A 922,746-nucleotide genomic window follows, 5' to 3' on the forward strand; every position below is an offset into this window, starting at 1 on the left:
CGCCTCGCCGACCCCGGCGTGCCGCTCTCGGACCTGGCGACCTGACCTTCGCCGGTCCAGGAGAGAAGGATTTCGCCGGCGGGAGCCGTCACATCGGGGGCGGCTGCCTTGTCTTCTTGATGAACGAACGAGAAGGGAAGACGAACCCGATGTCACGTATCAACGTCGCCGAGGTCGCACCGGAGCTCTACCGCGCCTTCATGCACGCCGAGACGACCATCCGCAAGGGGCCGCTGGACCCGAAGGTACGCGAGCTCGTCAAGATCCGCGCCTCGCAGATGAACGGCTGCCTGTTCTGCATCGACATGCACATCCACGAGACGCTGGGACTCGGCGAGACCCAGGACCGCGTGTTCCAGCTGAGCGCGTGGCGGGAGTCGAAGCTGTACTCCGAGGCCGAACGCGCCGCCCTGGCGTACGCCGAGGCGGCGACGGAGCTGCCCGGCGGAGTGTCGGACGAGGTCTGGAACGCGCTCACGGAGGCGTTCAAGCCGGAGGAGGTCGCGCAGCTGGTGGGCCAGGTAGCGATGATCAACGCCTGGAACCGCATCGCCGCCCCGACGCACACCGAACCCCCGAACCGCGACTGACCCTCGCCGGACCGGCGAGAACAGCGCCCGACCCGCACCCGCGGGCGGGCGCTGTTCGCTGTCCGGCCGGATATATCGGAACAAGTGGCTCCACCGAGGCATAGCGGCGGCCACCTCCGAGGGTCTCAGGGGTGACAGCGATTCGGAGGTGGCGATGGACCCCGCGACGGAGCGGCAGTTCCGTGAGTTCATGGAGGAGAGATCGGCCGCGCTGATGCGCCTCGCGTACCTCCTGACCGGAGGTGACCAGCACGCGGCCGAGGACCTGCTCCAGACCGCGCTCAGCAAGACGGTGACGCGCTGGACCGCCGTGCGGAGCCCCGAGGCGTACGTACGCCAGGTGATGTACCGGCAGCAGGCCGACTTCTGGCAGAGCCGGTGGAGGCGACGCGAGACCCACGTCGCCGTACCCCCCGACGAGTCACGTCCCGACGGCACGCCCGCGCTGGATCTGCGGGTCGTCGTCAGCGAGGCCCTGACCCGTATCACGCCCAGGCAGCGTGCCGTGCTCGTCCTGCGGTTCTTCGAGGACCTGCCCGAAAAGGAGGTCGCGCGCCTGCTCGGCTGCAGTGTCGGCACGGTGCGCAGCACCACCCACCGCTCGCTCGCCCGGCTGCGCGAACTCGCCCCCGAACTCGACGACGCAGGCCACATCGAGGAGGTCGTACGGTGAACACCGAGACACAGATCAAGAACGCCTGCGCGCACCTGTCCGCCCGGGCCCACGTGCCGGCCGACCTCACCGACCGGGTCCTCGGCGCCGCACCCGCGCCGCGGCGGCGGGTGCGGCGGTCCCTCGGGTACTCACTCGCGGCCGGCGCGGCGGCGGTCCTCGTGGGGGCGGGGGCCGTGGCGGTGACCACGCAGGGATCGGTGCCGAAGCGGCCGGTGCAAACGATCGCCCCGGTGACCCTGTCCTCGGACACGTCCCTGCGGACCGATCTCGGCAGTACGTTCCCGCGCCACCTCGTCGCGGCCGGGCACACGGCCGTCGCCGCGTACTACACCGCGCACAAGGGGCCGTCGGGCGGCATCCGGCGCACCTGGTACCTGTACGACCCGGGCTCCGGAACGTACGAGAAGACGCCGTGGGCCTACCTCGACGTCGCGCCCGGCATGCACCAGGCGGCGGTGATCGAGGGTCCGCTGCCGGCCCCCCGGATCGGCATCCTCGACCTGGCCACGCAGAAGGTCACCCGCTGGATCTCGATCGGGCAGAAGGTCGGCGGTGTGGCGTGGGCCCCGGACGGGCGGCGGCTGGTGCTGACCACGTACGCCAAGGACCCCGACGTGTTCAGCCCTCCGGTCGGCGGACCGGACGGCCCCGCGGGCTCACGGACCGGCTTCGCCGTGGTCGACAGCGCGACGGGGCGCGGCACGTTCCACGCGCTGCCCCCGCACCCGGGCACCATCGGCCCCCGCCAGGACCTCGGCTGGAGCCGGAGCGGCGCGCTGCTCTGGGCCCCGACCGAGACCGACCCCGCGAAGGTCTTCTACGACCTGAACGGACGGCCCCAGCCCGCCCCGGCGCACGAGGCCGACGCGATGGAGGAGGCCGGGCTCTCCCCGAACGGCAGGCTCCAGCCGAAGTTCGGGCCGAAGCCGGGCCCGGCCGTCACCATCAAGAACCTGACGACCGGCAAGACCGCGGCGATCCTGCCGGTCGAGCAGGCGGCAGCCTGGGCCGATGACGGGCAGCTGTTCGCGATCGGCTGCTCGGTGAAGAAGTGCACCGGGAAGGGGGAGTTCCACAACCGGCTCCTCCTGGTGACCCTCCACGGCAAGATCACGCCCCTCACGGGCTACCGCCGGTCCGACAAGCTCGGCTCATGGGTGCCGCTGTTCACCCACCGCTGAGCCGGCCGGTCGCGGATGCCGCGCCTCGGGGGCGCGGCATCCGCCGTCACGGGAGGGGGAAGCGCCGTCCACGGCCGTCGCCCCGTACCCACGTCGGCGGGTCTCCGGCGAATCTGCGCCGAGCGCGGTAGTGCCGAATACCTCACCGGGCAGACGATTCGGGTGCCCTCACCGGCTGATCATCGACAGGCGGGACAGACCTGTAGACCCGATGATCGGCTGGAGTGAGCGATGTTCGGATTTCTTGATCGCCGAGGTTTCCTGAAGACGTCCGGAGCCGCCGGGCTGGTGGCCGCCGGGATCAGACCACCTGCCGGCGCGAGGGCGAATCGTCCTCAACACCACATGATCCGGCACCGGATCATCCGGACGAACGGCATCGACATGCACGTGGCCGAGGCGGGTGCGGGACCGGCTGTGCTGCTCCTGCACGGCTTTCCCGAGTTCTGGTACTCCTGGCGTCATCAACTTCCCGCTCTGGCCGCCGCCGGATTCCGCGCCGTCGCCCCCGATCTGCGGGGCTACGGTCACACTGACGCCCCGCCTGACATTCACGGTTACAGCCTGCGCGACAACCTGGCAGACCTGACCGGGCTGCTCGACGCCCTCGGCATCCCGGCCGCGGCGGTCGTCGGACACGACCAGGGCGCTACCTTCGCCTGGGCCGGCGCCCAGCTCCACCCCGAACGTTTCCCGGCGGTCGTCGCGCTGGGCGTACCGTACGCGGCCCGGTCGCCCATGCCCATCACTCGCATGATCGAGCAGAACAACCCCGGCAAGTTCAATGTCGTCCTGTACTTCCAGCCCCCCGGCGTGGCCGAGGCCGAACTCGACACGGACGCGGCCCGGACGCTGCGCATGACGATGTACGCACTGTCGGGGCAGGCGCCGCCCGACCTCGTACCACGTTGGTTGCTCGACACGCCCGAGGGCGCCGGCTACCTCGACCCGCTGCCCGACCCCGGGCCGCCGTCGCGCTGGTGCGACTGGCTTACCGACCGCGAGTTCGGCCGGTACGTACGGGAGTTCCAGCGCACCGGATTCGACGGGGCGATCCGCCGCTACCGCGCCTTCGACTTCGACTGGTCGGACCTGCCTCAGGTCGGAACGGTGAAGGTCGCTCAGCCCACGCTGTTCATGACCGGAGAGCTCGACTCCGCCTATCGCTTCAGCTCCCTCGACGCCATGCGCACCGACGTGCCGGGACTGCGCAAAGTGATCGTCATGCCGGGCTGCGGCCACTGGACCCAGCAGGAACGCCCCCAAGAGGTCAACGACCACCTTGTCCGCTTCCTGCGCTCGGAGTACACCGGACGACAGGACGAGCGGAGGTGACCGGATGGCCGGCGAGGGGACACGGAGAAGCACCGGCCCGGCCGGAAGGAAGTGGCGAGGACGCACCGAATACTTCGCCGCGTACGACGCCGTGCTGGCCCGGTGGCCGGTCGCCTTCGAGTCCGTCGACGTGCGGGGGCCGTTCGGCGTGACCCACGTCCGTCACCTCCGCCGGTGGTTCCTCGTCCCGGACCATGGGCTGGGACTACTACCCCGATGGCAAGATCAAGGCGCGTAACGACGACGGTGTGCCGGTCGGCAAGGCGGTCGCGCTGGTCGACGACTCCGACACCCAGAACGTCGCCGCGGTCGGCAACTGGCCGGCCTCCGACGAGGGCACCGGCTACCAGGGCTACGACTACCAGACCCACGCGGCCGACGGCAGCGCCGACTCCTTCACCTGGAACCCGACGATCCCCGAGGACGGCACCTACGAGGTGTTCGTCTCCTACCCGGAGGTCGCCGGGGCGGCGACGGACGCCTCGTACACCATCACCCACGACGGCGCCACGTCGAAGAAGACCGTCGACCAGACCAAGAACACCGGCACCTGGGTGTCGCTGGGGTCCTACTCCTTCTCCCGGGGCGGCGACGGGCAGAAGGTCAGCCTCGCCGCGGGCGGTGGCACGGTGGTCGCCGACGCGGTCAAGCTCGTACGCGACAACTCCGGCGACACCGACGACGAGAAGACCGCCTTCACCTACACCTACGACGCCAACGGGACGCTCACCGACCTGACGGACGACAGCCCGGAAGCCCGCGTCGACGACTACGCCGCCACGTACGACGGCGTGGGCCGGCTGATCACGCTGAAGGAGAAGAAGTCCGGGTCGGTCGTGGGCACCACCGCCTTCACCTACGACGCCGACGGCAACACGGTCAGCACCACCCGGGGCGACCGGGTCTCCACGTTCGAGTACGACACGCGGGACCTGCTCGCCAAGGTGACGGCCAAGCAGAGCGCCGACGACGCCTCCCCGAAGGTCACCACGTTCACCTGGACGCCCGGCGGTCAGGTCGACACCGAGACCAAGGCGAACGGGAACAAGGTCACCTCCTCCTACTTCCTGGACGGGGCGCTCCAGCACCAGGAGGAGACCAAGCCCGACGGCACGACCACGGTCGCCGAGCACACCTACACCTACGACCCGAACGGCAACCAGACCAAAGACGTCTCCAAGACGCAGAACGCCGACGACCACTCGTCGTACCTGAACCGCACCACGGACACGAGCTACACCCCGCGCGACCAGGTCGCCGAGGTGACCAAGACCGGCGGCGGGACCGCGGAGTCCTACACCTACGACGACAACGGCAACGCCAAGACCACGGTCTTCGACTACCTGGCGACCTCGAACGCCGTCGTCGACGAGAAGGTCGACGGCAAGGTCACCAAGTCCTACGACTACTCCCCGTGGGGTGAACGGCTCTCCCAGATCGTCCACAAGTCCGACGGGTCGCAGGAGCCGACGTACTACACCTACAACTCCCACTCGGACGTTCAGGCGGTCACGGACGCGAACGGCGACACCAAGTCGACCTACGGCTACACCGCCTACGGCGCCGACGACTCGAGCCAGGACACCGGAGCGGACAAGCCCGGCTCGGGCTCCTCGACCGAGCCGTACGACGCCTACCGCTACAACGCCGACCGCGTCGACGGCTCGACCGGCACGTACGACATGGGCTTCCGGACCTACGACCCGGGCCTGAACCGCTTCCTCACCCGCGACCTGTACAACGGCGCGCTCGACGACCTGGCGCTCGTGTCGAACCCGTTCACCGGCAACCGGTACGCGTTCGGCGGCGGCAACCCATTCTCCAACATCAAGATCGACGGGCACGGCTGGCTGTCCGACCTCGGGCACGCGGCCCTGGACGTGGCCGGGATGATCCCCGTCGTCGGCGCGGTCGCCGACGTCGCCAACGGCGCCTGGTACGCGGCCGAGGGCGACTATCTGGACGCGGGCCTGTCATTCGCCGGCGCGATCCCTGTGATCGGCGACGCCGCACGGGCGCCCGCTACGCGATCAAGGGCGCGAAGTACGCGGAGGAGGGCGTCGAGGCGGCCCTTCCAGAGCGTCAACAACCTCAGCGTCGAGACGAGCCACGACTACTACGTGGAGGCCGGGAACACTCCGGTTCTCGTCCATAACACGACGCCTGTTCCCCCTCCTGCGGGTGTGGTCTACCTCCGCACCGACCTCAGCACCGGCGAGGAGTATGTCGGGCAGGCGAAGAGCTGGACGCGTTATCTGGAGAGGCAGACCGAGCACGCCAGGGATTTCCCGCACACGACCTTTGATTTCGATGTTCTCGGCCGTGCGAACCCTGGAACGGATTTGGATGTTCTGGAGGAAAGCTAGGTGCGGTTCTCCTGAGGTCACTCCGCCAGGTGGTCGGCGGTGGCGAGCATCTGACGGGCCAGGGGCTGGAGGCCGATCCTGGTGCCCAGCAGGCCCGTCGCCACGCGTTCGATGGCGCCCCACTCCCAGATGGCGTCGGCATCCAGGTCATGGCGGTGGGCCAGCCATCGGGCGCGTTCGCGGGGGTCGCCGGTGAGGAGTTCGACCGGGTCCTCACGCATCAGGATGCCCAGGTCGTACTCCGGCTCGGCCAGGAGGCCGTCCGGGTCGACCAGTTTGAAGCCGCCGTCCGCTTCGAGGGCGTTCCACTGGTGTACGTCGCCGTGGACGAGCACCGCGCGTTCGTCGTCGTGGGCCTCGATGCGGCGGCGTGCGCAGGCGAGGGCGTGGGCGACGGTGCGTTCGGCGCACGGGCGGTCGAGGGCCTCCCACGTCCGCTCGACGTAGTCGATCAGCCATCGGCCCTTGGTGGCGCCGGTGGGCAGGCCGCAGTCGGGCGCCGGGCGCCAGACCCGGGCGGCGGCCGCCGACAGTATCTCCTGCCGCCGGCGGAGGGGGAGTGAGAGCCGGACCAGCGGGCGGCCGAGGCGTTCGAGCAGCAGCGCGCCCCGCTCGGGATCCGCGCGCAGCAGGCGGACGCAGCCTTGCCCGCCGGTCAGGCGCAGCACGGTGATCTCGTACCGGGCCGCCTCTGCGACGCGTGGAACGCACAGTTTCAGCACGGCGGGCGTGCCGTCGTGCAGCGTGGCCTCGGCCACGAGCGCCTCGGTCGCGTCCGGATAGGCCGCACCCACGTCGATGGACCACTCCCGCGAGAGGCCCGCGACCAGAGACGGAAGGTCGTCAAGCCACCGCGTGGCCCCGGCCGCCAGCGCCTTGTTCCGTACGAACTCCGGGACGCGCCCACCCCAGGCGACGCTGGACTCGCTCATGTGCCGGACGGTAGGCCTGGCGGCGCACGCGCCGCACCTCATTTTCCAAGGCGAGTCGAGCTTCGTGAGGGGGCGGGGGGCCGGATCCGGGCCGGGGCCGGATCCGGCCCCCCGCCGAAGACGCCGGTCAGGCGAGGGTCTTGGCCCACTCGTCGGTGGTGACGACGTCGGCCTGGCGAGGGAAGACCTTCTCCGTCAGCAGGCGGTGGACCTCCGGGTCGGGGTCGTGGCAGGCGTCCGATAGGACAGTGAGGCGGTAGTCCAGGTCCGCGGCCTGGCGCAGGGTGGACAGCACGACGCCGCTGGTGGCGACGCCGGTCAGGACGAGGTGCTCGATCCCGTGGGTGCGCAGGACCAGTTCCAGGTCGCTGCCCGCGAACGCGCTGACGCGCTTCTTGGTGATCACGGGCTCGTCCGGCCGGGGTGCGACGGCGTCGTGGATGGCGCTGTTCGGGTCGTCGTCGGTGAAGACGTCCGGCGGAAGGGCGCCGAAGGCCTTGTTGCGGTCGTGCGCCTTCCGCTGGCCGGCGCGGAAGCCGATGACCACGTGCAGGACGGGGACGCCCGCGTCACGGGCGGCGGCGACCGCGCGGGCCGCGCGGGTCGCGTAGTCCGGGTCCGTGACGCGGTTCATGATGCCTTGCTGAACGTCCATCACGAGCAGGGCTGTGTCGCTCATGGATGCCTTTCCGGTGGATGGTGATCATCGACGCCTCGCGCAGGAGCGCGGGGCGGGTCAGTGTGGCCGCGCCGCACCGCCGATCCGGCGCAGCGAGCGGTCGGCGACGGTGATGGCCAGGAACAGGGCCGAGACGGCGAGCATGAACCAGGCCAGGTGGTGCAGACCGGTCGTGTCGGCGCGCCGGGGGAAGAAGGCGCCGGTGGCGGCGGACGACACGATCGCGCCGAGGTACATGAAGGTGCGCAGCAGTCCGGCGGAGGAGGCCATGCGCACCGGGTCCGCCTGGTGGTAGACGGAGTTCTGCAGGGCGAGGCTGTTCAGCCCCTGCGGGACGCCGAAGACGAGCGCGACCGCGACGAGCAGCCAGATCGCGCTGTGGGACCCGAACGCGGTCAGGAGCGCGCAGGCGGCGAGCTGGCAGGCGGCGCCGACGAGGAGCTTGCCGCGGATCTCCCGGCGGCGGCCGGTGGTGGTCGAGACGAGGATCCCGGTCAGGAACAGCGGCAGCTGCATGAGCCCGGCCTGGGACGACGACAGGCCGCGGCCCTGCTCCAGCCACTGCGTGTAGCCGTACAGGAAGGAGTAGGAGACGACGTAGGCCAGGAGCGCGCGGGCGTAGGTGGCCAGCAGGGGCAGGTTTCCGCCGAGCACCCGCAGGTCGATGAACGGCTCCGCCCGACGCAGCTCGACGAACGCGAAGGCGGCCGCCGCGAGTACGGTCACCGCCGGCAGGTACCAGTAGGTGGCCCCCGGGTTCATCAGGAAGAGCAGCAGCGAGACGAGCATCGCGGCGAACAGCGCCATGCCCGGAAGGTCCAGCCCCGACCGGTCGTGCGGCCCGCGTTCCGGCCGTGGCGTCCTGGGCAGCCACAGCAGACCCATGGCCACACCGGCGACGGACAGCGGGATGTTGACGGCGAAGGTCGTGCGCCACCCGCCCAGGCCGATCAGCAGGCCACCCAGGGTGGGGCCGATGACGGCGATGGTCTGGCTGGACACCGCGAGCGCGGTCAGGACTCCGGCCGGGCTGTCCCGGCCGGTCCGCTCGGCCTCGCGGCGGATGAGCGCCATCGCGGCCGGATAACCGGAGCACGTGCCGAACCCCAGCAGGACCCGCGCGACGACCAGCACGCCCAGATTGGGCGCCAGCAGGCCGACCAGCCCGGCGATGCCGGTGAGGGAGGTGCCGGCGAGGAAGAGGAGGCGCGGGCCGTAGAGGTCGATCAGCCGGCCCACCACGGGCTGGCCGATCGACGTGGCCAGGTAGAGAGCGGAGACCAGCCACGCCGTCTGTGACGGCGGTGCGCCGAGCGCGGCGCCGATCGGCACCAGCGCGACCGCGATGATCGAGGAGTTGATCGGATTCAGTATCGAACCCAAGATCATCGGGGTGAGCAGCCGGCGGTCGAACGCCTCTGGTGAGCCGGTCTGGGAGTGCTGCGTGACTCTCGTGCTCATCAACGCACGAGCCGGTCGAGAAGCGCCATCGCCTCCAGGATGGTCGCGCGCTCCCGCTCGTCGCAGCCGTCCTGCAGGGCCCGGGCCAGCCATTCCTCGCCCGCGCGCCGCTTGTCCTCCAGGAACGCGCGTCCGCCGTCGGTCGGCGAGACGAGCTGACGGCGCCCGTCGCCGGGGTCCGGCCTTCGCTGGATCAGGCCGCGCTCCTCCAGCACGGCGAGCGTCGCGGCCATCGACTGCGGGCGGACCCGCTCGGCGGCGGCCAGGTCGCTCGCCGACGCCGGCCCCTCCTTGCTCAGCCGGCTGAGCGCCGAGGTCTGCGACGGCGTGAGCCCCTCGTTGTCGTAGGACTCCTTCAGCCGGCGGCGCAGGCGGCTGAACACCGTCCGAACCTCGTGCGCCGCACGGACGGCCGATTCCGCGACCTCCGCGTTGATCTCGTTCATTTCGCCCACGGTAGGTCCTTCAGGCTGGACTGTCCAGTTGAGACTGCGCAGTCCAGGCTGCCGGATCGATCGCGGCAGCCCGGCAGGGCTCCGCTCCGCGAGACCGCCGACCTCGGCGCGTTCTCCCACCTCGACCATCACGGGGGAGCGATAGCCGAGAATTTCGTCAACCCAGGGACAGTTTCCTGACGGGGGCGTATCCCGGGATCTCGACGTTGATTCTCCGCACCTCGGGAGGCACCTTGAAGAGGTTGTAGTACGTCGCCTGTTCCCCTTGTTCGAAGTTCACTTTTCCGCTGGCCATGTCGTCGAAGCAGAGGCAATAATTGTTTCTGTCCCGTAGCGTCCAGTAACGCAGCCCGCCGGTTTCCTCATAAAGCGTGACACCGGCGGTGAGCCCGCCCTGGTAATTCCTGTCCTTGAAGTAATCGATCTTTGCGGCCGTGCCGCCCGTTTGGGAGAACACCGAGACCGATGCGAACGGTTCGGTGCCGGTGGAGGTCAGCGTCCAGGTCAGCCGGGTCAGGCCGGACGGATCGCGGGTCAGGCCGTCGATGTCGACCTTGACGGGTCGGAGTTTGGGGTCCACGGGCCGAGCAGAGGCGATGGGCTTGCCCGAGGACGCTGCGGGCGGCGGGGGAGCAGGAGTCGTCGGCGCCGTCGGCTTGGGCCGGGCGAACGTCACGGTCACCCTGCGGTTCTTCCTGCGGCCTTCGGCGGTGCTGTTGTCGGCGATGGGCTTGGCCGAACCGTACCCGGCAGTCCTGTAGCCGACGCCCTGCCGGGTGACCAGGCCCCGCAGCTCCCGCTCCACCGCCTCCGCCCGGCGCTTGGACAGCGGCTTGTTGATCGCGTCGGTGCCGCTGCCGTCGGTGTGCCCGTCGACCGTGACGGTGGTGCTCGGCGAGGCGTCGATCTGCTTGGCGACGCCGGTGAGTATCGCTCTGGCCTTCGGCGTGACGTCGGCCTTGTTCAGCGCGAACAGCACGTCGGAGGACAACTCCACACGCTGCTCGTCGCCGTCGTCGACCGACTGCTCCTCACCGTCGACCGTGCTGATCAGCGGGTCGACCTGCGGAGACGCGAGCCGAAGCCGGCCGGGGTCGACCCCGGGCGCGGCGACCGGCCCGTCCCCGATGCGAACGCCGGTGAAGGCCGGCGCCAGCGGCATCGCCACCGCGATCGTCTTCACCTCCGGCGGCGGCGCGGGAAAGACCGCGAACATCTCGCTCGACCGGCCGGCCGCGATGTCGAACGAGGCGGTCTTGGTGCACAGGCAGGACTGTTCGGGCGTGACGCGCGGGTAGTAGCGCCTGTTGCTCACCAGGTCGACGAGCGTGACACCGCGGACATCGCTCTCCGGCGTCACGAACTGCGGCGAGAAGGATTCCGATCCCTCCGTGATCGGCTCTTTGCCCTCGTTGACCACGCGCCACCGTACGACCACCGAATTCGCGTTCCCGCGATCGACCGACAGCAGGTCGACCCGGGCCTTTCCCCTGCCGAGCGCCAGGGGAGCCGACGCGATCACCCGACCGGCACTCGAAGCGCCGTCCGAGACATCGGTGGGCCGGCCACTGCCATGGTCCGCGCCCGACCCGTGCGAGCCTCCACTGCAGCCGGCGAGTATCGACAGTGAAGCGACGCACGTCATCGCCGCCGAACGCGTTTTCATTCCCCGCCAGGGGAAATTCGCGGTCCTTGTCAGAGGCATGTCAGTGGACGTGCTGGTGGGACGCCGCCGCTGCCGGCGCGGGCGGGGCGGCGATGCCGAGCTCGGCGAAGTGACGCTTCTGTGCGACCTCGGGGTAGCGGGCGGTGAAGAGGGTGGGGACCGTGAAGCCGCAGATCTTCACGATGACGAGGAGCGGTGTGTTGTCCGGGGCCGCGTGCTGGACGAAGGCGAGGATGGCCGCCATCGCGGTGAAGCTGCCCGCCCAGGCGATCGCGATGGTCCGGGTGATGCGTTTGAACAGGTCTGTCGCCGCGATGTCGGCCGAGACGTCCCGGCGTGCGATGCCCTCGGTGAACGGGCGTTTGGCGAGTACGGTGATCCACGCGGTGAGGGCCAGCCAGCCGATCGCCATCGAGGCGCCGTAGTGCATCAGGATCGAGTCGGGGGCGGCGAAGGCGAGCGCGGTGAGCAGGGCCATGAAGACCGTGGTGGAGCTCTCCAAGATCAAAGAATCGGCGCGGTGGCCCCGGCGTATGTCCTGGGTGAGCAGCAGAGCCGCTGCGACCAGACCGGTGACCGCGCCGGCCTGGTCGTTCCAGCCGCTCACGATCGCGAGCAGGAGCCAGGGAGCGTAGGTGCGGGCGTAGTGCAGCAGCATGAGGGGCCGTCCCTGGGTTGAGAGCCGCATGAAGTTCCTAAATAGACATGCGGAAGATAGACCTATCACAAGAGAGATGTCAATATAGACATATATGCTTTGGACTATGGATCTGCGACACGCTGGTCCTCTGGGCCCGCGAGCAGTACCGGGCGCGGGTCGAAGCCCGCACGGGTGCGGACGCCTCCGGCTGACACAAGCCCGGCGCACCCGGGCCGGCGGCCGGTCACCCAGGGACGGGAACGTCGGCGCGCGAGGTGAAGGTCACGCCGGGGTCCGCTCTCGTACGACGGTCCGCACCCAGTCGGCGACCTCCGGCACGTCCGGCGACTCGCGCAGTGACGTGAACGCGATCGGCAGGCCGCCGCGTACGCGCTCGGCGTCGCGGGCCATCACGCCGAGGTCGGCGCCGACCAGCGGGGCGAGGTCGGTCTTGTTCACCACCAGCAGGTCGGCCGTTGTCACGCCGGGTCCGCCCTTGCGCGGCACCTTGTCGCCGCCGGACACGTCCAGCACGAAGATCTGCCGGTCGGCCAGCCCGCGGCTGAACGTCGCGGTCAGGTTGTCGCCGCCGCTCTCGATGATGACCAGGTCGAGGGGGCCGTGGCGTTCTTCCAGCAGTTCGACCGCGTCGAGGTTGGCCGAGATGTCGTCGCGGATCGCCGTGTGCGGGCAGCAGCCGGTGCGGACCGCCTCGATCCGGTCGTCGTCCAGCACCGCGTTCCGGCGGAGGAAGTCGGCGTCCTCGGTCGTGTAGATGTCGTTGGTGACCACGGCCAGGTCGAACTCGTCGCGGAGCAGGCGGCACAGCGCGGCGGTCAGCGCCGTCTTGCCGCTGCCGACCGGCCCGCCGACGCCGAGCCGGAGCGCCCGGTCCGCCCGGCGCCGGCCTGGCGCGGACCGGTGCGGGTCGGAGCTGTGGTCGAGTCCCATGGCGATACCCCCTGATCTCAGGAATTCGAACAGGCGCGGGTCGGCCTGCCGCTGCGGTTCTGTGCGTCGCCGCGATCAGGCGGGAGGAGCGGCGCGACGTCCATCAGAACAGGAAGTACCGCTGGGCCATCGGCAGCTCGGCCGCGGGCGCCGGCTCGATCTCGTCGCCGTCGACGGTCACGGTGAACGTGTCCGGATCGACCTCGATCTCGGGCAGTGCGTCGTTGAGCGGCATGTCCGCCTTGCCCAGCCGCCGGGTGTCGCCGACCGCGACGAGCCGCCGGCGTACGGCGAGCCGGTCGGCCAGCCCGTCGTCCAGGGCGGCGGGCGCGACGAAGTGCACCGAGGTCGCGGGCGCCGCCGTGGCGCCCCACATCGGCCGCGGGAACACCGGCTGCGGCGTCGGGATCGAGGCGTTCGCATCCCCCATCCGGCCCCAGGCGATCATGCCGCCCTTCAGCACCACGTGCGGCCGTACGCCGAAGAACGCCGGGTCCCACAGCACCAGGTCGGCGAGCTTGCCCACCTCCACCGAGCCGACCTCCGCGTCCAGGCCGTGTGCGATCGCCGGGCAGATCGTGTACTTGGCGACGTAGCGCCGGGCGCGCAGGTTGTCGTCGAGCCCGCCGCGGCGCCCCTTCATCACGTGCGCGGTCTGCCAGGTGCGGAGCACGGTCTCGCCGATGCGGCCCATGGCCTGGGAGTCCGAGCCGATCATCGAGATCGCGCCCAGGTCGTGCAGGACGTCCTCGGCCGCCATGGTCGTCGGGCGGATCCGCGACTCGGCGAACGCCAGGTCCTCCGGCACCGACGGGTCGAGGTGGTGGCACACCATGAGCATGTCGAGGTGCTCGTCGAGCGTGTTCACCGTGTGCGGCCGGGTCGGGTTCGTGGAGGACGGCAGGACGTTCGGGTGCGCGGCGACCGTGATGATGTCCGGGGCGTGCCCGCCGCCCGCGCCCTCGGTGTGGTACGCGTGGATCGACCGGCCGCCGACGGCGTTCAGCGTCGACTCGACGTGCCCGGCCTCGTTGAGGGTGTCGGTGTGCAGCGCCACCTGCACGCCGGAGGCGTCGGCGACGCGCAGGCACGCGTCGATCGCGGCCGGGGTCGACCCCCAGTCCTCGTGCAGCTTGAACCCTGACGCGCCGCCGCGCAGCGCCTCCCACATGGCCTCCTCCGAGACCGTGTTGCCCTTGCCGAGCAGCGCGACGTTGACCGGGTACGGGTCCATCGCCTCCAGCATCCGGGCCAGGTACCACGAACCGGGCGTGACGGTCGTCGCCTTGGTGCCCTCGGCGGGTCCGGTGCCGCCGCCGACGAGCGTCGTCACCCCGGCGCCCAGCGCCTCCGCGACGAGCTGCGGGCAGATCAGGTGAACGTGGGAGTCGACCGCCCCGGCGGTGAGGATCTTGCCGTTGCCGGCCAGGATCTCGGTGGACGGCCCGATCACCAGGTCCGGGTGCACCCCGTCCATCGTGTCCGGATTGCCGGCCTTGCCGATCGCGGCGATCCGGCCGTCGCGCACCCCCACGTCGGCCTTGACGACGCCCCAGTGGTCCAGCACCACGACGCCGATGATCACCAGGTCGGGCGCGCCCTCCGCCCGGGTGGCGACCCCCTGGCCCATCGACTCGCGGACGACCTTGCCGCCGCCGAACACCACCTCGTCGCCCGCGCCCGCCCCGCGGCTCCGGTCCTCGGTGACCTCGATGAACAGGTCGGTGTCGGCCAGGCGCACGCGGTCGCCCGCGGTCGGCCCGTACAGCCGGGCGTAGCGCTCACGCGAGATCTCGGTCATGACTCCTCCTTCGTCGGAGGGTGTGACCACAGGGGCGCGTCTTTCGATTCCCTCGCTTCGCTCGGTCATGGCGCGGCCCGCGTACGACCCGGCGAGCGAGAGCGACCACGGGGACGGTGTCCTCGGTTCCCTCGGTCACGGGATGGGCCGGTGGACGGTGACGAGCTTGGTGCCGTCGGGGAACGTCGCCTCGACCTGCACCGACTCCAGCATCTCCGGGACACCGTCCATCACGTCCTCGCGCGTGAGCACGGTGCGGCCCGTCTCCATGAGGTCGGCGACCCCGCGGCCGGCACGCGCGCCCTCCAGGACGTACGCGGCGATGACCGCGGTCGCCTCGGGGTGGTTGAGCCGCAGCCCTCGGCCGCGGCGGTCGCGAGCGAGCCCGGCCGCCACGTGGATCAGCAGGCGCTCCCGCTCGTGTGGCGTGATCAGCACACGGCGACGCTAACCCCGGACGACCTGGCAGAAGAACGGGCCGCCCGGCGACGTAACCGGAATTTCACGGGAGCAACAACGTCCGCTGGAACCGTGGAGGCGAACGCGCGGTCCAAGAACACGCCCCGGTGTCGATCCGCGACGCGGCCCGTTCCGATCGTGCCCCGGGAGCCCTCCCGGGCGATCGGTGATAAATCAGGACCGCACCCCTCGACCGTAAGGCTGCAGCATGAACTTCCTGAAGGCGCGGCTCCCCTTCCTCCTGCTCTGGTGGGCGTGGATGCCCGTGGGCGCGTTCCTGGTCTGGATCCTCCTCCGGTACGGGCTCTCCGGAATGGGGACGTGGTCGCAGTGGTGGCGGCTCACCGTCGTGCAGCGCATGTGGCTGCCCGGCGGCTCGCTGAGCCACGCCACCGGGCTGTTCTGGTTCTGGGTCGCCGTCGGCCTCATCGGCACCGCCGTCATCGCCGTCACCGGCGACGACGGTTATGCCACCGGGTTCCGCGCCTCGGTGCCCGTCGCCACCGTGGCCGTCATCGCCGCGATCGGCGTGCTGGTCGTGCCGTTCCTTCGGGTGGTCTGGGACAACGACAAGGACGAGGGCCGCTACTACAACCGGGCCACCACCTGGCACATCACCGACGGCGCGAACCCTCCCGCCTCGCTCGGCTACCTGATGCGCGGTGCCAAGCAGGGCGAGCGCGGATGCTCCTACCGCGGCGCCGCCGACGTACGGGGCTGCGTCCAGGTCGACAAGCTGTCCGGCATCGCCGCCTGGGAGGGCCGCACGTCCTCCTACGCCTCGGCCCAGCAGATGATGACCCACGCCGCCTCGCCCGCCCCGAAGGTCGACTTCTGGGAGGACACCCTCACCTACCTGTACGGGGCGCCCCCGAAACCCGGCGGCGACAGCGGGCCGGGCATCTGGACCGCGGTCCTCGACGGCTCCGGCAAGGCCACCCCGACCTACGGCATCGCGTCCTGGGACGGCGCCTCCAACACCGTCAAGGTCGCGTGCCGCTTCGCCCCGGGCGACTTCGACCGCGCCTTCCACGGCGCCCGCGGCAACAGCCTGCCCAACTGGCTCGGTGAGAAGTACCCCGACCTGCTGTGGGACGACGATGACGTCTGGGGCTACTGCCAGAACGGCAGGCCCGTCATCGTCATCCCGGTCAAGCGGCAGGTCGCGTTCAAGAACCGCAGCGTCATGACCGCCGCCGGCGTGCTGATCGTCACCGGTGACCACGGCGTCCACGCCGCCTACCGCCGTACGGTGCGAGCGGGGGACCTGCCCGGCCCCGCGTACCCCGAGAGCCTGACCGTGCTGCAGCGTAAGGCCACCGAGTGGGCCGCCGGCCGCAAGTGGAGGTCACGCGCGTCCTTCGGGTTCAAACCCACCGTCGACGACGTCCAGGGCAGCAACACCTCCGAGTACCTGCTCCGCGGTCCCGGCGACCACCTGTACTACGTCACCCCGCTGACGCCGAACGCCAGCAAGAGCCAGGCCTTCATCGCCTACGCCGTCGCCCCGGCCGACGCCGCGGCCGACGGCCGCCTCAACCCCATGGACCTGTACGTCCTGCCCGACGGCGACCCCAACGTGGCCAACCTCAACGCCCTCACGAACAAGGCGACCGACGCCGTACGCGGCGTCGACCCCACGTTCCTCAACACCGGCGGGCGCCTGGAGGAGTTCACCCCGCTCGGCGGCGACATGTGGCGCGTGTACGGGGTCCGGCGCGGGCTGACGGAGTTCTACGTCGACCTGTCCATCACCGGGCGCACCAGCCCGCGCACGGTGAACGTCTCCAGCACGCCCAACCCGGGCGGGAAGACCACCCCGACCGTGTCCGGCTGCGGGAAGCCACCGGCCCAGCTGTCCAACAAGGAACTCGCGAACTGCATCGGCGCCCTCGGCGACGAGCTGCGCCGCAGGAACGGATCCACGCCCTGAGCGGACCGGGTCCCTCCGGGCGAATATCCACAGCATGAGAGGACATGTCTCATCATTCGGCCGATCGCCCGGTGGGCCGTACGGTGTCCGCATGAACATCTGCGTCTTCCTCTCCGCCGCCGACCTTTCCGAGACCTACACGCGACCCGCCCGTGAGCTGGCGGAACTCATCGGAAAGGGCGGGCACACCCTGGTCTGGGGCGGCTCCGACACGGGCCTGATGAAGGTCGTGGCGGACGGGGTGCACCGGTCCGGCGGACGGCTCATGGGAGTCTCGGTGAGCTTCCTGGTCGACAAGGTGCGGCCCGGCGTGGACGACATGGTCGTCGCGCGGGACCTGGCCGAGCGCAAGAGGCTGCTGCTGGAGAAGGCCGACGCGGTAGTGATCATGGTGGGCGGCACCGGAACGCTGGACGAGGCGACCGAGATCCTGGAGCTGAAGAAACACGGGCAGACCGACAAGCCGCTGGTGCTGCTGAACAGCGCGGGCTTCTACGACGGCCTGAAGGAGCAGTTCCGGCGCATGGAGGACGAGGGTTTTCTGCCGTGCCCCCTCTCGAGCCTGGTCTTCTTCGCCGAGGAGCCGGCGGGCGTCATGGCCTACCTCGAGGAGTCCCAGGGCGTGCGCTGAAGACCGCTGACCGGCATCGCCGTCAGCCCGCCGCGCGGCCCACGAGAGAGTGCAGCCCGGCGCGCAGGCGCCCGGTGCTCATCCGCTGGTCGGCGCGCAGGTAGTCGACGACGTCGGCGCGCAGCGCGGTGAACACGACGTGGGCCAGGTAGCCCGCGTCGGCGGTGGGCTCGGCGGCGCCGATCCGGCGGGTCAGTTCCTCCACCCAGAACCGGCTCGCCGGGTTCGCGTAGTAGGCGTCGGGGCGGCTGTGCTCCAGCGCGCGGATGAGCGTCCGGTTGGCGAGGACGAAGTCGAACAGGGCGTCCACGTACGCGTGCAGTGCCTCGCCGGCCGCTCCGCCGGGACCGAGCGGCGGGTCGCCGGTCGTCACCGCGTCCCGCAGCGCCGCGACCCGAGGCGCGAGCACGGCCTCGACGACCCCCTCCACGCTGCCGAAACGCCGCAGGACGGTGGCCTTGCCGACGCCGGCGGCCTCGGCGATCCGCGCGAGGGTCACCCGGCCGGCGTCGTCGCGGCGGTACAGGGCGTCGGCGGCGTCGAGCACCGCGGCGCGGTTGCGGGCGGCGTCGGCGCGTTCCGTCACGGCGGCCCTCCCTCGCTTGCCCAACCGGTCCGGCGGACCGTATCGTACGCCACGGCAAAGTGGTCCGACGGACCGGTTAGGGGTCGCCATGGATGAGGCCGCACGGAAGATGATCGAACACCTCCGCGCACGGCCGGTGGAGCCGTACGCCGACGGCAGGCCGGTGGCGCGGGTGATCGATGTGGTGGGACGCCGCAGTGGCGCGCCGAGACCGTTCGGCGTCAACGTGACCGCCCTCGACGGCCGCCTGTACGTGTGCTCGGCGACCCGGGCGCGCGACTGGGTGCGCAACCTGGTCGCCGCCGGCCGCTGCCGCGTCGAACGCGACGGCCCGGGAGGCGCCGACACCGAACGCAGGCCGGTGATGGTCGAGGGCCACGAGGCCGCGCGCGTCCTGGCGACCTACCTGCCCCAGGTGGAGTACCGCGACCCGCTGCTGCCGTTCGCCCCGGAAGCGCCGGTCGAGGAGATCCTGCCCCACGTCGGCCGCGCCGCCGTACTGCGCCTGGACCCGGTGACCTGACCGCGCGCCGGTCGTGCCGGAAGCGTCAGCGATCGACCTTGTCGACGCGGCGGCCGTCCTCGCCGAACAGGAGCATCCGCTCGGTGTCGACCGACAGGCGTACGGTGTCGCCCGCCGCGATGCCCGACCGGCTCTCCAGGCGGAAGACCAGGTCGGACCGGCGGTGGGTGCCGCCGTGGGAGACCGGGTGGACCGGGGCCTCCTCGGACGTGAGTCCCGTCGTCCGCAGCAGCCGGCGCAGCACGCTCTCCCGGCCCGCCTCCTGAGTCTGCTGTGGCTGGTCGTCGCGGAACGCCTCCGCGTCGACGAGCACCACGCCCGCCTCGACGTGCGCCAGCCACTCGTGGCCGTGGAACTCCAGCGCCCGCACCCGCCCGGAGATCAGACCGTCCGGGTCCGGGCGCATCGCGTCGGCGCGGATGCCGACCGTGACGGACGATCCGTGCTGCGACACGAGCGCGGTGGCCCGCGAGTCGGACCAGGGGAGGCTCAGCCGCTGGTCGCCGATGCCCAGGACGACGCCGTCGTTCTGGTCGGCGCGCACCGTCGCGCGGACGAGGTTGATCGGCGGGGCGCTGAGGAACGCCGCGGTGAACATCGTCGCCGGGTCGTCGTACACCTGCTGCGGCGTGCCGACGTCCTCCAGGACGCCGCGGCGCAGGATCGCGACACGGTCGGCGAGCGTCAGCGCCTCGGTCTGGTCGTGCGTGACGTACAGCGTGGTCACGCCGAGGGAGCGTACGAGCGCGCCGATCTCCATGCGGAGCTCGGTGCGCAGGCCCGCGTCCAGGTTGGACAGCGGCTCGTCCATCAGGAAGATCCCGGGCTGGCGGATCAGCGCCCGGCCCATCGCCACCCGCTGCCGCTGACCGCCGGACAGGGTCGAGGGGAGCCGGTGAAGGGTCTCCTCGATGCCGAGCGCGCGCGACAGTTCGACGATCCGCGCCTGGGAGTCGGCGTCGTTCTCGCCCGCGACCTCCAAAGGAAACGAGATATTGCCGCGGACGCTTCGATGGGGGTAAAGGGCGCCGTTCTGGAAGACCATCGCCAGATTCCGCTCGCGCGGCGGAAGATGGTTGGCGAGCGCTCCGCTGAGCCACAGACTGCCCGAGGTGATCTCTTCCAGCCCGGCGACCATCCGCAGGATCGTCGACTTCCCGCATCCGGAGGGTCCGAGCAGGACGAACAGCTCGCCGTCGGGTACGCGCAGGGTCAGGTCGCGGACCGCGTGGAAGCCGTCCGGATAGACCTTGTTCACCGCGTCCAGAACGACCTCGGTCATCGCTAACGACACCTCATGCTCACCGCGACGGCCGTGAATGGCCGACCGTCACGTGCGGGATTGCGTCGCCGGGGTCCCCGTGCACCCGATGACAAGAGCCGGCGGAATCCGTTATGGCCCACCGAAGTTGAGCCAGTACACCTCGTAAGTCCGTGATTTGTCCAGTGGTCGCGAATAGTGGGGCGCGGGGCTCACGTGCGGCACCGCGCGACTAGACTGCCGACGTGGCAGGCCGGATCCGTGATGAGGACATCGCACTCGTACGCGAGCGGTCACCGATCGACGCCGTCGTGGGGGAGTACGTCCAGCTCCGCAACGCCGGAGGCGGGGCCCTGAAGGGCCTCTGCCCGTTCCACGACGAGAAGTCCCCGTCCTTCAACGTCTCAAACGGCCTCTGGCACTGCCTCGCCGGCGAGACGCGCGTGCTCACCTGGGAGGGGCTGCGCCCGATCCGCGAGCTGGCGGGCGGCACTCACCGCATCCTCGGGCGCGACGCCCAGTGGCACGACGCCCCGTTCTACTCGTTCGGCGTCCAACCGCTCATGCGCATCGTTCTCGGGCGAAACGGTCAGCGGAAGGAGATCTACGCCACCGCCGAGCACCGCTGGTTCGTCCGGGCGGGCAAGAAGCGCGACTGGCACCGCGAGCTGACGACCCGCGACCTGAAGCCGGACCATCGCCTCGCGTACGTCTTCCCGGGCTCTCGCGTCAAGCAGACGACGCCCTCACCGTTCGGTATCGCGCATGGGATCACTTTCGGCGACGGAACACTCAACGGCACCGGAAGTATGGCGACTCTCGACACGATCAAAGACCACCAGTTGCTGAAGTGGTTTCCGCTCAGTCACGTGACGGTGGGGTCCGGTGGGGTGAACGAATGGCGTGGTCAGCTTCTGGTTCATCACCTGCCCAGGTTCTTCAGAGAGCTCCCATCGCTGGACGAATCAAGGCCATACCTCTACGGGTGGCTTGCCGGCTACGTCGCCGCAGACGGGCATGTGGCCAAGGACGGTACGGTCATGTTGCACTGTGCCGATCGGGAGGTCCTGGAGTACGTCCGTGCCCTCTGCGCGCGTCTGGGGATCGGCACGTACGGCATCACTGAGCAGGTCAGGGAGGGGTTCCCCGGCAGGGAGCCCAGTTCAATCTTCCGGATCCACTTCGTCAACGACGACTTGACCGACGACTTCTTCCTCATCGATGAGCACCGCTTCCGGTTCCAGTCCGCAGCGAAGAAGTTCGCGCGGCGCGGTTGGGTGGTCAAGTCCGTGGAAGAGACCGACCGGGTCGAAGAAGTCTTCTGTGCCGTTGTCGACGAGGGTCATGCTTTTGTCCTCGAAGACAACATTTTGACTGGCAACTGTTTCGGCTGTGGAGAGGGCGGCGACGCGATCGCCTTCGTTCAGAAGATCGACCATTTGTCGTTCGCCGAGGCGATCGAGCGGCTCGCGGCCAAGGCGGGGGTTCAGCTTCGTTACACCGAGGGCGGATACGTTCCCGGGCGGCAGAAGGGGGAGCGGACCCGGCTGGTCGAGGCGCACCGGGCCGCGGCCGAGTTCTACGCCGAGCGGCTGCTCACCCCGGCCGCCGAGATCGGGCGGCGGTTCCTGGCCGAGCGCGGGTTCGGGCGTGAGGAGGCCGAGCGGTTCGGCGTCGGTTACGCCCCGAACGAATGGGAGGCGCTCGTACGCCACCTGCGCGGGCGCGGCTTCAGCGACAAGGAGCTGATCACCGGCGGGCTGGCGAGCCAGGGGCGGCGTGGGCCGATCGACCGGTTCCGCGGGCGGCTGATCTGGCCGATCCGCGACCTCACGGGAGACGTCGTCGGGTTCGGCGCGCGGCGGCTCGAGGAACGCGACGACGGCCCCAAGTACCTCAACACCCCCGAAACGCCGCTGTTCAAGAAGGGGTCGGTGCTGTACGGCGCCGACCTGGCCAAAAAGGAGATCGCCCGGCGGCGGCAGGCGGTCATCGTCGAGGGCTACACCGACGTCATGGCCTGCCACCTGGCCGGGGTCGGCACCGCGATCGCCACCTCCGGCACGTCGTTCGGCGACGAGCACATCAAGATCCTGCGCCGGCTCCTCATGGACCAGGACGAGGCGAGCGGCGAGGTCATCTTCACCTTCGACGGCGACGCGGCCGGGCAGAAGGCCGCGCTGCGGGCGTTCGAGTCCGAGCACAAGTTCGCCGCCCAGACGTTCGTGGCCGTGCAGCCGGACGGGCTCGATCCCTGCGACCTGCGCATGAAGCACGGTGACGCCGCCGTGCGCGACCTGGTCGCCTCGCGGGTGCCGCTGTTCCGGTTCGCCATCCGCGCGACGATCGAGAAGTACGACCTCGACACGACCGAGGGGCGGCTGGCCGCGATCGACGCCGCCGCGCCGATCATCGCGGGCATCCGTGACCGCGGCATGCGCGACCGGTACGCCATCGACCTGGACAAGTGGACCGGCTTCCTGGACGAGCAGTTCGTGCTGCGCCGGGTCCGCGAGCACGCCTCGCGCCGGCGCGGCGACTCACGGGGCCGCCGGGCGGTCGCCGAGGTTCCGGAGGCTCCCGCGCCGCCGGCCGCCCCGGCGTACGACCCGAACGACCCGATCGTCCGGGTCGAGCGGGAGACCCTGAAGCTCGCGGTGCAGCGGCCGGCGCTGCTCGGGCCCGGCTTCGACGCCGTCGCGCCGGACGCGATGCTCGTTCCCGGCCACGCGGCGGTCTGCCGGCTGATCGCCGAGCTCGGGGGCACCGCCGCCGCGACCGGACCGGAATGGGCCGGCCGGCTGCGGGACGCCGCGCCGAATGACGAGGTCAGAGCCCTGGTCACGAGTCTCGCCGTGGAACCGCTGCGCTACAACGGACTTCCGGACGACCGATACGCCCAATCGCAGCTGTCCAGATTGCAGGAAGTGCAGGTAACGCGCGAGATCGCCAAGTTGCAGTCCAAACTAGGACGGCTGAATCCGGTCGAGCACGGCGAGGAGCATCGCCGCCTGTTCGGCGATCTCATGGCCCTTGAACAGCAGAGACACAAGTTGCGCGAGCGTGGAATCGGTTCGTTGTGAGGGAAGTGACCGAAAAATAGGTCCCCCGTTACGCGGGCACCTTGACGCACACTGTCATCGTGGGCCCTTCAGTGCTGCCAAGCGAGACGCCGTCGGTTGAGCAGGTGGCGGACCTCGTCGCACGCGGCAGAGAGCGCGGAATCACAGTCGACGACGTGGCTGCCGCGCTCGACCGCTCTGACCTTCCGGCCGACTCGGTGGACCGAGTCGTCCGGATTCTGGGAGAGCAGGGTGTCGAAGTCCTCGAGTCCAGCAGCGCGCACGAGGACTCGGCGCGCGTCGACGGAGACGATGTCTCCCGTCGCGCGCCGACGAGCGACCTGGTCCGTATCTACCTGCGAGAGATCGGCCGCGTGCCGCTACTCACGGCAGAAGAGGAAGTCGAACTCGCGAAATCGATCGAGGCGGGGCTGTTCGCCGAGGAGAAGGTGGCCGGTGCGGCCATCCTTCTTCCCGGTGAACGCGACGACCTCGAACAGCTCGCCCGCGACGGAGTCCGGGCGAAGCAACGACTCATCGAGGCCAACCTGCGTCTGGTGGTGTCCATCGCCAAGCGCTACGTCGGCCGCGGAATGCTGTTCCTCGACCTGATCCAGGAGGGAAATCTCGGCCTGATACGTGCCGTCGAGAAATTCGACTACACCAAGGGGTACAAGTTCTCGACCTACGCGACCTGGTGGATCCGCCAGGCGATCACGCGGGCGATCGCCGACCAGGCGCGGACCATCCGGATTCCGGTCCACATGGTGGAGACCATCAACAAGCTGGTGCGGGTGCAGCGCCAGCTCCACCAGGACCTCGGTCGCGAACCGACCCCCGAGGAGATCGGCACGGAGATGGGCCTTTCCCCCGAACGGGTCATCGAGATTCAGCGCGTCGCCCAGGAACCCGTGTCCCTGCAGTCGCCGATCGGGGAGGAAGACTCCGACCTCGGCGACTTCATCGAGGACGCGGACGCCGTGGTGCCCATCGAGGCCGCGGCGTTCATCCTGCTCCAGGACCAGCTCGACGGCATCCTCGGGTCGCTGTCGGACCGTGAGCAGCGGATCATCCAGCTGCGTTTCGGCCTGACGGACGGTCACCCGCGGACGCTGGAGGAGGTCGGCCGGGAGTTCGGGGTGACGCGGGAACGCATCCGGCAGATCGAGTCCAAGACGCTGGCGAAGCTGCGCCATCCGACGCGCGCCCAGATGCTCCGGGAGTACCTGGAGTAACGCGCGAGTTCGTCCTGCGGCCGTGCGCGGCCGAACGACACCCCCGGCCGCCCTTCCTCCGAGGGCGGCCGGGGGTGTTCTGTGAGGTAGTGGGGGTGCTTATCCTCTTTCATGGGTCCGGTTTCCGGGGAAATGGTGAGCAAGCTCGCACCTGGTCTTCAGTCGCACGGCTTGACGAACGGAGGTTAGGTGAGGCTAAGTTAGGCAGACCTAACCCATTTTTCTCACGCTGGAGACCCCATGCGCCCTGCCCACCTGATCGCCACCGCGGGGGCGGTCATCGCCTCGCTGTCCCTGCTGTCGGCGTGCGGGAAGGACGACGCGTCGGGCGGCAAGAGCGGCGCGATCGAGGTCACCGCCACCGACTCCTCGTGCGAGGTCGGCGCCAAGAGCGGCGCGGCCGGGGCCACCACCTTCAAGGTCACCAACAAGGGTTCCCAGGTCAACGAGCTGGAGATCCTCGCGCCCGACGGCAAGATCGTCTCTGAGCGGGAGAACATCGGCCCGGGCACCGGCGCGGAGATCACCGTCACGCTCACCGCGGGCACGTACAAGGTCCTGTGCAGCGCCGGGATGACCGGCAAGGGGCCCTCCCAGACCTTCACCGTCACCGGCAAGGGCAAGGCGGCCGACCCGCGCCTGGACGCCGCCGTCGCCTCGTACCGCACCTACGTCGGTGAGCAGGTCGACGACACCCTCGCCAAGGCCAAGAAGTTCGCCGCGTCGGTGTCCAAGGGCGACATCGCCGGCGCCAAGGCGGAGTTCGCGCCCTCGCGCGTCGGCTGGGAGCGCATCGAGCCGGTGGCCGAGTCCTTCGGCGACATCGACCCGAAGGTCGACACTCGCGAGGCCGATCTCAAGCAGGGCGACAAGTGGACCGGCTGGCACCAGATCGAAAAGGCGCTCTGGAAGACCAAGTCGCTCAAGGGCGAGGGCCCGTACGCCGACCAGCTCGTCAAGGACCTGGAGACGCTGAAGACCCGCGTCGGCACCGCGTCGATCACCGCCACGTCGATGGCCAACGGCGCCAAGGAGCTGCTCGACGAGGTGGCCACCGGCAAGATCACGGGTGAGGAGGACACCTTCTCCCACACCGACCTGAGCGACTTCAAGGCCAATGTCGACGGGGCGCAGAAGGCCTTCGAGCTGCTCAAGCCGGTCGTGCAGGAGCGGGACGCCGGGCTGGCCTCCGACCTGACCGACGAGTTCGCCAAGGTGCAGAAGCTGCTGACCAAATACGAGAAGGGCGACGGGTACGTCTCCTACGACACCGTCGGCAAGGACCAGCGCAAGGAGCTGTCGGACGAGGTGAACGCCCTGGCCGAGCCGCTGTCCAAGCTCGCGGGGGTGGTCGCCAAGTGACCGAGGTCTCCAGACGACGGCTGTTCGCCTACTCGGGTGCGACGCTGGCCGCGGGCGCCGCGGCCGGCGCCGGCCTGGTCAGCGTCGCCCAGGCCGTCGAGCAGCCCGCCGACGACGGAGCGGTGCCGTTCTACGGGGCCCACCAGAGCGGCATCGCCACGCCCGTGCAGGACCGCCTGCACTTCGCCGCCTTCGACGTCGTCACCGACGATCGCGACCGCCTGATCCGCATGCTCAAGGAGTGGACCGCGGCCGGCGCCGCGCTGACCGCCGGGCGTCCATACGGCTCGGCCGCGGGTGGCCTGCCGGAGTCGCCGCCCGACGACACCGGGGAGGCCCTGGGCCTGCCCCCGTCGCGCCTCACCCTCACCGTCGGCTTCGGCCCCACGCTGTTCGAGAAGGACGGCAAGGACCGGTTCGGCCTCAAGGCGCGGCGTCCGGCCGCCCTCGCCGACCTGCCGCACTTCCCGGGCGACGCTCTGGACCCCGACCGCAGCGGCGGCGACATCTGCGTCCAGGCCTGCGCCGACGACCCGCAGGTGGCGGTGCACGCGATCCGCAACCTGGCGCGGATCGGGTTCGGTGTCGTCGCGGTGCGCTGGTCCCAGCTGGGCTTCGGCAAGACCTCCTCCACGACGCCGGACCAGCAGACGCCGCGCAACATGTTCGGCTTCAAGGACGGCACCCGCAACATCTCCGGCGACGACCACAAGGCGCTCGACGAGCACGTCTGGGCCTCGGCCAAAGACGGCACGCCCTGGATGGCCGGCGGGTCCTACGTCGTCGTCCGCCGCATCCGCATGCACATCGAGACCTGGGACCGCACCTCGCTCAAGGAGCAACAGGACACCTTCGGCCGCACCAAGGGCGAGGGCAACCCGTACGGTGCCGAGCACGAGCACGATCCGGTGCCGCTCGCCAAGCTGCCGGCCGACTCGCACGTACGCCTCGCCCACCCCGACAGCAACGGCGGCGTACGGATCCTGCGCCGCGGCTACTCGTTCACCGACGGCAGCGACGGGCTGGGCCGTCTCGACGCCGGCCTGTTCTTCATCGCCTACCAGCGGGACCCGCGCAAGCAGTTCGTCGCGCTGCAGAACAGGCTCGCCGGCAACGACCACATGAACGAGTACATCGAGCACGTCGGCTCCGGCGTCTTCGCCTGCCCGCCGGGCCCGCGCAAGGGCGGCTACTGGGGCGAGACGCTCTTCGCGTAGGACCCGCCCGGGGCGCGGTCGGCCGGGGTGCCGGCCGCGCGCGTCCCGGCTCTGCCTGGACGTGCCGCGTGTCCGAAAACCGGTCGAACCGGGCCGACCGCGTCGCTCACAATCGGACGGTATGGGCCATCGCGCGAACTACGTCATCGTGGAACAGGGCGAACATCGGATCCACTACTCCCAGTTCGGGGCGCTCTCCCTGGCGTCCGCCCCGTTGACGGGTCCGGAGGGGCTGCGGTCGTTCATCCTTTCGACGGAGCGGCGCGACCAGCCGACCGATGACGTCTGGTGTGAGGGCTCCCTGGTGCTGGACCTGGACGCCCGGACGCTGCTGTTCTGGAGCGAGCACTGCCCGGCCGGGGTGAACCTCGAAGTGCGCCGGGCGCTGCTGCGGCTGGTCGGCGAACGGTGGCCGGAGTGGAACATCCGCTGGGCGGTCCGCGGACACGCCGACGTGCTCGCCTACCTGGGCCTTGACGCCGAGGGGCTGATCGCCGTCCCCGAGCCGGCGGAGGAACTGACGGTCGACCAGGTCACGGCCACGCTCAACCAGGGCACCCTGCTCATGGGGGCGCGGACGAGCCTCCAGGACCAGCGGCGCCAGATCACCGAGGGCGATCCGGACCCCTACTACCTGGACGCCGAGACGATCCTGACGGTCCGTTTCTCCGACGGCCAGGTCCGGGACTTCAGCACCCTGTGGTCGATCGACCGCGTGATGACCGTGGGCGCGGATCTGGTGACGGCGCTGCGGTCCGCGCCCGGCACCACTCTGCCCCGGGTGGAGCACGTCCGCGGCGGGGCCCTGATCGACGTCGCGGCCCGTACGGTGACGGCCTGGCCTCTGCCGCACCCGGGGCCGGGTGCGGCGGAGCACTGGCCCGGCTGGCGGGTGACCTGGTCCGACCTCGGGCTCCCGGGCCAGGTCGCGGCGACCGGCCGCGACCCGGCCGCGGTGGCGCAGACTCCCGCGCACCTGGTGCGTGAGGCCGCCGACCTGGTGGGCGCGGCCGATCGGGTAACGCAGGTGCAGCAGTCCCTGCTGGAGGATCTGGCCGATCTGCGTGCCGCCGGAGCAGAGATCGTCAAGGAGTTCCGGCCCACCCGGTTCCCTTCGGAGCCGGCCGACGAACGGGCGGAACTGCTGGCCCGGCTGGTCGAGCTGCGCCGAGCCGGCGCCCCGGGGTGAGCCTGTGCGGAGCCGGCGCTCCGGCGTGAGCTCGTCGCGACGCCCGGCAGGGACGTCATCCGTCGGGGGCCCGACAGCCGCGACCGGCGCCGGGAAACGACGGCAGGCGGCCCCTTCTCCTCCATTTCCGGGACTTTGGGCGGATCGGGCATCGCCGACGGTGCGGGCGTTCCGTACGCTGTGATAATGGGGCTGCGGCTCATGGGTGACGAGGCGACCGTCTGGGCGGCCGCCGCACGCGTGCTCGACGCGAACTGGACCGGCACGGCCACGGTTCCCTCGCCCGGGCTCTACCCGCACCAGTGGAGCTGGGACTCGGCCTTCGTCAGCCTGGGGCTGGCCCGGCACCGGCCCGAGCGGGCCCGGGTCGAGCTGCTGTCGGTGTTCCGCGGGCAGTGGGCGACCGGCCTCGTGCCGCACATCGTGTTCAGCTCCGGCGTGGCGGGCAACGCCTTCTTCCCGGGGCCGGAGTTCTGGCGCAGCCGCGCCCAGCCGGACGCCCCGCGCGGCGTGGAGACCTCCGGGCTGGCCCAGCCGCCGTTGCAGGCGCTCGCCGCGCTGCGGCTCGCGCAGGGCCCCGGCTCCGGCGCGGGCGAGCACCGGGCGTTCCTGACGCGGCTGTACCCGCGGCTCGCCGCCCAGCACGCCTACCTCGAACGCGAGCGCGACGTCGCCGGGTTCGGGCTGGTCAGCCTCTGCCATCCATGGGAGTCCGGGCTGGAGAACAGCCCGGCCTGGGACCGGCCGCTCCAGGCCGTGGAGCCGCCCCTGTCGCCGTACGCGCGGGAGCAGAGCGCCGACGGCGCCGTCGCCGACCGGCACGTGTCGCTCGTACGGTCGATGCGCGACGCCGGGTACCGGGCGGAGTACCTGCGCGACGATCACCCGTTCGTCGTGGAGGATCCGCTGTTCAACGCGGTCCTTCTCGCCTCGACCCACGCTCTGGCCGAGGTCGCCGAGCTCGCCGGCGCCGACCCGGGCCCGCACCGCGAGGCCGCGCAGCGGATTCCATGGCGCGATGGTCGACCGGCTGTGGGACGGCGGGTGCTTCCGCGCCCGCGACGTCCGTACGGACGAGCTCATTCCCGCCGCGACGATCTCCGGGTTCGTGCCGCTGCTGGACCCGGAGCTGCCCGCGGCGATCGTACGGAGCCTGGCCGACCTGCTGCTGTCCGCGCGGTTCGCCGGCGCGACGGGCTATCCGGTGCCGACCTGCGACGTCCAGTCGGCGGTGTTCGACCGCGGGGCGTACTGGCGCGGCCCGACCTGGGTGAACACGAACTGGCTCGTGTGGCTCGGCGCGGTCACCCACCACCTGGACGCGGTCGCGGACCTGCTGCTGGGCTCGACCCTGCGCCTCGTACGCCAGTCGGGGTTTCGCGAGTGCTTCGACCCGTTCGACGGCACCGGCCGTGGCAGCCACGACTTCAGCTGGTCCGCCGCGCTCGTCCTCGACCTGCTCGGCTCGCGGCGATGCCCATGACGTGGCGCCGCCGCCCCCGTCGAGCGGGACTCCGCTCGACGGGGGCGGCGGGATCGGCGTGGATCGCCGCTCGCGCCGGTAATGGGACGTCCATGGGGCGGTAGCGTGATCGCATGCGACTGACACGGCGGCGGAACCTGCCCGACGGCCTGACCCTCGGCAGGGGAGAACGGGTTCTGGCGGTCAGCGGCGAGACGGTCGCGACCGACGCCGCGCTGCACTTCCAGGACGGCGCCGGATTCACCCGCCTGCCGTGGGAACGCGTCGAGCAGGCCGCGTGGAGGGACGGCGTCCTCGTCGTACGCGAGGTCGGCGGCGCGCGGCACTCCGTCCACCTGTCCGAACCCGGCTCGGTCCCGGAGGCGGTACGCGAACGGGTCACCGCGACGGTCGTGGTGAGCACCCACGTGAAGCTGCCCGGCGGTGGCGGCGTCCGCATCGCCGCCCGGCGCCCGGCGAAAGGCGGCGGCGAGCCCCGCTGGACACTCGTCTTCGACCCGGGCCTGGACCCTTCCGACCCGGGCCTGCTCGCCCAGGCCGAGCAGGCGATGGAGGAGATCCGCCGCCAGACGGGCCTGTGAGCCTCCCTGACCGCCGGCGGCGGTCGGCGGGCGCCTCGGTGTGCCCCGGGTGATCTTCATGGGCTCAGCGGGGGCGCGGCGGCCGTACCGGCGTGAAGCGGGCCGGTAGAGGCCTGCGGCCGACTGCATCGGTCCTCTTCTTCGAGCCCGCCCGGGGCGGGGCCGTGCTCCGGTCCGTGCCGCGTCCGCCGGATCGGGCGATGGTGGGCCGGGCCGGTACCCCGCGCCGGGTCCCACCCGGGCGTCTCTGATCAGCTCAGCGATCCGTGGTGCCGCTCAAGGATGTGAGCCGATCGCCTTCGTGTCCGGGTGCCGAACGGCGGCAGCCGGCAGCCCTCGTGGCACGTCCCTCCGGACGCTGGTCGGTGGGGTCTCGGACCCCACCGAGGAGGGCGCCCGACGTCGCAGGGACGCCGGGCGTGCGCGTGACGGTCCGCCACAGGACCGCTACGGATCGCCGATCCGACCGGTGGGCCTGCCGGATCAGGAACGACCGGGTGGGGTCCACCGGCCGGGTGGCTTCGGGTCAGCTGATGCCGGCGGTGTCCTGGCGATCCCGGTGCATGCCGGGAACCCTGTCGTACACCTTGTCGCCCACCTTCTGCCGGGCCGTGCCGGCCAGCTCGCCGGCCCGGGCGCGCAGGATGCCGGCGGCCTCCTGGACGGTGGGGTTCTCCGCGACACGCCGGGAGAGCCGCTTGATCTGCTCGTAGCGCTCTCGTCCCGCGTGTGTACCCAGCACGTATCCGACGGCTGCTCCCGTGAGGAACCCAAAGCGATACTTCATGGCCATCTCCTCTGCCGGTCGAGTTAGACATACCCCCCGTCCGCTCTGACAGTCGGGGAGGAAACGAGCACCCCTGGAATACGCTAACCTTGGAAGCCGTCGGGACGACCGCACGAAGCGGCCGTCGCGCGATCCTCCGTAGCTCAATTGGCAGAGCAGCCGGCTGTTAACCGGCAGGTTACTGGTTCGAGTCCAGTCGGGGGAGCCGAGGCGGGTCAGGCTGCTCGCCACCCTTCTGGGGTGGCTTCGCCTGGGCCCGCTTGTGTTTTTCCAGGGGGGCGACCCCCTGGAACCCCCGATGCGGGGCTGTGCCCCGCGCCCCCTCCGGTGGTTGCTCGCCGTTTTCGGCTCTTCGGGTTGGCCTCTGCGTCTGTGGGGCTTGGGTGGTCTGCGTGGGATTTTCGATGTGGGTTCGTGGTGCGGTGGGTTCTGCGGTGGTTGGTGGGTTGTCCAGGTCGTGACATTGGGTTGTCGTCGCGGTGGTCTTCTGGTGGCTTTCGTGGCTGTCGGCAGCGGGTTGGTTCTGGGATTCGCCGGGGTTTCTGGCATGGGGTTCGTTTGCCTGGGTACGTCGTTGCCTTGGTTTGCTCGAGTGTCGAGGCGCTCTTGTGTCAAAGTTCGATCACGAGTCGGTGAACCTTTTGCGGACTCCGGGCGTATCAAGGAGTGGTGAGGATGTGCGTGCCTCTACTTCCAGAGGATGAAGCGGCGGGTGCCCCTCTCCGCCCCGCGGTGGACGAGGTGCCACCCAAGACCCGTCTGACGGGCGACGTTCGAGGAGGTGCGCGCTGCCATGCTTGAGATCGTGAGACGGGATCGGCGGCCTTACATCGCTCTTACCTCCCACCCGCAAGACTCTGAAATACACACCACTCTCGGGGGTGACAGGTGAAGGTTGACTCGGCGGCATGGACGCCGCCCAGCTGGGACGGGATCGTGCGTGAACACTCCGCGCGCGTCTACCGCCTGGCGTACCGGCTGACCGGAAACCAGCACGACGCCGAGGACCTCACGCAGGAGGTCTTCGTCCGGGTGTTCCGTTCTCTGTCGAACTACACACCCGGCACGTTCGAGGGCTGGTTGCACCGCATCACGACCAACCTGTTCCTCGATCAGGTCCGCCGCAAGCAGCGCATCCGCTTCGAAGGTCTCGCCGACGACGCGGCCGAGCGGCTGCGCGGCCGTGAGCCCAGCCCGGCGCAGGCGTACGACGACCAGCATCTCGACGGCGACATCCAGACGGCACTCGACGCCCTCGCTCCGGAATACCGCGCGGCGGTGGTCCTGTGCGACATCGAGGGCCTGTCGTACGAGGAGATCGCCGCGACCCTGGGCGTCAAGATGGGCACCGTGCGCAGCCGCATCCACCGCGGTCGCGCCCAGCTCCGCGCCGCGCTCGAGCACCGGGCTCCGGAGGTCCGCAGCAGCACCCCCCGGCGCAAGCCCCGCCGCGTCGGCCGGCTGCGCACCAACCCCGCCTTCACAACGTCCTGACGCCACGCGGGCATACTCGCCCGTCGCCGGTTCGCCGGTTCTGTGAGGGGCACCCTCACCCGGGCCTGGCATGGTGCGGGGTCCCCTCACAACCGCGGGTCTCAGCCCCGCGGCCGGTGGACGTACGAACGTGCCGGGGATCGGCACCCACGCTTGGGTCTCGGCGTCCCCTCACTGGAGCGTGGGTTTGCCGCTTCGGTGGGTCGCCGCGCACCGCGCCGGCGTCCGGTTGGTCAGCGCCTGCACGCCACCGCGCGGCAGTCGCCGTCCCGCCACGAGCAGCGCGCCGGCTTCGTGCCATGGAGAGCCGGCCGTTGAGCAGATCATGGCCGGACGCCAGGTCTTTCTCGGCGGCAAGACTCAGCCGTTGCCGTTGCCGTTGCCGTTGCCGTTGCCGTTGCCGTTCGGCGTTCTGCCACCCAGAACCCCATCGAGTCCCAAGGCGTCTGTCCGCAGGCGCGGCGCGACCGGCGGTCCGGCGGGCCGTGACGCGGGCAGCCGCGAACCTGGAGGGGTGCGGTGTGCGGCTCGGCGTTCCGCCCGCGGCGGCGGTCGGCGGGGTTTCGATGTGGGTGCTGGTGGGCTCGGTGGTGTCGCCGGTCGTTTTCGCGGCTCAGGACACTGTGACCGGGTGCCTCACCACCGCGTCGAAGAGATAGCCGAGCGTGTTGTAACGGGCGGTGTCCGGCTGGGTCGTTCCCGTGGTGTCCGTCGCACGGGCGAGCAGGGTGTGCGGGCCGGTGCCGTCGGGGTGCCATGGGAACTCCCAGCGGAGCCACCCGCCGGGTCTGCCCGGCCCGTGCGTGCGGGCCTGTCGCCAGTTCGCGCCGCCGTCCGTGCTCACCTCCACCTGGCGGACCGCTCCGTGGCCGGACCACGACCGGCCGTGGAGCACGGTCGTACGGCCCGCGCTCAGTGTCGCGTCCCACGGTAGCTCGAAGGCGCTCTTGATCACCTGGCGCGTCAGCGGCGCGCTGCCCTCGGGAGGATAGTCGGGGCCGAACAGGCGGTAGTACTGCGTGTTCCACGGGGAGAACAGCGGGGCGTCGGACACCTCGATGTCGCCGACCCATTTGATCGAGGAGATGCCCACCCATGAGGGCACCACCACGCGTACCGGGAAGCCGTGGTCGGGTGGCAGGGGCCGGCCGTTCATCTCGTATGCGAGCAGCACGTCGTCCAGGGCCTTGGCGACCGGGATCGGGCGGCGTACCCGTCCGTGGTTCGTGCCCGCGTCGACGTAGTCGGCGTCCAGGCCGCGCGGCATGACGTCGACGGCGTGTCTCGTCAGGCCGGCGCGTTCGAGCACGACCGACAGCGGAACGCCGCGCCAGCGTGCGACGCCGACGGCACCGAGTTTCCACGCGGTGCCACTGACCTGCTGGTTCTGCTGAGTGGTGTAGAAGCCGCGGCCGTTGCCGGTGCACTCGATGAACGCGCTGATCTCCCGGGACGGCAGGCCGAGCAGGTCCTCGTAGGAGAACGTGACGGCGCGGTCGAGCGTGGGGGAGCCGTGCAGGCCGCTGCCGAAGAGCCGCAGCCGCCAGCTCCGTACGTCGATCAGCGGCGTGCTGGTGTGGTCGCGGACGAAGAACCGGTCGATCGGGGTGTGGTAACCCTGGCCGCGCATCGCCTCCCAGCGCATCTCGGCATTGCTGCCGTGGACGACGAACAGCTCGGGCGGCAGTGGTTTGACGATCGGCCCGGTGGCGGCGGCCGCCGATCGCGAGGCCGCCGCCGGACGCGGTGCCATGCCGCCGACCGCCGCACCGAGGCCCACGGTGGCCGACATACGGAACAGGGCTCGGCGGGACATCGTGTTCCGTGCCCGCCACTGCGTCGCGCGCAGCCGGTCGTAGTCGGCCTCATTTTTCAAGTCCATGCCGGTGGTCCCCACTATGTAGTCTTTGTCGACCGAAATAGTAGGATTGTCGGCGGCCGTGCGCCAGGGGATCGGCCGCTTGTGGTCCCGTTGCGAAGTGGCGCCCGCCCAGGTTCGGGGTCGGTCCAATAAGGTGTCCACTTATGGCGGTGATGTCCGAAGAAGTGGTGGCCGAGCTGGAACGTGCGCTGCCCGCCGGGCGGTTGGTCCGGGACGCCGACGTGTTGGCGTCATATGCGCACGATGAGGCGGAATGGGCGCCGTACGGCCGGCCGGCGGCGCTGGTGCGGCCACGCGAGACGGCCGACGTCCGTGAGGTGGTGGCCCGCTGCGCCGCACGCGGGGTTCCGGTCGTCGCCCGGGGAGCGGGTACCGGGCTCTCCGGAGGGGCCAACGCTCTCGACGGATGCGTGGTCGTCTCCTTCGAGGCGATGAACGCCGTGCTGAAGATCGACAAGGACGAGCGGCTCGCCGTCGTGCAGCCCGGGGTCGTGAACGACGACCTGCGGAGCGCGTGCGCCGAGCACGGGCTGTGGTACCCGCCGGACCCGGCGAGCGCGCCGTGGTCGACGATCGGCGGCAACGTCGCGACGAACGCGGGCGGGCTGTGCTGCGTGAAGTACGGCGTCACACGTGACTACGTGCTGGGCCTGGAGGCGGTCGTCGGGCGCGGTGACGTCGTACGCCTCGGACGGCGGACGGCGAAGGGAGTGGCCGGGTACGACCTGGCCGGGCTGATGGTCGGCTCCGAGGGCACGCTCGGGATCATCACCGAGATCACCGTACGGCTGCGGGGAATGCGGGCGGCCGAGCGTACGGTCGTCGGGTACTTCGACTCGCTGGTCGCCGCGGGCGAGGCCGTGGCCGCGGTGGCCGCCGCCGGCATCGTACCGAGCGCGCTCGAACTGATCGACCGGCACTGCCTGCGCGCGGTGGACGAGTGGCGCAACATGGGGCTCGCGGACGGCGGGGACGTGCTCCTGCTCGGCCGGTGCGACGCTCCGGGCCAGGCCGGTGAGGAGGAGGCCGACGCGATGCTGGGCTGCTTCGAGTCGGCGGGCGCGACGTGGACCACCCGGTCGACGGACGCGGAGGAGGCCGAGGCGCTGTTCGCCGCCCGCCGCCTCGCGTACCCAGCGGTCGAACGCCTCGGCCCGGTGCTCACCGAGGACATCTGCGTGCCGAAGATGCTGGTCCCGGAGATGCTGGCACGCATCGAACGCATCGCCGCCGAACACGACATCCACATCGCCAACGTCGCCCACGCCGGCGACGGCAACCTGCACCCCCTGATGATCACCCCCTCGGACGACGACGCCGCGCGTGTGCGCGCCCAGGCGGCGTTCGAGCGGATCGTCGACGAGGCGATCGGCCTCGGCGGCACGGTCACCGGCGAACACGGCGTCGGCCTGCTGAAGCGCCGTGGCCTGGAGGAGGAGGCCGGTCCCGTGGTCCTCGACATGCACCGCGCGATCAAGCAGGCCCTCGACCCGGCGGGCATCTTCAATCCCGGCAAGGTCTTCGCCGTCGAGCCGTCGACGGCCCGCTGAGCTCCCGGTCCTCCTCTTCGCCGACAGGACCTAAACGGTCGGGCGGTAGAGGTCCCAGAGCTCGCCGAGGAAGAAGCCGGCGAAGCGTTCGAGGGCGCTCAGGCCGTGCGGGCCGGTGGTGTGGAACGTCGTCAGCTGGCGGGCGAAGTCTTCCACGCTCAGGTGCAGGATGCCGGCGCCCGCGATGGCGGCCTCGTCGTCACCGCCGTCCGGGATGTGGCCCTCCAGCAGGCGGAAGTAGAGGGTGGTCGTGTCGGGCCAGACCCGGCTCGCCGGGTGGTGGCGGATGTCCTTCCAGCCTGAAAGGGTGCGGGGCCGGTTCTTGTCGTCGGTGAAGTGCAGGCGGTATCGCATCAGGCGGCGATCCGGTGCGTCTCCCGGCGAGAACAGGTTGAACCAGCCCCGCTCGACTTGACGCCGGCCCCCGCAGCCGGCGGCGTCAATCCATCCCTCGGCCTGAGCGGTGTGCTCGGGCTCCTTCAAGAAACGCTCCACGTCGTCGACCGTGATGGTCAGCCGGAAACCGAGCGTGCGCCCGGCCTCCCGTCCGGCTGCCTCTCCGGCTCCCGGAGCGTTCTCCCCGTCGGTGTAGAACCCCTTCATCTCCTCGGTGAACGACAGCGACGTGCGATCCGGGGAACCCCCAGGTTTCTCCGGCTCGCGCGCCCTGCCGTTCACCGTCCCCCCGACCGGGCTCACGCGAGCGTGGCCGGTCGTCTCGAGCAGGCGGGTGGACATGCGGTCCGCCAGCGCCGCGATGGTCAGTGACGGGTTGGCGCCCACCGAGCCCGGCAGCGCCGCCCCGTCGGCGATGTAGAGGCCCGGATGGCCGTACACCTCACCCCACGGGTCGCAGACCCCCTCGCCCGGATGGCGGCCCATCGGGGCGCCGCCCAGCGGGTGTACGGTCACGATCCGCTTGCGGAACCAGATCGGGTTGTCGGCGTAGCGTGCGCCCAGCACGTGGGCGATGCGCTGCATCGTGGCCCGGATCCGGGTGAAGTACGCGTCGCTGGTCTCGGCGCTCCAGCGGATGTCGAGATCGCCGCCCCGCAGCCGGAGCACGCCGTCGGGCACGTCGCGGCCCATGCCCAGCAGCGGCAGCGAGCTGACCGACAACGCCCCGTCGCCGATCAGCTCCGACAGCTCCTTGGAGGTGCGGGTCTCCGGCGCGTGGGAGATGAACCCGCGGAACCGCTCGAACAGCATCCGGACCACGCGGGCGATCTCGTGCGTGACGTCGGCCTCCTCGACGATCCAGTCGACGAAGGACGGGTAGCCGCCGTCCTGGATGTAGGCGCCGCGGCCGGTGGCGCCGTCGACCTCGTCGGGCAGCCGGATCGTGCTGGTGATGACCGGCCCGCGGCTCGCGTCGAGCGGGCGGATGCGGGCGCGGTCCTTGGCCCGGAGCAGGAACGTGAGCAGGTCGCCGTTGCCGGAGAACCGGGTGCCCAGCGCCTGGCTCAGCCCGGGGAACCGCTCCCGGTCGCGCAGCAGGAGGTAGGAGGTGCCGTAGGTGCCGGCGGCCAGCACCAGGCGGTCGCAGGAGATGGTGTGCAGCGGCAGCTTACGGGCCTTCTCCTGCGGGTCGTGCACGACGTAGTCGACCTCGTAGCCGCCCTCCGGGCGCGGCCGGATCGACCGCACCTCGTGCAGCGTGCGCAGGTCGGCGCCGTGGTGCTTGGCGGCGGACAGGTAGGTGTGGTCGAGGCTGTTCTTGGACCCGTCGTTGCAGCCGATGTTGCACTCGCCGCACAACCGGCAGGAGACGCGCGGCGCGCCGTGCAGGTTGCCGTACGGCCGGTCGGCCAGCGGCAGGCCCAGGCCCGGCGCGGCCCCCGGCTCGGGCGCGAAGCTGACCGCCAGCGGCGGCAGCTGCCAGTCGAGCCCGAGCTCGGCCGCGGCGTCCTGCATCGCGTGCGTCTTGGGCGTGGAGGCGAACGCGGGATGGTCCAGAGGGTACGGCGTGGCACCGAGCATGGCCTCGACCGCGTCGTAGTGCGGGTCGAGCTCGGCCCGGCTCACCGGCCAGCATTCGTACCCGCCGTCGGGCAGCGCCTCCTCCTTGACGAACCAGTGCTCGTCCTTGCGCAGCAGGACGTTGGCGTAGATCAGCGAACCGCCGCCCAGCCCGCTGGAGACGACCGAGTCGAACCCGCTGAAGCTCCACACGTCGAACAGGCCGTAGAGCTGCTCGGCAGGGTCCCAGAACGCCCGGCTCATCTCGGCCGGCGTACGGGCGAAGCTGCCGGGCGGGTAGTCACGGCCCCGCTCCAGCACCACCACGGACTTACCGGCCTCCGCCAGCCGGTAGGCCGCGACGGAGCCCCCGAAACCCGAGCCGACGACGACCGCGTCGGCGTGCTCGGCCGTCACGAGTGCTCCTTCGCCGGGGCGCCGTGGTCTTCGGCTCGCTCGCTCATCGGGGATCCGGGAAGGCCGCGTGCTCTGGTTCGCGTGTTCATGCGGCGCTCCGCTTCACGAAGTCGACGATCTTCGGGAAGACGTCCTGGTGGACGTGCTTTCCGGTGAAGGGGTCGAAGTGGCCGTATCCCGGGAGGATCGCCAGCTCGTGGCGGCCCGGCGCGAGCCGGTCGAGGGTCTCGTAGCAGGCGATGTTGGCCCCGGGGAAGACGTGGTTGCGGTCGCCGGTCAGGAACAGGGACGGCGTCGTGACCTCGCCCGCCCGTTCGAGGTAGTCGGTGGGCAGGCCGGCGTGGCGCGGGTCCGAAGGGTCGTAGCGTACGACGTGGCCGGCGGCGACCATCTTGCGCACGTGCCGGAAGTAGTGCACCCCGGAAGGGCCGAGGAGGTCGGCGATGCGCTCGTGGGTCACCGGGTCGAGGTTGTCGTGGACGTACATCGCGGGGCGTCCGCTGCCCCACATGAAGCTCTCCATGTGGCAGGCGCGCACGTCGCACTCGCGGTGGAACAGGGACACCGCCCGCGAGATCATCCAGCCGCGGGTGAGCGGCGGCGCGTCGCCGAAGCGCGGGTCGAGGAAGGAGGCGCCGACGAGGTATTCGAGCAGCGGCGGACCGGCCGTGAGCTTCACCCTCGACCAGGCCGGCACGCGCGGCGTCAGCGCGACGCTGTTGCTGACGAAGCTCGAGATGCCCTCGACCACCCCGCCGAACAGGCTCATCGAGAACGCCACCGAGCCGAGGCAGTGCGCGATGACGTGCACGCGGCGGTCGCCGACGTGCTCGCGCAACTCGCGTAGGGCGGCGGGGTGGTCCCAGTGGGCGATGTCGTCGAGGGTGTAGCGGTGGGTCTCGGTGTCGTACGGGAAGCGGTTGCTCATCCGGAAGTCGGAGGTCCACACGTCGGTGAAGCCGGCGTCGAGGAGGAAGCTCACGAGGTTGCGGTGCTCGGGCATGATGAACATGTCGCTGGACGAGGTGAGGCCGTGCAGGATCAGCACGACGTCATCGCAGTCGGCCCGACGGAACCGCCTGAGCTCGAGACCGAGGCCGTCCTCGGTCGTGAACGGATGCACGGACACCGTGGCGTCCTTGACGCCCTCCAGGGTGTATCGCGCGACGCGGCGATGCATGGTTGTGACCCTCCGTGTGCTCCCTGAGAACGATCGCGCCCCACGGGCCCGCGGGGCATCGTGGTAATCCCTGACTTTCTTCGACGTCGCGACTACGGGTTGCGGTTCAACACGTTGACGATGGCGACGCGGGAGGACACGCCGAGCTTGGCGAAGATGTGGGAGATGTGGGTCTCGACGGTCCGCGGGCTCACGAACAGCCGGGCGGCGATCTGCTGGTTGGTGTTGCCCTCGACGATGAGCATGGCCACTTCCATCTCACGCCGGGTCAGGCCGTACGGACCGGCGCCGCGGCCCTCCGAACGGGCGTTGACGCGAACGCCGAGACGGCGCTGCTCGCGGACGGTGCGGGCGTGCAGGGCGCGGGCCCCGCAGTCCTTGAAGATCGTGGCGGCCACGCCGAGGTGCTCGACCGCGTGCCCGCGCTGGCCCGCGGCGGCGTACGCGGTGCCGGCGCGCATGCTCGCCCGGCCCGCGTCGATGCGCAGCTCGGCCGCGGTGAACACCTCCGCCGCCTGCAGCGCGTGCTCGGCGGCGCCCATCGGGTTGGCCTCGGCCAGGGCGTGCGCGCGGGCCAGCCGGGCGGCGCCGATGGTGGTCTCGGCGTCGGCGCGTGCGCGCTGCTCGGCGCGGTCGGCCCAGCGTTCGGCCTCGCGGGAGCGTCCGCGCGACGTCGCGACGCGGGCGAGGGTCTCACAGCAGAAGATGAGCGTGCCCAGGTCGAGCCGGGGCGCCTTGAAGTCGTCGCACGCCTCGAGCAGGGCGGGTTCGCCGGCTTCCAGGTCGCCGTGGTTGACCAGCGCGATCGCACGCGCGTAGCGGGCCAGCGCACCCCACCACTCGCCACCGCCGCCGGTGTCGACCGCCTCCGCGCCGAGCCGCAGGGCCTCCTCGTGGTCGCCCGCCCAGCTGCGGGCCAGGCACTGCTGGGTGAGCGCGAACCCGAGCTGCTGGCCCGAGCCCAGCAGCCGGGCGGCCTCCGCGGCGTCTTCCGCGGCGGACGCGGCCTCCCGCAGGCGGCCCAGCATGACGTCGGAGCGGGCACGGCCGGCGAGCAGGTTGCTCATGATGAAGCTCTGGCCGGTGGCACGGGCGACCGCGATGGCGCGGTCGAAGTGACCGTGGGCGGCGACGTGCCGGCCGAGGAAGGTCTCGGTCCAGCACAGCCAGGCGATCGCGTCCGGCCATTCGGCGAGGTGCTCGTCGGAGGCGGTGGCCAGGAGCCGGTCGGCGGCCTCGACGTAGCGGACGGCGTCGGCCATCCGGCCCGCGGCGTACGCGGGCAGCGGGCGCAGCGCGGCGACGGCCAGCACGATGCCGGGATCCCAGTCGGGGGAGTGCTCCGGCATCAGGTCCAGTACGGCCTGGGCGGCGCGGAAGTCGCTGCGCATCAGGCTCTCGGCGATCAGACGGATGCGCAGCGGAAGCGCGGCGGCCGACTGCGGGCCGGGGATGCGGCGCAGCTCGTCCAGCAGCAGCGCGCGGGCCTCGTGCGGCCGGTCCAGCTGGCGTTCCATCAGCGCGCCGAACCGCGCCGCCTGCGCCCGCCGCGTGTAGTCGTCCGGCGGCAGCAGCCGCAGCACCTCGCGTGCGGTGTCGCGGCCCTCGACCAGGCGGCCGCTGACCGCCTGCAGCCGGGCCAGCTCCAGCAGCAGCTCGACGCGGTCGGTCGATTCCTCGGGCATGAGGGCCAGTGCCGCGCCGAGCCAGTGCGCCGCGGTGGCCGGCGCCTGGGCCACGACCGTACGGGCCGCCGCGACGAGCGTGCCGATGGCGTCGCGGTCACCGAACCGGCCTGAGCGCTCGACATGGTGGGCGCGCGCCGTGGCGGGCGCGCCGACCTCGGCCAGGTGCGCGGCGATCCGCGCGTGCGCGGCGAGCTGCCGGCCCGCGGCGGCCGAGCCGTACGCCGCGTGGCGCACGAGCGGATGGCGGAACCGGAACCGGCCGGGGGAGGCGGGCCGTACGACGTCGCGGGCGACCAGCTCGCTGATCGCCTCCAGCGTCGCCTTCTCGGGCAGCTCGGCGGCGACCGCGGCCAGCGCGGGCTCGAACTCGTCCGCCGCGACGGCGGCGGCCTGGGCCACCAGCAGGGCCTCGGCCGGCAGCCCGCTCAGCTCCAGCCGCAGGGCGGCGCGGATGCGCGGCGGGAGCTCGGCCGGCCCTCCGCCGCCCTCCACCGGCTCGCCGTCCATGCGGGACAGCGCCTCCAGGTAGAAGGGGTTGCCGCCGCTGGCCTCGTACAGGTCACGCCGCCGGGTGCGGTTCACCTTGGGGCCGAGGAACTCCTCCACCTCGGCCTCGTTGAGCGGGCCCACCGTGATGCGCGGCGCCGCCTCCATCAGGGCGGCCAGCCGGGCGGAGGCCTGCGCCGGGCGGTAGGCCACCGCGATGAGCACCCGGCCGCGCGGTGGATGGCGTACGACATGGTCGAGCAGCTCGACCGACGCGTCGTCGGCCCAGTGCAGGTCATCGAGGATCAGGACGAGACCCTTGTCCGGGACCAGCTCTTCCAGCAGCCGGCGTACGGCGCGGTAGACGCCGTAGCGGCCGAACAGGGTGTCGGACGTCTCCGGATCGCCGGGATCGGCCGGCGGGTTCGCCGACAGGGCGGGGAAAACGGCCGCGAGCAGCGACGCGGCCTTCTCACCGAGACGGCCGGGCAGTTCTTTCGCCAGAGTTTCCAGACGGTCGTCGAGCGCGTCCACGATGGCGCCGAACGGCATTTCCTGCTCGAACTCGGCGGCTCGCCCCCAGATGGGAAGCATTCCCCGTGCTTCGGCCATTTCGGCAAGCTCGGCGAGCAGACGCGTCTTTCCCGCCCCGGGTTCGCCGGCCAGGCCGATCAGCCGGGACGTGCCGTCACCGATGGCGTCGAGGAGCCGGGTGAATCGGTCGACGACGTCGCGGCGTCCGACCAGAGGAGGAGTCGCGTGGCTACCTGTCCTGGTCGGCGGCGGGTCGGCCGGTCCGCTGGCGCGCCCTCTCATAACGAATCCTCATGTGGCGGTGCTTCGCGGCTTACCGGAGTCCGAACGACCGTAAGCGGCGGATTACACCGCCAAGGATGTCACGTGTCGCGCCGAACCATTGCCTCTTCATGACCGACGTATGGTAACTCCGCAGAACGGCTTTACGACTGGCTGAAATCGGTCGCTCGTCAGTGGACCGACAGGGCGGCCCACACCGCCTTGCCCGTCCCCGGCAGCGGCGTCCATCCCCAAGCGCGGCTGAGCGCCTCGATCACGTGCAGGCCGCGGCCGTTCTCACAGACGTCGTCGGCCGGGCGCTGCTTGGGGTCGTCCTCGCTCGGGTCGGACACGATGACCACGACGAACGCGCCCTGGCGTACGAGGCTGAGCTTGATCGGCGCGTCTCCGGCCGCCGCGGCGTACGGGGGGACACCGTGCCGTACGGCGTTGGTGACGAGCTCGGAGATGATCACGGTGGCGTCGTCGACGAGATCGTCCAGCCCCCATCCCTGCAGGGTGGTGGTGGCGAACTCGCGCGCCTGGCGGGAGGAGGTGCTCGTCGGCCGCAGCGCGCAGACCGCTCCGTCGGCCCCGTCCGTGCCGGGCTCGAAGACCGTGAGGGGAGGCAGCACATGCGGTCTTCCGCGCGGTACCGCATGCGGACGCCTCATTGCGGGGCGGCCGTCCATGCCGGAACTGCACGCTGTGCTGTACACGGGCATCTGGCGGGCCTCCAGACGGACTCGGGGCGGGACCGAGTGGCTAGATCGGTTATCTTCCTCCGTCCGCGAGAGGGATGCAAGAACTAATGCACACCCAAATGCACGTGCATTTGCTCGCTCGTTTTGGTGGTGGGGTGGACTTGTGTGACTTGAATGCACTGGTGGTCGCGGTGATGGCGGACAAAACGGACAAGGTGATCGGCGGCGAATGTGACCGCCGTCACGCGATCTTCGTGCGGGATGCGTCCACGTCCGGCCGTTCGGCGTACCGTGGGCGGGGCCGGTGTGTCCGAGTTGCGCCGGGCATGACCCGCCGGGCAAGGTAGGGGGGCTTGATACACCTACGTTCGGGGCGGTAGCTCAGCCGGTCAGAGCAGAGGACTCATAATCCTTGGGTCGTGGGTTCGAGTCCCACCCGCCCCACGCGACTTGGGTGACGCTTGCCCTTGCGGGCCGTCTGGCGTCGCGTTCATTTCGCCCAGGGGGGCGACCCCCTGGAACCCCCGATGTGGGGGCTTCGCCCCCACGCCCCCATGCGGGGGCTTCGCCCCCCACACCCCGGGCCCCATGCGGCCTCCCCTCTGGGGGGCTCTGGGCCCGGTATATAGGTCAGCGGGGGCGCGGTGAAGACTCACGTGGCGCGGGTCTTCGCCAAGGTCGGCCTGTGGGGCCGCGCTCAGGCGGTCGTCCTCGCGTACGAATGTCATCCCGGGCGGCGGCATCGACACGCCCCAGGGTCAGAGGGTGTGGATCGACTGGCCGTCGAAGTAGCGGATCTTCCAGGCCCGAGGTGTAGGAGAAGTTCCAGCTGTACGTGCAATGCGGCATGCCTGCCACCACCAGTCGGCGCCGGGGTCGGAGTAGCTCACGAAATGCGGCTGCCGTATTAAGGGGACGAAGTCTCAGGTCGGTGTTGGTGCAGTTGTTGGGCGGTGGTGGGCGGCGTGGCGGTAGGCCGCTACGGATGGCCGGTCATCGTCTTCTCGGGTGGCGATGGCGATGTGGGTCGGGGGCAGGTCCGGCGGTACGAAGTCACGCCGGGAGGGCGGGCGGGGGGGTGTGGCGACCGTGGCCCAGATCGCGGTCGGGTTGCGGGTCCCGTCGGCGCTCAGGTTCAGCAGGTCGGCGGCCGGGCCTGCCCAGCTGATCATCTCGGGGGAGCCGACGACCGGTGGCCAGGCCGCGTCATCGATCTCGGCCAGGGTGAGGAGGTCGGCGTCGTCATAGGGCGAGAAGTACGACTCCCGCGATCCCCGGAACCTTCGAGTTCGCCCGGTCGCCCGGCTCGGGACACCCGCCGTGGGAAAGCGGTAGGCCCTTGTCCACCGGTGCGGTGGACAAGGGCCTGTGTGCCGGCGGTTCGTTACGGGCGGACGAGACGGCAGTCGGCCGGGTTGGACTGCACGACGCTCACCGCGTCGATGACCGGGCCGTAACCGCCGCCCGTCGTGCTGGCGAAGGTGAGCGTCGAGTTCGACGCGAAGGCGCGGAACCGGAACCGCTCCGCGACGTAGCCCATGTTGGTCCGCGACTTGCCCGCCGTGTTGAAGATGAAGTTCTTCTGGACGGTGGGGTGCGCGAGCGTGTGCTGGACCACCCGGGCGTAGCCGCGCTTGACCGTCGGGCCGCCGTCCGGGTTCCCGGCGAGTGCGAAGGTCACGGTGTAGCAGCCCCCGACGCGGGTCGCGAGGCGCTGCTCGACCGTTCCCGACTCGCTGCCCTCCAGGTCCAGCGACTGGCGGCCGTCGGCGGCCTGCCAGAAGTTGGCGCCCGTCAGGTCGACGTTCCCCTGGGTGACGCGCCACGGGCCGATCGTGCTTCCGGTGCCGTACCGGATGAAGGCGTTGGCCGGGATGGCCGGTGCCTCGAATCCACCGTTGACGAGGGCCGGCGCCGGAGCCGGCGCGGTGCGGGCCTGTGCGGCCGGCGCGGCGGCGGCGATGGACAGTGCGGCGGCGCAGACCGGCGGCAGGGCCCTGACCAGGCGGGAGACTTGCGGGCTACGAGGCATGATCCTTCTCCTTGATTGCGATCTGTTCTCGGGCGGGAGTTGAGTCCGAAAACAGCCCCTCAATCCCGCCGAGCACCTGCTGTAATTGAACAACAGCTCTCCGTGATCGACGGGAGCCACGCCGATCCCGGAGAAGACGAAATGGCAGTTCAGGTGTCACGCGCGGCGGGCTGATGGCAGGATGCGGGCATACGTGCGCGCGACAGGTGAACGCGCGTTGTGGCGCGTTCCAATGGCCGGATTCGGCCAGTGGTGGAAAATTTCGGACTGACCGGTCAACTGACTGCAAAGTGCCGAAATGCGGATCGCTTGCGGCTTCGCCATGTGTGTGAGGTGCGGCGCTCGGCTCGCGGGCCGTCGGCGCCGGAACGGCCGGCCCGTGGGCGCGTCGGCCGCACGGCGCCGTCCCTCGTTGAACGTTCTACATCCTGCTGACGCAGCGACGCTACCTTGGGGGTTGCATCGGTAACGGTGAGTGGGACACTAGGCCGATTCCAGTGTCCATAGGGGAAAGCACATGATCGGGTCCCAGCCCGGCGGCGATGCGGCCGTCACCAACATGTTCGGTCATCACCGTGGTGGTCCCACCGTGCTGCGGATCGTGCTGGGTTCCCAGCTGCGCCGGTTGCGCGACCAGCGGCAGATCACCTGCGAGGAGGCGGGGGAGGCGATCCGTGCCTCGCACTCGAAGATCAGCCGCATGGAGCTCGGCCGCGTACGGTTCCGGCGCCGCGACGTCGCCGACCTGCTCACGCTGTACGGGGTGACCGGCCCGGAAGAGCGCCAGGCGATGCTCGCGCTGGCCGACCAGGCGAACGAGCCCGGCTGGTGGCACAGCTACTCCGACATCCTCCCGGCCTGGTTCGAGGTCTACATCGGCCTGGAGGAGGCCGCGTCCCGCATCCGTGCGTACGAGGTGCAGTTCGTCCCCGGCCTGCTGCAGACCGAGGACTACGCGCGCGCCGTCACGCTGCTGGGCCACCCGGACGCGCCCGGCCACGAGGTGGAGCGCCGCGTCGGCCTGCGGATGCGGCGGCAGTCGCTGCTGGAGGCCGAAGAGCCCCCGCACCTGTGGGCGGTCGTCGACGAGGCCGTGCTGCGGCGCCCGCTCGGCGGCGCTCAGGTCATGCGCAAGCAGCTGCGGCACCTGCTGGAGATGACCGAGTCGCCGAACGTCACACTGCAGGTCGTCCCCTTCGAGCTGGGCGGGCACGCGGCGGCGGGAGGGCCGTTCAGCATCCTGCGGTTCGCCGAGCGCGACCTGCCCGACGTGGTCTACCTCGAACAGCTCACCAGCGCCCTCTACCTCGACAAGCGCGAGGACGTCGACCACTACCTGGCGGTCATGGAGCGGCTCTGCATCGACGCCGAGCCGGCCACCGCGATCCGCGACACGCTGAACCGCATCCTCAAGGAGACCTGAGTCACCCTGGGGCCGGGCTGATCGCGAAGGAGCGCGCGAGGATCCGGCTCAGATCTCTCGGATGATCTTGCTGATCAGGTCCATCGACTCCTGCGGCGACGCGCTCTGCACGCACAGGCGTTCCATCGTGGCGCCGTAGCTGTCCATGTCGTCGTCGCGTTCGAGGTACATCGCACCGGTGAGCTGCTCCACGTACGCGATGTCGTGCAGCTCGGGCTCGGGGAAGCGCAGGATGCTGAACGCCCCGGCCTCACCGGCGTGCCCACCGACGTGGAACGGCATGACCTGCACCGTGATGTGCTGGAGCCGCGCGGCGTCCAGGAGCGCCCGCAGCTGGGCGCGCGTCACCTCCGGGCCGCCGATCGGACGCCACAGGGCCGCCTCGTCGATGACGGCCCACAGGCGTGTGGGGTTCGAGGCGGTCAGGATGCGCTGGCGCCGCAGGCGCAGCTCGACCCTGCGGTCGACCTCCTCGGCCGACAACATCGACCGGCCCTGGGAGATGACGGCGCGAGCGTAGTCCTCGGTCTGCAGCAGACCGGGGACGAACTGCACCTCGTACGTGCGGATGACCTGCGCGGCCTCCTCCAGGTCGACGTACGGCCGGAACCAGGCGGGCATCGCGCCGCTGAAGGCCTGGAGCCACCCGGGCCGGTTCGCCTCCTGGGCCAGGGCCAGCAGGGCGTCGCGCTCTTCCTGACGGTCGATGCCGTACAGCTCCAGGAGCCGCTTGACGTCGTCCTCGTCGAGACCGGCACGGCCGGTCTCGACCCGGCTCAGCCTCGACTCGCCGACCCCGATGCAGTCGGCCGCCCGACGCCGGTCGAGTCCGCAGGACTCGCGCAGCCGGCGCAGCTGTGCGCCCACGATCCGGCGGCGGACGGTGGGACGGTTCGCCGACTGGGCCGCGACCGCCAAGACGCCACCTCCGATCACCACAACGCGGGCAGAGTCTGCCATTGATTACCACCGGTGAACAGCCCTGGCGGGAAAACCATTTCGCCATGGCTCCGCTGATTACCCCAGGAGGTGAGGACCCGGGCGAATCGCCCCGGCGAGATACGCCGCGTGTCCCGTCCGCGGACGGGGGGTTCAGAGTCCGTCGGTCTTCATCCGGTGCAGCAGCATGTCGGCGGCGGCGCGGTAGCGGGGGTCGGGCAGCAGGGCGTACTCCCGCTTGCACGCCTCGGCCAGCTTGATCGTGTGCTCGTCGCCGAAGTCGACGGCGTCGACGAGGAGGCGCTCGGTCGAGGGCGGCTCGTAGCCGGGGGCCGACGCCGGGGCGTCGCCGCCTTCGTTCGGGAAGGTGTCCCACATGGCCGCGGCGGCCTGGCGCAGCGTGTCGTACGCGGGCCGGTGGAGATCGGCCGGGAGCAGCGGGAGGAACAGCCGGAGGGCCGCCGGCGCGGTCACCGAGTGCACGAGCGGGACGGCGGGGCGTGGGGCATGCTCGGCGTACAGCCCGGCGGTGGTGACGGTCAGTGCGCTCAGCGACAGGCCGATGTCCTCACGCGCGGCCGGCAGGAGCCGCAGGCTCTTCTCCGAGGCCGCCGGGACCCGCGTGTGGCGCGCCGCCCAGTAGCCCAGCCCGTGCGCGAGCTCGCGCAGCTGCAGTGGACCGGGCTCGTCGGTGGCGGCGAGGCTGCGGACGGCGTGCGCGGTGCGGATGAAGCCGTGGGTGAGCATGCCGTACATGCCGGGCAGCAGGCGTGGCCACCACTCGAGCACGACCTCCGGCCACGGCCTGCGGGAGAGCCGGGCGTCGAACATGTCGACCCAGTCGAGCACGCGCCGGAAGTCGCCGAGCGCGGGCCGCCATTCGCCGGGGTCGTCGCCGGACAGGGGAGTGCCGCCCGCCGGCGGGTCGAGGTAGGCGCGAAGCCGTTTGTTCCGCTCGACCCAGGTGGCGACGAGGTCGCGGCAGCCGACGGTGGCCAGGGTTTCGGCGACCATCGGAGCGTGGTTGACGAAACCGGGCCCGAACTCGAATCCCACGCCCCGCAGCCGGTCGAGCGCGTCGTTCACGGCGTCGCCGTATGAGATCGTGCTGCTCATCCCGGGGGGCCTCCGCGAAAGCACGAGAGAAGGTTTTGATCGCCGTTATATCATATCTGTTAACTAACTATGACTTTCGTTGTCAACCGGCTACCTGATAAATCGCAAATAGGTAAATGCAGAGAATGTAAATCGCCAACCGACGTCGCGGGCCCGACGTGCCGTGCTCAGCGGCGGGTGGGCGCCTGGCGGCGCGACGGGCTCGCCGACTCGATGTTCTCGATCAGGCGGTCGAGATAACCCACGAACTCCTCGATCTCCCGCGGGGAGAAGCCCCTGAACACGACGTCGCGGCCCGCGCTCACGATGTCCGACAGCCGGGAGTACATCGCCTCCCCCGACTCGGTCAGCCGGACGACGGCCGCCCGGCGGTCCGCGTTCGTACGGCGCCGCTCGATCAGCCCCTCGGCCTCCATCCGGGCGAGGCGACGGGTCAGAGTGGGGCCCTCGACGTTCAGCATCCCGGCCAGCTCCCGCTGGATCACCGGGCCCCGGGCCTTCAGCGCGAACAGCGCCGTCCACACGGCGAAGCTCGACCCGGCGGCGGCCAGCCGCTGTTCGAGATGGCCTCGCGTGGCCTTGGCCGCGAAGCTGAGCCGGCGCCCCAGCGTGTGCCTGGCATCCGCCCCGTCACGCATCGTTCACTCCCGCGGGCTCGGACCCGGCGCAGGGCTGCTCATCCTGTTCCGGGTCATCCTGTTCCAGGTCGTCCAGGGCCTGGCCCGCCGCGGTGATGTCTCCGCAGGTGATCGCCATCATGCACGTCTTGTTCCCCGGAGAGAAGCGTGCCGTGATCTTCGGCGCGTTCGACGGCGACTCGTGACATTTGTAATGGTCTAATCAGGGACGTGCCGCTGTTCAGCGAGACGGCATGCTCTGTCAGGATCGACGACATGGAGTCATCGGAGGTGAGCCTCCGGCCACCACGGCACCGGGTGAGCCGGCGGGCCCTTGCCTACTGGGCGGTCCGCGCCGCGGCCGGCTGGCTGGTGCTGCTCGCCGCCGAGATCGTCTGGCTGGCCGAGGACACGGCGCGTCTCGGCGCGCACGTCGCCGGGCTCGTCCTGACGGCGGTCGTGGCCGCGGCGCACGTGACCGTCATGCCGCAGTGGCGTTACCGCGTGCACCGGTGGGAGTCGACCCCCGAGGCGGTCTACACCCAGTCCGGCTGGTTCAACCAGGAGCGGCGCATCGCGCCGGTCTCGCGCATCCAGACCGTCGACAGCGAGCGCGGACCGCTCGAGCAGCTCTTCAGGCTCGCCAACGTCACGGTGACCACGGCGTCGGCGGCCGGCCCGCTGAAGATCCACGGCCTTGACCGCGACACCGCGCAGCGGCTCGTCGACGAGCTCACCGAGGGCACCGGCGCCGACCGGAGCGACGCGACATGAGCGAGACGGACGGGTGGCGGCGGCTGTCCGGGCGGATGCTGGTGATCCACCCGATCCAGGAGCTGCTGCGCGCCTGGCCGGTGCTGGTCGGCCTGGTCTTCGCGGGCACCGCGGGCGGCCAGGGCTCGTGGTGGAGCCTGACCGGGACCATCGCCGTGGTCGCGGCGGGCATGCTGCGCTGGTTCACCACGACCTACCGGATCTCGGCCGAGCAGGTCCAGGTGCGCAGGGGCCTGTTCCGGCGGCAGCTGCTGACCGTCCCCCGCGACCGGATCCGTACGGTCGACGTCACGGCCAATCTCCTGCACCGCTCGCTCGGGCTGGCCAAGGTGGAGGTCGGCACCGGCCGTACGGACCGCAAGGACGAGGCGGTCAAGCTCGACGCGCTGCACGTCGCCGAGGCCACGCGCCTGCGCGCCGAACTCCTCCACCGCGCACCGGCGCGGCGCGAGACGGCGCGGGAGGACGCGACGCGAGAGGACACGGCGCGAGAGGAGACGGCGGCCCCGCACGAGGCGCTGCTGGCGAGCGTGCCCGCGGCGTGGGTACGGTACGGGCCGTTCACGCTGACCGGCCTGGTCACCGTCGGGGTGATCGCCGGTGTCTTCGGGCGTGCCGTGAACGAGGCGCACCTCGACCCCGGGCGGCTGGGGCCGGTGAGCGAGCTGCTGGACCGCTGGGAGAACGCCGGGCTGCCGGCCGAGATCGCGGTGCTGGTGGCCGTGCTCGTCGTCGCCGTCGCGGTCGCCTCGACGCTCGGCTACGTCCTGGCGTTCTACGGGTTCCGGCTCACGCGCAACGCCCTGGGCACGGTCCACGTCAGCCGCGGGCTCATCACCACCCGCTCGATCACGATCGAGGAGCGGCGGCTGCACGGCGTCGAGATCAGCGAGCCGCTGCTGCTCCGCGCCGTTCGCGGCGCCCGCTGCCTGGCCATCACCACCGGCCTGCGCGTCGGCCGCGGAGCCGAACGCGGCGGGTCGCTCCTGCTGCCTCCGGCGCCGCGCGCCGAGGCCGAACGCGTCGGGGCGCTCGTCCTCGGCCGTACCGCGCCGGTGACAGCGCCGCTCACCGCGCACGGACCCCGAGCGACGCGCCGCCGCCACACGCGTGCCGTCGGCCTGGCCGCGCTCGCCGTCGCGACCTGCCTCGTCCTGTCGTGGGCGGCCGGGCTGCCGGCGTGGGTCTGGCGTCTGTCGCTGGTGCTGCCGCCGGTCGCCGCGTTCCTCGCGTGGGACCGCGCGCGATCGCTGGGTCACGCCCTCATCGAGGCGACCCTGGTCAGCCGCCGGGGCTCGCTCGTACGGCGCCGGAGTGCGCTCGCGTGCGAGGGCATCATCGGCTGGAACCTGCGGCGGTCCTTCTTCCAGCGCCGGGCAGGCCTGGCGACGCTCGTCGCCACGACCGCGGCCGGCCGCCAGCGGATCGACGTGCAGGACGTCCCGCTCGGCGAGGCGCTCCGTCTCGCGGATGAGGCGCTGCCCGGCCTTCTCACCCCTTTCCTCGATGCGGACGGCCGAGACGTTTGACTTCTAGTGGCCGCCGGAGCAGCAGCGTTCGCAGTTGGCCGAGCAGGCGGCCCGATCCACGTCCCACAGCTCATCGTCCACCGGCACGCCGGACCGCCGCATGACCTCGGTGGTCGCGGCGTTCCGCGCGGCGGCGTCGACGCGCTCGCCGCGCGCGTCCTCGGGCGCGTGGTGGATGAAGTGCCCCGCGACGCGGTCGCAGAAGTCGGCGTACTCCCGCGTGTGCAGGATGAAGGCGTGCCAGCCGTGGTCGACCGCCTTCGACGGTGCGAGCGGAGTCTCCGGGTTGCGGGCGCAGGCGACGAGGAAGGCCAGGGCCTGCCGCATGATGCGCTCGGCGCGTTCCCGGTCGACCTTCGCGTCGCGCTCGACGCGCGCGGCGAGCCGGTCGAAAAGGGCGGCCGGGACCAGAGTCTCCAGGACGGTCGGCTGCGCGGTCATGAGCCCTCCTTCGTCGGAGAGAGTGACCACGGGGGCTGTGCTTTCGGTTCCCTCGCTTCGCTCGGTCACGACAGTCATATCTGCCCACTCCTTGGGTTTTGTCGGGTGCCTGGCCGTATGCGCACCCCGGCCGGCGCCTCCCGAAGCGGGATCGGCACCGCCGGCCCGGCGTGTCCGTGATCCGCCGCCGGCGACCAGTGATGTTCTCCCTGGCAGATACCCGCCCGTCGCACTCCTGACCCCCCAACGGGGCCGACACGCCCGAGCGCTCGTGTGGGATGGTCGCGCTCGCCTCCTCCCTCGCTACGCGGACGGCTCGTCCCTCACCGGCCGCTCCGCTCGCTCGTCGGCTCGCCGCTCGTGTGGGATGGTCGCGCGCGCGTCAGTCGCGGGCCGCTCGCAGTGCGCCCGCGGGTACGGCGATGAGCGCGGTCATCGCGGTGACGAGCGTCAGCGCGACCGTCAGGGACGTGCCCTGCGCGACGAAGCCGATGATGGGCGGGGCCAGCAGCCAGCCGGCGTACCCGACCGTGGCGACGGCCGCGACCGCCGTGCCCGGGTCGTGGCCCGGTGTGCCGCCCGCGGCGCTGAACGTCAGCGGAACCACCGTGGCCATGCCGATCCCGAGGATGGCGAACGCGACGATGACCACCGCTGTCATCGGCACCAGGAGGCCGAGTGCAAGTCCGCCGGCACCGGTGAGCGCCGCCGCGCGGACGAGCCGGGCCGACCCGACCCGTTCGACGAGCCGGTCGCCCAGCAGCCGAGTGCCGGCCATGGCCAGCGAGAACGCGGCGTATCCCCAGGCGGCGACGTCCTGTGGGGCGTTCGCGGCGGTGTGGAGGTACACGGCGCTCCAGTCCGCGGCGGCGGCCTCGGCGAACAGTCCGCAGAAGATGACCGCGCCGAGCAGGAGCAGCCCGCGGTCGGGGATCGCGAAGACCTTCCCGGCGGCCGCCCGCGGCGCCGGGATGAGCCAGAACCCCGACACGAGGCTCACCACGCCCAGCACGATGCCGACGATGAGCAGGTGCGTCGGGGCGCCCATGTCGGCACGGGCGGCCAGGCCGGCGAGTCCGGAGCCGGTCAGGCCGCCGATGCTCCAGATGCCGTGCAGCCCGGACATGATCGAACGCCCGTACCTCTCCTGGACGACGACCCCGTTGGCGTTCATCGCGACGTCGAGCACGCCGCTGGTCGCGCCGAACAGCACGAGCGCCGCGAAGATCGTGGGCAGCGAGGGCGCGAACGCGATGAGCGAAACGCTCACCGCCATCGTGATGCCACCGATCCGCGTCATGCCCCGGCTGCCGAACCGCGCGATCAGCCAGGCGGCGACCGGCGCGGCGACCAGCCCGCCGACGGCGGCCCCCATCAGCGCCACGCCGAGCCCGGCGGATGACAGGTGCCGCGCCTCCTTGACCCAGGGAACGCGGCCGGCCCAGCTGCCCGCCGCCACACCGTGCAGACCGAAGGTCACGGCCACCGCCAGCCGCGCTTGACGGTCACGTCGGACAGGGGCGGTGACGGCGGTCATCGTCATGGGTCAATGATCGCGGACGGAGGGCGATGCGCCGACCGAACCGACGCGTCAGACGACCGCCTGAACCCGTCGTGCCGCGGCGTCTCCGCTGGTCGGATCGGCCTTGTCCCACGCCGTCGGACCGTAGGATCGGATCCAGACCGGAACGCCGAGGGCGTCCTCGATCGCACCGGCCGGATCGTCGCCCAGCGGTTCGTAGTGAGGACGCGCGGTCAGGAGCCGCTCGGTGAGCAGCGCCTGGCCGGCCAGGTCCGCGGCCGGGGCGATCCGGTCGGCGATGTCGTAGGCACCGCAGATGAGCGGGGCGGGCGCGTCGAGGTGCGTGACGGCCAGGGCGTCCGCGCCACCGGACACCGCGAGCGCGTACCTCAGCGCCACGGCGTCGAGGTGCCCCGTCCGGAACGCCCCCTGCCACCGGCCGTGCCGGTTGTGCGGCTCGGGCCGGTCGAGCCTCGGGTCCTCGGTCACGAACGGGCCCGGCCCGTGCCGCGTCTGGTACGCCCGCAGCACGCCCACCCGCCGTACGCCCCCGCCGCGCGCGGAGGGACCCGCCTCGTCGAGCAGTGTCTCGGCGTTCGCGAACGTCGTCGTCGACCACGTGGTGTACGGGTGGAAGCCGAAGCGCTCGTCCAGCAGCACGCCCTGCGCGCCCTCGAACACGACGGGGCCGCGGCGCAGCAGCCCCGGCAGGAATTCCTCCCCGGTGATCCGCACCCGGGACGCGAAGGCGGTGAACGCGGCGACGCAGTCCTCGACCGCCGGCACGTCGAGCGGCCCGAGCTCGTCGAAGAGGTGGTCGCGCAGGAGGCGCAGCCGGCGGCGCAGCCGCGCGGGGGAGTGGCAGTCGCCCACGCGAGGGGCCTCTTCACCGGCCAGGGCGTACGACGCGGTCTCGCCGATGCCCATGCCGCACGAGCCGTGCCGCAGCGCGGTGTCCCGCGCCCGGTTCGCCGCGCGGTGGTACGGCGTGGTGAGCAGCGCGTCGCGGTCGACGGTCAGCCGCTCCAGCGCGTCGCCGGCGCCGACGGCCGCCAGGTGAGCGGACTCCGCCGCCAGCGCGAGCGGGTCCACCAGCATGAACCGGGACAGGTGCGTCACCACGCCCGGCGTGAACGTCCCCGAGCCGAACTGAGCGAACGTGTGGTGCCGCCCGTCGGGGGTCACGACGTTGTGCGCCGCCTGCGCGCCGCCGTTGAACCGCACCACCGCGGCGTACGGGCCGCGGGCGCAGAGCCAGTCGACGACCGTGCCCTTGCCCGCGTCCCCGTACCCCAGATCGACGACGATCACGTGTTCGGCCCCGGAATCCCCCTTCGCCGGAGGAGGGACCGGGCGGGTGGCTCGCTCGCTCACAGGCGCGTGACGTCGGTGTCGGCCGGGTCGAGGCCGGTCGGGGCGGGCGCGACCGCGACCGCGCCGCGGCCGGCGCTCAGCGGGGCGAGGGCGCGGGAGACCGAGTCGCCGGCGCTGGAGCCGAACTCGCGCAGGTGGTCCAGGCCCTCGTCCAGGTCGACCGCGTCCTCGGCGAGGCCGACGGTCAGCGCGATCGTCTCGCAGACGGCGTCGAGGTCGTCCAGGCGGATGACGTTCTGGCCGAGGTGGCCGCGCCAGAAGTCGAGCAGGCGGCCGTCGCGGGAGTGGCTCGCGCCCTCGGGGATGATGAAGTACACCTCGAACCTGCGCTTCAGCTCGGCGATGATCGACGCCAGCGGGACGTCCTCGCCCGGCTCGCCGCCGATGACGCGTCCGATCTCCCGGGCCTTCACCTTCGGGTAGGCCAGCTCGTCGCCGATGAGGAACAGGTAACCGCGCCGTCCCCGCTTCTCCAGGCAGTCCATGGCCGTGTGCCGCGCCATGAAGTACATGGCCAGCTCGTACGACTCGGTCATCTGACCGCCGCCACCGCCCTCGAGCAGGATCTTGCCGAGGTCGTCCTCCATCCGGTTGTCGGACTCGAACTGGCCGACCTGCAGGGGCGCCCGGTCGCAGGTCGCGTCGCCCACGGCGCCGAACAGGATCTGCGGGTGCTCGACGTACCCCTTGCGCATCAGCAGGCCGAGCAGGTCCGGCAGCTTCGACTGCAGGGTGCGCGGCACGGTCAGCATCGACCCGGTGACGTCGAACAGCACGGCCAGCGCGAGCGACTCGGGGTGCTCGTCGCTGTCGCGGCTCTCGCGCACGGTCACGCCGTACGGGTCGAGGTCCTCGTGCACGGTGCGCGCGCCACTGTCGCTGTAGGCGAACGCGCTGATGCCGTTGGCCGCCCGGTAGTGGGCATTGGCGTTGAAGACGTCGGTGGACCAGTTTCCGCTTCCCATTGGTTCAGGTTCCTTTCGTCGAGGTGGTGGCAGGCAGGTGGAACGGCCGGAAACGGCGCGGGCCGTACAGCCGTTCGAGCAGTTCGTCGAGCTCGGTGAGCAGCCGCCAGGCGTCCTGCGGCCGGCGGTGCGGCGCCGGGAGGAGGCAGCCGCGCGCGAACGCCCGCAGCGCCCTGGGCGCGCGATCGGCCATGAGGTACGTCATGCAGCGGGTGGCCATGAAGATGTCGGTGCCCTGGCAGGCCGTCTCGCGCGCGGGGACCTCCGGCGGATACCAGCCGGCCCGGCGGGGGACCATGGCCGGCACCCGCCCGCTGCGGTCCGGGTGACAGCCGGGCACCGCGTAGCACCAGTCGACCAGCACGAGGCCGTGCTCCTCGGGGTGGATCAGCACGTGCTCGGGCAGCACCGCGCCGTGCAGCACGCCGGCCCGGTGTGCGAAGCCGAGCCCGACCAGCAGCCGCCGCCACATCCACGCGACGTCGCGAGGGTCCACGCCGCCGGGGTGGGCGGCGCGTACGTCGGTGAGCGGGTGGAAGCCGTCCAGGCGGGCGATGGCGTTGACGCGGCGTTCGGTACCCGTCGCCTCGTCGCGGTGCCGGAAGCTCTCCAGCAGGCGCGGGACGTACGGCAGGAACCGCCCGTCGCCGTCCTCGGGCAGCTGCCGCAGCGCGACGGCCTCGCGTTCGAGCAGGTCGTTCACGCCCGGGCCGCGCGGGATCTTGACCATCGCGTCGCCCGCGTCGTACAGGTTGGCCAGGTCGCCGCGGACCGGATCGGCCCCCAGCGTGTAGGTGGCGCGGCGCGTGCGGACCGTCACCGGCCCGTACGCGCGCCACAGCGCGGTCAGCCGGTCGAAGGCCGCACGCGGGCCGCCGGCGTCCGGGTGGACGAGCCGGACCAGCCGCCGGTACGCGCGGGGGCCGTCGGCGCCGAAGAGGTCGGCGGGCGTCCGCGCGGTCTCGATGAGGCGCACGGCCTCGGCCCGGATCATCGGATCTCCTCCTCGCGCGAGGGCCGCAACAGGGCGGGGTGGAGCAGGCGGGCGTCGCCGGCGCGGTAGAGCCGGGCGCGCGGGCCGCCGCGGCGGCCACCGCGATCGGAGGTCGCGCCCGTGCTCTCGACGAACCCGGGCACCGACAGGACCTTGCGGTGGAAGTTGCCGGCGTGCAGCTCCTCGCCCCAGACGGTCTCGTAGACGGCCCGCAGCTCCGGGATGGTGAACTCCGGTGCGCAGAAGGTGGTCGCGAGCGCGGTGTACTCCAGCTTCGAGCGGGCCCGCTCGAGCCCGTCGGTGAGGATGGCCGCGTGGTCGAAGGCCAGCCGCCGGGTCGTGCCGGGCCGCTGTGAGCCGTGTCCCGTCAGCCCGAGGGACGGCACGGGCGTCCACGCCGCGTCGGCGGCGTCACTGCCCGCCCGGGGCTCGGGCATCTCGGGGGCGAAGGCCAGGTAGGCGATGGAGACGACGCGCATGCGCGGGTCGCGCTCCGGCGCGCCGTAGGCCGCGAGCTGCTCCAGGTGGACCCGGTCCAGGGCGTCCGCGTGGACGCCGGTCTCCTCGGCGAGCTCGCGCGCGGCGGCCGCGTCGAGGCCTTCGGCGTGCGCGCCGCTCCGGACGAATCCGCCGGGCAGCGCCCACCGGCCCTCCTGCGGCGGCACGCCGCGCCGGACGAGCAGCACGTGCAGCGCGCCGTCGCGGATGGTCAGCGCCACCACGTCGATGGCGACCGCGACGGGGTCGTAGGCCCGCGGGTCGTACGCCGCGAGGAACTCCTCTTCACTCATGAGTCCTTCTCACTCTGAGTAAGTCTCTATCTGAGAACAACGTACGTCACGGGTAGATCGCTTGTCGAGTCCGTTTTCGCGGCGGTTTGTGGTGGGGTGCGGGTCTTGGCCTGTTCCGGACCGTGGCGAGGGCTAGCGGGCGATCTTGTAGATCTCCGGCCCCCGGAATGGCACAGTGGGGGGCGCGTTCCTCGTGAAGCGCCGGACGATCAGGAGACGCAATGCGCCGACCCGCCGCCGTCATCGCACTCGCCACCGCCGCACTGGCGACGCTGGTGGTGCCCGCCCAGGCGCGGCAGCCCGCCGCCCACGCGCCGAAGGACCAGAAACAGGCGGTCGCGGTCGGGTACGGGGGAGCGGTCTCCAGCGTCGACCTGGACGCCAGCAGGAGCGGCATCGAGGTGCTCCGGCACGGCGGCAACGCCGTCGACGCCGCCGTGGCCACCGCGGCCACGCTGGGCGTCACCGAGCCGTACGTCTCGGCCATCGGCGGAGGCGGCTACTTCACCTACTACGACGCCCGCACGCGCAAGGTCTACACCTTCGACGGCCGGGAGACCGGCCCGGCGAAGATGACCAAGGACTTCTTCATCGACCCGAAGACCGGCAAGCCGCTGTCGTTCGACGAGGCCGTCACGAGCGGGCTGTCCGTGGGCACGCCGGGCACGCTCGCCACCTGGGACTCCGCGCTGCGCCGCTTCGGCTCCCGCCGCCTGGGCGACCTGCTCCAGCCCGCGATCAAGGTGGCGAAGAACGGCTTCACGGTCGACCAGGAGTTCGTCGACCAGACCACGGTCAATGAAGACCGGTTCAAGGCCATCGTGCCGACGCGCGAGCTGTTCCTGCCCGGCGGTGAACCGCCCGCGGTCGGCTCGACGTTCCGCAACCCGGACCTCGCCGCGACGTACGAGCAGATCGCCAAGAAGGGGCTCGGCTGGTTCTACGGCGGCGAGCTGGGCAAGGAGATCGCGAACACGGTCCAGCATCCGCCCGTGGACCCGAACGCCACACGGAACGTACGGCCCGGCGTGGTGCAGACCTCCGACCTGGCGCGCTACAAGGTCGTCCGGCGCGACCCCACGCACGTCGACTACCGCGGGCTGGACGTCTACGGCATGGCGCCCTCCTCCTCGGGCGGTTCGACCGTGGGCGAGGCGCTGAACATCATGAAGCAGTTCACGCCCACCGACCCGGTCGACGCGCTGCAGGTCTACCTCGAGGCGTCCAAGCTCGCCTACGCCGACCGCGGCGCGTACGTCGGCGACCCCGCGTACGAGAACGTCCCGCTCAAGACGCTGCTGTCGGACCGGTTCGCCCGCTCGCGCGCCTGCCTGATCAAGCCCGGCCAGGCGCTGACGCCGCCGGTCGCCCCCGGTGACCTGAACGGGGAGGGCTGCACGACCCCGTCGGGCTCCGGCCAGCGGCTGCCGTACGAGGGTCCGCAGACCACGCATCTGGTCGCCACGGACAAGTGGGGCAACGTCGTCTCGTACACGCTGACGATCGAGCAGTTCGGCGGCAGCGGGCTCACCGTGCCGCACCGCGGGTTCCTGCTGAACAACGAGATGACCGACTTCGACTTCACCTCCTCCACTCCCGCCGGTTACACCGACCCGAACCTGCCCGCCGCCGGCAAGCGGCCGCGCAGCAGCATGGCGCCGACGATCGTGCTGAAGAACGGCCGCCCGCTGCTGGCCGTCGGCTCGCCGGGCGGTTCGACGATCATCACGACGGTGCTGCAGATCCTGATGAACCGCATCGACCTCGGCATGACGCTCCCGGAGGCGGTCGAGGCGCCGCGCGCCACCCAGCGCAACACCGCCCAGACCGCCGCCGAGCAGGCGTTCATCGACAAGTACGGCGCGGCGCTGAAGGCCAAGGGGCAGGACTTCGTGCTGTTCCCCGGCCCGCCGGCGGGCGTGATCGGCTCGGCCGCGGCCCTGGAGTTCCTCGGTGGCGGCAAGGTGGAGGCGGTGGCCGAGAAGGTCCGCCGCCACGGCGGCAGCGCGCTGGTCGCCGTCCCCGCCCGCTGACCCCGGGGCCGCCCGGCGGCCGGGAGAGAGGCCGTCGCGTGCGATCTCCCGCCGCGGGATCGGACCTGGCCACGGAGCTACGATCAGCGGGGAAGGGAGTCGCTGTATGGCCGAGGCGTACGTCCAGGTGACGACGACCACCGATTCGCGCAAGGAGGCCGCCGAGCTCGCCAGGGCGGCGGTCACCGGGCGTCTCGCGGCCTGCGCCCAGCTGGTCGGCCCGATCGCCAGCACGTACTGGTGGGAGGGGGAGATCGAGTCCGCCGAAGAATGGATGGTGCTGTTCAAGACCACCACCGACTGCTTCGCGGACCTGGCCGCTCAGATCACCGAACAGCACTCGTACGACACGCCCGAGATCATCGCGACTCCGGTCGTGGCGGGCAGTGCCGAATACCTGTCCTGGGTGCGGGAGCAGACGACCGGGTGAGCTGATCCTCTGGGGCCGGTCGGGGTGTGACGCCTGCCATGAGAGGGTAATAAGTCAGTACTTATCAATGTTTCGTCGGCGTCTGCCCCTCGAGGACGGTGAGCGGTGAGCGAGGACTACGGCCTGTTCGGTCCCGGCTCCGTGACCTGGCGCGTGATGGCCGAGCCCGTACAGATGATCGGCGGCTTCCGCGCCCTCATCCTGCAGGCGCTGCACCCGCCGTCCATGTGGGGCACCGCGCAGAACTCCGAGCTCATGGACCCGCACGCCGCCTGGGCTCGCCTCGGCCGCACGATCGAGTTCGTCCGCGTCCGCACGTACGGCACGCACGCCGAGGTCGAGCGGGTCGGCCGCCGGGTGCGCAACCTGCACTCACGGCTGAGCGGCCTCAACATGGACACCGGCGAGGTGTTCCCGGTCGACGCGCCGGAGAACCTCCTGTGGGTGCACATGGGAGAGGTCGACTCCTACCTCGACGTGGCGCTGCGCGCCGGCGTGCCGCTGTCGCGGGCGGACGCCGACATGTTCGTGGACGAACAGCGCCGGTCCGGCGCGGTCGTCGGCCTGGACCCGGCCGACATCCCCGCGTCGGTCGCCGAGATGCGCGACTACTACGCGGAGATGCGGCCGAAGATCTATGCCTGCCGGGAGGCGAAGGAGGGGCTGCGGCGGCTGTTCAACCCGACCGTGCCCCGCCAGTGGCTACCGCTCAAGCTGGCCGCCCCGGGCATCGCGACGCTCGTCGTGGCGACCCTGCCGCGCTGGGCCCGCCGCATGTACGGCCTGCCGGCCACGCCGCTCGAGGACCTGTGGGCGACGACCTGGCTGAAGGCCCTGTACCGGGGCACGCAGGTCGTCCCGGAGGCCTGGCGTTACTCCCCGGACGCCCGCCGGGCGCGCGAGCTGACCCGCGAGAGCGGTGCGGACCTGGCCGCCGCCTCCTGAGTTCTCACTGTTCGGCGGGTTCGTTCAGGCGGCGTTTGTAGTAGGCCCAGGGCGAGTCGAAGTCGGACGGGACGATGAGCTGCCACCCTTCCTCCTCCATGAGGCGCCGGCGGCGGCGCGACGGCCACCACAGCCGCCGGTGCTCCCACTTGCGGGGTGAGGCCTCGACGAGGTGGAAGAGGTAGCCGTAGTCGACGACGTGCCAGCCGCGCCGGCCCTCCTTCTCCAGCGCCTCCATCTCGTTGAAGGCGTGCAGCGGCTTGAGCACCCTGCGGGCGGGGCCGTCGCCCGGGGCGGAGTCCGTGCGCTCGGTGGCCGGGAGGCCGAAGCGCTGCTGGGCGGCCTGGCGGCTGATGCCCAGGAGCCGTCCGAGGGCCTCCCAGCTGTGCCCCGCGGTGCGGGCGCCGGTGATCGACTGGCGCAGCAGCCGGCTGGTCTCCTCCGCGGCGACGGTGGACGCGGCGACCATGAGCAGGTGGGCGTCCGGGTCGTCCTCGAGCCCCTCGCGGCCCTGCTCGGAGGCGGCCAGCACGGCTTCGGCGGCGGCCTCGCGGATGGCGTTCGCCTGGTCGTCGGTGAGGCGGCTCACTGCGGGTTCCCCTCCCCGTCCTCGACCGGGGGAAGCGGCTCCAGCTCGTCCAGGCGGGCGGCGTCGGCGGTGGGCACGGCGGTGTCGCGCGTCCTGGCGGCCGCTGTCACCACGCCCACGACGAAGATCGCGAACGCGACAACGGCGAAGAGGATCCACAGCGCGAGGCTGTCGAACACGGCCTGCATCGCGAGCAGGATCCCCAGCAGCGGCAGCAGGACGGACATGATCAGTAGCCCGGGGAAGCGGGAGGCGTCACGAGTCATGTCGTCAAGAATTCATTGACATCGGCCTCACGTCAAGGATTTGTTGACACTTCTCCCGGCTCGATCGTCGTCAGCGGACCAGGCGGAAGAAGGCGCGGACCTCCTCCACGAACAGTTCGGGCTGCTCGAAGGCGGCGAAATGACCGCCCCGGTCCAGCTCGTTCCAGTGCCGGATGTCGGTGAAGCGCTTCTCCGCCCACCGCCGGGAGGGACGGGGGTTCTCCTGGGGAAAGATCGAGCATCCGGCCGGGACGCCGACCTGATCTGTCGTCGCGTCGGCGAAGAGCCGCTGCACCTGTTTGAAGCTCTCCCAGTACAGCCGGGCGGCGGACGCACCGCTCCCGGGCAGCCAGTAGAACATCAGGTTGTCGAGGAGTTCGTCCCGGGTGAGGGCGTTCTCCGGATGGCCGTCACAGTCGGTCCAGGAACGGAACTTCTCGATGATCCAGGCGCACAGCAGCGCGGGGGAGTCCACCAGGCCGTACCCGATGGTCTGCGGCCGGGTGGACTGCTCCAGCGAGTACCCGTCCTCCCACGCCTGGGCCTGCTCCAGTGCGCCGAGAGCGGCGCGCTCGGCGTCGGTGAGGTCGCCGAACGTGGCCGGATCCGGCGCGGCCAGGGGCGGCGTGAGATGGATGCCGGCCACGTGCGCCGGGTCCTCCCGGCCGATGATCGTGGTGATCGTCGTGCCCCAGTCGCCGCCCTGCGCGCCGTACCGGTCATAGCCCAGCCGCGCCATCAGCTCGACCCAGGCGGCGGCGATCCGCTCCACGCCCCAGCCCGGTCCGGCCGGCTTGTCGCTGAAGCCGTAGCCGGGCAGCGAGGGGCACACCACGTGGAACGCGTCGCTCGCCCGGCCGCCGTGGGCCGTCGGGTCGGTCAGCGGACCGATCACCTTGAGGAACTCCACGATCGACCCCGGCCAGCCGTGGGTGAGGACGAGTGGCAGCGCGCTCTCGTGCGGCGAACGCACGTGCAGGAAGTGGATGCCGAGCCCGTCGATCGTGGTGCGGAACTGCGGCAGGGCGTTCAGCCGCCTCTCGGTGGCCCGCCAGTCGTACTCCTCGGCCCAGTAGCGGCACAGGCGCCGCAGGTAGTCCAGGGGGACGCCCTGAGACCAGTCCTCGACGGTCTCGCTCTCGGGCCAACGCGTACGGGCCAGCCGGTCCCGCAGGTCGGCCAGCTCGGACTCCGGGACGTCGAGGCGGGTCGGGGTCACTGCATCGGACATGTCGCCTTCCTCCGTCGAATGGCGGCGTCATCGGGTGGCCAGCACGAGCGCCTGGTACGGGGCCAGCCGGACGCGGCCGGTCCTCGGCCGATCGGGGTCTACGGCCGGGTCGTCGGTATCGAACACCGCCGCCGCGGACAGGTCCACGTCGGTCACCGGCGTGTCACGCAGGTTCGCGACGGTCCAGAGGCCGCCCCTGCGGTAGGCGGCGACCGGCTTGTCGAGGGCGATCCGGCTCACCTCGTCGGTGGCGGCCACGAGGTGCGCCAGCCGGCGTCGTGTGGCCAGCAGCCGGGAGAGGGTGTTCAGGTGGGACGCCGGGTCGTCCACCTGACCCGCGACGGTGTCGGGCTCGCCGCGCCCGCCGTCGGGCAGCCACGGCCGTCCGGTGGTGAAGCCCAGTCCCGGGCCCGGTCGCCACGGCATCGGGGTGCGTGCGACGTCGCGGCTCTCGCCCGGCTCGGCGGCGCCCAGCGGATCCGCGCCGCGCCCGACCGGCACGTGGCCGTCGCCCAGGCCGAGCTCTTCGCCCTGGTAGAGCCAGAACGTCCCCGGCAGAAGCGCCATCAGCACGTGCAGCGCCAGCGACCGGCGCCGGCCCGGCGTCCCGTCGCCGAACCGGGTCACCGCCCGGGACCGGTCATGGTTGCCCTGCACCCACGAGAGACGAGACGACGCTGTCGCCGCGGCACAGGCCGAACCAGAACGACGAGTGGAGCCGTTCGCCATCGACGAAGCGCGCCAGCGCATGGGGATCGAGCTCGTACACCTCGCCGACGAGAAAGGCGTCATGCCGGTCGGCGATTCGCCGCCAGCGTTCGTGGACGGCGTGCACATCCGGCTGATGGATGTCATGGCGGTGGTCCTGGCGGCGCCAGTCCATCGTCACTCCTCGCGCCGGCAGGATCCGACCCGGCGGGAGCGAAGGGTTGTCCCGCAGGTCCGCGTCCTTGACGAGGTACGCGGCGGTGTCGACCCGGAACCCGTCGAGCCCACGATCGAGCCAGTACTCCAGGACCGCGTCGATCTCCGCCGCGAGCGCGGGGTCGCGCCAGTTCAGGTCGGGCTGCTCCGGACGGAACAGGTGGAGGTAGTACTGGCCGGTCGCCGGGCTGAAGGTCCACGCGGGGCCGCCGAAGTGGGAGAGCCAGTTGTTGGGCGGCCCGCCGTCCGGCGCCGGGTCCCGCCAGATGTAGTGGTCGCGGTGCGGGTCGGTCCGGGAGGAGGCGGCCGCGGTGAACCAGGGATGGGCGTCGCTGGTGTGGTTGACGACCAGGTCGCCGATCACCCGCATCCCCCGGCGATGCGCCTGGGCGAGCAACTCGTCCAGGGCGGCCTCGCCGCCGAACGACGGGTCCACGGCGCGGTAGTCGGCGACGTCGTAGCCGTGGTCGCGCATCGGCGAACGGAAGAAGGGGGTCAGCCACAGAACGTCGACGCCCAGCCGGGCCAGGTGGTCCAGGTGCGAGCACACTCCGGCCAGATCACCCCAGCCGTCACCGTCGCCGTCGGCGAACGACGGCAGATAGACCTGGTACCCCACGGCGTCGCGCCACCACGGCCGTACGCGTGAGCGCTCCAGCAGGGAGGCGAGCCGGCCGAGATCGGGCAGGCGGAGATCGCCGTCGAGCCCCCGCAGGGCGGCGGTGGGCATCCCGGCGGCCCGCCCGGCGGCGAGCCCCGGCGGGGAGTCCTCGACCACGAGGCAGGCGGACGGCGCGATGCCCAGCAGGGCCGCGGCCCGCAGGTACCCCTCGGGGTCGGGCTTGGCCGCCCGTACGTCGTCGAGCGTGACCAGCACCGGCGGGTCGATGCCGGCCGCGTGGAGCCGTTGCTTGGCCAGCCGGTCGTCGGAGGTCGTCACCACCGCCCAGGGGAGCCCCATCCGGTCCAGCGCCGCGAGCAGGTCACGCGCGCCGACGGCCGCCGTGACATCGGAGGCGTCGTCGTACTCCAGTTCGTACTGGCGCTGTGCCGCGGCCCTCACCGCCTCCTCGCCGAGTCCGGGCAGCAGCCTCCGGGCCGTACGGACCGCCGGATGGCCGTGCGCCGCCGTGAGTACCGTCTCGACGTCCAAGCCGTACTCGCCGGCCCAGGCCGACCAGGCACGCTCGACGGTGCCGTCGGAGTCGACCAGAGTGCCGTCCATGTCCAAGAGCACGCCCTCGACTCTCGCGAGGTCCAGCCGTCCCTGTCCCACAGCGCCTCCCCGGCAATAAACTCGTGTGGCGAGCATAAAGGAGGAAGTGGCGTCGATGGCAAGCCCCGCGAACCGATCGGGCTCGGTCCGTGCCCGTAATGCCCGCTGGCGCGGCGCGCTCGCCGTGCTGGAGGAGATGCGGCGCGAACCGGGAGTGACCCGCGCCGCGGTGGCGCGCCGGCTCGGCCTGACGACCGGATCGGCCACCGAGATCACCGCCCGGCTGCGCGACCTCGCGCTGCTCACCGAGACGCAGGCCGCGACGTCCGGACGGGGCCGTCCGACGACCGTGCTCGGCCCGCACCCGGAGGGTCCGCTGGTCGTCGCGGTCGACATCCGGCAGGAGGACTGGCGCTGCGCGGTCGCCGCCCTCGACGGCGTGCCGGTCGTCGCCGAGGCGGAGGCGCACGCGCACCGCGACCCGGCCGTGATCGCTGCGATCGCGCGGGCGGTGCGCCGGGTCCACGACCGTCATGGCTCCCGCGTCAGGGCGGTCTCGGTGGCGGTCGCCGCGACCGTACGGAACGGCGGCGTCGTCCAGTCCGCCACGCTCGGCTGGGGGGACGCGGTCGACCTGCGCGCGCTCACGGCCGACCTGAGGGTTCCCCTGCTGATCGGCAACGACGCGACCCTCGCGGGAGTGGCCGAGGCACGCCGCGGCGCCGCCGCGGGTGCCGCCGCGGCCCTGTACGTCACGATCGAGGTCGGCGTCGGCGGCACCCTCGTCGTCGACGGCCGGGCGGTCGGCGGCGCGACCGGCGCGGGCGGCGAGTTCGGGCACCTGCCGTTCGGCGACCCGGCGCTCCGCTGTCCGTGCGGGGCCCGCGGCTGCTGGGAACTGACGGTCGACGGCCGCGCCATCGCCCGCCACCTGGGCGATCCTCCGCCTCGCGCCCCCCGCGGCTATGCCCTGGAGGTCCTCCGCAGGGCACCGCGCGAGGCGGCCGTACGGCCCGCGGTGGGCCGGGCCGCCGAGGCCTTCGGCGGCGGGCTGGCCGGCCTGGTCAACGCGCTGGACCCGGACGTCGTCGTACTCGGGGGGCTCGCGGAGCCGCTCCGCGCCGCGGCCGAGCCGCGGTTCAGTGCCGCGCTGACGGACGGGCTCATGCGGTTCCGCCGCGCCGCCCCGCCTCCGGTGGTCGCCGCCGCGCTCGGCGAGACCGGAGCCCTCCACGGAGCGGCGGCCTCCGCGCTCGACCAGGTCCTCACCGAGGACGGCCTGAACGCATGGGCGGCGGAGCGCTCCACGGCGAGGTGACCGTGCGTGCGCCGCGGTTGTCCACAGCCCGTTCCCACACCTTCCGCGGCACCGCGGCGGCACTGGACGATGGAGCCCGGTCCGCCGAGAAGGGAGCTTTGTCAGTGCGCGCCGCTAGCTTCGCGCTGGTCGATCCGATGAAGAGAGGGCGCCGTGGGAGCTTCGGGCTGGGAATACTTCGTGCCGTATCAGGAGGATCTTCAGGACGCTCTGCAGCGGTTGCGGCACAAGGTGTTCGAAGAGCGTGACTACTACTGGGTGAAGGGAGCCGACTGGCGTCCGGAGAACGAACGTGAGCCGTGGCCGGCGACCATCGAGGAGCTGTGGGAGGACGAGTGGGTGCACGAATCCGGCACGCATTCGATCCTGGACATCTTCCGGGTGATCGGGCCTGACGATCAGCCGGACTACAACACGGTGAGGCCGGTGTCGGCCGATGAGGCGTTCCAGCAGGTGGGCGTGCGGCGGCTCACCCGCGCCCATCTCCCGTCCTTCGATCTCTTCCCCCGCGCGCGGTGGATGGGCCGTTGCGCGGTCCTGCACGACGATCACGGCCGGCCTCAAGAGATCTGTTTCTGGGGCCACTCCGGCGATTGACCCGCCGGCCGTCGACCTGGTCGAAGACGCGGGTCGCCCGCGCCGGGCCGGGCCTGAACGCCCCGGCATGGTTCGCCGGGGCTCGCGTCTCAGGCCAGGAAGGCGTCGACGTGCGCGGCGAATTCCTCCGGGCGCGCCTCGTGCACCAGGTGGCCCGCGTCGACCGTGACCAGGCGGCAGTCCGGGATCACGCGTGCCATCCGTGCGATCGCCTCCTGCGGGAGGTGGCTCGCCGCGCCGCCGGCGACGATCAGGGTCGGCGCGGCGATCGCGGCCAGGAGGTCCCAGTGGGCCGGGTCCGGGTCATTGCGCTGCCGGCGGATCGCCGCGACCATCTCCCAGTCGAACGGCGCCGGCTCGGCCCGCTCCTCGTCGGTGAGGGTGCGCGGCGGGTCGGCGGGCACCGGCGGCGGTGGCTCCTCCAGCACCAGCCGGTCCACGCGCTCCGGCCGCCCGCCCGCCAGCAGGTACGCCACGACGGCCCCCATCGAGTGGCCCACCACGGTCACCCGGTCCAGGCCGAGCGCGTCGAGCAGGCCGAGGACGTCGTCGCGCATCAGCTCGAAGGAGTACTCCGCGCACCGGTCACTCTTCCCATGTCCGCGCAGGTCGGGTGCGTACACTCGGCGTTTCGCGGCCAGACGGCGCATCGGACCGGCCCACGCGGACCCGTCCTCGCCGAGCGCGTGCAGCAGCACGACGGGAGGTGCCGTCTCCACGCCCGCCACACGACAGGCGAGCCGTACGCCGCCAATGTCGATCATCAACGGTTCGTCCATCGTCAGCTCGGGGGGACGTTCCACGAGGCGATCACCGGTTGATCGTGTTCGGTGCCCAGCGTGGAGAGCGTGCCCGTGTCGAGCCGGAACAGCCGGCCCGCGGCGGGTGGCAGGCCCAGACGGCGGGCGGTCAGGACGCGCAGGACGTGCCCGTGCGCGGCGAGCAGCACGTCGCCGTCGGCCAGGGCCGGCCCTACGCGCTCCAGGACCGCGTCCGCCCGCGCGCCGACGTGTTCGACCGTCTCGCCGTCGATCACACCGTCGCGCCACAGGTACCAGCCGGGCCGCTCCTCACGGATCGCCGGCGTGCTCCGGCCCTCGTACGCGCCGTAGTCCCACTCCCACAGGCGTTCGTCCGTCTCCGTCCCGGTGAGCCCGGCGAGCTCCGCGGTGCGTCGCGCCCGCTCGGCCGGGCTGGTCAGGACGAGCGCGAACCGCCGGCCCGCGAGCAGGGGCGCGAGCGCGCGGGCCTGCTCCTCGCCCTTGGGCGTCAGCGACACGTCGGTACGGCCCGTGTGCCGGCCCTCACGGGCCCATTCCGTCTCACCGTGCCGCAACAGGATCAATTCCCCCATAGGCGGCACACTACGGGACGTCCTCCTTGGCAGGAGTGTCCGGTCAGACGAGAAGGTCGTCCAGCTCCACGTGGTCGAGCCCGTGCGCCTCGGCGACCGGGTAACTGGTGAGGCGCCCCTCGTGCGTGCTGAGGCCCTGCGCCAGCGCCCGGTCGTCGGTCACGGCCTGCCGCCAGCCCTTGCCGGCCAGCGCGATGGCGTACGGCAGGGTCACGTTGGTCAGCGCGTACGTGGAGGTGTTGGGCACCGAGCCCGGCATGTTCGCGACGCAGTAGAAGACCGAGTCGTGCACCGTGTAGGTCGGATCGTCGTGCGTTGTCGGACGGGAGTCCTCGAAGCAGCCGCCCTGGTCGATGGCGATGTCGACCAGCACCGAACCGGGCTTCATCCGGGCGACCAGGTGGTTGGAGACCAGCGTGGGCGCCTTCGCGCCGGGGATCAGCACCGCGCCGATGACCAGGTCGGCGTCGAGCACGGCACGCTCGATGGCGTACGTGTTGGACATCAGGGTCTTCAGGCGGCCCTGGTAGATCGAGTCGATGTGGCGGAGCCGGTCGATGTTGACGTCCATGATCGTGACGTCGGCGCCCATGCCGACGGCGATCTGGGCGGCGTTCAGTCCGGAGACGCCGCCGCCGATGACCACGACCTTGGCCGGTGCCACGCCGGGGACACCGCCGGGCAGCACGCCGCGCCCGCCGTTGAACTTCATCAGGTTGTACGCGCCCACCTGCGGGGCGAGTCGCCCGGCCACCTCGGACATGGGCGCGAGCAGCGGCAGCGAGCGGTTCGGCAGCTGCACGGTCTCATAGGCGATCGAGGTGACCCCGGAGCCGAGGAGCGCGTCGGTGCAGGCGCGCGACGCGGCGAGGTGCAGGTAGGTGAAGAGCGTCTGCCCCCGGCGCATCCGGTGGTACTCCGGCTCGATCGGCTCCTTGACCTTCAGGATCAGCTCGCCGGTCTCCCACACGTCGTCGGCGGTCTCAAGGATCTTGGCCCCGGCGCCGATGTAGTCCTCATCGGGGATGTTCGAGCCCGCGCCGGCGTCGCGCTCGACGAAGACCTCGTGGCCGTGGCGCACCAGCTCGTGCGCGCCGGCCGGCGTCATGGCGACGCGGTACTCGTTATTTTTGATCTCGCGCGGTACGCCGACCCTCACGATGCCTCCCTCAATTCTGTTCCTCACCAAGGGTGCGACGAGGACGACCAGAATCGCGATGAGCAGCATGTATTGCTATCCCCAAGGATGCTGACACACTGTCACGTCCTGGGCGTGTCGTCCGCCTTCGTGAAGACGGTTTCGAGATGCGGCGCGTCGTCCGCCAGGACCAGCACCTCGTCGCCGGCCTGCATCTCGGTGCCGGAGCGTACCGGGACCAGGCGGCCCTCCCGGATCACGAAGCTCACCCAGGCGTCCTCGCCGCACGGAAGGTCGTCGACGGTCGCCCCGTCGGCGGGGGAGCCCGGCGCGACCTGGTAGCGGTGCAGCCCCTCCGGCTCCTCCTGAAAGCGTACGCCCAGGCTCCAGGGCTCGGGTTCGACCACGCGCAGCGGTATGCCGAGCCGGTGCGTGAGGGTGGGCACCGTCCCGCCCTGCACGATCACCGAGAACGCCACGACCACGAAGATGATCGCGTACGCCCGCTCGGCGTCCGGCACCCCGGCCTGCAGGATGAAGGTGCCGAGGAGGATGGGCACCGCGCCCTTCAGCCCCGTCCAGAGCACGAAGACCCGTTCGGACCGCCGGAGCCGGACCGGCAGCAGGACGAGCCCGACGAAGACCGGGCGGATGACGAAGGCCAGCGCCAGCGCGAGCAGCAGGCCGATCCAGAGCGCCCCGCCGTCCGGCAGGTCGCGGACCCTGATGGTCAGCCCGAGCATGATGAACGCGACGATCTCACCGAGGCTCGCCAGCGACGAGTGGAACCGTTCGATCTCCCGCTTGTACGGTGCGCGCTCGTCGCCCAGCACGATGCCGGCCGCGAACACCGCCAGGAAGCCCGAGCCGTGCGCCAGGGTCCCCAGGCCGTAGATCACCAGGGCGCCGAAGAGGACCCGCAGCGCGTACAGGCCCGCGGCGGGGAGCGGCACGCGCCGCATGAAGGCCAAAAGGAACAGGCCGCCCGCGATGCCGACGGCCGCCCCGATCACCATCTGCCGGCAGAACTCGAGGACGACCTCTCCGGCGGAGTGCCAGCTCGCGCCGCCCGCGCCCAGCAGCGCCACCATCAGTGCGATGCCGACGGGATCGTTCGCGCCCGACTCGCCCTCCAGCAGGGTGCCGGTGCGGCCGGCGATCTCCCGCCTCCCCAGCACGGAGAAGACCACGGCCGGGTCGGTGGGGGAGAGCGCGGTGCCGAGCAGCATCGCGATGCGCCAGTCGAGGCCGAACGCCTCGTGGGCCAGGACCGCCGTGGCCACGGCGGTGACGAGCGTGCCGGCCACGCCGAGCCACAGCGTGGCGCCGGGCGCCGAGCGGAACCGGCGGCGGCCGATGTTCATGCCGCCGTCGAAGAGGATCACGGTCAGCGCGACGGTGACGATCTCCTCGACGGCGGGTATCCCGAGGGTGCCGAGGCCGGGCCACAGCGCGGAGGCGACCGCCGCGCCCACCAGGAAGATCGCCGGGCCCGGCACCCGCAGGCGTTCGCCGAACCGGCTCGACAGCACGGCCATCGTGCCGATCAACGCGACCAGCAGAACGGCCCGGCCGAAGGGTTCGACGTCGGTCATGGCACTGCCTTCCCCGAGGGTCACCTAGGACAGCGCCGACCAGACTTCCCGGCACACCAATTCTTAACGCTACCTAAATATGCCTTCCGGGCGGTATTTACCGGCGCCGCAGCGCGTGTTGACGGGCCGCGATGTCGGCCCGGGTCCCGCGCTCCTCGAGCCGGCCGGCGATCTCCCGGACGTGGGCGGCGTCCTTGTTCCCGCCGTACTTGAACTTGGCCCGCACGCCGGTGACGGTCAGCTCGAGCCCGCGGATGCCGGGCATCAGCCGCCGGTCCGGGTCCTCCTCGGCCGCGACCGGGAGCCGGGCCGAACCCGGCTCGAAGTGGGCGAGCTGCCGGTCGAGGATCGCGGCCTTCTCCGCGGGGTCGTCGACGACGCGGACGTCGCAGGCCAGCTGCACGGTCGCGTAGTACGACGTCGGCACCCCGCGCTCGACCGCGCCGCCGGGCGCGGTGTTCCAGTCCGAGGGGATGTAGGTGTAGTCGTCGATCACGGTGAGCAGGGCGCGCGGACGCTCTTCGAGCGGCTCCCAGACCGGGTTGGGCCGCGCGAGGTGCAGCCACACCGTCCGCTCGCCGTCGAAGACGAAGTGGGTGGGGACCACGACCGGCAGGTCGCGGTCGCGCCCGCCCGCGATGAGCTGCCCGAAGTCACGCCCGGCGAGCCAGGCGCGCCATTCGTCGTCTTCGGCCGAATCCCAGGGGTGTACGAGCACTGCGAACCTCCGATCGGGGGGTGACGCGGAGAAGAGTAAAGGAACCCCCCGACGGCGCCGTCTCAGGCCAGGACTTCGCGGACGCCGCCGTAGGCGCCCACGATGTGTTCCGGGCGCACCGGCACCCGCGTGAGCGGCGCGCCGCAGGCGTCGCGCACGGCGGCCACGATCGCCGGCGTCGAGGACAGCGTGGGCGGCTCACCGGCGCCCCGCAGCCCGTACGGCGCGTGCGGGTCGGGATGTTCGAGGACGCGCAGCCGCATCGGCGGCATGTCGAGGATCGTGGGGATGAGGTAGTCGGTGAAGGACGGGTTGCGGATGCGCCCCTCCCGCACCTGGATCTCCTCCATGAGCGCGAGACCGAGCCCCTGGGCCGTGCCGCCGTGGATCTGACCCTCCAGCGCGACCGGGTTGAGGATCTTGCCGACGTCCTGTACGGCGGCCAGCTCGACCACCTTGACCAGGCCCAGCTCGACGTCCACGTCGACCACCGCCCGGTGCACGCAGAAGGCGAACTGCGTGTGCGAGTCGCCCTGGCCGGTGCGCGGGTCCAGCGGCGCCGTCGGCCGGTGGTGGAACTCCCGCGTCTCCTCGACGACCCGGCCGCCGAGCACCTCGGCCAGCGGGACCGCGGCGTCGCCGGCGACGACGTGCCCGCCGCGGAGGGTGCCGCCGGGCATCCCGGCGAGACGCAGCACCCGCTCCCGTACGGCCTCGCAGGCGGCGCGTACGGCACCCCCGGTCATGTACGACTGGCGCGACGCGCTGGAGGAGCCCGCGGAGCCGACGGTCGTGTCCGCGGGCGCGACGGTCACCCGGTCGACGCCCAGCTCGGTCCGGGCGATCTGCGCCTGCAGGGTGACCAGGCCCTGCCCGACCTCGGCGGCGGCGGTGTGCACCAGCACGACCGGCTCGCCGCCGGACACCTCCAGCCGCACCCGGGCGGTGGACAGGTCGTCGAACCCCTCGGAGTAGCAGATGTTCTTGATGCCGATGGCGTACCCGACGCCGCGGACGACGCCCTCGCCGTGCGTCGTGTTGGACACGCCGCCGGGGAGGTTCCGCAGGTCGCCGGTGTCGGGCGGCGGGGGCATCGGGAAGTCACGGACGCGGCGCAGCATGGCGGTGAGCGGCGCGGGCATGTCGACGACCTGCCCGGTCGGCAGGCGTGAGCCCTCCGACAGCGCGTTGCGCACCCGGATCTCGACCGGGTCCAGCCCGCACGCCTCGGCGAGCCGGTCCATCTGCGACTCGTAGGCGAAGCAGGCCTGCACGGCGCCGAAGCCGCGCATCGCCCCGCACGGCGGGTTGTTGGTGTAGACGCCGTAGGCGTCGATCATGACGTTCGGCACGTCGTACGGGCCCGCGCCGAGCGAGGCGGCGTTGCCGACCACCGCGGGCGTGGACGAGCAGTACGCCCCGCCGTCGAGGATGATCTCGGCCTTGACGTAGACCAGCCGGCCGTCCCGGTCGGCGCCGTGCTCGTAGCGCAGGGTCGCGGGGTGGCGGTGGACGTGGCCGGAGAAGGACTCCTCGCGGCCGTAGACGATCTTGACCGGGCGGGCCGTGTGGAGTGCGAGCAGGCACGCGTGGACCTGCATCGACAGGTCCTCGCGCGCGCCGAACGCGCCGCCCACGCCCGACAGGGTGAGCCGGACCTTCTCCGGCGGCAGCCCCAGCACCGGGGCGATCTGCTCCTGGTCGACGTGCAGCCACTGGGTGGCGATGAACAGGTCGACGCCGCCGTCCTCGGCCGGCACGGCGAGCCCCGACTCCGGGCCGAGGAACGCCTGGTCCTGCATGCCCACCTCGTACTCGCCGGTGACGACCACGTCGGCGGTGAACACCTCGCCGGTGCGCACCGGCTGGTGCCGTACGACGTTGCCGCGCTCGTGCACCTTCGGGCAGGCGGGGTCGAGGGCGGCGGCCCGCGCGTCGGTCACCGGCTCGCGTACCTCGTAGTCCACCTCGATGAGGTCGCAGGCCCGCCGGGCGGTCTCGGGGTGGTCCGCGGCCACGATCGCCACGGGCTCGCCCTGGTAGCGGACCTGGTCGATGGCGAGGACGGGCTGGTCCTTCAGCTCCAGGCCGTAGTGCTTGGCGCCGGGGACGTCCTCGTGGGTGAGCACCGCGTACACGCCGGGGAGCCGGAGCGCCTCGGTGACGTCGATGCCGCGGATCGCGGCGCTGGGGTGCGGGCTGCGCAGCGTGGCGCCCCACAGCATGCCGTCCATCCACAGGTCGGAGGAGTAGGCGAAGGCGCCCCGAGCCTTCAGCACGCCGTCCGGCCGGACCGCGCTGTCGCCGACGCCGCCCGCGAACGAGCGCCCGGTGACCGGTGTGCCCTCTCGCGCGTACGGACCGTCCTGCTGCGTCACGACGCCCACCTCCCGTCTCTACCCGCCACTCAGCGCAGTAGAGCAGGCGCGGAGGAGAAAGAGACTGGGACGATCTCACGAAACCGGCGGCGCTCTTTGGCGAGATCTCCCGATATGCCGCATATGAGTCGGTCCGCGGGGCCGATGTCGGCGGGCCCCGCGGACGCGCCTCCGCCATCTTTCGCCAGATGCTTCTGGAAGAAGCCGGAGAAAACTATCCTTTTAAGAGAAGGACGTCAGCAGCAGTGGAACACTCCGGGTGGACCGGAGTGGCCGGCGCTGATGACGGCGGCGGTCGCGGGCGTGCTCCCGGCGCCGAGCGAAATACCGGTCACCACCACGAGCATGGTCACGGCTCTCATGAGTCGGTTCATGCGAACGGCCTCCATTAAGCGTTCGAGTAAAAGCAGGTAAATGTGGACAGTCAAGTAACACTCGGGCAAAGAATCCGGATGACGCGGATTCGTCAGGGTCTGTCACAGGCGCAGTTGGCCCTCCCGGAGCTGTCCGATAGTTACGTTTCCCTGATCGAGAGCGGTAAGCGCATACCGACGCCCGACGTCGTGCGGTTGCTGGCCCGCAAGCTGGGCTGTTCGCCCTCGTACCTGTCCAGCGGCATCGACGAGGACGTCCAGGACCAGATGCGCGTGACGCTCGAGTACGCCGAGATCGCCCTGCAGAACGGGGAGGCGGCGGAGGCCCGTGACCGGCTCACCGAACTGCTGGCCGACCCCGACCTCGCCTCACTGCCGGAGTACGCCCGCCGGGCCCGCTGGGCGCACGCGCTCGCGCTGGAGGCGACGGGCGATCTCGACGAGGCGATCGGGGAGTTCGCCGCCCTCGCCGCGGTGCTGTCACCCGACTACGACACCGAAGAATGGATCCGGCTCAACATCGCGATGTCGCGCTGCCACCGGGAGAAGGGCGACGCCGCGCGCAGCGTCGCGGTGGCCGAGGGCGCCTTCGCGCGCGTCACCGGACGGTCCGGTCCGTGGAGCGACGAGGCGGTCAAGCTCGGCGCGACGCTGGTCGGCGCGTACCTCGAACGCGGTGATCTGGTCAGCGGCGGGCAGCTCGCCGAGCGCCTGATCGAGCAGGCGGACGCGATCGGCAGCCCGGCAGCCCGCATGGCCGCCTACTGGGAGGCGGCCATCGTCGCCCGCTACCAGGCCGACTTCGAGAAGGCCGTGACGTACGGCGAGCGCGCCCTGGCGCTCCTCGGCGAGGCCGCCGACCTGCGCAACCTCAGCCGCCTGCGCGGCGAGTACGGCACGCTGATGCTCCTGGCCCGTCCGGACGACGCCGAACGCGCCCGCGACGAGCTGCAGCGGGCGACGCGGGAGATGACCGCCACGGCGGCCGGCGGCATCGACATCGCCCGGTGTCTGACCGAGCTGGCCCGCGCCGAGCTCGCGCTCGGCCAGCCGCGCAAGGCGGCCGACCGCGCCACCGAGGCCCTCGACCTGCTCGGCGACGAGCCGCGTCCGGCCACCGCCGGCGCGCTCATCGTGCTGGCGGAGGCCCGCATCCGCCTCGACCGCGCGGAGTCCGCGGTCGAGGTGCTCGACCGGGCCATGGAGTGCCTGCGGCGGATGGAGCCCTCCCGCGAGGCGGCCGAGGGCTGGTTCAACCTCGCCGAGCTGCTGTCGCAGACCGGTGACGAAGAACGCCGCACCGAGGCGTACCGGAACGCACTGAACTGCGCGGGCCTGTGACCCACGGTCCGGACACCGCGCGGCGCGCCCCGCGCGACCGGTGAGGCCGGCGCGGCCTGCGGGGCGCGAAATCACCAAGTGTTCGCGTCGAAAAGGCCAGTCGGCGCGGGCCGTTGCCCGGTGGTGAATAAGGTGGGAACGTCCGTGGTGCCCGTCCACCTTTGAGAGATCGACCTCGCCTCCATGACGAACCTTCACCGGCCCGAGCGCCGACCGCGCCGCGTGCCCGCGACCCGGGGGCGTCTCATCGGCCCGCCGTCCGGCCGCGCTACGAACGGGGCCGGCGAACCGGCCCGTCGCACCCCCCGCGCTCCCGAGGCCGGGTTCCATGCGTAGGCCGGGCGCGGCCATCGCGGCGGCGGCCGCGATCATCGGCATCGGCGTCATGGTCGTCGCCGGGCTCGCCGGCGGCGCGCTGCGCGAGCAGGTGATCCCCGGGCTGAGCGACGCCGGCACGCTGACCCGCTGGGGGCTGCCCGTCTCCCGCTTCGTCATGGAGGCCGGGGGCACCCTGACCGTCGGCGTCCTGCTCGGCGCCGCGGTGCTGCTCCCGTCGACGCGCGGCGTGCTCGACCCGCACGCCGTCCGCTACCTGCGGGGCGCCTCGTGGATCGCCGCGGCCTGGGCGGCCGGCGCCGCCGCCACGCTGATCTTCACGGTGTCCGACATCCTCGGCATACCCGCCGGCAAGATCGTCGGCGGCAGTGAGCTGTCCAGCTACGTCGGCCAGATCCCGCAGGGCACGGCGCTGATGTTCGTGGTGCTGCTCGCCGCGCTCATCGCGCTGCTGGCCCGCACCGCCGCCACGCCGGGCAGCGCCGCGGGCCTGCTGGTCGTGGCGCTCGTCGCGCTGCTGCCGCCCCCGCTCACCGGGCACTCCTCGTCCTCGCCCAACCACGAGCTGGCCATCAGCGGCCTGGCGATGCACATCCTGGCGCTGTCGCCCTGGGTGGGCGGCCTGATCGCGCTCGTCTGGCACGCCACCCACGACGGGGACCACCTCGGCGTCGCCGCCGGGCGGTTCAGCCGGATGGCCCTGTGGTGCTACGTCGCCGTGGGCGTCAGCGGCGCCGCCAACGCCGTCTCCCGGCTGCCCGACCCGTCGCTGCTCTACACCACCGACTACGGGCGGCTGGTCCTGGTCAAGCTGGCCCTGTTCGTCGTCCTGGGGGTCTTCGGCTACCTGCACCGCGAGCGCACCCTGCCCGCCCTCATGGCGCACAACCCCAAGGGCTACGCCCGTCCGGCCGTGACCCGCCCGCCGTGGGCGTTCGTCCGCCTCGCCGGGGTGGAGATCATGGTCATGGCCGCGACCCTCGGCGTCGCCGTCGCGCTCGCCCGTACGGCCCCGCCCGCCGTGACCACCGACGAGGACGCGGTCACCAGCGTGATCGGATTCCCGATGCCGCCGCCGATCACGGTCGGGCGGCTCGCGACGATGTGGCGGCCGGACCTGTTCTTCGCCGTGCTCGTCGTCGTGCTCGCCGGCCTGTACGCCGCGGGCGTCGCGCGGCTGCGCGCACGCGGCGACGGCTGGCCGGTCGGCCGGACGATCTCCTGGGGACTCGGCCTGGTCACGATCGTCGCGGTCACGATGACCGGGATGGCGACGTACTCCCCGGTGCTGTTCAGCACGCACATGATCCAGCACATGGTCCTGTCGATGCTGAGCCCGATCCTGCTCGTGCTCGGCGCCCCGGTGACGCTCGCGCTGCGCGCGCTCAAGCCCGCCGCGATCCGCGGCGACCGCGGGCCGCGCGAATGGCTGACGATCGTCCTGCACAGCCGGACGCTGCGGTTCATCGGCCATCCCGCCACGGCCACGGTCATCTTCATCGCCAGCACGTACACGGTGTACTTCACGCCGCTGTTCGGCTACCTCATGCGCGCCCACATCGGGCACCTGGCGATGCTCGTGCACTTCCTCGCCTCCGGCATCCTGTTCTTCTGGGTGCTGATCGGCGTCGACCCGACGCCGCGCAAGCTGCCGTACGTGGCCAAGATGCTCCTGCTGTTCGTCACGATGCCGTTCCACGCGTTCTTCGGCATCGCGCTGATGAACCTCGGCAAGCCGCTCGCGGCCGGGTGGTACACCGCGCTGCACCGTCCGTGGGGCACCTCGGTCGTGGCCGACCAGCACACCGGCGGCGCGATCGCCTGGGCGTTCGGCGAGATCCCGACCTTCATCGTGCTGATCGCGATGGTGTTCCAGTGGTACGCCGACGACCAGCGGCTGGCGCGGCGCATCGAACGGCGGGCCGACCGGGCCGAGGCGGCGCAGACCGACGACGAGCTGGCCGAGTACAACGCCTACCTCGCCTCGCTCGACAAGCGCCCCCCATCGGCCTCCGCGTCTCCGCCGCAGGAATAGCGCGATCTCAGTCCGGGTGACTCATCGGCGGTGTTTTCGCTTCCGGCGATTCCGCCCCCGGCGTACGGCCATGGCGCCGGGCCGCGGGATGCGGCAGCGTAACGGAGATGGCTGACTTTCGTTTCTCGTTCGACCTTCTCGACGTCGGCTCCCGCGAACGGTTCATCGAGACCTGCCGGCGCGGCGAGGCGTACGGGTACGACACGGTGTTCGCCGCCGACCACCTGGGATTCGCCGCCCCGTTCCCGGCCCTGGTCGCCGCGGCGGCGGCCACCGAACGGCTGAAGGTCGGCACGCTCGTGCTGAACGCGGCGTTCTGGAATCCGGCCCTGCTGGCCCGCGAGGTGGTCACGACCGACGTGCTCACCGGCGGGCGCCTGGAAGTCGGCCTCGGCTCCGGGCACATGAAGTGGGAGTTCGACGAGGCCGGCATCCCGTGGGAGTCCTTCGGCCCGCGCGCGGACCGGCTGGAACGGGTGATCGAGGAGCTGGGGCGGCTGCTCGCCATGGAAGGGTACCCGCAGCACGCGGCGACGCGGGAGGCCCTGGGCCTGCCGACGTTCGGGCCCGTCCAGCGGCAGGGCTTCGGCGGGTCCGGGCCGCCGCTGATCGTCGGCGGTACGGGCGACCGGGTCCTGCGGATCGCCGCCGAGCACGCCGACATCATCGCGGTCGCCGGGCTGTACCAGATCAAGGGACGGCCGCCGGGCACCTTCCGGCTCGGCACCGCCGAGGAGGCGGCCGAGCGCGTCCGGTACGCCCGTGAGCGGGCGGGCGACCGCGCCGATCAGGTCGAGTGGCACGTGTTGATTCAGCTGGTCCTGGAGACCGACGACCGCGAGGCCGCCGCCGAGGGCCTGCTGGAGCGGTACGGACACACGATGACCGTCGAGGAGATCCTCGACACCCCCTTCCTGCTCATCGGCACGGTCGAGCAGATGGCCGAGCAGATCCTGCGCGACCGGGAGCGCTTCGGCTTCACCTACTACACCGTCCACGGCCCGTTCATGGACGCGTTCGCGCCCGTGATCGAACGGGTCCGCGCCCTCGCGAAACCGTCCTGACCAGCGAAGACCCTCCCCGTCGGTAACGTGACCAGGGCCGACGATCACGGGTAAGGAAAGCCTCACGCGGGAACGTCCGTCGTGTGTCCCGCACTGTGATCACCGGTCTGCTGCTGACGGCGGCGTTGCAGATCGCCATCGGCTGCGCTCACTCCCGCGTCGGCGCGGTCCAGAGCCCGCGTCCGGCCGGCCATCCGATGGCCGCGTCACCGTCCGGACGGGCACCGACGTCCTCGCCGACGGCGCGTCCGGGCGAGGTCACGCTGCCGATGCGGGTGGTCCGCGGGAACGGAGGCACGCTCGTCTACGTGCCGATGAAGGTCAACGGGCACGGGCCGTACGAGTTCGTGCTGGACACCGGCTCCTCCAACTCCTCGGTGGACCGCAGCCTGGTGCGCCGGCTGGGCCTGCCGCGCACCGGGCAGCAGCATCCCGTGCAGGGGGTGACGGGCAGCGGCATGGTGCCGGTCGTCCGCGTGCACCGCTGGACGCTCGGCGGCCTGCCCATGCACGGCAGGTCGCTGTCGGTCGTCGACCTCGGCATCGGCGTGGCCGGCCTGCTGGGCTCGGACGAGCTGTGCCGGTTCGGCAACGTGATCCTGGACTTCCGGCACAACAAGCTGGTCATCCAGCGCCGCTAGGGCCTGTCTCAAGGCCCCGCTGTCCTACCGCGCGGCGCCCAGGCGCCGCCTCGCCGCGTTGTCGCCCCCACCCCGCGGAAGAGGCGCCGGCCAACACCGGGCTGACTCCCTCCTCCGCCTTGCGACGCGACGCCTGGACGCCGCTCGCTAGCCGGCGTCAGCCGGGGAGCTGCCCGAGGGTGATCGTCACCGTCTCCCGCACGCCGTCGGGGCGCATGATCTGGGCCTTCACCTTCTGACCGGGCTTCAGCGCCGCGAGCGCCTCGGCCAGGGCCGTCGTCGTCGGCGTGCGGACGCCGTTGATCGAGAGGATGACGTCGTCCGGGGCGATACCGGCCTTCTCCGCGGGGCCGCCCGGCGTCACCGAGACGACGCCAACGCCCTCGACTTCGCCCTGCAGGTCGACCACCGTGCGCACCTTGGCGCCGATCGCGGCGCGTCCGGACTCCTTGACCCGGCCCGAGGCGATGAGCTGGTCGGCGATGAGCTTGACGGTGTTGCTCGGAATGGCGAATCCGATGCCCGCCGCCGCCCCGCCGATCTGCGGGTCCGAGACGGTCAGCGTCGGGATGCCCACCACCTGGTTGGCCAGGGTCACCAGCGCGCCGCCGCTGTTGCCCGGGTTGATCGGCGCGCTCGTCTGCACGGCGCCGGCGATCGTCGCGCCGGGGAAGGCGCCCTCGCGCTGTGAGCTGACCGTACGCCCCAGCGCGGAGACGATGCCGTTGGTGACGCTCCCGGACAACCCCAGCGGGTTGCCCATCGCCAGCACGATCTGGCCCACGGCCAGCCGCGCGGAGTCACCGAACGTCGCCGGCGTCAGCGGAGCGTTCTTGACCCGGACGACGGCGAGGTCGTTCGCGGAGAACTCCCCGACGAGCGTGGCGCGCAGCGGCCTCTTGGAGCTCGGCGTGGTGACCTGCAGCCGCCGCGCGCCCGCCACGACGTGGTCGTTGGTGACGATGTCGCCCTTGTTGTCATAGACGATTCCCGACCCGAGACCCGAGTCGGTGTTGATCTGCACGACGGAAGGCAGCACCTTCTTGACGACCTGCTCGAACTGCTGCTCGAGCACGGTGCCGGTGGCGGACGCGCCCGCGCTCGCCGCGCCGGGCCGGGTGTCCTGCCGCGTCCTGGTGCCGCAGCCCGCGATCAGCGCCAGCCCGGCGACCACCGCCAGGACGGACCGGGTGTGTCGCTTCATGCAGACGGCGTTCCCAGCAGTCGCGGGCGGCAAGCCGTACGTCACGCGGGACCGGCCCCATCTTTGCCGGAGAAGGGAGGTGACTCCTCCGTTCCCTGATGGGAGCGGCTTTCCGCTGAGCCGCTTGCGCAGCGTCGCGAAGGGCAAGCCGTTTCAAGGTCAACCGCGGTTGTGCTGGAGCCAGTCCACCGCGAAGCCGCCCGCCGACGTGCGGATCGCCAGGACGACCACGCCGAGGGTGAGGATCGGGGTGACCACCCACTTCTCGACGACGCCGTTGGTGCGCGGCACGATCGGGATCTCGAACCGCTTCTTCCACGGCCAGAACACCGGGCAGCCTTCCGGGGTGAGGCAGTCGGTGAACATGTGCATGAAGCAGCCGAGCCCCACCGACAGGCCCGCCCAGCCCAGGTAGTAGTGACCCATGAACAGGTCGATCCCCGGGCCGGCGAAGTGCATGCCGATCATGAGGAAGGTCAGGCCCAGCGCGAGGGCGCCGTTGATGATCACATTGAAGTGCTCGCGCTCGGGGACGTGGATGCCGACCCCGCGCAGCCCGAGGCAGATGAGCAGGAAGAGCTCCACCCACCAGCCGGGCCGGAAGTACTGGGCGAGCAGGTCGGAACCGAACGTCATGAACACGATGAAGAACAGCGAGTGCGTCGCATGGCGGTGCCCGCCGGAGATCCACGCGACGCCCTTGCACAGGACCTTCGTGACCGGCCCGAGCGCCTGGGCGATCGAGCCGCTGTGGTGGTCGATGTCGGGCAGCAGCGCCGCCCCCGCGCAGACGACGGAGCCGGCGACGATCTCGCCGGGCGTCATCTTCATTCCGTAGTCCGCGAGGAAGGGCACCAGGCCCAGCCACGCGACAGCCCCCGCCAGGGCGTGGGTATGCCCCATCATGCGTACATCACTCGCTTTGCCCGCGTAATAACCACGCGCGGACTGTAACGGGCCGGAGGCCCTCCCCGCTGCGCGACGCGCCGGAACACATGCGGACGTTCACCGTGTGTCAGCGGAATTCGTCAGATTTCGGTCGCAACCGGGGGCCGGGCGAGGGCGCTGGGGCGGTGTCAGCCGCCGATCGGGATCAGACGCCAGTCGGCCTTGCCCGGCCGGTACGGCGCGTCGAGGCGCTTGGCGACGATTCCGGGAAGGCGCTGCTCGCGCGCCGCCTCGCGGACCGCCTCGCCGTCGTCGAACCAGGGCGCGGTCTCCCAGCGCGGACCGGACAGGTCCAGCTCGCCGAGGAGCTCGCGACGCCGCTCGTACGGCTCTTCCAGCAGCGACCGTCCGTCCAGGTAGAGCAGGTCGTAGATCATGTACGTTTCGCCGCCGGCGTCGGTCAGCTCGCCGTCGAGGACCGCCCGGTGGGACCCGAGCGCCTCGCCGAGCCCGCGCGGCGCCTTCGCGGGCCTGCCGTCCGCGGCGACGACACGCGCCGGCCCGCGCTCGCCGTACGCGATCAGCCGCCGCCCGCCCCAGGCGAACTCGTAACCGTACTCGTCGTGCCGCCGCGGCAGCCGCGTGCGCTTCTCCGGCACGATCGGGCGTACGTCCTCGGGCATCGGGTCGGCGTCGGGGGAGACCGGCGGATCCATCCGGTGGATCATCCAGTTCTTGCCGTTGGTGGGGAACAGGACGTACCGGCCCGAGACCCGGCCGCCGTGCAGCACGATCTTGACCTCGCGCTCGGTCCACTTCTCGGTCTCGTACGTGCCGCGGTCCCAGATCATCACCTGGCCGCCGCCGTACTCGCCCTGCGGGATCTCCCCGGCGAACGCGGCGTACTCCAGCGGATGGTCCTCGGTGTGCACGGCGAGGTGGTTGACCTTCGGGTCGTCCGGCACGCCCTTGGGCAGTGCCCACGAGACGAGCACTCCGTCGCGTTCGAGCCGGAAGTCCCAGTGCAGCCGCCGCGCGTGGTGCTCCTGGATGACGAACGTGTCGTCGTTGCCCTCGGGCAGCGGACCCTCCGCCGGGACCGGCTCCGGCGTACGGCGCGCGTCGCGTTTGCTGCGGTAGGTCCCTAGTTCCGCCATACGGCGTTGCGTACCCCGCGTCGCGGCGTTATCTCACGGGAGGGTGAGGATCTCCGCGCCGTCGTCGGTGACGAGGAGCGTGTGCTCGAACTGGGCGGTGCGCTTGCGGTCCTTCGTCACGACCGTCCACTTGTCGGGCCAGATCTCGTACTCGATCGTGCCGAGGGTCAGCATCGGCTCGATGGTGAACGTCATGCCGGTCTCGATGACGGTCGAGGCGTTCGGGTCGTCGTAGTGCGGCACGATCAGCCCGGAGTGGAACGTCGTGCCGATGCCGTGGCCGGTGAAGTCGCGGACCACGCCGTACCCGAACCGCTTGGCGTAGGACTCGATGACCCGGCCGATGACGTTGAGCCGCCGGCCGGGGCGCACCGCCTTGATGGCACGGGTCAGGGCCTCCCGGGTGCGGTCGACGAGCAGCCGGGACTCCTCGTCCACGTCGCCGACGAGGTACGTCGCGTCGGTGTCGCCGTGCACGCCGTCCTTGAACGCGGTGATGTCGATGTTGATGATGTCGCCGTCGCGCACGACCGTGTCGTCGGGGATGCCGTGGCAGATCACCTCGTTCAGCGAGGTGCACAGCGACTTGGGGAACCCGCGGTAGCCGAGCGTCGAGGGGTAGGCGCCGTGGTCGAGCATGAACTCGTGCCCGATGCGGTCGAGCTCGTCGGTGGTGACGCCGGGCTCGATGTGCTTGGCGACCTCGGCCATCGCCTGCGCCGCGATCCGGCCGGCCACCCGCATCCGCTCGATGATCTCCGGCGTCTTCACGTCGGGCTCACCGGTGCGGGGGAACTTCTTGCCGACGTACTCCGGGCGGGGGATGTTCGCGGGCACCGTGCGCATCGGCGAGACGCGGCCGGGACGGAGTTGCGTCGTCATGGTGTTGGAGTGTAGTGGCCTCTGAGGGGAACGATGACAAGTCGATCAGGAGGCGACGATGAGCGACGACGGCGAGTGGTTCTTCTGTCTCAAGCACAAGCGGGTCGAGCACGGCCCCGGATGTCCCGACCGTGACCGGATGGGCCCGTACGCCACCGAGACCGAGGCCGCGAACGCCCTCCAGCACGCACGCGAGCGCAACGAGCAGTGGGAGGCCCAGGACGACGACTGACCGCGAGCGCGGCCATGGGTCCGAGCGCGGCCATCGACACGCGGTGGCCGCGAGAGGGCTCCGTCGGCCGGAAGCGGTCAGCCCGCCGGCGGGCCGGTGATGGTGTCGAGGAGGCCGGCCAGGCGGTCGCGCAGGCCGCGCTTGACGCGCGGCTCGCCCGCCGCGGCGCTCACCAGGTGCTGGGCGGCCTCGAAGGAGATCGCGGACTCGCTCGCCGGCACGGACAGGGACTCGTGGGCCAGCCCGCGCAGCTCCTTGTCGCCCCCGTCGAGCGCGAAGATCGTCGCACCGGTCCGGCGGGCGTCGTCGACGCGTTCGAGCACGCCCTCCGGCGCGGTGTCCTCCGACACGACGAGGAGCGTCTCGCCGCGGCGCGCGGCCTCCAGCCGGTCGAGCCCCACCCTCAGGTGGGCCGGTGCGCCGGGCGGCGGCTCCCAGCGCACGAGCGTCGGACTGATCTCCGGCAGCCCGCACAGCCGGCTCTCGTCGTCCAGGTGGGCGGCCAGGTGCCACGGCTCGCCGTCGCGCGGGCCGAACAGCAGCAGGCCTCCCGGGACCCGGGTGGAGGCGCGCAGCGACCGGGCGAAGTCCTGGGTGCGCTCCGGCCAGCCGGTGGTCGCCAGCAGCTCCCGCAGTGCCCTGACCTGACTCGCGTCCATGAGTCCATCGTGCCGTACCGGCCCCGGCGTCTCACCGTCATCGGCGGCATCTTGGGAAAGTCGCGTACCGCCGTACCCGGCGACGGACCGGATGAGGCGGCTTTGGCAGGATCGCCCTCATGACCACTTCCCAGGCTGAAGCACCGGACGTCAGCGGCCTGTCCATCGGGATCCTCGGCGGTACCGGAGACCAGGGCAAGGGCCTGGCCCGCCGCTTCGCGCTCGCGGGTCACCCCGTGATCATCGGCTCGCGCAGCGCCGAGCGCGCCCGGCAGGCGGCCGAGAGCCTCGGCGACGGGCTGAACGCCCGGGGCGAGGAGAACTCCGTCGTCGCCCGCGAGGCCGACATCGTGATCGTCGCCGTGCCGTGGGACGGGCACAAGTCGCTGCTGGAGTCGCTGCGCGACGACCTCGCCGGCAAGATCGTCGTGGACTGCGTCAACCCGCTCGGGTTCGACAAGCAGGGCGCGTACGCGTTGCCGGTCGAGGAGGGCAGCGCCGCCCAGCAGGCCGCGTCGGTGCTCACCGGCAGCACCGTCGTCGCCGCGTTCCACCACGTCTCGGCGGTCCTGCTGCTCGACCCGGAGGTCGACAAGGTCGACCTTGACATCCTCGTGCTCGGTGACGACCGCGCGGCCACCGGCACCGTGCAGGCGCTCGCCGGCCGGATCGCCGGGGTGCGCGGCGTGTACGGGGGCCGGCTGCGCAACGCCCACCAGGTCGAGGCGCTGACCGCCAACCTCATCTCGGTGAACCGCCGCTACAAGACGCACGCGGGTGTGCGGGTGACCGGCATATGAGGTTCGTCGTCTACGGCGCGGGCGCCATCGGGGGGACGGTCGGCGCCCAGCTGTTCCGCCACGGGCACGACGTCACGCTGATCGCCCGCGGCGCCCACTACGAGACCGTCCGCGACCACGGCCTGCGGCTCGACACGCCCGACGAGAGCGTCACGCTGGACATCCCGGTCGTCTCCCGCCCGGCCGACGTGAAGTTCGCGCCGGGTGACGTGGTGTTGCTCGCCATGAAGACCCAGGACACCCTGGCCGCCCTCGCGGAGCTGTCCGCCGCCGCCCCGCCCGAGATCGTCGTGGCCTGCGCGCAGAACGGCGTGGAGAACGAGCGCCTCGCCCTCCGGCTGTTCCCGGACGTCTACGGCGTGTGCGTGGTGCTGCCGGCGGCGTTCTCCGAACCCGGAGTGATCGAGGTGTACCTGGCCCCCGTCACCGGTCAACTCGACGTCGGGCGCTATCCGCGCGGCGACGACGAGACGGCGCGCTCGCTCGCCGAGGCGTTCACCGGCGCGACGTTCGAGTCGCAGGCGCGGCCGGACGTCATGCGCTACAAGTACGGCAAGCTGCTGAACAACCTCGGCAACGCGGTCGAGGCGCTGCTCGGCCCCGGCGACCAGGGCAAGGAGATCGTCCACCGGGCCCGCGAGGAGGGCGCCGCCTGCCTGCGGGCCGCCGGCGTCGACGCGGCGGACGTCCGGCCCCTCGTCGGGCGGTCCCGGCCCGTGCGGGGCCGTCGCCGCACCGGCGGCTCGACGTACCAGAGCCTCCAGCGCGGCACCGGCGCGGTCGAGGTCGACTACCTCAACGGCGAGATCGTCCTGCTCGGCCGGGAGCACGGCGTGCCGACGCCGGTCAACGAGCTGCTGCGGCGGCTCGCCAACCGCTCGGCGCGGGAGGGGCGCGCCCCCGGCCGGATGACCGCCGAGGAGTTCTGGACGGCCCTGGAGGAGAACACGGGCCAGTGAGTGAGCGGAGCGAGCGAATCCAAGGCACGCGACCGGGGATCGCTCCTCCGGCGAAGGAGGGCTCATGAGAGCGGCTCCCGCGCGGGTGCGGCGCGTCGTGTCGCTCGTGCCGTCGCTGACCGAGGCGATCGCGGCGACCGCGCCGGACCTGCTGGTGGGCGCCACCGACTGGTGCGTCCACCCGGCGGGCCTGGACGTCGTACGCGTGCGGGGCACCAAGAACCCCGACGTCGACCGGGTCATCGCCCTGGAACCCGACCTCGTCGTGGCCAACTTCGAGGAGAACCGCGCGGCCGACCTCGACCGGCTGCGCGCGGCCGGGGTCCCGGTGTGGGAGACCGTCGTCCGCGACCTGCCCGAGGCGCTGTCGGAGCTGGCGGCGATGCTCGCGGCCTGCGGCCTGGAGGAGCCCCCCTGGCTGGACGCCGCCCGTACGGCCTGGGCGGACGTGCTGGACGAACCACCCCCGCCCGCGCGTACGGCGGTGGTGCCGATCTGGCGGAGGCCGTGGATGGTGCTGGGCCGCGAGACGTTCGCGGGCGACCTGCTGGCCCGGCTGGGCGTCGCCAACCTCTACGCGGACGACCCGGAGCGGTACCCGAAGGTCACGGTGGAACGGATCCTGGACCGCCGCCCGGACCTGGTCGTCCTGCCGGACGAGCCGTACGCCTTCGGCCCCGGCGACGGCCCGGAGGAGTTCCCGGACGTGCGGGTGGCGCTGGTGAGCGGACGCCACCTGGAGTGGTACGGCCCGTCGCTCGCCGAGGCCCGGCGCGTCCTCACCGCCTCGCTCTAAGACCCGCGCGCGGGGCCGGTCGGGACGGCCCCTCACCGGCGACCCGGGCCGGGGCCCGGCTCAGAGCCGTGCCTGGCCCGGGCGTTCGGCGGCGACGAAGGCGGCCAGCACGGCGTCGCGGTCGCGGCCGGTGGCGAGCAGCAGGTGCATCAGCACGCGCGCCTTCCGCGGGTCGAGAGACGTCGTCGTGAAGGCGTCGTGGCCCGTGGCGGAGGCCAGGACCACCGGGATGCGGGACGCGGCCGTCGCCAGCGCCCGGACGACCGGGTCCGGAGCCCCGCCCGCCACGACCAGGCCGTCGCAGCGTTCGGCCAGCGCGGCCGGCAGTTCGCCGTCGTCGCCGAGGACGGCCGTGTGCAGGCCGACGCGCGGCGTGCGGTCGCCGGTGGGGACGTCGCGTACGGTCAGGCGCTCCGGCGGGCGCCACCGCAGGCGTACCGATCCGGCGGTGACGCGGCCCAGCGGCCCGGCGCCGGGGGAGGACAGCTCGTGCGCGCCGGTGCGCCGGACGTATCGCGCCGCGTGGACCTCGCCGTGCGCGACCGCCAGGCAGCCGGAGCCGGCCGGCGCGGCGGCGGCGACGTTGACGGCGTCCGCCACGTCGACGGCACCGCCCGGACCGGCGGCGAGCACGAGCGGCGCGTCGCCGGCGTGCAGGAGGTCGAGCGCCCAGGCCGTTTCGTCGGGCGTGTCACCGCCGTCGACGACCACGACGCCCTCGGCGCCTTCGGCGAACGCCCGAGCCACGGCGTCCGCCAGCGCGTACACGCCGGCGAAGTCCACGGCGGGCGCCGGCAGCGTACGGGCCTCGACCGTCACACCCGGGACGGCGCCGACGACGTCGCGGGCCGCGGCGTCGTCCGGAGCGAGCAGGACGATCGCTTGGCGCGGCACGCCCTGCTCAACGGGAGCCGGAGCCGACGCTGGAACCGGAGCCGACACCGGAGGCGGAGCCGTGCCGGTGTCGGGCGGCAGCGTGTCCGTGGTCGCGGTGGCGCGCCGGGGCGGCGTGACGGTCCACGACGGCGGGATCGGCCACGGTGGCGGCCCTGGGGAGAGGGTCATGTCGCGTCTGTCCTCCGGCGTCGTGCGGACGCCGAAGCGCCCGCTCCGTGATCATGCGTTGTACCGAACCTATTGCATGATCACGGATGGCGGGCGACCGACTCAGCGCTAGGCGTGCCGGACGGCTCAGTGATAGGCGTGCTCGGGCGCCGGGAAAGCGCCGGACACGACGTCCGCGGCGTACTCCTGGACCGCCGAGCGCAGCACCCCGGCGACGTCGGCGTACTTCTTGACGAACTTGGCGGTGTGCGGCGTCAGCCCGGCCATGTCCTGCCAGACGAGGACCTGCGCGTCGGTGCCCGCCCCGCCGCCGATGCCGATGGTCGGGATGGACAGGGCCCTCGTGACCCGCTCGGCCAGTTCCGCCGGGACGCATTCGAGCACGACCGCGAACGCGCCCGCCGCCTCGAGTGCCTTGGCGTCGGCCATGAGGCGCTCGCCGGCCTCGCCGCGGCCCTGGACGCGGTAGCCGCCGAAGACGTTCACCGACTGCGGCGTCAGGCCCAGGTGCGCCATGACCGGGATGCCGGCCGCGACCATGGCCTCGACCTGCGGGAGTACGCGCTCGCCGCCCTCCAGCTTGACGGCGTGGGCGCCGGCCTCCTTCAGGAAACGCGTCGCGTTGCGCAGCGCCTCTTCCGGACCGGTCTGGTACGACCCGAACGGCATGTCGGCGACGACCAGCGCCCGTGACGTGCCGCGGACGACCGCCGCGGTGAGGGGGAGCAGCTCGTCCACGGTGACCGGCACGGTCGAGTCGTAGCCGAGGACGACCATGGCACCGGAGTCGCCGACGAGCAGCACCGGGATGCCGGCGTCGTCGAACACGCGCGCGGTCAGCGCGTCGTACGCGGTGAGCATGGGCCACTTCTCGCCGCGCTCCTTGGCCGCCGCGATGTCGCGGACGGTGACGCGGCGTCCGGTCTGGCCGCCGTACAGCCCAGTGGACATGGTCGGCCGACTTTCAGATGCAGACATCGAAACCTCCAGCCTCGAGGCGCCGCTCTGGCGTCCCCGGACACACCGATGATTACACGCGCGCAACGGCCGGAACACCCCCGAAAATTTCCTGGTCCATAGTGAAACGGGACCGTTGCGTATCGATCGGGAAGAGATCGAAGCTCGGCGGTGTTCAGATACGCGACAGACCCGTATCGAATCCTGAAGGGCCAGATGGATCCGCAGACCATCCACAAGAGGCGCTGGACGATCCTGTACGTCCTCGTCGTCTGCCTTCTCGTCGTCGTGCTCGACAACACCGTCCTCAACGTCGCCCTGAAGACCATCGCCGACCCGCGCGAGGGCCTGGGCGCCTCCCAGGGGCAGCTCGAGTGGGCGATCAACTCCTACACACTCGTCTTCGCCGGCCTGCTGTTCACGTTCGGCGTGCTCGGCGACCGCGTCGGCCGCAAGCGGATGCTGATCATCGGCATGGCGCTGTTCGGCCTGTCGTCGCTGGTCTCCTCCTACGCGCAGTCGCCGGACCAGCTCATCCTGGCCCGCGCGGCCATGGGCCTCGGCGGCGCGGCGGTCATGCCGCAGACGCTGTCGGTCATCGCGAACGTCTTCGAGCCGGAGGAGCGGGGCCGCGCCATCGGCGTCTGGGCCGGTGCCGTGGGCGTCGCGATCGCCCTCGGCCCGATCCTCGGCGGCCTGCTGCTCGACCACTTCTGGTGGGGATCGGTCTTCCTCATCAACGTCCCGATCGTGATCGTCGGCGTGATCGCCATCGCCCTGGTCGTCCCCGAGTCGCGCGGACGGCACATGAAGATCGACTTCGGTGGCGTGCTGCTGTCCATCGCGGGCCTGGTGCTCGTGACCTACGGCATCATCGAGGGCGGTGAGAAGACCGCGGTGTTCGTGCCGCAGGTGTACGGCCCGGTGCTGGCCGGTGTGGTGCTCCTCGCCGTGTTCGCCTGGTACGAGACCCGCATCGAGCACCCCTCCCTCAACGTCCGGCTCTTCCGCGACGGGCGGCTGTCCGCCTCGGTCGGCGCCATCGCGCTCGTGTTCTTCGCGCTCGGCGGCGTCGTGCTGTTCATCTCCCTGTACGTGCAGAGCGTGCGCGGGTACTCGCCGCTGGGCGCGGGCCTGCTGACGATCCCGCTCGCGGCCGGGCAGCTGCTCGTCGCGCCGCGCAGCGCCCGCCTCGTCAGCCGGTACGGCGCGCGGCGCGTGGCCGCGACCGGTCTGACCATGGTCGCCGCCGCCCTGCTGAGCTACCACGTGACCGCGACCGTGGACAGCCCGATCTGGCTGCTGGAGATCACGTTCTTCGTTCAGGGCGCGGGCATGGGCATGGTCATGCCGCCGGCCACCACGGCCGTCATGTCGGTGCTTCCCCGCGAGCAGGCCGGCTCGGGCTCGGCGATCAACAACATCGCCCGCCAGGTCGCGGTGGCGCTGGGCGTCGCCGTGCTCGGCTCGCTGGTCACCTCGATCTATCGCACGGGCATGAAGCCGCACCTGACGGCGCTGCCCGCGAGCCTTCGGGGGGCCGCGTCGGAGTCCATCGGGGCCACCGCGGGCGTCGCGGACAAGCTCGGCCCGGCCGGCCGCGCGCTGATGGGACCGGCGCACGAGTCGTTCGTGCACGCCATGCACGTGACGTCCGCCATCTCCTCGGCCGTCGCTCTCCTGGGTGCGTTCGTCGTACTCCGGTGGATGCCGGGTAAGAGCCCGGAGGAGAGCTTCGAGGTCTCGACCGAGGAGCGAGAGCCGATCGAGGTGTGAGACGGTGATGCGCGATGAGTCAGACGCGTGAACGCCCTCCCGCTCAGGCCGCCGGAGGGTCGCCCGGCGCCGGAGGCTCCCAGAGCTCCGCGGGCGCCGGGAGGCAGCCGGGAGCGGCGAGGCCGCCGGGCCGCCCGCGCAGCGAGCGCGCCGACAAGGCGATCGTCGAGGCGACGGTGGACCTGCTCGCCGAGGAGGGCGGGGTGACGGGGGTCTCGATCGAGGCCGTCGCCGCCCGCGCCGGCGTGGGCAAGACCACGATCTACCGCCGCTGGCCGAACAAGGAGGCGCTGATCATCGACGCCCTCGCCGCGCTCAAGGAGCCGTTCCCGGCCCCCGTCGGCGCGTCGGTCCGCGACGACCTGGTCGCGATCGCGCAGGCGTTCGTGTCGAACAAGACGGACCGCAAGCGCCTCGACTGCTACTGGAGCATCATGGGCGGCGCCGAGCGTTATCCGGACCTGATGGCCCGCTTCACCCGCGAGGTCATCGAGCCCCGGCGCGACGTCATCCGCCTGGTGCTGCGGCGCGGGGTGGCGTCGGGCGAGCTGCGGGCGGACCTGGACGTCGAGACCACGCTCTGGCTCATCATGGGCGCACTGGCCCAGCGGGCACGCGCGTTCGGCGTGGGCCCCGTACCCGATGACTTCGCCACCAGGGTGGTCGACACCCTGATGACGGGAATCTCCGGGCGCTGAAGTCCGGCCCGTACGGCGGCGGCACGACATACCCCGGGGTATGGCGGGCCGCCGCTCGCCACATCCATGCGGGGAACCGAAACACCGGGACCGTTCGGGCATCCGGCCGGGCGCACACGTCTTACGCTCGGTCCATTGCGAACGGTGCCTCGCCGATGCGAGTGACGGGACTTCCGGATCTGTGATCAACTGGTGGGCATGCTCTCGCAACCTGCAGTCGACAATTGTGATTTGTCTCGTATTTAGCTGCTAAGTAGACATACTTGACTCAGAGCAAGGGTGCGTGGCGGCGCCGGACAGCGGGACAACGGAAGGGTTCGTCAGTCATGGCCGATTCTTCGGCGAGAACGCTCGTGCTCGGCATCGGCCGTTCCGGCGAGATCCTGCAGTGCGGACAGAACGCTCCCGGTGTCGTCGGTCGCGCTCCGGACGACATCGTGGGCACCGACGCGGCGGACCTGTTCTCCGCCGACGCCAAGGAGGCCCTCACCGGCCTGCTCGACGCCCTCGGCACCAACCAGGAGCGCACCGCGGTCCTCAGCGTGGCCGACGACGACGGCCTCCGTGACGCCGTGGTCACCGTCGTGCCGATGCACGGGCGGGACAGCGAGTCCGGCCTGATGATGATCCGGGTGGCCGTCACCGACCTGGAACGCTTCACCGACCCGGCACTGATGCGCTGGGCGCTGCTGGACGACGCGCTGCCGCGCATCAGCGCGATGCTCGATCTCGAACAGATGGCGCAGGAGCTCGCCGGCGTGGTCGTGCCGCACTTCTGCAACTCCGCCGGCGTGCTCATCCGCGAGAGCATCATGGGCGCCGACGAGTTCCCCTCCTTCTCCCCGGAGGGCACGGCCATCCTGCACCGCCTGGCCGTCGCCTCCGACAGCGACTTCCCCCGCTGGAGCGCGGCCTTCCCCGCCGGCGAGGTCCTCGCGTACCCGCCCGGCACCCCGTACGTCCGCTGCATGGCCACCGGCGCGCCCGTCCTCGAACCCCACCTCGACACGCGCGCCGCCCGCGAGATCGCGCGAGCCTGGCGGCGGCCCCCCGTCGGACGGCTGCTCGACGGCGTCTCCATGGTCCTGCTGCCGCTGATCGCCCGGGGCACGACACTCGGCTTCATCGTCTGCACCCGCAGCGACGCGCACCGCGCCTTCGACGCGTACGACGTCGAGATCGGCATGGACTTCGCGGCCCGCGCCGCCCTCTACATCGACAACGCGCGCCGCTACAGCCGGGAGCGCGCCACCGCGCTCACGCTCCAGCGCAGCATGCTGCCCACCGGGCTCACCGCGCCGTCCAGCGTCGAGATCCGCCACCGCTACCTGCCGGGCAACCAGCTGATCGAGGTCGGCGGCGACTGGTACGACGCCATCGCGCTTCCGGGCGGGCGCGTCGCCCTCATCGTCGGCGACGTGGCCGGCCACGGTGTCCGCGCCGCGGTCACCATGGGCCGGCTGCGTACCGCGCTGCAGACGATCGTCAACCTGGAGCTGTCGCCGGCCGAAGGCCTCCAGCAGGTCGACGCGCTGATGCGGGGCATCGGCGAGCGCGAGCCCGCCTTCGCGACCTGCGTGTACGCCGTCTACGACGCCACGGACGGCACGTGTGAGATCGCCTCCGCCGGTCATCTGCCGCCGCTGCTGCTCCGGCCGGGCGGCAAGAGCGAGTTCCTCGACGTCTCGCCCGCGCCGCCGCTCGGCGTCGGGGAGGGCATGATCGAGTCCCGGAAGTTCACGATCGGCGACGGCGCCATCCTCGTCCTCTACACCGACGGGCTCGTGGAGAACCGCGGGCAGGACATCGACGACGGCCTGGCCCGGCTGCGGCGCGTGTTCGGCCCGGAGGCGCTGCTCAGCCCGCTGGAGGATCTCGCCAAGGCGACCCTCGACGGCGCGTACTCCGACCACGAGCGCGACGACATCGCCGTGCTCATCGCGCGGCTGCGGCGGCTCCCGGAAGATCACGTGGTCACGATGACCCTTCCGGCCCGGCCGTCGGCGGTACGCGAGGCGCGCGGGAAGGTGCGCGGCACTCTCGGCTCGTGGGAGCTGGACGAGCTGTCCTTCACCGCCGAGCTGCTGGTCTCGGAGCTGGTCACCAACGCACTGCGGTACGCCACGGGCGACATCGGCCTGCGGATGCTGCTCGACCGCACCCTGGTCTTCGAGGTGCGCGACGGCTCCGACGCCCTGCCGCGCGCCCGGCAGGCGGCCGACGACGACGAGAACGGCCGGGGCCTGCAGGTGGTGCACCGCCTGGCCAAACGCTGGGGCGCCCGCCTCGAGGGCCAGGGCAAGGTGGTCTGGTGCGAGGTGGACCTGCCCGGCGGCGGCGACCGCGTCCTGGAGTCCTGGCCCGGCGAGGCCCTCCACCTCTGACCCCGGCGGATCCGGCGGTGGCGTCAGGCGCCGGTCGAGGTCTGCTTCGTATCGACTCTCGCCGGGTCGCCGGTGTGCGGGGCGGCGATCTCCCGCCAGCGGTTCGTGATGGGCAGCCGGCGGTCGCGGCCGAAGTTCTTCGGCGTGATCTTCGGGCCCGGGGGGTACTGCCGGCGCTTGTACTCCGCCGCGTCGACCAGCCGGATCACGCGTTCCACCAGCGCGCGGTCGTGACCGGCGGCGATCAGCGCGTCGTGGCCCATGTCCTTTTCGACATAGTCGTCGAGCAGCGCGTCGAGGATGTCGTACGGCGGGAGCGAGTCGGTGTCGAGCTGGCCGGGCCGTAGCTCGGCGGACGGCGGCTTGTCGATGATGTTCCGCGGGATCGGCGGCGTCGTGGAGGCGCGCACGAGCGGGGGCAGGCCGGCGATCTGCGCGTTGCGCCACTCGCACAGCGCGAACACCGTGACCTTCGGCACGTCCTTGATCGGCCCGAAGCCGCCGGCCGAGTCGCCGTAGAGCGTCGAGTAACCGGTGGCCAGCTCGCTCTTGTTGCCGGTGGTCAGCACCAGATGACCGTGCTCGTTGGACAGGCCCATGAGGATGTTGCCGCGCACCCGGGCCTGGAGGTTCTCCGCGGCGAGGCCGGTCAGGTCCAGCTCGGCCTCGTACGCGTCGACCATGCCGCGGATCGGCACCGTACGCGCGTGGATGCCCTGCCGTTTGACCAGATCCTCCGCGTCGGTGATGGAGTGCTCGCTGGAGTAGCGGCTCGGCATCAGGACCGCGTGGACGTTCTCGGGCCCGATGGCGTCGGCGGCGATCGTGGCGACCAGCGCGGAGTCGATGCCGCCGGACAGGCCGAGGATGACCGAGCGGAAGCCGTTCTTGCGCACGTAGTCGCGCACGCCGAGCACCAGCGCGCCGTACACCTCGCCCAGGTCGCCGAGCGGCTCGGCGCAGGGCGGCGTCTCCGGCGCGTACGGCGGGACCGGCGTGGACGACAGCAGCACCCGCTCGATCGTGATGGTCGTGCCGTCGTGCGCGTCGGCCGGTGTCTCGCCCGGCTCGAACTCCGCCGGCGCGTCCGGCAGCTCGACGTCGGCCACCAGCAGGTCCTCGGTGAACTGCGGGCCGCGGGCGAGCAGTTCGCCCGTGCCGGACACGACGATCGAGTCGCCGTCGAAGACCAGCTCGTCCTGGCCGCCGACGAGGTTGACGTACGCCAGCGCGCAGCCCGCCTCACGTGCCCGCCGCGCGCACAGCTCCAGGCGCACGTCGTCCTTGTTGCGCTCGTACGGCGAGGCGTTCGGCACGACGAGCAGCTGCGCCCCGGCCTCGCGCGTCACCGTCACCGGCCCGCCGTCCTGCCAGAGGTCCTCGCAGACGGCCACGGCGACGTCGACGCCGTGCAGTCGCAGGACCGGCAGCCGGTCGCCGCGCATGAAGTAGCGGTACTCGTCGAAGACGCCGTAGTTCGGCAGATGGTGCTTTGCCGTACGGACCGCGACCCGGCCCTCGTACAGGACCGCGGCGGCGTCGAGCGGCGCGCCGGCCGGCTGCCCGACCCGGTCCACCACGTCGGCACGCCGGTCCAGGTACCCGGCCACCACCGGGATCGCGCCGAGCCCCTCGTCGGCGAGCCGCCGCGCGGTGGCCTCCAGCGTCTCGATGGACGCGTCGACGAAGGACTTGCGCAGGACGAGGTCCTCGACGGGATAGCCGGTGAGGAACATCTCGGGGAACACGACGAGATGGGCGCCGCGCCCGGCCGCGCGCCGGGTCCACTCGATGATCAGGTCGGCGTTCCCGGTGAGGTCGCCGACGGTCCCGTTCACCTGTGCGAGAGCGATGCGCAACTGTGCCACGGCACCGAGCCTAAGGCGTGGGGTCCGGCCGCCGGGCACCCGGGCGAGCGCTGAAGATCGACGGCACCACGCTCCTGCGGCCCGTGGTCAGTGAGCGGCCTGCCGGGAGTGCTTCGGCAGGAGCCCGGCCAGCGGCAGTAGCAGGACGTTGACGCCGGCGCAGATGCCGAACACCAGGTCGGCGGCGGTGAGGTAGGACGGGACGGAGGGCCGTCCGACGCGGGCGAAGAACACGGTGCCGAGGGCGGCGACGCCGATGGCGCCCGCGAACTGCTGGGCGGCGTTGAGCACGCCCGCGCCGGTGCCGACCTCCTCGGCGGTCGCGTCGCCGAGGACGAAGTCGAACAGCGGGACGAACAGCAGCCCGGAACCGACGCCGGTGACGAGCAGGGCCGGTGCCAGCCTCCCCACGGTGACGGCGGCGCCCCAGTGCGCGGTGGACCACCAGAGAGCGAGCAGGCCGACGGCGGCGACGGACAGTCCCAGGTGCAGGTTGGCGCGCCCGAGCCTCTCGGCGAGCACCGCGCCCGACAGCAGCGTGGCGACCGCGGTGCCCACCGCCCAGGGGATCAGCGCGAAGCCGGTGTGCAGCGGCGTCCAGCCCATGCCCGACTGGAGCAGCAGGTTGATGACCAGGACGAACGCGCTGAGTGAGGCGTAGAACCCGCCGACGATCAGCAGGCCGGCCACGAAGCTGCGCCTGCCGAACAGCGACGGGGTGATGACCGGGTGGTCGCTGCGGCGCTCGGACCGGACGAACAGCCCGAAGGCCACCAGTGCGGCGGCGATCATCGCGTAGGTCCACGCGGGCCAGCCCAGCTCGCGTCCCTGGATGAGCGGCACGATCAGCAGCGCCGAACCGGCGGTGAGCAGGCCCACGCCGAGGAGGTCGAGGCGTGCGCCGCGGTCCTCGCCACCGTGCCGCGGCAGAACGCACCCGCCGAGTGCGGCGGCGAGGACGCCGAACGGGACGTTGATCAGGAAGATGGAGCGCCACCGGCCGCCGAACAGGTCCAGGTGCAGCAGCCACCCGGCGAGGATCGGCCCGGCGACCATGGCCAACCCCATGATCGGGCCGAAGGGCATCAGCGCCTTGCGCAGGTGCTCGGGCGGGAAAACGATCTTCACCAGTGCCATGCCCTGCGGGATCATCACCGACCCGAACAGGCCCTGGAACAGGCGGGCGACGATCAGGAACCCGGCGCCGGGCGCGAGGCCGCAGGCCAGCGACGCGAGAGTGAATCCGGCCATGCCGAGCAGGAACAGCCGGCGGCGGCCGAGCAGGTCGCCGAGCCTGCCCGAGGTGACCAGGCCGAGGGCGAAGGCCGCGGTGTAGGCGGACAGCACCCACTGCAGCGTCATCGGCCCGCCGCCGAGGTCGGTGCGGATCGAGGGGCCGGCGAGGTTGGCGACGCTGGTGTCGATGAGGTCCATGAGTTCGGCGATGACCACGACCACCAGGACCAGCCACGCCCGGCCGAGGGGAAGCGGAGCCGTGCGAGCCGACTCCAACGAACTTTGTTCATTTCTCACGAACTAAGTTCTTAGATGACGAACTTAGTTCGTGTCAAGCTATACTGGTCGCCATGCCCGCCGATCCCCGACAGCGCCGCGCGGCCCGTCACGCCCAGCTCCCCGCCGACTCCGCGCCGGCCGCGCCGCGCAAGACGCCCATCACGGCCGACCGGATCACCGACGCCGCGCTGCAGGTCGTCGCCGCGGAGGGCTACGACGCGCTGACGATCCGCCGGGTCGCCGCCGTCCTCGGCACCGGGCCGTCCTCGCTGTACGCACACATCGTGAACAAGGACGACCTCGACGATCTGCTCATCGGCCGGCTCTGCGCCGAGATCGAACTCCCCGAGCCCGACCCGGCCACGTGGCGGCGGCAGATCCTCGACGTCTACGCCCAGATCCGCGACCAGTACCTGAAGTACCCCGGCATCTCCCGCGCCGCACTGGCCACGGTCCCCACCCATCTCGAAACGCTGCGGGTCAGCGAAGGAATCCTGGCGATCCTGCTCGCCGGAGGCATCGAGCCGCAGACCGCGGCGTGGGCACTCGACGCGCTCACGCTCTACACCGGTGCCTACGCCTTGGAACACTCACTCGTCCGGCAGCGACGACAACGCCACGACCACGACTGGGTCCTCGGCCGGGAAGAACTCCTCGGCCGGTTCAGCGCCCTGCCCGCCGACCGCTTCCCGCACACCCGGCGCCACGCGGCCGAACTGACCTCCGGCACCGGGCACGACCGGTTCGACTTCACCCTGAATCTGATCATCGACAACCTCACCGCACACCGCGGTGCGTCGAGCTGACGGGGTTCTCAGCGTCGTGGCGCGGCGCAGACGGGGTCGGCGGGCGGGGTGGTCGGTGACGGCAGGGTGCGGACCTCCGGGATCAGCAGCGGGAACAGGGCCACGAGGACCTGGAGCACTCCCGCCGTCCACAGCGTCGCGTGCAGCCCGAGCCGGCCGGCGATCGGCGCGACCAGTACGAGGCCGAGCGGCTGGCAGGCGACCGAGCCCGCCCACTCGTACGCGCTCACCCGGGACAGCGTGGTGGCCGGGATGTGCTGCTGGAGCGTCGTCTCCCACAGCGTGTTGAACAGCATCATCACCAGGCCGCCGAAGAACGCCGCCGCGGCGACGACGCCCACGGTGAGGCCGGCCGCCAGCGTCAGGGTCGGGCAGGCGAACGCCACCATCACGATCAGCGCCGACCGCAGCGGGAACCGCGGCCGTACGCACAGGGCGACGATGCTGCCGCCCAGGCAGCCGATGCCGAACGTCGCCGAGATGACCGCCCACGCGCCGGCGCCGCCGAAGGAGCGCGCGCTGACCGCCGGGCCGAGCACGGAGAAGCCGGCGTACAGCAGGTTCATCACCGAGGCCGCCAGGATGATGCTCCACACCCACCGCCGCGACCGGAACTCCCGCCACCCGTCGGCCAGGTCGCGCCCGAACCGCCACCGGCGCAGCCGGACGGTGTACCGCAGCCGGACCCGGGACAGGCACGCGGCGCTCGCCGCGAAGGTGACGGCGTCGACGCCGATGGCCCAGCCGGGACCCACCGCGACGACGAGCACGCCCGCGACCGCCGGACCGGCGATGAGCGAGCCGGACAGGGCCAGCACGCGCAGCGCGTTGGCGGCCTGGCGCTGTTGGGGCGTCGTGGTGGCCTGGATGACGCCGGGCACCGCGGGCATGAACATCGCCGCCGCGAAGCCGTGCACCACCTGCAGCACGATCAGGTGCCAGACACGGGCCGCGCCGGTGATCAGCAGAATCGCCATGATGCCCTGGCTGACGGTGCGCAGCAGGTCCGAGCCCAGCATGAGCACGTTGCGGGGGAGCCAGTCGGCGATCACTCCGCCGACGAGCATGAACATCACCTGCGACCCGGTGCCGGCCGCCAGCACGAAGCCCAGATCGGTCACGTGACCGGTGAGTCCCAGAACCGCGAAGGCGAGGGCGGGCGCGACCATCCCGTCGCCGAACATCGACGCGCACTGGCCCAGAAAGAACCAGCGGAAATTTCGCCGGCTCAACACTCTCAGCCCGCTCGCCGGATCGGCCGAGCTCGATGCTTGCACCATTCGGCTCGCGTGCCGTCTCTTCGGGTATCAACTACCGAAGTTAGACATTCTGCCCTTAAACGGTCAAGCCTTTCCTTCGTCCGCGGACGGCGGGGCCGAGCGCCAGGGCGCCCGCGCCGGAGGCCGCGCACAGGGCCGCGCAGGTCACCCACGGCAGCCACGCGCCGTGCCCGAGCAGCCAGCTGCCGCCGAGCGGGCCGAGCAGGGCCGCGACCGAGAACGCCGTGCCGTACAGCCCGCCGTAACGTCCACGCAGGTGGGGCGGTGCGAGGTCGGCGATGATCGCCGACGACACGGACGCGAACAGCACCTCGCCCAGCGTCCACACCAGCACCGTCGCGGCGAACACCGGCGTCGAGCCGGCCAGCGCGGTGAGCCCGAACCCCAGCCCGACCGTCGCCATGCCCGCCGCCAGCACGCGGCTGGCGTCGCGGCGGTTCAGCCAGGCCACGGTCAGCGGCTGCACGATCACGATGCCGACGCCGTTGACCGCCATGGCCAGGCCGTACGCCTGCGGCGGCAGCCCCGCGTGCCGCATGGCGAGCGGCAGCGTGGAGTAGGCCTGGAGATAGACGAAGGCGTAGCCGAACACGATCAGCACCGACGCGACCGCAACCCGGTCGCGCAGCACGTCGGCGAACCCGCCCGGCTCACGGTCGGCGCGCCGCGTGCGCGTCTCGGGCACCGCGCGCCAGACCAGCCCGGCGAACACCGCGCAGGTGACCGCGTCGATCCAGAACAGCCAGGAGAAGCCCGCCCGCGACAGCGTGCCGCCGAACACCATGGCGACCGCGAACCCGAGGTTGATCGCCCAGAAGAGCAGCCCGTACGCGCGGGGCCGGTCGGCGGGCGAGACCAGGTCGGCGACCAGTGCCTGGGAGGCCGGGCGGTAGATGTCGATGGCGACGCCGAGCACGAACACGACCGCGACGACCACCGGCGTCGCCGTGACGTAGCCGAGCGCGAGCATCGCCGCCGCGGTCGCCAGCATGCCGCCGCTCAGCGTGGCCCGCCGGCCGACGCGGTCGGCCAGCACGCCGCCCAGCGTCTGGGAGAAGACCGAGCCCAGCCCGAACAGGGCGAGCACGGCGCCGGTCGCGGTCACGGAGAACCCGCGCACCCCGGTGAGGTAGAAGGCCAGGAACGGCTCGACCATCGTGCCCAGCCGGTTGACGAACGACCCCGCCCACAGCGCCCAGAACGCCCGGGGCAGACCGCCGAGCCGGGTGTGGAGGAACGGGGGGAGCCGCCGGGGTGTGGTGGTAGGGGGGAGGTGTTCACCGACGGACGTCATGGAGGGAATCGTCGCCGACGTGTACGACATTTTGCGATTGGTTTTCCCGCCCTTGGCGTACGGGCGGCTCCACTGGCGGTCACGCCGCGCAACTGGTTGACTCGCCCCAGTGACCGGGTGACCCCTGCTTCGCCCGCCGAAGATCCGAACCCCTCGGAGGCACCGTGCACCCCATCGCTCCGTCACGGCCGCCCGCCCTCCTGGCGATCGCGGCGCTGTTACTCACCGCCTGCGCCGCCGGCGGCGCGACCGTCCGGGGCGTACGCCTCATCGGCAGGGGCGTGCTCACGACCTGCACCCACCTGCCGTACGCCCCGTTCCAGTTCGAGCGGCGCGGCACCGTCGTCGGCTTCGACGTCGACCTGATGGACCTCGTCGCGCGACGCCTCGGCGTCCGCCAGAAGATCGTCGACACCGACTTCACCGCGATCACCTCCGGCGAGGTGTTCGCCGCCGGCGAGTGCGACGTCGCCGCGGCCGGCATGACCATCAACGCGCGCCGGGCCGCCAAGGTCGACTTCTCGCGCCCCTACTTCGACTCCGGTCAGGTGCTGATGGCCCGCCGCCGGCCCCGCGTCCGGCCCGCGGACATCGCCGGCGACCACCTGCGGGTCGGCGTGGTCGCCGGCACCACCGCCCAGGAGTACGCGCGGGCGCAGGGGTGGGCGCCCAAGGCGTACGAGAACTCCATCACCGAACTCGGCGCCCTGCGCACCGGGCAGGTCGACGTCCTCGTCCAGGACGACCCGGTGGTGCGCTACTGGCTGACCGACCCGGACAACGCCGGCTTCACCATCGTCGGTGGCGCGCGCACGCGCGAGCGGTACGGCTTCGCCGTCCGGCGGGGGCGCGACCCCGGCCTGCTACGCCTGATCGACCAGGTCATCACCCAGAGTCGCGACAACGGCGACTATCGCCGCATCTACGAGAAGTGGATGGGCCCGATGCCGCCGGACGCCGGCTGACCCGCCTCCCCGCCCGAGCCGGGCCGACCGGAACAGGTCACGTCTCTCGCCCGCACCGGTGCCGAGTGCTCGACTGGGTGAGGTCGTACGGGGGAGTCGGTGGCATGCGCAAGGCGGTGGTCCTGTCCGGGGGCGTCATGGTCCTGGTCCTGGCGGTCGTCGCGTCCTGCGTCGCACTGCGCTCGCCGGGCCGTCCGGCCGGGCCCGAGATCGTCGCGACCCGCTATCTGGGCGCCTGGGCGCTCGGCGACGTGAACGCGATGCGCCGCCTCGTCGACGATCCGCCCGCGGACTTCGCCGATCAGCACCGCGCGCTGTCCCGTGCGCTGCGCGTGGCGGACATCCACCTCGTGCCCGGTCGTCTCGTCCGTGCCGGTGACACCGTGACCGAGGACTTCGAGGTCACACGCGTACTCTCCGGCATCGGCGACTGGAGCTTCCGTGCCGTGCTGCGCCTCGTACGCCGTCGCGGCGGCTGGCGGGTCGACTGGTCGCCCGCGACCCTGTACCCCTCACTCGCCCAGGGCGGGCGGCTCGTGCTCACCCGGCTCGACACGGCGCCCTCCTCACCGGTCGCGGCCGACGGCAGGGGGCTGCCGGCCGGCAGCGGCGTCCAGCCCTACCTCGCCGAGGTCGGCGAGCGGTTCGGCGACCCCGACGCCGAGGACGACCCCGGCTGGGCGGTCGAACTGGACAACCCCGGACGCTCCGCGCAGCGGGTCAAGGTGTTCCCCGGCCGCGCGCCCAAGCGTGTGCGCACCACGCTCGACCGGCGGTTACAGGCGGCGGCCGATCGCGCCGTGGGATCGGCGACCGCGGCGCTCGTCGCCGTACGGCCCTCGACGGGGGAGATCCTCGCGATCGCCGACCGGCTCCCGGGGCCCAAGGGCGCCTTCCTCTCGATGAACCCGCCCGGATCCGCGTTCAAGGTCGTCACCGCCGCCGCCGCTCTGTCGAGCGGAATGTCGCCGGGGTCGCGCGTCGGCTGCCCGGCCGTCACCGTGGCGGCCCAGCGCACGATCCACAACGACCGCGACTTCGACCTCGGATCCGTGCCGCTCGCCCGCGCCTTCGCCGAGTCCTGCAACACGACGTTCGCCCGGCTCGGCGTCGCGGCGGGCGGACGCCGGCTGGCGGAGACGGCGTCCGCGTTCGGTTTCGGCGCCCGCTTCGCCCCCGGCGTGGCGGCCTACTCCGGCGACGTCCCCGGCGAGGCCGAGGGCAACGCGCTCGCCGAGGCGTCGATCGGCCAGGGCACGGTCCAGGCCACCACTCTCGACATGGCCGTCGTGGCCGCCGCGGTGGCCGACGGCACGTACCGGTCCCCGCGACTGGTCGCCGGGCGCCTGCTCGGCCGGCTCCCGGCGAAGCGGCTCCCCGCCGCGGTCACCGCCGGGCTCCGCTCGATGATGGGCGACGTCGTGCGGTACGGGACGGCCGCGGGCGCCCGCCTGCCCGCCGGGACGCACGGCAAGACGGGCAGCGCCGAGTACGACTCCGCCGGGCACACGGACGCCTGGTTCATCGGATACCGCGGCGACCTGGCGTTCGCGGTCTTCGTCGAGCACGGGGGAGAAGGCGGAAAGGTCGCCGCGCCGATCGCCGCGAGGTTCCTCGTCGTGGCCAGGTCGTGACCTGCAGTCGTCCCTCCTGGTAGCGGCAGATATGACATAGTCTCGGGCATTGCTTTGCAGCGAACCTGGAGGAATTGTGCCCATACGTCGCCGGTTGGCCGTCGCAGCCGGGCTCTGCGCGACCGCCCTCGTCGTCACCGCCTGTGGTAGCGGAGACAAGGGGGTGACGGTCCAGGGCGCCAAGCTCGTGAAGAAAGGCACCCTCACGACCTGCACCCACATGCCGTACCCGCCGTTCCAGTCCCCGCAGGGCGGTAAGGTCGTCGGCTTCGACGTCGACCTGATCGACCTGGTGGCCAAGAAGCTCGGCGTGACCCAGAAGATCATTGACACGCCCTTCGAGACGATCAAGACCGGGTCGGCGCTGAACGCGGGCAAGTGCGACGTGGCCGCCGCGGGCATGACGATCACGGCCGATCGCAAGAAGTTCATCGACTACTCCGAGCCCTACTTCGACGCCACTCAGGCCGTGATGACCAGGAAGGGCATCACGTACGCCTCGGTCGAGGACCTGAAGGCCAACAAGATCAAGATCGGTGCCCAGGCGCAGACCACCAGCGAGGAGTTCCTCCAGGGCAAGGGCGTCGACCCCAAGTCCTACAAGGACGCCGAGAGCCTGCTCAACGGCCTGCGCAGCGCCCAAGTCGACGCGATCATGGCGGACTACCCGGTCGTGCAGGGCTGGCTCAAGGACCCGGCGAACGCCAAGTTCGGCCTCGCGGCCAACATCCACACCGGCGAGCAGCTGGGTTACGCCGTCCGCAAGGGCCACAACCCCAAGCTGCTGGCGATCATCAACCAGGTGATCGACCAGGCCAAGGCGGACGGCACGTACAAGAAGATCTACGAGAAGTGGATCGGTCCGCTCCCGGCGGGTAGCTGAGCGTGGCGACGGCACAAGAAGCGGCGCCGCGGCTGACGCGGCGCCGCCGCCGGCAACTCGTGCTCGGTGGCGAGTACGCGATCTTCATCGTGGTGGTCGTCGGCCTGCTCCTGTCGGCCGACTGGGGCCAGATCCACACGAACTTCGCCAACTGGAGCATTGCCAAGCAGCTCTTCCCCGATGTCATCACCATCGGGCTCCGCAACACCCTGATCTACACGATCACGGGCTTCGCGCTCGGCCTCGCCGCGGGGCTCGTCCTGGCGCTGATGCGCCTGTCGTCCGCGGCGCCGTACCGCTGGTTCGCGCTGGTGTACGTCGAGGTGTTCCGCGGCCTGCCCGCCCTGCTGATCTTCGTGTTCGTCGGCACCGGCGTGCCGCTGGCCTTCCCCGGCACCAACCTGCCCGGCGGGGTGTACGGCCAGGCGGCCCTCGCCCTCGGGCTGGTCTCGGCCGCGTACATGGCCGAGACGATCCGGGCCGGCATCGAGGCGGTGCCCCGTGGCCAGATGGAGGCGGCGCGCACGCTCGGCATGTCGCACGGCCGCGCGATGCGGACGATCGTCGTACCCCAGGCGCTGCGGATCGTGATCCCGCCGCTCACCAACGAGCTCGTCCTGCTGTTCAAGGACTCCTCGCTGGCGCTGTTCCTCGGCCTCACCCTGACCGAGCGCGAGCTGTCCAAGTACGCCAACGACGTGGCGAGCCAGCAGGGCAACTCCACACCCATCATCATCGCCGCGATCTGCTACCTGATCGTCACGATCCCGCTGAGCTACCTGGCGCGGCGTCTGGAGGCCCGGCAGAAGAGGGGACAGCGGTGATCGAGGTATACGACCTGCACAAGTCGTTCGGCGACCTGGAGGTGCTGCGCGGCATCGACCTGGAGGTCGGCGCCGGCGAGGTCGTCTGTGTGATCGGCCCGTCCGGGTCCGGCAAGTCCACGCTCCTGCGCTGCGTGAACCTCCTGGAGCAGCCGACCTCGGGCAAGGTCGTCGTCGACGGCGTCGAGCTGACCGACCCCGAGTGCGACATCGACGCCGTACGCCGCCGCATCGGCATGGTGTTCCAGCAGTTCAACCTCTTCCCGCACCTGTCGGTGATGGACAACGTCACCATCGCCCAGCGCAAGGTGCTCCGCCGGTCGGCCGGCGAGGCCGAGAAGATCGCCCGCGCGAACCTCGAGCGCGTCGGGCTGGCCGACAAGATCGGCGCCTACCCGGCGCAGCTCTCCGGCGGCCAGCAGCAGCGCGTCGCGATCGCCCGCGCCCTGGCGATGGGCCCGGCCGTGATGCTCTTCGACGAGCCGACGTCCGCGCTCGACCCCGAGCTCGTCGGCGACGTCCTCGCGGTGATGCGGAGCCTCGCCCTCGACGGCATGACCATGATGGTGGTCACCCACGAGATGAGCTTCGCCCGCGAGGTCGCCGACCGCGTCGTCTTCATGGACGGCGGGGTGATCGTGGAGGAGGGCCCGGCCGCGGAGGTCATCGGCGCGCCCGCGAGCGAGCGCGCCCGTACGTTCCTGTCCCGTGTCCTCGACCCGGCGGCCGCACAGGTCGGCGAGGTGGAGGACGTCTGATCAGGTATCTGATCAGGGACTCGTAACGTGGGATTAACACGGAGACGGCAGAATGTAAGTCGCCACTGAAGTCTCCGAGCTTACGAAGGGATCGGTTGTGGACCGTCAGCAGGAGTTCGTGCTCCGCACGTTGGAGGAGCGCGACATCCGTTTCATCCGGCTGTGGTTCACCGACGTGCTCGGGTTCCTCAAGTCGGTCGCTGTCGCGCCTGCCGAGCTCGAGCAGGCGTTCGCGGAGGGCATCGGGTTCGACGGGTCCTCGATCGAGGGCTTCGCGCGGATCCACGAGTCCGACATGCTCGCCAAACCGGATCCGTCGACCTTCCAGGTGCTGCCCTGGCGGTCCGAGGCACCGGGGACGGCGCGGATCTTCTGCGACATCCTCATGCCGGACAGCACGCCGAGCTTCGCCGACCCGCGCTACGTCCTGAAGCGCACGCTGGCCCGCGCCGCCGACCTGGGCTTCACCTTCTACACGCACCCTGAGCTGGAGTTCTACCTGCTCAAGGAGCAGGTCGCCGAGGGGGGCAGGCCGGAGCCGGTCGACTCGGGCGGCTACTTCGACCACACGCCGCACCGCGCCGCGCACGACTTCCGGCGCAGCGCGATCATGATGCTGGAGTCGATGGGCATCTCGGTGGAGTTCAGCCACCACGAGGGCGGCCCCGGCCAGCAGGAGATCGACCTGCGGTACGCCGACGCGCTGACCACGGCCGACAACATCATGACGTTCCGGCTGGTGATGAAGGAGGTCGCGCTCGAGCACGGCGTGTTCGCCTCGTTCATGCCCAAGCCGTTCACCGAGTACCCGGGCTCGGGCATGCACACCCACATGTCGCTGTTCGAGGGCGACCGCAACGCCTTCTACGAGCCCGGCGCGGAGTACCAGCTCTCCAAGGTCGGACGGGCGTTCATCGCGGGCGTGCTGCGGCACGCGGCCGAGCTCACCGCGGTCACCAACCAATGGGTGAACTCCTACAAGCGGCTGTGGGGCGGCGTCGGCGCCTCGGCCGGCGCGGGCGGCGAGGCCCCGCCGTACATCTGCTGGGGCCACAACAACCGCTCCGCCCTCGTGCGCGTGCCGATGTACAAGCCGCAGAAGGGCCATGCGACCCGCATCGAGTTCCGCTCGCTCGACACGGCCTGCAACCCCTACCTCGCGTTCGCGGTCATCCTCGGCGCCGGGCTCAAGGGCATCGAGGACGGGTACGAACTCCCTCCGGGCGCCGAGGACGACGTGTGGGCCCTGACCACGGCCGAACGCCGCGCGATGGGCATCGAGCCGCTGCCGCAGAGCCTCGATGAGGCCATCGTCGCGATGGAGCGCAGCGACCTCGTGGCCGAGGTGCTCGGCGAGCACGTGTTCGACTTCTTCCTGCGCAACAAGCGCGCGGAGTGGGAGGACTACCGTCGCCAGGTCACCGAGTACGAGCACGACCGCTACCTCAAGGTGCTGTAAACGCTGGTCAGCGCGCTGGCACGGCCTGCGCGGCGGTAGGTCGGATGAGCTCGGATATGAATCGCCATGGCGAGGGAACGACCGGATCCGATGATCGGGAGGTGGGACTTCCCCCGACGCCGCCGCGGCGCGCTCCAGGTATGGCGCCGATCGACTCGACGACTGCGAGCGGCTCGACCATCGACTTGTCCGGCAACGAACTCACCGAAGTGCCGCCGTTCGAAAACCCCGGCAACATCACTCACCTCAGATTGCAGGCCAATCGGCTTACGGTCCTGCCGGACGAAATCGGTGACCTCACCAACCTGGTTGATCTCAACCTTTACGGCAACCGGCTCACAGCCCTGCCGAAGGCGGTCGGGAACCTCGCCCGTCTCACGAACCTTGACCTCTACATCAACCGGCTCACGGCAATCCCCGAGTCGATCGGGAATCTCACCAGCCTCTCGAACCTCAACCTGGCCGACAATCGACTCACGGCCCTGCCGGACACCATCGGCAAGCTCACCGACCTCACCAAGCTCAAGCTGGCCAACAACCAGCTCACAGCGCTGCCCGATACGGTCGGGAACCTCCTCAACCTCACCGAGCTCGATTTGACGCGCAACCCGCTCAAGACTCTGCCGGAGACCATCGGTAATCTCGTCGAGCTCAAGCATCTCGTCATGTGGGACAACCCGCTCGCGATACTGCCCGAACAAATCGGGAACCTCATTAACCTCAGCAAGCTTTTCCTGGGCGGTAACCGGCTCACAGCGCTGCCGGACACGATCGGGAACCTCACCGAACTCACCGAACTCGTCTTGTGGAGCAATGACCTCAAGACGCTGCCCGACGAGATCGGAAACCTTACCAATCTCACGAAGCTCGACTTGTCGGGCAGCTACCGGCTCACGGCGTTGCCCGACACGATCGGGAACCTCACCGAACTCACCGAACTCGTCCTGGAGGACGCCGGGCTCACGGTGCTGCCCGACACGATCGGGAATCTCACCAGCCTCACCAAACTCGACTTGTCGGGCAACCGGCTCACGACGCTGCCCGACACGATCGGGAACCTTACGAACCTCACCGAGCTGTACATGGATCAAGAGGTGTTCGAAGCGTTGCCGAAGCCGCTGCAGGATCTTGTCTGGTGGGACTGAGCGCCTGGAAGAGGCCGCATCGGGCCGGCGGGCGTCCGGCGGCTCGGTGATTTGCACTGGTAGCGGGGTTGTGTGCTGAGATAGGGCCTGTTTTTCTGTCAAGTATTGAGAAGGTTGCGACAGATGATGCGTCTGACCCTGGGAGCCACGGCACTCCTGCTGCCCGCCCTCCTGCTGTCCGGCTGTGGCGGTGACGGCGAAGGGAAGGCCGGCGCACAAGCGTCGTCCCCGGCAGGGACCCCGCAAGCGTCATCCCCCGAAGGAGCCCCGCAGGCGACGCAGTCGTCGGCGGCGGAGCCGAACGGCCTCGCCGGCACCTGGAAGCCGATCAACAAGAGCCCGATCGAGACGCTCACCATCACCGGGAACACGGTGCGGACGACCGGAAAGCTGGCCTGCCCCGGAACCATCACCGGCGCGGGCACCGCGAAGCCGGTCATCACCCTGAAGTGCAGCACGGACAACGCCGACCGCAAGCGCGGCACCCTCAAGCTGAAGCCGGACGGCTCCGCGCTCGTCATCAGCTGGGACGGCCCCGCCTGGGGCGGCCTGATCGACAGTCTGAAGCGCGCCGCCTGACGGCCCGGACGACCTAGCCGGTCGTGGCCGGCGTCGAGGGGCCGCCGGAGACGAGCTCCAGAGCGAGTTCGAGCCCGGCCTCGTATCTCTCGTCGTCGGTCGCGTCGGCGTCCTGGAGCATGAACGCCGAGGCGCTCACGGGGATGAGGGCGAGCCTCGACCTGAGCTGGTCGGTGAGCGAGGCGTCGGGGCTGCGCAGCATCCCGGACAGCGTGTTGAAGCGGTCGTGGAGCTTCTCGCCCGGGGCCAGCTCCTGCATCGTGGTCTTGCTCTCCTGGATGAAGCGCATCATGCCCTTGGGGCGTTCGCGGGCGAGCCGGGCGTACCGGCGGACGATCTCCTGGCGCGTCTCCGTCGTCGACGGCTCGCCCTTCGCCCAGTCGATGATCTCGTCCAGGCCGGCGATGAGGTCGTCGAAGAGGCTGACGACGATGTCCTCTTTGGTGTTGAAGTGGTAGTACAGCGCGGCCTTGGTCACGTCGAGGCGCTCGGCGATCTCGCGGAGCGAGGTCTTGTCGTAGCCGTGCTCGGCGAACAGCTCGACCGCGACGGCCTGGATCCGTTCGCGGGTCCCGCTTCGTCGCTCGCCCATCGTCCTCACCCCCGAAAGAGCCTACTTACCGACCGGCTAGCATTGCAAAAAACTAGCCGGTCGGCAAGTAAGCTGCCCCACGGCGTGGCCCGCCGCGTGCGGAGGCGGCCGGTCAGCGGCGCAGGGGGCGGCCGAGGAGGGCTTCGGCGACGGTGAGGCTGTCCTCGTAGACGGCATAACGGGTGATCTGGCCGTCCTGGACGGTCAGGTGTAGTGCGCACCGGGCCGTATACGGCTCGCCGGTGGCCTTCACCGTCTGGTGGATGTCGCCGAGGACGACGGCGTCCGTTCCCTCGACGAGCACGCGCGCCACGGACGCGCCCGCCTTCTCGGGGATGTGGGCCGCGGCGATCTCGCGGAAGTGGTCGGCGACATCGGCGCGCGTCGCGCGCGGCCGGATCCACGGAACGGCCGGGTGATCGCCGTCCGGCCAGTTCAGCCGCCAGTCGACGTGTTCGGCGAACACCGCGGCGATCCGGTCGGGATCACCTTCCCCCATCCGGCGGAGGAGTTCCTCCGCCGTGGCGCGCGTGCCCGCGCTCTCGTCTGCGGCCGGTGGTGGGAGGGCCGGTGGTTCTACGGTGAACTGGTGGTCGCTCCGGATGAGCCCGTTCTCGTCCAGGGCGGCGAACACCCGGCCCGCCCAGGCGATGTCACCGCCGGTGGCGGGGACCATGTACGTGGTGAAGGCGACGGTGCCGTGATGGCCGGCCGCGTCGTTCGCGCTCCGGAAGACGAAGCCGCCGGAGCGCACGAGTTCCTCGTGGGCCCGGGCGACCCGCGTCTCGATCGCGTCCCGGCCCTGGTACCGCGCCGACCCGGTGATCTCGACGCCGTCCTCGGCCCACAGGCCGGCGACGAGGTCGCGGCGGGTCGCCTCGTCCGGCTCGTTCCACACGGCGACATAGCGGTCGACGAACTGGCCGATGTCCATGTTCATGGCCGGAAGCCAACCAGGCTTTCCTGACATCTCCTGGCAGTGGACCGCGGCAGACTTTCCGGCATGCGCGCGAGTCGGCTGGTCTCCGTCCTGTTGCTGCTGCAGACCCGGGAGCGGATGACGGCACAGGAGATCGCCGACGCGCTCGAAGTGTCCGTGCGCACCGTCTACCGCGACATGGAGGCCCTCAGCGGCGCCGGCGTGCCGCTGTACGGCGAGCCCGGGCACGACGGCGGATACCGGCTGCTGGGCGGTTTCCGCACCCGGCTGACGGGGCTGACCGCCGGAGAGGCCGAGTCGCTGTTCCTGACCGGGATCCCCAGGGCGGCCGCCGACCTCGGGCTCGGCGCCGTCGTGACCGCGGCACAGCTCAAGCTGCTGGCGGCGCTCCCCGTGGAACTGCGCGACCGTGCCGGACGCATCGCCGAACGATTCCACCTGGACACTCCGGCGTGGTACCACGACGCCGAGCACGTCCCGTACCTGACCGCGGTCGCCACGGCGGTGTGGAACGACCGCGCCGTGCGGATCCGCTACCTGCGCTGGGCCGAACCCCACGAGATCACCCGGACCGTGCGGCCGTACGGCCTGGTCCTCAAGGCGGGGCACTGGTACCTCGTGGCCGGCGTGGACCGGCGGACCCGGACCTACCGCATCTCACGGATCACCGACCTGCACGTCCTCGACGAGGGGTTCGACCGGCCCGCGGGCTTCGACCTCGCCGGCCACTGGCGGACCTACCTGGAGCACTTCGACGCCCGTCGCCACCAGGGAGAGGCGACCCTCCGCCTCTCCCCGGACACCGTGGACCGCCTGCCCCACGTCATGGAATCGACCGTCGTCCACGCCGCGCGCCGGACCGCCACGCCTCCCGACGCCGACGGCTGGATCCGGGTGACGATCCCCATCGAGTCGCACGACCAGGCGCTCGGGGAGATCCTCAAGCTCGGGGCCGGCGCCGAGATCATCGCCCCGGGCGAACTGCGCGACCGGCTCATCCGGACACTCGACTCCCTGAGACGTCTCTACCGGGCGGAGGACGCCGGGCGGTGACCGTCGCTGTCGGCCGCCGGGACGTCTCGATACCTTTTGGTGGTGAGCGAACGCCGACTCGAGAGCCTCGCCGGGCGGCTGGCCCGGCTGGGCGTCACCGATGCCACGGGCGCCGAGCGCCGGCTCCGCGGTCACGAACTCGACGGGCTGGTCGAGGCCCTGGGCACCGCGGCCGACCCCGACCTCGCGCTCACCGGCCTTCTCCGGCTGCTGGAGGCCGCCGACATCCGGGCCGAGCTGAACGCCGACACCGAGGCGCGTGACCGGCTGCTCGCCGTGCTCGGCGTCAGCGCGGCGCTGGCCGACCACCTCGTCCGTCACCCCGGTCACTGGCGTGTCCTCGCCGGCCCCGACGCCGTACTCCGGCCCACCGCCGACGAGCTGCGGCGGACGCTGCTGGACGCGGTCGGCGCCGACGCGGCCGACCCGGCGCCGCTCGCGACCGCGGACAACCCCATGGTCGCGCTGCGTGTGGCGTACCGCAGGGCGCTGCTGCACCTGGCCGGGCGCGACCTCACCCACGTGCTCGACATCGAGGAGGTCGCCGCCGAGCTGGCCGACCTCGCCTCGGCCGCGCTGGAGGCCGGGCTGGCCATCGCCCGCGCCGAGCTCGGCGAGCAGGCCGGCCTGTGCCGGCTCGCCGTCATCGGCATGGGCAAGTGCGGCGGCCGCGAGCTGAACTACGTCAGCGACGTCGACGTCGTCTTCGTCGCCGAAGCCGCGCCCGGGCAGGACGAGGACGCCGCGCTGCGGGCCGCCACCAGGCTGGCGTCCGGGATGATGCGCGCGTGCTCGGCCAGCACGCCGGAGGGCGCGCTGTGGGAGGTCGACGCCGCCCTGCGCCCGGAGGGCAAGGCCGGGCCGCTCGTCCGTACGATGGCCAGCCATCGGGCGTACTACGAGCGCTGGGCCAAGACCTGGGAGTTCCAGGCGCTGCTCAAGGCCCGCCCGGTGGCCGGCGACCGTGAGCTGGGCGAGGAGTACGTCCGCACGCTCGCGCCTCTCGTGTGGAGCGCGGCCGGCCGCGACAACTTCGTCGAGGACGTCCAGGCGATGCGCCGCCGCGTCGAGGAGCACATCGCGCCCGAGCAGGCGGGCCGGCAGCTGAAGCTCGGCCCCGGCGGGCTGCGCGACGTGGAGTTCGCGGTGCAGCTGCTCCAGCTCGTGCACGGCCGGGCCGACGAGGAGCTGCGCGGCCCCAACACCCTGATCGCGCTCAAGAAGCTGTCCTGGGGCGGGTACGTCGGCCGGGGCGACGCCGCCGCGCTCGGCACCGCCTACCGCTTCCTCCGCCGCGTCGAGCACCTCATCCAGCTGCACCGACTCCGGCGCAACCACCTCGTGCCCGAGGACGAACAGAGCCTGCGGCGCCTCGGCCGGGCGCTCGGGTTCCGCGTGGACCCGGTGGGGGAGTTCACCGCCGAGTGGCGCCGTCACGCGCGTGAGGTGCGCCGGCTGCACGAGAAGCTGTTCTACCGGCCGCTGCTGCAGGCGGTCGCCCGGCTGCCCGGCGACGAGGCCCGGCTCACCCGCGAGGCCGCCCGTGCCCGCCTGGAGGCCCTCGGCTACAACGACCCGGCGGGCGCCCTCCGCCACCTGGAGGCACTGACCGCCGGGGTGTCGCGGCGCGCCGCCATCCAGCGCACGCTGCTGCCGGTGATGCTCGACTGGTTCGCCGACTGCCCGGACCCCGATGCCGGACTGCTCGGGTTCCGCCAGGTCAGCGATGCTCTCGGCACGACACCCTGGTACCTGCGGCTGCTCCGCGACGACGTCGCCGTGGCCGAGCGGATGGCGCGGGTGCTGGCCTCCAGCCGGTACGCCACCGACCTGCTGCTGCGCGCCCCGGAGGCCGTCGCCATGCTGCGCGCCGAGACCGAGCTCGCCCCCCGTCCGGCCGACGCCCTGCACGGCGAGGCGCAGTCGGCCGTGGGCCGCTACCTCTCCTCGCCGCACGACCGGTCGGCGGACGCCGTCGCCGCGGTGCGCGGCCTGCGGCGCCGCGAGCTGTTCCGTACGGCCGTCGCCGACCTGCTCGGCAACCTCGACGAACGGGCCACCGCGGAGGCCCTCACCACGATCACCACGGTCACGCTCGACGCGGCGCTGCGGGTCGCGATCGAGCGGATCTCGGTGGAGCGGCGCGGTCCGCTCCCGACCCGGTTCGCGATCGTGGCGATGGGCCGGTACGGCGGGTACGAGCTGGGCTACGGCAGCGACGCGGACGTCATGTTCGTGCACGACCCCCTGCCCGGCGCCGACGAGCGCGAGGCCTCCTCCGTCGCGCACGCGGTCGCCGAAGAGCTCCGCCGCCTGCTCGCCCTGCCCGCGCCCGACCCGCCCCTGGTGATCGACCCCGGGCTGCGGCCGGAGGGACGGCAGGGACCGCTCGTCCGCACCCTCGACTCGTACGCCTCCTACTACCGTCGCTGGTCGGCGCCGTGGGAGAGCCAGGCCCTGCTGCGCGCCGTGCCCATGATCGGCGACGAGGGGCTTCGCGAGCGCTTCCAGGCGCTGATCGACCCGGTTCGGTGGCCGGCGAACGGCGTCGACGAGACGGCGCTGCGGGAGATCCGGCGGCTCAAGGCCCGCATGGAGGCCGAACGCCTGCCGCGCGGCGTCGACCCGCGGCGGCACACCAAACTGGGTCCCGGCGGCCTGTCCGACGTGGAGTGGGTGGCGCAGCTGCTGCAGCTCCAGCACGCCCACGAGGTGCCCGGCCTGCGCACGACCCGCACGCTCGCCGCGCTCGACGCCGCCGTGGAGGCGGGCCTGCTCGCCTCCGACGACGCCGCGATCCTGACCGATGCCTGGCGCATGGCCACCCGGATCCGTAACGCGATCATGCTCGTGCGCGGGCGCGCGTCGGATCTGCTGCCGAGCGAGCACCACCGCGAGCGCTCGGCGGTGACCTCTGTGCTCGGCTACCCGGCCTCCGGCGCCCTGCTGGACGACTACCGGCGCCGCGCCCGCCTCGCCCGTAAGGTGGTTGAGCGCGTTTTCTACGGAGATGACACGAACACCTGAGGTAAGGGAAAATGGCAGGTTCCGGGCTGGCTGTGGGTTACCGATGGGTGGCCGTTGCCAAGGCGGGAGTCCCCGTGCTGTTGCTGCCGGTGGCGGTCGGGTACGCCGCGTACACCGTTCGCGGCGATGGGCGGCCGGTCTTCACCTTCGTCTTCTTCTGCTTTCTGTTCGTGGCCTTCGTCTTCGTGCCGCGGTTCCTGCGGACCGTCGTCCGCGCGCTATCGGGTGCCCCGCTCCTGACGATCAACGAGGACGGGGTCACGCTGCACTCGGCGCGGGTCGGCCTGCCCTGGTCGAACGTCGCCGAAGTCCGGGTCGAACGCCGGCCCGGCCGGGCCGAACTGCTCGTATTCGTGCCGGTGGACGCGCAGCGGGTCGCGGCCGCGCACCGTGGGACGTCACGGAGGTTCGTCCGCAGCGGCATCCCCCGGGTCGGCGGCCCGATCTTCGTCCGGGCCGACCAGCTGACACTTCCGCTGGAGGAGGTCCTCGCGGCCGTCCGCCGCTCGACGTCCGCTCCGGTACGCCACCGCGAGATGCTGCGGAACGGACCGGCCGGCCGCTGACCTCTCGCCCGCAAGTCCGTGCCCTGCTCGCTTCCTCAGCCGGTACGGGCGAAGCGGCGGGCGGCGACCGTCAGGGAGACGGCCGTGAACGCCGCAACCACGGCGAGTTCGAGCACCGGGGAGGGGCGCAGGCCGCCCCAGGCCACCGGTTCGAACAGCGCCGACGCCTCCCGGGCCGGCCGGTACGCGGCGATGGTGCGCCGCATCGCGTCCACCGCGTACGTCAGCGGGTCGGCCGGCGTCAGCCACGACATCCAGGCGGGCATCGCCGCGACCGGGAACATCAGGCCGGACAGGAAGATCAGCGGCGTCATCAGCACGCTCAGCACCGTGGTGAACGTACGGGCGCGGCGGATGACGACCGCGACGACCGCGCCGAGCACCGTCATGGCGAGCGCGGTCAGCGCCAGCTCGCCCAGCAGCAGCGCGAACAGCACCGGGTCGTACGGAATGTGGATCAGCCCGGCGCCCGCGAGCACGACCGCGCCCTGGCAGGTGGCGACGGTCGCGCCGCCGAGGCACTTGCCGGCCAGCAGCGTGCCGCGGCGGACCGGGGCGACGAGCATCTCGCGCAGGAAGCCGGACTCCCGATCCCAGACGATCGACGCGCCGACGGAGATCGCGGCGGGCTGTGCGGCCATGACGAGCACGCCCGGGAACAGGAACGTGAGGTAGTCACGGGCCGAACCGCCCCCGGCGCCGGCGAGCAGCCGTCCGAGCCCCACGCCGAGCACGAACAGGAACAGCAGCGGCTGGAGGAGCGCCACGAGCGTGCCGGTACGGTCGCGGACGAAGTGCAGCAGCTCCCGCCGCCAGACCATCCGCGCCGCCCGCAGCTCGGCGCCGAGCCGTCCGGGCCCGGCGCCGGCCGCCTCGTACCGCGCGTGAGCGGCGTGCGTCACGAGCCCTCCCTCACCGGAAGGCGTGACCACCGGGGTGGGTCGCCCGCGGGTTCGTCGCGGATGCGGTGGCCGGTGTGGTGGAGGAAGACGTCGTCCAGGCTCGGGCGGGTGACCGTCACCTCATAGACCGGCACGTCCAGGCCCGCGCACAGGCGCGGCACCAGCCGGGCGCCGTCGTCGGCCTCGACCCGTACACCGTGCGGGCCCGCGACGGCCTTCACCCCGAACCGCGTGCGCAACGCGGCGGCGGCCGCCTCGTCGTCGCCGGTGCGCAGGTCGACGCGGTCGGCGCCCAGGACGGACTTGAGCTCGGCGGGCGTGCCCTGCGCGACGATGCGGCCGTCGTCGATGATGGCGACGCGGTCGCAGCGCTCGGCCTCGTCCAGGTAGTGCGTCGTGAGGAACAGCGTCGTGGCCTCGCGCTCGCGTACTTCGCCGAGGTGGGTCCACAGCCCGGCGCGGGCCTGCGGGTCGAGGCCGATGGTCGGTTCGTCCAGGAACAGCACGCGCGGCCGGTGGAGGAGCCCGCGGGCGATCTCCAGCCGGCGGCGCATGCCGCCGGAGAAGGTGCGGACGAGCGTGTCGTGGCGGGCCACGAGGCCGACGAGGTCGAGCATCGCGTCGACCCGCGCCGACAGCGTCGCCCGGGGCAGGGAGTACAGGTCGGCGTGGAAACGGAGGTTCTCCTCGGCGGTCAGGTCGCCGTCGAGCGTGGTCTCCTGGAAGACCAGCCCGAGCGCGCGGCGCACGCGGTCCGGCGCGGTCCGCGTGTCGTGGCCTGCGATCTCGATGCGTCCCGCCGACGGGGTGACCAGCGTGCAGAGCATCCCGATGGTCGTCGTCTTGCCCGCGCCGTTCGGGCCGAGAAAGCCGAACGTCTCGCCTTGCGCGACCGTCAGGTCGATGCCGCGTACCGCCTCCACGCCCGCGTACGACTTGCGGACGCCGACGGCGCGGATCGCCGGGGTGTCCGGCGCCGGGCCCGCGTCGTACGGGGCGAGGGCGGGGTCGCGGGGACCCGGTGCGGGTGGCCGGGGGACGGAGCGTTGCTTGAGCCCGAACACGTGGACGCCTCAGACCTGCCGCGTGATCGCGGTCATCCAGCCGTCGGGCACGACGAATCCGAAGCTCCACCGGTGCCGCGACGTGGGGTTGACGATGCAGTGCCAGAACAGCCGGCGTGGATCCTGCTCGGCCTTGAAGAAACGGACCATCCGCGGCGTCTCCCGCAGCGTGACGATCTCCTCCGTGCGGGGGTTCATGTAGCGGAAGAACGACGTGTCGGCCGGGTCGGCGAACGGCTCGTCGAAGTCGACGATGTACATCCGCCACCCCGGCTGCGTCTCGTTCGTGTGCCACAGCCGGTAGCTGGACGGTGGGTACCAGAGGCTGCCCGAGAACCGGATCTCGGCGGCGAAGAACTCCTCGAGCGTGCGGATCATCCGGTGCTTGGCCTCGAGGTAGCGGTCATAGCCCGGGTGGTCGACGTGTTCGTCGAGGTTGACGAGGTGGAAGTCGCGGCGCGGGGCGCCGGAGCCGAGGGCCGGGTCGCGCCAGTGCGCCTTCATCATCGACTCGTGCCAGGCCTGGAACTCCGGGTTCGCCGGGGACAGGTCGGTCGACCGCAGGTCCTCGGCGCGGAAGGTCCGGGCGAACCGGTCGAGGTCGAACGAGGGCGGCTTGATCTTCAGATGCGAGAGCAGGTCGATGACGCCCTTCAGGCCGGGCAGGTCCTCCAGCCGGTATTCGTGGTGGAGCGGGCCGGCGTCGCGCTCGGTCTCCGCGGGGCGCCGTACGGCCTTGGGAGGCTCTCCGGAGGCGGGGGTGAAGGACGAGGACGCCTCCATCAGCTCGGGCACGTCGAACGAGTAGCCGTAGCGCGACCCGAGCCGGACGATCTCCCGCGTGCCGGTGACGGCCTTGAGCTGCTGTTTCAGCTCCGGGGAGTCGTAGGCGATCTGGAGGAAGGCGCGGCCGGACTCAACGGACATTCGGTGTCTCCTTCTATCGGCTGGGGGCGGGATCGAGCAGCAGGACGGAGGGGACCCGGTCGGGCCGGGCCAGGCGCAGGAAGTGCATGCCGAAGCCGGACAGGCCGAGCATCAGGCCCGGGAAGAAGCCGCCCTCCATGACCCCGTTCTCGGCGTCGTCGAGGCGGCGCCACTGCTCCTGTACCTGGACGTTCGCCTCGAGCCGGAACGCCGGCTCGTCGCGCAGCACCGCGAACCGCAGGAACAGCTCCGCGTTGCCGGCGCGGCCGTGGCAGAGCGTGTCGTTCATCAGGCGCGGGAAGCCCCGCATCGTGGCGGCGAGCGCCTGATGGGCCTCGCGCAGCAGCGTCTCGTCATCGCCGCCGAGCACCGCCCAGCTCGCGATCCGGCTCAGCCCGATGCCGGCCGCGCCGTTGCACCAGGCGTTGGCGAAGTGCCGGCCGTCGCGTGCGACGCCGCCGGGGCTGGTGCGCAGGTCGTACCAGTCCTGCTGTGCCTCGTCGAAGTGGCGCGCCTCGTACGCGAAGGCACGCCGCCCGGCGTCGGCGTAGACCGGGTCGTCGACCAGGCAGCCGAGCTGGATCAGCGCCCAGCCGATGCCGGCCGCGCCGTGGGAGAAGCCGGTGAGGTTCGCCACGGCCTCGCCCGGATCGGTGGGCGGCCAGCTCAGCGTGTCGCCGTCCTCGACCGCGTGCCGCAGCAGCAGGTCCGCGCAGCGCGTGGCGAGTTCGAGCCCCTGGCCGTCGGTCTCGCGGCCGAGGCCGAGCAGCACCGGGATGAGGCCGGCGCACCCGCTGAGCACGTCGAAGTGGGTGTCGGCGTCGATCGGCCCGGGCAGCTCGCCGCTCAGGCGCACGGCGAGTTCGAGCAGGCCGCGGTCCTGCCACAGGTGGTGCAGGTGGGTGAGGACGTAGATGAGCCCGCCGAGGCCCTGGAACGCGCCGGGCCGCCGCCGGTCGGTGTGGGTGACGGCGTGCGACAGGGCGCGTCCGGCGGCACGGCGGAACTCCGGCCGGGGCACCAGGTCGTTGAGGTAGGCCAGGAAGAGGGCGACGCCGGCCGACCCGTGGTACAGGTCGCCGTCGATGTCCACCTCGGCCATGCCGTCGCCGGTGAGGCCGTACGACGTCCAGGGCGCGGGCGCCGCCGGGTCGCGGAGCATACGGCACAGGCGCTCGCCGATCCGCGTGGCGTACTCCAGCGCCGCGGTCACGAACGCCGGGCTGGCGACCTCGCCGGAGGACAGGCTGGCGGCGATGTACTGCGTCTGCTGCGCCTGGTTGGCCCGCGACAGCCGCCGGATCCGCTGCGCGGCGCCCTCGATGGGGGAGACCTCCAGCCGCTTGTGCAGGCGCACGGCGTGGTCGTGCACCAGCCACCGGTCGCCGGCCGGCGCGGTGAAGATCGGAATGTCGAGCCGCCACAGCGAGACCAGCTCGCGCCCGGCGAGCGTGCCGTCGGTGTCCCAGGTGCGGGGGAAGGTGCCCACGGTGCCGACGAGCAGGTCGACCTCCAGCGGGTCGACCAGGCACTTGGGATGGCGCGCGGAGATCAGCAGCTGGGAGTAGACCTGGGTGCCCCAGTTGATGAACCGGACCGAGGTGCCGGCGAAGATCTCGCTCACCTCGCGGATCGCGTCGTCCTTCCGCTGCTCGAACCAGGCGTACACGCGCCCGAAACCGTCCATGATCGCGTCGGTGAAGTCCTGCGGCTGCATCAGCCGGTCGCCGAGGAAGACCCGGTTGGACCCGCTCGGCTCGACGTGCACGCCCGCCTGGTGGGTCACCGACGCCCGGAAGCTGAGGCGGTGCTCGTTGACGCGCGGCACCGGGATCGGCATCGCGTACGCCTCGCCGCCGGAGTAGCCGCTGATCCGCATCTCGGTCGCCGACGTCGTGGTGCGCGGCCACTCGAGCAGCCCGGTCTTGAACACGGAGTCGAGCAGGGTGCCGGCCGGCCGCGCCTGACCGACCGGGAGCACGCCGAGGACGGTCTCGCAGTCGCAGACGTAGGCGTGCCCGTCGGCGATCAGGATGTTCTCGAAGTGCAGGTCACCGCCGCCGAGGACGTAGAAGACGCCGAGGAGGCCGCCGAGCTCCTCATACACCCGCTCGACCTGCTCGCGGGCGGCCATGCGGTTGCGGCCCGCCGGGATCAGCGCCTCGTAGCCGTACGACGGCTTCGGCAGCACCGGCCGGGGGGAGAAGGCGAGGACGCCGTCGTCGCGGAGCCTGCGGAGCAGGTCCTGCATCGCGGCCTCGGAGCGGACACAACGCGGTTTGTAGACGAACGAGCCGGTGCCACCGCCGCCGAGCGCGACCTCGACGATCGCGACGCTGCGCGCGCCCGCGTGGTGGTCGGACAGGCCCAGGCGCACGGAGCGGAACGCGGTGATCTCCTCGCCGAAGAAGGCGGTGCCGATGTCGGCGCGGTCGGCGGCGAGACGGCCGATCAACTCGGCGCCGAACCCGGCGAGCATGCCGGTCACCTCGGCGAGCCACCGGCCGAGGACGGGGAACCGCAGGTAGAAGCGGTGATAGGCGTCGGCGTCGGCGAAGGTCTCATCGAGATAGGCGAGGTACTCCTCGCGGGTCGCGGACGCGCGGTCGATGCCGGCACGGGCGCAGTGCACGTTCGCGTCGGCCTCCACGGCCCACGCGAGCGACAGCTCGAAGCGGTCGAGGAGATGCCGCTGGAGATCGTCGACGAGACGCTGGTCGAAGAGCCCCGGATGCCGCGCGCGTTCGCCGCCGAGCCGCCGGCCGAGCTCGGCGAGGAAGGGCTCGCACGCGACCGCCAGCCGGCCGTAGTAGACGTCGAACTCATGCCGGATCCCGCCCGCCGCGGGCGGGCGGGCGAAGCCGCGCAGGGCCGCGCGGTAGACGGGGAGCCAGGACGCGTGGACGTCCGAGAACGCCCTGCGGACCTCCTCGCCGGCGCCCGCCAGGCCGAGCTCGTGGTGGCGGTAGGCGGTCAGGACGGCGGCGATCTCCTGCTTGGTGCGTTCGCGCCGAGAGGGCCCGCCCGTGCCGGTCCCGTTCGCGCCGACATCGCCCACGACGGCGGCCGGAGACGCGGCCGCCACGGCCGGGTCCGCGCCGGGCCCGGCCGGGCGGGGTACGGACCCGGCGTTCGCGTTCGCGTGGAGTCTGGCGGCGAGCTTGCCCGCCAGACGGTCGATCTTCCACGTGTCGAAGGTCGGGAGGACGCCGGGCGTCGCCGTCGTGCCCGAGGCACGCAGGGTGGTGACGACCCGGGTGCGTTCGGACAGGTTGGCGGCGCGGGCGGCGAGGTCGAGGAAGGAATGGTCACTCATGGGGAGAAGCCGCTCCTGCGGTCGCTGGAGACGGTGGGCCGGCGTCCGCCGGCCCACCGCGCGGGGGTGTGGGCCCCTTCGCCTACTTGGTGGTGCCGTCGCAGACCACGGTCATCGGGCCGAAGCTGCAGGTGGAACGGCAGGCGTAGATCTCCATCGCGGCGACGCCCTCGGTCCAGAAGTCGAGTGACTCCTGGTCCGGCTGCTCGATGGGAGCGGGCAGCGAGGAGCCGGACATGCCGAAGGCCGCAGGGTCGGCCAGAAGCTCGGTGCGGAACTCACTGTCGACGACGGCCTGGAGCGCCATGGTTTCGGACACGGATACCTCCTGAGTGAGCGTGGACTACTGGGTCTTCTCGGCGACGAGCCGGATACCGATCTGCCGTTCGACGTTCTTCAGCTCTCGGATGGCCGCCGCCATGTTGTCACTGTCGTTCTGCCAGCGAACCAACTCCTTTTCGTCCGGGGACAGCCCGCTTTCCATCCAGGTGGACTCGAGCCACGCCTTCGCGGCATGAGGATGAAGGTCGGTCAGGGGAGTGATTCGGGAGAGAATGGGTTCTTCGTGCAGTGCGAGCGCGCGGACGAGGGCTTCGCGTAGCTTTCCGTCCGGAGGCAGCAGCGAGCAAAAGATCATTAATTGCTGAACCTGCCGGATCGCGTCGACCCCCGGATAGATCGTCGGCCCTTTTACGGTCATGAGCCCTCCTTCGTCGGGGAGAGTGACCACAGGGGCGCGTCTTCGATTTCCTCGCTCCGCTCGGTCATGAGTCCTCCTTCATCGGAGGAGTGGCCGGGCAGGTTGTATTTCCGATTCGCTCACTTTGTTCGCTCATGAAGCCCCTTCCTTGTCGGCTTTACCAAACTAGGAAGGAGTTCTTTCAGTCCTCTTACAGTTCGCCTTCAGGTGGCGTGGAAGAAAGGCGGGGGTCACCGCGCAGGATGGCGGTGTGCAGGTCGCGTACCTCCGGGCCCGGGCAGACGCCGAGGCGCCGACGCAGCGACGCGCTGACCTCCCCGTACGCCTCGAGCGCCTCGGCCGGCCGCCCGCAGCGGTACAGCGCGACCATCAGCTGACCCCAGAAGCGCTCGTGGAAGGGGTGCCTGCCGGTCAGCGCCCGCAGCTCGCCGACCAGGCGGTCGTGCCGGCCGAGCGCGAGGTCGACCTCGTGTCGCCGCTCCAGCGTGCGCAGATGCTCCTCGATCAGGCTGGGGACCAGGTCGCGGTGCAGGGACTCGGACCGTACGTCGGACAGGACCGGGCCGCGCCACAGGGCCAGGGCCGCGGTGAGCCCGGCGGACTCGGCGCTCAGATCGCCGCGTCGCCCGGCCGTACGCGCCTCGGCGACCATCGTGCGGAAGCGGATCAGGTCGAGCCCGCCCGCGTCGACCTCGATGCCGTACCCGGCCGGAGAGGTGCTGATCAGCCCGGACCCGCCGCCGGTGTGGCGGTCGAGCGTCTGGCGCAGCCGCGTGACGTAGGTGTGCAGCGCTCCGCGGGGGCCGCGGGGCGGGTCGCCGCACCAGAGGCGGTCGGTGAGCTCTTCGATGGGCACGGTCCGGTTCGCGCTGAGCAGCAGGGTGGCGAGGAGCGTCCGCTGTTTCCCCGCCGCGACGGGCACCCGCCGTGTGCCGGCGCAGACCTCGAGCGGACCGAGGATGCGGAAATTTAGACCATGCACGACTGAACTCCAGACTCGCTTGTACCTCGTACCGCGATCCGGCTTCTTGGGCCGACGACGGGGGAACTCGCCGAAATCATTTATTTATCGTCAAACCAGACTTTCCTCGCGCACGGCCGTGAGGGTGCGTCCGTGGCACTTCTGTGTCACCGGTTTCGGGCTCGTACGATACAGCTCTGGACGTTGATGGACAATCACGATCAATGGGTGATGGCCTGGGAAGACGGCGACGGTAAGCGCCTTCCCGCCGGATGGACGCGACGGTGGATTTCGGCGTTCCGTATCGGCGCGTGTGACCGAGTGTGACCGACGGCCCGGCCGCCTTTTCTCTGCACCTTTAAAAGGTGATTAGTGGCGATATTTCGCAGGGCGGTGGAGAGGACGCGGATGGCACCGGAGACGAAGAGGTGAGGTCAGGGAGGACCGCGATGGAGACAGGGGTGGCCTTGAAGTCGTACGGGTGCGCGGGAAAGGCCGCCATGAAGGCGGACGGGCCGCTACTCGGTGGAGAAGACGCGCGCGACCGGGCCCAGGCGCGGGATGACCAGGCGGACGCCCCGGGCGGCCAGGTAGCCGCAGCCCAGCGTGACCGCGCCGCCGACCGCGTCCAGGAAGTAGTGGTTCGCCGTGCCCAGGATGACGATCACGGTCGCGAGCGGGTAGAGGAACGGCAGGACCTTGGCCCAGGGGCGGCGGATCACGTCCGAGACGGCGATCGCGCACCACAGCGCCCAGCCCGTGTGCAGGGACGGCATCGCCGCGTACTGGTTCGAGACCGAGCCGACCGGTGAGGCGCCCGAGGCGTACAGGCCATGGGTGTTCCAGGCCAGCACCGTGTCGACGTATCCGGGCAGCATCCTCGGCGGCGCGAGGGGCAGCAGGTAGAAGCCGACCAGCGCGAGCACCGTCGTCGCGAAGATCAGCCGGCGGTAGAAGACGTACCGGTCCTGGTGGCGGACGTACAGCCAGGCCAGGATGGCCGGCGTCACGATGAAGTGCAGTGTCGAGTAGTAGTAGTTGGCGGCGACGCCGATCCAGTGGTCGCGCACGAAGAGGTGGTTGAGCGGGAGCTCGAAGCCGATGTGCAGGAGGTGCTCGAGCCGCAGGATCTGTCCGCCGAGCCGCAGTGCCGCCGTGTGCGTCGTCGGCACCAGGTTGCGCACGATGGAGTACGCGGTGTAACAGAGCGCGATGAGGAGTATCTCGCGCCAGACACCCGGCCGTCTCCCGGCCGGCTTGTCCCCCGGTGCCTCAGTCGCGTCGCCCGTGGCGACTGGCGCTACGGCCGAACTCGACATGATCCCCATGGTGTCAGATCTGGCCGCCAGGACTATCGGCAATAGTTGTCTTGTTTGTCACTTCGTGATCCTTCGCTGGACGTGACCGCTTCTCCCGCAGATGGAGGATAAGGCCTGCGAACAGGGCGAACGCCATCACGGTGATGCCCGCCACGGCGTCCAGCAGGTAGTGGTTGGCGGTCGAGAAGATCACGGTGAGGGTGATGACCGGGTGGAGCACGGCCAGCGCCCTGACCAGCGGCCGGCGGGTACTCGCGATCACCGCCACCGCGCACCAGACCGCCCAGCCCGCGTGCATCGACGGCATGGCCGCGAACTGGTTCGTGAGCGAGCCCGCCTGGGGGGAGGAGTACAGCCCGAAGCTGTGGAAGGCGGTCACCGGGTCCACGAAGCCCGCGGTGCCGAGGAACCGCGGCGGCGCCAGCGGGTAGACCCAGAACCCGACGAGGGCGACCGCGGTCGCGAGCAGCAGCGACGTGCGCAGCCACCGGTACTCCCGCGGCCGTCGGCGGTACAGCCACACCAGCACGGCCAGCGTGACCAGGAAGTGGGCCGTCGCGTAGAAGATGTTGGCGGCCTTGGCGAGCAGGGGGACGCGCAGCAGCGCGTGGTTGAGCGCCAGTTCGAGGTTCGGCCCCAGCGCGTGCTCCAGGCGCATGATCTGCCCGGCGTGGACGTACGCGGCCCCCTCGTCGTGGGGGATCAGCAGGCGTACGAGGGTGTACGCGCCGTAGAAGACGGCGACCAGGGCGATCTCCCGCCAGAGGCGGGGAGACCACGATCCTTTCAGGTCGATGTCGCGCGGCGCCGGGCGACAGGATTGGGCGAGCTGGGCCATATCTCGATCCTGGAGGAGATTCCCGCCTTTTTGATCACCTCCAGGAATGGTCTACGACTCGGCCCAGATGAGTACGTGCCCTAGTCCTCAGGGTGGATACGGCCGTCCGGATACTCTCCCGAGATCACTCCGCCGGCACCGGAACGACCTCGCTGATCGAGGGGGCCGGTGAGCCGGACTTCCAGGTCAGACGCACCGCGTCGACCGGATCGCCGCCGGCGGGCAGGTCGGCGAAGCCGTTACGGAAGAGACCGATGTGACGCCAGGCGCCACCGGTCCTGATCTCCACCGCGGCGGTGCCCGCCGAGCCCAGCACCCGGACGCGCGCCAGCCGCCGCGCCGCCGAGGGCGTCACGACGAGCGCGTCGCCCTCCGCCGGGGCGGCCGAGGCGGTGTAGGCGGTGTCCAGCGACCCGTCCGCCGCGGCGGCCAGGTCGCCGGCCGGGCCGCCCGTGACGGTGTAGGTGATCTGGCCGGGGACGCTCACCTGGAACTCCCGCACCACGCACCAGTACCCGCCGTTGGCGGCCGTGGCCCGGTAGCGCACGTACCGGGCGGTCGTACCGGCCGGCGCCGTGGCGTGAACCTCCGCCGTGGTCCCGTTCGCCAGCGGCGTCCAGGAGTCGCCGTCGGTGGAGTACTCCAGCGTGCCGGCGTGGATGTAGTCGTTCGGGCTGCCGGACTTGCCCATGAGGACGCCGATGTCGCCGATCGGCCTCGGCTCGCCGAAGTCGACGCCCACCCAGTCGCCGGCGCCCGGCGCGGCGTTGCTCCAGAAGTACGTGCCGGTGTCGCCGTCGGTCATCCGGGCGGGCGCGTTGTCCTGGTACGGGGTGAGGGAGGTGATCCCGGCCGGGCGCACGGCGTGCACCCCGGCCGTACGGTCGAACACCGCCTTCGCCGTCGTGAGGAACCGGTCGATCACCCCGTCACCGATCTTGGGCGCGGTGCCGCTGTGCGGCTCGCGGGTGTCGCGGATGGCGTTCGCCCGGGCCACCAGGGCGTCGACGCGCCGCCGGTCGGCCCAGCCGCGTGCGAGCGGGTGGGTGATCATGTCGAGGCCGGCGTCCATCGCCTGCGCCCACAGCTCGGTGGCGTCGAGCCATGCCTTGGCCTCGTCGGCGAATGCGGGGTCGATGACGCCGGCCCGGATGCGCGCCGGAGCGGCGGCGAGGGCCCGTACGCGCGTCCGCAGGTCGTGGACGGAGCCGTGGTGGTCCCCGGCGTCCCAGCGCCGCCAGAAGGCGTTCACGGCGGCGGCCAGCTCGGGCGCCTGGGTCAGGTGCAGCCGGCCGTCGTAGGTCGACACGTCCGCGAAGGCGCGCAGCGCGGCCGTCGTCCGCGGGTCGCCGCCCGCGCGCTCGGCCAGGGCCGCCGCCCAGTCGCGCCCGGCGTCGTACGTGGCGTCGTGCCAGCCGAAGTCGGCGAAGGAGAACAGCGCGACGTCGCTCACCGCGGCCTGGTTGGAGGGGTTGGAGATGATCCCGGTGATCGAGCCGGAGAGGCCGCTCTCCCGGCCCGTGTAGGCGGCCAGCGGCAGCCGTCCGGCGATGTAGTCGTTGACCGGGTAGTTGTCCCAGACCAGGATCGGGTGGCCGAAGACCTTCTCGGCCTGCTTCGCCTCGTCGACCGTGATCGTCGCCGGGATGACGCCGACGCCGGTCCAGTGCACGATCACGTCCGGGTCCAGCTTGTCGCGCAGGGCCTGCTTGTACGGCGAGTCGGTCACGTTGGAGTACTCGGTCGGCACCATCTGCAGCGGGTGCACGTCGCTCTTGGACCGCGCCCACGCCTGCACCTTGTTCAGCACGTACGCCTGCGCCGCGCCCGCTCCGGCGGCGCCGTCGCCGAACTTGTCCTTGTCGGCCGGGCAGTGCCAGACGCCGTAGTCGATGTCGTCGAACGGCACGTTGAACGCGCGCCCGCCGAGGTCGTACACCGCCTCGAACTTGGCGATCAGCGCGTCCATGTCCGCCTGGGACGAATAGCAGATCGACAGGCCGGGGGAGAGGGCGAAGGTGAACTCCACGTGGTTGTCGCGGGCCCGGTTCACCAGCGCGCCGAGCCGGGAGAGCTCCTCGGGCGGGTACGGGTCGCGCCAGCGTTCCCGGTGGTACGGGTCGTCCTTCGGCGCGTACTCGTAGGTGTTCATCTTGTGCGCGCCGAGGTAGTCGAGGTGGGCCAGCCGGTCCTCATGGGACCAGGGCGTGCCGTAGAAGCCCTCGATCGAGCCCCGGTAACGCATCGCGGGCCAGTCGCGTACGGCGACGCCCGGCATCCAGTGCTCGCGCACCAGCTGCCCGAAGGTCTCCGCCGCGTAGAAGGAGCCCGTCCCGTCGGCGCCGTCGAGGACGATGTGGTCGCGTCCGCCGTGGCGTCCGGCGGCCAGCACGTACCCCTCCGGCCCCAGCCCGGTGTGGTCGGCGACGCCGAGCTGCTTCAGGATCGGGGCGCCGCCGGAGAGCCAGACGGTCACCTCGGTGCGCGGGTCGGCCGCCGACTGCCGGATGTCGGTCGCGCCGGCCTTCCGCAGTGCCGCGCGTACGGTCCGCAGCGCGGGCGCGTCGGTGTCGGCCGCGGTGACGAGCCCGACCGTACGGGGGACGCGGAAGCCGTCGGGCCGGTCGCTGATCTGCTGGGGCGTCGGCCAGACGGTTTCACGGACCGACGCGTGCGCCGGTGTGGCCGCGCCGTGCAGGGGAACGGCGACGGCCGCGGTGGCGAGCAGGGCGGTGACGGGGGCCCAGAGCCTGCGCATGGGGGAACTCCTCGCGAGTCAAGACAACCGCGAACAGCCAATAATGCGCGGAAGTGTTCGTCAAGCGCAGGTTTTGGTCACTAACGGGCGAGATCGGGCAGGATCTGCTCCGTCGCGGTGGTCTCCCGCAGGGCCCGGCCGACCGTGCAGTGGTGCTCGTGCACCCGGTGCGCGACGTCCGTGAAGACCCGCGCGGCGTCCTCGTCACCGTCGGGGAGCTCGACGTCGTAGGTGACGGTGACGGTGCCCAGGCGGGTCGGCGCGACCTTCTCGGCCTCCACGGTGGCCGCGAGGCGTACGAGCCGGTGGCCGCGTTCGGCCGTCAGCGGCTCGACCGTGACGATCTCGCAGCCGCCCAGCGCGGCGAGCAGCAGTTCGACCGGCGTGAAGACGCCGTCGTCGCCCGACCCGCCGATGGCGACTCGCGCGCCGCGGCCGTTGCTGGCCACGAAGCCGCCGTCGTCGGTGCGTTCCACCTGGACCGAAGCCATGATCATCCCCCTTGTCGTCGGACGATTGCCCGCAACGCGCGCGCTACCGCAGTTGTTCCAGCCAGCCGCGCGCCTTCTCGATGTGGGCCTCGGTGAGGCCCTCGTGCGGGTCCACTCCCACGATCAGATGCGGGCCGAGCGCCGGCCCGGTCGCGAGGGCGTCCGGAACATCCGGTTCGTCCTCCAACCATACGAAAGGGCGCTCACCGATCCACTCGGCGACATGCCGGGCCTTCCAGCCTCCGTAGGAGTAGACGGGGTCGCGCGGGGGGATCGGGACGGCGCGCAACGAGGGCAGCCCGACCCGCGGGCCGATCCACTCGTTGGCCGAGTCGGTCCAGTAGCTGGCCCAGACCAGTTCCGCGCCGGTCCCCTCGGCGAGCGCGGTCAGCATCGGCCCGTGCCGGGGGTTGAGCAACAGCCGGAAGGTGACGCCGTTCGGCGTGGCCCGGTAACGCTGGTAGCCGGGGGAACGCTGCAGGGGATTGAGAACACCGTCCACATCGAGCAACACCAGCGGCGTGTCCATGGCCTGGGACGTTATGTCACTTACTGTTCCGTTGCCTAGTGCGGATCGATGATCGTCCATAAGCGGTCGGGGCCGCGCGCCGCCCGCCGCGACCGGCCGGGCGCGCCGGCGCCCCTCCGGCCCATGGACGACCAACGGGCCATGCGGCGTAAGTGTCGGACGGCGCTGGTGCGTGCGGCCGGCGGACCCGCCCTCACCTGCACGATCGGGCACGCGCAGTGGGAGCGTCCCGGTTGCTGCAATGTCCGGTGACCGGACGATCCCATCAGACGGCCGTACGCGCGGCAGTCGTATGGCAGGTTCGATTAACGCTAGTAAGAGGTGTTGTTCTCATGCCGCGGACCGTTGACGAACCAGTGACCGGGCGGGGCCGGTGGCGTCGTCCCCGTGTGATCGTGGCGGCGCTGGCGGCCGTCGTCTTGGCGTTTTGGGGTATGCCGCGCCTCTGGGGCGTGTTCGACGACGGGATGCGGGGACCGTATGGGCAATTTCCCGGGCCGGTGGCAGCGCAGCCGCCCATGCACTCGGCACAACGGGTGGCCACCTCCCGCTTCTCGCCGGCGGTTTATCGAGGGCTTGCGATCATGCGCGGCGATGATGGTGTGCGCGCCGTCGACATCGTCACGGGCCGGGTCTACTGGCGCTACACCAAAGACGAGGTGGTGCCGAAAGGAATCGATCGCTCGACGGGCGATGTCTTCCTCCAGACGGCAAACGATGAGCTGGTTAAGATCAACATTCGTTCTGGAAAAATTTTCTGGACCCAGAAGATGCCCGACCTCCATCCCGACTGGACCGTCGCCAACTACTCCGTCCTGCCTGTCGCCGACGCAGCGACATTGGCGATCACCGGCGATGATGGAATAGCCGGAATATCCAGTGCGACCGGCAAGATACTCTGGTCGAAGAAATGGCCCAGCACCTGCCCCTACGACAATTTCTCAACCCAGGCGGCCGTGATGGCGGGCACCCTCGCCTTCACCTGTAACGTCTATGAAGCGCCGGATAAGGCACTGGTCGGGTTCGATCCGGCGACCGGAGCCACGAGGTGGACGTTGCACGCCTCACAGTTGCTCGCCAGGGCGTCGCGCCCAGCCGACAGGCTGACGGCCTGGGGATCGGTCGGCGGCCGGCTGGCCGTGGCGGCCGGCGACACGTCCGATCTGATAGACCCGGCGACGGGCAGGATCGTGGCCAGGTGGCGATGGAAGGATCAAGATGCGCTCACGTTGGTTGGGGGGCTCCAGATCAGCGAGTGCTCGCCGAACGGTCCGGCCGAGGTCCTCTGCGGCTACGACCTGGCGACCGGCCGGAAGTTGTGGCGTATCCCGATTCCCGATTCAGGCCATCTCCCAGGGGTGGGCGAGAGCCTCGCTGTGATCGATGGTCGTGTCTACGCCGAGGTCGAGAACTACGACGCTGGGGGAGTATTTGAGTTCGTCGTCTTCGACGGCCGGACAGGCCACGTCCTCAACCGCTTTCCGCACCCCGACCATTCGCCAAGTATGGATGGCATCACCGACGGCGTTATCATCAACCGTACCGAAGATGGATTCGACCTGTACGCCGAGCGCCCCGACATCCGGAACACGCGCAGACTTTAGTCGTGACGACCAGAGCGCCGGACATAAGAAACTGAAATCACGTCTTCGAGTACCCGGGGCATCGAGAGCTCCGATCCTGTCCATGCTTGGGACGCTATGTCATCTCGTGTCCCACGCCTAGTGCGAATCAGTGATCGTCCATAAGCGGCCGGACATCACCCCACGACAGCGGGCCGACGAAGGACGAACGGCCCGGCCCGCCTCGACGGCGGACCGGGCCGGTCGCGTGTCCCCGGAAGGCCTCGGCGGCCTTTCGGATCAGCAGTCGTAGTACATCTCGAACTCGTGCGGGTGCGGGCGCAGACGGATCGGGTCCAGCTCGTTCTCGCGCTTGTAGGAGATCCACGTCTCGATCAGGTCCGGCGTGAACACGCCGCCCTCGAGCAGGTAGTCGTGGTCGGCCTCGAGAGCGTTCAGGACCGCCTCCAGCGAGCCCGGCACCTGCGGGACGCTGCGGGCCTCCTCCGGCGGAAGCTCGTACAGGTCCTTGTCCATCGGCTCCGGCGGCTCGATCTTGTTCTTGATGCCGTCGAGGCCCGCCATGAGCATCGCCGGGAAGGCGAGGTACGGGTTGCAGGACGGGTCCGGAACGCGGAACTCCAGGCGCTTGGCCTTGGGGTTCGAGCCGGTGATCGGGATGCGGACGCAGGCCGAGCGGTTGCGCTGGGAGTACACCAGGTTGACCGGGGCCTCATAGCCCGGCACCAGGCGGTGGTAGGAGTTCACCGTCGGGTTGGTGAAGGCCAGCAGCGAGGAGGCGTGCTTGAGCAGGCCGCCGATGTAGTAGCGGGCCAGGTCCGACAGCCCGGCATAGCCGACCTCGTCGTAGAAGAGCGGCGAGCCGTCCTTCCACAGCGACTGGTGGCAGTGCATGCCGGAGCCGTTGTCACCGAAGATCGGCTTCGGCATGAACGTGACCGTCTTGCCCGCCTGCCGCGCGACGCTCTTGACGATGTACTTGTAGAGCATCAGGTTGTCGGCGGTCTTCAGCAGCGTGTCGAACCTGAAGTCGATCTCGGCCTGGCCGGCCGTGCCCACCTCGTGGTGCTGCATCTCGACGGCGATCCCGGACTCCATCAGCTGCCGGACCATCTCCGAGCGCAGGTCGGTGAAGTGGTCCATCGGCGGAACCGGGAAGTAACCGCCCTTGAAGCGCGGCTTGTAGCCGAGGTTGCCGCCCTCCTCCTTGCGGCCGGTGTTCCAGGCGCCCTCGACCGAGTCGATGTGGTAATACGACTCGTGCTCGCTCGTCTCGAACCGCACGTCGTCGAAGATGTAGAACTCCGCCTCGGGCCCGAAGAACACCGTGTCCGCGATGCCCGTGCCACGCAGGTAGTCCTCGGCCTTGCGGGCGATGTTGCGGGGGTCACGGGTGTACGCCTCGCCGGTCAGCGGGTCGTGCACGAAGAACGTGAGGTTCAGGGTCTTGTGCTGGCGGAACGGGTCGATGACAGCCGTCGAGGGGTCCGGCAGCAACAGCATGTCCGACTCGTGGATCTCCTGGAAACCACGGATGGAGGACCCGTCGAACATCAGACCGTCGGTGAAGACGCCCTCACCGAAGTTCTCCACCGGGAACGTGAAGTGCTGCGTCGTGCCCGGCAGGTCGGTGAACCTGACATCGACGAACCGCACCCCTTCGTCCTTGATGTATTTCAGGACCTCGCTGGCACTGCTGAACATCCAACCTCCTAGGGGTGCTTTCACGGCGCTATCACGCTATGCGCCGGCCGTTTCCAGGCCGTGTCCCATGTGTTTCGCATGTGTTACATGGCCCCCGGCGCCGGATGATCATTGGCGGCGGATAGCTTTGAGGCCATGAGCGAACCTCGGCGTTCGGCCGGAACCTGGCTCTCGGGCGCCCGCGCGGCGGGCGCCGACCTCGGCTACCCGGGAGAGCGCATGGGCCTGCCGCAGCAGGGACCCGGCTCGGTGGCCGGGTACGGCCGCCGGCTCGTGGCCCTGATCGTCGACTGGCTCCTGGCACTCCTGGTGGCGCAGATCCTGTCGGCCGCCCTGCACTGGAGCCCGGGCGCGCGCAGCTTCGTCACACTCGCGATCTTCGGTGTGCTGTCGTGGCTGCTCATCGGCCTCTTCGGCACCACCGTGGGCAAGCGGCTCGCCGGGCTGCGGGTGGCCGTGCCGAACGGCGGCGGCGTCGGGCTCCTGTGGGCCTTCGAGCGCGCCGTGCTGCTCGTGCTCCTGATCCCCGCGGTGCTGTGGGACCGCGACCACCGTGGCCTGCACGACCGTGCGGCCAACACGGTGGTCGTCGTCCGCTGAGACAGGCCCGCGGCGCGGCTCAGCGCGTGCGGGGCTTGGGGCCCTTCGGCATGCGCGCGCCCTTGGGGATCGGGCCCTTGGGCATCTGCATCGACTGCGGCAGCGCGTTGAGGCGGTCGGTCAGCTCACTGACCTCGTCCTTCTTGAGGTTGCGCGGCAGCTTGGTGAGGTGGCGCTGGAGCTTGCCGATCGGCACCTGGCCCTCGTCGTTGCCGACCTGGATGTCATAGATCGGGATCTCCGAGGCGGCGCGGGAGATGCGCTTCTTCTCCGCTCCGATGAGCTTGCCGACGCGCGAGCCGGGGCCCTCGGCGAGCAGGATCACGCCCGGGTGGCCGACCACGCGGTGCACGACGTCCATGTTGCGGTTCGCCTGCACGGCGGGCGTCACGACCCAGCGGCCCCGCATGTTCTCCACGATCGACGCGGCGGCGCCGGGCCTGCCCTCGAGCATGGCGTACTGTGTACGCTGCGCCAGCTGGCCGAAGACGATCATGCCGACCGCGAGGGCGGCCAGCACGCCGAGCGGGATCAGCAGCAGCGCCTGGCCCAGGACCAGCCCGAGGACCACGAACACCACGAGAGTCCCGATCGCCGCCAAGACCACCGTCGGCAGGGCCTTGCGATTGGCCTGGTGGACCAGTGAGGCGACCATGCGGATCTGCTTGAGGCGGCCGGGGCTTTCGTCCTGTCCGTCCTGGGACTTCTTTGCCATGGAGGGAAGGATACGAGGGTTCGCGCCCGCAGTCGAAAGCGACGCCGCCGTTATGGGACGCGAGGGTAAACAAATTTCCATGCAACGCTTGTGCTCGTAAAGCGTTGACACGCCGTCGGCGCGGTCTTACCGTCCGGGTTCAGATCGGGGCTCAGATCGTCGCCGTCGTTGGAGTCGCCATGGTGTGGTCGCGTGCCCGTGCTTCGGCACGGAAGATCTCTCTTGTCGTAATGGTCGGTCTCACGACCACCACCGTGGCCGCGGCGCCGCACGCGGGGGCCGCCGACGCCCCCGCACGCTCGCGCGTCGCCTACCACCAGTGGACGTCGGTCCACGACTTCGCCAAGGGCTCGTCCGAGGGCGTACGGCCGTCGGGCGCCGGCGCGCTCACGATCGCCCACACGGTCGGCTCGGCGAGCTACGCCGACCCGTACGGCGCCGGCACCAAGACCTGGAACTACGCCCGCTGGACCTCACCGAAGGTGTCGGTCGGATTCGGCGCGACCCAGCTCGTGGCGTCCTGGACCGCCGACACACCGCACGGGACGTGGCTGCAGGTCGAGATGCGCGGCCACACCGGCGCGGGCGCGGACACCAAGTGGTACGTCATGGGCCGCTGGGCCTCCGACGACCCCAAGGAAGGCGGCGACATCAACCGGACGACGGTGCCCGGGCAGGCCGACGCCAACGGCAACGTCGACATCGACACCTTCATCGCCAAGAACTCCCTCACCTCCTACCAGCTGAGGGTGACCCTGTACCGCGCGCCCGGCAAGCACGTGCGGCCGGTACTGCGCTCGGTCGGCGCGATGGCCTCGCAGGTCGCCCAGCGCACGACCGTGCCGGTCAGCCCGCTCGGCGGCGCCGAGGGCATCGAGCTGAAGGTCCCGGCGTACTCCCAGAACATCCACAAGGGCCAGTACCCCGAGTACGACGGCGGCGGCGAGGCCTGGTGCAGCCCCACGTCCACCTCGATGGTCGTGTCCTACTGGAAGCGCGGCCCCTCCAAGAAGGACATGGCGTGGGTGGACCCGTCGTACGCCGACCCGCAGGTCGACTACGCCGCGCGCCACACCTACGACTACAACTACGAGGGCACCGGCAACTGGCCGTTCAACCCCGCGTACGCCGGTCGGTTCGGGCTGAACGGCTTCATCACGCGGCTGCGGTCGGTGACGGAGCTGGAGCAGTTCATCAAGGCGGGCATCCCGGTGGTGACCTCGCAGTCGTTCAAGGCCGACGAGCTGCCCGGCTCCAACTACAGCACCAACGGCCACCTGTTCGTCGTCGTCGGGTTCACCAAGAAGGGTGACCCGATCATCAACGACCCGGCCTCGTCCTCCGACGCCGTCGTCCGCAACGTCTACCCGCGCGCCAACTTCGAGAACGTCTGGCTGCGCAGCTCCTCCAGCGGCGGCATCGCCTACATCATGTACCCGCCGGGTCACCGGCTTCCCAAGAACGTCCCCGGCATGGAGAAGAACTGGTGAACCCCGTCACCCGGTGCGCCGTGACCGCGGTCACGGCGCACCGGGGGCCCTCCCCCTGGAGCAGCCCATGGTGCGCTCGCGTGTCCGCGTCTCGACGATCCTCCTGCTGGCCTGCGCCGGCCTGATGGCCATGGCGGGGGCCGGTACGCCCGGCGCGGAGGCGGCGAAGGCCGCGGCGCCGTCGAGCGTCGTCTATCACGAGTGGAGTTCGGACGCCGGCTTCTCGGCGGGGGTCTCGGAGGGCGTGGGGCCGTCCGGCACCGGCGGCATCGCCTTCGCCGCCCCGGCGGGCACGGCGAGCTACGCCGACCCGTACGGCGGCGGAACCAGGACATGGGACTACGCCCGCTGGACGTCGCCCACCGTGTCGGTCGGATTCGGCGCGACCCAGCTCGTGGCGTCGTGGACCGCCGACACCCCGCACGGGAGCTGGCTGCAGGTCGAGATGCGCGGCCACACGGGGGCGGGCGCGGACACCAAGTGGTACGTCATGGGCCGCTGGGCGGCCGACGACCCGGGGGAGGGCGGCGACATCCACCGGACCTCCGTGCCGGGCCAGGGCGACGCCGACGGCGGCGTCGACATCGACACGTTCGTCGCCACGGGCTCGCTGACCTCCTACCAGCTCCGGGTGACGCTGTACCGGCTGCCGGGCACCGAGACGCGGCCCGTGCTGCGCTCGGTGGGCGCGATGGCCTCCCTGGTGCCCGACCGCAAGACCGTTCCGGTAAGCCCGCTCGGCGGCGCGGAGGGCATCGAGCTGAACGTGCCCGCCTACTCCCAGGAGATCCACAACGGCCAGTACCCGGAGTACAACGGCGGCGGCGAGGCGTGGTGCAGCCCGACGTCGACGTCCATGGTCGTGGCCTACTGGAACAGGGGACCCTCGCAGCAGGACATGGCCTGGGTGGACCCGTCGTACGCCGACCCGCAGGTCGACTACGCCGCGCGCAACACCTACGACTACAACTACCAGGGGACGGGCAACTGGCCGTTCAACCCCGCGTACGCCGGTCGGTTCGGGCTGAACGGCTTCATCACGCGGCTGCGGTCGGTGACGGAGCTGGAGCAGTTCATCAAGGCGGGCATCCCGGTGGTGACCTCGCAGTCGTTCAAGGCGTCCGAGCTGCCCGGCGCCGGCTACAGCACGAACGGGCACCTGTTCGTGGTCGTCGGCTTCACCCAGAGCGGCGACCCGATCGTCAACGACCCGGCATCGCCCTCGGACGCGGATGTCCGGCACGTCTACCCGCGCGCCGACTTCGAGAACGTCTGGCAGCGCAGCTCCTCCAGCGGCGGCATCGCCTACATCATGTACCCGCCGGGGCACGCGCTCCCGCCGAACGTCCCCGGCGCCGACCCGAACTGGTGACGTCTCTCCTCAGAGGAGCGCGTAGACCGTGGTCGCGTGCGCGGCGGTGTTCCCGCCCGCGGTCATGGCGACCTCGGCGAACGCCAGCGTACGGCCGAGCTTGGTGAGCGTCGCCGTGACGAGGACATCGGTGTCCACGACGGGACGCTGGAACGTGGTCGACTGCTGAACGGTCGTCATCGGGACGAACTCCCCGCGCGCCGCGGAGACCGCGATCACGGTGGCGGTGTCGGCCGCGGCCATGAGCGCCTGGCCGCACATGGCCCCGCCCTGCCGCGCCAGCCGCGAGGACCACGGCAGGCGCAGCACGGCCATCAGGTCACCGGTCTCCTCGACCACGAGGCCGAGATCCCGCACCCAGGGGGAGAAGTTCTCATCGAGGATGGCGTTGCCGTCGGCGGCGCTCAGCGTCATGGGCCCATCATCCCCACCGTTCAGCGTGATCTAGCGAGGAACCCCGGTCCTTCCTTCAGAGCCGGGAGTAATCGCTTCCCTCGAGTGCGGCGCGCTAGCGCCGCCTGGACCGGTGCTTGGGCGCGGGAGACCAAATGGGTGCGCAGGGGTGCGACGCTGTGACCGGCGTGGTTATCGGGTAATCCCACCTCGTGTAACGCAGAAGAACACTACCGTTACCTTCTGTGAAGATCGTGGTGCAGGTCGAACTCATGCCAGATGCCGGACAGGCGCTGGCGCTTGAGCGGACCCCGCACGCCGTCAACGATGCGGCGAACTGGGTATCGGCCGTAGCGTTCGACCACGGTGTGCCGCACGTGTACGAGCTGCGCAAGCACACCTATGCCGAGCTGAAGTCCCGGGGCCTGGGCGCACAGGCCGCCCAGCACGTCATCAAGAAGGTCCGCGACGCCTACACCACGTTGAAGGCGAACACCCGCGCGGGGAATCTCGGCAAGCCGGGCTCTCGTCGCCGCGTCAAGGCGGAGGCCAAGCCGATCGTGTTCCGTGGCCGCGCAGCCCTACGATGACCGGTGCTTGTCGTGGCAGTACGACGCCGCCACCGTGTCGGTGTGGACCGTCGAGGGCCGGGTGAAGAACGTCCGGTTCGCGTGCTCTACGGGTGCGTTCAAGACGCTGCAGGAGCACCGGCGGGGTGAATCGGACCCGGTCCGGCGTGACGGGGTGTTCGCTTTTCACCTGCCGGAACTGCGGGGTCGTTGCCCACGCAGACCGCAACGCCTCCCGCAACATCGCCCGCAAAGGCGAGGCTGCGTGGACCGCGGGGCGTGAGTCACGCGTCCCTGCCACCCCATAAGGGTGTGTCTGGACGGAGGAGCCCACCCAACAGCCGGCCGGGCGCTACCTCCAAACCCGGTCGTTCAGGACCGGGTCAAGTTGACTTTGCGCAAGCGCCGGACATGGTGGAAGGTTAGCGGGATCCTGAGACGGCAGCCCCTTCGGCGCCCACTTTCCGGTGCGCCGGGCGGTGAGCGACGCTGGCGGAAAGTTGAGACCGGGCTTTTGCCGCGTTCTCACCATACGTAGCTGTCGATCTCTCTAAGGTAACTGGGATGTCGCGTGCACAACTGCGCATAATGGGAGGTCGGGCTTGCGAGTTGCCATGACGTACCTCAGGCTTCCGGAAGCCGAGGGCGGAGGCGATCCGGGCGCCGTCGCCAGGTCGGTTTTCGGAAACAAGGGCTGGCGGAACAACCACTCCGTGCTTCCCATCGCCGGCACGTGGCAGGGCCTCCATTACCTGATCACGGGAGATCCGTGGGAGGGGCCGCACCCCGCCGCCGATGTCGTCTGCGGTGGTCGCCTGCTCACCGAGGACGGTGCCGACGAGTTCGGTGTGGACGTCATCTACCTGGCGCCGCAGCGGGTGAAGCCGGCCGCCGACCACCTCGCGGCGACCGACTTCCGGCAGATCGCCGGCCGGTACGACCCGAAGCAGATGGCCAAGCTGGGCGTCCAGGGCGCCGACGACTGGATCGGCAAGCCCGTCGAGGCCGTACGCGACCGCGACCTGCGCACCGCGTACGAGAACCTCGTGGGCTTCTTCAAGGCCGCCGCCGACGAGGGCCAGGCGATCTACAAGGCGATGGGCTGACCGCTAGGCGACGGGCTGACCCGGCAGGTCACCGCCCAGCATCGCGCCGAGGTCGCGGTGCGCGGTGTTCGCGGCGCCGAGCGCCTCGGCCAGCCGCTGCTCGGTGAGCGCCAGGGTCTCGGCCACCGAGACCTCGCGGTCGAGCTCCTGCGACAGTGACGTCACGCCCGCGTCGCGGATGCCGCACGGCACGATCCGGTCGAACCACGACAGGTCCGCGTCGCAGTTGATCTCGAACCCGTGCATCGTCACGCCGCGGGAGACGCGGATGCCGATCGCGCCGACCTTGCGGTCGGGCACGCCGGGCACCCACACGCCGCTGCGGCCCTCGACGCGCTTGGTCGCCAGGCCGAGGTCGGCGCACGCCCGGATCAGGGCCTCCTCGATCGTGCGGACGTAGGCGACCACGTCGACCGGCTCCTTGAGCCGGACGATCGGGTAGCCGACCAGCTGTCCGGGCCCGTGCCAGGTGATCTTTCCGCCGCGGTCGACGTCGATCACCGGCGCGCCGGGGTCGCCGATCGGGCGGTCCAGCGGCTCGGTGCGCTTGCCGGCGGTGTAGACCGGCGGGTGCTCCAGCAGCAGGCAGACATCGGGGATCTCATCCGCGACCCGGCGCTCGTGCAGCCGCCGCTGCAGCTCCCACGCCTGCTCGTAGGGCACCGCGTGCTCGCCGAACCCGGCGTGGACGAACACCAGGTCGCCGGTTGACACGGGGGCCGGTGGAAGGTCGGTGGATGGCTGTATCGCAGTCTCGCTCACGTACAAGAGCGTACGTCCCTCACAGCGAGGCCAGCAGGCGAGGCTCGATGTGGGTCTCCTTGACCCCTCCCGCCCCGTCCGGCTCGATGTCGTACGCGCCGCGCCCGTCGACATAGCTCACGGCCTGCACGAACTCGATGCCGACGTAGTGCAGGGCCACCGCCTCGTCGGCGGCGTACCCCGACGGCAGCGTGCCGTCGGCGATGAGCCGGTGCAGCAGCGGACGGCGCTGCGGGTCGCTGTCGTAGTGGACGCCGCAGGAGTAGGGGAGCAGGCCGAGGCCGTTGGTGAGCGGGCGCAGGCGCGGCCCGAAGGAGTCGGTGTTGCCGCCGACGTGCCAGCACAGCGCGCCCGCGCTCTGCCCGCACAGGACGACCCCGGACCGCCACGCCTCGGCGAACGCGTCCTCGAGGCCGTGCAGGCGCCACAGGGCCAGCAGGTTGGCCACGCTGCCGCCGGAGACGTACACGAGGTCCTGGGCGAGCAAGTGCGCCGCGGGATCCTCGTGATTGGGCATGGGGAACAGCGACAGATGGCTGACCTCGGCGTCGAGCTGGGCGAACGCCGCGTAGAAGCGGGCGATGTGCTCCGCTCCGTCGCCGAGCGCGGTCGGCACGAAGCAGACGCGCGGACGGTCGTGGCCGGTGAGGTCGAGCGCGTAGCGCAGCAGCGGACTCGGCGACAGGCCATACCTGTCGGTCGGAATGAAACTGCCACCGCCGATCGCGAGGATGTGCGGTTTCCCGTCTGTGCTCACTGCTCGCTCCCGCCCCTCACTGGGTTCCAGAGGTGCTCCCCTGCGTACTCACGCATCAGTCACCGTACGCGGCCGGGCGGCTGCGCGCAGGAGAGTGACGGGTTCCTTGCGAGTTCGTGGGCGGCCGTTCAGGACAAGAGAGCGGCCATGGCGGTGTCGATGTCGGGGTGGCGGAAGGCGAACCCGGCCTTGGTCAGGCGGCCGGGCAGCGCCCGCTGGCTGATGAGCGCGCCCTCGTCGGCGACCTCGCCGAGCGCCAGCCGCAGTGCGGGCGCGGGCACGATGAACGGCGCCGGGCGGCGCAGGGCGCGCCCGATCGCCGCGGTGAAGGCGGCGTTGGTCACCGGCTCGGGCGCGGTGAGGTTGACCGGCCCCTGCAGGCCGTCGTGGATCAGAAAGCGCAGCGCGGCGACCTGATCGTCGAGGGTGATCCAGCTCATCCACTGCCGTCCGGAGCCGAGCCGCCCGCCGAGCCCCAGCCGGAACAGGGGCAGCATCTTGCCGAACAGCCCGCCCCGCCGCGACAGCACGAGACCGGTGCGCGGGTGCACGACCCGGATGCCGGCGTCGACCGCCGGCTGCGCCGCCGCCTCCCAGTCGCGGCACAGCTCGGCGAGGAACCCCGTTCCGCCCGGGGCCGACTCGTCGACCGCGTCGTCGCCGGTGTCGCCGTAGAAGCCCACCGCCGAGCCGGACACGAACACCGCGGGGCGGCGGGAGAGCCGCGCCAGGGCACGGGCGAGCGTGCGGGTGCCCTCGACACGGCTGTCGCGGACCTCGCGCTTGTACGTCTCGGTCCAGCGGTGGTCGCCGATGCCGGCCCCGGCCAGATGGACGACGGCGTCCACGCCTTCCAGCGCGCCGGAGTCGACCCCGCCGAACGGGTCCCACCGGATCTCGTCCTCGGCGGCGGCCGGCCGGCGTACGAGCCGGATGACGGTAAGGCCCTCGTCGCGCAGTGCGCGGACGAGGGCCTTACCGATGAGTCCCGTGGAACCGGTGATGGCGATCTGCACGACCGCCACCCTAGTGAGCGCCGGGCCGTAGGAGTACCGCCCGGGGCGGGCTAGATGCCCAGCTCTGACTCGAAATTGCCCTCCTCGAGCCGGTGCTTGACGGTCGCGAGGAACCGCGCGGCGTCGGCGCCGTCCACCAGCCGGTGGTCGTAGGTCAGCGCGAGGTAGACGATCGAGCGCACGGCGATGACCTCGCCGAGCTGCGGGTCATCGATCACCGCGGGCCGCTTGACGACCGTGCCGGTGCCGAGCATGCCCACCTGCGGCTGGTTGAGGATCGGCGTGTCGAACAGCGCGCCGCGGCTGCCGGTGTTGGTGAGCGTGAAGGTGCCGCCGGTCACCTCGTCCGGGCTCACCTTGTTGGTGCGGGTGCGCTCGGCGAGGTCGGCGATCCGCTGCGCCAGGCCGCCCAGGTTGAGCTGACCGGCGTTGTGGATCACCGGCACCATGAGGCCCTTCTCGGCGTCCACCGCGATGCCGAGGTTCTCGACGTCGTGGTAGGTGACCTCGTTGGTCTCGGAGTTGATGACGGCGTTCAGCTTCGGGTGGACCTTCAGCGCCTCGACCGCCGCCAGGGCGAAGAAGGGCAGGAAGCTGAGCTTGACGCCCTCACGCGCCTGGAAGTCGTCCTTGGCCTGCTCGCGCAGCCGCGCGATCTTGGTGACGTCGGCCTCGACGACCGTGGTGAGCTGCGCCGACACCTGGAGCGACTCGACCATGTGCCGGGCGATCGACTGCCGCGTCCGCGACATCTTCTCGGTCGTGCCGCGCAGCCGCGCGGCCGCCGCCGACGGCTGGGACGGCGCGGGCGCCTGCACCGCGGGCCGGGCGGCCGGAGCCTGGGCCGGGGCGGGAGCCGGGGCCTGCGGGGCGGGGGCCTGCTGCGCCGGCGCCGCGGGCTGCGGCGGGGGCGCCTGCTTGGCCCGCGCGGCCTCCAGGACGTCCTGCTTGCGGATGCGGCCGCCGACGCCCGTGCCCTTGATCGAGGCCAGGTCGACGTCGTGCTCGGCCGCCAGCTTGCGGACCAGCGGCGTGACGTACGGGCTGTCGCCCGACGGCGCGCCCGCGGGCTCGGCCTGCTGCTGGGGCTGCGGGGCCGGCTGCTGCTGCGCCGGCGGCGGCCAGGACGGGGCCTGCTGCGGCTGCTGGGGCTGCTGCTGCGCGGCGGGGCGCTCCGGCTCGGGCGCCGGCGCGGGGGCGGGGGCGGGCTCCGGCTCGGCCTGTGCCTGCTGCGGCTCGGCCTGCGGCGCCTCCTCCTGCTGCTGCGGCTGGGCCTGACCGCCCGTGTCCGCGGCGGCCTCGCCCTCCTGCGCGATGATCGCCAGCTCGGCGCCGACCTCAACGGTCTCGTCTTCGGCGACGGTGATGCTGCTCAGGACGCCCGCGGCCGGCGAGGGGATCTCGGTGTCGACCTTGTCGGTCGACACTTCGAGGAGCGGCTCATCGGCCTCGACGTGCTCACCTTCCTTCTTGAGCCAGCGGGTGACAGTGCCCTCGGTCACGCTCTCGCCGAGCTGGGGCATGGTTACGGAGACCGACATGGTTCTCAGCGACTCCTCTTGGTGCTGGTTCGTGCTGGTTCGGGCGGTGATCAGCCGTGGACGTGCAGTGGCTTGCCGGCGATGGCGAGATGAGCCTCGCCGACCGCCTCGGACTGGGTGGGATGCGGATGGATCAGCTGGGCGACCTCGGACGGCAGGGCCTCCCAGTTGTAGATCAGCTGGCCCTCGGTGATGAGCTCGCCCACACGGCTGCCGACCATGTGGATCCCCAGGACCGGGCCGTCCTTCTCCGCGATGACCTTCACCTCGCCCTGAGTGCCGAGGATCTTGCTCCGCGGGTTGCCGGCCAGGTCGTAGGTGAAGGAAGTCGTCTCGATGCCGCGCTCCTCGGCCGTCTTGGTGGTGATGCCCACCGAGGCGACCTCGGGCTCGGAGTAGGTGATGCGGGGTACGCCGTCGTAGTCGATCGGCGCGGGGTCCAGGCCGCCGAGCCGCTCGGCGACGAGGATGCCCTCGGCGAAGCCGACGTGCGCCAGCTGGAGCGTCGGGATCAGGTCGCCGACCGCGGAGATCGTCTCGACGTTGGTGCGGCAGTATTCGTCGACCTTCACGAAGCCGCGCTCGACCTCGACGCCGACCTCCTCCAGGCCCAGGCCGTCGGAGACCGGGCCCCGGCCGACGGCGACGAGCAGGATCTCGGCGTCGAGGGTCTTGCCGCCCTCGAGCGTGACGATCACTCCGGAGTCGGTGTGCTTGACGCTCTCGTAGCGCACGCCGAGCTCGAACTTGATGCCGCGCTTGCGGAACGCCCGCTCGAGCCGCTTGGAGCTGGACTCCTCCTCCAGCGGGAGCAGGTGCGGCAGCGCCTCGACGATGGTCACCTCGGCGCCGAAGGAACGCCAGACGCTCGCGAACTCCACGCCGATCACGCCGCCGCCGAGGACCACGACCGACTGCGGGATCCGGTCGAGGGTGAGCGCGTGGTCGCTGGAGATGACCCGCTCGCCGTCGATCTCCAGGCCGGGCAGCGACCTGGGCACCGAGCCGGTGGCCAGGACGATGTGGCCGCCCTCGTACGTCGTGTCGCCGACGCGGACCTGCGTGGGCGACACGAGCCGGCCCTCGCCCTCGACGATCGTGATGCCCTTGGACTTGATCAGGCCGGTGAGGCCCTTGACGGTGGTGCTGACGACCTTGTCCTTGTAGGCGTGCACGCCCGGCAGGTCGATGCCGTCGAAACGGGCCTTGACGCCGAAGGAGGCGGCCTCACGTGTCTGGTCGGCGACCTCGGCGGCGTGCAGCAGCGCCTTGGTCGGGATGCAGCCGCGGTTGAGGCACGTGCCGCCCAGCTTGTCCTTCTCGATGAGCAGGACGCTCTTGCCCAGCTCCACCGCGCGCAACGCGCACGCATAGCCGCCGCTGCCACCACCTAGGACGACGATGTCGTAGGTGCTATTCGACACGGGACGCTCCTAACGATGCTCACTCGCGCGCCGGGCGTGGGCGCGATGGTTCTTCCCCGGGAAGCATCTTTCCACTTGTGGCCGGTGCCCGGTGACATGGCTCCCGCTCACGCCGGTGCGAACGCGCCGGATCGCGTCACGGCGCGGTGGTTCCCAGGCCCGCCGCCCGGCCGGGCGCGGAACGCCGTGGACGGGGCCTGGGAGCACACCTCAGAGCCCTTCGGCGGCGACGTCCTCGGTGATCTGCAGGAGGGTGCGCACGGCCGCGCCGGTGCCGCCCTTGGGGGTGTAGCCGTACGGCTCGCCCCGGTGGAACGCCGGTCCGGCGATGTCGAGGTGGGCCCACCGCACGCCCTCCGGCACGAACTCACGGAGGAACACGCCGGCGGTCAGCATGCCGCCCCAGCGCTCGCCGCTGACGTTGGCGATGTCGGCGACGGAGGACTCGAGGCCCTTGCGCAGCTCGTCGGGCAGCGGCATCGGCCAGGCGGCCTCGCCGGCGCGTCCCGCCGCGGCGACCACCCGGTCGCGCACCGCGTCGTCGTTGGCCATCACGCCGGCGGTGCGGGCGCCGAGCGCGACGAGCTGCGCGCCGGTGAGCGTGGCCACGTCGACGATCAGGTCGGGGTCGTCCTCGCCGGAACGCACGATCGCGTCGGCCATGACGAGGCGGCCCTCGGCGTCGGTGTTGAGCACCTCGACGGTCTTTCCGCCGTAGATGGTGATCACGTCGGAGGGGCGCTGCGCGGTGCCGCTCGGCATGTTCTCGGCGAGGGAGAGGTAGCCGACGACGTTGACCTTCGGCGCCAGCCGGGCGACCGCCTTGAGGGCGCCCAGGACGGCGGCGGCGCCGCCCATGTCGGACTTCATCCAGTCCATGGAGTCGGCGGGCTTGAGCGACAGGCCGCCGGAGTCGAAGGTGATGCCCTTGCCGACGAACGCGACGGTGTGGGCGGCCTCGGGGTGCCGGTAGGCGAGACGGACGAGCCGCGGCGGGTTGACCGATCCCTGGCCCACGCCGACGATGCCGCCGTACCCGCCCTCGACCAGCGCCTTCTCGTCGAGGACCTGGATGGACAGGCCGGTCGCGGCGGCCACCTGCTCGGCGGTCTCGGCGAAGATCTCCGGGCTCAGGTCCGACGGCGGCGTGTTGACCAGGTCGCGTACCAGCGTGACGGACTCGGCGACGATCTCGGCGCGGTGGATCGCGTCTCCGGCGTCCGCGGTGCCGACCACGGTCACCTCGCCGACCGGCTTCTTGTGGCCGTCGCCGGTGCGGTAGTTGAGGTAGGCGTAGTTGCCCAGCAGCGCGCCGGTGGCGACGGCGGTGACGTCCTCGGCGGTGGCGGCGGGCAGCGCGAGCGCGACCGACGCGGACCCGGCCAGCGAGCGCAGCGCGGCCCCGGCGGCGCGGCGCAGGGCCTCACCGCCGTCGGCGGAGGCGTCGCGCTCCTTGCCCAGGCCGACGGCGACGATGACCGGCGCGGACAGCTTGCCGAACGTCGGGAGCTTGGTGATCTCTCCCTGCTTCCCGGTCACACCCAGGCCGGCCAGGACGGCGGTGAGACCGCCGTCGAACGCCCGATCGACAGTCTCGGCGCCGGCGGCGAGATCTATGTCGGGCTCGTTACTGACAACGCCGATCACGATCGCGTCGACGTCAAGGGTTGCGATTTCGGGATTGGCAAGCTTGAGGTTCGTCACGTGGCCAGATGCTAGTCGCACTACTGACTGGTTTCGTCAATTCGATCAACAAGGTTCGCGCCGCTGCCTGGCGCTTTGCCCGCGCCGGTGTCCGTGATCGGCCACTCACCGGGCGTTTCGTAAGCACTGCTGAAAGTAAGCGACGCTAACGATCCTCCGCCTGGTGTTCCTCAGTGGACCGACATCACCAGCAGCGCCGCCGTCGCCGCCGTCTCGACCAGCGCGCCCAGCACGTCGCCGGTCACGCCGCCCAGCCGCCGCACGGCGTGCCGGAGCAGCGCCGCCGACGCCGTCAGTCCGGCCAGGACCGCGAGGGCACCGCGCAGCGCGTCGGACGCGCCGCCGTCCGGTCCGGTCAGTGCCGCGAGGGCGCCCGCGATCGCGGTGACCAGCACGGCCGCGACCGCGTCGCGGGGCCGTACGGTGCCCGCGACGAGCGCGCCGAGCCCCTCCGGCCGCGCGGCGCGGACGCGGGTGCGGCAGGCCCACGTGACCGCGAGCCGCCCGGTCATCCCGGCCACGACGACCGCGGCCACCGGGGCCTCGGCGATCGCGGCGACCTGCACGGCGAGCGTCAGCACGAGGGTGACGACGCCGAACGGCCCGATGTCGGACTTCTTCATGATCGCCAGCGCGTCGTCGGCGGGCCGGCCGCTGCCCAGGCCGTCGGCGAGATCGGCGAGGCCGTCCAGGTGCAGGCCGCGGGTCAGCGCGGCCGTCGCGCCGACCGCGAGCGCCGCGGCGAGAAGCGAGCCGAAGCCCAGCCATCCGGAGACGAGGAGCACCGCCGCGGCCACCGCGCCGACGAGAAGGCCGGCGACGGGCGCCAGCGTCATCGCCCACCGGGCGGTCTCCCGGTCCACCCGCCCGGCGCGGACCGGCACGACCGTGAGCAGAGAGACGGCCAGCCGCAGCCCGTCGTTCACGGCCGGGGCGGAGCGGGCGCTCACGAGTGCTCCTTCGCCGGGGGAGTGACCAGGCGCGCGTGTTTCTTGATTCGCCCGCTCATGGGCCCTCCTTCGTCGGAGGAGTGACCAGGCGCGCGTGTTTCTTGATTCGCTCGCTTCGCTCGCTCATGGCAGGTCCAGGACACGGCCGGCGACGACGAGGGCGGTCTCCTCGGACTCGGCGGCCAGCCGCTGGTTGAGCCGGCCGAGCAGGTCGCGGAAGGCCCGGCCGACCGGGGTCTCGGGGACGACCGACAGCCCGACCTCGTCGCTGACCGCCACGACGTGGGCCTCCGTGGACCGCCAGGCCGTGACCAGCTCGTCCACGCGCGGCTGGACGGCGCGCGGGTACTCCCACGCGCCGAGGGCGTCGAACATCGCGGTCAGCCACGTGCCCATGCCGTCGATGAGGAGGGTGCCGGACGCCGTACGGAGCAGGCCCGCCACGTCGATCGTCTCGGTGGTCTCCCACCAGCCGGGCCGCCGCGCGCGGTGCGCGGCGATGCGGGCACGCCAGTCGGGGTCGTCGGGGTGCATGACCCCCGTGGCCACATAGGTCACGTCCGCGTCGGCCAGCACCCGTTTCTCGGCCTCCTCCGACTTGCCCGAGCGGGCGCCGCCGAGGATGAGGGTCCGCCACGGCGCGGTGAACGGACGCCGCCACCGCTCCAGGCGGCGTTCGAGCTCGGCCGGCGACGCGATCCGGTGGTCGACCTGGACGGCCTCGACGCGCGTCGCGGAGGTCACCGCGCCGATGTGGCGCAGCCACCCCAGGTGCGCGGGGTCACCGGCCAGGTCCAGCAGGACGGCGTCGTACGGGCCGGGGGCGGGCGGCCGTGGCCGGGCGCCCGGCCGGGAGGCGAACAGCACCCGGTGGCCGCGCGGCGTACGGATCTCGAACCCGCCCGGGATCTCCTCGCGCCGGCACTGATCGAGCGGCACCCCGTCGAGCAGGACGCGCGTCGGCTCGAACCTGCGGTGCGCGGCGCGCATGCGCGTGCAGGAAGCGCACCGGCAGCCGGGTTCCGGCCAGCCGGCCGGTCCCGCGATGCCGAGCAGGCGGAGTTCTAGTCCGTCCACGGCCGCCCCGCCTTCCGCCGGCGCACCCGCACCCGGGCGGTCACGAGCCGTCCTCCGCCGGGTGAGTGACCGTGCGGGCCGTGTCTTGGCGTCCCTCGTTCCGCTCGGTCACGGGCGCCGGAAGTCCACGGGAGCCTCGAACGCGGCGCGGCGGGCGGCACGGCGCAGGGCCAGCAGCACCGGGCGGCCGGTCACCGCGACCAGCACCGCGGTCGTGATCGCGCGCGGCACGTCGAACCCCATCGACGTGGCCAGGTCGAAAGCCACGAACCGGCCGAGGTTCGCGGTCAGCGCCGCACCGGGTACGTAAGCGATCGACGTCGACACTCCCGTCGCGAACGGCCACAACGCCAGGTCCTGCAACGAACCATAGAGGAACGCGGCCACCGCGCCATAGCCCGTGAGCATCGCGATCTCGGCCCGGCCGCCGAGGCGCGGCAGGCAGCCCGCGAAGAACCCCACCCACGCCGCGCCGAGCATCTGGAACGGCAGCCACGGGCCCACCCCGGCGGTGAGCAGCGCGCTCGCGAGCATCGTCACCGACCCGAGCAGGTAGCCGAAGCCGCGGCCGAGCACCCGGCCGCCGTGCACCAGCACGAAGAACATCGGCTCGAACCCGGCGACCCCCGTGCCGAGCGGCCGCAGCGCCGCCCCGATCGCGGCGAGCACACCGAGGAGGGCGACCGCCTTGGCGTCCACACCGCCCTCGGAGATCTCCGCGAGCGCGACGAGCAGCAGCAGGGGGAGCAGGAGCACGAACACCCACGACGCGGGCCCGGCCTGGGTGAGGCCCGCGTGCGGGGCCACGACGAGCGGCCAGCCGAACGCCACCAGGCCCGCCAGCGACACCAGCCCGACCGCGATCGCCGACCGCGGCCGCAGCCGTACCGCGGCCACGTACCCGCCGGCTCCGCTCATGGGACCTCCTTCGCCGGAGGGCGTGACCACGGGGTCGTGCCGTCGATCCCCTCGCTCCGCTCGGTCATGACCTATCCAGGAGCGCCGCGGTGGCCTGGGCGACGGTCAGCAGCGGCAGCGGCGCGAAGATCTTGCTCATCTGCGGCGCGAACGCGGGGGAGGAGACCAGGACCTCCTCGGTGGGGCCGTCGGAGACCACCTCTCCGTCGGCGACCACGACGACGCGGCCGGCCACCTCCGCGGCGAGTTCGACGTCGTGGGTGGCGAGCACGATCGCGTGGCCGTCGGCGGCCAGCTCCCGCAGGATCTCCACCAGCCGCGTCTTGGCCGCGTAGTCGAGGCCGCGGGTGGGCTCGTCGAGCAGGATGAGCGGCGGCCGTCCGGTGAGGATGACGGCCAGGGCGAGGCACAGCCGCCCGCCCTCGGACAGATCGCGCGGATGGACGTCGTCGGCGACCCCGGGTGCGAGGCGGCCGAACAGCGTCCGGCAGGTGCCCTCCGCCGCGGCCATGTCGCGGTCGGCGGCACGGCACTCGGCCGCGACCGTCTCGGCGTACAGCAGGTCGGCCGGGTCCTGGGGGACGAGTCCCGCGCGCCGCACCATCGCCCGGGCCCGCAGCTCGTGCGGCGCGGCGCCGAGCACCTCGACGCGGCCCGCCTCCGGCCGTACGAGGCCGACCAGCGACGACAGCAGCGAGGACTTGCCCGCGCCGTTGCGCCCCATGAGGGCGACGACCTCGCCACGCGCGACGGTGAGGTCCACGCCGCGCAGCGCGGCCACCGGCCCGTACCGGATCCGCAGCCCTCGTACGGTGGCCACGGCCGCGCCGTCCGGGCGGGCGGCGGGCGCGGCGTCTTCCGCCATCCCGCCCTCCCGTGCCAGGCGGGCGCGCAGCGGCGCGGCGGCCCGGCGGGCGTCGCGGACCGACAGCGGCAGCGGTGACCAGCCCGCGGCCCGCCCGAGCCGCACGACCGGCGGGGCCACCGGCGCGTCGCCCATGACCAGCGCCGCCGGGCCGTACGCCGCGGGGCCGCCGTCGCCCGCCAGCACGACGACGGTGTCGGCGAGGTGGACGACGCGTTCGAGCCGGTGTTCGGCCAGCACGACGGTGAGCGCCAGGTCGTGCACGAGCCGCTGGAGGATGGCCAGCACGTCCTCGGCGCCGACCGGATCGAGCGCGGAGGTGGGCTCGTCCAGCACGAGCACCCGCGGATGCGCCGTCAGCACCGACCCGATCGCGACGCGTTGCGCCTGGCCGCCGGACAGCGTCGCCAGCGGGCGGTCGCGCACCGCCTCCAGACCGAGGAGGTCGAGCGTCTCCTCGACGCGGCGCCGCATCACCGATGGCGCCAGGCCGAGCGACTCCATCCCGTACGCCAGTTCCTCCTCGACCACGTCGGTGACGAACCCGGCGCGCGGGTCCTGGCCGACGTACCCGACGACGTCGGCGAGGTCGCGCGGCGGGTGGTCGCGGGTGTCGCGGCCGGCCACGGTGACCCGGCCGGACAGGATCCCGCCGGTGAAGTGCGGGACCAGCCCGTTGACGGCGCGCAGCAGCGTCGACTTGCCCGAGCCGGTACGGCCCACGACCAGGCACAGCTCGCCCTCGTCGACCTCCAGGTCGACGCCGGACAGCACCGGGGCGGCCTCCTCGGCGTACCGGAAGCCCACCCGTTCGAAGCGGATCATCAGGCCTCCCGCCGTCCGGGCGGCGACAGCAGCGCCACGGCCACGGCCAGCACGAGGGCGGCGGCCGGGAGCACCGGCGTGCCCGTCGTGCGCGCGCCGCCCGCCGTCGCGGCGGCGGACGCCAGGCCGCAGGCCGACACGGCCCACTCCGGCCACCTCCACGGGTCGGGGCGGTAGCGGGTGCGCGGCGAGCGGCGGCCGCCCAGCCACAGGCCGGCCGTTGCCGCGGCCAGGCCCAGCAGCAGCATCGGTGTGCCGAGCGCGGCCGGCGTGTCCGCGCCCAGCAGGCCGTACAGGCCGGCGCACACGGCCGGCAGCCCGGCGAGCGTCAGCCCCGCCGTGGCGCGCCGGCGCGCGGGCGAGACCGCCGCGGTACGGCCGTACCCGCGGGAGTCCATCGCCGCCGCGAGCTCCACCGACCGCTCCAGCGCCCCCTCGACCACCGGCATGACCAGCCCGCGCACGGCCCGCAGCCCGCGGTCGGGGCGTCCGCGCAGCCGGTGCGCCGCCCGTACGCGTCGGACGTGCGTCACCGCCTGCGGCGCGAACGTCATCGCGACGACGACCGCGACGCCCATCTCGTACAGGGCGCCGGGGACGGTCTTCAGCATCCGGCTCGGACTCGCCAGGGCGTTCGCCGCGCCCAGGCAGACGAGGACGGCCGCGAGGCGCAGCCCGTCGTACAGGCCGGCCCGCAGGCCGTCCGCGGTCACCGGGCCGCCGAGCCGGGTGCCGGCCATCCAGTCCGGGAGCGTCACCGACGGCAGCGTGAACAGGGCCGGGCCCGGCGCGGGCACGGCGAACACCACCCAGAAGACGACGCGTACGACCAGGACCACCGCCCCGATGCGGAGGAACATCGAGTATGAGCCCGCCCACGAGTCACCGGTGCGCCGGACGGCGACGACCAGCCCGGTGGCGGCCACGACCAGGAGCAGGAGCAGGGGGCTGGACGTGCGCGTGGCGGCGGCGGCCAGGCCGAGGGCCCACAGCCACCAGGCGCCGGGGTGCAGCGGCCGGGAGGCCCTCACCGGCGGCTCCGCCCGCCGGTCCGGCCGCTCACAGCTTGGCGCGGCGACGCACCGCCATCATGCTGCCGCCCGCGGCGAGCACGAGGAGCACGCCGATGATGATCGACACCGCGGTGGATCCGGCGCTCTTCTTCTTGGCCGGCGCGGCCGTCGCGCTCGGCGAGGACGAGGACGAGGGCGCGGCGGCGGCGCAGGTGCCGAAGGCGTCGATGGCGCAGACGAGGCCGGACTTGTCCGATTGTGGCCGTGCCACCTTCGCCAGGACGTCGGAGCCGGTGGCGTTCTGCGGCACCGACGCGCAGGAGGTCTTGGCGGCGGGCGGGGTGGCGCCGGCCGGCGCGTCGGCGGCCTCGCCGTAGTCGATCACGACGGCCACCCGCTTGGCGCCCGCCTGTTTCGGGGTGGAGCCGCAGATCTTGGCGAAGTCGGGGGCGTCGCGCGGCGGCGTGCCGGACTCCCCGCTCGACTTGGCGAACCGCCAGCCCTCGACGGTGCCGTCCTTGGGGTGGGTGGACGCCGGGCCGGTCTGGGCGAACGCCCACTTGGAGCCGTCGGCCTGCCAGTAGCCCCAGAACGCGGTGGCGTCCGCCGACGCGGGGGCGGCGAGCGCCCAGACGACCCAGAGGACGAGTGCCAGGATGGACCCTGGGGCCGCGATGACGCGGAAACGAGCCGTGAGCATGGGCGCCTTTCGATGGGTGTGGTGCCGGCGGGGACGGGCGCACCACGAGCCGCACGCGCCCGGACTCCCACCCGCAGACCACGACGGATTCTCGGAGCCGCTCGCGCCGACGCGAGCGTCCGGCTCGCCGCGCGGGCGGGGGGCCCGCACGGCACACGGTTGCGGGTCAGCGCCGGATTCGGACCGGCTTTCCCCACGTCGGCGCGGTGTGCTGCTGCCGATGAGTTGACCACGGACGCCGAGACCTCGTCAAAACGGCCCACACCGGTAATCTGGCGAACCGTGAGCCACCCCCCGAGCGGCCCGCCCCCCGGGGACCGCGAGCCGCGGGACGACCTGCCGTACGGCCCCGGCCACGGGCCGTTCCCGCCGCCGGACGCCGGACCGCCTCCCGGAGACCGCGAGCCGCGGGACGACGTGCCGTACGGCCCGGGGTACGGGCCGTTCCCGCCGCCGGGCGCCGGACCGCCTCCCGGGGCATGGCCGCCGCCCGCGTACGGGCCGCCGCCTCCCGGCGGCGCACCGCCCTATGGCCCGCCGTACGGCCCGCCCTACGGTGCTCCGCCGCCGTACGGGCCGCCGCCGGTCCGGCGTCGCCGTGGCCTCGTCGTCGGTCTCGTCGCCGGGTTCGTCGTCCTGGCGGTGTGCGTGACCGTCACGGCGATCCTGCTGCGGCGCGACGGCGACCGCCCCGAGCCGGTCGCCGCCGTGCCGGACGTGACCGTCACGACCGCGGGCGACGGCACCGTGACCATGGTCAAGGCGGGCGCGGTGCGCACGGTCGTGGACGTCTATGAGGACTTCCAGTGCCCGGTCTGCAAGGAGTTCCACCGGATCAACGACGCGACCCTGAAGAACCTCGCGGGGGAGGGCCGCGCCAAGGTCGTCTACCACCCCATCGTGATCTTCAGCAGCGAGCCCCTGTCGGGCAACTCCACGCGGGCCGCCGCGGCCGCGCACTGCGTCACCGACGGGGACCGCTGGCTGGCCTACCAGGACCAGCTGTTCCTCCACCAGCCGGAAGAGGGGAGCCAGGGCTTCAGCGTCGCGGACCTGCTGTCGTTCGGGAAGACGGCCGGTGAGACCGGTTCGGGCTTCGCCTCCTGCGTACGGACCCTGCGGTACGCCGCGGAGGTGCGGCGGACGAGCCAGGCGGCGATCTCCGGCGGCATTTCCGGCACGCCGACGGTGAAGGTGAACGGCGAGGCCTTGGCCACGGATGAGACGATGACCGCCGAAGGTCTGCGGAATGCGGTCGTCGCGGCCGGATGAGGGAGCACGTGCGCGGAGGTAACAGGAGAGTCATGCCCTGGAGCTGGCGGTACGAGAAGGCGGACGGGTCACCGATCGACGCACCCGGCCTCGGCGAGGAGACATGGAGCACCCAGGCCGACGCCGAGTCGTGGGTCGGGGAGAACTGGCGGGGCCTGGTGGAGTCCGGTGTCGACCAGGTCAGCCTGCTGGAGGACGGACGGGTCGTCTACGGCCCGATGAGCCTGCACCCGCCGGAGGGCTGACGCCGCGGCCCGTGACGGGCCGCGACGGGCTCGGCGCCCCGTCGCGGCGATCACGCGCCCGCCGGCATGACCGAGGTCACGCCGGCGCGGCCGGGGTCACGGACGGCGCGGCGGGCTGACCGTCCTGGCCGGGTCACGCTCGATGACCGGCTCCAGGACCTCGTCGATGCGCTTGAGCAGCGCGGGGTCCAGCCGTACGCCGGCCGCGCGCACGTTGTCGCGTACCTGCTCGGGCCGGCTCGCGCCGATGATGGCGGAGGAGACGTTGGGGTTCTGCAGCACCCAGGCCACCGCGAGCTGGGCCATCGACAGGCCCGCCTCCTCGGCGATCGGCCGCAGCCGCTGCACCCGCGTCAGGACCTCCTCGCGCAGGACGCGCTTGATCACGGACGCGCCGCCCTCCGCGTCGGTCGCGCGGGAGCCCGCGGGCGGCGCCTGGCCGGGCACGTACTTGCCGGTCAGCACGCCCTGGGCGAGCGGAGAGAAGACGACCTGCCCGACGCCCTCGCGCTCGGACAGCGGCACGACCTCGGACTCGATGACGCGCCACAGCATGCTGTACTGCGGCTGGTTGGACACGATCCGGTCCAGGCCCATCTCGTCGGCGATCTTCAGCGCGCGGGCGATCTCCTCGGCGCGCCACTCCGACACGCCGACGTAGAGGACCTTGCCCTGGCGTACGAGGTCGTCGAAGGCCCGCAGGGTCTCCTCGAGCGGCGTCTCGTGGTCGAACCGGTGCGCCTGGTACAGGTCGACGTAGTCGGTCCCCAGGCGGCGCAGGGAGCCGTGGATCGACTCGAAGATGTGCTTGCGCGACAGGCCGCGGTCGTTCCGGCCGTCACCGGTCGGCCAGTAAACCTTGGTGAAGATCTCCAGCGACTCGCGGCGCTGTCCCCTGAGCGCGCGGCCGAGCACCTCCTCGGCCCGCGTGCCGGCGTAGACGTCGGCGGTGTCGAACGTCGTGATCCCCTCGTCGAGGGCGGCCTTCACGCACGCGGCGGCGGCCTCCTCCTCGATCTGCGAACCGTGGGTGATCCAGTTTCCGTAGGCGAGTTCACTGACCATGAGGCCGCTGCGGCCGAGATGACGAAACTCCATGTTCTGGAACACTAACCCGGCCGCCCGAGCGTCATCCGCCGGGCCGGGAGGGAGTCAGATCTCGGCCTTCTGCCCCGGCTTGAGACGCGCCTGCGGCATGCGCAGCCGCCGGATCTGCATCGAGCGCGTGACCGCGTAGATGCCGACGCCCTGGGTGCTCTCGTCGGGGAAGCGCTCGCGCGCGAGCTTCTTCACCCGGCTGGAGATCACGACCGACTCGACGATGATCACGGCGAGGATCACCGGCAGCCCGAACGTCTGCAGGTAGATGCGCACGGTCAGCGGCGCCACCATCGACAGCACGACGACGAGGATGGTGAGGTACATGAAGAACTCGCCGAATGTGCGCCGGGAGTCGACGTAATCACGGGCGAGCTTGCGCACCGGGCCTTTGTCGCGCCGGGGCAGATAACGCTCGTCACCGCGGGCGATGCCCTCACGGATCTGCTTGGCGTTACCGGTGCGACGCGTGCGCTGCTCGCGGTCGCGGCGGAGGGCCTCTCGGCGGGTCTTCGGGGCCGTTATCGGCTGGCGGTTGCGCTTTTCGGCGTCGCGGCGTTTGGGCGTGGGCCGGCCCTTGCCCTCCGTCTTGGTGGTCTTGCCGGCCTCGGGGGGCTGGGGCGGCTCTTCGGTGGCGGTCTCGGTACGGCGTCGGAACACGCAGATCAGCCTACCGGCGCCGGGACGCGAACATAATGACTGTCTTGGTCGTTAACGCGTAGGGTGGTGGCTAACCCCAGCAGCGTTCGCAGAGGCACCAGCACGAAGGGACCGGCCACGCGCGATGAGCGTGATGAAACGAATGTCGATGATCTTCAAGTCCAAGGCCAACAAGGCGCTGGACAAAATGGAGGATCCTCGCGAGACCCTTGACTATTCGTACCAGCGCCAGCTTGAGATGCTCCAGAAGGTCCGCCGCGGCGTGGCCGACGTGGCCACCTCCCGCAAGCGGCTCGAACTCCAGATCAACCAGCTGGAACAGCAGCAGGCGAAGCTCACCGACCAGGGCCGGAAGGCCCTCCAGGTGGGCCGTGAGGACCTCGCGCGCGAGGCGCTGACCCGCCGGGGCGGTCTCGACAGCCAGCTGAACGACCTGCGGGCGCAGTACCAGCAGCTCCAGGGCGAGGAGGAGAAGCTCACGCTCGCCTCCCAGCGGCTGCAGGCGAAGGTCGACTCCTTCCGCACGCGCAAGGAGACCATCAAGGCCACCTACACGGCGGCCGAGGCGCAGACCAAGATCAACGAGGCGTTCTCCGGCATCTCCGAGGAGATGGGCGACGTCGGCCTCGCGATCCAGCGCGCCGAGGAGAAGACCGAGAACATGAAGGCGCGCGCCGGCGCCATCGACGAACTGCTCGCCTCAGGCGCCCTGGAGGACTACTCCGGTCCGCGCGACGACATCCAGGCCGAGCTCGACCGCATGGGCGCGGGTCCCGGCGTCGACCTCGAGCTGGAGCAGATGAAGGCCGAGCTCGGCATGGCGCCCGCGCCCAAGCAGCTCGACGCCGCCCAGGGACAACAGCAGGGGCAGCAGGCTCCGCAGGCTCAGCCGCACCAGACGCCGAACCAGGCGCCGCAGCAGCCGCGGGAGGGCCAGTGATCGTCCGGATCATGGGCGAGGGCCAGGTCGACGTCGTCGACGGTGACCTGACCGCGCTCAACACGCTCGACGGCGAGCTCGAAGCGGCGATCGAGTCGGGCGACGAGGAGAAGTTCCGCGGGGCGCTGCACGCCCTGCTGGAGCAGGTCCGCACGGTGGGCAAGGCCCTGCCGGCCGAGGAGATCGCCCCGTCGGACCTGATCCTGCCGCCGGCCGACGCCACGATGGACGAGGTCCGCGCGATGCTGGGTGATGAGGGACTCATCCCGGACTGACCGGAGCGGCGAGCCGACGAGCGAGCGGAGCGGCCGGTGAGGTACGAGCCGTCCGTGTAGCGAGTGAGGAGGCGAGCGCGACCAGAAAACCTGGCACCTATCACGCCGCTTCGGCGTTAGTACGGGGTGAACGTAGGTCGGGGGTAGGAGGAGCACGATGGCGCGTTCTCGATTCGCACCGGACCGGGGACTCACGGCTCGCATGCTGGTGACGATGTTCCTGCTGGGGCTGCTTTACGTCGCCTTCGTCGGATTCTTCATCGTGTACCTCCCCCAGATGTGGGTGCTGGTCCTGGTCATCGCGGTGGGCTTCCTGCTGGTCCAGTACTTCTTCTCCGACAAGCTCGCCCTGTTCGCCATGCACGGGCGGGTGGTCTCCGAACAGGAGGCGCCGGAGCTGCACGGGGTCATCGACCGCATCTGCGCGATGTCCGACATGCCGAAGCCGCGGGTGGCGGTGGCCGACACGGACGTGCCGAACGCCTTCGCCACCGGACGCAACCAGGACAACGCGGTCGTCTGCGTCACGACGGGGCTGCTCCGCCGGCTCGACACCACCGAGCTGGAGGGCGTGCTCGCGCACGAGCTCTCCCACGTCGCCCACCGCGACGTCGCCGTGATGACGATCGCGTCGTTCCTGGGCATCCTGGCCGGCCTGCTCACGCGGTTCGGCCTCCAGTGGGGCCTGTGGGGCGGCTTCAACGACCGCAACCGCAACAACAACGACCAGAGCACCGCGATGGTGCTCCTGGTCGTCATCGGGGTCAGCGCGGCCGTCTACGCGATCAGCTTCCTGCTCACCCGGGCGCTGTCGCGCTACCGCGAGCTGTCGGCGGACCGGTCGGCGGCGGAGCTGACGGGCCGACCGTCGGCGCTGGCCAGCGCGCTGACGAAGGTGACCGGCGACATGGCCCGCATCCCGACGAAGGACCTGCGCGCGGCCGAGCCGTTCAACGCCTTCTACTTCGCACCGGCGTTCTCGAAGGGGTTCAGCATCTCCACGCTCTTCTCCACGCACCCGTCGCTCGAGCAGCGCCTCGAGCAGCTCGCGAAGATCTCGACCCAGCTCGGCCGGGGCGTGTGACATGGGTTTCCTCGACACCCTGCTCGGGCGCTCCAAGCCGAAGAAGCCCGACCTCGACCGGCTGTTCGCGCTGCCCACGGCCGCGATCACGCTGGAGGCCGCGGCCGGGCTCACGCCCACGGGAGTCGGCTCGGTCTGCTTCCGCGCCGCCGAGGGCGCGGCGTTCGCCCAGATCGAGAAGGACGTGCGCGAGCTGCTCGACTCCGACGAGGGCCCCAAGGTCGAGCTGAGCACCGACTCGTACGGCTACACCTGGCTCGTGAGCCGGCACGACCCCACCGACCTCGTAGGGCTCGTCACCGACATCCACGCCGTCAACTCCTCACTGGAGTCCGGCGGGTTCGGGCCGCAGCTGCTGTGCTCGGTGGTGGCCTTCGCGACCCCGGACGGCCGCCGTACGGGCCTGGTCTACCTCTACAAGCGAGGCACGTTCTACCCGTTCGCACCGACGTCGGGGGAGCGGCGTGACAACGCCCTGGAGCTCCAGGTGCGCGGCGCGGTCGGCGCCGACCTGCCGGTGGAGAGCGACCTGAGCCGCTGGTTCCCGGTCTGGGGCACCCCCGGCCTGTAGGAAGATCGGCGGCGTGAAGCGCTTGCGGCCCGTCGATCTGGCGCGTGAGCACGGCCTGTCCCCGCAGGCCGTACGCAACTACGAAGAGGCGGGCATCCTTCCCGCGGCGGAGCGCACGCCCACCGGCTACCGGATCTACACGCCCCTGCACGCCCAGGCCCTGCGGGCCTTCGTCGCCCTGATGCCGGGCCACGGTCACCAGACCGCCACGGCGATCATGACGGCCGTCAACGAGGGGCGGACCGCCGACGCCCTCACGCTCGTCGACGAGAGCCACGCCCGGCTTCTGGAGGACCGGCGGACGCTGACGGCGGTCGAGGCGGCCCTCCGCGACCTGACGGCCGATCCGGAACCGCCCGGCGGGACGTACGGCGGCCGTGGAGGCGGTGAGACGGTCCGCCGTGACCGTACGGGAGCCGAGACGTCGGTGGGGCCGCTGGCGCGGCGGCTCGGCCTCCGGCCCGCGACGCTCCGCAAGTGGGAACGCGCCGGTCTGGTCCGCCCGCGACGCGACCCGAGGACCGGTTACCGCGTCTACACCGACGCGGACGTACGGGACGCCCGGCTGGCCCACCAGCTGCGGCGGGGCGGATACCTGCTGCGGCAGATCGCACCGCTCCTGGACCGCGTCCGCGAGGCCGGCGGCGTCGAACCCCTGCGGGCGACCCTGGACGAATGGCGTGGCCGGCTCGACGCGCGCGGCCGCGCCCTGCTGGCGGGCGCGGCCGAACTCGACACCTATCTACGACAGCGCGAGCCCCCCGCCCGTACGACGGCCGGCCGGACCTGACCAGGCCCCGTACGCGGGGGCCTACGGCAGGGCCAGCATCCGGTCGAGGGCGACGCGGGCGTAGTGCGCGGTCTCGGGCTCCACCGTGATCTGGTTCACGACCTCCCCGCGCGCCAGGGACTCCAGCGACCAGACCAGGTGCGGCAGGTCGATGCGGTTCATGGTCGAGCAGAAGCACACGGTCCGGTCCAGGAACACCACGGTCTTGTCCGGGTGGCGGCCGGCCAGGCGCTTGACGAGGTTCAGCTCGGTGCCGACCGCCCAGGCCGTGCCGGCCGGGGCCTCCTCGATGGTGCGGATGATGTACTCCGTCGAGCCGATCAGGTCGGCGGCCCGTACGACCTCGTGGCGGCATTCGGGGTGGACCAGCACGTTGACGCCGGGGATGCGGGCGCGCACCTCGTTCACCGAGTCGAGGCTGAACCGGCCGTGCACCGAGCAGTGCCCCCGCCACAGGATCATCGTCGCGTCGCGCAGCTCGGCGGTGGACAGGCCGCCGTCCGGCCGGTTCGGGCTGTAGACGACGCAGTCGTCCAGGGACAGGCCCATCTCCAGGACGGCCGTGTTGCGGCCGAGGTGCTGGTCGGGCAGGAACAGCACCTTCGAGCCCTTGGCGAAGGCCCACTCCAGCGCCCGCCGGGCGTTGGAGGACGTGCACACGACGCCCCCGTGGCGGCCGACGAAGGCCTTGATGTCGGCGGAGGAGTTCATGTACGTGATCGGCACCACGTCGCCGGCGATCCCGGCGTCCTCCAGGACCTCCCAGCACTCCTCGACCTGGTCGTAGGTGGCCATGTCGGCCATCGAGCAGCCGGCGGCCAGGTCGGGCAGGACGACCTGCTGGTCGGCCGAGGTGAGGATGTCGGCCGACTCGGCCATGAAGTGGACGCCGCAGAAGACGATGTAGGGAGCCTGGGGCCGCGCCGCGGCCTCCTGGGCGAGTTTGAACGAGTCGCCGGTCACGTCGGCGAACTGGATGACCTCGTCCCGCTGGTAGTGGTGGCCCAGGACGAAGAGGCGGTCGCCGAGGGCCGCCTTGGCCGCGCGGGCGCGCTCCACCAGGGCCGGGTCCGAAGCGGGCGGGAGCTCACCGGGGCAGGAGACCCCGCGTTCGCTGGCCGGGTCCGCGCCCTGTCCGAGGATCAGCAGGCTGCTGCCGGTGGTCACTTGGGGGTCCCTCCTTCAACAGACTTATCGTCGCTTTGACGATACTGCACGAGCGGGCGGTATGGGGGCTTCAGGTCCTGTTTGTAGGGATATGCGGCGAGGAACACAGCGGTGGACTTGGGGAATGGCCGGGGGCAGCGGGTACGTTGTGGTGGAGGGAAAGCCAACAGCGACGGCCGTCACGGGACGGCCGAGCCAACCGGGAGTTCGCACATGACGGTTTCAGCCGACACCTCCACGCAGAATGGCGTCATCCTCACCGACGCCGCGGCGGAGAAGGCCAAGAGCCTGCTCGAGCAGCAGGGCGAGGAAGGCCTCGCGCTGCGTGTGCAGGTCCAGCCCGGCGGCTGCTCGGGCCTGATCTACCAGCTCTACTTCGACGACCGTGAGGTGGACGGCGACCTGGTCCAGGACTTCAACGGCCTGAGCGTCCGCGTCGACCGGATGAGCGTGCCGTACCTCTCGGGCGCGAAGATCGACTTCGTCGACACGATCGAGAAGCAGGGCTTCACGATCGACAACCCCAACGCGGGCGGCTCCTGCGCCTGCGGCGACTCGTTCCACTAAGCCTTAAGCGCTTCGCCGGATCATGGTGCCCGTGTTCCCAGGGAACACCCGGGAACACGGGCATTCGGCATGCCGGCCTCGGCCCATGGTGCCCGTGTTCCCAGGATCACCCGGGAACACGGGCATTCGGCATGTCAGGCCCATGCAAGGCAGTACTCTTGCCGGGTTTGACCACTGGCTGTCCGACCACAGGCTTTTGACCACAGGCCTTCGAGATGACCTCGCGGCTATGACGAGGTCGCCGATCGACCGAGGAGTTCGACGTCGTGCGCATCGCTGTTGCCGGTTCCATCGCCACCGACCATCTGATGACGTTCCCAGGACGGTTCGCCGACCAGCTGATCCCCGACCAGCTGCACACCGTCTCCCTGTCCTTCCTGGTGGACGCGCTGGACATCCGGCGAGGAGGGGTCGCCGCCAACATCTGCTACGGGATGGGATGCCTCGGCCAGAACCCGATCCTCGTCGGCGCCGTCGGTGACGACTTCGCCGACTACCGCTCCTGGCTCGACCGGCACGGCGTCGACACCTCCTCGGTGTACGTCTCCCAGCTCCACCACACGGCGCGCTTCCTGTGCACCACCGACGAGGACCACAACCAGATCGCCTCCTTCTACACGGGCGCGATGAGCGAGGCCCGGGAGATCGAGCTCCAGCCCATCGTCGACCGCGTCGGAGGCCTGGACCTGGTCCTCATCGGCGCCGACGACCCCGAGGGCATGCTCCGGCACACCGAGGAGTGCCGTACGCGCGGCATCCCGTTCGCCGCCGACCCGTCCCAGCAGCTGGCCCGCATGAACGACGTGTGCGAGCTGATCGACGGCGCCGCCTACCTGTTCACCAACGAGTACGAGAAGTCGCTCTGTGAACAGAAGACCGGCTGGTCGGACGAGGAGGTCCTGGAGCGCGTCGGCGTGCGGGTGACCACCCTCGGCCCCAAGGGCGTGCGCATCGACCGCACCGGCGAGCCCTCCCTGCACGTGGACGCCGCGCCGGAGGTGCGCAAGGTCGAGCCGACCGGCGTGGGCGACGCCTTCCGCGCCGGCTTCCTCACCGCGATCTCCTGGGAGCTGTCCCTCGAACGCGCCGCGCAGATGGGCAACCTCCTCGCCGCGCACGCGCTGGAGGTCGCCGGCCCGCAGGAGTACACCCTCCATCGCCAGCAGTTCGTCGACCGCTTCGCCGACGCGTACGGCCGCGAGGCCGCGGACGAGATCGCCGGGCACGTCCTGAACTGAACCCCCGGCACCGGCCCGCGCCCGCGGGGGCGGCCCCTCACCGGGTCGCCCCGCACGGTCAGGTCACTCGGTAACTCTTGGAAGGCAGACCAAGAGCGAGTACTGAGCGATGTCCGGCACTCCGCGCAGTACACCGCTCAGTGACTCTTGGAAGAAAGGTCAAAGGCGGGTACTGAGCGGTGTCCGGCGCTCCGCGCAGTACACCGCTCAGTAGTTGCGGCGTACGTGGAACGCCCAGCCGCGGGGGAGGGTCTCCTCCCAGACGAAGTCCTGCGACTTCATCCGGCACCACGCAGGGACGTCCGTGCGGGCCGCCACGTCGTCGGCCTTGACCGCGATGATCTCGCCGACCGGCACCTCGCCGATGCGCTCGGCGAGCATGATGATCGGGATGGGGCACTTGCGGCCCAGCGCGTCGATGGTGACCAGCGCCCGGGGGCCGGTGGCCACCGGGGGGGTCTCCGGAGGCGTCTCCCGGACGGCGCGGCGGCGTTTCAGGCCCATATGCCGATCTCCTCGTTGATGAGCTCGCTCCGCTCGCTCACGAGCCCTCCTTGCGCCGGGGGAGTGACCAGGCGCGCGTGTCCTTCGGCTCGCGCGCTCCGCTCGCTCACGCCCCAGGTCGTGATCAACCGGTCACCCCGCTCGTCTGGCGGAGCCTTCGTACGGCTCCCGGAAGGACCGCGAGAAAACGGTCGACATCGGCCGCTCTCGTCCCGCGGGAGAGCGATACCCGGACATTTCCATGAGTAATCACTCCCATCGCCTCCAGAACATGGCTCGGTCGGAGAGTATCCGCCGTACAGGAACTTCCGGACGAGACCTCGAACCCCAGCCGGTCGAGCTCGGTCAGCAGCGCCTCGCCCTCCACGTACAGGCACGAGAACGTGACCAGGTGGGGGAGGCGCTCGACCGGATGACCGATGACCTCGACGTCGTCGACCAGGCGGGGCGCGCGCTCGCGGATCAGGTCGACCAGCGCCGACAGGCGGGGGGCGTCCAGTTCCATCTCCGCACGGTACGCCTCCAGGGCCGCCGCCGCTGCCACGATCCCTGGAACGTTCTCAAATCCCGGGACGCGGCGGCTCTCCCGCTCGTCCTCGGGCAGCGGTGATCTCCAGCGGGTGTTCTTGCGGACGACCAGAACCCCCACGCCCGGCGGGCCGCCCCACTTGTGCGCCGAGGCCGTCAGCAGCGACCAGCCACCGGGGATCGGCGCCCGGCCGGCCGACTGGGCGGCGTCGACCAGCAGCGGCACCCGGGCCGCGCGGCACGCCTCGGCGACCTCGGCCACCGGCTGGAGCGTGCCGACCTCGTGGTTGGCCGACTGCAGGCAGGCCAGGGCCGTGTCGGGGCGCAGCGCCGCGGCGAACTCCTCCGGGTCGACCCGTCCCGTACGGTCGACGCCCACCGTGGTGACCGTGCCGCCCTCGCGCTCGTGCCGCCCGGCGGCGTGCAGCACGCTGGAGTGCTCGACGGCGCTCACCACGAGGTGCCGTCCGGCGCGCCGGCGCGCGCCCAGGGTGCCGAGCACGCCGAGGTGGATCGCCTGGGTGCCGGAGGAGGTGAAGGACGTCTCGTCGGGCCGCGCTCCGACGGCCGCCGCGACCTGCGTGCGGGCCCGGTCGAGCAGCATGCGCGAACGGCGCGCGGAGCCGTAAAGCCGCTGGGGATCGGCCCATCCGCCCTCCAGGGCACCCAGCAGCGCCTCGCGTGCCGCCGGGTGCAGAGGCTCGGTGGACGCGGCGTCGAAGTAGGCCACGAGTACGACAGTAACGGGGGTACCACCGAGGTGTCCGGGACCCTCCGCTAATGTTTCCCCCACACGTGTGAACATCGATCTGATCGCCCGAGACTCGGGCTTCATCGTGGGAAGGCAATCCGTGAGTCCGACCCGCCGTAGAGAGCGGCGCACGCCTGCGAGCGCGGGCGCGCCCGGCGCGCGCCGACGCCTGCTGACGGGCGCCGCGGCGCTGTCGGCGCTGGCGTTCGCCGCGACGGCGTGCTCCGCTGAGAAAGTGCGCCTCGGCCTGCCGACACCGGCCACCGAGCAGGCCAAGCGTGTCCTGACCCTGTGGCAGGGGTCCTGGATCGCGGCACTGGCCGTGGGCGCCCTCGTCTGGGGCTTGATCATTTGGGCGGTGCTCTTCCACCGCAAGCGGTCCGACCAGCTGCCGCCGCAGGTTCGTTACAACCTGCCGATCGAGATGCTGTACACCGTCGTCCCGTTCATCATCGTCGCGGTGCTGTTCTACTTCACCGCGCGCGACGAGACGTATCTCGAGAAACTGACGCCGGCGTCCCAGTCCAGCGACGTGACGCTCGTCAACGTGACGGCGTTCCAGTGGAGCTGGCAGTTCGACTACCCGCAGTACCACACGCGGTCGATCGTCGGACAGCCCGTCTCGCCCGACGAGCCGCACAAGCCGATGTTCGAGATCCCCGTCGGCAAGAAGGTACGGTTCCACCTGGTGTCCAAGGACGTCATCCACTCCTTCTGGGTTCCGTCCTTCATCTTCAAGCGGGACATCATCCCGGGGGCCAAGTCCGGTCAGGACTTTGAGATCACCCCCACCAAGACGGGCACGTACGAGGGACGCTGCGCCGAACTCTGCGGTGTCGAGCACGGCCGGATGCTCTTCCAGGTGAAGATCGTTCCGCAGGCGGAGTTCGAGCAGTTCATCTCCAGCCATGGCGGGAGCATGCAGTGACCACCACCATCTCGCACCCGACCCCGTCGGCGGCCGGCGCGCCCCGGCGCACGAGCAAGGGCCGGATCATCGCGTCCTGGATGTCGTCCACGGACCACAAGGTGATCGGGTACATGTACCTGATCACGTCGTTCGCGTTCTTCTGCGTCGGCGGCATCCTGGCCCTGATCATGCGTGCCGAGCTGGCACGGCCGGGTCTGCAGGTCGTCAGTGAGGAGCAGTTCAACCAGCTCTTCACCATGCACGGCACGATCATGCTGCTGATGTTCGCGACGCCGCTCTTCGTCGGGTTCGGCAACGTGATCATGCCGCTGCAGATCGGTTCGCCCGACGTGGCGTTCCCGCGCATGAACATGTTCAGCTACTACCTGTTCCTGTTCGGCAGCCTGATCGCCGTCAGCGGGTTCCTGACCCCGGGCGGCGCCGCGAGCTTCGGCTGGTACGCCTATGCGCCGCTGTCGAGCGTCATCCGCTCGCCCGAGATCGGCGGCGACCTGTGGATCATGGGTCTGACGCTGTCCGGCCTGGGCACGATCCTCGGTGGCGTCAACTTCGTCACCACGATCTTCTGCATGCGGGCGCCGGGCATGACGATGTTCCGGATGCCGATCTTCACCTGGAACATCCTGCTGACGTCGATCCTCGTGCTCATGGCCTTCCCGGTGCTGGCCGCCGCGCTGCTGGCGCTCGAGGCCGACCGCAAGCTCGGCGCGCACGTGTTCGACGCCGCCAACGGCGGGGCGATCCTCTGGCAACACCTCTTCTGGTTCTTCGGCCATCCCGAGGTCTATATCGTCGCGTTGCCATTCTTCGGGATCATCACCGAGATCCTGCCGGTGTTCTCCCGTAAGCCCGTCTTCGGCTACATCAGCCTGGTCGGTGCGACCGTCGCCATCGCCGGCCTGTCCGTGACCGTGTGGGCGCACCACATGTTCCCGACCGGTCAGGTGCTGCTGCCGTTCTTCTCGTTCATGACGTTCCTCATCGCGGTGCCCACCGGGGTGAAGTTCTTCAACTGGGTCGGCACGATCTGGCGAGGGCAACTGACGTTCGAGACACCGATGCTGTGGTCGCTGGGCTTCCTGGTGACGTTCCTGTTCGGTGGCCTGACCGGCATCATCCTGGCCTCGCCGCCGCTGGACTTCCACCTCAACGACAGCTACTTCGTCGTCGCGCACTTCCACTACGTGCTGTTCGGCACCGTGGTCTTCGCGATGTTCGCCGGCTTCTACTTCTGGTGGCCGAAGATGACCGGGAAGAAGCTGAACGAGTTCTGGGGCAAGGTCCACTTCTGGCTGCTGTTCATCGGCTTCCACACGACCTTCCTGGTCCAGCACTGGCTGGGCGCCGAGGGCATGCAGCGGCGCGTCCCCGACTACGCCAAGCAGTTCACCGGCCTCAACGAGGTCTCCAGCCTCGGCGCGCTGATCCTGGCGATCTCGATGCTGCCGTTCGTGTGGAACGTCTACATCACCGCGCGTAACGGCGAGCGGGTCTACGTCGACGACCCGTGGGGCTACGGCAACTCGCTCGAGTGGGCGACGTCCTGCCCGCCGCCGCGGCACAACTTCACCGCGATCCCGCGGATCCGCTCCGAGCGGCCCGCGTTCGACCTGCACTATCCGCACACGGGCGCCAAGCCCGCCGTGACGGCCGGTGCCGGAACGGAGGACTGACGATGAAGGTCGAAGGCTTCCTGTTCGCCTTCTGCGCACTGTTCTTCGCGGTGATGGACGTCATCTACTGGCTGTGGTCGCACGACCCCACCGGCACCACCGCGCTGGCCCTGACCGTGGGCCTGGCCGGCCTGGTCGGCTTCTACCTGCTGTTCACCGGCCGCCGCGTCGGACCGCGGCCGGAGGACGACAAGGAAGGCGAGATCGCCGACGGCGCGGGCGAGCTGGGCTTCTTCAGCCCGCACAGCTGGTGGCCGCTGTTCGTCGCCCTCGCCGCGGCCACGGCGTCCCTCGGCGTTGTCATCGGCTGGTGGATGCTGCTGATCGGCCTGCTCGCGATCGTCCTGGCCGCGATCGGGTTCGTGTTCGAGTACTACCGCGGTCACTTCTCGCACTGAGAAGCCCCAAGAAACGGTCACGAGGGCCGGTGTCGCCGGGAGGCGGCGCCGGCCCTCGTCGCATACTCGGCACGAACACTCACGGGTGGGGGTGCGTATGTGGCGAGGGGTGGCCGCCGTCGGCGCGCTCCCGCTCGCCCTCCTGGGCGGGGCCTGCTCTTCCCACCGGACAACCGCGCGCCCGCCGGCCACGGTGACGGTCCTGCCGGCGCGGGGAACGCACGCCGTGCCGCCGGACGCCCCGGTGAGCGTCCGCGTACGCGACGGGCGGCTCCGCTCGGTCACGCTGGCCGACGGAGGCCGGCTGGAGGGGCGGACCAGCGCGGACGGCACTCTCTGGTGGCCACGCTGGACGCTGAGCCCGGGCCGCTCGTACACGCTCGTCGTCACGGTCGCGGGCGCGAACGGCCGCGTGGGCTCGGTACGGAGCACCTTCCGTACGCGACGGGTGGCGCACACGATCGGCGCGACCGTCGTCGCCCCGGAGCCCGGCGCCACGGTCGGGGTGGGAATGCCGATCATCCTGCGTTTCGCCGAGCCCGTGCGGAACCGCGCCGGCGTGGAGCGGTCGCTGGCCCTGTGGACGTCGGTCCCGGTGACGGGCGCCTGGCACTGGACCTCCCCGTCGGAGGTGGTCTTCCGCCCGCGCGCGTACTGGCCGGCGCACACGCGCGTACGCCTGCTGGCGCACCTGTCCGGCCTGCGGCTGGCGGGTGCCTCGTACGGCGCTGAGGACCTCGCCAGGGACTTCTCGATCGGTGACGCGCACATCACCGTGGCCAGTGCCCGCAGCCACCACCAGGAGGTCCGTGTCAACGGCCGCAGCGTCCGCCGGATGCCGATCAGCATGGGGAAGGGGACGCAGCTCAAGTACACGACCACGAGCGGCATCCACCTGACCATGGAGAAGAACCACCACGTCGTCATGGACTCGGCGTCGGTCGGCTGCCCGCCGGGCTGCCCGGACCACTACCGGCACGACGTCTACTACGCGGTCCGGATCTCCGACAGCGGCGAGTACGAGCACAGCGCGCCGTGGTCGGTGGGGGACCAGGGCAGCCGCAACGTGAGCCACGGCTGCATCAACCTGGGCCCACGCGACGCCCGCTGGTTCTTCCGCCACACCCAGCCGGGAGACGTGGTCCAGGTCACCGGCACCCGCCGGCGCCTCGACCCGGGAAACGGCTGGGGCTTCTGGCAACTGTCCTGGCCGGAATGGCTCGCCACGAGCCGCCTGGGCCCGGCGTACGGCCAGGGCATGCCCGCCCCGGCCCAGCCGCCCGCACTCATCCCCCGCTGAGCCCTGACAGGACCGTCAGGTGGCCAGGCGCTGGGTGAGCTCGATCCAGCGGTCCAGCAGGGCCGTGGCACGGCCGGAGTCGATCGCCTCCAGGGCGCGCGTGTAGGCCGCTCTCATGGCCTCCGTGAGCCGCTCCGCGGGCGGGGCGCCCTCGGCGGCCACGAGCGCCGCGGCCGCGTTGAGGGCCACGATGTCGCGGACCGGTCCGGTCTCCCCGGCCAGCACCGCGCGTGCCACACGGGCGTTGTGGCGGGCGTCCGCGCCGCGCAGGTCGGCCGGGGTCGCGCGGGGGATGCCCAGGTCGGCCGGGTCGAAGACGGTCTCGGTGGCGGTGCCGTCGCGGACCACCCAGACGGCCGACGTGGAGGTCGTGGTGAGTTCGTCCAGGCCGTCGTCGCCGCGGAACACCAGCGACGAGCAGCCGCGCTCGGCGAAGACGCCCGCGATGACGCCCGCCATACGGGGATGGAACACACCGACGGCCTGGGCGGTGGGGCGGGCCGGGTTGGCCAGCGGGCCGAGGAAGTTGAAGATCGTCGGTGTGCCCAGCTCGCTGCGCGTACGGGCGGTGTGGCGCAGGGCCGGGTGGTAGAGGGGCGCGAAGCAGAACGTGATGCCGATCTCGTCGGCGACCCGGGCCGCCGCATCGGGCGACAGTCCGATCGCGACCCCGAGCTCTTCGAGCAGGTCGGCCGCGCCGCAGGAGGAGGACGCGGCACGGTTGCCGTGCTTGACCATCCGCGCGCCGGCGGAGGCCGCGACGATCGCGCCCATGGTCGAGATGTTGACCGTGTGGGCCTGGTCGCCGCCCGTCCCGACGAGGTCGACCGCCGGCCCGGGCACGGTGATCGGCGTGGCGTGGGCCAGCATGCCCTCCGCGAGGCCGGTGACCTCCGCGACCGTCTCGCCCTTCGCCCGGAGCGCCACGGCGAAGCCCGCGATCTGAACGTCGCTGGCCTGCCCCGACATGATCTCCTGCATCGCCCAAGTGGTCTCGTCGGTCGACAGCGACTGCCCGTTGAGCAGCGCGCCGAGCAGGGCGGGCCACGTCGTACGCGGGTCCATCCGGACGCTCCCTGGCGGCTATCGGGTTATCGGTGGGACAGCTCGGAGCCGGAACCGGCCAGCCGCTTGCGCACCAGCTCGGCCACGCCCTCGGCGAGGGCGACGGCGTCGACGGGCTGGCTCGCGACGGCGTCGGCGCGCGACCAGGTGGCCAGCCAGCCGTCGTCGCGGCGGGCGATGAGGACCATGATCGGCGGGCAGTTGTAGATCTCGTCCTTGGCCTGGCGGCAGATGCCCATGCCGCCGGCGGGCTGCGCCTCGCCGTCGAGGACGGCCACGTCGATGTCGCCCTTGTCGAGACGGGCGAAGACCGCAGGCTCGGTGGCGGTCTCGACGTACTCCACCTCCGGGAGCCCGGCGGCGGGCCGCCGGCCGATCGCCAGGCGCACCTGCAGGCGCGTGTTCGCGTCGTGGCTGTAAACAAGGATCTTCATCGTGGACTCTGGCGCGGAGGCCCCGGCGGTCAGGCCGGGGAGGGATTGCGCCTCCCCCTTCCCGAAAGGACATGTCGCGCCGCCGCACTGCCGGCGCCTGTGAGCCGGGTGATCATCGATCGGGCGATGAAGTCCCGCGCACGTAGCGATGCTACCGGGCGCGACACGGCCCGTACGACCGGTCGGGGGCGAGGAGGAGCCGGGAACGGCTCGTTCCAACGACAAGACAGGTCCTTCCGGCGAAAACCGCCTGGAAGAGGCCTTGCGGGGGCGGCCGGGGCGCGCCTGATGGGGGGTCCTGCGTCACCTACTCGGCAGGTGCCGTAATAATGCTGCCCGTGGCAACAGTATCCGCGACTGACAGCGCAGCACCCCGCACCCGCGCCAACCGGCCCAACCTCGTGAGCGTGGGCACGATCGTGTGGCTGTCGTCCGAGCTCATGTTCTTCGCGGCGCTGTTCGCGATGTACTTCACCATCCGGTCGGTGACCATCGGGGACGGTGGCAGGTGGCCGGACGCGAACCTTGATGTGCCGTACGCCTCGGTGAACACCTTCATCCTGCTGATGTCCAGTGTGACGTGCCAGCTGGGTGTGTTCGCGGCCGAGCGCGGTCAGGTCGGGCGCCTGGGAAGCATCGTGAACATGCGCAAGTGGGGCCTGCGCGAGTGGTACTTCTTGTCGTTCCTCATGGGCGCGGTGTTCGTCGCCGGGCAGCTCAACGAATACCGTTCGCTGATCCATGAGGGCACCACGATCTCGTCGAGCGCGTACGGCTCGGTCTTCTACCTGACCACGGGCTTCCACGGTCTGCACGTGACCGGTGGCCTCATCGCGTTCCTGTTCATGCTCGGGCGGACGTACGCCGCGAAGCGCTGGACACACGAGCAGGCGACGAGTGCCATTGTGGTGTCGTACTACTGGCACTTCGTCGACGCCGTATGGGTCGGGTTGTTCGCCACGATTTACCTCATCGAGCTGTTGCACTGATCCAGATGGGACCCTCTTCCGTGAAATGGTTCACCGCATGGCGCCGGCGCCCGTGGGCGGGCTACGCCGTCGTGCTGGCCGCGCTCGCGATCATCGCTGTCGCGTACGCCGGTGTCTCCTCGGGAGGCGCGTCCGCGCAGGCGTCTGACACCCAGGCGTCGGCGCAGGACATCGCCAAGGGCAAGGAGCTTTTCAACCAGACCTGCTCGAGCTGCCACGGCGCCAACGCCCAGGGCACGCGCACCGCACCGAGCCTGATCGGTGTCGGCGCGGCGTCCGTGGACTTCCAGGTCGGCACCGGCCGGATGCCCGCCATGAACCCCGGCGCGCAGATTCCGCGCAAGAAGCCGGTCTTCAACGAGGAGCAGACCCGCCAGATCGCGGCGTACATCGCCTCGCTCGGTGGCGGGCCGTCGATCCCCTCCAACGACCAGGTCGACCCGAAGACCGGCGACGCCGCGCTCGGCGGCAAGCTGTTCCGCGCCAACTGCGCCCAGTGCCACAACTTCGCCGGGTCCGGGGGAGCGCTCACGGGTGGCAAGTACGCCCCGCCGCTGAACAAGGCGACGCCCACGCAGATCTACGAGGCCATGGTGACCGGCCCGCAGGCGATGCCGGTCTTCAACGACACGACCATCACGCCGGCGCAGAAGCGCGCGATCATCGCGTACATCACGCAGACCCGCAGCGAGGTCAACCCGGGCGGCAGCGGCCTGGGCCGTATCGGTCCGGTGGCCGAGGGCCTCGCCGGCTGGCTGGTCGGGATCGGCCTGATGGTCGTCGCGGCGGCGTGGCTCACTGCCAGGAAGCCCAAGAAGAAGCACAATGACTGACAACAACGAGACCAGCGGCGCGACCCCGGAAGAGGAGAGTCGCGTACCCAAGCGCGTGATCGGCACCCCGTCGCCGGCCGGCACTCATGAGCTGCTTCCCGAGGACAAGTCCGAGCAGGGCGGCAGTGGCTACGTGCTCGACGAGAAGAAGGCACGCAAGGCCGAGCGCGTCGCGGCCGCCTTCTTCACCCTGAGCTTCCTGGCCGGCATCGCGTTCATCGTGTTCTACGCCGTCTGGCCGGGCCACGTGGGCAGCATCGACCGGGCCGCCCGGTCGAACTACACCCTCGGTACCGCGCTGACGGTGGTCTTCCTCGGTCTCGCGGTCGGGATGACCATCTGGGTGCGTCACCTGGTGACCACCAAGGAGATCATCCAGGAGCGGCACGCGCTGTCCTCGACGCCGGAGGACCGCCAGGTCTTCAACCAGTACTTCCAGGAGGGCACGGAGGAGAGCGGGCTGCTCAAGCGCCGGCTGCTGCGCCGCACGCTGCTGCTGGCCGCCGCGCCGCTCGGCCTGCTTCCGCTCATCCTGCTGCGCGACCTCGGCCCGCTGCCGGAGAAGAAGCTGCGCCACACCGCCTGGAAGAAGGGCACCCGTCTCGTCGTCGACGGCACCGGGCAGCCGCTGAAGGCGGCCGACTTCGACTCGCCGGGCGGCATCATCACGGTCATCCCCGAGGGCGCCGAGGACAACCTCGACGAGATCGCGACGAGCACGGTCCTGCTGCTGCACCTCCCGGAGGACCAGCTCAAGGTCAAGAAGGGCCGGGAGAACTGGCACGTCGGCGGCATCATCGCCTACTCCAAGATCTGCACGCACGTGGGCTGCCCGGCGGCCCTGTACGAGCAGACCACCCACCACATCCTGTGCCCGTGCCACCAGTCGACCTTCGACGCGACCGACAGCGCCAAGGTCATCTTCGGCCCGGCGGCGCGCCCGCTTCCGCAGTTGCCCATCGGCGTCGACTCCGAGGGTTACCTCATCGCCACGAGCGACTTCCACGAGCCGGTCGGCCCGAGCTTCTGGGAACGCGGAAGGCCGAAGGCATGAACCACCCGACCCTCACCCCTACACGCATCCCATGCGACGGCTCGCGGCCTTCTCCGATCGGTGAACCGCGCGGCGAGCAAGGAGCGGTGAAATGAGCACGACGACACCTCCCAAGGCCATCGACGGCGCGATCGGGTTCGCCGACGAGCGCTTCGCCACCGCCGGGTTCCTCCGCGGCAAGATGAAGAAGGTCTTCCCCGACCACTGGTCGTTCATGCTGGGCGAGATCGCGCTGTACTCGTTCATCATCCTGCTGCTCAGCGGAACCTTCCTCACGCTGTGGTTCAAGCCGAGCATGTCCGAGGTCGTGTACCACGGCACCTACACGAAGCTCAACGGCGTCAGCATGAGCGAGGCGTACAGCTCGACGCTGCACATCAGCTTCGATGTCCGCGGCGGCCTGCTCATGCGGCAGATCCACCACTGGTCGGCGATCCTGTTCCTCGCGTCGATCATGGCGCACATGCTGCGGATCTTCTTCACCGGCGCCTACCGCAAGCCGCGTGAGATCAACTGGCTCATCGGCATCACGATGTTCACCGTGGCGATCCTGGAGGGCCTGTTCGGCTACTCCCTGCCGGACGACCTCCTGTCCGGCACGGGTCTGCGCATCACCCAGGGTGTGCTGCAGTCGATCCCGATCGTCGGCAGCTACCTGTACTTCTTCGCCTTCGGGGGCGAGTTCCCCGGCCACGACTTCATCCCACGGCTCTACACCGTGCACGTCCTCCTTATCCCGGGCATCCTGCTGGCGCTCGTCGGGGCGCACTTCATGATCCTGTGGTTCCAGGGGCACACGCAGTTCCCGGGCAAGAACCGGGAGGAGAAGTCCGTGATGGGCAAGCCGTTCTACCCGGTGTTCCTCATCAAGACCACCGCGTTCTTCGTCTTCACCTTCATGGTCGTCGCCCTCCTCGGGACGTTCGCCCAGATCAACCCGATCTGGCTGTTCGGCCCGTACACCCCGGACTCCATCACGGCCGGGTCGCAGCCCGACTTCTACATGGGCTTCCTCGAGGGCGCGCTGCGCATCATGCCCAACTGGGAGACGAACCTCTGGGGCCACACGGTCTCGTGGAACGTCCTCGTGCCGGCGCTCGTGCCGCTGGGCCTGATCATGACGGGGGCCGCCGTGTGGCCGTTCGTCGAGCAGTGGGCGACCGGTGACCGGCGTATTCACCACATCGCCGACCGGCCGCGCAACGCGCCGTTCCGCACCGCGGTCGGCATGGCCGCCGTCGCCTTCTACGGGCTGCTGTGGCTCGCGGGCGGCAACGACGTCCTGGCCGACAAGTTCCACATCTCGCTGTACCAGACGACGTGGTTCTTCCGCGTGGCCGTCTTCGTCGGCCCGGTCATCGCCTACATCGTGACCAAGCGGATCTGCCTGGGCCTGCAGCGCAAGGACGCGGAGGAGTACGAGCACGGCGTCGAGTCCGGCATCATCAAGATGCTGCCGAGCGGCGAGTTCATCGAGGTCCACGAGCCGGTCAAGGAGAACGCCGAGGCGGTCCTGAGCAGCAAGCCGCCCGCGCCGCCGCTCGTCTCGGGCGAGGAGGAGGACGAGAACGGCATCCCGTCGCCGGCCTCCCGCGGTCCGCTGGGCCGGGCCCGCCGGGCGCTGAACGGCGCGTTCGCCACCGACGACATCCCGATCGGCAACGGTCACGCGGCCGGCCACGGCCCCGGCGAGCCCGGAGCGCCGGGCGACGACGACGGCGACGCCGTCGTCGTGCACCCGGAGACCGAGGGCGGCGAACACCGCGAGCTCAGCCGCGGCTGACCCCGTGCGTTCGGCGAAGGCCCGTCACCGCGTCGCGGTGACGGGCCTTCTTCTCGGTGCCGTACGGAGCCGTGCGGCGGTGGGAACGGCTACGCTTGGGACGGGCCGTGACTGGCGCTGAAGGTGGAGTCACCACCGGGGAGCGGCCCTGCCATCGAGTGCCGTGCGCCTGGGCCGATCCACCGCGACCCGCAGGAGCGACCCGATGCCCAGCGACTCGATGTCCACGACGCACACCGCCCGTCTCATGGACGGCACCGCCCTGGCCCGCCGCATCACCGAGCGCACCACCGAACGCGCCGCGGCCGTCACCCGGCAACGCGGCACGGCCCCGTGCCTGGCCACCGTGCTGGTCGGCGACGACCCCGCCTCCGTGACCTACGTCCGGATGAAGCGTGCCCGGTGTGAGAAGGCGGGCATCACCTCCCGCCACGTGCCGCTGCCGGCCTCGACTACGACGGCGGAGCTCATCGGCACCATCACCGCCCTGTCCGACGACCCGGGCGTGGACGGCATCCTCCTGCAGCATCCGGCCGGGCCGCACATCGACGAGCGGGCCGCGTTCGAGGCGATCGATCCGGCCAAGGACGTCGACGGCGTCACGATGCGCTCGTTCGCCGCGATGAGCTTCGGCCTGCCGGGCTTCGTGTCCTGCACGCCCGGCGGGATCATGCGGCTGCTGGAGGAGTACGAGGTCGAGCTCGCGGGCCGGCACGCGGTGGTGGTCGGCCGGAGCGCCATCCTGGGCAAGCCGGCCGGGATGCTGCTGCTCGGCCGCGACGCGACGGTCACCTACTGCCACTCCCGTACGGCCGACGTGGCGGCACTCGTGAGGGAGGCGGACGTCGTCGTGGCGGCCGTGGGCCGGCCGAGGTTCATCAAGGGCGAGGACGTCAAGCCCGGAGCGGTCGTCGTCGACGCCGGCTACAACGCGGGCAATGTCGGCGACGTCGACTTCGAGACGGCGAAGACGCGTGCGAGCCTCATCACCCCGGTGCCGGGCGGCGTCGGCCCGATGACCATCGCCGTCCTGCTGGAGCAGACCGTCGAGGCGGCGGAACGGAGCCTGACCGCCTGACCGGCTCTCTCGGCGCCCTTGGCGCTGGTCACGAGGCATACCGGTGTGGTGGCTCGGGTGGTCACGGCCGACCGCCCGACGGAGGTCTCAGCGACGCAGGGGGAGGTCTCAGTCGGCGTCGGGGAGGCCGAGGGAGAAGGTGGCCTCCAGGTCGTGCTGGGAGTAGGCGCGGAAGGCGATGTGGGTCTCGGTGTGGGTGACGCCGTCGACCTTGTTGAGGCGGCCGGGGATGACGTCGGCGATCTGCTCGTACTGGCGGACCCGCACCAGCGCGACCAGGTCGAACTCGCCCGTCACCGAGTAGACCTCGCTGACCCCTTCGAGCCCGGCGATGGTCTCGGCGACCTCGGGGATGCGCGAGACGTCGGCCTTGATGAGCACGATGGCGGTGATCACGAGGTCCTCCTGCGATAAGTCGAGCCGGCCGTGCCGAAAGCCTAGTAGAGCGTCTCACCGAGACATACGGCAGTGACCCGGTCCGCCAGCGGCGGGAGGATCCTCGGTAGGGGGCCCAGGTCGGGATTGCTCTAGGCGCGAAGCAGTCATTACCGTCTTTCCGCCTATTCTTCCGTTCGTCGTTGTTGATCTTGTGGCGATGCGAGAGTTTCGAACGTGCGTACGAGTTACGAGGTGCGGGCCTATCCCACCCCGGAGCAGGCGGCGGTGCTGAGCCGCACGTTCGGCTGCGTACGTCTGGTGTGGAACAGAGTGCTGGAATGGCGGAAGATTCGTTACCGCACCGAGGGGCTCAGCACCTCCTACGCCGAGACCGACCGCTATTTGACCGAGCTGAAACGCGACCCGGATCTGGCGTTCTTGTCCGAGGTGTCCTGCGTGCCCCTCCAGCAGGTACTACGGCACCAGCATGCGGCGTTCGTGAACTTCTTCGCTCGGCGTTCCCGCTACCCCAGGTACAAGTCCCGGCAGCGCAAGCAGTCGGCGACCTTCACCCGGTCGGCGTTTCGCTGGCGGGAAGGCCGTCTGTATCTGGCCAAGATGATGGATACGCCACTGGAGGTGGTGTGGTCGTGGCCGGATGTTGATGCCGCGTCGATTGATCCGACGTCGGTGACGGTCTCGCGTGGGCTGTGCGGACGCTGGTACGTCTCCCTCGCCGTTGAGGCTCCAGACCCAGAGCAGGCGCCGGCGACCGGCGCATTGGTCGGTGTGGACTTGGGCGTCAAGGACTTCGCGGTCACCTCCGACGGCGAGAAGATCGCCAATGCTCGTCGGCTGGCCAGGCGGGAGCGTAACCTGGCGCGCTACCAGCGGCGTATGGCCCGTAAGCAGCGCGGGTCGAACAACCGGGCGAAGGCGAGGGCGAAGGTGGCCCGTGCGCACCGTAAGGTCGCGCGTCCCGTGCGGACTTCCTGCACAAGACCAGCGCCCGGCTGGTCCGCGACCACGACGTGATCGTGATCGAAGACCGCACGTCAAAGGCATGGTCCGTAACCGGCGGCTCGCCAAGGCGATCTCCGACTGTGGCTGGGGCGAGTTCCGTCGCCAACTGGAGTACAAAGCCGCCAAGTACGGCCGTCGTCTGGTCGTGATCGATCGCTGGTATCCCAGCTCCAAGACCTGCTCGGCGTGCGGGCATCTGCTCGCCGAACTCTCGCTTTCCACCCGGGCGTGGTGTTGCCCGGCGTGTCGCACCCTGCACGACAGGGACATCAACGCGGCCAAGAACATCCTGGCGGCAGGTCTTGCCGTGTCGGCCTGTGGAGGTGACGTCAGACACCCGAGGTCTCCTCGGGTGCAGTCGCCACAGAAGCAGGAACCCCAGCCCGTGAGGGCCGGAATCCCCGTCCTTTAGGACGGGGAGTAGTCAATGCCAGTTGAGGGCGGCCGACTTGCGGGCGAAGCCGCCGCGGCGTACGAGCAGGCCGCAGATCATCCCCGCGACGAACCCGTAGATGTGCGCGACATAGGCGGTCTGGCTCTGGTCGCCGAGGCTGAACCACTGGAACACGAAGAACTGCACCAGCAGAGTCCAGGAGGGCAGGCGGAACGGCAGGAACGACAGGACCAGCGCGATCGTCCTCGAGCGCGGATAGAGCACCAGGTGGGAGCCGAGCACGCCGGCGATCGCGCCCGAGGCGCCCACGAGCGGGGTCATCGAGCCGGGGTAGGTCACGGCGAAGCCGTACGCCGCGATGTAGCCGACGAGCAGGTAGAACAGGAGGAACCGCAGGCGGCCCAGCCGGTCTTCGGTGGCGGCGCCGAAGATGAACAGGTAGACCATGTTGCCGAGGATGTGGGCGACACCGCCGTGCAGGAACATCGACGACAGGGCGGACAGCCACGGGCGCTTGTGGAACGGCGCGGGGTGGCAGGCCGAGGCGACCTCCTCCGGCATCGGCGCCTGCCGGTTGTCGATCATCTCCTTGGGGATCGCGCCGTACTTGAGCAGGAACGTCGTCTGCTCGCAGTTGCGCTGGAGACGGGTCTCGCCGCTGTGGCCGACCGAGGCGACCGGTGAGAGGAGGAAGACGACGACGTTGACGGCGATGAGGAGATAGGTGACCAGCGGCGCGCGCCGGGTCGGCTGGTTGTCGTACAGCGGCAGCGCCACTCCTGCTCCTTAACGCATCGGCCGTCCGGCGCGCTCAACCATACGGGAATCGGTGTCGCGATACGCGTCGTCGATCCAGCGGCGCACACTCTCGGCGCCGTGTGCCGGGCAGCTCCACGTGCCGTCCACCTCGACCAGGCGCACGCCGGGTGAGTCGAGCCAGCGCAGGACGCACTCCATCTCCTCCGCCGAGGCGCGCGGCGCGGCGCCCGGACCGGGGCGTACGGTCTCGGCCGTGGCGACGAGCGCGTCGACGTAGGGCATCGGGTGGGCGTGGGGCGGGACCGTGCCCGCGGCGGCGAGCCGGCCGTGCCGCACGACGTGCAGCTCCCAGCCGCCGTCGAAGGCGGGCCGGGCCGCGACGAGCTGGGCGATGCCGGCGAGGGAGGACAGCCGCTGGCAGCGCGCCGCCCCCCGGACGAAGGCGGCCAGGCGGTCGCGGTGGGCGGCGGCCTCCTCGTAGCGGAGCTGTTCGGAGAGCCGGTCGATGCGGGCGCGGGCCGCGGCCACGACCGGGCGGACGTCGCCGGTGAGGATCGTGCGGGCGTGGGCGGCGTGCTCGGCGTACTCCTCGGGGCTCTGCCGCCCCTCGCAGGGGGCGCCGCACCGGCCGAGCTCGCCGAGCACGCAGGTGGCGGCCCGGCCCTCGGAGATGACCCGCAGGGTCAGCCGCTGTGTGCACTGGCGCAGCGGCACGGCGTCGTGCACGGCCGCGCGCGCCTCCTCGGCGAGCCGCGTGCTGCCGAACGGGCCCAGGTAGACGCTCTCGTCGTCGCGCACCTCACGGACGATCGACAGCCGGGGGAACGCCTCGGAGGTCAGCTTGAGCCAGACGGCACGCTCGGGATGGCGCGAGCGCCGGTTGTAGCGCGGCTTGTGCGCGGCGATCAGGCGCAGCTCGCGGACCTCGGCCTCCAGCGCGCTCGCGCACACGATGGTGCGCACCCGCTCGGCGATGCCGATCATCTCGCGGACGCCCCGGCGGGTCTCGGAGGCGGTGAAGTAGGAGCGGACCCGCGTGCGCAACCGGCCGCTCTTGCCGACGTAGAGCGGCTCACCGCGCGCGTCCTCGAAGATGTAGACGCCCGGCGCGGCCGGCACCGCGTCGGCGAGGTGACGCTTGCGCCGCTGCTCCGGCGTCGGGGCACGCGAGAAGCTCGTCAGCTCCTCCAGCGACTCCACGCCGAACGCGCCGGCGCGCTCGAACAGCCCGTGCAGCACGTCGACCGTCGCCTTGGCGTCGGCGAGCGCCCGGTGGCACGGCTCGGTGGCCGTACGGAAGAAACGGGCGAGCGTGGACAGCTTGCAGTTGGGCACCTCGTCGCGGGTGAGCAGCCGCCGTGCCAGGTCGGCCGTGTCGACGACGGCCGGCGCGGGCCAGGGGCGCTCCTGCGCGGCGCACGCCGCCTTGAGGAAGCCGATGTCGAACGGCGCGTTGTGCGCCACCAGCACGGCCCCGCGCGCGAACTCCAGGAACGCCGGCAGCACCTGTTCGATGCGTGGAGCCGCGACGACCATCTGCTGGGTGATGCCGGTCAGCACGGTGATGAACGGGGGGATCGCCATGCCCGGGTCGACGAGCGTGCCGAACTCGCCCAGGACCTCGCCGCCGCGCACCTTGACCGCGCCGATCTCGGTGATGGCGTCGTCGCGTGCCGAGCCGCCGGTGGTCTCCAGGTCGACGACCACGAAGGTCACTCCGATGAGGGGGGTGCCGAGATCGTCGAGGGTGCCCTGCACGGCAGGGCCTTCGGGGGCCATGGCAGGCACCGTACGGCCGGGTACCGACAAGCCGGCCCGCGCGGGGCCTCCGGAAGGGATTCGGCGGCCGTCGCCGGCGACGAGGACCGGGGCATTCGTCGGAGGATCGCCTACTCCGGGGTGTCCTGCCGTCTACGCTGGGCAGCGACGGCGGTACGGGCGCCCCGGCGGTATGTTCGCCGGGCGCACGACCCGACCACTCGTGAGGAGAAAGATCATCGACACCGGCCCGGGTGAGCATCTCGACCAGCCGTTGCCAGAGGCGGTGCGGCAACGTGTGGTCGAGTTCGCCGCGCACACCGTCGGCGTGCTGCCGGGCGACCAGGTCCCGGCGCCGCTGCGGCGCGTCGCGCGGTTCGAGCCGCGCCGCCGGGCCCGGCTGGCGGCCACGCCGATCGCGGCCCAGCTGGCGAAGGACGACGTGTTCCGCGAGCGCGTCGCCGAGTCCGTCCGCGAGGACCACGCCGAGCTGGCCACGGCGCTGGAGTCGGGCACGGTCCCGGCCGCGGCCGACCCGGTGACCGTCGCCGCCCTGGCGTACCTCATGCGGCCGCCGGGCTGGACCGAGCGGGTCGAGACGGCGCGGCGCGACCTCGAACGCTCGGCCCTCGCGGCCGACGAGGCCGCGACGATCCGCAAGGTGGCCGAGCTTCACGAACAGATCGCCGCGGCCAAGGCGACACGCTCGGAGGAGATCGAAAAGCTCCGCGCCGAACTGCGCGCCTCACGGGCGGAGAACGCCGAGCTGCGCAAGAAGCTGCACGAGAGCCGCACGCGCGCCAAGCGCGAGCACGCGCGGGCGGAGGAGCTGGACCGCCAGGCGGGGGAGGAGCGCGCCGCCGCGTCGGCGGCGGCGGCCGCGGCCGAGGCGGAGCTGCGCCGGCTGCGCGCCCGGCTGTCGCAGGCCGAGTCGGCCGCCGAGAGCGCCCGCCGCGCCGCCCGCGAGGGACGCAACCTCGACGACACCCGGCTGCGGGTGCTGCTCGACGCGCTGACCGACGCCGCGCGCGGCCTGCGCGAGGAGATCGGGCTGCCGACCGGCATCACCCGGCCGGCCGACAACGTCGGCGCTGTGACGCCCCAGCGGCCCGGTCACCGCACGCTGCCGGGCCGGGCGCTGGCCGACAGCGACCCGGCGCTGCTCGACCAGCTCCTCACGCTGCCGCAGGTGCACCTCATCATCGACGGATACAACGTCACCAAGACCGGGTACGGCGACCTTCCCCTGTCGGACCAGCGGTCCCGCCTCGTGTCGGGCGTCGGCGTCCTGCACGCCCAGACCAAGGCCGAGGTGACCGTCGTGTTCGACGGAGCCGAGCTGGACGCCCCGGTCGCGGTGCAGGCGCCGCGCGGGGTGCGCGTGCTGTTCAGCGCGCCCGGCCAGACCGCCGACGACCTCATCGGCCAGCTCGTACGCGCGGAGCCGAGCGGGCGGGCGGTGGTGGTCATCTCCTCCGACCAGGAGGTGTGCGACGCCGCCCGGCGCGCCGACGCGCGGCCCGCTCCGGCGTCACTGCTGCTGAGGCGCCTCAGCCGCACGTGAGGCGTTTCTGTCGGTGCCTCGTCCTACCGTCTGTGTCATGACGCCGACACGAGGAGGCACGATGCTCATCGACTGCGAAAAGTGTGAGCTACGCAACGTCGGGTGCGCGGACTGCGTGGTCTCGTTCATGCTGGGCGATCCGGTCGAAGCCGTGGAGATCAGCGACGGTGAGCGCCGTGCGCTGGACGTTCTCGCGGAGGGCGGCATGCTTCCCCCGCTCCGCCTGACGATCTCCGACGGGCGCGCCTCGTAATCACTTGTGCGCACGCTGCTGCCAGATTGACGGAAATTGCGAGTATTCCCGTAGAAGCGGTTGTTACCAGGGTGATACTTGACTAGTCTCACGCGCTGAGTCAGTCGCTCGTTCGTCGCCCCCCAGGCGACGGCGACAGGCTCCCGCCGAGTCGACACGGCATTCCCGGGGACCTTCCGTCGAGGGTCACCCATCGCCGTACCGAGCCGGGGAACCAGGTTCCAGGGGTGAATCGGAGCGTTCGCGTTCCGTAGGGCGACTTCCACGCCCGAATCCGTCAGCTAACCCGGTAGGCGGTCCTTGGGAGAGGGGCGTGCCGCGATCGTGGCAACAGAGCGCAGTTCCGGCGGTGCCACCGTCGGCTGGCTGCCGGGAGGCAGAGTCGGGGCACGTGCCCTGGCGACCCTGTGCGTAGCGGCGTCGGCGGCGCTGGTGCTGCCGTCCGTGCCTGCCGAAGCAGCGCCGAAGCCGACGCTGAAAGAGAGCCAGGCCAAGCTCAAGAAGCTGAATTCCCAGGTAGACCACCAGGACAACGTCTACAACAAGGCCAAAGAAGAGCGCCAGGCCGCCAAGAAAAAGTACGACGCTCTGCGAAAGTCGGTCGCCGAGGACCAAAAGACCTACGAGCACCTTCGTGAGCGGGTCGCCCAACTCGCCGCCGCCGCGTACAAGAGCGGCGACTCCGGCGACCTGCCGACCCTCGTGTCGGCGAACAACCCCGAAGACGTGCTCGACCAGATCTCGGTGTTCACCCAGGTAGCGCACAACCGCTCCACCGAGGTCACCCAGTTCCTCAACGCCGCGCAGCTGCTGCAGCGCCAGAAGGCGCAGGCGCAGCAGGCCGCCGCCGACCTCAACGCGAAGCTCAAGTCCGAAAAGGCGCAGCTCGACAAGCTGAAGAAGCAGGCCGCGCAGCAGCAGTCCCTGGTCAACAGGCTCGGCGGCGGCGCTTCCGGCGGCAGCCATGGCGGCACCTACAACGGGCCGGCGTCCGGCCCCGCCCGCCTCGCCCTGGAGTACGCCTACGCCCACAAGGGCGATCCGTACAAGTACGGCGGCGCCGGACCGAACAGCTTCGACTGCTCCGGGCTGGTGATGATGGCCTGGCGTCACGCCGGCGTCAGCCTGCCCCGCGTCGTGCCGGACCAGTACAACGCCACCCGCCGCGTGGCCCGCTCGGACCTCCAGCCCGGCGACCTGGTCTTCTTCGACAACCTGGGCCACGTCGGCCTGTACGTCGGCAACAACCAGTTCATCCACGCACCGCACACGGGCACGGTCGTCCAAATCGAGAGCCTGAGCGGCTACTACAGCTCGAACTACTACGGCGCGGGCCGTCCGTAGGGAGCTGACAACAGTGGAGATGAAGCGTTCAACCATGTCCAAAACCAGTCGTTGGATCGTCGGTACCGCCGGAGCGGCCATCGTCGCCGGGCTCGTCCTGCCCGCCGCCCCCGCGGAGGCCAAGCCGACCCCCTCGCTGAGCGCCGCCAAGCAGCAGCTCGCCAAGCTCAACGACCAGGTCGACCAGCTGGCCAACCAGTACAACAAGGCCAAGGAGGACTGGAAGGCCGCGCAGAGCCACCTCAAGGCGCTCAAGTCCTCCGTCACGGTCGAGCAGGCGACGTTCAACCAGCTGCACACCCGGGTCGCCCAGCTCGCTGCGGCGGAGTACAAGGAGGGCGGCGCGGCGGGTGACATCCCCCAGTTCCTGTCGGCCAACGACCCCGAGGCCGTGCTCGACCAGATGTCGGCCTTCACCAAGGTCTCCAGCAACCGCGCGGCGGAGCTGAACCAGTTCCTGGCGTCCGCGCAGCGGCTGGAGCGGCAGAAGGCGCTGGCGGAGCAGGCGGCCGAGCAGCTCAAGCAGCAGAAGGACCAGGTCGACAAGCAGCGCGCGGCGGCCAACGCGGCGATCAGGAAGCAGCTTCGCCTGATCGACAGGCTGGGCGCCAACATCGACCCGGGCTCGTCCAAGGCCAACTGCTCGATCCTGGCGACCGGCCGCGCCGAGACGGTGCTGAAGTACGCCTGCGCGCAGCTCGGCAAGCCGTACGTCTTCGGTGGTGCCGGCCCGAACGTCTTCGACTGCTCGGGCCTGACGATGATGGCCTACAAGCAGGTCGGCATCAACCTCAGCCACTACGTGCCGAACCAGTACAGCGCGAGCCGGCGTGTTGCGAAGGCCGACCTCCAGCCGGGTGACCTCGTCTTCTTCAGCCACAACGACCACATGGGGATGTACGTCGGCAACGGCAAGTTCATCCAGGCGCCGCACACCGGCGACGTGGTGAAGATCTCCAGCCTCAGTGACGCGTACTACAGCCAGGTCTACTACGGCGGCGGTCGCCTGCTCTGACCGAACCGAACATCACAGGCCCTCCGGCGCGTCAGTGTCCGGAGGGCCTTTTTCGGTCGGGGTGAATTCACCTTAGGTAATTTCTCTCGTACGCTCTGACGGCGAATTTGCGTATTCATAGGTGCCTTGTTAGCGTGCGCCGAGTTATGCGATACGCCCCATGTGTCGCATGCAGCCGACGTGAGGGAATTCGCCCTTCCTCCGAATGTGTTGTGGAACACATTCCACCGGGCGGGATCATCCTCTCGGCTTTCCGAAATGCAGAGATAAGCGGCCGGTCACCGAAGAACCGCCCCGTGAGAGGGCGTGTCAGGCGGCCGCGAGCGCCGAGTCCGCGGGCACGCGGAGCCGGGGACCCACATACGCGCGAAGGGCGCGGATCCCCCGGGGTGAATCGGTGCGCCTGCGTCATCACGGGCAGACAGCGGTGCGGCGGACAGACCGTGACCGCGGACCGTGGTGCGGCGGGCGGACCGTAGGGCGACCTCTTCCCAGCCCGAACCCGTCAGCTAACCCGGTAGGCGCACACGGAAGGAGAGCATCCTGTCTCGCACCCCCTCGACCGCTTCGCCGACGCGCGTCCGCCTCGCCGGCGGCATGCTGGCCGTGGGCGCGGTCCTCGCGCCCACGGTCCTGACGGCCTCGACGGCATCCGCCTCATCGGACACCGTCGCCACCGTCACCCCGGTCGCCATCCCCACGGCGGCCGCGGGCACGACGACGAAGCAGACGTCTTGGAGCAAGCGACACAAGGTCGGGCTGAAGGCGGTCGCCGTCGCCCGTAAGCAGATCGGCAAGCCGTACCGCTACGGCGGGGACGGCCCGAGCAGCTTCGACTGCTCCGGTCTGGTGCAGTACGTCTACCGCAAGGCCGGAGTGAAGCTCCCGCGCACCGCGGACGCCCAGCACCGGCACGTCAAGCGCCACGTGAAGTTCTCCGACCTCGCCACCGGCGACCTGGTGTACTTCTACGGCGACGGCCACACGGGCATCGTCTCGACGGTCAAGGGCAAGAAGGTCTACATGATCCACGCCCCCCACTCCGGTACGCACGTCAAGCAGGTGCTGATCAACAGCTACTACCGGGCGCACTTCAACGGCGCCGCCCGCCCGTACTGAGGCACCCGTCCAGGCGACCGCCGGGGCCCGTCCGCGAGGACGCCCCGGCGGTCGCGTACGTTCCGGGCCCGGGACGCGGTGGACGGGTGATGGCGGGTGCCGTCGGCGGGGGCACCCGGTCGCGGCGGCTAGGATCGCGCGCATGCCGGCCAAGGGGAACCTGGACTCGCGTGCGACCGCGCCGGCCATGTTCGCCGGGCTCGCCGGGCTGGCGATCGTGGCCAACCTCCTCGCGGGGGTCGGCTACATCGCGTTCCACGACGGTGAGAGCCGGGCCGCCGCCTCCTCCCGGCCGGTCGCCGGGGCGCCGAGCGCGCCCAGCGCCGCCACGGTGAACTCCCTGCTCCAGCGCCGCTCGCGTGCCGTCCTCGACCGCGACCGCGCCGCCTTCCTCGCCACCGTCGACCCCTCGGGCCAGGCGTTCCGCGCCGGGCAGCGGACGCTGTTCGACAACCTGGCCAAGGTGCCGCTCGCCCTCTGGAAGGAGACCCTGGCTGACACGCGCCCCGCCGTGGCGGCCGACGACGGCTGGACGGCCCGACTCCGGCTCACCTACCGGCTGCGCGGGTTCGACCGCCGTGACCTCGTCTCCACCGAATACCTCACCTTCGACCGCCGCCCGGGCACCGGCTGGACGATCTCCGGCGACGGCGCGGCGCACGGCCTGCGCGACGACCCGCAGATCTGGAACGGCGGCGGCCTCACCGTGGTCCACGGGCGGCGCAGCATCGTGCTCGCCGAGGACGGAGCCGTCGCCGGTCCGGACTCCGCCGCCCGTACCGCCGGACTGCGCGACATCGCCGCCCGCCTCGACCAGGGGATCGGTACCGTCTCCGGCGTCGTCGGCGACCGGTGGTCCCGGCGCGTCGTGGCGCTCGTCCCGGCCACCGAGCAGGAGGCCGAAGAGCTCGTGGGGGACGTGCGCAACCTCGGCGACATCGCCGCGCTGGCCACGGTCACCGGTGACGAGGGCGGTCGCGGCACGGGGGAGGACCGCGTCGTCATCACCCCCACCGCGTTCGGCCGGCTGACCGCCCTGGGCCGGCACGTCGTCCTGACCCACGAGCTCGTGCACGTCGCGATGGGCGGAGCGCGCGACGGCAAGACCCCGATGTGGCTGATCGAGGGACTCGCCGACTACGTCGGCTACAAGAAGGCCGGGGTCTCGACCAAGGCGGCCGGGCGCGAGCTGGCCGACCTCATCGCCACCAGCGGCGTGCCGGCCGCCCTGCCGGGCACGAAGGAGTTCGCCGGCTCGGGCGACCGGCTCTCGGCGGCGTACGAGGAGGCGTGGCTCGCCTGCCGCATGGTCGCCGAACGCTACGGTGAGGACCGGCTCGTACGGCTTTACCGCACGGCCGAGGCGGAGCCGCAGGACGCGGGCGACCCGCGGCTCCAGGACCGCGCGCTCCGCAGCGTCCTGGGCATCGGCACCGACCGGTTCGACGCACTGTGGCGCGCGTACGTCCGCCGGGAACTGGCGTGACCCATGGGGCACGCCACGCAGCAGCCAGATGAGGAGCACGCGGTGAGGGCACGTCGTACGGCCGGGCCGGCGGTCGCGGTCGAGGCGAGGCAGGAGCCCGGCCCAGTGCCGGATCGGCGCGGGGCGGCGGTCGCCGCCGTGGTCCTGTGCGCGCTGCTGGCGGTGGTGATCCTGGTGACGACTCCGTGGCACCCGCTGCCGGGCGCCCGTGCCACGGCCGATCCAGGCCTCGACTTCACGCCCGCGCAGATCGCCCGCAGCGGCGCGTTCAACGACGCCCTCGACCCGCCCGCGTACGCCGGGCTCGCGGCCGGCCTCCTGGTCGTGCTCCTGCTCGGCCTCACGCCGCTCGGCGCGCGGCTGCTCGGCTCGGTCACCCGGCCCCTGCGGCGCTGGCCGCTGCGGCTGGTCGGGGCGGCGGTCGTGCTGGCGGTGCTGACCCGGCTCGCCGGCCTGCCGTTCGACGTGTGGTCCCAGACCGTCCTGCACCGGTACGGGCTGTCCACCGAACCCTGGGGCGGCTGGTTCACCGACCAGCTGACCTCGCTCGGCGTCACCCTCGTCATCTGGATCGTCGTGCTGCTCGGCGTGCACCTGCTGGTCCGCCGGTTCCCGCGGCGCTGGTGGGCGGGGGCCGCCGCGGGCGGGTTCGTGCTCGTCGCGGCGGCGTCGTTCGGCTATCCGGTACTGGTCGAGCCGCTGTTCAACTCGTTCCACTCGATGCCCGCCGGGCCGCTGCGCACCGACCTGCTCGCGATGGCGCGGCGGGACGGCGTGCCGGTCGGCGACGTGCTCGTCGCCGACGCCTCCAAGCGGACCACCGAACTGAACGCCTACGTCTCCGGCTTCGGCTCCACCCGCCGCATCGTCGTCTACGACACACTGCTCAGCAGCGAGCCGCGTACGGAGATCGAGCTCATCGTGGCGCACGAACTCGGCCACGCCAAGCGCGACGACGTGCTGCACGGCACCCTCGTCGGCGCGCTCGGGGCGGCGGCCGGCGTGTGCGTGCTCTTCCTCGTCATCACCTCGCCGCGGCTCCTGCGGCGCGCCGGGGCCGAGTCACCGGCCGACCCGCGGTCCGTCGCGCTGCTGCTCGCCGCGGTGACCGTGCTCCTGCAGGTCGCCGGGCCGGTGGAGAACCTCATCAGCCGCCGCATCGAGGCCCGCGCCGACATGCACGCGCTCGACCTGACGCGCGACCCGGAGACCTACGTGCGGATGCAGCGCTCGCTCAGCGCCCGCAACCTCGACGACCTGTCGCCCGGCGCACTGGAGTACGCGCTGTGGAACAGCCACCCGACCGGCCCGCAGCGGATCGCCATGGGCCGCGACTGGGCCCGGCTCCACGGCGTCCCGGTGCCCGCGCCGCTAGTGAAGAGCACTTCGCCGTGACCGCGCGGTGAGCGCGGCCACGGCGAAGAAGGATGTGGCGAAGAAGGACGCGGCTACTCCATCACCGGCTCGGCCGGTGCCGCGCTGCGACCGAACGGCCCGCCCACCGGCAGGGAGAGTTTGCCCGGCATGCCGTTGGCCACTCCGGCCGCCGAGGTGTACCAGGCGACGAGCGCGGTCAGGACACCGATCCACCCACCGAGCTTGACCGTGCCGGTGCTGTGGGACAGGTTGCCGATGAACAGGATGATCTCGGTGACCTCGAGGGTCAGGAACACGCCGAACACCGCCGCGTTGACCTGGGTGCTCCAGAGCAGCATGTAGGTGTTGAAGATGGCGAAGGCGAGCAGGATCCAGCCGAGGTCGTTCTGGATGAGCGACTCGGCGTTCGCTCCGCCGGCCTTGGCGGCCGTCGGGGCGACGAGCTGGACATAAAGGCCCAGACCGATCCAGAAGCCGCCGTAGGTGGAGAATGCGGTGGCGCCGAAGACGTTACGGTTGCGGAACTCCCACATGCCGGCGAGCAGCTGGACGAGCCCGCCGTAGGCGAAGGCGTAGCCCAGCCAGGCGTCGGTGCCGTCCGTCCAGCCCGCGTTCTTGGCCGACAGGAGGAATGTGGTGAGTGCGAAGGCGGCGAGGCCGAGCGGGCCGGGGTCCGCGATGGCCGATGCCGCTGGCGCGGGGGTTCGGGGGGTCTCGGTCAAGGTGGCTCCTCCTATATCCGTGGAGAACTCCACCGCCGTGCCTCGTCAGGTCCGCAGTGATCTCATCGCAGGCCGGGCGGGGTGAGGGCGGCCACGTGTTGACACCTGTAAAGATTAACGCCCTGTTTCGTTCCGGTCACTGGTCTGGAACCGAAATGTGATCATGCGTGCGACGCTGACGGAGCACATGACCGAGCGAAGCGAGGGAATCAAAAGACGCGCCCCTGTGGTCACTCCCTCCGACGCAGGAGGGCCCATGACCGAGCGGAGCGAGGGAATCAAAGGACACGACGTGGTGGTCACACCCACCCATCCCGGGCGCCCGCGGCAACGCGGAGCTCGCGGAGCGTTTCCGTGGGGTGGGGCGCAGGAGGACTCTTGAGCAAGACGCTTGTGGTGACCAACGACTTCCCGCCCAGGCCCGGCGGGATCCAGGCCTTCGTGCACAACCTCGCCGTACGGCGGCCGCCCGGTTCGGTCATCGTGTACGCGCCGGCGTGGAGGGGCGCGGCGGCCTTCGACGCCGCCCAGCCCTTTCCGGTCGTGCGCCATCCCGGCCGGCTGATGCTGCCGGTGCCCACGGTCCTGCGCCGGGCCGTCCGCATCGTACGGGCCGAGGGCTGTGACTCGGTGGTGTTCGGGGCGGCGGCGCCGCTCGGTCTGCTGGCACCGGCGCTGCGCCGCGCCGGCGCGGCCCGGATCGTCGGCCTCACCCACGGCCACGAGGCGGGCTGGGCGTCGCTGCCGGGCACCCGCGGCCTGCTGCGCCGCATCGGCGACGGCGTCGACGTGCTCACGTATCTGGGGGAGTACACCCGCGGCCGGATCGCCCGTGGCCTGTCGCCGTCCGCGGCGGCGCGCATGCGGCGGCTCGCGCCGGGTGTGGACGAGACGGTGTTCCACGTCGGCGCCGGCGGAGCGGAGATCCGCGAGCGGTACGGCCTGGTGGACCGGCCGGTCGTCGTCTGCGTCTCACGTCTCGTGCCGCGCAAGGGCCAGGACACCCTGATCCGGGCGTGGCCCCGGGTGCTGCGCGAGGTACCGGACGCCGCGCTGCTGCTCGTCGGCGGCGGACCGTACCGGACGGCCCTCGAACGCCTGCGCGACGAGACGGGCGTGGCCGGGTCGGTGCGGATCGCCGGCACCGTCCCGTGGGACGAACTGCCCGCGCACTACGACGCCGGCGACGTCTTCGCGATGCCGTGCCGCACCCGGCGGGCCGGCCTGGACGTCGAGGGGCTCGGCATCGTCTACCTGGAGGCGTCCGCGACCGGGCTGCCGGTCATCGCGGGCGACTCCGGCGGCGCGCCGGACGCCGTGCTCGCGGGCGAGACGGGCGTCGTCATCGACGGCCGCTCGGTCACCGCCGTGGCCCGGTCCGTCATCGACCTGCTGAGCAACCGGGCGGAGGCCGTCGCGATGGGAGAGAAGGGCCGTGCGTGGATCGAGCGCGAGTGGCGCTGGGAGGTCCAGGCACGGCGCTTCGCCACGCTGCTGGACGGTTAGGGGCGTCCGCGTCCCTCGAACCGAAACCCCCATGCCCCGACGGTGAGCGCCGATGAGAGGGCCATGGACCACGGGAAAGGCGGTCGGCCACCGTGACCTCGGGCTTCCCCGATGTCTGAGCCAGCCGAGACCCGCGTACGTCCCGCGAGGCGCCGCGTGGTGAACTCAGCCGGTCGCGGGCACGCGTCCCAGCAGGCGGACCAGCAGGGCCACCGCCATGGTGATCGCGGCGTTCACGCCGATCGCCGGGTGGACGCCCGCAGGCGCGGTGGCGACCGTGCTGAGCAGAGGGATGCCGACGGTCGTGCCGACCTGTTGCGCCATCGCGCTCAGCCCGGTGGCCAGTCCCTGCTCGTGGTCGGGCAGGCCGGAGGTGACGGTGACGACATAGGCCACGACGGCCACCATGTTCCCGAAGTAGCAGGCCGCCAGGGCCGCCACCACCCACCAGGCGGTCCCGGCGACGAGCAGCCCGGCGACGGCCAGGCCCTGGATCGCCAGCCCCAGGGCCAGTACGCCGGGCGCGTCCATCGGGCCGATGAGGCGGGGCGCGACGGTGCCTCCGGCCAGGGCGAGAAGCCCGGCGGCGCCGAAGGCGAGCCCGGTGGTCGTGGCGGCCAGGCCGAGCGTCTCCTGCAGGTGGACCGTCATCAGGAAGGTCGCGCCGGTGGCCATGCTGACCGTGGTCAGGCCGCCGAGGACGCCCAGGCCGACCGTGCGCCTCCGCAGGACGTGCACGGGCGCGAGCGGATCGGGACTGCGCAGTTCGATGAGCAGGAACGCGGCCAGCAGGGCCGCGGCGGGCACGAACGCCCACCGCGCCGCGCCGCCGGTCGTGACCCCCCAAATCAGGGCGAGTAGCCCGAGTGTGACGGTGACCGCGCCGGGCAGGTCGAGCCGGGCCGTGCGGCCGTCGCGTCCCTCCGGGATCAGCCGGGGAACCGCGGCGACGATGACCAGCGCGACGGGGACGTTCACCAGGAAGGCCCAGCGCCAGCTCCACAGCCCGGTCAGCACCCCGCCGAGCAGCGCGCCACAGGTGAACCCCGCCGCCGTGATCGCGCCGTTGAGTCCGAGTGCCCGCGCGCGCAGCGGCCCCTCGGGGAACGTGGTGGTGATCAGCGAGAGGGCGGCGGGCGCGGCGATGGCGGTGGACAGCCCTTGGGCGACGCGGGCGGACAGCAGCACGACGGGCGTGTGGGCCGTCCCGCCGAACAAGGAGGCGGCGGCCAGCAGGCCGAGCCCGATCAGGAGCATTCTGCGCCGGCCCGCCAGGTCGGCGACCCGTCCGAACAGCAGCGTGAAGCCCGCGGCCGGGAGGGCGTAGGCGGTGGCCACCCACTGCAGAGTGTGAAGGGTGAGCCCGACGCCCCTGCCCACGGCGGGCAGGGCGACATTGAAGATGGAGAAGTCGGCGGCCAGCATGAACTGGGTGCCGAGCAGGAGCACCAGCACCACTTTGTGGCGTGGGCCGATGCGGGCGGCCGGGACGTCGATACGCGTGGTCATGGCACTTGAGCGTGCTGACGGTGCCGGCGCTTACCCAGCCACCCGGTTTTCCTACGCCTGACAGGGTCAGGCTGACCTCTCACCCAACCGGCATGATGCGATACATGCCTGTGAGGACGGAACTGGGACGGTTCCTTCGCGCGCGTCGCGATCGGCTCACCCCCGAGGACGTCGGCCTGACCCCCTACGGATCGCGCCGTCGTGTACCGGGACTGCGCCGCGAGGAACTCGCCCAGCTCGCCGGGGTGAGCGTGGCGTACTACACCCGGTTGGAGCAGGGGCAGAGCGTGAACGCCTCAGACGCCGTACTCGACGCGATCGGGCGGGCGCTGCGGCTGGACGACGAGGAGCAGGCACACCTGCGCGGCCTGGCCGGGCCGCCGCGTAAGGGCGTGCGGCGGTACCGGTCCGAGCGCGTGCGGCCCGCCACGGTCACCGTCCTGCGCTCGATGGACGTCAATCCGGCGCTCGTCCTCGGCAGGGCGGCCGACATCCTGGCCTGGAACCGCCCCGCTCATGCGCTGCTGGCTCCCCATCTCGCCCTGGACGCCCCGGACCGGCCAGGCGACCGTCCGAACATGGCTCGCCTGGTGTTCCTGGAGCCGCACACACGCGACCTGTACGCCGAGTGGCCGGCCAAGGCACGTGACACGGTGGCCTACCTCCGCAAGGCCGCCGGACAGTGGCCGGACGATCCGGCGCTGACGGAGCTGGTCGGGGAGCTGACGATGAACAGCGCGGAGTTCGCCGCCATGTGGGCGCGCCATCCGGTACGCGACTGCCACTCGGTCACGGTGAAGTTCCGGCACCCGCTGGTCGGAGAGATGACCCTGGCGGAGGAGGTGTTCCGGCTGCAGGAGCAGCCCGGTCAGCGCCTTGCCGTCTTCGCCGCCGAGCCCGGCTCGGCGTCCGAGGCGGCCCTCCGCCTTCTCCTCGCCTCCTGACGGCGTCGCCTGGGCGCCGCGCAGCAGAACGGCGGGCCTTCGCGACGGGCCCAAGCTAGGAGTAGAGCGCCTCGATCTCGTCCGCGAAGTCCTTCAGCACGACGTTGCGCTTGACCTTCAACGTCGGCGTGAGGTGGCCGGTCTCCTCGGTGAAGTCGGTCTCGAGGATCCGGTACTTCTTGATCGACTCGGCCCGCGACACCGACGCGTTGGTCTCGGCCACCGCGCCGTCGATCTCCCGTACGAGGTCGGGGTCCTCGGTCAGCTCGGCCATCGACAGCGACGACTTGCCGTGCTCCTCCTTCCACGGCTCGATCGCCTCGGGGTCGAGGGTGATGAGGCAGCCGATGAACTTGCGGCCGTCACCGACGACGAGGCACTGGCTGATCAGCGGGTGCGCGCGCAGCCGGTCCTCCAGCGGGCCGGGGGCGACGTTCTTGCCGCCGGCGGTGACGATGAGCTCCTTCTTCCGGCCGGTGATCTTCAGATAGCCGTCGCCGTCGAGCTCGCCGATGTCGCCGGTGTGGAACCAGCCGTCCTCCAGGACCTGCTTGGTGGCCTCCTCGTTGTGCCAGTAGCCGGCGAAGATGTTCGGGCCCTTGGCCAGGACCTCGCCGTCGTCGGCGATGCGCACCGCGGTGCCGGGGATGGGCTTGCCGACCGTGCCGATGCGGTTGTCGCTCGGCAGGTTGACCGCCACCGGCGCGGTCGTCTCGGTCAGGCCGTATCCCTCGAGGATGGTGATGCCGACGCCGTTGAAGAAGTGGCCGAGGCGCTCGCCCAGCGCGGCGCCCCCGGACACGGCGTGGGTCACCCGGCCGCCGACCGCCGCCCGCAGCTTGGTGTACACCAGCCGGTCGAAGACCGCGTGCTTCAGCCGCAGGCCCAGGCCCGGGGAGGCGGCCCGGCTGTAGTCGATCGCGGTGTCGGCGGCGATGCGGAAGATCTTGCCCTTGCCGTCGGCGGCGGCCTTCTGCTCGGCCCCGATGTAGACCTTCTCGAACACGCGCGGCACGGCGAGCAGGAAGGTCGGGCGGAACGACTCGAGGTCGCCGACGAGGTCGGTCAGGTCGGGGGTGTGGCCCATGACCACGCCGGCCTCCACGCAGCCGACCTGGATGAGCCGCGCGAACACGTGCGCGAGCGGGAGGAACAGCAGGGTCGAGCCGTCGCTGAGGCCGAACACCTCCGTCAGGGCGCCCTCGATGGTGTTGCGCGCGGTCGCGAGGAGGTTCTCGTGAGTGATCTCACAGCCCTTCGGGCGGCCGGTCGTGCCCGAGGTGTAGATGACCGTGGCCAGGTCGCCGGACGTACGGGAGGCGCGCCGCTCGTCGAGGTCGCCGCCGACCGCCTCGTCGCCCTCGCCCGACGGCCGGGACGGCGGGTCGTCGACGCGCCACACGTGCGCGAGCTCGGGCAGGTCGTCGCGGACGGACGCCACCGCCTTCTCGTGCTCGTCGCTCTCGACGAACATCGCCTTCGCGCCGGAGTCGCTGACGATCCACGCGATCTGCGAGGCGGAGGAGGTCTCATAGATCGGCACGGTGACCCCGCCGGCCGTCCAGATGGCGTAGTCGGCGACGGTCCACTCGTAGCGGGTCCGTGACATGAGGGCGACGCGGTCGCCCGGCTCGACGCCGGCCGCGACCAGGCCCTCGGCGACCCGGGCGACCTCGTCGCCGAACTCGCGGGCGCTGACGTCGCGCCATCCCGCGCCGTCCTTGCGGCGGAAGACCGTACGGCCGGGCTCCTCGGCGGCCCGGGAGAAGAGCGTCTCGGTCAGATTCGCCGAGCCGGCGATCGTCACCTGCGCGGGAACGCTGAACTCACGCACGGATCTCTCCTTTGCGGGCATTGAGGCCAGGGGCTGCACGGACGCTACCGCGTCTACTTACCGATCGGTAGCCTCCGGCGGGTGACGCGTCTCGCATTTCTTCTTACCACCGCTCGGCGCGCTTGCTCACCACCGTCGCGTCGCACCCGCTGAGCCCGCGCGGGCCGGGGCGGGCGCGGCGCGCCGGGGAAGTCCTCCCCATCCGTACGGGTCTTCAACGCTCCCGCGGGGGCACCGGAGCGGACCGGCCGGACAAAGACCAGGTCAAGCCGGCCCGGACGGCTTCCGGGCGTCGCGAGAATGCGCTCGCCGGGGCGATCGGGGGGAAAGATGTCGCTGCTCGAGGTGATCACGCAGACCGAGGCGGACGCGGAGGCCGCCGAGGAGGGAGGCGCCGACCGGGTCGAGGTCGTGGCGGATCTGCGGGCCGGCGGGCTGTCGCCCGATCCCCGCGTCGTCGCCGGGATGCGCCGCGCCACGTCCCTGCCGATGCGCGTCATGCTGCGGGCCAAGACCGGGTTCCGCACGAACGGCCCGGAGCTGGACCGGCTGCGGCGGGCGGCCGGTGAGCACGCCGAGGCCGGGGCGGACGGCTTCGTCTTCGGTTTCCTGGAGGCGGCCGGCGCGGTCGACACATCGGCCACCACGAAGCTGGCCGACGCCGTCGCGCCGCTCCCGTGGACCTTCCACCGGGCCATCGACAGCGCCCTGTGCGCCGACGAGGCATGGATGGCGATCGAGGAGCTGGCCGGCCTGGACGCCGTGCTCTGCGCCGGGTCCCCGCGCGGAGTCGAGGCGGGCATGGAGTCGCTGCTGCGGCGCGCCGCGGCGTACGCGCCGCTGATGCTCGTGGGCGGCGGGCTGCGGCGCAAGCACGTCGCCGTGCTCACCGCCGCCGGCGTGGACGCGTTCCACGTCGGCGCGGCCGTCCGGCGGCGCGCCGCCTCCGGGGCGGCGGTCGTGGACGCCTCGCTCGTACGCGCCTGGCGGGCCGTGCTCGACGCTTCGCTCGTCTGATGGTCGCGCTCGCCTCCTCACTCACTCCGCGGACGGCTCGTCCCTCACCGCCCACTCCGCTCGCTCGTCAGCTCCCCGCTCGTCTGATGGTCGCGCTCGCCTCCTCACTCACTCCGCGGACGGCTCGTCCCTCACCGCCCACTCCGCTCGCTCGTCAGCTCGCCGCTCGTCTGATGGTCGCGCTCGACGGTCGTCTGGAGGCGGCGTTCACGGAAGTAGGGTGCACCTATGCGGGTTCATGTGGTGAGCGACGTACACGGGCGCGTGGACGCGCTCGCCGCCGCCGGCGACGGGGCCGACGCGCTCGTGTGTCTCGGGGACCTCATCCTCTTCATCGACTACGACGACCACGCCCAGGGCATCTTCGCCGACCTGTTCGGCGAACGGCACGCCGACACGTTCATCTCGCTGCGCACCCAGAAGCGCTTCGACGAGGCGCGGGAGTTCTCCCGGCGGTTGTGGGCGTCGCTGGAGGGCGACCCGCGGTCGCACATCGAGGCGGCGGTCCGCCGCCAGTACAAGGCGCTGTTCGGGGCCATGCCCACGCCCGCGTACCTCACGTACGGCAACGTCGACATCCCGCGCATGTGGGCGGAGAACCTCCGCGAGGGCCAGCACGTGCTCGACGGGGAGACGGTCGAGCTCGACGGCTTGCGGTTCGGCTTCGTCGGCGGCGGCCTGCGCACCCCGTACCGCACGCCGCACGAGATCGACGACGAGACCTACGCCGCCAAGGTCGCGGCCGTGGGCGCGGTCGACGTCCTGTGCTGCCACATCCCGCCGGCCGTGCCCGAACTGCTCTACGACACCGTGGCGCGCCGCTTCGAGCGGGGCAGCGAGGCGGTGCTGGAGGCCATCCGCGACACGCAGCCGCGCTACGTGCTGTTCGGCCACGTCCACCAGCCGCTCGTACGCCGGACGCGGATCGGCCGCACCGAATGCGTCAACGTCGGGCACTTTCGCGCTCGCGGCGTTCCGTACGTTCTGGAGTGGTAACGGCTACGCTCCCGCAGGAAACGTTCGAGTGCCGAAGAAAGGACGCCCGCGATGGCGGATCGTACGAGTGCGAGCATGACGATCGGCGCCTCCGCACCAGAGATCATGGCGGTGATCGCCGACTTTCCGGCATACCCTGGATGGGCCGAGGGCATCACCGCCGCCGAGGTCCTCTCCACCGGAGATGACGGGCGGGCAGAGCAGGTACGCATCACGTTGGAGGCCGGGCCCATCAAGGACACCTATGTCCTCGCCTATGACTGGGACGGTGACGACGCGGTGCACTGGAACCTCGCCGAGGCCGGCGCGATGCTGACCGGTATGACCGGGGCATATCGTCTCGCCCCGGCCGATGGGAGCACCGAGGTGACCTACGAGCTCGCGGTCGACGTACGGATCCCGATGATCGGAATGGTCCGGCGCAAAGCGGAGAAGCGGATAATCGAGACGGCGTTGAAAGGGCTCAAGCAGCGCGTCGAAGCCTAGGCTCACCCCGGATGCCCGGCCTGTGTGTCACGCATCCCTCGCGGGACGGTACCGTTTCACGCCGAACGATTAGGTAGATGATGACCCCATGAGTGAACAGCCAGCATCGGCGCTGTTTGAGGCAGTGCGTCTCGTCGAGGTGCTGCGGAAGCGCGTGAGCGGTGCCACGGGCGCCGGCTCCGGATCCGGCGACGTGTGGAGTGAGGCCACCAGCGAAGCCTGGGGCGAGCACATCGCGACCGGAGCGCCGGAGTGCCGCTACTGCCCGGTGTGCCGGGCGATCGCGGCGTCCCGTGCGTCCGGTCCCGACGTGGTGAGCCACGTCATGTCGGCAGGCGAGTCACTCTACGCCGCTCTCCGCGAGGCGGTGGCGGGGTTCGAGCGGACGAAGCCGGCCGAGTCGCCGCGCCACGAGCCGGGTGGAGAACCGGCCGACGGCGGCCGGTCGCAGGGTGACTAGGGGGCCGCGTCGATGACGCTGACCATTGGTGTGGATGTCGGCGGTACGAAGGTCGCCGCCGGGGTGGTCGACGACCACGGCCGGATCATCGAGAAGCTCCGGCGCCCGACGCCCTCGACCAGCCCCCATGAGACGGCGGCGGTCATCGCCGAGGTCGTCGACATCCTCAAGGGCAAGTTCGACGAGGTCGAGGCGGTCGGTCTCGGTGCCGCGGGCTTCGTGGACGAGAGCCGTTCCATGGTGCTGTTCGCGCCGAACCTCGCCTGGCGCGACGAGCCGCTCAAGAAGAAGGTCGAGGGCCAGGTCGGCCTGCCGGTGATCGTGGAGAACGACGCCAACGCCACCGCGTGGGGCGAGGCGAAGTTCGGCGCCGGCCGCGGCGAGGACCACATCGTCCTGATCACCCTGGGCACCGGGATCGGCGGTGGGCTGATCATGGACGGCGAGCTGTACCGCGGCCGGTTCGGCATCGGCGGTGAGTTCGGGCACTTCCGCGTCGTCCCGGACGGACGGCGCTGTGGCTGCGGCAACCGCGGCTGCTGGGAGCAGTACGCCTCCGGCAACGCGCTCGTCGCCGAGGCGCGCGAGCTGGCGCGTGTCTCCCCGGCGCTGGCCGGCCGCCTGCTGGAGCTCGGCGACGGCTCGCCCGAGGGCATCAGCGGCCCGGAGATCACCGAGGCGGCGCGCGGCGGCGACACCGCGGCCCTGGAGTGCTTCCGCAGCGTGGCCGCGTGGGTCGGCCAGGGCATGGCGGACCTGGCCGCCATCCTCGATCCGGGCGCGTTCATCATCGGCGGCGGCCTGTCGGAGGCGGGCGACCTGCTGCTCGACCCGGCACGCGCCGCGTTCGAGAACGCCCTGACGGGCCGTGGCCACCGGGTCTTCGCCGACATCCGGATGGCCGAGCTGGGCCCCGACGCCGGTATCGTCGGCGCGGCGGACCTGGCGCGCCTGCGCTGAGTCTCTGAGCTCCTTTTGACCACGATCCGGCTGCTCAGCTACAACGTCCGGTCGATGCGCGACGACCGCGCCGCGCTGGCCCGGGTGATCCGGAGGCTGGAGCCGGACGTCGCGTGCGTGCAGGAGGCGCCGAGGTTCGCGTTCTGGCTCCGCAAGCGCCGCTGGCTGGCCCGGCGCACGTCGCTGGGCCTGGCCGTACGCTCGCGGCCCGCGGGGCTGGAGCTGTACGCCGGGCCCCGCACGGCCCTCCTGCACCGGCGGCACCGCCTGCTCTCACCGGTACCGGGCCTGCACCGGCGCGGGCTGGTCTTCGGGCTGTTCGAGGTCGGCGGGGCGCGGTTCGTGGCGGCCAGCGTTCACCTGGACCTGGCCGACGGGCCGCGCCTGCGGCACGCCGAGGAGATCGTGACGGAGCTGGCGCGGATACGCGAGCGGTTCGGCGCTCCGGTCATCCTCGCCGGGGACGTCAACGAGGAGCCCGGGGGAGCGGCGTGGGAGCACCTGGCGTCGCGGTTCCAGGACGGCTTCGCGACGGCGCCGTGGGGCGAGGGCGCGACGTACAGCTCATGGGAGCCGCGCACCCGCATCGACGGCGTCTTCGCCGACCCCGAGGTCGAGGTGCTGAGCTGCGGGGTGCCCGACGAGCCGGAGTTGCTCGCCGACTACCCGATGGCGACCGACCACCGCCCGGTCGTGGCCGAGCTCCGCGTCCGCGCGAGTTGAGCCCGCGCAGTGGCGCGGTCCCCGTCCGCGCGGGCTCTTGATCAGACGACCGCGCCGTCGTCGTCCTCCGGCGGGTCGTCGCCCATGCGCAGGACGAGCGCGACGAAGCCGCCGATGAAGGCGGCGACCGCGACGAAGGCGGCCCAGCTGGGGACGTCCCAGCTCAGGAACACCGACGCCACCAGGTAGACCGGCCCGCCGAGCAGGGCGATCCAGGCGAAGCGGGTCAGCGCGTCCGGTTTCGGGAGCGGGGGAGGGGGCGGAGGGATGAAGTGGTCCTCGTCGTCCTCGTCGTCGGTGGCGGGCTTGACGACGCGGGCGGTCATCAGCTCGCCGTTCGTCTCCGCGGGCGGATCGTCGCCCGGGTCCTCGGCGGTGTCGTCCAGGGGATCGTCGAGGTCCTCCTGGGCCGGCCAGGGCGTCTCGCCGGGGGCCGACGGCTGGTCGAAGGACGCGACGATCTCGGCGAAGATCTGGTCCTCGTCGCGGGAGGCGGCGTAGTCCTCCCGCAGCTCCGGAAGCCGCGCCTCGAGGATCTCCTCGGCGGCGGCCTTGGCACTGGCGTCGGCGTAGAGCCGGTCGGTGGGCTCCTCCGGCAGCCGGACGTCCAGATAGCCTCCGGTCTCGCCCGGCGCCGGCACCGCGTACGCGGCGATCCCGGCCTCGCGCAGGGCGGCCAGCATCGCGTCGGCGAGCTGTGGTGTCAGGTCGGCGAGAGGAACGTACGCGTCCGCGGTCAGCCCGTTGCCTCGCCGGCTCATCGGCCGGTCCCCCTCTGTGCGTGGCCGGAGCCGCCGGGTGGCAGGCCCGTCGCCTCCGACCTGACGCCTGGCGTGAGCGCCATGGCGCCTCCCCTCGGAACTCCCGTCGACCGACGCTTCACGAAGAGCCTACGGCCGGGACAACTCTGTTTGACCAAAAGGTTGCGGGTGCGGATCGTGGGCGCGCAGGCCCGGGGTTGGGAAGATGACCATCATCTCTCAGTTCGCTCTCCGGGCGCACACCTATGGTCGGGCGGGAGGTTGTTTTACCGGTTGTCACGTGGTCCTCACCGCCATTGTCCACCCGGAGGGCCGGTGGGTACGGGGTGACGGCCCGGTGACCGGAACGCGACCGCCCGCCGAACCCTTCCCGGCTTTACCCTGCGGTCGCGAAAAGTCAGGATGTTCTCCCCGTACGGGGCTGATGGGAGGGCTGGCGATCCGCTATGGTCTAGACCAATCGCGGTGCACCGTGCCTCGCGCGTGATGCCGCATCCACCGTTCCCGGCCCACTAGTCTGGTCGGGTCAGTCCATGGTTCGAAGAGGAGTAGGCATGCGTGTCGGAGTGCTGACCGGCGGCGGTGACTGCCCCGGCCTGAACGCCGTCATCCGCGCAGTGGTCCGCAAGGGCGTCCAGGAGTACGGATACGAGTTCGTCGGCTTCCGCGACGGCTGGCGCGGTCCCCTCGAGGGTGACACCATTCCGCTGGACGTCCAGGCCGTACGCGGCATTCTGCCCCGTGGCGGCACCATCCTCGGTTCGTCCCGCACCAACCCGATCAAGATCGAGGGCGGCGTCGAGCGGATCAAGGACAACCTCGCCGGGCTGGGCGTCGACGCGCTCATCGCCATCGGCGGCGAGGACACCCTGGGTGTCGCGCGGCAACTGCACGACCGCGGCGTCAAGGTCGTCGGCGTGCCCAAGACGATCGACAACGACCTCAACGCGACCGACTACACCTTCGGGTTCGACACCGCGGTCAACATCGCGATGGAGGCCATCGACCGGCTGCACACCACGGCCGAGTCCCACCACCGCGCGCTGATCTGCGAGGTCATGGGCCGCCACGCGGGCTGGATCGCGCTGCACGCCGGCATGGCGTCCGGCGCCAACGTCATCCTGATCCCCGAGCGGCCCTTCGACATCGAGAAGGTCTGCGGCTACGTCGAGAGCCGGTTCAAGACGAAGTACGCGCCGATCATCGTCGTCGCCGAGGGCGCGCACCCGGCCGACGGCCAGATGGACGTCCAGAGTCAGGAGCTCGACGCCTTCGGTCACGTGCGCCTGGGCGGCATCGGCGAGCGCCTGGCCGCCGAGATCGAGAAGCGCACCGGCAAGGAGGCCCGCACCACGGTCCTCGGCCACATCCAGCGCGGCGGCACCCCGACCGCGTTCGACCGGGTCCTGGCGACCCGCTTCGGTCTGCACGCGATCGACGCGGTGCACGACGGCGACTGGGGCAAGATGGTCGGCCTCAAGGGCACGGACATCGTCCGCGCCGACCTGAGCGCGGCGACGGACGAGCTCAAGACGGTCCCGGCCGAGCGGTACAGCGAGTCGGAGGTCTTCTTCGGCTGATCCCGGCCGGACACCTGGGCCCTCGCCTCACGGCGGGGGCCTTTCGCCGTCCGAGGCGTGTCCATCGGGCCGCTGTCCCCGGGACGCGGTCACCAGGGTGTCGCCCGCGGGCGTGCGGTAATAGAGCACCGAGCGGCCCGTGCGGCGGCGGGTCACCAGGCCCGCGTCGAGAAGGATCTTCAGGTGGCGGCCCACCGAGCCCAGCCCCTGGCCCGTCAGGGCGACCAGCTGTGTGGTGCTCTTCGGTGACGCGAGCAGCGTCAGGACGCCCGCCCGCGCCGGGCCGAGCAGGCGGCCCAGCGCCTGCGGCGCGCCGGGTCCGTCCCCGTCCGCCAGGACGCCCGCGCACGGGTACACCACCGCGTACCGGTGCGGCTCCTCCCACGACACCCAGCCCCGGCCGGGCGTGACCGGGACGAACAGCAGTTGCGCGCCCGAGATCACCCGTGGCGGGTGGTCGTACATGTTGATCCGCAGGCGCCCGTCGCCGAGCCAGCGCATTCCCGGGCGCATGTCGTCCAGGGCCGCCGCCCAGCCGCCCTCGCCGAGCTGTCGCGTACGGGCGAGGATGTCGGCCTCCAGCAGCCGCCGCCGGCGCGGCCAGTACGGGCGCACCGCCTCCGTCCACACCCACTCCAGCAGGTCCGCGGCGCGCGAGGGCAGGTCGGGCCGGTCCAGCACCGACGGCAACGGGCCGTTCAGCGACACCGTCAGGTCCGCGCGGGCCGCGTCCGGCGGTGTCTCCCGGATCCGGATCACCTCGTCGGCGAACGACGGGCCGCCCTCGGCGAACGGCGTGGGCGTGAGGAAGTCGGCGTTCCAGCTGCCCATGAGCCCCGCACGTACGAGCAGGGCGGTGACCGGATCGCCGCGGAGCCGTTCGCGGTACGCCGGCAGGTGAGCGGAGAGCCACGCGCGTTCGCCGGGGTGGGCGGCGGTCGCGCGCTGCAGGGCGACCAGGGAGGCGATCGTCTCGTTCAGCGCCGAGATCAGGAATCGGCTTCCGGCCACAGTGTCCGCGTTGACCTGCCACAACCCCACCGAGGTTTCGCCTCCCCGCGAAACCATAACGGTCATCGCGCCCCCGCAGTCATATTTCCCGCCATGCGCACCTACAGGGAGCTTTTCCGGACCGACGAGTTCACCCCGCTGTTCGCCGCGAGTTCCCTCCAGATCGCCGCCTCGACGGTGAGCGGGCTCGCGCTCGGCACCCTCGTGTACACCGCCACCCGGTCGCCGCTGCTGTCCGCGCTCAGCATGTTCGGCGCCTCCTTCGCCCAGCTGGCCGGCGCCATGGCACTGCTGTCGGCGGCGGACCGGCTGCCGCCCCGGGCGGCGATGACCGCGATCGGGCTGGTGTTCGCGCTGAGCACGGTGGCGCTGGCCGTGCCCGGCCTGCCGATCGGCGCGGTCTTCGCGATCATCCTCGGCCAGGGCCTGGTCGCGTCGGTGGGCGGGGGAGTCCGGTACGGGCTGCTCAGCGAGATCCTTCCGGCCGACGGCTACCTCCTGGGCCGTTCGGTGCTGAACATGTCCGCCGGGACGTCACAGGTCTGCGGGTTCGCGGCCGGAGGCGTGCTGGTCGCCACACTGTCCCCACGGGGCACGCTGCTCGCGGGCGCGGCCCTCTATCTCGCCGCCGCGGCCGTCGCCCGTACGGGCCTGGCCGCGCGCCCGCCGCGCGCCGCGGGCCGCCCCTCGGTGACCGAGACCTGGCGGAGCAACGCGCGCCTGTGGTCCGACGGGTCCCGCCGCTGCGTCTACCTCGCGCTCTGGGTGCCCAACGGGTTGATCGTCGGCTGTGAGTCGCTCTTCGTCCCGTACGCGCCCGGGCACGCGGGCCTGCTGTTCGCCGTGGCGGCGTTCGGCATGCTGGTCGGGGACACGTTGACCGGCCGGTTCGTGGCGGCCCGGTGGCGGCGGAGGCTCGGCGCGCCGCTGCGCCTGCTGCTCGCCGTCCCGTATCTGGTCTTCGCGGTGAACCCCCCGGCGCCCGTCGCGGTCCCCGCCGTCGTCCTCGCCTCGGTCGGCTACTCCGCGACGCTGTTGCTCCAGGAGCGGCTGATGGCCATCACCCCGGTCGCCATGCACGGGCACGCGCTGGGCCTGCACACCTCCGGCATGCTCGCCATGCAGGGAGTCGCCGCCGCCCTCGCCGGGGCCGTCGCGCAGCACACCTCGCCGGCGACGGCCATGGCCGTGATGGCGGCGGCGTCGGTGGCGGTCACGCTGGCCCTCGGGCCCGGCCTGCGGACGGTGGAGCGCCCGCCGGAGCCCGTCGGCTCGGCGCGGTGACAAAACCGGATGCGGCCGTGGGGCCCCCGATGTGAGGATCGTGGGATGGACGCATCATGGGCCCTCGACGAACTCGCCCACGCCGGTCCCGAGCACCTCGACCCGGGCTTCGTCGCCGGCTATGAGACGAAGGCCGGATACGACCGGGGCGGTCTGACGGACGTCGAGGAGGACCTCGCCGAGCTCGCCGGGCTCGACGGCACTCTGGTCGACCTCGGCGCCGGCACCGGACGCCTGGCGTTCGCCGCCGCGCCGCGGTTCCGCCGCGTGGTCGCGGTCGACGTCTCGCCCGCGATGCAGGAGGTCCTGCGCGAGCGTGCGGCCGGGCTCTCCAACGTCGAGTGCGTGCGCGCGGGTTTCCTGTCCTACGAGCACACCGGCGCGCCCGCGGACGCCGTGTGCACCCGCAACGCGCTGCACCAGCTGCCGGACTTCTGGAAGGCGCTCGCCCTGGAGCGCGTCGCGCGGATCATGCGGCCCGGCGGCGTGCTGCGGCTGCGCGACCTGGTCTATGACTTCCGCCCGGAGGAGGCCGACGAGGTCATCGAGCGCTGGTTCGACGGCGCGGCGGCCGATCCCGCACGGGGCTACACCCGCGAGGACTTCGCCGAGCACCTCCGGACCGAGCACAGCACCTTCCGCTGGCTGCTGGAGCCGATGCTGGAGGCCACCGGATTCGAGATCGTACGGGCCGACTTCCGGGCGCGGATCTACGGCGCGTACACCTGCGTGAAACGGTGACGACCCGGGGAACACCGTGCCCGAGTCGCGGTGTTGCACTTCTTGCGCGACACTAGGTCTGTCTCGAAGTCGCCGCACGGCAGGCAGCGGAGCCTTGAGACGGACCCCAGACGAGTCGCCCCTTTCCCGGTTCCCCTTGCAGGAGGTCATCCATGCCGATGCTCGACGCGGCGGCCGAGAGCACGAGCCGGCCCACCCCTGTGAACGGTGAGCCCTGTGTGCTGCTCAAGCTGGGTGAGCTCGTACTCAAGGGCAGAAACCGTGACCTGTTCGAGCGGCGGCTCCAGAACAACATCCGCGCCGCGGTCAAGGGCCTCGGCATCAAGATCCACATCTGGCAGCGCGAGGGCGTCATCGTCGTCCGCACCGAGAGCGGCGAGCTCGCCGACGTCGACGCCGTCGCCCGGCGCATGACCGACGTGATGGGCATCGTGTGGGTGCACCGCGCCTGGCGGGTGGACAAGGACCCCGACGCGGCCGTACGCGCGGCGCTCGACCTCGTCGGCCAGCACCCGGCGCTCGTGCGCAAGGGCCCGTTCGCGATCCGTTCGCGGCGCCGCGACAAGCGCTTCCCGATGACCTCCTCGGAGCTGAACATCCTGCTCGGCTCGAAGGTCCAGGAGCGCTACGACCTGCCGGTCGACCTGAAGAACCCCGACATCGCGGTGTTCGTCGAGGTCGACCAGCGCGAGGTGTTCGTCTTCACCGACGGCATGCCGGGCGCGGGCGGCCTGCCGGTCGGCATGAGCGGCCGGGCGCTCGTCCTCATGTCGGGCGGCATCGACTCGCCCGTGGCCGCCTACCGCATGATGCGCCGCGGCCTGCGCGTGGACTTCCTCCACTTCTCCGGCATGCCCTTCACCGGCCCCGAATCGATCTACAAGGCGTACGCCCTGGTCCGCGAGCTGGACAAGTTCCAGGGCGGCTCGCGGCTGTTCGTCGTGCCGTTCGGCAAGGCGCAGCAGCAGATCAAGACCTCCGGCGCCGACCGGCTGCAGATCGTGGCGCAGCGACGGCTGATGCTGAAGACCGGTGAGATCGTCGCGCACAACCTCGGCGGGGCGGCGCTGGTGACCGGCGACTCCCTCGGCCAGGTGAGCAGCCAGACGCTCCAGAACATCACCGCGCTCGACGACGCGGTCGAACTCCCGATCCTGCGTCCGCTCATCGGCATGGACAAGATCGAGATCATGGATGAGGCTCGCCGCATCCACACGCTGGCGATCTCCGAGCTGCCGGACGAGGACTGCTGCACGGTCCTGACCCCGCGTCGCGCCGAGACCCGCGCCAAGATCGAGGATCTTCGCCAGATCGAGAAGCGCCTCGACGCCGGCGAGATGGCCGAGCAGCTCGCCACGACCCTGCAGGAGCACCGTCCGGCGTACGGCGACACCGGCGCCTGACCCGCCGATGCCCGTCCGCTGACGGGCATCGGCGTCCGGAGAGCGCGCGCCAGAGCAGGCGAGCCGGCGGGCGGGGGCCGGAGCCCCCGCCCGCCGACGGTCATCGCCTCGGCCGGCCCTCCGGCAGCGCGAGGATCAGCAGGCTGACCACCAGCAGGGCCAGGCCGGCCAGGGCGACCCCGGCCAGATGCTCACCCAGCACGAACAGGCCGAGCACCGCCGCGACGGCGGGTTCGGCCAGGGTGAGCGTCGTCGCCGTGGCGACCGGTGTGGTGCGCAGCCCGCGGCCGTACAGGACGTAGCCGACCCCTGTGGTGACCAGGCCGAGGTAGAGCGCGGCCGGGCCGCCGCGTGCGGTGAAGAGCCAGCCGGCACCCTCGAACAGGAGCACGGGCAGCAGCAGGACGCCGGCGCCGGCGAACAGGACGCCGGTCACCGCCCGGTCCTCCTCCCCGCGCGTGATCAGCGCGGACGCCGCGGTGGCGTACGCGGCGTACCCGAAGCCCGACAGCAGGGCGAGGGCGATGCCGACCGGCTCGACCCCGGCGGACCGGCCGCCGACGGTCAGCGCGGTGCATCCGGCCACCGCGCCGACGGTGGACAGCAGCCAGCGGCGGCTCGGCGTGCCCATCCGCAGGGCCAGGGTGAGCAGCCCCGCGAACACCGGCCCGCTGCCGATCGTGACGACCGTGCCGGTGGCGACACCCGTACGGGCGACGGAACTGAAGAACGCCACCTGGTAGATCGCGGCGAGGGCGGCGCCGAGGAAGAGGATCAGCCGGGTGCGGCGGCCGGCGGCGATCAGCGGCCGCAGGCCGCCGGAGCGCACGGCGAGGACGAAGAGGAAGGCCCCGCCGATGAGCAGCCGGGCGGCGCCCACGACGACCGGACCCGCGTGCGTGAAGCTGCGAACGGTGCCGGTGGTGCCCCAGAGAGCGGCGGCGAGGACGATGTCGGCCGCGCCGCCGAACCGGCGTACGGGCGTGGTGGTACTGAGGGACGTACTGGTCACGAGAGAGACTCCAGGCTCGAACCGGATGATGAACACCGGATCCGGGGACGCGCCTGAACACGTTCACGACCACGCCGGGCGGTGCGCCGGGCGTGGGGAAGGGGCGGCCCCGGTCAGAGCCGGGGCGGTCCGAGCTGAGCGGTGAAGTACGCCATGACCGGAGAGCCTAGCCCGCCCATGACACGCCGGTCGAAGCGGGGCCGTCACCGGCGGGGTTCCGGCCGGGCGCGCCGGTCCTCCGCCGGCGCGCCCGTGCCCGGCGACGTCCGCGCGGGCAGGCACCCGGCGTCCCCGCGGGTGCACCGCCCGCCCGGCGTCGTCCGGGGCCGGGGAGGCGGCCCCGTGACCGGCGGGGCGGCCTCCCCGGCCCGGTTCACGCGGTGGCGAGGGTGCGGCCCACCAGCGGGGGGAGGTCGCGGACGGTCTTGGCCAGTTCGCGCAGGTCGCCGTTGACGAGCGCCTGCGGGCCGTCGCACAGCGCCTGTTCCGGGTGGGGGTGCACGTCGATGATCACGCCGTCGGCGCCCACGGCGATCGCCGCGCGGGTCAGCGGCAGGACCAGGTCCCGCCGCCCGCCCGAGTGCGACGGGTCGATGATGACGGGCAGGTGCGACAGCCGCTGGGCGACCGGGACCGCGGAGATGTCCAGCGTGTTCCGCGTGGCCTTCTCGAACGTCCGGATGCCGCGCTCGCACAGGACGATGTCCAGGTTGCCCCGCTGCGCGACGTACTCCGCCGCCATCAGCCACTCTTCGATCGTCGCGTTGAAGCCGCGCTTGAGCATCACCGGCCTGCCCGCGCCGCCGACCGCCTGCAGCAGCGCGAAGTTCTGCATGTTGCGCGTGCCGACCTGCAACATGTCCGCGTAGGAGGAGACCAGCTCGACGTCGTGGGCGTCCACCACCTCCGTGACGATCGGCATGCCCGTCTCCTTCCGTACCTCGGCCAGGATCCGCAGGCCCTTCTCGCCCAGGCCCTGGAACGCGTACGGCGAGGTCCGCGGCTTGAACGCCCCGCCACGCAGCAACGTCGCGCCGGCGGCCTGCGCCATCTGCGCCGCGGCGAGGGTCTGCTCCGGCGTTTCCACCGCGCACGGCCCGGCGATCAGCGTCATGGTCCCTGGCCCGATCGGCACGCCCCCGACCCGTACGACCGAGCGGTCCGGGTGGTTCTCCCGGCTGACCAGCTTGTACGGCACCGAGATCCGCACGACGTCGGCGACCCCGCGCATCCCGCGCAGGTTCAACGTGCCGAGCTGCTCCACGTCGCCGACCAATCCGACGATCGTGCGGTTCACGCCCCGGCTGACGAACGCGTCGGCGCCCGCCGACTCGACGCGTTCGACGACGGCCTGGACATCGGCCTCCTCGGCCTCGGCGGCCATGACGACGACCATGCTGTTCCCTCTTCCCAGAAACGACGAATGCCCCGGGCCTGATGGCCCGGGGCATTCGTCAGCGGTTGCCTTTTAGCGCAGCGTCTTCCTGGCAGCCGCCCGTGACCCGGGCCCGCCATAGCTAAAGAAGACGTTGCTCACACCGGAACAGTAGCCCATCGCGGGGCATGCCCGTGCGGGAGGGGTCCGCGTAGCGCGTCTCGGGGCGAATGGCAGGATGGCGGGCGATGAGGAAGTGCGGGCGGAAGACACACGATGGCGGCTGACACGCCGCTCCCGCCGGGGCAGCACGTTCCGCGTGACTGGCCGGTCCTGCACTACGGGCCGGTGCCGAAGTTCCGCCCTGAGCGCTGGGACCTGCGGGTGCAGGGCGCGACCGCCTCCGGGCAGGAGAGCCGCTGGACCTGGCCCGAGGTGGCGGCGATGGCACGGGAGCGGGTCACGGCCGACTTCCACTGCGTCACCAAGTTCTCCATCCCTGGTGTCGTCTGGGAGGGCATCCGCGCGACGACGCTGGCCGCGCTCGCCCCGCCCGCGGACGACGCCACCCACGTGATGGTCTGGGCCGAGTACGGCTACAGCGCGAACCTGCGGATGTCGGACTTCCTCGCCGACACGTCCCTGCTGGCCACCCACCGCGACGGTGAGCCCCTCACTCCCGAGCACGGCGCGCCGCTCCGCATGGTCGTCCCGCACCTGTACGGCTGGAAGAGCGTCAAGTGGCTCCGCGCGATCGAGTACCTGGTCGCGGACCGGCGCGGGTTCTGGGAGGAGCGCGGCTACCACAACCTCGCCGACCCCTGGCTCGAGCAGCGCTACTCCTACCAGGAGGAGACCCCGCCGGCCTGACACGCGACCCGGAACCCCCGCCCTCCGAGCGGGCGGCCGAGCGGGCGGAGTCAGACCGCTTACGGGCAAAGCCCCACGCGTTTCGTGACCACCGTATTACCGTCTGCTGTCATGCTGCTGAGTTCCGCCGACGCGCTGATCGCCGTGGCGGCCGCCCTCACCGTGGGCGCCGCCGGCTGGTCGCTGTGCGCGATGCGGCAGCGCACGGGCAGGGGCGCCTTGGCCGACGAGGCGACCTTCGCCGCGCTGCACACCGTCTCGGTCGCCTCCACGTCGCTGCGGGCCGGGCTGACCGAGGACTCCGCCCGCAAGGCCGTACGCCACCTGCGGGACCTGCTCGGCGTCCCGGTCGTCGCGGTCACCGACACCGAACGGCTCCTCGTCTGGGAGGGCGGCATCGCCCACTCCGACTCCACGCTCCGCCTCGCCGAGCCCGTCCTGACCTCCGGCCGGTCACGGGTGATCGTCCGGGAGCTCGACCCCTGCGGCGACCCGCACTGCCAGGTCCGGGTCGCCATGATCGCCCCGCTGACCATCGACGGCCGGGTCGCGGGCGCCCTCGCGGCGTACGCCGAGCGCGCGCGGTTCCACCGGCTGCGCATCCTGGGCGAGGTGGCCCGCTGGATGTCCGGACAGCTCGAGCTCGCCGAGCTCGACTCCTCCAAGGCGCGGCTGATGGAGGCCGAGATGCGCGCGCTGCGCGCGCAGATCTCTCCGCACTTCGTCTACAACTCGCTGACCACGATCGCCTCGTTCGTGCGCACCGACCCCGAGCGCGCCCGCGAGCTGGTGCTCGACTTCGCCGACTTCGCCCGTTACTCGTTCCGCAACCCGCGCGACTTCACCACCCTGGCCGAGGAGCTCCGCTCGATCGACCGTTACCTGCTGCTCGAGCGCGCGCGGTTCGGCGAGGAGCGCCTGCGGTTCAGCGTCGAGATCGCGCCCGAGGTGCTGCCCGTCGCCGTGCCGTTCCTGTCGCTGCAGCCGCTGGTCGAGAACGCCATCCGCCACGGCATGGAGTGCGGCATGCAGCGGTTCCACGTGCGCATCGTGGCCCGCGACGCCGGGGCCGAGGCCGCGATCAGCATCGAGGACGACGGGGTCGGCATGGACCCCGACAAGCTGCGGGCCCTGCTCGAATCGGGCGACGACGGCGGCACGGCGCGCGGCATCGGCCTGCTCAACGTGGACGACCGGCTGCGCCAGGTCTACGGCGAGGAGTACGGCCTGGTCATCGAGACCGCGATCGGTGCGGGCATGAAGGTCAGCCTCCGCGTGCCCAAATGTCACACAGATCTGTCCGCAGGGTAAGAGTCGCGTCTTACTCCATGAAATCTATTGCACACGGAGAGTAAAGGGGGCAGTCTCCTGCCATGTTGCGCGTGCTCGCCGCAGACGACGAGGCTCCGGCCCTCGAGGAGCTCACCTACCTCCTCCGCCGGCATCCGCGCGTCCAGGCCGTCCAGCCGGCGGCCGACGCCGCGGAGGCGCTGCGCGACCTCGGCCGCATGGTGTCCGAGGGCGACCGGCTCGACGCGGTGTTCCTCGACATCCGCATGCCGGGCCTCGACGGGCTCGACTTCACCCGGCTCGTCACCGGCTTCGCCGACCCGCCCGCCGTCGTCTTCGTCACCGCCCACGAGGAGTTCGCGGTGACCGCGTTCGAGCTCGGCGCGGTCGACTACCTCCTCAAGCCGGTCGATCCCGGCCGCCTCAGCGAGGCCGTTCGGCGCGTCGAGCAGACCGTTCGCCGCGACGCCGCCGTCGAGGAGCCCGAGGCCGACGAGATGATCCCGGTCGAGCTCGCCGGCCGCACGCGGATGATCCCGCTCGCCGCCGTCACCCACGCCGAGGCGCACGGCGACTACGTACGGCTGCACACCTTCGACGGCAGCTACCTCATCCGGGTTCCGCTCGCCGCGCTCGCCGAGCGGTGGAGGCCGGTCGGATTCATCCGCATCCACCGCAAGACGCTCGTCTCCACGGCACACATCAGCGAGCTGCGATTCGACGACGGCCGCGCGGTCCTGCAGGTCGGTGAGCGCCCGCTGCTCGTCAGCCGGCGACACACCCGCGAGGTCCGTGACCTGCTCGTCCGCAGATTCCGGCAGGAGGCCCGCGGCCCGAGATGACCGAACGCGTCACCGTCACCGTTCCCGGGGCCCGCAGACGTGGCCCCCGCCGAAGACCCCCCGACGAACACGCGGAGCCGGGCGCGGCACGGGTCAGATCCCTGATCCGCGCGCAGGCCCGGCTCGCCCTCGCAACCCTCACGATCATCTTTCTTCTCCTCGCCGGCCTGCCGATGTTGTTCGCCTGCGCCCCGGGCCTGTCCCACGTGCGGCTGCTGGGCGTCCGGCTGCCCTGGCTGATCCTCTGCGGTGGCGTCCAGCCCGTCTGGGTGGTCGCCGCGCATCGCCACGTACGTCTCGCCGAGCGCGCCGAGCGCGCCTTCACCGAACCGGCACGGCCCGAGTGACCCCCACCTCGGTGCCGGAAGCAGGTGAGGAGCATTCATGATCACGGTGGTGGCGCTCGCGCTGCTCATCGCCTCTCTCCTGGGCGTCTCCGCGCGTACGCGGCCCGCCCACGCCTCCGACCTGTACTCCGCCTCGCGCGAGGTCTCGCCGTGGTGGAACGCCTCGGCGATCAGCGGGGAGTACATCTCCGCCGCGGCCTTCCTGGGCATGGCCGGCCTCGTGCTCGCGTACGGCGCGGACATGCTGTGGCTGCCGATCGGCGCCGCCGCCGGCCACGTGGTGCTGCTCACACTCGTCACGGCCCCCCTCCGCCGCTCGGGCGCGTACACGCTGTCGGACTTCGCGGCCTGGCGGCTCGGATCGCGTACGGTCCGGCACGCCGTCAGCACCTGCGTCGTCGTCATCGGCTGGTTCTACCTCCTTCCGCAGTTTCAGGGGGCCGGCGTAACACTGTCGGTAATAAGCGGGCTGCCCGTGTGGACCGGCTGGATGGCCGTCGTCCTCGCGGTGGGCGCGGTGGTCCTGCCCGGCGGCATGCGCAGCATCACCGGCATGCAGGCCGTCCAGTTCTGGCTCAAGCTCATCGCGGTGGTCGTGCCGGGGCTGATCTTCCTGGCCGTCTGGCGGCTGCAGAACGACGCCGACGCGGCGCGCGCGCCGTACTTCCACCGGCCGACGACGGTCACGGCCGGCACGAGCGCGGGGATGCGGATCACCGCGCCCGCCGTCGTCACCGTCCGTGGCGTCCTCGACGGGCGGCGCTACGACGGTGAGCCCGTCCGGCTGGACACCGGGCCGCATCGCGTACGGGCCGGAGCGCGCTTGCGCTTCCCGGCCGGCGCCGCGGTGCCGCGCACCGACCGGCTGGCGCTCCTGCGCGGTGACCGGTGGGCGACACCGTTCTCGGGCGGGCGCAACCACCCGCTGGCCGCGACGTACTCCGTGCTGCTCAGCGTCCTGCTCGGCACCATGGGCCTGCCGCACCTCGTCGTGCGCTTCTACTCCAACGCCGGCGGGCGGTCCGCGCGCCGTACGGCGAACCTCGTGGTGCTGATGCTGGCCGCCTTCTACCTGTTCCCGGCGCTGTTCGGCACCCTCGGCCGGCTCTACACGCCCGAGTTGCTGATGACCGGCGAGACCGACGCGACGCTCCTGATGCTGCCCCACCGGATGCTGCCGGGCCTTTCGGGAGACCTGCTGACCATCCTCGTCGCCACCGGGGCGTTCGCGGCGTTCGCCTCCACCTCCTGCGGGGTCGTCGTCGCGGTCTCCGGCAGCATCGCCGGCAACTTCGGCGGCGGCGCGAGCGGCTTCCGGCGGTCCGCGTTGATCACCATGGCGGTCCCGCTCCTCCTTGTGACGCTGACGTGCGTACCGCAGTCGATGGCGCTGATCACCCTCGCCTTCGCCGTCGCGGCGTCGTCGCTGTGCCCGCTGCTGGTCCTGGGCGTCTGGTGGTCGCGGCTCACCCCGGCGGGCGCGGTCGCGGGCGTGGTCGCGGGCGGCGGACCGGCCACCGCGGCCGGCCTCACGCGGATCCTCGGCGGCCAGCGCGCCGGCTGGCTCGGCATGCTCATCGAGCAGCCGGCGCTCGTCACGGTGCCGCTCGGCTTCGCCGTGATGATCGGCGTCTCCCTGCTGACGCGCGCGACCGTTCCGGCCCACACGGACCGGGCGATGGTCCGCATGCACGTCCCGGAGGAGCACGGGTGAAACCCCGCCGTTCGTCGCGCGTGAGCGACCGCTCGGACCGCCGTTACGGAACGCATACCGATGACTACGGACCGTTTACCGAGGCAAGGGCTTTATGGGTTTCGCCGCGGCACCCGCGGACCCTAGTGTTTCGGCACAGCAACGTTCTCGGGACGGCCGCCAGGCTCCGACTCGGGGGGGTGGAGGCCAGGCGGCGGCGCCTGGGTGCTGCTGAACGGTCGGGGGGTTGTTCAGCGGCACCCAGGCCTTTTTTCGTCGCGGGGGAGTTCAGCGGTCGCGCAGGGCCTTCAGGGTCTCCACGTCCGCGCGGTGGGGTTCGGGGCTGCGGCCCGGAGTCTCGATCACCAGCGGCACGCCCCGGCTCACCGGGTGGCGGAACAGCTCGGCGAACGGCTCGGCCCCGATGCGGCCCTTGCCGATGTTCTCGTGCCGGTCCTTGGCCGAGCCGCAGCCGTCCTTGGAGTCGTTCGCGTGGATGAGCTTGAGCCGGTCGGCGCCGACGGTCATGGCGAGCGCGTCCAGCGTCGCGGCGACGCCGCCCGGGGCGGCCAGGTCGTGGCCCGCCGCGAACGCGTGGCAGGTGTCCAGGCACACCCCGGCACGCGGGTGGCGGTCCACGGTGTCCAGGTACGGGCCGAGGTCCTGGACGGTCGCGCACAGCATCGCGCCCTGCCCGGCCATCGGCTCGAACAGCAGGTCGGGGCCGTCCGGCGGGATCTCGTCGAGGAGCGGCAGCAGGTGCTCGCGCAGCTGGCGCACGGCGGCCTCACGCGGCTGGGAGACCGCCGACCCGGTGTGCACGACGACGCCGCGGGCGCCGATCGCGGCCCCTCGCACGAGCGAGTGCCGGATCGAGGCCACCGAACCGGCGACCGTCTGCGGGTTCGGCGACCCGACGTTGATCAGGTACGGGGAGTGCACGAACACCGGCATTCCGGTCCGCTCGCCGTGCTCCCGCAGTTTGCGGTCCTCGGCCTCCTTGCCGGCCGCCAGCGCCCATCCGCGCGGGTTGCTGACGAAGACCTGGATGGTCTCGGCGCCGATCTGCGCTGCGTAACGCAGCCCGCCGGTGGCCAGGCCGCCGGCCACCGGCACGTGTGCCCCGATGGGGCTGGTCAGCTGGGCAGTCATAGCCGCGCCAGCCTAGTGGGTGCGGCGGGCCCGCTCGCGGCGGGCCGCGCCGGAATCGCTCGGGACGGGCCCTCAGTGCCAGATGGTGATGGTGGCGCCGTGGGGCTGCGGGGTGCCGGCCGGAGGGTTCTGGCCGGTGACGATGTCACGGCCGCCGCCCTTGCTGACCTTCACCTGAAAGCCGTTCTGGCGCAGGAGCTGCCGCGCGACCGCGATCGGCTGGCCCGTCACCTGGGGCACCGCTCCCTGGCCGCCGTCGTTGTCCTTGCAGAACGGGTTCCACCACTGGCACTGGCCCTTGGTCACCGTCACCTGCACTGAGTCGCCGCGGTTGACCTGCTGGCCCGGTGGAGGGTTCTGGCCGACGACGATGTTCTCCGGCTGGTTCGGGGCCGGGTCCTGCTCCTGCCACTGGACGTTCAGGCCCAGTTTGGTCAGGGCGGCGTTGGCCTGGTCGCGGCGCATGTTGACGAGGTTGGGCATCTTGATGCCGCTGCTGACCACCAGCGTGACCGGATCGTCCGGGTTCTGGGACGTGCCGGCGGCCGGCCTGGTCTTGATGACATAGCCGCGCGGGATCGTGGTGCTGTCCTGCTGCACCTGGTCACCGGGCTGCAGGCCGACGCTCTGCAGCCGCTGTTTGGCCTGGTCGAGCGGCATGTTGTGCACGTCCGGGATGTCCACGGGCTTCTTGCCCTTGGAGAACACCAGCGTGAGCAGGGTGCCCTTCTTGACCTCGGTGCCGACCTTCGGCTGGACGTCGACGACCCTGTCCTTGGGGATCTTCTGGTCGTAGCGGGAGTCGCCGCGCTTGACCTTCAGGCCGAGTTTGGCGGCCTCGACGCGCGCCTGCTCCTCGGAGAGGCCGACGAGCTTGGGAACCCGTTCGGTGTTGCCGAGCGTCACGCTCCACACCACGCCGCCGAGGAGCACCACCACCACGACGGCGGCGGCGATGACCCCGTACAGGCCGGGCGGGCGCAGGAGGCGGTTCCGCAGCCCCGCGGGCGGCGGCGGTCCGGGGTCCGGCTGCGTGTGCTCGTCCCGGGGGATCGCCATCGTGTGCGGCCCCAGCATCTGGGTGCCGGAGCCGAGCATCTGCGTCCCGGCACCGGCCGGCGCCGGGAGCGCCTGCGTCGAACCCTCCGGGGAGGAGGAGACCGCCGACGGGTCGGGCATGGGCGCGGTGACCGGGCTCACACCCGCGAGGGTCTCGTCGATGTCGCGGGGCAGGGTGCGGTAGACCTCGCCGGCCGCGGCGTGGAAGTGGACCGCGTCGGAGGGCCGCCGCGCCGGATCGCGGTTGGTCGCGCTGGCCACGAGGGCGTCGATCTGCGGCGGCAGGCCCGGCACCACGCTCGACGGCAGTGGCACCGCCTCGTTGACGTGCTTGTACGCCACGGACAGCGGCGTGCCGCCCTGATGCGGCTGGCGGCCGGTCAGCAGCTCGAACAGCATGATGCCGGCGGCGTAGACGTCGGTGCGGGTGTCGGCGTCGCCGGAGATGACCTGCTCGGGGGCGAGGTAGCCGACGGTGCCGATGAGCATGCCGGTCTTGGTCTGCTTGCTCGCCGACTCCGCGCGGGCGAGGCCGAAGTCGGCCACCTTGATGCGTCCGTCGGCGTTGAGCAGGACGTTCTCCGGCTTGACGTCACGGTGGATCACACCGGCGCGGTGCGCGGCGCCCAGCGCCGCGAGCACCGGCTGCATGATCTCCAGCGCCTCGCGCGGTCCGAGCCGGCCGCGCTCGGTCAGCAGCGCGCGGAGCGTGCGCCCCGGGACGTACTCCATCGCCAGGAAGACGTGGCCCTTGCTGGTGCCCTGGTCGTACACGGCGACCACGCTCGGGTGCGACAGCGCCGCGGCGTGCTTGGCCTCGGCGATGAAGCGCCGCACGAACTCCTCGTCGCCGACGAGGTTCGCGTGCATGACCTTGAGGGCCACCGTGCGATCGAGCTTCGTGTCATGGCCGACGTACACCGTGGCCATGCCGCCCTGGGCGACCCGCGACTGGACGCGGTAGCGCCCATCGAGCACCTGCCCGACGAGCGGGTCCGCAACCGACGTATCCATCAGGGGGAGTGTATTCGTGTTTAAACCTGATACTCGCCGCAGGTGCGAAGGAAGGCATCGATCCTTGACCGGATCGAGATCAACCGCTCGAGCTCAGCCCCTGCCACGGCGACGACGCCTGGGCGTACCGCCGCTTGGGGATCCGGCCGGCGAGCCGGGCCGCCCGGCCGGCGGTCACGGCGTGCCGCATCGCCGACGCCATCAGGGCGGGTGACTGCGCCCGGGTGACCGCGGTCGCCAGCAGCACCGCGTCACAGCCCAGCTCCATGGCGAGCGCCGCGTCGCTGGCCGTGCCCAGCCCCGCGTCCAGCACGACCGGCACCTGCGCCTGCTCGACGATGAGCTCGATGTTGTGCGGGTTGCGGATGCCCAGGCCCGAGCCGATCGGGGAGCCGAGCGGCATCACGGCCGCGCAGCCGGCCTGCTCGAGCCGGTGGGCGAGCACCGGGTCGTCGTTGGTGTACGGCAGCACGACGAACCCGTCGTCGACGAGCTGCTCGGCCGCGTCCAGCAGCTCGATCGGGTCCGGCAGCAGCGTGCGCTCGTCGGCGATGACCTCCAGCTTCACCCAGTTGGTCGCCAGCGCGTCGCGGGCCAGCTTGGCGGTGAGCACGGCCTCGCCCGCGGTGAAGCAGCCGGCGGTGTTCGGCAGCACCCGGATGCCGCAGCGGCCGAGCACGTCGAGCACCGAGCCGCGGGAGCCGGGATCGACGCGTCGCATCGCGACCGTGGTCAGCTCGGTGCCGGACGCGGTCAGCGCCTCCTCCAGGACGCTCATGCTCGGCGCGCCGCCGGTCCCCATGATGAGCCGGGATCCGAACGTCTCTCCCGCGATGACGAGCGGGTCGTCCATCGTCAACCTCCCTGTACGGCGGTCAGCACCTCGATGCGGTCCGCCTCGCGAACGATCGTGGTCGGCCAGTCGCCGCGCGGGACGACCTGGTCGTTGAGGGCGACGGCCACGCCGGCCGACGCCCGGGTCACGGAGGCGACGACGCCCGCGACGGACACGCCCTCCTCCGCCTCGTGCTCCGCGCCGTTCACAGTGATCTTCATGCTCTCTCCGTGCTCACCGTCGTTCGCCCTTCTCGCTCGCTCCACTGGCGGCCTCGTCCCTCGCCCGCCGCCTCCGCTCGCTCCAGCGGGCTCACTCGTGCTCACCGTCGTTCGCCCTTCTCGCTCGCTCCACCGGCGGCCTCGTCCCTCGCCCGCCGCCTCCGCTCGCTCCTGCGGGCTCACTCCCGAAACCGGGTGGGTGAGAAGGGCCGGGCCACTTCGGGCATCGCACCGGTGGCCAGCAGCTCGGCCATGGCGTCTCCGGTGACCGGCGCGAGCAGCACGCCGCCGCGGAAGTGGCCGGTGGCCAGCAGCAGGCCCGGCAGCGCGCTCGCGCCGAGCACCGGGGCGTTGTCCGGCGAACCGGGCCGCAGACCGGCGCGTACCTCGGCGAACTCCAGCTCGGTGACGCCGGGCAGCAGCTCGCGGGCGTCGCGCAGCAGCTCCCAGACGCCGCCCGCGGTGACCGTCGTGTCGAAGCCCATCTCCTCCTGGGTGGCGCCGACCACGATCTCCCCGTCGGCCCGCGGCACGAGGTAGACCGACGAGCCGCGTACGAGGCCGCGCACGCACCGGCCCAGGAACGGCGTCGCGCTCCGCAGGCGTACCACCTGGCCCTTGACCGGGCGCACCGGCGGCAGCACGCCGTCCGGCACTCCCTTGACGTCCTGGCTCCACGGCCCGGCGGCGAGCACCACCTGGTGCGCGCGGACCACGTCGCCGCCGTCGAGACGGACGCCCGCGGCCCGGCCGTCCTCGGTCAGCACCTCCGCGACCCGCTCGCGTACGAGCGTGCCGCCGAGCCGCTCGACGGCGGCCAGCAGCGCGGCGGTCAGGCGCCGCGGGTCGATGGAGCCGTCCGCGGGGGCGAGCAGGCCGCCGCGTACGGAGGGCGCGAGCATGGGTTCCATCCGCCGGCACTCGCGGCCGGTGAGCGTCTCGGCCGGGATCCCGAGCGACTCCTGATAGCGCCGCAGCTCGCCGAGGACGGCGAGGTCGTCGGAGTCGAGGGCGACCTGGAGCGTGCCGTCGCCGCGGAAGCCCGTGTCACGCCCGGACACCTCCTCCAGCTCCGCCACGAACGCCGGATAGCGGTCGCGTGAGGCGAGGCCGAGGTGCAGGAGCGCCTCCTCGCCGTAGGTGAGCTCGCTGACGGGGGTGAGCATTCCGGCCGCGACATAGGAGGCCTTGGCGGCCGGTTCGGGGTCGGCGACCGTGACGCGCAGCCCGCGTCCGAGCGAACGCCACGCCGTCGCCAGGCCGATCACACCGCCGCCGATGATGACCACGTCGTCCACTCTGGCGCTCCCTTCGCCGGCATGACCCGGATCAGGTTCAGCGGTCGGCGGCCATCTGCCGCCCTCTCAGCCCGGTCCGCCGGGCTCCCGCGCTGGGGATCTTTCTCGGGGCGTTCCACAGCCCCGCTGCACCTGTCGGGCACACGGGGCTCATGAAGCACCCCCTAGCCTACGTCGTATGGAGCGCGTGATCGTGGTGGGTGGCGGACTGGCGGGGCTGCGGACGGCCGAGACCCTGCGGGCCCAGGGGTACGGGGGCGGTCTCACGCTCGTGGGGGCCGAGCCGCACGCCCCGTACGACCGCCCGCCGCTGTCGAAGGCCGTGCTGCGGGGCGAGACCGACGACACGACCGTCGCCCCCGACCTCGACGGGCTCGGCTGTACGACGCTCCTGGGGCGGCGCGCGACGGCCCTGGGCGAGGACCTGGAGACGACCGAGGGGCCGCTCGCGTTCGACGCGCTCGTGATCGCGACCGGCGCGACGCCGATCCGGCTGCCCGGCGACGGCCCGCAGCACGTGCTGCGCACCATCGACGACGCCCGTGCGCTCCGCGCCGCGTTGCGTCCCGGCGCCCGGCTGGTCATCGTCGGCGCGGGCTGGATCGGCGCCGAGGTCGCGACGGCCGCGGCAGCGGCCGGCTGCCGGGTGACGGTCGCCGAGGCGGCGGACGCGCCGCTCGCGGGCGCCATCGGTGCCGAGGCCGGGTCGCGGACCGCGCGCTGGTACGCCGAGGCCGGGGTCGAGCTGCGCCACGGGGTCAAGGCCGCCTCGGTGGAGCCCGGCGGCCTCGAACTGGCCGGAGGCGGCTCGATCGAGGCCGACCTCGTCGTCACGGGCATCGGCGTACGGCCCGAGACGGGCTGGCTGGAGGGCTCCGGGCTGGCACTGGACAACGGCGTCGCCGTCGACGAGGGGCTGCGCGCGAGCCGGCCGGGTGTGTTCGCGGTCGGCGACTGCGCCGCGTGGTGGTCGGCCCGGTTCGGCCGCCGGCTGCGCGTCGAGCACTGGGACGTGGCGCTGAACGCCCCCGACGTCGTCGCCGCGAACCTCCTCGGCGGCGAGCGGGCCTACGACGCCGTCCCGTACTTCTGGTCCGAGCAGTTCGGCCGGATGGTGCAGTACGCCGGCCATCACCCGGTCGCCGACACGACGGTGTGGCGCGGAGATCCGGACGCCGACCGCTGGTCGCTGTGCTGGCTGGCGGGCGAACGGCTCGTCGCCATCCTGACCGTCGACCGGCCGCGCGACCTGGTGCAGGGACGGCGGCTGATCGCCTCGGGCGCCGCGGTCGACACCGGGCGGCTCGCCGACCCCGAGGTTCCCGTCAGGGCCACCGTACGCGGCTGATACCTCACCCTGTGATTTCGCGACCAGAATCGAGGTTTCAGATGGTGCGGAAGATGGTAAGCAGGCATGCGTGACGCACACCGTTGCCGAAATCGAGATCGATCGACAGACCGACACACTGGTGGGTGAGTGGCTCACCCTTCCCGAGACGGCCGAGCGCCTCGGCCTCGATCTCAAACGGGTCAAGCAACTCCTCCGCGACCACAAGCTGCTGGGGGTGCAGCGCGAGGGCGGGCTGAGCGTGCCCGCCGCGTTCATCCAGAACGGCCAGCCGCTCAAGGGCCTCCACGGCACGCTCACCGTGCTCGCGGACGCCGGGTTCGATCGCGTCGAGGCCCTGCGATGGCTGTTCACCGCCGACGATTCGCTGCCGGGCACGCCCGTTCAGGCGCTGACCGAGCATCGGGTCAAAGAGATCAACCGGCGCGCGCAGGCGCTCGCGCTTTGAGTCCGGGCGATACCGCCCGGCGAGACGGAGGGTGGCGGTTTGCCCGCACGTCTTCCCACTGACCGGGCGGTGAGCCTGCGGTCCCGCCTGGGCCGCGCGCGCCTCTACCTGTGCACCGACGCGCGCGAGGCCCAGGGCGACCTGCCCGAGTTCCTCGACGCGGCGCTGGCCGGCGGGGTCGACATCGTCCAGCTCCGCCAGAAGGGGCTGGAGGCTCGCCGGGAGCTGGAGCACCTCGCGGTGTTCCGGGCTGCCTGTGACCGGCACGGCGCCCTGCTGGCGGTCAACGACCGCGCCGACATCGCGCACGCCGTCCGCGCCGACGTGCTGCACCTCGGCCAGGACGACCTGCCGGTGCCCCGGGCGCGCGCGATCGTCGGTGAGGACATGCTCATCGGGCGATCCACGCACTCGGAGGAGCAGGCGGCCGCCGCGGCGACCGAGCCGGGCGTCGACTACTTCTGCACGGGCCCGACGTGGCCGACGCCGACCAAACCGGGCCGGCCGGCCCCGGGTCTCGGTCTGCTGTCCTACACGGCGGAACGCCGGTTCGCGCGCCCCTGGTTCGCGATCGGCGGCATCGACGCCGGCAACCTCGACGAGGTGCTGGCCACCGGGGCGACCCGCGTCGTCGTCGTACGGGCGATCACCGAGGCCGACGACCCGCGGGCCGCGGCGGCGGCCCTGTCACGGCGGCTGCGCCATGAGTGAATTTCACCCGTGGTTCACCCAGCGCACACCTCGGCCTGAGCGACAATGGGAGCCATGATCGGCATTCCTGACGACGAACGCCCCGTCGAGTTCTCCGACGACGACGAACTGGACGTGCTGCCCGATCAGACGAGTGACGACACCGACACCGGCTGGGGCGAGTGGCGCGCGCCGGATGAGGACGCCCGTCTCCTGGAGGAGCGTCCTCCGCACTGGTAGGGACGCTACGGGTGAATCGGCAGGCCCAGGCCCAAGAGGAACCCGGCGACGATGACGAGGGCCAGCACGGCGACGAGCTGACGGTTGCGGCGCCGCGGAGGCCGTGACGCCGGGCGGGGACGCACCCGTGCGGGCGTACGCGCCGCGACGCGGCTGTGCTCTGCGGTGTCCAGTTTCATGGTGCTGACATCCGGCTCATGCGGACGCTCGGTCGGTCATGCCCCAATTCTTCACCGGGCATGATCGCCTTGTCCGGCGAACGCTCGATCACGGGCTTTCCGAACGTTTCCGGCGGAGGCCGTCGTGGCCCGTACGGGCCGGCGCTCAGACGGTACGTGCGGTCGCGGCCACGGTGAGTTCCGACAGCGCGTCACGGGCATCGGAGGTCAGCGGGGCGACGGCCAGCGCCGCGGAGGCCTCCGCGGCGTACCGGTCGATCATCTTCTCGCAGGCGTCCAGTGCGCCGGTCGACACGATGATCTCGCGGAGCGTCTCGACGCCCGCGGTGTCCAGCTCCGGGTCGCCCAGGAGACGTTCCACGGTCGCGGCCTGCGCGGCCGAGGCGCGCTCCAGGGTCAGCGCGACCAGCACCGTGCGCTTGCCCTCGCGCAGGTCGTCACCGGCCGGCTTGCCGGTCTCCGCCGGGTCGCCGTACACCCCGAGGACGTCGTCGCGCAGCTGGAAGGCGATGCCCACCGGCATGCCGTACGCCGAGAGGGCCTCCACCGACGGCGAACCGGCCAGCGCGGCACCGAGCTGGAGCGGGCGCTCGACGGTGTACTTGGCGCTCTTGAACCGGATGACCCGCAGTGCCGCCTCGACCATCGCGTGGCCGTCCGGCAGCGGGCCGCGGGCCTGACCGAGCAGGTCGAGGTACTGCCCGCACATCACCTCGGTGCGCATCCGGTTGAACAGCGGACGCCCGCGCGTCAGCGCCTCGTCGGGCAGGCCGCTGCCCTGGTACATCTCGTCGCACCAGGTCAGGCACACGTTGCCCAGCAGGATCGCCGCGCCGGCACCGAACCCCTGCGCCGAGCCGCGCCAGCCCGACTCGGCGTGCAGCCCCTCGAACCGCCGGTGCACGGCGGGCATCCCGCGCCGGGTGTCGCTGCCGTCCATCACATCGTCGTGGATCAGCGCACCGGCCTGCAGCAGCTCGAGCGAGGCCGCCGCGGTGAAGAACTCCGGGAGGTCACCGCCGCCCGAGCCCTGCCAGCCCCAGTAGCAGAACGCCGGGCGCAACCGCTTGCCGCCCGACAGCAGCGCGTCGAGAGCGGCCACGAGGGGCATCAGCTCGGCGGAGACGGCGCCGAGGAGGGGACGCTGGTGGTCCACGAACCCGTACAGCGCCTCGTCGACCCTTTTGCGAATTACACGAGCGTCCACGTGATCGAGACTAGTGGCCCTCAAGGATGGTCCCGTTACCCTGTGGGCATGACGACCGCGCGCCGCCGCACCATCCGGGAAGTCCTCGCCGCCGGAGAGACGACGTTCTCGTTCGAGTTCTTTCCCCCCAAGACCGAGCAGGGGGCGCGAAACCTCTGGCAGGCGATCCGCCGGCTCGAGGTGCTCCAGCCGACCTTCGTCTCCGTGACGTACGGCGCCGGCGGTGGCACCCGCGACCGTACGGTGGAGATCGTCGAGCGGATCGCCACCGACACGACGCTCACCCCGGTCGCGCACTTCACCGCGGTCAACCACTCTGTCGCGGAGTTGCGGCAGCTCATCGGCAGGTTCGCGGCGGTGGGCGTGACCGACCTGCTGGCCCTGCGCGGCGACCCGCCCGGCGACCCGATGGGGGAGTGGGTGCGCCATCCCGACGGCGTGGAGTACGCCGAGGACGTCGTCCGGTTGATCAAGTCCGCGGGCGACTTCAGCGTCGGCGTGGCCGCCTTCCCGTACAAGCATCCGCGGTCGCCCGACATCGAAAGTGATACTCATCACTTCATTCGTAAATGCCAGGCCGGGGCGGACTACGCGATCACGCAGATGTTCTTCCGGGCCGACGACTACCTCCGGCTGCGCGACCGCGTGGCGGCGGCCGGCTGCGACGTGCCGATCATCCCGGGCATCATGCCGGTCACCCAGCTCAGCACGATCGAGCGGTCCGAGCAGCTGTCCGGGGCGCCGTTCCCGCCGGAGCTGGCCGCCCAGTTCGCGGCGGTCGGCGACGACCCGGAGGCGGTGCGGCGGCTCGGCATCGACCAGGCGGCCGACCTGTGCCGGCGGCTGCTCGCCGAAGGGGTGCCCGGCATCCACTTCATCACGTTCAACAAGTCCACCGCGACGCGCGAGGTCTACTCCCGCCTGGAGCTCAGCGGAAACTCCGCGCCCATCACCGCGTAGACCGGGCCGCCCCCGGGAAACCGGAAGCCGGTCAGCAGGTCGACCAGGCCGAGCGAGCGGTACAGGTTGCGGGCCGGTGTCTGCGCGTCCAGCGTGGACAGCACCATGGTGCGCTCGGGCCGGCCCGAGCACAGCGAGGTGATCAGCCCGCGGCCCAGGCCCAGCCCCTGGGCCGCCGGATGCACGTGCAGCTCGGCCACCTCCCACGTGTCGTCCAGCCAGTGCCGGGCGTGCTCCTCGCCACCGATCTTGACGAGCTCGGCGCGCACGACGTCGTGCCACCACTGCCCGGACTCGCCGTGGAACCCGTAGCTGAAACCGATGACGCTTCGTGAGCGCTCGGCGACGAAGGCGCGGAACGCCGGATAACCGGTGTGCCGCTCCATGATCATGTGCCGGCCGGGCATCTGCCCTGGTGGCGGCAGCATCGCCGCCTCGTACGTGGCGAGCAGCGCGTCGAGGCGCCGCAGGAAACCACGACGGTCGATCTCACGGATCTGCGGGGATGCCTCGCGGCGGGCCCTGAATGCTGGTCTCACGTGCCTCACTCGGGGATGTACGGCGGAACCTTCGAGAGTGCGCCGTAAATGTCCCACAGAATCTGCGCCGCCGCCTTCTTCAACTGCCCGCGCCGGGCCTCCAGCTCACTCTGCCACGAGCGGGCGGCGGGCCCGACCCACGCGTCGCCGACGGTGCGCACGGGCGGGTCGAGGGCGGTCTCCAGGGTCGCGGCGCTGTCGAAGGCCCGCTGGTAGGCGTTGTAGAGCTCAGCGTACGCCGGGTTGGGCCGCTGAGTGCCGCCCGGTGGGGGCGGGTCGGAGGGTGAGTGCAGCGTGGCGGGGGAGGGCGGATAGGTGGTCACGGACCCTCACCCTGCGGATCGTCGGCCGTGAGCGTCAGCCTCGCCTCGTGCGGCGGGGCCGGGGGCCCGGTCTCCGAGCCCCCGGTCTCCGAGCCTCCGGTCTCCACCATCTCCATCAGGCCCAGGTGGCCGAACGCGACGCGGGCGCGGTGGGCGAGCGCGGCCTGGGACAGCAGCTCGACCGCGTCGTCGCGTACGCCCCGGCGGAGCGCCTCGTCGAGCATCGCGCGCAGCCACTTGTCGTCCATCGTCAGGTGGTGGCTGGCCACGCCGAGCGAGGTGCGGACGTCTTCGAGGTGGTCGCCGCCCGCCGCCTCGATCAGCCAGGCGGTGCCGGCCGGGCCGAGCCGGCCGTACAGGCCGTGGGCGTAGTCGGGGTCGTCGGCGCTCGCGCGCAGGCGTCTCCAGACCTCCTCCGGCACCGGGCGGTGCGCCTCGTGCGCCTTGCGGACGGCCGCGGCGTCGGCGGACCCGGCCCTCGTCGCGGCGCGTACGTCGGGGAAGCCGCCGAGGTCGTGCCCGGCCCCGGCGGACGTCGTACGGCGGCGCGCGCCGCCGCCGAGCCGGCCCGCGCTGACCTTCGGCATCGTGGGCCCGCCCTGGCTCAGGTGGGTGATCGCGTAGTTGCGGCGCCGGGTGAGCATGCCCTGCTGGCTCCCGGTCCAGGTGTGGACCGCCTGCGCCTGGCGCAGCCCGGTGCGGGGGACGCTGGGCGGCAGGGTGGCGTTGGTGCGCAACCAGGTGGCGATGGCCTGCGAGGCGCCGTTCATCTGGTGGATGAGCCGCGCCATCGCGTCGACGTCCACGCCGACGAAGTCCTTGTCACGCGCGGCGGCGGCGCGCAGATCTTCGTGTCCAGCCATGGGGCCGCTCCGGAGAGTGCGCTCGAGCCTCAGAAGACCGTTGTACCACTGTGGTTCCCCCGTGTCTGCGGTCCGTGACGGGCGGTTGGTTACGGTCCTTCCGCATGTCAGAAGGGGTCTGCCGCTAATGGCCCTCCGGACGTGACGGCGATCAGGCGCGGCGGCGGCGGTAGGCGCGCATGCGGGCGTTGGCGCCACAGCCCGCGACGTCGCACCAGCGGCCCGAGCGGTTGCGGGTGTGGTCGTAGAACGCGTAGTGGCAGTCGTCCGCGGCGCACGCCTTCATCCGCGGCCAGGTGCCGTCGCTCATCGCGGTGAGGACGCCCGCCAGGACGGTGCCGAGCATCAGGTCGCCCGGGTGCGCCTCGCGCTCGCCGACCGGCCACCGTACGCCGCCGGCGGTGACCAGCGGGCGCAGGCCGCAGCGGACGATCTCCTCGTTGACCAGGTCGAAGGCCTCTGGGGCGGCGGGGCCGGCGTTGTTGGCGAGCATCAGCGAGCGGAGCGCCTCGCGCAGCCGCACGGCCCGTGCGTACGTCTCCGCGGTCACCTCGCCCGGCAGCCCGTGCGCGGCGCGCCAGCGCTCCAGGCCGGCGGCGTCGACCTCGTTGCGCGTCCGCAGGAACGCCTCCACCGGCGCGAGCGGGCCGGGAGCCGGCGGTCGTGATGCCATGCCCCGATGTTACAGCCGTATGCCTTTGACACGTAACGCGTTACGTACGTAATGTCTTTGCTCGTAACCACGATCGGGAGGTCACTGTGATCGAGCCGTTCCACATCGCCATCGCGGACGAGGTTCTGCAGGACCTGGCCGCCCGTCTCGAACGCGCGCGCCTGCCCTCACCGCCGGTCCTCGAAGGGGGAGAGAGCCCCGAGACCGTCGAGCGCATCGAGGACCTCATCGCCTACTGGCGCTCGGGGTACGACTGGCGGGCGCAGGAGGCCCGGCTGAACGCGGTGCCGCACTTCCGCGCCGCGGTCGGCGACGCGCGCATCCACTTCGTACACGTGCCGGGCTCGGGTCCGGACCCGCTGCCGCTGCTGCTGTGCAACGGCTGGCCCAGCTCCTTCGTGGAGTACCTCGGGGTGCTCGACCGGCTGACCGATCCCGCGGCGTACGGTGGCGATCCCGCCGACGCCTTCTCGGTCGTGGTTCCCGCGCTGCCCGGGTACGGCTTCTCGGCCCCCTATCCGGGGCGGCTCGACCGGGTCACGATCGCCGGGCTCTTCGACCGGCTCATGGTCGAGGGCCTGGGGTACGCGAGCTACGTCGCGCACGGCGACGACATCGGCGGCGGCGTGGTGAACCGCCTGGGCATGTACCACGCCGGCACCGTACGGGCCATCCAGACCACCAACTGGACCCGGCCGGTCGACCCGGCCCCGCGCACGCCTGAGGAGGAGGCGTATGTCGCGGGAGAGGACCGCTGGGAGCGCACCCGCGGCGCGTACGCGCACGTCCAGGCGACCCGGCCGCAGATCCTGGCGTACGGGCTGAACGACTCGCCCGCGGGCCTGGCCGCCTGGGTGCTGGAGAAGTGGCTGACGTGGAGCGACCCGGCGACGCGCGGCCGGCTCACCGACGACGACCTGCTCACCAACGTGATGACCTACTGGGTGACGGGCTCGATCGGGGCCTCGTCACGCCTGTACGCGGTCGACTCGGCCCCGCCGGCCGACACGGTCTCGGTGCCGTCGTCGGTGCTGCTGACGCGTGAGCCGGAGATCCCCGTCCCGCCGGAGTCCTGGCTGCGGCGCGCGTACCCGCGGATGACACGCCTGACCACGGTGGACGAGGGCGGCCACTTCCTGGCCCTGGAGTCCCCGGAGCACTTCGTGCGGCACGTGCGCGAGGCGTTCCGGCCGTACCGCGGCTGACGCGTGCGCGGGCCTACTCGACCTCTGCCGGGGTGCCGCCGGTGATCCGCACGAGCTCGTCGTAGGAGGTCGGGAAGATGGTGTGCGGGTGCCCGGCCGCCGCCCAGACGACCTCGTGCTCGGCCAGCCACTTGTCCACGAGCGTGCGGACCGGGCGGGGGTGTCCGACCGGGGCGACCCCGCCGATCGGATGGCCGGTGGCCGCGCGGACGAACTCGGGGTCGGCGCGCTTGACCTTCGTGGCGCCGATCAGCGCGGCCACCTTGGCCGTGTCGACGCGGTGGGCGCCGCTGGTGAGGACGAGCAGGGGTTCGCCGTCGGCGGCGAAGATCAGGCTGTTCGCGATCGCGCCGACCTCGCAGCCGAGTTGCGCGGCGGCGGCCACGGCGGTCGGCGCGGCCTCCGGGAGCTCGCGCACCTCGCCGGTGGCGCCGAGTTCGCGCAGGCGAGCGGCGACGTTCGCGGTGTTGGGATGCATGGGCAGCACTCTAGAGGCTCGTTTTGTCGGTCTGGCTCCGTATCGTCGTTGGCGTCGCCGCCGGACGGGTGTCGGGTGCACTGACAGGGGTCATGTTCGACCGGTCTGACCTGCGACGACACGGCGTCATTCGAACATGTTGACGAATGGCGGCGGCGCGGGTTTACTGGAGTCATCTCGAACTTGTGTTCGAGTATTCGGTGCGGATTCTCGCGGGTCCGCGCCGGAGGGGTTCGGCTCGCCGGGCAGCGCATGCCGTGCGAGACGTGGCGGCCGGGCGGGACGAGGGGAAGCGTTTCGCCCGCGCCGTCCCCGAACCCATCGAGCGGAAGGAGGCACGCCATGTCCGCAAGGTCCACGGCCGTCCCTCTGCGCCCCGTTCCGCGGCGCAGGCCGGCACCGCCGGCGATCACACTGTTGCAGACGGCCCGGCACGGCCTGGCCGAGGCGGCCGAGGCCGCCGTCCCCGCCTCACGTTACGTCGCGGCCCACCTCGCCGCACTGCGCGCCGCGGCCGCGGTCCTCGCGGCGCGGGGCGACCCGGCGCAGAAGCGTCGTGGCCGGCCCCAGAGCGTCTGGGTGCTGCTCCCGGAGGCCGAGCCGGCCCTGCGCGAGTGGGCCGCCTTCTTCGCGGCGGGCGCGGGCAAACGAGCGGCGGCCGAGGCGGGCCTCCCACGCGCCGTGACCGTGCACGAGGCGAACGACCTGCTCCACGACGCGGAGATCTTCGTCGCCCTGGTCGAGACGACGTTGGGCATCGACAGCCAGCCGATGCTCCCGGTGGCCGGCTGACCCTGACGACCCCGGCCGCGCCGACCGAGAGGGGAGCGATGGTGAGAGACGACCCGCGCGACCTGCCGACCGCCGCCGCTCACTGGCGAGGCTGCTCGGTGCTCGGGCCGCGCGGAGCTCGGAAGCTCGAAGCCGGGAAACTTGGAGCCCGGCTGCGAGGTGTCCGGAGCCCGGAAGTGGCCCGGTGCCCGGCACCGGGAAGCTTGGAGCAGGGCCGTGCGGTGCCTGGAGGTCGGCCGTGCGGTGCTCGGTGTCGGGGAGCGGTCCAGAGCTCGGAGCCCGGAAGTGTGGTGCCCGGGGTCGGGAAGCGGCCCGGAGCCCGGCAACGCGGAGTTCGGAGGTCGGCTGCGGGGCGCCCGGAGCCCGGAAGTGGCCCGGTGCCCGAAACCGCGGAGCTTGCAGCAGCGTCGTGCGGTGCCCGGAGGCCGGCCGCACGGTGCCCGGCGTCGGGAAGCGGTCCCAGAGCCCGGACGTGCGGTGCCTGGCGTCCGGGAGCGGCGCAGAGCTCAGAAGGTCGGAGGCCGGACGTGCGGTGCCTGGCGTCCGGGAGCGGCGCAGAGCTCAGAAGGTCGGAGGCCGGACGTGCGGTGCCTGGCGTCCGGGAGCGGCGCAGAGCTCAGAAGGTCGGAGGCCGGACGTGCGGTGCCTGGCGTCCGGGAGCGGCGCAGAGCTCAGAAGGTCGGAGGCCGGACGTGCGGTGCCTGGCGTCCGGGAGCGGCGCAGAGCTCAGAAGGTCGGAGGCCGGACGTGCGGTGCCTGGCGTCCGGGAGCGGCGCAGAGCTCAGAAGGTCGGAGGCCGGACGTGCGGTGCCTGGCGTCCGGGAGCGGCGCAGAGCTCAGAAGGTCGGAGGCCGGACGTGCGGTGCCTGGCGTCCGGGAGCGGCGCAGAGCTCAGAAGGTCGGAGGCCGGACGTGCGGTGCCTGGCGTCCGGGAGCGGCGCAGAGCTCAGAAGGTCGGAGGCCGGACGTGCGGTGCCTGGCGTCCGGGAGCGGCGCAGAGCTCAGAAGGTCGGAGGCCGGACGTGCGGTGCCTGGCGTCCGGGAGCGGCGCAGAGCTCAGAAGGTCGGAGGCCGGACGTGCGGTGCCTGGCGTCCGGGAGCGGCCCAGGGCTCAGAAGCCGGACGCGCGGTGTCCGGCGTCCGGAAGAGGGGAGTCGGGCCGCGGGCGCTCGCATCCTTCGGCCTGTTCGTCGCGACCGGGCCTATCAGGACTTCGCCCCCTTGACCCGTTTTCCGGCTATCCGCATTGAGTGATCGATAAAGCATCGTCGTCCTGCCGGGCGCGCCGGCCGGGATGACGGTGGCCGCCGGGGCGCACGTGGCGACATTGCGGGATGTCCGGTGCGTCCCGGTCGGGCCGGCCCTCACCGGAGCAGCCGGTCCGGCCGCGGGTCCCGCCGAGTTCCTCCCCCGAATCGGCGGGACCCGTCGGCCACTACTGCCTGATCGGCGCCGGCGAGGCAGGCGATGCCTCGGACCTTGTGAGTGCGTGGGGCGCGACGTCGCGGTGCGCAGTGGAGGGCGGCGTACGGCGGATTCGCGGTAAGGCGCGCGCAAGCCCGCCGGTCGGCTCCGCGCAGGCGCCGTCAGCATGACCGATGGTCAGGGGCGCGGAGACGGGGCGTCAAGAATACGGGCCGAGGCGCCGGTCGGAGCGGCAGCGTTGTGAGCTTCGTGTGGCATCGGCAGGTGGGGCCAGAGCTGTCGATGAGGTGGCCGTGGCCACAGGGGCGCTGACCGAGCCGCCGATGGGCCGTGCGTGAGGCGACGTGGTCGTGACGGCGTGGTCGTGACGGCGTAGTTCTGAAGACGCGGTGGTGGCGACGTAGTCCTGGGGGCGCGGTCGCCGGCGACGTCGTCGTGGCGATGCGGTCGTGGCGATGCGGTCGTGGGGGCCGCGGTCGTGGCGACGTGGACGTGGTCGTGACGACGTGGTCGTGACGGCGTGGTCGTGACGGCGGCTCTGAGGACGCGGCCGTGGGACCTGGTCGTGACGGCGTAGTTCTGAAGACGCGGTCGGGGCGACGTAGTCCTGGGGGCGCGGTCGCCGGCGACGTCGTCGTGGCGATGCGGTCGTGGCGATGCGGTCGTGGGGGCCGTGGTCGTGGCGACGTGGCCGTGACGACGTGGCCGTGCGGACTTGGTTCTGGGGGGGCGCGGTCGTGGCGGCGTGGCCCTGGGGACGTCGTCCGAGGACGTGGGCAGGCGGACCGGGCGAGGGCGTGGGGGCAGCGTGATGCGACCCTCCGACGCGGTGCGGTGATCGGGTGGGATCACCGCACCACTTCGGGGGGATACGGCTCAGAAAGCTTCCACGGCGCGGCGTGCCTCAGGGTCGAGGACGCCCCAGCCGATGAGTTCCTCAGTCAGTTCGGTCGGTGACTTGTCGTAAATCACCGCCAGAGATCGCAGATCCTCCTGCCGGATGGACAGGACCTTTCCGTTGTAGTCGCCTCGCTGGCTTTGGATCGTCGCGGCGTAGCGGGCGAGTGGACCGGCCTTGTCCTTCGGAAGCTGCTGGAGTCGCTCAAGGTCGATCACAAGTTTCGGGGTCGGGCCGAGCGGGCTCGGCGCGGCTCCGCCGGGGAGCAACTCAGAGACGGGCACGCCGTAGAACTCGGCGAGCTCGGACAGCTTCTGAACGGTGACGGCGCGGTCGCCCCGCTCGTACGAACCCACGACGACGGCCTTCCAGCGGCCACGTGATTTCTCCTCCACACCGTGCAGGGACAGGCCCTGCTGGGTGCGGATGGCGCGAAGCCTCGCGCCGAGAGCCTTTGCGTATTCAGACGGCATCGTTGCGGCCCCCAGGCTCACTTTCTCGTCGTCGACGTGACCCGGGAGGGGACCAAGGGGCGTCTGCCCCTGCCTCCACGAGAACGCGTGCGTCATGGGGCGCACTGTCAGCCGGCCGGGGCCGGCTGCCCGAGGGGTCCATCTCCTGGGATGGTTACGGACAGTGACGGTAAAACGGGTACGCCTCCAGGTCAAGCCGATTGGAAAAAAGCGGTCGAATCCGTCATCGCGCGCGGTGCGCGAACCTCGGCCGGCGAAGCGGCGAAAACCCTTGCAGGCCAAGGCTTTCCGTGACTGTCGGGGTCGCCACCGTACCGTCTCTGCCTGGGCAAACGCCATGCCACCGGGTGGCGGTGCGTCGGCAACGGGCTGCTACCGTAAAAAGGCCGATCCTTTAAGGCCCGTCCAGTGAGGCGGGAAAGGAGGTTAGACGGTGAGTGCTGCCTCTGTGCCCCCGCACAGGCCCTCTCCCAATGGTGACATGAGTCACAAATCTGTACTGGAAGCGCCGGACATCCGCCGCGCGCTCACCCGAATCGCCCACGAGATCCTCGAACGCACCAAAGGCGGCGAGGACATCGTTCTCCTCGGAATTCCGACACGAGGCGTGACCCTCGCCGAGCGTCTCGCCCGGCGCATCGAGGAGGTCGAGGGACGCCCGGTCCCGCAGGGCTCCCTCGACGTGACCATGTACCGCGACGATCTCCGCCTGCGGCCGGCCCGCGCCCTAGGACGCACCGAGCTGCCGCCCGAAGGCGTGGACGACCGCGTCGTGGTGCTCATCGACGACGTCCTGTACTCCGGCCGCACCGTGCGTGCGGCCCTCGACGCCCTGAACGACCTCGGCCGCCCGCGCGCGGTCCAGCTCGCCACGCTGGTCGACCGCGGCCACCGTGAGCTCCCCATCCGCGCCGACTACGTCGGCAAGAACCTGCCGACGAGCGCGAAGGAGACCGTGCGGGTGCTGGTCGAGGAGGTGGACGGCCGCGACGCCGTCCTGTTGGAGGCCGGCAAGTGAAACAACACCTGATCTCCGCGGCCGACCTGACGAAGGACGACGCCCTGCTGATCCTCGACACCGCCGAGGAGCTCGCGAGCGTCGCCGACCGGCCCATCAAGAAACTCCCCACGCTCCGCGGCCGTACGGTCGTCAACCTCTTCTTCGAGGACTCCACGAGGACCCGGATCTCCTTCGAGGCGGCGGCCAAGCGCCTGTCCGCGGATGTGATCAACTTCTCCGCGAAGGGGTCGAGCGTGTCCAAGGGCGAGAGCCTGAAGGACACCGCGCTGACACTCGAGGCGATGGGCGCCGACGGCGTCGTGATCCGGCACGGCGCCTCCGGAGCGCCGCACCGCCTCGCCACCTGGGTCCGCGGCAGCGTCGTCAACGCCGGCGACGGCACGCACGAGCACCCCACCCAGGCCCTGCTCGACGCGTACACGATGAGGCGCAGGCTCGGCGACCTCGACGGCCGGCGGATCACGATCGTCGGCGACATCCTCCACAGCCGCGTGGCGCGCTCCAACGTCCTCCTGCTGAACACCCTCGGCGCCGAGGTCACCCTGGTCGCGCCGCCCACGCTGTTCCCGGTCGCGGTCGGCACGTGGCCGTGTGAGATCGCCTACGACTTCGACGCGGTCCTGCCCAAGAGCGACGTCGTCATGATGCTGCGGGTCCAGCAGGAGCGGATGAACGCGGCCTACTTCCCGACCGTGCGGGAGTACAGCAGAAGGTACGGGCTGGACGCCCGGCGCATGGCCGCGCTGCCGGAGCACGCGCTCGTCATGCACCCCGGCCCGATGAACCGCGGGGTCGAGATCGCCGCGGAGGTGGCCGACTCCACGCGCTCGACCATCGTCGAGCAGGTCGCCAACGGCGTGACCGTGCGCATGGCCGTCCTCTACCTCCTCCTGGGCGGCTCCGAGCCCGCGATCGGCAACACCAGAACGGAAGGCGAATGACGTACCTGATCAAGGGCGCCCGCATCCTCGGCGGCGAGGCGCGGGACATCCGCGTGGAAGACGGCGTCATCGCCGAGATCGGCACGGGCCTGGACCCCGAGAACGCCGAGACGGTCGACGCGGACGGCCTCATCGCCCTGCCCGGCCTCGTCGACCTGCACACCCATCTGCGCGAGCCCGGCCGCGAGGACGCCGAGACCGTCGAGTCGGGGACGCGGGCCGCGGCGGCGGGCGGGTTCACCGCCGTGCACGCCATGGCCAACACCGAGCCCGTCGCCGACACGGCCGGCGTGGTCGAACAGGTCTGGCGCCTCGGCCGCGAGGCCGGTCACTGTGACGTCCACCCGGTCGGCGCGGTCACCCGCGGCATCGAGGGCCGTCAGCTCGCCGAGCTCGGCGCCATGGCCGACTCCGCCGCGCACGTACGGGTCTTCTCCGACGACGGCCACTGCGTGGACGACGCGGTCCTGATGCGCCGCGCGCTGGAGTACGTCAAGGCGTTCGACGGCGTCGTCGCCCAGCACGCGCAGGAGCCGCGCCTGACCGAGCACGCGCAGATGAACGAGGGGGAGGTCTCCGGGCGCCTCGGCCTGGCCGGCTGGCCGGCCGTGGCCGAAGAGGCGATCATCTCCCGCGACTGCCTGCTCGCCGCCCACGTCGGCTCCCGCCTGCACGTCTGCCACGTCTCCACGGCCGGTTCGGTGGAGATCATCCGGTGGGCGAAGAGCAAGGGCTGGCAGGTCACCGCCGAGGTGACGCCGCACCACCTGCTGCTCACCGACGAGCTCGCCGAGACCTACGACCCGATCTACAAGGTCAACCCGCCGCTCCGTACGAAGGCCGACGTCGAGGCGCTGCGCGAGGCGCTGGCCGACGGCACGATCGACTGCGTCGCGACCGACCACGCTCCGCACCCGGTCGAGGCCAAGGAGACCGAGTGGGCGCCGGCCGCGATGGGCATGATCGGGCTCGAGACGGCCCTGTCCGTCGCGCAGGCGGCCATGGTCGACACGGGCCTGCTCGACTGGGCCGGCCTGGCCGACCGCATGTCCGTACGCCCGGCGCGCATCGGCCGCCTCGCCGGGCAGGGACACCTGCCCGTTCCGGGAGCGCCGGCCAACCTCACGCTGTACGACCCGGACGTACGCCGGGTGGTCGACCCGGCGGCCTCGGTGTCCAAGAGCCGCAACACGCCGTTCGCCGGGCTCGAGCTGCCCGGCCGCGTCCACGCGACGTTCCTGCGCGGACGTCCGACCGTTCTCGAGGGGAAGGTTGTATGAGGCAGGCACTGCTCGTCCTTGAAGACGGCCGCACCTTTCACGGCACCGCGTACGGAGCCGAGGGCGAGGCGTTCGGCGAGGTGGTCTTCAACACCGGCATGACCGGCTACCAGGAGACCCTCACCGACCCCTCCTACGCCCAGCAGATCGTCGCCATGACCGCCCCGCACATCGGCAACACCGGCGTCAACGACGAGGACCCCGAGTCGGGCCGGATCCAGGTCGCCGGGTACGTCGTGCGCGAGCCCTCGCGCATCACCTCGAGCTGGCGGGCGCAGCGGTCCCTGGAGGACGAGCTGCGCGCGTACGGCGTGGTCGGCATCGCGGTGCAGGGCACCCGGGCGTTGACGCGTCACCTGCGGGAACGCGGCGCCATGCGGGCCGGCATCAGCACCGCGGAGACCGACCCCGACGCGCTCCTGGAGCGGGTCCTGGCCAGCCCCGACATGATCGGCGCCGACCTGGCCCGCGTCGTCTCCACCCCCGAGCCCTACGTCGTACGGCCGGACGGCGACGTACGCCACCGGGTCGCCGCCGTGGACCTGGGGATCAAGACGATGACCCCGCGCCGCATGGCCGAACGCGGCTGCGAGGTGCACGTGCTGCCCGCGACGGCGACCGCCGACGAGATCCTCGCGCTGGAGCCGGACGGCGTCTTCTACAGCAACGGGCCCGGCGACCCGGCCGCGTGCGGCTACGCGGTCGACTCGATGAAGGGCGTGCTGGAGGAGGGCCGGCCGGTGTTCGGCATCTGCCTGGGCAATCAGATGCTCGGGCGCGCCCTCGGCCTGGACACCTACAAGCTGCGGTTCGGCCACCGCGGGGTCAACCAGCCCGTGCAGAATCGCGCCACCGGCCGCGTCCACATCACCAGCCACAACCACGGGTTCGCCGTCGAGGCGCCCCTCGACGGGCCGTTCGAGACCGCGTTCGGCCGCGCCGAGGTCACCCACGTCGACCTGAACGACGGCGTGGTCGAGGGGCTGCGGCTGCTCGACCGTCCCGCGTTCAGCGTCCAGTACCACCCCGAGGCCGCCCCCGGCCCGCACGACGCCACCGGCCTTTTTGAGACCTTCTGCGAGCTGATGAAGAAATGAGCGACGTTTCCAGCCACGAGGCCGACCACGCGGCCGACGCCGGGTCGCACGGCCACATCCCGGTCGATCCCAACGACGCGGTGCTGCGCGCCAAGGCGCCCAGCCCGCGCGCACTCCTCGCCGCCGCCGTCGCGGCACTGCTGACCGTGGCCGTTCTGGCCGCCGCCGCGATCGCGTCCGCGCAGGGGGTCTGATGCCGCGCCGTACCGACATCAAGTCCGTTCTCGTCATCGGCTCCGGCCCGATCGTGATCGGCCAGGCCGCCGAGTTCGACTACTCCGGCACCCAGGCGTGCCGGGTCCTGAAGGCCGAGGGGCTCCGCGTCGCCCTGGTCAACAGCAACCCCGCGACGATCATGACCGACCCGGAGATCGCCGACGCGACGTACGTCGAGCCGATCACGCCCGCGACGGTCGAGCAGGTCATCGCCAAGGAGCGCCCCGACGCGCTGCTGCCCACGCTGGGCGGCCAGACCGCGCTCAACACCGCGATCGCCCTGCACGAGTCCGGCGCCCTGGACAAGTACGGCGTCGAGCTGATCGGCGCGAACGTCGACGCCATCCAGGCGGGGGAGAACCGCGAGCGGTTCAAGCAGATCGTCGCCGACATCGGCGCCGAGTCCGCGCGCAGCGTGATCTGCCACAGCATGGACGACTGCCTCGGCGCCGCCGAGACGCTCGGCTACCCGATGGTGGTGCGGCCCTCGTTCACCATGGGCGGCGCCGGGTCCGGCATGGCCTACGACGAAGAGGATCTGCGCCGCATCGCCGGCGCGGGCCTGGCCGCCAGCCCGACCACCGAGGTGCTCCTGGAGGAGTCCATCCTCGGCTGGAAGGAGTACGAGCTGGAGCTGATGCGCGACAAGCACGACAACGTCGTGGTCGTGTGCTCCATCGAGAACGTCGACCCGATGGGCGTGCACACCGGCGACTCGATCACCGTCGCGCCGGCCATGACGCTCACCGACCGCGAGTACCAGCGGATGCGCGACGTCGGCATCGCCGTGATCCGCGCCGTCGGCGTCGACACCGGCGGCTGCAACATCCAGTTCGCGATCGACCCGCGCACCGGCCGCATGATCGTCATCGAGATGAACCCGCGCGTCTCGCGGTCCAGCGCGCTCGCCTCCAAGGCCACGGGCTTCCCGATCGCCAAGATCGCCGCCCGGCTCGCGGTGGGGTACACCCTGGACGAGATCCGCAACGACATCACCCGCGAGACCCCGGCGAGCTTCGAGCCCAGCCTCGACTACGTCGTGGTGAAGGCGCCGCGGTTCGCGTTCGAGAAGTTCCCTGGCGCGGACGAGACCCTGACGACCCACATGAAGTCGGTCGGGGAGGCCATGGCGATCGGCCGGTCCTTCCCCGAGGCGCTGCAGAAGGCCCTGCGGTCCCTCGAACGCTCCGGTGCGTCGTTCTCCTGGGCCCCGGGGCCGGAGACGCTGCCGGCGGACGAGCGCGCCGCGCTCAAGGCCGACCTGCTCGACCGCGCCTCCCGGCCCCACGACGGCCGCCTGCGCGCCGCGCAGCAGGCGATGCGGGCCGGCGCCACCATCGAGGAGGTGCACGAGGCGACCGCGATCGACCCGTGGTTCCTCGACCAGATCGCCGCGCTGGAGGAGATCGCCGCCGCGCTCACCGGCGAGCAGCTCGACCCCGAGGCGCTCCGCGAGGCGAAGCGGCACGGGTTCTCCGACGCGCAGATCGCCGAGATCCGCGGCGTGTCCGCCGAGCTGATCCGCGGCCTGCGGCACGCCCTCGGCGTCCGGCCGGTCTACCTGACCGTCGACACGTGCGCCGCGGAGTTCGCCGCCGAGACGCCGTACCTGTACTCCACCTACGACGAGGAGACCGAGGTCCCGCCGGGCGAGAAGCCCAAGGTGATCATCCTCGGCAGCGGGCCGAACCGCATCGGCCAGGGCATCGAGTTCGACTACAGCTGCGTGCACGCGTCGTTCACGCTCGCCGAGGCGGGCTATGAGACCGTCATGGTCAACTGCAACCCCGAGACCGTCTCGACCGACTACGACACCTCCGACCGGCTCTACTTCGAGCCGCTCACCCTGGAGGACGTCCTGGAGGTCGTGCACGCCGAGCAGGAGACCGGCGAGGTCGCCGGGGTGATCGTGCAGCTCGGCGGGCAGACGCCACTCGGCCTCGCGCAGAGCCTCAAGGACGCCGGCGTGCCCGTCGTCGGCACCTCGCCCGAGAGCATCCACCTCGCCGAGGAGCGCGGCGCGTTCGGCCGGGTCCTCGAACGCGCCGGGCTGCCCGCGCCCAAGCACGGCACCGCCACGACGTACGAGGAGGCCGTGGAGATCGCCGGCGAGATCGGCTACCCGGTCCTCGTACGGCCCTCCTACGTCCTCGGCGGGCGCGGCATGGAGATCGTCTACGACGAGGACACGCTGCGGTCCTACATCGACCGGGCCACGGGCGGCGGCGGGCAGTGGAGCCCCGAGCACCCCGTGCTGGTGGACCGGTTCCTCGACGACGCGATCGAGATCGACGTCGACGCGCTCTACGACGGCACCGAGCTGTACCTCGGCGGCGTCATGGAGCACATCGAGGAGGCCGGCATCCACTCCGGCGACTCCGCCTGCGCGCTGCCGCCGATCACGCTCGGCCACGAGGACATCTCCCGCATCCGGTCCTCCACCGAGGCCCTCGCCCGGGAGATCGGCGTCCGCGGCCTGATGAACGTGCAGTACGCCCTCGCCGCCGGCGTCCTCTACGTCCTGGAGGCCAACCCCCGCGCCTCCCGTACGGTGCCGTTCGTCTCCAAGGCGACCGCGGTGCCGCTCGCCAAGGCCGCCGCGCGCGTCATGCTGGGCACGCCGATCGCCCGGCTGCGCGCCGAGGGGCTGCTGCCCGCGACCGGCGACGGGGGAGACCTGCCCCTCGACGCGCCCATCGCGGTCAAGGAGGCGGTGCTGCCCTTCGACCGGTTCCGCACCCCTGAGGGGCGCGGCGTCGATACGATCCTCGGCCCGGAGATGCGTTCGACGGGAGAGGTCATGGGGATCGACGCCGACTTCGGCGCGGCGTTCGCCAAGTCGCAGGCGGCGGCGTACGGCTCGCTGCCGACCAAGGGACGCGCCTTCGTCTCCGTGGCCAACCGGGACAAACGAGCCATGATCTTCCCGGTCAAACGCCTCGCTGACCTAGGTTTTGAGATTCTCGCAACCGAGGGCACCGCCGAAGTCCTGCGGCGCAACGGCGTCCATGCCAAGATCGTTCGCAAGCACAGCGCCGGACCCGGGCCCGACGGCGAGCCGACGATCGTACGGCGCGTCCTCGACGGCGAGGTCGACCTCATCGTCAACACCCCGTTCGGCAGCCCGGGGCAGTCCGGTCCGCGGCTCGACGGATACGAGATCCGCACCGCGGCGGTGCTTCGCCGCGTCCCGTGCCTCACCACGGTGCAGGCGCTCGGCGCGGCGGTCCAGGGCATCGAGGCGATCACGGCCGGCAGCGTCGGCGTGCGGTCGCTGCAGGAGCACGCGGAGCATCTCAGGGGGAGCCGTTGAGCGGAGGAGGCGAGTGACGGACTCGTCGCCGGTGCAGGTGCCGGGAACCGTGCTCACCACGCGGCGGATCGGGGCGTACCAGACGATGACCCTCGTCGCCCCGGGCGTCGCCGAGCGCTTCCGGCCCGGCCAGTTCGTCGCCCTCGCGGTCGGCGGTGAACAGTCCAGCATGCTGCTGCGGCGCTGCTTCGCCGTCCGCGAGGTCAAACCGGACTTCGGCGGCACCGTCGAGATCGTCTTCTCGGTCCGCGGCAAGGGCACGCAGTGGCTCGCCGGGCTGCGCCCGCGCGACATCGTGGATGTCGCCGGGCCGCTCGGCCGGCCGTTCCCGCTGCCGCGCCACCCGGTGACCTGCGTGCTGGTGGGCGTCGCGCACGCCAGCGCGGCGCTGTTCCCGCTCGCCGCCGTGCTGCGCCAGCGCGACTGCCCGCTGCACTTCCTCCTCGGCGGAGGCACGGCGGACGACGTGCACGGCGCGCGCGGCGCCCGCCGCGCCGGCGACTCCGTCGCGGTGGCCACGGGGGACGGTTCGCTCGGTTCGGCGGGCACGGTCGAGGACCTCCTCGCCGGCGCCATCGAGGGCGCCCAGGCGGAGGTCGTGTACGCCTGCGGGCCGCTGGACACGCTGCGGTCGGTCAGCCGCACCTGCGCGGGATACGGCATCCCGGCCCAGGTCGCGGTCGAGGAGCCGATGGCGTGCGGCACCGGGGTCTGCATGGCCTGCGTGCTGCCGGTGATCGGCGACGACGGCGCCACCCACATGGTCCGTACCTGCGTCGAGGGCCCGGTGTTCCGCGGCGAACGGGTGCGCTGGGACGACGTCGGCACCATCCCGTTCGACGCACTGGGCGCCCCGCGCGCCCTGCGGCTGGGAGAACGCCCATGAGCCGCACGCCGGGGGAGTGGTCATGAGCGAACGGAGTGAGCGCATCGGCGCCGCGGTGCGTCTGGTCTCTCCCGACGAAGGAGGGCCCTTGAGCGAACGGAGTGAGCGAATCGGCAACGCGGTGCGTCTGGTCTCTCTCCCGACGAAGGAGGGCCCTTGAGCGTGGATCTGCGGACCGGGCTCGGTCCGGTCTCGCTGCCGAACCCGATCATGACCGCGTCCGGCTGCGGCGGCACCGGGCGTGAGCTGGGCCGCTTCTTCGACGTCGCCAAGCTCGGCGCGATCGTCACACCGTCGATCACGCCCGAGCCGCGCGCCGGGCGCCCCGCGCCCCGGCTCGCCGAGACGCCGAGCGGCGTGCTCAACTCCACCGGGTTGCAGGGGCCGGGGATCGACGCCTTCCTGGCACGCGATCTGCCGTGGCTCGACGAGCAGGGCGCCCGCACGATCGTCTCGATCGCCGGCAACAGCGTCGAGGAGTACGCCGAGGTCGCCGGGCGTCTCACCACCGCGCCGGGCGTGACCGCGGTCGAGATCAACACCTCGTGTCCCAACGTTGAGGACCGCGGCCTGATGTTCGCCGCCCACCCGACGGCCGCCGCCGAGGTCGTGCGCGCCGTGCGCGCCAACACACGCCGGGGCGTGCCCGTGTTCGCCAAGCTGTCGGCGGACGTCACCGACGTGGTCGGCGTCGCGATGGCCTGCGCGGACGCCGGCGCCGACGGCCTGTCGATGATCAACACGCTGCACGGCATGGCCGTGGACACGTGGTCCTTCCGCCCGCGGCTGGCCGGGATCACCGGCGGGCTGTCCGGCCCGGCCATCCGGCCCGTCGCGGTCCGCTGCGTCTACCAGGTGCACGCGGCGCTGCCCGAGGTCCCGATCATCGGCATCGGCGGCGTGCGCACCGGAACCGACGTGCTGGAGCTCATCCTGGCGGGAGCGTCGGCGGTCGCGGTCGGCACGGCGAACCTTCATGATCCGTCCGCATGCGTACGGATCCTTCGCGAACTGGACACCGCGCTGCGGGAACGCGGCATCACCGAACTGACCGACGCGGTGGGGCTGGCCCACAAGCCGGCGGGCACGCTGATCCGGCGCATCGACCCCAACGTCGGCGTCGGTGAGCCGACGGAACAGGAGAGTCTGCAGTGAACCTCGCCCCCATCGCCGTCGCCCTGGACGCGCCGGACCTCGAGACGGCCGCCCGCTGGGCGACGCTGGTGACACCTCACGTCAGCACGGTCAAGGTCGGGCTGGAGCTGTACCTGCGGTACGGGCCGGACGTGGTGGCCAGCGTCCGCGGCGCCACCGGCGTCCAGGTCTTCCTCGACCTGAAGCTGCACGACATCCCCGCCACGGTGGCCGGGGCGGCGCGTGCGGTGTCACGCCTCAAGCCGGCGTACCTCACCGTCCACGCGGTCGGCGGCGCCTCGATGATCCGCGCGGCCGCCGAGGCCGCGCCGAACACCAAGATCGCCGCTGTGACCGTTCTCACATCCCTGGCGGAGGACGACCTGACGAGCATCGGCCTCGCCGGACCGGCGCTGGACGCCGTCCGCCGCCTGTCGGCGCTCGCGGTCGAGGCCGGCGCGCAGGCGCTCGTGTGCTCCCCGATGGAGGCGGCCGCGGTGCGCGCGGAGGTGGGCCCGGAGGTGACGTTGATCACGCCGGGCGTCCGCCCGCGCGGAGCCGCGACCCAGGACCAGGCCCGCGTGGCGACGCCCGAGGAGGCCCTCGCCTCGGGCGCGGACCTGCTCGTGATCGGCCGCCCCATCACCGCGGCCCCGGACCCGGGCGCCGCCGCCGCGGGCATCGCCGCCGCCCTCCGCCGTACGAGCGGCAGCGTCTGACGATCCACCTCATTCGACCTCATTCGCCGCGACGGCACATGGGCGCCGCCGCGGCCAGCGCCGTCGTGCGTCACGCCGGAACGCGTACAGGCCGTCTGACCGCCGGGGACGGCGGCACCTGATGAACTCTGTGGGGCGACGGGGGTTCGCGAGGCTCGGGCGCTCTCAGGCGCGAAAACGCGGCCCTCGCCGGGCTTGAGGGCCTGGCAAAACGGGGAACGGCCTGCTGGAACGTGCCAATTCGCCGGGAAAACCCGGAATCGTCCTCGCCTCGGTACGGCGTCGGGCGGCGAGGGCTCGGCCGGTCCGCTCGACGGGTTCGGCCGTGCGAACGCGCCGCGGCTCGGCGGTGCCCACCGAGAGTTGCCGTCGGGTGACAGAAGGCGTCAACCCGTTATGACAGCGAGGGTGGCGGGCGCGGCGGGATCGGCCGCCGCGAGCCCGGTCGCGGACCGCCGCGCCGGCGGGGTGTCGCGGCGTGCCGCCGCGTGTCGCGGAGCGGTGTGAGCCGCCGCACGAGGGCCGTCAGGGGACCCCGGAGGGCGACTTGTGGGGGTTCGGGGGTTAGATGGCGGAGGGTGACCGTCCCGAAGGAGGTGTTCGGCGGCGAAACGTGTCCCGCAGAGTGTCATCCGCCGCCGTTTCGTCTTGACTGAGCCGTTTGCCCCTCGCAAGAAACGCCAGGCCGTCGTACGGTTCGGGGTGAAGCAACCCCCCCGATTGGGTACTCTGCGTGTTCAGGACAGCTCATAGAGTGACATCTGCAATTTAATGACGGGCTAAACGGGCTTTCACGTTGCTTTATGGGCCCTGAACTCGCTAGGTTCCCAAGCCGTCCGACTCAATCGAGTGGAAACACGAGGTGACCCGGCGTGGCGCTTCCGCCCCTAACCCCTGAACAGCGCGCCGCAGCCCTGGAGAAGGCTGCCAAGGCCCGCAAAGAGCGTGCCGAGGTCAAAGACCGCCTGAAGCACGGGGGAACCTCCCTTGCCGAGGTTCTGAAAGATGGTCAGGCCGACGACGTAATCGGAAAGATGAAGGTGTCGGCACTACTGGAATCCCTGCCTGGCGTCGGAAAGGTCCGCGCTAAGCAGATCATGGAGCGGCTCGGTATCGCCGAGTCCCGCCGCGTGCGGGGTCTTGGCGCCAACCAGCGCGCCGCTCTGGAGCGTGAGTTCGGCGGCGGTGGAAATCGCTGATCGACTTGCGCCGGACGGGCGCGGCGGCTCGGCCGCCGCGGCCGATTCCGCTGCGCCCGCGGCGGGCGGCTCCATCCCGTCCAGGCGCCTGACGGTCCTTTCCGGGCCGTCCGGCGTCGGCAAGAGCACGGTCGTCGCCGAGATCCGGCGTGCCCACCCCGAGGTGTGGCTGTCGGTCTCGGTGACCACCCGTGCGCCGCGGCCCGGTGAAATCCACGGCGTGCATTACTTCTTCGCCGACGACGCCGAGTTCGATCGGCTCGTCGACGAAGGAGAACTGCTCGAGTGGGCCGAGTTCGCGGGGAATCGTTACGGTACGCCGCGGCGTGCGGTGCTGGAGCACCTCGCCGCCGGCGTGCCGGCACTGCTCGAGATCGACCTGCAGGGCGCCCGCCAGGTGCGCGCGTCCATGCGGGAGGCGCGACTCGTCTTCCTGGCGCCCCCGTCCTGGGAGGAGCTCGTGCGCCGCCTCGTCGGCCGTGGCACCGAGGCGCCCGAGGTGATCGAACGCCGGCTGGCCGCCGCCCGCGAGGAGCTCGCCGCCGAGCCCGAGTTCGACGTCACCCTGGTGAACACTTCGGTCAAGGACGTCTGCGCTGAGCTGATATCCTTGCTGGCTGTCCACCCATCTGACGACTGAGAGGCGCGGGAGTGGCTTCTAACGCCCCCGGCGGTGCCGACGGCATCACCAATCCGCCCATCGACGATCTGCTGAAGATCGTTGACAGCAAATACAGCCTTGTGATCATGGGGGCCAAGCGTGCCCGCCAGATCAACGCCTACTACGCGCAGCTCGGCGAGGGCCTGCTCGAGTACGTCGGTCCCCTCGTGGAGACCCAGGTCCAGGAGAAGCCGCTGTCCATCGCGCTGCGCGAGGTCCGCGAGGGCCTGCTCAACTCCGAGGCCATCGAAGGGCCGTAAGTGATCGTGACCGGCCGCACCGCGGGACGTGGCGATGACGTCCGCGGTTGAGGGGCCGCGCGTTCTGCTCGGCGTCGGCGGCGGCATCGCCGCGTACAAGGTCTGCGAACTTCTGCGGAGGCTGACCGAGTCGGGGCACCGGGTCCGGGTGATCCCGACGCGTGACGCGCTGCGCTTCGTCGGCGAGCCGACGTGGGCGGCGCTGTCCGGCGAACCGGTCACCACCGAGGTCTGGTCCGGCGTCGAAGAGGTTCCGCACGTACGCCTCGGGCAGGGCGCCGACCTCGTGTTCGTCGCGCCGGCAACGGCCGACCTGCTGGCCAAGGCGGCGCACGGCATCGCCGACGACCTGCTCACCAACACGCTCCTCACGGCGCGTTGCCCGGTCGTGTTCGCTCCGGCGATGCACACCGAGATGTGGGAGCACCCGGCCACCCAGGCCAACGTCGCGACGCTGCGCCACCGGGGCAACATCGTGATCGAGCCCGCGGCCGGCCGGCTCACCGGCGCCGACTCGGGCAAGGGCCGCCTGCCCGACCCCGACGCGCTCTTCGACGCCGCGCGCCGGGTGCTGGCCCGCGGCGACCTGGACACCGCACGCGACCTGGCCGGCCGCCACGTCGTCGTCTCCGCGGGCGGCACGCGCGAGCCCATCGACCCGGTGCGGTTCATCGGCAACCGCTCGTCGGGCATGCAGGGGTACGCCCTGGCCCGTACGGCCCTGGCGCGCGGCGCGCGGGTCACCCTCGTCGCCGCCAACGTCGCCCTGCCCGACCCGGCCGGCGCCGAGGTCGTCCGCACCGGGTCCACGCGGGAGATGCGCGACGCGGTCCTGAAGGCCGCGGCCGACGCCGACGCGGTGGTCATGGCGGCGGCGGTGGCCGACTTCCGTCCGGCCGGCTACGAGGACGTGAAGATCAAGAAGACGCCGGGTGCCGAGCCGGCGCCGATCCGCCTCGTGGAGAACCCCGACATCCTGGCCGAGCTCGTACGCGAGGCGCGCGACGGCGACCAGGTGATCGTCGGGTTCGCCGCCGAGACCCACGACGTCCTGGAGAACGGACGCCGCAAGCTCGCCCGCAAGGGCTGTGACCTGCTGGTGGTCAACCAGGTGGGGGAGCACCTGGCGTTCGGCCGTCCGGACAACGCCGCGGTCATCCTCTCCGCCGACGGTGCGGCCGTCGACGTGCCGCGCGGATCGAAGGAGACATTGGCCGACGTGGTTTGGGACCTGGTCGCCGCACGCATGATCTGAGGAGGCCGAGACGCCCCACCGAGACTCAAGCCGGTCTCGGTAGACTTCGCCACCGACAAACGCAAGTCCGTTTTCTGCTTACGTCAGTCAGCAGCCGCTGCAAGGAGTACAGCACGTGTCCCGTCGCCTGTTCACCTCAGAATCCGTGACCGAGGGTCACCCGGACAAGATCGCGGACCAGATCAGCGATGCGATTCTCGACGCGATGCTGAAGGACGATGCCAAGAGCCGCGTCGCCGTCGAGACCATGATCACTACCGGCCAGGTTCACGTCGCGGGTGAGGTCACCACCGAGACGTACGTGGACATCCCCGGTGTCATCCGGGAGAAGATCCTGGACATCGGGTACGACTCCTCCAGCAAGGGCTTTGACGGGCGTTCGTGCGGCGTGTCCGTGTCGATCGGCGCCCAGTCGCCCGACATCGCCCAGGGCGTCGACGACGCGTACGAGACCCGCGAGGGCGAGGGCACGGACGACCTCGACCGCCAGGGCGCCGGCGACCAGGGCCTGATGTTCGGCTACGCCTGCCGGGAGACCCCCGAGCTGATGCCGCTGCCGATCACCCTCGCCCACCGGCTCGCCGCGCGGCTGTCCGCGGTGCGTAACAACGGTGTGGTGCCATATCTGCGTCCCGACGGTAAGACTCAGGTCACCATCGAGTACGACGGCGACCGCCCGGTCCGCCTCGACACCGTCGTCGTCTCCTCCCAGCACGCCCCGGACATCAGCCTGAGCGACCTGCTGACGCCGGACGTCAAGGAGCACGTGGTCGACCCGGTCGTCGCCGACCTCGACCTCGACACCGAGGGCTACCGCCTGCTGGTCAACCCGACCGGCCGCTTCGAGATCGGCGGCCCCATGGGCGACGCCGGCCTCACCGGCCGCAAGATCATCATCGACACCTACGGCGGCATGGCCCGCCACGGCGGCGGCGCCTTCTCCGGCAAGGACCCCTCCAAGGTGGACCGCTCCGCGGCGTACGCCATGCGCTGGGTGGCCAAGAACGTCGTCGCCTCGGGCCTGGCGGACCGCTGCGAGGCCCAGGTCGCGTACGCCATCGGCAAGGCGCACCCGGTCGGCCTGTTCGTCGAGACCTTCGGCACCGAGAAGCTCCCGGTCGAGAAGATCCAGGAGGCCGTGCTCGCGGTCTTCGACCTGCGCCCCGCCGCGATCATCCGCGACCTCGACCTGCTCCGCCCGATCTACTCCCAGACGGCGGCGTACGGCCACTTCGGCCGCGAGGAGCCGGACTTCGCCTGGGAGACCACGCACCGCGCCGACGCGCTGCGCGAGGCCGCCGGCCTCTGATCGCCCGCGACGGGGCTTTATCCGGCCACGAGGGCGGTCCCGGCATGTGCCGGGGCCGCCCTTCCGCGTGCTTGGACGCGTGTCCGGGCGGGCACAGTCGGTAGTGGCGATGGGGCGGGAGGAGGAGGTGCCCGGTGCGTGAGCCGGAGGTCTTCCCGTACGACGACCAGGCGTTCGTCGCGGATCCGTTCCCCTTCTACAAGCGGCTGCGCCGAGAGGGGCCCGTACGCCGCGTGGCGACCGTACGCGGCATCGAGGCGTGGCTGGTCACCCGGTACGAGGACGGAACGGCCGCGCTGTCGGACCCGCGCTTCAGCAGCGACCTGCGGGACGCGACCGACAGCCGCATGCTGGACCTGCTGCCCTCCGCCGAGCGCGAGTCGTTCCTGCGGAGCATGATCAGAGTCGGGCCGCCCGACCACACTCGGCTGCGCCGCCTCGTCTCCAAGGCCTTCACCGCCCGCCGCGTCGCCGCGCTGCGGCCGCGCGTCCAGGAGATCACCGACGGCCTGATCGACGCCGTCCTGCCCGCGGGCCGCGCCGACCTGGTCGCCGACGTGGCCCTGCCCCTCCCGGTCACCGTCATCTGCGAACTGCTCGGCGTGCCGGTCACCGACCGCGAGGGCTTCCAGGAGTGGACCGACGCCATCCTCACGCAGGAGCGCTTCGACCGGGACGCGGTGGACGACGCGTGGCGGAAGATGTGGGCGTACCTCGAAGGGCTGATCGCGGACAAGCGGGGTCACCCCGGCGACGACCTGCTGAGCGCGCTGATCACCGCGCGCGACGACGAGGGGCGCCTGGAGGAGGACGAACTGGTCGCCATGGCCTTCCTCCTGCTGGTCGCCGGATACATCACCACGGTCAACCTCATCGCCGGCGGCACGGCGACACTGCTGGCCCATCCGCAGCAGCTCAAGCTCGTGCGCGACGACCCGGGGCTGCTGCCCGGGGCGGTGGAGGAGCTCCTGCGCTACGACGGGCCGGTCAACCCCGGGGTGATCCGGTTCCCGACGGAGGACGTCGAGATCGGCGGCGTACGGATCCCGAGGGGCGACACGGTCATGATCGCCACGGCGATCGCCGACCGCGACCCGGAGCACTTCACCGACCCGGACCGGCTCGACGTCACCCGCACGGAGAACACGCACCTGGCGTTCGGACACGGCGCCCACTACTGCCTCGGCGCACCGCTCGCCCGGCTGGAGGGCGAGATCGCCATCGGCACGATCCTGCGGCGCCTGCCCGACCTGACCCTGGCGGTACCGTTCGACGAACTCCGCTGGCACGTCGCGAGCCTGCGCGGTCCAAAGGCCGTGCCGGTGACGTTCACCCCGTCCTGACCGCCGCCCACCGCCCGAGCACCGCCCGCGCGGCCAGTGCGGTCGCCGCCGAGGGAGGGGCAGCCGAGCCGGCCACCCGCCCATCGCCCGATTGTCACCAATGTGACGGCCGAGTACAGCTAGCGCGGTGACCACGAACCTCCGCCGTGTCGGTGAGCCCTCAGCTTGTGTGGGGGGGCACCCTGACCTGGGCCTGGCGTGGTGAGGGGGCCCCTCACAGGCGGGTGTCCGGCGGCACCGCCGCGGACTGTTGGTGGCACGTCGCGAGCCTGCGCGGCTCAAAGGCCGTGCCGGTGACGTTCACCCCGTCCTGACCGCCGCCCACCGCCCGAGCACCGCCGGCGCGGCGAGTGCGCTCACCGCCGAGAGAGGGGCAGCCGAGCCGGCGACCGGAGCCAGCGCGGTGACCACGAACCTCCGCCGTGTCGGTGAGCCCTCAGCTTGTGTGGGGGGCACCCTGACCTGGGCCTGGCGTGGTGAGGGGGCCCCTCACAGGCGGGTGTCCGGCGGCACCGTTCGACGAACTCCGCTGGGACGTCGCGAGCCTGCGCGGCCCGAAGGCCGTGCCGGTGACGTTCACCCCGTCCTGACCGCCTTCGGACCGCCCGAGCACCGCCCGCGCGGCCAGTGCGCTCACCGCCGAGAGAGGGGCAGCCGAGCCGGCCACCCGCCCATCACCCGACTGTCACCAATGTGACGGCCGAGGTACAGCTAGCGCGGTGACCACGAACCTCCGCCGTGTCGGCGAGCCCTCAGCTCGTGTGGGGGGCACCCTGACCTGGGCCTGGCGTGGTGAGGGGGACCCTCACAGGCGGGCGTTCGGCGCGGCACCGCCGCGGACTGTCGGTGGTGGGTGACATGCTGAGGGCCGCTCATACGGAGGAGGCCGGCCTGTGGTCACGATCGACGACATCCGTGGCCTGACGTCCACCCTGCCGCGCTCGGAGGAGCATCTCATCCGCGACCGGGTGAAGTTTCGCGTCGGCAAGATCGTCTACGTTGCGCTCTCCCGGGACGAGACCACGATGGGCTGTGCCTTCCCGAAGGAGGAGCGGGAGGCGATGGTCGCCGCCGAGCCGGAGAAGTTCCTGATGCCCCGGGTGTCGGACCAGCGCTTCCACTGGATCGAGGTCCGCCTGGAGGCCATCTCGGTGGAGGAGATGCACGAGCTCGTCCTGGACGCCTGGCGCCGCGTCGTACCCAAACGCGTGGCGGCCGAGCACGCCCTGAGGGCGGTTCGCGAGGGCGCCGAGAACGGCTTGTGAGGGGATGCCTGGGGACGGGTCCGTGAGGGGGCTGGCGTCTGGGGGCGGTCCGTGAGGGACGCCGAGGGCGGTCTGTGAGGAGGGTGCCTGGCGGCGGTCTGCGAGGGATGCTTGAGGGCGGTCCGCGAGGGATGCTTGAGGGCGGTCCGCGAGGACGCTGAGGACGGTCTGCGATGGGGCGCGTCTGAGGGCGGTCCGTGAGGGGGCTGGCGTCTGGGGGCGGTCCGTGAGGGACGCCGAGGACGGTCTGCGAGGGGCGCCTGGGGGCGGTCCGCGAAGGGCGCCTTAGGGCGGTTTGCGAGGGCGTCTGACGGCTCGGTGGAGTGGCACGGCCACGTTGCCGCGACGGCGGTGGTCCAAGGACAGCGTTGAGATGGACGGGCACTGGCCAGGTGCCCTGTGGTTCCGGCGTGATCTGCCGGTCGCCCTCATCACGGCGACAGGAGACGGATCTCTTGGCCAGCGGTGGCTGGCCTCGCACGCCCGTGTGGGCGGCGAGGAGTCGCTAGCCTCACGGCGAGGATCGACCGCATCGGGAGAGCGCGCGGGGCCTTCGGCGGTTCACGGCCGGCGGTCGGTCTTCGGTGTTCGGTCGTGGTCGCCGGTCGGGGGTGGTCGCGGGTGGCCTGGCCGTTCTCTTCCGGTGCGCGCGGTCGTGGGCGGCGAGGCTCGGCTGCGGTCGTGCGTTCGGAGTGGGGAGGTCTGGTAGGACGGAGAGGTGACCGACGGCGTGGACATGGGCGTGCTTCCCGGGATGGGCGACCTCCCGGAGTCCGCGGCGCCCGCGCCGGCCGGCGAAGGCGCGGGGGACCGTGGCCCCGGGCGGGGCAGGCGCGCCGTCAGGCAGAACAGCACCCCCAAGAAGAACAGCACCGCCAAGAAGAACACGCGCAGGCCCGCCGAGACGCTGCCGGTCGCGAGGGTGGCGGTGGACGTGCCGCTCCCGCACCTGGATCGCCCCTTCGACTATCTGGTCCCTTCGGCGCTGGACGACGCGGCCGTCCCCGGATGCCGCGTACGGGTCCGGTTCGCGGGCCAGCTCATGGACGGCTTCCTGCTCGAACGCGTCGACAGGAGCGACCACGACGGCCGCCTCGCGTACCTGGAGCGCGTCACCTCCCCGGAGCCGGTCCTGGCCCCGGAGATCGCCGCGCTCGCCCGGGAGATCGCCGACCGCTACGCGGGCACCCTCGCCGACGTGCTGCGGCTCGCCATCCCGCCCCGCCACGCCCGCGTCGAGAACGAGAACGTGCCCACCCCCGGACCGGCGGCCGACGCCGGTCCGGCGGAGCCCACGGCAACGGTCGAGACCGGTCCGGCGGAGCCCGCCCCGGTGGACGAGGCCCAGGCCGGCCCGGCACCGGACACCGCCGTCTTCCCGAGCCCGGCACCCAGAGAACGACACAACGCCTCGGCAGATGGTGCCGGCGGTACCGATGAGTCCTCTGCCGGCGATGAGGCCGCCGGCGATGATGGCGTTCCGGTCGGTCCTGGTGAGATCGCAGGCGGAGGAGACCGTGAGGGATCTGAGCGGGGCGTCCCCGAGAGGGGCGATGACGCGTCGGCCGATGAGAGTGACGCTTCGGACGATGGCGACAGGTCAGTCGGTGTGACGGCGGCGGACGCCGTTACGGTTACGGCCCCCGGCATGGCGGTGGGCCCTGACGCGGTGGCGGGCTCCGGCAGGGCGGTGGATTCCGGTGCGGCGGTGGGTTCTGGCGCGGTGGCGGATCCCGGTACGGCGGTGGGTTCTGGCGCGGTGGCGGATTCCGGTGCGGCGGTGGGTTCTGGCGCGGTGGCGGGTTCTGGCGCGGTGGCGGACCCCAGTACGGCGGCGGGCTCGGGCAGAGCGGCGAGTTCCGGCGCGGTGGCGGGTTCTGGCGCGGTGGCGGGTTCTGGCGCGGTGGCGGACCCCAGTACGGCGGCGGGCTCGGGCAGAGCGGCGAGTTCCGGCGCGGTGGCGGGTTCTGGCGCGGTGGCGGACCCCAGTACGGCGGCGGGCTCCGGCAGAGCGGCGAGTTCCGGCGCGGTGGCGGATCCCAATGCGGCGGCGGATTCCGGCACGGTGGCGGAGCCCGGCGCGGTGGCGGGCTCTGAAATGGCGGCCGGGTCCGGCGCCGGGGCCGTACACGGTGAGAGTGGAGGGGGCCCGGGGGCTGGGGTGGCCGCTCCTGGCATCACGCCTCCCGCGGTCGGGTCGTGGGGGGCTTATCCCGCGGGGGCGTCGTTCCTCGAGGCGCTCACGGCGGGGCGGGCGCCGCGGGCCGTCTGGAGTGCGCTGCCCGGTGGTGACTGGACCGCGGAGGTCGCGCTCGCGGTGCGGGCCACGCTCGCGGGTGGGCGGGGGGCGCTTGTGATCGTCGCCGACGGGAGGGACGTGGCGCGGGTCGATCGCGCGCTGCGCCGTGAGCTCGGCGACGGCCGTCATGTGGCGCTCACCGCCGAGCTCGGGCCCGCCGAGCGCTACCGTCGCTGGCTCGCCGTACGCCGCGGAAGGGCGGCGGCGGTCGTCGGCACGCGGGCCGCGATGTTCGCGCCCGTCCGCGATCTCGGGCTCGTCGTGCTCTGGGACGACGGCGACGACGTGCACGCCGAGCCGCACGCGCCCTACCCGCACGCTCGTGAGGTGCTCGCGCTCCGCGCGCACCGGGCCGGGGCCGGGGCGCTCATCGGCGGGTTCACCCGCACGACCGACGCCACGCAGCTCGTACGGGCCGGCTGGGCCCGGCCGCTCGTGCCCGACCGGGAGCGGCTGCGCGCCTCCATGGCCTACGTGCGGCCCGCCGGGGACGACGCCGACCTGGCCCGCGACGAGGCCGCCCGCAGCGCGCGCCTGCCGCACATGGCGTTCCGCGCCGCGCGGCAGGGCCTCGAACACGGGCCCGTCCTCGTGCAGGTGCCGCGGCGCGGCTACGTTCCCGCGCTCGCCTGTTCGCGCTGCCGGGGGCCGGCGCGCTGTCCCGAGTGTGAGGGCCCGCTGTCGCTGCGCTCCTCGCACGCCGCCCCGTACTGCCGCTGGTGCGGCCGGATCGCCGGTGCCTGGCGCTGCCCCGAGTGCGGCGGCCGCCAGGTGCGGGCCGTGGTCGTCGGCGCCCGGCGCACCGCCGAGGAACTCGGCCGCGCGTTCCCCGGCGTGCCCGTGCGCACGTCCGGCCGCGACGGCGTGCTCGCCGAGGTCTCCGGCGAACCCGCGCTGGTGGTCGCGACGCCCGGCGCCGAGCCGGTGGCCGAGGGCGGGTACGCCGCCGCGCTGCTGCTCGACGGCTGGGTGCTCCTCGGCCGCGCCGACCTGCGCGCCGGGGAAGAGGCGCTGCGCCGCTGGATGAACGCCGCCGCCCTCGTACGCCCGCGGGGCCCCGTCATCGTGCTCGCGGACGGGTCGCTGACGCCGGTGCAGGCCCTGATCCGCTGGGACGCCGTCACGTACGCCGAACGGGAGCTGGACGAGCGCCGGGAGCTCGGGTTCCCGCCCGCCGTGCGGATGGCCTCGCTCACCGGCACGCCGCAGTCCGTACGCGAGATGGTCGAGGCCGCCGGGCTGCCGGACGACGCCCAGGTGCTCGGGCCGGTCGAGCTGGGGGAGGGCCGGGAACGCGCGCTGGTGCGGGTCGACCGCGGCCGGGGCGCCGTCCTGTCCCGGCTCCTCAAGACCGCGCAGGCCGCGCGCAGCACGCGCAAGGCCGCCGACGTCGTCCGCGTCCGGGTCGACCCGCTCGAGCTGATCTGAACCGTAGACTGGTCCTGCCCAACTACGAGACGTGAACGGAGCCGTTCGTGGCCGTCAAGCCCATCCGCCTCTTCGGCGACCCGGTGCTGCGTACACCGGCCGAGCCGGTGAAGGACTTCGACAAGGAGCTGCGCACGCTCGTCAAGGACCTGTCCGACACCATGCTCGAGGCACCCGGCGTCGGCCTGGCCGCGCCGCAGCTCGGCGTGGGCCTGCGGGTGTTCACCTACTACGTTGACGAGCAGCTCGGCCACCTCGTCAACCCCAGCCTCCAGCTGACCGAGGAGCAGGAGGAGGGCGACGAGGGCTGCCTCTCGCTGCCCGGCCTGGTCTTCCCGACCAACCGCGCGATCGGCGTCGTGGCCAAGGGCTTCAACATGTACGGGGAGCCGGTCGTCCTCGAGGGCACCCACCTGCTGGCCCGCTGCGTGCAGCACGAGACCGACCACCTCGACGGCGTGATCTTCATCGACCGGCTCGACCCCGACCAGCGCAAGGCCGCGATGAAGGCGATCCGCGAGGCCGAGTGGTTCGGCGACGAAGCACCGGTGATCAAGGACTCCCCGCACCCGACGTTCGGCAAGGCGCTCTAGTGCGGCTCGTGTTCGCCGGCACGCCGGAGACCGCCGTACCCGCGCTCGACGCCCTGCTCAAGTCCCGGCACGAGGTCGTCGCGGTCATCACGCGGCCCGACGCCCCCGCCGGGCGCGGGCGCAGGCTGACGCCGAGCCCGGTCGCGCGGCACGCCGCCGAGGCGGGCGTCGAGGTGCTCAAGCCCGCCAAGGTCAAAGATCCGGAGTTCCTCGACCGGCTGCGCGCCATCGCCCCCGACTGCTGCCCGGTCGTGGCCTACGGCGCCCTGATCCCGCGCGTGGCGCTGGACATCCCCCGGCACGGGTGGATCAACCTGCACTTCTCGCTGCTGCCCGCCTGGCGCGGTGCCGCTCCCGTGCAGCGGGCCGTGCTGCACGGCGACGACATCACCGGCGCCGCGACCTTCCAGATCGAGGAGGATCTCGACACCGGGCCGGTGTACGGCGTGGTGACCGAACCCATCCTGGCGACCGACACCAGCGGCGACCTGCTCGCGCGGCTCGCCGAGACCGGAGCGCAGCTCCTGGTCGCGACCATGGACGGCGTCGAGGAGGGCGAGCTGGAGCCCCGGCCGCAGCCCGCCGACGGCGTCTCGTACGCGCCCAAGCTCACGCCCGATGACGCCCACGTCGACTGGACGCTGCCCGCCCAGCACGTCGACCGGCGCGTCCGCGCCTGCACGCCCGCGCCCGGTGCCTGGACCACGTTCCGCGGCGACCGGCTCAAGCTCGGCCCCGTACGCCCGGCGCCGGACGCCGCGCCGCTGGCCCCGGGCGAGCTGCGCGCGACCAAGGCCGAGGTCCTCGCCGGCACCGGCTCTCACCCGGTCGTCCTCGGCGACGTCCAGCCGCAGGGCAAGCAGCGCATGCCGGCCACCGCCTGGGCCCGCGGCGTGCGCCCGGCCGAAGGCGACGCCCTGATCTGATGCCGCAGCGATCCACCGGCTCCCGGCGAGGCAAGGGACAGGACAGGCCGGGCAAGGGACAGGGCCGGCCGGCCCCCCGGCGACCTCGCGACCAGGTCCGCCGCACCGCGTTCGACGTCCTGCAGGCCGTCGACGAACGCGACGCCTACGCCAACCTCCTTCTGCCCTCCCTGCTGCGCGAACGCCACCTGTCCGGGCGCGACGCCGCGCTCGCGACCGAGCTGACGTACGGCACGCTGCGCGGGCGCGGCACGTACGACGCCGTCCTCGGCATGTGCAGCGACCGTCCCGTGGCCAAGATCGACCGGCCGCTGCTCAACGTCCTGCGGCTCGGCACGCACCAGCTCCTCGGCACCCGCATCCCGCCGCACGCCGCCGTCGGCACCGCCGTCGACCTCGCCCGTTCGGTGGCCGGCCCGGGGCAGGCGAAGTTCGCCAACGCCGTGCTGCGCAAGGTGTCCGCCCGTGACCTGGACGCGTGGCTCGCCATCGTCGCGCCCGACGACGAGACCGGCCGGCTGTCGGTCGTGCACAGCCATCCGCGCTGGATCGTCAACGCCCTGCGCGATGCGGCCGGAGCCGGTGAGATCGAGGCGCTGCTGGCGGCCGACAACGAACGCCCGCGCGTCACCCTGGTGGCCCGGCCCGGTCGCGCGACCGTCGCCGAGCTGGGCGGCGACCCCGCCGCCTACTCCCCGTACGCCGCGTACCTGGCCGAGGGCGACCCGGCGGCGGTACCCGCCGTCGCCGAGGGACGCGCCGCCGTGCAGGACGAGGCGAGCCAGCTCGTCGCCCTCGCCCTCACCCGCGTCGAGCTCGACGGCCCCGACGCGCACTGGCTCGACCTGTGCGCCGGGCCGGGCGGCAAGGCCGCGCTGCTGTCGGGGCTCGCCGCCGAGCGCGGCGCGCACCTGCTGGCCTGCGACCTTCAGCCGCACCGGGCCCGTTTGGTGCGCCGCGCCGCCGACCCGGCCGCGGCCGTCGCCGTCGTGGACGGCACCCGGCCCGCCTGGCGCCCGGGCTCCTTCGACCGGGTCCTCGCCGACGTGCCCTGCACCGGTCTCGGCGCGCTGCGCCGCCGTCCGGAGGCCCGCTGGCGGCGCGGCCCGGAGTCGGTGGCCGAACTGGGCCCGCTGCAGCGGCGGCTCCTCGCCTCGGCCCTGGAGGCGGTACGCCCCGGCGGGGTGGTCGCGTACGTCACCTGCTCACCGCACGTCGCCGAGACCCGCGTGGTGGTCGACGACGTGCTGCGCGGCCGCGACGACGTCGAGCGCCTGGACTCCCCGTCGTACCTGGACGACGTCCCGGACCTGGGGAAGGGCCCGTACGCGCAGTTCTGGCCGCACCGGCACGGCACCGACGCGATGTTCCTGGCCCTGCTCCGGCGCCGGGCGTAGCGCCCGTCCTCGGAAACGCCCTCGTCCGGCCCGCACCGCCACGAGCCTGCTCGCCTGCGCCCCGGCCCGGTGGCCGTGCCGGTCACCGAGGCCGTTCCCGCCGCGGGCTCTCGTACGGTCACGCGGCGAAGCTGACCTCGACGATCGGCATGCGGAGTTTGCGGATCAGCGGCACGTGGCCGACCAGCGGGGCGAGGGACAGCAGGCCGCGGCCTCGCGGGTAGCGCAGGTCACGGACGCCCGCGATCCGCGGGGAGTACTCCAGGATCTTCCGGTGCTCGCCGGGGTCGAGGCTCCAGTGCCAGGCCGGCGCCCGGTAGGCGGCGCCCGCGTCCGGCGCGTCGCTCCGGCTGCGTTCGGCCAGGAAGTGGGGGACGCTGTCGAAGACCAGCGCGCCGCCGGGGAACCGCTCCGCGCACGCCGCGATCAGCGATCTGACCTCCTCGGGCTGGAGGTACATCAGCAGGCCCTGCGTGGAGATCAGCACACCGTCGGCCGCGTCCACCTCGTCCATCCAGGTGAAGTCGAGCGCCGAGCCGGCGAGTGTGCGGCGGCGCGGCGGATCGTCGGGCAGCAGCCGCCGGCGGACCTCCACCGTCTCCGGCAGGTCGACGGTCAGCCAGCGCACCCGGCCGTCGTCGACGCGCCAGAACTGCGTCTCCAGCCCCTCGCCGAGCGCCACCACGGTGCCGCCGGGACGCGCCGTCGTGAACCGGCGGACCGCGCGGTCGAAGCAGAGGACCCGGAGCGCGTGCCACTGCGCCATCTTCGGCTCGCCGAACCGCTCGAAGGGAAAGTCGATCGCCTCGACCAGCTCGACGGCCCTGGGGTCGTCCAGCACGGCGTCCGGCCGGCGGGCCTCGGCGGCGCGATGGTAGAGGTTCCAGAGCAGTGTCTCGGGCACGCCGGTGAGCTCGACCTTGAGCTTGTCGGTCATCGCCCCAGAATGCCAGGCCCCCGCCGGTGGCGGGGGCCTGGCGAGATCGCCGGTCAGGCGGTGACGGCGATCCGCTCCTCGCAGGAGGAGGTCAGGTCGGTGAGCACCTCGGTCGCGCGGTCCAGGGCGGCGGCGATCCACGGCAGGCCGACCGGGTCCGGGGACGTGAGGGCGGTGAGCCGCTGCTCGTCGGTCTCGCCGTAGAGCAGGCTGGTCGCGACCCGGAGGCGCAGGGCCTCCGGCGCGTCGCCGAAGGCGCTGCCCGGCAGCACGCCGACGCCGTACCGGTCGAGAAGGAGCGCCGAGAGCTCGGCCGACGTGTCCACGCCGAGCCGCTCGCGGAGATCTTCGAAGTCCGGGTAGAGGTAGAAGCCGCCCTGAGGACGCGGCACCCGCGCGCCGACGGCGGTGAAGCGCTCGGCCATGGCGCGGGCGACGGTCTCGTGCAGCCGCCGGCTGGCCGCGACGCGCTCGACGACCTCCGGGGGCTCGGCGAAGGCGTACGCCGCGGCCTGCTGGGTCGGGCTCGACGCGCTGGACCAGATATCGCTGGCCACGCCGGCGAGCCGGTCGCGCAGCCCGCTGAGCGCCTCGGGCAGCAGGGCCACACCGATGCGCCAGCCGCCGACGGCGAGGTTCTTGCTCAGCGCGGTCGTGATGACGGTGCGCTCGGGGGCGTACCGTGTGGGGCACGGGAAGTCGGTGTTCTGGTCGAAGATCAGGTCACGGTAGATCTGGTCGGCGATGATGATCAGGTCGAGCTCGCGGGCGACCTCGCACATGCGGCGTACCGTCTCCGGCCGGGCCAGCGTGCCGGTGGGGTTGTCCGGGAGCGTGACGACCAGGCAGCTCACCGCGCGCCCGGCCGCACGCTCCAGCGTGACGGCCGCGCGCAGCGCGTCCGGGTCGGGCACGCCGCCCTCGCCGGGAGGCGTCGCCACGAAGATGGGTTCGGCGCCCATGAGCCGGGTCTGGGCGGCGTAGCTCACCCAGCTCGGGCGGGGCACGACGACGCCTCCGCCGATGGCGAGCAGCAGACCGTACAGGAGCGGTTTGCTTCCCGGGCCCGCGACGATCAGCCCGGGGTCGGCCGGCAGACCGCGGCGGTGCCAGTAACCCGCGGCGGCGGTGCGGAGGTCGGTGCTGCCGGCGACGGGACCGTACGCGCCACACCCGGCGGCGGTGCCGAGCCGCCGCTCGAGCGACGGCAGGACGGGCAGGCCCGCCTCTCCGAAGGCGAGGGGCAGCACCGGCAGCCCGCTTCGGCGTCTGTGGTCGAGGGTCTCGTTGGCGGCAAAAGTCGCGGAGATGGCGACTGGCATAGTTCACTCCCAAGGAGCTCTTCTGGCTGGTTGACCTGCGCGCGGCCGTATGTCTCCATGCTGTAGTGGAACGGTGCATCAGTACAAGCGAAGCTTTCCGCTGCCGGGCGTAAGCTGAGCTTATGCTCGACGTTCGACGGCTGCGGCTCCTGCGGGAGTTCGCCGACCGCGGCAGCATCGCGGCGACCGCAAAGGCCCTCGGCTACACGCCTTCCGCCGTCTCACAGCAGCTCGCCGTCCTCGAACGCGAGGTCGGCACCACACTGCTCGACCGCACGGCGCGCAGCGCCGAACTCACCGACGCGGGCCGGCGGCTGTCCGACCACGCCGACCGCATCCTGCGGATGATCGAGTTCGCCGAGGCCGACCTGTCCGAGGCCGAGCCGACGGGGCAGATCGTGCTCACGGCGTTCCCGACGGCCGCGGTGGCGTTCGCGCCCGCCCTGGCGCACAGCCTGCGCCACCACGAAGGCCTCACCTTCCAGCTCCGCCAGACGCGGCCGGGCGACGGTCTGCGGCAGGTGCGCTCCGGTGAGGTCGACCTGGCGCTGGTCGACGACTGGACCGGGCGGCTTCCGACGCGCGGGGGCGGCAGCCTGCGCTTCTCGCTGCTGCTGCACGACCCGCTCGTGCTCGTCGTGCCCTCCGGCCACTGGGCCGCCGACCCCGACCGCGAGATCGATCTGTGGCGGCTGCGCGACGAGCCGTGGCTGGCGGCTCCGGCGGGTGAGCCGTCACGCCAGGCCTTCGACCGCCTGCTCGCCGACGTGGGCGGCGCGCCACCGATGCCGTGGGAGTTCGAGGGGCTCGGCACGATCCTCGGCCTGGTCGCGCGGGGGGTCGGGATCGCCGCCGTGCCCAGCCTGGCGCTGACCGCGGCGGTGCCGGGCATCGCGGCCCGCGAACTGCCCGGATCGCTGACCCGCTACGTGTACGCCGTCGCCCGTACGGCGAGCGTGCGCCGGCCGTCGGTCGCGGTTACGCTCGAGGCGCTACGGGACGCCGTGGCCGAGATCGACGTCATGTCGGTGGGCCGCAGGGGCGGACCCGCGCAGAAGAGCGGGGCGTGACGCGAGCGGCTCGACCGGCGCCGGCCGCTCGGTCGCGGTCGTCCGCGGCTTCGGGGCCGGGTGCGATCCGGAGGAGGTCGTGGTGTGAGCGGCGTGGCGGACCGGCTCGACCGGCACTGGAGGAGGGGCCGCCTGGTCCCGGTCGTCTACGACTTCGCGGTCGAGCGCGAGCCGATCGCCCGGCTGGGCGGCCGGCTGCTGTGGGGCGCCGACATGCGCGTCTTCTACGACACCTTCGCCGAGGCGGCCCGGCTGCCGCCGGGGACCGCCGTGCTCGACGTGCCGTGCGGGGGCGGGGTGGCGTTCCGCGGCGTGCCGCGCGATGCCGGCCTGCGCTACGTCGCGGCGGACCTGTCGCGGCTCATGCTCGGCCGGGCCCGTGCGGAGGCGCGCCGCCGCGGACTGGACGCCGCGTTCGCGGGCGTGAGCGCGGACCGGCTGCCGTTCGCCGACGGGTCGTTCGACCGGTGCCACACCTACAACGGGCTGCACTGCCTCCCGGACCCGGCCGGCGCGCTGGCGGAGATGGCCCGGGTGCTGCGGCCCGGCGGCGTGCTGAGGGGCAGCGCGATGGTGACCGGGGCCGGCCGTCGCCAGGACGCCTTCATCGCGTTCCTGCGGGCACGGGGCGACTTCGGCCGGCCCGGGAGCCTCGCCAACCTGCGAGGCTGGCTGGACGGCGCCGGGCTGGAGTCCGCGGAGGTGACGGCCACCGGCGCGCTGGCGTGCTTCTCGGCGGTCAAGCCCGGCTGAGAGGCTGCCCGGAACCCCATGCCCTGCCCCGGCGCCCCGTTGTCGTCCCCACCCCACGGAAGAGTCGCCGGCCAACACCAGGCCGACTCCCTCCTCTGCCTCGCGGCGCCTGGACGCCGCTCGCGACGGGCGAGGGCTCCGGGCGGCCTCCACGCCGTCCGGCTCGTGCGGGGCGTACGGGCGTCCCTACACTTGAGCGCATCATGGCCGTGCAAATCGCTCCCAGCATCCTGTCCGCCGACTTCGCCCGGCTCGCCGACGAGGTCGCCGCGGTCGCCGACGCGGACTGGATCCACGTCGACGTGATGGACAACCACTTCGTGCCCAACCTCACCCTCGGACTGCCGGTGGTCGAGGCACTGCTCAAGGCGACGCCCGTTCCGGTGGACTGCCACCTCATGATCGAGGACCCCGACCGGTGGGCACCCGGATACGCCGAGGCGGGGGCGGCCAGCGTCACCATCCACGTCGAGGCGGCGAGCGCCCCGATCCGTACGCTGCGGGAGATCCGCGCCGCCGGCGCCCGCGCCGGCCTGGCGCTCAACCCGGGCACGGCCGTGGAGCCGTACGCCGACCTGCTCGCAGAGATCGACATGCTGCTGGTGATGACGGTCGAGCCGGGCTTCGGCGGTCAGCCGTTCCTCGACGTCGTCCTGCCGAAGATCCGCCGCGCCCGTGACCTGATCAAGGGCCGGGACCTCGACGTGTGGCTCCAGGTCGACGGGGGAGTGAACACCGAGACCATCGAGCGCTGCGCGGAGGCGGGCGCGGACGTGTTCGTGGCCGGCTCGGCCGTGTACTCCGCCGACGACCCGGCCGAGGCGGTCCGCTCCCTGCGCGCCCGCGCGGCCCGGGCGTCCGGCTAGCCTCGCGTCGCGCCGGGGACCGGTCCCAGGCCGCCGGGATAGCGTGCGGTGCATGGCGCACCGCGGCCGGCGGCCCGGTGCACGTCACTTCTCTCTCGGCGGAGCGTGACCGATGCAATTCTTTGCCCGACGCCTGGAATGCAAGCACATCGTCTGGGCGGGACCGCTGGTCACCACGGCGGCGACGTTGAACGTCGCCGACGAGCTGCGCGGCCGTTCCTGTCCGACGTGTGGCGAGATCGTGCGCAAGGTCGACTTCGTGGCGATCGAGAAGCCGTTGTCGACGTTCGACGAGTCGCCCGCGCCGCGCAATGCCGAGAACAAACTGAAAAAGACCTCGAACGCCGATGTCGAGAAGACCCGGCAGCGGTTAGCGGGATTGGGCGCGGAGGTCGGCGGTCTCGCCGCCGATCTCAAGAAGTCGGCGCTCGGGCTGGCCCCGCCGCAATGGCGCGACACATTGGCGAACATCCCCGTCGGTATTCTGCGAACCTACGAGCCCAACGCGGAATGCATCAGGTTCGAGGACTCCGCGATGCCGGCGATCGTGTTCCACCAGGGGCTCGCCGGTTATCTGTTCAAGATGAACCGGAGCATCTTCCCGCTGCTGCGCATGGGCTCGCTGGGCGGGGGCGCGATCAGGCGTTTCGTCGAAGACGGGAAGGCCAGGTCGGCACTGCGGGTCCAGGCGGTGGACACCGCACTCGAGTTCCTCGGCGTCGGCAGGCCGAGGTCCAAGGCCCTCGTGGAGATCCCCATGATCGCGAGGCTCCTGGAGATGCCGCTGACCAGGACCATGTCGGCTTTCGTGCTGTGCCACGAGTACGGACACGCGGTGCTGAATCACGCCGACGAGCTCCGCTCCGTCGGCCGCGACGCGAAGTTCTCCCTGCTGGAACGCTCTCGGGCGATGGAGTTCGAGGCCGACACCTGGGGCCAGGACGCGCTGATCGGCGCGTTCACCGGCGGGAAGAACCTCGAGCCGAGCCTGGCCATGCTGGACGACCTGTTCTCCGGCGACGCGTTCGTGGTGAAGCAGGACATCTCCCATGCCGCTCCGTGCGCGGCGCTGCTGTACTTCGAGTTTCTCGACGTGATCGAGGAGTGGCTGGTCCGCCGCGGCGTCGACGTCGCCGGGCAGGACGCGTTCACCCGGCGTCGCGCTCGGATGGCGGAGAAGACGGCGTCCGGGCAGTCGACCCATCCCTCCAACCAGGACAGGTTCCAGGCGCTTTACGCGCACCTGTCGGAGCACGGCAACTTCACCGCCCACACCTGGGTGGAGGCGTTCGAGATGCTGCTCGACGAGATCAAGGACGACCTCGACGATCTCATCGACAAGACCGGGGCGGTCCCGAGGAAGAGGCTGACACGCCGCCTCCAGCCGCGGAGCAGGGCGAAGCGCGGGCCGGGTTCCTGGCGCGACACCATCACCCACATCGACGACGACGATGCCACCCGCATCAGGTTGCAAGAGGCGTTGCGGAACGTGGAGGGACAGGTGCTGAGGCTTGACGAGGCCGAGCTCCGGCGCCACTTCGAGGCGCAGAAGGACAGGGCGGAGGCGCATTACCGGAAGCAGGAGTACGCCGAGGCGGAGCAGATCTATACGCGGATACTCGACTCCGGAGAGACGACCGAGTCGGTCCCCCTGTACCCGCTCCTGGGGGAGTGCCGCGAACGGCTCGGCGACCGGCAGGGCGCGATCGCCGCGTACCGCCGATGCCTGGAGATCGTGCCGGGCAGCGACTTCGCCGCGCTGTGCGGCTTCTCCCTGGGCCGGATCCTGCTGTTCGACGAGAAGGATCCGGCCGGCGCCGAGACCGCGCTCACCGCCGCGACCACGTCGCACGTCCTGGACATCCGCGCCCAGGCGATGTTCTGGCTGGGCACCATCGCCCACGGCCGGCGTGAGGTCGAGGCGGCGCTGCGGAGGTACCAGGACGTCTACGCGTTACGCGAGAGCGAGTTCACCCTGTTTCCCAGGCTGATCCCGCTCGCGGCCCTCAACATCGGCGGCGTGCTGGAAGAGCGCGGGCGGTTCGCCGAGGCCGCGAAGATGTTCGAGTACGCACGGGACCACCCCGCCATCGACCCGAAGAACCGCGCTCTCGCCGAGCAGCACCTGCGGGCGGTACGGGGGAGATGACGGCAGCGTCCTCGGTCCGCCGGCGGCGACATGGTGCCGGCTAAGCGGTGTAGACCGAGGCCTCGCCCTCGACGTGGCTGCTCAGGCGGCCCTGGGCGACCAGGACCTCCAGGTGGGCGCGGGTCTCGGTGGTCGCCAGCATCTGGTTGAACATGTCCAGTTCGTCGAAGTGGCGTCCTCTCCGGGTCCAGGTCAGCGCGCGGGCCGTCTCGTACGCCGTGCCCGAGCCGGCGGCGACCGCCGCGGCGCACGCGTCCAGGCGCTCGGCGTGGTGGTCCAGCAACGCGTCGACGCGGGCGTGCACGCTGTCGGTGACCGGCCCGTGCGCCGGCAGCAGCCGCAGGTCGGGCATCTCACGGACGACCTTGAGGGAGGCCAGGTAGGAGCCGAGCGGCGAGGACTCCGGCGCGCTCTCGAAGCCGATCGACGGGGTGATGTGCGGCAGCACGTGGTCGCCGGCGAACAGCAGCCCGGCGGTGAGGTCGGCGAAGACCAGGTGGCCCCGGGTGTGGCCGGGCGTCGGCACGGCCAGCAGCTCGCGGCCGGCCAGCGGCACCGGCACCCGCCCCTCGATCCAGTCGTCCGGCATGGCCCACTCGGACGGGTTGTGGCCGCCTTCCTTCCACACCGCCCGCAGCCGTTCGATGAGAGGCGCCGCGCCGCAGGCGTTCAGCTGTTCGAGCTGGGGGGAACGGTCGGTCGGGCCGGGCGAGGTGAGCAGCTCGAGGGTGGGACGCTCCCCGATGCCGAGGCTCACCCGCGTGCCGAACTCCCGGCGTACCGCGACCGCCTGCGTGTAGTGGTCCCGGTGCACGTGCGTGACCAGGAAGCGGCTGATGTCGGCGAGCCCGAACCCGATCTCCTTGAGGGAGGTCTCCAGCTGCCGCCGTGACTCCTCCAGCGACCAGCCGCCGTCGATCAGGACGAGGCCGTCGTCGTCCTCGATCGCGTAGACGTTGACCGCCCGGAGCCCGTCCGTGGGCAGCGGCAGCGGTATCCGGTGGACTCCAGGGGCGACCTGGAACGCTCCAGATTCGATCCACTCCGATCGCTGCGACATCGGCTCGGTCCTCGGCTTTCCGGCGTGCGGGGTTTTAGAACGTCATTCGATTAATACCGGACTTCCCACTCCGGGCACCACGGCTGGACCCGGTGAATCTCAACACTCTTCTCGTGGGGCGGTCTGGTCGTGCGGGGCGGGTCGTACGGTTGGGCGGGCCCTACGGGCCCTCAGACCGTGCGCGATCGGGACCTGCCGGGCGATCCGGCCCCGTGGCGGCGGATCGTACGGGCGGCGTCGAGGGGAGGCGGGGATGATCCAGGCGATCGGGCTCGGGATGGTCGTGTTCGTCGGCGCCACGGCTCAGCGGGTCACCGGGCTCGGCTTCTCGCTCGTGACCTCCCCGTACCTGGTGCTGCTGCTGGGCCCGTTCGACGGCGTCCTGGTGGTCAACACCTGCGCGGTCCTCACCGCGTTCATCGTGCTGACGCAGGTCTGGCGGGACGTCGATCCGCGCCGGGCCGCGTTGCTCATCGGCCCCGCGCTGCCGGCCGTGGTGGCCGGGGCCTGGATGGCGCGGACCCTGCCGGGGCCGCCGCTGGCGGTCGTCGTCGGCCTGCTCATCCTGTGCGCCCTGGTGGCCGTGGTGGCCAGCGAGAGAGCGCGGGTGCTGCGCGGCACGCCGGGCGCGGTGGCCGCCGGGGTCGGGTCGGGCTTCCTGAACGCGACCGTCGGCGCGGGCGGACCGGCGGTCGCGCTGTACGCGGTGTCCTCCGGCTGGGCCCAGCACCGGTTCGCGGCAACCGCCCAGCTGGTCTTCGGCGTCCTGGGCGCCGCCTCGCTCGTCGCCAAGGGCGGCCGGCCGTCGATGGCCGCGGCCGGCTGGACGACGGTCGCGGCCGGACTGGCCGCCGGCATCCTCGCCGGCAACCGCCTGTCCGGGCGCGTCCCCCCGGCGCGGGGCCGGGCCGCGGTGATCGCCTTGGCCATGGCGGGCGCCCTGCTGACGGTGATCAAGGGCCTGGCGGCCCTCTGACACGGAGCGGGCGTACGCGCGGAAGGTCGGTGGGGCAACGTGCTCTTCCTCACACAACGCGGGGAATGTCTCGCGTGGCACACTGGTTAGGAGTGTTCGTCAGCGTGCTCCGGGGTCGGTGAAATTCCGAACCGGCGGTTATAGTCCGCGACCCGGCCGAAACCATCGGCCGGTTGACCCGGTGGAATTCCGGGACCGACGGTCAAAGTCCGGATGGGAGGCAGCGCGCGGCCGTGCCCTGTTCGGGGCACGGTAGTGGCGTCGGCACCATCGCGCCGTCACATCCCGGAGCCTGGATCAGGAGGCCCGGGGTGACCGCATCTTCCGCCGAGGAGACGGCGATGCGCGACGCGATCGCCTTGGCGGCGCGCGCGCTCGGCGAGACCAGCCCCAACCCCGTCGTCGGATGCGTCGTGCTCGACGCGGACGAAACCCCTGTCGGCGAGGGCTTCCACGCGTACGCCGGCGGTCCCCACGCCGAGGTCGTCGCACTGCGGCAGGCCGGCGTCCGCGCGCGGGGCGGCACGCTCGTCGTCACCCTCGAACCCTGCGATCACCAGGGCCGCACCGGGCCGTGCAGCCAGGCCATCCTGGCCGCCGGCCTGCGCCGGGTCGTGTACGCGGTCGGCGACCCCAGCGACCGGGCCCAGGGCGGCGGGCGGCGGCTCGCCGAGGCCGGTCTGTCCGTCGAGTCCGGGCTGCTCGCCGCGGAGGCCGAGCGGGTCAACGCCGAATGGCTCACCTACGCCCGCCTGCGCCGCCCCCACGTGACCTGGAAGTTCGCCGCCACGCTCGACGGCCGTTCGGCCGCGGCCGACGGCACCAGCCAGTGGATCACCGGTGCCGCCGCGCGGGAGGACGTCCACCGCCTGCGCGCCCGCGCCGACGCGATCATCGCCGGGTCCGGCACCGTGCTGGCCGACGACCCCCGTCTCACCGTGCGCGGCTTCGAACCGCACGACCACCTGCGCACCCACCGCCGCCCGCTGCGCGTCGTCGCCGACACCCGCGCCCGTACGCCCCTGGCCGGCCGCGTCCTGAACGACGAGGCGCCGACGCTGGTCGCGGTCGCCGAAGACGCCGAAGCGTCCGCGCTGGAGTCCACCACCGCCGTCGTACGGCTGCCGCGCGCCCGGAACGGACGCGGCCTGGACCTGTCCGCCCTGCTCGCGGAGCTGACCGAGCGCGAGATCGTCTCGGTGCTCCTCGAAGGCGGTCCGTCCCTGGCCGGAGGGTTCCTGGCCGAGGGGCTGGTCGACCGCGTCGTCGCCTACCTGGCGCCCACGCTGTTCGGCGCCGGGGCCGCCGCCCTCGGCGACGCCGGGGTCGCGACGCTCGCGCAGGCGCACCACCTCGACATCGACGACGTCACCACGATCGGGCCGGACCTGCGGATCACCGCGACGGTACGCGACCGGCCGGCACCGTCTCGAAGGGAGAACTGAAGTGTTCACCGGAATCGTCGAGGAGCTGGGGGAGATCGTCGCGCTCGAGCGCGAGGGCGACTCCGCCCGGCTCACCGTACGCGGCCCGCTGGTCGTCTCCGACGCCGTCCACGGCGCGTCCATCGCGGTCAACGGGGTTTGCCTCACCGTCACCGACGTCAAGGACGACGCCTTCACGGTCGACGTGATGAAGGAGACCCTCGACCGCTCCTCCCTCGCCGCGCTGGGCCCCGGATCACCGGTCAACCTCGAACGGCCCGTACGCCCGGCGGACCGGCTCGGCGGCCACATCGTCCAGGGCCACGTCGACGGCGTCGGCGAGATCGTCTCCCGCGAGCCCGGCGACCGCTGGGACGTCGTGACGATCGGCCTGCCGGCGGACCTCGCCCGCTACGTGGTGGAGAAGGGTTCGATCACCGTCGACGGCATCAGCCTCACCGTGGTCGAGGCCCGCGACGACGCGTTCACGGTCGCCCTGATCCCCACGACGCTGGAGCTGACCACGCTCGGCCGCAAGCGCCCCGGCGACCCGGTCAACCTCGAGGTCGACGTCGTGGCCAAGTACGTCGAGCGGCTCGTCGCCGCCGGGAGCAGGCCATGAGCGAACGACGTGAGCGAATCGGGAACACGCGCCGGAGGATCACTCCTCCGATCCCGCGGGGTGGGGCGAAGGAGGAGGGCTCATGAGCTCCTGGGCGCAGGCGGGTGTCACGGTCCTCGGCGAGAAGGTGCTGTGGACCGACCTGCTGGGCAACGTGTTCTCCCTGGCGACGGTCTGGCTGGCGATCAGGCGCACCATCTGGACGTGGCCGGTCCAGCTCGCCGGCGCGGTGCTGCTGTTCACCGCCTCGGTGAGCGCGCACGCCCCCGGCAACGCCCTCAAGCAGGTGCTGTTCGTCGCGCTGGTCTCCTACGGCTGGGTGAAGTGGCTGCGCGGCATCCGCGAGAGCGACGGCCTGCCGGTGCGCCCGGCCACCGCACGTGAGCGCGTCGTGCTCGTCGTGGCGCTGGCCGCCGGCACGGCGGCCCTGGCGCTGCTGTTCGCGAACATCTCCTGGCTGCAGATCACCTGGTCCCCGACGGCGAACGCGTACATCTTCGCGGGCAGCGCGGTCGCGACGTTCGCGCAGAGCCGCGCCCTCGTCGACTTCTGGGTCATCTGGGTGCTGGTGGACCTCGTGGGTGTGCCCCTGGCGATCAAGTCCGGCCTGTACGTCTCCGGGGCGGCGTACGTGATCTTCTTCGTGATGGTCCTCGCCGGGTTCCGTAACTGGATCAACCAATACCGCCGGCAGCGGCGGTACGCCGAACTGGAGGCGGTGGCGGCATGAGTTTCGACACGGTGGAAGAAGCGATCGCGGATATCGCGGCGGGCAAGGCCGTGGTGGTGGTCGACGACGCCGACCGGGAGAACGAGGGCGACATCATCTTCGCGGCCGCCAAGGCGACCCCGGAGCTGCTCACCTTCACGATCCGTTACAGCAGCGGCGTGATCTGCGTGCCGATGGAGGGCGCCGATCTCGACCGCCTCAACATCCCCCTGATGACCGCGCAGAACAGCGAGCGGATGCGCACGGCGTACACCATCAGCGTGGACGCGCGCGACGGCGTGAGCACCGGCATCTCCGCGGCCGACCGCGCCACCACGATCCGGCGGCTGTGCGACTCGGCGACCGAGCCGTACGAGCTGGTGCGGCCCGGCCACGTCTTCCCGCTGCGCTACCACGAGGGCGGCGTCCTCCGGCGCCGCGGGCACACCGAGGCCGCGGTCGACCTGGCCCGGCTCGCCGGGCTGCACCCGGCCGGCGTCCTCGCCGAGGTCGTCAACGACGACGGCACGATGGCGCGGCTGCCGCAGCTGGAGGTGTTCGCCAAGGAGCACGACCTGAAGCTGATCTCCATCGAGCAGCTCACGGCGTACCGCAAGCGGACCGAGCGGGTGGTCGAGCGGGTCGCCGAGACGCGCATCCCCAACCGGCACGGCATGTGGCGTGCGGTCGGGTACTCCAGCTCCGTCGACGGCGGCGAGCACCTCGCGCTCGTCCTCGGCGACCTCGGCGACGGCGAGGACGTGCTGATCCGGGTGCATTCGGAGTGCCTCACCGGCGACGTGCTCGGCTCCCAGCGCTGCGACTGCGGCACCCAGCTCGACGCGGCGATGGCGGCGGTCGCCGAAGAGGGCCGGGGCGTCATCCTCTACCTGCGCGGGCACGAGGGCCGGGGGATCGGCCTGCTCGCCAAGCTCCAGGCCTACGCGCGGCAGGACGACGGCTCCGACACCGTGGACGCCAACATCGAGCTCGGCCTGCCGGTCGACTCGCGGGAGTACGTCAACGCCGCGCAGATGCTGGCCGACCTCGGCGTCCGGTCGGTGCGCGTGCTGACCAACAACCCGCTCAAGCTCGCGGGCCTGGAGGGCTTCGGCGTCGAGGTGCGCGGCCGTACGCCCCTGCCCGTCGTCGTCACCGAGTACAACCGTCGTTACCTCACGGCCAAGCGCGACCGCCTCGGCCACCACATCGGAGAGCTGTCATGAGCGGTATGGGACGTCCCGAAGCCCCGGCCGTCGACGCGTCCGGGCTGAGCCTGGGCGTGGTCGCCGCCCGCTGGAACGGTCAGGTCACCGACCGGCTGCTCGAACGCGCGCTGGCCGCCGCCAAGGAGTGCGGTCTGCCCGAGCCCGTCGTCGTCCGCGTCGCGGGCGCGCTCGAACTGCCGGTCGTCGCCCAGCAGCTCGCCCGTGATCACGACGCGGTCGTCTGTCTCGGCGCCGTGATCAGGGGAGGTACGCCCCATTTTGACTATGTATGCGATTCGGTAACGGCGGGTTTGACGAGGGTTGCCCTCGATGAGGGCGCACCCATCGGCAATGGCGTACTAACCTGTGAGACGCTTGACCAGGCACTGGACCGCTGCGGTCGGCCGGACAGCAGCGAAGACAAAGGATGGGAGGCGACCGTGGCCGCACTCGATACGGCACTGACCTTGAGGGGCCTGCGGCATCACGGTCACGCGCGGCATCACGCGGAGCATCAAGGCTCCTGAGTCTCCACGCCGCGATACCGATCTCTCATCCTCAAGGAAGGTCTTTTCACCGTGCTGTCACTCGTGCTTCCCAAGGGCTCGCTGGAGAAGGCGACGTTCGAGCTGTTCGACGCCGCCGACCTGACGGTCCGCCGTGGCTCCGATCGTGACTACCGCGCGTCGGTCGACGACCCGCGCATCGACCGCGTCCGCGTGCTGCGCCCGCAGGAGATCCCCACCTACCTCGAACAGGGGCTCTTCGACCTCGGCATCACCGGCCGTGACTGGATCACCGAGACGCAGTCCGACGTCGTCTCGCTCGGCGAGCTGAAGTACTCCAAGGCGACCTCCAACCCGGTGCGCGTCATCATGGCCGTGCCGAACGACGCCCCCTGGCAGTCGGTGGAGGACCTGCCCGAAGGGGTGCGGATCTCCACGGAGTTCCCGGCGCTGACCGAGCGGTTCCTGACCGAGCACGGCGTCAAGGCCCGGGTGGTGCCCTCGTACGGCGCGACCGAGGCGAAGGTGCCCGACATCGTCGACGCGATCGTCGACCTGACCGAGACCGGGTCCTCCCTCCGCAAGAACGGCCTGCGCATCCTCGACACGCTGCTGGTGAGCTACACCGAGCTGGTGGCCAACCGCGAGGCGTACGAGGACCCGAACAAGCGGGCCGCCATGGAGGACATCGCGCTGCTGCTGCAGGGCGCGATCCGGGCCCGCGGCAACGTCCTGCTCAAGCTCAACGTCTCCGACGCGCAGCTGCAGGACGTCCTGAGCATCATGCCGTCGATGTCGTCCCCGACGGTCACCCGGCTGGCCGGCGGTGAGATGCACGCGGTGGAGAGCGTCGTGGCCAAGCACGGCGTCAACACCCTCATCCCGGCGATCAAGGCGGCCGGCGGCTGCGACATCCTCGAGATCCCGATCAGCAAGATCGTCGACTGAGGTGACCGCGGCGACGTGGCGACCGCGCCGTGCCCGATTCATTCCGTACGTTCTTGCGGTGGTGGTCGTGGCCGGAATGGTCGCCCTCGCCGTGGGCATGCCGTCCAACTGGGGGCTCGGCGATCGGCTCGGCTTCGTCGTGGTCGGCCTGATCGTGGCGGGGATCCTGCACATCCTGGCGCGCAGCCGGGTCACCGCCGACGACCGCGGCGTGACGGTGGTCAACGGCCTGCGGACGCACGAGTACGAGTGGGCCGAGATCCTGGGCGTGTCGATGCCGGAGGGCGCGCCGTGGCCGACGCTGGACCTGGCCGACGGCTCGACCGTGCCGGCGATGGGCATCCAGTCCTCCGACGGCGACCGCGCCCGGTACGCGGTCGCCGAGCTCACCGCGCTGGTCCACGAACGCGGCGAGGCCCGCGAGGCCTGACCACGGCCGCTCCGCGTCCGGCGCGGGTTGATCGTGGCGGGGATCCCGCGCGTCCTCGCGCGCGTCCGGGTCACCGCCGGACGGCCGGGGGCGGTTCCCCTACGAGCGGACGTTCACCTGGACGATCTCACCTCCCGGCCGAGCGCGACGGCGGCGACCCGGCGGGCCAGCAGGCGGGCGGGGTCGATCACCGGGACGGAGACGCCGGAGTCGTCCAGGACCAGGACGAGTTCGGTGCACGCGGTGACGATCCGCTCCGCGCCGCGATCGGTGAGGGAGCGGGAGACCTCCGTCAACGCCCGCCGGTGGGCCGGGTCGGCGTCACCGCCCTTGACGGCGCGGATGGCGGCCATGACCTGCCGTTGGCCGTGCTCGTCCGGTTCGATCACCGCCACGCCGCGGCGCCGCAGCGCGTCCGCGTACAGGCCCGCGCGCAGAGTGCCCGACGTGGCGAGCACGCCGGCGGCGCGGACCCCGTCGGCCGTGAGGGCGTCGGCGGTGACCTCGATCATGCTCACCAGCTCCAGCCCGGCCTCGTCCGCCAGGCGCGGGACGAACGCGTGCGCGGTGTTGCACGGCACGGCGAGCACCTCACACCCTGCCCGCCTCAGGCCCTCGACGCCGTGCCGCAGGTACAGGGTCGGGTCCTCGCCGCCGCCGAGCAGGCTGTGGGAACGGTCGGGGACGCGGGGTCGCCCCAGATCCCGACGGGCACGTGACCCTGGTCACAGGTGGCCGCCGTCTCCTCCACGAGCTTGCCGTAGAAGTCGACGGTGGCCGCCGGGCCCATACCGCCCATGACACCGACCAGACGAGGCCCGCTCACTGTTCCTCCCCGACCAACCCACCCCGACCGATTCCACCGACGATGGCGCGGCCGGGAAGGGCGGAGGGCACCAGGGCGCCATCGCGGACCACGGCCTGCCCGCCGACGAGCACGTGCTTGAAACCGACCGATGATCGGGCCGGGGCGCCGTACGTCGACCTCGGCGACCTCGGCGAGATCGAAGACCACGAGGTCGGCGTCGTAGCCCGCCCGTACGCGGCCCTTGCGGGCCATCGCCGGGGCGGCGGTCTGGAGGAACGTCGCGGGCAGCAGCGAGCACCGTCGCAACGCCTCCCTCAGCGACAGCACGGCCGTCTCCCGCACCATCGTGCGCAGGAACCGCGAGAACGTGCCGGAGCTGCGCGGATGGGAGAGGGCATCGGGCGGCATGGCACGGTCGCCCTCGATGGGCCGGCCGCCCGCGTCCACGAAGGGAACGGCGTCCGAGGCGACCGCGGTGTCGTCGAGCAGCAGCGCACGCCGGAGCACGGCCAGTTCCGGTTCGCGGCCCTCGTCGAGGTAGTGGACGACGGCCAGCGCGCCCGGGGCGTCGCGCCGGATCCGCCGGAGCCGGTCCGCGTCCGCGTCCGCGTCCGCAGAACGCTCGCCCGTGGCCACGATGACCGGGTCCCGCCCGGTCGCCCGCGCCGGACTCCAGCTCCAGCGCGGTGGTGACCCCGTCCAGCGCCTGGAGCCGCAGGGACGGAATGGTCTGCGCGTGGCTGTGCAGGTCGACGAACCCGGCGGTGACCACGTGACCGGACACGTCCAGCGTTCGGGACGCCCGGAAGCCGGACGACTCGCCGACGGCCGTGATCGTGCCGCCCCTGATGGCGACGTCCGTGACCCTGTCCAGGCCGGATTCGGGGTCGACGACCCGCCCGCCGGCGAGCACCAGGTCGCAGTCGCGAGGCCAGGTCGTCGGCAAGCGCGCTCTCCCTCCAGGCGGGCCGGCGGCGGGCCGGGGACCTCCGCCGGCGCCAAGGATCGAGGGATAACGTGAGCGCGGCGTTCAGATGCAGGGATACGACACCTACGGACTACAGATGCAGGATTCCGACGTCGAGCCGCGGCGGTTGCTGTCGGAGACCGACCTCGAGATCATCGACGCGCTCCAGATCAATCCGCGCGCGAGCTGGGTGGACGCGGCGCGGCGATCGGTGCGGACCCGGTGACGGCGGCGCGGCGCTGGCAGCGGCTGAGCGACGCGGGAGAGGCGTGGACCACCGTCGCCCTGGGGCGGCGCGGGCTCCAGGCGATGAGCATGGCGTTCCTGGAGATCGACTGCGAGGCCGGGGCGGCGGTCGAGGTCGCCTCCACGCTCGCGACGGCGGAACACCTCATCACCGTGCAGCACGTCGCGGCCGGTCACGACCTGTTCGTGATCGCGGTCGCCGCGTCGATGCCGGCGCTGGCGGACCATCTGCTCACGGACCTGCCGCGGGTGCCCGGCGTGGCGAAGGTACGCACCCATGTCGCCACGCGCGTCTTCGAGGCGTCGCGCCGCTGGCGGCTGCGCGTGCTGCCGCCGCGGTCCGCGCGCACGCTGGTCCGGCACCCCGGGCCGCCGTCGTCCAGCCGGCCGATGGACGAGACCGACCGCCTGCTGTTCAAGGCCCTGCTCGTGGACGGCCGCGCGGGCTACGCGGACCTGGCGGAAGCCGTCGGCAAGCCCGAGCGCACGGTTCAGCGAAGGGCGTCACGCCTGGTCGCCGGCGGCGACATCGACTTCCGCTGCGACCTGGCGCGCGCACGCGGGCTGGCACTCCTCGGCGGTGCTGTGGCTGAAGATGCCGGACGGGCTGCTGGAGGAGACGGGGCGGGCGCTGCTCGACTGGCCGGAGACCCGGACCTGCGCCGCGCTCGCGGGGAGCCGGAACATGCTCCTCACGGTCGGCCTGCACACGGTCTCCGACCTGCACCCGCTGGTGGTGCGCCTGGAGGAGCGGTTCCCGTACGTGCGCATCGATGACCGGCAGCTCGTCCTGCGGCAGTCGAAGCTGTACGGGCGGCTCCTCGACCCCGCCGGCCGCTGCGCCGGCGTCGTCCCGGTGGACCCGTGGAGCCTGTCGTCGCGTACGTGAGGTTCAGCGTGGCGCGGGGATCGTGCCGCCACGGGCCTCCCGGCACAGCCGGCCCGCAGCACCGCGGACTCGCTGCGCCCGACCACCTGCAAATCGCCGATGGCCAGTGCGGGCAGGCCGAGCGCGGACACGACGGCGGTGATCCGGCCGACCTCGCCGCGGACGGCGGCCTCGTCACACCCGGCTCGCGGCGCGGGGCCGCCGAGCGTCGGCGTGATCAGGACGTCGATGCCGGCCATCTTCGCGGAGAACGCGGCCCGGACGGCGGAGAGCTCCTCGACGGCCCGGCGGTGGTCCCGGTGGCCGATCCCGGCGTCGTCGAGCTTTCGCCGTACGCCGGCGCTGTAGCTCGCGGCGTTCGCCGGGTACGTGCCCTCGTGGGTGCGCCGGGCCTGCGCGCCGACGATCGTCCAGTCCGGGGCGAGGATCTCATGCGGCAGGTCGATCTCACGGACCTCGGCGCCCAGGTCGGCGAACTCCCCGGCCTGCGCGCACCCGTCGGCGACGCCGACGACCAGCCCCGACTGCGAGCGCGGCGACTCGACGGCCGCACCGGACATCACCCCCCACACGCGTGCGCAGTCGGCGACCGAGGTGGCCATCGGCCCGACCACGTCGAACATCGGGGCGAGGGGCGCGACTCCCTCGGCCGGAACGGCACCGACCCTCGGGCGCAGTCCGACGACGCCGCAGCAGGCCGCCGGGATCCGTACCGAGCCGCCGGTGTCCGTGCCGAGACCGAACCGGGTGATTCCGGCGGCGAGCGCCGCCGCCGTCCCGCCGCTCGAGCCGCCGGGAGCCAGGTGCTCATGGCGCGGGTTGCGCACGTCGCCCCAGTGCGGGTGCTCGCTGGTGACGCCCCAGGCGAACTCGTGCTGGTTCGCCTTGCCCACCAGGAGCGCCCCGGCACGCTCGAGCGGTTCGACGCACGGTGCGGTGGTCAGCGCCTCCTCGGCTCCGTACAGGACCGACCCGCGGGTCGTGTGCAGGCCGGCGACATCGATCATGTCCTTGACCACGAACGTCCAGGCCCACAGTTCGGGCGGTGTCGCGGGCACCGGCCGGTCGCGCCGATGATCCGGCACATGCTGGCAGACGGACCCCCGCCCGCAAAAGGGGCGGGTGCGTCCGGCGACATCCGCGCCGGCCGGTGCGGGCCCGCGGTCACATCGCCAGCGCGTCCAGCAGGAGACGCAGGCGGGCGTTCTCGCGTTCGGGGCGGACGAGGGTGAAGATGCTGCGGCTGGTGTTCAGCCACGGCACGTCGGCGACCACGACGTCCGGGCCGTGCCCGCGCAGGGCGAGGTCGGGGACGAACGCCGCGCCCAGCCCCGCCCCGATCATGGCCATCGTGATCTTGAAGTCGTCGGAGTAGCCGGCCACCCTGGGGTGCAGATCCCAGCGGGCGAACACGCCGTCGAAGAAGGTGGCGTCGCCGGTGCCCGGGTGATGCATGATCCACCGCAGGTCGGCGAGCTGCTCGACCCGGTAGGGCGCCAGGTCGGGCCAGCAGCGCGGGAGGACGAGCTTGTAGCGGTCCTCGGCGTTCCAGCGCCGGTCCAGCGCCGACGGCCACGACAGGCCGATGTTGCCCACCTGGTAGACGATCGCCGCGTCCATCTCGCCGCCGGCGCCGAGATGCGGGATGAGCTGGGAGGACTCGGCGACCGAGACCCTGATGCCGGCGCGGTCGGCGGGGTCCATCCGCCGCAGGACACCGGTCAGCACGTCGGTGAAGCTGGGGAAGACGCCCAGATGCACCTGCCGCTCGCTGTCGCGGTGCGCGGCCTGGACGGTCGCGACCATGCGCTCGATGTCGATGAGCACGATCTCGGCCTGCCTGGCCAGCACCAGGGCGGCGTTGGTCGGCAGCACGCTGTGGGCGGAGCGCTCGAACAGCTTCACGCCCATCTTCCGCTCCAGCGCGGCCATCTGCTGGGAGACGGCGGACGAGGTGTACCCGAGCCGGTTGGCCGCGGCGGCGAAGGAGCCCAGCTGAACGACCTCACGGAGCGTACGCAAGTGCTCCGGTTTCAGCATAAGAGTTCCTTGTTCTCACGGCTGCTAAATGTCGTCTTTCTAGCGCTTTCGCCTTCTTTTCGCCACTCCTACAGTGATGGCCACTGTCACTCGAGCCCGTGAGGGTCGCACATGAGCATCCGCGTGTACCGCAACGCCGCCATCCGCACCGGAGACAGCGGCAACCCGTCGGCCCAGGCCATGGCAGTGGACGGCGAACGCCTGCTGGCCGTCGGCACGGAGGCGGAGGTGCGCGAGGCGGCGGGGCCGGGCGCGGAGCTGATCGACCTGGAGGGCGCCGCGGTGCTCCCCGGCCTCTACGACGCCCACATCCACACCGCGCAGTACGCCCAGAGCCTGGACGCGGTCGACCTGCGCGACGTGCGCTCGCTCGACGACGCGCTGGCGAGGGTGGCCGCGCACGCGGCGCGGCTGCGACCGGGCGCCTGGCTGTTCGGCGGCCGGTGGAACAGCAACACGTGGGATCCGCCGGCCCAGCCGGACCGCTACGCGCTGGACTCGGTCTGCCCCGAACTGCCGGTCGCGCTGCCCAGCGTCGACGGCCACACCGTGTGGGCCAACTCCGCGGCCCTGCGGCTGGCCGGTATCGACGCCGGCACCCCCGACCCGGTCGGCGGCGAGATCGTCCGGGACGCGAGCGGGGAGCCGACCGGCATCCTGCGCGAGTCGGCGTCCTACCCGCTGCGCGACCTCATGGTCTCCGCCGACCTGCGCGACCAGCTTCGCGCCGCGCAGGAGGAGCTGCTCGCGCTCGGCCTGACCAGCGTGCACGACATCGACGGCGAGGACTGCCGGGCCGCCTACCGGCAACTGCACGCGGACGGGGAGCTGAAGCTGCGCGTGCACAAGGCGATCCCGATGATCCACCTGGACACGGCCATCGCCGAGGGGCGGCGTACCGGGCAGGGCGACGACTGGTTCCGCACCGGCCCCGTGAAGATCTTCAGCGACGGGGCACTGGGCTCGCACACCTGCCACATGAGCGAGTCCTTCGCCGGCGAACAGGGCAACGTCGGCATCGCCGTCACGCCGTACGAGGACCTGGTGAAGCTGTTCGCCAGGGCCGCGGGCGCCGGCATCGCGGTGGCCACGCACGCCATCGGCGACCAGGCCAACCATCTGGTCATCGACGCCTACGAGGCGATCGGCCCCACGGCGGGGCTGCGGCACCGCATCGAGCACGCCCAGCACCTGCGGCCCGGCGACCTGGCCAGGATGGCCAGGCTGGGCATCGTCGCCTCGATGCAGCCGGTGCACTGCACCAGCGACATCGACCTGGTCGACTCCCTGCTGGCCGGGCACGAGCTGGCCTCGTACGCCTGGCGCGGGATGCTGAACGCCGGTGTCGCGCTCGCCTTCGGCTCCGACGCTCCCGTCGAGCACCCCGACCCGTTCGCCGCGCTGTACGCCGCGGTGACCCGTACCCGCCCCGACGGCACCCCCGCCGGCGGCTGGCAGCCCGAGCAGCGGCTGAGCATGGCCGAGGCCATCACCGCCCACACCCTGGGCGCGGCCTACGCCGCGGGCGAGGAGGGCCACAAGGGCGTCCTCGCGCCGGGCAAGCTCGCCGACTTCATCGCGGTGGACACCGACCCCTACCGGGAGTCGGCGGACGCGGTGCTGCGCACCCAGGTCCTGACCACCGTCGTCGGCGGCGACGTCCGCTGGCGGCGAATCTGAAGGAGCGCCCCCGTTGAACACCCGGATCCTCACCACGCTGACCGCGCTCGCCGCCGGCGCCCTGCTGGCGGCCACCGCGGCGTGCGGCGCCAAACCTCTGGACGCCGGCGCGTCCGACCGGAAGTCCGTCGTCCTCGACAAGGCCCCCACCGAGGAGAAGGCGGCCGGCGTCATCGACGCCATCACCCCCGACCAGGACCTGGCGGCCAAGGTGCCGTCGAGCGTGAAGTCCGGCGGGCTGAAGGTCGTCTCGTCCATCGGTTACCCGCCGATGGAGCTGTTCGCCACCGACGGTAAGACGCCGATCGGCTTCGACCCCGCCCTCGCCAGAGCCATCGCCCGGAAGCTCGGCGTCAAGGTGACCATCACCGACGAGGAGTTCAACTCCCAGATCCCCGGTGTGCTCTCCGGCCGCTACGACTTCGTCATCTCCTCGATGTCCGACACGCCGGAGCGGGAGGGCCAGATCACCTTTGTCGACTACGTACGCGCGGGCGCCGGGTTGCTGGTCAAGAAGGGCGACCCGGCCGGCATCGCCGGGCCGAAGGACCTGTGCGGCAAGACGGTTTCCGTGGTGGACAACGGCTCCTCGCTGAACCTGGCCGAGCGGTACGCCGCCGACTGCAAGAAGGCCGGCTCGGCCGCCGTGAACATCCTGAAGTTCCCCGGCGACCAGGAGGCCCTGCTCCAGGTCACCGGCGGGCGCGCGCAGGCCAGCATCACCGACTACGTGGTGGCCGCCAGCAAGGCCGCCGATCCCAAGCTCGCGGTCGACGCGGTCGCGCTCGACGGCACCGAGAGTCCATGGGGCATCGGGATCAGGCCGGACAACAAGCAGCTCGTCGACTCCGTCAAGGGCGCGCTGGACTCGCTCATCCGCAGCGGTGAGTACGGCAAGCTCCTCAAAGCGTGGAACCTGGACAAGCTGGCCGTCCAGTCCGCCGTGATCAACGGCGGTAAGTGACCATGCGCACCGAACCGATCGCCGACCCGTCCGGCACGCTCGTCCCCGTCGCGCGGACCTGGCACTGGGGCCGCTGGCTGGCCGGCGCGGTCGCGCTCGCGGTCGCCGGCTGGCTCGTCTACCTGGTCGTGGACAACCCGCGCCTGCACTGGGGCAAGGTCGCCGGATACCTGTTCAACGACCGGATCCTGGCCGGGGTCTGGGTCACCATCGAGATCTCCCTGCTGGCGACGGTCCTCGGGCTGGTGCTCGGCGTAGTGATCGCGATCGCGCGGCTGTCGCACAACCCGGTGCTCAGCTGGATGGCCACGTTCTACATCTGGTTCTTCCGCGGCACACCCGTGCTCGTGCAGCTCATCTTCTGGTACAACCTGGCGTTCCTCTTCCCGAGGCTGGTCCTCAAGATCCCCTTCACCATGATCGGCGTGATGTGGGACACCAACCAGGTGATGACCGGCTTCACCGCGGCCATGCTCGGCCTCGGGCTGAACCTGGCGGCCTACTTCGCCGAGACCGTACGCGCCGGCATCCAGGCCGTCGACCACGGCCAGACCGAGGCGGCGTACGCACTCGGCATGACCCCGGCCAAGCGCATGCGGGTCATCGTCCTGCCGCAGGCGCTGCGCATCATCATCCCGCCGACGGGCAACGAGTTCATCTCCATGCTGAAGACCACCTCGCTGGTCTACGTGGTCGCCGGGCACGACCTGATGACCAATGCCAGCCAGATCTACAAGGCGAACAATCTGATCATGGAGCTACTGATCGTGGCGAGCCTGTGGTACATGCTCATGACCGCCGTGGCGACGTTCCTGCAGGGCAGGCTGGAGCGCCGGTTCGGGTCCGACGCCGTACGGCTGGCGCGCGGTGGCGGGCTGGCGGCCCGGGTCCTGCCGAAGGTGGCCGCGTGAACGCCGTCGTGCAGGCCTCGGGCGTCCGGATGAGCTACGGAGACGCGCAGGTCCTCAACGGGGTGGACTTCACCGTGGCCTCCGGCGAGGTGAGCTGCATCATCGGCCCGTCGGGCTCGGGGAAGTCCACGTTCCTGCGGTGTGTCAACGGCCTGGAGCCGGTGCTCGGCGGCAGCCTGCGGGTGCTCGGCGAGGAGGTCGGCCACAGCCTGCGCGACGGCCGGTACCACCCGTGGACGCCCAAGGAGTTCGCCGCCTTCCGCAGGAACATCGGCATGGTGTTCCAGCGTTTCAACCTGTTCGCCCACCAGAGCGCGCTGGACAACGTCGCCTGCGGCCCCATCCACGTGCTGGGCACACCGCCGGACCGGGCGCGGAAGCTGGCGATGGAGCACCTGGACCGGGTCGGCCTCGCCGACCATGCGCACAAGCGGCCCCGCCAGCTGTCCGGCGGCCAGCAGCAGCGGGTGGCGATCGCCAGGGCGCTGGCGATGAACCCGGCGCTGATGCTGTTCGACGAGCCGACCTCCGCGCTGGACCCCGAACTCGTCGACGAGGTCCTTGAGGTCATGAAGAGGCTCGCCGCCGAGGGCATGACGATGCTCGTGGTGACCCACGAGATCGCCTTCGCGAGGGAGGTCGGCGACCGGCTGTCCTTCTTCGCGGACGGCGTGGTCGTCGAGCACGACCGTCCCGGCGCGCTCCTGGCCGGCCCCCGGCACGACCGGACCAGGGCGTTCCTGTCCAGCGTGCTCAGCTCCAGGACTGAATGACCCCGCCCGTCGGCCAGGCCCCTTCCGCCCGGGGGCGATGGGGGTCTCACAAACAGTGAGGCTGATCGGGTTACAAGGGACGTCGAGGTGACGCTTCGCCTTTTTGCCGGCGAGCTTCGGATGCGGGCTGAGTGCCGCGCGAAGAAACGGCGCCCGGTAGCCGGCGGGGGCTAGACTGCGCGGGTACGCCTTTGTCGTCAGGGGTCGGGATGAACGGTCACATCACCCGCCGTCGACGGCTTTTCGTGCTCCTGGCTGGTTTCTTCGGCTTCGTCACGTCCGCGTCCGTCGCGGCGCTTCCCGGAACCGCGATCGTTCAGGGCCTCAGTACGACCACTGCGGCCGCCGCGGACTCTCCGGGCTTCCGGGGCTCCACGGCGCCGGGCACCGCTCTTGGCCGTGGTCACCGTTCTTCGGAACGGCCCGTCGCCATCTCCCTGACCATCGCCCGCTCGCCCGGCGCGGTGTCCACCGGAGCGCTGCCCGCGGCCCGGCGTTCGATCGAGGCCGCCCGCAGCGCTGCGCAGCGGAACGCCGCCTCGGCGCAGCACGCGACCGATCACGTCCAGCCGCAGACCGCCGGCACTCTCCCGTCTCGCGGTCCCCTGACCGGCGCCGACCCGCGCCCGGCCGGCGTCGCGGCCGAACCCGCCATCGTTCGGCCGGCCGTACCCGCCTCCGACGTTCAGGTCCGGGGCCCACCCTCCAGCACGGGTTCTCACGCGCTCAGCCGTTGACCGCGGCGTCCACCGGGACGCTGCGGCGTTCCCGTATGGAGGCCAGTCATCTCTCGTATCACCGTGGCGCGAGCACATTCGGTGCCCGCCCGATCACCACTGTTCGCGAACCTCGCATTTCCCCGCCTCGGCTCTGTGGCCGAACTCATGCCGGAGGGGAAATGCTGACCACTTTCATCCAGGCGTTCCGAACACCTGACGTGCGCAGGAAACTGCTCTTCACCATCGCGATCGTCGTCATATTCCGGCTGGGGCAGAACCTTCCGGCGCCCGGAGTGGACGTCAGGGCCGCGAAGGTCTGCGTCGCCGGCATGAACAAGAGCGGCCAGGCCGGCGTCCTCGACACGGTCAACGTCCTCAGCGGCGGTGCGCTGCTGAAGCTGTCCGTTTTCGCGCTCGGCATCTTCCCCTACATCACGGCCAGCATCATCCTGCAGCTTCTGACGGTGGTGATCCCGAGGCTGCAGGCCCTGAAGAAGGACGGCCAGTCCGGCACCGCCAAGATCACCCAGTACACCCGCTACCTCACCGCCGGGCTGGCCGTGCTGCAGGGGGCCAGCGTCGCCGCCGTCGTCTCGACCGGCGCCCTGTTCCGGGGCTGCTCGTCCTCGCTGCTGCGCGACCACCGGATCCTCACCATCGCCACGATGGTGATCTGCATGGTGGCCGGCACCGCGGTGATCATGTGGCTGGGGGAGCTGATCACTGAGCGGGGCATCGGCAACGGCATGTCGCTTCTGATGTTCACGCAGATCGCCGCGATGCTCCCGACCCAGTTCTGGAACATCGACAAGTCCAAGGGCGGCTTCACGTTCGTCGTGGTCGTCCTGCTCAGCGTCGCGGTCGTGGCCGGCGTCGTCTTCGTCGAGCAGGCCCAACGGCGCATCCCGGTGCAGTACGCCAAGCGGATGGTGGGCCGGCGGACGTACGGCGTCACCGGCACCTACATCCCGTTGAAGGTGAACCAGGCGGGCGTCATCCCGATCATCTTCGCCTCGTCGCTGATCTACCTGCCGTCCACGACCGCCCAACTCTGGCCCGGCAACAGGTTCCTCAACCGGACACTCGCCCCCTACCTGAGCCCGGGCAGCGCGTGGAACACGGGGGCGTTCTTCCTGCTGATCGTCTTTTTCACGTACTTCTACGTGGCGATCACCTTCAACCCGGTGGAGATCGCTGACAACATGAAAAGGTACGGAGGGTTCATCCCCGGTATCCGTCCCGGTCGCCCGACCGCCGGATATCTCGACCATGTGCTCACGCGGATCACCGCTCCGGGCGCGCTCTACCTGGGTCTGATCGCGCTCATACCGACGATCGAGTTCACGGCGATGGGCACGGCCCAGGAGTTCGCCTTCGGCGGCACCAGCCTCCTGATCGTCGTCGGCGTGGGGCTGGACACCGTGAAGCAGATCGAGAGTCAGCTTCAGCAGCGCAACTACGAGGGCTTCCTCCGCTGACCCGCCGTGCCGCTGATCCCCCGGCCGCCCCGTACGGCCGAGGGATCAGCGGCGCACGGTCACCGCCACCGAGCACGGGGAGAATCAGGCCTCGTTCAGTGACCGCGCCTGCGCTTGCGTCGCTTGGCGCGCGTCGCCTCATACCGATGTTCGACGTCGGTCGCCTTCCGGGCCCGGGCGTCCGCCGACGCCTGGGCCTTGCGTTCCTCGAACTTCAGGCGGACGGCCTCCTGGGAGGCGGTAGCACGCCGGCACGGCGCGCCGCGGGCGGCCTCGCGTGCCGCCGGCTTCGCGGCGCCGAACACCACCCGGGTGGCGCGCACCTGCCCATCCTCGTCGACCTCGAGAATGCCGACCCGGAACGGATCCTCGAGACACACGGTCAGTGTCACGGCGCTCATGTCCCCTCCAGCAGGCATACCGGCCACCGGCCTGACGAGGCCGGATTCCGGCGCACTGGACATCCCTGGAGAGGGCGGATACGGACCGTCGGACGACGGCGCCCGGGCCACCGACCAGGCCGCGTTCTCGTATGCACCGCCGAGCGTGTCTTCGGCGTTCTCGCGGAGTCGACGCGTTATCGAGCCCGCGGACCCACAGGCGGCGACGTGCCCGCCCGGCGCCGCGCGCCTCTGCCGACCCGATCGTGCGCTCCTGAGCGCATCACGGGTGCCGCCCGGCCGGGGCGGGCATGCCGGCCGGGCCGCGCAGCGCGGACACGATCCAGTCGATGGCCGCCGCGGGGGACTTCGGCGGCCGTCGGCCGTCGATGACCGACAGCAGCCGCCAGTAGCGTTCGGCGCGAGCGTCGGTGCGTACGGCCAGCCGCTCGGCGAGTGCCGTGCGGAACTCCCGGCTCGTGCCGGCTCCGGGCAGGTAGGAGAACGCGGCCAGGACCTGTTCGATGACCGGTGCGGCCTCCGGGCCAACGGGGTCGGCCCCGGCCGTGGCCGCCGCGTCCGCCCGGTCGATGGCGGCCTGGACGGCTCGTCCCTGCTCTTCGGTGTGGACCCGCATCGGGTCGCCGGCCGCTCGCCGCGACGCGTGATATTCGGTCATCCGCCGGACCCGCGCCCGGAAGCGTGGATCGCTCGCCAGCTCGGCGAGTTCGATCCACGCCTCGATCTGTTCCGACGTCGGGTCCTCCGGCAGCCGCGGCCGGGCCGCGCGCATCCGCCGTTCGGCCTCCGGGGCGATGTCCAGGCCCGCGCAGACCTCGTCCCAGAACGCGTCGATGATGCGGCGGCGCTCGGCCTCGGACGCCTTCGCGATCCTGTGCAACGACGCCAGCTCCTCGTGCTCGGCCTCCCGCCTGGCGGCCAGGCGGAGCACGGCTCTCCGCTCGTTCAGGACGCGGATCTCCGAATCGAGGTCCGCGGCCCGCGACCCGGCCATCTCGGCCAGGCCGACCTCGCGGGCCAGCACGCGCCGGATGCCGTCCAGGCCGAGGCCGAGCTCCCGCAGCGTCCGTACCAGGCTCAGCCGAGACAGCGCCTGCGGGCCGTACAGCCGATGACCGTGCGAGGTCCGGTCGGTCGGTGGCACCAGTCCCATGTCGGAGTACAGCCGGACCGTCTTGGTCGTCAGGCCCGTACGGCGTGCCGCCTCGCCGATCGAGCAAAGCCTCGTCTCGCCGCTCATGCGTCCACTATCGGGGTTCCCGTAACGGGAGGCGCAAGGGCACGATCCCCGCTCAGCTCCCTCCACGTGGCGGATCTCCCGCGCGTACGGGGTCGGGCGCGGGGCCGAGCAGTGTGGCGACGGCGTCGGCGGTCTCGGGGTGGCGGGCCAGCAGTGCCGCCGCCGCGGAGGGCCGGGGCGCGGCGCCGGCCGTGCGGTCGTAGCCGAGCAGGTCCACCACCGCCTCGTACGCCGCCGGATGGGCGGTCAGCAGGTCCGCCACGGGGCCGGACGGCGTGGGGGCCACCGGCGCCTCGGCGGGCCGCCGCGACCACGGCGGCACCCACGTGTCGACGGCCGCCAGGCTTCCGGGGAAGGTACGGCCCGCCTCGCGTACGAGCACCGGCACGAGTTCCCGCGCGTTGTCGCGCAGGGTCGTGATCAGCGTGGGCAGCCACGGGAGCAGGACGGTGTCGGGCAGCCGGGCGAACGACTTGGAGATCACCTCGACCACCATCGGCGTCAGCGCCGGAACCGGCTCCAGCGCCTGGACGAACCCGCTGAGGTACTGCGGGAACGCCGGCACGACGAGCGGGTTGGCCAGCAGGTCGTCGCAGCGGGAGCGCAGGTCGTCCTGGGACAGCAGGCCGAGCTGGCAGCTCGCCGCCCACAGCAGCGCGACCTTCGCCGGCGCCTCCGGGTGCGACTGGCGTACGGCGAGTTCGAGCTGGGCGTGGGCGCAGCCGAAGGACAGGGCCAGGCTCTCCATGCCGAACAGGAACCCGAGCATGGCCGCCACCTGGCGCACGCCGCTGTCATCGTCGGTGAAGGCGGTCGGCAGCAGCGTGCAGTAGTGGGCGTACCCGGTGGTCACGAACGCCTCGCACCACCGCGGCAGCGCGGGCCGGGTCGCGCGGTAGTGACCGAGCAGCCGGCGCATGCGCCGCAGCACCTCGGGCGCGTCGTCGACCGTACGCTCGGCGGACAGCAGCTCCACGGCCCGCGCGCCGAGCTCGTCGGTGAGCCGGCCGCCGCCGAGGTAGAGGAGGGACTGCTCGACCGCGTCGAGCGCGACGGAGGCGGTGGCGCGCTCGCCCTGCACGGCCCGGCGGAGGCGCTGTTCGAGCACCTGCTCGACGGTGACGCCCTCGTACCCGAGCTCGATGAGCGAGCGCTGGTTGCGGCCGATCGCCAGGTCCCAGCTCTCCTGGATCGAGCGCTCGCCGAGTCGGCGCGAGCCCATGATCGGGCGTACGGCGTCGTCCGGCAGCAGGTGGCGCAGGATCCACAGCAGCTGGGAGCAGGGGGCCAGGTCCGGTCGTGCGTCGAGGTCGAGCAGGGCCCGCTGGATCGTGCGCTTCTCCAGGTCGAGCCCCAGGGGCGCGAGGCGGTCGAGGACGTCGCGCGCCAGCGGCGGCAGCGCGTCGTACCCGACCTGACCGACCCGGTCGCCACCGAGGAGGATCTCGCAGAGGCGGCGCACGTCGCGCCGGCCCGGCACGGCGTCCTTCTCGATGCAGGTGATCGCGGCGTCCTGGAAGTCATGCGGCGTGGGCCGGCGGCGGCCCCGCAGCCCGGCGAGCAGGACGGACGTCTCGAACACCGCGATCGCGTCGGCCGTGCTGGCGAGGTAGCCGTTGCGCCGCGCCAGCCGGACGATGCCGGCGCACCAGCCGAGCAACTCGTCCTCGTCGATTCCGTCGAGGGCCGGTGGCGCGGCCAGGAAGCCGGACAGCCGGTCGGTGACGGGCTCCGGCGGCGCCGGGGCGCGCTTCTTGGCGGTCTCGCGGGTGCCCTTCTGCCCCTTGAGCCGGTACGGCGCGACGCGTGCGTGCTTGAGCGCCTTGGCCCAGGTCGCCGCGGCGATCGACACCGAGCCGGAGGCCAGGCCGAACTGCGCCTCGATGGCCGCGTGGCTGGAGGGGATCAGCCCGTAGAGCCAGCGGGTGGCCGTCCGCGGGGCGATCTCGAACGGCTTCGCGTCGGCGTCGACGCCGAACTGCTCGACCGTGCTGGCCGCGTGGAAGGCGCCGCAGACGTACAGGCAGTCCGCGGGGTCGGCGCCGGAGGAGGCAAGGTGCTCGCGCATGCGGGTCCACATGTACCGCTCGCGGTTCTCGTCGGCCTCAAGGCCGCGCCGCCCCGGCCGCAGCCGGCGGAACAGGCTGCCGATCAGCACCATGACCTGGCGGTACGTCGCGTAGTCCGCGCCGATCAGGGGCTGTTCGACGTACTGGTCCCACCACTCGGACCAGTGCCGGACCCGGCCGTGGTGGAGCAGGTGCTCCTCCAGCTCGGCGAAGCCCGGCCGCAGGTCGCCGATCTCCAGGCCGACGGCGTCACCGTGCAGTGTCGCGTCGTTCTCGGACTCGGCCTCGGACCCGGGCTCTGTCTCGGCGGGCGGCTCGTCCGGCTCCCACTGGAACACGTGATCGGTCGAGCGGTCGACCAGCACCAGCTCGACGCCCGGAGTGTCGAGGGCGTACGCGATGGCCTGGTACTCCGCGGACGCCTCGGTGATGGGGGCCACCACGCTGAGCGGCGCCGACTCCGGCGGGAACCCGTCGATCTCCGACGCGAACGCCTGGAGCGCGACCGGCAGGCGGCAGTTGCGCAGCTCGTCCAGCAGCGGCCGCAGGTCCTCGCACAGCTCCAGGTAGATGACCTTGGGCTGCTTGTCGCGCAGCCGCCGCGCCATCGCGAGGGCCGAGGCCGGTGAGTGGTGGCAGACCGGGAAGATCTCCAGCCGCTCGGACAGCGCACGGTCGACGTCGTCGACCATGCCCGAGAGAATCTCGGGCACGGCGCTCGGATCGTCGGCGAACGCCTCGGCGGCGGTCGTCAGCTGCTCGCGCAGCGCGTCGAAGGTGCTGGTCGTCATCTAGTTTGCGGCGTGGAAACCCGGTCTTTCAGCTTCAGGGCCCGGGAGGAAACGCCGTTCCCTCCTTTCGGGTTGCGTAGGCGTAGCCGTCTGCTCTTTGGAGCAGGCGGAAGTATTTGTGCCGGGCGGTCGCTGTCCTGTGGGCGGTGCGGACTGCGAATCTGCCGGAGGTTCGGACGGCGACCCGGCCGGTGTGGGTCCCTGCGTACTTGCCGACCGGAACGACGGCGCGGACGAGGTCGCCGGTGGCGAAGCCGAAGAACCGTTTTTGCCGTGGCAGTCGTAGGCGCGGGAACCCGTACTTGTCGGTGCGTGTCCGGGTGTACGTGCCGCGTCCGGCGCATCCGGCGACCAGGACGGTGACCGCAGTCTCGGTGACGGTGTCGAGTTCGCCGACGCACAATGCGTCGATGGTGTGGGTTTTGGGCAGCGTGTTTCGGGTGCGGTTCCACTTGGTCCGGCCCCCGGAGCTGACGTGGGTGGGCAGCATGGCGTCGAGTGCCCGCCAGAGGGCCCACCGGGTTGACTGCGCGGCGGCGGCGTCTTGAAGCGGCGCTTTGGCCCGCTTGATGATGTCCGTGGCTCGCTTGGGTGCGAACTCCCGTACATCCTGGGCTCCCTTGGCTTGGGTTGCACGGTATGCAGGCCAGGACGAGGTTAGAGATGCGGTCGGATCCGCCCTGGGAGCGGGGGTGGACGTGGTCGATGTTCAGCGGGCCATCTGTGGCGCCGCAGTACACGCACGTACGGCCGAACTTCGCGAGCAGGTACTCACGAACTTCGGTGCCGTGCAGGGTGCCGTGCTGATACTCGGCGCCCTCCAGTGGCTGGTCAGCCGACAGAGCGTGGGTATCGAAGGCAACCCGCTCAACATGCACCGCGCGCACGGGCGCCCAGCGGGTGAGCCGGTCGACCCATGAGGCGGTGGTGTCGACCCGGTGTCGCAGGGATGGCGCGAGCCATCCACCCGGCCGGGTCCGGTTGAGGAACCGCGGAGCGCGGTAGCGCAGGTTTGTCGTGCGGCGGCGCCTCCGGTACGCGGCGCGCTGCTCCAGCTTCTTACGGATCGCTGCGCCACGGTGGTCGAGCTGGATTGAGTACCGGCCGCGCGGTTCACCCGCGACCGCAGTGAACACCGCAACGCCGGTGTGCTTGCTGCCGGGGTCGATACCGACCTCAACACCGTCCACTTCCGATCCGGCCACGGTGCGGTCCTTGAGACGAATGACGAACGGGGTATGCCGGGCCACGACAGCGCGGCCGGACTTGAGCAGCTTCCTCGCCCTCGCGGGCGTTGTCGGCTGCAACGGGGTGCCGTGCCTGTCGAGGACGAACACGGCGGGGTGCCGCTCACGCGGCCTCTCCCCGGCCCTGGAGGGCGCGGGGGTGACGTTCCCGGCGGTAGGTGCCCCACCGGAAATCTCCCCTCGACCATGTCCCGCACCGGGTGCCGCATCACGGCGCTGTGAGCCCGTTTCGTTCCCGATCCGCGGAGTGTCTGCTGCCCACAGTTCAAGAGCCGACTGCTGAGGAAGCACAGTCGGGTTGGTCTTCTGTCCTGTACGGAACGTAGCCATCAGGTTCACCTCCCTTTTGGTGATGGCTGGGTCTGGTAACGGCGGCCTCAGCCGTGTGGCTGAAAGCCCGGTCCTCCAGGGCCGGGATCCCGTTAGGACAAGGTGGCGATCGCCTGGCGGCCGCCTTCGAGGAAGGCCTGCCACGGGCCGCCCTCGTCCTGCTTGCCGCGCGGCTCGACCACGCCGTGCCAGAACTTGTTCAAGATGGCGAGGTCCTCGGGGCTCCGGCGGGCCAGCGACCCGATGAGCGAGCTCGCGAGCGTCTCGGCCCGCAGCGTGCTGTCGCCGAAGAAGCGGCTGTGCAGGATGGCGTCCTCCAGTACGCCGATCTGCTCGGCGGTGGACAGGGCGGACTCCAGGCGTTCGTCGTCGCTGCCGGCCGAGGCCGAGGCCGCGCGCAGGTCGGCGAAGCTCTCCAGCAGCACGTCCAGCAGTGTGGGCGGAACCTCCAGCTCGATCCGGTGCCGGCGCATGAGCTCGGTGGTGCGGAACCGGATGATCTCGGCCTCGCTGCGCCTGTTGGTCACGACCGGGATGCGGACGAAGTTGAACCGTCGCTTCAGCGCCGAGGACAGGTCGTTGACGCCGCGGTCACGGCTGTTCGCCGTGGCGATGATCGAGAAGCCGGGCTGGGCGAAGACGATGTTGTCGTGGTCCAGCTCGGGGATGGAGACGTACTTCTCGGACAGGATCGAGATCAGTGCGTCCTGGACGTCGCTGGTCGAGCGGGTCAGCTCCTCGAACCGGCCGATCACGCCCTGCTCCATCGCGGTCATGATCGGTGAGGGGATCATGGACTCGCGCGACTGCCCCTTGGCGATCACCATCGAGACGTTCCAGGAGTACTTGATGTGGTCCTCCGTGGTGCCCGCCGTCCCCTGCACGACCAGGGTGGAGTTGCGGCAGATGGCGGCGGACAGCAGCTCGGCCAGCCAGCTCTTGCCGGTGCCCGGGTCGCCGATCAGCAGCAGGCCCCGGTCGGACGCCAGCGTCACGATGCTGCGCTCGACGAAGCTTCGGTCGCCGAACCACTTCTGCGGGATCTCGCGGTCGAGGCCGTCGGACCGTGTCGACCCGAGCACGAACGTGCGCACCATCCGGGGGCTGAGCCGCCAGGAGAACGGTTTGGGCCCGTCGTCGACGGACTCCAGCCAGTCGAGCTCCTCGGCGTACTTCACCTCGGCGGGGGCGCGGAGCATGTCGTCGGTCATGAGCGTTCTCTCTCCTAGGCGAGGAAGTTCTTGAGCTCGAACACGAGCTTGCGGATGTGTCCTGAGATCACGGGCGTGCCGAGGTCCTTGAAGCGCTGGCGGAACCAGGGGTTGACGCTCTGCTGCCCCGAGCTGTTCACCGAGCCGACGGGGATGAACCTCACCCCCGAGCGATGCACCGCCTCGATGCCGTCGAACAGCGGCTGGGACCGGTCGAACTCGTAGAAGTCGGAGATCCACACCATCACGGTGTTACGCGGATCGGAGATCTTCGGCCGGGCCATCGCCATCGCGACCGGCCCGTCGTTGCCGCCGCCGAGGTTGGTCCGCAGCAGCACCTCGAACGGGTCGTGCACCCACGGCGTCAGGTCGAGCGCGCGCGTGTCGTACGCGATCAGGTGCACGTCGACCTTGGGCAGGCCCGCGAAGATCGACGCCAGGATCGTGCAGTTGACCATCGAGTCGACCATCGAGCCCGACTGGTCGACCACCACGATCAGCCGGGCCGGCGTGGTGCGCTTGGCGGTGTGCCGGTAGAACAGCCGGTCGACGTAGAGGCGTTCGTCCTCGGGGCTGTAGTTGGTGAGGTTCTTCCAGATCGTGCGTTCGAGGTCGAGGTTGCGGTACACGCGCTTCGGCGGCACCGAACGGTCGAGGGTGCCCGCGCTCGTCTGCTGCACCTGGGTACGCAGCACCTGAGCGACCTCGTCGACGTAGCGGCGGATCAGCGACTTGGCGTTGGCGAGGGCGACGCCCGACAGGTTGGACTTGTCGCGCAGGAGCTGCTCGATCAGCGACATGCTGGGCGTAAGGCGGCTCGCGAGCGCCGGATCGGCGAGCACCTCACGGAGCCGCATGCGGCGTACGAGGTCGCCCTCCAGCTCGGACAGGGTGCCGGACAGCCCGCCGGCGGCCTCATCGCCGAGCGCCTCGCGGAGCCACCCCGCGTCCTTCTGCCAGCCCGCGAGCCGCGTGGCCGTCACGCTGCCCGATCCGGTGGAGAACACGTTGAGCAGCAGCTTCGACATCAGTGCCGCCCGGCGTACCGGGTCGCCTCCGGCGTCGCCGTGCTCCATCAGGCCGCGAAGCTCACCGCCCAACTCGGGGAAGCGCTGGATGAGGTTGTCCACCGAGATGGACGGGTCGAGCAGCGCGGGCGGCAGGCCGAGGTCGTCGACGATGGCCATGCTCGCGGTCTCGAGCGCGGGCTGCTCGTCGACGTCGAACACCCGGGCCAGCAGCCGCCAGTAGAGCACCTGACGCCGGGTCTCGTCGCTCGGCGCCGTCATGGGGGTCTCGGTCATCGTCGCAGGAGCCGTCCCGCTCGCTCGCGGAGCACGGCGACCGCGTCGCCGGCTCTGGCCTCGGCCTTCACGACCTTCGGGTCGGTGGGCCCCATCGCCCAGTCGCCGCCGTGCGCCTCGAACGGCCTGCGCTTCAGCGTGCCGCGTACGGCGAGCGGCTGGAGCGTCCACCGGCCGCCGTCCCAGCGGACCAGGCCGACGCAGGCCTCGGAGGCGGTCACCATCGCCGGCGTCAGCGGCCCGCCGCCCGGCAGCCGGTCGAGGTCGACCGGGAGCGTGTGGCCGTCGAGTTCGAACCCGCCGTCGACCGCCCGGTAGCCCTCCACCAGCACGGGTTCGGCGATGCGCACCGGGTGGCGTTCCAGCGGCGGCACGGCCGGGAAGGCGGCCTCCGGCAGCAGCACCCGGGTGGTGACGAAGGGGTCGGCGGGCTCGGCGAGGGCGGCGCGGTCGTCGTGCCAGAGGAGGTCGCCGCTCGCCAGCAGCGGCATGTCGGTGAGGTCCAGGCCGCGGTGCTCGGCGAGGGCGCCGAGCAGCGTCGGATGCGCGTGCAGCAGCCGCCACACCGCCGGGCCGACGATCGTGTCCACCTTCGCGGCGCCCACGCTCACGCGCACGGCGCGCGGCGGAGCCCCGCCGGCAAGCTCGAGGATCGCGTGGACCTGCGCCTGGACCGCGGTGGCGTGCTCGTGCAGGTCGACGCCGAGGACCAGTAGCCGCCCCGACACCGGCTCGGGGCCGTTCTGCTTCTCCCGACCGACCGACCCCGACCGGCAGAGCAGCAGGGCCCGCGCCCACAGGTCGGCCCAGCGCCGGGCCGGCAGCCGTTGCATCGTCGCCACGGGGGAGGAGGCCCGCAGCTCGGCGGCGAGGCCGTCGAGCAGCACCGCGAGCCGCCGCGCGCCCGGATCGGCGAGCAGGGCCTCGACCGCCTGGTCGGCGGCGGAGACGAGGTCGTGGTCGACGCCCCGCCATCCGGTGATGGCCAGTTCCTGGAGCCAGGAGCGGCAGGCGCCGAACCGGGGGTCCGCCGGCTCCTCCTCGATCGCGGGCTCGGCCGCCTCCACGACCGGCGGGACCGCCCGCTCACGGCCGAGCGCGGCGTCGAGCCGGCCGAGCAGGGCGTCGTGGACGGCGCCGAACAGCGCGGTGCGCCCTCCGGCCAGGGCTGCGAGGTGCTCGTCGGTGACGGAACCGGCGGCGATCTTCTCGGCGGCCTCCCGCACGGGCGGGCCGAGCGGTGTCGCGCCCAGGGCGCCGGCCAGCGCGGTCAGCGCCGCCGCCTGATCCCCACCGAGGCGGCCGAGGCCGTGCGCGAGGGCGTCGTCGAACCCGGCCACCAGGTCGAGCGCCTCCTCGGCGCCGTCCGGCGCCGCGCCGAGCAGCTCGGCGAGCTGGACACCGAGCATCACCGGACCTCCGCGGAAACGGCCGGGAACCAGTGCATCTCGGCGAGCGGCGCCGTCGTGCCGGGGAGCTCGAGGTAGGTCAGATGCCGCAGGAAGCGGCTGAACACCCCGGCCGCCGGCGCGGCCTCGCGCGTGCCGTCGAGGCGGCTCATCAGGTCGTCGTCGCCGGTCTCGACGCGGAGGTAGCGGGCGACGCGGTCGAGGCCGTACTGCAGCACGGCCTCGTCGGCGAGCGCCCGCAGGTGCTTGCACGGCGAGGCGCCCGACAGCCCGCCGCACGGGCGGTTGTTGTTGGTGCTGCAGCTGAACCCGTGGGTGGCGGCGCTGATCGAGGAGACGTAGACGCGGGCGAGGTCCGAACCGCTCGACACGACGCCCTGCAGCCGTCCGTCCGCCAGTTCGACGAAGGGGACCTTGACCAGCTTGCGGGGGCGCACGGGCCGTACGACCGGCTCGGCGCTGCGCTGCTCCCGAGCGGCTGTTTCGATCATGAACCGAAGCTATCGGGAGCCCCCGACAGTTCCGGGTGATCGCCGTTCGCGCCCATCCGGCCGCCCTCGTACACACTCCCGGCGGCCGACAGGTCGCTCGCCCCGGAGGAAAGGAACCGAGGCCGCGATGAGTTCCGGCCGGCCGCCGGGTCCGTACCTGTGACGGGTCCGGACCACGGTGAAAGGGGACCGCATGACGGTGGAGGTCGACGAGGGGGAGTTCGTCAGGCTCACCGGCCCGCACCGGAGAGAACTCCTGGTCTTCTGCTACTCGATGCTCGGCTCGGCGGAGGACGCCGAGGACCTGGTGCAGGAGACCTACCTCCGGGCGTGGCGTTCGTTCGGCGGCTTCGAGGGCCGGTCCTCGCCGCGCACCTGGCTCTATCGCATCGCCACGAACCGGTGCCTGACCGCCCTCGAACGCCGGGAGCGCCGGCCGATGCCGTCCGGGCTCGGCGGTCCGGCGGAGGATCCGGAAACGCCGCTGACCACCGATCCCCGGGTCGTGTGGCTCCAGCCGCTGCCCGAGGGGATGCCGGGCGACCCGGCGGCGGTCGTCGAGCGGCGCGCCGGCGTACGGCTGGCGCTCGTGGCGGCCATGCAGCACCTGTCGGCCCGCCAGCGCGCCGTGCTGATCCTCCGGGAGGTGCTGGCCTGGCGCGCCGCCGAGGCGGCGGAGGTCCTCGGCATGACGCCGACGGCGGTCAACAGCGCCCTCCAGCACGCGCGGGCGCGCCTGGGCCGCGCCGCGGCCATGGAGGAGGAGCTCACCGAGCCCGCCGAGGCGGCCGCCGCGCCCTGCTCGGACGCTACGTCACGGCCTTCGAGAACGCCGACGTCGCCGGGCTGGTGACCCTGCTTCACGAGGACGCGGTGATGGAGATGCCGCCGTACCTGACCTGGTTCGCCGGGCGCGCGGCGGTCATCGGCTTCCTCGAGCGCAACTGCCTGACGACCCCGGGGGGCTTCCGCATGGTCCCCGTGTCGGCCAACGGGCAGCCGGCGGTCACCGTGTACGAGCGGGAACCGGACGGCGCCTACCGGGCCCACGGAGTGCAGGTGCTGACCGTACGGGGCCGGGCGATCAGCCGGATCGACACCTTCCTCGACCCCGGGCTGCCGGCCGCCTTCGGGCTGCCCGCCACCGCGTGATGAATCCGGCGCCCGGCCCGGGTCTCCATCTCCGGCAGACCGAATCACGAAACGCACCACACGAAAGGACGCGTCATGATGAAGATCATCCGTTACCGGACCCGGCCCGAGGCGGCCGAGGAGAACCAGCGGCTCGTGGAGAAGGTGTTCGCCGAGCTGCGCGCCGAGCGGCCGGAGGGGCTGCGCTACGCCACGTTCCGCCTGGCCGACGGGGTGAGTTTCGTCCACCTCGTCGCCTACGAGGGCGACGGCGATCCGCTCGGCGCATCGGCCGCCTTCGCGGCGTTCCAGCAGGGCATCGGCGACCGGGTCGCCGCGCCGCCCGAGGCCGGAGAGGTCACCCTCGTGGGGTCCTACCGCCTCTTCGGCTGAGCCCGCCCACCCCCGGCCGGGATCGGTAGCCGCCGGGGCCCCCACGCGCTCCGGGCCCCGGCCCGGTCCTCCTCCGGTCGCCGTGTCCGATTTCTTCCGTCACATCCGGGAAGCGAGGCGTACGCTGAGGCGCCGCCGCGCGGTCGCGGCGCAGGAGCGGGCCGAGGACGAGGGCAGAGGACGAGGGCCGATGCTGACCCTGAGGTATGTGCCGGAGATCGACGACATCGTCGAGCTCATGGCCATGTCGCCCATGCAGCGGCGCATGCGGAGGCGGGGGATACGGTACGCGGTCTTCGCCACGGCGCTGCTGTGCTGCGTGCTGTGCCTGAACGTGGCCGAGCCGATGGGCGGCACGCTGGTGGCCACACTGGTCTGTGCGCTGGTCGCCGTGCGCTACCTGCGGAGAGCGTGGGTGCTCTGCTCGCGCGGAGCACTCCGCCGCCGGGCACGCGACGCCTGGCAACGCTCGCCGGTGCTGCGCCAGGCGCACGAGGAGCAGCTCACCCCGGAGAGCCTGACGGTGCGAACGGAGGAGATCACCGAGACCTACGCCTGGTCGCGATTCGCCGCCTTGGCGGAGACCGACCGGCAGTTCATCCTCATGGACCGTGAGGGTGAACCCTCGATCGTCCTGCCCAAGCGTGGCCTGCCCGACCCGTCGCTCGTTCCGGTCTGCCGCGGCCTTCTCACGGACTGTCTGGCGGCCGCCCGGCCGTGCCCCGGAGGAGCGGTAGCCTCCTGCGAGTGACCGATGACGTGGAGGAAGACCATCCGCCGGTGACGCGGCCGGCCGGTTTCGTCGAGCCGGAGATCTACTACGCGGGGCTCGCCACCGTGTACGTCGTGGCCGGAGCCCTGATCACCGATCCCGCCGGGCGGGTCCTGCTGGTCAAGCCCAACTACCTCGACCACTGGCTCCTGCCCGGCGGCACGGCCGACGAGGGCGAGCCGCCCGAGGTCACCTGCGCCCGTGAGGTGAAGGAGGAGATCGGCCTCGACCTGCCGGTCGGGCCGCTGCTGTTCGTCGGCTGGGGGCCCGCGCGCGCTCCGCGGCCCCGGCCCATGCTGACCTTCATCTTCGACGGTGGCGACCTCGACCGCCCCGAGCGGATCCGGTTGCAGGAGGACGAGGTGGACGACCACGCCTTCCTCCCGCCGGACGAGGCCTGTCGCAGGCTCGGCCCCGTCGGGCACCGCCTCGCGCCCGCGCTGCGCGCCCGCGAGACGAAGATCCCGCGCTACCTGTCCGAGGCGTGAGCGTCCTGCTCCGGCGCGGGAAGTAGCCTTGATGCGTGCCGCATTCCACGTCAAACCCGGCGCCGGACTTCGCGTCGCCGAAGGCCCTCAGTGAGGCCCTCGAAGCACACGCGTACCTGTCCGACGAGGGTCTCGCCACGGCCTGCTTCCTCGGCCTGCGCATGCGCCGGCCGCTGTTCCTGGAGGGAGAGGCGGGCGTCGGCAAGACCGAGCTGGCCAAGACACTCGCCGCCGTCCTGGACGTCCCGCTGATCCGCCTGCAGTGCTACGAGGGCCTGGACGCCGCGCAGGCCCTGTACGACTGGGACTTCCCCCGCCAGCTGCTGCACCTGCGCGCCGCCGAGGCGGCCGGGGTCACGGACGTCCAGCGTCTGGAGTCGGAGCTGTACGACCGGCGCTTCCTCGTCTCGCGTCCCCTGCTCCAGGCGCTGGAGACCTCGACGGAGGAGCGGCCGAGCGTCCTGCTCGTCGACGAGATCGACCGGGCCGACGACGAGTTCGAGGCGTTCCTGCTCGAAGTGCTGAGCGACTTCACGATCTCCATCCCCGAGCTCGGCACGATCAGTGCCCGGCGGCCCCCCGTGGTCGTCGTCACGTCCAACCGCACGCGCGAGGTGCACGACGCGCTCAAGCGCCGCTGCCTGTACCACTGGCTCGACCACCCCGCCTTCGAACGCGAGGTGGCGATCATCCGCCGCAGGCTCCCGGAGGCGGCCGAGACGCTCGTACGGCAGGTGGCGGGCGCCGCGGGGCGGCTGCGGCGGCTGGACCTGCTGAAGGCGCCGGGCATCGCCGAAAGCCTCGACTGGACCGAGGCGCTCGTCGCCCTCGGCGCGCGCGACCTGGACCCGGAGACGGCCGCGGTGACGCTCGGCACCGTGCTGAAGTACCGCGAGGACACCGAGCGCGTCGTCCAGGGCGGCATCGAAGCGCTGTTCAACGGGGGCTGACCGTGTCCCGGGACGTGGTCGAGACGCTCACCGGCTTCGCCCGCACGCTCCGGGCCGCGGGCGTCGGCGCCGACCCCGAACGGGTCCAGGCGATGATCGGCGCGGTGAGCCACCTCGACGTGCTCGATCCGGTCGACGTGTACTGGGCCGGGCGGCTGACCATGTGCGCCGACCCGGCGGACCTGCCGCGCTACGACCGGTGCTTCGCCGCGTACTTCACCGGCCGTACGCCCCCGGTGACCCGTACGATGCCGCCCCCGGTCACCGTCATCCGGCCGGCCGCAACCCCGGGCACGGCCGAGGGCGGCGACGAGTCCGACGACGTCTCCCTGGCGACCGCCAGCGAGATCGAGGTGCTGCGGTCGCGTGACGTGGCCCGGCTCAGCGCCGCCGAGCGCGCCGAGGTCCACCGGCTGCTCGCCCTGCTCGACGACGTCTCCGCCCGGCGCCGGTCGCGGCGCTTCACCGCACGCCACCGCGGGCGCCTCGACCAGCACCGTACGGTCCGCTCCATCCTGCGGCGCGGCGGGGAGATCTCCGGCCTGGGCTACCGCGCCCACCGCACCCGGCCCCGGCGCGTCGTGCTGATCGTGGACGTGAGCGGCTCGATGAGCCCGTACGCCGACGTGCTGCTGCGCTTCGCGCACGCCGCCGTGCGCTCCGCGCCGCGGACCACGGAGGTGTTCAGCGCGGGCACCCGGCTGACCCGGGTCACGCGCGAGCTGCGCCACCGTGAGCCGGACGCCGCGATGCGCGCGGTGTCGGCGGCGATCCCGGACTGGAGCGGCGGCACACGGCTGGGGGAGGAGCTGAAGGAGTTCCTCGACCGCTTCGGGCAGCGCGGCATGGCCCGAGGCGCGATCGTCGTCGTCGCCTCCGACGGCTGGGAGCGCGGCGACCCGTCGCTGCTCGGCGAGCAGATGGCGCGGCTGCGCCGGCTCGCGTACCGGGTGGTGTGGTCCAACCCCCACAAGGCCCAGCCGGGCTACGAACCGCTCACGGGAGGGATGCTCGCGGCGCTTCCGTACGTTGACCACTTCGTGGCCGGTCACAGTCTGGCCGCGCTCGAAGAACTGGCAGGGGTGATCGGAAATGCGTGACGTCCTCGGTGATATCGCCAAGTGGTACCACGAGGGAGAGACGTTCGGGCTGGCGACCGTCGTGAACACCTTCCGCAGCGCCCCACGCCCGGCCGGGGCGGCGATGGCCGTCTCCGGCGGCGGTGAGGTGGTCGGCAGCGTGTCCGGCGGCTGCGTCGAGGGCGCGGTGTACGAGCTGGCGCAGGAGGTCGTGGAGTCGGGCCGGCCGGTCGTGCAGCGCTACGGCGTCAGCGACGACGACGCCTTCGCCGTCGGGCTGACCTGCGGCGGCATCCTCGACATCCTCGTCGAGCCGATCAGCCCGGAGACGTTCCCGCTCTTCGGCGAGGTGGTCGCCGCCATCGAACGCCACGAGCCGGTCGCGATCGCCACCGTCATCGAGGGTCCGGGCGAGATCGGCGCCCGGCGGATCGTGTGGACGGACCGCGCGGAGGGCTCACTCGGCGTCGGGCGGCTGGACGAGGCCGTGGACGACGACGTGCGCGGCATGCTCGCCCAGGGCACCACCGGCATCCGCCGGTACGGCCGGCACGGCGAGCGCCGGCTCGACGAGCTGAGCGTGTTCGTCCACTCGTTCGCCCCGCCGCCGCGCATGCTGGTGTTCGGCGCGATCGACTTCGCCGCCGCGGTCGCCCGGATCGGCAAGTTCCTCGGCTACCACGTGACCGTCTGCGACGCCCGCCCGGTCTTCGCGACCGCCAAGCGGTTCCCCGAGGCCGACGAGGTCGTGGTGAAGTGGCCGCACAAGTTCCTCACCGAGACCGGGACGGACGTGGACGAGCGCACGGTGATCTGCGTGCTGACCCACGACCCGAAGTTCGACGTGCCGCTGCTGGAGGTCGCGCTGCGCACCCGCGCGGGCTACGTGGGCGCGATGGGCTCCCGCCGCACCCACGACGACCGCCTCGAACGCCTCCGTGAGGCGGGTGTCACGGAGGCGGAGATCGCCCGCCTCCGCTCGCCGATCGGCCTCGACCTGGGCGCGCGCACTCCGGAGGAGACCGCCGTCTCGATCGCGGCCGAGCTGATCCAGCTCCGCTGGGGCGGCACCGGCCAGGCCCTCACCGAGACGGAGGGCCGCATCCACGGCGCCTGACGGTGCGGTGGTTCCGGGCGGTCTCCCGGAGACCGCCCGGAGCGTCACGCACGGGCGGTCTCACCGCGGAGACGGCCGGGGCGTCACCTGCGGGTGGTGCCCGCCTCGGCGAGGTTGACGATCGCCTCGGCGGCCCGGAAGTACTTGTTGTGTCCCATGTCGCCGATGGTCTTGATGCCGAACGCCTTGTTCAGCGCCTCCGCGTCGGCGTCGCTGACCCCGGCGATGGCCGCGACGGGCGCGTCGCAGAGCCCTTGGAGATCGGTGTTCTCATAGGCCTTGTCAAGTAGCTTGTCCAGGTCTGCGGTGACTGCCATGTCCGTGCACCTCCATCTGCGTGCCATGACCGGGGCGTTCGTGCCCCTCTGTAGGCCCTTCCCCGATATGTCCGACTTGGCACGTGATCGCGGCTCCGTGCGCCGATGATCAGCGATTCGGCCGGTCGGCCGGGCGGGACCTGGATACGCTGTCCGAGCATGGAGACCAGGCATGCGGGAGCACCCGCGGGGCTGTTGCTCGCCGCGGGAGAGGGGCGCAGGCTCGGTACGCCCAAGGCGCTCGTCGAGATCGGCGGGACGCGCCTGGTGGATCGGGGCGTGCGGATGCTGCACGAGGCCGGCTGCACGCCGATCGTCGTGATCACCGGCGCGGCGCGCGTGGACGTCGCGGGCGCCGTCGTGGTGCACAACCCCGAGTGGCGCAGCGGGATGGGCTCCTCGCTGCGCACCGGGCTGTCCGCGCTCGCGCCGACGTGCCCGGCCGTCGTGATCGCCCTGGTGGACCAGCCCGACGTCACCGCGGCGGCCGTGCGGCGGCTGCGGGCGGCGTACGAGGCCGGGGCGCGGGTCGCGGTGGCGACCTACGGCGGCCGTCCGCGCAACCCGGTGCTCATCGCCCACGAGTACTTCGAGGAGGCCTCCGCGTACGCGCGGGGCGACGTGGGGGCGCGTGAGTTCCTGCGCGCCCGGTCCGACATCGTCGTTCCGGTCGCCTGTGACGACGTCGCGGATCCCGGTGACATCGACACGCCCGAGGATCTTCAACGGTACGGCGGCTCCCGCTGACAACCGATCGTGGCGCTCGCGCGTCTTGCACACGCCGGGGGGCTCTGGTGGCGTAAGTGACGACAACGGTGTCAGGGGCACCGTGGGAAGGCGCGCGATGAGCAACTGGCCGGAGGAGCCCGGCTACCACTGGGTCACGCACAACGACAGCACGGCGAGCCACCTCGCCAAGGCGGCCGAGGCCATGGCCGCTCCCGTGCCGGATGTCGCGAAGGCCCAGGTTCACGCCACGATGGCGCAGGCGGAGGCCACGATGGTCGTGGTGCACACGCTGCGCGACATCATGGGCCGCATGTACGAGCAGACGGTCGCGGTGGAGAACCTCCGACGGACGATCGCCGGGCTCGACGGAGCCGAGGACGACGCACGGGGCGCCGACTCGCTGATCTTCGGCCGCGAGGCGGATCTCAGCCGGGAAGCGTGACGGCGTCGGCGTCGACCGCGCCGCAGTCGACCGCGCGCCGCAGCCGCGCCGTCAGCGCCTTGATCGTCGCCGGCTCGTCGAGCACACCGTCCGCCCGGCGGTCGGCGTCTCCGGCCTCGTTCCACGCGCGGACCCGGTCGATGACGTCGTCCAGCCCGCTCAGGTGGAAGGCGTAGACGGTGGCGAACCGGCTCGCCAGGTGCGCCGCGTGCATGTCCCAGCCCTGGTTGTAGCCGTGCAGCAGGGAGTAGCGCACCAGGGCGGAGTGCAGGCGCCACGCCTTGTGGACGTCGGCCGTCTCGTCGCCCGCCGGCACGATGTTGGTCGAGCCGTCCGACAGGCGCACGCCCGTGCCGGCCAGCGTGACCTGCATGACGTGCCGGGCGTACTCGCAGGACGGGTGGTCCAGCCGCTGCTCCGACGGCGGCAGCCCCAGCGCGGCCGTGTAGTCGTAGACGCCGAAGTGGGCGGCGCTCAGCCGGCCGCCGGCGGCCTCGACGATCGCGGGCAGGCCGGTGACCGACTCGGGCGTCTCGACCTGGATCTCGAAGCGCAGCATGTTCGCCGGCAGGCCGATCTCGTCCTCGAACCGGGACAGGAACTCGGCGAAGATCTTCACGTGCTCCGCGGTGATGACCTTCGGGAACGTCACCACGAAGCCGCCCGGCAGCTTGCCGAGGCGTTCGGCGAGCCCGGTGAGGAACCCGTCCAGGGTGCGCATCGACCGCGCGTGCCCGCCGTCCGCGAACGACCGGACCCGCAGCCCCCAGTAGTAGGGCAGCCGCCGCGACTCGTACGCCCGCGCGACCTCCTCGACGGCGCTCGCGACGTGCGCGTCCTCCTCTTCGTCGTCGCGCACGCCGTAGCCGTCCTCGAAGTCGATCCGCAGGTCCTCGACCGGGTCGCGGGAGAGCTTGGCGGCGACCCGGTCGCGTACCGTCTCGGCCAGCGACGGCTCGACGCCGAACGCCGCGTTCATCGTGGACGGGTCCGCGACGTGGGCGTCCAGCAGCCTCAGCGCCTCCGCGCCCATCTCGCCGGCGGTGTTCGCGGTGAAACGGTCCGCGGGCACGTACACCGTGTGCACCGGCTGGCGGTCCGCCGGCTCGCCGGGGCGGCGGCGCGCGTGCTCGGCGCGCGCCTCCTCGACGCGAGCGTTCAGATCGTCGAGCGAGGACAGAGTCAACTTCACCGCGGTTTCCCTCCCAAAGATGCTGCGCCACACGTTACCGACCGAAACCGCCCCGAGACGGGTGATCACGTAGGGCCGTCAGCCCGCGGTGATGCCCCAGAGGCCGGAGGTCTCCGCACCGGGCCTCAGCGCGATGAGGTCGACGCCGGTGACGAAGGAGTTCGGCGGGCAGGTCATCGGCTCGGCGCCGAGGCCGGTGCGCCGCGTCTCGTCGGTCACCTCGTCGCGGGTGTAGACCTCCAGCCACGGATGGCCCTCACCGGCCCACAGCGCCACGGCGAGTTCGCCGTCGCTGAGCCGTATCCACGCCCGGCCGTCGCCGTCGCGGACCAGCGCGGTGTAGGGGTGGTTGATCGCGGTGGCGCCCAGACGCCGCGGCGCGCGGAAGTCGTACGGCGTGCCCGCGACGTCCCGCGCGTCGCCGACGGGGATGGAGCGCGAGTCGGTCTCCAGGTAGCGCTCGGCGGTGACGAGCAGGTCGCACTCGTCCAGCGGCCGCCCGAGCGTGAGGTAGGGGTGCGCCCCGTGCCCGTACGGCGCCACGCGTGAGCCGGCGTTGCGCGCCGACTGGCGCACCGTCAGGCCGCCGCTCGCGTCGAGGGAGTACTCCACGGTGAGGTCGAGGCGGAACGGGTAGCCCGAGTACCCGAGCAGCCGGTGGGTGAGGGTCACGCGGTGGCTCTCGTGCCCGGCGACGCGCCAGGGCGCGAACCGGACGAGCCCGTGGATCGCGTTGTCCAGCGGGCCCTCGTTGATCGGCAGGGCGTAGGCCTCGCCGTCGAAGGAGTAGCGGCCGTGGTCGATGCGGTTGGGCCAGGGGGCGAGCAGTTGCCCCGCGGCGGCCGGCGGTGGTTCGTCGGGGCCGTGGGAGAGGATCAGCGGCCGCCCGTCGTGCGCGAGCGCGCGCAGGCTCGCCCCCTGCTCGGTCACGACCGCCGCGTAGGGGCCGGCGGAGATCTCGTACTGGTCACCCGTGAGCGTCATGGTGTGATTGTCGCCTGCTCGGCCAGGGCGTGCACAGCCTGGGCGAACACCTCGGCCGGCGGGGACACCAGGCCCGCGCCCACCTGCCCGGTGCCGGCGACGCGTCCGGCGATGCCGGTGTTGACGACCGGCAGCAGGCCGGTGCGGACGACCTTGGTGACGTCGATGCCCGCCGGCGTGCCGCGAAAGTCGAGGATCGGCACCTGGAAGGCCGGGTGCTCGGCCAGGGTGATCTCGTACATGCGCTGGGTCGCGGCGAGCGCGTCGGGCACCTCGCCGCCGATGAACCGTACGATCGCCGGCGCCGCCGCCATGGCGAACCCGCCCACCCCGGTGGTCTCGGTGATGGTCGAGTCGCCGATGTCGGGGTTGGCGTCGGCCGGGCCGTACGAGCCCAGGTAGAGCCCGTCGGGGACGCCGGCCGGCCCGGTGAACCAGCGGTCGCCCGTGCCGGAGACCTGGACGCCGAAGTCGGTGCCGTTGCGCGCCATCGCCACGACCATCGACGAGCCGGGCACGCCGCGGGCGGCGTCCGCGCTCACCTTGCCCGCGGCCATGGCCAGGTTGAGGAAGAAGTGGTCGTTGCCGGCCGCGAACCGCAGGGCACGCGCGCCGCCCGCATCGGCCAGGTCGCCCGCCAGCTCGCGCACGAACAGGGAGGTCGCCGCGCGGTTGCGGTTGTGCAGCTCGTCACCCATGTGCAGCGCCTGGGCCATGATCGCCCGCAGGTCGACGGGCCCGTGCGCCCGTACGGCGTCGCGCAGCCTCGGGCCGAGGTCGCCGGCCATCCAGCGCAGCCGCTCGATCACCTCCGGCCCGTACGCCCCGTAGCGCAGGACCTTGCCGAGACCCTCGTTGAGCGAGCAGTACGCGGTGCCGCCGCTCTCGGCGTCCTCGACCACGAACATCCACATCGACGGGCTGACCACACCCGCCATCGGGCCGACCGCGCGGTGGTGGTGGCAGGGTTCGAGCGGCGCGGCGCGGAGCATCCGCTCGGCGTCCTCGGGCGTGTCGGCCAGGCCTTCGAAGAGCGCCGCGCCGATGAGCGCGCCGCGCATCGGGCCCGAGGCGCGGTCCCAGGCCAGGGGCGGCCCGGCGTGGAGGAACGCGCCGCGTTCGATGCCGAGGACCTCGCCCGCAGGCCGGACGTCGACCAGGTGGGGCCGGGCGCCGAGCATGCGGCGGACCGCCTCCGCGTTGGCCTCCGGCAGGCGCCGGTCGCCCGTGACGACGGCCAGATCGGCCGCGAGGTCGCCGTCCGGAGGCCGCCACTCGACCGTCTCCACGGGTACGGCCTGCTCGGCGAGCGCGTCGGCCAGCACGGACGCGCCGGCCGCGACGACCCTGACCTCGCGGGTGAGCAGCCCGCCGAGCCCGGCGCCGTCGTCGTCTCTCCCGCGCATGGTCACGATCCTTCCGCGAGGGCGACGGCGTGACGCGCGGCCGCCGCGTTGGAGGCGAAGACCGCCGCGCCGGCGCCCGCGAGCGCCCAGGCCTGCCGGTCGCGGCCCTGCGGGTCGCCGGAGGTGCCGCACAGCGACACGACCACCGGCACCCGGGCGTCGCGGATGAGCGGGACGAGGGCGGAGGCGGGATCGGGGTCGGCGCCGTGGCCGAGGACGACGTCGATCAGCACGACCGCGTTCGCGTCGCTCGCCGTCTCGGTGGCGAGGCGTTCGAGCCGCAGCGTCGGGTCGATCATCGGATGGGCGCGGCCACGGGTGTAGCGGTCATCGCCGAGGTCGGTCATCTCGTGCGGCGTCGAACCGGCGACGATCGAGGCCTCCTCGCACAGCGTGCCCCCGGCGAACAGCCCGCGGATCCGGCCGCGCCTCGGCGGGTGCGAACGCGCGGCGGGCATCCAGGACGGCCACTCGGGCAAGGGCGCGCCGACGGTGTTCAGGGCGTCCTCGGCCACGGCGGTCAGGTCGCCGCCGCCCTCGCCGAGCAGCCCCAGGCGCACCGGGGTGGCCAGCCGCCGCGCCGCCGACCGGATGAGGTCGCCGACCTCCGGCGCGGGGGGCTTGGACACCACGACGATCAGATCGGTGGCCGGGTCCGCGTCCAGCGCCCGCAGGGCCTGGAGGGTCGACCGGCCGCTGATCTCGGCGGACAGGTCGCGCCCGCCGACGCCCAGCACGTGGCTGATCCCGGCGCCCGCCTCGTCGAGCAGGCTCATGACCTGCTGGGCGCCGGTGCCGGAGGCGGCGACCAGGCCGATCCGGCCCGGGCGCACGACGTTGGCGAAGCCGAGCCCGACCCCGCCGATCACGGCGGTGCCGCAGTCGGGGCCCATCACGAGCAGGCCGCGCCGGGCGGCCGTCTCCTTGAGCGCCAGCTCGTGCTCGACCGGCACGTTGTCGCTGAAGATCATGGGGTTCAGCCCGGCCTCCAGCGCGTCCATCGCCTCGGCGAAGACGTACGGCCCGGGCACCGAGATCAGCGCGACGGTGGCGTCGGTCCGCCGGGCCGCCGACCCGGTCGTGCGGGGCGGGGGAGGAGCGCCGAACGCACGGGGCGCGGTGCGGGTGGCGAGCAGCTCGTCGACCGTGGCTCGGGCGGACTCCAGCGCGGCCTCGTCGTCCGCGCGGATCGCCACGAGCAGGTCGTCGGGCCGCGCTCCGGGCGGAGGCGTGAAGCCCATCTCGGCGAGCAGGTCGACGTTGAGCGTGGTGGCCATGGCCGTCAGCGCGGCGCTCACTCCCGGGCGCTCGGCCAGGCGGCGGCCGGCCCGCATGAGCGTCACCGAGTCGTGGTACGCGCCGGGCCGTACCTCCACCACTTCGTTGGTGCCCAGGGTTCCCCGCCTCTCGCTCCGTCGTGTGGACCCGGTCACGGCGCCTCCTTCACCGACTCCGTGACCAGGGGTTGTTCTCTCTCGTTCCCTCGCTCCGCCCGGTCACGGGCCCTCGCCGGGCGCGGGCCGGGCGGCGGCGCTCAGCGCCAGCGCGGCGCGGCAGCCGAGCAGCAGTCCCCACGTCAGGTCGGCGCCGGACGTGTGACCGGTGGCGATGAGCCGCCGCGCGGCGGGGACGAGCGGGTCCTGGCCGGCGATGCCGCGCAGGACGGCCGCCGCCTCGAAACTCGCCTGGCCGCGGGCGGCGCAGTGCAGCAGGGTCGCGGCGAGCGACGTCGTACGCTCGCCGGCGTGGGCGGTGACGGCGGCGCCGAGCCAGTCGGCGAGCCACACCGCGCGCCCGCCGCCGGGCACCGCGCCGCCGAGCAGGCGCAGCGCCAGCAGCAGGCCGGCGAGGGCGTCGTCGCCGCTGGGGGTCAGGCCCGGGCCGAGGCCGACGATGCGCTCGGCGGCGTCGACGGCGTGCGCGAGGTCGCCGGCGAGGCAGGCCTCCGCGAGGTTCTTCGGCGTCTCGTGGCCGGACAGGCCCCACGGTCCGGTGACCGTGCCGAGCGCGCGCTCGCCGTGCGAGAGGCGGGCCAGCGACAGCGGCCCGAGCACGGGTGTGGGGTCCCACCAGCGGCGCACCCGCGCGCGCAGCCGCCCGCCGACCAGCACGCAGCCGTCGCCGGCGCACGCCTCGTCGCCCTCGCGAACCGCGCGGAACGGCTCGTGCCGGGTGGGGACGGCCAGGACGACCGCGTTCGGCGGGCGTACGGCGTCGGAGGCGGTCAGCGCGATCACCGCGGGCTCGGGGGACCGGTCGACCCGCAGGTAGACGGCGGAGGGGAAGACCGCGATGACCCGGCCGTGGCGGCGGGGTCCGCCGAGCGCGGAGCGGACGCCCAGGCTGGCGGCGCCGGCGAGCGTGGGCACCGTCACCGTGGGGGAGCCGCGCGTGCCGGACCTGCGCCGGGCGGTGGACACCGTCACCAGATCGCCTCCCCGTGATGGGCTCGCTCGTGGCGAACGTAGACCGGGCCCGGTCCCGGCCGTATGGAGAATTCTGCCAAGGATGGTTGCCATCGTTCGTGTCTGTTGTCATGGTTGTTCGCGCATAGGTGGTCAACTGCGGCAGATCGGGCACCCATGTCCTTCACCGAGCCCCTCCCTCCCACACTGCGTCTCGCGAGCACCGGAACCCTCACCTACGGGCTGTCCGTCGGCGAGGTGCTCGGCGTTCCCGCACTCTCCGGGGCACGCGTGATCGCCGGTGAGAGCGGGCTCGACCGGGTGGTGCAGCGCCTCAACGTGATGGAGGTGCCGGACATCCTCGGCTGGGTGAAGCCGCACGAGCTGCTCCTCACGACGGGATACCCGCTGCGCAACACGCCGCAGTCGCTCGGCCACCTGGTCGCCGACCTCGACGAACGCGGCCTCGCGGCGATCGCGATCAAGCTCGGCCGCTACCTCGACGGCCTTCCGGACGAGATGCTGGAGCAGGCCGACCGGCTGGGCTTCCCGCTGATCCTGCTCGCGAATGACGTCGGCTTCGACGACGTCCTCAACCAGGTGCTGACCGACATCCTCAACCGGCAGGCCGCGATCCTCGCGCGCACCGAGGAGGTGCACCGGGCGCTCGTGCAGATCGTGCTGTGCGGCGGCGGGCTGCAGGAGATCACCGACGAGGTCGCCACCCTGCTCGGCGCGGCCGTCGCGGTCATCGACGGCGACGGACACGAGCTGGTCGCCTCCGGTGACGAGCGTTACCTGGCGGCGCTGCGCGAGGGCGGCCCCGGGGCCGGGGAGTACGGAGCGCACGGCGACCGTACGGTGGTGCCGGTCGTGGCCGGCGGCTACACCTACGGCCGGATGACGGCGGTCGGCGAGACGGCGCCCGAGGTCGGCATGCTCGAACGCGCCGCCACGGTCGCCGCGCTGGTCATCACCAAACAGCAGGCCGTCTCCGCGGTGGAGAGCAAGTACCGCGCCGACTTCCTGCGCGACGTGCTCACCGGCCGGCCGGGCGGCGGTGACGAGCACGTCGTCGCGCACAGCGCGAGCTTCGGCTGGGACCTCGGCCGCCCGGTCATGGTGGTCGTGGCCGAGCTGGACCGCGGTCCGGCGGGCGTGACGGACGAGCGGATGCTCCAGGACCGGCTGACCTCGGCGCTGACCTCGGCCGTGCGCCGCCGCGACCGCAAGGGCGCCGTGGCCGGTTTCAGCCACGAGGTCGTCGCCGTCCTCGGCGCGGACGCCTGCGACGTCACGACGCTCGCCAAGGACGCCGCCGCCGTGTTCGGTGACGCCGGCCGGACGTTCTCGGTCGGCGTCAGCCGTACGGCCGCGGTGCCGGGCGAGCTGCCGGCCGCCTACGACCAGGCGGTGAAGGCCGTGCGCGTGGGCCGCCAGCTCCACGGCGACGGCGCGGTCGCGCACTTCGACCAGCTCGGCGTCTTCCGGCTGCTGAGCCTGGTGGGCGACACCGCCGAGCTGCACGCCTTCGTCGAGGAGACCCTCGGCGAGCTCGCCGGCGACGGCGACCCGGAGGCCGTCGACCTGCGGCGCACGCTCCAGGTGCTGCTGGAGACGAACCTCAACGTGGCCGAGACCGCGCGGCGGCTGCACTTCCACTACAACACGTTGCGCTACCGGATCGGCAAGCTCGAACGGCTCCTCGGCCCGTTCACCGAGGACGCCCACCTCCGCCTCAACCTGACCCTCGCGCTCCACGTACTGCGCATGCGGGGTATCTGAGGCCCGGTGGTCTACCCCGCGACCGGGGATCATGAAACCCGCCCTGGTCACAACCCCCGATGTCCCGGTTTGGCAGTTCTCGACGATGTCCGCGAGGAGACACGGTTCTAGCGTGCCCGCAACTGCATCCTGGAGGGCCGCCATGGCGATCGGATGGAAACTGCACGGTGACGGCCGCGGGCTCGGGCCGGGCGAGGTGGTCGCGCCCGGCGAGCGGCTCTCGTGGGACCGCACCATCGGCATCGGCGCCCAGCACGTCGTGGCGATGTTCGGCGCGACGTTCGTCTTCCCGGTCGTGATGGGCCTGGACCCCAACCTGGCGATCATGATGTCGGGCATCATGACGATCCTGTTCCTGCTGATCGTGAACGGGAAGGTGCCGAGCTACCTGGGCACCAGCGCGTCGTTCGTCGGCGCGGTCGCCTCCATCCGCGGGGCGGGCGGCTCGACCGCCGACGTCACCGGCGCGATCCTGGTCGCCGGCCTCGTGCTCGCCGCGGTCGGCGTCGTCATCCACTTCCTGGGTGCCGAGGTCATCCACCGGATCTTCCCGCCGGTCGTCACCGGCGCGGTCGTCATGCTGATCGGCTTCAACCTCGCGCCGGTCGTCGCGAACGTCTACTGGCCGCAGGACCAGTGGGTCGCGCTCGCCACGCTCGCGTTCGTGGTGTTCTGCGCGGTGGTGCTGCGCGGCTTCTGGTCCCGTATCGCCATCCTGCTCGGCCTGATCTTCGGGTACGTGCTGTCGTGGGTCCTCGACCGGCTCGCCGGCACGATCACCGCGGTGGACGGCGCGGGGAAGATGGGCACGCACTACCGGGTGAACTTCGACGGCGTGCGGGCGGCCGACTGGTTCGGCCTCCCGCACCTGCACGGGCCCGGCTTCAAGACCTCGGCCATCCTGGTCGCCCTGCCCGCGGTCATCGCGCTGATCGCCGAGAACACCGGGCACGTCAAGGCGGTCGCCGCGATGACCGAGACCAACCTGGACCCCTACCTCGGCCGCGCGCTGGCCGCCGACGGCGTGGGGACGTTCCTGGCGAGCGCGGTCGGCGGCTCGCCGACGACCACGTACGCCGAGAACATCGGCGTCATGGCCGCCACGCGGATCTACTCGACCGCCGCCTACTACGTGGCCGCGATCGTGGCCATCCTGTTCGGCCTGTGCCCGAAGTTCGGCGCGCTCGTGGCGGCGACCCCGGGCGGTGTCCTCGGCGGCATCACCGTCGTGCTGTACGGCATGATCGGTCTGCTCGGAGCCAAAATCTGGATCGAGAACCGGGTGGACTTCGGCGATCCGGTCAACCTCGTGCCCGTCGCGGCGGGCATCATTCTCGCCGTGGGCGACGTCACGCTCAAGATCACCAAGGACTTCCCGCTCCAGGGCATCGCGCTCGGCACCATCGCGGTCCTGGTCGGCTACCACCTCCTGTCCGCAGCTCCGCGCTCGCCGCGCGACGCGGGCGGCGGCGTCATCGCGCCGGGCGAGCGCGACGGCGTCACGGACACGCCCGCCCGGCCGGCCGCGGAGGGAGCGGAGTGAGCCTCCCGTGAAGCCGCCCCCGTTCGACCACCACGCTCCGGAGACGCTGGAGGAGGCCCTGGACGTCCTCGCCCGTACGGGGGAGGACGCGAAGGTCCTGGCCGGCGGGCAGAGCCTGATCCCGCTGCTCAACATGCGGCTGGCCGCCCCGGCCCACCTCGTCGACATCAACCGCGTCACCGCGCTGGACACCCTGGAGGTCACCGCGGAGGGGGTGCGGGTCGGGGCGCTCGCCCGGCACGCGCGCGTCGAACGGTCGGGCGAGGCGGCCGGCGTGCTGCCGCTGCTGCGCGCGGCGCTGCGGCAGGTCGCCCATCCCGTCATCCGCAACCGCGGCACCGTCGTCGGCAGCCTCGCGCACGCCGACCCGGCGGCCGAACTGCCCGCCGTCCTCGCGCTGCTGGGAGGCACCGTCGAGGCGCTGTCGGCCGGTGGACGGCGGACGATCCCGGCCGCGGAGTTCTTCGCCGGGCCGCTCGAGTCGTCGCTGCGGCCGGGCGAACTGGCCACGGCGGCGTTCTTCCCGGCGCCGCCCGCCCGGAGCGGCACGGCGTTCGCGGAGGTGGCACGGCGGCACGGCGACTACGCCGTGGCCGGCGCCGCCGCGCTGGTGACCCTGGATGAGGACCAGCGGGTGAGCGCGGCCAAGGTCGCCTACCTGAGCGTGGCGGCCACCCCGCTCGTCCTGGACCTGGCCGGGCCGCTCGGCCACCGGCCGCCGGTCACCTGCGACTGGGCCGCCGCAGCCGCGTACGCGCGGGATCACCTCGACACCGACGAGGACATCCACGCGAGCGCGGACTACCGCCGCCACCTCGCCGGCGTCCTCACCGAGCGCACCCTGCGCGCCGCCGCCCAGGAGGCCCTATGACCGAGCGAAGCGAGGGAACCGAAGACGCCCCCCTGTGGTCACGCCCTCCGACGAAGGAGGTCTCATGACCGAGCGAAGCGAGGGAATCGAAGACGCGCCCCTGTGGTCGCCCTCCCCGACGCAGGAGGGCTCATGACCAGGGAGATCAGCCTTAACGTGAACGGGGTGCCGCGGACGGCGTCGGCGGAGCCGCGGCGGCTGCTCTCGGACTTCCTCCGCCACGACCTCGGCCTGACCGGCACCCACGTGGGCTGCGAACACGGCGTCTGCGGCTGCTGCACGGTCCTGTTCGACGGTGAGCCGGTCCGCTCGTGCCTGATGTTCGCCGTCACCGCGGCCGGGCACGAGATCACCACGGTGGAGGGCCTCGGCGCGGGCGGCGGCATGTCGCCGGTGCAGCGGGCCTTCACCGAATGCCACGGCCTGCAGTGCGGCTTCTGCACCCCGGGGTTCCTGTGCACGGTCACCGCGCTCCTGCGGGACAACCCGCGGCCGAGCGAGGAGGAGGTGCTCGAGGGCGTCTCGGGCAACCTGTGCCGGTGCACGGGGTACCAGAACATCGTCAAAGCGGTGCACCGCGCCGCCGACCTGATCGCCGAAGAGGGGGCGGACCGGTGATGTTCGGCGAGCCGATCGCCCGCCGGGAGGACCCGCGCCTGGTCACCGGCCAGGGACGCTACCTCGACGACCTCGGGCGGGACGCGCTCGCCGCGGCGTTCGTCCGGTCGCCGCACGCGCACGCGCGGATCACCGGCATCGACGTCGACGACGCCCTGGACGTCGACGGCCTGGTCGCGATCTACACCTGGGAAGACCTGCCCGGACGGGTCGGGGAGCCGCTGCCGCTGCTGATCCCGCACCCGGCGCTGACCCACGGCCGCACCGCCTACCCGCTGGCGCGCGAGGTCGTACGGCACGTCGGCGAGGCGGTCGTCATGGTGGTCGCACGCGACCGTTACCTGGCCGAGGACGCCGCCGAGCGGATCCGGGTGACGTACGAGCCGCTGCCGCCCGTCGTCGGCATAGAGAACTCCGCGAACGCCACCCAGAGCGTCCACGACGACGTGCCCGGCAACGTCGGCGCGCACCTCGTGCAAGAGACCGGTGACGCGCCGGCCGCGATCGGCGCCGCGCCGCACGTGCTGGAGTTCCGGCTCGACATCGAGCGCAGCGCGTCGATGCCGCTGGAGGGGCGCGGCGTCTACGCCCGGTGGGACGCCGACGACGGGTCCCTGCGGGTGTACTCCTCCACACAGACCTCCACGAGCGTGCGCATGGCGATCGCCGCCAAGCTCGGCCTGCCCGCGAACAAGGTGGAGGTCATCGCGCCGGACGTCGGCGGCGGCTTCGGCGTCAAGATCGTCCATCCGTGGCCGGAGGAGGTCCTCGTGCCGTGGGCGGCGCGGCTGCTCGGCCGGGAGGTCAAGTGGACCGAGGACCGGCGCGAGCACTTCGTCTCCGCCGCGCACGAGCGGGCCCAGGTGCAGCACGTCCGGGTCGGCTTCGACGACGAGGGCCGGCTCCTCGGCCTGGACGTGCGGATCCAGCACGACCACGGCGCCTACACCCCGTACGGCATCATCGTGCCGATCATCACCTCGACACAGCTGCTCGGGCCGTACAAGCCCGGCGCTTACCGGGTGGAGTTCACCAGCCTCTACACCAACACGGTCATCGTCACGCCGTACCGCGGCGCGGGCCGCCCGCAGGGCGCGTTCTGCATGGAGCGCACGATGGACCGGATCGCCGACGAACTCGGCCTCGACCGGGCGGCGGTCCGCGAGGTCAACCTGATCCGGCCCGAGGAGTTCCCCTACGACCAGGGGCTGATCTTCCAGGACGGCCGGCCGCTGATCTACGACTCCGGCGACTACCCGGAGATGCTGCGGCGCGTCAAGGAGCTGATCGGCTGGGACGACTTCGCGGCGTTCCGCGCCGAGGCCGAGCGGCAGGGCCGCCGCGTCGGCATCGGGCTTGCCTGCTACGTCGAGGGCACCGGCGTCGGCCCGTACGAGGGCGGCCACGTCGAGATCGACTCCAGCGGGCGGGTGCACGTCTCCACCGGCCTGACCTCGCAGGGCCAGGGGCACCAGACCGTGTTCGCCCAGGTCGCCGCGGCCGAGCTGGGCGTGCCGATCGAAGACGTGATCGTGACGACGGGCGACACCCGGCGCTTCGGGTACGCGGTCGGCACGTTCGCCTCGCGTGCGGCCGTGATGAGCGGCAACGCCATCGCCCTGGCCGCCCGCAAGGTGCGTGAGAAGGCGCTGCGCATCGCCGGCGAGGCGCTGGAGGCCGACCCCCGCGACCTGGAGATCGTCGACGGCGTCGTACGCGTCAAGGGCAACGCGGCGGCGTCGATCCCGCTGCGCACGGTCGCGGTGCTGTCCAACCCGCTGCGGTACGCCTTCGACGAGGCGGCGCAGCAGGCGACGCAGTTCGCCGTCGGCGGCTCGATGGAGGACCCGCCGCTGACCGGCGAACCGGGCCTGGAGGGCAGGGACTACTACTCGCCCCCGCGCTCGACGTTCGCCTACGGCATGCACGCCGCGATCGTGGAGACCGACCCGGACACCGCCGAGATCCGGATCCTGCGGTACGCCGTGCTGCACGACTGCGGCCGGCTCATCAACCCCCGGATCGTCGAGGGCCAGATCCACGGGGGAGTGGCGCAGGGCGTCGGCGGCGCGCTGTACGAGCGGATGGTCTACGACGCCGAAGGGCAGCTGCTCAACGCGTCGTTCATGGACTTCCTCATGCCGTACGCGACCGAGGTCCCGCGGATCGAGACCGGCCACATGGAGACGGCCTCGCCGCTGAACCCGCTCGGCGTCAAGGGCGCGGGGGAGGCGGGTGTCATCCCCGGCTCGGCGGTCATCGCCGCCGCGATCGAGGACGCGGAGGGGATCCGGATCACCCGGATGCCGATCTCGCCGTCCGAGCTGTACCACCTGCGCGAGGGCGCCGCCGCGGGCACGGTCGAACGCACCAACCGCGCCCGCACCGCCAAGCGGTAGCGAACGAGCGAGCGTAGTGGGTGGTGAGGTACGAGCCGCCCGCGAAGCGAGTGAGGAGCTTCCGCGACCGACGGCACGCGTCGCCCTGAGCCGGGAGAGCCGGAGGCCGGCCATCGTCCGTGCTCCGGCGGACCCAGGCGGGTGCCGCCCGCGGAACCTCCGTCACGCGGGCACGCCGAACCAGGTGTGCAGGGCCTCCTCCAGTCCGTCGGTGTCCTCGCCGGCCCACGCCACATAGCCGTCGGGGCGGATGAGGACCGCCTCGGCCGGGGCGTCCGGCGTCGTGACCTCCTCGACCCGGTCGGACCAGGCCTTCGCGGCGCCGCTCGTACGCGTGAGGAGCACCGGGCGGGCCGCGTGCAGCATTGTGGCGACCCGCGTGGGTCCGGATCCGGTGTTCACGGTCAGGTCCGGCATCCAGCGGCCGGTCATGGGGTGCGCGTGCCCGTCGCCGTAGCGGACGTCGGCGCCCGCCATCAGCTCGGCGACGCGCCGGACGGCGCTCGCATCGGTGAGCAGCTCGCCGAACAGCGCGCGCAGCGCCGTGATGCCCGCGCCGGGCGAGGTCAGTGCCATCTGGGCGCGGGTGTGCATGATGACGCGCTCGCCGACGGGGTGTCGCTCGCTCTCGTACGTGTCGAGCAGGCCCTCCGGCGCCCAGCCGCGTACCGCGGCGGCGAGCTTCCAGCCGAGGTTGAGCACGTCCTGCATGCCGAGATTCAGGCCGGGGCCGCCGATGCCGGAGTGCACGTGGGCGGCGTCGCCGACGAGGAACACCCGCCCTTCCCGGTACCGCTCCGCCTGCCGGGAGTTCGCACCGATGGATCGGCGGAGCGCCGGGTGAGCGCCGTCCGGCGCGCGCATCGGGACGTCGGCGCCGAGCACCCGGCGCACGGCGTCGCGGAGTTCGTCCAGCGGCATCGACGTGCTGTCCTCCAGCGGCGAGGGCGACCACTCGATCGTGCTGACCCGGTAGACGCCCGGCTGGAACATGCCGTACGCGAACATGCCGTGCTCGGTGCGGGTGAACGTGGCGGGGCGTAGCCGGCCCAGGCCGGGCACGTCCAGCTCGCCGGTGCCCGGCACCGCGAACGGAGGATCGATGGCGACCTGCCCGGTGCGGCTCGTGAAGCCGCGGTCGGTGATGCCGGGGAAGCCGACGCCGAGCCGCTTGCGCACCGTGCTGCGCCCGCCGTCGGCGGCGACGAGGAACCGCGCGGTCAGCGCGTAACCGCCCTCGGGACCCGCGATCTCGGCGGTGACCTCGTCGGCGGTCTGGCGCAGCGTGGTCAGCTCGTGCCCCCGCCGGATCTCCACCCCCAGTTCGCGTGCACGCTCTTCGAGGAGTTCTTCCAGCCGCCGCTGGGGGATCGGCAGGATGAACATGGGGTTGTCCTCCAGGCGGTACAGCTCCAGAGGCAGAGCGCCGAACTGGTAGCCCGGCACGGCGACCGGCGGGCCGTCGCCACCGCTCAGCCGCTCGTACAGGCCACGGCGGTCCAGCGCCTGGACGACGCGGCCCACCAGCCCGTTGGCCTTGGGCAGGGTGGCGCGCTCGGCCAGCCGTTCGAGCACGAGGGGTCGTACGCCGGCGAGCGCGAGCTCGCAGGAGAGCAGCAGGCCGTTGGGCCCACCGCCGATGATCACAACGTCATGGGTCATGGAGTTCTCCCGTGATGTGGGCAGGGTGAGATGGCGGCCTCGCGCGCGGGCCGCTGGTGGGCAGGGGGGACTACTCGGGCGCGGGCAGGCCGGCCGCCAGTGCGTCGAGGGCGTCGCGCAGCAGCGTGGGCAGCGGCACCGGAGGGTCGGTACGCAGCCACTGCTCGCCGGCGGACCGGATCGCGGCGCCGATGGCCGCGGCGGCGAGCAGCGGATACAGGTCGCGGCCGGCGTCGGTGCCGGTGCGTTCGGCGATCACGGCGGCGAGTTCGCGCTCGACCGCCGCGCTGCCTCTGATCAGCTCGGCCTGCAGCTCGCTCTCCCCGAGCATGAGGCGCACGCCCGTGCTCCACTGCTGGTCGGGCAGGGACTCGCCGTGGTCGAAGGTGGTCGTGGCCGCGTGGGTGACGGCCTCCCAGAGCGGCTCGGCCGGCGGGCGTTCGCGGAGCAGGCCGGCCACGCGGTGCAGGCGGTCGAGCTGGCGCCAGACGATGGCCTCGGCCTTGCTGGAGAAGTAGTTGTTGAAGGTGCGCGGGGAGACGCCGGCCTCGGCGGCGATGTCCTCGACCAGGACGTCACCGAGGCCGCGCTCGACCGCGAGGCGCAGCGCGGCCCAGCTGAGAGCCTCACGGGTCTGCTGCTTCTTGCGCTCCCGGTGGCCGGGCGCGCGTGAGGTGGTCATGTCGCGACCATAGCCGGAAAGTGCGTGCCCCGCAATATTGCGGAGCACGCAAATTCAAGGCCGCCGGGCACGTCGCGCGGAGCCCGCCACCTCAGCCGAGGCGCTTCTCGAACCAGTGCTCGGCGTAGGGGCCGTGCGAGTAGGCGGGGATCTCGACGTAGCCGTGCGCCGCGTACAGGGCGCGCGCCTCGACCAGGTCGTGCCGGGTGTCGAGCCGCATCGTGTGCGCCCGCAGGTCGTCGAGCGCCGCGTCTTCGGCGGCGGCGAGCAGCGCGTGGCCTCCACCGGCCCGCCGGGCCCGCGGATGGACGAACAACCGGGTCAGCTCGGTGACGCCGGGACCGAGCAGCCGCAGGCCCACGCAACCGGAGGGCGCCCCGTCGTACCGGCCGACGAGGAAGCACACCAGGTCGTCGCTCGGATCCTCGGCCAGCGCGGCGTCGACCTCCGCCCCGGTCGCCGGCCGGCCGTAGTAGCGCGACGCCACGTCGGTGAAGTAGTCGCGCAGCAGACTCGTCGCCTCGACCGGCTCTCGCGCGATCGCCCAGCGCGGACGCGGTGCCGCCCCGGTACGGGTCAGCACGCGGTCGACGTACGGGACCAGGCGCGAGCTCCGGCGGATGGCGTCGCGCTCGTCGGCCGGCAGGTCGCCCAGCGGGTCGGGCAGCACCTCGTCCTTCGGGACGTGCACCATCTGCCCCGCGTAGCGGCGGCACGGCGAACACCAGGAGTAGGACACACAGCGTTCGTAGAGCCGCGAGCCGCGAGGGTGGGAGCGGTAGGTGTAGGACCGCAGCGGCCCCCGGCACCGCCCGCACACGCCACCGGGTCCGAGTTCGGATACCTGTCGCCAGCGTCTCACCCGCGCAGTATGGCGTCCGCGCCACCGGACCGGCATCTGGATTACGGGCGGCGTCCGGTCAGCCGGTGCAGCCCGCGATGGTGTCCCGCGGCGAGCAGTTGCCGGGGGTGTTGTCCCGCACGAGCGAACGGCTGATGAGCACGTTGGTGTTCGCGGTCGCGAGCCCGCCGCCGGCCGACCCGCGGTTGAGGCGCACCACCGTGCGGTTCAGCATGGTGTTCCCCAGGTTCGACAGGCCGCCGCCCAGGCTGCCCGACGTGTTGTGTTCGACCGTGGTGCGGATGACCTGCGTCGTGCCGCTCGGCTGGGTGTTGACGCCGCCCCCGTTGATCGGCGCGGTGTTGGACCGGATGTCGGTGGCGAAGATCGTCGCCGTACCCGCGTTGAGGATTCCGCCGCCACCGACACCGGTGGTGGTGTTCGCCCTGAGGACACTGCGCGACACCGTCGCCCTGCCTCCCGCGAGGTTGGCGATCGCGCCGCCGTCGGCCGCGGTGTTCCCCGTCAGGGTGACCTGGCTCAGCACCAGATGGCCCGCGTTCTGGACGCCGCCGCCGAGACCGCTCGTCGCGCCGTTCAGGACGGAGACGTCGGCCATCCGCAGGCTCGCGCCCGCGGCGACGTCGAAGAGGCGGAAGCGCGCGGAGGCGGCCGGGGCGCGCCGGATCGTGGTGCCGGGCCCGCCGAGCAGGGTGACGTCCCGGGTGATGACCGGCAGCGCCGTCGCGGCGGTCGCGGGAGTCGTGATGTCGTAGACGCAGTGCGGCGCGAGGCTGAGAGGGTCGCTCGCCGAAGCGTCGGCCGCCGTTATCGCCTCGCTCAGCGCGGTCGCGCTGCACGGCACCCGCACGACGCGTGTCGCGGCCGTCGCGGGAGCCGGGACGGCCGTCAACACCATGCCCCCGGTGAGGACGGCGATGCCCGCGCCGCTCGTCGATCGCGCGAATGAGCCCATGAGACCGCCCCCGGCCGGAAAGAGTCACGTGTGGTGGCGGCGAAGGACCGCGCCCTAGCAGGAGTACACGCACGTGGCCCGTCACGCGGCGTGCGGCGGCGCGTCCGACGGCAAACATCGATCGGCCTTTGCGATGCCTTTCCCGCCTTTCCCCGCCTTTCCCCGCCGGTCGGCAGCCGCGGCGGGTCCTCAGGAACGGAAGTAGCGCGCGGGCAGGTACCTCCTGATCGCGGCCGGCCGGAAGCCCTGCTCGCCGATGGTGCGCAGCAGCCGCTCGAAGTCCGCCGTCATGTGCGGGTTGAAGTGCACGAGCAGGATGTCCCCGGGGCGCAGCCGGTGGCCCGACTGGTAGGCGATCCGGCCGTTCGTGACCACCTCGCGCCAGAAGAAGACGGCCTTCATGCCGCAGTCGCGCGCGGCTCGCAGCGTGGCGTGGGAGGTCGCGCCGTACGGGGCGCGCAGCAGCGTCGGCCGCGTGCCGTACCGCCGGGTGTAGATGTCGGCCGGCGCGCAGATCTGCTCCCGCTGCCGCGCGTACGACAGCTTGGGCAGGTACGGGTGAGTCATCGTGTGGTCCTCGATGAGCGCGCCCGCGCGCCGCAGCCCGGCGAAGTAGCCGTAGTCGTCCTTGATGGCCGCGTTGGTGAGGAAGAGCGTCAGCGGGATCCGCCGGTCACGGACCAGCCGGACGAACGCCGGATCCTTCTCCCATCCGTCGTCGATGGTGATGAACACGACCCGTCCGCGCACGGGGATACGGCTGATCACCGGCGGGAGCGGCCCGTCGTCGGGCAGTGTGCGGGACGATGGATTCGCCGTCCGGGTGGCCGTCGGCCCGGTCGTCGTCCGCGCCGGGGGCCGGGCGGACCTGGACCGGCGGTGGCGGGTGTCGCCGCCGGACGCGGAGGTGGCCGGTGACCGCCCGGACCGCGGGGCCCGGGTGTCGTGGCAGGCCGTGAGGCCGCCGGCGGCGAGCAGCGTGCAGGCGGTCGCGGTCACGGTACGGGCCGGTGGCCGAAGCGCCATTGGAATTCCTCCCTGTGGCGTCTGATCCCCACTTGTCTCGCTTTATCTCACGAGAGGAGTGGCCGCATCGGCATTTCGCCGCATCGCGCACCGGCCGCGGACGCGGGTTGTCAAAGGGCGCGGCGGTCGCTCGGCAGTTGTTGCCCTTCGCCCGGTGCCCGGGGTTTTCTAGTGTCGGCTCACACAGGAGGTCGCCGATGAAGGTCAACGGCAGCGTCAGCGTCGCCGCGCCCGTGCCCGAGGTGTGGCGGGCGCTGCGCGATCCCGCCGTGCTGGCCCGGACGATCCCGGGGTGTGAACGCCTCGACGAGGTGGGGCCCGACACGTACGCGATGACGATCCGGGCCGGGGTCGCGTCGATCAAGGGCACCTACGCCGGCCAGGTCGCCCTGTCCGACCCCGAGCCGCCGCACGCGTTCACCCTCCGCGCCCGAGGCCAGGGCGCGCCCGGCACGATCGACGCGACCGTACGGGTGCGCCTGTCCGAGGCGGACGGCGGCACCCGGGTGGACTACGACGCGGACGCGACGGTGGGCGGCATGATCGGCGGCGTCGGCCAGCGCATGCTGGCGAGCGTGGGCAGGCGGACGGCGGGGGAGTTCTTCTCCGCGGTGGAGACCGCCATCGCCCGGCCCGCCCCGGCCGCGGAGGCCCCCGCGGTTCCGGCCGTCCCCGCCCCGGCCTCGGCCGTCACACCGGTCGCGGCGCCCGCCGCCGCGTGCGCGGGCGGTCACGGCCCGTCGGACGCGTGGGCGATGGCGACGGCGTTCGGCACCGGTGGCCTCGTCGCGCTGGCCGGGGTCGCGCTGGGCTGGGCCCTTGCCCGCCGCTCCCAGCGGCGCTGAGCGGGTTCGGCCTGGGCCGGGTGCTTGCCCACCGCTCCGGGCGGCGCTGAGACCTCAGGTGGTGGTGCCGAGGGCGGCGGTGAGCGTGCGGGCCAGGGCGGTGGCCACCTCGTCCGGCACCGGGGCGGCGTCCGGGCCCCCGGCGAAGTAGGCGAAGAAGGCCTGCTGGAAGCAGGCGCCGGTCAGCAGCGCGGCCACCGTGTCCGGGTCGGCGTGCTCGGGGACGCGGCCCAGGGCCCGCTCGGCGTGGAGGTAGGCGGCGACGCGCTCGACCGCGCGCGAGGGCCCGCCGCCGTGCCGGCTGATCGACGCGTGGTGCGCCGCCATCAACCCCGGTTCGGACAGCAGCGAGCCGAGCATCGGGAACGTCTCGCGGTAGAAGTCCAGCGCCCCGCGGACCAGCCGGAAGATGTTGTCCTCGACCCGGTCGCGCCCGGCCGTGATCTCGACCCGGGCGAAGCCCGGAACGCGCTCGCGCAGGACGCGCAGGAGGAGCTCCTCCTTGTCGCGGAAGTGCTTGTAGAGCGTCGCCTCCGAGAAGCCGGCGGCCTTGGCGATCTCCTTGGTGGTCGTGCGGGTGATGCCGCGCGTCCGCATGAGTTCGGCGGCGGCATCGAGGATGCGGTCGCGCGTCTCCATCAGGGCTCCTTGGGTTAGTAAGTACTCACTCGCTACCCTAGTGGGTGAGTGCTCACTAACCACGAACGCCGCGACACCGCGGCGACGCGAGAACGACGAAACGACGTCACGACGGAAGGCGAGGCCCCGATGAGGCTGACGATCTTCGGTGCGACAGGTGGCACCGGCATCCAGCTGGTCAGGCAGGCGCTGGAGGAGGGACACGACGTGACCGCGGTCGTACGGGACCCGGCGCGGCTCGGCGCGCCCGCCCACGAGCGGCTGCGGGTGGTCACCGCGGACGTCACCGACGCCGCCGCCGTCCAGCCGGCCGTGGAGGGCGCCGACGCGGTCCTTTCGGCGCTCGGACCGCGGGGCCGAGGGCCGGCGACGATCTGCCGCGACGGCGCCCGCGCCATCATCGAGGCGATGGGCAAGGCGGGCGTCCGCCGCCTGGTCGTGTGCAGTGCCGCGGGTGCGTTCACCGACACGGGGGACGGCCTCCTCACGCGCTATGTGGTCAAGCCGCTGATCCTGAACCGGCTGCTCAAGGACGCCTTCGAGGACATGCGCCACTGCGAGCGCGAGGTGCGGGACTCAGGCCTGGACTGGACCCTCGTACGGCCGCCGCGGCTGCTCGACAAGGAGGCGACGGGGCGCTACCGCACCGCGACCGACATCAACCTGCGCGGTGGCCGCTCGATCTCCCGCGCCGACCTGGCCGCCTGCATGCTCGGCGTGATCGGCGACGACGACTCGATCCGCCACCACGTCTCGGTGGCGTACTGAACGACCGCCCGGAACCCATCGCTGAGGATCCCGGGCGGTCGTTCATGGAGCAGGCCTCAGCTCACGCCCAGGAGGTCCACCACGAAGATCAGCGTCTCGCCGGGCTTGATGGCGCCGCCGCCGGCGCCGCGGTTGCCGTAGCCCAGGTGCGGCGGGATCACCAGCTTGCGGCGTCCACCGACCTTCATGCCGGCCACACCCTGGTCCCAGCCCTGGATGACCCGTCCGGCGCCGAGCGGGAAGTCGAAGGGCGCGCCGCGGTTCCACGAGGCGTCGAACTCCTCGCCGGTCGAGTGGGAGACGCCTACGTAGTGGACGGTGACGGTGGAGCCGGGCCGCGCCTCGGGGCCGTCACCGACCGTGATGTCGGTGATCTGGAGGTCGGCGGGCGGCTCGCCCTCGGGAAAGTCGATCTCGGGTCGCTCGAGTGCCATGAGAATCTTTCGGTGTTCGACGATGTACGAACCGCCCAGCGTAGCGATGCCGTGGCGCGGCCGGGGAATGCGGGCGCGGCGGCCCGGGTTGGGCCGGACGTGAACATCGAGATCTTCTCCGACGTCGTGTGCCCGTGGTGCTACCTGGGCCGGGCCCGCTTCCGTACGGCCGTCGCGGCGTTCGGCGGCGACGCGGCCGTGACCTGGCGTCCGTTCCAGCTCGACCCGGAGGCGACCGGCGGCGGGCTGACCAGCGAACTCATGGCCGACCGCTTCGGCGGCCCGGCCAGGGTCGCCGAGATGCACGAGCGGATGCGCGGCCTGCTGGCGGCCGAGGAGCTGCCGTACGCGCCGGAGAAGGCGATCAGCGCGAACACGCGCGACGCGCACCGGGTCATCGCGCTGGCGGGGGAGACGGGCGTCCAGGACGCCGTCGTCGACCGGCTGTTCCGCGCCTACCACGCCGAGGGCCGCGACCTGAACGACCACGGCACCCTCGCCGTCCTGGCCGCCGAGGCGGGGCTCGACGGCGTCGCGGAGCGGCTCGCGGCCGGCGACGGCGAGGCGGAGGTGTCCGGCCAGGTCGAGCGCGCGCGGGCCATGGGCGTGAGCGGCGTCCCGTTCTACGTGTTCGAGGGAAAGTGGGCGGTCTCGGGCGCGCAGTCCGCGGAGTTCTTCGAGAACGCCCTCCGCGAGGTGGCCGCCCAGGCGTGAGCCGGCGGGCCGGGCGTCCGAATACCGAAAAACGGACCGCTCGTTGGCAGGAGTCGACGGTTCCTCCGTCCGTATCGCCCGGGTAGACAGTGACTCATGGCGATCCGGATCGGCATTGACACCGGTGGGACGTTCACGGACGTGGTCGCCGTGGACGAGGACGGCGGCGCGATCGTCACCACCAAGACGCCGTCGACGCCGGGTGACCCGGCCGAGGGGTTCATGGCGGGCATCGGCCGGCTGGACGCCGCCGACATCGCCGCCGTGTGCCACGGCACGACCGTGGCCACCAACCGGCTCCTCGAGGGCCGTGTCGGCGACCTCGGCTTCATCACCACCGAGGGTTTCGAGTTCCTGCTGGAGATCGCCCGCCAGAGCGTCCCGGACGGCTACGGCAACTCCTACTTCTGGGTCAAGCCGCCGCGGATCGTCCCGGCGCACCGGGTGAAGACGGTCGGCGGGCGGCTCGACCACACCGGCGCGGAGGTGCGGCCCTTCGACGAGGCGTCGGCGGTGCGCGCCGCACGCTGGTTCCGCGACCAGGGCGTGGCCGCGATCGGGGTGTGCTTCCTGCACTCCTACGCCGACCCCGCGCACGAGCTGGCCATGCGCGAGGTGCTGCGCCGCGAGCACCCGGACGCGGTGGTGTCGCTGTCGCACGAGGTGCTGCGGGAGTACCGGGAGTACGAGCGGTCGGTCACCACCCTGGTCGACGCCGCCGTCAAGCCCGCCATCGGCCGCTACGTCGCGCGGATCTCCGAGCGCCTCGGCGACGTGCCCCTGTACGTCATGACGAGCAACGGCGGAGTGCTGTCGGCGAGCGAGGTGGTGGACCGGCCGATCACGACCGTGCTGTCGGGGCCGGCCGCCGGCGCGCTCGGCGCCGCGTACGTCGCGCGGACGGCCGCCGAGCACGCGAACGTGATCACGCTCGACGGCGGGGGCACCTCCACCGACGTCGCCGTCGTGCTCGACGGCGAGCCGACGCTCACCACCGAGGGCACGGTCGGCGACTACCCGTCCAAGATCCCGATGATCGACATCGTCACGGTCGGCGCCGGCGGCGGCTCGATCGCCTGGATCTCCCCCGAGGGCACACTCAAGGTCGGGCCGCGCTCGGCCGGCGCCGATCCCGGGCCGCTCTGCTACGGCCGGGGCGCGGCGGAGGTGACCGTCACCGATGCCCACGTCCACCTCGGGCGCATCCCGCCGCACCTGCTCGGCGGCGAGATCCCGCTGGACGTGCCCGCCGCGAGCGACGGGCTGGCCGCCCTCGCCGCGGACCTGGGCATCAAGACCGAGGCGTGCGCCACCGGCATCCTGGAGATCAGCGCCTGGAACCAGGCCAACGCCATCCGCCGGATCACCGTCAAGCGCGGCCTCGACGTGCGCGACTTCCCCATGGTCGCCTTCGGCGGTTCCGGGCCGCTGCTCGTGTGCCGCCTCATCGACGTCCTCGGGCTGCCGTCGGCGATCGTGCCGCGCGACCCGGGCAACCTGTCGGCGTTCGGCCTGCTCACCGTGGACGTGCGCAGCGAGTACGTGCGGACGCGCGTCACCCGCGACCCCGGGCCGGAAGAGCTGGAGGAGCTGTACGCCGAGCTGGAGGCCGAGGCCGGCGCCGCGCTCGACCGGCAGGGGTTCGCCGAGCACCGCTACGTACGCTCGGCCGACCTGCGCTACCACGGGCAGGCGTTCGAGGTGCGCGTCCCGGTCGGCCGCGCCGACGTCGCGGAGGTGGCCGCGCGCTTCCACGACGAGCACGAACGCCTGTACGGCTACTGCCACCGCGGCGACCCGGTCGAGTGGGTCAACCTGCGCGTGGCCGGCGTCGGGCCGATCGAACGGCCGGAGCCGCCCGTACGGCCGCCGGGCGACGGCGACCCGTCACGGGCCCGTACGGGAGCGCGCCGGGTCTTCTTCGACGACTGGGCCGACGTGCCCGTGTACGCCCGCGAACGCCTCGAACCCGGTGACGTCCTCACCGGCCCGGCGGTGATCGAGGAGTTCGGCTCCACACTGCCGCTGCACCCGGGCTTCTCCGCCCGCGTGGACGAGCACGGCAACCTGGTGGTGACGCGATGGGAGCGAACCCCGACGAGCGAGCGGAGTGGGTGGCCGAGGCACGAGGCCGCCCGCGTAGCGAGTGAGGAGGGTGAGTGACGATGGGCAGAGCCGATCCGGTGCTGGTGGAGATCGTGGAGGGCACGCTCGCCTCGGTCGAGAAGGAGGTCGAGACGGCGATCGCCCGTACGGCGCGCTCGCCGATGATCCGGGACGCGCACGACTTCCGCGCCGGCATCCACGACCGGCGGATGCGCAAGCTGACCGGGCGTTCGTACTCCGCCCTCGTGCAGCCCGTCGTACGCGACTTCCCGATCGAGACGATGCGGCCGGGGGACGTCTTCTTCCACAACGACGTCTACCTGTCCGAGGGCGGCATCGGCCACCTGCCCGACCTCTGTGTCACCGTGCCGGTGTTTCTCGGCGATCACGTGGTGGCGTTCGTGCAGGCGTTCGGGCATCACGACGACATCGGGGGCGCGGTGCCGGGCTCGATGCCCTCGCACGCGCGGTCGGCGTTCGAGGAGGGCCTCATGGTCCCGCCGATCAAGCTGTGGGACCAGGGCGTGCCGAACGACGCGGCGCTGCGCATCATGACCCGCAACTCCCGGATGCCCGACTCACTCGCCGGTGACCTGGACGCGGAGTGCTCGGCGTGCCTCATGGGCGCGCGGCGGCTGGGCGAGCTGTTCGCCCGGTACGGGCGCGCGGCGGTCGAGGACTGCTTCGACGCGATCATCGACAACACCACCGAGACGTTCCGGCGGGAGATCCTGTCCAAGATCCCCGACGGTACGTACGTCTGGGAGGACTACGCCGAGCACGACGGGGTCGACCCGCCCCGGCTGCACGCCCAGCGGATCACGCTCACCAAGACACCCGAGAAGCTCATCATCGACTTCACCGGCACGTCGCCGCAGGCCAAGGGGCCGATCAACCACGCGGGCGACTACGCCGACGGGGTGTTCCTGAAGAAGTGGCTGGCGCCCGTGCTGCGCAACCTCGCCGACTCCCCGGAGCGGATGGCCGAACTGGACGTCAACGAGGGCGTCGTGCCGCTCATCGAGATGCGCTTTCCCGAGAAGGGCACCCTGCTCACCCCGATCTTCCCCGCGCCGACGAACGCCCGCACGTTCGTGATCCTGCGGCTGCTCGGCGTCCTCGCGGGCGTGCTGGCCAAGGCGACCGGCGGCCGGATGCCGGCCGACCAGGAGACCATCCGCTACACCGGCGTGTACGGCGAGGACCCCGAGCCGTACCTGATGCGCGAGGTGCTCGGCGGCGGCTCGGGCGGGCGCTACTACGCCGACGGCGAGGACACGATCCACGTGGTGCCCGACTCGCGCAACATCCCGGTGGAGTTCGCCGAGGCGCGCTGGCCGTTCCGCGTCGAGCGCCTCGGCCTGGCCGTCGACTCCGGCGGGCCGGGGGAGTACCGCGGCGGCCTCGGCTACGACAAGCACATCCGGATGCTGCGCGACGCGCACTACATGTCGATCGCCGACCGCTCGATCCTGTCCTGCTGGGGCGTGAACGGCGGTCGCGCGGGGCGGCCGTTCCGCGCGGAGGTGGCGGGGGTGCCGATGGACGGACTCGTCGACGACCATCCCGTACGGGCGGGGGAGGTGGTCCGGATCCGTACGACGGGCGGCGGCGGGTGGGGCGACCCGCTGAACCGGCCACCGGAGAAGGTGGCCGCCGACGTACGGGACGGCAAGGTCTCGGCCGAGGGCGCCCGCGACGACTACGGGGTCGTGCTCGCCGGGACGCCGGAGGAGCCGTCCGTGGATCAGGCGGCGACGGCCGCGCTGCGGGAGCGTCTGCGCGCCGCACGCGGCCCGGTCGCCTTCTTCGACCGCGGCCCCGGCTACGCGACACTGGCCGGCGGGCGTACGCACGCGGACGTGGACGACCCGGCGTCCTGAGGGGCCGCCCGCCGGAGACCCGCGGAGGTCGGGGGCGGTTCGCGACGACCGGCCCCGGTGGGCGACGGCGAGGGCTCCGGGCGGGCGCTCAGGAGCCGGTCGCGGCGAGGACGGCGCCGGCCGCCAGGCAGACCAGTTCGCCGGCCAGCCCGATGAGCGTCCATCGGCGCATCCACGCGAGCGAGGACCACTTGACGCCGATGACGGACACCGCGCAGAAGGCGAGCGTGCCGAAGACGGAGATCGGCACGATGACGTCCTTGACGCCGTCGTCGCAGATGGCGGCCGTGTCGTGCGGCGCGCAGCCGTGCTCGGCCGACGACATCCAGTTGATCACGAGGCCGGCGCCCGCGAGCGCGACGACGAGCAGGAACAGCCCCAGGGTCGTTTCCGAGCGCATTACCCATCGCCACGCTTTCCCCATGTCGGCCATTATTACGGGATAGGTCAGACGCACTACGAAAAATTGCCGTCGATGATCAGGTCGGCCCGCTCGCGTGTCCGGTCCGCGGTGAACAGTTTCGCCTCGGTCTCGGCCCAGTGATCCCAGGCGGCCAGGTCGTCGCCGCGTCCGGCCGCGCGCCGCCTCCGTACCGCACGCGGCGCCTCCACCCAGATGCGGAACGCCGCCGGCGACTCCTGACGCGCGGAGCCGACGCCCTCGATGACCAGCACGGACGCGACCGGGACCGTGACCTCCTCGGCGTACGCGCCGCGCCGCCAGTCGTAGCGGCGGAAACGCCCGGGCCGGCCGGCGCGCAGGGGCGCGAGGACGTGCGCGGTGAGCGGCGGCCACCAGGCGAGCGGCTCGCCGTCCCAGGGCACCGGGAAGTCGTCGGAGTGCACGACCGGCGCGCCGCCCAGGGCGGCCGCCAGAGCCGCGCTGAACGTGGTCTTGCCCGCCGCGCTCGGCCCGTCCACCGCGACGATCCGCACGGGCCCGCACGACGGTTCCAGGGCACGGAGCCGGGACACGAGCGCGGCGTCGACCGGGGGAACGGATGCGGGCATTCCGCCCATCCTGCCGGAACCGCCGCCTCCGGCCACCCCCGCCCCCGCGCCGGTGCGACGCGCGAAGCGGAAATGGTGGACGGGGTATTTGTCCGGATCCGGTCAATACAGGTGTATTTACCGTCTAGTAACCATTTGGTTGACTCTGGGCGCGAGTCTCATGCGGGGAGCGGGATCCACGGATGAGAGGACCCCAGCAGTGCGACGACGTGCCGTTACGCTCGTGGCGACCCTGATCGGGATCGCGAGCCTCATCGGACCTTCCACCCAGGCGCTGGCCGACCCGCCACCGCCCCCGTCGGAGTCGACCGCGCGGACCGAGCTCGCCGCGCTCACCGTCGGGACCCCGCACAGCATGGACGGCTACAGCCGCGACGCCTTCGACGTCTGGGCCGACCAGCCCGACGGCTGCACCACCCGCCAGGACGTCCTCGCCCGCGACGGCGACGACGTCGTCGAGGGCAGTGACGGCTGCCAGCCGACCTCCGGCTCCTGGTACAGCGCCTACGACGACACGACGGTCACCGTGGTCGCGCAGGCGACGATCGACCACGTCGTACCGCTCGCCGACGCGTGGCGGACCGGCGCCGACCAGTGGACCGCCGCGCAGCGCAAGGCGTTCGGCAACGACCTGACCGACGCGCAGCTGATCATCGCCTCCAGCTCCAGCAACAGCTCCAAGGGCGACAAGGACCCCAGCGAGTGGAAGCCGCCGAACACGGCGTACTGGTGCACGTACGGCGAGGAGTACGTGAGCGTCAAGTACAAGTTCAAGCTGTTCGTGACCAGCGACGAGAAGGCCGCCCTGGGAGACCTCCTCGACGCCTGCTGAACCGGGCGCGGACCCGTCCCCTCAGCGGGGCGGGTCCGCGCCGTCAAGGTGACACAGGTCACGGGACCGTACGGCGGGCAGGGGCGATACTGCCCTCAGATGCTCGCCCCTGATCCCGTGACCCTGGAGGAACCCGCCGATGAACGGTCCACTCGACGGCATCGTGGTGCTCGACCTCACCCGCGTCCTGTCCGGGCCGCACGCGACGATGATGCTCGCCGACCTCGGCGCGCGTGTGATCAAGGTCGAGCAGCCGGACACCGGCGACGAGACGCGGCAGTGGGGGCCGCCGTTCGCCACCGCGCCGGGCCGGGAGGGCGTGGACCCCGGCGTCAGCACGTACTTCCTGTCCTGCAACCGGAACAAGGAGTCGATCACCCTCGACCTGAAGTCCGAGGAGGGCAAGGAGACGCTCACCCGGCTGATCCGGCACGCCGACGTCCTCGCCGAGAACTTCCGCACCGGCGTCCTGGACCGGCTCGGGTTCTCCTTCGAGCGGATGCACGAGATCAATCCGGCCCTGGTCATCCTGTCGATCTCCGGGTTCGGGCACGACGGCCCCGAGGGCGGGCGGCCCGGCTATGACGCGATCGTGCAGGGCGAGGCCGGCATCATGAGCGTCACCGGCCCGGCGCCCGACCAGCCCACCAAGATGGGCCTGTCGATCTGCGACATCCTCGCCGGGGTGAACGGCGCGTACGGCATCGTGGCCGCGCTGTACGAACGGACCCGCACCGGGCGCGGCCGGGTGGTCCGCACCTCCCTGCTGGCCTCCGTCGTCGGCGCGCACGCCTACCAGGCCACCCGATGGACGGTCGCGGGCGAGGTGCCGCGGGCGATCGGCAACGACCACCCCTCGATCGCCCCGTACGGCAGCTACCGGTGCGCCGACGGCCTGATCCAGGTCGGCGTCGCCAACCAGGGGCTCTGGAAGAGGTTCGCGCCGGTCGTGGGGATCGACGCCGACGATCCGCGCTTCGCGACCGGGGCCGACCGGTCCCGCAACCGCGGCGAGCTGGGCGCGTTGATCGAGAAGGCCCTGTCGACCGGCACGCGGGAGCACTGGCTGGCCCGGCTCGCCGAGGCGGGCGTGCCCGCCGGGGCGATCCGCTCCATCGACGAGGTCTACGAGTGGGACCAGACCCGGTCGCAGGGGCTGGTCATCGACGTTGAGCATCCGGAGCTCGGCCGCATCGAGCTGCCCGGCCCGTCGCTGCGCTTCGAGGGGGTGCCGCCGCGCGAGCACACCGCGCCGCCGCGGCTGGGCCAGCACACCGGCGACGTCCTCGCCTGGCTGGACCAGATGGACTCCTGACCCGCGGACTCCGGCGGGGCGGTGGTACCCGCCGTGGGCCTCGGCGCGAGCGGGCCGGAGCTCACCGGGCGAGCAACGCGACGGCCGCGGCGACGAACGCCTCGTGACGCGCCTGCACCTCGGGCGCCCGGCTCCCGGGATACTCCGCGCGGTAGGCGTCCAACGCGGCGCGCGCCCCGGCGTCGTCGCCCCGCAGGTGCTCGAACACGACCAGGCGGCGGAGGTTGCCGTACCGCAGGTGTTTCAGGTACGGCTTACCGGCCAGGTACTCGCGCAGCACGGCCGGGTCGGTGTACCGCCGCTGCCAGGGCAGCATGTGCTCACGGGCCAGTTCGAGGCTGCGGTCCACCGCGGCCGGGATGTCCTCGGCGGTCCGCACCGTGATCCGTTGGTACCGGAAGGTGTCCGGCGGCGGTATCAGGTGCATGAGCAACCCCCCGACCGTTTTGGGCGGCGGCTCGGTGCCCGGCTCGTAGCCCTCCAGCCGGGCCAGCAGTTCCTCGGTCGGCCGATGCACCACGCCCGGCCCGGGATATGCCTGGTTCACCGACCCGCCACGGGTGTTCTTCGGCAGGTAGACCGCGCCGATCCAGTCGCCGTCCCCGGTCAGCTCCAGGGTCCACACGTCCTCGATGTCCGGCCGGTACCCGGCGCCCGTGAAGGCGACCGCCTCGGCACTCGACCAGGCGGCTCGCAGATCATCGATCTCGCTCACACCGTTCCTTCCCGATGAATGGCGACTCACCGTACGGTCTTCGCCGCCCCATCCACCCCAGAACGTGTGATTCAGCGGCCCCGCAGCCCTCGCCGGTCCCCTGCGCATCGGCGTCCCCAGGCGGCCGGTTCCGCCGATGACGTCCACACTCGGAGGGAGCAGGTAGATTCCTGACCTGCGCTTTTGTCTCTGATCGGGGGAGTTGGATGGAGCCGCAGGCGCTCCGCCGGAGCCTGTCGTCGCGCGACCTGATCGTCTACGGGCTGCTGTTCATCGGGCCGCTCGCGCCGGTGGGCGTCTTCGGCGTCCTCGACGCCAAGAGCCACGGCTCCGTCGCCCTCGTCTACCTGGTGGCGACGCTCGCGATGGCGTTCACCGCGGTGTCGTACGCCCAGATGTCGCGGCAGGTGCCGCACGCCGGGTCGGTGTACGCCTACGCCGGCATCGGCATCGGGCGGCCCGCCGGGTTCGCGGCCGGGTGGCTGGCGATGCTGGACTACCTGCTGATCCCCGCGGTCGGCTACCTGTTCTGCGGCATCGCGCTGCACTCGCTGGTGCCCTCGGTGCCGGCGTGGGTGTTCACCGCGGTCGCGTTCGTCTCGACCACGCTGCTCAACCTCTTCGGCGTGCGCCTGGCCGCACGCGTGGGCTTCGTGGTGCTCCTGGTGGAGATCGTGCTGCTGGCGGTGTTCGTCGTCGCGGCGGTCGTGGTGCTGATCATGGACGGCCCGGCCCGCCCGTGGACCTCGCCCGCCCTGGGGGTCGGCGGCATCACGACGGCCGCGGTGATGGGGGCCGTGTCGGTCGCGGTGCTGTCCTTCCTCGGCTTCGACGCGATCGCCTCGTTCGCCGAGGAGAACACCGGCGACGAGCGCCAGGTCGGGCGGGCGGTGCTGTTCTGCCTGGGCGTCGCCGGCCTGCTGTTCGTCCTGCAGACCTACCTCGCCGGGCTGCTCATGCCGGTGAGCCCGCACCACCTCGCCCAGGCGCCGGCCGAGCAGGGCACCGCCTTCTACACGATGACGCGAACGGCGGTCGGCGTGTGGATGCAACGGACGTTCGCGGTGGTCAAGGGCATCGGCCCGGCGTTCACCGCGATGGCGGCCGTGGCGGCGGCCTCCCGCCTGCTGTACGGCATGGCCCGCGACCGCGGCCTGCCGAAGGCGCTCGCGGCGGTGGACGAGCGCTCCCAGGTGCCGCGCGCGGCCCTGCTGACGACGGCCGCGGTCAGCCTCGTCGTGTCGGTGTGGGCGGCCCGCCGCGCGGACGGCCTGGACGTGCTCGTGTCGATCGTCAACATGGGCGCCCTGGCCGCCTTCACCCTCCTGCACGTCTCGGTGGTCGGCTACTACGTCATCCGCCGGGGCAGCCGCCGGTGGATCCCGCACCTGGTGGTCCCGGTCCTCGGCGCCGCGGTGTCCGTCTGGATCATGGTCTCGGCGACGACCCTGGCCAAGCTCGTCGCCGCCGGCTGGCTCGTGGTGGGCGCCGTCGTCTTCGCCGTCGGCGGCCGGACGGGCGGCCGGGCACGGACCTCCCTCAGCCCAGCAGGTCGGGGCGCCGGTGAGACAGAGACGGGAGCACCTTCCGTACCTGGTCGGTGACGCTCAGGTCGATCTCGGCGAGCCGTACGGACGGGGACGGGCCCAGGTCCGCCTGGACGACGCCCATCGGGTCCACCAGCATGCTGCGGCCCACGCCGCCCGGACGGCCCCGCGGCGGGGCGGTACGGTCCGGGGCCTTGCCCACGGCGGCCACCCACGTGGTGTTCTCGATCGCGCGGGCGCGGACCATCGTCACCCAGTGCTCCTCCTTGAACGGCCCCTGCGCCCAGGCCGCGATCACCGCGAACATCTCCGCGCCCGCGTCCACCAGCGCCCGCGCCAGCTCGGGGAAGCGCACGTCGTAGCAGGTGATCAGCCCGATCCGCGCGCCGCACAGCTCGACCACCACCGGCGCGTCGCCGGCGTCGACGAACTCCGACTCGCGGTCGTGGAAGGCGTCGAACAGGTGGATCTTGCGGTAGGAGCCCACGAGCGCGCCGGAGGCGTCGAGGGCCACCGCCGTGTTGTACACCCGGCCCGGGGACGCCGGCTCGAACACGCCCGCGATCACCGCGGTGCCGTGCTCACGCGCCGCCTCGGCCAGACCCGTCACCCACGGGCCGTCGAGCGGCTCGGCCATCGAGGCCAGGTCGCCGCCGAAGCGGACCAGCGCCGCCTCCGGGAAGATCGCCAGGTCCGCGTCCGCCGCCGAGGCCAGGGCCTCGCGGGCGCGTTCGAGGTTCTCCTTCGGGTCGTCGCCGATCGTGATCTGGCACAGCGCCACTCGCATCGCGGACTTCCTTTCCTGGCGGAGAATCGCTGGCTTCTTGCTCACTGGTCGCTCACCGGTCGCTCGCTCCACTGTGGCACAGACGGGACGCATCGCCCGGGGCCGCCTTGTCCGCGTTGTTACCCTGAGCCGCGTGACGGTCAACATCGATCCGCTGGTGTCCCGGATGCGGGGCTTCGGCACCACCGTGTTCGCCGAGATGACGGCCCTGGCGGTCCGTACCGGAGCGGTCAACCTCGGCCAGGGCTTCCCCGACACCGACGGTCCGGCCAAGCTGCTGGAGACCGCCGTCGAGGCGATCCGTGGCGGTGCGAACCAGTACCCGCCCGGACCCGGCGTGCCCGAGCTGAGGGAGGCCGTGTCCGCCCAGCGCTCCGGCCGTTACGGCCTTTCCTACGACCCCGCGGACGAGGTGCTCGTGACCGTCGGCGCGACCGAGGCGATCGCCTCGACGCTCCTGGCGCTCTGCGAGACCGGCGACGAGGTCGTCGTGTTCGAGCCGTACTACGACTCCTACGCCGCGATCATCGCGCTGGCCGGAGCCGTGCGCCGCCCGGTCACGCTGCGCCCCGACGGCGACCGGTTCACCTTCGACCCCGCCGAGCTGCGCGCCGCCGTCACCCCGCGCACCCGCCTGATCCTGCTCAACTCCCCGCACAACCCGACCGGCACCGTGTTCTCCCGCACGGAACTCCAGATCATCGCGGACCTGTGCCGCGAGCACGACCTCGTCGCCGTCACCGACGAGGTGTACGAGTACCTGACCTTCGACGGCGCCGAGCACGTGCCGATCGCCACGCTGCCCGGCATGCGCGAGCGCACGGTGGCGGTCTCCTCGGCCGGCAAGACGTTCTCGGTCACGGGCTGGAAGACCGGCTGGATCACCGCACCGCCGCGTTTCGTCCGCGCCGTGCAGACCGTCAAGCAGCACCTGACCTTCACCTGCAGCGCCCCGTACCAGCGGGCGGTCGCGTACGGGCTGGGCGCCGAGCTGGAGTGGGTCGAGGCGCAGCGGGCCTCGCTGCAGTCCAAGCGCGACCGGCTCACCGCCGGCATCCAGGCGGCCGGGCTGACCCCGCTGCACACCCAGGGCACCTACTTCGTCCAGGCCGACGTGCGCCCGTTCGGCTTCACCGACGGGCTGGAGTTCTGCCGGGTCCTGCACGAGCGGGCCGGCGTCGTCGCCATCCCCACCCAGGTGTTCTACGACTCCGACGCCGGCGACCCGTACGTCCGGTTCGCCTTCTGCAAGCGCGACGAGGTCATCGACGACGCCGCCGCGCGCCTCGCCCGCGTGGCCCGCTGAACATCCACACCTGCCAAAGGAGACGCGCTCGCTGGGCATACTCTGCCCATGAGCACACCGCAGGTCAGAGAATAGGTTCGCCTTCGTGACCACCGCGAACGGCGAGCGCGTCCTCATCGCCCTCGGCGGCAACGCGATGACGGGGCCGGACGGCAGCGCCACTCCGGACGCCCAGCGGCGTGCCGTGAAGGCGGCCGTCGAGCCGGTCGCGGACCTGGTCGCCGGGGGCGCCCAGATCGTGCTGACCCATGGCAACGGGCCCCAGGTCGGCAACCTGCTGATCAAGAACCAGCTCGCCGCCTCCGTGGTGCCGCCCGTGCCCCTCGACTGGTGCGGCGCGCAGACCCAGGCGACCATCGGCGTCCTCCTGCTGAACGCGCTGGACCGCGCCCTGGCCGCGCGCGGCGCGGCTCGGCCGGTGGCCGTCGTGGCGACCCGGACCCTGGTGGACGCCGCCGACCCGGGCTTTACGGCCCCGGCGAAGCCGGTCGGCCGCTACTTCCCGATCGAGGCGGCCGAGCAGGGCCGCGCGCACGGCGAGATCTGGCGGTCGTTCGGCGCCAAGGGCTGGCGGCGGGTCGTCGCCTCGCCGGAGCCGCGGGAGATCATCGACGCGCCCGCCGTGGACGCCCTGCTCGCGGCGGGGTTCATCGTCGTGGCGGCCGGGGGCGGCGGCGTGCCGGTGGTACGCGCCGACGGCGGTTTCCGCGGGGTCGAGGCGGTCATCGACAAGGACCTCGCCGCGCAGCTGCTCGCCCGCCACGTCTCCGCCACGACCATGGTCATCGCCACGAACGTCGAGTACGCCATGACCGGGTACGGAACCCCGGACGAGCGACCCATCCGGCGTACGACGCCCGCCCGGATGCGGGCGTACGCGGCCGAGGGGGAGTTCGCCGGGGGCAGCATGGGCCCGAAGGTCGAGGCGGTGGTGCGCTTCGTCGAGGAGGGCGGTAAGCGGGCGGCGATCACATCGCTGGAGCACATCGGCGACGCCGCGGACGGCAAGGCCGGAACAGTCATCGAGTTGTGAAGGGTGAGGACATGCCGGACCCGATTGAGGTACGCAAGGTCGCCATCGACAGCGTCACGGACGCGTCCGGGCTGGCCCGGCTGATCGACGACGGTGTGATCGAGGCCGATCGCGTCCTCGCCGTGATCGGCAAGACCGAAGGCAACGGCGGCGTCAACGACTACACGCGCATTCTCGCCGACCGGGCGTTCCGCGAGGTGCTCGTCGCCCGGGGCAGCCGTACGCCGGAGGAGGTCGCCCAGGTGCCGCTCGTGTGGTCCGGCGGCACGGACGGGGTGCTCAGCCCGCACGCGACGATCTTCGCGACCGTGGACCCGTCCTCCGCCCCGGTGACCGACGAGCCCCGCGTCTCGGTCGGCGTCGCCATGAGCGAGGTGATCCTGCCCGAGGACATCGGCCGCCCGGCCATGGTGGAGAAGGTCGCCGGCGGCGTACGCGACGCCATGAAGGCGGCCGGCATCCAGGACGCCGCCGACGTCCACTACGTGCAGACCAAGACGCCCCTGCTCACCCTCGACACGATCAACGACGCCAAGCGGCGCGGCCACGACGTCGTCACCGAGGACACGCTGAAGTCGATGGACATCTCCAACTCCACGACCGCGCTCGGCATCGCCGTCGCCCTCGGGGAGATCGCGATGCCGGAGGCGGAGCGGATCCACCAGGACCTGTCGCTGTACTCCTCGGTCGCCTCCTGCTCCTCCGGGGTCGAGCTCGACCGGGCCCAGATCGTCGTGGTCGGCAACGTCCGCGGCATCGGCGGCCGCTACCGCATCGGCCACAGCGTGATGAAGGACGCCCTGGACGCCGACGGCATCTGGGCGGCGATCCGCTCCTCCGGCATCGACCTGCCCGAACGCCCGCACCACGGCGACCTGGACGGCCGGCTCGTCAACGTGTTCCTCAAGTGCGAGGCGGACCCGGGCGGGTCGGTACGCGGGCGCCGCAACATCATGCTCGACGACTCCGACGTGCACTGGCACCGCCAGATCAAGGCGTGCGTCGGCGGCGTCGCCGCGTCGGTGACGGGCGATCCGGCCGTGTTCGTCTCGGTGGCCGCCGTGCACCAGGGCCCCTCGGGCGGCGGCCCGGTCGCGGCGATCGCCGACCTCGGCTGAGCCGGCGCCCCGTCAGTCGCCGGAGGGCGGGGGCGGCCCCCGCCACACGGCCCGAGAGCAGGGTTCAGATCGCGACATGCCGGTGATATCAGCCGCCGCGCCAGGCCGGAGCGGGCGGCCCCGGCCGATACGCTGGTCTGTCGTGTCCGAAAGAACCATTCCCCAGCCGGATTTCCCCGACGACGACGGCACGGCGTCCGCCGAGCTGGAGGCGGCGTTGCGCGCCTACGCCGGTGGGCACGGCGAGCACGCCGTCCTCGCCGCCCTCCCCGGAGCACGCCTGTTCGTCCCCGTGGTCGCCGTCCTGACCGAAGACGAGACGGTGGACGGTTCGCGCCGTGAGAAGGAGAGCGAGATGGCGCTGCCGACGCTCGTCGGAGACGACGGGCGGCGCGGCGTGCTGGCCTTCACCTCGGCCGAGAGCCTCGCCCGCTGGCAGGCGGACGCGCGCCCCGTCGCGGTGCGCGCCGCGCAGGCCTGCCAGGCCGCCCTCGACGAGGCCGCCGACGCCCTGGTCATCGACGTCGCGGGCCCGGTGCCGTACGCCATCGAGGGCCCGCGGCTGCGCGTCCTCGCCGAGGGCGGCACGATCACCGCTCCCCACGAGGACCCGGACGTCCTGGCCGCCGTCCAGGAGGCCGCGGGCGACCTGCCGGGGATCACCGGCATCCAGGTACGCCCCGGCACGCAGAGCGACCTGGCGATCCGGCTGCGTCTCGCCCAGGACGCCGACGAGCAGGTGGTCCTGCGCACGGCCGCCGACCGCCTGTCCGAACGCCTGAGCGGCCGCGTCTCCGGCGGCGTCGAACTCGGCGTCGTCTTCTCCTGATCCCGGTTCCGCCGCCCGGCCTCCGGTCTTCCGGCGCGCCGGGCGGCGGGCGCGCGTGCCTGGTCAGGCCTCGTTAGGCTCGGGACATGCCGACGCTGACGATGCAGGACGCCCTGATCCGCCTCACCGAATACTGGGCCGGGCAGGGATGCGCCATCGTCCAGCCGATGAACACCGAGGTCGGCGCCGGCACGCTCAACCCCGCCACCGCGCTGCGGGTCCTCGGGCCCGAGCCGTGGAAGGTCGGCTACGTCGAGCCCAGCGTCCGCCCGGACGACTCGCGGTACGGCGACAACCCCAACCGGCTCCAGACGCACACGCAGTACCAGGTGATCCTCAAGCCCGAGCCCGGCGACGCGCAGGAGCGCTACCTCGGCAGCCTGGAGGCCATCGGCGTCGACCTGCGCGCCCACGACGTGCGGTTCGTCGAGGACAACTGGGCCTCGCCGGCGCTCGGCGCGTGGGGGCTCGGCTGGGAGGTCTGGCTCGACGGCCTGGAGATCACCCAGTTCACCTACTTCCAGCAGTCCGGCGGCATGCCCCTCGACCCGGTCTCGGTCGAGATCACCTACGGCATGGAGCGCATCATCATGGCGCTCCAGGGCGTCGGGCACTTCAAGGACATCGCGTACGCGCCCGGCCTGTCCTACGGCGAGGCGTTCGGGCAGGCAGAGTACGAGATGAGCCGCTACTACCTCGACGAGGCCGACGTCGAGGCGGGCCGCGCGCTGTTCGCCGCGTACGAGGCCGAGGCGCGGCGCATGATCGAGGCGCGCCTGCCGGTGCCCGCGCACACGTACGTCCTCAAGTGCTCGCAGGCCTTCAACGTGCTCGACGCGCGCGGAGCCGTCGGCACCACCGAGCGCGCCAGCGCGTTCGCCCGCATGCGCGCCCTCGCTCACGACGTCGCGCGGCTGTGGGCCGAGCGCCGCGAGGAGCTCGGCCATCCGCTCGGCGACGCCGCGACGCGTCCGGCGCCCGAGCGCCGCGCGGAGGCCTTCCCCGAGATCGGCGAGCCGTCGACGCTGGCGTTCGAAATCGGTTTCGAAGAACTGCCCGCCACCGAGACCGAGCGTGTCGCCGGCGCCGTGCGCGACTCCCTCACCGAACTGCTGGCCGGCACCCGGCTGCGGCACGGTGAGATCCGGGTGATGTCCGCGCCCCGCCGCGTCCTCGCCGTCGTCGACGACGTCATGCCGCGTGAGGACGACGCCGAACGGACCGTCCGCGGCCCGCGCCGGTCGGCGGCCTACGACGCCGACGGCGCGCCGACCAGGGCCGCCATCGGCTTCGCCCGCGGCCAGGGCGCCGACGTCGCCGACCTGCGCGAGATCACCGTGAACGGCGGCGAGTACGTCGGCCTCGTCCGTACGGTCGCCGGCCGGCCGGCCGCGGAGGTGCTCGCCGGCGTCCTGCCCGGCGTCGTCACCACGCTGCGCGCCGACCGCAACATGCGCTGGAACGCCCCCGGCCTGTCCTACAGCCGCCCGATCCGCTGGATCGCCGCCCTGCTCGGGCCGCACGTCGTGCCGTTCACGGTCTCGACGCTGGAGAGCGGGCGTTCGACCCGCGTGCACCGCACCGCGGACGAGCCGGTCGTGGAGGTGGCGGAGGCGGGCCGGTTCCTGGACACCTTGCGCGCGCACGGCATCGAGCCGGACGCGCGGGCCCGCATGCGGCGCATCACCGAGGCCGCGGCCGAGCTCGCCGCCTCGGCGGGCGGCGCGCCCGACGAGACCGTCCTCCCCGAGGTGGTGAACCTCGTGGAGGAGCCGGTCGCCCTCCTCGGCTCCTTCGACGAGCGCCACCTCGAGCTGCCCGCCGAGGTGCTCACCACGGTCATGCGCAAGCACCAGCGGTACCTGCCGGTGAGCGCCGCCGGCCGTCTCCTGCCGCACTTCGTCGCGGTCGCGAACGGCGCCTGCGACCTCGGCGCCGTCCGCGCGGGCAACGAGGCGGTCCTGCGGGCGCGGTTCGAGGACGCCGCGTTCTTCTTCGAGGCCGACCTGCGCACGCCGCCGGAGGAGATGACGGCCGGCCTGGCCGCGCTGACCTTCGAAGAGCGTCTCGGGTCGATGGCCGACCGCGCCGGCCGCATCCGCTCGATCGCGCTGGCCCTCGCCGACCGCGTCGGCCTGGGCGAGCAGGACCGGGCGACGCTCGAACGCGCGGCGCGCCTCGCCAAGTTCGACCTCGCCTCGCACATGGTGATCGAACTCTCCAGCCTCGCCGGGACGATGGCGGGGGAGTACGCCCGCCGCGCCGGCGAGACCGAGCCGGTCGCGGAGGCGCTCGTGGAGATGGAGCTGCCCCGCTCGTCCGGCGACGCGCTCCCCGTGTCGCTGCCCGGCGCGCTGCTCGCCGTCGCCGACCGGCTCGACCTGCTCGCCGGCCTGTTCGCCGTCGGCGCCGCGCCGACCGGCAGCTCCGACCCGTACGGCCTGCGCCGGGCCGCGCTCGGCCTCACCGCGATCCTACGGGCGCACGGCCGCCTGGCCGGCATCCGGGTGGACGAGGGCCTGGCGGTCGCGGCCGCCTTCCAGCCGGTGGAGGTGGGCCCGGAGGCGGTGCGCGAGGCGGAACGGCTGACCGCGCGGCGGCTGGAGCAGGCGCTCCTGGAGGCCAGCCGCCCGGTGCACGTGGTCCGCGCCGTGATGCCGCACGCCGCCACGCCCGCGCGCGTCGCGCGTGACGCCGCCGACCTGGAGGGGCTGCTGGAGTCGGAGGGGTTCGCCCGCCTGACCGCCGCCCTCCAGCGGGTGCTGCGGATCGTGCCGCCGGACACGCCCGCGTCCTACGACCCGGCGCTGTTCGAGGACGACGCGGAGCGCGCGCTGGCCACCGCCCTCGCGGGCGTCGCGGACAAGCTGCGCGGCGGCCCGCTGCCGCTGCCGGAGTTCGCCGCGGTGACCGAGGCGCTGGTCGAGCCCATCGACGACTACTTCGACAAGGTGCTGGTCATGGCCGAGGACGCCACCGTACGCGCGAACCGCCTCGGCCTGCTCGCCACCGTCCGCGACCTGGTCACCGACGTCCTCGACTGGCGCGAGATCGCCTGACCGGTGCCCATATGCTGGACACCTGCATGGGACGCCGCCCCTACATGAAAGTATTTACCGCATGTTGCGCTGGCTGACCGCGGGGGAGTCGCATGGCCCGGCCCTCGCCGCGATCCTCGAAGGGCTGCCCTCCGGTGTGGCCGTGACCTCGGCCGACATCGCCGAGGCGCTGCGCCGCCGGCGCCTGGGCTACGGGCGCGGCGCCCGCATGAAGTTCGAGCAGGACCAGGTCGAGATCATCGGCGGCATCCGCCACGGCCGCACGCTCGGCGGCCCGATCGCGATCCGCGTGGGCAACACCGAGTGGCCCAAGTGGGAGACGGTGATGTCGGCCGATCCGGTCGACCCCGACGTGCTCGCCGAGCAGGCGCGCAACGCGCCGCTGTCGCGGCCCCGCCCGGGCCACGCCGACCTGGCCGGCATGCAGAAGTACGGCTTCGACGACGCCCGGCCGGTCCTGGAGCGCGCCAGCGCCCGCGAGACGGCCGCCCGGGTGGCGATCGGCGAGGTCGCGCGCGCCTTCTGCCGCCAGGTGCTCGGCGTGGAGATCCTCAGCCACGTGGTCGCGCTCGGCGAGGTGAGCGTCCCCGAGGGCGTGATCCCCGAGCCCGGCGACCTCGAGCGCATCGACGCCGACCCGGTCCGCTGCCTCGACCCCGACACCAGCGCCGCGATCGTGAAGCACATCGAGCAGGTCAAGAGAGACGGCGACACGCTCGGCGGCGTGGTGGAGGTCGTCGTGCACGGCCTGCCGCCGGGCCTGGGCAGCCACGTCCACTGGGACCGGCGCCTCGACTCCCGCCTCGCCGCCGCCCTCATGGGCGTCCAGGCGATCAAGGGCGTCGAGGTCGGCGACGGCTTCCGCACCGCCGCCCGGCGTGGCTCGCAGGCGCACGACGAGATCGTGCGCGACGGAGAGATCCGGCGGGTCACCAACCGCGCCGGCGGCGTCGAGGGCGGCATGACGACCGGCGAGACCCTGCGGGTCCGCGCCGCCATGAAGCCCATCTCCACGGTGCCGCGCGCACTGTCCACGATCGACGTGCTGACCGGCGAGCCGGCCAAGGCCATCAACCAGCGCAGCGACGTCACCGCCGTCCCGGCCGCGGGCGTGGTGGCCGAGGCGATGGTGGCCCTGGTCATCGCCGAGGCCGCGGTCGAGAAGTTCGGCGGCGACTCCGTCGAGGAGACCGCCAGGAACCTGCAGGGCTACCTATCCTCACTGGTGATCAAATGAAACCCAAGGCCGTCGTCATCGGCCCGCCCGGGTCGGGCAAGACCACGGTCGGACAACTCCTCGCCGAGCGGCTCGGCGTCGCCTTCCGCGACACCGACCACGACGTCGAGGCCACGGCCGGCAAGCCGATCGCGGAGATCTTCATCGACGACGGCGAGGAGCGCTTCCGCGCGCTCGAACGCGCGGCCGTCCAGGCCGCGCTCGCCGAGCACGAGGGGGTGCTCGCCCTCGGCGGCGGCTCCATCCTCGACGCCGGCACCCAGGCCGACCTGGCGGAGCTGCCGGTCGTCTACCTGGAGGTCGGGCTGTCGGACGCGGTCAAGCGGGTCGGCCTCGCCTCGGCGCGGCCACTGCTCGTGCTCAACCCGCGCAGCCAGTTCCGCAAGCTGATGGAAGAGCGCCGGCCGATCTACGAGGGCCTCGCCACGGTCCGGGTCGCCACGGACGAACGCGAGCCCGCCGACATCGTCGACGAGATCGTCAAGGGACTCGAGTGAGCAGAATCGCGGTCGGCGGCGACACGCCGTACGACGTCGTGATCGGCACGGGGGTGCTCGGCGAGCTGCCCTCGCTGCTCGGCGAGGCCGGGATCGTCGCCGTCGTGCACGCGGAGGGGCTGCCGGAGATCGCGCGGCCGGTCTGCCACGCGCTCGCCGACGCCGGGTACGACGCGCGTCTCCTGCCGGTGCCGGACGGCGAGGCGGGCAAGGACGTCAGCGTGCTGGCCGGGCTGTGGTCCGCGTTCGCCGGCCTGGGCATGACCCGATCGGACGCGATCGTCGGCGTCGGCGGAGGGGCCACGACGGACCTCGCCGGGTTCGCCGCCGCGACCTGGCTGCGCGGCGTACGCGCCGTGCTGGTGCCGACCACGCTTCTCGGCATGGTCGACGCGGCCGTCGGCGGCAAGACCGCGATCGACATCCCCGAGGGCAAGAACCTCGTCGGGGCCTTCCACCCGCCCGCCGGCGTCCTGTGCGACCTGGCCACGCTCGTGACCATGCCGCGCGAGGACTACGTCGCCGGCCTCGCCGAGGTGATCAAGGCCGGGTTCATCGCCGACCCCCGCATCCTGGAGCTCGTCGAGGAGGACCCGGAGGCGGCGGGTCGCCCCGACGGGCCGCACACCTTCGAACTCATCGAGCGCGCCATCGCGATCAAGGCGCGCGTCGTGTCGGAGGACCTGCGGGAGAGCGGCCTGCGGGAGATCCTCAATTACGGCCACACGCTCGGTCACGCGATCGAGAAGGTCGAGGCGTACCGCTTCCGGCACGGCGACGCCGTCGCGATCGGCATGGTGTACGCCGCCGAGCTGGCCTGCCTGGCCGGGCGGCTGGGCGCCGACGTCGTCAAGCGCCACCGGGAGATCCTCACCGCGGTGGGCCTGCCGACGTCGTACGCCGCCGAGGCCTGGCCGGAGCTTCGCGAGGCGATGCGCGTCGACAAGAAGGCGCGGGGCGCCCGCCTCCGGTTCGTGGTCCTGGACGGCCTGGCCGCGCCGGGCCGCCTGGAGGACCCGGACGAGGACCTGCTGAGATCCGCCTACGAACGGGTGGCACGATGACCGAGCATCCGGCCAACCCGATGAGCCGGAGTGAGCCCGAGGTAGCGAGTGGAGTGGCCGGGCGGGGGACGAGTCCGGCCGCGGGGCGAGTGAGGAGGGTGAGCGACCAGTGAGCCGGAGCGAGCCCGACGTAGCTTGTGGAGTGGCCGGGCGAGGGACGAGTCGGGCCGCGGAGCGAGTGAGGAGGGCGAACGACCAGTGAGCGAAGTGTTGGTGCTGAACGGACCCAACCTCGGCCGGCTGGGCAGCCGCGAGCCCGACGTGTACGGGGCCACGACCTTCGACGACCTGGCCGCCCTGTGCCGTGACACGGCTCGCAGGCTGGGCCTGCACGCCGAGGTGCGCCAGACCGACGACGAGGCGGAGCTGATCACCTGGCTCCACGAGGCCGCCGACGGGCGCATCCCGGTGGTGCTGAACCCCGCGGCCTTCACGCACTACTCCTACGCCGTACGCGACGCCATCGCCCAGCGCACGGCGCCGCTCATCGAGGTCCACATCTCCAACCCGGCGGCCCGCGAGGAGTTCCGTCACACCTCGGTCGTCGCGGCCGTGGCCTCGGGCACCATCGCGGGCTTCGGCACCTTCTCCTACGTCCTCGCCCTCCAGGCGGTCGCCGAACTCCTCGCCGAGTCGGCGCCTGAGGTGGTGTCATAGCGGCCGGCCATGGCGTCCTAGGGAACCCGGGGCTACCTGCGGCGGCGCTCGCCCGGCATGATCGGCCTCGACGTCCTGGAGCGCGGAGGCGATGCGATGCGGATCACGGTGGCGGGCAGCGGGGACGCGTTCGGGTCGGGGGAGCGGTTCCAGACGTGCATCGCGCTCGGTGATCCCGGGGCCGGCGCCCACACGCTGGTCGACTGCGGGGCCACCAGTCTCGTGGCCCTGCGCCGCCAGGGGCTGGACCCGAACGCCATCGAGACGGTCCTGGTCAGTCACCTGCACGGGGACCACTTCGGCGGCCTGCCGTTCCTGATCCTGGACGGGCAGTTCCGCCGCCGGACCACCGATCTGACCGTCGTCGGACCGCCCGGGACACGGGAACGCCTCGACCAGGCGATGGAGACGCTGTTCCCGGGGTCGAGCGGGGTCCGGCGCAGGTTCGCGGTGCACGTCCGCGAGCACGCCGACCGGCGTCCCTTCTCCACCGAAAGGTTCACCGCGACGCCTTTCGAGGTGCGGCATGCGTCCGGCGCTCCGGCCTACGCCCTGCGGGTCGAGGACGCCGGGCAGGGCGGCACGGTCGCCTACTCCGGGGACACCGAGTGGACCGACGCGCTCATCGACGCCTCCGCGGGCGCGGACGTCTTCTTCTGCGAGGGATACAGCCCGGCGCCCGTACGCTGGCACCTCGATCTGGACGCTCTGGCCGCGAACCGGCACCGGCTCGGCTGCCGCCGCCTGCTGCTGACCCACATGTCGCCCTCCGCCCTGGCCGCGGACCTGAGTGACTGGGAGACCGCGGACGACGGCCTGACACTGGTCACTTCCGGCGGGTGAGGCCTCACCAGTGGTCGAGGTGGAGGACCTCCTCCAGCGGCCGGCGGGGGGCGGGGCGGAACGTCTCTCCGGTGTAGTAGGCCGTCGGGATCAGCGAGCCCTGGCGGACGTCCTCCGGCAGCCCGAGCAGCCCGGCGACCTCCCGCTCGTACGCCAGGTGCAGCGCCGTCCAGGCGGTCCCGAGCCCCCGGGCGCGGGCGGCCAGCATGTAGCTCCACGTCGCCGGGTGCAGCGAGGCCCACAGCCCGGCCTGGCCGCCGCTCGGCACGGACGTCACACGCAGGCACGGGATGACCAGCACCGGCACCTCCGCGATGTGCTCGGCGAGGTACGCGACGCCCTCGCCGATGCGCCGCTGGACCGGTGCGCGCTCCGGGTCGTCGGCGAACAGTCTGGGCGCCGCGTGGTCCGACGCCAGGTACTCCCGGGCCGCCCGCGTGAACACCCGGCCGATGGCCGTGCGCTGGACCGGGTCGGTCACGACGATCCAGTGCCAGGCCTGCTTGTTGCCGCCGCTCGGCGCCTGCAGCGCGATCTCCAGGCATTCGCGGATCAGCTCGGGCGGGACCGGCCGGGTCAGGTCGAGCCGCCTGCGTACGGTGCGGGTGGTGGTGAGCAACTCGTCGGGGGTCATGCGCGCATGATCGCAGCCGCTCAGCCCGTCTCGCACGCCGCGGCGATGAGGTCCTCCAACTCCGCCGTCACGTCGTCGAGCGGCTCCAGGGAGCGGCGCGCGCGGCACAGCAGGGTGGCGCCCTCGACCGAGGCGACCACCAGCGTCGCGACCCGCGCGGCGCGCTCCGGCGCCGCTCCCGCCGAGGCCAGGCCGGCGGCCAGCGCGTCCCGCCACCGCCGGAACGCCCCGTCCGCGGCGTCGGCGAGCCGCGATTCGGCGATCACCGCCACGATCGGACAGCCCGCCTGGAAGCCGCTGTCCACCAGCACGCGACGCCACCAGCCGAGGAACGCCCGTACCGCCGCCACCGGGTCGTCGTCGCGGGTGGCGGCGCGCACGCCGGCCGCCACGAAGTCGCCCGCGTACCGTACGGCCTCCTCGGCGAGCTGCTCCTTGCCGCCGGGGAAGTGGTGGTAGATCGAGCCGCGCGGCGCCCCGCTGTGCGCGATGACGTCGCTGAACGCCGTGCCGCTGTAGCCGCGTTCGCGCAGCAGGTAGGCCGCGCTGCGCACCATCCGCTCTCGTGAGCCGGAGGCCATATGACCTTCACCACCTTGACTATGACGGTCATCATAGAAGAGCCTGACTATGCCGAGCGTCATACAGGGAGGGTGTCGTGACCGCCGGACTCGATCAGCTGAGGACCTTGCTGGACGGACGGATGACGGGCATCGGCTCGTTGCTCGACATGACGGTCGAGACGCTCGAACCCGGGCGAGTGGTGTTCGCGCTGCGGACCCGGCCCGACTTCGGCAACCCCCTGGGCACGCTGCACGGCGGCATCTGCAGCACGCTGCTCGACTCGGCGATGGGCTGCGCGGTGCACGCCTCGCTGCCGGAGGGCGCCGGCTACACCACGCTGGAGCTGAAGGTGAACTTCGTGCGTCCCGTGCGGCTCGACGGCGTGCGACTCCGCTGCGAGGGCACCACGATCCACCTTGGCGGCCGGACCGCCACGACCGAGGGGCGCGTCACGGATGAGGAGGGCCGCCTCGTCGCCCACGGCACGAGCACCTGCATGGTGTTCAGACCGGCCTGACTAAGCTATTACTGAACGAGATTCGGTTTTTGGACGGAACGGCAGAGAGGCGCCGCGGCATGCGTATCGGGATGTCCCTCAACTACGCGGGGGGCTTCAGGGAGACCGTCGATGAGCTCGCCGACTACGAGAAGGCCGGGCTCGACATCGTGTTCGTGCCGGAGGCGTACAGCTACGACGCCGTGAGCCAGCTCGGCTTCATCGCCGCGCGTACGGAGCGCCTGCAGATCGCCTCGGGCATCCTCCAGATCTACTCGCGCACCCCGACCCTGACCGCGATGACGGCCGCCGGGCTGGACTACGTCTCCGAGGGCCGGTTCGTGCTCGGCATCGGCGCGTCGGGCCCGCAGGTCATCGAGGGCTGGCACGGCGTGCCGTACCACGCGCCCGTCGGCCGCACCCGGGAGATCATCGAGATCTGCCGCGCGGTGTGGCGCCGCGAGCGCCTGTCCTACGACGGCAAGTACTACAAGCTGCCGCTCCCCGCCGAGGAGGGCACCGGCCTCGGCAAGCCGCTCAAGCTGATCAACCACCCCGTACGCGAGCGCATCCCGATCATCGTCGCCTCGCTCGGTCCCAAGAACGTCGAGATGACCGCCGAGCTGGCCGAGGGCTGGGAGCCGATCTTCTACGTGCCGGAGAAGGCGGACGGCGTGTGGGGCGAGGCCCTGGCCAAGGGCAAGGCCAAGCGCGACCCCGCGCTCGGTGAGCTGGACGTCGTCGCGCAGGCTCCCCTGGCGATCGGCGACGACGTCGAGGGCTACCTCGACTTCGCCCGCCCCATGTTCGCCCTCTACGTCGGCGGCATGGGCGCCAGGGGCCGTAACTTCTACAACGACCTCGCCCGGCGCTACGGCTACGAGCGGGAGGCCAAGGAGATCCAGGACCTCTACCTCGACGGCAAGAAGCAGGAGGCCGCCGAGAAGGTCCCGTACGAGCTGCTGCAGAAGACCTCGCTGATCGGCACCGAGGGCTTCGTGCGCGACCGGCTCGCGGCGCTGAAGGAGTCGGGTGTCACGACGCTCAACGTCACGCCGATCGCGAGTGACCACGCGAGCCGCGTCAAGCTGATCGAGAAGGTGCGCGAGCTGGCGGCCTCCGTCTGAGCGGCCCGGGACGCCGCTCGCGACGGGCGGCCTCTGAGGCGCCGGCGGCGGAGGCCCTCCCGGTGTGCCCCGGCGCGCCGCGGCGCGTACAGTCGGGACATGCCCGGGATCCATGAGACACGCCGCGCGCGCCTGGCAGCGCTCGTCGCCGACCAGGGAGCCGACTTCGCCCTGGTCACCCGGCTGGTCAATGTCCGCTACCTGTGCGGTCTGGCCAGCTCCAACGCCGCTCTCCTCGTGGGCGCCGACGGCACCACCGTGCTCGGCACCGACGGGCGCTACGCGGGCACCGCGGCGCGCGTCTGCCCGGAGCTGGAGTGCGTCGTCGACCGCGACACCGCCGGCGCGCTCGGCTCACGGGCGTCCGGGCGGCTCGCCTTCGAGGCGCACGACGTGACCGTGGAGGCGCACCGCACGCTCGCCGACAAGCTGGAGGGCGTCGAGCTGGTGCCCCTGGGCCGCGCCGTCGAGGAGCTGCGCCAGGTCAAGGACGAAGAGGAGATCGCGCTGCTGCGCGAGGCCTGCGCGATCACCGACCGCGCGTTCGACGCGGTGCTGCCCTTCATCCGGCCCGGCCGTACCGAGCGGGAGATCGCCGTCGCGCTGGAGCGGTCAATGGTCGACCTGGGCGCGGAGCGGCCCGCGTTCGCCACGATCGTGGCGAGCGGGCCGAACGGCGCGATCCCGCACCACGTGCCCGCCGCCCGCGTGATCGAGTCCGGCGACTTCGTCACCATGGACTTCGGCGCGCTGTACGGCGGCTACCACGCCGACATGACCCGCACCGTCGCCGTCGGCCCCGCCGTGGGCGCGCTGCGGGAGATCTACGACCTGGTCGCGGCCGCGCAACGCGCGGGCGTCGAGGCGGCGGTCCCGGAGGCCGCCACCAAGGACGTCGACGCCGCGGCGCGCGACGTCATCGACGCCGCCGGGTACGCCGACGACTTCCCGCACGGTCTCGGGCACGGCGTCGGCCTGGAGATCCACGAGGCACCGCTCCTCGGGTACGACAAGACCGGTAAACTGACGGATCGAGTTCCGATCACCGTCGAGCCCGGCGTCTACCTCGCGGGGCGCGGCGGAGTCCGCATCGAGGACACTCTGGTCGTCCGTACGGACGGCGCGGAGCTGCTCACCAAGACGACCAAGGAACTGCTCGTCATCTAGACGCGGCAGGCCGCCGACGCAGGAGAACATCGCACGTGGCGACGACGAACGACCTCAAGAACGGCATGACGCTGAACCTCGACGGCCAGCTGTGGACCGTCCAGGAGTTCCAGCACGTCAAGCCAGGTAAGGGCGGCGCGTTCGTCCGCACCAAGCTCAAGAACATCCTTTCCGGGAAGGTCGTCGACAAGACCTTCAACGCCGGCACCAAGGTCGACGTGGCCAACGTCGACAAGCGGGAGATGCAGTACCTCTACCGCGAGGGCGAGGACTTCGTCTTCATGGACACCGAGACCTACGACCAGCCGCACATCCCCGGCGCCACCGTGGGCGACGCGGCCGACTACCTGCTGCCCGAGCAGAACGCCGTGATCGCGTTCAACAACGACACGCCGCTCTACATCGAGCTGCCCGCCGCGGTCGTCCTCGAGGTGACCGAGACCGAGCCGGGGCTGCAGGGCGACCGCTCGACGGGCGGCACCAAGCCGGCCACGGTCGAGACCGGTGCGGTGATCCAGGTCCCGCTGTTCATCACGACCGGCGAGAAGATCAAGGTCGACACCCGGTCGGGCGACTACCTGGGCCGCGGCTGACCGTGGCGGCACGCAGCAAGGCGCGCAGGCGGGCCCTGGAGGTCCTGTACGAGGCCGAGGTCCGGGGCGAGCCGCCGGCCGACGTGCTCGCCCGGCGCGCCGCGGACGCGAGCCAGCCGCTCGCCGAACAGGCGTTTCTCGGCCGGCTGGTCGAGGGCGTGGCCGAGCACCGGGAGCGCATCGACGAGCTGATCGCGACGTACTCCGTCGGCTGGACCCTCGATCGCATGCCGATGGTCGACCGCAACATCCTGCGGCTGGGCGCCTTCGAACTGCTCTGGAACGACGAGGTGCCCGACGGCGTGGCGATCAGCGAGTCGGTGGCCCTGGCCACCGAGCTGTCCACCGACGAGTCGCCGCGCTTCGTCAACGGCCTGCTGTCACGCCTGCTCGAACTCAAGCCCTCGTTGTCGTTGTAGCCGTTTAAGCTGGGCGCTGTGAGGCGAAAGAGGCAGGGACCCACCGTCCACGCGGCTTCGCCGGGCCGGCGGTGCGCGGCCCGTCCATGCCGTCCGGCATGGGGGGAGGCACGATGAACGAGCGTTCGCGCACGCGCCCGGCGCGCGGTGTCGTGTGGGAGATCCTGCGCGAGGTCCTCGACGAGAGCGCCAAGGCGTCCGGCCGGGCCGTCCTCGACGTGCTCGACGCCGGGGGCGGCACCGGCGGGCTGGCCGTGCCGCTCGCCGAGCTGGGCCACCACGTCACCGTCGTCGACTCCAGCCCCGACGCCCTCGCCGGCCTGGAGCGCCGCGCCGCCGAGGCGGGCGTCCGGGTCCGCGCGCTGCAGGGCGACGCCGACGGGCTGCTGGAGGCGGTCGGCCCCGACAGCGCCGATCTGGTGCTGTGTCACAGCGTGCTCGAATACGTCGACGACCCGGCCGCGGCGATGGCCTCGATCGCCCGCACCGTGCGCCCCGGAGGCGCGGTCAGCGTCCTGGCGGCCAACCAGGTCGCGGCCGTGCTGCACCGCGCGCTCGCGGGACGGTTCGACGACGCGCGGCGGCTGCTGTCCAGCGCCCAGGGCCGGTGGGGCGAGCACGACCCGATGCCCCGTCGGTTCACCTCCGGCATGCTGGCCGAGCTCATCGCGGGCTCCGGCCTGGGCGTCGGTGAGGTGCACGGCATCCGTGTCTTCGCCGACCTGGTCCCGAGCGGCCTCATCGACGGCGAGCGCGGCGCCGCCGAAGACCTCCTCGCCCTCGAACGCGCGGTCGCGATGCATCCGGTGCTGAAGGACGTGGCCACCCAGCTCCACGCCCTCGCCCGCCGACGATGACGCCCCCGTCCACGCCGCCGGCGGCCGTACGGATCACCGGTCGCCGCGGGAGACCGAGATGAGCCGCGCGCGGCGGTCGTACCGGCCGCGGACCGGTGTTCCGTACACCGAGACGGCGTGGGTGCGGGAGCCGGAGACGGGCCGTGAGCGGCGCTCGCACCGGCGGGGGAGCGGCGTTCGGTACGCCGGGGTGCCGGCGCGCGTGCGGCGTGGGGGACCGGGATGAGCCGCAAGCAGCAGTTGCACCGGCCGGGTCCGCCGCCCGGGCCGCCGGCGGACGACACCGGCTGCGGCATCCTGCACGTCGACATGGACGCCTTCTTCGTGAGCGTCGAGCTGCTCGAACACCCCGAGCTCCGCGGCCGGCCCGTGGTCGTCGGCGGCGCCGGCGGACGCGGTGTCGTGGCCGCCGCGTCCTATGAGGCGCGCAAGTACGGCGTGCACTCGGCGATGCCGATGACCCGGGCCCGGCGGCTGTGCCCGCAGGCGGTCGTCCTGCCGCCCCGGCACGACAAGTACGCCGCGGTCTCGGCGGGCGTGATGGAGATCTTCCGCTCGATCACGCCGCTGGTCGAGCCGCTCGCGCTCGACGAGGCCTTCCTCGACGTCACGGGCGCGCTCCGCCGCCTCGGACGGCCCGCCGAGATCGGGCAGCTGATCCGGCGGCAGGTCGCCGAGCAGCAGGGCATCACGTGCTCGGTCGGCGTCGCGAGCACCAAGTTCGTCGCCAAGCTGGCCTCCACGCGGTGCAAGCCCGACGGCCTGCTCGTCGTTCCCGCCGACGGCGTCGTGGAGTTCCTGCATCCGCTTCCCGTCGCCGCGCTGTGGGGAGTGGGCGAGCGCACCGAGCAGACCTTGCGGAGCCTGGGCCTGCGGACGGTCGGCGACCTGGCCGCGACCCCCCTCGACACGCTCCGGCGCGAGGTCGGCGAGGCGGCCGGAGAGCACCTGCACAACCTCGCGTGGGGCCGGGACGAACGCTCCGTCGTCTCCACGGCCAAGGACAAGAGCATCGGCGCGGAGGAGACCTTCGACGTCGACATCGCCGACCCCGAGAGCATCCGGCGCGAGCTGCTGCGCCTGTCCGACCGGGTGGGGGCGCGGCTGCGCGGCGCCGGCCACGTCGGGCGCACGGTCGCGGTCAAGCTCCGCCGTGCCGACTTCACCACGATCAGCCGCGCCCGCACGCTCCGCGAGCCGACCGACCTGGCGCGCGAGATCTACGCGACGGCGTGCGCGCTGTACGAGGCGTCCGGGCTGGAGCACACACCGCTGCGGCTCGTCGGCGTACGTGTCGAAAATCTCATTTCCGCCGAGGACGCCACACGCCAGCTCGCGCTGGGCGAGCCGGAGACGGGCTGGCGCGAGGCCGAGCAGGTCATGGACCTGGCGGCCCGGCGGTTCGGCAACGGCGCCGTACGCCCCGCCGCACTCATGCGCCCCGACGGTGAGCGCAAGGCGTACTACGGTAAGGAGTTGCCTCGTGACAAGTGAGGGCAGTGTGACCTATGTGACCACGGACGGTGAACATGCTGATTGACTCGGCGATCGGCGCGTCTCCGAGGGAGCGTTTTCTTTTCCACGGTCGTCGCGGCTCGTATTCTGGGCATATCACCGATAGCCATGTCTCCGTCCGGCGTGGGTATACCCTTCGCGGGGCTGTCCTTGGGAGGCGCCGTGCCGCTCTCTGACCACGAGCAGCGCCAGCTCGACCAGATCGAGCGTGCGCTGTATGCCGAGGACCCGAAGTTCGTTTCCGCGGTCCGCTCGACCGATCCGAAGGTCCACTACAAGCGCAGGATCTGGAAGGCCGCGATCGGGTTCGTCCTCGGCCTGATCGTGGTGATGGCGGGGCCGATCCTGAACACGATGCCGATCAGCATCGTGATCAGCGTCGCCGGCTTCCTCCTCATGGTGTTCTGCTGCGCCTGGGGCCTGACGAGCTGGAAGCGCATGACCGGCATCGGAGCGGACCCCGACCCCCGGAAACGTGCCAAGCCGTCCCGCGCGCCGAAGGCGAGTTTCATGGAACGGATCGAGGAGCGCTGGCGCCGCCGCCACGAAGGCCCCTGACCGCCCCCGCCCGAGCCCGGACGCGTGTCCGACGCCCGGCGCTGAACGCTGCCCGCCCGAACCCGACCGCGGTCCCCGACCCGACGACCTTCGCAGAATCGCCCGCCACGAGCGACACGCCTGCGTGAGCCCGCCTACTCTCCGTGGCCCGTCAGGTCGGGCGGCGGCGCCGTGGTGTGGCCACATCCAGCCACTCGAAGACGTCCATGATCCGGGTTCCCGCCCTCCGCAGGCTCTTCGTCGCCGACGGCGGGAACAGGCGGGCGCGCCACCGTACGCGCAGGCTCGCCCGGGCGCGGAACGCCGCTCGCAGCAGGCGCACGTCGTCACGGGGTGCCGCCAGGGGGTCGGCCGAGGGGGCGTACCGGGCCCGTTCCTCCGCCCGTGCCAGCCGCGCCAGTGCCTCCGCGGCCGCCCCGTCCAGTTCGAGGGCCTCGGCCAGCCGCCGGCCCGTCGCCCGCGGTGTCTCGCTCGCCGGCCAGCGGAACCCGTGGTCGGCCGCGTCCGCGCGCAGTTCGTCCCAGGCCGCGTGGGCCACCGCGACGTCCGTCTTCGCCCGGCGCCAGCGGCGCGCGCGGGTCAGGCGGCGCAGCGTGGCGGGCGTCAGCAGCAGGAGCACCACCACGAGGCCGATCAGCAGCCACGCCACCGGCAGGTGCGACGTGTGCTCCTCGGGCACGGCGCCCGGCGCCGCGCGCTCGTCGGCGAGCGTGTCGGTGCGGTGCCGCGTGACGGTCGGCGCGGACGTGGAGACCGAACCCGAGCCGGTGCCGGTCGTCGGCACCTGCGTCTCCGGGTCGCTGCCCGGCGAGCCGGGGAGCAGCTGCGGGGCCGTGTACGACGGCACGGTGGCGCTGCCCTGGCCGCCGTCCCCGCCGGGCGTGGGCTCGAACCGCAGCCAGCCGACACCGGTGAAGTACAGCTCCGGCCACGCGTGGGCGTCCTTCGTGCGCACCACCCACTCGCCGTCCGACCGCTGGGAGCCGGCCGTGTACCCCATGCCGACGCGCGCCGGGATGCCGAGGACGCGGGCGAGCACCGCCATCGACGACGCGAACTGCTCGCAGTAGCCGGTACGGGAGGTGAACAGGAAGTCCTGCAGCGCGCCCCCGTGCTGTGGCGGAGGCGTGTTGAGGCTGTAGGTGAAGTTCCCCGGCCGGGTGAACCAGTCCTGCAGCTTGACCGCCTTCTCGTACGGAGTCGAGGCGCCCGTGGTCAGCTGGGCGGCCAGCTTGGTGATGTCGTCGCCGACCGAGTCGGGCACCGCGAGATACCGCGAGGTGATCGAGTCCGGCGGAGGGCTCCCGGTGACGAGTTCCTGGTACGTCGGTTCGGGGCGGATGCTCGAGACCGTGTACGACCGGCCGCCCGCCGAGTCGTGGGTCGAGAAGACCGTCAGCGACCGGGGATCGACCCGCCAGTCGCCCTTGATGTTCACCTTGGTGGGCGGGTACGGCATCGGCAGCACGTCCAGTCCGTGCACCCGCGAGTCGATGCTGATGTCGGTGGTCACCGCTCGCGCGGGGATGGCGCCGGCGCCCGGCTCGGCGGGCAGTTGCCTGTCCGCCACCCGCTCGTCCCGCCCGGCGCGCAGCGGCCCGGTCGACCAGGTCTCGCCGTTGAACCGGTCGAGGGAGTACATCCGCAGGTAGTCCGGCGCGGAGCCGTCCGTGGTGCGATACCTCAGCACCTCGGCGTCCCCCTCGCGCACGAGCTGGCGCCGTACGCTCACGAGCGGGTCGAGGGCGTCCAGGCCGGTGATCGAGCCGGAGCCACTCCCGGATCCGGAGCCGCCGTCCCCGCCGATGCCGAGCAGCCCGCGCGGCTCGATGCCGGGCACCGCGAACGGCAGCACGATCGCGATCGCCACCGCGGCCAGCCCGATGCGGCGCCCGGCGGCCGCGAGCGGTCCGGAGTCCGGGCGTTCGTCGGCGGGGACGGTGGCCGACCAGCGGCGGGTGAACACCGCCCGGCCCCAGCCGGCGAGCTGGTCCCGGGCGTCGGAGACCAGGAGCCCGAGGTACCCGCCCGCGCTCAGCAGGAAGGCGAGCCAGCCCGTCGTCTGCTGGCGCACCGCCGCCGGCACACTGTAGATCGCCAGGAGCGGGAGCCCCGCGAGCGCCGCCCGGCGGACGCGCACCGCCAGGAAGTCGACGAGGATGGCGACCAGGCCGATTCCCGTGCCCGTCAGCATGTTGATGGCGGGCAGCATCGGCACCGGCGCCGCGTAGGCGTTCGCGTCGTGCCAGCCCTCGCCGAGCAGCCGGCCCAGCCGCGCCGTCGAGGAGGGCGTCGGGACGACGGCGAGCAGCGCCTGCCCGGAGGCGAACACCACGGTGAGGTAGAGGAACAGGACGGCCAGCCCGATCAGCGGGCACAGCGCGGCCGCCACGCGGAACCGCCGGGTGAGCGCCCCGGCGACGCCCACCACCAGGACCGCGCCGAACCCGGTACCGAACCACCCGCCGGACTCGTACAGCGGGTACAGCCCGACCGTCGCCAGCAGCGTGGCCGCGCACGCCACGATCGTCAGCCGTAGTCTCATGACGACTCTCCCCGGCTCGCTCCGTCCGTACCGGCCCCGGCGGCGTCGCCCGTGCCCGCCGTGCCGTCCGTGCCCGCCGCGCCGCCGCCCGGCGCCCCGCTGTTCGCCGGCGTACCCGGCGGACCCGCCGCGGACCGCCGGACACCCGCGCGGTCCCGTACCGCGCGCAGCTCGGAGTTCTCCGACGCCTGGTCCGCGCCGGCCCACGCGGCCGGCAGCGAGGCCGCCGAGTCGACGGTGAGCACCCGCCAGCCCGCGGCCCGCAGCACCGAGGCCGCCCGTGCCGCCGCGTGCTCCTCGTCTCCGACCAGCACCGCGACGCACGTGGCGGTGCCCTGCCGGGACCGGGCCACGTCCTGGACGTCCTCGGCGGTCAGCCGGCCGAAGACGCCGACGACCAGCCCGTCGCCGTCGCGCGCCGCCGTGCGCAGCGCGGCCAGCCCGGTCCGCAGCGACCGGCCGGTGGACGTACGGGCGACCGCCAGTGAGTCCAGCAGCGCCCCCTCGAAGACGGCGGTGGGCGAGAACGTCTCACCCTCGTCCGTGACGTACCGCAGACCGAGTCCCTCGCGTCCGAGCTGCACGCCGATCGAGGCCGCGACCGAGACCGCCTGCTCGAAGGACGAGGCGGCCCCCTGGCCCCAGTGCGCGATCCGGCGGGTGTCGAGGAACAGGGTGCCGCGGCTCTGCCACTGCTGCTCCTCGCGCCGGACCATCAGCTCGCCGCGCCGGGCGGTCGAACGCCAGTGCACCCGCCGCAGGTCGTCGCCGTGGCGGTACTCCCGCGGCGCGACGTCGTCCTCTCCGGCGGTGGAGATCGTACGGGCCCGGCTCTCGCCGCCGCCCGTCCACGAGCCGGTCAGCCGGCCGTGCGGCAGCGGCACGATCGGCGGCGTGACGGTCAGCCGGTTCGAGGTCGCGAACGACCGGGCCAGCTCCACCAGGCCGAACGGGTCGGCGAGCCGTACCAGCAGCGGTCCGACCTGGTAACGCCCCCGTACGTCCGGGCGGAGCCGGTAGACCATCTCCCGACCGCCGCCGGGTTCGATCCGGTCGACGACGAAGCGCGCGCGGTCGCCGAGCGTGTACGGGACCTGGTCCTCCACGAGCAGGATCCCGGTCGGCAACCGCGAGATGTTCTGCAGGACGATGCCGATCTGGGCCTCGTGCCCTACGGGCAGCCGCGATGGGTCGGCGCGGCGCGTGCACGAGAGCCGGTAGCGCGTGCGCGACACGACCAGCCCCGACAGCACCGGCAGGATGAGGATGAGCACCCCCGCCCGCAGCAGGTCGCGCTCGCCCAGGATGAACGCGCAGGCGATCGCGGTGATGCCCGCCGCCACGAACGACCGCCCGCGAGTGGTCAGCGAACCGAGCGCCCCGCGGACGGCGCGCCCCGGCCTGAACCCGGCCCGTCCGGTGCCCACGTCCACTAGTGCCGGGGGTCGGGCACCGGCACGTGGGCGACCAGCTCGGCGACCACGTGTTCGGGCAGACGGCGTTCGACCTGGGCCTCGGCGGTCGGCAGCAACCGGTGGGCGAGCACCGGCACGGCCAGGTACTGCAGGTCGTCGGGCAGAACGTAGTCCCGGTCCTCCAGCGCCGCGTACGCGCGGGCGGCGCGTACGAGGTGGAGGGTCGCCCGCGGAGACGCGCCGAGCCGCAGCTCGGGGTGCTCACGGGTGGCGGTGACCAGGGCGATGGCGTAGTTGCGCACGGAGGAGGAGACGTGCACGTTGCGGACGAGCTCGATCAGCTCCCGTACGTCACCGGCCCGCGCCACCGGGGACAGGTCGTCCAGCGGCGAGGTCCGGCCGTGCACGTCGAGCATCTGCAGTTCCGCGCCGGGCTCGGGGTAGCCCATCGAGATGCGGGCGGTGAAGCGGTCGCGCTGGGCCTCGGGCAGCGGGTAGGTGCCCTCCATCTCGACCGGGTTCTGGGTCGCGATGACCATGAACGGCCGATCCAGGTCGTACGTGTGGCCGTCCACGGTGACCTGGCGTTCCTCCATGCATTCCAGGAGGGCGGACTGCGTCTTCGGCGAGGCGCGGTTGATCTCGTCGCCCACCACGATGTTGGCGAAGACCGGCCCCGGCTTGAACTCGAACTCCCGCCGCTCCTGGTTGTAGGCGCTGACGCCGGTGATGTCGCTCGGCAGCAGGTCGGGGGTGAACTGGATCCGCCGCACCGAGCAGTCGATGGAGCGGGCGAGCGCCTTGGCGAGCATCGTCTTGCCGACTCCGGGCACGTCCTCGATGAGCAGATGGCCCTCGGCGAGAAGAACGGTGAGCGCGAGGCGTATGACGTCCGGCTTGCCCTCGATGACGGACTCGATGGCCCCGGAGATCCGGCCCGAGATCTTCGCGAGGCCTTCCAGCCCCCGTCCGACGTCACCGTGTGTGCTGACTGCCACTAACCCCTCCTCGGGCCATCCGCGCGGCCACGCGGCCCGCCGCCGGTCCCGCGCCGGCCCGGCCTCGTCGCACACGGATGCGGATGGGGAGCTCCATCCGGTTTGTTCATGTTGTTGTGTTGCACCGACAGTACGTCTTTTGGGCTGGTTGGTGCGATGCTCCGTGCAGGAGGGTAACCCCCGATCCGGCTAACGGCCGCATCCGGGTGTTATTGGATTCACGCGCCATTTCGGATTCCCCACTTCACTCCATCGTGCGCGCGCAGTCCGTGCGTTTCACGTCATTCGGCGCCTTCCGCCTTCACAATGCGCCGCGGCCTCCTCGTGACCCCCCATCGGGGGGCCTCGTGGACGCCCCACTCTGCTCCACCGCTCTGACCTGCGGCTTTGTCTTGTGAAACGCCGCGAGCCAGGCGTTTTGGTCGTTGACCGTGGGGCAGAGTGGAGTAGAGTGGGGCGCCGTGGGGCAGGGTGCATCGCCTCACGGGGGGCGGAGGTGAGGCCGGATGTTCCTCGGCACTCATTCACCGCGCCTGGACGACAAGGGACGACTGTTCCTGCCGGCGAAGTACCGCGAGGAGCTCTCGGGGGGATTGGTGATCACGAAGGGTCAGGAGCGCTGTCTCTACGTCTTTCCTGAGGCGGAGTTCCAGCGCATCACCGAGGCGCTTCGTACGGCACCGGTCACCGCCAAGGCCGTGCGGGACTACAGCCGGGTCTTCTTCGCCAGCGCCTCAGACGAGGTTCCCGACAAACAGGGGCGGATCACCATTCCGCCGGCCCTGCGCGCGTACGCCGGCCTGAGCCGCGACTGCGCCGTCATCGGAGCCAACACGCGCTTGGAGATCTGGGACGCGACCGCGTGGGAGACCTACCTGTCGGAGCAGGAGCCGCAGTTCTCCGATCTGTCCGAGGAGGTGCTGCCCGGGATTCTCTGACCGCACCATCGCCGGTCGCGGATCCGTTCGGCGAGGTCTCCACCCGCTCCCAACTGGCGCACCTTCCCCGGTGCCAGATGGCCGTAGCACATCTTCCTCCACGGAACAGCGGATGGGGACCTGGCCGGGCGAAGTCCGTAACGGGGGCCGGCGAAAAGCCATTGAGCGGTGAGCCGCAGAGCGCATCCGGGGCGATCACGCCCGGGTGAGAGTCCGCGTCGGCCGTCCGCGGGGTGCTCTACGCGCGTCGCCGGCACGGCGGAGCAGCAGGCGAGCGCGGCATCAGCGCCGTCCGCGAGCAGTGGCGTCATGTGAGAGGTTTTCGATGCGAGGCGACGAAGAGCGCGAGGGGGGACCACGCGCGACGGGGCACGTGCCGGTCATGCTCGACCGGATTCTGGCACTGCTGGGGCCGGCCCTGTCGACGCCCTCCGATGAGGACGTGTTCTTCGTCGACGCGACCCTCGGCCTGGGCGGACACGCCGCGGCCGTGCTCGAAGCCCACCCACGCGTCACGCTCATCGGTCTCGACCGCGACACCAGCGCGATCGAGCGGTCCGGCCGGCGGCTCCAGGCCTACGCCGGGCGCACCCACCTCGTCCACGCGGTGTACGACGAGATCCCGCGGGTTCTCGCCGAGCTCGGCGTCTCCGGCGTCCACGCCGTGCTCTTCGACCTCGGGGTGTCCTCCCCGCAGCTCGACGAGGCCGAGCGCGGCTTCGCCTATTCCTATGACGCACCGCTCGACATGAGGATGGACCGCACCCAGGAGCTCACCGCCGAGCAGGTGGTCAACACATACTCCGCTTCGGACCTCACGCGCATCCTGCGCGACTACGGCGAGGAGCGGTTCGCGCGGCGCGTGGCGGAGGCGATCGTACGGGAGCGGGGGCGCGCCCCGCTGACCTCGACGGGCAGGCTCGTCGAGGTCGTCCGTGACGCGATCCCCGCCGCCGCGCGCCGCACCGGAGGCCACCCGGGCAAGCGCACCTTCCAGGCCCTGCGCATGGAGGTCAACGGCGAGCTGCCCGCGCTGGAGTGGGCCCTCCCGGCCGCGCTCGACGCCCTCGTGGTGGGCGGCCGCGTCGCGGTCCTGTCCTACCACTCGCTCGAGGACCGCATCGTCAAGCGGGCCTTCGCCGCGCGGACCACCGACACGACACCACCCGACCTGCCGGTTCCCCTGCCGGAACGACAGCCGCGGTTCCGCCCGCTCACCCGAGGCGCGGAGCAACCGTCCGACGAAGAGACCACGACCAACCCACGGGCCGCGTCGGCGCGCCTTCGCGCCGTCGAGCGGACCCGTGAGCGTGAGGGACGTCCGCGAGGCGGCGCGAGGCCGCTCGACGAAGACCCGCCGAGCGGGCGGAGGCAAGCAGGAGGCACCACATGACCATGACGACTCCGCCGCAGGAGACGCGCACCCGCCGCCGGCGCGGGGACGACGACACGCCGGCCCCGCGGCCGGCGCGCCGCCGCCGCCGCACGCCCGAGCCGCGCGAGGCCCAGGGTGACGCGGACACGGGCGGAGCGGTCAAGCAGCGCCCGGCGAAGACCGGCACCGCCCGGCCCGGCGCCCCGAGGCCGAAGAAGAACGCCACCGCGAAGACCGGCGCCAGGTCCGGTGCGGCCAGGTCCGGCGCGGCCAAGTCCGGCGCCACGAAGACCGGCGCCGCGAAGGGCACGGCCGTCAAGGGCACGGCCGTCAAGAGGAGCGCCGTCAAGGCGCGCCCGGCGACCACCACGGAGCGGAGCCGGTCGGCGGCGGTCCGCAGGCCGTCCTCAAGGGCCGCGGCGCGCCGGGTCGCGCCGCCGCCGCGCACCCCGTTCGTGCTGCTCGTCGTCGGCCTGCTCGGCGGCGCCCTGGTGAGCCTCCTGCTGCTCAACACCGTGCTCGCCCAGGACGCGTTCACCCTGAGCGAGCTGCAGCGCGGCAACCAGCAGCTGGGCGAGCGCAAGCAGGCGCTGCAGGAGGACATCAACCGGGAGGACAGCCCGTCGGTCATCCACAACAAGGCGCGCGGGCTCGGCATGGTGGACGGGCGGCGCCCCGCCTTCATCGACGCGCGCACCGGTCAGGTCACCCAGGGCGGCGCCCGTCCGCCGGGCGTCTCCGACGAGGCGATGGCGGCGGCCGCCGGCGCGGGCGTGGCCGGAGCGCCCGGCGCGATCATGCCGCCCGCCGGCGCGGCGACCCCCAAGACCTCCGCCCCGACCGCTTCCCCCGGAAAGGCGTCGGACGGCACCGGCCAGAAGGGAGGCGGCACGCGGTGACGGCACGCCGTGGCCGCGGCCCGGCCGCCCCGCCCCCCGGCGGGCCGCGCGGGGCGGGCCCGGGAAAGAGCGGCCAGACCGGCCGTCCCGCCGGTCCGCGCGCCTCCGCGCCCCGCACCGGCGGTGGCCGTGGCGCCGCGACCAAGCCGCCGCCCCGGCGCAGGCCGCCGCGTCCCGCGTCTCCGCCGCCGCGGCGGCCCCCGAGGCCGCGTGGCGTGATGATCCGCCGTGACCCGGTCAAGCGCCTCAACGTCGGCCTGCTGCTCGTCGCTTTCGTGCTGTCGCTGTTCGCCGGCCGTCTCGTCCAGCTCCAGGGCATCGAGTCCAAGGGCTACGCCGAAGCGGCGGTGCGCCAGCGGCTCAACCGCATCGACCTGCCCGCCGTCCGCGGGCCGATCAGTTTCGCCGACGGCCAGCCGCTCGCGATGACCGTCGACGCGCGGGTGATCTACGCCGACCCGGTGATGGTCGAGGCAGGCCAGCGTCAGCGGATCGCCGCCACGCTGGCGTCGATGTTCGGGCTCGACCAGGCCGGGCTGCTCAAGAAGCTCACGCCCAGCTCGAAGATGAACCGCTACGTGGAGCTGGTCCACCACGTCGAGCCCGACCGGGCCCGCATGGTCACCCAGATGGGCTTCAAGGGCATCGGCTCGCTGCAGGAGTACCGCCGCGTCTACCCCGGCGGCGATCTCGCCGCCAACGTCGCCGGTTTCGTCAACAGCAACGGTGACGGCGGCGCGGGCCTGGAGTCGAGCATGAACACCATGCTCAAGGGCAAGAGCGGCTGGCAGAAGGTCGAGCTCAGCGAGACCGGCCAGCGCATCCCCATGGGCGAGGACGAGATGAGCAAGCCGATCCCGGGCAAGGGCATCCGGCTGACCCTCGACCGCGACATCCAGTGGAAGGCCCAGGACGCGATCGCCAAGCAGGTCAAGGCCACCGGCGCGCAGAGCGGCAGCGTCATCGTCATGGACCCGCGGAACGGCCAGGTCATCGCCATGGCCACCACGCCCACCTTCGACCCGGCGAACTACCTCAAGTCGTCCGAGGCCGACTGGGGCAACCGGGTGGTCCAGGAGGGCTTCGAGCCGGGCAGCACCAGCAAGGTCATCACGGCCGCGGCGGCGATGGAGGCGGGCGGCGTCACGCCGGAGACCCCGTTCACCGTGCCCGGCACCCTGACCCGGTACGACCGCACCTTCCACGACTCGGAGGCCCACGGCATCGAGCACCTCACCTTCGGCGGCGTGCTCGCCAAGTCGAGCAACATCGGCACGATCCTGGCCAGCGAGCGCGTCACGGCGACGCAGCTGTACCAGTACATGCGGGCGTTCGGCTACGGCGAGGACACCGGGATCGGCCTGCCCGGCGACAGCAGGGGCATCCTCAAGCCGGTCGACCAGTGGTGGGGCACCGACCGCTACGCCATCGCCTTCGGCCAGTCGGTGTCGGTCACCGCCCTGCAGGTCGCGAGCGTGTACGCCACGATCGCCAACGGCGGCGTGCGCGTGACGCCCAACATCATCGCCGGCACCCTTGACGACAAGGGCACGCTCACCCCGTCGGCCCGCCCGTCCTCGCGCCGGGTGATCAAGCAGTCCACGGCGAGTGACCTGACCCGGATGCTCGAGGGCGTCACGACCAAGGACGGCACCGCGCCCGAGGCGCAGATCTCCGGCTACCGGGTGGCGGGCAAGACCGGCACCGCGCAGAAGGTCAACCCCGACTGCGCCTGCTACACCGGGGGAGGCTACACCTCGACGTTCGTCGGCTTCGCGCCCGCCGAGAACCCGCAGCTGGTGGTCGAGGTCGTGCTACAGAAGCCGCAGAAGGGGTACTACGGGGGCGAGGTCGCGGCGCCCGTGTTCAAGGACGTCATGAGCTTCGCACTGCAGAGCCGCCGGATTCCGCCGTCCGGCAGCAAGTCTCCGAAGATCCGAATCTACGCAGACCACCGGTGACCGGCGGTACTCTCTCCGCCGTGTCCAACAGACCCGATCCCATGCGCCCCAAGTCCGTGCCCGCCCGCTCGCTGTCCGGGCTCGTGTCCCTGCTCGGCCTGAGCGAGCAGGGACAGCCGATACGGGGGATGGTCACCGGGGTGACACACGACTCCAGGAAGGTCCTCAAGGGCGACCTGTACGCCGCCCTGCCCGGCAGCCGGTTCCACGGCGCCGTCTTCGCCGAGCAGGCCGCCGCCGCGGGGGCCACCGGGATCCTCACCGACCACGAGGGCCGGATCCGCGCCGAGCGCGCCGGCATCCCCGTGCTCGTCGTCGACGACCCGCGCGCGGTGCTCGGCGAGGTGGCCTCCTGGGTGTACGGCCGGCCGGTGCGCGACGTGGCCCTGCTGGGCGTCACGGGCACGAGCGGCAAGTCCACCACGACGTTCCTGCTGGAGGCGGGCCTGCGGGCGGCGGGCCACGAGACGGGCCTGATCGGCGGCATCGAGGTCAGGGTCGCCGGCGAGACCCTCCCGAGCACGCTGACCACGCCGGAGGCCACCGACCTGCACGCGCTGCTCGCGCTCATGCGCGAGCGCGGGGTGACGGCGGCGGCCATGGAGGTCTCCAGCCACGCCCTCGACTTCGGCCGCGTCGGCGGCGCCTTCTACGAGGTCGCCCTGTTCACGAACCTGTCCCAGGACCACCTCGACCACCACGGCACCATGGAGGCGTACTTCGCCGTCAAGGCGCGGCTGTTCACCCCCGAGCTCAGCCGCCTGGGCGTGGTCAACGTCGACGACGACTGGGGCCGCCGCCTCACCCACGTCGCCAAGGTCCCGGTGACGACGTTCTCCGCCGACGGCGACCCCGGCGCCGACTGGCGTGCCGCCGACGTGCGCCTCGAGCCGTACGGCAGCACCTTCCGGGTGATCGGGCCGGGCGGCGTCGAGGCCGAGGCGCGGGTGCCGCTGCCGGGCCCGTTCAACGTCGCCAACGCCCTGGGCGCGATCGTGGCGCTCGTGGAGGCCGGCATCCCCCTGCAGGCGGCGGTGCGCGGCATCGGGAGCCTCGGAGGCGTCCCCGGCCGCCTGGAGCCGGTGGACGAGGGACAGGACTTCACGACGCTGGTCGACTACGCGCACAAGCCCGGGGCGGTCGAGGCCGTGCTCGGCACCCTCCGTCCGCTGACCAAGGGCACCCTCACCATCGTGCTCGGCTGCGGCGGCGACCGCGACAAGGGCAAACGCCAGATCATGGGAGAGATCGCGGCGCGCCGGGCCGACGTGGCGGTCTTCACCAACGACAACCCCCGCACCGAAGACCCCTGGGCGATACTCAACGCTATGGTCGGGGGAGTACTCACCGTGCCGGAGAACGAACGGGCGCACGTCGTCGTGGAGCCCGACCGGGCGGCGGCGATCGCGCTCGCGATCGGCCGCGCCCGGCGGAGCGACGTGGTGCTCGTCGCGGGCAAAGGTCACGAACAGGGGCAGTACATCGCCGGTGAGGTCTTCCCGTTCGACGACCGGGAGGTCGTACGGCGGGCGCTGCGCGAGCGCCGCGCCGGGGCCCTCGGCGATGTCGCGAACACCACGGCCGCAGCGGCCGACGACGAGGAGCAGTCTTGATCCCACTCTCGCTCGCGCGGATAGCGGAGATCACCCGCGGCAAGCTGGACGGGGCGTCCCCGGAGGCCGTCGTCGCCGGACCGGTCGTCATCGACTCGCGCAAGGCCGAGCCCGGCGCGCTGTTCGCGGCGCTGCGCGGCGAGCGCCTCGACGGCCACGACTTCGCCGGCCAGGCGGTGGCGGCGGGCGCCGTGGCGGTGCTCGCCGAGCGCGAGGTCGGCGTGCCGGCCGTGATCGTGGACGACGTCCTCACCGCGATGGGCGCGCTCGCCCGCGGGGTCGTCGACCGGCTGCCGGAGGTCACCGTGGTCGGCCTGACCGGCTCGGCGGGCAAGACCTCCACCAAGGACCTCCTCGCCCACCTCGCGTCGCGGCTGGGCCCGACCATCGCGCCGCCCGGGTCGTTCAACAACGAGATCGGCCATCCGCTCACCGTCCTGCGGGCCACCGAGGGCACCCGCTACCTCGTCCTGGAGATGGGAGCGCGCGGCCTCGGGCACATCAGGCATCTCACCGGGATCGCGCCCCCCGACATCGGCATCGTCCTCAACGTCGGCAGCGCGCACATCGGCGAGTTCGGCAGCCGCGAGGTCGTCGCCAGGGCCAAGGGCGAGCTGGTCGAGGCGCTGTCCGCGCGGGGCACCGCGATCCTCAACGCCGACGACCCGCTCGTCCGCACGATGGCCGCCCGCACTCCGGCGCGGATCGTGACGTTCGGCCGGGCGCCGGACGCGACCGTGCGCGCGGTCGACGAGTCGCTCGACGAGACGGGCCGGCCCCGGTTCACCCTGGTGACGCCCGAGGGCTCGGCCGCCGTACGCCTGCGGCTGCACGGCGCGCACGCGGTCGCCAACGCCCTCGCGGCGGCCGCCGCCGCGCGGTGCCTGGGCATGCCGGTCGCGGACGTCGCCGCGGGGCTTTCGGAGGCGGAGCCCGCCAGCCGCTGGCGCATGGAGGTCACCGAGCGACCCGACGGGGTCACGGTGGTCAACGACGCCTACAACGCCAACCCCGAGTCCGTTCGCGCCGCTCTCGACGCCGTCATTCACATGGCACGCGGCGGGCGCGCGTATGCGGTTCTGGGCGGAATGGCGGAGTTGGGCGCGTCGACGGTCGAGGAGCACGAGAAGATCGGAGCCTACGCCGCCCGTGGCGGCCTGGCGGGACTCGTCGCCGTGGGCGACACCGCCGGGGCCGTGCTGAGGGGCGCCGAGCAGGTGGGCACATGGACAGGAGAAGGCGTGCAGGTCGAGGATGTCGGCGCGGCGGTGTCCGCGCTGGGCGAGCGGTTGCGGCCGGGTGACGTCGTGCTGATCAAGGGATCGCGCGTCGCCGGGCTCGAACGGGTCGCCGAGGCCGTGCTGGCGGCCGTACCCGTCGAGGGGAGCGACGACGCGTGAGGACCATCCTGGTCGCCTCGGCCCTCTCACTGATCATCGCGCTGCTCGGCACCCCCCTGTGGATCCGGCTCGTGCGCCGGCTCGGCTACGGCCAGATGATCCGCGAGGAGGGCCCGCAGGCCCACCTCGGCAAGCGCGGCACGCCCACGATGGGCGGCACCGTGTTCATCGTGGCCGCGCTCGTGGGGTACCTCATCGCGCACCTGGCCACGACGACGCGGCCGACGGTGTCCGGCGTGCTGGTGCTGCTCCTCATGACCGGACTCGGCGTCGTCGGGTTCGTCGACGACTACATCAAGGTCTTCAAGCAGCGCAGCCTCGGCCTCCGCAGCGGCGCCAAGATGATCGGCATCATCATCGTCGGCGCGGTGTTCGCGCTGCTGTCCCTGCGCTTCCCCAACGGCTACGACATCACCCCCGCCACCACGCACCTGTCCTTCCTGCGCGACTTCGGCCCGTCGATCGGGCCGTACCTGTTCGTGGGCTGGGCGCTGCTGATGATCGCCGGCACGTCCAACGCCGTGAACCTCACCGACGGCCTGGACGGCCTCGCCGCCGGCGCGGTCGGATCGGTCCTGGGCGCGTACGTCCTGATCGGCAACTGGCAGCTCCGCAACAGCTGCACCCTGATCGGCCTGGCCCCGAACTGCTACACCGTCCGCGACCCGCTCGACCTCGCGGTCGTCGCCTCGGCCGTGCTCGGCGCCCTGGTCGGGTTCCTGTGGTGGAACGCCCCGCCCGCCAAGATCTTCATGGGCGACACCGGCTCGCTCGGCCTCGGCGGCGTCATCGTCGGCCTGGCCGTGATGACCCGCACCCAGCTGCTGTTCATCATCCTCGGCGGCCTGCCCGTGATCATCACCCTCTCGGTGATCATCCAGGTCGGGTCGTTCAAGATGACCGGTAAACGGGTGTTCAAGATGGCGCCCCTGCAGCACCACTTCGAGCTCTCCGGCTGGGCGGAGACCACGATCGTGGTGCGGTTCTGGCTGATCTCGATGTTGTGCGTGGCCGCCGGGCTGGCGCTGTTCTACATCGAATGGATGCCGGGCCATTGACCGGCGCACACGCCACCGGATGGGAGGGCCGGACGGTCTGCGTCGCGGGCGCGGGCATCTCGGGCCGGGCGGCGGCGCGTGTGCTCGCGGCCCGGGGCGCCCGGGTCACGGTCGTCGACGCGCGTGACGACGAGGCCCTGCGCGAGAAGCTCGCGCTGCCCGGCGTCACCGTGCGCCTCGGCGACGGCGAGACGCTGCCGGACGGCACGGACCTCGTCGTCACCTCACCGGGCTGGCGCCCCGACGCGCCGCTGCTCGCCGCCGCGGCGAAGGCCGGCGTGGAGATCATCGGTGAGGTCGAGCTCGCCTGGCGCCTGCGCGGCCCCGGCGCCGCGCCCTGGCTGGCCATCACCGGCACCGACGGCAAGACCACCGTCGTGCGCATGCTCGCGTGCATGCTCGAGGCCGCCGGGCACCGCACGCTCGCGGTCGGCAACGTCGGCACCCCGATCGTGGAGGCCGTGACCGGCGACGGCGCCGAGCCGTACGACGTGCTGGCGGTCGAGCTGTCCAGCTTCCAGCTGCACTGGTCCGGCTCGGTCCGCCCGTACGCCGCGACCGTGCTCAACCTGGCGCCCGACCACATCGACTGGCACGGCTCGCTCGAGGCGTACGCCGCCGACAAGGCCAAGATCTTCGCCCCGGGCACCCTCGCCGTCGTGAACGCGGACGACGAGTGGTCCACCCGGCTCGGCGCGGGCGCCGAGCGTTCGGTCGGGTTCACGCTGGGCTCGCCGAGCGCCGGGCAGCTCGGCCTGGTCGAGGACCTGCTGGTCGACCGCGCCTTCACCGACGACCCGGCGCGCGAGGCGGCCGAGCTGGCCGAACTCTCCGACGTGCGCCCCTACGCCCCGCACAACGTGGCCAACGCCCTGGCGGCCGCGGCCCTGGCCCGGGCGTTCGGCGTGCCGGCCGAGGCCGTACGCGAGGGGCTGCGCCGGTTCACGCCCGACCCGCACCGGATCGAGCTGATCGCCACCGTCCGCGACGTCGCCTATGTCAACGACTCCAAGGCCACCAACCCGCACGCCGCCGCCGCGTCGCTGGCCGCGTACCCCTCCATCGTGTGGATCGCCGGCGGCCTGCTGAAGGGCGCCGACGTCGACGAGCTCGTCCGCTCGTGCGCCGGCCGGCTGCGCGGCGCGGTACTCATCGGACGCGACCGGGCACAGATCGCGACGGCACTTGCGCGACACGCGCCGAATGTCCCGGTGGTGGATGTCGCCGACACCGACACTGGGGCCATGGACCGTGTCGTCGCCGCGGCCACCGCCCTGGCGCGGCCCGGCGACACGGTGCTGCTCGCGCCGGTCGGAGCCTCCTTCGACATGTTCGCCGGCTACCCGGCGCGCGGCGAGGCCTTCGCCGCCGCGGTCAGGCGCCTCGCCGCGCCCTGACGGCCGGAGCGAGCCCGCCCGCCAGGGCGGAGGTGATCGGTGGGCACCGTGGGCGGCGAAGAGAGTGAGCCATGAGCGAGTGGAGCGAGCGAACCACAGGACACGCGCGCATGGTCTCTCCTCCGACGAAGGAGGGCCCATGAGCGAGCGGAGCGAGCGAGTCAAAGGACGCGTGCGCATGGTCTCTCCTCCGACGAAGGAGGGCCCATGAGCGGCGAGGTGAGGGTGCGGGCCGAGGAGGAGCCCGGGCCGCGCGGCTGGTTCTCGGGGATGGCGGGGCTGCTCGACCGGCCCTTGACCTCCTACTACCTGGTGCTGGGCTGCTCGATGCTGCTGCTCGCGCTCGGCATGGTGATGGTGCTGTCGGCCTCCAGCGTCCGGCAGTACCAGAACACCGGCTCGGCGTACACGCTGTTCGAGAAGCAGGCGCTGTGGGTGGTGATCGGCCTGCCGCTGATGTGGCTGGCGAGCCGGATGCCGGCCAAGGTCTTCCGCACGCTGGCCTACCCGCTGATGCTGCTGTCCGGCCTGGCCCTGGTCGTGGTGCTGGTCCCCGGTCTCGGCCAGAGCGTCAACGGCGCGCAGCGCTGGATCAGCTTCGGCGGCCCGTTCCAGCTCCAGCCGTCCGAGCCGGCCAAGCTCGCGCTGATCCTGTGGGGCGCCGACCTGCTGGCGCGCAAGGAGCGGCTCCGCCAGCTCACGGAGTGGCGGCAGCTGCTGATCCCGCTGCTGCCCGGCGCCGGCGTGCTCGTCATGCTCGTCATGCTCGGCAACGACCTGGGCACCACCCTCGTCCTGTTGACGATCTTCCTGGCCCTCCTGTGGGTCGTGGGCGCCCCCGGGCGGCTCTTCGTCGGCATGGCCGGCGTCACGGGTGTGATCGTGGCCATCCTCATCGTCGTCGAGCCGTACCGCATGCAGCGCCTGACCGGTTTCCTCGACCAGTCCGGCAACCAGCTCACGTACAACTACCAGGGCATCCAGGGCCTGTACGCCATCGCGTCGGGCGGCTGGTTCGGCACCGGGCTGGGCGAGGGACGCGCCAAGTGGAACTTCCTGCCCAACCCCGAGACCGACTTCATCTTCGCCATCATCGGGGAGGAGCTCGGCCTGATCGGCACGCTCATCGTGCTCGGCCTGTTCGGCCTGCTGGCGTACGCCGGGCTGCGGATCGCCCGGCGCGTCAAGGACCCGTTCATGCAGCTCGCCGCCGCCGGGGCCACCGCGTGGCTGGCGGTCCAGGCGATCGTGAACATCGGTGCGGTGATCGGCGTCCTGCCCATTACGGGTATCCCTCTGCCATTGGTGTCGTACGGTGGGTCAGCGTTGATCCCTACGCTGATCGTTCTGGGCATGCTCTTGTCGTTCGCCAAGCGCGAGCCCGGCGCCCGGCAGGCCCTGGCAGCGCGTGGTCCGGGTCCGGCCGCGCTGGCTCTAAGCTGGCTGGGCCTGGCCAAGCGCTGAGCATGTGCTTGTACCGAGGGTGAGCGAGTGGATGAGCGGGAGTGACGAGGGTGAGCGACCGACCGTTGAGCGCGAGTGACCTCGGCGAAGCGAGCGGCGTGGGCGGTCGAGGTACGAGGCCGGCCACGCGGAGTTAGTGGACGAGGGTGAGCGACCGATGAGCAGGAGTGAGCCCGTAGGAGCGAGCGAAGTGGGTGGCCGAGGTACGAGGTCGGCCGCGGAGCGAGTGACGAGGGTGAGCGACCGATGAGCAGGAGTGAGCCCGTAGGAGCGAGCGAAGTGGGTGGCCGAGGTACGAGGTCGGCCGCGGAGCGAGTGACGAGGGTGAGCGACCGATGAGCAGGAGCAGGAGTATGAGGGTTGTCCTGGCCGGAGGCGGGACCGCGGGACACATCGAACCCGGCCTGGCCCTCGCCGACGCGTTGCGCCGCGAGGACCCCGGAGTCCAGGTCACCTGCCTGGGCACCGAGCGCGGCCTGGAGACCAGACTCGTGCCCCAGCGCGGTTACGAACTCGCGCTGATCCCGCCGGTGCCGCTGCCCCGCACGCTCACGCCGCGCCTGTTGACCGTGCCCGGCCGCCTCGCCGGCGCGATCAACACGGCCGCCGCCGTGCTCGACCGCGTCCAGGCCGACGTGCTGGTCGGCTTCGGCGGCTACGTCGCGACCCCGGGCTACCTCGCCGCCCGCCGCCGCAAGGTGCCGATCATCGTGCACGAGGCGAACCCGCGGCCCGGCCTGGCCAACCGCCTGGGCGCGCGGTTCACCGAGCACGTCGCGGTGGCCGCGCCCGACACGCCGCTGCCGCACGCCGAGGTCGTCGGCATCCCGCTGCGCCGGGAGATCGCCACCCTCGACCGGCTGGCCATGGGCGACAAGGCGCGGGCGCACTTCGGCCTGCGGTCGGACCTGCCGACCCTGCTGGTCTTCGGCGGATCGCAGGGCGCGCGCTCGCTCAACCGCGCACTCACCGCGGCGGTCGACTCCCTGCGGGCCGCCGGCATCCAGATCCTGCACATCGTCGGCCCCAAGAACGCCAGCGAGCCCGAGGTCACGCCCGACGACCCCGCGTACATCATGCTTCCGTACTGCGACCGGATGGACCTGGCCTACGCGGCGGCCGACTTCGCGATGTGCCGGGCGGGCGCGATGACCTGCGCGGAGATGACCGCGGTGGGGTTGCCCGCGGCGTACGTCCCGCTGCCCATCGGCAACGGCGAGCAGCGCCTCAACGCCGAGCCGATCGTCGCGGGCCACGGCGGCCTGCTGGTCGAGGACGCCGAGCTGAGCGCCGACTGGATCCGCGCCAACGTGCTGCCGGTCCTGTCCGACGCCGAGCGGGTCGCCCAGATGTCCGAGGCCGCCGCGCGCATGGGCCGGCGAGACGCCGACGTCGCCCTCGCCGCCATGGTCGCCCGGGTCGTGGCGGCGGGCGAATGAACCCCGGCGCCTGAGCGGCGCCCGAACCGCAGGGAGAAAGATGAGTCTGGTCACGCCGGTCGAGGTCGTGCCGGCCGATCGGCTGGGACGCGTCCACTTCGTCGGCATCGGCGGAGCTGGCATGTCGGGCATCGCCCGCATCATGCTGGGGCGCGGCATCCCCGTCTCCGGCAGTGACGCGAAGGACTCCGACCTGCTGGCGGACCTGCGCGAGCTGGGGGCGACGACGTACGTCGGCCACGCCGCCGAGCACGTCGGCGCGGCCACCACGGTGGTCGTCTCGACCGCCATCCGCGAGACGAACCCGGAGCTGGCCGCCGCACGCGAGCGCGGCCTGCTCGTCCTGCACCGCGCCGCCGCGCTGGCGTCCCTGATGGACGGCCGCCGGTCCGTGGCGGTCGCCGGCACCCACGGCAAGACCACGACCACCTCGATGCTGACCGTCGCCCTGCAGCACGCGGGCGCCGACCCGTCGTACTGCATCGGAGGCCAGCTCGTCACCACCGGCCTGGGCGCCGCCGACGGGTCCGGCGACCTGTTCGTCGCCGAGGCCGACGAGAGCGACGGCTCGTTCCTGAACTTCGCCCCGAGCGCCGCCATCGTGACCAACGTCGAGGCCGACCACCTCGACAACTACGCGAACTTCGCGAAGGTCAAGGAGACCTTCGCGCGTTTCGTCGAACGCATCGAACCCGGCGGGCTGCTCGTGGTCTGCGCCGACGACCCGGTCGCCCGCGAGCTCGGCGAGGAGGGCGCGCGCCGCGGGCTGACGGTCCGCACGTACGGCGAGACCGAGGATGCCGCCTACCGGGTGGCGGACTTCTCGCCGCGTGGCCTGGGCTCGCGTTTCACCGTGGACGGGCGCACGCTGGAGCTCTCCGTCCCGGGGCGCCACAACGCGCTGAACGCCACCGCGGCGTACGCCACGGCCGTCGAGCTGGGCGAGGACGCCGAGACCATCGCCGCGGGCCTGGCGGGCTTCACCGGCGCACGCCGCCGTCTGGAGCCCAAGGGCGAGGCCGCGGGCGTCAAGGTCTTCGACAGCTACGCCCACCACCCCACCGAGCTGGCCGCCGACCTGCGCGCCACCCGCGACTACGTCGGTGAGCTGGGCGGGGGCCGCATCGTCGCGGTGTTCCAGCCGCATCTGTTCAGCCGCACCAAGTTCTTCGCGGCCGAGTTCGGCGCGGCGCTCGGACTCGCCGACGAGGTGGTGGTGCTCGACGTCTTCCCGGCCCGCGAGGACCCGATCCCCGGGGTGACGGGCGAACTGGTCGCCAAGGCCGTCCCGCACGGACGGGTCACCTACGAGGCCGACGGAAACGCCGTGCCCGGGCGTGTCGCGGCGATCGCCGCCCCCGGTGACGTCATCATCACCATGGGCGCCGGAGACGTGACCACGCTCGGGCCGAAGATCCTCCGGCTGCTCGGCGCCTGAGAGACGGTCAGCGCACGGGTCCCGGGCCGCGCCGGGCGGCGACGCGTCCGAGCAGGTGAGGAGGGCCACGTGACCAGCGAGACCGACGATCCGGCCGTCGCCCCGGACGGTGGGGACGACGCGCCACGGACTCACCCGCCGCGGCGGAGCCGGTCGAGCCGCTGGAAGGCGCTGTTCGTCGCGCTGCTCGTCATCGGGGTGCTCGGTACGGCGGCGTGGGTGCTGCTGGGCTCACGGCTGCTGGTGGCCCGGCACATCGACGTGGTGGGGGAGCGGCTGGTCTCGCGCGACCGCGTGATCGCCGTCGCCCGCGTACGCCTCGGCGAGCCGCTCATCAAGCTGAACACCGGGGCGGTACGCGACCGGGTCGAGGCGGTCCAGGAGGTGGAGACCGCGCGGGTCGAGCGGCGCTGGCCGGCCACGGTCCGCATCGTCGTGCGCGAGCGCACCCCGGTGGCCGCCGTCCAGCAGGACAACCGGTTCCTGCAGATCGACCGGTACGGAGTGACGGTTCTCACGTCGGCGGCGCGCCCGCGCGGCCTGCCGGAGCTCGATGTGGCCAACCCGGTGCAGAGCGACCCGTCGCTACGGTCGGGCCTCGCCGTCATCCGCGCCCTGCCCGCCTGGCTCTCCCGGCGTGTCGCGAGCGTCGAGGCGCGCTCACCCGAGGCGGTCACGCTGCGGCTCAAAGAGGGCGTCGCCATCGTGTGGGGTGCGCCGGAACGCACCGAGGACAAGCTACGGTTGCTCCGCGGGCTGCTGAGAGCGGCTTCGCACCGCGGAACCAAGACCATCGACGTGAGCGCGCCGGAGGTTGTCACCACCGAGTAGCGGTGAGCCCTTCGTACGCGCCACACTTGGGTCGGCCGCATGACGGGGAGATTCGGCATGTGGCGGGGGACGAAACAGGATTAGTGGGATGTCGCGCGACACGCCGATCGGCTTGGGGCCGGGTTAGTTGACCCTGCAGTGGTGCGCCCCTACTGTCCGTATCAGCCTTAGGTTGACATAACTGTAAGTCTCAACTTGAGGGTGAGGGTTCCGGCCCCGGTAAGAAACATGACGGTCGCCTTGACGGGCGGCCGATGGTCATTGAGATAGAGCGAGCGGAAGGGCCCCTCGTTGTGGCAGCACCGCAGAATTACCTAGCGGTCATCAAGGTCGTCGGCATCGGCGGTGGTGGCGTCAATGCCGTCAACCGCATGATCGAAGAGGGCCTCAAGGGCGTCGAATTCATCGCTATCAACACCGACGCCCAAGCGCTGCTCATGAGTGACGCCGACGTCAAGCTCGACGTCGGCCGCGAGCTCACCCGCGGTCTCGGTGCCGGTGCCAACCCCGACGTCGGCCGCAAGGCCGCCGAGGATCACCGCGAGGAGATCGAAGAGGTGCTCAAGGGCGCCGACATGGTCTTCGTCACCGCGGGCGAGGGCGGCGGCACGGGCACGGGCGGGGCGCCGGTGGTCGCCAACATCGCCCGTTCGCTCGGCGCTCTGACGATCGGCGTGGTGACGCGCCCGTTCAGCTTCGAGGGCAAGCGCCGCGCCATGCAGGCCGAGGCCGGCATCGAGACGCTGCGCGACGAGGTCGACACCCTCATCGTCATCCCCAACGACCGGCTGCTGTCGATCTCCGACCGCCAGGTCAGCGTGCTCGACGCCTTCAAGGCGGCCGACCAGGTGCTCCTCTCCGGTGTTCAGGGCATCACCGACCTCATCACCACGCCCGGCCTGATCAACCTCGACTTCGCCGACGTGAAGTCCGTCATGTCCGGGGCCGGCTCGGCTCTCATGGGCATCGGCTCCGCGCGCGGTGACGACCGGTCGGTCGCGGCGGCCGAGATGGCCATCTCCAGCCCGCTGCTGGAGGCCAGCATCGACGGCGCCCACGGCGTGCTGCTGTCGATCTCGGGCGGCTCCGATCTCGGCCTGTTCGAGATCAACGAGGCGGCGCAGCTCGTGTCCAACGCCGCGGCGCCCGACGCCAACATCATCTTCGGCGCCGTCATCGACGACGCGCTCGGCGACGAGGTCCGCGTGACGGTCATCGCGGCGGGCTTCGACGAGATCCGCCCGGAGAGCAGGCCCGGGCCACAGTCCGAGCCCAAGCGCAACACTCCCGCGCGACCGGCCGTGGCCACGCCGCCCGTCGCGACGCCGCCGGTGGCGGCGCCCCGGCCCGTGGTCCCGCCGCAGACGCCGCCGCCGCGCGTCACCCCGATGCCCTCCCCGCCGGCCCGGGGTGCCGAGCCCGCGGAGGAGCGCAAGCCGCAGACGCCGGCCGTCCCGGCTCCCGCCCCGCCCAAGGCCGAGGTGCCCAAGCCGGCGGAGCCCAAGCACGACCCGCCGGGCGCGGGCAAGCCCGGCGAGGCCGCACGCGACTCCGGATCGGACGGAACCTCGGCGAGCGGTCCGGCCGGAGGGTCGGCCGGCGGCCAGGCCACCCCGCCCCGCGCGGCCTCGAATGAGGCCGTCGCGGGCCCTAAGGTGCCGCGGCCGGCGACCGAGCCGCCCGCGGCGCGCCTGAACACCGACGCGTCCCGTCGCCGTCCCGTCGTGTTCGATGAGGACGACGACCTCGACGTGCCGGATTTCCTGAAGTAACGCGGACCGCGCCGGCGGGCCGGTCCTCCGGGTCCGCCGCACGCCGGCCCGCCGCCGGACGCACCGCAGGCGGTGGGCCCGCGTCCGATTCGCATGATCTTGCTCACGGCCCGAGCCGGGGCGCCGACCCGCCTGACGGAACCGGGGGCCGGCGGGATACTCTTCCGCCGTCCCCGCGCGGAGGGTCTGAAGAGGGATGAACCGCATCGAAGAGCTGGCCGCGAACCTCGCCGCCGTACGCGAGCGCATCGCCAAGGCGTGTCACGCCGCCGGCCGTGCGCCGGATGAGGTCACGCTCGTGGCCGTCACCAAGACCTTCCCCGCCTCCGACGTACGCCTCCTCGCCGAGCTGGGTGTCACCGACGTCGCGGAGAACCGCGACCAGGAGGCGGCAGCCAAGGCGGCCGAGTGCCGTGACCTCGACCTGACCTGGCACTTCGTCGGACAGCTGCAGACGAACAAGGCCCGCTCGGTGGTCTCGTACGCCGATGTGATCCACTCGGTGGACCGGGGGCGCCTGGTGAACGCGCTGTCCCGGGCGGCGATCGCCGCCGGGCGTTCGCCGCGCTGCCTCATCCAGGTCTCCCTGGACGAGACCGGCGCCGGTACGGCGGAGGGCGGCCGCGGCGGCGTACGGCCCGACGGAGTGCTCGCGCTCGCGGAGGCGCTCACCGCCGCCGAGGGGCTCGAACTCGGGGGCGTGATGGCGGTGGCGCCGCTCGGTGCCGACCCGGCCCCGGCATTCGCCCGGCTCGGGGAGATCTCCGCTTCTCTGCGCGCCGCCTATCCGGCCGCCAAAACGGTATCCGCGGGCATGAGTGGTGATTTGGAGCACGCGATCGTGAGTGGCGCGACACACGTGCGGATTGGTACGGCGTTGCTCGGAGGCCGACGGGCAATCGTCAGGTAATGTCCCCACAGTGGACCTTGGCGTCCGTGTTCAAACGTAACGATCGACCAGTAGAAGCTTCCCGCAGGGATCTCTTGTCGGTGGACGACGGAGGGGGCGTATGGCCAGCGCGATGCGCAAGATGGCGGTCTACCTCGGCCTTGTGGAGGACGATCGCTACGATGATGACTACGACGAGTACGACATCTACGACGACGATGCCGCGGACCGTCGCCGGGTGGAGCGTGCGGACGACGAGTCATCCACGCAGCAGTCCACGGGAGCCTTGGACCAGGTCGATGACGATCACAAGGCCTTCGTCTCGGAGCGTCGGCCGCCTCTTGCCGAGTCGGCGGTGTCAGACCTCGCTCGTATCACTACGCTTCATCCCAGGACCTACAACGAGGCCCGCACGATCGGAGAGCACTTCCGGGAAGGGACCCCGGTGATCATGAATCTCACCGAGATGGTCGACAGCGACGCGAAGCGTCTCGTCGACTTCGCGGCTGGTCTCATATTCGGCCTGCACGGAAGCATCGAGCGTGTTACGAACAAGGTGTTCCTGTTGTCCCCAGCCAATGTCGAGGTGACCGCCGAAGACAAGGCCCGTATGGCAGAACGAGGGTTCTTCAATCAGAGCTGACAGCCACATGCGAGAGTGTTCGTGAACCTTGGAAGCTACCTGAGCATCCCGCTCTACCTGTTCCTGCTCTTCCTCATCGGCAGGCTGGTACTCGAGACGCTTCAGGCGTTCGCCCGGTCGTGGAGGCCTACCGGGGTGGTGCTGGTGTTGGCGGAGACCACTTACACGGTCACCGATCCACCCCTTAGACTGCTACGCCGTTTCATCCCGTCCGTTCGGCTGGGTAACGTTGCGTTCGACCTGAGCTTCACGGTCCTCTTCTTCATGGTCTGGTTCTTGATCATCGTCGTCCAGCCGCTCTGATCGGGTACCGTCCGTTCGGGGACAGACTCCAAGCGCGCCAAGGAGACCAGATGCCGCTGACACCCGCGGATGTGCGGAACAAGCAGTTCAGTACCACCCGGCTTCGGCCGGGCTACGACGAAGAGGAGGTCGACGCTTTCCTCGACGAGGTCGAGGCGGAGCTCGACCGGCTCATCCAGGAGAACGAGGAGCTGCGGGCCAAGCTCGCCGAGTGCCTTCGTGGCAAGGTTCCGGCGATGGCCGCTCCCATCGTCGAGCCCAAGCCTGAGATGACCCATATGCCTGAGCCGCCCAAGCCCCCGGAGCCCAAGCCGGAGCCGGAGCCGGTGCTGGGCAGCCTCGGCATGCCCCCGGCCGCGCCCCAGCCGCCCGCCCCGGTGAGCAGCCCGGGTGAGGACAACATGGACACGGCCGCCCGCGTGCTCGCGCTCGCGCAGCAGACGGCCGACCAGGCGATCGCCGACGCCCGCCGCGAGGCCGACGAGACGCTGGGCCGCGCCCGCCGCGAGGCGGAGGAGATCCTCGGCAAGGCACGGCGGCAGTCCGAGCAGATCGTCAGCGAGGCCCGCGCCCGCGCCGAGTCCCTCGAGCGCGACGCCCAGGACCGCCACCGCCAGGCGATGGGCTCCCTCGTGCAGCAGCGCGAGGAGCTCGAGCGCATGGTCGACGACCTCAACGCCTTCGAGCGTGAATACCGCAGCCGTCTGAAGGCCTACCTCGAGGGCCAGCTGCGCGAGCTGGAGGCCGGAGCCAACCACGGTGCCCCGTTCGGCGTCGGCCCGGGCAACACGGGCCCGCAGCCCGCACAGCCCGCCGTGCCGCAGCACCCCGAGGTGCGCAACGGCCAGCCGTCGGTCGGACCGGCCAACACCGGCCAGAATCCCTTCCCGCAGCAGCAGCCCGAGCCGCAGCACGCCCAGCACGCCACGGGAGGTTTCCACACCGCCGACAACCCGCCGCACGACCGCCGCTGACCGCGCTAGCGTCACGAGAGGCGGATGTCCCGCCTCGAACGAAGTGGTAGCCGGTTGGAGGCGACCGAATCGGTCGAAGTTGCGCTAGCGTTGCTGCGCATCTCCGTACGACGGTCGGTTAGAGGGAGACCTGCGTGATCATCCTGAGTGGTGTGCTCGTCGTCCTGGCGATAGCCCTCCTAGTCACGGGCATCGTCACGGGCAACACCGGACACGAGGTTGCGGGGCTTGACGGACTGAAGCTGATCTACGTCTCGATCGGGATCAGCATCATCTCCGCCCTCTGCCTCGCCATCGGGGTGTTCCTGCGCCGCAAGGAGCTGTTCGGCAGCGCCACTGCGGAGACCTCCGCCAAGAAGTCCGCGGCGCGGTCCAAGACCGCCCGTACGGCCAAGGCGAAGGCGCGCGTGGGCGCGGGTGAGGAGGCACCGGTCGCGGTGGCGCCGACGACCGCGGTCGACGTGCCCGCTGAGACGAGCGTCTACGTGGTCCCCGGCCGCAAGCGCTACCACCTGGAGACCTGCCGCCAGCTGGCGGGCCGCGACAAGGAGGAGCTCACCTACGTCGAGGCGCGCGAGGAGGGCTTCACCGCCTGCACGGCCTGTCTCCCTGACACGGCGCTGGCGGCGCGAGCGGCGGTCACGGAGGCCGAGTCCACCGCCGAGACGCTCGCTCCCGCCGATGACACCCGCACCACCGAGTCCCTGGAGACCGTGGCGGAGACCGCCGAGCTCACTCGCCCCAGAGACGACGACCCGGCCCCGGTGACACGCACGGATCTGCCCGTCACCCGGCTGGACGACGACGAGACCGCGCCCGCCGCCGAGTCCCCGGCGGAGGCCGAGTTCACCGAGACCCCCGAGGCCGACGCCCTCCACGAGACCGACGCGAAGGCGCAGCCGGAGGTCGACGAGACCCCGGCCGAGCCGGCCGCCGAACGACCGCAGGCGCGCAGCCGGTCGTTCTTCGAGCCGCTGGACCGGGGCGACGCCACGACCACCGACGAGACGCCGGGCGAAGACGACGCGGCCCCCACCGAGGAGCCCGCCGAGCCCGAGGACACCGTCGCCGAGTCCGAGGACGCCGAGCCGACCCCGACGCGGTCGGAGGCCGCCGAGGAGCCGGAGGCGGTGGAGGACTCCGAGACGACGGAACAGCCGTCCGAGACGGAGGACGAGCCGGCGGCCGAGGCCTCCGTCGACGAGGATCCGGCCGAGACCGACGTGGCCGAGACCGGCCGCTCCGACGAGGCCGACGAGACCGAGACCGACGAGCCCGCCGAAGAAGCCGCCGAGGCGGACGACTCCGCGACCGACCACGAGGACGAGCCCGAGCAGCCGGCCGCGGACGCCGAGTCCGACGACGCCGATGCCGACGCGGACACCGACGCGTCATCGGACGACCCGCTCGTCCGCATTCTGAGCGGCACCAAGCGTTACCACCGCCCCACCTGCGCCCTCATCGAGGACATCGCGGACGACGCCGACGACCTTGAGTCGCTGCCCCGCACGGAGGCGAAGGAACGCGGCTGCACCCCCTGCCTGGTGTGCCAGCCCGACAAGGACCCTTCGGACGACTGAGCTCGCCGACACCGCAGAGGACCCGGTTCCGCCGGGTCCTTTCGCGTACGCGAGGCACTGAGCCGCGGCACCCGCCGGGTGCGGCCGTCCTAGCGCCGGCGGTGATGTCGTGAACCCGCCAGCCCCTCTCGACTGCGGCCGCCTACGATCGCGGGCATGTCGCAGCACAGCCGGGACATCGTCATGGACGCCTGGAAGGCTTTCGCCGGCCACGACGCGGATCGGATCTCTGAGGTCTTCACCGAGGACGCCGAGTGGCTGGCGCCGCTGGGAAACGCGACCGCCGTCGCACTTGAAGGCTCAGGCCACCTGATCGGCCGGAAGGCGATCGTGCGCTTCCTCGCCGAGGACTTTCCCCGCTTCTTCGTGCGGGACGTCACCGTCACCTTCCACGGGATCTACGCCGACGGTGATCGCGTGATCGTGGAGGAGACCATGACGGCGACGCTCGCCAACGGCAACCACTACGCCAACGACTACTGCTTCGTCTTCGAACTCCGCAACGGGCTGATCCACCGTGTCCGTGAGTACATGGACACGGCCCGCGGGCACCGCATGGTCTTCGGTGAGGAAAAAGGGGGAGGACCCGGGAGCGGTCAGCCGTAGGCCGAGGCGGAAGCACTGCGGAACGGCTCGTCCAGACGAGACCTCGAGGATCTGAGACCGGCACGCGCCGAGGGCGGGACCGCACCGCGGCCCGGCCTTCGCCTGTCCATCTTCTACGACAGCCCCGGTGTTCTGTCCGGGGCGAGGGCCGCTTCGAGGCGGGCGATGTCCTCGGCGTCCTTGGGGCGGCGCGGGCTGCCCGGTACCCAGACCGGCATCATCCGCTTGATCTCGATCTGCGCGCGGGGCGCGATGATCGGACAGAGGAGGTCCCCGATGCGGCCGGTGTGGGGTTCCAGCAGGTCCTGTGGCCACGGCGATCCCGCCCACGGGCCGCCGCCGACCACCACCCGGCCCGACGCGTCACGGCGGAGCAGGTTGAAGCTCAGGTCCTCCCCGTCCTTGACCAGGTCGACCTGTTGCTCCGGCGGCAGGCCCGCCACTGGCCGGTAGCCCCGCCCGGCCAGCTCCGCTCCCAGGCGCTCCGCGTCATCGACCCAGGCGAACCAGTCGATGTCACGGTGATCCCGTGTCACCGCGCCGAGGAAGAAGTCCATCGCCCAGCCGCCCCGGAGCCACACCGGGGCCCCGCATCCCGCACTCGCCGCCAGCACCTCGGCGATCAACCGAAGCTGCCGTCCGGCGCGAGAGGTGTCCACGGCCGCGAACGCTAACGGGCCGCGACGGCCCGCGGCAACCCGATATCTCAGCCGTGTCCGGCGAGCGCCCGCGCCATGGCGCCGTCCGCACGCCGGGCCGGGCCGGCGGAACACCCTCGACGACCGTCGCCGCGGTCTCCACGTTGGCTTGTCCTGCCCTGTGCGGAATGATGCCCCTGTGGAGCTCTCAGAAAAGCCTTCCGAGCCTGACCCCTCACGCATGCGCGCCTCGGACTCCGACCGTGATCGGGTCGCCGAACAGCTGCGTGAGGCACTGGCCGAGGGCCGTCTGACGGCCGAGGAACACGCCGAACGCCTCGACGCGGTCTACCAGGCGAAGACGTACGCCGAGCTGGCCCCGATCGTGGAGGACCTGCCGGCCACCGGCGGCGTGCGCCCGCCCGAGGTCGGACCGGCCGTCCGTGACGACCTGCCCCCGCCCCAGTCCGGCACGCCGAACATCGTCGCGATCTTCAGCGGCGCCGATCGCCGGGGACGCTGGCTGATCGAGTCCCAGACCAACGTCGTCGCGGTGTGCGGCGGCGTCGAGCTCGATCTCCGGCAGGCGGTCCTGTCGCGGCGTGAGGTCACGATCAACATCGTCAACGTCATGGGCGGCGTGCAGATCACCGTTCCGCCGGGCGTGCGCGTGGTGAACTCGATCGCCGCGGTCCTCGGCGGCACGTCGGTGCCACCGGAGGACACGGTCGACGCGAGCGCCCCGGTCGTCCGGCTCACCGGCTTCAACCTGCTCGGCGGCGTGGACGTGAAGCGCCGGACCGCGGATGGCACCGACCTGTCCGGCAAGCCGGACCATCGCACGCTCCACGAGGAGCAGCGCCGCATCCACCGGGAGTTCCGCGAGAAACAGCGCGAGATCCACCGCGAGTTCCGCGACCGGCAGCGCCAACTGCGCCGCCGCCGGCGCGGCTGAACCGCCGCGCTCGGACGGCCGTGCGCGACGGGGCGGGGCCGCCCGGAGCGGCCCCGCCCCCGCGACGTGTCAGGACGCCTTGCGCAGCCAGAAGGTCAGCCGCAGGGCGTCGTCCCGGTTCGGTGGCAGTTCCTCCTCCGGCTCGTCGTCGTGCCAGGCGTTCGCGAGGACCTCGCCCGCGACCTCGGCGCCGTGTTCGGCCAGCGCCTCGTCCAGGTCGGCGTCCGTGGTGCGCCACCACAGTTCGATCCGGTCGGTGATCTCCAGACCGGCGTTCTTGCGGGCGTCCTGGACCAGGCGGATCACCTCGCGTACGAGGCCTGCGCGGCGGAGTTCCGGCGTGACGGTCAGGTCCAGCCCGATCGTCTCCCCGGCGGCGCTCTCCACCGCCCAGCCGCTCAGCGGCCGCTCGGTCACGATCACGTCGGACGGGGCCAGCTCGACCTTGCCGACGTCGGCCGCCTCGACCGTCGCCGTGAGCGACTCGCGCAGCGCGTGGGCGAGACCGGCGGGCTCGGCGGACGTGATGGCCTGGGCGACCTGTGGCGTCTGCTTGCCGAACCGCTTGCCGAGCTCACGGAAGTTCGGCTTGACGACGTACTCGACGAGCTCGCGGCCGATCGAGGCCAGGGTGTCGAACCCCTGGACGTTCAGCTCGTCGGCGATCTGCGCGCGAAGCTCGGCGGGCAGCGTGTCCCAGCCCGGAGCGCCGACCAGGGCGCGGCCGAGCGGCTGGCGCGTACGGACGCCGGAGGAGGCCCGCGCCGCGCGGCCCAGCTCGACCAGCCGCCGTACGAGCGCCATCTGCTCGCTCAGCGCCGGGTCGACCAGCGACTCGTCCACGGTGGGCCAGCTCGCCAGGTGCACCGAGTCTGCGGCGTCGTCCCGGCGTAGCACGTTCCAAACGTAGTCGGTCAGGAACGGGGCCATCGGCGCCATGAGCCGGGTCAGCGTCTCCAGGCAGTCGTACAGGGTCGCGAAGGCGGCGGCGTTGGCCGGCGCTCCCTCCGGGCCCTCCCAGAACCGGCGGCGGGAACGCCGGACGTACCAGTTGGACAGGTCGTCGATGAACTCGCTGAGCCGCCGTCCGGCCGCCGTGGTGTCGAAGCCCTCCAGCGCCTCGTCCACCTCGCGTACGGTCCGGTGCAGCTCGGCGAGCACCCAGCGGTCCAGCAGCGGACGGTCGGCGGGCGCCGGCGCGGGCGTCTCGGGCGTCCAGTCCGAGGCGTTCGCGTAGAGCACGAAGAAGGAGACGGTGTTCCAGTACGTGAGGAGCACCTTGCGGACGATCTCCTCCAGCGCCGCGTCGCCGACCCGCCGGGCCGCCCACGGCTGGCCGGCCGCCGCCATGTACCAGCGCAGCGCGTCGGCGCCGTGCTTGTCCATGAGCGGGATCGGCTCCAGGACGTTGCCGAGGTGCTTGCTCATCTTGCGGCCGTCCTCGGCGAGGATGTGCCCGAGGCAGACGACGTTCTCATACGACGAGCGGTCGAAGACCAGCGTGCCGACCGTCATCATGGAGTAGAACCAGCCGCGGGTCTGGTCGATCGCCTCGCAGACGTACTGCGCGGGGTAGGACGACTCGAACGTCTCCTTCTGCCGGTGCGGGGCGCCCCACTGGGCGAACGGCATCGATCCGGAGTCGTACCACGCGTCGATGACGTCGGGCACGCGGCGGGCCTCGTCACCGCACTCGGGGCAGGCGAAGGTGACGTCGTCGACGTACGGGCGGTGCGGGTCGAGCGCGCTCAGGTCCGTACCGGCCAGTTCGCCGAGCTCCTTCAGCGATCCCACGCACGTCACGTGGTCCGCGGCGCACAGCCACAGCGGCAGGGGAGTGCCCCAGTAGCGGCTGCGCGACAGCGACCAGTCGACGTTGTTGCGCAGCCACTCGCCGTACCGGCCCTCCTTGATCGTCTCGGGGAACCAGTTGGTGGCGGCGTTCTCCGCCAGCAGCCGGTCCTTGATCTCGGTGGTCCTGATGTACCAGGCGGGCAGCGCGTAGTACAGGAGCGGCGTGTGGCAGCGCCAGCAGTGCGGGTAGCTGTGCTCGTACTCCTCGGCGCGGAACAGCCGGCCGCGTTCCTTCAGCTCCTCGATGAGGCGCGGGTTGGCGTCGCGGAAGAACACGCCGCCGACGAGCGGCACGGTGAGGTCGAAGTGGCCGTCCGGCTTGACCGGGTTCACGACGGGCAGGCCGGCGGCGCGGCAGGCGTTGAAGTCGTCGGCGCCGAACGCGGGCGCCAGGTGCACCAGGCCGGTGCCGTCCTCGGTGGTGACGAAGTCGGCGGTCAGCACCCGGTGGGCGTCGGGCACCTCGACCAGGTCCAACGGCGGCCGGTAGGCGGTGCCGGCCAGCTCGGATCCGGTGTGCCGGGAGACGATGTGCCAGCCCTCGCCGAGGACGCGGGCGAACAGCGGCTCGGCGACGATCACGCGTCCGGGCTCGCCGGAGCGCGCCGCGACCACGTACGTCACGTCCGGGTGGACGGCGACCGCGGTGTTGGAGACGAGGGTCCAGGGCGTCGTGGTCCACACGAGCAGGTCGGCGCCCTCGAGCGGCCCCTCGGCGAGCGGGAAGCGCACGGTCACCGTCGGGTCGGTCACGGTCTCGTAGCCGCCCGGCTGGCCGAGCTCGTGGTCGGACAGGGGAGTGCCGCAGCGCGGGCAGTACGGGCTGATGCGGTGGTCGCGGACCAGCAGGCCCTTGTCGAAGATGACCTTGAGCGACCACCAGACGGACTCGACGTACTCGGGGTCCATCGTGCGGTACGCCTGTGCGAGGTCCACCCAGTAGCCCATGCGCTCGGTCATCGCCTCGAACGCGTCGACGTGGCGGAGCACCGATTCGCGGCACCGGGCGTTGAACTCGGCGACGCCGTACTCCTCGATGTCCTTCTTGCCGGTCAGGCCCAGCTCGCGCTCGACGGCCACCTCGACCGGCAGGCCGTGGCAGTCCCAGCCGGCCTTGCGGCGGACGTTGAAGCCCTTCATGGTCTTGAACCGGGGGAACAGGTCCTTGAACACCCGCGCCTCGACGTGGTGGACGCCGGGCATGCCGTTGGCGGTCGGCGGGCCCTCGTAGAACACCCAGGGGTCTCCGGCGGCGGTCTGCTCGAGGGAACGCTCGAACACCTTGCCCTCGCGCCAGCGCGTGAGCACCTCGCGCTCCAGCGCGGGCAGGTCGACCTGCGTGGGGAGGGCGCGCATCCGGCGCGCTCGTAGCTCTTCGGCCATGGGATTCCTCCGGCGACACGGATTGGACACGTGGACCGGAGGGACGAGGCACGTGGGCCCCGCGGTACCACCCTCCTTGGCCGCCCCGGAAACAGGGGAGCGACCCGCTCATTCTTCTCGGCGGCCGGATCTACTGGGTCGTGGTGACCGTTCTGCCGGCGGCTACGGGGTGATCAGATCGCCGGGCACACCCCCGGACTCGCACCGTCTCCGGGTCGCTCATGGCTGCGTACGGCGGCAGGTGTCCCCATCAACGCCTTGCCGATAGGGACGATAACGCACGCAGGGTGATGAGTTCTTCCCGACCGGGCCTGGCGCCGGGCATGATTCGAGGGGAGCGGGCGGGCGTACGGCGGCGTCTCAGCCGATGATCAGCGTAAAACCGGGTGTTTACCGGTGGAACGACGGCGTCTGGACCGGCGTTCCGCGTCAAGATTGGGCAAGCCGCCGGTCTGTGCGAGCTTTGCTAACCGCGTGTATTAGGACATATGCGGCGTGTTACAAGACCTGGTCATTTGCCGTCTCGATGACACGCGACCTATGCTTCCCGCACTGCCAGAGATGATCGGCGCAAGGGGGGCCCGACTATGGACGGCACTGCCGGCCCGAAGGATAGGAATCCCACGGCTGAGGCGCCTCGCGCGACACGCACCGGCGCACGGCGCGCGTCCGCGACGGGACGGAAGATCTCCCCGGCGACCGCCAAGCGGTTGCCGGTCCGCCAGGGGGAAGGTCACTGGACGGCGAGCGAGCTCGCCGACGTACGTGACCGGCTGGAACTGGAGATGACGGCTTTGCGCTCGGAGATCGCCGCGGCCGAGTCGCAGATCGCCGAGCGGATGAACGACGTGACGGAGGGGGCCGGCGACGACCAGGCCGACGCGGGGGCCAAGACGTTCGAGCGTGAGCACGAGATGGCGCTCACCTACAACGCACGGGACCTGCTCGCGCAGAACGAGCGCGCGGTCGACCGGATCGGACAGGGCACCTATGGTGTGTGCGAGTCCTGCGGGCAGGCCATCGGGAAGGCGCGCCTGCAGGCCTTCCCGCGTGCGACCCTATGCGTGATATGCAAACAGAGAGAGGAGCGTCGCTGAGCGACGCCATGAACCCAGGGCAGGACGCCGGCACCCGGCCACGGCGTATCGGCGTGCTCGTCGCCATCGCGGTCGCCACGCTCGCGCTCGACGCGATCAGCAAGGCGATCGTGGTGGCGACGCTGCCCGATCGGCCACAGCCCGTCGAACTGCTCGGCGGGCTGCTGACCCTGCGGGTGATCCGCAACAGCGGTGCCGCCTTCAACATCGGCACCGGTATGACACTGGTGTTCACCGTGATCGCGGCGGGTGTGGTCGTGGCCATCCTGCGGTACGCGCGGCGGCTGCGCAGCCTGCCGTGGGCGGTCACGCTCGGCCTGCTGCTCGGGGGTGCCCTGGGCAACCTCGCCGACCGGCTGTTCCGCTCGCCCGGAGTGTTCCGCGGCCATGTGGTCGACTGGATCGAGCTGCCGCACTGGCCGGTGTTCAACCTGGCCGACGCGTCGATCGTCTGCGGCGGCGTGCTGGCCGTCCTGCTCGCCTCCCGGGGCCTGCAGGTGGACGGCACGGTGCAGCGAGACGACAAGCCCGACGAGCCTGATGGGTCGGACAGGTCCGACAGGCCCGCCGACCCGGATGGATCCGCCGAGCCGGACGCGTCCGCGGAGGCGCCGGCGGCGGACCGGAAGGACGTCCCGGCGGCCGGTGACGACCAGAACGGCGGCACCCGACCGGACGCCAGGCGCTGATGGGCGAGCATCGCAGTCTCCCCGTGCCCGACGGGCTCGAGGGCGAGCGCCTCGACGCGGCGCTCGCGCGGTTGTTCGGGCTCTCGCGCACGCGCGCCGCCGAGGTGATCGCCGCCGGCGACGTGCTCGTCGACGGCCAGGCCGGCGCCAAGTCCGACCGCATGCAGGCGGGCTCCTGGCTCGAGGTCACCCTGCCCGCCCCGCCGGCCGCGCCCAAGCCGCGGCCGGAGCCGGTGCCGGGCATGACGATCCTGTACGAGGACGCCGACATCGTCGTGGTGAACAAGCCGATCGGCGTCGCCGCCCATCCGACCCCGGGCTGGACCGGACCCACCGTGCTGGAGGGGCTGCTCGGCTCCGGCCACACGGTCGCGACCAGCGGCGCCGCCGAGCGCCAGGGCATCGTCCACCGCCTCGACGCCAACACCACCGGCGCGATGGTCGTGGCCAAGAGCGAGCCGGCCTACTCCGCGCTGAAGCGCGCCTTCAAGGAGCGCACGGTCGACAAGCGTTACCAGGCCCTGGTCCAGGGGCATCCGGATCCGCTGCGGGGCACGATCGACGCGCCCATCGACCGGCACCCCTCGGGCGACGGCCGGTTCGCCGTCGTCGCGGGCGGGCGGCCCTCGGTGACGCACTACGACACGATCGAGGCCTTCCGCGCCGTCAGCCTGCTCGACATCAAGCTCGAGACCGGCCGCACCCACCAGATCCGGGTGCACATGTCGGCCGTACGCCACCCGTGCGCGGGCGACTTCGCGTACGGCGCCGACCCGACGCTGGCGGAGCGGCTGGGGCTGCGGCGGCAGTGGCTGCACGCGGTGTGCCTGGGATTCGACCATCCGGTCGAGGGGCACTGGGTGGAGTTCGAGAGCCCCTACCCCGACGATCTGGCCCACGCGCTCGACGTCGCCGCCGGCGAGTCCTGATCCGCGCGTGGTGACCGGCGCTCGTCACTCGGCCGCGATCGCCGCGAGGGCCTCGGGGGCCAGGACGACGACCGCGCCGGGCTCGGTCCGCAGGAGCCCCGCGGTGGCGAGTGCGCCGAGCGCGCGGTTGACGGCCACGCGGGACGCGCCGACGCTCTCGGCGAGTCCGGTCTGAGAGCCGGGGAGGATCACCCGGTCGCCGGGCCGTGCGGCGGCGCGGGCGAGCCAGCCCGCGACGCGTGCGGTCGTGTCGCCGAACGCGACCCGCACCAGGTCGTCCTGGTGCTCGTGCAGCCGGCCGGCCAGGTGCCTCAGGACGTGGTGACGCACGCCGGGCACCTCGTCGATGAGCGTGAGCAGGTCGCCCGCCGGGACGAGCCGGATCCGCGTGCGGCCCGTCGCGAGCCACGTGGCGGTATGGGTCCGGCCGGCCAGGACGGCGGCCTTGTCGACCGTGCACGGCGCCGGGAACTCCCCGAGCCGCAGCCGCCGTCCCCGCGCCGTCTCGCGTACCGCGGTCAGCGCCCCGGCCTCCACGACGATGAGGTGGCCGGCCGGGTCGCCCCGCAGGGCCACGACCGTGCCGGCGGCGACGGTGCGCGCGGTGGAGCGGCCCAGCAGCGAGGTGAGCCGCCGCCGGTCGAGACCGGCGAAGAGGGGTACGGCCCGCAGCGTCGCGACGTCATCCGGCATGAACCGGAGTATCGGCCGATACAGCCCCGGCGGGCAACGCGGCCCTAACGTGCGGCGCATGTACGTACTCGAACTCGCCTTCGACGACGACGAACGACGGCTCGCCGCGCGGCCGGCCCACCGGGAGCGGCTGGCCCGCCTGTACGCCGAGGGGACCCTGGTGATGGCCGGACCGTGGGCCGACGGCTCCGGAGCGCTGCTGGTATTCCGTACCGACGAGCCCGGCCTGCGGGAGATCATCGCCGCCGATCCGTACTACTCCGCTCCCGGCGTGACCGTGGTCGGATACCGCCGCTGGACACCTCTGGCACTTGACGATCGGGACTATATGAACATACGTTCATGAACGCATGTTCATAACGATGTGACGGGGAGTCCCATGACGACGATCGTCAACACGGCCCAGGCCGAGGCGTGGAACGGGTACGAAGGGGGCCACTGGGCCGCCAACCAGGACCGCTACGACGCCGTGAACAGCGGCTTCAACGAGCCGCTGCTGGAGGCCGCCGCCATCGGCGCGGGCGACCGTGTCCTGGACATCGGCTGCGGCAACGGTCAGCTCACCCGGCTGGCCGCGCGGCGCGGCCGATACGCCACCGGGGTGGACCTGTCGGCACCGATGCTGGAGCGGGCGCGCGCCACCGCGGCGGAGGAGGGCGTCGCCAACGTGACCTTCGAGCAGGCCGACGCCCAGGTCCACCCGTTCCCCGAGGGCGCGTTCGACGTGGCGGTCAGCCGGTTCGGCGTCATGTTCTTCGCCGATCCGGTCGCCGCGTTCGCCAACGTGGCCCGCGCGCTGCGGCCCGGAGGCCGGGTGGCCTTCCTGAGCCTGCGGCACATCCGTGACAGCGACCTGGGGACGGTCTTCGCCGCGGTGGGCGGTCAGCGGCGCTCAGGGCCCGCGCCGGGGCCCGGCGACACCGGACCCGAGTCGCTGGCCGACCCCGCCCACGTCCGCCGGCTCCTCACCGACGCCGGCCTGACGGACGTCACCTCCACGCCCGTCGACGCCACCCAGGTGTGGGGGCGCGACGCGGAGGACGCGGCCGCCTTCATGAGCGCCTGGGGACCGGTGCGGTTCGCCCTGGACCAGGCGGACCCGGGCCTCGCCTCCCGGGCGCGTGACGCGCTGACCACGGCGCTGCGCTCCTTCGAGCAGGACGGCGCGGTACGGCTGCGCGGCGCCGCATGGCTGATCACCGCCACGCGCCCCTGACCCTCCGCCGGCGCGCGGCGCCAATACGATGCGACGTGATGTCACCGAGAAGAGCGTCCGCCCTCCGTGGCGGCGACCAGAGCCTGCGCGACCATCTGATCGCCGCCGCGGAGGCGCTCATGGCCCGGCGAGGCACCGCCGGGCTGACCGTCCGCGACATCGCCCGCGAGGCCAGGGTCGCCGACGGTGTCCTCTACAACCACTTCGCCGACAAGGAGGACCTGCTCGCCCAGGCGCTGCACGCCCACGTGAGCTCCGTCGAGCGCTCGCTGGGCACGCCGCCGGCGCGTGCCGGCGTCGGCGAGGTCGCGGACAACCTGCGGGCCTACGTCGAGCACGTCCTGCGGCTGCACATCGCGATCCTGCCCGCCTTCGCGGGCCTGCTCGCCCAGCCGAAGGTGCTCACGCGGTTCGCCACCCTGCCGAACCCCATGGCCGCCGGCCGCGGCGGGCGGGCCCATCTCGCGGACTACCTGCGCGCGGAACGCGACCTCGGCCGCCTCGCGCCGGACGCCGATCCCGAGGCCGCCGCCACCATGATCGTCGGTGCCTGCCACGAGATGGTCCTGCCGAGCCTCCTGCGCGGCGTCCCCGCCGACGAGATCGAGATCCCGCCCGGCTTCGCCGACGGCCTGATCGCCACGGTCATGCGCGGTATCGGCCCCGCCTGAGGCCGCCTGCTCCCGGATGGCCGTACGGCGCGCGACGGGTTATCCTCATTGCGGCGTCGATCCACCGCCGAACCTCCTTCGGCCCTCCCCGGCAGGGCCGCCCGGTGGAGGCAAAGGGGACTGGTCTTCCCGGATCGCTGGTCATCCGCCCGCCACGGGCTCCTCGCCGGGGGTCGGGTTCGTGGTGCGCCGAGGGCCCTGATGACAGCGAACAAGCACTTCAAGCGCCGCGTCCGTGAACGCGCTCGCCGTACCGGCGAGTCCTACACCGCTGCCCTCAGGCACCTTCGGCGGATGGACGTCAGGGAGCAGCCCGTGTCGTGGCAGCGCATCGAGAAACCCCAGTTCGGCTACGCCGTCCAGGTCCCCGACGACTGGGACGAGCGGCCGCCGAACCTCAAGAACAGCCCGTGGGAGACGGCGCGGTTCGGCCAGCGTACGGATCGCCGGCACAGCCTCATCGTCTTCCGCTCGCCGAACCGGCGGGCACGGAGCGCGAGCGATCTCGCGTCGACCGCGCAGACCTCACTGGAGAACTCGGGGTTCACCGACTTCCGGATCAGTGGGGCTCGCGTCGGTGGCCGGGAGGGGAGCCTCCTGGAGTGCGCGCTCCACGACGCGGGGCGGGTCTGGGCGGTCCGTGAGTACTTCGTCGCCCTCGACGGCATCCACTTCTGCCTCGGCCTCGGCTCGTCCGTGCCCGAGGAGGACGCCGCACTGTTCGGCGAGATCGTCGACCGGTTCGAGATCCTGGTCTGACGCGTGCGGCGGCGACCCGCGCCCGCGGGTCGCCGCCGTACGCCTGAGCCGCTCCGTGTTCGATGGTCGGGCTCACCTCCTCACTCGCTACGCGGACGGCTCGTACCTCACCGCCCACTCCGCTCGCTCGTCGGCTCGCCGCTCCGGTCAGGCGCCGACGAGGAGCGTGGACTCGGTCGACTCGTCTAGTGAGTTGGTACCATGCGAACCATGAGACGAGCTGTCGGAGCGATACGCGTAAGCCGCATGCGGGATGCCAGCACGAGTCCTGAGGTGCAGGAAGACAAGATCAAGGGTTGGTGTCAGCTACACGATGCGGAGTTGGCCGGCATCGCCGTAGACAAGGATGTCAGCGGTAAGGGCGTGTCCCCATGGGAACGTGAGGACCTTGGCAAGTGGATGTCTAGGCCTCAAGACTTCGATGTCCTGGTGGCCACCAAGCTTGACCGTGTGTGCCGGGATGCCATGGAGTTCTTCCGGCTAATCGTTTGGGCCAAAGAGAACAAGATTGCTGTCGTGTTCATCATGGACGGTATTGACCTGTCCACTCCCGGCGGTGAGATGGCCGCCAAGATTCTCGCCGTGGTTGCGGAATGGGATTGGAACCGTATCCGAGAGAACACGCTAGACGGACAACAAAAGGCGATATCGCAAGGTCGATTCAAGGGGGCTATCGCACCGTTCGGATACCGACAGGTCAAAGAGACACGTGACGGCATCACCGGAACGTGGCTGGTTCCTGATGAGAATCTCGTGGGTATCGTGCGTGAGATGGTGGCGCGTGTCACCGCTGGCCGTGAGTCAGTGGCCAGCATCGCAAGGGACCTGAACCAGCGTGGTATTCCTGTCCCCGCTGATGCACATCGTATTCGCATGGGGCGCCCCTCCAAGGGCGCCCAATGGCGTTCTTCCAACATCGTACGTGCGCTTCGGTCGAGGAACCTACTAGGGGAATACACAACTAACGATAACTCGACTCTGAGGGATGAGACCGGCCTGCCTATTGCGAAAGCGGAACCCCTTGTCAGCAGGCAAGAATACTCGGATCTACAAAAAGCTCTAGACAAGATCTCTCGGAAGAAGGAAGCCAACCGTCCGAGTTCCAGCGAGTATCAAGGCGTAATCGTGTGTGGTGGTTGCGGGAAGCCGTACTATCACCTGTTGTCTCATGGTAAAGGTACTTACCGGTGTTCGTCCGTTGACCGGGGGGCCTCCTGCGGAAACCGTTCAGTCCGTGCCGACGTCATACGCGAGCAGCTAGATAGTAGTTTTCGCACTGCTTTCGATGGTATGCCTATGCTTCGGCGCGTTGTTTCGCCGGCCGAAGATCACTCCGAAGACATCGCGGCACTTACAGAGGAGTTGGACAACCTTACGGGCAACCTCGCGCGCGTGAAGCCTGGATCTACGGCTGCGGAGGCAACGCTACGGCTCATCGAGTCCCGAGAGGAGTCTCTACAGGCCCTCAGGAGTCTTCCAGAGCGCAGGGAGCGCGTTGAGTGGCTAGAGACAGGTGAAGACCTCACATCGGTCTGGGACGGCCTCAGCGACGCGGAGAGAGGCCTGTTCCTGCGAGACCATGAGGTCAAGCTCTACTTCCGTCACCCAAGGGGTTCGGACGACGTTTCCATGCTGGTGATGTGGGGCCGACTTGACGAGATGCGTGAGGCGCTGGCATCTCGGAGCGCATGAAACAACCCCCGGCAAATATCGCCGGGGGTTTTCCGTCTCAGTTCTACTTGTCGTCACTCTCGCTAACGGCTACCTCTACACAGTCGGCACCCCCGTTGCCGCTGTGGGACGACTTACGCCAGTTCATGTCTCCCATTGCTTTACCGCTTTCTCTATCAGTTCCATGCTTTCACGTGCCGAACATGCGTGTGAGTGCAGGGTTAACCACACACGTTTCATCACGGCTACGTCTTCCGGATCTTCCAAGACGTCACCGCTGAACGCGTCGTCAACATACACGTACTCGTGTCCATCTAGAGCGGCAATACCAAAATCACCGGCTAGACCTGGGTACGCTCCGCTGCCGAGTCGGACAACTTGAATACTTACGTTCGGCTGCTGTGCTACCTCTAGAAGCTTAAGGAGTTGTTCGCGCATTATCTTTTTGCTACCTACAAGGCGATTGAGTACCACCTCATCGAGGATCGCGACGAACATCAGGGAGTTTTCGGGAGCGAGGATCTTCTGCCGTTGGATACGATCTTGTACTTGCCGATCGATGTCGTCCACTTCACGGCCAGAGTTGAGGATGATTTCCCGTGCATACTCCGGTGTCTGTAGCAAACCGGGAATGATCATCGGTTGATACCACAGCAGAGATGATGACGCGTCCTCAATCTCTCGCCAACGCCCCATGTACTCCGGTACTGGCTCAGCCTTAACCAGATCATCACATAGCCGCTTGAGGTAGCCGTTGGTTCCTAGAGCCTCCTCGATGTTCTCCAGGTACTGAGGCTGCGGAACGCGTCGGCTGGACTCCCATGCCCTTACAAGTTCCTTGGACACGTAGACGGCTTCTGCTAGTTCCTCCCGTGTCATCCCTTTTGCCTCGCGAGCAAAAGCGATCTCCCTAGCAAGGAACTTCCGGGCTGTCATGCGGTTGCTCGTCATCTCCGCGTACACCTTCGTACAGATGGGGGCCGGGGGTTGTACCAGGGGCGTAGCTGTGCATGCGCTCCCCAGGCTACGCGTCAAACGCCACTCTTGTAGAGACCGAATCCGACAGGAGTGCCGATCATGGACCTAACCGCCCCACCTGACACGTGCAGCGCCGATCAGTACGTCACGAAGCTGGTTCGCGCGTGTGAACAGATGGGCTACCTGGTCCATGTGCATGAGCCATCCACGCGCCTCACCGTCTCCCTAGATCACGGGAAGCCCTACACCCACGAGACGATCACACTCCGCATGGTCGGTGACGATCTCATGTGGTGTTGGTCGTGGGGCGCACCGATGGTTCCTGCCGCTCAGATCGGAGAGGCGGCACGGATGATCGCGAACGTTGTAAGGGGGTAACTCATGGCTGGAGTCTCATGGGTCTAACCGGGCGCGTTACCGTAGGAAGCGACAGGGAGGTACGGGATCATGGGCCAACACAGTGCACCGCCAGAGGGCAAGCCATGCCCGGTCTGTAGCGGCACCGGTAAGGTGAATAACGGCAAAACCGATTGCGGCGCTTGTGGAGGTACAGGGAGCATATGACATATCCGCCTGAGGACTGTTCTTACCTCGTGTACTACCCCAGTGGTTCTACAACCAAGAGCGCGACCTTTGCCGATGAATTCGACCTAGGCTCTTGGTTTATGGCCATGGAGGATTCCGGACAGATAGATCGGACAAGCCGTGGCCTCTCCGTCTTCTGTGTGACGGATGATGGACGAAAGGCTATAGACATCATGCATCCCCGACTTGTCCGGGGGCGCATGGAGCGCCGAAGCCACACCTGACTCCACAGCAGAAACCCCCTGGCCTCTCACCGGTAGGCCAGGGGGTTCCGTCTTGTCTATCAGGCTGCCACGGTCTTCGCTGGCGTTTCCGTCCATCGGAGGATGAGCGACGGCCGTCCGCGCCCCATCTTCTTCGTCTGCTGAATCTGAGGCAGTGAGAGAAGCGCCTTGGTGATCTCTTCAGCCTTGATCGATCGGCCGATAGCGTCCCACAGCTCAGATCGGGTCATCCCCTCTTCGCCGGCCGCCTTGACCGCTTCAGCGATCCGGTTGGGGAGACTCTCCCCCGTTGTCTCTGGCATGATCTCCCGGACAGTGGCGATGCTGTAGGACACCAGGGCCAGGGCGGCATCAAAGTGCCGCACGAAGATCTCGTCACAACCCTCTGCCAGGGCGTAGAGGGCAGCGACGCGCACACAGTGAGCCAGGGCCCGTTCACACTGCTCGGCAAGCTCATCGTTCCCATCGATGAGCGCTTCCAGCGCGATCCGGTGCTTCTTCTCGAAAGCCTTGGCTGTGCGAGCGGAGACGGTTACTTCCTCTATCTCTCGGGCAGCGCTCCCGATGGCCCTGAGAGCCTTGGCGGCCTTCTTGATGACCGGTTGGGGGTCCGGACCGCCGAACACCGGCAGCGTGCGAGCACGGGCAACGAGAAGCGGCAGGAAGCGGTTCCAGGTACCGCCCGTGCTGTCACGTCCGCCGAGAATCGCCTTGTAGTTCTTCGGCTGGACATGAGCCACGATGCCAAAGTGAGGGCTCTTGATCCGGATCGATGCGACAGACGTCTTGTGGCGCAAGTCTGAGCCGTCGAAAGCCTTGCGCAGGTAGACACCGATCTTGGTGTCACGCTTCATAGCGTTGATGGTGGTGTCTAGCTCTTCTTCAACGAAGAGCATCGGGGCAGTGCTGCCCTCTTCGTCGGCATGCTCGGAAAGCTCTGTCACCAGGCCAAGGCCCGTTCCGGGGAGGCTGTGAAGTACGTTTTCCTGTCCCCACGACTTCCACGCTTTCTCGATGACTCGGAGTCCAATAGAAGTGGCCTGGCCCTTTCGGCCACGGCCACTCGTCCCGACAAGGATGGTCCACAGTGAGAGAGGCATCTCACCGGCCGTTGTCGTGACCTTGGTGGTGGGGCCAATGTAGGAGGAGAAGCCACTCAGGATAGTGGCAAGGATTCCGATTGGGTCCGCTTCGCTGACTTTTCCGAGGTTCCTTGCGATCTCGCCCAGGGGGCCGGCGAAGATCGCCTTGTCGTCACGTGCTGGTGTTGTCGCCATGGGAGCGACTCTAGGCTGTCATCCCTGGAGGTAGCAAGCAGGAGTTAAGATTTAAGTAGGCTCCGATGGCCGTCCAGCGGGCTCTGACCAGGGCAAACTACTTTCTTCACTTTCTTCCTTTCGTCCCTGAGGCAGTCATGGGGTGACACTGGCGGTGGGGCGGCCGGCTGGGGGTTCTTCGCTGGCTTGCTCTGGAAACTGGCCCGGCATCCCTCGCAAAGGGGCAGGTCATAAGGGGGTCCACTACCCGCACCGGGCTTTATTACTTCCCTCCTACCGTGCGTTCGGCTTGGTGTGAGGCAGCTCAGCACTAGCGAGAGCAGGAAGTAGCAAAGTAGAGAAGTAATTAAAGATGACAAGGAGTGACGAAGTTAGAGACTAAGAGTGACAACTAAGAGAGTGAAGAGTGATGAGAGATGACAGAGCACAACAAAGAGTGAAAGTCAAGGGCTAGAACTGTGATTCAGCCGGCAAGGGGTGGGGGGATAGGGTCATTCCTACCGTGCACGTGGGAGGGCAGTTTCCCCTTTCGGCCCGTGTACAAGTCTGGGACTTGGGAAATCGGACCGATTCCGGCCATTAAACACAGCCGGACCTGCCCGAATAGCGATCGTAACGAAATGGCAAAGAATGACGTTATATGAGCTTCAATATATCTTGTGCTTTGCGCATTTGCTCGTGGCCTGCTTCGGAGTAGTAGCCGACCGTGGAAGCTCCGGACAAATGAAAATATCCCCACGGCTTAGAGCCGTGGGGATTGAGGGATCTAGTAGGGGATGCCGTCAATTGGCAGAGAGGCCCTGTAGCGTTCCGCTGCTTCCTGGTGGCTGTATTGGGCGGTAACGGTGCCTATGGGCTTCTCCGTGCGAACCAGACCACTACGGAAAGCCTTGATGAGGTGCCGGCGGGAGTAGATATCCTGGCCGGCAAGGTGCTTCCAAGGAACGCTAACCGTATTGAGAAGAATCTTGATGTCTACCGGCCCGACGCCCATAGCGACGGCTAGATCATTGACCAGCCCGATATTCTCGTGCATCAGGTGTTCTCGTGATTCCGGATTCGGTAAGCTCGGTCCAGAGTCATCAGAGAAGCCACGTCCTCATCGCCAATAGGCGTGTCTTCCTGTTCTCTCGCGTCGAGCACGTCAATCAGCCTCACCATCTCTGTTGCGTCAGCCGCAAGGTCGCGCCCCCGTACGTAGCGCTTCGCTAGAAGTCCCTCAGAAGCCCTTTCGGCCCAACGGCAGGGCCCTCCGCATGTCGGGTAGTACTTGCCCGCGTGTCTCCCCGTCCGGGGTTTGCGTTGAAACCTGCAACCGGGACGCCTGCAACGATGACTATCAGACACGAGTCTCTCCGTGGAACTTAGGGATCAAATAGAAAAAGCCCCCATCCCGGTAGTAGGGATGGGGGCAGATAAAGCTTTAAATCAACCGGTCGTCCACGTGACCGTGGTCTTGATCAGGCCGGGTGAAGCGATCGACTCATCAAACGTGTTGTCGCTCTTGACCGTGTCCAGGCCGGGGTACCTCACGCACTTCGCACCGTAAACGTGCAAGCTGTCCACCTGGTTTCGACGGAACTTCTCGACAGGCTGAACGCGGAAGTCCTGGAACTGAGAAGCGAACGTGAGGAAATCACGCTGGCCCACCATCAGGTCAACACCACTCGGCATCTGCGTAGTGCTCATGATGGTGAAACCCGCCAGGCGAGCAACAACGCCGTTGGCCGTTGCGCCACCCTGACCGAACTCAGACGCGTTCGCTACGGCAGCCGCACGGAGAAGATAACGCTTGGCCTGGGGGCTCACAATCGCCCACCTGCTATCAGACGAAATGTCATGCTCGTCAAGCTGCTGCATGCCGTCGAACAGGTGGTCAAGCAGCGCTTCACCCTTGTCGGCGGAAGCGGTGACCGAGGAAAGGTCAAGCGTGCTGGCCGTGGCCTTGGCAGCGGCAACACCAGCCATGAAAGTGTCAGCCGACTTAGCAAGCTCCTGGATAGACCGACGAGAGGCAGGCTGAGAGAGGGCGCCGGCAACCTGTACACTTTCAATGTCGCCTACATAGAAGGCGACATAGTCAGCTTCGGAAATCGGTAGATCCTGCTCCACGGTCTTAAGCTGCTCGATGCTCATACCAGTGGTGTCGTTGTAGGAACCAACGGTGGGCGACACGAGGGCGTTGATGTGGCAAATGTCGCCCTGCCCGGTGATGTCTCCGGTGTAATCCCGGTTACTCACAAGTCCGGACGTCCAGACCATCAGGGGGTCAAGAGCGGTGAGAAGCTCAGCATGCCAGACTTCGGGCACAAACAGATCGGTCAGGGCATTGGTGTAGTCATTAGCCATTCATATCCTCCGGGATATTTTCATACAGGCTGCGAACCCCGATGGATCGCAGCGGTCTTTGTGTCCTCAACGGTGAAAGCCCTTGGGGAGACCTCGGTATCGGAGTCGGAGGTCTCCCCGTCGGCTACCGGAGGAGAGAAGAGAGACAAGAAAGTTTGTGGCGGTCTCTACGGCCTTGATTGGTGCCGGAGACTCGGTAAACGTCTGTGGTGGCGTCAGAGACGCTCTGGGGAGCGTCTGCGGGTGCGCGTGTCGTGGCTAGTGGGCGGGTAGGCAGTCGTGGGATGTGTTTACCGGCCCCCATCGCTGAGGGCCGGTAGCTTCGCTGCGCCGACTGAGTAACTCGCGTTGGGATGGGGACCTTCGGGCCCCTTCCGGTTGAATAAGAAAGGTATGGGCCCCCGAAGGGGCCCAGTGCCCAAAATAAGGAGAATGAGGGAATCAACCCTCTAAGTGTGGTGACCAGCCACACACCTAAGATGAGACATGCGAAGCTTAGGCACGCACGTCCCTAGCCGATCAAGCAGCGTCCTTACGCTGCTTTGACCGGCAAGCTCTACAGAGGGTCGCTACACCGTGAGGTTGCGACCGGTTCTCATTGAAGTTCATCCGGGCAAGATGGGTCTTGCAGCCGGGACACCAGAGACGGCCGTCCGAAGACAGTCGGCTAACTCGACGAGTGCGGATGTCGCGCGTCTCGCCATACTCGATGATGTGACGTCGGTGAGAGAAGCACAGCGGCTTGGGTCGCCGCGTGACAACACGGCGAGTACAGCCCGGATGTGAGCACTTCACGGCGAACCCCTTCCTATACCAGTGGAGGTTTCTAAAACCCCCCTCATATATATAAGTGTGTTATTCCGCTGGATTCGTAACACCCACGGGGATGTGATCTGGGGCACACAGTCGTGACCGGCTAAGACTCCGTGTCCCGCGTATCCGCTAGGGAGCCGGCCCCCGTCCTGGGGGTCCCAACGGACGAAAGATTTAAGTAGGGAAGTCCGGCGCTCTGTTGGCGCCGGACTCCCGTCCGCTCGCTTCGCTCTCGGCAACGGAGGAACCAGACACCGGCCATCCCGACCCTTGGAGGCCGGTATGTCTCTCCTAGACCTCTCAGGGCCTTCTGAGAGGCCCTGTCGGTCTTCTAACGGAGTCTGAGAAGATCGGACGTCCCTCCTAGGTCGTCCGATACTCACTAGTGATCTTGATCTAGATCAGACGGCCTCCAAAGCCGTCTGATCATTAGGGACTAAAGAAAAAAGGACCAGACCCCTTAGAGGGGTCTGGTCCCTGATCTATCTCTTCTCCGTTGGGCAGGGCTTCCAAGAGCCCTGCCCTTAGAAGTAGTAGTTGTGGGTAATAGTGGCGACGAAGGAGTCACTATATAGGGGTACTTCGTGACGTGATGACGCTCCCGTATCCGCTGGTCAGAGAGATATTGATCTTGGTCGGTGAACTCCGCGTCACGGTGACGCGTGACGCTGTGACCTGGGGTTTCCCCGGTGGGCGTCACGCCCTGGCGTACCGGTCATAGGTTCCCTCAACCAACCGTCCTGGTATGGCGCCATCGGAGAAGCGGTTCTTGAGGGTACTTACCGCCGGAGCGTCCGGGAACTGGTCCTTGATCGCTTGGGCTGCTGCCGAGTAGGACGTGAACTGTTTCCCGTCCAAGAACGTTGCCCACTCAAGCCGCTCCTCTGACACGGCCTTCTTGGGCTTGCCGTTCTCGTCAACGTCGTTCGCAGCCAGCACGGTAAATCGCGCGCCGGCCCCATGATGAACCGTGATCTCGTGGGCATCCGTGTAGTTGCCCATGAACTTGAGAGTCATGTTCCCCTTGCGGGACCTACGGACGAAGCAGCGCCATCGGGCGGCCTGCGTGATGTAGGCGGAACCCATAGGCTTTTCTGATTTCTGCCCGTTGGGTCCGGCTTTGTCGGTTGAGTGAGCAATGATCACAACGGGGATTCCGACACGGGTAAACAGCCGCACGCCGTCATAGAACTTTCGGACACTGTGATCATCGTTGTAACTTCCGTCGATACACTGAGACAGATTATCGATAATGACGAAGTTGCGCCCGTCCGCCATGACTTCCCTAAAGAGGTCTTGCCAGTCCTCTCGCCGTTCCATTGAATGAACGGCATAGAAACCAACATTGGGCTCTGCCTCTCCGGGCATCACCGTTGCAATGCGCTCCCCGTATTCCACGTCGCCCGCATCATCGGTCCAGCACACAGCGACGGAGAAATCGCGATCCTGAGGAACCGGCTTTCCTATGAAGTCTTCTCCCGTGCTCAGCGATGCAATAAGCGCTGAGGCTAGAAAGCTCTTCCCAACCTTGGCTTCCCCCACCAACAACGTTGTGTGTGCACTAATGACTCCGTCGATTATCCATGTTGGCCGATCTTTCGCCTTCTCTAGAGCCTCCCGGTAGGTCGTCATCTGGAAGCGTCGCGTAGCTGTATCCGTTCTCATCCATCCTCCTCCTTGCATACGAAAAGGCGCCGATCGTATTGTCGGCGCCTATAGCGGCTAGTCCTACTTTCGGTCCCACATGCTCAGATAGATCTCGTCATCTTCCTCAAATGCTCCGAGCCAGACGGCGCTGGAGGGTATGTGACGCTCTGCCTGTTCCCTGCTAGGCGAAACAGCCTCTCCTGATTTCACACGGACCTGATACAAGTCACCATCGGTGTACCGCTGCCGCGTGACCTTCTCTGACAGCTTCTCCGGTGTTCCGATGGTGGCCTGGGGGTTGCGTGGTCCGACCAACATTCATCTCTCCTGTCCGTTGATCATCAAAGGAGCATGGCCCGCTTCCATGCACCCATGACGAACATCGGATTCCGGTCCCATGACAAGAGGAACCACTCCTCGCAGCGCTCTGTCCCGCCGCCCTTTCCGACCCGCCGGCCGAACGATTACTAGTATGGGGCCAGCCCTACGGGGCTGGCAAGTCCGGGTTGTTTACTCCTGCCAAGTAGTAAAGTGTGTTTCCGCAGGTCAGAGTACGACTTTGGAAATCTTTCCTCCCACTCTGTGTTGCCAACACCGTGGTAGTCTCCGAGGCATGGCAACCGCACGTAGCACGGTCAACGGGATGCATGTAGAGATGACCTTTGGGGAGGGGCAGGACCCAACCAAGATCATCATTGAGGCCGAAGAAGGTCTTCAGAACCAGCACCTACGGGCCGTGGCCTGGGGCGAAGTAATCGCCGATCTTCGGAGGCAAGCAAGGCGGGACGCGGTAGACGCTGATCTACAACGGGCCGTAGAGCCCCTGATCAAGAGCTTCCAAGATCAGAGCGCAACCAGGAAGCGCGCGATCGTGTCCGGTCTCTACGTGCTGGCGGTGCAGGCTGGTTCCGGACATCCCCTGATCGATGTCTCCGAACGTCTCGGCGTGAGTATCGACAGCGTCAAGACCTACATCAGGGATGCGAGGAAGCGCGGCTATCTCACGCGTACGCCTCCCGGCGTGATCGGCGGGGAGATCACACGGGAGGCTGTAGCGCTGCTGGTGGCAGGGTAGATCAGGCGGGGTGTAGTACCAACTCGGTCGACTCGTCGACCAGGGCCACGCGGATCTCCTCGGGGCTGTAGTGCCGCAGCGGTACGGCGAAGACCGCGGTGGCGGCGGTGCCCTCGTACTCGGCCGTGTAGCAGAGGATCCGCGCGTCCTCCTCGTCCCAGGTCTCCCGCAGGCCCGACCTGAGCAGCGGGCCGACCTGCCGGTACGCCGGGCTGGCCAGCAGCTGCTGCAGGCTGGACTCCAGGGGCATCTCGAACGACCGGTCGGCGAGCGGGTGGCGCATGCGGATCCGCAGCCGTCGCAGCGGCTACGGGGAGAGCCCGGGACCAACGCTGGCGATCGGACTGTATGCGAAGGGTGTTTTCCGATGCGTGTATAGGGCTTTGGTTCCCCGGCATGGTTACATACAGCAATGCTATGGTCACCCTCGTGAAAATTGTTGTCTCCGTGAAGCTCCGGCCGACGCCCGAGGTGGCATCGGCTTTGGGCGATGAGCTGCACGGCTGCAACGAGGGCGCCAATTGGGTATCTGAAGTCGCCTATGAGCATTTCGGGCTGACGGTTCGTGAGCATGCACTGCGGAAGCTGGTGTATGCCGGGCTGCGTGAACGGGGCATCAAGTCTGCCGCCGCGCAGCAGCTCATCAAGAAGGTCGTGGACGCCTACACGACGCTGCGCGCCAATATCAAGGCCGGGAACCTCGGGCCGGGGAACTCCAAGCGGCGCCGCAAAGCCGAGTCCAAGCCGATCATCTTCCGTGCTGATGCGGCGCAGGCGTACGACCACCGCAACATGGGCTGGGACATCGACGCCCAGACGGTAGCAATTACGACTCGGCAGGGGCGCATGAAGGGCATACCGTTCGTCTGTTCCCCTGGGGCATTGAAGACCCTCGCTGCGTACCGCAAGGGCGAGGCTGATCTGCTGTGTCGTGACGGCGCGTGGTATCTCATCGCCACCTGCGAGGTGCCCGAGCCGGAGATGTACGAGCCGGACGAGTTCATCGGCGTAGACCTCGGCATCGAGAACATCGCCACCACCAGCAGCCGCTACAAGGCCGCCGGACGCGAGCTCAACCGCTACCGCAGACGGCAGCAGCGCTTGCGGGCCAAGCTTCAGAAGAAGGGCACCAAGTCCGCGAAGCGGCTCCTGAAGAAGCGTTCCCGCAAGGAAGCACGGCGGGCCAGGGACATCAACCACTGCATCTCCAAGAGGATCGTGACCGAGGCTGAACGCACCGGGCGAGGAATCTCTCTCGAAAAACTCAAGGGAATCCGCGACCGGGTACGGCTCCGCAGGCCCCAACGGGTCACCTTCCACTCCTGGGCCTTCGCCCAACTCGGGGAGTTCATCGTCTACAAGGCCCGCAGAGCTGGTGTGCCCGTGGTCTTCGTCGATCCCCGGCACACCTCCCAAACATGCTGCGAGTGCGGCCACACGGACGAAAAGAGCCGCGTGGACCAGAGACATTTCATTTGCCGGGGCTGCGGCGTCGTTGCGCACGCGGACCGGAACGCTTCCCACAACATCGCCCAGCGAGGCGAGACCGTGTGGAACGCGGGGCGTAAGTCACGCGTCCCGGCCACCAGACCATAGGGTCTGATGGCCAAGACGCGGGAGGCAACCTCACAGCCAGCGAGGACCTACTCGCAAGCTCGGGGGCTTCAGTCCCGAGAAGCTGACAGCAACCCATGATCCGGCCGCGGCGGAGTTTCGCTCAGACGCCGAGGAAGCGCAGGCCGGCCGTGAGCACGGCGGCGGAGAGGAGCACGACGAGGAACGGCGCGCGCAGGAGCAGCGCGGCCACGGCGGCGGCCAGGCCCGCCAGCCGCGGGGCGTTCAGCTCGAGCGTCCGGCCGCTCGCCAGCACCTGCACCACGACGAGCGCGGTCAGCAGGGCGACCGGCACCAGCTCACTGAAGCGGCGCACCCGCGGGTCGCCCAGCACCCGCTGCGGGACGACCAGCCCGGCCAGCTTGAGCCCGTAGCACCCCAACCCGGTCGCGATCACGGCGATCCATACGTTCAAGAGACCTCCTTCGTCGGAAGCGGGACCGGGCGTGCCGCGTTCTCGGTTCGCTCGCTTCGCTCACTCACGGGACCTCCTTCGTCGGAGGCGGGACCGGGCGTGCCGCGTTCTCGGTTCGCTCGCTTCGCTCACTCGTGGGAGTCATGGGGTCTCGTCCCCGGGGCCGCCGGTCAGGGCGGGCTCTGGTGCGGAGTCGCCCGTATCGTGCGGTCGTGGGCGGCGCCGTGGGACGCCGGCGAGGGCGGCCACCGCGGCGAGCATCACCGGGACGCCCGGCGGCAGCAGGGGAGTGGCGGCGATCGCCACGATCGCGGCCAGGACGGCGACCCGCCGCTCGGCGGCGCCGGTCCGCAGGCGGGGCCACAGCAGGGCGAGGAACGCCGCCGGGCCCACCACGTCCAGCCCGTACGTGTCCGGGTTCCCCAGCTGGGAGGCGCCGACCGCGCCCACCAGCGTCATCAGGTTCCACACCGTGAAGATGCTGATCGCCGTCGCCCAGAACCCGGCCCGCGCCGCCCGGCGGCCGTCCTGCGCGGTGGCCACGGCCGTCGTCTCGTCGATGACGACGTGCGCGGTGAGCGGCCGGCGCCAGCCGCGTACCCCCAGCGTCCCGGCGAGGCGGAGGCCGTACAGGGTGTTGCGCCCGCCGAGCAGTACGGCGCCGAGCGCCCCGGCGATCAGGTTCCCGCCACCGGCCACCACGCCGATCAGCGCGAACTGCGAGGCCCCGGAGAACGCCACCAGGCTCAGCGCACAGGCCTGCGCGACGCTGAGCCCGGCCGCGACCGCGGCGGCCCCGAACGCCACCCCGGACAACCCGACCGCGAACCCCACCCCCAGCCCGTCCCGTACCGCGGGCCGCGTCGTCGAATCCATGCCCCGACCCTAGAAACCGGCCGGGTCACCGTCTTGAACGAAATTGCACCCCTTCGCCCCACAGCGCCGCTCCGCGCGCCCGGGAGGCGCGGGCCGGGTTCAGGCGGTGCGGCCGAGGGCGTAGGCGCCGGGTGGGACGCCGACGACGCGTTTGAAGTGGCGTGTCAGGTGGGCCTGGTCGGTGAAGCCGACCCTGGCCGCCACCTCGGCCGGGCGCAGGCCCGCGTCCAGCAGGGCACGGGCCCGCTGCACGCGAAGGTTCGTCAGGTACGCGTGCGGCGGCAGGCCGTAGGCCGCGCGGAACGCGCGCAGCAGCGCGAACGGGCCGCTTCCCACGGCCGCCGCGAGTTCGTCCAGCGACGGCGGCGACGCCAGCCGCTCGTGCAGCAGGTCGCGTGCCGCGCGCACCGCCCGGGGCGCCGCGCCCTCGTCCTCCGCGTGGGGTGGCCGGGCCGCGTGTCGCCTCAGCACCCACGCGAGCGCGGTGCGCAGCGCGGACGACGACGCGAGGGCGTCGCCGCGCGCCGCGCTGGCGTGGACCGAGCGGAACAGCCGAGCCGCCGCCGGATCGTCCACGACCGTCGCCGGGAAGAACGGCATGCCGCCGGGGGCGCCCAGCTCGGCCGCGACCTCCCGCACCACGTCCACGGCCGGGTACAGCACCCGGTACCGCCACCCTTCCGGCACGCCCGCCTGGCCCGTGTGCACCACCTCCGGGTTCAGCAGGGCCACCTGGCCCGGGGCCGCCCGCAGCAGGCTCCCGGCGTGCTCGAACTCCTCGACCCCCGACTCGATCAGCCCGAACGTGTACGTCGCGTGCGCGTGCCGGGTGTAGCGATGGGTGACGTAGCGCGCGCTGAGCAGGTCCACGCCGGGCTCCGTCGGATGCTGCCGGTAATTGGCCACTTCCCGGTCCATTCCAGCAGGATATCGAGTCGTGCATCTCGGATCGTGAGACGTTGAGGTCCGGCAGATGGCGGTCGGGGCGCGCGGCCGGTTACCATCGGCACATGGATCGTCGCTATTTCGCGTTTACGTCGCCGGCTCCGGGTGAGCCGGTCGCCGTGACCTGACCGCGACGACCTTCCCGAGCCGGCAACGAGGCAGAGCCCACGGGGCTCTGCCTTTCGCTTTTCTCACTCACCAGCGTGGGCGGCTCGTCTCCGGGAGGACCGGCCGCCCGGAGGGACACACCATGAACCTGATCGACCCGGGCAACGCCGTCGTCATCGCCGGGATCGCCGCCGAACCCGACGTCGCGATGACCAGCCTCCGCCACCGCCACGGTCTCGTGGACGCCGCCGCCGAGCTGACCGCGCTGCGCGGGTCGTACGCCGGGCCGCTGCTCGTCGAGCCGTTCTCCGCCCTCGACCTGCCCGCGATCGCCGAGCACGCCGACGGCGTCCTGGTCGGCGCGGCCTGGATGCAGGACTTCCAGCTGCTGCGCGCGGTCGCCCGTACGGGCCGTCCGGTCGTCATCCAGCGGGCTCCCGCGGCCACGCTGGAGGAGTGGCTGTCGGCCGCGGAGTACTGCGTGGCCGAGGGCAACCACGAGGTCGTCCTCTGCGAGACCGGCACGCGTACCCACCTGCCGCACCACACCCTCGACCTGGCCCTCGTACGGGAGGCCGGCCGCCACCGGCCCGTGTACGTGGACGTGTCCTCCGACCCGGCGCTGGCCACGGCGGCCCTGTCCGCCGGGGCGCGCGGCCTGCTGCTCGGCGAGGACGCCGAGGCCGGGCAGGTGGCCGGGGCGCGGGCCCGCGCGGCCCTGCTGGCGCCGCTGCTCGCCGACGACGAGCCCGCCACCGTGGCCGGTGCGCGCGCCGAGATCGACCGAGTGGACGCGGCGCTCGCCACGCTCCTCGACCGCCGGGCCGAGCTGGCCGGGCTGGTCCAGCGGCTCAAGCCGGTGGGCGGGTTCGCCGGCCGCGACCTGGACCGGGAGCGTCAGATCGTCGAGGCGATGGCCGTACGCGCGCCGCGGCTGGGCGCCGACCGGATCGCCCGCATCATGACCGCGGTGATCGAGGCGGGCCTGCAGGTGTCGGAGGAACGGGACCTGTCCCGGGCATGAGCCGGCGGCGTACGACGCGCCAGCCCGCGAACAGCACCACGACCACCGCGGGCAGGCACCAGAACGCGATCTGGTTGGCCTCGTCCGCGAACGGCATCAGCACGACCACGACGGCGAGGAAGGCGAGGGTCAGCCAGTTCGTGACCGGGGCGCCCGGCATGCGGAAGGAGGGCCGGGCGACCTCGCCGCGGTTGGCGGCGGCACGGAGCCGGAGCTGGCACCACACCAGCGTCCCCCAGACGGCGACGACGCCGAGGGCGGACGCCGACGTGGCGATGTCGAAGGCCATCTTCGGCACCGCGTAGTTGAGCCCGACGCCGAGGGTCAGCACGATCGCGGTGAACAGGATCCCGCCGTACGGGACGTGCCGGTGGTTCATCCGGCCGGCGAACTCCGGGGCCTCGCCGCGCCTCGACAGGGAGCGCAGGATGCGGCCGGTGGCGTACAGGCCGGAGTTGCACGACGACAGGGCCGCGGTCAGCACGACCGCGTTCATGATGTCGCCGGCGCCGGGTACGCCGAGGCGGGAGAAGACGGTCACGAACGGGCTCTCCCCGGCGCTGTAGGCGGTCCAGGGCAGCACCATGGCGAGCAGGATCACCGAGCCGACGTAGAAGATGCCGATTCGCCAGATCACCCCGTTGATCGCCCGGGGCATGACCCGGCGCGGATTCTGCGTCTCCCCGGCCGCGATGCCGACCATCTCGATGCCCGAGTAGGCGTAGACGACGGCCTGCAGGCTCATGAGGACGACGGGCAGCCCGCGCGGCATGAATCCGCCGTGCGAGGTGAGGTTCGCCGGGCCCGCGTGTTCGTGCCCGACGCCGGCGGCGGTGAGTACGAGGCCGAGCCCGACGACCAGGAAGGTGACGATCGCCAGCACCTTGATGACGGAGAACCAGAACTCCAGCTCTCCGAAGAGCCGTACGGACAGCAGGTTCACGGTGAGCAGCACCACCAGGGCGGCGAGCGCGACGATCCACTGCGGCACGCCGGGCAGCCACCGGTGGACGTAGATCCCCACGGCGGTCGTCTCCGCGACGCCGGTCATGGCCCAGTTGAGCCAGTAGAGCCAGCCGCTCGCGAAGCCCGCCCAGGGGCCGATGAACTCCCGCGCGTACGACACGAAGCTGCCGGCGGTGGGCCGGTGCAGCACGAGTTCGCCGAGCGCCCGCATGACGAAGAAGGCCGCGACCCCGCAGATGGCGTACGAGAGGATCAGGCCGGGGCCGGCCTGGGCGAGCTTGCCGCCCGCGCCGAGGAACAGCCCGACGCCGATGGCTCCGCCGATCGCGATCATCCGGACCTGGCGGTTGCTCAGCGACTTGGCGTAGTCCTCGTCGCCCTCATGTCCCGGGCCGCCGGCGAGCGTGCCCGGGGGATCCATCGTCCTCGACACGTCCCGCCTCCGAAATCAGCGTCCGCATGGACTGGCTTGATGCCCGAATCTGCGCCTGACCATACAAGACGCCGGAGAGTGCGCAGGCCGTCACGGATGTGATCACGCCCATGAACGTGGCGTTTCGGACATCTTGAGTGTCGAGTCCCGAACTCGTCGGTGGGACGCGTTAGTCTCATGGGACCGCCGTGCGATCGGTGGTCCAAGAGACGAACAACCCTTGCGACGACGGCGCGTGTCCCCGGCACGCGTTGGTTTCGCATGCCCTAAGGAGGCGCCGCGCATGAGTGACTCGTTCGTGCATCTACACGTGCACACCGAGTACTCCATGCTGGACGGGGCGGCCCGTCTCAAGGAGATGTTCGCCGAGGTCAGCCAGCAGGGCATGCCCGCGGTGGCCATGACCGACCACGGCAACACCCACGGCGCGTACGACTTCTACAAGCAGGCCACCGCCGCCGAGGTGACGCCGATCATCGGCATCGAGGCCTACGTCGCGCCCGCTTCGCGCTTCGTCAAGCAGCCCGTCCGCTGGGGCGAGCCCAGCCAGAAGGGCGACGACGTCTCCGGTGGCGGTCACTACACGCACAAGACCATCTGGGCCCGCGACAAAGAGGGCCTGCACAACCTCTTCAAGCTCACCAGCCGCGCCTACACCGAGGGGTTCGTGCGCAAGTGGGCGCGCATGGACTTCGAGCTGCTCCAGGAGCACTCGGCGGGCCTGATGGCCACCACCGGCTGCCCCTCGGGCGAGGTGCAGACCCGGCTGCGGCTCGGCCAGTTCGACGAGGCGCTCGCCGCGGCGGCCAAATACCAAGAGGTCTTCGGCAAGGACAACTACTTCCTCGAGGTCATGGACCACGGCCTGGACATCGAGAAGCAGGTCCGTGACGGCCTCATCGAGATCAGCAAGAGGCTCGGCATCCCGCCCGTCGTCACCAACGACTCCCACTACACGCGCGAGGCCGAGGCCTCCGCGCACGACGCGCTGCTGTGCATCCAGACCGGCAAGCAGCTGTCCGACCCGGGCCGCTTCAAGTTCAGCGGGTCCGGCTACTACCTCAAGACCGCCGACGAGATGCGGGCGGTCGACACCTCCGACATCTGGGTCGAGGGCTGCCGCAACACGTTGCTGGTCGCCGAGAAGGTCGACTCCTCGGGGATGTTCGAATACCGCAACCTCATGCCCCGCTTCCCGGTCCCCGAGGGTGAGACCGAGGAGTCGTGGTTCCGCAAAGAGGTCTGGAAGGGCATGGAGCGGCGCTTCCCCGAGGGGGTGGACGAGGAGCACCGCAAGCAGGTCGAGTACGAGATGGACGTCATCTGCCAGATGGGGTTCCCCTCCTACTTCCTCGTCGTCGCCGACTTCATCATGTGGTCCAAGAACAACGGCATCGCGGTCGGGCCGGGCCGTGGCTCCGCGGCGGGCTCCCTGGTCGCGTACGCCATGGGCATCACCGACCTCGACCCGCTGCCGCACGGACTGATCTTCGAGCGGTTCCTCAACCCCGACCGCGTCTCCATGCCCGACATCGACGTGGACTTCGACGAACGTGGGCGCGCCGACGCGATCCGCTACGTCACCGAGAAGTGGGGCGCCGACAAGGTCTCGATGATCGCCACCTTCGGCACCATCAAGGCGAAGGCCGCGATCAAGGACGCCGGCCGCGTGCTCGGCTTCCCGTACGCGCTCGGCGACCGCATCTCCAAGGCGTTCCCGCCCGCCGTCATGGGCAAGGACATCCCGCTGTCGGGGATCTTCGACGACAAGCACCCCCGCTACGGCGAGGCCGGCGAGCTGCGCAAGCTGTACGAAGAAGAGACCGACGTCAAGCAGATCATGGATCTGGCGCAGGGCCTGGAGGGCCTGATCCGCCAGACCGGCGTGCACGCCGCCGGTGTGATCATGTCGGCCGAGCCGCTGACCGACCACATCCCGATCATGCGCCGCGACAGCGACGGTGTGATCATCACGCAGTTCGACTACCCGACCTGCGAGACGCTCGGCCTGCTGAAGATGGACTTCCTGGGCCTGCGCAACCTGACGATCATGCAGGACTGTCTCAAGGCCATCAAGCTCAACAAGGGCGAGGACATCGACCTGCTCGAGCTGCCGCTCGACAACAAGAAGGCCTACGAGCTGCTGGCCCGCGGTGACACGCTCGGCATCTTCCAGCTGGACGGTGGCGGCATGCGCTCGCTGCTGCGCCTGATGCGCCCCGACAACTTCGAGGACATCTCCGCCGCCCTCGCGCTCTACCGTCCCGGCCCGATGGGCGCCAACTCCCACACCAACTACGCGCTGCGCAAGAACGGCCAGCAGCCGATCACACCGATCCACCCCGAGCTCGAGGAGCCGCTCAAGGACATCCTCGACACGACCTACGGCCTGATCGTCTATCAGGAGCAGGTCATGGCGATCGCGCAGAAGGTCGCGGGCTACAGCCTGGGCCAGGCCGACCTGCTGCGCCGCGCGATGGGCAAGAAGAAGAAGGCGGAGCTGGACAAGCAGTACGCCACCTTCGAGTCCGGCATGCAGGAGCGCGGCTACTCCGCCGCCGCGATCAAGGCGCTGTGGGACATCCTGCTGCCCTTCTCCGACTACGCCTTCAACAAGGCGCACACCGCCGGCTACGGCCTGGTCTCGTACTGGACCGCCTACCTCAAGGCCAACTACGCGGCCGAGTACATGGCGGCGCTGCTCACCTCGGTCAAGGACGACAAGGACAAGAGCGCGCTCTACCTCAACGAGTGCCGCCGCATGGGCATCAAGGTGCTCCCGCCCGACGTCAACGAGTCCGACGCCGACTTCACCCCCAAGGGCGACACCGAGATCCTGTTCGGCCTGACCGCGATCCGCAACGTCGGCGGCAACGTCGTCGACGCGATCATCGCCGCCCGCAAGGAGAAGGGCCGCTTCACCGACTTCCAGGACTTCCTGCGCAAGGTGCCGCCGCAGGTCTGCAACAAGCGCGTCGTCGAGTCGCTCGTCAAGGCCGGTGCCTTCGACACCCTCGGCCACGAGCGCAAGGGCCTGGTGATGGTGCACGAGGCCGCCATCGACGCGATCATCGACATCAAGCGCAACGAGGCGATCGGCCAGGACTCCCTGTTCGGCGGGGCCGACGACGGCGTGGTCGACACGACCTTCGACGTCGCCATCCCGGAGGGGGAGTGGGACAAGACGACGCTGCTGGCCTTCGAGCGCGAGATGCTCGGCCTGTACGTCTCCGACCACCCGCTGCTCGGCATCGAGCACATCCTGTCGGCCAACGTCGACTGCTCCATCGCCGCCCTCACCGCGGACGAGCGTCCCGACGGCCAGATCGTCACGGTCGGCGGCCTGATCACCGGCCTGCAGCGCAAGGTCACCAAGAAGGGCGACTCGTGGGCGCTGACCGTCCTGGAGGACCTCGAGGGCGCCATCGAGCTGATGATCTTCCCGTCCGCGTACCAGCTGTGCTCCACGCTCCTGGCCGAAGACGCGATCATCGTCGTCAAGGCCCGCCTGGACAAGCGCGAGGACACCGCGAAGCTGATCGCGATGGAGGTCACCCAGCCGGATCTCACCGTCAGCGACGCGGGTCGTCCCCTGACGGTGTCCCTGCCGGTCACCCGCGTCACCCCGCCGGTCGTGCAGCGGCTGAAGGAGGTCCTGGGCACCCATCCGGGCCAGACGGAGGTCCACCTCCAGCTGCAGAACGGCCCCCGCACGACGGTCGTCCGCCTCGACGACAAGCTCCGCGTCACCGCCTCGCCCGCGCTGATGGGCGACCTGAAGCAGCTCCTCGGCCCGGCCTGCCTCACCTGAGGCACGGCCGGGCGCTCAGCGGCCGCGGCAGGACCGGGCATGAATTAGCGCGTCGCCTGGTCGCCGACGAGGGCCTCCCAGGTGCGACGCGGATCGCGGTGCGCGCGCTCGGTGACCCCGCCGCGCGGCGCCGGGTGCGTCGGACCAGGTCGCCGCCGTAGAGGGCGGCCAGAGCCGGTGGCAGGCGCCGGCGCGGCAGGCCGGGTTCCTCGGACGGCGGCACCAAAGGCGCGGCCTGCGGTGGTCCAGTGCCCGGTGGTCTGTCACGCCCGGCCACGCGTCACGCCTGCGGGCCCGCAGAGCCCGAAGAATTCGGTACGGAGCGGGTCCTCGGTGTCGTAGATGCCGCGCCAGTACGTAGTGCGGGCGCTGGACTCGATCTCGCGCACGCCGCGCATCTGCATGCACAGGTGCACCGCCTCCAGGTACACGGCGACGCCATGCGGGGCCAGGATGCGCTCAAGGGCGTCCGCGAGTTGCTGGCCGATGCGTTCCTGCACGGAGAAGCGGCGCGCGAACAACCGGACCAGCCGTGTGAGTTTGGACAGCCCCAAAATGCGCTCATGAGCGACGTACCCGACATAGGCGGCGCCGAAGAACGGCAGGCCGTGATGCTCGCACAGGGAGAAGAACGGAATCGGCCCCTCCACGACCTGGCTGATGCGGCAGTCCGGGCCGCCGCGGCATTCGGTCGGGAACGCCGTGACCAGCTTCTCATCCCCCTCATATCCATTGGTCGCCTCATACAGCGCGCGCAGGAACCGCTGCGGGGTGTCGGCGGTAGAGGCCATGTCGGTCGGCATGCCGAGCGCGGTGAAGATCTCCCGCATGTACCCCTCGAACCGCTCCCACTGATCCGGGGTGATCCGCCGGGGGTGGACCCCGGACCACTCGTTGCCGTCGTACCCCATGTCGTCACCGGCAAGGCCCCTGACCTTCGGCGTTTCGCCGGATGACCGCCGCTGGTTACCCACCTCCCTCTCCTTCCCACAAATTCCGTCCGCCCGTGGGCGTCGCGTCAGCAGCGCTCACATCCTGGCGCCGTCGCACGCCTACGCACCGCTTGGGAGGTTGGCGGAAGCTATCTAGCGGTTCGGCCGCCACCTCGCAGGTGGCCGAGCAGGCCTGCGATGCTGTAGCGTCCTGGGCCCACCGCGCCGAGGGTCAGGGCGGCGGCGCCGAGGGCCAAAACGAGTTCGTAACCACCGTTGGACACGTAGATGCCCTTGCGCCAATGCACGGAGAAGAAGGCGCCGGCCATGTCCAGGAAGAGCAGCACGGCGGCGAGAGGCATGAGTACGCCGACGATCAGCAGGATTCCACCGATCAGTTCCACGATGCCCGCATACCATGCGGAGAACGACGGGGCGGGGGCGCCCAGGCTTTTGAACTCGTGTTGCGTGGCCTCGATGCCCGTGGTGAACAGGTGGTTCCAGCCGTGGGCGAAGAAGATGATCCCGACCGCCACGCGTGCGAATAGAAGGACGCCATCGACAACGGACGGCGGGATCTGGCGGGACATCGGAATGCTTTCTTTGATGGCGGGTCTTTTGTCGAATGCCCAACGTCATGAGGCCGCGACGGCGTGATCGGCGCGGGCGAGGCATCACTACCCTTGGGTGGTTTGCCTAACACGCTCGGCGCGGGTCCGTCGTCATCCACGCGGTGGCATGCCGCCGATAACCGGACAGATCCCACTCGGACCGCGCGGCGCTGACGCCGACCGGATGCCCGCCAGAGGAAGCCCCCACGCGGCCTCCCCGCTCAGCGACAGTCCGATCCCCGGTCGGCGCGACGCTCCATCAGCACGTCCACAAGGGCCACAGCCAGCGCGGCCAACACGAACATGATGTTGACCAGTAGAGCATGCTGGAACGCCCTCCCATAAATGCCATGAGCCGGGCCCACCGCCGCAAGGCCGACGGAGGCGCCGATCCGCTGCCCGGTCTGAAGCATGCCGCCGGCAACGCCGGCCTCCACGACGGGAACCGCCGCCAAGGTGAGCGTCTGGTTCGGCGAGACGATCAGACCGTTTCCCAGCCCTGCGACGAACAATGCGCCGGCGATCACCCAGGCGGCGTTGTGACCCGGAGCGAGACGCACGGCCGGTTCTGTGGCGACCAATCCCACCGTGACCAGCACTAGTCCGAACGCGACGAGCGGGCGGCCGAACCGGATGACGAGTTGACCGCCCAGTGCGGCGCTGAGCGCCGATCCCAGCGCGAAAGCCGCACTCACCGAACCTGCCCGCAGAGCGGAATAATGTAGGCCTTCTTGGAGGTGCTGGGTGACGATGAAGAAGATTGCGGTGAATCCGCCGAAATACAGCGTCGCGAGCAATGTGCCAAGGGCATAGGGGGCCCTACGGAACAGGGAAAGGTCCATTATCGGGTTGTGCCGCTGCCCGTACCAGCGCTCCCATCGTACGAAACCGGCCAGTACGGCGGAGGCGGCCAGCGCCAACAGCCATCTGCTCTGTGCCTGCCACTCCCGTCCTTCCACGAGCGTCAATAGCAGGATGAATACGCCGGCGGCCAGCAGTAATACTCCAGCAGGATCCATGCTCTCCAGTTGCCGCTTTTCACCTTCCCGCCCAGGTATGTATCGGTACGCCAAGAACATGGCGATGATGCTGATCGGTATGCTGACGTGGAAGACATGACGCCAGCCTGCCCCTGCACTGCTGAACTGGATGAGCAGACCGCCGAGTAGTGGGCCGACTGCCGTGGAGATGCTGATCGTGGCGCCTAGCAGTCCGAACGCCCGTCCCCGCTCCGCCCCCCGGAAAAGTTGCTGAATAAGGCCGCTGATCTGCGGAGCGGTTACACCCGCGGCAGCCCCCTGTGCAACCCGCGTCACGATCAGCCAATCCGCTCCGGGGGCGGCTCCCGCCGCGGCGCTGGCCAATGTGAAAAGCGCCATGCCGACGACGAAGACGTTGCGCCGGCCGTGTGTGTCGCCGAACCGTCCGGCGGGTATCAGCAGTAGCCCGAAGGCGAAAGCGTATCCGGATACGACCCACTGCAGGTCGCTCGTCGAGGCGTGCAACGCGATGTGGATAGAGGGTAGTGCCACGTTGACGATGCTGATGTCCAACCATGTGATGAAACCGGCGATCAGGCAGACGGCCAGCGCCTTCCACCGGCGGGGGTCCGCGGGATCCTGCCCGTGCACGCCGGGCGCCCCGTCTGCGGGGGCGCCGTCACTCATCTGATCAGGCACCGGAGCAACGCACCATTACCCCCATCCCGCCACGGCAACGTCACGTGCCGCTGACTGTTTCCGCCGTATGACCACACCGAGTCAAACCTTTCCATACGTACTCAAAATCCTCCGAATGGACTGATGACTCCCGTGCGAAGGCAATGCACCATTCGGCCGTTGGTGTCGTCTCCTCGCCCACTCCAGTACGCATGGCTTCTTGGGCATCAGTCCAGTTATGGGATCTCTCTACCCGCTCCCAGCCGGTAACTGCGTTCACAGGCAAGCCAGGGCCGGCACGCCATCCGCACCGCCAAGGGCCTCGGGACGGACGTCCTCGCCTTCGACTCGATGGAGGCTCACATCGCAGGTCGTCGGCCGACGAGTGCTCACAGAGGAGCGGATCCCACCGCCCGCACCTCACGCGCCGCCGCGCGACGGGTGGGGCCCGGGCGGTCTCTCAGCCGGTGACGACCCAGCGGACGGTGTGGGCCTCGGTCGGGTCCGGAGTCTCCCAACGGCCGATCAGGCGGTCGACCACCGGCTCGGGCACGGGGTCGCGCCGTTCCCGGTTGCGCCTCCGCAGCACCTGGGGCGGGGCCTCCAGCGCGACCAGCTCGACGCGGGCGCGGTAGCCCGCCGCCAGGCCGACGCACCGCTCGCGGAGCTGCCGGGACACATTGGTGGCGTTCCACACGAACGCCCGGCCCGCCCGCAGATGCTCCCGCGCCAGCCGGTACGCCGCGTCCACCACCGGCCGCTGGTCGCCGGCCGGGTCCACGCCGAGCTCGGCGCGCAGCGCGTCGAGGCTGACCACCGGCCTCCCCGCGCCGTGCTCGGTGATCCAGTGGTCCTTGCCGGCACCCGGCAGCCCCGACAGGACGGTCACGGTCATCCGGGTGTCGTCGTAGGCCGCGTAGCCCGGGTCCCGGCCGGGGGTGCGGAAGTACCAGAAGCGCGCGTGCTCGGAGGGGAACCGGCGCGGCCGGTCCAGGCAGCCCTGGTCGGCGCAGTACTCACGGAACAGGGCGATGTTCTCCAGCACCTCGGCGGTGTCCCCGCAGATCCGGCCGAGTATGTCGGCCGTCGCCAGGATCGCGAGATCGTCGTTGCGCGCCACGAGGCTCGACCGGAACGCGATGCGCTCCAGGTCGGGCCGCTCCAGCGCCCAGAACGGGACCTGGTGATGCCGGACGAGCGCGGCCACGTGTTCCCGCCAGGACACGGGGGCGCCCAGCTCCCACAGCACCCGCCGGGCGATCAGGTCGCCACGCCGGGAGTGGCCGCGGGCGGTGATCCGCCCGTCGGGGTCCTCGCTCGTGCAGTCCGGCTTGGCCGCGTCGTGCAGGAGCACGGCCGCGAACAGCCGTACCCGCTCGGCGGGCGGACGCGCCCGCCACTCCGGCAGCGCGGCGAGCGCCTCGCAGGCCATCCGGGTGTGGGTGGCGACGTCACCCTCGGCGTGATGTTCCTCGTCCTGCGGAACCCCGGACATGCGCCGTACCCACGCGAACGCGGCCTCGATCCGCGCCCAGGGCACGGTCCACAGCGGCGGCGCGGGGCACAGGTCATCGAACGGTGGCATAGAGCGCCTCCGGGTCGGTCAGGCGGTTCGCCACGATCGGCCGGTCCAGCCAGTGGCTGCCGGAGTCGAGCACCGCCGTGAGGAAGCCCGGGCGCACCCACTTGTAGCGGCCGACGGTCTCGCCGTCCTCCTCCACCTTGATGTAGAGGCCCTCCATGTCCTCCGACAGGTCGGTCTCGGCCAGCACCTGACCGGGGTCGGCGCCGCCCTCCACGGCCGCCTCGGCCAGTGCGTCCCGCCAGTCCGGCGTCCGGCACGTCGAGGGGCCGACCAGCGACGTCAGCGTCTCCAGCCGGTCGATCGGGCCGGTGCGCAGGACCGGCACCGACACCACCGGGGTGCCGGCCAGCAGCGCGCGGCGGCGTTCGGTCGAGAGGAACACCTCCTCCCGCCGGTCCAGGACGTCGAACTCGCAGAAATAGTGGGGGAGCGCGTCGTAGAAGACGGTGTGCTTGGCGTACAGCCATTCGCCGTACATGACGTAGCGGTCGCCGAGCCGCGGCCAGAGCAGGTGCTGGACCGTCGCCGCCCACGCCTTCAGCGGACCGAACTGGCGCTCCCGCGGGCCGCCGGTCAGGTAGTGGCCGCGACTCTGCAGCCGCAGCCCGCCGTCGGCCGAGAAGCTGATCGCGGCGTTCGCCCCGTCCAGCTTCTCCTCCACGACCAGGTACCGACCGGCGATCTCCGCGAACGGCACGGCTGCCAGGTCGAAGTCGCCGGGCTGTAGCCGAGAACCCTCGATATGAGGGGTTCTCGGATATTTGCGGAGCATGACGTCCGTTGTAACGGATCGGTCCCCGCCCCACCAACGGGTTATCCGCCCGTACGGCTGAACGTCCGGCGGTAGGCGGTCGGGGAGACGCCCACGGCCGCGTGCAGGTGCTGGCGCATCGACGTCGCCGTGCCGAAACCGGCGCGGGCGGCGACACGGTCGATCGGCAGGTCCGTCGTCTCCAGCAGCCGCCGCGCCTCCTCCACCCGCCGGCCCAGCAGCCACTGCGCCGGGCTGACCCCCGTCTCCTCACGGAACCGGCGCGTGAACGTCCGTACGCTCATGCCCGCCTGCCGGGCCAGCCGTGCCAGGCTCAGGGGTTCGTCCAGGTGGCCCAGTGCCCAGGCGCGGGTGGCGGCGGTCGACGTGCCGGTCGGGTCGGGCAGCGGGCGTTCGATGAACTGGGACTGCCCGCCCTCGCGCCACGGTGGCACCACCGAGCGCCGCGCGGCGCGGTTGGCCACCTCCGTGCCGTGGTCGCGGCGGACCACGTGCAGGCACAGGTCGATGCCGGCGCCGACGCCCGCCGAGGTGAGCACGTCGCCGTCGTCGACGAACAGCACGTCGGCGTCCAGGCGCACCTTGGGGTAGAGCGCACGGAACCGGTCGGCGTGGTACCAGTGCGTCGCGGCGCGGCGGCCGTCGAGGACGCCCGCCGCCGCGAGCACGAACGCGCCCGTGCAGATCGACATCAGCCGCGCGTCCGGGCGCCGCCGGGCCAGGGCCTCGGCCACGACGGGCTCCAGCCGGCCCTCCGTCATCGGCGCGCCCCCATGGATGCCGGCCACGACCACCGTGTCGGCCTCGGCCAGCATCTCCGGCCCTTCGCCGGGCTGGACCAGGAACCCGCCCGACGTACGGACCGGCGCGCCGTCCGGCGTGCAGACGCGTACGCGATAGAACCGCCGGTCGTCGTCGTCACGGGCCGCGCCGAAGATCTGCGTCGGCACGCCGAGGTCGAACGCCACGACGTCGTTCAGCGCGAGGACGGCGATCTCATGGGGGATCATGGCCCGATTATTTCAGATGATGGCTCTCGGGCCACTCGCCCGGCGAACGCCGCCTCCACCAGGATCATCGTGTGACTGCGACAATCCCCGACACACCGCCCAAGACTCGCCCGCGTCTGCACCGCGCCTGGATCGTGGCGGCGGTCGCGCTCGTGGCCCTCGTGGGCGCCGCCGGATTCCGCGCCACCCCCGGGGTGCTCATCGACCCGCTGAGCCAGGACTTCGGCTGGCCACGCGGCACGATCTCCGCCGCCGTCTCGGTCAACCTGGTCCTGTACGGTCTGACCTCGCCGTTCGCGGCCGCGCTGATGGACCGGTTCGGCATGCGCAAGGTCGTCTCCGTCGCGCTCGTGCTCGTGGCGGTCGGCAGCGGGCTGACCGTCTTCATGACCGCGCCCTGGCAGCTCATCGCCTGCTGGGGCGTGCTGATCGGCCTGGGCACCGGGTCGATGGCGATGGTCTTCGTGGCGACGGTGACGAGCCGCTGGTTCGTCGCGCGCCGCGGCATCGTCACCGGCGTGCTCACCGCGGCGGGAGCGGCCGGTCAGCTGGTGTTCCTGCCGGTCCTGGCCCACCTGACCCACGCGTACGGCTGGCGGTCCGCCTCGGTGACGGTGTGCGTCGCCGCCGTGGCCGTCGTGCCCCTCGTCGTTCTGTTCCTGCGCGACCACCCCGCCGACGTCGGCGTGCTCCCGTACGGCGCGACGGAGCAGATACCGAAGGTGCGGTCGACCGGTGCGGCCCGGCGTGCGCTCGGCACGCTCGACACGGCCGCGCGGACGCCGGTGTTCTGGCTGCTCGCCGGGAGCTTCGCGATCTGCGGGGCCTCCACCAACGGCCTGGTCGGCACGCACTTCATCCCCGCGGCGCACGACCACGGCATGCCGGAGACCACGGCCGCGAGCCTGCTGGCCCTCGTCGGTGTCTTCGACGTCGTCGGAACGATCTTCTCCGGGTGGCTCACCGACCGCGTCGACTCGCGGGTGCTGCTCGGCGTCTACTACGCGCTGCGCGGCTGTTCGCTGCTGATCCTGCCGAGCCTGTTCGCCCGGACGACCCACCCCAGCATGCTGGTCTTCATCATCTTCTACGGCCTCGACTGGGTGGCGACCGTGCCGCCGACGGTCACGCTGTGCCGGGAGAACTTCGGCATGTCCGGGCCGGTGGTGTTCGGCTGGGTGTTCGCCTCGCACCAGGTCGGCGCGGCGATCGCCGCCGAGGCCGCCGGTGTCGTACGGGACCGGCTCGGCGACTACGCCGCGGCGTGGTACGGCGCGGGCGCGCTCTGCCTGCTCGCGGCGGTGCTGTCGATCCGGGTACGACGGGTCGATACCCTGGCCGCGGACCCCGCCTGAAACACTTTGCTCTCTGTTCACCGAGCCGACAATCGGGGCGTTTAGCGTTCCGAACGTGCCCGAGACGCTGGCAGAGGAACTGCTGCTCCTTGCTCACGACATCCGCGGCAAGTGCCGCATCGCCCCCAACGCGATGGACTGCGGGGTGGTCGGCGGGTTGCTGTCCGAACTCGCCCTGACCGGCCGCGTCACGGTGGACCAGGCCGATGGGTCCGTCCTCGTACCGGTCGGCGACGCGCGGACCGGCGACGCCGCCGTCCTGGCGTCCGGTGAATCGCCGACCGGCGACGCCGTCCTCGACGAACTGCTCGACGCGATCGCGGCCACGCCCCGTACGCCCCTCGCGTGGGTGACCCGGCTGCGCGGCACCGGCCTGACCGAACGCCTGCTCACGCGGATGGTCGACGGAGGCCAGGTCGAGATCGACCAGCACCGGAACTACGGCCTGTTCCCCGAGACCTGGTACCCGGTGCGCGACATCGTCTCGCTCTGGGAGGCCCACCAGCGGGTGGTGGACGCCGCCACCGCGAGCCTGGCGTCCGACCGCCGGACCCTCGCCCTGGGCGCCCTCTCCGCCGCGGCGGGCCTGGCCAAGGTCCTGCTGGCCACCTCGGGCGACTGGAAGGTCCTCGGGAGCCGCATCCGCGAGAAGACCGCGGACGACTGGGCGGCCGAAGCCGTCCGCCGAGCCCTCCTCCCGGAGCACCGGAACGCCACCGTCTGACCCGTGCGCGCGGTGTGGCCCGTCCGGCCTCTCCAGCGGCGCGACCACGCCGGCCGGTCGTCCTCCCTTCCGCGCGCGCGACCGTCACCGACGGGGCTATCTTTCGGGGAGGACATGTTCGGCCGGAGGGGCGCGGTGAAGATGGGCAGCGGGGACGGGCGGCCGGGTGACGCCGAAGCGGTGCTGGCCGAGGCGCTGAGGGCGTTCTGGGTGATGGTCGGGGTGCTCGCGGTCATCTGGGTCGTCCAGGCGGTCAACTGGGCGGACGGCTACCGGCTCAGCCTGCACTACGGCATCCACACGCGGGACGTCACCGGCCTCACGGGCGTGGTGACGGCGCCGTTCCTGCACCTGAGCTGGGCGCACATCGAGGGCAACTCCGGGCCCCTGTTCATCTTCGGCTTCCTGGCCGCCTTCCGCGGCGTGAAGAAGTTCCTCAGCCTCACGGTGCTGATCGTGCTGGTCAGCGGCATGGGCGCCTGGCTGACCTCCGGGCCGAACACCGTGACGGCCGGCGCGAGCGGCGTGGTGTTCGGCTACTTCGGATACGTGATCGTGCGCGGGTTCTTCGACCGGCACCGGATCGACATCGTGGTCGGGCTCGTCATGGCGCTGTGCTTCGCGTACCAGTTCGCCGTGCTGCTGCCGCACCGCGGCATCAGCTGGCAGGGCCACCTGTTCGGCTTCGTCGCGGGCATCGCCGGCGGCTGGATCCTGCGCGAGCGCCGCCCCCGCGCCGCCACGGACGGCGGCACCCGCCCCCTCCCGTCCGGCGCGGGCCGGACGACCCCGGGTTCCCGCGCGGACCTGCTCAAGGAACTGGACGACCTCGGCCTGTAGCACCCCACTCGCCGCGCGTCGGTGTTCGGCGCGTGGGGGACCCCGCCGAAGAGGGGTCCCCCATGGCCGGTTCAGGCGAGCAGGGCGGTCACGGTGCCGGCGCCGACCGTGCGGCGGCCCTCGCGGATCGCGAAGCCCAGCCCCTCGTCCAGCGCCACCGCGCGGCCCAGGTTCACGGTCATCGTGACCGTGTCGCCGGGCAGCGCCATGCCGCCCTCGCCCAGGTCGATCTCGCCCGGCACGTCCGTCGTCCGGAGGTGGAACTGCGGCCGGTACCCGGTGAAGAACGGGCCGCTGCGCCCGCCCTCGTCCGTGCCGAGCACGTACACCTCGGCTCGGAACCGCGTGTGCGGCCGGATCGCGCCCGGCGCGGCCACGACCTGACCGCGGCGCACCTGCTCGCGCCGTACGCCGCGGAGCAGCACGGCGGTGTTGTCCCCGGCCTCGGCGTGGTCCATCGTCTGGCCGAACGTCTCCAGGCCGGTGGCCACCGTGGCGACCGTCGCGCCCAGGCCGACCACCTCGACGTGGTCGCCGAGCCGGACGGCGCCCTGCTCGACCACCCCGGTCACGACGGTGCCGCGGCCGGTGATGGTCAGGACGTTCTCGATCGGCAGCAGGAACGGCCGGTCCAGGATCCGGGCCGGCACCGGCACGTACGCGTCGACCGCGGCGAGGAGGTCCTCGATCCGCCGGACCCAGTACGGGTCGCCCTCGAGCGCCCGCAGCCCGGACACCCGGACCACCGGGATCTCCTCACCGGGGAACCCGTACCGGGTCAGCAGCTCCCGTACCTCCAGTTCGACCAGGTCCAGGAGTTCGGCGTCCTCGACCGTGTCGGCCTTGTTGAGCGCGACCACGATGTGACGGACGCCGACCTGCCGGGCGAGCACGACGTGCTCGCGGGTCTGCGGCATCGCGCCGTCCTGCGCGGACACGACCAGGATCGCCCCGTCGACCTGGGCCGCGCCGGTGACCATGTTCTTGACGTAGTCGGCGTGGCCGGGCATGTCGACGTGGGCGTAGTGCCGGGTCGGCGTCTCGTACTCGACGTGCGCGATGTTGATGGTGATGCCGCGGTCCCGCTCCTCCGGAGCCCGGTCGATGCCCTCGAACGGCACGACCTTCGCCAGCCCCTGCCGGGCCAGCACCGCGGTGATCGCCGCGGTGAGCGTGGTCTTGCCGTGGTCGACGTGCCCCATGGTGCCGATGTTGAGATGCGGCTTGCCGCGTTCGTACAACCGCTTGGCCATGATGTGTCCTCGCGTCAGAAGAAGTGGACGTGAGAACCCGGACGGTCCCGCGCAGGGACCGCCGCGCCACCCTCCTCCGCGGGTTCTCGAAGGACGGGGCGGAGGAGGGTCAGCGTCGCAGGCCGTCGGAGGGCACGGTCGCGGCGCCCGGCGCATCGAGGTGCGCGGGCGAGCAGAACGCGGCCATGCCGAACATGCCAGGCACAGTACGGCCGCCCGTACGGAACGGTCCAGCGATTTTCCCGGTACGCGCCTTTCTCAGCGCGCGACCAGCTCCATCGACAGGGAGACGAAGCGGTCCTCGGCGTCGAACCGGGCCGCGCACGCGCCGCCCTCGGGCAGCGTCGCGACGATCGAGGTCTCGTCCTCGCGGAAGGCCAGCCGGTGGTGGCTGAAGAACCGCGCCACCGTCAGCCGGTGGTCGGCCGGGAAGAGCGTCAGCCCGCTGGTGATCATCCGGGGGGCGGTGAGGGAGTCCCACCCGGGCACCGGTGCGGAGGCGTCCCGGATGGCGAAGTAGGCGACGCCGCCCTCGTAGCTGCCGGGGATCGTGCCCGGCGAGCCGATCAGACCGGTAGCGGCCATCGCCACGATGTCGCCGCCGCTCCGCGCGGGACCGTCGTACCAGGACAGGTCCAGCTCGCGCGCGGTAAGTTCGGCGATGGCGAGGCGCGCCCCGATCTCCGTGGGGTTCACGACGGCCGGGTGGTCGGGGCCGAACTGCGGGTTCGCCCACCCCCACAGCCAGCTGCGGTCCTCTTCGGCGTAGCTGCCGAGAAGGGCGACCTTCAGCGTGACCTCGCCCTGCGTGTACGTGCCGGTGGCCAGGTCGGCGCTCCAGTCGGCGGCGGGCAGGAAGTCGACGAGTGCCTCCTGCTGCTGGGCCGAGATCGCCGCGTACGCCGCTCCCAGCCGGTCGAACGCCGGGCTGAATCCAGACATGGCGGGCACACTATCTCAGAGACCGGCCGAGCCCCACGCGCTCCCTTGTGACGGATGGGGGGCCTGTGGCCCGCGCCGTGGAGCGACGGCGGGCCACGCGTCGGTCAGGCGCTACGCTGCGATCATCGGCGAGAGGCGGGGGGAAGTACGGATGGCCGGCCAGCTTCGGATCGGAGTGGCGGCGACTCTCGTGATCGCGGTACTCGGCGTTCCCGCCGGGCTGCTGTGGACCACGGTCGCGCCGCGCACGACGTACGTGATCGCGGGCGGCAAAGCGCTCCTCGGCGACCCGGAGAGCCAGACGCTCATCGCCGCGGACGGCTGGTTCGCCGTGCTGACGGCCTGCGCCGGACTGCTGTGCGGCGTCGTCGCCTACGTCCTGGCCGGACGCCTGCGCGAGATGGGGCTCCTCGCCGCGCTCGGTGCCGGGGGCGTCGCCGCCGGCCTCATCGCCTGGTGGACCGGCAGCATGGTCGGGCGGTCATCCTTCCAGCACGTGGTGCGGACGGCCCGCGACGGCACGGCGGCCAAGGGCGCGCTCGACCTGCACGCGGTGGGCGTGGTGATCGCCTGGCCGCTGATCGCGATCGTGGTGTTCGGATTGCTCGAGGCGCTGGACGTCGCCCGGCGCGAGTCACGCGCGACGGCGGGCGATGCCCGCGGTGGTGGCCCCGGTCAGCGTGACCAGATCGGCGGGGGCCAGTTCGATCTGCAGGCCCCGCCGCCCGGCGGAGACGTAGATCGTCGAGAACCCTGACGCGGAGGAGTCCACGACCGTCGGCAGCCTCTTGCGCTGCCCCAGCGGGCTGATGCCGCCGCGGACGTAGCCGGTCACGCGCTCGGCCGCCGCCGGGTCGGCCATGGCCGCGCGCTTGCCGCCCGCCGCGCCGGCGAGCGCCTTGAGGTCGAGCGTGGCCGACACCGGCACCACCGCGACGGTCAGATCGCCGTCGACCTCGGTCACGAGCGTCTTGAACAGCCGGTCGCGCGGCACGCCGAGGGCGTCGGCGGCGGCCTCGCCGTAGGACTCCTCGCCGCCGCCGGTCTCGTACGGATGCAGGGTGAAGGCGACCCCGGCACGGGTCGCCACGACCGTCGCGGGCGTGCCCTTGCCGCCGTTCTTCTTCGATCCCACCGGGCCGTGACTCCTTAGTTCGGGCTGACGCCTCCGCCGAGGAACTCCGACGCCGGCACGGTCGGAAACGTCTCGAGCAGAAGATTCTCCCGCCTCAGCAGTTCGTACTCCAGCCGCAGCCGCGCCGCGGCGTGGTCGGCCTGCAGGAGGCGCTGTTTGTCCGGGCGGTCCAGGACCAGCGAGGCCGCCACGAGGTAGGACAGCGGACCCGGCTCGGCCGGCAGGTCGTCGAGGTCGGCGACCTGCGCGCCGTGTGCGACGAGCCGGTCGCAGTAGCGCCGGAACCGGTCGGTCACCGGCGCGACCGCGTCCTGCGCGCCCGGCCCGTCCTCCTCCGGCAGGGGAGTGACCTCGGCGCACAGGTACGCGAGCGAGTCGTCGACGTCCTCCACGCGGAACCGGGTGCCGCCGGTCGCGACGACGTCGTACCGCCCGTCCTCATGCTCCTGAACGTCGCGGATCTCGGCCGTACAGCCGACCGGGGCGAGCCGGCGGGCGGCTCCGGGGCCGACCTCGTGGCCGAGTTCGATCGAGACCACTCCGAACCGGCGCGGCTCCTCGCGGGCGAGCAGATCGCTCATCAGGAGGCGGTAGCGCTCCTCGAACACGTGCAAGGGCAGGACGAGCCCGGGAAAGAGCACGGCCCCCAGCGGGAAGATCGGCAGCCGTTCGGTCACCGCGCCAGAGTACGACCTCTCGTCGATCTCCGCTGCTCACTTATTGATCTACAATGTAAAGGCGCGGGCCCGGAAGGGTCCGCGGCGACGCCGTCCGACCGCCCCGGCGGCGTACGGGCGAGGCCCGCGTGAGTGGCGTCCGGGCGGGCGGCGCTATCACCGGGTGGTGTGACGCTAGTCACCTTGAGCTAGATCGCGTCAACCTGCACACAGCCCCGGAAGCCGCGGAGTTAACGTCGGACCGTCCGCGCGGCAGGCGGCGCGCGGCCCGGCGGGTCGAAGCCGAAGACGACACCGCCGCTTGCTCTCCCGCTGGGAGGCCCATCATGTGGCTGAACTTCATCTTCCTCGTCATCGCGTGCCTGTGCGTCGGTTTCATCCTCGGCTGGGTGGTGGCCCGGCCGCGACGCTGGGGCGTCTTCGTCGCGACCGCCCCCCGGACGACCGTCCCCCAGCCGGACGACGACCAGACGGACGCCGACTCCTTCGCCCGGCGAGCCTGACCCGCGGGGGAGCGCGGTTCTCCTCCGGGGCGGCGAGCCGTACGGTGACGGCATGCGGATCCATGTCGTCGACGCGTTCACCGGCCGGCCGTTCGCCGGCAACCCCGCGGGGGTCTGCGTCCTCGCGGGACCGGCCGATCCCGCCTGGATGCAGCGGGTCGCGACGGAGCTGAACCTGTCCGAGACCGCGTTCCCGCGCCCGGTCGAGGACCCGGGCGCCGACTTCGAACTCCGCTGGTTCACCCCGGCGGTCGAGGTCGCCCTGTGCGGGCACGCGACGCTCGCCGCCGCCCACGTGCTGTACGAGACGGGCACCGTGCCGGCGGACCGGCCCATCCGCTTCCGCACCCTCCGCAGCGGCGTTCTGACCGTACGGCGGGAGGGCGGCCTGCTGGTGATGGACTTCCCGGCCTGCCCGCCGGAGAAGATCGACCCGCCCGCGGGCCTGGCCGAGGCGCTCGGCGCGACGCCGTCCTGGACCGGGCGCAACGTCCAGAACGACATTCTGGCGGTCCTGGACGACGCCGGGGCCGTGCGCTCGCTGGCTCCGGACCTGTCCGCCCTCTCCGGTTACGACGCCCGGGGGATCTGCGTCACGGCGCCGGGCTCCTCCCACGACTTCGTCTCGCGGTTCTTCGCCCCGGCCGTCGGTGTACCGGAGGATCCGGTGACCGGGTCGGCGCACTGCATGCTGGCGCCGTTCTGGGCCGAGCGCCTCGGCCGTACGGACCTGCGCGCCCACCAGGCGTCGGCGCGCGGAGGCGAGGTCCGCGTCCGGGTGCGGGGCGACCGCGTCCTGCTCCTCGGGGAGGCCGTCACCATGATCGAGGGCACGCTCCGCGCGGAGCCGTCCTGAAGAGTTCCCGAATGCGGTGAATGTCTCGAAAACTCCGGCGATCCGGTCTCAATACCTGAGACCGGCGCCCGGGCCGCCGAGCGTCCTCCGTAGACTGATCAGGTGATATCCCGTATCGATCTGCGCGGGTCCCTTCCCGGCGACCTGCGCTCCGTGCTGCCGCGAGCCGAGCTCGACGTCGAGGCCGCCCTGGAGAAGGTCCGGCCGATCTGCGACGACGTTCGACATCGCGGAGCCGCGGCGGTGCGGGACTACACCGAGCGCTTCGACGGCGTCGCCCTGGCGTCCGCGCGGGTCCCCGCCGAGGCGATCGGCCGCGCCCTCGACGATCTCACCCCGGGCGTGCGCGACGCGCTCGAGGAGTGCATCCGCCGGGCCCGCCTCGTCCACCGTGACCAGCGGCGCGCCGACGTCACCACCCAGGTCGTGCCCGGAGGCAGGGTCACCGAGCGGTGGGTGCCGGTCGAGCGGGTCGGGCTGTACGTCCCGGGCGGTCAGGCCGTCTACCCCTCCAGCGTGGTCATGAACGTCGTGCCCGCGCAGGAGGCCGGTGTCGGCTCGCTCGCGGTGACCTCGCCCGCGCAGCGGGAGTTCGGCGGGCTGCCGCACCCGGTGATCCTCGCGGCGTGCGCGCTGCTCGGCGTCGACGAGGTGTACGCCGTGGGCGGCGCGCAGGCGATCGCGATGTTCGCCTACGGCACCGAGGAGTGCCGCCCGGCCGACCTGGTCACCGGGCCGGGCAACATCTACGTCGCGGCGGCGAAGCGGCTGCTCAAGGGCGTGATCGGCATCGACTCCGAGGCCGGCCCGACCGAGATCGCGATCCTCGCCGACGCCACCGCCGACCCGGTGCTGGTCGCCGCCGACCTGATCAGCCAGGCCGAGCACGACACCCTGGCCGCCTCGGTGCTGGTGACCGACTCCACCGAGCTCGCCGACGCGGTCGAGCGCGAGCTCGCCGACCAGGTCGCCCGCACCAAGCACACCGAGCGCATCACCGCGGCGCTCGCCGGGCGGCAGTCGGGCATCGTTCTCGTGGACGACGTCGCGGCCGGGCTGAAGGTCGTCGACGCCTACGCCGCCGAGCACCTGGAGATCCATACCGCGGACGCCGCCACCGTCGCCGCCCGGGTGCGCAACGCCGGCGCGATCTTCGTCGGCGCGCACGCGCCGGTGTCGCTCGGCGACTACCTGGCCGGCTCCAACCACGTGCTGCCGACCGGCGGCTGCGCGTGCCATTCCGGCGGGCTGTCCGTGCAGACCTTCCTGCGCGGCATCCACGTCGTCGACTACGACGAGGCGGCCCTGGCCGAGGCGACCCGCCGGGTCGTCACGCTGGCCGAGGCCGAAGACCTGCCGGCCCACGGGGCCGCCCTTAAAGCGAGGTTCGAGTGGGGGATCCCCGAGTGACCGACAGCACCATCTCGCTGAGCGACCTTCCGCTCCGCGACGACCTGCGCGGGCAGGAGCCGTACGGCGCGCCCCAGCTCGACGTGCCGGTCCGGCTCAACACCAACGAGAACCCCTACCCGCCGTCGCCGCGCCTGGTCGCGGCCCTGTCGGAGGCGATCGCGGACATCGCCGGGGGCCTCAACCGCTACCCCGACCGCGACGCCGTCGAGCTGCGCAAGGACCTGGCCGACTACCTCGGGTACGGCGTCACCGGGCGGCAGGTGTGGGCGGCGAACGGCTCCAACGAGATCATCCAGCAGATCCTGCAGGCGTTCGGCGGCCCGGAGCGCTCGGCGCTCGGCTTCGAGCCGTCGTACTCCATGCATCCGATCATCACCGCGGTGAGCGGCACCCGGTGGATCAACGCCCACCGCGACGAGGACTTCGGGCTGGAGGCCGAGCGCGCGGTCGCCGCGGTCGAGGAGCACCGGCCCGACATCGTGTTCCTCACCTCGCCGAACAACCCGACCGGCACGGCGCTGTCGCTGGAGGCGATCGAGGCGGTCCTGCGCGTCGCGCCGGGCATGGTCGTCGTGGACGAGGCGTACGCCGAGTTCCGGCGCGAGGGCACGCCGAGCGCGCTGTCGCTGCTGCCCGGCAACCCGCGGCTGATCGTCACCCGCACGATGAGCAAGGCGTTCGCGATGGCCGGCACGCGGGTCGGCTACCTCGCCGCCGACCCGGCCGTGGTCGACGCGCTGCTGCTCGTCCGCCTGCCGTACCACCTGTCGGCGGTCACCCAGGCGGTCGCGCGCACCGCGATCGCCCACCAGGAGGAGCTCCTGGGCGCGGTCCGGGCGCTGCGGGACGACCGCGACGCCCTGGTCGCCTGGCTGCGCGGAGAAGGCCTCACGGTGGCCGACTCCGACGCGAACTTCGTCCTGTTCGGCCGGTTTCCCGATCGGCACCGGGTCTGGCAGGGCATTCTTGATCGTGGCGTGCTGATCCGCGAGGTCGGCCCGCCGGAGTGGCTGCGCGTGAGCGTGGGCACCCCCGAGGAGATGGCGGCGTTCCGTACCGCCCTGAAGGAGAGTCTTTGAGCGAGCGGAAACGCACCGGCCGGATCGAGCGGGGGACCAAGGAGACCCAGGTCAGCGTCGAGATCGACCTCGACGGCACGGGCCAGGTCGACGTGGCCACCGGGGTGGGGTTCTTCGACCACATGCTGGCCCAGCTCGGCAAGCACGGATCGTTCGACCTGACCGTCAAGACCGCCGGTGACCTGCACATCGACAGCCACCACACGATCGAGGACACCGCGATCGCGCTGGGTCGGGCGTTCCGCGAGGCCCTGGGTGACAAGTCGGGCATCCAGCGGTTCGCCAACGCGAGCGTGCCGCTGGACGAGACGCTCGCGCAGGTCACCGTCGACCTGTCCGGCCGCCCGTACCTCGTGCACACCGAGCCCGAGGGCATCGCGCCGATGATCGGGCCCGACTACGACACGACCATGACCCGGCACATCTTCGAGGCGTTCGTCTTCAACGCCGCGATCTGCCTGCACATCCACGTGCCGTACGGGCGCAACGCGCATCACATCGTGGAGGCGCAGTTCAAGGCGCTGGCCCGGGCCCTGCGTGACGCGTGCGCGCACGACCCGCGGGCGCACGGCATCCCGTCCACCAAGGGCGCGCTCTGATGTCCCCGAAGATCGCCGTCCTGGACTACGGGTCGGGGAACCTGCGATCGGCCGAGCGGGCGATCGCCCGGCTCGGCCCGGAGGTGACCGTCACCGCCGACTTCGACACCGCCCTGGAGGCCGACGGGCTGGTCGTGCCCGGCGTGGGCGCGTTCGCCGCGTGCATGAACGGCCTGCGCGGGGTCCGCGGCGAGCAGATCATCGGCCGCCGGCTCGCGGGTGGCCGCCCGGTGCTGGGCATCTGCGTCGGCATGCAGATCCTGTTCGAGAAGGGCGTCGAGCACGGCATCACCACCGACGGCTGCGCCGAGTGGCCCGGTGCGGTGGAGCGGCTGAACGCGCCGATCCTGCCGCACATGGGCTGGAACACCGTCGAGGTGCCCGCGGGTTCGGTGCTGTTCCGGGGCGTGGACGCCGGCACGCGGTTCTACTTCGTGCACTCCTACGCCGCCCGGCACTGGGAGATGGAGCCGGGCCGGTTCGAGGCGCCGCTGGTGACCTGGGCCGAGCACGGGGAGCGCTTCGTCGCGGCGGTGGAGAACGGCCCGCTGTGCGCGACGCAGTTCCATCCGGAGAAGTCCGGCGACGCCGGAGCCGAGGTGCTCAAGAACTGGCTCTCGACACTGTCATGAGCAAGGAGCGCCGGCGGCGGCGGGCCGCGCTGGAGGCCGAGCGTGCCCGGGCGGCGGCGGAGAACGACCGTCGCAACGCCCGCCGGGCGCGTCGCCGGGCGCGCGTCGCCCGGGTCTCCCGTCTGCTGCCGCGTCGCCCCGGGCGGCCCGGCGGCCTGCTCGCGCGCCGTCGCCGTGAGCAGAACGCCATCGTCGCGGTGGCGTTCCTGCTCGTCCAGGTGCTGGCCTGGTTGTCACTGTCATCGTGGACCGCGCGCCTGGCCGTGCTCATGCTGTCGGTGTTCCTGGTCCCGGTTTTCATCACGCTCGCCTTCGACCGGAGGTCGTAGATATGTCGCTTGTCCTGTTGCCCGCCGTCGACGTCGCCGACGGGCAGGCGGTGCGCCTCGTCCAGGGGGAGGCCGGTACCGAGACGTCGTACGGGGAGCCCCTCGACGCCGCGCTGGCCTGGCAGAGCGCGGGCGCCGAGTGGATCCATCTCGTCGACCTGGACGCCGCGTTCGGGCGCGGCTCGAACCACGCGCTGCTCGCCGAGGTGACCGGCAAGCTCGAGGTGAAGGTCGAGCTGTCCGGCGGCATCCGCGACGACGAGTCGCTCGCCGCCGCGCTCGCCACCGGCTGCGCGCGGGTCAACATCGGCACCGCCGCGCTGGAGAACCCCGCGTGGTGCCGCAAGATCATCGCCGAGCACGGCGACCGGATCGCGGTCGGCCTCGACGTACGCGGCACCACGCTCGCGGCGCGCGGCTGGACCCATGAGGGCGGCGACCTGTGGGAGGTGCTCGACCGCCTGGAGGCCGACGGCTGCCCCCGCTACGTCGTCACCGACGTCACCAAGGACGGCACCCTGCGCGGCCCCAACACCGACCTGCTGCGCGAGGTCTGCGGCCGTACCGACAAGCCCGTGGTCGCCTCCGGCGGCGTCTCCTCGCTCGACGACCTGCGGGCGCTGGCCGGGCTCGTCCCGGACGGGGTGGAGGGCGCCATCGTCGGCAAGGCGCTGTACGCCGGCGCGTTCACGCTCCAGGAGGCCCTCGCGGCGGTGGCGGGATGAGTGTCGCGGTACGCGTGATCCCGTGCCTGGACGTGGACGCCGGGCGCGTGGTCAAGGGCGTCAACTTCGAGAACCTGCGGGACGCGGGCGACCCGGTCGAGCTGGCCCGCCGCTATGACGCCGAGGGCGCCGACGAGCTGACCTTCCTCGACATCACCGCGTCCAGCGGCGAGCGCGCGACCACCTACGACGTGGTCCGCCGTACCGCCGAGCAGGTGTTCATCCCGCTGACGGTCGGCGGCGGCATCCGCACCGTGGACGACATCGACCGGCTGCTGCGGGCCGGCGCGGACAAGGTGTCGGTCAACACCGCCGCCATCGCCCGGCCGGAGTTCCTGCGCGAGGCCGCGCACCGGTTCGGCTCGCAGTGCATCGTGCTGTCGGTGGACGCCCGCCGCTCCGGTGACGGTTTCGAGGTGACCACGCACGGAGGGCGGCGCGGCACCGGGATCGACGCCGTCGAGTGGGCCCGGCGCGGCGAGGAGCTCGGCGTCGGGGAGATCCTGCTCAACTCCATGGACGCCGACGGCACCAAGGCCGGCTTCGACCTGGAGATGCTCCGGGCCGTACGCTCCGTCGTCAGCGTGCCGGTGATCGCCAGCGGGGGAGCGGGCGCGGTCGCGCACTTCGCCCCGGCGATCGCGGCGGGCGCGGACGCGGTCCTGGCCGCCAGCGTCTTCCACTTCGGCGAGCTGAAGATCTCCGACGTCAAGGACTCCCTGCGGCAGGCGGGCCACCCGGTCCGGTCAACTTGACCCGGTCCCGAAGGGCCGGGCTTGGAGGTAGCTCCCGGCTGGCTGCTGGGTGGGCTCCTCCGTCCAGACACCCCTATGGGGTGGCAGGGACGCGTGACTCACGCCCCGCGGTCCACGCAGCTTCGCCTTTGCGGGCGATGTTGCGGGAGGCGTTGCGGTCCGCGTGGGCAACGACCCCGCAGTTCCGGCAGAGGAAAACCGATTGGCTGACCCGGTTCTTGCTGTTGATGTGGCCGCACTCGGCGCACTGTTGTGAGGTGTAGGCCGGATCGACGAAGACCACGGGCACGCCGGCCCGTTTGGCCTTGTAGACGATGAAGTCTGCGAGCTGGGCGAAGGCCCAGGAGTGCAGCGCGACCCGTTGGGGCTTGCGGAGCCGTACCCTCTGCCGGATTCCTGTGAGGTTCTCCAGGGCGATTCCGGATGAGGTGCGTTCAGCCTCGGTCACGATCGTCTTGGCGATGATGTGATTCTGGTTGGCGGCGTGGCGATTCTCACTGCGTCTGCGTTTCTTGAGCAGCCGCTTGGCGGACTTGGTGCGCTTGTTCTGGAGCTTGCGGCGTAGTTCGAGTTGCCGCTTGCGGTGCCGGTTGAGTCCCCGCCCGGCGGCCTTGTAGCCGGTGGAGGTGGTGGCGATGGCGGCGATGCCCAGGTCCACGCCGATGAACCGGGCGGGCTGGTACCGCTCGGCTTCGGGCACCTCACAGGTGGCGATCAGATAGAACACACCATCACGCCGGACCAGATCGGATTCGCCCTGCCGGTGGGCCTGTAGCGTCTTGAGCGCGCCCGCCGAGCAGGCGAACCGAATGTTCTTCACCCGGCCGTCGATGGTCCACACCGATACGGTCCGGGCGTCGTACTGCCAGGACAGGCACCGGTCGTCATAGGGTTGCGCGGCCTCGGGGCGGAACACGACCGGTTTGCCTTCGGCCTTGATGCGGCGGCGAGAGCTTGGCTTGCCGAGGTTCCCGGCGCGGATGTTCGCCTTCAACGTGGTGTAGGCGTCACGGACCTTTTTGATCACGTGCTGGGCGGCTTGTGCGCCCAGGCCCCAGGACTTCAGCTCGGCATAGGTGTGCTTGCGCAGCTCGTACACATGCGGCACACCGTGGTCGAACGCCACGGCCGATACCCAGTTCGCCGCCTCGTTCACGGCGTGCAGGGTCCGCTCAAGCGCCAACGCCTGCCCGGCATCGGGCATGAGTTTGACCTGCACAACAAGCTTCACAGAAGGTAACCGTAACGTTCTCCTGTGTCACACAGGAGAGGAATCTCCCGATAACCACAGGGGTAACAGCGTCGCCTCCACCCCGCCTACACCCCGCACACACACTTGTTCTTAAGGCCCCAGCACCGGTCCAGGCGGCGCTGGCGCGCCGCACACGAGGGAAGCGATTCCTCCCGGCCCTAAAGGACCGGGGCTCCTCGCTAGACCACGCTGAAATTTCGTCCCCGGGACGTGTCGAGACTCCCGGGTGGGCTCCGACTTCCTCGTGAAAGCGCCCAACCGGGGCGCCGGATCGTTCGGGAGTCCTCACGATGAACACCACCGCCGGGAGGCGGGAGTGGATCGCGCTGGCCGTTCTCGCGCTGCCCACCCTTCTCGTCTCCATCGACGTGTTCGTGCTGCTGCTCGCGCTGCCGCGCCTGAGCACCGACCTGCACGCCGGTAGCACCGCGCAGTTGTGGATCATGGATGTCTACGGCTTCATGGTGGCCGGCTTCCTGATCACCATGGGCACGCTGGGCGACCGGATCGGGCGCCGGAGGCTGCTGCTCATCGGGGCCGCCGGGTTCGGCGCCGCCTCGGTGCTCGCCGCCTACTCCACCAGCGCCGCGATGCTCATCGCCGCACGCGCGCTGCTCGGCGTCGCGGGGGCGACGCTGGCGCCCTCGACGCTCGGCCTGATCGGCAACATGTTCACCGACCCGCGCCGCCGGGCGGTGGCGATCAGCGTGTGGATGGCCTGCTTCATGTCCGGCGCGGCCCTGGGCCCGCTCGTCGCCGGGGTCATGCTGGACCACTTCTGGTGGGGGTCGGTGTTCCTGCTCGGCGTACCCGCGATGGTGCTGCTGCTCGTGCTCGGCCCGGTGCTCCTGCCGGAGTTCCGCGACGCCGGGGCCGGGCGGATCGACCTGCCCAGCGTGGGCCTGTCCCTGGCCGCGATCCTGCCCCTGGTGTACGGCCTGAAGGAGCTGGCCCGCAGCGGCTGGCACGCCGTCCCGGCCGCCTCCGTCGTGGCGGGCGCGGTCTTCGGCTGGGTGTTCGTACGGCGCCAGTGCCGGCTGGAGGACCCGCTGCTGGACGTGCGCCTGTTCGCCCGCCGCGCGTTCGGGGCGGCGCTCGGCAGCATGATGTTCGGCACCATGCTCATGGGCGCGATGATGATGTTCATCGCCCAGTACTTCCAGCTCGTGCACGGGCTCACGCCGCTGACGGCCGGGCTGTGCATGCTGCCCGGCGTGGGCGGCTCGCTGGTGAGCTTCCTGGTGTCACCGCACCTCACGCGCTGGGTCCGGGCCCGCGTACCTCATCGGCGGCGGCATGGGCGTGTCCGTGTGCGGCCTGCTGCTGATCGCCCAGGCCGGCGCGGCGTCCGGCCTCGCCGCGGTCATGCTGGGCTTCGCGATCACCAACCTCGGCGCCGGCCCGATGGTGACGCTGGGCACGGACCTGGTGGTCGGCTCGGCGCCGCTGGAGAGGGCGAGCTCGGCGGGCGCGCTGAACGAGACGAGCGGCGAGTTCGGGTTCGCCCTGGGCATCGCGGCGCTGGGCAGCCTCGGCACGGCCGTCTACCGGGCCCGCGTCTCCGTCCCGGCGGGCGTTCCGGCCGGCGCCGCGCGGGCGGCCCACGACACGCTGGCGGGCGCGACCACCGCGGCCGGTCACCTGCCCGGCCGCGCCGGCGCCGGACTGCTCACCTCCGCCCGCGAGGCGTTCATGAGCGGCATGCACGTGGCCGCGACCGTCAGCGCGCTTCTGCTGGTCGCGGTCGCCGTGACCGTGGCGACCCTGCTCCGGGACGTCCACCCGGCCGGCGAGCGGGAGACCTCGGAGCCGTCCGATGCGCCGACCGCCCTGGAGGCGGAGGCCGCCGAAGTGTCGGCCGGCTGAGAGGTCGATCCGGCCGTCCGGGCGGGACGAGTCCGTGGCACCGGTCCACCGCCGATCGGCGTGACGCGGTCGCCCGAGGCGGTGCGGAGGCCTAGTGTGCTCCTCACCATCCCCCGCGGAGGAGAGTGCGATGACACCCCGAGGAACGACGGAGGACGTGCGCTCCGTCCAGGACGGGTACGCCGTGGCCGACCGTTACGTCAGGTTCTACCCGGTGATGGCGTTAGGGACGCTGGCGCTCGCGTTCCTGCCGCTCTTCGACGACGTGACGTTCAACGACGGTGCGGCCACCGTCCGGGATACGTACGGGACGGTGTTCGACATGGCGCGCCGGCCCGGGGGAGGCCCGGCGGTCATCGGCATGCTGTTGTTGTTCGGGCTGGTCGCGATGCTCGCCGTCGCCACGTTCGCGCCGCCGCGGTCCGCCGGGCTGCCGTCGGCGATCGCCGTCGTCGCCGCGCTGATCGTGTTGCTGCTCATCACCAAGCCGGGGACCGACACTCCCAAGCCGCACCTGAGCGACGGGGGCACCGCCGGTCTCGTCCTGGTCATCTGCGCGACGGTGCTCGGCGCGGCGCACGCCGTCCACCTGACCGTACTGGCCAGGCGCTCACGTCAGCGGCCCGCCGTGTCCGTGTAGTGCCTGTCTCAAAGTCCCCGTCCGGAGCGAGCGGCGCTGCGGCGAAGTGCCCTGACATGTCGCGCGGTGCGCGTCTGACCGCCCATAGCGCCGTCTCCACGTCCCTGGCCTTGTGCAGTGATCGTGCCCTGCGCGAACTCGTGGACGCGGCCGTGCCGATCGGATCCGGCATCGGCGGGAAGTCGGCCCTGCTGGAGGTCGCCGGAACCCCCGTCTTCGTGAAGCGGGTGCCCGTCACCGATCCGGAGAGGCAACCTGAGCACGTCCGGTCCACGGCGAATCTGTTCGATCTGCCCGTCTTCTGCCAGTACGGCATCGGCACCATCGGCGGGCCGGGCTTCGGGGCCTGGAGAGAGCTCGCCGTGCACACCATGACGACGAACTGGGTGCTCGCGGCGGAACATGAGGGCTTCCCCCTGATGTACCACTGGCGGGTGCTGCCGGACTCCACGCCCCTGCCCGAAGAACTGGCCGACATCGAACGGGCCGTCGCCTACTGGGGCGGCGGATCGCAGGTGCGCCGCCGGATCCGGGCTCTCCAGCAGTCCTCGGCGAGCGTCGCGCTGTTCCTGGAGTACATTCCGCAGAACCTGCACCAGTGGCTGGGCACGCAGGTCGCCGCGGGAGACCGAACCGCCAACCGAGCCTGCGCCATGGTGGAGAGGGAACTGGCGGTCGGCACCTCATTCATGAACCACCGCGGGCTCCTTCACTTCGACGCGCACTTCGAGAACATCCTGACCGACGGCCGGCGCCTCTACTTCGCGGACTATGGCCTCGCCATCTCCTCCGGGTTCGAGCTGTCGCAGGACGAGGCCGACTTCTTCGACCGGCACCAGACCTACGACCGCTGTTACACCGCCACGTATCTGGTGAACTGGCTGGTCACCGCTCTGTACGGGTACCAGGGGGAGGACCGGGAGGGCCGCGACGCGCTGGTGCGCGCCTACGCAGAGGGCAAGCGGCCCACAGGAATCCCAGAGGAGGCCGCGGCGATTCTCGCCCGGAACGCGCCGATCGCCGCAGTGATGTCCGACTTCAACCGCAAGTTCCAGCGCCAGAGCAGGCAGACCCCATACCCGCTGGAGGAGATCCGCCGGCTTGGCGGGATGGCCGGCTCGCCAGGACGGTGAGCCGGGCGGCGGGCGGACCGCCGGCAGCGGGCGGGGTCGCGGCGAAGGGTCCGGATCGGTATCGGATTCGGTAGGACTACCGATGTCGGTACGCCCGCGCCCGCCCATGATGATCCCTTGTCCTCCTTCGCCTGGAGCGCCGGAAGATCAAGGAGTCGCGAGTGTCATCGGCCTTGGCACGTACGAGCGCGGCCACGCCCGCGGACGCGAAGTCGCGGGCGGAGGTGGTCACGATGCGGGCCGGCAGGGTGACCGTCGCCCGCGTTCGTGGCCTGCCGCGCCTGGTGGCCGACGAGGTGCGCCGGGTCGGCGCCGCCGACCGTGACCTGCTCACGGCGGCGCTGTACCACGCCGGCCTGGCGGAGGCCGGACGAGACGAGCACAGACCCCGGGCGAAGCCGGGCGACCTCGTCGTCTTCGACCACGACCGGCCCTACGACCCCGCGGTCATCGACGCTCGTGACGTCGTGGTCGTCGCCCTGCCCGAAACCATGCTGGGCGCGGACGCCGGCCTCGTCCGGCGCACCGTGGGGAGGCCGCAACCGTGCGAGTCGGGGACGCGCGCGGTCCTGGCCGCCTTCCTGTCCAGACTGGCCGATCACCTCGACGACCTGCCCGGCACGGCCGGCGAGCACCTGGCGGACGCGCTGGTCTGCATGCTCGTCACGGCCGTCGCCGAGACCCCGACCGAACGCGCCGGGGCGACGGCCGAACGCGCCGGGGCGACGGCCGACCTGTTCGACCGGATCCGCGCCCACGTGCTCGCGGACCTGGGCGATCCGGAGCTGTGCGTGGAGTCCGTCGCCCGCAGGTTCGCCATCTCCCCGCGTCACCTGCACGAGCTGTTCCGGCGGCGGGGCATCGCCTTCGCCGCGTGGGTCAGGTACGAGCGCCTGGCCCGCGTCCGCCGGGATCTGCGGGACCCGGCCATGGTCACCCGAACCGACCGGGCGATCGCCGCCCGCTGGGGCCTGCGCGACGCCGCCCACCTGAGCCGCGCCCTGAGGCGGGAGTTCGGACAGACGGCCACCGAGATCCGCGCCAGGGCATGAGCCGGTGGCACGCGTCATCCGCTTCGTGTCATCTCTCGTTCGGCGACCGCGCGGAAGCCGCGCGGCGGGCGGCCGGTGAGGCGCTGGACGACGTCGGTGGTGCGGTCCTCGGCCCCCTCGGCGATGGCCCGGTCCATGCCGGCCAGCATCGCGGCGAAATCCGGCGGGACGTGCGCCGCGAGCCGATCGCGCATCCGCTCAGGAGACAGCCGGCGATGGACCACGGGCCGGCCGGTGACCTCGGTGATGATCACGGCGATGTCGTCGTGGCTCAGCGCCTCCGGTCCGGTGAGGACGAGGTCGGTTCCGGGGGCGTGGTCGTCGGTCAGGGCGTGGACGGCGACGGCCGCGATGTCCTCGGCGTCGACGAAGCCGACACGACCGCTCCCGGTGGCGGTCCAGATGACGCCTTCCTCGCGGATGCTGAGGGCGTGGGCGTGCGTGCCGGTGAAGTTCTGCATGAACCAGGACGGCCGCAGCACCGCCCACTGCGCGAACAGGCCGGGCAGGGCCTGGTGCACCCTGCCGACCGCCGGGCCGCCCTCGGGTATGGCCGAGGAGCTGAGGAGCACCGCGCGGCGTACTCCGGCGATGCGGGCCTGCCGGAGGAAGGGCAGCATGACCGCCGCCGGGTCGGAGTCGCCCAGGGGCGGTATGAGGTAGACGCGGTCGACTCCGTCGAGGGCGTCGAGATGAGTGGCGGGCTCGTACCAGTCGAAGCGGACCGGTTCGGCGCCGGGGACCGGGGTGGCGTGACGGCCGGCCGCCCTGACCCGGTGGCCGGCGGCGGTCAGCCGCGCGGCGACGCGGCTGCCGGTGGTGCCCGTCGCGCCGATGACAAGAGTGGCGCCGGTGACGGTCATCGGGTGCTCCCGGCGAAGTCGGCGCCGGGCCGCAGGACGGCGAGGGGGTTCCAGTAGTCGCGGTAGAAGGTGATGCGTCCGTCCTCGACGGTCACGACGGCGATGTAGGTCATGTCGAAGGGATCGCCGGTCTGCACCAGGCGGCCGACGCCGCGCATCTCGACCACGATGGTCCGCGGGTCGGTGGTCTGGTGGATTCGCGGTCAGGGTAGTCGCGCATGTAGGCGGCGATGGCCGCCTTGCCCGCCAGACGCTCGGGCCAGCCCTGCGGGGCGAAGGGGAACTCCATGACCCCGTCCTCGGCCCACAGGCCGACCCAGCCGGGGATGTCCTTGGCCAGCAGCAGTCGCAGGCCGTGGTGGTACAGATCAGCGCTGGCCCTGGAGGGAACCGGAGGCGGCAGCCCTTACCAGGCAGGGCACTACGAGCGGTGGCACGGCCTGCTCCGGGGCGTGCTGGAGCGGATTCCCGAGCCGGCCGACGGCGACTTCACCGCCCACGCGCTGCTCGCCGCCGTCCGAGCCGACCTCGTCGAACATCTGGCCGGCCGGGAAGGCGTGCCCCGGGAGAGGATGCGGGCCCGGCTGGCGGACTTCACCGCCAGAGTCCTGGGCTCACCCGCGACCGCCGGGGACTGACGGCCCGGCGCCGGGACGCTCGCCGAGCAGAGTCACGAATCTCCCAAGTCGGCCATCCTGGGCACCCCGTGGGCGTTAGGTTCGGCGGTTCGGGATGATGAAGCGTGGAGGGGATCATCATGCGTGCTCTGACCGTCGTGCCGCACCAGGCCGGTTCGCTCGCCGTGACGGAGGTGCCCGACCCGATGGCGGGGGAGGGCGAGCTGCTCGTCGACGGGCTCGCGCTCGGCGTGTGCGGTACCGACCGGGAGATCGCCGGCGGGCAGTACGGCTGGGCGCCGGCGGGGGAGGAGCGTCTCATCCTCGGCCACGAGTCGCTCGGCCGGGTCCGTGAGGCGCCCGCCGGGAGCGGATTCGCCCCCGGAGACCTGGTCGTCGGCGTCGTGCGGCGGCCCGACCCGGTGCCCTGCGGCGCGTGCGCGCACGGTGAGTTCGACATGTGCCGCAACGGCCGGTACAGCGAGCACGGCATCAAGGAGATCCACGGCTACGGCTCGGAACGGTGGACCGTCGAGGCCGACTACGCCGTACGCCTCGACCCGTCGCTGGAAGACGTCGGGATGCTGGTCGAGCCGACCACGGTGGTGGCCAAGGCGTGGGAGCACATCGAGCACATCGGGCGGCGCGCCTGGTTCGAGCCGCGCTCGGTGCTCGTCGCCGGCGCCGGGCCGATCGGGCTGCTCGCCGCGCTGCTGGGCTCCCAGCGCGGCCTGGACGTCCACGTCCTGGACCGGGTGGAGCGCGGGGCCAAACCGGAGCTGGTGTCCGCACTCGGCGCGACCTACCACACGGGGTCGATCCCGGAGGCCGCGGCGAAGGCGGAGCCGGACATCGTCATCGAGGCCACCGGGGTTCCGCGGCTGGTGCTCGACGCCATGGCCAACAACGCGGCGGCGGGCGTCGTCTGCCTCACCGGCGTGTCGCCGACCGGGCGGCCGGTGGAGGTCGACGCGGGCTCGCTCAACCGCGACATCGTGCTGCAGAACGACGTGGTCTTCGGCACGGTGAACGCCAACCACCGCCACTACCGGCAGGCCGTGAGCGCCCTGGGCCAGGCCGACCACGCGTGGCTGTCCGGCCTGGTCACCCGCCGGATCCCGCTGGAGCGGGCCCAGGAGGCGTTCGAGCAGGGCGGGGAAGAGATCAAGGTCGTCATCGACCTTCAGTGATCACTACAGCGGTCCGGTGAGGTACCGCTCGACGGTGGGCGCGAGCGAGGCGACGAGCTCCTCGGTGTCCAGGGCGACGATCTGGGGCAGCCGGAGGATGTAGCGGCACAGGGCGACGCCCAGCAGCTGGGTGGCGACGAGCGCCGCGCGCACCGGGCCCTCCTCCGTCGGCGGGCCGAGCGTCGTGCCGACCTGGGTGGCGAAGACGGCGCGCATGCGCTCGGCGGCGGCCTCGTTGGTGATGGCCGAGCGCAGCAGCACGGTGAGCACGCCGCTGGAGCGCTCGCCCTCCCACGTCGAGAGGAAATGCCGTACGAGGACCTCGGCGCGGCGTTCGGGCGGCAGGTCGCCGACGGCGGGCAACTCCAGGTCGACGTCGACGGCCGCGGCGAACAGGCCGTCCTTCGAACCGTAGTAGCGCATCACCATCGACGGGTCGATGCCCGCGTCGGCCGCGATCGCGCGGATCGTGGCGCGTTCGTAGCCGTCCTCGGCGAAGCGGCGGCGTGCGGCGGTGAGGATCGCGTTGCGGGTGTCCTCCGAGCGCTGGGTGAAGGCCATGCCACAAGTGTAGGCCAACACGTGTTGGCAAACGCCGGAGGCGGGCGTAGAGTCAATGCCAACAAGCGTTGGCCACCAACGGTTGGCCCTAGGAGGTCGAGTCGAGATGTCGAAGCTTCCCGCCACCGCCGACGTCGTGGTCGTCGGCGCCGGTCCCACCGGGCTCACGCTCGCCGCGTTCCTCGCCCAGGGAGGCGGCGACGTGGTCCTGCTCGACCGGGTCGCCGAGGGCGCGAACACCTCGCGCGCCGCCGTCGTGCACGCCCGCACACTGGAGGTCCTGCAAGGGCTGGACGTCACCGGGGAGCTGGTCGCCCGCGGGCTGATCACGCCGGTCTTCACCGTCCGCGACCGGGACCGCGTGCTGCTGACCGTGCCCTTCGACGGGCTGCCCACCGCGCACCCGTACACGCTGATGATCCCGCAGAACGTCACCGAGCAGGTGCTGCTCGCCCGGCTGCACGCCCTCGGCGGCCAGGTGCACCGGCCGCATGAGGTGGTCTCGGTCACCCAGGACGACACCGGAGCCACGGTCACGACCGCCACCGGGGAGCGGATCCGCGCCCGTCACGTCGTGGGTACCGACGGCATGCACAGCGTGGTCCGCGAGCAGGCCGGCATCGGTTTCGCCGGGGGCAGCTACGAACAGACGTTCGTGCTCGCCGACACGCGCCTGGACTGGGCCCTCCCCGGCGACGAGGTCCAGCTCTTCTTCGGCGCGGAGGGGCTCGTCGTCGTCGCGCCGATGCCGGGCGGCCGGCACCGGTTCGTCGCGACCGTCGACGAGGCGCCGGAGAACCCCGGCCTGGAGGACGTGCAGGCGCTCCTGGACGCCCGCGGCCCGCGCACCGACCCGGCGCGCGTACGGGAGGTGCTGTGGACCTCGCGGTTCCACGTCCACCACCGGATCGCCGACCGCTACCGCGAGGGGCGGATCATCCTCGCCGGCGACGCGGCGCACGTGCACAGCCCGGCCGGCGGCCAGGGCATGAACACCGGCATCCAGGACGCCGCCGAGCTCGCCCGGCGCCTCCTCGACGGCACCGAGGACGGCTATGAGGCGGTGCGCCGCCCGGTCGCGGAGGACGTGGTCGCCATGACCGACCGGATGACCCGCGCCGCCACCGTGAACAACCCCGCCGCCCGCGCGATCCGCAACACCCTGCTGACCGTCGCCGGCCACAACTCCGCGGTGCGCCGCACACTCGCGATGCGCCTGTCCGAGCTCAAGACCGCGCGCGGATAGGCACCGCCCGGAGCCCGCGCGGACAGGGACGCGTGCTCCTGTCCGCGCGGGTTCAGCGCCGGCCGCCGACCAGGCGGCCGGCCGCCGCGGACCGTACGCACGGCTCCTCGGCGTCCTCATGCCGCAGGCGCCGCAGCCGGTCCCGCGCCTCGCCCTCGAGAGGCACGGCCCCGGCGGCGATCCGGCGCGCGCCGTCCTCGCAATCCCACAGGGCCTCCAGCAGATACGGCTCGGCGATGTGCGGGTCGATCGCGGTGAGCGCGCCGAGGACGTGGACGCGCAGGCCCGAGCTCGCGCTGTGTTCCCAGGCGTGCAGCAGCGGCGGGATCGCCCGGCGTGACCGCAGCCGGCCGAGCCCGTCGGCGGGTACGGCGGCCAGGTCCCAGTCCTCGTCGGCGAGGCAGGTCTCCAGCGCCTCCAGCAGCGGCGGCACGTCCCGGTCCGTGCCGTGCGCGGCGAGCACGTCGATGCCGACGTCCTGGTACGAGCGACACTCCGCGGTCCACTCGCGGGCCCGGGGGAGCGCGCGGGCGCCCAGGTCGCGTACGGCCCGACACAGCGGGCCGTCGTGGGCGCCGCCCGGCAGGAGTTCCTCGGCCAGGTCCAGGACGAGCGGGCTGCGGCGGCGGCCGAGTTCGAGGATGGCCGCGGTCACCTCCTCGCCGTGCCCGCGGGCGAGGGCGGCCAGGTCGTCGTCGGTACGCCCGGACAGCGCGGCCCGTGGCTCGTGCGGGCGTACTTCGGGCCTGCGGGCGGCGGCGATGCGCGGGTGGCGCGCGGCCCATTTTCGCGTCACCGCCCCGTCGACGCCGCACAACCAGGCCAGTTCGTGGTCGTCGCACCGGGCCGCGGCGACCTCGTCCAGCCCTTCGGCCAGCGTCGGGTCGTCCAGCTCGACGAGTTCGGCGAGCGCGGCGTACCAGTTGCCGCCCTCGCGGGCGTACCGGCGCAGGGGCACGGCCGCCTCCAGCCGGCCGAGCCGCACCAGCCGGGCGAGGACGTCGACGGTCAGGTTGGTCCGGTCCTCGTCGGGGTCGTCGTGGTCCACCGGATCGAACAGGTGGGCGACGAGGGGGCCGAGGCCGAGTTCGAGATCACATATCAGCCGCGCGTAGTACAGGCCGCGGTCCTCGAGCGTGTCCCACCGGGGATCGTGGAAGACGCAGTCGTAGACGAGCTCGCCCGTACCGGGTGTGCCGGCGGCGCGGCGTGCCGCGCAGCCCCGCCCGCGCTGCAGGCGGCCGTGCAGCGATTCCGCTGGATGAAGGACGATGTCTGTCACGATCGCAGGATGCGCACCCGACTACAAAACGGGCAAGCAAATTACGGCTTCAGGACCGTCCCCGCCCGCTTGACGGTACGGATCACCGGCGCCGTCTCCAGCCGCTCCACCCCCTCCAAAGGCCCGATCCGCTCGGTCAGGTAGCGGTAGAGCGCCTGGTCGTCGCGGCAGACCACCCCCGCCATGAGGTTCGTCGGGCCGGTCGTCGCGGCGGCGAAGGTGACCTCGAGATGGCCGGCGAGTGCCCGGCCCACCGAGGCCAGCTCGGCCGGGCGCACCGACATCCACAGCCGCGCCTCAACATGGAAGCCCAGCGCCTCCGTCGGGATGTCGAGGTCGTAGAACAGCACCCCGCCGGCGACGAGCCGGTCCATCCGCCGCCGGACGGTCGACTCCGACCAGCCCGTGACGGCGGCCAGCTCGGCGTGGCCCGTCCGCCCGTCCAGGGACAGCGCGGCGAGCAGCGCCCGGTCGCCGTCATCGAGGACGACCGGCCCATCCTCCGGCGCCGGCAGGGGGCCGGGCCGCAGCCGTTCGGCCTGCTCCGCCGACAGGGCCGTGGCGATGCCGGGCCAGCCCACCCGGCCGCCCACGAACAGGTGGAGCTGGGAGTGCGCGGTCACCGACGACACCCGGCCGGTGCGCGGCAGCCGCTGCAACAGCAGAGCGCCGCGCTCCTCCGCGGTGCGCGCCATGGTGCCGCAGGTGATCTCCGTGCCACCGGACAGCAGGTGCACCCAGTACGTGTCGGAGCGCCGGGCCAGGGCGTCGGAGATCGGTCCCGCGGCGTCCGGGGCGCACCGCATCCGGATGGCCCATGCGGTGTAGCCGAGCCGCGTGTGATCCATCGAGCCCACGACCCGCAGAACACCCGTCGTGCGCAGCCGCCGGTAGCGGCGCGCGACGGTCTGGTCGGAGACGCCGAGCACCTCGGCGATGCGGCCGAAGGGCGCGCGGGCGTCGATCGCCAGCGCGTGCACCACGCACCGGTCGAGTTCGTCCATCGTGACGGATTCCACCGTCCGAGACTATCTGGCGTCGAAAACCACCGTTAATCGGCGGCTGGCTATGGAACATCGCCGCAGATCGGGATCGTGGGAGCTCCCGACGGAGGAAAGGAACACCGATGCGCAAGTGGTTGCCCCTGGTGGCGGTCTGCCTGGGGGCGTTCATGCTGCTCGTGGACGTCACGATCGTCACGGTCGCGCTGCCGCAGATGGCCCGGGGCCTGAAGGCCTCCTTCTCCGGCCTGCAATGGGTGCTCGACATCTACGCCCTCTCGCTCGCCGCGCTGCTCCTCGGCGCGGGCGCCCTCGCCGACCTGCTGGGCCGGCGGCGCGTGTACGTGGCCGGGCTCGTCCTCTTCGCCGCGGCCTCTCTGGCCTGCGGTCTCGCACCGAACGCCGCGACCCTGATCGCCGCCCGCGGCGTGCAGGGCGTCGGCGGCGCGGCGATGTTCACGACCACGCTGGCGCTGCTCGGCAGCGCCTACCACGGCCGGGACCGCGGCGTGGCCTTCGGCGTGTGGGGTGCGGTCAACGGCGTCGCCGCGGCCGGCGGCCCGATCCTCGGCGGTCTGCTCACCGAACACGTGAGCTGGCGGGCGATCTTCCTGGTCAACCTGCCGGTCACGGCCGTGACCATCGCCCTCACGCTCGCCTGCGTCCGGGAGACCGGACGAATGCCCGGCGCGCGGCCGGACGTGGCGGGCCTGTGCTCGTTCACGGTCTGCGCGGGCGCGCTGACCTACGGGCTGATCCGCGCGGGCGGCGACGGGTTCGGCGCCGCGGTCCCGCTGCTGATGTTCGGCCTGGCCGCCGTGGCCCTGGTCGTCTTCGTCGCCGTCGAGCGCCGCGCCCGCCGCCCGCTGCTAGACCTGACGCTGTTCCGCAGCCCCTCCTTCAGCGCGATCATGCTCGGCGGCGCGCTGCTGATGGCCTCGGCGTTCGCCTGCCTGGCCTTCACCTCGGTCTGGCTCCAGGCCGTCCTGGGCCTCGGGCCGGTGAAGGCCGGACTGGCCGTGGTGCCCATGGCGGCGACGTCGTTCGTCGTCTCCGCCGCCGGCGCGCGGGTCCTGCACCGCGTCCCGCCGCGCCTGACCATCGGGATCGGCCTGCTGCTGATCGGCGCCGGGGCGGGTCTGCAGGGCGTGCTGTCGGCCGGATCCACCTGGACCGCGATCACGCCGGGCCTGATCGTCGGCGGCGTCGGCGTGGGCCTGGCGATCCCGTCGCTGTCGTCGGCGGCGATGGCGGCGGCCCCGCACGAGCGCGGCGGCATGGCCGGAGGCGCGCTGAACACCGCGCGCCAGCTCGGGTACGCCCTCGGCGTCGCGGTGCTGGGCGTGCTCATGCGGGCGCGCGTCGAGCACGTCCTCACCGGTCACGTGCCCGACCCGCACGGCATGGCCGGTGCGGTCGGCGGCGGGCGGGCGCCGCACCTGCCGATCGTGCGTTCCGCCGCCGCCTCCGGTCTGAACACGGTCTACGCGGTCTCGGCCGGGCTGGGCCTGGCCGCGGGCGTCATCGTCCTGCTGCTGGTGCGCTCCCCGCAGCCCTCGGCGGCGCCGGAACCCGACCGCGAGGCCGTCGCCGCATGATCGAGCGAAGCGAGGGAATCAAAAGGCACGCGCCCGTGGTCACTCCCTCCGACGAAGGAGGGCTCATGACCGGCACGTGACCGGCCCGCCGCGCCGGGCCGGTCACGTGGACACGGTCACGGGGGCTGCTCGCGTGGGTGCTGCTCACGGGGGCCGTTTACGTGGTGCCCCGCTCACGGGACCGCTCACGCGCGTGCCGGTCACATCCGCCAGCGCGACTGCGACAGCACGTTCACGGCCTCGGCCTCGCCGGTCAGCTCGACCCGCGCGACCTTCCCGCGGCCCGCCGTCCACAGCGTCAGCTCGCTCGGCAGGCCGCGGACGCGGGCCTGCTTGCCGTTCTTGGTCAGGCGCTGCGTGCGCCCCTCCGGCTCGGCCAGGGTGACCTGAACCGGGACCCGCCGCAGGAGGAACCGGCCCACCGACAGCCGCCGCCACAGCTGGTCCTCCAGGGCGGCGGGCAGCTCACGGGGCTCCCACCCGGGCCGCGCCCGGCGTACGTCCTCGTGGTGGACGAAGAACTCGACCGTGTTTGCCGCGCCCTCGACCCCCGGCAGACCCATCGGCGACCAGGCCGGCGGCCCCTGGCGGAGCAGGGCGACCAGCCGGGGGAAGGGCGTCTCGGCGATGATCCGCCGCTGGACCCGCGCGGTGTACCCGGCCAGCAGCGGCACCATGATGCCCGGCGCCGCGTCCGGGCGGCGTTCGCGCAGCAGCAGATGGGCCGCCAGATCGCCGGTGGTCCAGCCCTCGCAGAGCGTCGGGGCGTCCGGGCCGGTCTCGGCCAGCAGGTCGCACAGCGCCTCGCGCTCGGCACGTGCCCAGTTCTGGTTCACCACCCTCGTGATCGTAAGCCCCGTCGTCCGGCAGCGGAATAACCGAGCGGTTTCGCGTGATAGGTCTTATCGGCCCCGTTACCGGCCGTGAGAGGGGATTTGATGCCGCAAAAGGTGACATCCGACATCCTGCGCAAGGGGATGCGGGTGCTGGGAGTCGCCGTCCGGGCCGAGCCCCTCCTCTTCGTCCTCGCCGTCGTCTTCAGCGGCCTGTACGCCGCGATGACCGTCGCCAGCGCCTGGGTCCTCGGCCGCGTCACCGAGAACGTCGTCCTGCCGGCCTTCGAACGCGGCCACACCACCGCCGGAGCGCTGACGCTCGGGGCCCTCGCCATCACCGGCGTGGCCGCGCTGAAGGCCCTCGGCGTCGCCGGCCGGCGCCTGTTCGCCGGGATGATGCAGTACAACATGCAGGCGACCTACCGCCGGGCCGTCACACGTCAGTACCTCCGCCTGCCGCTCGCCTGGCACCACCGCCACCCCACCGGGCAGCTGCTGTCCAACGCCAACGCCGACGTGGAGGCCGCCTGGGCGCCGATCGCGCCGTTGCCCATGGCCACCGGCGTCGTCCTCATGCTCCTCATCGCCGCGATCGAGATTCTCGCCACCGACGTCATGGTCGCCGTCGTCGGCTTCCTCGTCTTCCCCGCGATCGCCGGGCTCAACGTCGTCTACCAGCGGCGCCTCGCGCCGATCGCGGCACGGGCCCAGCAGCTGCGCGCGGAGGTCAGCGAGGTCGCGCACGAGAGCTTCGACGGCGCCCTCGTCGTCAAGACCCTCGGCCGCGAGGCCGCCGAGACCGAGCGGTTCGCCACGGTCGCCGGCGAGCTGCGCGACGCCAACGTGGCGGTCGGGCGCGTGCGGGGCATGTTCGACCCGGTCCTGGAGGCGCTGCCCAACCTCGGCGTCCTCGCCGTCCTGCTCGTCGGCTCGATCCGCCTGCGCGCCGGCGACATGAACGCCGGCGACCTGGTGCACGTGGCGTACCTGTTCACGCTGCTGGCCTTCCCGATCCGCGCGCTCGGCTGGGTGCTCGCCGAGGTGCCGCGCAGCGTGGTCGGCTGGGACCGCGTCCGCGGCGTCCTGGACGCCACCGGCGAACTCCCGTACGGCGACCGGAGGCTGACCGGCGACGGCCCGGCGCGTCTCGAGGTGCGCGCCATCCGGTTCGGCTACACCGACGGCGACGTCCTGCACGACGTGGCCTTCACCGCCGAGCCGGGCCACACGATCGCCCTGGTCGGCCCGACCGGCTCGGGCAAGTCCACCCTCACGAACCTGCTCGTACGGCTCGTCGACCCGGCGAGCGGCGACGTGCTCCTCGACGGCGTCGACGTGCGCGACGTCGAGCGCGGAGGCCTCGCCCGTACGACCGCGGTGGTCCCGCAGCAGACCTACCTGTTCGACGACACGGTGCGCGGCAACGTCACGCTCGGCCTCGACGTCCCCGACGCGGACGTGTGGGAGGCGCTCCGGCTGGCCCAGGCCGACGGCTTCGTCTCGGCGATGGAGGACGGCCTCGACACGCGGGTGGGGGAGCGCGGAGCGACCCTGTCCGGCGGGCAGCGGCAGCGGCTGGCCCTGGCCCGCGCCCTCGTACGCCGGCCCCGCCTGCTGATCCTCGACGACGCCACCTCCAGCGTGGACCCGCAGGTCGAGGCGCGCATCCTCAGCGGCCTGCGCGACTCGGAGGCGACCGTGGTCGTCGTGGCGTACCGCAAGGCGACGATCGAACTCGCCGACGAGGTCATCTACCTCGAACGCGGCCGGGTCGCCGGCCAGGGCCCGCACACGGAGCTGCTCGAACGCTCCGAGGGCTACCGCAACCTCGTGACCGCATACGAGCGGGACGAGGACGACGAGAGCGAAGGGGTGCCCGCGTGACGGTGACGGATACCAAGACCGAGGACACCGATGCGCCGGCGAACCGCCGGGGCGGGCCCGGCATCGGGACGGGCAAGGCGTCCGGCCTGGCCACGCTGCGTACCGGCCTGCGCCTGACCCCGGAGTTCCATCGGGGGATCGGCGTGACGCTGGCGCTCGCGCTCGTCGCCACCGTGGGACGCATCGTCGTGCCCGTGGCCGTCCAGCAGACGCTCGACCGCGGGCTGAGCTCGCCCGGCGGCCCGGACATCGGCTTCATCCGCACCGCCGTGCTGATCTGCGGCGCCGCCGTCCTCGTCACCGCGCTCGCGGCGTACCGGATGAACGTCCGCCTCTACCGGACCAGCGAGAGCGGCCTGGCGGCCCTGCGCGTCCGCGCGTTCCGGCACGTCCACGACCTGTCGACGCTGACCCAGAGCGCGGAGCGGCGCGGCGGCCTGGTCTCCCGGGTGACCACCGACGTCGACCAGATCAGCCAGTTCATGCAGTACGGCGGACTGATGATCATCATCGCGGGCGGGCAGCTCGTGGTGGCCAGCGTCCTCATGCTGATCTACTCCTGGCCGCTGGCGCTGCTCGTGTGGGCGGTGTTCCTGCCGCTGGCGGTCGCGCTGCGGTACTTCCAGCGCTGGCTGTCGCGGGCGTACGGCGTCGTGCGCGAGCGGGTCGGCGAGATGCTGTCGGCCGTCGGCGAGTCGGTCGTCGGCGCCCCGGTGATCCGCGCGTACGGGGCGGAGGACCGCACCGCCCGCCGCATCGACGCGTCCGTCGACGCCTACCGCGACGCCCAGACCCGGGCCCAGACGCTCGTCGCCGCGACGTTCCCCTCGACCGAGCTGGTCGCCGCGCTCGCGACCGCCGCCGTGGTCGTGGCCGGCACCGCGATGGGCGTCGGCGGCCACCTGACCGCCGGCCGTCTCGTCGCCTTCCTGTTCCTCGTCACGCTCTTCGTCAGCCCCATGCAGGTGGCCACCGAGGTGCTGACCGACGCGCAGAACGCCATCGCCGGCTGGCGACGCGTCCTCGACGTCCTCGACACCGAGCCGGACGTGGCCGACCCCGGCGAGGACGGCGTCGAGCTGCCGCGCGGTGCGATCGAGGTGGCCTTCGAGGACGTCTCCTTCGCCTATCCGGGCGGCCCCACGGTGCTGCACGAGGTGTCCGCGCACATCGCGCCGCGGGCGAGAGTCGCGATCGTGGGCGAGACGGGCTCGGGCAAGACGACCTTCGCCAAACTTCTGACCCGCCTGATGGACCCCACGTCGGGCCGGGTGAGCATCGACGGCGTGCCACTGCCCGAGGTGCGGTTCTCCTCGCTGCGCGAGCGGATCGTGATGGTGCCGCAGGACGGATACCTGTTCGACGCCACGCTCGCCGACAACATCCGGTACGGGCGCCCCGGCGCCACCGACGAGGACGTCCTGCTCGCCCTCACCGAGCTCGGCCTGGCCGACTGGCTGGAGGGCCTGCCCGACGGGCTCGCCAGCGCCGTCGGCCAGCGCGGGGAGTCGCTGTCGGCCGGCGAACGGCAGCTCGTCGCCCTGGCCCGCGCCTACCTCGCCGACCCCGACCTGCTGGTGCTCGACGAGGCGACCTCCGCCGTCGACCCGGCCACGGAGGTACGGCTCCAGCGGGCGCTGGAGGGCATCACCCGCGGCCGTACCGCCATCTCCATCGCCCACCGGCTCTCCACGGCCGAGGCCGCCGACGAGGTGATCGTGTTCGACCGGGGCCGCATCGTGCAGCGGGGACCGCACGCGGAACTCGTCGAGCGGCCGGGCCGGTACGCCGAGCTGTACGCCTCCTGGGCCGCCCAGCTCCGCTCCTGACCGGGCGGCCGTCCTCCAGGGGTGAAAAAACTATTTGCGGATATATAAATCGGGACTGGTGGGCGGCCGGTTTCGGGGGCGGGGAGAGACGGCGAAAAGCCGATTTTCGCCCGGCCATGTGTGAGAGGGCCGTGATGTTGGTAGGCTCCCCAGCGGTTGTAGTCGTAGTTCCAGCGTTCGTTTGCCAGACGCCCGCGGACCGATGACTAGCGGGCGTGTTCTGCTTCTCAGGGACACACGCGCTTCCGCAGCAACCGTTAAGTGGCCCATGAAGTGTGGGTCTGTTTGTCCCACAAGGAGTAAGGCATGGCGCAGGGCACCGTGAAGTGGTTCAACGCCGACAAGGGCTTCGGCTTCATCGCCATTGACGGCGGCGGACCGGATGTCTTCGTGCACTACTCGGCGATCGCCACCTCCGGCTTCCGTTCGCTCGAGGACAATCAGCGTGTGGAGTTCGAGGTCGTCCAAGGCGACCGCGGCCCGCAGGCGGACCAGGTCCGCCCGCTGTAGTTCGCCGACATCCACCCGTTGGGGTCCGTGCCGTTCTCGGCGCGGGCCTCTTCATTTTCCGCGCGCCTTCCTTAGCACCCGCGCGGATCGGAACTGCGCCACCGCACCGTCCGGCCGCGTTGTCGTCGGTCCCCGGGCCGGCCCCGCCTCCGCCTTGCCGTACACCACCCGAAGGCCGCTCGCCACGCGCCCTATCCTCGCGGACTCTTAATTTTCGGTAAGGAATTATCTGGTGTTCTGGCGGTGTTCGGGAGACCCCCGGCGTTCGCGACGGCACCCGGTGATCTCGTGTCCGCGCACCCCAGCGACGTTGTCCCGCGGAGAACCGGCACAATGGATGTCATGTCCCTGGACCCTAAGATCGCTGATCGTCTGAAGCGCAACTCCGACGGTCTCGTCCCCGCCATCGCCCAGCAGTACGACACCGGCGAGGTGCTCATGCTCGCGTGGATGGACGACGAGGCCCTGCACCGCACGCTGACCACCGGCCGCGCCACCTACTGGTCGCGCAGCCGCCAGGAGTACTGGGTGAAGGGCGAGTCCTCCGGCCACCAGCAGTGGGTCAAGGAGGTCGCGCTCGACTGCGACGCCGACGCCATCCTGGTCAAGGTCGACCAGGTCGGCGCCGCGTGCCACACCGGCGACCGCACGTGCTGGGACGCCGACGTCCTCGAGCCGGTCGTGGGCGAGCGCCCCCAGTGACCGGCCGCCGCGAACTCGCCGCCGCCACGTTGCTGGGCGCGGCGGGCGCGGCCGTCATCGTCGGGTTCGCCGGCCGCACCTGGGCGACCGTCGCCGAGCACGCGGGCGGCCTGGAGGCCATGAACCAGCGGCTCTCCGGACGGTCCCTCAGCGGCGTCATCGCCGCCCTGGGCTGGGCGGGTCTCGCCGGGATCGCCGCGCTCCTGGCGACACGCGGCTGGGCGCGCGTCGCCGTCGGCGTGCTGCTCGCGGCGTTCGGCGTGATCGTCGCGATCGCCTCGCCGGCCGCCGTACGCCATTCCCACGTCATCGCGGCCGCCGGTGAGAAGAGCAACCTGGCCCGGCTGGGCGGTGAGGTCGCGGTCCACGTCAGCGCCTGGTGGATCCTGTCGCTGGCGGGCGGCGTCCTGCTGGCCGCCGCCGGTCTGCTCACGATCGTGCGCGGACGCCGCTGGCCGGGCATGTCCGCCCGGTACGATCGCCCGGGTGCCGCGCCACCCGCTGGCGACGACCCCGCGTCGCTGTGGAAGGCACTCGACCGAGGCGACGACCCCACCTGAGAGACCGCCCGGCACCCTCGCCCGTCGCGGCAGGGCACGGGGTTCCGGGCGTTCTCCTCAGACCTCGCCGCCCGGCCGCACCCGGACGGAGGGCCGAGATGGACACCCCGGCGGAGACCGACCGTGACGGGGTCGTGCTCGTCGTCGAGCACGACCCCGGCGTCGCCGACCTCGCGCGGCTGTACCTGTCCCGCGAAGGCTTCGACGTGCACGTGGTGACCGAGCCGGAGGGGGCCGTCGCCGAGGCCCGGCGGCTGCGGCCCGACGCCGTCGTGCTCGACCTGTCCACGGGCGTGCGGGAGGAGCTCACCCGCGAGGTGGGCGCCACACCGGTCGTCTGCGTCGTCCCGGACGGTGAGACGGGCACGAGCCCGTACACCGTGCCCCGCCCGTTCAGCCCGCGCGTCCTCGTCGCGATGGTCGCCCGCGCGCTGCGCGGCCAGGCGCCCGAGGCCCCGCGCGAGGGAGTCCTGCGCGCGGGACAGGTCACGCTCGACACCGCCACGCGCACCGTCGCGGCCGCCGGTTCGGTCAAGTCGCTGACCGCCACGGAGTTCGACCTGCTGGCCTTCCTGATGGAACGGCCGGGGCGCGTGTTCACCCGCGAGCAGCTCCTCGCGGCGGTGTGGGGCTCGGCGGAGTCGGCGGGCACACGCACCGTCGACGTGCACATCGCCCAGCTCCGCGCCAAGCTGGGCGCCCTCAGCCCGCTGCGCACGGTCCGCGGCATCGGCTACGCCGCCGACCCGTGACCGGGCCCAGGACGAAAGCCGCTTTCGGCCGGATCTTCGTGCGCGGGCATGGGCCTGTTTTCGGCCGGGCCGCTACCCGGCCGGCCGTACCGGCCAGGTCCGGTCGCCGCGCGAATCGCCGCCCGTGGCCCGCCGCCGCGGCCTAACCTAGGGGCGTGACCACCGTACGGACGTTCCGAGGGAGCCAGAGCCGCTGGGCGCCGTACGCGGTGCTGGCCGCCGTGGCGGGCGCCGCCGGCTACCTCGCGCTCGTCGACCCCAACCGGCCCGGCCACTACCCGACCTGCCCCTTCTACGGCCTCACCGGCTACTACTGTCCCGGCTGCGGATCGCTGCGCATGATCCACGCCCTCACGCACGGGCACGTGGCCGAGGCGTTCGGCCGCAACGCGCTGACGTTCGTGACGCTGCCGTTCCTGGCCTACCTGTGGGTCCGGTGGGCGGTCGCCGTACGGCGCGGGCGGCCGCTGCGGGCCGGCGTCCTCCGTCCCTGGGTGATCATCATCTTCTCGGTGGTCGCCACCGTTTTCTGGGTCGTCCGTAACCTCCCCGCCGGGCACGCTCTCGCTCCCTGACCGAGCACCCGGGGCGGGGGCGGCGTTCCGACCGGGCTACGATCGTGAGACACGACGTCACGAACGAGGGGGATCGATCACGTTGGGAGCGGACCGAAGGGCCGTTCGGGCCCGCTCATGTCGGCTCCGCGAGCGCCGCCCCCGCCGGATCGCTCGCTCCGCTCACTCCCGTGCAGGCGAGGAGGCCAAGTGACCGTTCTCGACGAGATCCTCGATGGGGTTCGTGCCGACCTTGCGGAGCGCCAGCAGGCGGTCTCGCTCGACGCGCTGAAGGAGATGGCCGTCCACACGCCGTCCGCCAAGGACGGCTACGGCGCACTCCGCGGCCAGGGCGTCTCCGTGATCGCCGAGGTCAAGCGCAGCAGCCCCTCCAAGGGCGCGCTCGCCGCGATCGCCGATCCGGCCGCGCTCGCCGCCGACTACGAGTCCGGCGGCGCCTCCGTCATCAGCGTGCTCACCGAGCGCCGCAAGTTCGGCGGTGACATCGACGACCTCGCCCAGGTGCGCAACCGGGTCGACGTGCCGGTGCTGCGCAAGGACTTCATCGTCACCTCCTACCAGCTGTGGGAGGCCCGGGCGTACGGGGCCGACCTCGCGCTGCTCATCGTGGCGGCGCTGGAGCAGCAGGCCCTGATCTCGCTGATCGAGCGGGCCGAGTCGATCGGCCTCACGCCGCTCGTCGAGGTGCACACCGAGGAGGAGTTGACCCGGGCGCTTGACGCCGGGGCGCGGGTCATCGGCGTCAACGCGCGCAACCTGGCGACGCTGGAGGTCGACCGCACCGCCTTCGCCCGCATCGCGCCGAAGATCCCCTCCAACATCGTCAAGATCGCCGAGTCCGGCGTACGCGGGCCGCACGACCTGCTGGCCTACGCGTCCGCGGGCGCCGACGCCGTCCTCGTCGGCGAGAGCCTGGTCACGGGGAAGGATCCCCGTTCGGCCGTCGCCGACCTCGTCGCCGCCGGAACCCACCCGGCATTGCGCCAGGGCAAGTAGGGTATGGCCATGAGCCTGCGCGAGCGATGGCGCCGATCCGCGTCACTACCGACCGGATAGGTCCCTTTTCTTCTTCACACGCGACAGGAACAACTCATGACCACCCATGCCACTGGCATTTCGCTGCCCGATGTCTCGGGCCGCTTCGGCCGCTTCGGCGGGCGGTTCGCCCCCGAGGCGCTCATGGCCGCCCTCGACGAGCTGACCACCGCCCACGCCGAGGCGATGGCCGACCCGGCGTTCCGCGGCGAGCTCGACCACCTGCTGGCCACGTACGCGGGCCGGCCCAGCCTCCTCACCGAGGCCAGGCGCTTCGGCGAGAAGGCCGGCGTCCGTGTGCTGCTCAAGCGCGAGGACCTCAACCACACCGGCTCCCACAAGATCAACAATGTGCTGGGGCAGGCGCTGCTCACCAAGCGGATGGGCAAGACCCGCCTCATCGCCGAGACCGGCGCCGGCCAGCACGGCGTCGCCACCGCGACGGCCGCGGCGCTGCTCGGCCTGGAGTGCACGGTCTACATGGGCGAGGTCGACACCGTGCGCCAGTCGCTCAACGTCGCCCGCATGCGCATGCTCGGCGCCGAGGTCATCCCGGTGACGAACGGCAGCCGCACGCTCAAGGACGCCGTCAACGAGGCGTTCCGCGACTGGGTCGCCAGCGTCGAGCACACCCACTACTGCATCGGCTCGACGATGGGCCCGCACCCGTTCCCGATGATGGTCCGCGACTTCCACCGGGTCATCGGCGAGGAGGCGCGCCGGCAGGTCCTCGAGCTGACCGGCCGGCTGCCCGACGCCGTCACCGCCTGCGTCGGCGGCGGCTCCAACGCCATCGGTGCCTTCCACGCGTTCGTGCCCGACGAGAGCGTCCGCCTGTACGGCTTCGAGGCGGGCGGCGACGGCCTGGACACCGGGCGGCACGCCGCGACGCTCGCCGGCGGGTCGGTCGGCGTCATCCACGGCATGCGCACCTACCTGCTCCAGGACGACGACGGGCAGACTCTCGAGACGCACTCGGTCTCGGCCGGGCTCGACTACCCGGGCGTCGGCCCGGAGCACTCCTGGCTGCGCGACACCGGCCGGGCGACCTACCAGGCGGTCACCGACGCGGAGGCCATGGACGCCTTCGCGCTGCTGTGCCGTACGGAGGGCATCATCCCGGCGATCGAGTCCGCGCACGCGCTCGCCGGCACACTGCGGATCGGCCCGGAGCTCGCGGCCGGCGCCGAGGAGGAGCCGATCGTCGTGGTCTGCCTGTCCGGGCGCGGCGACAAGGACATGCATACGGCCGCCGAGTGGTTCGGGCTCGTCGGCCAGGACGGGGGCGCGCCATGAGCGAGCGAAGCGAGCGAATCAAAAGGCACGTGCCAGCGGCCACCCCCTCCGACGAAGGAGGTCCCATGAGCGGGGAACGTACGGTCGCGACGGCGTTCGAGAAGGCCGGCGCGGAGGGCCGCGCGGCGCTCGTCGGCTACCTGCCGGCCGGGTTCCCGACCCGCGAGGGGTCGATCGCGGCGGCCAAGGCCATGGTCGAGGCGGGCTGTGACGTCATCGAGATCGGCCTGCCCTACTCCGATCCGCTGATGGACGGGCCCACGATCCAGGACGCCGTCCACCAGGCCCTCGTCGGAGGCGCCCGGGTCGCCGACGTGTTCCACACCGTCGAGGCGGTCGCCGCGACCGGCGCGCCCACGCTCGTGATGACCTACTGGAACCCGGTGGACCACTACGGCGTCGACGCGTTCGCCCGCGACCTGGCCTCGGCCGGCGGCGCGGGTCTGATCACCCCGGACCTCACGCCGGAGGAGGGCGGCGACTGGCTGGCCGCCGCCGACGCGCACGACCTCGACCGGGTCTTCCTCGTCGCGCTCAGCTCCACCGACGAACGCCTCGCCGCGATCACCGAGGTCTGCCGCGGTTTCGTGTACGCCGCCTCCCTCATGGGCGTCACCGGCGCCCGGTCCGCCGTCGACACGGGCGCGGCGCGCCTGGTCGAGCGCACCCGCAAGGCCATGCCGGCGGGCGCGCGGCTTCCGGTCGGCCTGGGCCTGGGCGTGAGCAACGGCGCGCAGGCCGCCGAGGTCGCCGCCTTCGCCGACGGTGTCATCGTCGGTTCGGCGTTCATCCGCCGGCTGCTCGACGCGCCGTCGCCGGAGGAGGGACTGAACGCCGTACGGCTGCTCGGCGAGGAGCTCGCCGCAGGTGTCCGACAGCGGTCATAGGCACTGCGCTCTCGGTCCGCCGCGGGCGGCTCCGGCCGTCCGCGGTAGGCCAAAGAATCACCGGGGACCCCCTTGGCCCCTCATGGGGCGCGGCAAAGTGACAGGATGTGCCAGCGTGCTTGACGGCGCCCTTATGGCTTACCGCCTATGCTTGCGCGCGCCGGATTGCGAAACCGTGAGGAACCGATCATGGCTGGAGAGCGATGACAGCCGTTAAAGGCGGGCCCCGTAAAGGCGGACCCCCGTCCCTGCGCCCCGCGCGGGAGTGGCGAGAGTGGGTCACCCTGGTCGTGCGTATCGCGCTCGCGGCCATCCTCGGCACGGCCGGATACGCCAAGTTCAGCGAGGCCGAGGGACTGCAGAAGGTGGCGGTGTCCTCCTATCGGATTCTGCCCCAGAGCGTGGTCGGGCCCGTCGCGCTCGGTCTTCCGGTGCTGGAGATGGCGCTCGCCGCGCTGATCCTCATCGGGTTCGCGACGCGGACGATGGCGATCTGCGTCGGCGTGCTGTTCATCGTCTTCATCGCCGGGATCATCTCGGTGTGGGCGCGCGGGCTCACCATCGACTGCGGTTGCTTCGGCGGGGGAGGCCAGGTCGCCAAGGGCCAGACCCACTATCTACGGGAGATCTTCCGAGATCTCGGGTTCCTCGTCCTGGCCGCCTGGCTCATGGTGTTCCCGCGCGGCAAGCTCGCGCTCGACCGGTGGCTCGGACTGTAGCCGCCGCAGCCTTCACACGAAATTCCAAGGAGACCAGATGAGTAAGGCCGCTCGACAGCGGTCGGCCCGCGAGCGGCTGGCGGAGGAACGCAAAAAGCAGGCGCTGAAGCAGCAGCGGATGCGCCGGCTGATGATCACCCTCAGCGGGCTGGTCGTTGTGGCGCTGGCCGTGGTCATCACGGTGTACTTCGTCAACAAGAAGGACTCGAGCGCCTACACCGGTGCGCTCGCCCCCACGACCCGTCAGGCCGATGGGGCGATCCTCGCGTCCAAGCCGGAGGCCAAGGCGCCCAAGCTGGAGCTGTTCGAAGACTTCCAGTGCCCGATCTGCCATGAGTTCGAGAACGCCAGCAGCGCCACGATCAAGCGGCTCGCCGCCGAGGGCAAGGTCAACGTCCTCTACTACCCGTTCTGGCTGTTCAAGCAGCAGGCCGAGCCGATCAGGGGCAACTCCCAGCGCGCCGCCAACGCGGCGCTGTGCGCGCCGGCGGACAAGTGGATCCAGTACCACGACGTGATCTACAAGCACCAGCCGGCCGAGGGCTCGAACGGCTTCTCGAACAAGGACCTGATCGGGTGGGCCAAGGACCTCGGCTTCGACACCCCGCAGTTCGAGCAGTGCGTCAACGGCGGCCAGAAGCAGAGCCAGCTCGACAGCATGACGAACTACGCCGAGCAGACCCGCCAGGTGACCGGCACGCCGACGGTCTTCCTCAACGGCAAGTCGCTGGACCTCAACGGCACGCTGCTCAACGCCAAGAACCTGGAGAAGGCCATCCTCGCGGCCCAGCCGATGGACATCTCGCCGAGCCCGTCGTCCAGCGGTTCGCCGACCCCGCCTTCGGGCGGTTCGAAGAGCCCGTCGGCGACGCCCAAGAAGTAACGAACGCGACGAATGCCCGTCGTCGGCCGGCGGTGAACCGGCCGACGACGGGCAGTTCGCCGCCTGATCTTCATCGCCCCGTCTCCCAATGCCGGTAGTGTCACATCCCATGCAGCAGCCGCTCGCTTCGATTCCCAGCCCGTCCCAAGGGGTCGTCCACCTCGGGCCCCTGCCTCTGCGCGGATACGCCCTGATGATCATCCTCGGGGTGATCGTCGCCGTATGGCTCGGGGAGCGGCGCTGGGTCGCCCGGGGCGGCGCGGCCGGCACCGTCGTGGACGTCGCGGTCTGGGCGGTCCCCTTCGGACTCGTCGGCGGCCGCCTCTACCACGTCATCACCGACTACCAGCTCTACTTCGGCAAGAACTGGCACCCCGTCGGTGCCCTGGAGGTCTGGAACGGCGGCCTCGGCATCTGGGGCGCCGTCGCGGCGGGCACGCTCGGCGCCTACCTCGGCTGCCACCGCCGCGGCATCTCCCTGCGCGCCTTCGCCGACGCCGCCGCACCGGGCATCGCGCTGGCGCAGGCCATCGGCCGCTGGGGCAACTGGTTCAACCAGGAGCTGTACGGCCGCCCCTCCAAGCTTCCGTGGGCCGTGAAGATCGACCCGGCGCACCGCCCGCTGAAGACCCCGGACGTCGCCACGTACCACCCCACGTTCCTGTACGAGTCGCTGTGGTGCATCGGAGTGGCCCTGCTGGTGATCTGGGCGGAGAAGCGCTTCCGCCTGGCGTACGGCCGCACCTTCGCGCTGTACGTCGCGGCCTACACGGTCGGCCGGGCGTGGACCGAGTGGCTGCGGGTCGACCCCGCCCACCACATCCTCGGCCTGCGCCTGAACGACTGGACCGCGCTGATCGTCTTCCTCGGCGCGGCGGCCTACCTCTACTTCTACCGCGACCGTACGGAGATCCCCGAGGGTGCCGTCGGTACGCCCGCGGCCGAGCCCGAGCCCGACTCTGAGAGCGCGGCCGCCGCCGAGCCGCAGGAGCCGACGAAGGAGGCCTCCGCCGAGGAGGCCGACCCGGAGACGGAGTCCTTGGGAGAGAAGGCGTCGCAAGAGAAGACTCGCGAGGACCAGGAGAAGACTCGCGAGGACGAGGCTCCGAACGGCAAGGCGCCCGAGAAGCCCGAGACCGGCGAGGAGACCGCCGCCGACGAGTCCTCGGAGAGCGACGAGAGCGCCGAGGCCGAAGACGAGCCCGCGGACGAGGCCGAGCGCGACGACGAAGACGCCGACGATGACGACGGCAGGGAGAAGGCCTCGACCGGCGCCGAGCCGGGCGAGGCAAAGCCGTGACCCCCTTGGAGAATCCGTGAGCGAGCGGAGCGAGCGAATCAATCAACACGCGCGCCTGGTCCCTCCCCCGACGAAGGAGGGCTCATGAGCGTCGATGGAGCGACGAGCCGCCCGCGGGCCGAGATTCACCATGAGCACCGTGACGTCACCGGGGGTTGGCTGCGCCCGGCCGTGTTCGGCGCCATGGACGGCCTGGTGTCCAACTTCGCCCTGATCGCGGGCGTGGCCGGCGGTCGCGTCCACCACCAGGTGATCGTGCTCACCGGCCTGGCCGGGCTGGCGGCCGGCGCGTTCTCCATGGCGGCGGGGGAGTACATCTCCGTCGCCTCCCAGTCGGAGCTCGCGCAGGCCGAGATCGAGGTCGAACGCCGCGAGCTGGAGCACAACTCCGAGGCCGAGGAGCTGGAGCTCGCCCAGCTGTACGAGGCGCGCGGCCTGGAGCCGGAGCTGGCCCGTGAGGTCGCCCGGCAGCTGTCCCGTGACCCGGAGGAGGCCCTCGGCGTCCACGCCCGCGAGGAGCTCGGCATCGACCCCGGCGACCTGCCGTCCCCGGTGCTCGCCGCCGGGTCCTCGTTCCTGTCGTTCGCGATCGGCGCGTGCCTGCCCGTCCTGCCCTACCTCCTGGGCGCGGAGAACCTGTGGCCGGCCGCCGCGCTCGCGGCGGTCGGGCTGTTCACGGCGGGGGCGCTGGTCTCGCGGGTGACGGCGCGGTCGTGGTGGTTCGGCGGGCTGCGGCAGCTGGTCCTCGGAGGTGCTGCGGCGGCCATCACTTTCGCGGTCGGATCCCTGATCGGCACGAACACCGTCTGACGTGCGCGAATCGCTCCCCGAGCGGTCAGGTGCCACAAGGCAGCCTGCCGATATGGACTTGCGGGGGTCCGACCTTCGCTAAGCTCACCGCTCGTGAGCGAGATGGGATACGTCGACGCCGAGGAGCGGGAGCGGAAGCCCTCGCGCAGGCGCCGTCCGGCACGTGGGTCCAACCGCAACCTTTTCATCATCGGTGGTGCGGCGCTGGTCGTGCTCATCGTGGTCGTCGTCATCGCCGTGGTGACGATGGGCGGCGGTGACGACAAGAAGGACCAGGCGTCCGCCTCCGCGCGGGTGACGCCGAAGGTGTACGTCAACACCCCGGCCAACTCGCTGGTGAACAAGCTCAACGAGCGCAGCAAGGACAAGCGCCCGCTCAACAAGAGCGAGGTCTTCGGCGACGACGCCAAGTCGGTCAGCCACGGCAACTACCACTTCACGCTGGTGGGCTCGCAGCTGTCGGACTGCGCGTCGGTGACCTGGGGCCAGCAGCTCCAGAGCGACCTGCGCAAGTACGGCTGCACGCAGGTGGCACGCGGCGCGTACGTCAGCCAGGACAAGAAGTACCTCGGCCAGTTCGTCGCGATGAACCTCGAGCAGCTGCAGGGCGCCGAGCAGATCGTCCGCGACCTCGACCCGAACAGCAACGCCGGCTTCGTCTCACCGCTGGCCGCCCAGGGCGCCGAGAACTTCGGCAGCGGGTTCAGCGCCGCCTACAGCCAGTCCTTCGGCCACTACGTGGTCGTCAGCTGGGTCGAGCGGGCCGGTGGCGCGCAGCCGCAGACCATGAACGAACTGCTCGACGCGAGCATCGCCATCGAGAGGGCCGACGACTTCGTCTGGGAGCGGCTCGTCCTCGTCGGCGGTTAGCGGGATGGCCGACCGGATCGGTCGACGACGGAGCCCGCGCGCCCGCCACGACGGAGCGCCCCCGCATAACGGAGCGCCTCCGCATAACGGAGCGCCGCCGCATGAGGGAGCGCCGCCTCCGTACCGCGGAGCCTTCCAGCCCCAGAACGCCGGAGCGCCGCGCTACGAGCCCGCCCCGGAGGGCGCGCCGCCATCGCCTGAGGGAGCACCGCCTCCGTACGACGGGGCCTTCCCGCCCCGGTACGACGGAGCGCCGCGCTACCAGGGCGCACCCCCACACGAGGGGACGCCGTCGTACGACGATGCGCCGTCGTACGACGGGGCGTCCTCCTACGACCAGGCGCCGCAGGGTGAGGACGAGCCTCCGGGCCCGCCACGACGCCGCCCGCGGCGGCACACCGGGCTTCCGCCCGTCGCCTACTTCGCCGCCGCCGGCGTGGTCGTGCTCGTCGCCGTGCTCGTGGTGGTCGCCGCGGCGGCCTTCACCGGCGGCGGCGGAGCGCCCGGCACGGCGCCGCCGCCCTCGGCGGCGAACGTGCGCACCGACGGGCCCGGCGCGTCCGCGTACTCCCAGGCGGCCTCGACCGCGGCCTTCAACGCGATCGCCGACCGAGCGAAGGACGGCAAGCCCCTCACAGCGGCGGAGGTCTTCGGCACCAAGAAGATCGCCGATTCCGACGCGAAGGCGTCGCTGAAGCTGACCGCCTCCCAGCTCGACTCGCAGTGCACCTCGGCCGTCTGGGGCACCAGGCTGGCCGGTGTGCTCCAGCAGGCCCGCTGCACCCAGGCGGCGCGCGCCACCTACTCCGACGACCGGTTCGCCGCCATGGTCACGATCTTCAATCTGGCCGACGCGCGCGGCGCTGACCAGGTGGTCGCCCAGGCCGACCCGCGCACCGGCAACGGCTTCCCGCTCGCGCCGCCGCGTTCGGTCGCGTTCGGACGGGCCTTCAGCACGGCGCGCGGCGTCGCGATGGGCCACTACGCGGTGATCACCTGGGTCGAACGCACGGACGGCTCGGGCGACGAGAGCGACGCCGCCCTGCTGTCCCTGCTGGTCACCAGCGGCCGGCCCAACGCCGTCCTCGTACGCGCGGCCGGGACCGGTCAGCATCACTGAACCGGTTTCAAGGTCCCGCTGACCCACCGCGCCGCTCGCTACGGACGGGGGCCTGGAGACAGGCGCACGGGCTCTCCTCGAGCCCGCCGCCCACCGCTCGTCACGAACCACCAACTCCGGCGTCCGGCACGCCGCGAAGAACACAGCGGGGAACACGGCAAACGCCGCGAATCACGCTCTAAGCTCTATCCCAACCACCGACGCGCGGTGTCCCCCCGAGGAGATCCGAGATGAGTTACCCCTACCCGCCGATGGGACCTGGCCAGCCGCCCTCCGGAGGGCAGCCGTGGGGCACGCCCTCGCCGGGCGAGTACGGGACCCCGCCCGCCGGTGGGTACCCGCAGTCGCCGATCTCGGGTTGGCAGGGACCGGAGACGCTGCCGAGCGGCCAGCCGCCCATGGGCCAGCCGCCGATGGGCCAGCCGCCCATGGGGCAACCGCCGATGGGGCAGTACCCTCCGCCGAAGAAGAGCAGCGCGGGCCTCATCATCATCGTGATCGTCGCCGCGCTGATCCTCGTCGGCGGCGTGCTGGGCGGGGCGTACTACCTGGCCGCCTCCGGCGCCGATGACGACTCCGCCTCCTCGAGCCCCTCGGCGAAGACGAGCAGCTCCTCCTCGACCGGCGGGCCGCCGGCCGCCTCGGGTGTGAGCAAGCCGGTGACCTACAACTCGATGAAGTCCTGGTCGCTGTGGGACTCCCTGAACACCGCGACCAAGGACTCCAAGCCGCTGACGCTCGAGGAGGTGTTCGCCGACCCCGAGGCCAAGGCGTACAAGGACTCGAGCGACAACACGGTCTTCAACCTCCAGGGCTCGGGCCGGCTCGACACCAACTGCACCGGCACCGTCACGGGCGCGGCGCTGCAGACGGCGCTGCAGGGCTACGGCTGCACCCAGGTGGTCCGCGCCGCGTACGTGTCGGCCGACCAGAAGTGGGTCGGACAGATAGCGATCTTCAACCTGAAGGACGTGACCTCGGCCAACGCGCTCATCGACGATCTCGACCCCAAGTCGGGCAAGGGCTTCTTCCAGCCGATCAGCGGCGCTTCGCCGGTCGACAAGTTCGGCTCGTCGACGACGGGCGCGGAGAGCGGCGCGTACGGCCACTTCGTCGTGGTCGGCTGGGCCGGCCGCGTGGACGGCGGCCACGGCGACAGCTACGGCATCGACACGATCAGCCCGAGCTCGTCGGTGCTGCAGGCGGGCAAGCAGTTCCTCTTCCACCGCAACTGATCGCACCGCGACCGGCCCTCCTCCGGCGCGGAGTACGGAGGCCGGCCGGTTCGCGTCTCGGGTTTCCCGGGCGCCGACCGGCCTTCGGCGAGGCGTGAAGACCGGTCGGTTCCCACGTCGTCTCCCGGGGATGCCGGCCGGGTCCGACACGGAGTGCGGCGGGATGGCCGGATTTCGGGCGGCCTCTGCTTTTTGGTCGTCTTCTCGCATGAGCCGCTGACGCCCGGCGCTCCGGGCGTCCTGTGCGGCGGGAGACGCCCCGGATCCGGCGGCGCCGGCCGGGCGGGAGGCGTGTATCCGCCGAGGTCGTAGCCTGCCGACGGGCGGTGAAGTGACACGCGACGCACCCGGCGGGCCAAGCCCCGGGGAGTGATCGGCGTCACCCTGCGGGCTCGCTTTTCGGGGGAATTTATCCGAGTACGCAGTGCATTGAGGCTAGATGAGCACAGTTAGGTAAGTTTCGCGATCATGTCGCGTCGGGGATGAAACAGACAGTGCTGTAACCTCTAGTCACCGCAGCAGGGCCAACGTCGTCCCAAGACTGCACTGATGAAGGAGCAGAACGAGACGACGGGAGGGCTGATGGTGCCTGCCGCCATGACTCCAGGTCAAGGACGCGTCCAGCGTCAGGGCCTGTACGACCCGGCCAACGAGCACGATGCCTGCGGTGTCGGCATGGTCGCTGACCTGGCCGGACGTAAGAGCCACGATATCGTGGTCAAAGCCTTGACCGTCCTGAGGAACCTCGACCACCGCGGCGCCAAGGGCGCCGAGCCGGACGACGGCGACGGTGCGGGGATCCTCACCCAGATCCCCGATGAGCTCTTCCGCGAGACCGTGGACTTCGCGCTGCCCGAGCCCGGCGCGTACGCCGTGGGCATCGCGTTCCTCCCGGCCGAGGCCGCCGAGCGCACCGAAGCCGTGCAGACGATCGAGCGGATCGCCGGCGAGGAGGGCCTGACCGTCCTCGGCTGGCGCGAGCTGCCCTACGACCCGCACTTCTGCGGGCCCACGGCGCGCCGGGTGATGCCGCACTTCGCCCAGCTGTTCCTCCGTGCCCGCGGCGGTGCCCGCGGGCTGGACCTGGACCGCATCGTCTTCTGCGCCCGCGAGCGCATGGAGCAGGACGCGCGGGTGTACTTCCCGAGCCTGTCCAGCCGCACGATCGTCTACAAGGGGATGCTGACCACCCCGCAGCTGGAGCCGTTCTTCCCCGACCTGTCCGACCGCCGCTACGCCAGCGCGATCGCCCTGGTGCACTCGCGGTTCTCCACCAACACCTTCCCGGCCTGGGAGCTGGCCCACCCGTACCGCTTCATCGCGCACAACGGCGAGATCAACACGGTCAAGGGCAACCGCAACTGGATGCGGGCGCGTGAGGCGCTCCTGTCCTCCGACGTCCTCCCCGGCGACCTGTCGCGGATCTTCCCGGTCATCGACATCGACGCCAGCGACACCGCCTCCTTCGACGAGTGCCTCGAACTGCTCCACCTCGGCGGCCGGTCGCTGCCGCACGCGGTGCTCATGATGATCCCGGAGGCCTGGGAGAACCACACGGAGATGGACCCGGCCCGCCGGGCCTTCTATGAGTTCCACTCCACCCTGATGGAGGCCTGGGACGGCCCGGCCAGCGTCACCTTCACCGACGGCACCGTCGTCGGCGCCGTGCTCGACCGCAACGGCCTGCGCCCCGGACGTTTCTGGGTCACCGACGACGGGTTCGTCGTCCTGGCCAGCGAGGCCGGCGTGCTCGACATCGAGCCGTCCAAGGTCGTCCGCAAGGGCCGCCTGCAGCCCGGCCGGATCTTCCTCGTCGACACCGCGCAGGGACGCATCGTCGAGGACGACGAGATCAAGGCCGAGCTGGCCGCCGAGCACCCGTACGAGGAGTGGCTGCACGCCGGGCTGATCCGCTTCGAGGAGCTCCCGCAGCGCGAGCTGCGGCACGTCACGCACGAGACGCTGGTCAGGCGCCAGCAGATCTTCGGCTACACCTCCGAGGAGCTGAAGATCATCCTCGCGCCGATGGCCCGCGCCGGCGCCGAGCCGATCGGCTCCATGGGCACCGACACGCCCCCGGCCGTGCTGTCCAGCCGCTCGCGTCAGCTGTTCGACTACTTCAAGCAGCTGTTCGCGCAGGTCACCAACCCACCGCTCGACGCGATCCGCGAAGAGCTGGTGACGAGCCTGCAGTCCACCCTCGGCCCCGAGAGCAACCTGCTCGAGCCCGGTCCGCACTCGTGCCGCCGGCTGGTGCTGCCCACGCCGATCCTCGACAACGAGGAACTCGCCAAGATCGTCCACGTGAACGACGAGGGCGACCTGCCCGGGTTCGCCCCGCACGTGGTGTCCGGCCTGTACGACGTGGCCGGCGGGGGAGCGGCGCTGTCGCAGCGGCTCGAGGAGATCTGCGAGGAGGTCTCGGCCGCGATCAAGAACGGCGCGCGCATCCTCGTGCTGTCCGACCGCGGCGCCGGGCCCTCCCGTGCGCCGATCCCGTCGCTGCTGCTCACCGGCGCCGTCCACCACCACCTGATCCGCGAGAAGAGCCGCACCCGGGTCGGCCTCGTCGTCGAGACCGCCGACGCCCGCGAGTGCCACCACATGGCCCTGCTCATCGGGTACGGCGCGTCCGCGGTCAACCCCTACCTCGCCATCGAGACGGTCGAGGACCTGGTGGAGACCGGCGACCTCGCCATCGACCGGGCCACCGCCGTGCGCAACCTGGTCAAGGCGTACGGCAAGGGCGTGCTGAAGATCATGTCCAAGATGGGCGTGTCCACGGTCGCCTCCTACACCGGCGCGCAGATCTTCGAGGCGATCGGCCTGGGCGCCGAGGTCATCGACGAGTGCTTCGCCGGCACCACCTCCCGGCTGGGCGGCGTCGGCTTCGACGTGCTCGCCGAGGAGGTCGCCCAGCGGCACCGGCGCGCGTACCCGCCGAACGGCAACGCGCCGACCCACCGCACCCTGGAGGTCGGCGGGGAGTACCAGTGGCGCCGCGAGGGCGAGCACCACCTGTTCAACCCCGAGACGGTCTTCAAGCTCCAGCACTCGACCCGCACCCGCCGCTACGAGCTGTTCAAGGACTACACCAAGCTCGTCGACGACCAGGCGGCCCGGCTGATGACCCTGCGCGGGCTGTTCCAGCTGCGCGAGGGCGCCCGGCCGCCGGTGCCGGTCGAGGAGGTCGAGCCGGTCGAGTCGATCGTCAAGCGGTTCTCCACCGGCGCGATGTCCTACGGCTCCATCTCCGCCGAGGCGCACGAGAACCTCGCCATCGCGATGAACCGCCTCGGCGGCAAGTCCAACACCGGTGAGGGCGGGGAGGACCCCGAGCGGTTCACCCCGGACGCCAACGGCGACCTGCGCCGCTCGGCGATCAAGCAGGTGGCCTCCGGCCGGTTCGGCGTGACCTCCGAATACCTCACCAACGCCGACGACCTGCAGATCAAGATGGCCCAGGGCGCCAAGCCCGGCGAGGGCGGCCAGCTCCCCGCGCACAAGGTGTACCCCTGGATCGCCAAGACCCGGCACTCCACACCCGGCGTCGGCCTCATCTCGCCGCCGCCGCACCACGACATCTACTCGATCGAGGACCTCGCCCAGCTCATCCACGACCTGAAGAACGCCAACCCCGCGGCGCGCGTGCACGTCAAGCTCGTCGCCGAGGTCGGCGTCGGCACGGTCGCGGCCGGCGTGTCCAAGGCGCACGCGGACGTCGTGCTCATCTCCGGCCACGACGGCGGCACCGGCGCGTCGCCGCTGACCTCGATCAAGCACGCCGGCGCGCCCTGGGAGCTCGGCCTCGCCGAGACCCAGCAGACGCTGCTGCTCAACGGCCTGCGCGACCGCATCGTCGTGCAGACCGACGGGCAGATGAAGACCGGCCGCGACGTGATCATCGCGGCGCTGCTCGGCGCCGAGGAGTTCGGTTTCGCCACCGCGCCCCTCGTCGTGTCCGGCTGCGTCATGATGCGCGTCTGCCACCTCGACACCTGCCCGGTCGGCGTCGCGACGCAGAACCCGGAGCTGCGCAAGCGCTTCAGCGGCAAACCGGAGTTCGTCGTCAACTTCTTCGAGTTCATCGCCGAAGAGGTGCGCGAGTACCTGGCCGCGCTCGGCTTCCGCAGCATCGACGAGGCGATCGGCCACGTCGAGCTGATCGACACCGCCAAGGCCGTCGACCACTGGAAGGCCTCCGGGCTGGACCTCACACCGATCCTGCACCAGCCGGACCTGCCCGAGGGCACGCCGCTGCGCAACACCACCGGCCAGGACCACGGCCTGGAGAAGGCCCTGGACAACACGCTGATCCAGCTCGCCGAGGGCGCCATCGCCTACGGGCACGCCACGAAGCTGGAGATGCCGGTCCGCAACGTCAACCGCACCGTCGGCACCATGCTCGGCCACGAGGTCACCCGCAAGTGGGGGGCCGGCGGGCTGCCCGACGACACGATCGACATCACCTTCACCGGGTCGGCCGGGCAGTCCTTCGGCGCCTTCGTCCCGCGCGGCGTCACGCTGCGCCTCGTCGGCGACGCCAACGACTACCTCGGCAAGGGCCTGTCCGGCGGGCGCATCACCGTACGCCCGCCCGCCGACTCGCCGTTCGCCGCCGAAGAACAGATCATCGCCGGCAACGTCATGCTCTACGGCGCCACCTCCGGCGAGGCGTTCATCCGCGGTGTCGTCGGCGAGCGCTTCTGCGTCCGCAACTCCGGCGCCACCGCCGTCGTCGAGGGCGTCGGCGACCACGGCTGCGAGTACATGACCGGCGGCCGGGCCGTCGTGCTCGGCCCCACCGGCCGTAACTTCGCGGCCGGCATGTCCGGCGGCATCGCCTACGTGCTGGACCTGCGCCGCGAACGCATCAACACCGAGATGGTCGACCTCGAACCACTGGAGGACGACGACCGTGCGTACCTGCACGACATCGTCACCCGCCACCACGCCGAGACCGGCTCGGAGGTCGCCGCCGGGCTGCTCGCCGACTGGGAAACGGCCGTGACGCGGTTCGGAAAGATCATGCCGCGCGACTACAAGCGCGTGCTGACCGCACGGGCCAGGGCCGAGGCCGAGGGCCGCGACATCGACGAGGCCGTCATGGCCGCCAGCAACGGGTGAAGGGGGAGACGACATGGCCGACCCGAAGGGGTTCTTGACCCATCCGCGCGAGCTCCCGAACCGCCGCCCGGTCGACGTGCGGATCCGCGACTGGCGCGAGGTGTATGAGACCTTCCCCGAAGGCTCGCTGAACAAGCAGGCGTCACGCTGCATGGACTGCGGCATCCCGTTCTGCCACAACGGCTGCCCGCTGGGGAACCTCATCCCCGAGTGGAACGACCTGGTCCACCGGGGCACGTGGCGCGAGGCGATCGAACGCCTCCACGCCACGAACAACTTCCCCGAGTTCACCGGCCGGCTGTGCCCGGCGCCGTGCGAGTCCGCGTGCGTGCTCGGAATCAACTCCGACCCCGTCACGATCAAGCGGGTCGAGGTCGAGATCATCGACCGGGCGTTCGCCGAGGGCTGGGTGACACCGCAGCCGCCCGCGGTCCGCACGGGCAAGAAGGTCGCGGTGATCGGCTCGGGCCCCGCGGGGCTCGCCGCCGCCCAGCAGCTCACCCGCGCCGGCCACGACGTCGTCGTGTACGAGCGCGCCGACCGGCTCGGCGGGCTGCTGCGCTACGGCATCCCCGAGTTCAAGATGGAGAAGAAGCACCTGGACCGGCGGATCGCGCAGATGCGCGCCGAGGGCACCGAGTTCCACACCTCGGTCAACGTCGGCGTCGACGTGACCGCCGAGGAGCTCCGCGCGGCCTACGACGCCGTGGTGCTGGCCGGCGGCGCCACCGTCTGGCGCGACCTGCCCGCCCCCGGCCGCGAGCTGGACGGCATCCACCAGGCGATGGAGTACCTGCCGCTGTCCAACCGCGTCCAGGAGGGCGACCTGGCGGCCTCGCCGATCAGCGCCGAGGGCAAGAACGTCGTCGTCATCGGCGGCGGCGACACCGGCGCCGACTGCATCGGCACGGCCGTACGCCAGGGCGCGCGCTCCATCACCCAGCTGGAGATCATGCCGCGGCCGCCCGAGGCGCGGCCCGCGGGCCAGCCGTGGCCGACCTACCCCATGCTGTTCAAGATGGAGTCAGCCCACGAAGAGCTGCACGACATGGGCGGCGACCGCGCCTACGCGGTGAACACCCTGGAGTTCGTCGGTGACGAGAACGGGCACGTGAAGGCCCTGCGCGTCGTCGACGTCGAAGGGCCCGAGACCCGCTTCAAGCCGATCCCCGGCACCGAGCGGGAGATCCCGGCCGAGCTGGTCACGCTCGCCATGGGCTTCCTCGGCCCGCAGCGCGACGGCCTGCTCGACCAGCTCGGCGTCGATCTGGACCAGCGCGGCAACGTCGTACGCGACGGCGCGTACGCCACCTCGGTCGAGGGGGTCTTCGCCGCGGGCGACATGGGCCGGGGCCAGTCGCTGATCGTCTGGGCGATCGCCGAGGGCCGCTCCGCCGCGGCCGGAGTCGACCAGTGGCTCATGGGCCGCACCGCCCTGCCGACCGCGATCCCGCCGACCGCACGACCGCTCGTCTGACCCACACCGGACGCCCTGCCGCACCCTCCCGGGGTGACGGCAGGGCGTCCGTCGTTTCCCCGGTACCCGATGTCTCCGACGCCCGAACCGGCCATCGGGCCGGAAGCGCGGACAGACCGACCACTTACCACGAGTGTCGTCTGTTACGCGAATCGACGGTTGATGTGCGTTCTTGATGCCGTTTCAACTACCCTGGTGCGCTCGGGAGCGCGGCTTCGGGAAAGAAGGACATGACGGAGACCATCACCGCACCAGAGATCACCGCAGGCACCTGGCGGATCGACCCGGACCACTCGGAGATCACCTTCAGCGTCCGGCACATGATGACGACGGTCCGCGGCGTCTTCACCGAGTTCACCGGACGCATCGACATCGCCGACGACGTCTTCGCCTCCACCGCCGGCGTCGAGGTCGTCATCGCCTCGATCGACACGAGAAACGCCGAACGGGACGAGCTCATCCGTTCCTCTCAGATCCTCGACGCGGCGAACCACCCGGCCATGACCTTCACCGCGACCGCCGTCGCTCCGGCCCGCACCGGCCGCCGGGCCCGCCATCCCCGCTACACCGTCGACGGCGACCTGACGATCCGTGGCGTCACCCGCCCGGTCAGCCTGCTCACCGAGTTCCACGGCGCCGGCACCGACCAGCGGGGCGGCCTGCGGGCCGGCTTCACCGCCTCCACCCGGATCTCGCGCTCCGACTACGGCATCGAGTTCAACATCCCGCTGCAGGGCGACCGGCTCATGCTCGGCGACGAGATCGAGATCGGCCTGGAGATCCAGGCCGTGCACGGGGCCTGACGGGCGGTACCGTCAGGACGGCGCACGGCCGAAGGCGATCCCCACCGGGGCCGCGTCGAGCGGTTTCGTGCCCGTGCCACCCGAGAGCGTCGCGATCACCGTGCCGGAGGCGACGTCGATCACCGAGACGCTGCCGGACAAGATGTTGCCGACCCACACCTCCGAGCCGTCCGGCGTCACCGCCACCGACGCGGGCAGCTTCCCCACGCCGATCGTGGCCCGCACCCGGCCGCTCGCGGTGTCGACCACGGCGACGGCGTTGTCGTTCATCTGCGCGATGTAGGCCTTCGTGCCGTCCGGGGTGACGTCCACCGCCCACGGCTGGTCACCCGCGGGGATCCGCCCCCGCACCCGGCCGGTCGCCGTGTCGAGCACCGACACCCGGCCCGCGGGGGGTTCGGCCACGTACAGCCTCCGCCCGGACGGGTCGACCGCGATCCCCTGCGGGCAGAACCGGTCGCGGATGGACCGCACCACCGTGTCACTCGACGTGTCGATCACCGCGATACCGCCGTCGTGGCTGACATAGGCCCGCCGCCCGTCCGCGCTGAAGACGACCTGGCGGGGAGCCGTGCCCGCGCGGATCCGCCGGACCACCTCGTCGGTGACCGGATCGATCACCGCGACGATGTCCGAGCCGCCCCTGCCCGTGTCGCCGCCGGTCACCGCCGCGTACACCTTCCGGCCGTCGGGGGAGACCGCGACGTCGCGCGGGAACGGGCCGACGTGCACCGGCCGGGTCTCACCGGTGAGCGGGTCGACGACCAGCACGTCGTACTGCCCGGTGTTGGCGATGTAGACCTTGCTGCCGTCCGGCGTGACCGCCACGCCCTGCGCCGCGTCGGTCGCGACGCCCCGTCCCATGAACGTCCGCGTCGCCGCGTCGACCGCGACCACCCGGTAGTCACCGGCCAGCGCGACGTACGCGCGATATTCGCCGGCGGCCAGCCGTGACGCCGACGGAGGACGCGGCTGCGGGTCCGGCCCCCACTTGGGCATGCCCGGAGCGGTGTTGACCGGCGTCGGCCGCGGCGGGCTCGGCCGCGCCCGCGTCGCCCCCGCCGGTATGGCCAGCGCGAAGAGACCCGCCGCACCACCGGCCATCAGGAAGAGGCGCCGCCGCCGTGATGTCTGCTTCGGCACGTCGAATCCCTTCTCGCCCGGCGCGTTCATCCGCGCGGCCGGGCCTGAGTGCGCGGCACGGGCCGTGGCCGTGGCCGCGGGCCCTTCTCCTGCCGCGGCGGTGTCTGCTCCTCCTCCGGGAAGAGCGGGGCCGGCAACGTCACCACGTCGCGTACGGCCTCGGCCAGGCGCCGCTTGGTGCCCGGCAGCCGCGGTGGCGGCCCCGCCACCGGAAACCCCAGAGCCGAGGTCAGGTCGCCGAACGCCGTACGCCGCCACGCGGTCAGGTTCGGGACGCGCACGCCGGTCAGACGCTCGAGAAGGCGCAGGACGGAGGTGTGGTCGAAGGGCTCACGCGCGACCCAGCCGCCCATCGTCCACGGCGAGACGAGCAGGCACGGCACCCGGAACCCGCCGCCGATCGGCAGGTCGTGCACGAACTCCTCCGGCGTGCCCGCGGGCGGCACCGGGGGAGGGACGTGGTCGAACAGGCCGTCGTTCTCGTCGTAGTTGAGGATGAACAGGGTCTTCTTCCACACGTCCGGGTTGGACGCGATCGCGTCGATCTTGCTCGCCACGTAGTCGGCGCCGGCCGCCGGCGTGTAGTCGGGATGCTCGGACTGGAAGCTCGTCGGGATGATCCACGAGACGGTCGGCAGCCGGTCGTTCGCGGCGTCGTACTCGAACTGCCCGGCAGCGTACGTGCGCAGGCCGTTGCGGAACAGCGGGGACGACGTGGGGGCGTTCTGGAACGTCGCGAAGTACTCCAGGACGTTGCAGCCGTAGTTGTCGATCTCCTGGTAGACCTTCCAGCTCACGCCCGCGTCGGTCAGCGCCTCCGGATACGTCGGCCAGGTGTACGGAGCCGGGTCACGGTTGGTGATGACCGGCCCGCCCCGCGTCCCATCCGGGTCGACCGTGCCGGTCATGTGGTATAGGCGGTTCGGCCAGGTCGGCCCCAGCACCGAGCAGAAGTAGTGGTCGCAGACGGTGAACGACTCCGCCAGGGCGAACTGGAACGGGATGTCCTCCCGCATGTGGTACCCCATGACGTACGGGGCGTTCACGCCGTCGGCCGCCCGGTGCGCGGGCAGCCAGTTGTCCATCCTCCCGGAGTTCCAGGCGCTGTGCTGCACCGCCCACGCGTGGCTGGTCGAGGGGATCGCCTGCGCGTTGCTCGTCCGCGTGTCCAGGTGGAACGGCAGCAGATAGCCCGCCGGGTTGTCCGGATCGGGCTGGTAGAACACCGGACGGCCGGTGCTCAACGTGATCGCCTCCGGGTCGGAGAATCCCCGTACGCCCGGAAGAGTCCCGAAGTAATGGTCGAACGAGCGGTTTTCCTGCATCAAAATGACGACGTGCTCGATGTCGGCGAGTTTCCCTTTGACGTCATGAGGAGTGCCGGCCATCGCCCGTCGTACGTTCGGCGGCAGGAACTCCGCGGCGAAAGCCGCCGCGGCGATCGCACCCGCCTTGCTGAACAGACGGCGACGGGTCAGGTCCGGCATCTGTCACGCTCCCGCACGGTCGGAATCTCGAAAACCCCCCACAGCAAAATGGCGCATGAAACAGGGTGTGCGCAAATCATCGCCGGAACGCCATGACATTTGATGAGAAAACATCCGACAAATTAGGTCATGAGAATTCGGCGGGCCGGGCCGTCGGCCGCGGCGGCCTCGGTGACGCGAGTCACGCCCCGCTGTCGCCGGCCCCGTGAATAGCGCGCCCCATCCAGGGCAGGGCAGACAGCAGCGAAGGACGCTCAGGGACCCATCAGGGGAGGTTCCGCCCCATGAGCGACCGAAGCGACCGGATCAAGGACGCCTGGTCACTCATCCGACGAAGGAGGAATCATGAGCACGCAACTTCAGGGCAAGACGATCGCGTTCCTCGTCGCTCCGGACGGGATCGAACAGGTCGAGCTGACCGAGCCCTGGAAGGCGATCGAGCAGGCAGGCGGAACACCTCGGCTCATCTCCACCAAGTCCGGCGAGGTCCAGGCCCGCGACCGCCTGGAGAAGGCGGACACCTTCCCGGTCGACGCGACCGTCGACGAGGTCTCGGCCGACGACTTCGACGGGCTCGCGCTGCCCGGCGGCGTCGCCAACCCCGACTTCCTCCGGATGAACGACAAGGCCGTCGCGTTCGCGCGCGCGTTCTTCGACAGGGGCAAGCCGGTCGCCGCGATCTGCCACGCGCCGTGGACCCTCGTCGAGGCCGGCGTCGTACGCGGCCGGACCCTCACGTCCTGGCCGAGCCTGCAGACCGACATCCGCAACGCCGGCGGCACCTGGGTCGACGAAGAGGTGCAGATCTGCACGGCCGGGCCCAACACTCTCGTGACCAGCCGCAAGCCCGACGACCTCAAGGCCTACTGCCAGGAGGCCGTCGAGGTGTTCGCCTCGGCCTGACCCACGGACGAGCCCGGGGAGCCGGACGTCCCCGGACGCCCGTCCCGGCCGTCGTCGGACGTTCGTTCCCGGCCCTCCCGGGCCGCCTCGGGCGTCTGTTCCGGTCGTTCCCGGCTGTCCCCGGGCGTCCGTCCGGGCCGGGCCGCCGACGGCGCCGCGCAGGCCGGTTCGGGGCCTGCGCGGGCGCTCCAGCGGGAGGCGCCGGCGAGGTGTCCGGTTTCCGACCGTACGAGTCCCGCACCCCGTTCGGTCTAGACCATTGGGTGAACAGAGGGCAACGGTGACCTGCACGAATACACGTACTCGCGGGTAACTACTTAAAGTTGGAGATGTGAGTCGCCGAGCAAAGATCGTCAGCACCATTGGTCCCGCCTGCTCCAGCCCCGAGCGCATCAACGCGTTGGTTGAGGCCGGCATCGACATCGCCCGGCTCAACATGAGCCACGGCACCCAGCAGCAGCATGAGGACGTCTACCGCCTCCTGCGCGAGGCCGCGAACGCCACCGGCCGCGCCCTCGGCATCCTCGCGGACCTCCAGGGTCCCAAGATCCGGCTCGGTACGTTCGCCGACGGGCCCGTACGCCTCACTCTCGGCGACGAGTTCACCGTCACCACCGAGGACGTGCCCGGCGACCGCTCGCAGGTGTCCACCACCTACGGCGGCCTCCCCGGTGACGTCGGCCCCGGCGACACGATCCTCATCGACGACGGCCGGGTCGTCCTCAACGTCACCGCGGTCGACGGCCCGCGCGTCCGCACGCGCGTGCTCGTCGGAGGCATGGTCTCCAACCACAAGGGCCTCAACCTGCCGGGCGTCGCCGTCAGCGTCCCGGCCCTCACCGAAAAGGACGAAGAGGACCTCCGCTTCGCCCTCCGCCTGGGCGTCGACATGGTCGCCCTGTCCTTCGTGCGCACCCCCGAAGACGCCGAGCCGGTACGCCGCATCATGGACGAGGAAGGCCGGATGGTCCCCCTCCTCGCCAAGATCGAAAAGCCGCAGGCCGTCGAGCACCTCGAAGAGATCGTCGAGGCCTTCGACGGCATCATGGTCGCCCGCGGCGACCTCGGCGTGGAGCTCCCGCTCGAACAGGTCCCCATCGTCCAGAAGCGCGCCATCGAGCTGACCCGCGAGAAGGCCCGCCCGGTCATCGTCGCGACCCAGATGCTCGAGTCGATGATCAGCGCCCCGCGGCCCACGCGCGCGGAGGTCTCCGACGTCGCCGGGGCCGTCTTCGAGGGCGCCGACGCCGTCATGCTGTCCGGCGAGACCAGCGTCGGCGACTATCCCGTCGAGTCCGTGCAGACGATGAGCCGCATCGTGTGCGCCGCCGAAGAGACGACGCTGCGCGCCACCCACTCGCTCGACCGCATTCCCGAGACCGTCGGAGGCGCGATCGCCCGCGCCGCCGCCGAGGTCGGCGCGACGGTCGACGCCAAGGCCCTGGTGGCCTTCACGATGACGGGCGAGACCGCGCGACGGCTGTCCCGATATCGCTCGCCGATCCCGCTGCTCGCCTTCACCCCCCGCCCGGAGACCCGCAGCCGGCTGGCCCTCGTCTGGGGCGTCGAGACGTTCACGGTGCCGGAGGTCTACCACACCGACGAGATGGTGAAGCAGGTCGAGTCGGCCCTGCTGGACATCGGCCGCTGCCAGAAGGGCGACCGGATCGTCATCGTCGCCGGCTCCCCGTCCGGCACGGCGGGATCAACGAACGACCTGCGCGTCCACCGCATCGGCGACGCCATCGCCCAGTCCCCGCCCGCCTGACCTCCGTCCGCACCGCCGGTCGAGTGCGGGGCCGCCCGGACAGCGTCCGAGCCGACGTCCCACCACTGACCGGCGGTCGCCCGCGGCGTCACGGCCGCGAGCGGCGCCGACGCGCGAACCGGCCCACGACTCGGCCCGGTCAGTACTTCGGCCCCACGAACTCATCCAGGCGCGCCACCGCCTCCTTCTTGGCGACCGAGATGATCCGCTCGTTGGATCGCTTCCACTCGATGCCCAGCCGGTCGAGCGCGTCGGTGAAGAGCTCACGGATGTCATCGGAGGCGTTGGTGAAGAAGTAGCGGGGGTACTCGTACCACCGATCGCCGTCCTTGAGCGGCCGACGCACGCGGTTGACGGCCCGGCAGCCGTCGGAGTGGATCAGCCCGCGCACGAACTCCTCACCGAACTCCGAGACGATCTCTTCCTGCCACCCCTCGAGAACGATGGCCCGTGTGTGCTTCATCCCAGGCCCGTGCTGAGGAAAGATGCACGGCCAGTGCTTCGAGGTCATGTTCACGATCGTGCAGCCGGTCCGCTGGCGTTGCCCGACCGAGTTGGTGGGCAGGACGGCGGCGAGTGCCTGCACGGCCGCCTCGGTGAGGCCCGGCCAGTCGTCGCAGCAGGCGATATCCAGCCGGAAAACGCCCTTGCTGCCATGCGCGATGTGCCCGTCGCCCAAGTACAGCCCCAGTAGATAGGCGTAGGCGCTGCCGTCGAGGGGGCAGCCATGGCAGCGAGGACAACTTCGCTTGGGTTCCGGGACCTTGTCGGGGTTCGCCATCCAGCGGCGCAATGTTGACTGGCCCACGTTTAACCGGCGGTGCACCTCGCGAACGGTCAATCCGGAAGAGAGAAGTTGGAGTGCTGTCCTACGTACTGTGCTCGGGTGCATGCGGACAGTGTGAGCGCAGGGTGTGACAAAACTCGAACAGTGCCGGAATTCTTGGAAAGTGCCCCGAGTGGGATTCGAACCCACACTTGATGGTGTTTGAGACCATTCCCTCTGCCGTTGGGGTATCGGGGCCATATGGAGTTCTCGTTATAGAACGTCCGGTTCGCCCCACTAGGGCCTCCCGGACGGATACAAGAGTAGCGGGTCCGGGTACGCTCGTGCGCGTGACCGAGACCCCGCGCCGCGTTGTGATCGCCGAGGATGAGGCCCTGATCAGGCTGGACCTCAAGGAGATGCTGGAAGAAGAGGGTTATGAGGTCGTCGGGGAGGCCGGGGACGGGGAGTCCGCCATCCGCCTCACCGTCGAGCACGTGCCCGATCTCGTCATCCTCGACGTCAAGATGCCCATCCTCGACGGCATTTCGGCCGCGGAGCGCATCGCCGCGGACCGCATCGCCCCCGTCGTGATCCTCACCGCCTTCTCCCAGCGCGAGCTGGTCGAGCGGGCCCGGGAGGCCGGCGCGATGGCCTACCTCGTCAAGCCCTTCACCAAGGCCGACCTGGTGCCCGCGATCGAGATGGCGGTGAGCCGGTTCCAGGAGATCAAGAGCCTTGAGGCCGAGGTCAGCACGCTGGAGGAGCGCCTGGAGACGCGCAAGGCCGTCGACCGGGCCAAGGGGCTGCTGCAGGCCGCTCGTGGCTGGTCCGAGCCGGAGGCCTTCCGGTTCATCCAGAAGACCTCGATGGACCGCCGGATGACCATGCGCGCGGTGGCCGAGGCGGTCATCGCCGGCGGGCTCGGCCGGCCGCCCGCGGACGGCGCCGAGTGAAGGCGCGTCGACTCACTCCCTGACGATCCGAACACCGTTGACGGCGGCGCCCGCCGCCGTCAACGCGTTTGGCCTGCTCTCACGCGTGCGGTTCCGGTTCAGTCAACTGCTCGACGGTTAGGGCACAAGTGAGTAACGAACTGAGAACACCCTGCCTAAGGGCTGTCCATGAAGCCCAGCACATAGGTGTACTACTGCCCTGGCCCCCAGGAACCGTGAAAAAGCGCCCGTAGAGCCCAGATGAGCGTCCTGGGGAGGTACCCGGCATCTCCCGTGCAAAACGGTTACGGAAGGAAGAGCGGCCTTGCGGAGCAAGACTGTGAAGTTCACCGGTGTGATCGCGGTGAGCGCGGCGTTGGCGCTCGGCGCGTCCGCCTGCGGAGACTCTGGCAGCGGCAACGGCGGCGGCAAAGGCGATAGCGTCACGATCGGATTCGTGGGTGACCTGACCGGAGAGAACTCCGGCATCGTCATCCCGCCCAAGCAGGGCGCGCAGCTGGCGATCGACCAGTACAACGCGACGAACCCGAAGGTCAAGATCAACCTCAAGACCTATGACAGCCAGGGCAAGGGCGAGCAGGCCGTGCCTCTGGTCAAGCAGGCGATCACCAAGGACAAGATCGTGGGGATGATCGGGCCGACCTTCTCGGGCGAGTCCGCCCAGGCGGACCCGGTCCTGGAAGAGGGCAAGATCCCCAACATCTCGGCGTCGGCGACCAACGCCGCGCTGGCCTCGCACGGCTGGAAGTACTGGCACCGCCTCATCGCCAACGACAACGTGCAGGGCGCCGGCATCGGCAACTTCATCGCGAGCAACCTGAAGGCCAAGAAGGTCTTCATCATCAACGACGCCTCCGAGTACGGCAAGCCGCTCTCTGAGACGGTGAAGGCGACGGTGGCCAAGGCCGGCGCCGCGACGTCCGAGGACGCGATCGACATCCAGGGTTCGGACTACTCCTCGACGGTGAACAAGGCCAAGGCCTTCAACCCGGACGCGGTCTTCTTCGGCGGTTACTACGCGCAGGCCGGCAAGCTGCTCAAGCAGCTCCGTGAGGGCGGAGTGAAGGCCCGGTTCCTCTCGGGTGACGGTTCCCTGGACAAGGGCCTCGCCCAGGGCGCGGGGGGCACGACGGCCGACGGCACGATCATCGGCTGCCCGTGCCTGATCGACCCGACCGGCACCGCGGGCCCGGCGAGCAAGAAGTTCGCGCAGGAGTACAAGGCCAAGTTCAACGCCGACCCGGCGATCTACTCCGCCGAGGCGTACGACGCTGCGACCGCGTTCATCGCGGCCATCAAGGCGGGCAACACCACCGCTGACAAGATCAACTCCTTCCTGTCGACGATCGACCAGCCGGGTGTCTCGAAGCAGATCAAGTTCAGCCCGGCCGGTGAGCCGACCGCGACGGACGTCTACGTGTACGAGGTCAAGGGCAGCGAGCTGCCCCTCCTGGGCAACTCCAAGACCGCCACTGTCAAGTAATCAGTCCACCGTAGGTGGGCTTACGTAACGCCAGGAGCGGGAGCGCACCGCGCTCCCGCTCCTGCGGCGAAGGCGATCAACTTGAACAACCTCATCAGCCAGTTCTGGCCGTACACCGTCGACGGACTGTCGCTGGGCGCGATCTACGCACTGGTGGCGCTCGGCTACACGATGGTCTACGGCGTTCTTCGTCTCATCAACTTCGCGCATTCCGAGATCTTCATGATCGGCACGTTCGCCGTGCTGGGGATGCTTCATCTGTTCGGCATGCCGTCCAATGTGAGTGGGTTCGCCCTGGTCGGGCTGCTCGTCGTCTTCGCCGCCGCGGGTGCGGTGGCCTCGGGCGGCAGCGCGGTGATCCTCGAGTACGTGGCGTACCGGCCGTTGCGCCGCCACGGGGCGTCCCGCCTGGCGGCGCTCATCTCGGCGATCGGCGCGTCACTGTTCTTGCAGCAGCTCTTCGCGCGCGTCGTTGTGCCCTGGGCCTTCGGCCTGCCGAAGGAGAAGGGCGCGCTGCCGATCCAGGGTCACTTCGTGAAGCGGACCGACGTGATCCACATCGGGAGCTTCGAACTCTCCAACGACCGTCTCATCGTGATCGTCGGCGCGGTGCTGATGATGGTGCTGCTCGACATCTTCGTGAACCGGACGAAGCTGGGCCGCGGCATTCGCGCGACCGCGCAGGATCCTGAGACGGCGGTGCTCATGGGCGTCAACATCGACCGGATCGTGACGGCGACGTTCGCGATCGGTGGCGCGATGGCCGGTGTCGCGGCGGCGCTCTTCATGCTGCGGTTCGAGGAGACCCGGTACGACGTAGGGTTCCTGCTGGGCATCAAGGCGTTCACCGCCGCGGTGCTGGGCGGCATCGGCAACCTGCGCGGCGCGCTGGTCGGCGGTGTCGTGCTCGGGCTCTTCGAAATGTACGGCTCGGCGATCTTCGGCTCGGAATGGCAGAATGTCGTGGCATTCAGCGTTCTGGTGCTGGTCCTCATGTTCCGTCCCACCGGAATTCTCGGTGAGTCTCTCCAACAGGCGCGCGCATGAACGATTCCCCTTCTGGAAACCCGCTCACCCGAGTACGCGAGGCGTACTCCTCGGCGGCCGACTCGATTCGTGACCGCTGGTCGGGCGCTCCCTCGTGGGCGCGCTGGCTGGTCTATGTCGTTCTGATCGCCATAGCGCTGGTGCTGCCGGCGGACGGCATCGGCGGTTTCATGTCGCCGTACACCGACTGGCCGACGCTGCTGTTCTTCCCGATCGGCGGCTACATCCTGCTGGGCATCGGGCTGAACGTCGTGGTGGGCCAGGCCGGCCTGCTCGACCTGGGCTATGTCGCGTTCTTCGCCATCGGCGGGTACGGCATGGCGGTGTTCGGGGTGAAGTTCGGCTGGAGCTTCTGGGAGATCCTGCCGGTCGGCGTCGCGCTGTCGGCGCTGTCGGGCATCATCCTGGGCGCTCCGACGCTGCGGTTGCGCGGTGACTATCTGGCGATCGTCACGCTCGGCTTCGGTGAGATCGTACGGATCACCGCGAACAACACGAACTACATCGGCGGCCCGAACGGCATCGGTGGCATCCCGCACCCGCCGTCCTTCTCGGAGTGGACGATCCCGGACAACGGGCTGTTCGACGCGTTGGGTCTCGGTGGCGTGCAGCCGTTCAAGTACGGCGCGCTGGACGGCAAGCCGTACTACTACCTGATGCTGCTCGTGATCATCGTCGCGATCATCTTCGTGAAGCGGCTGGAGAACAGCAGGGTCGGCCGTGCCTGGGCCTCGATCCGCGAGGACGAGGACGCCGCCGAGCTGATGGGCGTGCCGACGTTCAAGTTCAAGCTGGCGGCGTTCGCGATCGGCGCGGCGATCGGCGGGGCGACCGGTGTGGTGTACGCCTCCCAGGCGGTGTCGATCATTCCGACGAACTTCCCGTTCATCCTGTCGGCGACCATCCTGGCGGCGGTCGTGCTCGGTGGGTCGGGGAACCTCCCCGGCGTCATCCTCGGGTCGTTCCTGGTGGCCTGGATCCCGGAGCGGATCCGTGGGCTGCAGGAGTACCGCGTCCTCGTCTTCGGCGCGGTGCTGGTGCTGCTGATGGTCTTCCGGCCCGAGGGTCTGTTGCCGTCACGGCGCCGCAAGGCCGAGCTGGCCGAGGGATCGGGAGGCATGGGATCCATGGGCGCCGAGGTGGCCGGCCCGGCCACCGTCGCAGCCGGTGAGGTGGGCGAATGAGTCACCAGGCGGCGAGCGCCGCGGCTCCCGTGCTGGACCTGCGGCGCGTGACGATGCGCTTCGGCGGTGTGGTCGCGATCAACGGCCTCGACCTGACGATCGGCCAGGGCGAGATCTTCGCGTTGATCGGTCCGAACGGCGCGGGGAAGACGACCGTGTTCAACGTGGTCACCGGGGTGTACCGGCCGACCGAGGGCAACGTGGTCTTCGCGGGTTCGCGGATCGACGGCAAGAAGCGGTTCAAGGTGACCAAGCTCGGCGTGGCCCGGACGTTCCAGAACGTCCGGCTGTTCCACAACATGTCGGCGCTGGAGAACGTCCTGGTCGGCGCCGACGCGAACCACCGTACGGGTCTGGCCGGGGCGGCGCTGGGGCTTCCCTGGCACCGCCGGGAGGAACGCCAGGGCCGGGCCACGGCCGAGGAGATCATGGAGTTCGTCGGTATCGGACACCGCATCCATGAGACGGCCAAGAACCTCCCGTACGGCGACCAGCGGCGGTTGGAGATCGCCCGGGCTCTCGCGACGGATCCGAAGCTGTTGCTGCTCGACGAGCCGGCGGCGGGGATGAACCCGACCGAGAAGGAGGAGCTGCAGCGGCTCATCAGGAAGATCCGCGATGCGGGGCGCACAGTGCTGCTGATCGAGCACGACATGAGCCTGGTCATGGGCATCAGCGACCGGATCGCCGTTCTCGACTTCGGTCAGAAGATCGCGGAGGGCCTGCCGAGCGACATCCAGAACAATCCGCGGGTCATCGAGGCGTATCTGGGGGCTCCTGCCGATGCTTCTTGAGATCAGTGACATCCACGTCCACTACGGCAAGATCGCGGCCCTCAAGGGCGTGTCCGTGGACGTCGACGAGGGCGAGATCGTCACGCTGATCGGCGCGAACGGCGCCGGCAAGTCGACGACCCTGAAGACGATCTCGGGCCTGCGCCCGCTGTCGTCGGGGCGGATCGTGTTCGGCGGCCGGAACATCAGCAAGGTGGCCGGGCACAAGCGGGTGCTCATGGGCATCGGCCAGGCGCCGGAGGGCCGGGGGATCTTCCCCGGCATGACGGTGACCGAGAACCTCCACATGGGCGCGTACGCGCGCAAGGGCAACGTCGAGAAGGACCTCAAGGAGGTCTTCGACCTGTTCCCCCGGCTGGCGGAGCGCAAGGACCAGGCCGGCGGCACGATGTCCGGCGGGGAGCAGCAGATGCTCGCCATCGGGCGCGCGCTGATGACCCGGCCGAAGGTGCTGTTGCTGGACGAGCCGTCGATGGGGCTGGCGCCCAAGCTCATCCAGCAGATCTTCACGATCATCCAGGAGATCAACCGGCGCGGCACGACGGTCCTGCTGGTCGAGCAGAACGCCCAGCAGGCGCTGCAGATCGCGCACCGGGCGTACGTGCTCGAGACGGGGGCGGTGGTGAAGTCGGCCCCGGCCCGTGAGCTGCTGAACGACCCGCAGGTTCGCGCGGCGTATCTGGGAGGCGGCGCGGAGTCGGCCATCTGACCCTTCCGCCGGGGCCACCCGGTCGGCGGCCCGCGCGGACGGGGGAACGCGCATCACGCGCTCCCTGTCCGCGCGGGCCGTCGTTTCAGGTCGTTACTTCAGGAGGATGTCGACGGGGTTCCTGGCGCCGGCGACCGGGGCGCCCTTGAGCTGGTCGCCCAGCCGGGACGATGAGGGGTCGCCGAAGACGCGCAGCGCGCGGACGGCCGCCTTCTGCGGAACGTCGAACCACAGGTCGAAGGCGCACAGCTCGCGGGAGGCGATGGACTGGGTGCCGGAGACCCCGCGGGAGATCTGCATCGCGTCGGTGCTCGGGCCGTACGTCCTGCCGTCCGCCGTGACGAGGAGTTGCCGGCCGGGGTCGAAGTCGTGGCGTTCGCGGCCGTTGTTCACCATGAGGATCCGGACCGTGACGTACTGCCCGTGGGGGATCCAGCTTCCGTGTGAGCCGATGACCTCGCCGAGCCGGGTACGGACGCCGATGGCGGTGTAGGTGACCTCGCCGATCGTGGCGGTACGGCCGGACAGCGGGGTCTCGCCGTCGGCCACGCGCTGTGGCGGGATCTTGTAGTGGCGGGGGGACGAGCCGCATCCGGTGAGCGTGAGGGCGGAGGCGAGCAGGGCCGCCGCGGCCCGCGAGGAGGCCGTCTTCGTCGTTCGCCGTGGTCTCGGCGCGTCGCGGCGGCAGGTGCTGGATCGGTGCACAGCGCGACCGTAGACGAGCGCGCGCCGCCCCGGACGGGCTTCGCCGAATCGCGATCAAGATGCGATGAGCCCGGAGCGCCTTTGGTGCCGTGCCGCCGGTGAACCCATGCAGGCCTTCCCCGGCCCTGCACAGGCCCGGCGGTACGTTTTCTACTCAGCGCTCCGGGCTCTTACGGTGCAACGGTAGCGAGACTGGTGCGATGCGTGCAAAGTCTGGGGCATACCCGTTGGGCCTCGATCGGAAACGATTCGGCCACGAACGACGAACCCGCAGGTCACCGGCTGGTGGCCGGAGCGAAGAAATTTACCGCTGATCGCGGATCGCACACGTGAGGCGCGCGGTGCAGACCCGGCGGTCGCGGTCGTCGCTGATGACGATCTCGTAGCTGGCGAGCGTACGGCCGCCGTGCAGCCGGGTCGCGACGCCGGTGACGTACCCCTCCGTGGCCGACCGGTGGTGGCTCGCGCTGATCTCGATGCCCATCGCGATGCGGTCGGGTCCGGCGTGCAGGGCCGAGCCGACCGAGCCGATGGTCTCGGCGAGGACGCAGGACGCGCCGCCGTGCAGGACGCCGTACGGCTGGGTGTTGCCCTTGACCGGCATCCGGGCGACGACGCGTTCGGCCGACGCCTCGATGATCTCGATTCCCATCGATTTGGCGAGTCCTTCGAACGCGTTCAGGTCGAGCTCGCCGGGCGCCACCGCGCTCGCGTCGTCCACGAAACCTCCCATGACCTTCTCGGCCTGCTCTGTTTTGTCCTAGGCGAAGGCTAGGCTGCCTGCGTGGTGATGACGGAAGCGACCCCTGAAACTCCCCGCCTGCTGCTCATGGACGGGCATTCGCTCGCGTACCGGGCGTTCTTCGCCCTGCCGATCGAGAACTTCTCGACGACGACGGGCCAGCCGACCAACGCCGTGTACGGCTTCACGTCCATGTTGATCAACGTCCTGCGGGACGAGGGGCCCACCCATGTGGCGGTGTGCTTCGACCGGAGCGAGCCGACGTTCCGCCATGAGACCTACGTCGAGTACAAGGCGAACCGGCGTGAGACGCCGGATGACTTCCGCAGCCAGATCAGCCTGATCTTCGAGGTGCTCGACGCGCTGCGCATCCCGCGGCTGTCGGTCGCCGGATACGAGGCCGACGACCTGATCGCGACGCTGGCCACCCAGGCCGTCGCGCAGGAGATGGAGGTCTCGATCGTCACCGGCGACCGCGACGCCTTCCAGCTCGTCGGCGAGCACTGCACGGTGCTCTACCCGCGCAAGGGCGTGTCCGACCTGGCGCGCATGACGCCGGCGGCGGTCGAGGAGAAGTACGGCGTGCCGCCCGAGCGGCACCGGGAGCTGGCCGCGCTGGTGGGGGAGACCAGCGACAACCTGCCCGGCGTCCCGGGGGTCGGGCCCAAGACCGCGGCCAAGTGGCTCACCAAGTACGGCGGCCTGGACGAGCTGGTCGCGCACGTCGACGAGATCACCGGCAAGGCCGGGGCGAGCCTCCGCGAGCACCTCGGCGACGTCCTGCGCAACCAGCAGATCAACAAGCTCGACTGCGAGGTGCCGCTCGACCGGGGGCCCGCCGACCTCACGCTGGGCCAGTGGGACCGCGACGAGATCCACACGCTGTTCGACACGCTGCAGTTCCGGGTGCTGCGCGAGCGGCTCTACGCGACGCTGTCGGCGGTCGAGCCGGAGGCCGAGGAGGGGTTCGAGGTCGAGATGGCCCGGCCCGGTCCCGGCGAGGTGGCCGCGTGGCTGGCCGAGCACGCGAGCGGCGCCGGGCGCGTCGGCGTCGCGGTGACCGGCACGTGGGGGCGCGGCACCGGCGACGTCACCGGCATCGCGCTGGCCACCCAGGCCGGCGTGGGCGCGTTCATCGACCCGGTGGAGCTGCCCGAGGAGGACGAGCGGGCGCTGGCCGCGTGGCTGGCCGACCCCAAGCAGGCCAAGGCCATGCACGACGCGAAGGGGCCGATGCTGGCGTTCGCGGCGCGGGGCATGGAGCTCGACGGGCTGACCAGCGACACGGCCCTGGCCGCCTACCTGGCCCTGCCGGGCCAGCGGTCGTTCGACCTGGGCGACCTGGTGCTGCGTTACCTCCACCGCGAGCTGCGCAAGGAGGCCGACGACAGCGGCCAGCTCACCCTCGACGGCTCCGGCGAGCAGGAGGCCGCCTACGACCTGGTCGTCCGCGCCCGCGCGGTGGTGGACCTGGCCGAGGCGCTCGATGCGGACCTGGAGCGGCGCGGCGCGGTGACGCTGCTGCGCGACGTGGAGATGCCGCTCGTGGAGGTCCTGGCGGGCATGGAGCGCCTGGGCATCGCCCTCGACATCGACTACCTGGCGCGGCTGTCGGCGACGTTCGGCGGTGAGGTCAAGGCGGTCGAGGAGGCCGCGTGGGAGTCGATCGGCCGCGAGTTCAACCTCGGTTCGCCCAAGCAGATCCAGCAGATCCTCTTCGACGAGCTGGGGCTGCCCAAGACGCGCCGCACCAAGACCGGCTACACGACCGACTCCGAGGCGCTGACCAACCTCTACGCCCAGACCGCGCACCCGGTGCTGGAGGCGCTGCTGCGCCACCGTGAGGTGGCCAAGCTCAAGAGCATGGTCGACTCGCTGATCCCGATGGCCGACGACCACCGGCGCATCCACACGACGTTCGGGCAGATGGTGGCGGCGACGGGGCGGCTGTCCTCGGCCGACCCCAACCTGCAGAACATCCCGATCCGCACGGCCGAGGGCCGCCAGATCCGCGAGGGCTTCGTGGTCGGCGACGGGTTCGCGTGCCTGCTGACCGCCGACTACAGCCAGATCGAGCTGCGGATCATGGCGCACCTGTCCGAGGACGCGGCGCTGATCGACGCGTTCGGGTCGGGCATCGACTTCCACACGGTCACGGCGTCGCGCGTGTTCGACCTGCCGGCCGAGCAGATCGACGGTGAGCTGCGGTCGCGGATCAAGGCGATGAACTACGGCCTGGCGTACGGCCTGTCGGCGTTCGGCCTGGCTCAGCAGCTGCGCATCACGCCGGACGAGGCCCGCGGGCTGATGGAGGAATACTTCGAGCAGTTCGGCGGCGTCCGCGACTACCTGCGCGACATCGTGGCCCAGGCCCGCCAGGACGGCTACACCGAGACCATCATGGGCCGCCGCCGCTACCTGCCCGACCTGACGTCGGACAACCGCCAGCGCCGCGAGATGGCCGAGCGTATGGCGCTCAACGCCCCGATCCAGGGTTCGGCGGCCGACATCATCAAGGTCGCCATGCTGCGGGTCGACCGTGCGATCCGCGACACGGGCCTGCGCTCCCGCATGCTGCTGCAGGTCCACGACGAGCTGATCTTCGAGGTGGCCGAGGGAGAGCTGGAGACCCTGCGAGAGCTGGTGGCCCGCGAGATGGGCGCCGCCTACGACCTGCGCGTGCCGCTGGAGGTCTCGATGGGCACGGGCCGCACCTGGCACGAGGCCGGCCACTGACCCCTCCGGACACTGACCTCTCCGGCCGCCGGGGGCGGCGCCCGCGGCGGCCGGCGTGAGGGGCGGAAACCGGCGATCTCCTGGGTCATGACCCGGCGGAGTCAGGGCGGAGTTTTCTCGCCGTAATCCAGAGCTTCGCCGTAAGTAGCCTAGCGATTACATGATCGTGGTAGCGGGAAACAACCCTGAGCAGGCTCTTGTGGGCACCGCGTGCAGGATCGCTAGGGGACAACCGTGCCGCACCTTGACAAACTGGCCGCCGCATTGATCGTGATCGCCGTGGTGGTGGGCTTCGTGGCCCCCCGCGACCGGCACGGCGGCGGTTCTCCCGGCGCCAATCCGGCCGCGGGCGGCGCGGTCCACGCGGCGTCGTCCAAGGCCGCCGCCGCGCCGCGCAAGGCGCAGAAGAAGAAGGCGCCGTTCAACATGGCCAAGGCGGCAGCGGCGGCCCGCGCGGCCGGCGCGAACGAGCTCGGCATGGTCCCGATCCTGATGATCCACCGGGTGATGGCCAAGCCGCAGGTCTCGCTCGACCGCTCGACCAAGGAGCTGTACGACGAGTTCACCGGCCTGGCCAAGCAGGGCTATGTGCCGATCACCGCGGCGGAGTTCGTCAAGGGCCAGATCAACATCCCGGCGGGCAGGCATCCCGTCGTGCTGACCTTCGACGACGGGTCGATCACGCACGCCGACTTCGACGGTTCCGGAAACCCCAAGCCCGACACGGCGATCGGGGTGATCCAGCGGGTGGCGAAGGAGAATCCCGGGTTCCGGCCGGTCGCGACGTTCTTCGTGAACCGCGACCCGTTCTACGGCGGCTCCAAGCCGGGCGTGGAGACGATGCGGTGGCTGGTCCGCAACGGGTACGAGATCGCGAACCACACGACCAACCACAAGGACATGCGCAAGATGAGCCACGACGAGGTGGCCAAGGAGATCGGCACCGACGAGCAGATGATCGAAAGTGCCACCGGCAAGCCCGCGACCACCTTCGCGTTCCCGTTCGGCTCGCTGTCCCAGGCGCATCTGGACTGGGCCCAGCACGGCACCAAGCCGGCGCCGTGGAACTTCCAGGGCATGTTCCTGGCCGGGTGGAAGCCGGCCGACTCTCCGTACGCCGGCTCGTTCGACCCGCGCCAGATCCCGCGGATCCGCGACAAGGGGAAGGTCAAGGAAGATGACTGCCAGCGGTACTGTTCGACGGCGTGGCTGGAGTGGCTGGCCAAGAACCCCGACAAGCGTTACACCTCCGACGGGAACCCGGCCACGATCGCCTTCCCGCAGGATAAGATGATCTACCTCTACACGCGTTACAAGGAGTGGGCCTGCCCCTACTGACCACTCTTGAGATTGACCGCTGCCCATGGCCTCCCATATCCTGATCGCTGCGCTGTGGGCCTGTGCGCGCCTCGGACAGAGCAGGCTCGCGCTCGGTCAAGTCGACATCGGTCTGGTCAAACCGCCGGTTCATCGGCAGGGACGATAACTGGCCCTCCGCGCAACACAGGCAACTACGCATGTCCGTATCCGGAGCCATCCCACACATGACGAGCAGCACCGAGGCCACCTCGAGTACCCCGCAGGTAGCGGTCAATGACATCGGGTCCGAGGAAGCCTTCCTCGCGGCGATCGACGAGACCATCAAGTACTTCAACGACGGCGACATTGTCGAGGGCACTGTCGTCAAGGTCGACCGAGACGAGGTCTTGCTCGACATCGGCTACAAGACCGAGGGCGTCATCCCCTCGCGTGAGCTGTCCATCAAGCACGATGTCGACCCGAACGAGGTCGTCAAGGTCGGTGATCACGTCGAGGCCCTGGTTCTCCAGAAGGAGGACAAGGAAGGTCGCCTCATCCTGTCCAAGAAGCGCGCCCAGTACGAGCGCGCCTGGGGCACGATCGAGAAGATCAAGGACGAGGATGGCATCGTCACCGGCACGGTCATCGAGGTCGTCAAGGGCGGCCTGATCCTCGACATCGGGCTGCGCGGCTTCCTTCCCGCGTCCCTGGTGGAGATGCGCCGGGTGCGCGACCTTCAGCCGTACGTCGGGCGAGAGCTCGAAGCCAAGATCATCGAGCTGGACAAGAACCGCAACAACGTGGTCCTGTCCCGCCGTGCCTGGCTGGAGCAGACCCAGAGCGAGGTCCGCCAGACCTTCCTCAACACCCTCCAGAAGGGCCAGGTCCGCAAGGGCGTCGTGTCCAGCATCGTCAACTTCGGTGCGTTCGTGGACCTCGGCGGCGTCGACGGCCTGGTGCACGTGTCCGAGCTGTCCTGGAAGCACATCGACCACCCGTCCGAGGTCGTCGAGGTGGGCCAGGAGGTCACCGTCGAGGTCCTCGACGTGGACATGGAGCGCGAGCGGGTCTCCCTGTCGCTCAAGGCGACGCAGGAGGACCCCTGGCAGCAGTTCGCCCGCACCCACCAGATCGGCCAGGTCGTGCCGGGCCGCGTCACCAAGCTGGTGCCGTTCGGCGCGTTCGTCCGGGTCGAGGAGGGCATCGAGGGCCTGGTGCACATCTCCGAGCTGGCCGAGCGCCACGTGGAGATCCCCGAGCAGGTCGTCCAGGTCGGCGACGAGATCTTCGTGAAGATCATCGACATCGACCTCGACCGGCGTCGCATCAGCCTCTCGCTGAAGCAGGCCAACGAGGGCGGCGGCACGTTCACCGACGAGGAGTTCGACCCGACGCTCTACGGCATGCCGGCCGAGTACGACGAGCAGGGCAACTACAAGTACCCCGAGGGCTTCGACTCCGAGACCGGAGACTGGCTCGAGGGCTTCGACCAGCAGCGTGAGACGTGGGAGCGGCAGTACGCCGAGGCGCGTGCCCGTTTCGACGCCCACAAGAAGCAGGTCGAGGAGGCGCGCAAGGCCGAGGCCGAGGCGGCCGGTCCGCAGTCGTACAACACCGAGGACCAGTCCGGCGGTGGCGGCGACGCAGGTGGCGCGCTGGCGTCCGACGAGGCCCTCGCGGCCCTGCGCGAGAAGCTGTCCGGCGGCCAGGAGTAAGCGGAGCAAAATAACCGCATATGGTCGATTCCGACACACGCGTACGTCCCGGGGGTCCCGCCGCATCGGCGGGGCCCCCGGTCGTTCCGCAGGAGTTCTCCCGCATTCTGCTGATCGCGGTGACCATCGCCGTCCTGACCGAGGTGCTGCGGGCCGCGTTCCCCTCATTCGGCCACTTCGCGACGGCCTCCGGCGCGGTCACCGCGACCGCGGCGATCCTGATCGTCAGCCTGGCCGGCTTTCTGGCGCCCGTGGCGCGCGCCGTGGCCGGGCCACGCGGCCTGCTGGTGGCCGGCGTCGGCGGCCTGCTCGCCGTACGGCTCGCCGTTCAGGCGCTGCCGGCCGCGCTGTGGCCGGATCTGGCCGGGGTCGCGTTCGGCATGCTCGCTCTGACCGCCCTGTACGAGACGGCGCGTGGCCTGTCGGGCACCGGGTTCGCGGTGGCCGTGGTCGGCGGGCTGACCGGCGACACCGCGCTGTCCCTGGCGTTCGGCACCTGGGATCCGGCGGCCCGCGGCGGCGTCCTGCCGTGGCTGGCCTGCGTGATCATCGTCGGGGCCGGAGCGTTCGCCCTCGTACGGCAGATGCGGGTCCCGCCGATCGAGGCGCCCGCGATCGGCTGGCGCGACGCGCTCGGCGCCGCGGCGCTCGGGCCGTTCCTGGCGCTGCAGATCCTCGTGCTGGCCAGCCCGGCGTTCGCGGCCTCCAGCGGATGGCTGTCCCTGCCGGTCGCCGGCGCGGTCGTCCTCGCCGCACAGTCCCTCACGCTGGCGTTCCTGTCCTCCGGCCTGGCCGTCGCGGCCGTACCCGGCGGCGTGTGCGTGTTCGGCGGCGCCCTGCTGGGCGTCGGCGCCGGCGCGGTGACCGGACGGTACGGGCTGACCGGCGTGGTCGCCGTCGCGGTCGTCGTCGCGGGCCAGGTGCTGTCGGCGTGGCTGCTCGCGGTCGCCTGCCGGGTGCCGCTGCGCCGCGGCGGCTACCGTGGCCGTCGCGCGGCCGGGACCGATGGGGCCTCCGTGGCGTCCGTGGCGGCGCGCCCGCGTGACCTGGGCGGGCGGGCCTGGCGCATCGACCTGGGCGTGGCGGTGGGCGGCCTGCTCGCCGCCCTGGTCCTCCTGCCGTACCAGGCGCACTACGCCGAACCGCTCCCGCTGCCGAACAAGGTGCTGCCCGGCGCGGCCGGCATCGTCCTCGGCCTGCTCTCGGCGATCGCGGCGGCGCGCGGCGGCCCGCTTCCGGCGCGGTCGTGGGCGCGTGCGCTCGGCGCCGGCGGCGGTGCGCTGGTGCTGCTCGTCGTGCCGGCCGCGTACGCGGTGACCGCCCCGGAGACCTCGCGTGCGGCCGCGCAGCCCGGCACGTTCCGGCTCGCGGCCTACGACATCGACCAGGCCGTCGACGCCGACGGGCGGCTCGACCCGGAGGCGGTCGCCCGCACCATCGAGGCGCAGCACGCCGACGTGGTCGCGCTGCAGTCCGTCGGCCGCGGCTGGCCGCTGTCGGGCACCGCCGACGTCGGGTCCTGGCTGGCCCGCAGGCTCGGCATGCGGCTCGTGTGGGGGCCGGCCGCCGACCAGCAGTTCGGCAACGCCGTGCTGTCCCGGCTCCCGGTGAGGGCCAGCGGCACCGGCCGGCTGCCCGTGGGCGCCGGGCCACAGGCGCGCGGCTACGTCTGGGCGCGGATCGACGCCGGCGGCGGCCGTACGGCGGACGTGTGGTCGGTGGACGTCCAGCACGGCGCCGACCGCACCCGCACCCGGCTCGCCGAGATCGGCAGCCTGCTCCAGGCGTGGAGCGGCGCCCCGCACACGGTGATCGCCGGGAACCTGGACGCGGCGAGCGGACGGCCGGAGGCGAACCGGATCACCGGGCAGGGCGACCTGCGCGCCGCCGGCGGTGACGCCGTCGTCTCCGTCTTCGGCACCGGCGACCTGGGGTTCGGTGACACCGTCACGGGCCCGCACCGGTCGGTGCTGGCGGCCACCGTACGGGTCGTAGGCTGAGCGCTCATGGACGGTGTGCGGATCGAGCGGGCCGACGGGACGGACGCGGGGGAGATCCTCACGCTCCAGCGCGCCGCGTACGTGACCGAGGCGCAGTTGCACGGCGACCCGTTCCTGCCGCCGCTGGTCGAGTCGATCGACCAGGTGCGCGAGATGATCAACGGTTCGCTCGTGCTGAAGGCCGTGGCCGGCACGCGCATCGCCGGGTCCGTACGCGGCCGGTTCAACGACCGGACCTGCCTGATCGGCCGGCTCGTCGTCGCCCCCGACCTGCAGGGCCGGGGCATCGGCCGCGCGCTGATGGGCGCCCTGGAGGAGGAGGCGGCCGGGCGGGCCGACGCCTGCGTGCTGTTCACCGGCCACCTGAGTGAGGCGAACCTGCGGCTCTACCGGCGTCTGGGGTACGGCGAGACGCATCGGGAGCGGGTCGCCGACCACCTGATGCTCGTTCACATGCGCAAGAGCCTGCGCGGATAGGGGCGCGCGTAGCGAGCGGCGTTCAGGTGGTGCCTGGCAAGGCGGAGGAGGGAGTCGGCCCGGGTTTGGCCGTCGACTGACGACAACGCGGCCGGGCGCCGCCTGAACGCCGCGCAGTAGCGCAGTCCCTATCCGCGCAGGCTCTAAGAGCCTCGTGGCGGCGGAGAGGGCCGAGTGAGTACTCTCGGCACGTGCTGAGAGTGGGATTGACCGGCGGCATCGGCTCGGGCAAGAGCGAGGTGTCGCGGCGGCTGGTGGCGCTCGGCGCCGTCCTGGTCGACGCCGACGCGGTCGCACGCGAGGTGGTCGAGCCCGGCACGCCCGGCCTGGCCGCGGTCGTGGAGGAGTTCGGCGAGCAGGTCCTGCTGCCGGGCGGAGGCCTGGACCGCGAACGGCTGGGCGCGATCGTGTTCGCCGACGACGCCCGCCGCGAGCGCCTCAACGCGATCGTGCACCCGCTCGTCGGGCAGCGGATGCAGGAGCTGGTCGACGACGCCCCAGCGGACGCCATCGTGATCTACGACGTGCCGCTGCTCACCGAGAACGACCTGGCCGGCCTGTACGACCTCGTGGTCGTCGTGGACACCCCGGTCGAGGAGCAGGTGCGGCGCCTCACGGAGCTGCGCGGCATGAGCGAGGAGGCGGCCCGCGCCCGCATCGCCGCCCAGGCCACCCGTGAGCGGCGGCGCGCGATCGCCGACCGGATCATCGACAACTCCGGCACGCTGGAGTCGCTGCTCGCCCAGGTCGACGACCTGTGGGCCGACCTGACCCGCCGAGCCGCCTGACCGTTCAGGCGGGGCGGGCGTACGGGTGTTCGAGCCGGGGCCCTGCTCCGGCTCGCGCCGCGGACCTGGGGCTCCAGCTCTGGCGGCTGATACGCGAGCCCGTGCTCACCCGAGCCGTGTCGTGCGCAGGGGAGGCCACGCCGCCTGCCCTGGCTCCGCTCCCCGGCGCCGCTGTGCGGCGCTCAGAGCGCTTTTGCCGCGTTGTCGCCGGTCGGCCGCCCCGAACACCGAGTCGCCCGTCTTCACCGCCTGGACGCGCCCTGCGGCCCGTCGCTCGCCGTGAGCCGCCCCGGTCAGTGCGGCACGGCCTCGGGGCGGTTGCTGACGATCCCGTCGACCCTGTCGTCGATCAGCCGCCGCATGGTCGCCGGGCTGTCGGCGACCCAGGCGAAGACCTTCATGTGCTGGGTGTGCACCGCGCGTACGTAGGCGGCGCTGACGGTGTCGTAGCGGGGGTTGACGTAGCCGGCGTAGCGGGCGACGGCGGGCAGCTGCCGGGTCGTGGGGGTGCCGATCACGCCGGTGGGCACCGAGGGGAGCAGCCGGTGGAAGCTCTCCACCGAGGGCCAGTCGAAGCTCTGCACGACCGTGCGGTCCGGGAGCAGCCAGTCGGGCTGGGCGCGCAGCACCTGCGCGACGCGCCCGGTCATGCCCGGGTAGAGCGCGGGATTCTTGAGCTCCAGGAGCAGCTTCATGTCGCTGCCCTCCATGTCGCGCAGCGTCTCGGTGAGCGTGGGGACGCGTTCGCCCGCGTAGCGGGCCGAGAACCACGAACCGGCGTCGAGCCGCTTGATCTGGGCGAGTGTGAAGTCGCCGACCCGCCACGGTGACCGGCCCGGGAAGACCTTCTCGGCGTCGGTCGTACGGCTCAGCGTCGCGTCGTGCATGATGATCGGCACGTGGTCGCGCGTCTCCTGCACGTCGAGCTCGAAGTAGTCGGCGTTCGCGGCCCTGGCCTCGTAGAAGGAGGCCAGGGTGTTCTCCGGGGCGTGCGCGGAGGCGCCCCGATGCGCGATGTCGGCCACGCCCGCTCCGGCCGGTTGCCGCGTGGCCGGGGCGAACGCCATGCCGGCGTAGGTGAGGGGCAGGGCCGAGACGAGGGCGGCGATGCGGTGGGCCATGACGACCTCCGGCGACGATTTAACGGAGCGTGACGTTTCGATTACTGTACGGTGACGACAGGGGAGTCCGCGACAGCGCCACCGGAATGTCACCGGCGGGTCGTACGGTTGACATACACGGACGGCCAGGGGGAGCCGCCCGCCTCGCCGCCCCTCTGGGCGGCGACCACAGACTCACCGGAGGAAACAGCGTGCGGCCTGTCACCGATCTTCAGCGCAAGGTGGCGCCCTTCGAGGTCGTCACCGACATGAGTCCGTCCGGCGACCAGCCGCAGGCGATCGGCGAGCTGGAGCGGCGGGTCAAGCGGGGCGACAAGGACGCGGTGCTCCTGGGCGCCACCGGCACCGGCAAGACCGCGACCGTGGCCTGGCTGATCGAGAAGGTCCAGCGCCCGACGCTGGTCATGCAGCCGAACAAGACGCTCGCCGCGCAGTTCGCCAACGAACTGCGCGAGATGCTGCCGAACAATGCGGTCGAATACTTCGTCTCCTACTACGACTACTACCAGCCGGAGGCGTACGTCCCGCAGACCGACACCTACATCGAGAAGGACTCCTCGATCAACGACGAGGTGGAGCGGCTGCGGCACTCGGCGACCAACTCGCTGCTGACCCGCCGTGACACCATCGTGGTCGCGTCGGTGTCGTGCATCTACGGCCTGGGCACCCCGCAGGAGTACGTCGACCGCATGGTGCGGCTGCGGGTGGGCGACGAGATCGAGCGCGACGAGCTGCTGCGGCGCCTGGTCGGCATGCAGTACGCCCGCAACGACCTGGCGTTCACCCGCGGCACGTTCCGCGTGCGCGGCGACACGGTCGAGATCATCCCGCAGTACGAGGAGCTCGCCGTCCGCATCGAGATGTTCGGCGACGAGATCGAGAAGCTCGCGACCCTGCACCCGCTGACCGGCGAGGTCGTCACCGAGGACGACGAGCTCTACATCTTCCCCGCCTCCCACTACGTCGCCGGCCCGGAGCGGATGGAGCGGGCGATCAAGGGCATCGAGCAGGAGCTCGAAGAGCGGCTGGCCGAGCTGGAGCGGCACGGCAAGCTGCTGGAGGCCCAGCGGCTGCGGATGCGCACCACGTACGACATCGAGATGATGCGGCAGGTCGGCACCTGCTCCGGCATCGAGAACTACTCCCGCCACATCGACGGCCGTGGTCCCGGCACGCCGCCCAACACCCTGCTCGACTACTTCCCCGAGGACTTCCTCCTCGTGATCGACGAGTCGCACCAGACGACGCCGCAGATCGGCGCGATGTACGAGGGCGACATGTCGCGTAAGCGCACGCTGGTGGAGCACGGGTTCCGGCTGCCGAGCGCGCAGGACAACCGGCCGCTCAAGTGGGAGGAGTTCCTGGAGCGGATCGGCCAGACGATCTACCTGTCGGCGACGCCGGGGCCGTACGAGCTGGGGCGCGTCAAGGGCGACGTGGTCGAGCAGGTGATCCGCCCGACCGGCCTGGTCGACCCGGAGGTGGTCATCAAGCCGACCAAGGGGCAGATCGACGACCTGGTCCACGAGATCCGCGAGCGGGCCGAGCGCGACGAGCGGGTCCTGGTCACCACGCTGACCAAGAAGATGGCCGAGGACCTGACCGACTACCTCCTGGAGCTGGGCATCCGGGTGCGCTACCTGCACAGCGAGGTCGACACGCTGCGCCGCGTGGAGCTGCTGCGCGAGCTGCGGCTGGGCGAGTTCGACGTGCTGGTCGGCATCAACCTGCTCCGTGAGGGCCTCGACCTGCCCGAGGTGTCGCTGGTGTCGATCCTCGACGCCGACAAGGAGGGCTTCCTGCGGTCGGAGACGTCACTGATCCAGACGATCGGCCGTGCCGCGCGTAACGTGTCCGGCCAGGTCCACATGTACGCCGACAAGGTCACTCCCTCGATGGAGCGCGCGATCGACGAGACCAACCGCCGCCGCGCCAAGCAGATGGCCTACAACGAGGCGAACGGCATCGAGCCCACCGCGCTCCGCAAGAAGATCGCCGACATCCTCGACATGCTGGCCCGCGAGGACGCCGACACCGAGGAGCTCATCGGCGCCGGCCGCCAGCAGAGCCGCGGCAAGGCCCCCGTCCCGGGCCTGTCCGCCAAGCGCACGGGCCGCCACGCCGCCGACCTGGTCGGCGAACGCCCCCGCGAGGAGATGGAGTCTCTGATCGACCAGATGACCCAGCAGATGCACCACGCGGCCGAAGAACTCCAGTTCGAGGTCGCCGCCCGCCTCCGCGATGAGATCAAGGAACTCAAGCGCGAACTCCGCGACATGAAGGAAGCCGGCGTCAAGTAGCCGGCGACGACCACCCGACGGCCGCCCGCCCTGGCGGCGTCGGGTAGGGGCGAGGAGTGCCAGGGGCGGGGTGGCGATCGACCACGCGGTCGGCTCGGCGCACTTCGCGCGCTGCGTATTGCATTGATCAGTGCAAAACGCGTAACCTGCTGATATGGCACGACCGAGGACGTTCGATGAGGACCGTGTCCTGGAGGCGGCGATGCACGCCTTCTGGACGAACGGCTATGAGGCCACCTCGACCCGGGACCTGTGTGAGGCCGTGGGCCTCGACCGGAGCAGCGTCTACAACGCCTTCGAGAGCAAGCACGAGCTCTTCAAGCGGGCGTTGACCCGTTACATCGACACCACCACCGCCGGCCAGCTGGAGATCCTGGAAGACCGGGAGCGGTCGGCGGTCGAGCGGATCCGTGCCCTGCTCCGCACGATCGTCGACGGCGAGATGGAGAACCGGCGTAACGGCCACCCCGGCTGTCTGACGGTCAACACCACGGTCGAACTCGCCGGGCGCGACGCGGAGGTCGCCGCGTTGCTGGAGCGTGACCTGGCCCGGCGGCTGGACGTCATCCGGACCGTCATCGAGACGGGCCGGCGCACCGGAGAGATCACCTCCACGCGGGACTCGGACGATCTGGCGCGGTTCCTCAACGCCGTGATCGCCGGGATCCGCGTGGCCGCCCAGGGCGGCGCCGACCGGCTCGCGCTGGAAGCGATCGCGGCCACCGCCCTTGACGCACTGACACCCTGACGCCCGGTTTCCGCTGAGCGCCGCCGTAGGTTCGCGCGTGCCTCGATTTTACACCGACCGATACAAAATCCTTGCCAGGAGGATCTGCTGTGCCCCGTGTCATCTACGTACTGGCCCTCGGCGTCTTCGCCATGGTGAGCAGCGAGTTCGCCGTCGCCGGGCTCATGCCGCAACTCGCCGCCGGTCTGAACGCCACCGTTCCGCAGATCGGCTATCTCATCACCGCGTTCGCCGTGGCGATGGCGGCCGGCGGTCCGTTCCTCACCATCGCGGTGATCAGGCTCCGTCCCAGGGCGGCGCTCATCGTGCTGTTCGCGATCTTCTTGGCGGGCAATCTGCTGGCCGCCGCCGCGACCTCCTACGCGGTCATGATGGTGGCGCGCGTCATCACCGGCATCGCGGCCCAGGCCTTCTTCGGGGTCGCCATCTCGCTGGCGGCCCGGCTGACGCGACCCCAGGTGCGTGGCCGGGCCATCGCCGTGGTCATGAACGGGCTGATGGTGGGCACGCTGCTGGGCCTGCCGCTCTCGACGCTGATCGGAGAGCGCCTGGGCTGGCGCGCCGCCTTCTGGGCCGTCAGTGCCGTGGCCGTCCTCGCGGCGTCGGCGACGGTGGCCGGAGTGCCTCGCGTCGAGCACGCCGGCGGCGGAGGGGAGGGCGCCCGGAAGGAGATGGGCGCATTCGCCCGTCCTCGCCTGTGGCTGGTGTTCTCGACCAGCACGTTCATCATCGGTGCGACCTTCTCCGCCTTCAGCTACCTCACCCCGATTCTCACCCGGGTCAGCGGATTCGGCGGCGGCACCGTGCCGTTCCTGCTCATCGCCTACGGCGCGGCCACAGTGATCGGCAACCACGTCGTCGGGCGTCTCGCCGACCGGCACACGGTCGGCGTCCAACTGTGCGGCCTGGTCCTGAACCTGCTCTTCCTGACCGGGTTCGCCCTGCTGGCCGGCATCGGCGTTCTCGCCGTGACCTTCATGCTGGGTGTCGGCCTGGTCGGCGTGACGATGAACCCGGCCATGGTGACGCGCGTCCAGCGGACGGGGAACGCCGGGCCGCTCGTCAACACCGTCCACTCATCGTTCATCACCCTGGGCGTCATCATCGGTTCCTCGGCCGGGGGCGTGGCCATCGACACCTTCGGGCTGCGGGCCCCGCTCTGGCTCGGCGCAGCCCTGGCGTTCCTGGGAATCCTCACTCTCCTGCCCGAGTTCACTCCCGGAACCTCGACGCCCGGCACCGCCGAAGAATCCTCCCCGGCCGGCGAGAGACGGACGGCCTGGGGCCTGTCCCGAAGTTCCCGTCCGTAGCGAGCGACGCCTGGACGCCGCGCAGCAGGACAGCGGGGCCTTGAGGCAGGCTTCAGGGCGGTGGAAAGCAGACCGGGCCCGCACCGACCTCGTCATGAGTCGGTGGGGCCCAGCCTTGGGTCGTCCTAAGTCTTAGATCGGCGTAACCTGCTCCGCCTGGGGGCCCTTCGGACCCTGGGTCGTCTCGAAGCTCACGCGCTGGTTCTCCTCCAGCGTACGGAAGCCGCTGGTGGTGATCGCCGAGTAGTGCACGAACACGTCCGGGCCGCCGCCGTCAGGTGCGATGAACCCGAAGCCCTTGTCGGCGTTGAACCACTTGACGGTGCCTTCTGCCACTTTCTCTCCTTGCTTGGGACCTCACCGGGGCGCCGGTTGGCGAACCGGGCTGCATCACGGACTTCGGCTTGCTTCCGCGAAGACTATCCCGGAGAAGCGAAAACGCCCGCCGTCACTTCCGCGGGCGTTCAAGACGAACTCAATACGTACGAGGAAACTACGACTGCAACGCATACCATGCTATCGGCTCTCCGTATTAGCGGCAACCGGCCGCACGGCGTGCTATGGGACCCCGGCAGAGCCTCGGCCGGCGCCCGCACGGCCGCTGTACGCCGCCCTGGCGCCACGCCGTCACCAGCGCCCTGATCGGCGAGAACAACGGCTTCCGCCGCCGTCAGACGCCGTATCCGTCACGGACCGGAGGATCCTTCCGGAGGCGTCCACGACCCTGTCCGCCACGGGCCGGGGATTCTCCCCGAAGCGCCCATGACCCTTCCCGGACCGGCCTCGGGACCAGGCCTTACGGCCACCGGATCACCAGCGGTGATCCGTGCTCTCGCCACCGCAACCGACGCGAATCACGCGGGCCACTGCGGCGCGCGCTTTTCGAGGAATGCCCGGATTCCTTCCTGCGCCTCGGGGGTCTGGCTCGCCGCGGCCATCACCTCCACCGCGTACGTGTAGGCGTCCGCCTCCGGGTGACCGAGCTGGGCGTACATCGCCTGCTTGCCGAGGGCCTTGCTGCGCCGGCTGCCACGCGTGGCGCGTTCGAGCAGCTCGCGTGTTGCCTTCTCCAGCTCCTCCGGGGGCACGGCGCGGTTGATCAGGCCCCAGTCGAGCGCGGTGCCGGCGTCGATGACGTCGCCGGTCAGCGCCATCTCCATCGCCCGTTTGCGCCCGACATTGCGGGCGATGGGCACCATCGGCGTGTGGCAGAACCAGCCGCCCTTACCGCCGGGGGCGGCGAACCCCGCGCTCCACGTCGCGACGGCCAGGTCGCAGGTGGCCACGAGCTGGCAGCCGGCGGCGGTCGCCAGCCCGTGCACCCGGGCGATCACGACCTGCGGGACGGACTGGATGGTCTCCATCAGCTCCCGGCAGGCGAGGAGCAGCTCTCGTGCGGCGCCGAGGTCCGCGCCGGCCAGGTCGGCGAAGTCGTGTCCGGCGGAGAAGACCGGGCCGTTGCCGGCCAGCACCGTCCCTGTCGCGTCCGTCTCGCCGACCTGCCGGAACGCCGTGGTCAGCGCGCGCATGTGGGACAGGGACAGAGCGTTGCGGCGTTCGGGCCGGTTCATCGTGATGACGGCGAACGGGCCGTCGGTCTCGACCAGTACCTCGTCAGAGCTCATGTCCGCACGGTACGTCGCGGATCGCCTCGATCACCACGTTCGAGCGGCTCCGTCGTCTCTCGGCGGGCCGTGCGCCGCACCGGAGCCCGGGCATGGCCGGGTGGCCATGCCGCCATGGCCGATCGGCCGACGCGGCCGTACGCCCGGCGTTCCTACGCTCGGGCGGGTGACCGGACGACATCCACGCCACCGGGGACGCGCCGTCGCCCTGTTCTTCCTCGCGCCGCTCGTGGGGGAGTACCTGCTCGGCAACACCCCGATCACCGACGTCGCCTCGCTGTTGATGTTCGCTCCCATGTACGGCGGTGGCGCGCTGTTGATCCGCGAGACGGCGCGCCGGTACGGGCGCGGGTGGCCGACGATGATCGTCCTCGCGGCCGCGTACGCCCTCCTCGAGGAGGGGCCGATCGACATGATGCTGTGGAACCCCTCCTACGGCGGATTCGACATCGCCGCCGCCTACTCCGGCACGTACGTCCCCGCGCTCGGCACCAGCGTCCAGATGCTCCAGGACGTGCTGTCGATGCACACCGTCTGGAGCATCTGCGTGCCGATCGCCCTCGTGGAGGCCTGCGGCCGCGAGGCCACCGGGCCCTGGCTCGGCCGTACCGGCACCGCGGTGACCGCCGGGCTGTTCGCCGCCGGGTCGGCGCTGCTGTCGGCCGCGCAGGTCGCCCAGACGCGCTTCGTCGCCTCACCGGCCGAGCTGGCCTGGTGCTCCACCGTCATCGTCGCGCTCGTCGGGGTCGCGTTCGCGCTCCGCCGCGGCCCGTCGGCCAGGTCCGGGCCCGCAGCCCCGGCGCCCTGGAGGGTGGGAACGGCCGCGTTCGGGGTGACGAGTCTCTACTGGGCCCGTGAGTTCCTCGGCGAGGGCGTCCCACAGTGGGCCGTGGCGGGCGCCTGGTTCGGGCTCGTCGCCGCGAGCGTGGCGCTGTGCGCGCGCTGGTGCCGCCGTACGGGCTGGGGCGAGGCGCACCGCCTCGCCCTGGCCGGTGGGGCGCTGCTCACCTACGCGTGGGTCGGCGTCTCGCACGCGCGGGACATGGACGTCCCCCGGGGCACCGCGCTGACCGGGAACGTGGTGTTCGGTCTCGGCGCGGTCGCGCTGTCGGCCGCGGCCGCCCGCTCCGTACGCCGCCGTGAGGCTCAGCCGTCGCCGAGCGCCGCCAGCCGTTCCAGTGCCTCGCCGAACTCCTCGACCATCTCGTAGACGACCTGGCGTGCGGGCTTGACGGTGTTCATCCGGCCGACGACCTGGCCGACGAAGTAGTTCACCAGTTGCCGGGCGCCCTCGTTGCCGTTCTCGGCGGCCGTGCCGATCGGCCCCATCGCGCCCTCGGCGACGATCATCTGGAGCGGCATCGGCAGCGCGCCGGGGCTGGCCGGGGAGGCGTCCCACTCGTCCGTCCACGCCGATCGCAGCTGCCGCGCGGGCTTGCCCGTACGGGACCGGGAGCGCACGGTGTCGCTCGAGGAGGCGGCGAGCATCTTGGCCTTCACCGCCGGGAGCGTCTCGGCCTCCTCGGTGGTCAGCCAGACCGAGCCGCACCACACGCCCTGCGCGCCGAGCGCCATGGCCGCGGCCATCTGCCGGCCCGACGCGATGCCGCCCGCCGCGAGCACGGGCAGCGGCGCCACGGCGTCCACGACCTCCGGAACGAGAACCATCGTGGAGATCTCGCCCGTGTGCCCGCCGGCCTCCGAGCCCTGCGCGACGATCAGGTCGGCGCCGGCCTGGACCTGGCGGCGCGCGTGCTCGACCGTGCCGACGAGCGCGGCGACCGGCACGCCCGCGGCCCGCGCGCGTTCGACCATGACCGGCGGGGGCGGGCCGAGGGCGCTGGCGATGAGCCGGATCGGGTGGCGCAGAGCGACGTCGATCAGTTCGGTCGCGCCCTGTTCGGTCACCTGGCGACCGCCGCGGCGGGCGTCCCGGCGGCCGGCCGTCAGGTCGGGGGTGGGCACGCCGTACCGCTCGAACAGCCCGGCGAGGAACTCCCAGTGCCCCGCCGGGATCGCCGACAGCAGGTCACCGGGTGCCTCCGCCTCTTTGGCGATCTTGCCGGGCACGAGGACGTCGACGCCGTACGGGCGGCCGCCCACATGGTCGTCGATCCAGCGCAGCTCCTCCTCGAGCCGGTCGGGGGAGTAGGCGACGGCGCCGAGCACCCCGAATCCGCCCGCGTTGGTGACCGCCGCGACCACGTCACGGCAGTGGCTGAAGGCGAACAGCGGGAACTCGATCCCGAACGTTTCGCACACGTCTGTTCTCACCGGTCGCGCTCCTCGAACACCGGGTAGCTCTCGCCCTCGTCCGGATGGACGAATCTCGCCCGCAGGGGCAGTCCCTCGCGCGGTGCCTCCACCGCCTCCAGCCGCGTGTACATCCAGGGGCCCTCGGCCAGCTCGACCAGGGCCAGGGGCGCCGTCTCGCCCGTACGGGAGTGGGCGACCGCCCAGGAGACCAGCACCGCCTCGCCGCTCGCCTCGGCCCAGGACAGGTCGTCGGTGCCGCATCCGGGGCAGCCGGTCGCGTCGGGGGCGAACCACCGCTCGCAGGAGGCGCAGCAGCGTACGACCAGCCGGTCCTCGGCGGCGCCGTCGAAGAACGGGTCGCCGCGGCCGTCACGCCGGATCGGACCGGCCGCGGGTGTGACCACCGGGGCGCCCTGGCTGCGCTCGGTCATGGGTCCTCCTGCGTCGGAGGGGGTGACCACCGGGGCGCGTCTTTCGATCCCCTCGCCTCGCTCGGTCATGGGGCCTCCTTCGCGTGCGGGCTCACGACCAGCGTCGCGTGGTGGTCGAGGATGCCGCCGTTGCCGCTGACGAGGATCACGTCATTGCGGGGCGCCTGCCGCTCGCCGCCCTGGCCGCGGGCCTGGATCACGGCCTCGGACAGCGGGGTCATGCCCCACATGTAGTAGCCCGACAGCTGCCCGCCGCCGGTGTTGACCGGCAGCGCGCCGCCCGGGCCGAGAGCGCCGCTCGCGGCGAACGGCCCGCCCTCGCCCTTGGCGCAGAAGTCGTAGTCCTCCAGCGTCACCAGGACGGTGAAGGTGTAGCAGTCATAGATCTGGCAGCTGTCGACGTCGGCCGGCGTGATCCCCGCCATCTTCATCGCGGCCGGCCCGGACAGCGCGGCTCCGGTGGTCAGCCCGAAGTCGCCGCCGCGCTCCATGCGGCGGCCGGGGTGGCCCTGGCCCCACCCCCACACGTGGACGGGCGGCCGGGCCAGGTCGCGGGCGCGCTCGGCGCTCGTGACGATCACGGCGATGCCGCCGTTGGAGACGAGGCAGCAGTCGAGCAGGTGCAGCGGTTCGACGACCCAGCGGGACTCCTGGTGGTCGCGCAGCGAGATCGGCTCGCGCATCTGGGCGAGCGGGTTGCCGCCGGCCCAGGCGCGGGTGGCGACGGCGATCGCGCCGAGCTGCTCGCTCGTGGTGCCGTAGCGCTCCATGTGCCGCCGGGCGGCGAGGGCGTAGAAGGCGTTGACGCTGCGGAAGCCCAGCGCCGCCTGGAGGCCGCCGATGCCGTGCCACTCCGCCGCGTCGCGGTGGTAGGCGGAGCCGGAGGAGCGCTCGGGGCGCAGCGGCGCGTCGGCGAAGACGCAGGCCACCGCCGAGGCGGCGCCGCTGCCGACCATCGCGGCGGCGTGGGAGACCATGCCGATCGCGGTCGCGCCGTAGGAGTTCATCTTGGTGAGCAGCCGCAGGTCCCGCAGGCCGAGCACGCCCGCCAGCTCGATGCCGGGGGAGCCGGACAGGCCGTGGCTGACGATCAGCCCGTCGAGGTCGGACAGGGCGATGCCGGCGTCGTCGGCGGCGGCGCGTACGGCGTCGGCCGCCAGCCGGCGCGGGCTGCGGCCGTACACCTTGCCGAGCTCGGTCATCCCGAGCCCGGCGATCGCCGCGCCGGTCATCGTCACGCGAGCCCCTCCCCGGAGACGGCCCGGAGCCCCCGCGAGGGCCCGGACGGTCTCTCAGCGTTCCGTCCGCTCCCACGTTACCGAATCCGATTCGGACTCGGCCAGACGGGACCGGGCGGCGGCCGGCTCAGGAGCGGGCGAACCGGTCGGTGGCCTCGATCAGGCGATGCAGGATGCCCGGCTCGCTGTACGCGTGGCCGGCGTCGGCGACGAGGTGGAAGTCCGCCTCGGGCCAGGCCTGGTGCAGGTCCCACGCGGTCGCCGCCGGCGTCGCGACGTCGTAGCGGCCCTGCACGATCACGCACGGGATGTGCCGGATCTTCTTGACGTCGCGCAGGAGCTGGTCGTCCTCGAGGAACCCGCCATTCACGAAGTAGTGGTTCTCGATCCGGGAGAACGCCACCGCGTAGTCGTCGGCCGCGTGCTCCTCGATCAGCTTCTCGTCCGGCAGGAGCGTGATCGTCGACCCCTCCCAGACGCTCCAGGCCCGTGCGGCCGGCATGCGCACCGCGGGGTCCGGGTCGTTCAGCCGCGCGTGGAACGCGGTGATCAGGTCGTCGCGCTCGTCCTCCGGTATCGGCTCGACGAACCTCTCCCACAGGTCGGGGAACAGCAGCGAGGCGCCCTCCTGGTAGTACCAGTACAGCTCGAACGGCCGCAGCGTGAAGATCCCGCGCAGCACCATCTCGGTGACCCGCTCCGGGTGCGTCTCGGCGTACGCGAGGGCGAGCGCGCTGCCCCACGAGCCGCCGAAGACCATCCACCGGTCGATGCCCAGGTGCTCGCGCAGCAGCTCGATGTCGGCGACGAGGTTCCACGTGGTGTTGCGCTCGAGCGAGACCGACGGGTCGCTCGCGCTCGGCAGGCTGCGCCCGCAGTTGCGCTGGTCGAACAGGACGATGCGGTACGCCTCCGGGTCGAACAGCCGGCGGTGCCCGGGACCGCACCCGTCGCCCGGGCCGCCGTGGAGCATGACGACCGGCTTGCCGGCGGGGTTCCCGCAGGCCTCCCAGTAGATCCGGTCGCCGTCTCCGGTCTCCACGAATCCGGAGTCGTACGGCTCGATCGGCGGATACAAGGTCTTCATGGCGGCATTCTCTCACCGGGGCGACGGCGGCTTCGTACCGTGACGCAGACGCGCCGGTGCGTCCCTCCGCCCAGGTCACGGCCTCTTCGCGGCGGATGCCGCAGGGGGAGTGGCGCACGAGTGATGCGCCACACGTTCCCGGACATGGCAGACAGCCTCGCGAGACGCCCTTAGAGTTCCCTATGTGAGCGATCTCAATGGTTCGGGCGGTTCTTACTCCGCGGAGGGCGGCGGGTCGTCGTGGTTGCCGGGCAACGGCAGCCGGCCGGCCCGGAGCGGCGACGCGGAACAGCCGGGCGAGGTCGTCGACCGGCTGCGGCAGATGGCGGACATGCTCGCCGGCGCGCTGGCGCAGGGTGAGCAGAAGGTCGCCGAGGCCAAACAGGAGGCCGCGGTCCAGATCGCGGCCGTCCAGGCGGAGCACGAGAAGACCAAGCAGGAGGCGACCTCTGCCTGGCAGGAGGTCGAGCGGCTCCGCACCCAGGTGCAGCAGGCACAGGCCACCGCGCGCCAGATGCTCGCCGAGCGCGAGAGCGCCAAACAGGACGCCGCCGCGGCGATGCAGGAGATCGAGCGGGTCAGCGCCCAGAACGAACAGCTCGACCAGCGCGCCGAGCAGGCCGAGGCGGCCGTGCGGCAGCTCATGACCGAGCGCGAGGCCGCCCAGCGCGACGCCGCCGCGATGCGCCAGGAGGCGCAGTCCGTTCGGCAGCAGAAGGAGCAGGCCGAGGCCACCGGTCGCCAGCTCATGGCCGAGCGCGAGTCGGCCAAGCAGGACGCCGCGGCGATGCAGCAGGAGCTCGACCGCGTACGCGCGCAGCTGGAGGAGATGAACCAGCGCGTCGAGCAGTCCGAGGCCGCCGTGCGCCAGGCGATCTCCGAGCGCGAGTCGGCCAAGCAGGAGGCCAACACCGCCTGGCAGGAGGGCCTGCGGGCCCGCGCGCAGGCCGAGCAGTCCGAGGCCGCCATGCGGCAGGCCATCAGCGAGCGCGACAACGCCCAGAGTGAGGCGGTCGGGGCCCGGCAGCAGACCGACCAGGCGCTCGCCAAGGCGCGCACGGCCGAGCAGCAGGCCCGCGCGGCCGAGCAGCGCAGCGAGCAGTCCGAGGCCGCCGTGCGGCAGATGATGTCCGAGCGTGACACCGCCCAGCGTGAGGCGGTCGGGGCCCGGCAGGAGACCGAACAGGCGCTCGCCCAGCTGCGCGCGACCGAGCAGCGGGCGGAGCAGTCCGAGGCCGCCGTGCGCCAGATGATGTCCGAGCGCGAGGCGGCCCAGCGCGAGGCCGCCGGCGCCTGGCAGGAGACCGAGCGCCTGCGCGCCCAGGCGGAGCAGTCCGAGGCCGCGATGCGGCAGGCCTTCACCGAACGCGACCAGGCCCGCGCGCAGGCGGAGCAGTTCGAGGCCGCCGCTCGCCAGGCGATGTCCGAGCGCGACCAGATGCGCGAGGACCGCGACGAGGCGCACCGCTCCGCCGGAGAGGCGCAGGCGGGGCGCAAGGCCCTCGAGGGCGAGCGCGACCGCATCTCCAAGCACGCCGCCGACCTGGCCCAGGCGCTGGAGACCGCGCAGGCCGAGCTGAACACCCTGCGCAGCAGGCTCGCCGACCTGGAGGCCGCCTCCAAGGACGCCGACGTCCTCCGGCGCCGCGTCCAGGACCTCGACGCCGAGCGGCGCCGTGCGCTCGACAGCGTCAAGCAGATCGAGAACGACCGCGACAGCGCCGAGCTCGCGCAGGCCCGCGCCGCGTCGGAGCTGGCGCAGACCCAGCGCCGGGTGGAGGACCTCATCCGCGAGCGCGACCAGGCGCTCGCCCAGGCCCGCCAGGTCGGCGCCGAACGCGACTCGATCAGCGAGAAGCTGAAAGAGCGCGAGCAGTGGGTCGACCAGCTCGCCGAGGCCGTCACCCAGCAGCGCGACGCCCTGTCGGCCCTGTCGGCCGAGCGTGACCAGGCGCGCACGTCGGCGGACCAGGCGAGGAAGCTGATCGACGATCTGACCGGCCAGCTGCGCACGATGTCGCCGGGGGCCGCTGGGAGCGCCGCCACCGGAAGTTACGCCGGGGGCTACAGCTGATCTGATCGGCTCGCGGCTGATCAGGTACATCGCCTGTTATCCTGGTGGCCCGTGGAGATTGGCCGCCCACCGGTCAGGTGGGCGCAGCCGCGACAACGACCACGGGAGCGTCCCTCTTGGCTTCGGCAGTCATTGGTGGGTCCGGAAGGACCACCAAGCATCTTTTCGTCACCGGCGGTGTCGCCTCCAGCCTCGGCAAGGGGCTCACGGCATCCAGCCTCGGCCGGCTTCTCAAACTGCGCGGCCTGCGGGTCACGATGCAGAAGCTCGATCCCTACCTCAACGTCGACCCCGGCACGATGAACCCCTTCCAGCACGGCGAGGTGTTCGTCACCGACGACGGCGCCGAGACCGACCTCGACGTGGGTCACTACGAGCGGTTCCTCGACACCGAGTTGCACGGCTCGGCGAACGTCACCACGGGCCAGGTGTACTCCAACGTGATCGCCAAGGAGCGGCGCGGGGAGTACCTGGGTGACACCGTGCAGGTCATCCCGCACATCACCAACGAGATCAAGGACCGGATCCGCGGCATGGCCGGTCCCGACGTCGACGTCGTCATCACCGAGGTCGGCGGCACGGTCGGCGACATCGAGTCGCTGCCGTTCCTGGAGGCCGTCCGCCAGATCCGGCACGAGATCGGCCGCGACAACTGCTTCTTCCTGCACGTGTCGCTGCTGCCCTACATCGGGCCGTCCGGCGAGCTGAAGACCAAGCCGACGCAGCACTCGGTCGCGGCGCTGCGCAGCATCGGCATCCAGCCCGACGCCATCGTCTGCCGCTCCGACCGGCCGATCACCCAGGGCCTGAAGAACAAGATCAGCCTGATGTGCGACGTGGACGCCGAGGCGGTGGTGTCCGCGATCGACGCCCCGAGCATCTACGACATCCCCAAGGTGCTGCACACCGAGGGCCTGGACGCCTACGTCGTGCGCCGGCTCGGGCTGCCGTTCCGCGACGTCGACTGGCGCGAGTGGGACGACCTGCTGAGCCGGGTCCACCAGCCCTCCCGCGAGGTCACGATCGCGCTCGTCGGCAAGTACATCGACCTGCCCGACGCGTACCTGTCGGTCACCGAGGCGCTGCGCCACGGCGGGTTCGCCCACGACACCCGGGTCAACATCCGCTGGGTCAAGAGCGACCGGTGCGCGACACCCGAGTCGGCCGCCCGCGAGCTGAAGGGCGTCGACGGAGTCCTGATCCCCGGCGGCTTCGGCGTGCGCGGCATCGAGGGCAAGGTCGGCGCCGCCCGGCACGCCCGCGAGAACCGCATCCCCACGCTCGGCATCTGCCTGGGCCTGCAGTGCATGGTCATCGAGGCCGCCCGCAGCCTCGCCGGGCTCACCGACGCCAACAGCGCCGAGTTCGACGAGAAGGCCGCCGACCCGGTCATCGCGACCATGGCCGACCAGGTCGACGTCGTCGCGGGCGAGCGCGACATGGGCGGCACGATGCGCCTGGGCCTGTACCCCGCCAACCTCGCCGAGGACTCCGTGGTCCGCGCGGTGTACGGCGACGCGGAGAAGGTCGAAGAACGCCACCGGCACCGCTACGAGGTCAACAACGCCTACCGGGAGGAGCTGACCGCCGCCGGCGTCGTCTTCTCCGGTCTCTCGCCCGACGGACGTCTCGTCGAGTACGCCGAACTGCCCCGCGAGACCCACCCGTTCTACGTCGGCACGCAGGCGCATCCGGAGTTCCGGTCCCGCCCGACCCGGCCGCACCCGCTGTTCGCCGGTCTCGTCGCCGCGGCCCTGGACCACGCCGAATGAGCGATCGGAGCGGTGAGCACGGCGCGCCCGGTCTCTCCTCCGGCGGGGGAGCGGACGCCGGCACCGCGGAACTGGCCGACACCCCCGAGTCGTGGCCGGTCGAGGGCCGCGAGGAGCACTTCAAGGGCCGCATCGTCGAGGTCCGCACCGACCGGGTACGCATGCCGAACGGCGACACGACCGAGGTCGTCCAGCGCGACGTCGTCATCCACCCCGGCTCGGTCGGCGTGATCGGCCTGGACGACCAGGACCGCGTCCTGCTCATCCGCCAGTACCGCCACCCGGTCGGCCGCCTGCTCTGGGAACCCCCGGCGGGGCTGCGCGACGTCGACGGCGAGCCGCCGTGGCGTACGGCGGCCCGCGAGCTCGCCGAGGAGGCCGGCTACCGGGCCCGCGAGTGGCACACGCTCGTCGACGTCTTCACCTCCCCGGGCATGACCAACGAGCGCGTGCGCGTCTTCCTCGCCCGCGGGCTCAGCGAGATCCCCGAGGAGGAGATCGACTTCGAACGGATCCACGAGGAGGCCGGGATGCCGGTCGCCTGGGTGCCGCTCGACGAGGCGGTCGCCGCGGTGCGGCGCGGGCACATCCACAACCCCCTTGCGGTGATGGGTATCTTGTCGGTCTACGCCGCACGGGAGACGGGTTACCGTGACCTTCGCGCGCCCGACGCCCCGGAAGGATGACACGTCGAGCCCCCTCGACCCGCCTGGATGAGGTGCCGCGCTGATACCAGCCGCCGGAGAAGAGCTCGGGCCAGCGCTGCGGGCCGAGGTACGCGCGTACCTCGACCATCTCGCGGTCGACCGCGGCCTGGCGGCCAACACGCTCAGCTCGTACCGGCGTGACCTGCGGCGCTACGTCGACACGCTCGTCGCTCGCGGCCGTACGGCGATCGGGCAGGTCGGCGAGGACGACGTCGTGTCCTTCCTGGACCGGCTGCGCGAGGGCGACGAGCGGCATCCGCCGCTCGCCGCCGGGTCGGCCGCCCGTGCGGCCGTCGCGGTCCGCGGCCTGCACCGCTTCGCCGTGCGGGAGGGGCTGTCGGCCGCCGACCCGGCGCGCGACGTACGGCCGCCGTCGGCGCCGCGCCGACGGCCCAGGGCGATCACGATCGAGGAGGTCGAGCGTCTCCTCGCGGCGGCCGGCCAGGGTGACACGCCGCGCGATCTGCGCGACCGGGCCCTGCTGGAGGTGCTGTACGGCACCGGCGCCCGGATCTCCGAGGCGGTCGGGCTCGAGGTCGGCGACGTCGACCTCGAGCGTGCCGTCGTCCGGCTGCACGGCACCGGGGCCAGGGCCCGCCTCGTCCCGGTCGGCCGGTACGCCCGCGAGGCGCTCGAGACCTATCTCCTGCGGGCGCGCCCGGCGCTCGGCCCGCCCGGCGGCAGCGGCGGCCCGCTGTTCCTCAACGCCCGCGGCGGGCGGCTGTCGCGCCAGAGCGCCTGGTCGACGCTGCGGACGGCCGCCGGCCGCGCGCAGCTCAAGGACGTCTCACCGCACACCCTGCGGCACTCCTTCGCGACGCATCTCCTCGACGGCGGCGCCGACGTCAGGGCGGTCCAGGAGCTGCTGGGCCACGCGTCCGTGGCGACGACCCAGATCTACACGCTGGTCACCGTCGACCGGCTGCGGGAGGCCTACGCTTCGGCGCACCCGCGGGCCGATGCCTGAAGACGCTGTGTAACTGGATTTGGGCCACTGACGGGCGGCAGCCCGGCGCGCACGCCACGACACGTACGGCCGGGCCGGCAGCACAGCCCGGGGCCGTTACAGGTCGAGCTCGCATTCCCCCAACCGGACACCCTGACACGGCAGCGGCTTGACATAGAGGCCAACGCAGACGGCGAAGTTGGTCTTCTTGGCTTGTTTCAGCGAGCCGGCCGAATCGATGGCGGCGGATGCGCCTGCTGGACGCGGTCGGATCATCTTCCTGCCTTGGATCGTGCAGCGGCGGGTGGCCGAAGGCTCGATCATTGCGCGAATGACCTTTTCGTCGGGTGAATTCGGGTTCGGCTGAACGCGGATTGCGGTGGTAGTTCGGAAAATGTACCGCCGCCCTTCGCCTAAAGGCTTGGTGTAGGTCGGGGCCGTCCATAGGGTCTATTTGACCGCGCAGGGGAGCTGGGAACGGTCGGTGACAGGTAAATGCCAGGCAATTCCGCGAAGTGTTTGGAATTCCTCGAAAGGGGCACTGTAATGGCTGCTGACGCGCATACCCTCGAGAGCAAGATCCGCGAGTCCGGTGGTGCGCTGGCGATGCTGCGGAGTTCTGCGGCGGGTCAGTTCCCGTTCCCGATCCCGCCCGAGTTCAGCAACTGGCGGGACGAGCAGACGGCGTGGAAACAGACTGCCACGCTTTTCGACCAGTCGTTCCACATGACCGACGTGTACTTCAAGGGGCCGGATTTGAAGCGGCTCCTCGCCGACGCCACCGCCAACAAGGTCGAGAGCTTCGGTAGGAACCGGGGCAAGCAGCTGATCACGATCAGCCCGGACGGTTACATGATCGCCGACGGGATCCTCTTCGGGCTCGAGGAGGACGAGTGCAACGTCGTCGGGGGCCCCATCGGCAGCAACTGGCTCTCCTATCACGTGGAGAAGGGCGGATACGACGTCGAGATCGTCCGGGACGAGGCCATCCTGTTCAACAAGACCGGCCGCCGTTTGACTTTCCGGTATCAATTGCAGGGGCCGGCCGCGTTGCAGATCGTCGAGAAGGCGTCCGGTGGCACCATGCCGACGATCAAGTTCTTCCGCATCGGAGAGTTCAGCATCGCCGGGGTGCCGGTCCGTGCCCTCAATCACACCATGATCGGCGTGCCGGGGCTGGAGAAAACCGGGCTGGAGATCTTCGGGCCTGCCGAGCACCGGGATGAGGTAAAGGAAGCGCTGATCGCGGCTGGGGCCGAGTTCGGTATGCGCGAAGGGGGATCGATCGCCTATTCGTCGGTGACGGTCGAGTCCGGCTGGATCCCGCTACCCGTCCCCGCGATCTACACGGGGGAGGAGATGCGCCCCTACCGGGAGTGGCTCGGAACCGAGACTCTGGAGGCGAACGCGTCGCTCGGCGGCAGCTATGTGGCCGACAGCATCGAGGATTACTACGTCACGCCGTGGGACTTGGGGTATGGGCGGGCGCTGCGGCTGGACGGTGACTTCATCGGCGCGGACGCGCTGCGTCGCAGGGCGAACGAACCACACCGGCGCAAAGTGTGGCTGCGCTGGAACGACGAGGACGTTACGAAGGCGTTGGCGGGCGGCCTTTTCGGGGACGAGCCGACGAAGTACCTCGCCACGCCCACCCCGGTCTACTCGACGCACCAGTACGACACGGTGCTGATCAATGACCGCCCGGTGGGGATCTCCACGTGGGTCGCCTACACGAGGAACGTCGGGAGCTTCAGCTCACTCGCGATGATCGACGAGGCCGACGCCCGCGACGGAGCCGAAGTGATCGTGGTGTGGGGCGAGCCGGACGGTGGGTCGGGTAGGCCGGGCGTCGAGCGGCACGCCCAGATCCCGATCCGGGCGACGCTGAGCACCACCGCCCTCGTCTGACCAGCCGATCCTCGCTCACTGTGAAAGGGCACGCGATGCCACGCAGCACTCTGCAGTACACGGAGCTGCCGGAACGGGCGGCCAAGCTTTTGGAGGGCTTCCTCCCGGACGAAGAGGAGATCGCCACACGGGCCGCCGAGTTCGCCGACGTCGCTCCGCGTGTGCCCGACACCGAGGGGACGACCGAGGTCCTCGACGGGGTCACCTTCACCCACCACTTCGTCGAGGTGGACGGGGATATGGAGCTGGTGCGCTTTCACTGGGCCGAGTGCGGCGAGGGGGAACCGATCGTCTTCCTGCACGGGATCCCGGATTCCTGGTACCAGTGGCACCACCAGATGGCGTCGCTGTCGGGCTCGTACCGGTGCATCGGCATCGATCTCAAGGGTTACGGGCAGTCGGAGAAGGCGCCGGGCGACTACCGCCACGAAGCCGCGGCCGAACAACTCGTGCTCGCTCTCGACGTGATGGGCGTCGACCGGTTCAACCTGGTGACCCACGACCGCGGCACGGTGCAAGGTGACTACATCGCCGCGAACCATCCTGACCGAGTGCTTCGTTACGGCCGGGGAGAGCAGCATCTCTATCACTTCCACCCCAGTCTGGCTCCACAGGGACCGATGTTCGCGGAAGCACCGCGCACGGGAATCATGGACGACCCGCGGCGCCTCGTGGTGCAGCTGTACACGTGGGTCGGCAAGATCCAGATTCCGCACGACGAGATGCGCCGGGTCATTCAGGAGTTCTCCTATGAGGGCTGCGACCGCGCCACGCCGCGCTACTTCAACTCCGCGACGTTCCGCCAGGAGTGGATCGACCGGCGTACGCGGCTGCTCTCGGCGTGGACGTGCCCGGTGCTGATCATGCAGGGCTACGAGAGCAAGACCCAACCACGGGAGTTCTACGAGAACGCCCGGGAGTACATCCCCAATGCCAAGGACGTCGCCGTGCGCTACTTCGACGCCGGCCACTTCTGGTCGCTGGAGACCCCCGGCGACGTCACGGACGCGATCCGGGACCTCCTCACGCTCTGACGCGATCGCCCCGATCCCGCACACGGCTGTCATCGTGCCGCACTCGAGTTCGAAGAGGTGTCATGTTGAGCGTTCCCTACGAGAACACGACCTCCGCCGCCCACCAGCGGGTATCCGACCTGATCGCTTCCGCGTCCCTAGAGATCATCCCGCTGAAGGGTGCGGACTCGAAGGTCGCCGAGGCAGCGCGGGGCACCACGGTGACGATCACCTGCTCGCCCAGGTTCGGACTGGAGCGGACTCTGGAGCACACCGCGGCCGCGCGTGCGCGCGGCTACCGGGTGGTTCCGCACCTGGCGGCACGAATGGTCGAGGACGAGCAGGCGCTGCGGCGGTTCACGGCCCGGATCGTGGACCTCGGTGTGGACGACCTGTATGTGATCGGCGGCGACGCGGCCGAGCCACTGGGCCGGTTCGGCTCGGCGGGGGAGGTGCTGGACGCGCTGTCGGATTTCGACCACGGCCTGCGGCGCATCGGGATCGGCTGCTATCCCGAGGGGCACCCCAAGATCTCGGACGCGGCGCTGCTGGAGGCGTTGCTGGACAAGCAGATCCACGCCGACTACATGGTCAGCCAGCTGTGTTTCGACAGCGCCGCGCTCATTCGCTGGATCGACGAGGTGCGTGCCCGGGGAGTGGACCTGCCGTTGCGGGTGGGACTGGCCGCTCCCATCAGAATCGCGCGGCTGGTGGAACTGTCCCTGAAGATCGGCGTGGGCCAGTCGCTGCGGTACCTGACCAAGCAGCACGGGATGGCCGGTGGGCTGCTCCTGGGCCGGTCGTACGCCCCGGAGAAGCTCCTGCTGGGCATGGGTGAGCGGCTGGTCACCGACGACCTGGGTATCGAGGGCCTGCACATCTTCACCTTCAACCAGGTCGACGTGACCGCGGACTGGCAGCGCCGGGTCGCCGACACCGGTGTGTGAGGCCGCGAACTTCGTTGCGAGGAAATCGGAGACGATCGTGACCACTGTCGACCGGCCGACCGCCGACTTCGTGGTCACAGTGCGGGCCCGCGGGCCACGGACCACGAAAGGAGCGCGGCGGTGACGGCTCAGATCATCGACGGCAGGAAGATCGCCGCCCGGCTGTGCGAGGACGTCGCGGCGGAGTTGGGCGCGGCGGTGGTGGACGGCGTGCCGGTGGGGCTGGCGACGGTGTTGGTCGGCGGCGATCCCGCGGCGCGGGCCTATCTGCGGCGGCTCGATCGCACGGCGGCGGCACTGGGCGTGTTCCGGCGTTCGGTGACCTTGCCCGGGTCCGCGCCGGTAGCCGATGTGGTGGCTGCGGTAAGGGAGCTGAACAGGGATCCGGCTGTGTCGGGGATCCTCGTGCTGCGCCCGTTGCCGCCGGGAATCGACGAGGCAGCGGTGTTCGCCGCGCTGGACCCGTGCAAGGACGTGGAGGCGGTGCATCCGGAGAACGCGGGTCTGCTCGCGCTGGGAACACCGCGGTACATCCCGTCCACCGCGGCCGCCGTTTTCCATGTGCTGGACTCGTGGCTGGACGAGACCGGCCAGGAGCGCGCCGGCTTCTATCACCGGGCACGGATCGTGGTGGTGGGCCGGTCGAACAACGTGGGCAAACCGGCGGTGTCGCTGGCCTTCGCCAAGCAGGCGGCCATCACGTCGGTGGACGAATGGGCCAGCGTGGGCAACCAGCTCGGGGCGTACACGCGGCGTGCGGACGTGCTGATCGTCGCGGCCGGTGTGCCGCAGTTGATCCGTGCCGAGCACGTGCGCGCTGGGGCGGTGGTGATCGACGTGGGCATCAACCTTGTCGAACACCCCGGAGAGAGGACACCGCGCATCGTCGGCGACGTGGCACTGGATGAGGTCACCGGCAGGGCCCGGGCCGTGACTCCGGTACCCGGTGGCGTCGGGCCGGTCACCGACATCTGGCTGGTACGCAATACCGTGCTCGCGGCCCGCAATGCCGCGGTCGCGCCGGGCGGCGACAGGCGGGCGTCATGATCACGTCGGAGTCCGCAAAGGTGACCGAGGCCGGTGCGGTCGCGCAGGACGGCGGTCTGGTTCTTGCGTTCGCCTGCCCGGACGCACCCGAGATCGTGCTTGCGGTGGCGCGGTTCCTGGCCGAACACGAGTGCACGATCACAGAGAGCCAGCAGTTCCGCGATCCGCGACAGGCGCGGTTCTTCATGCGCGTGCAGTTCGAGCGCACTGACGGGGAGGTCCTGGACCTGCCCAAGTTGCGGCAGGACTTCGCGCCGGTCGGGGCAGCACTGATGATGTCGTGGCGGCTGACCAGAGCCGCGGACCCGCAACGAGTTCTGATCATGGTCAGCAAGTACGGGCACTGCCTCAACGACCTGCTGTACCGGGCATCCACCGGAGCTTTGAACATCATCGTGCCGGCGGTGGTGTCGAATCATCCCGACCTAGGGGTGGTGGCCGACAACTTCGAGGTGCCGTTCCACCACATCCCGATATCCGCGTCGACGCGGGCCGAGGCGGAGCGTCGGTTGCTGGATCTGGTGGACGACCTGGATATCGATCTGGTGGTGCTGGCCAGGTACATGCAGATCCTCTCGGCGGACCTGTGCCGCAAGCTCGAGGGCCGGGCGATCAACATCCACCACTCGATGCTGCCGAGTTTCAAGGGGGCACGCCCGTACCACCAGGCCTATGAGCGCGGAGTCAAGCTGGTCGGGGCCACCGCGCACTATGTCACCGCCGACCTGGACGAGGGGCCGATCATCGAGCAGGAGGTGGCGCGAGTCGACCACGCGATGTCCGCGTCGCAGGTGACCGCGCTCGGCCGGGACAACGAATGCCTCGCGCTGGCCAGGGCGGTGGGCTGGCACGCGGAGAACCGGGTCCTGCTCGACGGCACCCGCACGGTCGTGTTCCGGTGAGCGGGCTGATGACCACCACCGCTGCGCGGGCCGCGGCGAACCCGTTCGCGCCGGGCTCCTCCGGCCGGTGTCTGGTGATGGGCATCCTCAACGTCACACCCGACTCGTTCTCCGACGGCGGGCGCTACCTGCGCACCGACCTGGCGGTCCGGCATGCTCTGCTGATGGCCGAGCAGGGCGCCGACATCGTCGACGTCGGCGGCGAGTCCACCCGTCCGGGAGCGACGAGGGTGCCCGTCGAGGAGGAGCTCGCGCGCGTCCTCCCGGTCGTGCGTGAGGTGGTCGGCGCCGGGGTCGCGGTCAGCATCGACACCATGCGATCGGCGGTGGCCGAAGCCGCGGTCGACGCCGGTGCGGTCCTCGTCAACGACGTCAGCGGTGGTCTGGCAGACCCGTCGATGGCTCGCGTGGTCGCCGATCTCGGCACACCGTACGTCGCCATGCATTGGCGAGCTCACAGCGCCGAGATGCACCTCCACACCCACTTCCGTGACGTCGTCGGCGACGTTGTGACCGAACTGCGGGCCCGGCTCGACGACCTGGTCGCTGCGGGGATCGAGCCGGGGCGCATCGTGGTCGATCCAGGGCTCGGCTTCGCCAAGACCGCCGAGCAGAGCTGGCAACTGCTACGCCGGCTCGACGCGCTGCGGGTACTGGGCCGTCCCATACTCGTGGGAGCGTCCCGCAAGTCCTTCCTCGCGCGGCTCGCCCACGACATGACGAAGCGCGACACCGCGACCGCGGCGGTCACCGCCATCGCCGCGGCCCGCGGCGCGTTCGCCGTCCGCGTACACGACGTTGCCGCCTCGACCGTCGCCGTCCAGGTCGCCGCGGCGATGCGCCCACCTGTCCGCGGTACCTCAAACAAGGACGGCTGAAATACCCGCAGATGCTGTTATGTGTGACTCAGATCACAAGCTTCCGACCGAAGTCTTCCCGGGTTCCGGTGAGGCCACGACGATTGAGGACTCTGTTCATGCGAATTGCCAACCACGATGGGCGTCTTGTGGTCGTCGCCCCGGAGCCTCCTGCTCCGTCGGCCGGTGGTGGCGAAACACCGCCCTTGCGGGCGGTGGACGTCGAGACCACGAGCAACGGACTGTTCGGCTCGGATCCGCAGGCGATCTACGAGCGCTGGGCGGAGTTTCGCGGATGGGCGGAATCGGTGGACTTCGGCCGGGCGGAGCCGGTGCCGGAACGGAGCCTGCGGGCCGCGGTGCCGCGGCCGCGTCAGGTGTTCGCCATCGGCCTGAACTACCGCGACCACGCGGCCGAATCGGGCTTCGAGATCCCGGCCGAGCCGGTGGTGTTCACCAAGTACGTCTCGAGCTTCACCGGCCCGTTCGGGGACATCACGCTGTCGCCGGGTGACGTCGACTGGGAGGTCGAGTTGGTCGCCGTCGTCGGCGCCCGGGCGCGTGGTGTCGGAGAGTCCGCGGGATGGGATTACGTCGCGGGGTTGACCGTCGGGCAGGACATTTCGGACCGGACGGTGCAGTTCGCGGCCGCTCTGCCGCAGTTCGGGCTGGGGAAGTCGTTTCCAGGCTTCAGCCCGGTCGGCCCGGTCCTCGTCACACCGGACGAGTTGCCGGACCGCGACGACGTCGAACTCGGCTGCGAGGTCAACGGGGTCAGTGTCCAGAAAGGACGCACTGCAGACCTGGTCTTCCCGGTCCCGACGCTGATCGCAAAGCTGTCCGCGATCGTGGAGTTGTTGCCCGGCGACGTGATCTTCACCGGCACCCCTGATGGAGTCGGGCACGGACGCGACCCGCGGCGGTATCTGCACGCCGGGGACGTGCTGACCTCCTGGATCACCGGGATCGGCACCATGAAGCACCGGTTCGTCGCCGCCTGATCGGCATTTTCGAGAAAGGAGGGCATCGTGGCCCTGCATCGCCTGACCGAGGTCACGATCGGTGTCCCGAACGTCGAGGAGACCGCCGCCTACTACAGCGAGTTCGGGCTCGCCTCCACCACCACCGGGGGCGGCGGGCACCGCTTCGCCACTGTCGACGGGGGCGAGCAACTGCGTATCGAACACAGTTCACGCCGACGGCTGCTGTCGCTCGGTGTCGGGGCCGACGACCCTGACGACCTCGACCGTATCGCCACCTCGTTGGTTCGGCTCGACGCCGTGGTCCGGCGTGCGGGCGACTCACTGCGGACCAGGGATCCGGTCACCGGAGTCGACGTGGTGGTGTCGGTGGCGCCGCGCATCACCCAGGCCGAGACCCCCACGCCGTCCTACAACGCTCCGGGCGATCCGCGACGACCCAACGTCCGCGCACCCGGTATAGAACGACCCGACCGAGTCAGGCCCCGCAAGCTCGGGCACGTGGTCTTCGGCTCGGTCGACCAAGCCGCCACCCAACGGTTTTTCACCCAAGGCCTGGGATTCAAGATCAGCGACGAAGCGCCGGGACTGGCATCGTTCATGCGCTGCTCGGCTGACCACCACAACGTGCTGGTGCAGCAGGCTCCGACCAGTTTCCTGCACCACACCTCCTGGGAGGTGGAGGACGTCGACGAGGTCGGCCGAGGCGCGACCAGTATGCTCGACGGCCACCCGGAGCGACACACGTGGGGTTTGGGGCGGCACTACATCGGGTCCAACTTCTTCTGGTACCTGCGTGATCCGGCGGGCAACTTCTCCGAGTACTACTCCGATCTCGACTGCATTCTTGAGGACCAGCTCTGGGAACCCGGCGTCATCGCGGGGGAGAAGAGCCTCTACGCCTGGGGTCCGCCGCCGCCCCCGTCGTTCCTCGCCCCAGAGGACCTCGCCGAGTTGATGACCGACGCCCACGACGGAGCCTGACCGGTGACTCCTATTCCCCGGACGCCGGTCGGCGACCTCCCGGAGGACTCCGCGCTGGCCGGCTATGTGCGGTGGCTGGCCGCCCACGGCCGGACATTCGCCGGCTACGAGGAGCTGTGGCGCTGGTCGGTTGAGGACCTCGACGCCTTCTGGGCGTCGATCTGGCAGTACTTCGGCGTCCGTGGCGAGCACGGTCCCGTTCTGGGCTTCCGTGCGATGCCGAACGCGCAGTGGTTTCCCGGTACCGAGTTGAACTACGTCGAGCACATGCTGGGCCTGTCCGAGGACGCCGGGCGGTCGGCTGTCCTTGCCTACTCGCAGACCCGTGATCCCCTGCGGCTGAGCTTCGGCGAACTCGCCGATCAGGTCGGCCGCGCTCGCGAGGGACTACGGCGACTCGGAGTAGGCCGTGGCGACCGCGTCGTGGGGTTCCTGCCCAACATTCCCGAAGCGCTGGTGGCGTTCCTGGCCTGCGGCTCGCTCGGCGCGATCTGGGCGTCGTGCGCACCAGAGTTCGGTGCGCGCAGCGTCATCGACCGGTTCGTACAGATCGAACCCACCGTGCTGCTCACTGTCGGCGGTTACACCTACGGCACGAAACCGATCGACAAATCCGCCGACGTGGCCGCGATCCGCGCGGGACTGCCATCGCTACGACACGTCGTCGGCATCGGGTACGGGCCGTATCACGTCGCCGACGCGACTCCCTGGGAAAGCCTGCTCGCCGAGCCCGGTCCGGCGGTGGCCGACCCGGTGCCGTTCGACCATCCCCTGTACGTGTTGTTCTCCTCCGGAACGACCGGACCGCCCAAGGCGATCGTGCATGGCCACGGCGGCATCCTGCTCGAACACCTCAAGTTCCACGCGTTGCACCTCGACACCCGGCCCGGCGACCGGATTCTGTGGTTCACCACCACCGCATGGATGATGTGGAACGTTCTGGTCTCCAGCCTGCTGCGCCGTGCGACCGCGGTGCTCGTCGACGGCAACCCGCAACACCCCGACCAACGTGCGCAGTGGCGGATCGCGGCCGAGGCGCGAGCCACGCTGCTGGGCACCAGCCCCGGCTACCTCATGGCCTGCCGCAAGGCAGGGGTCGAGCTCTCCCGTTCCGTGGACCTGTCGGCCCTGCGGAAACTCGGCGTCACCGGCGCTCCGCTACCCCCGGAGGGCTTCGACTGGGCACGGGCGCAACTCGGCGACGCCACGCCGGTGGACTCCGTGAGCGGCGGCACCGACGTCTGCACCGGTTTCCTCGCCGGCAATCCATGGTTGCCGGTCCGCCGTGGCGAACTCGCCGGGCCATGCCTTGGTGTCGACGTCACCGCGTTCGACCCCCAGGGCAAGGAAATTGTCGGGCAGGTCGGCGAACTCGTCGTCCGCAAGCCCATGCCGTCCATGCCGGTACGGTTCTGGAACGACCCCGGCAACGAGCGCTATCGCAGCTCGTACTTCGACATCTACCCCGGTATCTGGCGGCACGGCGACTGGGTGACGATGACCCGCCATCGCAGTTTCGTGATTTCCGGGCGCTCGGACGCCACGCTCAACCGCGGCGGCGTCCGGCTCGGGACCGCCGAATTCTACTCAGTCGTCGAAGAGCTGTCCGACGTCGCCGACTCGCTGATCGTGCACCTCGAAGACGCCGGCGGACCGGGGCTGCTGCTGTTGTTCGTGGTCTTGCGCGAGGGCATCGAACTGGACGACGCGCTGCGCGGCCGGATTCGCTCCGCGCTTCGCTCTGACCTGTCCCCCCGGCACGTGCCCGACGTCATCGACGCGGTCCCCGCGATACCGCGCACCCTCACTGGCAAGAAACTGGAGAAACCCATCAAGGAAATCTTGCGCGGCCGGCCCGCAGCCGAAGTCCTCAGTCTCGACGCGATCAGCGACCACAGCGCCATCACCGCCTTCTCCGAATTCGCCGCCGCAATACATTCATCCTGAGGAGTGACCTCATGACCGAACCCAGAATGACTTGGCGCGATGCCGTCGATTACTCAGCGACCCACGGCTTGCTGGCGAAGCGCCTTTATGTCGTGTTCTCCGCACCCACGAACGGTCTCGGACCGGTCTTGGAGAACCTCGAGCCCCACCTCCAACACCAAGCGAAGCTGGAGAAGGACGGCATCATGTTCGCCGCCGGACCCCTCGCCAGCGCGGACGAACAGAACTGGGAGGGCAGCGGCATGTTCATCTACCGGGCCGGTTCGCGTGACGAAGCCCGCGCGTTCGCCGATTCCGACCCGATGCACATCAGTGGCGCGAGGACGTACACCATCAAGACGTGGCTGCTCAACGAGGGAACATTCTCCGTCCAACTGTTCTTCTCCGGTGGCGCACCGACGATATCCTGATCCCATAGAGCATCCGGTAGGACGACTCCGGCCCGGCCGGCTCATCAGGCCGGGCCGAATGGGTGTTCGCGAGGAGTCCAGGCGTAGTCGCTGCCGTAGAGCAGCTGGTCCGGTTTCGCGATGCCGGGCACGTCGGCCAAGCCCCCGCCATCACTGGTCGCCTTCGTTGCGGGCCACGCGAACATCGACCTCACCCGGCACAGCCTCGCCGGCCACAATCGTCACGCTCGTGCCGGCGCGCCCCCACCCCTGAGGGTCGCTGAGGGCATTTCCCCGTAGATCTCCCGGTACCGCGCCGCGAATCGACCGGTGTGACCGAATCCCCATCGCAGGGCCACTTCGGTGACGGTAGTCCCGTCGCCGGGATCGGCCGCGACAAGATCGCGGCGTGCCTTCGCCATACGTGTCTGATGCAGGAAAGCCTGCGGGGTGACGTTCAGAGCCTTGCGGAATCCCAGCTCGAGCCCGCGTACGCTCACACCCGCATGCCGTGCGAGGTCCGCGACGGAGTGGATCGCGGAGGTCTCGGCGGTGACGAGGTCGACGGCGGCGGTGACGCTCGCCGGGCCGGAGGGTTTCGCGTACCGCATGATCTCGTCGCTGTGGTTGTGCTCGAAACTCAGGAGCACCGTGATCAACGTATGGTCGGCCAGCTGGCGAATGATCCGGCGCGGGACCTCCTCCGAGGAGCGGTAGCGCTTGAACACGCCGGCGAGTAGCCGCGCCGCCCCGTAGACGGCGATTCCGACACCAAAAGGAATGACCGGGGTGGTGAACCGCAGGGAACGGTCGTCGGCGTGCGGCGCGAGCGTCCGCAGCGCCGACTTCAGCGCCTCGGTGTCGACCCGGAGCGTGAGGACCTCGCACCCCGGACTCCAGGTCATGTGCAGTCGTTCACCGGGTCCGACGAGCACCATGGAACCATCCGCCGACACGACGTGCTGCTGCCCGCGGTGCGTCGCCTCGATGTGGCCGATGACCGGTATCCCGATCGCCAGGTAGCGGTCTTGCCCCGCACGGTCGATCACAACCTCGGAGCCGTAGCTCATGTGACCCACGGCGGCGCCGCCGGCGTCGGCGAAGCGGCCCATCGCCTGGAAGTCGTCCCGATCACGGCCCACGGACAGCCGATGCGGGGAAAGGAACGCCGCGGACGCCACCTCGGCCGCCTCCGGGCTGCGTGTCCGATAGCGTTCGTAGGCCTGCAGGAAGTCCGAGTGAACCGGTGTCGGCGGGCCTTCGGCTTCGTGTGACAGGACGATCCCGGCCAACATCACGCCCTCCAGCGCGTTCGTTGCATACGAGGATTCTTTTGGGGAGCTGTCTCTGCCCCGTCGGTACAGCGTTCAGGTGAAGCGTCTGGAACGTCTGACAGCTCGGCGAGGTCGTCGAGTGTCGCCTTCGCCGAGTCCACGATGACCGCGCTCGGCAGGATCGGTTCGGTCACCGGATCCTTCCTCGACGGTTGTGCCTGCTGTTCGTGCCTGGCGGCATGATCCGGTCACGAGGCCCCGAGGCCGGTCGGTAAGGAAGGCCGTCCAACGAGATCGGCGATCCGCATCGGCGCACCTCCAATAACCAGCATGACGAATATGGTTATTGACCCTGAACCCTTGCTAAGCTGCTGTCAAGACTTCCGCCATAATCATCATGCTTGATGGTGACCTGGAGGTATTGTGAGCGCCGATCGCGGTGGCGTCACGCGCCCGGAGGCCGCAGCTCGCCGGATCGCGGAGGTCGCCGGGTCCGTCTCGCCCGGCACTCGGCTCGGTACCAAGGGCGACATCCGTCGCATGTGCGGCGTGTCGGTCGGCACCTTCAATGAGGCCCTGCGACTGGCCCAGTCCCGCGGCCTGGTCGAGGTACGCCCGGGACCCGGCGGCGGACTGTTCGCGGCCGAGCAGCCTCCTCTGGTCCGCCTGGGCAACTCGGTGCTCGCACTGAACTCGGACGAGAACTCCGTCAGCGACGCCATTCGGATCCGGGACCACCTCGATGAGCTCATCATCTCCGATGCCGCCTGGCACTCTTCCCCGGCCGACCTCGCCCGCTACCGAGCGCAGGTCGCGGCCATGGCCGAGTCCCGCGATCGCTCGGACAGCACGGCGTTCATGCAGGCCAACTGGCGCCTCCACGAGCTGCTCGCGCAGGTCAATCCCAGTCCGATGCTGCGGATGATCTACCTCGCGTTACTAGACGTCATCCGCTCGCACGCCGTGGAGGTTCACGCGGCTCCAGGACACACGGTGGAGGAGTTGCTGGGCACCCGCTACCAGGTGCACGCGGCCCTCGTCGACGCCATCGCCGGGGGCGATCCCGACCGCCTTCGTCACGCTATCGCCGAGCACAGCGTCGACCACACGAACGACTACGAGCGTCACCTCAACGCTGTGTCGGCCGCGGACGCATGACCGTGTCCTCGTGCGCGCTCGAAGAGCGCCATGTCACCAGCCTGACGTGCCGGCTCGTTGAGGAGGCCTGCGAATCGCGGAAACCATTGTGATCGACACGCCTACGCCGCTTTCAACATGAACCCCGAAGGTGCATGATCACCTTGCCGACGATGGCGACGAGGGGCGGCTTCCAGGCCGGCAAGAGGGTCCCGGCCGGTCTCCGAGAAACGGTGCGACCGTCGGTGTGCCGCCTTGCCGCCGTACTTGACAGGCCATAGAGTCCCCATCTTGACGGCAAACCGAGGTCGCCGGGGAGGTTCGAGGAGCTGGTGACTGACATCAGCGCGCACGAGGAGAGAGCACGTTCGGAGAGTGTGCTTTCGACCGCGATCGCGACCGATCCGCGAGACGCCGCGCCGCTAGGACCGACGCAGCGTCCCATTCCGTCGTTCCCCGATCCGCCCCCGCTGGCCGAGCACGGGCCCGCCCGCATCGTCTCGGTCTGTAACCAGAAGGGCGGGGTCGGCAAGACGACGACGACCATCAACCTGGGCGCGTCCCTGGCCGAGCAGGGGCGGCGGGTGCTGCTCGTCGACTTCGACCCGCAGGGCGCGCTGTCGGTGGGCCTGGGCAAGGGCGACCCCCGCCAGCTCGACCTCACGATCTACAACCTGCTCATGGAGCGGGGCGTGGAGACCGAAGAGGTCATCCTGGAGACCAGCGTCGAGGGCATGGACCTGCTGCCCAGCAACATCGACCTGTCCGGCGCGGAGGTCCAGCTCGTCCACGAGGTCGGCCGCGAGTACATCCTCGGCGGGCTGCTCAAGCCGATCGTCGCCGACTACGACTACATCATGATCGACTGTCAGCCGTCGCTGGGCCTGCTGACCGTCAACGCGCTGACCGCCAGCCAGGGCGTCCTCGTCCCCCTCGAGTGCGAATACTTCGCGATGCGCGGTGTCGCGCTGCTCATGGAGACGATCGAGAAGGTACAGGGGCGGCTCAACCAGGAGCTGTCCATCGACGGCTTCCTCGCGACCATGTACGACTCGCGCACGCTCCACACCCGCGAGGTGCTCGGCCGCATCGTGGACGCCTTCGGCGAGAAGGTCTTCCACACGGTCATCAACCGCACCGTACGGTTCCCGGACGCGACGGTCGTGGGTGAGCCCATCACCCGCTTCGACCCGTCGTCCATGGGTGCCAACGCCTACCGGGAGCTCGCCAAGGAGGTACTCCAGAGGTGGCAGCACCTCACCTGACCGGTCCCGGTGCGGCCCCTGACCGCACCGGACCGCCGAGGGGTGCACCCGGGCGTCACGCTCCCACGTGGCAGGGGAGTGCGTGACCTCCACTACCGTTGGCGAGGTGAGCGAGCCGGCCGCGGAGGAGCACAAGCACGGGTTCGAAGTGCACCTCGACAATTTCGAGGGCCCCTTCGACCTGCTCCTCGGCTTGATCGCCAAGCACAAGCTGGACATCACCGAGGTGGCCCTGCACAAGGTCACCGATGAGTTCATCGCCCACATCCGCACCCGCGGCCGCGAGTGGGACCTCGACCAGGCGAGCTACTTCCTGCTGGTCGCCGCCACGCTGCTCGACCTGAAGGCCGCGCGGCTGCTGCCCTCCGGAGAGGTCGAGGACGAAGAGGACCTCGCCCTGCTGGAGGCCCGCGACCTGCTGTTCGCGCGGCTGCTGCAATACCGCGCGTACAAGGAGGTCGCGGGGGTCTTCTCGGGGCGGATCGCCCGCGAGTCGCGCCGCTTCGCCCGTACGGTGCCGATGGAGCCGCGGTTCGCGAACCTCCTGCCCGAGGTGCTCATCGGCCTGGGCCCGGCCGAATTCGCCCGGCTGGCCGCCAAGACCCTCGCGCCCAAACCCGTGCCGACGGTGTCGACCACGCACATCTACGCGCCGCAGGCGAGCGTCAAGGAGCAGGCCGCCCTGCTCGTGGAGCGCCTACGGCGGCTGGAGCGCGCCACCTTCCGGGCGCTGACCGCCGACTGCGCCGGCACCTTCGAGGTCGTCGCGCGGTTCCTGGCCGTGCTCGAGCTCTACCGGGAGAAGGCCGTCGCGCTGGAGCAGGCGGAGCCGCTCGGCGAGCTGTACATCACCTGGACCGGCACCGAAGAGGGCGAGGTCGTCGTCGGCGACGACTACTCAGGACGACCCGCGGAGAAGAAGGACGATGACTGACACCCCTCCCGAGCCCGAAACCGCCGGCCGTCCCCCGCACGGGGCGGACCGCCCGCCCACCGAACCCGCCACGCCCGAGGAGCCGCCGTCCGAGGACGCTGCGCCTGAGGAGCCCGTGTCGGGGGAGACGGTGTCTGAGGGGCCCCCGTCTGGGGAGGCGGCCCCTGAGGAAGCTGCGCCTGCGGAGACGGTGTCTGAGGAGGCCGCGTCTGAACAGACCGCGTCTGAGGAGACGGCCTCTGAGGAGGCCGCGTCCGAGCCGGTCGTGCCCAAGCCGCGGGCGCCAGAACCGGTCGCGTCCCGTTCCGCCGACGGGGCGTTGTTCGACGCGCCGGAGACCGAGCCCGGCGCGGCCGAGCCGTCGCTGCGGGCGGGGCTGGAGGCGATCCTGCTGGTCGTGGACGAGCCGGTCCCGGAGGTGACGCTCGCCCAGATCCTCGAACGGCCCCGCGACGAGGTCGCCGCCACGCTGCGGGAGCTGGCCGCGGAATACGCCGAGCAGGGCCGGGGGTTCGACCTGAGGGAGATCGCCGGTGGCTGGCGGTTCTACACTCGAGATGTCTGCGCCCCCCTCGTCGAGCGGTTCGTTCGCGACGGACAGCAGGCGCGGCTGACGCAGGCGGCGCTGGAGACGCTCGCCGTCATCGCCTACCGGCAGCCGGTGAGCAGGGCACGGGTGTCGGCGATCCGCGGAGTCAACAGCGACGGCGTGATCCGCACCCTGACCGTACGAGGTCTCATCGAGGAGGCGGGGCACGACCCGGAGCACCAGGCGGTGCTCTACCGGACGACGACCTACTTCCTGGAGCGGCTCGGCCTCAACTCCGTTGACGAGCTGCCCGAACTCGCCCCCTACCTGCCTGATGACCTGGAAGGCATAGAGGAACTTCAGCAATGAACACGACCAACGACGGCGTACGGCTCCAGAAGGTGCTCGCCGACGCGGGTGTGGCCAGCCGCCGCGCCTGTGAGGAGCTGATCGCTGCCGGACGGGTCACCGTCGACGGTGAGAAGATCACCTGGTTCGGCGCGCGCGTCGATCCGCAGCAGGCCGTCATCCACGTCGACGGCAAGCGCATCCCCACCCGCGCCGAGCTGCGTTACTACATGCTCAACAAGCCCACCGGTGTCGTCAGCACCATGTCCGACCCCAGGGGCCGTAAGACCCTCGCCGCGTACGTCGGCGACGTGCCCGAGCGGCTCTTCCACGTCGGCCGTCTCGACACCGACACCGAGGGCCTCCTGCTGCTCACCAACGACGGTGAACTGGCGAATCGCCTCATGCACCCGCGATACGGTGTTTCCAAGACCTACCTCGCCGAGATCCACGGGCCGATCGGCCGTGACCTCGGCAAGAGGCTCAAGCAGGGCGTCAAACTCGCGGACGGCTTCGCCAAGGCGGACGAGTTCCGCGTGTTCGACCAGGTCGGCAAGCGGATTCTCGTCGAGGTGACCCTTCACGAGGGCCGCAAGCACATCGTGCGCCGCCTGCTCGCCGAGGTCGGTCATCCGGTTCAGCAGCTCGCCCGCACCGAGTTCGGCCCGGTGAAGCTGGGCCGCCTGAGGTCGGGCACGATCCGGGCGCTCACCACCAAGGAGATCGGCGAGCTGTACGCGGCGGTCGAGCTCTGACCCGCCGCTGATCAAGGGAGGTTTTGTGGGGGTACTGGCCGTACGCGGGGCCGTCCAGGTCGATGCCGACGATCGTGACCAGATTCTCGAGGCGACCGCCGAGCTGGTCACCGAGGTGATGACCCGCAACGCTCTCACCACCGACGACGTCATCAGCGTGATCTTCACCGCGACACCGGACCTGACCGCGGAGTTCCCGGCGCTGGCCGCGCGCAAGCTCGGCTTCCACGACGTGCCGCTGCTGTGCGCCAGCGAGATCAACGTGCCGCACGCGCTGCCGCGCGTGATCCGCCTGATGGCCCACATCCAGAGCGACCGTCCGCGCTCGGACATCCAGCACGTCTATCTGCGCGGCGCCACCGCACTGCGCCTGGACATCGCGCAGTAGCCGGCGGCCACGTTCCACCCGACCGGCGCCGCCCCGGCGAGCAGCGCCGGTGAGCAGGACGCGGCCGGGCACGGCGAGCGGCGCACGCTGCGGCTCCGGTCGTACGGTCTCGGTGGGCGGGCACGGCGACGCCAGGGCACGTGGCGGGTTCCGGTCGGAATCGGCCGGTCGAGGGTCCGTTCCGGTGGACGCGGGGCCACGGCGGGGCGGGCGGCGCAACGTGTTCCGGGCCGTCTACCGCCGTGAGACCGCGCCTGCGGCCCGGAGGCCGGCTACGGCGCCCCGATGTCCGGGGTCGCGGCGATTCGCCGCGAGTGTTGCGGATACGCTTCGAGACCACGCGGAGGTGAAGTCATCGGCGCGACACGACAGGTCGTCGTCATCGGCACCGGGTTGATCGGGACTTCGGTGGCGCTCGCGCTGCGCGAGCGCGGTGACGACGTACGGCTGAGCGACCGCGATCCGGCGTACGTGCGGATGGCGGCGGAACTCGGTGCCGGCGTTCCGCTGGAGGACGGCGACGGGCCCGCCGACGTCGCGGTGATCGCGGTGCCGCCGGCGGCCGTCGCGTCGACGCTGCTCGACGCCCAGAAGCGCGGCCTCGCCCGCGTCTACACCGACGTCGCGAGCGTCAAGTCCCGGCCGCTGCGCGAGGCCGCCGAGCTGGGCTGCGACCTGACGTGTTACGTCGCCGGGCATCCCCTCGCCGGCCGCGAGCGCTCCGGGCCCGCCGCGGCGCGCGCCGACCTGTTCCTCGGCCATCCGTGGGCGCTGTGCCCCACCCCGAAGACCCTTCCGGAGGCGGTCGAGGCCGTGACCGCGCTGGCCGAGGCCTGCGGCGCGCAGACCGTGGTGGTCGACCCCGAGGAGCACGACCGGGCCGTCGCGCTGGTCTCGCACGGCCCCCACGTGGCCGCCGCCGCGGTGGCCGCCCGGCTGGAGGCCGCGCCGGAGGTCGCGCTGGGCCTGGCCGGTCAGGGCGTACGCGACGTCACCCGCATCGCCGCGAGCGACCCGTCACTGTGGATCGGCATCCTCAGCTCCAACGCCGAGCCCGTCGCCGACGTCATCGACGCGGTCGCCGCCGACCTCGCCGCGACCGCCGCGGCGTTGCGCGCGGGTGCCGAGACCGACGTGACCGCGCTGCTGAGGCGCGGCGGCACCGGCCGCCGCCGCCTGCCGGGAAAGCACGGCGACCGGGCCGGCACCTACGCGGTGGTGTCCGTCGTCATCCCCGACCGGCCCGGCGAGCTGGCCCTGCTGTTCCAGGCGGCCGGGGTCGCGGGGGTCAACATCGAGGACGTGACGATCGAGCATTCGCCCGGACGCCCGGTCGGTGTGGTCGAGCTGAGCGTGACGCCCGCGGCGGCACAGCGCCTCGCGGACGAACTGCGGGCGCGTGGCTGGTCGGTTCCGGGCTGAGAGCCCGCCCGGCGCCCTCGCCCGTGCGCTCGCCGGGCGCCGGCCGGGACCGCCACGGGCGCAGCAGCAGCGTCAGCCGTACGGTGCCGATGACGATCATGCAGGTGATCGGGGCGAAGGCCAGCTGGAACGACGGGGCGCTGTAGGTGCCTCCGGCGGCGTCCAGCAGCGCTCCGGCGCCGAGTGAGGCGCTCATCGCCGCGGAGAACCCGCCGATGTTGACCACTCCGGAGGCGACACCGCCACGGCTCGGCGGATTGGCGTCGCGCGCCAGGTCGAAGGCGAGCATCGACGCCGCGCTGCCGACGGCGCTGAGGAGGACGAGGACCACCGCGAACGCCACGGGCAGGTGCCCACCGGGCCAGGTGACCGCGGTGACCCAGACGGCGGCGAGGGCGGCGGCCACCGAGATGATCAGCCGCCCGCGCAGGTGGGGCCGGCGGCCCGCCACCCAGCCGAGGGCGGGCGCGACCACCAGCGGTGCCGCCGCGGTCAGTGTGAGCGTCAGACGGGCGGGCCCCGGGTCCATGCCGAGCCCCTTGACCAGGTACGGGTAGCCCCACAGCGTCGCCAGCACCATGAACGCCGACATGAGCGTGAAGTGCGCCCACACGGCGGTGCGCGTGCCGCGCTGCCCGACCACCTCGCGCAGGCCGGCCGAGACGGGGGTCTTCACGGGGGAACGCTCCATCGCGGGCGCCGGGTGGTCGGCGACCCACCACCACACGACGAACGCGAGGGCGACGCTGAGCACGGCCGTGCCGAGGAAGGTCGGCGTCCAGCCGTACGCGCGCAGGGCGGCCGACAGCGGAACGGTGCCGCCGACCTGGCCGAGCGACCCGGTCATCGCGGTCAGCGCGGTGAGCATGGCGAACCGCCGCCGGGGGAACCAGGAGGCGGCCAGGCGCACCACGCTGATGAACGTGAAGGCGTCACCGAGGCCGACGATGCCGCGCCCGAGGACGGCGAGCGGCAGGGAGGTCGCGAAGGCGAACAGCGCCTCGCCGAGGGCCATGCACAGCAGCGCGACGCCGAGCATCCGGCGCGGGCCGAACCGGTCGGCCATGATGCCGCTGGGGATCTGCATGACCAGGTACACACCCAGCTGCAGGATCGCGAAGGTGGACAGCGCGGTAGCGCCGACGCCGAAGCGCTGCTGGGCGGCGAGGGCCGCGACGCCGAGGCTCGTACGGTGGAAGAAGGCCACCAGGTAGACGAGGGCGCCGAGGCCCCACACGCTCCACGCGCGGCGGCCGCCGAGGGGATGGGAGGGGGTCTGCGGACGGGGCGGCGACGAAACCGCGACGTTCACTTTTCACCTTTCAGAGGGCAGGGGTGTGCTCCGCGGGACGCGGTGAGGGGTTGGGGACGGTCAGGAACGGCCGCGCAGGGCGGATCCGGCGGTCTGCAGGTGCCGGTGGATCGCGGCGCGGATCCGGCGGCGGTCACCCGAGCGGACGGCCTCCAGGATCTCGGTGTGGTCCCGGATCGCGTCGGCGGCGCGTACGGGGTCGTCGGCGGTGAGGCGGGCCATGCGCAGCTGGCGGTCGCGCAGCGAGTCGTACAGCTGGGTGAGGATCTCGTTGCCGGTGGCGGCGACGAGCGAGCGGTGGAAGCACCGGTCGGCGTAGGCGAACTCCCGGCCGTCACCGGCGTCGGCGTGGCGTCGCATGTCCTCCAGGAGCCGCGTGAGCTCGCCGACCAGCTCGGGCCCGATGGTGGCCCGGCCGGCGGTGAAGGTCTCCACCAGCTCGCGGGTCTCCAGCACGTCGGCGATCTCCTGGGGGGAGACCGGCAGGACCAGCGCACCGCGCTTGGGGTAGAGGCGTACGAGGCCCTCGGTCTCCAGGCGGAGGAGCGCCTCGCGCACCGGGGTGCGGGACACCCCGACCGCCGTGGCGATCTCACCCTCGCTCAGCAGCGCGCCGCCCGGGTAGGCGCGATCGAGGATGGCCTGCTTCACGTGGTCGTAGGCCCGGGAGGTCGCAGTGCTCATTCTTGTATCTATGTTACATACAAGACGTATGCCATCTCGCACGGGCTTGTCGATGGAGGGATCAAGCCGGCCCGCCGTACCGGTAGCCTCAGACGTTGGCCGGTCGGTACGGGAGAGGAAGCACAAGAGATGCTCGTCATCGCCATGGACGGCCCCTCGGGTTCGGGCAAGTCCAGCGTGTCCAAGGGTGTGGCACGCGCCCTGGGGCTGCGTTACCTCGACACGGGCGCGATGTACCGCGCCGTGACGTGGTGGATGCTACGTCAGGGCGTCCCGGTCGACGACCCGGCCGCGGTGGCCGCCCGCGCGGGCGAGCCCGTCCTGAGCGTCGGCACCGACCCCGACGCCCCGACGATCAGCGTCGACGACACGGACGTCGCGCGGCCCATCCGCACCGACGAGGTCACCGGCGCCGTCAGCGCCGTGGCCGCGGTCCCGGAGGTCCGCCGGCGCCTCGTCGCGCTGCAACAGCAGATCATCGGCGCCGGCGGTATCGTGGTGGAGGGCCGTGACATCGGCACGGTCGTCGCGCCGGACGCGGCGGTCAAGATCTACCTCACCGCGAGCGCCGAGGCGCGCGCGCAGCGCCGCAGCAAGGAGCTGACCGGCGCCTCCGTCGCCGCGACCCAGGCCGATCTGGCCCGCCGCGACCACCATGACTCCACCCGCAAGGTCGACCCGCTGGCGCGCGCGGCGGACGCCGTGGAGGTCGACACCACCAGCCTGACCCTTCCCGAGGTCATCACCGAGGTCGTACGGATCGCGAAGGGCGCCGACGCCGATGACGCGGCGCGCGAAGCCGTGTACGGCGAGGAGCGTCCGTGAGCGAGATCGAGCATGCCGATGTCCTGGACATCGGCGACAGTGTGGAGCACGACGTCGCGCCGCCTCCGGTCGTGGCCGTCGTCGGCCGGCCGAACGTCGGCAAGTCCACGCTGGTCAACCGGATCCTCGGCCGTCGTGAGGCGGTCGTGGAGGACGTGCCCGGCGTGACCCGCGACCGGGTCGCGTACGACGCCGCGTGGGGCGGGCGCCGGTTCACGGTGCTCGACACCGGCGGCTGGGAGCCGAAGGCCGAGGGCCTCGCCGCCGCCGTCGCCGACCAGGCGCGGCTGGCGGTCGACGCCGCGGACGTCGTGCTGTTCGTGGTCGACGCGACGGTCGGCGCCACCGACACCGACGAGGCCGTGGTGGGTGTTCTGCGGCGCGCCGACAAGCCGGTCGTGCTGGCCGCCAACAAGGTCGACGACGCCCGGGCCGAGGCGGACGCCGCGGCGCTGTGGTCCCTCGGTCTGGGTGAGCCGCTCGTCGTCTCCGCGCTGCACGGGCGGGGGAGCGGCGACCTGCTCGACGCCGTGCTGAACGCGCTGCCCGAAGAGGCGCCGCCGGACAGGTTCGGCGTCGCGGGAGGACCGCGCCGCATCGCGTTGCTCGGCCGGCCCAACGTCGGCAAGTCCAGCCTGCTCAACCAGCTCGCCGGTGAGAACCGCGTCGTCGTCGACTCCGTCGCCGGCACGACGCGGGACCCGGTGGACGAGCTGGTCGAGCTGGGCGGCCGCACCTGGAAGTTCGTCGACACGGCCGGCATCCGCCGGCGGGCCCGCGAGTCGCAGGGCGCCGACTTCTACGCCACGCTGCGCACCCAGTCGGCGCTCGACCGGTCCGAGGTCGCGGTCGTGCTCATCGACGCGAGCGAGCCGCTCGCCGAGCAGGATCTGCGGATCATCACGATGGTGATCGAGTCGGGCCGTGCGCTGGTCCTGGCGTTCAACAAGTGGGACCTGGTGGACGAGGAGCGCCGTCACTTCCTCGACCGCGAGATCGACCGGCAGCTCCACCACGCGCGCTGGGCGCCGCGGGTCAACATCTCGGCCCGTACGGGACGCCACGTCGAAAAGCTCGTGCCCGCCATCGATACGGCGCTGGAGGGCTGGGGCGAGCGCGTGCCGACCGCGCGGCTCAACTCCTTCATGACCGACCTGGTGGCGGCCAAGCCGCACCCCGTACGCGGCGGAAAGCAGCCGCGCGTCATGTTCGCCACGCAGGCGGGCGTGCAGCCGCCGCGGTTCGTGCTGTTCACCACGGGCTTCCTGGAGGCGGGCTACCGGCGGTTCGTCGAACGCCGGCTGCGCGAGGACTTCGGCTTCGCGGGCACGCCCATCGAGATCAGCATGAAGATTCGGGAGAAGCGCCAGCGCAAGTGAGACGTACGCGGGCCGCCGGTGCGCACCGGCGGCCCGCGTACGTCCAAACCACGCCTCAGGCGGAGGCGCCGACCTTGCGGCTCTCCATCGCGTGCTGGACCAGCGCGATCAGCACCTTCTTGCCCGACTCCCGCACCCGCGCGTCACAGAGCATCACCGGCACGCCGGAGCCGAGGTTCAGCGCGGCCTGGACCTCGTCCAGCTCGTACTGCTTGGCGCCCTCGAAGCAGTTCACCGCGACGATGAACGGGATGTTGCGGCGCTCGAAGTAGTCGACGGCGGGGAAGCAGTCCGCGAGCCGCCGCGTGTCGGCGAGCACGACCGCGCCGAGCGAGCCGATCGCCACCTCGTCCCACATGAACCAGAACCGCTCCTGCCCGGGCGTGCCGAACAGGTACAGCATGAACTGGTCCTTGATGGTGATGCGGCCGAAGTCCATCGCGACGGTGGTGGTGGTCTTGCCCTCCACACCCGCGATGTCGTCGACGCGCACGCCCTTGTCGGTGAGGATCTCCTCGGTGCGGAGCGGCTTCGTCTCTGAGACGGCACCGACCAGCGTGGTCTTTCCGGCACCGAACCCGCCGGCGATGAGGATCTTGATCGCCTTGGGCAGTCTCCGGCCCTGTCGATCAAAGCGCATGGAGTCCATCGATCACTGCCCTGTACATCTGCTCGTCGGTCATGAGGTCGGTGTCGGTATGAGGGTCCTGCACCGTGATGAGCCCTTTGTCGAGGAGGTCGCCGAGCAGCACGCGGACGGTGACGGTCGGGAGCTTGAGGTGGCCCGCGATCTCGGCCACCGACAGCACCTGCTCGCAGAGGCGCACCACGGCCTGGTGCTCCGGGCCGAGGCCGAGTTCCGGCGTCGCCGGGAGGCCGGTGGCCTCGACCATCGTGACCAGGTCGAACTTGCCGCGTACGGGCTGCATCCGGCCACTGGTCATCACGTACGGCCGGACCAGTGGCCCGGCCTGGTCATCCAGCCAGCGTTCTTCGTCCTCGGCTTCGTCGGCCGGCGGCTCGGCCGATCGGCCGGCAAGGTTCTCGTCGCCGGCCTCCGTGCCCGGGAACTCCTCACCGGGTGGTTCGCCGGGCGAGGTCACGACGCCTGCTCGGAACTACGGGACGCGGCGGTCAGATGGTGGCCGAGTCCGGTGACGAGCATCGCCATCTCGTAGGCGATGAGCCCGATGTCGGCCTCCTCGGTGCTGAGCACCGCCAGGCAGGCGCCCTGGCCGGCGACGGTCACCAGGAGGTACGCCGACCGCATCTCGACGACGGTCTGCCGGATGGGGCCACCGCCGAAGCGCTCGCCCACTCCCTTGGCCAGCGACTGGATGCCGGCCGCGACCGCCGCCAGATGCTCGGCGTCTTCGTGTTCGAACTCCCGTGAGGCCGCCATCAGCAGGCCGTCCGCGGACAGCACGATGGCGTGCTGCGCCTCCGGCACGCGTTTGATCAGGTCGTCGAGCAACCAGGCCAGATCGGCGGAGGGGTCTGTCTTTTGCGTCACTGGTTGTCCTCTTGGGCGTCTTCAGCGGGTGTGGAAGTGTCGTCGGTCGCGTCGGTCAGCGATCGCGCCGCCGCGTCGGTCCGGCCTCGGCGGGTGCCCGCCTGGAGTCCGCCGAACGATTTGCGGATCTCCTCCGGCGTGGGACCGTCGTCAGGCGGGGCCGCGGCCGACGCGGACGACGAGGTCGGGCCGTCCGTGCGCAGCGCCGGGGAGATGCTGGCCTGGGGCACGCGGACCGGCAGGCCGCCGGGGGTGGTCTGCGAGGCCGGCGTGGGCGTCGGTCCGGTCGGCTCCGCGCGCTCGGGCTCCCGCGACGTCGTGGACGTACGCCGGGGGAGCGGCGGCAGGGTGCCGGGCTCGCCGGCGGCCGGCTCGGCGGTGGGCGCGGCGGCCGAGGGCTCGCTCGCCGGGCCCGTCGCCTCGGCGGGCGCCGGAGTGGACGGACGCGCCGGCGCCGGGCTGGACGGCTGGGCCGGGGACGGCAGGGCGGGTGGCTCGAGCACGGTGGCCTCCGTGACGCGGGCGGGCACGTCGCCGTACGACGTGGCGGTCATGCCGCCGGCCGCGACCCCGACGGGCACGCTGCGAGCCGCGGCTCCGGCCTCGCCCTCGTTCTCGGCACCCTCGACCACCAGTTCGTGGGGGATGAGCACGACCGCGGTCGTGCCGCCGTAGGAGGAGTGCTTGAGCGAGACCTTGACGTCATAACGCATGGCCAGGCGGCCGACGACGTACAGGCCGAGGTGGGCCGAACTGGACAGGTTGAACTCCGGCGGGTCGGTGACCCGCTCGTTGATGTCGGCGAGGATCTCGTCGGTCATGCCGAGCCCGCGGTCTTCGATCTCCACGGCGTACCCGTGCGCGACCATGTGGCCGCTGACCTGCGCCTGGGTGTACGGCGGGGAGAACGAGACGGCGTTCTCGATCAGCTCGGCGAGGAGGTGGACGATGTCACCGACGGCCCGGCCGGCCAGGGCGACGTCGCCCATCGGCATCACCGTGACCCGGGTGTAGTCCTCGACCTCGGCGACGGCGGACCGGACCACGTCGATCATGGGCACCGGGCGGCGCCAGCCACGGGCGGGCGTGGCGCCGGACAGGACGATGAGGTTCTCCGCGTTGCGCCGCATCCGGGTGGCCAGGTGGTCGACGTGGAACAGGTCCTCCAGCTCCGCGGAGTCGTCCTGGCGGCGCTCCATGGTGTCCAGCAGGGTCAGCTGCCGGTGGACGAGCGCCTGGGAGCGGCGCGCCAGGCTGAGGAGGATGTCGCGGATGCCGCGGCGCAGCTCGGCCTGTTCGACCGCGGTGCGGATCGCGGTCTCCTGCACGGAGTTGAACGCGTGGCCCACCTGGCCGATCTCGTCGTTGCCGAACCGCAGGGGCGGCGCCTCCTTGGCGACGTCCACCTTCTCGCCGCGGCCCAGCCGTTCGACGACGCCCGGCAGCCGCTGGTCGGCCAGCTCGCGTGCGGCGGCGCGCAGCTTCTCCAGCTGCCGCATGAGGCTACGGGCCGTGGTGATCGACACGACGATCGACGCGATGACCGCCAGGAGACCGAGACCACCGGCCAGGGCCAGCCGGACGATGACGCCGATCACGATGGGCGTGGACTTGTCGACCATCCGGCTACCACCGCCGAACACCGCCTGCGAAAGGGTGTTCAGCGCCGGGTCCGCCGCCGCCCGCCACTGGGCGGAGGTGATCGGCGGCAGCTTGCCGGGCCGGGCTCTGGTCATCAGCGTCGTCTCCACGGTGCGGAACCGCGTGAGCGAGGAGCTCTTGGTAGCCAGGTCGTAGGAGGTGCGGTCGGTGTCCAGCAGCTCTTCACGGACCTTGGCGAGCGCCTCGCGCTGGGCGCCCACGTCCTGGACGAACTGCAGGTAGTCGGAGTTGGTGAAGCGCCGCGCGGCGAGGACGCCGGAGACGAGCGCGTCCTCCTGGGAGAGCACCTCCCTGGCCCGGTTGAGCTCGATCAGGGTACGGATGCCGCGGGCGAAGTCCTTGTCGTCGAGGGTGGCGAGGGAGTCGTTGATGGTGAAGAGCGCGTCGATGGCGTTGGTGTAGACCGCCTCGGTCTTGGCTCGGTCGGCCAGCCCGGAGTCGATCTCGTTGCGGCTCGCCGCGAGGCCGTTGAGCTGTTGCAGCAGATTGTTGATGGCCTGCCTGAGCTCGGAGCTCTCCATGAGCTTCACGCCGCGGCCCTCGACGCTCTTGCGGAACACGGCCGCGGTCTGGTCGGTGCGGGACCGCTGGCGGGCGAGCGCGGCCTGCTCCTGCGGACCGGGGTGGCCCAGGCGGACCATGGACAGCTGGCGCTCGCGCTGGAGCTCGGGCTGGAGGTCGTCGATCGGCGACGCGACGCCGCTGTTGAGCGCGGACACCCCGAGCAGGTTCACGCCTTCGCGTAGGGTGACCCATGCGGCGAACACCCAGAGGGCGATCAGGGACAGCAGCAGAGCGGTGATCTTGGTTCGCAGGCGCGCGTTACGAATGCGCATTACACCAGCCCCAGCACATATTTCGACGGATTAAGAACTTCTTTACCTTAGGCAACCGCTTCGGTCGAATTAGCTGCAACGGGCCCGCAATCCCTGCACGCCGCGGCCGTACGCGCGCCGTTCGGTCGACTCTGGCGACGTGGGACTCTAGCAATGAGTGCATAACGGTTCAACATCGATGCTCTACATGTATAAGTTCAATAGGATGTTATTTCGCCCTTTCGGTGGCCATGCGAGCGTCAGGCGTTCCAGCCGGTGAGATCGCTCCGGCGTGCTCCCAGCCACCGATGGCCGAGGTGCAACGCGGCGAGCATGGCCGCGCGGACGATGGCCGCGGGCCGGTACAGGTCCTTGTCGTGCCACAACGCGGGATCGTCCGGGTCGGCGGGGACCCGCATCAGGTGGTCGCAGCCGCGCTCGGCGGCCTTCAGGAGGCCGGGCTCCGGCCGGTTCGCCGGCCCTGTGTTCAAGATCACGTACGCTCCGCCGACCGGCGCGGCGCCGGGCCGGGTCAGCAGCAGGAGCTGTACGGCATAGGCGGTCTCCTCGGCCGTGCCGCCCCAGCGCCCCCACGACCCGTCGGCGCGCTGCGTGGCCAGCGTCCACCGCACGGCGCGCTCGACGGCCCCCGCCGACTCCGGCCCGCCGAACGCGTGCAGCGCCAGCGCCGCGCACGCGGTGGCGTAGTAGGGGGAGGCGTGCCACCGGTCGTGCCAGCTGCCGTCGGCCCGTTGCCGCTCACGCAGCCAGGCGGCCACCTTGGCGATGGTCGCGGCGCGGCGGGCGGTGTCGCCCTCCGGACGACGCTGGACCCGGGCGTACTGGCCGAACGCCTCCAGGACGTGGGCGTTCGTGGTGATCGAGTCGCCGTCCTCGCCGGGCCAGGTGCAGAAGTGCGTGTCCAGCTCGAACTCCCACAGCGAGTCCGGCGGCTGCGGTCGGCCGGTCAGCGCGAGCGCGTACAGAGCGCCGGCGGTCGTGTCGGCGTCCCTCGGCAGGCCGGCCGCGGCGGCCGTACCGGCCGGGCCGAGCGTGGCGACCAGGTCGTCCAGCAACTCCGGCGGCGGCGTGAGGTCGATGCCGGCGCGGACCAGCCAGCTCAGCACCCATCCGCGTTCGAACACGGTGACCGGAAGGCCGCACGGCACCGGACCGTCGTGCGGCCGCACGGCCTCCTCCAGGAACCGGCGCGCGGGGGAGCCCGGCGGGGCGGCCCCGGGATCGCCGAGCCAGGCGGCGGTGGCGGCGGGCGACGCGCCGACCGTGCCGGTCGTCTCCGGGCGGACCGTCCGGTGACCGCGGGCGGCGTCGGGGACGACCTCCAGGGCGTGCAGGAGCTTGCGCGGCAGGTCTCCGCCGGCGGCGAGCCGGGCGCTGATCATGTCGAGCGGTGCGCCGTCCACGCCCGCGGGGCAGAGGAGGCGCTCGCTCCCCGGCCACCAGCCCTCGCCGGGCGGTGTGTCGCCCATGGCGTCCAGCCGCCGGTTGATGGACCTCACGAGGGACGGGACGATCAGCTCGATGGCCGGCAGGTCCGGCAGGTCGGCTCTGGTCAGCGCGGCGGGTCCGCGCAGCCACCGGAACAGCACGCGCAGCCCGACCGTGGCGGCCACGTCCACGGGCCCGAGTGCGCCGGGTCGCAGGGTCGCCAGGAGCGCGTCGGTCGCGCTCAGCGTCGGCACGAGCGCGTAACCGGGCTCGGGCGAGCCCCACGCGCCGTCCGGCCGCTGGGCCCGCAGGAGATAGCCGATCCGCTGGTCGTGCCCGGTCAGCCCGGGGCTGAGCGCCACCAGGCGGCCCGTCTCGTACACCGAGGGCGACACCTGCCCCCACGGCTCGGTCAGGAGCCCGGCGACCAGCTCATGCGCCTCGGCCGTGACGTCCAGGACCGGGGCCGGTCCGGTCACCGCGCGCTCGCCGCTCACCGCGTCCCCCAGTAGTCCGTGACGCCGTAGAAGCCGGTGCTGAACCCCACCTGCCGGCGCAGGTGGTCCGCCGCCTCCGGGTGGTCGGTGGCCAGCGAGGCGGCGAGCAGCTCGAAGTCCTCGGTGAGCCCGGCGATCCGCTCGGTCACCGCGGCGCGGTCCACGCCGAGCATCAGGCCGTTCAGATCGCCCCACCGCTGGTCCCGTTCGTGACTGGCCAGGTCGTTGACCAGGCGCAGCACCCGCTGCGCGGCGTCACCGGCCTCGGTGAGCCGCCGGAGCTCGCCGGCCGTGCGCACCGTGCCGCGGTCCACCCAGTGCGTGACGTTGACGAAGGTGGCGCCGATGTTGTCGGCGTTGGCCAGGTACTCCTCGAACGAGGGCAGGGCCGCCCCGCCCGCGGCGCGCGTCTTCCAGTCCCACTCGCGAAGGTTGGCGGCCAGGTACCCGCCGAGCTCCTCGCGCCAGACCGGGGCCAGCTCCGCCCAGCCGTCGCGCGCGGCCAGCTCGTCGCGCAGCTGCGCCAGGACGACGAGCAGCGGGTCGTCGCCGGGCGGCGGCGCGCCGCCGGCCACGGCCTCGCATCCGTCGACGATCGCCTCGACCTGGCCTCGTTCCGTCGCGACGTGGTCGACGAGCCGGTCGAGCCCGAACGCCCACATGACCGTACGCGCGGTGGTCCGCAGCTCACCCGGCGCGACGCCCGGCGAGCCGAACGCCATGGCGAGCGCGATGCCGCCGAACACAGAGGGGCCGAAGGGGTCGGCCGGAAAGAGCGCGGGGTGCCGCGCCGACCATGTGCTCAGGTCGCCGAAGCAGGCCATCGCGAGCGCGCACACCCTTCCCCGCTCCGCCGCGACGTCCAGTACACCGTCCAGCTCGTCGCGCGGCGCGACGGAAAACGCCATCCCATCTTCTCCTGTGTGTGAGGACCGGTTACCGACAACCCCGTGACCGAACGCCCCCGCGCATGGCCGTCTCCCGCGTCGTACGCGGGTGCGGCCTCAGATGGCTCTCAACGAGATCTCGACGTCTGTACGGGGGCGCAGCGTGGCGCCGATCCGGGGTGTCTCGGGGACCTGGCCGGACAGGACCGGCCGGAACCGGCTCAGGAGACCGGCGATGATGAGTTCCGCCTCCAGGTTGAAGATGTGCATGCCGATGCACTGGTGCGGGCCCCCGCCGAAGGGAAAGTAGGAGTAGCGATGCCGCCGGGACTCCCCGGCGACGCGGCCGACGGTGAAGCGCTCCGGGTCGAACTCCAGCGGACGCGGCCAGAACGCCTCCAGCCGGTGGGTGAGGAACGGGCTGATCAGCAGCGTGTCGCCGGCCTTGACCCGGACCCCGTCGAACTCGGCCGGCGCCACGGCACGGCGCGGGAACAGCCAGCCGACCGGGTACAGCCGGAGCAGCTCCTGCACGACCTGCTTGGTGTAGGTGAGGTCGGGCAGATGCTGCGGGCCGACGTGGTCGCGGCCGACGACGCGGTCGACCTCCTCGTACAGGCGCCGGGCCACCTCCGGGTGGGCGTCGAGCAGCGGCCACAGCCAGGTGAGCGCGCCGACGGTGGTCTCGGTCGCGGTGGCGAACATGGCGACGAGGTTGTCGCGCACCCACCGGTCGGTGACCTCTTCGCCCTCGGCGGTACGGGCCTCGCACAGGGCGGAGAAGAAGTCGGTGCCGTCGTCGGGGTTCCGGCGGTAGTTCTCGATCACCGAGAACAGCACGCTGTCCATCTCCTGGACGCCCTTCTTGAAGGCGCGGTCCCCCGGAACCGGCATCGACTCGGGCAGGAACGGCAGCAGGAACCGGAACGCGATCGCCGTCGCGATGTTCTCGAAGGCCGGCAGGAGCCGCTCGTTGTCGGCGCCGGAGATCTTGTCGCCGAAGAAGACCTTCAGCACGGCCGTGTTGACGATGGTGCCGATCTCGGCTCTGGCGTCGATCGGCCGTCCCGTCCCGGCGGTACGGGCGAGGTCCTCGATCGACTGGTCGATGGAGGCGGCGATCCGGTCGGCGACGGCGTTCAGGTGCCGATGAGTCAGCACCGGTTGCAGGCTGCGGCGGCTGAGCTCCCAGTCGGGCCCCTCGCCCAGGATGCTGTCGCCGAACAGGCGGTGCAGGGGCCGCCAGAAGGTCCCCTCGCGGAGGAAGTTGTCCGCGTCGTCGCGCAGGATGTGCTGGACGTGGTCGGGGTGGCTCGCCACATGGGCGCGGAAGACCCCGAAGTCGACGCGCACGAGGTCGCCGCCGGCCAGCCGGCCGATCTGTTCGATCTCACCGATCGGGTCTTTCAGTAGCCGGGGGAGGCTGCGATAGAGCCGGAAGGTTCTGGCGTTGCGCGGCAGGCGTGTTTCAACGACAGCAGACACTACTGACGTCCCCCACTCCAGATCGGCGACGGACATGCCGGCACCCGCAGCGTCGGGCCGAAACGCCGATTGCGGGAAATCGACGCGGCGATGGCGGCGCTGAGGTGCGGCGACGACTCGCGGACGACGGCTACGGACGGTGGGCACAATGTCTACAAACTGTGCTTATTGCGCAGTATTGCACGACGGATCGGCTTCGGCGAGAGCTGAAGTAGTGGAATATTTCACCTTTCTATGCCTTCCGCACGTGACCGAAACGAGTGGTTCTGACAGTCAGTCGGATCCAATCGTTGCGGTTTCGGGTGGACGGAATTGCAGGTCAGGTGCCCCGAGCGCGGCCCGCTCCCCGCGTGTGGCGGGTCTGGGCCGTCCCGGGCCTGACGCCCCGCAGCCCTCCGGGTCGGGATCGCCGTCGCCGGTACCGACAAGTTCAGAGTGCTTGACAAGAAAGTTTGTCGGTGCGACGCTTCTCGCATGTTCGAAGTCGCAGTGATCGAGGACCCGGCCGCGGCCGAGGTCTCGCTCGACCCCATCCGGGCCCGGCTGCTGGCCGAGCTGGCCGAGCCCGCGTCCGCGACGATGCTGGCCGCCAGGGTCGGCCTGCCACGGCAGAAGGTGAACTACCACCTCAAGGCGCTCGAACGGCATGGGCTGGTCGAGCTGGTCGAAGAGCGTCGTAAGGGCAACGTCAACGAGCGGCTGATGCGGGCGACCGCCACGTCGTACGTCATCTCGCCGGCCGCGCTCGGCGCCGTGCAGCCCGACCCGGCGCGCTCGCCCGACCAGCTCTCCGCGCGCTGGCTGCTCGCCGTCGCCGCCCGTCTCGTACGCGACGTCGGCGAGCTGATCACCGGCGCGGCCAGGGCGCGCAGGCGCGTCGCGACGTTCGCGATCGACGGCGAGGTCAGGTTCGCCTCGGCGGCCGACCGGTCCGCCTTCGCCGAGGAGCTGGCGGGGGCCGTGGCCGCCCTGGTCTCCAAGTACCACGACGCGACGGCCGAGGGCGGGCGTGAGCACCGCGTGGTCGTCGCCGTGCACCCGAGCATCCGCCCCCGCGACGGCGAGGCCGCCGCCCCGGCGCCTCCGGCCCCCTCAGGAGAAGCGGGCTGACGCGACCGTCGGCCCCCGTAACGGCACAGAGAAAGAGACGACGATGACGCACGAGTTCGAAGTACGCAAAGAGATCGCGCTGGACGCCGGCCCCGAGGAGGTCTGGGACGCCATCGCGACCGGCCCCGGCATCGACTCCTGGTACATGGGCCGCAACGAGCTGGAGCCCCGCGTGGGCGGCAGGGGCGGCCTGACGCTCGGCGGTCACACCGAGGAGTCCACGGTGACCGCCTGGGAGCCGGGGGAGCGGCTGGCGTACCGCACGCCGGAGAACCCCGACGGCACCTTCATGGCCTTCGAGTACCTCATCGAGGGCCGCGACGGGGGCGGCGCGGTGCTGCGGCTGGTGCACAGCGGCTTCCTCGGCGACGACTGGGAGACCGAGTACGAGGCGATGAAGACCGGCTGGGACATGTACCTCGCCAAGCTGGCGGAGTACCTCACCTACTTCCGCGGCCGCGTGGCCACGCCCGTCTTCGCGGCGCGTCCGCAGGGCCCGGAGCCGGAGCGCCTCTGGGCGGTCCTGACGAAGGAGCTGGGCCTGACCGGCGAGGTCGCGGAGGGCGACCGGGCGTCGCTGACCGTCGAGGGCCTCCCGGCGATCGACGGCGTGATCGACTACGCGGGCCTGCCCCACTTCCTCGGCATCCGCACCGACGACGCGATGTACCGCTTCATCCACTCCGGCGCCGACCGCGGCAACGTCGTCGTCCTCGGCCATCACCTGTTCACCGACGCGGTCGGGCAGAAGGAGGCCGAGAGCGCCTGGCAGACCTGGCTCGACGGCCTGAGCTTCGCCTGAGAGCGCGCCGGACCCTGCCCCGCCGCATGCGGCGGGGCAGGGGTTTCCGAGCCCGCCCGGATCCCCGGCGGTCGATCGAACTCACGCGCGGGACGGCCTCCCGGCGCACGTCGGCGACCCCGCGGAGGCGGGCCCGGACCGGACCCGCGCGGGCCGGATCATCCGCCACGCTGTGCTAGCCTTTTAACGCGTTCTCGGGACGTAGCGCAGCTTGGTAGCGCATTTGACTGGGGGTCAAAGGGTCGTGGGTTCGAATCCCGCCGTCCCGACCGAGATCAACACCCACTTGCGATCTTCGCAAGTGGGTGTTGCGTGTCTAACTGAGTGACTAGCTCTACCACGGATCCCCCGCGTGACGAGGTTGACATGGCAACGGGCAACACGAGTAACCCTGCCGGGCGGTTGCACACCCTGCTGACAGGGTTGCGAGAGCAGCCGGCCAAGGAGTCGGTCCGGAGCGGATGGTCTCAGGTACTCGGACTCCCGCCGAAGATCAAGCTAGCCGAGTTCACTCGAAGTATGGCCATGGTTCTGGCGCTCCCGGCGGAGATCCAAGACGGGATCTTGGTACTTGATGACGTAAATCACGAGTTGCTGCTTCGGCACATGGATGAGATCACAAAAGCGGTCGCAAGTTCCGTTTCGAGGATGCACGTTCCTCTGGAAAATGTTCTAAAGCTCTACGGTGACACCGCTTTGCTGTCACTTGAAATGTGCAGCGACGTCTTGGGGCGAAAGGTTGTCGAGCCGCAGGTTTCTGGGGAAGATCTGGAAGCTATCGCTCGATGCATCAATGAAGCAGTAGCGGAAGTGCAAAATGCAGAAATTGATGGTGAGCTAAAAACATTCCTGCTATCGCACTTGCTTGCGATGCTGCAAGCGGTAGGCGAAGTACGGATCCGCGGTGCGGTCGCGCTTAGGGAGGAGCTGGACAGGATTACTGGGTCGTTCGGTCGACGCCGTGACTTGTTCGGCCGATTGACGAAAAACGAGCCAACATGGAGCGTATTCGCATCCGTATTGAGCATCGTCGCGTCAGCGGTCCAGGTAACTGCTCTTATGCTTCCTCCGGCGCCCGAGGCCAGTGCGCCACACCAGAACACTCACACCGGCACGCGCATCATCACCGGCCGAATCATTGAGCCGCCAGAGGTTATCCAAACCGTGCAGTGATTTCGGCATGCGCTGAACGGTGTCCGTCGCGCTCGGGCACGTGGTAGTTGGTCGCTGAGTCCCTAATTTCCTGGCTAACGCACGAGAGGGCGTCCACGTAGACGCCCTCTGTGCGTGTCGTTACCTGGGTGGCTCGTCGGGCGAGGGCTCGTCTGGAGCGGCCTGGTCCTTGAAAATGAGGTCCATGGCGCCGGCACCCTCGATCAGGACCGGCCGGATCTGCTTCCGGTAGACCGTCTCGGTCGTGCTCGTGCCTGAGTGGCCGACCAGACGGGCGATGTCCTCGAGCGGAACGCCGTTGTCCGACAGCAGCGAGACGAAGCTGTGCCGCATCTCCCGGGGCGTCCAGTCCTCGGGGGCGAGGCCGGCCGCCCTGATCACCTTCCGGAAGTCCCGGCGTACGTTGTGGGCGTCCAGTTCCGTGCCCCGTCGCGTGGCGAAGACGAGGCCGGTCTCCTGCCAGTCGTCGCCGGCGGCCTTCCGCTCCATGTCCTGCCGGGCGCGGTGCTGGCGCAACGTGTCGACGCAGCGGCGGGGTAGTGCGAGCGTACGCCGCGACTTCTTCGTCTTGGTGTCACCGCCAGCCCGTACGGAGTGCCAGACCATGATGGAAGGCGGCACCGCCGGGACGCCGTCAGCTGCGGGCTTCCCCTCCAGATCGACGTGATCCCATGTGAGCGCCCGCAACTCCTCCGTTCGCGCGCCGATCAGGAGTGAAAGCGTGACGTACGCTCCGATACGGAATTTCGGGGCAGCGCGAAGAACGGCTTCGGCCTGCTCGAAGGTGAGCGACTTCGAAGGGCGCCCTTTTCTGCCCTGCGGGATCTCGCACAAGATGACGACATTGCGGTTCACTTTGTCCCGCGCTTGGGCGAACTTCACGGTCCTATTGAGGATGGAGTGCAGGAGGCGCAGCGTACGGGTGCTGAGAATCTCGGACTTGCGCTCCAACCAGGTATCGACGTCGTCGGCGTCGAGCTTGGGCAGCTTGCGTTTGCCGAGGTCCGGAATGATGTGCTTCTCGGCCAGGGATCGGTAGTTCGTGACGGTCTCGTCGTCTCGGCCTCTCAGGCCGTACCTGAGCCAGGCGTCGACGGCGTCCTTCACGGTGTAGCCGCTCGGCTCGATGGGCAGGCCGTCGTCGAGCTTTCGCAGCACCTCCTTGAGTTTCTTCTTGGCATCCGTCTTGGACTTGCCGCTTCCCCGCTTGACGATCCTCTTTCCATCCGGGGTGTATCCGATGGTCACGGATGCGATCCAGCGCTCACGATGCTTGTCCCAGTGCAGGCCGCCGTCGCCCCGGCTCCGTCGTTTGGTCATCGCACGCCCGCCGTTGCTTCGCTCTCCAGAAGTGCCACGTAGTCGGCGATGGCCCCTGCGGGGACGAGTCGGGTTCCGCCTTCCTTCACGGTGCGGAGCCGTCCGGAGCGGATCAGTTCATAGACGGTGCTTCGGCTGAGGGAGAGGATTTCGATCACCTCGTTGACGCGGTACAGGGCCTTTCTTTCGATCGGCTGAGCGGCGACAGGATCAGCGGTCATGGTGGGCGTGCTCCTTTGGTTGGGGCAGCGGCCCCGGCGGACGTGCTTGGCGGTGTGGCCGCCGGGGCCGTGCGATCGGTGTTCAGCGGCGAAGGCCGCTCGGTTCGGGCAGTGGTTCGTCGAGTCCGCGGGCGAGTGAGCGGCGGACGATTCGCGCAGCGGTGGTGTGGGTCAGGCCGGCGGTGGTGCCGGCGGTGGTGAGTTGTTCGGTGACCTGGTCGTGGGGAAGGCCGGACCAATCGAGCAGGCCGCCTGCTTGGTAGGCCAGGGCGGCGAGTGCGCGTTTGCGGCCGTCGGTGAGGCCGACGAGTCGGGCGGTTCCGCGGTTGATGACGGTGGTGAGGTAAGCGGCCGGGCCTAGGTCGGTCTCGCGGTGGGGGCGGGGCCGTGGTTGAGCTGGCGGCCGGGGCCGGTGAGCATGGCCGGCGACGCGGATTACCTCGCGGGCGAGCCAGTCGGGCATCCGTCCGGGAGCGTCGAGGTGGCCGCTGGTGGTGCGGTAGGTGCCTTTGCTGGTGGTGGCGCCGGGGGCGATGCCGTAGGACCAGCCGGCTTTGATGTCGACCTGCCAGGCGATTCCGTGGGGGGCGAGCGCCTGGCGGAGGTCGGCGGCCGGGGCTTGGTACCACAGGTGTCGGCCGCCGGAAGGGGTGTTGACCGTGACGGGCTGATAGGCCGAGCCGGTCGGCCACGGGTGTTCTCCGCCCCGTAGACGGGTCAGCAGCCGCAGACTGTCCCGCCCGTCACGGAAGGCGCTCTGATCGCGCCATAGGGCTTCGGGCAGGTTCTCGGCGGTCAGGTCGATGCCGGGTAGCAGCGCGGTGGCGGGCTCGGCGGGGAAGGGGGCGTTGTGGTTGTCGATGTCGATCAGGCACAGGCGCGAGGGGCCGGTGGCGATGCCGGGGATGGCATCGGGTTGGTTCTGCCACCAGTTGGTGATCGTCGCGGGGGCGGTGGTAGCGCCTCGGACGCCGTGGCACCAGGCGCCGGCGGGGATGCAGGGGCAGTCCTCGATGCGGTGTGGAGGTTTGCCGTTGTCGTAGTCGCGGCAGGCCGGGCAGTTACCGAGAGGGCGTTTGCTGTCGGGAGAGAGCGGCAGGACGTGCCAGCCGCGGGCGGCGTGCGCGAGCGCGAGCTGAAGAGTGCGGCGGTGGTGCTCGCCGTCGGGTGGAATCCATCCCTTGGGGGCGGGTGAGCACAGCGGGTGTTCGCGTTGGCCGGGGTAGACGGGGCTGAGGGGGGTGTGGCATCGGCGGCAGGTGGTCAACGTCCGGCTCATGGCTGGGTCACCTCCATGAGGATTGGCAGGCCGGGTGGGCCTGGCTGAAGTTGTTGGGTGGTTGGCCGCCGGTGAGCGGCCCGAGCGTCCGGGGAGCGGGGGATGTCTCCTGAGGCCAGGCCGTGTGGTGGTGCTCCGACGCGCGAGCATCAGCGCCGTACGGCGACGGGTAGGGAGGCATCCCCCGTGCGCCCGCGTTTTGGCGGTATGGTCACGCGGCGTGGCGGTGGCGGGGTGGCGACGCGAAAAACCGGCTCTGTATTCGCTCCGGTCTCGTAACCTCGCCCGCAGCATGCCCCGTTAGGGGGTTGTGCTGCGGTGATGGGAAATCGCCAGGGGTTACGAGCGGTCTCGTAACCCCTGGCGTTGGGGGTTACGAGGCTCGGGTTGTCGTAACCGCCTCGTAACCCCCGCCTCGTAACCCCCGCCCAAGCGCTCTGAAGTGGAGGTATGTGTTCTTTTAAGAGAGAGGGTTACAAGGGTTACGAGGAAAACAGAGAGGGTCGTGAACGGAAGAGCGGTGCGCTCACTCTTCGTCGTCGGTGGTCGGGCCGGTGAGGGCGTCGGGGGTGAGGATGTACATGCGGACGCCGCGTCCGGCGAGTTTCTTGATCGGCTGGTAGGGCGGGTTGTGGGACGGAATCTCGACCAGGGCGCCGATCTCGCGCCAGCCGGGGACGACGGCGGCCAGCTCGTACCCGGCTCGGTGGAGTGCTTCCTTGAGGCGTTCGGGTAGCAGGCCGACGGTGGTGCGTCCGTCGATGGTGAGTTCCCGGCCGATCCAGCCGCCGTGGGGCTGGTCGTCGATGCTGTGAGGTCGCCACAGGTCCTGGCTGCGGGCGGCGATGTATTCGCGGACGACGTCGAGGGCCATCTCGGGGCGGTTGTCGGTGGGGTCGGCCGCGATGAACAGGCTCATCCACACCTCGATCTCTGGTGGCGGGAACGGCACGATGCCCCAGTGGTGGGCAAGGTCGGCGGCCAGGGCCAAGGCGGCGACCATCGGGGCGCGGCGGCCGGTCATGTCGGTCGAACCGCGGAAGGTCTCCGTCAGGGTCTTGTGCCGAGCGATCAGCCGTTCCCGCCCGTCCGGCTTGCCCAACCCGTCGAGGAGACGGGCGACGAAGGCGGGGCCGGCGGTCCCGTAGTTGTCGGCCAGGCCGTCGCGGACGGCGATAGCGGCGTCGGCCGAGTCGTGCCCGCCGTTGCCGAACGGCGGGGACTGGACCGCCAGGACGCGGGCGGCGGCTCCTTGGTGGGTGGTGAACGACAACGCGGACTGCTCACCGGTGGAGATGAGGATGGTTCGCCACGGCAGGCCGGAGGGCCAGCCACCGCCACGCGGGGTCCCGTGGTTTTTCGGCACCTGGTACAGGACCTGGTCGACGAGTTCGGGGAACTTCACCACCCGGGTCTCATCCAGCACCACCGGCAGGCCCTGGACCAGGTTCAGCCGCTTCTCGATCGCGAGCATCGTGGTCCGCCACGAGGAGATCGCATCACCCTTCTCGGTCGGGTCGGCCCAGCACGACAGGCCGACCATCGCGCCGGTGGTCTTGCCGCGGGTGGAGCGGCCGGAAAAGTCGATCGTGAACGAGTCCAGGCCGAGTGGGTGCAGGAGCGGGGCGGCCAGGCCCGCATAGAGGGCCATCTGCGCGACGGGGTAGCACTCGATGTGCTTGATCACGGCTTGCCAGTCCGCCAACGTTCCGCCGGAGTGGTGGGCGGCCAGGGCGGGGGCTTGTTCGTCGTAGCGGACTTCGACCCGGCGGGGAGTGTCTTGGCCGGTCACGAAAGTGCCATCGGGCTGCCAGCCGAGCCAGCGGGCGAGCTGCACGCGTTCGATGCGGTCGCGGTTGGCGGCCTCGAGTGCGGCGAGCCAGCGTTCCGCGCCTCGGGCATCAGCTTCGATCACGGGCAGGCCGGCGTCCCCGAGTGCGCCGACGAGGCGTTTGCCGGACTTGGCGATCGATCGCGGCACGATCCGGGTGATGGTGCGGCCCCGGTCGGTCCAGGCGAGTTCGACGAGTTGGTCCCCGGCCGGGTCGATGAAGACCCGCACCAGCACGAGCGGCGCCCACGCGATCCGGATCCGGATCTCTTCCTCTTCTTTGGTCTTTTTGTTCGTGACGATCTTCAGCGCCCATACCCCGCCGTGGTCGGCGTGGTAGCCCTCGGGTGTGGTGAACCCGACCGGCAGGCCACCGGGACCGAACACCACCTTCCCCGCCTCCGCTCCGGGGGTGGGGCCGGCGTCGACGGGGCGGGTGGCCGCAGCGGTGCTGGTGGTTGCGGGACCCGGCACGGGAGCGGTGCCGGTGGTGGCGACGGGTTGAAGGTGCCGGGTGGTGATGGCCGTCATGGCAGGGTCACCGTTCCTTTCTCGGTCACCGCACGAGGGCGGCCTTGGACATGGGAAGAGGCAGGTGCGGAGCGCCGGATGGGCGCGTCAGCGTCTAGTCGGGTTCTTTGGCGAAGGCGCGGAGCTGGCGGCCGTTGCCGCCGCAGGCATCACACGGCCGGAACGCGCTCTTGAACACCGCGCCGCGATGCTTGCCGGACCCGTGGCAGGTTCGGCAGTTGCGGTAGGGGTGGCGGGCGATCGACGCCCGGTAGGCGAAGGCGAACACCAGCCCGGCGGCGAACAGGAAGAACCAGACCCGCCACCCGGTCCCGGGATCGGCGTGGGCTGCTGGGTGAGTGTGGGTGACGGTGCGGGCGGCGTGGTGGACGGTGAAGACGATCACGGGAACAGGTGAGGACAAGACAGCGGCCTCCACAGGGCAGGAGGGCACGCGTGAGCCCCGGCCGGGGGTGGCCGGTGGCCCGCGTGCCCGCGGCGGGAAGGGTTACTGATCGTGATTACGGATTTGGCTCACTTGGACTTGGCTCATTCGGCTCATTGAGGCCTCTCTAGGAGGCGGTGATCCAAGTCGATGAGCCAAGTCCGTGAGCCAAATCGACGCCCACGACGGTTACTCTTCGTGGTCGTCGGGGGTGGTGTCCTCCGCGTGCTCGGGCAGGAGGTACCGGGCCGATCGGGTGCTTCCCTGCACGACGATCAAGCGGTGGTCGCGCATGATCCGCAGCCAGCGTTTGACGCTGCTTTCGGGCTTGCCGAGCGCGGTCACCAGCTCGTCACGGCGGGCGCCGTTGCTGCCGCGCTCGGCCAGCAGGTGGAGGATCGGGCCGGAGACGTCTTCGGGGACGGGGATGTTCCGGTTCGTCTCGGGGGTGTTGTGTTCGGCGTTGTCGATCATCTTCTTGGTCTTCAGCAGGTCGGCCAGGGAGGTGGGCTTTTCGGGCGGGGTGGGCATGTCGGCGAGATGGGCCTCGACCTCGGCGACCAGGTCACGGGACAGGCGGGTGATGGCGTCGTGGTCTTCGGGGTCGACCCCGAACGCCGGACCGCCACCACGCCCGCCGTGCCCGCTGGTGGGGCCGGCGGGCCGGTCGACAAGGTCAGTAGCAGTGTGACCACCGGCCGGGCCGGTCTGGCCGCCGCCTTGGCTGCGGGTGATGGTGGCGGTGGCGTGCCGCTCGGCGTAGCCGGGCAGCTTGGCGGCGATGTGCGGTTCGATGGTCGCGGCCGGGGTGCGCTGCGCGGCCAGGGCCTGAACCTTGGGGACGTCGGACATGTCCCGGACGCGTCCGGCGCGCCAGTTGTTCTCCGCGTCGACGACCAGGGCGACGCCGCGTACGCCGCGCCCGTAGGTGGCCATGTTCGGCATGGACTCGGCTTCCCAGTCGGGGATGACGTTGCTCATCTCGGTGGCGCGCTTGACGCGCAGCACGATCCGGGTGTCGGCGTTGGCGTGGGATTCCTTGTTCCCGGTGTGCTGCACGACGCCGCGCTGGCCGGCGGTGGCGACGACGACACCGGCGGAGCGGCCGCGCTGGAGGATCTCATCGACCAGCGGCTTGGCCTTGTGCGCAATCGGTGAGTTCGTCCCCAGCAGGGTGTTCATCTCATCGACGATCACCAAAATGATCGGCGCGTCCGGGCGCGGGACGTGGTTGCCGATGTGGGTCCGGGACCGTTCCTTGATGACAGTGACGGCCCACTGAAGGATGACCAGCGCCCGGTCGTACTCATCCATCCCCGCGGCCGCGTCCAACGCGGGGCCGACCATGCCGGGCAGGTGCCCCTTGCCCAGCTCGATCACCCACGGGAGCACGTCGTTGCGGTCGCTGGCCTGTTCGATCAGGTTGCAGTACAGGACGGTCTTGCCGCTGCCGGTGGGGGCGACCATGAGGATGTGGTGGCCACCGGCGTCGTCGTAGACCACCACCTCCAGGTCGTGACCGGTTTCGGGGTCGGTGCCGATCACGAACGGGCCGTCCATGATCGACCGGCGCCGCGTCACCGCTGGCACCTGCCCGGTCAGTGCGGGGTGAGTGACCTTCTCGGCCCACGGGTCGACCAGCTGCACGACGATGTAGATGACCCCGGCATGCCGGGCGTCGTCTTGGATGCGGACCTGGTCGGCGCCGATGCCGATCTGCATCGCGAGGCGTTCACGTAGGTCGCCGGTCTTGAGCTGGCGGGCGGTCTTGCCGGTGCCCCGGATGTCGACCTTGAACCGCTGCCCCAGCCGGGTGTCTTCGGCGTGGACCAGGCGGCTGCCTTCCATCCCGGCTGCGGTGGCCAGGGTGTCCCACTTGACCTGTTCGGTCTTCCACGCCCGGCGTTGCTTCAGCACATCGGACCAGGTGTAACCGGACCAGGTACCGACCGCGGCGACGGTGTAGGCGACCAGGGTGGGGACGTTGAACACCCCCGTATGGGCGGCGGTGGCGATCCAGGCCGGGACCCCGGCCGCCGTCGCCGCGATCGTCGCCGAGTACTTGCGGGAGCCGTGGGCCTTGTAGGTGCCGACCCAGGCGGCCACAGCCGCGGGCGGGGCCAGACCGGCGATCCACATCGCGTCCGGGCCGGTCGCGAACCGGTGCGCGACCTCACCCAGCGGGTACAGCACAGTGAGGCCGTTGGCCAGGCCACGGGTGTCAGGGGATCGCCACACCCACCGGCCATAGGCCCGTACGGCCCTGCCGATCGTCTGAGCGGCCGTCGTGGTGTTCTTACTCGACTTGTAGGCGGGAATCTTCGAGCGGGTGCCTTGTCGCTTCATCACGGCAAACCTCCAGCGGGCAAGGGGAAAGCCCCGGGGACACCGGCGCTGGTGTCCCCGGGGCTTCACGGTTCGTACGGGTTGGTGGTGGGGTTAGGCGGCGTCGCAGAACGTCAGTGAGGCGATGTAGCCGGTAACGGCCATCGCTCTGGTGTCCGTCGTCGAACCGGGTGATCGTGGTGGGGAACGGACTGTGGAGGGGCGGAGTGGGTTTAGCTGATCAACCGTCGCTGTTCGGGCCGGACTATGAGCAGGAGCCGGCCAAGCCGCCGGGTGAACTGCCAGAAGAGATGCGGGTCTTGATCACGGTCAAGGCGGCGCCTAACCCGTCGGAGACCTACGGTGAGACGGTGTGTGTCGCCGGCTTACGCCTCGATGTGGATCGGCCCGGGTGGGTCCGGTTGTACCCGATCAACTATCGGGAGCTGGAGACCAACCAGAAGTTCAAGAAGTACGACATCGTCTCGCTCCAGGCCCGCCCGAATCATTCCGATCCGCGCCCCGAAAGCTTCCGGCCGCTGTTGAACACGGTCAGGCGTGAGGGGCATCTAAAGCCGTGGAAGCCGCGGGAACCGTACGTGGTGGATCACCTGTACGAGTCGATGTGCGCCCTGCTGACGGGCGTCCGGACGAACCCGCCGGGCAAGAGCCGATCGCTGGCGGCGATCCGTCCCCGCGTGGTCCAAGGCATCGACATCGAGCCGCACCCGGGCTGGACGGCTGAAGAGCAGGCCAAGATCGATAACTACGTCAACAAGCTCGACCTGTTCGAGCGGGCGCCGCGCACAGCCCTGGAAGCTCCACGGTTCAAAGGCTGGTATCGCTACCTGTGCCATTCGGCGTCGTGCAAAGGTCACCGTCAAGGCATCATCGACTGGGAATGGGTCGCACTCCAACGCAAGCTGCCTGGGTATGACGACCAGCGCTTGCAGGCCGCTCTACGGAAGAAGTTCCTCGACGAGATCTGCGGAGCGGACCGAGACGTGATCTTCTACCTCGGTAATCAGGCGAAGCGCATGCGGACATTCATGGTATTGGGGATGTATTACGCCAAGCGGTCGTGAAGGGCCGCCGCGCGAGCCTGTACACCCTCACAGACCACGTCGCGGTGGCAACGCTGCTGATCGGCTTCAAAGCACAGCAACGCCACATGCCGTTCGGCGGCCAGGCGCGCGATGTCGGTCAGCCATGCTTCTGCGTCGCTGCTGGTCAGCATGGCGGCGAAGGCTTCTCGAGCAGCGTGGCGTTCGTGATCCGTGCCGCCGAATCCGGCGCGATTCCATTTAGGGTTGCCCAGCGCGGGCGCGTGCAAGTACTCGATTCCCGCAGCCGTGAGCGTGTCGGAAAGTCTGCGCTTGCTGAAGCCAGGCTTACGCGAAATGGGCGTAAGCCGCACATCAACCACTGTCGACACCTCGTCGCGTTCGAGTTGGTCAACGAATGCGGCGATATCGAGTCCTTCGTAGCCGATGCCGGTCAACGCAAGGTGGTGGTCAACAGTCAACATGCACAGCAGCCTTTCATGCCCGCCCGGCCATCGATACAACGACCCCGTATCAAATCGAGCAGCCGGGTGTCAGGAGCGGCTCTGGCCGCCGCAACGACGCTTGCTGCGGCGGCCAGAGCCAGAAGGTGAACGGGTTAGGCGGCGTCACGGCCGGTGATCTTCATGCCGCGTGAGGCGACCTCGCGGGCGTCTTCGAACTCGTCCTCGAACGCGGACGCGGCGCGGCCGGCGCCTTGGGCGGCTTCGGTGATGCCCTCGGGGATCGCGTGCAGCGGGGTGGTGACCGAGCTGGGCAGGCCCATCCCGGTGATGGACTCGGCCCAGCCCTCGATCTCTTCGGCCATGGCCTTCAGGGCGTCGCCGATGTCGATCAGGGTGGCGAGGAACTCAGCATCGTTGGTGGGCGGTTCCAGGTTGATCCCGAATCGTGCCACGGTGGCGGTACTCCCTTCCGCCCCCTGTCGGGGGCCGGTGGTGGTGGTGTTCCGGCCCGGACCGTCCGGGCTCGCCGGGTTTGGGCTCGGGTCTGAACTGGTGTGGTCCTGACGTGGGCGGTTGGGTGCGGGTGGGGTCCATTTGGCGATGAGGACGGGCGTGGCCCACCAGGTTGTTTTGCGGCGGTCGATCCAGATATCGCCGTTGGGCTTGACGATGACTTCGTCGGGCCGGATGTTGTCTTCGGCGTACTGGGCGGCGATCTCGGCTTTGATCGCCTGGATCGTCGCCGGGTTCAACCACGGCGAATCCGGATCCGTATGGACCACACCGCCAGATGAGTCCGGTGCGGTGTCCGGGTGCAGACCGATGGATCCGCGCACACGGGATGCGTGTTTGCCGCCGAAGCTCGGCGGCGGTCCTGTCTGCCCCGCATCGTCACCGTCTTGGGGGTTGGTGGGCTTGTCGACCAGCCAGCGGACCATCTGCGGGCGCTTGTCGGGGGGCAGGTCCTGGCGGTCCTGCCAGCGGGTGGCGGCGTGGCGTTCGACCTTGCGGGCGGCGCCGGCGAACATCTGGCCGATCCGCGCACCAGCCCGCCCGGCGTGGTGTTCCAGGGCCTTGCCGGGGGTGCGCCATCCGGTCGCGGCGTACCCGGAGGTGACGGCGTTCTTGGCGGACCGGCCGAGCGTCTTGCCCGTGTGGCCGGCGGCGCCTCGGCCGGTCTTGGTGGCGCCGGTCAAGATCGCGGCGAACACCAGCCCGCCGACGATCGGATCAACCATCCGCGCTCACCCCCGTCCCGCTCTCGGCCTGGTCCCGGTCGCGTGCCGCGGGGTGGGCGGGCAGGGTGCGGTCCGGCTGGTCGCGGTCGAGCGTCGCGGCCACCAGGGTCAGGGTGAGCAGGAGCAGGCCGTAGGTGCCGAAGCAGACCAGCCAGCCCCACCGCAGTACCAGGTGCGCGGCGACGGCGATCAGTAGATAGGCGATGTAGTCCCGGCCGGTAGGGCGGTGCTTGACCAGCCGGGCGGTGAAGCGGCGGGCCTTGGCCCGCGCGGTGGGGGTGAGCAGGAACGGGAACACCATGGCGGTGTGCGCGGCGGCGCCTTGGGCGGTGGAGCCGAGCTGGCCCACCCACGAGGAGATCTGCCCGTGGAAGACCAGGCGATCCAGCAGCAGCACGAACACGCCCGAGACGATGAACTCGTACCACTTCAGCTGCCGGGACTTGAAGCCGATCAGGACCATCCCGGCGACGAACGCGAACGCGATCCACATGCCGACCATGCAGAACCTTCCTTCACTGGAGAGAGCGCGCCCCGCCCCAGAGGGGCGGGGTGCGCGATGGACAAACCGGCCAGCGGCAGGGCGGGCCAAAGATGGGTGTGCGGTGTGCCCGTCACCGGCCCCGTTCAGGCGGCCGGGTTGGACGCGATGTCCGCGTCGGAGTCCGCGCCCGGGGTGTGGTCTGCGGACGTGTGGTCCGCGTCATCGCCCGGTGCTGCGGAGGTGCCCGAGGGCATCAGACTGCGGACGTCCAGGGCCTGTGCGGAGGCGTCCGCGCCGCCTTGGGTCAGGACCGCGACCTTGGCGTCGCGGACGACTTCCTCACACCAGCGGCGCCGGTAGCCGGTGCGGGCGATCAGCGCCGGATAGTCCGGGCGCCACTGCTCACCAGCATCAACAGCGTCCCGGATCTCCTCGGCCAGCTCGTTCACCAGCGCCTGGCGATCGACCTCCACCGGCTGACGCACACCACTCGCCCGGCGCCCGATCGTGCTGGTTCGCTCCGCACGGGGACCGTTTGTGCGGCCGGTGCGGGCCGGGCTGTGCGGATCGGCGGTGCGGGTTGGGGTGCGGACCTGGTCCGCGTCCATCTCCGCATGGGTGCGGGATGGCGCGGACTCCCAGGGGGCGGCCGGGGACAGCTCGGCCAGCGCGGTCGCGTTGTACAGGGCGCCGATCTGGCTCATCAGCGCCTCGTGGCTGGCCGGAGTCGAGCCGAGCCCGGCGTATTCCACAGCGGCGTCCATCGCGCGGTGCAGCCGGTGTTGTGCCCACCGCACCCGCCAGCCGGCCGCGCCGGTCGAGCGCAGTGCGCGCAGCCGCATCGCGGCCCGTGCGAGGTGGGACAGGCGCCGGTGGGCGTCGACCTCGGTGACGGTCCGGTCGGTGCCTTCGGCCAGCCCGAGCCGTACCAGGACGCGTTCGGGGGTGATCCGCCACTTGATGCGGGTGTCGCCGGCGGCGATGCGCTCCTCGGACAGCCCGAGTTCCCACAAGAACGCCGCGACGAGCGGGGCGACCAGGCGGGCGAGCATGGGCCCGAAGTGCCATCCGACGTCGGTGGCGGCCAGCACTCCGGACAGCGACGCCATGACCCACACGGCCGGGCCGACGATCCCGACCGGCATCTTGGCCTTGATCCGGCGGCGGGTGCGCAGCGCGCAGACCAGCATCGCGGCTTCGAACACCCCGAACATGCACACCCGGACGTACAGCTCGGACACGTGCAGGTCGTTGGTGAAGAACCGCCACATGCCCTGACCGGACATCACCGTGGCCATCCCCGCCACGACGAACGTCAGCGCATCAGCCGCGGCGCCGGCCGACCACACCCGCCGCAACAGCCGGGCGACCAGCGCGACCACGACCAGCGCGACCAACCCGGCGGCCAGATAGGTCGGCGTCATGTGCGGAATGGTGATGTTCACTGGGGCACCTCCGGATCGGTTTCCTGGCGTGCCGCCACGGCGCGGGACGCGAGCTGGTGAGCGCGGGCGAACGCGCCGGCAACGGCCGCCAGGGAGAGGATCAGCGCGGCGTCGTGGCGGATGCCGAACAGGTGGATCGCCACCAGCCAGATCAGACCACCGATGCTCGCGGTGAGCATCAGCACGTAGCCCAGCCCGAGATCGGCCAGCCACCGGGCGATGTGGCCCGGGCGCGTCGTCGTCGCGCGGGCCTTGGTTGGGGTGGTGTGTGTGGTGGGCTTGGTCATCCCAGCCTCACCTCCGTGTTCCCGTAGCCGTTCGCGTGCGCGATCGCGGTCAGCACGAGGGAGGTGTTGCGGGAATCGAGCCCGCCCACGGCCTGGCCGAGGGTGATGGTGGTGTTGCTGGCCAGGCTCGCGGCGATCCGGAGCATCTTGGCCTCGCTGCCCGAGCACGGCAGGTCGCCGGCGTCCAGGGCCTGGGCCGCGGAGATGAAGTCGACGTCGGCGAAGCTGCCGGCGGTGTCGTGGTGGACGGTGATGAAGCCGGTGGTGAAGTCGGTGCGCAGCAGCCACGTCTGGTGAGCGATGAGCAGCTCGGTGGCGGCTTCCAACGGGTAGATGCCGTGGGCGTACGTACGGAGCATCGCCGCCAGCTCGGTGAAGTCGTAGCCGCTGGCCGTGCGGTCGTCCATGGAAGTCTCCTCATCCCGGGACCAGACCCGGGGATGACGGGACGGCCCGGGGCCACACCAGTGCAGGCGCGGCCCCGGGCCGTCGAATGCGGGAACAGGGATCAGCGGCGGATACGGTCGGCGGTCACCGGGCCCGTGTCCTGCTCGCGGTTGGTGTCGGTGGGCTGGCCGGCGTTCTGTTGGCGCGCCGGGCGTTACGAACTCGCGCGTCGTGCTGGCGCTGCTTGCGGGCCTTGGCCGCGCCCGGGGCACCAGGGCCGAACAGGTGCCCGTTCACCGGCTCACCTCCACATACACGTGGACCCGCGTGGAGTTGCGGCACGGGTACGGGTCGGACACCGACACCACCTCGAGCACCTGCCGGAGGCGTTCGACCGCGTCGGTGACCTCGGCCGGAAGACCGGTAACGCGGATCTTCACCAGCGCCGTCCCTTCCCCTGCCCGGGGCAGGCATGGTTCGCCAGCCCGATACGGGTGCCGTAGTCGACCTGACAGACGGGGCAATAGGTGGTGCTCACGGTCGCGGTCATCGCTGGATCCAGGCCGTGCCTTTGCCCTCGCAGATCGGGCAGTCCGGGTCGTTACCGCAGTTGCAGACGCCGCTCACTTACGGCCCCCGCCCTTCGGCTTGTTCTGGTTGTCCCAGCACGTGCCCGTCGGGCTGTTGCCAGCGTGGGAGCCGCCGCCGTTCCGGGTCGGGTCGTTCTGCTGAGGTGCCATACTTGGACCTGCCTCTCATGAGGTCAGGCCCCGAGCGATGTCTGCCAGGACGTTGGCGCTCGGGGCCGCTTCCATGTGCGGGGGCTGAGTGCCCCGAACCCCCGCCCGTACAGCCCGTACAGCCCGCGCTGGAAGCGCGGTGGCGCGTGCGGGAAGGGCTTCGCAACCTCAGCCGTCAAGGTCGGTCCGTGACCGTATCCGGACGCTCAGTAACTGTTTGTTCGTGATCACGTTCGGGGAGGGTCACGCGGGTTAGAGGGGGGCCAGCGGGGGCGGCCAGCACGCCGACGTTGTCTCGGCATGATTTGGCCGCCCCCGGTGACCCCCTCCCTGCGGCTATGCGGCGTCGAACTCCCAGCCATCAGCGCATTTGTTGCAGGCGCCTATCCGTCGTGGCAGGACATAGCCGCGGTCGATGTGGCAGCGCGGGCAGGTCCGGCGAGCGGCCAGCGCCTTATCCAGCGCGGCGCGCTGTGCGGGGGTGGGGGCGCGCTTGGGCAGCGCGCTGGCGACCTCGTAGAGGTAGGCGCGCCGGATAGCGCCGCTGCGGGTGCGCCACAGGATCTGAGCTTGCACGTGTTGCCCACCGGGCCGTAGCCCTCGGGCGGCGAGCTGGCGGCGCGTGGCGAAGCGCGCGGGGGCTTGGCGCCAGGGGTAGGTGGGGATCCCGTACCGGTCACCGGCCGGGTCCCAGAACGCGACGGCGGCCGGTGCGGGCATCGCGGCTACCGTCCGGCGTACAACGCGGCGAGGAAGAGCGCCAGGTCATGGATAGCCTGGTCCATCGCGTAAGCGCCCGTCCCGCACGGCGCGGCCTTCGGGTCACCCAACGCGTAGAACTCGCTCTTGCCGAGTGCCTTGGCCAGGCGCCGCAGCGGCGTACGCCGGTCGATCACGTAATGACTGGCCGCATCCAGCGCCATCGCGACCGCCACCCGCCGCGGTGAGAGCCGGATGCCGGTCGCCGCGCCGGCGAGTGCGAGCGCGGCGAGTTTGGTCACGGTCAGGTCGGCGACGTGCCGCGCGCACGCGGCCCGGCCCTTCCAACCCGGCTCGCCCTTGTCCCGGGCGTCCTCGTGGCGTTGGCCGATGTGGTCGGCATAACCGTGGCCGGCCTTCCACGCCAGCAGGACGAGGGCGATCCGGGCCGCGCGTGCGTCGGGCGTGCTCACGCGGCATCACCCTCATCGGTCGGCGAGGCGGCGTCGGGGTTACGGGGCGAGACCGCACCGGTAGTGGTGAACAGCCGGTAGGCGCGGCAGTTCTTCTCCACCAGGCGGGCGATGATCCGGTCGTACATCAAACCTCCAGGACAGACGAAAGCGCCCTGGCCGGTTCGGCCAAGGTGCTGGGGGATAGGTTGCGGGCTATCGGGCAGCGGCGATCCGGTGAACGGGCGTCGCGAGCGGCGGGACGCCCTTGGGCGTCACGCGGGCACTGCGCCTCAACGCCGCGTCACGGCCGGCCTGGCGGAGCGCGGCGGCCCAGTCCAGGGGGCGGACGTCGATGAGCACCCGCTGCCCACTCAGCGGGCAGCGGGCGGCCTTGCCGTTGACGAAAGTGGCGCCGGTCGCGGAGCGGTGCGCGGGGATCATGCCGCGTACGAGGTGAGCCCACCTGCCGCACGCGGGACAGGCGAGCATCGGCCGGGCGGCTGACAGATCGAGCAGGTGGGGCGGGATGGCGCTGGCCTTGATCGGCTGGCGGCCGTTGTGCCTCATAAGCAAGCCTTCCGTTCCGGAGCGGGTCTGCGAACACCGCTCCCCACGAAGGCCGCAAGCCCGGACGAGACCGGGGGGTCAGGGCGCCGTGAGGAACGGTCAGCGCAGAACGCACTGAACAAGACTCGGGAGCCGCTCAAGGACCACAGCAAGGGCCGGGGACCTCATAATTCGTCAACCCGCCGCCCTACCAGGGCCGCGATCCCAGGCCAGCCGTACGCCGCACCACCTCATCTACCGGCGGGAGTGACGGGCCAGCCTTGCGAGCGAACTCGACATATGCGGTTCTCAAGAAACAGACAGGACGGTCAGCGTGGGTGAAGCGCCTGCCGGCCTTGACCCGTACCGGAGCCACCAGCCCCGGGACGGATCAGGGACGGCAGGAACCTCAAGCCGCCGATCGATCGACCGGCTGCGGCTGGCGACGCACCGGCTCGGCCCCCATCCGGTACGCCACGAGCAACAGCTGCGAGGCCAAATCCCGGAGCTCCTCGGCGGCGCCGTGCAGGGTTGTGCCGTTCACTCCCACGCCACCGCGCGGCTGGTCCAGCACCTCGACCCCCTGAATGTGCCGGACCGGGAAATACCGACCGGGCCTACTCCACGCCTGCGAACGACGGCGAGCGGTGGTGAGGGACGTCATGACTACCTCCACATTGAAGAACATAGCTAGGCGTCTACTCGTCTAGAGGAGACGTTTCGAGAGTCTGCATTACTTGTCTAGAGGAGTCAAGCGCTATCGCGCGGGAAGCTCGTACTGGAGCACGTACGCGTCGGACGACATCACCGTGTCGCACACCTCGACCGGCCGGCCGTCGGTGTCGTACGCCGTGCGGACGAGGTGGAACACTGGCACACCAGGGGCCAGGCGGAGGTCGCGGGCTTCTGACCGCAAGGGCATGCGGGTGCGGATCTCTTCGGTGAAGTGGTCGAGCCGGTGGCCCTGCTCTTCCAAGCGGGCGTAGATGCCGCCGGGGCCGCTGTTCGGTTCGGCGATCTGAGTGCCTAGCGCGATGGCTGCGGGGATGTACGACGTCGCCGTCTCGACTGGGTGGCCGTCGATGAGGTACCGGCGACTGCGGACGATGACGCTCTCGGACTCTTTGAGGTTCAGTCGTTCGGCGATCGTCTCTGGGACCTTCACCTCTTCGATGTTGATCGAGTCGACGGTTGGCTTCGCGCCGGCCTGTTCCGTCTCGGCGATGAACGCCGCTTTGCCTTCGGCGCGGTGCTGGCGGGCGAAGCGATCCGAGGCGAGTCGACGTACCGGCGGACGGCTCCTGACGAACACGCCTCGGCCGTGCTCGGCGACCAGCAGTCCCTCTCCCTGGAGAACCTGGAGGGACTGCCGTACGGTCATCCGAGCCACGCCGTAGTGCTCCATCAGCTTCGCTTCGGAGGGGATCTTCTCTCCCTCGGGGAAGACGCCCTGGCGGATCCCGTCCCGAAGCTGATCAGCGATCTGGCGGAACACAGCTCGGTCGCTCGTGGAGTCCAGGTCGCCCAGAGGCAGTTCCGCCACGTCAACTCCTCAGCTCGTACATACGTGTCGTACGTTAAGGGTAGCGACGGCGAAGGGGAGAGCGAGTGAGCGACCAGCCGAGTTATTCGGTCAGCGTGGCCGGCGTCGTGGTCGGCTCAGATGGCCGTGTGCTCGTCATCAAGCGACGCGACAACGGAGACTGGCAGCCACCCGGCGGAATCCTCGAGATGGGCGAGACGATTCAGCACGGCGTCCGCCGAGAGGTTTGGGAGGAGACCGGCCTTGACGTAGAGCCGGAGGTTCTCACGGGCGTCTACAAGAACATGTCCCGAGGGATCGTCTCGCTGGTGTTCCGCTGCCGCATGCTCGACGGGACTCCTCGCACCACTGACGAGGCGCAAGCTGTCCAGTGGGTCACTGAGAACGAGGTCAAGTCGCTCGTCACCGAGGCGTTCGCCGTCAGAATCCTGGACAGCATCAACTATGCAGGTGCCCCGGCTGTCCGTGACCACGACGGTGTCAACCTGCTCTAGAAGTCCGAGAGCCCTCGGCTGGCGGAGCCGTGCGGCAGTGGAGATCATCGAAAGTACGGTTGACAGCCGGGTTTGTGGCCGACCGTCTGCGTAGATTCGGCCACGTGCGTTATGCCCACTTCGTGCTGACCGCTGCGAACTGGCCGGAGACAAACGTATTCAGTGTTGTTGGCGCAGCGTCCAGGCAAGAGGCCCAGTCGTTCCTGAGAGTGGCCAGAGCTCACAGTATCATGCGTAGCCTCGTTCGCCTCGTCGTCGCAGGTGCACTCGCCGTCGCAGAATGTGCAACCAGCAGTGAAGTGCTCGCCGTGCCGTCATTGTCAGTCGCGAAGACGACGCCCGGTGACACCCGCTGCGACTCTTGTGGGGCTGGCCTCGTTCGGTGCCACGCAGCATTACACCGGCGGTGACGTCGTGTCATGTGCCGACAATCCCCCTGTTTTTGCAATACGTCCGGGTGTCTGATGCGTCCTAACACGGTGAGCACTCCGCGGACACTGGTCGACGCGTGGTCGGACCGGGCGGAAAGCGATATGTCGGGGCGGCTACGGCCGCTTGGTTCGTCCCTACAGCAGACGGCCGAGGTGAGGAGGCGCGGTGGCGTTTAAGGGCGGGGCGTCGGCGGGGGCAGCAGCGGAGACCCCCGAAGCGATGTACCGGGATCTTCCTCGTCGGCCCGATGCGGTGCCGGGTCTGCTTACCCACCAGGCCGATCTGCTACGGCTTTACGCTAGCCAACACTGCGACACTCCTGACCTGGCCCTGGAGCTGCCGACCGGCACCGGTAAGACCATTCCAGCCCTACTCATTGCCGAGTGGGTACGCCGCACTCGGCGGGTACGTGCTGCCTATGCCTGCCCCACCGATCAGCTCGCGTGGCAGGTCGCCCAGACTGCCGGCCGTGAGGGGATCCCGGCTGTCGTGCTAACCCGTTCCCACGCTGACTGGCCGACGGACCACGAGGCTCGTTATGAGTCTGCCGACGCCGTCGCCATTACGACCTACAGCACGATTTTTAACAGCAGTCCGAAGCTGGGCCCGCCGACGTTGCTGATCTTCGACGATGCGCACAACGGCGAGCAGTACGTTGCCGAACAGTACGGGGTCGTCGTCTCCCGGAACGGGCAACCGGCTCTGTACGGCGATCTGCTGGAGGCTCTGGCGCCGGGTTTGGACGGCCTGCTGCTGCAGCGGTTGCAGGCGGGCGACTCTAGTCCAGGCGCGCATCACCAGGTGAAGCTGGTTGTTCCCGCTCGACACGACGCGATACCTGAAGCGCTACACCAGGTTCTGGGTCGGCAGGGAGCGCCGATCTGCTTCCGGTATGCCATGATCCGCGAGTGTCTGGAGTCGTGCCTAGCCTATGTAAGCCCTGCGGCGATCCAGATCCGTCCGATGATCCCCCCGACGGTTGACAACGAGCTGTTCGCCAGAGCCCGGCAGCGGCTGTACCTTTCGGCGACCCTTGGCGAGGGTGGTGAGCTTGAGCGGGCCTTCGGTCGGCCTCACATCGAGCGGCTGACGCTGCCAGCCAGCACGCCAGAGCCGCGCTCGGGCACCCGCTACTTCGTCTTCCCCGAGCTGGTGCCCGATACCGACCCAGCCGAGCTGGCCCGCCAGATCGTGGCGAGGGCTGGCAAGGCACTGTTGCTGGCCCCCGACACCGCCACGGCCGTGACCACCGCCAGGGACCTCTCCCAGCCGTCCTGGAAGCTTATGACTATTGATGACGTCGGGACGAGCATGACTCCGTTTGCCTCTGCAAACCATGCCATTTGCGCTCTGGCCAACCGGTACGACGGCCTCGATCTACCCGGCCCGGCCTGCCAAGTGGTTGTTATGGAAGGCGTGCCCGACCATGACTCTCTACACGAGCGATACCTGTCACAGCGTGTCCGGGCCGGGTTCGCGCTGGCCGACCGGATCCGCACTCGGGTGGTGCAGGGGGCCGGCCGGTGCACCCGGGGACCCAACGACTCGGCGGTGGTAGTGGTATACGGCGCGGAGCTCACGAAGTACCTGGTGCGGCCCGAGACACTGGCGCCGCTGTCACGGGACCTGCAGGGTGAGATCAACTTCGGGCGGCGTAACAGCGGCGAAGACACCACCGCGGTCGAGGTTCTAGACAACGTGGCGGTATTTCTCGACCACGGCGAGGAGTGGCGGGAGGGCGGCGAGCCGCTGCTGGCCGAGATGCGCCGCGAGGCCGTTCAGGTAGTCCCGTCGGGGAGCACGGCGCTAGCTGCGGCGATTGCCGACGAAATCGAGGCGTCGTCCTTGGCTGGCCAGGGCCGCTGGGCTGAGGCCAGCCGCCACGCTCAAGCGGCCGCCCACAAACTCAGCTTCGGCCAGGAGGACACTCGCGGGTATCGGGCGTTCTGGCTTTACCTGGCCGGGATTTGGGCCTACCGTGCCGGTCGCGACGGCGATCTTGGGCAGCTGAGCACCGCCCGAGGCCTGGTCCGACAGGCCGAGCAGACCAGTAAGCCCTCGGTTTGGGTGCGGCAAATGCCACCGCTGCCCGATACCGAGACTGCCGCGCTGCCGACCCACGATGACATCGCCGTGGCCGCCGTGGTGGCGAGAATGTCCGGTGGTATTGCGCGTGGAAGGCACGACGCCGCGGTTGCCAAGATGCTGGACGGCTTGGCTCAGACTGACCCACCTCTGTACGAGCCGGAGCTGTCGCAGCTCGGTAAGCTCCTGGGCGCCGAGGCTGCGAAGCCGACAGGTCAGGCCCGCTGCGACTCGACTTGGTGTTTCGATAACGCTCTGTGGATCGCGCTGGAGGCTAAGAGCGATCACCAGACGACTGGATTGGTTTCCTCCAAGGACGTCCGGGCGGCCAGCGGGCAGTTGCGGATCCTCGCCAGCGACCGCCACCATGATGGCGTCCCGCCCGGCAGCATCACTGTGATGATCTCGCCCAAGTCCGCAGTCGACTCGACTGCCGCGGCCAGCGTAAGCACCGACGATTGTCTATACCTGGTGCACCCTGAAACGATCCTTCACATCGCCAAGGATGCCAAAGAGGCCTGGGACGACGTGCTCGCCAGCACCACTGGCCGCACCACTGCCGAACTGCAGGACCTCGTCGTCGCAGTGTTCCAGCGGTACGGCATCCTGCCGTCCCATATCCGGGAACGACTCACGGATTACCAAATCTCGGGCTAAGGAAATCTTGTTCCAATGGCACTCACGCCAGCGCGCCAACGCAACGCCGTCTCCGAAGGAATGGCGCTTGGTCTCCTCATATGCGGTCGCGCTTCCCTGTCATATGACAAGCTCAGGCTCGACCTCGCTTTCAACGGAGCGTGGTGGTCTTGGGCGTACCGGACAAGGTTCCGGCAGGTCGACACAGACCTGGCCAAGGGCCTAGACGGCGTACGGGCAATGACGCGGGCCGACGCGGACAAACGGGTCGCGGTGTTGTATTGGAAACAGGACGGTGGCACCTTCCGGATCTCCACACGGCAATCGGACTGGACACCGGACGACCCCGAGGACCTGGCTTTCGCTGCCAAGATGATCGACGGCAACGTACCCGTAACCGGTTGGGAGGAGATTGCGCGAGCGTTTCTAACCCACTTCGAGCGATAGCGGCGGTGTCGTAAACGTGTGACGTACTCATCTGCCGCTGATCGTGCTGAGACCAGTCCGTCGCGGTCGTCGCAAGTCGAAGAGTGGGAGATGCTAGTCGCCTCCAGTCTTAAACTATCGCATTCGTCCGGACTTTGGATGGCTTTGCCGCACTTATCGTCCGTGGTTCACTTCCATTAGTCCGATAGTTTTCTGCCGGGTGGCGCATAAGTGTCGGTTCCGATCGTTTTTGCAAACTCGCGCTCGTGATCGAACGCTGCTCTATTAGAGATGATGAACCGTGAGGCCATGAAGACCTGAGCTGTGTTCTCGTTTTGAATCATGCCGTGAGTAAGTGTGACCGGTGAAATCTGGCAGTCGAACCGAGAAATCCTTGCGTTGCGCCATGGGCCCTCGTCCGGATAGCAGTACATGACGGCGTCCGGTGCGAGTGGATACACGATGTAAGTGCCCTCGCGTAGGACGCCTGCTTTAAGCCACATTCGGTTATCTGGCGTTCGAAAGGCGACGGGGTTGTCTGATGTAATAAAGGGTGTGGAAGTTTCGTTACGTCCAAAGAGCCAGGTAGAATTTCTCGCACGGTCTGAAAATAAGGATATCAGTTCATCGTTCCAAAGGAGCTCGGTGTGAAGTGCTCGTTTTTCGTCGTCGGAGCTCGCGGTAAATCCATGAGCTTTGCAGAAATCTGCAAGTATTGACCGGGCGTCTGCGGTTCGCAGGAACTGAAGGGCCAAGAATAGACTGACAATTTCTCGGTTAACGTCAGGTATCGTAAGTGAATCACCTTCCTTTCCATGTCGTATCCAGTCCAGCCACTGGCCTGTGATAGCGGAGGTCTCGCCTTCAAGATCCGCGAACTGCTTCTCCATGGTGAGCGGGTCATGTCCTTGTCTGACCAACTCAGACTGGAAGTAGAAGTTCGACTCCGCTGCGACTGATCCTGGTCTGGTGGAGAAGGTGCGATCCTTCTCTCGGTCCCAGACCCATAGTCGGCCAGCCGAGTCGACGAATCGGCGCAGGTAAAACTGCGGCACATAGTGGTGGAGCTTTGCATCACCCATGTCGACATCATCCGCCAGATAGAGACTGCAATCACTTGTGGCACTCTGAGAGACCAAACCTGGTCGAGACGGCGGCCCCTCGTATGTCATACAGGCCGAGAGTGGCCGGTGTGAGCGGGGGCACTACGCGGTGCGCCGGCCGGCTGGTCTGGGTCCGCAGGAACACGGACCGGCATAGTCGGAAGGAGGCGTTCGACCTCCGGGCTGATTAGTGCCACCGGGTCCGCGCATCCCTGGACTTCTCGGCGCTCCATGTCGTCGCATGCCGCGATATATCTTGTGGTGTGATGACAGCAATCGAGGATATCCGGGGAGCGCTAACAGGTGAAGCTATTTGTTTCATCAACGGGCATCTCGGGTACTTAGGATTAAGTCTAAGTATGACAGCGGCAAGTGGCTTCTCTGCGAACGAGAACCGGCTATGGTCGGGCTTCATGCATATCTGTCTGGCTATCGGCTGGTCTTTGACGTTGATGTAATCGATGCGTCTCGGGTGCTCTCTAAGTAGAGTCATTGTCGAATCATTCACGTCAAGCACATATCCTGTGTAAATCGCGCTTCTGACGGATATTGTTTCCAAAGGCATCCAGGGCCGTGTATTAGTCGTGGCCAAAGCGGTCATGATTGCACTGAATGCAAGGGAAGCTTTGAGCATGGTAGACGTTCCCTTGGCGGCCTTTGATTTTTCTTCGGCGACCCATTTATCATATTGCCTCTTCAGGTCGTCTAGCGTCTTATTTCCGCTCGTTGTCGCGCTGCGCGCCAGCTCAAATCCTAGCTTGCGTGCTTTCCTGGATGCCGTTTTTGAGCCAATGGTTTTTGCTAGGTAGCTAAGTGGAGCGGTGAGTGACAGCAAAACGATGGTAAAAAGTGGCGCCGTCAAGGTCAACAGGAAAATCGCTACCCCTACGGATCCATACAGGTAAGCATTATTAAAATGAGTTCCCGACAATCGACTGCGCGCCCACAATGCAATGAGGTTAAGTACGATGAGCATTGCAGACATGCCTATGGTAGAAAAAAGCGTGCCGATAATAACGGTAGTGGTTCCTGCTGCCTTCAAAATGGCGTACGCTGTTTGTAGATCAAAATTAGCGATTGCCAAAACGCGTAGAACGACTACTAGGGAGGACCCGGCGCCTATGAGCAATGGAACGTGCTCTGTCCAATTCCATGAGTGCGAAACGGCGGTTGTATCAAGCCTTCCTTCTGCGCTCACGGTAGCTCCAGTCCGTTTGGTCGGTTCCGCCGGTCCGACATGAGACGCGCGGCAGCGTGTTGTGGTTGCAGAAGACTCTCGCGCGGGCTCACGAGCTGGGTGACCCGGTGCCGGCTACCCGCATCAACCACGGACTTTGGTTCGCCCAGACTGCGCCGCCCCGTGAGTCGACAGGTTCACCGAGTACCTAAGTGAGTGACTACCGATACGCACATCCCCGGACCTGAGCGGACGCTAGAGGATCTCCGAGCAGGCGACGTTCGTTGTGTCCCCACACCTTGAGATGCCTGGGGGTCAAAGGGTCGTGGGTTCGAATCCCGCCGTCCCGACCGAGATCCGTGATCATCGGCGATCATGACGAGTGGTCGCCGGGTGATCGGTTGAGTGACTCAGCGGAGGGGCCGCCGGTTTTCCGGCGGCCCCTCCGGCGTTTTCGTTCCTCGTCTCAGCCGAGGTTCCACAGGCGTACGGCGGCGTCGTCTCCGGCCGTGGCGAGGGTGCGGCCGTCCGGGCTGAAGGCGATCGCCTCGACCGTACGGGTGCGCGCGTCCAGCCGGGTGGTGACGGTGCGGCCGCGGACGTTCCACAGCAGTACGGTCTCGTCGCTCGCGCAGGCCAGGGTGTGGCCGTCCGGGCTGAACACCACGGCGTTCACGCGGCCCGCGAGCCGGGGCACCGTGGCCGTCAGCCGGTGCCCGCGAACGTCCCACAGGCGTACGGTGCGGTCGTCTCCGCCCGTGGCGAGCGTCCGTCCGTCGGGGCTGAACGCCATTCCGCCGACGAGGGAGGTCAGCTTGGCGACCGTCGTGGGCCGGGGGTGCGCCGAGACGTCCCAGAGGCGTACGGTCCGGCTGCCCGCCGTGGCCAGGATCCGCCCGCGCGGGGCGAAGGCCGCGTTCAGCAGGTTCTCCCCGGAGTCCGGCAGCGAGCGGGTCGCGCGCCGGGTGCCGACGTCCCACAGGCGCACGGTGTCGCCGGAGGTCGCGAGGACGGACCCGTCGGGGCTGAAGCTGAGCGTGCCGCTGCTCCGGACGCGTGTGTCGAGCGTCGCGACCGCACGGCGGGTGCCGGTGTTCCAGAGGGTGACGCGGCCGTCGTAGCCGCCGGTCGCGAGCGTGCGGCCGTCCGGGCTGAACACGGCGGCGGAGACCGGGTGCCCGTGCCCGGACAGCGTGGCGGAGGGGGCGGCGGACGGATGGCCGGTGGCGGTGTCCCACAGCCGTACGGTGTGGTCCTGGCCGGCCGCCGCGAGCGTCCGTCCGTCGGGGCTGAACGCCACGCCGAGCACCTCGCCGCCGGCGGGCAGCGTGGCGGTCAGGCGCGGATGCGGCACCGGCGTGCGGTACGACGCGGCGGGGCGGCGCCAGGGGTCGTCCACGCTCAGGCCGCCGCCCAGCAGCAGGAGGGTGAGCGTCGTCAGGGAGGCGAGGGTCACGATGGGCCGTCCGCGCGAACCAGGCGGCCGGGCGGGCGGGCGGCGTGGGTCGCTCGCCGGCCGGGGTGGCGGCACGGCGGCCGTTCCGTGCGTCGGCCGGGTCGGCTCGCGCCACTTCTCCCGGCGGCGCCGATCCCGGCCGATGGCACGGGTCCGCCGCGACGGCGCCGTGGGCGAGACGCGTTCGCGGGCGGCGTCGGCGAGGAGCTCCGCGGCCTCCTCGGCGGTCATCCGGTCGCCGGGGTCCTTGCGCATCAGCCCGTCGACGACCGGGCGGAGCGGCCCGGCGTGACGGGCCGGCGCGGGTTCGCCGGTGAGGATGGCGTGGAAGGTCGCGTTGGCGTTCGGGCCGCTGAAGGCCCGTCGTCCCTCGACGGCGTAGAAGAGCGTGGCGCCGAGCGACCACAGGTCGGAGGCGGCGACGGCGGGTTCGCCCCGCGCGCGTTCGGGCGCGGTGTAGGACGGGGCGCCCATGACGATGCCGGTGCCGGTGATCTCGTCCTCGCCGCCGCCCTCCGTACGGGCGATGCCGAAGTCGCCGAGCACCACCCGGTCGGCGCCGACGATGACGTTGCTGGGCTTCACGTCGCGGTGGAGGACACCGCGGCCGTGCGCGGCACGCAGGGCGTCGAGCACCCGCAGGCCGATGCGCGCGGCCCGTGCCGGCGCCAGCGGGCCCTCCATGCGGACGATCTGGCTCAGGGTGCGGCCCGGGACGAACTCCATGATGATCCACGGCACGCCGTCGTGCTCGACGACGTCGTGCACGGTCACCACGCCCGGATGGGTGAGCCGCGCCGCCGCCCGGGCCTCGCGGAAGGTCCGCTCGCGGTGCTCGCGGCGCTGCTCCTCGGTGAAGTGCGGTGGGAGGAACAGTTGCTTGGCGGCGACGTCGCGCTGCAGCCGGTCGTCGCGGGCCCGCCAGACCACCGCGAACCCGCCCCTGCCGATCTGCTCGATGAGTAAGTACTGCCCGGCGATCAGGCTCTCCCGCATGCGAGGACCATAACCGCGATACGGGCGCCCGCCATAGGTTCGCCGGACTCGGCATCGATGAGCGGCGGTACGGAGTCGGCGGGCGGCGGGCGCACCGTCCTTCGCCGCGTCCGGCAGGCCCCGGCAGGCACCGCCAGGGCCCGGCGGCCCGCCTCTCGATGTTTCCAGTTGACTTGGTAGGCAATATGCCCCAAGCTGGGGGAATGCATTTCGGCGCTCCTCTTCACGTGCGCCTGCACGTCGATCTTCGACGGCAGGCCAGCGCGCTGTGTCGGTGACGTGAGTCCGCACGCCTTCACCGTTCACCGACGTTGGATCCAGGAGCACCACCGCAATGACCACCGCCACCATCAGCTCGACCACGCCCCGGCTCGCCGAGATCGCCCGGTCCCTCGCGGACCGGTCCGAGGAGTGGCTCCACCGCGTGCGTCTCAGCGCCGACGGCCGCTGGTACGAGCGCCTGCACCACGATGACGACCACGAGGTCTGGCTGATCAGCTGGCTCCCGGGACAGTCGACCGGGTTCCACGACCACGGCGACTCCGAAGGCGCCTTCACCGTCGTGCTGGGCAGCCTCGAGGAGCGCGAGCCCGGTGAGGCGCGCACCGTCGACTCCGGCGGTTCGTGGGCCTTCGGCCGCGACTACGTGCACGACGTGCGCAACGTCTCGGACGCTCCCGCGGTCAGCGTGCACGTCTACTCCCCGCCGCTGAGTTCGATGCGGCGGTTCGAGGAGACGCCCGGCGGCCTGGTCGAGGTCGCCGTGGAGCAGACCGAGGACTGGTAGGCGCCGGTAGGCGCCCGGCGAATGCCCGCGGCAGGCGCGAGCGAGCGGAAGCCCGATTTGGGCGAGTTGCCACCAGGGTAACTAATGTGGTGCCATTTACCTTCTCGGGGAATTGCTCCATGAGCGGTGCCTTGGTGCACACGCGCAAAACCGATAAGGCTGTCATGGCTTCCTCCAAGCATTCCGCAAGGTCGCTGCGGCTGAGGTTGTTGGTACTGCTCCTGATCCCGCTGCTCTCTCTTGCGGTGCTGTGGGCATTCGCCGCCTATCTCACCACCGGGGACGCACTCGGAAAGTACGAGGCGTCGACGACGTACGAGAAGGTCGCCGTACCGGGGACGACGCTCGCCACCGCCCTGGAGCAGGAACGCGTCAGCGCCGCCGTATTAATGAGTACCGCCGGCGGCGGTGACCGCGACGGGGTCACCAACACCCGGGCGAGCACGGACGCCGCGCAGGCGGCGTTCCGCCGGTCGGCCCTGTCCGGCGAGGCGCGGCGGACGATGAGCGAGACGACGCGGCAGCGCCTCAACCGGCTGCTCACCCAGCTCGACGGGCTGGCCGGCGTACGGGCCAAGGTCGACGCGGGCGGCGTGGACGCCGTAGGGGTCATCAACGACTACGACGCGGTCGTCGACGCGCTCCTGCACCTGTTCGGCGGCATGGTCCTGATCAACGACCCGGACGTCTACCGGCAGGGCACCGCTCTCATCTCGGTGAGCACCGCGCATGAGTTCATGATGCGCGAGAACGCACTGGTGTCGGCGGCGCTGGCCACCCGCGCCAAGCGTTTCACCGGCCCGGAGTACATGTTGTTCACCCGGAACGCCGCGAACGGGCGCTACCTGTTCGACAGCGCCCTGGCCGAGGTGAAACCGAGCCTGCGCGGACCGCTCCAGCAGCTCGCCGGCTCCTCGGAGTTCGGCACCCTCCGCAGCCTGGAGGACGCCATCGTCGCCGCCGGTCCCACGGCGTCGCTGGCACCCCGGGCGAAGGACTGGCACGCCGCGATCACGCCGCTGATGACGACCTGGTCGCAGACCGCCGACCGGACCGGCTCCGTTCTCACCGCCGAGAGCAAGCCCATCGGCGACCGGATCATGTTCATGCTGTACGCGGCCGCCGGCTTCGGCCTGCTGGCCGTCGTCTGCTCGATCGTGGTCTCGGTGCTGTTCGGCCGGAGCCTCACCCGCGAGCTCACCGGGCTGCAGCGCGCCGCGCTGGACCTGGCGGAGCGGCTTCCGCAGGTGGTCAGGCGGCTCCGGGCCGGCGAGAAGGTCGACGTCGAGGCGGAGGTGCCGCCGGTCGAGGCCGGCCGGAGCCGGGAGGTGACCAGGGTCGCCGACGCCCTGACCACGTTGCAGCGGACCGCCGTGCAGGCCGCGATCGGCGAGGCGCGCCTGCGCCAGGGCATCAACCAGGTCTTCCTCAACCTCGCGTGGCGGAGCCAGTCGCTGCTGCACCGGCAGCTCAGCATGCTCGACACGATGGAGCGCCAGGCCTCCGACCCGGACGCGCTGGAGGGCCTGTTCGCGCTCGACCACCTCACCACCCGCATGCGGCGCCACGCGGAGGGCCTGGTGATCCTCTCCGGGGCCGCGCCCGCCCGCGGGTGGCACCACCCGGTGGCGGTGCGCGACATCCTGGCCGCCGCGATCGCCGAGGTCGAGGACTACACACGGGTCCTCGTCGAGGCCGCCGCGCCCGCGGCCCTGGACGGAAGCGTCGTCGCCGACGTCACCCACCTGCTCGCCGAGCTCATCGAGAACGCCACCGCCTTCTCCCCGCCGCCCACCCAGGTGCACGTACGCGGTGAGCTGGCGGTCAAGGGCTATGCCGTCGAGATCGAGGACCGCGGCATCGGGATGAACGAGGCCGAGCTCGCCGACGCGAACCAGCGACTGGCGTACCCCCCGGAGTTCGACCTGGCCGACAGCGACCGGCTCGGCCTGTTCATCGTGGGACGGCTGGCCGCGCGGCACGGCATCGACGTCCGGCTGACGGCGTCGCCGTACGGCGGTACGCGCGCCGTCGTACTGGTCCCGCTCGACTTCATCGCCGGCGACGACGGGTCCGGCTACGAGCAGGCCTGGCAGGACGAGCCGTCCGCGGACACGGGTCGGCCCGCGACGCCTCCGTGGCGGCCGCCCGGCCGGGCCATGCCCCCGCTGCCCGCGGGGGCGGGCACGATCGGTCTCGCCGCCTCCGACGGCACGGACCCGGACGCGCCCGAGCTGCCCCGGCGTGTCCGGCAGGCCAGCCTGGCCCCGCAGCTGCGCGACGACACCCGCGTCCCCGGGCCGGCGAGCGGGCCGGAGGACGTCGGCCGGGAGGAGACCGGACCGGCGGACACCGGACCGACCACCCGGCCTCCGGAGGAGACCCGATCGCTGATGACCGCGCTCCAGCAGGGTTGGCAGCGCGGTCGCGAGGAAGAGGACCCCGACGAGTGAGTTCCTTGGGAAGGCGGCGAGCGGATGCTCGAAACAACCGGTGAGCTGGGCTGGCTGCTGGACGACCTCGTCGGCCGGGTCCACTCGGTGCGGCAGGCGATGATCCTCTCCGGCGACGGCCTGCCCATGGGCCTGTCGCGCGGCATCACGCCGGCGGACGCCGAGCACTTCGCCGCGCTCTCGGCCGGGTTCCACAGCCTGGCGCGCAGCGTCAGCACCACGTTCGGCGGCGGTGACATCCGCCAGACGGTCGTCGAGCTCGAGGCGGCCTTCGTCTTCGTGATGGCGGCCGGGGACGGTTCGTGCCTGGCCGTCTTCGCCGAGGGCGACGTGAACATCGGCGTCATCGGGTACGAGATGACCCGGCTGGTCAAACGGGTGCGCCGACATCTGGGGACCGCGCCGCGGTCGGCGGGTGGAACGCCGGATGGAGCGTGATGTCCGGTGAGCGGACGGCGACGGCGGTCGTTCGGCGACGCCGCGGGACCCGGGGCCCGGCCCTGCGCGGTCACGCGGGGACGGGAGCGTTCGCACGGAGCGCCGCCGGACCTGGTCGCCGTCGTGGCGGGCGGCGTGCCGGTGGCGTCAGAATACGCACGCGACGAGACGGTACTCCGAATGGTGTTGGATGAGCTTCACTCCCTTTGAACCGCAGGCCGACGCGCGCCCCAGGGCGATCAAGATCCTGATCGCCGGAGGGTTCGGCGCCGGCAAGACGACACTCGTGGGCACGGCCAGCGAGATCCGTCCGCTGCGCACCGAGAGCGGCCGGTCCTCGTACGGACGCGCCATCGACGGTCCGATCGGCGTGGATTCCAAGGAGTCCACCACGGTGGCGATGGACTTCGGCCGCGTCACCCTCCCGAACAACGTCATGCTGTACCTGTTCGGCACGCCCGGGCAGCGCCGGTTCTGGTTCATGTGGGACGGCCTGGCCCGCGGAGCGGCGGGCGCGATCGTGCTCGCCGACACGCGGCGGCTGCCGGACTGCTTCGGTGCGATCGACTACTTCGAACAGCGGGGCACGCCCTTCGTCGTCGCGGTGAACTGCTTCGACAGCGCACCGAGGTACGGCGAGGCGCGCGTCCGCGTGGCGCTGGACCTCGACCCGGGCGTCCCCATCATCATGTGCGACGCCCGCTCACGCGAGTCGGTGATCCAGGTGCTCATCGCCGTCGTCGCGCACGCCCTGCGCCTCAACGGCTCGTTCGCCTAGGATCCTCGCCCGGCGCCCGCGGTGGCCGATATCCGGCATGGGGTGGGACCGGATCGCGGCTCGCGCCGCGCTATTGATCATGAACGGTTTCATGATCACAAATTATGGCGCGAGAAGAAATGATCATTGAATTGTGAGATCGATTTCCTAGCCAAGGCGGGATTCGATACTGTTCATACCGCTTTGCAACAAGCCCACGTGCGTGTGGACCAGGGTCCTTGTGATCTTTCTCCCCCAGCAGTGACTCACGAAAGGACGCCACCGTGGGAACCCCAGTGCCCCCTGCCGCATTGCCGCGAGGACGTGTCCGGGGCGACGCGAAGATGACCGTGGACGCCGAGTCATGATCGTCTCAGTCGTGATCCTGCCCCTCGCCCTCATCAGCCTGGTTCCGGTCATGGCGGTCCGCCGTCGGGACGACCGCGCCGGGGGCGCGGCCTGGCGACATCCGGAGTCCATGACCGCCAACCTCGCCGCCGATGCCGAGGAGTACCTCGCCTGGCTGGCCGACCACCACTGGCCCGACGATGAGTACCTCGAACTCGAGCGCGCCTGGCGAGCCGACCTCGACGCCTTCGAGGGGCACGACGACCGGCCCGTGTGTCCCGGCTGCCATCGTCCCGGCAACGACGTGTGGCCGTGCCATGAGTGCGGGCTGATGATGCACTCCACTTGCGGCTACGGAATGCGGCGGAAAAAGGTCTCCAAGCCCTACCGCACGCGCGACATGGGCGCGGAGTCGGTCATCGCCGAATGGCGGTGCAATCGCTGCATGTCGGTCGTCGGCCTCGACGTCGACCGCGGCGACGAGAAGGGCCGCGCCCAGTAAGACCGCCGGGGTTTCCGGACATCGACGCCCGGCCGCCGCTCACGGCTCCCGCGAGAAGGCGGCCAGGGCGTGGGCGGCGTCGCGGGTCGCGGGGTAGAGGTCGCGGTAGAGCCGGTACAGCTCGGCGTAGATCTCGCCGGCCGCGGGGTCGGGCTCGACCGTGCCCGCCGGGGGGTTCCAGCCCTCGCCGTCGGACAGGCCCGCCGCGCGGGCGGCCAGCAGCGCGTCGCCGTAACACGCCCCGATCGTCACCGAGGGGATGACCTGTGGCCGGCCGAGCACGTCCGAGACGATCTGGGTCCACAGGCCGCCCTTCGTGCCGCCGCCGACCGCGACCAGCCGCCGCGCCTCGCCGCCCGCCGACCGCATCGCCTCCAGGTTGTGCCGTACGCCGAAGGCCGTTCCCTCCAGGGCCGCGCGGTACAGGTGGCCGCGCCCGTGGCCGAGGGTCAGGCCGAGCACGAGACCGCGAGCGTCGGGGTCGAACAGCGGAGTCCGCTCGCCGGCGAAGTAGGGCAGCATGATCAGCCCGCCGGCGCCGTACCCGGCCGCCCGCGCCTCCGCGGTCAGCTCCGCGTAGGCCGCGCCGGTCAGCTGCCGCAGCCAGTCGGTGACCGCGCCCGAGGTCGCCATGCCGGCCGCGAGGTCGTACGTGCCGGGCGTGACGCCGACCGTCCCCCACAGGCCCGGATAGGTGCGGCGCGAGGCGAGGACCTCGATGAGGAACATGGTCGTGCCGTACATGACCATGACGTCGCCGGGCTCGGTCACCCCGACGCTGACCGCCTCGGCCCACGCGTCGATGGTGCCGGCGACGACGGGTGTGCCCGCCGCGAGTCCCGTCCGCTCCGCCGCCGCCTCGGTGACCGTGCCGGCCACCTCGCCCGGCCAGGCGAGCGGCGGCAGGTCCAGGCCGGGGGCGATCTCCCGCGCCCACTCGCCGATCCAGGCGTGCTCGCGGCTGTCGTACAGCGGTGAGCACTGGCTCGCCGAATGGTGGTCCAGGACGTACACGCCGGTCAGCTCGTGCACGAGGTAGGAGCTCGCCATGAACAGCCGGCCGGTGCGCTCCCACACGTCCGGCTCGTGGCGGCGCAGCCAGGCCAGCTTGGGCCCCACCGCCTGGGTGGTCAGCGGCGAGCCGCCGCGCGAGACGATCGCCTCGGCGCCGTACCGCTCGGTCAGCTCCTCGATCTCGGCGACCGCACGCGTGTCGACGCCGTACAGGATGGCGGGGCGCAGCGGCTCGCCCGCGGCGGTCGCCGGCAGCGCGCACGGGCCGATCCCGCTGACGCCGACGGCGGCGACCGGTTCGCCGCCGGTCTGGGGGAGCAGCTCGCGGGTGACCGCGGCGAACCCCTCCCACCACACCTCGCGGGCGTCGTGCTCGGCCCAGCCCGGGTGGGGCCGCGACACGGCGTGCTCGCGGACCGCGGTCGCGACCACGGTGCCGTCCGGAGTGGTCAGCACCCCCTTCGTGCTGGACGTGCCGATGTCGACTCCAAGCAGGAGACTCACGAGCCACCCTTTCCCGCCGAGGGGGCGCGGCACGGCCGCGCCCCCCTGTTCACGCGTTCAGCCGCCGATTTTCCCGGACATGTCGTACTGCTTGTAGAGCTGTGCCGCGTTCTCCTTGGTCACCTGGGTGGTGTGCAGCACCTGTTTCTTGCTCACCTGCTTGCCGTGCGTGATGGCGTAGGCGGTGTCGGCGGCCTCCTTGGCGCAGGTCGGGTAGACGAACGTGCTGGTCAGCTCGCCGAGCTGGACGGCGCGGATGCCGCCGTCCGGGATCGCCAGGCCGTCGGTGCCGATGAACTTCATCTGGCTCTCCCGGTGCTGCGCCTTGGCGGAGAGGTACGCGCCGAGCGTCATCGGGTCGTTCTGCCCGTACACCAGGTCGATCTTGGGGTACTTGCTCAGCCACTGTTGCATGATCGGCACGGCGGAGTCCTTGAGCCACTTCGCCTCGCGGTCCGCGACGATCTTGATCTTGGGGTTGGCCTTGATGCCGTCGCGGAACCCCTTGTCCCGGTCGATCTGCGGCTGGTCGGACATGATGCCGCGCAGCTCGACGACGTTGCCGCCGTTCGGCAGCTGCTTGACCGCCTCCTGCCCGGCCAGCTTGCCGATCTCGTAGTTGTCGCCGCCGATGAAGGAGGTGTAGCAGTCGGTGTTGACGCTGCGGTCCAGGATGATGACCGGGATCTTCGCCTGGCACGCCTGCTGCACGGCCGCGGTCAGCGGGGCCGGCTCGTTCGGCGAGACGATCAGCACGTCCACCTTCTGCTGGATGAAGTTCTGCACCTGGCTGACCTGCGTCGCGCTCGACTGGTGCGCGTCGGCGATCGGCAGCAGCTTCATGTCGGGGTGCTGCTTCATGAAGTACTCGAGCTGCAGGTTGAGCTGCGCGCGGTACGGCTCCGCGTTGTTGGACTGGGAGTAGCCGACGACGAACTGCTTCTTGCCGCCGGTGCCCGAGCCGCCCGAGCTCGACGGCGCCTTCGACGCGCAGCCCGCGGCGAGGGTCACCACCGCCACGACCGCCACGAGCGGGCGAATCAACGATCTCACTTTTCGTCTCCTTCTCGGGGTGAAGATCCGATCAGGCGTCTGACCGGGGTGAGAGCGGCGGCGAAGAAGCCGGGCCGCTGGAGGACGACCGCCGCGACGACGATCAGGCCCTTGATGACGAGCTGCCAGTTGTCGCTGACCGCGTTGAGCCCCAGCACGTTGTCCAGCAGCGTGAGGATCAGCGCGCCGACGAACGTGCCGACGATCGTGCCCCGGCCGCCGGCCAGGCTCGTACCCCCGATGACGGCCGCCGCGATGGCGTCCAGCTCGTACGAGGTGCCGGCGAGCGGGTCGGCCGAGGCGCTGTAGGCCGCGTCGATCGGCCCGGCGAACCCGGCGAGCATCCCGGACAGCACGAACACGGTGATGGTCACCGCGGTCACGTTGACGCCGGAGAGGCGGGCCGCCGTCGCGTTGCCGCCGACCGCGTACACGTGACGGCCGAACCGCGTCTTGGACAGGATCAGCTGGAACACGACGCAGACGACGACCAGCGCGAGCACGGGGTAGTAGACGCCCTGGCCGAGGACGCCGGTCAGCACGTTGTGCCCCGGCGTGCCCAGGTCCTGGAACTGCGCCGAGTGCGGCGTCAGGTGTCCCTGGTCGCCCACCACCTGCGTGCCGACGCTGACGTTGTTGGAGTACTGCCGGTCGAGCCCGCGCACCACCGACAGCATCGCCAGCGTCATCACGAACGACTGGATCCGCAGCCACGTCGTACCGACGCCGTTGCACAGCCCGAAGAACGCCCCGACGAGCATGCAGATCGGCACGATCTCCCAGGGCGTCAGGTTGTGGTGGACGAGCATCATGGCCGAGACCATCGAGCCGATGCCCAGGATGGACCCGACCGACAGGTCGATGCCGCCGGTGAGGATCACGAGGGTCACGCCGACCGCGAGGATGCCGCGGGAGGCGAACGCGCCGACCGCGTTGGTGAGGTTGGTCTGGTTCCAGAACACCTCGCCCTTGGTGGCGAGCCCCAGCACGATCACGAGGATCAGGCCGATGTAGCCCTGCAGCGAGCCGAGCACCGGCAGCAGCCGCCGCATCCGGGTCCGCAGTCGCGGCGGCGAGCCACCGGCCTTCGCGGCCACGGTCTCCTCTTCGGTCGCGGTCTGGTCAGGCATCAGCGGTCTCCTGATCGAGTACGGCCTGGCGCGCCATCGCGGCGGCGAGGATGTCCTCCTGGGTCGCGGGCGGGCCGTGCGCCGGGTCGCGGTGGAACTCCCCGGTGAGGCGTCCCTCGCAGAGCACGAGGATCCGGTCGCACATGGCGATCAGCTCGGGGAGTTCGGAGGAGACCACCAGCAGGGCGGTCCCCTTTCCGGCGAGCCGGCTCATCAGCGCGTGGATCTCGGCCTTGGCACCCACGTCGATGCCGCGGGTCGGCTCGTCCATGAGCAGCAGCGCCGGCTCGGTGAGCAGGCACTTGGCCAGCACCACCTTCTGCTGGTTGCCGCCCGAGAGGTTGCGTACGGTCGCGTTCAGCCCGGGTGTCTTCACCCGCAGGTCACGCACCTGCCCGGCCACCGCGGCGCGCTCGCGCCGCCGGTCCACGAACAGCCGGGTGTAGCGGCCGAGCGCCGCCAGGCTCGCGTTGAACGCGACGGTGTTGCCGAGCACGAGGCTCTGCGCCTTGCGGTCCTCGGCGACCAGCGCCAGGCCGCGCCGGATCGCGTACCGCGGCGAGCGCGGCCGGTACGGCTCGCCGTCCAGCTCGATCCGCCCGGCCGAGGGCCGGTGGGCGCCGTAAAGGGTCTCCAGCACCTCGGTGCGGCCCGCGCCCATGAGGCCGGCCAGCCCGACGATCTCCCCGGCGCGTACGGTCAGGTCGACGTCGTGCAGCGCCGACCGGCCCGCCTCGGCGCGCAGCGACAGGCCCTCGACCCGCAGCCGCACGTCGCCGCCGCCGTGCTCCCCGGTCTCGCGGGGGAACAGGTCGCCCATCGGACGGCCGACCATCATCTGGATCAGCTCGGCCCGCGTCGTGCCGGCCATGTCGCGCCGTCCGATGTACGCGCCGTCGCGCAGCACGGTGACCGAGTCGGCGATCTCCTCCAGCTCCTCCAGCCGGTGGGAGATGTAGATGACGGCCACGCCGCGGCCGGTCAGGTCGCGGATCACCTCGAACAGCCGGTGCACCTCGGCGTCGGCCAGCGCCGACGTCGGCTCGTCCATGACGAGGATGCGCACGTTGTTGCTGAGCGCCTTGGCCACCTCGATGAGCTGCTGCTCGGCGATGCGGCAGCTGCGGACCAGGCGGCGCGGGGACAGCCGCAGGCCGAGGCCGGCCAGCAGCTCCGCGGTACGGGCGTGCGCCGCGGACCGGTCGCGGGTACCCCACCGGGTGCGGGGTTCCCGGCCGAGGAAGATGTTGTCCGCGATGGACAGCTCCGGCACGAGGTTGAGCTCCTGGTGGATCATGGCGATCCCGTGCCGCGCCGCGTCCTTGGGGGAGTGGATCGCCACCTCCTCCCCGCCCACCTCGATGACGCCGTCGTAGTCGCCGTGCACGCCGGCCAGGACGTTCATCAGCGTCGACTTGCCCGCCCCGTTCTCGCCGAGCAGGGCGGCCACCTCCCCGGCGTGCACCGTCAGGTCGACACCCGACAGTGCCCGCACGCCGGGGAAGCTCTTGCCGATGCCCCGCATCCGGAGCACGACTTCACTGGTCACCGGCTGCTCCAGGCCTGGTAGGACGCGGCCGACCAGGGCGGGCCGTCCGGCGTCAGGGTGACGGTGATCGAGCGCCGTCCGGCGGTGACGCTCGCCGGCACCTGGTAGGTGTCGTCCAGCCAGCGGTGGGTGGTGTTGCCGAGGGGCTGGAGCCAGTCCGGCAGCGCGTGCCCGTCCACGCTCACCTTCGCGTGCTGGTAGGGGGTGTTCTGGTCGCTCGTCCGCAGGAGCGTGACGCCCTTGTTGGCCGGGTCGACGGCGAGCCGGAAGGTGACCGGCGCCGTCGCGGGCCGGACGTTCGCGGTGAGCGCGGTGTTCGTGCCCTCGAAGGTCGAGCTCAGGCTGGTCACCGGGGCGGTCCCGGTGTAGCCGTGCGCCTTCTCGCTCGCCGCGTCGCCGAGGGTCAGCGTGTCCGTACGCCGGGACGCGGCGGAGTCGCGGCCGTACCAGAAGGCGGTCGTGGAGTAGTTCGCCGCCACGTCGTCGCCGGGCCCGTGCTCGATGCCGAAGGTGATCGCCGAGCCGAACGGCACCGCCTCGTTCAGCATGAACCGGTACGCCCCGGTGCAGTCGGAGCCGGCGGCGCAGCCGGTCGTGGCGGTCAGGTGCGCCGGGTCGCCGTTGAACGGCTCGGTGTAGGTGTCGCGGTTGAAGTACCAGCCGCTCTGGTAGAAGTCCTCGGTTCCCGTCCCGTGCATCTGTGGGCTGCGCGAGCCGTCGGTGTAGACGCGCTCGTCGCCCTCCAGGAACGCCCGCGACGCCGGGCCCTGCATCGAGGAGACGACGCCCACGAACTTGCCCTGGCCGGTGGCCTGCAGGTACGCCCAGTCCTTGCCGTTCTCGGTGGCGCCGGCGCGGGACTGCGTGCGGAAGTAGCCCTCACCGGCCATCGCGTGGCGCCCGGAGGTGACCTGGGCGTCCCCGGCGGTCACGGTCAGCGGCGAGCCGTTGTACAGCTCGACCTTCGCGTCGTGGCCGTACGGCATCGGCCACCAGGCGGCGTAGGAGTGCGCGGCCGGGTCGATGCCGGTGAACAGGGACCGTACCGGCGCGACCGCGAAGCCGGAGCCGAAGAACTCCCCGAGCGGCGAGTCGACGGTCCGCTTCCCGTCGAAGGTGATCCGCACCCGCAGGCCCTGCAGGAGCTGCTGCGCGGTGTGCAGCCTGGCCAGCTCGTCGTCGCCGAGCGGGTAGGCGAACACCCGGTCGCCCTGCCAGGTCTGGCCGGTGATGGCGTACGCGTGGGCGGACTCGTCCGCGGTGTCGCCGACGTCGACCGTGTCGGTACGGGTGAGCGAGCCGCCGACGTGGCTGTCGGCCCAGTAGGTGAACTCGTTGTAGTCCAGGTCGGAGGAGACGAAGGTGTTCTCGATGGTGAGCTGCGACTTCCCGGCGGTCAGGCTCGCCGGCAGCTCGACCGACTCCTCGGCCCACTGCCCGGCGCCCCGGGGCTCCGTCGGCCCCCACTGTCCGGCGGCCTGGCCGTCGACGGAGATCGTGGCGCGCTGGTGGCCGATCTCCGGGTCGTAGCGGCGCGTCAGCCGTACGCCCGTGTTGGCCGGGTCGACCTTGACGGTGAAGGTGCTCGAACCACCGGCGCCGAAGGCACGCCCCTCGTCCTCGACGTTGTGCGGCGTGACCTGCTCGGCCTGCGGCAGCGTCAGCCGTACGGCCGACAGCTCGCCGGGGCCCGCCTCGCGCGCCAGCGTCGCGGTCGCGCCGGGCGCGAGGTGGAGCGCGGTCCCGCGGGTGCGGGCGCCGGGCAGCGGTGCCTTGGGGTCCCGGGTGCCCGCGGCCCTCAGCTTCGCGATGACGTCCGTGGCCTTGTCGGAGGGGTCGAAGGTCCGCACGCCGGCGTCGTCGGCGAAGGCCCGGTAGGTGACGTGGTAGAAGATCGGGTTCTTGTCGGTGGTGATCCGCATCGAGTGCCGGAACGGCATCGGCACCTCGACGTACACTCCGCCGGAGCTCTGGTCGGCGTTGGCGACGAGCGGGTTGACGAACGGCGCGCCGACCTTGCCGTCGACCAGGTCCTGGAGCGACGCGTGCACCACGTCACGGCCGTCGAGGGTGATGGTGATGTCGCCGGTGGCGCGCACGTCGCCGTTGTCGCGGGTGAACCAGATCGCGTCCACCTCGCCGGCGCCGTCGTGCTCGGCGATGACGCAGCCGTCCGCGGTGGTGCGCAGGCAGGAGTACGTCCCGTCGAAGCCGTCGTTGTTGCCGCCGGTGCGGTCGAAGCTGGAGAACTGTCTGGTCTGCACGCCGGTGCTCAGCCGGGCGAGCCGCTCGGGGTGGCGGTAGACGTCCCAGCCGACCGGGCCCTTGGCGTTCGCGGGGGCCGCCTGGGCGTGGGTCGTGACGCCGGTCAGCGCGCCGGCGGCGAGGAGGAGGACGGCGAGGCGTCTCAGGTGAGGTCTCATCGAAGGTCACCGAACCCGTCGAAGTCGATGGACAGCAGCTCGCAGACGGCACGCAGCTCCGCCACGTACTCGCCGGGGACCGCGTGGATGTGGTTGGCGCCGAACCGGGACAGGAACTCCTCGCTGTCCACGCGCAGCCGGGCGAACGCGTGCGGCCACTCGTACGTCGACTGGCGCATCATCGCCTCGTTCATCGCGTCGTCGTAGGTCTCGAAGGCGCCGCGCATGACGTGCATCCGGTACCGCCCGTCGTAGCGGGTGAGGCGCGCGAACGTCATCTCGCCGGGGGCGGCGAGGTGCTGCACCGACGCGCCTCCGGCCGGGAAGTAGAAGACCTCCGGGTGGAAGTGCACCTTTGCGAGGTTCTCCGCCGGGTCGGCCGAGCGCGCGGCGTACCAGGTCGCGTGCTGACCCGAGTTGCACAGGTCCCACACGTCCTTGTCGGCGTGGTAGTGGCGCACGTCGGCGAACAGCACCGGGTCGCCGGACAGGAGCTTGAGGATCTGCATCGTCAGCGCGCCGTCCATGTCGGCCTCGGTCGCGGTGACGTGGGTCTCCTTGGGGCCCTCCCAGTCGTACGGGTCGTTGAGGAACGCCTCGGTGACGTCCATGGTGGCGAAGTGGGTGGTCAGCTCCGGCTGGCCCTTGATGCCGGAGAAATCCAGGTTCCACTCGTCGATCAGCTCGCGCACGGCGTAGTACGAGCGGATCTGGCGTTCGAGCAGCTCGGGCGTCAGCTGCTTGCCGTCGTAGTGGACGTTGCCGTGCTTCTCCAGCCAGTCACGCCCGGCCGCGACGCGGGAGGCGTCGGCGTTCTCGGCGCGGCGGACGACCTCCCACTGGTCGATCTCCTCGACGTCGACGCCGAACTGGCGCATCCACTGGTCGGTGTTGGCGGTGGCGGTGTACATGCCCATCGGCCGGCCGCCGATCCGGCCGAACGTCGAGCCGCGCAGGCCGGTCACGGCCGTCGCGGCCCGGACGCTGGTGAGGATCCGGCCGGTGATGGCCTCCGGGTCGCCCCACACGCGGGAGTGGACGCGGCCGGCCTGGTCGAGCGCGCCCCCGCCGGCGAGCATGCCGACCATGCCGGGGTACTGCGGGTCGATGTTGCCGACGAGCAGCAGCGGGCCCGGGGTGGCGTCCGCGGCGAGCATGGTGAAGTGCGGGAACGCCCACACCGGATAGTTGAAGATGGTCAGGTCGGGCCGTTGCCCGGCCACCCACCGCGCCTCGGTGGTGGCGAGTTCGTTGGTCCAGATGACGTCACGGGCGGTGATCACCTCGTGCCCGTGCGCCCGCAGCAACTCGGCGAGGGTCCGTGTCGACTCGCCCACATGGTCGGCGACGTCGCGCGCGACGAAGTCACGCCCGTCCGACATGCTGAGAAGACCGATTCGCGCCACGCGTGACCTCCGGTTCGACGTCCCGGCCGCCTTCTCCGATCGGGCGCCGGGGTGCGGTAGAGTCATCGAGAAATCGATTTCTGAAATCGATTTCTCGGAACGTAGATCGTGGCTTCCGGACCTGTCAACCCCCGGCATCCGGGTGACCGTGGACAATGTTCCGGGTGGCGAGGAGGGGGACCGGCACATGGCGCAGGTGACGATCCGGGAGGTCGCGCGGACGGCGGGCGTGTCGCCCGCCACGGTGTCGCGCGTGCTGAACACCTCCGAGACGGTCTCGCCGGATCTCAAAGAGCGCGTGCTCGCCGCCGTGCGCGCCCTCGGCTACCGCCCGAACAGCCAGGCCCGCAGCCTGCGCACCCGGGCGACGACCGTGCTCGGCGTGATCATCTCCGACATCACCAACCCGTTCTTCACCGCGATGGTCCGCGGCGTGGAGGACGTCGCCAGCGCGGCCGGCTACTCGGTGGTGCTGGCCAACGCCGACGAGGACCTGCGCAAGGAGCAGCGCTACCTGGAGGTGGCCGCCGCCGAGCGGATGGCGGGCGTGCTGCTGTCGCCCGCCTCGGCCACCGAGACCTCCATCGACGTGCTGGCCGAGCGCGGCATCCCGGTGGTCACCATCGACCGGCGGCTCAAGACCGCCGACGTCGACTGGGTGATGGTCGACAACCACCGGGCCGCCAAGGAGGCGACGCTCCACCTCGTCGAGCAGGGCTGCCGCCGGATCGGCTTCATCGCCGGCCGCCTGGGCACCACGACCGGCGCCGGCCGGCTGGCGGGCTACCGCGCGGGCCTGCGGGCGGCGGGCCTGCCGTCGGCGCGCGAGCTCGTGGTGAGCGGGGAGTTCCGCATCGACGGAGGCCGCGAGGCGACCGAACGGCTGCTCGCCCTGCCCGACCGCCCGGACGGCCTGTTCGTGTCCAACAACCTGATGACGATCGGCGCCGTGGACGCGCTCGACACGGCGGGGGTGCGCTTCCCGGACGACATCGCCCTGGTCGGCTTCGACGACATGATGCCGGCGCTGAGCCTGCGCTCACAGATAACCGCGGTGAGCCAGCCGACGTACGAGATCGGCCGGCAGGCGACGGAGCTCCTGCTCAGGCGAGTGAGCGGTGAGTCGTTCCCCGAACGCCACATCACCTTGGCCGCGGAGCTGAAGGTCCGGGAGAGCTCGATCCGCACCTGACCCGGCCGTTGACGGGCGCCGGCGGCCCCACCTACCGTGACCCCATACCGACTGGTCGGTATGTACGGCATTCGCGGTGGAGAGGAACGGCATGGACTTCGGGTTCGACGCGACGACCGGCGACTACCGGAACCGGCTGCTGGAGTTCATGGACGCGCACGTCTACCCGGCCGAGCCGGTCTACGCCGCCCAGGCCGCCGAGCGCACCGACCCGTGGTCGACGCCGCCGGTCATCGAGGACCTCAAGGCCGAGGCGCGCAAGCGCGGCCTGTGGAACCTCTTCATGCCCCACGAGCCGTACGGCGCCGGGTTGACGAACCTGCAGTACGCGCCGCTCGCCGAGATCATGGGCCGGTCCCCGAAGATCGCGCCGGTCGCCCTCAACTGCGCCGCGCCCGACACCGGCAACATGGAGATCCTCGCCATGTTCGGCACCCAGGAGCAGCGGCAGCGGTGGCTGGAGCCGCTGCTGGACGGGGCGATCCGCTCGGCGTTCTGCATGACCGAGCCCGCGGTGGCCTCCTCCGACGCCTCGAACATCTCCCTGCGCATCGAGCGCGACGGCGACGAGTACGTCCTCAACGGGCGCAAGTGGTGGTCCTCGGGCGCGCTCAGCCCCGAGTGCGAGATCTTCATCGTGATGGGCGTCACCGACCCGGACGGGCCCGCGTACCGGCGGCAGAGCATGGTCCTCGTGCCCAAGGACACCCCCGGCGTCACGGTCGAGCGCGGCCTCACGGTCTTCGGCTACGACGACGGCACCCACGGCGGGCACGCCGAGGTCGGCTTCGACAACGTCCGGGTGCCGGTCGGCAACATCCTGCTCGGCGAGGGTGAGGGCTTCCGCATCGCCCAGGAGCGCCTGGGACCCGGCCGCATCCACCACTGCATGCGCGCCATCGGCATGGCCGAGCGCGCGCTGGAGCTGATGTGCGAGCGGGTCACCTCACGCGTCGCCTTCGGCGTCCCGATCGCCGACCACGGTGTCGTCCAGGACTGGATCGCCGAGTCGCGCATCCGCATCGAGCAGGCCCGGCTGCTGGTCTTCAAGACCGCGTGGCTGATGGACACCGTCGGCAACAAGGGCGCGCGCGTGGAGATCTCGGCGATCAAGGCGGCGGTGCCGGAGATGGCGAACTGGGTCATCGACCGCGCCATCCAGGCGCACGGCGGCGGAGGAGTGTCGCAGGACTTCCCGCTGGCCGAGCTGTGGGCCGGCATGCGCACGCTGCACCTGGCGGACGGGCCGGACGAGGTGCACAAGCGCTCCATCGCCCGCCGCGAGCTCGCCCCGTACCGGAACCGCTGAGCGGCACGGATGGCGCAGGGGACGGCGGAGGTTCCCGGGCGGGCGCGGCCGCTGCCGGAGCGGTTGCTCGAGGCGGCCACGCGCCTGTTCGCCGAGAACGGCTACGAGAACACCTCGGTGCAGGAGATCGTCGCGGCGGCGGGCGTCACCAAGGGCGCGATGTACCACTACTTCGCGGCAAAGGACGACCTGCTGTATGAGATCTACCACCGCCTGCTCGCGCTGCAGACCGAACGCCTGGACCGGATCGCCGGCGGCCCGGGTACCCCGGAGGAGCGGCTGCGCGACGCCGTCCTCGACGTGATCGAGACGAGCTGCGCCCACCTGGACCAGCTGACCGTCTTCTTCCGCTCGATGCACCTGCTGCCAGAGGACAAGCGCCGGGCCGTACGCGCGGAGCGGCGGCGTTACCACGAGCGGTTCCGCGCCCTGGTCGAGGAGGGCCGGCGGGACGGGACGTTCCGGACCGACGCGCCGGCCGACCTGGCGGTCAACTTCCTGTTCGGGGCGGTACATCAGATCAGCACCTGGTGGCACCCGGACGGGGCGCTGGGCCCCCGTGACGTCGGCCGGTACTACGTCGCCCTGTTCCTCGACGGCCTGCGCCGCGCCGGGAACCCGGGGGTCTGGCCGCCGTCCGTGACGGCACTGTAAGACTGGCGTCATGCAGAGGAAGATGTCACTGGAGGCCCTGGCGCGCGAGCTGGCGGCCCGGGCCGGGGCCGACACCACGGGACGCAGCTCCGAGACCGTCTTCGGCGGTCACGAGCGGACGCTGCGGCAGACGGCCATCGCACTGACCGCCGGACAGTCGATGTCGGAGCACGAGAGCCCGGGCGACGCGACGCTGTACGTTCTGCAGGGCCGCGTCCGCCTGACCGCCGACGCCGACTCGTGGGAGGCGCGCACCGGCGACCTGCTGATCATCCCCGACGTGCGACACGGCCTGGAGGCCCTGGAGAACTCCGTCATCCTGCTGACCGTCGCCAAGACGTGAGTGTCCAGGTCTTCTGCTACCCGGAAGACGCCGTGCTCACCGGGCCGGCCGAGCTGTGCGCTCTGGCCGCCGGGCTCGGCGCTGACGCGATCGCGGTGGCGGTCCGTTACCATCCGGCGCGCCGCTGGTTCGCTCGTCACGGCGTCGTACGGCACTCACCGCCCGGGATCACCTACTTCCCGCCCGGCGAGGATCGGTACGGGCGGCTGCGGCCGCTCACGGTCGCGGGGGAGGAGGAGACCACCGCCCTGCGTGAGCTGCGGGAGGAGGCGCCGCGCCACGGCCTCGCCTTCCACGCGTGGACGGTCGTGCTGCACGACGACCCGGTGGTGGCCGCGCACCCCGAACTCGCCGCGCGCACGCTCGACGGCACGCCCACGATCCACGCGCTGTGCCCGAGCCACCCGGACGTGGTCGAGTACGCCGCCGCGCTGGTCGCCGACGTGTGCGCCCGGTTCTCCCCGGACGTGGTCGAGCTGGAGTCCGCGCTGTACGCCGCGTGGGACCCGTCGTACGTCATCTCGCTCGAGCTGGCGCCCCTGACCGGGATGGCGCGGGCGCTGGCGGGGCAGTGCTTCTGTGGCGCCTGCGTACGGCTGATGGAGGAGCTCGGCCACGACCCGGCGGAGCTGCGGGCCCTGGCGCTCGCCGGCGAGGGCGCCCCGACGCTGCGGACGGTGCGCGCGCACGGCGTGCGGCGCGTCATGGAGGCGACCGCGGCCGCCGCGCACGAGTACGACACGGCAGTCCGCCCGCTGATCTTCGATGACCCGGACATGGCCGCGCTCCAGGGCTCCGGCCCGGACGCGTTCGCACCGGCCGACCGGGTCGGCGTCGGCTGCGGAACGCTGGCCGGCGACGCGCTCGCCGCCCGGTACGGCGGCCTGGCGGCCCTGGCCGGCGACCGGCCGCTGCTCGCGTCGCTGAACTGGAGCCCGGACCGCACCGAGGGCCGCCTGGCCGACGACGTCCGCGCGCTGATGGGAGTGGGGGCGGCCGACATCGCGCTGTACAACCTGTCGCTGGTCCCGGAGAGCGCCCTGCCGGACCTCGCCGCCGCCGCGCGAGCCGCCAAGGGAGGATGAAAGACTCGGGCGTGTCACCACGGATGAGGAGGAAACACGCATGAGCGTACGTCCTGGGTTCCATCTGGCGATACCGGTGGACGACATCGGACGCGCCCGTGCCTTCTACGGCGGCGTGCTCGGCCTGCCCGAGGGGCGCTCGTCGGACGTGTGGGTCGACTGGAACTTCTACGGCCACCAGGTGGTCACCCACCGGGTGCCGGGCACGGCGGGCTCCGCGGGGAGCAACCCGGTCGACGGGCACGACGTGCCGGTGCCGCACTTCGGCCTCATCCTGCCGCCGGAGGACTTCCACGCGCTGGCGGGGCGGCTGCGGGACGCGGGCGTGGAGTTCGTCATCGAGCCGTACGTCCGGTTCGCGGGCGAACCGGGGGAGCAGTGGACGATGTTCCTGCGCGACCCGGCGGGCAACGCGCTGGAGTTCAAGGCGTTCGCCGACGAGTCACAGCTGTTCGCCAAGTAGCCCCGGAAGGGGGGCGACCGTCGCGCGGCCTTTTCCCCGCCGGCCGGATGTGCTTCACTGTAACTGGTCGCTTACATGGGTGGTGTCGCATGACGACCGAGTCGCCCCCCGGACTCGAAGATCTCGACCTGTCCGACCTGGACTTCTGGGCGCGCCCGCTCGACGAGCGGATGGCCGCCTTCGCGGCGTTGCGTGCGCGGGAGCATCCGGTCTTCTTTCCCGAGCTGTCCGTGCCGCTCGTGCCGGCCGGCAAGGGGTACTGGGCGCTCGTACGGCACGCCGACGTGAGCGAGGCGAGCCGCCATCCGGACGTCTTCAGCAGTGAGCCGAGCGCCACCACGATCCCCGACCTCCCGGCGTACATGGGGCGATACTTCGGTTCGCTCATCAACATGGACGACCCCCGGCACGCCAAGATCCGCCGGGTCGTCTCCCGTGCCTTTACGCCGAAGATGCTCGCCAAGACCGAGGACGACGTACGCCGGCGCGCCGTGCGCATCGTCGACGAGCTGATCGAATCCGGGCCCGGAGACTTCGTGGCCAAGGTCGCCGTGCGACTGCCGGTCGAGGTCATCTGCGACATGCTCGGCATCCCCGAGCGCGACTACGCCCGGGTCATCGCCCGGACCAACGTCATCCTCGGCAACTCCGACGAGGAGTACACCGGGGTCAGCCCGGACCGGATCGACCGGTTCACGATGGCCCGCGCGCTGTTCCGGATCGTGCGCGCGGCCCGCGACCTGCACCGCCTGGCGGCCCGCCTCGGCCGCGAGCGCGTCAAGAACCCGACCGACGACCTGACCTCGGCGCTCGTCAACGCCAACGTCGACGGCGAGCGGCTGACCACGCGTGAGCTGGGCTCGTTCTTCCTGCTGCTCGTCGTGGCCGGCAACGAGACGACGCGTACGGCCCTGAGCCACGCGCTGAAGCTGTTCACCGACTTCCCCGAGCAGCGGCGGCTGCTCCTGGAGGACTTCCACGGGCGGATCGGCGGCGCGGTGGAGGAGATCGTCCGCTATGCCACGCCGGTCATCTTCATGCGCCGCAACGTGACGCGCGACCACGAGATGAACGGGCACACGTACCGCGCGGGCGACAAGGTGCTGCTGTTCTACAACGCGGCCAACCGCGACGAGGCGGTCTTCACCGACCCGGACACCTTCGACATCACCCGTACGCCCAACCCCCACGTCGGGTTCGGCGGCCCCGGACCGCACTTCTGCCTCGGCGCCAACCTGGCCCGCCGGGAGATCAGCATCATGCTGGAGGAGCTGTTCACCCGGCTCCCGGACATCCACGCGTCCGGCGAACCCGACCGCCTGCTGTCGGGATTCATCAACGGCTACAAGCGGCTGCCCTGCGCGTTCACCCCTCCGGCCTGACCGCCGCTCAGCTCGGTACGCCGAGGACGGCCGCGAGCCAGCGGAGACGTTCGACGCCCGGCGGGATGCGCTCGGGCGTCAGGCGCCCCGTTTCCAGGACCATGAGCTCGCCGCCGCTGATGCTCCAGTTCGGCGCCCTGCCGTGCAGGTGCGCGTCGACGAGAGCGGGCGACAGAAGCGTCCGCGCCGCGTACGGGTCGGCCGTCTCCACGCGGAAGCGCCGGTCGAACCCCGGGTGTCCGATCTCGACCCCCGAATGCCCGCCCAGGGCGCGCACCATCCGTGAGCCCAGGCGGCGGTTGCCGACGGAGATCTCGGGCCACGCGCCCGGCAGCGCCGCGACGAACACCGACAGATTGACCTCGGTCGTCTGCGCCTGGCCCTCGGCGTTGGTGGTCGTGGTCTCGTACCGGCAGTCGGCGGCGGTCACCGGCAGCACGCCGATGGTCCCGTACGCCAGCCGCCGCATCCGGAACCCCCGCAGGTGCGCCAGCCGTGGCCGCCAGCGGGTGGCGGCGTCGCCCTCGTGCATCCGCCATCCGCTCGCCATGGTCCAGGCGTAGAGGGCGTCCCGGCGACGTCGCTCGGCCTTGATCTGCGCGGTCCGCAGGGCGCGGAAGAGCACGGTGATCCCGGCGCCCATGACACCCATGACGAACAGCAGTATGAGCAGGAAGACCAGGAAACCCATGACGACATGATCGCGGGTGCCCGCCGGTTTCCGCGACGGGCCGGTCAGGGCAAAGCGACGTACTTGCCGAGGAACGCCCGCGCCGTCGCGGTGTCGAGCCGGTAGTCGAGGTTGGCCGTCCGGCACGCGTCGTCGTCACCGCTGATCGTGGTGGCCACGATCAGGTCGGAGGTCGGCCCGCCGAGGAAGTTGGGACCGCCCGAGTCGCCGAAGCAGGTGCTGCCGTCCTTCTTCGCGGAGTCCATCGACAGCTTGAGCCACGTGCGGGTGAGGTTGCCGAAGGAGATCGACGTACGGCGGCGGGTGTCGGAGTAGTGGAGCGTCTTACCGTCGTCGGTGGGCAGCGCCGAGCCGTAGCCCACCGGGGTGAAGGACGACTTCGCCAGGGTGCCGTCGGCCTGGAGCCGGTCCAGCAGGCCCGCGGTCGGCAGGCGCGCGGGCTTGATCCCGGCGATGGGCGTGCTGAAGACGACGACCGCGATGTCGTGGGAGTCGGACTTCTCGGCGTACTCGGGGTCGGCCTTGTAGCGGCCGATGTAGACGCCGGACCCGAGCTGGTAGTGGCTGGAGAAGGAGACCATCGCGGTCTTCTGGTCCTTCTCACCGCAGTGGGCGGCGGTGAGGAAGACGGTCGGCGAGATCAGGGTGCCGGTGCAGTACGACCAGGTGCCGTCGGGATACGGCTTGGCGTTGACCATCGCGCCCACGGACGGGTGCGTCTCACCGTCCGGCATGCCGTTGGTGATCGCCGATGCGGGGGAGGGAACCACCGCGATCAGGGCAGCAATGATCGCGGCAAGGGGGACAAAACGCATGGCATGCACCTTAATGCCGCAGGTCACGCGATGTGTAGGGAAGTTACCGACTAAGATGCGAAAGAGTAAAAGATCTACCTTCTCCTGTTCCACCAGGACACCGCACCACGGACCTACCTCCGGTTCTCGGCATCGCCGGTCGGGCTCTCAGCCCTCGACGTCGTCGGCCACGGTGGAGGTCGAGGTGTTGAGGATGCCGTCGAACGCGTCGAGGACGGGGACATGCAGGTAGGCGCTTTGCAGCCGGATGCGGTCGGGACTGGGACCGGGGGCGCGGCCGGCGCCGTCGGCGGGCTCGCGGTGCGCGCGGCGGAGATCCGCGATGCCGAGTCCGAGGTCGGCGTCGGCGAAGGCGGCTTCGATGCTTCCCGGCTCGGGAGGCTCCAGAGCGGTGTCTTCGACGACGAAGCCGAAGCGCGTGTTCTCGTCGCGGCGCATCTCCGCCGTGTGCCCGGCGGTGCTCGTCAGGCCGAGGGCGAAGTACTCATCGCCGAGGACCCTGTGCAGGTGCTGTCCCATCGGCAGCGTCGTGAGGTGGCCGTCGAAGGAGACCGGTGACTTCTGAATGTGGGCGTTGTGGGCAGCCAGCACGACGCGGGTCCCGGGTTCGAGGTGCTCCAGGTGCCACAGGACCGACCCGGCCATGTAGAGGTCCCGGGCCGAGGTATCGGCGGTGAGGCCGCCGCCGGCGAAAAGGTCGGCCATGGCGCGGAAGGTGTAGTCCGCGTGGCAGGCGCCTTCGAGACGCCGCAGGGCGATGTCGTAGCCTTGCTGGTCGCCGCGGGAGACGTAGAGCGGTTCGACGGAACGGAACCGGATGAGCAGGCGCATCAGGACCGCGCTGAGAGCATCCTGGTCGGCGGTGGCCAGGCGTGCCCAGGCGGGCGCGGCCACGGCCCCGGACTCGCCGGCGAACGATTCGGCGATCCGCATCGCCGTCTGGACCGCCGGTAGGGTCTCGGGGTCGATCCGGCGCAGATAGTCGGCGATCGGGGCCAGGGCGGGAAGCAAGGACCCACCGGCCGCCGGGATGTCGATTCCGGCGAAACGCGCCGGCCGCGAGGCCGCGCGGTTGTGTCGGCGCATCCAGCGCAGTGGCTCGGCGAGTCCCACGGGGATCGCCGCGGCCAGGTGGGACGACAGATCGTCCTCCGCGCCCTCGCCCTGGACCCACGCGTCGAGGGGAAAGCCCTCGCTGAAGCCGTATTCGAAGGCCAGCACGGTGAAGCCGCAGCGTTCGACCAGGAACCGAAGGATGCGCCGGCGCATGAGTGCGAACTCGTTGATGAAGTGGGAGTTCTCGCCGATCGCGACGACGCGGGCTCCGCCGATGATGCCGCGCAGCGGCTCCAGGTCATCGAGCGGTGCCTCAGGGTCGAGGTGGGTGAGCGGGATGGCATGGGAGCGAAGCCGGTCGGCGAACCGGTCGTAGTGGGACGAGGCGGGCATGCTGGTGGCGCGACTCTCCGTGCTGGAAGGTGGACGGATCACTGCGGAGTGATCGGCGCCGCGTTCTCCAGGTCGCCGATGTCGCCGGACATGATCGCGGGGATGTGTTCGGTGATGTGCTGGAGCGGCCAGTCCCACCAGGCCAGGGCCAGGAGACGGTCGATGTCCGCGTCGCCGAAGCGGCGGCGGATGAGCCTGGCCGGGTTGCCGCCGACGATGCCGTAGTCGGGAACGTCGTCGACGACGACGGAACCGGAGGCGATGATCGCTCCGTGGCCGATGCGGATGCCGGGCATCACCATGGCCCGGTAGCCGAACCAGACATCATTGCCCACCACGGTGTCGCCCCGCCCGGGCAGGCCGGTGATGAGGTCGAAGTGCTCGGCCCACGAACCACCCATGATCGGGAAGGGGAACGTCGAGGGGCCGTCCATGCGGTGGTTGGCGCCGTTCATGATGAATCGCACACCCTCACCCAGCGCGCAGAACTTTCCGATGACCAGTTTCTCGGGCCCGTAGTGGTACAGCACGTTACGGGTCTCGAAGGCGGTTGGATCGTCCGGATCGTCGTAGTAGGAGAACTCCCCGACCTCGATGAGCGGCGAGGTGATCAGCGGCTTCAACAGGACCACACGCGGCTGCCCGGGTACTGGATGCACCACGGTCGGGTCGGCGGGGACAGGCGGCATGACGAGTCGTTTCTCTTCCTGAAAGGGTGTCCACTAGTGCGACAAATGCTGCATTAAGATGCTGGCATGACACCGTCCCGCTGAGCAACCGGATAACCAGCGATGACTCCCACAGCAGCACGACCGGAGGACACCCGTCCGACGCCACCGGCCCGACGCCGCCCCGGTGGCCGTACCGCACGTATTCGTGCGCAGGTACACGACGCGGTCCTCGCAGAGCTCGGCGAACACGGTTACGACGGGCTCACGATGGACGCCGTCGCCGCCCGCGCGGGCGTGCACCGCGCAACGGTGTACCGGCGTTGGGGTGACGTCGGTGGCCTGCTCGCCGACGTCCTCGACGCGGCGAGCGACGACGGCTGGCAGCCACCGGACACCGCCTCGCTCAAAGGCGACCTGGCGGCACTGAACCACGAGATTCAGGAGGCCCTGACCGCACTGCCGCCGATCGTCGCAGCCTTGATCGCCGCCTCGTTCCGCTCCGAGAAGGCCGACCAGGCCCAACAGCGGCTTTGGGAGGACCGGTACGCCCGCTGCGAGGTCATCGTCAGCCGGGCCATCGGGCGCGGCGAGCTCCCGCCGCACACCGACGCTCGGCGACTGCTCATCGCCGCCACCGCGCCGGTGTATCACCAGCTGGTGCTTCTCCGCACGGCACCCGACCCGAACCTGCCCGACCATGCGGCCGGAACCGCCGCCCTCGCTGCCTTCGCCGGCGCCTTCGCCGGGCCCCCGCCTGACGACGACACCTGACGGACATCCTCAACAGGGCCGGGCCGGCCCTCTGCGACGTGGCCTGGCCACGCCTGCAGGAAGCCCGCGCGTGCACGCGTGGGTGGAGTCACCTCAGCCGCTCGATTCGCGGACGACCAGTTCGGGCTGGAACATGATCTGCTGGTGTGCGTGGCCGTCCGGGTCGTCGCACTCGTCCAGCAGCAGTTCGGTGGCGATCTTGCCGAGCTGGTACGTCGGCTGCCGGATCGAGCTGAGCGGTACGGCGGCGGCCGAGCTGAACTCGATGTCGTCGTAGCCGATGAGCGCGACGTCCTCCGGGACGCGCACGCCCGCCTGGAGCAGGACGCGCAGCACGCCGAGGGCGAGCAGGTCGTTGGCGCAGAACACGGCGTCCGGCAGGCCCTCGTCGAGGAGGGTACGGGCGGCGAGCTGACCGCCGTGCGCGTTCATCTCCGGGACGAGGACGTCGGCCAGCGTGCCGGGCGGAAGCCCGGATGTCTCCAGGGCCCGCAGGGCGCCGCGCCGCCGGTCGCCGCACTGGCGTATCGCCTTCGAACCGCTGACGAACGCGAGCCGGTGCGCGCCGTTCTCGATCAGGTGGCGCACCGCGAGCTCGCCGCCGGCGACGTCGTCCACGGCGACCGAGCACACGTCGCCGGAGGCCGAGTGGTCGACGAACACCACCGCGACGCCGCGCTCGCGGAGCCGCCCCAGGCCGGAGACGTCGTCGCCGGCCGGCGTGATGAGGACGCCGCGGACCCGCTGTTCGGCCAGGACCCGCAGGTTGCGTGCCTCCTTCTCGAAGGACTCGCCGGAGTTGCACAGGATGACCGCGTGGTCGCGGTCGCTGACGACGTCCTCGACGCCGCGGGCGACCTCGACGAAGAAGGGGTTGCCGACGTCGAGCACGACCAGGCCGATCGCCCGGCTCTGCCCGGCACGCAGGGTGGAGGCCGAGCCGTTGCGTACGAAACCGAGTTCGCGAATGGCCTGCTCGACGCGCGAACGGGTCGCGGCGGCGACGCGCTCGGGGCGGTTCAGCACGTTCGACACCGTGCCGGGAGACACGCCGGCCCGCCGCGCGACCTCCTTGATGCCCACGGTCACCATCGCCGCGCCTCCTCCAGCCGGTGGCGTTCACTAAAGCGAACCAATTAAAACGTGTCAACCAGGCCGGACCGAAGCCGCCGCTCCGCCACCGACGGTGACTTTCTCGTTATCTATATGCCATAACCGCAGCTCAGAGGCCTAATTGTGCGAGAAGGAGGGGATCGGATGCCGGATCGCCCCCTTGACGTATCCTCCGGCCAGACTTAGCGTCCCGGGTCAACTTCGTTAAAACGTTTTTACATCGTTCACCTTCCGGGAGCGAAGCATGAGCGAGCCGGCCGCGATCCTCGCGCTGGACAACGTCGGCAAGTCGTTCGGCGCCGTCCAGGCACTGCGGGGCGTGTCGCTCGACCTGCGCGGCGGAGAGATTCACGCGCTCGCCGGGGAGAACGGGGCGGGTAAGTCCACGCTGGTGAAGACCCTGGCGGGTGTGTATCGGCCTGATCAGGGACGGGTGTTGTTGGACGGCCGTCCTGTGGAGTTCCACGGTCCTGGTGATGCGCAGCAGGCGGGTGTTGCGGTGATCTATCAGGAGCCGACGTTGTTCCCGGATCTGTCGGTGGCGGAGAACATCTTCATGGGGCGTCAGCCGCGGGCGGGGTTCGGTCGTATCGATCGGCGTCGGCTTCGTGCGGAGACGGCGAAGCTGTTCGAGCGGTTGGGTGTGGTGTTGGATCCGGATCGTCCGGCGCGGGGTCTGTCGATTGCGGATCAGCAGATCGTGGAGATCGCGAAGGCGATTTCGCGTGAGGCGCGTGTGTTGATCATGGATGAGCCGACGGCGGCGTTGTCGGGGAATGAGGTCGCGCGGTTGTTCACGGTCTCCCGGACTTTGCAGGGTCAGGGTTGTGCGTTGTTGTTCATCTCTCATCGGTTGGAGGAGATCTTCGAGCTGTGTCAGCGGGTGACGACCCTGCGCGACGGGCGGTACGTCTCCACGGAAATGGTCGATGACCTTACGCCGGATGAGCTGGTCCAGCGGATGGTCGGCCGGGAACTCGACACGTTGTATCCGAAGCAGGAGGCCACGCTCGGCGATCCCGTTCTGGAGGTGTCGCGGCTGACTCGTGAGGGTGTGTTCACGGATGTGTCCTTCGAGGTGTGTGCGGGGGAGATCGTCGCGTTGGCCGGTTTGGTCGGTGCCGGGCGCAGTGAGGTGGCTCGGGCGATTTTCGGTGTCGATCGTTATGACGCCGGGACCGTGATGGTCGGCGAGGTCAGGTTGCCGGGTGGTAGCCCGACGGCTGCGATGGCGGCGGGTATCGCGTTGGTGCCGGAGGATCGGCGTCAGCAGGGGCTGGTCATGGACGGCTCGATCGAGCGGAATATCGGTTTGACCACGCTGCGGTCGCTGCGGCGGGGTCCGGTGATCTCCCGGAAGGTCGAGCGTGATCGGGCGGCGGATTGGGCGATCCGGCTCCGGTTGAAGTACGCGCGCCTCAGCGACGCGGTCGGGGTGTTGTCCGGTGGTAACCAGCAGAAGGTGGTGCTGGCCAAGTGGCTGTCGACCGAGCCGTCGGTGTTGATCATCGATGAGCCGACCCGGGGGATCGATGTGGGCACCAAGGCGGAGGTGCACCGGTTGTTGTCGGAGCTGGCCGGTCAGGGGCTGGCGGTGTTGATGATCTCCTCTGATCTGCCGGAGGTGCTCGGTATGGCCGATCGGGTGCTGGTGATGCATGAGGGGCGGCTGGCCGCCGAGATCCCGCGGGATGAGGCGAGCGAGGAGAGTGTGATGGCCGCTGCGACCGGTCGTGCCCGGCAGGAGGCGGCGTGATGGCGGCCGTGACCGTTGACGCGGGTGGGCGCCGGCTCGTCGACACCGTTCTGCGGGCGCGGGAGTTGAGCATTCTCGCGGCGTTGGTCGTGCTGGTGGTCGTCACGACCGCGGCGAATTCCTCGTTCCTGTCCCAGCAGGGGGTCAAGGACATCTTCTTGAACGCTTCGATTCTGGCGTTGCTGGCGGTCGGGCAGACGATGGTGGTGGTGACCCGCAACATCGATCTGTCGGTGGGGTCGGTGGTGGGGCTGGTGGCCTTCGCCTCGGGCAAGTTCGTGCTCGGCCACGACCGCAACATCGTGGTGGTCCTTGTCGTGGGCGTGGTGATCGGTGCGGTGTGTGGGCTGGTCAACGGGGTGTTGGTCAGCTTCTTCAAGGTCCCGGCGCTGGTGGTGACGCTGGGCACCTTGTATGTGATCCAGGGGGCGGATTATTACTGGGCGCACGGGCAGCAGATCAACGCCGCTGATGTGCCTTCTTCCCTGCTGGAGCTCGGGAGCGGCAGTGTGCTGGGGGTTCCGTACCTGCCGTTGATCACGATCATCGTGATGCTCGCGGTGGGGTATTACCTGCGCTCGTTCCCCTCGGGGCGGGAGTTTTACGCGATCGGCTCGAATCCCGATGCGGCGCGGTTGGCCGGGATCGCGATCCGTAAGCGGATCCTGACGGCCTATGTGGTCAGTGGTGTGCTGGCCGGGCTGGCGGGGGTGTTGTGGCTGGCGCGGTTCGGCACGGTGGTGGCGGATGCGGCGCATGGGTGGGAGTTGAAGGTGGTCGCTGCGGTCGTCGTGGGTGGGGTGGCGATCGTGGGTGGTCTGGGCAGTGTGTACGGGGCGGTGTTGGGGGCGTTGTTGCTGACCACGATCGGCAGTGTGCTGGTGGTGTTGAAGGTCAATTCCTTCTGGCAGGACGCCATCGCCGGTCTGTTGTTGCTTTTGGCGATCAGCGTGGACCGTCTGTTGTCCCTGCGTGTCACCCGCGCGCTGCGAAGGAGGAACGCCCGCCATGGCGCCTGAAGCCCCCGTGAAGGATGCGGCCGTGCGACCGAGCATCGAGGCGCCCCGCCCGCTGACCCGGTTCGTCCGCTGGGACGTCATCGTCACCGCCCTGCTGATCGTCGTCTTTGTCGGCGGCGCGTTCGGCAGCTCGGATTTCGCCACCACCGACAACCTGTCCTTCGCTTTGGATGATCTATCGGAGATCGCGCTCATCGCGCTGCCGATGACGCTGCTGGTCGTGGCGGCGGAGGTGGACCTGTCGGTCGCGTCGGTGCTGGGCATGTCCAGCGCGGTGTTCGGCGCGCTGTGGGACGCCGGCTGGGCGATCGAGACGATCATCCCGCTGCTTGTGGTGATCGGTGTGGTGGCCGGGCTGGTCAACGGGCTGTTGGTCACCCGCCTCGGGCTGCCGTCGCTGGCCGTCACCATCGGCACGATGACGCTCTACCGTGGGCTGGCCTACGTCGTGCTGGGCACCAAGGCGGTGGCGGAGTTCCCGCAGAACTACGCCGACCTGGCCACCAAGACGGTGCCCGGCACCCCGATCCCGTACCCCTTCGCGCTCTTCATCGTGCTGGCCGTGCTCGCCGCGGTGATCCTGCACGCGACAGGGCTGGGCCGGTCGTTGTTCGCGATCGGCGCGCAGGAGGAGGCGGCGTTCTTCGCCGGTATCCGGGTCAAGCGCATCAAGCTGCTGCTGTTCGTGGTGTCCGGTGTGGTTTCGGCCTTCGCCGGTGCCGTCTACACGCTGCGGTACGGCAGCGCCCGTGCCGACAACGGCCTGGGCATGGAACTGACCGTCATCGCGGCGGTCCTGTTGGGCGGGGTCGACTTCGACGGCGGCAAGGGCACCCTCGGCGGCGTCGTCGCCGGTGTGCTGCTGATCGGCCTGCTCCGCAACCTGCTCATGCTCCGTGACGTCGCGACCGAGATCCAGTCCATCGTCACCGGCCTGCTCCTCATCGTCTCCGTGCTGACGCCGCGGATCGTGGCGGCGGTACGCGAGACACGACGACATCACCGCGGGTCCCTCACCGCCTCCTCCTCCACGCAAGGGAGTTGACATGCTGAAACGTCCAATGGCGGCCGTGGCACTCGTGGCCGCGTTCGCCCTGGGAGCCGCCGCGTGCGGCGGTACGACCAAGAATTCGACGGCCAAGGACGGCGGCAACGCCGCGACGAGTGGGAAGAAGGCCGACCCGAACGCCCCGATCAAGCAGAACCTCAAGCTCGCCTTCCTGCCCAAGCAGGTCAACAACCCGTACGAGACGATCGTCGACAACGCCGGCATCGCCGCGGCGAAGGGCTTCTACGCCCAGGCCAAGGAGGTCGGTCCGTCGGATGCGTCGGCCTCGTCGCAGATCTCCTACCTCAACACGCTGATCCAGCAGCGGCAGGACGCGATCCTCATCGCGGCCAACGACCCCAACGCCGTCTGCGGGCCGTTGAAGCAGGCCATGTCCCGCAAGATCGCCGTGGTGTCGTACGACTCCGACGCGGCCAAGGAGTGCCGGGACGTCTTCATCAACCAGGCGAGCTCGGAAGAGATCGGCCGCAGTGAGATCAAGGTCATGTCCGACCTGATCGGCGGCAAGGGCAAGATCGCGATCCTGTCGGCGACCGCGAACGCGACCAACCAGAACACCTGGATCAGCTTCATGAAGGAGGAGTTGAAGAAGCCGGAGTACTCCGGGATCCAGCTGGTGAAGGTCGCCTACGGCGACGACGATGACCAGAAGTCCTTCCAGCAGACCCAGGGTCTGCTCCAGGCCTACCCGGACCTGAAGGGCATCATCGCGCCGACCACCGTCGGCATCGCCGCCGCGGCCCGCTACGTGTCCTCCTCCAAGTACAAGGGCAAGGTCGAGGTCTCCGGCCTGGGCACGCCGAACCAGATGCGCAAGTTCGTCAAGGACGGCACCGTGCACAAGTTCGAGCTGTGGGACCCGGGCAACCTCGGCTACCTCGCCGCGTATGCCGCGGCGGCGCTCGTCTCCGGTCAGATCACCGGCGCCCAGGGCGAGACGTTCAAGGCCGGCAAGCTCGGCTCCCGCACCATCGGCAAGGACGGCGAGGTCATCCTCGGCCCGCCGACCGTCTTCGACAAGAACAACATCGACAACTACCACTTCTGACCCTCGGCGCGGGGGCGGGGCCGGCGGCCCCGCCCCGGTGCGGAGCGTTCTTCCGTGCGCGTCCGACGGCCGTCCCGACGAGGGCCGATGTCGCTCGCCGGCGTTTTCCACCTGGCATGAAGCTCGTAGGAATCGGGGTTTCTCGTGACCGACACAAAGACCGTGAAGGCTGCGCTGCGGAGTCAGCGCATCGAGACGCCGTCGTGGGCGTACGGCAACTCCGGCACCCGTTTCAAGGTGTTCGCGCAGGAGGGTGTGCCGCGTACGCCGCGGGAGAAGATCGATGATGCCGCGCAGGTGCATCGGTTCACGGGGGTGGCGCCGAGTGTGGCGCTGCACATCCCCTGGGACCGTGTGGACGACTATGCGGGATTGGCCGCCTACGCGCGTGAGCGCGGTGTCCGTATCGGTGCGATCAACTCCAATGTGTTCCAGGACAACGATTACATGCTGGGGAGTGTCACCAACCCTGATCCGGCGGTGCGGAAGAAGGCGCTGGGGCATTTGCTGGATTGTGTCGACATCATGGATGCGACCGGGTCGGGGGATTTGAAGTTGTGGTTCTCCGATGGCACGAACTATCCGGGCCAGGATGACATCCGGGCTCGTCAGGACCGTCTTGCCGAGGCGCTGGCCGCCGTCTATGAGCGGTTGGGTCAGGGGCAGCGGTTTTTGTTGGAGTACAAGCTGTTCGAGCCGGCGTTCTACAGCACCGATGTGCCGGACTGGGGCACCTCGTATGCGCACTGTGTGAAGCTGGGTCCGAAGGCGCAGGTGGTGGTGGACACCGGGCATCACGCGCCGGGTACGAACATCGAGTTCATCGTGGCGTTCTTGCTGCGTGAGGGGAAACTCGGGGGGTTTGACTTCAATTCCCGGTTTTATGCCGATGATGACCTGATGGTGGGGGCGGCCGATCCGTTCCAGTTGTTCCGGATCATGCATGAGGTGATCCAGGGTGGCGGGTTCACCGATGAGGTCGCGTTCATGCTGGATCAGTGTCACAACATCGAGCCGAAGATCCCTGGTCAGATCCGTTCGGTGATGAATGTGCAGGAGGCCACGGCCAAGGCGCTGCTCGTCGACACTGAGGCGTTGCGTGCCGCGCAGAACGCCGGTGATGTGCTGGGCGCGAACGCGGTGTTCATGGACGCCTACAACACCGATGTCCGTCCCCTCCTCGCGGAGTTGCGGGAGGAGATGGGGCTGGATCCGGACCCGATGGCGGCCTACGCCCGGTCCGGCTACTTCGAAAAGATCCGCGAGGAGCGAAGAGAAGGGCAGGCGGCCGGATGGGGCGCGTAGCACCGATCCTGGCCGCCGCCGCCCTGGTGGTCGCGGCGGCACCGGCGGCGCACGCCGACACCGGGCTGCGCGTGTCGGACCTGGAGACCGAGCACGCGACGAACCCGATCGCGGTCGCGGCGGCCAAGCCCCGGCTGGGCTGGCTGCTCCACTCGGCCGAGCGCGGCCAGCGGCAGACCGCGTACCGGATCGAGGTCCGCGCGGGCGGGCACCGCGTCTGGGACTCCGGCACGGTCGCCGGCGCGCGCGGCTACGACGTGCCGTACGGCGGGCCCACGCTGAGCCCCGCCACCCGGTACACCTGGCGCGTCCGTGTCGCCGACGCGCACGGCCGGTGGTCGCCGTGGAGCGGCACCGCCTGGTTCGAGACCGCGTTCACCGGCTGGCACGCGTCGTGGATCGGCGCCCCCGCGCAGGAGAGCAGCCCGCCGGACCTGACCGGCACGAACTGGATCTGGTACCCCGAGGGCGACCCGGCCACCAGCGCCCCCGCCGGCACCCGCTACTTCCGGCGCACCTTCGACCTGGCGAGCGTGCCGGCCGGGTCGCGTCTGGTGATGACCGGCGACGACGGCTTCACCGCCTGGGTGAACGGCACCGAGGTGGGCGGCCGTGAGCCCGATCCGGCCCTGGAGAACTGGCGTCACCCCATCGTCGTGGACGTCACGGACCGGCTCCGTACCGGCACCAACACCATCGCCGTCGCCGACACCAACGGCAAGGTCAGCGCCGCCGGGCTGCTCGGCCGGCTGGAGCTGGGCGACACGAAGATCGACACGGACGGCTCGTGGAAGGTCGCCGACAAGGAGCCGGCGGGCGACTGGAAGGCCGCCGGCTTCGACGACTCGGCGTGGCCGGCGGCCAGAGTGCTCACCGCCTGGGGCGGGTCGCCGTGGGGCAAGGTGTACGCCGACGCGCCCACGCTGCCCGAGCCGCTGCTGCGCAAGGACTTCACCGTCGCGCACAAGAAGATCGCCCGCGCCCGCCTGTACGCCGCCGCCGGAGGCTACGAGGAGCTGAGCATCAACGGCCGCAAGGTCGGCGACGAGGTCCTCGAACCCGGCTTCACCCGGTACGACAAGCGCGTCGAGTTCGTCACGCACGACGTCACCGCGATGCTGCGCCGCGGCGCCAACACCGTCGGCGCCCGCCTCGGCCGCGGCTTCTACGGCATGACGCAGCAGAACACCTGGAACTGGCACCAGGCGCCGTGGCACGGCGAGCCCAGGCTGCTCGCGCAGCTCGTCGTCACCTACGCCGACGGCAGCACGCAGACGGTGGCCAGCGACGGCACCTGGCGGTACGCCGAGGGCCCGGTGCGCTTCGACTCGCTGTACGGCGGAGAGAACTATGACGCCCGCGCCGACCGGCCCGGCTGGAACACCCCCGGCTACGACGCCACGACGTGGCGGCCGGCCGCCACGCTGCCCGCGCCCGCCGGCACCGTCGTGCCGGAGGAGCACGAGCCGATCCGCGTCACGGACACCGTCCGGCCCGTCTCGGTCACCAACCCCAAGCCGGGCACGTACGTGGTGAAACTGCCGGTCAACATCGCGGGCTGGGCGCGCATCCGCGTGCACGGCCCGGCCGGCACGACGGTCAGCCTGAAGTACGGCGAGAAGCTGAACGCCGACGGCACCGTGAACTCCGTCAACGGCTTCGTCACCGGACAGTTCCAGACCGACCAGTACACGCTGTCCGGCGAGGGCACCGAGACGTGGGAGCCGCGCTACAGCTACCAGGGCTTCCAGTACGTCGAGGTCACCGGCTGGCCGGGCACGCCGACCGCCGACGACATCGACGGCCGCGAGGTCCACTCCGACGTCCGCTCGACCGGCTCGTTCCACAGCTCGAACCCGCTGTTCGACCGGCTGCACCGGATGACCCGGCAGACGGTCCTGAACAACTGGTACGGCATCCCGACCGACACGCCGATGTACGAGAAGAACGGCTGGACCGGCGACGCCCAGCTCATGGCCGCCACCGACATGGACGAGTTCGACCTGCGCCGCCTGTACGAGAAGTGGCTCACCGACATCCGCGACAGCCAGGGTCCGGACGGCATCGTCCCGGGCATCGCGCCGGACAACGGCTGGGGGCTCGGCTACTACGGTCAGGCACCGCCGTGGCACGCCGCGTTCACCATGATCCCCTGGCTGATGTACCAGCGGTACGGCGACCGCGACGCGCTGAGCGCGAACTACCCGGCGATGCGCAAGTATCTCGACGGCTGGCTGGCGACCTCCACCAGCGGCGTGTACGGCAGCTCGCTCAACGACTACCTCGCGCCCGGGTACGGCGGGAACAGCCCGGAGGACCCGAAGCTGGCCGGCACCGCCTACACCTACGCCAACACGCTCGCGGTGGCGAACGCCGCCGAGGCGCTCGGCCACACCGGCGACGCCGCGCGGTACCGCGCGACCGCCGAGAAGATCCGGACCGCGTTCAACGACGCGTTCCTGCGCGGCGACGCGTACGTGACCGGCTCGGACCCCGGGTACCGGCAGACGAACGCACTGCTGCCCCTGGCGTTCGGCATCGTGCCGCCGGAGTCGGTGCGGGCGGTCACCGACCGGCTGGTCAAGGACATCACCGACCGCGGCGACCACCTGAACACCGGCGCGCTCGGCACGCGCTTCATCCTGGAGGAGCTGACGAAGCGCGGCCAGGGCGAGCTCGCGTACAAGGTCGCGAACCAGCAGACGTACCCCGGCTGGGGCTACTGGGTGAACAACGGCGCGACCACGCTGTGGGAGCGCTGGGACCTCGACGCCCGCTCGCACGACCACGTGTTCCTCGGCGGCGCCATCGACGACTGGTTCTTCACGGACCTGGCGGGCATCTCCGCCGCCGCGCCCGGCTACGACCGGATCGCGATCGCGCCGCAGCCGGTCGGCGACCTGACGTACGTCGACGCGGCCACCGCCACGCCGCACGGACAGGTCGCCGTGCACTGGAAACGCACCGGGAGTTCGCTCACCCTCCGGGTCGAGGTGCCGGTCGGGGCGACCGCCGAGATCACCGTGCCCGGCACCGGCCCGGTCAGCCCACCGCCCGGCGCCCGGCCGCTGGACGGCCGGCGGTACGAGGTGGGCTCGGGTTCCTATCAGTTCCAGGCGAGGAGTGTTCGATGACGGGCAATCCGCCCGAGGTGCGTCAGTTGCCCGAGCGCGCGCACGCGCCCGGTTCCGACCCGCGCGACATGAACGACGCGGGTGGTGACACCTCCGCGAAGGGTGTCGCCGCAGACCCGGTAGGAGCCGCCTTCCTCCGCTGAATGTGACCGCGGCCACCGGCCGGACGCGGCGCGCTGCCACGCGCCGAACCCGGCCGGCCGGTGGCCACATCGGGGCCGCACATCACTGACATAACCCCGAGAAAGAGATAACGATGCGACTCGTATCGAAGTTCCGCCGCCGACCGCCCCCCGCCTTCACCTCCTGCATCGTCACGACGGCCGTCCTCCTCACGGCCGGCGTGTCCGCCGTACCGGCGGACGCCGCGAGCGCGAGCCGGGGCGTCGTCCGTCCCGGTGCACCCACCGCCCTCGTCACGAACTCCCTGCCGGCGCCGATGGACGTGGACGCGGCAGGGGGAATCGAGCTTGGCTGGCAGTCGACGGTGCAGCGCCAGACCGCCTACAAGATCGAGCTGACCAAGCCGGGATCCGGCACGCCGCTGTGGGACACCGACAAGGTCGCCTCCGCACGTTCGACCGCGGTGCGCTACACGGGCCCGCGGCTGCGGCAGGGTGAGCGGTACTCCTGGCGGGTGAAGCTCTGGGACCAGGACCACCACCCGTCGAACTGGTCGAAGCCGGCGGTCTTCGGCACCGGACCGGGTCGGTGGGGCGACTCTGTTCCGATCTGGTCCGCCCCGCCGGCCGGCGCCAAGTGGACCGACTACCGGCTCGACCTCAAGCTGAAGGTCACCCGCACCGCGATGGGGATCCAGTTCCGGTCGCCCGATGCCAGGAACGGCTACATGTGGCAGTTCCGGGCCTCGAACGCCGGCCAGCCGAACACCCTGGTGCCGCACATACAGACCGGCGGCACCTACAAGGCCGGCACCGCCGTGCCCCTAGGCGTGACCCTGGACGTCGGGACGGTGCACCCGGTCCGCATCGAGGTCGTCGGATCGACGATCACCACCTCGGTCGACGGAAAGGTCGTCGACCGGCGGACGGACACGACGTTCGCCGACGGCGCCGTGGGCTTCCGGACCGGCGGCAGCGAGACCGGTGTCGTGGACGACGTCACCGTGACCAGCCTTGCCGCCGACAGCGCCGGAAAGGTGCTCTACAGCAACGACTTCAACGGCGCACAGGCGTCCTTCCCGTGCGGCACCGTCGAGAACCAGGCGCTCACGATCGGCACCAGCACCGCCTGCCTGAACGCCGTCCTCACCAACGACTGGGCGCTGATGCGGCACGACTTCTCCCTCGAACCGGGGAAGAAGGTCGCGTGGGCGTCGGCCTTCGCGACGGGCTCGTCCTTCGACTCGGCCAAGCAGTACGTCTACAAGATGTACCTCGACGGACGGTTCGTCGGTCTCGGGCCGACACGTGAGCTGCGCGACGAGACCCGATACGACGGGTTCGACGTCGGGGACGCCCTGAGCGGACCCGGGCGGCACACCCTCTCCGCCATCGCCTACGCGTCGAAGGACCAGCGCTTCCAGGCGTATGTCATCGTGCGCTACACCGACGGCACGACGCAGACCATCGGCACCGGACCGGACTGGAAGACCCTCTCGGGCAACGAGATCTGGACCTCCGCCGAAAGCATCGGGACCGGCTACTGGAGCATGCCGCGCGAGGACTTCTCCGCGGCCCACTACCCGTACGGGTTCGACAAGCCCGGCTTCGACGACACCGCCTGGTCCGCGGCCGAGACGAAGAAGCCCTTCGACTCGCTGCTGCCGACGCCGTTCGGCAAGGTCCAGGAGCAGCTCCACGCCCCGACGAAAATCGTCGACCTTGGCGGCGGCGACTACTTCGTCGACTTCGGCCGTACGTGGATGGGCGGCGCACACCTCACGCTCGACGGCCAGGCGGGCCGGCAGGTACGGCTCCGGTTCGGCGAGGAGACCTCCGCCCCGAACACCACGCGCTACCAGTTGCGCGCCGGAAACAAGTACGAGGACGTCCTCACCCTCCGCGACGGTGCCCAGACCGTCGACACCTGGGGCATGCGGGTCTTCCGGTACATGAACATCGTCAACTCTCCGGTCCCGATCACGAAGGACAATCTGCAGGCGCTCGCGTCGGTCTACCCGTTCGATGCGTCCGCGGCGCGGCTCACGTCTTCGGATCCGAATCTCGTCCCCGTCTGGCAGCTCTCGAAGAACACCATCGAGTCGGCCAACCAGAACTTCTTCACCGACTCCTGGACACGGGAGCGCACCGACTACGAGGCCGACGGCTACATCCAGCTGCTGTCCAACCTCTACCTGACGGACGACCCGACGCTGGGCCGGTACTCGATCGACTACTTCGAGAACCACAGCACGTGGCCGACCGAGTGGCCGATGTACGTGATCAGCGCCGTGTACGACACCTGGCAGCGAACGGGCTCCACGGCGCAGATCGAGCACGCCTACGACACGCTCGTGCCCAAGCTGCTCGACAAGTACTACGACCCCGCCAGCGGCACGATCGTGCGCTCGGACGCCATCGTCGACTGGCCGGAGGGCGAGCGTGACGGGTACCGGTTCACCGACCAGAACACCATCCTCAACGCCCTGGCCTACCGGAACTACACCGACATGGCGGTCATCGCCCGTCAACTCGGACGCGACTCCGACGCCGCGAGCTTCGAGCAGAAGGCCAAGACGCTGCGGACCGCTTTGAACACGCGGTTCTACAAACCGCAGCAGGGTGCCTACGACGACGGTCTCAGCAAGGATGACGTCCCGACCGGTCACTACGCGGTCCAGGCGAGTGCCTTCCCCGGCGCCTTCGGGGTGCCCGCGGACAAGGCGCAGTACGACGCGCTGGCGAAGTACATCGCCTCCCGCGGCATGGCCTGCAGCGTCTACTGCGCGGGCTTCCTCCTCCAGGCCCTGTACAAGGCCGGCCACGGCCAGGACGCGCTGAACCTGCTGACATCGTCGGGGACGAACAGCTGGCTGCACATGATCGAGCTCGGCGCCGGAGCGACCGGTGAGGCCTGGGACCCCGCCCAGAAGAGCAACATGACCTGGTCGCACCCTTGGGCCACGGCACCCGCCTATGTCATCCCACGGGACATGTACGGCATCGAGCCCACCTCGCCCGGATACGCGACGTTCCAGATCACGCCGCAGACCGGGGACCAGGTGTTCGGCTCCGTCACGGTGCCCAGCGTCAAGGGCCGGATCGGTGTCGCCTTCCACACCGTGAGCGGTCGTTACGACCTCGGGGTCGCCATCCCCGGCAACACCACGAGCGCGGTCAGCCTTCCGGTTCCCGGCACCTACTCCGGGACGACGGTCTACCTCGACGGCAGGCCGGTGACGGGCACACGCGCCGGCGACCGCGTCGTCGTGCCGGTCGGTGCCGGCTGCCACACGCTCAGCACGTCGGCGTCCGCACAGGTCGGCGCCGACGAGAAGCTCACCGACATCTGCCGCACGTCGAGTTGACGATCCCGCCGAGAAAGGGACACCGATGCGAGTGGTAACGAGATTCCGCCGACGATCGATCCCCGCTCTGATCTCCGTCGGCGTCACGACGGCTCTCCTCACCGGCCTGCCCGCCGGACCGGTCTCCGCACAGACCGCCTCGCCCGTACGGGTGTCGGCGACGACGACCGAGCGGGCGGCGAACCCGGTCGGGATCGACGCCGCCCGGCCACGCCTCGGCTGGCGGCTCGACTCGTCGGCGCGCGGACAGGCTCAGACGGCCTACCAGGTCGTGGTCTCCTCCAAGAAGGATGCCAAGGCCGCCGACGTCTGGGACAGCGGCCGGGTCGCGAGCGCGCAGTCCGTGGACGTGCCGTACGGCGGTCCCGCGCCGGCGTCCGGGCGCCGCTACTACTGGCGCGTCCGCGTCTGGGACGCCCAGGGCAGGCCGTCGGCGTGGAGTAAGACGTCCTTCTTCGAGACCGGCCTGGCCCGGCAGGACTGGACGGCCAAGTGGATCGGCAGCCCGGACACGACGCCGAGCCTGACCGGCGCGCACTGGATCTGGTACCCCGAGGGCGACCCGGCGTCCAGTGAGCCCGCCTCCACCCGCTACTTCCGCCGCACCGTCGACCTGGGCTCCGGCGCGATCACCAAGGCGTCGTTCACCCTGACCGCCGACGACGGGTTCACCCTGTACGTCAACGGCACGCGCGCCGCGTCGTCGCCGCAGGTCACCGACAGCTGGAAGCAGGGGCAGCTCGCCGACGTCACGTCTCTCCTGCGTCCCGGCGCCAACACCATCGCGATCCAGGCGGTCAACACCACCGAGAGCCCGGCCGGGGTCATCGGCCGGCTGCACGTCGAGCGCTCCGGCGCGGACCCGGTCGACGTCGTCACCGACGGCTCGTTCAAGGCCGCGCAGACCGCGCCGGACGGCTGGGAGAAGCCGGACTTCGACGACTCCTCCTGGAGCGCCGCCAAGGACGCCGCCGCGTACGGCTCGGGCCCGTGGGGAAACCAGGTCGTCCAGCCGTCGCCGCCGGTGCCGTACCTGCGGCACGCGTTCCGGCTCGCCAAGCCGGTCGCGTCCGCCCGCCTGTACGTGACCTCGCTCGGCCTGTACGAGGCGCATATCAACGGCCGCCGGGTCGGCGACGACGACTTCACCCCGGGCTGGACGGACTACAACAAGCGCGTGCAGTACCAGACCTACGACGTGTCCTCGATGCTGCACCGCGGGGACAACGCGATCGGGGCGCTGCTGGCGCCCGGCTGGTACTCAGGGAACATCGGCTTCGCCGGTACGCACGTCTACGGACAGCAGCCGTGGTTCCTCGCCCAGCTCCGCGTGGACTACACCGACGGCACGTCGCAGACCGTCGGCACGGACGACTCGTGGAAGACCACCGCCAGCCCGCTGGCCTCGGCCGACATCTACCAGGGTGAGGTCTACGACGCACGGAACGAGCGCGCGGGCTGGGACGGCCCCGGCTACGACGACTCCGGCTGGTCGGCGGTCAAGCTCGGCACCATGACGCCGAACCTCGTCGCGCAGGCCGGCCCGCCGGTCCGCGTCGACACCGTCCTGCACCCGGTCAAGATGACACGGCCCAAGCCGGGCACGTACATCTTCGACCTGGGCCAGAACATGGTCGGCTGGAACCGCCTGCACGTGTCCGGACCCGCCGGCACGACGGTGACGATCCGCAACGGCGAGGTGCTGAACACCGACGGCACGCTCTACACCGCCAACCTGCGCGGCGCCGCCGACACCGACCGCTACACGCTGCGGGGCGGCGGCGCCGAGACGTACGAGTCGCGGTTCACCTACCGCGGCTACCGGTACGTCGAGGTCACCGGCTATCCGGGCACGCCGACCCTGTCCTCGGTCGACGGCGTGGTCGCGCACGCCGACGCGCCGCCGAACGGCACGCTGACCACCTCCGACCCGCTGGTCGACCAGATCCAGCACAACATCGTGTGGGGGCAGAAGGGCAACTTCTTCAGCGTCCCGACCGACTGCCCGCAGCGCGACGAACGGCTCGGCTGGACCGGCGATATCGGGGCGTTCGCGCCGACGTCGACGTTCAACATGGACGCCGACACGTTCCTCGCCAAGTTCACCACCGACCTGGCCGACGACCAGACCGCCGACGGGGCGTTCACCGACGTCGCGCCCGCCGTCTCCGCCGGCGCGGGCACGGCCGGCTGGGGCGACGCAGGAGTGATCATTCCGTACACGCTGTGGCAGCGGTACGGCGACGTGCAGGTCGTACGGGACCGCTACCCGGCGATGAGGAAGTGGATCGACTACCTCAAGGCGCACAGCACCGGCCTGATCCGGCCCGCTCAGGGGTACGGCGACTGGCTCAACGTCGGCGACGGCACCCCGCTCGACCTGATCGGCACGGCGTACTTCGCGCACTCCACCGACCTCGTCGCGCAGATGGCGGACGCGATCGGCGACCACGACGCCGCCGCCGCGTACCGCACCCTCTGGGGACAGATCCGGGACGCGTTCGACGCCAAGTACGTCAAGGCCGACGGCACGGTCGGCGGCGGCAGCCAGACGGCGTACGTCCTGGCGCTGTCGGACAACCTGCTGCCCGACGCGCAGGTCACCCCGGCCGCGAACAAGCTCGTGGCCAACATCGCCGCGCACGGCGGCCACCTGACCACCGGGTTCCTCGGCACCGGGGAACTGCTGCCGACGCTCACGCGCACGGGGCACGACGACGTGGCGTACCAGATCCTGGAGCAGAAGACGTTCCCGTCCTGGGGCTATGAGATCGGCGAGGGCGCGACCACCATCTGGGAGCGCTGGGACGGCATCAAGCCGGACGGCACGTTCAACGACCCGGGCATGAACTCCTTCAACCACTACGGGCTCGGCTCGGTCGGCGACTGGATGTACCAGAACATCGGTGGCATCGCCCCGGGGTCGCCCGGCTACCGGAGCGTCGTCATCCATCCGAGGCCCGGCGGGTCCCTGACGAGGGCGTCGGCGACCTACCGGTCCGACTACGGAGAGATCGCGAGCCGCTGGTCGGCCTCCGGAGGCCGGTTCACGCTCGATGTCACCGTGCCGGTGAACACCACCGCCCAGGTGTGGGTGCCCGCGACGAGCGCCTCCCACGTCACCCAGGACGGCGCGAAGTTCGTGCGGATGCAGGACGGCTCCGCCGTGTTCACCGTCGGCTCCGGCCACTGGCACTTCAGCGCCTGACCAGTTCATTCGAGGTGCGGCGAGCCCGTACGGCGGGCTCGCCGCGTCTCGACCAGGAAGGATTTCGATGAGATCGCTGTACCTGCTGACCGCCCTCGCCCTGGGCACGACGGGTGTCGTCGCGGCAATGCCGCCGGCCGGGGCGGACACCTCGCTCGGCCTGCCGCCGCTGTCCCGGGCGGACCGCTACATCATGGCGCCGTCGTCCCGCACGGTGAGCCCCGCCAGGGTCGCCGAGGCCTACGCGACCAACGGTGACTACGTCACGGCCGACTCGCCGGCGTCCGAGACGGACGGGCACGACCTCCAGGCCGGCCCGTCGAGCAGCACCGCGAAGGTCGACGGGGTCATGGTCCGGCAGGCCGGCCCCGACCAGGCGGGCGCCTCGTTCGGCTACCGCCTGCGCGTGCCGCGCGGGCACGACGTACGGCTCCGCGTCGAGGAGGCGGGCAGCGCGACCGCCCACTACGAGGTGCTGGTGGGCGACCAGGTCGTCCATGAGCGCAAGCCGGACCCGGCCCAGGCCGGGACGTGGAGCGGTCTGGCCGGTCTGGTCCACTACGACGTCACGGTGCCCGCCAGGCTCATCGGCGCCTCCGGCGACCTGCGGGTCACCTTCCGCAACACCGCGGAGCCCGGACCGGGCGCCCGGGTGCACGCCGTCTGGACGCTGGGCGACGGCGGAACGCCCGCCGCCCCCTACGGGGGAACGGTCGGTGACCCCGCCGGGGCGATGCGCGGCGGCACCACCACGCTGCGCGCCGCCGCGTACGGTCGCCCGTACGTGGTCTACGACTTCGGCAAGGAGGTGGCCGGGCAGGTCCGGCTGAGGCTCGCCGGAGTGACCGGGACGCCCCGGATCGGGCTGGCCTTCAGCGAGAGCACCGAGTACCTCACCACCGCCTCGGACTACAGCCAGGACCCCACCGGCCTCGCGACCGAGACGCACTACCTCACCGCGCGGAACGGCGACCTGACCGACCCGGTGATCCGCGGCGGGTTCCGCTACCTCATGGTCTTCCTCGCCGACCCCGGCGAGGTACGGCTGTCCGGCCTGCGGCTGAACTTCACCGCCGATCCGGCGAACGCGGCGCTGGAACGCTACAAGGGCGCCTTCCTGTCCAGCGACGACACGCTGAACCGGCTGTGGTACTCCGGCGCGTACACCGTGCAGCTGGCGACCATCGACCCGAAGACCGGGCGGCCCTACCCGGGGCAGGCCGGGCCGGTGCGCAACGACGCGATCGTCGGCGACGGGCCGAGCGTGATCAGCGACGGCGCCAAGCGCGACCGCATGATCTGGGGCGGCGACAACGCGATCTCCGATCCGGTGTCGTACCTGACCACGGGCCAGAGCCGTCCGGCCGCCGACTCGGTCGCCTTCATGGCCAAGGGCCAGGCCGCGAGCGGGCAGATCCCCGGCCTCTACCTGACCGACAAGTTCGGCTACAACCTCGGCTGGGGGGAGTACGCCGAATGGTGGGTGCACAACTACTGGACCCACTACCTCTACACCGGCGACCACGCCTTCCTGGACCAGTGGTACGACGCGATGAAGAAGGACGTCGCGTGGCTGGAGTCCAAGGTCGGCGACGACGGCTTGGTCGACATGGCGGGCGCGGGCGGCACCTGGGGCTACGGCAACGAGAACAAGGGCACCTACACCAGCTCGCTGTACGTCTACGTGCTCGGCATGGCCGCGCGGGCCGCCGAGGCCAAGGGCGAGCCGGACCTGGCGAAGACCTACCGCGACCACGCCGCACGCACCGCCGCGGCGATCAACGCCTCACTGTGGGACGCCTCGGCCGGCGCGTACAAGGTGGGTCCGGCCGACGCCACCCACCCGCAGGACGGCAACGCGATGGCGGTCGTCTCCGGGGTCGCGACCGGCGACCGGGCCCGGTCGGTGCTGAGCTTCTTCGACAAGGAACTCGCCGGCCGGTATGGCGACGTCACCGTCGACAAGGCGGGCACGGTGCCGCGCTACGTAAGCCCGTTCGTCAGCTACCAGGCGCTGCTCGCCCACACCGCCCAGGGCGACACCGCGGGCGCGATGTCGCTGCTCGACCGGACCTGGGCGCACATGCTGGGTAAGAGCGACCCCGGCACGCTGTGGGAGAACGTCTCCACGACGGGTGCTCCGCAACTCGGTTCGTACACGAGCCTGTCGCACGGCTGGGCGACCGGGCCGACGGAGTTCCTCACCGAACAGGTCCTCGGCGTGACGCCGACCTCGGGCGGGTTCGGGACCTTCAGTGTCCTGCCGCACCCCAGCGCCGGCGTGCACTGGGCCGAGGGCCGCGTGCCCACGCCGCACGGTGACATCACGGCCGCGTGGAAGCAGAGCGGCCACACGTTCACGCTCCGCGTCGAGGCGCCGCACGGCACCACCGCCACCGCGGGCGTCCCGGTCGCGGGCGAGGTACGCGTCGACGGCACCGCGGTCTGGCGCGACGGCCGGGCGCTGCGCGACGGCGTCGTCCTCCGCGACGGATATGTCCAGGTGCCCGGTCTCACCGGCACGTCGACCGTGATCGCCCAAGGCTGAAGGAGAATCCCGATGCGAAAGTCACGAGCACTCGCCGTCGCCGCGCTGGTCGCCGCAGGTCTCGCCATACCGGCCTTCCCGGCGTCGGCGACCGGCGACGACCCCTGGCACGACTCGTCGTACACGCCGCACCACGGCGACTGGCGCGCGTACGTGCTGGCGCCCGCCGGGCACACCGTCCGTCCGGTGTCGGTGCTGAAGGCGGAGGCCCGCCAGGGTCGCGTCGAGGGCGACCCGCGGAACGCCCTGCAGGCCGACGGCCGGTCGGTACGGCTCGTCGGCGCCGCCGACCGGGCCGGATCCCCGCTGCTGATCCTCGACTTCGGCAAGGAGGTCGCCGGCCGGGTCACGGTGCGCGGAACCGGCACGGGCAAGTTGCACGCCTGCTTCAGCGAGTCGCGTCAGTACCTGGCCGAGGCCCCGGACGACAACGACGGCGAAGGAAAGATCGCGCCCGGGTGCGACACCGCCAATATCTGGAACGGCTTCCCCGGCGTCGCCTACACCGAGGACACCGACAGCCACGAGCTGACCCTGAACACGCCCGACCAGCAGATCCGCGGCGGCTTCCGGTACCTGACGCTCTTCCTCGACGGTCCCGGCCAGGTCGACATCAACGCCGTCTCCGCCGAGTTCACCGCCGCCCCGCTGCAGTCGCGTCCGGACGCCTACCAGGGCCACTTCCTGTCCAGCGACGACCTGCTGAACAAGATCTGGTACGCGGGCGCGTACACCGTGCAGATCAACACCGCCATGGCGGACACCGCCAAGAGCTGGCCGTACACCTCCGGCGAGCAGGACCACTCCGACACCGCCGTGCCGTACGCCGACCCGAACAAGGAGGTCATCTACGACGGCGGCAAGCGCGACCGCATCGTCTGGCAGGGCGACCTCGCCGTCCAGGCGCCGGTCACCTACCTGACCACGCACGACGTGGACGCGGTGGACAACTCCCTGTCCTCGCTGGCGGCCCAGCAGCTCCCGGACGGCTTCATGCCCGCCGAGAGCCAGGCCGGCCAGCACAACAAGGACGAGCTGCGCACCTACGGCGAGTACGTCACGTGGTTCGTCAACAACATGTATGAGCACTGGCTCTACACCGGCGACCGGGCCTACCTCGACAAGTGGTGGCCCACCCTGACGAAGACCATGGGCTGGCTGGAGTCGGTACGGGCGCAGGACCCGCAGGGGCTGATCGCGTTCGGCGCGGTCGGCTCCTGCGGCCACTACGGATACTCCGACTGCGGCCACGAGACCTACGTCAACGCCCTGTACGCGCGCAACCTCACGCAGATGGCCGAGCTCGCCAGGGCGCGCGGCGAGTCCGGCACCGCCTACGCGGACCGCGCGGCGGCGGTGAAGAAGGCCGTCAACGACCAGCTGTGGGACGAGAGCGCCGGCGCGTACCGGATGTCGCGTGAGATCCCCGGCGCCTACCCGCAGGACGCGAACGCCACCGCCGTGCTGACCGGGGTCGCCGACGCCACGCGGGCGAGGCGCTCCCTGGCCTACCTGCGCGCCCACAACTGGTCGGACCTCGGCTCGCTGACGGTGGGCACCGCGAACGCCTCGCTCAGCCCGTTCTACGCGCCGTTGCCCAGCGGGTTCGAGGCGGACGCCCGGCTCGGCACCGGTGACACGTCCGGCCTCGACCTGATCCGGAAGTTCTGGGGCTGGCAGCTCGCCCAGGACCCGGGCACGACCTTCTGGGAGCACGTCCAGCCGGACGGCACGCCCAACCTGAAGCAGTTCTCCAGCCTCGCGCACGGCTGGGCGTCGGCACCGACGACGATCCTGACCACGCGCGTGCTCGGCGTCCAGCCCACCGCCGCCGGCTTCAGCTCCTACGCGGTCGTCCCGCACACCGGGGACCTGAAATGGGCCGAGGGCACGGTCCCGACGCCGAAGGGGAACATCACCGCCTCCTGGCGGAACGACGGACACGGCTTCCGCCTGGAGGTCACCGCGCATGCGAAAGGCCGTCTCGGGATTCCCGCCTCGGGCCGCGTCACGCTCGACGGCCACGTGGTGTGGGCCGGTGGAAAGGCCACCGCGAAGGGCGTGACCGGCGACGGCGCCTATGTCTACGTGGACGGCGTGGCGCCCGGGCACCACACGATGGAAGGAACGAGATGACCGCGGGAGACGGACGCGTTCGCGCCGGCAAGGGAGACCGCCGGCGGCTCCGGCCCAAGGGCGGATACGGCGGCCCGAGGCACGGGCGGTTCGCGAGAGTGCCGGCGGCGCTGGTCCTCGCCCTGTCCGCGGCGGTCGTCGCACTGGCCCCGGCGGGAACCGCGGAGGGCTCGCCGGTGGCCACCTCGGCCGTCCCGGCCCTGACCAGCGCCACCTTCGCCGACCCCCCGGCCTCCGTCCGGCCCAAGTACCGCTGGTGGCAGCCGCTCGCCTACACCGAGGACGGTGAGCTGGCCGCCGAACTCGACCAGATCAAGAAGGCGGGCGGCGGCGGTGCCGAGGTCGCGCCCTTCAGCGTCGAGGGCACGGGCAACAACACCAACCCGTTCCTGGAGAAGTACGGCTGGGGCACCCCGCTGTGGGCGCAGAAGACGCGGACCATGCTGGCGGCGGCCAAGAAGGAGGGGCTCGGCCTCGACTTCACGATCGGCCCCCGCTGGCCCGCGACCGTCCCCACGGTCAACGACGTCAACGACCCCGCCGCGCAGCAGCAGATGGTGTTCTCCCATGAGTTCGACCGGGGCGGCACGAGCAGGTCCGGGCCGCTGCCGGACAACCTCAACGTCGCGCCGCCCGCGGGAGCGAAGAAGACCCTCATCGCGGCGCTCATCGCCAAGTGCGCCGACGCGGGCTGCGCCGACTCCTCCAGCGCCCCGCGGCTGCTGGAGCGCTCCACCGTCACCGACGTGACCGCGAAGGTGGATGCGCAGGGCGACCTGTCGATCGACCTTCCCGGCGACGCGAACAGCACGTACGCGCTGATCGCGTTCTACCGGACGCCCACCGGCCAGTCCCTGTCCGGCTACACCGCCACCGGCACCAACTACGCCCTGGACACCTTCGGCGCGGCCGGCGCCAAGGCGACCACGGACTTCTACGACCAGCACATCCTCACCCCGGACGTCCGCAAGCTGCTCGCCCAGCTGGGCACCAGCGACCTGTTCGAGGACTCCCTCGAACTCGGCAGCACGCAGAAGTGGACGCCCGACATGGTCGCCCAGTGGGGGAAGCTGCGCGGATACTCCCCGATCGACGTTCTCCCGGCGCTGGCCGGCGCGGGCGACCAGGGCGTCACCGACCGGCCGTACTTCGACTTCGGCGACGGCCTCGGCGCCCGCGTCCGCACCGACTACCGGCAGACCCTCAGCGACCTGTACATCGCCAACCGCCTCGACGTGCTGCGGCAGTGGGCGCACAAGCACCACATGGGCACCCGCATCCAGCCGTACGGCATCCCGGTGGACATCTCCGACGCGGCCTCGCACATCGACGTCCCCGAAGGGGAGTCGCTGGCGTTCGGGCAGTCGACCGGCGCCTACAGCAACGTGCAGGACTACCGGGTGGTCGCCACCGGAGCGCACCTGTCCGGGCAGCCCGTGGTGTCGGACGAGTGCTGCGCCTTCTCCGGCGCGGTCTGGGGATCGACGGCGGGGGCGGGTTCGGACGCCTCGAACCTCCAGGCCGTCTACCGCGGGTTCGCCGGCGGGGTGAACCAGCTCGTCTGGCACGGCTTCCCCTACCTGACCAGGGGACCGCAGGGCGCCGGCGCCCAGGAGGTGTGGCCGGGCATGACCTACGGCGGCAACACCTCCTACTCCGAGGCGTGGGGCGCCAAGGGCGGCCCGAACTGGGCCGACTACCGGTCGATCAACGACAACCTGGCCCGCATGCAGCTCGTGCTCAGGCAGGGCGACCCGCGGTTCGACCTGGCCGTGTACTGGCAGGACTTCGGCCTGAACGGCACGGGGACCACGGGAAGCGGCGCGAACAAGCTGATCCAGAGCTCGTCGGCGCTGGCGTCGTCCGGGTACACCTATGAGTACCTCAGCCCGGCCCAGCTCCGGCGCAAGGACGCGTCCTACACCAGGGGCACCCTGTTCGGCGACGGCTCGGCGTACCACGCGGTGCTGCTGAACGACCAGACGACCATGCCGGTCGACGCCGCCCAGAAGCTCCTCGAGCTGGCAGGGCGGGGACTGCCCGTCGTCATCGTCGGCGACCTGCCGAGCACGGTCCCCGGCGCCGCCGACGCGGCGGCCCAGGACGCGAAACTCAGATCCGTGGTCGCCCGGCTCGCCGCGCAGCGCAGCGTCGTCCGGGTGGCGAGCGAGGCGGACGCGCCGGCCGCGCTGAAGCGCCTCAGCGTCACGCCCGCCGCCACCCCGAGCAGCGACTCGGGTGCGATCCTCGACGTGCGCCGGCACGCGGGCTCGACCGACTACTACTACCTGTACAACCAGACGAACACCGCGACCGCGCAGACGCTGACCCTCACCGGCGACGGCGTGCCGTACCGGCTGGACACCTGGACCGGTCAGATCACCCCGATCACGAACTACACGTCCGGGCACGGCACGGTCACCGTCCCGGTACGGCTCGCCGGAAACGACGCCGAGGTCATCGCGGTCACGCCGCGGCACGACGCGACCTTCCGCGGCGCGCCGGGCCGCAAGGACGCGCCGGGCACGGCGAGCGCCTCGTCCGGCACGCCGAAGCCGGTGGCGTTGGGCGACTGGTCGCTCTCGGTGGACGCCTGGGGGCCCGGCGCCTCGGACCTGCCCGGCGACACCGCGCACACGAAGCTCGGGCCGGTCACGCTCAAGGCCGGATCGGACGGCCGGCTGCCGGCGTGGTCGGCGATCACGCCCGGCAACGGCTACTCCGCGGACCTGAAGGACGTGTCCGGAAGAGGCACCTACACGGCCCACGTCACCCTGGGTGAGGAGTGGAAGGGCGTCAGCGGCGCGAACCTCGATCTCGGCACGCCGGTGGACACCGTGACCGTGAACGTCAACGGGCACGACCTGCCCTCCCTCGACCAGGCCGACCTGCGCCACGTGGAGGTGGGCCGGTACCTGCGCCCGGGCGACAACACGATCACCGTCCGGGTCGCCTCCACCCTGCTCAACGCGGTACGGGTCGCGCCGGGCACGGGCGCGTCGTCGCGGGCGCCGATGGACTACGGACTGTTCGGGCCGGTCACGCTCACGCCGTACGCCGGAAAGCAGCCGCTGCTGACCGCCTCGGCGCTGGAGACGTCGCTGCCCCTGGCGAAGGGCGGTTACAACCGCGCCACCGTGCTGGTGCACAACGGCTCCGGCCGGCCCGTCGGGGTGACGCTCAGCGCGTCGGCCGCCTCGGGGATCACCGCGACGCCGCAGCAGGACCGTACGACCGTCCCGGCCGGCGGTTCGGTCACGGTGCCCGTCGACCTGCGCGACTCCGGCGTCGCGACCGGCACGGACACCCTGACGGTGACGGCGCGCAGCGACACCGGGCCGACCTCGACGACGACCGTGACCCTCCGGCACTCCGACGACCTGGCGCTCAACCCCGGTGGCACGCCGTTCCCGCGCGTGATCGCGGACGCGAGCCAGGACCGCTACCCGGCCGCCCTCGCGGTGGACGGATCGGCGAGCACGTTCTGGGTGTCGTGGGGCAGGGCCGCCGGTCAGGGCCCCACCGAGTCCCGCCCGGTGCGGTACGGGCTCGACTTCGGCGCGACCGTCGGCATCGGCTCGGTCACCGTCGGCGGACGCTCCAACTACGGGCCGCGCGACTACGACGTCCAGGTGTCCTCGGACGGCCGGAACTGGCGCACGGTGGCCACGGCCACCGACACCCCCAAGGCGGGCGGGACGACGACCTTCACCCCGGTCCAGGCCCGCTACCTGCGGCTCAGCGTCACCAAGAGCTGGGACGCCACCAACGCCAACGTGCAGATGAGCGGGCTCACGGTGCGGCCGTGACGCGCCGGACGACACGCCAACGCGACACGCGACACCGGAGGTCATGCGGATGAGAGGCCGACGCAGGCGATGGATGGTCGCACTTGCCGTGACCACGCTGGTCGGGGCCGGCACACCCGGCACGGCGTGGGCGGCTCCCGGCGAGTCGAGGGGAGACGCCACGGCGCACCGCTCCACCGGGACCGTCGTCGTCGCCAAGCCGAATGCGTCCGGCAGGATCGAGGCCGTCGGGACCTCGACCGTCACCGTCCGGAACGGCACGACCGTCCAGCAGGTCAAGGCGCAGATCCGTGCCAAGGACGACTCGCGGCAGGGCTATGTCGTAGCGGACGAAGACGGTGAGGAGAAGCGGTCGGGCGCGGTCGTCGACGGAGACCGGCTCCAGGTCACGGCGGAGAACGGTCGGGACCGCTTCACCTATCGGCTGGCGATCGACGATCCCCATGCCCAGCAGAAAGATGGCGTCTACTGGAACAAGGATCTCTACGACGACATCGATCAAACGGTCAACGCCAACACGCCGGTGTTCAACGACAAGCGTTGTGACATCACCAGCCCGAAATATGCGCGCCTGGTGCGACGGGTCACCGAGAAGTTCTATGTCGGAAATCAGGCCGCCGACCCGGCGGAAAAGACATCTCCGCTGGTCGCCGATTCGCAGGAGGTCTGGTATTACACCGACGCGATCGAGGCCGCGATCAGAGACTGCCACGAATCCGGCGGCGGGATCGTCGTCGTCCCGGCCGGGGGGTCACGGAACGCCAACGGAGCCTACTACTCCGGGGCGATAACCCTCCTGAGCAATGTCAATCTGCACATCGAGACCGGTGCCGTGGTCAAGTTCATGCGGAACAAGACCAACGAGTACTACCCCGTCGTCCTGACCAGCTATGAGGGCACCGATCTCTATAACTTCTCGCCGCTGATCTACGCCCTCGGCCAGACGAACATCGCGATCACCGGCGGTGGGACGCTGGACGGCCAGGAGGACATGTGGAACTGGCGGCCCTGGAAGAAGGGCTATTGGGGCGAGCCGTCGGTGGAGAACAAGAGCCTCGACGCTCCGTACGGCGAAAACGGAATTCTGAACGACATGAACTTCCGGGACGTGCCGATCACCAAGCGCATATTCACCGACGACGGGCACATGCCGAGCTCGATTCCGGTGGTCGACGGGAACACGGTCAAACGTGTCCCGCCGCCATCGGACGCGGTCGCGATGAAGTCCACGTTCCGGCCGCAGTTCATCGAGACCAATCATTCTCGCAACGTCCTCATCGAGGATGTGAAGATCAGGAACACTCCGTTCTGGATCGTTCATCCGCTCAACTCCGAGAACGTGCTCGTCCGGAACCTCGACATCTACAGCGACAAGACGAAGGACTTCGAGGCGACCGGCTGGAACAACGACGACGGTGTCGACCCCGAGTCCTGCAAGAACGTCGTCCTGGAAGGAAATCGCGTGACCACCAGCGACGACGGTGCCGCGATCAAGGCCGGCCGCAATGTCAACGGCAGGCTGCACCGGGCGCCGAGCGAGAACCTCATCATCCGGGACTCGGCGTACAACAACGACAACATCGGCACCTACTCCGCCGCGGTCTCGATGGGCAGCGAGATGTCGGGAGGCATCCGGAACGTTTTCATCGAACACAACGAGTTCGGCGGACCGGGGCTGGCGATGATCCTGAAGATCAAGACGAACTCGTATCGGGGTGGGGCGGTCGAGAACATCTATCTCCGGCACAACCTGCTGAAGGCGGCGCGGTCGGCGATGGTCCAGCTCGACAGTAACTATTCCGAAACCGTGTCGTTCCCCAACGCCGACATCTTCAATCCGACCGTACGGAACATCTACATCGACGACGTCGATACCGCGCCGACGATGACCCCGGGGAAGACCACGTTCCAGTTCTCCAGCGCCGCCTCGCGTTCTCCGGTGGAGAACGTCTACTACCGCAACTCGGTCTTCTACACGACGAGCACGCTGCAGGCGGCCTTCAACTCCAACAAGAACATCAAGAACCTGGTCGTGGAGAACGTAAAGTACATCGACCCCTCCAGCGGGGCGGAGACGGTGTACAACACGACGCCGTTGAACCTGCTCGACCAGACGACGGCTCACGCCGGCGATGAGAACGTCCGGCTCACCGCCGATCCGAACGTGGTCAACAAGGTCTCGGCGCACACCTTCACGGTCAGTGGGAAGGTCGACCTCGCGGCATATCCCGGATTCGTGAGCGGTGGCACGGTCCGGATCTTCGTCGATCGGAGCACTACGGCGATCCCGGCGACCCTGAGCCCCGATGGTTCTTTCACGAGTGGACCGATCACGCTCGACGACGGCCAGTACTGGTACACCGACCGTCACTATGTCGCGGTGAATCTCTTCAACGGCATCAACATCAACACTGTCGTTTATCCGGTGGAGGCAACGTGATCAGACGCCGAGCCGTTCTGCAGGGCATGGGCGGCCTGGGAATGGCAGGCCTGCTCGCCGGCGCGCCGGCCGCACGCGCCGACGCGGCCGCAGGCGCCATCGACCGTCGTGCGCTGGTCGGACGGCATGACATCGAACGCACCGCGAGCGACCCGGACCTGCCGATCCAGGTCGGCAACGGGCGGTTCGCCTTCGGCGCCGACATCACCGGCCTGCAGACGTTCCTGCCCTTCGCCACCATGTCGGACTGGGGCTGGCACGAGGACGCGTTGCCTCCCGGCCAGAGCCCGGCGGACTACGTCGGAGAGATCTGGGACACTCACGGCCGCCCCGTCCGCTACTGGACCGACGACAAGCAACACCCGCAGCTGAACCAGTGGCTGCGGGAGAACCCGCACCGGATCAACCTCGCGCGCATCGGCATGCGGTTGCTCCGCGGGGACGGCCAGGAGGCCACGGAGGCCGACCTGACCGATCGTCACCAGCGGCTGGATCTGTGGTCCGGCACCCTGCACAGCAGCTTCGTCCTGGACGGCGCGCCGGTCTCCGTGGAGACGGCCTGTCATCCCGAGCTCGACGTGGTGGGGGTGCGCGTCGACTCACCGCTGATCGCCGCGGGCCGCCTCATCGTCTTCATCGACTTCCCGTACGCCACCGCCGGGTCGAAGTTCTCCGCGCCGTTCGTCGGCGTGTGGGACCGGCCCGACGCACATCAGACGCAGCTGCGTCGCCGTGGTGCCCAGCGGGCCGACATCACCCATCGCCTCGACGCGACCACGTACCACGTGTCGCTGCTGTGGCAGGGGCCCGGGAGGCTGACACCCGACGCGACGCACCCGCACCGGTACGTCCTCGACGGCAGCCGCGCACGGCGGTTGGAGGTGGCCTTCGGCTTCTCACCCGACGAGCCGCGCCCGGCTCCGCCGGCACCGGCGGTGTCGGCGGCCTCCGCGGCGTGGTGGCCGAGGTTCTGGCGTTCCGGCGGCGCCATCGACCTCTCACAGAGCGCCGACTCCCGATGGGTGGAGCTCGAACGCCGCATCGTGCGGAGCCAGTTCGCCATGGCGGTCAACGAGGCAGGCGGCTGGCCGCCGCAGGAGTCCGGCCTGGTCAACAACGGCTGGTACGGCAAGTTCCACCTGGAGATGTACTGGTGGCACGCCGCGCACTACGCGCTGTGGAACCGCTGGCCGATTCTCGACCGCGGCGCGGGCGTCTACGAGCACTTCCTCGCGTCGGCGCGGGACCGCGCGCGGGAGCAGGGCTACCGCGGGGCACGCTGGCCGAAGATGACGACCCCGGGTGGAGTGCAGTCGCCCGGTCTGCAGAACGCCCTGCTGCTCTGGCAGCAGCCGCATCCCATCTTCTTCGCCGAACTGGACTACCGGGCCCACCCGGACAGGAGCACCCTGGCGAAGTGGCGCGAGGTGGTCTTCGCCACCGCCGACTTCCTGGCGTCGTACGCGTTCCACGACCCCGCGACCCACCGCTATGTGCTCGGCCCGCCGCTGGTCATCGCGAATGAGGGCCCCGACCCGCGGTCGACGATCAACCCGACCTTCGAGCTGTCGTACTGCCGCTTCGCGCTGCGCACCGCACAGCGGTGGCGCCGGCGGCTGGGCCTGACTCCGGACCCGGCGTACGCGGACGTGCTGGCCGGCCTGGCACCCCTGCCCGTGCAGGACGGCGTCTATGTGTTCCACGAAGGCATCCAGGACATGTGGACCCGGTGGAACAACAACCACCCCGACCCCGTGGCCGCGTACGGCATGTTGCCCGGGGACGGTGTGGACGTGCCCACGATGCGGGCGACGGCCCAGAAGGTCTACGCCACCTGGGACGTGGACAATCTCTACAGCTGGGACTTTCCGCTGCTGGCGATGAACGCCGCCCGGCTCGGCGACCCCGGCCGTGCCGTCGACTTCCTGCTCCACGAGCGGTTCGGCTTCACCGACACCGGCCTGCCCGCGAGCGGGTTTGCGGGGGTGCCCTCACCGTACTTCCCCGGAGCAGGAGGCCTGCTGTACGCGGCCGCCATGATGGCCGCGGGCTGGGACCGGGGGCCGAAGACCGCCGCGCCCGGGTTCCCGTCGGACGGCAGGTGGACGGTTCGCAGTGAAGGACTCAGCCCGGCGATATGAGCATGACGCGACCTCCCGAACCACGGACCCCGGCCGCTACCGGCCCCTGTCACCGAAGAAATGGAGAGAACGAATGAGCGCGAACGAAGGACGCGTACGCGTCGGGCTGGTCGCCGGAGGGCTGGGGGCGTACTGGCCGCAGTTCCCCGACCTGCTGCCGCAGCTGCGGCGGTCCGCCGAACGCGTGTCGGAGCGCATGCGCCTCCTGGGCGCCGACGTCGTCGACGCCGGCTTCATCTCCGACGAGCGCGAGGGCGCCGCGGCGGCGGAGAAGCTGCGCGCGGCGGGCTGCGACCTCATCGTCGGGTTCCTCACGACGTACATGACCGCGACCATGCTCGTGCCGGTCGCCCAGCGCAGCGGGGCGCCGGTGCTGCTGATCAACCTCCAGCCGACCGAGTCGATGGAGCACGAGACGTTCGACACCGGGCAGTGGCTGGCCTACTGCGGCGCCTGCCCGCTGCCCGAGATGGCCAACGCGTTCCTGCGCTGCGGCATCCCGTTCCGCTCGGTGTCGGGGTACCTGGAGGACGAGCGGGCCTGGGACCGCATCGGCCGCTGGGTGCGGGCGGCCGGCGTACGCGCGGCGCTGCGGCACGGCCGGCACGGCCTCATGGGCCACCTGTATCCGGGGATGCTCGACGTCGCCACCGACCTGACGCTGGTGTCGGCCCAGTTCGGCGGCCACGTGGAGGTCCTGGAGTTCGACGACCTGCGGGTGCGGGTGGAGAAGGTCACCGACGCCGAGGCCGAGGCCAAGAAGAAGGAGGCCACGGACGTCTTCGCGCTGGACGCGTCGGTGAACGACGAGGACTTCGGCTGGGCGGCGCGCGTCGCGGTCGGCCTGGACCGGCTCGTGGACGACTTCGGGCTGGACAGCCTCGCGTACTACCACCGGGGCCTGGACGGGGAGATACACGAGCGGCTCGGCGCGGGCATGATCCTCGGCGCCTCGCTGCTCACCGCACGCGGCGTCCCGGCGGCGGGAGAGTACGAGCTGCGCACCTCGCTCGCCATGCTGATCATGGACCGGCTCGGCGCGGGCGGCTCGTTCACCGAGTTCCAGGCGCTGGACTTCCAGCGCGGGCACGTCGAGATGGGCCACGACGGCCCGGCCCACCTCGCCATCAGCGACGGCCGGCCGCTGCTGCGCGGACTCGGCGTCTACCACGGCAAACGGGGCTACGGCGTGTCGGTGGAGTTCGACGTGAAGCACGGCCCGGTCACGGCGTTCGGCCTCCGGCAGGGCCGCGACGGCCGGTTCGCGTTCGTGGCCTCGGAGGGCGAGGTCGTGGGCGGCCCGCTCCTGCGGATCGGCAACACCACCTCACGCGTGGACTTCGGCGCCGATCCGGGGGAGTGGACCGACGCCTGGAGCGCCACCGGCATCTCCCACCACTGGGCCCTCGGCACCGGCCACCGGATCGCCGATCTCAAGGCCCTCGCCGACCTGCTGGACATCGAGCTCATCGAGGTGAACCCCTGACCAACCCGCAAGGAGCCTGATCGGGGGATCCGACTCCAGGTGACGACACCGGGCCGTGCCGGCCGCGGGTCCTCGTCGCCGTGCCCGAAATCCCGAGGAGCCTCATGCGGCCCACACCGTTGCAGACGTCCCAACCTTCCGATGACCGCCCCGTCCGGCCGCTTCCGCCACGCCGAATGAGCCTCGCAACGCGAAGAAGGAGACAGGTATGAGCATCGACGAGGGTCGGCGCCGGTTCCTGGGCACCGCCGCCGCAGGCGCCGTGGCGATCACCGGCGCCGGCCTGCTGCGCCCCGGCACGGCGACGGCGGCGGTCGGCCGCGCGGCCGACGATCCCGGCGAAGAACGGTGGCGGGAACTGGATGCTCTCATCCGCACCTGGTGGGAGAAGGACCTGCATCGTTCGCAGGAGGAGCAGATCCGCGATGACGCGGACGGCACCCTGCTGTTCCTGCCCTTCCCCTACGCCACCCCCGGGGGGACCGAGCGCAGCTTCCCGGAGATGTACGACTGGGACACCTACTTCATCAACCGGGGGATGCTTGCCCACGGGCAACTCGGCCCGGTGGCCGATCACATCCGCGACTACCTGTTCATGGTGGAGCGCTACGGCTACATGCCCAACGGCAACCGCACGACGCTGCTGACCAGGTCACAGACGCCGGTGTTTCCCGACAGCGTCTGGCTGCACTACCGGGCGGGTGGCGGGCTCGACCTGCTGTATCAGGCATATCCGCTGCTCAAACGGGAGTATGAGGGCTACTGGAAGGGTTCTCTCCACCAGACCCCGATCGGCCTGGCCACCAACCGAACCGCCGATGACCCCGCGCTGCCGGGCGAACTGGAGGCGGAGGCGGAGACGGGGCTGGACTGGACCCCGATCTTCGGTGGTGACGCGCGCCGCTGCGTCCCACTGATCACCAACTGCGCCCTGGTCCGCTACGCCCGGGTCCTCGCGCGCATCGCCAAGGAAGTGGGACGCCACGACGAGGCGGCCCGGTACACCAAGGAGGCCGACGCCAGGGCCGCGCTGATCCGCAAGTACTGCTGGGACGAGCAGACGGGCGTGTTCAAGGAGTACGACTTCGTCGCCGGCAAGCGGCTCCCCTACATCTCGGTCTGCGCGTACCTGCCGCTGTGGGCGGGCGTGGCCACGGCCGCGCAGGCCCGGCGGTCGGCCGGCAACCTGCCGTTGCTGGAGCATCCCCACGGCCTGACCGTCACCGACAAGGTCTATCCGAACCCGCACACGGCCGTGAGTGACGACGATCTGCAGTTCATGTATCCCGGGGGCTGGCCGCCGATGCACCTGCTCACCGTGGAGGGGCTGGCGGCCTACGGCCTGCGGCCCGACGCCGAGCGGATCGCCAAGAAATGGGTCGACCTCCTGACGGACTGGTATTTCAATCTCGGTGAGCAGACCGAGACCGAAGGATCGCGGACGCAAGATATCGCGCCGATCCTCACTACAGGCCATACATTCGGCCAGCGATTCACCACCGGTAAACCGTTTTCACGGGTGGGCGGGAGTTTCCCGACCTACAACACCACCGACGCCGGATTCACGCTCACCCTGCGCCGCGACGACGGCTCCGTGGTGAAATCCGGAAAGTTCACCAACGTCAAGGACAACGCCTGGGACTACCTGGATCTGGATTCGCCCGCGCCGGCCGGAACGTACGTCCTGGAGATGTCGGACCCGGTCGGAAAGATCGCCTGGTACACGGCTTCCAAGGATGTCCTGGAAGACGGTGAGGCACTCACCGACGGCGAGGCCTCGCCGGGCGACCGCACGCTGGAGATCGTGCACGTGCTCGGCAAGGGCACTCACAAACTCTGGGAGAAATACAACGTCGTCGACGGGAGTCTGGAACTCCCGAATGCGCGGTACGGAAACATGCCCATGCATGGCTGGACCGCCGCCTCCGCCGTCGTACTCGGACGAATTGCCTACGACGGCTGACCCAATCCATTTTCTCCATCGATCTTCTTGTCCTCCAGCACTTCCGACAACCGGAGGCAGCCCATGCGGCGGAAACCGTACAGACTCCTCATCCTTCCGGCGACCCTGGCGGTCGCTGCCGGTGGCCTGGCGGTCTCGCCGGCCTCGGCGGCGCCCGATGGCATCAGGGTCCTGACGACGACCACCGAGTACGCCGGGCACCCGCTCGGCATCGACGCCCCGCACCCTCGGCTGAGCTGGCGGCTCGGCGCGGCCGACCGCGACGAGTCCCAGAGCGCGTACGAGGTGCGGGTGGCGTCGAGCCCGGCGAAGCTCGCGCACCCCGACGTGTGGGATAGCGGCCGGGTCACCTCGAACCAGTCCGTTCTGGTGCCGTACGCCGGCCCGGCGCTGCGGTCGCGCACCCGCTACCACTGGCAGGTCCGGGTCTGGGACGCGCACGGCCGGCCCTCCGAGTGGAGCACGCCGTCGTGGTGGGAGATGGGGCTGCTCGGTGGCGGCGACTGGCAGGCCCAGTGGATCGGCCACAACGCGCCGATCCCGCTGCCCACGTCCTTCACCAAGCAGAACGACCCGTCGCAGCTCGAGGCGGGGCACACCCAGGGCCAGACGTTCACCTCCGACCAGCCGTTCACGTCGGTCGGGGCCTCCGCGCCGACCTGGGTCACCACCGACTCCGGCATGACCCTCTCGCTGTACAAGGACGGTCCCGGCGGCGAACTGGTCGCCCGGCAGCGCTTCGACCCGCACCCGGACAACGCCTGGGCGACGCTGAAACTGGACACGGCCGCACCGGCCGGCACGTACTACCTGGAGGAGTCCGACCCCAAGGGCACCATCGGCTGGTGGAGCCAGTCCGACGGCGGCTACGACCACGGCCAGGCGTACGTCGACGGCAAGCCCACCTCCGCGGACCGCACGATCCGCTGGCAGACCGTGGCCGACAAGCCGGACGGGCTCACCCCGGAACTGCGCAAGGAGTTCACCGCCGGAAAGAAGATCAAGCAGGCCCGGCTGTACGCGACCGCGCTCGGCGTCTACCGCGCGGAGATCAACGGTCACCGCGTCGGAGACGACGAGCTGGCCCCCGGCTGGACGGACTACAGCAAGCGCGTGCAGTACCAGACCTACGATGTCACCGGCCTGGTCCGGCAGGGCGGCAACGCGATCGGCGCCACGCTGGCGCCCGGCTGGTACGCGGGCAACGTCGCGAGCTTCGGCCCGCGCCAGTACGGCGACCGGCCGTACCTCCGGGCCCAACTGGAGATCGATTACACCGACGGCAGCACCGACCGGATCGTCACCGACGGAAGCTGGAAGAGCGCGACCGGCCCGGTGGTCGACTCCGACCTGCTGATGGGCGAGGACTACGACGCGCGCGACGAGACGCCCGGCTGGAGCTCGCAGCGGTTCGACGACAGCGCTTGGAAGCCGGTCCTCGTCAAGAACGGCGTGACGGCCGCGACGGTCGCCCAGGCGGACCCGCCCGTGCGGGTCGAGCGGGAGCTCAGGCCGGTCAAGGTCACCGAACGGTCGTCCGGCGACTACATCTACGACCTCGGCCAGAACATGGTCGGCACGGTGCGGTTGCGGGCCTCCGGCACGGCCGGGCAGAAGCTCACCATCCGGCACGCCGAGGTGCTGAACAAAGACGGCTCGCTCTACACCGACAACCTCCGCACCGCCAAGGCCACCGACACGTACACCCTGCGCGGGGGAGACACGGAGACGTACGAGCCGGCGTTCACCTTCCACGGCTTCCGCTACGTCGAGGTGACCGGCGCCACGTCCCGGCCCGACGTCGTGGGGCGCGTGATGCACACCGACGCACCGTTCACGATGGACTTCCACACCGATGTGCCGATGCTGAACCAGCTGCAGAGCAACATCACCTGGGGCCAGCGCGGCAACTTCCTGTCCGTGCCGACCGACACGCCCGCGCGGGACGAGCGGCTCGGCTGGACCGGCGACATCAACGTCTTCTCCGGCACCGCCGCCTACAACATGAACTCCGCGTCGTTCCTCGCCAAGTGGCTGACCGACCTTCGCGATGACCAGACCGCGGAGGGCTCGTTCACCGACGTCGCGCCGATGGTCGGCTCGGTCGGCAACGGCTCGGCCGGCTGGGGCGACGCGGGTGTGACCGTGCCGTGGACGCTGTACGAGCGGTACGGCGACCGGTCCGAGCTCGCGCGGAACTACCCGGCCATGACCAAGTGGATCGCGTACCTGGAGAAGAACAGCACCGGCTACCTGCGCCCGGCCTCCGGCTATGGCGACTGGCTCAACGTGAACGACGACACGCCCAAGGACGTCATCGCCACCGCGTACTTCGCGTACGCGGCCGGCATCGTCGCCAAGGCGGCGCGGGCGCTCGGCGAGGACGCGAGCCCCTACGACGCCCTGGTCACGAAGATCCGTGACGCGTTCGACGGCGCGTACGTGTCGGGCGACGGACGGGTCAAGGGCGACACCCAGACCGCGTACGTGCTGGCGCTGTCCATGGACCTGCTGCCGGCGGCGCAGCGGCAGGCCGCCGCCGACCGCCTGGTCGAGCTGATCAAGGCGAAGGACTGGCACCTGTCCACCGGGTTCCTCGGCACACCGCGCCTGCTGCCCACACTCACCGCCACGGGGCACACGGACGTCGCCTACCGGCTGCTGACGCAACGGACCTTCCCCTCCTGGGGCTACCAGATCGACAAGGGCGCCACCACGATGTGGGAGCGCTGGGACTCCATCAAGCCCGACGGCAGCTTCCAGGACGCGGCGATGAACTCCTTCAACCACTACGCGTACGGCTCGGTGGGGGAGTGGATGTACCAGAACATCGCCGGGATCAGCCCGGCGAGCCCGGGCTTCGCCAAGACCGTCATCCGGCCCCGCCCCGGCGGCGGCGTGCACACCGCGTCCGGCCGGTACGACTCGGTCTACGGGCCGATCGCCACGCGGTGGACCGACCAGAACGGCCGGTTCACCCTCGATGTCACCGTCCCCGTCAACACGACCGCCGAGGTGTGGGTCCCCGCCGCGAGCGCGGCGGCGGTGACCCAGCAGGGCGCGAGGTTCCTGCGCCTGGAGGACGGCTGCGCCGTCTACGCCGTCGGCTCCGGCTCCTACCACTTCACCACGGGCTGAGGCCCCGATCTACCTGGAGGTCGGGATGTTGCAGGCGAGATGGGCACGGCACGGCATACTCACCGTGCTGCTGGCCTTGGCCACCGTGTTGTCCACGGCGACCACCATGACCCTGTCCGCGGGTTCCGCGCGGGCGCAGTCGATGAGCGGGATCACGCAGGTGGCCGTTGACGAGACCGGCGTCGTCGTCACCGGCGACGCCGGCACCACGGCGGGCAAGGTCGCGATATACGCGCTGGGCCCCTGGCAGGAGCCCAAGATCCCCGAGGGCGAGTCACCCGTCGCGACGTCGGAACCGGACGCCACCGGTGCTTTCACGGCCCGGCTGCCTCGCTTCGCGGACGACGGCAGGGACCGGCTGTATGACAAGTTCCTGGCCGTCGCCGGCGGCGACACCGTTCTGGGATCCGCGCACTACGCCGACAAGATCGACTTGGCCGTGAACCGGACGGCGTATCCGCAGACTCCCAGTATCAAGGGACTCCAAGTGGAGATGACCGACGACGCCGAGGAACTCGGCGTCAAGCACGCCGCGATCAATCTGCCGCTCGATCAGATGATGCTGAGCGGTCCCGGCGCGCCGGACAACACCATCGAGTTCACCTCCCAGGGCCGGACGTTCTACTTCAACAAGAGCGCGGTCGAGGGCGTTGACGCCCAGGTCAAGCCTCTCTCCGACGATGGAACCCTGGTCAACCTGATCGTCCTCGCCTACGCGGAGCCGGGGAACTCGAGTTCGGCCTGGCGCCAGTTGATCCACCCCGACGCCGAAATCGGTACCGGAACGGTCTACGCGTTCGACACCAAGACCGCGGACGGAGCGGCGTACTACACGGCGGCGATGGAGTTCTTCACCCAGCGCTACACCCGCGCCGACGAGGAGTACGGGCGCGCCTGGGGCTGGATCATCGGCAACGAGGTCGATGCTCAGCAGTACTGGTACAACATGGGCCGGCAGGACCGGGGGACATTCCTCGACCATTACTCCCGCGCGCTGCGGATCGCCTGGCAGGCGCTACGGAAATCCGACGCCAACGGCCGCGTGTACATCTCGCTGACGCATTACTGGAACAGTTCGGCGAACGATGACCCTGCTTACACCTACAAGGGACGCGACATCGTTGACGGCCTCAACGCGATCACCAAGCAGCAAGGCGACTTTTCCTGGAATATTGCCTACCACCCTTACCCAGAGGATCTGTTCAATCCGGCGTTCTGGGACGACAAGGACGCACTCGACACGTCCGACAGCCCGCTCATCACGTTCAAGAACATCCAGGTCCTGCCCCGGTACCTGGCGCAGGACGGCCTGAAGTTCGGCGGCGAGCAGCGCCGGGTGATCCTGTCCGAACAGGGGCTGAACGCGAAGGACTACACCACTGAGAACCTCCGGCTTCAGGCAGCCGCCTTCGCGTACGCGTATTACAAGATCGCCTTCACCGGGGGAATCGACGCATTCATCCTGCACCGGCACGTCGACCACGAAGGTGAGGGTGGGCTGCGCCTCGGTCTGTGGACCTGGGATCCGGATCACCCGTTCAGCGCCGCACCCGGCGAGCACAAACCGATCTACGACGTCTTCAAGTACATCGACACGCCGCAGTCGCTGCGGGCCACCGAGTTCGCGAAGACGATCATTGGAATCTCCGACTGGAAGGCCGTGATCCCGAATTTCGACCCCGCCAAGCTGGCGAGGCGAAGCCTTCCGTACCCCGCCGACACGCGGCTGTCGGCCGCTCCCGTCGGAGAGAACCGGATCGCCGATTTCGAGCAGGACACGCAGGGCTGGCAGGTCGCCGACAACGCGAGCGGTGTCGAGCAGGTGACGACGCAGGGGGCGTCCGGCACAGGGGCGCTGCGGGTGAGCTTCGGCAGTGGCCTGGCGCCCTGGTCGACGTACGCCAAGACCGGCAAGGGCACCGGCGTGGTGTTCGACCGGCCGGTCGACGCGACCCGCATGCCCTGGCTGTCCGCGTCCATCCGCGTACCGGAGTCGGCCGACGACGGCTTCAAGCCGGGCAATGAGTTCTCGGCCACGATACGGGTGTACTCCACGGACGGGCGGGTGGCCGAGGGCACCGGCACCCTGGATCCGGCCGGCGGCTGGAACCGGCTCTCCCTCGATCTGTCCCACTGGCCGGGCCGGACCGCGATCCACCGGATCAAGGTATGGGTGCGTGGTTCGGTCGGCTCCGACTGGAAGGGATATTTCGACGTGGACCGGGTGAGCATGGCACCGCGCGTCATCACCCACGCGTGACTGTGCCCGGCGCGTCAAGCCAGGGCGGGAGGTTCCTGCGCCAGGAGGACGGGTGAGCCGTCCATGGCGTCCATCGCTTCAACGCGGGCTGAGCCCGACGGCCGGTTTCCCGGGCACGGCGTGTGCCCGGGAAACCGGCCCCCGACCAGTGGAGGCACAGATGAGTGAACGAGGTGTGCGCCGGCGCGACGTGCTGCGCGGGGCAGCCGTAGGAGCCGCGGGAGCGACGTTCCCGGGTGTGCTGTCCGGAACCGCTCGTGCGGCCGCGGTGCCGGCGGCCGTACCGGACCTGATGAGCGACACCTGGGTCGCCACCGACGGTCTCGGCCGCCGGCTGCCGACCCACGACGACGTGGGCGGGCCGCGCCAGAACCGCTACGTCGGCGTCTTCTACTTTCTCTGGCTCGGCCAGCACTCGACCAGCGGCCCGCACGACATCAGCAAGATCCTCACCGCGGATCCGGCGGCACTGGAGAACGGCGACGATCCGGCCTGGGGGCCCATGGGGGACTTCCACCACTGGGCCGAGCCCTGTTTCGGGTACTACCTCTCGGACGACACCTGGGTGATCCGCAAGCACGCGACGATGCTCGCCGACGCGGGCGTCGACACGGTGATCTTCGATGTCACGAACGGTTTCACCTACGCCCCCGTCTACCACGCGCTCCTCGACACGTTCGCGGCGGTGCGCGCCGCGGGGAGCGCGACCCCACAGGTCGCGTTCCTGACACCGTTCGGGAACCCGCAGCAGGTCGTCATGGATCTGTACACCGACCTGTACCGGCCCGGCACGCACGAGGATCTGTGGTTCCGCTGGAAGGACAAACCACTCATCCTCGCCGACCCGACGCGGATCGGCGGGACCCTGCTGACGAAGGACGGCACCGACCCGGCAGGGCTGGCGCCGGGACACACCCAGGGACAGACGTTCAAGGCGACGGAGCCGGTCCTGGCCGTCGGCGGTCGCATCCCGACCTGGAACACCACCGACGCCGCGATGACCCTGACGCTGTACGCGGACGGACCCGGTGGAACCCGGCTGGCGCAGCGGCGGTTCGAGGCCGTGGCCGACAACGCCAAGGTGATGCTGCGGCTCGACTCGGCCGCGCCCGCGGGCACCTACTACCTGGAGCAGTCCGACCCGAGCGGCTCGGTCGGCTGGTGGACCGATCCGGCGGACGTCTACCCGGACGGCCGGGCCTACACCGACGGCGCGCCGGTCACCGGCGACCGGTCCGTCTACGTCGAGTACGCGTCGGGTCCGGTCGGTGAGGTGCTCGACTTCTTCACGTTCCGGGCCCCGCAGCCCTCCTACTTCGCCGGGCCGACGGGGTCGGACGAGTGGGGCTGGCTCGAGGTCTCACCGCAGCACGTCTTCCGCGACGACACGGGAGCCGCCGAGCAGATGACCGTCGGCGTCGCGCAGAACGCCGTCGACGGACGGCTCGGGGCGATGAGCGAGCCGCACGCGCAGGGACGCAGCTACCACGACGGCCGGCTCCCGGCCGACGACTCCCGTACCGCCGAGGGACTCAATTTCCAGGAGCAGTGGGACCGCGCACTCGCCGTCGACCCGGAGTTCGTGTTCGTGACCGGCTGGAACGAGTGGGTGGCGCAGCGCTTCGAGAGCTTCAACGGGGTAGAGGCCCCGGTGGTCTTCGTCGACGAGTTCGACTGGGAGCACAGCCGGGACATCGAGCCGCTGCGCGGCGGATCGGAGGGCGGGTTCCCCGGCGGCAACGCCTACCAGGACGCCTACTACTACCAACTGGTCGCGAACATCCGGAAGTACAAGGGCGTCCGGCCGCTTCCGCGTCCGTCCGCGCCCCGGACGATACGGATCGACGGCGACTTCACGGACTGGCGTGAGGTGGGTCCGGAGTTCCGCGATCACGCGGGCGACACGGCCCACCGCGACCACCCGGGCTGGGGCGACGCCGGCCGCTACGTCGACACGACCGGCCGCAACGACGTGGTCGCGGCCAAGGTCGCCCGCGACAAGCACCACCTGTACTTCTACGTGCGTACACGGCAGCCGATCACCCCGTGGACCGACCACAACTGGATGATGCTCTTCCTCGACGTCACCGGCGATCCCGGCAGCGGCTGGGAGGGGTTCGACTTCGTCGTGAACCGGCGGGTGACGAATGCGCGGCGGACGTGCCTGGAGGCGAGCCTCGGGGGCTGGTCCTGGAAACGCTTGGCCGATATCCCGTACGAGGTCAAGGGATGCGAGCTGGAGCTCGCGATACCGCGGTCGCTCGTGGGTGCCGGTTCGGGGCACCCGCTGCGCATCGACTTCAAATGGATCGACAACATGCAGCGCGACGGCGACATTCTGGACACGCTCGCCAGCGGCGACGCCGCGCCGGGCGGGCGTTTCCGCTACCGCTATGCGGAGTGAGCCGGTCGCGTCGTTCACACGAGTCGGGGGACTCACAGAAAGGCAGATGAGGTGACAGGTGTCTTCAGCATTCCCAAGGTTCCCCGGATCGCCGGGGTGGTCACAGGTGTCGTCGTGCTCACGCTGTCGGTCGCGGCGCCGGTGCGCGCCTCGGCCGCCGGATCGGTCGGCGCCACCGGCTTGCGGGCCGACGGGCTGACCGACCCGGTGGGGATCGATGACCAGCGTCCCACGCTGAGCTGGCGCCTCGCGTCCGCGCAGCGTGACGCGGCCCAAAGCGCATACGAGATCCGCGCGGCCGGTGACGAGAGCCGGCTCGGCCACGCCGGCCTCTGGGACTCCGGCAAGGTCGCCTCCACGGCGGTGAGCGCCGCCTACGGCGGACCGGCGCCGGGTTCTCGCGGCCGGGTCGTCTGGCAGGTGCGGATCTGGGACGGGAGGGGGCGCGTGTCCGAGTGGAGCGCGCCCGCCCGCTGGGAGATGGGGCTGCTCCAGCCGGCCGACTGGAAGGCCCAGTGGATCGGTAACCCCGACTGGACCGCCCGGCAACCCACTCCGGTGACGGTCAAGCTCCCGGCACAGACGTCCCGCTACGTACGGCTGGACGTCACCCGGCTCGGCCTTCCGATCAAAGAGGGCTGGCCGTACGAGGTGTCGCGGCTGCAACTCGCCGAGATCGTCGTGAGCGACAGCGCCGACCCGGGCACCGACCTGGCGTTGAACGCGCCGGTGACCGCGACCGACGTGTACACCGCCGCGGGCTCGTGGGAGCCGAGGTTCGTCACGGACGGCGCGCTCACCACCGACAAGCCGCCGTTCGGCTACACCAGCCTGGAGCACAAGGACCAGGACCTGACCGACCCGATCACCATCACCCTGGACCTGGGGCAGAAGAAGCATTTCGACCAGGTCCTGCTCTACCCGCGCACGGACACGCTCACCGACGACGGCCGGACGCCGAACTTCCCCGAGGACTTCACCGTCCAGACCTCCGGCGACGGCTCGGCGTTCGACACCGTCGCCACCGTGAAGGGGCAGGCGGCGCCGCCCCCGATCCACGGCACACCCGGCGCGCTACCCGTCTTCGCCAAGGACTTCCAGGTCGGCGCGGAGGTCCGCAGCGCCCGCCTGTACGCCACCGGACTCGGCGTGTACGACGCGAAGCTCAACGGCCACCCGATCGGTGACGCCGTCCTCGAACCACCGAACACCGCCTATGACCAGCGCGTCGTCTACTCCACGTACGACGTGACGCGGTTGCTGCACCACGGCGGCAACAGCCTCAACGTCGAACTCGGCAACGGCATGGCCAACGTGCCCCCCACGGCGAGCCGGTACGAGAAGCTGACCCGCAGCGACGGCCTGCCGAAGTTCATCGGTCAGCTGGAGATCACCTACGCCGATGGCACACGCACGACCGTCGCGACGGACACCTCCTGGCGCACCGCGCTGGGCTCCACGACCTTCACCAACTGGTACGGCGGCGAGGACACCGACGCGCGCCGGGCCCCCGACGGCTGGCAGGACGCCGTCAAGGTCGACTCGCCGACGAAGCAACTGGTCGCCCGCGCCGCCCCACCGATCAAGGTCGTGCAGACCCTGCACGCGAAGAAGATCACCGAGCCGAAGGCCGGCGTCTACGTCGTCGACCTCGGCACGAACTTCGCGGGCTGGGAGAGTCTGCGGGTCAGCGGCCCGGCCGGTACCAAGGTCACGATGCGGCCGGGCGAGCTGCTGAACTCCGACGGCACGGTCAGCCAGGCCACCACCGGCTCGCCCATCTGGGACACCTACACGTTGTCCGGCAAGGGCGTCGAGACCTGGCATCCGCGCTTCGCCTACCACGGCTTCCGCTACCTGCAGGTCGAGGGGCTCCCCACCGCGCCGGACGAGGACACCGTGACCGGCCTGGTGCTGCGCGCCGCCAACGACACCGCCGGCACGTTCACCGGCTCCAACCCGCTCATCAACGACATCCACACGATCATCGATCGGGCGATCCAGAGCAACATGTACTCCGTCCTGACCGACTGCCCCCATCGGGAGAAACTCGGCTGGCTGGAGGAGGACAACCTCGTCTTCGGCTCGGTCGCCCGGAACTACGACGTCGCCGCCTACTACCGCGAGCTCGTCCGCAACATGGCCGAGGCACAGACCGCCGACGGCCTCGTGCCGGACATCGCGCCGGAGTACACGGTGTTCTCCGGCGGTTTCCGCGACGACCCGAACTGGGGCGGTTCGCTCGTCCTCGCGCCGTGGCAGCTGTACGAGACCTACGGCGACACGGCGACGATGCGGACCTACTACCCGAACATGCGGCGGTACCTGGACTACCTGTCGTCCAAGGCAGAGGGCGACCTGCTCGACTACGGCCTCGGCGACTGGATCACCTTCGACAACAGCACGCCCGTCGGCGTGACGGCCTCCTTCGGCTACTACCGGGTCGCCTCGGCCATGAGCGGCATCGCCCGGGTGCTCGGCAAGGCGGACGACGCGCAGCGCTACGCCGCGCTCGCCACCCGCATCGGCGCGGCGTTCAACGCCGAGTATCTCAAGGGCGACACGTACGCGTCCGGCAGCCAGGCGAGCGACGCGCTCGCGCTCGACATGGGCGTCGTGCCCGCCGACCGGCGGCAGGCCGTGCTCGACCACCTGACCGCGAGCATCAAGGCGAACGGCTACCACCTGACCGTCGGGGAGATCGCGCTTCCGTCGGTGTTCCGTGTGCTGTCCGCGGCGGGCCGGGACGACCTGATCTACACCGTCGCCACGCAGACCGGCAACCCGAGCTACGGCTACCAGGTGACGCATGGCGCGACGTCCCTCACCGAGAACTGGGACGGCCCCACGTCCGGCAACTCGCAGAACCACTTCATGCTCGGCGCGATCGACGAGTGGTTCGGGTCCGGGCTCGCGGGCATCGGCCAGGCCGACGGCTCCGTCGCCTTCGAGCACCTGCGCATCCGCCCGGCCGTCGTCGGCGACCTGACGCACGCGGCCGCCTCGTACGAGACGCCGCGCGGCACCGTCACCAGTTCCTGGAACCGTTCGGGGAGCACGCTCAAGCTCGACGTGACCGTCCCGCCGGGCGCGCCGGCGCGCGTCGAGGTCCCGCTCCTGGGCGGCACCGGCCGGCCCGCGGCCCCGCCCGGCGCCACCTGGATCGGCGTCCAGGACGGCCGCGGCGTCTTCCAGGTCGGCTCCGGCCACTGGACCTTCACGGCGCGGGGGGCGGCATGAACATCATCGGCAGGCTCGCGGCCCTCTGCCTGGCCGTACTCCTCAGCGGGGCGGTGCTCGCCGCGCCCGCGCGGGCGGCGGTCGACACCGACCTCACGAACTTCGACCCGGCCGGGAACCAGGTCGTGCGCTTCGACACCGACGGCAACGCGGTGGACGCCCACGACGGGGCGATCACGAGGTTCGGCGACACCTACTACCTGTACGGCACCAGCTACGACTGTGGCTACCAGTGGCAGTACAACACCACGTTCTGCGGCTTCAAGGTCTACTCCTCGCCCGACCTCGCGCACTGGACCGACCGGGGGTACGTCGTGCCGCCCCGCGACTGCCGCTACTGCTTCCGCCCGCACGTCGTCCACGACGCCGCGACCCACCGGTACGTCATGTGGGTCAACGACCAGGACGCGGCGGACAGGTTCCGCGTCTACACGAGCGCCCGGCCGACCGGGCCGTTCACCGAACAACCGGTGCCCGACCTGCCGGACCAGACCCACTGCACCGCCGACCTCGACGTGTTCGTCGACGACGACGGCGCCGGCTACCTCGTCTGCAGCAACGCCGGCTGGCACATCGCGGTCATCAAGCTCACCTCGGACTATCTGCGGGCCGCCGGTCCGTACGACATCACCGGGGTGACCCGGGTCGAGGCGCCCTCGCTCTTCAAGCGGAACGGCGTCTACTACCTGACGATGTCCGACCCGAACTGCGGCTACTGCACCGGAACCGGCACGTCGTACCTCACGGCGAGCAGCCCGCTCGGCCCGTGGCACGGCCGCGACGCCTGGACCGCCGAGGACGGCGCGCTGGTCGCCCGCGGCGGCCTGTACGGCCTGTCGCAGGAGGGTGAGGACTGGACCGACTACACCTTCTCCTTCGACGTCGCGCCGTTGCCGACGGCCACCGGCACGGCGGCACAGGCCGGGTTCGCCCTGCGGATGAACACCGACGACCACGGCTACCTCTTCCTGCTGAACGGCACGGCGTCCGGCAAGGGCACGCTGAGCGTGCTGCGCCGCGCGGGCGCCACGACGGCGAGCCACGTCGTGCCCCTGGCCGAGCCGATCGTCGCGGGGGAGTGGCACCACGTGTCGGTCACGGCGGCCGGCTCGACGTTCACCACCGCGATCGACGGCGTCCAGGTCGACACCTACACCGACGCGACGTACCCGGTGGGCAAGGTCGGCTTCCGCGAGTGGAACGGCGCGAACCTGGAGTCCGCGAGGTTCGACGACGTCCAGGTCACCTCCTCCTCCGGCGCGACGTTGCTGTCCGACGACTTCTCCGGCGGCTTCTCGCGATGGGTCGTCCCGACGTCCGGCGTGAAGATCAGCGACAACTCGTGCGGCGGGCAGCCCGCGCAGGTCGCGACCCTGCCGCAGCGCCACGGCACGCCGGAGTACCTCTACTTCAGCGACCTGTGGGACTTCCACACCAATGAGGCCCTGGCCAACTTCTACTGGCAGCCGCTGTCGTTCGCCGCGGACGGTTCCATCCAGCCGCTGACCTGCACGAACGGGCGGATACACCTGAATCCCGGCCATCCGGGCCGGCAGCGGCCGATCCCCGGGCTCGACCAGACCAGCGGCGTCACGGGGTTCCGCACGGCCTGTGACATCGCGGGCGGCGAACGACGCGAGCAGACCTTCACGGGGGGCCGGAGCGGACGGCTCACCTCACTCGCCGTGACGGTCTTCAAGGACGGGACCGAAGAGGGCCGGGTGCTCCGCACGCCGCCGTCCGACCCGCTGACGGTCGAACTGCGCGACGGTTCGCGGACGGTGTGGTCGGCCACGGTCCCGGCGGACACGGTCGGCTGGTCCGCCCGTGACGTCGTCCTCCATCCCCGCGTCCACGTCACACGCGGTCACCCGTACGCCCTCGTCCTCGCCTCGGCGACCACCGTCGGCTGTTACGGCTTCGCCTTCGACGACCAGAACCCCTATCCCGGTGGCACCGCGGCGGTGAGCACCGACGCGGGCGGCACGTTCACCCCCGAACCCGGCCGCGACCTGAAGTTCCACACGGAGGTCTCGTGAGACCCATCCCCTTCTGCGCGAAGGTCGCCGTGCTCGCGCTGGCGGCCGGGTGGACGGCGCTGCCGGCCCACGCGTCCCCTGCCGACGCGGGTGCGGCGCGGCTGACCGCCGGGGAACCGCGCACCGACGCTCTGCGCACCCCGCTCGGGATCGACGATGCCACCCCCACTCTGAGCTGGCGGCCTCGCGCCTCCGGGCATGACGAGGCACAGACCGCCTACCAGGTCGAGGTGGCGTCCTCCCCGGGCCGCCTGGACGATCCGGACCTGTGGGACTCCGGCAAGGTCGCCTCGGCGGACCCGAGCGCCTCCTACGCCGGTCGAGCGCCGGCCTCGCGGCAGCGGGTCTGGTGGCGGGTCCGGATCTGGGACGCCCGCGGCACGGCCTCACCCTGGACCGCGCCGTCATGGTGGGAGATGGGACTCCTCGACAAGGGCGACTGGTCGGCGAAGTGGGTCGGTGACGACCGGTGGATCAACCGCCGGCCCACCCCGGTGACGGTCACCGTGCCCGCGCAGGACGCCCGGTACGTACGCCTGGACGTCACCCGGCTGGGCCTGCCGATCACCGAGGGCGGCTCGCTGCTGTCCCGGCTCCAGCTCGCCGAGATCGCCGTCTCCGACTCCGCTCATCCCGATGAGGACCTGGCCAAGGGCGCGGCGGTCACCGCGTCGGAGGTGCGCGACTATCCCGGCAAGTGGGAGCCGCCCTACCTGACCGACGGGTCGCTCACCACCGAGCGGGCGCCGTACGGGTACACGAGCCCGGCGTACTCCTCCCAGGACCCGGGGCACCACATCTGGCTGCAGCTCGACCTCGGCCAGAGCCGCCACTTCGACCAGGTGTCGCTCTACCCGCGCACCGACGTCATGACCGGCGACGCGAAGACGCCGAACTTCCCGGTCGACTTCACCGTGCGGACGTCGGACGACGGAACGTTCACCACGGTGGCGACCGTCACCGGGCAGCGTCCGCCGCCCGCGTACCACGCCGACCTTCCCGCGCTCCCGCTCCTGGCCCGGCAGTTCTCCCTCGACCACGGCGTACGCAGCGCCCGGCTCTACGTCACCGCGCTGGGCCTCTACGAGGCCACGATCAACGGCCGGCCGGTCAGCGACGCGGTGCTGGAACCGCCGAACACCGACTACCGCAAGCGCGTCGTCTACTCCACCTACGACGTGACCCGGCTGCTGCGCGAGGGCGGCAACGCGATCGGCGTACGGCTCGGCAACGGGACCTACAACGTCGCCCCCACCGCCGACCGGTACACCAAGTACGTCGGCGCGCAGGGGCCGCCGCGGCTGCTCGCGCAACTGGAGGTGACGCTTTCGGACGGGTCGACCCGGCGCATCGCCACCGACTCCTCATGGCGCACCGCGCTCGGACCGACCACCTTCTCCCAGTGGTACGGCGGCGAGGACGAGGACGCGCGGTCGGCGAAGACGGGATGGGACCGCGCCGACGCCGACCTGAGCGGCTGGACGCCGGCCGTCGAGACCGCCGATCCGGGCATCACCCTGGCCGCACGGATGTCCCCGCCGATCGTCCCGGTCGGCGCCGCGCACACCGTGCGGGTCACCCGGCCGGCCGCCGGGACGTACGTCTTCGACCTGGGCGCCAACGTCGTGGGCTGGCCGGTGCTGCACGTCCGGGGCCCGCGCGGAACGACGGTCACGGTCAAGCCCGGCGAGCGGCTGGGCGCGGACGGCCTGGTCGACCAGGGCACCATGATCGCCGGAGGCGACCGCACTCCGCCGATCGCCGACCACTACACGCTCGCGGGCGCCGGCACGGAGACGTGGCATCCGCGCTTCGTCTATCACGGGTTCCGGTATCTGCAGGTGACCGGCCTGCCTTCGCCGCCGTCCGCGAGCGCCGCCGACGCGGTCATCCTGCGCGCGGACAACGCGACGGCCGGTTCGTTCACCAGCTCCGACCTGCTGCTGAACGGGATACACCGCATCGTCGGCAACGCGATCGCCGGCAACATGTTCAGCACCCTCACCGACTGCCCGGACCGCGAGAAGCTCGGCTGGCTGGAGGAGACCCACCTGGAGCAGGGCTCGGTCACCCGTGACTTCGACGTCGAGGCCTACTACCGGGACCTTCTGCGGAACGTCGCCGAGGCGCAGCTGCCCGACGGCCATGTGCCGGACATCGCCCCCGAGTACGTGGTGTTCAGCGGCTCGGCCCGCGACGACCCCAACTGGGGGAGCGCGATCATCATGGCGGCCTGGCAGCACTACCAGGCCTACGGCGACCTCGCCACCCTGCGCACGTACTTCCCGGCGATGCGGAAGTACTTCGACTACCTGACGTCCAAGGCGAGCGGCTCCCTGCTCGACTACGGCTACGGCGACTGGGCGAGCACCGACTCCTCGACCCCGGTCGGGATCGCCGCGTCGTACGCGTACCACCGGGACGCGGTCGCGCTCGGCGCGATCGCGCGCCTGCTCGGCGAGGACGCGTCCGGCTACGAGTCCACGGCCCAGAAGATCGCCGGGGCGTTCAACGCGAAGTACCTGAAGAACGGGACCTACGGCTCGGGCAGCCAGGCGGGAGACGCCTTCGCGCTCGACATGGGCGTCGTCCCGGCCGATCAGAAGAAGGCCGTCACCGACCACCTGGTCGCGGCCATCCAGGCGAAGGGCTACCACCTCACCGTCGGCGAGATCGCGCTTCCCGCGGTGTTCCGCGTGCTGTCCGCCGCCGGCCGCGACGACGTGCTCCTGGAGGTCGCTCAGCAGGTCACCGCGCCCAGCTACGGCTACCAGGTGGTCCACGGCGCGACCGCGCTGACGGAGTACTGGGACGGCCCCACCGGCTACGGCTCGCAGAACCACTTCATGCTCGGCGCGATCGACGAGTGGTTCAGCGCGGGCCTGGCGGGGATCCGCCAGGCCGACGGCGGCACCGCCTACCGGCAGCTGGTGATCCGGCCCGCCGTGGTCGGCGACCTCCAGGCCGCGAGCGGCACGTACGAGACACCGCGGGGCCGGGTCGCGAGCGCGTGGCGGCGCGAGGGTCGTACGCTCCGGCTCGACGTCACGGTCCCGCCGGGCGCCCCGGCGCGCGTCGAGGTGCCACTGCCCGGCGGCAGGGCGGGCGCCACACCGGCGGGCGCGACGTACGTGGGAGTCCAGGACGGCCGTGCCGTGTACCAGGTCGGCTCGGGGCACTGGACCTTCACCGCGCCGGCCACTCCGGTGGCGGCGCCCGGTGACCAGCTCGCCGTCGAGCCGCCGTTCGGCACGTCCGTGCCGATCGTGTCCGGTCACCCGGCGAGCGCGCGGTTCCGCGTGACGAACCTGGAGGACCACGCGGTGACCGTACGGCCACGCGCGACGGCGTCGTCCGGCCTGTCCGTCTCGGCCTCATCCGGTGCGGTTCGGATTCCCGCGCACGGTTCGGCGGCCGTTCCGGTCACGGTGAGCGCGGCCCCGGGCACGTCGAAGGGCACGGTGACGCTGACGGTGGGTGCGCGGAGCGCGGTGATCCCGGCCGAGGTCACGGCGAACCTCGTGCGCGTCGCGACGATGTCGGCGTCCAGCACGCACAGCGGCTCCGACCCGGCGTGGGCGAATGACGGTGGCACCGGCTCCGAGGTCTGGCTGAACGGCGTCGGCGGCTGGAACGACGACACCGCGGGCGACTTCCCCGACACGCTCACCGCGACCTGGGCCGCTCCGGTCTCCCTGGGCCGGGTGCGCGTGCTGACCCTCGACAGCGGCAAGTCCCCGGCGTCGAAGGTGGGGCTGCGCGACTTCGACGCCGAGGCGCTCGTGGACGGCGACTGGCGCACGGTCGCCACGGTGCGCGGCAATACCGCGGGCACCGTCGAGCGGACGTTCGGCCAGGTCTCGGCGTCGGCTCTGCGACTCGTCGTCCGCGACTCGAACGACCACAAGTACAGCCGGGTCATGGAACTGGAGGGCTACGACTCGTGACGGCATGCTGTCCACTAAAGTTATCTGAGTAACTCAGGAAAAAATTGAGGAGCGTTCATCGTGGCCAAGCTGGAGATCATCGTCGCGAGCACCCGTCCCGGGCGGGTCGGCCTGCCGATCGGGCAGTGGGTCGAGAAGGAGGCGGCGGCGCACGGCGGCTTCTCCGAGGTCGAACTCGTCGACCTGGCCGAGGTGAACCTCCCGTTCATGGACGAGCCCAACCACCCGCGGCTCCGCCGGTACACGCACCAGCACACGCTCGACTGGAGCGCGAAGGTCGCCGAGGCGGACGCGTTCGTCTTCGTCATGCCCGAGTACAACAGCGGCATCAACGCGCCGCTGAAGAACGCCCTGGACTACCTGAACCACGAGTGGCACTACAAGCCGGTCGGCCTGGTCAGCTACGGGGGCGTCTCGGGCGGGGTCCGCGCCGCCCAGATGGTCAAGCAGGTGGTGACGACGCTGCGGATGACCCCGATCCTGGAGGCCGTCGCCATCCCGTTCGTCGCGCAGTTCTTCGACGAGGAGGACAACCTCCTGCCGAACGACGTCATGATGGCATCGGCCAAGGCGATGTTCGACGAACTGTTCCGGGTGGCCGAGGCGCTGCGCCCGCTGCGCGAGGCCGCCGAGACGAGATGAGGGAGGGCCATGGACGAGGTTCGCCGGGTCTGCCGGCGTTACCACGCCGCGATCGAGCTGATCGGCGCTCGCTGGAGCGGGGCGATCCTCCGCGTCCTGTTCACCGATCAGCACCGGTACGCCCAGATCAAGGCGGCGGTGCCGGGCCTCAGCGACACGATGCTGGCCGAACGCCTGCGCAGCCTGGAGGCCGACGGCCTCATCGAGCGGCGGGTGATCCCGTCCTCGCCGGTCCAGGTCGAGTACCACCTGACGGACAAGGGCCGCGACCTGGAGCCGGTGCTGGAGGCGGTGATCTCCTGGGCGCACAAGTGGATCCCGCTGCCGGATGACGCGCACGCCCCGGCGGCGGGATCGCGGGTCAGCGGTCCCCGCCCGGCGCCGGAGCGCTGACCAGGCGCGGCTCCGCCCGGCGAGCCACGCGGCCGACGCCGGCGACGGTGAGCCGGGTGACCGGGCCCCGGCGCGCCATGACCGTCGCCTGGGCGAGGACGATCGCGGTCAGGACGCCGATGACCACGTCGTACGGCACGGCCGGCACGCCGGCGTGGACCATCGACAGGTGGCCGAGGAGGAGCAGGATCATGCTGCGGCCGACGACGGCGATCGCCGAGATGATGCGCTCGTCCCTCCGCACGCCCCGGTCGGCCGCCAGGGCCCGGATGAGGCCGAGGGCCACCGCCAGGCAGACGATCTCGGCGGCGAACAGCGCGCCGGACGGCCGGCGCGCGGTGGCCGGGATCAGCGCGGTTCCGGCCGTCCAGCAGCAGGCGCTGAACACGCACGTCCACACGCGGCCGTGGCGGACCAGGAACGTGCGCTTGCCGAACATCGCGTCACCGCGGACGTCGCGGAAGTCCTTCAGCAGGATCCGGCCGACGAAGCCCGCGTACAGGCCCGCGAGCAGCAGCAGGTCGCCCGGGCGCGCGTTCGCCCGTACGGCGAACACGCCCAGCAGGTACGGCACCGCGACGTAGCACGCGGGCAGTACGAGCGACGCCACCGCGCCCCGCTCGGCGAGGCGTACCGGGCGCAGTGAGTAGCCGGCGCTCAGCGCCAGGCCGGCGGCGGTGACGGCGACCGCCGGCCAGTGCAGCGTCGCGCTCACCGCGAGCGCGCCGGCCGCGCCGACCACGCCCGTCACCAGGAGGTCGCGGCGGCTCGCCGCGCCGGTCACCAGCGGGCGGCGCGCGTCGCCCGGCAGGTTCACCCGGTCGATCGCCTCGTCGGCGAGGTCGTTGCAGGCGACCGAGAAGACCAGGAAGCCGGCGACGACGGCCAGCACGCGGGCCAGGAGCAGGCGGTCCTCGCCGTGCCCGGCCTGGGCCAGTCCGGTCGCGGCGAACATTCCGAGCAGCATGATGACCGCCGGGCGGGCGACGAGCACGAGCAGGCGCAGACGGCGGATCATTTGTTGCTCCCGAAGCCGTTCATGAGGAGTACGAGGGCGGCGGTCACCGCGAGGGCGACGAGGTGAGCGCGACGGTGATCACAGCGGCGGCCACGGCGGCGAGGCCGAGCAGGAGGGTGCGAGGCCACGACCGGCGGCGTGGCGGCGAGAGAGCTCCATCGGGGTTCATGCACCCGAGCATCCGCCGCCGCGCCGCCGGGCGCCTGAGCACGATGACCCGAGTGCGGCTGAGTATTGCTACCTACTCGATGCCCTCTTCCAGGGCATAGCGGACGAGCTGGGCCTTGTTGCGCAGTTGCAGCTTCGTCAGGGTGTTGTGCACGTGGTTCTGCACCGTACGGGGCGACAGCACGAGGCGTTCGGCGATCTGCGGATAGGTCAGGCCCTTGGCGACCAGCCGCAGCACCTCGGTCTCCCGTGCCGTCAGCCGGGGCGTGTCCGGTGCCGGGCCGGCGGCGAGTTTGCGGTACTCCCCGAGCACCAGGCCCGCCAGCCCCGGGGTGAAGACCGCCTCCCCGGCGGCCGTCGCGCGCACGGCCGCGACGAGCTCCTCCAGCCGCGCCGACTTCACCAGGTAGCCGGTCGCGCCCGCGGTCACGGCGTCCAGGACGTCCCGGCGCTCGCCGCTCGCCGACAGGACGAGCACCCGGAGCGACGGCCTGCGCATCCGCGCGATGAGCTCCGCGCCGGAAAGGCCGGGAAGGTTCAGGTCGAGCAGGACGACCTGCGGGCGCGTCGCGGCGACCACCCGCAGCGCCTGGACCCCGTCGCCCGCCGTGCCGACCACCGCGAAGCCCGCCTCGGCGAGGTCCCGCGCGACCCCGTCGCGCCACATCGGGTGGTCGTCGACCACGAGCACGCGGATGCGGCCGTCGTCGTGCCCGCCGCCGTCCGGGGGCCCGGCCTCGTACGGCTCCTCGCCGTACGGCTGGCGCTCATCGCGTGACACTGAGCTCCACCTCGGTCCCCTGACCCGGCGACGACGTGACCTGGGCCGTGCCGCCGATCTCCCGCATCCGGCCCACGATCGACTGTGCCACGCCGAGGCGCCCCGCCTCCACCGCCCGCGCGAGCCGGCCCGGTGCGAACCCGGCGCCGTCGTCGCGGACGCTCACCGTCACGACGTCGTCCTCGTCCTCGACGAGCACCCATGCCGCGGCGCCGGCGCCGGCGTGGCGGCGCACGTTGTCCAGCGCGGCGCCCACCGCCGCGCCGATCGCCTCCGCGGTGGCGGCCGGCAGCGGTACCGGGTCGGCCGGGACGGAGACGGTGACGCGTTCGGCGGCGTACGGCTCCAGGAGGGCGCGCAGGTCCAGCTCTCCGGAGGCGGCGGCGGGGGGCGTGGCCACGAGCGTGCGCAGTGCCGTCTCGCCCGCACCGGCGAGCCGGCCGAGCTCGGCCGCCTCGCCGCCCAGCTCCCGTCCGCGCCGGCTCACCAGCGCCAGCACCTGCAGCACCGAGTCATGGACCTCGCGGGCGATCCGCTCCCGCTCGGCCGTGGCCGCCTCCAGCCGGGCCACGCGTTCCACGGCGGCCTCGGCGCGGGTGCCGAGGCGTACGACGTAGCCGCCGACCACCCCGGTGATCAGCAGGAGCACGACGCCGTTGAAGGTGTTCGGCGCGAGGGTCGCCCGCTCGGCCACGTCGGCGGCCGAGACGGCCGCCGCCCCGGCCAGACCCGCCCACGGCCCGCCGGTGACCGCGCAGGCAAGGACCGACGCCGCCGCCCACGACACCGGCAGGGTCGGCGAGCCGTGGTCGATGTGGAAGGCCGTGTCGACCCAGCGCGTGCCCAGAACCAGCGCCACCGCGACCAGGACGTCGGCCACGACGAAAGCGCGGCGACGCAGCGCGGGCCGCGCGTACACGGCGGTCGCCAGCGCGGTCCACCCGGCCATCACCGCGAGGGCGAGCAGACCGCCCAGCGGATGCGCGTAGCCGTGCCGGTGGCGGAGGATGAGCGCGGCGGCGTACACGAGCGTGGCCAGGCGGAACGCCGCGGTCGCCCGCCACAGCTGTACGACCACGGCGGAGCGGTCCGCCCGGTCAGGCGTTCCAGGCTTCGGTGAACTCCGCCTGGTTGATCTTGCCGTCCCGGTCCTTGTCGGCGTGCTCCCAGATCGAGTCGATCTCGTCGCCGGTGACCTGCTCGTGGCGCGCGGTCATGGCGAGCTTGAACTCCACGGCGGTGATGTAACCGTCACCGTCGTAGTCGAATTCCTTGAACGTCGCGGCGGCGTCGGCGGGCGTGGTCACGGCGGGCTCCCGGTGCTCGAAGTACTGCGGCGTTCAGCATGAAAGCACACAATCGGGTCGACACACGCCGAAAACCCGGCGGCCGGTGGAAGACTCCCACCGGCCGCCGGTCCAGGGTCGTCAGGTGCAGGGGCCCTCGTCGGACCAGACGTCGGCCGTGCCCGGAGTCTCACCCTGGGTCCACCACTTGGCCTTGTAGGTGTGCTTGGAGTAGGTCACCTCCATGCCGCCCGTGTAGACGCTGGTGGCGTTCCAGGCCGGAGCCGTGCACGCGCCCGGCGCCGGGTCGGTGGGCGGGGGAGAGGCCGGCGCGCCGCCGAACGCCGCGGTGAACTTGGTGAAGTCCCAGGCGCCCTGCGTGACGCTGGAGCAGGTGCCGGAGGTCTGCCCGTTGTTGTCCGGAGGGCTGCACTGCCGGTCCCGGTTCACCGACCAGAAGGTGAAGCGCGACAGGCCGTGCGAGGTGGCGTAGTCCAGCACCGCCTGGAAGTCGGCCTGCCGGAAGTACTCGCCGGTGTCGGAGCGCCCGTTCATCAGCGACACGCCCTCGTGGGCGTACGCGGTGGCGCTGCTCCAGCCGAACGTGCTCATCAGCGTCGAGTGGAAGCCCTCCAGCGCGCTGATCTGCGCCGCCGAGCCGTTGAACCCGCCGTCGAACGGCATGATCGCGTAGTTGGCGGGGGTGAAGCCCTGGCTCTTGGCCTCGGCCAGCATCTGCTTGCCGAACCAGCCCGTGCCCTCGCCGCCGGTCGTGCCGGCCGTGGTGACCGAGACGTACAGGCCGGGGTTGTTCTGTTGCAGGATCTTGGCCGCGCCGATCTCGTTGTGGATCGCCGTCGCGTTCTCGTACTCCGGCTCCTCCAGGTCGAAGTCGATCGCCTTGAGCGCGTACTTGCTGACCACCTGCTGGTACGCCGCCGCGGTCGAGGACGGGTCGCCGCAGGTCTGGCCGAGCTTGGTGCCGCCGTAGCCGCCGGCCGAGACGGTCACGTCGCCGCCGGCCGCCCGGATCCCGTCGATCACCGACTTGGCCTGCGTGTCGGAGGAGACGGGGTGGGTGCCGTCCCAGGTCGGGCTGCACCCGCCGCCGTTCGGGGCGAGGATGAACGCGAGCTGGAAGGACTTCTGCCCGGTCGCGCTCATCACCGGGCCGAGGTCGGGCGGGCTGTTGTCGAACGGCATGACGTACGGCGCCGCGCCGTACCAGTTGCCACCGAGCGCGGCGGGGGCTGCGTGCTCACTCGCGGACGCGGCGGTGGCGCCGGAGACGGCCGAGGCCGTGCCGAGCGCCAGGGCGGCCGCGCCGACCGCGGCGGTCGCGGCGGCGAGGAGCCCACGCCGCCGTCCGGTCGTGCCTGCCTTCCATCGCATGGTCGCTTCTCCTTCGGGGGGTGAACGTACGGACCGGCCGTAGTCCTGGCGGGGACCAACCGGGGGGTGGAAGCGTTCTCTTAACCTTCTCTTAGGAAACCTTCCTGTTTGTTTCCTGGAGAGTACTCCCGAATGAGCCGTTTGCAGAGACCTACGCCGAATTCCGCTGCGAATACGGGTGTCGCAGCGGAAAACGGCACGACCGGCGCGACGTGTCGCCGTAGGCTGCGCGTCGGTCGATGCGCGGAAGAGGGATCTCGTGAGGGTTCAGACGGTGCGCCTGGCGGTCGTGGTGCTCTCGGCGGGAGTCCTCGCCGCGACGGGCTGTACGACAGAATCTTCAGGAACCGCCGGGCGGCCTCCCACCGGCGGCGCCACTGCGTCGCCCACGGCCCGGCCGACCGGGGACGTCGACCTCGCCGCCGCCGTACGGCGATGGTGGCTCCGCGTCGCGTCCATCCCCGCATCGCGCTACTTCGACTCGCGGCGGTGCGGCCTGAATCAGCCGGACACGGTCTGGCTGCTGGGCGGCGGCACGCCCAGGGGGAGGTCGGAGCGTACCTGCGCGGTTCCTGCGGGCCGGCCGATTCTGGCGCCGGTGGTGAACTATGTGATGCGAGCGGGCGATCCGCGTTCGACGCTCTCGGCGGGCCGGATGGACGTGACGCTGGACGGTCGGCCGCTGACTCCGGCCCGGGTCACGAACGGCCGGCCGTACGCGATCGCCTCCGCCGTGCCCGGCAACCCGGTGGATTTCAAGAGCGGTGAGCGGGTCGCCGACGACGGTTGGTGGGTGTTGATCGAGCCGGGACTCGCGCCGGGGAGACATCGTCTCGACATCCGCGTCTCCGGCATGGCGTCCCGGCTATGGACGCTCATCGTCTCCTGAGCCGCCCCGGCGTACGGCGTCGAGGTAGGTGCTGATGGCGTCGCGGTTTCTCGTCAGGCAGGCGATCTTGGCGTCCATCTGCTCGCGCTGGTGCTCGAGGGCGGCGATGAGGTCCGGGTCCGCGTCGCGTACGTGGATCGTGCACGGGTCGTCCAGGCACGGGAGGATCTGGCGGATGATGCTCGTCGTCAGCCCGGCGTCGAGCAGCCCGCGGATCTGGGCCACCCGGCCGACCAGGTGCTCGCCGTAGTCGCGGTAGCCGTTCGATAGGCGCTCGGGCGTCAGCAGGCCCTGCTCTTCGTAGTACCGCAGCAGGCGAGGGGGGACTCCCGTCCGCTCGGCCAGCCGACCGATCCTCACCCTGCCTCCCGGTGGACGTCTTGCCTTCACACTAGTGTGAACGTTCGAGCATGGTCCTCCATCTCGCGGCGGCGAAGAGGAGGGGCGCCGTCGGCGGCCGGAACCGGCCGGGTCAGTGCCGTCGGGCATTGGCGGTGGACGATCTGTGCGTGCCCGCCCGTACTCTCGGCGGCGTCCCTGCCTCTCCCGAAGACGGAGACTTCGTGACTGTTGTGACCGCGCCGACGGCGTCCGCGACCGTACGCCGACCCGCGACCCTGGCCGTTCTGTCGGTGGCGCAGTTCCTCATCGCCCTCGACTACTCGATCATCTACATCGCCCTGCCGAGCATCGCCGCCGACCTCGGGTTCGACTCGGCGCTCGCGCAGTGGGTGGTCAGCGCCTACGCGGTGCTGTTCGCCGGTTTCCTCGTCGTCGGCGGACGGCTGGCCGACCGCGTCGGCCCGGCCCGGCTCTTCATCGGCGCGATCGTCACCTTCGGCGTCGCCAGCGCGATCGGGGGCGCGGCCGAGGACGGCGCGGTGCTGCTGGCCGCACGTGGCGTGCAGGGACTCGGCGCGGCACTGCTGCAACCCGCGGTCCTCGGGCTCATCGGCACGACCTTCCCCGCGGGTCCGCAGCGCAGCCGCGCGCTGGTGGTCTGGGGTTCGGTCGGGGCGTCGGGTCTGGCCGCCGGGGCCGTCCTCGGCGGCCTGCTGACGACGGCGTCGTGGCGGCTCACCTTCGTCGTCAACGTGCCCCTCACGCTCCTGTGCGCGCTCGGCGCCGCCGTCTGGGTCGGGACCGGCCGGGGCCATCGGCCGACCGGCCGCATCCCGATGCTCGCCTCCGTGGTCGGTACCGGCACCGTGCTCACCCTCGTCATCGGCCTCAGCCTCGGCTCCGACCGCGGCTGGGCCTCCGCGCCGACGCTCGTCTGCCTCGGCCTGGCGGTCGCGTTGTTCGCGGTGTTCGTCCGCAACGAGCGGACCTCGCCCAACGTCCTGATCGAGCACGTCCTGCGGCGCACGCGCTCGCTGCGGTCCGGCGCGGCCGCGACCGCGCTGTACATGGCCAGCGTCGGTTCGGAGTTCTACCTGCTCACCCTGCTGCTGCAGACGACGAAGGGCTACTCGCCGCTCGAGGCGGGCGCCGCGTTCCTGCCGATGGCCGCGATGGTGACCGCCGGCAACACCGTCGCGGGCCGTGCCGTACGGCGGATCGGCCCGGACGGCGTCCTCGTCGGCGGGTTCGCCACCGCCACCGCCGGCCTGCTGTGGCTGGCACTCAGCCTGGGCGGTTCCTCGTACGCCGCCGACCTGCTGCCCGGCCTGCTGATCAGCGGCTTCGGGCACGGAGTCATCTACACCGGGATGTTCATCATCGGCACCCACGACGTGCCGCCGGAGCACCAGGGCACGGCGGGCGCGCTGCTGACGACCTCGCAGTACCTCGCCGGCGCGCTCACGGTCGCCGTGCTGACACTCGCGCTCGGCCCGTCGCCGGACGACGCGCGGTTCCGCGTGGCCTTCCTGCTCACCACCGGGGCGGCGGCAGCGGGCATGCTCCTCGCCGCCGCGCGCGGCCGGGGGAGCGCGGCGCGCGGCTAAGCGTTCCTTACCTGGGTGGACGCCGCCTGCGCCCCGGTGAACCGGTACTCAGCGATCCCGTGCCCTGATGGCCCACGGCCGTACCATCGGGAAGAATCGTGCTTGATCAACGAGCAGGCGCAGCGCCGCGTCCGCCGTGGGGGAGGGGCGCGGCGGTTCATCGGGAGGGAAGCGGCCAATGGCGATCGAGATGCGGCGAGCGGCGGTACTGGCGCTGCACTGGCAGGTCAACGTCGTCCGTCGCGACGGCTACTTCGGTGGCATGCTCGGCGAGCCGGTCGAACGCAGTGGTGTGATCGGCAGGGCGGCGCGCTTCCACGAGGACGCGAGCCGGGCAGGCGTTCCGGTTTACTTCACGCGCTTCACGATTCCCGAAGACGAGGGCGAGCTGGTTCGTAACACCGCCTTCATGCGGGCCGTCGCGGACGCGCAGGAAAGCTTCCGGCCGTACGCGCCGGGTGCGCGGATCATTGACGAGATGGACCATCTCGCGAAGGCGGGCAACGTGGTCGACAACCAGAAGCTGTCCGGGCTCGCGGGCAACGATCTGGCGCAGCGTCTGCGCGACGAGGGCGTCACCACGCTCTTCGTGACCGGGGTGGCGACCAACCTGACCGTCGAGCAGACGGCCCGCCACGCCACGGATCTCGGATTCCACGTGCATCCGGTGACCGACTGCGTGACGGCCGCGAGCGAGGACGTGCACCTGGCCTCGCTGGCGAACCTGGATCTCGCGACGGCGGGGTGCCTGCCGGCCGACGAGTGCATGGCCGCGCTGGTGGGTGAGCACCGGCCATGACACCGAGGCCACGTGAGGGTCACGACAGAATCCACACCCGGGCGGTCCCGCTGCCGCTGGCGAGGGTCTTGCCGTCGGGGCTGAAGGCGACCGAGTGCACGGCGCCGGTTTGGCTGGGGACGGTGGCGATGTTGTGTTGAGTGGCGACGTCCCATAGCCGAATGGTGCGATCGTCGCTGCCGCTGGCGAACATATTGCCGTTAGGGCTGAACGCCACGGACCGCACGTTGCTGGTGTGGCCGGCCAGACTCGCGATGTTGGCGTGCGTGGCGACGTTCCACAGGCGAACGGTGTCGTCAATGCCGCCGCTGAGGAGGGCTTTCCCGTCAGGGCTGAACGCCACCGAGTTCTCGCCGCTCAGGGGACCACCGACCTTGAGGGCGGCGATGTCGGTGTGAGTGGCGGCCTTGTACAGCAGGATGACGTTGTCCACACAGCCGCCGGCGAGGGTCTTGCCATCCGGGCTGAAGATCACCGCGTGCACGTCCCCGGTGTAGCCGGGGAGCGTGAAGGATTCGTACGGGCTGGTGCTGTCCTGGTCGGTCTCGCTCGTGGTGTGGGTGACCTTCCTTCCAGCGGAGTGGTGGTGGTCGGGAAGGAGGAAGGCGGTCGCTGAAGCGCCGGCGGCGACGGCGAGACCGACACCGCCCAGGATCAAGGTGCGCCGGCTCGGACCGGAGGGTGGAGGGTCGTGCCGCGCGCCCTTTTCGTCCCGGGTCGCGGTCGGGGCGGTCGCAGCCGCCGGGAGCATCATCGGGGTGCGCGCGGGTGGCGCGGAGGAGGCCGACTGGGGGACCGGGACGGATTCAAGGCCAGAGAGGACACCACGGAGGGTCGCGGTGACCTCGGTGGCATCGGCCGGCCGGTCAGCGGGGTTCTTGGCCAGCAAGCGCTGCAGCAGGTCATCGAGCGCGGGGGAGACCCCCGGACGCTTGTCCCGCAAGCGCGGAGGCAGGCTGTTGAGGTGCTGGTCGCGCAACAACTCGACGGACGGGCCGGGGAACGGCGGGGCTCCGGTCAGGATGGCGTACAGGGTCGCACCGAACGCGTACAGGTCAGTGCGGGCGTCGGCGTGATCTGCCCGCCACTGCTCGGGGGCCATGAACGCCGGCGTGCCCAGCACCCCGCCGGTCATGGTCAGGCCACTGGTCGCCCCGGCGTGGCGGGCAAGGCCGAAGTCGCAGATTTTCACCGCGCCATCGGCCAGACGCATGAGGTTGGTCGGCTTGATATCGCGATGCACCACACCGTTGTCGTGTGCGTAGGCCAGCGCATCGGCGACCTCGGCCATGAGCGAGACCGCGGAACCGACCGGCGGCCCGCCGGGACACTCGGCGAGCAGCGCATTGAAATCGCGGCCGTCCAGCAACTCCATGACGACATAAGGCCGGCCGTCATGATCTTCGATGTCGTGGACCACGGTGATGCCCGGATGCCGCCGCAGTGCGACCGTCGTTCCTTGACGGACACCCACTCGACCTTTTGTTCAACCTGCGCCGTCGGTCGGCTCGTGAGCCGGTCGGAACACGGGAATCACCGAGCTCGGCCCGGCGTCAGGGAGCGATCATGGTCGAACATGTGTTTGAACGCGTCGCGTAGACTGAGGTCATGACGCTTGCGCTCCAGGGGTCCCTGCTGGACTGCGGCGACGAGATCGAGCTCGGCGTGCTCGGCTCGTCGGTGCGGCGCACGGTGCTCGACCGCGGAGCGTGGATCGACCTGCGGCCGGGCTGGGTGACCGGCTCCGACGTCCTGTTCGACCGCCTCGCCCGCGCCGTGCCGTGGCACGCCGAGCGCCGGCACATGTACGACCGCGTCGTGGACGTCCCGCGACTGCTGAAGTTCTACGGCGAGGACGAGGAGCTGCCCGAGCCGATCCTGCGCGAGGCGCGCGACGCGCTGACCGCGCACTACGCACGCGAACTCGGCGAGCCGTTCCGCACCGCGGGGCTCTGCCTCTACCGCGACGGTGCCGACAGTGTCGCCTGGCACGGCGACCGCATCGGGCGCGGACGTCGCGAGGACACCATGGTCGCGATCGTCTCGGTCGGCGCGCCGCGCAGCCTGCTGCTGCGCCCGCGCGGCGGCGGTCCAACGCTGCGCCACGACCTCGGTCACGGCGACCTCCTCGTCATGGGCGGCAGCTGCCAGCGCACCTGGGAGCACGCGATACCCAAGACCGCCCGCCCGGCCGGCCCGCGGATCAGCATCCAGTTCCGCCCCCGCGGCGTCCGCTGACCGCGCGGCGGCCTGTCTCCCTGATGGGGGAGTGGCCGGCGCGTGCGACGTCCACTGATCGCACAGGGGTGGCCCGCGAGAGCCTCTGTCGGGGGACGGTCGAGGGGTTGCCGGATCCGGCCAATCTCCTCCACCCCTTCCGGTGCCCTCCACACTCCTGAGCTGGCAAAAGCGGGGAATTCGCCGGTTTCACCGGCACGGTCGGGATACTTTTCCACCTTTTCTAATGCGGACGCGGAAGATATCTACCTACTAATGGGTATCCATGCCGACCCGGAAGGAGAAGCCCCGCCGATCCCCCGCGGTTCCCTGCCGCCGCGACCCGACGCGAACGCATCGCCCGCGGGAGTGCACGACAGTCCCCAGGTCTCCCCCTCCTTGGAGGATCACGTGGCACTACGCAAGCGCTCATCCCAAACGGCGCGCAGATCGCGTCTCACCGTCCTGTCCGCGGCGGCCCTGCTGTGCGGCGCGCTCCTGGCGACCGCCCGGCCCGCCGGCGCCTCCGCCGACCCGATCACCCATCCCGAACGTGACTGGCTGGGTTCGCAGGTGGCCAAGCACGAGCCGGGCTCCGGCCGGATGCTCGTCCGGCCGAACGTCGTCCAGACCCCCGGCCTCGATGTGAGCGGCTGGCAGGGCAACGTCGACTGGGCCTCGGTGGCGGCGAACGGCGCGCGGTTCGCCTACGTCAAGGCGACGGAGTCGACGACCTACACCAACCCGTACTTCTCCCAGCAGTACACCGGCGCGTACTACGCGGGCATCGTGCACGGCGCGTACCACTTCGCCACGCCCGACACCTCGTCCGGCGCCGCCCAGGCCGACTACTTCGTCGCGCACGGAGGCGGCTGGTCCAAGGACGGCATGACCTTCCCCGGCATGCTCGACATGGAGTGGAACCCCTACGGCGCCGCCTGCTACGGCCTGTCCGCCGCCGGGATGGTGAACTGGATCCTCTCGTTCAGCAACGAGTACCACGCGAAGACCAGCCGCTGGCCGGTCATCTACACCGCGACCAGCTGGTGGAGCCAGTGCACCGGCAACACCGGCGACTTCTCCTCCACCAACCCGCTGATGCTCGCCAACTACAACGGCTCACCGGGCCCGATGCCCTACAACTGGGGCTTCCAGACCATCTGGCAGTACGCCGACTCCGGCGTCTTCCCCGGAGACCAGGACTACTTCAACGGCGACTACTCGCGCGTCAAGGCCCTCGCGAACGGTTGACCCGCCGGACCGGGTTCCGTCCCGCCGGGCACGCCCGGCGGGACGGATCCTCCCCTGACCTCCGGCGCGAGCCGGAGCCCCCGCACCGCCGCCCCGGCGGCATCACACAGGAAGAGAGGCAGCGCACCCTCCGGCGGCGGCCGGAGTCCGTGCGCGGACACCAGTTGACGTCCTCCCACGCCTGAAGGCGGGGATTCCAACCCGATCACCTACACGCAGGAGGGAACAGGTTGAGGTTCGCGGTTCATGGCCCCGCCCAATGGCTGGAGGGCTCCCCGCTCGGGAGGTCGGTCGGGGTCGGTTGGTCGGGGCAGGAACGTCACGGCACGTCCTGCCGCGATGTTCTTGGCCGCGTTCACGTCCGCGTGATCGGTATGCCCGCAGGCGCGACAGCGAAAGACCGCTTGGCTCTCACGGTTGTCCGCTGCGCGATGCCCGCAGGCATGACAGGTCTGGGATGTGTACGCGGGATTGATCTTTTCTACCCGGCCGGCGGCTTTGTGCTCCAGACGGGTCGCCAACTGGCCCCATCCGGCTGCGTGGATGGATCGGTTGAGTCCGGCTTTGGCCCGCACGTTCGCCCCCGGTGCGGCGATGGTGCCGCGTGCGGAACGCACCATGTTGCCGATCTTGAGGTCTTCGATGCGGATCAGGTCGAAGCGGCGGGCCAGATCGGTGGAGGTCTTCTCGACCCAGTCCTTGCGCCGGTCGGTCTGGCGGGCTTTCAGCCGGGCGATCGCGGTCTTGACGCGCCTGCGCCGGTTCGACCCACGCTGCGCCCGGGCCAGCCGGCGTTGCAGACCCACCTTCGGGATCCGAACCTCACCCACCTTGCGGGACGGCCGCCGAACATCCCAGTGACGGCCGCGCTGCCCGACGATCCGGAACCCTGCATGGACGCCCGCCTTACGCCACTTCGGACGCCGATGGGTCCCGGCGAAGAAATTCGCCATGGCCTGGGCGAAGTCACGCAATGCCTGCTGCTGCACCGTCTGGGACCCCGCCGCCAGCCACTCGAACTCTCTCCTGGCCTCGGTCAGCTGCCGGGACTGTTCGGCATAGCCCGGCGCGCTCGCCCGTCCCGGCCGCCAATGCCGGTGCTGCTCCACCGCCAAATTCCATACATACCGGGCGTGCGCGCAATGCTCCAGCAACACCGCCTCCTGAGCAGGCGTGGGCTGAAGCCGAAATCGCATGCCACGACGCTAACCACCACCACCGACATTTCGAGGAGGGAGCGGCGTTTCCACCCCGGCCGCAAGGCCGGGGTCTCAACGCCGCGCAGCCGATGAACGAAAACTCGATCACCCGGCGCAACGCCCTGCTCGCCGGCGCCGGCGCGGCCTTCGCGACGGCCGGCCTGGCCGGGAGCGCGCGGGCCGCCGGGCGGAGCACCGTACGGCCCGCCGCCCTGACGCCGGAGCAGCAGGCCGGGCAGCGGGTCATCTACTCCTACTCGGGCACGACCGTCCCGCAGTCGCTCCTGGACGCGATCTCCGGTGGCCGGGCCGCGGGCGTGATCTTCTTCGGCGACAACATCTCGAGCCTCGACCAGATCGCCTCGGTCTGTGAGCAGCTGAACGAGGCCAACGCCGCCGGCCCGGTCGGCGCGCCGCTGCTGCTGATGACCGACCAGGAGGGCGGCCAGGTGCGCCGCCTGCCCGGCGGGCCGGCGATGTCGGAGAAGGAGATCGGCCAGTCGTCCGACCCGGTCTCGGCGGCGACCAGCGCCGGGGACGAGGCCGGCGCGCTCCTCGCGAGCGTCGGCATGAACGTCAACCTCGCCCCGGTGCTCGACGTGTACCGCAAGACCGGCGACTTCGAGGACCAGTACGGCCGCTCGTACAGCAAGGATCCGGCCGTCTGCGGTGAGCTCGGCAGCGCGTTCATCACCGCGCAGCAGCGGCACAAGGTGGCGGCGACGGCCAAGCACTTCCCGGGCCTCGGCTCGGCGTCCAAGAACCAGAACACCGACTCCGTGCCCGTCACGCTCACCGCCTCCGCGTCCACGCTGCGCTCGGTCGACGAGGCGCCGTACAAACCGGCGATCAGCGCGGGCGTCAAGCTCGTCATGCTGTCCTGGGCCACCTATCCGGCCCTCGACCCGGACTACCCGGCCGGGCTGTCGTCGACCATCGTCCAGAACGAGCTGCGCGGACGCCTCGGGTACACGGGCGTCACCATCACCGACTCGCTCACCGCCGGCGGTCTGGCGAACTTCGGCACGACGGCGCAGCGCGCGGTCGCCGCCGCCAAGGCGGGCATGGACCTGCTGCTCGTGTGCGGGGAGAGCCCGACGTACGGCCAGAGCGCGGTCACCGGCCTGGCCGACGCGCTGCGGTCCGGAACGCTCGGCCAGAGCACCTTCGACGCCGCCCGCACCCGCGTCACCAACCTGCGTAACAGCCTGGCCTGACGGCGTGGCCGGGGGCCCGCGGGCCCCCGGCTATTCGCCGGTCGTGCCGTCGACGATCTCGCGTGCGATGTCGAGGTGGCCGGCGTGGCGCGCGTACTCCTGGAGAAGGTGGAACAGGATCCGCGCCAGCGGCGGCGCCTGCTCCGGCTCGGTGAACCGGCCGCCGAGGCGCGCGACATCGGTCAGCGCCGCCCCCGCCGCCAGCTCGCGCGACCGGCGCACCTCCTCGTCGTAGGTGGCCAGGATCTCGGCGGCCGGGGCGTTCGCGGCGAACTCCTCCGCGTCGCCGTCCGCCGGCCACGGCACGACGTCCTCGGCGGCGAACCCCCAGCGCATCCAGCGGCGTTCGACCCAGCCGAGGTGCTGGACCAGGCCCAGCGGCGACCACCCCATCGGCGCGACCGGGGAGCGTAGTTCTTCCTCGGACAGGCCGTCGAGCTTGCGCCGTACGGTCTCGCGGTACCAGTCGAGGTAACCGAGCAGTAGCTCACGCGTGTCGGAGACCTTCATACCGGGCCCGTCGAGCGGGGCCGTCACCCACTCCGGCCGCATCACCGCTCACCCGGCGTCCGGGCGGGGGACTCCCCGGCCGGGAACAGGATCGGGCTGAGCAGGTGCCGGGTGCGCCCCGGCGACGGCGCGTTGCCCATCCGGGGTGCGATCACCGCACGCAGTTCGCCGATCAGCTGGGCGCGCTCCTCGTCGCTGAGCCAGATCGCGTGCTGCCGGTAGCCCACGAGGTCGGCGGCGGGATCGGCGTCGTCGCGGTCGAGGTAGGCGTTGTACTCCGCGAGCAGCGTGGCCATGGCCACGGCGAACACCCGGCGATGGTCCTCCACCGAAACCGACGCGGCCGTCTCGGCGTCGACGGTCGCCCGCGCCCGGTGCAGCCGGTAGCGGCGTTCGACCGCGCCGCGCGTCCGGTGCTCGTCCGCGACCTCGAGCAGGCCCCCGTCGGCCAGCAGGCCGACGTGCCGGTAGACCGTCGCCTTGGAGACGTCGGGCAGCAGGTCGCACAGCTGTGACGTCGTCAGCGTCCGGCCTCCGGACATCGCGTGCACGACCCGCAGCCGTACGGGATGCAGCAGCAGCTCCACGGCGTCCATGGCCCTATGTTCTCACGTCTGATACTTTTCTCAAACATGAGAACAATGGAGGCCGCGATGCCGCGTACGTCACCGGAGAGCCGGACCGCGCCACCGAGGGGACACCGCTACACCGTCGGCGGGCGGCGGCTGATGCTGCACCGCTCCGGCACCGGAGGCCCGGCGGTGGTGCTGCTGCCGGGGTCGGGCCTGGTCGGCCTCGACTACCTCAACCTGCACGACCGCATCGCCGAGCTGACCACCAGCGTGCTGTACGACCGGGGCGGCACCGGCTGGAGCGACCCGGCGGAGCTGCCCCGCACCGCCGCCGAGGTGACCGACGAGCTGCGCGACCTGCTCACCGTCGCCGGCGTGCCCGAGCCGTACGTGCTCGCCGGGCACTCGCTGGGCGGGGCGTACGCGCGTCACTTCGCGCAGCGCTTCCCCGGCGCGGTGGCCGGGCTGCTCCTGCTGGATCCCTTCCACGAGGACATGGTCACCCGCGCGCCCCGGCGGGTGCTCGACCTGCTGGCCGAGATGAAGAGCCGCGCGCTGCCCGAGCCGTCACGAGAGCAGCTCGACGCCGCACGCGGGCAGCTCCTCACGTTCTTCGAAGCCTGGCCGGACGACGTCCGGGTCCCGCTCGCCGAACACCACCTCGGGTCCTGGCGGACCGCCTGGCAGGAGGACGGCAACCTCTACGACGAGGTGTCCGCCGAGCTCCGGAGCGGGCCGGGCCTGCCCGACGTGCCGACGATCGTGCTGAGCGCGATGGGGCGCGACGCCGTCCAGGCCCACCTGTGGCCGGAGGACCTGCTCCGGGAGATCAACGACGGCAAGCGCGCCCTGCACGCGGAACTGGCCGCCTCGGTCCCGCGCGGTGAGCACCGCGTCCTCGAGGACGCCGGCCACGGCTGGCTCCACGAGGAACGCCCCGACGCCGTGCTCCAGGCCGTCACCGACCTGCTCGCCTGAACTAACTCAGGGTCGAGACGAAGCGCTCCGCGTCCGCCGCGGACATCCCGGTCTCGGTCTGGACGAGCGAGACCGCGCCCGCGAGGTCGCCGGCGTCCCGCATGGTCCGCGCCCGGTCGGCGACGCTGCCCTGGCCGCCCGGAGCGTACGGCAGGGGCTCGGGCAGCGGGCCGCTCTTGAGCGCGTCGACGATCCGCTTGGCGTCGACGAGACCCAGGCCCGTGGCCTGCCGGACCTCCTTGACGGCCAGGACCGGCTTGTTCTCCCCGAGCAACGCCCGCACGCGTACCTGCAGGTCGGCCGGCAACGCCATGGGCGGGTGCGCCCCGGGCGCCGCCTGCCCTCTCCCTCCCCGGGCAAGGCCCACCGAGATGATCGCGACGAGCAGGACGAGACCGGCCACGAGCGCCAATACAGTCATGGCCGGATTCTGCCAGAACAGGGTCTTATCGCCGGTGTGCTCTCCGGACGTCCATGACGCGCTCAGGCCGCGGCCGGAGGAGTCGGTCCTACACCTGCGAAGGGATCGCTCCCCAGTGAAGGGACAGCCCGGTGGCGGCACGATCGGCGGTGATCTGCATCATGCTGCCGAGGATCGTCGCCCTGTCCGCCACCAGGGCCGTTCCGTCCGGCCCGTAGGTGATCCGGTCGCTGACCAGCACCGGCGCATCCTCGTCCTCGTCCAGGTGCCGGGCCGTGTGCGCGTCGAGTACATCAGGCCGAATCGTCTCCGATGCCCGGGCCACCACGACACCCACGTCGGCCAGGGCCGCGTACAACGACGTGGAGGTGAAATCCACCTCACCCAGCAGGTCCGCGTGCGGCTCCCGCACCCAGGAGACCTGATGAATCGCCCGGCGGCCGGCGAAGGCGCGCACCCGCTCCAGCCGCAGCCCGGTCTCGGTCTCGCGGACCCGCAGCCGCGCCGCGATGCGCGCGGGCACGCGGAGCCGCGCACGGGCGACCACGATGGTGCGGACCTCGTGACCTTGCTCGCGCAGATCGTCGGCGAAGCTCCGCAAAGATCCCAGCTGGTACGCCAAATGGGGCGGCGTGACAAAGGTGCCCTTGCCGGGGCGCTGGACGATCAACCCCTCGGCGCCCAGCTCCCGTAGCGCCTGGCGCAGCGTCATCAAGGTGACGCCGTACGCGGCGCTCAGCTCGCGCTGTGCGGGCAGCGCCTCGCCGGGGGCGTAGTGGCCGTTGCGGATCTTCGCGGCGAGGTCGGCGGCGATGGCCCGGTAGCGTGCCATGCTGCTCCCTCCTCATCGCCGGCCGCGCGCCTCGATTGTCGCCGGCGACGATCATCGTACGGCGATCGGCCCGGAGAGCGCGGCCCGCAGTGACGCCACGAACGTGCCGACCTCGGCGGGGCCGGCACCGTCGAGGATACGGCGCATGACGGCCGCGCCGACGATGACGCCGTCGGCGACCACCGCCGCCTCGGCCGCCTGTTCGGGCGTGGAGATCCCGAAGCCCAGAAGGACCGGTAGGTCGGTGACCTCCTTGACCCGGGCGGCGAGGGCCGCGGCGGACGGGGCGAGCCGGTCGCGTTCGCCGGTCGTGCCCATGACCGAGACCGCGTACACGAAGCCCTGGCTGCGCCGGCCGATCTCGGCGAGGCGGTCGTCCGGCGTCGCGGGCGAGGCGAGCAGGCTGACCTCGATGCCCGGTGCGCTCAGCCCGGCCAGCTCGTCGAGCGGCAGATCGGGAACGATCAGCCCGGTGACCCCGGCGGCGCGGAGGGCGCCGGCGAATCCCGGCCGTAGCGCGATGTTGGCGTACGTGCTCGCGATGAGCGGGATGCCGGCGGAGATCGTGGCCAGCTCCGCCAGGACGGACGCGGGGGTGGCGCCCCGAGCGAGCGCCGCGTCCGACGCCTCCTGGATCGTCGGGCCGTCCACTGTGGGGTCGGAGAACGGGAGCCCGACCTCGATCAGGTCCGCCCCGGCGTCCTCGAACGCGGTCAGATAGGCGGCCCAGTCCGGCCTGACCCCGGCGGTGATGTAGGGCATCAGCAGCTTCGTCACAGCTCCGCCTCCGTCATGAGGGTGGTGAGGTCCTTGTCGCCGCGCCCGGAGAGCGTGACGAGGACGGTCGAGCCACTGGGCAGGACCGATGTCCCGGCGGCGTTGATCACCCAGGCCAGGGCGTGCGCCGACTCGATCGCGGGCGGTATTCCCTCCGTCCGGGCGAGCCGCACGGCTGCCGCGATCGCTTCCGCGTCGGCGACCGTGACGTAGCGGGCGCGCCCCAGATCCCGCAGGTACGCGTGCTCGGGGCCGACGCCGGGGTAGTCCAGCCCGGCCGCGATCGAGTGCGCCTCCCTGATCTGCCCGTGTTCGTCCTGCAGGAACAGCGACTGGAAGCCATGGAGCACGCCGATCTCGCCGTTGGCGGCGCCGGAACCGCCTTCGGCCTCGACGCCGACGAGCTTCGCGTCCGTGTCGACGAAGCCCGCGAAGGTGCCTGCCGCGTTGCTGCCCCCGCCGACGCAGGCGACGACGTAGTCGGGGACGGCGGCGGGCAGCTCGGTCGCGCACTGCCGCCGGGCCTCGTCACCGATGACGCGCTGGAACTCGCGCACCATCGTCGGGTAGGGGTGCGGGCCGATGACCGAACCCACGCAGTAGTACGCCTCGTCGGCGTCGGCGACCCAGTCGCGCATCGCCGCGCTGGTGGCGTCCTTGAGCGTACGGCTGCCAGTGGCCACCGGGACGACCTCGGCGCCCAGCAACCGCATCCGGAACACGTTGTGCGCCTGGCGTTCCACGTCCCGCTCGCCCATGAAGACCTTCACGGGGAGCCCCAGCAGGGCGCCCGCCGTCGCGGTGGCGACGCCGTGCATGCCCGCGCCGGTCTCGGCGATCAGCCGCGTACGGCCCATACGCCGGGCCAGCATCGCCTGTCCCATCACATTGTTGATCTTGTGGGAGCCGGTGTGCGTCAGATCTTCCCGTTTGAGCAGAACGGTCACGCCGAGTTCGGCCGACAGCCGCAGGGCGGGCGTCAGCGGGGTGGGGCGGCCCGCGTAGACCGAGAGCAGCCGGGCGAGGCTGCCCCGGAACCCGGGATCGGCCCATGCCTGGGCGAACGCGTCCGCCACCGCCTGGCAGGCGGGGATCAGGGACTCCGGCACGTATCGCCCGCCGTAGCCGCCGAACCGTCCGACGGTCTGGTCGGCCTCTGAGGCAACTGTTATAGAACTCATGAGAGAGTTATAGAACAGTCGCTTCGAACGTGGCAAGCCGGTTTCCCGATGTGCTCAGGCCGGGGCGGGCCGTGTGGGCGCCGTCCAGCTGTCGAGCAGCCGGATCGCCTCTGCGGTCGGCGAGTTCGGCTCGACGTTGTAGACGCAGAGCGTCTGCTCGACGTCGCCGGCCGGTTGGAACGACTCGTAGGAGAAGACGAGGTCGCCGGCCAGCGGGTGGCGGTAGCGCTTGGTGCCGTGGGTGCGCCGAAGCACCCGGTGGTCGTTCCACCAGGTGGTGAACTCGGGTGAGCGCACGGTGAGCTCGCCGATGAGGTCGGCGAGCCGGCGGTCGTCGGGGTGGCGGCCGGCCTCCAGACGCAGCATCGCGACGGTCTCGGCCGCGAGCTGTTCCCAGTCGACCACCCGTTCCCGCGCGGCGGGGTCCAGGAGGTAGAAACGGGCGAGGTTCCGCTGGGGGACCGGCAGGGCGTCGAAGTCGGTGAGGATCGCCCGGGCGAGCCGGTTGGCGGCGAGGACGTCGGTTCGCCGGCCGAGGACGAAGGCCGGCACCCGGTCGAGGGTCTGGAGCGTCAGGTACAGGCCGGGGCGGACGCGCTGCGGGCCGCCCGAGGCGCCGCGGCGAGCCGGAGCCGGTCGGGAGCACAGGTCGGTGAGGTGCTCGCGTTCGGCCTCGTCCAGTTCGAGGGCGCGGGCCAGAGCGTTCAGGACCTCGGGGGAGGGGTTCGCGGCCCGGCCCTGCTCCAGCCGCGTGTAGTACTCGGTGCTGATGCCGGCCAGCCGGGCGACCTCGTCCCGGCGGAGCCCCGGCACGCGCCGTGGACGGGCGTCGGCCGGTAGCCCCGCCCGGTCGGGGGTGATCCGGGCCCGGCGTGAGCGGAGGAAACCGGCGATCTCCGAGGTGCGGTCCATACCCCCAGTGTGGCCGCGAGCAGTGGGTGACCGGCCCGGCGGAGGTGGTCCTGCCGGTACCTGTTCCGGCGTTACCCGCCTGGTCAGGGCATGCTGTGCCGCCGTGACGAGGCCTCTGGAGGTGGTGGAGTTGAGGAGTGCGGGGAACCGCCGGTCACCGGACCGCGACGGTCGCCCCGCGAACACGACTTCTACCGGAGGTACAGCACATGTCGAAGGAGTCCACACCCCTGTCCGGCCGGGTGGCGGTGGTCACCGGGGCGTCCAGCGGAATCGGCGAGGCGTCGGCGGAACGGCTGGCGATGCTCGGCGCGAAGGTCGTCGTGCTCGCGCGCCGGGCCGAGCGGCTCGAGGACCTGGTCGCCAGGATCGGTGCGCGTGGTGGCACCGCGCTGGCGGTGGCGGCCGACGTGACCGACGCGGAGGCGGTCCGTGCGGCGGCCGAACGGGTGGAGGCGGAGCTCGGCGCCGCCGACCTGCTGTTGAACAACGCCGGAGTGATGCTGCCCGCGCCCGTCGAGGAACTGCGCACCGACCAGTGGCGGCACCAGATCGATCTGAACATCACCGGACTGATGAACGTCATCGGGGCGTTCGTCCCGCAACTGGTCGCGTCCGCGGCCCGGCTGGGGGTGGCCGACCTGATCAACACGTCGTCGATCGCGGCGCGGAACATCTTTCCCAACTTCGCCGTCTACTCCGCGACCAAGGCCTACGTCACGCAGCTGTCCCGGCATCTGCGGGTCGAGCTGGGGCCGAAGAACGTCCGGGTCTCGGCGATCGAGCCGGGCATCGTCGGCACCGAACTGCAGAGCCACGTGACCGACGAGGGCGCCCTGGAGTGGCTGAACGGTTCGAGGGAGACGATGGAGTGGCTCGCTCCACAGGACGTCGCGGAGACCATCGGCTTCCTCGCCGCCCTGCCGCCGAGGGCGAACCTCCAGCAGGTCACCATCATGCCCACCGGTCAGGCGGCCTGACGGTCGGTTCGAAGCACTCCAGGTCCGCCGTGTCCTTTCGGCCCAGGACAGGACGCCGACGCGTGGCCGGATGGTGAGCCAGGGGGCCCGGTGAAAAGCGACAGGAGCGCCCCCGTGCGGGGACGCTCCTGTGCGCGGTCGGCTAGGGGTTCAGTCGCGCCAGACCTTGCGGCGCTTCTCACCCAGCGGCTCGGTCGAGGACCAGATGCGGCGCCAGTGCGCCACCTGGTCGCCCGTCCCCGCGCCGGTCTTGCCGTTCTTGCCCGCCTTGGACTTCCCGGCCCGCTCCGCCGTGGGCTCCTCCCGTGCCAGCGCGCCCGGCCGGACCGGACGGGCGCCGCCCGGGACCTCCAGCCGGTCGTCCGCCGCCGCGCGCAGCGCGCCGTACCAGCCCAGGTCTTCCTCGGCCGCTAGCTGGCTGACCGCCTTGGCCATCCGCACCCGGAAGGCGCGGACGTCCTCGCCCTCCTCCGGCACGAGCGGACGGCCGTAGCGGACGGTCACCCGCGGCTTGCCCGGCTGCGGCCAGTTGCGGCCCCGGGGCATCGCGGCGTACGAGCCGCGCAGCGCGATCGGCACGCACGGGATGCCCTTCGTCACGCACAGCGCCGAGGCGCCGAGCTTGAAGGGGTTCATCCAGCCGTCCTCCGAGCGCGTGCCCTCGGGGTAGAGCAGCAGGCTCCAGCCCTCGTCCACCAGGTCGAGGGCGAGGCTGCGCAGCCGCCGCGAACCGTAGCGCTCGACCGGGAACGCGTTGAAGAAGATAGCGGTCAGGGTCGCGCGCCAGCGGACGTCGAAGAAGTAGTCCGACGCCGCGCCCACCGCGACCCGGTCGGCGAACCGCTCCGGCAGCGAGCCGAGGATCAGCGGGGTGTCCAGATGGCTGGTGTGGTTGGCCACGAAGACCACCGGGCCGCGCACCCCGTCGAGGTACTCGGTGCCCTCGACCACCGGCGTCGTCTGGCTCCACACGACCGGCTTGAGCAGCGTCCGGCGCAGGCCCGCACGGGCCCGGACGGCCGTGCGGGTACGGGCCCACGCGGTCGGGAACTCCCGCTCCTCATGCTCCAGCTCGTGCGGTTGGGCCGACTTGGGCACCGTGGAACGGCCGCGCCAGTCCCGGCCGTGCCGCAGCAGCTTGACCTCTCTGCGGATGCTCATCGGTCGCTCACCCCGTACGCCGGCCGCTCGTGCTGGAGACGAGCCGAGCGGCGGGCCCGTTCCCGGCTCATCGGACGTCCGCCAGGGTCAGCGGCGGGGCGTGCTGATAGGTGATCGACGGGCTGGAGCCGACCGTGTCCTTGGCCATCTCCAGGGCGTCCGCGAGCGTCGTCGCGGAGCGGAAGCCCATGCGCGCGGTGGTCTTCCGGTTGCCGCCCACGAAGATCACGTCACCGAGGTGCTCCAGCGCGTGGGCGCCCCAGTACCACATGTAGAACGGGTGCACGCCGTGGTAGGCGTAGCTGTTCCGGTAGAGCTGGATGTACCAGGGGTCGGTGGCGAACTGCTCCTCGTACTTGGTCTCCAGCAGCACCGGGTCGGTGCTCTCGGTGAGGATCTCCTCGAAGAAGTCGATGTAGCTCGGGTGGTGCACCGGGTGGAACTCGTTCGGCACCGGGTGGTAGAAGATCGCCACACCGCCCTGCCGGACGATCGGCTTGTTCTTGTACAGGTTGAAGAAGTAGCCGAGCCCGAGCGACATCACCAGGATCGGGTTCATCACGGAGTTGACGTTGTACGGGCAGATGTAGGGGAGCCCGTAGATCGCGACGTCGGACTGGCCGTTCACCTCGGTGAGCTGCTGGCGATGCACGTTGCCCAGCGTGATCGGGTGCACCTCGGACTGCAGGCCCGCGTGGACGCCCGTCACCCCGTACGGCGCGGCGGTCGACTGCCAGATGCGCCGCCGGGTCTTGGCCGGCAGCAGCTCGTTGGCCCGCTTCACCGCGACGTACGACGCCTGGTCGCGGACGTTCCACTCCCACTCGCGCTTGTTGAGGAAGCCCATCGAGGACGGGAACGTCTCGTTGTTGAGCGTCGTCTCGATCGTGAAGACCTTGACGTGCTCGTCGATCAGGCCCTTCATCCGCTCGTACGAGTGGTGCATCGCGGAGTTCGGCGGGTCGTTGAAGGAGTTCGAGTGCCGCAGCGTGTGCACGTTGTGGTGGTGCTTGAGGCTCTTGTAGCTCGCCAGCCCGACCGACACCGACTTCGCGCCGCCGCTCATCGCCGTCAGCGTGATGTTGACGTAGACGATCAGGTCGCTCTCCGCCGCCCGGCGGTTGATCTCGACGTCCTCGCCGTGCTTGGTCTTGCCCATGTGCAGGAGGTTGTCGTGGTCCTCCGCGTCATGGTTCTTCAGGTGGTCGGGGAAGAACGCCTGGAAGACGCGGTCGCCGACGGTGCGCCGCAGCTCGGCCGGGGTCATCCGGCGGTGCAGGGCGTTGCCCGCGATCAGCTCGACGTCGTCCACGCCCTTGGCCGCGGCCATCTCCAGCACCTGCTCGATGATGCGCTGCCGGACGTCCGGCGTCTGCATCGGCGGCAGCGGCAGCGACAGGTCATCGAAGACGATGGTCAGCCGCATCCCGGGCGTGAGGAGCTCGGGCAGCGGCTCGGTGCCGTGCGGGTTGAGCAGCGCGTGCTTGATGGCGGCGTCGACGTTCCGGATCCCGGGCAGGGAGTCCGGCGGGTAGATGACCTTCGCCCCGAGCGGCAGCCGCTCCAGCCGGAAGCCCTCACCCTGGTGCATGAGCAGCGGTGGTGTCCGCTCATCCACGTCGAGTACGAAGCCTGGTCTGCTCACTCTCAACCTTCCTAACGAGCCGGGGCAAAGGCAACCTTGACGGTGCCAAGACGTCCGGCGTCGGCCGCATGCGTAAGGGCCTCCCGCCAGCGGGCGAGAGGATAGGTCGTGCCGACGTATCCGTCGAGGGGCGCGGACTCGGCGAGCCGGATGGCGTCGGCGAAGTCGGCTCCGTCGGCGCCGGAGGCGTACGCCCCGACCAGTTGCAGCTCGCGATACCACAGCGGGGTCAGGTCGACGTTGCCCCCCGGCATACCGGACACCACGACGGTACCCCCGGCCTGGACCAGCCGGAGCGCGGTGTCGAGGCCGCCGGCGCCACCGGTGCACTCGAAGGCCAGGTCGACGCCGCCGAGGAGGAAGTCATCGCCTCGCTCGGGCGAGTGCATCCGGGCGGTGGTGACGCGCCGCAGCGCGCGCACGGCCTTGCGGGGCTCGATGATGGCGGTGGCGCCGAGCGCCTTGGCCTTCTCCTGCTGGTGGCCGTGCTTGGCGACGACGTACACCGCGCCGACGTCGGTGAGCTGGCGCAGCGCGAGCAGCGTGAGCAGGCCGACCGTGCCCGCGCCGATGATGACGGCGGTGGAGCCGGACGCGACCTTCACGCGGCGCACGGAGTGCACCGCGCAGGCGAGCGGCTCGGCCAGGACGGCGCGCTCGTCCGTCAGCGCGTCGGGCACGACGTGCAGCTGGCTGACGTGCGCGACGAACTGCCGGCTCCAGCCGCCGCCGGTGTCGGCGCAGAACCCGGTCTGCAGCCCGGCGGAGATCCGGCCCGTCGTGATGTGGTCGCAGCGGCTCTGCTGGCCCGAGGCGCACCAGCGGCACTCGGTGGTGCCGCGCGCGGCGCACGAGAGCACCGGGTCGATCACCACCCGGGAGCCCTTCGGCACGCCGGGCACGTCGTCCTGCGTCTCACCGACGACCTCGTGACCGGGAACGAACGGCATCGAGGTCATCGGCGACAGGTACGGAGAGGACCGCCCGGTCAGCATCCCGAGGTCGGAACCGCAGATGCCGGACAGCCGGGGCGTCACGCGCGTCCAGCCCTCGCCGGGCAGCTCGGGCGCCTGCCGGTTGACGAGGCGCATCGGCGACACGTTGCCGGCGATCATGCCGCTCATCTTGCCGCCGGCGCGGGTCGCCGTGAGCCCGCGCGCCGCCATGAAGCGGGCCGGCGAGCGGTGGTACTCCAGCGCGAGGATCATCGGGCGCTCACCGTCCCGGTGATGGTGTCGAGCAACACGTCTCCGCGTCCACGGGTATGGGCGCCCCATTCGTAGATGCGCCAGTGCTTGCGTTTGGCGTGGCGGTACAGCGACGGGTCGGGGTTGACCGCGCCCGGGTTGCCGACCGCCTCCAGGAGCGGCCGGTCGGAGTAGCTGTCCGCGTAGGCGTAGGAGCCGTCGAGGTCGATGCCGGTGTCGGCGGCGTGCCGGCGCAGCCAGGCGGCGCGGGCCTCGTCCACGAGCGGCGGCGAGTCGAGGTAGCCGGTGAGCACGCCGTCGCGGGTGTGCATCCGGCTGGCCACGACCTCGTCGAACAGGCCGGCGAGCGGGCGGACGAACACGTCGACCGTGCCGGTGATCAGGATCGTCTTGTGCCCGGCGGCACGGTGCGCGCGGATCCGGCGCACGGCCTCGGGCATGACCCGCTGGAGCAGCGCCTCGCCGAGCGTGTCGTCGACCAGGTCACGCAGCTCGGCCATGTCGGCGCCCTCGTAGCGGCGCAGGAACGCGCGGACGAAGTCGCCCCGGTCGCGGCGCTCGGCCCGCAGGTAGCGGGGGAGCGAGCGGGCCAGGTCGGCCAGCTCGCCGCTCCACTGCGACCGCGGCAGCGACGACAGCCGGGCCCACAGGTAGGACTCGATGAGGTTCGAGGCGACGATCGTGCCCTCGAGGTCGAACACGGCCGCGATGTCGGTGCGCTCGGGCAGCGCGGGCGCGGCCGTGCGGCGGCTGCCCCCGCGTCCGCGCGAGAATCCGCGCATCAGCTCGGTCACGCTGGGGGAGTGCACCTCCTGGAGGTAGTGCCCCCAGTCGATGACCGACGGGTCGAACCCGAACTCGTCGACGAGCTCCGGCGGGATCGTCTGGTGCAGCGCGTGCGTGCGGTTGGTCTCGTAGATGACCTCGGCCTGGGTGTAGGCCTGGTAGAGGTCGGCGTAGCGGCGCAGGAAGTCGAGGTTGGTCTGCTGCCGGTGCACCGCGGTCATCCACTCGCGGGTCTTGCCCGAGGCCGGCAGCCGCAGCAGCGCGCGCTCGGCCATCGCGGTGGCGCGCTCGCTGCCGCTGAGCATCATCTCGACCTGCCGGCTGCCGGGGAACCGCCACTGCGGCACCCGGATGTGACCGCGCTCGCCGGCCGGCATCGGGTGCTTGCGGAAGTAGTCGCGGACGTTCTCGTACAGGCCGCGGAAGGACAGCGGGTTGCGCGAGCCGGACCCGACGTGGAAGTAGGCGGGCGTGCCGCGCTCGGGCGGCGCCGCGGCGACCGCGAGCGTGGCGTTGACGACGTGGTCGACCGGGATGATGTCGACGACGCTGTCGGGCAGGCCCGGGAACTCCGGCAGAATGCCCCGCCCGTACGCGATGATCAGCGGGTCGGCCATCTTGTAGCCGTCGATCCAGCCGGGGTGCGGGTGGCGCAGCGAGCTCTCCACGATCGCCGGGCGGACGATCGACAGGCGGCGCTCGCCCCACAGCTCCTCGGCCGCGCGCTCGCCCAGGGCCTTGGTGAAGGTGTAGACGTCCGGCCAGCCGAGGCTCTGCGCGCGGGCGCGGCCGTAGTCGACCAGGCGGTCGGTGACCCACTCCTGGCGGGCCTCCTCGGCGGCGGCGACGACCGACTGCGGGCCGGCCTTGCGGTGCTCGCCCTGCGCCCGCGACACCGACTTGCGCAGCACCTCCGGGCGGCGCGAGTCGCGCTCGACGTCGGCGCGGGTGGCCAGCGCCCCCTCCAGCTCGGTGCGCCAGTCGACCGTGTGGTCGAGGCGGGCCTCCGGCACCACACCCTTGCGCACGCCCGCGACGTACGCGGTGGACACGTGCACCACGTGCGGGTCGGCGCCGGCCTTGCGCAGCGCCTCGTAGAGGGTGACCACCCCGGAGACGTTCGTGCGGAACGCCTCGTCGATCGGCGGGTCGAAGGAGACCGTCGACGCGCCGTGAACCACCACGTCGATGTCGCCCGGCAGCGTCACCTCGCCCAGGTCGCCCTCGATCACGGTGACGCGTTCGGCGGCGATGCGGCGCAGCTCCTCCTCGCCGAGCCGCTCGCGCAGCTCGCGGAAGACGGGCTTGCGGAGCAGGCCGTCGAAGCGGCGCTGCGCCGGCTGGTTCGGCCGGGGCCGGATCAGCACCGAGACGCGGGTCTCCGGGTGAGAGGACAGGAGCTTCTCGAGCGTCGCCTGTCCGAGGAAGCCGGTGGCGCCGGTGAGAAGTACGTGTGAGCTGCCGAGACGGTGGAACTCAGGTCGGTCTGGCGTCATCCGCTGGCTTTCTCCGATCGTGGGCATGAGCCGTCCCGTCGCGAGCTGTACCGGGCAAGAGTAACGGCTGGAAGTCCGGCGACCAACGGCCGGGAGGGTCCGACCGAATTCAGGTCTCGTTCATTCTCCCGTATCCGAATCCACCAGAACGTCGTTCATGGATCCGGACCGGAAGATCTCCACGCTGATGGGGGCCGAAACGAAGCCCGCGTCGCGGATCGCGACGCCGACGGCGTGGTCCTCGCGGGCGCGTTCGACCAGCTCAGGGTCGACTTCGAGACGCACGGCGTCGCCGAGGTCGCGGACGCGCAGGTCGCGCACGGCGCCGCCCAGGACGCCGCGGACGGCCGCCTCGGCCCGCTCGATGCGCGCCAGCCGGGCGGGTGTGACCGAAATCCCGTACGCGACGCGGCTCGCCATGCAGGCCGCCGCCGGCTTGTCCCAGACGGGCAGGTCCCAGTGGCGCGCGATGGCGCGGACCGCCGCCTTGTCGAGCCCGGCGTCGGCGAGCGGGGTGCGGGCGCCGCGCTCGGCCGCGGCGCGGATGCCGGGCCGGAACCCGGCGACGACGTCGGAGGCGTTCGTGCCGGTGGTGATCGTGTCGTAGCCGAGGTCGGCGGCGAGTGCGTTCGCGGTGTCGAGCAGGACGCTCTTGCAGAAGTAACAGCGCCGCGGGCCGTTCTCCCGGTAGCCGGCCACGTCCATCTCGTTGGTGGCGGGCGTGTGGTGCGTGACGCCGAGGCCGGCGCAGAACTCCCGCGCCGCGGTGAGTTCGGCGGCCGGCAGCGATGGCGAGACCGCGGTGACCGCGGCGACCTGACCGGCACCGAGCGCGCGCACCGCGGCGGCGAGGACGACACTGGAGTCCACACCACCGGAGAACGCGACGAGAGTTCTGCCGTAGCCTGCCATCTCGGCCAGCAGCTCCTGGGAGAGGACCGCAACGTCCACCATGCAACACCTATCAGTCGAGGGACTCCGATGACGGTATCTCAGCCTGACGGAGTCACCGACCTGGGCTTCGCACGTCTCGACACCGCACGCGCCGCACGCACCGGCGACCCGGAGGTGGTGTTCGGGCAGGGCAAGACGCCCGGGCAGATCGTCGCCGCGCTGCGCGCCCTGCACGAGGCGCATCCCGACCGGGCGATCCTCGCGACCCGCCTGTCCGAGGAGGCGCTCGCGGAGTGCGCCGAGCAGCTGCCGGACGCCGTGCTGGACCCGGTCGGCCGCACGGCCGTGCTCGGCCGGACCGAGACGCGGGGCCGGGTCGCGGTGGTCGCCGCCGGCACGTCGGACCTGCCGGTGGTCCGCGAGTGCGCCACGACCATCGGCGTGTTCGGCGCCGAGCCCGACGAGATCGTGGACGTCGGCGTCGCCGGCATCCACCGGCTGCTCGCCCAGCGCGAGCGGATCGACGAGGCCGACGTCGTCGTCGCCGTGGCCGGCATGGAGGCCGCCCTGCCGTCGGTGCTCGCCGGCCTGGTCGGCGCGCCGCTGATCGCCGTGCCGACCAGCGTCGGCTACGGCTGGAACCTCGAAGGCGTCACCGCCTGGCTCGCCACGGTCAACAGCTGCGCGCCCGGCGTCGTCTCGGTCAACGTCGACAACGGGTTCGGCGCCGGGGTGGCCGCCGCCCGGATCGCGCGCAGGACCGCGCGGTGAGGGCGCTCTGGGTCGACGCGGGCAACGGCGCGGCCGGGGACATGCTGCTCGCGGCGCTGCTCGACGCCGGCGCCGACGTCGAGGCCGTGCGCTCCGGGCTGCGCGGCCTCGCCGTGGGCCCGCTCGAGGTCGAGGTCGCGCCGGTGCGGCGGCACGGCCTGCGCGCCCTGCACGCCGACGTGCGCGTGCCGCCGGACGACGTGTCGCGGAACCTGTCGGACGTCACCGCGATCCTGTCGGAGGCCGCGCTGCCGGACGGGGTGCGCGCGTTCGCGCTGGCCGTCTTCGAACGGCTGGCCCGCGCCGAGGCGCGCGTGCACGGCGTGGACGTCTCGCGGATCCACTTCCACGAGGTCGGCGCGCTGGACGCGATCGCCGACGTCACCGGCTGCGCGCTCGCCCTGCACAGCCTGGACCTGCTCGACGCGCCGGTACGCGTCGTGTCGCCGGTGGCGGCCGGGTCCGGCGTCGTCCGCGCCGCGCACGGACCGCTGCCCGTCCCGGTGCCCGCCGTGCTGGAGCTGCTGACGGAGGCCGGGGCGCCGCTGCGGTCGCACCCGGCCACGATGGAGCTGTGCACGCCGACGGGCGCGGCCCTGCTCGCCACGCTCGCCACCGGCTGGGGACCGATGCCCGACTGCGTGCCCACGGCGGTCGGCGCGGGCGCCGGCACCGCCGACCCCGAGGGGCACCCCAACATCGTGCGCGTCGTCGTGGGATCGGCCTCCTCATCGTCCGCCGGCTGGGAGTCCGCGGAGCTGCACCGCGTGGACAGCACCATCGACGACCTGGACCCGCGGCTGTGGCCGGACGTGCTGGAGGAGCTGCGCACGGCAGGCGCGGCGGACGCCTGGTGCTCGCCGGCGCTGATGCGGAAGGGACGGCCGGGCCAGGTCCTGAGCGTCCTGGTCGAGCCGTCGCGCCTCGACGCGGTGTGCCGCGTGGTGTTCGAACGGACGACGAGCCTCGGCGTGCGGGTGTCCTCGGTCGAGCGCCGCTCGCTGCGGCGCGACCGTGTCGAGGTGGACGTCGGCGGCGCCGTCGTGGGCGTCAAACGGGGACTGCTCGGCGGCCGGGTGGTGACCGCGCAGCCGGAGTACGACGAGGCCCGCGCGGCGGCGCTCGCCTCGGGCCGCCCGGTGCACGAGGTGCTGAACGAGGCGCGGGCCCTGGCGTCCGAGGGCTGAGAGGGCCTCGCGCGGGATCACTCCTGCCCGGCCCCCCCGGGGGAGACCGGCCGCTCGACGAGGGTCTCCAGCACCACCGTGGCCTGCGTCCCGCTGACCCCGTCGATGGCGTAGATCCGGCGCAGAACGTCCTGCAGCCGCTCGGTGGTCGCGGTCCTGACCTTCAGCAGCACCGATGCGCTGCCGGCGATGACGTGCGCCTCCAGGACCTCGGGGATCGCGGCGAAGTCCTCGCCCGAGTCGCCCATCCAGGCGACCGAGTCGACCATCACGTAGGCCAGGACGGCGTCGCCCAGCGCCGCCGGGTCCACCTCGACGGTGGTGCGCCGGATCACGCCGCGCTCCCGCAGCTTCCGCACGCGTTCGTGCGCCGCTCCGGCGGAGAGGCCCACGGCCTGGCCCAGTGCGGCGTAGGACTGGGTGGCGTCCTGCTGGAGACACGTCAGCAGGGCGCGATCGGTCTGGTCCACGGGACTCCGTTCGGTTTCATGCTTCGGATGTCATATCTCATCCTGTTATCGTCCTTGGTAGTCGAAGCATATTCGGCATATGCCTGGATGGGGAGGACCTCGATGAGCGGTGAGCGGCCCGCGCTGTACGAGATGTTCGACGACCGGTTCCGTACCGGCCGGTGTATGTACGGTGACGACCGTCTGGAGGTCCTGTACACCGGCTGCCGCTGGGCCGAGGGACCGATCTACCTGCCCGCCTGGCGCCAGCTGATCTGGAGCGACATCCCCAATGACCGGCTGCTGCGCTGGGACGAGGAGACCGGCGCCGTCAGCGTCTTCCGCCGCTCCGCCGGGCACGTCAACGGCAACACCCTCGACCGTCAGGGCCGGCTGGTCAGCTGTGAGCAGGGCAACCGCCGCGTCACGCGAACCGAACATGACGGCACGGTCACCGTGCTGGCCGAGCGCTGGCAGGGCAAGCGCCTGAACAGCCCGAACGACGCGACGGTCAAGTCCGACGGCTCGATCTGGTTCTCCGACCCGGACTTCGGCATCACCAGCGACTACGAGGGCTATCACGCGCAGAGCGAGATCGGCGCGGGCAACGTCTACCGCATCGATCCCGCCACCGGCGAGGTACGGCTGGTCGCCGACTGCTTCGGCGCTCCGAACGGGCTCGTCTTCTCGGCCGACGAGCGGCGGCTCTTCGTCTCCGACACCCGGGCAGGCTGCATCCGGGTCTTCGACGTACGCGACGACGGCACGCTGTCCGACGGCCGGATCTTCGCCGAGGCCCGGGGCGCCGCGCGCTTCGACAACCTCCGCTTCGACGACGCCGGCCGGCTCTGGGCGGCCGCGATGGACGACGGGGTGCACTGCTACGACCCCGACGGCACGCTGATCGGGCGGCTCAACGTCCCCGAGACGGTCGCCAACATCACGTGGGGCGGGGCCAAGCGCAACCGCCTGTTCATCACCGCGCGGACCAGCCTCTACTCGGTGGTCATGGGCGTCACCGGCACGCACCCGACCGGACCGGGGCGCAGGCCCTGGGCGGCCACCGTGGCGGCGTCATGATCGGTGTACGCGGCACGACGCGTGTGCTCGGAATCATCGGAGATCCGCTGGCCCATGCCCGCGCGCCGGAGATGGTGAACGCCGTCATCGCCGAGCGCGGCGCGGACGCGGTGCTCGTCCCGATGCTCGTCCACGGGGGAGAACTCGCGCCGGCCGTCGCCGGCCTGCGCGCGATCGGCAGCTTCGGCGGGGCGGTCGTGACGATGCCGCACAAACAGGCGATCGTGCCGTTCGTCCAGCGGCTCGAGCGGTCGGCCGCGGAGACCGGTGCGGTGAACGTGATCCGCCGGGAGGCGGACGGCACGCTCACGGGCGACATGCTCGACGGCGAGGGTTTTCTCGCCGGCCTGCGCTCGATCGGCCAGGACGTCGCCGGACGGCGCGTGCTGTTGCTCGGCGCCGGTGGCGCGGCGATCGCGATCGCCGTCGCGGTCGCGCGCGCCGGCGCCGCCGCGATCACGATCGTCAACCGCACCCACGCGCGGGCCGAGGAACTCGCCGCTCGCGTCGACGCGCCCGGCGTCGCCGTGAGGGTGGCGAGCGACGCGCACGGCGATCACGACGTGGTGATCAATGCCACGAGCGCGGGCATGCGGCCTGACGACCCGATGCCGCTCGACCCCGCCGTGCTCCGGCCCGGCATGGTCGTATCGGACATCATCGTCGGGCCACGCAGAACGCCGCTCGTGGAGGCGGCGGAGGCCCGCGGCTGCGTCGTCCAGAACGGGGACGCGATGCTCGCCGGACAGACTCAGCTGATGGTGGACTTCCTGCTCGGAGGCTCCGCGGCGGGGTGACGCGCGGCTCCTGGCGGGGTCCATCGCTCCGGGCGGCGTTCCCAGGACCGCTGAGCGGGGCCGGTCAGCTCGGGGCGGCGGCGACCATGAGCCACTCCGCCTCCTTGACGGAGTAGTCGAACTCCGCCCGCAGGTGCTCGACGACGGCCGGCATGTGCCCGGCGCCGTACACCACCGCCACCGTGATCGGCCGCTCGCGATGCTCCTGGTGGAGCGCGGACAGCCGGCGGTTGAGCGCGTCGTCCCGCCGGTCGACGACGCGGTCGCGGAACCACCGCGCGGCGCGTCCCTCCACCCAGCGCTCGTCGTACGACTCGGCCTGGTCGCGGCTCGGCAGCTTGAGCGGATCGCCGTACCGCCCCAGGAGGCGCAGCGCGACCGCGCCGAAGGCGTCCTCGGCCGTGTGCCGGACCCGCTCGGCGGGCGTCCGTGCGGGAGGCGGCACGGCCTCCCAGAAGACCGGGATGCCCAGCGACCCGAGGTCCAGCGCGTTGTTCTGGTCGACGAGGCGGTCGAGGCGCAGCCGGGACATCCGCTCCTGCAGGGGCGCCGTGCCGGCCGGCGGCCCCTCGGCGACGATGATCGCGCACTTGCGCACCCGCGCCGTGACCTCGGCGTAGAAGGAGGGCTCTCCCACGTGGACCATGGGGAAGAGCATGAACCGCAGCGGGCTCGTGCGGCACGTCAGCGTGATGACCGCCGACCGCAGCCCGACGATGCTCGACTCGATGAACTGCACCGGGCCCCCTGTCGTGTCGGCCGCCCCACCAGTGAGACGGCCGGCGGCCCCGTGCGGTTCACTCCGGGCGGCGCCCCCAGGCCGCGACCATCGGCGCGGTGGCCAGGTCCATGCCGCCCGCCGCGACGTTGGCCAGGTGCCGCTCGACCTCCTCCTCGGTCGCGTGGCCGCCGGCGACCAGCCCGTCGCGGATGTGGGCGATGGTCGCCGTCTCCAGCAGGTCGCAGGCGGGGGAGGCGATCGGGAAGTGCGCCTCGGCCGCAACGTCGGTCAGCCCGGCCGCCCGGAGCGACGCGGGGAGCCGCCGGCCGTACGCGAGGTCGGCGCCGCGCTCGGCCAGCATCGCGCGGAACCCGGTGCGGATCCGGTTGGCCAGCCGCTCGCGCGGCCCGTGTTCGTACGGGGAACTGAGCGGCTGCAGAGCGGGGTCGGCGTCCTCCAGGAGGATCCAGCCGCCGGGCCGCAGCGCGGCGACCATCGACCGCAGCGCACGCTCGCGGTCGGCGACGTGCACCAGCACCAGACGCGCGTGCACGAGGTCGAACGCCTCGTCCGGAGGGTCGTCGCCGGCGACGTCGTGCCGGCGCACCTCCACGACCTCGCTCGCGGCCGCACGCGTCCAGCGGACGTCGATGTCGGTCGCCAGCACCCGTCCGGTGGGGCCGACGCGCTCGGCGAGCGCCCTCGGGACGGACGGCCCTCCGGCCCCGACCTCCCAGCACCGCCACCCGGCCGCGATCCCCAGGCCGTCGATCCGCCGGAACGTCGGTGGGTCGAATATCGCCGACAGCGCCTCGAACCGCGTCCCGGCCTCCGCTCGCGCGTTGGCGAGCAGGTAACCGTCCTCATCCGCCATGGAGAAGATGATGCCCCGTTCCCGCCGGCGGGCGGCCGTCACGGGTTGGAGTAGACGCGGTCCGGGGTGAGGAGGACGGCGGTACGGCCCTCCTCCGCCATGACGCGGTCGTAGGCGTCCCAGTCGTCGTGTTCGCCGCCCGCGGCGGTGAAGACGTCTCTCAGCAGCCGCCGGAGGCCGTCCGGGCCGAGGCCGTCGAGCGGGTCGGCGGGCCCGGCGAGCTCCACCGGCCCCTCCGCCGTGACCCACTGCCATCCGGCCCGGATCGTGACGGTGGCGCGTGGGCGCTCGCGGAGGTTGGCGAGTTTCCGCGTGCCGCCGCGTACGACGAAGCCGACGACGTCGTGGCCGCGCACCGGATGCGGGAGCACGCCGGCGTTGACCACGGTCGACTGCACGCTGGTGTCGGCCCGGAGCGTGGAGACGACCACCAGGCCGTGTTCCGCGACGACCAGCCCGCTGAAGTCAGTGATATCCGTCATCATCGGACCGTAACCGATGATGTCGGCTCTGTTCCGGGTGCCGCGCCGCTACGGTGGTGCGGCGAGCCCGGCGGTACGAGCGACCGGCGGGCGGATCACGCATGCATTCAGCACGGAGGGCAAGCGAAGGGTCATGAGTGGCTTCCGGAAGTTCATCCTGCGCGGGAACCTGGTCGACCTCGCCGTAGCGGTAGTGATCGGGACGCAGTTCAGCGCCCTGGTCAAGCAGTTCGTCGACTCGTTCATCACTCCGCTGCTGGCGCTCGTCGGCGGCACGCCCAACTTCGACAGCCTCGTGCTGAAGGTCGGCAAGACTCCGTTCATGTACGGCAAGTTCCTCACCGTGGCGATCTCGTTCCTGATCTCGGCGGCGGTCGTGTACTTCGTGATCGTGCTGCCGGTCGCCCGCCTGCTCCGGCTGTTCGAGCGTGACGTGGAGGCCACCGAGCGCGAGTGCCCGGAGTGCACGCGCAGCATCCCGATCCGGGCGCGGCGCTGCCCGGAGTGCACGGCGGAGATCGTCGCGCCCGGTCCGACGCGGACGGTGCCCGCGCCGCGCTAGCCAGGGTTCGCGGACGGGGGCTTCGAGGCAGCCCCGGGAACCGATCGATCACGATTGGGTATTGAAACCGTGCGCCTGACGTTCACGTCATAGGTGAACTTGCCATGCTCTGTTACCCGGCCGATGCCCGCAGGGCTCGCCGGGACCCGGGGGGAAGAGGTGTTGGGACAGATGAACGAGGGCGTCAGCCCGCTGTGGAAGGCCGGCGGCAAGCCGCTGTCGCAGCTCACAAGTGAAGAACTGGCCGAGGCGATCCAGTACGTCGGGGGGCGCGACGAGACCGACGCTCCGTTGCTGAAGGCGCTGCGCGAGCTGCAGGCCCAGCGCGCCCTCGACGAGGAGCCTCAGGAGCAGCAGGACGACTCCGGGCCGCCACTGCTGGCCTGCGGCTGACCCGGGCGGCACGCGGCCGCCGGTGCCTCGCCGCACCGGAGCCCGGTCGCCTCTCCACCAGAGGCGCCACGCGGCGAGCGCGTGTCGTCGCCCGGGAGCGCCGGGCCGGTTAGGGTCGCGGTGTCATGGCGCGAACACGAGGACGGGCGGCGGCCGCCGCGCTGGTCGCCGGTACGCTGACGGCCGCATCGTGCGGGCATCACGTGCCGACCACGCCGCCGATACGGGTCGGAGCGCCGCGGATCGCGGCCTCCACGCTGAAGCTCGCGCCGGCCGAGGCCGACGGCCTGACGCGCTTCGACAGCTGGCCGAAGGCCTGTGAACTGCTGACCGCCGATGACCTCAAGGCCGTTCTGCCGCAGGTCACCAAGGTCGAGCAGACACCGCACGAGCAGCAGATCCGCGTCACCAACCTCGGTGAGGGCGCCGGAGACGACGACCGCGACGCCCCCGGCACCGCCTGCGACACGCGGTTCTGGGTCGCCGGCGACGAGAAGAGACCGCGATCCCAGCCCGACCTCGTGCGCGTCGAGGACGTCGCGGTCGGCGACAGCGACACGGTCCAGGACAACTACGACACCCTCGCCAAGGGGCGACCCCGCGTGCCCGGGGGGCTCGGCGCGCGCGAATGCGTGCTGGTGGGCACCGACTACTACTGCCGCATGTCCCACATCGCCTTCTCGGTCGGCACGGGGCCCACGCTCTTCATCGACAGCTTCGCCGGGCAGCCGAAGCGGACCGACGCGCACGCCTACTGGGTGCACACCGTGCTCCCCGAACTCGTACGGTCGGTCGCCTCCAAACTCCCCGCGACCTGAGTCGCGGGAAGGCACGGCGGCGCGGCACGGAAAACCACTCCATCCGCCTCCGGGCCGATCGGGAAAGTGTCGCGCATGGGCTCGAATCCACGAGCGGGCCACGAGGCGCGGTCCGCATTGGGTTCCGGTCATCCAATGGCCGGCGCGAGGTCCGTAACGGCGGCGGCGGTGGTGCGCTTTCCTCCGCGCGGACGGGGCCGCTAAGATCATCTGCGGTGGAGAAACCCGATGTCAGCGTCACGATAGACGGTGGCGTTTGAATCTCGATTAAACCCTGATTACCCGATAATAGGCTGCGACTATAACATATTTTCGGCCTTTCCGGAACACCGGTGACCTCTGCTGGCCTTGAGTCTTGAGTCCGCCTCGGAAAACTCCGCACAATCCAATCGCCGGCGGATTCATGAATTGTGTTATCAACGAGCACTGCCCGTCCCCACTCACGGGAGGTTCTGTTGGGAACGTCACCGGACGCGTTGCGACACTCGGCGGTGGTCGCGGCTCCGGACCACGCCGCCGGCGAACCCGCCGGCCGTACGGACGTTCGCCGTCGCACCGGCGTGCTGCTCACGGCCGCCCCGCACCGCGCCGTCGCGGACTTCGCGGGCGAGCAGCGCCTGGCCGCCGACCTGGAGGAGTGCGCGGCGGGCGTCGCGTCCGCCGTCGCCGGCGACGTGCCGATCATCGGCGAGACCGTGACCGCGATCCTCGGGGGCGGCAAGCGGCTCCGTCCGCTGCTGGTGCTCGCCGCCGCGTACGCCGGTTCGGGGGAGCGGGAACGTTCCATCTCGTCGGGCGTCGTCGTCGAGCTGCTGCACCTGGCGAGCCTCGTGCACGACGACGTCATGGACGAGGCGGCCCAGCGGCACGGCGTCACCAGCGCCAACGCTCGCATGGGCAACGTACGCGCGGTGCTCGCCGGCGACTATCTGCTGGCCCGCGCCCTGGCCGTCGCGTGCGAGCTGGGCCGGGCCGAGGGCTCGCTGGCGGCCGAGACGTTCATCCGGCTGTGCGACGGCCAGGCGCGCGAGTCCGCCGCGCTGTTCGACCCCGCGCGGTCGGAGAGCGACTACTACGCGGCGATCGAGGGCAAGACCGCGGCGCTGTTCGCGACCTCCTGCCGGCTGGGCGCGATGGCGGGCGGCCTCGGCGAGGAGACGACCGCCGCGCTGGCCGAGTACGGCCTGCAACTCGGCATGGCGTACCAGATCGTCGACGACCTGCTCGACCTCACCTCGACCTCGGGCACGATGGGCAAGCCGGCCGGCCACGACATCGCCGAGGGCGTCTACACGCTGCCGGTCCTGTGCGCACTGCGGGAGCGGCCGGAGCTCGCCGGCGTCCTCGCCCGCGTCCGGCCCGATGGCGTCGACGGCGCTCCCGCCGACCCCGAGGCGGTGCGCGAGGCGGCCGGCCTCGTACGCGACAGCGGCGGCATCACCGCCGCGCGCCGTGCGGCCGAACGGCGCACCGAGCGGGCGATCGCCGCGCTCTCCGGCGCCGCCGGCGAGGTCGGCGCCGAGCGGATCGCGATGCTGTCCGACCTCGCGGCCGTGCTGGCGGGCCGGGGAAGCTGAGGAGCCGCCGCGCCGGCCTCTCTCTCGTCCGCCGCGCCCTTTCGCGTGGCGCCTACGACTGCGAGGCCGTCGCGGCCGGTGCCTACGCCCGCGGGGCCGTCACGGTCGGCGCCGGGCGGCTCAGTACCAGTGGTGCGCCTGCCAGAAGCCCCAGGCCTTGCAGGGGTTTCCGTAGCGGGAGCCGACGTAGGCGAGTCCCCAGGCGATCTGGGTCATCGCGTTGTTGCGCCAGTCGGCGCCGGCCGAGGCCATCTTCGAGCCCGGCAGGGCCTGCGGGATCCCGTACGCGCCGCTGCCGGGGTTGGTGGCGTGCTCGTTCCAGCCGCTCTCGTGGTTCCACATCGTCAGCAGGGAGCCCCAGCAGCCGCCCCAGCCCTTGAGCGCGTTCATCTTCTTGGCGTACGCCTGGTTCTCGGCCGCGCTCGGGTTGTGGCTCATGCGCCTCTTGAGCGCCTCCCACTCACGCTTCTCCTTGAGCGCCTTGGCGCGGGCGGCCGCCTTCTTCTTGGCCGCCTTCTCCGCCGCGACCGCCTTCTCGTACGCGCGGCGCTTGGCCTGCGCCTCGGCACCGGCGACGACGGGGTCCATCTGGTACCCCGACAGCTCCTTGAGCATCTCGTTGGTGGACATGTCGGCCGCGCCGGGCGGCGGCTTGCCCTTGCCGAAGTTCGTCTTCGCCACGATGACGAAGACGAGGACGATGACGAGCGTCATGATCACGACAGTGCTCGTGGCGGCCCGCTTGGCCAGGCGAAGAGCGCGTACGCCCTTGGGCTCCGTGAGGTCTTCGGCGTACGGATCGCGCTCTGCGTCGTATGAACCGGTGAGTTCATCCAAGTCGTAGGCGCGCGGGGGTCGCCGCGTCTCCTGGTGCCGATGTTGCATAGCACCATAGCTTGCACTATCTAAACGCTTCTATGGTCGTTTGTCCGTGTAGTTGGGGTGCAGATCTCATCCGTCCCGGGACGAACGGCGTCGCCGGAGTCGGACGGCCGTGGGGGAAACGCTCCGAGTCCGGCCCGGGCCGGCGCCCCGCCGTGAGCAGGTCGGCGCCGCCGTGCTCACCCCGGCCGACGGCGGCTTCTCGGCAAGATCGTCGCGCGCGCCGCCCGGGCGTGGCCGGTCCAGGACGGCGTCGCTGAGCCCGGCCACGTCCGCGGCGGTCGCTCAGCCGTGTCCCGTGGTGTTGCCGGGCGCCGCTCCCGTCATGATCGCCACCGCCTCGGCCATGTCGACGTCCCCGGGCTCCACGACGGCCACTCGCCGGCCCAGGCGCTGGATGTGGATGCGGTCGGCGACGTCGAACACGGTCGGGATGTCATGACTGATCAGGATGACCGGAAGCCCGCGTTCGCGTACCCCGCGGATCAGGTCGACCACCATGCCGGACTCCTTGACGCCGAGTGCGGCGGTCGGCTCGTCCATGATGACGACGTGGCGGGCGAACGCCGCGCTGCGGGCGACCGCGACGCCCTGCCGCTGACCGCCGGACAGCGTCTCCACCGCCTGGCTCATCGAGCCGACCCCGATCTTCAGGTCCCGCAGGTGCGCGTTCGCCTCGGACTGCATCCGCCCGGTGTCCAGCATCCGGAAGACCCTCCCGAGAACGCCCTTCCGCCGCACCTCACGCCCGAGGAACAGGTTGGCGGCGATGTCCAGCGCCGGCGCGACCGCGAGGTCCTGGTAGACGGTCTCGATGCCCGCCCGCCGCGCGTCGACCGGACTGTGGAAGCGCACCGGGCGCCCGTCGAGCAGGATCCGTCCCTCATCCGGGACGAGCGCGCCGGAGAGCGCCTTGATCAGCGTGGACTTGCCGGCGCCGTTGTCACCGATGACCGCGAGGATCTCACCCGGCAGCAACTCGAAGTCCGCACCGTCCAGCGCGGTCACGTGCCCGTACCGCTTGACCAGCCCGTAGGCCTCCAGAATCGGGCCGTCCTGGTCGGCTCGCTCAGTCACGAGCCCTCCTTCGCCGCTCGCTCACATGCGCCTCCTTCGTGCGAGCCGGTCGACGCCGACGGCGAGGATGACCAGGATTCCGGTGATCAGTACCTGGTACACGGCCGCGACGCCCATCAGCTGCAGGCCGTTGCGGATCACTCCCACGATGAGCGCGCCGAACAGCACGCCGACGATGCTGCCGCGCCCGCCGAACAGGCTGACCCCGCCCAGCACGACCGCGGTGATGCTGTCGAGGTTGTCGGTCTGGCCGGCCTGTGGGTCGCCGACCGTCGTACGGCCGACCAGGAGCAGCCCGGCGAGGCCGTACACGGCGCCCGCGATCGTGTAGACGGTGATGAGAAGGCGGCGGTTGGAGATGCCGGTGAGCCGCGCCGCCTCCGGGTTGTCGCCGACCGCGTACACGTGGCGGCCCGCGGCGGTGAAGCGGAGCACGTACCAGGCGACGGCGAACAGGGCGAGCATGACCACCGACCCGTACGTCACGTCGGTGTTGCCGAGCGGGAACGTCTGCCCGAGCGCGGTCAGCGCCTTCGGCAGCCCCGTCACGGTCTGCTCGTGGGAGTAGATGTGGGTGAGGGCGAAGGCGATGTTCAGGGTGCCGAGCGTGACGATGAAGGCGGGCAGCCGCGCCATCGTCACCAGGCCGCCGTTGACCGCCCCGAACGCCGCGCACACCACGATGCCGATGACGATCGCGAGGGGCGCGGGGACGTGGCCGCCGACCGCGAGGCGGGTCATCACGATCGTGCCGAACGCCATGACGGCGCCGTTGGACAGGTCGATGCCGGCGGTCAGGATCACGATCGTCTGGCCGACGGCGAGCGTGCCCACCTCCATCACCTGCTGGACCACGAGGGAGAGGTTGCCGCCGGTGAGGAACCGGTCGGTGTTCAGCGAGAAGAACAGGCAGGCGAGGAGGAGCGCCGCGAGGGGGCCGACGGTCGGTACGGCGGCGAACCGGGCGACCGTCGCGGGGACGTCACGGCCCCGCCCGGCCCGGTCCGCGACGGCGGGGCCGCTCGTCTCCGTGCTGGTGGTTTCCGGCATCGGCGTCAGCCCCAGCAGTTCGCCAGGCCGAACCCGACGTCTTTGGACTCCAGGCCCGCCTGCGGCTTCGCGGTGATCAGGTTGACGCCGGTGTCGGTGTAGCCGCTCGCCTTCTTGCCGCCGTGCGCCCAGGCGACGATGGAGTCCACGCCCTGGGCGGCCATCTTCAGCGGATACTGCTGGGCGGTCGCCGCGATCTGCCCGGCCTGCACCGCCTTGACGCCCGTGCACCCGCCGTCGATGGAGACGATCATCGTGGAACCGGTCCGGCCGGCCGCCTTCAGCGCGGTGTACGCCCCGAGTGCCGCCGGCTCGTTGATGGTGTAGACGAGGTTGATGCCGGGGTCCTTCTGCAGGCAGTTCTCCATGGCGGTCTGGCCCTTGGCCTGGTCCCCGGCGGTGTACTGGGTGCAGACGATGCTCGGATCGCCGTCCTTGATGCCGTAGCCCTGCAGGAAGCCGTTGTGCCGGAGCACGCCGACGGTGATGCCCGGGTTCAGGTCGAGCATCGCGATCTTGACCGGCTTGCCGCCCTCGACGCTCTTGGCGTACCGGCCGATCAGCGTGCCGGCGGTGAGGTTGTTCGTGGCGAAGAGCGCGTCGGCGGCGCTCTGCGGGTCCGGCGGCGTGTCCAGGGCGATGACGTCGATGCCCTTGGCGCGTGCCTTGGCGAGGCTCGGCACGATCGCCTTCGTGTCACTGGGCACGATGAGGATGCCCTTGACCCCGGCGGCGGTCATGTTCTCCATCGCGGTGACCTGGCTGGCGTTGTCACCGTCGAAGCGGCCCGCCGCGGTCATCAGCTTGACGCCCTTGGCCTTGGCCTCCTTCTCGGCACCCTCCTTCATCTTCACGAAGAACGGGTTGGTGTCGGTCTTGGTGATCAGGCCGATGGTGATGTCCTTGCCGGAGCCCTTCGCTCCGCTGCCGCATCCGGCCGCGACGAGCGTCAGGGCCACGAGTGCGGCGAGGCTTCCGGAGAGGGGACCTGGTGTGGGGAATCCACGTCTCATACCGACTCCTCCCAGCGCGCCGCGCTGGCCGTGCGGCGCGTGTTCTTGACAGTGGGCGGCACGCAGGAAACGTTTTGTGGAAACGTTTCCCAGAACGTAGATCGACTTCGGGGACCTGTCCAGAGGGAGAATCGACCGGCTTAGGGCCTGTCTCGAAGTCCCCGTCCGTGGCGAGGCGTCGTCTGGGCGCCGCGTGGTGGGACAGCGGGGCCTCGAGACAGGTGCCAGGCGGGAGAGAGCGGCATGCAGGACGGCGAACGGCGGCGTTCGGTGACCATGCGCGACGTCGCACGGCAGGCCGGCGTGGGTCTGGCGACCGTGTCCCGGGTGATCAACGGCAAGCCGGGCGTGGCCCCCGAGCTGGTCCGCCGGGTCACCGAGACCGCCCGCGCCCTCGGTTACCGCCACGACGTCACCGCCAGCAGCCTGCGGCGGGCCGATCGGCGCACGGCCACCATCGCGCTGGTCCTGGAGGACGTCGCGAACCCGTTCTCCTCGGCGCTGCACCGCGCGGTCGAGGACGCCGCGCGGGAGGAGGGCATCCTCGTCCTGGCGGGCAGCAGCGACGAGCGGCCCGAACGCGAACGCGAACTCATCGACGCGTTCACCCTGCGGCGGGTGGACGGCCTGATCGTGCTCCCCACGGGGAGCACGGACGAGCAGCTCGCCGCCGTCCGCGGGCACGGCACACCGATCGTGTGCGTCGACCGCCTCGTGGAGATCGACCGCGTCGACACGGTGACCGTCGACAACCGCGACGGAACGTGGTCCGCCGTACGCCGCCTGCGGGCGCTCGGGCACCGCCGGATCGCCTTCCTCGGCGACCTGGACTCGATCTGGACGGCGCGGCAGCGGTTCGCGGGGTTCGCCGACGCGCACGCGGAGGCGGGACGGCCGGTCGAGGAGCGGCTGGTCCGCCGCGGCCTGCGCAGCGAGGAGGAGGCACACGCGGCGACGACCCGGCTGCTGACCGGCGGCGAGCCGCCGACGGCGGTGTTCGCCGCGCAGAACCTGCTGACGATGGGCGCCCGCCGCGCGCTGCAGGGACTGGGCGCCCAGGAGCAGGTGGCGCTGATCGGCTTCGACGACTTCCCGGTCGCCGACCTGCTGACGCCGGGCGTCTCGGTGGTCGCCCAGGACCCGGCGACGGTCGGCCGGACCGCCGCCCGCCTGCTGCTGTCCCGCGTCCGTGGCGGTGACGACCACCTGCCGGCGCGGCACGTGGTGGTGCCGACCCGCTACGTCGCCCGCGGCTCCGGCGAGATCCCGCCGAGGACCTGACCCGGCCGCCGCCCGGGAACCGCCCTGCTCAGAGCGCCCGGACGGCGACCTGGCCTACTGCGCGGGCTCATCCGTGTCTTGATGTCCGTCCTCGGGCAGCAGGACCTCGGCGAGGTGGACGGCGTCACGGCCGGTGAGCTGTGCGATCTGCGTGCGGCAGCTGAACCCGTCCGCGAGCACGATCGTGCCGGGCGCGGCGTCGCGGACCGCGGGCGCGAGACCGCGTTCGGCGATCTTCACGGACACGTCGTAGTGCCCCTTCTCGAAGCCGAAGTTGCCGGCCAGCCCGCAGCAGCCGGACTCGGGCCTGGTGACCTCCACCCCGGCCTTGGCGAGCAGCCGCAGGTCGGCGTCCTGGCCCAGCTCGGCGTGCTGGTGGCAGTGGATCTGCGCGATGGCGGTGCGCTGCCGGTGCGGCGGCGTCCAGCCGGCCTCCTCCAGCAGCTCGGCGAACGTGCGGATCTTCAGGTCGGCGAGGCGCTCGTCGCCGGGCAGCAGCTTCTCCCAGTCGCCGCGCAGCGCGGCCGTACAGCTCGGCTCCAGGCCGACGATCGGGATGCCGCGCGCGGCGTACGGGTGGATCGCCTCCAGCGACCGGCGGGCGACGCGGCGCGCCATGGCGAGCTGGCCGGTGCTCATCCACGTCAGCCCGCAGCAGACCTGGCCCTGCGGCACGATCACCTCGTATCCGGCGTCCTCCAGCACCCGTACGGCGGCCCGCGCCGCCGAGGGCGTGAAGTGGTTGGTGAAGGTGTCCGGCCAGAGCAGCACCTGCTTCCGGTCGCCGCCGGGCGCCCGGTGGTGGCGCCGGAACCAGCGGGTGAACGGCTGTTTCGCCGGGGCGGGCAGGTCGCGCTCGGGCGCGACCCCGCCGAGACGCTTGCCCAGCCCGGCGAGCGACCGGGCGATCCGGCCGGGGGAGGAGGCGGCACGGAGCGGGCCACGGGCGAGCCGCAGCCACACCGGCAGCCAGCCCATCGAGTAGTGCGCCATCGGGCGGAGCCGCCGCCGGTAGTGGTGGTGCAGGAACTCCGACTTGTAGGTCGCCATGTCGACGTTCACCGGGCAGTCGGAGGCGCAGCCCTTGCAGGCCAGGCACAGGTCGAGGGCCTCGTGCACGGATTCGGAGCGCCAGCCGGCGGTGTCGAGGTCGCCGCGCAGCATCTCCTCCAGCGCGCGGGCCCGGCCCCGGGTGGAGTCCTTCTCGTCGTGGGTGGCGCGGTAGCTCGGACACATGACGCCGCCGTGGTCGCTGCGGCACTTGCCGACGCCGACGCACCGGTGCAGCGCCTGCCGGAAGTCGCCGTTGTCCGCGGCGAACGGCAGGAACGTACGCGGGCGCGGCCGCATGCCCTCGGTGCGGAGCCGGTCGTCGACCGGCTCGGGGTCGACGAGGACGCCGGGGTTCATCCGGCCCTCGGGGTCCCACACGCCCTTGAACTCGCGGAAGGCCTTGAGGGTGTCGTCGTCGTAGACCAGCGGCAGCACCTCCGAGCGGGCCCGGCCGTCGCCGTGCTCGCCCGACGGAGACCCGCCGTGGGCGGCGACGAGCCGGGTGGCCTCCTCGATGACCTCGCGGAAGGTCTTCCGCCCGCGCTCGGTGGCCAGGTCGAAGTCGATGCGGATGTGCAGGCAGCCCTCGCCGAAGTGCCCGTAGGCCGCGCCGTGCACGCCGAACCGGGCGAACAGCGTGCGCAGCTCGCCGAGGTACGCGCCGAGGCGGTCGGGGGGCACCGCCGAGTCCTCCCAGCCGGGCCACGCCTGCGAGCCGTCCGGCGCCCGGGTGGCCAGGCCCGCGCCGTCCGTACGGATCTTCCAGACCGCGGCCTGCCGGAGCGGGTCGGTCTCGACGACCGCGCCGGGGAACTCCCGTGCCAGGGCCCGTGCCCGCTCCTCCGCGTCGTCCCCCGTGAGCTCGATGAGAAGCCAGGACGTCCCCTCCGGCAGGCCGGAGCGGTCGCTGCCGCGCGCCATCTGGACGATCTGCGCGTCCAGCCCCTCGCAGGCGTCGGGCCCGTACTCCAGCACCCGCGGAACGGCCTCGCCGGCCACCACGAAGTCGGGGAATCCCGCGATCACCAGGACCTTGGTCTCGGGCTCGGAGACCAGCCGCAGCGTCGCGCCGAGCGTGAACGCGCAGGTGCCCTCGCTGCCGACGAGCGACCGTGCGACATTGAAGTCGTTCTCCGGCAGCAGGTGCTCGAGGCCGTAGCCGGAGACCTGGCGGGGGAAGCGCCCGAGCGACGTGCGGATCGTGGCCAGGTGCCGGTCGCGCAGCGCCCGCAGCTCCTCGAGGAACGGGTCGGCGGGCTCCTTGCCGTGGGCGCCGACCGTCAGCGCCGTGCCGTCGTAGCGCAGCACGTCGAGGGACTCGACGTTGTCGGACGTGCGGCCGTAGACGAGCGCCCGGGTGCCGCAGGCGTTGTTGCCGATCATCCCGGCGAGCACACAGCGGCTCCGGGAGGACGGGTCGGGGCCGAACCGCAGGCCGTGCCGGCCCGCCGCCCGGTTCAGGTCGTCCAGCACGACACCGGGCTCGACGCGGGCGATCCGCCGCTCATGGTCGAGCTCGAGGATCCGGTTCATGTGCCGGGAGAAGTCCACGACGAGGCCCTCGCCGATCGCGTTGCCGGCGATGCTCGTGCCCGCGCCGCGCGCGGTGATCGCCACACCGTGGTCACGCGCCGCGCGCACGGCGGCGGCGACGTCGTCGGCGGACCGGGGGAACACCACGCCGAGCGGCACGCGCCGGTAGACGGACGCGTCGTAGGAGTACTCGGCCCGGCACCGTACGGAGAAGTCGACCTCGCCGTCGAGCCCGGCGCTCAGGTCGTTTTCGAGTGTGCTCATCATGCCCAGCGTCGCAGATGGGGGACCGGCGGTGACGGGCGGGCCGCTCAATCGCCGCGCCCGCCGGGGCCTGCGAAGGCCCGCAGCAGTTCGAGCAGCGCGACGCGCAGTTCGCCGGGGGCGAGTTGGAGATCGCCGGCGCCGGCGAGATGGTCGAAGATCAGGCCGTCGAGGCAGGCGACGAAGATCGGCGCCTGCCGGGCGGGCTCGGTCGCGCCCGCGGCGGCGAGCAGCCCTTCGGCGATGACGCGGAAGCGAGCGCCGGCCGCGACGAGTGAGGCGCGCAGCTCCCCGCGGCGCGTGGCCTCCAGCGCGAGCTCGTACCGGGCCAGCATCCGCGTGCGCCCGGTGGCCACGTAGCGCTCGATCATCGTCGCCAGCGCCTCGACGGCGCCCGTCGCGCCCATTTCGGTACGGCACGAGGGGACGGGCAGCGTGGCGATCTCGGCGGCGTCGAGCTCGGCCAGCCGGTCGACGGTCGCCGCGAGGAGCGCCTGCCGGGTCCGGAAGTAGTACGAGCAGGATCCCTCTGGCACGCCCGCCGCCCGGTCGACCGCGCGGTGCGTCAGCCCGCGCAGGCCCTCCCGCGCCAGCGTGTCGATGGCCGCGTCGGCCAGCCGCTCTCGCCGTGTGATGGCCACCGTCACTCTCCCTCCCGGTTCCTCTACAAATGTAGAGTAAAAGGGGGGACGCTACAGATGTAGAGGGAGGGGTCATGGAACGGACGGCGATCATCGCCGGCGGGGGCATCGGCGGGCTCGCGGCGGCGGTGGCCCTCGGCCGGCGCGGCTGGCGGGTCGAGGTGCTCGAGCGCGCCCCGGCGATCGGCGAGGTCGGCGCGGGGCTGTCGCTGTGGCCCAACGGCGTGCGGGCGCTGGACGCGCTGGGGCTGGGCGAGCGGGTGCGCGAGAGCGCGATGCCCGAGACGGAGGGCGGCGTGCGGGACCGGTCGGGCCGCTGGCTGGTGCGCAGCGACACCGCCGAGCTGGAGCGCCGGTACGGCCCGGTCGTGATGATCCACCGGGCGCGTCTGCTCGACCTCCTGAGAGAGGCGATCCCGCCCGGCGCCCTGCGCCTCGGCGCGGAGGTCTCCGGTGTCCGCGACGACGGGACCCGGGTCGAGGTCACGCACGGGGCAGGCGTCTCCCGCGCCGCTCTCCTGGTGGGCGCCGACGGCCTGCGCAGCGCCGTGCGCCGCTGTGTCTGGCCCGAGGCGCCCGGCCCCCCGGTACGCCGGCTACACGGCCTGGCGGCTGGTCGTCGATCCCCCCGAGGGGCGCCCGGACACGGGCGGCGAGACGTGGGGGCGCGGCGAGCGGGTCGGCGTCGTCCCGCTCGCCGGGGGCGGGATCTACCTGTTCGCCGTGGCGAACGCTCCGGAGGGGGCGCGAAGCCCCGACGGAGAGCCGGCCGAGCTGCGGCGGAGGTTCGGCGGCTGGCACGATCCGATCCCCGCCCTGCTCGACGCCGTCTCCGAGGAGGCGGTGCTGCGCAGCGACATCTACGACCTGCCGCCGCTGAAGTCCTACGTGAACGGCCGGGTCGCCCTGCTCGGCGACGCCGCGCACGCGATGACCCCGGACCAGGGCCAGGGCGCCAACCAGGCACTGGAGGACGCCGTCACGCTGGCCGCCCTCCTCGACGCCGATCCGGCGGTGCCGTCCGCGCTGGCCGCCTACGACCGGGAGCGCCGGCCCCGCACCCAGACGATCGCCCGCCGCTCCCGGAGTACGGGCGTCGTGGCGCAGTGGAGCTCGGCGCCCGCGGTCGCGGTACGGAACCGGCTGCTCCGCCTCGTCCCGCCGAGAGCGGTGCTGCGGGCGCTCGGCCCGGTGCTGAGCTGGCGCCCGCCGGGCACACCGTGACCGAGGCGCCATCGCCGACTGCACCTTCGCGCGGTTCGAGATCGACGGCTCCGGCGTGATCCTGCCCGAGTACGACGTGCTGGCCAAGGGGCTGGGACTGCAGTACGTCCTGCGCGGCGTGTTCCAGGACCTGTACATCCACGACGTCGCGGCCACCGGGTTCGGGTGTGGCCTCCGACCGCGTCAGTCGCCGAACTCGTTCTGTACGCCGGGCGGTGTCACGGCGGCGATGTAGTGCTGTGGCCCGTGGTCCTCGAAGGAGTACACCACGGGCAGCGCGCCCAGCGGCCGGACCCGGCTGCCGGCGAAGGCCAGGGCGGCCAGGCCGAGGCCGCCGAGGAAGGTGGCCGCCTGCCCGGCGAAGCGGGTGTGCTCGCGCAGGGCGCCGCGGCGGACGTCGTACGCGTGGCCGAGGTGGCGCGACAGACCCAGCACCCCGTGGCGCAGGTGCGGCACCTCGTATCGGTACTCGCGGCCGAAGTGGCGGTACGGCCCGGCGGTCCTGGGCGGGAGATGCGGGACGACGTCGTTGTCGTAGATGTAACGGATCACCTCGCGGGCGAGGAACGGGTCCGCCTCGCATGCGCGGGCGAAGCGGGGGTCGCCGATCATGGGCTGGCCGTAGGTGTAGACGGCCCGGAGCCGGCCTGCCACGTCGTCCTCGTCCCGGAACTTGCGCTCGTGCCGGAGCATGACCGCCATCATCGCGGCCATCGCACCGCCGAGGCTGTGACCGGTGACGTACAGCGCCTCCAACTCGGCCATGCGCGCGACGTCCGGCTCGTCGGGAAGGAGGGCGCGCACCGAGCGGCCCCGGCAGGCACGCTTCAGCGCGGCCAGGACCTCATAGCGCGTCGCCCGTACGTTCCGGTAGAAGCCGGCGTGCACGGTGGAGCGCGGGTCGCCGAACCGGTACGGCATCCGCTCCGGCTGGACGTCGGCGTCGGTCATCCAGGCGATGCCGTCCGTCGGCGGAGTGCCCCGGTAGCACAGGATCGCGACCCGTCCGCTCGCGCTCTGCACGAGGAACGCGGTGGACCGGACGAACATCGCGTCGACCGACGTGCCGATCATCCGGCAGTGGTTCTCCTCCAGGCCCATCCGCGCCATGATCATTGACACGGTCTCGGCGCCGGCGTAGGCGTAGGCCGCGCAGGTGGCCAGGACGTGGGCGATGACGGGGTCCGGATGCCGCGGGGCGCGCAGCAGCCGCTCCTCCAGATCCGGGTGGACGGGGAAGCCGGGTGTCGTGCGCGGTCCGTACGGCCTGAGCCGCGCGTACGACGGGCCGCGGGTGTCGCGGGTCCACAGGCCGCCGATCTCGAGCTGCTCGCGCAGGCGCTCCTCCCACGCGGGCATTGGCGTCGCCCCCGGAGGCACCGCGTCGGCGGGTCGGCCGACGACGGGCGGGCCCGGATGCGGATGCCGGCCGTCGGTCGTCACACCGCACCTCCGGTTCGTCGGTGAGCACTGTCTCGTGGTCAGCGCCGTCTCGTGTGAGCACTGTCAACCGGAGGTGATTTCCCGGAGCCCCGGAGCGAACCCCAAGCGCGCGTAATGCCGGGTCGCGGGCCTGCCTACAGGTGGGGACGGCACGGGTGCGCGCGCCCGGCCTTCGCCTCCCACTCGTTGACCTCGGCGGTCGCCTCGTTCGGCGACCCGGCGGTGAGGAACATCCAGTACTTGATCATCACGTCATGGGCGGCGTCGAGCGGGTAGTTCTCGGACCAGTCCGAGTACAGGTCCTGCAGGTACAGCCCGCGAGGCGTGATGCGGACACCCCAGGAGTTGCCCTGCCAGGACTCTTCGGCCGACCGGCCGGCCCGTACGTCCTCGACCCGGGCGAGCAGGTCGAGGCTCCACGGCGGCACGTTCTGCACGTCACTGGTGAGCAGCGAGCCGATCGCGCCGTAGGAGTCGTCGGTGACCTCGAACGTCGGCGCGCCGTGTTCGTTCCGGCCGAAGGCGATCCGGGTCATGCCTCATCCCCTTCCCAAGATGATCGGCCACGCCGAGTCCCAGTTCTTGCCGGTCGGATTGTAGGAGCCCTGGATCGACACGCCGTTGGCGAACCCCTCCCAGCGGTTTCTGGTATTGGGGATGGGATGCCCGTTGGCAAAGGCCTCGTGAATGGTGTGCGCGACATACTGGGGTGTCCAGTTGTCGGGAAAGAATGAGTTCTCGGTTGGTTTGCTCACCCACTGACCATCCGGCGCCTTCATTTCAATGCGTGCGGCGTAACAGCCGTTGACGTCCTTCCGGACGACCTGGCTGACCCGGCGATCCACCGCGTCCTGGCCCATGAACCGGTGATGCCATCCGCTCGCCACCCAGTTGCCCTGCTTGAGCCGCACCTCTCCCTGGAAGACATGGTGGTAACCGCGGCTCTTGGTAACGGCGCCGGCCAACCACTTGAACACCGGCCTGAAGATGCCCGCTTCCTCTTGGGCGGCGACGAGAGGCATCGCCACCAGAAAGACGAGGAGGTACCGCCATCGTCTGCGTGACAATATCGACTCCAGTGGCGCGGCGACGAATCCCCCACACCCTACCGAAATGGCGATTCTTTGAAAGTGGTCTTATCGGAAGTCGCGGCTGCGTGTCATCGTGGTCACGGGGAGGCGTCGCAGGCGGGTGGCGACCAGATTCGTGGCGCCGTCGTGGCGTTCGAGACGCGCGTGGACGATCATCGCCTGGGCCTGGAAGGCCATGGTCCGATAGCGCTCCCAGACCTGGGGGCGGCAGACGACGTTGGCCATCCCGGTCTCGTCCTCCAGGTTGAAGAAGATCACCCCGCCCGCCGTCCCCGGGCGCTGCCGGTGGGTCACCACGCCGGCGACCACGATGTTCGTCTCGCCGGGTACGTCGGCGAGTGCGCCCAGGGGGACCACGTCGCGCTCATCGAGCAGGTGCCGTACGTGGGCGATCGGGTGATGCCCCGCCGTGCCGGTGGCCCACAGGTCGGCGATGGTCTCCTCGATCGGGGTCATGGCGGGCAGTTCGGGAGCGGACGTGCCCGGCGTCGTGCCCGGCAGCCGTTCGGCGCGCCAGGACGACGAGGCCGGGGAAGCGGCGCCGCGCGAGAGCGCGCCCGCCGCCCACAGCGCCTCACGGCGGCCGAGGCCGAAGCAGCCGAACGCACCCGCGGTGGCGAGGGCCTCCAGGGCCGCGGTGGGCAGCGGCACCCGCCGGACCAGGTCCTCCAGGCTCTCGTACGGCCGTCCGGCGGCGATCCGTTCCGCGCCCTCGGCCCCGAGGCCCCGTACGTACTCCAGGCCCACCCGGACCGCCGGCTGCTCGGCGGAGGGCGAGTGCGGGGACCCGCCGGCGGGGGCGTACGGACCCTCGAGCGTCGCCTTGGCCGCGCTCGCGTTCACGTCCACGCCGAGGACGCGGACCCCGTGCCTCCGCGCGTCGCCGATCAGGGTCTGCGGAGCGTAGAAGCCCATCGGCTGGTTGGCCAGCAGCGCCGCGGTGAACGCCGCGGGGTAGTGCCGTTTGAGGTACGCGCTGGCGTACACGAGATGGGCGAAGCTCTGCGCGTGCGACTCGGGGAAGCCGAAGCTCGCGAAGCCGAGGATCTTGGTGTAGACCTCCTCGGCGATCTCGCCGGAGATGCCGCGCTCGGCCATGCCGGTCAGCAGGCGTTCGCGGAGCTTTTCGATGCGCTCGGGCGCGCGCTTGGCGCTCATCGCCTGCCGCAGCGCGTCCGACTCCGCCGGGGTGAACCCCGCGCAGTCCACGGCGAGCTGCATCATCTGCTCCTGGAACAGCGGCACGCCCATGGTGCGCGACAGGGCGTTCCGCATGAGCGGGTGCGGGATGTCGGGCGGCTCCTGCCCGCTCCGGCGGCGCAGGTACGGGTGGACCGACCCGCCCTGGATCGGGCCGGGCCGGATCAGCGCGACCTCCACGACCAGGTCGTAGAAGCGGTCGGGCTTGAGCCGGGGGAGCGTGGCCATCTGGGCGCGCGACTCGACCTGGAACACCCCGACCGTGTCGGCGTCGCGCAGCATGGCGTACACGTCCGGGTCCTCTTCGGGGATGTTGTGCAGGTCGAAGCGGCGGTCGTGGAAGGCGGCCACGAGGTCGAACGTGTCGTGCAGCACCGACAGCATGCCGAGCCCGAGCAGGTCGAACTTGACCAGCCCCTCGGCGGCGCAGTCGTCCTTGTCCCACTGCAGCACGGTGCGGCCCGGCATGCGGGCCCACTCGACTGGGCAGACCTCCCCGATCGGCCGGTCGCAGATGACCATGCCGCCCGAGTGGATGCCGAGGTGACGGGGCAGGCGCTGCATCCGGTCGGCCAGCGCGGTGACCGCCTCGGGGATGCCGTCCGGCGGCAGCGGTTCGTGCGGGGAGAGCTGCCGCGACCAGGCGTCCTGCTGGCCGGGGGAGAAGCCGAGGGCGCGCGCCGCGTCGCGTACGGCCATGCGGGGCCGGTAGCTGATCACGTTGGCGACCTGCGCGGCGCGGTCCCGGCCGTACTTCTCATAGACGTGCTGGATGACCTCCTCGCGGCGGCGGTGCTCGATGTCCAGGTCGATGTCGGGCGGCCCGTCGCGGCCGGGCGACAGGAACCGCTCGAACAGCAGGTTGTGCTTGACCGCGTCGACCCCGGTGATGCCGAGGGCGAAACAGACCGCGGAGTTGGCCGCCGAGCCGCGGCCCTGGCACAGGATGTCGGCGTCACGGCAGAACTCCACGATCTCCTGGACGATCAGGAAGTAGCCGGGGAAGCCGAGGGCGTCGATGACGTTCAGCTCCTCGTCGATCTGCCGGTACGCCCGGCGCGCCCGCCGCCGCGGCCCGTACCGCTCGGCGGCGCCCTCGGCGACGAGGTGCCGCAGCCAGGTCGACTCGGTGTGCCCCTCGGGCACGAGCCAGTCCGGCAGGTCGGGCGCGACCAGTTTCAGGTCGAAGACGCAGGACCGGGCCAGCTCGACGGTGCGCTCGACCACACCGGGGAACCGCGCCGTCCGCGCCCGCATCTCCCGCGCCGACCGCAGGTGCGCGGTGCCCGTGGCCGGCAGCCAGGACTCCAGGTCGTCCAGCCCCCGCCGGGCGCGTACGGCGGCGAGCGCCTCGGCGAGCGACGCGTCCTTCGGCGCGGCGTAGTGCACGTTGTTCGAGGCGACGACGCCGATCCTGTGCTTTTCCGCGAGGTCGTACAGGGCGTCGTTGCGCGCGTCGTCCAGGGGCTGGTCGTGGTCGATCAGCTCGGCGTAGACGTTCTCCCGCCCGAACATCTCGATCAGCGTGCGCAGCCCCGCCTCCCGGTCGTCGCCGCCGTGCACCAGGCTCTTGCGGCAGCCGGTGAGGACCGCCCAGTGCCCGCCGTGCGCGTCCGCCAGGTCGGCCAGGTCGTAGACCGGCCTGCCCTTCTCGCCACCGGCGAGCTGCGCCCGGCTGATCGCGCCGCTCAGCCGCCCGTACCCCTCGGCGTCACGAGCCAGCACCAGCAGGTGCCGCCCGCCCGGGTCGGGCTCGCCCTGCTTCGCCGGCAGGTCGAGGCTCAGCTCCGCGCCGAAGATCGTGCCGACGCCGGTGCCCTTGGCGGCCTCCTTGAGCTGCACCGCCCCGTACATGCCGTCGTGGTCGGTCACGGCCACGGCCTCCACGTCGAGCCGGATCGCCTCGTCGATCAGCTCGCGGGGGCTGGAGGCGCCGTCGAGGAAGCTGTAGGAGGAGTGACAGTGCAGCTCCGCCCAGCCGCCTGGGCCTTCACGCCGCCGCGCCGGAACCACCGGAGGCGGCTCGGCGGCCTTCGGCTCACGGCCGCCCCACGACAACCGCCGCTCGAACTCCCGCCACGGAATGTCCGGGTTGTTCCAGCCCACTGGGTCACTCGCCCTCTTCGTTCGCTCCGCGGACGAGCTCGTTCCTCGCCCCTCCACTCCGCTCACTCATCGGGGTCGCTCCCGCCCACTGGGTCACTCGCCCTCTTCGTTCGCTCCGCGGACGAGCTCGTTCCTCGCCCCTCCACTCCGCTCACTCATCGGGGTCGCTCCCGCCCACTGGGTCACTCGCCCTCTTCGTTCGCTCCGCGGACGAGCTCGTTCCCCGCGGTCGCTCCCGCCCATTCGGATCCCCTACGCGTATCCGGCTTCGACGTGCCAGTGGCCGCCCTCGAAGACGAGCAGGTGGGCCCGGTCGTCGCCGGTGACGACCTGGAACCGGGCCCGGCGGCGCGCGCGGGCCGGGTCCCACCAGCGTTCGCGGGCCGGCCAGGGGCCCGCCCACGCCGTCACCAGGTGACGGCGCCCGGCGATCTCCACCTCGTGCGGCGGCGCGGACACCGCGCACCGGGCGTCCACCAGGACGGGCGCGCCGTCGGCGTCGGTCACCGTCGCGGGCAGCGGCTCGGGGTGGACGACGGCCGGCGGCGGGTCGGGGACGCGGCCCGGCCACGACCCCTCGGCGGCCGGTTCCGGCGGCAGGTCGCCGAAGGGCACCTGGACGACGCGTTCGCCCGGCCCGCGCCCGCCGGCCGGGAACGGCCGGGTGATCGCCTGGTGGCCGAGCATCGCCTGGACCCGCGCCGCGGCGCGTGCGATCTGGTCGGAGACCGTGGCCTCGCCCCACAGGGCCTCCTGCCGTCCGTCGTCGGCGACGAGCTGGTCGGGCAGGAGCCGCAGCAGCACGACGCCGCCCTCCTGGCCGTCCTCGCCCTGGGTCTCCCAGGACGAGAGCTGCCAGCGGACCCGTTCGGCGACGGCGAGGGCGGACAGCGCCCCGTCGTGCCGCCAGAGCCGGGTCAGCGTACGGCCGTCGGCGCCGGTCACCTCGACCCCGACGCGGACGCAGGTCAGCGCCTCGGCGGCGAGCGCCTCATGCAGCCGTTCGGCGAGGGACTTGGCGGCGAAGACGACCTGTTCGGCGGCCACGGCGGGCGGGTCGAACTCCGTCGACACGCTCAGGTCGGCGAGCGGCGGCCGCGGGGCCGGCGGCCGGGGGTACAGCCCGCGGGCCAGCCGGTGCGCCCGTATCTCGTCGACGCCGAAACGAGCCGTCACGTCGCGCACCGGCAGTGCCGCGAACGCGCCGAGCGTGCGGATGCCGAGCCGGGAGAGCAGGCCGGTGAGCTCGGGCCGGCCGAGGACGCTCACCGGGTACGGGGCGAGGAAGGCGGGTGTCTCGCCCGGGGGCACGACGACGCCGCCCTCACCCGCCCGCGCCGCCAGCTCCGCCGCGAACAGGCCGTCGGCGATGCCCGCACCGCAGTCGAAGCCCTGCTCGACGACGGTGTCCTGCACGTGGACCCGCAGCGACTCCTCGTCGCCGGCCCCCGTCGTACCGCCGCCGTGGTAGCGGGCCGCGCCGCGAACCGGGATCGCGCAGATCCCCGGGCGCACGACCTCGACCCACGGGGTGACGCCGGAGACGGCCGCCGCCACCGACTCGAAGAGCCGCCCCTCGGCGTCGGTGTCCCGGTCGCGTACGACGAGCTCGGGGCAGTGCCGCTGCGCGTCCCGCACCCGCTGCCCGCGCCGTACGCCCGAGGCGCGCGCCGCCGCCGAGCACGCCTCGACCTGGGCGCCGGAGACGACGGCGGCGGGGGTGGCGGCGTCCAGCCCGATCGCGGTGACCGGCCAGTCGGGACACCAGACCACGAGAGCGCGCGGCGGAATCACCCGGCCACCGCCACCGGGGCGCGGGACGGTGTCTCCGGGATCGCCTCCGGGATCTCCGTGGCGGGGGCGACGGTGCCGTCCGGCGCGGGGAGCCAGAGCCAGACCCGCCGGCCGGGACCCGCGGCGCCGCGGCCCGAGGAGACCACCAGGGCACGGCGGCCACGCAGGTGCCCGGTGCCGGTGCCGAGCCCGGACCAGCGCCCCTCCTCGACGCGGAGCCGGAGGTTCGCCCCCTCCCAGGGCCCGGTCACGACCAGCGCGCACCCGTTGCGGCGGGCCAGCGCGGTCAGCCGGCGCACCACCTGAGGGGCCGGCCGGTCCGGGGGCCGGGTGAGCACCAGCGCGCAGCCGTCGGTCAGCGCCGCGACGACGTCGGCCCACCGCCGGCCCGGATCGTCCACGAGCAGAACCCTCATCGGGTCGCCCCCCATCGACGCGGCGGCGGGAATGTGCGCCTCCGGCAGCCCGACGACGGCACACCACCGCTCCTCCAGACCGGCCGTCAACGCCAGGGCGAGAGCGGGCGAACCCTCGACCACGGTGACCGACCCCGGCCGTAGCCCACCCTCGGGAACCACCTCGTGCAACACGGGCAGCACCGGCACCAACGCAGGTCGTGACAGAGTCGACAATCCCTCTGTGACCTGCGTCGATAGCTCACTCACGCGACCATCATCGAACAAAGGTTCGAGTGAAATCAAGTTCGCGGCGATGTCCCGGTGCTAGCGTCCCGGCGGACGCCGGCGATCGGAGGCTCATCTGAATCCACCGAGGAGACCCCGCCGTTCAGGGCGGGGAGGAATCGGCTCCCTGTGGAGCAGGGCACGGCTAGCCGGATCGCCGTCAAGGCGATCCGGCGTTCAGCCCCGAAAACCCGCACACGGTCACACTCTGACGCGATAGCTTGCGGACTGTGACCACCCCCCGTGTGAAGCGTGCTTTCAAGTACCGCTTCTATCCGACCGATGCGCAGGCGGCGGAGCTGTCGCGCACGTTCGGGTGCGTGAGGAAGGTCTACAACCTGGCGCTGGCGGCCCGCACCGACGCCTGGAAGTCGCGGCGGGAACACGTCGGCTACAACACCACCTCCGCGATGCTGACGGCGTGGAAGAAGACCGAGGAACTGGCGTTCTTGAACGAGGTGTCCAGCGTTCCGCTTCAGCAGGTGCTGCGGCATCTGCAGACCGCGTTCACGAACTTCTTCGCCGGACGGGCCAGGTATCCGCGGTTCAAGGCGAAGAAGAAGAAGTCCCGCAAGTCCGCCGAGTACACCGCCAGCGGGTTCCGGTTCGGTGAGGGGACACTGACCCTCGCCAAGATGGCAGAGCCGCTGAACATCGTCTGGTCCCGGCCCCTCCCGCAGGGCGCCAAGCCTTCGACGGTGACGGTGTCCCAGGATGCGGCGGGGCGCTGGTTCGTGTCCCTGCTGTGCGAAGACCCCGACGTCAAGCCGCTGCCGGTGAACGGTGACGCGGTCGGGGTGGATGCCGGGCTGGTACATCTGCTGACCCTGTCCACCGGGGAGAAGGTCACCAACCCCCGGCACGAACGCCGGGACCGCAAGCGCCTGGCCAAGGCACAGCGGGAACTGTCCCGCAAAGCCGAAGGGGATGGTTCCAACCGGGCCAAGGCCCGGCGTAAGGTCGCCCGGATCCACGCACGGATCACCGACCGGCGTCATGACACGCTGCACAAGCTCACCACTCGACTCGTCCGCGATAACCAAGTGGTCGTGATCGAGGACCTGACCGTCAAGAACATGCTGAAAAACGGCCATCTGGCCCGCGCCATCGCCGATGCCGCGTGGAGCGAGTTCCGGCGCATGCTGGAGAACAAGGCCGGATGGTATGGCCGTGAGGTGATCGTGGTCGATCGCTGGTTCCCCTCCTCCAAACTGTGCTCGGCCTGCGGAACCGTGGCCGAGGCGATGCCGCTGGACGTCCGTTCCTGGACGTGCGGCTGCGGCACGACCCATGACCGGGATGTGAACGCGGCGAAGAACCTTCTGGCCGCCGGGCTGGCGGTGTCGGCCTGTGGAGCCGGTGTAAGACCTCGGGCGGGACTGCTCCCGGTCGGGGCTGTCGGCACTGAAGCAGGAAACCCCACGGCGTGAGCCGTAGGAATCTCCCTCGTTCACGAGGGGGAGGAAGTCAAGGAAGAACCTCCGGAAGGGCAGCGAACAACGGTTGTCGCCCCTCCACCGCCGCGAACCGCGGCGGGCTCCCGTTCTGCGACGTCGTTCCCGGGGAGCACGCGGATCGCGATCATCATACCGGACGTGCCGCGCCGGGCCGGGCGCCGCTCGGCGTCCGGCCCGGCGCGTCGTGTGGTCAGCGGCGGACCGCGCAGAGGACGCGGTTGTTCCCGTGCTGCCAGAGCGTGCCGACCTCGCCGAACCCCGCGTCGTGGAGTGCCGCGACGTGCGCCGCCAGCGTGCCGGACTCCGAGCCGTGGTGCCCGGCGGCGGCCGAACGGTCCGGGGCGAGCGCGGCCAGCGCCGGATCCGCTGCGGCGGCGTCCCACCACTGCCCCCAGTCCTCGGGCCTGTCGTCGCCGAACCGGCGGTGCGTGGCGCGGTCGGCCAGGGCGCGTTCGAGCCGCCGCAACGTGGGCTCGCCGGCGTCGAGGTGGTCGCCGTTGAGGAACAGCCCGCCCGGCCGCAGCGCCGACGCCAACTCGGTGTACGCGGTGCGGAGCGCGGGCTCGGGCAGCCAGTGCAGCGCGGTGGTGCTGACCGCCGCGTCGGCCGGACGGTCCAGCTCGAGCGCGGCCGCCCAGCCCGGTGTGCCCAGGTCGTGGTCGGCGAACCGCAGTGCCGGCCGGCCGGAGTGGGCGCCCCGGCCGAGCGCGAGCAGGAGCGGGTCGGTGTCGATCGCGACGACGGTGGCGTCCGGAATGCGGTCGAGCAGCCGGGCGGACAGCGAACCGGGCCCGCAACCGAGGTCGAGGACGAGCGGATCCGGCCGTCCGGCGCCGGCCTCGACCGCGTCGATCAGCGCGGTGAAGCGCTCCTCGCGGTCGGGCAGGTAGCCCTCCTGCTGGCGGTCCCAGCGGGAGATCCATGCCTGTGCCACCGTGGTCGTGAGCATGTGCGACTCCTGTAACTGTCGTCTAAGATTTCGACAGTCACAAACTAGATGAAGCGGTGTAACTGGTCAAGTGAATTTCAACAGTCACATGGATCTGGTCGTCGGCATCGCCGTCGGCCTGGTGAACACGCTCACCGAAGGAGAGCGGCGGGGTCGCCCGTACACCCCGCCGGTCGGCGAGGCGCGGCGTACGGCCCTCATCGAGATCGGCGCCGGCGACCTCGGCGAGCAGGACACCACGGTCCTCGCCGAGATGGCCGTCGAGCTGCGCGCGGTCTTCACCGCGGTCGCGAACGGCGACATCGACGCCGCCGCCCACCAGGTCAACCACCTGCTCGACGTGACCCACGCGCGCCCGCACCTGAACCGCCACGACGGCGAGCCCTGGCATCTGCACTTCCACGGCGCCGGCGGCACCGTGTCCACCGACTGGGTGGCCGGCTGCGCGACCGGCCTGGCGGTGGTGCTCGGCAGTGAGTTCCACGACCGGCTGGGCGTGTGCACGGCGCCGCACTGCGACCGCGTCTACGTCGACACCTCCCGCAACGGCACCCGCCGGTTCTGCTCCACCGCCTGCCAGAACCGCGTCAAGACCGCCGCGTTCCGCGCCCGCGGCCGGTGAGATAGCGGACCTGTTTTACCTGCGGCACCTTTATGTCACATCGAATGGGCCTTGACGTGCAACCGGTTGCATGGAACTTTAAGCGCAACCTACCGGCGAGAGGCGCGAATGCTCACGCCTGGAGGAGGGTGAACGATGCACTTGTTCCACTGGACCGGGTTGCCGACCCCTTTCAAGAATCGGCCTCGGCAGCGGCTGAACATCACTTCCCCGCGGGAGTACATGACCCTCAGGAAGGTGCAGATGCTTCCGGCCGAGACCGATCCCGCCGCCCGCCGCTGGATCCGCCGCGTGACCGCCGCCGCCTGCGCATTCGCCGCCGCGGTCGCGATGGCGGGCTTCGGTGCCTTGCCCGCCTCTGGTGCGACCGGCACGCCGGCCGCACCAGAGGCGAGCGGCCTGCCGCCAGGCCATGAGGTGGCCCTGTTCGACAGTACGTATCGCAGTCTTGCCGAGCGGGTCACGGCGCGCGGGTACGCGCCAACGTCGCTGGCGGGCTACTACGCGGCGATGTACACGCGGGACTCGTCTGTCAACGCGCTGGCGCTGCTGCTGGGGGGAGACGACGCGAAGGCGCGAGCGATCCTGCGTTACATCTTCCGGTACAGCGCGGCGTCAGGGCAGGCACGGATGCCGCACCGGATCTATCAGGAGTCGGACACGCTCGCCGCTGCCGGTGAGCAGACAGACGTCTCCGCCCCGACGGTGAGTTTCCGGGGACCCCACGCGCAGGCAACGCAACCGATTCCGGCGCCCGGCCTGGTCACCGCCACCGACGTGTGGCTGGACAGAACCTCCCAAGCGCGTGGGACGGTGCGCGCGACACTGCTCGCCGGTACCGGCCCGGATGTGCAGGTCGTGGATACCACCAGCATTGCCGTCTCGCAGATTCCGGCCGGCGGCGGCTGGGTGACGCTGCGGTTCCTGCCGCCGCTGTTCAGCAGCCCACCGGCGGGCGGTTACTCGCTGCGGCTTGAAGCGCCGGACACCCCGCCAGGCTCGGTGACCTGGCGCGGAGCCGCGGACGGCACGCTCTCCTACCGGGAGCGGGTCACCGATTTCAACATCTCCGGCTACGACATGTACGACGAGACCGACCAGGCCTACAGCGTGCTTCTGGTCTGGGCCCGCTACGTGCGGGCCAACCCGAGCGACCGGACCTTCGTCGCCGAGACCTGGCCCTACGTGCGCCGCTACGCCAACTACTACCTCGACACACCCGGCTACCTCGACGCGGGCCTGGACCTGATCCGCAACCCGATCCTCGACGATGAGGGCTATCACAACACCTATGACCTGCTGACGAACGTCTTCACCTCCCAGGCGTTGCACGAACTCACCCCGATCGCTGATCGGCTCGGGGACCCGGCCGACGCCGGGCGATGGCATTCGATCTCCGAACAGATCGAGCGGGGCATCGACACCAACCTGGTGACCACCGTTGACGGAAAGCGGATCTACGGCGAGAAGTACGAGGTCACCGAAGGCAACCGTTTCTACCCCGGCTACTCCTTCGCCAACCTCGCCCCGATCGCGGTCGACTGGTACGCCTTGGACACGCAGACCATGGCCAACACACTGCGGGCCTACCTCACCCACGAGAGCAGGGACTGGTCCGGCGTGCAGATGCCGTCCTCGATGCATGACTACGCTTTCACCGGCCACAACGACTGGGTGCTCACCAAGGGACTGGCCTGGGAATGGCGCTTCGACCAAGAGAACCGTAACCAGAACCGCATTCCGGCACTGGACGCGTTCCTGCGCCATTACTACCCGGACGAGACACAGCCGATCTCCGAGGGGTGGATCCTCGACTCCGACGAGAACCTGCGGGTCACCGACCCGGGCAACCAGGAACACGCCGGCTGGTACGCCATCGAGATGCTCGAGACCTATCGCGGGCTGCGTGGGACCGCGAATTCGCTGAACGCGTCGATGCGCCGCACCCCGAGCCTGTACGCCACTGCACCTACCAGCGTGGTCGCGGGCACCCCGTTCACCGTCACCGCGACCCTCTACAACACCACCGGCGAACCGGTCGACTATCAGGCGCTGCGGCTACGCCCGCCCACCGGCTGGGCCGTGAGCCAACCCCCGGTAGGCGGCGGGCAACTGGCACCGGGCGATCCGATCCCGGTCACGTGGACGGTCGCTCCACCCGCCGACGCGCCCGTCGGACCGGCGACCCTGACCGTGACGACCCGAACGACCGCCCGGCGCGGTGGCACCCAAAGGTTGTCCGGCGGCGTCACGGTTACGGTCGCGAGGCAATGATCCACGACGACACGCCTGTCACCAGCGGAAACGGTCCCGCTCCACCACCTGCCAGAACCGCGCCAAGGCCGCCGCGTTCCGCGCCCACGGCCGGTGAGCCCGGGCAGGGTCCGCGCGGAACGGTCAGCGCGGCGAGGCCGTCCACGTGCCGAGGAGCCGCAGGGCCTCCTCGGCACCGCCGTCCTCACCGGCGTTGTACACGTGCAGCTCCTGGCCCGCCTGGCCCGCGGAGACCGGCAGCTGGAGGGTCTCATAGCGCAGGGTCAGCTCTCCGACCGCCGGATGGCGGAAGCGCTTGGTGCCGCTGCCGCACACCATCACGTCGGCGGACGCCCACAGCGCGCCGAAGTCCTCGCTGCGCACCGACAGCTCTCCGACCAGCTCGCGCAGCCGTTCGTCGTCGGCGTGCCGGCCCGCGGCGAGCCGCAGCACCGCCACGGTCTCCCGCGCGCGCTGTTCCCAGTCGGGGAAGGTCTCCCGCGAGACCGGGTCCAGGAACAGATAACGCGCGTTGTTGTGGTCGCGGCGGCCCTCGCCGAGCCCGCCGAACAGCTCCGAGCCCAGCCGGTTCCAGGCCAGGACGTCCTGGCGGTGCCCGGTGATCAGGGCCGGCAGGCCGTACATCGCGTCGAGGAGCCGCTGCAGCTCCGGCCGGACCCGCTCCGGGTGCCGCCGCGACGACCGGCGAACCTTCCGCGGCGCCGCGGTCAGCGCGCGCAGGTGCTCGCGTTCGGTACGGCCGAGGCCGAGCACGTCCGCGAGCGCGTCGAGGATCTCCGGGGACGGCTGCGTCGCGCGTCCCTGCTCCAGCCGTACGTAGTAGTCGACGCTGATCCCGGCGAGCTGCGCCAGCTCCTCCCGCCGCAGGCCCGGCACGCGGCGGCGCGTGCCCGCCGCGATCCCCACACTGTCGGGGGCCACCCGTGCCCGGCGTGAGCGCAGGAACGCGCCGAGCTCCCGGCCGTCGTCATCCATGCTCTTCAGTATGTGCACTTCCCGCTCGTTGAACCTGGCCCTGTGAATACCAGGACACCGACGCCGATGGAAACGCCGGGTACTGGTTCCGCGCGCCGCGCGGCGCGACAACGGGATACATGAACGTTCTCATCGTCACCGCACACCCCGAGCCGCGCTCCCTCAACGGCGCGCTCACCGCGTTCGCCGCCACCGAGCTGCGCGGCGCCGGCCATGACGTCCGCGTCTCCGACCTGTACGCCATGCGCTGGCGGCCCGCCGTCGGGGCCGGGGACTTTCCCGGCCACGCCCCGGACGAGCGGCTCGACGTGATCGGCGCCTCCGGCCGCGCGTACGCCGAGGGGCGCCTGGCGCCGGAGATCGCCGCGGAGCAGGACAAGCTGCTGTGGTCCGACGCGCTCATCCTGCAGTTCCCGATGTGGTGGTTCTCGATGCCGGCCGTGCTCAAGGGCTGGGTGGACCGCGTCTTCACGCACGGGTTCGGGTACGGCGTGGGCACGAAGGGCCGGACCCTCTACGGCGACGGCACGCTCGCCGGCCGCCGGGCCATGGTGTCACTGACCATCGGCGCCGCCGAACGGTCGTTCTCGGCCCGCGGCGTCCACGGCAGCCTGGACGAACTGCTGTTCCCGATCCAGCACGGGCTCCTCTACTACACCGGCATGGACGTGCTGCCGCCGTTCGCCGTCTGGGACTCCATCGAGGTGAGCGAGGCCGGGTTCGCCGCGGTCACCGAGGCGTACGCGAAACGGCTGCGCGGTTTGTTCACCGACGAGCCGATCGCGTACCGGCCGCTGGCGGGCGGCGACTACACGCGGACGATGGAGCTGCGCCCCGAACTGGAGCCGGGCGCCGGCGGCCTGGCGGTCCACCTCAGGCGCCACGGCCCCAGATGAACAGGCCCGTACCGACGAAGAGCACGCTGAGCAGGCTCGACAGCGTACGCACGTGGTTCCACGCGGTCCACCGGGAGGAGTAGTCGGACCAGACGCGCGCCAGCTCCCCGGCCGACGGCCGGGCGGCGTCCAGCGCGTCGTTCATCGGGATGTTGACCGCGAAGCTCGGCACGAGCGTCCCCAGGACGTAGACCGCCGCCGCGGCGAGGAACAGCAGGCCCGCCGTGCGCTGCCCGAGGACGAGCAGCAGCACGCCCGTGACGGCCCCCGCGACCGGCATCAGCAGGAACGCCATGAGGAACAGGGGATTTTGGATCTTCACGTTGATGGCGCGCATCGCGGCGATGGCCTGGCCCGGCTTGACGGCGTCGAGCCCGATCATCACCGATATCGAGTAGGCGAAGAAGACGCCGGCCAGTGCGGCGGCGAACAGCAGCGTCGCGGTGGCGGAGACTCCCGTCAGGATCTTCATGCAGCTCAGTGAACCGCCGGCCGCGCCGCCGCGGCCATGGGCGAGACGCTCACGCGCATGTCCGTGCGTCCAGGGCCGCCGGCGGCGAGTACTCCACGGGACTCCTGTCAGGCCGGGTACGGAGCAGCGCGGCGTGCCGCGCCCAGGGCGGCGGCCCACCAGGCGAGCTGGTCCAGCAGGACCTTGGCGTACCCGGGCGCCTCGGGGTCCAGCGGCCGCCCGTCCTGCCAGGAGGTGAAGTAGTTCGGAAACGCCAGACCGTCGCGGATGGTCACCGCGTGCAGTTCGGTGAGGACGTTCTCCAGGTGGAGGACGGCGTGGCGACCTCCGGCCGCGCCGCCGTAGCTGACGAAGGCCACCGGCTTGGCCGTCCACTGGGTGAAGTGCCAGTCGATGGCGGCCTTCAAGGAGGCGGGGTAGCTGTGGTTGTACTCGGGCGTGACGAGGATGAAGGCGTCGGCCTCCTCCAGGCGGGACGTCAGGGGGGCCATCGTCTCGGGGCGCGGGTAGGAGTCGCCGGCGAACTTCGGCGGCGCCGCCGGCAGCGACAGCGGGATCTCGACGTCGGCGAGGTCGACGACCTCGACGTCGAACCCGCCGTGTGCGCGCGCCTGCTCGGCGACCCAGGAGGCGGCCACGGGCCCGAACCGGCCTTCGCGGACGCTCCCGACGATGATGACCAACTTGTGCTTCTCGTTCATGTGCTCCACGGTCCACTTCCGCCGGAGCGGTAACCAGACCGGCCGTAGGCTGGCCCCCGCAGGGCCACCCTGAGCCCTCCGCGCGCACCGGTACCCTCACTAGACTCCGCTCATGGGCACGCCACTGGGCGACTTCGTCCGCGCCAAGCGCGACAGCATCCAGCCCGCGTCATTCGGGCTCCCCGAGCACGGCCGCCGCCGCTCTCCGGGGCTGCGACGCTCGGACGTGGCCACGCGCGCCGGGATCAGCGTCGAGTACCTCACCCGCATCGAACAGGGACGAGACCGCAACCCGTCCCCTTCCGTGCTCAACGCTCTCGCCGACGCCCTGAGCCTGGATGCCGCGGAACGTGACCACCTGCGCTACCTCGCCAAGATCACCGGAGGGGCCTGCGCCGGGCACCAGCGGCCGGCGCCGCCCGGCCGCGACGTCCGCCCCACCGTGCTGGCGACCCTCCGGCTCCTCGAGCCCGCGGTCGCGTTCGTCACCAACCGCCTGGGCGACGTGCTCGCGCACACTGACGGGTTCGAGCTGGTGATGCGGGGGAGCGGACTGCTGGAGACCGAGGCGCCGAACCTGACGCGTTACGTGTTCACCGATCCGCGGGCCCGGACGCTCTTCCCCGACTGGGACCAGGTGGCCGACGAACAGGTCTTCGACCTGTGGCTCGGACCGTCCGTGGAGACCTCGGAGTGGTTCATGGCCGAACTCGCCCCCCTCGCCGGGCAGGAGTTCACCCGGCGGTTCAGCCGTCAGCTGCCCCCGCCGCAGGTCCCGCTCCGGCTCAACCACCCCACCGCGCACGAGCTGCGGTGGGATCGAGAACGGCTGGAGCTGCCGCGCACGGACGCGCAACAGCTGGTCGTCCTTCTGCCCGCCGACGAGACGACGGCGCAGTCCATGGAGCGGCTGCGCCGCCGGCCCGGCGGCACTCTGCGCGCGATCGGCTGACCCGGCCGCGCAGGCGTCCCGGCGGGCGGCTCGCCGAAGACCACGCGGCCCAAGGGGCGGGCCGCGGACGGGGTACGACGGCGGCAGGGACATTAAGGTGAGCGCATGGACCCGCTCGCGCGCATACTCGACGGGCCGAGGGCCCGCGACGCGTTCCTGCTGCGGTCGATCCTGACACCCCCGTGGTCGCTGCGGATCGAGGACCGCGCGCCGCTGACCGTGGCGTCGGTCGTGCGCGGCGAGGCGTGGCTGGTGCCCGACGACGACGCCGCCGTACGTCTCCGGCCCGGTGACGTCGCGGTCATCCGCGGTCCCCACCCGTACACGGTCGCCGACCATCCGGCCACGCCGCCCCGGGTCGTCATCCACCCCGGGCAGCGCTGCACCACGCCGGAGGGGGAGTCGCTGTCCGCGGCCATGGCACTCGGCCTGCGGACCTGGGGCGACCGTACGGATGACGAAGCCGGGGCCACCACGCTGTTCACCGGCGTCTATGAGTTCGAGGGCGAGATCAACGGGCGGCTGTCGCGGGTGCTGCCGCAGCGCATCGTCCTGCCCGCCGAGGACTGGGACTCCCCGCTGCTGCCGTTGCTGGGGGAGGAGCTGCACCGCGACGCGCCGGGCCAGCAGGCGCTGCTCGACCGGTTGCTGGACCTGCTGCTCACCGCCGTCCTGCGGGCGTGGTTCTCCCGTCCGGAGGCCGAGGTGCCGGGCTGGTACCGCGCGCAGGGCGACCCGGTGGTCGGCGCGGCGCTGCGGCTGCTGCACGACGAGCCGGCCCACCCGTGGACCGTGGCCGCGCTGGCCGCGCGGACGGGCGTCTCACGGGCCGCGCTGGCCCGGCGGTTCAGCGACCTGGTCGGCGAGCCGCCGATGACGTACCTCACCGACCTGCGCCTGGCGCTGGCCGCCGACCTGCTGCGCGAGCCGGACGCCACGGTCGCGGCGGTCGCGCGGCGGGTCGGCTACGGCAGCGCGTTCGCGCTCAGCGCCGCCTTCAAACGTGAGCGGGGGGTCAGCCCGCAGGAGCACCGCGCCGCGGCGCTCGGCTGAGGGCCTCAGCGAGCAGCGGCGCGAACCCCTCGGGGCGTTCGTGCGCCGGAAGCGGGTCGACGAAGAACGTGCGGACGCCGATCGCCTGGGCGCCGCCGTCGGCCCGCCGGTTATCGCCCACCATGAGCGTACGGCCGGGGTCGGCGTCCAGGCGCGCGCAGGCGGTCTTGAACAGCACGGGATCGGGCTTGCAGTGGCCCTCCTCGTACGACAGCAGGACGGTGTCGAACAGGGCGGCGACTCCGTGGGCGGCGAGCACGGGCCGCGGGTCCCAGCCGATGTTGCTGACCACGGCCGTGCGGATCCCGTGCTCCTTCAGCGCGCGCAGGGTGGGGAGCGTGTCGGGGTAGGGCGTCCAGGCCTCGGGCAGCGTGCGGCTCTCGTACACGGCGTCGGCCAGTTCGGGCCACGGCCAGCCGGAGTGGCGGATCAGCCAGGTGTACGCGCCCCGGTGCGCGGCGGCCTCGAGATCACGCCGCTCCCAGGTGGCACGGATCTCCTCGGGGATGTCCGCCGGAAAGTTCCCGCCCGGCAGCCCGCCGGATCTTTCCAGCCGCCGGGCCCACTCGTGGACCTCCGCCTCCGTCAGCTCGATCCCGGCGTCCGCGAGCAACCCGGCCAGCCACCGGTCGGACGGGCCGGCCACCATGAGGGTTCCGGAGAAGTCGAACAGCACCGCTTCCACTGGTTCAGACATGAGGCCGGACCCTACCGCCCGTGCCCGGCGAGGCGCCTCACCACCTCGGTGGCCGGTGAGGCGCTGACGCCGGGATCAGCCGCGGTCGGAACGGCCGCGCAGGCGCGCGAACAGCCGCCGGAACATGCCGGCCAGCACCACCTTGATCATGGTGCTCGCCTTGATGGCGCTCGTGGGCTCGGCGGACGACGCCGAGGACGAAGTGGGGGCCGCATCCGCCGGCGCGGCCGCCTTGTCCGCGTCGCCCGCCGTCTTCGCGCCGGTGGCCGCCGCGCCGGAGCCCGGGCCCGAGTTCGCGCCCGCGTCTGACTCCGCGCCCGCGTCCGCGTTCGGCTCCGCGCCCGTGGTTGGCTCCGTGGCGGCCGAAGGCTTGGTCGTGGCCGGTGGCTCGGCCGCGACCGGGGCTTCGGCCTCGGTCGTGCCCGCGGACGTGCCCGCCTCGGACGGCGCGGCGTCGGTCGCCGCAGTCTCGGTCGCCGGAGCCTCCGTCGCCGGGGCCGCCGCCGGGGTCTCGGTCGCGGGAGCGCCGGGCGTCCCGCTGTCCGCCTCCGCCTCGATGCGCTCGCGCACTCGTGCCGCCAGGTCGCCCACCATCCGGTTGGAGACGTCGGCCATGATGCCGCGCCCGAACTGCGCCAGCCTGCCGGAGATCGTCAGGTCGGTCTTCAGCAGGACGCTGGACCCGCCGTCCCTGGGCTCCACGCGCATCGTCGCGGTCGCCTTCGCCGTGCCCGATCCGCGGGCGTCCTTACCCTCGGCGACCAGCACCGCGACCCGCGCGGTCTCGTCCTTCTCGGTGATCCGGGCGGTCCCGGAGAAGGACGCCGTCACCGGGCCGAGCTTGATCTTGACCTTGCCCTTGTACCGGTCGTCGCCGAGGTCCTCGGTGAGCTCGGCGCCGGGAAAGCAGGTGGCGACGTTGTGCGGGTTCTGCAGGAAGCCGAACACCCGGTCCGGGTCGGCGTCGACGTCGAAGGAGTTCTCGATGAGCATGGGGGTCCTTCCGGGGGAGAGGCCGTCGCCGCGAATCGACTCCCACGACGCGCGCGGGCCGTCCTCCACGGCGTTCGCGATCACGGCGGAGCCGGGATCGTACCGCCCTCACCGTCGCCGTTCCCACCCCGACAGCCGCCGTTCGCCGGAGCGGCGGCCGGCGGGCTCACCCCCGGACGACGGCCGCCGGCGCGCCTCGGTGCGACGACCAGGACATCCATCGTCGATACGAGGGGCGACACAGCCACGGCAGCCGGGACGCGCACGATCACGCGTGCCCACGGCACGCCGCACGACCTGCGCACACTGCCGCGCCGGCAGGCCCTCACCGGTTTCAAGGCCATCCAGCCGGCCAGGTCCACCTAGGGTGCGTCTCAAGGCCCCGCTGTCCTACTGCGCGGCATCCAGGCGCCGCTCGCTACGGACGGGGACTTTGAAACGCGCCCTAGTCGGCGAGCGCCGGTTTGGAGACGATGTCGTCGGCGAGCGGCGCGACGGCCGCGATGATCTGGTCGATCGTCGGGCCGGGCACGCCCGCACCGCGCAGCGCGTCGACGAGGTGCCCCGCGACGAGGTCGAAGTGCTCCTGCCCGATCCCGCGCCCGCGGTGCACCTCCTTCATCGGGGCGCCGGTGTAGGCCATCGGCCCGCCGAGCGCCGCGCCGAAGAACTCCACCTGCCGGCCCTTGAGCCGGGGCAGGCTCGTGCCGACGAAGAAGCCGGAAAGCCGGTCGTCGGCCAGGATCCGGACGTACAGGTCGTCGACCACGCTCACCAGCGCCGCCTCGCCGCCGATCGACTCGTAGATGGTTGCCTCTGCCACGGTCACTCCTTCGCTGGACATGTCGTCGTGCGGTCCATGACAGAGCGATGCGGTTACGTCACCGTCAATCGGTCGTAAGCGGGATGAGACACTCCGTGCACAAGAGAGGACCGCGCGCCGTGAGACCGGCCGTTTCCGGGCGCGGCCGGAGAGGCGCCGTAGGGTGCGCCCGTGTCCGCGTGGGTGCCGGGTCAGCGCAGGGGTCTCTCACGGGACGGTCCGTCATGGGCGCCCGCGGCCGGAGAGGTGCCGTAGGGCGCCCCCATGTCCGCGCGAGTCAGCGCGGTGTCTCCCACGGGACGGTCTGCCAGGGGCCGTCCGTGGCCTCGGTGAGGGTGCGGTGGGTGGCGAGTGCCGCGTCGTAGCCTTCGTCGCCGAGACGCAGCGCCTGGCCCAGCGCCCATGCCGCCGACAGCTCCGCCCACGAGCCGTACCGGCGCCGGCACCGCTCGCCGGCCTCGGCGATCAGCCGTTCGGCGGTGGCCTGGTCGCAGAAGTGCGCCTCCAGCCCCCAGCGTGCCATGTGCACGGCCCGGCACAGGTCGTGGGCCGACGTGTCGCGGACCGGCCCGTGCGGCGCGGGGAGGCCGTCGGCGCGGAGCCGTTCCTCGTACCGGCCGATCCGCTCGCCCAGGTCCGCAGCGGCGTCCGCGCCGTGGTCCGCGTACCCGGCGATCCGGTCGCCCAGGTCCGCCGTGGTGTCCAGACCGTGGTCCGCGTACCGGCCGATGCGCTCGTTCAGGTCCGCCGTGGTGTCCGGGCCGTGGTCCGCGCCGCCGAGCAGCGCGTTCATCGCGCCCCGCCACTCCTCGGCGTTCGTGACGTCCCACAGGTCGCGGAGCGAGCGCAGACCGCGGATGTAGTCCCCGTACACCGGGCCGGCGTCGTTCCAGGGCACCGAGGCCTGGACCGCGAGGGGCGCGCCGCAGGCCAGGCCGAACGCCAGCGCCCCGTCGGCCGGGCCGTCGATCCTCGCCACGAGCCGCCCGCCCGCGGGCCGTACGGCGTCGCGCGCCGCCTCCGCGAGCGCGCCGGAGGAGAAGGACCATTCGAGGGCCGGCACGCCGCGGTTGAACAGCACCCGCCACTCCGGGTCGGGCCACTCCCGTACGAGCGTGGCGATCGACCGCATCAGGCACACGGTGCCGGGCTGGCGCGGGATCGCGCCCCGCGTGAAGACCTGGGCGTGGTCGCGGTCGTCCACGCTGCGCACCAGCCACTGGATGACGTCGTGCCGCCCGGCCACCACGTCGTCGGCGCGTCTCTTCGGCGCGAGCACGAACAGGTCGAGGTCGGCGAGCAGCCGCAGGTACGCGGTGGCGTCGCCGCGTGCCTTCGCCTCGGCGAGCCGTTCCTCCACCGGGTAGCGCGGCTCCCAGCGGGGCGGGCGCGCGTCGTCGAGGTTGAACCGCACCTTGCGGGTGAGCTCGTGACCGCTGCCGAGGGCGCGCTCGCAGTCCGCGAGCACCTCCTCGTACAGCGCGACGGCCTCGTCGAGCCGGCCCGTCTCCTCGTACAGCAGGGCGAGGTGGTTGCGCGACCGCAGCGTGTCGATGTGGTCGGGGCCGAGCGCCCGCCGCCGCCCGTCGACCACCGCGCACAGGGCCGCGACGGCCTCGGCGTGGCGGCCGAGCTCGCGGTAGGTCAGCGCGACGTTGCTGCGGGACAGCAGCGTCGCGGGATGGTCGGGGCCGAGCACGCGTTCGCGGTCGGCGAGCGTGTGCTCGTACGCCGCGACGGCCTCATCCTTGCGGCCGGAGTCGTCGTAGGCCAGCGCGAGGAGGTTGCGGACCGCCATCGTCTCGCGGTCGTCCCGGCCGAGGATCCGCTCCCAGTCCGACACGACGCGTTCGAGCAGCGGGACGGCGTCGGCCGGGCGGTCCACCTCGCGGTACGCCTCGGCGAGGTCGCGGCGGCACCGGACGGTGTCGGGGTGGTCAGCGTCGAGGAGGCGTTCGCAGCCGGCGAGCGCGTCCTCCAGCAGCGCGATGCCCTCCGTGTGCCGTCCGGCGGACAGGTAGACGTGCGCGAGGCGGATGCGGACCCGCAGCACGTCGCGGTGGTCGGGGCCGTACAGCCGCCGGAGGCCCGCCAGGGCGTCCTCGGTCAGCTCGACCGCCTCCGCGGTCCGCCCGGTGTCCTTGTAGATCGCGCCGAGCGTGGCCGCGGACATCAGCGTGTCCGGATGGCCGGGTCCGAGGACGCGCTCGCGGTCCTTGAGCGCGCGCTCGTACGCCTCGGTGGCCTCCGCCGTCCGGCCCAGATCGTCGTAGAGCGACGCGAGGTTGGCCCGGATGGTGAGGACGCCCTCGTGATCGGCGCCCATGACGCGCTCGGCGTCGCGGAGGGCGGCCTCCATCAGGGGTACCGCCTCGTCGAGCCGGCCGGCGTCACGGTAGGCGAGCGCGAGGTTGTTGCGGGCGGCGATGGTGTCCAGGGCGTCCGGCCCGAGGGCGCGCTCGCGGGCCGTGAGCACCTCCAGGAGCAGTTCGATGGCCTCGTCGACGCGTTCGGCGGCGGAGTAGGCGTCGGCGAGATGGTTGATCAGCGTGATCGACATGGGATCGTCGCGCCCGAGGCTGCGCTCTGCCTGGGTGAGGGTCTGGATGCAGACCGCGATCGACCGGTCGAGGCGGCCGGCCTCGCGGTAGGCGGAGGCGAGGTTGTTCCCGGCGATCAGCGTGTCGTGGGCGTCGGGTCCGAGCAGCCGCCCGCACTCGGCGAACGCCTGCTCGCCCAGGGTGATCGCATCGTCCACCCGGCCGGCCTCGTAGTACGCGTGGGCCAGGTTGATCCGGCAGGTGAGAGTGTCCGGGTGGTCGGGCCCGAGGAGGTGCTCGGCGGTCGCGAGGGCCTGCAGGTCGTCCAGGACCGCGTCGTCCAGCGGGCCGCCCGTCCGGTAGGAGTTCTCAAGGATGTCCTGGAAGTCGTCTTCCACCACCGGGGGAACCTCCGTCGACACTGGGCACGGCCGAAACCGACCAGTACAACAATCCACCGTAACGGTCGAACCGTAATCAGATCGGACGAACCCGTACAGGGATCCCGTTGAGCACGGCGTTGCCGGACAGCGGGTCGCGGATCCGCGGGTCGGTGAGGGCGTTGGCGCTGACGCCCGCGTGAGCCGCCGCGACCGAGGCGCGTGTGCCGGACCGCCCGTGCCCCCAGCCGTGCGGGAGGCTGACCACGCCCGGCATGACTTCGTCGGTGATCTCCACTTCGACCTTCACGGTGCCCGCGTCGCTGCTCACCTCGGCCGTGCCCGTGTCGGCGAGGCCGAGCCGCCGTGCGTCGTCGGGGTGGACCTGGAGCGTGCAGCGGTTCGAGCCGCGGACGAGGCCCGGCAGGTTGTGCATCCAGCTGTTGTTGGACCGCAGGTGACGGCGGCCGATCAGGAGGAGCCCGGCGGCGCGCCGTTCGGCGAGGCCGTCGCGCAGGCGCCCGACGTCTTCGGCGATGGGCGGCGGGCACAGCTCGATCCGCCCCGAGGGCGTGCGCAGCACCTCGGGCAGCCGCGGGCGCAGCGGTCCGAGGTCGATGCCGTGCGGCGCGCGCCGGAGCGCCTCCAGGGACAGGCCGCCCGGCACCGCGCCGAAGCCGTCGCCGTACGCCCCGAGCCGCAGCATGAGGTCCAGGCGCCGAAGGGCCGGGCTCTCCCCGGTGAGCCGGGCCAGGAGCGCGGCCGGGTCCGCGCCGTGGACCGGCGAGGCCGGGTCGGCGGTGGCCGCGCCCAGAGCGCGCGTCATGGTCAGCTCGTCCGCGTCGGCGTCCTGACCGGAGGCGATCCGCGTGAGGCGCGCGAGGATCGCGCACTCGTCCGGCTCGCCGGCCGGCAGCGGCAGGGCGGGCGGTGAGTAGCGCGCGGTGTTGCGGACGGCCAGGTCACTGAGGGCGAAGTCGTAGTGCGGGGACCGGCTGGGCGGGGGCGGCGGCAGGACGACGTGCGCGTGCCGGGTGGTCTCGTTCAGGTACGGATCGACGCTGATCATGAACTCCAGCGCGCCGAGCGCGTCGCCGAGCCGGTCTCCGCCGGGCGTGGACAGCACGGGGTTGCCCGCGACGGTCACCAGGGCGCGCACCTGGCCTTCGCCGGGCGTGACGATCTCGTCGACCAGCGTCGTGGCGGGCAGCTCGCCGCGGACCTCGGGCAGCCCGCGGACCCGGCTGTGCCAGCGGCCCAGCCGGAACCCGCGCCGGGACCGCGCGCCCGCCGGCCGGTGCGGCGCGAGCGGGAACATGGCGCCGCCGGGGCGGTCCAGGTTCCCGGTGAGGACGTTGAGGACGTCGACCAGCCAGCTCGTCAGCGTGCCGAACGCGGCCGTGGACGTGCCGATCCGCGCGTACACCGCGGCGCTGGGCGCGGCGGCCAGCTCCCGCGCCAGCCGCCGGATCTCCGGCGCCGCGACGCCGCAGACGCCGGCGACGCGCTCGGGGGTGAAGTCGCGGGCCAGGGCGGCGACCTCGTCCGCGCCGTCCGCGTCGTCCCGGCGTACGGCCAGGCCCTCCTCGAACAGCGTGTGCACGACGGCGAACAGCAGGTACGCGTCGGTGCCCGGCCGTACGGCGAGGTGCCGGTCGGCGAGCCGCGCGGTGCGGGTGCGGCGCGGGTCGACCACGACGAGCCTGCCACCGCGCTCGCGGAGCGCCCGCAGCCGGCCGGGGAAGTCCGCGGCGGTGCACAGGCTGCCGCCGGAGTCGACCGGGTTGGCGCCCAGGATCAGCAGGTAGGAGGTGCGGTCGAGGTCGGGCACGGGGATGGCGAGCGAGTCGCCGAACAGCAGGCCGCTCGAGACGTGCTTGGGCATCTGGTCGACGGTGCTCGCGCTGTAGACGTTGGTGGTGCCGAGCGCCCGGACGAGCGGCCCGGCGTACAGCCCGCCCGCGAGCGTGTGGGCGTTCGGGTTGCCGAGGTAGATCGCGAGCGCCTGCCGCCCGTGCCGGCCGGCGACGCCGGTCAGCCCGCGTTCGACCGCCGCGAACGCCTCTTCCCAGGTGACCTCGCGCCAGTCGCCGCCGACGCGGATCACGGGCGCGCGCAGCCGGTCGGGGTCGTTCTCCAGCTCGTCGAAGGTGGCGCCCTTGGGGCAGATGAAGCCGTGGCTGAACACGTCGTCGCGGTCGCCGCGCGCCCCGGTCACCCGGCCGTCGGCGATCGTCAGCTCCAGCCCGCAGGTGGCCTCGCAGAGCGGGCAGATCCGGTACGCGGTCGCCATGGGCGCTCCCCTCATCCGCCCCCCACGATACGAGCCCGCGCGGACAGGGACTGCGCTACTGCGCGGGCTCTGCACGCCGAGGCCGCGATGGAACCGCGTTCGGTCAGGGGCCGGCGCGCCAGCCGTCGAGTACGCGGTCGACGTCCGGGCGGATGCGCTCGCGTGCCTCCGCGCGGGGGACGCCGGACATCAGCAGTCTGTCGTAGTCGGTGTTCTCGTGGCGTACGGACGCGACGACGGCGGCCCGGACGGCGGTCTCGTCCAGCGCGCGCCCGGCGGCCGAGCGCCCGACGCGGCCGCTGCCGCGGGTGCCGGTGTGAAGCGCGATCGCCTCGGCGCGTCCGGCCGGGCAGCCGGGGAACATCCGCCGGATCTCGCGCGCCGTCCGCGCCTGGAGCTCCACGTCCTCGGCCGCGCGGCGTTCGCGGTCGCGCTCACGCCGTCGCGCGCGGACGTCCTCGTCGGCGAGACACTGCTCCTCGGCCAGCTCCAGCGCGCGCTCCTCGACGAGCAGGCCCCGGCGCTCGTACCGCTTGCGGCGGCGGTTGAAGCGCACCACCACGGCCGACAGGCCGCTCGCCTTCTTCGCCCGCCGGGTCAGGGCGGCGTCACCGGCCGGCAGGAAGACCAGGTGGTCCATGTCGGTGCAGGTCAGACAGGTCGGTCTGCCGTCCTCCATGACCAGGAGGTCTCCCGTTCCGTGGCAGCCGGCGCACGTCCACTCCTTGAGCGGCACCATCACCACCAGGTCGGGTGCCGCGCTCTCCCGCTGGATCACCCGCGCGCGCTTCGCCTCGGACAGGTCCGGTGAGAGCCAGTGCGTCCGAAAGGCGCGCTCGGCGGCCTCGTCACCGTCGGCGGTGAACCGCAGCGGAGCCCGGTCACGCGTGGCCGAGACGTACGGCACCTCGACCGGCCGCAGGCCGCCGTCCTCGGCCCACCGGCGCAGGGCCGTCATCACCTTGGCGAGCCGGTCGGGGCGCACGTTGAGCGCCTGCTCCAGGTGGCCGACCCGGCCCTGCCGCCACTCGTCGACGCGGTTCGCGGGCAGCCAGCCGATGCCGTGCAGGACGTCGAGGGCAGAGACGGTGTTCGAGCGCGCCAGCGCGGCCTCGGCGGCGGAGACGACCCGGCTCTGGAGGGACTCACGGCTCATCAGCGCCCAAATTTATCCGATCGATCGGCACTGCCATGCTGGAAAGGTGATCGGACCTCAGCGATGGCGGGTCGCTCCGGTGCTGGTGTTCGCCAAGTTCGCCGGAGCGCTGCTGCTCGTGTTCCTCGCCGCCCTCTCGGGAGACGAGCGCGAGCGGCTCCTGCTCTGCGCCGCCGGGGCGCTGGCCCTCGGCGTGTACGGCCTGCGCGACGTGCTGGCCCCGGTCCGGCTGTCCGCCGACGCCGAGGGAGTGACCGTCGTGCACGGGTTCGCCGGTCATCGGCGCATTCCGTGGGACGAGGTCGAGCGCGTCGTGGTGACCGAGCGCCGGTCCCACGGCCTGCGCACCGAGCTCCTGGAGATCGACACGGGAGAGTCGCTGCACCTGTTCAGCCGGCACGATCTCGGCGCGCCGGTCCAGGATGTGGAGGAGGCACTGCGGGAGCTGCGACCCTCAGCCGAAGAGGAGCACGCGGACGCCGGGGAACGGCGATCCGACGAGGGCGAGCGTCCGCCGCACCCGCACGCCGCCGAGCAGCGCGCCGCCGACGACGATCAGAGCCAGGAGCGGTGAGCGCGTCAGCGGGTCCGCGTCCCGCGAGGTGAATGGGGGACCATCACCCGACGGGACGGACCCCTAGCGGTTCAGTACGTGGTCGCGGGCCTCGGCGTAGCGCTCGCGGAGCGCGGGGTACGGGTCGGCCTCGTACGTGGTCAGGCCCGGGCGTTCCCAGCGTGGCGGCTCGGGCGTCTCCGACAGGGACCAGGCCGCCTGGACCGCCGCGCCCTCCGCGACGTACTCACCGGCCGGCGGCACCAGCACCGGCCGGCCGAACACCGTCGGCGCGATACGCCGTACCGCGTCCGAACGGGCCGCGCCGCCGATGAGGAGGACCCGGTCGGCTCGCACGCCCTGACGGAGCAGGGACTCCAGCCCGTCGGCCAATCCGCAGAGCATGCCCTCGACCGCGGCCCGTGCCAGGTGGGCCGGTGTCGCGTTGTCCAGGCGCAGCCCGTGCACCGCGCCGGTGGCGTCGGGCCGGTTCGGCGTGCGTTCGCCCTCCAGGTAGGGGACCAGCGCGAGGCCGTCCGCGCCGGGCGGCGCGGACAGGGCCAGCCGGGACAGCTCCTCGTGGCCGACCCCCAGCAGCCGCGTCGCGGCGTCCAGCACGCGGGCGGCGTTGAGCGTGCACACCAGGGGCAGGAAACGGCCGGTCGCGTCCGCGAAGCCGGCCACCTCTCCCGAGGGGTCGGCGCAGGAGGACTCCGCGACGGCGAAGACCGTACCCGACGTGCCCAGCGACACGACCACGTCGCCCGGCCGGATGCCGAGTCCGAGCGCCGCGGCCATGTTGTCGCCGGTGCCGGCCGACACGAGCACGCCCGAGGCCGTACGCCCCGCGGGCTCGGCCGGGGCGAGCAGCCGCGGAACGGCGGGAACGCGGCCCAGGGCGAGCTCCAGGAGATCGGGCCGGTACTCGCCGTCCGCGGGCGACCAGTAGCCGGTGCCGGAGGCGTCGCCGCGGTCGGTCGTGAGCTCCCCGGTCAGCTTCCACGTCAGGTAGTCGTGGGGCAGGCAGACCGAGGCGGTCCGGGCGGCGGCCTCCGGCTCGTGCCGGGCCAGCCAGCGCAACTTGGTCACGGTGAACGACGCGACCGGCACACTGCCGACCGCCTCGGCCCACGCGCCGGACCCGCCCAGCTCGGCGACCAGCTCGTCGGCGGCGCCCGCCGAGCGCGTGTCGTTCCACAGCAGCGCGGGCCGTACGACCTCGCCGTCGGCGGAGAGACAGACCATGCCGTGCTGCTGCCCGCCGATGCCGAGGGCGGCGACGTCGTCGAGTCCCCCCGCCGCGGCGATCGCCTTCTCCAGCGCCGCCTGCCACGCGGCCGGGTCGACCTCGGTGCCGTCCGGGTGCGGGGCCTGGCCGACCCGTACGATCTCACCGGTCTCAGCGTCGGCGACGACCACCTTGCACGACTGGGTGGAGGAGTCGACGCCCGCGACGAGAGTCGTGTTCATGGTCGCACTCGCCTCCTCACTCGCTCCGCGGACGGCTCGTCCCTCACCGGCCGCTCCGCTCGCTCGTCGGCTCGCTGCTCCGTGTTCATGGTCGCGCTCGCCTCCTCACTAGCTCCGTGCGCCGAGGATGTGCTCGACGGCGAGCTGGTCGAGGCGCTCGTAGTGGTAGCCGCGCGCCGCCGCGGCGTCCAGGTCGAAGTCGTCGGCCGCGAGGGAGTCGAACGTCTCGCCGGGCTCGAGCGTGGGCACGGACAGCTGGTCCACGCGCGAGGCCGCGAGCGCCTCCTGGACCTCCGGGTCGGCGCGGAAGGCGCGGGCGCGCTCCTTGAGGATGAGGTACGTGCGCATGTTCGCCTCCGCGCTCGCCCACACGCCCGAGATGTCCTCGGTGCGGGTCGGCTTGTAGTCGAAGTGGCGCGGCCCGTCGTACCCGCCGTTCTCCAGCAGGTCGACGAGGAAGAAGGCGTTCTTCAGGTCGCCGTGCCCGAAGACCAGGTCCTGGTCGTACTTGTTGCCGTGCTGGCCGTTGAGGTCGATGTGGAAGAGCTTGCCGTGCCACAGCGCCTGGCCGATGGCGTGCACGAAGTTGAGCCCGGCCATCTGCTCGTGCCCGACCTCGGGGTTGAGGCCGACCATGTCGGCGTGCTCCAGCGAGCCGATGAACGCCAGCGCGTGGCCGACCGTGGGCAGCAGGATGTCGCCGCGCGGCTCGTTCGGCTTGGGCTCCAGCGCGAACCGGATGCCGTAGCCGCGCTCGGTGGAGTAGGAGGCCAGCGTGTCGATCGCCTCGCGGAACCGGTCGAGCGCGGCCCGTACGTCCTTGGCGGCCTCGGACTCGGCGCCCTCACGGCCGCCCCAGAACACATAGGTCTTCGCGCCCAGCTCGGCGGCCAGGTCGAGGTTGCGCATCACCTTGCGGATCGCGTAGCGCCGGATGTCGCGGTCGTTGGAGGTGAAGGCGCCGTCCTTGAACACCGGGTGGGTGAACAGGTTGGTGGTCGCCATCGGCACGACGAGGCCGGTCTCGTCGAGGGCCTTGCGGAAGGAGGCGATCGCCCGGTCGCGGTCCGGCTCGACGGCGAGGAGGTCGTCGTCGTGGAAGGTCACGCCGTACGCGCCGAGCTCGGCCAGCCGATGCACGGACTCCACCGGGTCGAGCGGTGGCCGCGTGGCGTCGCCGAACGGGTCGCGCGCCGGCCAGCCGACGGTCCAGAGACCGAAGGTGAACCGGTCCTCGCGCGTGGGCTGGAACGTACTCGACATGCTGACTCCTTAATTCGTACGCGACCTGGACTAATTAAAGCGCGCAGGCCCAGAGTGTCAACATGTCTGGCCGAACGGGATTAGTCTTTGACGATGCGCCAAGCGCCCCTGCGCCACGGCACCATGCGCGAACGCAACCTGGCCGTGGTGCTCGGCGAGATCGCCCGCCGCCAGCCGGTCAGCCGTGCCCGCCTCGCCGAGGCGACCGGCTTCACCAAGACGACCGTGTCCAGCCTCGTCGCGTCGCTGGCCGGCGCCGGGCTGGTGCGCGAGGACGGGCCCGTACGCGACGGCGAGCGCGGCCGTCCGGCGACCGCGGTCTCGGTCAACGGCGACCGCGTCGCCGGCCTCGGACTGGAGATCAACGTCGACTACCTGGCCGCGTGCGTGCTCGACCTCGGCCGCCGGATCCGGCACCGCCACATCGTCGCCGCCGACAACCGCGACCGCGCCCCCGAACGCGTCATCGCCGCGCTGACCGGCCTCGCCGCCCGCGCGATCTCCGCCGCGGGCGAACAGGGGCTGTCGGTGGCGGGCGCGGTCGTGGCGCTGCCCGGCACGCTCGACCAGGGCGGGGGGCTGGTGCGCAGCGCGCCCAACCTCGGCTGGGACGACGTGGCGGCCGGCGAGCTGCTGGACGCCGGTCTGCCCGGGCTCCCGCTGCCCGCCGACTACGACAACGAGGCGAACCTCGCCGCGCTCGGCGAGCTGTGGTTCGGCGACGGCCCGGCGCTGGGTTCGTACGTGCACGTGTCGGGGGAGATCGGCATCGGCGCGGGCATCGTCGTGGACGGGCGGGTGTTCCGCGGCGCGCACGGCTTCGCCGGCGAGCTCGGCCACGTCGTGGTCGACCCGGGCGGACCGCCGTGCGCCTGCGGCGGGCGCGGCTGCCTCGAACAGGTCGCCGGGCAGGAGGCGATCCTGCGCGGAGCGGGCATGACCGCGGCCACCGCGACGTCTTCGGCGAGCCCGGACGGCCCGCTGTCGGCGTTGGTCGCCCGGCTGGAACGCGGCGACGAGCGGGCGCTGGCCGCCGTACGCCGGGCGGGGGAGGCGCTCGGACAGGCCCTGGCCACGGCGGTGAACCTGCTCGACCCGGACACGATCGTGCTCGGCGGCATCTTCTCCGGCCTCGCCCCGTGGGCGCGCCCCGCGACGGAGGCGGCGCTGGCCGGCGGGGCGGGCCTCGTCCGGCGTTCGCCGCCGCGGATCACGGTGTCGCGCCTCGGCGGCGACGCCGCCGCCCTGGGCGCGGCGTCCCTGGTGGTGGAACGGGTCCTGGACGACCCCGCACGGCTCGTGACCCGGTGTTAGCGCACCGGGCCGTCAGCTCGCCGCATCGTTCGCACGGCGTTTTCGAGGAGCCGCTGCGGGAATCGCGAGGGATCGGCTCGGCCCGTGGCTCTCGCGGGCGCTACCGGCCGGTCAGCTCGCACCAGCGGTTCTGCGCGACCTCGGACCATTCGGTGTGCCGGTCGGCGAAAAGCCGGCGCGCCTGGTCGCCGATCCAGCCCTCGGGCAGCAACGCGGCCGGCAGCCGGGGATCGAGGAACGGGAACCGCCGCCACGCGTGCACGAGGCGCGTCTGGGCGAGCATCGTGTCGTGCGCCGAGGCGGGCTCCAGACCGCCGAACGTCTCGACGAAGGCGGCGTACTGCGCGGCGACGGCGTCGAGGTCCCACGCCCGCCGCACCATCTCGTGTTCGCTGCCGACCGCGGCGAACCGGGCGGTGAACGACATGGCGCCCTGGTCGAGGCCGAGCCCCTTCACGACCGACAGGACCTCCGGCTCGCGCGCCGGCATCGGCGAGATCCACATGCCCGGGCCCGGCGAGCCGAAGCCCGCCCAGGTCAGCTTCGTACGGAGCCGGTGCCGGAGCCGGCGCTTGGACTCGGGAACCGAGACGTAGAGGATCAGCCAGACGCCGTCCCAGGCGGGAGGCGGGGTGCCGAAGGCGTAGATGCGCTCGGCGCCCTCGCTGAGCAGCCGCCGGCCGGACGGCGTCAGGGACCAGCGCACGCTGCGCCCCACGCGCTCGGAGGACAGCCATCCGTCGCCCGCCGTGCGCGCGAGGGCCTGGCGCGCCGACTTCTCCTCCACCCCGAGACTGTCGAGCATCTCGACGATCGTGGCGGTCCAGACCGGGGCCTCCCGCGGCAGGACGAACTCACCGAGGACCGTCAGCAGCAGGGAACGCGCACTCGTCTCGCCCACCGCATGGCGCCGGGTCAGCGTGGGGCGGGTGGCGGTCACCCGTGTCACTCTACAGAGGCGTCATGCATCATGGCCCCTAAGTAAAAACTCGCTGTCAACGAACGGACGGCTTCGTGCTCGATGGTCATGTTCTCGTCGATGCCCATACACATCCGGCGCGGCTGCCGACGCTGAAACGCGCCTGGCACGACTGGGCGGCCGACTTCGGCGACGCCGAGGTGCTGGGCCGGGTGTACGACGAGGAGGGCGCCGTGGTGCCCGCGCGGTTCGGTGAGCTGCTGGACGCCGAGGGCGTCGACGTCGTGCTCATGTTCAGCGAGTACAGCCCGAAGGCGACCGGGATCCAGCCCATCGAGGACCTGCTGCCGCTCGCCGCCCACGACCCGGCGCGCATGCGGCCGGTCGCCAACCTCAACCCCCACCTGCACTTCCCGGTCGCGGAGGAGGTCGAGCGTCAGCTCGGCCTCGGGGCCGTCGCGCTGAAGCTGCACCCGGTGCACGGCGGCTTCCCGGCCAACGAGCGCGCGCTGTACCCGGCGTACGAGGTGTGCCGCGACCGCGGCGTGCCGGTCGTCGTCCACTGCGGCACGAGCAGCTTCCCCGGGTCGATGAACTCCTACGCCGACCCGGTGCTGCTCGATGAGGTGCTGCGGGACTTTCCGACGCTGAATCTCGTCCTCGCCCACGGCGGGCGCGGCTGGTGGTACGACGCGGCGGCCTTCCTGGCCCTGTCCCGCGAGACCGTGTGGATCGAACTGTCGGGCCTGCCCCCGAGACGCCTGCCCGAGTACTACGCGCGGCACGACTTCGCCCGGCTGAGCCGTCGCTTCATCTTCGGCACCGACTGGCCCGGAGTCCCGGGGATCGCGTCGAACGCCCGTGCTGTCGCCAAGCTGTGCCCGGACGAGGAGACCGCCGCACTGGCCCTGGGCGGCAACGCCCTGCGCGTCTACCACCTCGACTGACCGGCGTCCGGTACGGAGCGCAGCGGACCACCGGACGCCGGTCAGTCCTCGCTTCTGGTCTTCACCTCAAGGTGGTGCTGAGCCTCGATCCGCCGCGGGGAGAGGGCGACCACCGTCGCGTCGGCGGCCACCACTCTCGGCCGGCGGACGTACCCCCGGTAGGACATGCCCTTCACGGTGATCCTCATCGGCGAGAAGTCGTCCGGGGCGAGCGAGCAGAACCCCGTTCGCACGACATCCTGGAAAAGCGTGTCCGAGACCACCAGACCCAGGTCGCCGTGTCGCCGGCCGGCGAGCACCTCGCGTACCGGTCCGGCGTCGAGAAGCCGGCTGACCACGATCGGAGCGTCACCGATCGGGCCGAACGGCCCGGGGGCGAGCGTGCCGTGGTGCAGGGCGAGGCGCAGCCGCAGAGACGCCTGCCCGACGCGCGCGTCGTTCAGGTCCGACAGGGCCGTCTCCAGCCCCTGGACGAACGCGCCGACCGCTCCGGGCACGTCGACCTCGGGCGGCAGCACGGCGAGCTCACCGTCGCCCCGGACCTGCTTGTGCCACAGCCCCCGGTCGAGCCCGGCGCGCGACGCGGCGGCGTCCAGCACGTGCCGCAGATCCGTCTGGGCGCGCAACTGCTCCATCGCGCTGCGCGTGCTGTACCTCTCGACGTCCACCGCGACCAGGAGGCGGTAGACCAGACGGGTATCACTGATCATCTTCGCTCACTGGTCCGGCATGCGGGCGATGTTCTTCAGCGCGGTCAGGTCGCAGATCATGATGCTCCCGTAGCCCGTGCGAATGACCTCCTGCGACCGCAGCTTGCGCACCTCCTTGCCGATGGTGTCGGTGTCCGCGCCGACGAAGGCGCCCAGCTCCTCCTGGGTCAGGCCGACGTCGAAGGTGATGCCGTCCAGAGCGCTGTGCCCGTAGGCCTCGGCCAGCTCGACGAGGACGCGGGCGAGCCGGATCCGGCTGGAGTAGCCGTTGAAGTCCACCCGCCGGCGGTTCGCCCAGCGGAGCCTCCGGCTGATCATGCCCGACACCGCGATGTGGGCGTCCGGGCAGGAGCGCAGGAACTCCACGAACTCGCCGCGGCCGATGACCCGGAGGACTCCCGCCCCGCAGAGCGTGACGGTGGCCGAGCGCGGCCCGCCGTCGATCGCCGCCATCTCGCCCACGATGTCGCCGGTGACCCGGATGCCGAGAAGGGCCATGCGGCCGTTCTCCAGGCTCGCGGTGACCTTGGCCACCGCGCTGAGGAAGAGCAGGACGTGCGTCGATCGCTCGCCTTCGCGCAGCAGGACGCTACCGGCTTCGTAGTGCCGCAGCGTGCCGAGCCGGAGCAGTTCGGCACGCTGCGTGGCCGGAACGACGTCGAGCAGGGTGCCGCGGGCCTCCGTCCGCGCCGGTAGGGCGGTCTGTGTCATCGTCTCCTCCGTGAGGTCATGCCGAGTGCCTGGCTTCAGCTTCCTCTGTGTAAGACGACACAAACACCGCCATCGCCGGAAAGTCGGCGAAGCCGGGAACAGGGCCACGGTGGGAGACGGGAAACCCCCTCTCGCCGGCTTACCGCCGCCGCCGATCTCGGCCGTACGGGCGGGGCCCACGGGTCAGACGCGGCGCCAGCGCGCCTCACAGAAGGAGTACACGCCGAACACGATGAGGCCGAACGCGACCAGGACCAGCAGCCACGGCCCGGCTCCGGTGTGCGAGAACTGCCGCAGCGTGCCGTCCACGCCCTTGGCCTTGTCCGCGTCGAACGTGATGGCCGCGTAGGCGATGAACCCGCCCGCCGCCGCGTACACGAGCGCACGGGTGGACTTGCCGATGACGCCCACCGTCGTGACCGCCCTGCGGACGCCGGGGCTCATCTCGTGGGTGCGCAGCTTCTTCTCGAACTTGGTCCGGAGCGCGGCGACGGCGATGCCGACGCCGATGGCGACCAGCCCGAGCCCGGCGATGAGCACGAGCCAGCGGCCGGCCGGCAGGTCGTGCATCGCCTTGCCGGTCCAGTCCTTGCTCTTCTTGTCGCTGGAGCCCGGCCCGCCCGCGCCGACCGTGAAGGCGACCGTGCTCGCGCAGACCACGGTGTAGAACACACCGCGGGCGAGGGAGGACAGGCGCTTGGTGGCCTTGTCGCCCTCGGGCGCGGACTGGCCCCAGACCGCCTCGCTGAAGCGCCAGATCGCCATGCCCGCCAGGCCGACCGCCAGCAGCCAGAGCAGGACCGTGCCGCCGGGCGTCCGGGCGACGGTCTGCAGCGCCCCCTGCCGGTCGGCCTCCTTGCCACCCTTGCCGAAGGCGATCTGGACCGCCAGCACGCCGACGATGATGTAGATGACGCCACGCGCGGCCAGCCCGGCGCGGCCGAGCGCGCGGAACGCGCCGCTGGATGACACCCGGCTGCCCGTGACCTTGAAGCGCGCACCCTGTGCGGTCATGCTCCCTACCTCCTGAAGTCTGCAGCCAGACTCCCCGGAGGAGACAGGGTCAAACACGCGTGCGAACCGTCAGGGCGTGAAGCCGCGCTCCCGCAACGCGTCGCGCAGGACGTACCGCTGGACCTTGCCGGTCGCGGTGGTCGGCAGCGAGTCGAGGAACAGCACCGCGCGCGGGCGCTTGAACGCCGCCAGCCCCTCGCGGCAGAACGCGATGATCTCCTCCTCGGTCACCGCCGCGCCCTCGGCGCGTACGATGCCGGCGACCGGTTTGTCCAGGCCGTCGCCGTCGGGCATCGCGACCACCACGGCCTGCGCGACGTCCGGATGCTCCAGCAGGCGCGCCTCCACCTCGCTCGGCGAGACCCAGATGCCCGCCGCCTTGATCATGTCGTCGGAGCGGCCGAGGAACCGCAGCGAGCCGTCCTCGTCGGCGACGTAGGTGTCGCCGGTGCGCAGCCACTCGCCCTGGAACACGCGGCGCGTGACCTCGGTACGGCACCAGTAGCCGGTCGCGATCGAGTCGCCGCGCACCATGAGATGCCCCGGAGTGCCGTACGAGACGTCGGCGCCGGCGTCGTCGACGATCCGCACGTCGTAGCCCGGCACCGGCAGGCCGGTCGAGCCGGGACGCACCTCGCCGGGACGGTTGGAGACGAAGATGTGCAGCGCCTCCGTCGCCCCGATGCCGTCGAGGATCTCCACGCCGAACCGCTCGGCGAACCGCCGGAAGATCGGCGCGGGCAGCGGCTCGCCCGCCGAGACCGCCTGCCGTACGGAGGAGAACGTCTCCGGCGGCAGGTCGGCGGACAGCAGCGCGGCGTAGAAGGTCGGCACGCCGAAGAACAGCGTGGGGCGTTCGGCGAGCAGCCGCTCGGCGATGCCGGCGGGCGTCGGGCGGGCCGGTTCGAGGACCGCCGACGCTCCCGCGGAGAGCGGGAAGAAGCAGGAGTTGCCGATGCCGTAGGCGAAGAACAGCTTGGGCACGGACAGGCAGCGGTCGTCCGGCCGGATGCCCAGCACCCGCGCGCCGTACGTCTCGCAGACCGACCGGATCGACGCGTGCCGGTGGATCGCGCCCTTGGGCAGGCCGGTGGTGCCGGAGGTGTAGAGCCACAGCGCGGTGGAGTCCGGGCTCGTCGGGTACGGGTCGCCGGCGCCGTCGCTTTCGGCGATCTTGCTCAGCAGGTGGCTCTGCGCCCAGGCCGGCGCCCGCGGCGGCGTCTCTCCGGTGAGGGCGAACACCGCGAGGTCGGGCGCTGACGCGGCGGCCTCCTCCGCGGCGGCGGCGAACTCCGCGCCGGCCGCCAGCACGCGGGCCCGCGAGTCGCGCAGCACTCCGCCGAGGTCGTGCGCGGTCATCATGGTCGACACGGGGACGGGCACCGCGCCGATCCGCATCGCGCCGAGGATGAGCGCGAGCATGTCGGGGGAGTCCGGCATGAAGATCATGACGCGCTCTTCGGGCCGTACGCCCAGCTCGCGCAGGCCCGAGGCCATGTGCCGGACCCGGTCGAGCAGCTCCGCGTAGGTGAGGGTCCCCCCGGGCCCGGTCACCGCCGTACGGTCGCCGCCGCCGGACTCGACATGCCGGTCGACGAGGTAAGTGGAGGCGTTGAACACCGGACCACGCCCTTTTAGAGGAAGTGAACGTATTCGTAGTCGAACGGCTTGCCGTTGATTCCGTTACGCGGGGGTTCGAGCCAACTTGCGATCTTACCCGGCTCGTACACCGGATGCATGAGGGACGCGACGAACGCCTTGTCCGCGTCGGTGGGGAGCCAGGCGGCCTTGCGCGCCTCCCATTCGGCGTCCGTCAGCACCTCGCCGGTGGGCGAGGCGTTGATCCCGGCGAACGCCCCGACGTACCGGTTGAACGCGCGGTCCGGCAGGGCGAGCCGGTGGGGGAGACCGGCGTCGGCGAGGATGCGGTTCCAGCGTTTGACGCCGCTCTCGCAGTCGGCGATGTACTCGTTCCGCAGGTCGGTGTTGAGCGCGGTCAGCGCCTCGACCTCCACGCGCGCCGGCCGGCCGTCCTCGACGGCGTCCACGTACGCGCCCCGGTCGGTGAGCCGGTGGTCGTCCTTGCGGCGTTCCTCCTGCCAGCGGCCCTTGAGCCCGGCGGAGAAGTAGTTGGCGACGTTCGTGGAGGTCTCGCCGCCGAACAGGTCCAGGCTGACGCTGTAGTGGAAGTTCAGGTACTTCTGGATGACGTTCAGCGGGATCGCGCCGTACGGCCCGGCGTCGTCGGTGTCGTGCTCGACCATCAGCCGCGCGGTGCGCCCGACGACGCGGTCGACGCCCGTGGTGCCCACGAACATGTGGTGGGCCTCCTCCTTGAGCATGAACTCACACGTGCGCGACAGCGGGTCGAAGCCGCTCTCCTTCAGCGTGCCGAGCTGGTACTTGCCGTCCCGGTCGGTGAAGTAGGTGAACATGAAGAACGACAGCCAGTCGGGCGTCTCCTCGTTGAACGCGCCCAGGATGCGCGGGGAGTCCTCGCTGCCGGAGTTGCGGCGCAGCAGTTCGCCGGCCTCCTCCCGGCCCTCGCGGCCGAAGAAGGCGTGCAGCAGATAGACCATCGCCCACAGGTGACGGCCCTCCTCGACGTTGACCTGGAACAGGTTGCGCAGGTCGTACAGGCTGGGCGCGGTGTAGCCGAGGCGGCGCTGCTGCTCGACGCTCGCCGGTTCGGTGTCGCCCTGGATCACGATGAGGCGCTGCAGCGCCGAGCGGTACTCCCCGGGCACCTTCTGCCAGGCCGGCTCGCCCTTGTGCTCGCCGAACGCGATGCGACGGTCGGGGCGGGGCTCGGCGAGGAAGATGCCCCAGCGGTACTCGCTCACCGGCACGTGCCCGAAGTGCGCCCAGCCCTCGCGGCCGACGTTCACGGCGGTGCGCAGGTAGACGTCCTCGGTCGGCAGTTCGGGCCCCATCTCGGCCCACCAGTCGCGGAACCCCGGCTGCCACGACTCCAGCGCCCGCTGCAACCGCCGGTCGTCGGCCAGCCCGACGTTGTTCGGAATCTTCTCCTGATAATCAGCGGTGCTCATTGGTCGCTCACCCTCCTCACTCGCTCCGCGGCCGGCTTGCTTCGCGGCGCCGCTCACTCCGCTCGCTGCGTCGGGCTCGCTCCGTGCTCACTGGTCGCTCACCCTCCTCACTCGCTCCGCGGCCGGCTTGCTTCGCGGCGCCGCCCACTCCGCTCGCTGCGTCGGGCTCGCTTGCATCATGTCCTTCTTCGGTCGAACGTCGCTCGTACGCCGGTGCCGTACTTGCTCAGGGCGCCGTCGGGCCCGGACGCGCCGGGCCGGGTGAAGATCCAGTTCTGCCATGCGGAGAGGCGGCCGAAGATCTTGGTCTCCAGCGTCTCCGGACCGGCGAACCGGTGGTTGGCCTCCATGCCGGTCAGCGCGTCGGGGCTGAGCGAGGCGCGTTCCTCCAGCGCGATGCGGATCTCGTCGTCCCAGTCGATGTCGTCGAGGGCCAGCGTGACCAGGCCGAGCTCGTCGGCCTCCTCCGAGCCGAGCCGCCGTCCGCGCACGTCGCGCAGCGGCTCGTCCTCGCCGTGGAAGCGCGACGCCAGCCGGCTCCAGCCGTTCGCCATCGGGAACGCGCCGAAGTTCGCCTCGGTGACCACGATCTCGGCGCCCTCGAGCATGTACTGCCGGTCGCACGCGAGCGCCGTCTCCAGCAGGGCGCCGGCGAAACAGCTCCCCGGCTCGATCAGCGCGACCAGGCTGCGGCTCGTCACGTCGAGCCGCTTGAGCGTCCGCTTGTAGTAGTGGCGGATCTCGGCGGCGAGCCAGTCCTTGTCGCCGGTCATCGCCTCCTCATGCGTGAGGACGGCGTCGATGTCGCCCGTCGTCTTGAGCACCCAGGTGCCGCGCTCGGGCTCGTTGGTGCGCAGCCAGAGGATGAGGTCGTCGAGCTCGCGGGTCATGGCGAGCGGCCAGAAGTCCGCGTCGACGACCGCGGGCGGCACCGCGTCCTTCGGCGCGCGGATCGTGATGGTCACGCGGTCGCCGTCGAGCTCGGCGGTCACGTGCCGGTACACGATCCGGTCGGCGGTGATCTCGGGTTCGAGCATCGGGAGGCTGACGCCGCCCTCGCCGGTGCGCGTCGACTCGGCGGCGGCCTGCCGCGCGCGCTCGCGTACGGTCTGCTCGAACCTGCTGCGGGGGACCGCCTCGTCGACCAGCCCCCACTCGACCGCGGTGCGGCCCTTGAACCCCTCCGGCTTGGTCGCGAAGACGTCGGCCCGGTCCCGGCGCACGCGGCGCTTGTCCACGACACGGGTGAGCCCGCCGGTGCCGGGCAGGACGCCGAGCAGCGGCACCTCCGGCAGCGAGACCGCCGCCGAACGGTCGTCGATGAGAAGGATGCGGTCGCACGCGAGCGCGATCTCGTAGCCGCCGCCGGAGGCGGTGCCGTTCACCGCGGCGATGTAGGTCTGGCCGGAGTGCTCGGAGGCGTCCTCGATGCCGCACCGGGTCTCGTTGGTGAACTTGCAGAAGTTCACCTTCCAGGGATGGCCGGCGGCGGCCAGCATGCGGATGTTGGCTCCGGCGCAGAACACCTTGTCGTCGCCGCTCGTGATGACGACGGCGCGCACCTCGGGATGCTCGAACCGCAGCCGCTGCACGGCGTCGTACAGCTCGATGTCGACCCCGAGGTCGTAGGAGTTGAGCTTCAGCTCGTAGCCGGGCCGCAGCCCGCCCTGCTCGTCGACGTCCATCACGAGGTAGGCGACCTCGCCGTCGAACTCCATCCGCCAGTGACGGTAGCGGTCGGGACGGGTCTGGAACGACACCGGTGGCTCGGAGCCGGACATGGTCTCCTCCTCGCTCGGTCTTCCGATCATTCTAAAGTTTCTTCGACCTGCGTCTAGGTTTTGTAGAAAAAAGAGGACAGGGGTATCCGCGAGGCCTGTGTGCGGGGGGCCGGCCGGGCGTGCGCCGACGAAGAGATGGGTGTTCCGTTCGGCTTGTCCCGTGCCCCGGCAGGGACGAGAGTGGAGGCGGCGGCCTAACGCCGGCCGCCCATGCCGCGGAGGTCGTCCTCATGTCCGCCTCGTCCTATCCGGAGGAGCTAGCCCGGCTCATCGCCGTGCTCGACTGGGCCGTCGAGATCCAGCCCGAGGGCGACCGGATCGTACGGCTCTGCGCCGTCGAGCCGTACGACGTGCCCGTCCGCCTGGCGCGCGAGGCGACCCGGCTGGCGTACGCGTTCGTGCGGATGGCGGGGCAGCTGGAGGAGCCGGTGGGCATCCCCGAGCTCGATGAGTACCGTACGCGGGCGCTCGGGCTGATCCGGTACCACGTGTACATGCTGCACGACTCGCTCGACCTGGCGTTCAACAGCACGCTGCGGCACCGCCGCGCCGATCCGCGCGCCGCCTCCCACGGCTTCGACCGGCCCGGCGCCGACCTGCGCGCGCTGTGCCTGGAGGTACGCGCGGCGCAGCATCGGTACGCCCACCCGGGCTGAGGAGAAGGCCGCGGGGCTCACGGCGACAGCCACAGGGCCCAGCACCCGAGGCCGAACGCCGAGGCCGCGCACAGCATCGTCACCGCCACGGCCGCACGCCGCGCGATCGGGACCGGCCGCGGGACGCAGAAACCGAGGATCGCGCCGGCGAACGCACCGAGGACCAGCCAGGGAAGGGCGGCCTTGACCGCCTGGTTCACCGCGTAGCAGTGGTTTCCGGCGGCGGTGAACTCGCCGAGCAGCACACAGTCGCTGCCGAAATTCTCCGAGGCCAGACCCACGAATCCCCACCACACCAGCGTGGCCACACTCGCGAGGAGAGCGAGAACAGGCGCCGGGGAGAGCCCAGGCCGCCGGCGAGATGGCATTGCGGCATGGTAGTTGCCCAGCCGGCGGACGGGCCAGGCTGTGCCGGGCATCTGCGTCACGCCGGCACCGGCATCATGGTGTTCTGCCTGTTCGGCCACGTAAAAATGTCAGTGGTCGAACGTATGATCGAGGCATGGCCGAGAACGTGATGTTCGATGTCCGCACCCGTCCGAGCCTGACCGCCGCCGAGATCGCCGCCCTGGGCCTGTCGCTCGCCCACCTCGGAGCCGGCCCCCAGTCCGCCACCGCCCGCCGTGCCCTGCGGCACCTGTTCGACGACGTGGAGGCGCCGAGCGAAGTCGTCGCGACCACGCTGGCCACGCTGACCAGCCCCCTCGACCCGGCCACCGCCCGCCGGGCCCGTACCGCCGCCGGCGCGATCACCGCACGGCTGGTCGTCCGCCTCCACTACGCCGACGCGCGGGGAGACGTGACGATCCGCGAGGTGGAGCCGGTGACGTGCCTGGTCCACCGCGAACACTGGTACCTCGTGGCCTGGTGCCGCCTCCGCCAGGGCGTCCGTGCGTTCCGCTTCGACCGCATGCTGGCCGTGGAGGCGACGGAGATCCCGGCCCGCCCCCACCGCGCGGAGCGCTTCCTGCCGTTCCAGCCGAGGTCCAAGCCGCCCGCCCTGTCCCACCGCTGACCGGACGCCGGACACCGCGCCGCTCCCGACGGCACCACCGGGAGCGGCGCGCGGCCCGGCCCGCCGAAGGACGGGGAGGCTTTCCCGATCAGTCGGCATATCCCTGGCACGCTCGAACGTGTCTAGGGTCGTGAGGCATGACATCGCTGTACGAGCCGCCGCTCTTCGCCGCCCTGAGAGGCGCGGACCGGGTTCTGGTGGCCGGTGCGGGCGGCGGCTTCGACGTCTACGCCGGGCTGCCGCTGGCGGTCGCGCTGATGGATCTCGGCAAGTCCGTGCAGCTGGCGAACCTGTCGTTCAGCGCGCTCGACCTGATCGACGTCGATGACTGGTGCGAGCCGAATCTTGCCGCCGTCACGCCCGTCACGAGGGGGCACGACGGGTACTTCCCGGAGCGGACACTGGCGCGCTGGCTCGACGCGCAGGGCATGCACTCGACGGTGTACGCCTTTCCCCGCACGGGCGTGCGCCCGCTGCGCGAGGCGTACCGGGAGCTGGTGCGAAGGCTGGACATCGACGCCGTCGTGCTGGTCGACGGCGGCACCGACATTCTGATGCGCGGCGACGAATCCGGCCTCGGCACCCCGGAGGAGGACATGACCAGCCTCGCGGCGGTCGCCGGGCTGGAGGTGCCCGTACGGCTGGTGACGTGCGCCGGTTTCGGCATCGACGCCTACCACGGCGTGTGTCACGCCCACGTACTGGAGAACCTCGCCGCCCTTGACCGCGACGGCGCGTACCTGGGCGCGTTGACGATCCCGAGCGCCGGCCGGGAGGCGAGGCTCTACCTCGACGCGGTCGCGCACGCGCAGCGGCACACATCCATGCGGCCCAGCATCGTCAACGGCCAGATCGCCGCCGCGATCCGCGGCGAGTTCGGCGACGTCCGGTTCACCGAACGCACCCAGGGGAGCGAGCTGTTCGTCAACCCGCTGATGGCGATGTACTTCACCGTCGACCTTCCGGGCCTGGCGCGCCGGCTGCTCTACCTCGACCGACTCGCTGAGACGGACACCCAGTACGAGGTGCGCGCGGCGATCGAGTGCTTCCGCCGAGACGTTGAACGCCGTGCGCGACGGAGCATCCCGCACTAGAGACTCCGCCCAGGGCGGTCGGCATCCCGCCCTGATCGCGGTCACCACCGAGGCGACCGAAGGCGGCTGAATTCAGTGCGCGCGGATCTCGTCGCCGGCTTCACGCAGCGCATCGACGACTGCCGCGGCCTCCTCGGTCGGTTCAGGCGGGGTGACGGCGACCGTCACGCGACCCAGCCAGTTCGGGTCATCGACACGAATCGTGGTGACACCGGGCGGTATCGAGAGTGCGGCGACCTCGGGGACCAGGCAGATGCCCAGTCCGGCGGCGACGAGTCCGAGCCGAGCGGGCCAGCCTCTGACGGAGTACGCGATGACGGGGTCGGCCAGGGTGGGCCACGCCCGGAACTGCGGGTCGCCGGTGGAGCCCTCTCCGGCGATCCACGTCTCGCCGGCCAGGTCGCGCACCGGGACGACGCCCGCGTCGGCCAGCCGGTGCCCGGAGGGCACGGCCACGCAGAGCCGGCCCGAGAACACGACCTCGTGGCGGACGCCGTCGAGATCGTATTCGGGGAGGCCGGCACCGACGCCGATCACGGCGACGCCCACGCGCCCGGCCCGTAGCTGCCGCAACAGGGTCGGGGTCGAGCCTTCGCTCAGGCTCACCTCGAGTGCGGGGTGCCGGGTGCGGAGCCTCGCGAGCGCACGAGGGACGAGCACCGCGGTCGCGGCCGGGAACGCGCCCACCTTGATGCGGCCCGCCAGCCGATCGCCCAGGCTCACGAGATCCTGCCGCAGGGCGTCGACGCTCGCCAGAACCCGTCCCGCGTGTTCGACCACGACGGCGCCTGCCGCGCTGACCCGTACGCCGCGGGGCTCGCGGATGAACAGCGGATATCCGGCGGCCGCCTCCATCGCCGCGACCTGCCGCGAGATGGCCGGCTGGGAATAGCCGAGCAACCGCGCCGCCGCGGTGAACGATCCCGTCAGCGCTATCTCGCGCACGACGCGCAGGCCGGCGATGGTCAGCTCACTCATGCGCCCAGCCTAGCCATGCGCAGAGCGTATGGGAGCGACCCGGAACTCTCATCGCACGTATGGATTTTTCGCGTCGGGCCGGGCGGTTGACACGGGTGAGGGACCTGAGAGGTCCACGGCTGAGAAAGGACTCTGATCATGGCGAAGACCTGGTTCGTGACCGGCGCCTCCCGGGGTATGGGCCGCGAGTTGGCCGGCCGGCTGCTGGCCCGCGGTGACCGCGTCGCCGCCACGCTGCGCCGGCCCGGGCAACTCGACGACCTCGCCGCGCGGTACGGCGACCGGCTGTGGGTGCGGGCGCTGGACGTCACCGACACGGCCCGGCTGCGTGCCGTCGTGGACGAGGCGTTCACCGTGCACGACCGCATCGACGTCGTCGTCTCGAACGCCGGCCACGGCGTGTTCGCCACCGCGGAGGACCTGACCGACGAGCAGATCGACCAGATGATCAGGACCAATCTCACCGGCTCGATCCAGCTCGCCCGCGCCGTGGTGCCGTACCTGCGCGCTCAGGGCGGCGGGCACCTGATGCAGATGTCCAGCATGGGCGGCCAGATCACGTTTCCCGCCTTCTCGATGTACCACGTCACCAAGTGGGGCATCGAAGGCTTCTATGACTCCTTGGCCGCCGAGGTCGAGCCGTTCGGCATCCGTACCACCCTCATCGAGCCGGGGATGGTACGCACGGGCTTCTTCGACGCGGCCACCCGGGTGCCGGTGAGCGCGCCGTACCGCGGCGGGCCCGCCGACCGCGAGCCCATCCCCGTCGAAGACATGACCGACAGCCAGGAGAACACGGTCGCCGCCATCATCCGCGCCGCGGATTCGACCGAGCCGCCGCATCGCCTCGTCCTCGGCTCGGACGCGTGGGAGCTGATGACCGCCACCCTGCGGCAGCGTCTCGCCGACATCGAGGCCCAGCGGGACAACGCGGCCACCGCCGATGCCGACGACAACGCGCCCGCCGCTTCTCCGAACTGACGACCAGCACTCGCGCGGCCTCCTGATGAACACCCGGACCACGCCGTTCCCCGGCCGTCGCGCGCTTCGCGCGTTTGGGAAATCGAAAATCTCGGACGTCCCGATTACAGGACGGCGGGCCGAGTCTGAAACCGCCGCCGCGGCTGCGGCGGCGGTGAACGCTCACCTGATCGCCGAAGAGACCGAGGCCGCCGTCATGCGCTCGTGTGCTGAAGTTTCCCGGCAGGACCTTCCCGGTCGCCGGCGTCTAGATTCGCTTGTAGGTGTTGGCGAGGTTCCGCAGGCCGGTGGAGGTCTGGCCGACCTGGACGACGCGCGGCGTGGTGCGCCCTCCGGAGTGGAAGCCGACCGCCTCGGCCACCTGAGCGGCGGGAACGTCGAAGAACAGGACCTGCCGCCGGTCCGGATCCAGGGCCGGGACCGTGCATTCGCCGGCGCCCTGGGGCTGGATGTAGACGACCTCCGGCCAGGGCAGGCTCAGCGGATACACCGCCGACTCGATGAGCAGCCCCGCAGGGGAGAGGGTCAGGGACGCCGGGTGGCCGCGGCGCCGCAGACGAAGCGCGTTGAACCGCCGGACTCCCGAGACCAGGAGCACGACCAGGACGACGCCGGGGAGCGCGGTCCACGCCACCGCCTTCGGACCCGTATGCCCCAGGATCCCCAGCTGCTGCTGGTACGTCAGGATGCCGACGAGCCCGAACACGAAGATCAGGACGACCGCGATGGATGTGAACGCGTACACCCGCCTCTTCTCCGCGGCGCTCACGACGAGTTGCGTGACGGGAAAGGTCGCCGGCGGTGGGCCGCTCGGCTGGGACCAGAACGCGCCGCCGGTCATCGTGGCCTCCCCATCCGTTCATGGCCCGCTGGAAAGCGGAGTATGGATACGACGTCCTCACCCGATCTCCGGCTCCACCCCGCGCCGATTTCCGGTGGTCACCACCAGCCGAAGGCGAGCCAGGCGAAGGCGGGTGCGACGACGATCGAGGCGGATCCGTAGGCGAGCAGCTGCCGGAAGAGGCGGGGCCGTGCCGACGGCTCGGCGGCGCCGAGGATCAGCCCGCCGGTGATGCCGAGCGGGTTGATGTCGACCAGGACCGAGGCCAGGGCGAGGGCGAGTACGCCGCCGACGGGGGACACCCCGTCGGCCACCAGCGGCGGCAGGAGCGGCATGGCGGTCACGAACACCGCGATGGAGCTCGCGGCGAAGGACGTGACCCCGGCGATGTAGCACAGCACCAGCAGGCTGAGCATCGGCGCTCCCTCCACCTGGAGCAGATCGCTGATCTTCTTGAAGGCGCCCAGGTGCTGCATCAGGCCCACATAGGTCAGCAGGCCGCCGATCAGCAGCACCACGTTCCACGGGATTCGGGAGACGATCGCGCCGGCCGGCAGCCGCAGCGCCACCTGCAGGACCAGTGCCCCGGTCAGGCCGAGGTAGCCCACGTTCATGTCGAAGCCGACCGAGAGGACGACGACGGTGAGCAGGCACAGCACCGTGAGAGCCCGGGCGCCGAGCCGCTCCCGCGTCGCCTCGGGCGCGGTGGAGACGGCCGTCGCCGTCCCGGAGCCGGGTGCGCGGCCCGCCGGTGACGTCACGGGGGTCCCGCGCTCGGCGGCCGAAGGCCCGGCGGTGGCGTACCCGGTCGCGGTGGACGGGGCGGAGACCCGGCCGGGCGGCACCGCGCCGTTGCGCGTTCCGACGACCAGCCACGCCGCGCAGACGACCACCCCGGTCAGCAGGCCGCCGAACAGGAAGGTCACCGGTGCCGAACCGGGCAGTCCGATGCCGAGTTTCGTGCTCAGCTCGCGGGCGGTGACGCCGTAGACGGCGAGCGGAGACAGCAGTCCGCTGATGATTCCGGTGATGCCGAGGACGGCGGCCACCAGCGGTGAGATCCGGTACCGCGCGGCGAAGCCCAGGGCGATCGGGGACACGATCGCGGTCGCGGCGGCGGGCAGGGTGCCGAGCGCGGTCAGCACCGCGCCGACGACGAACGGAACCAGCACGATCAGCACCGTGCGGCCGCCGACGAGCCGGAGCAGCAGGTCGAGCAGCCAGTCGAGGGTCCCGTTGAGCTGGGCGGCGGCGAACAGGGCGGTCACCCCGACGATGAGTACGAAGAAGTCGCCCGGGAAGAACCCGGTCACCGTGTCCGCCGGCACACCGGCGGCGAGGCCGAGGAGGAACGCCGCGGCCAGGGCGGCCAGCCCCAGGTCGAACCCGGGGACGAGGGTCGCGGCGAAGAGGGCGATCAGGACAAGGATCGAGAGGGTTGCCATGGTCGTGGGCTCGCTTTCTCGGTCAGACCACTCCTCGGTGGCGCAGGTCTTGGATCTCCGGTTCGGTGAGCCCGGCGAGTTCCCGCAGGACTTCGGCGGTGTGCTCGCCGAGGGCCGGCGCGCCGCGGCCGACCGTGCCCTCGAAGCCGGAGAAGCGGCCGGCCGGAGCCTGCATGAGACGCGGCCGGCCCGTCTCGTCCGGCACCTCCACCACCGATCCGCGGGCCCGGATGTGCGGATCGGCGCAGACGTCCGCCGCCGAGTTCACCGGCCCGGCGGCGACGCCGGCGTCGACGAGCAGCGACATCAGCGGGTCGAGGTCGTGAGCCGCCACGAACGCGGCCACGCGCGTCTCGATCTCCTCCCGGTGCTCCAGCCGCGCGTTCATCGAGTCGTGGACGGCGAGGTCCGCGGCGTCCATGACCTTGACCAGCCGCCGCCACATCTGCTCGGTCGAGGCGGGCAGGGCCAGCCAGCGACCGTCGCGGGTGCGGTACAGGTTGTTGGGACTGATGTGCGGGTTCTCGTTGCCCTGGCGTTCGCGGCTCTCGCCGGTCGCGCCGTACTCGACGACGAAGTCCTCCATCATCCGCAACAGCGGCTCGTACAGGGGGATGTCGGCCAGCTGGGCCTCTCCGGTGAGGTCTCGCTGACGCAGGGCGAGCAGGGCCGCGAACGCCGCGTAGATGCCGGTGACGCCGTCGGCCACGGGGTAGCCCGCGAAGACCGGCGGACGCCCGGGTTCGCCCGTGCGGTGGGTCAGGCCGGCGAAGGCCTCCGCGACGCGGGCGAACCCCGGGCGGTCGGCGTAGGGCCCGGTGCGGCCGAACGCGCTCACGTGGACCATCACCAGGTCCGGCCGGTACGCGCGAAGGTCGTCGAAGTCGATGCGGTACCGGCGCAGCGTTCCCGGCCGGAAGTTGGTCACCACGATGTCCGCCGCCGCGGCCAGCCGGCCGACCAGGCCGGCCGCCTCGGGGCGGTGCAGGTCGATCGTGACGCTCCGCTTGACGCGGCCGAGCATCCGCCAGGCGGCCGACACGCCGTCCTCCAGGGGCGGGTACAGACGCGCCGGGTCGCCCTCGACGGGGTGCTCGATCTTGATCACCTCGGCACCGAACTCGCCGAGGAGCGAGGACGCCAGCGGACCGGCCAGGATCGTCGACACGTCCAGCACGCGTACTCCGCTCAGCGGACCATTGGACACCGGCTATGCCTTTCACGGAGGGGACGTCGAGAAGAGGTTGACGTCACCATGCCGTGCCGACGACGTGCGAGGAAGACGCGATCGCGGCTCATGGGTGAAAGGTTTCGCCTTTATAGTGGCGCGGTGCGGGTGGAACGGGCGCGGTATCTCCTGGCCGCCGTCGAGAGCGGGTCGCTGCGAGCGGCGGCCGCCCGGTGCGGCGTCAGCCAGCCCACCATCGGCCAGCAGATCGCGCTGTTGGAGGAGGAGCTCGACGTCGTCCTGCTCACCCGCAGCCGGCACGGCGTACGGCCGACACCGGCCGGCCAGGCACTGCTCGAACCACTGCGCCGTCTCGTCGCGGCCGAGGACGCGGTGCGAGAGTCGGCGATGGAGTCGAGCGGCGCCTACCGTGGCAGGGTCCAGATCGGCGGTGTCTCGGTGACCGCGGAGACGATCATCGCGCCGGTCGTGGGCCGGCTGCGCGAGCACCACCCCGAGCTGCGGTTCACCGTCCGCGAGGGGGCTTCGACCGCCATCGAGAGCGCCGTGCTCGACGGAGAGCTGGACTTCGGAGTGATCACCATGCCGCTCGGCCCGCCCGCGCCGGGGCTGCGGCGCACACCGCTCGTGTCCGCTCCCGTCGGGGTCTTCGTGCGCACGGACCATCCGCTCGCCGGGCGCGATCACGTCCACTGGCGCGACCTTGAGACCTGGCCCATCGTCACCATGCGGGCGGGCACCGTGATGTGGGAGACGCTGCACCGGCACGTGGCGGCTCCCGATGTCGTCGTGGAGGCGATGTCGGCGCGCACCCTCAAGGTGATGGTCGGCCGAGGCGCCGGGCTCGGCGTCCTCGCCCGGATCGAGACCTCGGCCGACATCACCGACCTCGTGTGGCTTCCCCTGCGCGACGCGCACCCGGTCCACCTGTGCCTGACCCAGCGTCAGGACAGCCGGCCTTCACGCGCGGCCCTCATCGTGCAGCGGCTCATCCGGGCCAGGGCCGAGGAGATGAGCGGCGGGAAGCCGCCGGCCGGCTGAGAGGCTGCGGGAGGACGCCGGTCAGCCGAGGGAGCAGGTGTTGGCCACGTCGCCGGAGGTCTGGCGCGGAATGGTGGCACTGGGCGGAGGCGCCTGGCCGCCGCCCGGGGCCGTCCAGCGTTCGAGGGCTTCGAAGGCCGTACGCATGCAGGGGAGCAGCGGTCGCATCCGGTCCGGGAACATGTCGTACTCGAGGTCCAGGTGCGAGGCGCCCTCGATCCGGTAGTAGCGGTGCCGTGCGCCCAGGCCCTGCGACCGGACCATCGCGTCGTACACGTCGCCGTGGACCCTGATGGGCAGCAGGCTGTCCAGCGTGCCCTGCACGGTGATCATCGGTTTGCCGATGCGGCCGGTCAGCGATGCGCGCTTCACGGCTCGGTGCACGCTCCTCGGGCGCCGGTAGTAGTCGTAGTCGGCGTCGCAGCGGGGCGTGCCACTCTGGCAGAACGGGATGCCCGCTTCCAGGTCGCCGTCGTAGGAGGGGTCGACCTCCTCGCGGTATCTGCGCTGTGTGCCGTCCCAGAGAATCCGGTACTCGAAGTCCCACAGGAACTCCGAGCCCGGGGCGAACCCGGCCCTCAGCATCGCGGCGTGCGCCGCCGGGTCGCCCGTCGCCGCGTACTTGGGGTACTCCCGCAGCGCCACCGGCAGGTAGACCAGCGCGTTCGGCCCGTCATCGTGCGGCCAGAGGGTGCCTTCGGAGTCGATTCCGCCGTCGTAGAGCTCGGGGTGGTTCTCCAGCGCCCAGCGCACCAGCTGGCCGCCGTTGGAGATGCCCGCCGCGTACGTCCTGCGGGGGGACCTGCCGTAGTGGTGGGCGACGGTCGCCTTGGCGGCGATGGTGATCTGGGTCATCCGGCGGTACCACTCCAGGATGGCGTCACCGGGCCTCCTGCCGTCCCGGTAGAACTCCGCGTCGACGTTGCCCTTGTCGGTCGAGGCGAAGGCGTACCCCTTGGCCAGCACCCAGTCGGAGATGGTCACGTCGTTGGCGTACTGGCGATGGTTTCCCGGCGCGCCGGAGACCACCAGCCCGCCGTTCCAGCGTTCCGGAAGCCGGATCACGAACTGGGAGTCGTGGTTCCAGCCGTGCGTGGTGTTGAACGTGGAGGTGTCCGGGAAGTAGCCGTCGATCTGGATGCCCGGCACTCCGCTCGGGTTCCGGGTGGCCGTCGACTGCAACCCCTGCCAGTCGGCGGGGTCGGTGTGGTCGGAGCCGATCGTGCCGGCGGTGGTGAGGTCGTCCAGGCAGGCGGCGACCTGTCGCTCGGCTCCGGGGACGCGGACCTTGTTCATGTGGGCGCAGCGGGTGCCGGCGTGCGCGGGCGGCGCGGCCATCACCAGCGGGACGGCGAGGAGCGGCCCCAGCAGGGCCGAGAGGACGGACGGTCTGCGAAGCATGGGCATGGCAGCTCCCAGGGGGGCGGAAACGGGACCCATGCTCCTCGACGGGCGACGGGGCGGACCACGTGGCGGAAGCCACTGTTCGACCCCGTCCTGTGGTGGCCGGCGCGGTGTGCGCCGCCTCATAACGGAGGGCCTGAATGTGTGGCCGGTCACCTGGTCCGCCGGCCCGGCCGCCACTTAGCGTGCCATGAATCGCGACCAGTGAACGGCCGTAGGGAGGGCCCATGGAGAGCAGGCGCGAGCACGACGCCCCCTCCGCGAGCGCCACTCCGGGCGGGTCCGTTCCCGCTCTGACGGCGCGCGGCCTCGTCAGGGAGTTCCGCGGGTTCCGGGCGGTGGACGGCGTCGACCTGGACGTGGCCGAGGGCGGCGTGCACGCCCTGGTGGGCCCGAACGGCGCCGGCAAGACCACGCTGTTCAACCTGCTCACCGGGTTCCTGAAACCGACGGCGGGCAGCGTACGGCTCGGCGGGCACGAGCTGGCGGGCCGCAGCCCCGAGGCCATCGCCCGGCTGGGAGTGGCGCGCTCGTTCCAGATCACCAGCCTGTTCGCCGAGCTGACCCCGCGCCGGCACGTCGAGCTGGCGCTGGCGAGCCCGACCGGCCTGGGGTGGCGGTTCTGGCGCTCGGACCGGGCGCTGGCGCGCTTCGCCGGGCGCGCCGGAGAACTGCTCGACCAGGTCGGGCTGGCCGGCCACGGCGACGTCCCGGCGGGCTCGCTCTCGTACGGGAGCAAGCGCGCGCTGGAACTGGCGCTCGCCCTGGCGCTGAACCCCCAGGTGCTCCTGCTCGACGAGCCGACGGCCGGGATGGGCGTCGAGGACGTGGACCGCACCATCGAGCTCATCGGCAGGATCCGCACGGGCCGCACCGTGGTCCTGGTCGAGCACAACATGAACGTCGTCGCCAGCCTCGCCGAGCGGGTGACCGTCCTGCAGCACGGCAAGGTGCTCATCGAGGGCCCGTACGCCGAGATCCGGCACGATCCGCGCGTCATCACCGCCTACCTCGGAGACTCCCATGCTGCGCGTTGACGGGCTGTCGGCCTGGTACGGCGAGGCGCAGGCCCTGCGTGATGTCTCGCTGCACGTCGACGCGGGTGAGATCGTCACCCTCGTCGGCCGCAACGGCGCGGGCAAGACCACGATGCTGCGCTGCCTCATGGGACTGCACGCCTCGTACGGCCGGACGGCCGGCGCGATCTCGCTGTTCGGCGAGGACATCACCGGTCTCAGCCCCCACCGCAGAGCCCGCCGCGGCCTGGGCTTCGTCCCGGACGACCGAGGTGTCTACGCCACCCTGTCGGTGGAGGAGAACCTGACGCTTCCGCCGAGGCTGAAGGCCGGGGAGGCGGGCGGACCCGAGCCGTGGCCGCTGGAGCGGGTGTACGAGACGTTCCCGCGGTTGCGCGAGCGGCGCCGGTTCCCCGGGACGAAGCTGTCCGGCGGCGAGCAGCAGATGCTCGCGCTGGCACGGGTGCTGCGGACGGGTGCCCGGCTGCTGCTGTGCGACGAGCCCACCGAAGGACTGTCGCCGCTGATCGTCCAGCGGATCGGCGACATCCTGCGCGAGGTCAAGGCGGCCGGCGTGACCGTGCTGCTCATCGAGCAGAACGTGCATTTCGCCGCGACCGTGGCCGACCGCCACTACCTGCTCGCCGAGGGCCGGATCGTCGAATCGCTGGACAACGACCAGGTCCGTGAACGCGAGGACGAGTTGCTCGACTACCTCGGAATCTGATGACGGCCGAGATCTGCGACAGAGGAGACGCCTGAACATGAGGATCACGGGCTGGAGCGGCGTCCTGGCCGCCGCGGGGCTGTTGCTGGCCGGGTGCGCGGGCGGACCGGGCGGCGGCGGAGGGAAGATCAGCGATGGCGAGGTGGTGCTGGCCGTGCTGAACGACCAGTCCGGCGTCTACGCCGACACCTCGGGCCGCAGCACGATCGAGGCCGTCAAGATGGCGGTGGCCGAGTACCAGGCCAAGTACGGCGACAAGGCGGTGGCCAAGAAGATCGGGGTGAAGGCCGCCGACCACCAGAACAAGCCGGAGATCGCCAACTCCAAGGCGCAGGAGCTCTACGACCGGCAGAAGGCCGACGTGATCCTGGACGTGCCGACCTCGTCCGCCGCGTTCGCCGTCGCCACCATCGCCAAGAACAAGAAGAAGGTGTTCATCGACGTCGGTGCCGCGAGCACCGAGCTCGAAGGCAAGCAGTGCAACAAGTACACCTTCCACTACGGCTACAACAGCTACATGCTGGCCCACGGCACCGGCACCGAGGTGACCAAGGACGGGGCCAAGTCCTGGTACATCGTCTATCCCGACTACGCGTTCGGGCAGGACATGCAGAAGACGTTCGCGGCGGCCATCAAGGCGGCCGGCGGCAGCGTCGTGAAGAGCGACCCGACGCCCTTCCCGAACGACAACTTCTCCACCTTCCTGCTCAAGGCGCCCGGCCTCAACCCCAGACCGCAGGTGCTCGGCACGATGCAGGCGGGCGGCGACCTGGTCAACCTGGTGAAGCAGTACAACGAGTACAAGCTGCGCGACAAGGGCGTCGGCCTCGCGGTCGGGCTGCTGGCCCTCAGCGACATCCACTCGCTCGGCCCCGACGCCTTGGCCGGGAGCCGCTACACCGACATGTGGTACTGGAACCTCGATGACAAGAGCCGCGCCTGGGCCGACAAGTTCCAGGCCAGGACCGGCAAGCGTCCCACCGCCAACATGGCCGCCAACTACTCGGCCGCACTGCAGTACCTGGAGGCCGTGCAGCGCGCCGGCACCGACAAGTCCGCCGACGTGGTGAAGCAGCTGGAGGGCCACAAGTTCGAGGACGCCTTCGCCCGCGACGCCACCATCCGCGCCCAGGACCATCTGCTGCTGCACGACGCGTACCTCTCGCAGGTGAAGCCCTCCAGCGAGGTCAAGACGCCCTGGGACTACGTGAAGGTCCTCAAGACGATTCCGGCGTCGGAGGCGTTCCAGCAGCCCGACCCGTCCTGCCACCTGTAGGCGGCCGGCGTGCTCCAGCAGGCGTTCAACGGGCTGGTGAGCGGGGCGTTCTACGCTCTGCTCGCCCTCGGCCTGGCCGTCATCTTCGGAATGCTGGGCGTGGTCAATCTCGCCCACGGCGCGTTCTACATGCTCGGCGCCTTCGGGGCGTTCATCGCGCTCGACTCGTTCGGCCTGAGCTTCTGGGTGGCCCTCGTGCTGGTCCCGCCGCTGCTGGGCCTGGCCGGCATCGTCGTGGAACGCCTGTTCGTCCGGCGGCTGACGCCGCTGGACCCGCTCTACAACTTCCTGTTCACCTTCGGCCTCGCGCTGATCCTGCAGGACCTGATGAAGCGGGAGTACGGGGCGGACTCCCAGCCCTACCCGAGGCCGTCGGCGCTCAGCGGCACCGTCGACCTGGGGCTGTTCACCTACCCCGCCTACCAGGTGTTCGTGCTGGCGGTGTCGGTGGTGGTCTGCGCCGCGGTGTGGGTGGTGCTGACCCGCACGCGCGTCGGCGTGATCGTCCGGGCGGCGACCGAGCGGCCCGAGCTGACCCGCGCGCTCGGCATCGACGTCGGCCGGTGGGTGACCCCGGTCTTCGGCTTCGGCGTGGCGCTGGCCGCGTTCGCCGGGGTGCTGGCCGCGCCGATGCGGGCGGTCACACCGCTGATGGGCTCCGACCTGATCATCACGGTGTTCGCCGTGGTCGTGATCGGCGGGCTCGGTTCGGTGTTCGGCTCGGTCGCCGCCGGGTTCGCGGTCGGGATCGTGTCGGCCCTCGGCAACTACTACGTCCCGTGGCTGTCGCAGACGTTGGTGTTCATCCTCATGGCCGCGGTGCTGCTGTGGCGCCCGGCCGGGCTGTTCGGGCGCGAGGAGGCGTCGCGTTGATCCTTCTCAGGCTGGCCCGCTCGGGCCGGACCGGGCCGCTGCTCCTGGTGATCGGGGTCTTCGTCGCCCTCGCGCTGCCCTGGATGATCTATCCGCCGGTGGCGCTCGACATCGCGTGCTGGGCGCTGTTCGCCGCGGCCGTGGACCTTCTGCTCGGTTTCACCGGGCTGCTGTCGTTCGGCCATGCGGCGTTCTGGGGCGGGTCGGCCTACTGCACCGGCCTGATCGCGCTGCACACCGGATTGCCCTTCCCGGTCGCCATCGTGGGGGGCGCGGCGTTCGCGGCGCTGCTGGCGCTCCCGATCGGGTACCTGTCGGTACGCCTGACCGGGATCTACTTCGCCATGGTCACCCTGGCCTTCGCGCAGATGATCTACTTCATCGCCAATCAGTGGCGGGGCCTCACGGGCGGGGAGAACGGCCTGCAGGGCATCCCGCGGGAGCTGTTCGGCCTCGACCTGTCCGAGCCGTTCTTCTTCTACTACGCGGGCCTGCCGTTCGTGCTCGCCGGGTTGTTCGCGGCCTGGCGCATCGTCCGTTCGCCGTTCGGCCGGGTGCTGGTCTCCATCCGCGACAACCCGGCACGGGCGCGTGCCCTCGGCTACCCCGTCGACCGGTACCGGCTCCTGGCCTTCGTCCTGTCCGCCGCGCTGTCCGGCATGGCCGGGGGCGTGTTCGCCATCGGCCACGGCTTCGCCTCGCTCGACGGGGTCTACTGGACCACGTCCGGGCAGGCGGTGATGATGGTCGTCCTCGGCGGCATCGGCACCCTGTGGGGCGGTGCCATCGGCGCGGCCGTCGTCGTCCAGCTCCAGGACTTCCTGGCGACCGCCGGGTTCGAGGAGACCGGGATCGTCACCGGCCTGATCTTCATCGTGATCGTGCTGCTCTTCCGCCGGGGCATCTGGGGAACGGCCCGTCGCCTGCTGAGCCCTACCGGGCGACCATCTTGAGCGCGAGGCCGGCGTAGAACTCGCCGAGCTCCTCCGGCGAGTCGGAACCGCCGAGCCGGTACCACCGGACGAGGTCGATGCTGAGCGACAGCATCGCCCGCGTGACCCGCTTGACGTCCACCTGCGCGAACGACCCGTCGGCGACGCCGCGGGCGACGGTGTCGCGGAAGAACGCGTTGGTCCGGTGGCGCAGCTCCAGGATCTCGTCGTAGTGCCCTGCCGTGAGTCCGCGCAGTTCGAACTGGCAGACGCGCGCCGCCACGTGGTGGCGGGCATGCCAGGCGGTGTACTCCGCGATGACGGCTCGGAGCCGGTCCGCCGGCCCGTCGCCGCGCGCGCTCAGCACGGCCGGGTCCTGAACTCTCGTGAGCACCCGCTCATGACCGGTCCGTACGATCTCGAACAGGACCAGTTCCTTCGACGGGAAGTGGACGTACAGCGCCGCCGGGCTGAGCCCCACGCCCTCGGCGATGTCGCGGGTGGTCGTGGCGTGGAAACCGTTCGCGGCGAAGCACCGCACCGCCGACGTCAGCAGGCCGCGCTGCACGTCTCCGAGCCCCTCTCTCCAGAGGCCGGAAGAGTGGTCCCGCAGCCGGGGGTCGTCCGCCAGCTCCTGTGCGGTGAACCGGGCCTGCCGTCTGGCCATCCGCGACTCTCGCCTCCTTCGGGTCCGGGGCGTGGTGACGATGCGCTCGCGGGCGTTCCGCCGGACGTCGCCCGCGGTCCGGTCCCGGCTCGCGGCGAGCCTTGACACGGGAATCCTACTCAGTGACTATGCGCTTATTCACCGACCGTGCGGCGGCCGACGGCGTCGGCATCCTCGGACGAGACCGGTGGACGAGCCCGCGTCGACGGGAGCGAACGGTTGTGAACAGGCGCAGTTTTCTCCGGCTTGTCGTCGACGGGGCGCCGCTGCCCCTCTACGACGAGGTCCTGCGCGAGGCGGTCGCCGGCGCGGCCTCGCCCGCCGAGGCAGAGGATCTGCAGGCCGAACACACGCTCGCCCTCCATCTCCGCGACACACTGGAGAAGCAGCGCGCTCGCCACGAGCAGCAGCGCGCGCTGGTCGAGTGCGCGAAGGAACTGGCCGAAGACCGCAGCGATCCGGACACCATCCTGACTCTGATCGTGGCGCAGGCACAGCGACTCCTCGGCTGCGACATGGCCTACCTCAGCCTGAACGACGACGAAGGCGGCGCGACCTGCATGCGCGTGATGGTCGGCGCCACGTCCTCGGCCTGGAAGGACGTCCGGATTCCGTTCGGAACCGGTGTCGGGGGCAGGGTCGCCGCCACCGGTACGCCGTTCTCGACGCCCGACTACTTCAACGACGAACGGCTGACGCACGACCCCGCCGTCGACGCCTCGGTCAGGGCGGAGCGGCAGGTGTCGATCGTCGGCGTGCCGCTGCGCAACAGCGCCGTCATCGGCGTGCTCTTCGCCTCCAACCGCACACCGGGCCCGTTCTCCCACGACGCCATCGCTCTCCTCGGCTCCTTCGCCGCCCTCGCCACGAGCGCGATCGAGCAGGCGCGGTCGAGGCAGGAACGGGACCGGACACTGCGGGATCTGTGCCAGGCCGGCGAATCCCTTCGCCGGCGTGCGGCCGACCAGGAGAGAGCGGTCGCCGTGCTCGACCAGACCATGGACATCGTGCTCCGGGGCGGCGGCGTGCAGGAGGTCGTGACCGCCGCCGGGAATCGGCTCGGTGGCGTGCTCGCCATCTTCGACGAGTTCGAGACCCCGGTCGCCTGGACCCCGGGGGCGCCCGAGGACGTTCTCAAGGCGATGTCCGCCGCGACGGTCGAGGCCCGCGGCGGCGTCCACGGCGTCGACGGCGGGACGTACTGGGTCACCGACCTGGTGGCCGGCACCGAGGCCCTCGGCGCGCTGGCCTGGGCCCCGCCGGCCGCGTCCGGCGAGGTCGGCGACCTGGACGTGCGGCTGCTCGAGCGGGCGGCCGTCGTCACCTCGCTGCTCCAGCTGTTCCGCCGTAACCTCGCCGCCGCGGAGGCCAGAGTGCGCGGCGAACTGCTGGACGACCTGCTCACGCCCAACCCCCGCACGTACTCCTCACTCGCCGAGCGCGCCCTGCGGATCGGCTACCAGCCGCAGAAGCGGCATGCCGTCGTCGTCGCGCACATCCGGGCGGAGAACCGGCAGAGCCTCGCGTCCGTGGCGTCCGACCTCGCGGCCGCTCGCGGCGGTCTGAGCACCGTACGGGACGACCGGGCGGTCCTGGTCATCCCCTCCGACGACCCGTCGTTGACCGGCCGCCGGACGGCGCGGTCGATGACCAAGCGCCTGGGGGCGCCGGTCACCGTCGGCGCCGCCGGGCCGGTCGACGATCCGGCCGACCTGCCCGCCGCCTACGGGGAGGCGCTGGCCTGCGCACACGCGCTGATCCGGCTCGACCGTGCGGGCACCGCCGCGACCGCCGCCGACCTGGGGTACACCGGACTGCTCCTCGGCGACAGCGCGTCCGCAGGGGAGTTCGTGGCGCGGACGCTGGGCCCGGTCATCCAGCACGACGAACAGCGCTCGACCATGCTGATGGAGACGCTCGACACCTACTTCACGACCGGGCAGAGCCTCGTGGCCAGCGCGAAGCGGCTGCACATCCACCCGAACACCGTCACCCAGCGTCTCGACCGGGTGAAACGCCTGCTCGGAGTGGACTGGAACAGCCCGGACCACACGCTGGAAGTGCAGCTGGCGCTGCGGCTGCACCGCCTGAGCCGCGAACTCGAGGACTGATCCTCGGCCCCTCGGCGAGCAGCGTCCCCGGCGGAAGCCTGTCCGATATCGGACATCCGATTTCACCATTTGTCTGATGACTAGTGTCCTGTCCGATCTTTACCGTCTGACCGGGGCGAACCACGCCCACGGCCAGGAGGCGCAATGACCGACGACCACCCAGACGAGACCGGACACGGCGCACCGGACTCGGCTCCCGAACCCGCGGCCACGAACTCACGGCAGCGCGGGACGACCCTGAGACTCATCCTCGCGAGCGTTCTCTCCCTCGCGATCGTCGCTCTCTTCGTCCACGGGCTCACCGCGGCGAACGACGCGAGCGGCAACGAGCGGGGCGAAGCCGCCGCCGAACACGTGCACGACGCCGACGGCGGAGAAGAAGGAGAAGAAGAAGGCGAGGAGGGCGAGGAAGAGGAGGAGGAAGAAGGCGGTCCGACGGCCCCGGCCGAGTACCTCACGCAAAAGTTCACCTCCGGTCACGACGTCAAGCCGGACCAGATCAAGCAAGCCCGCACGCAGGCCAGGGCGCTCAAGCACGGCGGCGGGAACTGGGGACAGGTCGGCCCCACCAACGTCGGAGGCCGGGTCACCGACCTCGTCGTGGACCCGAACCACCCGAACACCTTCTACGTGGCGGTGTCCGGCGGCGGCATCTGGAGGAGCATCGACGCCGGCAAGACCTTCACCCCGGCCTGGCCGGTGGACCAGACGCAGACGATGGGCGCCATCGCGCTCGGCTCCGACGGCACGTTGTGGGCCGGCACCGGTGAGGCGAACCCGTCCGGTGGCGGCCTGACGTTCTTCGGCGACGGCGTCTACCGGTCGACCGACGGCGGCGCGCACTGGAAGCAGTGGGGCCTCACCGACAGCGGCGCGATCGGGAAGATCGTCGTCGACCCGGCGAACCCGAAGCGCGTCTTCGTCGCGGCCGCCGGCAACCTGTCCGGCACGGCCGGACAGCGCGGTATCTACCGGCTCGGTCCCGACGGCAAGAGCTGGAGACTGGTGCTCAAGACGCCGAACAACACCACGGGCGGCATCGACCTGGCACTCGACCCCGCCAACGGTGACCGCGTCTACGCCGCGCTGTGGGACCACAAGCGCAACAACGGCGCGCGGGTGTACGGCGGCGTCGGCTCCGGCCTCTTCCGCTCCGACGACGGCGGCGACCACTGGAAGCGGCTGGAGAACGTCATCGGCACCCACCCGGCCGACACCACGGGCACCGGACTGAAGAGCGACGCGAGCCTCGGCCGGATCGGCGTGGCGGTCGCCCCGAACGACCCCCGGCGCGTGTACGTGGTCAGCGGCAGCCCGTACGGCCCGGACAAGGGTTTCTACGTCTCGGACGACGGCGGCGACACCTTCAAGCCCGGCGGCCGGCCCGGCTCCTCGGGCGGTTACCAGTGGTGGTTCGGGCGCATGTGGGTGGACCCGAAGAACGAGAACCATCTGTTCAGCGCGGACGTCAGCCTGCGCGAGTCCAAGGACGGCGGCGCCACGTGGTCCGATTCGAACGGCGTGCATTCGGACCAGCACGCGATGCAGTGGGACCCGAAGGTGGCCGACCGGATCTACCTCGGCAACGACGGCGGCATCTACCGTTCGGACGATAACGGTGCGAGCGGCTCCTGGGTCCACGCGACGTACGCGCCGTGGAACCAGTCGTACCACCTCGCGGTGGCGGCGGACGACCCGAACCGGCTCGCCTCCGGCCTGCAGGACAACGGCAGCGTCCGTACGTGGACCAACACCGCCGGGGCGTCGGACCTGTCGCAGTGGAACGCCTACGGCGGCGGCGACGGCCACGAGGTCCTGATCGACCCGAGCGATCACGACATCTACTACGAGTGCTCGCAGGTCGGTGTGTGCACCCGGCACGAGGACAGCGGCGGCACCTCGCACAGCTTCCGTTTCGGGCAGCGGCACTCCGCGCGGATCACCACGGACGCCCCGATCGTGCTCGACCCGAGCAACCCGTCGGTGCTGTACTTCGGCGGCAACGTCCTGGACCGCTCGACCGACCGGGGTGCGACGTTCACCCAGATCAGCCCGCCCGGCGACTACCTGACCGGCCCCGTACCGCCGGATGAGGACGACCAGGGGCCGTTCTACGCCAACCAGTACGCCACGATCACCTGGATCGCGCCGGCCAAGACGGACGGCAACACGATCTACCTCGGCACCGACACCGGCCGGCTGTGGAAGACGACCGACCTCGGCGCGCACTGGACCGAGTTCACCGGCAAGGGCCTGCCCACCCGGTGGGTCAACTCGATCGTCGTCGACCCCGCCGACGCCGACCACGTGTACGTCGCCTACTCCGGCTACCGGGAGGGCGACACCGCGGCGAACGTGTGGGAGACCACGAACGGCGGAGGCAGCTGGCACAACATCAGCGGGAAACTGCCGAACGCACCGGTCGAGATGCTCACCTACGACCAGGTGAGCCATCAGCTGTACGCGGCGACCGACTACGGCGTCTTCTACGACAAGAACGACAAGAAGAACTGGAAGCGCCTCGGCAACGGCCTGCCCGACACCCCGGTGTTCGACATCAAGATCACCGGTGACCACCGCACCATCTACGCCGCGACGTTCGGCCGCAGCGTGTGGAGGATCCCGGTGCCGAACGGATGACCCCGGCGCGGGGACGGGCCTGGCGCGCGTTCCCGCCCGTAGGGCGGCCCCTGACCGCGGTCAGGGGCCGCCTGCGGTCCCGGGCCGCAGGCGGCGCCGACCCGCCGGCCGCTCTCCGGCCGTGACGTCGTCGCGTACGGTGCGCCCCTCGAGAGGTCCTGACCCTGGCGTTGATCCGGCAGCGAAACCTCAGCTCATCGCACAGAGACCGAGTTCACGAGCTGGACACGGTCAGGGCGAAGACGTGGAGGCCGCCGCGGGCCGTCGAACTGACGGTCGGAAGGGTCACCGAGGCGACGGTCTTGGCCGGGTCGAGCGCCACCTCGTGGGTGAAGACGTACGTGGTGCGGTTGACGCGGCCGGTGCCGGCGAGGTTGTGGTATGGCATGGTGATCGCCGCCTTGGCGTCGCCGGGCAGGGACGGTACCTGCCAGTCCGGATCGGTGACGGTGAACGGCTGCGTGCTGCCGTCGGCGTAGGTGACGAGGCCGGTGCCGCCGATCGGGCCGTACGTGCCGACGGTGAGCAGGCCGAGCCGGCCACCCTGCTCGCCGACCTTGATCGTCTGCCCGTTGGCCAGGACGTTGTCCGGGGTTCCGGGCGCGGCGTCGGGCCAGGTGAAGGTCTGCCCGTCGTAGGTGAACGTGCCACCCCGCGTGACTCCCGCGGCGGCCAGTGCCTGCGCCGAGTAGCTCGACCCGTCGGAGTCGATGCCGCCGTTCAGGCCATCGGGCGCGGGCGTTCCGTCGTCGGTCGCCCCGGTGTTGTCGAACGCGCCGGACAGCGCCGGGTACGGGACCGAGACTCGCAGTGGCGCGGTGACGTCGACGCGCCCGCCGCCCGCCTGCGCCGTCAGCGCGACCGGAAGGTCGTACGCGCCGGGCTTGTCGCCCGCCGTGACCGTGACGCGCACCGAGGCCGTGCCGCCCGCCGGTACGTGTACCGTTCCGCTCGCCGGGCGGGCCGTGACGCCGCTCGGCGAGTTCACCGCCCAGCGCGCGGTGAGCGGTGCGTCCGCCGCGCTGGTCAGCCGTACCGTGGCGGTGGCGTCCTTGCCGCCCGAGACGACCAGCGTTCCCGGATCGGCGGTCGCGGTCAGTGGCGCCGGCACCTTGACCGCCGCGGCCCCCGTCGTACGGCCGCCGCCCGCCCAGGTCGCGCCGCCGGTGAGCCGGTAGGTGCCGGGCATGACGTCGAGCGGCAGGTCGGCCTGCCAGTGCACGCTCACGCTGTGTCCCGGCGCCACGACTTTGGCGACCGGGTCGCCGATGGGCCGCGCGGCCAGCGGTACGACGCTGCTCGTGGCGTACGCGGTGAGGGTCTGGCGCACGTCGTTCAGCGCGCTCGTGCCGGTGTTGGTGAACGTCGTGGTCACCGTGGAGTGACCGAGGGCGCGCAGGGTGCCGGGCGCGGCCACGTCGAGGCGGCCCGGCGTCTCGGGCGCGGTGTCGAACTCGGCCTCGGCGATGTTCGCGAAGCCGCCGGGCGGGCTCACGTACCGCAGCCAGCGGTACCGGCCGTTGTCCTCGACCGTCAACTGGGTCCAGTCGGCCATCGGCGTCCACGGCACGGTCGCCAGATCGACGCAGCCCTTGTCCGGCCCGTCGGTGCAGCCCTGGAAGCGGCCGCCGACCATGCGGCCCGCCTGGCCGGCCCGCGGCACGAACCGGATCTTCGCCACCCGGGCCGTGTGCCCCGCGCCCAGGTCGATGCCGGCGTACCCGCCGTCGGCCTTCTCATAGTCGTACGCCGTGTTGGGATCGCCGTCGAAGACCTTGTCGTAGGTGTTGTCCGACCCGCCGTACGCGGGGCCGGCGCCGTAGGAGGCGCCGGTCAGCTTCACGGTCCCCGTCGGCGGGTACGCGACGCCGGGTGGCGGTCCGAGGCGGTCGATCCGGTCCTCGAAGTCGAAGCTGGTGCCCTGGCGCGGTCCGCCCCAGGCGCGGTCCGCGAGCACCTGCTGTGGCCGGTTGGCGAACCAGTCGAAGTAAGCGTCGCTCTGCGTCTCGGCGCTGTCGGACCAGCGGGAGATCAGGTACCCGGTCAGGTGGTCGTTCTGTGTCGGCGTCCATTGGGCGTACAGGCTTCGGTCGTCCGGCAGCAGCGCCCCGCCAGGCGGGGCGCCGGGCGTCACGTACAGCAGGTCGCCGGGCGAGGCCACCACGTCGTATCCGAGGTCGAGGTAGTGCTGTACGCCGTCGCCGACCCACGCCTCGACCTTGATGTTCTTGTCGGGCGCGGTGGACGGGGTCTGCTGGTAGTCCCACCAGTTCCATATGACGGCCCGCTTGTCGTGCGAGCGGACCACCTTGTTCATGAAATTGATGAAGTCGACGAACACGTCCGCGGTACTCGCGTACCCATGCTCCCTGGCGTAGTCGACGAGTTCGGGGCACTGCTCCTGGGTGGCCTGCGTCTGGTATTCGTCGGTGCCGACGTGGAACTCGGGCCCATCGAAGAGCGGCACGAACTCATCCAGCAGCTTCTTCACGAAGTCGCGGGTGGCCTGCTTGGTGACGTCGAGCGTCCAGCCGTCGGCCAGCGCGGGACAGGAGAACTTCAGGTCCGGCCGGTACTGCGCGATCGCGTTGGAGTGGCCGGGCAGGTCGATCTCCGGCAGCAGCGTCACGTGGTACTTCCGCGCCTCGTCCTCGAACCGGCGGATGTCCGCCTTGGTGTACGCGTCCGCCGCGGCCAGGCCCGGGAACTGGTCGCTGACCAGGCGGAACGCGTTGTGCTCGGTCAGGTGCAGGTGCACCGTGTTCAGCTTGAGCCAGGCGGCGGTACGGATCTGCTGGAGGATGTACTCGGGCCGGTAGTACTTGCGCCCGGCGTCCAGCATGAACCCGCGCTGCCGTACGTCGGGCCAGTCCATCGCCGTTCCGTGCGGCACCTGGGCGCGGTCCGGGGCGAGGGTGAACAACTGCTCGACGGTTTGCGTGCCGTGCGCCACACCGGCCGGTGTACGCCCGCGCACTGTCAGGGTGTCGGCGATCTGAAGCTGATACCCCTCCTCGCCGAGCGTCGCGGGGGCGGCAGGATCGACGACGAGCCGCAGGTCGCCGGGGTGCGTCGTGTCACCGGGGACGACGGGCAGGGCCTGGCCGGTGATGGCGGCCAGATCGTCGCGGAACGTACGCGCGTCGGCGGCCTGGGCCGGGGCGACGACGATGCGGGCGCCCTGGCCGAGCCGGAACGTGCCGCTCGCGCCGGTCCACTGGCGCAGCGCAGGCGTGACGTTCGGGGCGGGATCGGGCGAGGCGGCGGCGAAGACGGGCGTGACGACGACCTGGGACGCGACAAGACAGGCGGCATTGCAGAGGACCGCGAGCCGGCGGCGGATGTCCATCGAACCTCCGGGGCAAGATGCTCGCACTGAACGTAAGATCGACAAATTGCACAGTCAAGGGCGAAACAGGCCATTTTCGCGCACGAATGCGCAATCACCCGCCGACCACCCGTCGGAACGTCGCTCCCGGCGGTCGTACCTCATCGGCCTGGTGTTGAGCCGCCATCGCCGAGGTCGTTCAGTGCCGGGCGTCCGCCGAGGGCCACCGGGTGACGCTCGCCATCACCGACGCCGATCAAGGTCGCAGGCGAGCATCCTCAAGACGCTGTCCGAACACGGCGTCGACCCGGCTCTCCCTCAGCCGAGGATCTCGGCGCGCAGGTGGGTTTTGAGGATCTTGCCGCCCGGGTTGCGGGGCAGTTCGTTCTCCCGGAACCACAAGTGGGACGGCACCTTGAACGCCGCGATCCTCTCGCGCAGGAACGCCTGGAGCTCCTCCGCGGTCAGGGCCGTGCCCGGTCGCAGGCAGACGACCGCGCCGACCTCCTCGCCGAGCTCGTCGTGGGGGACGCCGATGACGGCCGCGTCCGCGACGGCCGGATGTTCGTAAAGGGCCGCCTCGACCTCGGCGCAGTAGACGTTCTCACCGCCGCGGATGAGCATGTCCTTCGCCCGGTCCACGATGTAGACGAAGCCGTCCTCGTCCATGCGCGCCAGGTCGCCGCTGTGGAACCAGCCGCCGACGATCGCCTGGGCGGTCGCGTCGGGGCGGTTCCAGTAGCCCTTGATGACGTTCGGACCCTTGATCAGCAGCTCGCCCACCTCGCCCGTGGGCAGCTCGTCGCCCGACGGGCCGACCACCTTCACGTCGCACACCGCGACCGGCAGGCCGACGCTGTCGGGGTGTGCCAGATAGTTGACGCCGGAGTTGTACGTCGTCACCGAGGACGTCTCGGTCAGCCCGTACCCGTTGCCCGGGACCCGATCGGGCAGCAGCTCCTTGATCTTCTCCACCAGCTTCGGCGGGGCGGGTGCGCCGCCGTACGAGACCGACGTCAGGCTGGAGGTGTCGTACTTGTCGAAGTGCGGCGACGTCAGCACCTGCCACGCCATCGTCGGTACGCCGCCGAACATCGTGGCGCGCTCGCGTTCGATCAGCTCCAGGGCGCGCTCGGGGTTCCACTTGTGCATCAGCACGATCGTGCTGCCGGCGAGCGCGCTGGCGACGAGCACGGAGTGGCAGCCGGTCGCGTGGAAGAACGGCACGCTGAGCAGCGACACCCGGCGCGGCGCCCCGACCACCTCCTCCAGCGCGTGCCCGGCGCGCAGCCCGGCGGCGGCCATCGCGTACGCCAGGCTGATCGGGTTCGTGGTGATGTTGCGCTGGGTGCCGAGCGCGCCCTTCGAGCGGCCGGTCGTGCCAGAGGTGTAGAAGATCGTGGCGTCGTCGTCGGGGTCGATCGTCACGTCCGGCAGCGTGTCGCCGAGCTCGCCGAGCACCGCGTCGAACTCCTCCGCGCCCGCCGGAGGCTCCCCCTCGACACGAGCGACGATCGTCGGAATGCCGAGGTCCGGCAGCACGCCCGTGAGGCGCTCGGCGCGTTCCTGGTCGGCGACGAGGACCTTCGCACCGCTGTCGCGCAGGCCGTACTCCAGCTCCGGCGCGGTCCACCAGGCGTTCAGCGGTACGACGACGGCGCCTGCCGCGGCGGCGCCGAAGAAGGCGACCGACCACTCGGGGAAGTTGCGCATCGCGATCGCGACCCGGTCGCCCTTGCCCACGCCGTACCGCTCGGTGAGCCGCCGGGCGAAGGTCGCCGCGCGCAGGAAGTGCTCCTCGAACGTCAGCCGGTCGTCCTCGTACACGAGAAACGTCGCGTCGCCGTGCAGCCGCGTGACCTCCAGGAGCGAGCGCAGCGACGGCAGTGCGTTCTTCCACACGCGCGTGCGCACGCCGCGGATCTCGACCTCGTCCATCTCGAACAGCTGCCCCGGCGCGGTGACCATCGCGCGGGCCTCTTCCACACTCAGCATCATCGGACTCCGTACTTCTCGCGGGCGGCGGCGATCTTGTCCGGCAGGTACTCGGTGGGCCAGGGCCCGGGAGAGGGCTCGTACTCGCGCAGCACGCGGCGGGCGATCGAGGCCTGGTGGACCTCGGTCGGGCCGTCCATGATCCCCATGAGCGGCGCGGCCTGCCAGAGCCGCGCCAGCGGAGTGTCGCTGGACACCCCGAGCGCGCCGTGGATGTGCATCGCCCGGTAGACCACGTCGTGGAAGACGCGCGCCGCCGCCACCTTGCAGGCGGCGATCTGGGTACGGGCCTCCTTGGTGGAGGAACGGTCGATCAGCCAGGCCGTGTGCAGGATCAGCAGCCGGAACTGCTGGATCTGCAGGTAGGAGTCGGCGATCGCCGCCTGGACGAGCTGCTTGCCGGCGAGGTTGCCGTCGTGGGTCTCGCGCGACAGGGCGCGTTCGCACATCATGTCGAAGGCCTTCTTGACCGCCGCGACGGTGCGCATCGCGTGGTGGATCCGCCCGCCGCCGAGCCGCGCCTGCGAGATGGCGAACGCCCCGCCGACCTCGCCGAGCAGCGCGTCCGGTCCGACCGCGGCGTCGTTGTAGCGGATGTGCGCGTGGCCGCCGTCGCCGCGATGACCCATCGTGGAGACGTTGCGCAGGATCTCCACACCCGGAGTGTCCGTCGGCACCAGGAACATCGACATCCGCTGGTACGGGTGCGCGTCCGGGTCGGTCACCGCCATCACGATGAGGAACGCCGCGTTGGCCGCGTTGGAGGTGAAGTACTTCTCCCCGCTGATCACCCAGCCGTCGCCGTCGCGGACCGCCCGCGTACGGAACAGGCGCGGGTCCGAGCCGGCGTGCGGTTCGGTCATCGAGAAGCCGGAGAAGCACTCGCCGTCCAGCAACGGCTTGAGGTAGCGGGCCTTCTGCTCCTCGGTGCCGTACATCGCGATGATCTCGGCGTTGCCGGTGTCCGGCGCCTGGCAGCCGAAGATGACCGACGCCCACGGCGAGCGGCCGATGAGCTCGTTCATCAGCGCGAGCTTGAGCTGCCCGTACCCCTGCCCGCCCAGCTCGGGGCCGAGGTGGCAGGCCCACAGCCCCTGCTCGCGCACCCGCGCCTTGAGCGGTTCGACGATGCCGCGCAGCTCGTCGCCGAGCGGTTCGTACGCCTTGCCGCCGTAGACCAGGTCGAGCGGCTCGATCTCGTCGCGGATGAACGCGTCCATCCAGTCGAGCTTCGCCTGGAAATCAGGCTCGGTGGAAAAGTCCCACATCAGGTCTCCATGAAGGTGCGGGCGCGGGCGAACAGCCCGAGCGTGGTCGCGTGCAGCAGGTCCCCGACGTCCTCAGGCGCCTGACCGGCGAACGCGCGGGCGTGCGTGCCCTCCAGCACGATGCCGAGCTTGAAGCAGGCGAGCACGGCGTACCAGGTGAGCGCGGACAGGTCGCGGTCCGTACGGGCGGCGTAGACCTCGACCAGCTCGCCGGTCGTGGGCAGTCCGCCCGCCGTGCCGATGGCGCCGGCCAGCGGCGCCGCCTCCCCGACGGGCCAGGTCGCGATCAGCCAGCCCAGGTCGAGCAGCGGATCGCCGATCGTGCACATCTCCCAGTCGACGATCGCCGCCACCCGCGGGGCGTCGGCGTCGTAGAGGAGGTTGGCGAGATGGTAGTCGCCGTGCATGATGCCGGGCCGCCACTCGTGCGGCCGGTGCGCCTCCAGCCAGGCCGCGACCTCGGTCAGCCCGGGGATGTCCGCGCCGGGGTACCCGTCGAGCGCGTTGTAGGACTCCAGCTCCGAGAGCCACCGGCCGACCTGGCGTTCGAGGAATCCCTCCGGACGGCCCATGTCGCCCAGGCCGGCGGCGACGTGGTCGACCGCGCCCAGTTCGGCGAGCGCGGCGGCGGCGTCCAGGCCCATGCGGTGGCGTACGGCGGGGTCGTCCGCGTACCGCGGGGGGAGCGCCGTCGTGGGGTTGAAGCCGCGCACCGACTCCATGAGGTAGAAGACCACGCCGTTCATGACCGTCTCGTCCGTGCAGGCGGCGATCAGGCGCGGCGCGCGCACGCCCGTGCCGTCGAGGGCGGACAGCACGCGTGCCTCGCGGCGCAGCGCGTCGTTGCTGCGGGGCCGCGGGTGGACGGGCGGGCGGCGGAGGACGTACGCGCGGTCGCCGCGGCAGAACCGGACCAGGACGTTCTGCGTGCCGCCGCCGAGTCGTTCGACCCGCTCGAACGGCCCACCGGGCAGGCCCTCGGCGTCCATCCAGCGCGCCAGAACGCCGAAGTCGACCAGCGACGGGTCGATGTCATCAGGCTGCATCCAGGGAGAACCTCCGCATGCATGAGCCTATGATTCACCTGCATTAAAGGTCAATATGGTTCAATTCACCCATGGGCACCGCCGGACGTGAGACGCGGGAGCGCCTTATCGAGACGGCTGAGCGGCTCTTCGCCACCGAGGGCGTCTACGGCGTATCCCTGCGAGAGATCGTGCGTGCCTCGGGCGCGCGCAACGTCACCGCCCTGCAGTACCACTTCGGCGACCGGCACGGCCTGCTGCGCGCCGTGCTCGAACGGCACCGCGCCGAGGTCGAGTCGGCCCGCCACGCCCTGCTGGACGCGTACGAGGCCGGCGAACGCGACGACGTCCGCGCGCTGTCCGCCGCGCTGGTCCGCCCGCTCGCGGCCAAGCTCGCCTACCCCAGCGGCCGTGCGTACCTGCGGATCCTCGGTGAGCTGGTGAACCGTCCCGAGCCGCTGATCGGCCGCGCGACCGTCAGCGACCCGGCCGACAGCACCTACCGCTGGCGTGCCCTGACCGCTCCGCTCCTGGAGGAGGACGCCACCCGCCTGCACCGGCGGTTCGTCGCGGTGCGCTTCACGATGATCGAGCTGGCTCGCCGCGCCCAGTCGGGGCCGCACGCCGACGACCGGCTGTTCACCGGCCACCTGATCGACCTGGTCGCGGCCCTGCTGCTCGCGCCGCTGTCCACGGAGACCCTGCGCCTGGCCGCCGAGCGCGACCGCGAACGCATCCCGTAGACGACACGGCGGTCACCAAGGTGGAGTATGCGGCTACGCTCCGTGTACGGTTTCGGGCCGTGGAGAACCTGCGGATTGGCGTCGTCGAGGTGGAGCACGACGAGCGGACCACCCACGACCACCTGAGCTGTTCGGTCTGTTCCTGGCAGCTGGGAGTGTCGCCGCGTGAGTACGCCGTGCGCATCGCCCATCGCCACGACGACTCCCACCAGCAGGGTCGGCAGGTCCGCCCCTGGGCCGGCGGCCGCACGGCGGAGGACTGACCGGGCCGGCCGGACGCGTGCGCCCGGCAATCGGCCCGTCCATTGTGCGAATCACCAAAGTGCTCCGGCATTCACCCGATCGCGGGTCGCTTCTCGGTGTCTCGACCGCGCTTAACCGAAGGCCGTTCTACTTTCCGCGTACAACAAGACCCAGCTCAGCGGCCGACGCGAATTTGTTTCATAATGAGCAAGATCACGGTGTGTCAGCATCATCCGACCCTCGGTATTTCGGTAGAAACTACAATCTTGCTGCCATGTCGAGTGCTGCTATATGGTGACGCCGATTCGGCGATAAGCAGTGTGTTCTCTCGGATAGCGGGGAAATTCACGCCGTCCGGGATGGCCGCGAAAATCCCGAGTTGATGAACCGTCTTTATCAACCCCCGAAGCCACTAGGAGTGCTTGTGAGGGTCTTCCGTACCAGACGGGCCAGGGGCACGGCCGCGGGCCGCCTCGGTATCGTGCTCGGCGCGCTGACCGCCGCCGTGGCCGCCGTCGCCGTCGTCCCGGGGGTCGCCTCGGCACACGGCGCCGCCTCTCACGCCGCCGCGACGGCCGCCGTCACGCACCGCCCCCACTTCATCCAGAACACCACCGTGGACGACGCCGCCCACCTGCAGTCGCTCGGCTACACCGTGCTCGACGTCGGTCCCGGTGAGTCCGCCGACCTGCCGGCCGGAATGCAGGGAATGGAATGGACCGGCGGCGCGATCTGCGACAGCGACGGCATCATGTCCTGGGCGGACTTCCGTGCTCTTGTCGACAGCAACCGCAACAGCTCCAAGGTGTTCGGCTACTTCATCTTCGACGAACCCGACACTCACGGCTGTACGAATATCGCGTCGAAGCTGCGTGACCGCGCCGACTACATTCACTGCTCCGGCTGGCGCAACTCCTTCTGGGACAGCGCTAAGCAGCATCCGAAGGTGGACAACGCCGGAAACTGCCTGGACGCCAGCGGAAACATCATTCCGCGAAAGACCTCGCAGAAGGCGTATCTCGTGGACGAGTACAGCCACGACTATGCCGCCGTGGCCAAGTCGATCACCCATGTGGACCTGTTCGGCCTCGACCCGTACCCCTGTAACAAGGACGGCTCGACGACCTGCGACATGAGCCAGGTCGACGACGCCGCGGCCACGGCCAAGCAGTACTACGCCGAGAGTGAGCTCGCCCCCGTCTACCAGGTCTTCGGCGGCGACGGCTGGAAGATCCCGAGCGCGACGCAGCTCCAGAACCTCCTCGCGGAGTGGGACAGGGTCCTGCCGGGCGCCGGCGCGGACGTCGTCTACAGCTACCGCGACAACAAGAACGGCGGCCCCGAGGACACCTACCCGGGCCTGTCGCACGCGACGAACCTCGAACCGATCCTGTCCGCGCACAACGCCGCGACCTGACCGGCCCCGAACCGGGCCCACCCTGACCGGCCGGGCCGCCCCCGCACACGGACGCCGTGCGGTGGCGGTCCGGCCGCCTACGTCATCCTTCCTCTGCTCGCGGCTCACCGTGCGGGCCCATCGGGACGATCGCCGTGGAATGTGCGGGTGGATACGATCGGCCGGTGCGCCGGTACTCCTATGTCGGCCCCGCCGACCTGCTCGCCGCGGCACCGCCCGGCGGCGCCGGGCGCCGGGTCGGGTCGGTGGGCGACCTGGCCGCCTGGCTGGCCTCACGCGACGCGGACGAGCGCGCCGAGCCCTTCACCTTCGTCATCGACCTGGACGGGACGCTGCGCCTCGCGCCGCGGCGGAGCGAGCACGTCGCCTGTGCCGGTGGGGCGCCCGTGCTGAGCGCCGGAGAGATGGCCTTCTCCCGTGACGGGGACCGCTGGACCGTGAGCGAGGTCAGCAACCACTCGACCGGCTACTGCCCCGACCCGGCCTCCTGGCCCGCCGTCGGCGCCGCCCTCGACGCGGCGGGCCTGCCGCACCCCGGCCGCTTCACCGGCCCGGTCGTCTTCCGCCACTGCCCGCGGTGCGGCGAGCGCAACCTGGTCAAGGAGCACGACTACGTCTGCGCCCTCTGCGGTGCCGACCTGCGCCGTACGCCGGACGCCACCTGATCCGGCCGGTCCGGATCGGGCGCCGGCGCCGGCCCCGGCTTACCGGCCGAACCGTTCGATGAGCGCCTGGTACGTCGTGAAGGCAGGCTTCGGCCGGTAGTCGTCGGTCAGCAGGCCGAAGTGGTGGAACAGGCCGGGGGCATCGCTGTCGGCGTCGCGCAGGGCGAAGTGCGTGTAGGCGCCGATGGCGAGCTCGCTCCGGCAACCGGCGATCGCCGTGACGGTCGTCTCCAGGACCTCCGCCTGCCGTTCGGGTGTTCGGTCGCCGAAGGTGGGCCAGCCCGGGGTCGTGTTGAACCCGATCCGGAGGTGGTCGAAGCCCTGCCGCCGGGCCTCGTCGTCGGCGGCGAGCACCCCTTCGACGAGGGCGTCCCGGACGTTCGGGTAGTACCCGTCCAGCGTCGGATTGCCGGCGACGTTCGGCTCTTCGGTGACCTGGAGCGTCCCGGAGCCAGTCATCAACCCGGGTAGACGCGGGCGAGCGGGGTCAGAGATCGAGTACGAGCTGAGGTGTGTGGGACCGTGAGACGCAGGGCAGGATCCGGTCCCCCGCGGCCTGCTCCTCCTCGGTCAGCACAGAGTCACGGTGGTCCGGGCGGCCGTCGAGGACGCCCGTCTCGCAGGTGCCGCAGGTGCCCTCCTCGCACGAGGTGAGGACGTCGACGCCCGCCTCGATCAGCACGTCGACGATGGAACGGTCCGCGGGCACCGTCAGATCGGCGCCGGTCGAGGCGATTCGCACCGTGAACGGGGAATCCGTGAACGAGGAATCGATGTCCCTCGGCGAGAAACGTTCCGTTCGCGGTCGCATGCCGCGACGTGCGCACACCGCCTCGACCGCGTCGATCAGCGGTTCGGGACCGCAACAGTAGACGTACGCCTCCCGGTCCACATCGCCGAGCGCGGAGTCGAGATCGATCAGGCCGCACTCGTCGAAGGGGAACAGGCGCACTCGGCTCGCGTCGATGGCCTGGAGGTCGTCGACGTAGGCCATGGACGCTCGAGTTCGGCCGCCGTAGTGCAGCGTCCAGTCCGCGCCGTCCGCGGCCACCCGGCGAACCATGGCCAGCAGTGGAGTGATCCCGATCCCGCCCGCCAGGAACACGTAGCCGGGGCCCGTTTCCAGCGGGAAGTGGTTGCGCGGGCCGCTGACGAGGATCCGGTCGCCCTCGTGGAGCCGATCGTGCAGCCATGCCGATCCGCCCCGGCCGTCGGCCTGTCGCAGAACGGCGATCCGGTAGCCGGTGCGATCGCCAGGGTCACCGCACAGCGAGTACTGGCGGACGATCCCGGTTTCGGTCACGACGTCGATGTGAGCACCCGGACACCAGGACGGCAGTTCGCCGCCGTCGACCGGGCGCAGCTCGAACTCCACCACACCGAGCGCGACGGTCGTTCGCCTGCCGACGGTGAGCCGGAGCTCGCGGGGACCGTTCATGCGGCGTTCTCCGGGGTGAAGGCCACAGGCAGCGCGAAGTGGGTCATCAAAGATCCGCCGACCAGTCCGCTCTCGACCGGCTCCCCGTCGAGGCGCAGGTCGGGCAACCGGTCGAGAAGGCGCGTGAGGGTGATCCGGAGTTCGGCTCGGGCGAGGTGCTGACCTTGGCAGACGTGGGGTCCGGCTCCGAAGCTGACGTGTCGGTTCCGGGTCCGGCGTGGATCGAACTCCTCCGGGTCGGTGAATTCCCGCGGATCCCGGTTGGCGGCCGCGAGGTCGAGGAGGACCCGGCCGCCCTCGGAGAGTTCGTGGCCGTCGACCTGGACCGGGCACCGGAGCGTGCGTGCGAACAGCTGCAGTGGTGTGGTCAGCCGCAGGCTCTCCTCGATCACCCGTGGCAGCCCGCGCCGGTCGGCGATGAGGTCGTCTCGCAGGCCGGGCACGGTCAGCACGTGCCGGATGAGACCACCGAGGGCCGAGCCCGTCGAGTGGTGGCCACCGACGATGTAGGCGAGCAGGAGCCCGGTGGCGCCCGCTTCGTCGATCTCCTTGCCGTCGACGACGCCGCTCGCCAGCTCGGTGAGCATGTCGTCGCGGGGATTCTCACGGCGGTCGGCCAACCAGCGCTGGGTGTGGTCGGAGAACTCCGCGAACCGCGCCGGGAGCTCCTCCGAACCCGTGGCGGCGAACAGCGCCGCCGCGACGCCGCGGGCGCGCACCGCCTCGGCCTGGTCGAGGCCGATCATTCGCCCGATGACGATCGCGGGTAGTGGCTCGGTGAGGCGGTCCACCAGGTCGGCCTTGCCGGCGGTCGCGAAGTCGTCGATCAGAAGGTCGACGACCTCGGTGATGACCGGTTCGAACGCTCGTACGGCGCGCGGGGTCAGCGGGCCGTTCAGGACTCTGCGCCACTCGGAGTGTTCGGGTTCGTCGAATTCCAGAGCGGGGATCGGCGGCAGCAGCCCACTGGACGGGATGTGCACACCATCGGCCGAGGAGAACGACCCGGTGTCCGTCAGCGCCGTGCGGACGTTGTCGTAGCGGGTCAGGTAGTCGAATCCGCCATGCCGGTCGCTGTGCACGACCGGGCATGCTTCCCGCATCTCGGTGCGGGCACGATGGACTTCATTGGCGGGCAGGGTTCCGTCGAGGTGATCGAAGGCGGGATCTGTTGTCATGACGGCTCCTTCCTCTGCACTGACGCGGCGAGTGTGGTGTGTCGGCTCGACGGTCTGCCCGCTGCGCGCGGGCCGGTCCGTCGTGTGCGAGGCGTACGGGGTGATCGGCGGCGGGCGTCAGCGTCGCCGGCCGGGCATTCGGCCGCTGCGCCCGGTGGGTGCTATCTCGGCTCGGCCCCGAGTGTCTCGGCGATCTTCCGTAGACGGCGGCGGTCGATCTTTCCGACCTGGCTGACCCGCGGCATCTCCGGGAGCACGACCAGCCGCTCCGGCCACTTGTACTTCGCGACCTGGAGGCGGTCGAAGTGGGCGCGGACCTCGGTGAGATCGATCGCCGATCCGTCCCGGGTCACGACGAAGGCGCAGGCCCGTTCGCCCAGCCGGGCGTCGGGCATCGCCACCAGGGCGGCCTCGGCGATCGCGTCGTGGGAGCCCAGGAGGAGCTCGACCTCCTCGGTGTTGATCTTCTCGCCACCGCGGCTGATCATGTTTTTGATGCGGCCCTCGACGGTGTAGCAGCGGACGCCGGCGATCGTTTGCTCCGCCATGAGGTCACCGCTGCGGTAGAAGCCGTCCGCGGTGAAGGCTTGCCGGTTGTGCTCGGCCGCGTCCCAGTAGCCGTGCAGGGTGTAAGGGCCTCGGGCGCAGAACTCGCCCACCTCGCCGGGCGCCACCTCCTTGTCGGTCCCAGGCTCGTACAGCCGGACTTCGTCCGCGGGAGAGATCGGTATCCCGACGCTCGCCGTACGGGCGTCGAGCGGGAAGTCGAGCGGGGTGGTGAGGCACAGCCCCTCGCTCATCCCGAAGATCTGCCCGCCCCAGATCCCGCGCGCGTCCAGCACCGCCATGTACCGGCTGGGCACCTTCTTGCCGCTGAACAGCACCCGCCGCAGCGCGGTGGCATCGGCCAGACGCGGGTCCAGGGCCAGTTCGAAGGCGAATGGACCGAGCAGGACATCCGTCGCCTCGTTCCGGACGACGAGGTCGAGTGCGGCTGACGCGTCGGGCACTCCGAGCACGAGGGTCGCCCCCACGCTGTGCGGACCCTGCAGACCGATGATGATGCCCGCGTTGTGCACGATCGGCATCATGAACGCGACGCGGTCCCCGGGCCCCCATCCCATCGCGCGGGCGAGGCTCGCACCGTAGTGCCAGTAGGGGGCCTGCAGACAGGGAATGACCTTGGGGACACCGGTGGTGCCGCCGGAGAGCTGGAACACCGCGAGCGACTGCATGCCGAGTCCGGCCTGGATGGCCTCGACGATCCCGCGGGCCTCGGCGTCGTCGAGGTCCTCGCCGAGTCCGTCCAGCTCAACGGCTCGGGGGTCGTCGGCCGGGCCGTCGGAGACCAGGACCGTGCGCTCCACACCGGCCGCCTCGGCCTGTTCGAAGGCGAATCCGACGAGGTCGAAGCGAGGGTCGCGGGCGGCGACGAGGTGCGCGACCGGGCGGGTCTGGCGCGCGATCTCCCCGATTTCGTGCCCGCGGTGCAACGGCAGCGTGCACACGGGCACGAGACCCGCCTTGAGCAGCGCGTACCAGGCGATCACGGTGTTGGCGGTGTTGTGCACCTGCAGCAGAACCGCACCGCCGGGCTCCAGGCCAAGCCGATGAAGGCCCGCGGCGCGCCGGTCGGAGATGCGGTCCAGCTCCGCGAAGGTCAGCCGGACATCACCGCAGATCAGGGCATCCCGGTCGCCGTGCTCCTGTGCCGTGATGTGCAGGTGCTCGGCGATGGTGGGCGACTCCCACAGTCCTTCGCGGACGTAGCGGGTCTCATCCTCGGCCGGGTAGAGGACGAGCTTGCCGGAGGCGTCGGGTGCGAGCGTCATCGCGTCTTTCTCCTCTGCGGTGCCGGGCGTGGTCAGCACAGGTCGCGCTCGTAGCCGAGGACGACCTCGCGGTTCTCCCGCCGGAAGTCCCGGTAGGAGACGCGTCCCGTGCGCATCAGGTACTCGAGCGCGAACTTCGTCGGATGGGTGATGGTGCGGGACGGGAGCCCCTCATACCAGGCGATGCTGCGCTTCGCGGCGGTCTGGAAGGCGTCGGCGACGGGCTTGCGCACCCGCTCGAACTCCCGGAGCCCGACCTCGACGTCCCACGCCGCTCCGTCCAGCGCCTGCGTCAGGTAGACGGCGTCACGCATCGCGAACCGGGTGCCGGACCCGATCGACGGGTGGACGGTGTGCAGGGCGTCCCCGATCAGCACGAGGTTGCGGTGGGTCCATCGCGCGCAGCTGATGAACTTGGTCTGGAACCACGGCGAGTGGTCACTGCGCAGCGGCGCGCCGTCCAGCGAGTCGGCGAAGAGCCGTTCGCACAACTCGCGCGACTCGTCCTCGGTCATGCCGGCGAATCCGAGCCGGTCGAACGTCTCCTGGCCGACCTCGACGGTGAAGTTGCTCATCTCGGCCGAGAACCGAGAGGCATGGACCATGAGGATTCCGTACTCGCTGTTCTGGAGGATGATCGACGGCGGGTAGGGCTTCGGAGTGCCGTACCAGGCCAGCCAGTTGGTGCCGAGTTCGACGCTCGGCAGGAAGTGCTCGGCGAAGCGCTCGCGGGTCCGGCTGTTGACGCCGTCGGCGCCGATCACGAGATCCCAGGCCGCCATGTCGCCTTCGGTCACCGCGGCGTCGCAGTCATGCTCGATGCTCACCCCGGCATCGAGGGCGAACTTCTCCAGTATGGCCAGGAGCGACCAGCGGGCGTTGAGGTGGCTCCGGCCGACCTTGACCGGCACGCCGACGCCATCCAGGCTGAGGACCATCCGATCGTGGCGGGTCTCGGTCGTGAGTGCGTCGATCACATCCGGTGCGGCGGGCCGGAGCGCGTCGGCCGCGCTCTCGCTGAACGCCACGCCCCAGCCGTACGTCACGCCGTGCGGGTTCCGCTCCCTGACGTGGATCGTGGCCGTGGGGATCGCTCGTTTGGCGATGATCGAGAAGAAGAGTCCCGCAGGTCCGGCGCCGACCACCAGAATCCTCATGGGCTTTCCGGATGTCACCGTCCACCTCCCCGCCACGACACGACGTGGTGCGCGACGCGCTCGCCCAGTGCCGATGCCGTTCGCAGGTCGCTGTCCTGCATGCCTTCCAGACCCTGGTCCGAGTTCGACTGCGCCATGGCCCCTGCGTAGGCGCCGAGCCGGTTCAGTTCGGAGTCGGACCCCGTGCTGCGTCCGTTGCCGTCCAGCAGGCCGAGACCGACCCAGACCATCCCGTGCTGCATGGCGAAGAGCCAGAGCTGGGTGAGGGTGCTGAGCTTGTCCCCGGAGTGACCGCTGGAGTTGGTGAACCCCGCGGCGAGCTTGCCCTTCCACTCCTGGGCCAGCCAGATCTTCGCGCTGGCCTCCATGAACGACTTGAACACCGCCGAACCACTGCCCATGTAGGTCGGGGTGCCGAAGATCAGCGCATCGCAGTGGTCGAGCCGATGGGGGTCGGTGGCGACCTCTTCGGCGAAGTACAGCGCGACGTCGATGTCCGGGACCGAGGCGGCGCCTTCCCCGACCGCTCTGGCCTGCGCGGCGGTATGGCCGTAGCCACTGTCGTAGACGACTCCGATGGAGCGCGCTTCCGTCACCTTGTCCTCCTTGGCGATGCCGTGGCGAACCGGCCGTTCAGCCAGCGGTCGATGTGGACGGCGGCGGCGGCGTATCCGGTGGGCTCGCCCTCCACGATGGGCTGGCCGAAGTGCTGGCCCCGGACGACATGGCGGATCTTGTCTTCACCGGCCAGCGCCTCGAACATCCGGGCGCCGGCGGTGGGGAGCGCGGCCTGGTCGCCGCTGAACTCCAGGTAGAGCGTTGGCAGCCGCACTCCGGCCGCGCACCGCACGAAATCCGCGTTGGTGTGGTTCGCCGACCAGGTCGACAACCACGCGTCGGGAGTGGTCAGCCGGCCGAAACCCACCAGGCCGTAGTTGGTCAGATCCGGGCGGCGGCCGAACAACGAGCCGTAGGGCCGGTCGTTCGGATCGATCGACAGGTCCACGTAACAGGGGTCGGCGTCGGTGCGGTAGGTGGTGATGACTCTCGGGACGAGGCCGGTCCGCCGGTCGGCCGGGTCGCCGGTGCGGGAGAACCGGGCCCGGGCCTTCGAGGTCTCGGCGGCGAGCTCGACGGCGCGGGCGTCGATCCGGGCGATCCGATTTCTTTGGGCCGTACGGTACGCGCGGAGGAAGTCGGCGCTGTAGCGGCTCGGCTCCGGCGGCTCGGCGAATCCGTTTCTCGGCGAGTACATGTCCAGCGCGGGATCCACCGACATGGGGTCCGACTCGTCCACGACGGACGGGTCGATGCAGTGCAGCAGCACCTGTCCCTGACCCGGGTGTGGCGCCAGAAAGATCGCGCCGTCCGGAACGGGCATCTGCGCGCCCGCCAGCGTGATCGGCCGGCCGGCCGGTGTCACATCCAGCCGCAGCCCCGGCTCCAGGGACGCCTGCTCGATGTAGAAGGCCGACAGCGTTCCGCCGCCGGAGTGGCCGAAGGTCAGCACGGTGCCGAACCCGGTTTCCCGGAGGAACACATGGCCCGCCGCCGCGTCCAGCAACGCCTGCTCGTGGACCAGGGCGAGGTCGTTGTTGGGCGACCGGGAGCCCTGGGTCCAGACCGAGACGCCGCTTCGCAGGAGCAGCGGGATCATCGGGTGGTGCGTCACCGACTGGCGCGGGTGCATGACGGTGACCGCCGTCGCCGCGCCGTCGAGGGAGTACAGCACTCCCTCGATCTTGGCGCCGTCGAAGGTGGTGAGCTGGTGCGTGCTCACCGTGACGCCGGGCGGCGTCTCCGCCCTCGGGACGTCCCGGCCCGCGCCGAGCCGGTCCACCGCCAGCGGGCTCATCCCTCAGCTCCTGTGGGCTGGACCACCAGTTCCGACTTGTCCCAGCGGCTCACCCGGCCGTCCCTGACCGCGGCGACCGCGCTGTACCAGACGGCGTTGCGGCAACCCGTGGCGTTGCGCTCGATGTGGATCGAACCGGGCGTGGCGACCTCGAGGTAGGGGCCGCGCCGCCGGACGGTCACGCCGGGATCCTTGCCGGCGACTTCGGCCAGCGGGCGGAAGTCGTCGACGTCGAGGACGAACAGCGTGGTCATGCGAACGTCACCAAGTCCGGCTCGCCCGCATAGCGCTCCGAGATCAGCTTCGCCTTCCGCGCGAAGAACTTCTCCAGGGAGGGATCGGGCTCCGCCGTCACGTCCATGAGCGCGTCGACGCTCAGGTTGGCGTCGATGTCGTCCTCGATGGTGATCGCCCGCAGCGGACGGGTGATCTCGATCAGGTACCCGTTGGGGTCGGTGACGTAGATCGACTCGACCGTTTCGTGCCGCACCTGCGACTCGCACGGCCAGTCGCTCGCGTCCAGCCGGCGCCGGTATTCCAGCAGATCCTCCTCGGTGTCGACGTGGATCGCGAGGTGCCGGGCACGGCGGAGCAGGTCGGGGATCGCGGTGTCCCGATAGGGCTCGACTCCGAAGTAGTAGAAGAACGCCAGCCGGTCGCCGCTGCCGATGTCGAAGAAGAAGTGGATGAAGTCCGGGTGGTCGCCGGGCCCCCACCCGAGCGCGCATGTCGCGTGGACGACCGGGAGGCCGAGGATGTCCCGGTAGAAGGTGATGGTGGCCCGCGGATCGAAGGTGGGAAACGCCGCGTGATCGACGCCCCGCACGGTGTGCGCAAGCGGGTCATGCTCCGGTGATGGCATCTGCGTACTCCTCTCGCGACCAACTCGGTGACGCCGAGCGTAGAGCGATTCTGTCGCGACCGTCAATATTCTGACGCGTTAGTATCGATAGGCGGTGTGACCGGATCCGGGCGACGCGAGGCGCGCGATGACCGCCTCGCCGCTCGGGTGACAGGACACGTTCTGGCGACTGTGAAGGGACGGCACCAAATGACCGCGACGTGGATCGATCTCTCCGTCGAAGGCCGAAAGATCGCCGGACTCGCCGCGGCCGGCGGCGCCGCAGGGGCTCCGCTGATCGTGGCCCTTCATGGCGGGGGGTACGGCTCGGGGTACTTCGACGTGCCCGGTCACTCCCTGCTCGACCTCGGCGAGGCGACAGGGTTTCCCGTGTTCGCGCTCGACCGTCCCGGCTATGGCGGGAGCGACCCGCTTCCCCGCGGTAGGACGACCTTCGGCGACAGCGCCGAGGTCCTGGACGCCGCGATCGGTGCGCTATGGGCCGACCATGGCGAGGGGCGTCCGGGAGTGGTCCTGCTCTCCCACTCCATCGGCTCCGCCATATCGGTGCATATTGCCGCACGTCGGCCACGCTGGCCGCTGCTGGGCGTCTCACTACACGGTGTGGGCGATCGGTCTCCCGAGGACATCGTCAGCGCCTGGCGCGCCATCCCCGCGGACGGGCCGGTGGAACTCCCGCCCGAGCGGCGACGCGCCCTGCTGTACGGCCCGGCGGGAACCGTCGACGTCGAGGCCGTGGAGGCGGCGAAGGCCTCGGTGGAGCCCATGCCTCTTGAGGAGATGCTCGAAATCGTCGGGGACTGGCCGGAGAACGTGGCAGAGCTCGCCTCAGAGGTCGTCGTCCCCGTCCAGTACACGCTCGCCGAATACGACGGCCTGTGGGTCGTCGACGCGGGTCGCGTGGCGACGTTCGCCGGGTACTTCAGCTCCGCCCCGTGGGTGGAAGCCGGTCTTCAGGCGGGCGCCGGTCACAACCTCGACCACCATCGACTCTCCCGAGCCCTCCACCTGCGGCAGCTGGCCTTCGCGTGGGAGTGCGCGGCGCGGGCGACCGCCGCCGGTGGCTATGATGACCGGCTGACCGGGCAGGAACGGCGCACATGACGACCGTCGCGCCAGGCTGAAGCCGAAGCCGAGGAGTGGGTGGTGGCTGCGGAGGACTCCAAGGCGCAGGGACGGTCCGGTGGCCGCCCGGACTCCCGTCGCGGCGCTGCGCCCCGACGCAAGCTTCTCATGAGCGAGATCGTCGACCAGGCCATGCGCATCTTCGCTGAACGCGGCTACGACGGGACCACCCTGCAGGATGTCGCGGACGCGGTCGGGCTGAGCCGTCCCAACCTCTACAACTATGTCAAGAGCAAGGAAGACCTGCTCGTGGCGATGGTCGAGGCGACGACTGAGAGCGCGGCGAACGCGCTGCGGGAAGTCCGGCAACGCACCGATCTCGACTCGACGGACAAGCTGCGCATGCTCGTCCGCGCCCTGGTCCTGCGCCGCGCCGAGCAGCCGGCGCAGTTCCGTACGCTCGATCGCAGCGACCAGGCGCTCCCTCCAGAGATCGCGAAGAAGCACCTCCAGGGCCGTCGGGCGGTCCTCCGGGAGATCACCGGCGTCATCGAGGAGGGGATCACGGCCGGCCGTTTCCGTCCTGTCGACGCACGCGTCACAGCCCTGTCGATCATCGGAATGTGCAACTGGGTGGCATGGTGGTTCCATCCGTCTCCGGCGCACCCCGCCGAACCGGTGGCCGAACAGATCGCGGAGAACGCGGTGGCGATGGTGGCTCGAGAGGCCGGGCGCACCCCGGACACGCCCACTCCACTCGGCGCCGTCGCCCTGCTCCGGCAGGACCTCGACTACCTGACCCGTCTCCTCACCGCGGAGGGCGAACGAGGAGACCTCCCGCCCGGCAACGCATAAGACCTCCCGTCACATCAGGAGTCGATCCAGCGGACCAGCCGGTCCAGCGGCAGGCGTCCCGAGGGGATCGCGGATCTGCCGCGGGGCGCGCGTGCGGGGTAGCCGAGCGCGATGGCCGTCCGCACCTTCCACGGGGCCTCGACGCCGGCCAGCCGTCCGGCCCGCTCGGCGTTGGACGCGGGAAAGAACGAGACCGGGCAGCTTCCCAGGCCGAGGCCGTGCGCGGCGAGCATGAGGCTCTGGGCGGCCCGGCCCGCGTCGAACTCCGCGTCCTCGCCCCCGGTCGCGTGGTCCACCGCGAGCAGCACGGCCACCGGGGCCGTGGCCAGGTGCGCCGCGTAGCCGCCCAGCAGGCTCAGCCTCTCCCGCAGGGCGCCGTCCCGGACGACGACGAATCTCCAGGGCTGGCGGTTGCGCGCCGACCCGGTCCAGCGCGCCGCCTCCAGCGCTCGTACGATCTCGCGCGTCGGCACCGGTGTGTCGGCGAACCACCGTGTGGCCCGCAGCGACGCCACCTCCGCCCGCAACGGCTCACCCACCCGGCCTCGCCCCCGATCCTCGCGTCCCGCCCATCATCTCGAAGGCCCGGCGGTCCGCACGAACGAGCTACGCGGACTCGGCGGCGCGGAGGGCGAGGGCGGTGAGGTCCCCGGCGGTCAGGTCCGGCCAGCCGTGCACCTTCGCCCGCCACTCCTCGGGTACGGCCGAGGCGCCGTGGCGTGCGCCCAGGAGCGCGCCCGCGATCGCGGCGACCGTGTCGGTGTCGTCGCCGGCGCGTACCGCGGCGAACAGACCGTCCGGCAGCGACGCCGTGTGCGTCACCGCCGACCAGGCCGCCTGCAGCGCCGGCACGACGAAGCCGTTCGGGCTGAACCGGTGCGGTGGCGCGGCCTCGGCCTCGTCCAGCCAGGAGGCCCACCGGCCGCGCCGTGACGGCGGCAGGTACGCCAGCCCCTCGCGTACGCCGTCGTAGGTGCCCTCCAGCACCGCGCGGCGTACGCCCGAGCACCACAGCACGCACGCGTCGCCGGCCAGGTCGTCGGTGTGGGTCAGGCCGCTGACCAGCCGGGCCGCCTCCATCATGGCGACGGAGTCCTCCAGGTACGGCAGCGCGACGACGGCGGTGCGCATCAGCGATCCGTTGCCCGCGCTGCGGCCCGTACGGGCGTGCAGGTCCTCGGCGGCGCGGCGCATCTCCGCCGACATCCCGCCGGTCCGGTCGACGGACGCGAGCACCGTGCGGGTCTGGGCGCCGATGTCGCTGGCGCCCTCGCGGTACCACCGCAGGAACCGCACGGCGACACCGTCCAGTGCGAGGTCCGACCGCAGGCCGCGCCCGCGGGCGGCGACCTCGGCGACGCACACCTGCATCTGGGTGTCGTCGCTGTACTCGCCCGGCTCGTACGGGCCGAGCCCGCCGCCGATCATCTCGGGGACGGCCGTGGGGGACAGGCGGGCGGCGAACTCGTACGGCACGCCGAGCGCGTCGCCGCAGGCCGCGCCGAGCAGCACTCCGGCCGCCCGGTCTCGCTGTTCACTGGTGAGACTCACCACTGTGCGACGACCGGGCGGCCGGTGAGGTTCCCTCAGGACGCGCCCGTGAGGCGGGCGACCTCACGTTCGTGCGCCTCGGCGTCGGCCTTGGCCGCCTTCGGGCTCCAGCGGCCGACGAGCGGCAGCATCAGGCCGAGGAACAGGATCTCGGCCACGATGCACACCCACCACCAGGCCTGCCACTGGTGCGGCGCGTCGGCGGCGGCGCTCTTGATCTTCCCGACCTCGGCGAGCAGCGCCGGTGGCGGGTTGGCGCCAGAGGCCTTCACCTGGGCCAGTACGGCCGGAGCCTCGACCAGCTTGTCCACCGCGCTGACGACATAGGGGAGGACGAAGAAGGCCAGGCAGACGACGATGCGCAGGATCCAGCCCCAGATCGCCAGGCCGGTCGCGGTCAGCGCGGGGTTGCGCTTCTCGATCGTCTCGGTGAACGCCGCCATCCACGGGGCGTACGCCGTCGCGAGGCCGAGCGAGAGCAGGGCGATGATCACGATCAGCGTGGTCGAGCTCGTGTGCGGGTGCGTCGTCCGGGTCATGAAGAGGAACGTCATGACCACCGCGATCACGGTACCGGCCACCATGAACGGCTTGCGCACCCGCAGCCGGTCCGAGAGTGCGCCGACGACCACGAGGCTGACCGCGTTGATCGCCCAGTACCAGGTGTTGATGCCGTTGGCCTTCGACGTCGTGAAGCCGAAGTTGGAGGTCAGGTAGACGGTGAAGAAACCGACCGCGGTGTAGTAGATCAGCAGGAAGATGCTGATCCCGAGAGCGGGGGCCAGGATGTCCAGGCGCATCATCTGCCCCCACGGCCGGTCGAGGTCGGCCGTCCGCTCGGCGCTGTCGGCGCGCGCCTCGATGAGCGCGCGGTCGCCGGCGCTGACCATCACCTGGTCGCGGAGCCCGGGTTTGAGCTCGCGCAGCCCGAACAGCGCGATCAGGAACGCCACCAGCCCGACCACGCCGACGATGTAGTACTGGCTGGACCAGGAGTTGTCCAGGTGCGGCAGCGTGCGGTTGGCGACGAAGCTGACGACCAGGCTGCCGACGACCGGCCCGAGCGTCCAGAAGCCCATCGCGGACGCGCGGCCGATCTGCGGGGAGAAGTCGCGCACGAGTGCCGGCGTCGCGACCAGGCACATGCCCTCGACGATGCCGCCCAGCACGGCGAACAGCCCGAAGACGAACTTGTTCGGGGCGAACGGGGTGATCAGCGCGAGCACCCCGGTGACGAGCAGGCCGTACGCGACCAGGTTGGCGCGGCCCCAGCGGTCGGCGAGGCCGGCCGCGAGGGAGCCGAACGCGCCGACGAGGTTGGCCAGCACCAGGATGTTGACGTAGTAGATGAACGACATCTTGAAGTGCTCCAGGATGAGCGGCGCGACGCCGCCCGCCACATAGAGCTCGTAGTACAGGATGATCGTGACGAACACCGCCACGGCCAGGTACCAGTAGCGCGCTCCCGTGCTCGGATACCGGTCGAGGCCGCGGCGCCAGAGCCGGTCGATCGTGAATCCCTCCGCCGCGGGAGCCGTCGGGTTGGTTGGAGCCATCGCTTCCTCTTTTTCCTTTGGGCGAGCTGCTCCAGAGCGCCATTAGACGCCCCGCCCCCGAGGCCGTGTGCCGCATGACCTGTGCAATCATTGGGTAAATGAGCGTTCATTCACGCGTTGGAAACATTAGTACGCTCGAATTAAGTGGCATGTCAAGACAGGAGAGTGACGCGGTGACGGATTTCGGCCTGCCCGTCAGCGGATCCCCGATCCAGCGGCGTCTGGCCGCCGCCGCCGTCGAGCTGTTCTACCGGCAGGGCGCGATCGCGACGTCGGTCCGGCAGATCACCGAGGCGTGCGGCCTCACCCCGGGCGCGCTCTACAACCACTTCGAGTCCAAGGACGAGCTCCTCTACGCCGTGGTGCGGGACATCCACCTGCGGCTGGAGGGCGCCCTGACGGCGGCGGTGGCGGCGGTGGCGGGCGACCCGGTCGCCGAGCTCAGCGCGATCGTGCGCGTCTACGTCGCACGGCACTCCGACCACCGGGAGACCGCCCGCGTGGCCAACCGGGAGTTCCCCCTACTGACCGGGGCGCGCTACGACGAGGTCGTCGCGATCCGCCGGCGCCTGCGCGACACCGTGGTCGAGGTGCTGCTCGCCGGTCAGAAGAAGCAGGTCTTCGACCTGGTCGGGGGCGACGATCGTACGGCGGCCGTACTCACCGCGCTGCCGATCCTTGACATGTGCGTGCACATAAGCGAATGGTTCCACGAGCACCGGCCTCTGAGCCACGCCGAGCTGGAGGCCCGCTATGTCGGGCTCGCCCTGCGCATGGCGGGGGCTCGCACGCACTGAACGACGGGAGGTCCTCATGGCCGAACTGCTCCGCCCGTACGCCGAGGCGCGACCGGACGAACCGGCCGTCACGGACGAGCGCGGTGTCACCACGTGGCGCGAGTTCGAGGCGCGGGTCGACCGCCTCGCGGGTGCGCTGCGGGGCCTCGGCCTCGACGACGGCGACGCCATCGCGATCCACTCGGGCAACCGCCGGGAGTACTTCGAGCTGATGGCCGCGGCCACGCACATCGGGCTGCGTTACGTCGTGGTCAACTGGCACTGGACCGCCGACGAGCTGAGGTACGTCCTCGCCGACTCCGGGGCCCGGGCGGTGTTCTCCGAGGACGCCTTCGCGGACGTGGCGGCCGAGGCGGCGGTGGACACGCCGTTCCGTGTCGGCATCGGCGAGGTCCCCGGCTTCCGGCCGTATGAGGAGTTCCTCGCCGGCGGGCCGGACGGAGCACCGGCCGGTCAGGTGATGGGCTGGCCGATGATCTACACCTCCGGCACGACCGGGCGGCCGAAGGGCGTGAAGCGCAGGCTCGTCACGACCGGCGCCCCGCTGGAGACGATGAAGCTCGTCGCCGAGAGCTTCGCGCAGATCCTGTCCATCCCCGAAGGCGGGCGGTCGCTGCTGGTCGGGCCGGTCTACCACTCGGCGCAGTGGCTGTGGTCCTACGTCATGCTCTGCGCGGGGCGCTCGGTCGTCATGCGGCGTTCGTTCGACCCCGAGGAGACGCTGCGCCTCATCGAGGAGCACCGGATCACCAACGTCCACCTGGTGCCGACCCAGTTCGTCCGTCTCCTGCGCCTGGACGAGGAGACCCGGCGGAGGTACGACCTGTCCGGCCTCGCCGCGGTCTGGCACGGTGCCGCACCGTGCTCGCCCGAGGTCAAGCGCCAGATGATCGACTGGTTCGGCCCGATCCTGTACGAGTACTACGGCTCCACGGAGTCGTCGGTGAACACCATCGTGTCGTCGCCGGAGTGGCTGGAGCGGCCCGGCACGGTCGGGCGGGCGCTGCCGACGACCGAGATCCACGTGCTGCGCGAGGACGGCTCGCCGGCCGCCACGGGGGAGCGCGGCCAACTCTGGTTCCGCTACACCAGCGGCGACGACGTGGAGTACTGGGGCGACCCGGACAAGACCGCCTCCGTGCACCGCGACGGGCTGTTCACCACCGGCGACGTGGGCCATCTCGACGAGGACGGCTACCTGTTCCTCTCCGACCGCGTCATCGACATGATCATCAGTGGCGGGGTGAATATCTACCCGGCCGAGATCGAGGGCGTGCTCATCACCCACCCGGCCGTACGCGACGTCGCGGTCTTCGGCGTGCCGGACCGGGAGTACGGCGAGCAGGTGAAGGCGGCGGTCGAACTCGAGGACGGGCACGAACCCTCGGACGCGCTGGAGCAGGAGCTGATCGCCTTCTCCCGGCGTTCCCTGGCCGGCTACAAGGCGCCCCGGTCGGTGGACTTCCTCGACGCGCTGCCGCGGACGCCGACCGGCAAGCTCTACAAACGCCTCATCCGCGATCCGTACTGGGCGGACCAGGGCAAACGGATCTGAGGCCTGCCCGCCCAACCGGTCAGGAATGAAGAAGCCTCCGTCGCCGCGCGGTCCGTAGCGTTCTCGACGTGGGGCCTTCGCGACGGCTCCACCTCGATCGACTGGAGGAGCACGCCATGACCGAAGGCATCAAGACCATCATCTTCCCCGTCACCGACATCGCGGCGGCCAAGGCCCTGTACGGCGGGCTGGCGGGCGTCGAGCCCTACGCGGACACGCCGTACTACGTCGGCTACAAGGTCGGCGGCCAGGACATCGGGCTGGACCCGAACGGCCACCGCGAGGGCGGCGCCGGGCCGATCGCGTACTGGCACGTCGAGGACATCAAGGCGAGCCTCCAGGCGCTGCTCGAGGCAGGCGCGGAGACGCTCCAGGACGTCCGCGACGTCGGCGGCGGCACGCTGATCGCCACGGTGAAAGACGCGGACGGCAACGTCTTCGGCCTGCGCCAGGTCGCCTGACATCCTGATCCGGTCCGGCCCCACGCGGGGCCGGACCACCTCATGCGGGACGGGCGGTGGACCAGCGCCCGAACCGCCCGGAACCCGCTCCCGCCGGGGCCGGTGTCCTTCCGCGCCGCACCCAAACCGAGTAGCGTTCGGTTTCGTGCACCTGGGACACATCGCGGCCCTGACGCCGGACAAACCAGCAGTGATCATGGCGGGTTCGGGCAAGGTCATCACCTTCCGCGAGCTGGACGAGGAGTCGAACCGGCTCGCCCACCTGCTGCGCGCCGAGGGCCTGCGTCCCGGCGACCACGTGGCCTTCATGCTGGAGAACCACCCGTCGTACCTGGCGATCGCGTGGGCGGCGCAGCGTTCCGGGCTGTACTACACCGCGATCAGCTCACGCCTGCAGGCCGACGAACTGGCCTACATCATCGACAACTGCGGGGCGCGCGTCTTCCTCACCTCCGCCCGGCTGGCCGAGGTGGCGACCGCGGTCGCCGACCGGACTCCCGGGGTCGAGCTGCGGCTGATGCTCGACGGCGCCGCTCCGGGCTTCGACTCGTACGAGGAGCGCATCGCCGGGCAGCCCGCCGGGCCGATCGAGGACGAGTGCGAGGGCGTGGACATGCTCTACTCCTCCGGCACCACCGGACGGCCCAAGGGCGTCAAGCCCACGCTGTCGCTCGCGCCGCCGGGCACGCCGAACAAGCTCACCCAGCTGGTGTCCTTCCTCTTCCAGCCGGACGAGCACTCGGTGTACCTGTCGCCGGCGCCGCTGTACCACGCCGCGCCGCTGCGCTACTGCCTCACCTTCCACCGTTTCGGCTCGACCGTGGTGGTGATGGAGCGGTTCGACGCCGAGGAGGCGCTGCGGCTGATCGAGCGGTACGGCGTGACGCACAGCCAGTGGGTGCCGACGATGTTCATCCGGATGCTCAAGCTGCCGGAGTCCACGCGGTCGGCATACGACCTGTCGAGCCTGAAGTACGCCGTGCACGCCGCCGCCCCCTGCCCGGTCGAGGTCAAGCAGCAGATGATCGACTGGTGGGGGCCGGTGCTGCACGAGTACTACGCGGGCACCGAGGGCAACTGCTTCGTCTACGCCGACTCCAAGGCGTGGCTGGCGCACCCGGGCACGGTCGGCCGGCCGCTGCTCGGCGAGATCCACGTCTGCGACGAGGAGGGCGACGAGCTTCCGGCGGGACGGGTCGGGACGCTGTACTTCGGGGGCGGCCCGCAGTTCGAGTACCACGACGACCCGGCGAAGACCGCGTCCTCCCGCGACCCGCTCGGCCGTGGCTGGACCACGCTGGGCGACGTCGGGTACGTGGACGAGGAAGGCTTCCTCTACCTCACCGACCGGCTGTCGTACATGATCATCAGTGGCGGGGTGAACGTCTACCCGCAGGAGGCGGAGAACGTCCTCGCCGTCCACCCGAAGGTCGCCGACGTGACGGTGATCGGGGTGCCGGACCCGGAGATGGGCGAGGCGGTCAAGGCGGTCGTGCAGCCGATGGACCTCGCCGAGGCGGGCCCGGAGCTGGAGCGGGAGCTCATCGAGCACTGCCGGGCGAACCTGGCGCACTACAAGTGCCCGCGCACGGTCGACTTCCGCGGTGAGCTGCCCCGCCACCCGACCGGCAAGCTCTACAAGCGCCTGCTCAAGGACGAGTACTGGAAATGACGCGCCGTTGAGGCGATCGTTGCCTCATGCGCGTGGCGATCGGTGACATCTCCCTGTACTTCGACGTCGACGGCTGCGGGCTCGCCCCCGACGGCCCCGCGATGGCGGAACGCCCGACGGTCATCGCCCTGCACGGCGGGCCGGGCGCCGACCACACGACCTTCAAGCCGGTGCTCGACGGTGTCACCGAGTACGCGCAGGTGATCTACCTCGACCAGCGGGGGAGCGGGCGGTCGGACCGCAGCGGCCCGGAGCTTTGGACCTGGGAGCGCTGGGCCGACGACGTCATCGCCTTCTGCGACGCGCTGGACATCGCCGAGCCGGTCCTGCTCGGCACGTCCGCCGGCGGCTGGGTGGCGCTGACGGCCGCGATCCGGCACTCCGCCAGGCTCGGCGGGATCGTGCTCGACAGCGTGATGCCCGGCGCGATGGACGAACGGCTCGCCATCATGGAGCGGCTCGGTGGCGCCGAGGCCCGTGAGATCGCCCGGCGCTACTGGAACGGCGAGGCGACCGACGAGATCCGGGAGGCGTACCCGCGCGTCTGCCTTCCTCTCTACTCCCGGCGACCCGGCGATGACCCCGACGGCTCCGACCGGCTGCGGCGCATCCGCTGGAACCCCGGCGTGCTCGAACACTTCCGTCAGGTGCTCGCCGGCTCCTTCGACCCCTGGCCACGGCTCGGCCGGGTCACGTGCCCGACGATGATCCTGGCGGGGGAGCACGACCCGGTGGCGACGGTGCCCGCCGCCCGGCGCCTCAGCGCGGCACTGCCGGCCGCGCGCCTGCACGTCGTACCGGACGTCGGTCACGGAGTCTTCCGCGAGGACCCTGACCAGGCCTGCGCGCTTCTTCGCGACTTCCTGGCGGGTATTGAGTGGACGTGGACGCGCGGATGACCTGATCATGGACGTCATGTCCGATCTACTGCCGATCAACGGAGCCGAGCCGGAGCCCCCCGTGACGTTCCAGCTCGACACGACCGACACCGTCGGTGACGTGATCGACGTGCTGGCCATGGAGGCGTTCGCGGCGGGGCGGCAGCCGTTCGCGCGGTCCAAGCGGATGGAGCGCATCCGGCCCGACGCGCCGCTGCGGCCGGCCGGAGCGCGGGTGCTGCGCACCTCGCGGGAGGAGAACCGCGAGGCCGTGCTCGCCCGCGGCGACGGCTGGACGCTGCGGTCCGTACGCTGGCGCGGCGGGTCGGGCATGGTCGAGGTGACGGCGGTCAGCGACGAGCTGTGCGCCTCGGTGCTGGAGGAGGCGATCCGCGACGCCGTCGAGCCGTCGCCTCCGGAACAGGACCGGGTCGAGATGGGTTTTTGGCACCTCGGATCGCACGGCGCGGCGCGCAGCCAGCGTTCCATCACCGCGGCGACCTGGCCGGAGATCCGCGACAACTACACCGCCGCGGCGGCGGCCTCCGTCGACCGGCTCACCGAGGTGACTCCCGGCGACATCAGCGGACGCCTGGTGCTCCTGCACGGCCCGCCCGGCACGGGCAAGACCACCGCGCTGCGCGCCATGGCCCGCGAGTGGTCCAAGTGGTGCCAGTTCGACTGCGTGCTCGACCCCGAGCAGCTCTTCAGCAACCCGGCGTACCTCATGGAGGTCGCGGTCGGCGAGGACGACGACGACCGGCGCTGGCGGCTCCTCGTCGTCGAGGACTGCGACGAGCTGATCAGCGGCGACGCCAAGGCCGCCACCGGACAGGGACTGTCCCGGCTGCTCAACCTGACCGACGGCCTGCTCGGCCAGGGCCGCGACGTGCTCGTCGCGATCACCACGAATGAGCCGCTCGCGGCCCTGCACCCCGCCGTCGTACGGCCGGGACGCTGCCTGGCCCAGGTGGAGGTGGGCCGGATGTCGCCGGCGGAGGCCGCGGCCTGGCTCGGCGCCGACGCCGACGGTCACGACCTGCGCCAGGGTGCGACGCTCGCCGAGCTGTACGCCCTCCGCGACGGGCGCGAGGCGGCCACCCCGGCACCGGCCACCGAGACCGGCTTCTACCTGTAGGATCCGCACGGCCTCACCGGTCAGCCCCCCACCAGACCCGCGATTTTCGCGTGGTCCGACTCCGGGAGCCAGTCACGCTCCGGTACGTAGTCCAGCCAGCGCCGCGTACGGCCCGCTTCGGTGAAACCGTGCAGCAGGGTGTCGAGCAGCGGATGGCGGTGAGACTCGCGCCAGGCGAGCGACCACGCGTACAGCGGGGTCGGTGCGACGATCGGGATGGAGCGCAGACCCGCGTGATCGGGCAGCGGCGCGTCGGCGGGGAAGAGCGTGAAGCATGTCGCGTCGGTGCGGATGTGCTGAACGAGGTGGTCAAGGCCCAGGTTGGGGCCGTCCTGGCGCCGTGTGATCCCGAACTCGTCGGCGAAGCGCCGCAGGAAGTCGAGGCGGGTCAGCTCGGCCGGGCACCACAGTGTGCTGTCGCGCAGGTCGGTCGGGCGCAGTTCGTCCGCGCCGGCCAGCGTGTGCGACGCGCTGACCACCGCGTCGACGGGCTCCAGGCGCACGAGCCGCTGGGCGAGGCCCGCGTCGCGGCCACCGGGGAGCGGGTGCACCCGGCCGAAACCCAGGTCGGTGTCACCGCGCAGTAGCGCCTCCGCGACGGACGGCCAGTCACGTGCCGGGCCCGGCTCCAACCGGATCGCGCCGAGCGATTCCACCGCCTGCGCGACGGTGCGCATCGGCGCATAGAGATGACCCCACACGTCGATCCGTACGGCCTGCCCGACGCCCAGTGCCGCCGCGACCGCGCGCTCACCCGCCGCGAGGGCCTCGCGTGCGGCCGGTTCGAACCGCTCACCGGCCTCGGTCAACCGCGTACCGCCCTCGCGCTCGAACAGCCTGACGGCGAGCAGCGACTCCAGGCGCGCGATGCGCTTCGACAGGGCCTGCTGGCTGGTGTTCAGCCGCTTGGAGGCAAGCCCGAAATGCAGTGTCTCGGCGGTCGCGACGAACGCGCGGACCAGGGCGAGGTCGAGGTCCACGCGGCTGACCATATACGACAACTCGGCGTTGTCGGCCGGACGGCTCCGTTGTTGGCCCCACCACCGCCTCACCCGGTGAAGTGTCCACAGGCACCGCCAGGGAGGCAACAACCATGAAAGCTCTCATACCCACCGGAGATCCTGCCGAGCCGGTCGTCCTCGCCGACGTCCCCGAGCCGGCGCCGCGCGCGAACGAGGCGCTCGTGAAGGTCGAGGCGTTCTCGGTCAACCGGGGCGAGACGTTCAAGTTGGAAGCGCCCGTGCCCGGCGAGCGGCCCGGCAAGGACATCGCGGGCCTCGTGGTGCAGCCGGCCGCCGACGGGAGCGGGCCGAGCGGTATCACGCGCGTCGTTGGCCATCCCATGGCGGGCGGCTGGGCGGAGTTCGCGGCCGTGCCGACCGACGCGCTCGCGGTGCTGCCGGACACCGTCTCCGCGCTCCAGGGCGCGGCGCTGCCGCTCGCCGGCCTCACCGCGCTGCGGCTGCTGCGTGCGGCCGGACCGGTGTTGGGGCGGCGCGTGCTGCTGACCGGTGCGTCCGGGGGCGTGGGGCACTTCGTGACCGAGCTCGCGGCCGCCGCCGGGGCGCAGGTCACCGCCGTGACCCGGGACGCCGGACGCGGGGCGCGGCTCACCGAGCTCGGTGCGGCCAAGATCGTCCACGATCCGGCCGACGCACGCGGACCGTACGACATCGTGCTGGAGTCGACGGGCGGCGAGACACTTCCCGTCGTCCTCGCACGGCTCGCGAAACGCGGCACGCTCATCTGGTTCGGGCAGGCCGGCCGGACTCCGGTGACGCTCGACTTCTTCGACTTCTTCACCGGACCCGAGTCGGCCGTCATCCGCCACTTCCACTACCTCGACGCGGACACCGGACTCGGCGACGACCTCGCGGCGCTCGTCCGGCTGACCGCCGAAGGCCGCCTGCACCCCGAGATCGGCCGCGTCACGGACTGGGCCGGCACCGCGACCGCCCTCACCGATCTGCGCGACCGCCGCATCCGCGGCAAGGCCGTGCTGACCCTCTCCTGAACGAAAGTAAGACCGGACAAAGGAGTACGACCATGACCACCGACCCCAGCGCCGTCGTCGTCCGCTACGTCGAGGCCGTCCGCGACGGCGACGCCGACGTCATCTACGAGAGCTTCGCCGAGGACGCGACCTGGCACTACCCGGGCGATCTGCCGATCTCGAAGGTATGGAAGGGCCGCGACGCGATCGTCAACGACTTCCTGGGCGGCATGGGACCGCTCCTTGTCCCCGGCACAATGAAGATCGAGCTGATCGGCACGATCGCCGAGGGCGACCGCGTGGTCGCCGAGTGGACCTCCAAGGCGCGGACCGTGTACGGCGGCACGTACGACAACCGCTGCGTCGGTGTCTACACGGTCCGCGACGGCCGGATCGCCTCCGTGGTCGAGTACGCGGACACCCGGCACGTGGCGGCGGCCCTCTTCCCCGAGCACGGCGGTCCCGGCCGCGCCGTCACCGGGGAACCCAGGTGACGGAGTGACCGCTCAACTGAGACCGGCTCCCGCTCGCGTTGATTCCGCGTTGATCGGACGTTGATCGCCGCCCCGCAGAATCTTTCACGTGGACGGGCCGAGGGGGTAAAGGCCCGGCCATTCGCCCGGAGGCCAATGCCGCTGCGTTGCCGGGCGAGGACGGGGGTGGCGACCCGTGCCGTACCGGCCGGGAAGCCGGAGCCCTGCACCGGAGGTGACGGACCGGTGCAGGGCTCTCTTTCTCGACACGTTCACGCGGAGGAACCTGCGATGCCGTACCGGCTTCCGCCGGACACCGGGGACTTCGTCGGGCGGGGCGGCGCCGTCGCCGAGCTGACCGGGGTGCTCGAGTCCGGCGGGGCGATGCCGATCGCCGCCGTGAACGGCATGGGCGGAGTCGGCAAGACCACGCTGGCCGTGCACGTCGCCCACGCCGTACGGCGACGGTTCTCCGGCGGCCTCCTGTACGTCGACCTGCGCGGAATGGCCGATCGTCCGGCCGAGCCGTACGCCGTGCTCGCGGGACTGCTGCGCGCCCTCGGCCGGCGCGAAGTCCCCGAGGCGCCGGAGGAGCGCGCGGCGCTCTACCGGTCCGAGCTGGCCGGCCGGCGGGTGCTGGTGCTGCTGGACGACGCGCGATGTCCGGCCCAGGTACGGCCCCTGCTGCCCGGAGCGCCCGGGACCGCGGTGCTGGTGACGAGCCGCGCCACGATGGCCGGGCTGCCCGGCGTGCGGCGGCTCGACCTCGACGTTCTCGAGCCGTGCGAGGCGGTGGCGCTCCTGGAGAGCGCGGCCGGCGCGGAACGCGTGGCGGCCGAGCGCGCGGCGGCCCTCGACCTGGTGGCCGCCTGCGGGTTCCTGCCGCTGGCGGTACGCGGCGCGGGCGCCTGGCTGGCGGCTCGGCCCTCGCTGCGGATCGACGCCCTGGCCCGCCGTCTCGCCCGCGGCCGGATCGAGGAACTGCCCGCGGCCGTCACCTGCTTCCGGCTGGGCTATGACCTGCTGGGAAGGGACGAGGCACGGGCGTTCCGGCTGCTGGCGCTGGCCGACGGGCCCGGCTTCTCGACCGGCGCCGCCGGCGCCGCGCTCGGCCTGCGGCCCCAGCGCGCCGACGACATCCTGCAGACGCTCGCCGATCTGAGCCTGCTGGAGAGCTGCGCCCCGGACCGGTACCGCTTCCACGACCTGCTCCGGATCTTCGCGCTGAACCGTTCCGGCACCCGGGAGGAGCGCGTACGCGCCGTGCACGGGCTGCTCGACTACTACCTGGCGGCGGCGCACGAGGCGGCCGGGGTGCTCGGCGGCTCGCCGTCGGAGGCGGGCGAGGGCGCCCGATCGCGCGGCCTCACCCGCGAGGCGGCGCGCACCTGGCTGTTCGTCGAGCAGGACGCCATTCTCACCGCGGTCGAGCGCGCCGCGGCCGAGCCCGGCGGACCACTCGACCAGGCCGCGAGGCTCCTGCTGATCGTGGCGCAGCTGCTCGACCGCGAGTGGAGCCCCCGCCGCCTGCGGAACGCCGTGCGCGCGGTCCGCGAGGCGACGCGCCGCCTCGCCGCGGACCCCGGTCGCCACGGCGAGGCCACGCTGCGAGGCCGGCGTGCCGGCGAGAGCGAGGAACCGTTCCGCGCGCCGTTCGCCGCGGCGGAGCCGCCGGAAACCTGAGACGCCACCCGGAGGCGCGGCGTCGGCCGCGCCCGCGTGATCGGGCGATGACGTGTGGTCGGCCGTGCGCGTCCCTTCCACGGGCGGGTCACCGGTCGTCAGTATGCCGGTCCACCGTCCGCCGCACCGGCGTCCGTCCGCGAGACTGATGCCGTGCGCTCCTTCGACCTCCCGGTGGCCGCCGCGCTGCCCGGCCTGCGCGGCGCGCTCGACTCCACGGGCGCCGCCGTGCTGGCCGCGCCGCCCGGCACCGGCAAGACCACGCTCGTACCGCTGGCCCTCGCCGAGACGGGCCGGCGGGTCATCGTGGCCGAGCCGCGGCGGCTGGCCGCGCGCGCCGCCGCCCGCCGGATGGCCTGGATGCTCGGTGAGCCGGTCGGCGAGCGGGTCGGGTACGCCATCCGCGGGGAGCGGCGGCCCGGCAGCGCGGTCGAGGTGGTCACCACCGGCGTCCTGCTGCAACGCCTCCAGCACGACCCGGACGTGCGGGCGGACGTCGTCATCCTCGACGAGTGCCACGAACGCCACCTCGACGCCGACACCGCGCTGGCGTTCCTGCTCGACGTACGTGCGGCGCTCCGGCCCGACCTCGGCCTGGTCGCCGCGTCGGCCACGGCCGGCACCGCCGCGTGGGCGCGGCTGCTGGGCGGCGCCCCGGTGGTGACGGCCGACGCGGCCGCGCACCCGGTCGAGACGGTCTGGGCGCCACCGCCGCGGCCCGTACGCCCGCCGCACGGGCTGTCGGTCGACCCCGCGCTGCTCGACCACGTCGCGCGGACGGTGCGACGGGCGCTGGAAGAAGGGGACGGTGACGTGCTGTGCTTCCTGCCGGGCGTACGCGAGCTGGGCCGGGTGGCCGGCGCCCTCACCGGGCTGGAGGTGCTCCAGCTGCACGGCCGGGCGCCCGCGGAGGTCCAGGAGGCGGCCCTGCGGCCACGCGAGGGCGGGTCACGGCGGGTCGTGCTCGCCACCTCGGTCGCCGAGTCGTCGCTGACCGTGCCGGGCGTACGCGCCGTGGTGGACTCCGGCCTGTCCCGCGAACCCCGCGTCGACCACGCACGCGGCCTCGGCACGCTGACCACCGTACGGTCCTCGCGGGCGACGGCGGACCAGCGGGCCGGCCGGGCCGGGCGCGAGGCGCCGGGCCGCGTCTACCGCTGCTGGTCCGCGGCCGAGCACGACCGGCTGCCCGAGCAGCCGCGGCCGGAGATCGAACTGGCCGACCTGACCGGCTTCGCGCTGCAGGCGGCGTGCTGGGGCGATCCGGACGCCGCCGGGCTCGCCCTGCTGGACCCGCCGCCGCCCGCCGCGCTGCGGGCGGCCCGAGCCACGCTGCGGGCGATCGGCGCCGTCGAGGACGACGGGCGCGCGACCGGGCGCGGACGGGAAATGGCACGTGTCGGCGTGCACCCGCGGCTGGCCCGCGCCCTCATCGACGGCGCCGCGCACGTGGGCGAGCGTGCGGCCGAGGTCGTGGCGCTGCTCTCCGACGACCGCCGCTCCGGTGACGACGACCTGGTCGCGCAGTGGCGAACGCGACGCCGCGAGCCGTCCTTCCGCGACGAGACACGCCGCCTGCGCCGGGCACTCCCAGCCGGCGCGGAGCCGTCCGGCGGTGGCGTGGGGCCGTCCGGGAGCGGCGCGGGCGTGTCCGGGCGTGTGGCGGTGTCCGGGCCGGACGACGAGACGGCCGCCGGGATCGTGGTCGCGCTCGCCTTCCCCGAACGGGTCGCGCGGGCGCGGGACGGCGGCTACCTGATGGCGTCCGGGACGGCCGCCGTCACGGAGCGGGGCTCGCGGCTGACCGGTGCCGGCTGGCTCGCCATCGCGGTCGCCGACCGGGCGCCGCGCGCTCCGTCGGCGCGCGTGCGCCAGGCCGTGCCGATCGATGAGGAGACCGCGCGGCTCGCCGTCGGGGCGACGGTGGAGGAGGAGGTCGTCTGGCGCGACGGCGACGTGGTGGCCCGCCGGGTCGAGCGGCTCGGCGCCATCGAGCTCGGCGCCGTACCTTTGGAGAACCCCGACCCCGAACTCGTCCGCGCCGCGCTCCGCGAGGGCCTGCGCCGCGAGGGACTGGGCCTGCTGAACTGGACGCGCGAGGCCGAGGCGCTGCGCGCGCGGCTGGCGTTCTGCCATCGGGAGCTCGGCCCGCCCTGGCCCGCGATGGACGACGACGCCCTGCTCGCGTCGCTGGACCCGGCCTCGGCCGCCCGCGACCGCGCCGGCCTGCGGCGTCTCGACGTGACGGCGGCGCTGCGCGGTCTGCTGCCGTGGGAGTGCGCGGCACGGCTCGACGAGGTCGCGCCGGAGCGCGTCACCGTCCCCAGCGGCTCGCGGATCCGGATCGACTACACGGGCGAGCGGCCCGTGCTGGCGGCCAAGCTGCAGGAGCTGTTCGGCTGGCAGGAGGCGCCACGTGTCGCCGGGGTGCCGCTCGTCGTCCACCTGCTGTCGCCCGCCGGCCGCCCGGCCGCCGTCACCGCGGACCTCGCCTCGTTCTGGCGCGAGGGCTACCGGAGCGTACGCGCGGAGCTGCGCGGACGCTATCCACGCCACCCGTGGCCGGAGGACCCGGCCACCGCGGAGCCGACCCGCCGTACCAACGCCCGCCGCCGCTGAGCGACCGCCCGGAACCGAGATGGACCGCGTCCGCGTTCGAGAAACTACGCGCGCGACAGGCGAAGGATGGCGGATCCGCCGGCGATCGAGGTCACCCGGATCAGGAGCCGGTTGAGCGTGATCTCCGCGCCGGCGCGGGCCGTCACGTCGGCCTTGTCGTTGTCCACTGAGGTCGAGCACGAAGCATCACCTCCGCACGACGTGGCGAACGAATATCCCGTCGGCGTGGATGCCGCGATGCCCGTGAGACGGATCTCGCCGGACGTGATCGACCTCACCTTCAGCGAGGCGAGCCCGGACTTTCGGTTCACCGGGATCCGCGCCCGGCCGGTCACCGTCACCTCGCAGGTGCCGTCCTCGCACGCGCTCAGCTTGGTCCCGTCCGCGGCCTGGCGCGGTGTGGGCGACGGCGCCGCGGACCGGCTCGACGTCCGGGCGGAAGGCGAAGCGCCGTCGGATCCGCGCTCGCCGGCTCCGCAGCCGGCCAGCGTCAGGGCCGTGACACTGACCAGGACGACCGGCGCGAAGGCCCGGACTCCAGCCGACGGGCATGTCATGGGCGTGCTCCCTCGTACGTTCGTTGCGTCGTATCGGACAGCAGACGGTAAGCGCACCGTCCCGGGACCGGTCCCAGCCCGAAACCCGTACCTCAGGGCCGCCGCGTGCCTCTTACCGAGGTCGGTTGTCATGTCGGTCGTGACTTCGGGAGGTTTGACCGGCTGGCGACGCGTCCGCTCACGCCGGATTGCGGATATTTCAGGTGTTGGGCGTGGATGGTCGTGCCCGGTGCGGGTGCAGTGTCCGCGGCAAGCCTTCAACCGTGTCGGGCCTGTGGCCAATCGGGTGAGCGCCCCAACGTGGTGAGAATCTGGTGCAGCGGGTCCGCGTCGTCGCTTCTGGCCAATGCGGGCCGGAACGCTGCGCCGGGCGCCGACCGGTTGTCACCGTTCGGTACCGCGAGCGCGATCCGCAGTGCCGGTCCGGCCAGTTCCGGGGCCAGTTGGTAGGGGAGTCGCAGTGAGCGCGCCACGTCCCAGCCGTGCACCACGTAGTCGATCAGATGGAAGCCGACGGCCTGGGCTGCCGGGAAGTGCGACACCGGGCGGAACTCCGGCAGGTGAAACTCCCGGTGCGGCACCCCTGGCTCAGCGAACGCGGCAAGGACATCCTCGGCGGCGTCGGCATATTCGGTCACTGGGCTTGGGTCGATGGGCCGGACCTGCCACGCCGCACGATCACCTCCTCGGCCTCGGGCCGCGGCGGCGAAGCCGCGATGTTGGGCGGTCATGTGGGCAAGCAGGTCGGCGAGTGTCCACTCGGCACAGGGCGTGGGTCGGCCCAGATCATCGGCTTGGACCTGGGAGACGATGGCGATGCTGGTGCGGACCGCGGCGCGATGGTGGGCCAGCAGCTCATTGATAAGCATGCGCCTACGATATGCTGATGCTTATCATCCGGTAAAGGTCGTTACCATACTGATCATGACCGGTCGGCAACGGGATCTCGCGGCGATGATCGCGCCGCTGCAACGAGCACTGATCGCCGCCGAGCAGCCGGTGCTGCGTGCACATGGACTGAGCATGTGGGGCTACGTCGTGCTCAACGCCCTGGACAGCCAGCCGGTACGCACCCAGGCCGCGCTCGCGGAGTTCATCGGCGCGGACAAGAGCCGCATCATCGGCGTGCTGGACGAACTAGAAGGCAACGGTCTGCTAGAACGCACCCGAGACCCGGCGGACCGGCGCGCGCGGTTTGTCGCCATCACCGACGAGGGCCGCCGGAAACGCCGTGCGGCCCAGACCGATATCCAGCGCAACGAGGACCGCGTGCTCGCCCACCTCGCTCCCGCCGACCGGGCGGCGTTCCTGCGCGCGCTAGCCGTGCTCTCCGCCCTGCCGACCCCCGAGATCATCGGTGAACGACAGACCTAGCCAAAAAGATCGTTGGGCCGGCCCCTCCGCATCGGCGGCACGACCGCCATCCGTCGACATCCGCTATTGCCGCTGGCCGGTCATGTCATCGGCGATCCGCGTGTGGACACGTCCGGCTCTGCCGATGAGCGGATATCTGCTGGCTGGTTCTGGTGGCCTGCATGAGACACGGTTACGTTCCTGGAACAGCGCACCGTGTGCCTTCCGATGGCGCAGCCAGCACCACGAACACCATTCCGGACGCGTCAGCGGAGTGCATCCTGGCCGTTCGCTTAGGAGCCGGCTCCCGCGTGCTCAGCCCAGTACGTGAGGTTGGCGCGGTCGGTCAGTGTGTCGGGATGCTCAGGGCCCAGGACTCGTTGGCGTACCGGCAGCAGTTCCGCGAACATGTTCCGGGCACCAGCGGCGTCTCCCGCCTCACCCGTCCAGCGGGCGAGGCTGGCGCGATCGGTCAGTGTGTCGGGATGCTCAGGGCCCAGGACCCGTTGGCGTACCGGCAGCAGTTCCGCGAACATGTTCCGGGCACCAGCGGCGTCCCCCGCCTCACCCGTCCAGCGGGCGAGGCTGGCGCGAGCAATCAGTGTGTCGGGATGCTCAGGACCCAGGACTCGTTCGCGCACCGGCAGCAGTTCCGCGAACATGTTCCGGGCACCGGTGAAGTCCCCCGCCTCACCCGTCCAATAGGTCAGGTTGGTGCGTGTGGTCAGCGTGTCGGGATGCTCAGGACCTGACACGCGCTGACGTAGCGGTAGCAGTTCGGCGAACATGTTCCGGGCGCCTGCGGCGTCCCCGGCCTTACCTGTCCAATTGGCGAGGTTTGCGTGAGTGTTCAGCGTTTCGGGATGTTCAGCACCCGAAACGCGCTGACGTAGCGGCAGTAATTCGGTAAGCATGTCTCGGGCGCTGGCGGCGTCCCCCGCCTCGCCCGTCCAATAAGCCAGGTTGCTGCGGTCCGTCAGCGTGTCGGGGTGGTCAAGACCCAGTACCCCCTCATATAGCGGTAGCAGTTCAGCGAACATGTTCCGGGCGCCTGCGACGTCCCCCGCCCTACCCGTCCAATTGGCGAGGTTGGAGCGGGCGATCAGCGTTTCGAGATGTTCAGGGCCGAGGGTGTGTTGCAGAGTGGCTGCGCGGATTCGCTCTAGATCTCGGGCGGTGCGGTAGTCGCCGCTGGCGTTCGCATATTCGATGACGGCGACCATGGCTGGTGAGTCGGGGGCCAGAACCAGGCGGGCGTGCGGGAGCAGTTCGGCGTAATCCGGCCACGACGCGATCGACTTGGGATCGTCGGGCAGTGCTGCTTGCAGTAGGGCAGCGGCAATGTCGCGATCGGCGGTTTGGTCGGTTTCGCTGAGCTTGACTCGGGTGGCGGCCTGGACCAGGCGGTGCACGCTGACGTACTGCCGATCAGGAGAGATATCGATCATGCTGTATGAGACCAGGGCTGTCAGCGCCTCGCCCACCTGCACTTGGCCGGTGTCAGGCAGCCCGTACAGGACGTGGCTAGGTAGCCGGTCTGGTGCGTAGCAGGCCAGCAGCCGCAGCATCCGAACCGCCAGCGGGCGGATCCGCTGAATCCGGTCGATGGTAAGCGCCCAGGTGCCGGCCACCACCTGTTCATCAGTCCTGCCCGGCTTGCGACCTGATCCTTGGTCTGGGCGATGGGCCGGGCGAGCGGCCATCGCCCACTGCGGGGAGGTGCGTAGCCGGTGCAGATACCCAGCCACGGTCATGCCAGGCGTGGCGGCGATGTAAGCACCTGCCTGCCGCAACGCCAGTGGTAACCCACCCAGTTCCTCTGCCAGCTCATGAGCAGCCCCACCCGCCGGCGCGCCAGCCAGAACACGCGGCGAAATGTCCGCTCGCGCCGCCCCGACCCTGCTGGGTTCGGCCTCGGTCAAGGTCTGGTCGGGGGCAACGGGCTGGGCGGTGCGGGTCAGTAGGGCGACGGCGTCAGTGCGTTCGAGCACCGGCAGCCGCAGCACCGTGCCGATCTGGTCCCAGCCGATGGCGCGGCGGCTGGTTACCAGCACATGCCCCGAACGCAATCGCCCCAGATACGGCTGCAGATGATCGAGATCCTCGGCGTTGTCAAAGATCATCAGCCACCGCTCATGAGCGGCCAGCCACGCAACCGCCCACGCGGTCGCCTCCGCCGCTGGTGCCCGCGCGGCCGCAGCCGACGACACCGGCGTGCACAACTCCCGGCACAACTCAGCCAGACCTGCCTGGATGTCACCCGGAGTCTCGGCGACCAGCCACCACACCAGCTCATAGTCGCCTCGGCGGCGGTCGGCGTACTGCAGTGCGAGCTCGCTCTTGCCCACACCGCCCAGTCCCACCACCGCCTGTGTAATCACGCCAGTCTGCCCGGCCCTCAGCGCACGCCCAACACGCCGCAACGCCTCTTGCCGGCCGACGAACACCGGTGAGGGACGCCGCGGCAATCCCACCAATCCATCGGCTGCCACCGCGGCCACCGACGGCAGCACCGGCACCGCCGGCTGCTGAATCCTGACATTGCGGGCCTGAATCACCGACCCGGCCGACTGACCCGAGAACACGTTCGTGGTTCCCCCTGACCCGGTTCTCAAAGTCGGGTCAGGCATCGAGCCATGCGCTGAGCGTGCGGAGGCGACCCGGACCGCCGACGCCTTGTGAGTGACCACAGCTACAGCACCGGCCATAGCCAGATCCGCGATGAGCCACCGCCACGCCAATACGCCGTTGTTAAGGATCTGATTGGTCGCTACTCCGACCGCAACGACCAGCACCACCGACAACGCATCCAGCAGCCACACCCACCGCGCCGTGCGTCGTCTCATCCGATCATTACGACGGCCGCCACGCCCGGCGGGTTTGTCCTCAAGAGGGCCACCGACGCTCACACCCCCAACCCTACGAACACCACCTATCAAACGCTGACCAAACAGCACGCGATTACGCCTAGCAGACCGCCATCGGCCACCCGGCCCACCTCAGCGGTATGGCCCGGCTAAACGTTGAGTCATATTTCTGCGAGAAAGCGCGCAGCCGTCCTATCCGCTTACCTGGGAGTGCGAAGGCCCGGGTGCCCCCCGATCGCCTTGCACGGAGCGTCAGAGGGACCCTCCGCTCGTTCGACCCAACCGTCAGTTTGGAGCAGGTGTCACCGACTCTCCAGGGGCCAATCACCCATCGAGAGCTGAGAGCGGCGCTGTGAGCTGATCGTTTGTGTTAGAGCAAGTGATTGTTATGTCCACTAGCCTCTATTACGGCCCAACTGAAACACTCTTTCGGCTGGGCCGTTCTGTCGTTTGTGCTTGGATCTGGTTGATCCAGCTGGCACGACCGTTGCCCGCCTCGGCCGACGGCGGCCTCTTCTATCGATGACAGTGCAGTGCCGACCGTCAGAAGCTGACGATCTCATGCGGATATTTGGCCGGTCTGATTGCGCCGGGGGCGGGATGCAACAACTTGGGCTGCATCGTTTGCGGCGCGCCGCTACGGTCAATGGTCCGGCCGTCGCGAGGACGATGTCATCTGGGGGACGCCGCCGCTCTGCTCACCGAGGCCGGGGAGGTGTTCGGTGAACTCGAGTCGCTGATCCGCCGGATCAATCGGACCAACGCCGCCACCCCGGTGGGGGCCGGCACGCTGACGGACGCGCTCGCCCACCGTGATGTGCTGCGTCTGCGGCACAACCTGGTCACCGCCGCCGCGAGCGCCGCGGTCGGGGAGGGGCAGCGCGGGTTGCGGCAGCTGCGGTCTGAACTACGGATGATTCCCGCGCTGCCGGTGGCTGAGTTGCGCGGTCAGGCCGATGATCTCGCCCGGCGGCTTCGCGAGGTCGATACGCTCATTCAGCGGACCAATTGGGAGGTCGACCTGCTGGACTGAGAACGGTATGCGGAGCAGGTAGCCAACGTGGGGGCGCGCACCATCCCGCGAGCCGGCGGGTAATCCGGTTCACTTCTTGGTGCGCCGGAGGGTAGGCGCAGGGGTTCGAATCCCTTGCTCACATCGCATGCCCAGCACATCACACCGGTGACCGCGCACGGAGCACGTCACACCACCGGGTGCGGACCCACGACGGCGAGGGCGGGAAAGGGGCACTCCGCACCGCTGCGATCCCCCTCCGATCGGCGGACCGACGGCGGCGTTCGAACCGGACTGGAAGTAGTGCGGAAAGGCGGTCTACCTCGGTGGGTGGCCGCCCTCTTCCGCGCGAGGTCCGTGACCGTAACCCAGGTTGCGTGCCGTCAGAGCAGCCGCTCGGCCTCGGCGAGGATCTCCACCACGCGCAGGCCGAAGCGTGCGTCGCACGGGTGCGGGCGGCCGGTGCGGGCGGACTCGATCAGCGCGTCGATCGCCCGGGTCAGCGCGGTCACGGCGGTGTCCTGGCTCTTCGGGAGGGACACGACGCCGGACTCGCCGCGGAACTCCGCCCGGTTGCCCGCGGCCGGTCCCGGTGCCGTGAGGCTGAGCGTCGCCGTACTGGACGCGCCGCCGGTGTGGCGTAGCACCAGGTGGACCGTGTCACCGGGGCCGGGGACGGCCGCCGTGACCTTCTCGACGTCGCCGAGCACCGGCAGCAGCACCGAAAGGGCGTGCGGGCCGACGTCCCACAGCCCGCCCTTCTGCCGGCGCCAAGGGGAGTTCGCGAACGGGTTGTCGCCGCTGTCCAGTGCGCCCAGCCAGTCCGCGTGCGCGGTGAACCAGCCACCGCGTTCGGCCTGCTCGCCGATCCATCGGCCCGGCTCGCCGGTGAAGCGCGTGGTGAAGAAGACGACCGACGCGACGCCCGTCGCGGTGGTCGCGTCCACGACCGCCCGCGCGTCCGCGACGTCCACGGCGAGCGGCTTGTCGAGCAGCAGATGGCGTCCGACGCGTGCGGCGCGTGCGGCCAGCGGCGCCTGGACGGCCGGGGGCAGCGCGATCGCGACGGCCTCGGAGTCGGTGATCAGGGCGTCCACGTCCGCGTACGGGCGTCCGCCGAAGGATTCGGCGATCGCGGCGGCGGCCTCGGGCCGGCGTCCCCACGTCCCGATGAATTCGACCTCAGGATGGTCGCGGAGCGCGGGCCCGTACGCGATCTCCGCCCACGGCCCGGTTCCCAGCAGCCCGATGCGCACGTCGCCGCCCTCTGTCGGAGTGATGTTCGCCGACAGCATGATCGATACGCGATGAAGGCGTCAAATCCGGACATCCGGGTCGGAAACCGCTGATCGACCTACTCTCCGGCGCTCGCGGTGAGGCCGGCCATGAGGAGATCGAGCAGCCGCCCGGCGAGATCGCGCTGATCCTGGTCGCTCGCGATGAGCGCGATGCCGCCGAGCGCCATGACGACGTCGGACGGGTCGAGGCCACTGCGTACCGCCCCCTGCTCCTCGCCCTCGCGCAGCAGCAGGGCCAACGCGTCGATCAGCATGCCGCGTGTCTTCAGCCGCAGGTCGTCGTCGTTGGTCAGCACGGCGCGCAGTGACTCGGCCATGCCTCGCTTGGTCGCCAGGTGGTCCAGGAACCGCTCCATCCACACGCGCAGAGCGTCGATCGCCGGCATGTGCCGCAGGAGATCGCCGGCGGAGGCGCAGAGCCGAGCCGATTCGCCGCGGTACGTCGCCTCGACGAGGATCTCGCGTGTCGGGAAACGCCGGTAGAGCGTCCCGGTGCCGACGCCCGCCTCCTTGGCGATGGCCTTCAGTGACGCCTCGGCTCCGTCCTCGGCGAACGCCCTGGCCGCGACCTCCAGGAGCCGGTCGTGATTGGCCTGGGCGTCGGCGCGCAGGGACCGGGCCGTCCCCTCGGATGAAGCCACGACGTGTCCTCTCCATGCCGCGATCTCGCCGTGATGCGTCTCTGCGCGACTTGCTAACCGGACCCGGCTCCGCTTCTGCTCGGCCGCAGAGAACCGGACCCGACTCCGCTTAACAGTGTAGTGATCCGGCGTGGACTCGCATCAAGGAGCGAAACGATATGACCAGTACGCGGATCACCACCGGCTTCGGTGCCGAGTCAACGGCCTCCGACGTCATCGCGGGGGTGGACCTGACCGGTCGCCGAGCCGTCGTGACCGGCGCCTCGTCGGGCATCGGCGTCGAGACGGCTCGCGCCCTGGCCGGCGCGAAAGCCGAGGTCACCCTGGCCGTCCGTGACGTCGAGGCGGGGGAGAGGATCGCGGCCGGCATCACCGCGACCACCGGCGGGCGCGACGTCCTCGTCGCTCCGCTCGACCTCGCCGACCAGGCTTCGGTCGGGGCGTTCGTGGCCGGCTGGACCGGGCCGCTGGACATCCTCGTCAACAACGCCGGCGTCATGGCCACCCCCGAGACCCGCACGCCCGAGGGCTGGGAGCTGCAGTTCGCCACCAACCACCTCGGCCACTTCGCGCTCGCCACCGGCCTGCACGACGCGCTTGGTGCGGCCGGCGGATCGCGCGTCGTCGTCGGTTCCGTGGGCCATGTCAACGGTGAGGTCCTCTTCGACGACAACCACTTCGCGCACCACCCTTACGACCCGTGGGCCGCCGCCGTGGAGGCCGCCAAGCGGTGGGCCGGCGACGGGATCACCGTCAACGCGCTCAACCCCGGCCGGATCTGGGGCACCGGCCTGTCCCGCCACATGCCCCCCGCGCCCGCGTCGTTCGACCCCGGCGCCGCCACCGGCCTCTCGGTCAAGAACATCGAACAGGGCGCGGCGACATCCGTCCTGCTCGCGGCGTCGCGGCTCGTTCAGGGCGTCACCGGCAAATACTTCGAGGACTGCGAGGAGGCCGTACTCTTCACCCCGGGCGTACGCCGTGGTGTGGCGGACCATGCCCTCGACCCGCGGAAGGCGGCACGCCTCTGGCAGGTCTCCCTCGACATGCTCGCCGACGCGCACAGGTCCTCGTGAGCGACGATGGTCAGCCCGCCGAACAGAGCTCCAGGACGAGCCGGGTGGCGCGTGCGCGCGCCGCGGACACGTCGACCGGCGTCGAGGTGGGGTGCAGCCGGTTGGTGAGGAGGGCCCACGACAGGCCGAGCGCCGGGGCGACCGACAGTTCGGTCCCGGTGAAGCCCGGGTGGCCGAGCACCGTGACCGTCCCGCCATCGGGCGTCGTGACCTCGGTACGCCGCCAGCCGAGCGCCTGCTCCGCGTCCGGCCCGGGTGCGGCGAACTCGGCGACGACCCCGGGCGGCCAGCCGGGATGGCCGCCGAACATGACCTCGCCCAGACGGGCGGTCTCGGCGGCGGGAGCGAAGATCCCCGCGTGCCCGGCGGCGCCGCCGAACGCGTGGTGCGCGTTGCCGTCGCCGGCCTCGCCCCGCAGCCAGTGGTCCCGTCCGGCCGGGACGGACCGTACGGGGACGGGGTACGGCTCGCCGGTCGCGATCATCCGCCGCTCCCACGCGTCGCCGTGGGACGTCACCGCCACGCCGGGATCCGTCAGCGGTCCGTACCCGGTCGCCCGCAGGCCGAGGGGCCCGGTGACGAGGTCGGCGACGGCCGTCCGCAGATCCGTGCCGCAGACCGTCGTGACGATCGCCCCCAGTAGCTGGAACCCCAGGTCGGAGTAGTGCCGCCCGGAGTCCGGCGAGTAGCGCAGGGGCAGCGCCGCGGCCCGCGCGACCGCCGCCGCCGGGTCGCCCAGGACGCCCTCCCCGTCCTCCGCGGGGGCGTACAGCGGCCACCACTCCCACAGGCCGGCGCGATGGAGCAGCAGTGAGCGTACGGTGACGGAGTCCTTCGCCCCGCCGGCGAACACCGGCAGCAGCGACCGTACGGGGGCGTCCAGGTCCAGTGCGCCGGCGGCCCGCAGGCGCATGACGGCGAGCGTCGTTACGATCTTGGAGACGGAGGCCAGGTCGAAGCGCGTGCCCGGTTCGACCGGCCGGGGAGCCGGACCCTCCCGGCCGGTCCGTCCCGCCGTGACGATGGTGGGCGGGCCCACGCCGCGCCGCACGACGGCGAGCGCGGCGGCCGTCGGGCCCCGCTCGTCGCCGACCGCGCCGGTGACGGCGTCCGTGAGCGGGGCGGGTTCGGGCATCGAGGGACCTCCGGTAAAGACTCGCGGCTGGGCGTTACTTTTTTACGTCACTGTGGTCCATAGTGGTACATCTTGTTTTTCGCAGCGCGAGATGAGGACCCCATGCGCATGTTCAGACACCGTCTCCTGCGCGCCTTCGCGCTGGCGGGGGCGGTCTCGGCCGTGGTCGCGGCCTGCTCCCCGGCCGGCTCGGGGAACGCCGGGAAGAAGTCGCACGGGCCGCTGGTCGTGGCACGGACGGTCGACCTCGACGGTCTCGACCCGGCCGTGGCGACCGCCTTCGGCACCGTGCAGACCCTCCAGCTGATCTTCGACACGCTGCTCCGCACGGACGCCGACGGCCGGCTCGTCCCCGGGCTGGCCAAGAGCTGGGAGACGAGCAAGGACGGCCGTACGCTCACCTTCCACCTCCAGCAGGGCGTGCGGTTCCACAACGGCGACGCCCTCACCGCCGACGCCGTGGTCGCCACCCTCGACCGCGTCCGCGACGAGGCCACCGCCTCGGTCGTCCGGTCGAACCTGCTCGCCGTGACCAAGGTCACCGCGCCGGACCCGAACACCGCGGTGATCAAGCTGAGCCGCCCCGACGGCTCCGTCCTCCACACGCTCACCCTGACCGGCACCGCCATCGTCGACCCGGCCGACATCAAGGCCGGACGCCTCGCCCAGGCCGCGAACGGCACCGGGCCGTTCAAGCTGGCCGGCCGCACCCAGGGGCAGAAGGTCGACCTGACCGCCAACTCCGCCTACTTCGGCGGCGCTCCCAAGCTGCCCGGCGTGGAGTTCCGCGTCATCCCGGACGAGAACTCGATCCTGGCCGGCCTGCGCGCCGGGTCGTTCGACGCCGGCGTGCTCACCGACCCGAACGTCGTCGCCCAGGCGCACGGTGGCGTCACGATCGCCAAGACGCCGTCGATGGCCTACCACGCCCTCATGCTCAACGGCCGGCGCAAGCCGCTCGACCGGCTGCCCGTCCGTCAGGCGATCGCCTGCGCCATCGACCGCAAGCAGGTCGTCGACACCGCCGTGGCCGGCCAGGGCACGGTCACCGGGCCGATCACCAGCCCCGGCTACCACCTGTCGCCGACCGACGGGCTGCCGTGCACGCCCGGCGACGCCGCCGCGGCCAAGAAGCTGCTCGGCGGCACGTCGGTCGACCTGAAGATGCTCGTGATGAGCGGCGGCTACGCCTCGGCCGTCAACGAGGCGCAGAACCTCCAGGCCCAGCTGTCGAAGATCGGCGTCAAGCTCACCATCGACCAGCAGCCCACCAACGTGTACGTGAAGCGGTGGAGCAAGGCCGACTTCGACGTCGCCCTCGCGCTCAACGGCGGCATGTCCTCGCCCTACCTGATGTACGCCCGCTACTTCGGCGACGGCGCATCGCTCGCCAAGCCGGCCGGGCTGGACTCGCCGCCGATCGCCAAGCTGCTCGCCCAGGCGGGCGCGTCGACCGAGGAGCGGCTCAGCGACGCGACCGTGGCCCAGCTCCAGCGCACCATGCTCCAGCAGTCGCCGTGGGTGTGGCTCTTCACCGACAACAACGTCGTGGCCATGCAGCCGAACGTGACGGGCCTGGGCATCACCGCCGACAACTCGCTGCGCTCGCTGCAGAGCGCCACGCGGGGGTGAGCCGGGGAATGACGGCGCTCCGCGCCGTGGGAGGCCGGGTCGCCGGGCTGGCGGGCACCCTGATCGGCGTCGCGGTCGTGGTCTTCGCGCTGCTGCGCCTGCTGCCGGGCGACGCGATCGACGCGAACCTCGGCACGCAGGCGGGCCTGCTCACCGCGGGCCAGCGCGCCGCGCTGCGCCGCTACTACGGCATCGACCAGTCCGTCCCGCACCAGTTCGTCACCTGGATCGGCCAGGTGCTGCACGGCAACCTCGGCGTCTCGGTGAACAGCGGCACCGACGTCGCGACGCTGCTGGGCTCGGCGATCCCCGTCACGGTCGAACTGGCGGTGCTCGCCACGCTCATCGGCGCGCCGCTCGGCATCGCGCTCGGCGTGCTCGCGGCCGGCCGTCCCGGCGGCGCCCGCGACCTCGGCGTGCAGTCCGCCGGACTGCTCGGCCTGGCGCTGCCGGAGTTCGTCCTCGCCTCCGTCGTCGTCGCCGTGCTCGGCGCGGTCTTCCGCTACTTCCCCTCGGCCGGCACCTTCGTGCCGCTCTCCCAGTCGGTCGGCGGGAACCTCAGCCAGATGATCTATCCGGCGCTCGTCCTCGCGGTCGGCCTGGCGGCGACGGTGATGCGCACCACCCGCTCGGCCTACCTCGACGTGGCGCGTTCGGACTTCGTGCGCACCGCGCGGGGCAAGGGCCTGTTCCCCCGGCGCATCCGCTGGCGGCACGTGCTGCGCAACTCCAGCGTCCCGATCGTCACGATGGTCGGCATCCAGTTCGGCTACCTGCTGGGCGGCACCGTCGTCATCGAGCAGGTCTTCGCGCTGCCCGGCCTCGGGCGGCTCCTGCTGAACGCGATCCTGCAGCGCGACTACGCCGTCGTCCAGTCGGCCGTGCTGCTCATCGCGACCGGCTTCGTCGTCGTCAACCTCGCCGTCGACCTCATCTACCGCGCCCTCGACCCGAGAACGGCCGAGACATGACAGTGCCACCCGCGCCCGCGGCGGTGGGCGCCGCCCTCGACCCGGCCGGACCGCCGCCGCCCGGCCGCCGGGGCGTCGCGCGCCGCCTGTGGGCCGACCGCAACGGCCGCATCGGTATGGTCGTCACCGGCGTGATCGTCCTCGGCGGCCTGGCCGGCCTGTTCGGGCTCCTGCCGTACGACACGGTCGCCCAGGACGTCGCGGTACGGCTGAAACCGCCCTCGGTGAGCCATCCGTTCGGCACCGACCAGTTCGGGCGGGACGTCTTCTCCCGCGCGCTGTCGGGCATCTTCGCCTCGCTGCGCGTGGCCGTCGTCTCCGTCGCCGCCGCGGCGGCGGCCGGCACGCTCGTCGGCGTCGTCTCCGGGTACGCCGGGGGATGGGCGGACGCCGTCGTCGGACGGCTCACCGACGTGCTGTTCGCCTTCCCGGCGATCCTGCTCGCGCTGACCGTGATCTCGGCGCTCGGCCGCGGCTGGCCCGAGACGACGCTGGCGATCGCCATCGTCTACCTGCCGATCTTCATCCGCACCGCGCGCGGCCCGACGCTGACCGTACGGAACGCCGAGTACGTCAAGGCGGGCCGCGTGCTCGGGTTCGGGCCGCTCCGCCTCGTGGGCCGGCACGTCCTGCCGAACGTCGCCGCGCCGATCCTCGTGCAGACCACGCTCGCGATGTCGTGGGCCGTGCTCACGGAGTCGACGCTCAGCTTCCTGGGCCTGGGCACCCAGCCGCCGCAGAGCTCGCTCGGCCTGATGGTGGCGGACGGCCGTACGTTCCTGACCACCGAGCCCTGGATGCTGGCGGCGCCCGCGGCCGTGATCGTCGTGCTGGTCATCGGCCTCAACCTGCTAGGCGACGGGCTGCGCGCGGCCCTCGACCCCGCGGAGGACCGGTCATGACCGAACGGAGCGAGAGGACGGCCCCGGTGGTCGTTCCCCAGGCCGCGCTGGCCGTCGAAGGCCTCACCGTGACCGTACGGTCCACGGGCGTCGATCTCGTCCGCGGTGTGGACCTCGCGGTCGAGCCCGGCCAGACCCTCGGGCTGGTCGGGGAGTCCGGCTCGGGCAAGTCGCTCACCGCGCTCGCCGTCATGGGCCTGCTGCCCGACACCATCCGGGTCGGCGGCGGCTCGGTACGCGTCGACGGGCGCGACGTCGTCGCGCTGCCCGAGGCCGAGCGGCGTACGGTGCGGGGCGCGCAGGTCGGCATGGTCTACCAGGAGCCGATGACCGCGCTCAACCCGCTCATGCGGATCGGGCCGCAGATCGTCGAGGGCCTGACCGCGCACGGCATGGCGGCGGCGGACGCACGGACCCGCGCCGCCGAGACGCTCGAACGCGTCGGGCTGCCCGTGGACCGCGCGCTGCGTGCGTACCCGCACCAGCTCTCCGGCGGGATGCGGCAGCGCGCCATGATCGCGGTCGCGGTGGCCCAGCGACCGCGGGTGCTGATCGCCGACGAGCCGACGACCGCGCTCGACGTCACCATCCAGCGGCAGGTCATCGACCTGGTCGACGAGCTGCGGCGCGAGGACGGCATGGCGGTCGTGTGGATCACGCACGACCTCGGTGTCGTGGCGCACATCGCGGACCGCACGGCGGTCATGTACGCGGGGCGCGTGGTGGAGGAGGGGACGACGGCCGAGCTGTTCGCCCGGCCCTCCCACCCGTACACGGCCGGGCTGTTGCGCTCCCTGCCCGCGCACCGCGGCGCCGAACGCCCGCCGCTGACCCAGATCGGCGGGCTTCCCCCGGATCCGGCGAACCTGCCGCCGGGCTGCCCGTTCGCGCCGCGCTGCCCGCAGCGGCGCGACGTCTGCACGACCGCCGAGCCGCCCCTGCTCGACCGCGGGCCACAGCGGGCGGCCTGCCACGTGCCCCCGGAGGAGTGGACCGCGTGAGCGAGCGAACCGAGGAGCACGCGCGCCTCTGGGCGAAGGAGGACTCGTGAGCGAGCGAAGCGAGTGAACCAAAGAGCACGCGGACATGGTCACTCTTCCGACGAAGGAGGACTCATCAGCAACACCGAGACGCTGACGGTGGAGAACCTCGTCAAGCACTACAAAGGTGCCGGCGGTGCGGTCGTCCACGCGCTCGACGGTGTCTCCTTCACGGTCGCGCCGGGGGAGACCCTCGGCATCGTCGGCGAGTCCGGCTGCGGCAAGTCGACGCTCGCCCGCCTGCTCGTACGGCTCGAGCACCCCACCTCCGGGCGCGTGCTGCTCGGCGACACCGAGCTGACCGCGCTCGGGCCGCGGGCGATGCGGCCGTACCGGCGGCGGGTCCAGCTCGTCTTCCAGGACCCGTACGCCTCGCTGCATCCGCGCCTCACCGTCGAGCAGACGCTGGCGGAGGTGCTCGGCGTGCACGGGCTGGCCGCGCGGGGCGCCGAGCGTTCCGCCCGGGTCACCGAGCTGATGGAGATGGTGGGGCTCCCGTCCCGGCTGCGCGACCGGTATCCGGTGCAGCTGTCGGGAGGCCAGCGGCAGCGCGTCGGCATCGCGCGCGCCCTCGCGGTCGAGCCCGACGTCCTCATCCTGGACGAGGCCGTGTCGGCGCTCGACGTCTCGGTACAGGCCGAGGTGATGAACCTGCTCGTACGCCTGCGCGAGCGGCTGAACCTCACGTACCTGTTCATCTCCCACGACCTCGCCATGGTGCGCCACATCAGCGACCGGGTCCTGGTCCTGTACCTGGGCAAGGTCGCGGAGGTCGGCCCGTGGCGCGAGGTGTCGGACGAGCCGCTGCATCCGTACGCGCGCTCACTCCGCGACGCCGGGCTCGTCCCGGACCCGTCGCGGCGCACCCCGGCGCCCGTGCTGGGAGGCGAGGTGCCCAACGCGGCCAGGCCGCCGGCCGGATGCCGTTTCCACCCCCGCTGCCCGGTGGCGGAGGACCGCTGCCGTACGGACGAGCCCGCACTGCTCGAACTGCGGCCCGGGCACCAGGCCGCGTGCCACGTCGCGGCGGACGCGGCCACCGCCTCTCCGGTGTGACGGCGAAGTCAACGAGTTCGTCCCCGGATGATCGCCGCCACGCGGGCCCTCAGCTCGGGACGATGCGCAGACGGCGGGGCGGTGCCGTGGTCTCCGGCCGGGGCAGCCGCCCGCCGGCGCCGGGGACGATCGCGCCGAGCACGCGCGGGCCGCTCGCGCCGGTGCACGAGGCGGCGGTGCCCGGCAGGCCGTGCGCGGTGAGCCAGCCGAGCACGGCGAAGGCGTAGGCCTCCTTGGCCCCGGAGGGGATGCCGAGCTCGTCGATCGTCCGAAGCGACGCGCCCGCCCGCCGGTCCAGCTCGGCCGCGAGGTCGGCCAGCAGCGCCGGGTTCGCCGTGCCGCCACCCGAGGCGATCACCTCCGCGACCCCGTACGGCGCGACCGCGCGGGCCACCGTGGTGGCGGTGAGCCGGGTCAGCGTCGCGAGCAGGTCCTCGTGGGAGGGACGGCCGCCGCCGAGCGCGGCGAGCGTCTTTTCCACGTACGCCAGGTTGAACAGTTCCTTGCCCGTCGTCTTCGGTGGTGCCGCCGCGTAGTACGGCTCGGCCAGCAGCAGCTCCAGCAGGCGCTCGTGAACGGTCCCGGCCCGCGCGCCCGCCCCGTCGGCGTCGTAGCGGCGTGCGCCACCGGTCGCCTCCGCGACCACGGCGTCGAGCAGGCCGTTGGCGGGCCCGGTGTCGAACGCGACGGCCTCGCGGCCGTCGGCGACCACCGTGATGTTGGCGATGCCGCCGAGGTTGAGGGCCGCGCGCGGGACGTCCCCCGACAGCAGCAGCGTGTCGACCAGGCTCACGAGCGGGGCGCCCTGACCGCCGGCGGCGACGTCGCGGGTGCGCAGGTCGGCCACGACCGGCAGCCCGGTGCGCTCGGCGATCCAGGCGGGCTGGCCGATCTGCAGGGTGCCGAGGACGCGGCCCTCCTCCACCCAGTGGAAGACCGTCTGGCCGTGGGAGACCACGAGGTCGGCGCGTCCGTCCGCGAGCTCGGCGACGCCGCGGACGGCGGCCTCGGCGAACGCCTGCCCGATGCGGGTGTCGAGCGCGCAGATCTCGCCCGCCGTGGTCGTGGCCGGGGGGAGGGCGGCGGCGATGCGGGCGGCGAGGCCGGGCGCGTACGGAACCGAGAGCGAACCGAGCGGCCGCAGCGCCAGGTCCGCGCCGTGGGCGGTCAGCTCGGCCGCCGCCACCTCGATGGCGTCGAACGACGTGCCGGACATCAGGCCGAGGACGCGCACGGGCTCTCCACGATCGTCGAGGGGGCTGGATGACGACCCCAGCGTACGGCCGCCCGCGCCGTCGCAGGAGCCGGCACCGGATTGACAACCATCTAGTTGTGTAACCGTTTGGTTGTGAGTAGGGTCGGCGCATGACAGTCGTGGAAGACGATCTGAGCCTGGTGTTCTCGGCCCTGGCCGATCCCACCCGGCGCGCGATCCTGGAGCGCCTCGCGCGCGGCGACGCGACGGTGAACCAGCTCGCCGAACCCTTCGCGATGACGCAACAGGCGGTCTCCAAGCACCTGAAGGTGCTCGAACGCGCCCGGCTCATCTCGCGGACCCGTACCGGGCAGTCCCGGCCCTGTGTGCTGGATCCGGTGCGTCTCGACGCGGCCGTCGGCTGGATCGAGCGCCACCGGCAGGTCTGGACCGACCGCCACGACCGCCTCGACGCGCACCTGGCCGCACTGCGCGCCGGGCGGGACCAGGATGAGGGGACGACACGATGAGCGAGACCGGAGAGCTCACCTACCGGAGGGTGCACCGCGCGTCCCCGGAGCTGTTGTTCGACTGCATGACCACGCCTGAGCACCTGACCCACTTCTGGGGGCCGGCCGGCACGACCACCCCGGCCGAGAACATCGTCGTCGACCTGCGGCCGGGCGGCGCCTTCGAGACCACCATGGTGAGCGACGCCGACGGCGGCACGTACACCATGCGCGCCGTGTACACGGAGGTCAGCCGGCCGCACCGGCTCGGGTGGATCGAGCCGGGCGTCGAGGGCGGCATGAGCACCACGATCACCTTCACCGATCTCGGCGACGGGCGGACCGAGGTCGTCACCCACCAGACGAACGTGCCGGAGGCGTACCGCAGCGCCGAGGCGCGGGCCGGCTTCGCCACCAGCCTCGACCGCTTCGACGCCTACCTCGCCGGTCTCGATCGCTGAAGGAGCACACCATGCCGAAAGTGACGTCCGCCGACGGCACCACGATCGTCTACGAGCGCGACGGCGACGGACCGCCGCTCATCCTCGTCGACGGGGCCATGTGCCACCGGGGCGGGGGACCGATGCGGGCGCTCGCCGCCCGGCTGCGGCACGCGTTCACCGTCCACGCCTACGACCGCCGCGGGCGCGGCGAGAGCACGGACACGCCGCCGTACGCGGTGGCGCGGGAGGTGGAGGACCTGCGCGCGCTGATCGCGGAGGCCGGCGGCGAGGCCCACGTCTACGCGATCTCCTCGGGCGCGGCCCTGGCACTGGCGGCGGCCTCGTCCGGGCCGGGCATCGCGCGGCTGGCGCTGTACGAGCCGCCGTTCACGGGCGAGGCCGAAGCCGAGGGCGGCACGCGCCGGCGCGACTACACCGAGCGCCTCACCGGGCTGCTCGCCGCCGGCCGGAGGGGCGACGCGGTGGCGTTGTTCATAACGAACGTGGGCGTCCCGCCGCAGGCGGTGGAGGGCATGCGCGGCGGGCCGGGCTGGTCCGCGATGGAGGCGATCGCCCCGACGCTCGCCTACGACGACGCGCTGCTCGGCGACGGCCGGGTGCCCCGGGCCCTCGCCTCGGCGGTCACCGCCCCGACCCTGGTGCTGTCCGGCGGCGCGAGCCCGGAGGCCCTCCGGCACGCGGCGAAGGCCACCGCGGACGCGATCCCGCAGGCCGAGTATCGGACCCTGGACGGCCAGACCCACGACGTGTCCCCGGACGCCCTCGCCCCGGTGCTGACCACCTTCTTCGCGGGCCCGTAACGGGGGGCAGGGGATCGGCCGGGGGCGGTGTCTTGGAGGCTGCCCGCAACCCTCGCCCGCGAGCGCCGCGCGACCGGGCGTGGGTTCCCGGGCGGTCCCTTAGGCTGTCGTTCGTGATCGAACGCCTGTACGGTCCCGCCAGGGGATGGGTCGTGGCGAGCTGGGCCTGTAGCGCGATCTTCTTCGTCCTCCTGGCGTACGACGTGTTCTCCGGACAGTTGCTGGACCCGCCCCGGTGGCTCGTCGCCGCCATGGCGGTGATCCTGATCGCGGGCGCCGGCACGCAGTACGTCGCCCTGCGCCGCGAGCGGCGCCGGGGCCGTTCGCGTACGCCGGGGCGGTGACCCCTCAGGAGAGCAGGCCCCGTTTGTACGCCTCGCCGACGGCGGCGGCGCGGTCTCGGACGCCGAGCTTGTCGTAGATGTGCAGCAGGTGCGTCTTGATGGTCGCCTCGCTGACGAACAGGCGCCTGGCCGCCTCGCGGTTGGTGGTGCCGTCGGCGATGAGGGCGAGCACCTCGCGTTCGCGCTTGCTCAGCGTGCCCTCGGACGGTCGCCGGACCCGGCCCATCAGGCGGCCCGCGACCGACGGCGACAGCACCGACTCGCCCCGGTACGCCGAGCGCACCGCGCGCAGCAACTCCTCGTGTGGCGCGTCCTTGAGCAGGTAGCCCGTCGCTCCCGCCTCGATGGCGGGCAGGACGTCGCTGTCGGTGTCGAAGGTGGTCAGCACGAGCACGCGTACGTCGGGGAACGCCTCGCGCAGCCGGTCGATCGCCTCCACGCCGCCCATGCCGGGCATGCGCAGGTCCATGAGCACGACGTCGGCGTCGCCGGCCCTGCGCACCGCCTCGGCGCCGTCGGACGCCTCGGCCACCACCTCCAGGTCGGGCTCGGCGGCGAAGACGCCGCGCAGGCCGTCGCGGACGATCGGGTGGTCGTCGACGATGAGTAGGCGGATCATGCTCCTCCTCCGGAGGGAAGGGCGGGGACGCTCGCGTTGACCGCGGTGCCCTCCCCGGGGTTGCTCTCGACGGCCAGGTTCCCCGCGACGCGCAGCAGCCGCTGCCGCATCGACGACAGGCCGAACCCGCCGTCCGCGTCGCAGGGCTCGAAGCCGACGCCGTCGTCGCGGACGTCGAGCAGCACGACGTCGTCCATGTACGACAGCGTGAGCCCGACCCGTGTGGCCTTGGCGTGCTTGGCGACGTTGGTCAGGGCCTCCTGCGCGACGCGGAACAGCGCGACCTCCACGTCGGCGAGCATCGGCCGCGGCTCGCCGGTGGTCTCGACGCCCACCGCGATGCCGGTGGTCTGCGACCAGCGCTCGCTCATGCCGCTGATCGCCTCGGGCAGGCGCGCCTGCTCGAGGCGTTCGGGCCGCAGCGCGCGTACGGACCGGCGGGCCTCGGACAGGTTCTCCCGCGCCAGGGCCTGGGCCTGGTCGGTGAAACGCCGCCACTGGTCCGGGTTCTGCCGGGCGGCCTCGAGCTGGGCGATGATCCCGGTGAACCCCTGCGCGAGCGTGTCGTGGATCTCCCGCGCCATCCGGGCGCGCTCGTCCAGGACCCCGGCCTCCCGCGCCTGGGTCAGCAGCTGGGCGTGCAGGCCGGCGTTCTCGGCGAGGGCGGCCTCGAGCTGGGCGTTGGCCTCGGCGAGGTCGCCGAGCATCACCCGCCGGCGGTCGTTCTGGCGGCCGAGCATCGTGTTGAGGAACAGGAACCCGCCGCCGAGACCGACGCCGGCCGCCGTGAAGATGACGAAGAGGGCGACCGTGGACCCGTCGATCTGCTGGACCCCGCCGACGTACGTGCTGGAGACGATCGCGGCCGTGGCGACCACGCCCGCCCATCGCCAGCGGGCGGGCAGGGCCGGCACCTGGAGATAGCCGCTCCAGGCGAAGAACCCGTAGAGCGGGCTCAGGTAGACGAGCGAGACGGACAGGAGCGTGAACACCGCGAAGTGCACGACCCTCGCCCACGGCCGCCGGGTCCACGCGGGGCCGGAGCCGTCCATCACGAGCAGCCAGACCTCGGCGACCAGCGTGAGGCCGAGCGTGGTGAGCAGGCGCGGGAACGGGCCGGAGCCGGCCAGGAGCAGCAGAACGACCGAGACCGCGAGCGCGCAGTGCGGAACGACGCGAAGCATGAGGGCCTCGCGTCGTTCCCACTGGCCGAGCGGCGGCGGCACGGTCATTCCCACCTGAAGAGCTTGGTCGCGGCCACCCCGGCGACGACCGCGTACGCGGCCATTATGGCCAACTGCGTGCCACGCGGATCCGTCCCCATCCAGGCGTCCCGCATCGTCTTGAGGGTCGCGCCGAGCGGTGAGTAGTCGCCGATGTGCCGCAGGACCGCCGGCATCGCCTCGCGGGGGATGTAGACGCCGCCGAGGAACAGGTTCGGGAAGAACAGGATCATGCCGATCGCCTGACCGGCCTTGCCGCTGGGCGCCACGGCCGCGACCAGCAGCCCGATCGCGAACAGCGCCGCGATGCCGAGCAGCAGGGTGCCGAGGAAGGCGGGGAAGGCCTTGGGCACCGGCGTGCCGAACAGCACGTCGCCGAGGACGATGAGCACCGCCACGGTGAACAGTGCCGCCGCCGCGTACACGACGATCTGGGCGGCGAGCAGGTACACGGGCCGTACGGGCGTGGTGGCCAGGCGGCGCAGCACGCCCTTCTCGCGGTAGCCGGCCAGGGCGGCGGGCAGCACGCTCAGCCCGAGAACGGCCAGGCAGATGCCCGCGCCGATCGCCGCGATGTACGCGGCGCCGGTCTGGCCGCCGAGGTCGGCGTCCGGGCGCCGGCTGCCGGGCTGGAAGCCGAAGCCGAGCAGCAGCCCGATCGGCAGCACCAGCACGAACAGCGGCACGACGAGCTCGCGCAGGGTGAGCCTGAACTCCATGAGGGTGATCCGGGCGAACACGTCAGGCCTCCTGGGCGATGCTGCGGCCGGTGAGGGCGACGAAGGCGTCGTCGAGACTGGTCTGCTCGACCCGGAGGTCGGCGGCGATGATGTCGTTGCGGGCGAGCACCGAGGTGACCGCCTGGAGGAGACCGCCCGTGCCGGTCACCGTGAGCTGGTCGCCGGACCGGGTCACCGTGTGCACCTCGGGCAGCTCCTTGAGCAGCCGGTCGTCCAGCGCCGGCGAGGGCCGGAACCGGATGCGCTGCTCAGGGTCGACGCGGGACACGAGTCCGGCGGGCGTGTCGATCGCCACGACCCGGCCCGAGTCGATCACCGCGATGCGGTCGCAGAGCCGCTCGGCCTCCTCCATGAAGTGTGTGACCAGCAGGATCGTGACGCCCCGGTCCCGTACCTGCTCGATGAGCCGCCAGGTGTCCCGGCGCGCCTGCGGGTCCAGCCCGGTGGTCAGCTCGTCGAGCACCGCGATCTCGGGGCTGCCCGCCAGCGCGAGTGCGATCGACACGCGCTGCTTCTGGCCGCCGGACAGCTTGCCGAACCGGGTGTCGCGCCTGCCGGCGAGGCCGAGCTCGTCGATGAGTCGTTCCCCGTCGGCGGGCCTGCGGTAGAAGGAGCCGTACAGCGCGATGGCCTCGGCGACCTTCATCTTCTCCGGCAGATCGCTCTGCTGCAGCTGCACGCCGACCCGCTGGGTGAGCTCGGCGCGGTCGCGCCGCGGGTCCAGCCCGAGCACCGAGACGCGACCCCGGTCGGGGGCGCGCAGCCCCTCCACGCACTCGACGGTGGTGGTCTTGCCGGCGCCGTTCGGGCCGAGGATCCCGAAGATCTCGCCCTCCTCGACGCCGAACGAGACGTCGTCCACGGCGACGGTGTCGCCGTAGCGTTTGTGCAGGTTGGTGACTTCGATGACCGGCATGACCGTGCTCCTCGGCTCTCCTGGGTACGGTCATGAGCATCGCCCGCGCGACCATGACGGCGGATCGACCACCCGGGTACGCCGCGGGTGGATCGGCCCATCGACCGATCGGTGGACCCGGCCGCCACACGGTCGAGGCCGGTCCCGGCTCACTGCGTCTGGTGGTGACCTCGGGTCAGACCGGCGAGGAGCAGGACGCCCACGGCCGCCGAGGCGGCGATGACGACCGCCATCGGGGCGGCCGAGTGCGAGCCGGCCAGCCCGACCAGCGGTGCGGCGACGGCTCCGACGACGTACTGCAGCAGGCCGAACAGGGCCGACGCGCTGCCCGCGACGTTCGCCGGGCGGCCCGTCAGGGCGAGCGCGGTCGAGTTCGGCAGGGTCAGGCCGATCGCGGAGACCACGAGGAACAGCGCGACCAGTACTCCGGGCAGGCCCAGCCCGCCGAACACGGCGACGAGCAGCAGCACGCCGCCGAGCAGCGAGGTCCCAAGTCCTGCGGTCAGGAGGGTGATCAGCCGGACCCGTCCGGCCAGCAGGCCGCTGACCTGGCCGAACGCCACAATGCCCAGGGAGTTGACGGCGAAGATCAGGCTGTAGGTCTGCGGCGACAGGCCGTAGATGTTCTGTACGACGAACGGCGATCCGGAGATGTAGGCGAACATCGCCGCGAAGGCGAAGCCGCCCGCCAGCGCGTACCCCATGAAGACCCGGTCGGCGCACAGTGCCCCGAAGGTCCGTACGGCCGCCCGAAGGCCGCCCGTGTGCCGCTCCGCGGGCGGCAGCGTCTCGCGCAGCCCCAGCATCGAGACGGTCATCAGCACGCCGAGGAAGGCCAGGACCCCGAACACGCCCCGCCAGGACGTGAAGCGCAGCACCTGCGCGCCGATCACCGGTGCGGCCACCGGCGCGATGCCGTTCACCAGCATCAACAGCGAGAAGAACCGGGCCGCGGCCGGGCCGTCGTGCATGTCGCGGACCACCGCCCGGGAGATCACGATGCACGCCGCGCCGGACACGCCCTGGATCAGCCGCAGCGCGACCAGCAGTTCCACGTTGGGCGCGACGACGCACGCCAGAGAGGCGACGGTGTAGATCGCGATGCCGGCGAACATCGGCCGCCGGCGCCCCCACATGTCGCTGATCGGACCGGCGATCACCTGCCCCGCGGCCAGGCCGATCATGCACGCCGTGAGCGTGAGCTGGACGAGGGAGGGCCCGGCCGCAAGATCACGGGTGAGCTTCGGCAGGGCCGGCAGGTACATGTCGATCGACAGCGGACCGATGGCGCTCAGCGCGCCCAGGATGAGGAACACGCGGATCCGCTCCGCCCTGCCCGCCGCGTGCCTGGTGCGCTCGGCGATGGCCGTCACCCGATCTCCTTCCGGTCTGGAGGACCTCAGGAGCTAAACAGACGGGGCTGACCTGGACATTCCCGCGCTGACCTGGGCATTCCTCGGGGAAAGGGATGATCAGTGCTGCGGGCGGAGGCCGTCGAGCAGGTACGAGAGCAGCCGGTCGGCGCTCTCCGGCGCGGACTGGGTCGCCACGGAGAGCCCGTGGGTCAGGCGAAGCAGGTCCTCGACGGTCACCTCGGGGCGTACGGTGCCGGCCCGCTGGGCCTCGGCGAGCACCGTGCCGGCCGCGCCCCGGATCTCGTCGTGGCAGCGGGCGAACAGGTCCGAGCGTACGTCGATGACCTCTTTCAGGGTCTGCATCAGGCCGCGCCTGCTCGTGGCGTACTCGGCGAACGACCGCATCCAGGCGGCCAGCGCGTCCCCGCTCCGCTCGGTCTCCAGCAGCTCGTACGCCTTGGCGCACAGGTCGTCGACCTGCTCCTGGTACACCGCGGCCTGGAGTGCCAGCCGGGTCGGAAAGTGGCGGTAGAGCGTGCCGATGCCGACGTGTGCGCGCCGGGCGATGTCCTCCAGCGGGGCGTCCGCGCCGTGTTCGAGGAAGGCGACCTTGGCCTCGTCGAGCAGCCGCTTGTAGTTGCGGCGCGCGTCGGCGCGCATGGGGCGCTGATCGGCGGTCGTCATCGCTCCTCCGGACACGGTTGCGTACCGGAGGATACCTCCGTATCGTAACGGAGGCATCCTCCGGTTAGGTCCGGGCGGCCCCGACAGCCACTTCGGGGGACGCCCGGTGCACTTCCTGCAGAAGGAGTCTATGACTCATGTCCCAGCAGACCGTCTCTCCGCGCGGGACGCCGATCGCCGGCGGACCCGCGCGGCACGCGCGTCACCCCGGGATCTCCCTGGCCGTGATCGTCGCGTGCCAGCTCATGGTCGTGCTCGACGCGACCGTCGTCTTCGTCGCCCTGCCCGAGATCCAGAGCAGCCTGCACTTCTCCGCCACCGGCCTGTCGTGGGTCAGCAACGCCTACTCGCTCACGTTCGGCGGCCTGCTGCTGCTCGGCGGGCGCGCCGGTGACATCCTCGGCCGCCGCCGGGTGTTCGTCACCGGCATCGCGGTGTTCACTCTGGCCTCACTGGCCGGCGGGTTCGCCACCTCGGCTGCGTGGCTGCTCGCCGCCCGCGCCGTCCAGGGCGGGGGAGCGGCGCTCGCGGCGCCCGGCGCGCTCGCCCTCATCACCACCAACTTCGCCGAGGGGTCCGAACGCAACCGCGCCCTCAGCGTCTTCTCCGCCACCAGCTCGGCGGGCGCGTCCGTCGGCCTGATCCTGGGCGGCGTGCTCACCGACTGGGCCTCCTGGCGGTGGGTCCTGTTCGTCAACGTTCCAGTGGGAGCGGTGGTGCTCCTGCTCGCCCCGATGTTCCTGGCGGAGACCGAGCGGCACCGCGGCCGGCTCGACGTCATCGGCGCGGTCACGTCCGTCACGGGCATGGTCGCCCTGGTCTACGCGTTCATCCGCGCCGCCGACGCGGGCTGGAGCGACACGACGACGCTCCTGGCGGTCGCCGCCGGGGTGGTCCTCCTCGCGGCGTTCGTGACGGTGGAGGCGCGGGCGGGGCAGCCGGTGGTGCCGCTTCGTCTCTTCGCCGACCGGGCCCGCGCGGGCGCCTACTTCACCATGCTGCTGCTCGCGGCGGCCATGTTCGGGATGTTCTTCTTCCTCGTCCAGTTCCTGCAGAACTCCCTCGGCTTCAGCCCGCTGAAGGCCGGGCTGGCGTTCCTGCCGATGACGGGGCTGCTGTTCGGCGTCGCACGGCTGGCGCCGCGGCTCGTGCCGAGGTTCGGCGCGCGGCGGCTGATGCTGGCCGGCCTGCCGTTCATGCTGGCCGGGATGCTCTGGCTCACGCGCCTGACCGCATCGAGCGGCTACGCGGGGGCCATGCTCGGACCGCTGGTCCTGTTCGGCCTGGGCGCCGGGATCGTGTTCCTGCCGCTCACCCTCACGATCCTGTCCGGCGTACGCCGGGAGGACTCGGGGGCGGCGTCCGGCCTGCTGCAGACCATGCAGCAGGTCGGCGGTGCCCTGGGGATGGCCGTGCTGGTCTCGGTGTTCGGCACGGCCGGCCGGCACGGCGGCGCCGTTCACGGCACCGCGGTCGCCTTCGCGGTGGCGGCGGCGTTCGTCACGGTGGCCCTGGCCACGGCGATCGTCTTCGTACGGCGCTCCGCCCGCTGAGCACGGCGTGAGCCGGCCGTCGGCGCGGGGGCGCGACGGCCGGCTCACGAGGCCGACAGCGCGGCCCGGTTCTTCGCCCGCCACCCGGGTCGGCCCGACGCGGCACCGGCCTGACATGAAGGTATCGGCGCCCGGCCCACACCCGCCGGGCGCCGATACCGCCCGTCACATCCGGCTCATCGCCTCCTGCGGCGGTCCTTCAGCACCTGGCGTACGACGTTGCGGCCCGGGACGCCGGTGACGCCTCCGCCGCCGTGCGTCGCCGAGCCGGCCTGGTACAGCCCGCTGATCGGGGTGCGCAGGTCCGCGTAGCCGGCCGCGGGCCGGGCGTGGAACATCTGGCCCGGGGTCAGCTCGCCGTGGAAGATGTTGCCGCCGATGAGGTGGTACTCGTGTTCCATGTCGTACGGGCCGATCACCTGGCGGTGCAGCACCGAGGAGGTGAAGCCCGGTGCGACCGCCTCCATCCGGGCGATCACCCGGTCGGCGTAGGCCTCCAGTTCCGCTCCCGGCTGCGACGCGTGCCACGTGTGCGGCACCCACTGGGTGAACATCGAGACGATGTGGTGGCCCTCCGGCGCGAGCGAGTCGTCGAACACGCTGGGGATGCAGACGTCGGCGAACGGCACCGCCGCGGGACGCCCGGCGACCGCGTCCTGGAAGGCGCCCTCGACGTCGTCCAGCGACTCGGCCAGCACGATCGTGCCGCCGTGCGCCTCGGGGTCGAACCCGTCGACGCCCCGGAACGCCGGGAGCCGGTCCACCGCCAGGTTGATCTTGACGGTGCCGCTGCGGGTCCGCCAGCGCTCGATGTCGGCGACGAAGTCCTCCGGCAGGTCGCCGCGGTCGAGCAGCCGCAGGAACGCGATGGCCGGGTGGGTGGTGGTGATGACGGTGCGCGCGGCCAGCTCCTCGCCGGACTCCAGCGTGACACCGGTGACCTGCCCGCCGGCGACGCCGATCCGGGCCACCGGCGCGGACGTGCGGATCTCCGCGCCGAAGTCGCGCGCCGCCGCCGCGAGGGCCTTGGTCACCCCGCCCATGCCGCCGCGCGGGAACCCCCACGTGGTCTCGCCGACGTGGTGGTGGAGCATGACGTACGCGGTGCCGGCCGAGCGCGGCCCCGCCCACGTGCCGATCACCCCGCTGACCGACAGCACGCCCCGCATCGCGTCGGACTCGAACCGGTCCTCGACCAGGTCGGCGATGCTGTCGGTGAGGATCCGGGTGACGTCGACGGCCGAGCGTACGTCGAGGTTCTTCAGCACGCGCAGCAGCCGGGCCTGGCCGAGGAGGTCGGCGGGACGGCGCGAGCCGAGCCTGGGCGGGATCCGCTCGAGGAGCGGGCCGAGGACGCCGCCCAGCTCGCCCATCCACGCGTCCCAGCGCTCGTACGCCGCGGCGTCCTTGCGGGAGAACCGGCCGATCTCCTCTCGCCGCCGCGCCGGATCGTCGGGCAGCCGCAGGTGGCCGCCGTCGGCGCGCGGCGCGAAGTAGGGACCCTGCGGGTAGACGTGGTACCCGTGGCGGTCCAGCCGCAGGTCGCGGATCAGCGCGGGGGGAAGCAGGCTGACCACGTACGACAGGGACGTGACCGTGTAGTCGGGCCCGAACGGGTGCTCGCTCACCGCCGCGCCGCCCACCACGTCGCGCGCCTCGCAGACGCACACCGTCAGGCCGGCCTTGGCGAGGTACGCGGCGGCGACGAGGCCGTTGTGCCCGCCACCGACCACCAGAACGTCGTACACCGGCGACTCCTCGCTGATTCGTCGATCAGTGTCGATCGTCGCTCGCGCGGCCGTGAGACACAAGACGATCAGGGGAGGGCGCCGTGGTCGCCACGCCCGGCGACCACGGCGCCCTCCGGCACCGCGGCTCAGAGACGGACCGGAACCCGGGCGAAGGTTCCGGCAGGTCTCAGGCCAGCGTCCGGCACATGTTCTCCACGTCCGCGAGCCGGTCCTTGATGTCGCGGGTGCCGTCCGGCTGGATCGTGTACCAGGACCGGCCGTGCACGACGTAATAGCCCGCCGGGTAGGCCTTGTTGCCGATCGGGATGCCGATCGCCACGCCCTGGCCGAAGTACCAGATCGCCCCGCCGTTCTGCTTGTACACGACCCGGCCGTAGCCGGACACGTCGCGGACGGCCGACTTGCCGTTGGCGGTGTTGGTGAGGCGGATCACGAGCGGTCCGCGGAACTCCTGGATCCTCGGTGATCCGTCCGGAAAGGTCGCGTCGGTCCGGACCTCCTCCTCATCCTGCACGATGTCGGCGTGGACGGTGAAGGAGCATCGGCCGACGGAGTCGAAGGGCTGGGTCCGGTACGGCACCCAGCCGTCCTTCCCACCGGTGGCCCCGGCGACCGGGGCTCCCAGAACGACGGTGATTCCGGCGACGGCGGCGATGGTGGATAGTCTGCGCATTGCCTGCCTTTCGGGAGAGCTTTCCGCGCATCGTCGTCTCGCCCGTCCCGGGGGCGCCATGGTTTAGACCCAGGGCGAAAGGTCGCGAAAGTGCTTCGACTGCGCTTCACCGCAGAGGACCTGATGAACGTCCGGTTCGCCGACCGGCCGGCTCCGCTGCTGGAGCTGGGAATGGCGGTCGCCACCTATCAGCGCGACGACGCCGTGTTCGCGAGCTGGACCCGCCGTACGCGCCTGACGGGCGAGGCGCGGGCGCTGCTGGAGCTGATCCCGCCCGGGGCGAACGGACCGCTGTTCATCGACCCCTGTAGCGAGGGCCTGGAGGACGGGCTCGAGACGGTCCTGTCCACGCCGCCGGGCTACGCGCGGGCCGAGCTCATGCGCACGACCCGGCCGACACCGTGGATCAGGAGACTGGCCTGCCGCGACCGCGAGGCGTGGCGGCTCCTCGAGAACGCATTGCGGCGTGCCCATGACACGGTGATCGCGCCGGACCAGGAGCGGGTCCGCGCGAGCTTCGACGCCGATCTCGCCTGGCGGCGGACGCAGCTCGCCGAGCGGGGCGTGGCCTCGGCCCTGGCGAGCCTGTACCCCGGCTCCCGCTGGAACGGCACCACACTGGAGATCGAGGTGCCCGAGGACTCCGCGCACGCGCCGGCCGGCCGCGGCCTGACGCTGATGCCGTCGGTGTTCTGGACCGGCCGGCCGATGATCGGCCGGCACTCCGACGGGTCGATGCTGCTGCTCTACCCGGCGCTCACGCCGCTGCCGCTGGTCGACGTCAAGGCCCGCGACGCGCTCGCCGCGCTGCTCGGCCGTACCCGCGCGGCGATCCTCTCATCGGTCACCGAGGGACGGACGACGAGCGAGCTCGCGGCCGAGCTGGGGGTCAGCGCCGCGTCCGTGTCGTCGCACACCAAGACCCTGCGCGGCGCGGGCCTGATCGTCACGCTCCGTACGGGCAAGGCGGTGAACCACGTGGCCACACCGCTGGGAATGCGCCTGCTGCGCGAGCACTGAGCCCCTACCGCGGGCAGGTCAGCGATCGACCGGCCGCCACACGGACCGGTGGACGCGGCCGAACACCACGTCGGCGAAATGGACGCCGAAGCCGATGGTGTCCGGCTCCGCCAGTTCGGCGATGAGGCGCCGGCGTTGCTGCACGGCCGCTTCGGAGTCGAGGTCGACCGCGGCCGGCCATTCCGGGTGGTCCACCTGGATCGGCGAGTGCATGGCGTCGCCGAAGGCGATCAGCCGACGGCCACCACCGCTGATGACGTAACCGGTGTGCCCGGAGGTGTGGCCGGGGTGAGCAGCACGCGCACGCCGGGGAAGATCTCCTGGCCATCGGTCACGGGCCGTACACGGGGTGCCATGACCTGGGTGATCTCATCTGTGACGCCGCGTGCTCGTAGGCGGTGGCGCTGTGCCCACTCGGTCTCGGCGACCAGATGGTCGGCGCCGGTGAACGGGGGCCGGTCGCCGCCGGGAGCGGAGTGCCATGCCCAGCCGATGTGGTCGAGATGCAGATGGGTGAAGGCCACCGCCTCGATCTCCGCCGGTGCGCGGCCGAGGGCGGACAGGTTGTCGAGCAGCGCGCCCCCGTGAATGGCCCCGCGCGGCATCGTGGGGAGCGAAAGCCCGTCCGGTGAGCGAACCGGAAGGAACGCCACCCGGCCGCCGCGCAGCCGCCGGGCGTGCGCGGCGTACAGCACCGTCCACCCCGGCGTACCCGCGCCCAGCGCCGCCAGGGTGTCCTGCAGAGAGCTGTGCGGCGGGCCGAGAACGGGCTCGAACCCCGCGTCCCGGCACGCGCCCATGACCAGATCGACCAGCGAGGGATTGTTCCGGCGAGCCGTCAGGTAGAGCGGCAGGCCGGCCGGCGCGGCGAGATCGACGGCGTCGCCTCGCGCCAGCGGGTGGCGAGCCGGCAGGGACACCACCAGTTCGTCCCGCCACACCGGGATCGGCCGTACGCCTTCGGGCGCCTCGACCACCCCGCGTACGAAAGCCGCGTCCCACTGGGCGTCGGCGACGCGTCGCAGCCGCTCTCCCGGTGGGGCCGACGCCAGCTCCACCCGTATGCCGGGCGCCTGCCGTTCCAGCGCTTCCAGCACGCGTTCCAGCCGCTCACCCATGCCGCCGTTCGTGCCGATGTGCAGGACGGTCCCGCGCGCGGCGACGAAATCGCCGATCGCGGCCAGCGCGCGTCGCTCGGCCGCCAGCACCGCGCGGGCCTCGGGCAGGAACGCGGCCCCGGCCTCCGTCAGCCGCACGCGCCGGGGCGACCGGTGGAACAGCTCGACGCCCAACTCCCGTTCGAGGCGGCGGATCTGCTGGCTGACCGCGGACTGCACGATCGTCAGCCGCTCGGCCGTGCGTCCGAAGTGCAGCTCCTCCGTCACGGTGACGAAGTACCTCAGCTGACGAAGCTCCATGACCTTGGGCTCGCTCGGCGCGTACGGACCAGGCGCCCGCCGGTGCCTACAGCCGTACGATCATCTTGCCGAGGTTCTCGCCGCGCAGCATGGCGAGGAACGCGTCGACGGCGTGGTCGATGCCGTCGACGAAGGTCTCCTCGAAGGTGATCTTCCCGTCGCGGATCCAGCCGCCCACGTCGCGGACGAAGTCGCCGTACCGGTCGGCCCAGTCCGTGACGATGAATCCCTTGAGGGTGCCCCGCTTGCCCACGAGCAGGGCGAGGTTGCGCGGGCCGGGCGGCGGCTCGGTCGCGTTGTACACCGAGATCGCGCCGCACAGCGCGGCCCGGCCGCCCTGGTTGAACGCGCCGATCGCGGCCTCGAGGTGGTCGCCGCCGACGTTGTCGAAGTAGACGTCGACGCCGTCGGGCGCGCTGTCGGCCAGCAGCCGGTGCACCGGGCCGGACTTGTAGTTGAACGCGGCGTCGAAGCCGAGACGGCCGGTGAGGTAGGCGACCTTCTCGTCCGAGCCCGCGCTGCCGATCACGCGCCGGGCACCCTTGATCCGGGCGATCTGCCCGGCCATCGAACCGACCGCGCCCGCGGCGCCGGAGACGAAGACGGTGTCGCCCTCCCTCATCTCGGCGACGTGCAGCAGCCCGACGTACGCCGTCATGGCGGGCATGCCGAGCGCGCCCAGGTACGCCGACAGCGGGACGCCCTCGACCGGGGTCAGCCGCCGGAACCGGCGCGCCGGGCCCCGCGCGTGCTCGCGCCACCCGAAGTCGTGCAGGACCACGTCGCCCTCGGCCAGGTCGGGGGAGCGGGACGCGACGACCTCGCCGACGGCGCCGCCGGTCATCACCTCGCCCAGCCGGTACGGCGGCACGTAGGACTTGACGTCGTTCATCCGGCCGCGCATGTACGGGTCGACCGACATGAACAGGTTGCGTACGAGCACCTCGCCGTCATCCGGCTCGGGCCGTTCGACCTCGACGAGAGCGAAGTCGTCCGCCGTCGGCCAGCCCTGCGGGCGCGCCGTGAGATGGACCTCGCGCGTCTTCACCGTGTCTACTCCTCGCGTGGGCGTCGGGAAAAACCCTAGTCGCCGCACGCGAGGAGAGGTTCACCCGGGCCGCCGTCGCGCCCGGGCGGGAGCGCCTACTGCCGGCGGCCGACGCCGCAGAGCATCCAGACCGAGTCGGCGTCCGCGGCCGGTGCGTCCGGGCGCCACTGCGGCAGGAACACCAGGCCGGGCTCGACCAGGTCGTACCCGTCGAAGAGGGAACCGATCTCCTTCGGCGTGCGCAGGATGGCCGGGGACGTCGCGCGTGCCTTGTACACGTCCGCGGCGGCCGCGGCGCCGTCGGTGTTCTGCTCCGGCGAGGTGATGTGGGAGAGCGCGAGGTGGCTGCCGGGCACGGAACGGTCGCGGAAGGCCGCCACCAAGCCGTACGGGTCCTCCTCGTCGGCGATGAAGTGCAGCACCGACATGAACAGCACGGCGACCGGCTCCTTGAAGTCGATCAGCCGGTGCAGGTCCGGGTGGTCCAGGATCGGGCCCGGGTCGCGCATGTCCGCCTCGATGACCGCCGTGGTGCCGTCGGAGGGCAGCAGCGCGTGCGCGTGGGCGCGCACGATCGGGTCGTTGTCGACGTAGACCACGCGCGCGGTCGGGTCGACGGCCTGGGCGACCTCGTGCACGTTGCCCTGGGTCGGCAGCCCGGTGCCGACGTCGATGAACTGACGGATGCCCGCCTCGGCGGCGAGATAGCGCACCGCCCGGCCGAGGAACTTCCGGTTCTCCTGTGCCAGGACGCGGACCTCGGGGGCCGCGCTGAGCACCTGTTCGGCCGCTTCCCGGTCGACGGCGAAATTGTCCTTGCCGCCGAGGTAGTAGTCGTACATCCGCGCCGGAGTCGGCCGATCGGTGCGCAGATCCGGGATTGTGGAACGTTCGTCGGGCATGTAAGGAGCGTACTGTATTTCCCCCGCGAATCTCCGGAGCGACGCGTTGAGCTGCGACGGCAAGGCACCGGCAATAAAGGTCTTTGCGGTGTATTGCGGGAAATGTTCGGCTTTCGGGTGGCGGGCCGTGCAGAACGGGCGGATGCCGTGCCCGTCGAACGCCGAGGCTCCGCCGAAAACCGGCTGCCGTCCGGCCTCCGGGCCGCCATGCTGGAGGCGTGGGACACAGGACGGGGATGCGCTGGGCGGCGTTGATCGCCGGGACGGCGTGCGTCGCCGGCGGGATCGCTCTGGGGTCCGGTCCGTACCACGACCGCCAGGCGTTCGAGAAGGCCGGCTACTGCGGCGCCGTCGCGCGGGACGACTGTGTGACGCGGATGGACATGACGGTGGTGTCACGTTCGACCTACACGACCGAGGATCCCGACCCCGACCCGCCCCAGCAGCCACCTCCACCGCCGCCGCCTCCGGCGCCCGGCCCCTTCCGCTGGGGCCCGTCGATCGCGGCGCTGCCGGCGGACCCGATCGCGGCGGCCCTGCCGGTGGGCCGGGTCGTGGCGGCCCTGCCGATGTCGCAGACCACGCACTACCGGCTGACCGTGCGCACCGCGGACGGCGAACGCCACACGTTCGAGGTCGACCACGACATGTACGCCACGGCGCGCGCGGGAGCCCGCGGCACGGCCGAGGTCTGGCACGGCCGTATCTCGCGGCTCCGGATCGGCTCCCACAGCGACGACGAGTGGTCGTACTGGTCGCTGGGGCTCGCCTGGGTGATCGGCTGGATCGGCGTGATGCTGATCATCGCCTTCGCCCTGCCGCTCGCCGACTCGGCGACGTTCCCCGCCGTCTTCGCCTGGTGGATGGGCGTCGTCCTGTTCGCCGGCCTGCACACGTGGCCTCCGGCACTCTGGGTGATACCACTGGCCATCGGCGGCGTGTTCCTGCTGTACCGCGTGTGCGTCGCGATCGCGCGCTGACGGCGGCGCCGGACGGCTCGGCGGAACGGACGCCCGCCGGCGCTCGCGAGACCGGCCCCGGCCGTGGCGAGCGTACGGGGCGGTTGCCAATGGGCGCGGGCGGTTTCATGCTGATGCCGTAGCAGCGAGTCGCCTCCGGAGGTGCCGCCGTGGGTGAGGCCACCCCGACGCTGATCGGCTCGGTGCGGCGCGCGCTCCACCTGCTCGACGCGGTGTGCGCCAGCGAGCGGCCGGCCACGGCCAAGCGGCTCGCGCACGCGCTCGACCTGCCGCTCCCCACCGTCTACCACCTGCTGCGGACCCTCGTGTACGAGGGCTACCTGCGCAAGCTCGACGAAGGGTACGTGCTCGGCGGCCGGGCGAACGGCCTGCGGCAGGGCAACGCGCGGCAGGCCGCAGTCGGCCGCGCGCGGCCGGTGCTGGCGCACCTGCGCGACGAGATGCGCGCGGCGGCCTACCTGTCCACATACGAGGACGGCGAGATCGTGCTCGTGGACGTCGTCGACGGTCCCGGCGCGGAGTGCGTCGACCTGTGGGTCGGCATGCGCGACGCCGCGCACGCCACCGCGTTCGGCAAGTGCATCCTGTCCTGTCTGGACAAGCCGCGGCGCGACGACTACCTGGCGCGGCACGAACTGGCCGATCTGACTCCCCGTACGGTCACCGATCGCCGGGTGCTCGAACGGGCTCTGGGCGCCCGGCCGCCGTACGCCGTCGATCGCGAGGAGTACCTCCTCGGTACGGCGTGTCTCGCCGCGCCCGTGCGCGCGCCCGGGTTCGTCGGCGCGATCGCCATCTCGGTGCCGATCCACCGGCTCGCCTCGTCGGTGGCCGACGCGGACCGGCTCCGGCGGGTCGCGCGCCGCATCGCCCGCGCCGTCGCGCTCTGAGCCGCCGCCGCTATCACCATCTGAAATCCACCACGTTGCCCGGGTCCGGCGACCGATGGACAGTGGCCGGGAGACGCCAGGGAGGCCTGCATGGACGATCAGCTCAGGCTGGATCTCCACCGGATGATGGTGCTGATCCGCACGTTCGAGGAGGCGATCCTCCGCGAGTATCACGCGGACAAGAAGCCGGCGTTCGACATCGGCGCGGGCGCCATTCCGGGGGAGATGCACCTGTCCGCCGGCCAGGAGCCGGCGGCGGCCGGGATCTGCGCCCACCTCACCGCCGGCGACGCGGTCACCGCGACGCACCGGCCGCACCACTTCGCCATCGCCCACGGCGTCGACCTGCGTGCGATGACGGCGGAGATCTTCGGGCGCGTCGGCGGGCTCGGGCGTGGGCGGGGCGGGCACATGCACCTGTTCGACCCGGCCACGCACTTCTCCTGCTCCGGCATCATCGCCGAGGGCTACCCGCCGGCCCTCGGGCAGGCGCTGGCGTTCCGGCGGCGCGGCACCGACCGGATCGCGGTCGCCGTCACCGGCGAGGGCGCGGCGAACCAGGGCGCCTTCCACGAGTCGCTCAACCTCGCGGCCCTGTGGAGGCTGCCCGTCGTGTTCGTCGTCGAGGACAACGACTGGGGCATCTCCGTACCCCGCAGCGCCTCCACGTGCGTCACCTCCAACGCCGACCGCGCCGCCGGGTACGGCATGCCGGGGGAGCGGGTCGAGGACAACTCCGTGGAGGCCGTGTACGAGGCCGCAGGCCGGGCCGTCGAACGGGCCCGCGCGGGGCACGGGCCCAGCCTCATCGAGGTGCACACACTGCGGCTGTGGGGGCACTTCGAGGGCGACGCGCAGGCGTACCGCTCCGACCTGGAGGGCGTCCCGGGGCGCGATCCGATCCCGACGTACGAGGCGGCGCTGCGCGAGCGCGGCCTGCTCGACGACACGGGGATCGAGCAGGTGCGGAAAGCGGCGAGCGAACGCGTCGAGGACGCGATCGCCTTCGCCCGCGCCAGTGCCGAGCCGGATCCGGCGACCGCCCGCGACCACGTTTTCGCCCGTTAGGAGAGACCATGACGCTCACCGGCGCGACGACCCGGCGCCTCACCACGGCCAAGGCGATGGTCGAGGGGATCGCCCAGGAGATGGAGCGCGACCCGGACGTCTTCGTACTCGGCGAGGACGTCGGCGCGTACGGCGGCATCTTCGGCTCCACGACCGGCCTGCTCGAACGCTTCGGGCCCGAGCGCGTGCTGGACACGCCCATCTCCGAGACCGCCTTCATCGGCACCGCCGTCGGCGCGGCGGTCGAGGGCATGCGGCCGATCGTCGAGTTGATGTTCGCCGACTTCTTCGGCGTCTGCATGGACCAGATCTACAACCACATGGCCAAGATCCATTTTGAGAGCGGCGGGAACGTGCGGGTGCCGATGGTGCTGACCACGGCGGTCGGCGGTGGCTACTCCGACGGTGCCCAGCACTCCCAGTGCCTGTGGGGGACCTTCGCCCACCTGCCCGGCATGAAGGTCGTCGTGCCCAGCACGCCGGCGGACGCCAAAGGCCTGATGATCGCCGCGATCCGCGACGATGACCCGGTCGTCTACATGTTCCACAAGGGGATCATGGGCCTGCCGTGGATGGCGAAGAATCCGCGCTCGGTCGAGCCCGTCCCGGAGGAGCCGTACGAGGTGGAGATCGGCCGGGCGCGCGTCGTACGGCCGGGCACGGACGTGACGGTCGTGACGTTGTCGCTGTCGGTCCACCACGCGCTCGACGTGGCCGGCGAACTCGCCGCCGAGGGCGTCGACTGCGAGGTCATCGACCTGCGCGGCCTCGTACCGCTGGACACCGGGACGATCCTGGAGTCGGTCGGCCGCACGGGCCGCCTGGTCGTGGTCGATGAGGACTACCTGTCGTACGGCCTGTCGGGTGAGATCGTCGCTCGCGTGGCGGAGGCGGACCCGTCGCTGCTGCGCGCCCCCGCCGCCCGCGTGGCGGTGCCGGACGTGCCGATCCCGTACGCGCGGTCGCTGGAGTACGCGGTCCTGCCGACCCGGTCCCGGATCCGCGCGGCGATTCTGCGTACGGCGGGCCGATGACCGACGTCCTGTTCCCCCCGGTCGGCGACGTGGACGCGGAGGGCGTCCTCGCGACCTGGTTCGTGCGCGACGGCGAACGCGTGAACGAGGGCGCGCTGATCGCCGAGGTCGCGGTGGACAAGGTCGACCTGGAGCTCACCGCGCCCGCCACCGGCGTGATCCACCTTTTGGCCGGGGAGGGCGACGTCAGGCGGCGGGGCGCGGTGATCGCCCGGATCGAGTAGCCGCCGGTCAGGCGAACGCGGCGCGGTGGTCGTGGACCCACGTGACGAACGTGCGGGGCGGCCGGCCGAGGATCCGCTCGACGCCGTCGGTCAGCGTCGCGTTGCCGCCGGCGGCGACGAGGCGCGCGCCGCCGACCGCGCTCTCGACGAACACCGGGTCCAGGCCGGCGCCGCGCAGACGGTCGCGGTACTCCTCCGGCGACAGCTCGGCGGTCGTGACGGTACGGCCGAGGGCCGCGCCGAGCCGCGCGGCCAGGTCCGGCACGCTCAGCGCCTCCGGGCCGGTCAGCGTGTGGACGTGCCCGTCGAGGTCCGGTGAGGTCAGGGCCCGTGCGGCGACCTCGGCGACGTCGCGGGGGTCGACGACGCCCTGGGCGCCGTCGCCCATCGGGTTCGGGACCGGCGCGCCGGAGCGGATCGCCGCGGCCCAGCTCAGCACGTTGGAGGCGAAGCCGGACGGCCGCAGGATCGCCCACGCCAGGCCGCTCGACCGTACGGCCCGCTCTCCGGGGAGATGCCAGTCGCCGACGCCCGGATGGTCGCCCGTGCCGATCGCCGACAGCTTGACCACCCTGCGCGCGCCCGCCTCCCGCGCCGCCGCGAGGATCGCCTCGTCGTGCCGTTCCACCCAGGGCCCCGGCGCGCTCAGCATGAACACGGCCTCGGCGCCCTTCGCCGCGTCCGCCAGTGACGACGGGTCGTCGAAGTCTCCCCGTACGACCTCGACGCCGGCGGGCGGCGACGCCGCCCTGGCGGGGTCGCGCGTCATCGCACGCGTCCGCGCACCGCCGGCCGCCAGCAGCCGGACCACTTCTCTGCCGATGGTGCCCGTGGCACCCGTGACCAGGATCATGGCCACCACGCTGCCAGCACCCGTACCGGCCGTTCTTGGAAAAATCGGCGGTACCGTCTCGTCATGACCAGCGCGCTGATCGAGGACGCCCACGACCTCAGCGACGGCACCGGCGACCGGCTCGTCCACGTCCCGGACACCGCCACCGCGCTGGTGTTCCGCACGACGGCGGACGGCCGCGCCGACCTGGTCGTGGTGGGCCCGCGCACCCGGGCCGCCTACTTCGCCGGCAAGAACCTGCCCGTCTGCGTCCGCGTGCGCCTGCGACCCGGTACGGCCCGGCCGCTGCTGGGAGTGCCGATCAGCGCGCTGGTGGACCGGGTGACGCCACTCGCCGACCTGTGGGGCGCCGCCGCGCTCCGCCTCGAACGCCGGCTGACCCGCCTCGACGGCGACCGCCGCCTCATCCTGGCGCAGCTGGAGACGGCCCTGCAGGCCCGGACGCGCGGCCCGGACACCCGCGACGGCCTGGTCGGCGCCGCCGCGGCGGCGCTGTCGGCCCGGCGGCGGGAACGCCTGAGCGACCTCGCCCGGCGGATGGGCGTCAGCGAACGCCACCTCCGCGACCTGCTCACCGAGGACGCCGGCCTCACCCCCAAGAGCTTCGCCCGCATCGCCCGCCTCCGCGACGCCCTCGCCCACGGCGGCCGTTCGCCGGGCCTGGCCCAGCTCGCCGCGGCCACCGGCTACTACGACCAGTCCCACATGACCGCGGAGTTCCGCAGCCTGATGGGCGTGCCTCCCGGAGCGTTCTTCGCGGGCCGGCTTCCCGACCTCCAGCGCTGCTGAGCGGGCTGGTCTTCGGAAAGCCGGGTCAGGCGAGTGCCGCCCGGACCTCCGCGAGCAGCCCGCACTGCCGGCGCCAGTCTCCGCCGGCGAGGCCGACGACGACGTGCTCGGCCCCGGCGTCGCGGTAGGCGGCCAGGCGCTCGGCCGCCTCGGCGGGCGAGCCGGTGACAGGGATGGGCATGACCTGGTCCAGCGGCCGCCCGTACCCCTCGCTGATGGACGAGGCGATCTCCGTCCGGGTCGGCACCCCCGGGCCGGCTCCCAGGACGCCGGTCACGCCGATGGCGATCACCGGGACCGGCCTTCGGTAGCGCGCCGAGAGCTCGCCGAGCCGGGCCGCGCCGATGGCGACCTCCCGCGGCGGCACCAACGAGGGAAACCAGCCATCGCCGAGCCGTGCGGCTCGCCGCAGGGCGACGGTGGACGCGTTACCGACCCAGATCGGCGGCGCCGGTACGGGCGGAGCCAGCTCCACCTCGGGCCCCGCCGGCTCATCCGGGAGTCGCACCCGGTCACCGGCCAGCAGGGCCGGCAGCAGTTCCAAGGCCGTGTCGGTGCGTCCACCCCGCTCGCCGTACGGCACGCCGGCGGCCGCCCACTGCGCGGGGCCGCCGCCCGAGCCGACCCCGAGGACCAGACGGCCACCGGAGACGTATTGCAAGGTGGCGACCTGTTTGGCCGCCCAGGCCAGGGGGCGGATCGCGGGGACGAACACGCTTGCGCCGATCACCACCCGCTCGGTGGCCGCGGCCGCGACGGCCAGCGCGACCGGCGCGTCCAGCGACGCGGCGCCGGTGGCGAGATGGTCGCCGTGCCACACGCTGTCCAGGCCGACCGCCTCCGCGTGCCGCGCGGCGGCCGCGAGGTCGAGGTCCTGCGTGCTCTGCACGGCGACCGTGGGCAGGATGACGCCAATCCTCATCACGACACTCCCTTTGGCACGAGGGTCCGGGCGTTCGCATGCTGCAACCTCAACCGAGGTAGAGGTCAACGCGTCAGGGCCGGACCCCACCGGGCACGGGCCGTGGTGATCGTGCTCGGCCAGCCAGGCGAGCCGTTCGCATGACATCAACGGTGACTGTTGTCGACAACCGATCGCAAATCGTTCACCGGAAAGTGCTTCCCCTCACTCGTATTCCGGTTTAGCGTCCCCGGTGCGCGAATCGACTCCCTGGATTCCCCGCTGCCCTCGGGAGGCTTGATGTCGTTCCACCGAATCGCTCGCCGGGCCGTTACCGCCGTTTCGGCCGCCGTTCTGGCGGCGACGGCCTGGCCCGGAGCCCCGGCGCGGTCCGACGCCGCGTCCGCCGCCCAGACGACCGTCGTCGGACTGCACAACGCCTACAACAAGGCGGACTTCCCCTATCTGGCGCAGGCGCTCGACGCGGGCGCCTCCATGGTCGAACTGGACGCGTGGGACGACATCTTCACCCGTGAGTGGAAGGTCAGCCACGACAAGCCGACCAGCAACGACAACAACTGCGTCGACGCTTCGAGTTCCGCCGACATCTATTCCGGCAGTGCCAACAAAGACCTCGGCTCGTGCCTGGACGACATCAAGTACTGGCTCGCCGCGCATCCCACCCAGGGGCCCGTCTTCGTCAAGGTGGAGCTGAAGGCCGGTTTCCAGAACAATTACGGGATGGGGCCGAGCGCATTCGACGCCGTGCTGAACTCCCATCTCGGAGACACCCTCTTCCGGCCCGCTGACCTGCTCGGATCCCACGCGACCCTCGACGAGGCCGCGACGGCGAACGCCTGGCCGAGCCGGTCCGCGCTGGCCGGCAAGGTCATCGTGTACGTCATCCCCGGCACGGTCGAGTTGGCCAACCCGACCGACCGGCTGCACACGGACGTCGAGTACGCCACATACCTGAAGAACCTCAAGGCGGCCGGGAACCTCCGGACCGCCACGACCTTCCCCGCCGTGCTCGGCGCACTGACCGGAGACCCTCGCGCGCAGTACACCGACGCGAGCATCCGGCCGTGGTTCGTGGTCTTCGACGGCGACGCCGCGACCTACGTGAGCGGGGTCGACACCTCCTGGTACGACACGAACCACTACCTGTTGACGATGACCGACGCCCACAACGTGCCGCCGGCCCTGTCCGACACCGACCCGCCGGTGGCGGACGCCAAGGACCGGGTCGCCGAGCTGGCCGGCGACCACGCGAGCATCGTGTCGTGCGACTGGTACGGCCTGCCGTCCGTGATGTCGGAGGTCCTGCCGCGCGGCTGACGAGATGAAAGACCTCCCGGTGCGGACACGCGCCGGGAGGTCTCGCGTACGTGGCCCGGTCGCCGCCGGAGGCGAGGTCGAGCGACGTGCGGGGAGACGCGGCGGCGGGCGGGGAGACCCCGCCCGCCGCCGCGGTCGTTCCGCTCCTACGGGGTCAGGCGCAGGACCTGGGGGTCGTGGTCGCTCGTCTGTCCGGTGTACTCGGCGTTGATGTGGACCACCTGGTACCGCACCCCGCGTACGCCGGGGCTCACCAGGATGTGGTCGAGCACCTCGGAGATGCCGTCGAACACGTAGGTGTACTGCTCGTCGCGGGGCAGCGTGCTGATCAGGTCGGTGAGGATCGGGCGGCCGTGGCCGGTGGGCGAGCCGGTCCGCAGGACGGACAGCGCCGGGCTGAACTGGTAGTCGTTCAGGTCGCCGAGCACCACCACGTTCGCCTTCCGGTCCACCTTCTGGATCTGGCCGACGAAGTCGTGCACCGCCGTGGCCTGGGCCGCGCGCTGCTCGGCCGACGCCTGCGCGGGGTACTGGAAGCGGCCGTCCGCGTTCTGGTCGCCCAGCTTGGAGTCGAAGTGGTTGGCGATGACGAACACGGGCCTGTTGTGGAAGCGGAACTCGCCCGCGAGCGGCTTGCGGCTGGCGTTCCACGCCGCGTCGGCCGGGTCCACGCGGCCCGGCGACAGGCTGAGCGCCGGCCTGCCCTTGACCTTCTGCACCGCCGTCGGGGTGGTCGAGCGGTTCACCGAGGACGAGCCACGGTCGACGAACGAGACCCGCGCCGGGTTGAACAGGAACACCACCCGGATGTTGCCGCCGGGCTGCCCGCCGTCCTGGTCGTCGACCGGGTCGATCTCCCGCCAGTCGTACTTCGGCCCGCCCGCCGCGACGATCGCGGCGGTCAGCTTGGTCAGGGTCTGGTCGGCCGCCACGACGCCGTCATCGGTGGCGCCGGTGTTGTCCTGCACCTCCTCGACCGCGACGATGTCGGGCTTCGCCAGGTTCGTCACGACGCCCTCGGCCAGTCGCGTGAACTTGGCGGCCGGGTCGCCGGGTGCGAGGTTCTCCACGTTGTACGTCGCGACCGCGAGCTGCTTACGGCTCTGCGGCGTGGCGACGACGGGCGGCAGGTTCTTGTGCCGGACGGTGCCGACCTGGGTCGCGGCGATCGTGTAACCGCCGTACAGCGAGTAGTCGACCGGCCCGGCGGTCGCGCCCTGGAAGACGTCGCCGACCGAGACGCCCGGGCTGCTCCCGTCCACCGGCACGACCTCGACCCGGCCGGACGGCACGGCGTTCTCGGCGCGCAGTTCGGTGCCGCCACGGTACGTCGGCGCCTGTGACGGCTTGGTCGTGACGTACTGCTCGCCGTAGGCGTTGGAGGGACCGACCACGCGGGCGTCGTCGACCTCGACGCGCATGCCCTCGCGCGACTCCCAGAAGTCCAGTGCCGAACGGCCCGGCGTGACCGGCGTCGACTCGATGTTCGCCCCGCCGAGATCCGGCGCGTACGCCGACGGCACCGTGGAGGGCGTGATGACCTCGGCGGCCGGCAGGGCGTTGCCGTGGGACAGGACGCTCACCGACGCCCCGCTGATCTCGGTCACCGACAGGTTCGAGGTCTTCTGGACCGTGTCGCCGCTCGCGAGCGGGTAGTAGTCCTTGACCGTGCCCGAGACGAGGACGGAGTCGCCGACCGCCACGCCGGGCGAGGTGGAGTAGACGAACAGGCCCTCGCTGGTGGCCGGGTCCGCGTCCGGCGTGGGGTCCTGGATCCAGTAGCCGCGGCTGCTGCCCGCCGTACGGATAGCGGTCACCACGCCGGGCACGTTCGTGACGTGCTCGTTGCTGTGCGGGGAGAGCCAGCCCGCGCCCTGGACGTCGTGGATGCGCAGCGGGCCGGGCTCGCCGCCTCCACCGTCCCCTCCGCCTCCGCCGGCGTTGGCGGCGCCGGGCGTCGGGTCGCCCGCGGTGAAGTCGGCGGAGTTGTCGTCGCTGTCCGCCTTGCCGGAGCGTTGCACGGAGGCGGTGTTGGACGCGCCCGGGGCCGGGGCCGTCTCCCGCAGCGCCGCCGTACCGTAGCCGACCAGGTCGGCCGAGGCGCTCTGGCAGCTCGCCGGGTCCGCGCAGGTCAGCCCCGTGGTGCCGGAGACGAGCGCGACCGTGCCGGAGGTGGCGGACATCGCGATGCCGCCGCTCGCCTGCGTCGTCGGCAGTGCCTGGGTGCCGCCGGCGCCCTTCGCCTCGCCGACCAGGTAGAAGCCGCCCGGGGCGATCGAACCGCTGAGCGGGGTGACCTGCCACGTGCCGGTCGCGCCGCCGGAGTGGTACTGGACCGACCAGCCGTCGAGGCTCACCGCGGCGTCGCTCCGGTTCGTGAGCTCGATGAAGTCGTTGGTGTAGGTGGCGCCCGAGTTCCCTCCGCCGCCGTACACCTCGTTGATCACCACCGACGTCGCCGGCGTTGCGGACGCCGGTGCGTCGCCGCCGGCGACCAGCGCGGCGAGCACGAGACCGCAGACGGCGGTACCCGCGGTCGCCCGCGTCAGCCCGGGCAAGACATGGACGCGCAAGAGATCCTCCGATGACCGTTTTATGTCGGTCACCCATGATGGTGGGCGAATGCCCGCGACGAAATGGCGGGCCGGCGTATTTCCCGCCAACGGCCGGGATACGGCGGCTCCTGCCGTAACGGCCGGTCAGGCGCCCGGAAAGCGCAGCGTGAGCGCGTGGATACGAAGGTGCCGGAGAGTGAGGGAACCCGCCCAACGGGCACGCCGAGGACCGGCGACTTCTGCCGACGCGGCCACCGCCCCACCTCCGCTACGCCGGGGGTCGTCGCGTCGTCCCGCGAGGTGGCCGGAAGCGGCCGGTGCCTCGTCCACGGCGGGCCCGCGTGCCGCTTTTCAGGTCGCCATGGGCGAGCGGGAGCCGGAGGGGTACAACGACGGCGAGCCGTCGTACGTGGCCATGCCCATGGTCCGCGCACGTCGTGCCGGCGCGGCACCGATCGGCACCCGCGGGATGCCGGGGCCGGGCGCGGCACGCGACGGATGACGGAAACGAACAGAGACCCGCGCGGAGCCTCCGTCGCGGTCCGCACGAATAACGAGAACGGACACAGAAATGACGACATTCACCCTCAATGAGGAGGCGGCGCGTGACTGGGTGACAAGTCTGGTGATGGCCTATGAGCTCGCCGAGATGAATGGCGGAGCCGACGATCCGGCGGCCGTGTCAATGCCGCAGATCGGCATGGACTGGCACCCTCGCGAACCAGGTCAGGAGGATGCCGTCGCCTCTCTGGTGCGCTGCGCCCAGGTCCAGACCGGAATTCTGGTGCCCGCGGAGAACGCCGAAGTGGCGCTGGAATTCGTCGACGACGGAGACGACTGGAGCTATCGCTTCTTGCTCCATGTCCGGGCGCCGGTGCCGGTCACGCTCGTGTCTCCGCCCAGAGAGGTTCATCGCATCGGGGAGGACTCCGCCTCCGGGGTCGACGCGGCCGTCGCGATTCTCCGTGAGGCGGCACTGGTCGCGGGGGACCTGCGGGAGCGGCTGGAATCGTTCGCCGAGGCGGTCGCCCGGCGGTACCCGGGCGAAGCCGGCCCCGGGAGGGCGGGCGCGCGCGAGGCTCAGGCGCGCGCCGACCTGAACTGACGCTCGGCGGCGGGGTGCGGGAGGATCCGGCGGAAAACCGTTATCCGGTGTCCGCCGGCCGCGTCTCCTGTCTGTGAAAGAGTCCAAGACCGTGGCACCCCCGCTTCCCGGCGTCCGTACGGTCCGTGCGGCCCAGCGCGGTGACGAACGGGCGCTCGCCGACCTGGCCTCGGGGTGCCTGCCGCTCCTCTACAACATCGTCGGCCGGGCGCTGAACGGCCACGCGGACGTGGACGACGTCGTGCAGGAGACGCTCCTGCGGGCGTTGCGCGACGTCTCCGGCCTCCGGCAGCCGCGCTCATTCCGCTCCTGGCTGGTCGCGGTGGCGATCCGTCAGATCCGCGACCACCACCGGTCCCGGCCGCCCGTGACCCCGCTCGACGACGTTCCCGAGGTGGCCGACCCGGGCGCCGACTTCGCCGAGGCGACGATCCTGCGGCTCAGCCTGTCCGGCCGGCGCAAGGAGATCGCCGAGGCGACCCGGTGGCTGGACGCCGGCGACCGTGAACTGCTGTCGCTGTGGTGGCTGGAGGAAGGCGGCCTGCTCGAACGCGCGGACCTCGTGGCCGCGCTCGGCCTGCCGGGTCCGTACGTCGCGGTGCGCGTGCAGCGGATGAAGGAACGCCTCGACCTCGGCCGCGCCGTGGTGCGGGTGCTGGGCGAGCGCGACCGGTGCGCCGGCCTGGCGGCGCTCGCGGCGGACTGGGACGGGCGGCCCGCGCCGCTGTGGCGCAAGCGGTTCGCCCGGCACATCCGCGGGTGTACGGGCTGCTCCGACCGGTCCTCGGACCTGATCCCGGCCGAACGGCTGCTGGCCTCCCTGCCGCTGGTCCCCGTCCCCCCGGCTCTCGCGCACCCGAGTCCCGGCGCGGTCGGCACCCGGGCGTGGCACGCCACGAAGTCGCGGAGCCTGCCGGTCAAAACTCTGATCGCCGTGCCCCTCGCCGCCGGCGCCGTCGCGGGACTCGTGGGCTTCGCCACGACCGGCCGGGGCGGCGAACGCTCCGCCGCCGCCTCCCGGTCCGCCGTCGCCGCCAGTTCCCCGGCCACCGCCGACCCGACGCACCGGCCGGAGCGGACCCCGGCCGCGCCGGCGCTCGTGCCCAAGGGCCACCCGCCGATCACGCGCAGTGGCGGCTCCTGCCTGAAAGGGGTCGCCACGTGGAAGACCGGCGGGGTGAGCCCGGCGCTCAGGGCCTCCAGCGCCTGCTGGTACTACGACTGGGGCGCGGACAGCACGGGGATCACCGCGCCGCGCGGCGTGGAGTTCGTGCCGATGATCTGGGGCGCCGGCTCGGTCACGACCGCGACGCTCGCCCAGGTCAAGGCGCGGGGCCGTACCCTCCTCGGTTTCAACGAACCCGACTGGACCGGCCAGGCGGAGATGACGCCCGCTCAGGCGCTCGCGCTGTGGCCGAAGCTCATGCGCACCGGGATGCGGCTCGGCAGCCCGGCGGTCGCGGCGGACGGAGACAAGCCCGGCGGCTGGCTGGATGAGTTCATGAAGGGCGCGGCCGCCCGTCACTACCGCGTGGACTTCATCGCGCTGCACTGGTACGGCACGGACTTCGACACGTCGGACGCCGTCGCCCGGCTTCGCCGCTACGTGCGGGCGGTGTACGCGCGCTACCACAAGCCGATCTGGCTGACGGAGTTCGCGCTGATCCGCTTCGGCACGCCCAAGGTGTACCCCTCGGGGCGGGAGCAGGCGGCCTTCCTCAAGGCCGCGACCGCGATGCTCGCGGGCCTGCGCGGCGTCGAACGCTACGCCTGGTTCGCCCTGCCGGCCACCAAGGACGGCGGCACGGGCCTGTTCACCGCGGCGGGTGCGCCGACGGCCGTCGGCCGGGCCTTCCAGGGCCTGCCGCGCACCGCCCCCTGACGACCGCGTGCCGGAGAGCTCACGCCGTGCCGCCTGACGCGCTCGCTTAGTGCGTCTCCGGACCTGTGTCCAGCCCCCTGTCCGCTTTTGGCCGTTACGACAGTCTTTAACCGTTACGGATTGACCGCTTTGGGGCTAAGGATCACGATGCCGGAGGTTGACAACGTTGTCATTAATCGAAAGGGGAGCACATGAGGCGACCGGCGGCGCGCCTGGCGACCGCGGTGGCACTCGCCACGGCAGCGGTCCTCGGCAGCGGCCTTCCTGCCATGGCGCAGGGCCCGAAACCCTCACCCAGCACCGGATCCCAGCTTCACAACGCCCGTACGGTCACCTGCGCCAAGGCGGCCGACGGGCGTCTGATCGACTGTCCGAAACCCTTGAGTGCCAAGGCCCTGCCGAAGGCCGCCAAGGACACCTCGACCCTCGCGTCCGTGAGCGACCCCGCGACGCTCGTCGACACGCGTACCTGGACGACCGGCGGCGGCAACACCTTCCCCGGCGCCGACGTGCCGTACGGGATGATCCAGTGGAGCCCCGACACCATGCCGCACCGGAACGCGGGCGGCGGTTACAACTACGGCGACGAGCAGCTCACCGGCTACAGCCTCACGCACGTCAGCGGCCCCGGCTGCGGCGCGGCCCAGGACGTGCCGATCCTGCCGATCACCGGTGACCTGCCGAGCGGCGACCCCAACGACGCCACCACCGCGTTCACCAACGCCGGGGAGGTCGCCCAGGCCGGGTACTACTCGGCGCAGAGCAACCTGCCCGACACCATCACCACGCAGCTGACCGAGACGCCGCACAGCGCGATGGGGCGCTTCACCTTCCCCTCCACCACGCAGGCCGGCTTCCTCATCAAGCTGATGGACAGCCAGAACCCCGTCTCGGCCACCAGCGGCCAGATCGTCGGCGACAACGAGATCAAGGGTTCGGAGACGAGCGGCGGCTTCTGCGGCGACTCGCACCCGTACACGGTGTACTTCGACATCGTCTTCGACCACCCGTTCACCACGTCGAAAGTGATCACGGGATCGGGTTCGAGCCCGCAGGCGGTGTCGGTCGGGTTCGACGCCACCAAGACCCCGACGGTCCAGGCGAAGGTCGGCATCTCGTACGTGAGCGCCGACAACGCGAACCTGAACTGGCGTACGGAGAACCCGGGCTGGAACTTCGACGCGGTCAAGAATGCCGCGCAGCGGTCGTGGAACACCCTGCTGGGCCGGATCAAGGTCTCCGGCGGCCAGGCGTCGACCACGCAGGAGTTCTACAGCCTGCTCTACAAGGACTTCCTCCAGCCGAACATCACCAGTGACGTCAACGGCCAGTTCATGGGCTCCGACGTCAAGGTGCACTCGGTGTCGGGGCGTCAGAAGCAGCAGTACGGCATGTACTCCGGCTGGGACACCTACCACTCACTCGCCCAGCTGCAGGCGATGCTGACGCCGAAGGAGGCCGGCGACCAGGCGCAGTCCCAGGTCAACTACTACGCCGAGAACGGCATCATCCAGCAGTGGGGCTACCTGCACCTGGACAACTGGGTGATGGCCGGCGACCCGGGCACGGCCCTGATCGCCGACTACTACGCGTTCGGCGCGAAGGACTTCGACACCAAGACGGCGCTGGCCGACATGCTCAAGCAGGCCTTCTCGGTCAACGACGTACGGCCGGGTGAGGCGCTGGAGGAGCAGTACGGCTACATGCCCGAAGACGGGACGTACGGCTGCTGCAACCCGCACGCCCAGGTGTCCTCGCTCCTGGAGTACGACAACGCGGACTTCGCGCTGTCGCGCTTCGCGGCGTCCCTCGGCGACTCCGCCAACGCGGCGAAGCTGCAGGACCGGGCGAACAACTGGGCGAACGTCTTCAACACCTCGACGGGCCTGCTGACGCCGCGCCTGAAGAACGGCGCGTTCCTGAGCGGCATCACGCCGTCGACGACCAGCCACTATATCGAGGGGAGCGCGGAGGAGTACCTGTGGGACGTGCCGAACGACTACGCCGGTCTGTTCTCGCTCCTGGGCGGCCCGTCGAAGGTCAAGCCGGCGCTGCGCAAGTTCCTGTCCCGGCCGGACGGGTACGGCGAGTACGCCCAGCTGTCCAACGAGTTCAGCTTCGGTGAGCAGTACGCATTGGACTACGCGAACGACCCGGCCGGGGCTCAGCAGGCCGCCAACACCCTGCGGTACGGCCTCTACCTGCCCGGTCCGTCCGGTCTGCCGGACAACGACGACCTGGGAGCCAACAGCTCCGCGTTCGTCTGGGCGATGCTGGGGATGTACCCGGAGAACCCGGGCAGCGACACGCTGGTCTTCGGCAGCCCCGGCTTCCCCAAGGCCACCATCTCGCTGCCCAGCGGGAAGACCATCACGATCAACGCTCCGGGCGCCTCGCCGTCGGAGTACTACGTCAAGTCCATGAAGATCAACGGAAGGGCGAACAGCAAGCTGTACGTGCCCTTCTCGACGCTGGCCAAGGGCGCGACGCTCGACTGGAAGATGAGCACGGCGGAGACGTCCTGGGGGACCGGGGCGGAGAACGCCCCGCCGTCGTACGGCCCGACGTTCGCCGCCACCGGCTCGGCGAGCCCGTCGTCCCTGATCCTCTCGCCGGGCGAGTCGTCGAAGACGACGCTGAAGGTCACCTCGGTCGCCTCGGCCGACCAGCAGGTGCAGTGGACCGCCTCGGCGCCGTCGGGGGTCACGGTCAGCCCGTCGAGCGGGACGCTCAAGGTGTCACCGGACGGCAGCGCGAGCGCGGACGTGACCGTGGCGGCCGGCGACGTCGATGGGAACTATCCGGTGAAGTTCACGCTGACCAGCGCGGCGGGGAAGATCCTCCCGGTGTCGCTGTCGGTCATCGTGGCCAAGCCGGGCGATCTGGGCCCGTTCTTCGACAACACCGGCATCAGCGACGACAGCGCCACCTCCTCGGCGAACTATGACGGCGGAGGCTGGAGCTACTCCGAGCAGGCCCTGACCGCGGCGGGCCTGGCGCCCGGCGCCTCGGTGACGGCGGGCGGGCTCACCTACACCTGGCCCGACACTCCGGCCGGCAAACCGGACAACATCACGGTGGGCGGCCAGACCGTCCCGGTGAGCGCTCCCGCGGGAGCGACGAAGCTGGGCTTCCTGGGCAGCGCGTACAACGCGGGCACGGACGGCTCGACCGGCACGGCGACGATCACGTACACGGACGGGTCGACGTCCACGGCCTCGTTCGGCTTCAGCGACTGGACGCTGTCGGCGGGCAGCGGCACCCCGCAGTTCGGCAACGTGATCGCGGCGACCGCCGCGTACCGCAACCACACGAGCGGAAAGGACAACGTCAAGACGTACGTCTTCGCCCAGACCATCCCGATCAGCAGTGGAAAGACGGTGGCGAGTGTGACGCTGCCGTCGTCCCTGAGCCGGGGCTCGATCGGCATCTTCGCCATCGCGGCCGGCTGACCCGGTAGCCGAGGAAGGCCGGGGCCGATGACGGCCCCGGCCTTCTCACGCGGTCAGTCCGGCGAGCCGCCGCCGTCGTCCAGGTGCCGGACTCCGCGCGGAGTGAGGAGCTTGCGCACCCCGCCGAGCAGCGCGTCCGCCACGAGGGCGAGCACCGCGACCCACAGAGCCGCCGCGATCACGCCGGAGAGGCCGTAGGCGACCTGGTTGAGGATGATGTCGCCCAGACCGCCGCCGCCGGCGACCGCGGCCAGCGTGGCGCTGGAGATGACGTACACCACCGCGATGCGGATACCGGTGAACAGCACGGGCAGCGCGAGGGGCAACTCGATGCGGAACAGGATCTGCCACGAGGTGAGACCCATGCCGCGAGCCGCCCGTACGAGGTCGGTGTCCACCTGCTCCACCGCGAGGTAGGCGTTGGTGAGGATGGGCGGCACCGCCATGATGACCAACGCGACGACGACGTTGGTGAACCCGATGCCGAGCAGGCCGAGGAAGATGGCGATGAGCGCGAGGCTGGGCAGTGCGCGTCCCACGTTGGAGACGCTGATCGCGATGAAGCCTCCCTTGCGCCGGTGACCGAGCCAGACGCCCAGCGGGGCGGCGATGACCAGCGCGACCGCGAACGCCGCCGCGGAGAGCACGAGATGGCTCCAGGCCTTGCCGAGCAGTAGACCGAGATGCCCGCCCATGAAGGTGAAGCTGTCGAGGAAGGTGTGCATCAGACGGCCCTCCGCGCGTGAGTCCACGGGGTGAGCACGCGGCCGACGAGGACGATCAGACCGTCCGCGGCGAGCGCGAGCGCGACGGCGAGGGCGCCGGCGGCCACGAACTGGGTGTTGAAGGGCGACTGCAGACCCTGCAGGATCGGCGACCCGAGCCCCTGGTCGATGATGAACGCCGCGATCTCGACCGTGCTGATCGTCGTGACGGTCGCGACGCGCAGGCCGCTGAGGATCGAGGGGATCGCCAGGGGGAGTTCGATCCGCAGCAGGATCTGCCGGCGGGTCAGCCCCATCCCCTCACCGACGCGCCGGACGTCGGGCGGCACCTCGCGAAGGCCGGTCAGGGTGTTCTTGAACAGCACCATGAGCGTGTAGGCGACCAGCGCGATCTCCACGGTGAGCACGGAGACGCCGGTGCCCGGCACGAGCAGTTCGAACAGCGCCAGCGGCGGGATCGTGTACAGGAACGCGGTGAACCCGCCGACCGGCCGTTCCAGCCAGCCCTTGAAGTGGGCCAGCAGGGCCGCCGCGAAGGCCAGGACGAAACCGATTCCCACCGCCATGACGGTGAGCCGCACGTGCTCGACCAGCGCGGGCCAGAACACGCTGTCCCAGTTGGCGGTGAACCAGTCGGCGCAGAAGAAGCCGTTGTCCTGGACGCAGCGGCTGACGTGCCCGAAGTCGGGGATCACCGGATGGGGTCCGGCGGCGAGGATCATGCGACCTCCCCGTCGGCCGGGCCGGCGTCCGGTCCGGCCCGGTGGTCCTCGTCCGGCGACGGCCGGCCGGCCTCCGCGCGGATGAGGTCGAGGGTCACGGTTCCGACGACGCGCCCGTCGCCGTCCGCGACGGGCAGCCGGTCCGCACTGGACGCCATCAGGGCGGACAGGGCCGTGTGGAGGGTCTCCGTGGCCGCGAGCGGCGCCGTGTCCGGTGCGGCGCCCGCGGGTTCCAGCGTGAGGTCGGCCAGACGCCGCAGGGTGAGTGCCTTCAGCCCCCGGTCGGCTCCGACGAAGCGGGCGACGAAGTCGTCGACGGGAGCGGTGAGAATCCGTTCGGGCGTGTCGTACTGCACCAGGTGGCCGCCCTCGCGGAAGATCGCGATGCGATCGCCCATCTTGACCGCCTCGTCCATGTCATGGCTGACGAAGAGGGTGGTCTTGCGGACCTGCTCGTGCAGCCGCAGGAACTCATCCTGAATGCGCTCGCGGGTGATCGGGTCGAGCGCGCCGAAGGGTTCGTCCATGAGCATCACCGGCGGGTCCGCGGCGAGCGCCCGGGCGATTCCGACCCGCTGACGCTGCCCGCCCGACAGCTGAGCCGGATAGCGGCCGCCGTACTCCCGGGGCGGGAGTCCGACGAGGTCGAGCAGTTCGCGCACGCGGTCGCGGACGCGGTCGCGCTTCCAGCCGAGGACCTGTGGCACGGTGGCCACGTTCTCCTCGATGGTCATGTGCGGGAACAGCCCGATCTGCTGGATGACGTAGCCGATGCGGCGGCGCAGGCCCGTGGCGTCCTGCTCGCCCACGCTGACGCCGTCGATGCGGATGTCACCCGAGGTCAGCTCGACCAGACGGTTGACCATGGTCAGAGCGGTCGTCTTGCCGCTGCCGGACGGGCCGAGCAGCACGCAGATCTCCCCGGCCGGTACCGTCATCGACAGCGCGTCCACGGCGGGGGCCGGGGCGCCCCGGTACACCTTGGTCGCCCGGTCGAAGACGATCTCGGCCGCGCTGTGCCCTTGGTTCGCCATCAGGTCCTCCGGAGTGGACTGTCGCCTTGGAGCGAGGGAAAAAACGGAAGAGGGAGGGCCGTCCAGGCACAAGCCGGAGCATGCGGTGATCTGTCAGGTCCACGCATCAGAAATTTCTGTTCCTAGTGTTGTCAATGAGCGCTGGCGTTTAATGATGGAGTGACTCGTCAGCTGCGTACCGCCCAGGCGCGGTGTACGCCTGCAGTACCACGTCGTGTAGTGACGGAAGTGCCGCCGCCCCCTGTCCGGGGCGGGCGAAGACACACCTGGAGGAGCTGATCCGTACCAGGCTGGACGAGTATCCGGCCACGGCTGGCGCAGTTTCACCGCAGACGGTGCAGCGCTGCGTCGAGACGTAGGATGAGGGGCCCAAAGCAGGTCACGGTGCGTAAGGCGTACAAGTTCCTGCTGCGCCCGACCCGGCATCAGCAGATCGCGCTCGTGGCTTGCCTGGAGGACCACCGTCAGCTGTACAACGCGGCGTTGGAACACAGGCGCACCGCCTACCGCAGGGCCGGGGTGACGGTCCGCTACGGCGATCAGTCCGGCGAGATGAAGCCCATCCGGGCCGAGGACCCGGACGGTCAGGGCCGGTGGTCGTTCTCTTCCCAGCAGGCTACGCTCCGCCGGTTGGACAAGGCGTTCACCGCATTCTTCACGCGGGTCCGCGAAGGCCGCACGCCGGGGTTCCCCCGTTTCAAGGGGCGGGGGTGGTTCGACACGGTGACCTGGCCTAAGGACGGCGACGGCTGCCGCTGGGATTCGCAGCCGGAGCATCCCACTGCCGCCTTCGTCCGCCTGCAAGGGATCGGGCACGTACGGGTCCATCGACACCGCCCTGTACGCGGTCGAGTGAAAACGATCAGCGTCAAGCGGGAGGGCTCCCGCTGGTATGTGGTCCTGTCGTGCCAGGACGTGCCCACCGATACTCTGCCCGCCACCGGCGCGGTCGTCGGACTGGACATGGGAATGGCGTCGCTGGTGACGACCAGCAGTGGCGAGCATATGGACAACCCGCGCCACCTGGCAGCGTCCGCCGAACGTCTCGCGAGGGCACAGCGGAACCTTGCCCGAAAGAAGTGCGGGTCGAAGCGCCGCCGTAAGGCGGTCGCGCGGGTGGCGGCGCTGCACGCGAAGGCGCGCCGTCAGCGCTTGGACGGCGCGCACAAGGCTGCGCTCGCCTTGGTCCGCGACTACGACCTGATCGTGCACGAGCACCTTCGGATCGCGAACATGACCCGCTCGGCGTCCGGCACGATCGAGGCCCCCGGCCGGAATGTCGCACAAAAGTCCGGCCTGAACCGGAGCATCCTGGACGCGGGTTGGGGGGTGTTCCTGACGATCCTGTCGCACAAGGCTGAAAGCGCCGGTCGAAAGCTGATCGCGGTGGACCCCGCCAACACCTCCCGCACGTGCGCCCGTTGCGGGCACTGTGCGACGGACAACCGCGTCACCCAAGCCGCCTTCGCCTGTATCGCATGCGGGCATACCGCGCATGCGGACGTCAACGCGGCGATCAACATCCTCAGGGCAGGGCTTGCTCTTCGCGACGCCGCGCAAGCGGCTTAGCGAGAAGCCGCTTCCTCCAGGGAGCGGAGGAGTCACCAGGTCCTCTCCGTTCGTGTATGTCGGCCGGCAGGCGCGAGACGCGGCTCACGTCAGGTGGTTGGCCGCGAGGAACCGGCGGGCCACCTCGGCCGGGCTGAGGCGCTTGATCGCGACGGCCTCGTTGAGCGCCTGCATCGCCGGCTCGGTGAGCAGCGCGTCGACCTGGTCGAGCGGCTCGGTCAGCCGGGTTCCGTACCGCTCGACCAGCTGCCGGCGGATGACCGGCGCCACGTTCTGGAAGCCGAACACGTGCTTGTCGTCCTCGAGAATCGTGAAGTCGTAGTGGCGCAGCTGCGGGTCGGTGGTGAACACGTCGGCGGCCTGCACCTTGCCGGTCTGCAACGCCGGGTACTGCAGGCCGATGTTCAGCGGCCGTACCTTCATCCGGTGCAGGCCGTAGGCCTTGACGATCGCGTCGTAGCCGAGCGGGCCGGTGATGTTGTCCGGATACTCGGCGTACGCGATGTCGCCGAGCCGTGCCAGGTCGGCGATGGTCCGCAGGTTGTGACGCCGGGCGTCCGCACTCCGCACGGCCACGGCGTTGCGGTTCTGGAAGGGCGTCGACGCGAGCAGGGTCAGCCCGCGGGTCTCCTCGAAGCGCTTGGCCGCCTCGTACGTGCCCTGCGCGGTGTCCGGCAGGTTCTGCGCGGTCGCCAGGCTCTGCAGGATCACGCCGGTGTACTCGGGGTACAGATCGAGCTCCCGGCTGCGTACGGCACGGTCGATGAGGGTGGCGCTGCCGACGTTGGACTTGAGGGCCACCCGGAACCCGCGGGCGGTCAGCACCTGCGCGTACAACTCGCCCATCACCCACGACTCGCTGAACTCCTTGGAGCCGATGGTGATCGCGGGCCCGCCGCCGGCCACCGACCAGGCGGAGGAGCCGACGGCGGCCCCGGCCGCGACGAGCAGCCCGCCCGTCAGAAAGGTCCGGCGCCTCATCAGACTCCCGTCCGCGGGATGACGGCGTTCCAGGTCCGGTGGAAGACGCGTTCGTCCCCCTCGTAGGCGGTGAGGCTGTTGCTCACCGAGAACGCCTCCGCGTCACCGCTCATCCGGCTGTAGGTGACGACCCGGGTGCGCCACTCACCGCGGCCGATCTCCTCGGTGCGCTCGCACTCCACGAGCGCCGACGCGGGGTCGCCCTCGGTCAGCGTGAACCGGTCGACCGCGTCCGCTCGCCGGTAGCCGCCGTCGGTGAGGTCGGTGAAGTGGCCGTCGTCCCCTCGCAGGGTGATCTCGATCCGGCCCGTCACGGGGTCGTGGTGGACCGTGCGCCCCGACGTGCCCGGCTCCTGCCGGAGCGGGGCGGGCGGGTCGGCGAGCGGCGGGCTGTACGGGCGCAGCCGCGCGTCCTCGGCCCGGCCGGGGCGTTCGGGCAGGTGCAGTGCTGAGGGCCCAGCGGGGAGCAGGGTCACGGTGACGGGTTCCGGCGAGGGCCACGCGAGCGGCCAGTACGCGGCCGACACCGAGACCCGGATCCGGTGGCCGGGGGCGAAGGCGTGCGCCGTCGCGATCATCGGCACCGTCACGTCGTACGCCCGGCCGGGTTCGAGCGGCCGGGACCGTTCGTGCCCGTCGCGGTGGGTGAGGTTGAGCAGTCCCCGTGTCACGAGCCGCGAGGAGCCGTCCGGCGCGACGTCGCACAGCCGTACGGCGAGGAGGGCGGCCGGCCGGTCGGCGCTGACCCGCAGGCCGGCCGAGGGCACGCCGAGGATCTCCACCCGCTCCGTCAGCGGGTCGGAGGTGAAGGTGTGGGACAGGCCGTCGTCGGCGCCCTGCGGGGAGAACTGCCCGGCGGCGTCGCCGAACTGCAGCCAGCTTCCTCCGTACGCGCCGACCGTGCGCGGGCTGGTGAGCGGGACCTCGGCGTCGCGTCGCGGGTCGGTGCGGGTTGCCGGGCCGAGGCTCTCGCCGGCGAGTGGGTACTCGCCCGTGGTGACGCGTGGTGACGGCCAGGAGTCCTCGGCGACCCAGCGTCCGGGCCGTTCGTCGGCGTCGGCTCCGGGTGCCGCCCATTCGGGCATCCAGGCGCGCAGCGCCGGCTCGTCCATCACGCCGGTGTCGCGGCCCCGCAGCCACTGGTCGAACCACCGGACGACCTCGGCGTGAAAGTCGATGGCCGGCCCCGGCAGGCCCTGGTGGGGGTAGGTGTGCGCCCACGGCCCGACAAGGCCGCGGGCGGGAGCGTCGAGCCCTTCGAGCAGGCGCAGCACGGCGCCGCAGTAGGAGTCGTACCAGCCGCCCACCGCGAAGACGGCCGCCTCGATCGCGCCGTAGTCCTCACAGACCGAGCCGTGCCTCCAGTACGCGTCGCGCTCCTGGTGGGCGAGCCACTCCTCGACGTAGGGCGGGGTGGCGTTCATTCGCCGCAGCCACTGCTCGCGCCAGCCGGCGCCGACGACCGCGGGGTCCGGTGGCCGCGCGTTGAAGGCGAGCATGGTCGAGGCCCACGGCAGCATCTCCGAGGCGATCAGCGCGCCACCGGTGTAGTGCACGTCCTCGGCGTAGCGGTCGTCGGTCGAACAGACGGTGACGATGGCCTTCAGCGCGGGCGGCCGCAGCGCGGCGATCTGCAGGCCGTTGAAGCCGCCCCACGACTTGCCGATCATTCCGACGTTCCCGTCGCACCACGGCTGCCTCGCCAGCCAGCCGATGACCTCGGCCCCGTCGGTGAGCTCCAGCGGGGCGTACTCGTCCTGCATCTGGCCGTCGGAGTCGCCGCTGCCCCGCAGGTCGACCCGCACGGAGACGTACCCGGCACGCGCGAAGTGCGCATGGAGGCTGTTGTCGCGTACGGCGGTGAAGTCGTTCTTGCGGTAGGGGATGTACTCGAGGACGGCCGGGCACGGCTCGCGTTCGGCGTGGGCCGGCATCCAGATGCGCGCGGCGAGGCGCGTGCCGTCCGCCAGCGGGATCCATACGTGGCGCAGGACCCGGACCGCAGGTGCGTTGTCCGCCGTGGCACTCGAGTTCGACACCTACCGGATCCTCCATCGGCCAAGGGGACAGATCTGCAATATCGGCGTATCTTGCCAGGAGTCTTTGGTCTGACCCAAATTGGGGGTTCGACGGGGATGTGCAGCTCAGGGTGGCGTCCTGCCCGGATCGCGAGCTTCTGGCATGCCGTCGGGGCCCCGGACGCCGGCGCGCGCGGCAGGCGGGCGCCGCTTTCGGCCATTGACTTGACGAATTCTGTCGTCAATAGTCAGTCATGCCGTCATTGCTCTTCCTGCGGAGCAGGTCCCTCGTCCGGTTCCTCTGCCTGCTTCCGGCCGTCGCGCTCCTGGTGACCGTCGCGGTTCCCGCGCGGGCCGCCGCTTCCGTCTGCGACAAGTACTGCGACGGCCGCGACCCCGCGCTGGCCGCCGGCGACCGTACGCCCGTCCAGGCGACCATCTACTCGCGGCGGATCGTCGTGCATTTCGACGACGCCGACGACATGGCCTGGGGGAGCATCGACAACGGCAGTCCGGGCGACGAGGTGTGGCTGGACCGTTCGTTCGACGGCGGCCGGAGCTGGAGCCAGGGCAGCAGGCTCGGCGACACGACCGTCCCGAGCGGCGGGCGTGGCTGGCGCACCCTCATGTACAACGTCGACGACTGGAACAACCGGGGCGTCGGCGCTGTCCGCGCCTGCGGAAAGGCCGGCGACCGCGCCGAGATCGCCTGCACACCGTGGGCGCGTACGACCTGGAACGCCGGAACCCGCTCGACCGCCGCGGCGACCGCGCTGATGGAGTTCTACGACAACGGCACGGGCCTGTGGGCCACGACCGGCTGGTGGAACTCCGCGAACGCGCTGACCGCGATCATCGACAACGTCCGGGTCAGCGGGATGGGCAGCTACAAGTACGCGGTCGCCACGACGTACGACGCCAACCTCTCCGCGCAGGGCGGGCAGTTCCGCAACGACTACCTGGACGACACCGGCTGGTGGGGGCTGGCCTGGGTGGACGCCTACGACCTGACCGGCGACGCCCGCTACCTGAACACCGCCCGCGCCGACGCGGACTGGATGACCTCCTACACCGACTCGGTCTGCGGAGGCGGCGTCTACTGGCGCACCCAGCGCGACTACAAGAACGCCATCGCCAACGAGCTGTACCTGCAGCTGACCGCCGCCCTGCACAACCGCATCCCCGGCGACACCGCCTACCTGAACCTGGCGAAGAAGGAGTGGTCCTGGTTCAAGGCCTCCGGAATGATCAACTCCGCCCAGCTGATCAACGACGGCCTGGACCTGTCGACGTGCGGGAACAACGGGCAGCCCGTCTACTCCTACAACCAGGGCGTCATCCTGAACGGCCTCACCGAGCTGTACCGGGCCACCGGCGACTCCGGCGTGCTCACCTCCGCCCGCGCGCTCGCCGACGCCTCCACGACCGACCCGACGTTGAACCCGAACGGCATCCTCGCCGACCCGGGCGAGCCCCAGTCGAGCGGCGGAGCCGACGGGCCGTCGTTCAAGGGCGTGTACGCGCGTGGGCTGGCCGCGCTCGACAGGGCGCTCGGCGACCACCCGTACACCGCGTACCTGAAGCGGCAGGCGGATGTGGCCTACGCCCACGACCGCGACCCGCTCGACCAGTACGGATACCACTGGGCGGGCCCGCTGGACTCCACCGACGCCGCCCGCCAGCAGAGCGCCGCCGACCTGATGAACGCCACGGCCACCGCCGGCACGTAACGAGGGGCTCGCGGCCGGTGCGCCGGAACCGCCGCGGTGATCCAGGAGTCCAAGGACCGGAACCCAGGAGTCCGAGCGCTGCATCGGTCACATCCCGGCGAAGTGGGGCATGCGACATGATCCGCTCGGCGTACGGTCGTCCGCGTCACGCGGCGTCCCCGGCAGCCGGATAGGAGAGTTCGTGGTCTACGGAGCACCGCCACCTGAGGGGTCCACTCCCGGAGGACCGCCGTTCCCCCCGCCCGGCGGCCCGGGCGGTCCGGCCGGTCCAGCCGGTCCGGTCGGCGGCGGGTACGGCGGACCGCCGGGGTTCCCGCCTCCGATGCCGCCGCCGCGCCGTGGCCGGGGTCCGCTGATCGCCGTGGTCGCGGTGGTCGCCGTCCTGGTGATCGTCGGCGCGGTCGTCATCGTCCTCACCGCCGGCGGCGGCGGCGAGCACCCGACCGCGGCCCGTACGCCCGCACCGCCGCCGTCACCGACTCCCAGCCCCACCGCGACGCCGACGCTGGACAACCGGTACCCGCCGACCGTGCCGGGCTGGCGGGTGATCGTGGCCTCCCAGAGCAACGGCCTGTCGTACGACGTGCCCGCCGACTGGAAGGACAACGGCGAGGGCAGCATGATCGGCCTGGACGACGGCACCGGCAAAGGCGTCCCCGAGACCGCCGTCGACTACAGCGCGGAGTCCAAGAAGGGCGAGTGCAGGCTCGGCGGGGCGGGCTTCCGCGCGTCGGACGTGGACAGGGTCAGAGACTCCGTACTCCAGGGCGCCCGCCGGTGGGCGAAGGCCGCCGCGCGCGAGCAGGGCTCCGCGCGGCAGAGCATCGGCACCCCGCAGAAGATGAAGCTCAAGAGCGGCGGCTGGGTCGATCAGATCACCGCCCGCGTCACGATGGCACCGGACAAGGACAACTGCGGTTCGACGGGCACGACCATCCACATCGTCGGCCTGCCGACAGATGGCGACGGCTCTCTCCTCTTCGTCCTCTACGTCCACACCGGCCAGCACGGCGCCCTCAGCGACGCCGACATGGACAAGGTCGTCCACAGCGTCCGTCTCGCCAAGTGACCTCCGCGGACGGTGCGCCTGAACCGGTGCTGGGGCGCGGGAGACCAAATGCGTGCGCAGGGGTGCGACGTTTGTGGCCGCCGTGGTTATCGGTAATCCCACGTCGTGTAACGTAAAAGAACGCTACGGTTACCTTCTGTGAAGATCGTGGTGCAGGTAAAGCTCATGCCGGATGCCGGGCAGGCGCTGGCGCTTGAGCGGACCCTGCACGTGGTCAACGAGGCGGCGAACTGGGTATCGGTCGTGGCGTTCGAGCGCGGTGTGCCGCACGTGTACGAGCTGCGCAAGCACACCTATGCGGAGTTGAAGTCGCGGGGCCTGGGGGCGCAGGCCGCCCAGCATGTCATCAAGAAGGTCCGTGACGCCTACACCGCGTTGAAGGCGAACATTCGCGCGGGGAATCTCGGCAGGCCGGGCTCTCGTCGTCGCGTCAAGGCGGAGACGAAGCCGATTGTGTTCCGTCCTGAGGCCGCGCAGCCGTATGACGACCGGTGTTTGTCGTGGCGGTACGACGCCGGGACCGTGTCGGTGTGGACCGTCGAGGGCCGGGTGAAGAACGTCCGGTTCGCGTGCTCGGCGGGTGCGCTCAAGGCGCTGCAGGAGCACCGGCAGGGTGAATCGGACCTGATTCGGCGTGATGGGGTGTTCTATCTGATCGCCACGTGTGAGGTGCCCGAGGCCGAGCGGTATGAGCCCGGGCGGTTCATCGGTGTGGATCTGGGCATTGCCGCCATCGCGACCACTTCGACCGGCTACCAGGCGGCCGGGCGGGGACTCAACCGGCATCGCAGGCGGCAGTTCGAACTGCGCCGCAAGCTTCAGAAGAAGCGCACCAAGTCCGCCAAGCGGCTGCTGAAGAAGCGCAGCCGTAGGGAAAAGCGCCATGCCGCTAACCAGAACCACATCATCGCCAAGACGATCGTGACCGAGGCTGAACGCACCTCATCCGGGATCGCCCTGGAGAACCTGAAGGGAATCCGGCAGAGGGTACGGCTCCGCAAGCCCCAACGGGTCGCGCTGCATTCTTGGGCGTTCGCCCAGCTCGCAGACTTCATCGTCTACAAGGCCCGGCGGGCCGGTGTGCCCGTGGTCTTCGTCGATCCGGCCTACACCTCACAACAGTGCAGCGAGTGCGGCCACATCGACGACAAGAACCGGGTCAGCCAATCGGTGTTCTGCTGCCGGAACTGCGGGGTCGTTGCCCACGCGGACCGCAACGCCTCCCGCAACATCGCCCGCAAGGGCGAGGCTGTGTGGACCGCGGGGCGTGAGTCACGCGTCCCTGCCACCCCATAGCGGTGTCTGGACGGAGGAGCCCACCCGGCAGCCAGCCGGGAGCTACCTCCAAGCCCGGCCCTTCAGGGCCGAGTCAAGTTGACGTAGCCTGACACGCGTGTTCACTTGGTGAACACGCCCGCCAGGCTCTCTACGATCGTCCGCCGGAGGCTCCCGTGACCAAACCGACGAGGTCGCCGGACGCTGCCCGCGCGGACCGCGGCGACCAGGCGGACATCCAGGCGGTGAGCCGGGTCAGCCAGATCCTGTCGCTGTTCGACCCGGCCACGCCGGAGGTGACCGCCGGCGAGGTCGCCGAGCGGCTCAGCCTCAACCGCACGACCGCGTACCGCTACTGCACGTCACTCGTCGCCGCCGGTCTGCTCGAACGCAGCGCCGAGGGCGGCTACGTGCCCGGCGGGCTGCTGCTGCAGCTGGGGGCCTTCGCCATCGGCCGCCGCCGTGTCGTCAACCTCGCTCCGCGCCACATGCAGGCGCTCTCGCGCGCCACGCAGACCAGTGTGGTGCTCAGTCTCTGGGGCCTCACCGGCCCGGTGGTCTCCCGGGTCGAGGAGAACGTCTCCACCGCCGTCATCGTGTCCGTACGGGTCGGCAGCCACCTGCCACTGGACACGGCGCAGAGCAAGATCTTCCTCGCCTACCACGTCGACCAGCTGTCCATGGAACGGCTGACGGCGAACCTTCCCGGCCCGGCGCGGGACGAGCTCCGCGCCGACGTCGAACGCGTCCGCGCCGTCGGCCACTGCTCCGCGATGAGCACCCCGGGCGTCGTCGCCGTGGCGGCGCCCGTCTTCGACGAGTACGGCATCTGCGCCACCATCGCCATCGTCGGCCCGGACAACACCCTGTCGATGTCCGACGACGCTCCCGAGCTACGGATCGTCGTCGACACCGCGCGGGAGCTCACCCGCGAACTCGGCGGCCACTACCGGCCCGACGACCTCGACCAGCGCGCGGTGTAGGGCAGCCACGCGGGCGACCGCATCGGCGGGACGTCGGCGTACTCGCGCGCTCCGGCGAGCGCGCTGCCGACGAACTCCTCCAGGCCGCCACCGCGGGTCGTGGCGCGTTGCCGCAGATGCGCGTCGGCCCCGGCGACCAGCTCCGCGAGCACCGCGGGTCCGCCGGTCCACAGCGCGGTGACGACCTCGACGGCGCGAGCGCCCGAAGCGAGGAACCGCAGCACGTCGGTCGCGGTGCGCGCGCCGTTGGTCCCGATCAGGGGCACGCCGGGGCCGAGCGCCGTACGCGCCTTGCTCACCCAGTACAGGCTCATCGGCAGGCACGCCGGCGATCCCCACGCGCCCCAGAAGCCGAGGACCGCGCCGCCGTCGAGGTCGGGCAGGAAGCCCGGGTAACGCCCGACCAGCCCGACGGCGTCCGCGCCGGCCGACCGGGCGGCACGGGCGAGCGCGACGACGTCGGACGCCTGCCCGGGCAGCTTGACGAACAGCGGTGCGTCGACGGCGTCGCGTACGACCCGCACGGCGTCGTGCACCGCGTCCGCCTCGGTCAGCCGGCGCACGGCGGGTGCCTCGCGGCCGTGCGGTGCGCCGACGTTGAGCTCGACGGCGGGCACCACGCCCGCCATCAGGCGACCGATACGCGCGGCCGCGACGGGGTCGGCCAGGGTGATGCTGCCGATCACCGGGCAACCGCGCGGCGCACCGTGCCGGGCGGCGGCGGCCAGTACCGCGAGCCAGTCGTCCAGGTCCACCTGCGCGAGCCCGGAGCGGTTCAGCAGGCCGTCGCCGCGCCGCGCCGCGCCGCGCCCGCGGGCCGTACCCGCCCGGCGCCGGAGACGAACGCGTAGTCCGCGATGTCCAGCCGGCGCCGGGCGGCGGCGCTCTCGTTCACCGACTTGGCCACCACCGCGCCGGCGCCCGCGTCGACGCAGGCGATCAGCCCGTCGAGCGTCATGGTCAGCTCGGACGAACCGACCCACACCGGATTGGCGGTGACCAGGCCGCCGACCGTCGTCTCCAGAAGGGTCAAGACAGCGCCGGGATCGTGTCGTCGTCGGTCATGTCCACGTCCTTGGTCTCCGGGCCGAGGAAGCCGCCGAGGCTGATCAGCGCGCCGGCGAGCGCGATCAGGACGGCCGGGGCGAGATGCGCCGAGACGACTCCGTCGAACTGCCGCAGATAGAACTGGTAGAACGCCGGCGCGATGAGCGCGAGGCTGTAACCGACGCCGTACCCGGTCGAACGGATGCTCGCCGGGAACCGCTCGGTCAGGTACGCGGCGATCGGACCGAACGTGCCGACGGTGAAGACGCCGATCAGGACGGCCCAGCCGAGCGCCGCGCCGAAGCCACCGCCGGAGACCATCAGCAGCGAGTAGGAACCGGCGCCGATCACCAGGACCGACAGCCCGTAGCCGATGTAGAACCGCCGCCGCCCGATGCGCTGGGACAGCATGCCGAAGAGGGGATAGGCCAGTGCGGCGGCCGCGTTGATCACGAGCATGGTCAGCGTGACCTGCTTGCTCGACAGCAGAAGGTGCGCCTTCAGCTGCGCGGGTATCACGGCGGCCTCCATGTTGGTCGCGAGCCACGTGCCGGTCATCAGCACGAACACCTGCGCCAGCGCCTTCGGGTACCGCACCAGCAGCCGTACGAACGGCAGCTTGTGCCGCTCGCCGGTCAGCTCCGCCGGGGGCTCGTGCACCTGCTTGAGGTAGAAGCGGAACAACAGGGCCGACAGCAGCGCGCCGACCAGGAACGGCACCCGCCAGCCCCACTGCACGTAGGAGCTGTGCAGCCCGGCGGAGGGCAGCAGCTGCAGCATCAGCAATGTGATCGCGGCGATGACGACGTACGCGCCGGGGGAGGTCGAGGTGATGATCGAGGCGTAGAGGCCGCGCTTGTGCCGTGGGCTCCACTCCATCGCCAGCGGCACCGCGGTCGTGTACTCGCCGCCGAGGAAGATCCCGTCGACGAACCGCAGCGCGATCAGCAGGCCGACCGACCACGTCCCGATCGTCTCGTGGCCCGGCAGGCAGGCGGTCGCCAGGGTGATGGTGCCGAAGCCGCCGACCGCGACCAGCGTCGTGCGCTTGCGCCCGACCGTGTCGGCGAAGTGACCGAAGATCAGCGCGCCGAGCGGGCGGCCGATGAGCGTCGAGGCGAACACCAGCGACGACAACAGGGCCGTCGTGCTCGCGCTCAGAGACGCCGACTGGAAGTAGACCGTCGCCGGGGCCAGCACGACGATCGGCAGGTAGATGTCGAACTGGTCGACGAAGTAGGCGAGCGCGCCGCCGCGTACCGCGGCGCGCACCTTGGCCATGTCCGGACCGTGTGACGGGTGGGGGCGAGCGTCGTCCGATGCCGCGGAATGCGGCACTGCTGCGTGTGACGGTGTGGACATCGGCGTCTCCGAGGTCTGCGGCTGGCTACCCGCGGTTCCTCAGCCACCACGATCGGTGTCATCCGAACCGCATGTTCACGAAGTGAACTCTTAGCACCGTAAGGGTGTGATCTTTGCAACACAAGACCGAAGTAGGGGTTGACTTGGGTCCTATAGTGAACAGTGACTTCACAATGCGAACGAAAGGCGGTCTTATGACGCAGCGCCCCGCTATCGCCTCGGTCCTGGACGGTCTGGTCGACATGCACGTCCACTCCGGCCCCAGTCCGTTCCCCCGCCGCTTCGACCACGTGGAGGCCGCGCAGGACGGAGCCCGGATCGGGATGCGCGCCATGGTCGCCAAGTCCCACCACCACAACACCCAGATGGACATCCTGGCGATGAAGGGACGCTTCGCCGACGTCGCCGCCACCGCCTACGGCGGCATCGCGCTCAACAGCACCGTCGGCGGCCTCAACGTGCACGCCGTGCGCATGTGCCTGCGCATGGGCGGCAAGGTCGTCTGGTTCCCGACCATCTCCTCGGGCCGGCACATCGAGTGCCACCCCGAGGACGGGGCGTTCCCGACCACGACCGTGCCCCTGACCCTGGAGCGCATCGACATCGTCGACGAGGACGGCGGGCTGAAGCCCGAGGTGATCGAGATCCTCGACGAGATCAAGGAGCAGGAGGCCGTCGTCAACGGCGGCCACATGTATCCCGACTACATCCGCACGCTGTTCCAGGCCGCGAACGAGCGCGGCATGACGCGGATGGTCGTCAGCCACCCCGACTTCGTGATCGGTGCCGACCCCGACCTGTGCCGCGAGCTCACCGAACTCGGCGCGTTCGTCGAGCACGAGATCGGCATGTACGACCCCGAGGGCACCCAGAAGTGGGACCCGAGGAAGCTGCTGACCTGGATCGAGACGCTCGGCCCCGAGCACACGGTGCTGGCCTCGGACTTCGGGCAGGCGGCCAACCCCAAGCCGGTGGACGCGTGGATGCGGGTGGCCGGGGCGCTGCTCGACCTCGGCCTGGCGGAGAAGGACCTGCGGCGCATGGTCCGCGACAACCCGACCTACCTGCTCAACCTCGACGCCTGAGCGAAAGGACATCACCACCGTGTACGAGAAGGACGACCCCCGTTCGTCGCTCGCGACGGCGACCGCGCCGCGACCGGACAGCGGTGCCGCGATCGCGGCCCCGCAGTACTTCGACTTCCGCCGCCTCGCGTCGCCGGACGCCGACACGCCGGACGAACGCACCGTGGCAGTCCGTGGCCAGAACGTCATCCTCGTGCGCACCGAGGCACGCGCCGGCGACGAACTCGACAACGGGACGCTCGACGGCGAGCTCGCCGTGGTGGTCACCGGAGACTCTCCCGCCTTCTCGGTGATCGTCGACGGCGGCACCATGCTGATCGACGCACCCGGGCTCGTCGTGGTGCCGCCCGGCGCCTCGCGGATCAGCGTGCACGGCGACGGCCCGCTGATCCGCCTGGTCGAGGCCACCGAGCCCGCCTGGCGCGACCGGGCCGCCAACGCCGGCGCGTACGCGGAGGACCACCCGCGCGTGGCGTTGCTCCAGCGGTGGCCGGAACCTCCCGGCGGGCCGGCGGTGCGGTACTACCGGCTCGCCGACGTGCCGGACGACCCGGCGCGGTTCGGCCGCATCTTCCGCACCCGCTCGTTCATGGTCAACTTCCTGCCCGAGGTCACCGGCCCGCGCGACCCGCACAAGCTCTCACCGCACACGCACGACGACTTCGAGCAGCTGTCCCTGGCCGTGCAGGGGGAGTACGTCCACCACATCCGCACGCCGTGGCTGAGCGACAGCACCGGGTGGCGCGAGGACGATCACGTACGGCTCGGCAGCCCGTCCGTCGCGATCATCCCGCCGCCCACCGTGCACACCTCCGCGGCGAGCGACCCCGGCGTGAACCAGCTGATCGACATCTTCAGTCCCCCGCGTACGGACTTCTCCGAGAAGCCGGGCTGGGTGCTCAACGCCGACGACTACCCGATGCCATGACGACTCCACGACGTACGGGTGCCGGGCTGTTCGCGCCGGACCGTGACACCACACCCCTCGGCACCTGGCTGAAGCTCACCTCGGGCGAGCCGGTGGAGATCATGGCGTTCGCCGGGTTCGACTTCGTCGTGATCGACCTGGAGCACGCGCCGCTCGATCTGCAGACGGCGTACCGGCTGATCAACTCGGCCACGGCGCTGGGCATGGTGCCTCTCGTACGGGTGCCGGACACGACGGCGTCGACGATCCAGAAGATCCTCGACGCGGGCGCCATGGGCATCCTCGTGCCGCACGTCGACACGGTCCAGCAGGCCGCCGCGGTGGGACAGGCGTGCCGGTTCCCGCCCCACGGCATCCGCGGCGCCGGCGGCACCAGCCGCGCCGGAGCGTGGGGGCTGCGCCCGAACGCCGACTACCTCGCCACCGGAAACGACGACGTGCTGTGCATCCCGCAGCTCGAGAGCGTCGAGGCGATCAAGGCCGCACCGGAGATTCTCGCCCTCGACTCCATCGACGCGGTGTTCGTCGGCGCCGCCGATCTCTCGATGTCGATGGGCTCCACGCCGGCCTCGCCCGACGTGCTCGAACTGATCGGTTCGGCGCTCGACGCCGCGCACGCCGCCGGCAAGCGATGCGGGCTCGCGTTCGGCGGCGTACCCGAGCGGGCCGCGCGGGCGGTACGCGACGGTTGCGACTTCGTCCTGCTCAGCAACGACACGTCGATGCTGGCGGAGGCCGCGCGTGGGCTGGTCACGGCGTTCCGGGAAGCAGAGTGACGCTGCCCCTGCCGTCCAGCGCGCTGTCGATCGCCGAGCTGGACGACCTCGACCACGGGGGAGTGGTGCGCTTCGTACGCGTGCTGGAGGAGAGCGGCCACCGCATGGTCTGGATCCCCGAGGTCGCCGGGCGCGAAGCGTTCACGACCGCGGCCCTCGTGCTCGGCTCGACGCAACGGATGATCGCCGGCAACGGCGTCGCCCGCGCGCTCGAACGCGTACCGAAGTCCGCCGCGTCGGCGGCGCAGGACCTCGCGGCCGGCCACCCCGGGCGCTACGTGCTCGGCCTCGGAGTCAGCGGCGCGGTCCGCGAGCGCGGCGTCGGCCCGCTGCCGTTCCTGCGCGACTACCTCGACGGGATCGACGCGACGCTCGCGCGCCGTGGCGGCACCGTACCGCGAGTCCTCGGCGCGTACTCGCCCGGGATCACCCGCTTGGCCGCCGAGCGCGCCGACGGGCTGATCACGTTCCTCGTCACGCCGGAGCACACCCGCTGGGCGCGCGAGACGATCGGCCCGGACCTGTTCCTGTCGGTCGTCCAGTGGGCGGTGGTCGGCCGCGACCGTGCCACGGCCCGCGACGTCGCGCGCCGGCGTCTCGCCTACTACCTGACACTGCCGCACCAGATCGCCAAGCTGACGCGGCTCGGGTTCACCGAGGCCGACCTCGCACCGCCGGGATCCGACCGGCTCATCGACGCCCTCGTCGCCTGCGGTACACCGGAGCAGGTGCGCCAGGCGCTGCGCGAGCAGTACGACGCGGGCGCCACCCAGGTGGCGGTCAGCCTCGTCGGGCCGCTCGACGAGGCGAAGCTCGACGCCTACCGGGCGCTCGCACCGTAACCCAGGGAGAGGACGAACCGATGAGAGTGGCTGAGAAGGTCATCATCACCACCGCGGTGACGGGCTCGGTGAACGTGCCGTCCCAGAGCCCGTACCTGCCGCTGTCCGCCGGGCAGGTGACCGAGGCGGCCCTGGAGGCGATCGAGGCCGGCTCGGCCATCGTGCACCTGCACGCCCGGCAGCCGGACGGCCGGCCGACGCCCTCGCCCGAGGTCTTCGAGGAGATCATCGAGCCCATCACCGCGAACACCGACGCCGTCATCAACATCACCACCGGCGGCTCGTCCGCGATGACGATGGAGCAGCGACTGGCCGCCGCCGTACGACTCAGGCCCGAGCTCGCGTCGATGAACATGGGCACGATGAACTTCGTGTCCGCGGGGATCGCCGACAAGGTGTCCGAGTGGCGGTACGACTGGGAGAAGCCGTACGTCCTGAACACCTACTCCCATCCGTTCGTCAACACCTTCGACCGGATCGAGCACGCCCTGCGGACACTGGGGGAGTTCGGCACCCGGTTCGAGTACGAGTGCTACGACATCGGGCATTTGTACTCACTCGCCTACTTCGTCGACAAGGGCCTGGCCAAGCCGCCGCTGCTGATCCAGGGCGTGTTCGGCGTCCTCGGCGGCATCGGCGCCGACCACGAGAACCTGGAGCACATGGTGCGGATCGCCGACAAGCTCTTCGGCGACGACTACTCCTTCTCCGCGTTCGCCGCCGGCCGCGACCAGCTGAGCTTCGGCACCCACAGCGCATGGCTCGGCGGCCACGTGCGGGTGGGCCTCGAAGACAGCCTGTGGATCGGCAAGGGGCGCCTCGCGGAGAGCAACGCCCAGCAGGTCAGGAAGATCCGGGCCGTCATCGAGGACCTCGGAAAACAGATCGCCACACCCGCCGATGCCCGCGCGATGCTCGCGCTCCGCGGCACCCGGGACACGGAAAGGACCTCATGAGCACATCACCGCTGGCCGGCAAGGTCATCGTCCTCGTCGGAGCCAGTACGGGCATCGGCGTCGACGCCGCGCGCGTCCTCGCCGAGGACGGCGCCGCCCTCATGCTCGTCGCGCGCCGCGAGGAACCGCTCGCCAAGCTCACGGCGGAGCTCACCGCGGCGGGACACGACGTGGCGTACACGACGGGCGACGTCGCGAAGCCGTCGGACGTCGCCCGGTTCGTCGACGCGACCGTCGCACGGTTCGGCCGCCTCGACGGCGCGTACAACAACGCCGCGATGGGCGGGGCCGGGCGTCTCGACGCCGTCTCCGAGGAGGACTTCGACCGGATCATGGCCGTCAACGTGAAGGGCACGTGGCTGTGCATCCGCGAAGAGGTGCGCGTCATGGAGCGCCAGGGCTTCGGCTCGATCGTCAACGTGAGCAGCATCGGCGGCCTCCGCGGCAGCTCCGGCATGGGCGCCTACCAGGCCACCAAGCACGCGGTCATCGGCCTGACCCGCACGGCCGCCCACGACTTCGGCCCGCTCGGCATCCGCGTGAACGTGATAGCCCCCGGCCCGACCGAGACCCCGATGCTCGCCGAACTGCGCCGTACGATCCCCGGCGGCGTGGAGGCCCGGATCGCCGCCACCCCGCTGCGCAAGGTGGGCACGGGGGCGGAGGTCGGAGCGACCGCGGCGTTCCTGCTGAGCGACCGGGCGAGCCACATCAGCGGCGTCGTCCTGCCGGTCGACGGAGGCTTCCTCGCCTGAGCACTCTTAGCAGCGGGCAGCAACGGCTGCTTGGTCGCGGAACACGCGCCGCCTCACATTTCAGCCTGCTATCTCGTCCCAGTGGTGAGGGCGGATTCGCCACAGGGACGGATGGGAGGTGAGACGAAATGGACAACACTCAGAACTGGGTTCCCAAGAATTGGATCCCCCGCTGACCAGGCGGATCGTTGAAAAGTTAATCTCAGTTGCCATGCCCTGAGATTCGATGCCGGTCCGGGGGAGGGCTTCGATGCCTGTATACAAACCCTCGGGCCGGCCGGTGAGCCATGCGCCGGGACGACCTCAGACGCCGTTGCGACCTGCGCAGTGCACCGGCGCGAGGGCGCGGGAAAGCGAGCATTCTTTACATGGCGGCAGATTCCTCTTCGCCCACTGAATCGGACATGCCACTCACCGGCCCGCGGGACGACGAAAGCGCCAGGGCCGGATATGGCGCCGTGTTCGCGGTCAAGGAATTCCGGGCCGTCTTCGTCGCTCATGTCCTCTCCGTGCTGGGCAGCGTCCTCGCCGAGGTCTCGCTGGCCGTCCTGGTCTTCCGGCAGACCGGCTCGGCGCTGTTGACGGCCCTCGTCTTCGCCCTCGGCTTCCTGCCCTACGCGCTCAGCGGGATCGCGCTGTCGGGCATCGCCGACCGGTATCCGCCCCGCCGTGTGCTGGTCGCCTGCGACCTGCTGTCGGCGGCTTGTGTGACCCTGATGGCCGTCCCGGCGACCCCGTTCGCCGTCCTGTTCCTTCTCCGTCTCGCCGTCTCGATGATCTCACCGCTGTTCACCGGCACCCGGGCGGCGAGCCTCGCGGACATTCTGCCGGGGGACCGGTACGTTCTGGGCCGTTCGCTGATACGGATCGTCTCGCAAAGCTCCCAGGTCATCGGCTATGGGCTGGGCGGTCTGGCGCTGGCGTGGGTGCCGCCGCGTACCGCCCTCCGCGTCACCGTCCTCACGTTCCTCGGTTCTGCCCTGCTGCTACGTCTGGGCACCCGTGACCGGCCCGCCCGGGTATCACGGAGCGGTGCGATGACCCGTGATTCGATCGCCTCGGCCGGACGGTGGCTCGGCGACGCTCGCATCCGCGCGCTGCTGCTGATGTGGTGGGTCCCGCCGATGTTCTTCGTGGTCGCCGAAGGGGTCGCCGCGCCCTTCGCCGACGCCGCTCGGGCAGGCTCCGCAGGCTTCGGACTGTTCCTGGCCGCGATGCCCGCCGGCACCGTGGTGAGCGAGGCGCTGGGCGGCACCCTGCTCGGTCCCACCGCCCGCGATCGCCTCGCGCTACCGCTCATGGCCGTATCGCTGCTGCCGATGGTCGCATTCGCGTTCCACCCGCCGCTGCCGGTCGCGTCCGGACTGATGCTGCTCACCGGGCTGTGCGCCGCGTACACGCTCGGCATGGACCGGTGGTTCGTCGACGCGGTGCCCGAAAAGACGCGGGGCCAGGCCATGTCCCTGCTCGGCGCCGGGATCATGACCCTCCAGGGCCTCGGCATGGCCGTCGGCGGCGCCGTCGCCGCATTGGTTCCGCCCTACATGGTGATCTGCACAGCCGGCCTGCTGGGCACGATGAGCGTCCTCGGTGTGCTGCGCTCGGTACGCCGACATCATCTCCATCACGCCCGGGCCAGGCCGTGAGGCCGATCTCACAGATGGCGGGGCTGTCTCGTCTTGGGGGGCGGAGACAGGTTCTGGAAGCGGGAGGTGATGGTCATGAGGGTGTTCGTGGCGGGCGGGACCGGGGCGTTGGGGCGGCGGCTGGTGACGCAGCTGGTGTCCCGGGGGCACCAGGTGACGGCGACGACGACGAGTGCGGCCAAGGTGGGTCTGCTGGCGGAGCTGGGCGCCGATGGCGTGGTGATGGACGGGCTGGACGCGGTGTCGGTCGGTGAGGCGGTGGCCAAGGCCCGGCCGGAGGTGATCGTGCACCAGATGACCGGAATCAGCCTTACTCACGCCGGCAAGCCCGATCTGAAGCACTTCGATCGATGGGCCGTCCCCACCATCCGGCTGCGTACCGAGGGGACGGACCACCTGCTGGCCGCGGCCGAGGCGACCGGTGTGTCCCACTTCGTCGCGCAGGGCTACGCCAACTGGAACGGGATCCGTGAGGGCGGATGGGTCAAGACCGAGGAGGACCCGCTGGATCTGATGGAGGGGACGGTGGCGCACACGTCGATGATGGCGCTCCGCCACGTCGAGGACGCGGTCGGCAAGGCCGGTGGCGTGGTCCTGCGGTACGGCGCGTTCTACGGGCCGGGCGCCACCGACGACCAGGTCGAGCTGGTGCGTAAACGACAGTTCCCGCTGGTCGGACGCGCCACCGGCTACGCCTCGTGGGTGCATCTCGACGACGCGGCGAGCGCCACCGTCCTGGCCGTGGAGCAGAAGGCGAAGGGCGTGTTCAACATCGTCGACGACGAACCGGCCCCGGCGAGCGAGTGGCTGCCCCACCTGGCCGCGTGCGCGGGAGCGAAACGGCCGATACGGGTCCCCACATGGCTGGCCCGGCTGCTGGCCGGAGAAGTGGCCGTGGTGATGATGACCGAGGGGCGTGGCTTCTCCAACGCCAAGGCCAAGCGGGAGCTCGGCTGGGAACCGCACTACCCTTCGTGGCGGCAGGGTTTCAAGGAGGAGCTGGCGTGACCCGGGCTGAGGAGTTCGAGGATCTGCGGCCACTGCTGTTCTCGATCGCCTACCGGATGCTGGGCAGTGTGACCGACGCCGAGGACGCGGTCCAGGAGAGCTGGCTGCGCTATGAGGCCTGCCTGACCGAGCCGAGTTCGGTCAAGGCGTTCCTGTCGGCGGTGGTGACCCGGATCTCGATCGATGTGCTGCGCTCGGCCCGCGTCCGGCGCGAAGAATACGTCGGGCCGTGGTTCCCCGAACCACTGCTGGCCGACCCTTACCAGGACCCGGCGCGGTCGGCGGAGCTGGCCGACTCGGTGTCGATGGCGGCCCTGTTGCTGCTGGAGCGGCTCAGCCCGCTCGAGCGTGCGGTCTTCGTGCTACGAGAGGTGTTCGCCTTCAGCTTCCGGGAGGTCGCCTCGGTCGTGAGCCGGTCGGAGGCGGCGTGCCGTCAGCTCGCGATGCAGGCCCGTCGCCACATGGACGCGGGTCGCCCCCGATTCGAGGCCGACCGGGCCGAGCGCGACGAACTCGCCAGACGATTCTTCGACGCCTTCCGGGAAGGCGACGTCGACGGGCTGAGGGAACTCCTGGCCGCCGACGTTCAGCTGATCAGCGACGGTGGCGGCAAGGCCCCGCAGTGGAGCAAGGGCGTTTTCGGCGCCGAGAACGTGGCCCGAGCCTTCGCCTCCCTCCTCCCGCGGTTCTTCCAGATCGGCGGTGTCATGGAGCCGCACGACGTGAACGGCCAGCCGGGCGTGATCTTCCGTGACCGGGACGGCAAAGTCGTCAACACCTGGACGCTCGACATCCTCGACGGACAGATCCAGACGATCCGCACCGTGCTCAACCCCGACAAGCTCGGACACCTGGGTCCCGTGGCGGACGCCTGGACGGTCCTCCGCGAGACGAAGCTGACCCGCCGGTCCACAGATTGACCGCAAGAGCGCGTTTACGGCGTCCTGAGCACGGGTGAGGGCACGGGTTCCCGTTGAAAGGTCCCTTTCGACGTTGGCCACCACGTCATCGACCAGTACGTCCTGCGCGGTCACGCCACCGTCTAGGTTCGGCGGACCCGGAGGCGACGTTGCCGCGGCTGAAGTGGTTGGATGACTCGGTCATGAAAATTCTGCGGCTGGCCTACGCGCCACGCCGGTTTCCGAATGGACCCGCAGGATGCTCATCGGTGTTGTCAGGGAAAGCAAGAACGAGACCCGGGTAGCCGCGACCCCGAAGACGGTCAAGCAATTACAGGGCTTGGGGTACGACGTGGTCGTCGAGGCCGGGGCCGGTGAGCGGTCGAGCTTCACCGACGACGCTTACGCCGAGGCCGGGGCGGCGATCGGCGAACCATGGGCCGCCGATGTCGTGTTCAAGGTCAACGCCCCGACGACCGAGGAGATCGCCCGGCTGCGCGACGGCGCGATCCTGGTGTCGCTGCTGGCGCCGGCGCTGAACCCGGAACTGCTTGACGCCCTGGCGGCGCGGCCGATCACCGCGCTGGCGATGGACGCGGTGCCGCGGATCTCGCGGGCGCAGTCCCTGGACGTGCTGAGTTCGATGGCCAACATCGCCGGGTATCGCGCGGTGGTCGAGGCGGCTCACGTCTTCGGCCGGTTCTTCACCGGCCAGGTGACGGCCGCGGGCAAGGTGCCGCCGGCCAAGGTGCTGGTGGCCGGCGCCGGGGTGGCCGGGCTGGCCGCGATCGGCGCGGCGTCGAGTCTGGGCGCGATCGTGCGGGCCACCGACCCGAGGCCGGAGGTGGCCGACCAGGTGCGCTCGCTGGGGGGTGAGTTCCTGGCCGTCGAGGTCGAGCAGGAAGCGTCCAGCGACGGCTACGCCCGGGCCACGAGCGAGGACTACGACCGGCGGGCCGCCGAGATCTACTCCGAGCAGGCCGTCGACGTCGACATCGTCATCACCACCGCGCTGATCCCGGGCCGGCCGGCGCCCAAGCTGCTGAGCGCCGAACAGGTCGCGACGATGAAGCCGGGCTCGGTGATCGTCGACATGGCCGCGGCGCAGGGCGGCAACGTCGCGGGCACGGTGGCCGGAGAGGTCGTCACCACCGACAACGGCGTGACGATCATCGGCTATACCGATCTCGCCGGCCGGCTGCCCGCGCAGGCCAGCCAGTTGTACGGCACCAACCTGGTCAACCTGATGAAGCTGCTGACGCCGGACAAGGACGGGAAGGTCGTGCTCGACCTCGACGACGTCGTCCAACGCGGTATCACGGTGGTCCGCGACGGCGAGAAGCTGTGGCCGCCGCCGCCCGTGCAGGTGTCCTCGGCCCCGCCCGTGGCCCCCGACCCGGCGGCCGAACCCAAGCCGGCGAAGGCGCCTCGCCCGGCCTGGGCGAAGTTCGCCACCGTGGGCGTCGGGATCGTCGGGCTGTGGCTGATCTCGGCGCTGGCCCCGCCGCCGATCCCCGAGCACTTCACCGTGCTGATGCTGGCGGTGGTGATCGGCTACTACGTGATCGGCAAGGTGCACCACGCGCTGCACACGCCGCTGATGTCGGTCACCAACGCCATCTCCGGGATCATCGTCGTCGGCGCCATGCTGCAGATCGGCATCCGGGGCATCGGCGACGACACCATCGTCATGGTGCTGTCCGCCATCGCCATCCTGCTGGCGTCCATCAACATCTTCGGCGGCTTCGCCGTGACCCGGCGCATGCTTCGCATGTTCACGAAGGAGTAGCGCACCACGTCATCGACCACAGACCCTTCCACCGCCGGAAACACCACGGGGGCGTCAAAGTGAGTACTCATTCGATCGCCGACGGGGCGTACATCGTCGCCGCGCTGCTGTTCGTCCTGTCCCTCGCCGGCCTGAGCAAGCACGAGACGGCCAGGCAGGGCATCGTCTTCGGCATCTCGGGCATGGTCATCGCTCTGGCCGCCACCATCGGCGTCGCCACCGAGCACGCGCGGGCCGTGGCCGTCGTGCTGTTGGTCGTCGCGATCGTCGTCGGCGCCGGCATCGGCCTGTGGCGGGCCCGGGTCGTCGAGATGACCGGCATGCCCGAGCTGATCGCGCTGCTGCACAGCTTCGTCGGCCTGGCCGCCGCGCTGGTCGGCTGGGACGGCTACTACTCGGTCGAGCACAACAGCGGCCAGCGCGAATTCGCCGGATCGCTGCTGCGCATCCACCACGCCGAGGTGTTCATCGGCGTCTTCATCGGTGCCGTCACCTTCACCGGATCGATCGTCGCCAACCTCAAGCTGTCGGCGCGGATCAAGTCGGCGCCGCTGATGTTGCCGGGCAAGAACCACATCAACCTCGGCGCCCTGGCCACGTTCGTCGTGCTCACCGTCTTCTTCGTCCACTCACCGAACCTGCCGTTGCTGATCGCCGTCACCGCCGTCGCGCTCGCCCTCGGCTGGCACCTGGTCGCCTCCATCGGCGGCGGCGACATGCCGGTGGTCGTGTCGATGCTCAACAGCTACTCGGGCTGGGCCGCGGCGGCGTCGGGTTTCCTGCTCGACAACAACCTGCTCATCGTCACCGGTGCGCTGGTCGGCTCGTCCGGTGCCTACCTGAGCTACATCATGTGCCAGGCGATGAACCGCTCGTTCATCTCCGTCATCGCCGGCGGCTTCGGCATCGAAGCCGGACCGGCCGACGACACCGACTACGGCGAACACCGCGAGATCGACGCCTCCGGTGCGGCCGAGTTGCTCCGCGACGCCTCGTCGGTGGTGATCACCCCGGGCTACGGCATGGCCGTCGCCCAGGCGCAGTACCCGGTGGCCGAGCTGGCCAAGAAGCTCCGCGAGCGCGGCGTCACCGTCCGCTTCGGCATCCACCCGGTCGCCGGACGTCTGCCCGGGCACATGAACGTGCTGCTCGCCGAGGCCAAGGTGCCCTACGACATCGTCCTGGAGATGGACGAGATCAACGACGACCTCCCCGACACCGATGTCGTCCTGGTCATCGGCGCCAACGACACCGTCAACCCGGCCGCCACCGAGGACCCCGATTCCCCCATCGCCGGCATGCCGGTGCTGCGAGTCTGGGAGGCCAAGGACGTCATCGTCTTCAAGCGCTCGATGGCGGTCGGCTACGCCGGGGTGCAGAACCCTCTCTTCTTCCGCGAGAACAGCCAGATGCTCTTCGGCGACGCCAAGGCCCGGGTCGAGGACATCCTTCAGGCCCTGTCGACACAGACGGACCAGCTGAGAGGCCGAGCGCTCGATCCGGTCGCCTAGGCACCATGAGCCGCGAGGCCGGTGACGCCTGGACTCCCTGCGAGCCACGGCCGCGGCGATCGTCGACCCGGAACTCATCCTGGGCGCACATTTTCGAACGCGCCCATGCCAGAGCCGTCGCTCACCGCTGATCTCGGAGGTTCACCACCAGCGTCCGCAGCCATACGTACATCATTTTCAGCAGCCGCAGCCACCACGGCGTGGTGAGCGGGATGACGATGTCCTCCTTGATCTTCCTGCGCACCGGATTCCCGGGGTCGGCGGCCGCCCAACGACGCACCAGCTCGATCATGACGTCGGCCGCGAGCGTGCCCGCGCCGACCGGGCCGAAGACCGTCGCACCACCGGACGACGCCTCACGAGGCCTTGCCGCGTCGACGAACGCGGCGGTGATCCGCCCGCGTAAGCGAGGGGCGAGCAGGGCGGTGTCCAGCCATTGGCGGACGGTCTCCTCCGGCGCGATGCCTCGTCCGTCGTCCGCCGTGTGAAGAATCGCCCGCCAGGCCGGTACACAGTCCAGGGGGTCGATCGCTCCCTCGCCGTGCAGCAGCGTCGGCATGCCGGAGTGCGACGTCCGGCTCGCCAGTTCGAGAAAGAGCACGGCCCCGGCGCGGATCCGGCGTCGCCGCGCCACCACCGACAGACGTTCGGTGTTGCTCTCCGCGCACCAGCCGAGCGCCGCCTTGAGCACTTCATGTGCGCTCCCCGAATCCGCCAAGCCCAGCGCGGCCTTGACGACCTCCTGCCTGACCTGCGAATTGCCGTACGTCGCGAGGTGCTTGAGCCGGGTCAGGGCGATGGAGGGGTACGTCTGCCCGAGTGGCTCACAGACCCGCGCGATCGTGAGTTTCAGTGTCTGCGGGAGACTCTGCGTCCGCGACCAGCCGTACAGGGCGTCACGGACCCTTCCGCCGACGAGCGGGTGCAGGCAGGTCCGGGACAGGACGATGAACGCCAGATCGGCTTGTTTTTCCCTGCCCCACTGCTCCGAGGCCTCGGTGATGTGGTCGGCCAGGCCGTGATCGGCGGCCAGATCCGCGAAGGTCTCGGCGAGCCGCTCTGGCGACCGGTGCGGAACGGACGTGTCCGTGGGAAGGCTCGCCAGCCAGGTCACCACGTCGGAGCGGGCCAGGGGATAGTCCGCCAAGGCGTGGCGTAACGCCGACGCGGCATAACCGTGGCGGCGGAAGACGATTCGCTCCTCGGCGGGGTCCGCCCCCAGCACCTCCCGCACGCTGGTCACGGGGCACCACGCGAGCCCGCCGCCGTCCATGGTGATCTCCAACCGCTGGGCGAGGGACGACGCGGCGGAATAGACGTCCGTCTCCTCAGCGGCCGGAGCGAGCGTCGCCGCCGCGACGAGAAGCGCACGCTGGTGAGGCTCTCGATGGCCGGTGAACCAGCCGCGCAGTTCGTCCGTCCAGCCCCGGTACTCGCTCGCCACCTCCTCCTGCCGTTCCGCGAGGTCACCATTGCGCCGATCGGCGTCCTCGACGAGGTCGGCCAGGCGCCGCGCGTCGGAGGGCAGGGCGTCTTTGAGCAGCGAGGGCGCCTTCTCCCAGCCCGACCAATGGGTGAGGCCCAGCCGGGCCAGTCGATGCCGATAGACCTGCAGGGGATCGGGATGCTCGACCCGTACGAACGGCAAGAGCGGGGTGATCTTGCGCTGATCCGCCTCATCGTCCCCGATGACCACCAAATATCCCCCGGCGGCACGTACGGCGTCGACACATCGCCCGAGCCGCTCGAGCCCGCCGTCCGCGGCGCGGACCAGATAGCCGCAGGGACCGTTCGTATCGATCTCCTCGGCGTCCTCCTGGTCCAACGAGAACCGGCGGATGCGGATGCCCGGCCGCAGATGCCTGATGGCCGCGATGGCCGTGGTCTCGCGACCGGACCCGGCCGGGCCGATGAGGAGGACTGCGTGGTGGGCTTCGAGCGTTTTCTCGATCAGATCATGGTTCAGCGCCGGCACGTACGAGGTCACCCGGTCCGCGATCTCCTCAGAGCCGAGGTACCACGACGGCTTTCCGCGCACGAACGTGATCGACTCTTGGACGAGGTCACCGTTGACCACATTGCCGACGGCGTTCATGGTTTCGTCGCCGTCGATGTCGACGTCCCCGACGGACGGCCCCCACTGCGGCGCCGTCATGACCGGTCCTGCCGGATGTCGCCACTCACCTGGTTGCCGATGACGTTGTTCGTGTCATCCCCGCTGACCGAGACGCCGCCCAGGGAGATTCCTCCGGTCGGCGCCGATGTACGAGGGCCGGGCGTCGGAGTGGCCCCGTCGTCCGGGTGCTCGCGCCGGGACGGCTTGGGAACGTACAAGAAGGCCGGTCGGTCGAACTGCTTGACCTTCGCCCGTACCTGCGTGAACTGGCTCGGCTGCAGGTCGGTGCGACCGGCGCGAACGAACATCTCGAACACCTCCTGCGAGAGGACGACGGCGGCGAACGTGACGTCCGGATCGCTGTCCCGCAGCGCCGCCCGCAACGGATCGCAGTCCAGCAGTCGGCTGACGTCGTTGGTGGCGGTCGAAATGCCCGCCGTGACCGGGTGTTCGTCGTCGACGAGTCCGGCGTGGAAAGCGACCCTGAGCCGGAGGCTCAGTCCACGGGCGCGCAGCCGCGGTGCCGAGTCGGCGAGAGCCTCCTGCAGGCGGTCCGAGAACGGATGGATCACGCGTGACATCGCGTCGAGCGGCAGAACGGCGAGGATGCCGTCGCCGGTGCTCTGCTTGAACGGTGCGACGTCCCAGGTCTCACCGAGACCGCTGTCCTTGGTGGCGCGTACGAGCACGTCGCGGATCTCGGTGTGGACGTCGGGCAGATCGACGTCGCGGTTACGGCTGAACCCCTCGGCATCGACGACGAGCAGACCGTGAAATGACAGCAATGTCCCTCTCCTAGTCGTATGCGGTGACTTCTACGATGCAGAGGGTTCTGAACCATGACTGTCTGAAATCAGACGTTGCCGTGGTCCGATGCGGCCAGGGCCCGCAACCGGCTGAGGTCGATGATGACGATCCGGCGGCGGCTGGTGGCGATCAGACCTTGTTCGCGCAGCCGGGCGAGCTCGGCGGCCACGGTACTGCGCGCCAGTCCGGCGGCCTGACCGAGCTCCGTCTGATCCAGGCCCACGTCGACCGGCATCGTCCGGGCAGGAGCCGCGAGCCTCAGCAAGGTGCGCATGATCCGCGGCCCGGCGGGAAGCGCGGCCATCTCGGCGCGCCACGCCTCACCCTCGCGGATGCGGCTCATCGCATGCCGCAGGAGTTCGCTCTCCAGCCCCAGAGACCGCACCAGCAGGAGAAAACGCTCCGCGGGGATCACGCGCGTCTCGCACCGATCGACCGCGATGACGGTGGCGGATCGATCCGCACCGCCGAGTATCGAGATCTCCCCGAGAATCTCTCCGGGCCCGCGCACGGCGAGCACGAGGACGCTACCGCCGGGCGAATCCCGTAAGACTTTCACCCGCCCCGCGACGAGCATGTGCACATGCGTCGGAGTATCCCCCTGCCGGAGCAGGACCCGGCCCGGCTCGTGACGCCGGACGTCACCGGCCGAGACGAGACGCGCCCACGCCTCCGCTGAGACGCTCACGCCTTATGTTTCTCACAATCCGTGCGAGGAGCCAAGACGTGCCGTTTTTCTCAGGACCGGCCGCCACCGCCGAGCAGATCGGCGAGAAACTCCTGTGTCTCCGGATCGACGGCGTAGATCACGGTGCCGACCATTCCCCGAGTCAGGAGCACCTTGTAGATGTTGCGGATGTGCCGGGCGTACTGCAGGTCGGTAATGGACCGCCGCTTGAAGTCGGGATCCTTGTTGGCCTCGCGTACGGTGATCAACCGGCCGTCGCGGGCCACGATGTCGGGGCCGAGGATGACACCGGACCAGTCGTACTCGAAGCCCTGTGCGGTGTACACGCAGCCGATCTGCTCGAAGCCGCCATCGAAGGTCGCCCACAGCGCGCTGGGCGGTGCGTCGCCGACGGCTCGCTCTCCCTTGACGTTCCACGGCTTGGCCCAGTCGCCGATGCGGACGTCGTCGACCAGGCCTTCGGGTCCAGGGTCACTCCACGGCCAGCAGTAACCGGCGGACATCCGCGCGGAGTAGCCATCTTTGAGCCTGCCCCGCAGCATGTCCTCCATTTCGCGGGGCGACTCGGCGAGCCGTACCTCGAAGTGATCGTCGCCGCTCCACTTCTCCGGCCCGCCGTGCTCGATGCCGAGCAGTCGCAGCACCCAGTCTTCATACTTGCGGCTTCCACCGCACCGGAACTGGCCGTCGAGCGAGATGTGGTGAGCCCGGATCCCCAGCCTGGCGGCGTGCGACTTGATGGCCTCAACGGTGCCGATCTCATTCGGCTTCACGACTTGGTGCTCGTCGAGCAGGAAGACGGGCACGCGCGCGGCGGCCATGAGCTCGTCCACCTGCGGCCGCCCGGTGCGCTGGGCCGCCCGTGTGAACCGATTGGCGGACGTCTCCCGGATGCGGTGCGCTTCGTCGCAGATCAGGACCTCGAAACCGTTCCTTCCCGCCTGCATGAAGCTGTTGAAGTACTTGAACATGTTCTGCACGCGGGTCGAGCCCTTGCCGACGTGTCGCCGCATCGTCTGGGTGAACGACCGCGAGCCCGTGGCGTGCAGGACCGTGTGTCCGCGACGCGACAGGTCGCCGAGCAGTGACAGCGCGATTACGCTCTTGCCGCTGCCCGGACCGCCGGTGACTATCACCGCCTCCTTGGAATCGGACTGGTGGGCCTTCCGTACGGCATGCTGCACGAGGTCGTACGCCACCTGCTGCTCGGCCAGCAAGGTGAACTGCTCGCGGTCCTTGATCTCTGCGGCGGCGTGCTTGAGCAGCTGCTTGGACGGACGCGGCGTCCCGCCGAGCAGGCGGTCACCTGCGCCGATGCCGGGCTCGGAGGCGAACTGGGTGCGGAGGTAGTCCAGGAAGCGGCCTCGGCGCGTCTTGGTGAACAGCCGGGTGCGCTCGGTCACGGCCAGCTCGAAGAGGTCCTGGACGTCGAGATCTTCCGCGTTGTGGAGATAGGCGACGCCGTGGACGGCGTCCGGGTGCTCGCTGAGCGTGCTGGCGAAGTCGGCGAGGTACTCGCAGTATCTACGGACCTGCCGCAGCGGATGGCCGAGCGTGCGATGGACACCTGGGACGAGCACGAGGTTCTCGTCATCCTCATACAGCTCGGCCTGGCTCCACTGCTTGAGCTCGACGACGACGTATCGGTCCCCGCCGGTTCGCGCGTCAACGCCGGCCAGCACCACGTCCGCTCGCATGCTGGTGAGCGGGAGTTGGTACTCGATGAGCATCTCGACCTTGCCGAGCCCGGCCTCGACGAGGTCCCGCGCCAGTACCGGAAGGCTTCGCTTCCAGGAATTCTTCTCCGAAGCAGACGTGGAACGGCCGGTGGTCATCCGAAGATGTTCGGCGATGATGGTGGCGAGCTGTCGTTCCATCGGTGAGCCGACCAGATTTTCAGCGGACACCCGCAGCGCCGTCACGAACTTCCCCCAGGCAGCACGAAGTGGCTCGTGCGGGTGGGGGCATGTCCGCGATCGGTGCCGACCGTCAGAAGCCCGTCGGGCCGCATGTCTTGGCAAGTGCAGATTACAACTGCCGGACGTCCTTGGGGGCGTGAGTCGCCTTCCTCGCGAAGATCGTCGGCGTCTGCTATTACCTTCCGCATATGTCGATCTTGAGGGGTACGGTACGAGATGTTGCGAGAAGCGTCTCATCTCCGGGTGAGGCTGCCACGGCGGCTGCGCGGCGTTTCGCAGATCGCTACGGTGCGCCGCCTGGCGACGCCGAGTACCGCAGCTGGCTGAACAGTTGGCCACCGCTCCTCGACTTCTTGGTCGGAGCGGGCGTGTCCGACCTCTGGCTCGAGCTGGAGTACGAACTGCCAGGCAGCGGAGAGCGAATCGACGCGCTTCTTCTCGGCACCGACCCCGATGGCACGCTGGTGGCGGTCGTCATAGAGCTGAAGCAGTGGGACGATGCCGAGCCCGGGCCTCTGTCCTCCGTGCTCGTCGGCGGCGAACTCCGCCCGCACCCCTGCCGACAGGCCGGGGGATACATGCGCTACCTCCGAACATGGATCAGTCCCGAGGAAGTCGCGCTGCAGGTACGCGGGCTTGCGTTCCTGCACAACGCGGAGCGGCGTGTGGTCGACAAGCTTGGCCGGGCGGTAGCCGGTAAGCAGGAATCCGAGGTCGCACTGGTCTGCCATGAGGACGTAGCGGATCCGGCGGGTCTGCGACGTTTGGCCGAGCGCCTGTCGTGGCCGCGGCTCACGGCACCGGACGCGGCTCTCGTGGACACGTTCGTGAACGCCCGTCATCTGCCGTCTTTCGATCTCTTCGATCGGCTCGGGAACGTTCTCGCCCACGACTCGGACTTCGTTCTGGTCGGTGCCCAGCAGGAGGCGCAACTCCACGTCCTGCGCGGGATCCGCAGGGCACTGCGAGACGGAGGGAGACACGTCATCGCGGTGAGGGGAGGGCCCGGCACCGGGAAGACCGTCATCGCGGTACGTCTTGTCGCCGACATTCCGGAGCAAGGAGGGAACATCCGTGCCCGTTACCTGACCCCGTCGGGGACCCTCCGGAAACAGTTGATCCGTGCTGCCGAGGATCCAGCGGCGAAAGGCCTGTTCGTCCACGCGGGAGACTATTCCCGCCGGTCCCCATCGCGTGAGGTACTGCTTGTCGACGAAGCGCATCGGATGGACACCAGGGGGCCTGGGGACCAAGTGGCGGCTCTCGTCAGGAGCACGCGGGTGTGCGTCTTCTTCCTGGACGAACGTCAGATTATCCGTCCATACGAGGGTGTGACCGTCGATCACATCGCCAAGGTCGCGGAGGCCGCGGAAGCGACGTTCACTCAGGTCGATCTCAAGACACAGTTCCGCTGCGCCGGTTCCCAGTACTACCTGACATGGGTCGACCGGTTGCTCTCGCGGGAAGGACGACCGGAAGAGTGGCGCGGTGACGACTATGACTTCGATGTGGCTGCCGGACCTGACGAGCTGCAGGCATGGGTCGAGGACCATTCGGTGAACGGGGCGGTCGCCCGCATTTCGGCCGGGTTCTGCTGGCCTTGGCCCAGACCGCGATCCCAGAACGCGCTGCGAAACGACGTGGACATTGTCTACGTGGATCGCCGGTCCGGACTCTCCGTTCGGTGGGGCCACCCATGGAACTCCCGGCACGCCTTCACCGAGCATGACGGCTCGATCGTCCCGGTCAAGGAATTCTGGGCCACCGACCCGGGCGGCCACCGCCAGGTGGGATGCATCTACACCGCACAAGGGCTCGAATACGACTACAGCGCGGTCATCCTGGGGCCCGATCTGGTGCGTCGCGGTGCGTGCTGGGAGGGCAGGCCGAGCGAAAGCCATGACCCAGCCATGCATGGGGTCACGCCCGATGACTACGTCGTGCTGGCGCTCAACATCTACCGCGTCCTGATGACCCGCGGTACCCGAGGTTGCCGGCTGTACTCAACCGATGCCGAGACACAGCAGTACTTGGAAGGCCTGAGGAGATCGACGTAAGCAGTGCGCCTCTCGGGCGACGTCGACATGGTTGGACAGCCGCTGCCTGAACTGTCGTATGTGTCGGATATAAACGGATCTTCCCTTCGTTGATACCGCCTTGGCGAGGAGTGGTCCATGCCCGATGCCGCGTACGTCTACGTGCCGAAACCGTCGAGAGGAAACCTCGAAATAGGTCTCGAGCGCGGCATCTGGGGGTGGAAGTCCAAGACTCTCGACAGGGCGGGGAGCCGTGACGCCGTCGCGTCGCTGCAGGACGGTGACTTCCTCGTCCTCGGGCACCGGGGGCCCGATCCACGCGTCCCGGAGGGCGGATGGAGCGACGCGGTCCTGAAGAGGGTGATCGTCGCCCAGGTCACCAGGCGGCTCTATACGTCCTCGACCGAGATCTGGCCCGACGCCGTCTATCCCGAGCGAATCGACATGGACATCCTCGGCGACCATGTCGGTGTGCCCGGCCTCTCGCCGGACGCTTTGGAGGCGTTGCGGCTTTCCGCGAACAAACAGGGCGCACCCGTGAGGCGTCCCGGGACCGAGGCATTGTTCGCGCTCGCCTCGGCAGATCCCGCGAGCGACGGTGACACGGCGGCCGAGGCCGGCACCGCTGAGGGCGAAACGGACGTGATGCGCCTCGTCTTCGTCCGTCGTGAACAGCAGAGGCTCCGACGGCTGAAGTTCGGCGGCGCCGACGAGATTCGATGCGCCATCTGCGGCCGCACGCTGCCTGCGAGGATCGTCCACGCCGCCCACATCATGCGGCGGGCGGCTGCGAACCACACCCAGCGAATGGATCCCGCCAACATCATGGGCGCCTGCACGCTGGGATGCGACACGCTCTTCGAGTTCGGTCACATCTATGTCGACCGAGACGGCGTCGTCCGCCTCGGACCGAATGCGCCGGAGGTGATCGCCTCGGCGGCCGCCAGCCTGGCGGGGCTGCGGTGCGACGCCTTCTGCCGCGCGAGTGAGGTCTACTTCGAGTACCACCGCGCCGAAATCGCGAAGGCCGGATAGCTGACTGGCTGGTTCTCCGCAAGGGGAAGGCCGAGGCGTTCGCCGGCGGTTCGATACGGAGGCCGCCGTCAGGGGGAAGCCGCTGGTGAGCGGTCATGTTCGGTTAAGGTCGATAGAGAGACAGCGCGGGTCCAGCCACTGCCTGGTCGCCACGCGCGGCAGTCGTCGGGGCGTTGCCCGATGATCCGCGAGGCACCAGACCCCGTGGGGGAGGCGTCATGCTCTCAGGGAAATCTCGGCAAGTCATCGCGGCGACGCTCCCGGTGGTCGCCGAGCGCATCGGTGAGATCGCCAACCGCTTCTACGAACACATGTTCAGCGCTCATCCCGAACTCCTGGACGGCACCTTCAACCGGGGGAACCAGGCGAGCGGGGAGCAGCAACTGGCGCTGGCCGGTTCGGTGGCGGCGTTCGCCACCAAACTGCTGGAAGTCCCGGAGGAGACGCCGGAGCACCTGCTCTCCCGGATCGCGCACAAGCACGCGTCCCTCGGCATCCGTCCCGATCAATACCAGATCGTCAATCATCACCTGATGTGGGCTATCGCCGACACCCTGGGGCAGGCCGTCACCCCGGAGGTCGCCACGGCCTGGAACGAGGTCTACTGGCTGATGGCCCACAGCCTCATCCACGAGGAGCGCGGCCTCTACGGCGCACGCGGGGTCACACCCGACACCGTGTGGCGGCCATGGGAGGTCGAGAAGAAGTTCCGGGAGACCCAGGACGTCGTCACCTTCGTGGTGAAGCGGATCGACGACCGCCTGGTGAAGACCTCACTGCCCGGCCAGTACGTCACGGTGCGGATGCGGATGCCGGACGGCATCCTCCAGCCACGCCAGTACAGCCTGACGAGGGCCGACGACGGGGCGCACCGCCAGTTCTCGGTCAAGCGAGTCCACGGCGGCGACGGCAAACCGCCCGGTGAGATGTCGACGCTCCTGCACGACTCGGTGGACGTGGGCGACATCCTGACGCTGTCCCTCCCGTACGGGAACGTCGTGCTGGACGACTCCGGCCGGCCGGTGGTCTTCGCCTCGGCGGGAATCGGGATCACCCCGATGGCCGGGATGCTCTCCCACCTCGCGAGGGCCGAGTCCAGGCTGCCGATCACGATGCTCCATGCCGACCTGGAGGAGGCCGCCTTCCCACTGCGCCGCCAGGTGGTCAACGACGTCGTCGAACTGCCGCACGCGGAGCTGTACGTCTGGTACGAGAAGGGCGCACACAGCATCGAACCGGTGAACGGGGTCTTCCACGGAACCATGGACCTCTCGGCGGTCGACCTGCCGCAGAACGCGATCTATTACCTGTGCGGCCCGATGCCTTTCATGCGCGCCCTGCGAACTTCGCTCCTCACACGCGGCGTCGTACCCGGCGACATCCACTACGAGGTCTTCGGCCCCGACCTCTGGCAGGCCGACCTGGAGTAGCCCGTCCGCGGCCGCCTTACGACCGCGTACAGCTCTTCCGTGAGCGGAACGTCACGCCGTACGGGCCTCGTTGTGGACGAGGCAACCGAAGGCCGACTCGGCAGGCCGGACGGGGAGTACGACTACCCGGACACCATCCCGGACGGCGACGGCGGCTTCATCGAGAAGACGCTGCCCGGATACGGCTTCACCGCGGACCCGATGTCGGGCCGCCTCGCGTTCCTGGCGCGCCCGGCACAGGACTTCTCCAGCCGTCAACACAATCGTGGTCCTCGACCGTGACGGAGCTGATCGGGCTGTCCCGAATCCGGAGGTTGAGCCGCGCGCGTACCTCCAGTGGCTTGGGTTCGCCGGCCCCGACCTGCTGATCACTTACGGCGACGGGCGTTTCTGCGCCTGGCCGATCGGCGAGGGCGGGCGGATCAGCCCTGCGGCGGAAGCCACCGGGTTCACCGTGCGCCCGTACCCCCAGGTCTCCGAACTGGTGCCAGGCATGCTTTCGCTGGCCGGACTGATCGTCATCGGTGACCTGGATGCCGTGACGCTGTCCGAAGTGGACACGCCGGGCTGGCTGGTGGACCTGCGCCCCTGGACCTTGCTGGCCTTCGCCCCAGGCGGGACTCACGTCGCGGCCCTGGCAGACTGGCACTTCAACGGCGACGAGTCTCCGTTGCCCCGGGCCAACGGAACGCTCCGGGTCCGCTCCCTCTGGCAGCGCCAGCGCGGGGACCTGTTCACGCGCCCGCTGGCCGGCGCCGGCGCCGCCGACGTGACCTGGCTCGCCCCCGCGCGTGCCCTGCTCGCGCATCTCGATGTCCGCGGCGTGCTCGCCTTGCCGCGGGCATGCATCGCCTACCGCCTGACCCGCGACTCCACGGGGCGCTAGCGTACGTCCCCGACGCCGCCGGCCGTGAGCTGGGCGACCACCGCTTCCGGGCCTGCCGGTCCTGATGACGACCTCTTCGGAGTCCGGCTGCCGAGCGTTGCGTACGAGGTCGTACGCCACCTGCCGACCGGCGAGCAGCCGTCGGATGAGGCGGCCGCGAACGCGTCCTCCATCGGAACCGACCGTTGGCCGAGACGAAACGCCTTCGGCCACAGAGCAAAGGTTTAAAGTTCAGCTATTTTTGTATACAGTATGCCTGACTCCGGTAGGAGCGCCTGGAGGTAACCCAGCGTGAGCACCCGTGAAGGCTTCTTTGACCGGTCCCGTACCGTCGCGTCCCCCTCGTGGAGCCGCTGGCTGATTCCGCCGGCGGCATTGTCGATCCATCTCTCCATCGGCCAGGCGTACGCCTGGAGCGTTTTCAAGCCGCCGCTCGAATCCTCGATGAACCTTTCCGGAAAAGGCAGTGCGCTGCCGTTCCAGCTCGCCATCGTGATGCTCGGCCTGTCTGCGGCGTTCGGCGGCACGCTGGTCGAGCGCAAAGGGCCGCGCTGGGCCATGTTCGTGTCAATGGCCTGTTTCTCGTCCGGATTCCTCATCTCCGCGCTCGGAATGGCGCTGTCGCAGTACTGGCTCGTGGTGTTCGGCTACGGCTTCGTCGGCGGGATCGGCCTGGGCATCGGCTACATCTCACCGGTCTCCACGCTCGTCAAATGGTTCCCCGACCGGCCCGGTATGGCGACCGGAATCGCCATCATGGGGTTCGGCGGCGGCGCGCTGATCGCGTCCCCGTGGTCGACCCAGATGCTGTCGTCCTTCGGCACCGACAAGGGCGGTATCGCCGAGACGTTCCTCGTCCACGGCATCGTCTACGCGGTCTTCATGTCCTTCGGCGCGTTGCTCGTGCGCGTGCCCGCACCGGACTGGCTCCCGGCCGGCTGGGACCCCGGGCAGGTCGCCGAGAAGCCACTGGTCACCAACGCGAACGTCTCGGCGCGCAACGCGCTGCGCACCCCGCAGTTCTGGTGCCTGTGGGTGGTGCTGTGCCTGAACGTGACCGCGGGTATCGGCATCCTCGAGAAGGCCGCGCCGATGATCACCGACTTCTTCGCCCACACCTCGGCGCCTGTGTCCGCCAGTGCGGCGGCGGGTTTCGTCGCCCTTCTCTCGCTGAGCAACATGCTCGGGCGGCTCGGCTGGTCGGCCTTCTCGGACGTCATCGGCCGTAAGAACATCTACCGCTTCTACCTGGGCGCGGGCGCGCTCATCTATCTGATCATCGCGCTGACCCGGAACGCCGGCAAGCCGGTGTTCATCATCTGCGCCGTGGTCATCCTGTCCTTCTACGGCGCTGGATTCTCCACGATTCCCGCCTATCTGAAGGACCTGTTCGGCAGCTACCAGGTCGGCGCCATCCACGGGCGCCTGCTCACCGCCTGGTCCGTCGCGGGTGTGGCCGGACCACTGATCATCGACGGCATCGCCGACGCCCAGAAGAACGCCGGCAAGACCGGTCCGGCGCTCTACACGGAGTCGATCTACATCATGATCGGCTTGCTGGTGATCGGCTTCATCGCCAACGAACTCGTACGCCCGGTCCACACCAAGCACCACGAGACACCGATGGAAGCGCCGGAACAGGCACCGGCGTCGGCCGGCAAGGGGGAATGACCATGGCCGCCGAGCAGGATCGGACGAACCGCATTCCGCTGATGGTCCTCGCCTGGGCATGGGTGACCCTGCCATTCCTGTATGGCGTCTTCGAGCTGATACGGAAGGTCACACAGTTGTTCACCGGCTGAGCTCAGGAGCCACCGACCGTCCGGCCGGCATCGATGCAGGCGCTGAGCGTCCGCAGGTTCGGCCGCCCCCTCTGCCTCAGGGCCGATCGCCGTTGCCGAGCAAATCGGCGAGAGACCCTTGCGTCTGCGGATCGACGGCGTAGAGCACGGTGCCGACCATTCCACGAGTCAGGAGCACCTGTAGACGTCGCGGATGGTGCCGGGCGCACTGCAGCTCGGTGATGGACCTCCGCTTGAAGTCGTGATCCTTATTGGCCACGAGCCCTGCTATCTGCAGTTGGCCGTGGGCAGTAAGCCCTGACGGTTCAGGAGGCGAGGTTGTCCGCGCAGTCCTTACAGCGTTTCTTGGCGGCGCGGGAGGTGTCGCCTTCGGTGGCCTGTGCGGGATATTCCGCGCTGATGCGGTCCCAGAGAGCAGGATCAGGATTGAGGATCCAACCCCAGCCGTTCTCCGGGTCGAGTACCTGTTCCTCGGTCATGTGCTCGCAGGCACCGGGAATGTGCGCCACATTGCGGCTCGAGATGAGCAGAGTGTCAGGGCTGAACCGGATCCAACGGTAGGTGCCCTCGTACGGGCGACGCGGCGAGGGAGCTAGATCGCAAGCACAGCCGAGACCGACGATAAGCCCGCACTTTTCACATTCGGTCATGCTCCCCGAGGCTAACGAACCGACTCCCGCAGCGGGATGCCCCGGAGGCAATGAACTACGGGCACAGGCCGCAGTACTACTGCGGCGACCTCGCCGCTGCGAGAGCGTGTCCCGTTCAGCTCCCAGCCGATGCACGCTCGGCGAGGCGCTGGCGTTCGGCGGCCACGACCTGCCGGACGAGTTCGGCCTCGGACAGGTCGACCGCCTCGGGCGTGGAGTCGGCCATGTCGCTGACCCGGGCGAAGTCGTCGAACAGCCGCTTCTTTCCGGCCAGCAGCTCGACGATCCGCTGGTCGACGCCGTCCTCGGACAGCAGCCGGTGGACCTGCACCGACTGCACCTGCCCCATCCGGTGCGCGCGGGCGACGGCCTGAGCCTCGATGGTGGGCTTGAGCTGAGGCTCACAGATGACGACGACGGACGCGGACTGGATGTTGAGCCCGACGCCGCCGGCCATGATCTGGGCGACCAGAACGGCTCCGTGCTCGGCCGACGAGAAGTCGTCCACCATCTCCTGCCGCCGGCTCGCCGGCACCGAGCCCGTCAGCGGCCCGAACACCGGTCCCGGCAGCGACCGGGCGACCAGGTCCAGTACGTCCCTGAAGTAGGAGAACACGATGACCCGCCGTTCGTTCTCCTCCGCCTCGCGGACGATGTCGATGAGCCGTTGCACCTTCGCGGACCGAGGCCCTTGGAGCATCGCCGCCTGACGCATCTCCATGAAGTTCGAACGCCCGACGGCGGCGCGGTAGTGGGAAACGTCGGCCGCGGACATGGGCAGCCATTCCTCGATCTCGATGAGCTCGGGCAGCTCGGTCAGCACGTCCTCCTGGTTCCGGCGAAGGTACGCGGGCGCGATCTGCCGCCGGAACGTCCTCGGCGACAGGTCCGTGGCGTCGACGACGAGGTCGGGGCGGACGTACGACGCCAGGTTGCGGAACTCGTCGACTCTGTTCTCCAGCGGCGTGCCGGTGAGGAGGATCGTGCGGTCGCAACGCGCGATGACGTTGTTGGTCCTGATCGTCCGCCGGGCCTCCGGATTCTTGATGTAGTGCGCCTCGTCGACCACGACGCACGCCAGATCGCGGACCTCCGGCAGCGCCGACTCCCACCACGCCAAGGTCTCGTACGTCGTGACGGCGACCCCGCCGTCGCGCACCCAGTCCCGGGCCGCGCGGTCGCGCTCCGGCCCGTGGACCCGATGCCCCCGAAGCTTCGACTTCTCACCCACCTCGCGGATCCAGTTGGTCACCACCGCGGCCGGGCAGATGACAAGGAAGTGCGTCTCACCTCGGCTGCGCAGATGGGCGAGTACGGCCAGGGCCTCCACGGACTTACCCAAGCCCATCTCGTCCCCGATGATGACCTTGCGCTGCACGAGTGCGAAGCGGGCCGCGAAGCTCTGGTAGCCGCGCAGTGACACGGTCAGGTGCTCTCCGCTGAGCGCCTGGTCGCGTACGGCCTTGACGATCTCCTCCGGGAGATCGCCGTGCACCGCGTCCTCGTCCTCGGTGATGAAACCGAGCTCGGAGAGCATGGCGAAGTAGTCGGCGGGCCGGGAGAGGAAGTCCTCCCACGGGTCCGCGGCGACACTCTTCCGGCGGGATGCGGGGGAGGCGCCGAGCAGTGCGGCGCGCCGCTCGACGATCTGGATGCTCTCGCGCAGGCCGGCGGCCGCGAGCGTTCTCGTCGGGATCACCAGGAGATGACTCGTCTTGCGGCCGATCGCCGTACGCAACGGCGCGAGCTCGGCCGCACGCTCAAGGTCGGCCGCCGCACCACGGGTCTGCCGGCACGCGTCCCATTCGGCGAGGCGGCGCAGGAGCTCGGTGGTCTCCGGACGACGGTTGTCGATGTCGATCCGCACGGGCACCTCGTCGTACGTCGCCCGCCAGAGCGTCTGCGCGGCTCCGAGCATGCGCCGTGCCGAGGTCTCCCCGATGCCCGGGAGCGTCTGGAGGGAGGCATCCCAGACCAGCACCTCCTGCACCGTACGGATGCCCACCTCGGTGAGCGCGCCCAGCCGGAGGCGTTCGCGGGTGACCGTCTTCAACGCCTCGACCGGCATCTCCGCCAGGATCCGCTGGACGTCGGCGACCCGGACCTGCTGGCCCGCGTCGCGCGCGGCCGAGCGGTACGAGGCTTCACCCGCGACGATACGGTCGATCGTGTCGAGCGCCTTGGCCAGGCCGTCGACGGCGGACCGGTCGAGGAGTTCGGGCTCCGGAGCGTTCGGTCCCGGGAGGAGGTCGAAGCGCAGGGCCGGATCGAGCAGTGCGCCGAACCCGGGTTCCGCCTGGTCGACGGGCGCGGTGAAGAAACCGAGCTGCTCCAGGCGCCGCGGCCCGTCGTTCCCGATGACCGCCGGATGCCGGCGGCGCAGGAACTCACCCGCCTCCTCGGCCGTCTGCTTCTTCGCCGAACCGCTGAAGAAGCGACGTACGCGGAGCGCGGGGGCCACGTCGGCGAGGGCGCGGGGTACGTCGTCGGTGAGCAGCCGCAGCAAGGCCTGGTCGCCGGAGGTCACCACCGGCAGGTTCGCGCGCTCCCGAAGGCGCCGGACGACGGCGAGGTCGTCCCTGCCAAGGGGAACCACCCGCCAGGCGGGCTCGCCCGCCCGGTCGATCACGAGGCTGCGTGAGCGCAGATTCTGCTCGTCACTGCCGGCGGCGTTCAGGACGGCGTCGCGCCATCTCCGTACGCCTGCGGCTCGTTCACTCCATCGCTTGAAATCCGCTACGAGGTGACGAATCCGTTCGCGCTCTGTTTTGTTCATACCTCGCCACGGAGAAGGTCGACGGGTCAGCGTGAACGATCGTAAAGGAGAACCCTGCGACGGGGAATGTGGCCTCCAAGGACACGGCCGGCGCCGATGTCGTGCTCATCGGAAATGCGGCAGCGGCTTGTGCTCCGACGAAGCATCACGCTCGTCGGTGTCGGCCCCTCGCCTCCCTACGGGTGCGGAACCACGAACGCCACCCGATGGCGGAGATCAGCATCAGCCCCGCGGCGACGAACAGGCCGACCAGGGGGCCGATCCATTCGTACCTGGCCTTCCGCGGATACACATCGCGCGACGATCCGACGTCGATGGCCGCGACGCGCGCCCCTCGTTTCAGGTCGCGGGTGCCGATCCCCGTGAGGAGGACGTCCCGCCGCCGGCTCCGTCCCTCGGCGGAGACGAAGTCCCCCTGCCACTTGCACCAGCGACCTTTGCCGTTGGTGCAATACACCCGCTCAGCCGTGAAGGTTCCCGGATCGCCGTGGCCGAGGGCGACACGCAGCTGAGGCACCAGCATGGTCAGCATGCCCACGAAGAGGATGACGCCGATGACAAGAAAGAGGAGACCGAAGTACAGCGCCTGGACGCCTCCAGCATCCGTCGCCCGCCTCGCCCGCTCGGCGGCTGCTAAGACTTTCTGGTCGGTCTTCGGCCGCTTGGCGTGCCCATCGGCTTCCATTCCTGTTCGACGTCCGCGGCCGGTCCACGGTTCGCCCCAGACCCCCACGCTGTAGTCCAGGATCCGTGACCCTCAGAGCTCAGAAGGGGGTCGGGATCAAGCCGCGGTCAAGCTCCAACAGCCTCTCCGCGAGTCACAGGACCTTCAGATCTGCAGGAAGACCTGCCTGGCGCGCCGAACGACTCACGCGCCGCCGTGACGACCTACTCCATGGCTGCGGTGTCGCCGACGGTCCCGCCCCCATCGAGCTGGCCGACTGGCACTGCTGGACCACGAGGCACAGTCGGCCACCAAGCCGCCCCATATCATGGCCGCACTCGTGCTACTGCTGGCCATGGTCGATAGTGAGCTTGCCGCGGACGCCCCCGCCGACGGGTTCGACCCCGCCGGTCACGTCATCCAGCCGCGTCTCACTGACCAGGTCAACGGCGTCCGGTTCTAGACGAGGTCACCACCTGCTGCGGTACTTCCTGATCGAACCAGGTCAATGCAGCACCCGCTCCTCGCTGTCGTAGAGCTTCCATGCAGGTACTCGTACGGCCACATCTTGGCCGTCGAGTAGCTTGCGGCGGAGCAGCATCAACCGTAGGTGGCGGGCTTCGTCGGCGTCTTCGTCCGGGCCAGGGTCCAGAAGTATGGCCGTGGCGCGGTCGTCACGGCGTACCAGCGCGTCGACGGGATGGCCGTTGATGGCGCCGCCGAGCTCCACCGCACCTCCCGAGGCTCCGGCGGAAAGTGACCTAAATATGCGTTTCAGTAGTTCACTGGACTTCTGCTCGTCTTCATTCAGCCCATTTCCGTCCACCGCACTCGCGGCTGCCCACAGTGCGGCGCCCACTCCGCCGCGTCTGTGCCACAGGGCGGAGTCGCCGATGACGATCAGATGGGAACGGGCTCGTGTGATGGCGACATTCCACATATTGAGCTGCCGGTCGACCCAGCGGATCGAGCGGTCACCCATACCATGGCCGGCGACCAGCGAGAACACCATGACGTCGCGCTCGCCGCCCTGGAAGGTGTGTACCGTGCCGACACGTACGCGGTCGAGATTCGGGCTGAGCTGTCGCTTAACGGCCTCTGCATGGGCCTTGTAGGGGGTCACCACGCCGACAGTGGCGTCGGGCGGCAACTGCTTCAGCAGATACCGGACCGACTCAATGACTTTCTGCACCTCTTCGTGGTTGACCCAGGAGCCGCCTGAGCGCGGGCGTGCCGCACGCCCTGCGACATTGGACCAGATGATCGCCGGGCGTCCGGCGAGCGACGGGCGGTTGCGGACATCGGTCAGGACGACCAGTTGCCCGCCGTAGAACTGGTGATTGGCGAAGGCCGCGATCTGAGGGGCGCAGCGGAAGTGCTCGTCGAGCAGGAGACTGCCGCCCGTGGCGCGTTCAGCGGCGTGAAAGGCGGAATGGCGGCGGAAGGTCAGCCGGTATTTTTCCAGCCAGGCGGATCGTAGCCCGGCTTCGCGCCGGATCAGCCCTTCTCGCTCGGCGTCGATCGTGGCGATGTGGGGCAATTGCATGAGGTCGCCGATGATCAGTGCGCGGTGGGCACGGAAGAGCAGCGGCAGGACATGCGGGATGGCACACTGGCTGGCCTCATCGATGATCACTAGGTCGAACAGCGCAGGGTCGGGCGGGAAGCGCCTCGCGGAGAGACTGGTCACGGCCCAGCCTCGTACGGCGGGCAGCACTGCCCGCACGGCCGACCAGTCGCTTCCACCCGCGTCACGGGCTCTCACCAGGCCATCAATGAGCTGCCTTCCGCTCCGGGCAGCCGAGCGCACCGCGCTGTCCAGCAGTGCGGCGGAGGCGGCACGGGCCGCGGACTCGGAGGCGGCGAGAGACGCGGCGAGGGTGTGGTCGTCCGGCCCGGACGCCAACTGCCGGCGTTCGTGCTGCCATGTCATTTCGGCCTGGATGAACCCCGCCAGTGCCGCGCAGGCATCGGCGGTGGCGCCGGGGTGCGCCGGAATGCTGCAGCGGCGGAGCACCCGCCCGCGACGCCACTCACCGAGAAGGCGCGCCGAAGCAGCTCGTTCAGCCTTCCGTGCCAAGCCGTCCAGATGCCGGACGTTTCCAAGCCGTGTGGCAAGGTCGAGGACGGGCAGCCGGAGTCGGCCGGCGTACTCCTCGCGGTCCTGCCCGGCCTGACGAAGTCTCTGCTCCGTACGCGCGGTGTAGGCGAGCCGCCCTCGTTCGCGCTCCAAGTCTTCCGCGGCCATGTCAAGGTGCGCACGGGCCGTCTCGACGTTGTGTTCCGGTGTGGTCGCCGCACGTAGCTTGTTCAGCGCGGCCAGCTCTATTTCCCGGTGGCGGGATGAGCCGGTGCGTACGACGCTGCCCGATGCCAGACCTTCGCAGCGTCGGCACACCTCATCGACGGCGTCATTGTTGGTCGAGGCCACGAGCACCCTCTGCCCGGCGGCCACGGCGGTGGCGACCAGGTTGGCGACCAGTTGGCTCTTGCCGGTGCCGGGCGGGCCGGTGGCAACGGTGAGGCGACGGGTCATCGCCGATCGCAGGACGGCGGACTGGGCCTCGTTACAGGGCAGGGGCGTTACGAGACGTACAGCCTCTGGGGTGTGTTCGGGAGATGGCTCGGTGCGTTCGGCCGGGTCGGGAGAGAGCGCGGCGAGCGCGGTGGCCTTGATCTGCCCGGCCTTCTCGGCGATCGCGGCGAAGTCCTTGAGAAGACCCCTCGTCATCACGTCGGCGTCTCGGGCGGTGAGGAAGAGGACTGCCGCATTACGGGCGCCATCGGTCGGGGTGTCGACGTCGATCCGGTCGGCGAGGCGGTCTGGCTCCAGCTCCTGGACATTGGGGAGCTCGTATTCCTGAGTTAGGAGGTTGCGGATGTCGACCGCCATCCGGTCGTGCTGTCCGGCATGCCATGTCGGCTGGTAGGTGTCGGCGAGCTCGTCGGCGTCCTCCGCGCCGAGGCATTGCCGGGCGAGCTCGGGGTGGGGTAGCACCGGCCCGTATGGTTTGAGGCGGACCACGCCTTCCTCGTAGACGGTCTCCACGCGCCGCATGAGCAGCGGGGCGAATCCCGGTGTGCGCTCCTGTTTCCCGTTCCGGGTCCGGTGCAGCACCACCGCCGGATAGCCCGCCCACAGCTCGGCGTCCTGCGCTCCCGCCGCCTGGACGAGCGCGCTGGCCTCCGGCGGTACCGCGGCGCAGTGGTCGTCGTCCAAGTCACCGCTGAGGAACTTTTCGGAACCGGTCAGGCATACGTACGACGTCCCGTGATCGGCCACGGACATGAGTGACGGCTCCGCCTGGTCCGACAAGACGCATTCCCGGTAGTAGTTCAACAGGTCCGACCAGGTCGGCTGGGATCGCGTGACCTTCGGCGCCTGCGATCCCGCCGGCGCCGTGGGGCCGGCCGGCGTGCGGGTCAGCGGGGCCAGTTGCGGTGCGGCGCCGACCGGGCAGCTCGCCATGACAATGATGTCGTCGACACCGTACGCGGACTTGACCGGGATCTGCTTGGACCGCTTTGCCCGCATCTGCCGGTTGACGTAATCGAACAGCCCGTCAACGGAAACGTCGCCGCTGCCGTCCTTGTCGACTTTTCCGGTGCGAAGCGCCTCAACGACCTCGGCGGTGAACGCGGAAGGCTGGACGCCGTCAATGGTCTCGGCGCCGGCGTAGGAGTCCTCACCAGCCCGAGAGGAGGAGAGCACGTACACCCCACGACTGGTGAGTGGGGCCTCCTCGCCGGACTTCGCGGCACGCCGCCTATCCGATGTGCGCAGGCCCACTGCGAAACCGCCACTGCGACAGCAGTCGATCATCACGACCTTCTGCGGGGCCACGCACTGCTCCAGCAGCTCGTTGACGAATCCGGCGCTCACCCCGGTCTCGGCGATGCGGTCGTAGTCGGTGTCCTTGGCGATGAAAAAGAACTCCCCGCCAGACTGCACCAGCCGGGTCCCGTGCCCCGACATGTACAGCAGCGCCAGCTCGTCCTCGTCGCAGCCTTCAAGGAAGGCACCGATCTCGACCTGCATCTCCTCCGCAGTGAGGTCGGCCACCGGCCGCGCCTCCAAGAACGCACCGATGTTGCGGTGTTCCAGGACCTGCTTCAACTGCCAGATGTCAGCCTGAGTCGACGGCAGTCGCGTGAACCGGCCGTCGTCGTAGTTCTCATTGCCGATCAGCAACGCCCTACGGCGCGTCAGCCGGGTCACTCCGCCTCTTTTTCCTCGTCGTACCTGGTCTCGGCCACCCGTTCCAAGAGACTGCGAACGATCCGCTCCTGAGCCTCATCCGGCCGACCGGTGATGGTGACGGAGGCGTTGTTGACGGTGACCTCGACCTTACGGTGCCGCTCTCTGGTGCACCATTCCTTGATAAGGGTCATCAGGACCTGGGAAGTCTGGCGGCCGGCCGCCGTGACGGCGGCCCACAAGGCCACGTCCCCGGCGAGCCCGCCCTTATGTCCCTCGTCGACGTCCGCGCGGCCCTCCACGAAACCGACGCTGATTCCGTTCGCCTTCTGCAGCTCGTTGTACAGGTCCCTGGTGAGGCGTTCCTGCCGCAGAGTGTCGTCGTCGGCGATTACCCGAACCAGCCATCCCTGGTCCCCGTGGCCCATCCTGCCCCCTTCGATGTCTATGCCAGCACATCTTCCGGGAGGAGCCGCATCCTCGCAACACGAGCATTGACTAGACCAAAACTAGATTATTTGCGTGGCCGATATGGAGTCGCAAGGATCAGTTCTCGATGTCAGTCGATGTTCCGAGCGTGAGAGTGCCGTCCAAGGGAACCTTCCCGAGCATAATCCGTTCTCGTACGCATCGTGAAATCCCAATGCCAATCCGGCAAGAGGTTCTTGCTGCTGCACGTCCATGGAGGAACTAACCTATACATCTGGTACCTGCGGAACGCCGATTACCGGCCGTCCTTGTCGGGCCGCATCCGGCCACATTCGTACGTGGGCCGATTACTGTGCCCTCCGGCTTCTGCCATCCGCTCCGAACGGCCCGGCGAAGACCGTTTGAATGCTGGCAACAGTTCCGGCTGATGACTCCGGTGGCTGCGATGGCAAGCTGTGGCGATAGTTCAAGAAGCGTGGGAGAAGCGGGTCGGTTCGTCCAGCGTGAGGAGGGCTCCGTCTACATCGGCCAGCCGGGCGGAGAGCGTGGCTTCAGCGAGGTGGCGGGGGAGTGCGGAGCTGAACTTCAAGCCGTTCAAGGCATCCTCATCGACAATCGGAAGGCAGAGGCGCTCGTCTGCACTGGATACCGCGACCTTCCAGAGATCGGGGGTCAGGTCTCGGCGCAACCGGACTGAGAAGTCCTCCACCCGCTGTGCGTGGTCGGCGACATCGCCCAAACTGGCGACGAGGGTGGCGTTGGCGCGGTATCCGGCCCAGGTCCACCAGCGCACGTCGTCACCCTCCCGCGTGATGACCGTGCCGCCGGGATGGACGGTGTCGATCGCGGACTCACGTGCGGCGTCGAGGGCGGTCTGCGCCCGGCTTGTCTGGCGTACTGGCGGATCAGAGCCGAGCAGCACCTCGCGGATCGCGCGGCCGAGAGCGAAGCAGACGCCGCCGATGCCGTAGCCGGACCAGCGGGCCTTGCCTCCGCCGTCTGCGGGCTCGACGAAGCAGCGACGGCGCTTCCAGTCGATCCAGGTGACTCGCCAGCTGTGGCCGGCGAGCAGCAGCAGTCGGGGGCCGTCGATCTTCTCGCTGAGCAGTGCTGGATCTGTTCGCCCGATTTCTTCACGACCGTTGATGACCGTGAACTCGGGGGGAGCGGTGAAGGAGGCCATCAGTTCCATGAAGTGTCGTCGGCCGAAGCGTTTTTCCGCTTCCGGGCCGATGAACAGCATGCCGCCGTCGGAGTCCAGGAACCCTTCGGCGAGAAGGTGGTCGACGATCACTTTGGTCGGTCCGGCGAGCATGTCGCCCCACCACTCGGACCAGAGATGCTCGCCGACGTGATGTTCCTGGAGGCAGAGAGCCAGGATCTGCTGCGCGGTGATGTGTCGGGGCTCGGGCGGAGGCTCGACGGGCTCGACCCAGTGCCGTCCCCAGAGGAGCAGTAGCCCGGCGGCCTGGAGCAATCCTGCCTCGTCCAACGCCAGGAAGAGGCAGTTGCGCCGGGTTCCGCTCCGCCGGCCGGTTCGCCCGATGCGCTGGAGGAAGGAGGCAACCGAGGAGGGGGCGTTGATCTGGATGACGCGGTCGAGGTCACCGACGTCGATGCCGAGTTCGAGGGTGCTGGTCGAGACGATCACGCAGTCCCGCGACTCGGCGAAGGCCTGCTCGGCTCGCCGCCGTTCGTCCAATGACAGGGAGGCGTGGGACAGGAAGGTGGTCACGCCGTGTATGCGGAGCGCTGCGCCGAGCTGCTCGACGAGCCGCCGGGAGTCGCAGAAGACCAGTCGCTTCTCGCCTTGGTGAAGCGCCGCGATCACCTTGGCCGCGTTCTCGATCGACCCGACGTAGTCGAGTTGGACGTCGCCGGGCGGCGGTTCGGGAACGGTGGCGGAGAAGGACGGATGGCCGGTCGGCTCATCTCGCAGCTCGATACCGGGCGCCACGACGTACGCGGGGCGGTCGGAGAACGTGCCCTGAAGCCAGCAAAGCAGCTCGTACGGGTTGCCGACCGTGGCGGAAAGCCCCACTCGTTGCAACGGACGCCCGGCCAGCCGGGACAAGCGTTCGAGGACCGCCAGGAGGTGCCATCCCCGGTCGTCCCCGGCGAATGCGTGCACTTCGTCGACGACGACGGCGCGCAGTGACCTGAACAGCCGTCGGTGGTCGACCTTCGTGCTCACCAGCATCGACTCCAGGGACTCAGGCGTGGTGAGCAGAAGGTCGGGTGGGTCGGACAGGAGCCGCTGTCGTACGCCTGAGGTGATGTCGCCGTGCCAGAGTGCCGCGCGTCGGCCGAGCCAGCCTGAATATGTCTCCAGCCGTGGCAGGAGGTTGTTCAGCAATGCTTTGAGTGGTGCGAGATACAGCACCGAAGGGCCGTCCCACCCTTCCTGAGCCATGCGGGACAGCAGGGGAAAGAACGCCGCTTCGGTCTTCCCGCCTGCCGTCGGCGCGAGGAGCAGGGCGTCGGATCCCGCGGTCAGCGGCTCGGTCGACTCCTGTTGCAGCGGGCGTAGCTCGCGCCAGTTGAGGCTGTTGACGATGTGATGCGCTAGCGAGGGATGCAGACGGTCGTCCCAGGCCACCGTCAAGCTCCGCTCGGCGGGACGGGCAGCGACCAGTCGGCGACGAGCGACGTCATAGGTCGAGCTCCACGTCCTCCGCGTCGGCGGCCTGCTGGGTCCAGGCGTTGCGCTCGACGTTCGTCAGCTCGTCGGACTTGAGCGCGAGCCGATAGTGCAGGCGAGGGTCGAACTCTTTGTAGAGATCGACCTTGTCGAGCACCTGCTCGATGAGTTTCCTGAGGAATACGCGTGGTGCGATGCCGACCTGACCGCCCAGTCCACCGGTGACCGCCTGCGCGAGGTCACCGATGTACGCGTCGTCCACGATGGCGCGTACCCGATCAGGTTCGGCCGTCCCTTCGGCAAACAGGTCGCGGATGCCTGCACCGAGGCGTACGAGCTTGTCGAGATCGAAACCGGTGAGGCGGATCTGGACGGCGCGCGGATTGTCGAAGCGCGGGTCGCCGAAGTCCGTCGCGATGCGCTGGGCGAGCGGGGCGAGCCGCTGGACTCCCTGCTGCCCGTCGTAGAAGGCGGGAGTGCCGGTGATCATCAGATAGAGACCGGGGAATCGGCCCCCGTCCACCTCGTCAAGGAGCTGGCGCAGCGCGTTGAGGCCTTTCTCCCGCACATCGCTGCGGACCCGCTGCAGGGTCTCGATCTCGTCGAGGACGACCAGCAACCCAGGGTGGCCGGAATCGCGGAGGACGGTCAGCAGCCCCTGCAGGAAGCCGAGGGCACCGAAGTGGTCGAGGTCGCCCTTGATCCCGGCCGCGCGTTTCGCTGCCGCGGAGACGTTCGGCTGGCCGCCGATCCAGGCGATCAACCCTTCGGCGATGGCGGCGTCCCCGTCCATCTGAGCGCGGCGGTATGCGCGGAGGGCAGCGGCGAAGGCCGGTGTCGTGCGGGCGACCGCCGCGAGACGCTGTTCCAGCAGTTCGTCGACCCCGGTCGAGAGCGCCTGCGCCTCGGGCATGCCGTCGCCGTCTAGCGGAACGTTCCCGGTGCTCAGCACGTCCTCTTCAAGGGTGTAGAACCAGCCGTCGATGACGTCGCGGAGCGCGCTCGGCGGCTGTGAGGCGGTGGAGAGGCGTTCGACCAGCCGTCGGTACACCGTCTCCAGCCGGTGCAGCGGGGTCTCGGTCTCGGACACTTGAATCTCGGTGACCGCGAATCCCTGCCGCTTGGCCCGCTCGGCCAGCCAGCGCGCGAAGAACGTCTTACCGGAGCCGTACTCGCCGCGGACAGCCTTGAACACCGCGCCACCGCCCGCAACGGTCGACAGCTCCTCGTCGAGCGGTTTCTCGAACCGTTCGAGTCCGACCGCGAACAGGTCCAGGCCTGCCTGCGGTACGGTTCCCCGGCGCAGGGCGTCGATCACCTCGCGCCTCCGGGCGGCGCTGACCGCCGTGGTGCTCATCCGGCTCCCAGGAACTGTTCCTTCAGCAGTTTCACGTTCAGCTCAACAGTACGTCCACCGTCGGCCTCACCGATCACGGCGTACGCGTCCACGTTCAGCAGTCTGCCGACCTGGGCGAGGTAGCCGGCCATCCGGAACGGAGGCTGGCCGACCAGTCTGGCGACCGCCGACACCGGCAGCTTGCCACCACCGGCGGCGAGGCCGTCGATGAGGGCCACGATCTCCGCGTCGCCCGGTGCCTTGCGGACGAAGTTCCGGCGGCCGGCGAACACGGCGGAACCGACGATCCGATGGCCGAGTCCGTCGCCGGACTCCAGGGCCCGGCCGTCGGCACCCTCCCCGAGATCGGCAGGGCCGAACAGGGCGGTGTCCTGCACGGGCGGTTTCGCCGTGATCTTCTTCTTCGGTCCGGCTGGCGCAGGCGCCGACGCTGAGTCGGTCTCCAACGTGGCGTTCCACCATGAGGGCTCGTGCAGCGAGGGGTTCTCGTACACGGCCCAGTCCTTCGGGAACTGGGTCGGCGACGCGACGAAGACCAGCACCGGGATGACCATCTCGGCCAGGGACGCGCCGCCGTGGTAGCCGGCCTTGCGGGGCTGGTAGCGGATGCGTTCGTCCCAGGGCACGACGACCTCGCCGCCGGGAGCCATGACGCGTGGCCCGCGGATCGTCAGCTCGCCGTCTCCAGGCGTGCCGGTCCGATGCCGTGCGGAGTCGCCGGCGGCCGGGTGGATGTCCTCGCCACGGTCGAGGACGTGGCCGTGATCGGAGGTGAGGATCACCGGACGTCCCGCGGAGGCGGCCGCCTTCAGCAGCTCCGGGAGGTATGCGACGTGTTCCAGCCGCCAGTTCGGCGCGCTGCCCTCGCGGCCGTCGCGCAGAGCGTCGTCGATCGTGTTGAGAACGACCGCCACCACGGTGCCGGGGTCGAGTATGGCCGCCGTGACCTCATCGCTCAGCCGCGCCCCGGCACCGGTGCCGAGCCCGGCCTTGTGGAACAGCGCGGTGCGCCGGCCACGCCAGAACGCGGTGAAGCCGGTGCGCTCATCCGCCTGGCCCCCGGACCGGAGCGCACCGCACAGCAGGCTGGTGCGGGAGTACCGCGTGGTCGACGGGACGGTAGCCAGCGCCGGTTCTCGCCCGTCGGGGGCGCGACCGACCTCGGTCCAGCCGCGCTGGGCCGCGATCTGCCCGCCGAGCTCGGAGGCGTTCGCAGCGCTCATCCCGTCGAGCACGATGATGAGCGGAGCGGCCCGTTCGGCGACCGGGCGCGCGATCCGGGCGAGCAGGTTCTCGGCGAGCAGCAGTTCGTCGGTGGTACTCGAGACCCCGCTCCATGCCGCCAGCCGCTCGGCGAACGCTCGGTCGAGCGCCGCCCGCTGCTCGCGGGCGGCGTCGTACAGCGCGGCGTACGCGGCACGGGCTGGCGGCACCCGCGCCGTGTCGGCGTTCCAGATCAGCGCGATCGCTCGGTCCACCCAGCTCCAGGATCGCAGGTATCGGAGCGCGCCGTTCGCGACGGTCGCCGGTGGGCTCTCGCCGCGCACCAGCCAGCGCACCAGGCGTACGGCCGCCTTCGCCGTCTCGACCTCGTCGGCGCGATCGCCGCTGCGGCGGTGTTCGAGGACTCCGTTGAGGGCCGCCTCGATGGCGGGCACGTCGTTCGGCCGGGGCAGGGGCAGCGCCCTGGAGACCTCGCTGCCAAGCTGGGCGAGACGGGCGTCCAGCCCGGCGTCCAGCACCCTGCTCAATCCGGCGAGGTCGTCGGCGCGCAGCAGGCCGAGGATGTGCTCGGCGCGCTCGCAGATCTCCTGCGCTTCCTCGGCACGGCCGTTCTCGCTCCAGCGCAGGGTCAGCGACTCGGCGGCCTCGGCGAAGATCCGCAGGTCGGCGTTGGATGGCGGCCGTCCGCCGAAGAACCGTTCCTCGGCTCGTACGCGTGCCTGAACGACGACCTGCCGCCGCGACACCTCCGGCGCGTACAGCTCGGCGGCGGCGAGGCCGAACGGCACCGCGTCGGCGACCTGGTCCTGGCCGAGTAGACGGAAGATGACGCGGGCGACCGGCCCAACCGTGTCTTCCAGCCAGTCGGCGAGGCCGGTGCGTTCCTCCTCCCGCAACGCCGCGAAGCGGGTGACGCGAAGCGCGTCCCGGCTCCACTCCAGCAGCGCGGCCGCGTCGACCCGGTCGTCCTCGCCGTCCATGCCGAGCCGTACGGCGGCCAACCGGCCGAGGGCCGTCTCCAACTGCAGCACCGGCCCGCCCAGACGCCGCCAGCCACTTGCGGGCTGCGCGTCGAGGAGCGCCTCAGCCATCCAGCCGAAGTTGGGTGCGGTCAGCCGGGGGTCGAGGCGACGTGCCCCGAAGGCGTCGGCCACGAGGTCCCAGCGGTTGATCGCGCGGACCTCGTTGCCGATCGCCTGGGACAACACCGAGGCCCCGAGGTCGCCATCGTCCAGGGCGGTGAGGATGACGAGAAAGGCGTCGGCGTTCCGGGGCTCGCTGAGCGCGTCGAGGACCGCCAGGACGGTCGGCGCGCCGCGGACGACCGCCGGAACGGGCCCCGTTCCCGCATCGACGGTGATCTCATCCGGGCCGCGCCACTCGGGGGCGGCGCGCAGCAGCAGAACCCGCGTGTCGCCGTAGCGCTCTGGCCGCCGCGCGGCCCGCTGGAGCGCGGTCCGCAGCTCTGCCTCGACGACCGTCCGATTCGCCACGGGGACGCCCGAATGTGCTGCCTGCTCCGCGCTGATCTGCCCGGCGCTCACGGCACGATCCGCCAGGTGATCTCAAAAACGCTGTCCGGCTGCTCGTCGGCCAGATCGAGCAATTCTTCGAGCGCGGCGTCGACCTTCGCGCCGACGACCTTCTTCCGCACGATCCCCGGAGTCGGCGGCGGAGGGGGAGGCGGCGGCGTGGGGCCGGGCCCCAGCCCGATGATCAGCGCGATCGCGGCCTCTTCGGCGTCGTCGAGCGCGGTGCCGAGCGGCACCTGGTGCTCGTCGCGGCGGGTGGCGTCGCGGAGCTGGTCGAGGATGGCGCGCGCCGGCTCGGCCTTGGAATCGGCGCCGCCGGCGATGGCCGGGAGCTGGTCGAGGATCGGCCACTTGAGGCCGCCCAGCGTCGCGGTGAGGTCCCGCGCCCCTTCCAGGCTCGCCCGGTAGATCTCAGGCTCGCGATCGAGCGCGGCCTCGGACAGGCGCCCCAGCACCTCGGTCGGGTCGTTCGGCGCCCCGGCGATCCGGTCGAGCAGGCCGGCGACCGTACGGGCGGTGGCGAGGCGCGGCGCGTCGTCGTCCAGCCCGAGGGTCGCGGCGTGCGCCTCCAGTCCACGTACCAAGGCTTCGGCGGTGGTCAACAGTTCACCGGCCCGGCGGCGTACGCCTTCCGCCATCTTCTGCACGGCGCGGGCCGTACGAACCGGTTGCCGACCGAGCCGGAACAGACCCTCCGCGCGGTCGCCGGCCAGCCGGAACTCGTCCTCGGTCGGCAGCTCCTGCCGGCGCAGAACTGTGTCCGCCGTCATCCGCCCGATCTCCTGCGGCGCGATGGGGCCGCCAGCGCGCATCCACGCGCGGTCGGACTGCACGGCGTAGCAGGCGATGAGAAGGTCCACGATCAGATCGGGCAGACCGGGCTGCTCTTCGGTGATCCACCCGCGGATCTCGCCGATCTTAAGGTCCGTGGCCGAGCCGGCGTGCGCGGCGCGGGTGTCGATCAGCCGTTTCCACTCGTCGCGCAGCACGAAGACCTCGCCGACGGTGGCGATCTCCAGAGGGTTCGCGATGCGCCGCAGCACGGGCAGGTCGCCCTTGGGCACCTCGAGCCGGCCGACTCTGTCCTGAGCCGCGCGTTCGACCGCGCCGAGCACGGTGCTCAGCTCGGACCTGGTGAAGACCTTCTTCCGGCCCTGCGGGTCGAAGTCCGGGTGCTTGGGATAGGTGTGGTCGAGCAGTTGGGTGCAGATGCGCTGCAGCGCGTCGCCGAACGCCAGCCCGGCGGGCGGCCGGATCTCCAGCCGCGAGTCGAGCGCCATGATGTGGTCCTCGGCCCGCGCACCCAGGTCTGCGTCGTCCGCGCTGGCGATCCCATATGCCCGCCGCATGGCGTCGGTGATGCGCTGGGTCAGGGCGGCCTTGCGGCTTTCGAGCTGCGTGCGCGCGTGGTGGCGGTCGTCGTCGGTCAGGGCCGGGGTGAGCTCATCGAGGCGGTCGCGGCGTTCGAGGACGTACGAGATGCGGACCAGGTCGCCGAGGTCCTCCAGCCGCTCCCGGGACAGAAACGACGGCAGCCACACGAGGGCGGGCGGCTGGCCGAGCCGCTTCTGCAGCTCCCACACGCGGTGCCGGTCCTCGGCCGGGGTGTGGGTGCCCTCGTCGAAGGGGTAGTCGACGACCACGCGCAGCGCGCCGGGCAGGTCGGGGACGAAGGTGGCCTCGGCGACTTCGGGATCGCGGACGTTCGCGAAGATCAGCTCGACCGTGCGCTCGGTGCCCTTCCAGATCACCGACCGGCTCGTCACGAACTGGTTCGTCTCGGCAACGCCGAACTCCTCCCACAGCAGGGACTTGAGCAGCCGCCGCTTGGCGGCGTCGTCGTCGACGTGCAGGACCTGCTGGAGGATCGCGTGGGTGTCCACGCCGATCAGCGCGATCTCCACCGTCGGGTCGTCGGACCCGGACACCCGGATTTCGCCGAACTCTCCCGCCAGCTCCCGCAGCGTCCGGGCGACGACCTGCCGGTCCTGCCCGGGGATCATCGTTGCGATGGAGCCGTGGTTCAGCGCCGCCAGCCGGCTGGCGGTGAGGTGGCGCAGCGCGGGAACGTTCGGCACGAGCGCGGCGAGCAGCAGCGTCTTGATCACCAGGTCGTCGGCGCGGAACGCGTGTCGGGCGGGCAGCGACCGGAGCTGGTCCTCGGTCAGCCGATGCTTGGCCAGGAGGTACGGCAGCAGTCGCCCGGTGTAGAAGCGCTTGGCCTGCTCGAACTCATCGCGCAGCTTGTCGCTGAACGGTCGGTCCTGGCCGCGGGCGAGCACGTCGTAGATCGCGCCGAGCGGCATCAGCTGCCCGACCGGCAGCAGGTCGCGGTAGTCGACGAGGAGCTGCTGCATCAGCTTGAGCGCCGTACGCTGCCGCTGCAGCGCGCCGGAGATGTCGACCATCGCGTGCAGGAACGCCGGGCTGAAGGGGTACGTGGCGCGGAACGCCGCGCGGTCCGCCGGGCCGCCTTGAGCGTCCAGCAGTGTGTCCCAGACGTCCTTGCGGGTCGCCGTGCGCTCGAACGCGGCGTCCAGCTCGGCCTTGGCCCCAGGGTTCCTGGGATTCGTACGGAGCAGCCGCGCCTCGACGATGACCGGCAGGTTGCGGTCCTCCAGTTTGATCCGGTCGAAGCGGCCATCCCAGTACTTGAGCGTGTCGAAGAGGCTGGCCGTGGTGGCGCCCGCGGTGTCCCGGCCGACGAGGTCGCGAAGGTCGCGCTGGCGCGGGACGAAGCTGACGATCGGCGCCGGGCGGTCCTGCTCGGCGGACTCGACCAGTTTCGAGACCTTCTGCGCCTCGGTCCGGATCCGCATCGGATCGCCGACGTATCCGGACAACCAGAGCACCAGCTCGTCGAGGAGGAGCACGATGGCGTCGTAGCCGAGGACGTTCTTGGCGTGACGGCTGATCTCGGCGAGACCGCTGTCGAGGTCGATGACGGCCTCGGCCTGGCCGCTGACCGCCGTGGCGTACCGCTTGAAGTGGGTGCCGAGCAGTTCGCCGACGAGTTGCTTGCGCAGCGGGTCGCCGGGCGGTGCGGACAGTGCGGTGTCGAGCCGTGCGGCGTCCCAGCCGGCCTCGCCCCACTCGTCGTCGGCCGGCAGACCGCCGATGAACGCCGCGTCACCGATGGTGGCCCGCAGGTCCCGGGCGTCGGCGAGCAGCTCATCGTCGCGGTACACGGCTGGCAGCGGCTTGCCCGGCGCGATGCGGCGTACGTGGTCGACGTAGCCGCCGAGCACGGCCGACGCCAGGGAGGTCGCCTCCATCATGTGGTAGGGGACGAGGAGGAACCGGCGGCCCTGCATCCACGTGTCGTGCTTGGCGACGACCTCGACGAGCTTCTTCTTACCGCGGGCCTCCGGGTCGTTGCTGAGGATGGCGTGGAGCACGGCCATGAAGTGGCTCTTACCGGAGCCGAACGACCCGTCCAGGTAGGCGGCCTGCGACTTGCGCTCCTCGACGGCGCTGCGGATCAAGCCCAGCGCCTGGTCGAAGCAGTCGGCGAGCTGCTCGGTCACGACGTAGTCGCGAATGGTCGATTCCTCGCCCACACCCTTGGACAGGTTGAGGACGAAGTCTCCTGCGTGCACCTGATCGGGGATCTCGATCAGGCCGCGGAGCAGTGGGGGCGCCATCGTTCAGTCCTTCTCCGTCTCGTGTGTCCGAGCCACCGCCTGCGTCCCGCCAGAGGCCCGCACGATGAGGACGCGTGGGCGGCCATTCTGGGGTACAGGATGCGTCCTAGTAGGTGAGGGACGTTCGCGGAGGCGTTCCTCGAACCGGTACAGCCTACGGCCGTCGCAGCCGCGGCGGCCACAGAGCGCTCCCGGAACGTCACCGGAAGGTCCTCCTTGACCGGATACGGACCCGGGTAAACCAACTCGCCGCATTCGGCGTCAAAACAGGGCGTCGCAGCAACATCTTCCGACAGGAGTCGTTTTTCCGGAATGTCGAGGTCGGGATCGTTATCGAAAAGATTTTGGCGTGGCTAAATACTTGCGTATCATCACTTTATGAGCAGTAGCCCCTTCAGGGACACCGCCCGAAAGATCGCCCGGGACAAGGACTATTACACGATGGCCTGGGAATCCGATCGTGCCAGGTCGCATGGTTGGTGGAAGAACCTCGTCGAGTACGGCGCATGGCGGGGCCCGGGAAGTAGTCGGGTCGGTCCGCCGGACCCGGAGGCTCTGGACGGAATCGCCAAGCTCTTCGGCACCACCGTCGAGCGAGTGTCGGCAATGATCGCCGCCGACTGGTACGGAGTGCGCCCCGATACTGACCTCTCGGCGCGGGTGCTCAGCCTCGGCCCGGTGCTGGACGGCCTGACCGACGCGGATGCGGAACTGGTGGAGTCCCTGGCCAGGCGGCTCGCTAAGACGAACGGATGAAATAACACCAAACGCTCCGTCGCCTCGAGTTGATCGACCAACGCACCAGGCCGTGACGGACGAGAAAGTCCTCGGGTCCATCGACCGTTCTTTTATTTGTCTGCCATCTGCGAGAAGAGGAGAGACGTGGCTGTCGACACGTTCGGGATCGACAAGGAGTTCCTTTCCGACCTCCTGCGAGAGGTCGGAGACGGCCGGACGCAACTGCCGGAGTTCCAGCGAGGCTGGGTTTGGCCCGACCGGAACATCTCCAGTCTTCTCGCCTCGATCTCTCTGGGCTATCCGGTGGGCACGCTGATGATGCTGAAGACCGGCGGCGACGTCAGGTTCAAGCAGCGTCCGGTTGAGGGGGCCACACAGGCGACCGGAGTCGAACCCGAGCGACTGATCCTCGACGGTCAGCAGCGGATGACCTCGTTGTTCCAGGCGCTGAAGCTGGGTCTTCCGCTCCAGACCCAGGACGTCCGGAAGCATCCGGTATCCGGCTGGTTCTACATCGACATGCGCCAGGCACTCGACGTGAACGGAGACCGTGAGGAGGCGATCCGCTTCCTTCCGGCTGACCGTGTCGTCCGCAACTTCCGCAGAGAGGTGATCGAGGACTACTCCACACCGGATCGGGAGTACGAAGCCCACCTGTTTCCGCTCGCGAAGGTCTTCGATCACGAGGACTGGATGATGGGGTTTCAGAGGTACTGGAACTACGACCAGGGCGAGATAAAGCTGTGGAACGCCTTCCAGAGCACGATCATCAAGCGCTTCGACACGTACCAGTTCCCGATCATCGAACTCGATAAGGGCGTCCCGCGGCAGGCCGTCTGCCAGGTGTTCGAGAAGGTCAACACCGGGGGAGTGACGCTCACGGTGTTCGAACTGCTCACCGCGACGTACGCCGCCGACGAGTTCGACCTGCGGGATCACTGGAAGCAGTGCCGCAAGGAGTGGTCAGGTCCCGAGTACCGAATCCTTAGGGAGGTCTCCAACACCGACTTCCTGCAGGCGATCACCCTGCTGGCCACCGATGCGCGGCGCGATGCCGGGAGGAAGAACGGCGTCGAAGAGGACCGTCTCCCGCGCATCGGATGCAAGCGCGCGGACATGCTGGTCCTCACGCTGCCCGAGTACGAGCGGTTCGCCCCGGTGATCGTCAATGGGTTGAAGGCCGCAGCCCGGTTCCTGCACCGTCAGTACATCTTCGACACCAAATTCCTTCCGTACGGCACCCAGCTCATCCCGCTCGCGGCCATCTTCGCCGTCCTCGGCGCCGACGCGGAGAACGCGGGCGCGCAGCAGAAGCTCGCACGTTGGTATTGGTGCGGCGTCTTCGGTGAGCTGTACGGGGGGACCACGGAGACGCGGTTCAGCAGGGACCTGCCGGACGTCGTCGCCTGGATCCGCGGCTCGGGGACGGAGCCGCGAACGGTCGCCGAGGCGCAGTTCGTACCCGGCCGTCTGCTCACCCTCCGGACGCGGAACAGCGCCGCCTACAAGGGCATCTACGCGTTGCTGATGAAGGCCGGCGCCCTGGACTGGCGTACGGGCGAGGCATCGACGATCACCAACTACTTCGACGAGGCCATCGACATCCACCACATCTTCCCGAAAGCGTGGTGCGAGACCCAGAAGATCGACTCGAAGATCTACAACTCGATCGTCAACAAGACGCCGCTCACCGCCCGCACCAACCGGGTCATCGGTGGCCGGGCGCCGTCGGAGTACCTGTCGCGTCTGGCCAACAGCGCGGGCGTCGACAACGCCACGATCGACGCGCACGTCACGTCGCACTTGGCAGAGCCGCAGCTGATGCGCGAGGACGACTTCGACGCCTTCTTCCGGGACCGGAAGCGCGCGCTTCTCGGCGAGATCGCCGATGCGATGGGCAAGGTGATCGAAGACACCGAGGACATGAAGCCCGAAGCGGCGGACACCTTCGAGGTGGATGACGACACTGATGACCTCTGATGCTGACTGACAAGCAGCACTCACAGCCGAGCGCGCCTCATCGCCGCACCGGCTTGTAACCGGTGCTCGCGCGGAGAGACGTTGAAGCTGATCCGATGCAAGTCCCAATCCTCTGGAGCATTAATGGTCCGAGCGCTGTCCTACGCTGATGCCGTCAAGCTGCTCGGCGGCGACGGGAAGGCGGTCGCCGCCCTGGACACTCTCGCAGGAGGCGCGCTGCTGGTCGCGAGCACCTTCGGCGGGAACTTCATCCTCAGCCTCTTCGATGCGAAAGGCGAGTTGGCGAAGGTCAGCGGCGCGTTGATCAGAGGGCTGCGCGAGAGGGTGTCCGGACTCGGGCGATTCGATCGCACCCAGCGGCTCGAGGCGGCTCACGTGGTGATCGCGCTGACCGCGTACTTCGAGGCGCTGGCCGCGGCGGATCTGCCCGATCTCGGGCTCCGCCGGGCGGATCAGGTCGCAATCGCGGCGGGCGGGGCGCCTTCCTCCGGCCGGTTGCGCAGCCTGACCCGAGAGTTCCTGCACCTGGACGTTCCGTCGATCTCTCCGCACCGGACCTACGACACCTCTATCAAGAGGCTCCGTGACTACTACTCCGCCCTCTCCCAGAGCCTCGTGGAGTTCGCCGTCGGCCTGGCCGTCTGGGAAGCGCTGGACGAAACGGATCAGGAGCGGCTCAGCCGAACTCTGCGCGAAGACGTCCCGCCGGAGGCGACGCGCCGCTATCAGGAACTGCTTCTACGGTTGGCCGGCGACTTCCCGGAAGTGTCGTTCTGGGTCAACCTCAACGACCGTCGCGCCATGCATGCGGAGATTCGCGCCGGGCTGGCCGAACTGGAGCAGACACTCACCGAACTGACCACCGGGAGCCTGCCCGACGACCGGCGTGAGGCGCTCGCCCGGCGGTACCGCGCCGAGCTCCGCCGAGGCGTCGTCCGGACCGGAACCGTGCCCGACGAACTCCGCATTCCCTCACTGGAGGACGCGTACATCGACCACCGGTTCCGGGTCTGCGGCCTCGGTCGGTCTGCCCGGCCGGACCGCGAGGACTGGTGGCAAGGGCTGCCGATCCGCGACGATCTGTACGCGTACCTGCTCGGGCATCTGACATCGCCGGAGGCGGTACGGCGTCCACTGCTGGTGCTGGGACAGCCCGGATCCGGCAAGTCGGTGCTCACGACGATTCTCGCGGCGCGGCTGCCGGCGTCAGATTTCCTCGTGGTCAGAGTCGCACTACGAGACACCCCGGCCGACTCTGATCTGCAGGGCCAGATCGAGTACGCCATCCGAGACGCTACGGGAGAGACGCTCAGCTGGCCAAGCCTGGCGCGCACCGCCGGCGACGCGCTGCCCGTCGTAGTCCTCGACGGCTTCGACGAATTGCTGCAGGCCACCGGGGTGAGCCAGTCCGACTACCTCGAGCAGGTCGTACGCTTCCAAGAACGTGAGGCCGACCAGGGGCGGCCGGTCGTCGTCCTGGTAACGAGCCGGACAGCGGTGGCCGATCGGGTACGGGTCCCGGCCGAAGGCGCGATCGCGGTACGCCTTGAGCCCTTCGACAAGGCCCAGGTCCGGCATTGGCTTGACGTCTGGAACCGTGCCAACGCGGCCTACCTCGCCGGGCGCGGCCTGCGCCCGCTGTCGGCCCAAACCGCCCTGGTGCATCCTGAACTCGCTGAGCAGCCACTGCTCCTCATGATGCTCGCCCTGTACGACGCCGACGGCAACGGCCTCCAACGAGAGGGCGACGACCTCGACTTGGCAGGGCTCTACGAACGACTGCTCACCAGCTTCGCCGAGCGTGAAGTGGCAAAGTCCCGCGCACGACTCGACGACCGGGAGTTCCGCCGAGCAGTCGAACAAGATCTCTTGCGCCTGTCCGTGGCGGCTTTCGCGATGTTCAACCGGGGCCGCCAGTGGGTCACCGAGGATGAACTCGACACGGACCTGACCGCGCTGCTGCACGACCGCGTCGCCTCGACCGGTATGCACGCCCCACTCAGTGCGGCACAAACCGTCCTGGGCCGGTTCTTCTTCGTCCACCAAGCCCATGCCGTACGCGACCAGACCCGACTGACCACCTGCGAATTCCTGCACGCGACCTTCGGGGAGTACCTGGTCGCACGGCTGGTCGCCCGTGAGCTTGAAGAGCTTGCGGGCGAGGCCGAGCGCAATGCCCGACGAGCCCGTCGTACGGCACCGGACGACACATTCCTCTATGCGCTGCTGTCATTCGTCCCCCTGTCGATTCGCATGGCGACGACCAACTTCCTGGAATCGATGCTGGGAGGACGAGAGGACCAGGCCACGCTACGGGACGTCCTCCTCGACCTCTTCCGAACGGCGATGGAACCCCGGAGCGCGGATCCCAGCTATGCGCCGTCGCCTCTCTCCGTGCCTGCCCGGCACGCCGCCTACTCGGCGAACCTACTCCTTCTGATCGTCGCCGCCTGCGAGATGGTCCCTGCCGGTGATCTGTTTCCGGGGTCGGCGGACGTCGTCGCGGACTGGCGTCGGCATGCGCTGCTGTGGCGCTCGCAACTCACAACGGAAGGCTTTTTCAGCCTCGCTGGCGAACTTGGCGTGTGGCGGTCGTGGGACCCCGCCGGACGACGGGACATTCATATCAGGTCGGGATGGCACAACTTTCCCCCCGCTGATCTCAATTGGACCTACAACGAACAGGCAACGGGGCCTGGAATTAGTTCCATAAAAGATAATATTGTCCTGGAAACTGCGTTCACCTGCTCGAGGCTCGGGGACACACTAACGAACGCGATCCACTCTTGGGAGGAAATGATCGATGCCATATTCATCCCGAACGATAGCTCCTTGGGAGCTTCTCCGATTAAGCTGCTCGCTGACCTGATGCTAGCAGCGACTGATCCGCGGCTACCTGCCGAAGAACTGACCAGCTACTACGATATTTGCCTGGACGCCGTCGAAGCCGGTCAGTGGGGCTCCATGCATTATATAGCGATGATTTATCGGCAACTTAGGGTCGATCAACACCGAGTCTCGACTGACTGGCTTTCAGCGACTGTCGAGCGAATTGGTCAGTACGCCTCCAGTCATCCCGAAGCACTGCGACTTTTCCCGAATCTCAAGCATCTCATTCCCGAGAAGGCCTACTGACTCTTGATCCTCCTGTGCCGGGGTGGTCTCGAGCCCCTTGGCTGTCACTTCTCGGCTTCGACGATGAGCGTGCCGACGTGGTCGTCTCGGGAGCGGGTTCGATGCGGCTGTTCACGCCCGGTGAAGTCGCAGTCGTACAACAGGTCCGACCAGACCGATGGCTCGTACGCCCACGGGTAGGCCCGCACCTGCCCGCTGGTAAACCCGGCGGCGTATATCCCCCGAACATCGTCACTGCCTTCGACTGCCGGAGCATGGGTGAACACCAGGGCGCCGACCGCGAAGTCCTCCCGCCCGGCCGAGGTGAACAGGTCGACATCCTCACTCGGACGCTGCAGAATCCCGTGCGCCTGGACCGCGTACCCACCGGCCAGTGCGAACCCATGTTCAGCCGCCGCGGCCAAACCGATCTGGGCCAAGCGGCGGTGGAAGTCGCCCATCAGGCAGCGTGGTGAAGGTCGGGGAACCGGCTCTCCCAGATCCTGCGGACCCTGGATGGAAGGACAAGGGCAGCCCAAACCCGGCGCAGCAGGCGGCCGTTCAGGAGCCGGCGTAGATCGTCCACGGTGGAGCTTTCGCGGATCACGCGCATGTACAGGAGCCGTACGTCCGATGGTTCATCGAGATTGTAAGTACGGCGAGGTCCCCAGTCGAGATGGCCGCGCAGGGTGATCCGGCCACTGACCGGGCCGGTCAGCTCTTCTAGCGACTCCGGTGTCGCGTACGGGCGGGTGGCCCCGTACCCCTTGACGTCTATACGTTAAGTCTCTCACTTGCCTTGACGGCTCGATTGCCGCCGCCGATACTTCCTGCGGTCCTACGGGACCGGCGGCAGGAGCCTTGCGTCGGTGACGTCGAAGGTGGCGCGTACGGTCTTGCCGGGCGAGGCCGGGTGGACGGTGACGCGGGCGAGTTCTCCGGCGATCCACAGGCCGAAGTGGCCGACCTCGCCGGGCAGGTCCTGGACGGGCAGGTCCGCCGAAGCGTCGCTGACGTCGATGACGATGGCCGGCTCCTCGACCTTCCGTACGGTCAGAGCGAAGGTGACGGGGGCGGCACCGTGCGCGATGGCGTTGGTGACCAGTTCGCTGGTGACCAGGACGACGTCCTCAACCAGGCCGGAGTCCCAGCCGAGCAGGACGGCGGTGGCCAGGGAACGAGCGGTGACGACGGCGTAGGGGTCGCGGTCGAGGCGGCAGGACCACTGCTGCTCGCGCGACGGGCCGGTAGTGCACTCGGGGGACATTCCGGAGGCCTCCAGGGGGTGTCGGTGACCGCGGCGGCCGGGCATCGGGGGAAGGCCCCGGCCGCCGCGGTGGCTTGTTCAGCGTTCGGGGTAGCCGAGGACCTGGGTAATGCGGGCGGCGGCGATGTCGAGGTTGTCGACGTGGGCGATCCGGTCGCCGAACGACCAGCAGAACCACCACAGCCCCGCTTGGTCCTGCCGCAGCGAGAGATCGTCGTTCAACGGCGGCGCGAGCGGGTTCACCACCCGCAGTAAAGCCGCCTGACCCTCGGAGACGATGACCTGCGCATACCACCCTTCCTCCCGCAGCCGCTCCGCGAGCGCTTCGAGATGGGCGGTGACTGATTCCCCGGTCTGGATCGTGTTGCCGAATCCGGACGCCGGGAAGCCGTCTTGGAACATTTTCTGCCTATCCGTAACTGATGTATGACAGTATGTGTTCGCCGCTACGGTAGACGACCAAGTAAGAGATAACAAGGTGATAGGTAAGAAAATGAGCGCTTCCCTTGTACTGCGGAGGAGGCTCGCTGGAGAACTGCGAGCCTTGCGGCTTAAGACAGGAATGTCGCAGGAGGAGGTCGCCGCTCACCTGGAGGTCTCCAGCAACAAGATCGTCAGGATCGAGAACGCTCAAAGTTCGGTCAGCATTAGCGACCTACGCCAACTGCTGGCGCTCTTCCGGGTCGACGCCCAAACCGCCGAACAGCTACTCGACCTCGGCCGGAACGCGCGCAAGCGAGGCGGTTGGTGGTCGTCCTACCGCGACCTACTACCCGGCCCGTACATCCAGATGGAAGCCGAGGCGACACTTGTCCGGAACTACGAACCGAGCAAGGTGCCAGGTCTCTTGCAGACAGCCGACTATGCCCGAGCCGTGGTTCTCGCCTCCATCCCGGCCGTCCCACCCGAAGAAGTGGAGCGACGCGTGGCCGTTCGTATGAAGCGCCAGGAGCGCCTCACCACCGACAAGCCGCTCACGCTCCATGCTCTACTCGACGAGGCCGTTCTATATCGACAGGCCGGAGGCCCGAAGATCATGCGGTGCCAGCTTGAGCGATTGATCGAGGCGGCAAAGCTGCCCAACGTCAGCCTGCGGGTGCTGCCGTATACAGCCGGGCTCTATCCAGCAGCCGGCAACCCGTTCGTCATCCTCAGCTTCGCCGACTCCGTCGACCCCGATGTCGTGCTCTGCGAGAACCGGGTGGGCGAGCGGTACTTCCACGACGCCGACGAGGTCGCCGGCTTCCACGCCGACTTCCGGCAGATGACCAAGGTCTCCCTTGACGAGGCCGCCTCGGTTACGCTCATCAAAAAGACGATCACGGAGATGAGCGTATGAACGTGGACACCCCGGCGGCTGACTGGCGAAAGAGCAGCAGATCCAACACAGAGGGCAATCAGTGCGTCGAGGTCGCCGTCACTCCTCGGGCAGCCGGAAACTGGGCGTCAAGGGAGCTCGATGAACGGCAGTCCGACCGCGGATAGTTTTGTCTGGAGGTTGATGTCGCTGGTCGCGGCGTAGAGGGCTGACCCAGGATGATCGGACTGTATAAGCAAGGTAGAGGCCACGAAGCGATCGTCAGGAACGCTCAGGTCCAGCCATGAAGGTAGGTTGTCTGCCTTGGGCTCGACGTGCTCGAACACGGCATATACCTCACCAACGACCTTGACGCCTTCACGCACGTTTTCGTTAGTCCGCAATCCCTTCAGACGCCGTTCGGCGCGCTTGGCGGCATCCCGGAGGTCCTGGTTGCGGCCCGCGCGCTTGAGGTCATCAATCTCACGTAGCACGACCGGCAGCAGATGAACCATGTATCGGGGGCCGAGGGTTGCCTTGTGAATCCCAAGGTCGGGGTTGTCGATCAGTGTGTTGGTGTCGACGACGAGTCGCTGGTCGTATTCGTCAGACGGAAGCAGTGCTGTAAGCGAACGGAGATTCGCCACACTGGCATTCAGCTTTTCATGTGCTTTACCGATCGTCGAGGGGACACCGTGCGCACGAGGATTTCGGATCAGCTAAGCTGTCAGCCTGCCGATATGCTCATCGATCCGCTTACTTACATCAGGAGTGGGGTGCGGAAATAGTAGCCGGAACCTCGGCTCCCAGTCGTGCAAACGTCGCAATAGTGTCATTCGTGCTGACTCAAGCGCGTTATCGCTTTTGCGCCAGCCCCAGGCAGGTGAGCCGAGGTAGCTGACGCCATCCCCACGACGGTTCGGGTCGATATTGATGATGCCTGAGGTGTCGAGGATTTCGCTGTAGGCGTTGTGGATCTCGTCGAGCTCCACCAATAGGCCATCGAGATAGGTTGGTGGCTTAGCTTTACCTCTGGTCATCTAAAAGATCTCCGTTGAATTCCTCTCCGGACTCGATGTCGGTATTGACCCGAGCCTCGTCCCGAATTGGAACCATGCGAGCTGGCAGCATTTTGCATGATGCCGAAGGCCACGACTCCGCCATGTGTTCTCTGATCAATGAGCGTCCGCTTTCGCGCGTCGGCCGCGAGTCGGTTTAGCAGGACGCCAGGCGGTAAGGTCGTCGCTCGTCAGGCCGTAGCGGAGTTGCTGGTCTTCCAGGTAACTCGCGTAAGCGTCCGCCGGGCTCATGCCGAACTCCGGGTCGACCTCGCCGTGCCACTGCTTCGCCCAAGGCATCACCTCGGCGAGGCCGGCGATCAGCGGGGTGAGCCGTTCCTTGTCCCAGCCATCCCGAGTCGTCCGGTCCTCGATGAGGGTCATCAGCGCGTGCGCTTGCTCGCGGTGGTCCCAGCCAGCCCAGCCGAGCAGCAGCGAGTCGTCACCGTCCGGACTCCCTCCGGGGTAGGAGATGAACCGCTCTTTCGGCACGTCGAGCTTGCCGCGGTTGCGCCAATATGAGTTCTTGAGGAAGTCGGCGGAGGCGTACTTGGGCGGCACGGGGATGTCGAGCCGCTTGCCGGTGGCGTCCTCCTCACGCTGTAGGTCCCACGTCTTCTCCCACTGGACGCGCTTGCGCAGGCCAGCGTCCTTGTAACGGAGGGCAGCGAGGTACGGGACGTGGTCGGCCTCGGTGATCTCAGCGATGACGTCGGCGAGGTCGGCGTCCTCGTCCGCGTACAGCCGGGCCACCGACACGAAGTCGGCGTCGCCGCGCAGCCGGTCCGCGAGCCGGTTGACCGTCATCGGCTGCGGCTGCTCGCCGCCCATGTCGTCCGGCGCAAACCACAATGCGCGGTCCTCGCACCGGTCCAGCAGCCAGTTCCGGAGGGCCGCCTTCTCCTTCTTCTCCCATAGCTCAGTCTGCCAGCGCCGTTTGTACTCTGGCCGCTCGATCAGGCCGATCGTTCGAGGGAGCTTCTCGATCTTTTCGATTCGTCGCTCGACGACCCGTCTGTATTCCTCCGGCCAGTGTGTGGGAAGCTCCGTGGTCGGCGCCGATCTGTGCCGGGCAAACCACTGGGTCTCGATTTCCTCTGCCGCCATCTTTCGCGCTAGAATAATTTCGAATGCGCGCTCGCCCAGCCTCAAATCAGGGATGGACTCTGGCTGGGCAGTCAGCTCAGCCGCCTCCTCCTCTGTCAGCAGTCCATAGAGCCGATACACCTCCCAGTCAAGCTCTTCTTGCAAAGCAGTCATTCTCTCCTGCAGTGAAGCATACCCAACGCGCGCGGCGTCCAAGCTCTCACGCCTTGGTAGCCCCTTACGGAGAACCGAAGGCGGCTCTACAGAAGACAAGTCCTGTGCGACCGAGTCCAATGCTAGACCGAGCTCCAGCGGAAACTGGCGGGGAAGCGGGAACGGCTCGAGCTTAGTTCCCATGAACTCGTACCTGTTTTCCCAGGCTTCGTCTTGGACGCCACGCCCGATTCCACTGCCGCCTTTAGGCTGACTAACTTGCTTAAGCCAGAAGCAAGCTGTGGAACTATTCAAGAGGCCAACGAGTTCGATGTAGCGTTCCTCGCTTGCATCCTGTGCCAGCTTGATGACCGGAGCATGACGGTTGAAGGCTTTCAACTCTCGCGAAAGTGCGAAATGATTATGCGTCGCAACCGTAGAAAAGGTAACCGTGCTAGATGAACGGTATTTACTCTTGTAGAGTTCGCGAAACTCATACCAGGCAATTCCGTCGATCTGCTCGATAGGGACGCTGAACCGTCTGCGCAACTGCAAGTTGCGTCGATACGGCCATAGCCACCTCTTCAAGCCTTCGGTAAGTGAGATAGGATTGAGCATCGCATCATAAGGCCATACGGTACAAGTTGAATGATGGATCACAAAGTTGCGGACATCTTCTCCCTCAACCATGACAGCGAGAGGAAGCTGGGGGTGTCTAGAGCGAATATGTGGTGGCACAAGGAAAGTGTCGTCATTCCCTGTAGTAGTGGCCACTCCGATCGAAGATGCGTAGTCCTTAAGCGATGTCCATTTACGAGCATCAATCGCGTGCTTCAGGTCTGCCGATCCGCCGCCCTGCAGGCTCCATGGATGCGATGATAGCTGGTCTCTCGGAAGCTCGACGATGTCTACCCAATCGGTCGAGTAACTCGATGCCGCTATATTGTCGACAATGGAGCGCCAAACGATTCCATTCGCTGGATCTTCAGGGAGTTGCGGTTCCCCCCTCACGCTGAGAGCGACATGGACTGATGCGCTAGTAGCCAGCATGTTTCGACCGACTAGAATGACGGTTGGAGTGCCATGCCCTGGAATGAACGCGCCAGAAGTGTCGATGACGTGCGTGAGATTGATTTCGACTCGAAGGAAGTTTTGAACTAGCTTTTTCCCGAACTCGCGTTTCATGAAAGAGTTCGCGGTTATCTGTCCGATGAAACCCGCTCCGCGTCGATCCCCTCCGGCGCGGCACGCGAGATTGAAGAAGCGCTCAGCGAAAGGGACAGATAGAGCATAAGCTCCAGAGCAGCTTGGGTAATGCTTGCGATACGCCTTATCTTCCGCTGCGTCCTTCACTGTAATGTAGGGTGGGTTGCCTACAACCACATGATAACTGTTTACACCAAGGAGGTCGACCGATTGAATGGATCGTTGTACGTCCTCCGTTGTAAAGCTGTGGATCCTGCGTGTTTCGGGAAGCTCTATTTCACCTTGCACGCCCGGCGCCCCTCGTCCGTGGAGAAGAGAGTCGCCGATAGCAATGTGCAGGTAGAAATCAGGGGCATTGGCGAGGCGAGTCGCCCCTCCGGCTTGCATTGCGGCGAGTAGTAGGCGGAAGCGGGCGATGGCGACGGCGGACGGGTTCTTATCGACGCCATGGACGCTGTAGAGGACACGGTTGATGAGGTCCCAGCGGTCGGCGTCGGGGGCCTGCTCCTCCCAGCGCTTCAGCAGGCGCTTGAACGCGCCCAGCAGGAAGTGGCCCGAACCGCAGGTCGGGTCGATGACGCGGAGGCCGCGGGGTAGGTCGATCGGGCTGTTCGGGGGCTCGGGGTCGAGGCCGAACTCCTCGATCGCTGGGTCGAGTGTCAGGTCGAGGATGAACTCCTCGACGAACTCCGGGGTCTGGAGCAGCGCGTACGTCTTCTTCGCGTGCTCGGACAGATCCTGGTACAGGTCACCGAGAAAGCGGGTGTTCCATTCCGGGTCGGTGAAGTCGTGCACGATGTCCTGGCCGTCGGCGCCGCGCCGGCGCCAGAACGCGATCAGGACCTTCGCCGCGTCCAGCGACGGCGTGATCCGCCACATCGGGTTGTGGCTCCGGTCGAACAACCCTCCCGCGACCGGCGACGCCTTCGCCATCGCGTCGAAGCCCTCGACGATCCACTCGCGGTCGGTCTTCTCCCGGTTCTCCGGCCGCTCGAAGAACGCCTGCTGCCGCTCGCTCGCGATGGTCAGCCGCTCTCCCGGCCCGGCGAGGTACGGCAGGTCGATCAGCTCGTTGTCCTCGCAGAACCGCAGGAACACCGTGCCCAGCACCCACGCCACCGCCGACTGGGTGACCCGGTCCTCCAGCCACGTCTCGTACGTCGCCGCGATCCGCTCCGCGCTCCGCGCGTCCCGCCACTCGGCGCGTAGCCCGGCGTCGAACTCGCCCTCGGCGTCCCCGGCCCGCTCCCGCAGGTCGTCCTCCAGAAGGCGGACCTGGGCCTTCAGGTCACCGAGCAGAGCGGCACGGTCGATCACGAAGCTCTCCTGACTGTCTCGTTCACGAAGCCGCGGGGCACGGCCAGTTGCTCGTTCTCACCGAGGACGGCGACCGTCTCGGCGTCCAGCAGCGCCGGGTTGCGCGGCGCGTCCATCGGGCACAGCAGCCACAGCCCGTACGGCCGCTCGTCCGACTGCCGGGCCACCGACGCCAGGCGCGTCAGCAGCTCCATCCCGCCCGGGTAGCGGGCCAGCGGCGTCGCGTCGTGCAGCAGCACCACGCCGTCCACCGCGCGGATCCGCGCGGCGATCCGCGTCCAGACCTGGTCGACCAACCCGGCCAGGCCCGTACGGGCGGCCGGGCGCGCGTCGGCGGAGTCGGCGGTCAGCACCGCCGGCCAGCTCGGCTTGCCGCGCTCGGCGACGATCTCGCGGAGCGTGCGGACGAACACGTCGGTCACGTGGACGCCCGTCACGTCCGGCAGCGACAGCAGCGCGTCCCGTACCCGCGTCGCGTGCCACACGTGCGCCTTCACGGCGAGGAAGCCGCCGCTCTCACGGGCGTCGAGCAGCCGCCGTAGGGTCTCCTCGCGCGGCTGCTCACCGCCGGTGGTGGTCGGGCCCGAGGAGAACTGGCGGCTCGTGCTGGTCGGCGTGTGCCGCGGCAGGACGTACCGTACGACGCCGTGCTCGTCCGTCTCCACCTCGATGTCCCGGCCGATGATCGAGGACAGCAGGGCGCGTAGCCGTTCCGCCGACGGCAGGTCCGTCAGCTCCGGGAAGCGCGCGAGGACGCGGTCCCGCAACTGCTGCGGCTCGATGCCCGGGTCGCCGAGGTAACCGGTGACCTGCGCCAGCTCCAGAGCCTTCTTCGCGTCCAGGTCGCGCGGGTACAGCTCCAGCCGGGCGGTGACTGCGGCGTTCCGCGACGCGGCGGCGGCCAGTGAGATCAGGTCCGTGTCGGACAGCGGCGCCATGCCGTCCGGGCGTTCGACGTTCTTCAGCGCGTCCCGTACGACGGACAGGCCCGGCAGCGACGAGGACGGGCCGAGGTCGACCAGCCGGTCCGCGGACCGGCCCAGCTCCACGGCGTGGTCGAGCAGCTCCTCCTCGACGGGCGCGGCCGGGTCGTCCTCCGCGACAGCCGCGATCAGCACGGCCGACGCCGTACGGCGCACCGCCAGACGCGGGTTGTCGCGGTGCTCCTCGGTCTCCACGGCCGCCCGTACGCACGCCTGCGCCAGGGCGAGCCGGGTTGCGGGGTCGTCCAGCTCCGAGCCGCGGGCGGCCAGCAGCGCCTCGGCGAGTTGCCGGGCCTCCATGACCCGGCCGTGCTCGCCCAGCACGGAAAGGATCGTGGTGCGAAGCGCCGTGACCGCCGGGACGCTCTTGCTCCAGCGTTCCCGCGCGCCGGCGAGGAACAGGGCGACGTCGCTCGCGCTCAGGCCGGTCAGCTGGGCCAGGACCGCCGTCTGTGGCGCCCAGGCGGGGACGGGCGCGGGGCGGCCCTCGCCGTCCGGCAGGGCGAGCGTCAGCCGGATCGCGCGGACCTCGGCGCCCTCGCGGTTTTTGGGGAGCAGCAGGTCCGCGACCTCGTCCAGGCTGAGGCGCGCCGGATCCGCCACGACCCCGGTCGTACGCTCCGCCCTGGCCGCGTCGGCCGGGCGTTCGGACAGCTCCAACTGGCGGCGCCACTCACGGGCGAGCTTCACCAGCTCGTTGCGGACGCCCAGGCCGACGCCGCGCAGCCGCTGGATCCGGGCGGCGGGAATCTTCACCAGCTCGCCGACCGTCGACGCGTCGAGCTGCTGCATCGCGATCGACAGGGCGCGCGCGGACAGCCCGGCCGCGATCAGCGGCGTGGTGGCCGCGACGTTGGACGCCGACACCTGCCGCGCCTCGTCCGCGGTGGCCGGAGTGGCGTGGACCGTACGGGGCGTGGTGGCCGGAGGCGTTTCGTCCAGGTTCCGGAAGACGTCGGTCCAGGCGAGCCGCATCTCCTTCAGCGAACCGTGCCGCTTGGCCGGATCGCGGTGCAGCGCGGCATGGAAGAAGCGGGCGAGGCGCTCGCGCAGCACCGGGTCGAAGCCGTCCTCGGCGAGCTGCGGCAGCTCCTCACCGGGCGGCAGCAGGTGCGGCTCCACCACGCCGTCGCCCCAGGAGGGCAGCTCGGTGCTGGCCATCTCGTGCAGCGTCACTGCGACGGCGTACCGCTCGGCGGCGGCGTCGTACGCCGGGCGGCGGTCGGTGCCCAGGAACGGGTCGAGGTAGGCGGGCGTGCCCGCCTTCGTCGCCCGGTCGGCGGCGCCGGCCAGCGAGAAGTCGAACAGGACCAGCCGGCGGGCCTTCTTCGGCAGCTCGCGGATCGCCAGGTTGTCCGGCTTGATGTCGCGGTGCCAGATGCCCTGGTCCTCCAGGTAGCGGACCGCGCTGAACAGGTCGTCGCCGAGGCTCTCCAGCTCGTCGATGGTCAGCCGGCCCTGACTCTTGAGGTACTGCGCGAGGGTCTGCTCACTGGCCTGCTCGAGCACCAGGACCGTACGCTCGCCGATCTCCAGCGGGCCATCGATCAGCCGCACGATGTGCGAGTCGTGGATGTCGCGCAGCTGCGCCGCCTCGTGGACGAGGCGTTCGGCGCCCGCGTCGCTGAGCGCGACCTTCAGCACCTGCTCGTGGCCGTCCTTCGTGACCAGCAGCGCCTTGGCGGTCGAGCCCTTGCCGAGCTGGCGCTCGATCCGCCAGCCGTCCACGACGGTGCCGCGGGTCGCCTCCAGCAGGTCGGGGATCTCCTCGGCGTCCGGGGCGGTCAGCTCCTCCTCGACCGTCTCCAGGTAGATCAGAAAGTGGCCCACGGACTCTGGCCGGTCGACCGGCTGGACGGCCGTCGCGTGGCGCACCAGCTCGTCCATGTCCGGGGTCATGTCGTCGGACACCGCCGACGGGACCAGCGCACGTTCCGTCTGCAGGCGCTTGGCCAGCTCCTTGCGGCTGGTCGCGGGCGGCCGTCCCGTGAGCAGCAGGTGCGTCAGCGCTCCCAGGCCGAACAGGTCGAGCTGCGTGCCCTCGGCGTCCGCGTTGCCGAACTCCGGAGCGAGGTAAGGCCCGGCGGACCCCTCGACGTGCACAGCCGAGGATGTCGTGCCGGGCGCGAGCGTCGACGACCGACCCGACGACCCGGCGTCCGGGCGCGCCGCGACCTGCCAGTCGCTGATCCGCAGCCGCGGGTAGCGGCCGTCCAGCTCGACGTACACGCTGCGCGCGGCCAGCGCCCGGTGGTACAGGTGCCGCCGGTGCGCGTGGTCCAGGGCCTCGGCGAGCTGGCGGACCATCTCCACCCGCGTCTCGATCGGCAGCCCGTCGCCGTGCTCGGCCATGAAGTGGTCGAGTCGCTGCCAGTCCGCACCGTGCCGGAAGATGACCGACGGGCCCGCCTCGTGCTCGTCGCTGAACTGCTCGGCCTGCACGATGCCCTCGTGCGCGATGCCCTGTAGCGCGAGATACTCCCGGCGGGCGGCGCGCCGGGTCGACTCGCGCTCCTCCTTGGAAGCGCCCAGCTCCGACAGGTAGATGCGGATCCGGCGCGGCTGGTCGCCCGGCAGCGCCGGGTTGGTCGCGAGGTAGTCCTCCCACGTCGGCCCGGCGTCGAACGCCTTGGGTGCCAGCTCGTACGGGCCGACCTGCCGGTGCTTGCGGAGCCCCTGCACGCCGATCTTGTCGCGGAGGTCGTCGAGGCGGCGTGCCAGCTGCGGGCTCACGCGGTCGCGGTCGCTGCGCGGCGCCCGGCCGAGCAGGCCGCTCCAGATGCCCG

General features: G+C 71.0%; 814 protein-coding genes, 4 tRNA genes, 11 pseudogenes and 4 riboswitches (2 of these 833 only partly in view). Of the genes and pseudogenes, 462 read left to right on the top strand and 367 right to left on the bottom strand.

Annotation, left to right across the window (positions count from 1 at the left end; genetic code table 11):
- The 6 genes from OG417_RS18695 to OG417_RS18720 form a co-directional block, all read left to right on the top strand.
- Nucleotides 1–45, top strand: the final stretch of a protein-coding gene (locus tag OG417_RS18695) for an NAD(P)/FAD-dependent oxidoreductase (protein ID WP_329257384.1). 1,197 nt of this gene lie to the left of the window's left edge; only the last 45 of its 1,242 coding nucleotides appear in the window; its start codon lies beyond the left edge, outside the window; its stop codon occupies nt 43–45.
- 74 nt (nt 46–119) lie between these two features.
- Entirely contained in the window at nt 120–590 is a 471-nt protein-coding gene (locus tag OG417_RS18700) for a carboxymuconolactone decarboxylase family protein (RefSeq protein WP_329257387.1), read from the top strand.
- Between the two features lie 154 nt (nt 591–744).
- Nucleotides 745–1,263 carry a SigE family RNA polymerase sigma factor gene (locus OG417_RS18705; RefSeq protein WP_329257390.1) on the top strand — a complete coding sequence of 173 codons (519 nt, stop codon included), beginning with the start codon at nt 745–747 and terminating at the stop codon, nt 1,261–1,263.
- Nucleotides 1,260–2,447, top strand: coding sequence for a hypothetical protein (locus OG417_RS18710; protein ID WP_329257393.1), 1,188 nt, complete (start codon nt 1,260–1,262; stop codon nt 2,445–2,447). The genes OG417_RS18705 and OG417_RS18710 overlap by 4 nt, the downstream gene beginning before the upstream one ends.
- A gap of 345 nt (nt 2,448–2,792) precedes the next feature.
- Nucleotides 2,793–3,782 (top strand): alpha/beta fold hydrolase, encoded by a 990-nt coding sequence (locus tag OG417_RS18715; RefSeq protein ID WP_329257395.1) that lies wholly within the window; start codon nt 2,793–2,795, stop codon nt 3,780–3,782.
- A gap of 194 nt (nt 3,783–3,976) precedes the next feature.
- Nucleotides 3,977–6,148: a golvesin C-terminal-like domain-containing protein gene (locus tag OG417_RS18720; RefSeq protein WP_329257398.1), complete on the top strand. Its 2,172-nt coding sequence runs from the start codon at nt 3,977–3,979 to the stop codon at nt 6,146–6,148.
- Nucleotides 6,149–6,165: 17 nt separating this feature from the next.
- Here OG417_RS18720 and OG417_RS18725 read toward each other — a convergent pair whose 3' ends face one another.
- The 9 genes from OG417_RS18725 to OG417_RS18765 form a co-directional block, all read right to left on the bottom strand.
- The gene (locus OG417_RS18725; protein ID WP_329257401.1) at nt 6,166–7,080 is read right to left on the bottom strand and encodes an aminoglycoside phosphotransferase family protein; all 915 of its coding nucleotides are present in this window, start codon (nt 7,078–7,080) and stop codon (nt 6,166–6,168) included.
- Between the two features lie 127 nt (nt 7,081–7,207).
- Nucleotides 7,208–7,759, bottom strand: coding sequence for a cysteine hydrolase family protein (locus OG417_RS18730; protein WP_329257404.1), 552 nt, complete (start codon nt 7,757–7,759; stop codon nt 7,208–7,210).
- Nucleotides 7,760–7,816: 57 nt separating this feature from the next.
- Nucleotides 7,817–9,220 (bottom strand): MFS transporter, encoded by a 1,404-nt coding sequence (locus OG417_RS18735; protein WP_329257407.1) that lies wholly within the window; start codon nt 9,218–9,220, stop codon nt 7,817–7,819.
- Nucleotides 9,220–9,666 (bottom strand): MarR family winged helix-turn-helix transcriptional regulator, encoded by a 447-nt coding sequence (locus OG417_RS18740; protein ID WP_329257411.1) that lies wholly within the window; start codon nt 9,664–9,666, stop codon nt 9,220–9,222. Before OG417_RS18740 ends, OG417_RS18735 begins: the two co-directional genes overlap by 1 nt.
- A gap of 166 nt (nt 9,667–9,832) precedes the next feature.
- Nucleotides 9,833–11,197 (bottom strand): OmpA family protein, encoded by a 1,365-nt coding sequence (locus tag OG417_RS18745; RefSeq protein WP_329257413.1) that lies wholly within the window; start codon nt 11,195–11,197, stop codon nt 9,833–9,835.
- 184 nt (nt 11,198–11,381) lie between these two features.
- Entirely contained in the window at nt 11,382–12,029 is a 648-nt protein-coding gene (locus OG417_RS18750; RefSeq protein WP_329257416.1) for a hypothetical protein, read from the bottom strand.
- Nucleotides 12,030–12,263: 234 nt separating this feature from the next.
- The gene (ureG, locus tag OG417_RS18755) at nt 12,264–12,932 is read right to left on the bottom strand and encodes an urease accessory protein UreG (RefSeq protein WP_329257419.1); all 669 of its coding nucleotides are present in this window, start codon (nt 12,930–12,932) and stop codon (nt 12,264–12,266) included.
- A 103-nt stretch (nt 12,933–13,035) separates the two neighbouring features.
- Entirely contained in the window at nt 13,036–14,733 is a 1,698-nt protein-coding gene (locus tag OG417_RS18760; protein ID WP_329257422.1) for an urease subunit alpha, read from the bottom strand.
- Between the two features lie 135 nt (nt 14,734–14,868).
- Nucleotides 14,869–15,171 carry an urease subunit gamma gene (locus tag OG417_RS18765; protein ID WP_329257425.1) on the bottom strand — a complete coding sequence of 101 codons (303 nt, stop codon included), beginning with the start codon at nt 15,169–15,171 and terminating at the stop codon, nt 14,869–14,871.
- 229 nt (nt 15,172–15,400) lie between these two features.
- On the opposite strand from OG417_RS18765, the gene OG417_RS18770 reads away from it, so the two are divergent.
- Both OG417_RS18770 and OG417_RS18775 read left to right on the top strand, forming a co-directional pair.
- Nucleotides 15,401–17,125 (top strand): hypothetical protein, encoded by a 1,725-nt coding sequence (locus OG417_RS18770; RefSeq protein WP_329257428.1) that lies wholly within the window; start codon nt 15,401–15,403, stop codon nt 17,123–17,125.
- Between the two features lie 91 nt (nt 17,126–17,216).
- Nucleotides 17,217–17,756: a TIGR00730 family Rossman fold protein gene (locus OG417_RS18775; protein ID WP_329257431.1), complete on the top strand. Its 540-nt coding sequence runs from the start codon at nt 17,217–17,219 to the stop codon at nt 17,754–17,756.
- A gap of 22 nt (nt 17,757–17,778) precedes the next feature.
- Here OG417_RS18775 and OG417_RS18780 read toward each other — a convergent pair whose 3' ends face one another.
- Entirely contained in the window at nt 17,779–18,342 is a 564-nt protein-coding gene (locus tag OG417_RS18780) for a TetR/AcrR family transcriptional regulator (RefSeq protein WP_329257434.1), read from the bottom strand.
- A gap of 88 nt (nt 18,343–18,430) precedes the next feature.
- On the opposite strand from OG417_RS18780, the gene OG417_RS18785 reads away from it, so the two are divergent.
- Nucleotides 18,431–18,865, top strand: coding sequence for a hypothetical protein (locus OG417_RS18785; protein ID WP_329257437.1), 435 nt, complete (start codon nt 18,431–18,433; stop codon nt 18,863–18,865).
- A 25-nt stretch (nt 18,866–18,890) separates the two neighbouring features.
- On the opposite strand, the gene OG417_RS18790 is transcribed toward OG417_RS18785, so the two are convergent.
- Nucleotides 18,891–20,147 carry an ABC transporter ATP-binding protein gene (locus tag OG417_RS18790; RefSeq protein ID WP_329257439.1) on the bottom strand — a complete coding sequence of 419 codons (1,257 nt, stop codon included), beginning with the start codon at nt 20,145–20,147 and terminating at the stop codon, nt 18,891–18,893.
- A gap of 224 nt (nt 20,148–20,371) precedes the next feature.
- Here OG417_RS18790 and dnaG point away from each other — a divergent pair, with 224 nt between their 5' ends.
- The 8 genes and pseudogenes from dnaG to OG417_RS18825 all read left to right on the top strand — a co-directional run bounded on the left by dnaG (nt 20,372) and on the right by OG417_RS18825 (nt 30,255).
- Nucleotides 20,372–23,209 (top strand): DNA primase, encoded by a 2,838-nt coding sequence (gene dnaG, locus OG417_RS18795; RefSeq protein ID WP_329257441.1) that lies wholly within the window; start codon nt 20,372–20,374, stop codon nt 23,207–23,209.
- Nucleotides 23,210–23,280: 71 nt separating this feature from the next.
- On the top strand, nt 23,281–24,423 hold the full coding sequence (gene rpoD, locus OG417_RS18800) for an RNA polymerase sigma factor RpoD (protein WP_329262384.1): 1,143 nt from the start codon (nt 23,281–23,283) through the stop codon (nt 24,421–24,423).
- 240 nt (nt 24,424–24,663) lie between these two features.
- Complete coding sequence (efeO, locus tag OG417_RS18805; protein WP_329257444.1) at nt 24,664–25,785, top strand: iron uptake system protein EfeO; 1,122 nt, start codon at nt 24,664–24,666, stop codon at nt 25,783–25,785.
- Nucleotides 25,782–27,002, top strand: coding sequence for an iron uptake transporter deferrochelatase/peroxidase subunit (gene efeB / locus OG417_RS18810; RefSeq protein WP_329257448.1), 1,221 nt, complete (start codon nt 25,782–25,784; stop codon nt 27,000–27,002). Before efeO ends, efeB begins: the two co-directional genes overlap by 4 nt.
- Nucleotides 27,003–27,123: 121 nt before the next feature.
- Nucleotides 27,124–28,191 (top strand): hypothetical protein, encoded by a 1,068-nt coding sequence (locus OG417_RS18815; RefSeq protein ID WP_329257451.1) that lies wholly within the window; start codon nt 27,124–27,126, stop codon nt 28,189–28,191.
- Nucleotides 28,192–28,392: 201 nt separating this feature from the next.
- Nucleotides 28,393–29,139: pseudogene (locus OG417_RS54345) on the top strand (MGH1-like glycoside hydrolase domain-containing protein); the annotation flags it as partial.
- Between the two features lie 70 nt (nt 29,140–29,209).
- Complete coding sequence (locus tag OG417_RS18820) at nt 29,210–29,674, top strand: MGH1-like glycoside hydrolase domain-containing protein (protein ID WP_329257453.1); 465 nt, start codon at nt 29,210–29,212, stop codon at nt 29,672–29,674.
- 113 nt (nt 29,675–29,787) lie between these two features.
- Nucleotides 29,788–30,255, top strand: coding sequence for a hypothetical protein (locus OG417_RS18825; RefSeq protein WP_329257456.1), 468 nt, complete (start codon nt 29,788–29,790; stop codon nt 30,253–30,255).
- A 526-nt stretch (nt 30,256–30,781) separates the two neighbouring features.
- Here the strand turns inward: OG417_RS18825 and OG417_RS18830 are convergent.
- Nucleotides 30,782–31,042 (bottom strand): YtxH domain-containing protein, encoded by a 261-nt coding sequence (locus tag OG417_RS18830; protein ID WP_329257458.1) that lies wholly within the window; start codon nt 31,040–31,042, stop codon nt 30,782–30,784.
- 132 nt (nt 31,043–31,174) lie between these two features.
- Between OG417_RS18830 and OG417_RS18835 the strand changes: the two genes are divergently transcribed.
- Nucleotides 31,175–31,247 (top strand) — tRNA-Asn (locus OG417_RS18835).
- Nucleotides 31,248–31,930: 683 nt separating this feature from the next.
- Nucleotides 31,931–32,536, top strand: a complete 606-nt coding sequence (gene sigE, locus OG417_RS18840; protein ID WP_329257460.1) for an RNA polymerase sigma factor SigE — start codon at nt 31,931–31,933, stop codon at nt 32,534–32,536.
- Nucleotides 32,537–33,149: 613 nt separating this feature from the next.
- Here the strand turns inward: sigE and OG417_RS18845 are convergent.
- The gene (locus OG417_RS18845; RefSeq protein ID WP_329257462.1) at nt 33,150–34,418 is read right to left on the bottom strand and encodes a sulfite oxidase; all 1,269 of its coding nucleotides are present in this window, start codon (nt 34,416–34,418) and stop codon (nt 33,150–33,152) included.
- A gap of 152 nt (nt 34,419–34,570) precedes the next feature.
- Here OG417_RS18845 and OG417_RS18850 point away from each other — a divergent pair, with 152 nt between their 5' ends.
- Complete coding sequence (locus tag OG417_RS18850; protein WP_442875753.1) at nt 34,571–35,968, top strand: FAD-binding oxidoreductase; 1,398 nt, start codon at nt 34,571–34,573, stop codon at nt 35,966–35,968.
- 30 nt (nt 35,969–35,998) lie between these two features.
- Here OG417_RS18850 and OG417_RS18855 read toward each other — a convergent pair whose 3' ends face one another.
- The 4 genes from OG417_RS18855 to OG417_RS18870 form a co-directional block, all read right to left on the bottom strand.
- On the bottom strand, nt 35,999–38,344 hold the full coding sequence (locus tag OG417_RS18855; protein WP_329257468.1) for a GMC family oxidoreductase: 2,346 nt from the start codon (nt 38,342–38,344) through the stop codon (nt 35,999–36,001).
- Between the two features lie 85 nt (nt 38,345–38,429).
- The gene (locus OG417_RS18860; RefSeq protein WP_329257471.1) at nt 38,430–39,524 is read right to left on the bottom strand and encodes an alpha/beta hydrolase; all 1,095 of its coding nucleotides are present in this window, start codon (nt 39,522–39,524) and stop codon (nt 38,430–38,432) included.
- A 92-nt stretch (nt 39,525–39,616) separates the two neighbouring features.
- The gene (locus OG417_RS18865; RefSeq protein WP_329257474.1) at nt 39,617–42,514 is read right to left on the bottom strand and encodes a helix-turn-helix transcriptional regulator; all 2,898 of its coding nucleotides are present in this window, start codon (nt 42,512–42,514) and stop codon (nt 39,617–39,619) included.
- Between the two features lie 170 nt (nt 42,515–42,684).
- The gene (locus OG417_RS18870; RefSeq protein ID WP_329257476.1) at nt 42,685–43,128 is read right to left on the bottom strand and encodes an ATP-binding protein; all 444 of its coding nucleotides are present in this window, start codon (nt 43,126–43,128) and stop codon (nt 42,685–42,687) included.
- Nucleotides 43,129–43,567: 439 nt separating this feature from the next.
- Here OG417_RS18870 and OG417_RS18875 point away from each other — a divergent pair.
- Nucleotides 43,568–43,641: transfer RNA gene (locus OG417_RS18875), tRNA-Ile, on the top strand.
- Between the two features lie 479 nt (nt 43,642–44,120).
- Here OG417_RS18875 and OG417_RS18880 read toward each other — a convergent pair.
- A complete protein-coding gene (locus OG417_RS18880; RefSeq protein WP_329257478.1) occupies nt 44,121–44,369 on the bottom strand; it encodes a hypothetical protein in 249 nt (82 codons plus the stop codon).
- 212 nt (nt 44,370–44,581) lie between these two features.
- Nucleotides 44,582–45,229, bottom strand: coding sequence for a choice-of-anchor C family protein (locus OG417_RS18885; RefSeq protein WP_329257480.1), 648 nt, complete (start codon nt 45,227–45,229; stop codon nt 44,582–44,584).
- A gap of 517 nt (nt 45,230–45,746) precedes the next feature.
- Here OG417_RS18885 and OG417_RS18890 point away from each other — a divergent pair.
- Entirely contained in the window at nt 45,747–46,652 is a 906-nt protein-coding gene (locus tag OG417_RS18890) for a helix-turn-helix domain-containing protein (RefSeq protein WP_442875701.1), read from the top strand.
- A 48-nt stretch (nt 46,653–46,700) separates the two neighbouring features.
- Here OG417_RS18890 and OG417_RS18895 read toward each other — a convergent pair whose 3' ends face one another.
- The 4 genes from OG417_RS18895 to OG417_RS18910 form a co-directional block, all read right to left on the bottom strand.
- Complete coding sequence (locus tag OG417_RS18895) at nt 46,701–47,570, bottom strand: helix-turn-helix domain-containing protein (RefSeq protein ID WP_329257482.1); 870 nt, start codon at nt 47,568–47,570, stop codon at nt 46,701–46,703.
- A 174-nt stretch (nt 47,571–47,744) separates the two neighbouring features.
- Complete coding sequence (locus tag OG417_RS18900) at nt 47,745–48,707, bottom strand: hypothetical protein (protein WP_329257484.1); 963 nt, start codon at nt 48,705–48,707, stop codon at nt 47,745–47,747.
- Nucleotides 48,708–48,874: 167 nt separating this feature from the next.
- On the bottom strand, nt 48,875–49,345 hold the full coding sequence (locus OG417_RS18905) for a MarR family winged helix-turn-helix transcriptional regulator (protein WP_329257487.1): 471 nt from the start codon (nt 49,343–49,345) through the stop codon (nt 48,875–48,877).
- Nucleotides 49,338–49,466, bottom strand: coding sequence for a hypothetical protein (locus OG417_RS18910; protein ID WP_329257490.1), 129 nt, complete (start codon nt 49,464–49,466; stop codon nt 49,338–49,340). The genes OG417_RS18905 and OG417_RS18910 overlap by 8 nt, the downstream gene beginning before the upstream one ends.
- 134 nt (nt 49,467–49,600) lie before the next feature.
- On the opposite strand from OG417_RS18910, the gene OG417_RS18915 reads away from it, so the two are divergent.
- Both OG417_RS18915 and OG417_RS18920 read left to right on the top strand, forming a co-directional pair.
- Nucleotides 49,601–50,098, top strand: a complete 498-nt coding sequence (locus tag OG417_RS18915; protein WP_329257493.1) for a PH domain-containing protein — start codon at nt 49,601–49,603, stop codon at nt 50,096–50,098.
- Nucleotides 50,095–51,627: a PH domain-containing protein gene (locus tag OG417_RS18920; RefSeq protein ID WP_329257496.1), complete on the top strand. Its 1,533-nt coding sequence runs from the start codon at nt 50,095–50,097 to the stop codon at nt 51,625–51,627. The genes OG417_RS18915 and OG417_RS18920 overlap by 4 nt, the downstream gene beginning before the upstream one ends.
- Nucleotides 51,628–51,630: 3 nt before the next feature.
- On the opposite strand, the gene OG417_RS18925 is transcribed toward OG417_RS18920, so the two are convergent.
- The 6 genes from OG417_RS18925 to OG417_RS18950 form a co-directional block, all read right to left on the bottom strand.
- The gene (locus OG417_RS18925; RefSeq protein WP_329257499.1) at nt 51,631–52,068 is read right to left on the bottom strand and encodes a glycine-rich domain-containing protein; all 438 of its coding nucleotides are present in this window, start codon (nt 52,066–52,068) and stop codon (nt 51,631–51,633) included.
- Between the two features lie 382 nt (nt 52,069–52,450).
- Complete coding sequence (locus OG417_RS18930; RefSeq protein ID WP_329257501.1) at nt 52,451–53,611, bottom strand: MFS transporter; 1,161 nt, start codon at nt 53,609–53,611, stop codon at nt 52,451–52,453.
- Nucleotides 53,612–53,659: 48 nt separating this feature from the next.
- On the bottom strand, nt 53,660–54,901 hold the full coding sequence (locus tag OG417_RS18935; RefSeq protein ID WP_329257503.1) for an adenylosuccinate synthetase: 1,242 nt from the start codon (nt 54,899–54,901) through the stop codon (nt 53,660–53,662).
- Between the two features lie 59 nt (nt 54,902–54,960).
- Nucleotides 54,961–55,929 (bottom strand): hypothetical protein, encoded by a 969-nt coding sequence (locus OG417_RS18940; protein WP_329257504.1) that lies wholly within the window; start codon nt 55,927–55,929, stop codon nt 54,961–54,963.
- Between the two features lie 4 nt (nt 55,930–55,933).
- Nucleotides 55,934–56,923 (bottom strand): molecular chaperone DnaJ, encoded by a 990-nt coding sequence (locus OG417_RS18945; RefSeq protein ID WP_329257508.1) that lies wholly within the window; start codon nt 56,921–56,923, stop codon nt 55,934–55,936.
- Complete coding sequence (locus OG417_RS18950; RefSeq protein ID WP_329257511.1) at nt 56,920–57,714, bottom strand: NUDIX hydrolase; 795 nt, start codon at nt 57,712–57,714, stop codon at nt 56,920–56,922. Before OG417_RS18950 ends, OG417_RS18945 begins: the two co-directional genes overlap by 4 nt.
- A gap of 221 nt (nt 57,715–57,935) precedes the next feature.
- Between OG417_RS18950 and ggt the strand changes: the two genes are divergently transcribed.
- From ggt to OG417_RS18965, 3 genes are all read left to right on the top strand, one after another.
- On the top strand, nt 57,936–59,747 hold the full coding sequence (gene ggt / locus OG417_RS18955; RefSeq protein WP_329257514.1) for a gamma-glutamyltransferase: 1,812 nt from the start codon (nt 57,936–57,938) through the stop codon (nt 59,745–59,747).
- Nucleotides 59,748–59,853: 106 nt separating this feature from the next.
- Nucleotides 59,854–60,177 (top strand): divalent-cation tolerance protein CutA, encoded by a 324-nt coding sequence (gene cutA, locus OG417_RS18960; protein WP_329257515.1) that lies wholly within the window; start codon nt 59,854–59,856, stop codon nt 60,175–60,177.
- 105 nt (nt 60,178–60,282) lie between these two features.
- The gene (locus OG417_RS18965; RefSeq protein WP_329257517.1) at nt 60,283–61,122 is read left to right on the top strand and encodes an oxygenase MpaB family protein; all 840 of its coding nucleotides are present in this window, start codon (nt 60,283–60,285) and stop codon (nt 61,120–61,122) included.
- A 4-nt stretch (nt 61,123–61,126) separates the two neighbouring features.
- On the opposite strand, the gene OG417_RS18970 is transcribed toward OG417_RS18965, so the two are convergent.
- The 5 genes from OG417_RS18970 to OG417_RS18990 form a co-directional block, all read right to left on the bottom strand.
- Complete coding sequence (locus OG417_RS18970) at nt 61,127–61,711, bottom strand: hypothetical protein (RefSeq protein ID WP_329257520.1); 585 nt, start codon at nt 61,709–61,711, stop codon at nt 61,127–61,129.
- On the bottom strand, nt 61,708–61,977 hold the full coding sequence (locus OG417_RS18975) for a hypothetical protein (protein ID WP_329257522.1): 270 nt from the start codon (nt 61,975–61,977) through the stop codon (nt 61,708–61,710). Before OG417_RS18975 ends, OG417_RS18970 begins: the two co-directional genes overlap by 4 nt.
- Nucleotides 61,978–62,047: 70 nt before the next feature.
- Nucleotides 62,048–63,208, bottom strand: coding sequence for an epoxide hydrolase family protein (locus OG417_RS18980; RefSeq protein WP_329257525.1), 1,161 nt, complete (start codon nt 63,206–63,208; stop codon nt 62,048–62,050).
- A gap of 27 nt (nt 63,209–63,235) precedes the next feature.
- Nucleotides 63,236–63,865 (bottom strand): alpha-amylase family glycosyl hydrolase, encoded by a 630-nt coding sequence (locus OG417_RS18985; RefSeq protein ID WP_329257528.1) that lies wholly within the window; start codon nt 63,863–63,865, stop codon nt 63,236–63,238.
- Nucleotides 63,849–65,408 carry an HAD-IA family hydrolase gene (locus OG417_RS18990; protein WP_329257531.1) on the bottom strand — a complete coding sequence of 520 codons (1,560 nt, stop codon included), beginning with the start codon at nt 65,406–65,408 and terminating at the stop codon, nt 63,849–63,851. Before OG417_RS18990 ends, OG417_RS18985 begins: the two co-directional genes overlap by 17 nt.
- Before the next feature lie 55 nt (nt 65,409–65,463).
- Here OG417_RS18990 and OG417_RS18995 point away from each other — a divergent pair, with 55 nt between their 5' ends.
- Nucleotides 65,464–66,666 (top strand): ROK family transcriptional regulator, encoded by a 1,203-nt coding sequence (locus OG417_RS18995; RefSeq protein WP_329257533.1) that lies wholly within the window; start codon nt 65,464–65,466, stop codon nt 66,664–66,666.
- 180 nt (nt 66,667–66,846) lie between these two features.
- Complete coding sequence (locus tag OG417_RS19000) at nt 66,847–67,263, top strand: hypothetical protein (RefSeq protein WP_329257536.1); 417 nt, start codon at nt 66,847–66,849, stop codon at nt 67,261–67,263.
- 89 nt (nt 67,264–67,352) lie between these two features.
- Here OG417_RS19000 and OG417_RS19005 read toward each other — a convergent pair whose 3' ends face one another.
- The 7 genes from OG417_RS19005 to OG417_RS19035 form a co-directional block, all read right to left on the bottom strand.
- Complete coding sequence (locus tag OG417_RS19005) at nt 67,353–68,027, bottom strand: alpha/beta fold hydrolase (RefSeq protein WP_329257539.1); 675 nt, start codon at nt 68,025–68,027, stop codon at nt 67,353–67,355.
- 17 nt (nt 68,028–68,044) lie between these two features.
- Nucleotides 68,045–68,617 carry a histidine phosphatase family protein gene (locus tag OG417_RS19010; RefSeq protein WP_329257542.1) on the bottom strand — a complete coding sequence of 191 codons (573 nt, stop codon included), beginning with the start codon at nt 68,615–68,617 and terminating at the stop codon, nt 68,045–68,047.
- A 43-nt stretch (nt 68,618–68,660) separates the two neighbouring features.
- Nucleotides 68,661–69,776, bottom strand: coding sequence for an alanine dehydrogenase (ald, locus tag OG417_RS19015; protein WP_329257545.1), 1,116 nt, complete (start codon nt 69,774–69,776; stop codon nt 68,661–68,663).
- Nucleotides 69,777–69,877: 101 nt separating this feature from the next.
- On the bottom strand, nt 69,878–71,350 hold the full coding sequence (locus tag OG417_RS19020; RefSeq protein ID WP_329257548.1) for a potassium/proton antiporter: 1,473 nt from the start codon (nt 71,348–71,350) through the stop codon (nt 69,878–69,880).
- Nucleotides 71,351–71,447: 97 nt separating this feature from the next.
- A complete protein-coding gene (locus OG417_RS19025; RefSeq protein ID WP_329257550.1) occupies nt 71,448–72,068 on the bottom strand; it encodes an FMN-binding negative transcriptional regulator in 621 nt (206 codons plus the stop codon).
- Nucleotides 72,069–72,130: 62 nt separating this feature from the next.
- Nucleotides 72,131–74,446, bottom strand: a complete 2,316-nt coding sequence (gene pucD / locus OG417_RS19030) for a xanthine dehydrogenase subunit D (protein WP_329257552.1) — start codon at nt 74,444–74,446, stop codon at nt 72,131–72,133.
- 236 nt (nt 74,447–74,682) lie between these two features.
- Nucleotides 74,683–74,820: a hypothetical protein gene (locus OG417_RS19035; protein ID WP_329257555.1), complete on the bottom strand. Its 138-nt coding sequence runs from the start codon at nt 74,818–74,820 to the stop codon at nt 74,683–74,685.
- A gap of 42 nt (nt 74,821–74,862) precedes the next feature.
- Here OG417_RS19035 and OG417_RS19040 point away from each other — a divergent pair, with 42 nt between their 5' ends.
- From OG417_RS19040 to OG417_RS19055, 4 genes are all read left to right on the top strand, one after another.
- Nucleotides 74,863–76,161 (top strand): helix-turn-helix domain-containing protein, encoded by a 1,299-nt coding sequence (locus OG417_RS19040; protein ID WP_329257558.1) that lies wholly within the window; start codon nt 74,863–74,865, stop codon nt 76,159–76,161.
- Between the two features lie 328 nt (nt 76,162–76,489).
- Complete coding sequence (locus tag OG417_RS19045) at nt 76,490–78,532, top strand: bifunctional copper resistance protein CopD/cytochrome c oxidase assembly protein (RefSeq protein WP_329257560.1); 2,043 nt, start codon at nt 76,490–76,492, stop codon at nt 78,530–78,532.
- A gap of 107 nt (nt 78,533–78,639) precedes the next feature.
- Nucleotides 78,640–79,596: a TIGR03621 family F420-dependent LLM class oxidoreductase gene (locus OG417_RS19050; protein WP_329257562.1), complete on the top strand. Its 957-nt coding sequence runs from the start codon at nt 78,640–78,642 to the stop codon at nt 79,594–79,596.
- Nucleotides 79,597–79,679: 83 nt separating this feature from the next.
- Nucleotides 79,680–80,237: a retropepsin-like aspartic protease gene (locus tag OG417_RS19055; RefSeq protein WP_329257564.1), complete on the top strand. Its 558-nt coding sequence runs from the start codon at nt 79,680–79,682 to the stop codon at nt 80,235–80,237.
- 157 nt (nt 80,238–80,394) lie between these two features.
- Here OG417_RS19055 and OG417_RS19060 read toward each other — a convergent pair whose 3' ends face one another.
- The 4 genes from OG417_RS19060 to map form a co-directional block, all read right to left on the bottom strand.
- A complete protein-coding gene (locus OG417_RS19060; protein ID WP_329257566.1) occupies nt 80,395–81,441 on the bottom strand; it encodes a S1C family serine protease in 1,047 nt (348 codons plus the stop codon).
- Nucleotides 81,442–81,600: 159 nt separating this feature from the next.
- Entirely contained in the window at nt 81,601–82,347 is a 747-nt protein-coding gene (locus OG417_RS19065) for a metal-dependent hydrolase (protein ID WP_329257570.1), read from the bottom strand.
- Nucleotides 82,348–82,517: 170 nt separating this feature from the next.
- Complete coding sequence (locus OG417_RS19070) at nt 82,518–83,486, bottom strand: DNA polymerase ligase N-terminal domain-containing protein (RefSeq protein WP_329257573.1); 969 nt, start codon at nt 83,484–83,486, stop codon at nt 82,518–82,520.
- Between the two features lie 33 nt (nt 83,487–83,519).
- Nucleotides 83,520–84,368 carry a type I methionyl aminopeptidase gene (gene map / locus OG417_RS19075; RefSeq protein WP_329257576.1) on the bottom strand — a complete coding sequence of 283 codons (849 nt, stop codon included), beginning with the start codon at nt 84,366–84,368 and terminating at the stop codon, nt 83,520–83,522.
- A gap of 58 nt (nt 84,369–84,426) precedes the next feature.
- Between map and OG417_RS19080 the strand changes: the two genes are divergently transcribed.
- Nucleotides 84,427–84,600, top strand: coding sequence for a hypothetical protein (locus OG417_RS19080; RefSeq protein WP_329257579.1), 174 nt, complete (start codon nt 84,427–84,429; stop codon nt 84,598–84,600).
- Nucleotides 84,601–84,677: 77 nt separating this feature from the next.
- On the opposite strand, the gene OG417_RS19085 is transcribed toward OG417_RS19080, so the two are convergent.
- Nucleotides 84,678–85,259 (bottom strand): hypothetical protein, encoded by a 582-nt coding sequence (locus OG417_RS19085; RefSeq protein WP_329257582.1) that lies wholly within the window; start codon nt 85,257–85,259, stop codon nt 84,678–84,680.
- A gap of 119 nt (nt 85,260–85,378) precedes the next feature.
- Between OG417_RS19085 and npdG the strand changes: the two genes are divergently transcribed.
- The 3 genes from npdG (at nt 85,379) to OG417_RS19100 (ending at nt 87,814) form a co-directional block, all read left to right on the top strand.
- Nucleotides 85,379–86,059, top strand: coding sequence for an NADPH-dependent F420 reductase (gene npdG, locus OG417_RS19090; RefSeq protein WP_329257586.1), 681 nt, complete (start codon nt 85,379–85,381; stop codon nt 86,057–86,059).
- Nucleotides 86,056–87,018 (top strand): ketopantoate reductase family protein, encoded by a 963-nt coding sequence (locus OG417_RS19095; protein ID WP_329257588.1) that lies wholly within the window; start codon nt 86,056–86,058, stop codon nt 87,016–87,018. The genes npdG and OG417_RS19095 overlap by 4 nt, the downstream gene beginning before the upstream one ends.
- Before the next feature lie 64 nt (nt 87,019–87,082).
- A complete protein-coding gene (locus OG417_RS19100; RefSeq protein WP_329257591.1) occupies nt 87,083–87,814 on the top strand; it encodes a helical backbone metal receptor in 732 nt (243 codons plus the stop codon).
- A gap of 60 nt (nt 87,815–87,874) precedes the next feature.
- On the opposite strand, the gene OG417_RS19105 is transcribed toward OG417_RS19100, so the two are convergent.
- Together OG417_RS19105 and panB are read right to left on the bottom strand one after the other, a co-directional pair.
- Nucleotides 87,875–88,879, bottom strand: a complete 1,005-nt coding sequence (locus OG417_RS19105) for an asparaginase domain-containing protein (protein ID WP_329257594.1) — start codon at nt 88,877–88,879, stop codon at nt 87,875–87,877.
- Between the two features lie 126 nt (nt 88,880–89,005).
- The gene (panB, locus tag OG417_RS19110) at nt 89,006–89,830 is read right to left on the bottom strand and encodes a 3-methyl-2-oxobutanoate hydroxymethyltransferase (protein ID WP_442875702.1); all 825 of its coding nucleotides are present in this window, start codon (nt 89,828–89,830) and stop codon (nt 89,006–89,008) included.
- Nucleotides 89,831–90,052: 222 nt separating this feature from the next.
- Here panB and OG417_RS19115 point away from each other — a divergent pair, with 222 nt between their 5' ends.
- The 3 genes from OG417_RS19115 (at nt 90,053) to OG417_RS19125 (ending at nt 94,694) form a co-directional block, all read left to right on the top strand.
- Nucleotides 90,053–91,612 (top strand): MFS transporter, encoded by a 1,560-nt coding sequence (locus OG417_RS19115; protein WP_329257600.1) that lies wholly within the window; start codon nt 90,053–90,055, stop codon nt 91,610–91,612.
- 14 nt (nt 91,613–91,626) lie between these two features.
- Nucleotides 91,627–92,310 (top strand): TetR/AcrR family transcriptional regulator, encoded by a 684-nt coding sequence (locus tag OG417_RS19120; RefSeq protein ID WP_329257604.1) that lies wholly within the window; start codon nt 91,627–91,629, stop codon nt 92,308–92,310.
- A gap of 326 nt (nt 92,311–92,636) precedes the next feature.
- Nucleotides 92,637–94,694 carry a SpoIIE family protein phosphatase gene (locus tag OG417_RS19125; protein ID WP_329257607.1) on the top strand — a complete coding sequence of 686 codons (2,058 nt, stop codon included), beginning with the start codon at nt 92,637–92,639 and terminating at the stop codon, nt 94,692–94,694.
- Nucleotides 94,695–94,717: 23 nt separating this feature from the next.
- On the opposite strand, the gene OG417_RS19130 is transcribed toward OG417_RS19125, so the two are convergent.
- Together OG417_RS19130 and OG417_RS19135 are read right to left on the bottom strand one after the other, a co-directional pair.
- Complete coding sequence (locus tag OG417_RS19130) at nt 94,718–96,562, bottom strand: NAD+ synthase (protein WP_329257610.1); 1,845 nt, start codon at nt 96,560–96,562, stop codon at nt 94,718–94,720.
- An 87-nt stretch (nt 96,563–96,649) separates the two neighbouring features.
- A complete protein-coding gene (locus OG417_RS19135) occupies nt 96,650–98,074 on the bottom strand; it encodes an MFS transporter (RefSeq protein WP_329257613.1) in 1,425 nt (474 codons plus the stop codon).
- Between the two features lie 74 nt (nt 98,075–98,148).
- Here OG417_RS19135 and OG417_RS19140 point away from each other — a divergent pair, with 74 nt between their 5' ends.
- On the top strand, nt 98,149–98,883 hold the full coding sequence (locus tag OG417_RS19140) for a TetR/AcrR family transcriptional regulator (RefSeq protein ID WP_329257616.1): 735 nt from the start codon (nt 98,149–98,151) through the stop codon (nt 98,881–98,883).
- Nucleotides 98,884–98,891: 8 nt separating this feature from the next.
- On the opposite strand, the gene OG417_RS19145 is transcribed toward OG417_RS19140, so the two are convergent.
- Nucleotides 98,892–100,163 carry an MFS transporter gene (locus tag OG417_RS19145; protein ID WP_329257618.1) on the bottom strand — a complete coding sequence of 424 codons (1,272 nt, stop codon included), beginning with the start codon at nt 100,161–100,163 and terminating at the stop codon, nt 98,892–98,894.
- 55 nt (nt 100,164–100,218) lie between these two features.
- Nucleotides 100,219–101,457 (bottom strand): MDR family MFS transporter, encoded by a 1,239-nt coding sequence (locus OG417_RS19150; protein WP_329257621.1) that lies wholly within the window; start codon nt 101,455–101,457, stop codon nt 100,219–100,221.
- 164 nt (nt 101,458–101,621) lie between these two features.
- Between OG417_RS19150 and OG417_RS19155 the strand changes: the two genes are divergently transcribed.
- From OG417_RS19155 to OG417_RS19190, 8 genes are all read left to right on the top strand, one after another.
- Nucleotides 101,622–102,422 carry an ABC transporter substrate-binding protein gene (locus OG417_RS19155; protein WP_329257624.1) on the top strand — a complete coding sequence of 267 codons (801 nt, stop codon included), beginning with the start codon at nt 101,622–101,624 and terminating at the stop codon, nt 102,420–102,422.
- A 104-nt stretch (nt 102,423–102,526) separates the two neighbouring features.
- Nucleotides 102,527–104,056, top strand: a complete 1,530-nt coding sequence (locus OG417_RS19160) for a penicillin-binding transpeptidase domain-containing protein (protein WP_329257627.1) — start codon at nt 102,527–102,529, stop codon at nt 104,054–104,056.
- A gap of 76 nt (nt 104,057–104,132) precedes the next feature.
- On the top strand, nt 104,133–104,939 hold the full coding sequence (locus OG417_RS19165) for an ABC transporter substrate-binding protein (protein WP_329257630.1): 807 nt from the start codon (nt 104,133–104,135) through the stop codon (nt 104,937–104,939).
- Nucleotides 104,940–104,941: 2 nt separating this feature from the next.
- Nucleotides 104,942–105,763, top strand: a complete 822-nt coding sequence (locus OG417_RS19170; RefSeq protein WP_329257633.1) for an amino acid ABC transporter permease — start codon at nt 104,942–104,944, stop codon at nt 105,761–105,763.
- On the top strand, nt 105,760–106,521 hold the full coding sequence (locus OG417_RS19175; protein WP_329257636.1) for an amino acid ABC transporter ATP-binding protein: 762 nt from the start codon (nt 105,760–105,762) through the stop codon (nt 106,519–106,521). Before OG417_RS19170 ends, OG417_RS19175 begins: the two co-directional genes overlap by 4 nt.
- A gap of 97 nt (nt 106,522–106,618) precedes the next feature.
- The gene (locus tag OG417_RS19180; RefSeq protein WP_329257639.1) at nt 106,619–107,980 is read left to right on the top strand and encodes a glutamine synthetase family protein; all 1,362 of its coding nucleotides are present in this window, start codon (nt 106,619–106,621) and stop codon (nt 107,978–107,980) included.
- 101 nt (nt 107,981–108,081) lie between these two features.
- Nucleotides 108,082–109,125: a leucine-rich repeat domain-containing protein gene (locus tag OG417_RS19185; RefSeq protein WP_329257642.1), complete on the top strand. Its 1,044-nt coding sequence runs from the start codon at nt 108,082–108,084 to the stop codon at nt 109,123–109,125.
- A gap of 123 nt (nt 109,126–109,248) precedes the next feature.
- A complete protein-coding gene (locus tag OG417_RS19190; protein ID WP_329257645.1) occupies nt 109,249–109,704 on the top strand; it encodes a hypothetical protein in 456 nt (151 codons plus the stop codon).
- 13 nt (nt 109,705–109,717) lie between these two features.
- Here OG417_RS19190 and OG417_RS19195 read toward each other — a convergent pair whose 3' ends face one another.
- Nucleotides 109,718–110,296 (bottom strand): TetR/AcrR family transcriptional regulator, encoded by a 579-nt coding sequence (locus OG417_RS19195; protein ID WP_329257649.1) that lies wholly within the window; start codon nt 110,294–110,296, stop codon nt 109,718–109,720.
- 112 nt (nt 110,297–110,408) lie between these two features.
- Complete coding sequence (locus tag OG417_RS19200; RefSeq protein WP_329257652.1) at nt 110,409–111,236, bottom strand: nuclear transport factor 2 family protein; 828 nt, start codon at nt 111,234–111,236, stop codon at nt 110,409–110,411.
- A gap of 63 nt (nt 111,237–111,299) precedes the next feature.
- On the opposite strand from OG417_RS19200, the gene OG417_RS19205 reads away from it, so the two are divergent.
- From OG417_RS19205 to OG417_RS19215, 3 genes are all read left to right on the top strand, one after another.
- On the top strand, nt 111,300–112,289 hold the full coding sequence (locus OG417_RS19205) for a helix-turn-helix transcriptional regulator (RefSeq protein WP_329257655.1): 990 nt from the start codon (nt 111,300–111,302) through the stop codon (nt 112,287–112,289).
- A 42-nt stretch (nt 112,290–112,331) separates the two neighbouring features.
- Nucleotides 112,332–115,316: a bifunctional [glutamine synthetase] adenylyltransferase/[glutamine synthetase]-adenylyl-L-tyrosine phosphorylase gene (locus OG417_RS19210; protein WP_442875703.1), complete on the top strand. Its 2,985-nt coding sequence runs from the start codon at nt 112,332–112,334 to the stop codon at nt 115,314–115,316.
- A 74-nt stretch (nt 115,317–115,390) separates the two neighbouring features.
- Entirely contained in the window at nt 115,391–115,882 is a 492-nt protein-coding gene (locus OG417_RS19215; RefSeq protein ID WP_329257661.1) for a hypothetical protein, read from the top strand.
- Between the two features lie 35 nt (nt 115,883–115,917).
- Here OG417_RS19215 and OG417_RS19220 read toward each other — a convergent pair whose 3' ends face one another.
- From OG417_RS19220 to OG417_RS19275, 12 genes are all read right to left on the bottom strand, one after another.
- Nucleotides 115,918–116,784 carry an ABC transporter permease gene (locus tag OG417_RS19220; RefSeq protein WP_329257664.1) on the bottom strand — a complete coding sequence of 289 codons (867 nt, stop codon included), beginning with the start codon at nt 116,782–116,784 and terminating at the stop codon, nt 115,918–115,920.
- A complete protein-coding gene (locus OG417_RS19225; protein ID WP_425551051.1) occupies nt 116,781–117,743 on the bottom strand; it encodes an ABC transporter ATP-binding protein in 963 nt (320 codons plus the stop codon). The genes OG417_RS19220 and OG417_RS19225 overlap by 4 nt, the downstream gene beginning before the upstream one ends.
- Before the next feature lie 114 nt (nt 117,744–117,857).
- Nucleotides 117,858–118,775: a Nif11-like leader peptide family natural product precursor gene (locus OG417_RS19230; protein ID WP_329257670.1), complete on the bottom strand. Its 918-nt coding sequence runs from the start codon at nt 118,773–118,775 to the stop codon at nt 117,858–117,860.
- A 13-nt stretch (nt 118,776–118,788) separates the two neighbouring features.
- Nucleotides 118,789–122,091, bottom strand: a complete 3,303-nt coding sequence (locus tag OG417_RS19235; protein ID WP_329257673.1) for a type 2 lanthipeptide synthetase LanM family protein — start codon at nt 122,089–122,091, stop codon at nt 118,789–118,791.
- Between the two features lie 82 nt (nt 122,092–122,173).
- Nucleotides 122,174–122,410 (bottom strand): cinnamycin family lantibiotic, encoded by a 237-nt coding sequence (locus OG417_RS19240; protein ID WP_329257676.1) that lies wholly within the window; start codon nt 122,408–122,410, stop codon nt 122,174–122,176.
- A gap of 24 nt (nt 122,411–122,434) precedes the next feature.
- Nucleotides 122,435–122,791: a DurN family substrate-assisted peptide maturase gene (locus OG417_RS19245; RefSeq protein ID WP_329257679.1), complete on the bottom strand. Its 357-nt coding sequence runs from the start codon at nt 122,789–122,791 to the stop codon at nt 122,435–122,437.
- 190 nt (nt 122,792–122,981) lie between these two features.
- On the bottom strand, nt 122,982–123,773 hold the full coding sequence (locus tag OG417_RS19250) for an AfsR/SARP family transcriptional regulator (protein WP_329257681.1): 792 nt from the start codon (nt 123,771–123,773) through the stop codon (nt 122,982–122,984).
- Nucleotides 123,774–124,270: 497 nt separating this feature from the next.
- A complete protein-coding gene (locus tag OG417_RS19255) occupies nt 124,271–125,071 on the bottom strand; it encodes a phosphatase PAP2 family protein (RefSeq protein WP_329257684.1) in 801 nt (266 codons plus the stop codon).
- Nucleotides 125,072–125,084: 13 nt separating this feature from the next.
- The gene (locus OG417_RS19260) at nt 125,085–125,909 is read right to left on the bottom strand and encodes a phosphatase PAP2 family protein (RefSeq protein WP_329257687.1); all 825 of its coding nucleotides are present in this window, start codon (nt 125,907–125,909) and stop codon (nt 125,085–125,087) included.
- A 124-nt stretch (nt 125,910–126,033) separates the two neighbouring features.
- A complete protein-coding gene (locus OG417_RS19265) occupies nt 126,034–128,667 on the bottom strand; it encodes a beta-N-acetylglucosaminidase domain-containing protein (RefSeq protein WP_329257690.1) in 2,634 nt (877 codons plus the stop codon).
- A gap of 80 nt (nt 128,668–128,747) precedes the next feature.
- Nucleotides 128,748–129,158: an OsmC family protein gene (locus OG417_RS19270; protein WP_329257693.1), complete on the bottom strand. Its 411-nt coding sequence runs from the start codon at nt 129,156–129,158 to the stop codon at nt 128,748–128,750.
- Nucleotides 129,159–129,201: 43 nt separating this feature from the next.
- The gene (locus OG417_RS19275) at nt 129,202–129,687 is read right to left on the bottom strand and encodes an HAD domain-containing protein (RefSeq protein ID WP_329257696.1); all 486 of its coding nucleotides are present in this window, start codon (nt 129,685–129,687) and stop codon (nt 129,202–129,204) included.
- A gap of 395 nt (nt 129,688–130,082) precedes the next feature.
- On the opposite strand from OG417_RS19275, the gene OG417_RS19280 reads away from it, so the two are divergent.
- Nucleotides 130,083–131,291, top strand: a complete 1,209-nt coding sequence (locus OG417_RS19280) for a PQQ-binding-like beta-propeller repeat protein (protein WP_329257699.1) — start codon at nt 130,083–130,085, stop codon at nt 131,289–131,291.
- A gap of 258 nt (nt 131,292–131,549) precedes the next feature.
- On the opposite strand, the gene glnA is transcribed toward OG417_RS19280, so the two are convergent.
- On the bottom strand, nt 131,550–132,974 hold the full coding sequence (glnA, locus tag OG417_RS19285) for a type I glutamate--ammonia ligase (protein ID WP_329257702.1): 1,425 nt from the start codon (nt 132,972–132,974) through the stop codon (nt 131,550–131,552).
- A gap of 135 nt (nt 132,975–133,109) precedes the next feature.
- Here glnA and OG417_RS19290 point away from each other — a divergent pair, with 135 nt between their 5' ends.
- Nucleotides 133,110–133,574 (top strand): RDD family protein, encoded by a 465-nt coding sequence (locus OG417_RS19290; protein ID WP_329257705.1) that lies wholly within the window; start codon nt 133,110–133,112, stop codon nt 133,572–133,574.
- Nucleotides 133,575–133,593: 19 nt separating this feature from the next.
- Here the strand turns inward: OG417_RS19290 and OG417_RS19295 are convergent, their stop codons facing one another.
- Nucleotides 133,594–134,289 carry a DUF4191 domain-containing protein gene (locus tag OG417_RS19295; RefSeq protein ID WP_329257708.1) on the bottom strand — a complete coding sequence of 232 codons (696 nt, stop codon included), beginning with the start codon at nt 134,287–134,289 and terminating at the stop codon, nt 133,594–133,596.
- Nucleotides 134,290–134,519: 230 nt separating this feature from the next.
- Between OG417_RS19295 and OG417_RS19300 the strand changes: the two genes are divergently transcribed.
- Both OG417_RS19300 and OG417_RS19305 read left to right on the top strand, forming a co-directional pair.
- The gene (locus tag OG417_RS19300) at nt 134,520–135,779 is read left to right on the top strand and encodes a C39 family peptidase (protein WP_329257711.1); all 1,260 of its coding nucleotides are present in this window, start codon (nt 134,520–134,522) and stop codon (nt 135,777–135,779) included.
- Nucleotides 135,780–135,846: 67 nt separating this feature from the next.
- Nucleotides 135,847–137,151 carry a C39 family peptidase gene (locus OG417_RS19305; protein WP_329257714.1) on the top strand — a complete coding sequence of 435 codons (1,305 nt, stop codon included), beginning with the start codon at nt 135,847–135,849 and terminating at the stop codon, nt 137,149–137,151.
- A 9-nt stretch (nt 137,152–137,160) separates the two neighbouring features.
- Here OG417_RS19305 and OG417_RS19310 read toward each other — a convergent pair whose 3' ends face one another.
- On the bottom strand, nt 137,161–137,565 hold the full coding sequence (locus OG417_RS19310) for a PaaI family thioesterase (protein WP_329257717.1): 405 nt from the start codon (nt 137,563–137,565) through the stop codon (nt 137,161–137,163).
- 224 nt (nt 137,566–137,789) lie between these two features.
- Here OG417_RS19310 and OG417_RS19315 point away from each other — a divergent pair, with 224 nt between their 5' ends.
- The 3 genes from OG417_RS19315 (at nt 137,790) to OG417_RS19325 (ending at nt 139,219) form a co-directional block, all read left to right on the top strand.
- Nucleotides 137,790–138,134: a hypothetical protein gene (locus OG417_RS19315; RefSeq protein WP_329257721.1), complete on the top strand. Its 345-nt coding sequence runs from the start codon at nt 137,790–137,792 to the stop codon at nt 138,132–138,134.
- A 125-nt stretch (nt 138,135–138,259) separates the two neighbouring features.
- On the top strand, nt 138,260–138,421 hold the full coding sequence (locus OG417_RS19320; protein WP_442875704.1) for a zinc ribbon domain-containing protein: 162 nt from the start codon (nt 138,260–138,262) through the stop codon (nt 138,419–138,421).
- Between the two features lie 405 nt (nt 138,422–138,826).
- A complete protein-coding gene (locus OG417_RS19325; protein WP_329257724.1) occupies nt 138,827–139,219 on the top strand; it encodes a DUF1877 family protein in 393 nt (130 codons plus the stop codon).
- Between the two features lie 3 nt (nt 139,220–139,222).
- Here the strand turns inward: OG417_RS19325 and lipB are convergent, their stop codons facing one another.
- The 12 genes from lipB to OG417_RS19385 all read right to left on the bottom strand — a co-directional run bounded on the left by lipB (nt 139,223) and on the right by OG417_RS19385 (nt 152,771).
- Nucleotides 139,223–139,933 carry a lipoyl(octanoyl) transferase LipB gene (gene lipB, locus OG417_RS19330; RefSeq protein WP_329257726.1) on the bottom strand — a complete coding sequence of 237 codons (711 nt, stop codon included), beginning with the start codon at nt 139,931–139,933 and terminating at the stop codon, nt 139,223–139,225.
- A gap of 67 nt (nt 139,934–140,000) precedes the next feature.
- Nucleotides 140,001–140,738 carry a peptidase E gene (locus tag OG417_RS19335; protein WP_329257728.1) on the bottom strand — a complete coding sequence of 246 codons (738 nt, stop codon included), beginning with the start codon at nt 140,736–140,738 and terminating at the stop codon, nt 140,001–140,003.
- A gap of 128 nt (nt 140,739–140,866) precedes the next feature.
- Entirely contained in the window at nt 140,867–141,754 is an 888-nt protein-coding gene (locus tag OG417_RS19340) for a TIGR01777 family oxidoreductase (protein ID WP_329257731.1), read from the bottom strand.
- 50 nt (nt 141,755–141,804) lie between these two features.
- Entirely contained in the window at nt 141,805–143,295 is a 1,491-nt protein-coding gene (gene sucB, locus OG417_RS19345) for a 2-oxoglutarate dehydrogenase, E2 component, dihydrolipoamide succinyltransferase (RefSeq protein WP_329257733.1), read from the bottom strand.
- A 50-nt stretch (nt 143,296–143,345) separates the two neighbouring features.
- Complete coding sequence (gene lpdA / locus OG417_RS19350) at nt 143,346–144,719, bottom strand: dihydrolipoyl dehydrogenase (protein ID WP_329257736.1); 1,374 nt, start codon at nt 144,717–144,719, stop codon at nt 143,346–143,348.
- Between the two features lie 210 nt (nt 144,720–144,929).
- Nucleotides 144,930–146,423: a leucyl aminopeptidase gene (locus OG417_RS19355; protein ID WP_329257739.1), complete on the bottom strand. Its 1,494-nt coding sequence runs from the start codon at nt 146,421–146,423 to the stop codon at nt 144,930–144,932.
- Nucleotides 146,424–146,593: 170 nt separating this feature from the next.
- Nucleotides 146,594–147,373 (bottom strand): adenosylcobinamide-GDP ribazoletransferase, encoded by a 780-nt coding sequence (locus OG417_RS19360; RefSeq protein WP_329257742.1) that lies wholly within the window; start codon nt 147,371–147,373, stop codon nt 146,594–146,596.
- A gap of 123 nt (nt 147,374–147,496) precedes the next feature.
- The gene (locus tag OG417_RS19365) at nt 147,497–148,450 is read right to left on the bottom strand and encodes a bifunctional adenosylcobinamide kinase/adenosylcobinamide-phosphate guanylyltransferase (protein WP_329257744.1); all 954 of its coding nucleotides are present in this window, start codon (nt 148,448–148,450) and stop codon (nt 147,497–147,499) included.
- 108 nt (nt 148,451–148,558) lie between these two features.
- Entirely contained in the window at nt 148,559–149,368 is an 810-nt protein-coding gene (locus OG417_RS19370; protein ID WP_329257747.1) for an ECF transporter S component, read from the bottom strand.
- 64 nt (nt 149,369–149,432) lie between these two features.
- On the bottom strand, nt 149,433–151,058 hold the full coding sequence (locus OG417_RS19375) for an ABC transporter ATP-binding protein (RefSeq protein WP_329257750.1): 1,626 nt from the start codon (nt 151,056–151,058) through the stop codon (nt 149,433–149,435).
- Nucleotides 151,058–152,089, bottom strand: a complete 1,032-nt coding sequence (locus OG417_RS19380) for an energy-coupling factor transporter transmembrane component T (RefSeq protein ID WP_329257753.1) — start codon at nt 152,087–152,089, stop codon at nt 151,058–151,060. The genes OG417_RS19375 and OG417_RS19380 overlap by 1 nt, the downstream gene beginning before the upstream one ends.
- Before the next feature lie 28 nt (nt 152,090–152,117).
- Nucleotides 152,118–152,771, bottom strand: a complete 654-nt coding sequence (locus OG417_RS19385; protein ID WP_329257757.1) for an SCO2322 family protein — start codon at nt 152,769–152,771, stop codon at nt 152,118–152,120.
- 282 nt (nt 152,772–153,053) lie between these two features.
- On the opposite strand from OG417_RS19385, the gene OG417_RS19390 reads away from it, so the two are divergent.
- Both OG417_RS19390 and OG417_RS19395 read left to right on the top strand, forming a co-directional pair.
- Nucleotides 153,054–154,043: a DsbA family protein gene (locus OG417_RS19390; protein ID WP_329257760.1), complete on the top strand. Its 990-nt coding sequence runs from the start codon at nt 153,054–153,056 to the stop codon at nt 154,041–154,043.
- 32 nt (nt 154,044–154,075) lie between these two features.
- Nucleotides 154,076–154,288, top strand: coding sequence for a hypothetical protein (locus OG417_RS19395; RefSeq protein ID WP_329257762.1), 213 nt, complete (start codon nt 154,076–154,078; stop codon nt 154,286–154,288).
- 96 nt (nt 154,289–154,384) lie between these two features.
- Here OG417_RS19395 and OG417_RS19400 read toward each other — a convergent pair whose 3' ends face one another.
- Both OG417_RS19400 and OG417_RS19405 read right to left on the bottom strand, forming a co-directional pair.
- Nucleotides 154,385–155,386, bottom strand: a complete 1,002-nt coding sequence (locus tag OG417_RS19400) for an aldo/keto reductase family protein (RefSeq protein ID WP_329257764.1) — start codon at nt 155,384–155,386, stop codon at nt 154,385–154,387.
- Nucleotides 155,387–155,440: 54 nt separating this feature from the next.
- The gene (locus OG417_RS19405; protein WP_329257766.1) at nt 155,441–156,046 is read right to left on the bottom strand and encodes a DUF3043 domain-containing protein; all 606 of its coding nucleotides are present in this window, start codon (nt 156,044–156,046) and stop codon (nt 155,441–155,443) included.
- Nucleotides 156,047–156,170: 124 nt separating this feature from the next.
- On the opposite strand from OG417_RS19405, the gene OG417_RS19410 reads away from it, so the two are divergent.
- The 5 genes from OG417_RS19410 to OG417_RS19430 all read left to right on the top strand — a co-directional run bounded on the left by OG417_RS19410 (nt 156,171) and on the right by OG417_RS19430 (nt 159,706).
- Complete coding sequence (locus OG417_RS19410) at nt 156,171–156,986, top strand: PspA/IM30 family protein (RefSeq protein WP_329257768.1); 816 nt, start codon at nt 156,171–156,173, stop codon at nt 156,984–156,986.
- The gene (gene pspAA / locus OG417_RS19415; RefSeq protein WP_329257771.1) at nt 156,983–157,261 is read left to right on the top strand and encodes a PspA-associated protein PspAA; all 279 of its coding nucleotides are present in this window, start codon (nt 156,983–156,985) and stop codon (nt 157,259–157,261) included. The genes OG417_RS19410 and pspAA overlap by 4 nt, the downstream gene beginning before the upstream one ends.
- Nucleotides 157,262–157,418: 157 nt before the next feature.
- On the top strand, nt 157,419–158,345 hold the full coding sequence (gene htpX, locus OG417_RS19420; protein ID WP_329257774.1) for a zinc metalloprotease HtpX: 927 nt from the start codon (nt 157,419–157,421) through the stop codon (nt 158,343–158,345).
- A 1-nt stretch (nt 158,346) separates the two neighbouring features.
- A complete protein-coding gene (pspAB, locus tag OG417_RS19425) occupies nt 158,347–158,916 on the top strand; it encodes a PspA-associated protein PspAB (protein ID WP_329257777.1) in 570 nt (189 codons plus the stop codon).
- Between the two features lie 22 nt (nt 158,917–158,938).
- On the top strand, nt 158,939–159,706 hold the full coding sequence (locus tag OG417_RS19430; protein WP_329262392.1) for a TioE family transcriptional regulator: 768 nt from the start codon (nt 158,939–158,941) through the stop codon (nt 159,704–159,706).
- 21 nt (nt 159,707–159,727) lie between these two features.
- On the opposite strand, the gene nadA is transcribed toward OG417_RS19430, so the two are convergent.
- Nucleotides 159,728–160,873 carry a quinolinate synthase NadA gene (gene nadA / locus OG417_RS19435; RefSeq protein WP_329257779.1) on the bottom strand — a complete coding sequence of 382 codons (1,146 nt, stop codon included), beginning with the start codon at nt 160,871–160,873 and terminating at the stop codon, nt 159,728–159,730.
- Between the two features lie 213 nt (nt 160,874–161,086).
- Between nadA and OG417_RS19440 the strand changes: the two genes are divergently transcribed.
- Together OG417_RS19440 and OG417_RS19445 are read left to right on the top strand one after the other, a co-directional pair.
- Nucleotides 161,087–161,440: a HesB/IscA family protein gene (locus tag OG417_RS19440; protein ID WP_329257782.1), complete on the top strand. Its 354-nt coding sequence runs from the start codon at nt 161,087–161,089 to the stop codon at nt 161,438–161,440.
- 266 nt (nt 161,441–161,706) lie between these two features.
- Complete coding sequence (locus OG417_RS19445; RefSeq protein WP_329257785.1) at nt 161,707–162,678, top strand: carbohydrate kinase family protein; 972 nt, start codon at nt 161,707–161,709, stop codon at nt 162,676–162,678.
- 207 nt (nt 162,679–162,885) lie between these two features.
- On the opposite strand, the gene OG417_RS19450 is transcribed toward OG417_RS19445, so the two are convergent.
- A complete protein-coding gene (locus OG417_RS19450) occupies nt 162,886–163,182 on the bottom strand; it encodes a sulfurtransferase TusA family protein (RefSeq protein ID WP_329257789.1) in 297 nt (98 codons plus the stop codon).
- Between the two features lie 124 nt (nt 163,183–163,306).
- The gene (locus tag OG417_RS19455) at nt 163,307–164,440 is read right to left on the bottom strand and encodes a cysteine desulfurase family protein (protein WP_329257792.1); all 1,134 of its coding nucleotides are present in this window, start codon (nt 164,438–164,440) and stop codon (nt 163,307–163,309) included.
- Between the two features lie 121 nt (nt 164,441–164,561).
- Between OG417_RS19455 and ctaC the strand changes: the two genes are divergently transcribed.
- The 4 genes from ctaC (at nt 164,562) to OG417_RS19475 (ending at nt 168,763) form a co-directional block, all read left to right on the top strand.
- Complete coding sequence (gene ctaC / locus OG417_RS19460) at nt 164,562–165,389, top strand: aa3-type cytochrome oxidase subunit II (RefSeq protein WP_329257795.1); 828 nt, start codon at nt 164,562–164,564, stop codon at nt 165,387–165,389.
- On the top strand, nt 165,386–167,065 hold the full coding sequence (gene ctaD, locus OG417_RS19465; protein ID WP_442875705.1) for an aa3-type cytochrome oxidase subunit I: 1,680 nt from the start codon (nt 165,386–165,388) through the stop codon (nt 167,063–167,065). The genes ctaC and ctaD overlap by 4 nt, the downstream gene beginning before the upstream one ends.
- A 2-nt stretch (nt 167,066–167,067) precedes the next feature.
- Entirely contained in the window at nt 167,068–167,463 is a 396-nt protein-coding gene (locus tag OG417_RS19470) for a cytochrome c oxidase subunit 4 (protein WP_329257799.1), read from the top strand.
- Nucleotides 167,464–167,560: 97 nt separating this feature from the next.
- Complete coding sequence (locus OG417_RS19475) at nt 167,561–168,763, top strand: L,D-transpeptidase (protein WP_329257802.1); 1,203 nt, start codon at nt 167,561–167,563, stop codon at nt 168,761–168,763.
- Between the two features lie 15 nt (nt 168,764–168,778).
- Here the strand turns inward: OG417_RS19475 and trpD are convergent, their stop codons facing one another.
- Complete coding sequence (trpD, locus tag OG417_RS19480; RefSeq protein WP_329257805.1) at nt 168,779–169,828, bottom strand: anthranilate phosphoribosyltransferase; 1,050 nt, start codon at nt 169,826–169,828, stop codon at nt 168,779–168,781.
- 26 nt (nt 169,829–169,854) lie between these two features.
- Nucleotides 169,855–170,262: a hypothetical protein gene (locus tag OG417_RS19485; protein ID WP_329257808.1), complete on the bottom strand. Its 408-nt coding sequence runs from the start codon at nt 170,260–170,262 to the stop codon at nt 169,855–169,857.
- A 329-nt stretch (nt 170,263–170,591) separates the two neighbouring features.
- On the opposite strand from OG417_RS19485, the gene ctaE reads away from it, so the two are divergent.
- The 5 genes from ctaE (at nt 170,592) to OG417_RS19510 (ending at nt 175,999) form a co-directional block, all read left to right on the top strand.
- Nucleotides 170,592–171,251 (top strand): aa3-type cytochrome oxidase subunit III, encoded by a 660-nt coding sequence (gene ctaE, locus OG417_RS19490; RefSeq protein WP_329257812.1) that lies wholly within the window; start codon nt 170,592–170,594, stop codon nt 171,249–171,251.
- A 5-nt stretch (nt 171,252–171,256) separates the two neighbouring features.
- Complete coding sequence (qcrC, locus tag OG417_RS19495; RefSeq protein ID WP_442875706.1) at nt 171,257–172,084, top strand: cytochrome bc1 complex diheme cytochrome c subunit; 828 nt, start codon at nt 171,257–171,259, stop codon at nt 172,082–172,084.
- Nucleotides 172,077–173,138 carry a cytochrome bc1 complex Rieske iron-sulfur subunit gene (gene qcrA / locus OG417_RS19500; RefSeq protein WP_329257816.1) on the top strand — a complete coding sequence of 354 codons (1,062 nt, stop codon included), beginning with the start codon at nt 172,077–172,079 and terminating at the stop codon, nt 173,136–173,138. The genes qcrC and qcrA overlap by 8 nt, the downstream gene beginning before the upstream one ends.
- Before the next feature lie 91 nt (nt 173,139–173,229).
- The gene (gene qcrB / locus OG417_RS19505; protein ID WP_329257820.1) at nt 173,230–174,921 is read left to right on the top strand and encodes a cytochrome bc1 complex cytochrome b subunit; all 1,692 of its coding nucleotides are present in this window, start codon (nt 173,230–173,232) and stop codon (nt 174,919–174,921) included.
- Nucleotides 174,922–175,018: 97 nt separating this feature from the next.
- A riboswitch (ZMP/ZTP riboswitch) is annotated at nt 175,019–175,103 on the top strand.
- Nucleotides 175,104–175,126: 23 nt separating this feature from the next.
- Nucleotides 175,127–175,999, top strand: coding sequence for a bifunctional 5,10-methylenetetrahydrofolate dehydrogenase/5,10-methenyltetrahydrofolate cyclohydrolase (locus OG417_RS19510; protein WP_329257823.1), 873 nt, complete (start codon nt 175,127–175,129; stop codon nt 175,997–175,999).
- 108 nt (nt 176,000–176,107) lie between these two features.
- Here the strand turns inward: OG417_RS19510 and OG417_RS19515 are convergent, their stop codons facing one another.
- The gene (locus tag OG417_RS19515) at nt 176,108–176,395 is read right to left on the bottom strand and encodes an Lrp/AsnC family transcriptional regulator (RefSeq protein ID WP_329257826.1); all 288 of its coding nucleotides are present in this window, start codon (nt 176,393–176,395) and stop codon (nt 176,108–176,110) included.
- Between the two features lie 216 nt (nt 176,396–176,611).
- Here OG417_RS19515 and OG417_RS19520 point away from each other — a divergent pair.
- Nucleotides 176,612–177,812 (top strand): annotated as a pseudogene (locus OG417_RS19520) (RNA-guided endonuclease InsQ/TnpB family protein).
- A gap of 12 nt (nt 177,813–177,824) precedes the next feature.
- Here OG417_RS19520 and OG417_RS19525 read toward each other — a convergent pair.
- Both OG417_RS19525 and OG417_RS19530 read right to left on the bottom strand, forming a co-directional pair.
- Entirely contained in the window at nt 177,825–178,571 is a 747-nt protein-coding gene (locus OG417_RS19525) for a rhomboid family intramembrane serine protease (protein ID WP_329257829.1), read from the bottom strand.
- A gap of 9 nt (nt 178,572–178,580) precedes the next feature.
- Nucleotides 178,581–180,332: a DEDD exonuclease domain-containing protein gene (locus OG417_RS19530; protein WP_329257832.1), complete on the bottom strand. Its 1,752-nt coding sequence runs from the start codon at nt 180,330–180,332 to the stop codon at nt 178,581–178,583.
- A 202-nt stretch (nt 180,333–180,534) separates the two neighbouring features.
- Between OG417_RS19530 and OG417_RS19535 the strand changes: the two genes are divergently transcribed.
- The 7 genes from OG417_RS19535 to OG417_RS19565 all read left to right on the top strand — a co-directional run bounded on the left by OG417_RS19535 (nt 180,535) and on the right by OG417_RS19565 (nt 188,487).
- The gene (locus OG417_RS19535) at nt 180,535–181,875 is read left to right on the top strand and encodes an NYN domain-containing protein (RefSeq protein WP_329257835.1); all 1,341 of its coding nucleotides are present in this window, start codon (nt 180,535–180,537) and stop codon (nt 181,873–181,875) included.
- Nucleotides 181,876–181,912: 37 nt separating this feature from the next.
- Entirely contained in the window at nt 181,913–182,128 is a 216-nt protein-coding gene (locus tag OG417_RS19540) for a hypothetical protein (protein WP_329257839.1), read from the top strand.
- A gap of 184 nt (nt 182,129–182,312) precedes the next feature.
- A riboswitch (cyclic di-AMP (ydaO/yuaA leader) is annotated at nt 182,313–182,440 on the top strand.
- Nucleotides 182,441–182,452: 12 nt separating this feature from the next.
- The gene (locus OG417_RS19545) at nt 182,453–183,472 is read left to right on the top strand and encodes a C40 family peptidase (protein ID WP_329257842.1); all 1,020 of its coding nucleotides are present in this window, start codon (nt 182,453–182,455) and stop codon (nt 183,470–183,472) included.
- Nucleotides 183,473–183,506: 34 nt separating this feature from the next.
- On the top strand, nt 183,507–184,487 hold the full coding sequence (locus OG417_RS19550) for a C40 family peptidase (protein ID WP_329257845.1): 981 nt from the start codon (nt 183,507–183,509) through the stop codon (nt 184,485–184,487).
- A gap of 314 nt (nt 184,488–184,801) precedes the next feature.
- Nucleotides 184,802–185,026: riboswitch (cyclic di-AMP (ydaO/yuaA leader) on the top strand.
- 58 nt (nt 185,027–185,084) lie between these two features.
- A complete protein-coding gene (locus tag OG417_RS19555; RefSeq protein WP_329257849.1) occupies nt 185,085–185,606 on the top strand; it encodes a C40 family peptidase in 522 nt (173 codons plus the stop codon).
- 142 nt (nt 185,607–185,748) lie between these two features.
- Entirely contained in the window at nt 185,749–187,092 is a 1,344-nt protein-coding gene (locus OG417_RS19560) for a hypothetical protein (RefSeq protein ID WP_329257851.1), read from the top strand.
- 42 nt (nt 187,093–187,134) lie between these two features.
- On the top strand, nt 187,135–188,487 hold the full coding sequence (locus OG417_RS19565; protein ID WP_329257853.1) for a M48 family metallopeptidase: 1,353 nt from the start codon (nt 187,135–187,137) through the stop codon (nt 188,485–188,487).
- 53 nt (nt 188,488–188,540) lie between these two features.
- On the opposite strand, the gene OG417_RS19570 is transcribed toward OG417_RS19565, so the two are convergent.
- Nucleotides 188,541–189,191 (bottom strand): acetate uptake transporter, encoded by a 651-nt coding sequence (locus tag OG417_RS19570; protein ID WP_329257855.1) that lies wholly within the window; start codon nt 189,189–189,191, stop codon nt 188,541–188,543.
- 378 nt (nt 189,192–189,569) lie between these two features.
- Here OG417_RS19570 and OG417_RS19575 point away from each other — a divergent pair, with 378 nt between their 5' ends.
- Entirely contained in the window at nt 189,570–190,697 is a 1,128-nt protein-coding gene (locus OG417_RS19575) for a glycosyltransferase family 4 protein (RefSeq protein ID WP_329257857.1), read from the top strand.
- A gap of 165 nt (nt 190,698–190,862) precedes the next feature.
- Here the strand turns inward: OG417_RS19575 and OG417_RS19580 are convergent, their stop codons facing one another.
- Nucleotides 190,863–192,206, bottom strand: coding sequence for an MFS transporter (locus OG417_RS19580; RefSeq protein WP_329257859.1), 1,344 nt, complete (start codon nt 192,204–192,206; stop codon nt 190,863–190,865).
- Nucleotides 192,207–192,310: 104 nt separating this feature from the next.
- On the opposite strand from OG417_RS19580, the gene OG417_RS19585 reads away from it, so the two are divergent.
- A complete protein-coding gene (locus tag OG417_RS19585) occupies nt 192,311–193,150 on the top strand; it encodes a helix-turn-helix transcriptional regulator (RefSeq protein WP_329257862.1) in 840 nt (279 codons plus the stop codon).
- Nucleotides 193,151–193,205: 55 nt separating this feature from the next.
- On the opposite strand, the gene OG417_RS19590 is transcribed toward OG417_RS19585, so the two are convergent.
- Nucleotides 193,206–194,984: an AMP-dependent synthetase/ligase gene (locus tag OG417_RS19590; RefSeq protein ID WP_329257865.1), complete on the bottom strand. Its 1,779-nt coding sequence runs from the start codon at nt 194,982–194,984 to the stop codon at nt 193,206–193,208.
- Nucleotides 194,985–195,314: 330 nt separating this feature from the next.
- Between OG417_RS19590 and OG417_RS19595 the strand changes: the two genes are divergently transcribed.
- The 6 genes from OG417_RS19595 (at nt 195,315) to OG417_RS19620 (ending at nt 199,626) form a co-directional block, all read left to right on the top strand.
- A complete protein-coding gene (locus tag OG417_RS19595; RefSeq protein ID WP_329257868.1) occupies nt 195,315–196,001 on the top strand; it encodes a copper homeostasis protein CutC in 687 nt (228 codons plus the stop codon).
- 228 nt (nt 196,002–196,229) lie between these two features.
- Nucleotides 196,230–196,997 (top strand): metallophosphoesterase family protein, encoded by a 768-nt coding sequence (locus OG417_RS19600; RefSeq protein ID WP_329257872.1) that lies wholly within the window; start codon nt 196,230–196,232, stop codon nt 196,995–196,997.
- Nucleotides 196,998–197,048: 51 nt separating this feature from the next.
- A complete protein-coding gene (locus OG417_RS19605) occupies nt 197,049–197,483 on the top strand; it encodes an SRPBCC family protein (RefSeq protein ID WP_329257875.1) in 435 nt (144 codons plus the stop codon).
- Nucleotides 197,484–197,571: 88 nt separating this feature from the next.
- Nucleotides 197,572–197,943 carry a hypothetical protein gene (locus OG417_RS19610; RefSeq protein WP_329257878.1) on the top strand — a complete coding sequence of 124 codons (372 nt, stop codon included), beginning with the start codon at nt 197,572–197,574 and terminating at the stop codon, nt 197,941–197,943.
- Between the two features lie 12 nt (nt 197,944–197,955).
- Nucleotides 197,956–198,903, top strand: a complete 948-nt coding sequence (locus OG417_RS19615) for an ROK family glucokinase (protein WP_329257881.1) — start codon at nt 197,956–197,958, stop codon at nt 198,901–198,903.
- A gap of 15 nt (nt 198,904–198,918) precedes the next feature.
- Nucleotides 198,919–199,626: an endonuclease/exonuclease/phosphatase family protein gene (locus OG417_RS19620; protein ID WP_329257884.1), complete on the top strand. Its 708-nt coding sequence runs from the start codon at nt 198,919–198,921 to the stop codon at nt 199,624–199,626.
- Nucleotides 199,627–199,667: 41 nt separating this feature from the next.
- Here OG417_RS19620 and OG417_RS19625 read toward each other — a convergent pair whose 3' ends face one another.
- Nucleotides 199,668–200,387: a hypothetical protein gene (locus OG417_RS19625; RefSeq protein ID WP_329257887.1), complete on the bottom strand. Its 720-nt coding sequence runs from the start codon at nt 200,385–200,387 to the stop codon at nt 199,668–199,670.
- A gap of 554 nt (nt 200,388–200,941) precedes the next feature.
- Between OG417_RS19625 and OG417_RS19630 the strand changes: the two genes are divergently transcribed.
- Nucleotides 200,942–201,967, top strand: a complete 1,026-nt coding sequence (locus tag OG417_RS19630; protein WP_329257890.1) for a 6-phosphofructokinase — start codon at nt 200,942–200,944, stop codon at nt 201,965–201,967.
- A gap of 27 nt (nt 201,968–201,994) precedes the next feature.
- On the opposite strand, the gene OG417_RS19635 is transcribed toward OG417_RS19630, so the two are convergent.
- Nucleotides 201,995–203,008 carry an ArsR/SmtB family transcription factor gene (locus OG417_RS19635; RefSeq protein ID WP_329257893.1) on the bottom strand — a complete coding sequence of 338 codons (1,014 nt, stop codon included), beginning with the start codon at nt 203,006–203,008 and terminating at the stop codon, nt 201,995–201,997.
- A 63-nt stretch (nt 203,009–203,071) separates the two neighbouring features.
- Between OG417_RS19635 and OG417_RS19640 the strand changes: the two genes are divergently transcribed.
- From OG417_RS19640 to thiI, 3 genes are all read left to right on the top strand, one after another.
- The gene (locus OG417_RS19640) at nt 203,072–204,262 is read left to right on the top strand and encodes an MFS transporter (RefSeq protein ID WP_329257896.1); all 1,191 of its coding nucleotides are present in this window, start codon (nt 203,072–203,074) and stop codon (nt 204,260–204,262) included.
- Between the two features lie 45 nt (nt 204,263–204,307).
- Complete coding sequence (locus OG417_RS19645; protein ID WP_329257899.1) at nt 204,308–205,003, top strand: class I SAM-dependent methyltransferase; 696 nt, start codon at nt 204,308–204,310, stop codon at nt 205,001–205,003.
- Nucleotides 205,004–205,155: 152 nt separating this feature from the next.
- A complete protein-coding gene (thiI, locus tag OG417_RS19650) occupies nt 205,156–206,406 on the top strand; it encodes a tRNA uracil 4-sulfurtransferase ThiI (protein WP_329257902.1) in 1,251 nt (416 codons plus the stop codon).
- A gap of 100 nt (nt 206,407–206,506) precedes the next feature.
- Here thiI and OG417_RS19655 read toward each other — a convergent pair whose 3' ends face one another.
- Both OG417_RS19655 and aroF read right to left on the bottom strand, forming a co-directional pair.
- Nucleotides 206,507–207,418 (bottom strand): EamA family transporter, encoded by a 912-nt coding sequence (locus tag OG417_RS19655; protein ID WP_329257905.1) that lies wholly within the window; start codon nt 207,416–207,418, stop codon nt 206,507–206,509.
- Between the two features lie 373 nt (nt 207,419–207,791).
- Nucleotides 207,792–208,814: a 3-deoxy-7-phosphoheptulonate synthase gene (gene aroF, locus OG417_RS19660; RefSeq protein WP_329257908.1), complete on the bottom strand. Its 1,023-nt coding sequence runs from the start codon at nt 208,812–208,814 to the stop codon at nt 207,792–207,794.
- Nucleotides 208,815–209,069: 255 nt separating this feature from the next.
- Between aroF and OG417_RS19665 the strand changes: the two genes are divergently transcribed.
- The 5 genes from OG417_RS19665 (at nt 209,070) to OG417_RS19685 (ending at nt 213,856) form a co-directional block, all read left to right on the top strand.
- Nucleotides 209,070–209,663 (top strand): molybdopterin-dependent oxidoreductase, encoded by a 594-nt coding sequence (locus OG417_RS19665; RefSeq protein WP_329257911.1) that lies wholly within the window; start codon nt 209,070–209,072, stop codon nt 209,661–209,663.
- Nucleotides 209,664–209,774: 111 nt separating this feature from the next.
- On the top strand, nt 209,775–210,974 hold the full coding sequence (locus OG417_RS19670; protein WP_329257915.1) for a histidine kinase: 1,200 nt from the start codon (nt 209,775–209,777) through the stop codon (nt 210,972–210,974).
- Nucleotides 210,975–211,036: 62 nt separating this feature from the next.
- Nucleotides 211,037–211,795, top strand: coding sequence for a LytR/AlgR family response regulator transcription factor (locus OG417_RS19675; RefSeq protein WP_329257918.1), 759 nt, complete (start codon nt 211,037–211,039; stop codon nt 211,793–211,795).
- A complete protein-coding gene (locus OG417_RS19680; RefSeq protein WP_329257921.1) occupies nt 211,792–212,142 on the top strand; it encodes a hypothetical protein in 351 nt (116 codons plus the stop codon). The genes OG417_RS19675 and OG417_RS19680 overlap by 4 nt, the downstream gene beginning before the upstream one ends.
- A 37-nt stretch (nt 212,143–212,179) precedes the next feature.
- Nucleotides 212,180–213,856 (top strand): sodium/solute symporter, encoded by a 1,677-nt coding sequence (locus tag OG417_RS19685; protein WP_329257924.1) that lies wholly within the window; start codon nt 212,180–212,182, stop codon nt 213,854–213,856.
- A 267-nt stretch (nt 213,857–214,123) separates the two neighbouring features.
- On the opposite strand, the gene OG417_RS19690 is transcribed toward OG417_RS19685, so the two are convergent.
- The 5 genes from OG417_RS19690 to thiO form a co-directional block, all read right to left on the bottom strand.
- Nucleotides 214,124–214,987 (bottom strand): deoxyribonuclease IV, encoded by an 864-nt coding sequence (locus tag OG417_RS19690; RefSeq protein ID WP_329257927.1) that lies wholly within the window; start codon nt 214,985–214,987, stop codon nt 214,124–214,126.
- Between the two features lie 72 nt (nt 214,988–215,059).
- Complete coding sequence (gene pknB / locus OG417_RS19695) at nt 215,060–217,060, bottom strand: Stk1 family PASTA domain-containing Ser/Thr kinase (protein ID WP_329257930.1); 2,001 nt, start codon at nt 217,058–217,060, stop codon at nt 215,060–215,062.
- A 79-nt stretch (nt 217,061–217,139) separates the two neighbouring features.
- On the bottom strand, nt 217,140–217,913 hold the full coding sequence (locus OG417_RS19700) for a thiazole synthase (protein ID WP_329257933.1): 774 nt from the start codon (nt 217,911–217,913) through the stop codon (nt 217,140–217,142).
- Nucleotides 217,914–217,915: 2 nt separating this feature from the next.
- Nucleotides 217,916–218,116: a sulfur carrier protein ThiS gene (thiS, locus tag OG417_RS19705; protein WP_329257937.1), complete on the bottom strand. Its 201-nt coding sequence runs from the start codon at nt 218,114–218,116 to the stop codon at nt 217,916–217,918.
- Nucleotides 218,117–218,295: 179 nt separating this feature from the next.
- The gene (gene thiO / locus OG417_RS19710) at nt 218,296–219,414 is read right to left on the bottom strand and encodes a glycine oxidase ThiO (protein ID WP_329257940.1); all 1,119 of its coding nucleotides are present in this window, start codon (nt 219,412–219,414) and stop codon (nt 218,296–218,298) included.
- A gap of 178 nt (nt 219,415–219,592) precedes the next feature.
- Here thiO and OG417_RS19715 point away from each other — a divergent pair, with 178 nt between their 5' ends.
- From OG417_RS19715 to OG417_RS19730, 4 genes are all read left to right on the top strand, one after another.
- On the top strand, nt 219,593–220,762 hold the full coding sequence (locus OG417_RS19715; protein ID WP_329257943.1) for an NAD(P)/FAD-dependent oxidoreductase: 1,170 nt from the start codon (nt 219,593–219,595) through the stop codon (nt 220,760–220,762).
- A 70-nt stretch (nt 220,763–220,832) separates the two neighbouring features.
- On the top strand, nt 220,833–221,210 hold the full coding sequence (locus OG417_RS19720) for an Rv2175c family DNA-binding protein (protein ID WP_329257946.1): 378 nt from the start codon (nt 220,833–220,835) through the stop codon (nt 221,208–221,210).
- A 75-nt stretch (nt 221,211–221,285) separates the two neighbouring features.
- Nucleotides 221,286–221,921 carry a thiamine phosphate synthase gene (thiE, locus tag OG417_RS19725; RefSeq protein WP_329262400.1) on the top strand — a complete coding sequence of 212 codons (636 nt, stop codon included), beginning with the start codon at nt 221,286–221,288 and terminating at the stop codon, nt 221,919–221,921.
- Nucleotides 221,922–221,975: 54 nt separating this feature from the next.
- On the top strand, nt 221,976–222,140 hold the full coding sequence (locus OG417_RS19730; RefSeq protein WP_329257949.1) for a hypothetical protein: 165 nt from the start codon (nt 221,976–221,978) through the stop codon (nt 222,138–222,140).
- A gap of 5 nt (nt 222,141–222,145) precedes the next feature.
- Here OG417_RS19730 and OG417_RS19735 read toward each other — a convergent pair whose 3' ends face one another.
- Complete coding sequence (locus OG417_RS19735) at nt 222,146–222,319, bottom strand: hypothetical protein (protein WP_329257953.1); 174 nt, start codon at nt 222,317–222,319, stop codon at nt 222,146–222,148.
- Between the two features lie 145 nt (nt 222,320–222,464).
- The gene (locus OG417_RS19740; protein ID WP_329257955.1) at nt 222,465–223,526 is read right to left on the bottom strand and encodes a polyprenyl synthetase family protein; all 1,062 of its coding nucleotides are present in this window, start codon (nt 223,524–223,526) and stop codon (nt 222,465–222,467) included.
- 48 nt (nt 223,527–223,574) lie between these two features.
- Here OG417_RS19740 and metF point away from each other — a divergent pair, with 48 nt between their 5' ends.
- A complete protein-coding gene (gene metF / locus OG417_RS19745; RefSeq protein ID WP_329257957.1) occupies nt 223,575–224,486 on the top strand; it encodes a methylenetetrahydrofolate reductase [NAD(P)H] in 912 nt (303 codons plus the stop codon).
- Here metF and OG417_RS19750 read toward each other — a convergent pair.
- The 4 genes from OG417_RS19750 to OG417_RS19765 all read right to left on the bottom strand — a co-directional run bounded on the left by OG417_RS19750 (nt 224,438) and on the right by OG417_RS19765 (nt 226,884).
- On the bottom strand, nt 224,438–225,025 hold the full coding sequence (locus OG417_RS19750) for a GNAT family N-acetyltransferase (RefSeq protein WP_329257959.1): 588 nt from the start codon (nt 225,023–225,025) through the stop codon (nt 224,438–224,440). The two genes, metF and OG417_RS19750, sit on opposite strands and share 49 nt — an antisense overlap.
- Nucleotides 225,026–225,030: 5 nt before the next feature.
- Nucleotides 225,031–225,348, bottom strand: coding sequence for a hypothetical protein (locus tag OG417_RS19755; protein WP_329257961.1), 318 nt, complete (start codon nt 225,346–225,348; stop codon nt 225,031–225,033).
- Nucleotides 225,345–226,211 (bottom strand): hypothetical protein, encoded by an 867-nt coding sequence (locus tag OG417_RS19760; protein ID WP_329257964.1) that lies wholly within the window; start codon nt 226,209–226,211, stop codon nt 225,345–225,347. The genes OG417_RS19755 and OG417_RS19760 overlap by 4 nt, the downstream gene beginning before the upstream one ends.
- 151 nt (nt 226,212–226,362) lie before the next feature.
- Nucleotides 226,363–226,884, bottom strand: coding sequence for a CGNR zinc finger domain-containing protein (locus OG417_RS19765; RefSeq protein WP_329257966.1), 522 nt, complete (start codon nt 226,882–226,884; stop codon nt 226,363–226,365).
- Between the two features lie 86 nt (nt 226,885–226,970).
- On the opposite strand from OG417_RS19765, the gene OG417_RS19770 reads away from it, so the two are divergent.
- The gene (locus OG417_RS19770; protein WP_329257969.1) at nt 226,971–228,089 is read left to right on the top strand and encodes an epoxide hydrolase family protein; all 1,119 of its coding nucleotides are present in this window, start codon (nt 226,971–226,973) and stop codon (nt 228,087–228,089) included.
- A 13-nt stretch (nt 228,090–228,102) separates the two neighbouring features.
- Here the strand turns inward: OG417_RS19770 and OG417_RS19775 are convergent, their stop codons facing one another.
- Nucleotides 228,103–228,567 (bottom strand): YbaK/EbsC family protein, encoded by a 465-nt coding sequence (locus OG417_RS19775; RefSeq protein ID WP_329257970.1) that lies wholly within the window; start codon nt 228,565–228,567, stop codon nt 228,103–228,105.
- A 342-nt stretch (nt 228,568–228,909) separates the two neighbouring features.
- Here OG417_RS19775 and OG417_RS19780 point away from each other — a divergent pair, with 342 nt between their 5' ends.
- Nucleotides 228,910–229,359, top strand: a complete 450-nt coding sequence (locus OG417_RS19780) for an SAV_6107 family HEPN domain-containing protein (protein ID WP_329257973.1) — start codon at nt 228,910–228,912, stop codon at nt 229,357–229,359.
- A 2,301-nt stretch (nt 229,360–231,660) separates the two neighbouring features.
- Here OG417_RS19780 and bldD read toward each other — a convergent pair.
- Nucleotides 231,661–232,155 (bottom strand): transcriptional regulator BldD, encoded by a 495-nt coding sequence (gene bldD, locus OG417_RS19785; protein ID WP_141961424.1) that lies wholly within the window; start codon nt 232,153–232,155, stop codon nt 231,661–231,663.
- 481 nt (nt 232,156–232,636) lie between these two features.
- Here bldD and pyrR point away from each other — a divergent pair, with 481 nt between their 5' ends.
- The 21 genes and pseudogenes from pyrR (at nt 232,637) to OG417_RS19885 (ending at nt 256,697) form a co-directional block, all read left to right on the top strand.
- The gene (pyrR, locus tag OG417_RS19790; protein ID WP_285566747.1) at nt 232,637–233,173 is read left to right on the top strand and encodes a bifunctional pyr operon transcriptional regulator/uracil phosphoribosyltransferase PyrR; all 537 of its coding nucleotides are present in this window, start codon (nt 232,637–232,639) and stop codon (nt 233,171–233,173) included.
- Nucleotides 233,170–234,117 (top strand): aspartate carbamoyltransferase catalytic subunit, encoded by a 948-nt coding sequence (locus tag OG417_RS19795; protein ID WP_329257976.1) that lies wholly within the window; start codon nt 233,170–233,172, stop codon nt 234,115–234,117. Before pyrR ends, OG417_RS19795 begins: the two co-directional genes overlap by 4 nt.
- Nucleotides 234,114–235,397, top strand: coding sequence for a dihydroorotase (locus OG417_RS19800; protein WP_329257979.1), 1,284 nt, complete (start codon nt 234,114–234,116; stop codon nt 235,395–235,397). Before OG417_RS19795 ends, OG417_RS19800 begins: the two co-directional genes overlap by 4 nt.
- Nucleotides 235,394–236,494, top strand: a complete 1,101-nt coding sequence (gene carA, locus OG417_RS19805; protein ID WP_329257981.1) for a glutamine-hydrolyzing carbamoyl-phosphate synthase small subunit — start codon at nt 235,394–235,396, stop codon at nt 236,492–236,494. The genes OG417_RS19800 and carA overlap by 4 nt, the downstream gene beginning before the upstream one ends.
- Nucleotides 236,491–236,688, top strand: coding sequence for a hypothetical protein (locus OG417_RS19810; protein WP_329257983.1), 198 nt, complete (start codon nt 236,491–236,493; stop codon nt 236,686–236,688). The genes carA and OG417_RS19810 overlap by 4 nt, the downstream gene beginning before the upstream one ends.
- Nucleotides 236,688–240,023: a carbamoyl-phosphate synthase large subunit gene (gene carB, locus OG417_RS19815; protein WP_329257987.1), complete on the top strand. Its 3,336-nt coding sequence runs from the start codon at nt 236,688–236,690 to the stop codon at nt 240,021–240,023. Before OG417_RS19810 ends, carB begins: the two co-directional genes overlap by 1 nt.
- A 13-nt stretch (nt 240,024–240,036) precedes the next feature.
- Complete coding sequence (locus tag OG417_RS19820; protein ID WP_329257990.1) at nt 240,037–240,909, top strand: dihydroorotate dehydrogenase electron transfer subunit; 873 nt, start codon at nt 240,037–240,039, stop codon at nt 240,907–240,909.
- 156 nt (nt 240,910–241,065) lie between these two features.
- The gene (locus tag OG417_RS19825) at nt 241,066–242,064 is read left to right on the top strand and encodes a dihydroorotate dehydrogenase (protein ID WP_329257993.1); all 999 of its coding nucleotides are present in this window, start codon (nt 241,066–241,068) and stop codon (nt 242,062–242,064) included.
- Nucleotides 242,061–242,762: an orotidine-5'-phosphate decarboxylase gene (gene pyrF, locus OG417_RS19830; protein WP_329257995.1), complete on the top strand. Its 702-nt coding sequence runs from the start codon at nt 242,061–242,063 to the stop codon at nt 242,760–242,762. The genes OG417_RS19825 and pyrF overlap by 4 nt, the downstream gene beginning before the upstream one ends.
- 872 nt (nt 242,763–243,634) lie before the next feature.
- Nucleotides 243,635–243,961 (top strand): integration host factor, actinobacterial type, encoded by a 327-nt coding sequence (gene mihF / locus OG417_RS19835; protein WP_252782942.1) that lies wholly within the window; start codon nt 243,635–243,637, stop codon nt 243,959–243,961.
- A gap of 73 nt (nt 243,962–244,034) precedes the next feature.
- Nucleotides 244,035–244,601, top strand: a complete 567-nt coding sequence (gene gmk, locus OG417_RS19840; protein WP_329262402.1) for a guanylate kinase — start codon at nt 244,035–244,037, stop codon at nt 244,599–244,601.
- 11 nt (nt 244,602–244,612) lie between these two features.
- Nucleotides 244,613–244,882: a DNA-directed RNA polymerase subunit omega gene (gene rpoZ, locus OG417_RS19845; protein ID WP_285566731.1), complete on the top strand. Its 270-nt coding sequence runs from the start codon at nt 244,613–244,615 to the stop codon at nt 244,880–244,882.
- A 34-nt stretch (nt 244,883–244,916) separates the two neighbouring features.
- Complete coding sequence (coaBC, locus tag OG417_RS19850; protein ID WP_329257998.1) at nt 244,917–246,137, top strand: bifunctional phosphopantothenoylcysteine decarboxylase/phosphopantothenate--cysteine ligase CoaBC; 1,221 nt, start codon at nt 244,917–244,919, stop codon at nt 246,135–246,137.
- A gap of 115 nt (nt 246,138–246,252) precedes the next feature.
- Nucleotides 246,253–247,446, top strand: a complete 1,194-nt coding sequence (gene metK, locus OG417_RS19855) for a methionine adenosyltransferase (RefSeq protein WP_329258002.1) — start codon at nt 246,253–246,255, stop codon at nt 247,444–247,446.
- Between the two features lie 134 nt (nt 247,447–247,580).
- Nucleotides 247,581–248,789: a cytochrome P450 family protein gene (locus OG417_RS19860; RefSeq protein WP_329258004.1), complete on the top strand. Its 1,209-nt coding sequence runs from the start codon at nt 247,581–247,583 to the stop codon at nt 248,787–248,789.
- Nucleotides 248,790–249,682: 893 nt separating this feature from the next.
- On the top strand, nt 249,683–250,054 hold the full coding sequence (locus tag OG417_RS19865) for an MmcQ/YjbR family DNA-binding protein (protein WP_329258007.1): 372 nt from the start codon (nt 249,683–249,685) through the stop codon (nt 250,052–250,054).
- A gap of 754 nt (nt 250,055–250,808) precedes the next feature.
- Nucleotides 250,809–251,213 (top strand): annotated as a pseudogene (locus OG417_RS54350) (hypothetical protein); the annotation flags it as partial.
- 1,023 nt (nt 251,214–252,236) lie between these two features.
- Nucleotides 252,237–253,781, top strand: a pseudogene (locus OG417_RS54355) (primosomal protein N'); the annotation flags it as partial.
- 47 nt (nt 253,782–253,828) lie between these two features.
- Nucleotides 253,829–254,374 carry a peptide deformylase gene (gene def, locus OG417_RS19875; protein ID WP_329258012.1) on the top strand — a complete coding sequence of 182 codons (546 nt, stop codon included), beginning with the start codon at nt 253,829–253,831 and terminating at the stop codon, nt 254,372–254,374.
- Nucleotides 254,374–255,300 carry a methionyl-tRNA formyltransferase gene (fmt, locus tag OG417_RS19880; protein ID WP_329258015.1) on the top strand — a complete coding sequence of 309 codons (927 nt, stop codon included), beginning with the start codon at nt 254,374–254,376 and terminating at the stop codon, nt 255,298–255,300. The genes def and fmt overlap by 1 nt, the downstream gene beginning before the upstream one ends.
- Nucleotides 255,300–256,697 carry an RsmB/NOP family class I SAM-dependent RNA methyltransferase gene (locus OG417_RS19885; protein WP_329258018.1) on the top strand — a complete coding sequence of 466 codons (1,398 nt, stop codon included), beginning with the start codon at nt 255,300–255,302 and terminating at the stop codon, nt 256,695–256,697. The genes fmt and OG417_RS19885 overlap by 1 nt, the downstream gene beginning before the upstream one ends.
- A gap of 118 nt (nt 256,698–256,815) precedes the next feature.
- On the opposite strand, the gene OG417_RS19890 is transcribed toward OG417_RS19885, so the two are convergent.
- Both OG417_RS19890 and OG417_RS19895 read right to left on the bottom strand, forming a co-directional pair.
- Complete coding sequence (locus OG417_RS19890; protein ID WP_329258021.1) at nt 256,816–257,634, bottom strand: class I SAM-dependent methyltransferase; 819 nt, start codon at nt 257,632–257,634, stop codon at nt 256,816–256,818.
- Nucleotides 257,635–257,687: 53 nt separating this feature from the next.
- Nucleotides 257,688–258,956, bottom strand: a complete 1,269-nt coding sequence (locus OG417_RS19895) for a pyridoxal phosphate-dependent aminotransferase (RefSeq protein ID WP_329258024.1) — start codon at nt 258,954–258,956, stop codon at nt 257,688–257,690.
- A gap of 122 nt (nt 258,957–259,078) precedes the next feature.
- Between OG417_RS19895 and OG417_RS19900 the strand changes: the two genes are divergently transcribed.
- The 4 genes from OG417_RS19900 to OG417_RS19915 all read left to right on the top strand — a co-directional run bounded on the left by OG417_RS19900 (nt 259,079) and on the right by OG417_RS19915 (nt 263,794).
- The gene (locus OG417_RS19900; protein WP_329258027.1) at nt 259,079–260,026 is read left to right on the top strand and encodes a LysR family transcriptional regulator; all 948 of its coding nucleotides are present in this window, start codon (nt 259,079–259,081) and stop codon (nt 260,024–260,026) included.
- Nucleotides 260,027–260,110: 84 nt separating this feature from the next.
- Nucleotides 260,111–260,779 (top strand): class I SAM-dependent methyltransferase, encoded by a 669-nt coding sequence (locus tag OG417_RS19905; RefSeq protein ID WP_329258030.1) that lies wholly within the window; start codon nt 260,111–260,113, stop codon nt 260,777–260,779.
- Nucleotides 260,780–260,982: 203 nt separating this feature from the next.
- Nucleotides 260,983–261,645: a ribulose-phosphate 3-epimerase gene (gene rpe, locus OG417_RS19910; RefSeq protein ID WP_329258033.1), complete on the top strand. Its 663-nt coding sequence runs from the start codon at nt 260,983–260,985 to the stop codon at nt 261,643–261,645.
- A 112-nt stretch (nt 261,646–261,757) separates the two neighbouring features.
- Nucleotides 261,758–263,794: a tetratricopeptide repeat protein gene (locus tag OG417_RS19915; RefSeq protein ID WP_329258036.1), complete on the top strand. Its 2,037-nt coding sequence runs from the start codon at nt 261,758–261,760 to the stop codon at nt 263,792–263,794.
- A gap of 40 nt (nt 263,795–263,834) precedes the next feature.
- Here the strand turns inward: OG417_RS19915 and OG417_RS19920 are convergent, their stop codons facing one another.
- Entirely contained in the window at nt 263,835–264,854 is a 1,020-nt protein-coding gene (locus OG417_RS19920; RefSeq protein ID WP_329258039.1) for an MBL fold metallo-hydrolase, read from the bottom strand.
- Between the two features lie 253 nt (nt 264,855–265,107).
- Here OG417_RS19920 and OG417_RS19925 point away from each other — a divergent pair, with 253 nt between their 5' ends.
- The 8 genes from OG417_RS19925 to OG417_RS19960 all read left to right on the top strand — a co-directional run bounded on the left by OG417_RS19925 (nt 265,108) and on the right by OG417_RS19960 (nt 271,677).
- Nucleotides 265,108–265,830, top strand: a complete 723-nt coding sequence (locus tag OG417_RS19925) for a sulfite exporter TauE/SafE family protein (RefSeq protein ID WP_329258041.1) — start codon at nt 265,108–265,110, stop codon at nt 265,828–265,830.
- A gap of 100 nt (nt 265,831–265,930) precedes the next feature.
- Nucleotides 265,931–266,061, top strand: a riboswitch (FMN riboswitch).
- Between the two features lie 80 nt (nt 266,062–266,141).
- Nucleotides 266,142–267,275 carry a bifunctional diaminohydroxyphosphoribosylaminopyrimidine deaminase/5-amino-6-(5-phosphoribosylamino)uracil reductase RibD gene (gene ribD / locus OG417_RS19930; RefSeq protein WP_329258043.1) on the top strand — a complete coding sequence of 378 codons (1,134 nt, stop codon included), beginning with the start codon at nt 266,142–266,144 and terminating at the stop codon, nt 267,273–267,275.
- Between the two features lies 1 nt (nt 267,276).
- Complete coding sequence (locus tag OG417_RS19935; protein ID WP_329258046.1) at nt 267,277–267,876, top strand: riboflavin synthase; 600 nt, start codon at nt 267,277–267,279, stop codon at nt 267,874–267,876.
- 82 nt (nt 267,877–267,958) lie between these two features.
- Complete coding sequence (locus tag OG417_RS19940; protein WP_329258048.1) at nt 267,959–268,606, top strand: nicotinamide mononucleotide transporter family protein; 648 nt, start codon at nt 267,959–267,961, stop codon at nt 268,604–268,606.
- Nucleotides 268,603–269,811, top strand: coding sequence for a bifunctional 3,4-dihydroxy-2-butanone-4-phosphate synthase/GTP cyclohydrolase II (locus OG417_RS19945; protein WP_329258051.1), 1,209 nt, complete (start codon nt 268,603–268,605; stop codon nt 269,809–269,811). Before OG417_RS19940 ends, OG417_RS19945 begins: the two co-directional genes overlap by 4 nt.
- On the top strand, nt 269,808–270,320 hold the full coding sequence (ribH, locus tag OG417_RS19950; RefSeq protein ID WP_329258054.1) for a 6,7-dimethyl-8-ribityllumazine synthase: 513 nt from the start codon (nt 269,808–269,810) through the stop codon (nt 270,318–270,320). The genes OG417_RS19945 and ribH overlap by 4 nt, the downstream gene beginning before the upstream one ends.
- Nucleotides 270,321–270,371: 51 nt before the next feature.
- A complete protein-coding gene (gene hisG / locus OG417_RS19955) occupies nt 270,372–271,247 on the top strand; it encodes an ATP phosphoribosyltransferase (RefSeq protein ID WP_329258057.1) in 876 nt (291 codons plus the stop codon).
- A gap of 58 nt (nt 271,248–271,305) precedes the next feature.
- Nucleotides 271,306–271,677: a PH domain-containing protein gene (locus OG417_RS19960; protein ID WP_329258060.1), complete on the top strand. Its 372-nt coding sequence runs from the start codon at nt 271,306–271,308 to the stop codon at nt 271,675–271,677.
- 113 nt (nt 271,678–271,790) lie between these two features.
- Here the strand turns inward: OG417_RS19960 and OG417_RS19965 are convergent, their stop codons facing one another.
- Nucleotides 271,791–272,378, bottom strand: a complete 588-nt coding sequence (locus OG417_RS19965) for an aspartate/glutamate racemase family protein (protein WP_329262405.1) — start codon at nt 272,376–272,378, stop codon at nt 271,791–271,793.
- A complete protein-coding gene (locus tag OG417_RS19970; RefSeq protein WP_329258062.1) occupies nt 272,285–273,121 on the bottom strand; it encodes a hypothetical protein in 837 nt (278 codons plus the stop codon). The genes OG417_RS19965 and OG417_RS19970 overlap by 94 nt, the downstream gene beginning before the upstream one ends.
- A gap of 428 nt (nt 273,122–273,549) precedes the next feature.
- On the opposite strand from OG417_RS19970, the gene OG417_RS19975 reads away from it, so the two are divergent.
- Together OG417_RS19975 and OG417_RS54360 are read left to right on the top strand one after the other, a co-directional pair.
- Nucleotides 273,550–273,678, top strand: coding sequence for a hypothetical protein (locus OG417_RS19975; protein WP_329258065.1), 129 nt, complete (start codon nt 273,550–273,552; stop codon nt 273,676–273,678).
- Between the two features lie 89 nt (nt 273,679–273,767).
- A pseudogene (locus OG417_RS54360) lies at nt 273,768–274,163 on the top strand (Lrp/AsnC ligand binding domain-containing protein); the annotation flags it as partial.
- Nucleotides 274,164–274,202: 39 nt separating this feature from the next.
- Here OG417_RS54360 and OG417_RS19985 read toward each other — a convergent pair.
- Nucleotides 274,203–275,672 (bottom strand): amidase, encoded by a 1,470-nt coding sequence (locus OG417_RS19985; RefSeq protein WP_329258072.1) that lies wholly within the window; start codon nt 275,670–275,672, stop codon nt 274,203–274,205.
- A gap of 79 nt (nt 275,673–275,751) precedes the next feature.
- Nucleotides 275,752–276,627, bottom strand: a complete 876-nt coding sequence (locus OG417_RS19990; RefSeq protein WP_329258075.1) for a LysR family transcriptional regulator — start codon at nt 276,625–276,627, stop codon at nt 275,752–275,754.
- A gap of 111 nt (nt 276,628–276,738) precedes the next feature.
- Here OG417_RS19990 and OG417_RS19995 point away from each other — a divergent pair, with 111 nt between their 5' ends.
- From OG417_RS19995 to secY, 6 genes are all read left to right on the top strand, one after another.
- Nucleotides 276,739–278,307, top strand: a complete 1,569-nt coding sequence (locus tag OG417_RS19995) for an amidohydrolase (RefSeq protein ID WP_329258078.1) — start codon at nt 276,739–276,741, stop codon at nt 278,305–278,307.
- A gap of 13 nt (nt 278,308–278,320) precedes the next feature.
- Nucleotides 278,321–279,271 carry an ABC transporter substrate-binding protein gene (locus tag OG417_RS20000; protein WP_329258082.1) on the top strand — a complete coding sequence of 317 codons (951 nt, stop codon included), beginning with the start codon at nt 278,321–278,323 and terminating at the stop codon, nt 279,269–279,271.
- A gap of 2 nt (nt 279,272–279,273) precedes the next feature.
- Complete coding sequence (locus OG417_RS20005) at nt 279,274–280,182, top strand: amino acid ABC transporter permease (protein ID WP_329258085.1); 909 nt, start codon at nt 279,274–279,276, stop codon at nt 280,180–280,182.
- A 29-nt stretch (nt 280,183–280,211) separates the two neighbouring features.
- Complete coding sequence (locus tag OG417_RS20010) at nt 280,212–280,955, top strand: amino acid ABC transporter ATP-binding protein (RefSeq protein ID WP_329262407.1); 744 nt, start codon at nt 280,212–280,214, stop codon at nt 280,953–280,955.
- Nucleotides 280,956–281,164: 209 nt separating this feature from the next.
- Nucleotides 281,165–281,692, top strand: a complete 528-nt coding sequence (locus OG417_RS20015) for a hypothetical protein (RefSeq protein ID WP_329258088.1) — start codon at nt 281,165–281,167, stop codon at nt 281,690–281,692.
- 161 nt (nt 281,693–281,853) lie between these two features.
- Nucleotides 281,854–283,152, top strand: coding sequence for a preprotein translocase subunit SecY (gene secY, locus OG417_RS20020; RefSeq protein ID WP_329258091.1), 1,299 nt, complete (start codon nt 281,854–281,856; stop codon nt 283,150–283,152).
- Between the two features lie 95 nt (nt 283,153–283,247).
- Here the strand turns inward: secY and OG417_RS20025 are convergent, their stop codons facing one another.
- From OG417_RS20025 to OG417_RS20065, 9 genes and pseudogenes are all read right to left on the bottom strand, one after another.
- Complete coding sequence (locus tag OG417_RS20025) at nt 283,248–283,553, bottom strand: DUF2992 family protein (protein ID WP_329258094.1); 306 nt, start codon at nt 283,551–283,553, stop codon at nt 283,248–283,250.
- 262 nt (nt 283,554–283,815) lie between these two features.
- A complete protein-coding gene (locus OG417_RS20030; protein ID WP_329258097.1) occupies nt 283,816–284,793 on the bottom strand; it encodes a helix-turn-helix domain-containing protein in 978 nt (325 codons plus the stop codon).
- 52 nt (nt 284,794–284,845) lie between these two features.
- A complete protein-coding gene (locus tag OG417_RS20035) occupies nt 284,846–287,653 on the bottom strand; it encodes a DUF5682 family protein (RefSeq protein WP_329258100.1) in 2,808 nt (935 codons plus the stop codon).
- 34 nt (nt 287,654–287,687) lie between these two features.
- Nucleotides 287,688–288,143 carry a hypothetical protein gene (locus tag OG417_RS20040; RefSeq protein WP_329263187.1) on the bottom strand — a complete coding sequence of 152 codons (456 nt, stop codon included), beginning with the start codon at nt 288,141–288,143 and terminating at the stop codon, nt 287,688–287,690.
- 109 nt (nt 288,144–288,252) lie between these two features.
- Nucleotides 288,253–289,230 (bottom strand): annotated as a pseudogene (gene iscB, locus OG417_RS20045) (RNA-guided endonuclease IscB); the annotation flags it as partial.
- Between the two features lie 92 nt (nt 289,231–289,322).
- Nucleotides 289,323–290,441, bottom strand: coding sequence for an ATP-binding protein (locus OG417_RS20050; RefSeq protein ID WP_329258103.1), 1,119 nt, complete (start codon nt 290,439–290,441; stop codon nt 289,323–289,325).
- 14 nt (nt 290,442–290,455) lie between these two features.
- On the bottom strand, nt 290,456–291,745 hold the full coding sequence (locus OG417_RS20055) for a vWA domain-containing protein (RefSeq protein ID WP_329258106.1): 1,290 nt from the start codon (nt 291,743–291,745) through the stop codon (nt 290,456–290,458).
- Entirely contained in the window at nt 291,742–293,154 is a 1,413-nt protein-coding gene (locus OG417_RS20060) for a hypothetical protein (protein ID WP_329262409.1), read from the bottom strand. The genes OG417_RS20055 and OG417_RS20060 overlap by 4 nt, the downstream gene beginning before the upstream one ends.
- Nucleotides 293,154–293,645, bottom strand: coding sequence for a hypothetical protein (locus OG417_RS20065; RefSeq protein ID WP_329258109.1), 492 nt, complete (start codon nt 293,643–293,645; stop codon nt 293,154–293,156). Before OG417_RS20065 ends, OG417_RS20060 begins: the two co-directional genes overlap by 1 nt.
- 193 nt (nt 293,646–293,838) lie before the next feature.
- Between OG417_RS20065 and OG417_RS20070 the strand changes: the two genes are divergently transcribed.
- The 8 genes from OG417_RS20070 to OG417_RS20105 all read left to right on the top strand — a co-directional run bounded on the left by OG417_RS20070 (nt 293,839) and on the right by OG417_RS20105 (nt 299,575).
- Complete coding sequence (locus OG417_RS20070; RefSeq protein ID WP_329258112.1) at nt 293,839–294,498, top strand: RNA polymerase subunit sigma-70; 660 nt, start codon at nt 293,839–293,841, stop codon at nt 294,496–294,498.
- Entirely contained in the window at nt 294,495–294,797 is a 303-nt protein-coding gene (locus tag OG417_RS20075; RefSeq protein WP_329258114.1) for a nuclear transport factor 2 family protein, read from the top strand. The genes OG417_RS20070 and OG417_RS20075 overlap by 4 nt, the downstream gene beginning before the upstream one ends.
- 75 nt (nt 294,798–294,872) lie before the next feature.
- A complete protein-coding gene (locus tag OG417_RS20080) occupies nt 294,873–295,169 on the top strand; it encodes a hypothetical protein (protein WP_329258116.1) in 297 nt (98 codons plus the stop codon).
- Nucleotides 295,170–295,359: 190 nt separating this feature from the next.
- Complete coding sequence (locus OG417_RS20085; RefSeq protein ID WP_329258119.1) at nt 295,360–295,920, top strand: YcxB family protein; 561 nt, start codon at nt 295,360–295,362, stop codon at nt 295,918–295,920.
- Complete coding sequence (locus tag OG417_RS20090) at nt 295,917–296,429, top strand: NUDIX hydrolase (protein WP_329258122.1); 513 nt, start codon at nt 295,917–295,919, stop codon at nt 296,427–296,429. Before OG417_RS20085 ends, OG417_RS20090 begins: the two co-directional genes overlap by 4 nt.
- Nucleotides 296,430–296,464: 35 nt before the next feature.
- A complete protein-coding gene (locus OG417_RS20095; RefSeq protein ID WP_329258125.1) occupies nt 296,465–297,379 on the top strand; it encodes an AAA family ATPase in 915 nt (304 codons plus the stop codon).
- 2 nt (nt 297,380–297,381) lie between these two features.
- Nucleotides 297,382–298,479, top strand: coding sequence for a vWA domain-containing protein (locus OG417_RS20100; protein ID WP_329258127.1), 1,098 nt, complete (start codon nt 297,382–297,384; stop codon nt 298,477–298,479).
- Nucleotides 298,472–299,575 carry an XdhC family protein gene (locus OG417_RS20105; protein ID WP_329258130.1) on the top strand — a complete coding sequence of 368 codons (1,104 nt, stop codon included), beginning with the start codon at nt 298,472–298,474 and terminating at the stop codon, nt 299,573–299,575. Before OG417_RS20100 ends, OG417_RS20105 begins: the two co-directional genes overlap by 8 nt.
- A gap of 83 nt (nt 299,576–299,658) precedes the next feature.
- On the opposite strand, the gene OG417_RS20110 is transcribed toward OG417_RS20105, so the two are convergent.
- Nucleotides 299,659–299,892 (bottom strand): hypothetical protein, encoded by a 234-nt coding sequence (locus tag OG417_RS20110; RefSeq protein ID WP_329258133.1) that lies wholly within the window; start codon nt 299,890–299,892, stop codon nt 299,659–299,661.
- Between the two features lie 159 nt (nt 299,893–300,051).
- On the opposite strand from OG417_RS20110, the gene OG417_RS20115 reads away from it, so the two are divergent.
- Nucleotides 300,052–300,639, top strand: a complete 588-nt coding sequence (locus tag OG417_RS20115; RefSeq protein WP_329258137.1) for a nucleotidyltransferase family protein — start codon at nt 300,052–300,054, stop codon at nt 300,637–300,639.
- Between the two features lie 97 nt (nt 300,640–300,736).
- Entirely contained in the window at nt 300,737–301,063 is a 327-nt protein-coding gene (locus OG417_RS20120; RefSeq protein ID WP_329258140.1) for a hypothetical protein, read from the top strand.
- On the opposite strand, the gene OG417_RS20125 is transcribed toward OG417_RS20120, so the two are convergent.
- From OG417_RS20125 to OG417_RS20145, 5 genes are all read right to left on the bottom strand, one after another.
- The gene (locus tag OG417_RS20125) at nt 301,047–302,255 is read right to left on the bottom strand and encodes a DUF6986 family protein (protein WP_329258143.1); all 1,209 of its coding nucleotides are present in this window, start codon (nt 302,253–302,255) and stop codon (nt 301,047–301,049) included. The two genes, OG417_RS20120 and OG417_RS20125, sit on opposite strands and share 17 nt — an antisense overlap.
- A 78-nt stretch (nt 302,256–302,333) precedes the next feature.
- Nucleotides 302,334–303,239 (bottom strand): aldose 1-epimerase family protein, encoded by a 906-nt coding sequence (locus tag OG417_RS20130; RefSeq protein WP_329258145.1) that lies wholly within the window; start codon nt 303,237–303,239, stop codon nt 302,334–302,336.
- The gene (locus OG417_RS20135) at nt 303,236–304,645 is read right to left on the bottom strand and encodes a DUF1116 domain-containing protein (protein ID WP_329258147.1); all 1,410 of its coding nucleotides are present in this window, start codon (nt 304,643–304,645) and stop codon (nt 303,236–303,238) included. Before OG417_RS20135 ends, OG417_RS20130 begins: the two co-directional genes overlap by 4 nt.
- Before the next feature lie 2 nt (nt 304,646–304,647).
- On the bottom strand, nt 304,648–306,078 hold the full coding sequence (locus OG417_RS20140; RefSeq protein WP_329258148.1) for an FdrA family protein: 1,431 nt from the start codon (nt 306,076–306,078) through the stop codon (nt 304,648–304,650).
- Nucleotides 306,079–306,141: 63 nt separating this feature from the next.
- Entirely contained in the window at nt 306,142–307,071 is a 930-nt protein-coding gene (locus tag OG417_RS20145; protein ID WP_329258150.1) for an oxamate carbamoyltransferase subunit AllH family protein, read from the bottom strand.
- A 156-nt stretch (nt 307,072–307,227) separates the two neighbouring features.
- Between OG417_RS20145 and OG417_RS20150 the strand changes: the two genes are divergently transcribed.
- From OG417_RS20150 to cutA (OG417_RS20170), 5 genes are all read left to right on the top strand, one after another.
- Nucleotides 307,228–308,835 (top strand): PucR family transcriptional regulator, encoded by a 1,608-nt coding sequence (locus OG417_RS20150; RefSeq protein ID WP_329258153.1) that lies wholly within the window; start codon nt 307,228–307,230, stop codon nt 308,833–308,835.
- A gap of 142 nt (nt 308,836–308,977) precedes the next feature.
- On the top strand, nt 308,978–310,378 hold the full coding sequence (locus OG417_RS20155; RefSeq protein ID WP_329258157.1) for a uracil-xanthine permease family protein: 1,401 nt from the start codon (nt 308,978–308,980) through the stop codon (nt 310,376–310,378).
- 7 nt (nt 310,379–310,385) lie between these two features.
- On the top strand, nt 310,386–311,249 hold the full coding sequence (locus OG417_RS20160; RefSeq protein ID WP_329258161.1) for an FAD binding domain-containing protein: 864 nt from the start codon (nt 310,386–310,388) through the stop codon (nt 311,247–311,249).
- A gap of 132 nt (nt 311,250–311,381) precedes the next feature.
- Nucleotides 311,382–311,867, top strand: a complete 486-nt coding sequence (locus OG417_RS20165) for a (2Fe-2S)-binding protein (protein ID WP_329258165.1) — start codon at nt 311,382–311,384, stop codon at nt 311,865–311,867.
- The gene (cutA, locus tag OG417_RS20170; protein ID WP_329258167.1) at nt 311,867–314,266 is read left to right on the top strand and encodes an aerobic carbon-monoxide dehydrogenase large subunit; all 2,400 of its coding nucleotides are present in this window, start codon (nt 311,867–311,869) and stop codon (nt 314,264–314,266) included. Before OG417_RS20165 ends, cutA (OG417_RS20170) begins: the two co-directional genes overlap by 1 nt.
- Nucleotides 314,267–314,428: 162 nt before the next feature.
- Here the strand turns inward: cutA (OG417_RS20170) and OG417_RS20175 are convergent, their stop codons facing one another.
- From OG417_RS20175 to OG417_RS20195, 5 genes are all read right to left on the bottom strand, one after another.
- Entirely contained in the window at nt 314,429–315,928 is a 1,500-nt protein-coding gene (locus tag OG417_RS20175) for an FAD-dependent monooxygenase (protein ID WP_329258170.1), read from the bottom strand.
- A 70-nt stretch (nt 315,929–315,998) separates the two neighbouring features.
- Nucleotides 315,999–316,610, bottom strand: coding sequence for an acyl-CoA-like ligand-binding transcription factor (locus OG417_RS20180; RefSeq protein WP_329258173.1), 612 nt, complete (start codon nt 316,608–316,610; stop codon nt 315,999–316,001).
- Between the two features lie 91 nt (nt 316,611–316,701).
- The gene (locus OG417_RS20185; protein ID WP_329258176.1) at nt 316,702–317,472 is read right to left on the bottom strand and encodes a GNAT family N-acetyltransferase; all 771 of its coding nucleotides are present in this window, start codon (nt 317,470–317,472) and stop codon (nt 316,702–316,704) included.
- Between the two features lie 58 nt (nt 317,473–317,530).
- A complete protein-coding gene (locus tag OG417_RS20190) occupies nt 317,531–318,427 on the bottom strand; it encodes a hypothetical protein (RefSeq protein WP_329258179.1) in 897 nt (298 codons plus the stop codon).
- 189 nt (nt 318,428–318,616) lie between these two features.
- Complete coding sequence (locus OG417_RS20195; protein WP_329258182.1) at nt 318,617–319,453, bottom strand: polysaccharide deacetylase family protein; 837 nt, start codon at nt 319,451–319,453, stop codon at nt 318,617–318,619.
- A gap of 197 nt (nt 319,454–319,650) precedes the next feature.
- On the opposite strand from OG417_RS20195, the gene OG417_RS20200 reads away from it, so the two are divergent.
- On the top strand, nt 319,651–320,298 hold the full coding sequence (locus tag OG417_RS20200; protein WP_329258185.1) for an SRPBCC family protein: 648 nt from the start codon (nt 319,651–319,653) through the stop codon (nt 320,296–320,298).
- 54 nt (nt 320,299–320,352) lie between these two features.
- On the opposite strand, the gene OG417_RS20205 is transcribed toward OG417_RS20200, so the two are convergent.
- Nucleotides 320,353–320,937: a TetR/AcrR family transcriptional regulator gene (locus OG417_RS20205; RefSeq protein WP_329258188.1), complete on the bottom strand. Its 585-nt coding sequence runs from the start codon at nt 320,935–320,937 to the stop codon at nt 320,353–320,355.
- A gap of 129 nt (nt 320,938–321,066) precedes the next feature.
- On the opposite strand from OG417_RS20205, the gene OG417_RS20210 reads away from it, so the two are divergent.
- Complete coding sequence (locus OG417_RS20210; RefSeq protein ID WP_329258190.1) at nt 321,067–321,705, top strand: NAD(P)-dependent oxidoreductase; 639 nt, start codon at nt 321,067–321,069, stop codon at nt 321,703–321,705.
- Nucleotides 321,706–321,761: 56 nt separating this feature from the next.
- Here OG417_RS20210 and OG417_RS20215 read toward each other — a convergent pair whose 3' ends face one another.
- On the bottom strand, nt 321,762–322,139 hold the full coding sequence (locus tag OG417_RS20215; RefSeq protein WP_329258193.1) for an FKBP-type peptidyl-prolyl cis-trans isomerase: 378 nt from the start codon (nt 322,137–322,139) through the stop codon (nt 321,762–321,764).
- A gap of 99 nt (nt 322,140–322,238) precedes the next feature.
- On the opposite strand from OG417_RS20215, the gene OG417_RS20220 reads away from it, so the two are divergent.
- From OG417_RS20220 to OG417_RS20230, 3 genes are all read left to right on the top strand, one after another.
- Nucleotides 322,239–322,853 (top strand): DsbA family oxidoreductase, encoded by a 615-nt coding sequence (locus OG417_RS20220; protein WP_329258198.1) that lies wholly within the window; start codon nt 322,239–322,241, stop codon nt 322,851–322,853.
- A 96-nt stretch (nt 322,854–322,949) separates the two neighbouring features.
- Nucleotides 322,950–325,016, top strand: a complete 2,067-nt coding sequence (locus OG417_RS20225) for a hydantoinase/oxoprolinase family protein (RefSeq protein WP_329258200.1) — start codon at nt 322,950–322,952, stop codon at nt 325,014–325,016.
- Nucleotides 325,017–325,018: 2 nt separating this feature from the next.
- Entirely contained in the window at nt 325,019–326,842 is a 1,824-nt protein-coding gene (locus OG417_RS20230) for a hydantoinase B/oxoprolinase family protein (protein WP_329262411.1), read from the top strand.
- 88 nt (nt 326,843–326,930) lie between these two features.
- Here OG417_RS20230 and OG417_RS20235 read toward each other — a convergent pair whose 3' ends face one another.
- Both OG417_RS20235 and OG417_RS20240 read right to left on the bottom strand, forming a co-directional pair.
- A complete protein-coding gene (locus OG417_RS20235; protein ID WP_329258202.1) occupies nt 326,931–327,242 on the bottom strand; it encodes a hypothetical protein in 312 nt (103 codons plus the stop codon).
- 56 nt (nt 327,243–327,298) lie between these two features.
- Complete coding sequence (locus tag OG417_RS20240; RefSeq protein WP_329258205.1) at nt 327,299–327,853, bottom strand: uridine kinase family protein; 555 nt, start codon at nt 327,851–327,853, stop codon at nt 327,299–327,301.
- 223 nt (nt 327,854–328,076) lie between these two features.
- Here OG417_RS20240 and OG417_RS20245 point away from each other — a divergent pair, with 223 nt between their 5' ends.
- Nucleotides 328,077–328,685, top strand: coding sequence for a GmrSD restriction endonuclease domain-containing protein (locus OG417_RS20245; RefSeq protein ID WP_329258208.1), 609 nt, complete (start codon nt 328,077–328,079; stop codon nt 328,683–328,685).
- Between the two features lie 139 nt (nt 328,686–328,824).
- Complete coding sequence (locus OG417_RS20250) at nt 328,825–330,000, top strand: CaiB/BaiF CoA transferase family protein (RefSeq protein ID WP_329258212.1); 1,176 nt, start codon at nt 328,825–328,827, stop codon at nt 329,998–330,000.
- Between the two features lie 61 nt (nt 330,001–330,061).
- Here the strand turns inward: OG417_RS20250 and OG417_RS20255 are convergent, their stop codons facing one another.
- A complete protein-coding gene (locus OG417_RS20255; RefSeq protein WP_329258215.1) occupies nt 330,062–330,715 on the bottom strand; it encodes a hypothetical protein in 654 nt (217 codons plus the stop codon).
- A 206-nt stretch (nt 330,716–330,921) separates the two neighbouring features.
- Between OG417_RS20255 and OG417_RS20260 the strand changes: the two genes are divergently transcribed.
- Nucleotides 330,922–332,319 (top strand): APC family permease, encoded by a 1,398-nt coding sequence (locus OG417_RS20260; RefSeq protein ID WP_329258218.1) that lies wholly within the window; start codon nt 330,922–330,924, stop codon nt 332,317–332,319.
- Here OG417_RS20260 and OG417_RS20265 read toward each other — a convergent pair.
- Nucleotides 332,255–333,049, bottom strand: a complete 795-nt coding sequence (locus OG417_RS20265; RefSeq protein ID WP_329258221.1) for a carbon-nitrogen hydrolase family protein — start codon at nt 333,047–333,049, stop codon at nt 332,255–332,257. The genes OG417_RS20260 and OG417_RS20265 overlap by 65 nt on opposite strands.
- Nucleotides 333,050–333,182: 133 nt before the next feature.
- Here OG417_RS20265 and OG417_RS20270 point away from each other — a divergent pair, with 133 nt between their 5' ends.
- From OG417_RS20270 to OG417_RS20315, 10 genes are all read left to right on the top strand, one after another.
- Complete coding sequence (locus OG417_RS20270; RefSeq protein WP_442875707.1) at nt 333,183–334,355, top strand: pyridoxal phosphate-dependent aminotransferase; 1,173 nt, start codon at nt 333,183–333,185, stop codon at nt 334,353–334,355.
- Between the two features lie 85 nt (nt 334,356–334,440).
- Nucleotides 334,441–335,388, top strand: a complete 948-nt coding sequence (locus OG417_RS20275; protein ID WP_329258224.1) for a carbamate kinase — start codon at nt 334,441–334,443, stop codon at nt 335,386–335,388.
- A gap of 11 nt (nt 335,389–335,399) precedes the next feature.
- Nucleotides 335,400–336,506, top strand: a complete 1,107-nt coding sequence (locus tag OG417_RS20280; protein ID WP_329258226.1) for a ring-opening amidohydrolase — start codon at nt 335,400–335,402, stop codon at nt 336,504–336,506.
- A 142-nt stretch (nt 336,507–336,648) separates the two neighbouring features.
- A complete protein-coding gene (locus OG417_RS20285) occupies nt 336,649–337,335 on the top strand; it encodes an SseB family protein (RefSeq protein ID WP_329258229.1) in 687 nt (228 codons plus the stop codon).
- Nucleotides 337,336–337,421: 86 nt separating this feature from the next.
- Nucleotides 337,422–340,394, top strand: a complete 2,973-nt coding sequence (locus OG417_RS20290; RefSeq protein ID WP_329258232.1) for a glycine--tRNA ligase — start codon at nt 337,422–337,424, stop codon at nt 340,392–340,394.
- A 61-nt stretch (nt 340,395–340,455) separates the two neighbouring features.
- Nucleotides 340,456–341,631, top strand: coding sequence for a chorismate synthase (gene aroC, locus OG417_RS20295; protein WP_329258235.1), 1,176 nt, complete (start codon nt 340,456–340,458; stop codon nt 341,629–341,631).
- Complete coding sequence (locus OG417_RS20300; protein ID WP_329258238.1) at nt 341,628–342,128, top strand: shikimate kinase; 501 nt, start codon at nt 341,628–341,630, stop codon at nt 342,126–342,128. The genes aroC and OG417_RS20300 overlap by 4 nt, the downstream gene beginning before the upstream one ends.
- Nucleotides 342,125–343,192: a 3-dehydroquinate synthase gene (aroB, locus tag OG417_RS20305; RefSeq protein WP_329258241.1), complete on the top strand. Its 1,068-nt coding sequence runs from the start codon at nt 342,125–342,127 to the stop codon at nt 343,190–343,192. Before OG417_RS20300 ends, aroB begins: the two co-directional genes overlap by 4 nt.
- A gap of 198 nt (nt 343,193–343,390) precedes the next feature.
- Nucleotides 343,391–343,849 (top strand): type II 3-dehydroquinate dehydratase, encoded by a 459-nt coding sequence (gene aroQ, locus OG417_RS20310; protein WP_329258244.1) that lies wholly within the window; start codon nt 343,391–343,393, stop codon nt 343,847–343,849.
- Between the two features lie 57 nt (nt 343,850–343,906).
- Nucleotides 343,907–344,692 (top strand): MBL fold metallo-hydrolase, encoded by a 786-nt coding sequence (locus OG417_RS20315; protein WP_329258246.1) that lies wholly within the window; start codon nt 343,907–343,909, stop codon nt 344,690–344,692.
- A gap of 4 nt (nt 344,693–344,696) precedes the next feature.
- On the opposite strand, the gene OG417_RS20320 is transcribed toward OG417_RS20315, so the two are convergent.
- Together OG417_RS20320 and OG417_RS20325 are read right to left on the bottom strand one after the other, a co-directional pair.
- Nucleotides 344,697–345,326, bottom strand: coding sequence for a nitroreductase family protein (locus OG417_RS20320; protein WP_329258249.1), 630 nt, complete (start codon nt 345,324–345,326; stop codon nt 344,697–344,699).
- A gap of 20 nt (nt 345,327–345,346) precedes the next feature.
- The gene (locus OG417_RS20325) at nt 345,347–345,883 is read right to left on the bottom strand and encodes a TetR/AcrR family transcriptional regulator (RefSeq protein ID WP_329258252.1); all 537 of its coding nucleotides are present in this window, start codon (nt 345,881–345,883) and stop codon (nt 345,347–345,349) included.
- A 101-nt stretch (nt 345,884–345,984) separates the two neighbouring features.
- Here OG417_RS20325 and OG417_RS20330 point away from each other — a divergent pair, with 101 nt between their 5' ends.
- From OG417_RS20330 to OG417_RS20365, 8 genes are all read left to right on the top strand, one after another.
- Nucleotides 345,985–346,407, top strand: a complete 423-nt coding sequence (locus tag OG417_RS20330; RefSeq protein ID WP_329258254.1) for a PaaI family thioesterase — start codon at nt 345,985–345,987, stop codon at nt 346,405–346,407.
- Nucleotides 346,408–346,466: 59 nt separating this feature from the next.
- The gene (locus OG417_RS20335; RefSeq protein ID WP_329258257.1) at nt 346,467–347,513 is read left to right on the top strand and encodes an LLM class F420-dependent oxidoreductase; all 1,047 of its coding nucleotides are present in this window, start codon (nt 346,467–346,469) and stop codon (nt 347,511–347,513) included.
- Between the two features lie 99 nt (nt 347,514–347,612).
- Entirely contained in the window at nt 347,613–348,680 is a 1,068-nt protein-coding gene (locus OG417_RS20340) for a M24 family metallopeptidase (protein ID WP_329258260.1), read from the top strand.
- Nucleotides 348,681–348,715: 35 nt separating this feature from the next.
- The gene (gene efp, locus OG417_RS20345; protein WP_329258263.1) at nt 348,716–349,273 is read left to right on the top strand and encodes an elongation factor P; all 558 of its coding nucleotides are present in this window, start codon (nt 348,716–348,718) and stop codon (nt 349,271–349,273) included.
- A 2-nt stretch (nt 349,274–349,275) separates the two neighbouring features.
- Nucleotides 349,276–349,692, top strand: coding sequence for a transcription antitermination factor NusB (gene nusB, locus OG417_RS20350; protein WP_329258266.1), 417 nt, complete (start codon nt 349,276–349,278; stop codon nt 349,690–349,692).
- Between the two features lie 113 nt (nt 349,693–349,805).
- On the top strand, nt 349,806–350,549 hold the full coding sequence (locus tag OG417_RS20355; protein WP_329258269.1) for a methyltransferase domain-containing protein: 744 nt from the start codon (nt 349,806–349,808) through the stop codon (nt 350,547–350,549).
- Between the two features lie 222 nt (nt 350,550–350,771).
- Nucleotides 350,772–352,043, top strand: coding sequence for a DNA polymerase IV (locus tag OG417_RS20360; RefSeq protein ID WP_329258271.1), 1,272 nt, complete (start codon nt 350,772–350,774; stop codon nt 352,041–352,043).
- A gap of 183 nt (nt 352,044–352,226) precedes the next feature.
- Entirely contained in the window at nt 352,227–352,622 is a 396-nt protein-coding gene (locus OG417_RS20365) for a DUF3040 domain-containing protein (protein ID WP_329258273.1), read from the top strand.
- Nucleotides 352,623–352,773: 151 nt separating this feature from the next.
- Here OG417_RS20365 and OG417_RS20370 read toward each other — a convergent pair whose 3' ends face one another.
- From OG417_RS20370 to OG417_RS20380, 3 genes are read right to left on the bottom strand one after another with little or no spacing between them, the layout of a single operon-like run.
- A complete protein-coding gene (locus OG417_RS20370) occupies nt 352,774–355,167 on the bottom strand; it encodes a transglutaminase family protein (protein WP_329258276.1) in 2,394 nt (797 codons plus the stop codon).
- Nucleotides 355,164–356,594, bottom strand: a complete 1,431-nt coding sequence (locus tag OG417_RS20375) for a DUF58 domain-containing protein (RefSeq protein WP_329258279.1) — start codon at nt 356,592–356,594, stop codon at nt 355,164–355,166. Before OG417_RS20375 ends, OG417_RS20370 begins: the two co-directional genes overlap by 4 nt.
- 5 nt (nt 356,595–356,599) lie before the next feature.
- Nucleotides 356,600–357,580, bottom strand: coding sequence for an AAA family ATPase (locus OG417_RS20380; protein ID WP_329258282.1), 981 nt, complete (start codon nt 357,578–357,580; stop codon nt 356,600–356,602).
- Nucleotides 357,581–358,086: 506 nt separating this feature from the next.
- On the opposite strand from OG417_RS20380, the gene mraZ reads away from it, so the two are divergent.
- From mraZ to OG417_RS20475, 19 genes are all read left to right on the top strand, one after another.
- Nucleotides 358,087–358,518, top strand: a complete 432-nt coding sequence (gene mraZ / locus OG417_RS20385) for a division/cell wall cluster transcriptional repressor MraZ (RefSeq protein WP_329258285.1) — start codon at nt 358,087–358,089, stop codon at nt 358,516–358,518.
- Nucleotides 358,519–358,843: 325 nt separating this feature from the next.
- Nucleotides 358,844–359,911, top strand: a complete 1,068-nt coding sequence (gene rsmH / locus OG417_RS20390; protein ID WP_329258288.1) for a 16S rRNA (cytosine(1402)-N(4))-methyltransferase RsmH — start codon at nt 358,844–358,846, stop codon at nt 359,909–359,911.
- Complete coding sequence (locus tag OG417_RS20395) at nt 359,908–360,792, top strand: hypothetical protein (RefSeq protein ID WP_329258290.1); 885 nt, start codon at nt 359,908–359,910, stop codon at nt 360,790–360,792. Before rsmH ends, OG417_RS20395 begins: the two co-directional genes overlap by 4 nt.
- A gap of 218 nt (nt 360,793–361,010) precedes the next feature.
- Entirely contained in the window at nt 361,011–362,753 is a 1,743-nt protein-coding gene (locus tag OG417_RS20400; RefSeq protein ID WP_329258292.1) for a peptidoglycan D,D-transpeptidase FtsI family protein, read from the top strand.
- Nucleotides 362,754–362,794: 41 nt separating this feature from the next.
- Complete coding sequence (locus OG417_RS20405) at nt 362,795–364,366, top strand: UDP-N-acetylmuramoyl-L-alanyl-D-glutamate--2,6-diaminopimelate ligase (RefSeq protein ID WP_329262415.1); 1,572 nt, start codon at nt 362,795–362,797, stop codon at nt 364,364–364,366.
- Nucleotides 364,363–365,766 carry a UDP-N-acetylmuramoyl-tripeptide--D-alanyl-D-alanine ligase gene (locus OG417_RS20410; protein WP_329258295.1) on the top strand — a complete coding sequence of 468 codons (1,404 nt, stop codon included), beginning with the start codon at nt 364,363–364,365 and terminating at the stop codon, nt 365,764–365,766. The genes OG417_RS20405 and OG417_RS20410 overlap by 4 nt, the downstream gene beginning before the upstream one ends.
- Nucleotides 365,763–366,824, top strand: a complete 1,062-nt coding sequence (mraY, locus tag OG417_RS20415; protein WP_329258298.1) for a phospho-N-acetylmuramoyl-pentapeptide-transferase — start codon at nt 365,763–365,765, stop codon at nt 366,822–366,824. The genes OG417_RS20410 and mraY overlap by 4 nt, the downstream gene beginning before the upstream one ends.
- A complete protein-coding gene (gene murD, locus OG417_RS20420; protein ID WP_442875708.1) occupies nt 366,806–368,221 on the top strand; it encodes a UDP-N-acetylmuramoyl-L-alanine--D-glutamate ligase in 1,416 nt (471 codons plus the stop codon). Before mraY ends, murD begins: the two co-directional genes overlap by 19 nt.
- 207 nt (nt 368,222–368,428) lie before the next feature.
- On the top strand, nt 368,429–369,685 hold the full coding sequence (ftsW, locus tag OG417_RS20425; RefSeq protein ID WP_442875709.1) for a putative lipid II flippase FtsW: 1,257 nt from the start codon (nt 368,429–368,431) through the stop codon (nt 369,683–369,685).
- A gap of 353 nt (nt 369,686–370,038) precedes the next feature.
- Entirely contained in the window at nt 370,039–371,124 is a 1,086-nt protein-coding gene (gene murG / locus OG417_RS20430) for an undecaprenyldiphospho-muramoylpentapeptide beta-N-acetylglucosaminyltransferase (RefSeq protein ID WP_329258306.1), read from the top strand.
- 40 nt (nt 371,125–371,164) lie between these two features.
- Nucleotides 371,165–372,562 carry a UDP-N-acetylmuramate--L-alanine ligase gene (gene murC, locus OG417_RS20435; protein WP_329258308.1) on the top strand — a complete coding sequence of 466 codons (1,398 nt, stop codon included), beginning with the start codon at nt 371,165–371,167 and terminating at the stop codon, nt 372,560–372,562.
- A gap of 69 nt (nt 372,563–372,631) precedes the next feature.
- Complete coding sequence (locus OG417_RS20440) at nt 372,632–373,393, top strand: cell division protein FtsQ/DivIB (protein WP_329258310.1); 762 nt, start codon at nt 372,632–372,634, stop codon at nt 373,391–373,393.
- A gap of 293 nt (nt 373,394–373,686) precedes the next feature.
- Nucleotides 373,687–375,165: a cell division protein FtsZ gene (ftsZ, locus tag OG417_RS20445; protein ID WP_329258313.1), complete on the top strand. Its 1,479-nt coding sequence runs from the start codon at nt 373,687–373,689 to the stop codon at nt 375,163–375,165.
- Nucleotides 375,166–375,361: 196 nt separating this feature from the next.
- Complete coding sequence (locus OG417_RS20450) at nt 375,362–376,075, top strand: YggS family pyridoxal phosphate-dependent enzyme (protein ID WP_329258316.1); 714 nt, start codon at nt 375,362–375,364, stop codon at nt 376,073–376,075.
- A 100-nt stretch (nt 376,076–376,175) separates the two neighbouring features.
- Nucleotides 376,176–376,697 (top strand): cell division protein SepF, encoded by a 522-nt coding sequence (locus tag OG417_RS20455; protein WP_329258318.1) that lies wholly within the window; start codon nt 376,176–376,178, stop codon nt 376,695–376,697.
- A 21-nt stretch (nt 376,698–376,718) separates the two neighbouring features.
- Nucleotides 376,719–377,000, top strand: a complete 282-nt coding sequence (locus OG417_RS20460) for a YggT family protein (protein ID WP_285566527.1) — start codon at nt 376,719–376,721, stop codon at nt 376,998–377,000.
- A gap of 50 nt (nt 377,001–377,050) precedes the next feature.
- Entirely contained in the window at nt 377,051–377,974 is a 924-nt protein-coding gene (locus OG417_RS20465) for a DivIVA domain-containing protein (RefSeq protein ID WP_329258320.1), read from the top strand.
- A 134-nt stretch (nt 377,975–378,108) separates the two neighbouring features.
- Nucleotides 378,109–379,554, top strand: coding sequence for a hypothetical protein (locus tag OG417_RS20470; protein ID WP_329258323.1), 1,446 nt, complete (start codon nt 378,109–378,111; stop codon nt 379,552–379,554).
- Between the two features lie 156 nt (nt 379,555–379,710).
- Nucleotides 379,711–380,160 carry a nuclear transport factor 2 family protein gene (locus tag OG417_RS20475; RefSeq protein WP_329258326.1) on the top strand — a complete coding sequence of 150 codons (450 nt, stop codon included), beginning with the start codon at nt 379,711–379,713 and terminating at the stop codon, nt 380,158–380,160.
- Between the two features lie 113 nt (nt 380,161–380,273).
- On the opposite strand, the gene OG417_RS20480 is transcribed toward OG417_RS20475, so the two are convergent.
- Nucleotides 380,274–380,819, bottom strand: coding sequence for a nucleotidyltransferase domain-containing protein (locus OG417_RS20480; protein ID WP_329258329.1), 546 nt, complete (start codon nt 380,817–380,819; stop codon nt 380,274–380,276).
- A 220-nt stretch (nt 380,820–381,039) separates the two neighbouring features.
- On the opposite strand from OG417_RS20480, the gene OG417_RS20485 reads away from it, so the two are divergent.
- A complete protein-coding gene (locus tag OG417_RS20485; RefSeq protein ID WP_329258331.1) occupies nt 381,040–381,753 on the top strand; it encodes a DUF1707 SHOCT-like domain-containing protein in 714 nt (237 codons plus the stop codon).
- A 69-nt stretch (nt 381,754–381,822) separates the two neighbouring features.
- On the opposite strand, the gene ileS is transcribed toward OG417_RS20485, so the two are convergent.
- The gene (ileS, locus tag OG417_RS20490) at nt 381,823–384,990 is read right to left on the bottom strand and encodes an isoleucine--tRNA ligase (protein WP_329258334.1); all 3,168 of its coding nucleotides are present in this window, start codon (nt 384,988–384,990) and stop codon (nt 381,823–381,825) included.
- Between the two features lie 686 nt (nt 384,991–385,676).
- Between ileS and OG417_RS20495 the strand changes: the two genes are divergently transcribed.
- From OG417_RS20495 to OG417_RS20505, 3 genes are read left to right on the top strand one after another with little or no spacing between them, the layout of a single operon-like run.
- Nucleotides 385,677–386,087 (top strand): TraR/DksA family transcriptional regulator, encoded by a 411-nt coding sequence (locus tag OG417_RS20495; RefSeq protein WP_425550960.1) that lies wholly within the window; start codon nt 385,677–385,679, stop codon nt 386,085–386,087.
- Nucleotides 386,088–386,095: 8 nt separating this feature from the next.
- Entirely contained in the window at nt 386,096–386,776 is a 681-nt protein-coding gene (locus OG417_RS20500) for a signal peptidase II (RefSeq protein ID WP_329258339.1), read from the top strand.
- Nucleotides 386,776–387,705, top strand: coding sequence for an RluA family pseudouridine synthase (locus tag OG417_RS20505; protein ID WP_329258341.1), 930 nt, complete (start codon nt 386,776–386,778; stop codon nt 387,703–387,705). The genes OG417_RS20500 and OG417_RS20505 overlap by 1 nt, the downstream gene beginning before the upstream one ends.
- Nucleotides 387,706–387,729: 24 nt before the next feature.
- On the opposite strand, the gene OG417_RS20510 is transcribed toward OG417_RS20505, so the two are convergent.
- On the bottom strand, nt 387,730–388,398 hold the full coding sequence (locus tag OG417_RS20510) for a Crp/Fnr family transcriptional regulator (protein WP_329258344.1): 669 nt from the start codon (nt 388,396–388,398) through the stop codon (nt 387,730–387,732).
- Between the two features lie 58 nt (nt 388,399–388,456).
- Here OG417_RS20510 and OG417_RS20515 point away from each other — a divergent pair, with 58 nt between their 5' ends.
- The 5 genes from OG417_RS20515 to OG417_RS20535 all read left to right on the top strand — a co-directional run bounded on the left by OG417_RS20515 (nt 388,457) and on the right by OG417_RS20535 (nt 392,736).
- Nucleotides 388,457–388,744 carry a YciI family protein gene (locus tag OG417_RS20515; protein ID WP_329258347.1) on the top strand — a complete coding sequence of 96 codons (288 nt, stop codon included), beginning with the start codon at nt 388,457–388,459 and terminating at the stop codon, nt 388,742–388,744.
- A 33-nt stretch (nt 388,745–388,777) separates the two neighbouring features.
- On the top strand, nt 388,778–389,614 hold the full coding sequence (locus OG417_RS20520) for a class I SAM-dependent methyltransferase (RefSeq protein ID WP_329258350.1): 837 nt from the start codon (nt 388,778–388,780) through the stop codon (nt 389,612–389,614).
- 38 nt (nt 389,615–389,652) lie between these two features.
- On the top strand, nt 389,653–390,285 hold the full coding sequence (locus OG417_RS20525) for a TetR/AcrR family transcriptional regulator (protein WP_329258354.1): 633 nt from the start codon (nt 389,653–389,655) through the stop codon (nt 390,283–390,285).
- A gap of 201 nt (nt 390,286–390,486) precedes the next feature.
- A complete protein-coding gene (locus OG417_RS20530) occupies nt 390,487–391,044 on the top strand; it encodes a hypothetical protein (protein WP_329258357.1) in 558 nt (185 codons plus the stop codon).
- A gap of 210 nt (nt 391,045–391,254) precedes the next feature.
- On the top strand, nt 391,255–392,736 hold the full coding sequence (locus OG417_RS20535; RefSeq protein ID WP_329258360.1) for a recombinase family protein: 1,482 nt from the start codon (nt 391,255–391,257) through the stop codon (nt 392,734–392,736).
- A gap of 43 nt (nt 392,737–392,779) precedes the next feature.
- On the opposite strand, the gene OG417_RS20540 is transcribed toward OG417_RS20535, so the two are convergent.
- The 6 genes from OG417_RS20540 to OG417_RS20565 form a co-directional block, all read right to left on the bottom strand.
- Nucleotides 392,780–392,872 (bottom strand): DUF397 domain-containing protein, encoded by a 93-nt coding sequence (locus tag OG417_RS20540; protein WP_329258363.1) that lies wholly within the window; start codon nt 392,870–392,872, stop codon nt 392,780–392,782.
- On the bottom strand, nt 392,860–393,666 hold the full coding sequence (locus OG417_RS20545; RefSeq protein WP_329258366.1) for a helix-turn-helix domain-containing protein: 807 nt from the start codon (nt 393,664–393,666) through the stop codon (nt 392,860–392,862). Before OG417_RS20545 ends, OG417_RS20540 begins: the two co-directional genes overlap by 13 nt.
- 895 nt (nt 393,667–394,561) lie before the next feature.
- The gene (locus OG417_RS20550) at nt 394,562–395,779 is read right to left on the bottom strand and encodes a DUF3987 domain-containing protein (RefSeq protein ID WP_329258369.1); all 1,218 of its coding nucleotides are present in this window, start codon (nt 395,777–395,779) and stop codon (nt 394,562–394,564) included.
- Nucleotides 395,780–396,545: 766 nt separating this feature from the next.
- Nucleotides 396,546–396,815, bottom strand: coding sequence for a hypothetical protein (locus OG417_RS20555; protein WP_329258371.1), 270 nt, complete (start codon nt 396,813–396,815; stop codon nt 396,546–396,548).
- Nucleotides 396,816–397,207: 392 nt separating this feature from the next.
- Nucleotides 397,208–398,128, bottom strand: a complete 921-nt coding sequence (locus OG417_RS20560; protein ID WP_329258373.1) for a hypothetical protein — start codon at nt 398,126–398,128, stop codon at nt 397,208–397,210.
- A gap of 1,509 nt (nt 398,129–399,637) precedes the next feature.
- Entirely contained in the window at nt 399,638–400,606 is a 969-nt protein-coding gene (locus OG417_RS20565) for an AAA family ATPase (RefSeq protein ID WP_329258376.1), read from the bottom strand.
- Between the two features lie 595 nt (nt 400,607–401,201).
- Here OG417_RS20565 and OG417_RS20570 point away from each other — a divergent pair.
- Nucleotides 401,202–401,663, top strand: coding sequence for a hypothetical protein (locus OG417_RS20570; RefSeq protein ID WP_329258378.1), 462 nt, complete (start codon nt 401,202–401,204; stop codon nt 401,661–401,663).
- Between the two features lies 1 nt (nt 401,664).
- Here OG417_RS20570 and OG417_RS20575 read toward each other — a convergent pair whose 3' ends face one another.
- Nucleotides 401,665–401,946 carry a hypothetical protein gene (locus OG417_RS20575; RefSeq protein WP_329258381.1) on the bottom strand — a complete coding sequence of 94 codons (282 nt, stop codon included), beginning with the start codon at nt 401,944–401,946 and terminating at the stop codon, nt 401,665–401,667.
- A gap of 134 nt (nt 401,947–402,080) precedes the next feature.
- Here OG417_RS20575 and OG417_RS20580 point away from each other — a divergent pair, with 134 nt between their 5' ends.
- Entirely contained in the window at nt 402,081–403,259 is a 1,179-nt protein-coding gene (locus OG417_RS20580) for an RNA-guided endonuclease InsQ/TnpB family protein (protein WP_329258384.1), read from the top strand.
- A 121-nt stretch (nt 403,260–403,380) separates the two neighbouring features.
- Here the strand turns inward: OG417_RS20580 and OG417_RS20585 are convergent, their stop codons facing one another.
- The 3 genes from OG417_RS20585 to OG417_RS20595 all read right to left on the bottom strand — a co-directional run bounded on the left by OG417_RS20585 (nt 403,381) and on the right by OG417_RS20595 (nt 405,486).
- Complete coding sequence (locus tag OG417_RS20585) at nt 403,381–403,692, bottom strand: AzlD domain-containing protein (RefSeq protein WP_329258387.1); 312 nt, start codon at nt 403,690–403,692, stop codon at nt 403,381–403,383.
- 141 nt (nt 403,693–403,833) lie between these two features.
- Nucleotides 403,834–404,568 (bottom strand): AzlC family ABC transporter permease, encoded by a 735-nt coding sequence (locus OG417_RS20590; RefSeq protein WP_329258390.1) that lies wholly within the window; start codon nt 404,566–404,568, stop codon nt 403,834–403,836.
- A 99-nt stretch (nt 404,569–404,667) separates the two neighbouring features.
- On the bottom strand, nt 404,668–405,486 hold the full coding sequence (locus OG417_RS20595) for an AraC family transcriptional regulator (RefSeq protein ID WP_329258393.1): 819 nt from the start codon (nt 405,484–405,486) through the stop codon (nt 404,668–404,670).
- A 277-nt stretch (nt 405,487–405,763) separates the two neighbouring features.
- Between OG417_RS20595 and OG417_RS20600 the strand changes: the two genes are divergently transcribed.
- Nucleotides 405,764–406,645: a chorismate mutase gene (locus OG417_RS20600; RefSeq protein ID WP_329258396.1), complete on the top strand. Its 882-nt coding sequence runs from the start codon at nt 405,764–405,766 to the stop codon at nt 406,643–406,645.
- On the opposite strand, the gene OG417_RS20605 is transcribed toward OG417_RS20600, so the two are convergent.
- Entirely contained in the window at nt 406,581–408,044 is a 1,464-nt protein-coding gene (locus OG417_RS20605) for an amino acid permease (RefSeq protein WP_329258399.1), read from the bottom strand. The two genes, OG417_RS20600 and OG417_RS20605, sit on opposite strands and share 65 nt — an antisense overlap.
- 283 nt (nt 408,045–408,327) lie before the next feature.
- Here OG417_RS20605 and dnaE point away from each other — a divergent pair, with 283 nt between their 5' ends.
- Complete coding sequence (gene dnaE / locus OG417_RS20610; RefSeq protein WP_329258401.1) at nt 408,328–411,855, top strand: DNA polymerase III subunit alpha; 3,528 nt, start codon at nt 408,328–408,330, stop codon at nt 411,853–411,855.
- 263 nt (nt 411,856–412,118) lie between these two features.
- Here dnaE and folE read toward each other — a convergent pair whose 3' ends face one another.
- From folE to OG417_RS20640, 6 genes are all read right to left on the bottom strand, one after another.
- Entirely contained in the window at nt 412,119–412,829 is a 711-nt protein-coding gene (folE, locus tag OG417_RS20615) for a GTP cyclohydrolase I (RefSeq protein ID WP_329258403.1), read from the bottom strand.
- Between the two features lie 107 nt (nt 412,830–412,936).
- Nucleotides 412,937–413,377 carry a DoxX family protein gene (locus tag OG417_RS20620; RefSeq protein WP_329258406.1) on the bottom strand — a complete coding sequence of 147 codons (441 nt, stop codon included), beginning with the start codon at nt 413,375–413,377 and terminating at the stop codon, nt 412,937–412,939.
- A gap of 242 nt (nt 413,378–413,619) precedes the next feature.
- Entirely contained in the window at nt 413,620–415,065 is a 1,446-nt protein-coding gene (locus OG417_RS20625) for an MFS transporter (protein WP_329262420.1), read from the bottom strand.
- A 451-nt stretch (nt 415,066–415,516) separates the two neighbouring features.
- Entirely contained in the window at nt 415,517–416,641 is a 1,125-nt protein-coding gene (locus OG417_RS20630; RefSeq protein ID WP_329258407.1) for an AAA family ATPase, read from the bottom strand.
- Complete coding sequence (locus OG417_RS20635) at nt 416,625–417,413, bottom strand: RNA ligase family protein (protein WP_329258410.1); 789 nt, start codon at nt 417,411–417,413, stop codon at nt 416,625–416,627. Before OG417_RS20635 ends, OG417_RS20630 begins: the two co-directional genes overlap by 17 nt.
- Before the next feature lie 41 nt (nt 417,414–417,454).
- The gene (locus OG417_RS20640; RefSeq protein WP_329258413.1) at nt 417,455–418,423 is read right to left on the bottom strand and encodes a GlxA family transcriptional regulator; all 969 of its coding nucleotides are present in this window, start codon (nt 418,421–418,423) and stop codon (nt 417,455–417,457) included.
- Between the two features lie 71 nt (nt 418,424–418,494).
- Between OG417_RS20640 and OG417_RS20645 the strand changes: the two genes are divergently transcribed.
- From OG417_RS20645 to OG417_RS20655, 3 genes are all read left to right on the top strand, one after another.
- On the top strand, nt 418,495–419,778 hold the full coding sequence (locus tag OG417_RS20645; RefSeq protein ID WP_329258416.1) for an MFS transporter: 1,284 nt from the start codon (nt 418,495–418,497) through the stop codon (nt 419,776–419,778).
- A 55-nt stretch (nt 419,779–419,833) separates the two neighbouring features.
- Nucleotides 419,834–420,502 carry a GOLPH3/VPS74 family protein gene (locus OG417_RS20650; protein WP_329258419.1) on the top strand — a complete coding sequence of 223 codons (669 nt, stop codon included), beginning with the start codon at nt 419,834–419,836 and terminating at the stop codon, nt 420,500–420,502.
- 114 nt (nt 420,503–420,616) lie between these two features.
- Nucleotides 420,617–421,342 (top strand): rhomboid family intramembrane serine protease, encoded by a 726-nt coding sequence (locus OG417_RS20655; RefSeq protein WP_329258421.1) that lies wholly within the window; start codon nt 420,617–420,619, stop codon nt 421,340–421,342.
- A gap of 71 nt (nt 421,343–421,413) precedes the next feature.
- Here OG417_RS20655 and tuf read toward each other — a convergent pair whose 3' ends face one another.
- The 4 genes from tuf to OG417_RS20675 form a co-directional block, all read right to left on the bottom strand.
- Nucleotides 421,414–422,595, bottom strand: a complete 1,182-nt coding sequence (gene tuf / locus OG417_RS20660; protein WP_329258424.1) for an elongation factor Tu — start codon at nt 422,593–422,595, stop codon at nt 421,414–421,416.
- 258 nt (nt 422,596–422,853) lie between these two features.
- Nucleotides 422,854–423,537 carry a DUF6882 domain-containing protein gene (locus OG417_RS20665; protein WP_329258427.1) on the bottom strand — a complete coding sequence of 228 codons (684 nt, stop codon included), beginning with the start codon at nt 423,535–423,537 and terminating at the stop codon, nt 422,854–422,856.
- 634 nt (nt 423,538–424,171) lie between these two features.
- A complete protein-coding gene (ybaK, locus tag OG417_RS20670) occupies nt 424,172–424,672 on the bottom strand; it encodes a Cys-tRNA(Pro) deacylase (RefSeq protein ID WP_329258430.1) in 501 nt (166 codons plus the stop codon).
- 14 nt (nt 424,673–424,686) lie between these two features.
- Nucleotides 424,687–425,349: an LON peptidase substrate-binding domain-containing protein gene (locus OG417_RS20675; protein ID WP_329258432.1), complete on the bottom strand. Its 663-nt coding sequence runs from the start codon at nt 425,347–425,349 to the stop codon at nt 424,687–424,689.
- A 326-nt stretch (nt 425,350–425,675) separates the two neighbouring features.
- Between OG417_RS20675 and OG417_RS20680 the strand changes: the two genes are divergently transcribed.
- The 9 genes from OG417_RS20680 to hisF all read left to right on the top strand — a co-directional run bounded on the left by OG417_RS20680 (nt 425,676) and on the right by hisF (nt 432,240).
- Complete coding sequence (locus OG417_RS20680; RefSeq protein ID WP_329258435.1) at nt 425,676–425,852, top strand: hypothetical protein; 177 nt, start codon at nt 425,676–425,678, stop codon at nt 425,850–425,852.
- A gap of 52 nt (nt 425,853–425,904) precedes the next feature.
- Entirely contained in the window at nt 425,905–426,708 is an 804-nt protein-coding gene (locus OG417_RS20685; protein ID WP_329258438.1) for a PhzF family phenazine biosynthesis protein, read from the top strand.
- 102 nt (nt 426,709–426,810) lie between these two features.
- Nucleotides 426,811–428,118, top strand: coding sequence for a histidinol dehydrogenase (gene hisD / locus OG417_RS20690; protein WP_329258442.1), 1,308 nt, complete (start codon nt 426,811–426,813; stop codon nt 428,116–428,118).
- Nucleotides 428,115–429,200, top strand: coding sequence for a histidinol-phosphate transaminase (locus OG417_RS20695; RefSeq protein WP_329258446.1), 1,086 nt, complete (start codon nt 428,115–428,117; stop codon nt 429,198–429,200). Before hisD ends, OG417_RS20695 begins: the two co-directional genes overlap by 4 nt.
- Nucleotides 429,197–429,799, top strand: coding sequence for an imidazoleglycerol-phosphate dehydratase HisB (gene hisB, locus OG417_RS20700; protein ID WP_329258449.1), 603 nt, complete (start codon nt 429,197–429,199; stop codon nt 429,797–429,799). The genes OG417_RS20695 and hisB overlap by 4 nt, the downstream gene beginning before the upstream one ends.
- On the top strand, nt 429,799–430,431 hold the full coding sequence (hisH, locus tag OG417_RS20705; RefSeq protein WP_329258452.1) for an imidazole glycerol phosphate synthase subunit HisH: 633 nt from the start codon (nt 429,799–429,801) through the stop codon (nt 430,429–430,431). Before hisB ends, hisH begins: the two co-directional genes overlap by 1 nt.
- Nucleotides 430,428–430,760, top strand: coding sequence for a hypothetical protein (locus OG417_RS20710; RefSeq protein WP_329258455.1), 333 nt, complete (start codon nt 430,428–430,430; stop codon nt 430,758–430,760). Before hisH ends, OG417_RS20710 begins: the two co-directional genes overlap by 4 nt.
- A 2-nt stretch (nt 430,761–430,762) precedes the next feature.
- Entirely contained in the window at nt 430,763–431,485 is a 723-nt protein-coding gene (priA, locus tag OG417_RS20715) for a bifunctional 1-(5-phosphoribosyl)-5-((5-phosphoribosylamino)methylideneamino)imidazole-4-carboxamide isomerase/phosphoribosylanthranilate isomerase PriA (RefSeq protein ID WP_329258457.1), read from the top strand.
- Nucleotides 431,482–432,240, top strand: a complete 759-nt coding sequence (hisF, locus tag OG417_RS20720) for an imidazole glycerol phosphate synthase subunit HisF (RefSeq protein WP_329258459.1) — start codon at nt 431,482–431,484, stop codon at nt 432,238–432,240. The genes priA and hisF overlap by 4 nt, the downstream gene beginning before the upstream one ends.
- Before the next feature lie 73 nt (nt 432,241–432,313).
- On the opposite strand, the gene OG417_RS20725 is transcribed toward hisF, so the two are convergent.
- Nucleotides 432,314–433,459: an RNA-guided endonuclease InsQ/TnpB family protein gene (locus tag OG417_RS20725; RefSeq protein ID WP_329258461.1), complete on the bottom strand. Its 1,146-nt coding sequence runs from the start codon at nt 433,457–433,459 to the stop codon at nt 432,314–432,316.
- A 323-nt stretch (nt 433,460–433,782) separates the two neighbouring features.
- Between OG417_RS20725 and OG417_RS20730 the strand changes: the two are divergent.
- From OG417_RS20730 to OG417_RS20750, 5 genes and pseudogenes are all read left to right on the top strand, one after another.
- Nucleotides 433,783–434,706: pseudogene (locus OG417_RS20730) on the top strand (MFS transporter); the annotation flags it as partial.
- Nucleotides 434,707–434,788: 82 nt separating this feature from the next.
- Entirely contained in the window at nt 434,789–435,358 is a 570-nt protein-coding gene (locus tag OG417_RS20735; protein WP_329263190.1) for a hypothetical protein, read from the top strand.
- 130 nt (nt 435,359–435,488) lie between these two features.
- Entirely contained in the window at nt 435,489–435,998 is a 510-nt protein-coding gene (locus OG417_RS20740) for a hypothetical protein (protein ID WP_329258463.1), read from the top strand.
- A 110-nt stretch (nt 435,999–436,108) separates the two neighbouring features.
- Nucleotides 436,109–437,131, top strand: coding sequence for a protein kinase family protein (locus tag OG417_RS20745; RefSeq protein ID WP_329258466.1), 1,023 nt, complete (start codon nt 436,109–436,111; stop codon nt 437,129–437,131).
- Between the two features lie 161 nt (nt 437,132–437,292).
- Nucleotides 437,293–438,183: a helix-turn-helix domain-containing protein gene (locus OG417_RS20750; protein ID WP_329258469.1), complete on the top strand. Its 891-nt coding sequence runs from the start codon at nt 437,293–437,295 to the stop codon at nt 438,181–438,183.
- A 14-nt stretch (nt 438,184–438,197) separates the two neighbouring features.
- On the opposite strand, the gene OG417_RS20755 is transcribed toward OG417_RS20750, so the two are convergent.
- Entirely contained in the window at nt 438,198–439,046 is an 849-nt protein-coding gene (locus OG417_RS20755) for an NAD(P)H-binding protein (RefSeq protein WP_329258472.1), read from the bottom strand.
- Complete coding sequence (locus OG417_RS20760) at nt 439,043–439,204, bottom strand: nuclear transport factor 2 family protein (protein WP_329258475.1); 162 nt, start codon at nt 439,202–439,204, stop codon at nt 439,043–439,045. The genes OG417_RS20755 and OG417_RS20760 overlap by 4 nt, the downstream gene beginning before the upstream one ends.
- A 174-nt stretch (nt 439,205–439,378) precedes the next feature.
- Between OG417_RS20760 and OG417_RS20765 the strand changes: the two genes are divergently transcribed.
- Together OG417_RS20765 and OG417_RS20770 are read left to right on the top strand one after the other, a co-directional pair.
- Nucleotides 439,379–439,684, top strand: coding sequence for a hypothetical protein (locus OG417_RS20765; protein WP_329258478.1), 306 nt, complete (start codon nt 439,379–439,381; stop codon nt 439,682–439,684).
- Nucleotides 439,685–439,803: 119 nt separating this feature from the next.
- Nucleotides 439,804–440,853, top strand: a complete 1,050-nt coding sequence (locus OG417_RS20770) for a glucose 1-dehydrogenase (RefSeq protein WP_329258481.1) — start codon at nt 439,804–439,806, stop codon at nt 440,851–440,853.
- A gap of 3 nt (nt 440,854–440,856) precedes the next feature.
- On the opposite strand, the gene OG417_RS20775 is transcribed toward OG417_RS20770, so the two are convergent.
- Nucleotides 440,857–441,414, bottom strand: coding sequence for a TetR/AcrR family transcriptional regulator (locus OG417_RS20775; RefSeq protein WP_329258484.1), 558 nt, complete (start codon nt 441,412–441,414; stop codon nt 440,857–440,859).
- Between the two features lie 106 nt (nt 441,415–441,520).
- Between OG417_RS20775 and OG417_RS20780 the strand changes: the two genes are divergently transcribed.
- Nucleotides 441,521–442,660, top strand: coding sequence for an FAD-dependent monooxygenase (locus OG417_RS20780; RefSeq protein WP_329258486.1), 1,140 nt, complete (start codon nt 441,521–441,523; stop codon nt 442,658–442,660).
- A gap of 52 nt (nt 442,661–442,712) precedes the next feature.
- Here OG417_RS20780 and OG417_RS20785 read toward each other — a convergent pair whose 3' ends face one another.
- Nucleotides 442,713–443,942, bottom strand: coding sequence for a HEAT repeat domain-containing protein (locus OG417_RS20785; protein ID WP_329258489.1), 1,230 nt, complete (start codon nt 443,940–443,942; stop codon nt 442,713–442,715).
- A gap of 41 nt (nt 443,943–443,983) precedes the next feature.
- Nucleotides 443,984–444,961 carry an Lrp/AsnC family transcriptional regulator gene (locus tag OG417_RS20790; protein WP_329258493.1) on the bottom strand — a complete coding sequence of 326 codons (978 nt, stop codon included), beginning with the start codon at nt 444,959–444,961 and terminating at the stop codon, nt 443,984–443,986.
- A 107-nt stretch (nt 444,962–445,068) separates the two neighbouring features.
- On the opposite strand from OG417_RS20790, the gene OG417_RS20795 reads away from it, so the two are divergent.
- Complete coding sequence (locus OG417_RS20795; protein ID WP_329258496.1) at nt 445,069–446,541, top strand: MFS transporter; 1,473 nt, start codon at nt 445,069–445,071, stop codon at nt 446,539–446,541.
- A gap of 200 nt (nt 446,542–446,741) precedes the next feature.
- Here OG417_RS20795 and OG417_RS20800 read toward each other — a convergent pair whose 3' ends face one another.
- Complete coding sequence (locus OG417_RS20800) at nt 446,742–447,380, bottom strand: TIGR03085 family metal-binding protein (RefSeq protein ID WP_329258498.1); 639 nt, start codon at nt 447,378–447,380, stop codon at nt 446,742–446,744.
- A 99-nt stretch (nt 447,381–447,479) separates the two neighbouring features.
- Here OG417_RS20800 and OG417_RS20805 point away from each other — a divergent pair, with 99 nt between their 5' ends.
- The 20 genes from OG417_RS20805 (at nt 447,480) to OG417_RS20900 (ending at nt 471,751) form a co-directional block, all read left to right on the top strand.
- Nucleotides 447,480–449,261, top strand: coding sequence for an ABC transporter ATP-binding protein (locus OG417_RS20805; protein ID WP_329258500.1), 1,782 nt, complete (start codon nt 447,480–447,482; stop codon nt 449,259–449,261).
- A gap of 2 nt (nt 449,262–449,263) precedes the next feature.
- On the top strand, nt 449,264–451,090 hold the full coding sequence (locus OG417_RS20810) for an ABC transporter ATP-binding protein (RefSeq protein ID WP_442875754.1): 1,827 nt from the start codon (nt 449,264–449,266) through the stop codon (nt 451,088–451,090).
- Between the two features lie 306 nt (nt 451,091–451,396).
- Nucleotides 451,397–451,600: a cold-shock protein gene (locus tag OG417_RS20815; RefSeq protein WP_285566422.1), complete on the top strand. Its 204-nt coding sequence runs from the start codon at nt 451,397–451,399 to the stop codon at nt 451,598–451,600.
- Nucleotides 451,601–451,933: 333 nt separating this feature from the next.
- Nucleotides 451,934–452,302: a phosphoribosyl-AMP cyclohydrolase gene (hisI, locus tag OG417_RS20820; RefSeq protein ID WP_329258502.1), complete on the top strand. Its 369-nt coding sequence runs from the start codon at nt 451,934–451,936 to the stop codon at nt 452,300–452,302.
- Nucleotides 452,299–452,862: a Trp biosynthesis-associated membrane protein gene (locus OG417_RS20825; protein WP_329258505.1), complete on the top strand. Its 564-nt coding sequence runs from the start codon at nt 452,299–452,301 to the stop codon at nt 452,860–452,862. Before hisI ends, OG417_RS20825 begins: the two co-directional genes overlap by 4 nt.
- Nucleotides 452,863–452,960: 98 nt before the next feature.
- The gene (locus OG417_RS20830; RefSeq protein ID WP_329258508.1) at nt 452,961–453,614 is read left to right on the top strand and encodes a response regulator transcription factor; all 654 of its coding nucleotides are present in this window, start codon (nt 452,961–452,963) and stop codon (nt 453,612–453,614) included.
- A gap of 155 nt (nt 453,615–453,769) precedes the next feature.
- A complete protein-coding gene (locus OG417_RS20835) occupies nt 453,770–454,189 on the top strand; it encodes a DUF2752 domain-containing protein (protein WP_329258511.1) in 420 nt (139 codons plus the stop codon).
- Between the two features lie 189 nt (nt 454,190–454,378).
- The gene (gene trpC, locus OG417_RS20840; protein ID WP_329258514.1) at nt 454,379–455,185 is read left to right on the top strand and encodes an indole-3-glycerol phosphate synthase TrpC; all 807 of its coding nucleotides are present in this window, start codon (nt 454,379–454,381) and stop codon (nt 455,183–455,185) included.
- Between the two features lie 96 nt (nt 455,186–455,281).
- Nucleotides 455,282–456,520, top strand: a complete 1,239-nt coding sequence (gene trpB / locus OG417_RS20845; protein WP_329258517.1) for a tryptophan synthase subunit beta — start codon at nt 455,282–455,284, stop codon at nt 456,518–456,520.
- Nucleotides 456,521–456,585: 65 nt separating this feature from the next.
- Nucleotides 456,586–457,407 (top strand): tryptophan synthase subunit alpha, encoded by an 822-nt coding sequence (gene trpA, locus OG417_RS20850; protein ID WP_329258520.1) that lies wholly within the window; start codon nt 456,586–456,588, stop codon nt 457,405–457,407.
- A 203-nt stretch (nt 457,408–457,610) separates the two neighbouring features.
- On the top strand, nt 457,611–458,126 hold the full coding sequence (locus tag OG417_RS20855) for a MauE/DoxX family redox-associated membrane protein (protein ID WP_329258522.1): 516 nt from the start codon (nt 457,611–457,613) through the stop codon (nt 458,124–458,126).
- Nucleotides 458,127–458,163: 37 nt separating this feature from the next.
- Nucleotides 458,164–459,009 carry a DsbA family protein gene (locus OG417_RS20860; protein ID WP_329258524.1) on the top strand — a complete coding sequence of 282 codons (846 nt, stop codon included), beginning with the start codon at nt 458,164–458,166 and terminating at the stop codon, nt 459,007–459,009.
- Nucleotides 459,010–459,118: 109 nt separating this feature from the next.
- Nucleotides 459,119–460,309 carry a prolipoprotein diacylglyceryl transferase gene (gene lgt, locus OG417_RS20865; protein WP_329258526.1) on the top strand — a complete coding sequence of 397 codons (1,191 nt, stop codon included), beginning with the start codon at nt 459,119–459,121 and terminating at the stop codon, nt 460,307–460,309.
- Nucleotides 460,310–460,393: 84 nt separating this feature from the next.
- Nucleotides 460,394–461,119 (top strand): VIT1/CCC1 transporter family protein, encoded by a 726-nt coding sequence (locus OG417_RS20870; RefSeq protein WP_329258529.1) that lies wholly within the window; start codon nt 460,394–460,396, stop codon nt 461,117–461,119.
- Between the two features lie 93 nt (nt 461,120–461,212).
- A complete protein-coding gene (locus tag OG417_RS20875) occupies nt 461,213–461,989 on the top strand; it encodes a hypothetical protein (protein ID WP_329258532.1) in 777 nt (258 codons plus the stop codon).
- Between the two features lie 4 nt (nt 461,990–461,993).
- Complete coding sequence (locus OG417_RS20880; RefSeq protein ID WP_329258535.1) at nt 461,994–463,109, top strand: hypothetical protein; 1,116 nt, start codon at nt 461,994–461,996, stop codon at nt 463,107–463,109.
- 230 nt (nt 463,110–463,339) lie between these two features.
- Entirely contained in the window at nt 463,340–464,344 is a 1,005-nt protein-coding gene (locus OG417_RS20885; protein ID WP_329258539.1) for a hypothetical protein, read from the top strand.
- A 582-nt stretch (nt 464,345–464,926) separates the two neighbouring features.
- On the top strand, nt 464,927–469,471 hold the full coding sequence (gene gltB / locus OG417_RS20890) for a glutamate synthase large subunit (protein WP_329262426.1): 4,545 nt from the start codon (nt 464,927–464,929) through the stop codon (nt 469,469–469,471).
- 13 nt (nt 469,472–469,484) lie between these two features.
- Nucleotides 469,485–470,948: a glutamate synthase subunit beta gene (locus OG417_RS20895; protein ID WP_329258542.1), complete on the top strand. Its 1,464-nt coding sequence runs from the start codon at nt 469,485–469,487 to the stop codon at nt 470,946–470,948.
- A 230-nt stretch (nt 470,949–471,178) separates the two neighbouring features.
- On the top strand, nt 471,179–471,751 hold the full coding sequence (locus tag OG417_RS20900; RefSeq protein ID WP_329258545.1) for a YceI family protein: 573 nt from the start codon (nt 471,179–471,181) through the stop codon (nt 471,749–471,751).
- 12 nt (nt 471,752–471,763) lie between these two features.
- On the opposite strand, the gene OG417_RS20905 is transcribed toward OG417_RS20900, so the two are convergent.
- Both OG417_RS20905 and OG417_RS20910 read right to left on the bottom strand, forming a co-directional pair.
- A complete protein-coding gene (locus OG417_RS20905; RefSeq protein WP_329258547.1) occupies nt 471,764–472,894 on the bottom strand; it encodes a YncE family protein in 1,131 nt (376 codons plus the stop codon).
- 26 nt (nt 472,895–472,920) lie between these two features.
- On the bottom strand, nt 472,921–474,381 hold the full coding sequence (locus OG417_RS20910; RefSeq protein ID WP_329258549.1) for an alkaline phosphatase family protein: 1,461 nt from the start codon (nt 474,379–474,381) through the stop codon (nt 472,921–472,923).
- Nucleotides 474,382–474,726: 345 nt separating this feature from the next.
- Here OG417_RS20910 and OG417_RS20915 point away from each other — a divergent pair, with 345 nt between their 5' ends.
- Both OG417_RS20915 and pyk read left to right on the top strand, forming a co-directional pair.
- Nucleotides 474,727–475,284: a type 1 glutamine amidotransferase domain-containing protein gene (locus tag OG417_RS20915; RefSeq protein ID WP_329258552.1), complete on the top strand. Its 558-nt coding sequence runs from the start codon at nt 474,727–474,729 to the stop codon at nt 475,282–475,284.
- Nucleotides 475,285–475,615: 331 nt separating this feature from the next.
- Nucleotides 475,616–477,052, top strand: coding sequence for a pyruvate kinase (gene pyk / locus OG417_RS20920; RefSeq protein ID WP_329258555.1), 1,437 nt, complete (start codon nt 475,616–475,618; stop codon nt 477,050–477,052).
- A gap of 139 nt (nt 477,053–477,191) precedes the next feature.
- On the opposite strand, the gene OG417_RS20925 is transcribed toward pyk, so the two are convergent.
- The gene (locus OG417_RS20925; protein WP_329258558.1) at nt 477,192–477,893 is read right to left on the bottom strand and encodes a helix-turn-helix domain-containing protein; all 702 of its coding nucleotides are present in this window, start codon (nt 477,891–477,893) and stop codon (nt 477,192–477,194) included.
- A gap of 110 nt (nt 477,894–478,003) precedes the next feature.
- Nucleotides 478,004–478,076 (bottom strand) — tRNA-Leu (locus OG417_RS20930).
- Between the two features lie 86 nt (nt 478,077–478,162).
- Here OG417_RS20930 and OG417_RS20935 point away from each other — a divergent pair.
- The 6 genes from OG417_RS20935 to OG417_RS20960 all read left to right on the top strand — a co-directional run bounded on the left by OG417_RS20935 (nt 478,163) and on the right by OG417_RS20960 (nt 483,991).
- Nucleotides 478,163–478,774: an ANTAR domain-containing response regulator gene (locus tag OG417_RS20935; RefSeq protein WP_329258561.1), complete on the top strand. Its 612-nt coding sequence runs from the start codon at nt 478,163–478,165 to the stop codon at nt 478,772–478,774.
- 304 nt (nt 478,775–479,078) lie between these two features.
- Nucleotides 479,079–480,257, top strand: coding sequence for a branched-chain amino acid ABC transporter substrate-binding protein (locus tag OG417_RS20940; protein WP_329258563.1), 1,179 nt, complete (start codon nt 479,079–479,081; stop codon nt 480,255–480,257).
- Nucleotides 480,258–480,410: 153 nt separating this feature from the next.
- Nucleotides 480,411–481,304 (top strand): branched-chain amino acid ABC transporter permease, encoded by an 894-nt coding sequence (locus OG417_RS20945; protein WP_442875710.1) that lies wholly within the window; start codon nt 480,411–480,413, stop codon nt 481,302–481,304.
- A complete protein-coding gene (locus tag OG417_RS20950; RefSeq protein ID WP_329258566.1) occupies nt 481,301–482,488 on the top strand; it encodes an ABC transporter permease subunit in 1,188 nt (395 codons plus the stop codon). Before OG417_RS20945 ends, OG417_RS20950 begins: the two co-directional genes overlap by 4 nt.
- Nucleotides 482,485–483,282 (top strand): ABC transporter ATP-binding protein, encoded by a 798-nt coding sequence (locus OG417_RS20955; protein WP_329258569.1) that lies wholly within the window; start codon nt 482,485–482,487, stop codon nt 483,280–483,282. The genes OG417_RS20950 and OG417_RS20955 overlap by 4 nt, the downstream gene beginning before the upstream one ends.
- Nucleotides 483,272–483,991 carry an ABC transporter ATP-binding protein gene (locus tag OG417_RS20960; RefSeq protein WP_329258572.1) on the top strand — a complete coding sequence of 240 codons (720 nt, stop codon included), beginning with the start codon at nt 483,272–483,274 and terminating at the stop codon, nt 483,989–483,991. The genes OG417_RS20955 and OG417_RS20960 overlap by 11 nt, the downstream gene beginning before the upstream one ends.
- A 93-nt stretch (nt 483,992–484,084) precedes the next feature.
- On the opposite strand, the gene OG417_RS20965 is transcribed toward OG417_RS20960, so the two are convergent.
- Together OG417_RS20965 and OG417_RS20970 are read right to left on the bottom strand one after the other, a co-directional pair.
- Nucleotides 484,085–484,696 (bottom strand): DUF4352 domain-containing protein, encoded by a 612-nt coding sequence (locus tag OG417_RS20965; RefSeq protein ID WP_329258575.1) that lies wholly within the window; start codon nt 484,694–484,696, stop codon nt 484,085–484,087.
- 304 nt (nt 484,697–485,000) lie between these two features.
- Nucleotides 485,001–485,348, bottom strand: coding sequence for a PaaI family thioesterase (locus OG417_RS20970; protein WP_329262431.1), 348 nt, complete (start codon nt 485,346–485,348; stop codon nt 485,001–485,003).
- Between the two features lie 138 nt (nt 485,349–485,486).
- On the opposite strand from OG417_RS20970, the gene polA reads away from it, so the two are divergent.
- The 6 genes from polA (at nt 485,487) to coaE (ending at nt 494,453) form a co-directional block, all read left to right on the top strand.
- Nucleotides 485,487–488,174 carry a DNA polymerase I gene (gene polA / locus OG417_RS20975; RefSeq protein WP_329262433.1) on the top strand — a complete coding sequence of 896 codons (2,688 nt, stop codon included), beginning with the start codon at nt 485,487–485,489 and terminating at the stop codon, nt 488,172–488,174.
- A gap of 234 nt (nt 488,175–488,408) precedes the next feature.
- Nucleotides 488,409–489,512: a polysaccharide deacetylase family protein gene (locus OG417_RS20980; RefSeq protein WP_329258577.1), complete on the top strand. Its 1,104-nt coding sequence runs from the start codon at nt 488,409–488,411 to the stop codon at nt 489,510–489,512.
- Between the two features lie 206 nt (nt 489,513–489,718).
- Nucleotides 489,719–491,188 carry a 30S ribosomal protein S1 gene (rpsA, locus tag OG417_RS20985; RefSeq protein WP_329258580.1) on the top strand — a complete coding sequence of 490 codons (1,470 nt, stop codon included), beginning with the start codon at nt 489,719–489,721 and terminating at the stop codon, nt 491,186–491,188.
- A gap of 20 nt (nt 491,189–491,208) precedes the next feature.
- Entirely contained in the window at nt 491,209–493,188 is a 1,980-nt protein-coding gene (locus OG417_RS20990; RefSeq protein ID WP_329258584.1) for an endonuclease/exonuclease/phosphatase, read from the top strand.
- Between the two features lie 6 nt (nt 493,189–493,194).
- Nucleotides 493,195–493,665 carry a GNAT family N-acetyltransferase gene (locus tag OG417_RS20995; protein WP_329258587.1) on the top strand — a complete coding sequence of 157 codons (471 nt, stop codon included), beginning with the start codon at nt 493,195–493,197 and terminating at the stop codon, nt 493,663–493,665.
- Between the two features lie 191 nt (nt 493,666–493,856).
- Nucleotides 493,857–494,453: a dephospho-CoA kinase gene (gene coaE / locus OG417_RS21000; RefSeq protein WP_329258590.1), complete on the top strand. Its 597-nt coding sequence runs from the start codon at nt 493,857–493,859 to the stop codon at nt 494,451–494,453.
- Nucleotides 494,454–494,746: 293 nt separating this feature from the next.
- Here coaE and OG417_RS21005 read toward each other — a convergent pair whose 3' ends face one another.
- Complete coding sequence (locus OG417_RS21005; protein WP_329258593.1) at nt 494,747–495,574, bottom strand: glycerophosphodiester phosphodiesterase; 828 nt, start codon at nt 495,572–495,574, stop codon at nt 494,747–494,749.
- 191 nt (nt 495,575–495,765) lie between these two features.
- On the opposite strand from OG417_RS21005, the gene uvrB reads away from it, so the two are divergent.
- From uvrB to OG417_RS21020, 3 genes are all read left to right on the top strand, one after another.
- Nucleotides 495,766–497,874, top strand: coding sequence for an excinuclease ABC subunit UvrB (gene uvrB / locus OG417_RS21010; RefSeq protein WP_329258595.1), 2,109 nt, complete (start codon nt 495,766–495,768; stop codon nt 497,872–497,874).
- A gap of 154 nt (nt 497,875–498,028) precedes the next feature.
- Nucleotides 498,029–498,622, top strand: a complete 594-nt coding sequence (locus OG417_RS21015) for a TetR/AcrR family transcriptional regulator (protein WP_329258597.1) — start codon at nt 498,029–498,031, stop codon at nt 498,620–498,622.
- An 89-nt stretch (nt 498,623–498,711) separates the two neighbouring features.
- Entirely contained in the window at nt 498,712–499,932 is a 1,221-nt protein-coding gene (locus tag OG417_RS21020) for an MFS transporter (protein ID WP_329258600.1), read from the top strand.
- Between the two features lie 132 nt (nt 499,933–500,064).
- On the opposite strand, the gene OG417_RS21025 is transcribed toward OG417_RS21020, so the two are convergent.
- Complete coding sequence (locus OG417_RS21025; protein ID WP_329258603.1) at nt 500,065–500,268, bottom strand: cold-shock protein; 204 nt, start codon at nt 500,266–500,268, stop codon at nt 500,065–500,067.
- A gap of 518 nt (nt 500,269–500,786) precedes the next feature.
- Nucleotides 500,787–501,557, bottom strand: coding sequence for an enoyl-CoA hydratase-related protein (locus OG417_RS21030; protein ID WP_329258605.1), 771 nt, complete (start codon nt 501,555–501,557; stop codon nt 500,787–500,789).
- Between the two features lie 166 nt (nt 501,558–501,723).
- Here OG417_RS21030 and OG417_RS21035 point away from each other — a divergent pair, with 166 nt between their 5' ends.
- Nucleotides 501,724–502,767 carry a hypothetical protein gene (locus OG417_RS21035; protein WP_329258608.1) on the top strand — a complete coding sequence of 348 codons (1,044 nt, stop codon included), beginning with the start codon at nt 501,724–501,726 and terminating at the stop codon, nt 502,765–502,767.
- On the opposite strand, the gene OG417_RS21040 is transcribed toward OG417_RS21035, so the two are convergent.
- The 4 genes from OG417_RS21040 to pip all read right to left on the bottom strand — a co-directional run bounded on the left by OG417_RS21040 (nt 502,704) and on the right by pip (nt 506,569).
- Nucleotides 502,704–503,831 (bottom strand): NAD(P)H-dependent flavin oxidoreductase, encoded by a 1,128-nt coding sequence (locus OG417_RS21040; protein ID WP_329258612.1) that lies wholly within the window; start codon nt 503,829–503,831, stop codon nt 502,704–502,706. The genes OG417_RS21035 and OG417_RS21040 overlap by 64 nt on opposite strands.
- Nucleotides 503,828–504,313: a Zn-ribbon domain-containing OB-fold protein gene (locus OG417_RS21045; RefSeq protein WP_329258615.1), complete on the bottom strand. Its 486-nt coding sequence runs from the start codon at nt 504,311–504,313 to the stop codon at nt 503,828–503,830. The genes OG417_RS21040 and OG417_RS21045 overlap by 4 nt, the downstream gene beginning before the upstream one ends.
- Entirely contained in the window at nt 504,310–505,476 is a 1,167-nt protein-coding gene (locus OG417_RS21050; protein WP_329262435.1) for a thiolase family protein, read from the bottom strand. Before OG417_RS21050 ends, OG417_RS21045 begins: the two co-directional genes overlap by 4 nt.
- 133 nt (nt 505,477–505,609) lie before the next feature.
- Nucleotides 505,610–506,569, bottom strand: a complete 960-nt coding sequence (gene pip / locus OG417_RS21055) for a prolyl aminopeptidase (RefSeq protein ID WP_329258618.1) — start codon at nt 506,567–506,569, stop codon at nt 505,610–505,612.
- Between the two features lie 184 nt (nt 506,570–506,753).
- On the opposite strand from pip, the gene OG417_RS21060 reads away from it, so the two are divergent.
- The 4 genes from OG417_RS21060 to OG417_RS21075 all read left to right on the top strand — a co-directional run bounded on the left by OG417_RS21060 (nt 506,754) and on the right by OG417_RS21075 (nt 512,089).
- Nucleotides 506,754–508,643 (top strand): hypothetical protein, encoded by a 1,890-nt coding sequence (locus OG417_RS21060; RefSeq protein WP_329258620.1) that lies wholly within the window; start codon nt 506,754–506,756, stop codon nt 508,641–508,643.
- Nucleotides 508,644–508,759: 116 nt separating this feature from the next.
- Nucleotides 508,760–510,415 carry a CTP synthase gene (locus OG417_RS21065; RefSeq protein ID WP_329258623.1) on the top strand — a complete coding sequence of 552 codons (1,656 nt, stop codon included), beginning with the start codon at nt 508,760–508,762 and terminating at the stop codon, nt 510,413–510,415.
- Nucleotides 510,412–511,101, top strand: coding sequence for an NUDIX hydrolase (locus tag OG417_RS21070; protein WP_329258626.1), 690 nt, complete (start codon nt 510,412–510,414; stop codon nt 511,099–511,101). Before OG417_RS21065 ends, OG417_RS21070 begins: the two co-directional genes overlap by 4 nt.
- 43 nt (nt 511,102–511,144) lie before the next feature.
- Complete coding sequence (locus OG417_RS21075; protein WP_442875755.1) at nt 511,145–512,089, top strand: site-specific tyrosine recombinase XerD; 945 nt, start codon at nt 511,145–511,147, stop codon at nt 512,087–512,089.
- A gap of 96 nt (nt 512,090–512,185) precedes the next feature.
- On the opposite strand, the gene OG417_RS21080 is transcribed toward OG417_RS21075, so the two are convergent.
- Nucleotides 512,186–512,392 carry a hypothetical protein gene (locus OG417_RS21080; protein WP_329258629.1) on the bottom strand — a complete coding sequence of 69 codons (207 nt, stop codon included), beginning with the start codon at nt 512,390–512,392 and terminating at the stop codon, nt 512,186–512,188.
- Nucleotides 512,393–512,614: 222 nt separating this feature from the next.
- Between OG417_RS21080 and OG417_RS21085 the strand changes: the two genes are divergently transcribed.
- The 10 genes from OG417_RS21085 to OG417_RS21130 all read left to right on the top strand — a co-directional run bounded on the left by OG417_RS21085 (nt 512,615) and on the right by OG417_RS21130 (nt 523,063).
- Nucleotides 512,615–513,976: a hypothetical protein gene (locus OG417_RS21085; protein WP_329258632.1), complete on the top strand. Its 1,362-nt coding sequence runs from the start codon at nt 512,615–512,617 to the stop codon at nt 513,974–513,976.
- 35 nt (nt 513,977–514,011) lie between these two features.
- Nucleotides 514,012–515,010, top strand: a complete 999-nt coding sequence (locus OG417_RS21090; RefSeq protein WP_329258636.1) for an alpha/beta fold hydrolase — start codon at nt 514,012–514,014, stop codon at nt 515,008–515,010.
- Nucleotides 515,011–515,072: 62 nt separating this feature from the next.
- Entirely contained in the window at nt 515,073–515,936 is an 864-nt protein-coding gene (locus OG417_RS21095) for a methylenetetrahydrofolate reductase (protein WP_329258640.1), read from the top strand.
- 120 nt (nt 515,937–516,056) lie between these two features.
- Nucleotides 516,057–516,983, top strand: a complete 927-nt coding sequence (locus OG417_RS21100; RefSeq protein ID WP_329258642.1) for a bifunctional 5,10-methylenetetrahydrofolate dehydrogenase/5,10-methenyltetrahydrofolate cyclohydrolase — start codon at nt 516,057–516,059, stop codon at nt 516,981–516,983.
- A complete protein-coding gene (gene purU / locus OG417_RS21105; protein ID WP_329258645.1) occupies nt 516,980–517,885 on the top strand; it encodes a formyltetrahydrofolate deformylase in 906 nt (301 codons plus the stop codon). Before OG417_RS21100 ends, purU begins: the two co-directional genes overlap by 4 nt.
- Nucleotides 517,886–517,893: 8 nt before the next feature.
- On the top strand, nt 517,894–518,763 hold the full coding sequence (gene folP / locus OG417_RS21110) for a dihydropteroate synthase (RefSeq protein ID WP_329258648.1): 870 nt from the start codon (nt 517,894–517,896) through the stop codon (nt 518,761–518,763).
- Between the two features lie 98 nt (nt 518,764–518,861).
- The gene (locus OG417_RS21115; RefSeq protein ID WP_329258651.1) at nt 518,862–519,743 is read left to right on the top strand and encodes a fumarylacetoacetate hydrolase family protein; all 882 of its coding nucleotides are present in this window, start codon (nt 518,862–518,864) and stop codon (nt 519,741–519,743) included.
- Nucleotides 519,744–519,770: 27 nt separating this feature from the next.
- Complete coding sequence (locus OG417_RS21120) at nt 519,771–520,706, top strand: VOC family protein (RefSeq protein WP_329258654.1); 936 nt, start codon at nt 519,771–519,773, stop codon at nt 520,704–520,706.
- A gap of 3 nt (nt 520,707–520,709) precedes the next feature.
- Nucleotides 520,710–522,653 (top strand): acetoacetate--CoA ligase, encoded by a 1,944-nt coding sequence (locus OG417_RS21125; RefSeq protein WP_329258657.1) that lies wholly within the window; start codon nt 520,710–520,712, stop codon nt 522,651–522,653.
- A gap of 11 nt (nt 522,654–522,664) precedes the next feature.
- Complete coding sequence (locus tag OG417_RS21130) at nt 522,665–523,063, top strand: YciI family protein (RefSeq protein WP_329258660.1); 399 nt, start codon at nt 522,665–522,667, stop codon at nt 523,061–523,063.
- A 221-nt stretch (nt 523,064–523,284) separates the two neighbouring features.
- On the opposite strand, the gene OG417_RS21135 is transcribed toward OG417_RS21130, so the two are convergent.
- Nucleotides 523,285–524,337 (bottom strand): AraC family transcriptional regulator, encoded by a 1,053-nt coding sequence (locus OG417_RS21135; protein WP_329258663.1) that lies wholly within the window; start codon nt 524,335–524,337, stop codon nt 523,285–523,287.
- Nucleotides 524,338–524,739: 402 nt separating this feature from the next.
- Here OG417_RS21135 and OG417_RS21140 point away from each other — a divergent pair, with 402 nt between their 5' ends.
- From OG417_RS21140 to OG417_RS21170, 7 genes are all read left to right on the top strand, one after another.
- On the top strand, nt 524,740–525,474 hold the full coding sequence (locus OG417_RS21140; RefSeq protein ID WP_329258665.1) for a FadR/GntR family transcriptional regulator: 735 nt from the start codon (nt 524,740–524,742) through the stop codon (nt 525,472–525,474).
- Between the two features lie 422 nt (nt 525,475–525,896).
- A complete protein-coding gene (locus OG417_RS21145; protein ID WP_442875756.1) occupies nt 525,897–526,718 on the top strand; it encodes a ParA family protein in 822 nt (273 codons plus the stop codon).
- Nucleotides 526,719–526,824: 106 nt separating this feature from the next.
- Nucleotides 526,825–527,652, top strand: coding sequence for a segregation and condensation protein A (locus tag OG417_RS21150; protein WP_329258668.1), 828 nt, complete (start codon nt 526,825–526,827; stop codon nt 527,650–527,652).
- A gap of 319 nt (nt 527,653–527,971) precedes the next feature.
- Nucleotides 527,972–528,550, top strand: coding sequence for an SMC-Scp complex subunit ScpB (gene scpB / locus OG417_RS21155; RefSeq protein WP_329262442.1), 579 nt, complete (start codon nt 527,972–527,974; stop codon nt 528,548–528,550).
- Entirely contained in the window at nt 528,547–529,284 is a 738-nt protein-coding gene (locus OG417_RS21160) for a pseudouridine synthase (RefSeq protein WP_285566347.1), read from the top strand. The genes scpB and OG417_RS21160 overlap by 4 nt, the downstream gene beginning before the upstream one ends.
- A gap of 25 nt (nt 529,285–529,309) precedes the next feature.
- Complete coding sequence (gene aroH, locus OG417_RS21165) at nt 529,310–529,672, top strand: chorismate mutase (protein WP_285566345.1); 363 nt, start codon at nt 529,310–529,312, stop codon at nt 529,670–529,672.
- A 285-nt stretch (nt 529,673–529,957) separates the two neighbouring features.
- Nucleotides 529,958–531,094: a prephenate dehydrogenase gene (locus OG417_RS21170; RefSeq protein ID WP_442875711.1), complete on the top strand. Its 1,137-nt coding sequence runs from the start codon at nt 529,958–529,960 to the stop codon at nt 531,092–531,094.
- Nucleotides 531,095–531,110: 16 nt separating this feature from the next.
- Here the strand turns inward: OG417_RS21170 and OG417_RS21175 are convergent.
- Both OG417_RS21175 and OG417_RS21180 read right to left on the bottom strand, forming a co-directional pair.
- Nucleotides 531,111–532,406, bottom strand: a pseudogene (locus OG417_RS21175) (MFS transporter); the annotation flags it as partial.
- A gap of 60 nt (nt 532,407–532,466) precedes the next feature.
- The gene (locus OG417_RS21180) at nt 532,467–533,090 is read right to left on the bottom strand and encodes a GntR family transcriptional regulator (RefSeq protein ID WP_329258671.1); all 624 of its coding nucleotides are present in this window, start codon (nt 533,088–533,090) and stop codon (nt 532,467–532,469) included.
- Between the two features lie 129 nt (nt 533,091–533,219).
- Between OG417_RS21180 and cmk the strand changes: the two genes are divergently transcribed.
- Both cmk and der read left to right on the top strand, forming a co-directional pair.
- Complete coding sequence (cmk, locus tag OG417_RS21185; protein WP_329258673.1) at nt 533,220–533,915, top strand: (d)CMP kinase; 696 nt, start codon at nt 533,220–533,222, stop codon at nt 533,913–533,915.
- A 5-nt stretch (nt 533,916–533,920) separates the two neighbouring features.
- Entirely contained in the window at nt 533,921–535,294 is a 1,374-nt protein-coding gene (gene der / locus OG417_RS21190) for a ribosome biogenesis GTPase Der (protein WP_329262448.1), read from the top strand.
- A gap of 55 nt (nt 535,295–535,349) precedes the next feature.
- Here the strand turns inward: der and OG417_RS21195 are convergent, their stop codons facing one another.
- From OG417_RS21195 to OG417_RS21225, 7 genes are all read right to left on the bottom strand, one after another.
- A complete protein-coding gene (locus tag OG417_RS21195) occupies nt 535,350–535,943 on the bottom strand; it encodes a GTP-binding protein (protein WP_329258675.1) in 594 nt (197 codons plus the stop codon).
- Nucleotides 535,924–536,397 (bottom strand): DUF742 domain-containing protein, encoded by a 474-nt coding sequence (locus OG417_RS21200; protein ID WP_329258677.1) that lies wholly within the window; start codon nt 536,395–536,397, stop codon nt 535,924–535,926. The genes OG417_RS21195 and OG417_RS21200 overlap by 20 nt, the downstream gene beginning before the upstream one ends.
- On the bottom strand, nt 536,394–536,807 hold the full coding sequence (locus OG417_RS21205) for a roadblock/LC7 domain-containing protein (RefSeq protein ID WP_329258680.1): 414 nt from the start codon (nt 536,805–536,807) through the stop codon (nt 536,394–536,396). Before OG417_RS21205 ends, OG417_RS21200 begins: the two co-directional genes overlap by 4 nt.
- The gene (locus OG417_RS21210; RefSeq protein WP_329258683.1) at nt 536,804–539,305 is read right to left on the bottom strand and encodes a sensor histidine kinase; all 2,502 of its coding nucleotides are present in this window, start codon (nt 539,303–539,305) and stop codon (nt 536,804–536,806) included. Before OG417_RS21210 ends, OG417_RS21205 begins: the two co-directional genes overlap by 4 nt.
- 239 nt (nt 539,306–539,544) lie before the next feature.
- A complete protein-coding gene (locus tag OG417_RS21215; protein WP_329258686.1) occupies nt 539,545–541,230 on the bottom strand; it encodes a prenyltransferase/squalene oxidase repeat-containing protein in 1,686 nt (561 codons plus the stop codon).
- Nucleotides 541,227–542,138 carry a terpene synthase family protein gene (locus tag OG417_RS21220; protein ID WP_329258690.1) on the bottom strand — a complete coding sequence of 304 codons (912 nt, stop codon included), beginning with the start codon at nt 542,136–542,138 and terminating at the stop codon, nt 541,227–541,229. Before OG417_RS21220 ends, OG417_RS21215 begins: the two co-directional genes overlap by 4 nt.
- Nucleotides 542,139–542,234: 96 nt before the next feature.
- Nucleotides 542,235–543,602, bottom strand: coding sequence for a cytochrome P450 (locus OG417_RS21225; RefSeq protein WP_329258694.1), 1,368 nt, complete (start codon nt 543,600–543,602; stop codon nt 542,235–542,237).
- Between the two features lie 474 nt (nt 543,603–544,076).
- Between OG417_RS21225 and OG417_RS21230 the strand changes: the two genes are divergently transcribed.
- From OG417_RS21230 to OG417_RS21245, 4 genes are all read left to right on the top strand, one after another.
- Nucleotides 544,077–544,712: an ArsR/SmtB family transcription factor gene (locus OG417_RS21230; protein WP_329258696.1), complete on the top strand. Its 636-nt coding sequence runs from the start codon at nt 544,077–544,079 to the stop codon at nt 544,710–544,712.
- A 43-nt stretch (nt 544,713–544,755) separates the two neighbouring features.
- The gene (locus OG417_RS21235) at nt 544,756–545,514 is read left to right on the top strand and encodes an SRPBCC family protein (RefSeq protein WP_329258698.1); all 759 of its coding nucleotides are present in this window, start codon (nt 544,756–544,758) and stop codon (nt 545,512–545,514) included.
- A 195-nt stretch (nt 545,515–545,709) separates the two neighbouring features.
- Nucleotides 545,710–545,783: transfer RNA gene (locus OG417_RS21240), tRNA-Pro, on the top strand.
- 250 nt (nt 545,784–546,033) lie between these two features.
- Nucleotides 546,034–546,687: a hypothetical protein gene (locus OG417_RS21245; protein WP_329258700.1), complete on the top strand. Its 654-nt coding sequence runs from the start codon at nt 546,034–546,036 to the stop codon at nt 546,685–546,687.
- A 120-nt stretch (nt 546,688–546,807) separates the two neighbouring features.
- Here OG417_RS21245 and OG417_RS21250 read toward each other — a convergent pair whose 3' ends face one another.
- The 6 genes from OG417_RS21250 to OG417_RS21275 all read right to left on the bottom strand — a co-directional run bounded on the left by OG417_RS21250 (nt 546,808) and on the right by OG417_RS21275 (nt 554,639).
- Complete coding sequence (locus tag OG417_RS21250; RefSeq protein ID WP_329258703.1) at nt 546,808–548,007, bottom strand: tyrosine-type recombinase/integrase; 1,200 nt, start codon at nt 548,005–548,007, stop codon at nt 546,808–546,810.
- Entirely contained in the window at nt 548,004–548,228 is a 225-nt protein-coding gene (locus OG417_RS21255; protein WP_329258706.1) for a helix-turn-helix domain-containing protein, read from the bottom strand. The genes OG417_RS21250 and OG417_RS21255 overlap by 4 nt, the downstream gene beginning before the upstream one ends.
- Nucleotides 548,229–548,310: 82 nt before the next feature.
- Nucleotides 548,311–549,507, bottom strand: a complete 1,197-nt coding sequence (locus tag OG417_RS21260) for a bifunctional DNA primase/polymerase (RefSeq protein ID WP_329258709.1) — start codon at nt 549,505–549,507, stop codon at nt 548,311–548,313.
- Nucleotides 549,508–550,033: 526 nt separating this feature from the next.
- Nucleotides 550,034–551,869 carry a DUF927 domain-containing protein gene (locus OG417_RS21265; protein ID WP_329258711.1) on the bottom strand — a complete coding sequence of 612 codons (1,836 nt, stop codon included), beginning with the start codon at nt 551,867–551,869 and terminating at the stop codon, nt 550,034–550,036.
- 94 nt (nt 551,870–551,963) lie between these two features.
- Nucleotides 551,964–552,254, bottom strand: coding sequence for a hypothetical protein (locus tag OG417_RS21270; RefSeq protein ID WP_329258714.1), 291 nt, complete (start codon nt 552,252–552,254; stop codon nt 551,964–551,966).
- Nucleotides 552,255–552,482: 228 nt separating this feature from the next.
- On the bottom strand, nt 552,483–554,639 hold the full coding sequence (locus OG417_RS21275) for a type IV secretory system conjugative DNA transfer family protein (RefSeq protein WP_329258717.1): 2,157 nt from the start codon (nt 554,637–554,639) through the stop codon (nt 552,483–552,485).
- A gap of 206 nt (nt 554,640–554,845) precedes the next feature.
- Here OG417_RS21275 and OG417_RS21280 point away from each other — a divergent pair, with 206 nt between their 5' ends.
- Nucleotides 554,846–555,703, top strand: a complete 858-nt coding sequence (locus tag OG417_RS21280; RefSeq protein ID WP_329258720.1) for a hypothetical protein — start codon at nt 554,846–554,848, stop codon at nt 555,701–555,703.
- On the opposite strand, the gene OG417_RS21285 is transcribed toward OG417_RS21280, so the two are convergent.
- From OG417_RS21285 to OG417_RS21345, 13 genes are all read right to left on the bottom strand, one after another.
- A complete protein-coding gene (locus tag OG417_RS21285; protein WP_329258722.1) occupies nt 555,685–556,146 on the bottom strand; it encodes a DUF488 domain-containing protein in 462 nt (153 codons plus the stop codon). The genes OG417_RS21280 and OG417_RS21285 overlap by 19 nt on opposite strands.
- Before the next feature lie 134 nt (nt 556,147–556,280).
- The gene (locus OG417_RS21290) at nt 556,281–557,339 is read right to left on the bottom strand and encodes a hypothetical protein (RefSeq protein WP_329258725.1); all 1,059 of its coding nucleotides are present in this window, start codon (nt 557,337–557,339) and stop codon (nt 556,281–556,283) included.
- Nucleotides 557,340–557,358: 19 nt separating this feature from the next.
- Nucleotides 557,359–557,868: a hypothetical protein gene (locus tag OG417_RS21295; protein ID WP_329258728.1), complete on the bottom strand. Its 510-nt coding sequence runs from the start codon at nt 557,866–557,868 to the stop codon at nt 557,359–557,361.
- 125 nt (nt 557,869–557,993) lie between these two features.
- A complete protein-coding gene (locus tag OG417_RS21300) occupies nt 557,994–559,295 on the bottom strand; it encodes a hypothetical protein (RefSeq protein WP_329258731.1) in 1,302 nt (433 codons plus the stop codon).
- Entirely contained in the window at nt 559,292–559,582 is a 291-nt protein-coding gene (locus tag OG417_RS21305) for a hypothetical protein (RefSeq protein ID WP_329258733.1), read from the bottom strand. Before OG417_RS21305 ends, OG417_RS21300 begins: the two co-directional genes overlap by 4 nt.
- Complete coding sequence (locus tag OG417_RS21310; RefSeq protein ID WP_329258737.1) at nt 559,579–559,989, bottom strand: hypothetical protein; 411 nt, start codon at nt 559,987–559,989, stop codon at nt 559,579–559,581. The genes OG417_RS21305 and OG417_RS21310 overlap by 4 nt, the downstream gene beginning before the upstream one ends.
- 273 nt (nt 559,990–560,262) lie before the next feature.
- The gene (locus OG417_RS21315; protein WP_329258740.1) at nt 560,263–560,409 is read right to left on the bottom strand and encodes a hypothetical protein; all 147 of its coding nucleotides are present in this window, start codon (nt 560,407–560,409) and stop codon (nt 560,263–560,265) included.
- Nucleotides 560,410–561,045: 636 nt separating this feature from the next.
- Nucleotides 561,046–561,429, bottom strand: a complete 384-nt coding sequence (locus OG417_RS21320; protein ID WP_329258742.1) for an RRQRL motif-containing zinc-binding protein — start codon at nt 561,427–561,429, stop codon at nt 561,046–561,048.
- A 5-nt stretch (nt 561,430–561,434) separates the two neighbouring features.
- On the bottom strand, nt 561,435–561,881 hold the full coding sequence (locus OG417_RS21325) for a transcriptional regulator (RefSeq protein WP_329258746.1): 447 nt from the start codon (nt 561,879–561,881) through the stop codon (nt 561,435–561,437).
- Nucleotides 561,878–562,009 (bottom strand): hypothetical protein, encoded by a 132-nt coding sequence (locus OG417_RS21330; protein WP_329258748.1) that lies wholly within the window; start codon nt 562,007–562,009, stop codon nt 561,878–561,880. Before OG417_RS21330 ends, OG417_RS21325 begins: the two co-directional genes overlap by 4 nt.
- A 67-nt stretch (nt 562,010–562,076) precedes the next feature.
- Nucleotides 562,077–562,430 carry a hypothetical protein gene (locus OG417_RS21335; RefSeq protein WP_329258750.1) on the bottom strand — a complete coding sequence of 118 codons (354 nt, stop codon included), beginning with the start codon at nt 562,428–562,430 and terminating at the stop codon, nt 562,077–562,079.
- A 388-nt stretch (nt 562,431–562,818) separates the two neighbouring features.
- Entirely contained in the window at nt 562,819–563,073 is a 255-nt protein-coding gene (locus OG417_RS21340; RefSeq protein WP_329258754.1) for a hypothetical protein, read from the bottom strand.
- A 93-nt stretch (nt 563,074–563,166) separates the two neighbouring features.
- Nucleotides 563,167–563,952: a GntR family transcriptional regulator gene (locus OG417_RS21345; protein ID WP_329258758.1), complete on the bottom strand. Its 786-nt coding sequence runs from the start codon at nt 563,950–563,952 to the stop codon at nt 563,167–563,169.
- Between the two features lie 65 nt (nt 563,953–564,017).
- On the opposite strand from OG417_RS21345, the gene OG417_RS21350 reads away from it, so the two are divergent.
- The 3 genes from OG417_RS21350 (at nt 564,018) to OG417_RS21360 (ending at nt 568,046) form a co-directional block, all read left to right on the top strand.
- Nucleotides 564,018–564,446: an NUDIX hydrolase gene (locus OG417_RS21350; protein ID WP_329258761.1), complete on the top strand. Its 429-nt coding sequence runs from the start codon at nt 564,018–564,020 to the stop codon at nt 564,444–564,446.
- Between the two features lie 597 nt (nt 564,447–565,043).
- Complete coding sequence (locus tag OG417_RS21355; RefSeq protein WP_329258764.1) at nt 565,044–567,620, top strand: DEAD/DEAH box helicase; 2,577 nt, start codon at nt 565,044–565,046, stop codon at nt 567,618–567,620.
- Nucleotides 567,621–567,635: 15 nt separating this feature from the next.
- On the top strand, nt 567,636–568,046 hold the full coding sequence (locus OG417_RS21360; RefSeq protein ID WP_329258767.1) for a hypothetical protein: 411 nt from the start codon (nt 567,636–567,638) through the stop codon (nt 568,044–568,046).
- Nucleotides 568,047–568,222: 176 nt separating this feature from the next.
- Here OG417_RS21360 and OG417_RS21365 read toward each other — a convergent pair whose 3' ends face one another.
- From OG417_RS21365 to OG417_RS21375, 3 genes are all read right to left on the bottom strand, one after another.
- Nucleotides 568,223–569,107 (bottom strand): DUF4238 domain-containing protein, encoded by an 885-nt coding sequence (locus OG417_RS21365; protein ID WP_329258771.1) that lies wholly within the window; start codon nt 569,105–569,107, stop codon nt 568,223–568,225.
- Between the two features lie 208 nt (nt 569,108–569,315).
- Nucleotides 569,316–570,326 (bottom strand): hypothetical protein, encoded by a 1,011-nt coding sequence (locus OG417_RS21370; RefSeq protein WP_329258774.1) that lies wholly within the window; start codon nt 570,324–570,326, stop codon nt 569,316–569,318.
- 445 nt (nt 570,327–570,771) lie between these two features.
- Nucleotides 570,772–572,757, bottom strand: a complete 1,986-nt coding sequence (locus OG417_RS21375) for a WD40 repeat domain-containing serine/threonine protein kinase (RefSeq protein ID WP_329258777.1) — start codon at nt 572,755–572,757, stop codon at nt 570,772–570,774.
- A 203-nt stretch (nt 572,758–572,960) separates the two neighbouring features.
- On the opposite strand from OG417_RS21375, the gene OG417_RS54365 reads away from it, so the two are divergent.
- From OG417_RS54365 to OG417_RS21400, 6 genes are all read left to right on the top strand, one after another.
- Nucleotides 572,961–573,035 (top strand): putative leader peptide, encoded by a 75-nt coding sequence (locus OG417_RS54365; protein WP_442875757.1) that lies wholly within the window; start codon nt 572,961–572,963, stop codon nt 573,033–573,035.
- Between the two features lie 56 nt (nt 573,036–573,091).
- Nucleotides 573,092–573,544: a cysteine dioxygenase gene (locus OG417_RS21380; RefSeq protein ID WP_329258780.1), complete on the top strand. Its 453-nt coding sequence runs from the start codon at nt 573,092–573,094 to the stop codon at nt 573,542–573,544.
- Nucleotides 573,545–573,708: 164 nt separating this feature from the next.
- Entirely contained in the window at nt 573,709–575,997 is a 2,289-nt protein-coding gene (locus OG417_RS21385; protein WP_329258782.1) for a sensor histidine kinase, read from the top strand.
- 24 nt (nt 575,998–576,021) lie between these two features.
- A complete protein-coding gene (locus OG417_RS21390) occupies nt 576,022–576,435 on the top strand; it encodes a roadblock/LC7 domain-containing protein (protein WP_329258786.1) in 414 nt (137 codons plus the stop codon).
- 190 nt (nt 576,436–576,625) lie between these two features.
- Entirely contained in the window at nt 576,626–577,213 is a 588-nt protein-coding gene (locus tag OG417_RS21395; RefSeq protein ID WP_329258789.1) for a GTP-binding protein, read from the top strand.
- A gap of 343 nt (nt 577,214–577,556) precedes the next feature.
- A complete protein-coding gene (locus tag OG417_RS21400; RefSeq protein ID WP_329258792.1) occupies nt 577,557–578,042 on the top strand; it encodes a hypothetical protein in 486 nt (161 codons plus the stop codon).
- A gap of 39 nt (nt 578,043–578,081) precedes the next feature.
- Here the strand turns inward: OG417_RS21400 and OG417_RS21405 are convergent, their stop codons facing one another.
- From OG417_RS21405 to OG417_RS21430, 6 genes are read right to left on the bottom strand one after another with little or no spacing between them, the layout of a single operon-like run.
- Nucleotides 578,082–579,560: an FGGY-family carbohydrate kinase gene (locus OG417_RS21405; RefSeq protein ID WP_329258796.1), complete on the bottom strand. Its 1,479-nt coding sequence runs from the start codon at nt 579,558–579,560 to the stop codon at nt 578,082–578,084.
- 57 nt (nt 579,561–579,617) lie between these two features.
- Nucleotides 579,618–580,613 (bottom strand): substrate-binding domain-containing protein, encoded by a 996-nt coding sequence (locus OG417_RS21410; protein ID WP_329258799.1) that lies wholly within the window; start codon nt 580,611–580,613, stop codon nt 579,618–579,620.
- Nucleotides 580,610–581,743 (bottom strand): ABC transporter permease, encoded by a 1,134-nt coding sequence (locus OG417_RS21415; protein ID WP_329258802.1) that lies wholly within the window; start codon nt 581,741–581,743, stop codon nt 580,610–580,612. The genes OG417_RS21410 and OG417_RS21415 overlap by 4 nt, the downstream gene beginning before the upstream one ends.
- Entirely contained in the window at nt 581,736–583,292 is a 1,557-nt protein-coding gene (locus OG417_RS21420) for a sugar ABC transporter ATP-binding protein (protein ID WP_329258805.1), read from the bottom strand. The genes OG417_RS21415 and OG417_RS21420 overlap by 8 nt, the downstream gene beginning before the upstream one ends.
- Nucleotides 583,289–585,715, bottom strand: a complete 2,427-nt coding sequence (locus OG417_RS21425) for a glycoside hydrolase family 172 protein (protein WP_329258807.1) — start codon at nt 585,713–585,715, stop codon at nt 583,289–583,291. Before OG417_RS21425 ends, OG417_RS21420 begins: the two co-directional genes overlap by 4 nt.
- Nucleotides 585,712–587,121 carry an L-fucose/L-arabinose isomerase family protein gene (locus tag OG417_RS21430; RefSeq protein ID WP_329258810.1) on the bottom strand — a complete coding sequence of 470 codons (1,410 nt, stop codon included), beginning with the start codon at nt 587,119–587,121 and terminating at the stop codon, nt 585,712–585,714. Before OG417_RS21430 ends, OG417_RS21425 begins: the two co-directional genes overlap by 4 nt.
- Nucleotides 587,122–587,269: 148 nt before the next feature.
- Here OG417_RS21430 and OG417_RS21435 point away from each other — a divergent pair, with 148 nt between their 5' ends.
- The 7 genes from OG417_RS21435 to OG417_RS21465 all read left to right on the top strand — a co-directional run bounded on the left by OG417_RS21435 (nt 587,270) and on the right by OG417_RS21465 (nt 593,549).
- Nucleotides 587,270–588,313: a LacI family DNA-binding transcriptional regulator gene (locus OG417_RS21435; RefSeq protein ID WP_329258813.1), complete on the top strand. Its 1,044-nt coding sequence runs from the start codon at nt 587,270–587,272 to the stop codon at nt 588,311–588,313.
- A gap of 91 nt (nt 588,314–588,404) precedes the next feature.
- Nucleotides 588,405–589,622, top strand: a complete 1,218-nt coding sequence (locus tag OG417_RS21440; RefSeq protein ID WP_329258816.1) for an acyl-CoA dehydrogenase family protein — start codon at nt 588,405–588,407, stop codon at nt 589,620–589,622.
- Nucleotides 589,623–589,631: 9 nt separating this feature from the next.
- Nucleotides 589,632–590,276 (top strand): TetR/AcrR family transcriptional regulator, encoded by a 645-nt coding sequence (locus tag OG417_RS21445; protein WP_329258818.1) that lies wholly within the window; start codon nt 589,632–589,634, stop codon nt 590,274–590,276.
- Between the two features lie 10 nt (nt 590,277–590,286).
- Nucleotides 590,287–590,619, top strand: a complete 333-nt coding sequence (locus OG417_RS21450) for a cupin domain-containing protein (RefSeq protein ID WP_329258820.1) — start codon at nt 590,287–590,289, stop codon at nt 590,617–590,619.
- On the top strand, nt 590,616–591,704 hold the full coding sequence (locus OG417_RS21455) for a hypothetical protein (RefSeq protein ID WP_329258824.1): 1,089 nt from the start codon (nt 590,616–590,618) through the stop codon (nt 591,702–591,704). The genes OG417_RS21450 and OG417_RS21455 overlap by 4 nt, the downstream gene beginning before the upstream one ends.
- Nucleotides 591,705–591,744: 40 nt before the next feature.
- On the top strand, nt 591,745–592,167 hold the full coding sequence (locus tag OG417_RS21460) for a VOC family protein (protein WP_329258827.1): 423 nt from the start codon (nt 591,745–591,747) through the stop codon (nt 592,165–592,167).
- A gap of 89 nt (nt 592,168–592,256) precedes the next feature.
- A complete protein-coding gene (locus OG417_RS21465; RefSeq protein WP_329258830.1) occupies nt 592,257–593,549 on the top strand; it encodes a cytochrome P450 in 1,293 nt (430 codons plus the stop codon).
- 7 nt (nt 593,550–593,556) lie between these two features.
- On the opposite strand, the gene OG417_RS21470 is transcribed toward OG417_RS21465, so the two are convergent.
- The 4 genes from OG417_RS21470 to OG417_RS21485 all read right to left on the bottom strand — a co-directional run bounded on the left by OG417_RS21470 (nt 593,557) and on the right by OG417_RS21485 (nt 597,193).
- Complete coding sequence (locus tag OG417_RS21470; protein WP_329258833.1) at nt 593,557–594,240, bottom strand: hypothetical protein; 684 nt, start codon at nt 594,238–594,240, stop codon at nt 593,557–593,559.
- 44 nt (nt 594,241–594,284) lie between these two features.
- Nucleotides 594,285–595,055, bottom strand: coding sequence for a trypsin-like serine protease (locus OG417_RS21475; protein WP_329258836.1), 771 nt, complete (start codon nt 595,053–595,055; stop codon nt 594,285–594,287).
- 147 nt (nt 595,056–595,202) lie between these two features.
- Nucleotides 595,203–596,504: an erythromycin esterase family protein gene (locus OG417_RS21480; protein WP_329258840.1), complete on the bottom strand. Its 1,302-nt coding sequence runs from the start codon at nt 596,502–596,504 to the stop codon at nt 595,203–595,205.
- Between the two features lie 38 nt (nt 596,505–596,542).
- Nucleotides 596,543–597,193, bottom strand: coding sequence for a CatB-related O-acetyltransferase (locus OG417_RS21485; protein WP_329258843.1), 651 nt, complete (start codon nt 597,191–597,193; stop codon nt 596,543–596,545).
- A 102-nt stretch (nt 597,194–597,295) separates the two neighbouring features.
- Here OG417_RS21485 and OG417_RS21490 point away from each other — a divergent pair, with 102 nt between their 5' ends.
- On the top strand, nt 597,296–597,946 hold the full coding sequence (locus tag OG417_RS21490; protein ID WP_329258845.1) for a TetR/AcrR family transcriptional regulator: 651 nt from the start codon (nt 597,296–597,298) through the stop codon (nt 597,944–597,946).
- A 93-nt stretch (nt 597,947–598,039) separates the two neighbouring features.
- On the opposite strand, the gene OG417_RS21495 is transcribed toward OG417_RS21490, so the two are convergent.
- Complete coding sequence (locus OG417_RS21495; RefSeq protein WP_329258847.1) at nt 598,040–599,038, bottom strand: LacI family DNA-binding transcriptional regulator; 999 nt, start codon at nt 599,036–599,038, stop codon at nt 598,040–598,042.
- A gap of 265 nt (nt 599,039–599,303) precedes the next feature.
- On the opposite strand from OG417_RS21495, the gene OG417_RS21500 reads away from it, so the two are divergent.
- The 24 genes from OG417_RS21500 (at nt 599,304) to OG417_RS21615 (ending at nt 649,674) form a co-directional block, all read left to right on the top strand.
- Nucleotides 599,304–600,815, top strand: coding sequence for a sugar ABC transporter ATP-binding protein (locus OG417_RS21500; protein WP_329258849.1), 1,512 nt, complete (start codon nt 599,304–599,306; stop codon nt 600,813–600,815).
- Nucleotides 600,815–601,834 carry an ABC transporter permease gene (locus OG417_RS21505; RefSeq protein WP_329239665.1) on the top strand — a complete coding sequence of 340 codons (1,020 nt, stop codon included), beginning with the start codon at nt 600,815–600,817 and terminating at the stop codon, nt 601,832–601,834. Before OG417_RS21500 ends, OG417_RS21505 begins: the two co-directional genes overlap by 1 nt.
- Before the next feature lie 22 nt (nt 601,835–601,856).
- Nucleotides 601,857–602,879, top strand: coding sequence for an ABC transporter permease (locus tag OG417_RS21510; protein ID WP_329258852.1), 1,023 nt, complete (start codon nt 601,857–601,859; stop codon nt 602,877–602,879).
- Nucleotide 602,880: 1 nt separating this feature from the next.
- Nucleotides 602,881–603,951, top strand: coding sequence for a rhamnose ABC transporter substrate-binding protein (rhaS, locus tag OG417_RS21515; RefSeq protein WP_329258854.1), 1,071 nt, complete (start codon nt 602,881–602,883; stop codon nt 603,949–603,951).
- A gap of 144 nt (nt 603,952–604,095) precedes the next feature.
- A complete protein-coding gene (rhaI, locus tag OG417_RS21520; protein WP_329258858.1) occupies nt 604,096–605,256 on the top strand; it encodes an L-rhamnose isomerase in 1,161 nt (386 codons plus the stop codon).
- Complete coding sequence (locus OG417_RS21525) at nt 605,244–608,390, top strand: family 78 glycoside hydrolase catalytic domain (RefSeq protein WP_329258861.1); 3,147 nt, start codon at nt 605,244–605,246, stop codon at nt 608,388–608,390. Before rhaI ends, OG417_RS21525 begins: the two co-directional genes overlap by 13 nt.
- Nucleotides 608,387–608,533, top strand: a complete 147-nt coding sequence (locus OG417_RS21530; protein ID WP_329258864.1) for a hypothetical protein — start codon at nt 608,387–608,389, stop codon at nt 608,531–608,533. The genes OG417_RS21525 and OG417_RS21530 overlap by 4 nt, the downstream gene beginning before the upstream one ends.
- Before the next feature lie 113 nt (nt 608,534–608,646).
- A complete protein-coding gene (locus OG417_RS21535) occupies nt 608,647–611,880 on the top strand; it encodes a family 78 glycoside hydrolase catalytic domain (protein ID WP_329258866.1) in 3,234 nt (1,077 codons plus the stop codon).
- 25 nt (nt 611,881–611,905) lie between these two features.
- Nucleotides 611,906–615,088, top strand: coding sequence for a family 78 glycoside hydrolase catalytic domain (locus OG417_RS21540; protein WP_329258868.1), 3,183 nt, complete (start codon nt 611,906–611,908; stop codon nt 615,086–615,088).
- A 67-nt stretch (nt 615,089–615,155) separates the two neighbouring features.
- Nucleotides 615,156–617,636 carry an alpha-L-rhamnosidase-related protein gene (locus tag OG417_RS21545; RefSeq protein ID WP_329258871.1) on the top strand — a complete coding sequence of 827 codons (2,481 nt, stop codon included), beginning with the start codon at nt 615,156–615,158 and terminating at the stop codon, nt 617,634–617,636.
- A 12-nt stretch (nt 617,637–617,648) separates the two neighbouring features.
- The gene (locus tag OG417_RS21550; RefSeq protein WP_329258874.1) at nt 617,649–619,772 is read left to right on the top strand and encodes an alpha-L-rhamnosidase-related protein; all 2,124 of its coding nucleotides are present in this window, start codon (nt 617,649–617,651) and stop codon (nt 619,770–619,772) included.
- Nucleotides 619,769–623,581: a glycosyl hydrolase gene (locus tag OG417_RS21555; protein ID WP_329258877.1), complete on the top strand. Its 3,813-nt coding sequence runs from the start codon at nt 619,769–619,771 to the stop codon at nt 623,579–623,581. Before OG417_RS21550 ends, OG417_RS21555 begins: the two co-directional genes overlap by 4 nt.
- Before the next feature lie 73 nt (nt 623,582–623,654).
- Complete coding sequence (locus OG417_RS21560; protein ID WP_329258880.1) at nt 623,655–626,021, top strand: glycoside hydrolase family 28 protein; 2,367 nt, start codon at nt 623,655–623,657, stop codon at nt 626,019–626,021.
- Entirely contained in the window at nt 626,018–628,162 is a 2,145-nt protein-coding gene (locus OG417_RS21565; protein WP_329258883.1) for a hypothetical protein, read from the top strand. The genes OG417_RS21560 and OG417_RS21565 overlap by 4 nt, the downstream gene beginning before the upstream one ends.
- Nucleotides 628,163–628,235: 73 nt before the next feature.
- Nucleotides 628,236–629,648 (top strand): L-fucose/L-arabinose isomerase family protein, encoded by a 1,413-nt coding sequence (locus tag OG417_RS21570; RefSeq protein WP_329258886.1) that lies wholly within the window; start codon nt 628,236–628,238, stop codon nt 629,646–629,648.
- A 208-nt stretch (nt 629,649–629,856) separates the two neighbouring features.
- Entirely contained in the window at nt 629,857–631,611 is a 1,755-nt protein-coding gene (locus tag OG417_RS21575) for a trehalase family glycosidase (protein ID WP_329258889.1), read from the top strand.
- Nucleotides 631,612–631,674: 63 nt separating this feature from the next.
- Nucleotides 631,675–634,749: a glycoside hydrolase family 78 protein gene (locus tag OG417_RS21580; protein WP_329258892.1), complete on the top strand. Its 3,075-nt coding sequence runs from the start codon at nt 631,675–631,677 to the stop codon at nt 634,747–634,749.
- Nucleotides 634,750–634,774: 25 nt separating this feature from the next.
- Nucleotides 634,775–637,009 (top strand): DUF5722 domain-containing protein, encoded by a 2,235-nt coding sequence (locus OG417_RS21585; RefSeq protein WP_329258895.1) that lies wholly within the window; start codon nt 634,775–634,777, stop codon nt 637,007–637,009.
- A gap of 160 nt (nt 637,010–637,169) precedes the next feature.
- A complete protein-coding gene (locus OG417_RS21590; RefSeq protein WP_329258898.1) occupies nt 637,170–639,413 on the top strand; it encodes a hypothetical protein in 2,244 nt (747 codons plus the stop codon).
- Nucleotides 639,414–639,464: 51 nt separating this feature from the next.
- Nucleotides 639,465–642,653 (top strand): family 78 glycoside hydrolase catalytic domain, encoded by a 3,189-nt coding sequence (locus tag OG417_RS21595; protein WP_329258901.1) that lies wholly within the window; start codon nt 639,465–639,467, stop codon nt 642,651–642,653.
- Nucleotides 642,650–644,692 carry a family 43 glycosylhydrolase gene (locus OG417_RS21600; RefSeq protein ID WP_329258903.1) on the top strand — a complete coding sequence of 681 codons (2,043 nt, stop codon included), beginning with the start codon at nt 642,650–642,652 and terminating at the stop codon, nt 644,690–644,692. The genes OG417_RS21595 and OG417_RS21600 overlap by 4 nt, the downstream gene beginning before the upstream one ends.
- Nucleotides 644,689–648,639, top strand: coding sequence for a family 78 glycoside hydrolase catalytic domain (locus tag OG417_RS21605; RefSeq protein ID WP_329258905.1), 3,951 nt, complete (start codon nt 644,689–644,691; stop codon nt 648,637–648,639). Before OG417_RS21600 ends, OG417_RS21605 begins: the two co-directional genes overlap by 4 nt.
- 60 nt (nt 648,640–648,699) lie before the next feature.
- A complete protein-coding gene (locus tag OG417_RS21610; protein WP_329258908.1) occupies nt 648,700–649,281 on the top strand; it encodes an NADPH-dependent FMN reductase in 582 nt (193 codons plus the stop codon).
- Between the two features lie 9 nt (nt 649,282–649,290).
- Nucleotides 649,291–649,674: a winged helix-turn-helix transcriptional regulator gene (locus OG417_RS21615; RefSeq protein WP_329258913.1), complete on the top strand. Its 384-nt coding sequence runs from the start codon at nt 649,291–649,293 to the stop codon at nt 649,672–649,674.
- Here OG417_RS21615 and OG417_RS21620 read toward each other — a convergent pair.
- The 6 genes and pseudogenes from OG417_RS21620 to OG417_RS21650 all read right to left on the bottom strand — a co-directional run bounded on the left by OG417_RS21620 (nt 649,643) and on the right by OG417_RS21650 (nt 654,319).
- Nucleotides 649,643–650,692: a UbiA prenyltransferase family protein gene (locus tag OG417_RS21620; RefSeq protein ID WP_329258915.1), complete on the bottom strand. Its 1,050-nt coding sequence runs from the start codon at nt 650,690–650,692 to the stop codon at nt 649,643–649,645. The genes OG417_RS21615 and OG417_RS21620 overlap by 32 nt on opposite strands.
- 43 nt (nt 650,693–650,735) lie before the next feature.
- Nucleotides 650,736–650,861: a hypothetical protein gene (locus OG417_RS21625; protein WP_329258917.1), complete on the bottom strand. Its 126-nt coding sequence runs from the start codon at nt 650,859–650,861 to the stop codon at nt 650,736–650,738.
- Between the two features lie 72 nt (nt 650,862–650,933).
- A complete protein-coding gene (locus OG417_RS21630) occupies nt 650,934–651,557 on the bottom strand; it encodes a response regulator transcription factor (RefSeq protein WP_329262452.1) in 624 nt (207 codons plus the stop codon).
- A gap of 70 nt (nt 651,558–651,627) precedes the next feature.
- Nucleotides 651,628–652,725: pseudogene (gene macS / locus OG417_RS54370) on the bottom strand (MacS family sensor histidine kinase); the annotation flags it as partial.
- Between the two features lie 13 nt (nt 652,726–652,738).
- Entirely contained in the window at nt 652,739–652,948 is a 210-nt protein-coding gene (locus tag OG417_RS21645; RefSeq protein WP_329258920.1) for an EF-hand domain-containing protein, read from the bottom strand.
- A 120-nt stretch (nt 652,949–653,068) separates the two neighbouring features.
- The gene (locus OG417_RS21650; RefSeq protein ID WP_329258923.1) at nt 653,069–654,319 is read right to left on the bottom strand and encodes a carbohydrate-binding protein; all 1,251 of its coding nucleotides are present in this window, start codon (nt 654,317–654,319) and stop codon (nt 653,069–653,071) included.
- Between the two features lie 259 nt (nt 654,320–654,578).
- On the opposite strand from OG417_RS21650, the gene OG417_RS21655 reads away from it, so the two are divergent.
- Nucleotides 654,579–655,208 (top strand): hypothetical protein, encoded by a 630-nt coding sequence (locus OG417_RS21655; RefSeq protein WP_329258926.1) that lies wholly within the window; start codon nt 654,579–654,581, stop codon nt 655,206–655,208.
- Here OG417_RS21655 and OG417_RS21660 read toward each other — a convergent pair.
- Nucleotides 655,185–655,568: a MerR family transcriptional regulator gene (locus OG417_RS21660; protein ID WP_329258929.1), complete on the bottom strand. Its 384-nt coding sequence runs from the start codon at nt 655,566–655,568 to the stop codon at nt 655,185–655,187. The two genes, OG417_RS21655 and OG417_RS21660, sit on opposite strands and share 24 nt — an antisense overlap.
- A gap of 203 nt (nt 655,569–655,771) precedes the next feature.
- On the opposite strand from OG417_RS21660, the gene OG417_RS21665 reads away from it, so the two are divergent.
- Entirely contained in the window at nt 655,772–657,157 is a 1,386-nt protein-coding gene (locus OG417_RS21665) for an MFS transporter (protein WP_329258930.1), read from the top strand.
- A 178-nt stretch (nt 657,158–657,335) separates the two neighbouring features.
- On the top strand, nt 657,336–657,956 hold the full coding sequence (locus OG417_RS21670; RefSeq protein ID WP_329258932.1) for a cysteine hydrolase: 621 nt from the start codon (nt 657,336–657,338) through the stop codon (nt 657,954–657,956).
- 19 nt (nt 657,957–657,975) lie between these two features.
- On the opposite strand, the gene OG417_RS21675 is transcribed toward OG417_RS21670, so the two are convergent.
- The gene (locus tag OG417_RS21675) at nt 657,976–659,430 is read right to left on the bottom strand and encodes a WD40 repeat domain-containing serine/threonine protein kinase (protein WP_329258933.1); all 1,455 of its coding nucleotides are present in this window, start codon (nt 659,428–659,430) and stop codon (nt 657,976–657,978) included.
- Nucleotides 659,431–659,564: 134 nt separating this feature from the next.
- Here OG417_RS21675 and OG417_RS21680 point away from each other — a divergent pair, with 134 nt between their 5' ends.
- Both OG417_RS21680 and OG417_RS21685 read left to right on the top strand, forming a co-directional pair.
- The gene (locus OG417_RS21680; RefSeq protein ID WP_329258935.1) at nt 659,565–660,194 is read left to right on the top strand and encodes an alpha-ketoglutarate-dependent dioxygenase AlkB; all 630 of its coding nucleotides are present in this window, start codon (nt 659,565–659,567) and stop codon (nt 660,192–660,194) included.
- Nucleotides 660,195–660,584: 390 nt separating this feature from the next.
- The gene (locus OG417_RS21685) at nt 660,585–661,424 is read left to right on the top strand and encodes a lysozyme (RefSeq protein ID WP_329258938.1); all 840 of its coding nucleotides are present in this window, start codon (nt 660,585–660,587) and stop codon (nt 661,422–661,424) included.
- Between the two features lie 209 nt (nt 661,425–661,633).
- Here OG417_RS21685 and OG417_RS21690 read toward each other — a convergent pair whose 3' ends face one another.
- Nucleotides 661,634–662,620, bottom strand: a complete 987-nt coding sequence (locus OG417_RS21690; RefSeq protein WP_329258941.1) for an RNA-guided endonuclease InsQ/TnpB family protein — start codon at nt 662,618–662,620, stop codon at nt 661,634–661,636.
- A gap of 92 nt (nt 662,621–662,712) precedes the next feature.
- Here OG417_RS21690 and OG417_RS21695 point away from each other — a divergent pair, with 92 nt between their 5' ends.
- Complete coding sequence (locus tag OG417_RS21695; RefSeq protein ID WP_329258944.1) at nt 662,713–663,840, top strand: glycoside hydrolase family 3 N-terminal domain-containing protein; 1,128 nt, start codon at nt 662,713–662,715, stop codon at nt 663,838–663,840.
- A gap of 30 nt (nt 663,841–663,870) precedes the next feature.
- On the opposite strand, the gene OG417_RS21700 is transcribed toward OG417_RS21695, so the two are convergent.
- Both OG417_RS21700 and OG417_RS21705 read right to left on the bottom strand, forming a co-directional pair.
- Complete coding sequence (locus OG417_RS21700) at nt 663,871–664,392, bottom strand: DinB family protein (protein WP_329258947.1); 522 nt, start codon at nt 664,390–664,392, stop codon at nt 663,871–663,873.
- A complete protein-coding gene (locus OG417_RS21705; RefSeq protein WP_329258950.1) occupies nt 664,392–664,946 on the bottom strand; it encodes a helix-turn-helix domain-containing protein in 555 nt (184 codons plus the stop codon). Before OG417_RS21705 ends, OG417_RS21700 begins: the two co-directional genes overlap by 1 nt.
- A gap of 36 nt (nt 664,947–664,982) precedes the next feature.
- Here OG417_RS21705 and OG417_RS21710 point away from each other — a divergent pair, with 36 nt between their 5' ends.
- On the top strand, nt 664,983–665,900 hold the full coding sequence (locus tag OG417_RS21710) for an alpha/beta fold hydrolase (protein WP_329258952.1): 918 nt from the start codon (nt 664,983–664,985) through the stop codon (nt 665,898–665,900).
- Nucleotide 665,901: 1 nt separating this feature from the next.
- On the opposite strand, the gene OG417_RS21715 is transcribed toward OG417_RS21710, so the two are convergent.
- From OG417_RS21715 to OG417_RS21735, 5 genes are all read right to left on the bottom strand, one after another.
- A complete protein-coding gene (locus OG417_RS21715; protein WP_329258955.1) occupies nt 665,902–666,321 on the bottom strand; it encodes a hypothetical protein in 420 nt (139 codons plus the stop codon).
- Between the two features lie 88 nt (nt 666,322–666,409).
- Nucleotides 666,410–667,153, bottom strand: coding sequence for a GntR family transcriptional regulator (locus OG417_RS21720; RefSeq protein WP_329258958.1), 744 nt, complete (start codon nt 667,151–667,153; stop codon nt 666,410–666,412).
- 51 nt (nt 667,154–667,204) lie between these two features.
- The gene (gene trpA / locus OG417_RS21725) at nt 667,205–667,930 is read right to left on the bottom strand and encodes a tryptophan synthase subunit alpha (RefSeq protein ID WP_329258960.1); all 726 of its coding nucleotides are present in this window, start codon (nt 667,928–667,930) and stop codon (nt 667,205–667,207) included.
- Complete coding sequence (gene trpB / locus OG417_RS21730; protein WP_329258962.1) at nt 667,927–669,111, bottom strand: tryptophan synthase subunit beta; 1,185 nt, start codon at nt 669,109–669,111, stop codon at nt 667,927–667,929. The genes trpA (OG417_RS21725) and trpB (OG417_RS21730) overlap by 4 nt, the downstream gene beginning before the upstream one ends.
- 54 nt (nt 669,112–669,165) lie before the next feature.
- Nucleotides 669,166–670,023, bottom strand: coding sequence for a helix-turn-helix domain-containing protein (locus tag OG417_RS21735; RefSeq protein WP_329258966.1), 858 nt, complete (start codon nt 670,021–670,023; stop codon nt 669,166–669,168).
- A 209-nt stretch (nt 670,024–670,232) separates the two neighbouring features.
- Here OG417_RS21735 and OG417_RS21740 point away from each other — a divergent pair, with 209 nt between their 5' ends.
- Complete coding sequence (locus OG417_RS21740) at nt 670,233–671,003, top strand: SDR family oxidoreductase (protein WP_329258969.1); 771 nt, start codon at nt 670,233–670,235, stop codon at nt 671,001–671,003.
- A 150-nt stretch (nt 671,004–671,153) separates the two neighbouring features.
- Here OG417_RS21740 and OG417_RS21745 read toward each other — a convergent pair whose 3' ends face one another.
- The 5 genes from OG417_RS21745 to larE all read right to left on the bottom strand — a co-directional run bounded on the left by OG417_RS21745 (nt 671,154) and on the right by larE (nt 678,253).
- Entirely contained in the window at nt 671,154–672,164 is a 1,011-nt protein-coding gene (locus OG417_RS21745; RefSeq protein WP_329258972.1) for a lysophospholipid acyltransferase family protein, read from the bottom strand.
- 67 nt (nt 672,165–672,231) lie between these two features.
- A complete protein-coding gene (locus tag OG417_RS21750; RefSeq protein WP_329258974.1) occupies nt 672,232–673,809 on the bottom strand; it encodes a lactate racemase domain-containing protein in 1,578 nt (525 codons plus the stop codon).
- 11 nt (nt 673,810–673,820) lie between these two features.
- A complete protein-coding gene (locus OG417_RS21755; RefSeq protein ID WP_329258977.1) occupies nt 673,821–675,017 on the bottom strand; it encodes a zinc-dependent alcohol dehydrogenase in 1,197 nt (398 codons plus the stop codon).
- A complete protein-coding gene (locus tag OG417_RS21760) occupies nt 675,014–677,299 on the bottom strand; it encodes an HAD-IB family hydrolase (RefSeq protein WP_329258980.1) in 2,286 nt (761 codons plus the stop codon). The genes OG417_RS21755 and OG417_RS21760 overlap by 4 nt, the downstream gene beginning before the upstream one ends.
- 120 nt (nt 677,300–677,419) lie before the next feature.
- Nucleotides 677,420–678,253, bottom strand: coding sequence for an ATP-dependent sacrificial sulfur transferase LarE (larE, locus tag OG417_RS21765; RefSeq protein WP_329258983.1), 834 nt, complete (start codon nt 678,251–678,253; stop codon nt 677,420–677,422).
- A 27-nt stretch (nt 678,254–678,280) separates the two neighbouring features.
- Between larE and larB the strand changes: the two genes are divergently transcribed.
- Together larB and larC are read left to right on the top strand one after the other, a co-directional pair.
- Entirely contained in the window at nt 678,281–678,964 is a 684-nt protein-coding gene (gene larB / locus OG417_RS21770) for a nickel pincer cofactor biosynthesis protein LarB (protein WP_329258986.1), read from the top strand.
- Entirely contained in the window at nt 678,961–680,151 is a 1,191-nt protein-coding gene (gene larC / locus OG417_RS21775) for a nickel pincer cofactor biosynthesis protein LarC (RefSeq protein ID WP_329258989.1), read from the top strand. The genes larB and larC overlap by 4 nt, the downstream gene beginning before the upstream one ends.
- A 17-nt stretch (nt 680,152–680,168) precedes the next feature.
- Here the strand turns inward: larC and OG417_RS21780 are convergent, their stop codons facing one another.
- Nucleotides 680,169–680,621, bottom strand: coding sequence for an Lrp/AsnC family transcriptional regulator (locus OG417_RS21780; protein WP_329258992.1), 453 nt, complete (start codon nt 680,619–680,621; stop codon nt 680,169–680,171).
- A gap of 102 nt (nt 680,622–680,723) precedes the next feature.
- Between OG417_RS21780 and OG417_RS21785 the strand changes: the two genes are divergently transcribed.
- Together OG417_RS21785 and OG417_RS21790 are read left to right on the top strand one after the other, a co-directional pair.
- Complete coding sequence (locus tag OG417_RS21785; protein WP_329258995.1) at nt 680,724–681,680, top strand: SMP-30/gluconolactonase/LRE family protein; 957 nt, start codon at nt 680,724–680,726, stop codon at nt 681,678–681,680.
- On the top strand, nt 681,677–682,477 hold the full coding sequence (locus OG417_RS21790; RefSeq protein WP_329258997.1) for a shikimate dehydrogenase family protein: 801 nt from the start codon (nt 681,677–681,679) through the stop codon (nt 682,475–682,477). The genes OG417_RS21785 and OG417_RS21790 overlap by 4 nt, the downstream gene beginning before the upstream one ends.
- Before the next feature lie 64 nt (nt 682,478–682,541).
- On the opposite strand, the gene OG417_RS21795 is transcribed toward OG417_RS21790, so the two are convergent.
- From OG417_RS21795 to OG417_RS21805, 3 genes are read right to left on the bottom strand one after another with little or no spacing between them, the layout of a single operon-like run.
- A complete protein-coding gene (locus tag OG417_RS21795) occupies nt 682,542–683,216 on the bottom strand; it encodes a hypothetical protein (protein WP_329259001.1) in 675 nt (224 codons plus the stop codon).
- 58 nt (nt 683,217–683,274) lie between these two features.
- On the bottom strand, nt 683,275–684,072 hold the full coding sequence (locus tag OG417_RS21800; protein WP_329259004.1) for a methyltransferase domain-containing protein: 798 nt from the start codon (nt 684,070–684,072) through the stop codon (nt 683,275–683,277).
- A 38-nt stretch (nt 684,073–684,110) separates the two neighbouring features.
- Complete coding sequence (locus OG417_RS21805) at nt 684,111–684,554, bottom strand: pyridoxamine 5'-phosphate oxidase family protein (protein WP_329259007.1); 444 nt, start codon at nt 684,552–684,554, stop codon at nt 684,111–684,113.
- 133 nt (nt 684,555–684,687) lie between these two features.
- Between OG417_RS21805 and mscL the strand changes: the two genes are divergently transcribed.
- From mscL to OG417_RS21825, 4 genes are all read left to right on the top strand, one after another.
- On the top strand, nt 684,688–685,116 hold the full coding sequence (gene mscL, locus OG417_RS21810) for a large conductance mechanosensitive channel protein MscL (RefSeq protein ID WP_329259010.1): 429 nt from the start codon (nt 684,688–684,690) through the stop codon (nt 685,114–685,116).
- 171 nt (nt 685,117–685,287) lie between these two features.
- The gene (locus OG417_RS21815) at nt 685,288–685,509 is read left to right on the top strand and encodes a hypothetical protein (RefSeq protein WP_329259014.1); all 222 of its coding nucleotides are present in this window, start codon (nt 685,288–685,290) and stop codon (nt 685,507–685,509) included.
- Between the two features lie 125 nt (nt 685,510–685,634).
- Nucleotides 685,635–686,327 (top strand): hypothetical protein, encoded by a 693-nt coding sequence (locus OG417_RS21820; protein ID WP_329259016.1) that lies wholly within the window; start codon nt 685,635–685,637, stop codon nt 686,325–686,327.
- 455 nt (nt 686,328–686,782) lie between these two features.
- Nucleotides 686,783–687,904 carry a polyprenyl synthetase family protein gene (locus OG417_RS21825; protein WP_329259019.1) on the top strand — a complete coding sequence of 374 codons (1,122 nt, stop codon included), beginning with the start codon at nt 686,783–686,785 and terminating at the stop codon, nt 687,902–687,904.
- A gap of 120 nt (nt 687,905–688,024) precedes the next feature.
- Here OG417_RS21825 and OG417_RS21830 read toward each other — a convergent pair whose 3' ends face one another.
- From OG417_RS21830 to OG417_RS21845, 4 genes are all read right to left on the bottom strand, one after another.
- Entirely contained in the window at nt 688,025–688,789 is a 765-nt protein-coding gene (locus OG417_RS21830; protein ID WP_329259021.1) for a lytic transglycosylase domain-containing protein, read from the bottom strand.
- A gap of 282 nt (nt 688,790–689,071) precedes the next feature.
- Entirely contained in the window at nt 689,072–689,863 is a 792-nt protein-coding gene (locus tag OG417_RS21835; protein ID WP_329259025.1) for an ATP-binding cassette domain-containing protein, read from the bottom strand.
- 21 nt (nt 689,864–689,884) lie between these two features.
- Nucleotides 689,885–690,913: an ABC transporter permease gene (locus tag OG417_RS21840; RefSeq protein WP_329259028.1), complete on the bottom strand. Its 1,029-nt coding sequence runs from the start codon at nt 690,911–690,913 to the stop codon at nt 689,885–689,887.
- 5 nt (nt 690,914–690,918) lie between these two features.
- Nucleotides 690,919–691,926 carry a sugar ABC transporter substrate-binding protein gene (locus OG417_RS21845; RefSeq protein WP_329259031.1) on the bottom strand — a complete coding sequence of 336 codons (1,008 nt, stop codon included), beginning with the start codon at nt 691,924–691,926 and terminating at the stop codon, nt 690,919–690,921.
- Between the two features lie 243 nt (nt 691,927–692,169).
- On the opposite strand from OG417_RS21845, the gene OG417_RS21850 reads away from it, so the two are divergent.
- Nucleotides 692,170–693,207 carry a LacI family DNA-binding transcriptional regulator gene (locus OG417_RS21850; RefSeq protein ID WP_329259034.1) on the top strand — a complete coding sequence of 346 codons (1,038 nt, stop codon included), beginning with the start codon at nt 692,170–692,172 and terminating at the stop codon, nt 693,205–693,207.
- 54 nt (nt 693,208–693,261) lie between these two features.
- Here OG417_RS21850 and OG417_RS21855 read toward each other — a convergent pair whose 3' ends face one another.
- Together OG417_RS21855 and OG417_RS21860 are read right to left on the bottom strand one after the other, a co-directional pair.
- A complete protein-coding gene (locus OG417_RS21855) occupies nt 693,262–696,057 on the bottom strand; it encodes an FAD-binding and (Fe-S)-binding domain-containing protein (RefSeq protein WP_329259038.1) in 2,796 nt (931 codons plus the stop codon).
- Between the two features lie 47 nt (nt 696,058–696,104).
- Nucleotides 696,105–696,698 (bottom strand): TetR/AcrR family transcriptional regulator, encoded by a 594-nt coding sequence (locus OG417_RS21860; RefSeq protein ID WP_329259040.1) that lies wholly within the window; start codon nt 696,696–696,698, stop codon nt 696,105–696,107.
- Between the two features lie 74 nt (nt 696,699–696,772).
- On the opposite strand from OG417_RS21860, the pseudogene OG417_RS54375 reads away from it, so the two are divergent.
- The 3 genes and pseudogenes from OG417_RS54375 to OG417_RS21870 form a co-directional block, all read left to right on the top strand.
- A pseudogene (locus OG417_RS54375) lies at nt 696,773–697,201 on the top strand (FAD-dependent oxidoreductase); the annotation flags it as partial.
- 55 nt (nt 697,202–697,256) lie between these two features.
- Entirely contained in the window at nt 697,257–697,922 is a 666-nt protein-coding gene (locus OG417_RS21865; protein WP_329259042.1) for an FAD-dependent monooxygenase, read from the top strand.
- Nucleotides 697,923–697,977: 55 nt separating this feature from the next.
- On the top strand, nt 697,978–698,157 hold the full coding sequence (locus tag OG417_RS21870) for a hypothetical protein (protein ID WP_329259045.1): 180 nt from the start codon (nt 697,978–697,980) through the stop codon (nt 698,155–698,157).
- Here OG417_RS21870 and OG417_RS21875 read toward each other — a convergent pair.
- The 6 genes from OG417_RS21875 to OG417_RS21900 form a co-directional block, all read right to left on the bottom strand.
- On the bottom strand, nt 698,106–699,365 hold the full coding sequence (locus OG417_RS21875; RefSeq protein ID WP_329259047.1) for a lipase family protein: 1,260 nt from the start codon (nt 699,363–699,365) through the stop codon (nt 698,106–698,108). The two genes, OG417_RS21870 and OG417_RS21875, sit on opposite strands and share 52 nt — an antisense overlap.
- A gap of 134 nt (nt 699,366–699,499) precedes the next feature.
- Complete coding sequence (locus tag OG417_RS21880; protein ID WP_329259050.1) at nt 699,500–699,901, bottom strand: hypothetical protein; 402 nt, start codon at nt 699,899–699,901, stop codon at nt 699,500–699,502.
- 3 nt (nt 699,902–699,904) lie between these two features.
- Nucleotides 699,905–700,387, bottom strand: a complete 483-nt coding sequence (locus OG417_RS21885) for an EndoU domain-containing protein (protein ID WP_329262458.1) — start codon at nt 700,385–700,387, stop codon at nt 699,905–699,907.
- Between the two features lie 114 nt (nt 700,388–700,501).
- Complete coding sequence (locus tag OG417_RS21890; protein ID WP_329259053.1) at nt 700,502–703,762, bottom strand: error-prone DNA polymerase; 3,261 nt, start codon at nt 703,760–703,762, stop codon at nt 700,502–700,504.
- 252 nt (nt 703,763–704,014) lie between these two features.
- Entirely contained in the window at nt 704,015–705,556 is a 1,542-nt protein-coding gene (locus OG417_RS21895) for a DNA polymerase Y family protein (RefSeq protein ID WP_329259056.1), read from the bottom strand.
- Nucleotides 705,553–706,146 (bottom strand): hypothetical protein, encoded by a 594-nt coding sequence (locus OG417_RS21900; RefSeq protein WP_329259057.1) that lies wholly within the window; start codon nt 706,144–706,146, stop codon nt 705,553–705,555. The genes OG417_RS21895 and OG417_RS21900 overlap by 4 nt, the downstream gene beginning before the upstream one ends.
- Nucleotides 706,147–706,469: 323 nt before the next feature.
- Here OG417_RS21900 and OG417_RS21905 point away from each other — a divergent pair.
- Nucleotides 706,470–707,676 (top strand): annotated as a pseudogene (locus OG417_RS21905) (RNA-guided endonuclease InsQ/TnpB family protein).
- A gap of 210 nt (nt 707,677–707,886) precedes the next feature.
- Here the strand turns inward: OG417_RS21905 and OG417_RS21910 are convergent.
- A complete protein-coding gene (locus OG417_RS21910; protein ID WP_329259060.1) occupies nt 707,887–708,645 on the bottom strand; it encodes a class I SAM-dependent methyltransferase in 759 nt (252 codons plus the stop codon).
- An 88-nt stretch (nt 708,646–708,733) separates the two neighbouring features.
- Here OG417_RS21910 and OG417_RS21915 point away from each other — a divergent pair, with 88 nt between their 5' ends.
- Nucleotides 708,734–709,267, top strand: a complete 534-nt coding sequence (locus tag OG417_RS21915) for a CGNR zinc finger domain-containing protein (protein WP_329259063.1) — start codon at nt 708,734–708,736, stop codon at nt 709,265–709,267.
- Nucleotides 709,268–709,558: 291 nt separating this feature from the next.
- On the top strand, nt 709,559–711,541 hold the full coding sequence (locus OG417_RS21920; RefSeq protein WP_329259066.1) for an NEW3 domain-containing protein: 1,983 nt from the start codon (nt 709,559–709,561) through the stop codon (nt 711,539–711,541).
- Between the two features lie 123 nt (nt 711,542–711,664).
- Here the strand turns inward: OG417_RS21920 and OG417_RS21925 are convergent, their stop codons facing one another.
- Nucleotides 711,665–712,516 carry a helix-turn-helix transcriptional regulator gene (locus OG417_RS21925; RefSeq protein ID WP_329259069.1) on the bottom strand — a complete coding sequence of 284 codons (852 nt, stop codon included), beginning with the start codon at nt 712,514–712,516 and terminating at the stop codon, nt 711,665–711,667.
- A gap of 119 nt (nt 712,517–712,635) precedes the next feature.
- Here OG417_RS21925 and OG417_RS21930 point away from each other — a divergent pair, with 119 nt between their 5' ends.
- Entirely contained in the window at nt 712,636–713,412 is a 777-nt protein-coding gene (locus OG417_RS21930) for an NAD(P)H-dependent oxidoreductase (RefSeq protein WP_329259071.1), read from the top strand.
- Here OG417_RS21930 and OG417_RS21935 read toward each other — a convergent pair.
- Nucleotides 713,390–713,884 carry an anthrone oxygenase family protein gene (locus OG417_RS21935; RefSeq protein WP_329259074.1) on the bottom strand — a complete coding sequence of 165 codons (495 nt, stop codon included), beginning with the start codon at nt 713,882–713,884 and terminating at the stop codon, nt 713,390–713,392. The genes OG417_RS21930 and OG417_RS21935 overlap by 23 nt on opposite strands.
- Nucleotides 713,885–713,991: 107 nt before the next feature.
- The gene (locus OG417_RS21940; protein ID WP_329259077.1) at nt 713,992–714,585 is read right to left on the bottom strand and encodes an NADPH-dependent FMN reductase; all 594 of its coding nucleotides are present in this window, start codon (nt 714,583–714,585) and stop codon (nt 713,992–713,994) included.
- Nucleotides 714,586–714,697: 112 nt separating this feature from the next.
- Here OG417_RS21940 and OG417_RS21945 point away from each other — a divergent pair, with 112 nt between their 5' ends.
- Complete coding sequence (locus OG417_RS21945; protein WP_329259080.1) at nt 714,698–715,537, top strand: helix-turn-helix domain-containing protein; 840 nt, start codon at nt 714,698–714,700, stop codon at nt 715,535–715,537.
- 105 nt (nt 715,538–715,642) lie between these two features.
- A complete protein-coding gene (locus OG417_RS21950) occupies nt 715,643–716,590 on the top strand; it encodes an AraC family transcriptional regulator (protein WP_329259083.1) in 948 nt (315 codons plus the stop codon).
- Here the strand turns inward: OG417_RS21950 and OG417_RS21955 are convergent.
- The 6 genes from OG417_RS21955 to OG417_RS21980 form a co-directional block, all read right to left on the bottom strand.
- On the bottom strand, nt 716,553–717,287 hold the full coding sequence (locus OG417_RS21955; RefSeq protein ID WP_329259086.1) for an HAD family hydrolase: 735 nt from the start codon (nt 717,285–717,287) through the stop codon (nt 716,553–716,555). The two genes, OG417_RS21950 and OG417_RS21955, sit on opposite strands and share 38 nt — an antisense overlap.
- A gap of 75 nt (nt 717,288–717,362) precedes the next feature.
- A complete protein-coding gene (locus OG417_RS21960; RefSeq protein ID WP_329259088.1) occupies nt 717,363–718,364 on the bottom strand; it encodes an SRPBCC family protein in 1,002 nt (333 codons plus the stop codon).
- Between the two features lie 361 nt (nt 718,365–718,725).
- Nucleotides 718,726–719,103 carry a group I truncated hemoglobin gene (locus tag OG417_RS21965; protein WP_329259090.1) on the bottom strand — a complete coding sequence of 126 codons (378 nt, stop codon included), beginning with the start codon at nt 719,101–719,103 and terminating at the stop codon, nt 718,726–718,728.
- Nucleotides 719,104–719,380: 277 nt separating this feature from the next.
- On the bottom strand, nt 719,381–722,044 hold the full coding sequence (locus tag OG417_RS21970) for a tetratricopeptide repeat protein (protein ID WP_329259092.1): 2,664 nt from the start codon (nt 722,042–722,044) through the stop codon (nt 719,381–719,383).
- Nucleotides 722,045–722,120: 76 nt separating this feature from the next.
- On the bottom strand, nt 722,121–724,316 hold the full coding sequence (locus OG417_RS21975; protein WP_329259095.1) for a molybdopterin oxidoreductase family protein: 2,196 nt from the start codon (nt 724,314–724,316) through the stop codon (nt 722,121–722,123).
- A gap of 103 nt (nt 724,317–724,419) precedes the next feature.
- The gene (locus OG417_RS21980; RefSeq protein ID WP_329259098.1) at nt 724,420–725,472 is read right to left on the bottom strand and encodes a DUF2293 domain-containing protein; all 1,053 of its coding nucleotides are present in this window, start codon (nt 725,470–725,472) and stop codon (nt 724,420–724,422) included.
- A 46-nt stretch (nt 725,473–725,518) separates the two neighbouring features.
- On the opposite strand from OG417_RS21980, the gene OG417_RS21985 reads away from it, so the two are divergent.
- On the top strand, nt 725,519–726,046 hold the full coding sequence (locus tag OG417_RS21985) for a PH domain-containing protein (protein ID WP_329259101.1): 528 nt from the start codon (nt 725,519–725,521) through the stop codon (nt 726,044–726,046).
- Between the two features lie 63 nt (nt 726,047–726,109).
- Here the strand turns inward: OG417_RS21985 and xylB are convergent, their stop codons facing one another.
- Together xylB and xylA are read right to left on the bottom strand one after the other, a co-directional pair.
- Nucleotides 726,110–727,495, bottom strand: a complete 1,386-nt coding sequence (xylB, locus tag OG417_RS21990) for a xylulokinase (RefSeq protein ID WP_329259104.1) — start codon at nt 727,493–727,495, stop codon at nt 726,110–726,112.
- A 108-nt stretch (nt 727,496–727,603) separates the two neighbouring features.
- The gene (gene xylA, locus OG417_RS21995) at nt 727,604–728,758 is read right to left on the bottom strand and encodes a xylose isomerase (RefSeq protein ID WP_329259107.1); all 1,155 of its coding nucleotides are present in this window, start codon (nt 728,756–728,758) and stop codon (nt 727,604–727,606) included.
- A gap of 93 nt (nt 728,759–728,851) precedes the next feature.
- Here xylA and OG417_RS22000 point away from each other — a divergent pair, with 93 nt between their 5' ends.
- Nucleotides 728,852–730,072: an ROK family transcriptional regulator gene (locus OG417_RS22000; protein WP_329259110.1), complete on the top strand. Its 1,221-nt coding sequence runs from the start codon at nt 728,852–728,854 to the stop codon at nt 730,070–730,072.
- 100 nt (nt 730,073–730,172) lie between these two features.
- Here the strand turns inward: OG417_RS22000 and OG417_RS22005 are convergent, their stop codons facing one another.
- A complete protein-coding gene (locus OG417_RS22005; RefSeq protein WP_329259113.1) occupies nt 730,173–731,012 on the bottom strand; it encodes a PaaX family transcriptional regulator in 840 nt (279 codons plus the stop codon).
- A 74-nt stretch (nt 731,013–731,086) separates the two neighbouring features.
- Between OG417_RS22005 and OG417_RS22010 the strand changes: the two genes are divergently transcribed.
- Complete coding sequence (locus OG417_RS22010; RefSeq protein ID WP_329259116.1) at nt 731,087–731,938, top strand: amidohydrolase family protein; 852 nt, start codon at nt 731,087–731,089, stop codon at nt 731,936–731,938.
- A 41-nt stretch (nt 731,939–731,979) separates the two neighbouring features.
- Here OG417_RS22010 and OG417_RS22015 read toward each other — a convergent pair whose 3' ends face one another.
- The 6 genes from OG417_RS22015 to boxC form a co-directional block, all read right to left on the bottom strand.
- Nucleotides 731,980–732,648 carry a hypothetical protein gene (locus OG417_RS22015; protein ID WP_329259119.1) on the bottom strand — a complete coding sequence of 223 codons (669 nt, stop codon included), beginning with the start codon at nt 732,646–732,648 and terminating at the stop codon, nt 731,980–731,982.
- A 6-nt stretch (nt 732,649–732,654) separates the two neighbouring features.
- Nucleotides 732,655–733,359 carry a Crp/Fnr family transcriptional regulator gene (locus OG417_RS22020; protein WP_329259121.1) on the bottom strand — a complete coding sequence of 235 codons (705 nt, stop codon included), beginning with the start codon at nt 733,357–733,359 and terminating at the stop codon, nt 732,655–732,657.
- Between the two features lie 183 nt (nt 733,360–733,542).
- Nucleotides 733,543–734,373 (bottom strand): DUF1206 domain-containing protein, encoded by an 831-nt coding sequence (locus OG417_RS22025; RefSeq protein WP_329259124.1) that lies wholly within the window; start codon nt 734,371–734,373, stop codon nt 733,543–733,545.
- A 69-nt stretch (nt 734,374–734,442) separates the two neighbouring features.
- Nucleotides 734,443–735,993: a benzoate-CoA ligase family protein gene (locus tag OG417_RS22030; protein ID WP_329259127.1), complete on the bottom strand. Its 1,551-nt coding sequence runs from the start codon at nt 735,991–735,993 to the stop codon at nt 734,443–734,445.
- A gap of 14 nt (nt 735,994–736,007) precedes the next feature.
- On the bottom strand, nt 736,008–737,423 hold the full coding sequence (boxB, locus tag OG417_RS22035; protein ID WP_329259130.1) for a benzoyl-CoA 2,3-epoxidase subunit BoxB: 1,416 nt from the start codon (nt 737,421–737,423) through the stop codon (nt 736,008–736,010).
- Nucleotides 737,424–737,599: 176 nt separating this feature from the next.
- Entirely contained in the window at nt 737,600–739,204 is a 1,605-nt protein-coding gene (gene boxC / locus OG417_RS22040; protein ID WP_329259132.1) for a 2,3-epoxybenzoyl-CoA dihydrolase, read from the bottom strand.
- A gap of 230 nt (nt 739,205–739,434) precedes the next feature.
- Between boxC and OG417_RS22045 the strand changes: the two genes are divergently transcribed.
- Complete coding sequence (locus OG417_RS22045) at nt 739,435–739,860, top strand: hypothetical protein (RefSeq protein WP_329259135.1); 426 nt, start codon at nt 739,435–739,437, stop codon at nt 739,858–739,860.
- 17 nt (nt 739,861–739,877) lie between these two features.
- On the opposite strand, the gene OG417_RS22050 is transcribed toward OG417_RS22045, so the two are convergent.
- A complete protein-coding gene (locus OG417_RS22050) occupies nt 739,878–740,168 on the bottom strand; it encodes a hypothetical protein (RefSeq protein WP_329259138.1) in 291 nt (96 codons plus the stop codon).
- Nucleotides 740,169–740,362: 194 nt separating this feature from the next.
- Between OG417_RS22050 and OG417_RS22055 the strand changes: the two genes are divergently transcribed.
- Both OG417_RS22055 and OG417_RS22060 read left to right on the top strand, forming a co-directional pair.
- On the top strand, nt 740,363–740,875 hold the full coding sequence (locus tag OG417_RS22055; protein WP_329259141.1) for a helix-turn-helix transcriptional regulator: 513 nt from the start codon (nt 740,363–740,365) through the stop codon (nt 740,873–740,875).
- Between the two features lie 137 nt (nt 740,876–741,012).
- Nucleotides 741,013–741,969 (top strand): DUF1152 domain-containing protein, encoded by a 957-nt coding sequence (locus OG417_RS22060; RefSeq protein WP_329259144.1) that lies wholly within the window; start codon nt 741,013–741,015, stop codon nt 741,967–741,969.
- Nucleotides 741,970–742,041: 72 nt separating this feature from the next.
- Here the strand turns inward: OG417_RS22060 and OG417_RS22065 are convergent, their stop codons facing one another.
- On the bottom strand, nt 742,042–742,947 hold the full coding sequence (locus tag OG417_RS22065; RefSeq protein WP_329259148.1) for a LysR family transcriptional regulator: 906 nt from the start codon (nt 742,945–742,947) through the stop codon (nt 742,042–742,044).
- 138 nt (nt 742,948–743,085) lie between these two features.
- Between OG417_RS22065 and OG417_RS22070 the strand changes: the two genes are divergently transcribed.
- The gene (locus OG417_RS22070; protein ID WP_329259151.1) at nt 743,086–743,928 is read left to right on the top strand and encodes an SDR family oxidoreductase; all 843 of its coding nucleotides are present in this window, start codon (nt 743,086–743,088) and stop codon (nt 743,926–743,928) included.
- Nucleotides 743,929–744,175: 247 nt separating this feature from the next.
- Here the strand turns inward: OG417_RS22070 and OG417_RS22075 are convergent, their stop codons facing one another.
- From OG417_RS22075 to OG417_RS22085, 3 genes are all read right to left on the bottom strand, one after another.
- A complete protein-coding gene (locus tag OG417_RS22075) occupies nt 744,176–744,769 on the bottom strand; it encodes a hypothetical protein (RefSeq protein ID WP_329259154.1) in 594 nt (197 codons plus the stop codon).
- A gap of 98 nt (nt 744,770–744,867) precedes the next feature.
- Nucleotides 744,868–746,214: an SLC13 family permease gene (locus OG417_RS22080; RefSeq protein WP_329259158.1), complete on the bottom strand. Its 1,347-nt coding sequence runs from the start codon at nt 746,212–746,214 to the stop codon at nt 744,868–744,870.
- A gap of 22 nt (nt 746,215–746,236) precedes the next feature.
- Nucleotides 746,237–747,421, bottom strand: a complete 1,185-nt coding sequence (locus OG417_RS22085) for a CaiB/BaiF CoA transferase family protein (protein WP_329259162.1) — start codon at nt 747,419–747,421, stop codon at nt 746,237–746,239.
- A gap of 123 nt (nt 747,422–747,544) precedes the next feature.
- Here OG417_RS22085 and OG417_RS22090 point away from each other — a divergent pair, with 123 nt between their 5' ends.
- A complete protein-coding gene (locus OG417_RS22090) occupies nt 747,545–748,444 on the top strand; it encodes a LysR family transcriptional regulator (protein ID WP_329259166.1) in 900 nt (299 codons plus the stop codon).
- A 21-nt stretch (nt 748,445–748,465) separates the two neighbouring features.
- Here OG417_RS22090 and OG417_RS22095 read toward each other — a convergent pair whose 3' ends face one another.
- Nucleotides 748,466–749,851: a tannase/feruloyl esterase family alpha/beta hydrolase gene (locus OG417_RS22095; RefSeq protein ID WP_329259169.1), complete on the bottom strand. Its 1,386-nt coding sequence runs from the start codon at nt 749,849–749,851 to the stop codon at nt 748,466–748,468.
- 224 nt (nt 749,852–750,075) lie between these two features.
- On the opposite strand from OG417_RS22095, the gene OG417_RS22100 reads away from it, so the two are divergent.
- From OG417_RS22100 to OG417_RS22120, 5 genes are read left to right on the top strand one after another with little or no spacing between them, the layout of a single operon-like run.
- Nucleotides 750,076–750,885, top strand: a complete 810-nt coding sequence (locus OG417_RS22100; protein ID WP_329259172.1) for an ABC transporter ATP-binding protein — start codon at nt 750,076–750,078, stop codon at nt 750,883–750,885.
- Nucleotides 750,872–751,591, top strand: a complete 720-nt coding sequence (locus OG417_RS22105) for an ABC transporter ATP-binding protein (RefSeq protein WP_329259176.1) — start codon at nt 750,872–750,874, stop codon at nt 751,589–751,591. Before OG417_RS22100 ends, OG417_RS22105 begins: the two co-directional genes overlap by 14 nt.
- A gap of 37 nt (nt 751,592–751,628) precedes the next feature.
- A complete protein-coding gene (locus OG417_RS22110) occupies nt 751,629–752,867 on the top strand; it encodes an ABC transporter substrate-binding protein (RefSeq protein ID WP_329259179.1) in 1,239 nt (412 codons plus the stop codon).
- Between the two features lie 9 nt (nt 752,868–752,876).
- The gene (locus OG417_RS22115) at nt 752,877–753,740 is read left to right on the top strand and encodes a branched-chain amino acid ABC transporter permease (protein ID WP_329259182.1); all 864 of its coding nucleotides are present in this window, start codon (nt 752,877–752,879) and stop codon (nt 753,738–753,740) included.
- Nucleotides 753,737–754,693, top strand: coding sequence for a branched-chain amino acid ABC transporter permease (locus OG417_RS22120; protein ID WP_329259186.1), 957 nt, complete (start codon nt 753,737–753,739; stop codon nt 754,691–754,693). The genes OG417_RS22115 and OG417_RS22120 overlap by 4 nt, the downstream gene beginning before the upstream one ends.
- On the opposite strand, the gene OG417_RS22125 is transcribed toward OG417_RS22120, so the two are convergent.
- Entirely contained in the window at nt 754,674–755,339 is a 666-nt protein-coding gene (locus OG417_RS22125; RefSeq protein ID WP_329259189.1) for a TetR/AcrR family transcriptional regulator, read from the bottom strand. The genes OG417_RS22120 and OG417_RS22125 overlap by 20 nt on opposite strands.
- A 221-nt stretch (nt 755,340–755,560) precedes the next feature.
- Here OG417_RS22125 and OG417_RS22130 point away from each other — a divergent pair, with 221 nt between their 5' ends.
- Both OG417_RS22130 and OG417_RS22135 read left to right on the top strand, forming a co-directional pair.
- A complete protein-coding gene (locus OG417_RS22130) occupies nt 755,561–757,450 on the top strand; it encodes a helix-turn-helix domain-containing protein (protein WP_329259191.1) in 1,890 nt (629 codons plus the stop codon).
- A gap of 144 nt (nt 757,451–757,594) precedes the next feature.
- Nucleotides 757,595–760,090 (top strand): WD40/YVTN/BNR-like repeat-containing protein, encoded by a 2,496-nt coding sequence (locus OG417_RS22135; protein ID WP_329259194.1) that lies wholly within the window; start codon nt 757,595–757,597, stop codon nt 760,088–760,090.
- A gap of 214 nt (nt 760,091–760,304) precedes the next feature.
- Here the strand turns inward: OG417_RS22135 and OG417_RS22140 are convergent, their stop codons facing one another.
- The 4 genes from OG417_RS22140 to OG417_RS22155 form a co-directional block, all read right to left on the bottom strand.
- Entirely contained in the window at nt 760,305–763,439 is a 3,135-nt protein-coding gene (locus tag OG417_RS22140) for a family 20 glycosylhydrolase (RefSeq protein WP_329259197.1), read from the bottom strand.
- Between the two features lie 297 nt (nt 763,440–763,736).
- Entirely contained in the window at nt 763,737–765,413 is a 1,677-nt protein-coding gene (locus OG417_RS22145) for a class I adenylate-forming enzyme family protein (RefSeq protein WP_329259201.1), read from the bottom strand.
- Nucleotides 765,413–766,681, bottom strand: a complete 1,269-nt coding sequence (locus OG417_RS22150) for an acyl-CoA dehydrogenase family protein (protein WP_329259204.1) — start codon at nt 766,679–766,681, stop codon at nt 765,413–765,415. The genes OG417_RS22145 and OG417_RS22150 overlap by 1 nt, the downstream gene beginning before the upstream one ends.
- Nucleotides 766,681–767,727 carry a phosphotransferase family protein gene (locus OG417_RS22155; RefSeq protein WP_329259207.1) on the bottom strand — a complete coding sequence of 349 codons (1,047 nt, stop codon included), beginning with the start codon at nt 767,725–767,727 and terminating at the stop codon, nt 766,681–766,683. Before OG417_RS22155 ends, OG417_RS22150 begins: the two co-directional genes overlap by 1 nt.
- A gap of 71 nt (nt 767,728–767,798) precedes the next feature.
- Here OG417_RS22155 and OG417_RS22160 point away from each other — a divergent pair, with 71 nt between their 5' ends.
- The 4 genes from OG417_RS22160 to OG417_RS22175 all read left to right on the top strand — a co-directional run bounded on the left by OG417_RS22160 (nt 767,799) and on the right by OG417_RS22175 (nt 770,774).
- A complete protein-coding gene (locus OG417_RS22160) occupies nt 767,799–768,449 on the top strand; it encodes a TetR/AcrR family transcriptional regulator (RefSeq protein WP_329259210.1) in 651 nt (216 codons plus the stop codon).
- Between the two features lie 59 nt (nt 768,450–768,508).
- Nucleotides 768,509–768,712, top strand: a complete 204-nt coding sequence (locus OG417_RS22165) for a hypothetical protein (RefSeq protein WP_329259211.1) — start codon at nt 768,509–768,511, stop codon at nt 768,710–768,712.
- Nucleotides 768,713–769,116: 404 nt separating this feature from the next.
- Nucleotides 769,117–770,109, top strand: a complete 993-nt coding sequence (locus OG417_RS22170) for a hypothetical protein (protein WP_329259213.1) — start codon at nt 769,117–769,119, stop codon at nt 770,107–770,109.
- A gap of 164 nt (nt 770,110–770,273) precedes the next feature.
- Nucleotides 770,274–770,774 (top strand): hypothetical protein, encoded by a 501-nt coding sequence (locus OG417_RS22175; protein ID WP_329259216.1) that lies wholly within the window; start codon nt 770,274–770,276, stop codon nt 770,772–770,774.
- A 39-nt stretch (nt 770,775–770,813) separates the two neighbouring features.
- Here the strand turns inward: OG417_RS22175 and OG417_RS22180 are convergent, their stop codons facing one another.
- From OG417_RS22180 to OG417_RS22220, 9 genes are all read right to left on the bottom strand, one after another.
- Nucleotides 770,814–771,233 carry a hypothetical protein gene (locus OG417_RS22180; RefSeq protein ID WP_329259219.1) on the bottom strand — a complete coding sequence of 140 codons (420 nt, stop codon included), beginning with the start codon at nt 771,231–771,233 and terminating at the stop codon, nt 770,814–770,816.
- Nucleotides 771,234–771,261: 28 nt separating this feature from the next.
- A complete protein-coding gene (locus OG417_RS22185; protein ID WP_329259223.1) occupies nt 771,262–772,212 on the bottom strand; it encodes a PDR/VanB family oxidoreductase in 951 nt (316 codons plus the stop codon).
- Nucleotides 772,209–773,390 carry a cytochrome P450 gene (locus OG417_RS22190; protein WP_329259226.1) on the bottom strand — a complete coding sequence of 394 codons (1,182 nt, stop codon included), beginning with the start codon at nt 773,388–773,390 and terminating at the stop codon, nt 772,209–772,211. The genes OG417_RS22185 and OG417_RS22190 overlap by 4 nt, the downstream gene beginning before the upstream one ends.
- A gap of 161 nt (nt 773,391–773,551) precedes the next feature.
- Nucleotides 773,552–775,222, bottom strand: coding sequence for an AMP-binding protein (locus OG417_RS22195; RefSeq protein WP_329259229.1), 1,671 nt, complete (start codon nt 775,220–775,222; stop codon nt 773,552–773,554).
- 32 nt (nt 775,223–775,254) lie between these two features.
- The gene (locus OG417_RS22200; RefSeq protein WP_329259231.1) at nt 775,255–776,379 is read right to left on the bottom strand and encodes an FAD-dependent monooxygenase; all 1,125 of its coding nucleotides are present in this window, start codon (nt 776,377–776,379) and stop codon (nt 775,255–775,257) included.
- A gap of 14 nt (nt 776,380–776,393) precedes the next feature.
- The gene (locus OG417_RS22205; RefSeq protein ID WP_329259234.1) at nt 776,394–776,975 is read right to left on the bottom strand and encodes a flavodoxin family protein; all 582 of its coding nucleotides are present in this window, start codon (nt 776,973–776,975) and stop codon (nt 776,394–776,396) included.
- Entirely contained in the window at nt 776,972–778,234 is a 1,263-nt protein-coding gene (locus tag OG417_RS22210) for a hypothetical protein (protein ID WP_329259237.1), read from the bottom strand. The genes OG417_RS22205 and OG417_RS22210 overlap by 4 nt, the downstream gene beginning before the upstream one ends.
- A complete protein-coding gene (locus OG417_RS22215) occupies nt 778,231–778,488 on the bottom strand; it encodes a hypothetical protein (RefSeq protein WP_329259240.1) in 258 nt (85 codons plus the stop codon). Before OG417_RS22215 ends, OG417_RS22210 begins: the two co-directional genes overlap by 4 nt.
- Nucleotides 778,485–779,096, bottom strand: a complete 612-nt coding sequence (locus OG417_RS22220; RefSeq protein WP_329259243.1) for a VOC family protein — start codon at nt 779,094–779,096, stop codon at nt 778,485–778,487. The genes OG417_RS22215 and OG417_RS22220 overlap by 4 nt, the downstream gene beginning before the upstream one ends.
- Before the next feature lie 189 nt (nt 779,097–779,285).
- On the opposite strand from OG417_RS22220, the gene OG417_RS22225 reads away from it, so the two are divergent.
- Together OG417_RS22225 and OG417_RS22230 are read left to right on the top strand one after the other, a co-directional pair.
- Nucleotides 779,286–780,200, top strand: coding sequence for an alpha/beta hydrolase (locus tag OG417_RS22225; RefSeq protein ID WP_329259245.1), 915 nt, complete (start codon nt 779,286–779,288; stop codon nt 780,198–780,200).
- A 129-nt stretch (nt 780,201–780,329) separates the two neighbouring features.
- The gene (locus tag OG417_RS22230) at nt 780,330–781,016 is read left to right on the top strand and encodes a TetR/AcrR family transcriptional regulator (protein ID WP_329259250.1); all 687 of its coding nucleotides are present in this window, start codon (nt 780,330–780,332) and stop codon (nt 781,014–781,016) included.
- Nucleotides 781,017–781,030: 14 nt separating this feature from the next.
- Here the strand turns inward: OG417_RS22230 and OG417_RS22235 are convergent, their stop codons facing one another.
- From OG417_RS22235 to OG417_RS22245, 3 genes are all read right to left on the bottom strand, one after another.
- Nucleotides 781,031–781,555: a nitroreductase family protein gene (locus tag OG417_RS22235; protein WP_329259252.1), complete on the bottom strand. Its 525-nt coding sequence runs from the start codon at nt 781,553–781,555 to the stop codon at nt 781,031–781,033.
- 67 nt (nt 781,556–781,622) lie between these two features.
- Complete coding sequence (locus OG417_RS22240) at nt 781,623–782,567, bottom strand: ADP-ribosylglycohydrolase family protein (protein ID WP_329259255.1); 945 nt, start codon at nt 782,565–782,567, stop codon at nt 781,623–781,625.
- A gap of 35 nt (nt 782,568–782,602) precedes the next feature.
- Nucleotides 782,603–784,123 (bottom strand): MFS transporter, encoded by a 1,521-nt coding sequence (locus OG417_RS22245; protein ID WP_329259258.1) that lies wholly within the window; start codon nt 784,121–784,123, stop codon nt 782,603–782,605.
- A gap of 173 nt (nt 784,124–784,296) precedes the next feature.
- On the opposite strand from OG417_RS22245, the gene OG417_RS22250 reads away from it, so the two are divergent.
- The 6 genes from OG417_RS22250 to OG417_RS22275 all read left to right on the top strand — a co-directional run bounded on the left by OG417_RS22250 (nt 784,297) and on the right by OG417_RS22275 (nt 790,624).
- Nucleotides 784,297–784,920 (top strand): TetR/AcrR family transcriptional regulator, encoded by a 624-nt coding sequence (locus OG417_RS22250; RefSeq protein ID WP_329259261.1) that lies wholly within the window; start codon nt 784,297–784,299, stop codon nt 784,918–784,920.
- A gap of 16 nt (nt 784,921–784,936) precedes the next feature.
- Entirely contained in the window at nt 784,937–786,475 is a 1,539-nt protein-coding gene (locus tag OG417_RS22255; protein ID WP_329259264.1) for an AMP-binding protein, read from the top strand.
- Nucleotides 786,476–786,591: 116 nt separating this feature from the next.
- The gene (locus tag OG417_RS22260; protein WP_329259267.1) at nt 786,592–786,936 is read left to right on the top strand and encodes a VOC family protein; all 345 of its coding nucleotides are present in this window, start codon (nt 786,592–786,594) and stop codon (nt 786,934–786,936) included.
- A 145-nt stretch (nt 786,937–787,081) separates the two neighbouring features.
- The gene (locus OG417_RS22265; protein ID WP_329259270.1) at nt 787,082–788,608 is read left to right on the top strand and encodes an AMP-binding protein; all 1,527 of its coding nucleotides are present in this window, start codon (nt 787,082–787,084) and stop codon (nt 788,606–788,608) included.
- A gap of 26 nt (nt 788,609–788,634) precedes the next feature.
- The gene (locus OG417_RS22270; protein WP_329259272.1) at nt 788,635–789,507 is read left to right on the top strand and encodes an alpha/beta fold hydrolase; all 873 of its coding nucleotides are present in this window, start codon (nt 788,635–788,637) and stop codon (nt 789,505–789,507) included.
- A gap of 16 nt (nt 789,508–789,523) precedes the next feature.
- Nucleotides 789,524–790,624: a DUF5925 domain-containing protein gene (locus tag OG417_RS22275; RefSeq protein ID WP_329259275.1), complete on the top strand. Its 1,101-nt coding sequence runs from the start codon at nt 789,524–789,526 to the stop codon at nt 790,622–790,624.
- A 20-nt stretch (nt 790,625–790,644) separates the two neighbouring features.
- Here OG417_RS22275 and OG417_RS22280 read toward each other — a convergent pair whose 3' ends face one another.
- Nucleotides 790,645–791,604 (bottom strand): LysR family transcriptional regulator, encoded by a 960-nt coding sequence (locus OG417_RS22280; protein ID WP_329259278.1) that lies wholly within the window; start codon nt 791,602–791,604, stop codon nt 790,645–790,647.
- A 113-nt stretch (nt 791,605–791,717) separates the two neighbouring features.
- Here OG417_RS22280 and OG417_RS22285 point away from each other — a divergent pair, with 113 nt between their 5' ends.
- From OG417_RS22285 to hrpB, 4 genes are all read left to right on the top strand, one after another.
- Nucleotides 791,718–792,638, top strand: a complete 921-nt coding sequence (locus OG417_RS22285) for a zinc-binding dehydrogenase (protein WP_329259281.1) — start codon at nt 791,718–791,720, stop codon at nt 792,636–792,638.
- 32 nt (nt 792,639–792,670) lie between these two features.
- The gene (locus OG417_RS22290; protein WP_329259284.1) at nt 792,671–793,111 is read left to right on the top strand and encodes a nuclear transport factor 2 family protein; all 441 of its coding nucleotides are present in this window, start codon (nt 792,671–792,673) and stop codon (nt 793,109–793,111) included.
- Between the two features lie 270 nt (nt 793,112–793,381).
- Nucleotides 793,382–794,773, top strand: a complete 1,392-nt coding sequence (locus tag OG417_RS22295; RefSeq protein ID WP_329259287.1) for an NB-ARC domain-containing protein — start codon at nt 793,382–793,384, stop codon at nt 794,771–794,773.
- A 153-nt stretch (nt 794,774–794,926) separates the two neighbouring features.
- Complete coding sequence (gene hrpB / locus OG417_RS22300) at nt 794,927–797,392, top strand: ATP-dependent helicase HrpB (protein ID WP_329259289.1); 2,466 nt, start codon at nt 794,927–794,929, stop codon at nt 797,390–797,392.
- A gap of 44 nt (nt 797,393–797,436) precedes the next feature.
- On the opposite strand, the gene OG417_RS22305 is transcribed toward hrpB, so the two are convergent.
- Complete coding sequence (locus tag OG417_RS22305; RefSeq protein ID WP_329259292.1) at nt 797,437–797,949, bottom strand: hypothetical protein; 513 nt, start codon at nt 797,947–797,949, stop codon at nt 797,437–797,439.
- Nucleotides 797,950–798,206: 257 nt separating this feature from the next.
- Nucleotides 798,207–798,818, bottom strand: a complete 612-nt coding sequence (locus OG417_RS22310; protein WP_329259295.1) for a TIGR03086 family metal-binding protein — start codon at nt 798,816–798,818, stop codon at nt 798,207–798,209.
- A 55-nt stretch (nt 798,819–798,873) separates the two neighbouring features.
- On the opposite strand from OG417_RS22310, the gene OG417_RS22315 reads away from it, so the two are divergent.
- Nucleotides 798,874–799,323, top strand: a complete 450-nt coding sequence (locus OG417_RS22315) for a MarR family winged helix-turn-helix transcriptional regulator (protein ID WP_329259298.1) — start codon at nt 798,874–798,876, stop codon at nt 799,321–799,323.
- 272 nt (nt 799,324–799,595) lie between these two features.
- On the opposite strand, the gene OG417_RS22320 is transcribed toward OG417_RS22315, so the two are convergent.
- Nucleotides 799,596–802,124, bottom strand: coding sequence for a tetratricopeptide repeat protein (locus OG417_RS22320; RefSeq protein ID WP_329259303.1), 2,529 nt, complete (start codon nt 802,122–802,124; stop codon nt 799,596–799,598).
- 691 nt (nt 802,125–802,815) lie between these two features.
- On the opposite strand from OG417_RS22320, the gene OG417_RS22325 reads away from it, so the two are divergent.
- The gene (locus OG417_RS22325) at nt 802,816–803,202 is read left to right on the top strand and encodes a DIP1984 family protein (protein WP_329262461.1); all 387 of its coding nucleotides are present in this window, start codon (nt 802,816–802,818) and stop codon (nt 803,200–803,202) included.
- A gap of 362 nt (nt 803,203–803,564) precedes the next feature.
- Here OG417_RS22325 and OG417_RS22330 read toward each other — a convergent pair whose 3' ends face one another.
- The gene (locus OG417_RS22330; protein WP_329259306.1) at nt 803,565–804,476 is read right to left on the bottom strand and encodes a Gfo/Idh/MocA family protein; all 912 of its coding nucleotides are present in this window, start codon (nt 804,474–804,476) and stop codon (nt 803,565–803,567) included.
- 59 nt (nt 804,477–804,535) lie between these two features.
- On the bottom strand, nt 804,536–805,120 hold the full coding sequence (locus OG417_RS22335) for a TetR/AcrR family transcriptional regulator (protein WP_329259308.1): 585 nt from the start codon (nt 805,118–805,120) through the stop codon (nt 804,536–804,538).
- 158 nt (nt 805,121–805,278) lie between these two features.
- Between OG417_RS22335 and OG417_RS22340 the strand changes: the two genes are divergently transcribed.
- A complete protein-coding gene (locus tag OG417_RS22340; RefSeq protein WP_329259312.1) occupies nt 805,279–806,196 on the top strand; it encodes an SDR family NAD(P)-dependent oxidoreductase in 918 nt (305 codons plus the stop codon).
- Between the two features lie 10 nt (nt 806,197–806,206).
- Here OG417_RS22340 and OG417_RS22345 read toward each other — a convergent pair whose 3' ends face one another.
- Entirely contained in the window at nt 806,207–807,331 is a 1,125-nt protein-coding gene (locus OG417_RS22345; RefSeq protein WP_329259315.1) for a serine hydrolase domain-containing protein, read from the bottom strand.
- 102 nt (nt 807,332–807,433) lie between these two features.
- Between OG417_RS22345 and OG417_RS22350 the strand changes: the two genes are divergently transcribed.
- The 5 genes from OG417_RS22350 (at nt 807,434) to OG417_RS22370 (ending at nt 812,932) form a co-directional block, all read left to right on the top strand.
- The gene (locus OG417_RS22350) at nt 807,434–808,963 is read left to right on the top strand and encodes an ABC transporter substrate-binding protein (RefSeq protein ID WP_329259317.1); all 1,530 of its coding nucleotides are present in this window, start codon (nt 807,434–807,436) and stop codon (nt 808,961–808,963) included.
- A gap of 8 nt (nt 808,964–808,971) precedes the next feature.
- Nucleotides 808,972–809,934: an ABC transporter permease gene (locus tag OG417_RS22355; protein ID WP_329259320.1), complete on the top strand. Its 963-nt coding sequence runs from the start codon at nt 808,972–808,974 to the stop codon at nt 809,932–809,934.
- The gene (locus tag OG417_RS22360; RefSeq protein ID WP_329259321.1) at nt 809,931–810,836 is read left to right on the top strand and encodes an ABC transporter permease; all 906 of its coding nucleotides are present in this window, start codon (nt 809,931–809,933) and stop codon (nt 810,834–810,836) included. The genes OG417_RS22355 and OG417_RS22360 overlap by 4 nt, the downstream gene beginning before the upstream one ends.
- Nucleotides 810,833–811,837 (top strand): ABC transporter ATP-binding protein, encoded by a 1,005-nt coding sequence (locus OG417_RS22365; RefSeq protein WP_329259324.1) that lies wholly within the window; start codon nt 810,833–810,835, stop codon nt 811,835–811,837. Before OG417_RS22360 ends, OG417_RS22365 begins: the two co-directional genes overlap by 4 nt.
- Before the next feature lie 63 nt (nt 811,838–811,900).
- The gene (locus OG417_RS22370; protein ID WP_329259327.1) at nt 811,901–812,932 is read left to right on the top strand and encodes an ABC transporter ATP-binding protein; all 1,032 of its coding nucleotides are present in this window, start codon (nt 811,901–811,903) and stop codon (nt 812,930–812,932) included.
- A 49-nt stretch (nt 812,933–812,981) separates the two neighbouring features.
- Here the strand turns inward: OG417_RS22370 and OG417_RS22375 are convergent, their stop codons facing one another.
- Nucleotides 812,982–814,166, bottom strand: coding sequence for an anhydro-N-acetylmuramic acid kinase (locus OG417_RS22375; protein ID WP_329259330.1), 1,185 nt, complete (start codon nt 814,164–814,166; stop codon nt 812,982–812,984).
- Nucleotides 814,167–814,297: 131 nt separating this feature from the next.
- Between OG417_RS22375 and OG417_RS22380 the strand changes: the two genes are divergently transcribed.
- From OG417_RS22380 to OG417_RS22395, 4 genes are all read left to right on the top strand, one after another.
- Nucleotides 814,298–814,657, top strand: a complete 360-nt coding sequence (locus OG417_RS22380; RefSeq protein ID WP_329259333.1) for an ArsR/SmtB family transcription factor — start codon at nt 814,298–814,300, stop codon at nt 814,655–814,657.
- Nucleotides 814,654–815,097, top strand: coding sequence for an SRPBCC family protein (locus OG417_RS22385; RefSeq protein ID WP_329259336.1), 444 nt, complete (start codon nt 814,654–814,656; stop codon nt 815,095–815,097). The genes OG417_RS22380 and OG417_RS22385 overlap by 4 nt, the downstream gene beginning before the upstream one ends.
- 11 nt (nt 815,098–815,108) lie before the next feature.
- Nucleotides 815,109–815,900, top strand: a complete 792-nt coding sequence (locus tag OG417_RS22390; RefSeq protein ID WP_329259339.1) for an alpha/beta fold hydrolase — start codon at nt 815,109–815,111, stop codon at nt 815,898–815,900.
- Between the two features lie 113 nt (nt 815,901–816,013).
- Nucleotides 816,014–816,244: a hypothetical protein gene (locus OG417_RS22395; protein ID WP_329259342.1), complete on the top strand. Its 231-nt coding sequence runs from the start codon at nt 816,014–816,016 to the stop codon at nt 816,242–816,244.
- Nucleotides 816,245–816,248: 4 nt separating this feature from the next.
- Here OG417_RS22395 and OG417_RS22400 read toward each other — a convergent pair whose 3' ends face one another.
- The 6 genes from OG417_RS22400 to OG417_RS22425 all read right to left on the bottom strand — a co-directional run bounded on the left by OG417_RS22400 (nt 816,249) and on the right by OG417_RS22425 (nt 821,781).
- Nucleotides 816,249–816,863 (bottom strand): response regulator transcription factor, encoded by a 615-nt coding sequence (locus OG417_RS22400; protein ID WP_329259345.1) that lies wholly within the window; start codon nt 816,861–816,863, stop codon nt 816,249–816,251.
- Entirely contained in the window at nt 816,860–818,095 is a 1,236-nt protein-coding gene (locus OG417_RS22405; protein ID WP_329262463.1) for a sensor histidine kinase, read from the bottom strand. The genes OG417_RS22400 and OG417_RS22405 overlap by 4 nt, the downstream gene beginning before the upstream one ends.
- Complete coding sequence (locus OG417_RS22410) at nt 818,092–818,826, bottom strand: ABC transporter permease (protein WP_329259347.1); 735 nt, start codon at nt 818,824–818,826, stop codon at nt 818,092–818,094. Before OG417_RS22410 ends, OG417_RS22405 begins: the two co-directional genes overlap by 4 nt.
- 1 nt (nt 818,827) lies before the next feature.
- Nucleotides 818,828–819,742 (bottom strand): ABC transporter ATP-binding protein, encoded by a 915-nt coding sequence (locus tag OG417_RS22415; RefSeq protein WP_329259348.1) that lies wholly within the window; start codon nt 819,740–819,742, stop codon nt 818,828–818,830.
- 149 nt (nt 819,743–819,891) lie between these two features.
- On the bottom strand, nt 819,892–821,115 hold the full coding sequence (locus tag OG417_RS22420; protein WP_329259350.1) for a multidrug effflux MFS transporter: 1,224 nt from the start codon (nt 821,113–821,115) through the stop codon (nt 819,892–819,894).
- A gap of 99 nt (nt 821,116–821,214) precedes the next feature.
- Nucleotides 821,215–821,781: a TetR/AcrR family transcriptional regulator gene (locus tag OG417_RS22425; protein WP_329259352.1), complete on the bottom strand. Its 567-nt coding sequence runs from the start codon at nt 821,779–821,781 to the stop codon at nt 821,215–821,217.
- 137 nt (nt 821,782–821,918) lie between these two features.
- Between OG417_RS22425 and OG417_RS22430 the strand changes: the two genes are divergently transcribed.
- Nucleotides 821,919–823,334: an MFS transporter gene (locus OG417_RS22430; protein WP_329259355.1), complete on the top strand. Its 1,416-nt coding sequence runs from the start codon at nt 821,919–821,921 to the stop codon at nt 823,332–823,334.
- A gap of 176 nt (nt 823,335–823,510) precedes the next feature.
- Here OG417_RS22430 and OG417_RS22435 read toward each other — a convergent pair whose 3' ends face one another.
- Together OG417_RS22435 and OG417_RS22440 are read right to left on the bottom strand one after the other, a co-directional pair.
- Nucleotides 823,511–825,082, bottom strand: a complete 1,572-nt coding sequence (locus OG417_RS22435) for a phytoene desaturase family protein (protein WP_329259358.1) — start codon at nt 825,080–825,082, stop codon at nt 823,511–823,513.
- Between the two features lie 169 nt (nt 825,083–825,251).
- Nucleotides 825,252–825,758 carry a hypothetical protein gene (locus OG417_RS22440; protein WP_329259360.1) on the bottom strand — a complete coding sequence of 169 codons (507 nt, stop codon included), beginning with the start codon at nt 825,756–825,758 and terminating at the stop codon, nt 825,252–825,254.
- Between the two features lie 90 nt (nt 825,759–825,848).
- Here OG417_RS22440 and OG417_RS22445 point away from each other — a divergent pair, with 90 nt between their 5' ends.
- Nucleotides 825,849–826,778, top strand: coding sequence for an ArsR/SmtB family transcription factor (locus OG417_RS22445; RefSeq protein ID WP_329259364.1), 930 nt, complete (start codon nt 825,849–825,851; stop codon nt 826,776–826,778).
- An 18-nt stretch (nt 826,779–826,796) separates the two neighbouring features.
- Here OG417_RS22445 and OG417_RS22450 read toward each other — a convergent pair whose 3' ends face one another.
- The 4 genes from OG417_RS22450 to OG417_RS22465 all read right to left on the bottom strand — a co-directional run bounded on the left by OG417_RS22450 (nt 826,797) and on the right by OG417_RS22465 (nt 830,146).
- The gene (locus OG417_RS22450; protein ID WP_442875712.1) at nt 826,797–826,991 is read right to left on the bottom strand and encodes a hypothetical protein; all 195 of its coding nucleotides are present in this window, start codon (nt 826,989–826,991) and stop codon (nt 826,797–826,799) included.
- 17 nt (nt 826,992–827,008) lie between these two features.
- Nucleotides 827,009–828,196: a LysR family transcriptional regulator gene (locus tag OG417_RS22455; RefSeq protein ID WP_329259368.1), complete on the bottom strand. Its 1,188-nt coding sequence runs from the start codon at nt 828,194–828,196 to the stop codon at nt 827,009–827,011.
- A 46-nt stretch (nt 828,197–828,242) separates the two neighbouring features.
- Complete coding sequence (locus tag OG417_RS22460; protein WP_329259371.1) at nt 828,243–829,244, bottom strand: NADP-dependent oxidoreductase; 1,002 nt, start codon at nt 829,242–829,244, stop codon at nt 828,243–828,245.
- A gap of 95 nt (nt 829,245–829,339) precedes the next feature.
- Entirely contained in the window at nt 829,340–830,146 is an 807-nt protein-coding gene (locus OG417_RS22465) for an SAM-dependent methyltransferase (RefSeq protein WP_329259373.1), read from the bottom strand.
- A 218-nt stretch (nt 830,147–830,364) separates the two neighbouring features.
- Between OG417_RS22465 and OG417_RS22470 the strand changes: the two genes are divergently transcribed.
- The 5 genes from OG417_RS22470 to OG417_RS22490 all read left to right on the top strand — a co-directional run bounded on the left by OG417_RS22470 (nt 830,365) and on the right by OG417_RS22490 (nt 834,342).
- Complete coding sequence (locus OG417_RS22470) at nt 830,365–831,126, top strand: hypothetical protein (protein ID WP_329259376.1); 762 nt, start codon at nt 830,365–830,367, stop codon at nt 831,124–831,126.
- 149 nt (nt 831,127–831,275) lie between these two features.
- Nucleotides 831,276–832,016 carry an IclR family transcriptional regulator gene (locus OG417_RS22475; RefSeq protein ID WP_329259379.1) on the top strand — a complete coding sequence of 247 codons (741 nt, stop codon included), beginning with the start codon at nt 831,276–831,278 and terminating at the stop codon, nt 832,014–832,016.
- A 90-nt stretch (nt 832,017–832,106) separates the two neighbouring features.
- Complete coding sequence (locus tag OG417_RS22480; protein WP_329259382.1) at nt 832,107–833,084, top strand: thiamine pyrophosphate-dependent dehydrogenase E1 component subunit alpha; 978 nt, start codon at nt 832,107–832,109, stop codon at nt 833,082–833,084.
- A gap of 8 nt (nt 833,085–833,092) precedes the next feature.
- On the top strand, nt 833,093–834,118 hold the full coding sequence (locus OG417_RS22485; RefSeq protein ID WP_329259387.1) for an alpha-ketoacid dehydrogenase subunit beta: 1,026 nt from the start codon (nt 833,093–833,095) through the stop codon (nt 834,116–834,118).
- Nucleotides 834,115–834,342 (top strand): lipoyl domain-containing protein, encoded by a 228-nt coding sequence (locus OG417_RS22490; RefSeq protein ID WP_329259390.1) that lies wholly within the window; start codon nt 834,115–834,117, stop codon nt 834,340–834,342. The genes OG417_RS22485 and OG417_RS22490 overlap by 4 nt, the downstream gene beginning before the upstream one ends.
- Nucleotides 834,343–834,349: 7 nt before the next feature.
- Here the strand turns inward: OG417_RS22490 and OG417_RS22495 are convergent, their stop codons facing one another.
- Nucleotides 834,350–835,195: an NAD(P)H-binding protein gene (locus OG417_RS22495; RefSeq protein WP_329259394.1), complete on the bottom strand. Its 846-nt coding sequence runs from the start codon at nt 835,193–835,195 to the stop codon at nt 834,350–834,352.
- A gap of 63 nt (nt 835,196–835,258) precedes the next feature.
- Here OG417_RS22495 and OG417_RS22500 point away from each other — a divergent pair, with 63 nt between their 5' ends.
- Nucleotides 835,259–835,984, top strand: coding sequence for a helix-turn-helix transcriptional regulator (locus OG417_RS22500; RefSeq protein ID WP_329259398.1), 726 nt, complete (start codon nt 835,259–835,261; stop codon nt 835,982–835,984).
- Nucleotides 835,985–836,009: 25 nt separating this feature from the next.
- On the opposite strand, the gene OG417_RS22505 is transcribed toward OG417_RS22500, so the two are convergent.
- Nucleotides 836,010–836,906 (bottom strand): LLM class flavin-dependent oxidoreductase, encoded by an 897-nt coding sequence (locus tag OG417_RS22505; protein WP_329259401.1) that lies wholly within the window; start codon nt 836,904–836,906, stop codon nt 836,010–836,012.
- Nucleotides 836,907–837,185: 279 nt separating this feature from the next.
- Here OG417_RS22505 and OG417_RS22510 point away from each other — a divergent pair, with 279 nt between their 5' ends.
- Nucleotides 837,186–838,223, top strand: coding sequence for a phosphatidylinositol-specific phospholipase C domain-containing protein (locus OG417_RS22510; RefSeq protein WP_329259404.1), 1,038 nt, complete (start codon nt 837,186–837,188; stop codon nt 838,221–838,223).
- A gap of 146 nt (nt 838,224–838,369) precedes the next feature.
- Here the strand turns inward: OG417_RS22510 and OG417_RS22515 are convergent, their stop codons facing one another.
- Nucleotides 838,370–840,796 carry a lamin tail domain-containing protein gene (locus OG417_RS22515; protein WP_329259407.1) on the bottom strand — a complete coding sequence of 809 codons (2,427 nt, stop codon included), beginning with the start codon at nt 840,794–840,796 and terminating at the stop codon, nt 838,370–838,372.
- A gap of 343 nt (nt 840,797–841,139) precedes the next feature.
- Here OG417_RS22515 and OG417_RS22520 point away from each other — a divergent pair, with 343 nt between their 5' ends.
- From OG417_RS22520 to OG417_RS22535, 4 genes are all read left to right on the top strand, one after another.
- A complete protein-coding gene (locus tag OG417_RS22520) occupies nt 841,140–841,280 on the top strand; it encodes a hypothetical protein (protein WP_329259410.1) in 141 nt (46 codons plus the stop codon).
- A 69-nt stretch (nt 841,281–841,349) separates the two neighbouring features.
- Entirely contained in the window at nt 841,350–841,883 is a 534-nt protein-coding gene (locus tag OG417_RS22525; RefSeq protein ID WP_329259413.1) for a hypothetical protein, read from the top strand.
- Between the two features lie 91 nt (nt 841,884–841,974).
- Nucleotides 841,975–843,765, top strand: a complete 1,791-nt coding sequence (locus OG417_RS22530) for a sigma-70 family RNA polymerase sigma factor (RefSeq protein WP_329259416.1) — start codon at nt 841,975–841,977, stop codon at nt 843,763–843,765.
- Between the two features lie 191 nt (nt 843,766–843,956).
- A complete protein-coding gene (locus tag OG417_RS22535; protein ID WP_329259419.1) occupies nt 843,957–847,217 on the top strand; it encodes a GH92 family glycosyl hydrolase in 3,261 nt (1,086 codons plus the stop codon).
- Nucleotides 847,218–847,270: 53 nt separating this feature from the next.
- Here the strand turns inward: OG417_RS22535 and OG417_RS22540 are convergent, their stop codons facing one another.
- The 3 genes from OG417_RS22540 to OG417_RS22550 are packed head-to-tail and all read right to left on the bottom strand — an operon-like array spanning nt 847,271 to nt 849,698.
- The gene (locus OG417_RS22540; protein WP_329259422.1) at nt 847,271–847,942 is read right to left on the bottom strand and encodes an ABC transporter permease; all 672 of its coding nucleotides are present in this window, start codon (nt 847,940–847,942) and stop codon (nt 847,271–847,273) included.
- Entirely contained in the window at nt 847,942–848,664 is a 723-nt protein-coding gene (locus tag OG417_RS22545; RefSeq protein WP_329259424.1) for an ABC transporter permease, read from the bottom strand. Before OG417_RS22545 ends, OG417_RS22540 begins: the two co-directional genes overlap by 1 nt.
- Complete coding sequence (locus tag OG417_RS22550) at nt 848,661–849,698, bottom strand: ABC transporter ATP-binding protein (protein ID WP_329259428.1); 1,038 nt, start codon at nt 849,696–849,698, stop codon at nt 848,661–848,663. Before OG417_RS22550 ends, OG417_RS22545 begins: the two co-directional genes overlap by 4 nt.
- 384 nt (nt 849,699–850,082) lie before the next feature.
- On the opposite strand from OG417_RS22550, the gene OG417_RS22555 reads away from it, so the two are divergent.
- The gene (locus OG417_RS22555) at nt 850,083–851,267 is read left to right on the top strand and encodes an RNA-guided endonuclease InsQ/TnpB family protein (protein WP_329259431.1); all 1,185 of its coding nucleotides are present in this window, start codon (nt 850,083–850,085) and stop codon (nt 851,265–851,267) included.
- Between the two features lie 84 nt (nt 851,268–851,351).
- Here OG417_RS22555 and OG417_RS22560 read toward each other — a convergent pair whose 3' ends face one another.
- Nucleotides 851,352–852,248 carry an ABC transporter substrate-binding protein gene (locus OG417_RS22560; RefSeq protein WP_329259433.1) on the bottom strand — a complete coding sequence of 299 codons (897 nt, stop codon included), beginning with the start codon at nt 852,246–852,248 and terminating at the stop codon, nt 851,352–851,354.
- Nucleotides 852,248–854,287 carry a CocE/NonD family hydrolase gene (locus OG417_RS22565; protein ID WP_329259435.1) on the bottom strand — a complete coding sequence of 680 codons (2,040 nt, stop codon included), beginning with the start codon at nt 854,285–854,287 and terminating at the stop codon, nt 852,248–852,250. Before OG417_RS22565 ends, OG417_RS22560 begins: the two co-directional genes overlap by 1 nt.
- A gap of 233 nt (nt 854,288–854,520) precedes the next feature.
- Here OG417_RS22565 and OG417_RS22570 point away from each other — a divergent pair, with 233 nt between their 5' ends.
- The 4 genes from OG417_RS22570 to OG417_RS22585 all read left to right on the top strand — a co-directional run bounded on the left by OG417_RS22570 (nt 854,521) and on the right by OG417_RS22585 (nt 859,323).
- Nucleotides 854,521–855,996, top strand: coding sequence for a glycoside hydrolase family 76 protein (locus OG417_RS22570; protein ID WP_329259437.1), 1,476 nt, complete (start codon nt 854,521–854,523; stop codon nt 855,994–855,996).
- A 109-nt stretch (nt 855,997–856,105) separates the two neighbouring features.
- A complete protein-coding gene (locus tag OG417_RS22575; protein WP_329259439.1) occupies nt 856,106–857,065 on the top strand; it encodes a hypothetical protein in 960 nt (319 codons plus the stop codon).
- 138 nt (nt 857,066–857,203) lie between these two features.
- The gene (locus tag OG417_RS22580; protein WP_329259442.1) at nt 857,204–858,361 is read left to right on the top strand and encodes an RNA-guided endonuclease InsQ/TnpB family protein; all 1,158 of its coding nucleotides are present in this window, start codon (nt 857,204–857,206) and stop codon (nt 858,359–858,361) included.
- 155 nt (nt 858,362–858,516) lie between these two features.
- On the top strand, nt 858,517–859,323 hold the full coding sequence (locus tag OG417_RS22585; protein WP_329259445.1) for an IclR family transcriptional regulator: 807 nt from the start codon (nt 858,517–858,519) through the stop codon (nt 859,321–859,323).
- On the opposite strand, the gene OG417_RS22590 is transcribed toward OG417_RS22585, so the two are convergent.
- The 3 genes from OG417_RS22590 to OG417_RS22600 are packed head-to-tail and all read right to left on the bottom strand — an operon-like array spanning nt 859,287 to nt 861,651.
- Nucleotides 859,287–860,105 (bottom strand): hypothetical protein, encoded by an 819-nt coding sequence (locus tag OG417_RS22590; protein WP_329262466.1) that lies wholly within the window; start codon nt 860,103–860,105, stop codon nt 859,287–859,289. The genes OG417_RS22585 and OG417_RS22590 overlap by 37 nt on opposite strands.
- Nucleotides 860,099–860,356 carry a hypothetical protein gene (locus tag OG417_RS22595; RefSeq protein WP_329263192.1) on the bottom strand — a complete coding sequence of 86 codons (258 nt, stop codon included), beginning with the start codon at nt 860,354–860,356 and terminating at the stop codon, nt 860,099–860,101. Before OG417_RS22595 ends, OG417_RS22590 begins: the two co-directional genes overlap by 7 nt.
- Nucleotides 860,353–861,651 carry an MFS transporter gene (locus tag OG417_RS22600; RefSeq protein ID WP_329259448.1) on the bottom strand — a complete coding sequence of 433 codons (1,299 nt, stop codon included), beginning with the start codon at nt 861,649–861,651 and terminating at the stop codon, nt 860,353–860,355. The genes OG417_RS22595 and OG417_RS22600 overlap by 4 nt, the downstream gene beginning before the upstream one ends.
- A gap of 275 nt (nt 861,652–861,926) precedes the next feature.
- Here OG417_RS22600 and OG417_RS22605 point away from each other — a divergent pair, with 275 nt between their 5' ends.
- The 11 genes from OG417_RS22605 to pntB all read left to right on the top strand — a co-directional run bounded on the left by OG417_RS22605 (nt 861,927) and on the right by pntB (nt 873,927).
- Nucleotides 861,927–862,817 carry a DUF6282 family protein gene (locus OG417_RS22605; protein WP_329259451.1) on the top strand — a complete coding sequence of 297 codons (891 nt, stop codon included), beginning with the start codon at nt 861,927–861,929 and terminating at the stop codon, nt 862,815–862,817.
- A gap of 19 nt (nt 862,818–862,836) precedes the next feature.
- Nucleotides 862,837–863,745, top strand: a complete 909-nt coding sequence (locus OG417_RS22610; RefSeq protein ID WP_329259454.1) for a hypothetical protein — start codon at nt 862,837–862,839, stop codon at nt 863,743–863,745.
- Nucleotides 863,742–864,521: an HpcH/HpaI aldolase family protein gene (locus OG417_RS22615; protein WP_329259456.1), complete on the top strand. Its 780-nt coding sequence runs from the start codon at nt 863,742–863,744 to the stop codon at nt 864,519–864,521. The genes OG417_RS22610 and OG417_RS22615 overlap by 4 nt, the downstream gene beginning before the upstream one ends.
- Complete coding sequence (locus tag OG417_RS22620; RefSeq protein WP_329259459.1) at nt 864,518–865,363, top strand: LLM class flavin-dependent oxidoreductase; 846 nt, start codon at nt 864,518–864,520, stop codon at nt 865,361–865,363. The genes OG417_RS22615 and OG417_RS22620 overlap by 4 nt, the downstream gene beginning before the upstream one ends.
- A 20-nt stretch (nt 865,364–865,383) precedes the next feature.
- Nucleotides 865,384–866,319 carry a 3-keto-5-aminohexanoate cleavage protein gene (locus tag OG417_RS22625; protein WP_329259463.1) on the top strand — a complete coding sequence of 312 codons (936 nt, stop codon included), beginning with the start codon at nt 865,384–865,386 and terminating at the stop codon, nt 866,317–866,319.
- The gene (locus tag OG417_RS22630; RefSeq protein ID WP_329259466.1) at nt 866,316–867,074 is read left to right on the top strand and encodes an SDR family NAD(P)-dependent oxidoreductase; all 759 of its coding nucleotides are present in this window, start codon (nt 866,316–866,318) and stop codon (nt 867,072–867,074) included. The genes OG417_RS22625 and OG417_RS22630 overlap by 4 nt, the downstream gene beginning before the upstream one ends.
- 404 nt (nt 867,075–867,478) lie before the next feature.
- On the top strand, nt 867,479–868,720 hold the full coding sequence (locus OG417_RS22635) for an MFS transporter (protein WP_329259469.1): 1,242 nt from the start codon (nt 867,479–867,481) through the stop codon (nt 868,718–868,720).
- A 75-nt stretch (nt 868,721–868,795) separates the two neighbouring features.
- Nucleotides 868,796–869,728: an NAD-dependent epimerase/dehydratase family protein gene (locus OG417_RS22640; RefSeq protein ID WP_329259472.1), complete on the top strand. Its 933-nt coding sequence runs from the start codon at nt 868,796–868,798 to the stop codon at nt 869,726–869,728.
- Nucleotides 869,725–870,648 carry an RNA polymerase sigma-70 factor gene (locus OG417_RS22645; RefSeq protein WP_329259475.1) on the top strand — a complete coding sequence of 308 codons (924 nt, stop codon included), beginning with the start codon at nt 869,725–869,727 and terminating at the stop codon, nt 870,646–870,648. Before OG417_RS22640 ends, OG417_RS22645 begins: the two co-directional genes overlap by 4 nt.
- A 238-nt stretch (nt 870,649–870,886) precedes the next feature.
- Nucleotides 870,887–872,416 (top strand): Re/Si-specific NAD(P)(+) transhydrogenase subunit alpha, encoded by a 1,530-nt coding sequence (locus OG417_RS22650; RefSeq protein ID WP_329259477.1) that lies wholly within the window; start codon nt 870,887–870,889, stop codon nt 872,414–872,416.
- Nucleotides 872,417–872,475: 59 nt separating this feature from the next.
- On the top strand, nt 872,476–873,927 hold the full coding sequence (pntB, locus tag OG417_RS22655; RefSeq protein ID WP_329259479.1) for a Re/Si-specific NAD(P)(+) transhydrogenase subunit beta: 1,452 nt from the start codon (nt 872,476–872,478) through the stop codon (nt 873,925–873,927).
- Nucleotides 873,928–874,048: 121 nt separating this feature from the next.
- Here the strand turns inward: pntB and OG417_RS22660 are convergent, their stop codons facing one another.
- The 4 genes from OG417_RS22660 to OG417_RS22675 all read right to left on the bottom strand — a co-directional run bounded on the left by OG417_RS22660 (nt 874,049) and on the right by OG417_RS22675 (nt 879,460).
- Nucleotides 874,049–876,082, bottom strand: coding sequence for a hypothetical protein (locus OG417_RS22660; RefSeq protein WP_329259481.1), 2,034 nt, complete (start codon nt 876,080–876,082; stop codon nt 874,049–874,051).
- Nucleotides 876,079–876,828, bottom strand: a complete 750-nt coding sequence (locus OG417_RS22665; RefSeq protein WP_329259483.1) for a hypothetical protein — start codon at nt 876,826–876,828, stop codon at nt 876,079–876,081. Before OG417_RS22665 ends, OG417_RS22660 begins: the two co-directional genes overlap by 4 nt.
- 68 nt (nt 876,829–876,896) lie before the next feature.
- Nucleotides 876,897–877,427 carry a Crp/Fnr family transcriptional regulator gene (locus tag OG417_RS22670; RefSeq protein WP_329259486.1) on the bottom strand — a complete coding sequence of 177 codons (531 nt, stop codon included), beginning with the start codon at nt 877,425–877,427 and terminating at the stop codon, nt 876,897–876,899.
- A 161-nt stretch (nt 877,428–877,588) separates the two neighbouring features.
- On the bottom strand, nt 877,589–879,460 hold the full coding sequence (locus OG417_RS22675) for a DUF2075 domain-containing protein (protein ID WP_329259489.1): 1,872 nt from the start codon (nt 879,458–879,460) through the stop codon (nt 877,589–877,591).
- Nucleotides 879,461–879,825: 365 nt separating this feature from the next.
- On the opposite strand from OG417_RS22675, the gene OG417_RS22680 reads away from it, so the two are divergent.
- The 7 genes from OG417_RS22680 to OG417_RS22710 all read left to right on the top strand — a co-directional run bounded on the left by OG417_RS22680 (nt 879,826) and on the right by OG417_RS22710 (nt 886,646).
- Nucleotides 879,826–881,514: a DNA/RNA helicase domain-containing protein gene (locus OG417_RS22680; protein ID WP_329259492.1), complete on the top strand. Its 1,689-nt coding sequence runs from the start codon at nt 879,826–879,828 to the stop codon at nt 881,512–881,514.
- 117 nt (nt 881,515–881,631) lie between these two features.
- Nucleotides 881,632–882,528: a hypothetical protein gene (locus OG417_RS22685; protein WP_329259494.1), complete on the top strand. Its 897-nt coding sequence runs from the start codon at nt 881,632–881,634 to the stop codon at nt 882,526–882,528.
- 218 nt (nt 882,529–882,746) lie between these two features.
- Nucleotides 882,747–883,958 (top strand): globin domain-containing protein, encoded by a 1,212-nt coding sequence (locus OG417_RS22690; protein ID WP_329259497.1) that lies wholly within the window; start codon nt 882,747–882,749, stop codon nt 883,956–883,958.
- 39 nt (nt 883,959–883,997) lie between these two features.
- A complete protein-coding gene (locus OG417_RS22695; RefSeq protein WP_329259500.1) occupies nt 883,998–884,240 on the top strand; it encodes a hypothetical protein in 243 nt (80 codons plus the stop codon).
- A complete protein-coding gene (locus OG417_RS22700; RefSeq protein ID WP_329259502.1) occupies nt 884,224–884,844 on the top strand; it encodes a hypothetical protein in 621 nt (206 codons plus the stop codon). The genes OG417_RS22695 and OG417_RS22700 overlap by 17 nt, the downstream gene beginning before the upstream one ends.
- Before the next feature lie 291 nt (nt 884,845–885,135).
- Entirely contained in the window at nt 885,136–886,515 is a 1,380-nt protein-coding gene (locus tag OG417_RS22705; protein WP_329259505.1) for an L-lactate MFS transporter, read from the top strand.
- A 2-nt stretch (nt 886,516–886,517) separates the two neighbouring features.
- The gene (locus tag OG417_RS22710) at nt 886,518–886,646 is read left to right on the top strand and encodes an MFS transporter small subunit (RefSeq protein WP_329259509.1); all 129 of its coding nucleotides are present in this window, start codon (nt 886,518–886,520) and stop codon (nt 886,644–886,646) included.
- Nucleotides 886,647–886,951: 305 nt separating this feature from the next.
- Here the strand turns inward: OG417_RS22710 and OG417_RS22715 are convergent, their stop codons facing one another.
- The 3 genes from OG417_RS22715 to OG417_RS22725 all read right to left on the bottom strand — a co-directional run bounded on the left by OG417_RS22715 (nt 886,952) and on the right by OG417_RS22725 (nt 890,757).
- Nucleotides 886,952–887,296 carry a hypothetical protein gene (locus OG417_RS22715; protein ID WP_329259511.1) on the bottom strand — a complete coding sequence of 115 codons (345 nt, stop codon included), beginning with the start codon at nt 887,294–887,296 and terminating at the stop codon, nt 886,952–886,954.
- A 115-nt stretch (nt 887,297–887,411) separates the two neighbouring features.
- Complete coding sequence (locus OG417_RS22720) at nt 887,412–889,925, bottom strand: DEAD/DEAH box helicase (RefSeq protein ID WP_329259514.1); 2,514 nt, start codon at nt 889,923–889,925, stop codon at nt 887,412–887,414.
- Between the two features lie 292 nt (nt 889,926–890,217).
- Nucleotides 890,218–890,757 (bottom strand): hypothetical protein, encoded by a 540-nt coding sequence (locus OG417_RS22725; protein ID WP_329259516.1) that lies wholly within the window; start codon nt 890,755–890,757, stop codon nt 890,218–890,220.
- A gap of 307 nt (nt 890,758–891,064) precedes the next feature.
- Here OG417_RS22725 and OG417_RS22730 point away from each other — a divergent pair, with 307 nt between their 5' ends.
- Complete coding sequence (locus OG417_RS22730; protein ID WP_329259519.1) at nt 891,065–891,199, top strand: hypothetical protein; 135 nt, start codon at nt 891,065–891,067, stop codon at nt 891,197–891,199.
- A gap of 42 nt (nt 891,200–891,241) precedes the next feature.
- On the opposite strand, the gene OG417_RS22735 is transcribed toward OG417_RS22730, so the two are convergent.
- The 6 genes from OG417_RS22735 to OG417_RS22760 all read right to left on the bottom strand — a co-directional run bounded on the left by OG417_RS22735 (nt 891,242) and on the right by OG417_RS22760 (nt 905,761).
- Nucleotides 891,242–894,955 carry a caspase, EACC1-associated type gene (locus OG417_RS22735; RefSeq protein WP_329259522.1) on the bottom strand — a complete coding sequence of 1,238 codons (3,714 nt, stop codon included), beginning with the start codon at nt 894,953–894,955 and terminating at the stop codon, nt 891,242–891,244.
- Nucleotides 894,952–895,362, bottom strand: coding sequence for a hypothetical protein (locus OG417_RS22740; protein WP_329259525.1), 411 nt, complete (start codon nt 895,360–895,362; stop codon nt 894,952–894,954). The genes OG417_RS22735 and OG417_RS22740 overlap by 4 nt, the downstream gene beginning before the upstream one ends.
- A gap of 467 nt (nt 895,363–895,829) precedes the next feature.
- Complete coding sequence (locus OG417_RS22745) at nt 895,830–897,962, bottom strand: DEAD/DEAH box helicase (protein ID WP_329259528.1); 2,133 nt, start codon at nt 897,960–897,962, stop codon at nt 895,830–895,832.
- A gap of 52 nt (nt 897,963–898,014) precedes the next feature.
- On the bottom strand, nt 898,015–899,361 hold the full coding sequence (brxD, locus tag OG417_RS22750) for a BREX system ATP-binding protein BrxD (RefSeq protein WP_329259531.1): 1,347 nt from the start codon (nt 899,359–899,361) through the stop codon (nt 898,015–898,017).
- Nucleotides 899,358–902,129, bottom strand: coding sequence for a BREX-2 system phosphatase PglZ (gene pglZ, locus OG417_RS22755; protein WP_329259535.1), 2,772 nt, complete (start codon nt 902,127–902,129; stop codon nt 899,358–899,360). The genes brxD and pglZ overlap by 4 nt, the downstream gene beginning before the upstream one ends.
- Nucleotides 902,126–905,761 carry a phage resistance protein gene (locus OG417_RS22760; RefSeq protein ID WP_329259538.1) on the bottom strand — a complete coding sequence of 1,212 codons (3,636 nt, stop codon included), beginning with the start codon at nt 905,759–905,761 and terminating at the stop codon, nt 902,126–902,128. Before OG417_RS22760 ends, pglZ begins: the two co-directional genes overlap by 4 nt.
- Before the next feature lie 378 nt (nt 905,762–906,139).
- On the opposite strand from OG417_RS22760, the gene OG417_RS22765 reads away from it, so the two are divergent.
- The 3 genes from OG417_RS22765 (at nt 906,140) to OG417_RS22775 (ending at nt 911,614) form a co-directional block, all read left to right on the top strand.
- On the top strand, nt 906,140–906,517 hold the full coding sequence (locus tag OG417_RS22765) for a hypothetical protein (RefSeq protein ID WP_329259541.1): 378 nt from the start codon (nt 906,140–906,142) through the stop codon (nt 906,515–906,517).
- Nucleotides 906,518–906,643: 126 nt separating this feature from the next.
- Nucleotides 906,644–908,479, top strand: a complete 1,836-nt coding sequence (locus tag OG417_RS22770; RefSeq protein ID WP_329259544.1) for a GmrSD restriction endonuclease domain-containing protein — start codon at nt 906,644–906,646, stop codon at nt 908,477–908,479.
- A gap of 123 nt (nt 908,480–908,602) precedes the next feature.
- Nucleotides 908,603–911,614 (top strand): NACHT domain-containing protein, encoded by a 3,012-nt coding sequence (locus OG417_RS22775; protein ID WP_329259547.1) that lies wholly within the window; start codon nt 908,603–908,605, stop codon nt 911,612–911,614.
- 44 nt (nt 911,615–911,658) lie between these two features.
- On the opposite strand, the gene OG417_RS22780 is transcribed toward OG417_RS22775, so the two are convergent.
- The 3 genes from OG417_RS22780 to OG417_RS22790 all read right to left on the bottom strand — a co-directional run bounded on the left by OG417_RS22780 (nt 911,659) and on the right by OG417_RS22790 (nt 913,262).
- On the bottom strand, nt 911,659–912,054 hold the full coding sequence (locus OG417_RS22780) for a nucleotidyl transferase AbiEii/AbiGii toxin family protein (protein ID WP_329259549.1): 396 nt from the start codon (nt 912,052–912,054) through the stop codon (nt 911,659–911,661).
- A 377-nt stretch (nt 912,055–912,431) separates the two neighbouring features.
- Nucleotides 912,432–912,860 carry an ATP-binding protein gene (locus OG417_RS22785; RefSeq protein WP_329259552.1) on the bottom strand — a complete coding sequence of 143 codons (429 nt, stop codon included), beginning with the start codon at nt 912,858–912,860 and terminating at the stop codon, nt 912,432–912,434.
- Between the two features lie 78 nt (nt 912,861–912,938).
- Complete coding sequence (locus OG417_RS22790; RefSeq protein ID WP_329259555.1) at nt 912,939–913,262, bottom strand: hypothetical protein; 324 nt, start codon at nt 913,260–913,262, stop codon at nt 912,939–912,941.
- Nucleotides 913,263–913,353: 91 nt separating this feature from the next.
- On the opposite strand from OG417_RS22790, the gene OG417_RS22795 reads away from it, so the two are divergent.
- Nucleotides 913,354–914,199 carry a helix-turn-helix domain-containing protein gene (locus OG417_RS22795; RefSeq protein ID WP_329259558.1) on the top strand — a complete coding sequence of 282 codons (846 nt, stop codon included), beginning with the start codon at nt 913,354–913,356 and terminating at the stop codon, nt 914,197–914,199.
- On the top strand, nt 914,196–914,345 hold the full coding sequence (locus OG417_RS22800; protein WP_329259561.1) for a DUF397 domain-containing protein: 150 nt from the start codon (nt 914,196–914,198) through the stop codon (nt 914,343–914,345). The genes OG417_RS22795 and OG417_RS22800 overlap by 4 nt, the downstream gene beginning before the upstream one ends.
- Here OG417_RS22800 and OG417_RS22805 read toward each other — a convergent pair.
- The 4 genes from OG417_RS22805 to pglW form a co-directional block, all read right to left on the bottom strand.
- A complete protein-coding gene (locus tag OG417_RS22805; protein ID WP_329259564.1) occupies nt 914,307–914,804 on the bottom strand; it encodes a PIN domain-containing protein in 498 nt (165 codons plus the stop codon). The two genes, OG417_RS22800 and OG417_RS22805, sit on opposite strands and share 39 nt — an antisense overlap.
- Before the next feature lie 72 nt (nt 914,805–914,876).
- A complete protein-coding gene (locus OG417_RS22810) occupies nt 914,877–915,197 on the bottom strand; it encodes a hypothetical protein (RefSeq protein ID WP_329259567.1) in 321 nt (106 codons plus the stop codon).
- A gap of 135 nt (nt 915,198–915,332) precedes the next feature.
- Nucleotides 915,333–918,977 carry a BREX-2 system adenine-specific DNA-methyltransferase PglX gene (gene pglX, locus OG417_RS22815; RefSeq protein WP_329259570.1) on the bottom strand — a complete coding sequence of 1,215 codons (3,645 nt, stop codon included), beginning with the start codon at nt 918,975–918,977 and terminating at the stop codon, nt 915,333–915,335.
- Nucleotides 918,974–922,746, bottom strand: the 3' portion of a protein-coding gene (gene pglW / locus OG417_RS22820) for a BREX system serine/threonine kinase PglW (RefSeq protein ID WP_329259573.1). 475 nt of this gene lie beyond the right edge of the window; only the last 3,773 of its 4,248 coding nucleotides appear in the window; the start codon falls outside the window, past its right edge; it ends in the stop codon at nt 918,974–918,976. Before pglW ends, pglX begins: the two co-directional genes overlap by 4 nt.

The sequence above is a fragment of the Actinoallomurus sp. NBC_01490 genome (assembly GCF_036227085.1).
GTDB classification, from domain to species: domain Bacteria; phylum Actinomycetota; class Actinomycetes; order Streptosporangiales; family Streptosporangiaceae; genus Actinoallomurus; species Actinoallomurus oryzae.

What these genes read in the sequence shown, in the direction of transcription:
- OG417_RS20680 (WP_329258435.1), top strand. Translation starts at nt 425,676, where the DNA reads ATGTGGCTGAACTTCATCTTCCTCGTCATCGCGTGCCTGTGCGTCGGT.
- OG417_RS22390 (WP_329259339.1), top strand. Translation starts at nt 815,109, where the DNA reads ATGCCGAAAGTGACGTCCGCCGACGGCACCACGATCGTCTACGAGCGC.
- OG417_RS19370 (WP_329257747.1), bottom strand. Translation starts at nt 149,368, where the DNA reads ATGAGCGGAGCCGGCGGGTACGTGGCCGCGGTACGGCTGCGGCCGCGG.
- OG417_RS22105 (WP_329259176.1), top strand. Translation starts at nt 750,872, where the DNA reads ATGCTGCGCGTTGACGGGCTGTCGGCCTGGTACGGCGAGGCGCAGGCC.
- OG417_RS21090 (WP_329258636.1), top strand. Translation starts at nt 514,012, where the DNA reads ATGCCACGCAGCACTCTGCAGTACACGGAGCTGCCGGAACGGGCGGCC.
- OG417_RS22270 (WP_329259272.1), top strand. Translation starts at nt 788,635, where the DNA reads ATGCGCGTGGCGATCGGTGACATCTCCCTGTACTTCGACGTCGACGGC.
- OG417_RS22195 (WP_329259229.1), bottom strand. Translation starts at nt 775,222, where the DNA reads ATGACGCTCGCACCCGACGCCTCCGGCAAGCTCGTCCTCTACCCGGCC.
- OG417_RS20340 (WP_329258260.1), top strand. Translation starts at nt 347,613, where the DNA reads ATGCCCGGGATCCATGAGACACGCCGCGCGCGCCTGGCAGCGCTCGTC.
- OG417_RS19645 (WP_329257899.1), top strand. Translation starts at nt 204,308, where the DNA reads ATGGACGCATCATGGGCCCTCGACGAACTCGCCCACGCCGGTCCCGAG.
- OG417_RS21680 (WP_329258935.1), top strand. Translation starts at nt 659,565, where the DNA reads ATGACGCTTGCGCTCCAGGGGTCCCTGCTGGACTGCGGCGACGAGATC.
- purU (WP_329258645.1), top strand. Translation starts at nt 516,980, where the DNA reads ATGATCACGTCGGAGTCCGCAAAGGTGACCGAGGCCGGTGCGGTCGCG.
- OG417_RS18730 (WP_329257404.1), bottom strand. Translation starts at nt 7,759, where the DNA reads ATGAGCGACACAGCCCTGCTCGTGATGGACGTTCAGCAAGGCATCATG.
- OG417_RS22285 (WP_329259281.1), top strand. Translation starts at nt 791,718, where the DNA reads ATGAAAGCTCTCATACCCACCGGAGATCCTGCCGAGCCGGTCGTCCTC.
- OG417_RS20625 (WP_329262420.1), bottom strand. Translation starts at nt 415,065, where the DNA reads ATGAGTGACGGCGCCCCCGCAGACGGGGCGCCCGGCGTGCACGGGCAG.
- OG417_RS21460 (WP_329258827.1), top strand. Translation starts at nt 591,745, where the DNA reads ATGAGCGTACGTCCTGGGTTCCATCTGGCGATACCGGTGGACGACATC.
- OG417_RS18845 (WP_329257462.1), bottom strand. Translation starts at nt 34,418, where the DNA reads ATGGACTTGAAAAATGAGGCCGACTACGACCGGCTGCGCGCGACGCAG.
- OG417_RS21085 (WP_329258632.1), top strand. Translation starts at nt 512,615, where the DNA reads ATGGCTGCTGACGCGCATACCCTCGAGAGCAAGATCCGCGAGTCCGGT.
- OG417_RS20005 (WP_329258085.1), top strand. Translation starts at nt 279,274, where the DNA reads ATGCGCACCGAACCGATCGCCGACCCGTCCGGCACGCTCGTCCCCGTC.
- OG417_RS22760 (WP_329259538.1), bottom strand. Translation starts at nt 905,761, where the DNA reads ATGGCGCCCCCACTGCTCCGCGGCCTGATCGAGATCCCCGATCAGGTG.
- xylA (WP_329259107.1), bottom strand. Translation starts at nt 728,758, where the DNA reads ATGTCGAGTACGTTCCAGCCCACGCGCGAGGACCGGTTCACCTTCGGT.
- OG417_RS20710 (WP_329258455.1), top strand. Translation starts at nt 430,428, where the DNA reads ATGAGCAAGGAGCGCCGGCGGCGGCGGGCCGCGCTGGAGGCCGAGCGT.
- OG417_RS18700 (WP_329257387.1), top strand. Translation starts at nt 120, where the DNA reads ATGAACGAACGAGAAGGGAAGACGAACCCGATGTCACGTATCAACGTC.
- OG417_RS21930 (WP_329259071.1), top strand. Translation starts at nt 712,636, where the DNA reads ATGAACGTTCTCATCGTCACCGCACACCCCGAGCCGCGCTCCCTCAAC.
- OG417_RS19310 (WP_329257717.1), bottom strand. Translation starts at nt 137,565, where the DNA reads ATGACGCTGAGCGCCGCCGACGGCAACGCCATCCTCGATGAGAACTTC.
- OG417_RS21470 (WP_329258833.1), bottom strand. Translation starts at nt 594,240, where the DNA reads ATGGGTTTCCTGGTCTTCCTGCTCATACTGCTGTTCGTCATGGGTGTC.
- mraZ (WP_329258285.1), top strand. Translation starts at nt 358,087, where the DNA reads ATGTTCCTCGGCACTCATTCACCGCGCCTGGACGACAAGGGACGACTG.
- OG417_RS20085 (WP_329258119.1), top strand. Translation starts at nt 295,360, where the DNA reads ATGCTGACCCTGAGGTATGTGCCGGAGATCGACGACATCGTCGAGCTC.
- OG417_RS18850 (WP_442875753.1), top strand. Translation starts at nt 34,571, where the DNA reads ATGTCCGAAGAAGTGGTGGCCGAGCTGGAACGTGCGCTGCCCGCCGGG.
- OG417_RS20065 (WP_329258109.1), bottom strand. Translation starts at nt 293,645, where the DNA reads ATGATCGAAACAGCCGCTCGGGAGCAGCGCAGCGCCGAGCCGGTCGTA.
- OG417_RS22350 (WP_329259317.1), top strand. Translation starts at nt 807,434, where the DNA reads ATGCGCATGTTCAGACACCGTCTCCTGCGCGCCTTCGCGCTGGCGGGG.
- OG417_RS22260 (WP_329259267.1), top strand. Translation starts at nt 786,592, where the DNA reads ATGACCGAAGGCATCAAGACCATCATCTTCCCCGTCACCGACATCGCG.
- OG417_RS21080 (WP_329258629.1), bottom strand. Translation starts at nt 512,392, where the DNA reads ATGATCGAGCCTTCGGCCACCCGCCGCTGCACGATCCAAGGCAGGAAG.
- OG417_RS20280 (WP_329258226.1), top strand. Translation starts at nt 335,400, where the DNA reads ATGCCGGACCCGATTGAGGTACGCAAGGTCGCCATCGACAGCGTCACG.
- OG417_RS19925 (WP_329258041.1), top strand. Translation starts at nt 265,108, where the DNA reads ATGATCCAGGCGATCGGGCTCGGGATGGTCGTGTTCGTCGGCGCCACG.
- OG417_RS21450 (WP_329258820.1), top strand. Translation starts at nt 590,287, where the DNA reads ATGCAGAGGAAGATGTCACTGGAGGCCCTGGCGCGCGAGCTGGCGGCC.
- murD (WP_442875708.1), top strand. Translation starts at nt 366,806, where the DNA reads ATGGATGCCGGGCCATTGACCGGCGCACACGCCACCGGATGGGAGGGC.
- OG417_RS22440 (WP_329259360.1), bottom strand. Translation starts at nt 825,758, where the DNA reads ATGCGCAGACTATCCACCATCGCCGCCGTCGCCGGAATCACCGTCGTT.
- ggt (WP_329257514.1), top strand. Translation starts at nt 57,936, where the DNA reads ATGCGCCGACCCGCCGCCGTCATCGCACTCGCCACCGCCGCACTGGCG.
- OG417_RS21210 (WP_329258683.1), bottom strand. Translation starts at nt 539,305, where the DNA reads ATGCGCATTCGTAACGCGCGCCTGCGAACCAAGATCACCGCTCTGCTG.
- OG417_RS19685 (WP_329257924.1), top strand. Translation starts at nt 212,180, where the DNA reads ATGATCACGGTGGTGGCGCTCGCGCTGCTCATCGCCTCTCTCCTGGGC.
- pknB (WP_329257930.1), bottom strand. Translation starts at nt 217,060, where the DNA reads ATGGATACGTCGGTTGCGGACCCGCTCGTCGGGCAGGTGCTCGATGGG.
- OG417_RS22095 (WP_329259169.1), bottom strand. Translation starts at nt 749,851, where the DNA reads ATGCCCATGCTTCGCAGACCGTCCGTCCTCTCGGCCCTGCTGGGGCCG.
- OG417_RS20855 (WP_329258522.1), top strand. Translation starts at nt 457,611, where the DNA reads ATGACAGCCGTTAAAGGCGGGCCCCGTAAAGGCGGACCCCCGTCCCTG.
- OG417_RS19440 (WP_329257782.1), top strand. Translation starts at nt 161,087, where the DNA reads ATGACGGTTTCAGCCGACACCTCCACGCAGAATGGCGTCATCCTCACC.
- OG417_RS19780 (WP_329257973.1), top strand. Translation starts at nt 228,910, where the DNA reads ATGTCCGCAAGGTCCACGGCCGTCCCTCTGCGCCCCGTTCCGCGGCGC.
- OG417_RS21380 (WP_329258780.1), top strand. Translation starts at nt 573,092, where the DNA reads ATGACCACCGCCACCATCAGCTCGACCACGCCCCGGCTCGCCGAGATC.
- bldD (WP_141961424.1), bottom strand. Translation starts at nt 232,155, where the DNA reads ATGCCGTCTGAATACGCAAAGGCTCTCGGCGCGAGGCTTCGCGCCATC.
- OG417_RS21580 (WP_329258892.1), top strand. Translation starts at nt 631,675, where the DNA reads ATGCGGCGGAAACCGTACAGACTCCTCATCCTTCCGGCGACCCTGGCG.
- OG417_RS22385 (WP_329259336.1), top strand. Translation starts at nt 814,654, where the DNA reads ATGAGCGAGACCGGAGAGCTCACCTACCGGAGGGTGCACCGCGCGTCC.
- OG417_RS21555 (WP_329258877.1), top strand. Translation starts at nt 619,769, where the DNA reads ATGACCGCGGGAGACGGACGCGTTCGCGCCGGCAAGGGAGACCGCCGG.
- OG417_RS19610 (WP_329257878.1), top strand. Translation starts at nt 197,572, where the DNA reads ATGAGTGAACAGCCAGCATCGGCGCTGTTTGAGGCAGTGCGTCTCGTC.
- ribH (WP_329258054.1), top strand. Translation starts at nt 269,808, where the DNA reads ATGAGCGGTATGGGACGTCCCGAAGCCCCGGCCGTCGACGCGTCCGGG.
- OG417_RS18950 (WP_329257511.1), bottom strand. Translation starts at nt 57,714, where the DNA reads ATGAGTGAAGAGGAGTTCCTCGCGGCGTACGACCCGCGGGCCTACGAC.
- OG417_RS20760 (WP_329258475.1), bottom strand. Translation starts at nt 439,204, where the DNA reads ATGCGCGGCGTCGGCCGCCTGGTGCAGACCGGCGATCCCTTCGACATG.
- qcrC (WP_442875706.1), top strand. Translation starts at nt 171,257, where the DNA reads ATGGGACCCTCTTCCGTGAAATGGTTCACCGCATGGCGCCGGCGCCCG.
- OG417_RS19120 (WP_329257604.1), top strand. Translation starts at nt 91,627, where the DNA reads ATGAGTCAGACGCGTGAACGCCCTCCCGCTCAGGCCGCCGGAGGGTCG.
- OG417_RS20060 (WP_329262409.1), bottom strand. Translation starts at nt 293,154, where the DNA reads ATGCTCGGTGTCCAGCTCGCCGAGCTGCTCGGCGCGGCGCCGGACGGC.
- pspAB (WP_329257777.1), top strand. Translation starts at nt 158,347, where the DNA reads ATGGGTTTCCTCGACACCCTGCTCGGGCGCTCCAAGCCGAAGAAGCCC.
- OG417_RS19245 (WP_329257679.1), bottom strand. Translation starts at nt 122,791, where the DNA reads ATGACCGTAAAAGGGCCGACGATCTATCCGGGGGTCGACGCGATCCGG.
- OG417_RS22310 (WP_329259295.1), bottom strand. Translation starts at nt 798,818, where the DNA reads ATGCTTATCAATGAGCTGCTGGCCCACCATCGCGCCGCGGTCCGCACC.
- OG417_RS22190 (WP_329259226.1), bottom strand. Translation starts at nt 773,390, where the DNA reads ATGACAACAGATCCCGCCTTCGATCACCTCGACGGAACCCTGCCCGCC.
- OG417_RS20105 (WP_329258130.1), top strand. Translation starts at nt 298,472, where the DNA reads ATGCGTGACGTCCTCGGTGATATCGCCAAGTGGTACCACGAGGGAGAG.
- OG417_RS21170 (WP_442875711.1), top strand. Translation starts at nt 529,958, where the DNA reads ATGTCCGGGGTCGCGGCGATTCGCCGCGAGTGTTGCGGATACGCTTCG.
- OG417_RS22015 (WP_329259119.1), bottom strand. Translation starts at nt 732,648, where the DNA reads ATGATCAGTGATACCCGTCTGGTCTACCGCCTCCTGGTCGCGGTGGAC.
- OG417_RS22380 (WP_329259333.1), top strand. Translation starts at nt 814,298, where the DNA reads ATGACAGTCGTGGAAGACGATCTGAGCCTGGTGTTCTCGGCCCTGGCC.
- OG417_RS22625 (WP_329259463.1), top strand. Translation starts at nt 865,384, where the DNA reads ATGAGAGTGGCTGAGAAGGTCATCATCACCACCGCGGTGACGGGCTCG.
- OG417_RS21915 (WP_329259063.1), top strand. Translation starts at nt 708,734, where the DNA reads ATGGATCTGGTCGTCGGCATCGCCGTCGGCCTGGTGAACACGCTCACC.
- OG417_RS22550 (WP_329259428.1), bottom strand. Translation starts at nt 849,698, where the DNA reads ATGGCGAACCAAGGGCACAGCGCGGCCGAGATCGTCTTCGACCGGGCG.
- OG417_RS22215 (WP_329259240.1), bottom strand. Translation starts at nt 778,488, where the DNA reads ATGACCACGCTGTTCGTCCTCGACGTCGACGACTTCCGCCCGCTGGCC.
- OG417_RS21530 (WP_329258864.1), top strand. Translation starts at nt 608,387, where the DNA reads ATGACGGGCAATCCGCCCGAGGTGCGTCAGTTGCCCGAGCGCGCGCAC.
- OG417_RS18825 (WP_329257456.1), top strand. Translation starts at nt 29,788, where the DNA reads ATGCGACTGACACGGCGGCGGAACCTGCCCGACGGCCTGACCCTCGGC.
- OG417_RS20635 (WP_329258410.1), bottom strand. Translation starts at nt 417,413, where the DNA reads ATGCTCCGCAAATATCCGAGAACCCCTCATATCGAGGGTTCTCGGCTA.
- OG417_RS19765 (WP_329257966.1), bottom strand. Translation starts at nt 226,884, where the DNA reads ATGGCATCACGACCGCCGGCTCCCGGCCCGCTCGCGCCGGTGGAGGCG.
- OG417_RS21475 (WP_329258836.1), bottom strand. Translation starts at nt 595,055, where the DNA reads ATGCGTTTTGTCCCCCTTGCCGCGATCATTGCTGCCCTGATCGCGGTG.
- OG417_RS19555 (WP_329257849.1), top strand. Translation starts at nt 185,085, where the DNA reads ATGCTGGCCGTGGGCGCGGTCCTCGCGCCCACGGTCCTGACGGCCTCG.
- OG417_RS18995 (WP_329257533.1), top strand. Translation starts at nt 65,464, where the DNA reads ATGGCAAGCCCCGCGAACCGATCGGGCTCGGTCCGTGCCCGTAATGCC.
- OG417_RS22210 (WP_329259237.1), bottom strand. Translation starts at nt 778,234, where the DNA reads ATGAGCCCGCTGGCGGTGGACCGGCTCGGCGCGGGCCGGGACGTCCCG.
- OG417_RS20960 (WP_329258572.1), top strand. Translation starts at nt 483,272, where the DNA reads ATGCTTCTTGAGATCAGTGACATCCACGTCCACTACGGCAAGATCGCG.
- OG417_RS21030 (WP_329258605.1), bottom strand. Translation starts at nt 501,557, where the DNA reads ATGAGCTCTGACGAGGTACTGGTCGAGACCGACGGCCCGTTCGCCGTC.
- OG417_RS19615 (WP_329257881.1), top strand. Translation starts at nt 197,956, where the DNA reads ATGACGCTGACCATTGGTGTGGATGTCGGCGGTACGAAGGTCGCCGCC.
- OG417_RS21590 (WP_329258898.1), top strand. Translation starts at nt 637,170, where the DNA reads ATGAGTGAACGAGGTGTGCGCCGGCGCGACGTGCTGCGCGGGGCAGCC.
- OG417_RS21220 (WP_329258690.1), bottom strand. Translation starts at nt 542,138, where the DNA reads ATGGCGTTTTCCGTCGCGCCGCGCGACGAGCTGGACGGTGTACTGGAC.
- OG417_RS20795 (WP_329258496.1), top strand. Translation starts at nt 445,069, where the DNA reads ATGCGCAAGTGGTTGCCCCTGGTGGCGGTCTGCCTGGGGGCGTTCATG.
- OG417_RS22505 (WP_329259401.1), bottom strand. Translation starts at nt 836,906, where the DNA reads ATGAGGATTGGCGTCATCCTGCCCACGGTCGCCGTGCAGAGCACGCAG.
- OG417_RS20515 (WP_329258347.1), top strand. Translation starts at nt 388,457, where the DNA reads ATGTACGTACTCGAACTCGCCTTCGACGACGACGAACGACGGCTCGCC.
- OG417_RS22065 (WP_329259148.1), bottom strand. Translation starts at nt 742,947, where the DNA reads ATGAGTGAGCTGACCATCGCCGGCCTGCGCGTCGTGCGCGAGATAGCG.
- OG417_RS19485 (WP_329257808.1), bottom strand. Translation starts at nt 170,262, where the DNA reads ATGAAGATCCTTGTTTACAGCCACGACGCGAACACGCGCCTGCAGGTG.
- OG417_RS22110 (WP_329259179.1), top strand. Translation starts at nt 751,629, where the DNA reads ATGAGGATCACGGGCTGGAGCGGCGTCCTGGCCGCCGCGGGGCTGTTG.
- OG417_RS21445 (WP_329258818.1), top strand. Translation starts at nt 589,632, where the DNA reads ATGGCGCAGGGGACGGCGGAGGTTCCCGGGCGGGCGCGGCCGCTGCCG.
- trpB (WP_329258517.1), top strand. Translation starts at nt 455,282, where the DNA reads ATGACCACCCATGCCACTGGCATTTCGCTGCCCGATGTCTCGGGCCGC.
- OG417_RS20260 (WP_329258218.1), top strand. Translation starts at nt 330,922, where the DNA reads ATGGAGCCGCAGGCGCTCCGCCGGAGCCTGTCGTCGCGCGACCTGATC.
- OG417_RS19700 (WP_329257933.1), bottom strand. Translation starts at nt 217,913, where the DNA reads ATGGACGACCCGCTCGTCATCGCGGGAGAGACGTTCGGATCCCGGCTC.
- OG417_RS22525 (WP_329259413.1), top strand. Translation starts at nt 841,350, where the DNA reads ATGACGACATTCACCCTCAATGAGGAGGCGGCGCGTGACTGGGTGACA.
- dnaE (WP_329258401.1), top strand. Translation starts at nt 408,328, where the DNA reads ATGAGTGACTCGTTCGTGCATCTACACGTGCACACCGAGTACTCCATG.
- OG417_RS22025 (WP_329259124.1), bottom strand. Translation starts at nt 734,373, where the DNA reads ATGACCGCACAGGGTGCGCGCTTCAAGGTCACGGGCAGCCGGGTGTCA.
- coaBC (WP_329257998.1), top strand. Translation starts at nt 244,917, where the DNA reads ATGACGTCCGCGGTTGAGGGGCCGCGCGTTCTGCTCGGCGTCGGCGGC.
- thiI (WP_329257902.1), top strand. Translation starts at nt 205,156, where the DNA reads ATGCCGATGCTCGACGCGGCGGCCGAGAGCACGAGCCGGCCCACCCCT.
- OG417_RS21230 (WP_329258696.1), top strand. Translation starts at nt 544,077, where the DNA reads ATGTTCGAAGTCGCAGTGATCGAGGACCCGGCCGCGGCCGAGGTCTCG.
- OG417_RS20870 (WP_329258529.1), top strand. Translation starts at nt 460,394, where the DNA reads ATGAGCGTCGATGGAGCGACGAGCCGCCCGCGGGCCGAGATTCACCAT.
- OG417_RS20050 (WP_329258103.1), bottom strand. Translation starts at nt 290,441, where the DNA reads ATGACCGACGACATGCTCCGCGCCCCCGCCGAGGTGAAGTACGCCGAG.
- OG417_RS18945 (WP_329257508.1), bottom strand. Translation starts at nt 56,923, where the DNA reads ATGATCCGGGCCGAGGCCGTGCGCCTCATCGAGACCGCGCGGACGCCC.
- OG417_RS19510 (WP_329257823.1), top strand. Translation starts at nt 175,127, where the DNA reads ATGCCCAGCGACTCGATGTCCACGACGCACACCGCCCGTCTCATGGAC.
- hisI (WP_329258502.1), top strand. Translation starts at nt 451,934, where the DNA reads ATGGATGTCATGTCCCTGGACCCTAAGATCGCTGATCGTCTGAAGCGC.
- OG417_RS20880 (WP_329258535.1), top strand. Translation starts at nt 461,994, where the DNA reads ATGGCCGACCGGATCGGTCGACGACGGAGCCCGCGCGCCCGCCACGAC.
- OG417_RS22660 (WP_329259481.1), bottom strand. Translation starts at nt 876,082, where the DNA reads ATGACGGCGCCGCAGTGGGGGCCGTCCGTCGGGGACGTCGACATCGAC.
- OG417_RS22180 (WP_329259219.1), bottom strand. Translation starts at nt 771,233, where the DNA reads ATGACTGGCTCCGGGACGCTCCAGGTCACCGAAGAGCCGAACGTCGCC.
- OG417_RS20895 (WP_329258542.1), top strand. Translation starts at nt 469,485, where the DNA reads ATGGCCGACCCGAAGGGGTTCTTGACCCATCCGCGCGAGCTCCCGAAC.
- OG417_RS20560 (WP_329258373.1), bottom strand. Translation starts at nt 398,128, where the DNA reads ATGGCTAATGACTACACCAATGCCCTGACCGATCTGTTTGTGCCCGAA.
- OG417_RS20545 (WP_329258366.1), bottom strand. Translation starts at nt 393,666, where the DNA reads ATGACGAGCAACCGCATGACAGCCCGGAAGTTCCTTGCTAGGGAGATC.
- OG417_RS21135 (WP_329258663.1), bottom strand. Translation starts at nt 524,337, where the DNA reads ATGTTGGCCGGGATCGTCCTGTCACACGAAGCCGAAGGCCCGCCGACA.
- OG417_RS20510 (WP_329258344.1), bottom strand. Translation starts at nt 388,398, where the DNA reads ATGCCGGATGACGTCGCGACGCTGCGGGCCGTACCCCTCTTCGCCGGT.
- OG417_RS20455 (WP_329258318.1), top strand. Translation starts at nt 376,176, where the DNA reads ATGGCCAGCGCGATGCGCAAGATGGCGGTCTACCTCGGCCTTGTGGAG.
- OG417_RS22135 (WP_329259194.1), top strand. Translation starts at nt 757,595, where the DNA reads ATGACCGACGACCACCCAGACGAGACCGGACACGGCGCACCGGACTCG.
- OG417_RS18940 (WP_329257504.1), bottom strand. Translation starts at nt 55,929, where the DNA reads ATGGGAAGCGGAAACTGGTCCACCGACGTCTTCAACGCCAATGCCCAC.
- OG417_RS19300 (WP_329257711.1), top strand. Translation starts at nt 134,520, where the DNA reads ATGGTCGGTCTCACGACCACCACCGTGGCCGCGGCGCCGCACGCGGGG.
- OG417_RS21785 (WP_329258995.1), top strand. Translation starts at nt 680,724, where the DNA reads ATGAGCGGTGAGCGGCCCGCGCTGTACGAGATGTTCGACGACCGGTTC.
- OG417_RS20770 (WP_329258481.1), top strand. Translation starts at nt 439,804, where the DNA reads ATGCGTGCTCTGACCGTCGTGCCGCACCAGGCCGGTTCGCTCGCCGTG.
- OG417_RS20885 (WP_329258539.1), top strand. Translation starts at nt 463,340, where the DNA reads ATGAGTTACCCCTACCCGCCGATGGGACCTGGCCAGCCGCCCTCCGGA.
- OG417_RS19035 (WP_329257555.1), bottom strand. Translation starts at nt 74,820, where the DNA reads ATGAACCGACTCATGAGAGCCGTGACCATGCTCGTGGTGGTGACCGGT.
- OG417_RS20175 (WP_329258170.1), bottom strand. Translation starts at nt 315,928, where the DNA reads ATGACCCATGACGTTGTGATCATCGGCGGTGGGCCCAACGGCCTGCTG.
- OG417_RS19070 (WP_329257573.1), bottom strand. Translation starts at nt 83,486, where the DNA reads ATGGCGGAACTAGGGACCTACCGCAGCAAACGCGACGCGCGCCGTACG.
- OG417_RS19080 (WP_329257579.1), top strand. Translation starts at nt 84,427, where the DNA reads ATGAGCGACGACGGCGAGTGGTTCTTCTGTCTCAAGCACAAGCGGGTC.
- OG417_RS21320 (WP_329258742.1), bottom strand. Translation starts at nt 561,429, where the DNA reads ATGCCCGCACCGGCCGCCGTCGCGTTCTGGGACCCGGCCGGTGACCGG.
- OG417_RS21070 (WP_329258626.1), top strand. Translation starts at nt 510,412, where the DNA reads ATGAGCGATCGGAGCGGTGAGCACGGCGCGCCCGGTCTCTCCTCCGGC.
- OG417_RS19205 (WP_329257655.1), top strand. Translation starts at nt 111,300, where the DNA reads ATGCGCGCGAGTCGGCTGGTCTCCGTCCTGTTGCTGCTGCAGACCCGG.
- larE (WP_329258983.1), bottom strand. Translation starts at nt 678,253, where the DNA reads ATGGTGGACGTTGCGGTCCTCTCCCAGGAGCTGCTGGCCGAGATGGCA.
- OG417_RS19400 (WP_329257764.1), bottom strand. Translation starts at nt 155,386, where the DNA reads ATGGAGTTTCGTCATCTCGGCCGCAGCGGCCTCATGGTCAGTGAACTC.
- OG417_RS21250 (WP_329258703.1), bottom strand. Translation starts at nt 548,007, where the DNA reads ATGACCAAACGACGGAGCCGGGGCGACGGCGGCCTGCACTGGGACAAG.
- OG417_RS22125 (WP_329259189.1), bottom strand. Translation starts at nt 755,339, where the DNA reads ATGGCCAGACGGCAGGCCCGGTTCACCGCACAGGAGCTGGCGGACGAC.
- OG417_RS19675 (WP_329257918.1), top strand. Translation starts at nt 211,037, where the DNA reads ATGTTGCGCGTGCTCGCCGCAGACGACGAGGCTCCGGCCCTCGAGGAG.
- OG417_RS19095 (WP_329257588.1), top strand. Translation starts at nt 86,056, where the DNA reads ATGAGGTTCGTCGTCTACGGCGCGGGCGCCATCGGGGGGACGGTCGGC.
- OG417_RS20915 (WP_329258552.1), top strand. Translation starts at nt 474,727, where the DNA reads ATGAGCACGCAACTTCAGGGCAAGACGATCGCGTTCCTCGTCGCTCCG.
- OG417_RS22685 (WP_329259494.1), top strand. Translation starts at nt 881,632, where the DNA reads ATGCCCGATGCCGCGTACGTCTACGTGCCGAAACCGTCGAGAGGAAAC.
- OG417_RS21095 (WP_329258640.1), top strand. Translation starts at nt 515,073, where the DNA reads ATGTTGAGCGTTCCCTACGAGAACACGACCTCCGCCGCCCACCAGCGG.
- OG417_RS19450 (WP_329257789.1), bottom strand. Translation starts at nt 163,182, where the DNA reads ATGGGCCTGAAACGCCGCCGCGCCGTCCGGGAGACGCCTCCGGAGACC.
- OG417_RS19640 (WP_329257896.1), top strand. Translation starts at nt 203,072, where the DNA reads ATGCGCACCTACAGGGAGCTTTTCCGGACCGACGAGTTCACCCCGCTG.
- OG417_RS19550 (WP_329257845.1), top strand. Translation starts at nt 183,507, where the DNA reads ATGTCCAAAACCAGTCGTTGGATCGTCGGTACCGCCGGAGCGGCCATC.
- OG417_RS21015 (WP_329258597.1), top strand. Translation starts at nt 498,029, where the DNA reads ATGGCACGACCGAGGACGTTCGATGAGGACCGTGTCCTGGAGGCGGCG.
- OG417_RS20970 (WP_329262431.1), bottom strand. Translation starts at nt 485,348, where the DNA reads ATGGGAATCGAGATCATCGAGGCGTCGGCCGAACGCGTCGTCGCCCGG.
- OG417_RS19085 (WP_329257582.1), bottom strand. Translation starts at nt 85,259, where the DNA reads ATGGACGCGAGTCAGGTCAGGGCACTGCGGGAGCTGCTGGCGACCACC.
- OG417_RS19050 (WP_329257562.1), top strand. Translation starts at nt 78,640, where the DNA reads ATGGCTGACTTTCGTTTCTCGTTCGACCTTCTCGACGTCGGCTCCCGC.
- OG417_RS22730 (WP_329259519.1), top strand. Translation starts at nt 891,065, where the DNA reads ATGGCCGCACTCGTGCTACTGCTGGCCATGGTCGATAGTGAGCTTGCC.
- OG417_RS21670 (WP_329258932.1), top strand. Translation starts at nt 657,336, where the DNA reads ATGGCGATCGAGATGCGGCGAGCGGCGGTACTGGCGCTGCACTGGCAG.
- OG417_RS20250 (WP_329258212.1), top strand. Translation starts at nt 328,825, where the DNA reads ATGAACGGTCCACTCGACGGCATCGTGGTGCTCGACCTCACCCGCGTC.
- OG417_RS22220 (WP_329259243.1), bottom strand. Translation starts at nt 779,096, where the DNA reads ATGCCATCACCGGAGCATGACCCGCTTGCGCACACCGTGCGGGGCGTC.
- OG417_RS22480 (WP_329259382.1), top strand. Translation starts at nt 832,107, where the DNA reads ATGGACGATCAGCTCAGGCTGGATCTCCACCGGATGATGGTGCTGATC.
- OG417_RS20055 (WP_329258106.1), bottom strand. Translation starts at nt 291,745, where the DNA reads ATGACCGAGACCCCCATGACGGCGCCGAGCGACGAGACCCGGCGTCAG.
- murG (WP_329258306.1), top strand. Translation starts at nt 370,039, where the DNA reads ATGAGGGTTGTCCTGGCCGGAGGCGGGACCGCGGGACACATCGAACCC.
- OG417_RS20400 (WP_329258292.1), top strand. Translation starts at nt 361,011, where the DNA reads ATGATCCGCCGTGACCCGGTCAAGCGCCTCAACGTCGGCCTGCTGCTC.
- OG417_RS21935 (WP_329259074.1), bottom strand. Translation starts at nt 713,884, where the DNA reads ATGAAGATCCTGACGGGAGTCTCCGCCACCGCGACGCTGCTGTTCGCC.
- OG417_RS21390 (WP_329258786.1), top strand. Translation starts at nt 576,022, where the DNA reads ATGCTCGAAACAACCGGTGAGCTGGGCTGGCTGCTGGACGACCTCGTC.
- folP (WP_329258648.1), top strand. Translation starts at nt 517,894, where the DNA reads ATGACCACCACCGCTGCGCGGGCCGCGGCGAACCCGTTCGCGCCGGGC.
- OG417_RS20775 (WP_329258484.1), bottom strand. Translation starts at nt 441,414, where the DNA reads ATGGCCTTCACCCAGCGCTCGGAGGACACCCGCAACGCGATCCTCACC.
- OG417_RS21425 (WP_329258807.1), bottom strand. Translation starts at nt 585,715, where the DNA reads ATGAGACCTCACCTGAGACGCCTCGCCGTCCTCCTCCTCGCCGCCGGC.
- OG417_RS21260 (WP_329258709.1), bottom strand. Translation starts at nt 549,507, where the DNA reads ATGAGCCGGACGTTGACCACCTGCCGCCGATGCCACACCCCCCTCAGC.
- OG417_RS22060 (WP_329259144.1), top strand. Translation starts at nt 741,013, where the DNA reads ATGACATCGCTGTACGAGCCGCCGCTCTTCGCCGCCCTGAGAGGCGCG.
- OG417_RS20030 (WP_329258097.1), bottom strand. Translation starts at nt 284,793, where the DNA reads ATGAGCGGCGAGACGAGGCTTTGCTCGATCGGCGAGGCGGCACGCCGT.
- glnA (WP_329257702.1), bottom strand. Translation starts at nt 132,974, where the DNA reads ATGTTCAGCAGTGCCAGCGAGGTCCTGAAATACATCAAGGACGAAGGG.
- OG417_RS19375 (WP_329257750.1), bottom strand. Translation starts at nt 151,058, where the DNA reads ATGATCCGCTTCGAACGGGTGGGCTTCCGGTACGCCGAGGAGGCCGCC.
- OG417_RS22715 (WP_329259511.1), bottom strand. Translation starts at nt 887,296, where the DNA reads ATGACCGAATGTGAAAAGTGCGGGCTTATCGTCGGTCTCGGCTGTGCT.
- OG417_RS21830 (WP_329259021.1), bottom strand. Translation starts at nt 688,789, where the DNA reads ATGCAACATCGGCACCAGGAGACGCGGCGACCCCCGCGCGCCTACGAC.
- OG417_RS21940 (WP_329259077.1), bottom strand. Translation starts at nt 714,585, where the DNA reads ATGAACGAGAAGCACAAGTTGGTCATCATCGTCGGGAGCGTCCGCGAA.
- OG417_RS20165 (WP_329258165.1), top strand. Translation starts at nt 311,382, where the DNA reads ATGACCAGGGAGATCAGCCTTAACGTGAACGGGGTGCCGCGGACGGCG.
- OG417_RS20580 (WP_329258384.1), top strand. Translation starts at nt 402,081, where the DNA reads ATGGTCACCCTCGTGAAAATTGTTGTCTCCGTGAAGCTCCGGCCGACG.
- OG417_RS21180 (WP_329258671.1), bottom strand. Translation starts at nt 533,090, where the DNA reads ATGAGCACTGCGACCTCCCGGGCCTACGACCACGTGAAGCAGGCCATC.
- aroF (WP_329257908.1), bottom strand. Translation starts at nt 208,814, where the DNA reads ATGGTCGTCGTCATGGCCGCCGAGGCCGAGGAGGCCGATGTCCAGGCC.
- OG417_RS20010 (WP_329262407.1), top strand. Translation starts at nt 280,212, where the DNA reads ATGAGCTACGGAGACGCGCAGGTCCTCAACGGGGTGGACTTCACCGTG.
- OG417_RS22290 (WP_329259284.1), top strand. Translation starts at nt 792,671, where the DNA reads ATGACCACCGACCCCAGCGCCGTCGTCGTCCGCTACGTCGAGGCCGTC.
- OG417_RS20290 (WP_329258232.1), top strand. Translation starts at nt 337,422, where the DNA reads ATGCCGACGCTGACGATGCAGGACGCCCTGATCCGCCTCACCGAATAC.
- OG417_RS22360 (WP_329259321.1), top strand. Translation starts at nt 809,931, where the DNA reads ATGACAGTGCCACCCGCGCCCGCGGCGGTGGGCGCCGCCCTCGACCCG.
- OG417_RS21615 (WP_329258913.1), top strand. Translation starts at nt 649,291, where the DNA reads ATGGACGAGGTTCGCCGGGTCTGCCGGCGTTACCACGCCGCGATCGAG.
- OG417_RS19810 (WP_329257983.1), top strand. Translation starts at nt 236,491, where the DNA reads ATGAGCGACGTTTCCAGCCACGAGGCCGACCACGCGGCCGACGCCGGG.
- OG417_RS21805 (WP_329259007.1), bottom strand. Translation starts at nt 684,554, where the DNA reads ATGACGGATATCACTGACTTCAGCGGGCTGGTCGTCGCGGAACACGGC.
- OG417_RS18905 (WP_329257487.1), bottom strand. Translation starts at nt 49,345, where the DNA reads ATGCGTGACGGGGCGGATGCCAGGCACACGCTGGGGCGCCGGCTCAGC.
- OG417_RS21340 (WP_329258754.1), bottom strand. Translation starts at nt 563,073, where the DNA reads ATGACGTCCCTCACCACCGCTCGCCGTCGTTCGCAGGCGTGGAGTAGG.
- OG417_RS20740 (WP_329258463.1), top strand. Translation starts at nt 435,489, where the DNA reads ATGACACCCCGAGGAACGACGGAGGACGTGCGCTCCGTCCAGGACGGG.
- OG417_RS21360 (WP_329258767.1), top strand. Translation starts at nt 567,636, where the DNA reads ATGGCACTCACGCCAGCGCGCCAACGCAACGCCGTCTCCGAAGGAATG.
- OG417_RS18760 (WP_329257422.1), bottom strand. Translation starts at nt 14,733, where the DNA reads ATGACCGAGATCTCGCGTGAGCGCTACGCCCGGCTGTACGGGCCGACC.
- lgt (WP_329258526.1), top strand. Translation starts at nt 459,119, where the DNA reads ATGCAGCAGCCGCTCGCTTCGATTCCCAGCCCGTCCCAAGGGGTCGTC.
- OG417_RS22650 (WP_329259477.1), top strand. Translation starts at nt 870,887, where the DNA reads ATGCTCATCGGTGTTGTCAGGGAAAGCAAGAACGAGACCCGGGTAGCC.
- hisF (WP_329258459.1), top strand. Translation starts at nt 431,482, where the DNA reads ATGAGTGTCGCGGTACGCGTGATCCCGTGCCTGGACGTGGACGCCGGG.
- OG417_RS22405 (WP_329262463.1), bottom strand. Translation starts at nt 818,095, where the DNA reads ATGACCGTGCCGCCGCCGCTCGGCCAGTGGGAACGACGCGAGGCCCTC.
- ureG (WP_329257419.1), bottom strand. Translation starts at nt 12,932, where the DNA reads ATGGGACTCGACCACAGCTCCGACCCGCACCGGTCCGCGCCAGGCCGG.
- OG417_RS20210 (WP_329258190.1), top strand. Translation starts at nt 321,067, where the DNA reads ATGAGGCTGACGATCTTCGGTGCGACAGGTGGCACCGGCATCCAGCTG.
- OG417_RS22000 (WP_329259110.1), top strand. Translation starts at nt 728,852, where the DNA reads ATGCGCCAAGCGCCCCTGCGCCACGGCACCATGCGCGAACGCAACCTG.
- OG417_RS21255 (WP_329258706.1), bottom strand. Translation starts at nt 548,228, where the DNA reads ATGACCGCTGATCCTGTCGCCGCTCAGCCGATCGAAAGAAAGGCCCTG.
- OG417_RS22520 (WP_329259410.1), top strand. Translation starts at nt 841,140, where the DNA reads ATGGGCGAGCGGGAGCCGGAGGGGTACAACGACGGCGAGCCGTCGTAC.
- OG417_RS21880 (WP_329259050.1), bottom strand. Translation starts at nt 699,901, where the DNA reads ATGACCCGGATCGCCTTCGGCCGGAACGAACACGGCGCGCCGACGTTC.
- gltB (WP_329262426.1), top strand. Translation starts at nt 464,927, where the DNA reads ATGGTGCCTGCCGCCATGACTCCAGGTCAAGGACGCGTCCAGCGTCAG.
- OG417_RS21740 (WP_329258969.1), top strand. Translation starts at nt 670,233, where the DNA reads ATGTCGAAGGAGTCCACACCCCTGTCCGGCCGGGTGGCGGTGGTCACC.
- OG417_RS19005 (WP_329257539.1), bottom strand. Translation starts at nt 68,027, where the DNA reads ATGATCGACATTGGCGGCGTACGGCTCGCCTGTCGTGTGGCGGGCGTG.
- OG417_RS19580 (WP_329257859.1), bottom strand. Translation starts at nt 192,206, where the DNA reads ATGACCACGCGTATCGACGTCCCGGCCGCCCGCATCGGCCCACGCCAC.
- OG417_RS22740 (WP_329259525.1), bottom strand. Translation starts at nt 895,362, where the DNA reads ATGGGCCACGGGGACCAGGGATGGCTGGTTCGGGTAATCGCCGACGAC.
- boxC (WP_329259132.1), bottom strand. Translation starts at nt 739,204, where the DNA reads ATGTCCGGCTCCGAGCCACCGGTGTCGTTCCAGACCCGTCCCGACCGC.
- OG417_RS21600 (WP_329258903.1), top strand. Translation starts at nt 642,650, where the DNA reads ATGAACATCATCGGCAGGCTCGCGGCCCTCTGCCTGGCCGTACTCCTC.
- OG417_RS20110 (WP_329258133.1), bottom strand. Translation starts at nt 299,892, where the DNA reads ATGGCAGTCACCGCAGACCTGGACAAGCTACTTGACAAGGCCTATGAG.
- OG417_RS22230 (WP_329259250.1), top strand. Translation starts at nt 780,330, where the DNA reads ATGAGCGAGATCGTCGACCAGGCCATGCGCATCTTCGCTGAACGCGGC.
- trpA (WP_329258520.1), top strand. Translation starts at nt 456,586, where the DNA reads ATGAGCGGGGAACGTACGGTCGCGACGGCGTTCGAGAAGGCCGGCGCG.
- OG417_RS21415 (WP_329258802.1), bottom strand. Translation starts at nt 581,743, where the DNA reads ATGCCTGACCAGACCGCGACCGAAGAGGAGACCGTGGCCGCGAAGGCC.
- OG417_RS21305 (WP_329258733.1), bottom strand. Translation starts at nt 559,582, where the DNA reads ATGACCAAGCCCACCACACACACCACCCCAACCAAGGCCCGCGCGACG.
- priA (WP_329258457.1), top strand. Translation starts at nt 430,763, where the DNA reads ATGTCGCTTGTCCTGTTGCCCGCCGTCGACGTCGCCGACGGGCAGGCG.
- OG417_RS19735 (WP_329257953.1), bottom strand. Translation starts at nt 222,319, where the DNA reads ATGAAACTGGACACCGCAGAGCACAGCCGCGTCGCGGCGCGTACGCCC.
- OG417_RS21790 (WP_329258997.1), top strand. Translation starts at nt 681,677, where the DNA reads ATGATCGGTGTACGCGGCACGACGCGTGTGCTCGGAATCATCGGAGAT.
- OG417_RS19060 (WP_329257566.1), bottom strand. Translation starts at nt 81,441, where the DNA reads ATGAAGCGACACACCCGGTCCGTCCTGGCGGTGGTCGCCGGGCTGGCG.
- OG417_RS21845 (WP_329259031.1), bottom strand. Translation starts at nt 691,926, where the DNA reads ATGAGACGTGGATTCCCCACACCAGGTCCCCTCTCCGGAAGCCTCGCC.
- OG417_RS19540 (WP_329257839.1), top strand. Translation starts at nt 181,913, where the DNA reads ATGACGCCGACACGAGGAGGCACGATGCTCATCGACTGCGAAAAGTGT.
- OG417_RS18915 (WP_329257493.1), top strand. Translation starts at nt 49,601, where the DNA reads ATGGAGTCATCGGAGGTGAGCCTCCGGCCACCACGGCACCGGGTGAGC.
- OG417_RS21735 (WP_329258966.1), bottom strand. Translation starts at nt 670,023, where the DNA reads ATGGACCGCACCTCGGAGATCGCCGGTTTCCTCCGCTCACGCCGGGCC.
- OG417_RS20565 (WP_329258376.1), bottom strand. Translation starts at nt 400,606, where the DNA reads ATGAGAACGGATACAGCTACGCGACGCTTCCAGATGACGACCTACCGG.
- OG417_RS21485 (WP_329258843.1), bottom strand. Translation starts at nt 597,193, where the DNA reads ATGCCGCCTGTCCCCGCCGACCCGACCGTGGTGCATCCAGTACCCGGG.
- OG417_RS22355 (WP_329259320.1), top strand. Translation starts at nt 808,972, where the DNA reads ATGACGGCGCTCCGCGCCGTGGGAGGCCGGGTCGCCGGGCTGGCGGGC.
- OG417_RS19140 (WP_329257616.1), top strand. Translation starts at nt 98,149, where the DNA reads ATGCCCGCCGATCCCCGACAGCGCCGCGCGGCCCGTCACGCCCAGCTC.
- OG417_RS18790 (WP_329257439.1), bottom strand. Translation starts at nt 20,147, where the DNA reads ATGACCGAGGTCGTTCTGGACGCGGTGAACAAGGTCTATCCGGACGGC.
- murC (WP_329258308.1), top strand. Translation starts at nt 371,165, where the DNA reads ATGAGTCTGGTCACGCCGGTCGAGGTCGTGCCGGCCGATCGGCTGGGA.
- OG417_RS21560 (WP_329258880.1), top strand. Translation starts at nt 623,655, where the DNA reads ATGGTCGCACTTGCCGTGACCACGCTGGTCGGGGCCGGCACACCCGGC.
- OG417_RS20200 (WP_329258185.1), top strand. Translation starts at nt 319,651, where the DNA reads ATGAAGGTCAACGGCAGCGTCAGCGTCGCCGCGCCCGTGCCCGAGGTG.
- OG417_RS19470 (WP_329257799.1), top strand. Translation starts at nt 167,068, where the DNA reads ATGAAGGTCGAAGGCTTCCTGTTCGCCTTCTGCGCACTGTTCTTCGCG.
- OG417_RS20015 (WP_329258088.1), top strand. Translation starts at nt 281,165, where the DNA reads ATGAACGGTCACATCACCCGCCGTCGACGGCTTTTCGTGCTCCTGGCT.
- OG417_RS18900 (WP_329257484.1), bottom strand. Translation starts at nt 48,707, where the DNA reads ATGAGCAGCACGATCTCATACGGCGACGCCGTGAACGACGCGCTCGAC.
- OG417_RS22630 (WP_329259466.1), top strand. Translation starts at nt 866,316, where the DNA reads ATGAGCACATCACCGCTGGCCGGCAAGGTCATCGTCCTCGTCGGAGCC.
- sucB (WP_329257733.1), bottom strand. Translation starts at nt 143,295, where the DNA reads ATGTCGGTCTCCGTAACCATGCCCCAGCTCGGCGAGAGCGTGACCGAG.
- OG417_RS19690 (WP_329257927.1), bottom strand. Translation starts at nt 214,987, where the DNA reads ATGACTGCCCAGCTGACCAGCCCCATCGGGGCACACGTGCCGGTGGCC.
- OG417_RS19730 (WP_329257949.1), top strand. Translation starts at nt 221,976, where the DNA reads ATGATCGGCATTCCTGACGACGAACGCCCCGTCGAGTTCTCCGACGAC.
- OG417_RS21945 (WP_329259080.1), top strand. Translation starts at nt 714,698, where the DNA reads ATGGGCACGCCACTGGGCGACTTCGTCCGCGCCAAGCGCGACAGCATC.
- OG417_RS20205 (WP_329258188.1), bottom strand. Translation starts at nt 320,937, where the DNA reads ATGGAGACGCGCGACCGCATCCTCGATGCCGCCGCCGAACTCATGCGG.
- OG417_RS19630 (WP_329257890.1), top strand. Translation starts at nt 200,942, where the DNA reads ATGCGTGTCGGAGTGCTGACCGGCGGCGGTGACTGCCCCGGCCTGAAC.
- OG417_RS20735 (WP_329263190.1), top strand. Translation starts at nt 434,789, where the DNA reads ATGGGCGTGTCCGTGTGCGGCCTGCTGCTGATCGCCCAGGCCGGCGCG.
- OG417_RS22400 (WP_329259345.1), bottom strand. Translation starts at nt 816,863, where the DNA reads ATGATCCGCCTACTCATCGTCGACGACCACCCGATCGTCCGCGACGGC.
- OG417_RS20540 (WP_329258363.1), bottom strand. Translation starts at nt 392,872, where the DNA reads ATGGGAGACATGAACTGGCGTAAGTCGTCCCACAGCGGCAACGGGGGT.
- OG417_RS20535 (WP_329258360.1), top strand. Translation starts at nt 391,255, where the DNA reads ATGAGACGAGCTGTCGGAGCGATACGCGTAAGCCGCATGCGGGATGCC.
- rpsA (WP_329258580.1), top strand. Translation starts at nt 489,719, where the DNA reads ATGACGAGCAGCACCGAGGCCACCTCGAGTACCCCGCAGGTAGCGGTC.
- thiS (WP_329257937.1), bottom strand. Translation starts at nt 218,116, where the DNA reads ATGAAGATCACTGTGAACGGCGCGGAGCACGAGGCGGAGGAGGGCGTG.
- OG417_RS22490 (WP_329259390.1), top strand. Translation starts at nt 834,115, where the DNA reads ATGACCGACGTCCTGTTCCCCCCGGTCGGCGACGTGGACGCGGAGGGC.
- OG417_RS18880 (WP_329257478.1), bottom strand. Translation starts at nt 44,369, where the DNA reads ATGATCAGCTGGGCAGGCCCGGCCGCCGACCTGCTGAACCTGAGCGCC.
- OG417_RS21045 (WP_329258615.1), bottom strand. Translation starts at nt 504,313, where the DNA reads ATGACCGAGCGAGGCGAGGGGATCGAAAGACGCGCCCCGGTGGTCACC.
- OG417_RS18865 (WP_329257474.1), bottom strand. Translation starts at nt 42,514, where the DNA reads ATGAGAGGGCGCGCCAGCGGACCGGCCGACCCGCCGCCGACCAGGACA.
- mscL (WP_329259010.1), top strand. Translation starts at nt 684,688, where the DNA reads ATGAGTGGCTTCCGGAAGTTCATCCTGCGCGGGAACCTGGTCGACCTC.
- OG417_RS19190 (WP_329257645.1), top strand. Translation starts at nt 109,249, where the DNA reads ATGATGCGTCTGACCCTGGGAGCCACGGCACTCCTGCTGCCCGCCCTC.
- OG417_RS19115 (WP_329257600.1), top strand. Translation starts at nt 90,053, where the DNA reads ATGGATCCGCAGACCATCCACAAGAGGCGCTGGACGATCCTGTACGTC.
- OG417_RS19975 (WP_329258065.1), top strand. Translation starts at nt 273,550, where the DNA reads ATGCAGGATTCCGACGTCGAGCCGCGGCGGTTGCTGTCGGAGACCGAC.
- tuf (WP_329258424.1), bottom strand. Translation starts at nt 422,595, where the DNA reads ATGGCCAAGCGGTTGTACGAACGCGGCAAGCCGCATCTCAACATCGGC.
- OG417_RS21395 (WP_329258789.1), top strand. Translation starts at nt 576,626, where the DNA reads ATGAGCTTCACTCCCTTTGAACCGCAGGCCGACGCGCGCCCCAGGGCG.
- ileS (WP_329258334.1), bottom strand. Translation starts at nt 384,990, where the DNA reads ATGGCCGAAGAGCTACGAGCGCGCCGGATGCGCGCCCTCCCCACGCAG.
- OG417_RS22635 (WP_329259469.1), top strand. Translation starts at nt 867,479, where the DNA reads ATGCCACTCACCGGCCCGCGGGACGACGAAAGCGCCAGGGCCGGATAT.
- OG417_RS21115 (WP_329258651.1), top strand. Translation starts at nt 518,862, where the DNA reads ATGCGAATTGCCAACCACGATGGGCGTCTTGTGGTCGTCGCCCCGGAG.
- OG417_RS22500 (WP_329259398.1), top strand. Translation starts at nt 835,259, where the DNA reads ATGACCAGCGCGCTGATCGAGGACGCCCACGACCTCAGCGACGGCACC.
- OG417_RS20640 (WP_329258413.1), bottom strand. Translation starts at nt 418,423, where the DNA reads ATGATCCCCCATGAGATCGCCGTCCTCGCGCTGAACGACGTCGTGGCG.
- OG417_RS18910 (WP_329257490.1), bottom strand. Translation starts at nt 49,466, where the DNA reads ATGATGGCGATCACCTGCGGAGACATCACCGCGGCGGGCCAGGCCCTG.
- OG417_RS20230 (WP_329262411.1), top strand. Translation starts at nt 325,019, where the DNA reads ATGGGCAGAGCCGATCCGGTGCTGGTGGAGATCGTGGAGGGCACGCTC.
- OG417_RS21950 (WP_329259083.1), top strand. Translation starts at nt 715,643, where the DNA reads ATGGACCCGCTCGCGCGCATACTCGACGGGCCGAGGGCCCGCGACGCG.
- OG417_RS22020 (WP_329259121.1), bottom strand. Translation starts at nt 733,359, where the DNA reads ATGACACAGACCGCCCTACCGGCGCGGACGGAGGCCCGCGGCACCCTG.
- OG417_RS21570 (WP_329258886.1), top strand. Translation starts at nt 628,236, where the DNA reads ATGAGCGCGAACGAAGGACGCGTACGCGTCGGGCTGGTCGCCGGAGGG.
- OG417_RS22080 (WP_329259158.1), bottom strand. Translation starts at nt 746,214, where the DNA reads ATGGCAACCCTCTCGATCCTTGTCCTGATCGCCCTCTTCGCCGCGACC.
- OG417_RS22225 (WP_329259245.1), top strand. Translation starts at nt 779,286, where the DNA reads ATGACCGCGACGTGGATCGATCTCTCCGTCGAAGGCCGAAAGATCGCC.
- OG417_RS20040 (WP_329263187.1), bottom strand. Translation starts at nt 288,143, where the DNA reads ATGCTGCCCACCCACGTCAGCTCCGGGGGCCGGACCAAGTGGAACCGC.
- OG417_RS20550 (WP_329258369.1), bottom strand. Translation starts at nt 395,779, where the DNA reads ATGGCGACAACACCAGCACGTGACGACAAGGCGATCTTCGCCGGCCCC.
- OG417_RS21815 (WP_329259014.1), top strand. Translation starts at nt 685,288, where the DNA reads ATGAACGAGGGCGTCAGCCCGCTGTGGAAGGCCGGCGGCAAGCCGCTG.
- OG417_RS18770 (WP_329257428.1), top strand. Translation starts at nt 15,401, where the DNA reads ATGAACTTCCTGAAGGCGCGGCTCCCCTTCCTCCTGCTCTGGTGGGCG.
- OG417_RS19920 (WP_329258039.1), bottom strand. Translation starts at nt 264,854, where the DNA reads ATGTCGCAGCGATCGGAGTGGATCGAATCTGGAGCGTTCCAGGTCGCC.
- OG417_RS20320 (WP_329258249.1), bottom strand. Translation starts at nt 345,326, where the DNA reads ATGACCCCCGACGAGTTGCTCACCACCACCCGCACCGTACGCAGGCGG.
- OG417_RS22315 (WP_329259298.1), top strand. Translation starts at nt 798,874, where the DNA reads ATGACCGGTCGGCAACGGGATCTCGCGGCGATGATCGCGCCGCTGCAA.
- OG417_RS19275 (WP_329257696.1), bottom strand. Translation starts at nt 129,687, where the DNA reads ATGGACACGCCGCTGGTGTTGCTCGATGTGGACGGTGTTCTCAATCCC.
- OG417_RS20570 (WP_329258378.1), top strand. Translation starts at nt 401,202, where the DNA reads ATGGCAACCGCACGTAGCACGGTCAACGGGATGCATGTAGAGATGACC.
- OG417_RS20555 (WP_329258371.1), bottom strand. Translation starts at nt 396,815, where the DNA reads ATGCACGAGAATATCGGGCTGGTCAATGATCTAGCCGTCGCTATGGGC.
- OG417_RS22145 (WP_329259201.1), bottom strand. Translation starts at nt 765,413, where the DNA reads ATGCTGAGTGTGGAAGAGGCCCGCGCGATGGTCACCGCGCCGGGGCAG.
- OG417_RS19295 (WP_329257708.1), bottom strand. Translation starts at nt 134,289, where the DNA reads ATGGCAAAGAAGTCCCAGGACGGACAGGACGAAAGCCCCGGCCGCCTC.
- larB (WP_329258986.1), top strand. Translation starts at nt 678,281, where the DNA reads ATGACGGTATCTCAGCCTGACGGAGTCACCGACCTGGGCTTCGCACGT.
- OG417_RS22160 (WP_329259210.1), top strand. Translation starts at nt 767,799, where the DNA reads ATGGGCACCGCCGGACGTGAGACGCGGGAGCGCCTTATCGAGACGGCT.
- OG417_RS22045 (WP_329259135.1), top strand. Translation starts at nt 739,435, where the DNA reads ATGTCCGCCTCGTCCTATCCGGAGGAGCTAGCCCGGCTCATCGCCGTG.
- OG417_RS21955 (WP_329259086.1), bottom strand. Translation starts at nt 717,287, where the DNA reads ATGTCTGAACCAGTGGAAGCGGTGCTGTTCGACTTCTCCGGAACCCTC.
- OG417_RS22540 (WP_329259422.1), bottom strand. Translation starts at nt 847,942, where the DNA reads ATGCACACCTTCCTCGACAGCTTCACCTTCATGGGCGGGCATCTCGGT.
- OG417_RS19290 (WP_329257705.1), top strand. Translation starts at nt 133,110, where the DNA reads ATGAGCGAACCTCGGCGTTCGGCCGGAACCTGGCTCTCGGGCGCCCGC.
- OG417_RS22150 (WP_329259204.1), bottom strand. Translation starts at nt 766,681, where the DNA reads ATGTGGGACTTTTCCACCGAGCCTGATTTCCAGGCGAAGCTCGACTGG.
- OG417_RS20225 (WP_329258200.1), top strand. Translation starts at nt 322,950, where the DNA reads ATGGCGATCCGGATCGGCATTGACACCGGTGGGACGTTCACGGACGTG.
- OG417_RS21375 (WP_329258777.1), bottom strand. Translation starts at nt 572,757, where the DNA reads ATGCGGGAGAGCCTGATCGCCGGGCAGTACTTACTCATCGAGCAGATC.
- htpX (WP_329257774.1), top strand. Translation starts at nt 157,419, where the DNA reads ATGGCGCGTTCTCGATTCGCACCGGACCGGGGACTCACGGCTCGCATG.
- OG417_RS20995 (WP_329258587.1), top strand. Translation starts at nt 493,195, where the DNA reads ATGGACGGTGTGCGGATCGAGCGGGCCGACGGGACGGACGCGGGGGAG.
- OG417_RS22810 (WP_329259567.1), bottom strand. Translation starts at nt 915,197, where the DNA reads ATGACCAGAGGTAAAGCTAAGCCACCAACCTATCTCGATGGCCTATTG.
- secY (WP_329258091.1), top strand. Translation starts at nt 281,854, where the DNA reads ATGCTGACCACTTTCATCCAGGCGTTCCGAACACCTGACGTGCGCAGG.
- OG417_RS22775 (WP_329259547.1), top strand. Translation starts at nt 908,603, where the DNA reads ATGGTCCGAGCGCTGTCCTACGCTGATGCCGTCAAGCTGCTCGGCGGC.
- qcrA (WP_329257816.1), top strand. Translation starts at nt 172,077, where the DNA reads ATGACTGACAACAACGAGACCAGCGGCGCGACCCCGGAAGAGGAGAGT.
- OG417_RS21050 (WP_329262435.1), bottom strand. Translation starts at nt 505,476, where the DNA reads ATGACCGGCGCGGCGATCGCCGGGCTCGGGATGACCGAGCTCGGCAAG.
- OG417_RS22780 (WP_329259549.1), bottom strand. Translation starts at nt 912,054, where the DNA reads ATGGGCGACTTCCACCGCCGCTTGGCCCAGATCGGTTTGGCCGCGGCG.
- OG417_RS20655 (WP_329258421.1), top strand. Translation starts at nt 420,617, where the DNA reads ATGTTCGGCCGGAGGGGCGCGGTGAAGATGGGCAGCGGGGACGGGCGG.
- OG417_RS22510 (WP_329259404.1), top strand. Translation starts at nt 837,186, where the DNA reads ATGTCGTTCCACCGAATCGCTCGCCGGGCCGTTACCGCCGTTTCGGCC.
- OG417_RS20755 (WP_329258472.1), bottom strand. Translation starts at nt 439,046, where the DNA reads ATGACCGTCACCGGCGCCACTCTTGTCATCGGCGCGACGGGCACCACC.
- OG417_RS20335 (WP_329258257.1), top strand. Translation starts at nt 346,467, where the DNA reads ATGCGTATCGGGATGTCCCTCAACTACGCGGGGGGCTTCAGGGAGACC.
- OG417_RS20990 (WP_329258584.1), top strand. Translation starts at nt 491,209, where the DNA reads ATGGTCGATTCCGACACACGCGTACGTCCCGGGGGTCCCGCCGCATCG.
- OG417_RS22155 (WP_329259207.1), bottom strand. Translation starts at nt 767,727, where the DNA reads ATGCAGCCTGATGACATCGACCCGTCGCTGGTCGACTTCGGCGTTCTG.
- panB (WP_442875702.1), bottom strand. Translation starts at nt 89,830, where the DNA reads ATGTCCACTGGGCTGTACGGCGGCCAGACCGGACGCCGCGTCACCGTC.
- trpB (WP_329258962.1), bottom strand. Translation starts at nt 669,111, where the DNA reads ATGAGTTCTATAACAGTTGCCTCAGAGGCCGACCAGACCGTCGGACGG.
- OG417_RS19160 (WP_329257627.1), top strand. Translation starts at nt 102,527, where the DNA reads ATGCGCAAGGCGGTGGTCCTGTCCGGGGGCGTCATGGTCCTGGTCCTG.
- OG417_RS21505 (WP_329239665.1), top strand. Translation starts at nt 600,815, where the DNA reads ATGGCGGCCGTGACCGTTGACGCGGGTGGGCGCCGGCTCGTCGACACC.
- OG417_RS19410 (WP_329257768.1), top strand. Translation starts at nt 156,171, where the DNA reads ATGAGCGTGATGAAACGAATGTCGATGATCTTCAAGTCCAAGGCCAAC.
- OG417_RS21285 (WP_329258722.1), bottom strand. Translation starts at nt 556,146, where the DNA reads ATGTTGACTGTTGACCACCACCTTGCGTTGACCGGCATCGGCTACGAA.
- OG417_RS19105 (WP_329257594.1), bottom strand. Translation starts at nt 88,879, where the DNA reads ATGACCCTCTCCCCAGGGCCGCCACCGTGGCCGATCCCGCCGTCGTGG.
- OG417_RS20115 (WP_329258137.1), top strand. Translation starts at nt 300,052, where the DNA reads ATGGAGACCAGGCATGCGGGAGCACCCGCGGGGCTGTTGCTCGCCGCG.
- OG417_RS19475 (WP_329257802.1), top strand. Translation starts at nt 167,561, where the DNA reads ATGTGGCGAGGGGTGGCCGCCGTCGGCGCGCTCCCGCTCGCCCTCCTG.
- OG417_RS22340 (WP_329259312.1), top strand. Translation starts at nt 805,279, where the DNA reads ATGACCAGTACGCGGATCACCACCGGCTTCGGTGCCGAGTCAACGGCC.
- OG417_RS20025 (WP_329258094.1), bottom strand. Translation starts at nt 283,553, where the DNA reads ATGAGCGCCGTGACACTGACCGTGTGTCTCGAGGATCCGTTCCGGGTC.
- OG417_RS19670 (WP_329257915.1), top strand. Translation starts at nt 209,775, where the DNA reads ATGCTGCTGAGTTCCGCCGACGCGCTGATCGCCGTGGCGGCCGCCCTC.
- OG417_RS21500 (WP_329258849.1), top strand. Translation starts at nt 599,304, where the DNA reads ATGAGCGAGCCGGCCGCGATCCTCGCGCTGGACAACGTCGGCAAGTCG.
- OG417_RS19145 (WP_329257618.1), bottom strand. Translation starts at nt 100,163, where the DNA reads ATGGTGCAAGCATCGAGCTCGGCCGATCCGGCGAGCGGGCTGAGAGTG.
- OG417_RS19230 (WP_329257670.1), bottom strand. Translation starts at nt 118,775, where the DNA reads ATGTCCGTTGAGTCCGGCCGCGCCTTCCTCCAGATCGCCTACGACTCC.
- OG417_RS18925 (WP_329257499.1), bottom strand. Translation starts at nt 52,068, where the DNA reads ATGACCGCGCAGCCGACCGTCCTGGAGACTCTGGTCCCGGCCGCCCTT.
- OG417_RS18750 (WP_329257416.1), bottom strand. Translation starts at nt 12,029, where the DNA reads ATGCGGCTCTCAACCCAGGGACGGCCCCTCATGCTGCTGCACTACGCC.
- ftsW (WP_442875709.1), top strand. Translation starts at nt 368,429, where the DNA reads ATGAGCGGCGAGGTGAGGGTGCGGGCCGAGGAGGAGCCCGGGCCGCGC.
- pyrR (WP_285566747.1), top strand. Translation starts at nt 232,637, where the DNA reads ATGAGTCACAAATCTGTACTGGAAGCGCCGGACATCCGCCGCGCGCTC.
- OG417_RS21710 (WP_329258952.1), top strand. Translation starts at nt 664,983, where the DNA reads ATGAGAACAATGGAGGCCGCGATGCCGCGTACGTCACCGGAGAGCCGG.
- OG417_RS19940 (WP_329258048.1), top strand. Translation starts at nt 267,959, where the DNA reads ATGAGCTCCTGGGCGCAGGCGGGTGTCACGGTCCTCGGCGAGAAGGTG.
- OG417_RS22245 (WP_329259258.1), bottom strand. Translation starts at nt 784,123, where the DNA reads ATGGCTCCAACCAACCCGACGGCTCCCGCGGCGGAGGGATTCACGATC.
- OG417_RS22725 (WP_329259516.1), bottom strand. Translation starts at nt 890,757, where the DNA reads ATGGAAGCCGATGGGCACGCCAAGCGGCCGAAGACCGACCAGAAAGTC.
- OG417_RS22100 (WP_329259172.1), top strand. Translation starts at nt 750,076, where the DNA reads ATGGAGAGCAGGCGCGAGCACGACGCCCCCTCCGCGAGCGCCACTCCG.
- OG417_RS19625 (WP_329257887.1), bottom strand. Translation starts at nt 200,387, where the DNA reads ATGAGCCGGCGAGGCAACGGGCTGACCGCGGACGCGTACGTTCCTCTC.
- OG417_RS20685 (WP_329258438.1), top strand. Translation starts at nt 425,905, where the DNA reads ATGCGGATCCATGTCGTCGACGCGTTCACCGGCCGGCCGTTCGCCGGC.
- ctaE (WP_329257812.1), top strand. Translation starts at nt 170,592, where the DNA reads ATGCTGCCCGTGGCAACAGTATCCGCGACTGACAGCGCAGCACCCCGC.
- OG417_RS20265 (WP_329258221.1), bottom strand. Translation starts at nt 333,049, where the DNA reads ATGCGAGTGGCGCTGTGCCAGATCACGATCGGCGACGACCCGAAGGAG.
- OG417_RS22140 (WP_329259197.1), bottom strand. Translation starts at nt 763,439, where the DNA reads ATGGACATCCGCCGCCGGCTCGCGGTCCTCTGCAATGCCGCCTGTCTT.
- OG417_RS20035 (WP_329258100.1), bottom strand. Translation starts at nt 287,653, where the DNA reads ATGACGACCAGCACCTTCGACGCGCTGCGCGAGCAGCTGACGACCGCC.
- OG417_RS22255 (WP_329259264.1), top strand. Translation starts at nt 784,937, where the DNA reads ATGGCCGAACTGCTCCGCCCGTACGCCGAGGCGCGACCGGACGAACCG.
- OG417_RS21820 (WP_329259016.1), top strand. Translation starts at nt 685,635, where the DNA reads ATGGCGCGAACACGAGGACGGGCGGCGGCCGCCGCGCTGGTCGCCGGT.
- OG417_RS21840 (WP_329259028.1), bottom strand. Translation starts at nt 690,913, where the DNA reads ATGCCGGAAACCACCAGCACGGAGACGAGCGGCCCCGCCGTCGCGGAC.
- OG417_RS19530 (WP_329257832.1), bottom strand. Translation starts at nt 180,332, where the DNA reads ATGGCCCCCGAAGGCCCTGCCGTGCAGGGCACCCTCGACGATCTCGGC.
- OG417_RS20910 (WP_329258549.1), bottom strand. Translation starts at nt 474,381, where the DNA reads ATGCCGGACCTGACCCGTCGCCGTCTGTTCAGCAAGGCGGGTGCGATC.
- OG417_RS20395 (WP_329258290.1), top strand. Translation starts at nt 359,908, where the DNA reads ATGACCATGACGACTCCGCCGCAGGAGACGCGCACCCGCCGCCGGCGC.
- cutA (WP_329258167.1), top strand. Translation starts at nt 311,867, where the DNA reads ATGTTCGGCGAGCCGATCGCCCGCCGGGAGGACCCGCGCCTGGTCACC.
- OG417_RS22305 (WP_329259292.1), bottom strand. Translation starts at nt 797,949, where the DNA reads ATGACATGCCCGTCGGCTGGAGTCCGGGCCTTCGCGCCGGTCGTCCTG.
- OG417_RS18980 (WP_329257525.1), bottom strand. Translation starts at nt 63,208, where the DNA reads ATGTCCGATGCAGTGACCCCGACCCGCCTCGACGTCCCGGAGTCCGAG.
- OG417_RS19385 (WP_329257757.1), bottom strand. Translation starts at nt 152,771, where the DNA reads ATGCTCACGGCTCGTTTCCGCGTCATCGCGGCCCCAGGGTCCATCCTG.
- carA (WP_329257981.1), top strand. Translation starts at nt 235,394, where the DNA reads ATGAGGCAGGCACTGCTCGTCCTTGAAGACGGCCGCACCTTTCACGGC.
- OG417_RS19010 (WP_329257542.1), bottom strand. Translation starts at nt 68,617, where the DNA reads ATGGGGGAATTGATCCTGTTGCGGCACGGTGAGACGGAATGGGCCCGT.
- OG417_RS19600 (WP_329257872.1), top strand. Translation starts at nt 196,230, where the DNA reads ATGCGGGTTCATGTGGTGAGCGACGTACACGGGCGCGTGGACGCGCTC.
- OG417_RS18735 (WP_329257407.1), bottom strand. Translation starts at nt 9,220, where the DNA reads ATGAGCACGAGAGTCACGCAGCACTCCCAGACCGGCTCACCAGAGGCG.
- OG417_RS20520 (WP_329258350.1), top strand. Translation starts at nt 388,778, where the DNA reads ATGACGACGATCGTCAACACGGCCCAGGCCGAGGCGTGGAACGGGTAC.
- OG417_RS21540 (WP_329258868.1), top strand. Translation starts at nt 611,906, where the DNA reads ATGCGAGTGGTAACGAGATTCCGCCGACGATCGATCCCCGCTCTGATC.
- OG417_RS21800 (WP_329259004.1), bottom strand. Translation starts at nt 684,072, where the DNA reads ATGGCGGATGAGGACGGTTACCTGCTCGCCAACGCGCGAGCGGAGGCC.
- OG417_RS19775 (WP_329257970.1), bottom strand. Translation starts at nt 228,567, where the DNA reads ATGCATCCCAACACCGCGAACGTCGCCGCTCGCCTGCGCGAACTCGGC.
- aroC (WP_329258235.1), top strand. Translation starts at nt 340,456, where the DNA reads ATGTTGCGCTGGCTGACCGCGGGGGAGTCGCATGGCCCGGCCCTCGCC.
- OG417_RS22365 (WP_329259324.1), top strand. Translation starts at nt 810,833, where the DNA reads ATGACCGAACGGAGCGAGAGGACGGCCCCGGTGGTCGTTCCCCAGGCC.
- OG417_RS20150 (WP_329258153.1), top strand. Translation starts at nt 307,228, where the DNA reads ATGTCCTTCACCGAGCCCCTCCCTCCCACACTGCGTCTCGCGAGCACC.
- OG417_RS19890 (WP_329258021.1), bottom strand. Translation starts at nt 257,634, where the DNA reads ATGACCGACAAGCTCAAGGTCGAGCTCACCGGCGTGCCCGAGACACTG.
- OG417_RS22670 (WP_329259486.1), bottom strand. Translation starts at nt 877,427, where the DNA reads ATGCTCGTCGCGGGGCGGGTGAAAGTCTTACGGGATTCGCCCGGCGGT.
- OG417_RS19065 (WP_329257570.1), bottom strand. Translation starts at nt 82,347, where the DNA reads ATGATGGGGCATACCCACGCCCTGGCGGGGGCTGTCGCGTGGCTGGGC.
- OG417_RS19150 (WP_329257621.1), bottom strand. Translation starts at nt 101,457, where the DNA reads ATGACGTCCGTCGGTGAACACCTCCCCCCTACCACCACACCCCGGCGG.
- OG417_RS21910 (WP_329259060.1), bottom strand. Translation starts at nt 708,645, where the DNA reads ATGCTCACGACCACGGTGGCACAGGCATGGATCTCCCGCTGGGACCGC.
- OG417_RS21925 (WP_329259069.1), bottom strand. Translation starts at nt 712,516, where the DNA reads ATGGATGACGACGGCCGGGAGCTCGGCGCGTTCCTGCGCTCACGCCGG.
- OG417_RS21885 (WP_329262458.1), bottom strand. Translation starts at nt 700,387, where the DNA reads ATGCCTCTCGTCGCCGCCCAAGAGGAAGCGGGCATCTTCAGGCCGGTG.
- OG417_RS21245 (WP_329258700.1), top strand. Translation starts at nt 546,034, where the DNA reads ATGGCCATGGTTCTGGCGCTCCCGGCGGAGATCCAAGACGGGATCTTG.
- OG417_RS22275 (WP_329259275.1), top strand. Translation starts at nt 789,524, where the DNA reads ATGTCCGATCTACTGCCGATCAACGGAGCCGAGCCGGAGCCCCCCGTG.
- OG417_RS22075 (WP_329259154.1), bottom strand. Translation starts at nt 744,769, where the DNA reads ATGACCGGCGGCGCGTTCTGGTCCCAGCCGAGCGGCCCACCGCCGGCG.
- rsmH (WP_329258288.1), top strand. Translation starts at nt 358,844, where the DNA reads ATGCGAGGCGACGAAGAGCGCGAGGGGGGACCACGCGCGACGGGGCAC.
- OG417_RS20780 (WP_329258486.1), top strand. Translation starts at nt 441,521, where the DNA reads ATGTCGAAGCTTCCCGCCACCGCCGACGTCGTGGTCGTCGGCGCCGGT.
- OG417_RS22640 (WP_329259472.1), top strand. Translation starts at nt 868,796, where the DNA reads ATGAGGGTGTTCGTGGCGGGCGGGACCGGGGCGTTGGGGCGGCGGCTG.
- OG417_RS18860 (WP_329257471.1), bottom strand. Translation starts at nt 39,524, where the DNA reads ATGCATCGCCGCGTCGCGCGATACACCCTGGAGGGCGTCAAGGACGCC.
- OG417_RS18740 (WP_329257411.1), bottom strand. Translation starts at nt 9,666, where the DNA reads ATGAACGAGATCAACGCGGAGGTCGCGGAATCGGCCGTCCGTGCGGCG.
- OG417_RS21700 (WP_329258947.1), bottom strand. Translation starts at nt 664,392, where the DNA reads ATGCGGCCGGAGTGGGTGACGGCCCCGCTCGACGGGCCCGGTATGAAG.
- OG417_RS20805 (WP_329258500.1), top strand. Translation starts at nt 447,480, where the DNA reads ATGCCGCAAAAGGTGACATCCGACATCCTGCGCAAGGGGATGCGGGTG.
- OG417_RS21720 (WP_329258958.1), bottom strand. Translation starts at nt 667,153, where the DNA reads ATGGCACGCTACCGGGCCATCGCCGCCGACCTCGCCGCGAAGATCCGC.
- OG417_RS19195 (WP_329257649.1), bottom strand. Translation starts at nt 110,296, where the DNA reads ATGGGCGAGCGACGAAGCGGGACCCGCGAACGGATCCAGGCCGTCGCG.
- cutA (WP_329257515.1), top strand. Translation starts at nt 59,854, where the DNA reads ATGGCCGAGGCGTACGTCCAGGTGACGACGACCACCGATTCGCGCAAG.
- OG417_RS19680 (WP_329257921.1), top strand. Translation starts at nt 211,792, where the DNA reads ATGACCGAACGCGTCACCGTCACCGTTCCCGGGGCCCGCAGACGTGGC.
- OG417_RS22295 (WP_329259287.1), top strand. Translation starts at nt 793,382, where the DNA reads ATGCCGTACCGGCTTCCGCCGGACACCGGGGACTTCGTCGGGCGGGGC.
- OG417_RS20630 (WP_329258407.1), bottom strand. Translation starts at nt 416,641, where the DNA reads ATGCCACCGTTCGATGACCTGTGCCCCGCGCCGCCGCTGTGGACCGTG.
- OG417_RS20190 (WP_329258179.1), bottom strand. Translation starts at nt 318,427, where the DNA reads ATGGGCTCATTCGCGCGATCGACGAGCGGCGCGGGCATCGCCGTCCTC.
- OG417_RS22800 (WP_329259561.1), top strand. Translation starts at nt 914,196, where the DNA reads ATGAACGTGGACACCCCGGCGGCTGACTGGCGAAAGAGCAGCAGATCC.
- OG417_RS21620 (WP_329258915.1), bottom strand. Translation starts at nt 650,692, where the DNA reads ATGATCCGCCGTCTGCGCCTGCTCGTGCTCGTCGCCCGCCCGGCGGTC.
- OG417_RS19915 (WP_329258036.1), top strand. Translation starts at nt 261,758, where the DNA reads ATGCAATTCTTTGCCCGACGCCTGGAATGCAAGCACATCGTCTGGGCG.
- OG417_RS19255 (WP_329257684.1), bottom strand. Translation starts at nt 125,071, where the DNA reads ATGTCGAGTTCGGCCGTAGCGCCAGTCGCCACGGGCGACGCGACTGAG.
- OG417_RS21160 (WP_285566347.1), top strand. Translation starts at nt 528,547, where the DNA reads ATGAACACGACCAACGACGGCGTACGGCTCCAGAAGGTGCTCGCCGAC.
- OG417_RS21525 (WP_329258861.1), top strand. Translation starts at nt 605,244, where the DNA reads ATGGGGCGCGTAGCACCGATCCTGGCCGCCGCCGCCCTGGTGGTCGCG.
- OG417_RS22570 (WP_329259437.1), top strand. Translation starts at nt 854,521, where the DNA reads ATGCCGTCATTGCTCTTCCTGCGGAGCAGGTCCCTCGTCCGGTTCCTC.
- OG417_RS21755 (WP_329258977.1), bottom strand. Translation starts at nt 675,017, where the DNA reads ATGATCCTCGCGCTGGAGTACCACCGCTCGCCGGCCCGCTTCATGGCG.
- OG417_RS20405 (WP_329262415.1), top strand. Translation starts at nt 362,795, where the DNA reads ATGCGCCCCAAGTCCGTGCCCGCCCGCTCGCTGTCCGGGCTCGTGTCC.
- OG417_RS18815 (WP_329257451.1), top strand. Translation starts at nt 27,124, where the DNA reads ATGGGCCATCGCGCGAACTACGTCATCGTGGAACAGGGCGAACATCGG.
- OG417_RS19895 (WP_329258024.1), bottom strand. Translation starts at nt 258,956, where the DNA reads ATGCCAGTCGCCATCTCCGCGACTTTTGCCGCCAACGAGACCCTCGAC.
- OG417_RS22330 (WP_329259306.1), bottom strand. Translation starts at nt 804,476, where the DNA reads ATGCTGTCGGCGAACATCACTCCGACAGAGGGCGGCGACGTGCGCATC.
- OG417_RS21195 (WP_329258675.1), bottom strand. Translation starts at nt 535,943, where the DNA reads ATGGACTCCATGCGCTTTGATCGACAGGGCCGGAGACTGCCCAAGGCG.
- OG417_RS20155 (WP_329258157.1), top strand. Translation starts at nt 308,978, where the DNA reads ATGGCGATCGGATGGAAACTGCACGGTGACGGCCGCGGGCTCGGGCCG.
- OG417_RS19585 (WP_329257862.1), top strand. Translation starts at nt 192,311, where the DNA reads ATGCCTGTGAGGACGGAACTGGGACGGTTCCTTCGCGCGCGTCGCGAT.
- OG417_RS20235 (WP_329258202.1), bottom strand. Translation starts at nt 327,242, where the DNA reads ATGCGCTCGGAAACGACCCTGGGGCTGTTCCTGCTCGTCGTCGCGCTC.
- OG417_RS20080 (WP_329258116.1), top strand. Translation starts at nt 294,873, where the DNA reads ATGATGAAGATCATCCGTTACCGGACCCGGCCCGAGGCGGCCGAGGAG.
- OG417_RS22185 (WP_329259223.1), bottom strand. Translation starts at nt 772,212, where the DNA reads ATGAACGGTCCCCGCGAGCTCCGGCTCACCGTCGGCAGGCGAACGACC.
- OG417_RS20665 (WP_329258427.1), bottom strand. Translation starts at nt 423,537, where the DNA reads ATGTCTGGATTCAGCCCGGCGTTCGACCGGCTGGGAGCGGCGTACGCG.
- OG417_RS19900 (WP_329258027.1), top strand. Translation starts at nt 259,079, where the DNA reads ATGCTCGACGTTCGACGGCTGCGGCTCCTGCGGGAGTTCGCCGACCGC.
- OG417_RS22690 (WP_329259497.1), top strand. Translation starts at nt 882,747, where the DNA reads ATGCTCTCAGGGAAATCTCGGCAAGTCATCGCGGCGACGCTCCCGGTG.
- OG417_RS22070 (WP_329259151.1), top strand. Translation starts at nt 743,086, where the DNA reads ATGGCGAAGACCTGGTTCGTGACCGGCGCCTCCCGGGGTATGGGCCGC.
- OG417_RS21625 (WP_329258917.1), bottom strand. Translation starts at nt 650,861, where the DNA reads ATGAACCCCGATGGAGCTCTCTCGCCGCCACGCCGCCGGTCGTGGCCT.
- OG417_RS20815 (WP_285566422.1), top strand. Translation starts at nt 451,397, where the DNA reads ATGGCGCAGGGCACCGTGAAGTGGTTCAACGCCGACAAGGGCTTCGGC.
- OG417_RS19125 (WP_329257607.1), top strand. Translation starts at nt 92,637, where the DNA reads ATGGCCGATTCTTCGGCGAGAACGCTCGTGCTCGGCATCGGCCGTTCC.
- OG417_RS18890 (WP_442875701.1), top strand. Translation starts at nt 45,747, where the DNA reads ATGATCGGGTCCCAGCCCGGCGGCGATGCGGCCGTCACCAACATGTTC.
- OG417_RS21130 (WP_329258660.1), top strand. Translation starts at nt 522,665, where the DNA reads ATGACCGAACCCAGAATGACTTGGCGCGATGCCGTCGATTACTCAGCG.
- OG417_RS21335 (WP_329258750.1), bottom strand. Translation starts at nt 562,430, where the DNA reads ATGAGGCACAACGGCCGCCAGCCGATCAAGGCCAGCGCCATCCCGCCC.
- OG417_RS21310 (WP_329258737.1), bottom strand. Translation starts at nt 559,989, where the DNA reads ATGGACGACCGCACGGCCAGCGGCTACGACTTCACCGAGCTGGCGGCG.
- OG417_RS21715 (WP_329258955.1), bottom strand. Translation starts at nt 666,321, where the DNA reads ATGACTGTATTGGCGCTCGTGGCCGGTCTCGTCCTGCTCGTCGCGATC.
- OG417_RS22465 (WP_329259373.1), bottom strand. Translation starts at nt 830,146, where the DNA reads ATGCCCGACGAACGTTCCACAATCCCGGATCTGCGCACCGATCGGCCG.
- OG417_RS22450 (WP_442875712.1), bottom strand. Translation starts at nt 826,991, where the DNA reads ATGCACTCGCCGATCCAGGTGGACCACCCGGAATGGCCGGCCGCGGTC.
- npdG (WP_329257586.1), top strand. Translation starts at nt 85,379, where the DNA reads ATGACCACTTCCCAGGCTGAAGCACCGGACGTCAGCGGCCTGTCCATC.
- OG417_RS21235 (WP_329258698.1), top strand. Translation starts at nt 544,756, where the DNA reads ATGACGCACGAGTTCGAAGTACGCAAAGAGATCGCGCTGGACGCCGGC.
- OG417_RS18720 (WP_329257398.1), top strand. Translation starts at nt 3,977, where the DNA reads ATGGGCTGGGACTACTACCCCGATGGCAAGATCAAGGCGCGTAACGAC.
- trpD (WP_329257805.1), bottom strand. Translation starts at nt 169,828, where the DNA reads ATGGACCCGCGTACGACGTGGCCCGCCCTGCTCGGCGCGCTGCTCAAC.
- OG417_RS18715 (WP_329257395.1), top strand. Translation starts at nt 2,793, where the DNA reads ATGATCCGGCACCGGATCATCCGGACGAACGGCATCGACATGCACGTG.
- OG417_RS22710 (WP_329259509.1), top strand. Translation starts at nt 886,518, where the DNA reads ATGGCCGCCGAGCAGGATCGGACGAACCGCATTCCGCTGATGGTCCTC.
- OG417_RS21695 (WP_329258944.1), top strand. Translation starts at nt 662,713, where the DNA reads ATGAACGAAAACTCGATCACCCGGCGCAACGCCCTGCTCGCCGGCGCC.
- OG417_RS22535 (WP_329259419.1), top strand. Translation starts at nt 843,957, where the DNA reads ATGAGGCGACCGGCGGCGCGCCTGGCGACCGCGGTGGCACTCGCCACG.
- OG417_RS21745 (WP_329258972.1), bottom strand. Translation starts at nt 672,164, where the DNA reads ATGAGCATCCGCAGAGAGGTCAAGCTGCTGCGGCACGGCCGGGACTGG.
- qcrB (WP_329257820.1), top strand. Translation starts at nt 173,230, where the DNA reads ATGAGCACGACGACACCTCCCAAGGCCATCGACGGCGCGATCGGGTTC.
- OG417_RS19945 (WP_329258051.1), top strand. Translation starts at nt 268,603, where the DNA reads ATGAGTTTCGACACGGTGGAAGAAGCGATCGCGGATATCGCGGCGGGC.
- brxD (WP_329259531.1), bottom strand. Translation starts at nt 899,361, where the DNA reads ATGAGCACCACGGCGGTCAGCGCCGCCCGGAGGCGCGAGGTGATCGAC.
- OG417_RS22560 (WP_329259433.1), bottom strand. Translation starts at nt 852,248, where the DNA reads ATGAGGCGCCGGACCTTTCTGACGGGCGGGCTGCTCGTCGCGGCCGGG.
- OG417_RS19270 (WP_329257693.1), bottom strand. Translation starts at nt 129,158, where the DNA reads ATGGCTTCGGTCCAGGTGGAACGCACCGACGACGGCGGCTTCGTGGCC.
- OG417_RS21575 (WP_329258889.1), top strand. Translation starts at nt 629,857, where the DNA reads ATGAGCATCGACGAGGGTCGGCGCCGGTTCCTGGGCACCGCCGCCGCA.
- OG417_RS20130 (WP_329258145.1), bottom strand. Translation starts at nt 303,239, where the DNA reads ATGACGCTCACGGGTGACCAGTACGAGATCTCCGCCGGCCCCTACGCG.
- OG417_RS21545 (WP_329258871.1), top strand. Translation starts at nt 615,156, where the DNA reads ATGAGATCGCTGTACCTGCTGACCGCCCTCGCCCTGGGCACGACGGGT.
- OG417_RS18920 (WP_329257496.1), top strand. Translation starts at nt 50,095, where the DNA reads ATGAGCGAGACGGACGGGTGGCGGCGGCTGTCCGGGCGGATGCTGGTG.
- OG417_RS22575 (WP_329259439.1), top strand. Translation starts at nt 856,106, where the DNA reads ATGCGACATGATCCGCTCGGCGTACGGTCGTCCGCGTCACGCGGCGTC.
- OG417_RS18930 (WP_329257501.1), bottom strand. Translation starts at nt 53,611, where the DNA reads ATGACGATGACCGCCGTCACCGCCCCTGTCCGACGTGACCGTCAAGCG.
- OG417_RS20465 (WP_329258320.1), top strand. Translation starts at nt 377,051, where the DNA reads ATGCCGCTGACACCCGCGGATGTGCGGAACAAGCAGTTCAGTACCACC.
- OG417_RS20325 (WP_329258252.1), bottom strand. Translation starts at nt 345,883, where the DNA reads ATGGTGCGCAGCGCGGCCTACCTGCTGCGCGAACGCGGCTACAGCGGC.
- OG417_RS20485 (WP_329258331.1), top strand. Translation starts at nt 381,040, where the DNA reads ATGCGCGCCTCGGACTCCGACCGTGATCGGGTCGCCGAACAGCTGCGT.
- OG417_RS19885 (WP_329258018.1), top strand. Translation starts at nt 255,300, where the DNA reads ATGCCGCAGCGATCCACCGGCTCCCGGCGAGGCAAGGGACAGGACAGG.
- OG417_RS21535 (WP_329258866.1), top strand. Translation starts at nt 608,647, where the DNA reads ATGCGACTCGTATCGAAGTTCCGCCGCCGACCGCCCCCCGCCTTCACC.
- OG417_RS19665 (WP_329257911.1), top strand. Translation starts at nt 209,070, where the DNA reads ATGGCGGCTGACACGCCGCTCCCGCCGGGGCAGCACGTTCCGCGTGAC.
- OG417_RS21650 (WP_329258923.1), bottom strand. Translation starts at nt 654,319, where the DNA reads ATGCGATGGAAGGCAGGCACGACCGGACGGCGGCGTGGGCTCCTCGCC.
- OG417_RS19760 (WP_329257964.1), bottom strand. Translation starts at nt 226,211, where the DNA reads ATGGCTGGACACGAAGATCTGCGCGCCGCCGCCGCGCGTGACAAGGAC.
- carB (WP_329257987.1), top strand. Translation starts at nt 236,688, where the DNA reads ATGCCGCGCCGTACCGACATCAAGTCCGTTCTCGTCATCGGCTCCGGC.
- OG417_RS18830 (WP_329257458.1), bottom strand. Translation starts at nt 31,042, where the DNA reads ATGAAGTATCGCTTTGGGTTCCTCACGGGAGCAGCCGTCGGATACGTG.
- OG417_RS19265 (WP_329257690.1), bottom strand. Translation starts at nt 128,667, where the DNA reads ATGCGCAGGCTCTGGGCCCCCGTCACCGCCCTGCTCGCCACCGCGGCC.
- OG417_RS22325 (WP_329262461.1), top strand. Translation starts at nt 802,816, where the DNA reads ATGGTCCGGCCGTCGCGAGGACGATGTCATCTGGGGGACGCCGCCGCT.
- OG417_RS20505 (WP_329258341.1), top strand. Translation starts at nt 386,776, where the DNA reads ATGGGCGAGCATCGCAGTCTCCCCGTGCCCGACGGGCTCGAGGGCGAG.
- OG417_RS20240 (WP_329258205.1), bottom strand. Translation starts at nt 327,853, where the DNA reads ATGCCCGCATCCGTTCCCCCGGTCGACGCCGCGCTCGTGTCCCGGCTC.
- OG417_RS19200 (WP_329257652.1), bottom strand. Translation starts at nt 111,236, where the DNA reads ATGAACATGGACATCGGCCAGTTCGTCGACCGCTATGTCGCCGTGTGG.
- OG417_RS20450 (WP_329258316.1), top strand. Translation starts at nt 375,362, where the DNA reads ATGAACCGCATCGAAGAGCTGGCCGCGAACCTCGCCGCCGTACGCGAG.
- OG417_RS19260 (WP_329257687.1), bottom strand. Translation starts at nt 125,909, where the DNA reads ATGGCCCAGCTCGCCCAATCCTGTCGCCCGGCGCCGCGCGACATCGAC.
- OG417_RS22200 (WP_329259231.1), bottom strand. Translation starts at nt 776,379, where the DNA reads ATGAGGATTCTGGTGGTCGGCGCCGGACCTGCGGGACTCTTCTTCTCG.
- OG417_RS20370 (WP_329258276.1), bottom strand. Translation starts at nt 355,167, where the DNA reads ATGAGACTACGGCTGACGATCGTGGCGTGCGCGGCCACGCTGCTGGCG.
- OG417_RS21295 (WP_329258728.1), bottom strand. Translation starts at nt 557,868, where the DNA reads ATGGTCGGCATGTGGATCGCGTTCGCGTTCGTCGCCGGGATGGTCCTG.
- OG417_RS21275 (WP_329258717.1), bottom strand. Translation starts at nt 554,639, where the DNA reads ATGAAGCGACAAGGCACCCGCTCGAAGATTCCCGCCTACAAGTCGAGT.
- OG417_RS22415 (WP_329259348.1), bottom strand. Translation starts at nt 819,742, where the DNA reads ATGCCGGTCATCGAAGTCACCAACCTGCACAAACGCTACGGCGACACC.
- OG417_RS18785 (WP_329257437.1), top strand. Translation starts at nt 18,431, where the DNA reads ATGGATGAGGCCGCACGGAAGATGATCGAACACCTCCGCGCACGGCCG.
- OG417_RS22430 (WP_329259355.1), top strand. Translation starts at nt 821,919, where the DNA reads ATGTCCCAGCAGACCGTCTCTCCGCGCGGGACGCCGATCGCCGGCGGA.
- OG417_RS20135 (WP_329258147.1), bottom strand. Translation starts at nt 304,645, where the DNA reads ATGCGCGGGAGAGACGACGACGGCGCCGGGCTCGGCGGGCTGCTCACC.
- OG417_RS21495 (WP_329258847.1), bottom strand. Translation starts at nt 599,038, where the DNA reads ATGGTGACCGTGGGCATCAAGGAGGTCGCGCGGCGGGCCGGCGTGTCT.
- OG417_RS19990 (WP_329258075.1), bottom strand. Translation starts at nt 276,627, where the DNA reads ATGCTGAAACCGGAGCACTTGCGTACGCTCCGTGAGGTCGTTCAGCTG.
- OG417_RS21980 (WP_329259098.1), bottom strand. Translation starts at nt 725,472, where the DNA reads ATGAGCCGTGAGTCCCTCCAGAGCCGGGTCGTCTCCGCCGCCGAGGCC.
- OG417_RS20195 (WP_329258182.1), bottom strand. Translation starts at nt 319,453, where the DNA reads ATGGCGCTTCGGCCACCGGCCCGTACCGTGACCGCGACCGCCTGCACG.
- polA (WP_329262433.1), top strand. Translation starts at nt 485,487, where the DNA reads ATGACGGAAGCGACCCCTGAAACTCCCCGCCTGCTGCTCATGGACGGG.
- OG417_RS19715 (WP_329257943.1), top strand. Translation starts at nt 219,593, where the DNA reads ATGGAGCGCGTGATCGTGGTGGGTGGCGGACTGGCGGGGCTGCGGACG.
- OG417_RS21975 (WP_329259095.1), bottom strand. Translation starts at nt 724,316, where the DNA reads ATGGCGACCGCGTACCGGATCTGCCCGCTCTGCGAGGCCACCTGCGGG.
- OG417_RS20530 (WP_329258357.1), top strand. Translation starts at nt 390,487, where the DNA reads ATGACAGCGAACAAGCACTTCAAGCGCCGCGTCCGTGAACGCGCTCGC.
- OG417_RS21690 (WP_329258941.1), bottom strand. Translation starts at nt 662,620, where the DNA reads ATGCGATTTCGGCTTCAGCCCACGCCTGCTCAGGAGGCGGTGTTGCTG.
- OG417_RS21385 (WP_329258782.1), top strand. Translation starts at nt 573,709, where the DNA reads ATGGCTTCCTCCAAGCATTCCGCAAGGTCGCTGCGGCTGAGGTTGTTG.
- rpe (WP_329258033.1), top strand. Translation starts at nt 260,983, where the DNA reads ATGGCCGTGCAAATCGCTCCCAGCATCCTGTCCGCCGACTTCGCCCGG.
- OG417_RS19595 (WP_329257868.1), top strand. Translation starts at nt 195,315, where the DNA reads ATGTCGCTGCTCGAGGTGATCACGCAGACCGAGGCGGACGCGGAGGCC.
- OG417_RS21855 (WP_329259038.1), bottom strand. Translation starts at nt 696,057, where the DNA reads ATGAGCACACTCGAAAACGACCTGAGCGCCGGGCTCGACGGCGAGGTC.
- OG417_RS21330 (WP_329258748.1), bottom strand. Translation starts at nt 562,009, where the DNA reads ATGTACGACCGGATCATCGCCCGCCTGGTGGAGAAGAACTGCCGCGCC.
- metF (WP_329257957.1), top strand. Translation starts at nt 223,575, where the DNA reads ATGACGACCGCGCGCCGCCGCACCATCCGGGAAGTCCTCGCCGCCGGA.
- OG417_RS18885 (WP_329257480.1), bottom strand. Translation starts at nt 45,229, where the DNA reads ATGCCTCGTAGCCCGCAAGTCTCCCGCCTGGTCAGGGCCCTGCCGCCG.
- OG417_RS20575 (WP_329258381.1), bottom strand. Translation starts at nt 401,946, where the DNA reads ATGCGCCACCCGCTCGCCGACCGGTCGTTCGAGATGCCCCTGGAGTCC.
- OG417_RS19305 (WP_329257714.1), top strand. Translation starts at nt 135,847, where the DNA reads ATGGTGCGCTCGCGTGTCCGCGTCTCGACGATCCTCCTGCTGGCCTGC.
- OG417_RS18820 (WP_329257453.1), top strand. Translation starts at nt 29,210, where the DNA reads ATGGTCGACCGGCTGTGGGACGGCGGGTGCTTCCGCGCCCGCGACGTC.
- OG417_RS22545 (WP_329259424.1), bottom strand. Translation starts at nt 848,664, where the DNA reads ATGATCCTCGCCGCCGGACCCCATCCGGTGATCCCCGACTTCGGGCAC.
- OG417_RS22615 (WP_329259456.1), top strand. Translation starts at nt 863,742, where the DNA reads ATGACGACTCCACGACGTACGGGTGCCGGGCTGTTCGCGCCGGACCGT.
- OG417_RS20620 (WP_329258406.1), bottom strand. Translation starts at nt 413,377, where the DNA reads ATGTCCCGCCAGATCCCGCCGTCCGTTGTCGATGGCGTCCTTCTATTC.
- rhaS (WP_329258854.1), top strand. Translation starts at nt 602,881, where the DNA reads ATGCTGAAACGTCCAATGGCGGCCGTGGCACTCGTGGCCGCGTTCGCC.
- OG417_RS18775 (WP_329257431.1), top strand. Translation starts at nt 17,217, where the DNA reads ATGAACATCTGCGTCTTCCTCTCCGCCGCCGACCTTTCCGAGACCTAC.
- OG417_RS22485 (WP_329259387.1), top strand. Translation starts at nt 833,093, where the DNA reads ATGACGCTCACCGGCGCGACGACCCGGCGCCTCACCACGGCCAAGGCG.
- OG417_RS20355 (WP_329258269.1), top strand. Translation starts at nt 349,806, where the DNA reads ATGAACGAGCGTTCGCGCACGCGCCCGGCGCGCGGTGTCGTGTGGGAG.
- OG417_RS21490 (WP_329258845.1), top strand. Translation starts at nt 597,296, where the DNA reads ATGACTCCCACAGCAGCACGACCGGAGGACACCCGTCCGACGCCACCG.
- OG417_RS20525 (WP_329258354.1), top strand. Translation starts at nt 389,653, where the DNA reads ATGTCACCGAGAAGAGCGTCCGCCCTCCGTGGCGGCGACCAGAGCCTG.
- cmk (WP_329258673.1), top strand. Translation starts at nt 533,220, where the DNA reads ATGCTCGTCATCGCCATGGACGGCCCCTCGGGTTCGGGCAAGTCCAGC.
- OG417_RS22605 (WP_329259451.1), top strand. Translation starts at nt 861,927, where the DNA reads ATGACGCAGCGCCCCGCTATCGCCTCGGTCCTGGACGGTCTGGTCGAC.
- OG417_RS22345 (WP_329259315.1), bottom strand. Translation starts at nt 807,331, where the DNA reads ATGCCCGAACCCGCCCCGCTCACGGACGCCGTCACCGGCGCGGTCGGC.
- OG417_RS21585 (WP_329258895.1), top strand. Translation starts at nt 634,775, where the DNA reads ATGTTGCAGGCGAGATGGGCACGGCACGGCATACTCACCGTGCTGCTG.
- OG417_RS21550 (WP_329258874.1), top strand. Translation starts at nt 617,649, where the DNA reads ATGCGAAAGTCACGAGCACTCGCCGTCGCCGCGCTGGTCGCCGCAGGT.
- OG417_RS20500 (WP_329258339.1), top strand. Translation starts at nt 386,096, where the DNA reads ATGAACCCAGGGCAGGACGCCGGCACCCGGCCACGGCGTATCGGCGTG.
- boxB (WP_329259130.1), bottom strand. Translation starts at nt 737,423, where the DNA reads ATGAGCACCGCTGATTATCAGGAGAAGATTCCGAACAACGTCGGGCTG.
- OG417_RS20600 (WP_329258396.1), top strand. Translation starts at nt 405,764, where the DNA reads ATGAACCTGATCGACCCGGGCAACGCCGTCGTCATCGCCGGGATCGCC.
- OG417_RS20180 (WP_329258173.1), bottom strand. Translation starts at nt 316,610, where the DNA reads ATGACCACCTCACGCGCGCCCGGCCACCGGGAGCGCAAGAAGCAGCAG.
- OG417_RS21265 (WP_329258711.1), bottom strand. Translation starts at nt 551,869, where the DNA reads ATGACGGCCATCACCACCCGGCACCTTCAACCCGTCGCCACCACCGGC.
- OG417_RS21365 (WP_329258771.1), bottom strand. Translation starts at nt 569,107, where the DNA reads ATGGGTGATGCAAAGCTCCACCACTATGTGCCGCAGTTTTACCTGCGC.
- OG417_RS19100 (WP_329257591.1), top strand. Translation starts at nt 87,083, where the DNA reads ATGAGAGCGGCTCCCGCGCGGGTGCGGCGCGTCGTGTCGCTCGTGCCG.
- OG417_RS21850 (WP_329259034.1), top strand. Translation starts at nt 692,170, where the DNA reads ATGCAGGACGGCGAACGGCGGCGTTCGGTGACCATGCGCGACGTCGCA.
- OG417_RS18975 (WP_329257522.1), bottom strand. Translation starts at nt 61,977, where the DNA reads ATGACTCGTGACGCCTCCCGCTTCCCCGGGCTACTGATCATGTCCGTC.
- OG417_RS20950 (WP_329258566.1), top strand. Translation starts at nt 481,301, where the DNA reads ATGAACGATTCCCCTTCTGGAAACCCGCTCACCCGAGTACGCGAGGCG.
- OG417_RS21005 (WP_329258593.1), bottom strand. Translation starts at nt 495,574, where the DNA reads ATGGCCCACCGCATCGCCGCCCTCGTCTCGGCCCTGCCCCTCACCTAC.
- OG417_RS22790 (WP_329259555.1), bottom strand. Translation starts at nt 913,262, where the DNA reads ATGTTCCAAGACGGCTTCCCGGCGTCCGGATTCGGCAACACGATCCAG.
- OG417_RS20360 (WP_329258271.1), top strand. Translation starts at nt 350,772, where the DNA reads ATGAGCCGCAAGCAGCAGTTGCACCGGCCGGGTCCGCCGCCCGGGCCG.
- pip (WP_329258618.1), bottom strand. Translation starts at nt 506,569, where the DNA reads ATGAAGACCTTGTATCCGCCGATCGAGCCGTACGACTCCGGATTCGTG.
- OG417_RS20830 (WP_329258508.1), top strand. Translation starts at nt 452,961, where the DNA reads ATGGACACCCCGGCGGAGACCGACCGTGACGGGGTCGTGCTCGTCGTC.
- OG417_RS21440 (WP_329258816.1), top strand. Translation starts at nt 588,405, where the DNA reads ATGGACTTCGGGTTCGACGCGACGACCGGCGACTACCGGAACCGGCTG.
- OG417_RS20590 (WP_329258390.1), bottom strand. Translation starts at nt 404,568, where the DNA reads ATGGATTCGACGACGCGGCCCGCGGTACGGGACGGGCTGGGGGTGGGG.
- OG417_RS21705 (WP_329258950.1), bottom strand. Translation starts at nt 664,946, where the DNA reads ATGGACGCCGTGGAGCTGCTGCTGCATCCCGTACGGCTGCGGGTCGTG.
- map (WP_329257576.1), bottom strand. Translation starts at nt 84,368, where the DNA reads ATGACGACGCAACTCCGTCCCGGCCGCGTCTCGCCGATGCGCACGGTG.
- OG417_RS20955 (WP_329258569.1), top strand. Translation starts at nt 482,485, where the DNA reads ATGAGTCACCAGGCGGCGAGCGCCGCGGCTCCCGTGCTGGACCTGCGG.
- hisH (WP_329258452.1), top strand. Translation starts at nt 429,799, where the DNA reads ATGTCCCCGAAGATCGCCGTCCTGGACTACGGGTCGGGGAACCTGCGA.
- OG417_RS22495 (WP_329259394.1), bottom strand. Translation starts at nt 835,195, where the DNA reads ATGATCCTGGTCACGGGTGCCACGGGCACCATCGGCAGAGAAGTGGTC.
- OG417_RS20315 (WP_329258246.1), top strand. Translation starts at nt 343,907, where the DNA reads ATGATCGGCCTCGACGTCCTGGAGCGCGGAGGCGATGCGATGCGGATC.
- OG417_RS19995 (WP_329258078.1), top strand. Translation starts at nt 276,739, where the DNA reads ATGAGCATCCGCGTGTACCGCAACGCCGCCATCCGCACCGGAGACAGC.
- OG417_RS19395 (WP_329257762.1), top strand. Translation starts at nt 154,076, where the DNA reads ATGCCCTGGAGCTGGCGGTACGAGAAGGCGGACGGGTCACCGATCGAC.
- OG417_RS22795 (WP_329259558.1), top strand. Translation starts at nt 913,354, where the DNA reads ATGAGCGCTTCCCTTGTACTGCGGAGGAGGCTCGCTGGAGAACTGCGA.
- OG417_RS19045 (WP_329257560.1), top strand. Translation starts at nt 76,490, where the DNA reads ATGCGTAGGCCGGGCGCGGCCATCGCGGCGGCGGCCGCGATCATCGGC.
- xylB (WP_329259104.1), bottom strand. Translation starts at nt 727,495, where the DNA reads ATGAACACGACTCTCGTCGCGGGCGTCGACTCCTCCACCCAGTCGTGC.
- OG417_RS19020 (WP_329257548.1), bottom strand. Translation starts at nt 71,350, where the DNA reads ATGACCGACGTCGAACCCTTCGGCCGGGCCGTTCTGCTGGTCGCGTTG.
- OG417_RS20860 (WP_329258524.1), top strand. Translation starts at nt 458,164, where the DNA reads ATGAGTAAGGCCGCTCGACAGCGGTCGGCCCGCGAGCGGCTGGCGGAG.
- OG417_RS22600 (WP_329259448.1), bottom strand. Translation starts at nt 861,651, where the DNA reads ATGGCCAAGGTGCGCGCCGCGGTACGCGGCGGCGCGCTCGCCTACTTC.
- OG417_RS22455 (WP_329259368.1), bottom strand. Translation starts at nt 828,196, where the DNA reads ATGGAGCTTCGTCAGCTGAGGTACTTCGTCACCGTGACGGAGGAGCTG.
- OG417_RS22055 (WP_329259141.1), top strand. Translation starts at nt 740,363, where the DNA reads ATGGCCGAGAACGTGATGTTCGATGTCCGCACCCGTCCGAGCCTGACC.
- OG417_RS20475 (WP_329258326.1), top strand. Translation starts at nt 379,711, where the DNA reads ATGTCGCAGCACAGCCGGGACATCGTCATGGACGCCTGGAAGGCTTTC.
- OG417_RS18725 (WP_329257401.1), bottom strand. Translation starts at nt 7,080, where the DNA reads ATGAGCGAGTCCAGCGTCGCCTGGGGTGGGCGCGTCCCGGAGTTCGTA.
- OG417_RS19605 (WP_329257875.1), top strand. Translation starts at nt 197,049, where the DNA reads ATGGCGGATCGTACGAGTGCGAGCATGACGATCGGCGCCTCCGCACCA.
- OG417_RS20120 (WP_329258140.1), top strand. Translation starts at nt 300,737, where the DNA reads ATGAGCAACTGGCCGGAGGAGCCCGGCTACCACTGGGTCACGCACAAC.
- OG417_RS22425 (WP_329259352.1), bottom strand. Translation starts at nt 821,781, where the DNA reads ATGACGACCGCCGATCAGCGCCCCATGCGCGCCGACGCGCGCCGCAAC.
- OG417_RS20300 (WP_329258238.1), top strand. Translation starts at nt 341,628, where the DNA reads ATGAAACCCAAGGCCGTCGTCATCGGCCCGCCCGGGTCGGGCAAGACC.
- OG417_RS21480 (WP_329258840.1), bottom strand. Translation starts at nt 596,504, where the DNA reads ATGCCCGCCTCGTCCCACTACGACCGGTTCGCCGACCGGCTTCGCTCC.
- OG417_RS21760 (WP_329258980.1), bottom strand. Translation starts at nt 677,299, where the DNA reads ATGACGCCAGACCGACCTGAGTTCCACCGTCTCGGCAGCTCACACGTA.
- OG417_RS19235 (WP_329257673.1), bottom strand. Translation starts at nt 122,091, where the DNA reads ATGAGTGACCATTCCTTCCTCGACCTCGCCGCCCGCGCCGCCAACCTG.
- OG417_RS19800 (WP_329257979.1), top strand. Translation starts at nt 234,114, where the DNA reads ATGACGTACCTGATCAAGGGCGCCCGCATCCTCGGCGGCGAGGCGCGG.
- efeO (WP_329257444.1), top strand. Translation starts at nt 24,664, where the DNA reads ATGCGCCCTGCCCACCTGATCGCCACCGCGGGGGCGGTCATCGCCTCG.
- OG417_RS21400 (WP_329258792.1), top strand. Translation starts at nt 577,557, where the DNA reads ATGATCGTCTCAGTCGTGATCCTGCCCCTCGCCCTCATCAGCCTGGTT.
- OG417_RS20215 (WP_329258193.1), bottom strand. Translation starts at nt 322,139, where the DNA reads ATGGCACTCGAGCGACCCGAGATCGACTTTCCCGAGGGCGAGCCGCCC.
- OG417_RS20900 (WP_329258545.1), top strand. Translation starts at nt 471,179, where the DNA reads ATGACGGAGACCATCACCGCACCAGAGATCACCGCAGGCACCTGGCGG.
- OG417_RS22765 (WP_329259541.1), top strand. Translation starts at nt 906,140, where the DNA reads ATGAGCAGTAGCCCCTTCAGGGACACCGCCCGAAAGATCGCCCGGGAC.
- OG417_RS21465 (WP_329258830.1), top strand. Translation starts at nt 592,257, where the DNA reads ATGACGACCGAGTCGCCCCCCGGACTCGAAGATCTCGACCTGTCCGAC.
- OG417_RS19560 (WP_329257851.1), top strand. Translation starts at nt 185,749, where the DNA reads ATGCCGGCCAAGGGGAACCTGGACTCGCGTGCGACCGCGCCGGCCATG.
- OG417_RS18705 (WP_329257390.1), top strand. Translation starts at nt 745, where the DNA reads ATGGACCCCGCGACGGAGCGGCAGTTCCGTGAGTTCATGGAGGAGAGA.
- OG417_RS22785 (WP_329259552.1), bottom strand. Translation starts at nt 912,860, where the DNA reads ATGTCCCCCGAGTGCACTACCGGCCCGTCGCGCGAGCAGCAGTGGTCC.
- OG417_RS20070 (WP_329258112.1), top strand. Translation starts at nt 293,839, where the DNA reads ATGACGGTGGAGGTCGACGAGGGGGAGTTCGTCAGGCTCACCGGCCCG.
- OG417_RS20595 (WP_329258393.1), bottom strand. Translation starts at nt 405,486, where the DNA reads ATGGACCGGGAAGTGGCCAATTACCGGCAGCATCCGACGGAGCCCGGC.